General features: G+C 70.8%; 799 protein-coding genes, 3 tRNA genes, 31 pseudogenes and 2 riboswitches (2 of these 835 running past the window's edge). Of the genes and pseudogenes, 354 read left to right on the top strand and 479 right to left on the bottom strand.

The annotated features are described in order from the left end of the window. From RLT59_RS10140 to RLT59_RS10165, 6 genes are all read left to right on the top strand, one after another. Positions 1-247, top strand: partial view of a molybdopterin-dependent oxidoreductase gene (locus tag RLT59_RS10140; RefSeq protein WP_311303096.1) — the 3' portion only. 1,118 nt of this gene lie to the left of the window's left edge; the window shows 247 of its 1,365 coding nt (coding positions 1,119-1,365); its start codon lies beyond the left edge, outside the window; its stop codon occupies positions 245-247. Next, positions 244-753 (top strand): hypothetical protein, encoded by a 510-nt coding sequence (locus RLT59_RS10145; protein WP_311303097.1) that lies wholly within the window; start codon positions 244-246, stop codon positions 751-753. Before RLT59_RS10140 ends, RLT59_RS10145 begins: the two co-directional genes overlap by 4 nt. A gap of 92 nt (positions 754-845) precedes the next feature. Next, positions 846-1,223 carry an alpha/beta fold hydrolase family protein gene (locus tag RLT59_RS10150; RefSeq protein WP_311303098.1) on the top strand — a complete coding sequence of 126 codons (378 nt, stop codon included), beginning with the start codon at positions 846-848 and terminating at the stop codon, positions 1,221-1,223. A gap of 196 nt (positions 1,224-1,419) precedes the next feature. Then, positions 1,420-2,406 (top strand): alpha/beta fold hydrolase, encoded by a 987-nt coding sequence (locus tag RLT59_RS10155; RefSeq protein WP_311303099.1) that lies wholly within the window; start codon positions 1,420-1,422, stop codon positions 2,404-2,406. Between the two features lie 650 nt (positions 2,407-3,056). Next, positions 3,057-4,037 (top strand): terpene synthase family protein, encoded by a 981-nt coding sequence (locus tag RLT59_RS10160; RefSeq protein WP_311303100.1) that lies wholly within the window; start codon positions 3,057-3,059, stop codon positions 4,035-4,037. A gap of 302 nt (positions 4,038-4,339) precedes the next feature. Next, positions 4,340-5,848, top strand: a complete 1,509-nt coding sequence (locus RLT59_RS10165; RefSeq protein ID WP_311303101.1) for a carboxylesterase/lipase family protein — start codon at positions 4,340-4,342, stop codon at positions 5,846-5,848. 21 nt (positions 5,849-5,869) lie between these two features. Here the strand turns inward: RLT59_RS10165 and RLT59_RS10170 are convergent, their stop codons facing one another. Next, positions 5,870-6,835 carry a CopD family protein gene (locus RLT59_RS10170; RefSeq protein ID WP_311303102.1) on the bottom strand — a complete coding sequence of 322 codons (966 nt, stop codon included), beginning with the start codon at positions 6,833-6,835 and terminating at the stop codon, positions 5,870-5,872. Positions 6,836-7,051: 216 nt separating this feature from the next. Here RLT59_RS10170 and RLT59_RS10175 point away from each other — a divergent pair, with 216 nt between their 5' ends. Then, positions 7,052-7,483 carry an STAS domain-containing protein gene (locus RLT59_RS10175; protein ID WP_311303103.1) on the top strand — a complete coding sequence of 144 codons (432 nt, stop codon included), beginning with the start codon at positions 7,052-7,054 and terminating at the stop codon, positions 7,481-7,483. Between the two features lie 57 nt (positions 7,484-7,540). Here the strand turns inward: RLT59_RS10175 and RLT59_RS10180 are convergent, their stop codons facing one another. Next, positions 7,541-7,756, bottom strand: coding sequence for an EF-hand domain-containing protein (locus RLT59_RS10180; RefSeq protein WP_311303104.1), 216 nt, complete (start codon positions 7,754-7,756; stop codon positions 7,541-7,543). A gap of 144 nt (positions 7,757-7,900) precedes the next feature. Here RLT59_RS10180 and RLT59_RS10185 point away from each other — a divergent pair, with 144 nt between their 5' ends. Continuing rightward, positions 7,901-8,539 carry a GNAT family N-acetyltransferase gene (locus RLT59_RS10185; protein WP_311303105.1) on the top strand — a complete coding sequence of 213 codons (639 nt, stop codon included), beginning with the start codon at positions 7,901-7,903 and terminating at the stop codon, positions 8,537-8,539. Between the two features lie 82 nt (positions 8,540-8,621). Here the strand turns inward: RLT59_RS10185 and RLT59_RS10190 are convergent, their stop codons facing one another. From RLT59_RS10190 to RLT59_RS10220, 7 genes are all read right to left on the bottom strand, one after another. Beyond that, complete coding sequence (locus tag RLT59_RS10190; protein WP_311303106.1) at positions 8,622-9,812, bottom strand: YncE family protein; 1,191 nt, start codon at positions 9,810-9,812, stop codon at positions 8,622-8,624. Continuing rightward, positions 9,812-10,627 carry a polysaccharide deacetylase family protein gene (locus tag RLT59_RS10195; RefSeq protein ID WP_311303107.1) on the bottom strand — a complete coding sequence of 272 codons (816 nt, stop codon included), beginning with the start codon at positions 10,625-10,627 and terminating at the stop codon, positions 9,812-9,814. Before RLT59_RS10195 ends, RLT59_RS10190 begins: the two co-directional genes overlap by 1 nt. Positions 10,628-11,037: 410 nt before the next feature. Continuing rightward, positions 11,038-11,553 carry an ATP-binding protein gene (locus RLT59_RS10200; RefSeq protein WP_311303108.1) on the bottom strand — a complete coding sequence of 172 codons (516 nt, stop codon included), beginning with the start codon at positions 11,551-11,553 and terminating at the stop codon, positions 11,038-11,040. A 251-nt stretch (positions 11,554-11,804) separates the two neighbouring features. Next, on the bottom strand, positions 11,805-12,572 hold the full coding sequence (locus RLT59_RS10205; RefSeq protein WP_311303109.1) for an enoyl-CoA hydratase/isomerase family protein: 768 nt from the start codon (positions 12,570-12,572) through the stop codon (positions 11,805-11,807). 81 nt (positions 12,573-12,653) lie between these two features. Continuing rightward, entirely contained in the window at positions 12,654-13,088 is a 435-nt protein-coding gene (locus tag RLT59_RS10210) for a cold-shock protein (protein ID WP_311303110.1), read from the bottom strand. A gap of 196 nt (positions 13,089-13,284) precedes the next feature. Beyond that, positions 13,285-14,538: a L,D-transpeptidase gene (locus RLT59_RS10215; RefSeq protein WP_311303111.1), complete on the bottom strand. Its 1,254-nt coding sequence runs from the start codon at positions 14,536-14,538 to the stop codon at positions 13,285-13,287. A gap of 253 nt (positions 14,539-14,791) precedes the next feature. After that, positions 14,792-16,024: a L,D-transpeptidase gene (locus tag RLT59_RS10220; RefSeq protein ID WP_311303112.1), complete on the bottom strand. Its 1,233-nt coding sequence runs from the start codon at positions 16,022-16,024 to the stop codon at positions 14,792-14,794. A gap of 153 nt (positions 16,025-16,177) precedes the next feature. Between RLT59_RS10220 and glgX the strand changes: the two genes are divergently transcribed. Next, a complete protein-coding gene (glgX, locus tag RLT59_RS10225; RefSeq protein WP_311303113.1) occupies positions 16,178-18,421 on the top strand; it encodes a glycogen debranching protein GlgX in 2,244 nt (747 codons plus the stop codon). 9 nt (positions 18,422-18,430) lie between these two features. Here the strand turns inward: glgX and RLT59_RS10230 are convergent. The 5 genes and pseudogenes from RLT59_RS10230 to RLT59_RS10250 all read right to left on the bottom strand — a co-directional run bounded on the left by RLT59_RS10230 (position 18,431) and on the right by RLT59_RS10250 (position 23,128). Beyond that, positions 18,431-19,079: pseudogene (locus tag RLT59_RS10230) on the bottom strand (response regulator). A gap of 39 nt (positions 19,080-19,118) precedes the next feature. Beyond that, positions 19,119-20,393 carry a sensor histidine kinase gene (locus tag RLT59_RS10235; protein WP_311303114.1) on the bottom strand — a complete coding sequence of 425 codons (1,275 nt, stop codon included), beginning with the start codon at positions 20,391-20,393 and terminating at the stop codon, positions 19,119-19,121. A 21-nt stretch (positions 20,394-20,414) separates the two neighbouring features. Next, positions 20,415-21,203, bottom strand: coding sequence for an ABC transporter permease (locus RLT59_RS10240; protein WP_311303115.1), 789 nt, complete (start codon positions 21,201-21,203; stop codon positions 20,415-20,417). Between the two features lies 1 nt (position 21,204). Beyond that, the gene (locus RLT59_RS10245; RefSeq protein ID WP_311303116.1) at positions 21,205-22,143 is read right to left on the bottom strand and encodes an ABC transporter ATP-binding protein; all 939 of its coding nucleotides are present in this window, start codon (positions 22,141-22,143) and stop codon (positions 21,205-21,207) included. A 103-nt stretch (positions 22,144-22,246) separates the two neighbouring features. After that, positions 22,247-23,128, bottom strand: coding sequence for a tetratricopeptide repeat protein (locus tag RLT59_RS10250; RefSeq protein ID WP_311303117.1), 882 nt, complete (start codon positions 23,126-23,128; stop codon positions 22,247-22,249). A gap of 166 nt (positions 23,129-23,294) precedes the next feature. Between RLT59_RS10250 and RLT59_RS10255 the strand changes: the two genes are divergently transcribed. Then, a complete protein-coding gene (locus RLT59_RS10255) occupies positions 23,295-25,151 on the top strand; it encodes an ABC transporter ATP-binding protein (RefSeq protein ID WP_311303118.1) in 1,857 nt (618 codons plus the stop codon). Then, on the top strand, positions 25,148-27,010 hold the full coding sequence (locus RLT59_RS10260; RefSeq protein ID WP_311303119.1) for an ABC transporter ATP-binding protein: 1,863 nt from the start codon (positions 25,148-25,150) through the stop codon (positions 27,008-27,010). Before RLT59_RS10255 ends, RLT59_RS10260 begins: the two co-directional genes overlap by 4 nt. A 102-nt stretch (positions 27,011-27,112) precedes the next feature. Here the strand turns inward: RLT59_RS10260 and RLT59_RS10265 are convergent, their stop codons facing one another. Further along, positions 27,113-28,066, bottom strand: a complete 954-nt coding sequence (locus RLT59_RS10265) for an IS481 family transposase (RefSeq protein WP_311303120.1) — start codon at positions 28,064-28,066, stop codon at positions 27,113-27,115. Between the two features lie 579 nt (positions 28,067-28,645). Here RLT59_RS10265 and RLT59_RS10270 point away from each other — a divergent pair. The 4 genes from RLT59_RS10270 to RLT59_RS10285 all read left to right on the top strand — a co-directional run bounded on the left by RLT59_RS10270 (position 28,646) and on the right by RLT59_RS10285 (position 33,664). Then, positions 28,646-30,007, top strand: a complete 1,362-nt coding sequence (locus RLT59_RS10270; RefSeq protein ID WP_311307672.1) for an MFS transporter — start codon at positions 28,646-28,648, stop codon at positions 30,005-30,007. Beyond that, positions 30,004-31,227 carry an FAD-dependent monooxygenase gene (locus RLT59_RS10275; protein ID WP_311303121.1) on the top strand — a complete coding sequence of 408 codons (1,224 nt, stop codon included), beginning with the start codon at positions 30,004-30,006 and terminating at the stop codon, positions 31,225-31,227. The genes RLT59_RS10270 and RLT59_RS10275 overlap by 4 nt, the downstream gene beginning before the upstream one ends. 54 nt (positions 31,228-31,281) lie before the next feature. After that, on the top strand, positions 31,282-31,455 hold the full coding sequence (locus RLT59_RS10280) for a hypothetical protein (protein ID WP_311303122.1): 174 nt from the start codon (positions 31,282-31,284) through the stop codon (positions 31,453-31,455). Positions 31,456-31,618: 163 nt separating this feature from the next. Continuing rightward, positions 31,619-33,664, top strand: a complete 2,046-nt coding sequence (locus RLT59_RS10285) for a M4 family metallopeptidase (protein ID WP_311303123.1) — start codon at positions 31,619-31,621, stop codon at positions 33,662-33,664. An 81-nt stretch (positions 33,665-33,745) separates the two neighbouring features. On the opposite strand, the gene RLT59_RS10290 is transcribed toward RLT59_RS10285, so the two are convergent. Together RLT59_RS10290 and glgP are read right to left on the bottom strand one after the other, a co-directional pair. Continuing rightward, positions 33,746-34,963, bottom strand: a complete 1,218-nt coding sequence (locus RLT59_RS10290; protein ID WP_311303124.1) for an alginate lyase family protein — start codon at positions 34,961-34,963, stop codon at positions 33,746-33,748. 225 nt (positions 34,964-35,188) lie between these two features. Next, positions 35,189-37,792 (bottom strand): alpha-glucan family phosphorylase, encoded by a 2,604-nt coding sequence (gene glgP / locus RLT59_RS10295; RefSeq protein WP_311303125.1) that lies wholly within the window; start codon positions 37,790-37,792, stop codon positions 35,189-35,191. Between the two features lie 765 nt (positions 37,793-38,557). Between glgP and RLT59_RS10300 the strand changes: the two genes are divergently transcribed. The 4 genes from RLT59_RS10300 (at position 38,558) to glgB (ending at position 46,562) form a co-directional block, all read left to right on the top strand. After that, entirely contained in the window at positions 38,558-40,597 is a 2,040-nt protein-coding gene (locus RLT59_RS10300; protein ID WP_311303126.1) for an alpha-1,4-glucan--maltose-1-phosphate maltosyltransferase, read from the top strand. Beyond that, positions 40,594-42,300 carry a maltose alpha-D-glucosyltransferase gene (treS, locus tag RLT59_RS10305; RefSeq protein ID WP_024489388.1) on the top strand — a complete coding sequence of 569 codons (1,707 nt, stop codon included), beginning with the start codon at positions 40,594-40,596 and terminating at the stop codon, positions 42,298-42,300. Before RLT59_RS10300 ends, treS begins: the two co-directional genes overlap by 4 nt. Before the next feature lie 239 nt (positions 42,301-42,539). Further along, positions 42,540-43,940, top strand: coding sequence for a maltokinase N-terminal cap-like domain-containing protein (locus RLT59_RS10310; RefSeq protein WP_311303127.1), 1,401 nt, complete (start codon positions 42,540-42,542; stop codon positions 43,938-43,940). Between the two features lie 99 nt (positions 43,941-44,039). Continuing rightward, a complete protein-coding gene (gene glgB, locus RLT59_RS10315; protein ID WP_311303128.1) occupies positions 44,040-46,562 on the top strand; it encodes a 1,4-alpha-glucan branching enzyme in 2,523 nt (840 codons plus the stop codon). A gap of 70 nt (positions 46,563-46,632) precedes the next feature. On the opposite strand, the gene RLT59_RS10320 is transcribed toward glgB, so the two are convergent. The 5 genes from RLT59_RS10320 to RLT59_RS10340 form a co-directional block, all read right to left on the bottom strand. Then, a complete protein-coding gene (locus RLT59_RS10320) occupies positions 46,633-47,922 on the bottom strand; it encodes an HAD family hydrolase (protein WP_311303129.1) in 1,290 nt (429 codons plus the stop codon). Positions 47,923-48,021: 99 nt separating this feature from the next. Beyond that, positions 48,022-48,366 carry a thioredoxin gene (trxA, locus tag RLT59_RS10325; RefSeq protein WP_311303130.1) on the bottom strand — a complete coding sequence of 115 codons (345 nt, stop codon included), beginning with the start codon at positions 48,364-48,366 and terminating at the stop codon, positions 48,022-48,024. Beyond that, on the bottom strand, positions 48,363-48,779 hold the full coding sequence (locus RLT59_RS10330) for a MerR family transcriptional regulator (RefSeq protein ID WP_311303131.1): 417 nt from the start codon (positions 48,777-48,779) through the stop codon (positions 48,363-48,365). The genes trxA and RLT59_RS10330 overlap by 4 nt, the downstream gene beginning before the upstream one ends. Before the next feature lie 131 nt (positions 48,780-48,910). Next, positions 48,911-50,272 (bottom strand): cation:dicarboxylate symporter family transporter, encoded by a 1,362-nt coding sequence (locus RLT59_RS10335; protein WP_311303132.1) that lies wholly within the window; start codon positions 50,270-50,272, stop codon positions 48,911-48,913. Positions 50,273-50,371: 99 nt separating this feature from the next. Continuing rightward, entirely contained in the window at positions 50,372-51,508 is a 1,137-nt protein-coding gene (locus RLT59_RS10340) for a Gfo/Idh/MocA family protein (RefSeq protein WP_311303133.1), read from the bottom strand. 92 nt (positions 51,509-51,600) lie between these two features. On the opposite strand from RLT59_RS10340, the gene RLT59_RS10345 reads away from it, so the two are divergent. The 4 genes from RLT59_RS10345 (at position 51,601) to RLT59_RS10360 (ending at position 55,458) form a co-directional block, all read left to right on the top strand. Then, positions 51,601-52,251, top strand: a complete 651-nt coding sequence (locus RLT59_RS10345; RefSeq protein WP_311303134.1) for a TetR/AcrR family transcriptional regulator — start codon at positions 51,601-51,603, stop codon at positions 52,249-52,251. A 34-nt stretch (positions 52,252-52,285) separates the two neighbouring features. Further along, positions 52,286-53,980 (top strand): sensor histidine kinase, encoded by a 1,695-nt coding sequence (locus RLT59_RS10350; RefSeq protein ID WP_311303135.1) that lies wholly within the window; start codon positions 52,286-52,288, stop codon positions 53,978-53,980. Positions 53,981-53,985: 5 nt separating this feature from the next. Further along, positions 53,986-54,660, top strand: a complete 675-nt coding sequence (locus tag RLT59_RS10355) for a response regulator (RefSeq protein ID WP_311307673.1) — start codon at positions 53,986-53,988, stop codon at positions 54,658-54,660. A gap of 174 nt (positions 54,661-54,834) precedes the next feature. Continuing rightward, entirely contained in the window at positions 54,835-55,458 is a 624-nt protein-coding gene (locus RLT59_RS10360; RefSeq protein WP_311307674.1) for a helix-turn-helix domain-containing protein, read from the top strand. Between the two features lie 85 nt (positions 55,459-55,543). Here RLT59_RS10360 and RLT59_RS10365 read toward each other — a convergent pair whose 3' ends face one another. After that, positions 55,544-56,569, bottom strand: a complete 1,026-nt coding sequence (locus RLT59_RS10365) for an ATP-dependent 6-phosphofructokinase (protein WP_311303136.1) — start codon at positions 56,567-56,569, stop codon at positions 55,544-55,546. A gap of 225 nt (positions 56,570-56,794) precedes the next feature. On the opposite strand from RLT59_RS10365, the gene pta reads away from it, so the two are divergent. The 3 genes from pta to pyk all read left to right on the top strand — a co-directional run bounded on the left by pta (position 56,795) and on the right by pyk (position 61,616). Beyond that, positions 56,795-58,876: a phosphate acetyltransferase gene (gene pta / locus RLT59_RS10370; protein ID WP_311303137.1), complete on the top strand. Its 2,082-nt coding sequence runs from the start codon at positions 56,795-56,797 to the stop codon at positions 58,874-58,876. After that, positions 58,873-60,111 (top strand): acetate kinase, encoded by a 1,239-nt coding sequence (locus RLT59_RS10375; protein WP_311303138.1) that lies wholly within the window; start codon positions 58,873-58,875, stop codon positions 60,109-60,111. Before pta ends, RLT59_RS10375 begins: the two co-directional genes overlap by 4 nt. A 74-nt stretch (positions 60,112-60,185) precedes the next feature. Further along, positions 60,186-61,616, top strand: a complete 1,431-nt coding sequence (pyk, locus tag RLT59_RS10380) for a pyruvate kinase (protein ID WP_311303139.1) — start codon at positions 60,186-60,188, stop codon at positions 61,614-61,616. Between the two features lie 94 nt (positions 61,617-61,710). On the opposite strand, the gene RLT59_RS10385 is transcribed toward pyk, so the two are convergent. The 4 genes from RLT59_RS10385 to RLT59_RS10400 form a co-directional block, all read right to left on the bottom strand. Then, positions 61,711-63,033 (bottom strand): hypothetical protein, encoded by a 1,323-nt coding sequence (locus RLT59_RS10385; protein WP_311303140.1) that lies wholly within the window; start codon positions 63,031-63,033, stop codon positions 61,711-61,713. Further along, positions 63,023-63,604 (bottom strand): DUF6114 domain-containing protein, encoded by a 582-nt coding sequence (locus tag RLT59_RS10390; RefSeq protein ID WP_311303141.1) that lies wholly within the window; start codon positions 63,602-63,604, stop codon positions 63,023-63,025. The genes RLT59_RS10385 and RLT59_RS10390 overlap by 11 nt, the downstream gene beginning before the upstream one ends. 97 nt (positions 63,605-63,701) lie before the next feature. Further along, entirely contained in the window at positions 63,702-64,358 is a 657-nt protein-coding gene (locus RLT59_RS10395; RefSeq protein ID WP_311303142.1) for a DUF6230 family protein, read from the bottom strand. 598 nt (positions 64,359-64,956) lie between these two features. Further along, positions 64,957-65,934 carry a tetratricopeptide repeat protein gene (locus RLT59_RS10400; protein WP_311303143.1) on the bottom strand — a complete coding sequence of 326 codons (978 nt, stop codon included), beginning with the start codon at positions 65,932-65,934 and terminating at the stop codon, positions 64,957-64,959. 317 nt (positions 65,935-66,251) lie between these two features. Here RLT59_RS10400 and RLT59_RS10405 point away from each other — a divergent pair, with 317 nt between their 5' ends. Next, the gene (locus RLT59_RS10405) at positions 66,252-66,881 is read left to right on the top strand and encodes a TetR/AcrR family transcriptional regulator (RefSeq protein WP_311303144.1); all 630 of its coding nucleotides are present in this window, start codon (positions 66,252-66,254) and stop codon (positions 66,879-66,881) included. A gap of 11 nt (positions 66,882-66,892) precedes the next feature. Here the strand turns inward: RLT59_RS10405 and RLT59_RS10410 are convergent, their stop codons facing one another. From RLT59_RS10410 to RLT59_RS10430, 5 genes are all read right to left on the bottom strand, one after another. After that, the gene (locus RLT59_RS10410; protein ID WP_311303145.1) at positions 66,893-67,972 is read right to left on the bottom strand and encodes an alpha/beta fold hydrolase; all 1,080 of its coding nucleotides are present in this window, start codon (positions 67,970-67,972) and stop codon (positions 66,893-66,895) included. Between the two features lie 84 nt (positions 67,973-68,056). After that, a complete protein-coding gene (locus RLT59_RS10415; protein WP_311303146.1) occupies positions 68,057-69,757 on the bottom strand; it encodes a coenzyme B12-dependent isobutyryl-CoA mutase large subunit in 1,701 nt (566 codons plus the stop codon). 121 nt (positions 69,758-69,878) lie between these two features. Continuing rightward, entirely contained in the window at positions 69,879-70,211 is a 333-nt protein-coding gene (locus tag RLT59_RS10420; RefSeq protein WP_311303147.1) for a DUF3817 domain-containing protein, read from the bottom strand. A 76-nt stretch (positions 70,212-70,287) separates the two neighbouring features. Beyond that, the gene (locus RLT59_RS10425) at positions 70,288-70,797 is read right to left on the bottom strand and encodes a MarR family winged helix-turn-helix transcriptional regulator (RefSeq protein WP_311303148.1); all 510 of its coding nucleotides are present in this window, start codon (positions 70,795-70,797) and stop codon (positions 70,288-70,290) included. 10 nt (positions 70,798-70,807) lie between these two features. Further along, entirely contained in the window at positions 70,808-72,190 is a 1,383-nt protein-coding gene (locus tag RLT59_RS10430) for an MFS transporter (protein ID WP_311303149.1), read from the bottom strand. A gap of 86 nt (positions 72,191-72,276) precedes the next feature. Between RLT59_RS10430 and RLT59_RS10435 the strand changes: the two genes are divergently transcribed. Then, positions 72,277-73,266 (top strand): ArsR/SmtB family transcription factor, encoded by a 990-nt coding sequence (locus tag RLT59_RS10435; RefSeq protein WP_311303150.1) that lies wholly within the window; start codon positions 72,277-72,279, stop codon positions 73,264-73,266. 10 nt (positions 73,267-73,276) lie between these two features. Here RLT59_RS10435 and RLT59_RS10440 read toward each other — a convergent pair whose 3' ends face one another. The 10 genes from RLT59_RS10440 to RLT59_RS10485 form a co-directional block, all read right to left on the bottom strand. Beyond that, a complete protein-coding gene (locus RLT59_RS10440; protein WP_311303151.1) occupies positions 73,277-74,170 on the bottom strand; it encodes a siderophore-interacting protein in 894 nt (297 codons plus the stop codon). Between the two features lie 13 nt (positions 74,171-74,183). Continuing rightward, a complete protein-coding gene (locus RLT59_RS10445) occupies positions 74,184-75,995 on the bottom strand; it encodes an ABC transporter ATP-binding protein (RefSeq protein ID WP_311303152.1) in 1,812 nt (603 codons plus the stop codon). Continuing rightward, positions 75,992-77,686 carry an ABC transporter transmembrane domain-containing protein gene (locus RLT59_RS10450; RefSeq protein ID WP_311303153.1) on the bottom strand — a complete coding sequence of 565 codons (1,695 nt, stop codon included), beginning with the start codon at positions 77,684-77,686 and terminating at the stop codon, positions 75,992-75,994. Before RLT59_RS10450 ends, RLT59_RS10445 begins: the two co-directional genes overlap by 4 nt. Continuing rightward, entirely contained in the window at positions 77,683-78,591 is a 909-nt protein-coding gene (locus RLT59_RS10455; protein WP_399125168.1) for an ABC transporter ATP-binding protein, read from the bottom strand. Before RLT59_RS10455 ends, RLT59_RS10450 begins: the two co-directional genes overlap by 4 nt. After that, on the bottom strand, positions 78,588-79,667 hold the full coding sequence (locus tag RLT59_RS10460) for a FecCD family ABC transporter permease (protein WP_311303154.1): 1,080 nt from the start codon (positions 79,665-79,667) through the stop codon (positions 78,588-78,590). Before RLT59_RS10460 ends, RLT59_RS10455 begins: the two co-directional genes overlap by 4 nt. Continuing rightward, complete coding sequence (locus RLT59_RS10465; RefSeq protein WP_311303155.1) at positions 79,664-80,746, bottom strand: FecCD family ABC transporter permease; 1,083 nt, start codon at positions 80,744-80,746, stop codon at positions 79,664-79,666. The genes RLT59_RS10460 and RLT59_RS10465 overlap by 4 nt, the downstream gene beginning before the upstream one ends. Before the next feature lie 44 nt (positions 80,747-80,790). Beyond that, positions 80,791-81,885 (bottom strand): iron-siderophore ABC transporter substrate-binding protein, encoded by a 1,095-nt coding sequence (locus RLT59_RS10470; protein ID WP_311303156.1) that lies wholly within the window; start codon positions 81,883-81,885, stop codon positions 80,791-80,793. A gap of 229 nt (positions 81,886-82,114) precedes the next feature. Continuing rightward, positions 82,115-82,963, bottom strand: coding sequence for a helix-turn-helix domain-containing protein (locus tag RLT59_RS10475; protein WP_311303157.1), 849 nt, complete (start codon positions 82,961-82,963; stop codon positions 82,115-82,117). A 46-nt stretch (positions 82,964-83,009) separates the two neighbouring features. Continuing rightward, positions 83,010-83,303 carry an MTH1187 family thiamine-binding protein gene (locus RLT59_RS10480; protein WP_073736846.1) on the bottom strand — a complete coding sequence of 98 codons (294 nt, stop codon included), beginning with the start codon at positions 83,301-83,303 and terminating at the stop codon, positions 83,010-83,012. Beyond that, positions 83,300-83,650 carry a DUF3817 domain-containing protein gene (locus RLT59_RS10485; protein WP_024494214.1) on the bottom strand — a complete coding sequence of 117 codons (351 nt, stop codon included), beginning with the start codon at positions 83,648-83,650 and terminating at the stop codon, positions 83,300-83,302. The genes RLT59_RS10480 and RLT59_RS10485 overlap by 4 nt, the downstream gene beginning before the upstream one ends. A gap of 177 nt (positions 83,651-83,827) precedes the next feature. On the opposite strand from RLT59_RS10485, the gene RLT59_RS10490 reads away from it, so the two are divergent. The 4 genes from RLT59_RS10490 to RLT59_RS10505 all read left to right on the top strand — a co-directional run bounded on the left by RLT59_RS10490 (position 83,828) and on the right by RLT59_RS10505 (position 86,463). Next, a complete protein-coding gene (locus RLT59_RS10490; RefSeq protein ID WP_311307676.1) occupies positions 83,828-84,460 on the top strand; it encodes an AIM24 family protein in 633 nt (210 codons plus the stop codon). After that, positions 84,460-85,110: an AIM24 family protein gene (locus tag RLT59_RS10495; protein WP_311303158.1), complete on the top strand. Its 651-nt coding sequence runs from the start codon at positions 84,460-84,462 to the stop codon at positions 85,108-85,110. The genes RLT59_RS10490 and RLT59_RS10495 overlap by 1 nt, the downstream gene beginning before the upstream one ends. After that, positions 85,107-85,868 carry an AIM24 family protein gene (locus tag RLT59_RS10500; protein ID WP_311303159.1) on the top strand — a complete coding sequence of 254 codons (762 nt, stop codon included), beginning with the start codon at positions 85,107-85,109 and terminating at the stop codon, positions 85,866-85,868. Before RLT59_RS10495 ends, RLT59_RS10500 begins: the two co-directional genes overlap by 4 nt. Positions 85,869-85,992: 124 nt before the next feature. Beyond that, entirely contained in the window at positions 85,993-86,463 is a 471-nt protein-coding gene (locus RLT59_RS10505) for a MarR family winged helix-turn-helix transcriptional regulator (RefSeq protein WP_311303160.1), read from the top strand. A 28-nt stretch (positions 86,464-86,491) separates the two neighbouring features. Here RLT59_RS10505 and RLT59_RS10510 read toward each other — a convergent pair whose 3' ends face one another. Next, complete coding sequence (locus RLT59_RS10510; RefSeq protein WP_311303161.1) at positions 86,492-87,949, bottom strand: sensor histidine kinase; 1,458 nt, start codon at positions 87,947-87,949, stop codon at positions 86,492-86,494. Continuing rightward, positions 87,946-88,605, bottom strand: coding sequence for a response regulator transcription factor (locus RLT59_RS10515; protein ID WP_311303162.1), 660 nt, complete (start codon positions 88,603-88,605; stop codon positions 87,946-87,948). The genes RLT59_RS10510 and RLT59_RS10515 overlap by 4 nt, the downstream gene beginning before the upstream one ends. 123 nt (positions 88,606-88,728) lie before the next feature. On the opposite strand from RLT59_RS10515, the gene RLT59_RS10520 reads away from it, so the two are divergent. Then, positions 88,729-89,307 carry a PepSY domain-containing protein gene (locus tag RLT59_RS10520; protein ID WP_311303163.1) on the top strand — a complete coding sequence of 193 codons (579 nt, stop codon included), beginning with the start codon at positions 88,729-88,731 and terminating at the stop codon, positions 89,305-89,307. Positions 89,308-89,589: 282 nt separating this feature from the next. Here the strand turns inward: RLT59_RS10520 and RLT59_RS10525 are convergent. The 7 genes and pseudogenes from RLT59_RS10525 to RLT59_RS10555 form a co-directional block, all read right to left on the bottom strand. Then, positions 89,590-90,057, bottom strand: a pseudogene (locus RLT59_RS10525) (PQQ-binding-like beta-propeller repeat protein); the annotation flags it as partial. A 349-nt stretch (positions 90,058-90,406) separates the two neighbouring features. Then, positions 90,407-91,144: pseudogene (locus RLT59_RS10530) on the bottom strand (serine/threonine-protein kinase); the annotation flags it as partial. Next, positions 91,141-91,416: a hypothetical protein gene (locus RLT59_RS10535; RefSeq protein ID WP_311303164.1), complete on the bottom strand. Its 276-nt coding sequence runs from the start codon at positions 91,414-91,416 to the stop codon at positions 91,141-91,143. The gene RLT59_RS10535 and the pseudogene RLT59_RS10530, both read right to left, overlap by 4 nt. Next, positions 91,413-92,291 (bottom strand): BamB-related PQQ repeat family beta-propellar protein, encoded by an 879-nt coding sequence (locus tag RLT59_RS10540; RefSeq protein ID WP_311303165.1) that lies wholly within the window; start codon positions 92,289-92,291, stop codon positions 91,413-91,415. Before RLT59_RS10540 ends, RLT59_RS10535 begins: the two co-directional genes overlap by 4 nt. Beyond that, positions 92,194-93,552, bottom strand: a complete 1,359-nt coding sequence (locus tag RLT59_RS10545) for a serine/threonine-protein kinase (protein ID WP_311303166.1) — start codon at positions 93,550-93,552, stop codon at positions 92,194-92,196. The genes RLT59_RS10540 and RLT59_RS10545 overlap by 98 nt, the downstream gene beginning before the upstream one ends. Positions 93,553-93,769: 217 nt before the next feature. Next, positions 93,770-94,729 carry a methylmalonyl Co-A mutase-associated GTPase MeaB gene (meaB, locus tag RLT59_RS10550; RefSeq protein WP_311307677.1) on the bottom strand — a complete coding sequence of 320 codons (960 nt, stop codon included), beginning with the start codon at positions 94,727-94,729 and terminating at the stop codon, positions 93,770-93,772. A 31-nt stretch (positions 94,730-94,760) separates the two neighbouring features. Next, positions 94,761-95,963 (bottom strand): acetyl-CoA C-acetyltransferase, encoded by a 1,203-nt coding sequence (locus tag RLT59_RS10555; RefSeq protein WP_311303167.1) that lies wholly within the window; start codon positions 95,961-95,963, stop codon positions 94,761-94,763. A 135-nt stretch (positions 95,964-96,098) separates the two neighbouring features. On the opposite strand from RLT59_RS10555, the gene mce reads away from it, so the two are divergent. The 7 genes from mce (at position 96,099) to RLT59_RS10590 (ending at position 105,897) form a co-directional block, all read left to right on the top strand. Then, positions 96,099-96,527, top strand: coding sequence for a methylmalonyl-CoA epimerase (mce, locus tag RLT59_RS10560; protein WP_311303168.1), 429 nt, complete (start codon positions 96,099-96,101; stop codon positions 96,525-96,527). Positions 96,528-96,753: 226 nt separating this feature from the next. Next, positions 96,754-100,536: a polarized growth protein Scy gene (gene scy / locus RLT59_RS10565; protein ID WP_311303169.1), complete on the top strand. Its 3,783-nt coding sequence runs from the start codon at positions 96,754-96,756 to the stop codon at positions 100,534-100,536. Positions 100,537-100,724: 188 nt separating this feature from the next. Next, positions 100,725-101,663 (top strand): coiled-coil domain-containing protein, encoded by a 939-nt coding sequence (locus RLT59_RS10570; protein WP_073736861.1) that lies wholly within the window; start codon positions 100,725-100,727, stop codon positions 101,661-101,663. Positions 101,664-101,783: 120 nt separating this feature from the next. Further along, entirely contained in the window at positions 101,784-102,821 is a 1,038-nt protein-coding gene (locus tag RLT59_RS10575) for an ABC transporter ATP-binding protein (protein ID WP_311303170.1), read from the top strand. A 5-nt stretch (positions 102,822-102,826) separates the two neighbouring features. Further along, on the top strand, positions 102,827-103,606 hold the full coding sequence (locus RLT59_RS10580; RefSeq protein ID WP_311303171.1) for an ABC transporter permease: 780 nt from the start codon (positions 102,827-102,829) through the stop codon (positions 103,604-103,606). Between the two features lie 189 nt (positions 103,607-103,795). Beyond that, complete coding sequence (locus RLT59_RS10585) at positions 103,796-105,025, top strand: ABC transporter ATP-binding protein (protein ID WP_311303172.1); 1,230 nt, start codon at positions 103,796-103,798, stop codon at positions 105,023-105,025. Then, positions 105,022-105,897, top strand: coding sequence for an ABC transporter permease (locus RLT59_RS10590; RefSeq protein ID WP_311303173.1), 876 nt, complete (start codon positions 105,022-105,024; stop codon positions 105,895-105,897). The genes RLT59_RS10585 and RLT59_RS10590 overlap by 4 nt, the downstream gene beginning before the upstream one ends. A 38-nt stretch (positions 105,898-105,935) precedes the next feature. Here the strand turns inward: RLT59_RS10590 and RLT59_RS10595 are convergent, their stop codons facing one another. Then, positions 105,936-106,265: an Rv1322 family protein gene (locus RLT59_RS10595; protein ID WP_073736866.1), complete on the bottom strand. Its 330-nt coding sequence runs from the start codon at positions 106,263-106,265 to the stop codon at positions 105,936-105,938. A 210-nt stretch (positions 106,266-106,475) separates the two neighbouring features. Here RLT59_RS10595 and RLT59_RS10600 point away from each other — a divergent pair, with 210 nt between their 5' ends. Further along, positions 106,476-107,519, top strand: a complete 1,044-nt coding sequence (locus RLT59_RS10600) for an LLM class flavin-dependent oxidoreductase (protein ID WP_311303174.1) — start codon at positions 106,476-106,478, stop codon at positions 107,517-107,519. A gap of 90 nt (positions 107,520-107,609) precedes the next feature. Here the strand turns inward: RLT59_RS10600 and RLT59_RS10605 are convergent, their stop codons facing one another. Next, positions 107,610-108,002, bottom strand: a complete 393-nt coding sequence (locus tag RLT59_RS10605) for an SCO5389 family protein (RefSeq protein WP_024490852.1) — start codon at positions 108,000-108,002, stop codon at positions 107,610-107,612. A gap of 263 nt (positions 108,003-108,265) precedes the next feature. Between RLT59_RS10605 and nucS the strand changes: the two genes are divergently transcribed. Beyond that, on the top strand, positions 108,266-108,937 hold the full coding sequence (gene nucS / locus RLT59_RS10610) for an endonuclease NucS (RefSeq protein ID WP_024490851.1): 672 nt from the start codon (positions 108,266-108,268) through the stop codon (positions 108,935-108,937). A gap of 106 nt (positions 108,938-109,043) precedes the next feature. Here nucS and RLT59_RS10615 read toward each other — a convergent pair whose 3' ends face one another. The 4 genes from RLT59_RS10615 to RLT59_RS10630 form a co-directional block, all read right to left on the bottom strand. Then, positions 109,044-111,536: an ATP-binding protein gene (locus tag RLT59_RS10615; protein ID WP_311303175.1), complete on the bottom strand. Its 2,493-nt coding sequence runs from the start codon at positions 111,534-111,536 to the stop codon at positions 109,044-109,046. A 240-nt stretch (positions 111,537-111,776) separates the two neighbouring features. After that, positions 111,777-112,100 carry an STAS domain-containing protein gene (locus tag RLT59_RS10620; protein ID WP_311303176.1) on the bottom strand — a complete coding sequence of 108 codons (324 nt, stop codon included), beginning with the start codon at positions 112,098-112,100 and terminating at the stop codon, positions 111,777-111,779. A gap of 239 nt (positions 112,101-112,339) precedes the next feature. After that, complete coding sequence (locus RLT59_RS10625) at positions 112,340-113,188, bottom strand: 3-hydroxyacyl-CoA dehydrogenase family protein (protein ID WP_311307678.1); 849 nt, start codon at positions 113,186-113,188, stop codon at positions 112,340-112,342. Between the two features lie 130 nt (positions 113,189-113,318). Then, positions 113,319-113,960, bottom strand: coding sequence for a TetR/AcrR family transcriptional regulator (locus RLT59_RS10630; RefSeq protein WP_073736869.1), 642 nt, complete (start codon positions 113,958-113,960; stop codon positions 113,319-113,321). Between the two features lie 82 nt (positions 113,961-114,042). Between RLT59_RS10630 and RLT59_RS10635 the strand changes: the two genes are divergently transcribed. The 3 genes from RLT59_RS10635 to RLT59_RS10645 are packed head-to-tail and all read left to right on the top strand — an operon-like array spanning position 114,043 to position 116,170. Next, positions 114,043-114,822 (top strand): ABC transporter ATP-binding protein, encoded by a 780-nt coding sequence (locus RLT59_RS10635; RefSeq protein ID WP_311303177.1) that lies wholly within the window; start codon positions 114,043-114,045, stop codon positions 114,820-114,822. Between the two features lie 12 nt (positions 114,823-114,834). After that, the gene (locus tag RLT59_RS10640) at positions 114,835-115,584 is read left to right on the top strand and encodes an ABC transporter permease (RefSeq protein WP_311303178.1); all 750 of its coding nucleotides are present in this window, start codon (positions 114,835-114,837) and stop codon (positions 115,582-115,584) included. A 13-nt stretch (positions 115,585-115,597) separates the two neighbouring features. After that, positions 115,598-116,170: a cob(I)yrinic acid a,c-diamide adenosyltransferase gene (locus RLT59_RS10645; RefSeq protein ID WP_073736872.1), complete on the top strand. Its 573-nt coding sequence runs from the start codon at positions 115,598-115,600 to the stop codon at positions 116,168-116,170. Between the two features lie 68 nt (positions 116,171-116,238). Here the strand turns inward: RLT59_RS10645 and RLT59_RS10650 are convergent, their stop codons facing one another. After that, positions 116,239-116,826, bottom strand: coding sequence for a hypothetical protein (locus RLT59_RS10650; RefSeq protein WP_311303179.1), 588 nt, complete (start codon positions 116,824-116,826; stop codon positions 116,239-116,241). Between the two features lie 151 nt (positions 116,827-116,977). Between RLT59_RS10650 and RLT59_RS10655 the strand changes: the two genes are divergently transcribed. The 3 genes from RLT59_RS10655 (at position 116,978) to RLT59_RS10665 (ending at position 120,884) form a co-directional block, all read left to right on the top strand. Next, positions 116,978-118,174 carry a sensor histidine kinase gene (locus tag RLT59_RS10655; protein ID WP_311303180.1) on the top strand — a complete coding sequence of 399 codons (1,197 nt, stop codon included), beginning with the start codon at positions 116,978-116,980 and terminating at the stop codon, positions 118,172-118,174. Further along, on the top strand, positions 118,171-118,818 hold the full coding sequence (locus tag RLT59_RS10660; protein WP_311303181.1) for a response regulator: 648 nt from the start codon (positions 118,171-118,173) through the stop codon (positions 118,816-118,818). The genes RLT59_RS10655 and RLT59_RS10660 overlap by 4 nt, the downstream gene beginning before the upstream one ends. A 179-nt stretch (positions 118,819-118,997) precedes the next feature. Next, on the top strand, positions 118,998-120,884 hold the full coding sequence (locus RLT59_RS10665) for a glycosyl hydrolase family 18 protein (protein WP_311303182.1): 1,887 nt from the start codon (positions 118,998-119,000) through the stop codon (positions 120,882-120,884). Positions 120,885-121,013: 129 nt separating this feature from the next. On the opposite strand, the gene RLT59_RS10670 is transcribed toward RLT59_RS10665, so the two are convergent. The 25 genes and pseudogenes from RLT59_RS10670 to RLT59_RS10790 all read right to left on the bottom strand — a co-directional run bounded on the left by RLT59_RS10670 (position 121,014) and on the right by RLT59_RS10790 (position 146,880). After that, positions 121,014-121,460, bottom strand: a complete 447-nt coding sequence (locus RLT59_RS10670; protein WP_311307679.1) for a DUF2550 domain-containing protein — start codon at positions 121,458-121,460, stop codon at positions 121,014-121,016. Between the two features lie 140 nt (positions 121,461-121,600). Beyond that, positions 121,601-121,975, bottom strand: a complete 375-nt coding sequence (locus RLT59_RS10675) for a F0F1 ATP synthase subunit epsilon (RefSeq protein WP_311303183.1) — start codon at positions 121,973-121,975, stop codon at positions 121,601-121,603. A gap of 110 nt (positions 121,976-122,085) precedes the next feature. Beyond that, positions 122,086-123,528, bottom strand: a complete 1,443-nt coding sequence (gene atpD / locus RLT59_RS10680) for a F0F1 ATP synthase subunit beta (RefSeq protein WP_311303184.1) — start codon at positions 123,526-123,528, stop codon at positions 122,086-122,088. After that, entirely contained in the window at positions 123,528-124,445 is a 918-nt protein-coding gene (locus RLT59_RS10685; RefSeq protein WP_311303185.1) for a F0F1 ATP synthase subunit gamma, read from the bottom strand. The genes atpD and RLT59_RS10685 overlap by 1 nt, the downstream gene beginning before the upstream one ends. Positions 124,446-124,448: 3 nt before the next feature. Next, complete coding sequence (atpA, locus tag RLT59_RS10690) at positions 124,449-126,020, bottom strand: F0F1 ATP synthase subunit alpha (RefSeq protein ID WP_073736880.1); 1,572 nt, start codon at positions 126,018-126,020, stop codon at positions 124,449-124,451. Between the two features lie 140 nt (positions 126,021-126,160). Further along, positions 126,161-126,976 (bottom strand): F0F1 ATP synthase subunit delta, encoded by an 816-nt coding sequence (locus tag RLT59_RS10695; RefSeq protein ID WP_311303186.1) that lies wholly within the window; start codon positions 126,974-126,976, stop codon positions 126,161-126,163. After that, positions 126,973-127,518, bottom strand: a complete 546-nt coding sequence (locus RLT59_RS10700) for a F0F1 ATP synthase subunit B (RefSeq protein WP_311303187.1) — start codon at positions 127,516-127,518, stop codon at positions 126,973-126,975. The genes RLT59_RS10695 and RLT59_RS10700 overlap by 4 nt, the downstream gene beginning before the upstream one ends. A 41-nt stretch (positions 127,519-127,559) precedes the next feature. Further along, entirely contained in the window at positions 127,560-127,802 is a 243-nt protein-coding gene (atpE, locus tag RLT59_RS10705; protein WP_024490833.1) for an ATP synthase F0 subunit C, read from the bottom strand. A gap of 73 nt (positions 127,803-127,875) precedes the next feature. After that, complete coding sequence (gene atpB / locus RLT59_RS10710) at positions 127,876-128,691, bottom strand: F0F1 ATP synthase subunit A (RefSeq protein WP_311303188.1); 816 nt, start codon at positions 128,689-128,691, stop codon at positions 127,876-127,878. Positions 128,692-128,916: 225 nt separating this feature from the next. Next, on the bottom strand, positions 128,917-129,354 hold the full coding sequence (locus RLT59_RS10715) for a Cg1360 family ATP-synthase-associated protein (RefSeq protein ID WP_311303189.1): 438 nt from the start codon (positions 129,352-129,354) through the stop codon (positions 128,917-128,919). A 259-nt stretch (positions 129,355-129,613) separates the two neighbouring features. Further along, positions 129,614-130,999 carry an MraY family glycosyltransferase gene (locus RLT59_RS10720; RefSeq protein ID WP_311307680.1) on the bottom strand — a complete coding sequence of 462 codons (1,386 nt, stop codon included), beginning with the start codon at positions 130,997-130,999 and terminating at the stop codon, positions 129,614-129,616. A gap of 115 nt (positions 131,000-131,114) precedes the next feature. After that, positions 131,115-132,124, bottom strand: a pseudogene (gene glyA / locus RLT59_RS10725) (serine hydroxymethyltransferase). Between the two features lie 124 nt (positions 132,125-132,248). Next, positions 132,249-132,890, bottom strand: coding sequence for an arsenate reductase/protein-tyrosine-phosphatase family protein (locus RLT59_RS10730; protein WP_311303190.1), 642 nt, complete (start codon positions 132,888-132,890; stop codon positions 132,249-132,251). Further along, entirely contained in the window at positions 132,887-133,534 is a 648-nt protein-coding gene (locus tag RLT59_RS10735; protein ID WP_024490827.1) for an L-threonylcarbamoyladenylate synthase, read from the bottom strand. Before RLT59_RS10735 ends, RLT59_RS10730 begins: the two co-directional genes overlap by 4 nt. Before the next feature lie 64 nt (positions 133,535-133,598). Then, on the bottom strand, positions 133,599-134,444 hold the full coding sequence (gene prmC / locus RLT59_RS10740; protein ID WP_123461669.1) for a peptide chain release factor N(5)-glutamine methyltransferase: 846 nt from the start codon (positions 134,442-134,444) through the stop codon (positions 133,599-133,601). A gap of 45 nt (positions 134,445-134,489) precedes the next feature. Then, entirely contained in the window at positions 134,490-135,566 is a 1,077-nt protein-coding gene (gene prfA / locus RLT59_RS10745; RefSeq protein ID WP_073736888.1) for a peptide chain release factor 1, read from the bottom strand. Between the two features lie 167 nt (positions 135,567-135,733). Beyond that, the gene (rpmE, locus tag RLT59_RS10750) at positions 135,734-135,958 is read right to left on the bottom strand and encodes a 50S ribosomal protein L31 (RefSeq protein WP_024490824.1); all 225 of its coding nucleotides are present in this window, start codon (positions 135,956-135,958) and stop codon (positions 135,734-135,736) included. A gap of 142 nt (positions 135,959-136,100) precedes the next feature. After that, entirely contained in the window at positions 136,101-137,201 is a 1,101-nt protein-coding gene (locus tag RLT59_RS10755; RefSeq protein WP_311303191.1) for an LCP family protein, read from the bottom strand. Between the two features lie 352 nt (positions 137,202-137,553). Continuing rightward, positions 137,554-139,599 carry a transcription termination factor Rho gene (gene rho, locus RLT59_RS10760; RefSeq protein WP_311303192.1) on the bottom strand — a complete coding sequence of 682 codons (2,046 nt, stop codon included), beginning with the start codon at positions 139,597-139,599 and terminating at the stop codon, positions 137,554-137,556. A gap of 391 nt (positions 139,600-139,990) precedes the next feature. Continuing rightward, positions 139,991-140,908 carry a homoserine kinase gene (thrB, locus tag RLT59_RS10765; protein WP_311303193.1) on the bottom strand — a complete coding sequence of 306 codons (918 nt, stop codon included), beginning with the start codon at positions 140,906-140,908 and terminating at the stop codon, positions 139,991-139,993. A 375-nt stretch (positions 140,909-141,283) separates the two neighbouring features. Then, a complete protein-coding gene (thrC, locus tag RLT59_RS10770) occupies positions 141,284-142,354 on the bottom strand; it encodes a threonine synthase (RefSeq protein ID WP_311303194.1) in 1,071 nt (356 codons plus the stop codon). Between the two features lie 6 nt (positions 142,355-142,360). Then, positions 142,361-143,662, bottom strand: a complete 1,302-nt coding sequence (locus tag RLT59_RS10775) for a homoserine dehydrogenase (RefSeq protein ID WP_199884456.1) — start codon at positions 143,660-143,662, stop codon at positions 142,361-142,363. Between the two features lie 126 nt (positions 143,663-143,788). Then, complete coding sequence (lysA, locus tag RLT59_RS10780) at positions 143,789-145,180, bottom strand: diaminopimelate decarboxylase (protein ID WP_311303195.1); 1,392 nt, start codon at positions 145,178-145,180, stop codon at positions 143,789-143,791. Between the two features lie 26 nt (positions 145,181-145,206). Beyond that, positions 145,207-146,379: an ArgS-related anticodon-binding protein NrtL gene (gene nrtL, locus RLT59_RS10785; RefSeq protein ID WP_311303196.1), complete on the bottom strand. Its 1,173-nt coding sequence runs from the start codon at positions 146,377-146,379 to the stop codon at positions 145,207-145,209. A gap of 66 nt (positions 146,380-146,445) precedes the next feature. Then, positions 146,446-146,880 (bottom strand): response regulator, encoded by a 435-nt coding sequence (locus RLT59_RS10790; RefSeq protein ID WP_311303197.1) that lies wholly within the window; start codon positions 146,878-146,880, stop codon positions 146,446-146,448. 229 nt (positions 146,881-147,109) lie between these two features. Between RLT59_RS10790 and RLT59_RS10795 the strand changes: the two genes are divergently transcribed. After that, positions 147,110-147,181: transfer RNA gene (locus RLT59_RS10795), tRNA-Arg, on the top strand. A 187-nt stretch (positions 147,182-147,368) separates the two neighbouring features. Here the strand turns inward: RLT59_RS10795 and RLT59_RS10800 are convergent. After that, positions 147,369-150,446: an AAA domain-containing protein gene (locus RLT59_RS10800; RefSeq protein ID WP_311303198.1), complete on the bottom strand. Its 3,078-nt coding sequence runs from the start codon at positions 150,444-150,446 to the stop codon at positions 147,369-147,371. Between the two features lie 279 nt (positions 150,447-150,725). Between RLT59_RS10800 and RLT59_RS10805 the strand changes: the two genes are divergently transcribed. Continuing rightward, complete coding sequence (locus tag RLT59_RS10805) at positions 150,726-150,923, top strand: DUF7008 domain-containing protein (RefSeq protein ID WP_311303199.1); 198 nt, start codon at positions 150,726-150,728, stop codon at positions 150,921-150,923. A 32-nt stretch (positions 150,924-150,955) separates the two neighbouring features. Here the strand turns inward: RLT59_RS10805 and RLT59_RS10810 are convergent, their stop codons facing one another. Both RLT59_RS10810 and RLT59_RS10815 read right to left on the bottom strand, forming a co-directional pair. Next, a complete protein-coding gene (locus RLT59_RS10810) occupies positions 150,956-151,330 on the bottom strand; it encodes a type II toxin-antitoxin system VapC family toxin (RefSeq protein ID WP_311303200.1) in 375 nt (124 codons plus the stop codon). Positions 151,331-151,583: 253 nt separating this feature from the next. Continuing rightward, entirely contained in the window at positions 151,584-152,249 is a 666-nt protein-coding gene (locus tag RLT59_RS10815; protein WP_311303201.1) for an ATP-binding protein, read from the bottom strand. Between the two features lie 199 nt (positions 152,250-152,448). Between RLT59_RS10815 and RLT59_RS10820 the strand changes: the two genes are divergently transcribed. Both RLT59_RS10820 and RLT59_RS10825 read left to right on the top strand, forming a co-directional pair. Beyond that, positions 152,449-153,333 carry a helix-turn-helix domain-containing protein gene (locus RLT59_RS10820; RefSeq protein ID WP_311303202.1) on the top strand — a complete coding sequence of 295 codons (885 nt, stop codon included), beginning with the start codon at positions 152,449-152,451 and terminating at the stop codon, positions 153,331-153,333. After that, complete coding sequence (locus RLT59_RS10825; RefSeq protein ID WP_311303203.1) at positions 153,330-153,533, top strand: DUF397 domain-containing protein; 204 nt, start codon at positions 153,330-153,332, stop codon at positions 153,531-153,533. Before RLT59_RS10820 ends, RLT59_RS10825 begins: the two co-directional genes overlap by 4 nt. Positions 153,534-153,970: 437 nt before the next feature. Here RLT59_RS10825 and RLT59_RS10830 read toward each other — a convergent pair whose 3' ends face one another. Together RLT59_RS10830 and RLT59_RS10835 are read right to left on the bottom strand one after the other, a co-directional pair. Beyond that, entirely contained in the window at positions 153,971-154,366 is a 396-nt protein-coding gene (locus RLT59_RS10830; protein WP_311303204.1) for a VOC family protein, read from the bottom strand. A gap of 200 nt (positions 154,367-154,566) precedes the next feature. After that, a complete protein-coding gene (locus RLT59_RS10835) occupies positions 154,567-155,943 on the bottom strand; it encodes a cellulase family glycosylhydrolase (RefSeq protein WP_311303205.1) in 1,377 nt (458 codons plus the stop codon). Positions 155,944-156,463: 520 nt separating this feature from the next. Here RLT59_RS10835 and RLT59_RS10840 point away from each other — a divergent pair. The 3 genes from RLT59_RS10840 to RLT59_RS10850 all read left to right on the top strand — a co-directional run bounded on the left by RLT59_RS10840 (position 156,464) and on the right by RLT59_RS10850 (position 164,903). Beyond that, positions 156,464-163,828: a polymorphic toxin type 27 domain-containing protein gene (locus RLT59_RS10840; RefSeq protein WP_311303206.1), complete on the top strand. Its 7,365-nt coding sequence runs from the start codon at positions 156,464-156,466 to the stop codon at positions 163,826-163,828. Between the two features lie 13 nt (positions 163,829-163,841). Then, positions 163,842-164,255 carry a hypothetical protein gene (locus RLT59_RS10845; protein ID WP_311303207.1) on the top strand — a complete coding sequence of 138 codons (414 nt, stop codon included), beginning with the start codon at positions 163,842-163,844 and terminating at the stop codon, positions 164,253-164,255. Between the two features lie 258 nt (positions 164,256-164,513). Beyond that, entirely contained in the window at positions 164,514-164,903 is a 390-nt protein-coding gene (locus tag RLT59_RS10850) for a hypothetical protein (protein ID WP_311303208.1), read from the top strand. Positions 164,904-165,019: 116 nt separating this feature from the next. Here the strand turns inward: RLT59_RS10850 and RLT59_RS10855 are convergent, their stop codons facing one another. The 4 genes from RLT59_RS10855 to RLT59_RS10870 all read right to left on the bottom strand — a co-directional run bounded on the left by RLT59_RS10855 (position 165,020) and on the right by RLT59_RS10870 (position 167,891). Continuing rightward, a complete protein-coding gene (locus RLT59_RS10855; protein WP_311303209.1) occupies positions 165,020-165,754 on the bottom strand; it encodes a hypothetical protein in 735 nt (244 codons plus the stop codon). A 304-nt stretch (positions 165,755-166,058) separates the two neighbouring features. Next, on the bottom strand, positions 166,059-166,691 hold the full coding sequence (locus tag RLT59_RS10860) for a 4'-phosphopantetheinyl transferase family protein (protein ID WP_311303210.1): 633 nt from the start codon (positions 166,689-166,691) through the stop codon (positions 166,059-166,061). Positions 166,692-166,701: 10 nt separating this feature from the next. Then, complete coding sequence (locus RLT59_RS10865) at positions 166,702-166,962, bottom strand: acyl carrier protein (RefSeq protein ID WP_311303211.1); 261 nt, start codon at positions 166,960-166,962, stop codon at positions 166,702-166,704. A 71-nt stretch (positions 166,963-167,033) separates the two neighbouring features. Continuing rightward, entirely contained in the window at positions 167,034-167,891 is an 858-nt protein-coding gene (locus RLT59_RS10870) for an aminoacyl--tRNA ligase-related protein (RefSeq protein WP_311303212.1), read from the bottom strand. Positions 167,892-168,423: 532 nt separating this feature from the next. On the opposite strand from RLT59_RS10870, the gene RLT59_RS10875 reads away from it, so the two are divergent. From RLT59_RS10875 to RLT59_RS10890, 4 genes and pseudogenes are all read left to right on the top strand, one after another. Next, complete coding sequence (locus RLT59_RS10875) at positions 168,424-169,518, top strand: phytanoyl-CoA dioxygenase family protein (protein WP_311303213.1); 1,095 nt, start codon at positions 168,424-168,426, stop codon at positions 169,516-169,518. Next, a pseudogene (locus RLT59_RS10880) lies at positions 169,500-170,792 on the top strand (DUF6271 family protein); the annotation flags it as partial. The gene RLT59_RS10875 and the pseudogene RLT59_RS10880, both read left to right, overlap by 19 nt. Further along, the gene (locus tag RLT59_RS10885; protein WP_399126876.1) at positions 170,766-172,607 is read left to right on the top strand and encodes a condensation domain-containing protein; all 1,842 of its coding nucleotides are present in this window, start codon (positions 170,766-170,768) and stop codon (positions 172,605-172,607) included. The pseudogene RLT59_RS10880 and the gene RLT59_RS10885, both read left to right, overlap by 27 nt. Next, complete coding sequence (locus tag RLT59_RS10890; protein ID WP_311303214.1) at positions 172,597-173,913, top strand: MFS transporter; 1,317 nt, start codon at positions 172,597-172,599, stop codon at positions 173,911-173,913. Before RLT59_RS10885 ends, RLT59_RS10890 begins: the two co-directional genes overlap by 11 nt. A 47-nt stretch (positions 173,914-173,960) precedes the next feature. Here the strand turns inward: RLT59_RS10890 and RLT59_RS10895 are convergent, their stop codons facing one another. Next, on the bottom strand, positions 173,961-174,947 hold the full coding sequence (locus RLT59_RS10895; protein ID WP_311303215.1) for a linear amide C-N hydrolase: 987 nt from the start codon (positions 174,945-174,947) through the stop codon (positions 173,961-173,963). Between the two features lie 168 nt (positions 174,948-175,115). On the opposite strand from RLT59_RS10895, the gene RLT59_RS10900 reads away from it, so the two are divergent. After that, positions 175,116-176,111, top strand: coding sequence for a S66 peptidase family protein (locus RLT59_RS10900; protein ID WP_311303216.1), 996 nt, complete (start codon positions 175,116-175,118; stop codon positions 176,109-176,111). A gap of 117 nt (positions 176,112-176,228) precedes the next feature. On the opposite strand, the gene RLT59_RS10905 is transcribed toward RLT59_RS10900, so the two are convergent. Both RLT59_RS10905 and RLT59_RS10910 read right to left on the bottom strand, forming a co-directional pair. Beyond that, positions 176,229-177,101 (bottom strand): IS3 family transposase, encoded by an 873-nt coding sequence (locus RLT59_RS10905; RefSeq protein WP_311303217.1) that lies wholly within the window; start codon positions 177,099-177,101, stop codon positions 176,229-176,231. Beyond that, positions 177,098-177,409, bottom strand: a complete 312-nt coding sequence (locus RLT59_RS10910) for a transposase (protein WP_311303218.1) — start codon at positions 177,407-177,409, stop codon at positions 177,098-177,100. Before RLT59_RS10910 ends, RLT59_RS10905 begins: the two co-directional genes overlap by 4 nt. Before the next feature lie 209 nt (positions 177,410-177,618). Between RLT59_RS10910 and RLT59_RS10915 the strand changes: the two genes are divergently transcribed. Continuing rightward, positions 177,619-178,089, top strand: coding sequence for a MarR family winged helix-turn-helix transcriptional regulator (locus RLT59_RS10915; RefSeq protein WP_311303219.1), 471 nt, complete (start codon positions 177,619-177,621; stop codon positions 178,087-178,089). 221 nt (positions 178,090-178,310) lie between these two features. Beyond that, positions 178,311-180,899, top strand: coding sequence for an FUSC family protein (locus RLT59_RS10920; RefSeq protein ID WP_311303220.1), 2,589 nt, complete (start codon positions 178,311-178,313; stop codon positions 180,897-180,899). A gap of 64 nt (positions 180,900-180,963) precedes the next feature. Here the strand turns inward: RLT59_RS10920 and RLT59_RS10925 are convergent, their stop codons facing one another. The 4 genes from RLT59_RS10925 to RLT59_RS10940 all read right to left on the bottom strand — a co-directional run bounded on the left by RLT59_RS10925 (position 180,964) and on the right by RLT59_RS10940 (position 183,368). Then, positions 180,964-181,152 carry a hypothetical protein gene (locus tag RLT59_RS10925; RefSeq protein ID WP_311303221.1) on the bottom strand — a complete coding sequence of 63 codons (189 nt, stop codon included), beginning with the start codon at positions 181,150-181,152 and terminating at the stop codon, positions 180,964-180,966. A 352-nt stretch (positions 181,153-181,504) separates the two neighbouring features. Then, positions 181,505-181,942: a hypothetical protein gene (locus RLT59_RS10930; protein ID WP_311303222.1), complete on the bottom strand. Its 438-nt coding sequence runs from the start codon at positions 181,940-181,942 to the stop codon at positions 181,505-181,507. A gap of 135 nt (positions 181,943-182,077) precedes the next feature. Next, positions 182,078-182,452 (bottom strand): type II toxin-antitoxin system VapC family toxin, encoded by a 375-nt coding sequence (locus RLT59_RS10935; protein WP_311303223.1) that lies wholly within the window; start codon positions 182,450-182,452, stop codon positions 182,078-182,080. A gap of 268 nt (positions 182,453-182,720) precedes the next feature. After that, positions 182,721-183,368 (bottom strand): ATP-binding protein, encoded by a 648-nt coding sequence (locus tag RLT59_RS10940; protein WP_311303224.1) that lies wholly within the window; start codon positions 183,366-183,368, stop codon positions 182,721-182,723. 247 nt (positions 183,369-183,615) lie between these two features. Here RLT59_RS10940 and RLT59_RS10945 point away from each other — a divergent pair, with 247 nt between their 5' ends. The 3 genes from RLT59_RS10945 to RLT59_RS10955 are packed head-to-tail and all read left to right on the top strand — an operon-like array spanning position 183,616 to position 184,951. Beyond that, positions 183,616-184,491: a helix-turn-helix domain-containing protein gene (locus RLT59_RS10945; protein ID WP_311303225.1), complete on the top strand. Its 876-nt coding sequence runs from the start codon at positions 183,616-183,618 to the stop codon at positions 184,489-184,491. Between the two features lie 4 nt (positions 184,492-184,495). Beyond that, on the top strand, positions 184,496-184,720 hold the full coding sequence (locus RLT59_RS10950) for a DUF397 domain-containing protein (protein WP_242436762.1): 225 nt from the start codon (positions 184,496-184,498) through the stop codon (positions 184,718-184,720). Positions 184,721-184,747: 27 nt separating this feature from the next. After that, on the top strand, positions 184,748-184,951 hold the full coding sequence (locus RLT59_RS10955) for a DUF397 domain-containing protein (RefSeq protein WP_311303226.1): 204 nt from the start codon (positions 184,748-184,750) through the stop codon (positions 184,949-184,951). 42 nt (positions 184,952-184,993) lie between these two features. Here RLT59_RS10955 and glyA (RLT59_RS10960) read toward each other — a convergent pair whose 3' ends face one another. Then, positions 184,994-186,280, bottom strand: a complete 1,287-nt coding sequence (gene glyA / locus RLT59_RS10960) for a serine hydroxymethyltransferase (protein WP_311303227.1) — start codon at positions 186,278-186,280, stop codon at positions 184,994-184,996. A gap of 455 nt (positions 186,281-186,735) precedes the next feature. Between glyA (RLT59_RS10960) and RLT59_RS10965 the strand changes: the two genes are divergently transcribed. After that, positions 186,736-188,646: a S53 family peptidase gene (locus RLT59_RS10965; protein ID WP_311307681.1), complete on the top strand. Its 1,911-nt coding sequence runs from the start codon at positions 186,736-186,738 to the stop codon at positions 188,644-188,646. 96 nt (positions 188,647-188,742) lie between these two features. Here the strand turns inward: RLT59_RS10965 and RLT59_RS10970 are convergent, their stop codons facing one another. Next, a complete protein-coding gene (locus tag RLT59_RS10970) occupies positions 188,743-189,771 on the bottom strand; it encodes a non-homologous end joining protein Ku (protein WP_311303228.1) in 1,029 nt (342 codons plus the stop codon). A gap of 60 nt (positions 189,772-189,831) precedes the next feature. On the opposite strand from RLT59_RS10970, the gene ligD reads away from it, so the two are divergent. From ligD to RLT59_RS11005, 7 genes are all read left to right on the top strand, one after another. Continuing rightward, a complete protein-coding gene (ligD, locus tag RLT59_RS10975) occupies positions 189,832-190,728 on the top strand; it encodes a non-homologous end-joining DNA ligase (RefSeq protein ID WP_311303229.1) in 897 nt (298 codons plus the stop codon). Positions 190,729-190,944: 216 nt separating this feature from the next. Continuing rightward, entirely contained in the window at positions 190,945-193,083 is a 2,139-nt protein-coding gene (locus RLT59_RS10980; protein ID WP_311303230.1) for a HEAT repeat domain-containing protein, read from the top strand. Beyond that, positions 193,080-193,421, top strand: coding sequence for a zinc ribbon domain-containing protein (locus RLT59_RS10985; RefSeq protein ID WP_311303231.1), 342 nt, complete (start codon positions 193,080-193,082; stop codon positions 193,419-193,421). The genes RLT59_RS10980 and RLT59_RS10985 overlap by 4 nt, the downstream gene beginning before the upstream one ends. A gap of 146 nt (positions 193,422-193,567) precedes the next feature. Further along, positions 193,568-194,374 (top strand): hypothetical protein, encoded by an 807-nt coding sequence (locus RLT59_RS10990; protein WP_311303232.1) that lies wholly within the window; start codon positions 193,568-193,570, stop codon positions 194,372-194,374. Next, entirely contained in the window at positions 194,371-195,720 is a 1,350-nt protein-coding gene (locus RLT59_RS10995; RefSeq protein WP_399125200.1) for a histidine kinase dimerization/phospho-acceptor domain-containing protein, read from the top strand. Before RLT59_RS10990 ends, RLT59_RS10995 begins: the two co-directional genes overlap by 4 nt. Positions 195,721-195,800: 80 nt before the next feature. Then, positions 195,801-197,180 (top strand): FtsW/RodA/SpoVE family cell cycle protein, encoded by a 1,380-nt coding sequence (locus tag RLT59_RS11000; RefSeq protein WP_311303233.1) that lies wholly within the window; start codon positions 195,801-195,803, stop codon positions 197,178-197,180. A gap of 34 nt (positions 197,181-197,214) precedes the next feature. Continuing rightward, positions 197,215-198,672 (top strand): peptidoglycan D,D-transpeptidase FtsI family protein, encoded by a 1,458-nt coding sequence (locus RLT59_RS11005; protein ID WP_311303234.1) that lies wholly within the window; start codon positions 197,215-197,217, stop codon positions 198,670-198,672. A 165-nt stretch (positions 198,673-198,837) separates the two neighbouring features. Here RLT59_RS11005 and RLT59_RS11010 read toward each other — a convergent pair whose 3' ends face one another. Continuing rightward, positions 198,838-200,007, bottom strand: a complete 1,170-nt coding sequence (locus RLT59_RS11010; RefSeq protein ID WP_311303235.1) for a protein kinase family protein — start codon at positions 200,005-200,007, stop codon at positions 198,838-198,840. 40 nt (positions 200,008-200,047) lie between these two features. After that, on the bottom strand, positions 200,048-201,169 hold the full coding sequence (locus tag RLT59_RS11015) for a ferritin-like domain-containing protein (RefSeq protein ID WP_311303236.1): 1,122 nt from the start codon (positions 201,167-201,169) through the stop codon (positions 200,048-200,050). A gap of 178 nt (positions 201,170-201,347) precedes the next feature. Between RLT59_RS11015 and RLT59_RS11020 the strand changes: the two genes are divergently transcribed. From RLT59_RS11020 to RLT59_RS11040, 5 genes are all read left to right on the top strand, one after another. Continuing rightward, entirely contained in the window at positions 201,348-202,283 is a 936-nt protein-coding gene (locus RLT59_RS11020) for an AurF N-oxygenase family protein (RefSeq protein WP_311303237.1), read from the top strand. Positions 202,284-202,309: 26 nt separating this feature from the next. Beyond that, the gene (locus RLT59_RS11025; RefSeq protein ID WP_311303238.1) at positions 202,310-203,062 is read left to right on the top strand and encodes a TetR/AcrR family transcriptional regulator; all 753 of its coding nucleotides are present in this window, start codon (positions 202,310-202,312) and stop codon (positions 203,060-203,062) included. 17 nt (positions 203,063-203,079) lie between these two features. Next, complete coding sequence (locus tag RLT59_RS11030) at positions 203,080-203,346, top strand: DUF8847 domain-containing protein (RefSeq protein ID WP_073736933.1); 267 nt, start codon at positions 203,080-203,082, stop codon at positions 203,344-203,346. Positions 203,347-203,467: 121 nt separating this feature from the next. Next, positions 203,468-206,200, top strand: coding sequence for a BamB-related PQQ repeat family beta-propellar protein (locus tag RLT59_RS11035; RefSeq protein WP_311303239.1), 2,733 nt, complete (start codon positions 203,468-203,470; stop codon positions 206,198-206,200). Between the two features lie 171 nt (positions 206,201-206,371). After that, positions 206,372-207,523 carry a C40 family peptidase gene (locus RLT59_RS11040; protein ID WP_311303240.1) on the top strand — a complete coding sequence of 384 codons (1,152 nt, stop codon included), beginning with the start codon at positions 206,372-206,374 and terminating at the stop codon, positions 207,521-207,523. 66 nt (positions 207,524-207,589) lie between these two features. Here the strand turns inward: RLT59_RS11040 and RLT59_RS11045 are convergent, their stop codons facing one another. From RLT59_RS11045 to RLT59_RS11065, 5 genes are read right to left on the bottom strand one after another with little or no spacing between them, the layout of a single operon-like run. Beyond that, the gene (locus RLT59_RS11045) at positions 207,590-208,828 is read right to left on the bottom strand and encodes a styrene monooxygenase/indole monooxygenase family protein (RefSeq protein ID WP_311303241.1); all 1,239 of its coding nucleotides are present in this window, start codon (positions 208,826-208,828) and stop codon (positions 207,590-207,592) included. 30 nt (positions 208,829-208,858) lie between these two features. Then, positions 208,859-209,509 carry a GTP-binding protein gene (locus tag RLT59_RS11050; RefSeq protein WP_311303242.1) on the bottom strand — a complete coding sequence of 217 codons (651 nt, stop codon included), beginning with the start codon at positions 209,507-209,509 and terminating at the stop codon, positions 208,859-208,861. Then, positions 209,490-209,906, bottom strand: coding sequence for a DUF742 domain-containing protein (locus RLT59_RS11055; protein WP_148020703.1), 417 nt, complete (start codon positions 209,904-209,906; stop codon positions 209,490-209,492). Before RLT59_RS11055 ends, RLT59_RS11050 begins: the two co-directional genes overlap by 20 nt. Continuing rightward, positions 209,903-210,382, bottom strand: a complete 480-nt coding sequence (locus tag RLT59_RS11060) for a roadblock/LC7 domain-containing protein (protein WP_311303243.1) — start codon at positions 210,380-210,382, stop codon at positions 209,903-209,905. Before RLT59_RS11060 ends, RLT59_RS11055 begins: the two co-directional genes overlap by 4 nt. Further along, a complete protein-coding gene (locus RLT59_RS11065) occupies positions 210,379-213,372 on the bottom strand; it encodes a sensor histidine kinase (protein WP_311303244.1) in 2,994 nt (997 codons plus the stop codon). The genes RLT59_RS11060 and RLT59_RS11065 overlap by 4 nt, the downstream gene beginning before the upstream one ends. Before the next feature lie 363 nt (positions 213,373-213,735). Between RLT59_RS11065 and RLT59_RS11070 the strand changes: the two genes are divergently transcribed. Then, positions 213,736-214,521, top strand: a complete 786-nt coding sequence (locus RLT59_RS11070) for a protein phosphatase 2C domain-containing protein (RefSeq protein WP_311303245.1) — start codon at positions 213,736-213,738, stop codon at positions 214,519-214,521. Between the two features lie 37 nt (positions 214,522-214,558). On the opposite strand, the gene RLT59_RS11075 is transcribed toward RLT59_RS11070, so the two are convergent. After that, positions 214,559-215,056: a MarR family winged helix-turn-helix transcriptional regulator gene (locus RLT59_RS11075; protein WP_311303246.1), complete on the bottom strand. Its 498-nt coding sequence runs from the start codon at positions 215,054-215,056 to the stop codon at positions 214,559-214,561. 224 nt (positions 215,057-215,280) lie between these two features. Here RLT59_RS11075 and RLT59_RS11080 point away from each other — a divergent pair, with 224 nt between their 5' ends. Then, positions 215,281-216,135 carry a lysozyme gene (locus RLT59_RS11080; RefSeq protein ID WP_311303247.1) on the top strand — a complete coding sequence of 285 codons (855 nt, stop codon included), beginning with the start codon at positions 215,281-215,283 and terminating at the stop codon, positions 216,133-216,135. A gap of 310 nt (positions 216,136-216,445) precedes the next feature. After that, positions 216,446-217,126, top strand: coding sequence for a polysaccharide deacetylase family protein (locus tag RLT59_RS11085; RefSeq protein ID WP_311307683.1), 681 nt, complete (start codon positions 216,446-216,448; stop codon positions 217,124-217,126). A 97-nt stretch (positions 217,127-217,223) separates the two neighbouring features. Here the strand turns inward: RLT59_RS11085 and lon are convergent, their stop codons facing one another. Further along, entirely contained in the window at positions 217,224-219,650 is a 2,427-nt protein-coding gene (gene lon, locus RLT59_RS11090) for an endopeptidase La (protein ID WP_311303248.1), read from the bottom strand. A 209-nt stretch (positions 219,651-219,859) separates the two neighbouring features. Here lon and RLT59_RS11095 point away from each other — a divergent pair. The 6 genes and pseudogenes from RLT59_RS11095 to RLT59_RS11120 all read left to right on the top strand — a co-directional run bounded on the left by RLT59_RS11095 (position 219,860) and on the right by RLT59_RS11120 (position 228,265). Continuing rightward, positions 219,860-220,443: pseudogene (locus RLT59_RS11095) on the top strand (isochorismatase family protein). A gap of 49 nt (positions 220,444-220,492) precedes the next feature. Beyond that, on the top strand, positions 220,493-221,311 hold the full coding sequence (locus RLT59_RS11100) for a nucleotidyltransferase domain-containing protein (protein WP_311303249.1): 819 nt from the start codon (positions 220,493-220,495) through the stop codon (positions 221,309-221,311). A 115-nt stretch (positions 221,312-221,426) separates the two neighbouring features. After that, the gene (locus RLT59_RS11105; RefSeq protein WP_311303250.1) at positions 221,427-222,119 is read left to right on the top strand and encodes a spermidine synthase family protein; all 693 of its coding nucleotides are present in this window, start codon (positions 221,427-221,429) and stop codon (positions 222,117-222,119) included. Positions 222,120-222,354: 235 nt separating this feature from the next. Next, positions 222,355-223,092 (top strand): response regulator transcription factor, encoded by a 738-nt coding sequence (locus RLT59_RS11110; protein ID WP_014154105.1) that lies wholly within the window; start codon positions 222,355-222,357, stop codon positions 223,090-223,092. Further along, positions 223,089-224,165: a HAMP domain-containing sensor histidine kinase gene (locus tag RLT59_RS11115; protein ID WP_311303251.1), complete on the top strand. Its 1,077-nt coding sequence runs from the start codon at positions 223,089-223,091 to the stop codon at positions 224,163-224,165. The genes RLT59_RS11110 and RLT59_RS11115 overlap by 4 nt, the downstream gene beginning before the upstream one ends. Before the next feature lie 257 nt (positions 224,166-224,422). Further along, positions 224,423-228,265, top strand: coding sequence for a multifunctional oxoglutarate decarboxylase/oxoglutarate dehydrogenase thiamine pyrophosphate-binding subunit/dihydrolipoyllysine-residue succinyltransferase subunit (locus RLT59_RS11120; protein WP_311303252.1), 3,843 nt, complete (start codon positions 224,423-224,425; stop codon positions 228,263-228,265). An 82-nt stretch (positions 228,266-228,347) separates the two neighbouring features. On the opposite strand, the gene fxsT (RLT59_RS11125) is transcribed toward RLT59_RS11120, so the two are convergent. From fxsT (RLT59_RS11125) to RLT59_RS11185, 13 genes are all read right to left on the bottom strand, one after another. Further along, positions 228,348-231,734, bottom strand: a complete 3,387-nt coding sequence (gene fxsT, locus RLT59_RS11125; RefSeq protein WP_311303253.1) for an FxSxx-COOH system tetratricopeptide repeat protein — start codon at positions 231,732-231,734, stop codon at positions 228,348-228,350. Then, positions 231,724-233,013, bottom strand: coding sequence for a CHAT domain-containing protein (locus RLT59_RS11130; RefSeq protein ID WP_311303254.1), 1,290 nt, complete (start codon positions 233,011-233,013; stop codon positions 231,724-231,726). Before RLT59_RS11130 ends, fxsT (RLT59_RS11125) begins: the two co-directional genes overlap by 11 nt. Beyond that, complete coding sequence (locus tag RLT59_RS11135; protein ID WP_311303255.1) at positions 233,003-234,997, bottom strand: hypothetical protein; 1,995 nt, start codon at positions 234,995-234,997, stop codon at positions 233,003-233,005. The genes RLT59_RS11130 and RLT59_RS11135 overlap by 11 nt, the downstream gene beginning before the upstream one ends. 5 nt (positions 234,998-235,002) lie before the next feature. Then, positions 235,003-235,962 carry an AAA family ATPase gene (locus RLT59_RS11140; protein WP_311303256.1) on the bottom strand — a complete coding sequence of 320 codons (960 nt, stop codon included), beginning with the start codon at positions 235,960-235,962 and terminating at the stop codon, positions 235,003-235,005. Continuing rightward, positions 235,959-236,372: a CU044_2847 family protein gene (locus RLT59_RS11145; RefSeq protein ID WP_311303257.1), complete on the bottom strand. Its 414-nt coding sequence runs from the start codon at positions 236,370-236,372 to the stop codon at positions 235,959-235,961. The genes RLT59_RS11140 and RLT59_RS11145 overlap by 4 nt, the downstream gene beginning before the upstream one ends. Positions 236,373-236,455: 83 nt before the next feature. Next, positions 236,456-239,449, bottom strand: a complete 2,994-nt coding sequence (gene fxsT, locus RLT59_RS11150; RefSeq protein ID WP_311303258.1) for an FxSxx-COOH system tetratricopeptide repeat protein — start codon at positions 239,447-239,449, stop codon at positions 236,456-236,458. A gap of 80 nt (positions 239,450-239,529) precedes the next feature. Beyond that, a complete protein-coding gene (locus RLT59_RS11155) occupies positions 239,530-240,921 on the bottom strand; it encodes an aKG-HExxH-type peptide beta-hydroxylase (protein ID WP_311303259.1) in 1,392 nt (463 codons plus the stop codon). Next, the gene (locus RLT59_RS11160) at positions 240,918-242,093 is read right to left on the bottom strand and encodes an FxsB family cyclophane-forming radical SAM/SPASM peptide maturase (RefSeq protein WP_311307684.1); all 1,176 of its coding nucleotides are present in this window, start codon (positions 242,091-242,093) and stop codon (positions 240,918-240,920) included. The genes RLT59_RS11155 and RLT59_RS11160 overlap by 4 nt, the downstream gene beginning before the upstream one ends. A 301-nt stretch (positions 242,094-242,394) precedes the next feature. After that, on the bottom strand, positions 242,395-242,610 hold the full coding sequence (gene fxsA / locus RLT59_RS11165) for an FxSxx-COOH cyclophane-containing RiPP peptide (protein WP_311303260.1): 216 nt from the start codon (positions 242,608-242,610) through the stop codon (positions 242,395-242,397). A gap of 185 nt (positions 242,611-242,795) precedes the next feature. Next, positions 242,796-246,329 carry an SAV_2336 N-terminal domain-related protein gene (locus tag RLT59_RS11170; RefSeq protein WP_311303261.1) on the bottom strand — a complete coding sequence of 1,178 codons (3,534 nt, stop codon included), beginning with the start codon at positions 246,327-246,329 and terminating at the stop codon, positions 242,796-242,798. 7 nt (positions 246,330-246,336) lie between these two features. Beyond that, the gene (locus tag RLT59_RS11175; RefSeq protein ID WP_311303262.1) at positions 246,337-247,359 is read right to left on the bottom strand and encodes an AAA family ATPase; all 1,023 of its coding nucleotides are present in this window, start codon (positions 247,357-247,359) and stop codon (positions 246,337-246,339) included. A gap of 159 nt (positions 247,360-247,518) precedes the next feature. Next, positions 247,519-249,528 (bottom strand): VMAP-C domain-containing protein, encoded by a 2,010-nt coding sequence (locus RLT59_RS11180; RefSeq protein ID WP_311303263.1) that lies wholly within the window; start codon positions 249,526-249,528, stop codon positions 247,519-247,521. A 56-nt stretch (positions 249,529-249,584) separates the two neighbouring features. Beyond that, positions 249,585-250,241: a CU044_2847 family protein gene (locus tag RLT59_RS11185; RefSeq protein ID WP_311303264.1), complete on the bottom strand. Its 657-nt coding sequence runs from the start codon at positions 250,239-250,241 to the stop codon at positions 249,585-249,587. A 163-nt stretch (positions 250,242-250,404) separates the two neighbouring features. Here RLT59_RS11185 and RLT59_RS11190 point away from each other — a divergent pair, with 163 nt between their 5' ends. Continuing rightward, positions 250,405-250,587 carry a DUF6104 family protein gene (locus tag RLT59_RS11190; RefSeq protein WP_018535226.1) on the top strand — a complete coding sequence of 61 codons (183 nt, stop codon included), beginning with the start codon at positions 250,405-250,407 and terminating at the stop codon, positions 250,585-250,587. A 33-nt stretch (positions 250,588-250,620) separates the two neighbouring features. Here RLT59_RS11190 and RLT59_RS11195 read toward each other — a convergent pair whose 3' ends face one another. After that, positions 250,621-251,466 carry a hypothetical protein gene (locus tag RLT59_RS11195; protein ID WP_311303265.1) on the bottom strand — a complete coding sequence of 282 codons (846 nt, stop codon included), beginning with the start codon at positions 251,464-251,466 and terminating at the stop codon, positions 250,621-250,623. Positions 251,467-251,651: 185 nt separating this feature from the next. On the opposite strand from RLT59_RS11195, the gene RLT59_RS11200 reads away from it, so the two are divergent. Further along, positions 251,652-252,509: a DUF4097 family beta strand repeat-containing protein gene (locus RLT59_RS11200; protein WP_311303266.1), complete on the top strand. Its 858-nt coding sequence runs from the start codon at positions 251,652-251,654 to the stop codon at positions 252,507-252,509. 1 nt (position 252,510) lies between these two features. Further along, positions 252,511-253,545 carry a PadR family transcriptional regulator gene (locus RLT59_RS11205; RefSeq protein WP_311303267.1) on the top strand — a complete coding sequence of 345 codons (1,035 nt, stop codon included), beginning with the start codon at positions 252,511-252,513 and terminating at the stop codon, positions 253,543-253,545. A gap of 48 nt (positions 253,546-253,593) precedes the next feature. Here RLT59_RS11205 and RLT59_RS11210 read toward each other — a convergent pair whose 3' ends face one another. From RLT59_RS11210 to RLT59_RS11225, 4 genes are all read right to left on the bottom strand, one after another. Further along, complete coding sequence (locus RLT59_RS11210; RefSeq protein ID WP_311303268.1) at positions 253,594-254,166, bottom strand: Clp protease N-terminal domain-containing protein; 573 nt, start codon at positions 254,164-254,166, stop codon at positions 253,594-253,596. Beyond that, positions 254,166-254,375: a helix-turn-helix domain-containing protein gene (locus RLT59_RS11215; RefSeq protein WP_311303269.1), complete on the bottom strand. Its 210-nt coding sequence runs from the start codon at positions 254,373-254,375 to the stop codon at positions 254,166-254,168. The genes RLT59_RS11210 and RLT59_RS11215 overlap by 1 nt, the downstream gene beginning before the upstream one ends. 32 nt (positions 254,376-254,407) lie before the next feature. Continuing rightward, positions 254,408-255,379: a zinc-binding dehydrogenase gene (locus RLT59_RS11220; protein WP_311303270.1), complete on the bottom strand. Its 972-nt coding sequence runs from the start codon at positions 255,377-255,379 to the stop codon at positions 254,408-254,410. A gap of 136 nt (positions 255,380-255,515) precedes the next feature. After that, complete coding sequence (locus RLT59_RS11225) at positions 255,516-256,748, bottom strand: NAD(P)-dependent malic enzyme (RefSeq protein WP_311303271.1); 1,233 nt, start codon at positions 256,746-256,748, stop codon at positions 255,516-255,518. Positions 256,749-257,274: 526 nt separating this feature from the next. On the opposite strand from RLT59_RS11225, the gene RLT59_RS11230 reads away from it, so the two are divergent. Genes RLT59_RS11230 through RLT59_RS11240 form a run of 3 tightly spaced genes read left to right on the top strand, consistent with a single transcriptional unit; the run spans position 257,275 to position 259,978 of the window. After that, a complete protein-coding gene (locus RLT59_RS11230; RefSeq protein WP_311303272.1) occupies positions 257,275-258,240 on the top strand; it encodes an ABC transporter substrate-binding protein in 966 nt (321 codons plus the stop codon). Between the two features lie 29 nt (positions 258,241-258,269). Continuing rightward, complete coding sequence (locus RLT59_RS11235; protein WP_311303273.1) at positions 258,270-259,220, top strand: amino acid ABC transporter permease; 951 nt, start codon at positions 258,270-258,272, stop codon at positions 259,218-259,220. Beyond that, complete coding sequence (locus RLT59_RS11240) at positions 259,217-259,978, top strand: amino acid ABC transporter ATP-binding protein (RefSeq protein WP_311303274.1); 762 nt, start codon at positions 259,217-259,219, stop codon at positions 259,976-259,978. Before RLT59_RS11235 ends, RLT59_RS11240 begins: the two co-directional genes overlap by 4 nt. A gap of 66 nt (positions 259,979-260,044) precedes the next feature. Here RLT59_RS11240 and RLT59_RS11245 read toward each other — a convergent pair whose 3' ends face one another. The 3 genes from RLT59_RS11245 to RLT59_RS11255 all read right to left on the bottom strand — a co-directional run bounded on the left by RLT59_RS11245 (position 260,045) and on the right by RLT59_RS11255 (position 261,962). Continuing rightward, entirely contained in the window at positions 260,045-260,527 is a 483-nt protein-coding gene (locus RLT59_RS11245; protein ID WP_311303275.1) for a hypothetical protein, read from the bottom strand. Next, on the bottom strand, positions 260,524-261,012 hold the full coding sequence (locus RLT59_RS11250; RefSeq protein WP_311303276.1) for a SigE family RNA polymerase sigma factor: 489 nt from the start codon (positions 261,010-261,012) through the stop codon (positions 260,524-260,526). Before RLT59_RS11250 ends, RLT59_RS11245 begins: the two co-directional genes overlap by 4 nt. 155 nt (positions 261,013-261,167) lie before the next feature. Continuing rightward, positions 261,168-261,962 (bottom strand): class I SAM-dependent methyltransferase, encoded by a 795-nt coding sequence (locus tag RLT59_RS11255; RefSeq protein ID WP_399125217.1) that lies wholly within the window; start codon positions 261,960-261,962, stop codon positions 261,168-261,170. 58 nt (positions 261,963-262,020) lie between these two features. Here RLT59_RS11255 and RLT59_RS11260 point away from each other — a divergent pair, with 58 nt between their 5' ends. After that, positions 262,021-262,650: a CGNR zinc finger domain-containing protein gene (locus RLT59_RS11260; RefSeq protein ID WP_311303278.1), complete on the top strand. Its 630-nt coding sequence runs from the start codon at positions 262,021-262,023 to the stop codon at positions 262,648-262,650. On the opposite strand, the gene sodX is transcribed toward RLT59_RS11260, so the two are convergent. Next, positions 262,554-263,012: a nickel-type superoxide dismutase maturation protease gene (sodX, locus tag RLT59_RS11265; RefSeq protein WP_311303279.1), complete on the bottom strand. Its 459-nt coding sequence runs from the start codon at positions 263,010-263,012 to the stop codon at positions 262,554-262,556. The genes RLT59_RS11260 and sodX overlap by 97 nt on opposite strands. 179 nt (positions 263,013-263,191) lie before the next feature. Here sodX and sodN point away from each other — a divergent pair, with 179 nt between their 5' ends. Beyond that, the gene (sodN, locus tag RLT59_RS11270; protein ID WP_311303280.1) at positions 263,192-263,587 is read left to right on the top strand and encodes a superoxide dismutase, Ni; all 396 of its coding nucleotides are present in this window, start codon (positions 263,192-263,194) and stop codon (positions 263,585-263,587) included. Between the two features lie 7 nt (positions 263,588-263,594). Here sodN and RLT59_RS11275 read toward each other — a convergent pair whose 3' ends face one another. Next, the gene (locus tag RLT59_RS11275) at positions 263,595-264,749 is read right to left on the bottom strand and encodes a tyrosine-type recombinase/integrase (protein WP_311303281.1); all 1,155 of its coding nucleotides are present in this window, start codon (positions 264,747-264,749) and stop codon (positions 263,595-263,597) included. Between the two features lie 24 nt (positions 264,750-264,773). Next, positions 264,774-265,274, bottom strand: a complete 501-nt coding sequence (locus RLT59_RS11280; RefSeq protein WP_311303282.1) for a helix-turn-helix transcriptional regulator — start codon at positions 265,272-265,274, stop codon at positions 264,774-264,776. Positions 265,275-265,394: 120 nt separating this feature from the next. Between RLT59_RS11280 and RLT59_RS11285 the strand changes: the two genes are divergently transcribed. Further along, positions 265,395-265,589, top strand: a complete 195-nt coding sequence (locus RLT59_RS11285; protein WP_030628141.1) for a helix-turn-helix transcriptional regulator — start codon at positions 265,395-265,397, stop codon at positions 265,587-265,589. A 331-nt stretch (positions 265,590-265,920) separates the two neighbouring features. On the opposite strand, the gene RLT59_RS11290 is transcribed toward RLT59_RS11285, so the two are convergent. After that, positions 265,921-266,841 (bottom strand): IS3 family transposase, encoded by a 921-nt coding sequence (locus tag RLT59_RS11290; RefSeq protein WP_311301867.1) that lies wholly within the window; start codon positions 266,839-266,841, stop codon positions 265,921-265,923. Beyond that, entirely contained in the window at positions 266,838-267,200 is a 363-nt protein-coding gene (locus tag RLT59_RS11295; RefSeq protein ID WP_311301868.1) for a transposase, read from the bottom strand. The genes RLT59_RS11290 and RLT59_RS11295 overlap by 4 nt, the downstream gene beginning before the upstream one ends. A gap of 92 nt (positions 267,201-267,292) precedes the next feature. On the opposite strand from RLT59_RS11295, the gene RLT59_RS11300 reads away from it, so the two are divergent. From RLT59_RS11300 to RLT59_RS11315, 4 genes are all read left to right on the top strand, one after another. After that, complete coding sequence (locus RLT59_RS11300; RefSeq protein WP_311307685.1) at positions 267,293-268,504, top strand: DUF3631 domain-containing protein; 1,212 nt, start codon at positions 267,293-267,295, stop codon at positions 268,502-268,504. A gap of 313 nt (positions 268,505-268,817) precedes the next feature. Further along, positions 268,818-269,390 (top strand): hypothetical protein, encoded by a 573-nt coding sequence (locus tag RLT59_RS11305; RefSeq protein WP_311307686.1) that lies wholly within the window; start codon positions 268,818-268,820, stop codon positions 269,388-269,390. Continuing rightward, positions 269,380-271,059: a relaxase/mobilization nuclease domain-containing protein gene (locus RLT59_RS11310; RefSeq protein WP_311303283.1), complete on the top strand. Its 1,680-nt coding sequence runs from the start codon at positions 269,380-269,382 to the stop codon at positions 271,057-271,059. Before RLT59_RS11305 ends, RLT59_RS11310 begins: the two co-directional genes overlap by 11 nt. A 74-nt stretch (positions 271,060-271,133) precedes the next feature. Beyond that, positions 271,134-271,673, top strand: coding sequence for an NUDIX hydrolase (locus RLT59_RS11315; RefSeq protein WP_311303284.1), 540 nt, complete (start codon positions 271,134-271,136; stop codon positions 271,671-271,673). 4 nt (positions 271,674-271,677) lie between these two features. Here RLT59_RS11315 and RLT59_RS11320 read toward each other — a convergent pair whose 3' ends face one another. Continuing rightward, on the bottom strand, positions 271,678-272,988 hold the full coding sequence (locus tag RLT59_RS11320; protein WP_311303285.1) for an NsdA family TPR-like regulatory protein: 1,311 nt from the start codon (positions 272,986-272,988) through the stop codon (positions 271,678-271,680). A 159-nt stretch (positions 272,989-273,147) separates the two neighbouring features. Here RLT59_RS11320 and RLT59_RS11325 point away from each other — a divergent pair, with 159 nt between their 5' ends. The 4 genes from RLT59_RS11325 to RLT59_RS11340 all read left to right on the top strand — a co-directional run bounded on the left by RLT59_RS11325 (position 273,148) and on the right by RLT59_RS11340 (position 275,719). Then, positions 273,148-273,591: an ATP-binding protein gene (locus tag RLT59_RS11325; RefSeq protein ID WP_311303286.1), complete on the top strand. Its 444-nt coding sequence runs from the start codon at positions 273,148-273,150 to the stop codon at positions 273,589-273,591. Beyond that, positions 273,579-274,691, top strand: coding sequence for a radical SAM protein (locus RLT59_RS11330; RefSeq protein WP_311303287.1), 1,113 nt, complete (start codon positions 273,579-273,581; stop codon positions 274,689-274,691). The genes RLT59_RS11325 and RLT59_RS11330 overlap by 13 nt, the downstream gene beginning before the upstream one ends. 3 nt (positions 274,692-274,694) lie before the next feature. After that, positions 274,695-274,832: a hypothetical protein gene (locus RLT59_RS11335; RefSeq protein WP_266640844.1), complete on the top strand. Its 138-nt coding sequence runs from the start codon at positions 274,695-274,697 to the stop codon at positions 274,830-274,832. A 77-nt stretch (positions 274,833-274,909) separates the two neighbouring features. Next, positions 274,910-275,719, top strand: a complete 810-nt coding sequence (locus tag RLT59_RS11340) for an aminoglycoside phosphotransferase (protein ID WP_311303288.1) — start codon at positions 274,910-274,912, stop codon at positions 275,717-275,719. Positions 275,720-275,928: 209 nt separating this feature from the next. On the opposite strand, the gene RLT59_RS11345 is transcribed toward RLT59_RS11340, so the two are convergent. The 4 genes from RLT59_RS11345 to RLT59_RS11360 form a co-directional block, all read right to left on the bottom strand. Further along, positions 275,929-278,166, bottom strand: a complete 2,238-nt coding sequence (locus RLT59_RS11345; protein WP_311303289.1) for an AbiJ-related protein — start codon at positions 278,164-278,166, stop codon at positions 275,929-275,931. Between the two features lie 239 nt (positions 278,167-278,405). Further along, positions 278,406-278,843 carry a DUF488 domain-containing protein gene (locus RLT59_RS11350; RefSeq protein WP_311303290.1) on the bottom strand — a complete coding sequence of 146 codons (438 nt, stop codon included), beginning with the start codon at positions 278,841-278,843 and terminating at the stop codon, positions 278,406-278,408. Then, entirely contained in the window at positions 278,840-279,397 is a 558-nt protein-coding gene (locus RLT59_RS11355; protein ID WP_311303291.1) for a DUF488 domain-containing protein, read from the bottom strand. Before RLT59_RS11355 ends, RLT59_RS11350 begins: the two co-directional genes overlap by 4 nt. Before the next feature lie 53 nt (positions 279,398-279,450). Continuing rightward, positions 279,451-280,149 carry a dual OB domain-containing protein gene (locus RLT59_RS11360; protein ID WP_399125223.1) on the bottom strand — a complete coding sequence of 233 codons (699 nt, stop codon included), beginning with the start codon at positions 280,147-280,149 and terminating at the stop codon, positions 279,451-279,453. 984 nt (positions 280,150-281,133) lie between these two features. On the opposite strand from RLT59_RS11360, the pseudogene RLT59_RS39340 reads away from it, so the two are divergent. Next, positions 281,134-281,515, top strand: a pseudogene (locus RLT59_RS39340) (hypothetical protein); the annotation flags it as partial. A gap of 37 nt (positions 281,516-281,552) precedes the next feature. Further along, positions 281,553-282,050 carry an NUDIX domain-containing protein gene (locus tag RLT59_RS11370; protein WP_311303293.1) on the top strand — a complete coding sequence of 166 codons (498 nt, stop codon included), beginning with the start codon at positions 281,553-281,555 and terminating at the stop codon, positions 282,048-282,050. A gap of 105 nt (positions 282,051-282,155) precedes the next feature. Here the strand turns inward: RLT59_RS11370 and RLT59_RS11375 are convergent, their stop codons facing one another. Together RLT59_RS11375 and RLT59_RS11380 are read right to left on the bottom strand one after the other, a co-directional pair. Next, positions 282,156-282,737 (bottom strand): HD domain-containing protein, encoded by a 582-nt coding sequence (locus RLT59_RS11375; RefSeq protein WP_311303294.1) that lies wholly within the window; start codon positions 282,735-282,737, stop codon positions 282,156-282,158. A 12-nt stretch (positions 282,738-282,749) separates the two neighbouring features. Next, on the bottom strand, positions 282,750-283,868 hold the full coding sequence (locus RLT59_RS11380) for a helix-turn-helix domain-containing protein (protein ID WP_311303295.1): 1,119 nt from the start codon (positions 283,866-283,868) through the stop codon (positions 282,750-282,752). 369 nt (positions 283,869-284,237) lie between these two features. Here RLT59_RS11380 and RLT59_RS11385 point away from each other — a divergent pair, with 369 nt between their 5' ends. After that, positions 284,238-284,495 carry a DUF7848 domain-containing protein gene (locus RLT59_RS11385; RefSeq protein ID WP_311303296.1) on the top strand — a complete coding sequence of 86 codons (258 nt, stop codon included), beginning with the start codon at positions 284,238-284,240 and terminating at the stop codon, positions 284,493-284,495. 559 nt (positions 284,496-285,054) lie between these two features. Then, entirely contained in the window at positions 285,055-285,546 is a 492-nt protein-coding gene (locus tag RLT59_RS11390; RefSeq protein ID WP_311303297.1) for a GNAT family N-acetyltransferase, read from the top strand. Between the two features lie 36 nt (positions 285,547-285,582). Here RLT59_RS11390 and RLT59_RS11395 read toward each other — a convergent pair whose 3' ends face one another. After that, complete coding sequence (locus tag RLT59_RS11395; protein WP_311303298.1) at positions 285,583-286,176, bottom strand: TetR/AcrR family transcriptional regulator; 594 nt, start codon at positions 286,174-286,176, stop codon at positions 285,583-285,585. Between the two features lie 136 nt (positions 286,177-286,312). Here RLT59_RS11395 and RLT59_RS11400 point away from each other — a divergent pair, with 136 nt between their 5' ends. Beyond that, positions 286,313-287,101 (top strand): SDR family oxidoreductase, encoded by a 789-nt coding sequence (locus RLT59_RS11400; RefSeq protein ID WP_311303299.1) that lies wholly within the window; start codon positions 286,313-286,315, stop codon positions 287,099-287,101. Between the two features lie 26 nt (positions 287,102-287,127). Here the strand turns inward: RLT59_RS11400 and RLT59_RS11405 are convergent, their stop codons facing one another. Then, entirely contained in the window at positions 287,128-288,447 is a 1,320-nt protein-coding gene (locus tag RLT59_RS11405) for an MFS transporter (protein WP_311303300.1), read from the bottom strand. A gap of 101 nt (positions 288,448-288,548) precedes the next feature. On the opposite strand from RLT59_RS11405, the gene RLT59_RS11410 reads away from it, so the two are divergent. Beyond that, entirely contained in the window at positions 288,549-289,160 is a 612-nt protein-coding gene (locus tag RLT59_RS11410; protein ID WP_311303301.1) for a TetR/AcrR family transcriptional regulator, read from the top strand. On the opposite strand, the gene RLT59_RS11415 is transcribed toward RLT59_RS11410, so the two are convergent. The 6 genes and pseudogenes from RLT59_RS11415 to RLT59_RS11440 form a co-directional block, all read right to left on the bottom strand. Then, complete coding sequence (locus RLT59_RS11415) at positions 289,058-289,771, bottom strand: nucleotidyltransferase domain-containing protein (protein WP_399125228.1); 714 nt, start codon at positions 289,769-289,771, stop codon at positions 289,058-289,060. The genes RLT59_RS11410 and RLT59_RS11415 overlap by 103 nt on opposite strands. A gap of 7 nt (positions 289,772-289,778) precedes the next feature. Further along, the gene (locus RLT59_RS11420; RefSeq protein WP_311303302.1) at positions 289,779-290,717 is read right to left on the bottom strand and encodes an SDR family oxidoreductase; all 939 of its coding nucleotides are present in this window, start codon (positions 290,715-290,717) and stop codon (positions 289,779-289,781) included. Beyond that, positions 290,714-291,070 (bottom strand): DUF952 domain-containing protein, encoded by a 357-nt coding sequence (locus RLT59_RS11425; protein ID WP_311303303.1) that lies wholly within the window; start codon positions 291,068-291,070, stop codon positions 290,714-290,716. The genes RLT59_RS11420 and RLT59_RS11425 overlap by 4 nt, the downstream gene beginning before the upstream one ends. A gap of 30 nt (positions 291,071-291,100) precedes the next feature. Next, the gene (locus RLT59_RS11430) at positions 291,101-292,447 is read right to left on the bottom strand and encodes a choice-of-anchor A family protein (RefSeq protein WP_311303304.1); all 1,347 of its coding nucleotides are present in this window, start codon (positions 292,445-292,447) and stop codon (positions 291,101-291,103) included. 196 nt (positions 292,448-292,643) lie between these two features. Then, positions 292,644-293,656: pseudogene (locus RLT59_RS11435) on the bottom strand (NAD-dependent epimerase/dehydratase family protein). A gap of 118 nt (positions 293,657-293,774) precedes the next feature. Beyond that, positions 293,775-294,728 (bottom strand): LysR family transcriptional regulator, encoded by a 954-nt coding sequence (locus tag RLT59_RS11440; RefSeq protein ID WP_311303305.1) that lies wholly within the window; start codon positions 294,726-294,728, stop codon positions 293,775-293,777. 278 nt (positions 294,729-295,006) lie between these two features. On the opposite strand from RLT59_RS11440, the gene snpA reads away from it, so the two are divergent. Next, positions 295,007-295,672, top strand: a complete 666-nt coding sequence (gene snpA / locus RLT59_RS11445) for a snapalysin (protein ID WP_311303306.1) — start codon at positions 295,007-295,009, stop codon at positions 295,670-295,672. 176 nt (positions 295,673-295,848) lie between these two features. Here snpA and RLT59_RS11450 read toward each other — a convergent pair whose 3' ends face one another. The 5 genes from RLT59_RS11450 to RLT59_RS11470 all read right to left on the bottom strand — a co-directional run bounded on the left by RLT59_RS11450 (position 295,849) and on the right by RLT59_RS11470 (position 300,796). After that, positions 295,849-296,205 carry a GntR family transcriptional regulator gene (locus RLT59_RS11450; protein ID WP_311307687.1) on the bottom strand — a complete coding sequence of 119 codons (357 nt, stop codon included), beginning with the start codon at positions 296,203-296,205 and terminating at the stop codon, positions 295,849-295,851. A gap of 2 nt (positions 296,206-296,207) precedes the next feature. Further along, positions 296,208-297,191, bottom strand: coding sequence for an SdpI family protein (locus RLT59_RS11455; protein ID WP_311303307.1), 984 nt, complete (start codon positions 297,189-297,191; stop codon positions 296,208-296,210). Positions 297,192-297,351: 160 nt separating this feature from the next. Then, a complete protein-coding gene (locus RLT59_RS11460) occupies positions 297,352-298,020 on the bottom strand; it encodes a DUF6304 family protein (RefSeq protein WP_311303308.1) in 669 nt (222 codons plus the stop codon). Between the two features lie 175 nt (positions 298,021-298,195). Further along, positions 298,196-299,239: a family 2 encapsulin nanocompartment cargo protein polyprenyl transferase gene (locus RLT59_RS11465; RefSeq protein ID WP_311303309.1), complete on the bottom strand. Its 1,044-nt coding sequence runs from the start codon at positions 299,237-299,239 to the stop codon at positions 298,196-298,198. Between the two features lie 150 nt (positions 299,240-299,389). After that, entirely contained in the window at positions 299,390-300,796 is a 1,407-nt protein-coding gene (locus RLT59_RS11470; RefSeq protein WP_311303310.1) for a family 2B encapsulin nanocompartment shell protein, read from the bottom strand. Positions 300,797-300,980: 184 nt separating this feature from the next. Here RLT59_RS11470 and RLT59_RS11475 point away from each other — a divergent pair. The 3 genes and pseudogenes from RLT59_RS11475 to RLT59_RS11485 form a co-directional block, all read left to right on the top strand. Then, positions 300,981-301,085, top strand: a pseudogene (locus RLT59_RS11475) (hemin transporter); the annotation flags it as partial. A 149-nt stretch (positions 301,086-301,234) separates the two neighbouring features. Continuing rightward, positions 301,235-301,825 (top strand): N-acetylmuramoyl-L-alanine amidase, encoded by a 591-nt coding sequence (locus tag RLT59_RS11480; RefSeq protein ID WP_311303311.1) that lies wholly within the window; start codon positions 301,235-301,237, stop codon positions 301,823-301,825. A 71-nt stretch (positions 301,826-301,896) separates the two neighbouring features. Then, positions 301,897-302,862, top strand: a complete 966-nt coding sequence (locus tag RLT59_RS11485; RefSeq protein WP_311303312.1) for a 1-aminocyclopropane-1-carboxylate deaminase/D-cysteine desulfhydrase — start codon at positions 301,897-301,899, stop codon at positions 302,860-302,862. On the opposite strand, the gene RLT59_RS11490 is transcribed toward RLT59_RS11485, so the two are convergent. Further along, positions 302,841-304,439: a Na+/H+ antiporter gene (locus RLT59_RS11490; protein ID WP_311303313.1), complete on the bottom strand. Its 1,599-nt coding sequence runs from the start codon at positions 304,437-304,439 to the stop codon at positions 302,841-302,843. The genes RLT59_RS11485 and RLT59_RS11490 overlap by 22 nt on opposite strands. 35 nt (positions 304,440-304,474) lie before the next feature. Between RLT59_RS11490 and RLT59_RS11495 the strand changes: the two genes are divergently transcribed. From RLT59_RS11495 to RLT59_RS11505, 3 genes and pseudogenes are all read left to right on the top strand, one after another. Further along, positions 304,475-304,735, top strand: coding sequence for a UBP-type zinc finger domain-containing protein (locus tag RLT59_RS11495; protein WP_073737002.1), 261 nt, complete (start codon positions 304,475-304,477; stop codon positions 304,733-304,735). Between the two features lie 232 nt (positions 304,736-304,967). Beyond that, entirely contained in the window at positions 304,968-305,381 is a 414-nt protein-coding gene (locus RLT59_RS11500; protein ID WP_014048265.1) for an ATP-binding protein, read from the top strand. Continuing rightward, positions 305,342-306,358 (top strand): annotated as a pseudogene (locus tag RLT59_RS11505) (RNA polymerase sigma factor SigF); the annotation flags it as partial. The gene RLT59_RS11500 and the pseudogene RLT59_RS11505, both read left to right, overlap by 40 nt. Positions 306,359-306,415: 57 nt before the next feature. Here RLT59_RS11505 and RLT59_RS11510 read toward each other — a convergent pair. Then, a complete protein-coding gene (locus tag RLT59_RS11510) occupies positions 306,416-306,817 on the bottom strand; it encodes a hypothetical protein (RefSeq protein ID WP_311307688.1) in 402 nt (133 codons plus the stop codon). Between the two features lie 235 nt (positions 306,818-307,052). Between RLT59_RS11510 and RLT59_RS11515 the strand changes: the two genes are divergently transcribed. After that, on the top strand, positions 307,053-308,021 hold the full coding sequence (locus RLT59_RS11515; RefSeq protein WP_311303314.1) for a diacylglycerol/lipid kinase family protein: 969 nt from the start codon (positions 307,053-307,055) through the stop codon (positions 308,019-308,021). Positions 308,022-308,339: 318 nt separating this feature from the next. Next, on the top strand, positions 308,340-308,597 hold the full coding sequence (locus RLT59_RS11520) for a WhiB family transcriptional regulator (RefSeq protein WP_003953983.1): 258 nt from the start codon (positions 308,340-308,342) through the stop codon (positions 308,595-308,597). A 175-nt stretch (positions 308,598-308,772) separates the two neighbouring features. Here RLT59_RS11520 and RLT59_RS11525 read toward each other — a convergent pair whose 3' ends face one another. Further along, on the bottom strand, positions 308,773-310,239 hold the full coding sequence (locus tag RLT59_RS11525) for a sensor histidine kinase (RefSeq protein WP_311307689.1): 1,467 nt from the start codon (positions 310,237-310,239) through the stop codon (positions 308,773-308,775). Positions 310,240-310,635: 396 nt separating this feature from the next. Continuing rightward, entirely contained in the window at positions 310,636-311,706 is a 1,071-nt protein-coding gene (locus RLT59_RS11530) for an SIS domain-containing protein (RefSeq protein WP_311303316.1), read from the bottom strand. A gap of 227 nt (positions 311,707-311,933) precedes the next feature. Between RLT59_RS11530 and nagB the strand changes: the two genes are divergently transcribed. Beyond that, positions 311,934-312,719 (top strand): glucosamine-6-phosphate deaminase, encoded by a 786-nt coding sequence (gene nagB, locus RLT59_RS11535; protein WP_311303317.1) that lies wholly within the window; start codon positions 311,934-311,936, stop codon positions 312,717-312,719. Between the two features lie 90 nt (positions 312,720-312,809). Here nagB and RLT59_RS11540 read toward each other — a convergent pair whose 3' ends face one another. The 4 genes from RLT59_RS11540 to RLT59_RS11555 form a co-directional block, all read right to left on the bottom strand. Then, the gene (locus RLT59_RS11540) at positions 312,810-314,366 is read right to left on the bottom strand and encodes a glycoside hydrolase family 3 protein (protein WP_311303318.1); all 1,557 of its coding nucleotides are present in this window, start codon (positions 314,364-314,366) and stop codon (positions 312,810-312,812) included. An 8-nt stretch (positions 314,367-314,374) separates the two neighbouring features. After that, on the bottom strand, positions 314,375-315,205 hold the full coding sequence (locus RLT59_RS11545) for a carbohydrate ABC transporter permease (RefSeq protein WP_311303319.1): 831 nt from the start codon (positions 315,203-315,205) through the stop codon (positions 314,375-314,377). Then, the gene (locus RLT59_RS11550; protein ID WP_311303320.1) at positions 315,202-316,194 is read right to left on the bottom strand and encodes a carbohydrate ABC transporter permease; all 993 of its coding nucleotides are present in this window, start codon (positions 316,192-316,194) and stop codon (positions 315,202-315,204) included. Before RLT59_RS11550 ends, RLT59_RS11545 begins: the two co-directional genes overlap by 4 nt. Positions 316,195-316,292: 98 nt before the next feature. After that, positions 316,293-317,573: an extracellular solute-binding protein gene (locus tag RLT59_RS11555; protein ID WP_311303321.1), complete on the bottom strand. Its 1,281-nt coding sequence runs from the start codon at positions 317,571-317,573 to the stop codon at positions 316,293-316,295. Positions 317,574-317,854: 281 nt separating this feature from the next. Here RLT59_RS11555 and RLT59_RS11560 point away from each other — a divergent pair, with 281 nt between their 5' ends. From RLT59_RS11560 to RLT59_RS11585, 6 genes are all read left to right on the top strand, one after another. Further along, positions 317,855-318,625, top strand: coding sequence for a GntR family transcriptional regulator (locus RLT59_RS11560; protein ID WP_311307690.1), 771 nt, complete (start codon positions 317,855-317,857; stop codon positions 318,623-318,625). Between the two features lie 294 nt (positions 318,626-318,919). Beyond that, positions 318,920-319,126 (top strand): DUF3311 domain-containing protein, encoded by a 207-nt coding sequence (locus RLT59_RS11565; protein WP_311303322.1) that lies wholly within the window; start codon positions 318,920-318,922, stop codon positions 319,124-319,126. Continuing rightward, positions 319,123-320,751, top strand: a complete 1,629-nt coding sequence (gene mctP / locus RLT59_RS11570; protein WP_311303323.1) for a monocarboxylate uptake permease MctP — start codon at positions 319,123-319,125, stop codon at positions 320,749-320,751. The genes RLT59_RS11565 and mctP overlap by 4 nt, the downstream gene beginning before the upstream one ends. A gap of 112 nt (positions 320,752-320,863) precedes the next feature. Further along, positions 320,864-321,376: a GNAT family N-acetyltransferase gene (locus tag RLT59_RS11575; protein WP_311303324.1), complete on the top strand. Its 513-nt coding sequence runs from the start codon at positions 320,864-320,866 to the stop codon at positions 321,374-321,376. Positions 321,377-321,463: 87 nt separating this feature from the next. Next, positions 321,464-321,600: riboswitch (cobalamin riboswitch) on the top strand. A 141-nt stretch (positions 321,601-321,741) separates the two neighbouring features. After that, entirely contained in the window at positions 321,742-324,138 is a 2,397-nt protein-coding gene (locus RLT59_RS11580; protein ID WP_311303325.1) for a ribonucleoside-diphosphate reductase subunit alpha, read from the top strand. Further along, the gene (locus RLT59_RS11585) at positions 324,138-325,154 is read left to right on the top strand and encodes a ribonucleotide-diphosphate reductase subunit beta (RefSeq protein WP_311303326.1); all 1,017 of its coding nucleotides are present in this window, start codon (positions 324,138-324,140) and stop codon (positions 325,152-325,154) included. The genes RLT59_RS11580 and RLT59_RS11585 overlap by 1 nt, the downstream gene beginning before the upstream one ends. 5 nt (positions 325,155-325,159) lie before the next feature. On the opposite strand, the gene RLT59_RS11590 is transcribed toward RLT59_RS11585, so the two are convergent. Then, positions 325,160-325,372, bottom strand: coding sequence for a hypothetical protein (locus RLT59_RS11590; RefSeq protein ID WP_311303327.1), 213 nt, complete (start codon positions 325,370-325,372; stop codon positions 325,160-325,162). A gap of 81 nt (positions 325,373-325,453) precedes the next feature. Here RLT59_RS11590 and RLT59_RS11595 point away from each other — a divergent pair, with 81 nt between their 5' ends. Together RLT59_RS11595 and RLT59_RS11600 are read left to right on the top strand one after the other, a co-directional pair. Continuing rightward, on the top strand, positions 325,454-326,428 hold the full coding sequence (locus RLT59_RS11595; RefSeq protein WP_311303328.1) for a helix-turn-helix domain-containing protein: 975 nt from the start codon (positions 325,454-325,456) through the stop codon (positions 326,426-326,428). 90 nt (positions 326,429-326,518) lie between these two features. After that, on the top strand, positions 326,519-328,435 hold the full coding sequence (locus tag RLT59_RS11600) for a glycoside hydrolase family 20 protein (RefSeq protein ID WP_311303329.1): 1,917 nt from the start codon (positions 326,519-326,521) through the stop codon (positions 328,433-328,435). A gap of 77 nt (positions 328,436-328,512) precedes the next feature. On the opposite strand, the gene RLT59_RS11605 is transcribed toward RLT59_RS11600, so the two are convergent. The 9 genes from RLT59_RS11605 to RLT59_RS11645 all read right to left on the bottom strand — a co-directional run bounded on the left by RLT59_RS11605 (position 328,513) and on the right by RLT59_RS11645 (position 336,852). Next, positions 328,513-329,244: a D-Ala-D-Ala carboxypeptidase family metallohydrolase gene (locus tag RLT59_RS11605; RefSeq protein ID WP_311303330.1), complete on the bottom strand. Its 732-nt coding sequence runs from the start codon at positions 329,242-329,244 to the stop codon at positions 328,513-328,515. Between the two features lie 165 nt (positions 329,245-329,409). Then, positions 329,410-330,057 carry a peptide deformylase gene (gene def, locus RLT59_RS11610; RefSeq protein ID WP_311303331.1) on the bottom strand — a complete coding sequence of 216 codons (648 nt, stop codon included), beginning with the start codon at positions 330,055-330,057 and terminating at the stop codon, positions 329,410-329,412. Positions 330,058-330,163: 106 nt separating this feature from the next. Continuing rightward, positions 330,164-331,156, bottom strand: coding sequence for a tetratricopeptide repeat protein (locus tag RLT59_RS11615; protein WP_311303332.1), 993 nt, complete (start codon positions 331,154-331,156; stop codon positions 330,164-330,166). A gap of 90 nt (positions 331,157-331,246) precedes the next feature. Then, positions 331,247-332,482 carry an HD-GYP domain-containing protein gene (locus RLT59_RS11620; protein WP_399125241.1) on the bottom strand — a complete coding sequence of 412 codons (1,236 nt, stop codon included), beginning with the start codon at positions 332,480-332,482 and terminating at the stop codon, positions 331,247-331,249. Continuing rightward, positions 332,479-333,891: an HD-GYP domain-containing protein gene (locus RLT59_RS11625; RefSeq protein WP_311303333.1), complete on the bottom strand. Its 1,413-nt coding sequence runs from the start codon at positions 333,889-333,891 to the stop codon at positions 332,479-332,481. The genes RLT59_RS11620 and RLT59_RS11625 overlap by 4 nt, the downstream gene beginning before the upstream one ends. A gap of 146 nt (positions 333,892-334,037) precedes the next feature. Next, complete coding sequence (rsrA, locus tag RLT59_RS11630; protein WP_073737027.1) at positions 334,038-334,358, bottom strand: mycothiol system anti-sigma-R factor; 321 nt, start codon at positions 334,356-334,358, stop codon at positions 334,038-334,040. Then, a complete protein-coding gene (locus RLT59_RS11635) occupies positions 334,355-335,011 on the bottom strand; it encodes a sigma-70 family RNA polymerase sigma factor (RefSeq protein WP_018105559.1) in 657 nt (218 codons plus the stop codon). Before RLT59_RS11635 ends, rsrA begins: the two co-directional genes overlap by 4 nt. Before the next feature lie 273 nt (positions 335,012-335,284). Next, complete coding sequence (locus RLT59_RS11640) at positions 335,285-335,971, bottom strand: alpha/beta hydrolase family protein (RefSeq protein WP_311303334.1); 687 nt, start codon at positions 335,969-335,971, stop codon at positions 335,285-335,287. A gap of 65 nt (positions 335,972-336,036) precedes the next feature. Continuing rightward, positions 336,037-336,852, bottom strand: a complete 816-nt coding sequence (locus RLT59_RS11645) for an SOS response-associated peptidase (RefSeq protein WP_311303335.1) — start codon at positions 336,850-336,852, stop codon at positions 336,037-336,039. Between the two features lie 65 nt (positions 336,853-336,917). On the opposite strand from RLT59_RS11645, the gene RLT59_RS11650 reads away from it, so the two are divergent. The 4 genes from RLT59_RS11650 (at position 336,918) to RLT59_RS11665 (ending at position 340,530) form a co-directional block, all read left to right on the top strand. Then, positions 336,918-337,631, top strand: coding sequence for a M50 family metallopeptidase (locus RLT59_RS11650; protein ID WP_311303336.1), 714 nt, complete (start codon positions 336,918-336,920; stop codon positions 337,629-337,631). Positions 337,632-337,748: 117 nt separating this feature from the next. After that, a complete protein-coding gene (aroA, locus tag RLT59_RS11655; RefSeq protein ID WP_311303337.1) occupies positions 337,749-339,089 on the top strand; it encodes a 3-phosphoshikimate 1-carboxyvinyltransferase in 1,341 nt (446 codons plus the stop codon). Between the two features lie 3 nt (positions 339,090-339,092). Next, positions 339,093-340,109 carry a ribosome small subunit-dependent GTPase A gene (rsgA, locus tag RLT59_RS11660; protein WP_073737033.1) on the top strand — a complete coding sequence of 339 codons (1,017 nt, stop codon included), beginning with the start codon at positions 339,093-339,095 and terminating at the stop codon, positions 340,107-340,109. Between the two features lie 97 nt (positions 340,110-340,206). Then, the gene (locus RLT59_RS11665; RefSeq protein WP_311303338.1) at positions 340,207-340,530 is read left to right on the top strand and encodes a DMT family transporter; all 324 of its coding nucleotides are present in this window, start codon (positions 340,207-340,209) and stop codon (positions 340,528-340,530) included. Positions 340,531-340,549: 19 nt separating this feature from the next. On the opposite strand, the gene RLT59_RS11670 is transcribed toward RLT59_RS11665, so the two are convergent. Genes RLT59_RS11670 through RLT59_RS11680 form a run of 3 tightly spaced genes read right to left on the bottom strand, consistent with a single transcriptional unit; the run spans position 340,550 to position 344,585 of the window. Continuing rightward, positions 340,550-342,619 carry an ABC transporter ATP-binding protein gene (locus tag RLT59_RS11670; protein WP_311303339.1) on the bottom strand — a complete coding sequence of 690 codons (2,070 nt, stop codon included), beginning with the start codon at positions 342,617-342,619 and terminating at the stop codon, positions 340,550-340,552. Continuing rightward, positions 342,616-343,575 (bottom strand): ABC transporter permease, encoded by a 960-nt coding sequence (locus RLT59_RS11675; protein WP_311303340.1) that lies wholly within the window; start codon positions 343,573-343,575, stop codon positions 342,616-342,618. Before RLT59_RS11675 ends, RLT59_RS11670 begins: the two co-directional genes overlap by 4 nt. Before the next feature lie 26 nt (positions 343,576-343,601). Then, positions 343,602-344,585 (bottom strand): ABC transporter permease, encoded by a 984-nt coding sequence (locus RLT59_RS11680; RefSeq protein ID WP_311303341.1) that lies wholly within the window; start codon positions 344,583-344,585, stop codon positions 343,602-343,604. 236 nt (positions 344,586-344,821) lie between these two features. On the opposite strand from RLT59_RS11680, the gene RLT59_RS11685 reads away from it, so the two are divergent. Continuing rightward, entirely contained in the window at positions 344,822-346,510 is a 1,689-nt protein-coding gene (locus tag RLT59_RS11685; protein WP_311303342.1) for an ABC transporter family substrate-binding protein, read from the top strand. Here the strand turns inward: RLT59_RS11685 and RLT59_RS11690 are convergent. Further along, a pseudogene (locus tag RLT59_RS11690) lies at positions 346,503-347,181 on the bottom strand (TetR/AcrR family transcriptional regulator). The gene RLT59_RS11685 and the pseudogene RLT59_RS11690 overlap by 8 nt on opposite strands. Positions 347,182-347,303: 122 nt before the next feature. On the opposite strand from RLT59_RS11690, the gene hisN reads away from it, so the two are divergent. Both hisN and RLT59_RS11700 read left to right on the top strand, forming a co-directional pair. Next, positions 347,304-348,104 carry a histidinol-phosphatase gene (hisN, locus tag RLT59_RS11695; protein WP_311303343.1) on the top strand — a complete coding sequence of 267 codons (801 nt, stop codon included), beginning with the start codon at positions 347,304-347,306 and terminating at the stop codon, positions 348,102-348,104. Positions 348,105-348,300: 196 nt separating this feature from the next. Next, on the top strand, positions 348,301-348,702 hold the full coding sequence (locus RLT59_RS11700; RefSeq protein ID WP_311303344.1) for a CBS domain-containing protein: 402 nt from the start codon (positions 348,301-348,303) through the stop codon (positions 348,700-348,702). Positions 348,703-348,767: 65 nt separating this feature from the next. On the opposite strand, the gene RLT59_RS11705 is transcribed toward RLT59_RS11700, so the two are convergent. Further along, positions 348,768-350,237 carry a catalase gene (locus tag RLT59_RS11705; RefSeq protein WP_311303345.1) on the bottom strand — a complete coding sequence of 490 codons (1,470 nt, stop codon included), beginning with the start codon at positions 350,235-350,237 and terminating at the stop codon, positions 348,768-348,770. Between the two features lie 182 nt (positions 350,238-350,419). Between RLT59_RS11705 and RLT59_RS11710 the strand changes: the two genes are divergently transcribed. The 4 genes from RLT59_RS11710 (at position 350,420) to RLT59_RS11725 (ending at position 353,957) form a co-directional block, all read left to right on the top strand. Next, positions 350,420-350,839: a Fur family transcriptional regulator gene (locus RLT59_RS11710; RefSeq protein ID WP_311303346.1), complete on the top strand. Its 420-nt coding sequence runs from the start codon at positions 350,420-350,422 to the stop codon at positions 350,837-350,839. Between the two features lie 246 nt (positions 350,840-351,085). Beyond that, positions 351,086-351,910 carry an ABC transporter ATP-binding protein gene (locus RLT59_RS11715; RefSeq protein WP_311303347.1) on the top strand — a complete coding sequence of 275 codons (825 nt, stop codon included), beginning with the start codon at positions 351,086-351,088 and terminating at the stop codon, positions 351,908-351,910. Further along, on the top strand, positions 351,907-352,776 hold the full coding sequence (locus RLT59_RS11720) for an ABC transporter permease (RefSeq protein ID WP_311303348.1): 870 nt from the start codon (positions 351,907-351,909) through the stop codon (positions 352,774-352,776). The genes RLT59_RS11715 and RLT59_RS11720 overlap by 4 nt, the downstream gene beginning before the upstream one ends. A gap of 32 nt (positions 352,777-352,808) precedes the next feature. Next, positions 352,809-353,957 carry an ABC transporter substrate-binding protein gene (locus tag RLT59_RS11725; protein ID WP_311303349.1) on the top strand — a complete coding sequence of 383 codons (1,149 nt, stop codon included), beginning with the start codon at positions 352,809-352,811 and terminating at the stop codon, positions 353,955-353,957. 100 nt (positions 353,958-354,057) lie between these two features. Here the strand turns inward: RLT59_RS11725 and RLT59_RS11730 are convergent. The 4 genes from RLT59_RS11730 to RLT59_RS11745 all read right to left on the bottom strand — a co-directional run bounded on the left by RLT59_RS11730 (position 354,058) and on the right by RLT59_RS11745 (position 359,673). Beyond that, a tRNA-Met gene (locus RLT59_RS11730) sits at positions 354,058-354,131 on the bottom strand. 190 nt (positions 354,132-354,321) lie between these two features. Continuing rightward, on the bottom strand, positions 354,322-356,373 hold the full coding sequence (locus tag RLT59_RS11735; protein WP_311303350.1) for a tetratricopeptide repeat protein: 2,052 nt from the start codon (positions 356,371-356,373) through the stop codon (positions 354,322-354,324). Between the two features lie 213 nt (positions 356,374-356,586). Beyond that, a tRNA-Met gene (locus RLT59_RS11740) sits at positions 356,587-356,660 on the bottom strand. Between the two features lie 52 nt (positions 356,661-356,712). Then, positions 356,713-359,673, bottom strand: coding sequence for a UPF0182 family membrane protein (locus RLT59_RS11745; RefSeq protein WP_311307692.1), 2,961 nt, complete (start codon positions 359,671-359,673; stop codon positions 356,713-356,715). A gap of 127 nt (positions 359,674-359,800) precedes the next feature. Here RLT59_RS11745 and RLT59_RS11750 point away from each other — a divergent pair, with 127 nt between their 5' ends. Next, entirely contained in the window at positions 359,801-360,370 is a 570-nt protein-coding gene (locus RLT59_RS11750; RefSeq protein ID WP_311303351.1) for a PPA1309 family protein, read from the top strand. A 26-nt stretch (positions 360,371-360,396) separates the two neighbouring features. Here RLT59_RS11750 and RLT59_RS11755 read toward each other — a convergent pair whose 3' ends face one another. The 4 genes from RLT59_RS11755 to RLT59_RS11770 form a co-directional block, all read right to left on the bottom strand. Further along, on the bottom strand, positions 360,397-361,485 hold the full coding sequence (locus RLT59_RS11755) for a YlbL family protein (RefSeq protein ID WP_311303352.1): 1,089 nt from the start codon (positions 361,483-361,485) through the stop codon (positions 360,397-360,399). Between the two features lie 145 nt (positions 361,486-361,630). Beyond that, entirely contained in the window at positions 361,631-361,819 is a 189-nt protein-coding gene (locus tag RLT59_RS11760) for a hypothetical protein (RefSeq protein ID WP_073737049.1), read from the bottom strand. Positions 361,820-361,947: 128 nt separating this feature from the next. After that, positions 361,948-362,409: a molybdenum cofactor biosynthesis protein MoaE gene (locus RLT59_RS11765; protein WP_311303353.1), complete on the bottom strand. Its 462-nt coding sequence runs from the start codon at positions 362,407-362,409 to the stop codon at positions 361,948-361,950. Between the two features lie 111 nt (positions 362,410-362,520). After that, positions 362,521-363,777, bottom strand: coding sequence for an SDR family oxidoreductase (locus RLT59_RS11770; protein WP_399125250.1), 1,257 nt, complete (start codon positions 363,775-363,777; stop codon positions 362,521-362,523). A 190-nt stretch (positions 363,778-363,967) separates the two neighbouring features. On the opposite strand from RLT59_RS11770, the gene RLT59_RS11775 reads away from it, so the two are divergent. Together RLT59_RS11775 and RLT59_RS11780 are read left to right on the top strand one after the other, a co-directional pair. After that, complete coding sequence (locus RLT59_RS11775) at positions 363,968-365,449, top strand: zinc-dependent metalloprotease (protein ID WP_311303355.1); 1,482 nt, start codon at positions 363,968-363,970, stop codon at positions 365,447-365,449. Continuing rightward, a complete protein-coding gene (locus RLT59_RS11780; RefSeq protein ID WP_311303356.1) occupies positions 365,446-365,997 on the top strand; it encodes an NUDIX hydrolase in 552 nt (183 codons plus the stop codon). The genes RLT59_RS11775 and RLT59_RS11780 overlap by 4 nt, the downstream gene beginning before the upstream one ends. A gap of 108 nt (positions 365,998-366,105) precedes the next feature. On the opposite strand, the gene RLT59_RS11785 is transcribed toward RLT59_RS11780, so the two are convergent. The 4 genes from RLT59_RS11785 to RLT59_RS11800 form a co-directional block, all read right to left on the bottom strand. After that, positions 366,106-366,861 (bottom strand): AIM24 family protein, encoded by a 756-nt coding sequence (locus RLT59_RS11785; protein ID WP_311303357.1) that lies wholly within the window; start codon positions 366,859-366,861, stop codon positions 366,106-366,108. Between the two features lie 19 nt (positions 366,862-366,880). Further along, on the bottom strand, positions 366,881-367,561 hold the full coding sequence (locus RLT59_RS11790; protein WP_024492722.1) for an AIM24 family protein: 681 nt from the start codon (positions 367,559-367,561) through the stop codon (positions 366,881-366,883). Between the two features lie 11 nt (positions 367,562-367,572). Continuing rightward, positions 367,573-369,177, bottom strand: coding sequence for a TerD family protein (locus RLT59_RS11795; protein ID WP_311303358.1), 1,605 nt, complete (start codon positions 369,175-369,177; stop codon positions 367,573-367,575). Between the two features lie 106 nt (positions 369,178-369,283). Then, on the bottom strand, positions 369,284-369,907 hold the full coding sequence (locus tag RLT59_RS11800) for a M48 metallopeptidase family protein (protein ID WP_311303359.1): 624 nt from the start codon (positions 369,905-369,907) through the stop codon (positions 369,284-369,286). 187 nt (positions 369,908-370,094) lie between these two features. Between RLT59_RS11800 and RLT59_RS11805 the strand changes: the two genes are divergently transcribed. Together RLT59_RS11805 and RLT59_RS11810 are read left to right on the top strand one after the other, a co-directional pair. Beyond that, the gene (locus RLT59_RS11805; RefSeq protein WP_311303360.1) at positions 370,095-371,243 is read left to right on the top strand and encodes a ThiF family adenylyltransferase; all 1,149 of its coding nucleotides are present in this window, start codon (positions 370,095-370,097) and stop codon (positions 371,241-371,243) included. Between the two features lie 41 nt (positions 371,244-371,284). Next, on the top strand, positions 371,285-372,757 hold the full coding sequence (locus tag RLT59_RS11810) for an ABC1 kinase family protein (RefSeq protein ID WP_311303361.1): 1,473 nt from the start codon (positions 371,285-371,287) through the stop codon (positions 372,755-372,757). Between the two features lie 152 nt (positions 372,758-372,909). On the opposite strand, the gene RLT59_RS11815 is transcribed toward RLT59_RS11810, so the two are convergent. The 4 genes from RLT59_RS11815 to RLT59_RS11830 all read right to left on the bottom strand — a co-directional run bounded on the left by RLT59_RS11815 (position 372,910) and on the right by RLT59_RS11830 (position 376,499). After that, positions 372,910-373,233, bottom strand: a complete 324-nt coding sequence (locus tag RLT59_RS11815) for a putative WhiB-interacting protein (RefSeq protein WP_311307693.1) — start codon at positions 373,231-373,233, stop codon at positions 372,910-372,912. Positions 373,234-373,265: 32 nt separating this feature from the next. After that, positions 373,266-373,634 carry a WhiB family transcriptional regulator gene (locus RLT59_RS11820; protein WP_311303362.1) on the bottom strand — a complete coding sequence of 123 codons (369 nt, stop codon included), beginning with the start codon at positions 373,632-373,634 and terminating at the stop codon, positions 373,266-373,268. A 173-nt stretch (positions 373,635-373,807) separates the two neighbouring features. Beyond that, the gene (locus RLT59_RS11825) at positions 373,808-374,143 is read right to left on the bottom strand and encodes a hypothetical protein (protein ID WP_311303363.1); all 336 of its coding nucleotides are present in this window, start codon (positions 374,141-374,143) and stop codon (positions 373,808-373,810) included. A 166-nt stretch (positions 374,144-374,309) separates the two neighbouring features. After that, positions 374,310-376,499 (bottom strand): ATP-dependent DNA helicase UvrD2, encoded by a 2,190-nt coding sequence (locus RLT59_RS11830; RefSeq protein WP_311303364.1) that lies wholly within the window; start codon positions 376,497-376,499, stop codon positions 374,310-374,312. A gap of 219 nt (positions 376,500-376,718) precedes the next feature. On the opposite strand from RLT59_RS11830, the gene RLT59_RS11835 reads away from it, so the two are divergent. Both RLT59_RS11835 and RLT59_RS11840 read left to right on the top strand, forming a co-directional pair. Beyond that, entirely contained in the window at positions 376,719-376,961 is a 243-nt protein-coding gene (locus RLT59_RS11835; protein WP_024492713.1) for a mycoredoxin, read from the top strand. 99 nt (positions 376,962-377,060) lie between these two features. Further along, on the top strand, positions 377,061-377,882 hold the full coding sequence (locus RLT59_RS11840; protein ID WP_311303365.1) for a phosphotransferase: 822 nt from the start codon (positions 377,061-377,063) through the stop codon (positions 377,880-377,882). A 55-nt stretch (positions 377,883-377,937) separates the two neighbouring features. On the opposite strand, the gene RLT59_RS11845 is transcribed toward RLT59_RS11840, so the two are convergent. The 4 genes from RLT59_RS11845 to RLT59_RS11860 form a co-directional block, all read right to left on the bottom strand. Then, positions 377,938-378,798 (bottom strand): bifunctional 5,10-methylenetetrahydrofolate dehydrogenase/5,10-methenyltetrahydrofolate cyclohydrolase, encoded by an 861-nt coding sequence (locus RLT59_RS11845; RefSeq protein ID WP_311303366.1) that lies wholly within the window; start codon positions 378,796-378,798, stop codon positions 377,938-377,940. 257 nt (positions 378,799-379,055) lie between these two features. Next, on the bottom strand, positions 379,056-380,000 hold the full coding sequence (gene nudC, locus RLT59_RS11850; RefSeq protein ID WP_311303367.1) for an NAD(+) diphosphatase: 945 nt from the start codon (positions 379,998-380,000) through the stop codon (positions 379,056-379,058). A gap of 44 nt (positions 380,001-380,044) precedes the next feature. Next, entirely contained in the window at positions 380,045-381,439 is a 1,395-nt protein-coding gene (locus tag RLT59_RS11855) for a dipeptidase (RefSeq protein WP_311303368.1), read from the bottom strand. A 10-nt stretch (positions 381,440-381,449) separates the two neighbouring features. Further along, positions 381,450-384,896: an ATP-dependent helicase gene (locus tag RLT59_RS11860; protein WP_311303369.1), complete on the bottom strand. Its 3,447-nt coding sequence runs from the start codon at positions 384,894-384,896 to the stop codon at positions 381,450-381,452. A gap of 310 nt (positions 384,897-385,206) precedes the next feature. Between RLT59_RS11860 and RLT59_RS11865 the strand changes: the two are divergent. Continuing rightward, positions 385,207-386,124: pseudogene (locus tag RLT59_RS11865) on the top strand (SAM-dependent methyltransferase). Positions 386,125-386,160: 36 nt separating this feature from the next. On the opposite strand, the gene RLT59_RS11870 reads toward RLT59_RS11865, so the two are convergent. Both RLT59_RS11870 and RLT59_RS11875 read right to left on the bottom strand, forming a co-directional pair. After that, positions 386,161-389,532 (bottom strand): ATP-dependent helicase, encoded by a 3,372-nt coding sequence (locus RLT59_RS11870; protein WP_311303370.1) that lies wholly within the window; start codon positions 389,530-389,532, stop codon positions 386,161-386,163. Positions 389,533-389,825: 293 nt separating this feature from the next. After that, positions 389,826-390,233, bottom strand: coding sequence for an MGMT family protein (locus tag RLT59_RS11875; protein WP_311303371.1), 408 nt, complete (start codon positions 390,231-390,233; stop codon positions 389,826-389,828). 221 nt (positions 390,234-390,454) lie between these two features. Here RLT59_RS11875 and RLT59_RS11880 point away from each other — a divergent pair, with 221 nt between their 5' ends. The 3 genes from RLT59_RS11880 to RLT59_RS11890 all read left to right on the top strand — a co-directional run bounded on the left by RLT59_RS11880 (position 390,455) and on the right by RLT59_RS11890 (position 396,543). Then, positions 390,455-393,184 (top strand): lysylphosphatidylglycerol synthase transmembrane domain-containing protein, encoded by a 2,730-nt coding sequence (locus RLT59_RS11880; RefSeq protein ID WP_311303372.1) that lies wholly within the window; start codon positions 390,455-390,457, stop codon positions 393,182-393,184. 89 nt (positions 393,185-393,273) lie between these two features. Next, positions 393,274-394,878, top strand: a complete 1,605-nt coding sequence (locus RLT59_RS11885) for an alpha/beta hydrolase (RefSeq protein WP_311303373.1) — start codon at positions 393,274-393,276, stop codon at positions 394,876-394,878. A gap of 81 nt (positions 394,879-394,959) precedes the next feature. Further along, positions 394,960-396,543 (top strand): alpha/beta hydrolase, encoded by a 1,584-nt coding sequence (locus RLT59_RS11890; protein ID WP_311303374.1) that lies wholly within the window; start codon positions 394,960-394,962, stop codon positions 396,541-396,543. 70 nt (positions 396,544-396,613) lie between these two features. On the opposite strand, the gene moeZ is transcribed toward RLT59_RS11890, so the two are convergent. The 12 genes from moeZ to RLT59_RS11950 all read right to left on the bottom strand — a co-directional run bounded on the left by moeZ (position 396,614) and on the right by RLT59_RS11950 (position 411,495). Then, the gene (gene moeZ, locus RLT59_RS11895; protein ID WP_311303375.1) at positions 396,614-397,792 is read right to left on the bottom strand and encodes an adenylyltransferase/sulfurtransferase MoeZ; all 1,179 of its coding nucleotides are present in this window, start codon (positions 397,790-397,792) and stop codon (positions 396,614-396,616) included. An 85-nt stretch (positions 397,793-397,877) separates the two neighbouring features. After that, the gene (locus RLT59_RS11900) at positions 397,878-398,720 is read right to left on the bottom strand and encodes a spherulation-specific family 4 protein (RefSeq protein WP_311303376.1); all 843 of its coding nucleotides are present in this window, start codon (positions 398,718-398,720) and stop codon (positions 397,878-397,880) included. After that, entirely contained in the window at positions 398,708-399,673 is a 966-nt protein-coding gene (locus tag RLT59_RS11905) for an NAD-dependent epimerase/dehydratase family protein (RefSeq protein WP_311303377.1), read from the bottom strand. Before RLT59_RS11905 ends, RLT59_RS11900 begins: the two co-directional genes overlap by 13 nt. A gap of 148 nt (positions 399,674-399,821) precedes the next feature. Next, positions 399,822-401,252 carry a hypothetical protein gene (locus RLT59_RS11910; protein WP_311303378.1) on the bottom strand — a complete coding sequence of 477 codons (1,431 nt, stop codon included), beginning with the start codon at positions 401,250-401,252 and terminating at the stop codon, positions 399,822-399,824. An 82-nt stretch (positions 401,253-401,334) separates the two neighbouring features. Beyond that, a complete protein-coding gene (locus RLT59_RS11915; protein WP_311307694.1) occupies positions 401,335-403,206 on the bottom strand; it encodes a glycosyltransferase in 1,872 nt (623 codons plus the stop codon). 190 nt (positions 403,207-403,396) lie between these two features. Beyond that, the gene (locus RLT59_RS11920; RefSeq protein WP_311303379.1) at positions 403,397-404,998 is read right to left on the bottom strand and encodes a dipeptide ABC transporter ATP-binding protein; all 1,602 of its coding nucleotides are present in this window, start codon (positions 404,996-404,998) and stop codon (positions 403,397-403,399) included. Continuing rightward, a complete protein-coding gene (locus RLT59_RS11925) occupies positions 404,995-405,984 on the bottom strand; it encodes an ABC transporter permease (RefSeq protein ID WP_311303380.1) in 990 nt (329 codons plus the stop codon). The genes RLT59_RS11920 and RLT59_RS11925 overlap by 4 nt, the downstream gene beginning before the upstream one ends. Continuing rightward, entirely contained in the window at positions 405,981-406,964 is a 984-nt protein-coding gene (locus RLT59_RS11930) for an ABC transporter permease (RefSeq protein ID WP_311303381.1), read from the bottom strand. The genes RLT59_RS11925 and RLT59_RS11930 overlap by 4 nt, the downstream gene beginning before the upstream one ends. Positions 406,965-406,966: 2 nt before the next feature. Next, positions 406,967-408,694 (bottom strand): ABC transporter substrate-binding protein, encoded by a 1,728-nt coding sequence (locus RLT59_RS11935; protein ID WP_311303382.1) that lies wholly within the window; start codon positions 408,692-408,694, stop codon positions 406,967-406,969. Positions 408,695-408,914: 220 nt separating this feature from the next. Then, a complete protein-coding gene (locus RLT59_RS11940; protein ID WP_311303383.1) occupies positions 408,915-409,010 on the bottom strand; it encodes an Ms4533A family Cys-rich leader peptide in 96 nt (31 codons plus the stop codon). A 158-nt stretch (positions 409,011-409,168) separates the two neighbouring features. Then, a complete protein-coding gene (locus tag RLT59_RS11945; RefSeq protein WP_311303384.1) occupies positions 409,169-410,518 on the bottom strand; it encodes a DUF3152 domain-containing protein in 1,350 nt (449 codons plus the stop codon). Positions 410,519-410,526: 8 nt separating this feature from the next. Continuing rightward, the gene (locus RLT59_RS11950) at positions 410,527-411,495 is read right to left on the bottom strand and encodes an alpha/beta fold hydrolase (RefSeq protein ID WP_311303385.1); all 969 of its coding nucleotides are present in this window, start codon (positions 411,493-411,495) and stop codon (positions 410,527-410,529) included. Between the two features lie 109 nt (positions 411,496-411,604). Here RLT59_RS11950 and RLT59_RS11955 point away from each other — a divergent pair, with 109 nt between their 5' ends. The 4 genes from RLT59_RS11955 (at position 411,605) to RLT59_RS11970 (ending at position 413,549) form a co-directional block, all read left to right on the top strand. Then, the gene (locus tag RLT59_RS11955) at positions 411,605-411,829 is read left to right on the top strand and encodes an Rv3202a family protein (protein WP_311303386.1); all 225 of its coding nucleotides are present in this window, start codon (positions 411,605-411,607) and stop codon (positions 411,827-411,829) included. A gap of 190 nt (positions 411,830-412,019) precedes the next feature. Further along, positions 412,020-412,661 carry a TetR/AcrR family transcriptional regulator gene (locus tag RLT59_RS11960; protein WP_018105511.1) on the top strand — a complete coding sequence of 214 codons (642 nt, stop codon included), beginning with the start codon at positions 412,020-412,022 and terminating at the stop codon, positions 412,659-412,661. Between the two features lie 144 nt (positions 412,662-412,805). Continuing rightward, on the top strand, positions 412,806-413,033 hold the full coding sequence (locus tag RLT59_RS11965) for a DUF3107 domain-containing protein (protein WP_024490505.1): 228 nt from the start codon (positions 412,806-412,808) through the stop codon (positions 413,031-413,033). A gap of 246 nt (positions 413,034-413,279) precedes the next feature. After that, complete coding sequence (locus RLT59_RS11970) at positions 413,280-413,549, top strand: hypothetical protein (protein ID WP_311303387.1); 270 nt, start codon at positions 413,280-413,282, stop codon at positions 413,547-413,549. A gap of 40 nt (positions 413,550-413,589) precedes the next feature. Here RLT59_RS11970 and RLT59_RS11975 read toward each other — a convergent pair whose 3' ends face one another. Further along, positions 413,590-414,324, bottom strand: coding sequence for a ferritin-like fold-containing protein (locus tag RLT59_RS11975; protein WP_311303388.1), 735 nt, complete (start codon positions 414,322-414,324; stop codon positions 413,590-413,592). Positions 414,325-414,775: 451 nt separating this feature from the next. Here RLT59_RS11975 and RLT59_RS11980 point away from each other — a divergent pair, with 451 nt between their 5' ends. Both RLT59_RS11980 and RLT59_RS11985 read left to right on the top strand, forming a co-directional pair. Beyond that, positions 414,776-416,710, top strand: a complete 1,935-nt coding sequence (locus tag RLT59_RS11980; RefSeq protein ID WP_311303389.1) for a DEAD/DEAH box helicase — start codon at positions 414,776-414,778, stop codon at positions 416,708-416,710. 102 nt (positions 416,711-416,812) lie between these two features. Further along, entirely contained in the window at positions 416,813-417,655 is an 843-nt protein-coding gene (locus RLT59_RS11985; RefSeq protein WP_311303390.1) for an alpha/beta fold hydrolase, read from the top strand. Positions 417,656-417,711: 56 nt separating this feature from the next. Here RLT59_RS11985 and RLT59_RS11990 read toward each other — a convergent pair whose 3' ends face one another. Next, the gene (locus RLT59_RS11990; protein ID WP_073736584.1) at positions 417,712-418,599 is read right to left on the bottom strand and encodes an NYN domain-containing protein; all 888 of its coding nucleotides are present in this window, start codon (positions 418,597-418,599) and stop codon (positions 417,712-417,714) included. 222 nt (positions 418,600-418,821) lie between these two features. On the opposite strand from RLT59_RS11990, the gene RLT59_RS11995 reads away from it, so the two are divergent. Then, positions 418,822-418,974, top strand: coding sequence for a DUF8834 family protein (locus tag RLT59_RS11995; RefSeq protein WP_199884445.1), 153 nt, complete (start codon positions 418,822-418,824; stop codon positions 418,972-418,974). 74 nt (positions 418,975-419,048) lie between these two features. On the opposite strand, the gene RLT59_RS12000 is transcribed toward RLT59_RS11995, so the two are convergent. From RLT59_RS12000 to RLT59_RS12010, 3 genes are all read right to left on the bottom strand, one after another. Continuing rightward, positions 419,049-419,654 carry a MarC family protein gene (locus tag RLT59_RS12000; protein WP_311303391.1) on the bottom strand — a complete coding sequence of 202 codons (606 nt, stop codon included), beginning with the start codon at positions 419,652-419,654 and terminating at the stop codon, positions 419,049-419,051. Between the two features lie 176 nt (positions 419,655-419,830). Next, positions 419,831-420,700, bottom strand: a complete 870-nt coding sequence (locus RLT59_RS12005) for a PHP domain-containing protein (protein ID WP_311303392.1) — start codon at positions 420,698-420,700, stop codon at positions 419,831-419,833. 98 nt (positions 420,701-420,798) lie between these two features. Further along, positions 420,799-421,443, bottom strand: a complete 645-nt coding sequence (locus RLT59_RS12010) for a DUF6758 family protein (RefSeq protein ID WP_311303393.1) — start codon at positions 421,441-421,443, stop codon at positions 420,799-420,801. 157 nt (positions 421,444-421,600) lie between these two features. On the opposite strand from RLT59_RS12010, the gene RLT59_RS12015 reads away from it, so the two are divergent. After that, positions 421,601-422,833 (top strand): MFS transporter, encoded by a 1,233-nt coding sequence (locus RLT59_RS12015; RefSeq protein ID WP_311303394.1) that lies wholly within the window; start codon positions 421,601-421,603, stop codon positions 422,831-422,833. 88 nt (positions 422,834-422,921) lie between these two features. Here the strand turns inward: RLT59_RS12015 and RLT59_RS12020 are convergent, their stop codons facing one another. Further along, a complete protein-coding gene (locus tag RLT59_RS12020) occupies positions 422,922-423,506 on the bottom strand; it encodes a suppressor of fused domain protein (RefSeq protein ID WP_311303395.1) in 585 nt (194 codons plus the stop codon). A gap of 411 nt (positions 423,507-423,917) precedes the next feature. Here RLT59_RS12020 and RLT59_RS12025 point away from each other — a divergent pair, with 411 nt between their 5' ends. Next, positions 423,918-425,039, top strand: coding sequence for a magnesium and cobalt transport protein CorA (locus tag RLT59_RS12025; RefSeq protein ID WP_311303396.1), 1,122 nt, complete (start codon positions 423,918-423,920; stop codon positions 425,037-425,039). A gap of 47 nt (positions 425,040-425,086) precedes the next feature. Then, on the top strand, positions 425,087-425,605 hold the full coding sequence (locus tag RLT59_RS12030; protein ID WP_311303397.1) for a hypothetical protein: 519 nt from the start codon (positions 425,087-425,089) through the stop codon (positions 425,603-425,605). A 23-nt stretch (positions 425,606-425,628) separates the two neighbouring features. On the opposite strand, the gene RLT59_RS12035 is transcribed toward RLT59_RS12030, so the two are convergent. Continuing rightward, positions 425,629-426,399 carry a hypothetical protein gene (locus RLT59_RS12035; protein WP_311303398.1) on the bottom strand — a complete coding sequence of 257 codons (771 nt, stop codon included), beginning with the start codon at positions 426,397-426,399 and terminating at the stop codon, positions 425,629-425,631. A 204-nt stretch (positions 426,400-426,603) separates the two neighbouring features. Between RLT59_RS12035 and RLT59_RS12040 the strand changes: the two genes are divergently transcribed. The 3 genes from RLT59_RS12040 to RLT59_RS12050 all read left to right on the top strand — a co-directional run bounded on the left by RLT59_RS12040 (position 426,604) and on the right by RLT59_RS12050 (position 429,653). After that, positions 426,604-427,878 carry a magnesium transporter MgtE N-terminal domain-containing protein gene (locus tag RLT59_RS12040; protein WP_073736593.1) on the top strand — a complete coding sequence of 425 codons (1,275 nt, stop codon included), beginning with the start codon at positions 426,604-426,606 and terminating at the stop codon, positions 427,876-427,878. Beyond that, positions 427,868-428,422, top strand: a complete 555-nt coding sequence (locus RLT59_RS12045) for a DUF1003 domain-containing protein (RefSeq protein WP_311303399.1) — start codon at positions 427,868-427,870, stop codon at positions 428,420-428,422. Before RLT59_RS12040 ends, RLT59_RS12045 begins: the two co-directional genes overlap by 11 nt. A gap of 97 nt (positions 428,423-428,519) precedes the next feature. Then, positions 428,520-429,653: an Mrp/NBP35 family ATP-binding protein gene (locus tag RLT59_RS12050; protein ID WP_311303400.1), complete on the top strand. Its 1,134-nt coding sequence runs from the start codon at positions 428,520-428,522 to the stop codon at positions 429,651-429,653. Positions 429,654-429,717: 64 nt separating this feature from the next. Here RLT59_RS12050 and RLT59_RS12055 read toward each other — a convergent pair whose 3' ends face one another. The 5 genes from RLT59_RS12055 to sigE all read right to left on the bottom strand — a co-directional run bounded on the left by RLT59_RS12055 (position 429,718) and on the right by sigE (position 434,591). Beyond that, positions 429,718-430,377, bottom strand: a complete 660-nt coding sequence (locus tag RLT59_RS12055; RefSeq protein WP_311303401.1) for a hypothetical protein — start codon at positions 430,375-430,377, stop codon at positions 429,718-429,720. A 118-nt stretch (positions 430,378-430,495) separates the two neighbouring features. Then, complete coding sequence (locus tag RLT59_RS12060; RefSeq protein WP_311303402.1) at positions 430,496-430,972, bottom strand: sec-independent translocase; 477 nt, start codon at positions 430,970-430,972, stop codon at positions 430,496-430,498. Positions 430,973-431,071: 99 nt separating this feature from the next. After that, positions 431,072-432,739, bottom strand: coding sequence for a S1C family serine protease (locus tag RLT59_RS12065; protein WP_311303403.1), 1,668 nt, complete (start codon positions 432,737-432,739; stop codon positions 431,072-431,074). Positions 432,740-432,849: 110 nt separating this feature from the next. After that, positions 432,850-433,836, bottom strand: coding sequence for a zf-HC2 domain-containing protein (locus RLT59_RS12070; protein WP_311303404.1), 987 nt, complete (start codon positions 433,834-433,836; stop codon positions 432,850-432,852). Continuing rightward, entirely contained in the window at positions 433,833-434,591 is a 759-nt protein-coding gene (gene sigE / locus RLT59_RS12075) for an RNA polymerase sigma factor SigE (protein ID WP_311303405.1), read from the bottom strand. The genes RLT59_RS12070 and sigE overlap by 4 nt, the downstream gene beginning before the upstream one ends. 182 nt (positions 434,592-434,773) lie before the next feature. Between sigE and RLT59_RS12080 the strand changes: the two genes are divergently transcribed. Then, on the top strand, positions 434,774-435,439 hold the full coding sequence (locus RLT59_RS12080; protein WP_311303406.1) for an O-methyltransferase: 666 nt from the start codon (positions 434,774-434,776) through the stop codon (positions 435,437-435,439). Between the two features lie 142 nt (positions 435,440-435,581). On the opposite strand, the gene RLT59_RS12085 is transcribed toward RLT59_RS12080, so the two are convergent. Continuing rightward, the gene (locus tag RLT59_RS12085) at positions 435,582-435,749 is read right to left on the bottom strand and encodes a DUF3117 domain-containing protein (RefSeq protein WP_003966491.1); all 168 of its coding nucleotides are present in this window, start codon (positions 435,747-435,749) and stop codon (positions 435,582-435,584) included. A 313-nt stretch (positions 435,750-436,062) separates the two neighbouring features. Between RLT59_RS12085 and RLT59_RS12090 the strand changes: the two genes are divergently transcribed. Continuing rightward, positions 436,063-436,866 (top strand): 2-cyclohexenylcarbonyl CoA isomerase, encoded by an 804-nt coding sequence (locus RLT59_RS12090; protein ID WP_311303407.1) that lies wholly within the window; start codon positions 436,063-436,065, stop codon positions 436,864-436,866. Positions 436,867-436,889: 23 nt separating this feature from the next. Here RLT59_RS12090 and RLT59_RS12095 read toward each other — a convergent pair whose 3' ends face one another. Next, a complete protein-coding gene (locus tag RLT59_RS12095; RefSeq protein ID WP_311303408.1) occupies positions 436,890-437,477 on the bottom strand; it encodes a DNA-3-methyladenine glycosylase I in 588 nt (195 codons plus the stop codon). Continuing rightward, entirely contained in the window at positions 437,474-437,926 is a 453-nt protein-coding gene (locus RLT59_RS12100; RefSeq protein WP_311303409.1) for a DivIVA domain-containing protein, read from the bottom strand. Before RLT59_RS12100 ends, RLT59_RS12095 begins: the two co-directional genes overlap by 4 nt. Before the next feature lie 122 nt (positions 437,927-438,048). On the opposite strand from RLT59_RS12100, the gene folP reads away from it, so the two are divergent. Next, complete coding sequence (gene folP / locus RLT59_RS12105; RefSeq protein ID WP_311303410.1) at positions 438,049-438,921, top strand: dihydropteroate synthase; 873 nt, start codon at positions 438,049-438,051, stop codon at positions 438,919-438,921. Positions 438,922-438,962: 41 nt separating this feature from the next. Here folP and RLT59_RS12110 read toward each other — a convergent pair whose 3' ends face one another. Next, entirely contained in the window at positions 438,963-439,748 is a 786-nt protein-coding gene (locus RLT59_RS12110; protein WP_311303411.1) for an LOG family protein, read from the bottom strand. Positions 439,749-439,844: 96 nt separating this feature from the next. Next, complete coding sequence (gene dapE / locus RLT59_RS12115) at positions 439,845-440,924, bottom strand: succinyl-diaminopimelate desuccinylase (RefSeq protein WP_311303412.1); 1,080 nt, start codon at positions 440,922-440,924, stop codon at positions 439,845-439,847. A 35-nt stretch (positions 440,925-440,959) separates the two neighbouring features. Here dapE and RLT59_RS12120 point away from each other — a divergent pair, with 35 nt between their 5' ends. Both RLT59_RS12120 and RLT59_RS12125 read left to right on the top strand, forming a co-directional pair. After that, positions 440,960-441,910: a VldE C-terminal domain-containing protein gene (locus tag RLT59_RS12120; RefSeq protein ID WP_399125271.1), complete on the top strand. Its 951-nt coding sequence runs from the start codon at positions 440,960-440,962 to the stop codon at positions 441,908-441,910. 287 nt (positions 441,911-442,197) lie between these two features. Then, positions 442,198-442,548: an ATP-binding protein gene (locus tag RLT59_RS12125; RefSeq protein ID WP_311303413.1), complete on the top strand. Its 351-nt coding sequence runs from the start codon at positions 442,198-442,200 to the stop codon at positions 442,546-442,548. A gap of 83 nt (positions 442,549-442,631) precedes the next feature. Here the strand turns inward: RLT59_RS12125 and RLT59_RS12130 are convergent, their stop codons facing one another. Both RLT59_RS12130 and fdxA read right to left on the bottom strand, forming a co-directional pair. Next, on the bottom strand, positions 442,632-443,729 hold the full coding sequence (locus tag RLT59_RS12130; RefSeq protein ID WP_311303414.1) for a bifunctional succinyldiaminopimelate transaminase/glutamate-prephenate aminotransferase: 1,098 nt from the start codon (positions 443,727-443,729) through the stop codon (positions 442,632-442,634). A gap of 131 nt (positions 443,730-443,860) precedes the next feature. Continuing rightward, positions 443,861-444,181 carry a ferredoxin gene (fdxA, locus tag RLT59_RS12135; protein WP_065490770.1) on the bottom strand — a complete coding sequence of 107 codons (321 nt, stop codon included), beginning with the start codon at positions 444,179-444,181 and terminating at the stop codon, positions 443,861-443,863. 117 nt (positions 444,182-444,298) lie between these two features. Between fdxA and RLT59_RS12140 the strand changes: the two genes are divergently transcribed. After that, positions 444,299-445,309 (top strand): GNAT family N-acetyltransferase, encoded by a 1,011-nt coding sequence (locus RLT59_RS12140; protein WP_311303415.1) that lies wholly within the window; start codon positions 444,299-444,301, stop codon positions 445,307-445,309. A gap of 4 nt (positions 445,310-445,313) precedes the next feature. Continuing rightward, on the top strand, positions 445,314-446,153 hold the full coding sequence (locus RLT59_RS12145) for a transglutaminase family protein (protein WP_311303416.1): 840 nt from the start codon (positions 445,314-445,316) through the stop codon (positions 446,151-446,153). 36 nt (positions 446,154-446,189) lie between these two features. Here RLT59_RS12145 and RLT59_RS12150 read toward each other — a convergent pair whose 3' ends face one another. Beyond that, the gene (locus RLT59_RS12150; RefSeq protein ID WP_311303417.1) at positions 446,190-448,208 is read right to left on the bottom strand and encodes a GTP-binding protein; all 2,019 of its coding nucleotides are present in this window, start codon (positions 448,206-448,208) and stop codon (positions 446,190-446,192) included. 404 nt (positions 448,209-448,612) lie between these two features. On the opposite strand from RLT59_RS12150, the gene RLT59_RS12155 reads away from it, so the two are divergent. From RLT59_RS12155 to thrS, 3 genes and pseudogenes are all read left to right on the top strand, one after another. Then, positions 448,613-449,071, top strand: a complete 459-nt coding sequence (locus RLT59_RS12155) for a hypothetical protein (protein WP_311303418.1) — start codon at positions 448,613-448,615, stop codon at positions 449,069-449,071. A gap of 134 nt (positions 449,072-449,205) precedes the next feature. Next, positions 449,206-449,913 carry a class F sortase gene (locus RLT59_RS12160; RefSeq protein ID WP_311303419.1) on the top strand — a complete coding sequence of 236 codons (708 nt, stop codon included), beginning with the start codon at positions 449,206-449,208 and terminating at the stop codon, positions 449,911-449,913. 195 nt (positions 449,914-450,108) lie between these two features. Further along, positions 450,109-451,316, top strand: a pseudogene (thrS, locus tag RLT59_RS12165) (threonine--tRNA ligase). Positions 451,317-451,353: 37 nt separating this feature from the next. On the opposite strand, the gene RLT59_RS12170 reads toward thrS, so the two are convergent. Further along, on the bottom strand, positions 451,354-452,559 hold the full coding sequence (locus tag RLT59_RS12170; protein WP_311303420.1) for an MFS transporter: 1,206 nt from the start codon (positions 452,557-452,559) through the stop codon (positions 451,354-451,356). An 83-nt stretch (positions 452,560-452,642) separates the two neighbouring features. Here RLT59_RS12170 and RLT59_RS12175 point away from each other — a divergent pair, with 83 nt between their 5' ends. From RLT59_RS12175 to RLT59_RS12185, 3 genes are all read left to right on the top strand, one after another. Next, positions 452,643-453,221, top strand: a complete 579-nt coding sequence (locus RLT59_RS12175) for a sugar O-acetyltransferase (protein WP_311303421.1) — start codon at positions 452,643-452,645, stop codon at positions 453,219-453,221. Between the two features lie 19 nt (positions 453,222-453,240). Continuing rightward, positions 453,241-453,798, top strand: coding sequence for a TetR/AcrR family transcriptional regulator (locus RLT59_RS12180; protein WP_311303422.1), 558 nt, complete (start codon positions 453,241-453,243; stop codon positions 453,796-453,798). A gap of 336 nt (positions 453,799-454,134) precedes the next feature. Beyond that, entirely contained in the window at positions 454,135-455,934 is a 1,800-nt protein-coding gene (locus RLT59_RS12185) for a pectate lyase-like domain-containing protein (RefSeq protein ID WP_311303423.1), read from the top strand. Positions 455,935-456,055: 121 nt separating this feature from the next. On the opposite strand, the pseudogene rph reads toward RLT59_RS12185, so the two are convergent. Next, positions 456,056-458,663 (bottom strand): annotated as a pseudogene (rph, locus tag RLT59_RS12190) (rifamycin-inactivating phosphotransferase). Positions 458,664-459,048: 385 nt separating this feature from the next. Between rph and RLT59_RS12195 the strand changes: the two are divergent. Further along, the gene (locus RLT59_RS12195; RefSeq protein ID WP_311307696.1) at positions 459,049-460,047 is read left to right on the top strand and encodes a L,D-transpeptidase; all 999 of its coding nucleotides are present in this window, start codon (positions 459,049-459,051) and stop codon (positions 460,045-460,047) included. 93 nt (positions 460,048-460,140) lie between these two features. Here the strand turns inward: RLT59_RS12195 and RLT59_RS12200 are convergent, their stop codons facing one another. The 3 genes from RLT59_RS12200 to RLT59_RS12210 form a co-directional block, all read right to left on the bottom strand. Then, positions 460,141-461,517 carry an alpha-amylase gene (locus tag RLT59_RS12200; RefSeq protein ID WP_311303424.1) on the bottom strand — a complete coding sequence of 459 codons (1,377 nt, stop codon included), beginning with the start codon at positions 461,515-461,517 and terminating at the stop codon, positions 460,141-460,143. Between the two features lie 276 nt (positions 461,518-461,793). Continuing rightward, positions 461,794-462,648 carry an ABC transporter permease subunit gene (locus tag RLT59_RS12205; RefSeq protein ID WP_311303425.1) on the bottom strand — a complete coding sequence of 285 codons (855 nt, stop codon included), beginning with the start codon at positions 462,646-462,648 and terminating at the stop codon, positions 461,794-461,796. Next, complete coding sequence (locus tag RLT59_RS12210; RefSeq protein WP_311303426.1) at positions 462,645-463,553, bottom strand: ABC transporter ATP-binding protein; 909 nt, start codon at positions 463,551-463,553, stop codon at positions 462,645-462,647. The genes RLT59_RS12205 and RLT59_RS12210 overlap by 4 nt, the downstream gene beginning before the upstream one ends. A gap of 132 nt (positions 463,554-463,685) precedes the next feature. On the opposite strand from RLT59_RS12210, the gene RLT59_RS12215 reads away from it, so the two are divergent. Next, positions 463,686-464,903 (top strand): sensor histidine kinase, encoded by a 1,218-nt coding sequence (locus tag RLT59_RS12215; RefSeq protein WP_311303427.1) that lies wholly within the window; start codon positions 463,686-463,688, stop codon positions 464,901-464,903. Next, on the top strand, positions 464,900-465,583 hold the full coding sequence (locus RLT59_RS12220) for a response regulator (RefSeq protein WP_311303428.1): 684 nt from the start codon (positions 464,900-464,902) through the stop codon (positions 465,581-465,583). The genes RLT59_RS12215 and RLT59_RS12220 overlap by 4 nt, the downstream gene beginning before the upstream one ends. 77 nt (positions 465,584-465,660) lie before the next feature. Here the strand turns inward: RLT59_RS12220 and RLT59_RS12225 are convergent, their stop codons facing one another. The 8 genes from RLT59_RS12225 to RLT59_RS12260 form a co-directional block, all read right to left on the bottom strand. After that, a complete protein-coding gene (locus tag RLT59_RS12225; RefSeq protein WP_311303429.1) occupies positions 465,661-466,272 on the bottom strand; it encodes a response regulator transcription factor in 612 nt (203 codons plus the stop codon). Beyond that, positions 466,269-467,432: a sensor histidine kinase gene (locus RLT59_RS12230; RefSeq protein ID WP_311307697.1), complete on the bottom strand. Its 1,164-nt coding sequence runs from the start codon at positions 467,430-467,432 to the stop codon at positions 466,269-466,271. The genes RLT59_RS12225 and RLT59_RS12230 overlap by 4 nt, the downstream gene beginning before the upstream one ends. A gap of 14 nt (positions 467,433-467,446) precedes the next feature. Next, on the bottom strand, positions 467,447-468,184 hold the full coding sequence (locus RLT59_RS12235; RefSeq protein WP_311303430.1) for an ABC transporter permease: 738 nt from the start codon (positions 468,182-468,184) through the stop codon (positions 467,447-467,449). Further along, positions 468,181-469,116 carry an ABC transporter ATP-binding protein gene (locus RLT59_RS12240; protein WP_311303431.1) on the bottom strand — a complete coding sequence of 312 codons (936 nt, stop codon included), beginning with the start codon at positions 469,114-469,116 and terminating at the stop codon, positions 468,181-468,183. The genes RLT59_RS12235 and RLT59_RS12240 overlap by 4 nt, the downstream gene beginning before the upstream one ends. 207 nt (positions 469,117-469,323) lie before the next feature. Beyond that, positions 469,324-471,228, bottom strand: a complete 1,905-nt coding sequence (locus RLT59_RS12245; RefSeq protein WP_399125279.1) for a peptidoglycan binding domain-containing protein — start codon at positions 471,226-471,228, stop codon at positions 469,324-469,326. Between the two features lie 439 nt (positions 471,229-471,667). Next, complete coding sequence (locus RLT59_RS12250; protein WP_311303433.1) at positions 471,668-472,114, bottom strand: DUF6113 family protein; 447 nt, start codon at positions 472,112-472,114, stop codon at positions 471,668-471,670. Beyond that, entirely contained in the window at positions 472,111-473,010 is a 900-nt protein-coding gene (gene mshB, locus RLT59_RS12255) for an N-acetyl-1-D-myo-inositol-2-amino-2-deoxy-alpha-D-glucopyranoside deacetylase (protein WP_311303434.1), read from the bottom strand. The genes RLT59_RS12250 and mshB overlap by 4 nt, the downstream gene beginning before the upstream one ends. A 155-nt stretch (positions 473,011-473,165) precedes the next feature. Beyond that, a complete protein-coding gene (locus tag RLT59_RS12260; RefSeq protein WP_073736631.1) occupies positions 473,166-473,360 on the bottom strand; it encodes a hypothetical protein in 195 nt (64 codons plus the stop codon). Positions 473,361-473,524: 164 nt separating this feature from the next. Between RLT59_RS12260 and RLT59_RS12265 the strand changes: the two genes are divergently transcribed. Beyond that, the gene (locus RLT59_RS12265; RefSeq protein WP_311303435.1) at positions 473,525-475,660 is read left to right on the top strand and encodes a S9 family peptidase; all 2,136 of its coding nucleotides are present in this window, start codon (positions 473,525-473,527) and stop codon (positions 475,658-475,660) included. 29 nt (positions 475,661-475,689) lie between these two features. On the opposite strand, the gene RLT59_RS12270 is transcribed toward RLT59_RS12265, so the two are convergent. The 6 genes from RLT59_RS12270 to RLT59_RS12295 all read right to left on the bottom strand — a co-directional run bounded on the left by RLT59_RS12270 (position 475,690) and on the right by RLT59_RS12295 (position 483,156). Beyond that, on the bottom strand, positions 475,690-476,784 hold the full coding sequence (locus RLT59_RS12270; RefSeq protein WP_311307698.1) for a hypothetical protein: 1,095 nt from the start codon (positions 476,782-476,784) through the stop codon (positions 475,690-475,692). Positions 476,785-477,037: 253 nt separating this feature from the next. Further along, on the bottom strand, positions 477,038-478,366 hold the full coding sequence (locus RLT59_RS12275) for an ABC transporter ATP-binding protein (protein WP_311303436.1): 1,329 nt from the start codon (positions 478,364-478,366) through the stop codon (positions 477,038-477,040). Then, entirely contained in the window at positions 478,356-479,333 is a 978-nt protein-coding gene (locus RLT59_RS12280; RefSeq protein WP_311303437.1) for an ABC transporter ATP-binding protein, read from the bottom strand. The genes RLT59_RS12275 and RLT59_RS12280 overlap by 11 nt, the downstream gene beginning before the upstream one ends. A 13-nt stretch (positions 479,334-479,346) precedes the next feature. Continuing rightward, positions 479,347-480,327, bottom strand: coding sequence for an ABC transporter permease (locus tag RLT59_RS12285; RefSeq protein WP_311303438.1), 981 nt, complete (start codon positions 480,325-480,327; stop codon positions 479,347-479,349). Further along, complete coding sequence (locus tag RLT59_RS12290) at positions 480,320-481,243, bottom strand: ABC transporter permease (RefSeq protein WP_311303439.1); 924 nt, start codon at positions 481,241-481,243, stop codon at positions 480,320-480,322. The genes RLT59_RS12285 and RLT59_RS12290 overlap by 8 nt, the downstream gene beginning before the upstream one ends. Before the next feature lie 278 nt (positions 481,244-481,521). Next, positions 481,522-483,156 carry a peptide ABC transporter substrate-binding protein gene (locus tag RLT59_RS12295; RefSeq protein ID WP_311303440.1) on the bottom strand — a complete coding sequence of 545 codons (1,635 nt, stop codon included), beginning with the start codon at positions 483,154-483,156 and terminating at the stop codon, positions 481,522-481,524. A gap of 505 nt (positions 483,157-483,661) precedes the next feature. Here RLT59_RS12295 and RLT59_RS12300 point away from each other — a divergent pair. The 6 genes from RLT59_RS12300 (at position 483,662) to RLT59_RS12325 (ending at position 491,461) form a co-directional block, all read left to right on the top strand. Continuing rightward, on the top strand, positions 483,662-484,690 hold the full coding sequence (locus RLT59_RS12300) for an ABC transporter permease (RefSeq protein ID WP_311303441.1): 1,029 nt from the start codon (positions 483,662-483,664) through the stop codon (positions 484,688-484,690). An 81-nt stretch (positions 484,691-484,771) separates the two neighbouring features. Next, the gene (locus tag RLT59_RS12305) at positions 484,772-486,559 is read left to right on the top strand and encodes an ABC transporter substrate-binding protein (RefSeq protein WP_311303442.1); all 1,788 of its coding nucleotides are present in this window, start codon (positions 484,772-484,774) and stop codon (positions 486,557-486,559) included. A 91-nt stretch (positions 486,560-486,650) separates the two neighbouring features. After that, the gene (locus RLT59_RS12310; protein ID WP_311303443.1) at positions 486,651-487,631 is read left to right on the top strand and encodes an ABC transporter permease; all 981 of its coding nucleotides are present in this window, start codon (positions 486,651-486,653) and stop codon (positions 487,629-487,631) included. 71 nt (positions 487,632-487,702) lie between these two features. Further along, positions 487,703-488,668: an ABC transporter ATP-binding protein gene (locus RLT59_RS12315; RefSeq protein WP_311307699.1), complete on the top strand. Its 966-nt coding sequence runs from the start codon at positions 487,703-487,705 to the stop codon at positions 488,666-488,668. 26 nt (positions 488,669-488,694) lie between these two features. Further along, complete coding sequence (locus RLT59_RS12320) at positions 488,695-489,816, top strand: ABC transporter ATP-binding protein (RefSeq protein ID WP_311303444.1); 1,122 nt, start codon at positions 488,695-488,697, stop codon at positions 489,814-489,816. A 439-nt stretch (positions 489,817-490,255) separates the two neighbouring features. Beyond that, the gene (locus RLT59_RS12325; RefSeq protein WP_311307700.1) at positions 490,256-491,461 is read left to right on the top strand and encodes an IS256 family transposase; all 1,206 of its coding nucleotides are present in this window, start codon (positions 490,256-490,258) and stop codon (positions 491,459-491,461) included. A 186-nt stretch (positions 491,462-491,647) separates the two neighbouring features. Here RLT59_RS12325 and RLT59_RS12330 read toward each other — a convergent pair whose 3' ends face one another. The 11 genes from RLT59_RS12330 to RLT59_RS12380 form a co-directional block, all read right to left on the bottom strand. Continuing rightward, positions 491,648-492,790, bottom strand: coding sequence for an ABC transporter ATP-binding protein (locus RLT59_RS12330; RefSeq protein WP_311303445.1), 1,143 nt, complete (start codon positions 492,788-492,790; stop codon positions 491,648-491,650). Beyond that, a complete protein-coding gene (locus tag RLT59_RS12335; RefSeq protein ID WP_311303446.1) occupies positions 492,783-493,841 on the bottom strand; it encodes an ABC transporter ATP-binding protein in 1,059 nt (352 codons plus the stop codon). Before RLT59_RS12335 ends, RLT59_RS12330 begins: the two co-directional genes overlap by 8 nt. 11 nt (positions 493,842-493,852) lie before the next feature. Beyond that, complete coding sequence (locus RLT59_RS12340) at positions 493,853-494,803, bottom strand: ABC transporter permease (protein WP_311303447.1); 951 nt, start codon at positions 494,801-494,803, stop codon at positions 493,853-493,855. Beyond that, the gene (locus RLT59_RS12345; protein ID WP_311307701.1) at positions 494,796-495,728 is read right to left on the bottom strand and encodes an ABC transporter permease; all 933 of its coding nucleotides are present in this window, start codon (positions 495,726-495,728) and stop codon (positions 494,796-494,798) included. The genes RLT59_RS12340 and RLT59_RS12345 overlap by 8 nt, the downstream gene beginning before the upstream one ends. Positions 495,729-495,897: 169 nt before the next feature. Then, complete coding sequence (locus tag RLT59_RS12350) at positions 495,898-497,538, bottom strand: peptide ABC transporter substrate-binding protein (RefSeq protein WP_311303448.1); 1,641 nt, start codon at positions 497,536-497,538, stop codon at positions 495,898-495,900. A 681-nt stretch (positions 497,539-498,219) separates the two neighbouring features. Then, on the bottom strand, positions 498,220-500,091 hold the full coding sequence (gene typA, locus RLT59_RS12355; RefSeq protein ID WP_311303449.1) for a translational GTPase TypA: 1,872 nt from the start codon (positions 500,089-500,091) through the stop codon (positions 498,220-498,222). 136 nt (positions 500,092-500,227) lie between these two features. Beyond that, the gene (locus RLT59_RS12360) at positions 500,228-500,932 is read right to left on the bottom strand and encodes a hypothetical protein (RefSeq protein WP_311307702.1); all 705 of its coding nucleotides are present in this window, start codon (positions 500,930-500,932) and stop codon (positions 500,228-500,230) included. A gap of 300 nt (positions 500,933-501,232) precedes the next feature. After that, positions 501,233-503,629 (bottom strand): ABC transporter family substrate-binding protein, encoded by a 2,397-nt coding sequence (locus RLT59_RS12365; protein ID WP_311303450.1) that lies wholly within the window; start codon positions 503,627-503,629, stop codon positions 501,233-501,235. Positions 503,630-503,955: 326 nt separating this feature from the next. After that, positions 503,956-504,507: an isochorismatase family protein gene (locus tag RLT59_RS12370; protein WP_311303451.1), complete on the bottom strand. Its 552-nt coding sequence runs from the start codon at positions 504,505-504,507 to the stop codon at positions 503,956-503,958. A 35-nt stretch (positions 504,508-504,542) separates the two neighbouring features. After that, positions 504,543-506,054, bottom strand: a complete 1,512-nt coding sequence (locus tag RLT59_RS12375) for an MFS transporter (RefSeq protein WP_399125288.1) — start codon at positions 506,052-506,054, stop codon at positions 504,543-504,545. Continuing rightward, on the bottom strand, positions 506,051-506,506 hold the full coding sequence (locus tag RLT59_RS12380; protein ID WP_311303453.1) for a MarR family winged helix-turn-helix transcriptional regulator: 456 nt from the start codon (positions 506,504-506,506) through the stop codon (positions 506,051-506,053). Before RLT59_RS12380 ends, RLT59_RS12375 begins: the two co-directional genes overlap by 4 nt. Positions 506,507-506,663: 157 nt before the next feature. On the opposite strand from RLT59_RS12380, the gene RLT59_RS12385 reads away from it, so the two are divergent. After that, a complete protein-coding gene (locus RLT59_RS12385; RefSeq protein WP_311303454.1) occupies positions 506,664-507,719 on the top strand; it encodes a LacI family DNA-binding transcriptional regulator in 1,056 nt (351 codons plus the stop codon). 129 nt (positions 507,720-507,848) lie between these two features. On the opposite strand, the gene RLT59_RS12390 is transcribed toward RLT59_RS12385, so the two are convergent. After that, positions 507,849-508,829 carry an acetylxylan esterase gene (locus RLT59_RS12390; protein WP_311303455.1) on the bottom strand — a complete coding sequence of 327 codons (981 nt, stop codon included), beginning with the start codon at positions 508,827-508,829 and terminating at the stop codon, positions 507,849-507,851. Positions 508,830-509,086: 257 nt separating this feature from the next. Here RLT59_RS12390 and RLT59_RS12395 point away from each other — a divergent pair, with 257 nt between their 5' ends. From RLT59_RS12395 to RLT59_RS12415, 5 genes are all read left to right on the top strand, one after another. Next, positions 509,087-510,337 carry a sugar ABC transporter substrate-binding protein gene (locus tag RLT59_RS12395; protein ID WP_311303456.1) on the top strand — a complete coding sequence of 417 codons (1,251 nt, stop codon included), beginning with the start codon at positions 509,087-509,089 and terminating at the stop codon, positions 510,335-510,337. 5 nt (positions 510,338-510,342) lie between these two features. Continuing rightward, the gene (locus RLT59_RS12400; RefSeq protein WP_311303457.1) at positions 510,343-511,335 is read left to right on the top strand and encodes a carbohydrate ABC transporter permease; all 993 of its coding nucleotides are present in this window, start codon (positions 510,343-510,345) and stop codon (positions 511,333-511,335) included. Continuing rightward, entirely contained in the window at positions 511,332-512,243 is a 912-nt protein-coding gene (locus RLT59_RS12405) for a carbohydrate ABC transporter permease (RefSeq protein WP_311303458.1), read from the top strand. Before RLT59_RS12400 ends, RLT59_RS12405 begins: the two co-directional genes overlap by 4 nt. A gap of 113 nt (positions 512,244-512,356) precedes the next feature. Next, entirely contained in the window at positions 512,357-513,559 is a 1,203-nt protein-coding gene (locus RLT59_RS12410) for a glycoside hydrolase family 1 protein (protein WP_311303459.1), read from the top strand. 249 nt (positions 513,560-513,808) lie between these two features. Further along, on the top strand, positions 513,809-515,317 hold the full coding sequence (locus tag RLT59_RS12415) for a glucoamylase family protein (protein ID WP_311303460.1): 1,509 nt from the start codon (positions 513,809-513,811) through the stop codon (positions 515,315-515,317). Positions 515,318-515,346: 29 nt separating this feature from the next. Here RLT59_RS12415 and RLT59_RS12420 read toward each other — a convergent pair whose 3' ends face one another. Beyond that, positions 515,347-516,390 carry a glycoside hydrolase family 18 protein gene (locus RLT59_RS12420; RefSeq protein WP_311307703.1) on the bottom strand — a complete coding sequence of 348 codons (1,044 nt, stop codon included), beginning with the start codon at positions 516,388-516,390 and terminating at the stop codon, positions 515,347-515,349. 215 nt (positions 516,391-516,605) lie between these two features. On the opposite strand from RLT59_RS12420, the gene RLT59_RS12425 reads away from it, so the two are divergent. Together RLT59_RS12425 and RLT59_RS12430 are read left to right on the top strand one after the other, a co-directional pair. Continuing rightward, the gene (locus RLT59_RS12425; RefSeq protein WP_311307704.1) at positions 516,606-518,744 is read left to right on the top strand and encodes a TPM domain-containing protein; all 2,139 of its coding nucleotides are present in this window, start codon (positions 516,606-516,608) and stop codon (positions 518,742-518,744) included. Positions 518,745-518,863: 119 nt separating this feature from the next. Next, positions 518,864-519,577 (top strand): PspA/IM30 family protein, encoded by a 714-nt coding sequence (locus RLT59_RS12430; protein WP_311303461.1) that lies wholly within the window; start codon positions 518,864-518,866, stop codon positions 519,575-519,577. A gap of 36 nt (positions 519,578-519,613) precedes the next feature. Here RLT59_RS12430 and RLT59_RS12435 read toward each other — a convergent pair whose 3' ends face one another. The 6 genes and pseudogenes from RLT59_RS12435 to RLT59_RS12460 all read right to left on the bottom strand — a co-directional run bounded on the left by RLT59_RS12435 (position 519,614) and on the right by RLT59_RS12460 (position 527,141). Continuing rightward, complete coding sequence (locus tag RLT59_RS12435) at positions 519,614-522,397, bottom strand: SpoIIE family protein phosphatase (protein ID WP_311307705.1); 2,784 nt, start codon at positions 522,395-522,397, stop codon at positions 519,614-519,616. Between the two features lie 193 nt (positions 522,398-522,590). Further along, positions 522,591-523,019: an ATP-binding protein gene (locus RLT59_RS12440; RefSeq protein ID WP_311303462.1), complete on the bottom strand. Its 429-nt coding sequence runs from the start codon at positions 523,017-523,019 to the stop codon at positions 522,591-522,593. A 191-nt stretch (positions 523,020-523,210) separates the two neighbouring features. Continuing rightward, on the bottom strand, positions 523,211-523,615 hold the full coding sequence (locus RLT59_RS12445; protein ID WP_311303463.1) for a (deoxy)nucleoside triphosphate pyrophosphohydrolase: 405 nt from the start codon (positions 523,613-523,615) through the stop codon (positions 523,211-523,213). A gap of 204 nt (positions 523,616-523,819) precedes the next feature. Then, positions 523,820-524,020 (bottom strand): SPOR domain-containing protein, encoded by a 201-nt coding sequence (locus RLT59_RS12450; protein WP_311303464.1) that lies wholly within the window; start codon positions 524,018-524,020, stop codon positions 523,820-523,822. Between the two features lie 270 nt (positions 524,021-524,290). Beyond that, a pseudogene (locus RLT59_RS12455) lies at positions 524,291-526,026 on the bottom strand (purine-cytosine permease family protein). A 362-nt stretch (positions 526,027-526,388) separates the two neighbouring features. Then, complete coding sequence (locus RLT59_RS12460) at positions 526,389-527,141, bottom strand: GntR family transcriptional regulator (RefSeq protein WP_311303465.1); 753 nt, start codon at positions 527,139-527,141, stop codon at positions 526,389-526,391. Between the two features lie 168 nt (positions 527,142-527,309). Here RLT59_RS12460 and RLT59_RS12465 point away from each other — a divergent pair, with 168 nt between their 5' ends. Further along, positions 527,310-528,410 (top strand): threonine synthase, encoded by a 1,101-nt coding sequence (locus tag RLT59_RS12465; protein ID WP_399125295.1) that lies wholly within the window; start codon positions 527,310-527,312, stop codon positions 528,408-528,410. Positions 528,411-528,512: 102 nt separating this feature from the next. Here the strand turns inward: RLT59_RS12465 and RLT59_RS12470 are convergent, their stop codons facing one another. Next, the gene (locus RLT59_RS12470) at positions 528,513-529,157 is read right to left on the bottom strand and encodes a hypothetical protein (protein ID WP_311303467.1); all 645 of its coding nucleotides are present in this window, start codon (positions 529,155-529,157) and stop codon (positions 528,513-528,515) included. Between the two features lie 236 nt (positions 529,158-529,393). On the opposite strand from RLT59_RS12470, the gene RLT59_RS12475 reads away from it, so the two are divergent. The 6 genes from RLT59_RS12475 to RLT59_RS12500 all read left to right on the top strand — a co-directional run bounded on the left by RLT59_RS12475 (position 529,394) and on the right by RLT59_RS12500 (position 539,049). Then, entirely contained in the window at positions 529,394-532,021 is a 2,628-nt protein-coding gene (locus RLT59_RS12475; protein WP_311303468.1) for a discoidin domain-containing protein, read from the top strand. Positions 532,022-532,098: 77 nt separating this feature from the next. Next, positions 532,099-532,989 carry an LLM class F420-dependent oxidoreductase gene (locus RLT59_RS12480; protein ID WP_311303469.1) on the top strand — a complete coding sequence of 297 codons (891 nt, stop codon included), beginning with the start codon at positions 532,099-532,101 and terminating at the stop codon, positions 532,987-532,989. Between the two features lie 494 nt (positions 532,990-533,483). Then, on the top strand, positions 533,484-536,399 hold the full coding sequence (locus RLT59_RS12485; protein ID WP_311303470.1) for an RHS repeat protein: 2,916 nt from the start codon (positions 533,484-533,486) through the stop codon (positions 536,397-536,399). A gap of 260 nt (positions 536,400-536,659) precedes the next feature. After that, the gene (locus tag RLT59_RS12490) at positions 536,660-537,190 is read left to right on the top strand and encodes a hypothetical protein (RefSeq protein ID WP_311303471.1); all 531 of its coding nucleotides are present in this window, start codon (positions 536,660-536,662) and stop codon (positions 537,188-537,190) included. Between the two features lie 158 nt (positions 537,191-537,348). Next, complete coding sequence (locus tag RLT59_RS12495; RefSeq protein ID WP_311303472.1) at positions 537,349-538,290, top strand: IS630 family transposase; 942 nt, start codon at positions 537,349-537,351, stop codon at positions 538,288-538,290. Positions 538,291-538,620: 330 nt separating this feature from the next. Then, entirely contained in the window at positions 538,621-539,049 is a 429-nt protein-coding gene (locus RLT59_RS12500) for a hypothetical protein (RefSeq protein ID WP_311303473.1), read from the top strand. Positions 539,050-539,352: 303 nt separating this feature from the next. Here RLT59_RS12500 and ychF read toward each other — a convergent pair whose 3' ends face one another. Beyond that, positions 539,353-540,441, bottom strand: coding sequence for a redox-regulated ATPase YchF (ychF, locus tag RLT59_RS12505; protein WP_311303474.1), 1,089 nt, complete (start codon positions 540,439-540,441; stop codon positions 539,353-539,355). A 358-nt stretch (positions 540,442-540,799) separates the two neighbouring features. Between ychF and RLT59_RS12510 the strand changes: the two genes are divergently transcribed. Beyond that, positions 540,800-541,417, top strand: a complete 618-nt coding sequence (locus tag RLT59_RS12510) for a DUF6542 domain-containing protein (protein WP_311307706.1) — start codon at positions 540,800-540,802, stop codon at positions 541,415-541,417. A gap of 90 nt (positions 541,418-541,507) precedes the next feature. Here the strand turns inward: RLT59_RS12510 and ppgK are convergent, their stop codons facing one another. Together ppgK and RLT59_RS12520 are read right to left on the bottom strand one after the other, a co-directional pair. Beyond that, a complete protein-coding gene (ppgK, locus tag RLT59_RS12515) occupies positions 541,508-542,245 on the bottom strand; it encodes a polyphosphate--glucose phosphotransferase (protein ID WP_311303475.1) in 738 nt (245 codons plus the stop codon). Positions 542,246-542,319: 74 nt separating this feature from the next. Next, a complete protein-coding gene (locus RLT59_RS12520) occupies positions 542,320-543,309 on the bottom strand; it encodes a 4-hydroxy-3-methylbut-2-enyl diphosphate reductase (protein ID WP_311303476.1) in 990 nt (329 codons plus the stop codon). A 139-nt stretch (positions 543,310-543,448) separates the two neighbouring features. Here RLT59_RS12520 and RLT59_RS12525 point away from each other — a divergent pair, with 139 nt between their 5' ends. The 4 genes from RLT59_RS12525 (at position 543,449) to RLT59_RS12540 (ending at position 547,311) form a co-directional block, all read left to right on the top strand. Beyond that, positions 543,449-544,819 carry an APC family permease gene (locus tag RLT59_RS12525; protein ID WP_311303477.1) on the top strand — a complete coding sequence of 457 codons (1,371 nt, stop codon included), beginning with the start codon at positions 543,449-543,451 and terminating at the stop codon, positions 544,817-544,819. A gap of 60 nt (positions 544,820-544,879) precedes the next feature. Continuing rightward, positions 544,880-546,091 (top strand): exodeoxyribonuclease VII large subunit, encoded by a 1,212-nt coding sequence (xseA, locus tag RLT59_RS12530; protein ID WP_311303478.1) that lies wholly within the window; start codon positions 544,880-544,882, stop codon positions 546,089-546,091. Between the two features lie 87 nt (positions 546,092-546,178). Then, a complete protein-coding gene (locus RLT59_RS12535) occupies positions 546,179-546,454 on the top strand; it encodes an exodeoxyribonuclease VII small subunit (protein ID WP_311303479.1) in 276 nt (91 codons plus the stop codon). A 266-nt stretch (positions 546,455-546,720) separates the two neighbouring features. Then, a complete protein-coding gene (locus tag RLT59_RS12540; RefSeq protein WP_311303480.1) occupies positions 546,721-547,311 on the top strand; it encodes a malonic semialdehyde reductase in 591 nt (196 codons plus the stop codon). Between the two features lie 103 nt (positions 547,312-547,414). On the opposite strand, the gene RLT59_RS12545 is transcribed toward RLT59_RS12540, so the two are convergent. Beyond that, positions 547,415-547,933, bottom strand: coding sequence for a DUF4245 domain-containing protein (locus tag RLT59_RS12545; protein WP_311303481.1), 519 nt, complete (start codon positions 547,931-547,933; stop codon positions 547,415-547,417). A gap of 141 nt (positions 547,934-548,074) precedes the next feature. Here RLT59_RS12545 and glpX point away from each other — a divergent pair, with 141 nt between their 5' ends. After that, positions 548,075-549,106: a class II fructose-bisphosphatase gene (gene glpX / locus RLT59_RS12550; protein WP_311303482.1), complete on the top strand. Its 1,032-nt coding sequence runs from the start codon at positions 548,075-548,077 to the stop codon at positions 549,104-549,106. A 174-nt stretch (positions 549,107-549,280) separates the two neighbouring features. Here glpX and RLT59_RS12555 read toward each other — a convergent pair whose 3' ends face one another. Both RLT59_RS12555 and RLT59_RS12560 read right to left on the bottom strand, forming a co-directional pair. Continuing rightward, entirely contained in the window at positions 549,281-549,652 is a 372-nt protein-coding gene (locus RLT59_RS12555; RefSeq protein ID WP_311303483.1) for a WhiB family transcriptional regulator, read from the bottom strand. A 161-nt stretch (positions 549,653-549,813) separates the two neighbouring features. After that, positions 549,814-550,482: a DUF1707 SHOCT-like domain-containing protein gene (locus tag RLT59_RS12560; protein ID WP_311303484.1), complete on the bottom strand. Its 669-nt coding sequence runs from the start codon at positions 550,480-550,482 to the stop codon at positions 549,814-549,816. A gap of 227 nt (positions 550,483-550,709) precedes the next feature. Between RLT59_RS12560 and RLT59_RS12565 the strand changes: the two genes are divergently transcribed. Next, positions 550,710-552,377: a fumarate hydratase gene (locus RLT59_RS12565; RefSeq protein WP_311303485.1), complete on the top strand. Its 1,668-nt coding sequence runs from the start codon at positions 550,710-550,712 to the stop codon at positions 552,375-552,377. A 43-nt stretch (positions 552,378-552,420) separates the two neighbouring features. Here RLT59_RS12565 and RLT59_RS12570 read toward each other — a convergent pair whose 3' ends face one another. After that, the gene (locus tag RLT59_RS12570) at positions 552,421-553,443 is read right to left on the bottom strand and encodes a LuxR C-terminal-related transcriptional regulator (RefSeq protein ID WP_311303486.1); all 1,023 of its coding nucleotides are present in this window, start codon (positions 553,441-553,443) and stop codon (positions 552,421-552,423) included. Positions 553,444-553,600: 157 nt separating this feature from the next. Between RLT59_RS12570 and RLT59_RS12575 the strand changes: the two genes are divergently transcribed. Both RLT59_RS12575 and RLT59_RS12580 read left to right on the top strand, forming a co-directional pair. Then, positions 553,601-554,908: an MFS transporter gene (locus RLT59_RS12575; RefSeq protein ID WP_311307707.1), complete on the top strand. Its 1,308-nt coding sequence runs from the start codon at positions 553,601-553,603 to the stop codon at positions 554,906-554,908. Between the two features lie 331 nt (positions 554,909-555,239). Continuing rightward, complete coding sequence (locus RLT59_RS12580; RefSeq protein ID WP_311303487.1) at positions 555,240-556,541, top strand: M18 family aminopeptidase; 1,302 nt, start codon at positions 555,240-555,242, stop codon at positions 556,539-556,541. A 57-nt stretch (positions 556,542-556,598) separates the two neighbouring features. On the opposite strand, the gene RLT59_RS12585 is transcribed toward RLT59_RS12580, so the two are convergent. Further along, entirely contained in the window at positions 556,599-558,134 is a 1,536-nt protein-coding gene (locus RLT59_RS12585) for a ricin-type beta-trefoil lectin domain protein (protein WP_311303488.1), read from the bottom strand. 155 nt (positions 558,135-558,289) lie between these two features. Between RLT59_RS12585 and RLT59_RS12590 the strand changes: the two genes are divergently transcribed. The 3 genes from RLT59_RS12590 to RLT59_RS12600 all read left to right on the top strand — a co-directional run bounded on the left by RLT59_RS12590 (position 558,290) and on the right by RLT59_RS12600 (position 562,711). Then, entirely contained in the window at positions 558,290-559,645 is a 1,356-nt protein-coding gene (locus RLT59_RS12590; protein WP_399126885.1) for a class II fumarate hydratase, read from the top strand. Positions 559,646-559,689: 44 nt separating this feature from the next. Then, a complete protein-coding gene (locus RLT59_RS12595; RefSeq protein WP_311303490.1) occupies positions 559,690-560,409 on the top strand; it encodes a cytidylyl-2-hydroxypropylphosphonate hydrolase in 720 nt (239 codons plus the stop codon). Positions 560,410-560,794: 385 nt separating this feature from the next. Then, positions 560,795-562,711: a SpoIIE family protein phosphatase gene (locus RLT59_RS12600; protein WP_311303491.1), complete on the top strand. Its 1,917-nt coding sequence runs from the start codon at positions 560,795-560,797 to the stop codon at positions 562,709-562,711. A gap of 148 nt (positions 562,712-562,859) precedes the next feature. Here RLT59_RS12600 and RLT59_RS12605 read toward each other — a convergent pair whose 3' ends face one another. Further along, the gene (locus tag RLT59_RS12605) at positions 562,860-565,154 is read right to left on the bottom strand and encodes a transglycosylase domain-containing protein (protein ID WP_311303492.1); all 2,295 of its coding nucleotides are present in this window, start codon (positions 565,152-565,154) and stop codon (positions 562,860-562,862) included. 222 nt (positions 565,155-565,376) lie between these two features. Between RLT59_RS12605 and RLT59_RS12610 the strand changes: the two genes are divergently transcribed. The 5 genes from RLT59_RS12610 (at position 565,377) to RLT59_RS12630 (ending at position 570,275) form a co-directional block, all read left to right on the top strand. After that, entirely contained in the window at positions 565,377-566,348 is a 972-nt protein-coding gene (locus RLT59_RS12610) for an SPFH domain-containing protein (protein ID WP_311303493.1), read from the top strand. After that, positions 566,345-566,587, top strand: coding sequence for a type II toxin-antitoxin system antitoxin (locus RLT59_RS12615; RefSeq protein ID WP_311303494.1), 243 nt, complete (start codon positions 566,345-566,347; stop codon positions 566,585-566,587). Before RLT59_RS12610 ends, RLT59_RS12615 begins: the two co-directional genes overlap by 4 nt. 93 nt (positions 566,588-566,680) lie before the next feature. After that, positions 566,681-567,205: a PadR family transcriptional regulator gene (locus tag RLT59_RS12620; protein WP_311303495.1), complete on the top strand. Its 525-nt coding sequence runs from the start codon at positions 566,681-566,683 to the stop codon at positions 567,203-567,205. Then, entirely contained in the window at positions 567,202-567,888 is a 687-nt protein-coding gene (locus tag RLT59_RS12625) for an ABC transporter ATP-binding protein (protein WP_311303496.1), read from the top strand. The genes RLT59_RS12620 and RLT59_RS12625 overlap by 4 nt, the downstream gene beginning before the upstream one ends. Continuing rightward, positions 567,885-570,275: an ABC transporter permease gene (locus RLT59_RS12630; protein WP_311303497.1), complete on the top strand. Its 2,391-nt coding sequence runs from the start codon at positions 567,885-567,887 to the stop codon at positions 570,273-570,275. Before RLT59_RS12625 ends, RLT59_RS12630 begins: the two co-directional genes overlap by 4 nt. A gap of 37 nt (positions 570,276-570,312) precedes the next feature. On the opposite strand, the gene RLT59_RS12635 is transcribed toward RLT59_RS12630, so the two are convergent. Beyond that, positions 570,313-571,278, bottom strand: coding sequence for a hydrogen peroxide-inducible genes activator (locus RLT59_RS12635; RefSeq protein ID WP_399125307.1), 966 nt, complete (start codon positions 571,276-571,278; stop codon positions 570,313-570,315). A gap of 132 nt (positions 571,279-571,410) precedes the next feature. On the opposite strand from RLT59_RS12635, the gene RLT59_RS12640 reads away from it, so the two are divergent. Together RLT59_RS12640 and RLT59_RS12645 are read left to right on the top strand one after the other, a co-directional pair. Then, positions 571,411-571,965 (top strand): peroxiredoxin, encoded by a 555-nt coding sequence (locus tag RLT59_RS12640; RefSeq protein ID WP_073744729.1) that lies wholly within the window; start codon positions 571,411-571,413, stop codon positions 571,963-571,965. Between the two features lie 12 nt (positions 571,966-571,977). Then, on the top strand, positions 571,978-572,511 hold the full coding sequence (locus tag RLT59_RS12645; RefSeq protein ID WP_018550318.1) for an alkyl hydroperoxide reductase: 534 nt from the start codon (positions 571,978-571,980) through the stop codon (positions 572,509-572,511). Positions 572,512-572,601: 90 nt separating this feature from the next. Here RLT59_RS12645 and RLT59_RS12650 read toward each other — a convergent pair whose 3' ends face one another. The 4 genes from RLT59_RS12650 to RLT59_RS12665 all read right to left on the bottom strand — a co-directional run bounded on the left by RLT59_RS12650 (position 572,602) and on the right by RLT59_RS12665 (position 577,700). Then, entirely contained in the window at positions 572,602-574,017 is a 1,416-nt protein-coding gene (locus tag RLT59_RS12650; protein ID WP_311303498.1) for an AI-2E family transporter, read from the bottom strand. 152 nt (positions 574,018-574,169) lie between these two features. Continuing rightward, positions 574,170-574,880, bottom strand: coding sequence for an aggregation-promoting factor C-terminal-like domain-containing protein (locus tag RLT59_RS12655; RefSeq protein ID WP_311303499.1), 711 nt, complete (start codon positions 574,878-574,880; stop codon positions 574,170-574,172). A 390-nt stretch (positions 574,881-575,270) separates the two neighbouring features. Beyond that, on the bottom strand, positions 575,271-576,593 hold the full coding sequence (locus RLT59_RS12660) for an RNA 5'-3' helicase PhoH2 (RefSeq protein ID WP_073736709.1): 1,323 nt from the start codon (positions 576,591-576,593) through the stop codon (positions 575,271-575,273). A 345-nt stretch (positions 576,594-576,938) separates the two neighbouring features. Next, entirely contained in the window at positions 576,939-577,700 is a 762-nt protein-coding gene (locus RLT59_RS12665) for an isoprenyl transferase (protein ID WP_024492153.1), read from the bottom strand. Between the two features lie 189 nt (positions 577,701-577,889). Here RLT59_RS12665 and mgrA point away from each other — a divergent pair, with 189 nt between their 5' ends. After that, positions 577,890-578,930, top strand: coding sequence for an L-glyceraldehyde 3-phosphate reductase (gene mgrA, locus RLT59_RS12670; RefSeq protein WP_311303500.1), 1,041 nt, complete (start codon positions 577,890-577,892; stop codon positions 578,928-578,930). A gap of 309 nt (positions 578,931-579,239) precedes the next feature. Here the strand turns inward: mgrA and RLT59_RS12675 are convergent, their stop codons facing one another. From RLT59_RS12675 to RLT59_RS12685, 3 genes are all read right to left on the bottom strand, one after another. After that, on the bottom strand, positions 579,240-579,698 hold the full coding sequence (locus tag RLT59_RS12675) for a hypothetical protein (RefSeq protein ID WP_311303501.1): 459 nt from the start codon (positions 579,696-579,698) through the stop codon (positions 579,240-579,242). 61 nt (positions 579,699-579,759) lie between these two features. Continuing rightward, positions 579,760-580,590, bottom strand: coding sequence for a class I SAM-dependent methyltransferase (locus RLT59_RS12680; RefSeq protein WP_311303502.1), 831 nt, complete (start codon positions 580,588-580,590; stop codon positions 579,760-579,762). A 62-nt stretch (positions 580,591-580,652) separates the two neighbouring features. After that, positions 580,653-581,510 carry a prepilin peptidase gene (locus tag RLT59_RS12685; protein ID WP_311303503.1) on the bottom strand — a complete coding sequence of 286 codons (858 nt, stop codon included), beginning with the start codon at positions 581,508-581,510 and terminating at the stop codon, positions 580,653-580,655. Between the two features lie 64 nt (positions 581,511-581,574). Between RLT59_RS12685 and RLT59_RS12690 the strand changes: the two genes are divergently transcribed. Continuing rightward, positions 581,575-581,967 (top strand): DUF192 domain-containing protein, encoded by a 393-nt coding sequence (locus tag RLT59_RS12690; protein WP_311303504.1) that lies wholly within the window; start codon positions 581,575-581,577, stop codon positions 581,965-581,967. 13 nt (positions 581,968-581,980) lie between these two features. On the opposite strand, the gene RLT59_RS12695 is transcribed toward RLT59_RS12690, so the two are convergent. Continuing rightward, entirely contained in the window at positions 581,981-583,189 is a 1,209-nt protein-coding gene (locus tag RLT59_RS12695) for a glycosyltransferase family 39 protein (protein WP_311303505.1), read from the bottom strand. 75 nt (positions 583,190-583,264) lie between these two features. Beyond that, positions 583,265-583,858, bottom strand: coding sequence for a hypothetical protein (locus tag RLT59_RS12700; RefSeq protein WP_311303506.1), 594 nt, complete (start codon positions 583,856-583,858; stop codon positions 583,265-583,267). A gap of 280 nt (positions 583,859-584,138) precedes the next feature. Between RLT59_RS12700 and RLT59_RS12705 the strand changes: the two genes are divergently transcribed. Then, positions 584,139-584,435, top strand: coding sequence for a hypothetical protein (locus tag RLT59_RS12705; protein ID WP_399125313.1), 297 nt, complete (start codon positions 584,139-584,141; stop codon positions 584,433-584,435). A gap of 82 nt (positions 584,436-584,517) precedes the next feature. Beyond that, complete coding sequence (locus RLT59_RS12710; RefSeq protein WP_311303507.1) at positions 584,518-585,021, top strand: DinB family protein; 504 nt, start codon at positions 584,518-584,520, stop codon at positions 585,019-585,021. Here the strand turns inward: RLT59_RS12710 and RLT59_RS12715 are convergent. Together RLT59_RS12715 and RLT59_RS12720 are read right to left on the bottom strand one after the other, a co-directional pair. After that, the gene (locus RLT59_RS12715) at positions 585,018-585,977 is read right to left on the bottom strand and encodes a YihY/virulence factor BrkB family protein (RefSeq protein WP_311303508.1); all 960 of its coding nucleotides are present in this window, start codon (positions 585,975-585,977) and stop codon (positions 585,018-585,020) included. The two genes, RLT59_RS12710 and RLT59_RS12715, sit on opposite strands and share 4 nt — an antisense overlap. Positions 585,978-586,199: 222 nt before the next feature. Then, on the bottom strand, positions 586,200-587,090 hold the full coding sequence (locus RLT59_RS12720) for a nitroreductase/quinone reductase family protein (protein ID WP_311303509.1): 891 nt from the start codon (positions 587,088-587,090) through the stop codon (positions 586,200-586,202). A 319-nt stretch (positions 587,091-587,409) separates the two neighbouring features. Here RLT59_RS12720 and RLT59_RS12725 point away from each other — a divergent pair, with 319 nt between their 5' ends. Further along, entirely contained in the window at positions 587,410-587,793 is a 384-nt protein-coding gene (locus tag RLT59_RS12725) for a VOC family protein (protein ID WP_311303510.1), read from the top strand. Positions 587,794-587,802: 9 nt separating this feature from the next. On the opposite strand, the gene RLT59_RS12730 is transcribed toward RLT59_RS12725, so the two are convergent. Both RLT59_RS12730 and RLT59_RS12735 read right to left on the bottom strand, forming a co-directional pair. Next, entirely contained in the window at positions 587,803-588,186 is a 384-nt protein-coding gene (locus tag RLT59_RS12730) for a hypothetical protein (protein ID WP_311303511.1), read from the bottom strand. Between the two features lie 91 nt (positions 588,187-588,277). Next, positions 588,278-588,685 carry an ATP-binding protein gene (locus RLT59_RS12735; protein ID WP_311307709.1) on the bottom strand — a complete coding sequence of 136 codons (408 nt, stop codon included), beginning with the start codon at positions 588,683-588,685 and terminating at the stop codon, positions 588,278-588,280. A 402-nt stretch (positions 588,686-589,087) separates the two neighbouring features. On the opposite strand from RLT59_RS12735, the gene RLT59_RS12740 reads away from it, so the two are divergent. From RLT59_RS12740 to RLT59_RS12750, 3 genes are all read left to right on the top strand, one after another. Further along, on the top strand, positions 589,088-589,954 hold the full coding sequence (locus RLT59_RS12740) for a Sco1979 family transcriptional regulator (protein WP_311303512.1): 867 nt from the start codon (positions 589,088-589,090) through the stop codon (positions 589,952-589,954). A gap of 29 nt (positions 589,955-589,983) precedes the next feature. Further along, positions 589,984-590,202 carry a DUF397 domain-containing protein gene (locus tag RLT59_RS12745; protein ID WP_399126887.1) on the top strand — a complete coding sequence of 73 codons (219 nt, stop codon included), beginning with the start codon at positions 589,984-589,986 and terminating at the stop codon, positions 590,200-590,202. Positions 590,203-590,284: 82 nt separating this feature from the next. Further along, complete coding sequence (locus RLT59_RS12750; RefSeq protein ID WP_311303514.1) at positions 590,285-591,100, top strand: SAM-dependent methyltransferase; 816 nt, start codon at positions 590,285-590,287, stop codon at positions 591,098-591,100. Positions 591,101-591,379: 279 nt separating this feature from the next. On the opposite strand, the gene RLT59_RS12755 is transcribed toward RLT59_RS12750, so the two are convergent. The 14 genes from RLT59_RS12755 to RLT59_RS12820 all read right to left on the bottom strand — a co-directional run bounded on the left by RLT59_RS12755 (position 591,380) and on the right by RLT59_RS12820 (position 603,350). Then, the gene (locus RLT59_RS12755; protein WP_311303515.1) at positions 591,380-591,979 is read right to left on the bottom strand and encodes an OmpA family protein; all 600 of its coding nucleotides are present in this window, start codon (positions 591,977-591,979) and stop codon (positions 591,380-591,382) included. A gap of 56 nt (positions 591,980-592,035) precedes the next feature. After that, positions 592,036-592,650: a hypothetical protein gene (locus RLT59_RS12760; protein ID WP_311303516.1), complete on the bottom strand. Its 615-nt coding sequence runs from the start codon at positions 592,648-592,650 to the stop codon at positions 592,036-592,038. Positions 592,651-592,689: 39 nt separating this feature from the next. Beyond that, positions 592,690-593,364: a pilus assembly protein TadG-related protein gene (locus RLT59_RS12765; RefSeq protein WP_311303517.1), complete on the bottom strand. Its 675-nt coding sequence runs from the start codon at positions 593,362-593,364 to the stop codon at positions 592,690-592,692. Continuing rightward, entirely contained in the window at positions 593,364-593,594 is a 231-nt protein-coding gene (locus RLT59_RS12770) for a hypothetical protein (protein ID WP_311303518.1), read from the bottom strand. The genes RLT59_RS12765 and RLT59_RS12770 overlap by 1 nt, the downstream gene beginning before the upstream one ends. Positions 593,595-593,804: 210 nt before the next feature. After that, complete coding sequence (locus tag RLT59_RS12775) at positions 593,805-594,887, bottom strand: response regulator (protein WP_311303519.1); 1,083 nt, start codon at positions 594,885-594,887, stop codon at positions 593,805-593,807. 14 nt (positions 594,888-594,901) lie between these two features. Continuing rightward, positions 594,902-596,233, bottom strand: a complete 1,332-nt coding sequence (locus RLT59_RS12780) for a sensor histidine kinase (RefSeq protein WP_311303520.1) — start codon at positions 596,231-596,233, stop codon at positions 594,902-594,904. Positions 596,234-596,283: 50 nt separating this feature from the next. Next, the gene (locus RLT59_RS12785; protein ID WP_311303521.1) at positions 596,284-597,168 is read right to left on the bottom strand and encodes a DUF5936 domain-containing protein; all 885 of its coding nucleotides are present in this window, start codon (positions 597,166-597,168) and stop codon (positions 596,284-596,286) included. A gap of 14 nt (positions 597,169-597,182) precedes the next feature. Then, entirely contained in the window at positions 597,183-598,121 is a 939-nt protein-coding gene (locus RLT59_RS12790; protein WP_311303522.1) for a type II secretion system F family protein, read from the bottom strand. A gap of 10 nt (positions 598,122-598,131) precedes the next feature. Beyond that, on the bottom strand, positions 598,132-599,469 hold the full coding sequence (locus RLT59_RS12795; RefSeq protein ID WP_311303523.1) for a TadA family conjugal transfer-associated ATPase: 1,338 nt from the start codon (positions 599,467-599,469) through the stop codon (positions 598,132-598,134). 46 nt (positions 599,470-599,515) lie between these two features. Continuing rightward, positions 599,516-599,890 carry a TadE/TadG family type IV pilus assembly protein gene (locus tag RLT59_RS12800; RefSeq protein WP_311303524.1) on the bottom strand — a complete coding sequence of 125 codons (375 nt, stop codon included), beginning with the start codon at positions 599,888-599,890 and terminating at the stop codon, positions 599,516-599,518. Between the two features lie 3 nt (positions 599,891-599,893). Next, positions 599,894-600,340, bottom strand: a complete 447-nt coding sequence (locus RLT59_RS12805) for a TadE/TadG family type IV pilus assembly protein (RefSeq protein WP_311303525.1) — start codon at positions 600,338-600,340, stop codon at positions 599,894-599,896. Positions 600,341-600,354: 14 nt separating this feature from the next. Beyond that, positions 600,355-601,626, bottom strand: coding sequence for a CpaE/TadZ family protein (locus RLT59_RS12810; protein WP_311303526.1), 1,272 nt, complete (start codon positions 601,624-601,626; stop codon positions 600,355-600,357). 7 nt (positions 601,627-601,633) lie between these two features. Next, the gene (cpaB, locus tag RLT59_RS12815) at positions 601,634-602,341 is read right to left on the bottom strand and encodes a Flp pilus assembly protein CpaB (protein ID WP_311303527.1); all 708 of its coding nucleotides are present in this window, start codon (positions 602,339-602,341) and stop codon (positions 601,634-601,636) included. Positions 602,342-602,483: 142 nt separating this feature from the next. Next, positions 602,484-603,350 carry a hypothetical protein gene (locus tag RLT59_RS12820; RefSeq protein WP_311303528.1) on the bottom strand — a complete coding sequence of 289 codons (867 nt, stop codon included), beginning with the start codon at positions 603,348-603,350 and terminating at the stop codon, positions 602,484-602,486. 581 nt (positions 603,351-603,931) lie between these two features. Between RLT59_RS12820 and RLT59_RS12825 the strand changes: the two genes are divergently transcribed. Continuing rightward, positions 603,932-605,668 (top strand): chitinase, encoded by a 1,737-nt coding sequence (locus RLT59_RS12825; protein ID WP_311303529.1) that lies wholly within the window; start codon positions 603,932-603,934, stop codon positions 605,666-605,668. An 81-nt stretch (positions 605,669-605,749) separates the two neighbouring features. On the opposite strand, the gene RLT59_RS12830 is transcribed toward RLT59_RS12825, so the two are convergent. Then, on the bottom strand, positions 605,750-606,562 hold the full coding sequence (locus RLT59_RS12830; RefSeq protein WP_311307710.1) for an SDR family NAD(P)-dependent oxidoreductase: 813 nt from the start codon (positions 606,560-606,562) through the stop codon (positions 605,750-605,752). Between RLT59_RS12830 and RLT59_RS12835 the strand changes: the two genes are divergently transcribed. Next, positions 606,476-606,784, top strand: coding sequence for a helix-turn-helix domain-containing protein (locus RLT59_RS12835; protein ID WP_399125321.1), 309 nt, complete (start codon positions 606,476-606,478; stop codon positions 606,782-606,784). The genes RLT59_RS12830 and RLT59_RS12835 overlap by 87 nt on opposite strands. A gap of 21 nt (positions 606,785-606,805) precedes the next feature. Here RLT59_RS12835 and RLT59_RS12840 read toward each other — a convergent pair whose 3' ends face one another. The 4 genes from RLT59_RS12840 to RLT59_RS12855 form a co-directional block, all read right to left on the bottom strand. Beyond that, the gene (locus tag RLT59_RS12840) at positions 606,806-608,320 is read right to left on the bottom strand and encodes a GntP family permease (RefSeq protein ID WP_311303531.1); all 1,515 of its coding nucleotides are present in this window, start codon (positions 608,318-608,320) and stop codon (positions 606,806-606,808) included. A gap of 125 nt (positions 608,321-608,445) precedes the next feature. Next, on the bottom strand, positions 608,446-608,856 hold the full coding sequence (locus RLT59_RS12845) for a RidA family protein (protein ID WP_311303532.1): 411 nt from the start codon (positions 608,854-608,856) through the stop codon (positions 608,446-608,448). Between the two features lie 6 nt (positions 608,857-608,862). Then, positions 608,863-609,621 carry an IclR family transcriptional regulator gene (locus tag RLT59_RS12850; protein ID WP_311303533.1) on the bottom strand — a complete coding sequence of 253 codons (759 nt, stop codon included), beginning with the start codon at positions 609,619-609,621 and terminating at the stop codon, positions 608,863-608,865. Continuing rightward, positions 609,618-610,658, bottom strand: a complete 1,041-nt coding sequence (locus RLT59_RS12855; RefSeq protein ID WP_311303534.1) for a sugar kinase — start codon at positions 610,656-610,658, stop codon at positions 609,618-609,620. Before RLT59_RS12855 ends, RLT59_RS12850 begins: the two co-directional genes overlap by 4 nt. Positions 610,659-610,815: 157 nt before the next feature. Here RLT59_RS12855 and RLT59_RS12860 point away from each other — a divergent pair, with 157 nt between their 5' ends. Both RLT59_RS12860 and RLT59_RS12865 read left to right on the top strand, forming a co-directional pair. Further along, on the top strand, positions 610,816-612,132 hold the full coding sequence (locus RLT59_RS12860) for an amino acid deaminase (protein ID WP_311303535.1): 1,317 nt from the start codon (positions 610,816-610,818) through the stop codon (positions 612,130-612,132). A gap of 133 nt (positions 612,133-612,265) precedes the next feature. Beyond that, a complete protein-coding gene (locus RLT59_RS12865) occupies positions 612,266-613,885 on the top strand; it encodes an N-acyl-D-amino-acid deacylase family protein (protein WP_311303536.1) in 1,620 nt (539 codons plus the stop codon). Here RLT59_RS12865 and RLT59_RS12870 read toward each other — a convergent pair. Further along, positions 613,882-614,706, bottom strand: a complete 825-nt coding sequence (locus tag RLT59_RS12870; RefSeq protein ID WP_311303537.1) for a siderophore-interacting protein — start codon at positions 614,704-614,706, stop codon at positions 613,882-613,884. The genes RLT59_RS12865 and RLT59_RS12870 overlap by 4 nt on opposite strands. A gap of 108 nt (positions 614,707-614,814) precedes the next feature. Between RLT59_RS12870 and RLT59_RS12875 the strand changes: the two genes are divergently transcribed. After that, positions 614,815-615,639, top strand: coding sequence for a TetR/AcrR family transcriptional regulator (locus tag RLT59_RS12875; protein WP_311303538.1), 825 nt, complete (start codon positions 614,815-614,817; stop codon positions 615,637-615,639). Positions 615,640-615,649: 10 nt separating this feature from the next. Here the strand turns inward: RLT59_RS12875 and RLT59_RS12880 are convergent, their stop codons facing one another. Then, positions 615,650-615,823: a DUF5670 family protein gene (locus RLT59_RS12880; protein WP_399125326.1), complete on the bottom strand. Its 174-nt coding sequence runs from the start codon at positions 615,821-615,823 to the stop codon at positions 615,650-615,652. Positions 615,824-615,937: 114 nt separating this feature from the next. On the opposite strand from RLT59_RS12880, the pseudogene RLT59_RS12885 reads away from it, so the two are divergent. After that, positions 615,938-616,689 (top strand): annotated as a pseudogene (locus RLT59_RS12885) (DUF1206 domain-containing protein). 77 nt (positions 616,690-616,766) lie between these two features. Here the strand turns inward: RLT59_RS12885 and RLT59_RS12890 are convergent. Then, positions 616,767-617,660, bottom strand: coding sequence for a S1 family peptidase (locus RLT59_RS12890; RefSeq protein WP_311303539.1), 894 nt, complete (start codon positions 617,658-617,660; stop codon positions 616,767-616,769). A gap of 344 nt (positions 617,661-618,004) precedes the next feature. Here RLT59_RS12890 and RLT59_RS12895 point away from each other — a divergent pair, with 344 nt between their 5' ends. Together RLT59_RS12895 and RLT59_RS12900 are read left to right on the top strand one after the other, a co-directional pair. Continuing rightward, positions 618,005-619,216, top strand: coding sequence for a pyridoxal phosphate-dependent aminotransferase (locus RLT59_RS12895; protein ID WP_311303540.1), 1,212 nt, complete (start codon positions 618,005-618,007; stop codon positions 619,214-619,216). 104 nt (positions 619,217-619,320) lie between these two features. Beyond that, positions 619,321-619,713, top strand: a complete 393-nt coding sequence (locus tag RLT59_RS12900; protein WP_073736763.1) for an SCO4983 family protein — start codon at positions 619,321-619,323, stop codon at positions 619,711-619,713. Positions 619,714-619,803: 90 nt separating this feature from the next. On the opposite strand, the gene RLT59_RS12905 is transcribed toward RLT59_RS12900, so the two are convergent. Beyond that, complete coding sequence (locus RLT59_RS12905; protein ID WP_311303541.1) at positions 619,804-621,630, bottom strand: phosphoenolpyruvate carboxykinase (GTP); 1,827 nt, start codon at positions 621,628-621,630, stop codon at positions 619,804-619,806. 211 nt (positions 621,631-621,841) lie between these two features. On the opposite strand from RLT59_RS12905, the gene RLT59_RS12910 reads away from it, so the two are divergent. The 3 genes and pseudogenes from RLT59_RS12910 (at position 621,842) to RLT59_RS12920 (ending at position 624,540) form a co-directional block, all read left to right on the top strand. Then, a complete protein-coding gene (locus tag RLT59_RS12910; RefSeq protein WP_311303542.1) occupies positions 621,842-622,543 on the top strand; it encodes a PAQR family membrane homeostasis protein TrhA in 702 nt (233 codons plus the stop codon). Positions 622,544-622,678: 135 nt separating this feature from the next. Next, positions 622,679-623,886, top strand: a pseudogene (locus RLT59_RS12915) (MFS transporter); the annotation flags it as partial. Between the two features lie 24 nt (positions 623,887-623,910). Next, positions 623,911-624,540: a TetR/AcrR family transcriptional regulator gene (locus RLT59_RS12920; protein ID WP_311307712.1), complete on the top strand. Its 630-nt coding sequence runs from the start codon at positions 623,911-623,913 to the stop codon at positions 624,538-624,540. A 50-nt stretch (positions 624,541-624,590) separates the two neighbouring features. On the opposite strand, the gene RLT59_RS12925 is transcribed toward RLT59_RS12920, so the two are convergent. Beyond that, the gene (locus tag RLT59_RS12925) at positions 624,591-626,606 is read right to left on the bottom strand and encodes a thioredoxin domain-containing protein (RefSeq protein ID WP_311303543.1); all 2,016 of its coding nucleotides are present in this window, start codon (positions 626,604-626,606) and stop codon (positions 624,591-624,593) included. A 223-nt stretch (positions 626,607-626,829) separates the two neighbouring features. Between RLT59_RS12925 and RLT59_RS12930 the strand changes: the two genes are divergently transcribed. After that, positions 626,830-628,140, top strand: coding sequence for a hypothetical protein (locus tag RLT59_RS12930; RefSeq protein ID WP_311303544.1), 1,311 nt, complete (start codon positions 626,830-626,832; stop codon positions 628,138-628,140). Between the two features lie 217 nt (positions 628,141-628,357). Further along, the gene (locus RLT59_RS12935; protein WP_311303545.1) at positions 628,358-631,603 is read left to right on the top strand and encodes a tetratricopeptide repeat protein; all 3,246 of its coding nucleotides are present in this window, start codon (positions 628,358-628,360) and stop codon (positions 631,601-631,603) included. 54 nt (positions 631,604-631,657) lie between these two features. Here RLT59_RS12935 and RLT59_RS12940 read toward each other — a convergent pair whose 3' ends face one another. Then, positions 631,658-631,891, bottom strand: coding sequence for a hypothetical protein (locus RLT59_RS12940; protein ID WP_311303546.1), 234 nt, complete (start codon positions 631,889-631,891; stop codon positions 631,658-631,660). 1 nt (position 631,892) lies between these two features. Continuing rightward, a complete protein-coding gene (gene mca, locus RLT59_RS12945; protein WP_311303547.1) occupies positions 631,893-632,774 on the bottom strand; it encodes a mycothiol conjugate amidase Mca in 882 nt (293 codons plus the stop codon). A gap of 149 nt (positions 632,775-632,923) precedes the next feature. Here mca and RLT59_RS12950 point away from each other — a divergent pair, with 149 nt between their 5' ends. Both RLT59_RS12950 and greA read left to right on the top strand, forming a co-directional pair. Continuing rightward, a complete protein-coding gene (locus RLT59_RS12950; protein ID WP_311303548.1) occupies positions 632,924-633,340 on the top strand; it encodes a DUF4307 domain-containing protein in 417 nt (138 codons plus the stop codon). Positions 633,341-633,523: 183 nt separating this feature from the next. Continuing rightward, on the top strand, positions 633,524-634,021 hold the full coding sequence (greA, locus tag RLT59_RS12955) for a transcription elongation factor GreA (RefSeq protein ID WP_024488974.1): 498 nt from the start codon (positions 633,524-633,526) through the stop codon (positions 634,019-634,021). A gap of 84 nt (positions 634,022-634,105) precedes the next feature. Here the strand turns inward: greA and RLT59_RS12960 are convergent, their stop codons facing one another. The 3 genes from RLT59_RS12960 to ilvA all read right to left on the bottom strand — a co-directional run bounded on the left by RLT59_RS12960 (position 634,106) and on the right by ilvA (position 637,402). Then, a complete protein-coding gene (locus tag RLT59_RS12960; protein ID WP_311303549.1) occupies positions 634,106-634,972 on the bottom strand; it encodes an ABC transporter permease in 867 nt (288 codons plus the stop codon). Beyond that, entirely contained in the window at positions 634,969-635,976 is a 1,008-nt protein-coding gene (locus RLT59_RS12965) for an efflux ABC transporter ATPase subunit, DrrA-related (protein ID WP_311303550.1), read from the bottom strand. The genes RLT59_RS12960 and RLT59_RS12965 overlap by 4 nt, the downstream gene beginning before the upstream one ends. Positions 635,977-636,172: 196 nt before the next feature. Further along, complete coding sequence (gene ilvA / locus RLT59_RS12970; RefSeq protein ID WP_311303551.1) at positions 636,173-637,402, bottom strand: threonine ammonia-lyase; 1,230 nt, start codon at positions 637,400-637,402, stop codon at positions 636,173-636,175. Positions 637,403-637,558: 156 nt separating this feature from the next. On the opposite strand from ilvA, the gene RLT59_RS12975 reads away from it, so the two are divergent. The 3 genes from RLT59_RS12975 to RLT59_RS12985 all read left to right on the top strand — a co-directional run bounded on the left by RLT59_RS12975 (position 637,559) and on the right by RLT59_RS12985 (position 638,887). Further along, the gene (locus RLT59_RS12975; RefSeq protein ID WP_311303552.1) at positions 637,559-638,089 is read left to right on the top strand and encodes a MarR family winged helix-turn-helix transcriptional regulator; all 531 of its coding nucleotides are present in this window, start codon (positions 637,559-637,561) and stop codon (positions 638,087-638,089) included. Positions 638,090-638,162: 73 nt separating this feature from the next. Then, positions 638,163-638,639: a sigma factor-like helix-turn-helix DNA-binding protein gene (locus RLT59_RS12980; protein ID WP_311303553.1), complete on the top strand. Its 477-nt coding sequence runs from the start codon at positions 638,163-638,165 to the stop codon at positions 638,637-638,639. Then, positions 638,636-638,887, top strand: a complete 252-nt coding sequence (locus RLT59_RS12985; RefSeq protein ID WP_311303554.1) for a hypothetical protein — start codon at positions 638,636-638,638, stop codon at positions 638,885-638,887. The genes RLT59_RS12980 and RLT59_RS12985 overlap by 4 nt, the downstream gene beginning before the upstream one ends. A gap of 83 nt (positions 638,888-638,970) precedes the next feature. Here RLT59_RS12985 and RLT59_RS12990 read toward each other — a convergent pair whose 3' ends face one another. Beyond that, positions 638,971-640,116 carry a cystathionine gamma-synthase gene (locus RLT59_RS12990; protein WP_311303555.1) on the bottom strand — a complete coding sequence of 382 codons (1,146 nt, stop codon included), beginning with the start codon at positions 640,114-640,116 and terminating at the stop codon, positions 638,971-638,973. Between the two features lie 68 nt (positions 640,117-640,184). Here RLT59_RS12990 and RLT59_RS12995 point away from each other — a divergent pair, with 68 nt between their 5' ends. The 3 genes from RLT59_RS12995 to msrA all read left to right on the top strand — a co-directional run bounded on the left by RLT59_RS12995 (position 640,185) and on the right by msrA (position 642,248). Next, positions 640,185-641,288 carry a hypothetical protein gene (locus RLT59_RS12995; protein ID WP_311303556.1) on the top strand — a complete coding sequence of 368 codons (1,104 nt, stop codon included), beginning with the start codon at positions 640,185-640,187 and terminating at the stop codon, positions 641,286-641,288. 75 nt (positions 641,289-641,363) lie between these two features. After that, positions 641,364-641,486 carry a hypothetical protein gene (locus RLT59_RS13000; RefSeq protein ID WP_280118752.1) on the top strand — a complete coding sequence of 41 codons (123 nt, stop codon included), beginning with the start codon at positions 641,364-641,366 and terminating at the stop codon, positions 641,484-641,486. A 96-nt stretch (positions 641,487-641,582) separates the two neighbouring features. After that, positions 641,583-642,248 (top strand): peptide-methionine (S)-S-oxide reductase MsrA, encoded by a 666-nt coding sequence (msrA, locus tag RLT59_RS13005; RefSeq protein WP_311303557.1) that lies wholly within the window; start codon positions 641,583-641,585, stop codon positions 642,246-642,248. 130 nt (positions 642,249-642,378) lie between these two features. Here the strand turns inward: msrA and RLT59_RS13010 are convergent, their stop codons facing one another. Both RLT59_RS13010 and RLT59_RS13015 read right to left on the bottom strand, forming a co-directional pair. Further along, complete coding sequence (locus RLT59_RS13010; RefSeq protein ID WP_311303558.1) at positions 642,379-642,585, bottom strand: DUF397 domain-containing protein; 207 nt, start codon at positions 642,583-642,585, stop codon at positions 642,379-642,381. After that, positions 642,582-643,424, bottom strand: coding sequence for a helix-turn-helix domain-containing protein (locus RLT59_RS13015; RefSeq protein WP_311303559.1), 843 nt, complete (start codon positions 643,422-643,424; stop codon positions 642,582-642,584). The genes RLT59_RS13010 and RLT59_RS13015 overlap by 4 nt, the downstream gene beginning before the upstream one ends. 958 nt (positions 643,425-644,382) lie before the next feature. Between RLT59_RS13015 and RLT59_RS13020 the strand changes: the two genes are divergently transcribed. The 3 genes from RLT59_RS13020 to RLT59_RS13030 all read left to right on the top strand — a co-directional run bounded on the left by RLT59_RS13020 (position 644,383) and on the right by RLT59_RS13030 (position 646,756). Then, on the top strand, positions 644,383-644,568 hold the full coding sequence (locus tag RLT59_RS13020; RefSeq protein ID WP_143195090.1) for a hypothetical protein: 186 nt from the start codon (positions 644,383-644,385) through the stop codon (positions 644,566-644,568). 150 nt (positions 644,569-644,718) lie between these two features. After that, on the top strand, positions 644,719-645,582 hold the full coding sequence (locus RLT59_RS13025) for a radical SAM/SPASM domain-containing protein (protein WP_311303560.1): 864 nt from the start codon (positions 644,719-644,721) through the stop codon (positions 645,580-645,582). 13 nt (positions 645,583-645,595) lie between these two features. Continuing rightward, positions 645,596-646,756 carry a methyltransferase domain-containing protein gene (locus tag RLT59_RS13030; RefSeq protein WP_311303561.1) on the top strand — a complete coding sequence of 387 codons (1,161 nt, stop codon included), beginning with the start codon at positions 645,596-645,598 and terminating at the stop codon, positions 646,754-646,756. Between the two features lie 103 nt (positions 646,757-646,859). On the opposite strand, the pseudogene RLT59_RS13035 reads toward RLT59_RS13030, so the two are convergent. From RLT59_RS13035 to RLT59_RS13060, 6 genes and pseudogenes are all read right to left on the bottom strand, one after another. Next, a pseudogene (locus RLT59_RS13035) lies at positions 646,860-646,983 on the bottom strand (GNAT family N-acetyltransferase); the annotation flags it as partial. 426 nt (positions 646,984-647,409) lie between these two features. Beyond that, entirely contained in the window at positions 647,410-648,267 is an 858-nt protein-coding gene (locus RLT59_RS13040) for a helix-turn-helix domain-containing protein (RefSeq protein WP_311303562.1), read from the bottom strand. Beyond that, on the bottom strand, positions 648,251-648,787 hold the full coding sequence (locus RLT59_RS13045; protein WP_311303563.1) for a DUF6879 family protein: 537 nt from the start codon (positions 648,785-648,787) through the stop codon (positions 648,251-648,253). Before RLT59_RS13045 ends, RLT59_RS13040 begins: the two co-directional genes overlap by 17 nt. After that, positions 648,768-648,986, bottom strand: a complete 219-nt coding sequence (locus RLT59_RS13050) for a hypothetical protein (protein WP_311303564.1) — start codon at positions 648,984-648,986, stop codon at positions 648,768-648,770. The genes RLT59_RS13045 and RLT59_RS13050 overlap by 20 nt, the downstream gene beginning before the upstream one ends. A 351-nt stretch (positions 648,987-649,337) precedes the next feature. Beyond that, a pseudogene (locus RLT59_RS13055) lies at positions 649,338-649,861 on the bottom strand (DUF6879 family protein). 817 nt (positions 649,862-650,678) lie between these two features. Beyond that, positions 650,679-651,229 (bottom strand): annotated as a pseudogene (locus RLT59_RS13060) (GNAT family N-acetyltransferase); the annotation flags it as partial. Between the two features lie 96 nt (positions 651,230-651,325). Here RLT59_RS13060 and RLT59_RS13065 point away from each other — a divergent pair. Further along, positions 651,326-651,640: a YrdB family protein gene (locus RLT59_RS13065; protein ID WP_399125338.1), complete on the top strand. Its 315-nt coding sequence runs from the start codon at positions 651,326-651,328 to the stop codon at positions 651,638-651,640. A gap of 52 nt (positions 651,641-651,692) precedes the next feature. Here RLT59_RS13065 and gdhA read toward each other — a convergent pair whose 3' ends face one another. The 3 genes from gdhA to RLT59_RS13080 form a co-directional block, all read right to left on the bottom strand. After that, the gene (gene gdhA / locus RLT59_RS13070) at positions 651,693-653,069 is read right to left on the bottom strand and encodes an NADP-specific glutamate dehydrogenase (protein ID WP_311303565.1); all 1,377 of its coding nucleotides are present in this window, start codon (positions 653,067-653,069) and stop codon (positions 651,693-651,695) included. Positions 653,070-653,432: 363 nt separating this feature from the next. Further along, entirely contained in the window at positions 653,433-653,609 is a 177-nt protein-coding gene (locus RLT59_RS13075) for a hypothetical protein (RefSeq protein ID WP_311303566.1), read from the bottom strand. Between the two features lie 133 nt (positions 653,610-653,742). Beyond that, positions 653,743-654,090: a DUF1330 domain-containing protein gene (locus RLT59_RS13080; protein ID WP_311303567.1), complete on the bottom strand. Its 348-nt coding sequence runs from the start codon at positions 654,088-654,090 to the stop codon at positions 653,743-653,745. Positions 654,091-654,229: 139 nt separating this feature from the next. Between RLT59_RS13080 and RLT59_RS13085 the strand changes: the two genes are divergently transcribed. Continuing rightward, on the top strand, positions 654,230-654,817 hold the full coding sequence (locus tag RLT59_RS13085) for an RDD family protein (RefSeq protein ID WP_311303568.1): 588 nt from the start codon (positions 654,230-654,232) through the stop codon (positions 654,815-654,817). A 42-nt stretch (positions 654,818-654,859) separates the two neighbouring features. On the opposite strand, the gene RLT59_RS13090 is transcribed toward RLT59_RS13085, so the two are convergent. The 4 genes from RLT59_RS13090 to RLT59_RS13105 form a co-directional block, all read right to left on the bottom strand. Continuing rightward, positions 654,860-655,543 carry an ABC transporter ATP-binding protein gene (locus RLT59_RS13090; protein WP_073732467.1) on the bottom strand — a complete coding sequence of 228 codons (684 nt, stop codon included), beginning with the start codon at positions 655,541-655,543 and terminating at the stop codon, positions 654,860-654,862. Positions 655,544-655,576: 33 nt separating this feature from the next. After that, positions 655,577-657,043 carry an ABC transporter permease gene (locus RLT59_RS13095; protein ID WP_311303569.1) on the bottom strand — a complete coding sequence of 489 codons (1,467 nt, stop codon included), beginning with the start codon at positions 657,041-657,043 and terminating at the stop codon, positions 655,577-655,579. Positions 657,044-657,201: 158 nt separating this feature from the next. After that, a complete protein-coding gene (locus RLT59_RS13100; RefSeq protein WP_311303570.1) occupies positions 657,202-658,467 on the bottom strand; it encodes a L,D-transpeptidase in 1,266 nt (421 codons plus the stop codon). Positions 658,468-658,764: 297 nt separating this feature from the next. Then, positions 658,765-659,199 carry a hypothetical protein gene (locus RLT59_RS13105; protein WP_311303571.1) on the bottom strand — a complete coding sequence of 145 codons (435 nt, stop codon included), beginning with the start codon at positions 659,197-659,199 and terminating at the stop codon, positions 658,765-658,767. A 119-nt stretch (positions 659,200-659,318) separates the two neighbouring features. Here RLT59_RS13105 and RLT59_RS13110 point away from each other — a divergent pair, with 119 nt between their 5' ends. Then, complete coding sequence (locus RLT59_RS13110) at positions 659,319-659,618, top strand: LPXTG cell wall anchor domain-containing protein (RefSeq protein ID WP_311303572.1); 300 nt, start codon at positions 659,319-659,321, stop codon at positions 659,616-659,618. 36 nt (positions 659,619-659,654) lie between these two features. On the opposite strand, the gene hutH is transcribed toward RLT59_RS13110, so the two are convergent. The 5 genes from hutH to RLT59_RS13135 form a co-directional block, all read right to left on the bottom strand. After that, on the bottom strand, positions 659,655-661,205 hold the full coding sequence (gene hutH, locus RLT59_RS13115) for a histidine ammonia-lyase (protein ID WP_311303573.1): 1,551 nt from the start codon (positions 661,203-661,205) through the stop codon (positions 659,655-659,657). A 58-nt stretch (positions 661,206-661,263) separates the two neighbouring features. After that, positions 661,264-662,421: a GGDEF domain-containing protein gene (locus RLT59_RS13120; protein ID WP_399126890.1), complete on the bottom strand. Its 1,158-nt coding sequence runs from the start codon at positions 662,419-662,421 to the stop codon at positions 661,264-661,266. 128 nt (positions 662,422-662,549) lie between these two features. Next, positions 662,550-663,362: an enoyl-CoA hydratase/isomerase family protein gene (locus RLT59_RS13125; protein ID WP_311303575.1), complete on the bottom strand. Its 813-nt coding sequence runs from the start codon at positions 663,360-663,362 to the stop codon at positions 662,550-662,552. Positions 663,363-663,653: 291 nt separating this feature from the next. Next, positions 663,654-664,823, bottom strand: a complete 1,170-nt coding sequence (locus tag RLT59_RS13130; RefSeq protein ID WP_311303576.1) for an adenylate/guanylate cyclase domain-containing protein — start codon at positions 664,821-664,823, stop codon at positions 663,654-663,656. A 121-nt stretch (positions 664,824-664,944) separates the two neighbouring features. Next, complete coding sequence (locus tag RLT59_RS13135; RefSeq protein WP_311303577.1) at positions 664,945-665,808, bottom strand: biotin--[acetyl-CoA-carboxylase] ligase; 864 nt, start codon at positions 665,806-665,808, stop codon at positions 664,945-664,947. 133 nt (positions 665,809-665,941) lie between these two features. Between RLT59_RS13135 and RLT59_RS13140 the strand changes: the two genes are divergently transcribed. From RLT59_RS13140 to RLT59_RS13155, 4 genes are all read left to right on the top strand, one after another. Beyond that, the gene (locus RLT59_RS13140) at positions 665,942-667,525 is read left to right on the top strand and encodes an acyl-CoA carboxylase subunit beta (RefSeq protein ID WP_311303578.1); all 1,584 of its coding nucleotides are present in this window, start codon (positions 665,942-665,944) and stop codon (positions 667,523-667,525) included. A 14-nt stretch (positions 667,526-667,539) separates the two neighbouring features. Beyond that, on the top strand, positions 667,540-667,746 hold the full coding sequence (locus RLT59_RS13145; protein ID WP_311303579.1) for an acyl-CoA carboxylase epsilon subunit: 207 nt from the start codon (positions 667,540-667,542) through the stop codon (positions 667,744-667,746). Positions 667,747-667,819: 73 nt separating this feature from the next. After that, entirely contained in the window at positions 667,820-667,948 is a 129-nt protein-coding gene (gene mmpB / locus RLT59_RS13150; RefSeq protein ID WP_260255621.1) for a morphogenic membrane protein MmpB, read from the top strand. 48 nt (positions 667,949-667,996) lie between these two features. After that, positions 667,997-668,614 (top strand): Maf family protein, encoded by a 618-nt coding sequence (locus RLT59_RS13155; RefSeq protein WP_311303580.1) that lies wholly within the window; start codon positions 667,997-667,999, stop codon positions 668,612-668,614. Positions 668,615-668,660: 46 nt separating this feature from the next. Here the strand turns inward: RLT59_RS13155 and RLT59_RS13160 are convergent, their stop codons facing one another. After that, positions 668,661-669,119 (bottom strand): hypothetical protein, encoded by a 459-nt coding sequence (locus RLT59_RS13160; RefSeq protein ID WP_311303581.1) that lies wholly within the window; start codon positions 669,117-669,119, stop codon positions 668,661-668,663. A 389-nt stretch (positions 669,120-669,508) separates the two neighbouring features. On the opposite strand from RLT59_RS13160, the gene RLT59_RS13165 reads away from it, so the two are divergent. Together RLT59_RS13165 and RLT59_RS13170 are read left to right on the top strand one after the other, a co-directional pair. Then, complete coding sequence (locus RLT59_RS13165; RefSeq protein WP_311303582.1) at positions 669,509-671,263, top strand: acetyl/propionyl/methylcrotonyl-CoA carboxylase subunit alpha; 1,755 nt, start codon at positions 669,509-669,511, stop codon at positions 671,261-671,263. 157 nt (positions 671,264-671,420) lie between these two features. Next, positions 671,421-672,044: a TetR/AcrR family transcriptional regulator gene (locus RLT59_RS13170; protein WP_311303583.1), complete on the top strand. Its 624-nt coding sequence runs from the start codon at positions 671,421-671,423 to the stop codon at positions 672,042-672,044. Positions 672,045-672,076: 32 nt separating this feature from the next. Here the strand turns inward: RLT59_RS13170 and RLT59_RS13175 are convergent, their stop codons facing one another. Together RLT59_RS13175 and RLT59_RS13180 are read right to left on the bottom strand one after the other, a co-directional pair. After that, complete coding sequence (locus tag RLT59_RS13175; RefSeq protein ID WP_311303584.1) at positions 672,077-673,042, bottom strand: DeoR/GlpR family DNA-binding transcription regulator; 966 nt, start codon at positions 673,040-673,042, stop codon at positions 672,077-672,079. Between the two features lie 197 nt (positions 673,043-673,239). Further along, a complete protein-coding gene (locus RLT59_RS13180; protein ID WP_311303585.1) occupies positions 673,240-674,679 on the bottom strand; it encodes an NAD(P)H-quinone dehydrogenase in 1,440 nt (479 codons plus the stop codon). Between the two features lie 250 nt (positions 674,680-674,929). Here RLT59_RS13180 and RLT59_RS13185 point away from each other — a divergent pair, with 250 nt between their 5' ends. From RLT59_RS13185 to RLT59_RS13195, 3 genes are all read left to right on the top strand, one after another. Next, a complete protein-coding gene (locus tag RLT59_RS13185; RefSeq protein ID WP_024490113.1) occupies positions 674,930-675,367 on the top strand; it encodes a gamma-glutamylcyclotransferase family protein in 438 nt (145 codons plus the stop codon). Positions 675,368-675,480: 113 nt separating this feature from the next. Next, on the top strand, positions 675,481-676,305 hold the full coding sequence (locus tag RLT59_RS13190; RefSeq protein ID WP_073732485.1) for a purine-nucleoside phosphorylase: 825 nt from the start codon (positions 675,481-675,483) through the stop codon (positions 676,303-676,305). A 129-nt stretch (positions 676,306-676,434) separates the two neighbouring features. Continuing rightward, on the top strand, positions 676,435-678,078 hold the full coding sequence (locus RLT59_RS13195) for a phospho-sugar mutase (protein ID WP_311303586.1): 1,644 nt from the start codon (positions 676,435-676,437) through the stop codon (positions 678,076-678,078). A 55-nt stretch (positions 678,079-678,133) separates the two neighbouring features. On the opposite strand, the gene RLT59_RS13200 is transcribed toward RLT59_RS13195, so the two are convergent. Next, positions 678,134-679,546, bottom strand: a complete 1,413-nt coding sequence (locus RLT59_RS13200) for an aminopeptidase P family protein (protein ID WP_311303587.1) — start codon at positions 679,544-679,546, stop codon at positions 678,134-678,136. A gap of 191 nt (positions 679,547-679,737) precedes the next feature. On the opposite strand from RLT59_RS13200, the gene RLT59_RS13205 reads away from it, so the two are divergent. Continuing rightward, positions 679,738-680,721, top strand: a complete 984-nt coding sequence (locus RLT59_RS13205) for a LuxR family transcriptional regulator (RefSeq protein ID WP_311303588.1) — start codon at positions 679,738-679,740, stop codon at positions 680,719-680,721. 132 nt (positions 680,722-680,853) lie between these two features. Here the strand turns inward: RLT59_RS13205 and RLT59_RS13210 are convergent, their stop codons facing one another. Beyond that, on the bottom strand, positions 680,854-681,492 hold the full coding sequence (locus RLT59_RS13210) for a PH domain-containing protein (RefSeq protein WP_311303589.1): 639 nt from the start codon (positions 681,490-681,492) through the stop codon (positions 680,854-680,856). A gap of 311 nt (positions 681,493-681,803) precedes the next feature. Between RLT59_RS13210 and deoC the strand changes: the two genes are divergently transcribed. The 3 genes from deoC to RLT59_RS13225 are packed head-to-tail and all read left to right on the top strand — an operon-like array spanning position 681,804 to position 685,083. After that, positions 681,804-682,751, top strand: coding sequence for a deoxyribose-phosphate aldolase (deoC, locus tag RLT59_RS13215; protein ID WP_311307713.1), 948 nt, complete (start codon positions 681,804-681,806; stop codon positions 682,749-682,751). Between the two features lie 6 nt (positions 682,752-682,757). Beyond that, entirely contained in the window at positions 682,758-684,194 is a 1,437-nt protein-coding gene (locus RLT59_RS13220; RefSeq protein WP_311303590.1) for an aldehyde dehydrogenase family protein, read from the top strand. After that, positions 684,187-685,083: an aldehyde dehydrogenase family protein gene (locus RLT59_RS13225; RefSeq protein WP_311303591.1), complete on the top strand. Its 897-nt coding sequence runs from the start codon at positions 684,187-684,189 to the stop codon at positions 685,081-685,083. The genes RLT59_RS13220 and RLT59_RS13225 overlap by 8 nt, the downstream gene beginning before the upstream one ends. Positions 685,084-685,148: 65 nt before the next feature. Here RLT59_RS13225 and RLT59_RS13230 read toward each other — a convergent pair whose 3' ends face one another. After that, a complete protein-coding gene (locus RLT59_RS13230; RefSeq protein WP_311303592.1) occupies positions 685,149-685,574 on the bottom strand; it encodes a hypothetical protein in 426 nt (141 codons plus the stop codon). Between the two features lie 140 nt (positions 685,575-685,714). Here RLT59_RS13230 and RLT59_RS13235 point away from each other — a divergent pair, with 140 nt between their 5' ends. Continuing rightward, entirely contained in the window at positions 685,715-686,383 is a 669-nt protein-coding gene (locus RLT59_RS13235; protein WP_311303593.1) for a uridine kinase, read from the top strand. Between the two features lie 161 nt (positions 686,384-686,544). Here RLT59_RS13235 and RLT59_RS13240 read toward each other — a convergent pair whose 3' ends face one another. Continuing rightward, positions 686,545-687,306 (bottom strand): SigE family RNA polymerase sigma factor, encoded by a 762-nt coding sequence (locus RLT59_RS13240; RefSeq protein WP_311303594.1) that lies wholly within the window; start codon positions 687,304-687,306, stop codon positions 686,545-686,547. Positions 687,307-687,497: 191 nt separating this feature from the next. On the opposite strand from RLT59_RS13240, the gene afsQ1 reads away from it, so the two are divergent. The 5 genes from afsQ1 (at position 687,498) to RLT59_RS13265 (ending at position 691,342) form a co-directional block, all read left to right on the top strand. Continuing rightward, a complete protein-coding gene (gene afsQ1 / locus RLT59_RS13245; protein WP_026171255.1) occupies positions 687,498-688,175 on the top strand; it encodes a two-component system response regulator AfsQ1 in 678 nt (225 codons plus the stop codon). Next, positions 688,172-689,710 (top strand): ATP-binding protein, encoded by a 1,539-nt coding sequence (locus tag RLT59_RS13250; protein ID WP_311303595.1) that lies wholly within the window; start codon positions 688,172-688,174, stop codon positions 689,708-689,710. The genes afsQ1 and RLT59_RS13250 overlap by 4 nt, the downstream gene beginning before the upstream one ends. Then, positions 689,710-690,324, top strand: a complete 615-nt coding sequence (locus RLT59_RS13255) for a hypothetical protein (protein WP_399125351.1) — start codon at positions 689,710-689,712, stop codon at positions 690,322-690,324. Before RLT59_RS13250 ends, RLT59_RS13255 begins: the two co-directional genes overlap by 1 nt. Positions 690,325-690,464: 140 nt before the next feature. Further along, entirely contained in the window at positions 690,465-691,013 is a 549-nt protein-coding gene (locus RLT59_RS13260) for a VanZ family protein (RefSeq protein WP_311303597.1), read from the top strand. Between the two features lie 122 nt (positions 691,014-691,135). Then, positions 691,136-691,342, top strand: coding sequence for a PspC domain-containing protein (locus tag RLT59_RS13265; protein ID WP_311303598.1), 207 nt, complete (start codon positions 691,136-691,138; stop codon positions 691,340-691,342). Positions 691,343-691,410: 68 nt separating this feature from the next. Here the strand turns inward: RLT59_RS13265 and RLT59_RS13270 are convergent, their stop codons facing one another. Together RLT59_RS13270 and RLT59_RS13275 are read right to left on the bottom strand one after the other, a co-directional pair. After that, entirely contained in the window at positions 691,411-691,725 is a 315-nt protein-coding gene (locus tag RLT59_RS13270) for a hypothetical protein (protein ID WP_311303599.1), read from the bottom strand. A gap of 135 nt (positions 691,726-691,860) precedes the next feature. Then, positions 691,861-693,048: an adenosine deaminase gene (locus tag RLT59_RS13275; protein ID WP_311303600.1), complete on the bottom strand. Its 1,188-nt coding sequence runs from the start codon at positions 693,046-693,048 to the stop codon at positions 691,861-691,863. Positions 693,049-693,161: 113 nt separating this feature from the next. Between RLT59_RS13275 and RLT59_RS13280 the strand changes: the two genes are divergently transcribed. The 5 genes from RLT59_RS13280 (at position 693,162) to RLT59_RS13300 (ending at position 698,090) form a co-directional block, all read left to right on the top strand. After that, the gene (locus RLT59_RS13280) at positions 693,162-693,923 is read left to right on the top strand and encodes an alpha/beta hydrolase (RefSeq protein WP_311303601.1); all 762 of its coding nucleotides are present in this window, start codon (positions 693,162-693,164) and stop codon (positions 693,921-693,923) included. Between the two features lie 33 nt (positions 693,924-693,956). Further along, on the top strand, positions 693,957-694,424 hold the full coding sequence (locus RLT59_RS13285; RefSeq protein ID WP_311303602.1) for an NUDIX hydrolase: 468 nt from the start codon (positions 693,957-693,959) through the stop codon (positions 694,422-694,424). A 203-nt stretch (positions 694,425-694,627) separates the two neighbouring features. Then, a complete protein-coding gene (locus tag RLT59_RS13290; protein ID WP_311303603.1) occupies positions 694,628-696,250 on the top strand; it encodes a hypothetical protein in 1,623 nt (540 codons plus the stop codon). 125 nt (positions 696,251-696,375) lie between these two features. Beyond that, entirely contained in the window at positions 696,376-697,065 is a 690-nt protein-coding gene (locus RLT59_RS13295) for an RNA polymerase sigma factor (protein WP_311303604.1), read from the top strand. After that, on the top strand, positions 697,062-698,090 hold the full coding sequence (locus RLT59_RS13300; protein ID WP_311303605.1) for a CU044_5270 family protein: 1,029 nt from the start codon (positions 697,062-697,064) through the stop codon (positions 698,088-698,090). Before RLT59_RS13295 ends, RLT59_RS13300 begins: the two co-directional genes overlap by 4 nt. Positions 698,091-698,132: 42 nt before the next feature. Here the strand turns inward: RLT59_RS13300 and RLT59_RS13305 are convergent, their stop codons facing one another. Continuing rightward, positions 698,133-699,086, bottom strand: a complete 954-nt coding sequence (locus tag RLT59_RS13305; protein ID WP_311303606.1) for a LysR family transcriptional regulator — start codon at positions 699,084-699,086, stop codon at positions 698,133-698,135. Between the two features lie 63 nt (positions 699,087-699,149). Here RLT59_RS13305 and RLT59_RS13310 point away from each other — a divergent pair, with 63 nt between their 5' ends. The 3 genes from RLT59_RS13310 to RLT59_RS13320 all read left to right on the top strand — a co-directional run bounded on the left by RLT59_RS13310 (position 699,150) and on the right by RLT59_RS13320 (position 702,427). Continuing rightward, positions 699,150-700,469 (top strand): MFS transporter, encoded by a 1,320-nt coding sequence (locus tag RLT59_RS13310; RefSeq protein WP_311303607.1) that lies wholly within the window; start codon positions 699,150-699,152, stop codon positions 700,467-700,469. 148 nt (positions 700,470-700,617) lie between these two features. Next, entirely contained in the window at positions 700,618-701,334 is a 717-nt protein-coding gene (locus RLT59_RS13315; protein ID WP_311307714.1) for a L,D-transpeptidase family protein, read from the top strand. Between the two features lie 100 nt (positions 701,335-701,434). Beyond that, positions 701,435-702,427, top strand: coding sequence for a sigma-70 family RNA polymerase sigma factor (locus tag RLT59_RS13320; RefSeq protein WP_311303608.1), 993 nt, complete (start codon positions 701,435-701,437; stop codon positions 702,425-702,427). Positions 702,428-702,582: 155 nt separating this feature from the next. Here the strand turns inward: RLT59_RS13320 and RLT59_RS13325 are convergent, their stop codons facing one another. Next, on the bottom strand, positions 702,583-703,542 hold the full coding sequence (locus RLT59_RS13325; RefSeq protein WP_311303609.1) for a hypothetical protein: 960 nt from the start codon (positions 703,540-703,542) through the stop codon (positions 702,583-702,585). Positions 703,543-703,864: 322 nt separating this feature from the next. On the opposite strand from RLT59_RS13325, the gene RLT59_RS13330 reads away from it, so the two are divergent. Both RLT59_RS13330 and RLT59_RS13335 read left to right on the top strand, forming a co-directional pair. Next, positions 703,865-706,180: an LPXTG cell wall anchor domain-containing protein gene (locus RLT59_RS13330; RefSeq protein WP_311303610.1), complete on the top strand. Its 2,316-nt coding sequence runs from the start codon at positions 703,865-703,867 to the stop codon at positions 706,178-706,180. A gap of 125 nt (positions 706,181-706,305) precedes the next feature. Continuing rightward, on the top strand, positions 706,306-706,470 hold the full coding sequence (locus RLT59_RS13335) for an integrase (RefSeq protein ID WP_399125357.1): 165 nt from the start codon (positions 706,306-706,308) through the stop codon (positions 706,468-706,470). Positions 706,471-706,939: 469 nt separating this feature from the next. Here the strand turns inward: RLT59_RS13335 and RLT59_RS39345 are convergent, their stop codons facing one another. The 7 genes from RLT59_RS39345 to RLT59_RS13365 all read right to left on the bottom strand — a co-directional run bounded on the left by RLT59_RS39345 (position 706,940) and on the right by RLT59_RS13365 (position 720,464). After that, positions 706,940-707,296, bottom strand: a complete 357-nt coding sequence (locus tag RLT59_RS39345; RefSeq protein WP_399125359.1) for a DUF4265 domain-containing protein — start codon at positions 707,294-707,296, stop codon at positions 706,940-706,942. 16 nt (positions 707,297-707,312) lie between these two features. Further along, complete coding sequence (locus RLT59_RS13340; RefSeq protein ID WP_311303611.1) at positions 707,313-714,104, bottom strand: polymorphic toxin-type HINT domain-containing protein; 6,792 nt, start codon at positions 714,102-714,104, stop codon at positions 707,313-707,315. A gap of 192 nt (positions 714,105-714,296) precedes the next feature. After that, entirely contained in the window at positions 714,297-715,478 is a 1,182-nt protein-coding gene (locus RLT59_RS13345) for a laminin G domain-containing protein (protein ID WP_311303612.1), read from the bottom strand. After that, positions 715,475-717,958, bottom strand: coding sequence for a DNRLRE domain-containing protein (locus tag RLT59_RS13350; protein ID WP_311303613.1), 2,484 nt, complete (start codon positions 717,956-717,958; stop codon positions 715,475-715,477). The genes RLT59_RS13345 and RLT59_RS13350 overlap by 4 nt, the downstream gene beginning before the upstream one ends. A 38-nt stretch (positions 717,959-717,996) precedes the next feature. Beyond that, positions 717,997-718,758 carry a hypothetical protein gene (locus RLT59_RS13355; RefSeq protein ID WP_311303614.1) on the bottom strand — a complete coding sequence of 254 codons (762 nt, stop codon included), beginning with the start codon at positions 718,756-718,758 and terminating at the stop codon, positions 717,997-717,999. Continuing rightward, the gene (locus tag RLT59_RS13360) at positions 718,676-719,560 is read right to left on the bottom strand and encodes an FG-GAP repeat protein (RefSeq protein WP_311303615.1); all 885 of its coding nucleotides are present in this window, start codon (positions 719,558-719,560) and stop codon (positions 718,676-718,678) included. Before RLT59_RS13360 ends, RLT59_RS13355 begins: the two co-directional genes overlap by 83 nt. A 601-nt stretch (positions 719,561-720,161) precedes the next feature. Next, a complete protein-coding gene (locus tag RLT59_RS13365; RefSeq protein ID WP_311303616.1) occupies positions 720,162-720,464 on the bottom strand; it encodes an STAS domain-containing protein in 303 nt (100 codons plus the stop codon). A gap of 356 nt (positions 720,465-720,820) precedes the next feature. On the opposite strand from RLT59_RS13365, the pseudogene RLT59_RS13370 reads away from it, so the two are divergent. Further along, a pseudogene (locus tag RLT59_RS13370) lies at positions 720,821-724,169 on the top strand (S8 family peptidase); the annotation flags it as partial. A gap of 104 nt (positions 724,170-724,273) precedes the next feature. Here RLT59_RS13370 and RLT59_RS13375 read toward each other — a convergent pair. The 10 genes from RLT59_RS13375 to RLT59_RS13420 all read right to left on the bottom strand — a co-directional run bounded on the left by RLT59_RS13375 (position 724,274) and on the right by RLT59_RS13420 (position 735,834). Next, on the bottom strand, positions 724,274-725,551 hold the full coding sequence (locus RLT59_RS13375; RefSeq protein WP_311303617.1) for a thymidine phosphorylase: 1,278 nt from the start codon (positions 725,549-725,551) through the stop codon (positions 724,274-724,276). Positions 725,552-725,677: 126 nt separating this feature from the next. Beyond that, positions 725,678-726,100: a cytidine deaminase gene (locus RLT59_RS13380; protein ID WP_311303618.1), complete on the bottom strand. Its 423-nt coding sequence runs from the start codon at positions 726,098-726,100 to the stop codon at positions 725,678-725,680. After that, positions 726,097-727,386 (bottom strand): ABC transporter permease, encoded by a 1,290-nt coding sequence (locus RLT59_RS13385; RefSeq protein ID WP_311303619.1) that lies wholly within the window; start codon positions 727,384-727,386, stop codon positions 726,097-726,099. The genes RLT59_RS13380 and RLT59_RS13385 overlap by 4 nt, the downstream gene beginning before the upstream one ends. After that, positions 727,383-728,498 (bottom strand): ABC transporter permease, encoded by a 1,116-nt coding sequence (locus RLT59_RS13390; protein ID WP_024488543.1) that lies wholly within the window; start codon positions 728,496-728,498, stop codon positions 727,383-727,385. The genes RLT59_RS13385 and RLT59_RS13390 overlap by 4 nt, the downstream gene beginning before the upstream one ends. Further along, positions 728,495-730,111 carry an ABC transporter ATP-binding protein gene (locus RLT59_RS13395; RefSeq protein ID WP_311303620.1) on the bottom strand — a complete coding sequence of 539 codons (1,617 nt, stop codon included), beginning with the start codon at positions 730,109-730,111 and terminating at the stop codon, positions 728,495-728,497. Before RLT59_RS13395 ends, RLT59_RS13390 begins: the two co-directional genes overlap by 4 nt. A 257-nt stretch (positions 730,112-730,368) precedes the next feature. Further along, on the bottom strand, positions 730,369-731,406 hold the full coding sequence (locus tag RLT59_RS13400; protein ID WP_311303621.1) for a BMP family lipoprotein: 1,038 nt from the start codon (positions 731,404-731,406) through the stop codon (positions 730,369-730,371). A 138-nt stretch (positions 731,407-731,544) separates the two neighbouring features. Continuing rightward, entirely contained in the window at positions 731,545-732,783 is a 1,239-nt protein-coding gene (locus RLT59_RS13405; RefSeq protein WP_311303622.1) for an amidohydrolase, read from the bottom strand. A 201-nt stretch (positions 732,784-732,984) separates the two neighbouring features. Further along, complete coding sequence (locus RLT59_RS13410) at positions 732,985-733,662, bottom strand: response regulator (protein ID WP_311303623.1); 678 nt, start codon at positions 733,660-733,662, stop codon at positions 732,985-732,987. Then, positions 733,659-734,627, bottom strand: a complete 969-nt coding sequence (locus RLT59_RS13415; protein WP_311303624.1) for a sensor histidine kinase — start codon at positions 734,625-734,627, stop codon at positions 733,659-733,661. Before RLT59_RS13415 ends, RLT59_RS13410 begins: the two co-directional genes overlap by 4 nt. Before the next feature lie 556 nt (positions 734,628-735,183). Further along, positions 735,184-735,834 (bottom strand): histidine kinase, encoded by a 651-nt coding sequence (locus RLT59_RS13420; RefSeq protein ID WP_311303625.1) that lies wholly within the window; start codon positions 735,832-735,834, stop codon positions 735,184-735,186. 317 nt (positions 735,835-736,151) lie between these two features. On the opposite strand from RLT59_RS13420, the gene RLT59_RS13425 reads away from it, so the two are divergent. Beyond that, a complete protein-coding gene (locus RLT59_RS13425) occupies positions 736,152-736,526 on the top strand; it encodes a DUF5707 domain-containing protein (protein ID WP_311303626.1) in 375 nt (124 codons plus the stop codon). A gap of 62 nt (positions 736,527-736,588) precedes the next feature. On the opposite strand, the gene RLT59_RS13430 is transcribed toward RLT59_RS13425, so the two are convergent. Genes RLT59_RS13430 through RLT59_RS13445 form a run of 4 tightly spaced genes read right to left on the bottom strand, consistent with a single transcriptional unit; the run spans position 736,589 to position 741,287 of the window. After that, entirely contained in the window at positions 736,589-737,647 is a 1,059-nt protein-coding gene (locus RLT59_RS13430) for a hypothetical protein (protein WP_311303627.1), read from the bottom strand. 11 nt (positions 737,648-737,658) lie between these two features. Beyond that, on the bottom strand, positions 737,659-738,594 hold the full coding sequence (locus RLT59_RS13435; RefSeq protein ID WP_311303628.1) for an N-acetylneuraminate synthase family protein: 936 nt from the start codon (positions 738,592-738,594) through the stop codon (positions 737,659-737,661). A 15-nt stretch (positions 738,595-738,609) separates the two neighbouring features. Next, complete coding sequence (locus RLT59_RS13440; RefSeq protein WP_311303629.1) at positions 738,610-739,860, bottom strand: cytidylyltransferase domain-containing protein; 1,251 nt, start codon at positions 739,858-739,860, stop codon at positions 738,610-738,612. 35 nt (positions 739,861-739,895) lie between these two features. Continuing rightward, complete coding sequence (locus RLT59_RS13445; protein ID WP_311303630.1) at positions 739,896-741,287, bottom strand: DUF6716 putative glycosyltransferase; 1,392 nt, start codon at positions 741,285-741,287, stop codon at positions 739,896-739,898. Between the two features lie 220 nt (positions 741,288-741,507). Here RLT59_RS13445 and RLT59_RS13450 point away from each other — a divergent pair, with 220 nt between their 5' ends. Further along, a complete protein-coding gene (locus tag RLT59_RS13450) occupies positions 741,508-742,488 on the top strand; it encodes a glycosyltransferase family 2 protein (RefSeq protein ID WP_311307715.1) in 981 nt (326 codons plus the stop codon). Then, entirely contained in the window at positions 742,485-743,858 is a 1,374-nt protein-coding gene (locus tag RLT59_RS13455; RefSeq protein ID WP_399125365.1) for a polysialyltransferase family glycosyltransferase, read from the top strand. Before RLT59_RS13450 ends, RLT59_RS13455 begins: the two co-directional genes overlap by 4 nt. A 68-nt stretch (positions 743,859-743,926) precedes the next feature. Here RLT59_RS13455 and RLT59_RS13460 read toward each other — a convergent pair. Together RLT59_RS13460 and RLT59_RS13465 are read right to left on the bottom strand one after the other, a co-directional pair. Further along, a pseudogene (locus RLT59_RS13460) lies at positions 743,927-745,984 on the bottom strand (polysaccharide pyruvyl transferase family protein); the annotation flags it as partial. Then, positions 745,981-747,213 (bottom strand): hypothetical protein, encoded by a 1,233-nt coding sequence (locus RLT59_RS13465; protein WP_311303632.1) that lies wholly within the window; start codon positions 747,211-747,213, stop codon positions 745,981-745,983. The pseudogene RLT59_RS13460 and the gene RLT59_RS13465, both read right to left, overlap by 4 nt. 267 nt (positions 747,214-747,480) lie before the next feature. Between RLT59_RS13465 and RLT59_RS13470 the strand changes: the two are divergent. Next, positions 747,481-750,004: pseudogene (locus RLT59_RS13470) on the top strand (YfhO family protein). A 142-nt stretch (positions 750,005-750,146) separates the two neighbouring features. Here RLT59_RS13470 and RLT59_RS13475 read toward each other — a convergent pair. Next, a complete protein-coding gene (locus RLT59_RS13475; RefSeq protein WP_311303633.1) occupies positions 750,147-750,791 on the bottom strand; it encodes a TetR/AcrR family transcriptional regulator C-terminal domain-containing protein in 645 nt (214 codons plus the stop codon). Between the two features lie 60 nt (positions 750,792-750,851). Here RLT59_RS13475 and RLT59_RS13480 point away from each other — a divergent pair, with 60 nt between their 5' ends. Continuing rightward, positions 750,852-752,276, top strand: a complete 1,425-nt coding sequence (locus tag RLT59_RS13480; protein ID WP_311303634.1) for an FAD-dependent monooxygenase — start codon at positions 750,852-750,854, stop codon at positions 752,274-752,276. Positions 752,277-752,318: 42 nt separating this feature from the next. Then, on the top strand, positions 752,319-752,777 hold the full coding sequence (locus tag RLT59_RS13485) for a MarR family winged helix-turn-helix transcriptional regulator (protein WP_311307716.1): 459 nt from the start codon (positions 752,319-752,321) through the stop codon (positions 752,775-752,777). Between the two features lie 38 nt (positions 752,778-752,815). Here RLT59_RS13485 and leuE read toward each other — a convergent pair whose 3' ends face one another. After that, on the bottom strand, positions 752,816-753,484 hold the full coding sequence (leuE, locus tag RLT59_RS13490; RefSeq protein WP_311303635.1) for a leucine efflux protein LeuE: 669 nt from the start codon (positions 753,482-753,484) through the stop codon (positions 752,816-752,818). Positions 753,485-753,737: 253 nt separating this feature from the next. On the opposite strand from leuE, the gene RLT59_RS13495 reads away from it, so the two are divergent. After that, positions 753,738-754,679, top strand: coding sequence for a L,D-transpeptidase family protein (locus tag RLT59_RS13495; RefSeq protein WP_311303636.1), 942 nt, complete (start codon positions 753,738-753,740; stop codon positions 754,677-754,679). A gap of 184 nt (positions 754,680-754,863) precedes the next feature. On the opposite strand, the gene RLT59_RS13500 is transcribed toward RLT59_RS13495, so the two are convergent. The 5 genes from RLT59_RS13500 to RLT59_RS13520 all read right to left on the bottom strand — a co-directional run bounded on the left by RLT59_RS13500 (position 754,864) and on the right by RLT59_RS13520 (position 760,540). Beyond that, a complete protein-coding gene (locus RLT59_RS13500; RefSeq protein WP_311303637.1) occupies positions 754,864-756,099 on the bottom strand; it encodes a hypothetical protein in 1,236 nt (411 codons plus the stop codon). Continuing rightward, on the bottom strand, positions 756,099-756,899 hold the full coding sequence (locus RLT59_RS13505; RefSeq protein ID WP_311307717.1) for an RNA polymerase sigma factor: 801 nt from the start codon (positions 756,897-756,899) through the stop codon (positions 756,099-756,101). Before RLT59_RS13505 ends, RLT59_RS13500 begins: the two co-directional genes overlap by 1 nt. 275 nt (positions 756,900-757,174) lie before the next feature. Next, on the bottom strand, positions 757,175-757,756 hold the full coding sequence (locus RLT59_RS13510; protein WP_311303638.1) for a hypothetical protein: 582 nt from the start codon (positions 757,754-757,756) through the stop codon (positions 757,175-757,177). Positions 757,757-757,890: 134 nt separating this feature from the next. After that, complete coding sequence (locus RLT59_RS13515; protein ID WP_311303639.1) at positions 757,891-758,739, bottom strand: DUF4328 domain-containing protein; 849 nt, start codon at positions 758,737-758,739, stop codon at positions 757,891-757,893. 193 nt (positions 758,740-758,932) lie between these two features. Continuing rightward, the gene (locus tag RLT59_RS13520) at positions 758,933-760,540 is read right to left on the bottom strand and encodes a beta-N-acetylhexosaminidase (RefSeq protein ID WP_311303640.1); all 1,608 of its coding nucleotides are present in this window, start codon (positions 760,538-760,540) and stop codon (positions 758,933-758,935) included. Positions 760,541-760,877: 337 nt separating this feature from the next. Between RLT59_RS13520 and RLT59_RS13525 the strand changes: the two genes are divergently transcribed. From RLT59_RS13525 to RLT59_RS13545, 5 genes are all read left to right on the top strand, one after another. Beyond that, a complete protein-coding gene (locus tag RLT59_RS13525) occupies positions 760,878-761,387 on the top strand; it encodes a 2-oxo-4-hydroxy-4-carboxy-5-ureidoimidazoline decarboxylase (protein ID WP_311303641.1) in 510 nt (169 codons plus the stop codon). A 220-nt stretch (positions 761,388-761,607) separates the two neighbouring features. After that, the gene (sdhC, locus tag RLT59_RS13530; RefSeq protein ID WP_073732547.1) at positions 761,608-761,988 is read left to right on the top strand and encodes a succinate dehydrogenase, cytochrome b556 subunit; all 381 of its coding nucleotides are present in this window, start codon (positions 761,608-761,610) and stop codon (positions 761,986-761,988) included. Between the two features lie 5 nt (positions 761,989-761,993). After that, complete coding sequence (locus RLT59_RS13535) at positions 761,994-762,467, top strand: succinate dehydrogenase hydrophobic membrane anchor subunit (protein ID WP_024488891.1); 474 nt, start codon at positions 761,994-761,996, stop codon at positions 762,465-762,467. Positions 762,468-762,497: 30 nt separating this feature from the next. Beyond that, positions 762,498-764,252 carry a succinate dehydrogenase flavoprotein subunit gene (gene sdhA / locus RLT59_RS13540; protein ID WP_311303642.1) on the top strand — a complete coding sequence of 585 codons (1,755 nt, stop codon included), beginning with the start codon at positions 762,498-762,500 and terminating at the stop codon, positions 764,250-764,252. Then, positions 764,252-765,028, top strand: coding sequence for a succinate dehydrogenase iron-sulfur subunit (locus RLT59_RS13545; protein ID WP_311303643.1), 777 nt, complete (start codon positions 764,252-764,254; stop codon positions 765,026-765,028). The genes sdhA and RLT59_RS13545 overlap by 1 nt, the downstream gene beginning before the upstream one ends. A 110-nt stretch (positions 765,029-765,138) precedes the next feature. Here RLT59_RS13545 and RLT59_RS13550 read toward each other — a convergent pair whose 3' ends face one another. After that, positions 765,139-765,648 (bottom strand): MarR family winged helix-turn-helix transcriptional regulator, encoded by a 510-nt coding sequence (locus RLT59_RS13550; RefSeq protein ID WP_311303644.1) that lies wholly within the window; start codon positions 765,646-765,648, stop codon positions 765,139-765,141. Between the two features lie 88 nt (positions 765,649-765,736). On the opposite strand from RLT59_RS13550, the pseudogene RLT59_RS13555 reads away from it, so the two are divergent. The 4 genes and pseudogenes from RLT59_RS13555 (at position 765,737) to RLT59_RS13570 (ending at position 768,663) form a co-directional block, all read left to right on the top strand. Then, positions 765,737-766,964, top strand: a pseudogene (locus RLT59_RS13555) (MFS transporter). 67 nt (positions 766,965-767,031) lie between these two features. Further along, entirely contained in the window at positions 767,032-767,463 is a 432-nt protein-coding gene (locus tag RLT59_RS13560) for a hypothetical protein (protein ID WP_311303645.1), read from the top strand. Between the two features lie 10 nt (positions 767,464-767,473). Further along, a complete protein-coding gene (locus RLT59_RS13565) occupies positions 767,474-767,917 on the top strand; it encodes a thiol-disulfide oxidoreductase DCC family protein (protein ID WP_311303646.1) in 444 nt (147 codons plus the stop codon). 20 nt (positions 767,918-767,937) lie between these two features. Further along, positions 767,938-768,663, top strand: a complete 726-nt coding sequence (locus tag RLT59_RS13570; protein ID WP_311303647.1) for a TetR/AcrR family transcriptional regulator — start codon at positions 767,938-767,940, stop codon at positions 768,661-768,663. A gap of 51 nt (positions 768,664-768,714) precedes the next feature. Here the strand turns inward: RLT59_RS13570 and RLT59_RS13575 are convergent, their stop codons facing one another. From RLT59_RS13575 to RLT59_RS13585, 3 genes are all read right to left on the bottom strand, one after another. Beyond that, the gene (locus RLT59_RS13575; protein ID WP_311303648.1) at positions 768,715-770,268 is read right to left on the bottom strand and encodes an ABC transporter substrate-binding protein; all 1,554 of its coding nucleotides are present in this window, start codon (positions 770,266-770,268) and stop codon (positions 768,715-768,717) included. Positions 770,269-770,477: 209 nt separating this feature from the next. Beyond that, positions 770,478-771,773: a metallophosphoesterase gene (locus RLT59_RS13580; RefSeq protein WP_311303649.1), complete on the bottom strand. Its 1,296-nt coding sequence runs from the start codon at positions 771,771-771,773 to the stop codon at positions 770,478-770,480. Positions 771,774-771,836: 63 nt separating this feature from the next. Continuing rightward, positions 771,837-772,082 (bottom strand): SCO4848 family membrane protein, encoded by a 246-nt coding sequence (locus RLT59_RS13585; protein WP_079193131.1) that lies wholly within the window; start codon positions 772,080-772,082, stop codon positions 771,837-771,839. Here RLT59_RS13585 and RLT59_RS13590 point away from each other — a divergent pair. Continuing rightward, positions 772,021-773,466: a D-alanyl-D-alanine carboxypeptidase gene (locus tag RLT59_RS13590; protein ID WP_311303650.1), complete on the top strand. Its 1,446-nt coding sequence runs from the start codon at positions 772,021-772,023 to the stop codon at positions 773,464-773,466. The two genes, RLT59_RS13585 and RLT59_RS13590, sit on opposite strands and share 62 nt — an antisense overlap. Here the strand turns inward: RLT59_RS13590 and RLT59_RS13595 are convergent. Then, positions 773,414-774,409 (bottom strand): YihY/virulence factor BrkB family protein, encoded by a 996-nt coding sequence (locus tag RLT59_RS13595; RefSeq protein WP_311303651.1) that lies wholly within the window; start codon positions 774,407-774,409, stop codon positions 773,414-773,416. The two genes, RLT59_RS13590 and RLT59_RS13595, sit on opposite strands and share 53 nt — an antisense overlap. Before the next feature lie 140 nt (positions 774,410-774,549). Here RLT59_RS13595 and RLT59_RS13600 point away from each other — a divergent pair, with 140 nt between their 5' ends. Beyond that, positions 774,550-775,971, top strand: coding sequence for an FAD-binding protein (locus RLT59_RS13600; protein WP_311303652.1), 1,422 nt, complete (start codon positions 774,550-774,552; stop codon positions 775,969-775,971). A 69-nt stretch (positions 775,972-776,040) separates the two neighbouring features. Continuing rightward, positions 776,041-776,820: a decaprenylphospho-beta-D-erythro-pentofuranosid-2-ulose 2-reductase gene (locus RLT59_RS13605; protein ID WP_311303653.1), complete on the top strand. Its 780-nt coding sequence runs from the start codon at positions 776,041-776,043 to the stop codon at positions 776,818-776,820. Between the two features lie 47 nt (positions 776,821-776,867). Here RLT59_RS13605 and RLT59_RS13610 read toward each other — a convergent pair whose 3' ends face one another. Then, the gene (locus tag RLT59_RS13610; RefSeq protein WP_311303654.1) at positions 776,868-777,458 is read right to left on the bottom strand and encodes a 2'-5' RNA ligase family protein; all 591 of its coding nucleotides are present in this window, start codon (positions 777,456-777,458) and stop codon (positions 776,868-776,870) included. A gap of 106 nt (positions 777,459-777,564) precedes the next feature. Continuing rightward, a complete protein-coding gene (trpS, locus tag RLT59_RS13615; protein ID WP_311303655.1) occupies positions 777,565-778,578 on the bottom strand; it encodes a tryptophan--tRNA ligase in 1,014 nt (337 codons plus the stop codon). A 46-nt stretch (positions 778,579-778,624) separates the two neighbouring features. Between trpS and RLT59_RS13620 the strand changes: the two genes are divergently transcribed. The 4 genes from RLT59_RS13620 to RLT59_RS13630 all read left to right on the top strand — a co-directional run bounded on the left by RLT59_RS13620 (position 778,625) and on the right by RLT59_RS13630 (position 781,096). Beyond that, positions 778,625-779,416 carry an RNA polymerase sigma factor gene (locus RLT59_RS13620; RefSeq protein WP_399125374.1) on the top strand — a complete coding sequence of 264 codons (792 nt, stop codon included), beginning with the start codon at positions 778,625-778,627 and terminating at the stop codon, positions 779,414-779,416. Beyond that, on the top strand, positions 779,397-780,062 hold the full coding sequence (locus tag RLT59_RS13625) for a hypothetical protein (RefSeq protein ID WP_399125376.1): 666 nt from the start codon (positions 779,397-779,399) through the stop codon (positions 780,060-780,062). Before RLT59_RS13620 ends, RLT59_RS13625 begins: the two co-directional genes overlap by 20 nt. Positions 780,063-780,070: 8 nt before the next feature. Continuing rightward, complete coding sequence (locus RLT59_RS39350) at positions 780,071-780,220, top strand: hypothetical protein (protein WP_399125378.1); 150 nt, start codon at positions 780,071-780,073, stop codon at positions 780,218-780,220. A gap of 126 nt (positions 780,221-780,346) precedes the next feature. Next, a complete protein-coding gene (locus tag RLT59_RS13630; RefSeq protein WP_311303657.1) occupies positions 780,347-781,096 on the top strand; it encodes a hypothetical protein in 750 nt (249 codons plus the stop codon). 34 nt (positions 781,097-781,130) lie between these two features. Here RLT59_RS13630 and RLT59_RS13635 read toward each other — a convergent pair whose 3' ends face one another. Genes RLT59_RS13635 through RLT59_RS13645 form a run of 3 tightly spaced genes read right to left on the bottom strand, consistent with a single transcriptional unit; the run spans position 781,131 to position 783,422 of the window. Continuing rightward, entirely contained in the window at positions 781,131-781,631 is a 501-nt protein-coding gene (locus tag RLT59_RS13635; protein WP_311303658.1) for a hypothetical protein, read from the bottom strand. 4 nt (positions 781,632-781,635) lie between these two features. Then, positions 781,636-782,994 carry a hypothetical protein gene (locus RLT59_RS13640; RefSeq protein ID WP_311303659.1) on the bottom strand — a complete coding sequence of 453 codons (1,359 nt, stop codon included), beginning with the start codon at positions 782,992-782,994 and terminating at the stop codon, positions 781,636-781,638. After that, positions 782,994-783,422, bottom strand: coding sequence for a hypothetical protein (locus RLT59_RS13645; protein WP_311303660.1), 429 nt, complete (start codon positions 783,420-783,422; stop codon positions 782,994-782,996). The genes RLT59_RS13640 and RLT59_RS13645 overlap by 1 nt, the downstream gene beginning before the upstream one ends. Positions 783,423-783,661: 239 nt before the next feature. On the opposite strand from RLT59_RS13645, the gene rocD reads away from it, so the two are divergent. The 3 genes from rocD (at position 783,662) to RLT59_RS13660 (ending at position 786,515) form a co-directional block, all read left to right on the top strand. Continuing rightward, positions 783,662-784,867, top strand: a complete 1,206-nt coding sequence (gene rocD, locus RLT59_RS13650) for an ornithine--oxo-acid transaminase (RefSeq protein ID WP_311303661.1) — start codon at positions 783,662-783,664, stop codon at positions 784,865-784,867. Positions 784,868-784,924: 57 nt separating this feature from the next. Then, positions 784,925-785,788, top strand: a complete 864-nt coding sequence (locus tag RLT59_RS13655; RefSeq protein ID WP_311303662.1) for a DMT family protein — start codon at positions 784,925-784,927, stop codon at positions 785,786-785,788. Between the two features lie 175 nt (positions 785,789-785,963). Continuing rightward, complete coding sequence (locus RLT59_RS13660) at positions 785,964-786,515, top strand: EF-hand domain-containing protein (protein ID WP_311303663.1); 552 nt, start codon at positions 785,964-785,966, stop codon at positions 786,513-786,515. 73 nt (positions 786,516-786,588) lie between these two features. Here RLT59_RS13660 and RLT59_RS13665 read toward each other — a convergent pair. After that, positions 786,589-787,588: pseudogene (locus RLT59_RS13665) on the bottom strand (alpha/beta hydrolase). 166 nt (positions 787,589-787,754) lie between these two features. Next, positions 787,755-788,107 (bottom strand): annotated as a pseudogene (locus RLT59_RS13670) (PRC-barrel domain-containing protein). Between the two features lie 424 nt (positions 788,108-788,531). On the opposite strand from RLT59_RS13670, the gene RLT59_RS13675 reads away from it, so the two are divergent. Then, on the top strand, positions 788,532-788,687 hold the full coding sequence (locus tag RLT59_RS13675) for a DUF6131 family protein (RefSeq protein ID WP_311303664.1): 156 nt from the start codon (positions 788,532-788,534) through the stop codon (positions 788,685-788,687). A 139-nt stretch (positions 788,688-788,826) separates the two neighbouring features. Here RLT59_RS13675 and RLT59_RS13680 read toward each other — a convergent pair whose 3' ends face one another. The 3 genes from RLT59_RS13680 to RLT59_RS13690 are packed head-to-tail and all read right to left on the bottom strand — an operon-like array spanning position 788,827 to position 790,372. Further along, entirely contained in the window at positions 788,827-789,306 is a 480-nt protein-coding gene (locus RLT59_RS13680; protein WP_311303665.1) for a hypothetical protein, read from the bottom strand. Between the two features lie 23 nt (positions 789,307-789,329). Beyond that, positions 789,330-789,539, bottom strand: coding sequence for a DUF397 domain-containing protein (locus RLT59_RS13685; protein WP_311303666.1), 210 nt, complete (start codon positions 789,537-789,539; stop codon positions 789,330-789,332). Then, a complete protein-coding gene (locus tag RLT59_RS13690) occupies positions 789,536-790,372 on the bottom strand; it encodes a helix-turn-helix domain-containing protein (protein ID WP_311303668.1) in 837 nt (278 codons plus the stop codon). The genes RLT59_RS13685 and RLT59_RS13690 overlap by 4 nt, the downstream gene beginning before the upstream one ends. Before the next feature lie 106 nt (positions 790,373-790,478). Here RLT59_RS13690 and RLT59_RS13695 point away from each other — a divergent pair, with 106 nt between their 5' ends. Together RLT59_RS13695 and RLT59_RS13700 are read left to right on the top strand one after the other, a co-directional pair. Continuing rightward, the gene (locus RLT59_RS13695; RefSeq protein ID WP_311303669.1) at positions 790,479-790,718 is read left to right on the top strand and encodes a hypothetical protein; all 240 of its coding nucleotides are present in this window, start codon (positions 790,479-790,481) and stop codon (positions 790,716-790,718) included. Further along, positions 790,715-790,900, top strand: a complete 186-nt coding sequence (locus RLT59_RS13700; RefSeq protein ID WP_311303670.1) for a hypothetical protein — start codon at positions 790,715-790,717, stop codon at positions 790,898-790,900. Before RLT59_RS13695 ends, RLT59_RS13700 begins: the two co-directional genes overlap by 4 nt. A 421-nt stretch (positions 790,901-791,321) precedes the next feature. Here RLT59_RS13700 and RLT59_RS13705 read toward each other — a convergent pair whose 3' ends face one another. Then, a complete protein-coding gene (locus tag RLT59_RS13705) occupies positions 791,322-792,725 on the bottom strand; it encodes a MocR-like pyridoxine biosynthesis transcription factor PdxR (RefSeq protein WP_311303671.1) in 1,404 nt (467 codons plus the stop codon). Between the two features lie 47 nt (positions 792,726-792,772). Between RLT59_RS13705 and RLT59_RS13710 the strand changes: the two genes are divergently transcribed. Both RLT59_RS13710 and RLT59_RS13715 read left to right on the top strand, forming a co-directional pair. After that, on the top strand, positions 792,773-793,282 hold the full coding sequence (locus tag RLT59_RS13710; protein ID WP_311303672.1) for a carboxymuconolactone decarboxylase family protein: 510 nt from the start codon (positions 792,773-792,775) through the stop codon (positions 793,280-793,282). Positions 793,283-793,323: 41 nt separating this feature from the next. After that, positions 793,324-794,064 carry an isocitrate lyase/PEP mutase family protein gene (locus RLT59_RS13715; RefSeq protein ID WP_311303673.1) on the top strand — a complete coding sequence of 247 codons (741 nt, stop codon included), beginning with the start codon at positions 793,324-793,326 and terminating at the stop codon, positions 794,062-794,064. 82 nt (positions 794,065-794,146) lie between these two features. Here RLT59_RS13715 and RLT59_RS13720 read toward each other — a convergent pair whose 3' ends face one another. The 4 genes from RLT59_RS13720 to RLT59_RS13735 form a co-directional block, all read right to left on the bottom strand. Further along, positions 794,147-795,136, bottom strand: a complete 990-nt coding sequence (locus tag RLT59_RS13720; protein WP_024488992.1) for a malate dehydrogenase — start codon at positions 795,134-795,136, stop codon at positions 794,147-794,149. Positions 795,137-795,361: 225 nt separating this feature from the next. Further along, positions 795,362-796,513, bottom strand: a complete 1,152-nt coding sequence (locus RLT59_RS13725) for a helix-turn-helix domain-containing protein (protein WP_311303674.1) — start codon at positions 796,511-796,513, stop codon at positions 795,362-795,364. A gap of 495 nt (positions 796,514-797,008) precedes the next feature. After that, positions 797,009-797,587 (bottom strand): DUF3017 domain-containing protein, encoded by a 579-nt coding sequence (locus RLT59_RS13730; RefSeq protein WP_311303675.1) that lies wholly within the window; start codon positions 797,585-797,587, stop codon positions 797,009-797,011. Between the two features lie 20 nt (positions 797,588-797,607). Beyond that, entirely contained in the window at positions 797,608-798,474 is an 867-nt protein-coding gene (locus RLT59_RS13735) for a bifunctional methylenetetrahydrofolate dehydrogenase/methenyltetrahydrofolate cyclohydrolase (RefSeq protein WP_311303676.1), read from the bottom strand. A gap of 228 nt (positions 798,475-798,702) precedes the next feature. Between RLT59_RS13735 and RLT59_RS13740 the strand changes: the two genes are divergently transcribed. Continuing rightward, positions 798,703-799,485, top strand: a complete 783-nt coding sequence (locus RLT59_RS13740; protein ID WP_311303677.1) for an RDD family protein — start codon at positions 798,703-798,705, stop codon at positions 799,483-799,485. 111 nt (positions 799,486-799,596) lie between these two features. Here RLT59_RS13740 and purH read toward each other — a convergent pair whose 3' ends face one another. Continuing rightward, positions 799,597-801,150, bottom strand: coding sequence for a bifunctional phosphoribosylaminoimidazolecarboxamide formyltransferase/IMP cyclohydrolase (gene purH, locus RLT59_RS13745; RefSeq protein WP_311303678.1), 1,554 nt, complete (start codon positions 801,148-801,150; stop codon positions 799,597-799,599). Continuing rightward, a complete protein-coding gene (gene purN / locus RLT59_RS13750; RefSeq protein WP_311303679.1) occupies positions 801,137-801,793 on the bottom strand; it encodes a phosphoribosylglycinamide formyltransferase in 657 nt (218 codons plus the stop codon). The genes purH and purN overlap by 14 nt, the downstream gene beginning before the upstream one ends. A 341-nt stretch (positions 801,794-802,134) precedes the next feature. Between purN and RLT59_RS13755 the strand changes: the two genes are divergently transcribed. Then, complete coding sequence (locus RLT59_RS13755) at positions 802,135-803,085, top strand: hypothetical protein (protein WP_311303680.1); 951 nt, start codon at positions 802,135-802,137, stop codon at positions 803,083-803,085. Here the strand turns inward: RLT59_RS13755 and RLT59_RS13760 are convergent. Then, a complete protein-coding gene (locus RLT59_RS13760) occupies positions 803,075-804,616 on the bottom strand; it encodes a cell division protein PerM (RefSeq protein ID WP_311307718.1) in 1,542 nt (513 codons plus the stop codon). The two genes, RLT59_RS13755 and RLT59_RS13760, sit on opposite strands and share 11 nt — an antisense overlap. 125 nt (positions 804,617-804,741) lie before the next feature. Here RLT59_RS13760 and RLT59_RS13765 point away from each other — a divergent pair, with 125 nt between their 5' ends. Beyond that, a complete protein-coding gene (locus RLT59_RS13765) occupies positions 804,742-805,944 on the top strand; it encodes a helix-turn-helix domain-containing protein (protein ID WP_311303681.1) in 1,203 nt (400 codons plus the stop codon). A 130-nt stretch (positions 805,945-806,074) separates the two neighbouring features. On the opposite strand, the gene sucD is transcribed toward RLT59_RS13765, so the two are convergent. The 5 genes from sucD to RLT59_RS13790 all read right to left on the bottom strand — a co-directional run bounded on the left by sucD (position 806,075) and on the right by RLT59_RS13790 (position 813,273). Then, positions 806,075-806,959, bottom strand: a complete 885-nt coding sequence (gene sucD / locus RLT59_RS13770) for a succinate--CoA ligase subunit alpha (RefSeq protein WP_311303682.1) — start codon at positions 806,957-806,959, stop codon at positions 806,075-806,077. Positions 806,960-806,980: 21 nt separating this feature from the next. After that, entirely contained in the window at positions 806,981-808,162 is a 1,182-nt protein-coding gene (gene sucC, locus RLT59_RS13775; RefSeq protein WP_311303683.1) for an ADP-forming succinate--CoA ligase subunit beta, read from the bottom strand. Positions 808,163-808,445: 283 nt separating this feature from the next. After that, positions 808,446-809,744, bottom strand: coding sequence for a VWA domain-containing protein (locus RLT59_RS13780; RefSeq protein ID WP_399125386.1), 1,299 nt, complete (start codon positions 809,742-809,744; stop codon positions 808,446-808,448). Continuing rightward, entirely contained in the window at positions 809,741-812,164 is a 2,424-nt protein-coding gene (locus RLT59_RS13785) for a DUF5682 family protein (protein WP_311303684.1), read from the bottom strand. Before RLT59_RS13785 ends, RLT59_RS13780 begins: the two co-directional genes overlap by 4 nt. Then, complete coding sequence (locus RLT59_RS13790; RefSeq protein ID WP_311303685.1) at positions 812,161-813,273, bottom strand: ATP-binding protein; 1,113 nt, start codon at positions 813,271-813,273, stop codon at positions 812,161-812,163. The genes RLT59_RS13785 and RLT59_RS13790 overlap by 4 nt, the downstream gene beginning before the upstream one ends. A 116-nt stretch (positions 813,274-813,389) precedes the next feature. On the opposite strand from RLT59_RS13790, the gene RLT59_RS13795 reads away from it, so the two are divergent. Together RLT59_RS13795 and RLT59_RS13800 are read left to right on the top strand one after the other, a co-directional pair. Then, positions 813,390-814,814, top strand: coding sequence for an SWIM zinc finger family protein (locus RLT59_RS13795; protein ID WP_311303686.1), 1,425 nt, complete (start codon positions 813,390-813,392; stop codon positions 814,812-814,814). A gap of 63 nt (positions 814,815-814,877) precedes the next feature. Continuing rightward, positions 814,878-816,587, top strand: a complete 1,710-nt coding sequence (locus RLT59_RS13800; protein WP_311303687.1) for a DUF5691 domain-containing protein — start codon at positions 814,878-814,880, stop codon at positions 816,585-816,587. Here the strand turns inward: RLT59_RS13800 and RLT59_RS13805 are convergent. Continuing rightward, positions 816,553-816,966: a coenzyme B12-dependent isobutyryl CoA mutase small subunit gene (locus RLT59_RS13805; protein WP_311303688.1), complete on the bottom strand. Its 414-nt coding sequence runs from the start codon at positions 816,964-816,966 to the stop codon at positions 816,553-816,555. The two genes, RLT59_RS13800 and RLT59_RS13805, sit on opposite strands and share 35 nt — an antisense overlap. Positions 816,967-817,373: 407 nt before the next feature. On the opposite strand from RLT59_RS13805, the gene RLT59_RS13810 reads away from it, so the two are divergent. Continuing rightward, positions 817,374-818,279: an esterase/lipase family protein gene (locus RLT59_RS13810; protein ID WP_311303689.1), complete on the top strand. Its 906-nt coding sequence runs from the start codon at positions 817,374-817,376 to the stop codon at positions 818,277-818,279. Positions 818,280-818,446: 167 nt separating this feature from the next. Further along, the gene (locus RLT59_RS13815; protein WP_311303690.1) at positions 818,447-819,922 is read left to right on the top strand and encodes a M23 family metallopeptidase; all 1,476 of its coding nucleotides are present in this window, start codon (positions 818,447-818,449) and stop codon (positions 819,920-819,922) included. A 45-nt stretch (positions 819,923-819,967) separates the two neighbouring features. Here the strand turns inward: RLT59_RS13815 and pcrA are convergent, their stop codons facing one another. Next, positions 819,968-822,406 carry a DNA helicase PcrA gene (gene pcrA, locus RLT59_RS13820; RefSeq protein ID WP_311303691.1) on the bottom strand — a complete coding sequence of 813 codons (2,439 nt, stop codon included), beginning with the start codon at positions 822,404-822,406 and terminating at the stop codon, positions 819,968-819,970. Between the two features lie 255 nt (positions 822,407-822,661). Continuing rightward, positions 822,662-822,827, top strand: a riboswitch (cyclic di-AMP (ydaO/yuaA leader). Between pcrA and RLT59_RS13825 the strand changes: the two genes are divergently transcribed. Next, positions 822,826-824,016, top strand: coding sequence for a C40 family peptidase (locus tag RLT59_RS13825; protein ID WP_311303692.1), 1,191 nt, complete (start codon positions 822,826-822,828; stop codon positions 824,014-824,016). (Overlaps the previous riboswitch by 2 nt.) A 23-nt stretch (positions 824,017-824,039) precedes the next feature. Here RLT59_RS13825 and RLT59_RS13830 read toward each other — a convergent pair whose 3' ends face one another. After that, positions 824,040-824,393, bottom strand: a complete 354-nt coding sequence (locus RLT59_RS13830; RefSeq protein ID WP_311303693.1) for a hypothetical protein — start codon at positions 824,391-824,393, stop codon at positions 824,040-824,042. A gap of 357 nt (positions 824,394-824,750) precedes the next feature. Here RLT59_RS13830 and RLT59_RS13835 point away from each other — a divergent pair, with 357 nt between their 5' ends. Further along, positions 824,751-825,800, top strand: a complete 1,050-nt coding sequence (locus RLT59_RS13835; protein WP_311303694.1) for a C40 family peptidase — start codon at positions 824,751-824,753, stop codon at positions 825,798-825,800. A gap of 42 nt (positions 825,801-825,842) precedes the next feature. Continuing rightward, positions 825,843-826,606, top strand: a pseudogene (locus tag RLT59_RS13840) (GNAT family N-acetyltransferase). A 37-nt stretch (positions 826,607-826,643) separates the two neighbouring features. Here the strand turns inward: RLT59_RS13840 and RLT59_RS13845 are convergent. Continuing rightward, positions 826,644-827,348, bottom strand: a complete 705-nt coding sequence (locus tag RLT59_RS13845) for a LuxR C-terminal-related transcriptional regulator (protein WP_073732601.1) — start codon at positions 827,346-827,348, stop codon at positions 826,644-826,646. After that, positions 827,332-828,630, bottom strand: a complete 1,299-nt coding sequence (locus RLT59_RS13850) for a PspC domain-containing protein (RefSeq protein WP_311303695.1) — start codon at positions 828,628-828,630, stop codon at positions 827,332-827,334. Before RLT59_RS13850 ends, RLT59_RS13845 begins: the two co-directional genes overlap by 17 nt. A 198-nt stretch (positions 828,631-828,828) precedes the next feature. Between RLT59_RS13850 and RLT59_RS13855 the strand changes: the two genes are divergently transcribed. Together RLT59_RS13855 and RLT59_RS13860 are read left to right on the top strand one after the other, a co-directional pair. Next, positions 828,829-830,160 carry a PspC domain-containing protein gene (locus RLT59_RS13855; protein ID WP_311303696.1) on the top strand — a complete coding sequence of 444 codons (1,332 nt, stop codon included), beginning with the start codon at positions 828,829-828,831 and terminating at the stop codon, positions 830,158-830,160. Beyond that, positions 830,147-830,410, top strand: a complete 264-nt coding sequence (locus RLT59_RS13860; protein WP_311303697.1) for a hypothetical protein — start codon at positions 830,147-830,149, stop codon at positions 830,408-830,410. The genes RLT59_RS13855 and RLT59_RS13860 overlap by 14 nt, the downstream gene beginning before the upstream one ends. Here RLT59_RS13860 and RLT59_RS13865 read toward each other — a convergent pair. The 4 genes from RLT59_RS13865 to guaA all read right to left on the bottom strand — a co-directional run bounded on the left by RLT59_RS13865 (position 830,317) and on the right by guaA (position 834,900). Next, positions 830,317-830,823, bottom strand: a complete 507-nt coding sequence (locus RLT59_RS13865; RefSeq protein ID WP_311303698.1) for a DoxX family membrane protein — start codon at positions 830,821-830,823, stop codon at positions 830,317-830,319. The two genes, RLT59_RS13860 and RLT59_RS13865, sit on opposite strands and share 94 nt — an antisense overlap. A gap of 154 nt (positions 830,824-830,977) precedes the next feature. After that, positions 830,978-832,243 carry a hypothetical protein gene (locus RLT59_RS13870; RefSeq protein ID WP_311303699.1) on the bottom strand — a complete coding sequence of 422 codons (1,266 nt, stop codon included), beginning with the start codon at positions 832,241-832,243 and terminating at the stop codon, positions 830,978-830,980. Positions 832,244-832,368: 125 nt separating this feature from the next. Then, positions 832,369-833,139, bottom strand: coding sequence for a class II aldolase/adducin family protein (locus RLT59_RS13875; protein WP_311303700.1), 771 nt, complete (start codon positions 833,137-833,139; stop codon positions 832,369-832,371). Between the two features lie 174 nt (positions 833,140-833,313). Next, a complete protein-coding gene (gene guaA / locus RLT59_RS13880; RefSeq protein WP_311303701.1) occupies positions 833,314-834,900 on the bottom strand; it encodes a glutamine-hydrolyzing GMP synthase in 1,587 nt (528 codons plus the stop codon). Positions 834,901-835,217: 317 nt separating this feature from the next. Here guaA and RLT59_RS13885 point away from each other — a divergent pair, with 317 nt between their 5' ends. After that, a complete protein-coding gene (locus RLT59_RS13885) occupies positions 835,218-835,520 on the top strand; it encodes a chorismate mutase (RefSeq protein WP_311303702.1) in 303 nt (100 codons plus the stop codon). Between the two features lie 343 nt (positions 835,521-835,863). On the opposite strand, the gene RLT59_RS13890 is transcribed toward RLT59_RS13885, so the two are convergent. The 8 genes and pseudogenes from RLT59_RS13890 to RLT59_RS13925 form a co-directional block, all read right to left on the bottom strand. Then, the gene (locus RLT59_RS13890) at positions 835,864-837,633 is read right to left on the bottom strand and encodes a peptidase (RefSeq protein WP_311303703.1); all 1,770 of its coding nucleotides are present in this window, start codon (positions 837,631-837,633) and stop codon (positions 835,864-835,866) included. A gap of 284 nt (positions 837,634-837,917) precedes the next feature. Next, on the bottom strand, positions 837,918-839,759 hold the full coding sequence (locus RLT59_RS13895; protein WP_311303704.1) for a GMC family oxidoreductase N-terminal domain-containing protein: 1,842 nt from the start codon (positions 839,757-839,759) through the stop codon (positions 837,918-837,920). A gap of 62 nt (positions 839,760-839,821) precedes the next feature. Beyond that, positions 839,822-841,450 (bottom strand): succinic semialdehyde dehydrogenase, encoded by a 1,629-nt coding sequence (locus RLT59_RS13900; protein ID WP_311303705.1) that lies wholly within the window; start codon positions 841,448-841,450, stop codon positions 839,822-839,824. A gap of 153 nt (positions 841,451-841,603) precedes the next feature. Beyond that, positions 841,604-843,032, bottom strand: a pseudogene (locus RLT59_RS13905) (serine/threonine-protein kinase). Positions 843,033-843,345: 313 nt separating this feature from the next. Further along, positions 843,346-845,067 (bottom strand): serine/threonine-protein kinase, encoded by a 1,722-nt coding sequence (locus tag RLT59_RS13910; RefSeq protein ID WP_311303706.1) that lies wholly within the window; start codon positions 845,065-845,067, stop codon positions 843,346-843,348. Between the two features lie 130 nt (positions 845,068-845,197). Continuing rightward, a complete protein-coding gene (locus RLT59_RS13915) occupies positions 845,198-848,014 on the bottom strand; it encodes a serine/threonine kinase C-terminal domain-containing protein (protein ID WP_311303707.1) in 2,817 nt (938 codons plus the stop codon). Positions 848,015-848,194: 180 nt separating this feature from the next. Continuing rightward, entirely contained in the window at positions 848,195-850,165 is a 1,971-nt protein-coding gene (locus RLT59_RS13920; protein ID WP_311303708.1) for a serine/threonine-protein kinase, read from the bottom strand. A gap of 468 nt (positions 850,166-850,633) precedes the next feature. Beyond that, complete coding sequence (locus RLT59_RS13925) at positions 850,634-852,340, bottom strand: glycerol-3-phosphate dehydrogenase/oxidase (RefSeq protein WP_311303709.1); 1,707 nt, start codon at positions 852,338-852,340, stop codon at positions 850,634-850,636. A 248-nt stretch (positions 852,341-852,588) separates the two neighbouring features. On the opposite strand from RLT59_RS13925, the gene RLT59_RS13930 reads away from it, so the two are divergent. Beyond that, a complete protein-coding gene (locus RLT59_RS13930; protein WP_311303710.1) occupies positions 852,589-853,851 on the top strand; it encodes a nucleotide sugar dehydrogenase in 1,263 nt (420 codons plus the stop codon). 115 nt (positions 853,852-853,966) lie between these two features. After that, complete coding sequence (locus tag RLT59_RS13935; protein WP_311303711.1) at positions 853,967-854,533, top strand: hypothetical protein; 567 nt, start codon at positions 853,967-853,969, stop codon at positions 854,531-854,533. 78 nt (positions 854,534-854,611) lie between these two features. On the opposite strand, the gene RLT59_RS13940 is transcribed toward RLT59_RS13935, so the two are convergent. The 4 genes from RLT59_RS13940 to RLT59_RS13955 form a co-directional block, all read right to left on the bottom strand. Then, entirely contained in the window at positions 854,612-855,736 is a 1,125-nt protein-coding gene (locus RLT59_RS13940; RefSeq protein WP_024490221.1) for a GuaB3 family IMP dehydrogenase-related protein, read from the bottom strand. Between the two features lie 104 nt (positions 855,737-855,840). Continuing rightward, positions 855,841-857,343, bottom strand: a complete 1,503-nt coding sequence (guaB, locus tag RLT59_RS13945; RefSeq protein WP_311303712.1) for an IMP dehydrogenase — start codon at positions 857,341-857,343, stop codon at positions 855,841-855,843. A 150-nt stretch (positions 857,344-857,493) separates the two neighbouring features. Beyond that, positions 857,494-858,069, bottom strand: a complete 576-nt coding sequence (locus RLT59_RS13950) for a sigma-70 family RNA polymerase sigma factor (RefSeq protein WP_073732620.1) — start codon at positions 858,067-858,069, stop codon at positions 857,494-857,496. Between the two features lie 285 nt (positions 858,070-858,354). Next, positions 858,355-858,966 (bottom strand): response regulator transcription factor, encoded by a 612-nt coding sequence (locus RLT59_RS13955; RefSeq protein ID WP_003948568.1) that lies wholly within the window; start codon positions 858,964-858,966, stop codon positions 858,355-858,357. Between the two features lie 413 nt (positions 858,967-859,379). Here RLT59_RS13955 and RLT59_RS13960 point away from each other — a divergent pair, with 413 nt between their 5' ends. Next, positions 859,380-859,715 (top strand): WhiB family transcriptional regulator, encoded by a 336-nt coding sequence (locus RLT59_RS13960; RefSeq protein WP_311303713.1) that lies wholly within the window; start codon positions 859,380-859,382, stop codon positions 859,713-859,715. Between the two features lie 101 nt (positions 859,716-859,816). Here RLT59_RS13960 and RLT59_RS13965 read toward each other — a convergent pair whose 3' ends face one another. Then, a complete protein-coding gene (locus RLT59_RS13965) occupies positions 859,817-860,707 on the bottom strand; it encodes a LysR family transcriptional regulator (protein ID WP_311303714.1) in 891 nt (296 codons plus the stop codon). Between the two features lie 103 nt (positions 860,708-860,810). Here RLT59_RS13965 and RLT59_RS13970 point away from each other — a divergent pair, with 103 nt between their 5' ends. The 7 genes from RLT59_RS13970 (at position 860,811) to RLT59_RS14000 (ending at position 867,961) form a co-directional block, all read left to right on the top strand. Further along, positions 860,811-861,485, top strand: coding sequence for an MOSC domain-containing protein (locus RLT59_RS13970; protein ID WP_311303715.1), 675 nt, complete (start codon positions 860,811-860,813; stop codon positions 861,483-861,485). Positions 861,486-861,542: 57 nt separating this feature from the next. After that, positions 861,543-862,316 carry an SDR family NAD(P)-dependent oxidoreductase gene (locus RLT59_RS13975; RefSeq protein WP_311303716.1) on the top strand — a complete coding sequence of 258 codons (774 nt, stop codon included), beginning with the start codon at positions 861,543-861,545 and terminating at the stop codon, positions 862,314-862,316. 95 nt (positions 862,317-862,411) lie between these two features. Beyond that, on the top strand, positions 862,412-863,539 hold the full coding sequence (locus RLT59_RS13980) for a substrate-binding domain-containing protein (protein WP_311303717.1): 1,128 nt from the start codon (positions 862,412-862,414) through the stop codon (positions 863,537-863,539). A 176-nt stretch (positions 863,540-863,715) separates the two neighbouring features. After that, positions 863,716-865,047 carry an ABC transporter substrate-binding protein gene (locus RLT59_RS13985; RefSeq protein WP_311303718.1) on the top strand — a complete coding sequence of 444 codons (1,332 nt, stop codon included), beginning with the start codon at positions 863,716-863,718 and terminating at the stop codon, positions 865,045-865,047. Beyond that, entirely contained in the window at positions 865,044-865,982 is a 939-nt protein-coding gene (locus RLT59_RS13990; RefSeq protein ID WP_311303719.1) for a carbohydrate ABC transporter permease, read from the top strand. The genes RLT59_RS13985 and RLT59_RS13990 overlap by 4 nt, the downstream gene beginning before the upstream one ends. Next, positions 865,979-866,908 (top strand): carbohydrate ABC transporter permease, encoded by a 930-nt coding sequence (locus tag RLT59_RS13995; RefSeq protein ID WP_399125396.1) that lies wholly within the window; start codon positions 865,979-865,981, stop codon positions 866,906-866,908. Before RLT59_RS13990 ends, RLT59_RS13995 begins: the two co-directional genes overlap by 4 nt. A 24-nt stretch (positions 866,909-866,932) precedes the next feature. Continuing rightward, complete coding sequence (locus RLT59_RS14000; protein ID WP_311303720.1) at positions 866,933-867,961, top strand: hydroxyacid dehydrogenase; 1,029 nt, start codon at positions 866,933-866,935, stop codon at positions 867,959-867,961. Positions 867,962-868,099: 138 nt separating this feature from the next. On the opposite strand, the gene groL is transcribed toward RLT59_RS14000, so the two are convergent. The 4 genes from groL to RLT59_RS14020 all read right to left on the bottom strand — a co-directional run bounded on the left by groL (position 868,100) and on the right by RLT59_RS14020 (position 871,606). Beyond that, positions 868,100-869,722 (bottom strand): chaperonin GroEL, encoded by a 1,623-nt coding sequence (gene groL, locus RLT59_RS14005; protein ID WP_073732630.1) that lies wholly within the window; start codon positions 869,720-869,722, stop codon positions 868,100-868,102. A gap of 104 nt (positions 869,723-869,826) precedes the next feature. Continuing rightward, a complete protein-coding gene (groES, locus tag RLT59_RS14010; RefSeq protein WP_311303721.1) occupies positions 869,827-870,135 on the bottom strand; it encodes a co-chaperone GroES in 309 nt (102 codons plus the stop codon). A 152-nt stretch (positions 870,136-870,287) separates the two neighbouring features. Continuing rightward, positions 870,288-870,620, bottom strand: a complete 333-nt coding sequence (locus RLT59_RS14015) for a hypothetical protein (RefSeq protein ID WP_311303722.1) — start codon at positions 870,618-870,620, stop codon at positions 870,288-870,290. After that, positions 870,617-871,606 (bottom strand): polysaccharide deacetylase family protein, encoded by a 990-nt coding sequence (locus RLT59_RS14020; RefSeq protein WP_399125399.1) that lies wholly within the window; start codon positions 871,604-871,606, stop codon positions 870,617-870,619. The genes RLT59_RS14015 and RLT59_RS14020 overlap by 4 nt, the downstream gene beginning before the upstream one ends. Positions 871,607-871,751: 145 nt before the next feature. Here RLT59_RS14020 and RLT59_RS14025 point away from each other — a divergent pair, with 145 nt between their 5' ends. Next, on the top strand, positions 871,752-873,008 hold the full coding sequence (locus RLT59_RS14025; RefSeq protein ID WP_311303724.1) for a THUMP-like domain-containing protein: 1,257 nt from the start codon (positions 871,752-871,754) through the stop codon (positions 873,006-873,008). Between the two features lie 24 nt (positions 873,009-873,032). Here the strand turns inward: RLT59_RS14025 and RLT59_RS14030 are convergent. From RLT59_RS14030 to RLT59_RS14045, 4 genes and pseudogenes are all read right to left on the bottom strand, one after another. After that, positions 873,033-873,381 (bottom strand): annotated as a pseudogene (locus RLT59_RS14030) (hypothetical protein). Positions 873,382-873,451: 70 nt separating this feature from the next. Beyond that, entirely contained in the window at positions 873,452-874,117 is a 666-nt protein-coding gene (locus RLT59_RS14035) for a hypothetical protein (protein ID WP_311303725.1), read from the bottom strand. A gap of 52 nt (positions 874,118-874,169) precedes the next feature. After that, positions 874,170-874,640 carry a VOC family protein gene (locus RLT59_RS14040; RefSeq protein ID WP_311303726.1) on the bottom strand — a complete coding sequence of 157 codons (471 nt, stop codon included), beginning with the start codon at positions 874,638-874,640 and terminating at the stop codon, positions 874,170-874,172. A 63-nt stretch (positions 874,641-874,703) separates the two neighbouring features. Next, positions 874,704-876,206 (bottom strand): MFS transporter, encoded by a 1,503-nt coding sequence (locus RLT59_RS14045; protein ID WP_311307721.1) that lies wholly within the window; start codon positions 876,204-876,206, stop codon positions 874,704-874,706. A 134-nt stretch (positions 876,207-876,340) separates the two neighbouring features. Between RLT59_RS14045 and RLT59_RS14050 the strand changes: the two genes are divergently transcribed. Continuing rightward, positions 876,341-877,066: a TetR/AcrR family transcriptional regulator gene (locus tag RLT59_RS14050; RefSeq protein ID WP_311303727.1), complete on the top strand. Its 726-nt coding sequence runs from the start codon at positions 876,341-876,343 to the stop codon at positions 877,064-877,066. Here the strand turns inward: RLT59_RS14050 and RLT59_RS14055 are convergent. Genes RLT59_RS14055 through tsaB form a run of 4 tightly spaced genes read right to left on the bottom strand, consistent with a single transcriptional unit; the run spans position 876,993 to position 879,545 of the window. Beyond that, positions 876,993-877,289: a hypothetical protein gene (locus RLT59_RS14055; RefSeq protein ID WP_311303728.1), complete on the bottom strand. Its 297-nt coding sequence runs from the start codon at positions 877,287-877,289 to the stop codon at positions 876,993-876,995. The genes RLT59_RS14050 and RLT59_RS14055 overlap by 74 nt on opposite strands. Further along, positions 877,286-878,410, bottom strand: a complete 1,125-nt coding sequence (tsaD, locus tag RLT59_RS14060; protein ID WP_311303729.1) for a tRNA (adenosine(37)-N6)-threonylcarbamoyltransferase complex transferase subunit TsaD — start codon at positions 878,408-878,410, stop codon at positions 877,286-877,288. The genes RLT59_RS14055 and tsaD overlap by 4 nt, the downstream gene beginning before the upstream one ends. Continuing rightward, a complete protein-coding gene (gene rimI / locus RLT59_RS14065) occupies positions 878,410-878,901 on the bottom strand; it encodes a ribosomal protein S18-alanine N-acetyltransferase (protein WP_311303730.1) in 492 nt (163 codons plus the stop codon). Before rimI ends, tsaD begins: the two co-directional genes overlap by 1 nt. Beyond that, on the bottom strand, positions 878,898-879,545 hold the full coding sequence (tsaB, locus tag RLT59_RS14070) for a tRNA (adenosine(37)-N6)-threonylcarbamoyltransferase complex dimerization subunit type 1 TsaB (protein ID WP_311307722.1): 648 nt from the start codon (positions 879,543-879,545) through the stop codon (positions 878,898-878,900). Before tsaB ends, rimI begins: the two co-directional genes overlap by 4 nt. Positions 879,546-879,730: 185 nt before the next feature. On the opposite strand from tsaB, the gene RLT59_RS14075 reads away from it, so the two are divergent. Next, entirely contained in the window at positions 879,731-880,264 is a 534-nt protein-coding gene (locus tag RLT59_RS14075; RefSeq protein ID WP_311307723.1) for a hypothetical protein, read from the top strand. A gap of 6 nt (positions 880,265-880,270) precedes the next feature. Here RLT59_RS14075 and RLT59_RS14080 read toward each other — a convergent pair whose 3' ends face one another. The 8 genes from RLT59_RS14080 to glmS all read right to left on the bottom strand — a co-directional run bounded on the left by RLT59_RS14080 (position 880,271) and on the right by glmS (position 887,844). After that, complete coding sequence (locus RLT59_RS14080; protein WP_311303731.1) at positions 880,271-880,432, bottom strand: hypothetical protein; 162 nt, start codon at positions 880,430-880,432, stop codon at positions 880,271-880,273. 129 nt (positions 880,433-880,561) lie between these two features. Beyond that, positions 880,562-881,125 carry a tRNA (adenosine(37)-N6)-threonylcarbamoyltransferase complex ATPase subunit type 1 TsaE gene (gene tsaE / locus RLT59_RS14085; RefSeq protein ID WP_311303732.1) on the bottom strand — a complete coding sequence of 188 codons (564 nt, stop codon included), beginning with the start codon at positions 881,123-881,125 and terminating at the stop codon, positions 880,562-880,564. Further along, complete coding sequence (locus RLT59_RS14090; RefSeq protein WP_311303733.1) at positions 881,091-882,338, bottom strand: alpha/beta fold hydrolase; 1,248 nt, start codon at positions 882,336-882,338, stop codon at positions 881,091-881,093. The genes tsaE and RLT59_RS14090 overlap by 35 nt, the downstream gene beginning before the upstream one ends. 142 nt (positions 882,339-882,480) lie before the next feature. Then, a complete protein-coding gene (gene alr / locus RLT59_RS14095; RefSeq protein WP_311303734.1) occupies positions 882,481-883,671 on the bottom strand; it encodes an alanine racemase in 1,191 nt (396 codons plus the stop codon). Positions 883,672-883,757: 86 nt separating this feature from the next. Continuing rightward, a complete protein-coding gene (locus RLT59_RS14100; protein WP_311303735.1) occupies positions 883,758-884,018 on the bottom strand; it encodes a DUF488 family protein, N3 subclade in 261 nt (86 codons plus the stop codon). 32 nt (positions 884,019-884,050) lie between these two features. Further along, positions 884,051-885,526: an NAD(P)H-hydrate dehydratase gene (locus RLT59_RS14105; protein ID WP_311303736.1), complete on the bottom strand. Its 1,476-nt coding sequence runs from the start codon at positions 885,524-885,526 to the stop codon at positions 884,051-884,053. Between the two features lie 77 nt (positions 885,527-885,603). Then, entirely contained in the window at positions 885,604-885,972 is a 369-nt protein-coding gene (locus RLT59_RS14110; RefSeq protein WP_311303737.1) for a holo-ACP synthase, read from the bottom strand. Positions 885,973-885,996: 24 nt separating this feature from the next. After that, positions 885,997-887,844: a glutamine--fructose-6-phosphate transaminase (isomerizing) gene (gene glmS / locus RLT59_RS14115; protein WP_311303738.1), complete on the bottom strand. Its 1,848-nt coding sequence runs from the start codon at positions 887,842-887,844 to the stop codon at positions 885,997-885,999. Positions 887,845-887,955: 111 nt separating this feature from the next. Here glmS and RLT59_RS14120 point away from each other — a divergent pair. Further along, a pseudogene (locus tag RLT59_RS14120) lies at positions 887,956-888,558 on the top strand (glutamate synthase-related protein); the annotation flags it as partial. A gap of 122 nt (positions 888,559-888,680) precedes the next feature. Further along, positions 888,681-890,135, top strand: coding sequence for an ATP-binding protein (locus tag RLT59_RS14125; protein WP_311303739.1), 1,455 nt, complete (start codon positions 888,681-888,683; stop codon positions 890,133-890,135). Between the two features lie 33 nt (positions 890,136-890,168). Here RLT59_RS14125 and RLT59_RS14130 read toward each other — a convergent pair whose 3' ends face one another. Next, a complete protein-coding gene (locus tag RLT59_RS14130; RefSeq protein WP_311303740.1) occupies positions 890,169-890,900 on the bottom strand; it encodes an SDR family oxidoreductase in 732 nt (243 codons plus the stop codon). 125 nt (positions 890,901-891,025) lie between these two features. Between RLT59_RS14130 and RLT59_RS14135 the strand changes: the two genes are divergently transcribed. From RLT59_RS14135 to RLT59_RS14145, 3 genes are all read left to right on the top strand, one after another. Beyond that, positions 891,026-891,616 (top strand): TetR/AcrR family transcriptional regulator, encoded by a 591-nt coding sequence (locus RLT59_RS14135; protein WP_311303741.1) that lies wholly within the window; start codon positions 891,026-891,028, stop codon positions 891,614-891,616. Between the two features lie 59 nt (positions 891,617-891,675). Next, positions 891,676-891,948, top strand: coding sequence for a hypothetical protein (locus RLT59_RS14140; RefSeq protein WP_311303742.1), 273 nt, complete (start codon positions 891,676-891,678; stop codon positions 891,946-891,948). Between the two features lie 401 nt (positions 891,949-892,349). Then, positions 892,350-892,739 carry a hypothetical protein gene (locus RLT59_RS14145; protein ID WP_311303743.1) on the top strand — a complete coding sequence of 130 codons (390 nt, stop codon included), beginning with the start codon at positions 892,350-892,352 and terminating at the stop codon, positions 892,737-892,739. Positions 892,740-893,128: 389 nt separating this feature from the next. Here the strand turns inward: RLT59_RS14145 and RLT59_RS14150 are convergent, their stop codons facing one another. Together RLT59_RS14150 and RLT59_RS14155 are read right to left on the bottom strand one after the other, a co-directional pair. Beyond that, positions 893,129-893,335 carry a DUF397 domain-containing protein gene (locus RLT59_RS14150; RefSeq protein ID WP_311303744.1) on the bottom strand — a complete coding sequence of 69 codons (207 nt, stop codon included), beginning with the start codon at positions 893,333-893,335 and terminating at the stop codon, positions 893,129-893,131. Then, positions 893,332-894,183, bottom strand: coding sequence for a helix-turn-helix domain-containing protein (locus RLT59_RS14155; RefSeq protein WP_311303745.1), 852 nt, complete (start codon positions 894,181-894,183; stop codon positions 893,332-893,334). The genes RLT59_RS14150 and RLT59_RS14155 overlap by 4 nt, the downstream gene beginning before the upstream one ends. Positions 894,184-894,319: 136 nt before the next feature. Here RLT59_RS14155 and RLT59_RS14160 point away from each other — a divergent pair. After that, positions 894,320-894,747 (top strand): annotated as a pseudogene (locus RLT59_RS14160) (ATP-binding protein). A gap of 246 nt (positions 894,748-894,993) precedes the next feature. Beyond that, entirely contained in the window at positions 894,994-895,917 is a 924-nt protein-coding gene (locus RLT59_RS14165; protein WP_311303746.1) for a helix-turn-helix domain-containing protein, read from the top strand. Positions 895,918-895,923: 6 nt separating this feature from the next. Here the strand turns inward: RLT59_RS14165 and RLT59_RS14170 are convergent, their stop codons facing one another. From RLT59_RS14170 to RLT59_RS14180, 3 genes are read right to left on the bottom strand one after another with little or no spacing between them, the layout of a single operon-like run. Further along, complete coding sequence (locus RLT59_RS14170; protein ID WP_311303747.1) at positions 895,924-896,373, bottom strand: hypothetical protein; 450 nt, start codon at positions 896,371-896,373, stop codon at positions 895,924-895,926. Next, on the bottom strand, positions 896,370-897,500 hold the full coding sequence (locus RLT59_RS14175; RefSeq protein ID WP_311303748.1) for a hypothetical protein: 1,131 nt from the start codon (positions 897,498-897,500) through the stop codon (positions 896,370-896,372). The genes RLT59_RS14170 and RLT59_RS14175 overlap by 4 nt, the downstream gene beginning before the upstream one ends. Before the next feature lie 56 nt (positions 897,501-897,556). Next, positions 897,557-898,441, bottom strand: coding sequence for a hypothetical protein (locus RLT59_RS14180; RefSeq protein ID WP_311303749.1), 885 nt, complete (start codon positions 898,439-898,441; stop codon positions 897,557-897,559). A gap of 15 nt (positions 898,442-898,456) precedes the next feature. Here RLT59_RS14180 and RLT59_RS14185 point away from each other — a divergent pair, with 15 nt between their 5' ends. After that, positions 898,457-898,579, top strand: a complete 123-nt coding sequence (locus RLT59_RS14185; RefSeq protein WP_311303750.1) for a hypothetical protein — start codon at positions 898,457-898,459, stop codon at positions 898,577-898,579. 19 nt (positions 898,580-898,598) lie between these two features. Here RLT59_RS14185 and RLT59_RS14190 read toward each other — a convergent pair whose 3' ends face one another. The 3 genes from RLT59_RS14190 to RLT59_RS14200 are packed head-to-tail and all read right to left on the bottom strand — an operon-like array spanning position 898,599 to position 900,384. Then, a complete protein-coding gene (locus RLT59_RS14190; RefSeq protein WP_311303751.1) occupies positions 898,599-899,012 on the bottom strand; it encodes a VOC family protein in 414 nt (137 codons plus the stop codon). A 48-nt stretch (positions 899,013-899,060) separates the two neighbouring features. Further along, complete coding sequence (locus RLT59_RS14195; protein ID WP_311303752.1) at positions 899,061-899,453, bottom strand: helix-turn-helix domain-containing protein; 393 nt, start codon at positions 899,451-899,453, stop codon at positions 899,061-899,063. A gap of 7 nt (positions 899,454-899,460) precedes the next feature. Beyond that, complete coding sequence (locus tag RLT59_RS14200) at positions 899,461-900,384, bottom strand: LysR family transcriptional regulator ArgP (protein ID WP_311307724.1); 924 nt, start codon at positions 900,382-900,384, stop codon at positions 899,461-899,463. A gap of 69 nt (positions 900,385-900,453) precedes the next feature. On the opposite strand from RLT59_RS14200, the gene RLT59_RS14205 reads away from it, so the two are divergent. From RLT59_RS14205 to RLT59_RS14215, 3 genes are read left to right on the top strand one after another with little or no spacing between them, the layout of a single operon-like run. Beyond that, positions 900,454-901,080 (top strand): LysE/ArgO family amino acid transporter, encoded by a 627-nt coding sequence (locus tag RLT59_RS14205; protein ID WP_311303753.1) that lies wholly within the window; start codon positions 900,454-900,456, stop codon positions 901,078-901,080. Positions 901,081-901,136: 56 nt separating this feature from the next. Further along, positions 901,137-902,132 carry a type I pantothenate kinase gene (gene coaA / locus RLT59_RS14210; RefSeq protein ID WP_311303754.1) on the top strand — a complete coding sequence of 332 codons (996 nt, stop codon included), beginning with the start codon at positions 901,137-901,139 and terminating at the stop codon, positions 902,130-902,132. A 28-nt stretch (positions 902,133-902,160) separates the two neighbouring features. Beyond that, complete coding sequence (locus tag RLT59_RS14215) at positions 902,161-903,144, top strand: DUF389 domain-containing protein (protein WP_311303755.1); 984 nt, start codon at positions 902,161-902,163, stop codon at positions 903,142-903,144. Positions 903,145-903,194: 50 nt separating this feature from the next. Here the strand turns inward: RLT59_RS14215 and glmM are convergent, their stop codons facing one another. From glmM to RLT59_RS14235, 4 genes are all read right to left on the bottom strand, one after another. Then, on the bottom strand, positions 903,195-904,553 hold the full coding sequence (gene glmM, locus RLT59_RS14220) for a phosphoglucosamine mutase (protein ID WP_311303756.1): 1,359 nt from the start codon (positions 904,551-904,553) through the stop codon (positions 903,195-903,197). Between the two features lie 163 nt (positions 904,554-904,716). Further along, positions 904,717-905,253, bottom strand: coding sequence for a 30S ribosomal protein S9 (gene rpsI, locus RLT59_RS14225; RefSeq protein ID WP_024490228.1), 537 nt, complete (start codon positions 905,251-905,253; stop codon positions 904,717-904,719). Between the two features lie 44 nt (positions 905,254-905,297). Then, the gene (rplM, locus tag RLT59_RS14230) at positions 905,298-905,741 is read right to left on the bottom strand and encodes a 50S ribosomal protein L13 (protein ID WP_024490227.1); all 444 of its coding nucleotides are present in this window, start codon (positions 905,739-905,741) and stop codon (positions 905,298-905,300) included. 639 nt (positions 905,742-906,380) lie between these two features. Continuing rightward, positions 906,381-908,000, bottom strand: coding sequence for an ABC-F family ATP-binding cassette domain-containing protein (locus tag RLT59_RS14235; RefSeq protein ID WP_311303757.1), 1,620 nt, complete (start codon positions 907,998-908,000; stop codon positions 906,381-906,383). A gap of 67 nt (positions 908,001-908,067) precedes the next feature. Between RLT59_RS14235 and RLT59_RS14240 the strand changes: the two genes are divergently transcribed. Beyond that, positions 908,068-908,910, top strand: coding sequence for a hypothetical protein (locus tag RLT59_RS14240; protein WP_311303758.1), 843 nt, complete (start codon positions 908,068-908,070; stop codon positions 908,908-908,910). A 67-nt stretch (positions 908,911-908,977) separates the two neighbouring features. Here the strand turns inward: RLT59_RS14240 and truA are convergent, their stop codons facing one another. The 10 genes from truA to secY form a co-directional block, all read right to left on the bottom strand. Beyond that, the gene (gene truA, locus RLT59_RS14245) at positions 908,978-909,832 is read right to left on the bottom strand and encodes a tRNA pseudouridine(38-40) synthase TruA (protein ID WP_311303759.1); all 855 of its coding nucleotides are present in this window, start codon (positions 909,830-909,832) and stop codon (positions 908,978-908,980) included. Between the two features lie 90 nt (positions 909,833-909,922). Further along, positions 909,923-910,426, bottom strand: coding sequence for a 50S ribosomal protein L17 (gene rplQ / locus RLT59_RS14250; protein WP_311303760.1), 504 nt, complete (start codon positions 910,424-910,426; stop codon positions 909,923-909,925). A gap of 226 nt (positions 910,427-910,652) precedes the next feature. Continuing rightward, positions 910,653-911,675 carry a DNA-directed RNA polymerase subunit alpha gene (locus RLT59_RS14255; RefSeq protein WP_024491600.1) on the bottom strand — a complete coding sequence of 341 codons (1,023 nt, stop codon included), beginning with the start codon at positions 911,673-911,675 and terminating at the stop codon, positions 910,653-910,655. Between the two features lie 137 nt (positions 911,676-911,812). Continuing rightward, on the bottom strand, positions 911,813-912,217 hold the full coding sequence (rpsK, locus tag RLT59_RS14260) for a 30S ribosomal protein S11 (protein ID WP_003956432.1): 405 nt from the start codon (positions 912,215-912,217) through the stop codon (positions 911,813-911,815). Positions 912,218-912,322: 105 nt separating this feature from the next. Then, positions 912,323-912,703, bottom strand: a complete 381-nt coding sequence (rpsM, locus tag RLT59_RS14265; protein WP_014047799.1) for a 30S ribosomal protein S13 — start codon at positions 912,701-912,703, stop codon at positions 912,323-912,325. Between the two features lie 193 nt (positions 912,704-912,896). Then, entirely contained in the window at positions 912,897-913,010 is a 114-nt protein-coding gene (gene rpmJ / locus RLT59_RS14270; RefSeq protein WP_003956441.1) for a 50S ribosomal protein L36, read from the bottom strand. Positions 913,011-913,070: 60 nt separating this feature from the next. Beyond that, complete coding sequence (gene infA / locus RLT59_RS14275) at positions 913,071-913,292, bottom strand: translation initiation factor IF-1 (RefSeq protein WP_014047798.1); 222 nt, start codon at positions 913,290-913,292, stop codon at positions 913,071-913,073. 172 nt (positions 913,293-913,464) lie between these two features. Next, positions 913,465-914,301, bottom strand: coding sequence for a type I methionyl aminopeptidase (gene map / locus RLT59_RS14280; RefSeq protein ID WP_311303761.1), 837 nt, complete (start codon positions 914,299-914,301; stop codon positions 913,465-913,467). A 126-nt stretch (positions 914,302-914,427) separates the two neighbouring features. Further along, the gene (locus RLT59_RS14285) at positions 914,428-915,087 is read right to left on the bottom strand and encodes an adenylate kinase (protein WP_311303762.1); all 660 of its coding nucleotides are present in this window, start codon (positions 915,085-915,087) and stop codon (positions 914,428-914,430) included. Beyond that, positions 915,087-916,188, bottom strand: the 3' portion of a protein-coding gene (gene secY / locus RLT59_RS14290) for a preprotein translocase subunit SecY (protein ID WP_024491597.1). Its footprint extends 218 nt past the window's final position; only the last 1,102 of its 1,320 coding nucleotides appear in the window; its start codon lies off the right edge, out of view; it ends in the stop codon at positions 915,087-915,089. The genes RLT59_RS14285 and secY overlap by 1 nt, the downstream gene beginning before the upstream one ends.

The raw sequence follows: 916,188 nt of genomic DNA on the forward strand, positions 1-916,188 counted from the left end.
ACTCGTCGGGTTCACGGGGGCGGCGCCCGGCGTGTTCGTCCAGTCCGTTCAGCGGTCGGGGTCCTTCCGTTCCACCACGCTGCGCGACAACCAGGTCCGCGATCCGCGCTCCCTGCTGGCGCTGCGGGTCAACGGTGCCGACCTGTCCCCCGACCACGGCTACCCGGCGCGGGTCATCGTCCCGGCCAACCCGGGCGTGCACAACACCAAGTGGGTCACCCGGCTGACCTTCGGGGAGCGCGCGTGAACCGGTTCCGCGCCCTGTACGGGGCCTCGCCGCTGCACCTGCTGCTGGTCCTCTGCTCGTTCGCGCTCACCGGCTACGCCGGAGTGCGGCTGCTCGGTGGCGCCGAGCCCTGGAAGGTCGTCATCTGGTTCGTCGGGGCCGCGTTCCTGCACGACCTGGTGCTGCTGCCCCTGTACACGGTGACCGACCGCGCCGCCCAGACCGTCCTGGGCGAGCGCCGGGAGCCCGCCGCGGCCGAGGAGTCCGGCCGGCCGGGCGGGCGTTGGATCAACTACGTCCGGGTTCCGGTCTTCCTCTCCGGACTGCTGCTGCTGACGTACTTCCCGCTGATCCTGGGACGGGTGAGCGAGCGCTACACCCTGTACTCCACGCTCTCCGCCGATGTGTTCCTCGGGCGCTGGCTGATCCTCACGGCCGTCCTGTTCGCCCTCTCCGCCGTGGCCCTGCTGATCCGGATGGGCCGTTCCCGCCGTCCGGGGCCGGGCGGCACCGGGGCATCGCCGTGACCCTTCACCCGGCGGGGCCGGGAACCAGCCGTCAGGATCTACTCCACGTCCGGGGACCCACCGGGTCTTCGCCCTCGGCCTGCGCGGGTTCGGTGACTCGGGCAACGCCGACACCGAGTACGGCGAGGCGGTCGCGGCCGAGGACCTGCACCACCTCGTCGCGCACCTCGGCGCCGGCCCCCCGCCCGCATGCCTGGCGGGGCACGGAAGGGCTCTACCAGGGCGTCTTCTCCGACCGGGGCGCCACCAGGGCGCTGGCCGAGTCGCACCCGACCGCCGTGCCGGTACTCACCGTCGAGGCCGCCGGCCACGGAGGGATCGCCGAGAAGACCTTCCGCCAGGTGGCCTCCGGTGAGGTCACCGCGGTGCACCTCGAAGGGGTCGGCCACCTCATCGCGCAGGAGGCCCCCGAGGAACTCGCGGACGCGGTCCTGGAATTCACCGGACGAGTGGACGGCGGGCGGGCCTGAACCCCGGAACCCCGCGGCCGCCGCGCGCACCGGCCACGCGTTTGCCGAAGCGGCAACACGACTCGCGGCCCGCCCCACCCCCGTCGCATGATCGTGTCCGGAGCCGTCGGGCGGCCGCCGGGCGGTACGGGTCCCGGGGCGCGGCTGTGTACGGCCGGCTCCCCGGACCACGCAGAACCAGAGCCGCGGAGGATCCATGTCGCATCAGCCCACCCCGTCCCCGGAGCTCACGCACCGCACCGTCGCCTCACCGGCCGGGCGCGTCCACCTGGTCGAGCAGGGCACCGGGCCGCTGGTGCTGCTGCTGCACGGGTTCCCGGAGTCCTGGTACTCCTGGCGCCACCAGCTGCCCGCACTGGCAGCCGCCGGGTACCGGGCGGTCGCCATCGACGTCCGCGGCTACGGGCGGTCCTCCCGGCCTGCGGACGTCGCCGCGTACCGGATGGCCGCGCTCGTCGAGGACAACGCGGCCGTGGTGCACGCGCTCGGGGAGCGGAGCGCGGTGCTGGTCGGCCACGACCGGGGCGCCACGATCGCGGCGAACTCCGCGCTGATCAGGCCCGACGTCTTCCGCGCGGTGGGGCTGCTGAGCGTCCCGTACGCCCCGCGCGGCGGTCCGCGCCCCAGCGAGATCTTCGCGGGGATGGGCGGGGACCAGGAGTTCTACGTCTCCCGGTTCCAGGAGCCCGGCCGGGCGGAGGCCGAGATCGAGCCGGACGTCCGGGGCTGGCTCGCGGGCTTCTACGCGGCGTTCTCCGCCGACACCATGCCCGCGCCCGAGGCGCCGGACCCGCACTTCGCCGGACCCGGCGGAACGCTGCGCGAACGCTTCCCGGAGCGGCGGCCCGGCTGGCTCGGTGACGCGGAACTCGACTTCTACGCGGGCGAGTTCGAGCGGACCGGGATGAGCGGGGCGCTCAACCGCTACCGGAACATGGACCGGGACTGGGAGGATCTCGCGGAGTTCGACGGCGCACCCGTCACCCAGCCGTCCCTCTTCGTCGGCGGCTCCCTGGACGCCTCCACCACCTGGCTGGCCGATGCCATCGCGGCGTATCCGACGACACTGCCCGGCCTGGACTCCTCGCACCTCCTGGACGGCTGCGGCCACTGGATCCAGCAGGAGCGCCCCGAAGAGGTCAACCGGATCCTGACAGGCTGGCTCGCCTCGCTGCCCGCCTGAGAGGCTGTCGGGCGGGAGGGGCCCGGCCGGACCGGGCCCCCAACCGGCCGGACGCACGCCCGCCTGCCCGCAGCCACCCCGCCCCGCCCGGGAGTGCGCCAACTGCTCGTAACTGAGCAGTCGTTCACGACGAACACACATTTTCAGTCACAAGCGGCTTCCCTCCCCCGCATACTGGGAGTTCACTGGTCGTGACGAGTGGTGATGCGATCGCCGTGCACGTCAGGCGGTCCGCTGCCATGAACCCACAGGGCCGGGCTCCGAGGCCCATGCCCCGGCGGAGGAAAGAGGACAGCGATGACAGCCGCCCCTCCCGCGACGCACCCACGACGGGATCCGGCCGTCCGGCCCGGTCGCGCCGTTTCACGCAGTGCTTCACGGCATCCTCGCACTGACCAACCGTCCCGCCGCTGATCCGCTCCCGAGACGGTCCGGCGCAGTCGGCTCCACGGCCTCACCACCCACACCCCGGGCCGGTGCGGACGCTGTCCCCGACGGCACGGCCCCGGCGGAGCGCCGACCGGCAGGGCCGCGTCCACCGCTCGCCGATCCGGCCGCGCGTGCGCGGTTCCTTCCGCGTTTCTCCCTTCCATGTCCGTATCGTTTCGACGAGGTGCACAATGAGCAAGATCGCGCTTCCAGAATTCCACATGCCGTTCGAGAGTGCGGGATGCAATCCAGGAGCTGAGAAAACCAAGCAGGCCGCCTGGGAATGGGCCGAGTCCAGCAATCTCGTCCTGTCACCGGTGGCTCACAAGAAAATGCTCCGGACCCGCCCCGAACTCTGGATCTCCCTGATGTTCCCCCAGGCCTCACAGAAACACCTCGACCTGTTCTGCCAGTGGCTCTTCTGGGCCTTCCTCGTCGACGACGAGTTCGACGACGGTCCGGCCGGCCGTGACCCCGGGCTGTGCGAGTCGGCGATCACACATCTGGTGGACGTGCTCGACGGCGCCCGTGCACCGGTCGGCCCCATGGAGAACGCCCTCGGCGAGCTGTTAGTCCGGACCTGCACGGACCGGCCGGCGCACTGGGTACGGCAGTTCCGCAGGGACACCGCCGCGTGGCTGTGGACGTACTACGCCGAGGCGGTCGACCGGGCGGCGGGCCATGTGCCGAGCACCGCCGATTTCGTGAAGCACCGCCGCGATTCGGTGGCCATGCAGCCGTTCCTGGACCTGCACGAGATCGCTGCCGGAATCGATCTCCCGGAATCCGCCCGGAGCCTTCCCGCCTATATCGCGCTGCGCAATGCGGTGACCGATCACTCGGGTCTCTGCAATGACATCTGCTCGTTCGAGAAGGAGGCTCTTCTCGGTTATGAGCACAACACGGTGCGGCTGATTCAGCGGGACCGCGGGGGCACGCTCCAGGAAGCCGCCGACGAGGCCGGAATCCTGCTGGCCCGAATCGCGGACCGCGTGCAGCGGGCCGAGAAGGAACTGGAGGAGGAGATGGAGGCGGCCGGAATCGAGGGCCTCCCGCGAGCCGCCCTGGAACGCTGTGTCCAGGACTACCGGGGGCTCGTGCGAGGGGACTTCGACTACCACGCGCGGGCGGAACGCTACACCCGTCCCGACCTCCTGGAGATCGACGAACAGGACTCGCTGTCCCGGAACTTCGCCGCCTGACGGGGCGCCCGGCGGGGCCCGACACCCCCGCCGGGCCCTGCCCCGACGGCTCCCGGCGCCGGAATGCGGGAACACAGCAGCAATTTCCGGACATTCGTCGTCCCCATCCGTCGTCCGGCCCCGGCCGGTCCGCCCGTGACCGGAAATGCGCGCCGCTGAAGCGGCCGCTGTCCGGCGCCGCCGTCCCCCACGAATGGCCGACCGCCCCCTGCCGTGATGTGCTGGTACGTACGCCCGATGCCAGGCGGCGGTTCCGACGACCCGAACTCGTCGGCCGTACCGCAGAAGGGCTGGAGGCATCCATGACTGCCGCACCTCCTCCGATATCCGGATCCGCGTCCGCCTCCGCCGACCGCGCCGCCCCGCACGCCCAGACTGCCCGGGGCACCGTCCGGGGCAGGTACGAACAGGGTGTCGCCGTCTTCCGGGGCATCCCGTACGCGGCGGCGCCGGTCGGCACGCACCGGTTCCGGGCGCCGGCGCCGCCGGAACCCTGGGAAGGGGTACGCGAGGCGGTTGCCTTCGGTCCGACCGCGCCCAAGCGGCCGTACGCCCCGCCGCTCAACCGGCTGCTGCCGGACCCCGAGGTGGACGGCGACGGCTGCCTCAACCTCAACGTGTGGACCCCGTCGCCCGGTCGCACCGGACTGCCCGTCCTCGTCTGGATCCACGGCGGCTCGCTGCTGCACGGCTCTTCCGCCGTTCCGCTGTACGACGGGGCCGCCTTCGCCCGCGACGGCGTGGTCCTCGTGTCGCTCAACTACCGGCTCGGCATCGAGGGGTTCGGGGTGTTCCCGGACGCGCCCGCCAACCTGGGGCTGCTCGACCAGCTCGCGGCGCTCGGCTGGGTGCGGGACAACATCGCGGCGTTCGGCGGCGATCCGGACCTGGTGACGGTGTGCGGCGAGTCGGCGGGAGCCGTCAGCATCGGTGCGCTGCTCGCCGCGCCACGGTCCCGGGGGCTGTTCCGGCGTGCGGTGATGCAGAGCGGAGCCCCGTCCATGCTCCCCGTGGACAAGGCCCGCCGCACCACCGAGCTGATCGCGAAACGGCTCGGGGTGGCCGCGACGGCACGGGCCCTGTCCGCTGTCGACCCCGCCGCGCTGCTGGCGGCGCAGACGGCGGTGACGAGCGGCGGCTCCCCGCTGACCGGCGGGAACTCCTTCCAGATCGTGGTGGACGGCGAGCTGCTGCCCCGTGATCCGGCCGAGGCCCTGCGGGGCGGTGCCGCGTCCGGCGTCGATCTGCTGATGGGCTCCAACACCGAGGAGTACCGGCTCTGGTTCGTACCCAGCGGGCTCACCGAGCGCCTCTCGCGCACGAAACTCCGGCTGGCCCTGCTGAAGTTCCGGGTGCCGGGCGCCACGGCCCGTACCTACCGGGCGAACCGGCCGGAGGCCACCCCCGGCGAACTGCTCGGCGCCCTCGCCACCGATCTCCTGCTGCGCGTCCCGCTGAACCGGCTGGCCGACGCCCGCACGGGTGCCGCGGGCTCGACCCACCTCTACGAGTTCGGCTGGCCGTCCCCCGTGCAACGGCTCGGCGCCTGCCACGGGCTGGAGGTCGGGTTCGTCTTCGACAACCTGGACCGGCCGGACGCCGTGCTGCTCGCGGGCCGGGACGCGCCCCGTGAGCTGGCCGCAGCGATGCACGCGGCGTGGGTGCGGTTCGCGGTCTCCGGCGATCCGGGCTGGCCCGGCTGGGACGCCTCGCGGCCGGTGATGCTCTTCGGCCCCGGCGCCCCCGCGACGGCGCACGCCCCGCGCGACGACGAGCTGCGCGGCTGGGCACCGTACCGCGACGGGCGCTGAGCGCGACGGTCGGTGCGGCGGTCAGCGGGTGCTGAGCCAGTGCGGGTCGGGTACGACGGTCAGCACCGCCGATACGAGCACGACGGCGGCCAGCGCCACCAGTTCGCGGCGCGCCCGGCGGTGGGCGGCCGTCGGGTCAGCGTCCGACGCCAGCCTCCGGCGCGCGCCCAACGCCAGTGCGCTCACGACGGCCACCAGCACCAGTTTGGCCAGCAGGGTGCGCCCGTACGCCGAGGTGAGGACGACATCGGGCGGCAGCCGGCGCAGGGCGCTGCAGGTGCCGGTCACCGCGAGGGCCGCGTACAGCCAGCCGGCGAGCCGGGCGTAGCGGCCGAGCAGCGCGCGGGCGGCGCGGGGCCCGGTCCGCCGCCACAGCCGCATGGTGCGCAGCACATGGAGCAGCCCGCCGCACCAGAGCGAGGCGGCGGTCAGATGGACGACGGTGAGCGCCGTGCCCAGCGCCGGGCTGTACGCCTCGGGGTGGGCGCGCAACGCCTCCGCTCCGACGACGAGCGCGAGCGGGGCGGCGGCCAGGGCCGGGCGGCGGCTCACCGCGCAGCAGGCGGCGAGGGCGAAGCCGTTGGCGGTGAGCAGCAGCAGCCCGCCCTCGCGGGTGCCGTAGGTCTCGACGAGCCCGAGGTCGCTGACCCGGGCGAGCCGCACGATCTGTCCCGCGGCGGCCAGCGCCCCGGCGACCGAGGCCGCCGCCGCCCAGCCGCGCGGTGCGGATTCCGGCCGGCCGGGCAGGGTGCGGGACAGTGCGGTGGTGGCGAGGGCGCCGAGGTGGACGGCGAGCGCGGCGAAGAGGACCGTGCGCAGCAGGGTGGCCGTTCCGGCGCCGGGGATGCGCAGTTCACCGGTGCCGCGGCCGGCGGCGGTGGCGCCGAGCAGGGCGGCGGCCACGGCCACCAGGCAGGCGCCCGCCGTGCCGAGTACGGCGGGCGACGGCCTGCGGCGGGCGGGTGCGGGCACGCGGGAGGGGAGCACCGCCCACCCCCTTCCTGACCGACAACCACATAAATGGGCCCGCCGCGTCCACGACACCGTCGAACATTCACCCGGAAGGACGCATTACGGCAGGCGCGAACGTTTCTGCATCCCCGTCCGCCACGAACCCCGGGTTAGGTTCACCGACTGTCACCCCACTGACAGTCACCCAGGCCCGGGTGCCTCCGCGGATTCGGCGCTGCGAGGAGAGGCATCATGACCGAGAGGCCGTCCCCCACGGCATCCCCCGCCCTGGTCCCCCTGCCCGAGCCGTGCGGCCGCGTGTACCGCAGGAACGGCCGGACGGTGGTGGCGCTGCGCGACGAGATCGACATCGCGACCGCGACGCTCATCGCTCCGGCGCTGGACGGCGCCACCTCTGCCGGGTCACCGCATGTGGTGGTCGACCTGACCGAGGTGAGTTTCCTCGACTGCTCGGGGCTGACGCTGCTGTGCCGGGCCCGGCGGCGGGCGCTGGACCGGGACGGGCGGTTCTGGCTCGTCTGCGACTGCCCACGGATCCTGCGGCTGCTGCGGGCGGGCCGGCTGCACGACCTGTTCCGCCCGGTGGCGACGCCGGACGACGCCTTCGGCACGCGGGAGGCGCCGGGACCGCGGGACGGTGGGACCGGCGCGTCCGGGCCATGAGCGAGGCCGGTCCAGCGGCCCCCGGCCCGCCGGCCGGGGGTCCTGGGCCGGCTGCCGTCAGCCCTTGTTCTGCGCGGCCCAGAACTCGTCGAAGGTGAGCAGCCCGTCACCGTTCGCGTCGTGGGAGTTGATCACGGCCTGCGCGACCGGCTCGGTGACGTAGGGGTCCCCCAGCTGGGCCATGACGCTCTTGTACTCGGCAGCCGAGATCAGCCCGTCGCTGTTCAGGTCGTACCGCTCGAACGCCTTGCGCGCCGACTCGATGTCCGCCACTGTTCCGCCCCTTCGTAATGCCTATATGACGGAGGTCAGATTAACGGGCGGGACGGATGGCGGTCGCGGCGGCCGGTCGTCGATCATGGGTGGGACCGTCCGCCGACCGGCGGGCGGGGCCCGGGACGGGGAGGGTGCGGCGCGATGACCGAGGCACTGGCGGGGATTCTGGCAGCCGCGGCGCAGGGGCGGTTCCCGCCGCCGGACGGGTCCACGACGGTGGTGCGGCAGCCGAACGCGCGGGACGCCGGGGTGCTGGCGTTCACCGCGCACTCGGTGGTGTTCACGGACGAGGACCCTCGGTGGGTGCGGGCCGAGCTGGCCGGCACCCCCGGTGACGCGCTCGCCGCGACGATGAACCCGCGCTTCCTCGGCGCGCTGATGGCCCGGACCGGCCGGCACATGAACACGATCGACCTGCTCACGGTCGCCCCCGCGCTGCCGGGCACTCCGGAGCTGGAGCTGCGGGAGATCCGGGACCCCGGACACCCCCGGGTGGCACGGGCGATGGGCTTCCGCGACGAGGTGCGGGTCTGGCGGACGGAGGGCGGGGTGCTGATCCTCGGGCGCGGGGTCGCGGGTCGCTGGGAGGCGGCGATCGAGGTGGCGGAGGAGGCGCGCGGGCAGCGGCTCGGCGAACGGCTGGCGCGAGCGGCCCGGCAGCTGGTGCCGGGCCCGGTGGTGTGGGCGCAGCAGTCACCGGGAAACGCCCGCAGTGTGCGGACGTTCCAGGCGGCGGGCTACCGGCCGGTGGGCTCGGAGGCGCTGCTGATCAAGGGGTGAGCGATCCGGGCGGCCTGAGCGACCCGAGGGGCCCGAGGGGCCAGTGCGACCCGAGGGACTCGTGCGACCCGCGCCACCCGCCTCAGCGGAAGACGCCCGTGTGGCCGAGCGAGTAGCGGCCGGGCTGCGGGTAGACCGCGAGGCCGTGCGGTCCGCTGCCGACCGGGATCCGGGCGAGCTGCTTGCCGCTGGTGGTGTCGATCGCGTACACCTCCGAGTTGTAGCGCCCGGTCAGCCAGAGGACCTTGCCGTCGGCGGAGACGCCGCCCATGTCGGGACTGCCGCCGCCCGGCAGCTGCCACTTCTTCGCCAGCTTCCTCCGGGCGAAGTCGAAGACGGAGACGGAGCCCTCGCCCCGGTTGGAGATGTACATCTCCTTGGCGTCGCGGCTGACGTAGAGCCCGTGGCAGCCCTTGCCGGTGGGCAGCAGCTTCGGGGTGGTGAACTTCTTGCCGTCCAGCACCCACATGCCGTTCGCCATCATGTCCGCGATGTAGAACGTGCCTCCGTCGGGAGACAGCTTCACGTCCTGCGGCATCGCGCCCTTGAACGGCAGCTTCTGCTGGCCCACCACCTTCATCTTCGCCGTGTCGACCTTGAGGAGTTCGCCGGAGAACTCGCAGGAGACGATGAAGTACCGGCCGTCCGCCGAGAAGTCCGCGTGGTTCACCCCCGCGCAGCTGACCGGGACGGCCTTCGCCGTCTTCATGGTGTGCGCGTCGCGGAAGACCAGCTGACGGTCCATCGAGGCCATCACGATGGCGTACTTGCCGTTCGGCGTGAAGTAGAGGTTGTACGGGTCGGAGACGTCGACCGTCTTCCCCGCCTCGCCGGTCGCCGGGTCGATCGCGGTGAGGCTGTCGCCGACGTCGTTGTTGACCCAGAGGGTCTTCAGGTCCCAGGACGGGACGACGTGCTGCGGCTGCCGGCCGACCGGGATCGTCTTGATGACCTTGTACGTGGCGGGGTCGATCACCGTCACCGTGTTGGAGTTGGTGTTGGGGACGTACACCCGGGACGGGAAGCCCTTGACGGCCGGTGACAGCTTTCCGGCGGCGTCGGCGGCGTACACGTTCGCGGGGTCGAGCACCGGGGGCATCCCTGCCAGTCCGGGCGGCGCGGGCGGGGTGACATGCCTGGCTCTGGCGGGTGGCGCGGCGGCCTCGGTCGCGGTGTCGGACGCCGGCTTCGCGGCGGGGGTGCCGCAGCCGGTGAGCGCGGCGAGCAGGACGCCCCCGAGCAGGGCCGCGGTACGTGTGGTGGAGGGATGCATCAGGTCAACAGCTCCGTGGTCGTCACCGCGCGCAGTTGGCGGCGGTCGAGTTCGGTGAGAAGGAGGGGCAGCGCGGCGACCGTGTCCGCGTAGCCGAAGTGCATGCTCACCACCGATCCGTTGCGGATCTCGCCGGCCACCTTGCGGGTGACGGCCGCGGCGCCGGGCGAGGTGAAGTCGAGGGAGTCCACGTCGTAGGAGAGGACGTGCGGGTAGCCCGCGCGGACGGCGAGCCGCTGGACGAGCGGCGTGGCGTACTGGGTGCGCGAGGGCCGGAACCAGGTGCCGATGGAGCCGGTGAGCCGTCGCAGCCGCTGGGCGCAGCCGGTGATCTCCGCGTACGCCTGCGCCTCGTCCATCGAGGAGATGTCGATATGCCGCTGGGTGTGGTTGCCGAGGTCGTGGCCGCCGTCGAGGATCCGGCGGGCCATCTCGGGGTGTGCGTCGAGCCAGCCGCCGACCGCGAGGACGGTGACCCGCGCGCCGGCCCGCTCGGCCTCCGCCAGCACGGTCCTGGCGATGGCGGGGTCGCCCTGGCCGTGGAAGGTGAGGGCGACGCGGGCGCGGTCGCGGGGGCCGTGACCGATCTGCACCGGCTGCCCGGGGAAGCGGCGCGGGGCGGGTGCGGGGGCGTGCGCTGCGGCGGAGGCGGCCGGCCTGCTCGGTGCCTGGTGGGTGAGGGTCTCTGCCCCGGTGCCCCCGGTGCCGACTGTTTCCCGGTCCCCGCAACCGGCGGCGAGGGCTGCGGCGAGGGCGGCCCCGGCTCCTGCGCGCAGGGCGCCGCGGCGGTGCACCGGTGTGTCGGAGACGTTCATGCGCAGAACAGTAAGTGCGGACTGTCAGGAAAATAACAATTGACCCTTATCGCCGCTTTCGCCGATCACGCGGATGCACACGGTCGACACCTGCTGGGATCAATGAATCACTCACCAAGCACCAATGACGCTCATGGATTTCCAGGCAAGTGACCCAGCACACCTAAGATTCATCGCAAGAATTACCGCAACTATCCCGCTATGGGTGATTTGCAGCTTTGGCGATGTAGTCGCCCGTCTGCCATAGTCGGTGACACGACCCGCACTGACCCGGGCCGGGTCGTCATAAGCGGCCGTGAACACACCCCCCATGTCACGGCCCCCGCACAGCAGCCCCCGCAGCGCCGCACCACGGCCGAACCGGGGGCTTCTGTGCGTCCGGAGCCCGCGGGGCGCGTCACCCGGGGTCTTCAGCGGTCGGAGATCCGCATCTCGAACCAGGTGATCTTGCCGCGCGGCAGCAGATCCACACCCCACCGGTCGGAGAGCTTGTCGACGAGGAAGAGTCCCCGCCCGCTGACATCCATCGCCCGTACGGGCATGAGGCAGGGCAGTCCGCGCGAGGGGTCGCGCACCTCGATCCTGATCCAGCCCCGACGGCGCAGCATCCGCAGACCGAAGACCCTGGCGCCGGTGTGCCGCACCGCGTTGCCGACGAGTTCGGAGACGAGCAGCACGGCGTATTCGCCGGTCTGCGGGGAGAGCGCCCACTGACGCAGCACCACGCAGGAGGTGAGCCGGCGGGCGGTGGCCGCGGATTCCGGGCGGGAGGGCAGCCGGACCTCCTCCTCCGTCGGGTTACCGAACAACTCCAGCGCCTTGAACGCCTGTTCGTCCTCGACGGCCGGCATCCTCCGTGCCGCTGTCGCGCTGCTGCGCTGTCGCGGCTGCTCCACACCTTCCAGGCCCGCCATGAACACCATCATGGCCGCAAGGTGGACACTCCGGGGCCGTTCCAAGGGAATCCCCACACCGGAATCAGCCATTCCGCAGTGGCCTGCTGGCATATGCCACTGGCAGAATGCCCCCACTCACACCCCCGCCGAACTGCGCGAACGTCGCGTCGGAGCGGGTTTGCCGGGACCGGCGGAGCGCTGAGCCTTAAGGTTGCCTTAAGGCTCAGCTAATCCGCCCGCACGGATGAACGCGCCGCGATCTGTTCCCAACTGGCGTTCGGTCAGAGGAATTTGGCCTTGCCCGGTCCCTCGTCCACAAAGCTGCGCATACCGCGCTCCCGGTCCTCCGTGGCGAAGAGTCCGGCGAACCAGGTGCGTTCGATCGTGAGGCCCGTGTCGATGTCCGTCTCCAGGCCGGCGTCCACCGCCTCCTTGGCGGCGCGCAGCGCGAGGGCGGGGCCCTTCGCCAGCTTCGCGGCCCAGGCGTGCGCGTGCTCGTAGACCTCGGCGGCCGGTACGACCCGGTCCACCAGACCCATGGCGAGCGCCTCCTCGGCCTTCACATGGCGGCCGGTGAAGATCAGGTCCTTGGCCTTGGCGGGGCCCACCAGACGGGCGAGCCGCTGGGTGCCGCCGGCGCCCGGGATCAGCCCGAGCATGATCTCCGGCTGCCCGAGCTTGGCGTTGTCCCCGGCGATCCGGAAGTCGGCGCAGAGGGCCAGCTCGCAGCCACCGCCGAGCGCATAGCCGGTGACGGCCGCGACGACGGGCTTGGGGATCCTGGCCACGGCGGTGAAGGACTCCTGCAGCGCCTTGGACCGGACCACCATCGCCGGGTGGTCCATCAACTGCATCTCCTTGATGTCCGCGCCCGCCGCGAACACCTTCTCGCCGCCGTAGAGCACCACGGCGCGCACGTCGTCGCGCCCGGAGGCCTCCTCCGCCAGCTCGCGCAGCCGGTCCTGGGTGGCGATGTCCAGGGCGTTCATCGGGGGACGGTCCAGCCGGATCGTGCCGACGCCGCCGCTTACTTCGAGGGTTACGGTCATGGGAGGCAGGTTAACCGGCGCTAACCGAGGGGCGAACAGCCCGGCAGCCGGTGCCGTTCGTCACAGCCCCCCGGCCGGCTCTCAGCCCTCGACCCAGCCGTGCTGCTTGGCGAACTGCAGCAGCCCCTGGCGGGCTTGGAGGATGTGCGCGGCGGTGATGCCGGGCGCCGCCTCCAGCAGTACCTCGGTCACGTCCCGGAGGTACTCCCGCGAGTCGAGCACATCGCACAGCACGTCGTCGCCGTCCACGACCTGTCTGGCGGGGGACTCGGAGCGCCCCTGGAATCCGGAGCCGGAGGACGCGTTGCCGCTGCCGGGGGCGAGCTGCACAGCGGACGCCTTCAGCCCCCGGTCGCCCTGCTCGATCTCGAACCCGACCATCAGACCGGGCCTGAGGGAGGCCTCGGGGATGCGGAGGTCGTTCACATGCAGGAAGACGTCCTCGCCCCCGTGATCGGGAGCGATGAACCCGTAACCCTTGACGCCGTCGAACCGCACCACGCGACCGGTGACCATCAGAACCAACCTCTCAACGAAACCCCGGACCCAGGCCCGGGATACCCCTGCCGCGGCGGCCGGGCCCGGACCTCGTACACCACTGCGGACCCACCCCGCGACTGTCTGCGCACCACTGTGCCAGGAATCGAGGCCCCCGGACCACAGCGTGGTCCGGGGGCCGGTGTCATGCGGGTCCGCGGTCAGTGCCGCGGGGCTACTTGGTCCACTGCGACCAGTCCATGTTCCAGCCGTTGAGGCCGTTGTCCGGCTGGATCGTCTTGTCGTGGGAGTTCGTCACGACCACGACGTCACCGATGAGCGAGTGGTCGAAGAACCACGCCGCCGGGGTGCCCGGGTCGCCGCCGCCGCGCGCGTCCAGCATGCCGACGCAGCCGTGGCTGGTGTTGGTGTTGCCGAAGACGCCGGAACCGCCCCAGTAGTTGCCGTGGATGAAGGTGCCGGACGTGGACAGGCGCATCGCGTGCGGCACGTCCTTGATGTCGTACTCGCCGCCGAAGCCGACGGTGTCACCGTTCATCCGGGTCACCCGGAGCTTCTCGCTGATGACCATCTTGCCGTTGTACGTGGTGGTGGCCGGGGCGCCGGCGGAGATCGCGATGTCCTTGATCTGCTTGCCGTCGCGGACGACCTTCATCCGGTGGGTGTTCGCGTCCACGGTGCTGACCTGCCGGCGGCCGACGGTGAACGACACCGTCTTGGCCTGCTTGCCGTAGACCCCGGGGCGTCCCTCGACGCCGTCGAGGTTGAGCTTCACGGTCACCTTGGTGCCGGCGGCCCAGTAGTCCTGCGGCCGGAAGTCCAGGCGGTCGTTGCCGAACCAGTGGCCCGCGATCTCGACGGCCGGGTCCGCCGTCACCTTGATGGCCTTCTCTACGGCCTCCGGGTCGGTGATGCCCCGGGTGAAGTGGATCGAGACCGGCATGCCGACACCGACCGTGGAACCGTCCTCCGGGGTGTACTGCCCGATGAAGGTGTTCTTCGGGACCAGCGTGGTGAAGGCGGTGTCCTTGGCGGACTCGCGGCCCTTCTCGTCCTTCGCCACCGCGTGGACCTTGTACTTGGTCGCAGAGGCCAGGTGCTGGTCAGGCTCCCAGCTCGTGCCGTCCGCCGCGATCTTCCCCTCGACCTCGGCCCCCTTGGGGTCGGAGACCTTGACCGTGGAGAGCTTCCCCCGCTCGGCCGAGATCTTCAGCGCCCCGCTGGTGGCGACGGAGTCGGCACCGTCCTGCGGGGCGACCTTCACCACGGCCTGGGAGGCGCTGGTGTCACCGGCCTTCCCCCCGCCCTTGCCGGCGCCGCCCTTGCCCGCGTCCCCGCTGTCCTCGCCGCCGCATGCCGTCACCAGCAGCAGCGCGCCCAGCACCAGGGCCAGCAGTCCGGTGGACCCACGTCCGCGCCGCCCGCTGTCCGCCCCGACCGATGTCCCCGATATCGGCTGCCCGTTCAATGTGGTCGTCTCCCCTCGCACGGCCTGGCCCCGCCAAGGCCGGCCCTGGGAGCTCGCAAGCTCCCGCCCCCGCGCGCTGCATATGCGCGCTCAGCGAAAGATAATCACACCGACTGCGGGCAGCTCTCCCCCGGAATGTCACCGTTCCGTCCCAACTCGTAGAGGACTTCCCCTGGTCGGAGGCGCTGCCCGCGCGAGGGGCTGTACGGGGTGGCGGCCCGGCCCGGAGGGCTCCGGGACGGGCCGGCGGGGCTCAGCGCACGGCGGAACCCGCCTTCCACTGCTTCCAGTTCAGGTTCCAGCCGCTCAGCCCGTTGTCAGGGGCCACCTGCTTGTCCTTGGAGTTGACGACCTCGACGACGTCACCGATGAGGGTCCGGTCGAAGAACCAGCCGGCCGGGGTGGACCCGCTGCCGCCCTGCTCGTCACGGAGACCGATGCAGCCGTGGCTGACGTTGGTCGAACCGAAGATGTCGTCGTCGGACCAGTAGTTGCCGTGCAGGAAGGTGCCGGACTCGGTGAGCCGGATCGCGTGCGGTACGTCCTTGATGTCGTACTCACCGCCGAAGCCGACGGTCCGCCCGTCCATCCGGGTCACCTCGTGCATCTCGCTGACCACCATCTTGCCGTTGTACGTGGTCGTCGTCGGGGAGCCCGCCGTGATCGGGACCGTGGAGACGATCTGCCCGTCCCGGCGCACCTGCATGGTGTGCGCGGCCGAGTCCACCCGGGACATCTGCTCCCGGCCCACGGTGAAGCGGATGGTCTTGCGCTGGCTGCCGTACGCCTGCGGCGCCCCCTCCACATCACGCAGCCCCACCTCGACGGTGACCTCGGTGCCCGGCTCCCAGTACGCGGCCGGCCGGAAGTCGAGCCGGTCGGCGCCGAACCAGTGCCCGGCCACCTCGACCGGCGGATCACTGGTCACCCGGATGGCCCGCTGCACGGCCGCCTTGCGGGTGATCGGCCGGTTGAACTCGTAGGAGACGATCATGCCGGTGCCGACCGTGGACCGGTTCTCCGGCTTGAAGTAGCCGATGAACCGGTGCTCGGGCACCACCGTGGTGAAGGTGGTGTGACGGGCAGAGCGGTGCCCCGCGCCGTCCACGGCCACCGCGTCGACACTGTACTTGGCGGCGAGCCCGAGCCGGCCCGCCGCGCCCTGCGGCGTCCACGAGAGGCCGTCCTTCGCGATCAGGCCCCTCACCTCCTCCCGCTGCGCGTCCTCGATCCGGGTCACCTTGACGCTCTCCAGCCGCCCGTCCGGGACCCTCACCTCGACCTCGGCGTCCGCCTTCACGTCCTCTGCCCGGTCCTGCGGGGTGATCCGGATCGCCTCCTGCGGCGACCGGGGTTTCCCGCCGATGATCGAACCGGCGCCCGAACAGCCGGTCAGAACAACCAGTACGGCCAGTACGACGAGCAGTCCCGGCCGTCTCAGCACGGTGGCCTGTCTCGCGCCTGCCTTCTTCGCTACGTGGTTCACGTCCCCCCAACGACGGGGGCCGCCGGAGGGAAACGTGAGTGCGGGGCCACTCGTGGGCAGAACAGAGGGGACGACCACACTCGGGGAGCCGCGGCCGGGACGCCGCGCGCTCCTTTCGGTGCCGGTCCCCCAAGAGCCGCGGGAGGCGAGCGGGTGTCGAGCGCAGCCGAGCAGGAGACAGTGCCGAAGACGGGTGCGGGACCGGCGGACCGGGCGGTGGAGCAGCCCGAGGCCGCCCCCGGCCGGCGGGTACCCGCGGTGTGGCCCGGTACGCCGATGCCCCTCGGAGCCCGCTTCCGGGTGGGGCCCGACGGGGTCGCGGGTACCAACTTCGCACTCTGGGCGGGCGGGGCGGAGGCCGTGGAGCTGTGCCTCTTCGAGGAGGACGGCACCGAGACCCGGCTGCCGCTGACCGAGCTGACCCACGAGATCTGGCACGGCTTCGTCCCCGGTGTGCGGGCCGGTCAGCGCTACGGCTACCGGGTGCACGGCCGCTGGGACCCGTGGACGGGCGCCCGCTGGAACGCGGCGAAGCTGCTCCTCGATCCGTACGCACGGGCCGTGGACGGCGATTTCACCCTTCCGGCCGAGGTGTACGGCCATGTGAGGGACTGGCCCGAGCAGCAGGTCGCCGACACCGTCCGCGACGAACGGGACTCCGCCCCGTACGTCCCCAAGGGGGTGGTCGTCCACGATGACGACGACTGGGCCGAGGACCGGCGGCCCAAGACGCCCTGGGCCGACTCCGTCATCTACGAACTGCATGTGCGCGGCTTCACCGAGCGCCACCCCGGCATCCCCGAGGAGCTGCGCGGCACCTACGCCGGACTCGCGCACCCCGCGGCGATCGGCCATCTGAAGCACCTCGGGGTGACGGCGGTGGAGCTGCTGCCGGTGCACCAGTTCGCCCATGAGGACCATCTGCTGCGGCGCGGGCTGCACAACTACTGGGGCTACAACTCGATCGGCTACTTCGCCCCTCACGCCGGCTACTCCGCGAGCGGCACCGCGGGCCAGCAGGTCGGCGAGTTCAAGCGGATGGTCCGCGCGATGCACGACGCCGGGATCGAGGTGATCCTCGACGTGGTCTACAACCACACGGCGGAGGCGGGCGAGCTGGGCCCGATGCTGTCACTGCGCGGCATCGACAACCGCGGCTACTACCGGCTCCAGTCCGACGCCCGCAGATACGCGGACTACACGGGCTGCGGCAACACCCTGCACGTGGTGCAGCCGAACGTGCTGCGGCTGATCACCGACTCGCTGCGGTACTGGGTCACCGAGATGGGCGTGGACGGATTCCGCTTCGACCTGGCGGCGGCGCTCGCCCGCTCGATGCACGACGTCGACATGCTCTCCCCGTTCCTCGCGGTGATCGCCCAGGACCCGGTGCTGCGCCGGGTGAAACTGATCGCGGAGCCGTGGGACGTGGGCAACGGCGGATACCAGGTCGGCGCCTTCCCGCCGCTGTGGACCGAGTGGAACGACCGCTACCGCGACGCCGTGCGGGACTTCTGGCGCGGCGCGCTGCCCGACGTACGCGATCTCGGCTACCGGCTGACCGGATCGAGCGACCTGTACGCGTGGGGCGGACGCCGCCCGTACGCCTCGGTCAACTTCGTCACCGCGCACGACGGCTTCACCCTGCGCGACCTGGTGAGCTACGAGCACAAGCACAACGAGGCCAACGGCGAGGGCAACCGCGACGGCACCTCCGACAACCGGTCCTGGAACTGCGGCGCAGAGGGCGAGAGCGGCAACCCTCAGGTCAACGCGTTGCGCCTGCGCCAGCTGCGCAACCTCCTCACCACCCTGCTGCTGTCGACCGGGGTGCCGATGCTGGTCGCGGGCGACGAGATGGGCCGCACCCAGGGCGGCAACAACAACGCCTACTGCCAGGACAACGAGATCAGCTGGGTCGACTGGTCGCTGCTGGAGCAGCCGCGGTGGCGCGCGCTGACCGAGCTGACGGCCCGGGTGCTGGCGCTGCGCCACACCCATCCGGTGCTGCGCCGCCGCGCCTTCTTCTCCGGCCGGCCGCAGGCCCCGGACGGGCTGCGGGACCTGGCGTGGTTCACCCGGCAGGGGGCCGAGATGACGGAGCAGGACTGGTACGCCCCGGCCGCGACGGTCGGGCTCTACCTCTCCGGCCGCGACATCCCGGGCCGGGACGCCCGGGGCGGGCAGGTGACCGACGACAGCTTCCTCGCGGTGCTGCACGCCGGTGACCGCCCGGTGGACTTCCGGCTGCCGGGGGCGCCGTGGGCGCGGGACTACGAACTGGTCCTGGACACCGCGCGCGAGGACCAGTCCACCGCACCGGGCACGGTCCACCGGGGCGACGCGGCCCTCACGGTGCCCGCGCGATCGGTCCTGCTGCTGCGGGTACGGGAGTGAGCCCGGCGCTCAGCCCAGGATCCCCCGGTCGTACGCGACGGCGACGGCCGCGGCGCGGTCCTTGGCGCCCAGCTTGGCGAAGACATGGGTGAGATGGGTCTTCACCGTGGCCTCGCTGATGAACAGCACGGCGGCGATCTCCCGGTTCGACGTCCCCCTGGCGACGAGTTCGAGCACTTCGCGCTCCCGCGCGGAGAGCGTCTCGCCGCCGGACGCGGCGGGCGCGCACCCGTGAGATGAGCCGGGAGGCGATGGCGGGCGACAGGACGGTGCGGCCGTCGGCGGCGGCGCGCACCGCGGTGAACAGCTCCTCGCGCGGGGCGTCCTTGAGCAGGTATCCGGTCGCACCGGCCTCGATCGCGGGCAGGGTGTCGGAGTCGGTGTCGTACGTGGTGAGGACCAGGACCCTGGAGCGGGCGCCGCGCCGGGTCAGTTCCGTGATCGCCGCGACTCCGCCGCCGCCGGGCATCCGGAGGTCCGTCAGGACGACGTCGGGGTCGAGCCGGACGGCCATCTCGACGCCTTCGACGCCGTCGGCCGCCTCACCGAGCACCTCGAACTCCGGCGCGGACGCGAACATGCCGCGCAGTCCGTCCCGTACGACGGGGTGGTCGTCGACAACGATCAGCGTGATGACGCGCGCGGGTTCCTCAGCCATAGCGGCCCACCGTACTGTGCCCGCGGGCGGTGCGGTCGCTCAGTCGTCGCGGACCAGCGGGACCCGGGCGCAGACCGCGGTGCCGAGGCCGGGGCCCGTCTCCACCTCGACCGTGCCCGCGATGCGTTCGGCGCGGGCCCGCATGCCGCCGAGCCCGAACCCGCCGGCGCCCCGGTACGGCTCCAGCGCGTCCGGGTCGAAGCCCCGGCCGTCGTCCCGGACGTCGAGGGTGATCTCGTCGCCCATGTAGGACAGGGTGACGCCGGTCCGGGAGGCGGCGGCGTGGCGGCCGGCGTTGGCGAGGGCCTCCTCGGCGATCCGGAGCAGGGTGGCGCCGACCTCGTCGTGCAGCGGCTCCGCCGTACCGGTGACGGTGAACTCGGCGCGGACACCGGTCCGCTCCGACCAGGCGGTGACCGTCTTCTTCAGGGCGCCGGGCAGATCGTCGTGCTCCAGCGCGGCCGGCACCAGATTGTGCACCGAGCGGCGCGCCTCGCCCAGGCTGTGCCGGGCCAGCGCGGTGGCCCGCAGGAGGTGTTCGCCGGCCAGCTCCGGATCGGTGGCCGCCGCCGACGTCACGGCCTGGAGCTGGGCGATGATTCCGGTCAGCCCCTGGGCGATGGTGTCGTGGATCTCGGCGGCCATCCGGCCGCGCTCGTCGGCCACCCCCGCCTCACGGGCCTGGACGAGGAGCTGGGCGTGCAGTCCGGCGTTCTCCGCCATGGCCTGTTCGAGCCGGGCGTTGGCGGACTCCAGTGCGGCGATGGTCTCGTCCTGGGTACGGGACTGCTCCGCCTCCCGGCTGCCGATCTGGGCGAAGACCATGGTGAGGGTCCCGTGCAGGGCGAAGAGGATGACGAAGGCGACCCAGTTCATGAGGCTGACCGGCGGCAGGCCGCCGCCGGACTGCGAGCCCGCCATGATGGCGGCGGTAACCAGCAGCCCGGCCCGCATACCCCGTTCCGGGAGCAGCCGCGCCGCGTCGAAGTAGCCGAGCACGACGAAGATGGCGAAGAACGGGTTGCACCAGGTCAGTGCGGAGGCCAGCAGCGTGCGGACGGCGAAGTAGGACTGCGCCGCCCGCGAACCCGCCGCCGCCCGCGTCCGTCCCCACCAGAGCTGGAGGACGAGGGCCAGCGGGACGAGGGCCGAGACGGCGTACACGTCCTGCCGGGACATGATGAGGTCACTGGTGACGGCCGAGACCGCGGTGGCCAGGGCGAGCAGTCCGTACGGCCCGTACCGGAAGAACCGTTCCCACCACTGCTCGGCCGTCGGCGCCCCGGTCACCGCTTCGCTCTCACCCGCGTACATGGCTGAAGTGTCCCCGATCCGCTACTCCCACCGGAACGTGCGGATCGCGACCACCGCCACCGCCGCGGCCCACAGCACCATCACCCCGAGGCAGGCCCAGCTCGGCCAGGCTCCGGAGGCCGCCCGGTCCAGCGTCTGGGAGGCCGCGCCGAACGGGGTGACCTGGACGATGCGGCGGAGGGTGGAGGGCATGGCCTGCACCGGCACCCAGACGCCCGCGGTGAACATCATCGGGAAGAAGACGACCGAGCCGATGGCGGCGGAGATCTTGGTGGTGCGGGAGACCGCGCAGACCAGCGAGCCCAGGGCCAGCACGCAGGCGACGGCCAGCAGCAACGCCAGCAGGTAGCCGAAGGGCTGTCCGGGCAGCCGCACCCCGAACGCGATCCGTCCGACGGCCATCACCAGCACGGCGGAGACGAGCCCCGCGACACCGTGCAGGACGATCTGCGCGCCGAGCAGGGCGGCGGGCCGCACCGGGGTGGTGGACATCCGGCGCAGGATGCCGCGCTCGCGGTAGCCGGTCAGTACGGGCGGCATCGCCTGGAGCCCGGCCATGATCATGGCGAGCAGCACCGCCACGGGGACGTAGAGGTCGATCACGCGCCGGCCGCCGAGTCCGTCGTCGTGCTCCCGGAACGACGGGATCAGTCCCAGGACCGTCATCAGGACGGTCGGGAAGACCAGGATCCAGAAGAGGCTGCCGGGTTCGCGCAGGAAGAGCCGGGTCTCGGATCTGAGGACCGCGAACGAGGCGCCGGAGGCGGTGGCGCGGGGGGTGCGTAGGGGGGCGGTGTGCGAAGCAGCCATCTCAGACTCCCCGTTCCGTGAGGTCGTGGCCGTCGGCCGGGCCGGTGTGCTCGGTGAGGTCGAGGAACGCGTCGTCCAGGGTGGCTTCCGAGACGCGCAGTTGGTGCGCGGTGATCCGGAGCCGGGCCAGTAGCGAGATCACCGCGTTGACGGTCTCGTCGGTGCCGTTGATGACGATCCGGCCGCCCCGGTTCTCGTACGAGGCGGCGCCGGGCAGCCGGGCCAGTTCGTCGTCGTCGAGCGGCTGCGAGGGCGTGAAGGAGATGACCGTGGAGCTGCCGGCCTTGGCGATCAGCCCGGAGGGGGTGTCGAGGGCGGCGATCCGGCCCTTGTCGATCACCGCGATCCGGTCGCAGAGCCGCTGGGCCTCCGCCATGAAGTGGGTGACGAGCAGTACCGTGACGCCGCTGTCCCGTACCTCCTCGATCAGCTTCCAGGTGTCGCGCCGGGCGCGCGGGTCGAGGCCGGTGGTCAGCTCGTCGAGGACCACGACCCGGGGACTGCCGACGAGGGCGAGCGCGATGGACAGCCGCTGCTTCTGGCCGCCGGAGAGCCGGCCGAACCGGGTGGTGAGCTTGGTGTGCAGGCCGAGGCGTTCGGCCAGTGACCGCCAGTCGGCGGGGTCCGGGTAGAACGCGCTGTAGAGCTCAAGCGCCTCGCCCACCGTGATCTTGGGCTGGAGTTCGCTCTCCTGGAGCTGGGCGCCGAGCAGCAGCGTCACCCGGTCGTGGTCGGCGACGGGGTCGAGCCCGGCGACGCGGACCGTACCGGAGTCGGGGACCCGCAGTCCCTCGACGCATTCGACGGTGGTGGTCTTCCCGGCGCCGTTGGGGCCAAGGATCCCGAAGATCTCCCCCTCCTCGACGGTGAAACCCACCCCGTCCACCGCGGGGCGTCCGGCGTAGGCCTTGCGCACCCCGGCCACTTCGATGATTGCCATGCCACGAGCATCCCGGCCCCGGCCCGCGCGCTCCATCCGCCATCACGCTCGAACCGGCATCAGCCGATCGGCTGATGCCGCACTACGACCGTCGTACGGTCCGTCAGGCGCCGGCGTCGGCAGTGGCGGCCCCGGCGGCGGTCCCGGTCTCCTCGCTCCCCGACAGCCGTGCCTCCAGGCGTGCCACGGCCAGCCGTTCGGCCTCCCTGCGTACCGAGGTGAGCCTTGCGTCGGCCAGCAGCATCGGCACCATCCACAGCAGCCCCCAGGGACCGAACCCGTGGACCACTCCGGTGGTCCGGAGCAGCAGACTCGTCAGCGCCGAGAGCGCGAACGACACCGCCCACGCCTCCGCGCGGTGCCGGGCGGCCCAGCGCAGCGGGCCGTTCCCCGGCCCGGAGAGCGCTTCGAGTGTGTCGGCGAGAACGGCGGCCCGCCGGTCGTCGGGCCGGGCCGCGGCGGCCGCCAGTGCTTCGGCCCGCGCCTCCTCCGGTCTCCGGCCTCTGAGGGCTTCGGCGATCTCGTCGCTCTGGGTCTCAAGCGCCTGCCGCCTCACCGCGCCCTCGGCCGCCGACATCCGCAGGTCCTCCCAGTAGCCGCGGGCGGCCCAGCGGTGGGCGGCCCGCAGCTGGGCGTTCTCCGGGGAGTCGGGGGCGAGTTCTTCGAGGCGCCGGGTCAGCTCCACGGCACGGGCGGCCCGGCCCGGGTACTCGAACGAGTCGCTGCGCAGGCACAGCTCGGCGTACCCGGCCAGCAGACCGGGGTGGTCCGCGTCCAGGGCCAGGCCCTTCCTGAACGCCCGTTCGGCCTCGGTGTCGTGGTCGTCGTCGTCCTCCGAGGCGTGGGCCACGGCCAGCCAGCAGTACAGGTCGGCGTGCGGACCCGCCTCGTCGAGCCCCTGGGCGGCGGTGCGCCGCACCCCTGCGAGGCCTCCCGCCAGAAAGAGCTGCTCACAGCGTTCGCTGTAGCCGTCGGCCGTCGTCATGTGTTCTGCCCCCGATGGTCCCGGACCCGGCTGCGCGGATTCCGCGACCGGCCGCCCCTCCCCCGGGGCTGACCAAATATCGACGGCCGCGGTCACGGCGTCAAGCGGGCTCCTGACCGGAAAACCAGGTGAGCGATGTCAGTGGTGAACCGTAGGCTCGCGCCTGATGCCCGAAGAACATGTAGAGCCCAAAGACCGGTCCACCGCTCGCTCCCTGATGCGGCTGTGGCCGTACGTGAAGCCGGTGCGGGCCCGGCTCGCGTCCGCCGTCCTGATCGCCGTCGTCGCCTCGTGCCTGGGGCTGGTGATCCCGCTCGTGCTGAAGTGGATGGTCGACGGCCCGGTCGCCGGCCGGGACCCGGGCGGTGTCTGGCTCGGGGCGCTGTACCTGCTGCTGCTCGGCATCGCGGAGGCGTTCCTGTTCGGCCTCCGGCGCTGGGTGGTGGCGCGTCCGCTGGCCGGCGTCGAGGCGTCGATGCGGGCCGCCCTGTACCGGCATCTGCAGCGGCTGCCGGTGGCCTTCCACGACCGGTGGCCGTCGGGCCAGCTGCTGTCGCGCGGGACCACGGACCTGATGCTGGTGCGGATGTTCCTGGCCTTCCCGCTGACCTATCTGGTGGTCAACTCCACCACCATCGTGGTCGGGTTCGTGATTCTGCTCGGCCAGGAGTGGACGCTCGGCCTGGTGCTGCTGGCCCCCGTCGTACCGCTGATGATCGTCTGCTCGGTCTTCGAGGCGAAGTACTCGCTGGTGGCGCGCAGCGCCCAGGACCAGGTCGGGGACCTGACGACGGTGGTCGAGGAGAGCGTGCTCGGCATCCGGATCGTGAAGGGCTTCGGCCGGCACCGCAGCCAGGCGCTGGCCTTCCGCGCCCTCGCGCAGCGGCTGCGGGCCACGGAGCTGGACAAGGCGCGGCTGCTAGCGGGCATCTGGGCCCTCATCACGACGATCCCCGAACTGGCCATCGGGGCGGCGCTGGTGCTCGGCACGATCGAGGTGGCGGACGGCGGTCTGTCGGCGGGCACGCTGGTCGCCTTCCTCTCCACGGCGCTCGCGCTGCGCTGGCCGGTCGAGTCGATCGGCTTCCTGCTGGCGATGTGCCAGGAGTCGGCGTCGGCGACCGACCGGTTCTTCGAGGTGATGGACGTGGCCGAGGAGAAAAAGACCGCGACGCACCGCGCGGCGGGCCCGTCCGGTGCGGGCGGCATGGTCTTCGAGGGGGTCCGGTTCCGTTACCCGGACGCGGCGCCCGACTCCCCTCCGGTGCTGGACCGGATCGATCTGCGGATCCGGCCCGGCGAGACGATGGCCCTGGTCGGGGCCACCGGCGGCGGCAAGACCACGCTCACCGCGCTGGTGCCCCGGCTGCACGACGCCACGTCGGGGCGGATCACCCTGGACGGCGAGGACATCACCGCGATGCCGCGCGAGCGGCTGCGGGAGCTGGTGTCCGTGGCGTTCGAGGAGCCGACGCTCTTCTCCGCGAGCGTCGCGGAGAACGTCCTGATGGGCGCGGAGGGCGCCGGCGAGGACGAGCTGCGGCGGGCGCTCTCGGTCGCGCAGGCCGACTTCGTCCACGACCTTCCGCACGGGACCGGCACCCAGGTCGGTGAACAGGGGCTGAGCCTGTCCGGCGGTCAGCGCCAGCGCCTCGCGCTGGCCCGCGCCGTCGTCGGCCGGCCGCGCTTCCTGGTGCTCGACGACCCGCTCTCCGCGCTGGACGTGCACACGGAGACGCTGGTCGAGGCGGCGCTGCGCAGTGTGCTCAAGGAGACCACGGCGGTGGTGGTGGCCCACCGGCCGTCCACCGTGATGCTCGCGGACCGGGTGGCGCTCCTGTCGGAGGGCCGGATCAGCGCGGTCGGCACCCACCAGGAACTGCTGCGCGGCAACGCCGAGTACGCCTGGCTGATGTCCGGCGCGGACCTCCCGGACGGCGAGGACGCGTTCCCTCCGGCCCCCGCGCCCACCACCGACACCCTGGGCGTGTACGCCCCTGCCGAGGAGGGCAGCAGCCGATGACCAGCACCACGACGGGGCGCCCCACGGAGGACGGCGACGACGAGAGGGCCGCGCCGGCCCCGGCCCCCAGGGACTCCTTCGACCGCGACGACCTGCCCACTCCCCGGGGCGCGACGCGCGAACTGCTCCTGTCGCTGCTCCGCCCGCACCGCGCCAGGGTCGTGGTGGCCGCGCTGTTCCTGCTGGTCCAGCAGATCGCGGTGCAGGCGGGTCCGCTGCTCGTCGCGTACGCCATCGACAGCGGGGTGCCCGCGTTCCGGGACGAGGACTACGGGCCGCTGATCGCCGTGGGCCTCGGCTACGCCCTCTGCGCGGCCGGTGCGGGAGCCATGCAGTACGCGTTCATCAGGGCCTCCGCCGGGGTCAACCAGGACGCCCTGCTCGATCTGCGCGGCCGGATCTTCCGCCATGCCCAGGCGCTGAGCGTGGACTTCCACGAGCGGTACACCTCCGGCCGGCTGATCTCCCGTTCCACCACCGATGTGGAGTCGCTGCGGGAGCTGCTCAGCGAGGGACTCCAGGAGCTGATCGGGGTCGTCCTCTCGTTCGTCTCCATCTCCCTGATGCTGCTCTGGCTGGATCTCGCGACGGGCGCCGTCGCCGTGCTCTCCTTCGCCCCGCTGTACCTGCTGGTGCGGCAGTACCAGCGCCGGGCCGGAGTCATCTTCGCCGCCCGGTCGACGGCGATCGCCGCGGTCATCGTGAAGTTCGCCGAGACGATGAACGGCATCCGGCCCGTCCAGGCGTTCCGCCGGGAGCCGGTCAACGACGCGGTGTTCCAGGAGCTGAATTACGAGCACCGGCGCACCAACGCAGCCGCGATGATCGAGAACGCGCGTTATGTCGTCGGGTCCCGGCTGATCGCCAACACCGCGGTGGCCGCCATCGTGCTGTGGGGCGCCTACCGCGTCGCCTCCGGCACCCTGGCCCTCGGGGTGCTGGCCGCGGTGGTGCTGTATCTGCGGCGGCTGTACGACCCGATCGACCGGCTCAGCATGTTCCTGAACTCCTACCAGTCGGCCGCCGCCTCACTGGCGAAGATCGCGGGCCTGCTGGCCCAGACCCCGACGGTCCCGGAGGCGCTGGAACCCCGCGAGCTGCCGCCGCTCAAGGGCGAACTGCCGGGCCGCGAGGTGGTCTTCGACGCGGTGAGCTTCGCCTACCGCACGGGCGGCGAGGTGCTGCCCCGTTTCGACCTGACCGTTCCGGCCGGCCAGACGCTGGCCGTGGTCGGTTCGACGGGCGCCGGCAAGTCGACGCTCGCCAAGCTGCTGGCCCGCTTCTACGACCCGACCGGGGGCCGGGTGCTGCTGGACGGGACCGACCTGCGGGATCTCGCCGTCCCCGAGCTGCGGCGCGGGGTGGTGATGGTCACCCAGGAGGCGTTCCTGTTCTCTGGGACCGTCGCGGAGAACATCGCGATCGGCAGCCCGGACGCGACCCGCGAGGAGATCGAGCGGGCCGCGAAGGCGATCGGCGCCCACGAGTTCATCAGCGGCCTGCCCGACGGCTACGACACCGACGTACGCAAGAGGGGCGGCCGGATCTCGGCCGGCCAGCGCCAGCTGGTCGCCTTCGCCCGCGCCCTGCTGGCGAACCCGGCGGTGCTGATCCTCGACGAGGCGACCAGCTCCCTCGACATCCCGGGCGAACGCGCGGTGCAGCGGGCGATGGACACCGTGCTGCACGGCCGCACCGCGGTGGTGATCGCCCACCGGCTGTCGACCGTGGAGATCGCGGACCGGGTCCTGGTGATGGAGCACGGCCGCATCGTGGAGGACGGCGCCCCCGGCGAACTCATCGGCGGCACAGGCCGGTTCGCGGGGCTGCACCGGGTATGGCGGGAGAGCCTGGTCTGAGCAGCGCGGTGCGCGGCTGAGACCACCGGTGCCGGACGTGATCAGCACGGACCGGTCCGCGGTGGGCCGGCACCGGGCCTGTCGTCAAACTGTCGTCAGGCCCTAGGTGTACTGACCCGTGAGGTTGGGGACGCGGCTGGCGGGTGGTTTGCCTGCGAGCGCGGTGTGTCCGCGGTGGTGATTGTAGGAGTGGAGCCAGTAGGGGAAGGCGTCGCGTCGTTCCTGTTCTGATCGGTAGGGCTTTGCGTAGGCCCATTCGTCGAGCAGGGTGCGGTTGAGGCGTTCGACCTTGCCGTTGGTCTGTGGCCGGTAGGGCCGGGTTCGCTTGTGGGTGATCCCGGCCGCCGTCAGGGTCTCGCACCAGAGGTAGGACTTGCAGCAGGCGCCGTTGTCGGTCAGGACCCGTTCGACGGTGATCCCGGCGCCGGCGAAGTAGGCGTGTGCCCGTGTCCAGAAGGCGGTGGCGGTTTCCTTCTTCTCGTTGGCGTGGATCTCGCTGTAGGCGAGGCGGGAGTGGTCGTCGACGGCGGTGTGGATGTAGCTGTAGCCGGCCCCGGAGCGGGTCTTGCGGCCTGCCTGGCGGCCCAGGGCCTTGTGGCCGCCGCCGTCGGGGATGTTGCCGAGCTTCTTGATGTCCACGTGCACGAGTTCACCGGGGCGGTCGCGTTCGTAGCGGCGTATGACGCGGCCGGTGGCCCGGTCGAGATGGGTCAGGCGGGCCAGGCCGAAGCGGGTCAGGACGCGATGCACGGTCGAGGGCACCAGGCCCAGCAGATGGGCGATGCGGCCAGGGCCCCACCGGCGAAGGACACGGACCTTGATGATCCGGCGTTCGGTGCGCGTCGGGGTCCTGCGTGGGCAGTGGTCCGGACGGGAGGAGAGGTCCGCCATCCCGGCCTCGCCCAGGGCCCGGTAGCGGCCGGCCCACCGCTGAGCGGTGGTCGGGGAGACCTGGAAACGTTCCGCGGCCCGGCGAAGCGGCCAGCCGTCCTCGACCACACAGCGGGCCAGCCGCAGCCGTCCGGTCTCGGTCAGGGGTGCATTACGGTGGGGCACGAGGGCCTTTCTGGTCGGTGTAGACGTCGCAATCCACACCGAACCCGGAAGGCCCTCATTCGTTCAAGATCATGAAGCCGAGACCTGCATCACCGTCCACAACCTCCCTGGACAGAACACCTAGGGTCTGTCTTCAAACTGCCGTCGTTGCCCGAAGGGCGGCCGGGCGGCGTCAGGTGCTTCCCCAAGCTCTCGGCTTCGTTCGAGCAGGGGAGACCCCATTTCTCGGCGTGCCGGCCCCAGGCCCCTGTACTGGACGTACTGGGGCCTGGGGCCGGTGCGGCGAGAGTGCGTGCATGGCGTCGCCCGGCAGACGGCAGTTTGAAGACAGGCCCTAGGACACACGGGTCCCTGGTGCGGATGCACCAGGGCGGAACGGTGGCGCGGGACGATGCCCGGCGCGGCGGCCGGAGGGAAGTGTGGGAGGCGCGCGAATCCCGCGTACTCCCCTTGCCCAGCCGTGTCTGGAGTGATCAACACGTGACGACCATTCTTCGCCGGATCGACCGGTGGACCGTCCGGCGGCGCCCCTCGACGGACGCGCCACGCCTTTCGCCGGCAGGCGCCGGCAGAACGGCGATCGTCGCCCTCGGCATCCTGGCACTCGCCCTCGGCGCCCTGCAGTCCGTGGTGGAACCCGCACTCCCCCTGTTGCAGGGCGAGTTGGGCATCGGCCCTGGCGAAGGGGCCTTGATCGGCAACACATTACTCATCACGGGCGCGGTCATCACGCCCGTCGCAGGCAAGCTCGGTGACCGCTACGGCGGAAAGAGGGTGCTGGTCCGGCTGATGGCCGTGGTCTCGGCCGGTGGCCTGCTGGCCGCCCTGGCGCCGAACCTGCCGGTGCTGCTGCTCGGTCAGGTGCTCCAGGGCGTCATGGTGGGTGCGCTGCCCCTCTCGTTCATCCTGGTGCGCAAACATCTCCCGGCGGGAACGTCTCAGGCGGCCATCGGGCTGGTCGTCGCGCTGTTCACGGGCGGTGGCATGGTGGGGACGCTGATGGCCGGGCCCATCGCCGCAGGACTGTCCTGGCACTGGATGTTCGCGCTGCCGACGATCGTGATCATCGCGGCAACGGCGGTCGTGGCCCGGCTGCTGCCGCCTGATCCGCCGATGCCGTCGGTCGGCAGGATCGACTGGCCCGGACTGCTTCTGCTGAGCGGCACGCTGCTCGCGTTCATGCTCGGGCTGGTGAGGGTGACGAGCACCGGTCTGTCGCCCGGGGTCGGTGCCCTCGCGGTGGCCGTGGCCGCCCTCGCGAGCGGGTGGGTCGTCATCGAGCGCCGGGCGGTCGCACCGATGGTCGATCTCCGCATGCTGGCCGAGCCGGCCAAGTGGAACGCGTGCGCGCTCACCTTCGTCATCACCGTCGGTTCGGGAATGGTGATCTTTCTGCTCCCGCAGCTGTTCGCGGTACCGGGCGACGGGTACGGCTTCGGAGTCGGCACCACCGGCATCGGGCTGTTCCTGCTGCCCGGCGCCGTCGCCGGGGCGTTGAGCGACTCCGTCGGCGGAATCGCGGCGCGGCGTTTCGGTCCGCGTGCCGTGGTCGTCGTGGGCACCGTCGTCACGGCCGCCACCATGATCGCCCTGGTCCCGCTGCACACCTCGGCATGGCAGCTCGTCCTCGCGAAGGTGCTGACCGCGTTCGCCGCGGGCGTCGGTACCACGGCGTTGCTCGCCGGTACCGCCACCGCCGTCGAGACCGGGGACATCGGCATCGCCACCGGCCTGCTCGTGGTGACACGGGTGATCGGCGTCGCCCTGGGCGCCCAGATCGGCGGTGCGGTCCTCGCCTCCGGGACCGACCCGCTGACGGGGCTGCCGGCCGAATCGGCGTTCGTCACAGGTTTCGCCGTCGCCGGCCTCGTGGCCGCGTTGTCACTGCTCGTTGTCCGTATCACGAAGATCCGTATCACGAAGAGGGGAGTCCGGGCATGACACCCGACGGCCGGTCGATGGACGTACGCACCACCGCGAAGCGCAGGGTCCTGATCTCCGGGGCCAGTATCGCCGGACCGGCTCTGGCGTACTGGCTGCACCGGGCCGGATGCGCGGTCACCGTGGTGGAGAAGGCGCGCACACCGCGCGGCGGCGGATACCCGGTCGACATCCGAGGCACCGCGACAGAAGTGGTCCGGCGGATGGGGATACTGCCTCGGCTGCGGGAGGCGCACATCGACTCGCGTCGCTGTACCTTCCTCGACGCCGATGGCGGCGAGGTGGCCTCGGTCGTCCCGAGCTCCCTTGCCGGCGGGGTCGAGGGACAGGACCTGGAGGTGCGTCGTGGGGACCTGGCCGAGATCCTCCACGCGACCGTCCGCGACGACGTGGAATTCCTGTTCGACGACTCCATCGGCACCCTCGACCAGTCCGGACAGGGGGTCGACATCACCTTCCGCAGTGGGCGGCAGCGCACGTTCGATCTGGTGGTCGGCGCCGACGGAATGCACTCGCGCACCCGGGAGTCCCTGTTCGGCCCCGAACACCGGTTCTCCCGCTATCTCGGCTACTGCTTCGCCCTCTTCACCATGGCGAACACCCTCGGGCTCTCCCACGAGGTCATGATGTGGAACACCCCGGGGAAGGCCGCGGCCCTCTACGCCGTCGGGGACAGCGACGAACTGCACGCCTTCCTGACCTTCCACCGGCCGGAACCGCCGTTCGACGCGCTCCGCGACCCCGACGCCCAGCGGGAACTGGTCACCACGGTCTTCGCCGGCGCGGGGTGGGAGGTCCCCGCCATGGTCAACGCGATGCGCGACGCGGATGACCTGTTCTTCGACACCGCCGGTCAGATCCGCATGCCCCGCTGGTCCAGCGGCCGCGTCGGGCTCGTCGGCGACGCCGCGTACGCACCGTCGTTCCTCACCGGCCAAGGGTCGAGCGTCGCGCTGGCCGGTGCCTACATGCTCGCCGGCGCCCTGGCCACGCACCGGGACCACACCGCGGCCTTCGCCTCCTACGAACGCGGCCTCCGCGGGTTCGTCACCATGAACCAGGCGCTCGTCGACAACGGCGCGGCAACCCTCTTCCCCGCCACGGAGCGGGCCCTGGAGCAGCGCAACACCATGCTGCGCGGTCTCGTCACCCTGCCCGCCGCACCGGCCCGGCCGGCCCACTCGGCCCTGGTACTCCCCGCGTTCGCCCCGCCGCCGTGAGCTGCCGGGCCGGCCGCCCGCGCCTCAGGACACCGGGCTTTCGGACGGGAGTGGATGACGCGGAACGAGCCACAGTTCGAAGCCGTCTCGACAGGTGGTCACTTCCCGGTTCTTCACAGTCTTTTCGAACACGACGACTTCGAGCCGGGCCTCGGCGTCCTCTTCGAATTCGGGCTCCAGAGGACTCCGGACGGCATCGCGGTGATGGTCGGTGAAACGTCCGCTTAACGAACATGACTTTTACGGCAACGGACGAATTCCGGCCATCTTGTTGACGCGGTCCTGACAGCAACACCCTTCTGCTGACACTGTTCACCCCGTTCTGCGCACTGCCTGCTCTGCCCGGACGGCTCACTCAGCCGCCGGTACCCCCCTTGCAGAAGGAGTCCGCGTGAGATCCACGCCCAGCCGTCGTACCACCGCGACCGGCGCTCTGATAGCCGCAGCAGCTCTTCTGGCCGCCGGAGTCCAGACCGGCACGGCCACCGCGACACCGGCCGGCGACACCAGCGCCGCCGCCATCACCGCCGCGGCGTCCGCGGGCGCCGACCACGGCGCGCTGCCCAAGCAACTCTCCCCCTCCCAGCGCGCGGAGCTCATCCGCGAGGCGAACACGGGCAAGGCGGCCACCGCCAAGGATCTCGGTCTCGGCTCGCAGGAGAAGCTCGTCGTCCGGGACGTGATCCAGGACAACGACGGCACCACGCACACCCGTTACGAGCGCACCTTCGGCGGGCTCCCGGTGCTCGGCGGGGACCTGATCGTCGAGGCGTCGAAGACGGGCGCGACCCAGAGCGTCACCAAGGCGTCCAAGGCGACCACCGCCCAGCTGAAGGCCGTGGACACGACCGCGAAGGTCGCCCCTGCGGCGGCCGAGAAGCAGGCGCTCGGTGCGGCGAAGGCCGACGGCTCGGCGAAGACCGCCACCGAGAAGGCGCCCCGCAAGGTCGTCTGGATGGCGAGCGGCACCCCGCAGCTCGCCTACGAGACCGTGGTCGGCGGGCTCCAGGACGACGGCACTCCCAACGCGCTGCACGTCGTCACGGACGCGACCACCGGCGCGAAGCTCTACGAGTGGCAGGCCATCGAGAAGGGCACCGGCAACACCGAGTACAGCGGGCAGGTCACCCTCAACACCTCGGGGTCCTACAACCTGACCGACACCACCCGTGGCAACCACAAGACGTACAACCTGAACCACGGTTCGTCCGGTACGGGCACCCTCTTCTCCGGCTCGGACGACATCTGGGGTGACGGCACCCCCCAGAACGCCGAGACCGCCGCGGCCGACGCGCACTACGGTGCGGCCGAGACGTGGGACTACTACAAGAACGTCCATGGCCGGACAGGCATCCGGGGTGACGGCGTCGGTGCGTACTCCCGCGTCCACTACGGCAACAGCTACGTCAACGCCTTCTGGGACGACAGCTGCTTCTGCATGACATACGGCGACGGCAGCGGGAACGCCTCGCCGCTGACCGCGCTGGACGTGGCCGCGCACGAGATGACGCACGGCGTCACCTCGAACACCGCGGACCTGAACTACAGCGGGGAGTCCGGCGGCCTCAACGAGGCGACCAGCGACATCTTCGCCACCGCCGTCGAGTTCTACTCCAACAACGCCAGCGACAAGGGCGACTACCTCATCGGCGAGAAGATCGACATCAACGGCGACGGCACGCCGCTGCGCTACCAGGACAAGCCGAGCAGGGACGGCGCGTCCAAGGACGCCTGGTACTCGGGCATCGGCAACGTCGACGTCCACTACTCGTCGGGCCCGGCCAACCACTTCTTCTACCTGCTCTCGGAGGGCAGCGGCGCCAAGACCATCAACGGCGTCTCGTACGACTCCCCGACCTCCGACGGCCTGCCGGTGACCGGCATCGGCCGCGACAAGGCCGCGCTGATCTGGTTCAAGGCGCTCACCACCAAGTTCAGCTCCACCACGAACTACGCGGGTGCCCGTACAGGCACGCTCGCCGCGGCCGGTGAGCTGTACGGCACGACCAGCGCCGAGTACAAGGCCGTGGCCGACGCCTGGGCCGGCATCAACGTGGGCTCGCGTCCCGGCGGCGGCACCGACCCCGGCGGCACGGTCTTCGAGAACACCACCGCCACGGCCATCCCGGACCAGGGTTCGGCCGTCACCAGCTCGGTCAACGTCACCGGCCGTACCGGCAACGCCCCGAGCGCCCTCAAGGTCGGCGTGGACATCACCCACACCTACCGCGGTGACCTGGTCATCGACCTCGTCGCCCCGGACGGCACGGCCTACCGGCTGAAAAACTCCTCCTCCAGCGACTCGGCGGACAACGTCGAGACCGAGTACACGGTCGACGCCTCCTCCGAGGTGGCGAACGGTACCTGGAAGCTGAAGGTCCAGGACGTCTACTCGGGCGACACCGGGAAGATCAACAGCTTCAGGCTCACCTTCTGAAACCAGCGGCACCGCATGGGCCGTAACTGACGCGGCATCCCGCCCGGGAGGAGAACGAACTCCTTCCGGGCGGCTCCGCGCTCAGTTGGGGTTGTTCGCGTGGGTCAGCGTCTCCCAGGCGACGAACAGGTTGTCGGTCCCGGCGGGCCTGCGCTGCTCGGTGAGGGTCTGGGTGTTGGTCATCGCGATGCCCATCCGGTTGTGCAGCGCGTTGAACCCGACCTCGGTGACCGGGCCGAGGTTGTCCTTGAGCGATCCGCCGCAGAGCGAGGACGGAACGGCCTCCCCCAGCTGGTACTTGGCGTGCAGCCCCAGCGCGTGGCGCAGCCGGTCCGCGATCTCCGGGTAGAGGTCCTGTCCCTGGATCCGGCTGGTCTCCGCGATGTGCGAGATGGCGGAGAGGCCGTAGCCGGTGTGGGTGAGGTCGCGGCAGGTCTCCTGGGAGAGCCCGTCCATGAACGTGGACTGGCCCTGCCAGTAGTTGATGATCTTGTCGCGGGTGTCGAGCCCGCTGCCGGGCGCGGTCTTGGGCAGCGCCCCGTCCGAGGTCAGATAGATGTACGCGGGGACCCGGCCGCGGAACTTGCTGACCGCCTTGTCGTACGAGGTGCGGTCCTCCAGGAAGACCGAGATGCCGATCGCGGCCTCGGTCATGCTCAGTTCCCAGTTCCCGTTGCTGTTCGACCCGTTGATGACCTTGGGCAGGTAGACATCGCGCAGCATGGTGGCGAACCGGCCCGCGTTGGGCCAGCCGCTGTACGTGTACTTGATGATCTCGGCGGCCTTCGGCCAGGAGGAGCCGGCCCAGCCGGTCTGGAGCGGAGCGTTGCTGTTGGTGTGGTCCTTGATCACGGCCGACCAGGCGTCCATCAGCTCGATGGCCTTGGTGGCGTAGCGGCTGTCCTGGGTGATGTACCAGGCCAGCGAGAGCGTGTAGGCGGCTATCGCGTCCTCGCGCTCGTCGGTGCAGCCGTAGTTGGGGTTGGAGTACGAGCCGCACTCCACGACGGCCCGGGGCTTGGCGGTCCGGCTGAGCGAGGCGTACTTGCTCGCCATCATCTGGTCGTACGCGCTCTTCCAGGGCTGTGCGCCCGCCTGCACCTTGGCGCGGACGAAGTCCAGCTGGGGGCGGCTGACGAGGACGCCGGGGTGGGTGAAGGCGGCGGGGGCGGCGACCGCCGCCGGGGCCGGGTCAGGGGCGGCCCGGCCGGCCGAGGCCGGGGTCATGGAGAGGCCGGTGATCAGTGCCGCGAGGGCGGTGGCGAGGCCGAGGCCGCGTGCGATGGTTCCGGTGCGCATGTGGGGGTGCCTTCCGGTGCGGGGGAGGTCCGCAACTCGGCCCAGAACCAACGGAGTTCATACATGTGAACTCTGGGCCGAGTTGTGAACCCTGCGATGAGTGAGGAACTTAAAGGCATCACATGAGCACGTCAAGCACTTGTGTTCAGAAGACGAAGGGCCCGGCACCGGGCGGCGGCTCCCGCCGTCCGGTGCCGGGCCCTCGCGGGAGCGCGGAACGCGACGTCAGCGCATCAGCAGCCCCGCGCCCTCGCCCGTGGCCCCGGTCGGCTGCGCGACCAGGCCGAGTTCTGCCCCGCCGGCCAGCAGCCGGTGGGCGGGCAGCACCCGCACCGTGTACCCGTAGGGACCCGTGCGGTCCAGGGCGAGCGGGCCGTCGTACAGCCAGCGCCCCTCCAGGTCCTGGCCGCCGGCCGGCTTCAGCGGGAAGATCTGCGCGTCGGTGATGGCGTCGGCGGCGTCCACCCGGCCGGCCACCGCCTGCACCTCCACATCGTCCGGCTCCAGCGCCCCGAGGGTGATCCGGACCCGCAGCGCCAGCGTCGAACCCAGCTCCGCGGAGCCGCCCGCCCCGGTGGGCGTCACCGCCTCGACGTGGTCGACCGCCACCCGGGGCCAGGCCGCCCGGACCTTGGACTTCCAGTCGGCCAGCTCCCGCGCCGTGGTGGCGTCCAGCGAGCGCTGGGCGCGGGCCGCGGGGGCGTACAGCCGCTCCACGTACTCACGGACCATGCGCCCCGCGAGGACCTTGGGGCCGAGGGTGCCCAGGGTGCGGCGGACCATCTCGATCCAGCGGTCCGGGAGCCCCTCGGCCCCGTGGTCGTAGAAGCGCGGGGCGACCCGGTCCTCGATCAGCTCGTAGAGCGCGTTGGCCTCCAGATCGTCACGCCGGTCCTCGTCCATGGCGGAGCCGTCGGCAGTCGGGATCGCCCAGCCGAAGTCCGGCTCGAACCACTCGTCCCACCACCCGTCCAGGACCGAGAGGTTGAGGCAGCCGTTGAGCGCCGCCTTCATCCCGCTCGTACCGCACGCCTCCAGCGGGCGCAGCGGGTTGTTCAGCCAGACGTCGCAGCCCGGGTAGAGCTTCTGGGCCATCGCCATGCCGTAGTCGGGCAGGAAGACGATGCGGTGGCGCACCCGGGGGTCGTCCGCGAACCGGACCAGCTCCTGGACCAGCCGCTTCCCGCCGTCGTCGGCCGGATGCGCCTTGCCGGCCACGACGATCTGGATCGGCCGCTCCGGGTGCAGGAGCAGCGCCCGCAGCCGGTCGCGGTCGCGCAGCATCAGCGTCAGTCGTTTGTACGAGGGCACCCGGCGGGCGAAACCGATCGTCAGCACGCCGGGGTCGAGCACGCCGTCGATCCAGCCCAGCTCGGCCGGCTCCGCGCCCCGGGTGCGCCAGGAGGCGTGCAGCCGCTCCCGCACCTCGGTCACCAGCTGCTCGCGCAGCGTCCGCCGCACATCCCAGAGCTGCCGGTCGGGGATGCCGGCGGCGGAGTCCCACCGGCCCGGGGTGCCGCCGGACTCGGTGCGCAGCCGGTAGATCTCGGGGGCGACCCAGGTGGGTGCGTGGACCCCGTTGGTCACCGAGGTGATCGGCACCTCGGGGGCGTCGAATCCCGGCCAGAGCCCGGCGAACATCTCCCGGCTGACCGCCCCGTGCAGGGTGGAGACCCCGTTGGCCCGCTGGGCGAGCCGCAGGCCCATCACGGCCATGTTGAAGACGCCGGGGTCGCCGCCCTCGTACGTCTCCGTGCCCAGGTGCAGGACGCGGTCGGCCGGGACGCCGGGCAGCTCTCCGTCGTCACCGAAGTGACGGGCGACCAGCTCGCGGTCGAACCGGTCGATCCCGGCCGGCACCGGGGTGTGGGTGGTGAAGACGGTGCCCGCCCGTACGGACTCCACCGCGGCGGCGAAGTCCAGGCCGTCGCCGGAGAGCTCCCGAATGCGCTCCAGGCCCAGGAATCCGGCGTGGCCCTCGTTGGTGTGGAACACCTCGGGCGCGGGGTGTCCGGTGAGCCGGCAGTAGCTGCGTACGGCGCGCACGCCGCCGATGCCCAGCAGTATTTCCTGGAGCAGCCGGTGCTCGCTGCCGCCGCCGTACAGCCGGTCGGTGACCTCGCGTTCGCCGGGGGCGTTGCCCTCGACGTCGGAGTCGAGCATGAGGAGCGGCACCCGGCCGACCTGGGCCTGCCAGATGTGGGCGCGCAGCGAGCGGCCGCCGGGGAGCGCCAGGACCACCTCGCTCGGTGTCCCGTCGGCTTCGCGCAGCAGGGTGAGCGGCAGCTCGTTGGGGTCGAGGACGGGGTAGTGCTCCTGCTGCCAGCCGTCCCGGGAGAGGCTCTGGCGGAAGTAGCCGTGGCGGTAGAGCAGGCCGACGCCGACCAGGGGAACGCCCAGGTCGCTGGCGGCCTTGAGGTGGTCCCCGGCGAGGATGCCGAGACCGCCGGAGTACTGGGGCAGGGCCGCGGTGACCCCGAACTCGGGTGAGAAGTAGGCGATGGCGGCGGGCAGTCCGACGCCCTGCGCCAGCTGTTCCTGGTACCACCTGGGGCCCTGGAGGTAGTCCTGGAGACCGGCGGACACCTCGGCCAGCCGGCGCAGGAACTCCTCGTCCCCGGCCAGCTCGGCGAGTCGGCCGGCGGACACGGCGCCGAGCAGGCGCACGGGGTCGCCGTCCGCCGTCCGGCCGGCCACCGGGTCGACGGCCTGGAAGAGCTCGCGGGTCTCGGTGTGCCAGGACCAGCGCAGGTTGCGGGCGAGGTCGCTGAGCGGTTGAAGGGGGTCGGGAAGGACGGGACGCACGGTGAATCGACGAATGGCCTGCACGTGTTCCACCTTTACAGGGGACGTCCGGATCCGAGGGGACGCACCACGGTGTGCGCCGCTCCGTCACCCTCGACGTTAGCCGGGCCCGGCACTCGGCTACCACGGCGCACGGCGGTCCGGCGGCGTGCGACCCCGGGCGGGCCGACCGCCCCCTCCGCTCCACGCCCCCGCGCACCGCCAGGCACGGTACGTAGATCCAGGCACATCCGTCACAGGCGTTATGGCCGATTCCCTCCCCTCGTACGGTCTTGTGGGCCTTCGCCCCACAGGGAAGGCTTCCCAGTGGCGCCCGCCGTCCCCGCGTGCGCCGGCTTTCCGCAACCCCGCGCACGCGCGGCGGAGCCCGGCGCATTCAGACCGTCACAGATACGCCCGAGTAGTTAACAAACCACCGGATTGACCCACCAGCATCCGTGGGAAGGCTTCTCCGGTACCCGAAACGTATGCGTCAGGACGACAGCTCAAGGCGATCCGGCCCGGACCCCCAAGCCGGTTCATCCGCCGTTCGGCGGATTTCCGCCCACGGTTCGTATGCAATCGGTGCGGCCCGTTCCCATTCGAGCCACACCCGTGCACCACACCCGCGAGCCATCCATTCGAGTGCCATTCGAGTGAACGCGGACAGGAGCGGCCATGCCCACACCCCACCAGTCGTCAACGGAGCAGCTAGAAAGGACGGAACCCCACCATCGCGGCGCGCGCGTTCAGCTCTCCGCGGCCGCAACGCGCCCTGTTGAGTCCGAGCTCCAGTCCCCAGGTGATTTCATGATCGGTCGCATTCCCGTCCTCGACGTCCGCCCGCTCGTCGATTGCGGAAGAAGGCCCGCCAAGGCGGTTTCCGGTGAGACCTTCGAGGTGTCGGCGACCGTCTTCCGCGAGGGCCATGACGCGGTCTCGGCCAATGTCGTCCTGCTGGATCCGAACGGACGCCCCGGCCCCTGGACGCCGATGCGCGAACTCGCCCCGGGCACCGACCGCTGGGGCGCGGACGTGACGCCCGACGCCGAGGGCCGCTGGACGTACACGGTGGAGGCCTGGAGCGATCCGGTGGCCACCTGGCGGCACACCGCCCGGATCAAGATCCCGGCGGGGATCGACACGGCGCTCGTCCTGGCGGAGGGCGCCGAGCTGTACGAGCGGGCCGCGGAGGGCGTGCCCAAGCGGGACGGCCGCGAGGCGGTGCTGGCCGCGGTCGACGCCCTGCGCGACACGTCACGCCCGGCCGCCGCCCGGCTGGCCGCCGCGCTCACCCCGGAGGCGGCGGCCGCGCTGGACCGTCATCCGCTGCGTGAGCTGGTCACCGCCTCGCACCCGCTGCCGCTCGTCGTCGAGCGCCGACGTGCGCTGTACGGCTCCTGGTACGAGCTGTTCCCCCGGTCGGAGGGCGCCAGGACCGAGCCGGCGAAGGCGCCGCGCAGGAGCCGGGCGGCGAAGGCGACAGCGGCCCCGAAGCCTCCCCGGATCATCAGCGGCACCTTCCGGACGGCCGCCGAGCGGCTGCCGGCGGTCGCCGCGATGGGCTTCGACGTGGTCTACCTGCCACCGATCCACCCGATCGGAACCACCCACCGCAAGGGCCCGAACAACTCCCTCTCGCCCGCCCCGCACGATGTCGGGGTGCCCTGGGCGATCGGCTCGGCCGAGGGCGGCCACGACACCGTGCACCCCGATCTCGGCACGCTCGACGACTTCGACCATTTCGTGGAGACGGCCCGGAACCTGCGCATGGAGATCGCGCTGGATTTCGCTCTCCAGTGTTCCCCCGACCATCCGTGGGTCACAGAACACCCCGAGTGGTTCCAGCACCGCGCGGACGGCTCCATCGCCTACGCGGAGAATCCTCCGAAGAAATACCAGGACATCTATCCGATCGCCTTCGACAAGGATCTCCGCGGAATTGTCACGGAGACCGTGCGCATCCTCCGCTTCTGGATGGATCACGGGGTACGCATCTTCCGCGTCGACAATCCGCACACCAAGCCGGCGATCTTCTGGGAGAAGGTGATCGCCGACATCAACCGGACCGATCCCGATGTGATCTTCCTGGCCGAGGCATTCACCCGTCCCGCGATGATGCGCGCGCTCGCCACCATCGGATTCCAGCAGTCGTACACCTACTTCACCTGGCGGAACAGCCGGCAGGAAATCACCGAGTACGTGACGGAGCTCTCCGGCGAGTCGGCCTCCTGCATGAGGCCCAATTTCTTCGTGAACACCCCCGACATCCTCCCCGGCTATCTCCAGGACGGCGGCAGGCCCGCCTTCGAGGCACGGGCGGTGCTCGCGGCGACACTCTCCCCGTCCTGGGGGGTGTACGCGGGGTTCGAGCTCTGTGAGAACGCCCCGGTCCGCAGCGGCAGTGAGGAGTACCTCAACTCGGAGAAGTACGAGATCCGGCCCAGGGACTGGGAAGCCGCCGAGCGCGAGGGCCGGTCGCTGGCCCCGCTCATCACCACGCTCAACCGGATCAGGCGCCGCCACCCGGCGCTGCAGCAACTGCGTGACGTGCACTTCCACTCGTGCGACAACGACGCCCTGATCGTGTACAGCAAGCGCTCCGATTCGAACATCGTTCTGATGGTCGTCAACCTCGACCCGCACCACACCCAGGAGGCGACCGTCTCGTTGGACATGCCGCAACTCGGCCTCGACCGGCACGAGAGCGTGCCGGTGCGCGACGAGCTCACCGGCACTTCCTATCACTGGGGCAGGACCTTCTATGTGCGTCTGGAGCCGGGCGTCACGCCCGCGCACATCGCCGTCCTGCGACCGTCCCCGCCGACCGGAGGGTCACCCACACCATGATCGTCAACGAGCCCGTCCACGACACGTTCGAGGACACCCCGGCCAAGGACCGCGATCCCGACTGGTTCAAGCGCGCCGTCTTCTACGAGGTACTCGTCCGTTCCTTCCAGGACTCCAACGGCGACGGCATCGGAGATCTGAAGGGCATCACGTCCAAACTGGACTACCTCCAGTGGCTGGGCGTCGACTGCCTCTGGCTGCCGCCGTTCTTCAAGTCGCCGCTGCGCGACGGCGGTTACGACGTCTCCGACTACACCGCCGTGCTCCCGGAGTTCGGCGACCTCGCCGACTTCGTCGAGTTCGTCGACGCCGCGCACCAGCGCGGCATGCGCGTGATCATCGACTTCGTCATGAATCACACCAGCGACCAGCACGACTGGTTCCAGCAGTCCCGTACCGACCCCGACGGTCCGTACGGCGACTACTACGTCTGGGCCGACGACGACAAGCAGTTCCAGGACGCCCGGATCATCTTCGTCGACACCGAGACGTCCAACTGGACCTTCGACCCGGTGCGCAAGCAGTACTACTGGCACCGGTTCTTCTCGCACCAGCCCGACCTCAACTACGAGAACCCGGCCGTGCAGGAGGAGATCATCTCCGCCCTGCGGTTCTGGCTGGACCTCGGCATCGACGGCTTCCGGGTCGACGCCGTGCCGTACCTCTACCAGCGCGAGGGCACCAACTGCGAGAACCTCCCGGAGACCCACGGCTTCCTCAAGCGGGTCCGCAAGGAGATCGACGCCAACTACCCGGACACCGTGCTGCTCGCGGAGGCCAACCAGTGGCCGGAGGACGTCGTCGACTACTTCGGCGACTACCGGGCGGGCGGCGACGAGTGCCACATGGCGTTCCACTTCCCCGTGATGCCGCGGATCTTCATGGCCGTGCGCCGCGAGAGCCGCTACCCGGTCTCCGAAATCCTGGCCAAGACACCGGCGATCCCGTCCGGCTGCCAGTGGGGCATCTTCCTGCGCAACCACGACGAGCTGACGCTCGAAATGGTCACGGACGAAGAGCGCGACTACATGTACGCGGAGTACGCCAAGGATCCGCGGATGCGGGCCAACATCGGTATCAGGCGGCGCCTGGCACCCCTGCTGGACAACGACCGCAACCAGATCGAGCTGTTCACCGCCCTGCTGATGTCGCTGCCCGGCTCCCCGATCCTCTACTACGGGGACGAGATCGGGATGGGCGACAACATCTGGCTGGGCGACCGGGACGCCGTACGCACCCCGATGCAGTGGACGCCCGACCGGAACGCCGGCTTCTCCTCCAGCGACCCGGGCCGGCTCTTCCTGCCCACGATCATGGACCCGGTCTACGGCTACCAGGTCACCAACGTCGAGGCGGCGATGGCGTCACCGTCCTCGCTGCTGCACTGGACGCGCCGGATGATCGAGATCCGCAAGCAGAACCCGGCGTTCGGCCTCGGCTCGTACACCGAACTGCCCTCGTCCAACCCCGCGGTGCTCGCCTTCACCCGTGAGCACGGGGACGACCTCGTGCTGTGCGTGCACAACTTCTCGCGGTTCGCGCAGCCGACGGAGCTGGATCTGCGGTCCTTCAACGGGCGTCATCCGGTGGAGCTGATCGGCGGGGTGCGCTTCCCCGCCGTCGGACAGTGGCCCTACCTGCTGACTCTCGCCGGACACGGCTTCTACTGGTTCCGCCTCCGCAAGGACGCGCCGCCCAGCTGACCGCCGGGCGGCACACAGGCTCTGGTGCGGGGCGGTTTCCGCCGCTCCGCACGGGGCACTCTCCCCACAAATCGAACGCTTCGGGGTCCTTCCTGGATCCTCCTGGCGTTTCGTTCCCTCCGAGTCGAGTCCGTACGGACCATCCTGACCCGACACGTCCCGCACAGCCGGACAGCAAAAGCCGCAATCCGGGACACTCTTCGCATCCTGTGGTGTGCCCGGGGAAAGGACGCGATGCCATGTCGGAGGCTGCATCCGCTCAGGTCACCCTGGCGAACAGCACAGCCCTGCTCCCGTCTCTCGGACCGCTGCTCCACGAATGGCTGCCCCGGCAGCGCTGGTTCGCGGGCAAGGGACGGCCGATCACGGCCTTCTCGCTCGTCTCGGCCACCGAGATACTGCCGGTCGAGAAGCCCGGCGACACCGCCGCCACCGGCCCCGGACTCCTGCACCTGCTGGTCCGGGTCCATCAGCCCACCATGCCCGCCCAGCCGCCCATCGACTGCTACCAGTTGCTGCTCGGCGTGCGGCCCACCCTGCCTGCGCGGCTGGCGCCGGCCCTCATCGGCCATGTGACGGACGGTCCGCTGGCCGGGCTGACCGTCTACGACGGGCTGCACGACCCGCGCCTCGCCGCCCTGCTGCTGGAGCGGCTGCGCACCCCCGGCACGCTCGGCGCGCTCCGGTTCGGCCGGGGCACCGCCCCGGTTCCGGCCGAGCTCGCGCCCCGGGTGCTGGACACCGAGCAGTCCAACTCCTCGCTCGTCTACGGCAACGCCTACATCCTCAAGATCTTCCGCCGGGTCTTCCCGGGCACCAACCCCGACCTGGAGCTTCCCCTCGCGCTCTCCCGCGAGGGGTGCGGGCGCGTACCGGCCCCCGTCGCCTGGTTCGAGTCGGCCGTTCCCGAGCCCCTCACGCTCGGGGTGCTCCAGCCGTTCCTGAGCGGCGCGCAGGACGGCTGGCAGCTCGCCCTGCGCGCACTCGCGGCGGGCGAGGACTTCGGCCCGGAGGCCCACGCACTGGGCCGGGCCACCGCGGAGGTGCACACCGCGCTCGCCTCCGCGCTGCCCACTCCGGCGCTGCGCCGGGGCGAGAGCGAGGAGCAGGCCGCCGGTATGGTGCGGCGGCTGGAGGCGGCCGCGCACGCGGTGCCGGAGCTGGTGCCGTACGTACCGGGGCTGCGCGCCGCGTTCGACGCCGTGACGGCGCTGGGCCACCGGGGGCGGAGCTGGGCGGCCCAGCGGGTGCACGGCGACCTCCACCTGGGCCAGACCCTGCGCGGGGCCGACGGCTTCTGGTCGCTGATCGACTTCGAGGGCGAACCGGCCCGGCCGCTGACCGAGCGCCGCAGCCCGCAGCCACCGGCGCGCGACATCGCCGGGATGCTCCGCTCCTTCGACTACGCGGCCCGCTCGCACCGGCCGTGGAACGCCGACTGGGCGGCGCGCTGCCGCTCCGCGTACTGCGACGGCTACGCCGCCGCCTCCGGCGTCGATCCCCGCGCGGAACCCGAACTGCTGCGGGCCCACGAGACCGACAAGGCGGTGTACGAGGTGCTGTACGAGGCCCGGCACCGGCCCGACTGGCTGCCGGTCCCGATGGCCGCGATCCACCGCCTCGCCGCCGCCACCGGCTGAGCCCCACCGCCCCACCACCCCGCGGACCGGCCGCACCCGGTCCACCGGCCCCACCTCTCCCGCCCCCACCCCGCCCACTCCCCCGAGGAGGCTGTCCCTGTGACCGCCCGCAAGCCGTCCCGCAAAGCGCCCGCTCCCGCCCCCGCCACGAGCACCCCGGAGGCCACGCCCGGCGCGTCCGCGTCCGCCGCCGCCGAGCACGCCGACGCCGCCGCAGGCCCGGCGACCGGAACCCTCGCACCACTGGAGGCGAGCGCCCCGCCACCGGAGCCGGTCACCACACCGATGCCGACGCCGGACGCGGCCCCGGCCGTCGCGCCCACGCCATCCCCGGCCTCCGCTTCCGCCTCCGCTTCTGCCCCCGCTCCCGCCAAGCGGGCCAAGCGGGCGGCGGCCCCGCCCCGGCCACGCCGGGCCGGGGGTCAGGGGGTCCGCCCGGCCCGGCCGCTGGACGACGGGGACCGGGCCCGGCTGCTGGCGGGCGAGCACCACGCCCCGCACGATCTGCTCGGCGCGCACCAGATCCGCGGCGGGGTCACCTTCCGGGTGCTGCGGCCCTTCGCACGGACGGTCACCGTGCTGGCGAAGGGACTCAGGGCCCAGTTGCACGACGACGGCGACGGCTTCTTCTCCGGACTTCTGCCGATGCCGGCGGTCCCCGAGTACCAGCTCCTGGTCGGCTACGCGGACAACGAGATCGAGATCCACGACCCGTACCGCTTCCTGCCCGCGCTCGGCGATCTCGATCTGCATCTGATCGGCGAGGGCCGGCACGAGGAGCTGTGGACCGCGCTGGGCGCCCGGACGATGGAGCACCAGGGCGTCGCCGGTACCCGGTTCACCGTCTGGGCCCCCAACGCGCGCGGGGTCCGTGTCTCGGGTGACTTCAACTACTGGGACGGCACCGGCTTCCCGATGCGTTCGCTCGGCTCGACCGGGGTGTGGGAGCTGTTCCTGCCCGCGATCGGGGAGGGCGCGCTCTACAAGTTCGACATCTGCCGCCCGGACGGCACCCACACGCTGCGCGCCGACCCGATGGCCCGCCACGCCGAGGTCCCGCCCGCCAACGCCTCGGTCGTGACGGCCGCGCACCACGTCTGGCAGGACCAGGAGTGGATGGCCCGCCGCGGGGACGTCCCGGTGCACGAGGCGCCGCTGTCCGTCTACGAGGTGCACCTGCCGTCCTGGCGGCCCGGCCTCACCTACCGCCAGCTGGCGGAGCAGCTCCCCGCGTACGTGCGCGATCTGGGGTTCACGCATGTGGAGCTGATGCCGGTCTCCGAGCACCCCTTCGGCGGCTCCTGGGGCTATCAGGTGACCGGTTTCTACGCCCCGACCTCCCGGATGGGCTCGCCGGACGACTTCCGCTTCCTGGTCGACGCGCTGCACCGGGCCGGGATCGGCGTCATCGTCGACTGGGTGCCCGCGCACTTCCCGCGCGACGAGTGGGCGCTCGCGGAGTTCGACGGCCGGCCGCTGTACGAGCACTCGGACCCGCAGCGGGCCGCACATCCGGACTGGGGCACGCTCGAATTCGACTACGGCCGCACCGAGGTGCGCAACTTCCTGGTCTCCAACGCCACTTACTGGTGCGAGGAGTTCCACATCGACGGGCTGCGGGTGGACGCCGTCGCCTCGATGCTCTACCTCGACTACTCGCGCGAGGAGGGCCAGTGGTCCCCGAACGAGCACGGCGGCCGGGAGAACCTGGACGCCGTCGCCTTCCTCCAGGAGATGAACGCCACGGTCTACCGGCGCAGCCCCGGCGTCGTCACCATCGCCGAGGAGTCCACCGCCTGGGACGGTGTCACCCGCGCCACGCACCACGTCGGTCCGGGCGGTTTCGGCGGGCTCGGCTTCGGGCTGAAGTGGAACATGGGCTGGATGCACGACTCGCTGGAGTACGTGTCGAAGGAGCCGGTGCACCGCAAGTACCACCACAACGAGATGACCTTCTCGATGGTGTACGCGTACAGCGAGAACTACGTGCTGCCGATCTCGCACGACGAGGTCGTGCACGGCAAGCGGTCCCTGGTCAGCAAGATGCCCGGCGACTGGTGGCAGCAGCGCGCCAACCACCGTGCCTACCTCGGCTTCATGTGGGCCCACCCCGGGAAGAAGCTGCTCTTCATGGGCCAGGAGTTCGCGCAGGGGGCGGAGTGGTCGGAGGGCCACGGCCCGGACTGGTGGCTGCTCGATCCGTCGTACGCGGCGGAGAGCGACCACCGGGGCGTGCGGACCCTGGTCAGCGATCTGAACACGGTGTACGGGGCGACGCCCTCGCTCTGGCAGCGTGACACGGTCCCGGAGGGGTTCGCCTGGGTGGAGGGGCACGCGGCGGAGGACAACGTGTTCGCGTTCGTCCGGTACGACGAGGCCGGATCACCGCTGCTCGCCGTCTCCCACTTCTCCCCCGTGGTGCGGCACGACTACCGGATCGGGGTGCCGGACGGACCGGCGGCCTGGGTGGAGGTGCTGAACACGGACGCGGCACGGTACGGGGGCGGCGACGTGTGCAACGAGGAGCCGCTGAAGCCGGAGGCCGTGCCGTTCCACGGCCGGGAGGCCAGCGTGACGCTGACGCTCCCGCCGCTCGCGACGGTGTGGCTGCGGCCGGCCTGACGCGGGGCCGGCGGCGGTCCCGGGCTGATTCCCGGGGCCGCCGCCGGCGTCCTCATGTCCTGGTCCCGCGTCAGTACACCGTGTCCCGCTGGTCCGGTACGACGCTGCCGTCGCCGCGCCGTACGGGGCCGAAGCCACCGCCGGGCTCGGTGTAGGCGGCGGTCGCGCACGGGTAGGCCGTGGTCCTGCGGGGCAGCGGCTCGATGAACATGGGGTTCACGACCCAGCGGCCGTCGGCGTTGTCGTAGGCACGGCACATCACCTCGTTCTTGTTGCGGTTGAGCACGAGGTGCGCGCCGGTGGCGTCACCGACGAACGTCACGTCGGTGTCGGCGTCACCGCCGCCGATGGTGATCCGCCGGTCCGGGGCCTGCCGGTGCCAGGCGGCCCGGCCCTTCATCCCGTAGATCTCCTGGTTGATCCAGCAGCGTTTGCCGTCGATGTACGGGATGGCCTCGCCCTCGGTGACGCCGGTCCCGCCGCAGCCCTCGTTCCTGGTCGTGATGCGGCCCTTGCGGTCGAGTACGGAGCGGATGGCGACGGTGTGCGCGCGGTCGATCCCGATGCCGCGCGACCAGACCTCGGTGACCGGCTCGGAGCCCGCCGAGACGATCCAGACGTCGAACCCGGCCTTCTGGAGCGTACGGACGAGGTCGCGTTGCTGTTCGTAGTACCGGACGTAGGCCGGGAGGACGTGGGTGCCGACGGTGCGGGTCGCGCCGACGGGGGCGGCGAGGGCCTCCGTGCGGGCGGCCGCCGTGTACGCGCGCAGTTCGGGGACGGTGTGTCCGGCGAACAGCTGGGGCACCCAGGCGTACTGCGGAACGGTGCGCCGGTGGTTCCACTTCCCCGCGAAGGCGGCCTCGCCGCTCATCGTGGTGCCGTCCTCACGGATCTGGAGGATCTCGTCGGCGCAGCGGGCGTCGGTGGAGGTGGGCAGGGGCGCTCCGACCGCGACGTCCGTGCCGCAGGCTTCGGTGAGGGCCTTGTCCGCGGTGTCGGTCAGCCACTTGCTGGTGTCCTTCCAGCGGGCGGGCCGGAGGATCTTGTCGTGCCGCAGGGACCAGCTGATGGTGGCGTCGGTGACGTCGTTCTTGGTGATGGTGTTGTCCCAGTCGAACGCGGCGACCGGGCGTGCTCCGCCCCTGCCTCGGCAGCTGCCGCGCTCGTCGATCACGCGCTGCAACCGCTCGCGGTTGTCGCCGTACCAGGGGAGTCCGGCGGAGAGTTGGGGGCAGCGGGCCGTCGGCGTCACGGACGCGCGACCGGCCGGGGAGGCTGCCACGGGGCCGGCCGCGGCCGCGACCGCGAGTGCGGCGGTCACCGCCGAGGTCCACGCGAGAACAAGTCGGGTACGCATGCGAGTGGACCGTACATCAATGTTTCCGCGGTGTAGAGGGGGCGCGCTCCGCTCCGTGCGGCGGGCCGAAAGCCGCTCGCCCCCGCACCCGGCGGGTTCTCAGACCGCTGCCGGGAGCACCTCTTCGAGTTCCTGGAGCAGTCGCCGCTTCGGCCGGGCGCCGACCATCGACTTCACGGGCTCACCGGAGCGGAACACCATCAGGGTCGGCATCGAGAGCACCGCGTACCGGGAGGTGATCCCGGGGTTCCGGTCGACGTCGATCTGGACGATCCTGATGCGCTCGCTCGCCTCTGCCGCGATCGCCCCCAGCACCGGGGCGAGCTGGCGGCACGGTCCGCACCAGTCGGCGGTGAATTCGACGAGGACGGGGAGCGAGGCCCCCAGTACCTCCGCGTCGAACGTCTCGTCGGTGACCTCGGCCACGCCTTCCACCTGGATCATGTGTCGTCCTCCCAGTTCAGTTCGCATCGTGGTTCGGGGCCGCCGGGCAGTCCGGCGGACGCCTCCAGCTCGGCGCGGGCCAGCTGGGCGCCCACCTCCGCGCGGACAGACCGCAGCTGGCCGATGAGCGCGTCCAGCTCACCGAGCTTGCGCCGGTAGACGGCCCAAGACGCCGGGCAGGAGTCACCGGCCGGATGACCGGCCCGCAGGCAGTCGACGAAGGGCCGGGTCTCCTCCAGGTCGAACCCGAAGTCCTGGAGGATCCGGATCTGCTGGAGCAGCCGCAGATCGCCCTCGTCGTAGGTGCGGTACCCGTTCTCCGCCCGCCGCGTGGGCAGCAGCCCGCGCGACTCGTAGTAGCGCAGAGTCCGCGTCGTCGTTCCGGCCCGCTCGGCCAGCTCCCCGATTCGCATGTCCCGACGGTAGTCCTTGACGTCGGCGTCAAGGCAAGGGCGGCGGGGCGGGCGGCCGGCAGGCCGGTGGGCGGACGCACGCCGGGCCGGTACGGAAGCTCCGTACCGGCCCGGCGTGCATGGGGGCGTGTTCAGGCCTTGGCGAGCGAGGGCTGTTCCTCGCCGCCGTCCCTGGCCTCGGGGACGTGCGGTTCTGCGGGGCCCTCGTCCGAGAGCATCGTCTCGTCGAACGGCAGCGCCCCGGAGAGGACCTGGTCGACCTTCTCCCGGTCGATCTCCTTGGTCCAGGTGCCGACCAGGACCGTGGCGACCGCGTTGCCCGCGAAGTTTGTCAGGGCGCGGGCCTCGCTCATGAAGCGGTCGATGCCGACGATCAGGCCGACGCCGTCCACCAGTTCGGGGCGGTGCGACTGGAGGCCGCCCGCGAGGGTGGCGAGACCGGCGCCGGTGACGCCCGCGGCTCCCTTGGAGGCGATCACCATGAAGACCAGCAGCGAGATCTGCTCGCTGATGCTCAGCGGGTCGCCCGTCGCGTTGGCGATGAAGAGCGAGGACATCGTGAGGTAGATCGCGGTGCCGTCGAGGTTGAAGGAGTAGCCGGTCGGCACGGTGATGCCGACGACGGGCTTGCTCACGCCCAGGTGCTCCATCTTCGCGATCAGCCTCGGCAGGGCCGATTCGGACGAGGAGGTGGAGAGGATGAGCAGGAACTCCCGGCCCAGGTACTTCAGCAGGGAGAAGATGTTGAGCCCGGCCACCAGGCGCAGGATCGCGCCCAGGATCAGGAACACGAAGAGCCCGCAGGTGATGTAGAAGCCGATCATGATGACGGCGAGGGACTTCAGCGCGTCCACGCCGGTCTCTCCGACCACCGCGGCCATGGCGCCGAAAGCGCCGACCGGGGCGAGCCACATGATCATGGCGAGGATGCGGAAGACCAGGCGCTGGAGGTGGCCGATGCCGCGCAGCACGGGCTCGCCGGCCGACCCCAGGGCCTGCAGCGCGAAGCCCGCGAGCAGGGCGATGAGCAGGGTCTGCAGGACCTCGCCAGAGGTGAAGGACGACACCATGGTGTCGGGGATGATGCCGAGCAGGAAGTCCGCGGTGGACTCGCTGTCGCCCGCCTGCGCCTCGCCCGCGGCGCGGGTCGCCTCGGTGATGTGGAGGCTGGAGCCGGGCTCCAGGATGTTGCCGACGACCAGGCCGATGGCCAGGGCGACGGTCGACATCACCAGGAAGTAGCCGAGGGCCAGACCGCCGACGGCGCCGACCTTGGCGGCCTTGCGTACCGAGCCGACGCCCAGCACGATCGTGCAGAAGATGATCGGGGAGATCATCATCTTGATGAGATTGACGAAGCCGGTCCCGATCGGCTTGAGCTCGACGGCGGCATCAGGGGCGACAAGGCCCACCAGGATGCCGAGCCCCACCGCCACGATCACGGCGAGATACAGATACTTCGTACGGTCCCGTTTGGCGGCGGCCACTGCCACGAGGGTCTCCTCGGCTCTTCTTTGTCCCTCCCCCGTCCCTGGGGGCCCCGGCGACTATTCCTCGCCCTGTGATGCCGGTCACTGTTACGTGCATTTCGTTCATAGGTTTTCGGCCAGTGACCGGCGGGCGCCCGTGGCCGCGGAGAGCCTGATCACGTCGAGAAGCCGGTGCGCTCGCAGGCCCGCGTCGAAGTCCGGGGAGTCGCGCGAACCGGCGCGCAGGTCGAGGGCCGGCCGGGCGTACATCTGCGCCACGTTGAAGCCCTCCGCGTCCGGGCGGGTCCCGGACACCCAGCGGTACCGGCCGGGGATGGGCAGCTCCTGGAGGGTTCCGCCCGGGGCGGGGGTGCCCAGCAGGCGCAGCTCATCGATCCGGATGCCCGCCGCCCCGCCCGCCTCGGTGGAGGTGATGACGAGGTCGCCCCGGGTACCGGAGATCTCCAGCCGGGTCCGGGCGTCGGTGACCTTGGCATCGTGGATGTGCGCCGACACGACGGCGCCGCTGCCGAGGGTCGCGTTCAGCAGGAGATGGTCGGGGCCGGTCGCCTCGACCGTCTCACCGGTTTCGGCCACGGTGTAGCGCGGATGCTGGACGGACAGCGAGGCCGACAGGTCACTGAAGTCACCCAGTACGTACCGCAGCGCGTCGAGCGTGTGCCCGCCCGCGATTTCCAGGAGTCCGGCACCGCTGTCGGAGTCGAGGGTGTAGGCCGCCCAGGCGGGGATTCGTTCCCCGGCCCCCTTGCCACGGGCGGCGTACACCGTGGCCGAGGTGACCCGTCCCACGTGGCCTTCGGCGACCAGGTCATGGGCGTAGGCGATCACGGGGGCGTGGCGCGCCTGCAGCCCGATCACATGGCGGACGCCCGACTCGCGGGCCTGCTGCGCGAGTGCGGCCGCCTCCTCCGTGGTCCGGGCCAGCGGCCACTCGCAGTACACGTGCTTGCCGGCCGCCAGCGCCGCCCCCACCAGCCCGGCGTGGGCGGCGACCTTGACGGTGACCACGACCAGGTCGACCTCGGGGTGCTCTGCGAGCCGCCGGGCATCGGTGAAGGCATGCGCGGCTCCGAACCGGCGCGCCGCCTCGCGGGCACTCTCGGGGCGGCTGGTGCCGACTGCGGTGATCTCGTAGTCGGGCAGTGCCGTCAGGGCCGGAATGTGCGCCCGAGCCGCCCAGCTCCGGTCGGGGTTAGCGCCGATGACACCCACTCGGATCTTCTTCGCCGCCACGCCCATGACCCCCACCCGATTAAACGGACAGACCTTGCCCGCTTAAGCGACTCCAGCTAAGCGGACAGAAACTGTCCACATATTGCTAGAATCAGCTCATGAACCGACCGGACAGTGCCGTGGACCGCTTGCTGGCCGACGAGTCCGGACGCCGCCCGCGGGCCGATGCGCGGCGCAATGTCGAGCGACTGGTGGCCGCGGCCCGGATCGCGGTCGCCGAGGTCGGCGTCGGCGTCTCCGCGCATGAGATCGCGCGCCGGGCCGGCGTCGGCGTCGGCACCTTCTACCGACGCATCCCCTCCCTCGAAATGCTGCTGGAAACCGTGCTCGACGAGGTGCTCGACGAGATCGCGGAGCTTGCCGACCGCGCTCTGGAAGACCCCGACCCCTGGCACGGACTGTCTGCGTTCGCCACGGCCTACGTACGTCTGCGCGCCAAGAGCTGCGGCATCAGCGAAGCGCTCGGAGGTGCCTGCGGAGACGCTCTGGACCAGCGTCTGACGGGACTGCGGGAACGGATCCGGCGCCTGGTGGAGCGCGCCCAAGCGGCCGGCGTCATGCGCTCGGACGTGACCTGGCAGGACGTACCGTTCCTGCTCGCCGCCGCCGCGACTGGCGCCCGGACGCTGGGCATGCGAGCGGGCGAGCAGCAGTGGGAGCGCAATCTGCACGTCGTTCTCGATGGCCTGCGCCCCACCCGGGCGGGTTCGCTGCCGGGCACCCCGCCGGGCCGGCACCTGCCGCACTGACAACCACTCCGCACCCGGCAGGCAGACTGAAACCATGCGTATCCCCCGCCCCCGTGCCCGTCCGCGCAGCCTGGCCGGTCAGCTCTTCGCCATGCAGGTGGTGCTGGTGGCGGCCGTCGTGGCGGGGTGCGCCTTCTTCGCGTACGCCTCGGGCAGCGCGCAGGCCCGCGAGACCGCGAACCGGCAGGCACGGGCGGTGGCGCTGTCGGTGGCCGACTCACCATCCGTACGGGAGGCCATCCGCACCCCGGACCCCTCGGCCGTCCTCCAGCCGTACGCGGAAGCGACCCGCAAGCACACCGGGGTCGCCTTCGTCACCATCATGGATCCGCACCGGGTCCGCTGGACGCACCCGACCACCGGCCTGATCGGCGAGACCTTCCTCGGGCACACGGCGCGGGCGCTGCGCGGCGAGACGTTCTCCGAGACGTACACCGGCACGCTCGGCCCCTCCATCCGGGTCGTCACGCCGGTCCGGGACCGCGGCAGGATCGTCGGCCTGGTCAGCGCGGGCATCACGGTCGACCGGGTCTCCACCCAGGTGCGGGAGCAGCTGCGCGCGCTGGCGCTCGCGGCGGGTGGGGCCCTGGCGCTCGGCGGCCTCGGCACCTATGTGATCAACGCCCGGCTCCGGCGGCACACCCACGGGATGAACGCCGCCGAGCTGAGCCGGCTGCACGACTACCACGAAGCCACGCTGCACGCGGTGCGCGAGGGGCTGCTGATGCTCGACGGGCAGCGCAGGATCGCCTTGATCAACGACGCGGGCCGGGAGCTGCTGGGTCTGGCCCCGGGTACGGTCGGGCGCCGGGTCGGCGAACTCGATCTGCCGGCGCCGCTGACCGGTGCGCTGCTCGCCTCCGAGGAACGGGTCGACGAGGTCCATCTGACGGCGGACCGGGTGATCGTGGTCAACACCCGTCCGGTGGTGGGCGGGGAGCGGCGCGGCACGGTCGTGACGTTGCGCGACCATACGGAACTCCAGGCGCTCTCGGGCGAGTTGGACTCGGAGCGGGGGTTCACCCAGGCGCTGCGCTCGCAGGCCCATGAGGCGGCGAACCGGCTGCACACGGTGGTGTCGCTGATCGAGCTGGACCGGGCCCAGGAGGCGGTGGGCTTCGCCACGGCGGAGCTGGAGCTGGCGCAGGCCCTGACCGACCGCGTCGTCGGCGCGGTGGCCGAACCGGTGCTGGCGGCCCTGCTGCTGGGCAAGGCGGCGCAGGCGAACGAGCGGGGTGTGGAGCTGGTGCTGGCGGACGACAGTTTGATCTACGACGGGGCGCTGCCCGCGTCGCTGCCGCAGCGCGATCTGGTGACCGTCCTCGGCAACCTGATCGACAACGCGGTGGACGCGGCGTCGGAGGCGGTGACCGGCGCGCCGGACAGCGTCCCCGCGGACGGCGCCGTCCCCGCCCAGCGCACCTCGTCCCCGCACCGCCCGGTACGCGCCCGGGTCACCGTCACGGCACTCGCCGGGGACGGCGAACTCCTGCTGCGGGTCGCGGACAACGGGACCGGCGTCGATCCGGCCGACGCCGCGGAGGTGTTCCGGCGTGGCTGGTCGACGCACGGGGCCGGCCGGGGGATCGGCCTGGCGCTCGTACAGCAGGCCGCGCACCGCAACGGCGGCTCGGTCACACTGGAGCGGGGGCCCGACGGCGGCGCGGAGTTCACCGTACGGCTGCCGCTGCCCGACGGCAGCGGCGCGAGAAGGAGCAGGGCCACATGAACCCCGTGATCAGGGTGCTGGTCGTCGAGGACGACCCGGTCGCCGCCGACGCCCATCAGCTGTACGTGGACCGGGTGCCGGGGTTCGCGGTGGCCTCGGTCGCGCACTCCCGCGCGGAGGCGGTGCGCGCGCTGGAGCGCACGCCGGTCGATCTGCTGCTCCTGGACCTCTACCTGCCGGACGGACACGGTCTGCACCTGCTGCGTTCACTGCGGGCCGCCGGGCACACGGCCGACGTGATCGCGGTGACCTCGGCCCGCGATCTGGCCGTGGTCAGGGAGGGGGTGTCGCTCGGTGTCGTCCAGTACGTGCTGAAGCCGTTCACCTTCGCCACCCTGCGCGACCGGCTCGTCCGCTACGCGGAGTTCCGGGCGGCGGCCGGTGAGGCGAGCGGACAGGACGAGGTCGACCGCGCGCTCGCCTCGCTGCGCGCCCCGCAGCCCGCCCGGCTGCCGAAGGGGCTGAGCGGTCCGACGCTGGAGGCGGTGACCCGCGCGCTGCGCTCGGCCCCGGACGGGGTGACGGCCGCCGCCGCGGGCGTGGAGCTGGGGATCTCCCGCATCACCGCGCGCCGCTACCTGGAGCACCTGGTGACCGCGGGGCGTGCGGTGCGCAGTCCGCAGTACGGACAGATCGGGCGCCCCGAACTGCACTACCGGTGGGTGGCGGAGGCCCGCTGAACGGGCTGCGGATACGCCCCGCAGGCCCGCGCGGACGCTAGGAGATTCCTACGAGCCGTGGCCTAGGTGGAACACACCGTAGTCAGACTGCCTCCGACCTTTTACGGTAGGGCCGTGCACCCCACCCCGCCTTTCAACGCCCCCGCCGCGCGCAGACTGCGCGAGGCCCTGGGGATGGCTCCCGGTCATGTCGCCTACGGCCTCGGCGCCCAGTACGGACTCCGGATCACCGCCGAGACCGTAGCCGCCTGGGAGCGTGGACTCGCCCTGCCGAGCGAGTACGAACTCACCGCGCTCGCAGGCGTGTTGTGGTGCGCTCCCGGTGAACTCCTGACCGCCGCCCGGACCCTGCGCGAGCACCGGGTCGCCCGGCAGCTGTCGCCGGACGAGCTGGCGGGGCGGCTGGGGATGGCCACGTCCGCATATCTGCGCATGGAGGAGTCCGGGCGGTGGCGGGGCAACGAGCGCCAGTCCGCGGCGCTCACCGAGGCTCTGGGACTGACGGCGGCCGGCTTCGTGACGGCGACCGGCCGGGACGAGGAGCTGGCCGAGCTGCTGCGCAGCGCCGTGACGACGCGCTGGCAGGCGTACGTGAAACCGGTCGCGAAGGTGGTGCCGGTGGACCGGCGGCTGCTCCAGGCCGTCCTGGAACAGCTGCACTCCGAGTACCAGGCGCTGATGGTGTCCACGCTGAGCTGGAGCAGCACCGGCGGCGAACGGGAGGGCGCGACGGGTGACGCGGGCCGGGCGTTCCTGGCGCGGATCGTGCCGAGGTTCTGGCAGACGGCGGAGAAGTGACCGGAGACCGGCGGGGCCCGGTCCGCCTCACCTGATCGGCGGTGCGGACCGGGCCCCGGCCGCGTTCTTTCGGCTGCCGGGCCGGTCAGAAGACCGACTCGGCCTCGTGCATCCGCTCCAGCGGAACGTGCTTCAGCTGGGTCACCGCGTCGGCGAGCGGCACCATCTCGATGTCGTTGCCGCGCAGCGCCGTCATCCGGCCGAAGTCGCCCCGGTGCGCCGCTTCCACCGCGTGCCAGCCGAAGCGGGTGGCGAGCACCCGGTCGTACGCGGTCGGCGTGCCGCCGCGCTGCACATGGCCGAGGATGACCGGCCTGGCCTCCTTGCCGAGCCGGGTCTCCAGCTCGACGGCGAGGCGGTTGCCGATGCCCTGGAAGCGCTCGTGGCCGAACTGGTCGATCGCGCCCTTGGCGTACGGCATCGAGCCCTCGGCCGGGTGCGCGCCCTCCGCGACACAGATGACGGCGAACTTCTTGCCGCGCGCGAACCGCTCCTCGACCATCTTGACCAGGTCCTCGACCTGGAACCTCCGCTCGGGCAGGCAGATGCCGTGCGCCCCGCCGGCCATTCCGGACTCCAGCGCGATCCAGCCCGCGTGGCGGCCCATCACCTCGACGACCATGACGCGCTGGTGGGACTCCGCGGTGGTCTTCAGACGGTCTATGGCCTCGGTCGCGACGCCGACCGCGGTGTCGAAGCCGAAGGTGCGGTCGGTGGCCGAGATGTCGTTGTCGATGGTCTTCGGTACGCCGACGACGGGCATACCGGCGTCCGCGAGCATCCGGGCGGCCGTGAGGGTGCCCTCGCCGCCGATCGGGATCAGCGCGTCCATGCCGTAACGGCGGCTCAGCTCGGCGCAGTTCTCGGCCGCCTCGCGGAGCCGGTCGCGCTCCAGCCGGGCGGAGCCGAGGATGGTGCCGCCGCGGGCGAGGATGCCGCTGACCGCGTTGAGGTCGAGGGGGCGGAAGTGGCCGTCCAGGAGCCCCTTGAACCCGTCCTCGAATCCGATGACCTCGTCGCCGTGACCGACCACGGCACGGTGCACGACCGAGCGGATCACTGCGTTCAGGCCTGGGCAGTCTCCGCCTGCGGTGAGAACTCCGATGCGCATCGTGCTATATCTCCTGCTCGCTAGGGCCTGTCCGGCGGCAACTGCGGAATCCCCCGTACCGTGAGCCACGGTGATTGTCCCATGCCAGGTACGTACCCCGCGCTCCCGGCCGCTCCGGGGCCGCGGAGAGGGGCTTTCGCCCGGCGGGCGGCCCCTTGGCCCCCGCAGGTATCGTCAAACAGGCGATATCACCCATACCTGCCAGTCAAGGACGGGAGAGCACGCGTGACGCGCAGCGTGTACGTGACCGGGATCGACCGGGGAGACGGCCGCCAGGTCGTCGATCTGGGAGTCATGGAGCTCCTGACGCGCCAGGTGGACCGGGTCGGGGTGTTCCGCCCGCTGGTCCACGACGATCCCGACCGGCTGTTCGAGCTGCTGCGGGCCCGCTACCGGCTCTCCCAGGACCCGGGGACGGTCTACGGCCTCGACTACCACGAGGCGTCCGCGATCCAGGCCGAGCAGGGTACCGACGAACTCGTCTCCCGGCTCGTCGACCGCTTCCACCGGGTCGCCCAGAAGTACGAGGTGGTCCTCGTGCTCGGCACCGACTTCGCGGCCACCCAGCTCCCCGACGAGCTGGCCCTCAACGCCCGCCTCGCCAACGAGTTCGGCGCCTCGGTCATCGCGGTGGTCGGCGGCCAGGACCAGAGCGCGGAGTCCGTGCGGGCCGAGACCCGCAACGCCTACCGGGCGTACGCCGGTCTGGGCTGCGACGTGGTCGCGATGGTGGTGAACCGGGTGGCTTCGGAAGACCGGGAGGTCATCGCGGAGCGGCTCGCGGCCACGCTGCCCGTCCCCATTTCCGTACTGCCCGACGATCCGGCCCTCTCGGCGCCGACGGTCGCCCAGATCACCGCGGCGCTGGGCGGGACGGTGCTGCTGGGCGACGACGCGGGGCTGGCCAGGGACGCGCTGGGCTTCGTGTTCGGCGGCGCGATGCTGCCGAATCTGCTGAACGCGCTGACGCCGGGCTGCGTGGTGGTGACGCCCGGGGACCGGGCGGATCTGGTGGTCGGCTCGCTGGCCGCGCACAGCGCCGGCACCCCGCCCATCGCGGGCATCGTGCTGACGCTGAACGAGCGTCCCGGCGAGGAGATACTCACGCTGGCCGCACGGCTCGCACCGGGCACCCCGGTCGTCGCGGTGGCCGAAGGTTCCTTCCCCACCGCCGAGAAGCTCTTCGCCCTGGAGGGCAAGCTGAACGCGGCGACGCCGCGCAAGGCCGAGACGGCGCTGGGCCTCTTCGAGCGCCATGTCGACACCGGGACGCTCCTCGACCGGATCTCGGTCGCCCGCAGCGGCCGGGTCACGCCGATGATGTTCGAGCACGAGCTGCTGGAGCAGGCCCGCGCCGACCGGCGCCGGGTGGTCCTGCCCGAGGGCACGGAGGAACGGGTGCTGCGCGCCGCCGACGTACTGCTGCGGCGCGACGTCTGCGACCTCACCCTCCTCGGTGACCCCGGCGTCATCCGCAAGAAGGCCGCCGACCTCGGCATCGACCTGGCCGGCACCCAGCTCGTCGACCCGCAGACCTCCGAGCTGCGCCAGGGCTTCGCGGAGCGGTACGCGCAGCTGCGCGCCCACCGCGGGGTCACGGTCGAGCTCGCGTACGACGTCGTCTCGGACGTCAACTACTTCGGCACCCTGATGGTGCAGGAGGGGCTCGCGGACGGCATGGTCTCCGGAGCGGTGCACTCCACGGCGGCGACGATCCGCCCGGCCTTCGAGATCATCAAGACCAAACCGGCCGCCTCGATCGTCTCCTCGGTCTTCTTCATGTGCCTCGCGGACAAGGTCCTGGTGTACGGCGACTGCGCGGTCAACCCGGACCCGGACGCGGAGCAGCTCGCGGACATCGCCGTGCAGTCCGCGGTGACCGCGGCCCGCTTCGGCGTCGAGCCCCGGATCGCGATGCTCTCGTACTCGACGGGGACCTCGGGCACGGGCGCCGACGTCGACAAGGTCCGCGAGGCGACGGAACGGGTGCGCGCGAGCCACCCGGAGCTGATGATCGAGGGCCCGATCCAGTACGACGCGGCGGTGGAGCCGAGCGTCGCCGCGACGAAGCTGCCGGGCTCCGAGGTGGCGGGCCAGGCCTCGGTCCTGATCTTCCCGGACCTGAACACCGGCAACAACACCTACAAGGCCGTGCAGCGCTCGGCGGGAGCGGTGGCCGTCGGCCCGGTCCTCCAAGGGCTGCGCAAGCCCGTCAACGACCTGTCCCGGGGCGCGCTGGTGCAGGACATCGTCAACACCGTGGCGATCACGGCGATCCAGGCACAGGGCGAGGAGCGACCCGCATGACCACCACCGAAGGTGCCGCCGCAGTCGAGGGGGCGAGCCGGGTGCTCGTCCTCAACTCCGGTTCCTCCTCCGTGAAGTACCAGCTGCTGGACATGCGCGACCACTCCCGGCTGGCGTCCGGGCTGGTCGAGCGGATCGGCGAGGAGACGTCCCGGCTGGTGCACACCCCGCTGACCGGCGGCGGTGGCGAGAGCCGCGAGCGCCTGGGCCGGATCCCCGACCACGACGCGGCGCTCAGGGCGGCCGCGGAGGAGCTGGCCGCCGACGGGCTCGGCCTGGACTCCCCCGAACTGGCGGCGATCGGCCACCGGGTGGTGCACGGCGGGCTGCGGTTCACCGAGCCGACCGTGATCACCGACGAGGTGCTGAAGGAGATCGAGCGCCTGGTCCCGGTGGCGCCGCTGCACAACCCGGCGAACATCACCGGCATCCGCACCGCGCAGGCGCTGCGCCCCGACCTGCCGCAGGTGGCGGTCTTCGACACCGCGTTCCACACCACGATGCCGGAGTACGCGGCCCGGTACGCGATCGACGTCGAGACGGCCGACGCGCACCGGATCCGGCGCTACGGATTCCACGGCACCTCGCACGCGTACGTCTCGCGCAAGACGGCCGGGCTGCTGGGCAGGACGCCCGAGGAGGTCAACGTCATCGTGCTGCACCTGGGCAACGGGGCGTCGGCCTCGGCGGTCAAGGGCGGCCGGTGCGTGGAGACGTCGATGGGACTGACCCCCTTGGAGGGGCTGGTGATGGGTACGCGATCGGGAGACATCGATCCGGCCGTCACCTTCCACCTCAAGCGGGTGGCGGGAATGTCGGCGGACGAGATCGACGTCCTGCTCAACAAGAAGAGCGGTCTGGTCGGCCTCTGCGGCGACAACGACATGCGGGAGATCCGGCGCCGGGTCGACGAGGGCGACGAACGCGCGGCCCTCGCGTTCGACATCTACGTCCACCGGCTGAAGAAGTACATCGGCGCCTATTCGGCGGTCCTCGGCCGGGTGGACGCCGTGGTGTTCACGGCGGGGGTCGGTGAGAACTCCGCTCCCGTACGGGAGGCTGCGATCGCCGGTCTGGAGGAGCTCGGCCTGGTGGTGGACGCGGATCTCAACGCCGTACGGTCCGGCGCGCCCCGGCTGATCTCGCCGGATTACGCACGGGTCGCGGTCGCCGTGGTGCCGACGGACGAGGAGCTGGAGATCGCCGGCCAGACCTACGCACTGGTCGACAACTGAGCACCCCCGCGCCCTTTTGTATCTTCCACCAGCCGGAATATTCCGCAGCGAAACAAACCGATAGGATCCGCCTCATGCGCCGTTCCAAAATCGTCTGCACCCTCGGCCCCGCCGTCGACTCCCATGAGCAGCTCGTCGCTCTGATCGAGGCCGGCATGAGCGTGGCCCGATTCAACTTCAGTCACGGTTCCCACGCGGAGCACCAGGGTCGTTACGACCGGGTCCGCGAGGCCGCCGCCGAGACCGGCCGGGCGGTCGGCGTACTCGCCGACCTCCAGGGCCCGAAGATCCGCCTGGCGAAGTTCGCCGAGGGCCCGGTCGAACTGGTCCGCGGGGACGAGTTCGTCATCACCGCCGAGGACGTCCCCGGGGACAAGTCGATCTGCGGGACGACCTACAAGGGCCTGCCCGGAGACGTCGCCAAGGGCGACCCGATCCTGATCAACGACGGCAACGTCGAGCTGAAGGTCGTCTCCGTGGACGGCCCCCGGGTCCACACCATCGTCATCGAGGGCGGGGTGATCTCCGACCACAAGGGGATCAACCTGCCGGGTGCGGCGGTCAACGTCCCGGCCCTGTCCGAGAAGGACATCGACGACCTCCGCTTCGCCCTGAAGATGGGCTGCGACCTGGTCGCCCTCTCCTTCGTGCGCGACGCCGGTGACGTCAAGGACGTCCACAAGATCATGGACGAGGAGGGCCGCCGGGTCCCCGTCATCGCCAAGGTCGAGAAGCCGCAGGCCGTCGAGAACATGGAGGGCGTCGTCGCGGCGTTCGACGGTGTGATGGTCGCCCGCGGCGACCTCGCCGTCGAGTACCCGCTGGAGAAGGTCCCGATGGTGCAGAAGCGCCTGGTGGAGCTCTGCCGCCGGAACGCCAAGCCGGTGATCGTGGCGACCCAGATGATGGAGTCGATGATCACCAACTCCCGCCCGACCCGCGCCGAGGCGTCCGACGTCGCGAACGCGATCCTGGACGGCGCGGACGCGGTCATGCTCTCCGCGGAGTCCTCGGTCGGCGCTTACCCGATCGAGACGGTCAAGACGATGTCGAAGATCGTCGTCGCCGCCGAGGAGGAGCTGCTCTCCAAGGGCCTCCAGCCGCTGGTGCCGGGCAAGAAGCCGCGCACCCAGGGCGGTTCGGTCGCCCGTGCGGCCTGCGAGATCGCGGACTTCCTGAACGGTGAGGCGCTGGTCGCCTTCACCAAGTCCGGCGACACCGCCCGCCGCCTCTCCCGCTACCGCGCGGCCCAGCCCATCCTGGCCTTCACCACGGACGAGTCCACCCGCAACCAGCTGGCCCTCAGCTGGGGCGTCGAGGCCCACGTGGTCCCGCACGTGGACACCACGGACGCGATGGTGGACCTGGTCGACGCGGAGCTGCTGAAGCTGGACCGCTACAGCAACGGCGACACGATGGTCATCACGGCCGGCTCGCCCCCCGGCGTCCCGGGCACGACCAACATGGTGCGCGTGCACCACGTGGGCGGCCAGGTCCGCGACTGACGGCCTCCGCCGCAGACATGACTGTGGGCCGCATCCCCGAAAAGGGGGTGCGGCCCACAGCCGTTGTGCGGCTCCCGAATGGGTCGGGGGCGCGTCAGCTGCCCCGGGTGAAGTAGTTATGCAGGCCCGGCACCGTCAGCGTCCCGCCGAACTGGCCGGCCTGGGTCACCTTCACCTTGGTGAAGAAGGCGAACGGCACGTTGATCGGCGGCGGCGTCTCGGGGCTGAACGTGATCGGGATGAGGCCGAAGAGGTTGCCCTTCAGCTCCTCCGTGTACATCGTCACCTCGCCGTCGCGGATGGTGGAGGTGGAACCCTTGCGCGACGTCACATGGCCGGTGGCGCCCGACTGCGGGCCGACCGTGAGCTGGTGGAGGTCCTTGATGTCGATGGAGGAGGCGGTGAACTTCAGCACCTTCTTCGTGGAGCCGTCGCCCTTCTGCACCTCCACGATGCCCTTGTAGTCGAGTCCGCTCAGGGTGAGCAGCGAACTCTCCAGGATCCACGGGTCGTTCGGGAGGCGGGGGATGCCCTGCTCCAGATCGGCGTCGGCCAGTGCCTTCGGGTCGGCGGTCGGGCACGGGAAGGAGGGCTTGGCGCCGTCCGGGATGTCCTCGTCCTTCTTGGGGTCGAGTCCCTTGACGTCCTTCCCCAGCTCCTTGACCGGCTTGCCGGCCTTGGCCGCCGCCTCGCGGATGGCGTCGGCGGTCTTGTCGGCCGAGTCCTTCGCCGCGTCCGTGACCTTCTTGACGGGCTTGTCGGCCGGCTTGTCCGCCGTCTTGCCGGAGGCCTTGTCCGAGGACTTCTCGTCCGTGGTGCTCGTGGAAGGCTTCGGGGACGCGGTGCTGTCGCTCGGGGAGGGGTCCGGCGTCTTCTTGTCCGGTCCGTCGAAGAGGTCCTTGAGCGCGTCTCCGAGGCCCAGCGGGTCGAGCGGGTTCTTCGACTGGGTGGGCGAGGGGGTCGCGCTCGGCGTCTCGGCCGGGGTTTCGCCGGCCTTCTTCGCGGAGTCGGTCTCCGTGTCGCCCGAGGCGCTCGCGGACGGGGTGGCGGAGGGCTTCGGAGTGGCCCCGTCGCTCTTGTCCGGTGTGGCCTTGCCGCTCACCGAGGCGGACGGGGACGGCTTCTTGGTCTCCGATGCGGAGGGCGAGGGCGACTCGCTCGGCTCGTCGGAGCGGGTCACACAGGGGCCGGGCGCGTAGGGGATGTCCGCGCTGTCGTCGGCCATCGCGAGCCTGGGGGTGAGCCCCATCCCGACGAAGACAGCCGTCGGCATCGCTGCGAGCGCGAACGCCTTCTTACCGGAGGGCATGTGCAGCTTCGTCAGAAGCGACTTCCTGGGGGCGGCGTGCCGGGGCCCCCTGTGTTCCTGGAGCCCGCTCTCGTCCGAGCGGTTCATCTGCTTGTCGTCACCCCGCACGATGCCTCCCGCCCTCGGCCTCGGCCGTCGTGTCGTACGGGGCCTGCCGCTCGGGGACGCCGGCCCCGTGGAGCGCGCCCTCGGGAAGCGGCTCGCCCTTCGCGAACGAGAGGGTGTCCGGGGCCTCCTCGGCGGGAGCGGCCGCGGCCGGCGCGGGCTCTTCCGCCGCCGGCGCCTCGCCCGGGGCCCACGACACGGAGAGCGCGCCGCCGATCAGGGCGAAGATGAAGCCGATCACGAAGCCGCCGATGTTGGCGACGGGTATGGAGATGAGGGCCAGCAGAATCGCCGCGACACCGGCGAACACACGGACGACGCTGTGGAACCACATCGTCAGGCCCAGTGTGACGAGCAGGACACCGATGATCAGCGAACCGGCGCCGGCCGTGGTGGACATCGCCAGCGTCACGTTGCCGAGGTGCATGTTCGCGTACGGGAAGTACATGATGGGCACGCCGCCCAGCATGGTGAACAGTCCGGCCCAGAACGGCCGGTCACCCCGCCAGGTGCGGAAGCCTCGCCGGGCGACGGAGAGGTAGTGCTCGTTCTGCCCTTGGGATTCGGGGCTCATGGAAAACAGCTCCCTGGGAACCGGTACTGCTGTGAGAAGGAGAAGGGTGGACGGTCGGGGACCCGCTGTGCGCCCCCGACCGCCCCGGGCTAGTGCCCTAGTAGCACTCGTTGACGCCCTTGGACAACGCCAGATGCAGACCCGGCAGCTTGAACGTTCCCGCCGTAGTGGCCCACGCCTGCTGCTTCACGCCCGTCAGCTTGGCGGTCTCGGCCCGCTGCGAGAACCCGTTCGGGTTGACGTACTTCCCGGCCTTGGGCTGGACGCCCGGGTTCGCCAGATCGCCCGTGCGCACACCGATGTCGATGTTTCCGAACTCGGCGTCAGCGTTGAGATCCGAGACGTCGAGGTAAAGACCCGTGGCGTCGACCAGTTTGCCATTGGTCTTGGCCGGGTCACCGGCTGTCAGCCGCAGTGTCACGCTGCCCAGCCCGAACGGCAGGTTGGGGGTGACGACCGACTGGCACATCTTGCTGATGGTGGCGTGGCTGAACCCGGAGACGGCCACGGCGTGCGCCTTGCCCTCCTTCGTGGGGTCGGCGCCGTCCTCCGTCGCGATGGAGCCGTACTGGACGAAGTTCTCGCCATTCAGCTCGGCGGCCGAGACCTTGAACTGCTGCCCCGACACGCTGAACGACGCGGCGAGCGCACCCTGCGCCAGGCCGACACCCACCGCAGCGGTGGCTACGACACTCGGCACCATGACGACAGCGAAACGCTTCCATCTCGTGCCACCGCGAACCTGGGAACTCATACTTTTCCTCCTTCTCGGACGTACATCTCCGGCCTGGCATCCTGCCCGGCCCGGGATGGAGAAGTGCTACGTCCCCGGAAAGGAGAGCGCCCGCGAACGGAAACGTGAACCGCGCCCGAATCACCGGCGATCACCCCCGAGCGACAACCACTGGCCACGCGTTCGCGCAACCTCTTCGGACAGGCCCTGCCGTTCAGCAGGAACCCCCCTGTCCGGAGCCGGCGCCACTGCCGCCGGCCCACCCGGTGGGGACCCAACGGAGCCGCCGCACCGACTGGCAGCCGGACTGGCGTTATTGGACCGAGCGTGGCCGATCGTGGTCCATTAGCGGCCGTGACACAAGGGGGTTCGTTACTCACTGGTAACGGCGCGATAACCCGACCCCGACCGGGCGGCACCGAGCGGCCACACAGGGTTGCCCAGAACCCGCAGACGAATCACGGCATTGACGGCCGAAGCCGGACAGATCCCAGTGGGTGATTTACTCGGAGTAACAGCCGTTGCTTTTATCAAGATTTGGTAAAGCGCGGCCTTCTCTTATCGCCCCGACGCGAAAACGGCCGCGACTCCCACCGGGAGTCGCGGCCGTGTTGTCAGATCAGAACAAGACGCGCGCGAGAGCGGTGCGCGCGGCGCCGACCCGGGGGTCGTCGGGGCCGATCACCTCGAACAGCTCCAGCAGCCGCACCCGCACCCGGTCCCGGTCGTCACCGAAGGTCCGGCGGACCGTCTCGACGAGACGGCCGAACGCGTCCTCGACGTGACCGCCCACCAGATCCAGGTCGGCTGCGGCGAGCTGGGCCGGCACATCAGCCGGATTCTCGGCGGCGTCCTTGCGGACCTGCTGCGGGTCCGTCTTCTGGACCCGGGCCAGGAGTTCGGCCTGGGCGAGGCCGAGCTTGGCCTCGCTGTTGGCCGGCTCGTCGGAGAGGACGTTCTTGTACGCCTGGACGGCACCGGCGAAGTCATTGGCGTCGAGCGCCTGCGCGGCCGCCTCCAGCAGGGCGTCGTACGGTCCGGCGGGCACCGGGGCGGGCCCCCGCGCGCCTTCGGGGGCCGCCGCGTCCCGGTCGACCACGATGCCGGTGAGCCCGAAGCGCTCCTCCCCGACCTGGATCAGCTGGTCCAGGGTCTCCCTGATCTGGGCTTCGGGGGCCGCGCCCTGGAAGAGCGGCAGCGCCTGCCCGGCGACGACGGCGAAGACCGCCGGGATGCCCTGGATCCCGAACTGCTGCATCAGCATCTGGTTGGCGTCGACATCGACCTTGGCCAGCACGAAGCGGCCGTTGTACTCCTGGGCCAGCCGCTCCAGGAGCGGTCCCAGCTGCTTGCACGGCTCGCACCACTCGGCCCAGAAGTCGATGACGACGGGGACTTCGGCGGAGCGCTGCAGTACGTCGCTCTCGAAGCCCGCCTCATCGACGTCGAACACAAGAGAGGAAGCGGGTACGGCGGCGGGGCCACCCTGCCGGGCGGACTCGGCACGGGCCTGCTCCGCCTTTGCCTTGGCCTCACCGGCCGCCTTCACCGCGGCGAGGTCGACGACGCCGCTCATGGACATGTTCCTAGGCTGCATACGTACATCCTCCCCCCTTGGCCCACCGATCCGGAAAGCGATACATGAACCGCGCCCGTCCGCGACCCCCGCCGGTGTGCGAGGTGTACGGACAGACACGGTCCGAGGGCCCCTGAAAGACCCGGTTCGGCACCCGGTCCCCACCCGGCGCCTGTGGCTGTCGTTCGTCCGTCGCGCGACGACGGCACAGCCGTCGTCCTTACGCTACGACCCGTAGCGTAACTGGCCACGACCCCTGCTGAACAGGACCACCCGGTGATCTGTCTCACGGCCGACGGGCCCGGTCGAATTTAGCTACTGGCGGGTATGGTCGCGTCATGCTCAGCCGCAGCCACCCCAAACCCACGCGAACGGGACGCCCGCGCAGTGCCGCGGCCGATGAGGCGATCCTGGAGGCGACCAGAGCCTCCCTGGTCGACCTCGGCTGGTCGAAGCTGACGATGGGCGATGTGGCGACGCGGGCCGGGGTCGCCAAGACCACGCTGTACCGGCGCTGGGCGGGCAAGAACGAACTGGTCGTGGACGCGGTCGCGGTCCTCTTCGACGAACTGGAACTCCCCGATCTGGGCAGCCTGTCCGCCGATGTGCAGGCGGTGGTGCTCCAGTTCGCCGCGCTGCTGGAGCGGCCGGAGACCCAGACCGCGCTGATGGCGGTGGTCGCGGAGTCGACCCGTGACGAGGCGCTGCGGACCCGGATCCGCGACTCGATCGTGGACCGGCAGAAGCGCCTCGTCCTCCAGGGCCGCCGACGGGCCCAGGACCGGGGCGAGTTGCCGGTGGAGCGGGACGAGGCCTCGGCGGCCCTGACGGCGGATCTGATCTTCGATGTGATCGCCGGCGCGGTGGTGCACCGGGCACTGGTGAGCGCCGAGCCCGTCGATGCCGACTGGGCCCGGCGCTTCACCCTGCTGCTGCTGGCGGGGCTGGGTGCGGTCGCCGCCGGATAGGGCGCGGGAGGTTACTTCTGCCAGGCGCAGCTGCCCAGCGTGGCCCGGCCGGCGGAGACCAGGCGGTCCGCCTGCTTCGGCGCCATCAGCTTGGTGCGGTCGCTGTGGCAGACGACGGTGCGGTCTGCCTGACCGGCCAGGTCCACCAGGATCTGGTCCCAGTGGCGGTACTGGACGTCATGGCCGGAGTCGGCGTACGTGCGGACGACCGGGGTGACCGGCAGCGCCTTGCGCCAGGTGGCCAGGGCGGCGGCCGTCGGCACGGTGGTGTCCTTGTCGCCGCCGTAGAGGTAGACGGGCGCCTTCAGCTTCGACAGGTCGGGGCCCGGACGCTGGCAGTAGAGCTTCTGCTCGTGCACCTGCGGCGCCGGATCGGACTTCTGGCCGCGCTGGTTGTACGTGCGGGCGCCCTCCTCGTACGCGGTGTCGGCGAAGCCCGGGATGGACTTGACGGCACTGTCGTCGGGGAACGCCCACCAGGAGCGCGGGTCGGCTATCGAGTCCTTGACCGCGTCGGCCAGCGCGTCGTCGCTCAGACCGCAGTACGCGGCCTTCTCGCCGTACGGCGGGAGCGCGGCGGCCAGGTGGAGGGCCTTGATCCGGCCGGGGGCGCGGGCGGCGAGCTCGGCGGCGTACGGGCCGCCGCCGGAGATCGCGATCACCGAGACCTTCTTGACGCCGATCCGGTCCAGGACCTCCAGGGCGTCCTTCGCGAAGTCGGCCTTGCCGAGCGAGGGGTCGTACTCCGTGTCACCGAAGCCGTTGCGCTCCACGGAGATCAGCCGGAGGCCGAACGACTCCCGGGTGGACCGGAAGAAGTCGGTCATGTGCGCGGCGCGCGCGCTGGTTCCGGTGCCGCCGATGTAGAGGACCGGGGTGCCGCCCCTGCGCCCCTCGTCGATGTAGTGCGCGGTCCGGCCGCTGGAGAGCTTCGCGGCCTTCACATCCGGGCCGAGCGAGTCGAAGGTGTCCTGCACCCTCGGCTTCGGTGCCGGTGCGGCACTGACCGCGGTCGAACCGCTGACCAGCAGCGTTCCGAGTACGGCGAGTGCGGCGCCCGCGGCCGCTGTGATTCTCCCGGACAGTCTCACGGTGTTGCCTCCAGAGGGGTACGAGTATCGCGGCTGCGCCTACCCGGGCCTCCGGAGGTGACACCTGTAACTACCAACTGTCTGTCAGAACCCGGGCGGCTCCGTGTAGGTGCCCCACTCCTCGCGCAGCACCCCGCAGATCTCGCCGAGGGTGGCCTCCGCGCGTACGGCGTCGAGCATCGGGGCGATCATGTTGGAGCCGTCGCGGGCGGCGGCCAGCATCGCGTCCAGCGCGGCGCCCACCCGGGCGTCGTCGCGGCCGCTCTTGCGGCCGGCGAGCTCGCTGACCTGGTCGCGCTCGACCTCGTGGCTGACCCGCAGGATCTCCAGGTCGCCGGTGACCGAGCCGTGGGCGACGTTGACGCCGACGACCCGCTTGTCGCCCTTCTCCAGCGACTGCTGGTAGCGGAAGGCGGATTCGGCGATCTCGCCGGTGAACCAGCCGTCCTCGATGCCGCGCAGGATGCCGGAGGTCATCGGGCCGATCGGGTGCTGCCCGTCCGGGTGGGCCCGGGTGCCGCGCTCCCTGATCTGCTCGAAGATCTTCTCGGCCTCCGCCTCGATCCGGTCGGTGAGCTGCTCCACGTACCAGGAACCGCCCAGCGGGTCGGCCACATTGGCGACGCCGGTCTCCTCCATCAGCACCTGCTGGGTGCGCAGGGCGATCTCGGCGGCCTGCTCGGAGGGGAGCGCGAGGGTCTCGTCGAGGGCGTTGGTGTGCAGGGAGTTGGTGCCGCCCAGGACCGCGGAGAGCGCCTCCACGGCGGTGCGCACGACGTTGTTGTAGGGCTGCTGGGCGGTGAGCGAGACTCCGGCGGTCTGGGTGTGGAAGCGGAGCCACTGCGCCTTGTCGGTCTTGGCGCCGTACGTCTCCTTCATCCAGCGGGCCCAGATCCGGCGGGCCGCGCGGAACTTGGCGATCTCCTCGAAGAAGTCGAGGTGCGCGTCGAAGAAGAAGGAGAGGCCGGGGGCGAAGGTGTCGACGTCGAGCCCCCGGGAGAGGCCCAGCTCCACGTATCCGAAGCCGTCGGCCAGGGTGTACGCCAGCTCCTGCGCGGCCGTGGCTCCGGCCTCGCGGATGTGGTAGCCGGAGACGGAGAGCGGCTTGTACGCGGGGATGTCGCGGGCGCAGTGCTCCATCAGGTCACCGATGAGACGCAGGTGGGGCTCGGGCTGGAAGAGCCACTCCTTCTGCGCGATGTACTCCTTGAAGATGTCCGTCTGGAGCGTGCCGTTGAGCACGGCCGGGTCGATGCCCTGGCGCTCGGCGGCGACCAGGTACATGCAGAAGACGGGCACGGCGGGTCCGCTGATCGTCATCGACGTCGTGACGTCACCGAGCGGGATGTCCTTGAAGAGGACCTCCATGTCGGCGGCGGAGTCGATGGCCACCCCGCAGTGGCCGACCTCGCCGAGCGCGCGGGGGTCGTCCGAGTCGCGCCCCATCAGCGTGGGCATGTCGAAGGCGACGCTGAGGCCGCCGCCGCCGGCGGCCAGGATCATCTTGTAGCGCTCGTTGGTCTGCTCGGCGTTGCCGAAGCCGGCGAACTGGCGGATCGTCCAGGTGCGGCCCCGGTAGCCGGTCGGGTACAGCCCGCGGGTGAAGGGGTACTCACCGGGCCAGCCGATCCGCTCGAAGCCCTCGTACGCGTCCCCCGGCCGGGGGCCGTAGGCGGGCTCGACCGGATCCCCGGAGAGCGTGGTGAAGTCCGCGTCACGCTTGCGGGCCTTGTCGTAACGGGCCTGCCAGCGTTGGCGGCCTTCCTCGATCGCGTCAGCGTCCATGCGTACAAATTTACTAGGACGTCCTAGTAAATGTCGATGGCAAACCGCCCGGCGCTTTGCGCGGGGCGGTTGGGACCGGGCTTCGGACGCGGGCCCGGAACAGCCTTCGGACCGTCTCCGGTCAGGCCTTCGCGGGTACCGGGGCCGCGTCCGTGAGCAGCGGCTCGACCTCGCGGACGACCTTGCGCTCGACGAAGAACGCGGCCGCCGGGATCGTGCCGGCGACCAGCACCCAGAGCAGCTTGCCCATCGGCCACTTCGCCTTGGAGCCGAGGTCGAAGGCGAAGATCAGATAGATGATGTAGAGCACGCCGTGGATCTGCGAGACGACGAGCGTCAGGCCCTCGCCGGTATCGAAGCCGTACTTGAAGACCATGCAGGTGCAGAGCACGAGCAACATGACGGCGGTGACGTAGGCCATCACCCGGTACCGGGTCAGCACACTGCGTTTCATGCCATCGAGCCTAACCGGACGTCCGGGGCGATCTTGCAGCGGGCCGGGCCCGGAACCGCGCCCTCCGCGGACCCGCTCAGATCTCCTGGAAGTCCTGGGCGGCGATCCGCAGCGGCCGCAGCAGCGCAAAGATCTCGCCGCACTCCTCGGCGTCGTAGACCCCGAGTCCGAACTCCATCGCGACCAGGTCCTCGGTGGCCGCCTCGACGACCTCGCGGCCCTTGTCCGTGATCGAGGCGAGCGTGCCCCGCCCGTCGTTCGGGTTGGGGCGCTTGTCGACCAGGCCGGAGCGCACCAGCCGGTCCACGGTGTTCGTGACGGACGTGGGGTGGACCATCAGCCGCTCACCGATCTTGGACATCGGCAGCTCACCGGCCTTGGAGAAGGTGAGCAGGACCAGCGCCTCGTACCGCGCGAACGTCAGTCCGTACGGTTTGACCACCGCGTCGACCTCGGCGAGCAGGATCTGCTGCGCACGCATGATCGAGGTGATCGCACCCATGGAGGGCACCGGGCCCCAGCGCTGCTGCCACAGTTCGTCGGCGCGGGCGATGGGATCGAAGGGGAGACTGAGCGGCTTCGGCACGGCATCGACCTTACCCACTGGTCATATGCTGGTCCGCCCCGTCTCGAACTTCGGTCCGAATTCGGTGAGCGGGTGCGGTTCTGCGGGCCTCCGCCACGAGCACCAGCAGGCACAGGGTGCCCACGGCTCCCGCCCCGGCGACCACCTGGTGCACCGGGAAGAACTCGGCGGCCAGGCCCGCCAGCGCCATGCCGACGCCCTGGAGCGTCATGAGCCCGGCGGTGAGCACGGTCATGGCTCGCCCGCGCAACTCGTCCGGGACGGCCTCCACGAACCACTGGTCGAGCCCGATGACGTACGCGGAACCCGCCCCGGCCAGCACCAGCGCGACGGCCGCCAGGGCCACCGGGGGACGGAACCCGTACAGCACGAGGGGCAGCAGCCCGGCCCCGGCGAGGGGCAGCACGACGCGGGAGCGGGTACGGGGGCTCAGTGCGGCGCCCGTGTACAGCTCGGCGGCGATGGAGCCGACCGGCATCGCGCACATCAGCAGCCCGAGCGCGGCGCTGCCCACACCGATCTCGTCGGCGTAAGGGGCGGCCAGCGCCTCCGGCGCGACGACGAACATCGGGGGCAGCCAGAAGAGCAGCAGCAGTGCCCGGATCCGGCGGTGTCCCAGCACCAGCCGGGCGCCCGCGAGCGACTCCCCCAGCAGGGTGCCGCCGCCCTTGCCCGTGGTACGGGCGGGCCGGTCCCGGGTGCCGAGCCTGAGCAGCGCGGCCGAGCAGAGGAAGGTGGCGACGGTGATGGTGATCGCACCGCGCGGCGAGACCACCGTCAGCAGCAGCCCGCCCACGCCGAAGCCGGCCAGCAGCGCGCTCTGCGAGACGATCCGCAGCAGCGAGCGGCCCAGCACGAAGAGGTCGCCCTCACCCAGGATGTCGGTGAGCGCGGCCGTCCTCGTCCCGGTGAAGACCGGTGACACGGCGGCCACCAGGCAGCGCAGCAGGAGCAGTCCGGCGACGGGGGTGCCGGGGAGCACCATCACGGCGACGCAGGCCGCGCAGATCAGGTCGCAGGTGACCAGGACCCGGCGCGCGGGGTAGCGGTCCGCGATCCCCGCGAAGAGGGTGCCTCCGACGAGGTACGGCAGCATGCCGAGCGCGAAGGTGAGGGCGCTGAGCAGGGGTGAGTCGGTGAGGTCGTACACGAGGACGGTCAGCGCGAGCTCACTGACGACGACGCCGAGCAGCGAGAGCAGGTGCGCGGCGAAGACGGCGCGGAACTCGACGACGGCGAAGACGGCCCGGTAGCCGCGGGAGGGCTCCTCCGGCACGTCGACGGGGACCGCGGGGGCCCGGAGCGCGGGCGGTTCGCTCGGGTCAGGGGAACCGGCGCGCTCCGGGTCGCGGGGTGGGTGGCCGCCCGTCGGCGGATCGGTGTCTCTCGGCATGGACGCAGCCTGCGGGAGCGCTGCACACGGTCCGTAGACTTTCGGTCCCAGCCGAATCTTCCACGCAACTCTTCCCGAGGCCGCGCATGCCGTTCCATCTGCATTTCGAGGAGAGCGATCTGCTGCGCTGCCGGTTCGCGCTCTCCCCGCTCGGGGAGACCCAGGCCGCCGTGCGGGTGCTGGCCACGCCGCAGCGGCAGGGGTATCACCTGCCGTGGCTGCGCCGGATCCGGGAGGCGGCCGCCGGGCTCGATCTCGGGCCGCTGTGGCTGCTGATGAACGAGCGCGGTCACAGCCCGGACTTCTTCTGCCCGCCGCCGCTGGGGCCGCTCACCTCGTTCGAGGAGGAGATCGCGGGCGTGCGGGCGGTCGATCCGGCGCTGGCGCGGGAGGACATCGCGTGGGCGCTGTCGGAGCGGCCCGGGGCGCTGGACTCCCCCGCCGGGCGGGCGCTGCTGGCCGATCCGGCGCGGACCGTGCGGGAGCTGGCCGATCTGCTGGAGCGGGCCTGGCGGGCGCTGATCGAGCCGCACTGGCCCCGGCTGCGGGCGCTGCTGGAGGCGGATGTGGCGTATCACTCGCGGCGGCTCGCGGCAGTCGGCTTCGAGCGGCTGCTGAGCGAACTGAGCCCGCAGCTGAGCTGGGCGGATTCGACGCTCACCATCGCCCGCACGGCCGGCCGGCACTCCCGGGTGCTCGGCGGGCAGGGCCTCGTGCTGATGCCGAGTGTGTTCGCCTGGCCGAACGTGGTCGGCGGCTTCGAGGCCCCCTGGCTGCCCGCGGTCATCTATCCGGCACGCGGGATCGGCGGACTCTGGACGGAGCCGGGCGACCGCACCCCGGACGCGCTGGCCCGGCTTCTCGGCCGGGTCCGCGCCGACGTCCTGTGCGCGCTGGACGAGCCGGCCGGCACCACCGCGCTCGCCCACCGGCTCGCCCTCGCGCCGTCCTCCGTCTCCGAGCACCTGTCGGTGCTGCGGTCCTCGGGGCTGCTGACCTCGCGCAGATACGGGCACCAGGTGCTGTACGAGCGGACGCCGCTCGGGATCGCGCTGGCCGTGCCGCAGCACCCGTGACCGGCCCGGGTCACAGTCCGAGCGTGCTGAGCCGGTCCTCGTAGCGGATGGCGAGGTCCTCCGGCTCGTCGTCCTGGTCGTGCCACATGCTCTCCAGCCCGGACCGGACGGCGGCGGGCAGGGCTTCGTAGCGCCGGGTCCAGGACTCGCCGTCCGGCATCCAGTAGCCGACGACCTTGAAGCGCTCGGCGGGGAGCCGCAGTTCCTTGCGCAGGTAGCGCCGCACCGCGCGCAGGGCGTCCGTCTGCCCCGCGACCCACACGTAGCCGCCGGTCAGGTCGGTGCCGGGCGGGATCGCGGCCTCGACCAGTTCGGCCAGCCTGCTGGGGCCATGGCCGTTGCCGCCGTAGGTCCAGGTGGCCCGGACACCGGGCCGGTCCGGCAGCGGCTGGACGCAGGACGGGTCGGGGACTTCCAGGACGGCCCGGGTGATGACGTGGTCCGGGGTGTTCTCGATCAGGCGTCCGACGGCGGGCAGACCGGCCAGGTCGGAGACCAGTACCTGCCGGGCGAGGTCGGCCGGGGGGCTGTAGAGGCCGGTCGGGGAGTTGAGGCCGATGACGTCACCGGGGCGGGCGGCGGCGGCCCAGCCGGACGCCGTCCCGTGGCCGTGCAGCACGAAGTCGATGTCGATCTCGCCGGCCTCCGGACGGGCGGACCTGATCGTGTACGTGCGCACCGGGGCCTCGGGCCGCCCCTCGGGGGTCCGCCAGCCGCCGTTCTCCGTCGAGTCGGGCAGGGAGACATCGGTCCGGTCCGGGCCGTGCGGGAGGAACAGCCGGACGTACTCGTCGCCGACGCCCGTGGAGGTGAACGCGGCGAGGCCCTCGCCGTGGAAGGTGATGCGGGCCATGGTCGTGGTGAGCGGCCGGACGCGGGCCACCACGGCGCGGTGAATGGTCATGGGTGCTGCTCCTTCAGAGGTGAGGGGGTGGGGTGGATTCGGTTCGGTCGTCGGGATCGGCCGCGGTCGTCCAGGGGCGGCCGGTTCTGCCCGTGTACGCCTGCCAGAGGGCCGCGTACTCGCCCCCGGAAGCCAGCAGTTCGTCGTGCGTGCCCTGCTCGACGACCTCGCCGCGCCGCAGCGTGAGGATGCGGTCGGCGTCGCGCGCCTGCTCCAGTCGGTGCGCCACGATCACGCTGGTACGTCCGCGGGTGACGCGTCCCAGGGCCTGCTGGAGCGGGCCTCGGATCTGCTGGCCGGACTGGGCGGTGGCCTCGTCGAGGACGACGACGTCCGGGTCGGCTATCAGCGCGCGGGCCAGCGCGAGGTGCTGGACGGACCCGTCGTCGACGGGGGTGCCCCCGGCGCCGAGGACGGTATCGAGCCCCGCCTCCGTCCCCAGCGCCCAGTCGGCCCCGGCCTCGGCCAGGCCCCGGCGGAGTTCGTCGTCGGTGGCGGTGGGCCGGGCGATCCTCAGGTTGTCCGCCAGGGTGCCGCCGAACAGATGGATCTCCTGGGTGACCAGGTACCGGGACGGGACCCGCCCGGCCGCCGCCTCTCCCGCGGTGATCTCGCCCCGGTCGGGCTCGGCCAGCCCGGCGATCAGCTGGGCCAGGGTGCTCTTCCCGGAGCCGCTGGCGCCGACGAGCGCCAGGCTCGAACCCGGCGGTACGTGGAACGAGACGTCACGCACGGCGTCGCGGCCGCCGTCGTACGAGAACGAGACGCCCTTGACGTCGATCGCCGGGCGGTGGCGCGCGTCCCCCGTGCCGGGCCGCCCGTGCCCGGCACCGGACCGGCCCAGGTCGGTGACGCCGACCAGCCGCGACAGCCCGGCCGTCGCCCGCTGGATGTCGTCCAGGCTCCCCAGCAGCGCCCCGACGGGGCCGAAGAGGCGGTGGAAGTAGAGGGCCGCGGCCGTGGCGGCGCCCACCGAGACGGCGCCCGAGCCGAGCAGCGCGAAACCCGTGACGAGTACGGCCGCGAGGCCGAGGAACTCCGCCGCGTTGAGCAGGCCCGTGAACCGGTTGCGCAGCCGCACGCCGTCGCGCTGCCGTGCGATGGCCAGTTCGCTGTGTGCGGCCAGCGCGCCGAGGTGCCGGTCCTGCGAACGGTACGTACGGATCGTCTCGGCGCCGTGCACCGCCTCGATGACGGACTGGCCCCGGGTGGACTCCAGCCGGCGGATGTCCGCGTACACGACGTGCGAGCGGGCGAGGAACTGCCGGGTCGCGAGGATGTGGACGGGCAGGCAGACCAGTCCGGCCAGGGCCAGGCGGATGTCGAGGAGCGCGAGGCCCACCAGGCTCAGGCCGATCGTGAAGCTCGCGTCGGTGACATCGGGAAGCACGTCGGAGGCGGCTTCGGAGACCGCTTCCACGTCACGCGTCACCCGGGAGACGACATCGGAGCTGTCCGAGGACTCCAGCGTGCTCGCCGGAAGGTGCACCGCGGTCTCGAACACGTCCTCGCGCAGCGCGGCGAGCACCCCCTGGACGAGGACGACCAGCATCCGGCCACCGGCGTAGGCGAGTGCGGACCCGGCGACGGCGACGAGCACGAGGACCGCGCCGAGCACCGTGACGCGGCCCCGGCCCGCCCCGTCCGCGACGGCGTCCACGACGGCGCCGAGTACCGGGGGCGTCGCGAGTGTGACGGCCGTGCCGGACCCCAGCGTGAGCAGCGCGGCGGCCAGCCGGGCGCGGTGCGCGCCGAGCCGGCGGACGATCTCCTCGCGGGTGCGGCGGGGGCCGGCGATGGGCAGGGTGCCGTGTGCGGGGGTCACCTGGTCGTTCCGTTCGGTCCGGGGCGGGCGCCGCCGAGGTCGACGACCCGGTCGCAGGCGGCGAGCAGGATCGGGCTGCTGGTGATGAGGAGCGTGGTGACGGGCAGTCCCCGCAGTCCCGCGGCGATGCGCTGCTCGGTCACCGGGTCGACCGCGGTGGCGGGTTCGTCGAGGACGACGAGGTCGGCGTCGGAGTGCAGGGCACGGGCGAGCAGCAGGCGCTGCCGCTGGCCGCCGGAGAGCCTGCGGCCGTGCTCACCGACTTCGGCCTGGTCGCCGCCGACCAGTTCGAGTACGTCGTCGAGCATCGCGGCCCGCAGCACGGCCGGGTCGCCGCCACCGCCCGCGGGGGTGAGGTTGGAGCGCAGGGTGCCGGAGAACACCGCGCCGTGGTGGGGCGGGGCCGCGATCCGGGCGCGCACCGGCTCCGGTCCGAGGTCGACGGCATCGGTGCCGTCGATCAGGAGTTCGCCCCGGCGGAGCGGGACGCGGTAGCCGAGCCGGTCGCTGAGCTCGCGTGCGTGCCCGGGGTGGCGGGGGACGACGCCGAGGAGTTCGCCGGGCCGCAGGTCGAGGGGCTCGCCGTGCTCGGGCGGGTGCCACCGCAGCGCGGGGAGGGGGCCGGCGGTGAGGTGGGCGGGGCTGTCACCGGTGCCGGTGCCGGCGGGGCCGATCAGGTGCGGTTCGTCGAGCAGGCCGCCCAGCCGGCGGGCGGAGGCCCGCTTGTGGAACCAGTTGGAGGCGAACGTACCGACGTGGGTCAGCGAGCCCTGGAGGAACTGGGCGAGTCCGAGGACGGTCACGAGCTGGCCGATGGTGATGCTGCCGTCGAGTGCGAGGTATCCCGACGCCGTGGAGAGCGCGGCGAGGAGCGCTCCCGACAGCAGCCTGCTGAGGCTGCCGTACGCCAGGACCGAGCGCGAGGTGGCCACGGCCGCGCGCCTGGATTCCCCGCTCGCGGCGCGGTAGCGGCGGGCGGCCTCCGCTCGGGCGTTCATGCCGATGACCACCCGCAGTCCGGTGATCATGTCGGTGGCCACCTCGCCGGCCCTGGCCGCCGTACTCTGCTCGGCCAGTCCCCGCGCCTCCAGGGGCATCGAGACCCGGCGCATCACGACGAGCACCAGGACCGTGCCGGCGATGACGCCCAGGCCCAGGGGTACGGAGATCACCAGCAGGGCCGTCGAGGCGGTGAGGATCGCGGTGACCGTCGAGGCCTGCTGCACGACGCTCCAGGAGACCCCGGCGACGCGGTAGGTGTCGGACGAGACCAGCGAGAGCGCCTCTCCGGGGCCGGGCCCGCGGCGCAGCGAGCGCGGGTGCAGCAGCCGGGCCATCACCCGTTGCCGCAGCTCGTGTTCGCCGTGGCCGTAGACGTCCACCATGGCCGTGGACGCCCGCCGGTACGACAGGGACAGTACGACGAAGACGGCGCCGAGGACGCCGAGCCACTGAAGGAGGGCGGAGCGGTCCTGCGGGGCGAGTGCCCGGTCGATGACCACGCCGATGAGGACCGGCACCAGTGCCTCGCACAGCTGGTGGACCATGAACGCGAGGGTGGTGAGGGCGAGCAGGCGGCCCCGGCCGTCGCGCAGCAGTGCGACCCGGAACAGCGCCGCGACGGAATTGGGCCCCGGGGCACCGCTGTCCGGACCGGGTCCGCCGCCGGTGGCGGTGGTGGCCGGGTTCACCGGGCGTCCCGTCGGCGGGTCAGCGGGACGACCATGGGGGTGCCGGTGACCGGGTCGGGGACGACCTGGCAGGGCAGGTCGAACACCTCCCGCACCAGGGCGGCGGTCACGACCTCCTGCGGGGTGCCCTCGGCGACGACCCGGCCGTCGCGCATGGCGATGAGATGGCTCGCGTAGCGGGCCGCGTGGTTCAGGTCGTGGAGTACGGCGACGAGGGTGTGCCCGGCGCGGTGCAGATCGGTGAACAGCTCCAGCAGGTCGATCTGGTGGGCGATGTCGAGAAACGTGGTCGGTTCGTCCAGCAGCAGGATCGGGGTCTGCTGGGCGAGGACCATCGCCACCCAGACGCGTTGGCGCTGGCCGCCGGAGAGTTCGTCGACCGCTCGGCCGGAGAGCTCGGTGACGGAGGTGGCCGCCATGGCGTCCACGACCGCCTGTTCGTCCTGCCGGGTCCACTGGCGCATCAGCCTCTGGTGCGGGTGGCGTCCGCGGGAGATCAGGTCGGCCACGGTGATCCCGTCGGGCGCCACCGAGGACTGCGGCAGCAGCCCGAGCGTCCGGGCCACTTCCCTGGAGCCGTACTCCGCTATGGACCGGCCGTCGAGGACGACCTTGCCCGCGGTGGGCCGCAGCAGCCGGGACACGGCGCGCAGCAGGGTCGACTTTCCGCAGGCGTTGGGGCCGATGATGACGGTGAACGAACGGTCCGGGATGGCTACGTCCAGGTGCTCGGAGACCGGATGCCGGCCGTAGCCGATGGAGGCGTCGAGCACCTCAAGGCGTGCCGGAGCCGGGGTGCGGGTGCGGGTGGGCTGCGTCGTGACGGTCACGGGTACTCCTCGCGGACGGGCGGCGGGCGGGCTCGGGTGGCCGGGCGCCGGGGGCGGCGGGGCTGGTGCGCTCATCCCCGCCGCCCCGCGTACCGGCGGGCGAGCAGCCAGGCCAGATAGGCGCCTCCGACGCACACCGTGACGACGCCCACGGGCAGGTCGACGCGCTGGGCGACGAAGTCGGCGCCCGTCAGGACCGCGGCGCCGGTCAGCGCGGCGGGCCCGATCCGGACCGTGGTGGAGCCGCGCGTCAGCCGCTGGGCGATCTGCGGCGCGGCGAGCGCGATGAACGAGATCGGGCCGACGGCCGCGGTCACGAGCGCGGTGAGCGCGACCCCGGTGAGCGTGGCAGCGAGGCGTGCGCGCTGGGCGCGGACCCCGAGGGCCACGGCCGCGTCGTCGCCCAGTTCCAGATGGACCAGGGGCCGCGCCACGGCCGCGGAGCAGATCAGCAGGACGACGAACACGGCTGCGGTCGGCCGCAGTTGCTCGAAGCCGAGTCCGCTGAGGGAGCCCGCTCCCCAGGTCGCCGCCAGCATCGCCTGCTGCGGGTTGACGGAGAGCAGCAGCATCGAGGTGAGGGAGGAGAGGAAGGCGCCGACGGCGATCCCCACGATGATGAGGCGGAAGGGTGCCAGTCCCTTGCGGTAGGCCAGCAGGTACACCAGGAGCGCGGTCAGCGCCCCGCCGATCAGTGAACCAGAGGCGACCGCCAGGTAGTTGGCGGTGCCGAGCACGAGCATCACGACGCTCGCCCCCGCGTAGGAGCCGGAGGCGAAGCCGATCACGTCGGGCGAACCGAGCGGGTTCCTGGTGAGCGACTGGAACAGCGCGCCGCTGATGGCGAGCGCCGCTCCGCAGAGAATCGCGAACAGCAGGCGTGGCAGCCGCCAGGTCACGACCACCAGCCGGTCTCGGGGGTCGGCGTCCGGGTCGAACAGGGCGGACAGCACCTGGGCCGGGGTGAGCCGGATGGACCCGGTGCCGAGGGTGAGGACGCCGAGGGCGGCCACGGTGACGGCCAGGGCGACGCAGACGAGGACGGTCCGCCGCTCGACGCGCAGGGCCAGGCCGGGGCGCCGCCAGGCCCAGACGGTCCGGCCGAAGTCGGCCCGGTCCGGTGCGGGGTGTTTCGTGGGTGCGGTGGTCACAGGGTGCTCACCTTCCGGCGCCGGACGAGCGCGACGAGGACGGGTGCGCCGACGAGCGCGGTGACGAGTCCGACCCGCATCTCGCCGGAGGGCAGGACCACCCGCCCGATGATGTCGGCGGCCAGCAGGAAGGCGGGCGCGACGACGATCGTGACGGGCAGGATCCAGCGCTGGTCGGGTCCCGTGAACCAGCGGACGACGTGGGGCACCATCAGCCCGACGAACGAGATCGGGCCGGCGACGGCGACCGAGGTCCCGGCCAGCAGGGTGACGGCGAGGACCAGGACCAGCCGGGTCAGGGTGAGGCGGGTGCCCAGCGACCGGGCGAGGTCGTCGCCCAGCGCCAGGGTGTTGAGCGAGCCCGCGCTGCACAGTCCGAGGACGATCCCGGCGCCGATCAGGGGCAGGGCGACGGGGAGGATGTCGAGCGACCGGCCGCCGATGGAACCGACGCCCCAGAACCGCATGACGTCGAACGTCGTGGTGTTCTTTAGCGCCATGGCGGAGGTGAAGCCGCCGCATACGGCGGTGAACGCGACGCCCGCGAGGGTTAGTTTGACCGGGCTGCCCCGGTCCGCGCCGATCGAGCCGAGCGTGTAGACGAGCACCGTGAGCCCGAAGGCCCCCGCCAGGGCGAACCAGATGAACTGACCGGCTCCGGTGTACCCGAGCACGGCGACGGCGAAAGTCACCGCGAGGCTCGCGCCCGCGTTCACGCCGAGGATGCCGGGGTCGGCCAGCGGGTTGCGGGTGAACGCCTGGATCAGCGCGCCGCTCAGGCCGAGGGCCGCACCGACGACCAGCCCGATCACGGTGCGGGGAACCCGCAGTTCGCGCACCATCACGTGCTCGTCGGAGTCGTCGAAGTGGAACAGCGCGTCCCACACCGTGCCGGGGGCGATGGAGCGGGCGCCGACCATCACGCTGAGGACGGCGACGACGAGCAGCAGCGCGATCGCGGCCAGCAGGATCAGCGGGCGGTACCGGGTGCGCCGGGCCGGGCCCGCGGCGCCGCGCGGGTCCGGCCCGGCGCGCTCCGCGCCGGTGGTGAGGTCACCCGTGGGTGAGGCGGTCGTCATGGTTGTCCTTGGGAGAGGGCGTCACATGGGGCGGCGGACGGCGGTCAGGAGTCCGCGCCGGTGCTCCCGTTGCCCGAGACGGCGTCGGCGAGCATCGGGACGTAGCGCTTCAGCGCCCAGGGGATGGAGAGCACCGAGGGTCCGCTGGTGGCCATGCCCATCGCCGGGTCCTGCACGAAGGCGTAGTTCTTCCCGGCGATCGGCTTCCAGCGCGAGAACAGCGGGTCCTTGAGCGAGTAGGGGACATCGTCGGCGCCGTTGGCCCAGCCGACGAAGATGTCGGCGTCGATCGTGTCGAGCTTCTCCAGGCTGACCCCGCCGTACCAGTTGGTGCCCTTGGCGGTGGACGCGATCGCCTTCATCGACGGGGTGTTGCGGAAGCCCATCTCGGTCAGCAGCCGGACCCGGGCGTCGTAGTTGAGGTACAGCCCGACCTCCGTCGAGCCGGGGGTGAGTGCGACTCCGTAGGTGAACGTCTTGCCCTTGAACTCGGGGTGCTCCTCGGTGACCGCGGTCAGCCGGCCCCGGACGTCGGTGACGAGGCTCTCGGCCTTCTTCGTCTCACCCATGGCCTTGCCGATGGTGCGGGTCATCTCCTGCCAGGTCCCGCCGTCCCAGGGCTTTTTCAGGTACGGGATGGTGGGGGCGATCCCGGAGAGGCGCTTGTAGTCGACGTCCGAGATGCCGGAGTACAGGCCGACGATGAGGTCGGGCTTCAGCGAGAGGATCTGCTCGAAGTCGATCTCGCCCGCGTCACCGTAGTTCAGCGTCTCGGGCAGTGGTCCGCCGAGTTTCTCGACCGTGCTGCGGAACCACGGGGTGTAGCCCTGCTTGTCGCCGCCCCACTGCTTGTCGACGCCGACCGGGACCGTGCCCAGCGCCGCGACCACGTCCAGCGACATCCAGCTGACCGCCACGACCCGCTTCGGCTTCGCCTTGATCGTCGTGGTCCCGTGGCCGTGCTTGATGCTTACGGGGAACGCGCCCGAGGCGCTGCCCGGCTTCGCCTCCGCCTTGTCCGGCCCGGAGCCGCCGCTGCCGCTGCCGCAGCCCGCCAGCACCACGACGGCCGCGAGCATCAGCGCCATGAGGCGTGCGACGGCGCCCGTTCCGCGGCCGGCCGGGATGGATATGGACATGCTTCTCCTCGGATCTGCGCGCGTCGCGGTGGAGCGACGGCGGATGTACGGGGAGGGCGCCCGTGGCGGAACGACGCGTACGCGACCGGACCGCACTTCTACTTAGGTAACCCTCACCTAAGTGAACACTAAGGAGTAGAGGTGCCCGCAGGGGGCGCGAACCGGCCAGGGTGTGTCGTGATTCGGCCACCCGCCGAATCGGCGCACGGAGCGGTGCGCGGCGGGATCGTCAGCGGCCGGCCTGCGCCGGTACCGCCTGATCGCGCAGGTACCCGGTCGGACTGACCCCGGTCACCCGGCGGAAGGCAGCGGAGAACGCGCTCGTGGTGGAGTAGCCGCAGCGGTGCGCGACCAGACCGACCGGACGCCCCTGGGCCAGCAGCGTCGTCGCCGCGGACATCCGCACCAGCGACCGCCACCGCGCGAAGGACATGCCGACGTCGCGGCCGAAGGCACGGGTGACGGTACGCACGCTCAGCGCGTGCCGGGCCGCCCACGCCTCCAGCGAGAGTTCACTCTCGGGATCACGCATGACGTCGTCGGCGAGGGCGCGGATGCGCGCGTCCTCGGGGACGGGGACGTCGATGGCCGGATGCGGGTCGTCCTCCAACAGGTCCAGGACGACGCGCTGGGTCCGCAGCCGGAGATCGTCGGGCATCGACGTGGTGTCGAGGTGGAGCAGCATCTCCTGGAGCGCGCGCAGCACCCGCAGCGGGCGCAGGTCGGACCAGTGCGGCGGAATCGCCGCACTGGTCACGTAGGTGTAGCAGCTCACGCCGCCCGGGTCGGCCGAGGAGTCGTGCGGGGTGCCGGGCGGCAGCCAGATCCCCTGCCCCGGCACGAGCCGGCGCACGGCGTTGCGGGTGTACAGCGTCAGCGAACCGTGCCGGGGCCAGACCAGGAGTCCGTCGGAGTGCGTGTGCACACCGACGGCGACCGGGGGGCTCCCGCCGAGGACGGCGGTGGTGAGCAGATAGGGGGCGGACACCTGGGCGCCGCCCGCCGACGGCTCGGCCCATCGGAGCGCGGCCGCCGGGAGCGGCTCGCCGCGCTCACGGCCCGGGACTGTAGCCAGCATGAAGTTAGGCTACCCTAACTTGCGGCTCGGCCGGAGTGACCCGGTGTCAGTCGGCCAGGTATCGCTCGACCGTCTCGACCTTGGAGTTCAGACCGTCGGTCACGCCGGGGCGGATGTCGGCCTTCAGGACGAGGGAGACCCGTCCGGACCGCGCCTCGACGGCGGCGACGGCGCGCTTGACGACGTCCATGACCTCGTCCCACTCCCCCTCGATGGAGGTGAACATGGCGTCCGTGCGGTTGGGCAGCCCGGACTCGCGGACGACGCGGACGGCGTCGGCGACGTACTCACCGACGTCCTCACCGACGCCGAGCGGGCTGACGGAGAAGGCGACGATCATGCGCTGACCGTCCCTTCCCGGCGGGCGCGGGCGGCGATGACGCCGTCGGCCTCGTAGCGCTTCAGCACCTTGTCGCCGTACAGACCGCCGAACGGCAGCACGCAGAGCAGGAAGAAGAACGCGACGCGCTTGAGCGGCCACTTGGTCTTGTTCCAGACGTCCAGCAGCAGCACGACGTAGATCACGAAGAGCACGCCGTGCAGCATGCCGAGCGGCATCATCAGGAAGTCGATGTCGGAGATCCTGCTCAGCACCGAGCCGAAGAGGATCAGCGCGGGGAAGGACAGCGCCTCGGGAATCGAGATGAGGCGCAGCCGGTGCAGAGCGGTGGCGGTCTTGATGTCCACGGGGGCACCTTCGGTGGGAGGACGGTGACAGCTTGTGAACGCAGGCACAAGCGCGACCATTGTGGCACCGGCCGCCGTCCGCACGTGTAGCGGGGGCCGTTTCGCGCCCTTCGGGCACTCCTTGTCCTCATTCGCGGGACGGGCCTGATTTCCGGCGGCTACCGTCGCACCGTGGCAATGTTCCGACTCCAAGGCAGCAAGACGCTCGCCGTCGACCTGACCGGCGACGCCGTCAAGGCGAAGAACGGCTCGATGGTCGCGTACGACGGCCGGATGGCGTTCAAGAAGATGACCGGGGGCGGTGAGGGCCTGCGCGGCATGGTGACCCGTCGGCTGACCGGCGAGCAGATGGCCGTGATGGAGGTGAAGGGCGAGGGCACCTGCTACTTCGCGGACCGGGCGAGCGACATCAGCCTCGTCTCGCTGCGCGGCGAGAAGCTGCACGTCGAGGCGAGCAATCTGCTCTGCACCGACGCCGGACTACGGACCGGCACCACCTTCACCGGGCTGCGCGGCGGCGGGACGGGCAACGGCCTGTTCACCACCACCGTCGAGGGGACCGGCCAGGCGGCGATCATGTCGGACGGCTCCGCCGTGGCCCTGCGGGTCTCCGCCCAGTACCCGCTGTTCGTCGACCCCGGCGCCTACATCGCCCACCAGGGCAGCCTCCAGCAGCACTTCCAGTCCGGGGTGAACTTCCGGACGCTGATGGGTGAGGGGTCCGGCGAGTCCTTCCAGATCCGCTTCGAGGGCGAGGGACTCGTCTACGTCCAGCCCAGTGAGCGGAACACGATCGGGGGCGATCTCTGATGCCGTTCCGCGAGATCAACTCGAAGATGGTCGAGGCGACGGTGGTCCCCGGCCGGAAGATGTTCAGCCAGCGCGGCGCGATGCTGGCCTACCGGGGCGAGGTGTCCTTCACACCGAACATCCAGGGCGGTCAGGGCGGCGTGATGTCGATGATCGGCCGCCGGGTGGCGAACGAGGCGGCCCCGCTGATGACGGTCGAGGGAAACGGCACCGTGATGTTCGGTCACGGCGGCCACCACATCCAGGTGATCAACCTGTCCGGGGACACCCTCTACGTGGAGGCCGACCGGCTGCTCGCCTTCGACGGCGCGCTCCAGCAGGGCACGATGTTCATGGGCTCGCAGGGCGGCGTGATGGGCATGGTGCGCGGCCAGGTGAGCGGCCAGGGCCTGTTCACCACGACGCTGAAGGGGCACGGCGCGGTGGCGGTGATGGCACACGGCGGGGTGATCGAGCTGCCGATCGCCCCGGGCCGCGAGGTGCATGTGGACCCGCAGGCGTACGTCGCCCACCACGGCGATGTCCGCAACAAGCTCTCCACCGCGCTCGGCTGGCGCGAGATGGTGGGGCGCGGCTCCGGCGAGGGGTTCCAGCTGGAGCTGAGCGGCAGTGGTGCGGTGTACGTCCAGGCGTCGGAGGAGAAGCTGTGAGCACGCCCGTGGTCTTCGATCCGATGACGCTGCCGTCGGACGACAACGTCAACGCGTACACCTTCTGTGTGGAGCTCAAGGGGAGCCAGTGGTTCCTGCAGAAGGGCAAGATGATCGCCTACTACGGGCGGATCGAGTTCAACGGCATCGGGCACGGCCGCTTCGAGCGGCTGGTCCGTACGAGCTTCCACTCGCCGCTGCACGCGAGCGACTGGGTGGTGGCCGAGGGCAGCGGGAAGATGCTGCTCGCGGACCGGGCGTTCGACGTGAACGCCTACGACCTGGAGGACGGGAACCTCACGATCCGGTCCGGCAACCTGCTGGCCTACCAGCCGACGCTGGCGCTGAAGCAGTCGATCGTGCCGGGCTTCCTGACACTGATCGGCACGGGGAAGTTCGTCGCCGCGTCCAACGGTCCGGTGGTCTTCATGGAGCCGCCGCTGCGGGTCGATCCGCAGGCGCTGGTGGGCTGGGCGGACTGCCCCTCGCCCTGCCACCACTACGACCACGGCTATATGACCGGTGTGCTGGGCGGGCTCCGGGCGTTCACCGGGATCGGCGGCGCCTCCGGCGAGGAGCACCAGTTCGAGTTCGTGGGCGCGGGTACGGTGCTGCTCCAGTCCACCGAGGTGCTGATGGCCGAGCAGCCGACCGGGGCGGTGCCGCAGCAGCCGGGTGTTCCGGGCGGGGGTCAACCTGGGTCCAGTGCCCGCACCCCAGGCCAGCTGGGGGACCTCCAACGGCGCTTCGGTTTGTGAACGGTACTCTGCGCAGTGTGACGCCGAACCGTCCGCACCTCACTCGCGGGACCCGGCCGGCGCGTGCCGGGCGTCACACCGACTAACTTCGTCCGGATTTCAACTTCTTAGGTAGAATCCATATATGGAGACCGAGACGGCCACCCGCTGGCTGAGCAACGCGGAGCAGTGCGCCTGGCGCACCCACCTGGATGTCAGCAGGCTGCTGATGCACCAGCTGGAGAAGGACCTCCAGCCGTTCGGCCTGACCAACAACGACTACGAGATCCTCGTCAACCTCTCGGAGTCGGAGGACCAGCGGCTGCGGATGAGTGATCTCGCCACCGCCACTTTGCAGTCCAAGAGCAGACTCTCGCACCAGGTCACCCGCATGGAGAGCGCGGGCCTGGTCCGCCGGGAGAACTGCGAGTCCGACCGGCGCGGGCTGTACGCGGTCCTCACGGAGGCCGGCGCGGAGACGATGCGGAAGGTGGCACCGCACCACGTGGCATCGGTGCGCAAGCACTTCATGGATCTGCTGACCCCGGAGGCGCTGGAGCAGCTGCACGCGGCCCTCGCCCCGGTCGCGGACCACCTGCGCGCGCGCCGCGCCTGACCCGGCTCCACACCACCGGGGGCGGTGCTCAGCGCGAGCCCGGCAGCCACAGCTCGAACCGGGCGCCGCGCTCCCCCGCACCGGTCACGGTCAGTCGGCCCCCGTGCCGGGTGGCCACATCGCGGGCGATGGCGAGGCCCAGACCGGCCCCGCCGTCGTCGCGGGCGCGGGCGTCGTCGAGGCGCACGAAGCGCTCGAAGATCCGCGTCCGCTCCGCCTCCGGCACCCCGGCCCCGTCGTCCGTGACGGAGACGACCGCGCCACCCCCTTCCGCCCGCACCGCCACGGCCACCGAACTCACCGCGTGCCGCTGGGCGTTGTCCAGCAGATTGCCGATCACCCGGGCCAGCTGACCGCGTGAACCGGTCACTTCGGGACCGCCGGACCCCGGCACGGACACCGCCACCGCAATCCGGTCCCCGGTGCGCTGCGAGACCTCCTCGCGCACCAGCGCGCCCAGCTCCAGCCGCGCGTTCCCGGGCCGCTCCCCCGCGTCCAGCCGGGCCAGCAGCAGCAGATCGGCGGCCAGCACCTGGAGCCGTACGGTGTCGGCCACCGCGCCCTCCACATCCAGCAGCTCCGGGTGTGCGGCGCCCACCTCCAGCTGGGTGCGGAGCGAGGCGATCGGGGAGCGCAGCTCGTGCGAGGCGTCCGCGACGAACCGGCGCTGCCGGTCGACGGAGGACTCCAGCGCGGTGAGCGTCTCGTTGGTGGTACGGGCCAGCCGGGCGACCTCGTCGCGCGAGGCGGGCTCCGGCACCCGCCTGCCGAGATCCTCCGACGCGGTGATCGCCGCCATCTCGCGCCGGATGTCCTCGACCGGGCGGAGCGCCCGCCTGGTCACCAGCCAGGTCACCCCGGCGACGACGAGCAGCACGACGGGGAGCGCGGCCAGCATCGCGGCGCGGACGCTCGCGACGGCCCGCTGCTCCGCGGCGAGCGGGGCTCCGGCGTGGACGGTCAGGGTCAGCCCGGCGGAGTCCGTCGCCTCGACGGAGGCGAACCGGTAGTCGGCGCGGTCGCCGTCGACGGTGGCGGTGCCGTTGCTGAAGTCCGGCTCGTCGGTGGAGACCTCGCCCCGGCCGGGGTCCGCGCCCGCGCCGTCGTCATCGTCATCGTCATCGTCGTTATCGCGGTCGCCGCCGTCGTCACCCTTTCCCGGGGCGGCGGGCGAGGGCCGCGGGGTGACCCGGTCCGTGCCGGTGCCGGAGATCGCCTCCAGGTCCTTGGAGACGGCGACCACCCGCCCGTCCTCGTCGGTCACCTGGACCGGGTGGTCCTCCTCGTCGCCCGTCTCCAGCTGGTCGTACGGGACGTCGAGGGCCAGCTGCCCCGCGGTCTCGCGGGCCGCCACCTCGGCCTGGAGGCCCGCCTGGTCTGTGAGGTTGGCGCGCAGGACCAGCAGGGCGGCCAGCCCGGCGGCGACGAGGGCGAGGGCGACGACGACCGTGGCACCGAGCGCCGCCCTGGCCCGTACCGATCTCACAGCGCCTCCAGCCGGTATCCGGCGCCGCGCACCGTGCGGATGGCGGCCGCGCCGAGCTTGCGGCGCAGGGTGCTGACGTAAACCTCGACGATGTTCGGGTCGCCGTCGTAGGCGAAGTCCCAGACGTGCTCCAGGATCTCCGCCTTGCTCACCACCTGGCCGGCCCGCAGCGCGAGTTGTTCGAGCACGGCGAACTCCTTGGTGGTGAGCACGATCTCGTCCCCGCCGAGGTGGATCCGGCGGGCGGCGGTGTCCATCCGCAGGGCGCCGACGGTGACCACGGGCGAGGCGGAGCCGCCGCGCCGGCGCAGCAGCGCGCGGACCCGGGCGACCAGCACCACGTAGCTGAACGGCTTGGTGAGGTAGTCGTCGGCGCCGGTGTCCAGCCCCTCCGCCTCGTCGTACTCCCCGTCCTTCGCCGTGAGCATCAGGATGGGCACCTCGTGGCCGGCGGCGCGCAGGGCGGCGCAGACCCGGTAGCCGTTCATCCCCGGCAGCATGATGTCGAGGACCACCAGGTCGTACGCGCCCTCCGAGGCCCGGTGCAGCCCTTCGAGCCCGTCGTGCACGACGTCCACGGCGAATCCCTCGGCGGTGAGCCCCCGGGCCAGGGAGATCGCCAGCCGCTTCTCGTCCTCCACGATCAACAGGCGCATGCGCACAGCCTCGCAAACCGAAGCTGAAGACGGCTTCAGGTGGCTTCAGGCTGCGTTCAGCATCGCCCCGGCAGGGTGGGTCCCGTCGCAGACAACGGACCATCCGATCGGGGAGGACCCCTCATGAAGCGGAAGATCGTCATCGCCACCGTCACCGCCGCCGTACTGGTCGGCGGCGGGGCCGCCACCGCCGACGCCCTGGCGGGCAGCGGCACGACGGGCGGAACGAGCGGCACTGCGGGCCGGGAGAGCGCCCGCGTCACCGTCGGGGACGCGGCCGAGGCCGCCGTCCGGGCCGTCCCCGGCACGGTGACCGAGGCCGAACTCGACGCGGAGGACGGCCGGCTCGTCTGGGAGCTGGATGTGTACGGCTCGGACCGGGCCCGGCACGACGTGACGGTGGACCCGGGCAGCGGCAAGGTGACCGGCGAACACGTCGACATCGACGACGACGGCGACCGCCAAGCACCCCCCAGGACCGCCGTGACGCTCGACGAGGCGGTCCGGGCCGCGCTCGGCTCCGTGCCCGGCACGGTGACCTCCGTCGAACTGGAGGACCACGACGGACGCGGCGGCCGGGCGGTGCACTGGGAGGTGGACATCCGGGGCAAGGACGGCGCGAAGCACGAGCGGAACGTGGACGCGAAGACAGCCGGGGTCACGGTGGACCGGCCGGACAGCGACCACGGGGACGACGATTGAGGGCCCGCGCGCCCGGTCAGGGCACGTAACCGGAGACGACCGTCCCGTCGGGGAAGCAGAGGAACACGACGTCACCGACGGCCAGCAGCTGCGGCGGGCCCTTGGGCGGGAAGGGGACGCCGGTGTAGCTGGTGCTGTTCTCCGGCTCCCCGTCCTTCCTCCGGTACGTGCCCACCCCCGCCCCCGTGGCCGCGAGGACCAGGTCCCCCCGGTCAGCCGGCGGGCGGCCAGCCTGCCGGTGCCCGGGGAACCTCCGGCGGTGACGTAGAAGAGGGTGTCGCCGTCCTGGACGGCGGCCGAACCGGTGTGCCCGGCGGGCAGTTTCGCGCGCCACCGCTCCTCGCCGTCCGTGATCCGGTAGCCGACCAGTGCCTGGCCGACGAACGCGTACACGGTCCCCTTCGTGAAACCGGCGACGACAGCCCGGGGGGCGCCCGCCGCCTCCTTCGGGACTCGCCAGCGTTGTTCGCCGTCGGCCGCGTCGAGCGCGGTGAGCCCCTTCGTCCCGCCGCACAGCAGGGCCGACTCCGCGAAGCCGCACTCGCCCGAGCCGCCCCGGACGGTGGACTTCCACGCCTTCCAGCCGGCGGGCCGGACGGACTGGTCGGTCGCGGCCTTGCCGAAGTCGCCCGTGCGGCCGCTGTCGGCCCGGGGAACGGCGCGGACGCCGACGGTGTCCGCGGCGTGCGAGGGGCCGCCGCCCGGACCCGAGGACCGGGCACCGCTCCCCGGGCCGCCGCCCCCCGGCAGGCGGGTCCGGCCAGAGCAGGTAGCCCAGCAGCAGGCAGACCGTGACCGCCACGGCCGCCAGAACCAGCTGGGGCGCCCGGCGCGGACCGCCCGCCCCGGCCTCCTCCGGCAGGGGGAAGGCGACGGGCGGCGGGCCGGGCGGCAGCGGCGGCGGCATGAAGGGCGCGGGACCGGGCTCGGCCGGAGCCGATTCGGCGCACTCCCTGGCCGCCCGCCCGTAGTCGGCCTGCTGCTCCCGTACCCCCGGCGTCCAGGGGAACGGGACCACGGGCCCCTCCGGGAGCAGCAGCGCGGCCAGTTCCCGGGAGCCGGGGCGCCGCTCGGGCCGTGCGTCCAGGCAGCGGGAGATCACCTCGCGCAACAGCGGTGGCACGCCCGAGAGTTCGGCGTCGCCCCGGGCGATCCGGAAGATCACCGCCGCCATGTCGGAGTCATCGAACGGACCGCGTCCCGCCGCCGCGAACGCCAGCACCGCGCCCAGGCAGAACACGTCGGACGCGGGCACCAGCGCCGCCGAGCCGTTGACGTGCTCGGGCGAGATGTAGCCGGGGCTGCCGACCACGACACCGGTACGGGTCAGCTGGGTGGCGTCGAAGGCCTGGGCGATGCCGAAGTCGATCACCTTGGGCCCGTCGGGGCCCAGGAGCACGTTGCCCGGTTTCAGGTCGCGGTGCAGCACCCGTACGGCGTGCATGTCCGCGAGCGCCAGGGCCAGGCCCGCGCCCATGGCCCTGACCACCGGCTCCGGCAGCGGCCCGTCCCGGGTCACCGCCTCGGCCAGCGAGGGGCCGGGGACGTACTCGGTGGCGAGCCAGGGCGTGCGGCTGCTCACGTCGCCGCCGAGGAACGCGGCGGTGCGGGGGCTGCGCACGGCGGCCGCCGCCTGGATCTCCCGCCGGAACCGGACCCGGAACCCGTCGTCCAGGTCGAGTTCGAGCCGTACGGTCTTCAGCGCGACGAGCGCCCCGTCGGGCGCCCCGGCAGGCCGCGCCAGGTACACCTCGCCCATGCCGCCCGTGCCGAGCAGGCCGAGGACGCGGTAGGGCCCGATCCGGGTCCGGGTGCCGGGGGCCGGCCGTTCGATCATGAGGCGGACGCACCGGGCAGCGGGACGGAGAACACCTTGCCGCCGTGCTGGATGACGTAGACGGCCCCGCCGAGCGGCAGTACCTCCGGCGGCAGCACCTCTTCGGACAGGACGACGCCCCACTGGAGCGTGTCGTACTCCTTGCGCGTCTCGGGCCCAGGAGCGCCCTTGAGCGCGGTCCTGCGCGGCGGGCCGGGCTTGTCCCCCTCGTGCAGGGCGACGCTGTACAGGCTGGTGCTGTCCGCCCACACCAGGGTGTCCGCAACGATCACGGGGGCGAGGCGGCGTTGATGCGCTCGCTGAAGGACCGCCGGTCCAGCGGGTAGCGGGCGAGGATCTTGCCGTTGTCCCGGCCGGCCAGGGTGATCTCCGGGTCGATGTCGTCCTCCTCCCAGGGGAGGCCGGTGCGGACGAGGACGGCCACGTGGTCGTCGACGGCGGCGAGGGCGCCATCGGTGGTGACCGCGTCCGGCAGCGGAATCTCACCGTCGGACGCGAGCGAGGGGACGCGGAGCCGCTGGACGGCCATGTGCTGACCGTCGTCGGAGTAGGTGTACGCGCCGCAGTAGACGTGCGGGGCCCGGATCAGCGCGTCGTAGCACCGGGAGTCCTGCCCCTCCTTCCTGCGGCCGAGCTCGGCGCCGTCCTTGGTGCGCAGGGCCCGTAGTCCGTCCTGGCCGCGCAGGTAGAGCACGCCGTCCCTGGTGGTGAGCGGCCAGAAGTCGTACTCGTCGACCTTCGCGAGGTTGTCGCCCACCAGCGGTTTGCGCCACCGCTCCTTGCCGGTGGCGAGGTCGAACGCGGCGACCCGGGCGCCTTCCGGGGTGGGGCCGATGTCCGCGAAGACCAGCCCGTCGGCGACCAGCGGCGCGCTCTCGAAGCCGTGTGTCGATCCGGCGCGGGTCTCCCAACGGGGCTTGCCCGTATGGGAGTCGAGCGAGACGATCCGGTCCCCGGTGGCGAGCAGCACCTGATCGCCGTAGACGGCGGGCCGGGTCGATCCGGACGGCATGAAGACCTGCCCCGTGGGGCTGATCCGGGCGCCGGCCTCATCGGCGTCCAGCCGGGCCGAGTAGTCCCACAGCTTCTTTCCGTCGGACGGCGAGAGCGCCTCGTAGGAGCCGGCGGTGGTGCGGCAGACCAGCAAGTCCCGGCCCGCCGCGCAGCCGAACGGGACCCCGGTCACCTTGCTCTGCCAGGTGTGCCTCCCGGCCGCCCTGGGGGTCGATGCCGGCGAGCACCTCGGCCGGTCCCTTCCGGTCGCCACCGCCCTGGCCGCCCTCGCGCAGCGCCAGCAGTGCGCCGGTCGCGCCTCCGAGGAGGACGAGCGCGGCGAGGGCGGCCAGGAGGTTGCGGCGCCGCCGGGGGCGGGCAGGCGTGGCCGGCTCCGGCGCGGGCGTGGGCGTGGGTGCGGGCACCTGGGGCGGGCGCAGCACGAAGTCCGTCGCCACCGTGGGGTGGCGGGGCGCCTCCCGGCTGCCGGTGGCCGCCTCCGTGGGCGTGTATCCCGGCAGCAGCGGCCCGTCCAGCGCGCCGACCCTGGCCAGCTCCCGCCGGTACTCCGCGATCTGTCCGGTCACCGGTGCGGGCCACCCGTCGGCGGCGCCGGGGGCGAGCAGCTCCGCCAGCGCGGCGGCGGTGGGGCGGGCGGCGGGGTCCTCGGTCAGGCACTCCTCCAGGACCGCGCGCAGCCCCGCCGGGACCTCCGTCAGATCGGCCTCGACGTACTTGACCCGGTACAGGACGGCGGCGACGGGGCCGTCCCCGAACGGGTCGCGGCCGGTGGCGGCGAAGCAGAGCACGGAGGCGAGGCAGAAGATGTCGGAGGCCGGTACGACGCGTCCGCTGCCCGCCACGTGTTCCGGGGACATGAAGGCGGGGCTGCCCACCATCCGGCTGGTGGTGAGCGGGGTGCCGCCTGGGTCCCGGGCGATCCCGAAGTCGATGAGGCGCGGCCCGTCGGCGGCGAGCATCACGTTGCCGGGTTTCACATCGCGGTGGACGATGCCCGCCGCGTGGACGGCCGCCAGGGCCAGGGCCAGCCCGGCGCCCAGCATCCGGACCTCGGCCTCGCCCATCGCGCCCGCGCCCCGGACGGCGGCGGACAGGGTGGGCCCGGCGCCGTACTCGGTGGCGAGCCAGGGCACTTCGGCGTCGGCGTCCCCGTCGAGCAGCGGGGCGAGGCGGGGGCCGGTGACGGACCGGGCGACGGTGATCTCGCGGCGGAAGCGGCTGCGGAAACCGGGGTCCTGGGCCACGTCGCGGCGGACGGTCTTGACGGCGGCCGGGCCGGAGCCGTCGCCCCGGTCCCCGAGGAAGACCTCGCCCATGCCGCCCGCCCCGAGCCGGGCCCGTATCGCGTACGGGCCGATCCGTCTGGGCGAGTCCTCCCGCAGCGGACTCAGCATGTGCCACTCCCCCCTGGCGCGCATGACACGTGACCGGCGGCAATCGTGTCACGTGCGGGGCGGGTGCGGCAGGGCGGAAGGACGCGAACGGCGCACTACCGCCGCATGACTGACGCGTTATCAGCCATGCGGCGCGGAATACGCCAGGTCCGGACGCGGCCCTCCCGGGTTCCGGCGCGGCCCGCACGCCGCGCCGGAACCCGGGAGACCGGCCCTCTCAGGCCTCCCCGGTCAGTCCCGCCACCAGTTCGTCCGCCGCCGTGTACGGGTCGAGCCGGCCCGCGACGATGCGTTCCGCGAGGGCGCCGAGGCGCCGGTCGCCGTGCAGGTCCCCGATGCGTTCGCGGAGCCGGGTGACCGCGATCGTCTCGACCTCGCGGGCGGCGCGGGAGGCGCGGCGCTCCGCGAGCACCCCGTGCTCCTCCATCCACGCCCGGTGCTTCTCCAGCGCCTCGACGACCTCGTCGATGCCCTCGCCCCGGGCCGCGACCGTCTTCACGATCGGCGGCCGCCAGTCGCCGGGGCCCCGGGACTCCCCGAGGCCCAGCATGTGGTTCAGCTCGCGGGCGGTGGCGTCCGCGCCGTCCCGGTCGGCCTTGTTGACGACGTACACATCACCGATCTCCAGGATCCCGGCCTTGGCCGCCTGGATTCCGTCGCCCATGCCGGGGGCGAGCAGGACGACGGAGGTGTCGGCCTGGGAGGCGATCTCCACCTCGGACTGGCCGACGCCCACGGTCTCCACCAGGATCACGTCGCAGCCCGCCGCGTCCAGCACCCGGATCGCCTGCGGGGCCGACCAGGCGAGGCCGCCCAGATGGCCTCGGGTGGCCATGGAGCGGATGTAGACGCCCGGGTCGGAGGCGTGGTCCGACATCCGGACCCGGTCACCGAGGAGCGCGCCGCCGGAGAACGGTGACGACGGGTCGACGGCGAGCACGGCGACCCGCTTGCCCTGCCGCCGGTACGCGGAGACCAGCGCGGAGGTCGATGTCGACTTGCCGACACCGGGCGAGCCGGTCAGGCCGACGACACAGGCGTTGCCCGCCAGCGGCGCCAGGGCCGCCATCACCTCACGCAGCTGCGGCGACGCCCCCTCCACCAGGGAGATCAGCCGGGCCACGGCCCGGGGCCTGCCCTCGCGGGCCTGCTCCACCAGGGTGGGGACGTCCACCATCACGCTCGGTCTCCTCGCTCGCTCGTACCGACTACTTGCCCGGAACGCGGAGGATCAGCGCGTCGCCCTGACCGCCGCCGCCGCACAGCGCCGCCGCCCCGGTACCGCCGCCGCGCCGCTTCAGCTCCAGCGCCAGGTGCAGCACCACCCGGGCGCCGGACATCCCGATCGGATGACCGAGCGCGATGGCGCCGCCGTTGACGTTGACCTTCTCCGAGGTCACGCCGAGGTCCTTCATGGACTGGACGGCGACGGCCGCGAACGCCTCGTTGATCTCGATGAGGTCGAGGTCCTCGACGCCGATGCCCTCCTTCTTGAGGGCGTGCCGGATCGCGTTGGACGGCTGGGACTGGAGCGAGTTGTCCGGGCCCGCCACATTGCCGTGGGCGCCGATCTCCGCGATCCAGTCGAGGCCGAGCGCCTCGGCCTTGGCCTTGCTCATGACGACGACCGCGGCGGCGCCGTCGGAGATCTGCGAGGAGGTGCCGGCGGTGATCGTGCCGTCCTTGGCGAAGGCGGGGCGCAGCTTGCCGAGCGACTCGGCGGTCGTCTCGGGGCGGATGCCTTCGTCCTTGGCGAAGAGGACCGGGTCGCCCTTGCGCTGCGGGATCTCGACCGGGGTGATCTCGGCCTCGAACAGCCCGTTCTTCTGGGCGGCGGCGGCCCGCTGGTGGGACTGGGCGCCGATCTCGTCCTGGGCGGCGCGGTCCAGTCCGAGGCGGGTGTTGTGCTTCTCGGTGGACTCACCCATCGGGATGTTCTCGTAGGCGTCGGTCAGTCCGTCGTACGCCATCGAGTCGAGCATCTCGATCGCGCCGTACTTGTGGCCCTCGCGCGACTTCGGGAGCAGGTGCGGGGCGTTCGTCATGGACTCCTGGCCGCCGGCCACCACGATGTCGAACTCACCTGCGCGGATCAGCTGGTCGGCCAGCGCGATGGCGTCGAGCCCGGAGAGGCACACCTTGTTGACGGTGAGCGCCGGGACGTTCATCGGGATGCCGGCCTTGACGGCCGCCTGGCGCGCCGGGATCTGCCCTGCCCCGGCCTGGAGCACCTGGCCCATGATCACGTACTCGACCTGGTCGCCGCCGATACCGGCCCGCTCCAGCGCGGCCTTGATGGCGAAGCCGCCGAGGTCAGCCCCGGAGAAGCTCTTCAGCGAGCCGAGGAGACGGCCCATGGGCGTACGGGCGCCCGCGACGATCACAGAAGTCGTACCGGTCGTTCCTGACATGAGGCGCAGCCCCTTGGGATTAGAAGTGAACGAGGGTTTACTTGAATGTACTGAGCGGTACCCGGCCCGTCATCCGGCGGCGGGTGTGATCGCGCGCACGTTGCGTAACCACTCCCGGAGCGCTGCACTGTTCCCATGCTGACGCGAATCGACCACATCGGGATCGCCTGTTTCGACCTCGACGCCACCGTCGAGTTCTACCGCTCGACCTACGGGTTCGAGGTCTTCCACACCGAAGTCAACGAGGAGCAGGGCGTACGCGAAGCCATGCTCAAGATCAACGAGACGTCGGACGGCGGCGCCTCCTACCTCCAGCTGCTGGAACCGGTGCGCGAGGACTCCGCGGTCGGCAAATGGCTGGCCAAGAACGGCGAGGGCGTGCACCACATCGCCTTCGGTACGGCAGACGTGGACGCGGACGCCGCGGACATCCGGGATAAGGGCGTCAGGGTGCTGTACGACGAGCCCAGGACGGGTTCGATGGGGTCCCGGATCACCTTCCTGCACCCCAAGGACTGCCACGGTGTCCTCACCGAACTGGTCACGTCCAAGCCAGAGCACTGACGACAACATCTTCTCAGGGATACCCGGCCCGGTAGAGTGGGCTGTTCCGGGCCGGGGCCGGGTCGGGGCCGCGCCGCGTCCTCAGCCGTTGATCTGTCACCATTCCCCGGGGGGACCGTTCGTCGGCGGACGGTACTCGTGTGGAGTTTGCGACCAGGGTTGGGGTCTCCCCTGCTCGAACAGACTCGAACAGAGTTGAGAGCTCGGGGAAGGATGGGACCGCGCAGTGCGGGGCTACGAACGCCAGGAGAGCCACCGGGCTGAAGACGACCATCTCTCGCGGTTCGAGGCCGAGATGGACCGGCTGAAGACCGACCGGGAGAAGGCCGTCCAGCACGCCGAGGACCTCGGGTACCAGGTCGAGGTCTTGCGCGCCAAGCTGCACGAGGCCCGCCGCAGTCTGGCGACCCGTCCCGCCTACGACAGCGCGGACATCGGCTACCAGGCCGAGCAGTTGCTCCGTAACGCCCAGATCCAGGCCGAACAGCTGCGCACCGACGCGGAGCGCGAGCTGCGCGACGCCCGTGCGCAGACGCAGCGGATCCTCCAGGAGCACGCCGAGCACCAGGCGCGGCTCCAGGCCGAGCTGCACAACGAGGCCGTGCAGCGGCGCCAGCGGCTCGACCAGGAGCTGGCGGAGCGCCGCCAGACCGTCGAGTCCCATGTCAACGAGAACGTCGCGTGGGCCGAGCAGCTGCGGGCCAGGACCGAGTCCCAGGCCCGCCGGCTGCTGGAGGAGTCGCGGGCCGAGGCCGAGCAGGCGCTGGCCGCCGCCCGTGCGGAGGCCGCCCGGCTGGCGGACGAGACGCGGCAGCGGCTGGGCTCGGAGGCGGAGTCCGCCCGGTCCGAGGCCGAGTCGATCCTGCTGCGGGCCCGCAAGGACGCCGAGCGGATGCTGAACGCCGCGTCCAGCCAGGCGCAGGAGGCGACCACCCACGCCGAGCAGCTGCGTGTGTCCACGACGGCGGAGACCGAGCAGACCCGGCAGCGGACCGCCGAGCTGAACCGGACGGCCGAGCAGCGCATGCAGGAGGCCGAGACGCAGCTGCGCGAGGCCCGCGTGGAGGCGGAGAAGGTCCTCTCGGAGGCCAAGGAGGCCGCGGTCAAGCGGCTGGCCGGCGCCGAGTCGCAGAACGAGCAGCGCACCCGTACCGCCAAGTCGGAGATCGCCCGGCTGGTCGGCGAGGCCACCAAGGACGCCGAATCGCTGAAGGCGGAGGCCGAGCAGGCGCTCGCCGACGCCCGTGCGGAGGCGGACCGGCTCCGCTCCGAGGCCGCCGACGACGCCCGCACCGCCGCCGCGGAGGACGCCGCGGCCCAGCTCGCCAAGGCGGCCCGCGCCGCGGAGGAGGTACTGACCAAGGCGTCGGACGACGCGAAGTCGACCACCCGCGCGGCGAGCGAGGAGGCGGACCGGATCCGCCGCGAGGCCGAGGCCGAGGCGGACCGGCTGCGCGGTGAGGCCAGCGAGCAGGCCGACCAGCTCAAGGGCGCGGCCAAGGACGACACCAAGGAGTACCGGGCCAAGACGGTCGAGCTCCAGGAGGAGGCGCGCCGGCTGCGCGGCGAGGCCGAGCAGCTGCGCTCGGAGGCCGTCGCGGAGGGCGAGCGGATCCGCGGCGAGGCCCGCCGGGAGGCCGTCCAGCAGATCGAGGAGGGCGCGAAGACCGCGGAGGAGCTCCTCGCCAAGGCGAAGGCCGACGCGGAGGAGCTGCGCGGCGCCGCCGGCACCGAGAGCGAGCGGGTCCGCACCGAGGCCACCGAGCGGGCGGCGGCGCTGAAGAAGCAGGCGGAGGAGGCCCTGGAGCGGGCCCACGCCGAGGCGGAGACGCTGCGCGGCGAGGCCGAGGAGCTGGTGGAGGCGACGACGTCCGCCGCCGAGCAGGCCGCGACGGAGCTGCGCGAGGAGACCGAGCGCGCGGTCGCCGCACGGCAGGCGGAGGCGGCCGACGAGCTGACCCGGCTGCACACGGAGGCCGAGACCAGGGTCACCGCGGCCGAGCAGGCGCTGACCGAGGCGCGCACCGACGCGGAGCGCGTCCGGCGCGAGACGAACGAGGAGTCGGAGCGGCTGCGGTCAGAGGCCGCCGAGCGGCTGCGCACCCTCCAGGAGCAGGCGGAGGCCGAGGCCCAGCGGCTGCGCGACGAGGCCGCCGCCGATGCCTCGCAGTCCCGTGCGGAGGGCGAGTCCGTCGCCGTGCGGCTGCGGAGCGAGGCGGCGGCGGAGGCGGAGCGGCTCAAGACCGAGGCGCAGGAGAGCGCCGACCGGGTGCGCTCAGAGGCGGCGGCCGCCGCCGACCGGGTGGGCACGGAGGCCGCGGAGGCGCTGGCCGCCGCCCAGGAGGAGGCGAACCGACGCCGCCGCGAGGCTCAGGAGACGCTCGACGCTGCGCGCGGCGAGGCGGACCAGGAGCGCGAGCGGGCCCGCGAGCAGAGCGAGGAGCTCCTCGCCTCCGCCCGCAAGCGGGTCGAGGAGGCGCAGGCGGAGGCCCAGCGGCTGGTCGAGGAGGCGGACGGCCGGGCGACCGAGATGGTCTCCGCCGCAGAGCAGACCGCCCAGCAGATACGGGACGCGGTCAGCGGGCTCCAGGAGCAGGCGGAGGCGGAGATCGCCGGGCTGCGCTCCACCGCGGAGCACGTCGCGGAGCGGACGAAGTCCGAGGCGCAGGCGGAGGCGGACCGGCTCCGCGCCGACGCGCACGCCGAGCGGGAGCGGGCCGGCGAGGACGCCTCCCGGATCCGCTCGGTCGCGAACGAGGAGACCGAGGCCGCCAAGGCGATGGCCGAGCGGACGGTCTCCGACGCGATCACGGAGTCCGAGAAGCTGCGCTCCGACACCGCGGAGTACAGCCAGCGGATGCGGACCGAGGCGTCCGACGCGCTGGCATCCGCCGAGCAGGACGCGGCGCGCAGCCGGGCCGAGGCCCGCGAGGACGCCAACCGGATGCGCTCGGAGGCCGCGGTCCAGGCCGACCGGCTGATGTCGGAGGCGACCGCCGAGAGCGAGCGCGTCCGTACCGAGGCGGCGCAGCAGGCGGCCCGGATCGGCGACGAAGCGGCGGCCGAGTCGGAGCGGCTGCGGGCGGAGGCGGCGGCCACCGTCAGTTCCGCGCAGGAGCACGCGGCGCGGACCCGCGAGGAGTCGGAGCGGCTGCGGAGCGACGCGGAGGCGGCGGCCGAGCAACTGCGTGCCGAGGCCCGCCAGGAGGCGGACCGGCTGCTGGACGAGGCCCGCGAATCGGCCTCGAAGCGCCGGGCCGACGCCGCGGAACAGGCCGACCAGCTGATCAACAAGGCCCAGGAGGAGGCGCTCCGCGCCGCCACCGAGGCCGAGGAGCAGGCCGACACGATGGTCGGAGCGGCTCGGAACGAGGCGGTCCGGATCACCTCCGACGCCACCGTCGAGGGCAACTCCCTGGTGGAACGGGCCCGGACGGACGCGGACGAGCTGCTGGTCGGCGCGCGCCGGGACGCCACCGCGATCCGGGAGCGGGCAGAGGAGCTCAGGACCCGCCTGGAGGCCGAGATCGAGGAGCTGCACGACCGGGCCCGGCGGGAGACCTCCGAGCAGATGAAGACGGCCGGCGAGCGCGTCGACAACCTGATGAGGGCGGCGACCGAGCAGCGCGAGGAAGCGGCGGAGAAGGCCAAGGAGCTGCTGGCCGACGCGAATTCGGAGGCGAGCAAGGTCCGGATCGCCGCCGTGAAGCGGGCCGAGTCGCTGCTCAAGGAGGCCGAGCAGAAGAAGGCCAGCCTGGTGCGCGAGGCGGAGAAGCTGCGCTCCGACGCGGAGGCCGAGGCCAAGCGGACGGTGGAGGAGGGCCGGCGCGAACTCGACGTCCTGGTACGCCGGCGCGCGGACATCAACACGGAGATCTCCCGTGTCCAGGACGTACTGGAGGCGTTGGAGTCTTTCGAGACCCCCGCGGCGGGCGGTAAGGGCGCCGACAGCGTCAAGGCAGGCGCGACAGCGGGCACTCGTTCGAGTGGCAAGCCGTCCGATGGGTAGGACGTGTCCGGCGGGCTTCCGCGGTCCGGCAGGAACATTCAGCCCTCCGAGTGGCAAGGCTTGCGCGGGTTAGCCACTCAAAAGGGGTGTCATTCTCCAGATCAAACAGGCATCTGCTCGATGACACGCCGTCCGGGCCCCTAGGATTCCCTCTATCACCTCACCGGTCTTACTTCGACAGGAACCCCATGAGTGACCCTTCCTCCCCCTTCGGCTTCGAGCTCGTGCGGCGTGGTTACGACCGCGGTCAGGTGGATGACCGCATCACCAAGCTCGTCGCCGACCGTGATAGTGCTCTCGCCCGCATCACGTCTCTGGAAAAGCGCATCGAGGAACTGCACCTCGAAACGCAGAACGCCCAGGCCCAGGTGAACGACGCGGAGCCGTCGTACGCCGGTCTCGGAGCGCGCGTGGAGAAGATTCTGCGCCTGGCCGAGGAGGAGGCGAAGGACCTGCGCGAAGAGGCCCGTCGCGCCGCCGAGCAGCACCGCGAGCTGGCCGAGTCCGCCGCCCAGCAGGTCCGCAACGACGCCGAGACGTTCGCTTCCGAGCGCAAGGCCAAGGCCGAGGACGACGGCGTCCGCATCGTCGAGAAGGCCAAGGGCGAGGCCACCACGCTCCGCTCGGACGCCCAGAAGGACGCCGCGCAGAAGCGCGAGGAGGCCGACGCGCTCTTCGAGGAGACCCGCGCCAAGGCCGCCCAGGCCGCCGCGGACTTCGAGACCAACCTGGCCAAGCGCCGCGACCAGTCGGAGCGCGACCTCGCGTCCCGTCAGGCCAAGGCCGAGAAGCGTCTGGCCGAGATCGAGCACCGCGCCGAACAGCTCCGCCTGGAGGCCGAGAAGCTCCGCACGGACGCCGAGCGCCGGGCCCGTCAGACGGTGGAGACCGCGCAGCGCCAGTCCGAGGACATCGTGGCCGACGCGAACGCCAAGGCCGACCGGATCCGCAGCGAGTCGGAGCGCGAGCTGGCGGCGCTCACCAACCGCCGCGACTCGATCAACGCGCAGCTGACCAACGTCCGCGAGATGCTGGCGACGCTGACCGGCGCCGCGGTGGCCGCCGCCGGCACGCCCGCCGACGAGGAGCCCGCCTCGCGCGGCGTCCCGGCCCAGCAGACCCGCTGACGCCAGGGAGCAACGCGGTAACGACCGGTGGTCCCCCGACGCACCGGCCGGCAAGAGCCCGACGCGCCCGGTTCCGCCGTTCTGGTGGCGCCGGGCGCGCGGCCGTTCTAGCGTGAACGCATGATCGAGCTCGATGGCCTCACCAAGCGTTATGGCAGCAAGGTCGCCGTCGACCAGTTGTCGTGCCGGATCAGACCGGGAATGGTGACGGGTTTTCTGGGGCCCAACGGGGCGGGCAAGTCCACCACGATGCGGATGATGCTCGATCTCGACAACCCGACCAGCGGATCCGTACGCATCGACGGCAAGCACTACCGCGACCTGGAAGAACCCCTCAAGCACATCGGCGCGCTGCTCGAAGCCAAGTCGATGCACGGCGGTCGCAGCGCGTACAACAACCTGCTCTGTCTCGCGCAGAGCAACCGCATCCCGCGGAGCCGGGTGGCGGAGGTCCTGGACACGGTCGGCCTGACCGCGGTGTCCAAGAAGAAGTCCAAGGGTTTCTCCCTCGGTATGGGCCAGCGCCTCGGGATCGCCGCGGCGCTGCTCGGTGATCCCGAGATCCTGATGTTCGACGAGCCCGTCAACGGTCTGGACCCGGAGGGCATCCACTGGATCCGGAATCTGATGAAGGCGCTCGCCTCGGAAGGCCGGACGATCTTCGTCTCCTCGCACCTGATGAGCGAGATGGCGCTGACGGCGGATCACCTGATCGTGATCGGCCAGGGGAAGCTGCTGGCCGACACCTCGATGGCCGACTTCATCCACCAGAACTCCCGCAGCTACGTACGGCTGCGCTCGCCGGAGCAGGAGCGGCTGCGCGACGTCCTGCACGCGGAGGGCGTCGTCGTCATCGAGTCGGGCAACGGCACGCTGGAGGTCGACGGCGCGGCCTCGGAGGACCTGGGCGAGCTCGCCGCCCGGCACTCCATCGTGCTGCATGAGCTGAGTTCCCAGCGGGCCTCGCTGGAGGAGGCGTTCATGCAGATGACGGCAGACTCCGTGGAGTACCACGCGCACTCGGAACGAGGAGCCGCGCCGCCGCCGGTGGGACCGCACTGGGGCGACCAGTGGAATCAGCCGCCCGGCACGGCCCCCGGCCCTCCGGACAGCGCTCCCGGGGCTCCCGGCGGGTCCGGCACCGGCAAGGGGGCGTGACGACGATGGCATCGGTACCCGCGGTCCTGACCTCCGAATGGACCAAGATCCGTACGGTCTCCTCGACCACCTGGACGCTGATCTCCGCGTTCGTCGTCACCGTCGCGATGGGCGCCGCGCTCTGCGCGGTGATGAACTCCCAGTTCAACGACCTCTCCGACGCGGAACGGGCCACCTTCGACCCCACCTACATCAGCTTCTCCGGGATGACTCTCGGCCAGCTCGCGATGGTCGTCTTCGGTGTCCTGGTGGTCGGTACGGAGTACAGCTCGGGCATGATCCGCGCCTCCCTGGCGGCCGTGCCGCAGCGCGCCACGTTCCTCTTCAGCAAGATGCTGGTGGCCACGGTGCTGGCGCTGGTGGTCGGCCTGGTCACCAGTTTCGTGACGTTCTTCCTCGGCCAGGCCCTGCTGGGCGACCACGGCACGGACATCGGCGCGGACAACGTGCTGCGGGCGGTGGTCGGCGGCGGCCTCTACATGGGGCTGATCGCGCTCTTCTCCATGGCGGTGGCGACGATGCTGCGCAGCTCGATGCTGTCGCTCGGCATCCTGATGCCGTTCTTCTTCCTGGTCTCGCAGATCCTCTCGGCCGTGCCGGGCGCCAAGAGCGTCGCCCGGTACTTCCCCGACCAGGCCGGTTCCAAGATCATGCAGGTGGTGCCGGACGCGATGAACAGCGATCCGGCGCCCTACGGGCCGTGGGCCGGGCTGCTGATCATGGTGGCCTGGGTGGCGGCCGCGGTGATCGGTGCCTTCCTCGTACTCAAGAAGCGGGACGCCTGACGCCGCGAGCGTCCGGATCCTGGCACCGGCAAAGGCCGCGGACCCCGGTCCGCGGCCTTTGCCGAGGACTCGCCGCCCGCAACGGCTTGGCCGGAACCGTAAAGGCCTGGTTATCCTCCTAACTCTTACGGGGGGCGTGCGGCCGGACGGCCTGGGCCCCGACGACAGATAAGTCGATGGGGCTGGAGCATGATCGAGGCAGTCGGCCTGACCAAGCGCTATGGCGCGAAGACGGCCGTGTACAACCTTTCCTTCCAGGTGCGGCCGGGCACCGTCACCGGATTCCTCGGTCCCAACGGATCGGGCAAGTCGACGACCATGCGCATGATCCTCGGTCTGGACCGGCCGACCGCGGGCAGCGTGACGATCGGTGGCCACGCCTACCGCACCCTGCCGAACGCGCCGCGCCAGGTGGGCGCTCTGCTGGACGCCAAGGCGGTGCACGGCGGCCGCAGCGCCCGCAACCACCTGCTCTCGCTCGCCCAGCTCGCCGGTATCCCGGCCGCCCGGGTCGACGAGGTGCTCGGGGTCGTGGGCCTGCAGAACGTCGCCCGCAAGCGTTCCAAGGGCTTCTCGCTCGGTATGGGGCAGCGGCTCGGCATCGCGGCCGCGCTGCTGGGCGACCCGCAGGTGCTGCTCTTCGACGAGCCGGTCAACGGCCTCGACCCGGAGGGCATCCTCTGGGTCCGCAATCTGATGAAGATGCTGGCCTCCGAGGGCCGTACGGTCTTCGTCTCCAGCCACCTCATGAGCGAGATGGCGCTCACCGCCGACCATCTGATCGTGATCGGCCGAGGCCAGCTGATGGCCGATATGAGCATCACCGACTTCATCTCGGCCAACTCGGCCGACTTCGCCCGGGTCCGGGTCCAGGACAACGGGTCCGAGCAGCGGGAGAAGCTCACCGCCACCCTCACGGAGGCGGGCGGCCAGGTGATGCCGGAGCCGGACGGCGCCCTGCGGATCACCGGGCTCGGGCTGCCCCGGATCAGCGATCTCGCCCATGACTCCGACGTACGGCTGTGGGAGCTCTCGCCGCACCAGGCCTCGCTGGAGGAGGCGTACATGCGGATGACGCAGGGCGCCGTGGACTACCGCTCGACGGCGGACGAGAAGGCGGGGCTGCAGCCGCCCCCGCCGGGGATGGGATACGGGCAGCACCCCGGGTACGCCCCGCCGCAGCCCGTCGTCCCCGAGGTGCCGCAGCAGGGCTGGTACGCCCCGCCGCCGCCCGGAGAGAACCCGTACGCGACAGACCCCGCCCCGGTCGGCGCGGCGCCCCAGGCCCCGGCCCAGGCCCCGGTGGCGCCGTCCGCCCCCAGCCCCCCTGCCCCCGCCCCCGCCTCTCCTGCCCCGGCAGCGCCCGCCGCGGCTCCGGCAGACCTGACCGCGCGCGACACCAGCGAGGACCCCCGATGACAACGCCGTCCACGCCGCAGGCGCCGTTCCAGCAGCAGGCGTACCAGCAGCCGCCCGCACCGCCGCAGAACGCCGGGGCCGGCTTCTACACCTCCCCGATCCCGGTGCGCCGGGCCACCCTGACCGACGCGATCGCCTCGGAGTGGACCAAGATCCGTTCGGTCCGCTCGACGATGTGGACGCTCGGCGTCCAGATCGTGCTGCTGCTCGTCATCGGCCTGCTCTCCGCGATCGCGGTCGACGCCTCCGACACCGATCTGGGCTCCACCCCGGTGCTCAGCCTCGGCTTCTTCGGTGTTCTGCTCGGCTCGATCTGCGTGATCACGCTCGGCGTGATGACGATCGCCTCCGAGTACGGCACCGGGATGATCCGTACGACGATGACGGCCTGCCCGAGCCCCGGCCGGGTGCTCGGCGCGAAGGCCATCGTCTTCTTCCTGCTCACCTTCGTCCTGACGACCGTGATGACGTCGATCGTCGCGGTGCTCCAGACAGCCATCCTGGACGCCGACACCCCCAGCGGCTCCGACTGGCTGCGCAGCACGGTCGGCGTGGGCCTCTACATCGCGACGCTGGGACTGCTCTCGCTGGCGATCGGTGCGCTGATCCGGCACTCCGCCGGCGCGATCACGGTCATGATCGGTGTGGTGCTGCTCCCGCTCGTGCTGGCGATCTTCATGTTCGCCAGTTCGCTCGCGAAGCTCCAGGAGTGGCTCCTGGAGTACTCGATCCCCAACCAGCTCAGCAACTTCTACGACGCCTCGGTCACCGAATCGGGGCCGTCCGGCTGGGAACCGCTGTGGATCATTCTCGGGGTGACCGCCGTGGCCATGGGCGGCGCCTACCTCGCGATGAGCCGCCGCGACGTCTGACCGGCCGCCGCCCCGGTGCCGCGCACCGGAGGGGGCGTTCAGTACCGAGGCGCGTTCCTGGACCGCTGCACCCGGGTGGTGCGGCGGTCCTTCGCGTTCCAGCACGCCTTGTGCCAGTGCCTGCGGTCGTCGATGCCGCCGTACTGGGGCCAGGCCACCAGGTGCGGGACGCCGGACGGGATCTCCTGGTCGCAGCCGGGGCACCGGTAGCGCTTGCCCGCCGCGCTCGCGCCGCTCACCGGGCGGACCGACCAGTCCTCGCCCTGCCACTCCTCCGCGCGCCCGCCACCCCCGTACCGGTCCCCCACCGCGCCGGCGCTATCGGTGGGACTCTCGCCGCCTCGGGGGCGGTTGCGGCGCGGGGACACGTGACACCTCACGGGGCAGGCTGGGCAGTTCCCGTCCAGCGTAGGGCCATTCGGCGGGGGCACACGTACCGCACCGCGCGCGGCCGGGCCACGGACGGGGCGGGTTACCGGAAAATCGCAACAACTTCCGGCCCGACCGTGCCTTTGGCACGTGTCAGACGTTGTTGCCAGCAGGGGAGAGCCGCGTCGGCCGCAAGGAGGCAATAGGCGATGCGTGTGGGAACGTTCGTACTGGCAGCCCAGTTCCCGGGGCAGGGGCCGGGAGAGGCGCTGCATCGCGCGATCCGGTCCGCCGAGGTCGCGGAGGAGTCCGGACTCGACTCGGTCTGGCTGGCAGAACATCATTTCGTGCCGTACGGGGTCTGCCCGTCCGCGGTGACACTGGCCGCGCTGCTGCTCGGCCGCACCCGCAGAATCCGGGTGGGCACGGCGGTGAGCGTGCTTCCGACACAGCACCCCGTCGCCCTCGGAGAGCAGGCCGCGCTGCTCCACCTCACCAGCGGCGGCCGGTTCATCCTGGGCGTCGGCCGGGGCGGCCCCTGGATCGACCTGGAGGTGTTCGGCGGCGGCCTGGAGGCCTACGAGAGGGGCTTCCCGGAGTCCCTGGGGCTGTTGCTCGACTGGCTGCGCGAACCGCGCGTGGCGGGCCGCGGGGAGCGTTACGGCTTCCCCGAGGTGGCGGTGGTCCCCCGGGCCGACGAACTGTACGAGCCGGAGAGCGGCGAGAACCCCGGCGGTCCCGAGGTGGTCGTCGCGTGCACCTCGCCGAAGAGCGTGCGGCTCGCGGCCGAGAACGGCCTGCCGATGCTGCTCGGCATGCACTGCGGGGACGAGGAGAAGGCCGAGATGGTCGGCCTCTGGCGGACCGCCGCGCTGGCCGCGGGCCGCTCGCCGGAGAGCGTGCGGCAGGCCGGGCACGTGTCGGCGGGGGTGGCCCAGATCGGGGACCGCGTCGAGGACGCCACAGAGACGCTCGTGAAGGCGATGCCCGGCTGGCTGCGACAGGGCCTGGACGCCCATGTCACGGTCGACGGCCGGCACCGGGTGATGCGCGACCCGGTCGGCTATACGGAGATGCTGTGCGGCATTCACCCGGTGGGCCCGCCCCGGCTCGCGGCGGACCGGCTCACGGCCACGACGGAGCGCACGGGTATCACGCGCTTCGCGCTCCTGGTCGAGGGCTCGGGAGATCTGGTGGCCACGGAGGAGAACGTAGCGCGGCTGGGCACCGAAGTGCTGCCGCTCCTGAAATGACCGCCGGAAAGAGCACTTCCGGTGTACGAACGGGAGCTGCCGCCCCGGACCAGTCGCACCTCCCGCGGCCCGGAGCGGCAGCAACGACGTTCAGCAGTCCCGGAGTTCGGGCGACTGATTGAGCAACTGGCCCCTCACCGAGGTGAACTTGGCCAGCCGGTCGTCGACCGAGGCGTCCAGCGGGAACACCGCGACGCGGTGGCAGTTCTGGAATGCCAGACGCACTCCGAAGTGCCGCTGCAGCGCGCCGCGGATCGCGTCACTTGCGAGTGCGCGCAGCAGCTGGCCGCGTGCCTGCTCGCTGGGCGGCGGCGTCTGGTTGTCGGCGAACTCGCCGCCGTCGACCTTCAGCTGAGCCACCAGCGAGCTGATCATCTCCCACGCGAAGGGCAGGGAGGTCCGGACGCAGTCGACGAAGTCGGCTTCGTCGACCTCGCCTCGCTCGGCCTGTTCCAACAGCGCCGGTGAGACGTCGAGCGACATGGGTTCTCCTCTCGCGACCCCGGCAGAGTGCCGGAGCCTTACGGGCAGGGAAGGGGGACGACGACGCAGCGTGCACAGACGGCGACCTCCTGCATCCACGGTAAGGGCGCAGTCCGGGCCGCACCAGGAGATTGGGAACACAACCGGCCAATAACGAAGGGGTTCAAAGACGGACAAGCCAGATTCGGTCAGGTAGGGGCGGGGATGGAGTGACGGGTGGGTGAATCGCGTCGACCGCCTGTCGTCGAGTAGCGTTGCCCACCATGCGTCTCGTCATCGCCCGCTGCTCCGTGGACTACGCGGGCCGGCTCACGGCCCACCTGCCCTCCGCTCCCCGCCTGATCCTGGTGAAGGCGGACGGGAGCGTGTCGATCCACGCCGACGACAGGGCGTACAAACCGCTCAACTGGATGTCACCGCCCTGCACCCTGAAGGAGGGCGCCGGCGACACCGAGGGCGTCTGGACCGTGGTGAACAAGGCGGGCGAAAAACTGATCATCACCATGGAGGAAATCCTCCATGACTCGTCCCACGAACTGGGCGTCGATCCCGGTCTGATCAAGGACGGCGTGGAGGCCCACCTCCAGGAGCTGCTCGCTGACCGGATCGAGACCCTCGGCGAGGGTTACACGCTGATCCGCCGCGAGTACTTCACCGCCATCGGCCCGGTCGACATCCTGTGCCGCGACGCCGACGGCGGAACCGTGGCCGTCGAGCTGAAGCGGCGCGGCGACATCGACGGCGTGGAACAGCTGACCCGCTACCTGGAGCTGCTCAACCGCGATCCGCATCTCGCCCCGGTGAAGGGCATCTTCGCCGCCCAGGAGATCAAGCCCCAGGCCCGCGTACTGGCAACGGACCGGGGGATCGGCTGCGTGGTCCTCGACTACAACGCGATGCGCGGCATCGAGGACGACAAGCTCCGCCTGTTCTGACCCGGGGGCACCGCACCGGACGGGCGCTCGTTTCGAGCCCGTCCGGCGATCGACGACAGGGCGCCCGTCCCGGGCGCCCGAAACCCCGACCCCACCCCCGCTCCGCTCAGAGCACCGACGGGCTCTCCGACGGCTCCCCGGACCCCTCCGCGCTCGCGCTCATCGCCCCCGAAGGCCCACTCGCCGAGTCCGACGAATCGGGGTCACCCGGCTCTTCCGGCGTGGGGTCCGTGGGCGACGGCGGCTCACTCGTCGGCGGAACAGAAGTGCTCGGGGACTCGCTCACCGGCGGCGGATCCGACTCCGGCGGCTCGGACGACTTGGACGACGTGTCGGACGGGCTCGGCCCGTCGCTCGACGGCTTCCCCGAGGAGGACGGGGTGTCCGCGGGCGCGCTCGCCCCGGGGGACGAACTCCCGCTCCCCGTCGGCGCGGACCCGGTGCCCGTCGGCCCCGGCGCCGACGACGTGGCGCTCGTGGCCGGGGAAGACGGAACCGTGTGGTCCGTCGGCTCCTCGGCCGGGACCTCGTTCTCAGCGCCGTCGTCCTCGCTCACCGACTGCTCGGTCGAGACGGCGGGATCGTCCTGCGGGTCGCTGTTGGACGTCAGCCCGAGCGTCACCACCGTGCCGAGCACTCCGGCCAGCAGCACACCCGCACCCGCGGCGACCAGATTGCGGCGCGCCCCGCCCAGCACCGCGAGGCGGCCGCCCGGCCCGCTCCCGGCACCCTTCGGAGCGGTCTGCCGGGACAGGACGGTGGCGGAGTCATCGCCGTACAGCACCGGCACCGTGACCGGTATGACGGACGTCGTGGCACCGGACGGCGTCGCCTCGAAGCGGCTCGGCGGCACCTCCCCGTCCACCGGGAGCTGCCCGACCGCCGCGGCGCCGGAGAGGTCCTCGACCAGGGCGAGCGCCCGGCGCCCGGCCACGGCCCCCGGCTTGTCGGCGAGCGCCCCGCGCATGCTGATGGAGGTCTCCAGCTCGGCCCTGGCCCGGTCCGGATGACCGGCGCAGAGCGCGAGTACGCCCAACTCGTGGTGGAAGTAGGCCTCTTCGGCCACCTCGCCGGCGATCCGGGCCGCTTCCTGGCCGATCCGCAGGGACTTCTCCCAGGCGCTCCAGTGCAGCCCTGCCGCGAAGGCGGGCGAGGCGCTGCGGGCCAGCAGTACGGCGACGCTGGTCTGTCCGGCTCCGTCCCCCGGCACCAGCTGGGTCATCGCCGCGACGATCGTGTCGGCCTCCGCGACCGTCCGGGCGGGGGTGACCGAGGGGTGACCGGCCCACCAGGCGTAGTGCTGGGCGGCCGTACGGGCCCGGCCCGTGGCGTCGTCCCCGTAGCCGGCGGCCACCAGCTGGGCGAGCACCCCGGCGGCCAGCCGGTAGCGGGACCCGGCCGGGGAGAGCAGCCCGCAGCCGGCCAGCTCCCCGAGCGCGGCATCGGCGTGGGTGTCCCCCACCAGTGCGGGCAGATGCGCCTGGTGCGGCACCTCGCCGCCCAGCGCGACCGCGAAGCGCAGGGTGTCGCGCGCGGCGTCGCTCAGCCGGGAGGCGAGCAGCGCGGCGGGCGCGGCGCCCTCCCCGAGGCTGGGCAGCGGCAGATCGAGGGATTCGGCCTGCGGCGGCTCCGCCGCGTCCGGCCGGCTGTCGAGGTAGCCGTACTCGTCGTACGCGGTGGGGTCGGCGCGCAGCAGGGCGCGCTGGCGCAGCAGGGCGCCCGCCTGGACGAAGCGCAGCGGGAGGCCCTCGGACTCGAACCAGAGGTCGCCCGCCCAGTTGGCCTCCTCCTCGGTGAGCGGCCGCTCGACCACCCGCTCCATCAGGACGACCGAGGCATCGCGGTCGAGTCCGGTCAGGAAGACCTCTTCGAGGTGGGAGTCCGGGTCCGGTGCGGCGACGTCGGGCGTCGCGGCGAGCAGGAAGGCACATTCGGGCGTCGCGTCGAACAGTTCGTCCAGCGCGGCGCCGCCGAGCTCCAGGTCGTCCAGGACGACGACGGCGCCGGTGGTGCGCAGCTTCTCCAGCAGCAGGGCCCGGTCCGGGCGGTGCTGCGGTGCGTCATGGACGGCGTCGAAGAGCCCGTACAGCAGGTCGGTGACGGTCCGCTTGTGGCCGTTGAGCCGGACGACTCCGTCCGGTGCGAGTCGCGCGCAGTCCGCGGCGACCTCTTCGAGGAGCGCGGTTCGGCCGGATCCGGCCGGTCCGGTGAGCCGTACCGAGCGTCCGCGGGCCAGCAGGCGGACCAGCCGCTCGCGTTCGTCCGCGCGTTCCAGGAGGGGCAGCTGGAGGACGGGGGGTCCGGGCGGCACGGGCGGTGCGGCGGCGCGTTCGCGGTCCGCGCGCTCCACGGGGGTGCGGCGGACCGGCTCCGCGGGGTGCTCGCCCGGCCGGACCGGTTCGACCTCGCTGCCGTCGACCGGGTTGACCGTGAGCAGGAGGCTGCCCGATATGAGCTGGACGACGCGGGCCTGCTGCGGTGTTTGCTGACCGAAATCGGGCGTCAGCGGATCACGGGCGGGACGCCGGCGGCCGGCGTCCCGCGCGGAGCCGTCGCTGTCGTGGCCGTACTCTTCCGGCCCCCGGTGTGTCGGGTCCATCGCCAAAGCCCCCAAGACGCGTCGAGCGCGGTTGTCCCTCCCGGCCTCGCACGTCCAGCTGTTGCTTCCGGTCCGGTGTCAGCCAGGTGGGTCCGTCAATCGGCAGACGGCCGAACCCTAAACCTTCGCACAGTATCTACGAACATCCGGGGTGCGGTGCCGCCCGACAGATCACGGTCTCGTGAGGATTGTGCGGGACCGGCCGGGGGCGCGGACGGGTGTCCGCCGCCCGTCGGTACCTCAGACGCGTGGCAGGGACTCCGCCGCGAGTCCGCCCTCGATGGCCAGGATGCGGTGCAGTCTGGTGGCCACCAGGAGTCGTTGCATCTGCGGTGGCACCCCGCGGAGCACCAGCCGCCGGCCGGCCCGCCCGGCCCGTCTGTGCGCGCCCATGATGACACCGAGTCCGGTGGCATCCCATGAATCCAGCTCGGTCAGGTCCAGCACCAGATCGCCGACTCCGTCGTCGAGGGCCGAGTGCAGGACCGTACGGGCGTCCGCCGCGCTTCGGACGTCGAGGCGGCCCCCGACGACCAGCTCGGCGTGGTCGCCCCTGATGTGCATATGCGCTCCCCTGGAATGCTCCGTAGCAAGGTCCGTCTGTCTGAAACTGCCTCTGCCCCAACTGACTGCGACAGCGACAGGGAAGTTGCCGTCTGCAAGCGAACCGATACCGAATTCACTCCGTGGAGTGAACCGGGCCCGCCGTGGATCCCCCTGCGGATCCACTGATTCCGGGGGCGACCCCCGTGGCCTCCGGTGCCTGATTGACGGCAGATCAGGCACCGGAGGACCAGAAACGATCAGTAGGTGTAAAAACCCTGCCCGCTCTTGCGGCCGATGTCACCTGCATCGACCATCCGGCGCATCAGCTCCGGAGCGGCGAACTTCTCGTCCTGGGACTCGGTGTAGATGTTGCCGGTGGCGTGCAGCAGGATGTCGACGCCGGTCAGGTCCGCGGTGGCGAGCGGTCCCATGGCATGGCCGAAACCGAGCTTGCAGGCGATGTCGATGTCCTCGGCCGAGGCGACGCCCGACTCGTACAGCTTGGCGGCCTCGACGATCAGCGCCGAGATCAGCCGGGTGGTGACGAATCCGGCCACGTCACGGTTGACGACGATGCAGGTCTTGCCGACCGACTCGGCGAACTCCCGCGCGGTGGCCAGGGTTCCGTCGCTCGTCTTGTAGCCGCGTACCAGCTCGCAGAGCTGCATCATCGGGACCGGCGAGAAGAAGTGCACACCGACGACGCGCTCCGGGCGCTCGGTCACCGCAGCGATCTTGGTGATCGGGATGGCGGAGGTGTTGGAGGCGAGCACCGTGTCGTCCCGGACGATCTTGTCGAGGGCCCGGAAGATCTCGTGCTTCACCTCCAGCTTCTCGAAGACGGCCTCGACGACGACGTCCGCGTCCGCGACCGCGTCGAGATCGGTGGTCGTGGTGATGCGGGCGAGCGCGGCCTCGGCGTCGGCCGCCGCGAGCTTGCCCTTGGAGACGAACTTGTCGTAGGAAGCCTTGATGCCGTCACGGCCGCGGTCCAGGGCCGCGTCGGTGACATCCCGCAGCACGACGTCCCAGCCCGCCTGGGCGGAGACCTGCGCGATGCCGGACCCCATGAGTCCGGCTCCGATAACGGCGAGCTTCCTGGCCACGTTGACACCCCTGCTTTCCATACGGTTTCTGTTCCATGCTCTCCGGCGGAGGTTAGTCCCCGTGGGAGGCGCTGGGGCTGCGAAGAGATGCGCGTCACGTCTCAAATGACGGACATCACACCGGGATGCGTCATTCGGCGGCGCGCCGGGCGTAGTTGAGCACCTTTTCGCCCAGCAGGTCCTCGATGTCGTCGAGCAGGACCAGGGCGTCCCTGGACACTTCGGCGGCCCTGCGGCCCGCGACCATCTCGCGTCCGATGTACCCCATCAGCGTGCTGTGCACCCAGGAGAGCTGACCGGCCACCAGGACCGGGACCGGGTCCCCGGGCTCCGCGCCCGACTCCTCCAGGAGCGTCTCCTCCAGACGCAGGAGGGCCTCCTGCTGTATGTGCCAGAGGCGGGCCTTGAGGCCGTCGGCGCCCTGGATGACCCGCATGAAGCTCTCATACCCCTCCATCAGGCCGACGGCGGGCGACACGCTCTCCACCTGGATGCGCAGTTCGCGCAGGACGGCGTCGGCGGCGGACTCGCCCCTGTCCCGGCCCCGGACGTACCGCGAGAGCCGGTCGACGATTCCGCTGCTGCGGTCCAGGAAGAGGTCCTCCTTGGTCGGGAAGTAGTTGTACACCGTGTTCACCGAGACGTCGGCGGCGCGGGCGACCTCCGCGATGGTGACCGCGTCGAAGCCCCGTTCGAGGAAGAGACCGGTGGCCACGTCCGAGAGGTGCTGCCTGGTCTGGCGCTTCTTGCGCTCCCTGAGTCCCTCAGCCATGGACCCATCGTAGAGCTCGACTGGGGTGCCTGAATATTTGGTGTCATTGCAATTTTTCACTGACTCTGTTTTTGTGGTCGCTATGCCAATCATCAGCACGTCCGGGCTCGCCCGGACCTTCGACACCAAGGCCGGTCCGGTCCAGGCCGTACGCTCCGTCGATCTGACCGTCGCGGCCGGCGAGATCGTCGGACTGCTCGGCCCCAACGGAGCCGGCAAGACCACCACGCTGCGCATGCTCACCACGCTGCTCGCCCCCACCGGCGGCGCCGCCACCGTCGCCGGCCACGACCTCGTCGCGGACCCGGCCGGGGTGCGGGAGAACTGCGGGTACGTCGCCCAGTCGGGCGGGGTGGACCCACACATCACGGTGCGGGAGGAGCTGGTCACCCAGGGCCGGATGTACCGGCTCGGCAAGGCCGCGGCGGTCACCCGCGCCGGCGAGCTGGCCGGGGAGCTGGGCCTGTCGGAGCTGCTCGACCGCAGGACGGTCTCGCTCTCCGGGGGCCAGCGGCGGCGGCTCGACATCGCGATGGGGCTCACCCACCGGCCGCCGCTGCTCTTCCTCGACGAGCCGACCACCGGCCTCGACCCGGGCAGCCGCACCGATCTGTGGAACCTGGTGCGGCGGCTGCGCGACGAGTACGGCACCACCGTCGTGCTCACCACCCACTACCTCGACGAGGCGGACGCCCTCGCCGACCGGCTCGTCGTGATCGACGGCGGCGTGGTGGTCGCGCAGGGCACGCCGACCGCGCTGAAGACCCGTCACACGGGCTCCCCCGCCGCCTCGCTCCAGGAGGCCTTCCTCGCGATCACCGGCCGCGCCCCCGCCGCAGAGACCGCTCCCGTCGCCGTTTAGGAACCGAACCCGATGCTTCTCCACGACACCGCGCTGATCTTCGGGCGGTACGCCCGCCAGACCCTGCGCTCGAAGTTCCAGATCCTCTTCGGCATCCTCATGCCGCTGCTGTACCTGCTCCTCTTCGGCCCGCTGCTCACCGGCCTGCCGCTCGGCAGATCCGGTGACTCCTGGCAGATCCTGGTCCCCGGCCTGCTGCTCCAGCTCGGCCTGTTCGGCGCCTCGTTCTGCGGGTTCGCCATCATCATCGACAAATCGACCGGGGTGGTGGAGCGGATGCGGGTGACGCCGGTCAGCCGGCCGGCGCTGCTGCTGGGGCGGGTACTGCGGGACACCCTGCTGTTCCTGTTCCAGGCGGTGCTGCTGGTGCTGGCCGCCCTGGCCATGGGCCTGCGCGCACCGCTGCCCGGAGTGCTGATCGGCTTCGCGTTCACCGGTCTGCTGACGGTCTCGCTGGCCTCGCTCTCGTACGCCCTGGCCATGAAGGTGAACACACCGCAGGAGTTCGGTCCGGTGATCAACGCGCTCACCATGCCGGCCATGCTGCTCTCCGGCCTGATGCTGCCGATGACCCTGGGACCGGCGTGGCTGGACGTGCTCTCCCACTTCACGCCGTTCCGCTATCTCGTGGACGCGGTACGGGACGCGTACATCGGCTCGTACGCCACCGCCCACATGCTGTACGGGGTACTGGTCGCCCTCGGACTCACGGGACTCGCCGTGACAGTGGGCACACGCGTCTTCCGCAGGGCCGGGGCTTAACTACGCTGACCACATGGTCAATCTGACGCGCATCTACACCCGCACCGGCGACCAGGGCACCACCGCCCTCGGCGACATGAGCCGGACCGCCAAGACCGATCTGCGGATCTCCGCGTACGCCGACACCAACGAGGCCAACGCGGTCATCGGGACGGCCATCGCGCTCGGGCAGCTGACCGACGACGTCGTGAAGGTCCTCGTCCGCGTGCAGAACGACCTGTTCGACGTGGGCGCCGACCTGTCGACCCCGGTCGTCGAGGAGCCGAAGTACCCGCCGCTGCGGGTGGAGCAGTTCTACATCGACAAGCTGGAGGCGGACTGCGACCACTTCCTGGAGCAGGTCGAGAAGCTCCGCAGCTTCATCCTGCCGGGCGGCACTCCGGGCGCCGCCCTGCTGCACCAGGCGTGCACCGTGGTCCGGCGCGCCGAGCGGTCCACCTGGGCGGCGTTCGAGGTGCACGGCGAGGTGATGAACGCCCTGACGGCGACGTATCTCAACCGGCTCTCCGACCTGCTGTTCATCCTCGCCCGGGTGGCGAACAAGGAGGTCGGCGACGTGCTGTGGGTGCCGGGCGGCGAACGGTAGGGCCACAAGCCCGTCCGTCCCGCACCGTCCAGCACCATCCAGCCCGTCCGGCGATTGAGGACAAGGCCTCACCCGGGCGGGCCCGACACCCTCTTCGTGTCCTGCTCCCGATCCCGCTCCCGCCCGGGGCCCCGCTTCGGGAACACCGTGTAGCTCGCCGCGATCACCAGGTTGATCCCGATCACGAACAGCATCGTCTGCTGCCAGGACCGCAGCGACGCCACGTCCCCGTCCCCTCCCACGTACCAGACCGCCCCCTGGAGCAGCGCCAGCGCCGTCACGGCGGCCAGCGTCCACCGCCCGGCCACCCGCCACTCGTGCACCGCCCGCGCCATCCCGTACTTCGGCGGCTTCACCGGGGGCGGTCCGCCCGCGAAGCGGTGGGCGACCCGGGCGTCGACCCAGCGGATCGTGGAGTGGCCGAGGCCCACCGTGAAGCCGATGTACACGGCGGCCAGTCCGTGCTTCCAGTCCGGGGCGGCACCGTTCTTCAGGTCGACGGCCGTCACCACCAGCAGAACCACCTCCAGCAGCGGCTCGCACAACAGCACCGCACCACCGAGCCGCGGCTTCTTCGCCACGTAGCGCAACGCGAGCCCCGCGGCCAGCAGCGCCCAGAAGGCGATCTCGCAGAGAACGATCAGCGTGACGATCACGGTCCTGCTCCTTTCGCTCCCCTCCAGCGTCCCCGCCCCGGCGCGCCCGGTCGTCGCCCGGAGTGACGAACCTCCACTGCATACTTCGATGTACTCGCGGCTCACTCCCCGTACGGAGGTCCGCCGACGGCACGCCGTGTTGGATGGAAGGGTGCTCACCCATCCCCGCCCCCACCGCGACGACGTCCTCATCGCGGTCACCGGCCTGCTCGGCGGCGTGCTGCTGTGGCTGCTCGGCCTGCACACGCAGAACGGCCGGCCCCTCGACGCCCCCGGGATCGAGCTGGTCCCGCTCGCCGTGATGGCGTCGCTGGCGCTGCTGCGCCGGAGCGCGCCGCAGACCGCCCTGGTCATCGGCACCCTGGCGCTGGTCATGGACCAGTTCACGGCCGGGAACCTGGCGACCGTGCTGCTGTACACCGACGTCGTGTACGCCGCCGTGCTGTACGGCTCCCCGGCGGCCGCCCGGCGCATCCCGGTGACCACCCTCCTGATCACGGTCGCCGTCACGATCGGCTTCCTGGCCTGGTTCCGCAGTGCGGAGGCGCTGCTCATCGGCATCGTCACCGGACTGGTCTCGTTCGTGCCCGCGCTCACCGGGGTCAGTGTGCGCAACCACCGCGACGCCGCCGAGACCGAGCGGCTGCGCGCCGATCAGACGGCTCTGCTGGCCGAGATGGACCGGGCGCAGGCGGTGACCGCGGAGCGGACCCGGATGGCGCGCGAGCTGCACGACATGGTGGCCAACCACCTCTCCGCGATCGCCATCCACTCCACCGCCGCGCTCTCCCTCGACGCCCCGGAGACGTCCCGGAACGCCCTGGGCGTCATCCGGGAGAACAGCGTCGACGGTCTGGCCGAAATGCGCCGCCTGATCGGGCTGCTGCGCACCGGTGCGGCGGATCCCGGGCCCAGCGCCTCGCCCACGCTCGGCTCGCTGGACGCCCTGATCGAGCAGCACCGTACGAACGCCGTCTCCAGCGGGCTGACGTGCGTGCTGGAGGACTCCCGCACCGCAGCCGTTCCCCTGCCGGCGCCGGTCGAGCTGGCCGCGTACCGCATCGTGCAGGAGTCCCTCACGAACGCGCTCAAGCACGCCGGGCCGGGGCCGGTCACGGTCCGGCTGGGGCAGCCGGACCAGCGGCTGACGGTGGAGGTCACCAGTGTCCTCGGGAGCCGGCCCGGTCCGCGCGCGCCCGGCTCCGGGGCCGGGCTGACCGGGATGCGGGAGCGGGTGGCGCTGCTCGGCGGGGAGTTCGAGGCGGGTCCGGTGTCCACCGGGAGCGGGACGAAGATCTGGCGTGTACGGGCTGAACTGCCCGTCGGGGAAGGAAGCGTGAGGGCATGAGCATCCGGGTTCTGGTGGCCGAGGACCAGTCGGCGGTGCGTGCGGGGCTGGTGCTCATCCTGGGCAGCGCACCGGACATCGAGGTCGTCGGGGAGGCCGGCGACGGGGAGGCGGCGGTGCGGCTGGCCCGTGAGCTGCGCCCCGATCTGGTGCTGATGGACGTGTCGATGCCGAGGCTGGACGGGGTGTCCGCGACGCGCCAGGTGGTCTCGGAGGGGCTGGCGGATGTGCTGGTGCTGACGACCTTCGACCTGGACGAGTACGTCTTCGGTGCGCTGAGGGCCGGGGCGTCGGGCTTCCTGTTGAAGGACACCGAGGCGCACGGCCTGCTCGAAGCGGTACGCACGGTGGCGCGGGGCGAGGGCATGATCGCCCCGGCGGTGACGCGCCGGCTGATCGCGGAGTTCGCGGGTGCCACCGCCGCGCCGCCGGAGACCGTGGACCGGGCGGTGCTGGATGCCCTGACCCGGCGCGAGCGCGAGGTGCTGGGCTGCCTCGGTGAGGGGCTGTCGAACGCCGAGGTCGCGGTGCGGCTGTCGATGGCGGAGGCGACGGTGAAGACGCACGTCAGCAGGGTGCTGGGGAAGCTCGGGCTGCGCAGCCGGGTCCAGGCGGCGGTACTGGCACAGGAGTTGGGCATCTGAGGTTTACTCCGGCCGCACTCCGATCTTTGGTCTGGACCTCTTGACGATTGGTCCAGACCTTCCTAATCTCACCGAACACACTGCGGTGAGTACGCCATGACAAGGCGTGCTCAGGGCGGCGCAGGGTTTGCAGTCGACGGACCATCCCCGTTTGTCCGGACCTCACCCCAGGAGCACCGTTGAGCACTGAGACCCCCCGCCGGACCCGATTCAGACTCGGGGCCGGGAAAGCCACCAGATCACGAGCCGTCGCGGGCCTCACCGCACTGCTCCTCCCGCTCGCCGCGATGGTCGGCATGGCCTCCCCGGCCCAGGCAGCCACCTCGGCGACCGCCACCTATGTGAAGAAGTCCGACTGGGGCAGCGGCTTCGAGGGCCAGTGGACGGTGAAGAACACCGGCACCACCGCCCTCAGCTCCTGGTCCATCGAGTGGGACTTCCCGGCCGGCACCGGTGTCGGTTCCGCCTGGGACGCCACCGTCACCAGCTCCGGAAACCACTGGACCGCCAAGAACCTCGGCTGGAACGGCTCGGTCGCGCCGGGCGCCAGCGTCTCCTTCGGCTTCAACGGCACCGGCTCCGGTTCCGGCGCCGCCACCAACTGCAAGCTGAACGGCGCCTCCTGCGACGGCGGCAGCGTGCCCGGTGACAACGCCCCCTCCGCGCCCGGCACCCCCACCGCGAGCGGCGTCACCAACACCTCCGCGAAGCTGAGCTGGAGCGCGGCCACCGACGACCACGGCATCAAGAACTACGACGTCCTGCGGGACGGCGCGGTCGTCGCCACGGTCACCGGCACCACGTACACCAACACCGGTCTCACCGCCGGCACCGACTACTCGTACACCGTGCGGGCCCGCGACACCGCCGACCAGACCGGTCCGGCCAGCGGCGCGGTCAAGGTGCACACAACCGGGGGCGGCGGCACCGACCCCGGCGGCCCCGGCACCGGCGGCAAGGTCAACCTCGGTTACTTCACCGACTGGGGCGTCTACGGCCGGAACTACCACGTCAAGAACCTGGACACCTCCGGTTCGGCCGCGAAGATCACGCACATCAACTACGCCTTCGGCAACGTCCAGGGCGGCAAGTGCACCATCGGTGACTCCTACGCCGACTACGACATGGCCTACACCGCCGACAAGTCCGTGGACGGCGTGGCAGACACCTGGGACCAGCCGCTGCGCGGCAGCTTCAACCAGCTGCGGAAGCTCAAGGCGAAGTACCCGAACATCAAGGTGCTGTGGTCCTTCGGCGGCTGGACCTGGTCCGGCGGCTTCGGCCAGGCCGCGCAGAACCCGGCCGCCTTCGCCCAGTCCTGCTACGACCTGGTGGAGGACCCCCGCTGGGCCGATGTCTTCGACGGCATCGACATCGACTGGGAGTACCCCAACGCCTGCGGCCTGACCTGTGACACCAGCGGCCCGGCCGCACTGAAGAACATCACCTCGGCGCTGCGCACGAAGTTCGGCAGCAACAACCTGGTGACCGCCGCCATCACGGCCGACGGCTCCGAGGGCGGCAAGATCGACGTCGCCGACTACGCGGGCGCCGCACAGTCGCTGGACTGGTACAACGTGATGACGTACGACTTCTTCGGCGCCTGGGACGCGAAGGGCCCGACGGCTCCGCACTCCCCGCTCACCCCGTACACCGGCATCCCGAAGGCCGGCTTCAGCTCCTCCGAGGCCATCGCCAAGCTGAAGGCCCAGGGCGTCCCCGCCTCGAAGCTGCTGCTCGGCATCGGCTTCTACGGCCGGGGCTGGACCGGAGTCACCCAGGACGCGCCCGGCGGCACCGCCACCGGCGCCGCCCCGGGAACGTACGAGGCGGGCATCGAGGACTACAAGGTCCTCAAGAACAGCTGCCCCGCCACCGGCACCATCGCCGGTACCGCCTACGCGCACTGCGGCACCAACTGGTGGAGCTACGACACCCCTGCCACCATCTCGTCCAAGATGACCTGGGCGAAGAACCAGGGCCTGGGAGGCGCGTTCTTCTGGGAGTTCAGCGGGGACACCAGCAACGGTGAACTCGTGAGCGCGATCAACAGCGGCCTGAAGTAATCCCCACCGCACCGCACGACGCGTAACCCCCGAAAAGCACCGGGGAGACAGGTCCGCCCCCTGTCTCCCCGGTTTTCGTATGTGCGGCGCCAGGGGCACGCGAGCCCAGCCTGATTGAGGCGAGAGGCCCTAGGCCACGTTGACTCGCTGGCCGGGCGGTGCCGCCTCCAGCCAGGCGAGGAAACCGGTCAGCGCGTCCTCGCTCATCGCCAGCTCAAGGCGGGTCTCCCGGTGGAGACAGCCGAGCACGATGGCGTCGGAGAGGAGCGCGAGCTCCTCCTCGCCCTCCGGCATCCGGCGGGCGACGACCTCGATCGCGGAACGTTCCAGCACCCGGCGCGGACGCGGGGAGTAGCTGAAGACCCGGAACCAGTTCACCTTGTCGCCGCTGTAGCGGGCGACGCCGTACACCCAGCCCTTGCCCGAGAGATCGGGCTCCACGGGCGCATTCCAGCGCAGGCTGCAGTCGAAGGTCCCGCCGGAGCGCTGAATCAGCCGCCGGCGCAGACCGAAGACGAAGAGACCAACCGCGACCAGTGCGACGACCAGCCCGCCCACCCACAGCGCGAGGAACATCTCCACCGACCTCCTCGCGTCGTCGAGTAAACGGATACCGCCCGAACTTCACCTGCACCTGCATCGCCTCAGCCGCGACACGGTCTGGAGAGGTCTCCAGCTCGGGCCGCGGCTGAGGGTAAAGCCATTTCGCGGGGTGGCTAGTGCACCGCCACCGCACGCAGTCGCACATCGGCGCGACGCTCGGCGGCGCCGTCCGTGTCCGACTTCGCACGCTCCAGCGCACGCTCCGCGCGCTCGACATCGATCTCGTCCGCCAGCTCGGCGATCTCCGCCAGCAGCGAGAGCTTGTTGTCCGCGAACGAGATGAAACCGCCGTGCACCGCGGCGATGACAGTGGAGCCATCGCTCGTACGGATCGTCACCGGGCCCGATTCCAGCACACCCAGAAGCGGCTGGTGACCGGGCATGACGCCGATGTCGCCGGACGTGGTGCGCGCGACGACCAGGGTGGCCTCGCCGGACCAGACACTACGGTCCGCCGCGACCAGCTCGACGTGCAGCTCAGCAGCCAAGGGTGGCTCCTCGGGTCACCACCCGGCGGTCATGCCGGGTGTTGGGTCAATTCTACGGGGCGTGGTGAGGGGGACGGGACGCACCCCGTCCCCCTCGGTGAGCCGGAGGCTCAGGAGACGCCGAGCTCCTTGGCGTTGGCCTTGAGGTCCTCAATGCCACCGCACATGAAGAACGCCTGCTCGGGGAAGTGGTCGTACTCACCGTCGCAGATCGAGTTGAACGCGGCGATCGACTCGTCGAGCGGCACGTCCGAACCGTCCAGGCCGGTGAACTGCTTGGCGGCGTGGGTGTTCTGCGACAGGAAGCGCTCGACGCGACGGGCACGGTGGACAACGAGCTTGTCCTCCTCGCCCAGCTCGTCGATACCGAGGATCGCGATGATGTCCTGGAGGTCCTTGTACTTCTGCAGGATCCCCTTGACACGGCTGGCCGCGTCGTAGTGGTCCTGCGCGATGTAGCGCGGGTCCAGGATGCGGGACGTGGAGTCCAGCGGGTCCACGGCCGGGTAGATGCCCTTCTCGGAGATCGGACGGGAGAGAACCGTCGTCGCGTCGAGGTGGGCGAACGTGGTGGCCGGGGCCGGGTCGGTCAGGTCGTCCGCGGGGACGTAGATCGCCTGCATCGAGGTGATCGAGTGACCACGCGTCGAGGTGATGCGCTCCTGGAGCACACCCATCTCGTCGGCCAGCGTCGGCTGGTAGCCCACCGCGGACGGCATGCGGCCGAGCAGCGTGGAGACCTCGGAGCCGGCCTGCGTGAAGCGGAAGATGTTGTCGATGAAGAGCAGCACGTCCTGCTTCTGCACATCGCGGAAGTACTCCGCCATGGTCAGGGCGGACAGCGCGACCCGCAGACGGGTGCCCGGCGGCTCGTCCATCTGGCCGAAGACCAGCGCGGTCTTCTCCAGGACGCCCGACTCGGTCATCTCGTCGATGAGGTCGTTGCCCTCACGGGTGCGCTCGCCGACACCGGCGAACACCGACACACCGTCGTGCAGCTTCGCCACACGCATGATCATTTCCTGGATGAGGACCGTCTTGCCGACGCCCGCACCACCGAACAGACCGATCTTGCCGCCCTTGACGTACGGGGTCAGCAGGTCGACGACCTTCAGGCCGGTCTCGAACATCTCGGTCTTGGACTCAAGCTGGTCGAAGGCCGGGGCCTTGCGGTGGATCGGCCAGCGCTCGGTGATCTGAGCCTCGGCGTCCGGTTCGTTCAGGATCTGGCCAAGAGTGTTGAACACCTTGCCCTTGGTGATGTCACCGACCGGCACCAGGATGCCCGCGCCGGTGTCGGTCACCTGGGCCTGGCGGACCAGACCGTCGGTCGGCTGCATCGAGATCGCACGGACCACGCCGTCACCCAGGTGCTGGGCGACTTCGAGGGTCAGCGTCTTGAGGGCACCGGCCTCGGCCGGGTCCGCCACCTCTACGTGCAGGGCGTTGTAGATCTCCGGCATGGCGTCGACGGGGAACTCCACGTCGACGACCGGGCCGATGACCCGGGCGACGCGGCCCGTGGCAGCGGCCGTCTCAACTGTCGTCGTCATTACTTGTCACTCCCCGCGGACGCGTCGGACAGAGCACCTGCACCGCCGACGATCTCGCTGATTTCCTGGGTGATTTCGGCCTGGCGGGCCGCGTTGGCAAGCCGGGAGAGGCTCTTGATGAGATCCCCGGCGTTGTCGGTCGCCGACTTCATCGCGCGGCGGCGGGCAGCGTGCTCGGAAGCGGCTGCCTGCAACAGTGCGTTGTAGATACGACTCTCGACGTAGCGCGGCAGGAGGGCGTCGAGGACGTCCTCCGCCGACGGCTCGAAGTCGAACAGCGGAAGGATCTCGCCCTTTTCCGAGCTCTCCTGCGCAGCCGTGTCGAGCGAGAGCGGCAGCATCCGGTCGTCGACCGCGTTCTGCGTCATCATCGACACGAACTCCGTGAAGACGATGTGCAGCTCGTCGACGCCACCCTCGGCCGTGTCCTTCTGGATGGCCTCGATCAGCGGCGCTGCGACCCTCTTGGCGTCCGAGTACTCCGGGCTGTCGGTGAAGCCCGTCCAGGACTCCGCGACCTTGCGCTCGCGGAAGCCGTAGTAAGCGACACCCTTACGGCCGACGATGTACGCGTCGACCTCCTTGCCCTCCGCCGCGAGCCGCTCCCGGAGCCGCTCCGCCGCCTTGAGGGCGTTTGAGGAGTAGCCGCCGGCCAGACCGCGGTCGCTCGTGATGAGCAGAATCGCGGCCCTGCCCGGGGCCTCGGCCTCGGTGGTGAGCGGGTGCTTGGTGGTGGAGCCGGTCGCGACCGCGGTCACCGCACGGGTGAGCTCGGTCGCGTACGGCATCGACGCCGACACCTTGCGCTGTGCCTTGACAATGCGCGAGGCGGCGATCATCTCCATCGCCTTGGTGATCTTCTTGGTCGCGGTGACGGCTTGGATGCGGCGCTTGTAAACGCGAAGCTGAGCGCCCATCTATCAGCCCTCGCCCAGAAGCTTGCCGTCCGAGGTCTCGAACTGCTGCTTGAACGCGGCGACCGCGTCGGCGATCGACTGCAGCGTGTCGTCGGACATCTTGCCGCCCTCGACGATGCTGGTCAGGAGCTCCTTGCGCTCGCGGCGCAGGTACTCCAGCAGCTCGCTCTCGAAGCGGCGGATGTCCTCGACCGGGACGTCGTCCATCTTGCCCGTGGTGCCGGCCCAGACCGAGACGACCTGCTCCTCGACCGGGATCGGAGCGTACTGCGGCTGCTTCAGCAGCTCGACCATGCGCTTACCGCGCTCCAGCGAGGCCTTCGAGGCCGCGTCCAGGTCGGAACCGAAGGCGGCGAACGCCTCCAGCTCGCGGTACTGGGCGAGGTCCACGCGGAGCCGGCCGGAAACCTGCTTCATGGCCTTGTGCTGGGCGGAGCCACCGACACGGGAGACCGAGATACCGACGTTCAGAGCCGGACGCTGGCCGGCGTTGAACAGGTCGGACTCCAGGAAGCACTGGCCGTCGGTGATGGAGATGACGTTGGTCGGAATGAACGCCGACACGTCGTTCGCCTTGGTCTCGACGATCGGGAGACCCGTCATCGAACCGGCACCCATCTCGTCGGAGAGCTTGGCGCAGCGCTCCAGCAGACGCGAGTGGAGGTAGAAGACGTCGCCCGGGTAGGCCTCGCGGCCCGGCGGACGGCGCAGCAGAAGCGATACGGCGCGGTACGCGTCGGCCTGCTTCGAGAGGTCGTCGAAAATGATCAGGACGTGCTTGCCCTGGTACATCCAGTGCTGGCCGATGGCCGAACCGGTGTACGGCGCCAGGTACTTGAAGCCGGCCGGGTCGGACGCCGGGGCAGCGACGATGGTCGTGTACTCAAGCGCGCCGGCCTCTTCGAGGGCACCGCGCACGGAGGCGATGGTGGAGCCCTTCTGACCGATGGCGACGTAGATGCAGCGCACCTGCTTGTTCACGTCGCCCGAGCGCCAGTTGTCACGCTGGTTGATGATCGTGTCGACGGCCAGCGCGGTCTTACCCGTCTGACGGTCACCGATGATCAGCTGACGCTGACCCCGGCCGATCGGCACCATGGCGTCGACGGCCTTGTAGCCGGTCTGCATCGGCTCGTGCACCGACTTACGGACCATGACGCCAGGGGCCTGCAGCTCAAGCGCGCGTCGGCCGTCGGTCGCGATCTCGCCGAGACCGTCGATCGGAGTGCCGAGCGGGTCGACGACGCGGCCGAGGTAGCCCTCGCCGACGCCGACGGAGAGCACCTCACCGGTGCGCTGCACCGGCTGGCCCTCCTCGATTCCGCTGAACTCGCCGAGGACGATCGCACCGATCTCGCGCTCCTCGAGGTTGAGGGCGAGACCGAGGGTGCCGTCCTCGAACTTCAGCAGCTCGTTCGCCATGGCGGAGGGCAGGCCCTCCACCTTCGCGATGCCGTCGCCGGCAACGCTGACCGTACCGACCTCCTCGCGCGAGGCCGCGTCCGGCTTGTACGACTGGACAAAGTTCTCCAGCGCGTCCCGGATCTCCTCCGGCCGGATCGTGAGCTCCGCCATCTGGGTTCCCTGCTCTCCTTGTTGGGCCCGAAGTTTCTTAAGGGGGTCTGGGGGCCGACCCCCAGGAATCTTCTGCAATTTCTGCACGGCCCAACCGGGCCGCTGGTCTTGCTCTGTCTCTGTTACTGCGCCGGGCTGGGTCAGCCGGCCATCCGCCGCGTCGCCTCGTCGAGACGCTCGGCGATGGTGCCGTTGACGACCTCGTCACCGACCCGCACCGTGACTCCGCCGAGGACCTCGGGGTCCACGTCGAGGTTCAGGTGCATCGACCGGCCGTAGATCTTCGCCAGGGCGGCGCCGAGGCGCTGCTTCTGCCGATCGCTCAGCGGCACCGCCGAGGTGACGATCGCGACCATGCGGTCACGGCGCTCCGCGGCGAGCTTGGAGAGGGAGTCGAGTCCCTCTTCCAGGCTACGTCCCCGAGGCTGGGTGACAAGCCGCACGATGACGCGCTCGGTCGCGGGCCGCGCCTTTCCCCCGAGCAGGCTGCGCAGCAGCTCGCCCTTGGCGGCGGTGGTCGCGGTCCGACTGGTGAGCGCGGCGCGCAGCGCGGGGTCGGAGGCGACGATCCGGCCGAACCGGAACAGCTCGTCCTCGACGTCGTCGAGGTCTCCGTTGCGCTGGGCGGCGGTGAGGTCTGCGGTGTTCGCCAGCTCCTCGACCGCGTCGACCAGGTCGCGGGACTGCGACCAGCGCGAGCGGACCATGCCGGAGACCAGATCGACGGCTTCGCCGCCCACCTGGCCGCGCAGCAGGCGCCCGGCCAGCTCGGCCCGTGCCTCGCCGGCCTGGGCCGGGTCGGTCAGGACCCGGCGCAGCGACACCTCGCGGTGCAGCAGTGCCGTAACGCCGGCCAGGTCCTCCGCGAGCTTCGCCGCGTCGACCGACGTGCTGTCGGTCAGTGCGTCGAGGCGCTCACGCGCGGCAGCCAGTGCCTCGCGGCTCGCGCCGTTCATCGGACGGCCTCGGCCTTCGCCTCGAGCTCGTCCAGGAAACGGTCGACGGTGCCGCTCTGCCGGGCGTGGTCCTCAAGGGACTCGCCGACGAGCTTGCCGGCCAGGTCGGTGGCGAGCTTGCCCACGTCCTGACGCAGCGCGGACGCCGCCGCCTTGCGGTCGGCCTCGATCTGGGCGTGGCCCGCAGCGACGATCTCCTCGCGCTGGCGCTGGCCTTCCGCCCGCATCTCCTGCAGGATCACGGAACCCTGCTCCTGCGCCTCCTGGCGCATACGAGCGGCTTCGTGACGGGCTTCGGCGAGCTGAGCCTTGTACTGCTCAAGAACGCTCTGGGCCTCGGTCTGCGCCGCATCGGCCTTCTCGATACCGCCTTCGATGGCCTCGCGACGCTCTTCCAGAACCTTGTTGATGTTCGGGAGGAGCTTCTTGGCGAGGAAGCCGAAGACGATGACAAAGGCGATGAGGCCGATGATGATCTCAGGGATCGCCGGGAGCAGAGGGTTCTGGATCTTATCCTCGGCCGCCAGGTGTAGGGCGTTCACATCAATGCCTTTCGTCGCATCGGGCAGTCGTAAAGCCGCGACTAGAACGGGTAGACGAAGGGCATGACGAGACCGATCAGGGCGAGCGCCTCACAGAGGACGAAGCCGAGGATCTGGTTCGAACGGATCAGGCCGGCGGCCTCGGGCTGGCGGGCCAGCGCCTGGGTGCCGTTACCGAAGATGATGCCGACGCCGACGCCGGGGCCGATGGCCGCCAGGCCGTAACCGATGGAGCCGAGGTTGCCCGAGATCTTGACTTCGGCGAGGGTCTGGAGAGCGGACATGCCGTTTCTTCTTTCTCTTTCAGAACCGGTGGGGGTTGGCCACCGGACGACAATCGGGGTGGAGCTGGGCTGGTCAGTGGTGCTCGGCGAGAGCGCCCTCGATGTAGTTGCAGGCAAGGAGGACGAACACGTAGGCCTGCAGCGCCTGGATGAACAGTTCGAAGGCGGTCATCAGGATGACCATCACGAACGAGACACCGGCGTACGCGATGCCGATGCCGTTCAGCAGGTACCAGCTGGCGATGGTGAAGATCAGCAGCAGCACGTGGCCGGCGAACATGTTGGCGAAGAGTCGCACGGCGTGGGTGAACGGCCGGATCAGCAGGTTCGACATGATCTCGATGAGCATGACGAACGGGAGAGCCGGGCCGAGCGTCTTGTCGTAGCCCGAGAAGTTCTTCCAGGCGCCGACGAAACCGTGGCGCTTGAAGGTCAGGCTGACCCAGAGGACGTACACGATCGCGGCCAGCGCCACCGGGAAGCCGATGACCGAGACCACCGGGAACTGGGCGAGCGGAATGATCGCCCAGAGGTTCATGACCCAGATGAAGAAGAACAACGAGACCATGAGCGGGACGTACTTCTTGCCCTCGCGCTTGCCGAGCGTCTCGTACACCACGCCGGTACGGATGAAGTCGTAACCCATCTCCGCGACCGACTGCAGCTTTCCGGGAACCACCTTCGGCTTGTTGAAAGCCGCCCAGAAGAAGCCGACGACTACAACGGTGCTCAGGACCGCCAGCAGCATCGGCTTGTTGATCTCGACGCCTCCGACGGTGAACATCGGCTCGAAAACAAAGGAGTGCAGGCCAGGAGCCGGGAAGCCGCACCCATTGAAGATGTGGCAGTCGGTCTCGAAGGCGAGCACCTGTGTCGGGTCAGCACTCACCGCGGGCTCCTTCAGCGTGGCGCATAGGTACGGCAACCTCGTTGTGTCGGCGCGGCGCGCAGCCGCGGTTCGGCACTGGACTGGTGTTACGGATGTGTGAGCGGCAGTCAGGCATTGAGCCTCGCGATTGTGCAGGCGTCAGCTCGTATGCCCGCGCCCGCAGTGCCGCAGTTGGAACCGGACGATAGCAGGGTCCTGCACCCGCGCTTATTCCGCCCCTACCCATCACGTCGAAGAGCCCGTCTTTTCGGACTTGTCGTCCTTACTGGACTCGGGTTCGACGTAAAGGATCTTGGCCTTCATGTGCCCCCGGGCCTGGGCCGCGACCCAGACGATGGTCGCGACGACCAGCGAGATCGCGAAGGCCCTGGGGTTGAACAGCGTCGTGTTCTTGAACACGGCGAGGAAGATGAAGAGCAACAGCAGCTGTGCCGTGTACAGCATCAGCCCCATGGACTGGAACAGATGCGGGAAGGATCGCGCTGTCCGCAGCAGGACGCCGAGCCCGATCCCCATGAAGAGGATCACCAGCACCGTACCGATGACCGATCCCAGAGCCCCCTTGCCACCGGCGACGCCACCACTGATCGCGGCGGCGACAGCGCCGGCGACAGCGGTGGGTACGGCGGCTTGAAGGACGGTCCGGACATCGTTGGACGGCATGGCGGCAGCTCCGCTTGCTGGGGGTCGGCAGTGTGTCGTCATGGACGAGCGTAGGCCCGGTCCGAGTCGATGCCTCGGGGCCAAGGGACCGCGCTACTCAGGTCCTTCGGCTCTGTCACCGGGTTCGTGAACGGTATCACAAACTATTTGATGAGGTCTTTACCAAGAAAGTGTGGTTGCTGTCACACGTGAGAGTTACTTGACACGCGTGAGCGAGACAACTCGGCACCTTGCCTGGTAATGACCCACGATGACCGAATTATCGACGCGTGGAATCCGCCTTGCGCCGGTCCGCGAAGCGCGAACGGGGGCCAATCGCGGTCGCTCCGTTGACGCCCGAGACTCCTGCGGCGACCGGGGCCCGCTCGGCGGCCTCCTGTCGCTCCGGCTCCATCTCGGCATCCAGCGGCCCCTGTTGGTTCTCCGTGCCGCCCTCGGACGTTTCCGGCTCCTCGGCCGGGCGGCGCCGGCGCCGGTAGCGCGGCGGCACGATGCGCTGCGCCCACAGCGGGGCACGCGGGGTGAAGCGCGGCATCAGCAGCAGGATCAGGCCTAGCGCGCTCAGGCCCACGATCACCAGGACGATCCACATGGACGCCGAGTGCACGGAGTAGCCGACCGCGCCGAACGCGATCAGGGCCGACCAGAAGTACATGATCAGCACGGAGCGGCTGTGCGAGTGGCCGATCTCCAGCAGCCGGTGGTGCAGGTGGCCCCGGTCGGCGGCGAACGGCGACTGGCCGTTCCAGGTGCGCCGCACGATCGCCAGCACCAGGTCGGCCGCCGGGATCGCGATGATGGTGAGCGGCAGCAGCAGCGGGATGAAGACCGGCAGCATCGCGTGGGTCGCCTGCCGCTCGCTGCCCTCGAAGATCTTCATGGTGTCCGGGTCGACCTGACCGGTCACCGAGATCGCGCCGGCGGCCAGCACCAGGCCGATCAGCATCGAGCCGGAGTCGCCCATGAAGATCCGGGCCGGATGCATGTTGTGCGGCAGGAAGCCGAGGCACATGCCCATCAGGATCGCCGTGAAGAGCGTCGCCGGAGCGGCCGCCTCGATCATGTGTCCGTACCAGAGCCGGTACGTATAGAGGAAGAACGCGGCCGACGCGATGAGCACCATGCCGGCCGCGAGGCCGTCGAGCCCGTCGACGAAGTTCACCGCGTTGATCGTGATGACGACCAGCGCGACCGTGAGCAGCGTGCCCTGCCACTGGGTGAGGGCGACGGTGCCGACGCCGGGGATCGGCAGCCACAGGATCGTCAGGCCCTGGAGGACCATGACCGCGGCGGCGATCATCTGGCCGCCCAGCTTGATCAGGGCGTCGATCTCGAACTTGTCGTCCAGGACGCCGATCAGCCAGATCAGGGCCGCCCCGGAGAGCAGGGCGCGGGGTTCGCTGGAGAGATCGAAGACGCTGTCGAGGTTGGCCAGGTGATCGGCGACGATCAGCCCGGCGCACAGCCCGCCGAACATCGCGATCCCGCCGAGCCTCGGTGTCGGTTCACGGTGGACGTCGCGCGCCCGGATCGCGGGCATCGCCCCGATCGCGATGGCGAACTTACGCACCGGGCCGGTGAGCAGGTAGGTCACCGCTGCCGTGACACAGAGCGTCAGCAGGTAATCACGCACGGGCTGCCCCAGAACTATCGCCGGCCATCTCAGCCCACACCCTAACTTCGTCGGCCTCATGGTTGAGGACACGGAGCTACCCTTGATGGTTGCACGAACCACCCTCATTCAGGACATAGGAACCATGTCACACCGGGTACGGCGGGAATTTCGCCGCCAGTTCCCGGACGTCCGCCAGGACGTCGCCCTCCTCGCGTACAGCGGCGCCGAACAGCGCCGCGATCCGGGCCATGGCGGCTTCGTCCATGCCCTGGGTGGTGACGGCCGCGGTGCCGAGCCTGATACCGCGGGCGTCTCCGGACGGAAGGGCGCAGGTGTCCAGCACCGGGCCCGCGGCGGCCAGCCGGGTGCGGGCGGTGGGGCCGTCCACGCCGAGCGGGGCCGGGTCCGCGACGATCAGGTGGATGTCCGTGCCGCCGGTGGTGGCGCAGACGACGTCCGCGTACGGGACGGGACTGGGGGCCGCTCCCCCGGCGATCAGCCCCATCGGGTGCGCGGCGTCGGCGATGAGGTAGGCGCCCACCTCGTCGGCGATCTCGCGGAACCTCTGGTGGTCCGGGTGGCGGGGGTAGGAGATGGAGCCGCTGACGATGGCCTTGGGGCGGTGGGTGCGGGCCAGGGTGCGGACCTGCTCGTAGTCGATCAGGCCGCTTCCGGCGTCCACCCCGTAGCCGATGAACTCGAACCAGCGGCCGGAGAAGTTGGCCGGTGAGCCGTGGGTGAGGTGCCCGCCGTACGGGAGTCCCATCGCGAGCACCGTGTCGCCGGGCCGCAGCAGTGCCGCGTACGCGGCGAGGACGGCGGAGGAGCCGGAGTGCGGCTGGACGTTGGCGTGCTCGGCGCCGAAGAGGGAGGTGGCGCGGCGGACGGCGATGCGTCCGGCGGCGTCCGCCTGTTCGCAGCCGCCGTGGTGGCGCCTGCCGGGGTAGCCCTCCGCGTACTTGTTGACGAGCGCGAGCCCAGGGCGGCCAGCACCGCGGGCGAGGTGAAGTTCTCCGCGGCGGTCAGCTGGAGCGTGCCGGACTGCCGGCCCAGCTCCGCCAGCGGCACGTCCGCGATCTCGGGGTCCTCCCGGAGCAGGGCGCCGAAGTCCTGCGGCAGGGTGGCCGGTGGTGCGGCGGAAGCGGTGACCGGCATCGGGGGCTCCGGGCCTGGGAGGAGTGCGCTGGCGTCAGCTCCAACGCAGGCCCGGGACGGGCCCGCTGCCCGCTGTCACGCCGCTCGGTACGCCCGTCCGGAGGGCCGCCGGACCCCGCGCCGGTCAGCGCGGAGCCGATACGCCGGTCAGCGCGGTGACGACCGGCTCCAGGGCCTGGTTGATCTCGTCACCGATGGACCGGAAGAACGTGATCGGGGCGCCGTACGGGTCGTACACCTCGTCGGCCTCCGCGGTCGGGGCCAGCAGCCAGCCGCGCAGCGCGGCGGCGGCGCGGACCAGCGCGCGGGCGCGCTCGACGACGCCCTCGTCCTCGGCGTCGGGCAGCGTCGCGTGGTCTATCGCCCGGACCAGCCGGGTGAACTCCTTGAGGGTGAAGGTCCGCAGGCCGGCCGAGTGCCCCATCGAGATGACCTGGGCCCGGTGGTCGCGGGTGGCGGTGAGCACCAGGTCGGCACGGATCACGTGCTCGTCCAGCAGCTCACGGCCGACGAAGCCGGTGGCGTCGGCGCCGAAGTCCGCGAGGACCACCTCGGCATTGGCCTCCATCGGGGCACCCTCGTGCCCCCAGGTGCCGGCACTCTCCACGATCAGGCCGCCCTGGAGCGGGTCACCGAGTCGGTCCACGAGGGCATGCCGGGTCAGCCGCTCGGTGATCGGTGAGCGGCAGACGTTGCCGGTGCTGACGTGGAGGATGCGGAAAGTGTCGGTCCGGCCCGCTATGCCACGCCCCTCAGGGGCGGTCAATTGGCCACCTCAAGGTCGGGTACCACCTTGCGCAGCTCCTCCGCGGAGAGCGCGCCGGCGCGCAGCAGGACCGGCACCTTGCCGGTGACGTCGACGATCGAGGACGGGACGATGCCCGGCGTCGGACCGCCGTCGAGGTAGACGGATACGGAGTCGCCGAGCATCTCCTGGGCGGCGTCGCAGTCCTCGGGCGAGGGGTGTCCGGTGAGGTTGGCGCTGGAGACGGCCATCGGGCCCACCTCGGTGAGCAGCTCGATGGCGACCGGGTGCAGCGGCATCCGGATGGCGACGGTGCCGCGGGTGTCCCCGAGGTCCCACTGCAGGGACGGCTGGTGCTTGGCGACGAGTGTGAGGGCGCCGGGCCAGAACGCGTCGACGAGCTCCCAGGCCTGCTCGGAGAAGTCGGTGACCAGACCGTGCAGGGTGTTCGGGGAGCCGATCAGGACGGGGGTCGGCATGTTGCGGCCGCGGCCCTTGGCGTCCAGCAGATCGGCGACCGCCTCGGAACCGAACGCGTCCGCACCGATCCCGTACACCGTGTCGGTGGGCAGCACGACCAGTTCGCCGCGGCGGACGGCGGACGCGGCCTCACGCAGACCTGTCGTACGGTCGGTCGCGTCGTTGCAGTCGTATCGCCGTGCCATCAGCCGGCCTCCTCAAGCATGTACGGGTAGGGCTGGTACGGGTCGTGCGTGGGGCGTCCGCCGCTCACGGCATGGCCTTGCGGGCCGTGGCGAAACGGGGGCGGTTGTTCAGGTCGGGGTGATCGGCCGCGTCGGCCCAGCCCCGCTCCTCCGTGAAGATCCACGGCACCTGGCCGCCCTGGGTGTCGGCGTGCTCGATGACGACGAGGCCGCCGGGGCGAAGGAGCCGGTGGGCGGTGCGTTCGATGCCCCGGATGGTGTCGAGGCCGTCCTCGCCGGAGAAGAGCGCCATCTGCGGGTCGTGGTCGCGGGCCTCGGGGGCCACGTACTCCCATTCGGTGAGCGGGATGTACGGCGGGTTGGAGATGACCAGGTCGACCTGTCCGTCGAGCTCGGGAAGGGCCGTCAGAGCGTCTCCGCGGTGCACGGTGACCCTGGAGTCCTCGGCGTTCTTCCTGGTCCATTTGAGGGCGTCCTCGGACAGCTCCACGGCGTGCACGCGCGAGCGCGGCACCTCCTGGGCCATGGCGAGGGCGATGGCGCCCGATCCGGTGCACAGGTCGACGATCAGCGGCTCGACGACGTCCATCGCGCGGACGGCGTCTATCGCCCAGCCGACGACCGATTCGGTCTCGGGCCGCGGCACGAAGACGCCCGGCCCCACCTGGAGCTCCAGATAGCGGAAGAAGGCACGTCCGGTGATGTGCTGGAGCGGTTCGCGGGCCTCGCGCCGGGCGATGGTCTCCCAGTAGCGGGCGTCGAAGTCGGCGTCCGGCACGTTGTGCAGCTCGCCCCGCTTGACGCCGTGCACGAACGCGGCGAGTTCCTCCGCGTCGAATCTCGGCGAAGGCACACCGGCGTCGGCCAGCCGCTGGGTGGCCTGGGCCACCTCGGCGAGCAGCAGGTTCATCGCGGTTCTCCGTACAGGTTCACAAGCGGTGCGGGGTGGTGGAGCTTACGCGGCGGCGAGCTTCGCGGCGGAGTCGGCGTCGACGCAGGCCTGGATCACGGCGTTCAGGTCACCGTCGAGCACCTGGTCCAAGTTGTATGCCTTGAAGCCGACGCGGTGGTCCGAGATGCGGTTTTCCGGGAAGTTGTAGGTACGGATCTTCTCGGAGCGGTCGACCGTGCGCACCTGGCTGCGCCGTACGTCGGACGCTTCCTGCTCCGCGGCCTCCTGGGCGGCGGCCAGCAGCCGCGAGCGCAGGATACGCATGGCCTGCTCCTTGTTCTGGAGCTGGCTCTTCTCGTTCTGGCAGGAGGCGACGACGCCGGTGGGCAGGTGCGTGATGCGGACGGCGGAGTCCGTCGTGTTGACGGACTGACCGCCGGGGCCGGAGGAGCGGTAGACGTCGATCCGCAGGTCGTTGGCGTGGATCTCGACGTCGACCTCCTCGGCCTCCGGCGTGACCAGCACACCGGCGGCGGAGGTGTGGATGCGGCCCTGGGACTCGGTGGAGGGCACGCGCTGCACGCGGTGCACGCCGCCCTCGTACTTCATCCGGGCCCAGACGCCCTGGCCGGGCTCCGTGGCCCCGTTGCCGCCCTTGGTCTTCACGGCGACCTGGACGTCCTTGTAGCCGCCGAGCTCGGACTCGGTGGAGTCGATGATCTCGGTCTTCCAGCCGACGCGCTCGGCGTAGCGCAGGTACATGCGCAGCAGATCGCCGGCGAACAGGGCGGACTCGTCGCCGCCCGCGCCCGCCTTGATCTCCAGGAGCACGTCCTTGTCGTCGCTGGGGTCACGGGGTACGAGCAGGAGGCGGAGCTTCTCCGTGAGCTCCTCGCGCTCCTTCTCCAGGTCCTTGACCTCGGCCGCGAAGTCGGGGTCGTCGGCGGCGAACTCGCGGGCCGTCTCGATGTCCTCGCCGGTCTGCTTCCAGGAGCGGTACGTGGCGACGATCGGGGTCAGCTCGGCGTAGCGCTTGTTGAGCTTGCGCGCGTTGGCCTGGTCGGCATGGACCGCCGGGTCCGCGAGCTTCTTCTCCAGATCGGACTGTTCGCCGATCAGTTCCTCGACCGCCTCGAACATCTTCGGGCTCCTGGTTCTTCGCTGGACGTGCCTGCCGGCCGGGCGGGATGCCTGCCGGGCGGGATGCCTGCCGGGCGGGATACGGGGTTGCCGTGCCCCGGCCGGAAAAAACGCCGGTTCTCGGCGCCCCCGGGAAGAGGGCGCCGAGAACCGGCGCAGTTGGCTCGCTACTTGCTGGCGGAGCCGGCAGCCTTGCCGAAGCGGGCCTCGAAGCGGGCCACACGGCCACCTGTGTCGAGGATCTTCTGCTTGCCCGTGTAGAACGGGTGGCACTCGGAGCAGACGTCCGCACGGATGGCGCCGCTGTCCAGGGTGGACCGGGTGGTGAACGAGGCGCCACAGGTGCAGCTGACCTGGGTCTCGAAGTACTGGGGGTGGATCTCGCGCTTCAAGGGTGTCTCCTAGTTTCGGGAGGGCGCCGGGTCGTACGCGCGGATTGCGTGTCCGTGAACCGGGGCCGACGGACCAGTCTGCCAGGACCGGCCGTATCTCCCAAAACCGGGGTAGCCGCGGAACTATTCCCGGGCGCTCCGGTCATCCCACGATGTCGCCCGCGTCGCCCTTGTCGCCCGCCGACTTCGCGGTGGCGGACGCGGGGATCGGCCGGTCGTGCCGGAGCGCCGTCCACACCTGCTGTCCGGCCTTCTCCTGCGGTATGACGCGGTTCGGGTCGGCCGGGTCGTACTCGACCGGCAGGGTCACCATGTGGACGTTCTGGGCGCCGAGGCCCTTGAGCCCGTTGGCGAAGCCCGCGAGCTTCTTGACCGAGCCGAGGTCGGAGTCGGTGGTGATGGCCTTGGTCGCCGTGTCCGCGAGGCCGTACAGCTTGGTTCCGTCGAGGACGCCGACGCTCTTCGCCTGCACCATCAGCGCCTTGATGAACGCCTGCTGGAGCTGGATGCGGCCGAGGTCGCTGCCGTCGCCGACGCTGTGCCGGGTACGGACCAGGCCGAGCGACTCCTCGCCGTTGAGGGTGTGGGTGCCCGGCTGGAGGTCCAGGTGGCTCTTGGGGTCGTTGATCGCCTTCTTGGTGGTGATCTCGACCCCGCCGAGCTTGTCGATCAGCTTCTTGAAGCCGGTGAAGTCGACTTCGAGGTAGTGGTCCATCCGGATCCCGGACATCGACTCGACGGTCTTGACCGCGCAGGCCGGTCCGCCGACCTCGTACGCCGTGTTGAACATCGCGCGCTGCTCGCCCGAGACGTCCGCGCCGCTCTCGTCGCTCTTGCACTCGGGCCGGCTGACGAGGGTGTCGCGGGGGATGGAGACGACACTGGCGCTCTTGTGGCCCTTGTTGACGTGGACGACCATCGCGGTGTCGGAGCGGGCGCCGCCCTGGTCGGCGCCGTACTGCTTGTTCGCGCCTGAGCGGGAGTCGGAACCCAGGACGAGGATGTCCTCGGAGCCGTTGTCGACGTTCTGGGGGCGGTTCTTGCCGAGGGCGTTGTTGATGTCGACGGCCTTGAGGTTGCCGTCGAGCTGGAAGTAGGCGTAGCCGAGTCCGCCACCGCCCACGACGACCAGGCCGGCCAGGCTCCAGGCGGCTATGACGGTCGCCCTGCGACGGCGGGACGGCTTCCTCCGGCGTTTGCCGCTAGCCCGTATTCGGCCTGTGCTCCCGCTCTGCTCGGTCATCCGTCTCCTCGATCCCTCGGCTGCTCCCGGCTACCCCCTGCTGCGGTGTGCGGGTCCTGCGCCGCGTCGTCCCTGTTGGGTACGACGTCACGGCGACAAGAAGGGTTGCACAGCGCGCTGTGGCCGCCGGGCCTCCGGGAGGGCGCCGGGCGGAGGCCGGGGGCAGCCGGTGATCCGGCGTTCACCTGCGGTTTCTTGCCCGGTACAGGCAACGCCACACGGTGACCGGGCCCGGTCACCGTGTGGCGAAGGTCTCGGAACGGCCACGGCGGGAACCGGCCCACGGCACAGGGCCGCCCCCGGCACCGAAGTGGCGGGGGCGGCCCTGGGTACGGCCGGCGGGCGACTGCGACTAGTCGTTGTTGCCCGGGGCCGGTGTCGTCTTCTGGATCTGGAGCAGGAACTCCGCGTTGGACTGGGTCTTCTTCATCCGGTCCAGGAGGAGCTCGATCGCCTGCTGCTGGTCCAGCGCGTGGAGCACCCGGCGCAGCTTCCAGACAATCGCCAACTCGTCGCTGCCGAGCAGGATTTCTTCCTTACGGGTGCTGGACGCGTCGACGTCCACCGCGGGGAAGATGCGCTTGTCGGAGAGCTTGCGGTCGAGCTTGAGCTCCATGTTGCCGGTGCCCTTGAACTCCTCGAAGATCACCTCGTCCATGCGCGAGCCGGTCTCGACGAGCGCGGTGGCCAGGATGGTCAGCGAGCCGCCGTCCTCGATGTTGCGCGCGGCACCGAAGAAGCGCTTCGGCGGGTACAGCGCGGTCGAGTCGACACCACCGGACAGGATGCGGCCGGAGGCCGGGGCGGCGAGGTTGTAGGCGCGGCCCAGACGGGTGATCGAGTCCAGCAGGACGACCACGTCGTGACCCAGCTCGACGAGACGCTTGGCGCGCTCGATGGCCAGCTCGGCGACGGTGGTGTGGTCCTCGGCGGGACGGTCGAAGGTCGAGGAGATGACCTCGCCCTTCACCGACCGCTGCATGTCGGTGACTTCCTCCGGACGCTCGTCCACCAGGACGACCATCAGGTGGCACTCGGGGCTGTTGACCGTGATCGCGTTGGCGATCGCCTGGAGGATCATGGTCTTACCGGTCTTCGGCGGGGCCACGATCAGGCCTCGCTGGCCCTTGCCGATGGGGGCGACCAGGTCGATGATCCGCGTCGTCAGGATGTTGGAGTCGGTCTCCAGGCGGAGCCGGTCCTGCGGGTAGAGCGGCGTCAGCTTCTGGAACTCCGGGCGGCCGCGGCCGGTTTCGGGCGCCATACCGTTGACCGTGTCGAGGCGGACCAGCGCGTTGAACTTCTCGCGGCGCTCGCCGTCCTTGGGCTGGCGCACCGCACCGGTGACGTGGTCACCCTTGCGCAGGCCGTTCTTGCGGACCTGGGCGAGCGACACGTACACGTCGTTCGGGCCCGGCAGGTAGCCGGAGGTCCGGATGAACGCGTAGTTGTCGAGGATGTCCAGGATGCCCGCGACGGGGATCAGCACGTCGTCGTCGGTGACCGGCGGCGCGTCACTGGCGAAGTCGTCACGCCCGCGACGGCCGCGGCGGTCGCGGTAACGGCCGCGCCGGCCGCGCCGGCCGCCCTCGTCGTCGAAGTCGTCCTGCGGTCCGCCGCCGCCCTGCTGGCCCTGGTTCTGGCCCTGGCCCTGGTTCTGCCCCTGGCCCTGGCGCTGGCGCTGGCCGCCCTGGCCACCGCCCTGCTCGTCGCCGCCCTTGCCGCGACGGTCGCGCTGGCGCTCGCGACGGTCACCGCGGTCACCACGCTCGCCGCGCTGGCCGCGGTCCTGGCGGTCGCCCCTGCGGCCCTCCGCGTTGTCCGCGGCGGCCTCGGCCTTGGGCTCGGAGCGGTCCTCCGCGGCTGCCTCGCGCTTCGGCTCGTCCTGCGTACGGTCCTTGGCCTGCGCCTTGGTGTCCGCCTTGGTCTCCGGGCTGCCCGCCTGGGCCGTCGCACGGCGACGACGGCGCTCGCCCGCGGGCTGCTCGTCACTGGCCGGCTGACCGGGGATGTCGATCTGCTGCTGGTCCGCGGTCTTGTCGGCGGCGGGGGCCTCCTCGGCACCGGTGCGCGCCTTGGAGGTGGCCCGGCGCTTCGGCTTGGTCCCGGCCTCTTCCGCGGGGGCCGCGGCGGCGGCCTTGGCGGCCTTGGGCGCGGAGGAGCCGCCGGCCTGGGCCTCCTTGATGACCTCGATCAGCTGGCTCTTGCGCATCCGCGCGGTGCCCTTGATGCCGAGGCCGGACGCGACCTGCTGCAGCTCGGCCAGGACCATGCCGTCAAGGCCGGTGCCGGAGCGGCGGCGCCGTGCGGTGGTGCCAGTGGCAGCACCTTCGGCGGGCGCGGCGCTGTCGACGCTTCTGTCGGCAGTCACGCCCATCAGATCGGTGGTGTCGCTCACGAAGGGTCCTTCCCTGGAGCGGACGTCGGCCTTCTGGCTCGGCGACCGGTTGTGCTGTCCGACTGCGGTCTTCGGTTGTGCGGACCGTGCCGGGGCGGTGGTCCGCCGGGTAGGTGCGGCGGAGAGATGAACGTGTGCATGGGCCCGGCGCGAGCATCCCCCTGCTCGGCCCACTCCTGGGCGAGCGAGAGGGTGTCGTGCCGGTTCCGGAGCGTGCTCGAAACTGCTCAGGCAGGCTGCTCAGGCAGTTGGGGAGGCTCCCGGAAGAAATGGTGGTCCCGGAAAGGGACACGAAGCAACGCGCCACATAGACGTCGATTGCAGACTTGAGGTTAACACTACCGGCTCCAACAAACATTCCCCCTCTCACGCACCGGCAATCACTTCTCGGCTACGGGGCGAGTGGCAGCACACTCGCACCCGGGGCGTCGAGAGTCAGCCGGTTGGCCGCCCAGCCCTCGCCCGCCAGCCGTGCGACCTTGTCGGCCGCACCGTCCTCGGCCAGTGCCAGCACGGTCGGCCCGGCACCGGAGATGACCGCGGGGACGCCGTCCGCGCGCAGTCGGTTCACGAGTTCCACGCTCTGCGGCATCGCCGGGGAGCGGTAGTCCTGGTGCAGCCGGTCCTCCGTGGCGGTGAGCAGCAGCTCGGGGCGCCTGGTCAGGGCCTCGACGAGCAGTGCGGCACGGCCCGCGTTGAAGGCGGCGTCGACATGCGGGACGGTGCGCGGCAGCAGTCCGCGGGCGGTCTCCGTGAGCACCGGGTTGCCGGGGACGAAAACCACCGGAACGATGGAATCAGCAGGGTCCATCCTGATGGCGCGGGCCGATCCGCCATCCATCCACGCGAGCGTGAACCCGCCGAGGAGACAGGCCGCGACGTTGTCCGGGTGGCCCTCGATCTCGGTGGCGAGCTCCAGCAGGGCGGCGTCGTCGAGCCGGGCGTCACCGCCGGTCGTCACGGCGCGGGCGGCGACGATGCCGGCGCAGATGGCGGCGGAGGACGAGCCGAGGCCGCGGCCGTGCGGGATGCGGTTGGCGCAGACGATCTCCAGGCCGCGGGGCTGTCCGCCGAGCAGGTCGAAGGCGGTGCGCAGGGACCGTACGAGCAGGTGGTTCTCGTCGCGGGGCAGCGTGTCCGCGCCCTCGCCGGCGATGTCGATGTGCAGTCCTGCGTCGGCGACGCGGACGACGACGTCGTCGTAGAGCCCCAGCGACAGGCCGAGGGCGTCGAAGCCCGGACCCAGGTTGGCGCTGGTTGCGGGGACGCGCACCCGTACGGCGGCGGCTCGGAAGGCGGGACCGGCCATCGCTCTGACGACTCTCCTTGTGAGGCAGCGGGGAATTCCGAAGTGCTACGAGATATTCGGGTCTCTATGCGGCTCTTCGGCTACTTCTGGGGGTGGGCGATTACGGCGGCGGGTATTGCGTGAGTCCGGGATCGGACGGACAGCCGCAACGGCCCGCGCACCCCGGTCATATGCGGCGGGGTGGGTTGGGTACAGCTTATCGAAGGAAGGTTCTGTGGCGACATAGGGCGCACAGGAGGCGCACGATGCGTGTCGCCCGCCGACGGTGCGCTCTCCGCCCCGAAAGGGGCGGTTGAGCCGGCTTCCTGACGAATCCGCCGCCTCGGCGGCCGCCCGGTGCGCGGTGGGCACGGGGCGGCCGTCGTGCGGTGTGTCCTAGGCCAGGCCCAGCTTCTCGGCGGCGGCGACCGCGTCGACCGGGACGGTTACCGGCTGGGGGGCGCCGGCGACGGCCCAGTCCGGGTCCTTGAGGCCGTTGCCGGTGACCGTGCAGACGATGCGCTGGCCCCGGTCGACCTTGCCCTCTTCCGCGGCCTTGAGCAGACCGGCGACGGAGGCGGCGGAGGCGGGCTCCACGAAGACGCCCTCCTGGGAGGCCAACAGCCGGTAGGCGGACAGGATCTGCCGGTCCGTCACCTCATCGATGAAACCGCCCGACTCATCGCGCGCGTTGAGCGCGAACTGCCAGGAGGCCGGGTTGCCGATCCGGATGGCGGTGGCGATGGTCGACGGGTCCTTGACGACCTCGCCGCGCACGATGGGCGCGGAGCCGGAGGCCTGGAAGCCCCACATCCGCGGCTTGTGCGTGGACAGGCCGTCCCCGGCGTACTCGGTGTACCCCTTCCAGTACGCGGTGATGTTGCCCGCGTTGCCGACCGGCAGTACGTGGATGTCCGGGGCGTCACCGAGCGCGTCGACGATCTCGAAGGCGGCCGTCTTCTGGCCTTCGATACGGACCGGGTTGACCGAATTGACCAGCGCCACCGGGTAGTTGTCCGAGAGCGAGCGGGCCAGCATCAGGCAGTCGTCGAAGTTGCCGTCCACCTGGAGGATCTTCGCGCCGTGCACGAGCGCCTGGCCCATCTTGCCGAGCGCGATCTTGCCCTGCGGTACGAGGACGGCGCAGACCATGCCCGCACGGACCGCGTACGCGGCGGCGGAGGCGGAGGTGTTGCCGGTGGAGGCGCAGATGACGGCCTGCGCACCCTCCTCCTTGGCCCGGGTGATCGCCATGGTCATTCCGCGGTCCTTGAAGGAACCGGTGGGGTTGGCGCCCTCGACCTTGAGGTGCACCTCGCAGCCCGTGCGCTCGGAGAGGACCTGAGCGGGTACGAGCGGCGTGCCGCCCTCACGGAGCGTGACGACCGGCGTCGTGCTCGTGACCGGGAGACGGTCCCGGTACTCCTCGATGATGCCGCGCCACTGGTGGGTGCCCTTGGTGGTCATGGGTCCTTACTCCCCTTCAACACGCATGATGCTGGCGACACCGCGTACGGTGTCGAGCTTGCGCAGCGCCTCGACCGTCCCCGAGAGGGCGGCGTCGGGCGCGCGGTGGGTGACGACGACGAGCGAAGCCTCGCCGCCGCCTTCCTGACGGCCTTTCTGGCGGACCGTATCGATGGATACGCCCTGTTCGGCGAAGACCGTCGCGACCTGGGCGAGTACGCCAGGCTTGTCGGCCACGTCGAGACTGATGTGGTACCGCGTGACCACGTCGCCCATGGGGCTGACCGGCAGACGCGTGTACGCGGACTCACCGGGGCCCGGGGCCTCGTTGAGCTTGTTGCGGCAGACCGCGACGAGGTCGCCGAGGACCGCGGAGGCGGTGGGCGCGCCACCGGCGCCGGGGCCGTAGAACATCAGCTGCCCGGCGGCCTCCGCCTCGACGAACACCGCGTTGTACGCCTCGCGGACGGAGGCGAGCGGGTGGCTGAGCGGGATCATCGCGGGGTGCACGCGGGCCGTGACCGAGCGGCCGTCGGCGGCGCGCTCGCAGATCGCGAGGAGCTTGACGGTGCAGCCCATGCGGCGGGCGGAGGCGATGTCGGCGGCGGTGACCTCGGTGATGCCCTCGCGGTGCACGTCACCGATCTTCACCCGGGTGTGGAAGGCGATACCGGCGAGGATCGCGGCCTTGGCGGCGGCGTCGAAGCCCTCGACGTCGGCGGTGGGGTCGGCCTCCGCGTATCCGAGCGCGGTGGCCTCGTCGAGCGCCTCCGAGTACCCGGCGCCGCTGGTGTCCATCTTGTCGAGGATGAAGTTGGTGGTGCCGTTGACGATGCCGAGGACCCGGTTGACCTTGTCGCCGGCGAGGGACTCGCGCAGCGGCCGGACGAGCGGGATGGCGCCTGCCACGGCGGCCTCGTAGTAGAGGTCCCGGCCGTGCTTCTCGGCGTCGGCGTGCAGGGCGGCGCCGTCCTCCGCGAGGAGCGCCTTGTTGGCGGAGACGACGCTGGCGCCGTGCTCGAAGGCGGAGCGGATGAGCGTGCGGGCGGGCTCGATGCCACCGATGACCTCGATGACGACGTCGATGTCGCCCCGTTTGACCAGGGCCGTCGCGTCAGTGGTGATCAGTGCGGGGTCGATGCCCTCGCGCACCTTGGAGGGCCGGCGCACGGCGACGCCGGCGAGCTCCACCGGCGCGCCGATGCGCGCGGCGAGGTCGTCGGCGTGCGTCGTCATGATGCGCGCCACCTCTGAGCCGACCACTCCACAGCCCAGCAGCGCCACCTTCAGCGGACGCGTACGCATCATCCGACCTCGTTTCCTTTACATCTGATGTATGGACCAGTCTCACTCACCGGACGGGCGTTCCCCGCCACCCGTCCGGATCCTGAGATGTTTATCGGGGACCTGGGGTGTGCCCCGGGAAATACGGCGTCAGCCGACGTCGAGACGCAGGAGATCTTCCTCCGTCTCGCGCCGGACGATGACCCGGGCCTCGCCGTCGCGCACGGCGACGACCGGCGGGCGCCGCGCGTGGTTGTAGTTGCTCGCCATGGAACGGCAGTACGCGCCGGTGGCGGGCACCGCGATCAGGTCGCCGGGGGCCAGGTCGGACGGCAGGAAGGCGTCCTTGACCACGATGTCGCCGCTCTCGCAGTGCTTGCCGACGACCCGGACGAGCATCGGCTCCGCGTCCGAGGTCCGGGAGACGAGCGCGACGCTGTACTCGGCGTCGTACAGCGCGGTGCGGATGTTGTCCGACATGCCGCCGTCGACGCTGACGTACGTCCGCAGCCCCTCCAGGGGCTTGATCGTGCCGACCTCGTACAGCGTGAAGGCGGTCGGTCCGACGATGGCGCGGCCCGGCTCGACGGAGATCCGGGGGGTGGCGAGCCCGGCGGCCTCGCACTCCCGGGTCACGATGTCGCCGAGCGCCTTGGCGATCTCGTGCGGCTCGCGCGGGTCGTCCTCCGAGGTGTAGGCGATGCCGAGGCCGCCGCCGAGGTCGATCTCGGGCAGCTCGACGCCGTGCTCGTCGCGGACCTCGGCCAGCAGCTGCACCACGCGCCGGGCGGAGACCTCGAAGCCGGCCATGTCGAAGATCTGCGAGCCGATGTGCGAGTGGATGCCGATCAGTTCGAGCCCGTCGAGGGTGAGTGCCCGCCGGACCGCTTCCGCGGCCTGTCCCCCGGCCAGCGCGATGCCGAACTTCTGGTCCTCGTGCGCGGTGGCGATGAACTCGTGGGTGTGGGCCTCGACGCCGACGGTCACCCGGATCTGCACGGGCTGGCGGCGGCCGAGCCGCTGCGCGATGTGGGAGACCCGGACGATCTCCTGGAAGGAGTCGAGCACGATCCGCCCGACGCCCGCCGTGACGGCCCGCTCGATCTCGTCGACCGTCTTGTTGTTGCCGTGGAAGGCGATGCGCTCCGCGGGCATCCCGGCGTCCAGGGCCGTGGTCAGCTCGCCGCCGGAGCAGACGTCGAGGTTGAGGCCCTCCTCCTTCAGCCAGCGCACGACCGCGCGGGAGAGGAAGGCCTTCCCGGCGTAGAAGACGTCGGCGCCGGGGCCGAAGGCGTCGGACCAGGCGCGGCAGCGGTCCCGGAAGTCGGCCTCGTCGAGGAAGTAGGCCGGGGTGCCGAACTCCTCGGCCAGCCGGGCGACTTCGATCCCGCCGACGGTCAGGGCGCCGTGCTCGTCGCGGGCGACGGTGCGGGACCAGACCTTCTCGTCGAGGACGTTGAGGTCCTCGGCCGGGGCGGAGTAGTGGCCCTCGGTCATGACGTCGGCGTGACGGGGACCGGCGGGGTGTGCGGATCGGCTCATCGTGTTGCTCTGCTCTCTCGGGTCTCTCAGAGGTACGGGGGCGCGCTGACGCCGAGCAGGGACAGGCCGCCTGCCAGCACCGTCCCGGCGGCTTCGGCGAGGGCGAGCCGGGTGCGGTGGGCGGCCGAGGGTTTCTCGTCCCCGACGGGGAGCGGTGACGCGGCGTCGTGGAAGTCGAAGAACGCGTGCGCGACCGCTTCGAGGTGGCGGGCGAGCCGGTCGGGTGCGCGGTGACGGGCGGCGGCGGCGAGGACGGCCGGGTGGTCGGCGATGACGGCGAGGAGCGCGAGCGCCTCGGGCTCCCCGAACGCCACCTCGCCGGCATCCTGGCCGCCCCCGCCCGTGAACCCGAGCAGCTCGGCGCCGCGGCTCAGCGCACGGGCGCGGGAGTGCGCGTAGCGGACCAGGAACAGCGGATTGCCCTCGCCCTGCACGAGGAGCTCGTCCCCGAGCGGGGCACGGTCGTGCCCGGCGGGCCGGAGCAGCCCCCAGCGTGTGGCGTCGGGCCCGAGCCGCGCCAGCAGCACACCGGCGGCGGCACCGGCCGGGACGGGCCGTATCTCGGTCGGCGGCACGGGGGCGGGCTCCGCGAGCGGTGCGGGGTCGGGGACCGGGGGCTCCGCGTGGGCGAGCTCCGTCGGCGGTACGGGGGCCGGGACCGGGGGCTCCGCGTGGGTGTCGGCTGTGATGCCGAGGCGCGCCCAGTCCGGGTCGCGAGCCCCGTCGCAGCTGATGCGCACGGACGCGCCCTGCGCCCGTACGAGCCGGCGCACCACGTCGGCGGTGACCGCGGCCCGGACCTCGCGGGCGTGGCTGAATCGCAGCGGTACGCCGGCGAGCACGTCGCCGTGCCCGTACCGCGTCCCCCGCTCCAGCACCTGGCGGACGAGCGCACTGTGCGCGGCGGCGTCCGTGGCGGCGTCGAGCGTGAAGTTCAGGAAGCCGGGGCCGGTGATCTCGACCCGCCCGATCCCGGGCGCACCGGCCATCCGCGCCCGAAGGATCTCGGCCACCTCGCGTGCGGGCAGTGCGGCGGGCCCGGCCAGCTGGAGGGCGACGGCACTGGCGTAGTCGCCGCGCCCGCCCGGCCGCGTCCTCTCCACTCGCACACGCGCGGGCACGGGCGCGCGCAAGGCGTCCTCGTCGACCGCGCGGCGCACGGCGTGCAGCACGGTCGAGGAGAGATCGGCGGGGGTCACGGGACAAGCGTATGGGAGGGAGGGGGGCCTTTCGCGAACCGGTTTCGCCATCCGGTCAGCATCCGGTCAGCCGGCGGCGCTCTCCGCCCGCCCGGCACCCTGCCTGCCGTCGAGCGCGGGCGGCCTGCCGCGCTCCATCAGCTGTCGGACGACCCGCACCAGCTCGCTCGGCTCGAAGGGCTTCGCCAGGAACGCGTCCACCCCCGCCGCCACGCCGTTGTCCACCTCGTACGGCGTGCAGGCGCTGATGATCGCGACGGGCAGATGCCGGGTCCGCGGATCGGAACGGAGTCTGGTGGCCGTCTGCAGACCGTCCAGCCGGGGCATGACGACATCGAGCGTGATGACATCGGGGCTGATCCGATGCACCAGATCCAGACACTCGACACCATCGGCCGCGGTCACGACCTCGAAGCCCTCAAGCTCAAGATTGACCCTGATCAACTGCCGGATGACCTTGTTGTCGTCGACAACAAGCACGCGGCCGGACGCCACTGACACCCTTCGAGAGTAGGCGGGCCGGAGTGGCTGCGTCCGGGTTTTGCCCACTTCCGTCCCCGGACGGATGGCGGCACAGGTTGGCCGGATGTGTGTGCGACGGGCCGGGCGCGCCGTCCAGCGCCTGCGCGGCGGCTCCGCGGTACCTCTGTGGCGACTCGGAAATACCTGTTCACGGCCACCCCGTCGAAGCTGGTAGTGTTTCACCCGTCGCAGAGCAACACCGCGATACGCCCCCGTAGCTCAGGGGATAGAGCATCGGCCTCCGGAGCCGGGTGCGCAGGTTCGAATCCTGCCGGGGGCACTTCCATCGGAACAGCGTGATTGCGGCGCTGGACAGGTGAAGTGCCAAGCATGAAGGCCCGGACTCAGTCGTGCTGAGTCCGGGCCTTTGTCGTTGTCTCGTTTCCCACGTCTGAGAGCTGCCGACGAAAACTGACAACGGTACCGGTGGAGGCCTTTGCGTACCCGGCCACCATCGGCACCATCGTTCAGCCCTTGGGGCGCAGCCACCCCTGCTTACCCAGCGGGATAACCTGCGCCGCGTCCGTGTACCAGAGGATGTTGTCGCCATCGAACTGGGCGTTGACCAGGCGCTTGGCCTCTTCCTTCTCCTGGTAGGAGACGTTCAGGTAGAGCCGCCCCCAGACCGTGGCTCCCACCTCGACGCCTTCGGACGCGTCCGGGTTCTTCCTTCTCGCGGCGCCCGGTCCCTGGTCCGGGCGCGTGCCTCGTCTTCCCTGGTACGCAGACCGCTCCTTGATCGCCTGATCCATGACGTGTCGGGCCTGTGCACAGGAATCGGCGTCCTCCAACCGCATCATGAGATCGGTGGGCCCCAGGTTGCCCAGCAGGTTCAACGAGCCGTGCCACAGGACGGATTCATCCACGATGAACACCTTCTCGTGCATACGCTCGCGGAACTCAACAGTGCAGCCCGCCGACGTGAGTTGATCCACCAGTCCGCGGTGACGCTCGGCCACGGACTCCTCGCGCTGCTCCTCAGGAGACCGAGTGTGAATCGCCACCCTTACACCGGCAGCAGCCTTCTCCGCCAAGAGAGCCAGCCACCTCTGCACTCGGGGCCCCGCCAGCAGGAACGTATAGATGTCGATGCTCTTCCTGGCACGTTCGATGTCCCAGCGCACCGCGCGATCCACCTGGTCAGCAGGGAAGAACGCCGGCCGAGAGAGCTCCGTGTCCGGCAGTGCCGCCAGTTCGGCCGCACTTCTGACGGGGATGAGCTGGTCGACGGAGATGGCCTGGGCGTGCGACTCCAGGTGGTCGAGCATCGTCCGTGCTTCGCTCCGCTGCGGGAGCTTCTTGCGGAGGAACGAGACGTCCGCGATGACAACGAGATGATCCTGCGCCCGGCTCAGGGCAACGTTCAGCAGGCGGCACGTCTCGGAGTCCAGGCCGGTTCCTCGGTAGAAATGACCGGGATAGTCACCGCCTCCAGCCACGGTGTCGAGGATCACGACCGGTCGTTGACTGCCCTGGAACCGGTGCACGGATTCCACCAGGCCGTCGTAATCGGCGCCGAGTCGCTCCTTCAGGACACGCTTGAGGCCATTGACCTGATCCCGGTACGGAGCGATAACCGCCAGGCGGTCGGTCGCCCGTTCACCGGGAGAAACGTTCTCCGCCTTCCTCGGCGGCAGCACTTCGTCGTACTGAAGGCCGCGCACGAGTTCGTGCACCGCGGCCTGATGGACGGGATTCGTTCTGTGGTTGGGGCCGGGAACGCAGTGCCCCGACGTGTCGATCAGGATGACAGGGGCGTTGACGAGCGGGCTGAAGGGGATGCGGCTCTCGTTGTCCCGTCCGGTGCGCAAGGGCGCGTCCGGATAGGCCACGGCGTTGACGAGCGCGCAGATCGGCTCGCGCATGCGGTACTGGGTGCCCAGAGCAACGAGCCTCGGGTCCTGGCGCACGGTTCCGGCGGTGGTGACCAGACCTGCCGCGCGGAAGGCATCCGTAGCCGACCATCGGCGCGCGTGTGCCTTGTCCTCCTCGCTCGCGCCCCGGTCGTCGGCAGCCTTGTTCACGGCCGGCAGCTGACGGAAGTCGCCTGCCACCACAACGCGCTTCCCCGCCAGACCGGCTACGTACCAGGCCATCGGCAGGTTGATCATGCCTGCCTCGTCGATCACCACGACATCTGTTCGCTCCAGCAAGGAGCGGGACTGGGCAGCCTTCGCGACCGTGGCTCCGAGCACCCGGCAGTTCGCCCTCACAGCGTCGGAGATACGCCGCAGTTCCTTCTCCGCCGCATTGATCTGCTTCTGGAGAGCGTCGGTCTGTTCGATCAGGCTCCGCAGCGGCCCGACACCACCGAGCTTCGCGGTTTGATCGGTGATGTCTGCTCCGATGCGGGCGATGTCCCGCGCGGCTTTGTCCTGTGCCGTCTTCGCCACTTCTCTGCTCACCATGGCATCGGACGTCATCTGCCTGGCCGTCCGAAGGTGGGTGAGCGCCGCATCGAGTTTGGCCTGTTTCTGGCCCGCGAAGATGCCCGACGGCGTACCGATGCGGCGGATACGCGACTCCATCGCCTCCGCGATCTCCCGGGCATCTCTCCAGGCCTGGTCGGCCTCCTGCTGCGCAGTACCCGCGTTTCCGTACGAGGTGCGGACGGTGGCCAGGTCCTCCTTCAGGCTTCGCAGCCGCTCGTGGAGCGCGACGCCCGCGCGTACCGTCGTCAAGGTCGAAGTGAGCTGAGTGAGCCTGCTCTGCAGGTGGGCGGAGAGCCGGGCTGCCACTTGTTCGTGGTCCACGTACGGGCCGTATCGCTCCCTGAGCGACTCGACGTCGATGTCGCCCGCCCGCTGGACCAGACCGGTGTCGAAGCCCTGCTCGCCGGAGAGCAGGTCACAGATCCGTTCCAGTGCCTGGTCGACGGCGACCTTCGTCGGTGCGAGGAAGAGCACGTTGAGCCCTTGGCGGGCGCACCCCTCGACGATGTGCGCGACCACGTCCGTCTTGCCTGTTCCGGGTGGCCCCCACAAGAACGTGACCTCACTGGCGAGGGCCTGTTCCACAGCCTGACGCTGCCGTGGGTTGAGACGTAGCGAGGGCCAGTCGGCAACCCAACGCCCCGGGTCGGCCTCACGCGCCACCTTCGGACTTCCGTGGCCGGTAATCCATCCGGCGCTCTGCGGACGCACCGGGTGGTCCGCCCCGCCGACGGACGCGAGACGCTCCGCCAGCACCTTCCAGGTCTGGGCATCGTCCGCGCGCAGCTGTACCTGGCCCGGCGCATGTCCCAGGTCCGCCTCGGTGACGAAACGAACCTTGTTGTCAGGAAGGCGGGTGGTGGCCTCCACCGGCGTCCAGGCGCCCTGCGATCGGGAGCGCCGTACCAGCAGGGGCAGCCCGTTCAGAGCCTCGGGCCAGCGCTTGAAACTGAATTCGTACTCGTGTTGCGACCCGGACATGGAGAGCCTGCGCCCCGCGCTCAGGGAAGCCTTGGGCTTGTTTCCCCCGTCGCTGCGCAGTTCCGCCGCGATCTCCAGCCGGGCGGCCCTCAGAAGTTCATCGACCGGCTTCGGACGCCCGGACCCTGCCATAGCTACTCCCCCGCGCTCGCTCTGCGCCTCCATGGTCACCAAGGACCGGGCGGAGAGCATCATTGCCCGCCCCACCGGGTCCGGGTACCCCGAGACGCAGCGGACCTCTCGTCTTCACCCGCCTCGGGACTCTACGATCGCGAATTGCGGGAAGGCAATGAGTTCCCGCACGTGCTCATAGCCGTCGGCCGGGAACCGGTCGCTGGGCTGGGATCGCCGGGAGCAGGCGCAGGCGCTGACCACGTACTTCACCAACGACGACAGGCTCTCCGCGAGGAGATGGTGCCTCTCCTCGCGGGTCTCCTCGAACTTCAGCCCTGGCTCGGCCAGTGGCACAACGAGTTCGACCCGTTGTACAGCGGTACGCCCGCCGCCTTCTTCGCCGGTTACCGTTCCGCCCAGCAGGGTGAGTACGGTCTGACCGACGACGACTTGCGCGACTGGCGCCCCGGCCCGGCCCGGCGCGGTCGGAAGTAGCCGGGCAGCCGGGGAACCGCCCGACGTGCAGGTCAGACCGGCATGACCTGCACGTCGTACTGCGGAATCCAGCGGTTCCGGGTGGCCAGCACCATCCCTTCGGCCTGCGCCTGCGCGATCAGTATCCGGTCGAAGGGATCGGTGTGCACCATGGGCAGCCGCCCCGCCCGCACCCCGTGCGCACCCGTGATGGACAGGTTCCTGAACCGGAGGTCCCGCACCTGCTCGGCCAGGTCTCCGGGGCCCTCGAAGCTCCCGAGGAACTGTTTGACGGTGATCTCCCACGGGGACACCGCGCTGACGTACACGGCGGGTTCAGTGTCCAGTAGTTCCTTGAACGACGCGGACAGCTGCGGCGCGTCGGCGATCCACCACATCACGACGGACGTGTCCAGCAGGAGTCGCATCAGCGCATCCCCAGCGCGTCAGCCACGGAGGCCGGCGCATGGTCGAAGTCGACGGGGATACGGATACGGCCCCGGAGCGAGCCCCGTCCCGGCCGCCGCCACACCTGCGGCCGTGGAGCAGGCGTCCTCGCTACCGGTTGGCCCGCCTCGCTGATCACAACCGCTTGACCACCAGCTAGTTGCATCAGCGTGCCGAGGAATCGCGGCCCCGGGTGGTGCACTTGGCGTCGGAGCAGCCTCTGCCACAACGCCTTCACGTGGAGACCACCGAACCGGTCGGGGCTTGGATCCGCTGGTCTGCGGCCGATGCTGTTCGTACGGTCAGCAGCTCCGCCGCGTGCAGGCGCAGGGCCGGGCCTCCGTCGTCCAGGACGACGATGACTGCCAGCCCTCCCGATGCGTACCGCTCGCTGCGGACCGCGCGAACCGTGTGCCAGGCGCCCCACATGCGTACGCACTGACCGGCCCGGACGGATACCGCCGCGATCTGGGTCTCCGCGGGCGCGGTTTCGGCGCCGGGTGCCAGCAGCTCCGCCCAGACCGTCTTGCCGATCCCGGCCGGGCGTTCGTCCACGCCCCAACGGTGAGCCAGGGCCTCGACGAGCAGGAGCCCGCGTCCGCCCTTGTCCAGCTCGCTGGGCCGTTGCACCTCCGGACGGCCCGCCCCCGCGTCGCTCACCTCCAGGCGCAGGAGTTCGCCCCTCCCCCTGCATTGAATGCGTACGCCCACCATGCGGTCTCCGGGTGCGGGCACCCGTACGGCGTTGGTCACCAGCTCCGAAAGAATCAACTCACCTTCCAACGCAGCCGCTTGGCTAGCTCGCCACTCCCCGAGCTTGGCGCGGAGCATGGCTCTCGCCCTGGGAACGCTGCTGCGACAGCGGGTAAGCCTGAAGGTCACTTCGTTCGGTGTGGTCATGGCAGCTCCAAGAAGGTCGACATCGGCCGGAATCCTCTGGAGGGATGGGCAGCTCATCTCGCACAACGCCATCCCGGTGCCCATCAGCATGGACGAGCAGCATGCGAATCTGCAACGTTGCCGACGCGCATCATGCCGATTTTCCTTCTTTCGAGTAACCTCACCTCCTCCGAGCCGTCAGTTTGCTAAAGGTGTTCTCATGCCTGCGAAGCGCACTACCGCCACTCCGTCAACTGTCCTGGGTCGCCAACTTGGCGATGAGCTACGAAGGTTGCGGGAGACCGCAGGGTTGACCACTGCCCAGGCAGCAGAGGCGCTTGACTGCACCAAGGGCAAGATCAGCCGCATCGAGAATGGCCGCGTCGCGGTGCGACTGCCTGACCTCACAGCAATGCTGCACGCCTACGAGCTATCCGATCAGGAGATCCGCGATCGGCTGGGCGCACTGGCCCGTAAGGCCAACCGCCGGCGCCGGGAGGGCTGGTGGAACCAGTACGGGTCGGTCCTCGCCGACACCTACCGGGACTACATCGCCCTGGAAGCAATGGCGGGGTCGATCCGCACCTTCCAGGCGCAGCTCATTCCCGGACTGCTGCAGACCCCCGATTACATTCGGGCCGTGACCGTGGCCTCCCAACAGTGGGAGACAGCGGATGAAATCGACAAGTTCGTCCAAGTGCGTCTGGCCCGGCAGAAACGCCTGGCGGAAGACCAGCCATTGCGCGTGTGGGCGGTGCTTTCCGAGGCTGTCCTCCTCCAGCAGGTTGGAGGCCCAGAGGTCATGAATGCGCAGTTGGCGAGCTTGTTGGTCAGCTCCGAGAACCCCAACGTGACCGTGCAGGTGCTGCCGTTCTCCCGTGGGGCGCATGCGAGTATGTTCGGCCCGTACGTAGTGCTGGGATTTCCCGAGGAGGGGGCGCTCGACGTGGTGCTGGCTGACAACCCGTCGGGTTCCATGTGGCTGGAGCGGGAAGCTGACGTCTCCCGTTACCAGGACCTGTTCGACGCCGCGCGCACATCCGCCCTCTCCCCGACAGAGTCCCGCGCTGTCATCCACCGCCGGGCCAAGGAGCACAGACCATGAGAAGCGCACACCGCAGCACGCCGGACCTCTCGGGCGCGAGGTGGCGCACCAGCACGCACAGCGGTGGCAACAACGAGTGCCTCGAAGTCGCCGACAACGTCCCCCGCCTCGTCCCCGTCCGCGACAGCAAGCGCCCCGCCGGCCCTGTGATCGCCTTCGGCGCCGACGCCTGGCGCACGTTCATCGCAGAGCTGGACTGAGTCACCGCGCCGGCGGACCGGCGGTCCTTCACCGTGACGCGGAACGGCCACCGGATCGGTGAGCCGGTTCCGGTGAGCCGGCTCCTCCGATGCGCGTCAGTGCCCGGAAGTGGTGACGTACGATCGCGCTTTCGCTCAACAGCAGTGCGTCAGGGGTGTACTCGGGGGTGCCGAGGGGGGTCTTCTCCAAGAGCGTCAGGTAGTTCCAGCGCACAGCGGGGTGTGCGGAGTGCACGTAATGGTAGAGGTCGCCGTACGGCAGCCATGTTCCGCGCGCCAGAAGCGCCGCATCGGACCTCCGCAGCCATCAACAGCCGCCGTTGCCCTTCGTCCGGGTGCGGGAACAACACCATGAACTTCACGAGTCCTGTCAGCGATGCGCATGTCACGACAACGACAGCTGGAACGGGAACCAACTCTTCATTCCCTGCAAGCCCTTAGCTCTGCGGCGCCAGGGTGCGCAGGACGCAGAACTCGTTGCCCTCGGGGTCTGCCATGACCACCCAGTTCCGGTCCGCGCCCTGGCCCACATCCGTCCTGGTGGCGCCGAGACCGAGCAAGCGGCTCACCTCGCCCTCGGTGCTGTCGTCGATCGGGCTGACGTCGAGGTGGAGCCGGTTCTTCACGGCCTTGCCCTCGGGCACCTGAATGAACACCAGGGTGGGCGGCATCTGGCGGGCCCGGACGTCTTCGACGGTCGGCACCCAGGAGCCGATCTCGACCTTGCCCTCACTCCGGTCGATCACCTGGAAATCCAGCACCTCGCACCAGAAGGCCGCGAGCCGCTCCGGATCGTGGCAGTCGACGGACAACTCGGTGAACCTGCTTGCCATGACTCCCCCAGACCGTGTGGACGGGGGCCAGCGTACTGTCCAGGCCGCCTGCCCCCGGAGTTACTGGGCCGCCCCCTCCCTGAGCGGTCTCCCAGCGATCATTGCCGTCAGGCCCTGATATCCGTCCATGGTCAGAGCATAGGAAACGCTCCGTCGTCCGTGCGGGCGGCCCAGTTGACGCCGCCGCCCGCACGGGAGGGTCAGCCGGTGGGGAAGTGGTCCGGAGTGCTGATCCGGTCCTTGAGCAGTGCTCCGGACTCGGTCCGTACGCCGCTGGAGCTGTAGTCGGTGCCGTCGCAGGTCTCCGGCTGGAACGCGGCACTGCTCTCCGGAGCGTCGGAGTAGGTCCAGTTCGCGTAGCTGATCTTCAGCTGATCGAGGAGGTCCAGCCAGGTCGCGGTGCTCGCCCGGTCCATCGCTCCACCGCCGGTGGCGCTGACCGTGCCGAACTCGGTGACGAACAGCGGCAGTTGTGCGGCGGCCCGGCTCACCGCCGCGCGGTAGTTGTCCTTGTGGCTCGCGGCGTAGAAGTGGAACGTGTACATGATGTTGGTTGCGGCTACAGGGTTGTTGACGATCTCGCTCTCGCTGGAGCCGTCGGAGACCCCCAGCGAGGACCAGCCACGGGTGCCGACGACGATCACGGCGTCCGGGTCGGCGGCCCGGATGACGGGGATGACCTGTTCCGCGTAGCTCTTGATGGCCGACCAGCTCACGCCGTTGGGCTCGTTGGCGATCTCGTAGATCACGTTCGCCTTGTCGGCGTTGCGGGCGGCGACGGAGGCGAAGAACGTCTTGGCGCGGTCGAGGTTGTAGTTCGGGTCGCCCGGCGTCAGGGTGTGGAAGTCGATCAGGGCGTACATGCCCCGGTCCTCGGCCATGTCGACGAGGCCGTTCACGCGGGCCGTGAAGCCCGCCGGGTCGGTCTCGTAGCCGTCTTCCTGCACGTACATCGCGATGCGCAGGAGGTCCGCCTTCCAGTCATTGGCCAGCGCGTCCATCGAGGCGGCGTTGTAGCACTGGCTGAACCACTGGATGCCGTGGGTGCTCATGCCCCGCAGCTGTACGGGGCGGTCGTACTGGTTGCACAGGTTCACTCCGCAGACGTGGAGCTGTCCGTTGATCCCCACGGGGGTGCCGTCGTCCCCGACCGGCGGGGGCACGTCGGAGCCCGTACATGCGACGCCGTTGAGCGTGAACGCCGAGGGGGCCGGGTTGGCGGCCGCGAAGGAGCCCGTGAACCCCAGCTCTGCCGCGGCACCGGTGGCCAGCGCGGCGTTCCAGTCCGTGGCGGCGGTGGTGGCCATGACGGCAGAGCCGGACTGCGACCAGGTGGCGTTCCAGCCCTGCGCGAGCCGCTGCCCCGCATCCGGCATGACGAATGCGAGCTTCCAGCCGGCGACGGGGGCGCCCAGGTTGGTGATCTTCACCGCGGCCTGGAAACCGCCCTGCCAGGTGTTGGTGGCGGTGTAGTCGACCCGGCAGCCGGTGGCGGCCACCGCCGCCTGGGGAGCGACCAGTGCCGTGAGGCCCAGGACCGTCGCGCAGGTCGCCAGTAGGGCGAGAAAGCGTTTCAAGGCGTTCCTCCTCGTGCGAAGCGGACAACGACGATGGGAGCCATGGGAGTTGCGGGAGTTGCGGGAGTTGCGCCGGATATGGGAGCGCTCCCAATTCTGCGTTGGCCCGAGACCGTACACCCGTACGCCGATGGCGCGGAAGGCATCCGACCGAGGGGGATTCCGACGGCCTGGCCCGACCCGGCCCGGCCCGCGCCCGGGGTCCGGGCGCCCCGCCGGATAACAAGATGATCAATAACGGGATCACTTTGCACACTAGTGAATCCTGTGCCCGGTTAGTGAAGATCATTCAACCTTCACGTGAAGGCGTGTTCATGGCACTCTCACGGAGCAAGCGGCAGCGTCGACGTGTGGAAGAGGCGAGCACGCCGGCAGTTGTCGCGCCGTGGTGAGTCTGACCCGGACAGCGGGCCGCCTGTCATGCTCATGCAGAGGTGCTGCCGAACGGTCCAGAGATTGCAAGGCAGACATGTCAATGCTCAGAGACGTCGGCAGACGCCGGCGTCGCATACGTTCCACAGTGGCCAGAGCCACCAGTGCGACGGCGCTCGTCACCGCCGCGGCCGTACTGATGGGTGTGATCCAGGCTCCGCAGGCGCTGGCCGCCCCGGCACCCGAGGAGGACACCGGGTACACCCGCAACAGCGTCGGTGAGTCCCCCCGGCGTGACCGCTGCCTCGCGGGTGTGGCGCTGCACGTCGGCGGACCGAGGATGAAGGCCAAGGCCATCGAGGCCCTGACCGGCACCGACGCGCAGCTCCGCGAGGCCATCGGCGACATCGGCTGGATCGGCTTCGGCCCCCTGGGCACGGCCGGAACCGCCGACGAGGACGACGGCAAGGCCTACCGGGACGCCATGGACCTGCGTACCGACGAGCTCGACGAGGCCAACAAGCCCTACCGCGAGTCCGCGTGGGCCAGCGACGACATGGAGTGGCACGCGCCCGCGTTCGGCGCGGACGTGAACTACTTCACCGCGATCAACCAGGTCCAGCTCGTCTCCCCGCTCGGCTGGGACGGCCACAGCGAGGCCGGCGACGAGGCGATCGCGCGGGCGCGGGTCATCACCGAAGAGAACGACGGCAAGGACAGCTGGTCCGACGCCGCGGCGAGCGACATGCTGCGGGACGTCGGGTACAAGTACTCGGGCGGCACCACCTCCAGCGACATCGCTTCCTACCTGCGGCGTGGCGGGTACGCGACCGAGGCACCGGCCGAGGACTCGCCCGAGTACCGCGTCGAGGTCGAGGACCTCAAGCAGGCCTGGGCGGCCTGTGACTACCAGAACCCGATCGACCCGCGCCGCAATCTCAACGCCCCGCTCATGACCGCGATGGTCGAGTGGGAATCGGAGTACGCGGGGCAGGCCCCCCAGCGGGCCGCGGTCATCCAGGCGGAGGCCGACGCCGCCGCGGCGACCCAGGCCGCGACCAACGACATGGTCGAGGCCATCCGGCAGGCCTGGATCGTCGAGCAGATCCTGAGCTGGCGCAAGTACTGGCAGGACGAGCTCGCCAACGACCCGGACACGATCTTCGAGAAGCCCGACCAGGCGTTCTACGACAAGGCCACGGCCGACCTGAGCGCCGCCCGTACCAAGGTGGCCGACCTGGTCGTCTCGGCCAAGGCGCAGGCGGGCAAGGCCGCCACGGCCGCGCAGCAGGCCGCGACCGCGCAGCAGGAGGCCTGGGCCGTCGCGGACAGCGCCCATGTCCCGCGCGGCCGGGGCCTGATGTACGCCCAGCAGTCGGTCCAGGTGGCCCGCGCCTCCTCGGCCGCCGCCACGGCCGCCTCGAAGGCGACCGAGACCGCGCTCTCCGCCGCCAACGCGACGATCGCGAACGCGGACGCCCTGCTCGCCAAGGCGCAGACCGACTCGCACGCCATCAGCACCGAGTTCCGCCGCGTCGCCGCCGAGGAGGCCGCCGCCCAGGCGAAGGCCGCCGCCGACAGCGCCGAGACCAACGCCTCGGCCGCCGCCGACAGCGCGAAGACGGCGAAGGACGCCCGCACGACGGCGGAGCAGAAGCGGAACAAGGCCGAGACGGCCGCTGCCACCGCCGCTTCGGAGCGCGCCAAGGCGCAGACGGAGAAGGCCAACGCGGCCGCCTCCCGCGCGACTGCCGCCACCGAGCGGGCCAAGGCGCGGGAGGCCGAGCAGCGGGCGGCGACCCAGCAGACGACGGCCAGTAGCGCCGATACGGCTGCCGAGACCGCGACCACCGACGCGACGGCGAAGCGCAAGGTCGCCACCGAGAAGGCGAAGGCCGCGCAGACCGCGCGGGAGAAGGCCGTCGTCGCGCTCCAGGCGAAGCAGGCCGTCGCGGCCCGCGCCGCCGCGCTCGAAGCGGCGGCCACCGCCGCCGAGGGCACCGCCGCCTCCGCCGAGACCCGGGCCGCGGCCACCGCCGCCCGTACGGCCGCGACCCAGGCGGCGCAGGCCGCCACCGTCGCGCGGACCGCCGCGGACGAGGCGACCACCGCCGCCGTCGGCGCGCGGACCGCCGCGACCAAGGCGGAGGGCGCCGCCAAGCGTGCCGAGGCCGACGCGGTCAAGGCGTGGTCGGCGTACCGCACATCGCTCGACGCGTCCTCCTCCGCGTACGCCGCCGCTGCCGTGGCCCTGGACGCCTCGCAGGACGCGGCGCTCCTCGCGGACAACGCCGCCACGGCGTCGGGGAACGCCACGGAACAGGCCAAGAAGGCCGAGCAGGAGTCGGTGGCGGCCGGGGCGAGCGCGGCCTCGGCTGTGAAGACGGCCGCGACCTCGGTCGGCCGCGCCTACGCGGCCGGACAGGCGGCGCTCGCCGCGCGGGACAGCGCGAAGGAGGCGATCACCGCTTCCAACGAGGCCATCGCGGCGGGAACTCCCTACCGGGTGACGGACAGTTCGGCCGCGTTCGCCGTACTCGTCGGCCAGTCGTCGAAGACGATCGCCGAGCAGCAGGCGGCGGCTGCCGAGGCCAAGGCCACCGAGGCCGCGGCGGCGTCCGAGTCGGCGCAGCAGGCTGCCACGCAAGCAACGGGTGACGCCAAGCTCGCCGCGGAGGCCGCCGCACGTGCCGCGAGCGATTCGGTGCGTGCCGTCGAGGCCGTGACCCGCGCCCAGGCGTCCGCCACCGAGGCGTCCGCCGCCCAGAAGGGTGCCAAGAGCGCGTCCGCCGAAGCGGCCGGATTCTCCGAGCAGGCGGGGACCGACGCGGCCAGTGCCGCTCTTCTCGCGACCGACGCTCGGGACACCGCCGACGCGGCGGACCGCGAGGCGACCGACGCCGAACGGCACGTCGCGGAGGCGAACGAGAAGGCGGGCCGGGCCGGGGAAGCCGCCAAGGGCACCCAGGACAAGGCGGATCAGGCGGAGAAGGACGCCAAGGACGCCGAGGACAAGGCGTCCGACGCACAGGGCGACAGCACCGCCGCGGAGGAAGCGGCCGCGCAGGCGGAGAAGGAACAGCGCGAGAAGAACGAGGCCGCGCACAAGGACGCGCTCGCGGAGGGCGTCACGCCCATCAAGGGCGGCGCCGACAACTGGCCGGTGCTGGGCGAGCGCGAGGAGAAGATCCTCCTGGACGCGTGCGGCCAGACCTGTGTCGACGACTACCGGGACGGCCTGAAGGCCGTCTCGGTGGACCTGGTGGCGTGGGCGACGGCCAACGGCGGGCAGATCCTGTTCGACGAGCTCGACGCGGCCGATGTGAAGGAGTGCCTGGCCGGTTACGACGTCGAGGACTGCCTCTGGAATCTCGTCGACATCGCCTCGTCCGTCGCGATGGTGGGCCGGGTGCCCGCGCTCGCCCAGGCGGTGGAGAAGGTCTCCGAAGGCGTCCGGAAGATATTCGTCGACGCCGACAACGCTCTTCGCCGGCTCACCGAGCTGACCGCCGTCATCAGTGACGTCCGCTCCACCCCGCGCCTCAACCAGTGCCTCGCCGGAGTCGCCCTGCACGCGGGCGGCGCCAAGATGAAGGCCAAGGCCATCGAGGGCCTGACCGGCACGAACGAGCAGCTCGACGCCGTCATCGGTGACGTCGGCTGGATCGGGTTCATGCCCCTGGGCCAGGCCCGGGACCAGGACGAGAAGGCCGGCTACGCCTACCGGGACGCGATGGCGGCCCGCGAGGCCCTCCTGGAGGACGCCAACCGGCCGTACGCGATGAGCTCGTTCGACGACGGGATCACCCTGCACGCGCCGGAGTTCGGCGAGGACATCCTCGGGTTCACCCTGGCCTCCCAGGCCGAGATGTCCCAGCGTCTGGGCTGGGACGACCACACCAACGCGGGCGACGAGGCGGTGGCGAAGGCCCGTGAGGTCACCGAGCAGAACCGGGGCAAGGACAGCTGGCACGACTTCGAGGCCGACGTCATGCTGCGGCCTTCCAATGTGAGCAACACCCGGTACTCCGGCGGTACGACCTCGGCCGACATCGCCGGTTACCTGCGGCACGGCGGCTTCCTCGGCAAGAAGGTCGCCGAGGACTCCCCCGAGTTCCGCGTCGAGGTCGAGACCCTCAAGCAGGACTGGGCCTCGTGCAACCACCAGGACCCGGTGGACCCGCGCAACTCCCTGAGCGAGGTCGTCTCGCAGGCCTCGGCCGAGTGGGACGCGGAGTACGCCGGCCAGGCGGCCCCGCGTGCGGTCATCATGCGGGCGGAGGCGGACGCCGCCGCCGCGACCCGGTCCGCCGCGGACAACATGGTCGAGGCCATCGGCCAGGCGTGGCTCGCCGACCAGATCCTGCGCTGGCAGAAGTACTGGCACGACCAGCTGGAGAACGACCCGGACGACATCCTCAAGCCGAAGCAGGCCCTCTTCGACAAGGCGAAGACGGACCTCGCGAAGGCCCGGGGCAAGGTCCAGGCGCTCGTCACCACCTCCCAGCAGCAGGCCACCGCCGCCAAGGCCGCCGCGCAGCGCGCGGTGACCGGCCAGCAGCAGGCCTGGGCGATCGCAGACGCCGCAGAGGTACCGCGCGGGCGCGGGCTGCTCTACGCCCAGCAGTCGGTCCAGGTCGCCCGCGCCTCCGGTGCGGCCGCCACGGCCGCCGCGAAGGCGACCGAGACCGCGCTGAACGCGGCGAACGCGACCGTGTCGACGTCCGAGGCGCTGCTCGCCCTGGCGAAGACCGAGGCGCACGCGGTCAACACCGAGTTCCGCCGGATCGCCGCGCAGGAGGCCGCCTCCCAGGCGAAGGCGGCGGCGGACAGCGCCGACGCCTACGCGGCCTCGGCCGCGGCGAACGCCGCCACGGCCAAGAAGGCCAAGGAAACCGCCCTGGCGGAGGAGGAGGACGCCCGCAAGGCCGCGGCCGAGGCGCAACGGACGCGTGCTGTAGCCGAGTTGGAGCGCGCCAACGCGGCGGCCTACCGGGCCACCGCGGAGAGCGAGCGGGACAAGGCCGCCGGTCATGAGGCGGATGCGGTCGCGCAGGGCCGGATAGCCTCGGACGCGCGTGCGTCGGCGGAGGCGTCCGGAGCCACGGCGTCGTCCCGCAGGGCCGACGCAGAACAGGCGGAGCGCGACGCGGTCGCCGCCCGTGGCGACGCTCTTGAGGCCGAGCAACGGCGGGACTCGCTGAAGGCCAAGGCCGCGGCACTGGAGGCCCACGCCGCCGCTGTGGACGGTACGGACGCGGCGGAGGCGGCCCGTGCCGCGGCCACCGACGCCCGTAGCGCCGCAGACACCGCGACGACGGCGGCCACCAACGCACGCGCGTCGGCGAACGCGGCCACCACCGCCGCCACCAGCGCCCGTGAGGCCGCCACCAAGGCGCAGGGCGCGGCAGCGCGCGCCAAGGCGGCGTCCGACGCCACTTGGGCGTCCTACCTGGTGGCGGCCGGTTCCGCCGCGGCGGCGCACGCGGCGGCGGCCGAGGCCATCGACGCCTCGGAGGCGGCGGCGCTCGATGCCAAGGGCGCCAAGGAGGAGTCGGAGAAGGCTTCCACCGCGGCCAAGACAGCGAAGGAGGAGGCGGCGGCCGCTCGCAGTGAGGCGGTCCAGACAGCGTCCTGGGCGGCGACCACCGCGGGCAAGGCGCTCGCGGCGGTGCAGTCGTCACTCGCGGCGCGGGACTCCGCAGCAGCGGTGAACAAGCCGGCGAACGAGGCGATCAGCCTCGGCGGCCCGTACCAGGAGACCGACAGTTCGGCCGCGTTCGCGACGCTTCTCGGCCAGCAGTCCCTGACGGTCGCACAGCAGCAGGCGGCCGCGGCCGGCGCCACCGCCGACATGGCCGAGGGGTTCTCGGCGGAGGCGAAGGCCCTCGCCGCGAAGGCCGCGGCGGACATGAAGCTCGCGGCGCAGGCGTCCGCGGCAGCGGCGTCCGACGCGGTCCGCGCCGCCAAGGCGTACCAGCGGGCCCAGTCCTCGGCCACCCAGGCCGCGGCGGACGCGAAGCTCGCTCAGGCCTCGGCCAAGCGCGCCGACGGCTACGCGCAGTCGGCGGGCGCGGACGTGGCGAAGGCCTGGACGGCGTCGAACGACGCTCAGACGGACGCGGCCGCGGCGGACAGCGCGGCCACAGAGGCGGAGCACGACGCCGCTTCGGCCCGTGCCGTGGCCACCAAGGCCGAGGACGACGCGGCCAGTGCCCGCGAAACCGCCACCAAGGCGGAGACCGACGCGACAGCGGCGGAGAAGGCCTCCGAGGGCGCGTGGGACGCGGCGAACGAGGCTCAGGAGGCCGCGGACCGCACGGAGAAGGCCGACAACACCGAGCAGATCAACCAGGGTGCCACCACCGGGATCGGTGGGGTGTGGCAGGTCCTGGACCACATGGAGTTCATCGGCGAACCGAAGAACGTCGTCAAGGACAACTGCAACCCGATCATCCACATCGGCAACTGCACGATCACGGCCGACGTCACCTACAAGTCCCACTACGACGTGTTCATGTGTCTGGCCGAGCAGGGCACCTACTCCGGCAGCTGCCCGGATGCGGACACGATCTATCTCGGCACCGACGTCTCAAAAGCCAAAACAAAAGAGATGTCTCACACGCTGACGATGGTCGAGTTCAACTCGGGCATCGATCCGATCGACATCTTGCTCGGTGACTTCATCGGCTGCGCGAAGAAGCTCAATCCCTTCGCGCCGGGCGGCAGCTGGGGTGACTGCGCCTGGGTAGTGGGCATGTTCGTCGCCGGCGCGCTGTTCAAGGCGGCTTCGGCCGCAGCGACGGCGCTGGACGCTTCCCTCAGGACCGGCATCGCGTTCACCGACGCCTGGCGGGCGCTGCGCACCCTCGGCCTGTCGGAGAGTGCCGTCAGCGGCATCATCAGCCGTATCGTCCGGAAGCTTTCCGAAGCGTGTGCGAAGCTCGGCCCCCGGACATTCAAGGTCACGGTGTTCTCCGTCGCGGCGGCCGGCGCCGACGACGTCACCGAGTGCGCGAGGAAGTTCCTCAAGGACTTGGTGAAGGACGGGGACCACGTGGTCCTAGGCGTCAACCCCTACTCGGACGATCTGGCCAAGACCATTCCCGGCGCGCACACGTTCAACGGAGACGAGTACTCGGCCGAACTGAGCGCGGGCTTGGGAATGGGGCAGCGCGCCATCTGGACGGTGGGCGTGGAGGACGCGGTGGCCAACCCCAACGTGAAGATCTCCGTTTCCCTGGACGGTGTCCCCGGCGCCAAGAACGCCGACGAAGCACTGGCGCTGCTTCTGCAGCGAGGGGAAACGATCAAGAACAGCGACTGGGCGGTCATCCAGTCCGAAGGCTATGGAACCGCATGGGAGATGATCAAGCTCCGCTCAGCCGTCAGGCTTGAGAATCGCACATGGTCGTCCATCGAGTGGCACATGACCAACGACAAGGGCAAGGTCGTCACGGTGAAACCCGAGCGCTTCAAATACCCCAACGGAGAGCTGGTGCCCGATGAGTGAGGAGATGGCGCGCATGACAGATTTCCGCCGCGAAGGCCGGCTCTTCAGGATCAGCGGGTACAACCCCTCGCACCGGCAGCTCTTTCTCAGCAGTGAAGCCACACTGGTGGACCGGACCACGACAAGGGTCGAGGTGTACTTCGGCCATGTCACGCTGATGTTCCTCAAGCCCCTCTACCGGAACGGGCTTCACGTCCGGGCGGCGTCCGAGGCCGAGTTCGGCATGCTGAGCGAGCGGCACGGCATTCCGGAGGAGGACGCCCCCTACACATGGATGCTGGAGCGAGACGGCGACAGCTTTGTTCGCAGCGGCAAGCCGTCCTGGCGTGAGGCGGAGTACGAGCTAATGGGCGAGCGGCAGTCGTTGTACGACCCGAGTCAGCCCTGGCCGCCGGAATTCCCGGCGGAATGGGGACAGATCGGCTGACCGGCTGCCGGCCGGAGCCGCCGAGAAGTGGGGCCGGCGTTCCTCCGGCTGGAAATGATGAACGGGCAGTCTTCCCGAACCTTCGAAATCGGCAAGGCCACCGCCTACGAATTCCAGATCGAAAGCGTTCGCGTCGGAATCAGACATAACAGCCCCTGATCTCGACCGGAAAACCCCGTAGGAAGCAAATGGGGTGGGTGACCCACCGGGTCACCCACCCCATTTCCTGACCTCTTGGCGAAATGACAGCAGGTAGTGATGTTCAGAATCATAAAGGCGAGTGAGGCGGAGATCGCCGAACGGACCGATCTGGCCGGTAAGGTGACCCAAGCGCTGATAGCGACTGGATTCACTGTGCATCAGGACATGGACCAACCGGCTGTCGCGCTGGGCGCGCTGGTCGGGGTGGACCCGGCAGACGACTCCGGGGGTGGAGTCTTCGTCCAGTGGCTCATCGATCCGTCACTCAGCCGCGCTGCAGCAGAGAGTGCGCAGAAGGGGGAGATCCAGTCACAGGCATTCCGGCATTTCAGCTTCGTGACCGAGCACATGTACGCGACGTTGATCGCGATTCTCGGGTCTGCGGGCTTTCAAGCTGTTGATGCCGATGACGACGTGAGTCCCTACCTGATCCGCGTCGAGGGCTGACCTCCGAGGGAGGGGCCGGCGACCCGTCGCAGTCGCCCGGACGGGAGCAGAGCTCACGGCTCCTGACCACGGCCCGCGCGGACGGGTGGATTCCCCGTCCGTGCAGGCCGCCCGAGTCAGCCCGACTGTCCCGCGATCCGGTCGAGCTGCGCCTGGATGAAGCTCTTCGAGATCGCGGCCTTCTTCGCATCGAGCATATTCACGCCGTAGAAGACGGCGACAACGCCGTCTTCCCGCACGACCGTGTACGTCATCGGCACCTTCTGCTTGCCGATGTCACCGGTGATCCGGTAGTCGACGCTCTCGTCGCCGAACTTGGTCGCGGGGAGCTTCTCGACCTTGCCGTAGGTGAGGCCCAGTGTCTTGAATCCCTTGGGGCACGCGGTAATCGCGGCGCGGAGGTCCTTCATGACCTGGGTGGCGTTCTTCTCGGAATGCGAGGCGAGCCACATCGAGCCCACCGTCGCATTGGTTGCCTCGACGGGCTGGAGGGATCGGTGCGTCTCACCCACAGCAGGGATGTGCGTGAATCCGCCGATGAGGCTGGCGAGGGGCTGACACTCCTTCTTGTTCGCCTGCATCCCGCGTCCGGCCTCGACCTCCGCCTTGGCCACCTTCTTGGCGTTGATCCCCTTGGTCGTCCCCGTGAGAGTCACCTTTTCGAGGTGCTTGGTGTCAAGGACCCCGATCCGCTTCGCCTCTGCCGCTTCATTCTCCTCGGCACTCTGCTTGGTCTTCGCGCTGGGCGTGGCCTTCTTGGCGTCGGACCCGTCCGCACCGCCGCTGCACGCGGATATCACCAGGAGGGCCGGAAGTACGGCGACGGCCGGCAGGGTCCTTCGCAATCTCATTTTGTTCCTGACATTTTCACGGAGTAACGTATTGGAGAAACGATCTTACCGAGGGATAAGCCGAGTTCCAGTCACGTTTTGACTACGCCCCAGGTAGGTCCCCCGGGGCTTCACCCTGCTCCCGCTCAACGCCGGCCGGGTCGTGGGAAAGCGGGACGCAACCGGACGGGAACGGAACTCACCAGTCACGGAGGGAACCAATCACGACGGCGGCCCGCACAACCCCAACAGGGCTTGTGCGGGCCGCCGTAGCGCCCGCGGCCGGTCGGCCGGAGGCATCCTGCGTAGTGGGGGGCGGGCGGGCTCACCGGCAGCCGGGCACCGCAATCCCGGGCAGGACGTCGACCGGTGCTGCGCTCGCCACCGCCGCCGTGGCGCCACGGCCCGGGTCCTCCCATTCCAGCAGTGGGAGACCGGCGCCGCCCGCCTTCAGCAGGGCCTCACGGCGCACCCAGGCCCGGAGCAGTCCGGGACCGGGGTCCTGCGAGGTGGCCGCCACCGGACCGGCCTCGGGCAGCATCCGCCGCAGCACCGCCATCGGGCCGGGCCGGCGGGTGGAGGGCTCCACGTCGATGCCCACGGCGCCGGGGCCGGCCGCCGCCGCGACCAGACCGTGGGCATGGCTCATGCTGACGCCGGTGCGGGGGCTGTCCCGGAGCGAGGGGCGGCCGTGCTCGTACCGCTCGCACTCGGGGCAGAACTGGATGAGCTCGTGGGCGTCCGGGGCGCGGCCGGTGAAGCGCGATGCGCACAGGCGGAGCAGGAGCCGCGCCGCCACCACGTCGTCGCGGCGGGCCGGCACCCGTATCCGGTCCAGGCGCCGGTGCTCCCAGGGGGCGAGCATGTCCGCGTCCAGCTGCGGGTGGGCGAGGACCTCCGCCGTGGTGGCCACCGCGGCCACCACGTGGTCGTGTCGCGGCGGGAGACCGGCACTCAACGGCGGACGCTCAAGCGGACACCGCCCCGGAGGCCGCCGAGGGGACGGGCGGGGTCAGGAAGGTTCGCTGTATGCGGTCGAGGGTCCGGAAGTCGTCGATGGTGACTTCCTGGAGGTCGATGCTGTTGCCGGAGAGCTCCTCCAGCAGGTCGATGAACTCCAGGAAGTCCATGGAGTCGATGAGCCGCGCCTCGATCAGGTCCTCGTCCGGGGCGACAGTGCCGGTGAGGCCGGGGTTCTTCTCGTGGAGCCAGGCGGTGATGCTGTCCATGGTGTGGAACCGTTCCTTGTCGTACGGGTGTTGTCGGGGGCGAACCGGCCGGCCGCCGGGCCGGAAGGCGTTCAGGCGCGGGCGCGGCGGAGGCGGTCGAGGGCTCGCTCGGGGGTTCCGTGGGCGAGGACCATCGCGTGGACCCAGCGCTCGACGCCGAAGGCGACGCAGGAGCTGTACACGGGTTCCTGGGAGCCGGCGCGGATGTCCAGCCGCTCTCCGAAGAAGTTGCGGTGCCGGTTGACCGAGGCGATCGCGGTGCCGTCCGGGGCGCTGAACTCGTGCTTCACCGGGTCCAGCATCATCAGGCGGGCACGGGATCCGCCCTTGTCGTAGAACGGGTCGTCGGCCGCGGCCCGGGTCAGCTCCAGGCCGAGCAGGGCGGCGGCCTCGCGGATGAACTCCGCTCCCCGGTCCAGGTGTTCGGATGCCCCGTCCTGGGTGCCGAGGTACAGCACCTCACGCATGTGGAAGCCCCAGAGCCGCCGCAGCCCGTCGTAGTGGGTCTCGTTACGGAAGCAGCGGCCGGTCGCCGAGAGCCTCAGTCCGTCGGCGCCGATGTCCTGCCCCTCCAGTGAGAGCAGCAGTCCGTAGCAGGTGGCGGAGGGCAGGAGGTAGCCGCTCGGCTCCAGCGGCAGACCGCCCGGCTGCTGCCCGCCGGCCAGTCCGTCGAAGGCGTCCGGGGCGAAACGCCCGGCGGCGACACCGAGATGGGGGAAGTTGCGGAAGTAGTCGAGCCGGGACAGCCCCTCCGCGGAGAGCAGCGGCGGACCCACCACCTCCGGCGCCGAGAGTCTGGCCGCCAGCCCCGTCAGCAGGGAGTCGAGGCCGTGCAGCAGTGCGGTGTGGACCGGGTCCAGCGGGACCAGTCCGGGTCCCGGGCTCTTCAGGGTGATACCCGGCGGCGTCGTGGTGTCGGATGTGCTCATGCAGACCGTTCCCTCTGAGCGTGGCGAAAACCGAGGAGCTGGTCCATCGGCAGGGCGGAACGTCCCGATCCGCTGGTCAGGGCGGCGTGAAGTCCTGCGGGAAGGTGGCGGTTTCACCGGCACGCACGGAGTGCGCCGGCGGACGCCCCATCAGGGGCCGTGCCACGTAGGGACCTTAGGACGAGTCCCCATAATTTGTCTAGACCAAAGATGACGAAACCCCTCGCGACAAGGGCGCATTGCCGCCGACGGCGGAACCCGCCCGTATGCCCGTTCCGGCGCTTCGCTTGACAGAGGTAATGGTCTGGACCACTGTGCTGATCGCGGGATCTCCACCGATCCGTCGGAGTGACCGCCCCCGACCCTGCTGCCCGCACCTCCCCGCCGACTGCGGCGTGCTGCCCCGGCCGAGAAGGAGTCCGTGTCCGCCATGCCCTTCTCACGCCCCCCGCGCGCTCTTGCTCCGGCGCCTGCCAACCGGACCCCGGGCCACCGTCAGGACACCCAAGTCCCTCCTGCCCAGAAGGTCAGAGTGATACCCAACACCCCGCAAGGCCCCCGCCGCCCCCGGTTGCACCGGGCGGCGTCCGACCGCCCCTACTTCAGCGCCGACGGCGAGTCCTACCTCGCGCAGACCACCCTGCGGGAGCTGAGCAAGTCGCGGCCGCTGCGGGTGCTGTCCGAGGAGGACTTCGCCCACTGGCAGACCTATGGCTACGTCATCGTCCGTGAGGCGGTTCCCGCGCAGACGGCCCGTCAACTGCTCGACTTCACGTGGGACTTCCAAGGCCTCGACCCGGACCGGCCGGACAGCTGGTATGAGGACCGCCCGTTCCGTTCGCAACTGGACCGTCAGCTGCACGTCTACGGCTTCGTCGAGGCCTACCACCACCAGTTGCTCTGGGACAACCGCCAGGCCCAGCGGGTGTACGACGCCTTCGTCGACGTGTGGGACTGCGAGGAGCTGTGGGTCACCCTGGACCGGCTCAACCTCAACCCGCCCAACGTCGGGAACCGGGACCGCGCCCTCATCGACCCCACGGACCGCGGCTTCGACATCGAGCTGCACTGGGACATCGACACCACGCTGGGCGTCCCGCCGCAGCGGGTGCAGGGCATCATCGCGCTCAACGAGACCAGCCCGGAGACGGGCGGCTTCCAGTGCAACCCCGAACTGTTCCGGCGGTTCGAGGAGTGGAAGACCGCCGGCCCCTCGGACCGGGACCCGATCCGCCCTTCGGTGGACCGCTCCGAGTTCCCGGTCGTGCGGCCCGACCTGCACCCCGGCGATCTGCTGATCTGGAACGGCCTGCTCGCCCACGGGGTCGCGCGCAACACCTCGCGCGACGGGGTCCGGGCGGTCCAGTACCTGTCCATGATGCCCGCGCTGGAGGAGCACGAGCGGCTGCGGCACTCACGCGTCGAGTCCTGGCGGCACCTGCGCACCCCGCGCTGGAACCGCACCCTGGTCGGCGATCTCACCCGGCACGAGTCCAAGCGCTACCCCACCGCCACGCTCGACGGGCTCGGCAGCCGGCTGCTGGGCCTCACCTCGTGGAGCGACGGGAACCAGGAGCCGCCCGCCGGCGGACGGAGCGAGGAGCCGTCGTGCGCCGCGTCTGTCTGACCCTCCCGACCAACCGGCCCTGCGCCGAGACCATCGCCGCGGTCGCCACGGAGGCGGCGTACGGTGCCCGGCACTTCGGCGTCGAGGTGCACCTGCTGATCCTGGACTCGTCGGACACCCCGGCGCTCACCGGGCACCGGGCGGCCGTCTCCGGTCTGCCCCGGGAACCCGGCGTGGTCGTCCACCACCTCGACGAGGACCGGCAGCGGGCCTTCCTGCGGGAGGTCGCCACCAGATCCGGCGTCGCCGACGCGGACCGGGTGCTCGACCTGATGCTGCCCGACGGTGTGTCGTACGGGGCCTGCACCAACCGGGCCTTCCTGATCGCGGAAGCGCTCGGCTGCGAATCGGTGCACCGCCGGGACTCGGACAGCCGGTACCAGAGCCTGGACGGCGAGCCGGTCTTCCCTCTCCACCAGGAACTGACCTACCTGGGGCGGCGGGCCGCCGACGTGGCGGACCTGGTGTCGCGCGGCAGACTCGACCCCGCCTGCGCCGGGCGGCCGGTGGCCATGGTCGGAGGCTCCTTCATCGGCGAGATGTCCGTGGACGTCGAGGAGATCCGACGGCTCGACCCCGCCGTGCACCACGACCTCGTCGGGCTGTCGGTGCCCGAGGGCTATCCGGAGATCTGGCGGCGGAACCTGATCGAGGAGTCCTTCCGCGGCGCCGGAACGACCCCGTTCGCCGCCGACCTCACGACCCTCACCAGGATCGCCCCGAACCGCGTGGACATGTGCAACATCGGCTTCGACAGCCAGGTCTACGGGGCGGTTCCGCTGCCGCCCGCCACCGACACCATCGGCAGCGACTACTTCCTCATCCACCTGGTGCACGACGCCCGCCTCCCCGGCGTGCTGCACAACCGCCACATAGTCAACTACCACACCGGTGAACGCCGTACCGGTGCCGGCTTCGTCGCCTACCAGGTGCGGCTGGCGAAGTTCCTGCTGTCGATGCCGTACTTCAACGCCGTGTACGCGGCGGCGGCAGCGGCCGGCGACACCCTGCTGGACCCGGCGGGCCGGGTCCGTTCCCGCGCCGTTGCCGCACTGGTCCGGGACAGCACACAGCTCGATCCGGCGGGGAACGCAGAGCGGTTCGACGTCATCGAGCGCTCCTACCGTGCGCTCGGCGGCCGGTACACGGCGGTCGCGGAGGCCCTCGCCGAGCGCCGTGGGCGCCTCCTCGACGAGGCCAGGGCGGACATGGAGGACTTCGCGCTGCTGATCGACGCCTGGGAACCCCTGGTACGGGCCGCCGGACGCGCCGGCCTCGGCACCGGTACCGCCACGGACACCGCCGCCGCCACCGCCACCGCGAGCGGGGCGCCTCGGCCGGGGCGGGAACGTACCGTCACCGTCGCCTACGCGGGCGGCGAGGAACGCCGGGGCCCCGTCACGATGGGGCAGGCGAACATGATCCGCTGCATCCTGCGGGACGACCCCCTGCACATCAACAACCACGCCGTCTGGCCGGTGCCGGCGGGCACTGCCCCGGAGCAGGTGCTCGACGCGCTGCGCGAACTGGTCGTACGCCACGAAGCGCTGCGCACCACCTTCCCCGAGCCGCCCGCCGGTGCGTCCCGCACCCAAGTGGTCGCCGCCGAGGGCGATTTCACCGTACGCCTCCTGGACCACGAGGGGTTCGGCGCCGATCCCGCGCACTACGCGGAGACGGTGGCCCGCCAGGCCCGTGCGGGGCGGTTCCGGCTGGACCGCGAATTCCCTCTCCGCATCGCCCTGCTCAGCCTGCGCGGAGCGCCGGCCTTCGTCTCCCTGTCCTCCAGCCACGCGGTGACGGACGGCAGCGCCATCGCCGTACTGCGCGAGGAGTGGCTCGCCCTGCTGGGCGGCGCCGTGCTGCCCCCGGTGGAGGCGCTCACCCCGCTCGACCTCGCCGCCGAAGAGGCGACACCGGCAGGACTGCGCAGGTCGGAGGCGTCGCTGCGGTACTGGAAGCAGATCATCGGCACCGGTCCGCAGGAGATGTTCGCCGAACCGGCGGCCACCCGTACCGACGGGCAGCAGCCGCAGCTCACGCTGCGCTCGCTGCGGGGCGCCCGCGCACTCGCGCAGGCGGCCAAGCGCACCGGAAGCCCCTCCCCCACCGTGCTGCTGACGGCCTGGTGCACGCTCGTCGCGCACCGCGCGGGTCAGTCCACCTGCGTCGCCGCCGCACCGCTGTCCAACCGGTCCCGCCCGGGGCTCGCCCGCTCGGTGAACACCCTGTCCCAGGACGCGCTGCTCTCCCTCGACGTGCGAGGCCCGTCCTTCGACGCCGTGCTGCGCAAGGCGTGGGGGGCGGCGCTCGGCGCCTACCGCCACAGCCAGTTCGACTCGGTACGGCTGTGGGAGGCGATCGACGAAACCACCTTCGAGCGGGGCAGCCACTTCGCCCGTGACGTGGTCTTCAACGACGTGAGCGGACTCACCGACGCCCGCGAATCCGCCCCCGGCCAGCACGCGCGGGAGACCGGACAGGATGCCGAACTCGACCTCGACTGGGGTCCGGTACAGGTGCTGCCGACCCGCCTGCTGTGCTTCGCCTACCGGACGCGGCCACTGCTGCACCTCGGGATGTGGGCCGACCCAGCACTGTTCCCCCGGGAGGAGGCGGAGACCTTCCTCACCGGTCTGGTGAAGCTGCTGGAGGCGGCCGCGTACGAGGACGTACCGCTGGCCGCGCTGACGGAGGTCACCGGAATCCGGCCGGCCGAGCGCCGAGGCGACTGGCGGCAGGTGGACGGCTGCTGGGTCTCACCGGCCGCGGTGGCGGACGCCCTGAGCGGCGCCCTGAGCGGACTGCCCGTACACGTCACGACGGAGAACGGCTCCGCGCCCGCGCCGGACGGGGAGCGCATGACGGCCTTCATCGCGTCCGGCGGCGCCCCGCTCACTCCGGACGGCGCCCACACCGCGCTGATGGAGACGATCTCCGGGCCCAGCCCCTCGGGACTTCTGGCGCCCGTGCGGTACGTCATCGTTCACGATCCGCCGGCCGCTCCGGGCGACAGCTCCGGGTGGCTCCGGCAGCGGATCCTCATGGAAGGGAACGGCCGTCTCCGGCCGACGCGAGATGACCACTGACGAACTGCTGGACCGGCCGGAGTCACCGGATTCCGCCCCGCTGCCCAGCCCCTGGAAGTCGAGTACCTTCCGGCTGTTCTTCACCGCCCGCAGTGCCTCGCTGCTCGCCGACGGCATGCTGATGGTCTCGCTGACCACGGCCGTGCTGGGGGCCGGATACGGCGCGGGCGGCGTGGGATACGCGCTGGCCGCGTGGATGGCACCGATCGCCCTGCTCGTGCTGTTCGGCGGTGTACTCGCGGACCGGTTCACCCCGCAGGTGATGATGGTCGGCGCCGACATGGTGCGGATGCTGGCCATGCTCGCGCTCGCGGCGCTGCTCCTCACGACCGAGGTGCGCCTCTGGCAGATCATGGCTCTGATGGCGCTCAGCGGCGCCGCGACCGCCATGTTCCAGCCGGGTGTGGCCAGCATGGTTCCGCAGGTCGCGCCGGACATCCAGCGCGCCAACGCACTGCTGCGGATATCCGAGGCGATGAGCGCGCTGGTCGGCCCCGGCCTGGCCGGACTGCTGGTCGGCTACTGGCAGGTGGCGGGCTCCTACTTCGTGATCGCGGCGGCCTACGGGCTCAGCGCGCTGGTCCTCGTACCGCTGCGCAGGCTGAGCGTCGTCCGGGAGGAGGGCGACGACCCGGTGCTGCACCGTCTGAAGGCGGGCTGGCACGAGTTCCGTTCCCGCTCCTGGCTATGGGGCGTCATCGTCGTCTGGGCGATCTACGGCCTGTTCGTCTTCGGCCCGGCCCTGCCGCTGGGCGCCGCCCTGCTCACCGAGCAGCACGGGGCGGACGGCTACGGCTGGATCGCCTCCGCCGACGGCGCCGGAACGATCGTCGGCGGTCTGCTCGGCATGCGGGTGCGGCCCACCCGCCCGCTCGTCGCGGGCGCCTGCGCGATGTTCTGCTTCGCGCTCAACCCACTGGCCCCGGCGCTGGGCTGGTCCTTCACCGCCACCATGCTCACCGGGGTCCTGGCGGGATGCGGATTCGCCTTCTGGGGGGTGATGTGGGCGACCAGTGTGCAGTCCCACATCCCGCTCGCCGTGCTGAGCCGTGTGTACGCCTATGACGTCGCCGGGTCCATCATGGCCATCCCGCTGGGCAGGGCCCTGGCCGGCCCGGCGTCCGAGGCCTTCGGCGCGGACCGCGTCCTGCTGTTCTCCTCGGCCGTCTCCGTGGTGTGCCTCGCCGTCATGCTGAGCGTGCCCGCCATCCGGAGACTGGGCCGGGGCCCGGAGAAGGCCGACGCCCCGGAGCCACCGATCACCGCGGAGGAGGTCCCGGCGACCGGGCCGGCCGGGCCTGCCTGAGGGACCCGGGCCTGCCTGAGGGACCCGGGCCTGCCTGAGAGCCGGTCCTACCGCGCCGGCAGGAAGGACATCGGCGGTGCCTGGGTGAAGCTGCCGGTGACATCTCCGACGAGTCCGCCTTCGAGGCCGGTGTCGCCGGCCAGATCGAGCTTCAGCGCGGGCGCACCGTCCGAGAGATCGAGTCCGGACATACGGACCCAGACGATGTTGGGCCGTGACGTCGACTCGTAGACGTAGATGCCGTTGGTCAGGTCCACGAGGGTGCGCCAAATGGTCTGCGAGGCGTAGGGCTTGTCGGGGTCGGCCACGCGGAAGGGCTGAGCGGCGTTACGCATCACGCTCAGCAGTGACGCGACGGCCTCGGTGGTGCTACCGGGCTGCGGGAGCCTGGACAGGTAGTACGCCGCGCGTGCAAAGCGGTCCGAGGGGTCGGTCCCGCCCGGCAGCGGCTCAGCTCCGCCCAAGCCCTCGACTGTGCGCAGGCGAGCGAGCTGCTCCTCGAACGGAGGCGAGTTGGTGACCACCGTGTAGGCCCGGTCATGGTGCACCCGAGGCGTCCCGTCCAGGTACTCGACGACCGCCGAGTCACCCGTCCGGTCGTCCAGCGCCATGTGCAGGGTCACCGGTTTCCCGCTCGACGGGTCGGTCTGCGCGACGACTTGCAGCTGGGAGCTCTCGATCCAGGCGACCGCGTCGGCGACGGTCGCGAAGTTGTCGAGTACGTACTGCATCCAGACCGCCACACTCAACGCCGGCCGGCTCTCGTCCCGCTCGCCGTAGTCGGACTCCGGGAGGAACAGCTGATGCGCCGCGAGACCGGCTTCGTTCACCCCGTCGACGGTCATCAGGTCATGTGCGGCGGCGACCACACTGCCGTATGCGGAGGCCCAGGTCAGCGTCCCGTCGAGGCCGTCCTCACGGGCCATGCCACGTGGAAACGCCCAGAGGTTCGTCGCCATCTCCTCCATCCAGTCCATGTTGCGCCCGACAAGAACCGCCCCGGCGGCGTCGGCCCAGAGTGCTCGCGTACACATACGTTCTCGCTTTCCGCCCGTCAGAGATCCGAACTGGCCCGTAGTGGGCAGGAGCCATGATCGTCTCTCGTGCGAAGCCGGGCACGGCGACACACTCATGCAGGGCCCACCGGTCGGTTGATCGAAAATTGGGTCGCAGGGTGCCGAGGGCGTCTGGATACTGCCTCGGTGACCACTACTACGCAGTCCCAACCGCTTCGGCCTCGCGCCCTGAAGCCCGGAGACCTCGTCGTGATCGCGTCGCTCTCCGGGCCGCTGCACGCACAGTACGAACCCGACCTGGAGGAGGCCGTGGTCGTACTGGAGCGGATGAGGTTCCGGGTACGGCGGGCACCACTGCTCGAAGCGGGGCGGCGCCATTGGTGGAGTGCGGCGACACCGGCGGAGATCGTCGGGGAATTCAACGCTCTTCTGCGTGATCCCGAGGTACGCGCCATCATCGCCCATGACGGCGGCCAGACGGCTTTCGGCTACCTCGACCTGATCGATGTCGAGGCGATCAGCTCTGACCCCAAGCCGATCCTCGGCTACAGCGACATCTCGCTGCTGCATCTGGTGCTCTACGCACAGACGGGGCTGGTGGGGTTCCACGCCGACCTGGCCACACCCGGACTCGGCGGACACTGGCAGACCGCGCCCGCCGCACGCAGGGCGGAACTCGAAAAGCTCTACGCGAAGCTGCTGACCAGCACGGATCCGATCGGCCCACTGCCGCCCGGCCCGTCCTGGGAGTGCTGGAGCACCGGTCGCACCGAAGGCCGCCTTATCGGCGGGGTCCTCAACCGCATCGCACTGAACCAGGCGACGCGGTACGCGCTGCCGCTCGAACGGTTCGACGGAGCGGTGCTGTTCTGGGAGGAGTTGGGCGGCCTCGCCTCACACGTGTGGAGCTACCTCCAGGTCCTGCGGCACGCCGGCATCCTCGACCGTATCTCCGGCATGGTCGTGGGCATCCCGACCGCGATCGGGGGGCTCGACTCGCCCGACGGGTCCCCGACCCTGCAAGAGCTGGTCCTCGACGCCCTCGGCGACCGCGACATCCCGATCCTGGGCAACGTCGAGTTCGGCCACGCCGGCCCGAACCTCCCGATGCCCGTCGGCACCCGCGCCGCCCTCGACGCACGGCAGCGGACCTTGTCACTGCTCGAACCGCCGGTCCGTTGACGGGATCGCAGCGGGCAACCAGGGGCGCGGTGTATCAGGCCGCTTGTGGGCCATCGCACGAAAGATACTTTCGAGGTCTGAGCTTGTTCCGCTTTGACGGACACCATTGGTATGTGGTCAGGCTGCGAGTGCGGTCTCGTACTCGGCGGGACTGAGGTAGCCGAGGCTGCTGTGCAGTCGGTGCAAGTTGTACCAGCCCTCGATGAAATCGAAGATCGCGGTGCGGGCGGTGGCCCGGCTGGGCCAGGCGGAGGTGCCGAGCAGTTCCCGTTTGATGGTCGAGAAGAACGACTCCGCGAGCGCGTCGTCCCAGCACTGACCGGTGCGGCCGACCGACAGCCGGACCCCGAACTGGGCTGCCAGGGAGGCGAATTGCTGACTGGTGTATTGACAGCCGCGGTCCGAGTGGAAGATCACGGAACCGGTGGGGCGACGCTGCCGGCAGACGGCTGTCAGCGCCTCGGCAACAAGATCGGTTCGCAGGTGATCGGCGGTTGCCCAGCCGACCACGCGCCGGGAGGCGATGTCGATGACCGTGGCCAGATAGAGCCAGCCCTCATCGGTCGGGATGTAGGTGATGTCGCCGCACCAGCGGGTGTCGAGCCCGGTGCGGCCGGGCTGGAAGCCCCGGACGATGAGGTCGGGACGCAAGGCAGCCTTGGGATCGGGGACCGTGGTCACGTACCGTCGGCGGCGGTGCCGGCCCTGCAGCCCGGCGGACCGCATCAGTCGTGCGACACGACGACGGCCGCACCCGGCGCCCTCGCGCTTGAGCACGGCGTGCACGCGCGGGGCCCCGTAGGTTCCGCGCGATCTCGCATGGACTGCGGTGATCTGCTCGGTCAGCTCAGCATCCCGCACCGCCCGGGGGCCGGGCAGGCCGGAGCGGCGGGCACAGAAGGCGGTTCGGGAGACCTTCATCAGCTCACACGCCCGTTTGACGCTGTGACCTGCACGCTTCTCCGCCTCGATGAACGGGTGCACCGTCACCGGGTCTCCTTCGCGAAGAAAGCTGTGGCCCGCTTGAGGACGTCGACATCCTCGCGCAGCCGGCGGTTCTCCCGCCGCAACGCGGCCAGCTCCCCGCGCTCACTGCTGGTCAGCCCGTTGCGCTCGCCCCCGTCGGCCTCGGCCTGCTTCACCCAGTCCCGCACCGCGGTCTCGGTCAATTCGAAGTCCTTGGCCACTTGACCGACCGAGCGGTCACCCCGTCGGCACAGACCGACGATCTCGGCCTTGAACTCCGGCGTGAACGAACGACGAGGGCGGCGAGGCTTCTTCTTCCCCATGCTCTCCATGATGGACATCCTCCCGGGGCTGAACCCCTGATCTCGGATGTCCGTCAAAGCGGATCAAGCCCAGCATCGCCCTGCCCCTTCTGACCAGGCACTCCCCTCGGACGCGCGGGAGCGAGTAGGAGGTCCGGCACCGGGCAGGTCCGGACGAGGCCGGGCATTTTGCCCGCGCATGGTTCCGGCACGCCTCTTGACATATATATAATTGCCATATGCATCAATCGTCATCCGCCTCGGGGCTCACCGACGAGCAGCGCATCGAGAGCGCTGCCCGGGGCCTCCTCAGAGGCATCGGACGACTGGCGCAGACACTCTTCCGTACGGGCGAATTCGGGCTCACCCGCAGCCAGGCGGCCGTACTGGACGCGCTGGAGAACCGCCCCCTCCGGGTGACCGCACTCGCGGCGTACACGGGCATGGCGCAACCGCGCGTGACCGTGGTCCTGCAGAGCCTCGAAGAACGCGGCCTGGCCTCGCGCGAACGCCGCGCGAAGGACCGGCGTGTCGTCGAAGCGGCTCTGACACCGGGCGGCCGGACCCTGCTCGAAGAAGGGCGCCGACGGATGGCCGCGGCGCTCCTGAGAGGACTCGACGCCGGTGTCGAGGACTCCGAACGCGCTGTGGGCGCCGCCCGTGACGCCCTCACCACCTTGCTGAACGCGATGGAATCGGAGACCAGTTGATCAGCCCAGGCACCGCGCCGTCGGACACGGCATCGGCCCCAGCAGCGCCCGCACCACCCACCGGCACACCCACTCCCACCCCTATCTCCACCCCGGGGACGGCTGTGCCGCGCGCCGTCGCGCCGCGTCGGGTGGGCGGGCCCCGGCGGCGCTGGGACTGGGTGCTGGCGGCAGATCCCGGCCTGGGCCAACTGCAGTCGGCATGGCGCACTTTGGTCGCCATGGTGACCTCCCTCGCGGTCGGCTACGGGATGGCGAGGGCCCTCGACATCCCGGCCATGATCGGCATGATGATCGGCGGGATGATGGGCCTGATGAGCGCCTTCGCCGTGGCCGAGAACACCTGGCAGCGGCTCACCCGCGCCATCCTGTGGATGCCGTTCCCCTACGCCGCGGTCCTGTGGCTGGCCGCCGAGCTGCACGACGACCGCCGCCTGGAGATCGGGCTGATGGTCGGTGCGCTGGCACTGACGTTCTTCCTCGCCCGATTCGGTCAGCTGTACCTGCTCACGGGCATGATGCTCTTCAACGGCCTGATGGTCGGCATGGTGGCGAACATCCCCGCGGGGATGTCGGGCAAGGCGTTGCTCGTCGCCCTGGTGTCCGCCGCAGCGGTGCTCGTGACCCGGCTGCTGCTGTGCTATCCGATGCCGCGCGAGGATCTGCTGCGCACCCAGCGCGCCTTCGTCGTGGAAGCCCGCCGAGTCGCGGACGCGGCGATCGAGGCGCTGGACCCCGATGCAGACCAGGAACGTGCCGTACGCCGCATGACGCGCGCACTGCGCCGTCTCAACGTCACCACCGTCACCATCGACGGACGGCTCGCCCAGCCGGAGGTCGCGGCCGACCCCGACATGGCCGAGCTTCTCCACCGCCACCTCTTCGACGCGGAACTCGCCCTGCGGGGGATAGGCCGGGCCGTCCAGGACCTGACCGGGCTCGCGGTGCCTTCACACCTGCGCGAGGCACTGGTGGTCGGACTCGTCGTCGCGCGGGACACTCCCCTCGGCAGTGCCCAGGGGCTGCGCCCCGCGGCCGAGATCATCCGCCAGCAGGCCGATGCCGCTCTGAACGGCCCCGATGCCGGAATCCGCCGGGCGGAGGCCGTGGAACCCGCGTACCGCGTGGCCCAACTGCTGGACTCCCTGGCCGGTTCGCTCTCCCACTGGCTCGCGCTGGGCTGGAGCTCCCCGCAGTCACCGGCGAAGGTCCCCTTCCAGCCGACCGTCGCCCTGGAACGCGACCGTCCCGTCGGATCCGCCGCGGCGACGCAGCGTGTGCTCGCGGCAGGGACGGAGACGAGCTGGCGACGGGCGGTCCCCTTCGTCCGTGCACCGCTGCATGCGGGGGTCGCCGCCGCTGTCGTCTGCCCGATCACCGACGCCATAGACCCGCAGCGTTTCTACTGGGGTCTGGTCGGCGTGATGATCACCCTCTTCGGTACGAACACGACCCACGAGCGGCTGCGCAAATTCGGCCACCGCATGACGGGCACCGTGATCGGCGCGGTGATCGGTATCGCTCTTCTCCACCTGGTGGGCCACGGTCACGTCTACGTGATGCTCACGATCATCGTCGCGGGGATCACGCTCGGCGCCTGGGGAATGCAGCGTGCCTACGCGCTCTGGGTCGTGGGCCTGGTCGTCGCACTCGTGCAGCTGTACGGGCTGACGACGCCCGACGCCGGGATGGACCACCTGCTCGGCGAACGGCTGCTGGACAACGGTCTCGGCATACTGATCGCGACCCTGTGCGCGGCACTGATCTTCCCGCTGTCCGGCCGCAGGATCACACGGGAGGCGGAGCGCGGTTACGTGTCCGCCGTGGACGACCTCGTCTCGCAGCTGGCCCTGCGCTGGGAGGACCCCGAGGCCCCCGTCCGGCTGCGCGGAGCGGCCCGCGCGCTCGACTCCGCGCTGTTCCAGGTCGTGAGCCTGGTCCGGCCGCTGGTCCGGATGCCGCTCGGGGTGCGCGGGCGCGACGCGGACAATCGCACCGCCCTGCTCACCACGGCGACCGGCCACGCCCGCGCCCTCGCGTCAGCGGCCGACATCGACATCGACCTGACGCCCCGGCAGGCCGAACGGTTCACCCGCGTCATCACGGTCCTGACCGGCTCGCTGCGGGACCTGGACCACGCGCTGGCCACCGGCGAGCCCGAGGAATCCTGGCAGCGGGTCAGCCCGCTGGTAAGGGAGTTGAAGGCGGAGCTGCACACGGCACCGTCCGGCCCCCGCGCCGAGCGCGTCCAAACGGCCCTGCGGGAGCTGGCCGCGCTCGACGATTCGCTCGCCGGGTACGCGGAACGCTGCGGGCTCACCGTGCGCAGCGCTTCGCCGCAGGGCATCGTGAGTTCGCCTATGGAACGGCGCACGCAGGCACTCGTGGCGGAGTGGGGCACCCGGCGGGCGCCCAGGAACGCTGCCGCCTCCGAAGGCTCCGCCACCGTCACGGCAACCGCCGGTCCGGTGACGGGGACGGCCTCGCCGGAACGCGTCCTGCCGGTTCGTCCGGCTTCCTCGGCCACGCCTTCCGGCGGAGCCGCCGTCGCCGTCACCGTCGCCGTCGCCGGGAGCATCCGGTGCGACCGGCACCCGGCGGGCTGCACGGGATGGATCACGGTGATCAACGGGCGCGGGAAACGGGTCGCGGCGGGGTCCGTGCAGTCGGGCCGGTACCGCGTCGACGGGCTGCGGCCGGGCCCGCACACACTCATCGTGTCGGCATCCGCCCACGCCCCGCACGCGGAGCTCCTGTCCGTGCCGAGTGCGGGCGGGGCCGGCCGGATCGGCCACGACATGCGGCTCTAGTCGGGCAACGTAAGAACCGCAGGGCTCCAGACCGGCACCGTCGCTCCTCCTTCGGGAGGGTTGGTCAGTCGGCCTCCCTCAGACAGCTCAGGGCTTGACGGAAGTCATCGAGTGCGGGCCCGAACTCGTGGGTGGCGGTGTGGAAGGTCGATCGGTCGATCAGGTTCCTGGCCAATGTCCGTCTTCCCTCTGCCGGGTCGTGCCGGGCCAGTCGGCGGGCCAGGCTCACTCCGTCGTCGAACAGGGAGTGCACTTCCTTCGCGAACCGAGGAGTGCGGCTCTCCCAGTAGAACCAGGGCCTCTTGCCGCGCGATAGCCGCCTGTTCGCCCCGGCCGTAGGCGTCGAGCATCTGTGCGTACCCAATGAGCGAGTAGAGGTGGCCGGCCTTCGGCCCGCGGTCGTCCGTGGCTTCGGCCGCTTCCATGCGGACGAGTGTCTCGAATGCGGCGAGTGCCTCACGGGACCGGCCGGCGTCGTGGAGAGCAGCGATCCACTCAAGGAGGGACCAGGCGAGAGCCCCGCTACGGGGCCCGCCGGGCAGCATCGCCGCGACCAACTCGGTCATGGCGTCGGCGGCCTCGGCATACCGGCCTTCCTCGGAGAGTTAGGCAGCCCATTCACCCAGCCCTTTGACCACGGGGTCTCCGGACAGCTCGGCAGGCGCACGGCCCATGGCGAGCATCTCGGCGCGCAGGGCGAGCCCTTCGGTGTGCCGGCCCACCCTGTACAGCTCTCTCTGGAACCTATCGAGAGCCTGGTACAGAACATCCGCACGGCCGGGTTCGGCCGGATCGATGGACCGCGCCACGGCCACCGCCTCCTCGCACAGCGCCAGACAGGACGCATGCCTCTTGCCGGAGCGGCCGTCGTAGCTCAGATGTTGCAGCGCGGAGGCCAGGAGCGGTAGGTACGAGACGGGGCTGACGTGAGCGAGCACCCGGTAGGCGTCGACCTTCTCGCTCGGCGTGCGGTGCCCCGACGCGAGGAGCACATTGCGGGCTCGCACGATGTCGTCCTGATCGACTTTCCGCAGCTGATTCATGGTGGAGATTCTGGGCGACCCTGCGAGGGTCCAACAAGGCTGTTCACCTGTGCCGTTGCTCCTACGAATCTGCCCTCTGACCTGTCATGATGGGTGTGACACCACTTATGTGTGCGCCTTCGGCCCGCGCACCGGTCAGACCACCATGACCTGTACGTCGTACTGCGGAATCCACGGGCTCCGGGTGACCAGCGCCAGCCCTTCGGCCTGTGCCTGGGCGATCAGCATCCGGTCGAAGGCATCGGTGTGCACCATCGGCAGCCGGCCTGCCCGTACACCGTGCGCGGCCGTGATCGGCAGGTCCCTGAACTGGAGATCCCGCACCTGCTCTGCCAGGTCTCCGGGGCCCTCGAAGCTGCCGAGGAACTGTTTGACGGTGATCTCCCAGGCGGACACCGCGCTGACGTCCACGACGGGTTCGGTCTCCAGGAGTTCCTTGTACGACGTGGACAGCTGCGGCGCGTCGGCAATCCACCACAGGGCCACGCGCGTATCGAGAAGTAGTCGCATCAGCGCATCCCCAGGGCTTCCGTCACCGATGCACGCGCATGGTCGAAGTCCTCAGGGATGCGGAGACGACCCCGAAGCGAGCCCCGGCTGGGTCGCCGCATCTGTGGCTGTGGCTGTGGCTGTTGGGGATGCGCCCTCGCTACCGGCCGTCCCGCCCTGCTGATCACGATCACCCGGCCGTCGACCACCTGCGTCAGCGTGCCGGTGAATCGCGGTGCGCGGTCACGCACTTGGCCTCGGTCTCGGGTCCACCTCTTCCAGAGCGCCCTCACGACTGGACCACCGGGGCCGCCTCGGCTGCCGGCGTCGTTCGTACGGTCAGCGGCTCGGCGGCGGGCAGACGCAGCGCCGGGCCTCCGTCATCCAGGACGACGACGACCGCCGGCTCTCCCGAAGCGAACCACTCGCTCCGGACCGCGCGGACCGTGTGCCAGGCGCCCCACGCGCGTACGCACTGGCCGGGCCGGACGGATACCGCCGCGATCCGGGTCTCCGCTGCGGTGAAGTCGGTTGCCGGTGCCAGCAGTTCCGCCCACACCGTCTTGCCGATTCCGGGCCGTCGGTCGTCCACGCCCCATCGCTGAGCCAACGCTTCGACGAGCAGGAGCCCGCGCCCGCCCTTGTCCAGCTCGCCGGGCTGCCGCACCTCCGGCCTGCCCTCCCCCGCGTCGCTCACCTCCAGCCGCAGGAACTCGCCCCTCTCCCGGCACTCGATGCGTACGCCCACCAGGCGGTCACCGGGGGCGGGCACGCGCACCGCGTTGGTCACCAGCTCGGAGAGAACCAACTCACCGTCCTCCGCCGATGCCCGGCCCGCCCGCCACTCCCCGAGCTTGGCCCGTAGCGCCGCCCGCGCCCGGGGAACGCTGCCGTGGCAACGAGGCAGCCTGAACTTCGCTTCGTTCGGTTCGCTCATCTCCGTACCCGCCGTCCGTCACTCGTCGCGCGCATCCCGCGCAGCCCATCGAAAGTGACCACTCTCGGAATTCCCCTGAATGCGGAACGTCACGGAAGCTAAACTGGCCACTCTGCCACACATCGTCAAGTCGCCTGCCTGGCAATTGACAACGCAGATAGAAATTGATCAATCCCGCCCCGATCAAGTTCGTGTATTGCCGCCAACTGACCGGCCCTCTACGCCCTCTGAGCTTCAGGGAGAAGTCATGTCCGACAGCAGCAGCACCTTGCTCATGTCCCGAGTCACATTCGGGCGCGCCCTGCGGCGCCTCCGCAAGGAGGCCGACCAGCTGACCCTCGCGGAGGTCGCCACGGCTCTCGCCTGCGATCTCTCCTTGGTCAGCCGGATCGAGAACGGCAAGCGCGTGTGCTCCAAGGCCCACTTCGCCCAGCTCATGGACATCTACGAAGTGCCAGCCGCCCAGCGCGACGAGCTTGCCGAACTGCACGCGGCCACGCGCGAGCGGCGCCCACCGTGGTGGTCCACGTACAGCGACGTGATCAGCGCGCAGTACGAACGGTTCCTCGGATTCGAGGCGGCGGCGTCGACCGTTCATGAGTTTCAAGTCGGCATTCTGCCGGGCCTGTTGCAGACGGAGGCGTACGCGCAGGCGGTGACCGGTGTGGGGTTCACCTCGCTCGGACCGGATCAGATCGAAGCACTCGTCGAGGTACGCGGCCTGCGACAGCGGCACTGCCTGCTTGAGGCCGCCACGCCTCTGGAGTGCCGATATGTCATCACGCAGGCCGCGTTGGACTTCCAAGTGGGCGGCGAGCGCACGCACAGGGAGCAGCTGGACCACCTGCTGGAGATCTCAGCCCATGCGAGCGTGGAACTCCGCGTCGTTCCCTACGCGAAGGGCGAAGAAGCAGCTCAGATCGGCGCGTTCAGAATCCTGCAGTTCGCGGACGAGGACGTGCCCGACGTCGCCTTCGGCGAGTCGGTCGCTGGTAGTTTGACGATGGACGATCCCCGAGACCTGCGGCGCCTGCACCGCCTCTTCCGCAGTCTCACGGACGCGGCACTCTCCCCGGACGAGAGCCGCGACATCATCGCACTCACCAGACACAAGGATGACTGAACTCATGGAGAAGGCAGACCTCTACTCGATCGATGCCTCCGCGCTGTCCTGGCAGAAGAGCAGCTTCACGGCCAACAACGGCGAATGCTTCGAGCTGGCCCCCCTGCCCGGCGGTGGCGTGGCCGTCCGCGACTCGAAGAACCCGTCCGGCCCGCACCTCTGCTTCACCCCCGGCGAGTGGCGCGCCTTCAAGTCGGGCATGACAGCAGGGGACTTCGACAACCTGTAGGCGAGGAACACTCACCTGAGGGGCGATATGAGCAGCGCACACCGCAGCACGCCGGACCTCTCGGGCGCGAGGTGGCGCACCAGCACGTACAGCGGGGGCCAGGGTGAGTGCGTCGAGGTGGGACACAACGTCCCCCACCTCGTCCCCGTCCGCGCCAGCAAGCGCCCCACCGGCCCCGTGATCGCCTTCGGCGCCGATGCCTGGCACACGTTCATCGGCGTGCTGGGCTGAGCCTGCCCACACCCGGGGTACGGGCAGGCTCCCGGCGCCGACTCAGGACACCGGCAGCCCCGGTGCCGGGTAGCCGTCCATCAGCGCCTTCACCTCGGAGCGGACCTCCGACACCGTGGACTCGTCGCCCCTGCCAGCGGCCTCCACCACGCGGGTGATCCACTCCGCGACCGTGGCCATCTCCGAGGCGGGGATGCCCCGTGACGTCAGGGCCGGGGTGCCGATGCGGATGCCCGAGGGGTCGAAGGGCTTGCGGGTGTCGTAGGGGACGCTGTTGTGGTTGACGACGATGCCCGCGCGGTCCAGGGCCTTGGCCGCCACCTTGCCGGGGACGTCCTTCGCCGTGAGGTCGATCAGCAGCAGGTGGTTGTCCGTGCCGCCGGAAACGAGGTCGAAGCCTCGGGCCGCCAGTTCCTCGCCGAGGGTGCGGGCGTTGGCCACCACGTCGCGGGCGTAGCTGCGGAAGTCGGGCGTGGCGGCTTCGCGGAGGGCCACGCCGATCGCCGCTGTGGTCTGGTTGTGCGGGCCGCCCTGGAGGCCCGGGAAGACGGCGCGGTCGATGGCGCGGGCGTGTTCGGCCCGGCTCAGCAGCATGGCGCCGCGCGGGCCGCGCAGGGTCTTGTGGGTGGTGGTCGAGACGACGTCCACGTGCGGGGCGGGCGAGGGGTGGGCGCCGCCCGCGATCAGGCCCGCGATGTGGGCGATGTCCGCCACCAGGACCGCGCCCACCTCCCGGGCGATGGAGGCGAAGCCGGCGAAGTCGATCTCGCGTGGCACCGCCGTGCCGCCGCAGAAGATCAGCTTGGGGCGCTCCGCGAGGGCCAGGTCACGGACCTCGTCCAGGTCGACCCGGCCGGTGTCGCGCCGCACCCCGTACTGGACACCGTTGAACCAGGTGCCGGTGGCGGAGACGCCCCAGCCGTGGGTGAGGTGGCCGCCCATGGGGAGCGACATGCCGAGCACGGTGTCGCCGGGCTCGATGAAGGCCAGGTAGACGGCGAGGTTGGCCGGGGAGCCGGAGTAGGGCTGGACGTTGGCGTGGTCCATGCCGAAGAGCCCTTTCGCCCGTTCGGCGGTGAGCGTCTCGACCTGGTCGATGACCTGCTGGCCCTCGTAGTACCGCTTGCCGGGGTAGCCCTCCGAGTACTTGTTCTGGAGCACGGTGCCGGATGCTTCGAGGACGGCCGCTGATACGTAGTTCTCACTGGGGATCAGCCGGAGGGTGTCGGCCTGGAGCCGTTCCTCGGCGGCGACCAGCGCGGCGAGTTCCGGATCGGCTGCCGCCAGGGCGGGGTGGCGGAGGTCTGCGGGTACGGATGGTGCGGTCACGGGATCCTCCCGGGTCGGCCGCGTGCTGCGGCGTGGACCCGGATGCCCAGGCGGACGGCTCTCCGGCGATGACGCCCCGGGCGGGCCCGGGGGGTGCCGCTCCCCTGTGGTCGATTCCACTGAGCACCCCGGCAGGGGCACGCGCCAGTCGCGGCGTCTCGTACCTTACTGGGCGCCGACGCCATTCGTCCGGATCAGGCTGAGCTCACCTGCCCCGGAGGCATCCGGCGACACCGGGCGGGATCCGTGGATCTCCGACGATTCGGTGCGAACCACCCCCACCGGAAAGGCCCTTGGCTGATTCTTGGTCATTACATGCCCCGTACATGAAGCGTTCCTCGCCAGAGTGGCGCATTACATGTGCACATCATTCGGCACATGCTCCGCACGCGAGACCCACATCGCAGGGGGTTACTTTGAGAATCAGCCGCGCCGGACGACGCGCCGGGCTGAGCATGGCGGCGACACTGCCACTGCTCGCCGGTGCGCTCGCCCTCGGGATACCCAACGCAGCCGCAGACTCCGCGCCGAGCGGCCGGGATGCGCTCCAGGGCACCAAGCCGGCCTGGGCCACCGCCACGGCCGACCGGGGCGCCACGGCCGACAGCGGGAAGGTCGCCGTCCGGGTCCACCTCGCCGGGCGGGACGCGAAGGGGCTGGCCGCCTACGCGGCCGCCGTCTCCGACCCGCGGTCGCCGTCGTACGGGAAGTACCTGAGCGCCGCACAGGCGCAGGCACGGTTCGGGGCGACCCAGGGCCAGATCGACCGGGTCAGCCAGTGGCTGAAGTCGAGCGGGCTGACCGTCACCGGCGCCAACCAGCACTACGTGTCGGCAACCGGCGAAGTCGCCCGGACCGAGAGGGCGTTCAGCACCCAGCTGCGCAACTACCGCAAGGGCGCCCACACCTACCGCGCCCCGGCCTCCACCGCCTCGGTGCCGTCCGCGCTGAGCGATGACGTGCTCGCCGTATCGGGCCTGGACAACGCGCCGCGCAAGTCCAGCCACGACGAGGTGCTCCCGCCGCCGGACGCGGTGTTCCGCAACTCCGGCCCGGCGTCCTCGTACTACGGTTCCAAGACCGCCTCCAGCCTGCCGAGCGCCTACGGGTCCAAGGTGCCGTACGCGGTCAAGGGGTACACCGGCAAGCAGTTGCGCGCCGCGTACGGGGCCGGGAGCTACACCGGCAAGGGCGTGACCGTCGCCATCACCGACGCGTACGCCTCCCCCACCATCGCGAAGGACGCCGCCGAGTACGCCAAGCGCAACGGCGACGCGCGGTACAAGCACGGGCAGTTCAGCCAGGTGCTGCCGGACGACTACACGAAGACCGAGGAGTGCGGGGCCTCCGGCTGGTACGGCGAGGAGACCCTCGACGTCGAGGCCGTGCACGCCGTCGCACCCGCCGCGAACATCGTGTACGTGGGCGGGGCCTCCTGCTACGACGACGATCTGCTGGACTCGCTCACCAAGGTCGTCGACCACCGGCTCGCGGACATCGTCTCCAACTCGTGGGGCGACGTCGAGGCCAACCAGACCCCCGACCTGGCGCTCGCGTACGACCAGGTGTTCCAGATGGGCGCGATCGAGGGCATCGGCTTCTACTTCTCCTCCGGCGACAACGGCGACAACGTCGCCTCCACCGGTACGAAGCAGATCGACGTCCCCTCGAACTCCGCCTGGGTGACCTCGGTCGGCGGTACGTCGCTGGCCGTCGGCAAGCACGACACGTACAAGTGGGAGACCGGCTGGGGGACCACGAACGCTCCCCTGGCGGCCGACGGCAAGAGCTGGACCGGTTTCCCCGGCGCCTACACCTCGGGCGCGGGCGGCGGCACCAGCTCGACCGTGAAGCAGCCGTTCTACCAGCGCGGCATCGTGCCGGACTCGCTGGCGAAGGCCAACGGGAAGACCCGGATGCGCACCGCCCCGGACGTCGCGGCCGTGGCTGACCCGAACACCGGCTTCCTGGTCGGCCAGACCCAGACGATGCCTGACGGCTCGCTGGGCTACGACGAGTACCGGATCGGCGGGACGTCGCTGGCGGCGCCGGTCATCGCCGGTGTCCAGGCCCTCGCGCAGCAGGCGCAGCGCGGCCGGTCCCTCGGCTTCGCCAACCCGGCGATCTACGCCCGCTACCACTCGAAGGCGTACCACGACGTGACGGACCACCCGCTGGGCAAGGGCCACGACCTGGCCGTCGCCCGGGTGGACTTCGCCAACGGGTACGACGCGGCCGACGGCCTGCTGACCTCGGTGCGGAGCCTCGGCAAGGACGCCTCGCTGTCGGCGGTGCGCGGCTACGACGACGTGACGGGTGTCGGCACTCCGGCCCCCGGATACGTGAGCTCGTACCGCAGGTACTGAGCCCACAATCCCCTGACGCGGGACCGGACGGCCGTCCCGGGGCACCAAGCCCCGTGGCGGCCGTCCGGCCATGCCCGGGGCGGGCGAAAGCCGTGGTCAGGCCGAGGTGCGTTTGCGCGGGGTGCTCTTCGTACTGGTCCGCTTCTTCGCCGTGCTCTTCTTGGCCGCGCTATTCCTGGCCGTGGTCTTCTTGGCCGTGGACTTCTTCGCCGTGGTCCTCTTTGTTGCCGTCTTCTTCTCTGCCGGCTTACTCGCCGTCGAGGAGCCGGAACCGCCTGTCTTGCCGCCCTTCGCACCCTTGTGGTCGGCCATCGAGGTGACCTTCGCGACCGGCGCGTCCTCGCCGCCCGCGCGGGCCTCCTTCGCCGCCCGGACGCTGCTCTCCAGCGCCGCGACCAGGTCGATCACCTTGCCGCCGGTGTCCTCGGGCTCCGCCCGCCGCGGCACCTCGCCAGCCGCCTTGGCCGCGACGAGCTCCTCGACCGCCTCCCGGTAGTCGTCGTGCAGCGAGTCCATGTCGACCTCGCCCAGCGTGGCCATCAAGGCGTCGGCCAGGTCGAGTTCGGCGTCCCGCACCTTCACACCGGACTCCGGCGCGACATCCTGTGCGGTCCGGATCTCGTCCGGCCAGAGCAGGCCGTGCATCGCGATCACGTCGTCGACGACCCGCAGCATCCCGAGGCGCTCGCGGCCGCGCAGGGCGTACTTGGCGACGGCGACCTTCCGGCTCCGCTTCAGCGCCTCACGCAGCAGGGTGTACGGCTTGGCCGCCGGGACCCCGTTGGCGGAGAGGTAGTAGGCCGTGTCCATCTGGAGCGGGTCGATCGCACCGGCCGGTACGAAAGCGACGATCTCGATCGTCTTGGCCGTCGGCAGCGGCAGCGAACCGAGATCCTCGTCGGTGATCGGGATCACCGAGCCGTCGGCGTCCTCGTAGCCCTTGCCGATCTCGGCGGACGTCACCTCTTCCCCGTCCAGCTCGCACACCTTGCGGTAGCGGACCCGGCCGCCGTCGGTGACGTGGATCTGGCGGAAGGAGACCGAGTGGTTCTCGGTGGCGTTGATCAGCTTGACCGGGATGCTGACCAGCCCGAAGGAGATGGCGCCATTCCATATGGACCTCACCGGTCACCCCTTAGAACCTATATAAGCCTATTGATACGTTTTGCGTGTGATCCTTATCCTATGTCGCCTATCACCGAGGTGGAGGGGCGGCGCCTGACGCTCAGCAATCTGGACAAGGTGCTGTATCCGGCCACCGGCACCACCAAGGGCGAGGTGCTGCACTACTACGCAGCCACGGCCGCCGAGGCGCTGCTGGCGCATCTGCGGGAGCGGCCCGTGTCCTTCCTGCGCTATCCGGACGGGCCGGACGGGCAGCGGTTCTTCACCAAGAACCCGCCTCCCGGTACGCCGTCCTGGGTACGGACCGCGCCGGTGCCGCACCACGACAACGAAGGGGCCAGGCAGATCGTGGTGGCGGATCTGGCCTCGCTGATGTGGGCGGCCAATCTGGTGGTGGAGTTCCACACGCCGCAGTGGCGGGCCGGTACGCCGGGGGTGGCCGACCGGCTGGTGTTCGACCTGGATCCCGGAACGCCCGCGAGCGTCGTGGAGTGCTGCGAGGTCGCCCTCTGGCTGCGGGAGCGGCTGGCCGAGGACGGTCTTGAAGCGTACGGGAAGACCTCGGGCTCCAAGGGCCTGCACCTGCTCGTACCGCTGGAGCCCACGCCTTCGGACCAGGTGTCGGCGTACGCGAAGGGGCTGGCCGTCCGGGCGGAACTGGACCTTCCCGAGCTGGCCGTGCACCGGATGAAGCGGGCGCTGCGGCCGGGGAAGGTGTTCGTCGATTTCAGCCAGAACGCCGCGGCGAAGACGACCGCCACCCCGTACACCCTGCGCGCGCGGGCCGAGCCCACCGTCTCCGCGCCGGTCACCTGGGCGGAGATCGAGGCGTGCCGCAGCCCCGGCGAGCTGGTCTTCCTGGCCGGTGACATGGCGGAACGGCTGGCTCGGTACGGGGATCTGCTCGGTCCGCTCAACGAGCCGGGCCGGGGTCGTCCGGTCCCGGACACCGCTTAAGGGCTGTCCCGTAATCCCTGGCGGGCGCGTCCGCGGCCCCGGGCATACCGCATCGTTGCCATTGTTGTCATGTCCAAAGGTAAAAGGCCGCATGTGGCGGGTGGATTGTCCGAGCGGTGGTGCAGACTCTGCGCAGACACTGCTTCGTGGAGACGGCCTCACCCGCGACGCCGCCGGCATCGCGGGCGAGGCCGTAAGTCGTGGGGAGGCGATGACGTGTTCGCGGGGATCGACGAGGTCGACTGGGCCTCGATGGAGCATGCCTACGGGCCTGCCGATGATGTGCCCGGCCTGCTCCAGGGCCTCGCGTCCGCCGACCCGGCGGAGCGCGAGGGAGCGCTGGACGGCATGTACGGGGCCGTGCACCACCAGGGTGACGTCTACGCGTGCACCCTCGCCTGTATCCCCTTCCTCTTCGAGCTGGTCGTGGACCCGGCGGTACCGGACCGCGGCGGCATCGTCGAGCTGCTCACCAGCATCGGCGGCATCGACCTCGACGAGGACGACGAGGACGAGATCGACGAGGACGAGATCGAGGGCGCGGCGAACTACGCCATGGCGGCGGCGGCCGTCACCGCCGGGGCCGGGGTGTTCTTCGCGCTGATGGCCGACGACGACCCGGGGGTGCGGGTCTCCGCCCCGCTGGCCCTGGCCACCCTGCACGGGAACCCCGCGCTGGTCCTGCCGCTGCTGCGGGAGCGTCTCGCGGTGGAGCGGGACGAGGAGGTGCGGCTCGCGCTGGTCGAGGCGGCCGGGCGGGTCGCGCTGCGTCACCGTCCGCTGACCGACCAGATCGCGGACTGGCTGAGCCGGCTCGCCGCGGAGGCCTACCCGCCGGGGCTGCGGCTGGCGGCCCTGGCCCAGCTGGCGCGCTGCGCACCGCAGGCGCTGCCGGGCGATGTGGTGCAGGTGGTGGCGGGCCTGCTGCGGCAGCTGCGGTCCTCCTCGGCCGCCGGGGACCCGGAGCCGGGGTGCAGGCCCGCAGAGGCGCACAGCGAGCCGGAGCCGGCCGGGGCGGAAGAGCGGGCCGCTCCGGTGACGCTGGTGGGGCAGTTGCGCGCGATGCCCGCCGAGGAGGGCGCGGGGCGCACCGCGCCCTGGACGGCCGATCTGCTGCGGACCCTGCATGTCGGGCTCGACGACCGGGTCGCGGAGCGGACGGCCCTGCTGACCGATCAGCTGTGCAGCCCCGACCGCTGGCAGCGCATCGACGCGGTCCGGATGAGCAGCGGGCTGATCCGGGCCTGGCGCGGTTCCTACGCGGAGCTGGTGCGGCTGGTCGGCGAGCAGCTCGGTGCGGCCGAACCGAGGCTGGCCGAGGCCGCCTCGCACGTGCTGGAGGAGCTGTTCGGCCTGGCCGCACCGGCCGCCGACGCGCTGGCGGCCCGGGTCGCGGCGGATCCGGGCGCGTGGGTGAAGGAGTGGGCGGGCGGGCCGCCGGGGCTCGGCAGCCCGGTGAAGGCGCTGTCCCGGCTGGGCGATGCCCGTGCCGTGCCCGCGCTGGCCGCCGCCCTGGAGCGGCCGGAGGTGCCGCACGACGTGGGGTTCGCCATCGGTTATCTGGGCCCGGCGGCCCGTCCGCTGGCCGGTGCGCTGCGACGCAGGCTGGGTGAGGTGGGGCTCGACGAGGGGGCGTACGACCGGGCGAGCCCGCTGCTGGCCGGGCTGACCGCGCTGCGGGCGGGCGAGGCGGCTCCGGAGGTGCTGCGGGTGCTGCGCGGGGCGCCGGAGTACCGGGGCGAGTGGCTGCGTACGGCGGCGCTGCGGGCGCTCGGCTCGTTCGGGCCGGCGGCGTCCTGCGCGGTGCCGGAGCTGCGGGCGCTGATCCGGCGGCCCGGCACCTCGGCGGCGACGGAGGCTGCAGAGGCGCTCTGGGCGGTCGACGGGGACGCCGCTGCCGTGCTGCCCGTCCTGATCGAGGGGCTCCAGGCGGATCACGCGCACGAGCGGCGGGCGGCGGCGAGCGCGCTGGGCAGGCTCGGCCCGCTCGCGGAGGTGACGGCGCCCCGGCTGCGGGCGCTGCTCGGGCACGAGGAGCTGTGGCTGCGGGTGGACGCGGCGATCGCTCTGTGGGAGGTTTCCGGGCGGGCCCGGGAGTCCGTTCCGGTACTCCTGGCCGCCTGGGAACAGAACCGCCATGTCAGGGTTCGGGTGGCCGGATGCCTGGCGCGGATGGGGGCCGCTGATGCAGGCTCTGACGCGGCACACGTGCTGCGCGCCGAGCTCGCCTCCGTACGCCGTCACAACGCGATGGACGGCGGCTACGGCAGCCATGACACATACGAGGACGAGAAGCTGCTGGCGCTCTGCCGCCGGGCGCTCATGGGCAATACGGGGAAGGGACCCACAACATGATCATTTTCGGTACGCGAGGCTATCTCTACCAACTGGCCGTGATGACGATGGTCTGCGGCTGGTGCGGGAATCCGTCCGCGCACACCCTGCGCAAGCGGGTCACGAAGTTCACGCTGTTCTTCGTGCCGCTGTTCCCGTTCTCGACGAAGTTCGCCACGCAGTGCACGTTCTGCGGCGGTGAGCAGCGGATACCCAAGGAGCAGGCCGAGCAGCTGATGGCCCAGCACGTGGCGTCGCAGGACGGCAACCCGTTCGGGCAGGCGCAGGGGCAGGGCCAGCCGGGCTTCGCACCGGGAGCGCCGGGCCAGGGCCAGGGGCAGAACCCGTACCAGCACTGAGGTGACTGAGGTATCAGGGGCATCAGCACTGAAGTATCAGCACTAAATACGCATAAGAGACTTCCCCCCGAATAAGGTCTGTGGAGCCGGGGTCGTGCGCGAGCGCGTGCCCACCGGCTCCACAGACCTCGGGAACGGAGAAAGCCATGCGTGCGCAGCACCGGGCGGCGGCGCTGCTGGCCGGCGCCGCCCTGCTGGCCGGGTGCGGCACCGGCGGCGGGCTGAAGAGCACCGGCCCGGTTCCGGCCGCCATCGGCCCGGCCCGCCTCTGGCCGGAGCTGCCGCCCGCCTCCGCCGCTCCGTACGACTACGGCGAGGGCGAGACCGCGCACATCCCCGGCATCACCGTCCCGGGCGGCGATGTGCACCGGCTGGACCCGGTGGCGGTGGTGCAGGCGGGTCTGAAAGCGCACCCCGACCGGGCCAGCGGTACGGACGAACTCCCGGCGGCGGCGGTCCGCCGGATCAACGCCTGCCGGACCGAGCCGGACGACTGCCCGGTGCTCGCGCCGTACTACCGCGATCTGACGGGCGACGGCAGGGACGAGCTGGTCCTCGCCGTCAAGCTGGCGGACCGCCAGCTGTCCGTGCGGGTCTACATGCCGGAGCGGAGCGGGCTGACCCGGATCATGTCCACCTCGGACGCGGTGATCAGCGTGGAGCTGGCGGGCCGGGACCTGATCATGCGGGCGCCTTCGGCCATCACCGGGTACGAGTACCGCACGGCCTGGTCCTGGGACAGCAGGCAGCGCGCCATGCTGCCCACCCAGGACGGGATCCTGCGCATGACGCCGAGGCCGGAGCCCGGCCGGAGCCACCCGCGGCCCCGGCGCCCCACCGAACGGCCCGGCGAGCTGCCCTCCGCCGCGCCGACGGCGGCGCCTCCCTCCGCGCGGCGGACCGCCGTACCCAGCGCGGCGCCCTCGGCGGCCGTCTCCGCGGAGCGCCGGTGAGCCGGCGGGCCGCAGCCGGGCGGCACGGGCTGCGGATGCCCGCCTGGACCGCGACGCTGACCTGGAAGTCCGCCGTCTTCATCACCGTGATGTGCTGCGTGCTCGCGGCCCTGCTGGGAGTGCTGGTGCACACCGCGGTCACCCGCCAGACAGTGGGCCACGCCCGCGAGAAGGCGCTGGCCCGGCTGACGGACGTGACCGCCGCCTACGAGGCGGGCGAGGCGCTCCCGCCGCGTTCCGGCATCGATCCGCCGGGGCTGCCCGCGTCGCTGCACGAGCTGGCGGTGGACGGGGAGCGCGGCACCATGGTCGCGGAGCACCTCGGCCACCCGACGATGTGGGCCGCCGCCCCGGCCGACGGCCACGCGCTGGCGACCCGGATCGACTACAGCCAGAGCGCCCGCACGATCAACGGCCTGGACGGGGCGATCATCGGCTCCTCGCTGCTGGCGATCGGCGCGACGCTGCTGGCCGGCGGGTTCGCCGTCACCCGGGTGACCCGGCGGCTGCACCAGACCGCGCGGGTGGCCCGCCGGATCGGGGCCGGCGACCTCGACGCCCGCGTCAACGACCCCCGGACGGCCGACCCCTCGCGGCGCCAGGACGAGGTGGCGATCGTCGCCGGGGCGCTGGACACCATGGCCTCAGCGCTCCAGCGCAAGCTGCTGGCCGAGCAGCGCTTCACCGCCGATGTCGCGCACGAGCTGCGCACCCCGCTGACCGGCCTGTCGGCCGCCGCCGAACTGCTGCCGCCCGGCCGCCCCTCCGAGCTGGTCCAGGACCGGGTCCGGACGATGCGCGCCCTCACCGAGGACCTGCTGGAGATCTCCCGGCTCGACACCCGTACCGAGCAGGTCGACCTGGACGTGTACGAACTGGCGCCGCTCGTCGAGCGGGTGGTGTCCGCCTCCGGCACCGGTACGGAGGTCGGGGTCGTCGGGGACGGGCCGCCGGTGCGCGTCGAGACGGACCGGCGGCGGCTGGAGCGGGTGCTCGGCAATCTGATCGGCAACGCGCACCGGCACGGCCGCCCGCCGGTCGTGCTGACGGTCGACGGGCCGGTGGTGACGGTGCGCGATCACGGCGGGGGCTTCCCGGACTATCTGACGGAGGGCGGCCCGCAGCGCTTCCGTACCGAGGGCGGCAGCAAGGGGCACGGCCTCGGGCTGACCATCGCCGCCGGGCAGGCCGGGGTGATGGGCGCCCGGCTGGTCTTCGAGAACGCGGCGGACGGCGGGGCGGTCGCACGGCTGACGCTGCCGGAGTACGTACCCCGCGAGGACGAGGACGAGGACGGGAACGAGGACGGGAAGGGCGGGAAGAAGCCGCCCGGACCACGGTCCTGACGGTCCGCCACCCGGGCCCCACGAACCTCAGTACTATGACATAAGCGAAATAACCCCCGCCTCTTGCTACGTTGCGTGGCATGACCGCAACGACAGCGGACGCACCCCCGCCCGAGCTGCGCCTGCCCAAGCGGCGCGGCGTGGAACTCTCGCTCCTCGTCGGGGCCGTCCTCATCTCCGTCTACGGCTACGCCGCCGTCGGTCTGGCCAGGAACGACGCGGTCCCGCCCGATGTCGCCGGGTACGGCGGCGGCCTCGGGCTGCTCGCCCTGCTGGCCCATCTCGCCGTCCGCTTCCGCGCCCCGTACGCGGATCCGCTGCTGCTGCCCATCGCCGTCCTGCTCAACGGACTCGGGCTGGTGCTGATCTACCGGCTCGACCTGGAGACCCCGAAGGACCAGGCGGCGACCACCCAGCTGGTCTGGTCCACGCTCGGCGTCGCGTTCTTCATCGCGGTGGTGGTGTTCCTGCGCGACCACCGGGTGCTCCAGCGGTACGCGTACCTCTCGGTCGCCGCCGCGCTCGTCCTGATGATCGTGCCGATCTTCTTCCCCGCCGTGAACGGCGCCAAGATCTGGATCAGGGTCGGCGGATTCTCCTTCCAGCCGGGCGAGTTCGCCAAGATCCTGCTCGCAGTGTTCTTCGCCGCCTACCTCGCGGCGAACCGCAACGCCCTCGCGTACACCGGCCGCAGGATCTGGAAGCTGCAGCTGCCCACCGGCCGGGTGCTCGGCCCGATCGTGGCGATCTGGCTGTTCAGCGTCGGGGTGCTGGTCCTGGAGCGCGACCTGGGCACCTCGCTGCTCTTCTTCGGCCTGTTCGTGATCCTGTTGTACGTGGCGACCGGCCGGACCGGCTGGATCGCGGTCGGGCTGCTGCTCGCGGCCGTCGGCGCGTTCGTCGTCGGCTCCTTCGAACCGCATGTGCACAGCCGGGTGCAGGACTGGATCGACCCGTTCGCCTCCATCGACGCGGGCCGGGGCCCGAGCCAGCTCGCCCAGTCGCTGTTCGCCTTCGCGGCCGGCGGGATGCTCGGCACCGGGCTCGGGCTCGGGCACTCCATCCTCATCGGGTTCGCCGCCAAGTCCGACTTCATCCTGGCGACGGCGGGCGAGGAGCTGGGCCTGACCGGGCTGACCGCGATCTTCATGCTGTACGCGCTGCTGGTGGCGCGCGGCTACCGGGCCGGGCTCGCCCTGCGCGACTCGTTCGGACGGCTGCTCTCGATCGGTCTCGCCTCGATCCTGGCGCTCCAGGTGTTCGTGATCGCGGGCGGCGTGATGGGGCTGATCCCGCTGACCGGTATGGCGATGCCGTTCCTCGCCCAGGGCGGCTCGTCCGTGGTCACCAACTGGATCATCGTGGCGCTGCTGATCCGGGTCAGCGACCAGGCCCGCAGACCCCACCCGGACCAGGTGGAGACCGGAGTCATCGCACCCATCCTGGAGGACGAGCTGTGATCCCGTACGTGCCGACCGTCCGGGAGGACCGGCCGTGATCCGCTACATCCGGCGCGCCGCCGCCTTCTGCCTGCTGCTGCTCGTGGCGCTGCTGCTGAACGCCGCCCGCGTCCAGGTCTTCGAGGCCCCCTCCCTCGACGACAACGCCGCCAACCGCCGCAACACGATCGACCGTTACGACCAGCCGCGCGGCAACATCCTGGCCGACGGCAAGCCCGTCACCGGCTCGAAGGACACCGGCGAACAGCTCGCGTACGAGCGCACCTACCGCCACGGCCCGCTGTACGCCCCGGTGACCGGGTACGCCTCGCAGACGTACGGCACCACCCTGATCGAGAACGCAGAGGACGACATCCTGTCCGGCGCCGATCCGATGCTCGCCCCGCTCCCCTTCTGGAACGAGATCACCCGCAGCCGGCAGCCCGGCGGCGACGTCGCCACCACGATCAAGGACTCCATGCAGCGCGCCGCCTACGAGGGGCTCGGCGGCCGGCGCGGTGCCGTCGCGGCCGTCGAGCCGACGACCGGCAAGATCCTGGCCCTGGTCTCGACGCCCTCGTACGACCCCGGGCGGCTCTCCGGCACCGGTTCGTCCGTCACCGACGCCTGGCGGGAGCTCAACGCGGACACCGGTCAGCCGATGCTCAACCGGGCCATCCGGCAGACCTATCCGCCCGGCTCCACCTTCAAGATCGTGACGGCGGCGGCGGCGCTGGACGCCGAGGTCGTCACGGACCCGGACGCCGCCACCGACAGCCCCTCCCCCTACGTCCTGCCGGGCACCTCGACGACGCTGCCCGACGAGGCGAGCGGCTGCGAGGACGCCTCCCTGGCCGAGGCGATCCGGGTCTCCTGCAACACCGTGATGGCCCGGCTCGGGGTACGGGTCGGGCTGGACGGCATGGTGGAGGCGGCCGGGAAGTTCGGCTTCAACGACACCGGGCTGAGGATCCCGTCCGGGGTGGCGAAGAGCAACTTCGACACCGACATGAGCGACGACCAGCTGGCCCTGTCCTCGATCGGCCAGTTCGACACGACGGCGACCCCGCTCCAGATGGCGATGGTGGCCTCGGCCGTGGCCAACGGCGGCGAGCTCATGTACCCGCACCTGGTGGACCGTACGACCACGCACAGCGGCTCCACCGTCCGCACCACGGGTTCGCGCACGTACCACCGGGCGATGAATCCGCAGACGGCCTCGGAGCTGCGGCAGATGATGATCGACGTGGTGCAGGACGGCACCGGAGGCAACGCGGGCATCGACGGCGCGACGGTAGGCGGCAAGACCGGCACGGCCCAGCACGGCGTCGACAACACGGGCACCCCGTACGCCTGGTTCATCTCCTGGGCACAGGCGGAGGACTCCGCCCGGCCCGCCGTCGCGGTCGCCGTGGTCGTCGAGGACGCCGCCGCCGACCGGGCCGACATCAGCGGCGGCGGCAGCGCAGCGCCGATCGCCCGTTCCGTCATGGAGGCGGCACTGTCGGACTGAGGGGGCACGTGGACTGACGGGGCCCCGGTGCGGACCTGTTGGCGCGCCCGGAAACCCTCATGCCGGGGCGTTCTCACGTCGCCGTGGCCGCGTTCGCCGTCTTCGAGAGTCAGAAGACGGCGTCCGCGCCACGGTCGCGGCTCTGGTCCCCTTCGTACCGGTCGGCTACTCCCTCGGGCCGCTCGTATGGCCACCGCTCTTCACCGCCGCGCTCGGCCGGCTCACTCGCGTCGCCCTCGGGCGGGCGCTCGGGCGGACCGGCTCCGCCCGCTCGATCCCGGCCGCCGGGTAGGGCGTCCGCCTGCTCACCCCGAGCAGGCGGCGGTGGAAGCCGTCCAGTTCCAGGGCCGCCGCCGCGTGCCGGTCCAGGACGGCGGCGGCCCCGGCCGGTACGCCCTCGGGGCGGTCGCCCGCGAGCCAGCGACGCAGGAATCCGGCGTCGCACACCTCGTCGAACAGGTGGTGGCGGACCAGGCGCCCGGCGACGTAGTGGCGGTCGTACGCGAGGTGCCCGGCCAGGAACGCGGACTCCTCCGGGGAGAGTTCGAACCGGGTGCTGAGAGCGAGGCCGAAGTCCGCGAAGCGGATCGAACGGCCGTCGGTCAGGATGTTGCCGAAGTGGGCGTCGAAGTGGACGAACCCCTGGGAGCTCATGAAGTCCGCCCCTCGGGCCAGGGTCTCGTCCAGCCACTCGTACGGCGGGCTCTCCCCACCCTCCAGGGCCGCCGCGCGCCGCTCGCCCAGCCAGGCCGCGAGGGTCTGCGGCACATGCTCCAGGAAGAGCACCAGGCCGGCCGAGGAGCCGCCGATGGCCTCCAGCCGGTCGCGTACGGCCGAGGAGCCCTCCCAGTGGGCGACGGCCCCGTCGATGCCCCCGAACTCGTCAATGAAGTCCTGCGGGGCGGAGTCCGGCAGGACGCGCCAGTGGTACATCAGCGGAAAGTCCGGCCAGTCGCCGCCGAGGACCCAGCCGGTGGTGAGGGTGTGCGCGGCCAGCTCCCGCCAGGCGCCGAATCCGGCCGAGCCGATCCCGTACTGGTAGAACACCGGCAGCCCGAAGAGGTTGGCGGTCGACCGCACGTTCTCCGGCCGCAGTTCGAGGTCTGTCAGCGGCACCCGTTTGACGAAGACCCGCCGCCCGCACACGTCCAGCTCCGCCGACCTGCCGCCGATGCCCGCCCCGGTCGGCGCGGCCGCGCGGACCAGGTCGCGGAGCCGGTGGTCGCTCAGCAGCGACAGGTGGGTGGAGACCGACCGGTGGGCGGCGAGGCGTGCGAGATGGTCCCGGTCCGGGACGGGCCCGGCCGGACCGGCGCTGTGATCGCTCCGAGGCATACGGCCGACCTTACTCAGCGCGCCCCGCGCCGCCCCGGTTTCAGGTGGCCGAGGGCGCCGCCTCGCCCCCGTCCGCTATCGCCTCCGCGACCTCCGCGACCCGCGCGTGCTCCTCCGCCGCGAAGCGGTCCCGGTCCAGCTGTTCGGCGATCTCCTCGTCCTGCGCCATCAGCAGGTCCAGGCTGGAGTCGCCCAGTTCGAGTACGCCCATGTCGACGTAGGCCTTCTGGAGCCGCTCGCCCCACAGGCCGATGTCCTTGACGCACGGCACGATCCGGCTGAACAGCAGCTTGCGGAACAGCTGGAGGAACTCGGAGTGCTCGGAGAGCTCCTTGGCCTCCTGCTTGCCGATGCCGAAGTTCTCCAGCACCTCCACGCCGCTGAGCCGGTCGCGCATCAGGTAGCAGCCCTCGATGACGAACTCCTCGCGCTCGCGCAGTTCCGCGTCGCTCAGCTGCTTGTAGTAGTCGCGCAGCGCCATCCTGCCGAAGGCCACGTGGCGGGCCTCGTCCTGCATGACGTAGGCGAGGATCTGCTTGGGCAGCGGCTTGGTCGTGGTGTCGCGGATCATCCCGAACGCGGCCAGCGCGAGGCCCTCGATGAGGACCTGCATGCCGAGGTAGGGCATGTCCCAGCGGGAGTCGCGCAGGGTGTCCCCCAGGAGACCCTGGAGGTTGTCGTTGACCGGGTACAGCATCCCGATCTTCTCGTGCAGGAACCGGCCGTAGATCTCCGCGTGCCGGGCCTCGTCCATCGTCTGGGTCGCGGAGTAGAACTTGGCGTCCAGATCGGGGACGGACTCCACGATCCGGGCCGCGCAGACCATCGCGCCCTGCTCGCCGTGGAGGAACTGGCTGAACTGCCAGGAGGTGTAGTGCTGACGCAGCTCGCCCCGGTCCCTCTCGGTCATCTTCGCCCAGTGCGGGGTGCCGTACAGGGTGAGGGCCTCGTCAGGGGTGCCGAGCGGGTCGGTGGGATCGACCTCCAGGCTCCAGTCGATGCGCTTGTTGCCGTCCCACTGCTTGTCCTTGCCCTTCTGGTAGAGGGCGAGAAGACGTTCGCGGCCGTCGTCGTAGTCCCAGCTGAAGCGGGCGGCTCCGGAGGCGGGCACGGTCCACAGCGGCTGGTCGGGGGCGGTGGTGTAGAGGTCGTGGGTCGACATGGACGGCTCCTTCGCCTCGCATGCTTCGGCAATTCACGCGCCGGCTGGCTCAGTTGGCAGGTTCACACGTTGGTAGACGCCGGGTCAACAAGTCGTGCGCAAGGGATTGACGAGCTTGCTGACGGACGGTCTCATAAGAGGTGACCGCCGGTAATCCAGGTGTGAGGTGGATCCAGCCATGACGACAGTGACCGAACACGACGTGCGGCTGCTCCGTGACGCACTCGGCCCCCTCCGGGACCGCGAGCAGATCGCGGAACGGCTGCTGGAGGCCTCGGCCAAGCACTCCTTCGACCCCGACAAGGAGCTCGACTGGGACTCGGCGGCCGAGGACGGCAAGTGGTTCTGGCCGCCCGAGCTGGTCTCGCTCTACGACACCCCGCTGTGGCGGAAGATGTCGCTGGAGCAGCGGCAGGAGCTGGCCCGGCACGAGTCGGCCTCGCTGGCCTCGCTCGGCATCTGGTTCGAGATCATCCTGATGCAGCTGCTGGTCCGGCACATCTACGACAAGCCGGTGGTCAGCAACCACGTCCGGTACGCCCTCACGGAGATAGCCGACGAGTGCCGGCACTCGATGATGTTCGGCCGGATGATCACCTGGGGCGGTGCGCCCTGCTACCCGGTCCCCCGCCGCTACCACAACCTCGCGCGGGTGCTGAAGACCATCTCCACCACGCCCGGTTCGTTCGCGGCCACCCTGCTCGGCGAGGAGATCCTCGACTGGATGCAGCGGCTGACCTTCCCCGACGAGCGCGTCCAGAGCCTGGTGCGCGGTGTGACCCGCATCCATGTGATCGAGGAGGCCCGGCACGTCCGGTACGCCCGCGAGGAGCTGCGCCGCCAGATGGTGACCGCGCCGCGCTGGGAGCGCGAGCTGACCCGGGTCAGCTGCGGCGAGGCGGCCCGCGTCTTCTCCGTCTGCTTCGTCAACCCGCAGGTGTACGAGAACGTGGGCCTGGACCGCCAGGAGGCCGTCGCCCAGGTACGGGAGAGCGGACACCGGGCGGAGGTCATGCAGTCGGGCGCCAAGCGGCTCACCGACTTCTTCGACGACATCGGGGTCCTCAACGGGGTGGGCCGCAGGCTGTGGAAGAACTCGGGCCTGCTCGCCTGAGGGTGGAAGCCCTTAGGCTTGCGGGTATGACCCCTGCCGCAGCCGCGCCCCCGCAGCGCGCGTACCGAAGGCTCAGCGTCGAGGAGCGGCGCACCCAGCTCCTCGGTGCGGCACTCACCCTCTTCGCGCACCGAGCCCCCGACGAGGTCTCGCTCGACGAGGTCGCCACGGTGGCCGGCGTCTCCCGGCCGCTGGTCTACCGCTACTTCCCCGGCGGGCGCCAGCAGTTGTACGAGGCCGCCCTCAGGTCCGCCGCGGAGGAACTGATCCTGTGCTTCGCGGAACCGGCCGTGGGCCCGCCCACGGAGCGGGTGAGGCGGGTGCTGGACCGCTATCTCGCCTTCGTCGACCAGCACGACGCCGGTTTCAGCGCGCTGCTGCGCGGCGGCAGTGTCGCGGAGACGTCGCGTACGAGCACGATCGTCGACGAGGTGCGACGGGCGGCGGCCGACCAGATCCTGCTGCACCTGGGCCGGGGCGCGGGCAGCGACCCCGGGGCCCGGCTGCGGATGATGGTGCGCACCTGGATCGCGGCCGTCGAGGCGGCCTCGCTGATCTGGCTGGACGAGGGGAAGCAGCCGGCCGCGTCCGAGCTGCGCGACTGGCTCGTCGACCAGTTCATCGGCCTCCTCGCGGTCACCGCGGCCACGGACCCGGCCACCGCCACCGCCGTGGCCGAACTGCTGCCCCTGGAGACGGCGGCGGGCCCGGCCGGCCGGCTGGCGGAGCGGCTGATCCCGGTGGTCGGTGCGGCGGCGCATCTGCTGCCCCCCGGCTGATCGGTCAGACTGGGCGGGTGAGAAGCGAGAACGTCCCCTTCACCGGCGGCCCGCTGGACGGGCGGGCCCTGCCCGTACTCCTCGGCGCGACCGGCCACCCGCCCAAGTGGTACGAGGTCCCGGTCCCGGACGCCGACGGCGGGCCCGCCACCGTGCACGCGTACCGGCGGGTCCCGGCCGGGTACTCCAAGCGGCTGGGCATCCAGCGCGGCTGGGTGTACGAGTACGCCCCGGGCGGCCGCGAGCGCCACAGCCCCAAGTGGCCCTGGTCGAAGCCGGGATGACGTTGACGGGGCGGCGCGGGCCGGAGCCGGACCGGCCGCCCCTGTGCCGGTCGGGCTGAGAAGTGCCGGTCGGTCTAAGATCGACGGTCAGGTCCGAGGACGGTCATATAGGGGGTGCGCCATGGAGGCGCTGCGTCAGGACGATCCACGCCGCTTCGGCCCGTACACGGCGCTGGTGCGGCTGCGTGAGACGGCCGCGGCGGTGCAGTACCTCGCGCGCGGCGCGACCCCGCAGGACCTTGCCGTGATCACGGCGGCGCGGCCCGAGCTGGCCGCGCTGCCCGGCTTCCGGCGGCACTTCGAGGCGGAGGCCAGGACCGCGGACCGGCTGGCCGGTGGCTGGGTGGCGGCGCAGCTCGGCACCGGTACGGACGGGGCGGAGGAGGACGAGCCGCTGTGGGCGGCCGCGGAGTACGTACCGGCGCTGACTCTCGCCGAGGCGATCGAGACCGCCGGGCCGCTCCCCGAGCGGGCCGTGCGGATACTGGGCGCGGGCATCGCGGAGACCCTCTCCCGGGTGCACGCCACCGGAGCCGTCCTGCAGGGGCTCGCCCCCAGGACGGTGCTGCTGGCCGGGGACGGGCCCCGGCTCACCGCCTTCGGCCCGCTGGGTGCGGCAGCCGACGCGGAGGCGCGGCCGGGCGGGCAGCTCTCCGTCCGGCTCGGCTATCTGACCCCGGAGCAGATCGAGGGTGAGGAGGCCGGTCCGGCCTCCGACCTCTTCGTGCTGGGCCTGCTGCTCGCGTACGCGGCGACCGGCAGCACCCCGCTGGCGGACGGTCCCGCCACGGAGGCCGCGGAGCGGATCGCCCACACCGACCCGGAACTGGCTTCCGTGCCGGACGCGTTGCGCGATCTGATCGGCCGCTGCCTGGCGAAGGACCCGGCCGACCGGCCGACGGCCGGTGCGGTGGCCGCGGAACTGGCCCTGGAGGGCGCGGCCGGGCTCGCGAAGGGCGGCGACTGGCTGCCGGCTCCGCTGGCGGCGGCGGTGGCGGAACAGGGCATGCGCGCCCAGGCACTGGAGACCGCGCCGCCCGTCATCGAGGACGCCGTACCCGTCACGGATACGGCAGAGACGGCCGACGCGACGGGCGCGACGGGCGCGGTAGGTGCGACGGGCGCTCCGGAGGGCCCGGACGTGCCGGGTGCGACGGGCGCTCCGGACGCGGACGCCCCCGAAGTCCCCGACGTTCAGGACGCCGTGCCCCTGGCGCTCCCCGCCGGCGACGGGTCCGGGGAGCCCGCGGCCGGCCGGGACACCCGTACCGCCCAGTTCGGGATCATCGACCCCCGTGCACCCCGGTCCGATCTGGCGACGACCCAACTCGTGCTCAACCCTGAGGTGACCGGCCCCGCCGGACCACCGGCCGGTCAGGCGCCTCAGTCCCCCCAGGCGCCTCAGCCGCTGCCCTACACCGCCCCCGCGGCGCCCTTCCTCCACACGGGACACCCGGTGCCCCACCCGGCTGCCCAGGGCCCTGCTCCGCTTCCCGCCCCCTTCCCTCTCGCGGCCGCTCCCGAGCGCCCCTCCGCCGGACGCCGGAGCCTGCTGATCGGAGCCGCGGCCGGGGTCGCCGGGCTGCTCGTCGGCGGTGGCGCGGTGTTCGCGCTCGATTCCGGCGACGATGACGAGCCCACGGACGACGCCAAGCCCGCCCCGAGCACCAGCCGGGCCGCCGTCGCCGGACTGCCTCCGCAGCCGCGCTGGATCCACACGCACCCGGAGTCCGAACCGGCCCCGCGCACCGCCGCGCTCTGGAACGACCGGCTGCTGGTGCTCACCGACGCGGACCATGCCACCGCCATCGACCTGCGCACCGGCGACCGGGTCTGGCAGAACGCGGACGCCGCCAAGGGACAGGCGGCCCTGCCCGCGGGCAAGGAGCTGTGCTTCGTCGCCGCTCCGGACGAGTTCCTGTGGCTGTCGGCGAAGGACGGAAAGGTCGCCCACCGGCTGGCGTACGCCGACGGATTCGACGGCGCCCCGCACCTGGTGGTGCCCGATCTCGTCGGCGCGTCCGGTTCGACCGTCTGGTTCACCGGTTCCACCAAGTCCACCGTGAAGGCCCCCAAGCCGAAGAAGGGCAAGAAGCGCGGCAAGGACAAGGTGGTCGTCAAGTCGTATCTGTTCGGGTACGACATCGAGCAGCGCAAGGAGCTGTGGCGGACGCCCGTACCCACCGGCCGGGGCCCGGAGGCGCCGGAGTACCGGCTGATCGCGGTGCGGCCGGACGACATCGTCGTACGGCAGAGCCAGCAGTCGCTCACCGCGGCGGACGTGAAGGCGGCGAAGGGCAAGGGGAAGTTCCGCAGCTTCGACCGGAAGACCGGGAAGGCGAAGTGGACCGAGGCGTTCGGCACCGTCACGCCCGGCGGCGCGGCCGTGGGCGATGCGGACGGCCTGCTGTACGCGGCCGTCGGTGACGACCTCCGGGCCTTCGGGACGCCCGACGGAAAGCCGAGGTGGACGCTCAACGGCACCCGCGGCTCCCACTTCGGGAACTCGGTCGAGGCCGGCGAACTGCTGCACACCACCAACAGCAACCAGGAGGTGGGGGCGGTCGACCGGGCGACCGGGCGGCCGCGCTGGCAGCGCTCGACGGAGGGGCCGCGCACCGACGTGACGCCCGTGATCAGCGTCAGCAGCACCGGCGGGACCCTGCTCGCGGCGAGCTCCGGCCAGGTCACCGCGTTCGCGGCGGCGGACGGGCGGCGGCTGTGGAAGTTCCAGGACATCGGGGAACAGGACCCGAAGGGCGCCACGGTCACCAGCACGTACCAGGTACTGCCCTTCGGGAAGAGCGCGCTCGTCCGGCGCGGCCGGATGGTCTACGCGTTCCCGGTCGACTGACCGGTCAGCCGACCGGCCCGGAGGGCGGCGCGGAACCGCCGCCTTCCGGGGGACCGGGCCGCCGCCACGCACCTCGGTTCTTGAATCACCTGACGGCAGGTGAGCGTATAGAGGCATTGCGCTCACTTATGGGGTAGTCCGACGATTCACCCCGCTATCGGAGGAGATGTCATGCCGGGCAGTGTCCTGCGCTCCGTCTGCACCGCGGCGCTCGCAGCCGTCGTCGTGACCTCACCCGCCGCCGCCGTGGCCGCACCCTCCCCCTCCGCCTCGGCCTCGCCGGTGGGCGAGACCGGCGCCGCCGCGCTGCTGGTGGAGCTGCAGAGGCTGTACCAGCAGGCGGAGGAGGCCACCGAGACCTACAACGGGACGGCGGCCGAGCTGAAGAAGCGGACCGCGGAGGCGAAGAAGCTGGACTCCGCCCTCGTCACCGCACGGCTCTCGCTTTCCCGCAGCCGCGACGCCGCCGGACGGCTGGCCCGCCAGCAGTACCAGGGCCGTTCCGACTTCTCCTCGTATCTGCGACTGCTGCTGTCCCGCGACCCCGCCCAGGCCCTGGACCAGGGGCAGGTCATCCAGCGGCTGGCGGCGGGGCGGGTGGCGACCGTGCGGCGGCTGACCGGCGCCGAGAAGCGCGCCGACGAGCTCGCGAAGAAGTCCCGCCAGGTGCTGGACAAGCAGCAGGTGCTGGCCGCGCGGCAGAAGAAGGACCGCGACGCCGTGCGGAAGCGCCTGAAGGAGGTCGAGGCGAAGCTCGCCACGCTCTCCGCGGACCAGCTGGCCGAGGTGTCCGGCCTCGAACAGAAGGGCACGGCCGAGGCCCAGGACGCGCTGGTCACCTCGGGCGCCCTGTCCTCGACCCGGCCGCCGTCGGAGGAGGGCGGCGAGGCGGTCCGGTACGCGGTCCGGCAGATCGGCAAGCCGTACGTGTGGGGTGCGGAGGGCCCCTCCTCGTTCGACTGCTCCGGGCTCACCTCGCAGGCCTGGGCGAACGCCGGACGCACCATTCCGCGTACGTCGCAGGAGCAGTGGCGGCAGCTCCGGAAGGTGCCGGTGAGCGCGCTGCACCCCGGTGACCTGGTGGTCTACTTCCCGAAGGCCACGCATGTGGCGCTGTACATCGGCAACGGGCTGGTGGTGCAGGCACCTCGCCCCGGCTCCCTGGTGAAGGTCTCGCCACTGGCGTCGAATCCGCTGCTGGGCGCGGTCAGGCCGGATCCGGACAGCGCCCCGCTGAGTACGTACAAGGCGCCGGAGCTCCCCCAGGGGGCGTCCGGGGGCTCCGACGAGGGGTACAGCGTCTCCACCGCGCCCACCGGCTGACAGCGCACCCGCTGGACGGACCGGGCCGGGCAGGGTCCGTCCAGCGGGTGGAGAACACTCGGGCCCCTACTGGCCGGCAGTGAGCGAGGCCAGGTAGGCGTTCGTCTTCTCCGGCTCGAAGAAGAAGTTCTCGAAGTCCGCCGGGTCGTTGAACCCATTGGCGAAGCGGTCCGCGACGGGCTGGAGCCGGCCGCCGGCGCCGATCAGGTTCAGCACGTGCTCCGGCGGGACGCCGAGCATCGCGTTCGTCCACTTCACGACGTGCTGGGCCGTGTCCCAGTAGCGGTCGAAGGTGGACTGCATCCACGCCGCGTCGAACTCGCCGTCGCCGTGCTCGATGATCGAGTCCAGGTAGGCGTTGGCGCACTTGGACGCCGAGTTGGAGCCCTGGCCGGTGATCGGGTCGTTGGCGACGACCACGTCCGCGACGCCGAGCACCAGGCCGCCGCCGGGCAGCCGGCCGATCGGCTTGCGGACGGTGGGAGCGTAACGGCCGGCGAGGGTGCCGTTGGCGTCGGTCAGTTCGACCTTCGTGGCGCGTGCGTACTCCCACGGGGTGAACCGCTCCATCAGCTCCAGCGTCTTGGCCAGGTGCTCGGAGGGGTCCTTGATGCCCTGGAAGACGTCGAGCGGTCCGCCCGGCACGCCCTCCCAGAACAGGATGTCGGCGCGGCCGGACGTGGTGAGGGTCGGCATCACGAACAGTTCGCCCACGCCCGGGACCAGGTTGCAGCGCACCGCGTCGAAGTCGGGGTGCTCGGGGCGCGGGCCCATGCCGTGGACGTACGCGACGGCCAGCGCGCGCTGCGGGGCGTCGAACGGGGAACGGGACGCGTCCCGGCCGAACATGGAGACCAGCTCGCCCTTGCCCGCGGAGACCATCACCAGGTCATAGGTGCGGGAGAAGTAGTCCAGGTCGGAGACGGCCGCGCCGTGGATGACGAGCTGTCCGCCGCGCTGGGCGAAGGTGTCCATCCAGCCGGCCATCTTCAGGCGCTGGTCCACGGACTGCGCGAAGCCGTCCAGCTTGCCGACCCAGTCGACGGCGCGCGAGGAGTCGGGTGCGGCCACCGAGACGCCGAGGCCCTCGATGCGCGGGGCCTGGGACTCCCAGAAGTTGAGCTGGTAGTCCCGCTCGTGCTGGAGCGCGGTGTGGAACATGCACTGCGTCGACATGACCCGCCCCGAACGGATCTCGTCGGCGGTGCGGTTGGACATGAGGGTGACTTCGTACCCTCTGGACTGCAGTCCCAGGGCGAGCTGGAGCCCGGACTGACCGGCTCCGACTATGAGTATCTTCCGCATCGCGGTTCTCCGTTGTGTGTGACGTGCGAGCTATTCGGGGGAGGTCTCAAGGGCGTGGCCCACCAGGGCCAACAGGGCCTCGACGACGTTGATCCTGTTACGCGCGTCCATGATCACAACAGGTACGTGCGGGGGGACGGTCAGGGCCTCCCTGACGTCCTCGGACTCGAACCCGGGCGTGCCCTCGAAGTGGTTGACGGCCACGATGTACGGCAGTCCGCAGCTCTCGAAGTAGTCGAGGGCCGGGAAGCAGTCGGCCAGCCTGCGGGTGTCGGCCATCACGATCGCGCCGATCGCGCCGCGCACCAGGTCGTCCCACATGAACCAGAAGCGCTGCTGGCCCGGGGTGCCGAAGACGTACAGCACGAGGTCGTCGTCGAGCGTGAGGCGGCCGAAGTCCATGGCGACGGTCGTGGTGACCTTGTCGGGCGTGGCGCTGAGGTCGTCGGTCTCCTCACTGGCCCGGGTCATCATCGCTTCGGTCTTCAGCGGGGTGATCTCGGAGACCGAGCCCACGAAGGTGGTCTTGCCGACGCCGAAGCCGCCCGCGACCACTATCTTCGTGGCGACCGGCGCCCTGGTGTGGTCCAACTGCCAGTCCCGCAGGCCCTCTTCTGCCTGGTCCACGGGCCCCGGCTGACGCGGGGCGAACAGCGGCGACTCAGAGACGACGGAGTCCATTGAGCACCCTTTCGAGCAGTGCGCGGTCGGGCTGGCCGGTGCCGTGCCCGGTCCCGTACACGCGGATCTTTCCCTGGTCGGCCAAGTCACTGAGCAGGACCCTGACCACGCCGAGCGGCATCTTCAGCAGTGCGGAGATCTCCGCGACGGTACGCATCCGGCGGCAGATCTCGACGATGGCCTGGAGCTCCGGCATGACGCGCGAAGCCAGGTTGCCATTGGTCAGTTCGCGCCGCTCGTCCGGGGCTTCGAGCGCGGCCACGAACGTCTCGACGAGCAGGACGTGGCCGAACCGGGTGCGGCCACCGGTGAGCGAGTACGGGCGCACCCGCGCGGGCCGTTTGTCGGCCCCGCGCACGGGGAGCCTGCGGGCGGGTTCAGCGGCAGCGTGGGTCACTGGGCGCTCTCCATCGATTTGCGCAGTTCACTGCGGAGTTCGGGGGTGAGTACGTGGCCGGCCCGGCCGACGAAGAGCGCCATGTGGTAGGCGATGACGCTCATGTCGCAGTCGGGGGTGGCGTGCACGCCGAGCAGCGACCCGTCGCTGATCGACATGACGAAGACGCTGCCCTCCTCCATGGCGACCATGGTCTGCTTGACGCCGCCGCCCTCCATCAGCTCCGCGGCACCGATGGTCAGGCTGCCGATTCCGGAGACGATGGTCGCCAGGTCGGCGCTGGAGCCGCGGGGGCCGTCCTGCTTGCCGGCCGACTGGGCGGCCTGGTGGCCGGGGTCGGAGGAGAGCAGCATCAGTCCGTCCGACGAGACGACGGTGACCGAGTGGACCCCTGGCACCTCCTCCACCAGATTGCTCAGCAACCACTGAAGGTTCCGGGCCTCGGTACTCAGCCCGAATGTGCTGGGCGCAGTCAACTGCGTGCCTCCTCGACTGTGTCCCCCGTCTCGTCGGCTCGACCGTCGGTACGGTCGGCCGCCTCAGTGTGGCCTGTACGTGCGGTGCGGGCGGCCGGAACGGCCGTCCCCGGCGTGGCGGATCCGGCGATCTCCGCCTCGACGTCCCTGCGGCCGTCCTTCGCGCCCTGGTGGAAGCCGCCCAGCCGGCGGCGCAGGGCGTCCTTGTCCACGCTGCCGGTGCGGTCCGCGGCGGGGGCGGAGGCCGGCGCGACGACCTTGGGGGTGCGCTTGGGCAGCCCCTTGTCCGTGACCCGGCCGGGCTCCGGGTGGCGCGGGCCGGGCACGGTGTCGGCCACCGGAGCGGCGACGGGTGCGGGGGCGGGCGTCGGGGCCGTGACGGGTGCGGGGGCCGGGGCCGGGGCATCCACCGGGGTGTCCGCCGGCTGCGGGCCCTCGTCGGCGGCGCGCTCGTGGCTGTCGGGGCCGGTGGCGTAGGGGCCGGACGCGAGCGGGGCCTCCGGTCCTTCACCGAAGGCGGGCGCGTGGGTGAACTCGGGTGCGTCGTCGAACTCGGGCACCCGGGGAAGCCGGACCTGCATCGTGGTCTCGGAGTCGCTCTCCGGACGCGGCGAGGACGACTCGGGCGCGGGTGCGGGTTCCGGTGCGGCCTGCGGCGCCTGTGCGGGCTCGGGCCGGGGTGCGGCCTCGGGCTGCGGCGGGGTCGCGGCCTCGGCCTCGGACTGCGCCTCGGACCGGGCGATCGTCTCTTCGGCCGCCGCGATCAGCGGGTCGACGGAGGGCGCCGGTGCGCGGCTCGGCAGCGCGTTGGAGTTGGCCTCCGCCACCGAGCCCGGCAGGTTCAGTGTGGGCGCGTCGCCGGGCGCGGTGACCGGCGGCGGGGTCGCGGCCGGCGGCGCCTTCGGCAGCAGGGCGGCGGGCAGGACGACGACCGCCGTCACGCCGTTGCCCTTCTGCTCGCGCAGCTGGACCCGCACGGCGTGCCGGGCGGCCAGCAGCGACGTCACCTGGAGACCGAGACCGGCGCCGTCCGCGTTCTGCTCGCCCGTCTCGAAGAGCGACGGGTCGGCCAGCCGGGTGTTGAGCTCGCCCATCCGTACGGACGACATGCCGATGCCCTCGTCCTGCACGGAGAGCATGACCTCGCCGGTCTCCAGCAGCCAGCCGGAGAGCTGGACCTTGGAGTCGGGCGGCGAGAAGGAGGTGGCGTTCTCCAGGAGTTCCGCGACCAGGTGGCTGAGGTCGTCGGCGGCGAACCCGGCGACCTGGGCGTGCGGCGGCAGGGACTGGATGGTGACCCGCTCGTACCGCTCGATCTCGCTGACCGCCGCGCGCAACACGTCGACCAGTGGAATCGGGCCCGGGTGGGAGTGTCCGTGCTCGGCGCCCGCGAGGACCAGCATGTTCTCGCTGTGGCGGCGCATGACCGTGGCCATGTGGTCGAGCTTGAAGAGGGTGGCGAGCCGCTCCGGGTCCTGCTCGCGCTCCTCCAGCGACTCGACGACCCCGAGCTGGCGCTCGACGAGGCCGAGGTTGCGCAGCGAGAGGTTGACGAAGGTGTGGTGGACGGTGTTCCTCAGCTTCTCCAGCTGGGCGGTGAGGTCGGCCGTGTGGACCTGGAGTTCGGCGCGCTGGATGGTGAGCGCCTCGCGGCCCGCGATCAGCTCGGCCCGCTCGCTCTCCAGCTTCCCGAACCGCCCGTTGAAGTCGTGGAGCAGTCCGTGCAGCCTGCCGTGCAGGGTGTTGATGGACCGGACGACCTGGGCGAACTCGTCGTTGCGGCCGGTGTAGCGGACCGGCTCCGCGGTGTCGGGTTCCGCCGCGAGGCGGGCGGCGCCGATCCGCAGTACGGCGAGCGGCTGGGTGAGGGTGCGGGCCACGGCGGTGGAGACGCCGACGGCGATCAGGAAGCAGCCGCCGAGCAGCGCGATCCGCAGTTCGAGCGCGGTGACGTCGTCGTCGCGCAGCTGCTTCAGCCGCTGCACCTGGGCGGTGCCGAGCGCGGACTCGACGCTGCGCATCCGGTCGATCCGGGCGGAGAGCGCCGCTCCGGTCTTCTTGCCGCTGACCTTCTGGTCGGCGTCGGAGAGCTCGGGGCGGTCGGTGAGCTCCGCGAGGTACTTCTCCGCGTTGTTGACCTCGGGACCGGTGACGGTGGACGCGAGCTTGTCGCGGGCGGTGGCGCCGGCCGCCTGGTCGAAGTCGGCCAGCGAGGAGAGCTCGCCGACCCTGGCCTGCTGGGCGGCGGCGCTCAGCTCGTCACGGGTGCGGTCGTCCTTGGTGGCGCCCTCGTCCTGGGTCTGGACGGGCAGCCCGGTGAAGGGGTCGGTCTGTGTCACCGGCTCCTTGCGGGGGACGGCGAGCGCGGCGAGCAGCAGCCCGCGGGTGGCGGAGGCGTGCTCGGTGGCCTGGCCGAGGGCGAGCGGGGCGCGGCCCGCTCCGGCGGCGCGCGGCGGGGTCTTCTCCGCGAGTTCGTCCGCGAGGCCGTGGAGCTTGGCGATGACCTCGGAGTACGACTGGTGGGCCTCCAGCGCGGAGCCCTTGCCGCTGACGGCGTCGCGGCGCAGCGAGGGGATGGTGGAGAGGTCGCGGCGCAGGACTTCGGGGGCCGCGTCGCGGATCTCGTCGACCTGCTGGTCGACGCGGGCGCTCCGGCTCCCGGTGGCGCCGCCCTGGCCGGGCTTTCCCTCCCGGCCGGCGGCGATGTACGCGGTGACCTCGTCGCGCTCGTCCGCGAGGGAGTGCGCCAGCGCGATGGCCTGCTGGTTCAGCTCCGCGAGGGTGACCAGCCGCTGCGAGTCGTTCAGCTCGGACGAGGCGCTGAGGGCGGCCGGAGCCCCCGCGGCTATGACGGTGATCCCGACGACCGCGACTCCCGCGACCAGCCGACTGCGTACGCGCACGGTGCGCCCGCCTTCGGCCGACGCCGAAGGCGCCACCTCGGAACCGCTGTTCTTGCCGCCCTTGCTCCGAGGCCGCTTCTTCTGCACCGGTGCTCGCAATCTTGACTCGTCCGCCCTTGAAGCAGAGGTGACGCACGGCCACTTGAACGAGCGCCCCGCCCCCTGGTACGGCTTCTGACCATTCCAGTGCTTTTGAGAGGGGGGCGCGCATCAACCGCTCCACCACTCGAACGAGTGAACAACACTCAAGAGTTGACGAACAACTCTCCCCAGGAGGCCCTGTCGGCACACCTGGACGTCCGGCTGGAACTTCCGGGCGGGCTTTGGCAGGATGCCCGCCCGCACACGTGGCGGAGTGATTACCTCCGCTCCGACCGCCCGTCTGACCTGCTGGTACGGGCCGGCCCGGCTCCGTGCACGCCTCGTGAAGGCGTCGTGCAGACTGACGGTATGCGTATGGAGCTCGCCACCGCCGCCGGCATTCCCGGCCGCCCGAACGAGGACTGGGCCGCCACCGCCCTCCCCGCCTCCGGCCAGGGCGGGGGGCTGGTGCTGCTCGACGGGGTCACCCCGCCGCGGGGGGACGACGGTTGTGTGCACTCGGTCCCGTGGTTCACCGCACGGCTGGGCGGCGCCCTGGTCGAACTGTCGGGTTCGCGGCGGGATCTGACCCTCCGGGAGGTCCTGGCCGAGTCCATCCGGCGCACCGCGGACGCACACCGCCCCCTGTGTGACCTTTCTCACGTACGCACGCCACAGGCAACCGTCGTCATGGTGCGTTGGGACGAGGCCGCCATCGAACACCTGGTCCTGTCCGATTCCGTACTGCTCCTCGAATCGCCCGACGGGGCCGTGCGCGCCCTGCTGGACGACCGGCTCGACCGGCTGCCGGCCGGATCGCTCACCTCTGAGGCGATCGCGGACGCGCGGGTCCGGAACAAGGAGGGCGGCTTCTTCACCGCCGCCGCCGATCCGGCCGTGGCACAGCGCGCGGTGACGGGGCGTACGCCCCGCGCCGAGGTGCGGGCGGTGGCCGCGATGACGGACGGCGCGAGCCGCTGGACGGAGATGTTCGGCGAGGGCGACTGGACGGACTGCCTCGGGGTGCTGCGCAAGGAGGGGCCCCAGGGGCTGATCGACCGGGTCCGGGCCCTGGAGGACGCGGACACGGGCCGTACGCGGCTGCGGCGCGCCAAGACCCACGACGACGCGACGGCGGTCTACGCGGAGCTGTGAGCGGGTGCGCGGGGCCCCGCCTCGTCGGCCCTCCGCCTCAGTCCTCCGCGCGGGCGTTCAAGTGGTGCAGCAGCCGGGCCAGTTCCGCGACCTCGGCCCGGTCCCAGTCCGCGAGCTTGCGCACGTAGCGGTCCCGGCGGGCGTCACGGACATGCCGGAATCGTTCGAGGCCCTCGTCGGTGAGGCGGACGAGGAAGGCCCGCCCGTCGGCCGGGTCGGGCTCGCGCGCCACCAGTCCGAGACCTTCCAGGGCGCGCAGTTGACGGCTCATGGTGGCCTTGCCGACCCCGAAGTACGAGGCGAGGTCCGTCGCCCGCTGCCGGCCCGCCGACTCCAGGCGCACGAAGAGCCCATAGGCGGCGGCCTCCAGCTCCGGGTGCACCTCGCGCGCCATCTCGCCGGAATTCGCCCGTGCGCGGCGCAGGAACACCGCCAATTCCAGCTCCAGGGCGAGGAATTCGTGGTCCACACCACTCGCCCCGGCTGCGCCGGGTTCACTCCCTCTTTCGCTCCCGTGCACGTCAACACCCCTCATGAGCTTTCCTGCCGCTGAAAGTTTCTTTCACCGCTGGTCATCGCCGCAGCTCCGCCAGTATTTCGCAGGAGTAGACCAACGGCACCGCCCTGGCCCTCTTCCGCAGCACGGTTCCACGTGCGTAGCGTCATGCATGGCATGTTCACACCATGACGTGCCATCAGGGGTGCGCGCACCGGTCCCTGAGTCAGCAGATCCCCCCGCCGAGGCCTGGGAGGCACGCGATGCCCGTGCACAGATCCGGCTCGGAGACCGCCCGCCGCTCACGCATCGCGGCCGCGGGAACTCTGCTCGCAGCACTCTCCCTCGTCATCACCCTGCCCGGCGCCGCTGGCGCCGCGGGCAACCCGGCCACCGGGGACCCCACGAAGCCCGCCAGGGGCTCGGCCACCATGGGCATGGGCGTCGTCGCCCACGACGGCCGGGGCGGGCTGCCGGCCGACACCCGTGCCGTGCAGACGGAGGGCGTGGACGTCAGCGGCCACCAGAACGCCGTGAACTGGGCCGCCCTCTGGAGCAGCGGCGTCAAGTGGGCGTACGTCAAGGCGTCCGAGGGCACGTACTACACGAACGAGGACTTCACCCAGCAGTACAACGGTTCGTACAACGTGGGGATGATCCGCGGCTCGTACCACTTCGCCACTCCGGACACCACGAGCGGCGCCGTCCAGGCCAACTACTTCGTCGACCACGGCGGCGGCTGGTCCAAGGACGGCAAGACGCTGCCGGGCGCACTCGACATCGAGTGGAATCCGTACGGCGACCAGTGCTACGGCAAGACCCCGGCCGCGATGGTCTCCTGGATCCGCGACTTCGTGAACACCTACAAGGCGCGCACCGGACGCGACGCGGTCATCTACACCGCGACGAGCTGGTGGCAGACCTGCACGGGCAACAACGCGGGCTTCGGCACCACCAACCCGCTCTGGGTGGCCCGCTACAACACGACGGTCGGCGCGCTCCCGGCCGGCTGGGGCTTCTACACGATGTGGCAGTACACCTCGACCGGCCCCACCGTGGGCGATCACAGCCACTTCAACGGCGCCCTCGACCGCGTACAGGCGCTGGCCAACAGCTGAGCCGTCCCGCCGGGCGGCCGCCCGGCGCACCCTCCCCGCAGAAGAGCCCGGTGACGTACCCCGTCACCGGGCTCTTCCCGTTCCGCGCCCCTGACCAGGCATGAAGCCACAATCCGCCTCAGGGGAAGGCAGGCACCCCCGCTATACACGCCATGTATACGCGGTGTGTATAGTCCCTCCGGGCGCACGCCGAGTGCGCCAATCAGTCAAGAAGGAGTGACTCGCCTTGCCCAGTAGGACGAAGTCGATCGGTACGGGGTTGGCCGTCACCCTTGTGACGGCCCTCACCCTCACGCTCAGCGGCTGCTCGATGGAGACCACCGCCCCCGGTTCCGCCCGCGCCGACGCCGCCTCCGACTCCAAGGGGTCTTTCGGCCCGGTGGACTGCCGCAAGGCCAAGTGCATAGCCCTGACGTTCGACGCGGGCCCGGCCGAGGACACCCCCCACCTGCTGGACATCCTCAAGAAGGAGAAGATCCACGCGACCTTCTTCCTGCTGGGCAAGAACCATGTGAAGAAGCACCCGGACACGGTCCGCCGGATCGAGGCCGAGGGTCATGAGGTGGCCAACCACACGTGGTCGCACGAGATCCTGACGGACAAGAGGCCCGCCCAGATACGCGCCGAGCTGGAGAAGACGCAGGACGCGATAGCGGCGATCACCGGCAAGAAGCCGAGGCTGATGCGGCCGCCGCAGGGCCGCACCGACGACACCGTCTCCAACATCAGCAAGGACCTGGGGCTCTCCCAGATCCTGTGGAGCGCCACCGCCAAGGACTACTCGACGACCGACTCCGCGCTGATCAAGAAGCGGATACTCGACCAGGCGAGCAAGGACGGCATCATCCTGCTGCACGACATCTACAAGGGCTCGGTGCCCGCGGTGCCGGGCATCATCGACGCGCTGAAGAAGCAGGGCTACATCTTCGTGACGGTCCCCCAGCTGATGGCGCCCGCCGAGCCGGTCCCGGGCACGATCTACCGCCCGTAGAACCTCCCGTACGCGAAACGGCCCGCCTCCCCGGAAGGGGAGACAGGCCGTCCGTACCGGCCGTGTACGTGGTGCCGCGTCCGTCACGCCGTGGCACTCACGCCGCGGCCGGGATCCTCCGCTCCGCCAGGGCCGAGGCCGGGGCGAGGGCGATCTCCAACACCTGGCGGACGTCGGTGACCGGGTGGACCTCCAGGGTCTCCAGCACCTCGGCGGGGACGTCGTCCAGATCCGCCTCGTTGCGCTGCGGGATCACCACGGTGGTGATGCCCGCGCGGTGGGCGGCGAGCAGCTTCTGCTTCAGACCGCCGATCGGCAGTACCCGTCCGGTCAGCGACACCTCACCGGTCATCGCCACATCCGTGCGGACCAGCCGTCCGGAGAGCAGCGAGGCCAGCGCGGTCGTCAGGGTGATGCCGGCGCTCGGGCCGTCCTTGGGGACCGCGCCCGCCGGGAAGTGGATGTGCACGCCCCGGTCCTTGAGGTCCGCGACCGGCAGCTCCAGCTCCGCGCCGTGCGAGCGCAGGAAGCTCAGCGCGATCTGCGCGGACTCCTTCATGACGTCACCGAGCTGGCCGGTGAGGGTCAGTCCGGAAGCGCCGGTCTCCGGGTCGGCGAGCGAGGCCTCGACGAAGAGGACGTCACCCCCGGCACCGGTCACCGCGAGCCCGGTGGCCACGCCCGGCACCGCGGTGCGGCGCTCGGCCGGGTCCTGGGCGGACTCGGGGACGTGGTGCGGCCGCCCGATCAGACCGCGCAGGTCCTCGTCGGTCACCGTGAACGGGAGTTCCCGGTCGCCCAGCTCGTGCTGGGCCGCGACCTTGCGCAGCAGCCGGGCTACGGAACGCTCCAGGTTCCGCACGCCGGCCTCGCGGGTGTACTCGCCGGCCAGCTTGCGCAGGGCGGACTCGTCGAGGGTGACCTCGTCCTGCTCCAGGCCGGCCCGCTCCAGCTGGCGCGGGAGCAGGTGGTCGCGGGCGATGACGACCTTCTCGTCCTCGGTGTAGCCGTCGAGCCTGACCAGTTCCATCCGGTCGAGCAGGGCTTCCGGGATCGCTTCCAGGACGTTGGCGGTGGCCAGGAAGACGACGTCGCTGAGGTCGAGTTCGACCTCCAGGTAGTGGTCGCGGAAGGTGTGGTTCTGGGCCGGGTCGAGCACTTCGAGGAGGGCCGCGGCCGGGTCGCCCCGGTAGTCGGAGCCGACCTTGTCGATCTCGTCGAGCAGGACGACCGGGTTCATCGAACCGGCCTCCTTGATGGCGCGGACGATGCGTCCGGGCAGCGCGCCGACGTAGGTGCGCCGGTGGCCGCGGATCTCCGCCTCGTCCCGGACGCCGCCGAGCGCGACGCGGACGAACTCGCGGCCCATGGCGTGCGCGACGGATTCACCGAGCGAGGTCTTGCCCACGCCGGGCGGACCGACCAGGGCCAGCACCGCACCCCCGCGCCGCCCGCCGACCACGCCGAGACCGCGGTCCGCGCGCCGCTTGCGCACCGCGAGGTACTCGGTGATGCGCTCCTTCACGTCCTGGAGGCCCGCGTGTTCTGCGTCCAGGATCTCCTGGGCGCCCTTGATGTCGTAGGCGTCCTCGGTCCGCACGGTCCACGGCAGTTCGAGGACAGTGTCGAGCCAGGTCCTGATCCAGGAGCCCTCGGGGCTCTGGTCGGAGGAGCGCTCCAGCTTGTCGACCTCCTTCAGCGCGGCCTCGCGGACGTGCTCGGGAAGGTCGGCGGCCTCGACGCGGGCCCGGTAGTCGTCGGACTCGTCGCCGGAGCCGGAGTCGCCGTTGAGTTCGGAGAGCTCCTTGCGGACGGCGTCGAGCTGGCGCCGCAGCAGGAACTCGCGCTGCTGCTTGTCGACGCCCTCCTGGACGTCCTTGGCGATGGACTCCGCGACGTCCTGCTCCGCGAGGTGTTCACCGAGCCACTGGATGGCGAGCTTCAGCCTGGCGACCGGATCCGCGGTCTCCAGCAGCCGCACCTTCTGGGCGGTGGTCAGGAAGGGGGAGTATCCGGAGTTGTCGGCGAGCGCGGAGATGTCCTCGATCTGCTGGACCCGGTCCACGACCTGCCAGGCGCCGCGCTGCTTCAGCCAGCTGGTGGCGAGCGCCTTGTACTCCTTGGCCAGCTCGGCGACGGATCCCGGAAGGGGGTCGGGGGCCGACCCGTCGACCCGGGTGCCCTCCACCCAGAGCGCGGAGCCCGGTCCGTTGGTGCCGGCGCCGATCCGTACCCGGTCGCGGCCCCGGATGAGCGCGCCGAGGTCTCCGTCGGAGAGCCGTCCCACCTGTTCCACGGTGCCGATGACACCGATGCCGGTGTAGGTGCCGTCGATGCGCGGGACGAGCAGCACCTCCGGCTTGCCGCCGCCCTCGCGGGCGACGGCCTGTGCGGACTCCACAGCGGCGCGTACGTCGGTGTCGGACAGGTCCAGAGGCACCACCATCCCGGGCAGCACGACCTCGTCGTCGAGCGGCAGCACAGGCAGGGTGAGCGGTGTGACCGCGTCGGACTCAGTAGCCATGATCTCCCCTTCGGCAGTCAAGTTGAGCTATGCAGACTCAATGCTCATGAGCTGCCCGATGTTCCCCAAGCCGTGTTCGCTGTGAGCGATCAGGAACGCGGCCAGGAGCGCGATCGGGAACGACTGCCTCCGCATGCCCTTCGTGCAACACGGGAGAGCGCCCGTGAAATCCCCTGGAAGGCGGCGGCCGTGCCGGACAGGATGACGCCATGAACGATTCCGCTTCCCCCGCGCAGGCCCTGCTGGTCGTCGACGTCCAGAAGGCGGGGGTGACGGGTGACCGGGCGGTGCCCGGCGCGGCCGGACTCCTGGAGCGGGTGGCGGAGCTGATCGCACGGGCCCGGAGCGGCGGCGCGCTGGTCGTGCACCTCCAGAACGACGGCGCGCCCGGCTCGGGCGACGAGCCGCACACCCCGGGCTGGGCGCTGCACCTGCCCGTCGAGGCCGGCCCCGGGGAGGTGGTGATCCGCAAGACCAGGGACGACGGCTTCGCGGGCACCCCGCTGGGAGAGCTGCTGAGCGGTGCCGGGGCCCGGTCGCTCGCGGTGTGCGGGGTGATGTCGGAGATGTGCGTCCAGGCCACCGCCCGTACCGCCCTGGCCCTGGGCCACCGGGTCGTGCTGCCGTACGACGCCCACGCGACGCAGGACATCCCGGCCGCCCCGGCATCAGCGCCGCCGTCCCGGCCGCCGTGGTGTCCCGGGTCGCGGCGTCGCCGATCAGCGGCGATGCCGAGGTCACCGTGGCGGCCGCGGACGTGACGTTCGCCGCCCCGCCGTCACCTCCGCGCTGAGCCCGGAAAAGCGTTCGGCGCGGCCCCGGCGACAGGGCAGAGTGCCCGTATGAACGAAGACAGAGGGCTGGAACCGGACGGCACGATCGCCCGCGAGGGCTCGCTGAGCCGGGTACCCGAGCGGTTCGCGCCGGTCGTGGCGGCCGCCCGGTCCCGTATCTCCGAGGTCTTCGGCCCCGACCGGCTGGACAGCGCCTACATCTACGGCAGCATTCCGCGCGGCACGGCCGTTCCCGGCGTCTCCGACCTGGATCTGCAACTGGTCCTGCACGCCGGACCCGCCGGGGCGGACCGGGAGGATGCCGACGCCGTCGAGGCCGGACTCGACGCCTCGTTCGAGGAGATCGACGGCGTCGGCATCCTGCTGTCCGGCAGGGACACCGTGCTCAGCGACCTCGAACGCCACGACCTGGGCTTCTTCATCGCCTGCCTGTGCACCCCGCTGCTCGGCGACGACCTCGCCGGGCGGCCGCCGCGCTACCGGCCGAGCTCGCTGCTCGCCCGGGAGACCAACGGCGACCTGTGCCTGCTGCTGCCCGGCTGGCACGAGCGGGCGGCCGGGGCCACGACGGACTCCGAACGCCGCGCCATGAGCCGCCGCGTCGCCCGCCGGATCGTACGGACGGGCTTCACGCTGGTGATGCCCAGGTGGGGCGGCTGGACCAGCGAATTGGCCGAGTGCGCCGAACTCTTCGCCCGTTACTACCCGCAGTTGCCCGAGCGGGCCGAGCAGATGCGGCTCGCCGCCCGTACGGGCCGCACCCCGACCGCCGACCCGGCCGTCCTGTCGGTCCTCGTCGACGACCTCGCCCCGTGGCTGGCGGCCGAGCACATCGCGGTGCACGGCGAGAAGGCCCCGCGCCCCTGACCGCGCCGCGAGCCGGGCACCCCGCTGGCCCCGGCACCGCCGCTCGGGCCAGGATGGGCCCGACACCGACCGGCGGTGACCGCACCCGCCGACCAACCCACCGGAGACCCGCGCCATGCACCCCACCTACGGCCCCGACGCCCTCGCCCCCGTCACCCTCGACCGCCGCGAGGGACCGTACGGGGAGGTCGTCCTGCGCAGGCGGGGCGACGACTTCGAGATCATCGCCAACGGGTGCTTCCTGATGGACACCTCGGACGGGCGCTCGGAGCGGCTGCTGATCGACGCCGCCCTCGCCGCGCTGCCCGCGGACCGGCCGGCCCCGGCGGTGCTCATCGGCGGCCTCGGGGTCGGGTTCTCGCTCGCGCGGGCCGCCGCAGAACCGCGCTGGGGCCGGATCGCGGTGGTGGAGCGGGAACAGGCCATCGTGGACTGGCACCTGGGCGGGCCGCTGGCCGGGATCTCGGGAGAGGCGCTGGCCGATCCCCGGGCCGGGATCCTGACGGCGGATCTCGTCGCCCATCTCCGTACCACTACGGAACGTTACGACGCACTGTGTCTGGACATCGACAACGGGCCGGACTGGACGGTGACGGAGGACAACGGAAACCTCTACTCCCCCGCCGGTCTGGCCGACTGCCTCCGGTGCCTCACGCCCGGCGGAGTGCTCGCGGTGTGGTCCGCGCAACCGTCCGCCGAATTCGAGGAAGCCCTGCGCGATGCCGGATTCCATGGGGTTCGGACCGAAGAGGTAGGCGTTGCCCGAGGTGTGCCGGACGTGGTCCATCTCGCAATTCGCACCGACTGAGATTCCCCCGCCTGGTATCCGGGCCCCCGGGACGCCCGGGGGCCAAGCCCCACAAGAGCGACACTCCACCTCCTTCGCGCGGTCCGCGCACCCCCACGCCCTTGCACCCTGCGTAGCCGGGAACGGCCCGCTGCCTTTACGCTGCTGACCGATAACGGGATCTCCCGCGAAATTCACAAGCGATAACCGTGCGTCCGGGGGAATGGCCCCCGCGAGAACGGGCAGGGGCGGGGCGATGGAACAGACACACACCACCCACAACGGTGTCGCGGCCACCCCTGGCGCGCAGCGCCGGGTGCTGGTGGTCGAGGACGACGCGACGATCGTCGATGCCATTTCCGCCCGGCTGCGGGCGGAGGGCTTCCTGGTACAGACCGCGCTCGACGGCCCCGCGGCCGTGGACGCGGCCGAGGCCTGGCAGCCGGATCTGATGGTGCTCGACATCATGCTCCCCGGTTTCGACGGGCTGGAGGTCTGCCGCCGGGTGCAGGCACAGCGCCCGGTGCCGGTCCTGATGCTGACCGCCAGGGACGACGAGACCGACATGCTCGTCGGGCTCGGGGTCGGCGCCGACGACTACATGACCAAGCCGTTCTCCATGCGCGAGCTGGCGGCCCGGGTGCACGTCCTGCTGCGCCGCGTCGAGCGGGCCGCGCTGGCCGCCGTGACGCCGCGCAGCGGAATACTGCGCCTCGGCGAGCTGGAGATCGACCACGCGCAGCGCCGGGTGCGGGTGCGGGCGGACGACGTCCACCTGACGCCGACCGAGTTCGACCTGCTGGTCTGCCTGGCCAACACGCCGCGCGCGGTGCTGTCCCGCGAGCAGCTGCTGGCCGAGGTCTGGGACTGGGCGGACGCCTCGGGCACCCGTACCGTCGACAGCCACATCAAGGCGCTGCGCCGGAAGATCGGCGCGGAGCGCATCCGTACCGTGCACGGTGTCGGCTACGCCCTGGAGACCCCAGCGCCATGACCGCGCCCGGACCGGGGCTGCGGCCGTTCTCGATCAAGGCCAAGCTGGGCACCCTCGTCGTGGTCTCGGTCTTCATCACGACCGGGCTGCTGATGGTGGCCCTGCGCACCCGTACCGAGCTGCGGTTCATCACGGTGTTCTCGGTCATCGCGACCCTGCTGATCACCCAGTTCGTGGCGCACGGGCTGACCGCGCCGCTGGACGAGATGCGGGCCGTGGCCCGGTCGATCTCGCACGGCGACTACACCAGACGGGTGAGCGGCGCCGACCGGCGTGACGAGCTGGGAGACCTGGCCCAGACGATCAACCTGATGGCGGACGATCTGGCGGCCGTGGACCGGCACCGCAAGGAGCTGGTGGCGAATGTCTCACACGAGCTGCGCACCCCCATCGCGGCGCTGAGAGCGGTGCTGGAGAACGTCGTGGACGGGGTGTCCTCGCCCGATCCGGAGACCATGCGCACCGCCCTCAAGCAGACCGAGCGGCTCGGCAGGCTGGTGGAGACGCTGCTGGACCTGTCCCGGCTGGACAACGGCGTCGTCACGCTGAAGGCCCGCCGTTTCGAGGTGTGGCCGTATCTGTCGGGGGTGCTGAAGGAGGCGAACCTCGCCACCGGCCACCGCCGGCTGTCCTCCGGCTCCGGGAACTCCACCCGTAAGGACGTCCATCTCCACCTGGACGTGTCGCCGCCCGAGCTGACCGCGCACGCGGACGCGGAGCGGCTGCACCAGGTGGTGGCGAACCTGATCGACAACGCGGTGAAGCACAGCCCGCCGCACGGCCGGGTGACGGTGCGCGCCCGGCGCGGCAGTCAGCCCGAGTCGCTGCATCTGGAGGTCCTGGACGAGGGCCCCGGCATTCCGGAGTCCGAGCGGCACCGGGTCTTCGAGCGTTTCAACCGGGGCGACGTGACGTCCCCGCACGGTCCGGGCAGCGATGGCGGTACCGGGCTCGGCCTGGCGATCGCCCGCTGGGCGGTGGATCTGCACGGCGGACGGATCGGTGTGGCCGAATCAGCTCGCGGATGCCGCATCCGCGTCACTCTTCCGGGGATCCATCAACCGCGAGGTTGACATAGGGTTCGAACCGGAAGGGCACGTTCTGCGTGTTCCGTTCAAGGGGTACGGTCCAAGGGGCCGTAACTGCGGTCTCGCGTACCCGGAGCAATGCGGAACCAAGCTTGTTTCCCGCCATTTCCTGCGCCGAAACCCGACTTTCGATGTGACTTGCACGACGAAGACCGGCCCGGTCCGCATGGAACGGTCCGGGAGGCGTAGCCTTGATTTCCGCTGTCCACCACCTTGTGAAGCGGAAGAGGGCGGTTGCCGCCGTGTCGTCTCAGTCCCCCAGTAACTCAAGCATCTCGACCGACCAAGCCAGCCCGGGTTCGAACCCGGCTGCTGCTTTCGGCCCCAATGAGTGGCTTGTCGACGAGATCTACCAGCAGTACCTCCAGGATCCCAATTCGGTCGATCGCGCCTGGTGGGACTTCTTCGCCGACTACAAGCCGGGTACGTCCGGCACGGCGGACAAGCCCGTTCCCGGCGCCGCAGCCGCGGGGGCTGCGGCGCCCACGGCTCCGCCCGTGACCGCGCCGACCGCCAACAACCACACCGCCCCTGCCGCGCCCGCGCAGCCCGCGGCCCAGGCTCCGGCCCCGGCCGCACCTGCTGCCCCGGCGCCCACACCCGCCCCTGTCGCCCCAGCGGCTCCGGCCGCTCCGGCGAAGGCGGCACCGGCTCCCGCGAAGGCCGCCCCGGCTCCGGCCGCCAAGGCCGCCGCCGAACCGGCCGCGGAGGCCCCTGCCGGGCCCGAGTACGTGACGCTGCGCGGCCCGTCCGCCGCGGTCGCGAAGAACATGAACGCCTCGCTGGAGCTGCCGACGGCCACGTCCGTCCGCGCCGTCCCGGTGAAGCTGCTCTTCGACAACCGCATCGTCATCAACAACCACCTCAAGCGCGCCCGGGGCGGGAAGATCTCCTTCACGCACCTCATCGGGTACGCGATGGTGCAGGCCCTCAAGGCCATGCCGGCGATGAACCACTCCTTCGCGGTGAAGGACGGCAAGCCGACCCTGGTCAAGCCGGAGCACGTCAACCTCGGCCTGGCCATCGACCTGGTGAAGCCGAACGGCGACCGCCAGCTGGTCGTCGCGGCCATCAAGAAGGCCGAGACGCTCAACTTCTTCGAGTTCTGGCAGGCCTACGAGGACATCGTCCGCCGGGCCCGCAACGGCAAGCTCGGCATGGACGACTTCACCGGCGTCACCGCCTCGCTGACCAACCCCGGCGGCATCGGCACCGTTCACTCGGTGCCCCGCCTGATGCCCGGACAGGGCCTCATCATGGGTGTCGGCGCGATGGACTACCCGGCGGAGTTCCAGGGCACCTCGCAGGACACCCTGAACAAGCTGGGCATCTCGAAGGTCATGACCCTGACCTCGACGTACGACCACCGGGTCATCCAGGGCGCCGCCTCCGGCGAGTTCCTCCGGATCCTCTCCCAGCTGCTGCTCGGCGAGAACGACTTCTACGACGAGATCTTCAAGGCGCTCCGCATCCCCTACGAGCCGGTCCGCTGGCTCAAGGACATCGACGCCTCGCACGACGACGACGTCACCAAGGCCGCACGGGTCTTCGAGCTGATCCACTCCTACCGGGTCCGCGGCCACGTCATGGCCGACACCGACCCGCTGGAGTACCGCCAGCGCAAGCACCCCGACCTGGACATCACCGAGCACGGCCTCACCCTGTGGGACCTGGAGCGGGACTTCGCCGTCGGCGGCTTCGCCGGGCAGACCCTGATGAAGCTCCGCGACATCCTCGGTGTGCTGCGTGAGTCGTACTGCCGCACCACCGGCATCGAGTTCATGCACATCCAGGACCCGAAGGAGCGCAAGTGGCTCCAGGACCGGGTGGAGCGTCCGCGCCCCGCTCCGGAGCGCGAGGAGCAGCTGCGGATCCTGCGCCGCCTCAACGCCGCGGAGGCGTTCGAGACGTTCCTGCAGACCAAGTACGTCGGCCAGAAGCGGTTCTCGCTGGAGGGCGGCGAGTCCGTCATCCCGCTGCTCGACGCGGTCATCGACTCCGCCGCCGAGGCGCGCCTCGACGAGGTCGTCATCGGCATGGCCCACCGCGGCCGGCTGAACGTCCTGGCGAACATCGTCGGCAAGTCGTACGCGCAGATCTTCCGTGAGTTCGAGGGCAACCTCGACCCCCGGTCGATGCACGGCTCCGGCGACGTCAAGTACCACCTGGGCGCCGAGGGCACCTTCACCGGTCTGGACGGCGAGCAGATCAAGGTCTCGCTGGCCGCCAACCCCTCGCACCTGGAGGCGGTCGACCCGGTCCTGGAAGGCATCGCCCGCGCCAAGCAGGACATCATCAACAAGGGCGGCACGGACTTCACGGTCCTGCCCGTCGCGCTCCACGGCGACGCGGCCTTCGCGGGCCAGGGCGTCGTCGCCGAGACGCTGAACATGTCGCAGCTGCGCGGCTACCGCACCGGCGGCACCGTGCACGTGGTGATCAACAACCAGGTCGGCTTCACCGCCGCCCCGGAGTCCTCGCGCTCCTCGATGTACGCGACGGACGTCGCGCGCATGATCGAGGCGCCGATCATCCACGTCAACGGCGACGACCCGGAGGCCGTGGTCCGCGTCGCGCGGCTCGCCTTCGAGTACCGGCAGACGTTCAACAAGGACGTCGTCATCGACCTCATCTGCTACCGCCGCCGCGGTCACAACGAGGGCGACAACCCGGAGTTCACCAACCCGCAGATGTACACCCTGATCGACAAGAAGCGCTCGGTGCGCAAGCTCTACACCGAGTCCCTCATCGGTCGCGGCGACATCACGCTGGAGGAGGCCGAGCAGGCGCTCCAGGACTTCCAGGGCCAGCTGGAGAAGGTCTTCGCGGAGGTCCGCGAGGCCACCTCCGCGCCGTCCCAGCCGCACGTCCCGGACGTCCAGGCCGAGTTCCCGGTGGCCGTGACCACCGCGGTGTCCTCCGAGGTCGTGAAGCTGATCGCGGAGTCGCAGGTCAACATCCCCGACTCGATCACCGTCCACCCGCGCCTGATGCCGCAGATGCAGCGCCGTGCCGCCTCCGTGGACAACGGCACCATCGACTGGGGCATGGGCGAGACGCTCGCCATCGGCTCGCTGCTGATGGAGGGCACCCCGGTCCGGCTCGCCGGCCAGGACACCCGCCGCGGCACCTTCGGCCAGCGGCACGCGGTGCTCGTCGACCAGAAGACCGGCGAGGACTACACCCCGCTGCTCTACCTCTCCGAGGACCAGGCCCGTTACAACGTCTACGACTCGCTGCTCAGCGAGTACGCGGCGATGGGCTTCGAGTACGGCTACTCGCTGGCCCGCCCGGAGTCGCTGGTCATCTGGGAGGCCCAGTTCGGTGACTTCGTCAACGGCGCGCAGACCGTCGTCGACGAGTTCATCTCCTCGGCCGAGCAGAAGTGGGGCCAGACCTCAGGCGTCACGCTGCTGCTGCCGCACGGCTACGAGGGCCAGGGCCCGGACCACTCGTCCGCCCGCCCGGAGCGCTTCCTCCAGATGTGCGCGCAGGACAACATGACGGTCGCCATGCCGACGCTGCCGTCGAACTACTTCCACCTCCTGCGGTGGCAGGTGCACAACCCGCACCACAAGCCGCTGATCGTCTTCACCCCGAAGTCGATGCTCCGGCTGAAGGCGGCCGCGTCGAAGGCGGAGGAGTTCACCACCGGCGGCTTCCGTCCGGTGATCGGTGACGACTCGGTCGACCCGAACGCGGTCCGCAAGGTCGTCTTCTGCGCCGGCAAGGTCTACTACGACCTTGAGGCCGAGCGCGAGAAGCGCGGCGTGACGGACACCGCGATCATCCGCCTTGAGCGCCTGTACCCGCTGCCGGGTGCCGAGCTCCAGGCCGAGATCGCCAAGTACCCGAATGCCGAGAAGTACCTGTGGACGCAGGAGGAGCCGGCCAACCAGGGTGCGTGGCCGTTCATCGCCCTGAACCTCATCGACCACCTGGACCTGGCCGTCGGCGCCGACGTCCCGCACGGTGAGCGCCTGCGCCGCATCTCGCGGCCGCGCGGCTCCTCGCCCGCGGTCGGCTCGGCCAAGCGTCACCAGGCCGAGCAGACCCAGCTGCTCGACGAGGTCTTCGAGGCCTGACCGGCACATCACGAACCGGGGGCCCGGCTCCGCGCACATCGCGCGGGGCCGGGCCCCCGGCCGTTGCCGCCTGCCGCCGGGTTCAGACGATGAGCGGCTCGAACGGCCAGAAGTCAGGTTCGCCGTCCGTCGGTTCGGTGGCGATCGCGGCGTAACAGCCCACGGACAGCGGGTGCCGACTGCCCAGTTCGGCGTTGGCGCGCTCACAGTTGGCCCGCCCCAGCTCGACGGCGGCCCCGGGCCGCCCCGTCCGGGCCCGCATGAGCACCGTGTTCAGCGCGCAGCCGATCGTCCACGGGTGGTTCTCCCCGACCGCCCAGGACATCCGGGTGCCGGCCCGTTCGATCTCGTCGTACCCCTGCTCCCGGTCTCCCATGGCCCAGTGCATCAGCCCGAGGTTGCCCTCGGCCCCGACGGTGTACGGGTGCCGGTCGCCCAGCATCCGCCGGTAGCCGTCCACCACCTGTTCGTGCAGCCGCAGCGCCCGGCCGGGGTCGCCCGCCTCCCGTTCCGCGCCGGCCGCCGCCGTGCTGATCAGCAGCGTGAGCGGGTCGTGCTCGCCCAGCAGGCGCAGCGAGCTGTCCCTCGTCGCGGCGAGCGCCGGAAGGGCTGAGGCGGCGCCCTCCAGGGCGTACTGACAGAGCGCCAGGTGGTACTGGGCGCGCAGCGTCTGTGGGTTGTTGCCGCCCATCCAGCGCAGATGGCGTCCGGCCGTCCGCCGCAGGGCGGTCTCCGCCTCCCGGTGCCGGCCGAGCAGCCGCAGGTCCGTGGCGAGGTTGATCTCCGAGTACAGGGTGGCGGGTGCCCGCTCCGGCAGTACGGCGCGCCGCCGCTCCAGGGTGAACTCGTCCGCCTCCAGGGCCTGTCGGTAGCGGCCGAGCAGCCGCAGCGACACAGCGACGTTGTTCTCGGCGTTGAGGGTCCGGGGGTCGTCGTGGCCCAGCAGCCGCCGGTAGCGGTCCCGGATCGAGACGGACAGGTAAAGCGCCTCCCGGTAGCGGCCCAGGCCCCGCAGATCCGCGGCGAGCCCGCCGGCGGCGCGCAGGTGGTCCGGGTCCAGTTCACCGCGCTCGGCCGCCAGGAACTCCGCGGTGGTGCGCTCCACCGCCTCGCTGCGGGTGTAGTCGCCCAGGGCGCGCAGCAGGTTGGCGTAGTGGTGGCGCAGGTCCCGGATCCGGGGATGGGCCGGGCCGAGCAGTGCCTGCCAGGATTCCATCGCGGGGGCGGCGAACCGGACGCCGCTGCCGTATTCGCCGGAAAGGTACATGTAGCGGAGGCAGTTGAGCACCAGCCGCTGTACCGGTGGCTCCTCGCTCTCCAGGACCTCGGCCCATTTGAGGTGGGGGGTGAGCGCGGCGTAGGCCGGCCAGTGGCGGATGTCGGCGGGATCGCCGGGGTCGGCCGCTGCGAGGGCCCGCCGGGCCGCTTCCCGGTAGACCGGGCGGTCGCTCCCGGCGATGCCGCCCCGGACGAACTGGTGGACCATGCGGTGGATCTGGAGCGCCTCGCCGTCCGCGGCGGCCAGCGGGTCCGGGTCGGCCTCCAGTCGTACGGCGGAGCGGTCCACCAGATGGCGCACCGCCCGCGCGCGCCGGGCGTCGTCCGTCAGCGGGCCCGGCAGGGCGGCGCCGTCCAGCAGCCGTACGGGGATGGAGCCGGGCGCGAAGAAGGCGCAGAGCCGCAGCAGTTCGTAGGACTCCGGGGCGCTCTCACCGAGCTCCGTCAGCTGGACCGACCAGCCGGTGTGGAAGGCGAGCGGGTAGTCGGCAGAGACCTTGACGACGTCATGCTGCCGGGGGTGCTCCAGGAGTCCGAGGTACTCCTCGACCGGAAGCCCCGAGTCGGTGAGCCAGCCGGCGGTCTGGTCGAGCAGCAGCGGCAGGTCCTCCAGTGCCTCGGCCAGCCGGTCCGCCTCGGCGTGGTTCAGCCGGGGGGCGCGGAGCCGGATGAAGGCGACCGACTCCTCGCGCCGGTAGGCGGGCACCTCGACCGGCGCGTCCCGCCCCTCCTGCCCGGCGTTGCGGGAGGTGATGAGTACGTGTCCGGTGCCGGCCGGTACCAGGTCCCGGATCTGGTCCGGTTCGTCGGCGCCGTCCAGCACGACCAGCCACCGCGCGTACGGTTCGCCGCGCCGGAGCGACTCGTGCACGGCGCGCAGCCGCTCCCCGTACTCCGGGCCGGTGGACAGGCCGAGTCCGGGGGCGAGTTCGGCGAGCTTCTGGCGGGTCGGGGCGCGCCGGTCGGCGGGCACCCACCACACCACGTCGTACTCGAAGCCGAACCGGTGGACGTACTCGGCGGCCAACTGCGTCTTGCCCACCCCCGGCATCCCGGACAGGGTGACGGCGGCCCCGGCGGGCGCTCCCGTGTGGAAGGCCTCTCCGATCCCGGCGAGCAGCTCCTCGCGGCCGGTGAAGCGGGTGTTGCGGCGCGGCACCCCGCCCCACACCTCGGGCGTGTGGGCCGGGTGGTGGGGGGCGGACCTGGCGGCGACGTCCTCGGGCAGCGGGCCGGTGGGGAGCCCGAGGCGGACGAGCAGCCGGCGCTCGGCGTCGTCCGCGCCGACGCCGTACAGCTCCAGCGGGTCCAGCAGGGAGACCGCGCCGCGCAGCGGGGCGGTGTGGGTGAACCAGATCGCCGCGAACCGCTCCCGTTCCGGGCCGACGACCTCGCGCAGGGCCCGGTCCCACTCCTCGCGGCCGTGGTCTGCGAGCCGGACGTACCGGGGGCTGAGGAGGAGCAGGATCCGGCCGCCGGTGCGGGCCAGCGCCCGCAGCGTGTCCGCCGGGGAATCGCCCGCCCGGGGATCGGGGCGGTGCCGGTGGACCGTCACCCCGCGCCGCTCCAGCCGGTCGGCGGTCCATGCCGCCCAGGCCCGGTCCGAGTCGGCGTAGCTGAGGGTGATGGCGCCGGCGGCTCCGGAGGGGGCGGGGTGCGACGGAGCGGGCGGGGCGGCCGTGCCGGGTCGCGAGGCGGTCGGCGTGGGGCGTGGCCCGGCGGCGGGTGCGGCCTGCCCGGACCCTGCTGGGCCCGCGGACCCCGGCAGCCAGTGGCCGGCCGGGCGGCTCAGGTCCTCGTCCGGTTCCGCCGGCTCCCGGATGAGGCAGGGCAGTTCGGCCCTGCGGACCGGGGCGCCCCACTGGTTGGAGATGGTCAGCCGCAGTACGCCGGGGCCGGTCGCGGTGCCCGCGGTGACGAGGAATCGGGCCGGGCCGTACGTACCGCCGAAGCGGTGCAGTACGAGTCCCGGGTCGTCGAGCACCTCGCAGACGAAGTGCGGGGCGCCGTCCAGGGAGACGCTGAAGGCCAGCTCCTCCTCCTCGTACGGCCACGCCTCGCCGTCCTCCTCGTTGCGGGCGTTCAGCGGGCCGCGCAGGTCGACGCCGACGCACTGGACCACACCGGGTCCGACCTCGCTCAGCCAGCCCACGACGGGCTCGATCAGCAGCGGCCGCTCGTCACCGTTCAACCGGGACCCCTCCCGTGCGCGGGGACCGGCCGGTGAGGTGCAGGGTGCTGAGCGGGTGCCCGTAGTACTGGAACATCAGGCTGTAGAGCAGCCGCAGGGCGTTGCGCTGTCCCCGCTCGTCGAACGTGCCGTCGTCCCTGACCATCAGCGGCACCCCGCCCTCCGCGAGAAACCTCTCGTGCGCCCCGGCCCGGAAGGCCCGCAGCGCCCGTGCCACCGGCCGGTCCGGGTCCGCGGTCACCGTCTCGACGAGCCTTCGGATCAGCTCGCGGGCCTCCGCGTCACCGACCTTGCCCGCGGTGACGATGCAGCCGCCCGCCCCGTTGCCGAGGAAGACCTCCGTGAAGCCCCGCAGGTACTGCCTGCCGTCCCCGTCGTGGTCCAGGAAGCGGCCGGAGTGGCAGGCGTTGAGGCAGACCAGCGAACCGTCCCGGCCGAGCAGGCGCATGCCGTGGTCGTGGTACTCCGCCCAGGTCACATCGGCCAGGGTGAGTTTGCTGAGCTCCTGGTCGAAGGTTCCGTGGCAGCCCATGTAGACCAGGCCGGTGGGGTCCGCGGTGTGTTCGTCCAGGCTCCGCAGGAAGGACACGATGCCGGAGTGCGGCCGGTGCTCGTAGCCGTGGAAGACCTCCCGGTCGGAGCGCATGTCCGGATGGAAGTAGCCGAGCACCGCGCCGGCCGGGGCCGCGGCACCGGTCGGGAAGTCGTCGCCGCCGCGGACCGCGTCGAACCAGCGCGCCAGGTCGACGAGCGTCCCGAGCATTCCGCCGGGCAGCCCCGCCTCCGGCGCCGGGGGCAGGGTGAGCGCCTCCCAGGGCAGGTCGAAGCCGGTCTGGTCGAGTATCACGAGCTGCAGGCTGTCGCCGTGCACCTGTCGGCACCGGTTGATCCAGGCGGTCAGCGGGCCCTGGTTCTGCGACCAGCGGCGGATGGAGCGGAGCAGTTCGGACGGCGGCTCGCCGCCGGGCCGTGCGTTGCCGAGACTGATCGCGGCCGGGCGCCGCTGGCCGTCGCCCGAGGTGTACGGGAGCGGCGGAACGCCGTGGCACCAGGCCTCGAAGCCGTACGCCTCCGGCAGCCCCGGCGCGGAGTGCTGGCGCCGCACCCGGATCCGGGCGTATCCCGTGCCGGGTGCCTGTCCGGCGTCGACGGCCACCGCGCCGAGCCCCTGCGGTGTGCCGGTCCGCGCCCCGGCCGGCACGGCGGTACGCGGGACGGGCAGCGCCTGTCCGGCCAGCCGGCCGAGCCGCCGGATCACGTTGCGGAGGTCATCGCGCACGGCCGGCCCCCTCCTCCTCGGCCCGCGCGGCGATCACGTGGGCGCCGAGTGCGTCGGCGAGTTCGGCGGGCAGTGCGGTGTACGGCCGCCGTCCCGGGTCGATCACCACGCTGTGCAGCCGCCCGCGGCCCAGGGCGCCGATCCGCTCGGCGGCCAGTACCGCGTCCGTGGTTCCGGTGCGCCCGGCCGGTCCGCTCCCCCGGCGTCCGGTACGGCTCGCGGCCAGCGGCACATTGCCCCGGCCGTCGGTCACGACCAGGAGCATGGCCTCGACGAGTCCGGCGCGATGGTGCCGGAAGGCCCGGAGCAGGGCGCTGCCGGCCTGGTCGAGGCCGTGGGCGAGCGGGGTGGCGCGGCCGGCCGGCCGTGCGAGTGCGGCGGCGATCCTCGGGTCCCTGGTGGACCGGGCGGAGAAGGAACCGGCCCGCAGCTCGTTCGCCGCCCCCCGGGCGCCGACCTCCACGACGTGCACGGCGGCCCGGGTGACGTAGGCCCACTGGAGGAACGGTTCGAGCGCCGGGTGCCAGTCCCAGTCCCCCCGGCAGGTGTGATCGAGTACGAGGGTGAGCAGCCGGACGGGCTCCGGCGCCCGGACATAGCCGCGCAGATCCTGCGGGACGATCACGAGCGGGCCCCGGCCGCCGCGTATCGCCCGGTACTTGGCGGCCTCCATCGCGGTGCGGACCGGGGCGAGGTCCCACAGGTCACGGGCGCGCCGCACCCCGACGACGGCACCGCGCGAGGCGCGGCCGCCCGCTGTCCGGCGGGCCGGAATCCGCAGCGTCGCCCCGTCGGGACCCGGCCCCGCACCGTCCTCCGGGTACGGGGAGAAGTCGCCGGGCACTTCGCCCCCGGCGGGCGCCGGGCCGAGCGGGACGGCGGTCTCCGGCTCCCGGACGAACGGACCGGACTCGGGGGCCGGTTCGGGTCCGGGGCGGTGGTCCGGAGCCGGCCGGTACGGGCCGGGCCCGGGAGTGGGCGGCGGCTCCTCCGCGGGGGCGGACTCGGGCGGTGGGGCCGGCGGTCGGTGGGCCGTCCGCAGCCGGATCATCCGGGCGGCCCGGCCGACGTGGGCGGGGGTGACGTGGATTGGGGCGTCGGGGGCGGGGGCGTCGGGGACGGGGCCGAGGGCCGGGGCGGGGGTACCGGGAGCCGGGGCGAGGGCGTCGGACGCCGGGGCGTCGTCTGCGGAGGTCTCTGGCCGGTCCCGTTCCTCTGCGTCGTCCAGCCGGGCCAGGGCGCGGGCGATGCGGCCCAGGGCGAGCCCTCTGCGGTGGCCGAGGCCCTCCCGGTCGTCCAGGTGCTCCAGCACGGACGCGGCGAACCCCTCGCTGAGCGTCGTGGGGCGGCGCGGGGTGCGCGGGCTCAGCGCGGCGGCCCAGGCGGCGGGGAGCGGGCCGAGCGGCTCGTGGCCCGGAAGGGGATCCAGGCCGGGGACGCCGAGCCGGACGGGGAAGCGGTCCAGGAGGTGCGGCGAGATGTGCGCGGCGTCCTCGGCCCGGCAGAACGCCAGCCACCGCGCGCGGGGCGTCCACCGGTGCCGGATGCCGGAGTGTTCGAGAGTCGCGGTGTCCGCTCCGAGGAGCTGGACAGCGGCCCGCATCCCCGGGACGCTCAGCCGGGCCAGGTCGGGCACGAGGACGAGCGGTGGGCTGTCCGCCGTCTCGGCCAGCGGTCCGGGCCCGAGGGTGAAGCTGATGCCGTCCGCGCCCCGTCGCACCAGGGGCCGCAGCCACAGGTCCTCGTCCGCGGTCGCCGCGTCGAGCGTCGTACGGGGCACGGTCCCCGCCGGACGGCCGGCGGCCGCGCCGAGCACCTCGGCGAACACCCCGGCCACGGCGGGGACATGCACGGGCGGCAGGTCGAAGAGCAGCACGCCGGTCAGGGCCGGCTCCAGCGCGGAACAGACGAGCGCGGTCAGCAGCCGGTGGGCGGCGTCGTCCCGCTCCCGCGGTTCCTGGGCATTCGGCGGCCTGGCGGACACGCGGCTCAGCCGAACAGGCCGTCGAGGGCGGCGTACTCGTCCGGCCCCCAGGCGAACTCCGCGCCATGGGCGGATTCGGGCCTGCGGTGGCGCAGCGCGAGCGGCAGCACCCGCCGCACATGCCGGGGCTCCACCCTCGGCGCGTCCTCCCTGGCCGCCAGCGCGCGGGCCGCCTTGGCCACCAGGAGGTCACCGCGTTGCCCGACGGCACCGGACCGGGCGGCCGCCTCCGCGCAGAGCCGGCTGATGTCCTCCTCCAGCCGGACGCCGGTGAGCCGGTCGCGGGCGGCCAGCAGCCGTTCGCGCAGTTGCCCGTTCTCCGCGTGCGCGGCCCGCAGCCAGGCCGAGCCGTCGACTGCGAGCTCCTCCTCGAAGGTGAGCACGGTGGTGATCATCCGGTGCCGCTGCTCGATGTCGAGCTCGGCGGCGGTGACCATCAGCCCGAAGCGGTCCAGCAGTTGGGCGCGCAGGCTGCCCTCCTCCGGATTCATCGTGCCGACGAGCCCGAACGAGATATGCGTCTCGGTGTCGATGCCCTCGCGCTGGACGGACAGCACGCCCGTGGAGACCACGTCCAGGATGATGTTGACGATGTGGTCGTCCAGGAGGTTGACCTCGTCGACGTACAACAGCCCTTTGACATGGGCCTCTTCGAGCAGCCCGGCCTGTCTTCTCGCCACGCCGCGCATCAGCGCGTCCAGCTCCCAGCCGCCGAGCACCCGGTCGTCGGTCGCGTTGATCGGCAGGGTGACGGGCAGCCGGCCGCCGGTCATCAGCGCGAAGGCACGCACGACGGTCGACTTGGCCGTGCCGCGCTGTCCCGCGATCAGGACGCCGCCGATGCCCGGGGCGATGAAGTTCAGCTCCAGCGCGAGCTTCAGTTCGTCCTGCCCGACGACGCGGCTGTACGGGAGGATCGAGGCCGCGCGGTCCGGCTCGCTCATGAAGCGGTCCGGCTCGCTCATGAAGGCGTCACCGTCGCCGTCGCCCGGTCCTCGCGCCCCGGCTGCCAGCGGAAGGTGAGCTGGATCTGCGCCTGCCCACCGGCCTTCACCACGGCGGCCATCCCGGCCTCGAAGGTGATGCCGACCTGGAGTTCGATCTCGTCGGGCCGCAGCCCCTGCCCCAGGTCGCCGAGTCTGCGCATGGCCTGGGAGGCGCACCGGCGGGCGAGGTCCAGTCCGTCCCCGTACAGATCGCCTGCCGCCCCCAGGGCGCGCCGGGCCGCGTCGGCTGCGGCCCGGGTCTCCTCGCTGTCGTACAGAAAGTCCACGTCGGTGGCGGGCGCCCCGGTCGAGACGTACGCCTCGGCGTCCACCACGACCGGTATCGGACCGTCCTCCCCCGGTGCCACAGAACCCACAACGACAGCCATACGCGCCCCCTGGATCACCAACCAACCTGTTTGACAAGGTTACTGACGCTCCCTCACCCACGGCCCGGAATCCGGACAGCCGGTCAGATGATCTGGGGCTCGAAGTCCCAGAACGGCCGGTTGCGGGAGCGTGCCGAGACGGTGTGGACGTGCTGCGCCCCCAGGGTGGCCGCCAGATCGCCGAGCGCTTCCGTCTCGACCTTCTCCGCCCGCTGCCGCTCGCGCAGTGCCCGCAGATCGGCGGCGTGCGCGATGCGGGCGGTGAGGGTCAGCGGGTGGGTCCGGCCGAGGACCTCGGTGGCCCGGGTGATGACCGAGTCCGTCAGCGCGGCGGCGGACTCGGGGTCGCCCACGAGATTGCGCAGCGCCGCGGCGTTGACCGCGCAGCCCAGCGTCCAGGGGTGGTCCTCGCCCACCGCCCGGCTCATGTCCGCGAGCGCCTCCTCCAGGAGGTGGTAGGCGTGGTCCCGCTCCCCGACGTTGCGCAGGATCAGGGCGTGGTTGGCGCGGCTGCCCGCCGCATAGGGGTGCTGGTCGCCCAGCATGTCCGCGTACCCCTCCATGACCTTCTCGCTTATGGCGCGGGCCTGGTCGATGTCGGCGTGCTCCCGGGCGAAGAAGCTCTGGCTGGCCGCGAACATCATGGTGAGCGGGTCGTCCTCACCCAGCACCCGCTCGCCCCGCTCCAGGACCCGGGCGAAGAGCGCGGCGGCCTTGGCGCGCTCGCCCGAGCGGTACTGGCAGAGCGCGAGGTTGTGCTCGGCGCTCAGGGTCTGCGGGTTGTCCTGGCCCATCACGATCCGGTGCACCCGGACGCTCTGGGCCTGGAGCGATTCCGCCTCCGTGTACCGCCCGAGCAGGCGCAGGTCGGTGGCGTAGTGGATCTCGGAGTAGAGGGTCCAGCTGTGGCGCGGGCGCAGCAGCTGGCGACGCGCTTCCAGAGTCCGTTGGTTGAGTTCCAGCGCCTCCTCGTACCGCCCGAGCAGCCGCAGGGACGTACCCAGGTTGTTCTGCGCGCTCAGCGTGCGTGAGTCCTGGTCGCCCAGCAGTTCGCGGTACGAGGCCAGGATCCAGCCGGACATTTCGTGCGCCTCTTCGTACCGCCCGAGGCCGCGCAGGTCGGCCGCGAGGCCGCCGGCCGCGCGCAGGTGCTCCAGGTCCTGGGCGCCCCGCTCGGCGCGCAGGTGGTCGACGGCGGCCCGCTCGATCGCCTCGGTCCCGGCGTAGTCGCCGACCGCACGCAGCAGGTTGGCGTAGTTGTAGCTGAGGTCCCAGACCCTGGGGTGGTCCTCGCCCAGCAGCTCGGTCCAGGCCCGCATGGCGCGGGAGCCCAGCTTGATGCCGGCCCGGTACTCCCCGGAGAGGTACATGTAGCGCAGGCAGTTGAGCACCAGGGAGTGCACGGCGGGGTCGGTGCTGCGCAGCACGTCGGCCCACTTGAGGTGCGGGGTGATCTCGGCGTATCCGGGCCACAGCCGGGTGTCGGTGGGGCGGCCCGGGTCGGCGGAGGCGAGGGCGCGGCGGACCACGTCGATGAATTCCGCGCGGTCGCGCTCCGGCATGTCCTTGCGGACGATCTGGTGGACCATGCGGTGCAGATAGATGGACTCGCCGGAGGACGAGTCGTCGATGACGGACTCGTGGGACTCCAGGCGGACCACGGAGTACTGGCGCAGCTGACTGATCGCCTTGTTCCACAGCAGCGGGTCGTTCATCAGACCGGAGAGCTGCTCGGGCAGTTCACCCGGCGGCATTTCCTTCAGCAGCCGTACCGGAATGGAGCCGGGCGCGAAGAAGCTGCACAGGCGCAGCAGGTCGACGGACTCGGGGACGGTGTCCCGGAGCTTGTTCAGCAGTATCGACCAGGCGGTCTGGAAGGCCAGCGGGAAGTCGGCGGAGACCTTGACGACATCCTGGTCGATGCCGCCGCCGAGGAGCTCGATGTACTCCTCGACCGACATGTCGGAGTCGTTCAGCCAGCCGGCGGTCTGGTCGAGCAGCAGCGGGAGGTCCTCCAGCGCCTCGGCCAGCTGGTCGGCCTCTGTGCGGGTGAGACGCGGGGCCCGGCGGAGGATGAAGGCCACCGACTCGTCGCGGTCGTAGACCGGCACCTCGACCAGGTTGCTGTTGTGCTCGCCCCACTCCGGGTTGCGGGAGGTGATCAGGACATGGCCGGGGCCGGTCGGCACCAGGTCCCAGATCTGTTCCGGCTCGTCCGCGCCGTCCAGCACCAGCAGCCAGTGGGAGTGCGGGTCGCCGCGGCGCAGCGAGTCGCGTACCGCGCGCAGCCGCTCCCCGTACTCGGCGCCGGTGGTCAGGCCCAGTTCCGGGGCGAGTTCGGCGAGCTTCTGGCGGTAGAGGGCGCGCCGGTCGGCGGGCACCCACCACACGACGTCGTACTCGGAGCCGAACCGGTAGACGTACTCGGCGGCCAGCTGGGTCTTGCCCACGCCCGACATGCCGTGCAGGGTGACGACGCCCGCTCCGGCGCCGGCGTCCTGGAGTGCGGTGTAGGCCTTGCTGAGCAGTTCCTCGCGGCCGGTGAAGCGCGTGTTGCGGCGCGGTACCCCGCCCCACACCTCGGGGGTGTCGGCCGGGTAGCGCGGGCCCGGCCGCGCCTCCGCGGACTCCGGCAGCGGGTCCGTGGGCAGTCCCAGCCGTACGAGCAGCCGGCGCTCGGCCTCGCCCGCGCCGACGTTCGTCAGGTCCGCGGCGCCGAAGACGGAGGTGGCGCCGGGCAGCGCCGAGGTGGTGACGGACGCGGCGGCGAAGCGGTCCGGGTCGGGGGCGACGACCTCGCGCAGGGCCCGGTTCCACTCCTCGTGGCCGCGGGGCCCGACCTGGAAGTACCAGTCGCTGAGCAGGACCAGGATCCGGCCGCGGGAGAGCATCAGGTCCCGCAGGGCGTCCTCCAGCAGCACCTCGACCGGCGGGTCCCAGCGCTGCTGGACGACCGTCACCCCGCGCCGCTCCAGCCGGTCCGCGATCCACGCCGCCCAGGCCCGGTTGAATCCGGCGAAACTGAGGGTGACGGTCTGCGCCCCGGTTGCTCCAACTTGCTTACGCGTTCCGGGCATTCGACCGTCTCCCTGACCTCGTTGCGAGCTCTGTCAACATACACCGGAGCCCTTCGCTCCGGCCGGAATCACCTGGCCGCTCAGCTCCCGGGTGATCCGTTCCTCTGCTGCCATATCACCTTGGCGGTGCTGACATAGGCCTCCGCGCGTGCCAGGTGACCCGTGGGGGGCGGCGAATCCTCCAGACGGTGGTAGACCGTGATCATCTCGTTGACGAGCACCCGGCCCTCCCCGGTGAGCGCGCCCGAGCCGGCCAGCACCGGCAGTACGGCGCCGACCTGTTGGCGGCAGCGCGCGTGTTCCGCCCAGGCCAGATCGCGGTGGGTGACGCGCCGCGCGCCGAGCGCGAACCGCTGCCAGTAGTCGGCCAGCGCCAGATGCGAGTAGGCGCCCTGGAGCAGCCCGTCGAAGGGCCTGGGGTCGGAGCGCCACGGGGCGAAGTGGCGTGGGGTGGCGTCCTCGTGGTGCAGCCGGACGAGTGTGCCGAGCGCGGCGAGCTTGGTGTGCTGGAGTTCGTGCACGAGGGTCGAGGCGAAGTAGGCGGGGGTCGCCGGCTTGCTGCTGAGGACCGCGCCGAACGCCTCGCGCCGGGTGCCGCTGCAGTGGGCCGCGCCCCGGCCGTCCGGCCCGGAGCCGGGCGGCGGTCCGAGCGGGACGAGGCAGCGCAGCAGTGCGGCCGCTTCGGTGAGCCGGTGTTCGCCGCCCACCCGCAGCAGCGGTTCGACCCCGGACCAGGATTCGGTCCAGGCCTTGCGTTCGTGGTCGTCGATGTGGGTGGCGGCGCTGAGTCCGTGCCGTTCGAGCCCGGTGCCCCGGGTGCGGTACGGATCGAGGTCGTCCAGGGGTACGGGGCCGGCGCCCGGCAGTACGGACGGGAGGGTGAGCACCGGCAGCCAGCGGGGGTCGGCCGAGCTCATGGTGCCGTCCGGCAGGGTCCGTACCGAGAGGGGCGGGGCATCGGCCGGGCGGACCGTCATTTCGCCGTCTGCGTAGGTGAGTTCGACCGGACCATCGGCCGCCCGGACCGCGCCCAGGGTGGGCAGCGAGAGCAGCCCTTCGCGGGCGGTGAGCCGGGTGGTGCAGGGCAGGGCGGCCCGGATCGCGGCCGCCGCGGCGAGGGCGCCGAGGTGGGCCAGGTCGGTGTGGAGTTCCGGACCCGCCGCGATGGTGCCGGTGAGGCCGCCGAGGAGCCGTTGCGCCCAGGGGCCGGTCATGGGGTGGAACAGCACGGTGCGCGCGGCGGCCCGGTCGGCGCGTTCGGCGGCTTCGAGCAGCGCCCAGTCCTCGCGCAGCCGGTCGAGCAGAGGGGGCGGGCACACGGTCGCGGGGGCGGCGGCCGCCGCGTCCAGCAGGGCCCGCAGGAGGACGAGGCGGCGGGTGTCCTGGTCGCGGACGAGCAGGCCGAGGGAGTCGGAGTCGCCCTCGGTGCGGCCGAGTTCGCGCAGTACGCGCTCGGGGATGGCGGGGCTCATGGGGGGTCTCCTGCGGTTGCGTCGGCGAGCTGGTCCGCCACATGGCGGACCAGCCGTTCGAGGTCGGCGCAGTAGACGGACGGGTTGATGAAGCCGTTCTCTGCGCGGTAGCGGTGTGCGTAGTGGCCGCCGCCGCAGACGGTCAGCAGCGGGCAGGCCCGGCAGGCGGCGGCGAGCGCGCCCACTCCGGCCTGGCGGGCGGCGACGCCGGGGTGGCGCAGGGCGTCGTCGAAGGTGTGCCGGAAGACGTCGAGTCCGGTGGCGGCGGCCGTGTCGTAGGCGGACTTGAGGGAGTCGACCTGTTCGATCGAACCGTCGGTCTCGACGACGACCGCGTTGATGGGGTCCAGGCCCAGCGACTCGGTGGTGGCGGGCAGGCCGAGGAGCAGGGCGACGCACTCCTCGAAGAGCCGGATCCGGGTCTCCCGCCGGGCGGCGGGCCACCAGCGGTCGAAGACGGCGCACAGCCAGTCGCCGTACGGCGTGACGCGCCCGGAACCCGGGCCCATGGGGATGCCCGCCGGGTCCGGCAGTCCGGGCGGCGGGCTGGTCCAGTTGCCGTGCGGCAGGAGCAGGTCCAGGGCCGGCGGGCGCAGGGCGAGCAGTGACTCGTACATCTCGGCGGGGTCCGTGCGCGGGTCCACGACGGTGAGGATGCCCGCGTACGCGCCGGGGTGGCGGTCCGCGAGGAGCCGGGCGCCGCGTGCGGCGGCGGGCCAGGAGGGGCGGCCCGCGTGGTCGGTGCGCTGGGTGTTGTGGGCGGCCAGTCCGCCGTCCAGGCTGATGCCGATGCTGATGCCGTGCCGGGCGAGCACGGTGACGCCCGCGTCGGTGAGCAGGGTGGCGTTGGTCTGCACGGTCGCGTGGACGGTGCAGCCGGCGGGCACCCGCTCCCGCACTCGGTCCGCCAGTGCGGCCAGCCGGTCCGGGCCCGCGAGCAGGGGTTCGCCGCCGTGCAGCACCAGGGCGACGTGGCGCAGCCGGTGAGCGGCGGCGTGCTCCGCGATCCGGTCCGCGGTGCGCTCCAGGACGGCGGGCGCGGCGGCGGCGGGCCGGTCCCGCCAGGTGCGGTCGGGGCCCTCGTACAGGTAGCAGTACCGGCAGGCGAGGTTGCAGCGGCCGTGCACCTTCACGATGAACTGCCCGAACGGTACGGGTCCGGGCGGATCCACGCCGGGCGGGGTCGCGCCGGCCGGTTCCGGACGCGGTCCGGGCCCGGCCGGGCGCGCGGCACCCGGGAACGGCTCACCGCTCCCGTCCGCGTACCGCTGCTCCCCCTGCGGCGTCGCCCGTCGGACCACTCCGGCACCCCCGTGCTGTACGTCTGCCGGGACTGTTACCGGTACCGGCGCGGGGTGAGTATCCCCGTCGCCCGGCGCGGGCAGACACGTTCCGGACGATGATGTCCTGATCGGCCGCGCCCCGGGCCGAAACCGTGCGGGTCCGGGCCGGGGCGCTGCGGGGCCGCCGCGCTCAGAAGGCGTTGTTGAATCCCCAGAGCATTTCCCGGGGCTGTTCGGCCCGGGAGCGCAGATCCGCGACCACCTCGGCCAGCACCGGGTGGTGCAGGGTCCGCAGGGTCTCCAGATCGAGGCCCAGCAGATCCGGCAGCGCGCCCTCGGCTCCGGGCGTACCGCCGCCCGTGCCGGCGGCCACTGCCGCCCCGTCGCTACGTGTCGACTCGTTCATCACGCCTCCCCGTACTCAGCACCGGGCCGCCGTGCCGCGCTCGCCATTGAGCGCGCACCGCCTGTCCCGCGTCCCTGACCCGCTTCGTCCCGCTGCCCGTGCCGTCGGCCGGCTCCGGTCGCGCGCCGGTCGTACTCCTGGCCGGTCCGGGCGCACGGCCGTGCCGGGTGCTCGCCCTTGAGCACTCAGCGCTCCAGCTCCGCCAGCCGCTGCGCGGTCCGGTCGCCCGCCGCTCCGCCGCCGTCCGGCAGCTTCCGCCACTCCAGGCGGGCCGCCCGGTAGGCCTCTCGCGCGGCCCGGGGGCGCCCCGCTCTCTCATAGGTCATACCCCGCCAGTGGTTGGCTGTAGCACCCAACTCGACCGCTTCCCGTAGCTGTTGCGGACTCTCCAGCTCCGTTTCCGCCGTCGTGGCGGCTGCGGCGGCCGAGCGGAATGCCTCCGCCGCCTCGTCGCGCCGGGTCGGCCGGGCCAGCGCGTCGGCGGCCTCCAGGAGCGCCCGGCCCAGCTCCAGCCAGCAGCGCGCGGCGGTCAGCGGGTCCGCGGCCTCCTGCGCCGCCAGCCCGAAGAGGTACTCGGCCTCCCGCAGGTCGACCCGGTCCGCCGTCGCCCGGTGCCGCAGCATCAGGGCCCGGCCGAGCATCAGCAGCCGCTCCGACTGGTGCGGGCCGCCGGCCGGCGTCTCGGTCCGGCAGTCGCGCAGCACGCGCACCGCGGCCCCGATGTGCGCCGCCCCATTCGGGAGTCCGGCGCGGCGCAGCAGTGTGCCGCCCCATTCGGCGAGCAGGTCGGTGTGGGCGCGGGAGTCCCGGGGGATGCCCCGGGCCGCCCGTGCGAACCAGTCGGCGGCCGCTACCAGCTCGTCCGGGTCGCCGGTGTGCTCGTACCGGGCGACCCGGACCCGTCCGGCCCTGGTCTGCAGCTGGGCGCGCTGACGCTGTTCCCGTACGGTCTCCAGCGCCTGGCCGGTCAGGGTCGCCGCCTCTTCCGGTTCCTCGCCGGAGGCCAGCAGGGCGTCCACCAGGTCCAGCACGATGCGGACCTCGGTGCCCATGGTGTGCCGGCCGCCCTGGGCGAAGGCCGTGCGCAGCGAACGGGCGGCCTGCCGGGCGAACTCCCTGGACTGTTCGGTGTCCTCGGTGGCGCCGGCCAGCTTCAGCAGCGTCCGGCCGTGCTGGAGCGGGAGGGCGGCCGGCCGGTTCTCCTGGTCGGGCCAGGCGTCCGCGAAGGCCTCCAGCATCCCGCAGGCGCTCTGCAGCAGGGCGCTGTCCCCGTCGAGCCGCCACTGCGCCTCCAGGGCCCGCACCCGCTCCAGGGTGAGCCGCAGCGCCTCTGCCGGTGCGAGGCCGGGGGCGGCGCAGGCGGCGGTGTACTCGCGGTCGGCGCGCCGCAGCAGCTCCAGGGCGCCGCGCCGGTCGCCGTGGCGCCGCCGGTCGTCGGCCGCCGCGTGCAGCACCTTGGCCAGCACCGCCCGTTCGCGTACCGCACCGGGAACGGCGGCGGCCCGCTCCGCGGCGCGCTCGGCCTCGCGGAGCAGTTCGCCGCCGCCCTGCACCTCCCAGAGCCGCAGGACGCAACGCGCGTACTCCGCCCAGAGTCCGGGGTCGACGGACTGGCGCGGGCCGTTCTCGGTGGCGCCGCGCAGAAGTTGGACCGCGTCGATCAGGCGCTGCACCATCTTGTCGGCGTCGAACTGCCGCACCAGCTCGCCGGCCCGCTCCACGACAGAGGTGGTGCCGGGGGGCGGTGGTCCGGGGACGGCGGGCTTCGGCGGGATCACGAATCTGGGGGGCACAGGCATGAATCGCTCCAGTACGCGGGCTGCGACCTCGGCAAAGGCGTGGGGTACGCGGGGCCCGCCGCGCCTCCCGGCCGCCCCGTCCGCCTCGTTCTCCTCGCTGTCGTCGCTCTCTTCCTTCTCCTCGCCCTCGTCACCCTCCGCACCGTCATCGGGCTCCCGGTATCCGGTGCCCGTGCCGGCGTGCCCGGTGGCGTACGGGGAGTCGTCCGCCCCCGCGTCACCGAGCTGGGCGAAGGCCAGCGCAGGGAAGTTGGGCCCGCCCTTGCCGAACCGCGTCTCGATGTACTGCGAACAGTGCTTGAGGACGAGCAGTGCCTCGTCCCGGCCCAGCGGACCGAGCAGCGCCTCCTGGACGCCGGGCTCGAACGCGTACCACTGGCCGCGGCCGCCGCCCGCGCCGTCGGCGCGCGAGAGCAGTCCGCTCAGCAGCACCTCGGCCAGTTCGGAGGGGCCCGACTGGGGCAGCATGGTGCGCTGCACGAGCTGCATCACCGGCAGGTAGGGGGGCGCCGCCGCGAGGTAGACGGCGAGCTGTCCGGCGGCCGGTGAGGCCGTCGACCGGAAGCGGCTGACCAGCTGGAGCGAGGACAGGGTGGCGCCGGAGCGCTGGGCGGCCGCCGGGGGCTGGTCCGCCCGCACCCAGCCGACCGCTCCCGAGATCCGTGCCGCACCGGTGCCGGAGAGCAGCCTGGCCCAGGCCGCCAGCGCGTCCGGCGCCGGCGGGAGGACCGGGACGGCGAGGGCGCCGGGGTGCACGGCGGGGCCCGTTCCGGCGTCCTCCGTGACCTTCAGCAGGGTGGCTCCGGCGAGGCCGTCACCCCGGGACAGCGAACCGAAGGTGACCGGCAGCCGGGTGCGGCTCCACATGCGCTGCGGCAGCGGCTGGAGCACGGCGACCGGGGCCTGCCGGGCGAGCTGGTGCAGCAGCCGGTGGGCGCGTCCGCTGTGCCAGAGCGGCCCGGCGCAGTCGCTGATCATCACGGTGACCCGGCGGCCGGTCGGATCGCTGAGCCGGTCGGCGGAGTGCAGCGGGGCCGCGGCGGGGTCGGAGCTCCGGCTGACCGTGCAGCCGCCGTCCGGGCCCTGGTGCAGATAGCGCACCTGCACATCCCGGAAGGCGCCCAACTGACCGAAAATCTGCAGAAGTTCACCGAACATCCGGTCCCACACCAGCATGGACGACGAGGCGTCCATGACGCACTGGAGGATCGCGTCGCCCCGGCCGACGCCACGGAACACCGGCATGACCATACCGCCCGCGCGGGCGCTGAGATCGGCGGTGGCCGTCTCGTCCAGGGTGCGGCGCAGCGGGGCGGCGACCGGGCGGTAGCGCTGCAACGGGCGCAGCGCGCGGGTGAGTTCCAGGGGTGCGGGCAGGACCGGGGCGGCCGGTACGCCGAGCGCGAGTTCGGTACCCCGGGGACCGGCCGGGGTCCTGCGGCGGTCCCGCGCGCCGTGCCTGTCCAGGCCGCCGCCGTCCCTGTCCGCTCCGTCCCAGCCGTCTCCGTCCCAGCCGTCTCCGTCCCGGCCGTCTCCGGAGCGCGAGGTGCCGGGGTCGGGGTACAGGGCGATGCGTCCGTCCACGGCCGTCCCGTCTCCCGGCTCACGGTTCTCGCCGGGTCGGCCGGTGTCGGCGAGGCGGCGGCCGTCCGCGCCCGGCCGCTCCCGTCCCCCCGGACCGGCCCGCTCCCCGGTGGCCGGGCCGTCCGGGGGCGTCGCCCCGGCCCCGTCCCCCTCCTCCTCGCCGCCGGGCGCACCGGTCAGGCGCGCCAGCCAGAGGGCGTCGCAGAGCTGCTCGACATCGGGGTCGAGCCCGGCCCCGCGCAGCCGGGCCACCAGCGCCTGCAGGAGCTCTCCGTCGTACGGCTCCGAGGCGCCGGCCGCACCGGGCAGCGCGACGGCGTCGTCCGCCCCGGGCATCAGTGCCTCACCTCGGCCGGTCGAGCCGCTGGATGAGCAGTTCCGCCAGCCGGTCGCGGCCGGCCGGCGCAGCGGCGTGGGTGAGGTAGATGGCGTTCAACAGCTGGTCCGTGGCGAGGAGTTCGCTGCGTGATCGCTCCAGGAAGCGGGTGATGAGGTCCTCGCTGGAGCGGGCCGCCTCCTCGCCCAGGTGGGCCTTGACGTAGGAGGCCAGCCGCTTGTGGTCGGGGCGGTCGAGCTCCAGATGGATACAGCGGCGCATCAGGGGGGCCGGGAAGTCCCGCTCGCCGTTGCTGGTGAGGACGACGAACGGGAACGCCCGGCACTGCACCCGGCCGCCCTTGATCCGCACCTTGTTGCCGTCGTGGTCCAGCACGTCCGCCTCGCCGTCGGGCAGCCGGTCCACGATCCGCTCCAGCTCGGGAATGGCGAACTCGCCCTCCTCCAGCACGTTGAGCAGGTCGTTCGGCAGGTCGATATCGCTCTTGTCGAGCTCGTCGATGAGCAGCACCCGGGGCCGGTCCGAGGGCAGCAGGGCGGTGCCGAGCGGGCCGAGCCGGATGTAACTGCCCACGTTCTGGGCCGAGTCGGCGCCGGAGCCGTCGTTCGCGGCGGTGTGCGAGGCGATCTGCACGTCCTGCAGCCGGGCGATCGCGTCGTAGTGGTAGAGGCCGTCCAGCAGCGTGGAGCGGCTGACGATGGGCCAGCGCAGCACCTTGCCGAGTTCGAGCTCACGGGCGACCGAGTGGGCCAGCGTGCTCTTGCCGGCCCCCGGGTCTCCGGTGACGAGCAGCGGCCGCCGCAGATACAGCGCGGCGTTGATCATTTCGAGCTCCTCGGCGCCCGGCCGGTGCTCCTCCGCGATGCGCCCGGGGATGCCGAGCCGGCGGTCCGCGGAGTCGCCCCCGTCGGCCGGGGCACCGCGGCCGCCCGAGAAGTCACGCCAGGGCGGCGGGGGCGGCAACTGGGGTAAACCGTCGTGCGGTTCGCCGATCCCTCGGTAGATGAGCCACTCAGTGGGTTCACTCATAGCGTGGTCCTTGTGTCACTCGTCCGCCGGGTACGACAGCTGGCCCGCCGGAGACGGCAGCCGTCGAACGTGATTTACCGTAGCGATCGGGCGCACCCCTCGTAAGAGGACCGGCACGGTCCTCAGGGGTCCTTTCCCTATGATGACCGGCGCGTCTGATCACGGCGCCTCCAGGAACTCGTCGGAACCGGGCAGCGGATGGTGCGGATCGTCATAGAACAGGGCGATTCCATCGGACCAGTACGTCTCGGGGCGTTCCGCGCTCACTCCCTTTCTCAGCTCCAGCATCTTCAGCGGCAGCACGTCACGGGACCGGGCGTCGGAGACGGCCTCGGTCACGCGTCGGTGGAATTCCCGGCAGACCGTGTCGGTCTCCGTCGGCCGCCGGTGCAGCAGGGCCACGCCGAAGCCGGTCTCCAGCACCCGCACCACCCCGGCCGTGATCCCGGGGTCCGGCCGGCTGCCGTAACGGCAGAGCACCGGCACGCTTTCCTGGGCCAGGGTGCCCAGCCGCTCGACCTCCGGTACTCGTACCCGAATTTCGTTCTCGCAGTCGACGACTTCGGCGCGGGTCCCCCTGTCCTGGGTGAGCTTCCAGCGCGCCAGGCGCTCTTCGGCGGGCCCGTGGACGGTGCTGCGCAGCACCACCGGGCGTACGACGCCGAGCGGCAGCCCGTCCGAGGGGAGCGTCCAGCGGTCGACCTCAAGGCCGAACAGTGCGGGTGCGAGGGCGACCTGGAGGAGGGCGGGGCTGCCGGGCTCGTCGCACTGCCGGAAGGCCTCGGTCAGCGCGGCCGCGAGCCGGTCCGGCAGCGGGTCGAGCGCGGCGCCCTGGCTGTCCTCGTCGACGGGCAGCATCTCCCCGGTGTGGCGGGCGACCCCGATCCGCCAGTCGTAGCGGTCCCGGGCCCAGCCCTGGGGTTCCAGCGCCAGCAGCACACAAGGGCGTTCGCCGTGGCGGCCGGCCCCGCCCGTCCGGGTGACGACCCGGCGGCGGTCCTCCTCCAGGCGCAGCCGGACGCCCGCCCACTCCATGGCGAGCTGCCGGCGGAAGTCCCGGGACAGCTCCTCCTCCGCGATCCGTTTCACCCACTCCCACAGCGACTTGGCGGCGGTCCTGGTGGAGGGCACGTCGAAGGGGCGCTCCGCGGCGAGGACGCCCATGCAGTAGCGCAGGACCAGTTCGAGCGGGGCGTCCCGGTCGCGGGCGCGGGTGTCGTACAGCGCCCCCAGGCCGTCCCGCCAGCCGCGCGGGGCCGGGCGGTGGTCACGGGAGTGGACGCCGGGCAGGCCGTCCAGCAGGACGAGCAGGGCGCGGGTGCTGACCGGGGGCGGGAACTCGGCGAGCCGCCCCAGCAGGTCCGCCCGCCGCTTGGGGCCGAGGACGCCGCCGGGCGGGTAGGCCAGCTCGCTCTGCACGTCGGCCCAGGTCCGCTCGGTGCTGGCCGGGCTGTTGTGCCGGTCCGCGTGGTAGCGGTCGTGGGCGTGGAACACGGACTGGTAGGTGTCGTCGGCCTCGGTCTCGACGGGCGCGGACGGCACCTTCAGGGTGCGCAGCCGCTCGATCCCCACGGCCGTTCCGCCCTGGTGGTTGTCGAGCCGCGACTTGATCACGCCGACCACCTCCCCCCGGGCGAGATCGACCACGGGTCCGCCGGACATGCCGGGCTCCAGCCAGTCCCCGTCGAGCCGGACGACCTGCTCGGCGTCGTCCGACGCGCCGTAGGCCCCCTTCACCACGCAGACGCCGCTGCGCTTCAGCAGCCCGCCGCCCTGCGAGGGCGCCCAGCCCACGCAGTGGATCTCCCGGCTGCGGAGCATGGCCTCCGAGCGCTCCGTGACGTACACGCAGGTGTGCTCGACGGGCCGCTGGAGCTTGATGAGCGCGAGGTCGGGGGCCGGCCAGCCGGGGGCTCCCTGCGGACGGGCGCCGGGCATCGCGACGACGACCTTGCCCGGCACCTCGCTCAGTTCGGTGCTGTAGCGGTCCTCCTTGAACCACACGTCCACCACGCCCCCCTCCCCCCGCATCGCCACGTGCGCACACGTGAGGATCCAGCTCGGGGCGATGAAGAAGCCGCTCCCCAGGAACTCCCCGCCGGGTCCGTCCTGGGCATACCCGGCCCCGGGGCGATGGATGCGCACGGTGGCGTCGTGCACGAGGCCCATGAGCGCAGTCTCCGGCTGCCCCGGACCCCCGTCCGCGCCCCCGTCGCCCTCCGGACTCATGTCCCGCCGCCGTCCGTGTCGCCCGCGCCGTCCGGATGCGCCGGGGCGCCGGGAGACGCCCCGGCGGGCGGGCCGGGGGGCGCGGGAGCCGGAGCGGCGGGGGGCGCGAACGGGACCGGCGGCGGAGGCGTGGGGGCCTGCGCGGGTACGGGCGTGGGGGCCTGCGCGGGTACGGGCGTGGGGGCCTGCGCGGGTACGGGCGTGGGGGCCTGCGCGGGTACGGGCGTGGGTACGGGTACGGGTACGGGGACGGGCATGGGTACGGGGGCAGGCGGGGGCGGGTCCACGGGGGGTCCGCCGCCGTTCCAGGTGAGCGTGACCTTGATGGCGCCCTTGGCCTCGCCGTCCGCGAGGAGCCCGACGATCCGGCCCGACTTGGCGGTGAGTTCGATCCCGAACTCGACGCTGACCTCGTCCGGCCGCACGGCGCGCAGCGGCACGGCGAGCGAGCGCGCGACGCTGGTCACCACGGAGTGGAGGCTCTCGACGCGGGCCTGCACCTGGTCGGCGATGTCACCGAACCCGGTGTCCGTGTAGGTGGGACCGGAACCGGGCGCCGGACCGTCCAGTTCCTCGGCTCCCGAGATCCGGGCCCAGACCGGCGTGCCGTCCGGCATCTCGATGCGCGTAATACGGGCCACGCTGTCACCCATGACACCCCCCGTTCCCCAACTACCCGCAGGTTAACGGGCGTAGACGTCCGATACGAGGTACATGAACGAGGACGCGGGGGTGCGGTGGACCGGTTCACGGGCCGCCCGCACGGCCGGTTCCGGCCGCCGATGCGGGCTCTCACCAGGCATTAAACTGGCCGTCATGTACTTCACCGACCGCGGTATCGAGGAGCTGGAGAAGCGGCGAGGCGAGGAAGAGGTCACTTTCGAGTGGCTCGCCGAGCAGCTGCGCACCTTCGTCGATCTGAATCCCGACTTCGAGGTGCCGGTCGAGCGCCTCGCCACCTGGCTGGCCCGGCTGGACGACGAGGACGACGAGGACTGATCACCGGATACGAGGACTACCGACGAGGGGCGCTCAGCGGCCGTCCGGCCCGTCGGCCCTGATCCGGTCGTACGCGAGCCCGAGCGCGCCGTGCACCATCAGCAGGGCCCCGGCAAAGACCCAGCCGCCACTGCGCCGGCCGGCTCCCCAGAGGGCCAGCGGGAGCCCCGCCGCCAGCTGGGCGCCCGCCAGGGCGCGGGCCCTGGGGCCGCGCATCCACGGCCCGACGCGACTGTTCTCGACCGCGTCCAGCTCGACCATGACCGCGTCGCGCCAGCCGGTCCAGGCGATCCGCTCGACCGCGGGCCAACCGCCGGCTCCGGCGGTCAGCGCGGCAGCGGACTCCCCGGGGTCGAGCCCGGCCGGAAGCGTCAGGCCGGTACGGGTGAGGACGGCGAGCAGCCCGCGCAGCCGGGTGCGGGCGTCCGCCTCCGGATCGGGGCGGGTGAGACCTTCGAGCACCTGGACGTCCAGTACGGGATCGAGGCCGAGCCGCTCGGCGAACGTACGCATCGCCTCGTCCTCCCCCACCGGCGTGCCGTCCGCGAGCCAGACGTAGCCGACCGGGCGGCGGAAGCCCGCAGCCAGGGTGTATCCGGCCCGGTCGGAGTCCCACCAGAGCGCGAGGACCGGCCAGGTGGAGCCGACCGCGAGTGCGGTGGCCCAGCCGCCCAGCACCCGGTCGACGGGCTCGGCCGCCTCCCCCGCGCCCCGCTCGCGCCGGTCCTGCCAGGGCGTTCCTCCGGGGACGAGGACGCTCCATCCGTCTCCGGCGGGCGCGAGCAGCATCGGTTCGCGCAGCAGGTGGGCGACGGGACGTACGGCCTCGGATCCGGCCCGGCACAGCAGCAGTGCGCCCACGGGTGATGTCGCGTCCATGCCCTCACCGTAAGACAGGTCATCCCGATTCCTCACTTTTTGATGCGATTTGACCCCCCAACCTCACCCGGACCACCCTCCCGGTCACCCCGCGACCTGTCTTGACTTCCCCGATCCGCGATATATCGTATTCTGCAAGAGACGCGATATGTTGCGTCATCCGCGCTCCCCGGGAGGTCAGATCCATGCCTGTGTCGACGTGGGCCATCGCAGAGCCTCAGAAGCTCACCTTCGACGAACCCGTGACGGCGCTCAGCGTGCGCATCGTCGACGGCACGGTCAATGTCGTCGGCACCGATGAACCGACCGCGAGGCTGGAGGTCACCGGCATCGAGGGACCGCCGCTGATCGTGACCCAGAAGGACGGCGTCCTCACCGTCACCTACGAGGACCTGGCCTGGCAGGGCCTCCTGAAGTGGTTCGACCGCAAGGGCTGGCACCGCCACGCGGCCGTCTCCCTCGCGGTCCCGGCCGGATCGGCCGTGGAGGTCGGCGTGGTCGGCGCCGGGGCCTTCGTCTCCGGGATCCGCGGCCGTACGGACGTGCGCGGCGTCACCGGCGACACCACCCTCGTCGGGCTCTCGGGCCCGGTCGGCGCGGAGACCGTGTCCGGCAACGTAGAAGCCCAGGCCGTCACCGGCGACCTGCGCTTCCACTCGGTCTCGGGTGATCTGACGGTCGTCGAGGGCGCCGGGGCTTCCGTACGGGCCGAATCGGTCAGCGGCGACATGGTGCTCGACCTGGACCCGAACGGGAAGCCCACCGACATCCGGCTCACCACCGTCTCCGGGGAGGTAGCCATCCGGCTGCCGCACCCGGCGGACGCGAAGGTGGAGGCGAACACCGCGAGCGGCTCCGTCTCCAACGGCTTCGAGGACCTGCGGGTCAACGGCCAGTGGGGGTCGAAGCGGATCACCGGAACACTCGGCTCCGGAACGGGGACACTGAAGGCGACCACGGTCTCGGGTTCGATCGCCCTGCTCCGCCGCCCACCGGTGGAGGGAGACGCGCACGACGCCGAGCCGACCGGAAAGGTGCTCTGACATGCCCCCCGTATTCGCCCACGGCCGCCTGCGCCTCTACCTGCTGAAGCTGCTCGACGAGGCGCCCCGCCACGGCTACGAGGTGATCCGGCTGCTGGAGAAGCGCTTCCAGGGGCTGTACGCGCCCTCGGCCGGCACGGTCTATCCGAGGCTGGCCAAGCTGGAGGCCGAGGGCCTGGTCACCCACGCCACCGAGGGCGGCCGCAAGGTCTACTCGATCACCGACGCCGGCCGCGCCGAACTCGCGGGCCGCACCGGCGAGCTGGCCGATCTGGAGCTGGAGATCCGGGAGTCGGTCTCCGAACTGGCCGCCGAGATCCGCGACGACGTGCGCGGAGCGGCCGGCAAGCTGCGCAGCGACATGCGCGCCGCCGCCGACGAGTCCCGGCACACCACCGGCCCCACCGGCTCCACCGGCCCCCGTCCGGGCAAGAAGGCCGGCAAGGAGTCCCCCTTCGGCGGGTTCGGGGACTTCGGCGGCCTCGGCGATCTGTCAGACCTCAGCGACAGGGAGGCGTGGCGGACCGCGAAGGAGGAGCTGCGCAAGGCCAAGCAGGAGTGGAAGGAGCAGGCCCGCCGGGCGAAGGACGAGTCCCGGCGCGCCCGCGAGGACGCCCAGCAGGCCCGCCGCCAGGCCAAGGAGGCACAGGACCGGGCGCGCGAGCAGATGCAGAACGCCGCCCGCCAGGTCCAGGAGCACTTCTCCCGGGGCGACTGGCCGGCCGGTGTACGGGAAGGGCTGGCGGAGATCACCGGCCAGCTGGGCGGCATCGCCCGCACCGGCGGCTGGCCCCCCTGCATCAAGCCGGAACCGGCGAACGCCGACCCCGACTGGGGCAAGGACTCGGGCGGTACGGGTGACCCGGCGCGCGATCTGGACCGGCTGCTCGACCGCTTCCGCGACGACATCCGGGACGCGGCCAGGGACCGGGGGGTGACGGAGGAGCAGCTCACGGAGGCCCGCCGCCACCTGTCGACGGCGGCGGCCCACATCGGGACGCTGCTGCGGAAGGACCCCGACGGCGGTACGGAGTAGGGGCCGGGGGACGACGGGCGGCCCGGGGAAACCCGGGCCGCCCGTCGCTCATCCCGCCCGGCGGTCCTGCTGCGCGCCGCCGTCCCCGTAGAGCGCGCGCTCGATCGCCGCGTGACTCGCACCGTGCTCCGCGAGCACATCGGCGACGACACCGGGGGACGCGGCGAGGGCGAGCAGGACGTGCTCCTCGCCGATGAACCTGTCCCCTCGGCCGAGCGCGATGCGCAGCGACTTCTCCAGGATCCCCTTGGCCCCGCGGCTGAACCGGCCCCCGATCCGTTTACGGCGGTCCGCCCGCTCGCCCCGCAGGGCCCCCTCGCCGTGCGCCTCCTCGATCCGGGACACGATCGCGGTGAGGTCGATACCGATACCCGCGAGGGCGTCGGCGTCGGCCTTCGTCATGCCGCCGCGCCTGCGCGCGTCGCCCAGCGCGGCTTCCACCGACGCCCCGCGGTCCGTGAGGCCCAGCGAGGCGGCGGCGAAGGAGGCCCGGCTCCCCTTCTGGTCCAGCAGGGCGAGCAGCAGATGCTCCTCGGTGACCGGGCCACTGCCGGCCCGGTCCGCATAGGTGACGGCGCCGGTCACGGTGGCGCGGGCACCCTTGGTGAATCGCTCGAACATCAATGCCTCCCGTACTTCTTGTGCACGGCCTGGCGGCTGACGCCCAGTTCGGCCGCGATCTCCTGCCACGACCAGCCCTTGGCGCGGGCGCTTCTGACTTGTACGGCTTCGAGCTGCTCCAGCAGCCGTCGCAGCGCGGCGACCGACCGCAGCCCCACCCGGGGGTCGTGGTCGCCGGCGCGTGCGGCGAGTTCCGTCGCTTCGGTCATGGTGTCAACTTACATTGACATGACCTCGCGTGTCAATCCTGGTTGACAGTCAGCACGATCTTGCCGAACTGGTCGCCGGAAGCGAGGCGTTCGAAGCCCTCCCGCGCCCGGTCCAGCGGCAGCACCTCGTCGATGACGGGGCGCACCCCGGTGGCCGCGCAGAACGCCAGCAGGTCCTCCAGCTCGTCCTTGGAACCCATGGTCGAGCCGACGACCTTCAGCTCCAGGAAGAAGATCCGGGTCAGCTCGGCGTGCGGGGGCCGGTCGCCGCTGGTGGCGCCCGAGATGACCAGCGTGCCGCCGGGACGCAGGGACTTGACGGAGTGGGACCAGGTCGCGGCGCCGACCGTCTCGATGACGGCGTCGACCCGGTGGGGCAGCCGCGCGCCGGGCTCGTACGCCTCGACGGCACCGAGTTCGACGGCTCGCTTCCGCCTGGCCTCGTCGCGGCTGGTGGCGTAGATCCGCAGTCCGGCGGCCCGGCCGAGCACGATCGCGGCGGTCGCGACCCCGCCGCCGGCGCCCTGGACGAGCACGGAGTCACCGGGCCGCACCCCGGCGTTGGTGAAGAGCATCCGGTACGCGGTCAGCCAGGCGGTGGGCAGGCAGGCGGCCTGCTCGAAGGTGAGCTCCTTCGGCTTGGGCAGCACGTTCCAGGTGGGGACGGTGACCTGCTCGGCGAAGGTGCCCTGATGGCGTTCGGTGAGGATGGAGCGGGGCTCGTCCGGGCCGACCCCGTGCCCGGTCTGGCCGATGACGGAGTGCAGGACGACCTCGTTGCCGTCCTGGTCGGTCCCGGCGGCGTCGCAGCCGAGGATCATCGGCAGCTTGTCCTCGGCGAGGCCGACGCCGCGCAGGGACCAGAGGTCGTGGTGGTTGAGGGAGGCGGCCCGGACGTTGACGGTGGCCCACCCGGGACGCGCACCGGGAGCCGGGCGTTCGCCCAGCTCAAGGCCGGTGAGGGGGTGGTCGCGGTCGATGCGGGATGCGTAGGCGGCGAACATGGGGCCGACGATAGGCCGGGCGGCGGCCCGGCGTAACCGGCCACGGGTGTGACACGGGGCTCAGGCGGTTGAGGAGCGGGGGTCCGGGGGCAGCGCCCCCGAAAAGGCGCCGGCCCCGGACCCCCGCGTCACAACCTCAGCGCCGGGCCACGCCCTCCGCCCGCGCCGCCGCGGCGACGGCCGCCGTGACCGCCGGGGCCACCCGCTCGTCGAACGGCGACGGGATCACGTAGTCCGCGGCCAGCTCATCGCCCACCACGTCCGCCAGCGCGGTCGCCGCGGCGATCTTCATGCCCTCGGTGATCCGGGACGCCCGCACCTGGAGCGCGCCCGCGAAGATGCCGGGGAACGCCAGCACGTTGTTGATCTGGTTCGGGTAGTCGGAGCGCCCGGTCGCCACGACGGCCGCGTACTTGTGCGCGATGTCGGGGTGCACCTCGGGGTTCGGGTTCGCCATGGCGAAGACGAACGCACCGGGCGCCATCGAGGCGACGGCCGGCTCCGGGACCGTACCGCCGGAGACGCCGATGAACACGTCCGCACCGGCCAGCGCGGTGTCCAGCGGCCCGGAGATGCCGGCCTTGTTCGTCAGCTCGGCCAGCTCCCGCTTGACCTCCGTCAGGTCCTCCCGGTCCCGGCTGACGATGCCCTTGCGGTCGGCGACCGCGACATCCCCGAGCCCCGCCTCCAGCAGGAACTTGGCGATGGCCACCCCGGCCGCACCCGCGCCCGAGATGACGGCGCGCAGATCACCGAGGCTGCGCCCGGACAGCTTCGCGGCGTTGCGCAGCGCGGCGAGCGTGACCACGGCGGTGCCGTGCTGGTCGTCGTGGAAGACCGGGATGTCGAGCCGCTCCTGGAGCCTGCGCTCGATCTCGAAGCAGCGCGGGGCCGAGATGTCCTCCAGGTTCACGCCGCCGAAGGACGGGGCGAGCCTGACGACGGTCTCGACGATCTCGTCCGCGTCGGTGGTCGCGAGCGCGATCGGCACCGCGTCGACCCCGCCGAACTGCTTGAACAGGATCGCCTTGCCCTCCATCACCGGGAGGGAGGCCTCGGGGCCGATGTCCCCGAGCCCCAGCACCGCGGTGCCGTCCGTCACGACGGCGACGACCTGCGACTTCCAGGTGTAGTCGTGGACGAGTTCGGGATTCTCCGCGATCGCGCTGCACACCTTCGCCACACCGGGCGTGTACGCGAGGGAGAGGTCGTCCTTGTCCCGGATCGGGACGGTGGCCTGCACGGCCATCTTCCCGCCCCGGTGGAGGGCGAAGGCCGGATCGAACGGCTCGTCGGTCGCACTGCCGGTGCTGCCCGTACTGCTGTCTGTACTGCGATCGCTGCGAGGATTGACGATCTCCGCTGCCATGGTGTTGACCCCTTAAGTCTTCATCGTTTGAGGGTGGCCACTCCTGGTTGAGGAGGGGTGGGCGGGCACCGCGTACGTGCCCTGCGCCGGGGGGTTGGGCCGCCCCGGCGCAGGGAGAGGTACGTACGCGCGGGCGCGCCGCACACGCGCCCTGAGCCCCGGATGAGGGGTGTAAACGTCTTTCATACCGGACGGACCGGGTCATGGACGAGTCCATACCCCGTCGGTGACCTGACTCATAGCCCTATATCTGGACAATGCCCGCCACGCGAAGAATGAGTGTCCGCCGTCCGAGACGCGCCGCAGATTCTGCGGTCGCGGGAAAGAAACCCCATAGAAGGTCCGGCCCTGGTGTACCGGCCTCGTGAGCATCGGGGATCGCCCGTTACCCGATTTTGACATGACCGGCCCCCTGAATGCGCTGGTCCGAATGGCAAGATGCCGTAATCGCGCACGGCGGCGACACCCGACGACGTGTGCCACACCGCCTGGCAACACCACCCTCATCTGCCGGAGGAACCCGATCATGACCGCACGCAAGACTCGTCGCACGACCGCGAAGTCCCGGATCGCGGCGGTCGGCGCCATCGCGGTCGCCGGCACCATGCTGCTGACCGCCTGTGGCGACCAGACGAAGAACAACTCCAGCGACTCCGCCTCGACGAAGGCGAGCGACGGCGCCGCCGCCTCCCCCGCCGACCTCCTCCCCCCTGAGATCAAGTCCAAGGGCGTCATCAAGGTCGGCTCGGACATCGCTTACCCGCCGGTCGAGTTCAAGGACAAGTCGGGAAAGACGGTCGGCATCGACCCGGACCTCGCCGCGGCCCTGGGCAAGCAGCTGGGCGTGGAGTTCCAGTTCGAGAACGGCACGTTCGACACGCTGGTCACGGGACTGCGCTCCAAGCGCTACGACCTGGCCATGTCGGCGATGACCGACACCAAGGAGCGCCAGGAGGGCATCGACCCCGAGACGAAGAAGAAGGTCGGTGAGGGGGTCGACTTCATCGACTACTTCACCGCCGGCGTCTCGATCTACACCAAGAAGGGTGACGACCAGGGCATCAAGACCTGGTCCGACCTGTGCGGCAAGAAGATCGCCGTCCAGCGAAACACCGTCTCGCACGACCTGGCCAAGTCCGAGTCGAAGAAGTGCACCGGTGGCAAGAAGATCGCCATCGAGCCGTACGACAACGACCTGGAGGCCCAGACCCGGCTGCGCTCCGGCGGCGCCGACGCCGGCTCCTCCGACTTCCCGGTCGCCGCGTACGCGGTGAAGACCTCGGGCGGCGGCAAGGACTTCCAGATCGTCGGTGACCAGGTCGAGGCGGCCCCGTACGGCATCGCCATCGCCAAGGGCAACGACCAGCTCACCAAGGCCGTCAAGGCGGCCTTGGACGCGATCATCAAGAGCGGCGAGTACGAGAAGATCATCGCCAAGTGGGGCGTCGAGGCCGGTGCGGTCACCGAGGCCAAGCTGAACGGCGGATCGTGACCGGGCTCCGGCGCTGAAAGGCATCAGCCGTGATTGACATCGAGAAGTCGGGCCCGGCCGACCAGCCGCCCACACCGTCCACCCCGGCGGCCGGACCGGAGGCGATCAAGGCCATCCCGGTCCGGCACTACGGCCGGTACGTCTCCGCGGTCATCGCCATCGCCGCGCTGGTCGCGATCATCTACGCGTTCAGCCAGGGCAAGATCAACTGGGGTGCGGTCCCGGACTACTTCTTCGACGACCGCATCGTCAAGGGGGTCGGCCAGACGCTGCTGCTGACCGCCCTCTCCATGGTGATCGGCGTGGTCGGCGGCATCCTGCTGGCCGTCATGCGCCTGTCGAAGAACCCGGTGACCTCGTCGATCGCCTGGTCCTACATCTGGTTCTTCCGCGGAACACCGGTCCTGGTCCAGCTGTTCGTCTGGTTCAACCTGGGGCTGGTCTTCCAGTACATCAACCTCGGGCCGATCTACAAGGACTACTGGTCGAGCTTCATGACGCCGCTGCTGACGGCGCTGCTCGGCCTCGGCCTCAACGAGGCCGCGTACATGGCAGAGATCTGCCGGGCCGGTCTGCTCTCGGTCGACGAGGGCCAGACGGAGGCGTCCCACGCGCTGGGCATGAGCCACGGCAAGACCCTGCGACGCGTCGTGATCCCGCAGGCCATGCGGGTGATCGTGCCGCCGACGGGCAACGAGGTCATCAACATGCTCAAGACCACCTCGCTGGTGGCCGCCGTGCAGTTCTACGAACTCTTCAAGTACGCGCAGGACATCGGGCAGGCGTCCGGGGCGCCGGTGGAGATGTACTTCCTCGCCGCGGCCTGGTACCTGATCATGACCTCGGTGCTGAGCATCGGTCAGTACTACCTGGAGCGGTACTACGCGCGCGGCTCCAGCCGCAGTCTGCCGCCCACCCCGATGCAGAAGATCAAGGCCAACATGCTGTCACTGGGCCGCCCGAAGGGAGGCATGGCATGACCGCCATGGTGAAGGCCGAGGGCGTCCACAAGTCCTTCGGCGCCGCACACATCCTCAAGGGCATCGACCTGGAGGTCGCCCCGCGCGAGGTCTTCTGTCTGATCGGCCCGTCCGGTTCCGGCAAGTCGACGTTCCTGCGGTGCATCAACCACCTGGAGCAGATCAGCGCCGGCCGGCTCTCCGTCGACGGCGAGCTGGTGGGGTACCGCCAGAAGGGCGACAAGCTCTACGAGCTCAAGGACAGCGAAGTCGCCCTGAAGCGCCGGGACATCGGCATGGTCTTCCAGCGCTTCAACCTGTTCCCGCACATGACGGCGATCGAGAACGTCATGGAGGCTCCGGTCCAGGTCAAGCGCGAGTCCAAGGCGGTCGCCCGGACCCGGGCCGAACGGCTCCTGGACCGGGTCGGCCTGTCCGACAAGGCGAACAACTACCCCTCGCAGCTCTCCGGCGGCCAGCAGCAGCGGGTGGCCATCGCCCGCGCGCTGGCGATGGAGCCGAAGCTGATGCTCTTCGACGAGCCCACCTCCGCGCTCGACCCGGAGCTGGTGGGCGATGTACTGGACGTCATGCGCGGCCTCGCGGAGGACGGCATGACGATGATCGTGGTGACCCACGAGATGGGCTTCGCCCGCGAGGTGGGAGACGCGCTGGTCTTCATGGACGACGGTGTGGTGGTCGAATCGGGCCACCCGCGCGACGTACTGACCAACCCGCAGCACGACCGGACGAAGTCGTTCCTGTCCAAGGTGCTGTAGCCGGTTCGGAACGGCGGAGGGCGGTACGGACCTACGGGGTCCGTACCGCCCTCGCGCGTGCGAGCACTACTTCTTCGGCAGCAGCTCCGGGCTGAGGATCAGCGTCCGCAGCTGCGCCCGCGTGAGCGGCGGCGTCTTGAGCAGCGGTCCCTGGGCGGTGTCGGCCTCGAAGCCGGTGCTGTCCCGGATGCCCAGCATCGAGCCGTCCTCAAGCATGAGCCGGCCCACGAGTTCCGGGCCCCATTCGGGCGTGACACCGCCGTAGTTCATCGCATCGCTCCAGATGGTCAGCACGCGTCCGCCCGGGAGCTCCTCCCGGACGCAGTCCGCGGGGGCGGGCTCCCCCGACGAGTCCTGCGTGGCCGGCCCCGAGGAGAGCCCCGGCACCACGAACGCCCCGGCGGCGACCGCGCAGACCGCCGCCGCCGAGATCCCGGCCCGGCGGCGCCACCGCACCCGGGCCGCCTTCGCGTAGACCGCTTCCGTGCTGATGACCGGCCGCCCCGCGTCCTCCGCGGCCCGCCCCAGCAGCTCACGCACGTCGCTCATACCTTTTCCTCCGCCATCTCGGCGCGCAGCGCCGCCAACCCCCGAGCCGCGTGGCTCTTGACCGTGTTCTCCCGCATCCCGAGCAGCGCGGCCGTGGCCTCGACGCTCAGGTCCTCCCAGTAGCGCAGCACCAGTACGGCCCGCTGCCTGGCGGTGAGCCGGGCGGGTGCCGCCCGGACCGCGAGGCCGGTGTCCGTGTCGGGCGCGTGGTCCGCCCGCTCGGGCAGTTCGCCGTACGACTGCTCCCGCCGCCAGAACCGGCGGCGGGAGGCGATGAAGGTGTTGACCAGGGTCTTGCGCGCGTACGCCTCGATGTTGTCGAGCCGCCCGTGCCGCCGCCCGCCGAGCACCACCTTGACCAAAGCCGTCTGGACCAGGTCCTCGGCCTCGTACCGGTCGCCGCAGAGCAGGTACGCGCTGCGGAACAGCGCGGTGCGTCTGCTCTCGACGAAGGCGTGCAGCGCGGCATCGTCATCGATCCGCATCGTCACCGCCCCTCTCAGGGCCCGCTGGTGCGGACCGTCTCACCCTTCCAGTGCGCTGGGGTGCCGGGCGGGTTGCGGCGCCGGCCGAAAAACACGGAGGGGCGGCCCGGACCGTAGTCCGCACCGCCCGCACCGCCCCTCCGTCGAGGGTGCCGCTACTTCACCGCGAGCACCAGACTGTCCGAGGGCGAGGACCAGACGGCCCGCGCCTCACCGAAGCCAGCCGCGCGCAGGGTCTCCGCGTGCCAGCGCGCGGAGGGCGTGTCGCCGTCGGCGTGCTCGCCGTAGATCCTGAACCGCTCGGCGGTCGGCGCGGCGAGCACCGGGTCCTTCGCGGCCAGTGCCCACCAGTCCGCCCAGTCGAGGACGCCGTCGGCCTTGGCCCGGTCCATGACGGCGTGCCGCTGGGCGCGTTCGGCGGCGTTGATCCGGGGGGTGTCCGGATCGGTCATGTGGTCGGCGTTCATGAACACCCCGCCGTCCCGGACGAGGCCGCCGAGCTGCCCGTAGAGAACGGCGAGCGGCTCGCTGTGCAGCCAGTGCAGGGCCGTGGCGGTGAGGACCGCGTCGTACGAGCCGTGCGGCAGCGCGTCCGGCCACCGCGGGTCCTTGAGGTCCGCGGTGACGAAGGTGACGCGTTCGTCCCCGTCGAAGGTGCCGCGGGCGATGGCCAGCAGTGCGGGATCGAGGTCGACCCCGGTGCTGGTGGCCTTGGGGAACCGCCGGAGCAGCCGGTCCGTAATACTTCCCGTACCGCACGCGAGGTCGAGCACCCGGGGTTCGGGACCCACCAGGGCCTCGACCATGTCGAGCATCACGCGGAAGCGTTCCTCGCGGTCGGGCATGTACCACTCCTGCTGCCGGTCCCAGCTCTCCTGCCAGGACCTCCAGTCGGCACCCTGCGCTGACTCCGTCACCCGAACCCCTCCTATGTAATACCCTGGGCCCATAGCAGCCCATTACATCATCGTCCGAACCGACCTTAGACCGACGCCGTAAGGACTACAAGTGGAACTGGCCTATTACTCGGACTACGCCGTGCGCCTGGTCAACACCGAGGAGCCGGCCCGCAACAAGGACACCCTCACCACGGTCGACGCGGTGCGCGAGCTCTTCGGTATCAACGGACAGGCGGCCCGCCGGGCGACCGACGCGGACGTGACCCGCTTCCGGTCCGTCCGGGCCCGGCTCCGCTCGGTCTTCGAGGCGGCCGACGGCGGCGACGAGACGCTGGCCGTGGACCTGCTCAACTCACTGCTGCTGGAGTTCCCGGTCAGCCCGCAGATCTCCGGCCACGACTTCCGGGACGCGGACGGAAAGCCGGACTGGCACATGCACCTGGCCGACCACCCGTCCAACGCCACGGCGGGCTACGCCGCCACGGCGGCGATGGGCCTCGCCTTCCACCTCACCTCGTACGGCGTGGACCGGCTCGGCCTGTGCGAGGCGGCGCCGTGCCGCAACGCCTACCTCGACACCTCGACCAACCGCTCCCGCCGCTACTGCTCCGACCGCTGCGCGACCCGCGCCAACGTCGCCGCCTACCGGGCCCGCAAGCGCCTGGAGACGGAGCGCGCCGCCGAGACGGGCCGCAGCGCGGAGACCGCCCAGCCCACCATCCCGCGCAACGAACGCTGATCCTTCGTCAGCGGCCGGTAGCGCGCCCGCACCCGGGCCAGCACCAGATCCTCGGGCACGGTCCCGTAATCCGTACTGTCGCCACCCGCGAACCGGTTGTCACCGCGCACCCACCAGCCCCCGGTCCGCCGCTCCACGGCGCGTTTGACCACCAGCAGGTCCTGCTGGAACGGGTGTCTCAAAATCACCACATCCCCGGGACGCACCGGCGCCCCGTACTGCACGAGCAGCCAGTCCCCGTGGTGGAGCGTGGGCACCATCGAGGGCCCCGTCACCTCCACCACCTGGAACGGCACCCGCGCCGCCAGCCCGCGTCCGGGCTGTTCATCGGTCAGCTCCGGCAACTCCGGCACCTCCCGCATCTCTCCGGCACCTCCCCGTCCGTCCAGTACACCGTCCACCACAGCGTTCCGTACATTCGGCCACTGGCCCCATCCTCACCCTGGACTTTTGACCTAAGCCCATGGGGGCACCCACTATTTCGCGGCTCTCACGGAGTAATGTCCCACCTGAGAAGACGATCACGAGGAAGGACAGCCCCATGCTTTCCCGCCTGTTTGCCCCCAAGGTGAAGGTCAGCGCCCACTGCGACCTCCCCTGCGGCGTGTACGACCCGGCCCAGGCCCGCATCGAGGCGGAGTCGGTCAAGGCCGTCCAGGAGAAGTACCAGGCCAACGAGGACGCGGACTTCCGCACTCGCGCGATCCTGATCAAGGAACAGCGCGCCGAGCTCGCGAAGCACCACGTCTCGGTGCTCTGGAGCGACTACTTCAAGCCGCCGCACTTCGAGAAGTACCCGGAGCTGCACCAGCTGGTCAACGACACCCTGAAGGCGCTCTCCGCGGCCAAGGGCTCGAACGACCCGGCCACCGGCCAGAAGGCCCTGGACCTGATCGCCCAGATCGACACGATCTTCTGGGAGACCAAGAAGGCTTGATCTCAGCCTAGGCGTTCTGACCTGCCGTTTCGCGGGTCATGCCGCCTACCTGTCCGCACCCGGTCCGCAGGCCGCCGAGCACGGCGTCCATGACGGCCCGGGTGCGGTCTTCTTCCCCCGGCCACAGATGCGCGTAGATCCGCAGCGTGATGACGGCGGACGCGTGACCGAGGACCAACTGCACCTGCTTGACGCTCGCGCCACCGGCGATGAGCGCGGAGGCGTAGAAGTGCCGCAGGTCGTGGGTGACCATGTGCGGCAGCTCGACAGCCTTACGGCCCTCGCGCTCGGCGGCTCCGTTCTCAGCCGCCTGAAGCGCCTTGCGGGCCCCGTTCCACTCGGTCTTCCACCGCCGGTAGTTGAGTGGCTCGCCCTCCTCCATGGTGAACAGCCACTCCCTGGACGGACGTGCGGCGAGATGCGCGAGGAGCGCGTCGGTGACGACCTCGCCGACCGGAACCGTACGCCGGGACTTCGCGGTCTTCGGCGGGCCGATCTTCCCCGACTGGAGCCGCTGCCGCTCGACGCGGATGGCGCCGGCCTTGAAGTCGACGTCCGACACCTTCAGGCCGAGCAGCTCGCCTATGCGAAGCCCTGACCCAGCAAGGGTGACGACGGCCGCGCGGATGTACGGCGGCATCACCCGCGCCATCGACTCGACCTGCTCGACCGTGGGCGGGGTGACCTCCTCGTCCGGCATGGCGGGAAGGGTGATCCGGCGGCACGGGCTGGAGGCAATGACCTTGTCGTCCACGGCCGCCGTCATGAGGCGTACGAGGACGTCGTAGACGTTCCGCACGCTGCCGGGGCCGAGCTGGTCGGACAGGTGCTTGAAGAGCACCTGGATGTCGTTGCGGCGTATCGCCGCCATGGAGCGGGCTCCGAGCGCCGGTACGAGGTGGAGCCGCAGCGCGTTGTCGGTGATGCGCTCGCCCGCCTCACTGGCGATGAGCGAGCCCTCCCACCTCTCGGCGTACTTCTCGAAGGTGACGCGGCCTGCGCGCGGGTCGACGTACTGCCCAGTGACCAGGCTGGCTGTGACCTCGTCGATCCATCGCTGGGCGTCGACCTTGCGCTCGAAGTGGCGGGCGTGCTCCTTGCCGTCGAGGTCGCGGTAGCGGGCACGCCATTTACCGTTGGGCCGCTTCTGGACGTTCGCCAAGTGACTCCTCCTTCGTGCTGGTTGTCAGTAGTGACCCCCGTCCTCGATGTCGCCGCTGAGGACGCGGGCGTCTCGCTCGTCTCCCATGAGGCGGAGGCATTGCTCGTGGATCGCCCGCGAGCTGTCTGGATGGGCCTTGATGTGGTCGGCGACGGCGACCACGGCACGGTGCAGGCGGTCGCGGGCGTCACGGGTTTCGTAGAACGCTTCGACGGCTTCCTGGACGAGCCGTCGGCTGTCGACGTCGAGCCCTTCGAGGGGCGGGGACATCAGCTCTTCGAGGGGGAGCTCGAAGACGCGGGAGAAGGCGAGCGCCTCATCGAGGTTGATGCGCCGCCGAGGCGTGCCGTTCTCGATGCGCCAGACCGCCGTCTGGTTCATCTTGACGCCGGCTCTGGTCACCCGCTCGGCCAGCTCGGTCGTGCTCCACCCTCTGACCTCGCGCTCCAGGGCCACGCGGCCCGCCACGTTGCCTTCGCTGTAGAGCAGCGGCACCTCGCCGCCCTCGGCCTTCTCGCCTGCCATCGAACCTCCATCGCGACCATCGCTATCCAGATTGAAACATGAGCTTCCCGATTTGGCTAACCGCCGATCATGAGGTACTGATTATGCAGATCGAATCAACACCTAGCCGAATGGGAACGCATGCGATACCTGACCACCGCCGAGGTAGCCGAGCGCTACCGCACCGCCGAGAGCACCGTCCGCTACTGGCGCCAGCTCAAGAAGGGGCCGCGCGGCATCAAGGTCGGCAAGCGGGTGCTCTACCCCGAGGCCGAACTGCTGCGCTACGAGCGCGCGCTGATCGACGGCGGAGACGAGTGGGGCCTGGCCTCATGAGCCGCTGCCATGCCCGGACGCAGGAACGGCCCCCGGCGCGTCAACGCCGAGGGCCGGGAATTCCCCTGCACGTCGCCCATCCCTGAACGATCGAACCGGTGGGGGCGAGACCTTGCCCGTCTCGCCCTCACCCGAGAGGAACAGCTATGGGAGACCCTACGTCCCCCGCCACCGCGAACACATCCGGTGTTGTCTGGCCACCCATCGCAGTCCCGGGCCAGGGCCTGCCTCGTGACCGGGAAGCACGCCCCGCCGTCGGAGGCCCGGCCACCGATGCTCCGCACCGGAGCACGCGCGATTTGAGGTTCCCCCGCTGCGCGGGAGTGGCTGACTAGCTGGTCAGGGCGGGTTGACGTGGTTTCAGGTTCACTGGCTCGGTTGCTGCCTGGTTGGCGTAGTGCTTCTCTTCGAACTCGATGGGGCTGAGGTATCCGAGTCGTTTCTGGATGCGGCGGGGGTTGTAGAAGCCGTCGATGTATTCGAAGAGTGCGAGGTTGGCCTCGGCTCTGGTGTTGAAGGTCCCGCCGCGGATGCACTCGGTCTTGATCAGCATCCAAAGGTTCTCCGCGAGGGCGTTGTCGTAGGAGTCGCCGACCGAGCCCATGGACGCCTGGATTCCCGCTCTGACCAGGCGTGTTGTGAGCTTGATGGAGGTATATTGCGTGCCGTGGTCGGCGTGGTGGACGAGTTCGCCGGGAGCGACTTCGCGGCTGGCCAGCGCGTACTCCAGCGAGGTGAGGACCAGGTCGGCGTCCGCGCGGGCGGAGGTCTCCCAGGCGACGATTCTGCGGGAGAAGGCATCTCGGATCGCCGACAGCCAGAGTGGTCCCTCCAGGGTGGAGATCATGGTCAGGTCGGTGACCCACAATCGGTTCGGTGCGGACGCCGTGAAGTCGCGTTGTACCAGGTCAGGAGCAAGGTCTGCGTCCGGGTCCCGGCGAGTGAAGCCCTTGTTCCTGCGGGGGCTGATCCCGGCCAGGCCTGCCTGACGCATGAGCCGTTCGACCCGTTTGCGGCCGACGTGGACGCCCTCTCGTTTGAGGGCGGCGTGGATCCTGGGCGATCCGTAGATGCCGCCCGAGTCCTGGTGGATCTGCCGGATCTGGCCGGTCAGCTCGGTGTCCTGGCGGCTCCGTTCGCAGGGCTCCTTTTCGGCCTGGCGCCAGCGGTAGTAGGTGGAGGAGGGGATGTGCAGTTCCCGGAGCACGGGCTCGACCCCCAGGTGCGGGTGCTCGTCGAGGAGCGCGGTCACCTGGGCCGGGTCGGGTCGAGCTGTGCGGCGAAAAAAGCCGAGGCCGTCCGCAGGACCTCGTTCGCCCGGCGTAGTTCCCGCACCTCGCGCCGCAGCTGGGCGAGCTCTTCCCTCTCCTCGGTGGTGGGCAGATCATCGCGCTCGCCGGTGTCGGCCTCGGCCTGCCGGATCCAGTTACGCAGGGCCTCGTGATGGACCCCGAGATCCTCGGCCATACGACGGATCACAGGCTTCGGCTCTGCAGTCCGGTACATCCGTACCGCACGCTCTCGCAACTCCAGCGGGTACTTCCTCGGCGCAGGCATCGTCTGGGCTCCTCTCATGAGACCCATCTGACCTGCTGTCACCATTCCCCGCATCTCGGGGGAACCTCAATTCGCGACCTGCCAAGGTCAGTGCCCCGACGACCACGCCGGGCAGCGCAGGCGATCCTGCTCCAGACGGACCAGAAATCCAAGACGGTGGCGGGGCGGCAGGCGAAGGCAGCGCGCTGCTGGACGACCTCCGTACAGCGATCGGGCGGTACGTCGTTCTGCCAAGCGACGAGGCCCTGGCCGCCGTCACGCTCTGGGTCGCGGCCTCCCATATCCAGCCCGGCCTCCAGCACGCGCCACGACTGGCGGTGGTCGGGCCGACCAAGGGGTGCGGCAAGTCCCGCCTCCTGGACGTTCTCTACGAGACCGTCCATCAGCCGATGATGACGGTGAACACCTCTCCGGCGGTTGTCTTCCGTGTCATCGGCAAGAACCCGCCGACGCTGCTGGTAGACGAGGCCGACACCATCTTCGGCCCCAAGGCAGGCGACAAGGAGGACCTGCGCGGCCTGCTGAACGCCGGGCACCAGCGCAACCGACCCGCCTGGCGGATCTCCGGGCCGGAGCACAAGCCGACCGCGTTCCCCACCTTCGCCATGGCGGCGCTGGCCGGCATCGGAGACCTGCCGGACACGATCATGGACCGGGCGATCGTCATCCGCATGCAGAAGCGCAAGCCGGGCGAGCGGATCACCCCGTTCCGCTCACGGTACTCCGTGCCGGAACTGCACGCGCTTCGCGACCGGCTGGCCAACTGGCTGGTCCCGCAACGCGGCAGCGTCGCGGGCGCGGTGCCGAAGATGCCCGTCGAGGACCGCGCCGCCGACACATGGGAGCCGCTCGTCATCGTCGCCGACCTCGCCGGCGGGCACTGGCCCGCGCGAGCACGTGCCGCCTGTCTGGCAATGACGCGCAGCGAGGTGGTCCAGGACGAGCAGACGACACTGAAGACGCGACTGCTGCGCGATATCCGCCGGGTCTTCGAGCAGGAGGGCGGCCGGGAGGCTCTGCGCAGCCAGGACCTGCTCGCCGTCCTCATCCAGGGCGCCGAGGCTCCGTGGGCGGAGTACGGCACCAAGGGCCTGAACGCCTACCACCTGGCGAATCTGCTGCGCGACTTCGGTATCAGCCCGGCCAACTACCGTTTCGAGAACGGCAGGCAGGCCAAGGCGTACGCCCGTAACCACTTCGTGGATGCCTGGGCCCGCTACTGCCCCGACCCCGCCCCGTCGGTACCCACCACCGAGGTCCCGGCACGTCCGATCCAGGGCAGGCCACCCGCCCCTCCGTCCGGGACGCTACCCACCGGCCCGCCGGGAGGGCCCGCAGGCCCCAGGCCCACTCGCTGACTCCAGGTCCGTATCAATCCGTCGCATCCGTCCCCGCGCAGGTCAGCGCGGGGACGGATCTCCTCGGCGTTACGGATCACTCCGTACCTGCGGCCATCTCCGTACCTGTGCTGACCAGCCACGCGACGGATGCGACGGATGCAACGAAACCCCATCCCACGACTGACGGAGCACCACGATGCCCGAATCAAACGCCGACGACACCGCATCCCGCCGCCGCAGGAAGCTGTTCAGGCTCACCCGACGACCAGCAGCAAGCTGGAGCGAACGAGCCTCTAAAGAGGCTTCGTCCGCGCTTGCCCCCGCCCCAGGGGTGGCGGAGGACAAGGCCGAGCGCCAAGGGGCGCCCGAGCTGGAGGAAGGGGTGGCAGGGGGCTCTTGCCAGCCCTCAGCCGACCCCCTAGGACCCCGCAATCCCCCTGCCGATATCCCACCGCTCGTCGAGCAGCCCTCCTGGCGGGACCTTGACGCGCCCGTCCTGCCCGCACAGATGAACCGCAAGCGCACCGTTGAGAAACGCGACCAAGAGAAGACCATCCGCTTCACGCGCACTGCGGTCCAGGTCATTAGCGCCGCCGCTCAGCAGCGCGGTCAGAGGTTCGCCGGGTTCGTAGGGGACGCGGCCCTGGCTGTTGCGCAGGGCAAGGTGGGGCTGGTCGGCAGTCCGGAGGACGACCCTCTCCGCCCGCTGATCGAGGCGGTCGAGGCGCACACGGTCGCGCTGAACCGCATCGGCGGCAACCTCAACCAGATCACCGCAGCCATCAACCGAGGAAGCGTGCCCGAGCGCACCGAGACGGTTCTCGACCGCGTCGAGCAAGCAGCACAGAACAGCTTCCACCTCATCGACCAGCTCCTGACGGACGGCACAACTCATGGTTCCTGACGTCTCAACCGGCTTCGACAGCCGCGGACTGATCGCCTACCTCTTCGGCCCCGGCCGCCGCGACGAGCACACCAACCCCCACATCGTCGCCGCCTGGGACATGGCCGGCGCTCCCGACCCAGGCTGCGACCCGGCAGTCACCTACTCCCAGCTCGCCAGGCGACTCGACCACCACGTTGACCTCCGCACCCGTGAGCTGGGCGGCAAGAAACCGCCGCAGCACGTGTGGCACTGCCCGGTCCGCACCGCGCCCGGCGACCGCTACCTCACCGACACCGAGTGGGCCGAGGTCGCCCGCCGCGTCGTGCACGCCACGGGAATCGCCCCCGAAGGCGATGAGAAGGCATGCCGATGGATCGCGGTACGCCACGCTGACGACCACATCCACATCATGGCCACCACCGTCCGCGCCGACGGCCGCATACCTCGAACCCACCGGGGCGGGCAGAGGGCACAAGCCGAATGCCGAAAGATCGAGAAGGAATTGGGGCTCCGGCAACTCAAGAAAGGAGATGCCACCGGGCCCAAGACTCCGACTGGTGCGGAGCGCGCCAAGGCGGAGCGCCAGGGCCGTGCTGTGACCACTCGCGCCTGGCTGCGCGAACAAGCCCACACCGCCGCTGCGGCGTCACGCAACGAGGAGGACTACTTCTCGATTTTGACCGATCTGGGTATCACGGTCCACACCCGCATCGGTCCCGAAACCGGTGACGTCATTGGGTACAGCCTTTCAACCTCCGGTGACACTGCTGCCGGCGAGCCGGTTAAATTCGGCGGCTCCAAACTCTCACCCGACCTGTCGATCCACCGCTTGCGTGAACGCTTCACCCTGCAGCCAGAGGCCCCGTTGACCGCGCCACCGGCCCATCCGTGGCGCCAGGCCGAACGCTCTCTGCGCACTGCACACGATGCCCTCACGGACCCGAACGGTGACGTGCACCGGGCTCAGGGCGAAATTGCGGCATTCGGCGACTTCCTCCACACAGCAGCCCTGCACGTACCTCATCCTCTGCGCGCTGAGATACAGGCCGCGGCCAGCGCATTCAATCGCGCCAACCGGTCCATGATCCGCGCCGACCACCGGGCGGGGTACGCCCTGCGCAAGGCGGGACAGGAACTTCTCTATAGCACCAACAGCGCGGGCGACTTCGTCATCGCCGTACTCGCCGCCACCGTCCACTTGGCCCTCGCAGCCTCCCACTGGCACGAGCAGCGCGAGCACCACCAGCAGGCAGCCGCCGCCCAGCAGGCCCACGCCCGCCTCCGCAGCACCTACGAGGCACAGGCTGCACCCATCCTGTCCGAACTGATCCGTCGTACCCCGCCCACCGAAACCGTCGCGCGCTACGAGGGCGTCCTGCGGGCGACTCTCCCCGCCCAAGCCGACCGAATCCTGGCCGACCCCGCGTGGCCTGCTCTGACCACTGCCCTGCGCCGTGCAGAGGCTGGCAGCTACTCGTCGGCCTCTGTTCTCACCGCAGCCGCTGAAGGACGTGAACTCGACACCGCCGACCACCCTGCTCAGGTGCTGATCTGGCGGCTCGACAACGCGTCAAGCCGACGACTCGCAGCCGCGAAGGCAAGCAGCACAATGGCTATAGAGCCGAGCACGCTGGCGGTCGTGCCTGCCGACACCAAAGTTCCTCCCTCTCGTCGGCGTGGGCGATGATGCCCCAACCTGGCGGTCGGATTCTCGTCAAAGTGACATGCTGGATACTTCACTGAAACAAGGGAGTTGGGCTCATGCAGTGGACCGTCCATGGCGAGCGGCAGATCTACAACAACCCATGGGTGAATCTCTGGCTCGTCGACGTTCAGCAGCCTGACGGTCGGCGGTGGGAACACCATGTGGTTCGGATGCGGCACCTGGCCGTAGCCGCCGTGGTCGACGACCAGAAGCGGGTGCTGATGATGTGGCGGCACCGGTTCATCACCGACACCTGGGGCTGGGAGCTTCCGATGGGCCTCATCGAGGCCGACGAAACTCCTGAGCAGGCAGCTGCCCGCGAGGTCGAGGAGGAGACCGGCTGGCGTGTGAAGGGCGTCAAGCCGCTCGTGTACGCGCAACCAGCGAACGGCATCACGGATTCCGAGCACTTCGTCTTTCGTGCCGAGCCCGCCTCGTATGCGGGCCCGCCGACCGAATTGAACGAGTCAGACCGAATCGAGTGGATTCCGATCTCGGAGATCAGGGGCATGATCGACCGTCGCGAGATCGTCAGCAGTGGCAGCCTGGTCGGTCTGCTGTACCTGCTGCTGGACGAGGCAACCGGCGCCTCGTAAGGGGTCAGCCGAGGGCCTCGCGCATGCGTTGCTCGAAGGCGAGGACGGGGGCTTCGCGTGCGTAGGGCAGCATTCGGCGGTGAAGCTCTTGGACGTGGCCGCTCACTCGTGGCGAGTCAATGGCTGCGGCGAGGTCGAGGGCGAGGCCGGCGCTGGTGCATGCCTCGTCGAGTTTGCCCAGCTGGAGCTGGGCGCTGGCCAGCCAGTAGGCGTGGAAGGCCCGGCCTCGCTGCTGGTCGGTATTTTCTCGACGCAAGCCCTCGGCGATGAGGGGTTCGGCGCGGGCTGGTTCGCCGAGGCGCGCGTAGGCGATGCCTGTGTCCACGAGGAGTTTCGTCTCGTCGAAGTACTGGACCCAGTCAGGCGCCTCGGCCTCATGTCCCCGTGAGCGTTCGTACTGCACACGGGAGCGATCAACGGCCTGGTGGCAAGCCTGAGCATCTCGAAGGGCAGCGTGGGCGAACGCTTCACGCAAGTGCAGCATCGACATGACGAGCGGCTGTTCCCCGGCGGCGCGGGCGGCGTCCTGGGCACGGCATGCAAGGGCCACGGCATCGCTCGGGTTGCCGTCGTAGGTGGCCAGAAGGCTCATGCAGGACAGCACATTGGCCATGAAGAGGCTGTTGCCTTGCGTGTGGGAAAGCTTGAGCGCTTGGGTGAAGTAAGTGCGGGCGGTGCTGTACTGACGGGCGTCGAAGTAGGCCCAGCCGGAAAGCCGTGCCAGCTCCGCCGCGACTCCTTGGAGGTCGTGCCGTAAGCCAGCCTCGGCGGTATCGAGTAGCCGGCCGACATATCGCAGATGCCCCACGACGGCAGGCCGCAGGGTCGCGCCGCCGTGTGCGTTGTCGCGCCGCCAGTAGTCCTGGACCGAGGAGCGCAGGGCCGTGAGGATGGAGCGGGTTGCACGGCCGTCGACCAAGGCGAGAAGATCATCTAATTCCTCTGCCGCTTCGGTGCGCTGAGGCTCGCGCGGCGCGGCAGGAAGTAGCTCGGGCGGTCTCTCCTCGGTGGTGGAGGAAGCAGGGATCTCCCAAGGGCGGTGGGCCAGGCCGAGCATCGCACCGGGGATGCGAAGGCCGTCGGCGACGCGTTCGATCACGTCGATGTGTGCCAATCCGCGTCGCCCCGCCATGATCTCGCCGACTCTGCTCGGCGTCATGTCGCACAGTGCGGCGACCCGCGACGGGTAGATCCCGGCCTTGACCTTGACCAGCCGGAAGATGCGGGCGAAGTCCCTGCCGCGACAGGCTTCCTGCCATTCCGCACTGGCCAGCAGTTCGGCCGGCAGAGCCCGGTGATCCTGCGAGCGTGCCACTCGTCCCCCTCACTCGCCCGTCCGGACGGGCTGCCCGTAGGACCGACTGCCAAAGAGATTACCCACGTTGGGTAACCACGGTGACCTGACTCTGTGATCGTCGCGGCAGTGAACTTGTGTCCCACAACCCGCCCGCGACGAGGGGACGCGATGCACGCGATGACGACGTACGACCGACAGACCACCCCGCTGCGGTGGCAGATGCAGTTCAGTCCGGTACGCAAGTGCGTGCCTCTGGCCCGCGCCCTCGTTTCCAAGACGCTCGCCAGCTGGGGATACGGCCAGGAGTGCATTGACCGCGTGGTCCTCGTCTGCGGAGAGCTCGCAGCCAATGCCGTCGAACACGGCGGCAGACGAGGACACCTCTTCGAAGTTCGACTGACGGTTGACGGCCCACACTGCCTGGTCGAAGTCTCCGATGCTGGCCGCACCCCTCCCCGCCCCATCCAGGCCGGGGAGGACGACGAAGGCGGCCGGGGCCTGCTTCTCGTCGCAGCGCTCTCTGAAGAAACCGGCCACCACGACCGCCACCCGATCGGCAAGACCGTCTGGGCCCGCCTGGTCCTCAGCAGCCCGAGCGAGGAGTCCGTATGCACGAGCTGATCGCTGCCCCGTACCTCGACCACCACCTCCTCGTACGGCCGGGCAACCCGAAGGCAGCACGCCTTCCCGCCTGCAGGTACGACGAACTGCACTCCGCATCGGGTACCTCAGCAGTGCCCGCGTGGCTGGTCGACGTGGCCTGTCAGGCTTGGAAGATCGATCTCAGCGACCGACGCCTCGATGAAACTGTGCTGGTTCGATCCCGCTCTCCGTATGCATACGGGCGCGCCTCGTACGAGCTGAACCTCGGCTGCAACTACGACTGCGAACACTGCTACCTCGGCCTGAAGCAATTCGCCGGCCTGGAGTGGCCTGAGCGTGAGCGCCTCCTGTACGCCATCAGGGACTCGGGGGTGCTTTGGCTCCAGCTCACAGGCGGTGAGCCGATGATCGACAAGCTGTTCCCCGAGACGTACCGGCTGGCGTACGAGCTGGGCATGATGGTCGAGATCCTCACCAATGGCTCGCGTCTCGCCGCACCGAAGAACCTCGCCCTGCTGACTCGCTTGAGGCCGAACCGGATCACACTCAGCCTGTACGGGGCCACCGCAGAGTCCTACGACGGGCTGACCCGGCGCCGGGGCGCGTACCGCATGTTCGTCAAAGGACTGGATGCAGCCCACGAAGCTGGGCTACCCCTCGATCTCGCCTTGATCATCACGCGGCACAACGCCCACGAGGCCGACCAGATGCGCGCCTTCGCCGGCCGCTACGACCTGCCGTACCGCGAGTACACCCACATGTCGCCGACCATCTACGGTGGCGCGGAAACCCTCGCCACCCAGGCCCCGGACCACCTCGCAGATCGCGAACCCTTCAACGGCTGCAACGCCGGCCACACCTTCTTCCACGTCGACCCGCACGGCATGGCGACCATCTGCAAGGTCGGCCGTGACGAGGCGATCCCCCTCATGACCACGGGAGTCGAGGGCCTGAGCCGCCTCGGCGGCATCGCCGACTCCCTGATGCTTCGCACCGGTGGCTGCACCGGCTGCCAGCTCTCCGGCACCTGCCGGGTCTGCCGGCCGCTGGCCAAGGTCTACCAGGAGGCGAAGGCACCACTGGACAGGTACTGCCAACACGCGACTACAAGGAGCTGAACCATGACCGCCGTAGCAGTCGAGATCGCCCCCATCCGCCCGCCGTCCGAGCCTGATGCGGAGATCATCCTCATCGACGACGTGGACGCCTTCGCTGCGGCCACCACGCCCGGCTGCGGGGACGACAACCCGTACAACTGACCATCCCTTCGGGGGCTTTCGGCGGCACCTCGCGCCGGAGGCCCCTGTTGGCGCGTAGATCTGGAAACCTGACGGCCATGCCCGCACCCTCCATCACCTTCGCCGGTCTCCCCTCCGGCGCTCGTACCGCCATCGAAGCCGAGATCGGCTCGATTCTCAGGGTCGAAGACGTCAGCACCGGTCTCAACAGCTCCCTCTCCGCGCTTGCACACACCGCAGGCGGAGTCGTCTTCCTCAAGGGCCTGCGCTCCGACCACCGATGGGTCTGGACGCAGCAACGCGAGGCAGACATCAACCCGTACGCGACCCCGCTCGCCCCGCGCCTGCTCTTCCACGTCATCGCCGGCGGCTGGGATCTTCTCGGCTTTGAGGCCATCCACGGCCACCATGCCGACTACTCCCCAGGCTCCCCCGACTTGCCCAAAGTCACCGGGGCCCTCAGAGAGCTCGCCGCTCTTCCTTGCCCTGACATCGAACTCCGGCTCGCCGAACAACGCCTGGCTGGTTACGTGGCCGACCCCGCCGATGCGGAAGCTTTCGCAGGAAACGCGCTGCTCCACACCGACTGGAACAACCACAACGTTCTCATCACCCACGACCGCGCTCACCTCGTCGACTGGGGCTGGGCCACCCGCGGAGCCGCCTGGTTGGATCCCGCCCACTGGGTCGTCTGGCTCATCGCGGCTGGCCACACGCCGTCAGCCGCAGAGGAATCGGTCGCGCTTCTTCCTGCCTGGGCATTGGCACGACCCCGAGCGGTGGACGCCTTCGCCCATGCGAGCGCGAACCTCTGGAAAGAAATCGCGGGCCCCGCTCCAGACGCCTGGGCAATGAACTTGCGCAACGCCGCATGGCTCTGGCATCAGCACCGAAAAGTTCGCTCCTGACCAGACCACGGACCGTCCCCACGTGGCTTGCGGGGATAGGCACGCCGTGGCACCACTCCCTCATATTGATCTCGTGCTCCCGATCACACAGGATCGGCGAACCCATCCGAACTGCTGTGTTCCGCGAAACTGTGACCGTACAGTGCCCCACAATCCCCGGAAAGCAGTGGACTGTCAGCTTCTCCCCTTACCCCTTCCATCTATGGGGGCTATGACGTCACCGCAGCCGCCTGGATGGCAGCGCGGATTCGAAGGTCCACGGTTCCGTCCTGCGCCAAGCCTGAAAAGTGCCGTGCAGAGTGCGGGTGATCTCGCAAAACCGCCGCCATAAGCTGCGCGGCCTGGCCAGAAAGTGAGCGCATCCAGGGCGCGATTCGGTCTTGAGCACTCCACTGATCCCATGCGGCATCCCAGGTGCACATGGTGCGGGCCGCTTCCTCAAGGAGATCCCAGTCGTCTTTGGCTGCGGCAAAATTCGCAATTGATTGAAGCCATTCAGCGACTCGACCCGCTTCAGCGAACTGGACCCGTCGCGTTCCTCGGCCATCAGCATGGTCGGCCATAGCCTTGAAGAGGCGTCCGCTGGCTCCTGGGTCGCGAGACAGCCAAGGGCCTGCCTGTTCGGCGGAGAGAGATACGAGCTCGCGGGCATAGAGTTCATAGTCTTCGGGGTGGTCTGCGATCAGTTCGAGCAGGGACCCGACGGCCGCTGGATCGCCGGCGCGCGTCCGTTCCAACAGGCGCTTTGCTTGGTCAGTCGGAGGCTCCGCTGGCTCAGTAAGCTCACGGTTGATCAGGTCTCGGAGGCTTGCGATGGTCTGCACCCTTTGCCGAGGATCTGCGTGTGTAGTAATTCGAGTGATGTTCCTCCACGGGCCTGGAGGAGGGGAAAGCGGCATGTTCATCTGCGGATACTGGCCAGTGAGCGCCCAGGCAATGACCCGCCCGATGCCATAGATGTCAGCTGCTGCCGTGGCCTCGTGTGCAGCAACGAAAAGTTCAGGCGCTGCGAAGCCCTCCGTTCCGAGCTCGAAGCGGGTACGCCCTTCCTGTGTGGTCTGCCCTCGCGGCCGCCGGACGATTCCCCAGTCCGCAAGAGTCCATTGGTTATCCAGCAGCAGGATGTTGGAGGGTTTCACGTCACGGTGCAGCCAGTCGTGGGCATGAGCAAGCTCCAGTACATCCATCAGCGCCTCGATCAGAGTTCGCAGCTGCATAGGGTCGCTCAAGATGTCGCGCTGTTGCTCTGCGGTAGCCTGCGCCATCGGCATGACGAGCCACCCATCTACCGGGTTGGAGTCGAGGATGGGCATGTAGTGCGCGTGCTGGCCAAGCAGCTGAGAAATTTCAATCTCTCGCCTCATCCGAGCGGCGGGGGTATCTCGTTGCGATGTTCTGCGCTTGAAGGCGACTTCGACGTCGGTTGGCTTGTGAACGGCACGGAAAATCTGCGCTTGTCCGCCCTCCTCCTTGGGAAGGCGATCGAGACGATAGTCCCTCCGCTCTCCGCGGGCCTGAGAACGGACCAGATCATATGGGTTTGGGGTAGCGCCTTTAGATGCAGAGAAACGGATGCGTGCCGTCTGAGCCGGGGCCACCGGTCGGACCTGCACTGGAATGCGTTGCCCGCCATAAATCGTGTAACCGCTGATCGAGTCAACAGGCGTGAGGGCATAGCCATCGCGGGCCAACAGGGAATTAAAGAATTCTAGCAGCTTCTGCAATTCTTCTTCGTCAGTCCGCACCACAGGGTGGAGCATTTCGGAAAGGAAGCGCAGGAGAACCGGGTCCGGGCCACCTCTCAATCCAAATCGTTCGTCAGTGAATACCCAGTCAAGCTCCCAGTCGTCGTTGTTAACGCGATGCTGATAAATGTCACCTTCGGCCGTTTCAAAACGCGAGTCGTAGCTTTCGAAAGCGTTCAGATTGAAAATGCGCTTAAGGAACTCTGCCTCCTCTAGTCTGCCAGCCCAGTTGGTATTCTGAAGTCGCAGGGTGTCGAAGAGCCGCATGCGAGTGACTTCGGTGATGCGGGCCGGCTTGCCGCTGTCTATGCGTGTGTCTTGCGGCTGAAAGAGCGTTGACCCCTGACCTCCCTCCAACGCCTGCCGCCAGTTCGCATCCGGGGCACGGAGGGCTGGCCTGACCAAGATCTGGTTGACGGCAGACCGGTGATTTTGGGCGGCCACCTCGGCGATCGTGGGCAGCAAGTGCTCCAAGATCTCGTCGTCAAAGCTGGGAGTGTCGACTGCGTCGATGTAGAAGACGGCGGCCCAGTAGTAGTCGTTCCAGTTAGTAACAGTCGTGTAGCCGTCCTCTGTCTGCTCGAATTCGAGCCTTTCGACTGCGCGGAGCAGTTCCGTCGAGCCGATATCTGAGCGAGCAGCGAAAATCGCGGCAGCCTGTGCCAATACACGCTCTCCGAGTTGTTCCTGCTCGCTGCTCAATACCTGATTCTCCCTCGAATGCGTAGCCGAACGCCGACCACGCATTAGTCAGTATTTACTATTCGATCGGGCGTGGCCGACCTGTACCCCAAGATCACGTCCCCCATTACAAGGTTAGGACGGTTAACGCGGAACCGACGAGATCAGCGGAATAGGGCTGGTCTTTGCGCGAGCGAGCGGGCTGAGGATAAAGTCCATCTTCGAGCTGACGGCCTGTCTCTTTACCGCAGCGCTGTCGCTCATGCCAAGTGCTGGATCGTGACGCCATTCCACTGCTGCGCGAGATGTTCTGCGACCAGTCGGCGGTGGCAATGCTGCGCATTGTCCTCACTACATAGCAGGACTGCCTTGTCGAGCGCTTCCCGACGGATCGAGTTCTCGACCTGACGAGTCTTCATCAATTCGAGGAACCTTTCCTCGTAGGTTGCCCAGCCGATATCCCGCTTCTTGTATGCGTCGAGCATATCCTTGGTCGGGGCTAGCTCGATGCGATGGGTGTATTGCACACTACAGATCTCAGACAGGAAGTATCTGAGGTCATCACGCTTGGCGAATCCAGACAGTTGTGAGACGTTGTTGAGTCGAACATCAACCAGCGCTGTCACTCCGGCTTCGCGCAGTAGACCGAAGAACTTTTCGGCGCTCTTCTTCGTGAACCCAATAGTGTAAAGTTTCACCTTCCTGGCGTCCCGCCAATGCGAAGATCCTCATTTACGTACGCGATCCGTTGTTCCTGACGGTCGAGCGCCTCCTGGAGGCGCTCGACCGGGGTCCGAAATAGATCTTCCTGATCCAGACCGAAATTAGTCATCAAGCGTCGCATTGCCGATTCGTGATCCTCCACGTGTCCATCACCATGGATATGCTCGACACGGATTTCGTCCCGTTCAAGGACCCGCGCAATGAGCACGCAACGATGGCAATCGAGTGGTTCCTGTTCGGTACACATGACAGCGATTCTCTCGCTCTGCGAACCGCGCCGCAGGCGCTTGATGCCGCTATCGAAGTCCGAGGTGCGGGCAAGACGGTCATACCGAACCCGTCCGTCGACATAGCACGTGAGGTCCTCAGTGCGCGCGCCCAATTCCTTCCCTAGGAATACATACTTAATATCGACCTCCTGCAGGGCGCGCTCCACGGCGTGTCGGTTGAACTGGGGCGTAAATCGACTCGCGGGCAACGACCGCACATCGGCGATCGCCGTGATTCCATGCTTCTGTAGCAGGCTCAAGAATCCTGAACTGCTGTGCGTGGAGTGGCCGACAGTGAATACTGTACGAAGTGTCATCGCCTGCTGCCTGTTTCAATCTTCGCTCGTTCAATAATTGCTGCAACTAACTTGTACACATGACCTTGGAAAGGTTCGCCGAGACTCACCGTAAGGAAGGATTCCCCCAGTTTGTAGAATCCTTCCCGTTTCGACAGGTACTCCAGCTCATATTCGGGATCGGTCACCCGCAGTATATGATCATGTTCTGCATAAGAGAAGCGTGCGCTCAAGGCCCGATCCGTATCTCCGAAAATCGCCCCAGGGGTATGTACCTGTAATGTCAAGTCGGTGACGTGTATCAGATTGAGTGAGTCTGACAGAGCATTTGCTTCTTCGGTTGGGATGCGGTCATTATTTCCGAGGTAGGTGCTGAACCCATTGACCCATAGTGTACTGGGGCACTGTTCCAGGCTCATTAGTCCGCGCCAGCCGACCCTGCCAGTCTTCATCCAGTAGAAGTCGGGGTCAAGGAGCCAATTCTCACTCTGAAAGCTGTTTGGCTTGTGCCGAAGAAGTGGCACCGAGACGACATCGAGGACTTTCGGGTCCGTTCCATCTTTGTACATTCTTTCCGAATCAGAGACTTCGCGGTGCAGTCGCGAACTGACCGGGCGTATCCACTCTCCTGAGCCGTCGTCAACTATGCCTGCCACGCACCGACCCGAAAGTTTCCGGGAATTCGCCAGACACACGAGCGTCTTCACCAGTGTCATATGTACCCCCAAGTCGGATGCCTCGACTTCCCACGGGACGAAAGCTCGGCGCACCTACACAAAGTGACGGTGAGTACAATGGGCTGCCGGTTCCGCAGGTCATCCCAGAGTTTACGACGGGGGTACGACACCCGTCCGGCGTTCAGGCAAGCGCGATGCCGGCCAACTGACTGGCGTGCCACGAGAGGCGGTCGGCCGACTAGGGCGTTGGCCGGTGCTTCCGCGTAGTCGCGCACGCTCGGCTTCTGGTGGTCCGCCAGGTCAGGCGCGAGGCTCGGAACATGACAAGCCTTGCTTCCAAGATCATGGACTTCTTGACGCCCGGTCATCCGAGTAGAAGGCCACACCTGCCGACGCATCATCGCCGGTTAGCTTTCGGCCCTCGTTCCGATCCGCGCCCAGGCCAGCCCTGCCAGACGAGACAACGGCCTCTCGGCTACCAGCGCGCCTAGACGGCGACCGCTGGACCATGCGGTCGGGTGCTGGCATGTGTGGTGGCGAGGAGCTTCCTAAGAAGGCCCACTCCATCAGGACCACACCCCACTCCGGGAGGTAGGCCACTGCTGCCCCGACGGCAGAGAGCCACCGCAGTAGTCCGCACATAGTCCGCAAGACACTCGATCAAGACCGTTACACCCCATCGCTAGCCATCAGTAAAAGGCCAGGTCAGCGGCCCAGAGGAAACATCTCTGCAGGTCACTGACCCGGCCCATTACTAGGAGACCAAGAAGGCCTGATTTACGGTTAGACCGCCTGACCTGCGATTGCGCCGGTCACGTCGGCTACCCGACCGCACCCGGCCCGCCGGGCGCCCGCAACGGCGTCCGTCACGGGCCGGGTGCGGTCTTCTTCGTTTGGGCGTGGGTGCGGGTGGATCCGCAGCGTGATGACGGCAGCCGCGTAGCCGTGGACCATCTGGACGTGCTGACGCTCGCCCCGCCTGCGATGAGCGCGGAGGCGTAGAAGTGCCGCAGGTCGTGGGTCATCACGCATGCCCGCGCTACGCAGCGGTCGGCTGGAACCAGTTGGTCGCCCGCGCTCTCCTCGCCGCCGCCGACGCCCTCCTGCGCGAAAACGGTCCCCAGTCCAGTTCCTCCCGCGTGAGCGGTACCGCCGCCGGAACCATGGCCAGTCACACCCCACGCACGCCGACCGACCTCGCCGACCTCGACGGCAGCCTCGCCGCCCAAGCCCGAGCGGACGAAGCCGTCGTGGCCTGGGCCCAGGCCCTGGTCTTCATGGAGGCGTGGCCTCAGACCGCTCCGCGAGGTGATCTCGATCCACTCGACGCTCGCGATCTACCGGCGCCGCCGCGGTCCCCCGGGCCCCCGATCTGGCCCGCCGCGCCCGCGAAGCCCTCGCCTGACATGCCCAACAACAAACTGCCCTAAGAAGGGGAACCCGTGGCTCAGCAGACCAACAACCGCCTCCCAGCCCTCACACCGGCACTCGACTCGATGACGCTGCTGGTCGCGGCCGTCATCGTCCACGACAAGGTCACCAACCGCGTCGTACTCCTCCAGCGCAGCGAGAACGCCAAATTCGCCCAGGGGCTGTGGGACCTCCCCGTCGGCAAGAGCGAGCCGGGCGAGCCGATCACTGAGACGGCAGTCCGCGAGCTCTACGAGGAGACCGGCCTCACGGTGAAGCCCGAGTCCCTCAAGGTCGCGCACATCATTCATGGAGCCTGGGGCGTTGAGTCCCCCAATGGCTTCCTCACGGTTGTCTTCGCCGCACACGAATGGACCGGCGAACCCGAGAACCGCGAACCCCGCAAGCACTCCCACGTCCGCTGGGTCGATATCGACGCCACCCCCGAGAACTTCGTGAACACCACGTCAAGCGCCCTCCACCGGTACCTCGCGGGCGGCCCGGAAGTCTCCCTCGACGGCTGGCAATAGAGGTGCTCCGCTACTCATCCTCGGCCAGCGAGGATCGCCCCCTGATGACCGCACTGCCTCCCGATGCCCCGGCTGCGGCGGAGGGGCGCTTCTTCGCGTTCTGGGTCAGTGTTCCGTTTCGCCGAGGGCCTCGCGGAGCCAGTCCAGCGAGCCCTGCCCGAGGAGCTCGTCCGCAAGGCGCTGCCCCGTCTCAGTGACCAGACGGCCACGGCTGTTGTCGATCCAGCGTTGCGCGTTCTCGTAGCCCTGGGCTTTGTACTCGATGCCCTGGAGCAGGCATTCCAGCTTGTCCGCGTCCCGGGCGCAGATGGCCTCGGGAGACTCCTTGGCCTCGTACTCGGCGACGACAAGGCGGACAGCGGACGCGAGGGCTTCGGGCATGCCGGCCGTCTGCTCGGCGGTCACGGCCTGTGGGTCACCGGCGGGGGCGTACTTCTTCCCGACATGGTTCACGTCCCCGGTGCGGGTTTCCTGCGTGTCATGCCATACGGCGAGATAGGCGGCTTGCGCCGGGTCGGCTCCCTCCAGCTTCGCGATCAGGGAGGCGATCAGCGAGGTGCGCCATGAGTGTTCGGCGACGCTCTCCGGATCCTTGACGCCTGCCATCCACCAGCCGCTTCGACGCGTGTGCTTGAGCGTGCCCGCTTCGTACAGGAAGCGCGCCACTGCGGACAGGTCGTCAGCCACGCCCGTCTCCTCTCACGCCTCGGCGAGGCGGATCGCGTACCGGATGCCTTCGAGTTCCCGGCGCGTGCGCGCCGACAGCTCCCGGCTATCCAACATCACGGGGAGGGCAGCGCGCAGGTCCAGTCCGGCATGAGTTCCGGGACGCAACAGGTTCGGGCGGGCCGCAAGCAGAGTCCACAGAGTGTGGACGTTGAGGTCGAAGAACCCATGATGTGGAGTGAGGCCACGGACGAGGTGGCACATCAGCTTGTCCCCTGGCCAGGGGCCTGGGTTCGGGGTAGCGATGAAGTCGTCGGACAGCTGGAGACCGCCGGCCTCGCCGGTCCAGTAGGCCCAGTAGTTCAGGTTGGCCGCCTCGCCCGCGTCGTTGTCCGCGAGGGTTGCCGTGATGAAGTGGCCCATCCGTTCCTGGTCGCCTTGCCTGGCCGACACAGCGGCGACCGAACGGGAGTTGAGCCACCCCGTCAGCCAGTCGCCAGGGCGCTCGGTGCGTTGTTGCAGTGCCAGCCATTCGGAGGTATCCGCGGCGTCGTCGTAACCGGCGAGGTAGAGGGCCTGGCGGCGGAGGAGGAAGCACTCTGCGCCGCGCGCTTGCTCGGCGGTGCGGCGCATGCGGGAAAAGAACCTCTTCCGGTCGTCGGTCGACAGCTCCGGCCCCGTCGGTACGGGGCCGCGTCGAGGGCGGGGCGGGTCAGGAAGGGACCGGAGCGGTGCGGGCGCGACGCCGTTGAGCGGCCAGGAGAGAACCTCGATGAGGTCGCGCCGCAGGACCCACGCACCGATCTGGCTGTCGAGTGTCTCTGCGTCCTCGTCGAGCGCGCCGGACAGCAGGACGTCCGCCTCCGTGGCTCGTTCCAGCACCGCGAGAAGAGAGGGCGCGCTGCCCAGCTGCAGGAGTTGATGACGGTGCATGAGCATCTGCCCGACGGGCACCGCGGTCAGTGGCCGGCGACCCGACTCCCATCCGGCGATGGTGTCGGATGAGACGTGCAACTTCTCCGCGAGAGTGTCCTGGGTATGTCCGAGCTGCTCGCGGATCACGCGGAAAACGTACCCGGAGATGATGCCGCTGCGGCTGCGGGCGGCTGTTCCCTGACCGCCGGTCAGGGTGGCCGCCGGGTTGATGTCCATGGCTTCCCCCTCGCCCGGCAGCCCCGGCCGGGCACCCGTACCTGTGGTCAGTTCAAGCAGCGTCCGCTGCTCCCTACTGTCGAAGTCACAGCCCTGACCGGGCAATTCAGCGTAGTGGAAGGGAAGTCATCGTGGACCACATTCCTCACCAACAGCGACGGGGCGGTCACCCGTGATGACGATCAAGGTATACGAGGTTGACCGTCACGGCTTTACCCACGTCCTGCGACCTGAGGCGCCCGTCATCCCTGTTGCGACGGTAGATCGCACGGCGGCCTTCCCCGACTGCGAATGCCCCCGCCACCGTCCGGCGGACACGGAGGCCGCGTACCGGGAGTTCCTCGGCCGCGCCTGGCGGGAGACCCGCCGATGAGCCCCCGTTCGGTCATGCGGTTCGTGGAGTGGACGATCGGCGCTCTTCGCGGCGAGTTGCCGCAGACCGTCATCGTGATCCGCTGCCTCGAACCCGGCTGCACCGAGACGTCCGATCCGAGCCCCTCCCACATCGACCCGGATCACTGGGCGCTGAAGCACGCCGGACGGATGGGGCATACCGATTACGAAGAGGTCGCACGCAGCCGTCTCGTCGCCACTCCGAAGAGCCCGCAGCAAGGGGTAGCTGCGTGACCCCAGCCTGCATCACTTGCGGCACCACGGACCTCGTCAAGCCCGTTGGGCGCACCGACGGCCCGGATACACATGGCTGCCCTGCGCACATCCAGGGGCTGCGCGGCCAGATCGGAGACGTACTCGCGAATCTGGTCTGGTTGCAGGAATCCCGCACGCAACGGATGCGTGATCGGCAGATCTGATCCCCCTCCTGCGGTTCGCAGCTCGCACAGCCGTACTCGGTGGGCACCTGCCTTGTATCCCGGCCGCCACCGGCCGGGGTACGGACGGGCTTAGCCCCTGACGAGGACTGGAACGTGCGGCCGCGCCGGGAAGCCACCGGCCCGTTCGGTCGCGCCATCACACCCGTCTCCGGCGCGAACCGAAAGGGCACCCCGCTGGAAGAGTTGAACAGCATCGTCAGGCTCCTGCCGCACTGCCTGGAACCGCTGGCAGGTTGAAGCAAGCCCGCCCGCGACAGGGCAGCCGTTCGCCGGGAAGTATCCGCTCGGTGTCGGACCCGTTTGGCATCATGCCTGCCTTGCGTGCCCTTCCAAGCCGGACTGGAGAGTGGCTGATGGCCGATCGAGTAGTTCTCGACGGGGTGCTGGCCCGGCTTGTCCCGACGACCGAGGGTGATCTGGACCTGCTGGCCCGGTGGTTCGCTTCGCCGGACTTCGTCGAGCACTGGGGCGGCGTACCGATTACGCGGGCCGAGGTGGCTGAGAAGTACGTGGGGAGGCGGCGGCCGCGGGTGGAGTCGTTCCTTGTGCCGGCCGAGAGCGCGCCGGTGGGCTACGCGCAGTACTGGCGGGCCGGAGTGGCTGAGGGCGGCATCGACATGGTGTTGGGGCCGGAGGCGAGAGGGAGGGGGCTGGGGCCGGATGCGGCTCGGGTGCTCCTTGCGCACCTGGGCGGGGATCTTGGGTGGCGGCGCGTGACCGTCGATCCCGCGAGAGGGAATCTGCGGGCGGTGCGTGCCTGGGAGAAGGCCGGGTTCCGGCAGGTGCCGAGCGCGGGCGAGAACCTCCTCATGAAGTACAGGTTTCCCGAGGGGCGCCTGGGCTGACCCCTTCGGTCGATGAGCGGCGCCGCCACGCCCCCCTCAGGAGCTGAGCAGCCCGCCCTGGCCCACGCCGTGCAGCAAGGTGTCGACCACGAGCGCGGCCAGTTCGTCCACGTTCCTGGTTTCCGTGGCGCGGGTCTGGGCGGCCTCGTGGATCAGGGCGTAGTAGACGCGGCGTGCCCAGGCCAGGTCCGTGCCGGGGCGCAGGACGCCGGCTTCCAGGGCGCGGCGGAACAACCGCTCGCACTGGTCGAGCACTTCGGCGTGTACGCGGGCCACCTCGGGGTCCTCCGGGGTGGTGGCGCCCATCGCGAAGCCCCAGCCGGTCTTGACGCGCAGGACGTTGGCGGTCACCTGGTAGAGGGCGACCAGGGGCGGGGCGCTGTCGGCGTGGGCGCTCGTCACGGCATCGTGGAATTGACGGGCGGCCCACTCCCGCAGGGCGGCCACCAGGGCCTCGCGGCTGCTGAAGCGGCGGTGCACGGTGGTGCGGGCGACGCCCGCCGCCTCGGCGATCTGCTCCATCGTGGCGGCCGGGTTCGCGCCGAGGACCCGCTCTGCGGCTTCCAGGATCGCCCTGACCGTCCGCTCCGTATCCGCGCGCAGCGGTCGCTGCTGACTCTTCCGGTCCACGAAGGCTCCTCACATCCCAGTGTGTGTTCGAACAGGCTACGGGACAGTCGCCGGTCGTTCTTAAGTTGCGACATTCATGTTGCAGGTTCTAGGGTTGTTGCATCACTCGCGACCCATCTAGGCAGAGGGGTGCCTCATGGACCTGCAACTGACCGACAAGACCGCCGTCGTGACCGGCGCAAGCCGGGGAATCGGCCTGGCCACCGTCTCCGCGCTGGTGGGCGAGGGCATGCGGGTGGTCGGCGCGGCGCGGACCATCACACCGGAGCTCAAGGAGACCGGTGCGATCTGCGTCGCCATGGATCTCGCCGCATCCGACGCCCCCGACCGGCTCATCGCCCTGGCCGCGGCCGAGCTCGGCGGGCTCGATCTCCTGGTGAACAACGTCGGCGGCGGCGACTCGGGCACGGATGCGACGGGCGGGTTCCTCGGCTTCACGGACCAGCAGTGGCTCGACACGTTCAACCTGAACTTCATGACCGCCGTCCGCACCACACGGGCGGCCCTGCCCCACCTGACGGAGAGTCGCGGTTCCGTCGTCAACATCTCCTCGAACGGGGCCAGGACCCCGCACGCCGGCCCCGTCCCGTACACCACCGCGAAGGCGGCGCTGACCGCGCTGGGCAAGGCGCTGGCCGAGGAGTTCGGCCCCTTGGGGGTGCGCGTCAACACCGTTTCGCCCGGCCCCGTCCGCACCGCCATGTGGGAGAGTCCCGACGGGTACGGGGCCGAGCTGTCCAGGTCCATGGGCGTGGAGCACGAGCAGCTCCTGGCCGGTCTGCCGGCTGCCTTGGGCATGGTCACCGGCAGGCTCGTGGACCCGGACGAGGTCGCCGCACTCGTCGCCTGCCTCGCCTCCCCCCGCGCCGGCAGCACCACCGGCGCGGACCACATCATCGACGGAGGCTCGATCAAGACAGTGTGACCGTGAGGGTGTGGGGAGCGGCGTGATCAGGACGGTGTGACCGCCACCCACTCCGCTCGTCGGCCGCCGAGGAAGGCGCCGGCGAGCAGGGCCCCGGCCGGCACCAGCGCGGAGTTGACGAGGATCGCGACCGCGACGCCGGAGAGCACCCCGTCGGGGCACGTGTCCCCCAGGGCGGCCATCCGGGCGGTGGCGACGGCGCTCATGACCGGGATGCCCAGAGTGATGCCGACCTGCTGGGTCATCGTGGCGAGGCCGGTGGCCAGGCCCTGTTCCTCGTCCGGGAGTCCGGAGGTGGCGGTGACCATGAAGCCGACGATCATCAGCCTGTTGCCGACGCCTCCGATGAACGTGGCCGCCGGGAGCAGCCAGATCCACGTCCCTGAGGTGCCGAGCGCGACCAGGGAGAGGGTGGCCGCCGCCTGGACGACGCCACCGGTGACGATGGTGGTGCGGTTGCCGAACCGGCCGACGGCCCGGCCGCCCAGGGTGCCGCCGATGACGGTGCCGATGCCGAGGACACCGAAGGCGAGCCCCGTCGCGAGGAGTGAATAGCCGAGGACCTCCTGGAGGTAGAGCGTCAGCAGGAAGACCAGCGACGTCTCGGTGACGAAGGCGATCAGGCCGGTGGCGTTGCCCCGGATGACGCTGCGGCGCTTGAGGATGCGGACAGGGCCGAGCGGGGCTGCGGCCCGCTTCTCGACGAACCAGAAGCCGATGAGCAGCGCGATGCCTGCGAGGAGCGCGGCCAGGGTGGTGGGCGTGGTCCAGCCGGTCGCGCCCGCCTGGGTGAGTCCGTAGACCAGGAGCAGCAGGCCGCCGGTGACGGTCGCGGCTCCGGGCACGTCGAGGCGGGGCCGTTCGGCCGGGCGTGAGTCGGTGATGACGAACGGGGCCAGGGCGACGACGAGCGCGGCGACGGGCACGTTGACGAAGAACGCCCAGCGCCAGGAGAGCAGATCGGTGAGCAGCACCTCCGGGGAGGTCGCCGGCCCGCCCAGCGCGGAGGAGAGGCCGAGGACGATCATGCCGCCGACGAACAGGCGCTTACGGCCGACGAGATCGGCCACCCGGCCGAACAGGCGCGTGAACCCGGCGGCCGCCAGGGCGAACGCGGTGGCGATCCGCTGGAGGCCCGCGAGGGCGAAGCCGAGGCCCTCGCCGACGACGGGCAGTGCGACGTTCAGGATCGAGAAGTCCACCGCGATCATGAACTGGGCGCCGAGGAGGAGAGCGAGTACGAGCTTCCGTCGGCCGGTCATCCAGGGCGGCGACAGCGGAGCGGCGTCCATCTTCGGCGTAGCGCCAAGGGGTGCGCGGGATGGGGTCTGGCTGGGTGCGGACATGGTCGGCCTTCCTCGGATGGAAGTGTTAACGGTTCCGCGGTTCCGTTAAGTTGAGGCGACCATAACTGAGGAGAGGGCATTAATGGAACTGGAGGCCTGTTATGACGTCTGAGGGTGTGGAACCCGGTACGGTCCGGCCCGGCGGGCGCACCGCCCGGGTCCGGGAGGCCGTCCTGCGCGCGGCGGGTGACGCGCTGGCGGAGCACGGCTTCGACCGCCTCGATCTCGCCGAGGTCGCGCGCCGCGCGGAGGTCGGCAAGACGACCGTCTACCGCCGCTGGTCGAGCCCCACCGGGCTGATCGCGGACCTGCTCGACGACATGGCCGAGCAGTCCTCCCCGCGCACGGCGACCGGCTCACTGGACGAGGACCTCAGGGCCAACGCCCGGCTCGTGCTCAGGACTCTCACCGACGCCCGCCAGGGCGCCCTGTTCCGCTCCGTGATCGCGGCGGCGACCTGCGACGAGCGCACGGCGGCGGCGCTGCACCGCTTCTACGCCGTCCGCATCAAGGAGTGGTCCGGCTGCGTCACCGAGGCCGTCGAGCGCGGGGAGCTTCCCGCGGGCACCGATCCGGACGAGGTGATCCGTGCCGTCTCCGCGCCGCTCTACTACCGACTGCTGGCCAGCGGCGACCCGCTCGACGCGGCGGCCGCCGACCGGGCCGCCGACGCCGCCGCGGCGGCCGCGAGGGCAGGTGCGTACGTGAGCTGAGCCGGCCTCAGCCGGGCCGCCCAGGGATGGTCCGCGCCTTCGGCCAGGGTGATCGTCTCGGTCAGCCAGGCGCGTCGGCCGTCGCTGAGAACGGGCAGCGCGGCCGCGAAGTCCTGCTCGTCCTTGGGTCGCCGGGACCGGGACTTGTACAGCAGCTGGACCTCCGGCACGACGTACGGGACGCCGTCCCCGGAGACCGCGCCCAGCCGGTCCAGCGGCAGCCTGATCCTGGGGTCGCGCCGGAAGACCCAGTCGTCGCCCGCCACGTCGTCGAGCATGAACTGGACGCGCCACGGCTCGTCCGGCCCCGGCCGGCACCAGATGTCGTGGACGTCCGCCGGCAGGATCTCGCCGGGGTTCCAGGGCCGCAGCGTGCCGGGCGGATCGGCGGCCCACCACTCCCAGCCCGGCAGTGCCCGCTGGATGGCGAGCTGGTTCCCGCGCAGCAGGAGCACGTCGATGTCACCGTGCTCGCGGTAGGCGCGGCCGACGGCCAGCTCGACCGCGTACCCGCCCGCGATCCACCACGGGCCGCGCAGCGGGGCGAGCAGGCCGACGGTTCCGGAGAGGGACAGTGGGTCCCAGGGGCCCCACGGGGATCCCGTGCGCACGACGCCCTCAGCCCGGAAGCAGGAGGTGCTGGTAGCTGTCCGGGTGCTCCCTGAGGTAGGTGGCCAGGTCCTTGGCGGGGCGGCCGGTGAGCCGCTGCACGGCGTCCGAGACCGAGGCCATCTCGCCGGCCGCGATGGCCTCGTACGACGTCACCCAGCCCGCCACCTCCCAGTCCGGCGCGCCGTACCCGGAGCGTGAGGCGTAGGCCTCCTCCCGCGTCTCCGGCACATAGGTGATGGTCCGTCCGGCGGCCCGGCTCAGCTCCTCGGCCGCTTCCGCGAGGGTGAACGCCCGGGGGCCGGTCAGCTCGTACGTCGCCCCGTCGTGCGCGGTGTCCCCGGTGGGGCCGCCACCGGGCAGCAGTACCGCGGTCGCGGCGTCGGCGATGTCCTCGTGGGCCACCGCGGCCACCCGGCCGTCACCGGCCGGACCGCGCAGCACTCCGTCGGCACCGGTCATCGCCGGGAGGCCCGCGAGGTACCAGCTGTCGCGCAGGAAGGTGTGGCGGACGCCGGAGACCCGGATGTGCGCCTCGGTCTCCCAGTGGTCCCGGGCGAAGGTGAACGTCGCGTCGGACGCCGCGCCGAGGAACGACACGTACACGATCCGTTCGACGCCTGCGGCCGTCGCCGCGTCCACGGCGCTGATGTGTTCGCGCACCCGGTCCGGGCTCTCGTGCGCCGATACGAGGAACAGGGTATGCGCCCCTGCCAGTGCGCGGCGCATCGCCTCCCCGTCGCCGTAGGGTGCGGCCGGCGCGGTGTCGGCGCCGGGCAGTTCGGGCAGCCGGGACGGGTCGCGGCCCAGCAGCCGGACGGGGACACCCGCCCGGACCAGCCGCTTCGCGACCCGGCCGCCAAGCGCACCGCTCGCGCCGGTGACCGCGGTGAGGGGGCCGCTCGTGAGGTCGTCGGGGCCGTTCCTGTCGTCGTCCGATGGGGTCATGCCGGATCGCCTTTCTTGAGCTGCCAGGGACGCACCTCCACGACCGCGTCGACCGGAACCGGTCCGTAGATGTGCGGGAATTCCTCGCCGCCGGGTGTGACCGACTCGTACCGCACGGGCGCGGGGAGCCGCTCGGTGTCGATGACCAGGACCACCAGGTCCTGGTCAACGGCTCCGGCGCGGCTCCCGGCGCCGTACAGCGTCTCGGCCACAGCGGGGAGCTGATGGCGGAGCGAGCAGTGGATGAAGCCCTCTTCGTGCAGGGTGCGGCCGCGGGTGGACATCTCGTACGTCCCGATCCCGCGGGCCGCCTCCCACAGCGGGCCTTCGGTGAGGTGCAGAAGTTCGGCCATGGACCAAAACTAGGCCAGACCAGTGGGGTCTCAGCCGCGTCGGCGCGTCCTGCGGGCCATCAGCGTGGCCGCCGATCCCGCGACCAGCAGTGCGGCCGCGATGCCACCGATCACCCATTCACCGCCGCGCGAACCCGTGTGCGGGAGTTCCCCTCCCGGGTGGGGCCGGTGCGGCCAGGAGTGGGTGGGGGTGGGCCTGGGGCCGGGGGTCGACTCCGACGGCGACGGCCCCGGCGTGTCCGTCGGGGTGGGGCCGGGGGTGTCCGTGGGGGTGGGGGTGGGAGAGTCCGTGGGGGTCGGGGTCGGGGTGGGAGAGTCCGTGGGGGTCGGCGTGGGCGACGGCTCCGCGTCGCAGTCCGGCAGATCACCGTCGAACGGATAGGCGTGCAGCTCCTGGCCGCCCGACTCGCCCGCCGAGGTGTGCGTGAGCGAACCCGCGCTGTAGAAACGGCCGTTGGTGCCGCTGACGCTCAACTCCGTCTGGCTCGACTGCTGGCCGATCAGCACGCTGCCCTGGAACTGGCCGCTTCCCCCCAGCCCGATCTCCGTGGCGTCGGCAAAGTTCCACAGCAGGTTCTCGCGGAGGCCGGACTGCGGCAGCGACCCCATGTACGTACTGATGTCGCGGGTGGTTCCGTACACGTTGACCAGCACGGTGGCGCCGTCCGGGACACCGCTGAAGACGATGCCCTGGTCGCCTCCCGTGCCGGAGGCGATATCGGCGTCCAGCGCGAAGACCTGGAGCGGCGAGGTGCCGTCGCCCGTGAACACGGTCTCGGAACCGTTGTTCACGGTGGTTCCGGTCACCGGGCGGCGGTGGTCGGCGTTGTCGTCGTACGCGTAGCAGTGGCTGGCCTCGGTGAGCTGCCCACGCAGGTCCGCGTAGGGGACGATCGCGTCCGGGTCGCTGATCGGCGCCGTGTTCGGTTCGACGGTGCCGCTCAGCGTCTGGGCGTACCGGACGCGTCCGGTGTTCGCCATCTCCTCCGCGAGCAGCCGCTGACCGCTCGCGATCGTGAGGTCGCCGCCGACCGTCAGGTAGTCGCTGCCGTTGGGCGGCGGCACCCGTGAGCCGACGCCCGCGACGCCGACGTTGTAGATCTGCGAGACGCCCGCCCGCTTGCTCATGTCGAACCGGCCGAGGGTGACGATCTTCCCCTCGGCTTCGGCCGCCGCCTCCCTGACCAGGTAGTCGCCGCCCACGTAGATGTTGATGTTGCTGTCGTGGTTGACCACGGGCCCGTTGTTCGGGTCGTTCCAGTCGGTGGGGCAGTCTTCCCCCAGACACGGTCCGAGTCCGCCGGGCAGCGGGTCAGCGGCGGCGGTGGGCGCGATGGCCCCCACCATGGCCGCCGCTGCCGCCACCGTCACCGCCACGCGGTGAGTTTTACCGCTTCTGTGATCTTTTGTTCCCATACAGCGCAATATGCAGCTTTATTGAGTGCTTATCAGCTGTGCCACGCCGGTCGGGCACCCGCTTCCGCCGACCGCTCGGCCCGGTCCGCCCCGGACGGCGGCGCGGGGCGGCCCGGCGGGTGCCCGGACGGCGGGGTGCCCGGACCATGGCGTCCCGTCAGTCCGTCAGCAGCTTCGCCTCTGTCTGCGGATCGAGCCCGACCGAGGGCCGGTCGGGGCGCTGTGGCGCGCTGCCGCCCAGTTCACACAGCCACCTCCAGGTGTCCTCGACCGTCTCCCCGACCGGCCGGCAACGCAGCCCGGTGGCGTACGCCCGGCTGACATCGCCCTGGTGCAGGCTGTCGTACAGCTCCCCCGGCGGCAGCCAGACCGGCAGGCCCGACCAGGGCTCGACGCCCGCCGCGAGGATCGTCTCCGTGTCGGTCCAGCGCAGCTCCGCATCGGAACCGGTGACCCGCACACAGGCGTCGAGCAGCTCCCCCATCGTGGTGTGCACCGGGCGGCTGACCAGGTTGTACGGTCCGTGCGGTCCGTTCCCGGCGGCGTCCAGCAGCCACCCGGCGAGGTCGCGGGCGTCGATGCACTGGAGGGGCAGACCGGGTGTCCCCGGGGCCAGTACGGGCCCTCCCCTGGCGATCCGCGTGAGCCACCGCGGCAGCCTGCCGATGTTCTCCCAGGGTCCGATGATCAGCCCCGCGCGGACGAGCGGCGCCCGGTCACCGAAGGCGTCCAGCGCGGCAAGTTCGCCACCGCGTTTGGCCAGGGCGTACGAGACGTCGCCATCGGCGTCCGGTGAGGCACCGTCCACCACCGGAACGTCCTCCGGCAGACCCGCCGGGGCCGGGTAGGCGCAGACGGACCGGCTGGAGACGTACGCGTACCGCCGGGCCCGGTCCGCGAGCAGCCGGGCCGCGTACCGTACGGCCGAGGGGGCACCGCTCCAGGTGTCGACGACCAGGTCCCAGGTGTACGAGCCGTCCGCCGGCCCGGCGACGGGTTCAAGGGCCGCCAGGCCGTCCGCCGCGGTGCGGTCACCGAGCAGTTCGGCCGTGCCGGCGGCGGCTCGTGGTGGCCCCGGCGGAAGACGGTGACCTCCCAGCCGCGTGCGAGCGCGTCCTCGGTGACCGCCCGGCCGACGAATTCGGTACCACCCAGCATCAGAAGCCTCATGCCCCGGCTCCACATCCCCGCGCCCCGGACCGGCCTCGCTCTGGGCTGAATCGGACACGTTCCGGTCCACGCCCGGCCCGGCCCGTTCCGTGCACGCCCGGCCCGTTCCGGTACGCGCTCAGGAGGAGTGGGCGAGCGGGCTCCGGTTGCGCAGGAGCCACTGGTGGTAGCCGTCGACCTGCCGGGCCGCCTCCCGGTAGGCGGCCTCCAGCTCCGCGTACACCGCCGCCGTGTCGGCGCCCGGCCGGGAGACCAGCAGCAGCCGGACCGCGAGCGGATCGTCGCGCAGCGGGCGGATGGCCATGTCGTCGCGCGGGCCGGAGGTCGGCTGGCAGGGCGCGACCGCCTCGCCGAGGACGACGAGGGAGGCGGCGGTGAGGTAGTCGCCGTGCAGCACGGTCGGCGCGACACCGGCCGCGCCGAACACCCGGCGCAGGCCGTCCCATTCGCCGTCCACCGTGGGGTCGACCATCCACCGGTCGGCCGCCAGATCGGTCAGGTCGACGACGGGCAGGGCGGCGGCCGGGTGGTCGCGGGCCATCGAGATGAACTGCGGTTCGCGGTCCAGGAGCACCCGCTGCACCAGGCCGTCCGGCACGTACAGCGGGCACCCCTCCACCTCGTGCACGAAGGCGACGTCGAGCCGGCTCGCCTCGACCGCGCGCAGCAGCGCGTGGGCGGACACGTCGACCCGCAGCGTGATGTCCGTGCCCGGCAGCCGGATGCGCAGCCTGCGCAGCCAGCCGCCGATGACCCGGCTGGCGGTGCAGCCGATCCGCAGCCGGGGGCCGCCGGACCGGGCCGCGTCCGCCTCCGCCTTGGCGTCGGTGACCAGCGCCCGCATGCCGTCCACGAGCGGACGGGCCCGGCTCAGGACGGCATGGCCGAGCAAGGTCGGCCGGCAGCCGGTGCGTTCGCGGCTGAACAGTTCGGCGCCGAGGGAGTTCTCGATCCGGCGCAGCTGGGTGGTGAGCGAGGGCTGGCTCACGCCCAGCCTGCGGGCCGCCCGGTGCAGGCTGCCGGTGTCGGCGATGGCGCACAGCGCCCTGAGGTGCCTCACCTCAAGCTCCATAACGCCGAGAGTAGGGCGGCGGCGCCATGCCGCACCAGACGTCCCAATCCCATCAAACTCCTGTAATTCAGCGGTAGGTGGAACGCCGGACACCGTTTGTGCCCGCTCGATTCATCGCGTCCTCGCCCTGGGGCCACGGCCGGGTGATAGGGCGGCGCTATCGCCGGTTGGCATCATCCGCCGGGGCTCGGATTCGCCCACACTCTCTCCGTACCGCCCCCGTCCGAGTCCGATCATCGGACGGGTTCCTCGGACAGGTAACTGGTAGGAGACCCCCCATGAGACACCCCAGGACCGTCATGTCGGCCGTGGTCGGCTTCGGCCTCGCCGCCGCGCTGGGAACCGCACCCGCGCTCGCCTCTGCCGCTCCCGTACCTGCCTCTTCCGCGACGGCCCCCCACGTCGCGTACACCTCCCACTCCGGATCGCACGAGAGCGCCGCCGCCAACAAGGCGTTCTTCGAGGCGGTCGCGAAGTCGGTGGCCGAGAAGCGGGCCGCCCACCCGGGCGTCCAGTCGGTCACCATCGTCTACAGCACCGCCAACGCCCCGAGCTTCCGCACCCAGATAGCCAACAGCGCGCAGATCTGGAACAGCTCGGTCTCCAACGTCCAGCTGCAGGAGGGGTCCAACGCCGACTTCACCTACTACGAGGGCGACGACCCGGCCGGCTCGTACGCCAGCACCGACGGACACGGCAACGGCTACATCTTCCTCGACTACGCGCAGAACCAGCAGTACGACTCGACCCGCGTCACGACCCACGAGACCGGGCACGTGCTCGGCCTGCCGGACGACTACTCGGGTCCGTGCAGCGAGCTGATGTCGGGCGGCGGCCCCGGCCCGTCCTGCACCAACCCGTATCCGGACGCCAATGAGCGCAACCAGGTGAACTACCTCTGGCAGAACGGCTTCGCGGCCGCGCTCTCCCGCAGCGGTTCCTGACCACAGCACGCGGACAGGGGCCACCCCGTTCTGCGCTCTGCGGGGTGGCCCCCTCGCGCGTACGCAGAGGCCGGAGCCGTCAGCCCTCCGCGGGTACGCGACGGCTTGCGCCGTCAGCCCTCCGCGGGTACGCGATGGCCTGCGCCGTCAGCCCTTCGTGCGTTCGGTCGGTGCTGTCACCGGTTCAGTTCGGCACGGACGAGGGCCAGTAGTTCGTCCTCCGTCATCCCGAGCTCACGTGCGCCACCGACCATCTCGCGTACCCGGTCCAGCAGCATGGCCCGGTGCGGCGAGACGCCCGCCGCGATCATCGCGCCGCGGCCCCGGCGCAGTTCGATCAGCCCTTCCTCACGCAGCCGCTGGTAGCCGCGCAGCACCGTGTGCACGTTGACGCCCAGCGATTCGGCGAGGACCCGGGCGGCGGGCAGCCTCTCTCCCGGGCCGACCGTCCCGTCGGCGACGGCCCGGCGCACACAGGCAGCGATCTGGTCGCCGAGCGGCACGGTGGAGGTGGGATCGACCCGGAAAAGCATGGTCATTTTTCCGTTCGACGCTGATCGACCAGGGTGTTGAGCAGGGCCGCGGCGGTCGCCGAGTCCTCGACGGTCACCGCGAACTGCCGGCCACCGGCCAGGTCCGCCACGATTCCCTCACCGGACCGGATCATGACTCCGGTCCGGCCTGGCTGGATCCGGTAGCCCCAGCCGCCGTATTCGGCCAGAGGATTGATCTTACGGCTGTCCGCCGCCTCGATCCGTTCGAGCGGGATTCTTATCCGCGGCCACGACAGCACCCCGGAGACGGTGAGGCCGCGCCGGTCCACCGTGACGTACGGGCGGGCGAAGACCGCGAGGAGCACGCCGACGACGAAGGCCGGAATCGCCGCGATCCAGTCAGCGGCGAACAGCAGGACGAACCCGCCTCCGAGCACGACGAGCGGGACCAGCGGCAGCCACCAGGCCCCGGCATTGCGCGCCCACCCCGCGATCTCCCCGTCGGCCAGATCGATCCGGTCGCGGCCGGCGACCGGACGGCGGCCGGCCGGGGTGTCTTCCCGGGGAAGGAGCGCGGCAAGCAGCAGCCCGAGCCCGAAGGCGAGCGCGGCGACTCCCACGCCCACGGCCATGTGCCACATCGGGAACGAGACATCCTGCGCCCGGCCCTGCGCGTCCTGGTCGGCATCCACGTTGACGGACAGGGCAGCCGCCATCAGGTAGCCGAGGCCTCCGGCGACGGCATAGCCACTCGCGACGACCCTCCCGTACGAGCGGCCGGTGAACTTCCCCGCGACCGCCATCAGGACCCACAGGGCGCCGATCCCGGCGAACAGCACGATGACGATCGCGATGTACGAACCCCGGCTCGCATGGTCGTCCACTCGGCCGTTGCCCACGAAGTGGCTGGCTATGTGGGCGGGGAGCCGGTCACGCCAGGTCGCGAACAGGATGAGGTCGGCAGCGAGGGCGAGTACGAACGGCAGCGCGGCAAGGACCACACGGCCGACATTTCTACGGTTCATAGAAACCTCCATTGTTTGCATGCTAGTAGAACAATGGAGGTACGACAATGACGCGGGCAACGAGACAGCGGGCAGGGGGAAACGCGGAGCCCGCCTGACGGTGACACACTGTCAGGCGGGCTCGGTGATGATCCGGTACGGGTGGTGCCGAGGCGGCCGGTCAGGCCAGTTCGAGGGGGAACGCTCCGCGGTGTCCGGTACCCGCACCGGCCGTCGGCCGGGGCTCGAACTCCGGGCAGCTGTAGGTCTCCTGGACGAATCCGCTGCGCCGGTCCCACAGATCGAGGACATCGCTCTCCCCGTCCGCCCCCCGGTAGGCCTCCTTGGCACCCCGGAAGCAGGCGAGGCCGCCGGAGAGGCCTCGGCCGGGCGCCGGGAAGTAGTCCGAGAAGGCGCATGCGATACAGGTCTGGAGCCGGACCCCGGGCGGAAGAACCCGCTGGATGGTGGCGAGCGCGGAGCCGAAGTCGCTCTCGGCCCGGTGGGACCGGAATCCCGCCCCGCCGAACTGCAGCTCCAGGTAGAGGTACGGATCCGGCCGGCGCAGCGACAGCAGGCAGCTGAGCCGCGCCTGTTCGGGCACCCCGTCCGCGACGACCGGGAACGGCAGGTCCCATTCCAGGACGCAGTCGTTGAGCACCCCGTCCGCCAGGGTGAACATCTCTCCCTGGTCCGGCGTGCCCGCCGCGGGGCGGAGCCCGTCGAAGCTCTCGCCCTCGAAGTCGACTCCCCGGATACGGAGGCGGAGTTGCTGTCCGTCGGTGGTGAGGATGACGGCATCGGATCCCTGCCGGTCCCGGTACCACCCTGCCCACGACTCATCTGTCATGGGCACGGACTGTAGCCCGTGCCTCGGACACTCCCCCTGCCGCCCTCCACTTGCCCGCGCGAGGCCCGCGCCCTCGGCCGATCATCGCCCTATCGCGTCACGCTCCTTCGCTCCTTCCTTTCCCCACTCCTTCCCTGCTCCGCCCCTCCCTCGCTCGGCCCCTTCGCTCCTTCGCTCAGTGGGTGCGGCGGGTGACGAACTCCGCCAGGGCCAGGAGGTCGCCCGCCGCGGACAGGTCGGGCACCGCGCGGGACAGGTGGTGCACGGCCCGTGCCATGCGGTCCGCGGCGCAGATCTGCGCCCAGTCGCGCCCGCCCGCCCGGTCGACGGCGTCGGACGCACGGCTCACCTCGCCGACCGTGTTCATCGGACCCCGGTAGAGCGCGGCCAGTTCCGCGGCCGCCGGGGTGCCGGCGGTGAGCGCGGCGACCACGGGCAGCGACTTCTTGTGGGCGGTGAGATCGGCCCCGACCGGCTTCCCCGTCTGGGCCGGGTCGCCCCAGATACCGATGAGGTCGTCGATGAGCTGGAAGGCCAGCCCGGCCTCACGGCCGAAACCGTCCATGGCGCCTACGGCGCGCTCGTCGGCGCCCGCGTAGAGCGCGCCCAGCGCGCAGGCGCAGCCGAGCAGGGCACCCGTCTTGGCCGTGGCCATGGTGAGGCACTCGTCGAGCGTGACCTCCTCCGGGCCCCGTTCCTCGAAGGCGCAGTCGGCCTGCTGGCCGGCGCACAGTTCGATGACGCAGGTCGAGAGCCGCGCCGAGGCACGCGGCGACACCGATCGGGCGTCCTCGGCCAGCAGTCGCTGGGCGAGGGCCAGCATGGCGTCGCCCGCGATGACGGCGTCCGGGATGCCGAACACCGTCCAGGCGGTGGCGCGGTGACGGCGGGTCCGGTCCTCGTCGATGACGTCGTCGTGCAGCAGGGTGAAGTTGTGCGCCAGCTCCACGGCGACGGCCGCCCGCACGGCGTCCCTGGGGTCGCCTCCGAGCGCCCGGGTGGCGGCCAGCACGAGCGCCGGCCTGATCGCCTTGCCCGCACCGCCGTCGGCCGGGCTTCCGTCGACGTGCTGCCAGCCGAAGTGGTACATGGCGACGCGCCGGATGGATCCGGGCAGCGAGGCGACCGCCGCCCGCAGGTGGGGGTCGACGAGGGATCGGGTGTACTCCAGAAGAGCCGCGGCCTCGTTGCCCTCGGTCGCGGCGTCGGTACGGGTCATGGTCAATCGGTCACCCCGGTCGTTGCCGTCCCGGCCCGGACGCTGTCGCTCCGGGCCGGACGTGGGTGGTTGCTGTTGGCTACTGCGGACAGCGGCGCGTGTCAGGAGCGGGTCCCGCCCATGGCGGCCGGGACCCGCTCCTGACACGGCTCAACGCCAGCGGCTTACCTCGACGTTCTCCAGGACACCGAGGGCGTCCGGCACCAGTACGGCCGCCGAGTAGTAGGCCGTCACGAGGTAGGAGATGATCGCCTGCTCGTCGATCCCCATGAAGCGGACCGACAGGCTGGGCTCGATCTCGTCGGGGATGCCCGTCTGCTGGAGTCCGACAACGCCCTGCTCGGCCTCACCGGTCCTCATGCAGATGATCGAGGTGGTGCGGGCGTCGCTGACCGGGATCTTGTTGGACGGGAAGATCGGAACCCCGCGCCAGGTCGCGATGCGGTGACCGCCGATGTCGATGCTCTCCGGGACCAGGCCGCGCTTGTTGCACTCCCGGCCGAAGGCGGCGATGGCCCGGGGATGGGCCAGGAAAAGCTTCGATCCGCGGCGGCGCGAGAGCAGTTCGTCCATGTCGTCCGGACCGGGCACGCCGTCGTGGGGTTGCAGCCGCTGGCCGTAGTCGCAGTTGTTGAGCAGGCCGAACTCGCGGTTGTTGATCAGCTCGTGCTCCTGGCGCTCGCGCAGCGCCTCGACCGTGAGCCGCAACTGCTGCTCCGTCTGGTCCATCGGCTGGTTGTACAGGTCGGCGACCCGGCTGTGGACCTTCAGCACGGTCTGCGCGACGCTCAGTTCGTACTCGCGGGGCGCGGCGTCGTAGTCGACGTACGTGTGCGGGACGACTGCCTCCCCCACATGTCCCGCGGACAGGTCGATCGCCGCCTCGCCGTAGTTGTTGGTGCGCTGCTGCGGGATGGCCAGCAGTCCGGCGAGGTGCTCGCGCAGTGGTTCGGACCGCTCCGCGAGGTTGAGCACATCGGCGCGCTGCAGCGTCAGCACGGTGCAGTTCGTGACGGCGCGGGCCGTGTACTCCCAGAGGGCGTCGCCCTCGATGAGGGAGTGGTCACCGAAGTACGCCCCGTCGGCATGCACCCCGAGCACCGTCTCGTCCCCGTAGGGGCCGGTGCCGATCTTCTCGACCTTGCCGTGCGCCAGCAGGAAGACCCGGTCCGCCGCGTCACCGGCCGCGGCCAGGAGCTGTCCGGCGGGAACATCACGCTGCTCGCACCTGCGGGCCAGCTCCGCCAGCGCCTCCTCGTCCCCGAAGTCGCGCAGGGCCGGGAGTTCACCGAGCTCGGCGGGGATGACCGCCACCCGGTCACCGGTCTGCACGAAGGTCACCCGGCCGTCGCCGACCGAGTAGCTCAGCCTGCGGTTCACCCGGTATGTGCCGCCCTGCACCTGGACCCACGGAAGCATCTTCAGCAGCCACCGCGAGGTGATCTCCTGCATCTGCGGGGCGGACTTGGTGGTCGTCGCGAGGTTCCGCGCGGCTGCCGTGCCAAGACTCTGCTGCGGCGGCACCTGCGCGTTCTGAACCTCTTCACCAACGGACATCTGACGCCCTCTCCATCATCGGCTGACCTACTGAAGAAGCCTTTCAGCACGTGACTCGGCGCGCCATTACACAAAAGAGTGTGACTAATCGGGCTTTGGGCTGGGCACAACGCTGCGCGATGCCCGCGGAGCGGTTGACTTGGCATCGGCCGCACCCCGACGCTCTCGATGCTGGAGCACCTGGCCCTTCATGCGGTCCTTGCGCACCCAACTGCTCGCCAAGGGCGTCCCCGCCGCCGACATCCACTACGAGGTGTTCGGTCCCGACCTGTGGCTCGCCAGGGACTGAACCCGTTCCGGTGCTCGCGGAATTGACCGGATCGGCTCGCACACCGCCCGAACAGAGCCTCTTCAAAAGCCCATGACCGGCTCGGGGCCCCGATTGCCGGGTACAAGCGCTCTACGGGCATATCTCCCCCACGCGCAAAGGAGTCGGCCATGTCCTCACCCATGTCCGCGAGCACCTTCCTCGCCGCCCTGAAGGACGAGGGGCTCACCGTCGTGCAGGTAGGCGACTGGCGAACCCACAACCGCAACCAGCAGGGCGACTGGGGCCCGGTCAACGGCGTGATGATCCACCACACCGTCACCAAGGGCACCGACGCCACCGTCCAGCTCTGCCGCGACGGCCACAGCGACCTGCCGGGGCCGCTGTGCCACGGAGTCATCGCCAAGGACGGCCGCGTCCACCTGGTCGGCTACGGCAGGGCCAATCACGCCGGCCTAGGTGACGACGACGTACTGCGCGCCGTCATCGCGGAGAAGAGCCTGCCGCCGGACAACGAGGCCAACACCGACGGGAACCGGCACTTCTACGGCTTCGAGTGCGAGAACCTCGGCGACGGGAAGGACCCCTGGCCCGACGTCCAGCTCGAAGCCATCGAGAAGGTCGCGGCCGCGATCTGCCGCCATCACGGCTGGACGTCCAAGTCCGTCATCGGGCACCTGGAGTGGCAGCCGGGCAAGGTCGACCCGCGCGGCTTCACGATGGCCGATATGCGGGCCCGGATCCATGACCGCATGAAGTAGCCGCCCACGGCCGACCCGGGGCACGTCCACAAGCGGGCACGTCCCTCAGCCGGCACGTCCACAATGGGGACATGCCCGCCACACCGCCCGGCCCGCCCGGACCATCCGGCCCGCCCGGCCTCTCCCAGCTGCGGCCGGCGCTTCCGTCACCCCTGCGGCCGGCCGGGGACGACCGCTTCGGCCGGTACGGCGTACGACTGCTGCTCAAGCGCGACGACCTGATCCACCCGGACCTGCCGGGCAACAAGTGGCGCAAGCTCGCCCCCAACCTGCTCGCCGCCACCGGACGTCCCGTGCTGACGTTCGGCGGGGCGTACTCCAACCACCTGCGGGCCACGGCCGCCGCGGGACGGCTGCTCGGTTTCCGCACCATCGGTGTCGTGCGCGGGGACGAGCTGGCCCACCGGCCGCTCAACCCCTCGCTGGCGCAGTGCGCCGCCGATGGCATGCTGCTGCACTTCGTGGACCGTGCGACCTACCGTGCCAAGGACGATCCAGAGGTCCTGGCCGGGCTGCTGAGCGCCCACGGCGCGTGCGAGGTCATCCCGGAGGGCGGCAGCAACGCCCTGGCCGCACAGGGCTGCACAGAGCTCGGGCGCGAGCTGCGCGGACTGGCCGACGTGGCGGCGGTGGCCTGCGGCACCGGCGGCACCCTGGCCGGACTCGCCGCCGGACTCGCGCCGGGGCAGCGCGCGCTCGGCGTCCCCGTCCTGCGCGGCGGCTTCCTGGGCGACGCGGTACGCGACCTCCAGCGGAAGGCGTTCGGCGGACCGGCCGGCGACTGGTCCCTGGACGAGCGGTTCCACTTCGGCGGCTACGCCCGTACCACTGACGCGCTGCACGCCTTCGCGGACGACTTCGAGGACAGGCACGGGCTGCCGGTCGAGCGACTCTATGTGGCCAAACTCCTCTACGCGCTCACGACTCTGGCGGGAGAGGGCGCGTTCCCCGCCGGAAGCTCGGTCGCCGCCGTGATCACCGGACGCCCGGACCCGGCACAGCCGCCCGGCGGCCCTCAGTCCGACTCCTCCCGGTAGGCCGCCGCCTCCTCCAGGTCGAGGCGCCTGAGCAGGGTCCGCATCATCTCGTCGTCGATTCCGCGCTCGTCCCGCAGCCGCACGAAGACCTCGCGTTCGGCCTCGATCATCTCGCCGGCGAGGCGCCGGTAGGTGTCGTCCGCCGACTCCCCCGTCACCGGGTTCGGCGCGCCCAGCCGCTCCCACACGGCGTTGCGGCGCCGCTCCAGGACGGTGCGCAGCCGGTCGGTCAGCGGTTGCGGCAGCCGGTTGCGCTCGTCGGCGAGCAGCTCCTCCAGCCGCGCCTCCGCCGCCGTGGACGCCTCGCTCTGCGCCTGCGCCTCCGCGAGGGTCTCGGCCTGCCGGTCGCGCCCCGGGAGCTTCAGGACGCGCACCAGGAGCGGCAGGGTGAGCCCCTGGATGACCAGGGTGCCGATGACCGTGGTGAACGTCAGGAAGAGCACCAGGTTGCGGGCCGGGAAGTCCGCGCCGTCGGCCGTGACCATCGGGATGGAGAACGCGATGGCCAGCGAGACGACGCCGCGCATCCCGGCCCATCCGACGATGAGCGGCGCGGTCCAGTCGGTCCCGGGCTCCCGCTCCCTGATCCGTTTCGACAGCCATCGGGGCAGATAGGTCGACGGATAGACCCAGATGAACCGGACCACGACGACCGCCAGGAACACCGCCACGGCGTACCAGAGGGCGTCCGCGACGGCGTACGTACCGAGCCCCTTCAGTACGAAGGGCAGCTGGAGGCCGATCAGGGCGAAGACGGCGGACTCCAGGATGAAGGCGACCATCTTCCAGACCGCGGCCTCCTGGAGCCTGGTCGCGAAGTCGACCTGCCAGGACCGGTGGCCCAGGTAGAGCGCGACGACGACCACCGCGAGCACTCCGGAGGCGTGCACGCGCTCGGCCGCCGCGTACGCCACGAAGGGGATCAGGAGCGACAGGGTGTTCTGGAGCAGGGGCTCCTTGAGGTGGGTACGGAGCCAGTGCAGCGGCACCATGAGCACCAGGCCGATCGCGACGCCGCCGACCGACGCGAGGAAGAACTCCCCGATCCCGGCGCCCCAGCTCATCCCCTCGCCCACGGCCGCCGCGAGGGCCACCTTGTACGCGGTGATCGCGGTGGCGTCGTTCACCAGGGACTCGCCCTGGAGGATCGTCGTGACCCGGGCGGGCAGGCCGACCCGGCGGGCGATGGCCGCGGCCGTCACCGCGTCCGGCGGGGCGATCACGGCTCCCAGCACCAGCGCGGCGGTGAGCGGCAGATCGGGCACCAGCCGGTAGGCCAGCCAGCCGACCGCGACGGTCGCGAACAGCACGTAGCCGACGGAGAGCAGCGCGACGGGGCGGAGGTTGGCCCGCAGGTCGAGGTAGGAGCTGTCGACGGCGGCGGTGTAGAGCAGCGGTGGCAGCAGGAGCGGCAGCACGATGTGCGCGTTCAGGGTGTACGTCGGCACCCCGGGCACGTAGCTCCCGATCAGTCCCATGGCCACCAGCAGCAGCGGAGCCGGCACCGGGGTACGGCGGGCCAGGCCCGCCACCGCCGCGCTCGCCGCGACCAGTGCCACCAGTGGCAACGCGTCCATCTCACGGTCCTCGCATCCGTCGTAACCTGGCAATCATGAGTGAGTGCCCGCACGTATCAGATCTGCCGCGCCCCGAGCCCGCACCCCTCAGTGACGCCTGTCTCGAATGCCGGGCAGCCGGCACCCACCCCGTGCAGCTGCGGCTCTGCCTGGTCTGCGGCCATGTCGGCTGCTGTGATTCGTCACCGATGCAGCACGCCACGACGCACTTCAAGGAGACCGGTCATCCGGTGATGCGGAGCTTCGAACCCGGCGAAAGCTGGCGTTGGTGCTTCGAGCACGGTTCGATCGTCTGACGTCTGGGTACGTCAAACCGGCGCCTGTTGTTCGTGATTGACCGCCGCAGACCTCTAGCCACTGTGTGTACTCATGGGCTTACCATGAGTGACAGTCATGGGACGGGGTCTTGGCGACACGGCATCATGGATCGCGATAGCGTCGCCGGACCAAGAACCGAAGACGTACCGCATGGCTCCGGGGCACCCTTCCCGGATCCTCGAATGAGTTTGTGCCACCTTGGAGGTGAGGGTGTCCCAGATCGCAGGCGAGCCCGGGAATCAGGACTTCGTAGAGGTCCGGCTGCCCGCTGCGGGTGCCTACCTGTCGGTGCTGCGTACGGCCACGGCCGGCCTCGCAGCGCGCTTGGACTTCACTCTCGACGAGATCGAGGATCTTCGCATCGCGGTCGACGAGGCCTGCGCGATCCTGCTTCAGCAGGCCGTGCCCGGCTCCGTCCTCAGCTGCGTCTTCCGTCTCATCGACGACTCACTTGAGGTGACGGTTTCGGCCCCCACGACGGACGGGCGGGCCCCGGAGCGTGACACCTTCGCCTGGACGGTGCTCTCGGCACTGGCGGGGAAGGTCGACTCCACGGTCGCCGATGACCGGACGGTCAGCATCAGCCTGTACAAACAGCGCGGCGCGGGACCCGGGCCGGCGTGAGCAACGGGAACGGGGACGGTCCGGTGCGGGACGAGACGATCCGACCAGGGGTGGTGCACGCGGCAGGCATCCCGGACCAGCAGGCCCTGACTCATCCGGTGGATGAGGCGGACCTGCCCCGTGCGGTGGACGGGGCGGACGGGCCCGCCGGCCGTACGGTCGCGGTGGAGCAGTCGCAGGCGGAGCGGGCAGGCCAGATGAGCGAGCACAGGCACCACGATCCACACGACCGCAGCGGGGCGCGGGCGTTGTTCATCGAGCTGGGCAAGCTCCCCGAGGGCTCGCCCGAGAAGGCCGAACTGCGCAATCGGCTGGTCCGGATGCATCTGCCGCTCGTCGAGCACCTGGCCCGGCGGTTCCGCAACCGGGGCGAGCCGCTGGACGATCTGACCCAGGTCGCCACGATCGGCCTGATCAAGTCGGTGGACCGGTTCGATCCGGAGCGGGGCGTCGAGTTCTCGACGTACGCCACGCCCACGGTCGTCGGTGAGATCAAGCGCCACTTCCGTGACAAGGGCTGGGCGGTGCGGGTGCCGCGCCGCCTCCAGGAGCTGCGGCTGTCGCTGACCACGGCGACCGCGGAGCTGTCCCAGCAGCACGGCCGTTCGCCCACGGTGCACGAGCTGGCGGAGCGGCTCGGCATCTCCGAGGAAGAGGTGCTGGAGGGGCTGGAATCGGCCAATGCCTACAGCACGCTCTCCCTGGATGTGCCGGACACGGACGACGAGTCCCCCGCGGTCGCGGACACGCTCGGCTCCGAGGACGAGGCGCTGGAGGGCGTCGAGTACCGGGAGTCGCTCAAGCCGCTGCTGGAGGACCTGCCGCCACGAGAGAAGCGGATTCTGCTGCTCCGGTTCTTCGGCAACATGACCCAGTCACAGATCGCGCAGGAGGTCGGCATCTCACAGATGCACGTCTCGCGGCTGCTGGCCCGCACGCTGGCACAGCTGCGCGAGCGGCTGCTCGTCGAGGAGTAGCCGTACGGTGCGCGGCCCCGGGAGACGGCCGACCGCGCCCCGGTTCACGCGTACACGTCAGGCGGCGGTGTCCGTGTCGGGCTCCGGCTCGGGCTCCGCGCCCGGCCGGCGGATCCCCAGGGCGCCGATCGTCGTCGGCCTGGCCAGCTGGTACAGCGCCGTCAGCGACACCGCCGCCAGGACGATCCCGGCCGGGATCAGCGCACCCTGGGAGCGCAGCAGCGTCCACGCCACCGGCAGCGCGATGATCTGGGTGATGAGGGCGGGGCCCCGGCTCCAGCTGCGCCGCAGCAGCAGTCCACGCGCGGCGAACAGCGGGATCAGCCCGAGCGCGATCAGCGTCAGACCGCCCATTTCGGCCTGCTGCGGGCTCTCGGGGCGGCCGAGCAGCCCCATGACCAGCATGTAGATTCCGCCGATGACGAGGGCCGCGCCCTCCAGGGCGTTGAGTCCGGCCACGAGCGTGATCCTGGCCGGCTTCGGCGGTTCGGCCAGAGGCATCGGCGAGGGCGCGTTCTCCTGAGTACTCACCCATGCAGGTTGGCACTCCGGAGCCGCGAATGCGAAGCCGGGGTCGTGAATCCACCGGAACGCGGCAGCCGCGATCGGCCCAACGCGCCCGGACCGTCACCCTGCGTGAAGGTCATCGGGCAGGACTTCAGGCCGATACCCCGCGGTAGGTACTCTGGCGGACATGCGCGCACTTCTTGTGGTCAATCCAGCTGCTACCACCACCAGTGCCCGCACCCGTGATGTGCTCATCCACGCGCTGGCCAGCGAGATGAAGCTGGAGGCCGTGACCACCGAGTACCGCGGGCACGCCCGCGACCTGGGACGCCGCGCCGCCGACAGCGACGACATCGATCTCGTGGTGGCGCTCGGCGGTGACGGCACGGTGAACGAGGTCGTGAACGGCCTGCTGCACAACGGCCCCGACATCGACAACCTGCCGAAACTCGCCGTCGTGCCCGGCGGCTCCACCAATGTGTTCGCGCGCGCCCTCGGGCTGCCCAACGACGCGGTGGAGGCGACCGGCGCCATCCTGGACGCGCTGGCCAACCGCACGGAACGGACGGTCGGACTCGGCCTGGCGGCCGGCACCCCGGGCACGGAGGACGAATCCGTGCCGGAACGCTGGTTCACCTTCTGCGCCGGCCTCGGATTCGACGCGGGCGTCATCGGCCGGGTCGAACAGCGACGGGAACAGGGAAGGCGTTCGACCCATGCCCTGTACGTCCGGCAGGTACTGCGCCAATTCCTTGAGGAACCCCACCGGCGGCAGGGAATGATCACGCTCGAAGTGCCCGGACAGGAACCGGTCACCGATCTCGCGCTCTCCATAATCTGCAATACGGCACCCTGGACCTACCTGGGGAATCGCCCGATGTACGCCTCTCCGAAGGCCTCGTTCGACACCGCTCTGGACGTCCTCGGCCTGCAACGGCTGTCGACGGCGGCGGTCACCCGCTACGCGACCCAGCTGCTCACTTCGAGCCCCGAGAAGGGGCCGCGCGGTAAGCACGCGGTTTCACTTCATGACCTCACAGACTTCACCTTGCATTCAAAGGCTCCGCTGCCCTTCCAGATCGACGGTGACCACCTGGGGGTGCGCACAAGTGTGACGTTCACAGGCGTACGCCGTGCACTGCGTGTGATTGTGTGAGTGGAAGGGACCAAAGTCCTTTAACTCGAACGTTTGGACTGGCTTCCACCCTCTAGAAGTACGGCTGTGACCTAGCCGACACCGAGGAATCAAAAAAAACTTTCCTGTAGGGGTTGTATCCGCCGCCGAGGTTTGCGAATCTCTACATGGCGATCGGGACGGCCCGCAACAACGGCCTCCACTGAGAGCCAGAACCCCTCCTCACTTCACAGGACCACAACCAGTTCATCTGGGCGTCGGCCCTACACCTGCGGGGGGATTCGTGAAAGCGTTCACATTCACAAGCCACAGTACGTATACCAAGGAGAGGTAGCAGCCATGGACTGGCGTCACAACGCCGTTTGTCGTGAGGAAGACCCGGAGCTGTTCTTCCCCATCGGCAACACCGGTCCTGCGCTGCTGCAGATCGAGGAAGCCAAGGCCGTCTGCCGTCGCTGCCCCGTCATGGAGCAGTGCCTGCAGTGGGCGCTTGAGTCCGGCCAGGACTCGGGCGTCTGGGGTGGCCTCAGCGAGGACGAGCGCCGCGCAATGAAGCGCCGCGCCGCTCGCAACCGGGCGCGCAACGCCAGCGCCTGACGACGCCACCGCTACGAACCTGAGCCAGGCGGCGCGTACAGAGCGTACGCATCACCCCGCCCTCCCCCGAGTCGCAGCGCGCAGTACCCCCGAATCGCATGCTTGACCAGAGAGCCCGGACCGTTTACCAACGGTCCGGGCTCTCTGCTGTGCCGTGCGTTCTGAGCGGCGGCCGCTACTTGTCGGCGCGGACCGGGATGTCGAGGATGACCTGGGTGCCGCGTTCCGGCGCCGGCACCATGCCGAACGTCCCGCTCAACTCGCCCTCCACCAGCGTCCGCACGATCTGGAGCCCCAGATTGCCGGTGCGCTGCGGGTCGAACCCCTCGGGCAGTCCGCAGCCGTCGTCCTGGACGGTGATCAGCAGCCGCGCCTCCGTGGGCGAACCGCCCCGGACCGCGGAGACCTCGACCGTGCCCGACTCGGCGACGCCGAAGGCGTGCTCCAGGGCGTTCTGCAGCACTTCGGTGAGGACCATCGCCAGCGGAGTGGCCACTTCCGCGTCCAGGATGCCGAAGCGTCCCGTCCGACGGCAGGTCACCTTGCCCGGCGAGATCTCCGCGACCATGGCGATGACCCGGTCCGCGATCTCGTCGAACTCCACCCGCTCGTCCAGATTCTGGGACAGCGTCTCATGCACGATGGCGATCGAACCGACGCGCCGTACAGCCTCGTTGAGCGCCTCGCGGCCCTGCTCCGAGTCCATCCGGCGGGCCTGCAGCCGCAACAGGGCCGCCACCGTCTGGAGGTTGTTCTTCACCCGGTGGTGGATCTCCCGGATGGTGGCGTCCTTGGTGATCAACTCGCGCTCGCGGCGGCGCAGTTCCGTGACGTCGCGGAGCAGGACCAGGGAGCCGATCCGGACCCCCTTGGGCTTGAGCGGGATCGCCCGGAGCTGGATCACCCCGCCCGTGCACTCGACCTCGAATTCACGGGGCGCGTAACCGCTGGCCAGTTTGACCACCGCCTCGTCCACCGGGCCCCGGGAGGGCGCGAGTTCGGCGGTGATCCCGCCGAGGTGCTGTCCGACCAGGTCGGAGGCGAGGCCGAGGCGATGGTAGGCGGAGAGACCGTTGGGGCTGGCGTACTGGACGACGCCGTCGGCGTCGAGCCGGACCAGCCCGTCACCGACCCGCGGCGAGGCGTCCATGTCGACCTGCTGGCCGGGGAACGGGAAGGACCCGGCGGCGATCATCTGGGCCAGGTCGGAGGCGGACTGGAGATAGGTGAGCTCCAGCCGGGACGGGGTGCGGACGGTGAGGAGGTTGGTGTTGCGGGCGATCACCCCGAGGACGCGGCCCTCCCGGCGTACGGGGATCGACTCGACCCGTACCGGAACCTCCTCACGCCACTCCGGGTCGCCCTCGCGCACGATCCGGCCCTCGTCCAGCGCCGCGTCCAGCAGCGGGCGGCGGCCGCGCGGCACCAGGTGGCCGACCATGTCGTCCTGGTAGGAGGTGGGGCCGGTGTTGGGCCGCATCTGGGCGACGGACACGTAGCGGGTGCCGTCGCGGGTGGGGACCCAGAGCACCAGGTCGGCGAAGGAGAGGTCGGAGAGCAGCTGCCACTCCGAGACCAGCAGATGGAGCCACTCAAGGTCGGTGTCACTCAGGGCGGTGTGCTGGCGGACGAGGTCGTTCATGGAGGGCACGCGTGCGAGCGTACCTGTGGATGCGGACAGGTACCGAACCGGACGGCCCGGCCCCGCGTGCAGGGAGAAGGGCCGGAAATTACCGTCTCCGATGGATGGACAGGCAGGAATGGTCTAGTCCACAATGCAGAAGACAGAACCTCCGCTCTCCCCGCACAGGAGAGCGGAACGAGGTACCCGCGCTCTCTGCCCTGACTGCGCCGGTACCTCCCCCCGGGCCGGGGGCACCGCACACCGTCGGCCCGACTGACCGCCTCCGGGCGGTCTTACTCCGGGCTGCGGTGCTGGTCGGGCTGAGGGTCCCGGCCCGGCGCCGTGGCCCGCGGGTGTTTCCGGGGGCGGCTTCCCCAGAAGCGCGTCTCCGCCGGGTGTTTCCCGGGACGGCTCTCAGCGCGTCTCCGTGACCTTCGCCAGTGCGCGCGGAGCGTCAGGATCCTGGCCCCGGGCAATCGTCACCTCGTACGCCAGCATCTGGAGCGGCAGGATCTCCAGGATCGGCTGGACCTCCTCCGCGACCCCGGCGGTCGGCAGCACGAAGCCCGCGGACGCCGCCGCGACCTGAGCCTTGGGGCCGACCACGAAGAGGTCGGCGCCCCGCCCGCGCAGCCGGTCGAGCACCGGCTGGAGGGCCTCGCCGCCCCGGCCGTCGGTGACCACGGCGATCACCGGGGAGATGTTGTCGACCATGGCGAGCGGTCCGTGCAGCAGATCGGCGCCGGAGTAGGAGAGAGCGGGGATGTAGCTCGTCTCCATCAGCTTCAGGGCGGCTTCCTTGGCCGTGGGATAGCCGTAGCCGCGCGAGGTGATGACCATGCGCTCGGCGAAGCGGTAGCGCGACGCCAGGGCCTTGACCTCGTCCTTGCGGGCCAGGACCGCCTCGGCCAGCTCCGGCAGGATCGCGGCCGCCTTCCCGTCGCCGCCGCGCAGCCCCTCCACGAACAGGTACAGCGACAGCAGCGAGGCGGTGTACGTCTTGGTGGCCGGCAGCGCCTTCTCCGGGCCCGCCAGGATGTCGATGTGGTATTCGGAGACCGCGGCGAGCGGCGAGTCCGGGTTGTTGGTCACCGCCAGCGTCACCGCACCGGCCTCCCGCGCGGCCCTGGTGGACGCGACCAGGTCGGGCGAGCCGCCGGACTGGCTGACGGTGATGACCAGGACGTCCTTGAGATCCGGCTTCGCGCCGTACGCGGTGGTGGTGGACATCGAGGCCAGACCGCAGGGCAGTCCGAGCGTGATCTCGATCAGGTACTTCGCGTAGAGCGCCGCGTTGTCCGACGTGCCTCGGGCGGTGAGCAGCACGAAGCGCGGTTTGCGCGCGGCGATCTCGGCCGCCACCGCGCGGATGGCGGGAGCTCCGTCGTCGAGGATGCGGCGGAGCATCGCGGGCTGCTCGGCCATCTCGCCGGACATGATCCGGCCGGGCATCTCACCCTCGCCTGCCGGGTACGTGGCGGACATGTCTGGTGCCTCCCGGTGATGTGCCGATGCGTCGGCTGGGACGTACCCAAGTCGAACACGGGGCACCGAGGGGCCGCCAGCGGACGGCACCCGGCGGGATTGCGGACGCGCCGGCCGCGGTTCGCCCGGCGGGTGCCCGGGGGCTTCGTCCGGGTGGGCGAGGTCTGCTAGATTAGGACTTCGATTGGTCTATACCACATGATTCACTCCAGATCGGCAGGCCCCGCGTGGAAGTTGTCATCGTCCCGGACGCCAAGGCAGGCGGCGAACTGATCGCGGGGGCCATCGGCACCCTGCTGAGCCGTAAGCCCGACGCCCTTCTCGGCGTTGCCACCGGCTCGACCCCGCTGCCCATCTACCAGGCACTGGCGGACAAGGTCCGCTCGGGTGCCGTGGACGCCTCGCGCGCCCGCATCTGCCAGCTCGACGAGTACGTCGGGCTGCCGGCGGGCCACCCGGAGTCGTACCGCTCCGTCGTCCTGCGCGAGGTCGTCGAGCCGCTCGGTCTCTCCGAGTCCTCGTTCATGGGCCCCGACGGCTCCGCGGAGGACGTCCAGGCCGCCTGCGAGGCGTACGACAAGGCGCTCACGGAGGCCGGCGGGGTGGACCTCCAGCTGCTGGGCATCGGCACCGACGGGCACATCGGCTTCAACGAGCCGTGCTCCTCGCTCGCCTCCCGTACCCGGATCAAGACGCTGACCGAGCAGACCCGGGTCGACAACGCGCGCTTCTTCGACAACGACATCACGCAGGTGCCGCACCACGTGATCACCCAGGGCATCGGCACGATCCTGGAGTCCCGCCACCCGATCCTGCTCGCGACGGGCGAGGGCAAGGCCGACGCCGTGGCGGCGACGGTCGAGGGGCCGGTGGCCTCCGTGGTGCCCGCCTCGGCGCTCCAGCTGCACCCGCACGCGACGATAGTGGTCGACGAGGCGGCGGCGTCGAAGCTGAAGCTGGCGGACTACTTCCGCGCCACGTATGCGGCGAAGCCGCTGTGGCAGGGTATTTAGTCTTCTGCGGTGCGCGGGAGGGGCCGGGCACCTGGTGGTGTCCAGCCCCTCTCGTGTTTGTGCGGGTGCGTCGTGGTGGACGCCTTGTCCTCAATCGCCGGACGGGCTTGATTTGGCCGATGCGATCGTTTCTGCCGCTGCCCGGCCGCAGACCCTGGCGGCTCCGTGGGTGGCGATGTGGAAGGCCCCCCGGGGTTCGGCCTGGGGGACGCCCATCTCGACCACGATCGTGTCCGCACGCGCCGCCAGCAGCGCGTCCAGGGCCTCCGTCATCCACGGGTGACGGTGCGCGTCGCGGACGACCGCGACGACGCGCCGGTCCCCCGCGGCCCGCAGCACATCGGCGGCGAGGTTCTCGTGCTCGCTACCGTACGTGTCCGTACCGGTGCCCGGCACCAGCCGGGCCAGTTCGGCGGCGACGCCCCAGGGGGTCTCGTCCCCCACCGCGATGTTCGCGACCGGGGTGAGCGCGGCGACGTACGCCGGGCCGGTGAGCGGCTCGGCCGGGCCGCTCACCACGAGCGCGCGGCGGGCCGCGACCAGGCCGATGTCGGAGCTGATGCCCGTGCTGTCCCCGGTGCCGGGCGCGGTCCCCTCCTGCACTGCCGCGCCCGGCTCCGGGACAGCCCCCCCGGCCCGTCGCGTCCAGGACGCGAGGGCCCGTACCCGGGCGGCGGCGTCGGCCAGCCGCTCCTCGGGCAGTTCACCGGCACGGACCGCCGCGACCAGCGCGTCGCGCAGCCGGAGCACCGTGCTGTCGTCGTCGAGGCCGCCGCCGACACAGAGCGCGTCGGCGCCCGCCGCGATCGCGAGGACCGAGCCGCGCTCGATCCCGTACGTCGAGGCGATGGCCTGCATCTCCACGGCGTCGGTGACGATCAGGCCGTCGTAACCCAGCTCCTCGCGCAGCAGACCGGTGAGGATCTGCGGGCTCAGCGTCGCCGGGCGGTGCGGGTCGAGCGCGGGAAGCAGGATATGCGCGCTCATCACCGATTTGGAACCCGCCGCGATCGCCGCCCGGAAGGGCACCAGTTCACGGGCGTGCAGGGTCTCCAGGTCCACGTCGATGCGCGGCAGCGCGTGGTGCGAGTCGACCGCGGTGTCGCCGTGCCCCGGGAAGTGCTTGGTGCAGGCGGCGACTCCGGCGGCCTGGAGGCCCTCGATGTACGCGGCGGTGTGCCGGGCGACCAGCTGCGGGTCCGCGCCGAAGGACCGTACGCCGATGACCGGGTTGCCGGGGTTGGAGTTGACGTCCGCGGACGGCGCCCAGTTGAGGTTGACGCCGCAGTCCGCGAGCCGGCGGCCCAGCTCCTGGGCGACGGCGCGGGTCAGCGCGGTGTCGTCGACGGAGCCGAGCGCCAGGTTGCCGGGGAAGGAGGAGCCGTGCCGCACCTCCAGCCTGGTGACGTCGCCGCCCTCCTCGTCGATCGCGACGAGCACGTCGTCGCGTTCGGCGCGGAGCTGGGCGGTGAGCGCGGTGAGCTGACCGGGCGTCTCGATGTTGCGGCCGAACAGCCCGACGGAGGAGAGGCCTTCACCGATCCGGCGCAGCAGCCAGTCCGGTGCAGTGGTGCCGGTGAAGCCCGGCTGCAGGACGGCGAGCGCGTCGCGGGTGACGGTGTCCGTGGTGGATACGAGGGTGGTCATGGTGTGCGTTATCCCTTCACGGCGCCGTCGGTGAGACCGCTGACGGCCTTGCGTTGCAGGAAGACGAAGAGGATCAGGATCGGGACCGCGAAGATCGAGGCCGCCGCCATGGTGGCGCCCCAGTCGTCGCCGAACTGGCTCTGGAACTGGGAGAGCCACAGCGGCAGCGTCTTGGACTCGGGCTCCTTGTTGAGGATGAGGACGAGCGGGAATTCGTTCCACGCCGTGATGAAGCCGAAGAGCGAGGTCGCCATGAGACCGGGGGCGAGCAGCGGCAGGATCACCTTGACGAACGCCTGCGGGCGGCTGCACCCGTCGACCATGGCGGACTCCTCCAGCTCCTTGGGCACGGCGGCGACGTAGCCGCGCAGCGTCAGGATGGTGAAGGGCAGCACCATGACCATGTAGAAGAGGGTCAGCGGGACCAGGCTGTTGAGCATGTCCGCGTCGCGGACCAGCATGTAGATCGCGATGACCATGACTTCCCACGGGGCCATCTGCGCGATCATGAAGACCAGGATCATGCTCTTGCGGCCCTTGAACCGCATCCGCGCCAGGGCGAAGGACGCGAAGAGCGCGATGATCAGCGAGAACACGACCGCGAGCAGCGTGACGGTCAGCGAGTTCCTGACCAGCGTGAGGAAGTCGGGCGCGTTGTACGCCGTCTTGAAGTGGTCGAACGTGACGTCGGTCGGGAACCAGACCGGCTTCTCGGTGATGATGTCACCGGTCGGCTTGAACGCCGTGCTGAACATCCAGTAGACGGGGAAGACGAAAGCGGCGAAGAGGACGATCGCCGTTGCGTTGGGCCAGATGCGGCCGAGCAGTGAGCGCTTCACAGCTCGTCCTCCTCTTGCTTGAGAACGATGCGGAGGTAGTAGGAGGTCAGCCCCAGCATGATCAGGATGGTGAGCAGCGAGATCGCGGCGCCCATGCCGTAGTGCTGGTTTCCGACCCCTTCGACGAAGGCGTAGATCGGCAACGTCTCGGTGAGGCGGTTGGGGCCGCCCTCGTTGATGGTGAAGAGCTGCGGGAACGCCTTGAACACCCAGATGACCTCAAGGAAGGTCGTGGCGTAGAGGAAGGGCCGCATGAACGGGAAGGTCACCTGGGTGAAGCTCTTCCAGTTGCCGGCCCCGTCGAGCGAGGCGGCTTCGTACAGTTCCTTGGGGATCGTCGTGGTGGCGGCGTAGAGGTTGATCGCCACAAAGGGGATCGACTGCCAGACGATCAGGAGCCCGACCACGAAGAAGGTGGAGAACTGCGAGCCGGTCCAGTTGTAGTCGGCCATGGAGTGGAAGCCGATTTTGTCGAGCACGTAGTTCACTACGCCGAACCGCGAGGCGAAGAGCCACTGGTAGACGGTGGACGCCGCGACCACGGGCATGGCCCAGGCGAGCACGAGGCCCAGCATCAGAGTGAGCCGCATCTTCTTGCCGAGGCGGGCGAGCAGCAGTCCGATCAGCGTGCCGAACAGCATGATCAGCGCGACGTTGACGCCGGTGAAGACGACGGTGCGGACGGTGACGCGCCAGAAGTCCTCACCGCCGAGGATCTCCTTGTAGTTCTTGAACCCGTTCCATTCGGTGGCGTGCCGGATCAGCTGCCCCATATTGAGGTTCTGGAACGACAGCATGCCGTTCTTCACCAGGGGATAGCCGAGGAGGAGCGCCGTCACGGCGAGCGCGGGTACGAGCAGCAGATAGGCCGCGGCCCCCGCGCCCAGCTTCCGCCTGCGTCTCCCACCCGGTGCGGCGGGTGGCTGCCCGCCCTGCCCCCGGCCTGCGGCTGTCTTAGCCACGTCCGACGGATTGGTCTCTACTGCCATGCTCGTCATCACTTCCAACAGAGCCCTACAGGAACGGTGCGTACAGCCGGGGCGGCGGGTGGATGCCCGCCGCCCCGGAGTGTGTCGCGCTGCTGCTACTACTGCTGCTGGCTCAGGCGCTTGTTGAGCTCGCCCTCGACCTTCTTGGCGGCATCGGCGGACGACTTACCCTGCAGGACCAGTGTCATGTAGCTCTTGATCGGGTTCGGCGGGTTCTCGACCGGGGCCCACTCGGGGATCAGCGGCGTCGTGCCACCGGCCTTGGCGGCGGGACCGGCGGCCTCGGCGGCGGGCTGACCCACGGCGTACTTCTGTCCGGCCTCGGACTTCGGGGTCCAGCCGGCCTCCTTGACGAGAGCGCCGTCGTTCTTCTCGCTCAGGGCGATCCGCAGGAACTCCTTGGCGAGGTCCTGCTTCTTGCTGCCCGCGGCGACGGCGAAGTTGGAGCCACCGAGGAAGACACCCTCGGGCTTCTCGGCGGTCTCACCGGGGATGGTGAAGAAGCCGATGTCCTTCTCCAGCTTCGGGTTGGCCTTGATGGCCGTGCCGGCCTCGTAGCCCATCGCGATGATGGCGCCGGTCTTGCCCTTGGCGAAGACCTCGGCCTGCTGCGGGGTGGCCTCGTCCTTGTCCTTGGGGGCCTTGGAGTAGGACTGGTACTGCTTGTACACGTCCATGGCCGCGGCGACCTTCGGGTCGCTCAGGTTGGAGACGTACTTGTCGCCTTCCTTCTTGACCGGCTCGACGCCCTGGCCGACGAGCAGACCGTCGAAGAAGTACCAGTTCTGGCCGGGCAGGTAGATCGGCTCGGCGTCGCCCTTCTTCTTGATGGCGTCGAAGGCCTTGAAGAGGTCCGCGCGGGTCTTCGGAGTCTCGGTGATACCGGCGTCCTTGAAGACCTTCTTGTTGTACATGACGACGCGGTTGCCGAAGTACCACGGCAGGGCGTACTGCTTGCCGTCGAAGACGGAGGGGGCGTTGACCGCGTCGGCCCAGTCGCCGCCGATCTCCTTCTTCACGTCACCGAGCTCGGCGAGACCGCCGGTCTTGGCGTACGCGGGGGTCTGGGTGTTGCCGATCTCCAGCACGTCGGGCGGGTTGGACTCGGAGAGGGCCGTGGTGACCTTCTGCTGAATACCGTTCCATTCCTGGACTTCGATCTTCAGCTTGGCCTTGGTCTTCTTCTCGAACTCGTCGGTGACCGTCTTGGTCCAACCGGGCGGGTTCGAGCCGGACATCGTCCAGACCGTCAGGGTCTCGCCCGCGTATCCTTCGGCACCGGCCTTCTTGCCGTCGCCGCTGTCGTCGTCAGAACCACAGGCCGCCATGCCGAACACCATGCCCGCGACGCCGATCGCCGCGATGAGCTTGCGCTTCACGCCACCCTCCTCAGGGATGCTGCAACCCCTGCCCACCGCGCAAAACACGTCGACGAGTACTACTGGGGCTGGAACCTGGTCTCTAATGGTTTAGACCAGTACCGGGAGCTTGGCCTAGACCTTTAGGGGTGTCAAGGGTGTATAAGAAGTGCACTCGCGTCCGTTATAGGACCGACATCTGAGGGAGGGCGACGAGCCGTGACCGGACCGTGCCACCATGTGAGCCGCGACAGACGGAGGAGCCGGTGACGGCAGCAGCGCAGCAGTCGGGAAGGCGGACCATGGGCGTCGACGGGGGCAGTTCGGAGAACGAGACGGGCGGGGGCGCCGGGACGCGTACCGCGCGCGTTCCGAAGTACTACCGACTGAAGCGACATCTCCTCGACATGACGGACACGATGCCGCCCGGCACCCCGGTGCCGCCGGAACGGACCCTGGCCGCCGAGTTCGACACCTCGCGCACCACCGTGCGCCAGGCGCTCCAGGAGCTGGTCGTCGAGGGCCGGCTGGAGCGCATCCAGGGCAAGGGCACCTTCGTGGCCAAGCCCAAGGTCTCGCAGGCCCTGCAACTCACCTCGTACACCGAGGACATGCGCGCCCAGGGACTGGAACCGACGTCCCAGCTGCTGGACATCGGCTACGTCACGGCCGACGACACACTCGCCGGGCTCCTCGACATCACCGCCGGCGGCCGCGTGCTGCGGATCGAGCGGCTGCGGCTGGCGAGCGGTGAGCCGATGGCGATCGAGACCACCCACCTCTCGGCCAAACGCTTCCCGGCGCTGCGGCGTTCGCTGGTGAAGTACGCCTCGCTCTACACGGCTCTGTCCGAGGTGTACGACGTCCGGCTGGCCGAGGCGGAGGAGACCATCGAGACCTCGCTCGCCACCCCGAGCGAGGCCGGACTGCTCGGCACGGACGTGGGCCTGCCGATGCTGATGCTGTCCCGGCACTCGCTGGACGAGCAGGGCGAGCCGGTCGAGTGGGTCCGTTCGGTCTACCGGGGCGACCGCTACAAGTTCGTGGCCCGCCTGAAGCGCCCGCTGGACTGACCGCGTCGTCCGTTGGACTGACCGCGACGCACCCCGGCAGCCCCCGTGGAACCGCTTCCACGGGGGCTGTCCCGTGCCCGGAGCAGCGGCTTCGTACCACCATTGGTCTGCACCACTTCACCGTTGCCGGACCGCAATGCGGACAGGGGGTGACGCTGGCCGGATTCCTCGCCTAGATTTCCTGCGCATTACATCGGTGATCAGCGAGGGGACGGAGTCGCCGCCATGCCGGAGGAACCAGAAGGAAAGCCAGCGGACCCAGGAGCAAAGCCACCCACGGTCACACCCGTACGGGTGGTCATCGCCCTCTGCCTCATCGCGCCGTTCGTGGCGATGCTCTGGGTGAGTTCGTACGCCAAGGTCGACCCGACCTTCATCGGCATCCCGTTCTTCTACTGGTACCAGATGCTCTGGGTGCTCATCTCGACCGCACTCACGATGATCGCGTACAAGCTGTGGCAGCGTGACCAGCGCGCCCGCAAGGGGGGTGCGTCCGCATGAAGGACGGCGTGAACGGCATCGCGCTCGGCGTCTTCATCTTCTTCTTCCTGGCCGTCACGGTCGTCGGCTTCATGGCCGCCCGCTGGCGCAAGGCGGAGAACGAGGCCAGCCTCGACGAATGGGGCCTGGGAGGACGGTCCTTCGGCACCTGGGTCACCTGGTTCCTGCTCGGCGGCGACCTCTACACCGCGTACACCTTCGTCGCCGTGCCCGCGGCGATCTACGCGGCCGGCGCGGCCGGCTTCTTCGCGGTGCCCTACACCGTCCTGGTGTACCCGATGATCTTCACCTTCCTGCCGCGCCTGTGGTCGGTCTCGCACAAGCACGGCTACGTCACCACCTCGGACTTCGTCCGCGGCCGGTTCGGCTCCAAGGGGCTCTCGCTGGCCGTCGCGGTCACCGGGATCCTCGCCACCATGCCGTACATCGCGCTCCAGCTCGTCGGCATCCAGGCGGTGCTGGACGTGATGGGCGTCGGCGGCGGCGAGAACACCCACTGGTTCGTCAAGGACCTGCCGCTGCTGATCGCGTTCGCGGTGCTCGCCGCGTACACGTACTCCTCGGGGCTGCGCGCGCCCGCGCTGATCGCGTTCGTCAAGGACGGGCTGATCTACCTGGTCATCGCCGTGGCGATCATCTACATCCCGATCAAGCTCGGCGGATTCCACGACATCTTCGCCGCCGCGCAGGAGAAGTTCAACGGGCCGCCGGGCTCCAAGCCGACCGGTGCGCTCGCGCCCGGCGTGGACGGCCAGTGGGGTTACGCCACACTGGCGTTGGGCTCGGCGCTGGCGCTCTTCATGTACCCGCACTCGATCACGGCGACGCTCTCCAGCCGCAGCCGCAACGTGATCCGCCGCAACACCACGATCCTGCCGCTGTACTCGCTGATGCTGGGCCTGCTCGCGCTGCTCGGCTTCATGGCGATCGCCGCCGGGGTCAAGGTGGACAACGGCCAGCTGGCGATCCCGCAGCTGTTCGAGGACATGTTCCCGGACTGGTTCGCGGGCGTGGCGTTCGCCGCCATCGGCATCGGCGCCCTGGTCCCCGCGGCGATCATGTCGATCGCGGCGGCAAACCTGTTCACCCGGAACATCTACAAGGACTTCCTGAAGCCCGACGCGACCCCCGCCCAGGAGACCAGGGTCTCCAAGCTGGTATCGCTGCTGGTGAAGGTCGGCGCGCTCGCCTTCGTCCTCACCATGGACAAGACGGTCGCGATCAACTTCCAGCTGCTCGGCGGGATCTGGATCCTCCAGACGATGCCGGCCCTGGTCGGCGGCCTGTTCACCCGGTGGTTCCACCGCTGGGCGCTGCTCGCGGGCTGGGCCGTCGGCATGGTCTACGGGACGGCCGCCGCCTACGGGGTCGCCAGCCCCACCCAGGCGCACTTCGGCGGGTCCTCCAAGGAGATCCCGGGCATCGGCGAGATCGGCTACATCGGCCTGACGGCGTTCGTGCTGAACATCGTGGTGACCGTCGTCCTCACCTTCGTCCTGAACGCCGTGAAGGCGCCTGCCGGGCTCGACGAGACCTCTCCCGCCGACTACACCGCGGACGCGGGCGACCCGGGTGTGAAGACGGAGCTCCCGCCGGCCACCGCCGGGGCCCCGGGCGGTCACTGACCGAGGTGTACGGGCCGCCGCACCCCGCCTGTGAGGGGGCGCGGCGGCCCGTTCGCGCGTCCGGGGGAAAACCCGTGCCGTCGCCGCCCAGGGGTGCGGCAGACTTCCCCGCATGGACATAATCATCAGGCCGGTCGAGGCCGCCGAGTACGCCGCCCTCGGCGACATCACCGCCGAGGCCTATCTCGGGGACGGGCTGCTGGACTACGGCGCCGACGATCCGTACCTGGTACAGCTGCGCGACGTCCCCCGGCGGGCCGAGGAGGCCGAGGTGCTCGTCGCGGCGGACGCGCGGGGCCGCGTCCTCGGCGGGGTCACCTACGCGCCGCCGGGCAACCGCTGGGCCGATATCGCGGCGCCGGACGAGGCCGAGTTCCGGATGCTCGCGGTCTCCCGCGAGGCGCGCGGGGCCGGGGCGGGCGAGGCGCTCGTCCGGGCCTGTATCGACCGCGCACGGGCCACCGCGGGGGTCACCGGAATCGTGCTCTCGACGCAGCCGGCCATGCGCGGGGCCCATAGGATCTACGGGCGCCTCGGCTTCGTCCGGACCCCGGAAAGGGACTGGTATCCGATCGAGGGGCTCTCGCTGCTGACGTACCGACTGGAGTTCCCGGCGGTCTCCTGACCGGCCCCTCCTGACGGCCGGGCGACACGGCACGGGCGGTCTCCTGACGGCCACGCGACACAACATGTGGGGGCTGCCTCATCCGGCGGCCCCCACATGTATGCTCGTGCTCGCTGTCGCCGCAGGGAAATCCGGTGCGAATCCGGAACTGTCCCGCAACGGTGTGATCGGTGTGCTTCTGCGCATCCCGAGTCCGAGGACCTGCCGACAGCGCGTCCGGCTCGACCGAACCGGACGCCCAGACGTCCGGGCCTCGTGGATGGGCCGGTGGACGCCGCACGGAGTGCTGCCCGAACGGGGCCCCGCTCCGCCCGGCTGCCCCCGCTCCCCCCGTCGGCCCAGAGCCGAGCGAGGGAGAGCACCACGTGACCATCGCGCCAGCCGATCCGGTTTCAGCGGCCGAATCAACGGGAACCACGAGCGACGGACCGGGCACCGCACTGCTGCGGACCCTCACCGAGCTCACCGCGGATCTGCCCGACACCGACCCCGGACGCGTCGCCGCCGCCGCGCTGCGCGGCCGCAACGCCCGGTCGGACGAGGCCGAGCTGCGCTCGCTGGCCACCGAGGCGGCCGCGGGCCTGATCTCCGAGGACCCCGCCTACTCCCGGCTCGCCGCCCGTCTCCTCACCCGCTCCATCGCGGACGAGGCGGCCGGGCAGGGCTCGACGTCCTTCTCCGCCTCGGTCGCCGTCGGACACCGCGAGGGCCTGATCGCGGACCGCACCGCCGAGTTCGTGACGCTGCACGCGGCCGCCCTGGACGCCCTGGTGGGACAGGCGCTCACCGACGGCGCCGACGACCGCTTCGGCTACTTCGGACTGCGCACCCTGCACAGCCGCTACCTGCTGCGCCACCCGATCACCCGCCAGGTCGTCGAGACCCCGCAGCACTTCATGCTGCGGGTGGCCGCCGGGCTCGCGGAGGACAACTCCGAGCGGGCGCTGGACGAGGTCGCGGCCCTGTACCGGCTGATGAGCAGGCTGGACTACCTGCCCTCCTCCCCGACGCTCTTCAACTCCGGTACCCGGCACCCGCAGATGTCCTCCTGCTACCTGCTGGACTCGCCGCTGGACGAGCTGGACTCGATCTACGACCGCTACCACCAGGTGGCGCGCCTCTCCAAGCACGCGGGCGGCATCGGCCTCTCGTACTCCCGCATCCGCGCCCGCGGTTCGCTGATCCGGGGCACCAACGGGCACTCCAACGGCATCGTGCCGTTCCTGAAGACGCTCGACGCCTCCGTCGCGGCGGTCAACCAGGGCGGCCGGCGCAAGGGCGCCGCCGCCGTCTACCTGGAGACCTGGCACGCGGACATCGAGGAGTTCCTGGAGCTGCGCGACAACACCGGTGAGGACCAGCGCCGCACCCACAACCTGAACCTGGCGCACTGGATCCCGGACGAATTCATGCGCCGGGTCGACGCGGACGGGACCTGGTCGCTGTTCTCCCCCGCCGACGTGCCCGAGCTGGTCGACCTCTGGGGCGACGACTTCGACGCCGCGTACCGGGCGGCCGAGGCCAAGGGCCTGGCCCGCAAGACGATGCCGGCCCGTGAGCTGTACGGCCGGATGATGCGGACCCTCGCGCAGACCGGCCAGGGCTGGATGACGTTCAAGGACGCCTCCAACCGGACCGCGAACCAGACCGCCGAGCCGGGCCGCGTGGTGCACTCCTCGAACCTGTGCACGGAGATCCTTGAGGTCACCGACGACGGCGAGACGGCCGTCTGCAACCTCGGCTCCGTCAACCTCGGTGCGTTCGTCGAGGGCGGCACGATCGACTGGGAGCGGCTGGACGCCACCGTGCGCACCGCCGTGACCTTCCTGGACCGGGTCGTGGACATCAACTTCTACCCGACCGAGCAGGCCGGGCGCTCCAACGCCCGCTGGCGGCCGGTGGGCCTGGGCGCGATGGGCCTCCAGGACGTCTTCTTCCAGCTGCGGCTGCCCTTCGACTCCCCCGAGGCCCGCGCGCTCTCCACGAAGATCTCCGAGCGCATCATGCTCGCCGCCTACGAGGCGTCCTGCGATCTCGCCGAGCGGTCGGGTCCCCTCCCCGCCTGGTCCGAGACGCGTGCCGCACGCGGTGTGCTGCACCCCGACCACTACGACACCGAGCTGAACTGGCCGGAGCGCTGGGACGCGCTGCGCGCCCGGGTCGCGAAGACCGGCATGCGCAACTCGCTGCTCCTGGCCATCGCGCCGACCGCGACGATCGCCTCGATCGCGGGCGTGTACGAGTGCATCGAGCCGCAGGTCTCCAACCTCTTCAAGCGCGAGACGCTCAGCGGTGAGTTCCTCCAGGTCAACGCCTACCTGGTCGACGAGCTGAAGCGGCTCGGCGTGTGGGACGCGCGGACCCGCGAGGCGCTGCGCGAGGCCAGCGGCTCCGTGCAGGGCTTCGCCTGGATCCCGGAGGACGTGCGGGCGCTGTACCGCACGGCGTGGGAGATCCCGCAGCGCGGACTGATCGACATGGCGGCGGCCCGTACGCCGTTCCTGGACCAGAGCCAGTCGCTGAACCTGTTCCTGGAGACGCCGACGATCGGCAAGCTCTCCTCGATGTACGCGTACGCCTGGAAGCAGGGGCTGAAGACCACGTACTACCTGCGCTCGCGCCCGGCGACCCGGATCGCGCGTGCCGCGTCCGGCCAGGCAGCGGCCGCCGCCCCCATTCCCGTACAGCAGGCGGCCGCTCCCGACGCGGACGCGATCGCCTGCTCCCTCGAAAACCCCGAGTCCTGCGAGGCCTGCCAGTAATGAGCACCAACGAGAACAAGAACCTGCTCGACCCGGGCTTCGAGCTGACCCTGCGGCCCATGCGCTACCCCGACTTCTACGAGCGCTACCGGGACGCGATCAAGAACACCTGGACGGTGGAGGAGGTCGACCTCCACTCCGACGTCTCCGACCTCGCCAAGCTGTCGCCGGGCGAGCAGCACATGATCGGGCGGCTCGTCGCGTTCTTCGCGACCGGTGACTCGATCGTCTCCAACAACCTCGTGCTGACGCTGTACAAGCACATCAACTCCCCCGAGGCGCGGCTGTACCTGTCGCGGCAGCTCTTCGAGGAGGCCGTGCACGTCCAGTTCTATCTGACGCTGCTGGACACCTACCTGCCTGATCCGGACGACCGGGCGGCCGCGTTCGACGCGGTCGAGGAGATTCCCTCGATCCGTGAGAAGGCGCAGTTCTGCTTCAAGTGGATGGACTCGGTCGAGACGATCGACCGGCTGGAGACGAAGGCCGACCGCCGCCGCTTCCTGCTGAACCTGATCTGCTTCGCGGCGTGCATCGAGGGGCTGTTCTTCTACGGCGCGTTCGCCTACGTGTACTGGTTCCGTTCGCGCGGACTGCTGCACGGTCTCGCCACCGGAACCAACTGGGTCTTCCGTGACGAGACCATGCACATGAGCTTCGCGTTCGAGGTGGTGGACACCGTCCGCAAGGAGGAGCCCGAGCTCTTCGACGACGCCCTCCAGCAGCAGGTCACCGACATGCTGAAGGAGGCCGTCGAGGCGGAGCTGCAGTTCGGCCGCGACCTGTGCGGCGAGGGGCTGCCGGGCATGAACACCGAGTCCATGCGCGAGTACCTGGAGTGCGTCGCCGACCAGCGGCTGGCCCGGCTGGGCTTCCCCGCGGTGTACGGATCGCAGAATCCGTTCTCGTTCATGGAGCTCCAGGGCGTCCAGGAGCTCACGAACTTCTTCGAGCGCCGCCCGTCGGCGTACCAGGTGGCGGTCGAGGGCACGGTCGGTTTCGACGACGAGTTCTGAGCCCTTCAGATCCTCGCCCAGCTCCTGACGTACGGACGCCGTGCGGCCTTCACCGGCTGCGCGGCGTCCGCCGTTTCCGGTGGTGCGGTTCTCCGGTCCCGTTCCGCGTCCCGGAGCTCGCGGTCGATGCGGAGTTCGCGGGCGATCCCGATCAGAGCCGGGAGCAGGACGAGGGCGATAACAGCTGATACGCCCAGGACGTTCTGGAATGTGTTCATGGCTCTACTCTCGTCCGTGCCGACGGAATCCGGCAGTGGCAGGAATGTCATAGAGCATCGAATTACTGCCACACTGGGGTCATGCTGAAAAATGTCGCGGTCCTGCTGCTCGGTGAGGTCCACCCCTTCGAACTCGGTGTGCTCTGCGAGGTGTTCGGCCTCGACCGCAGCGACGAGGGTCTTCCGGTGCAGGATTTCGCCGTGGTCTCCGCCGAGGGCCCGGTGCTCCCTACCCACGCGGGGTTCAGCATCAGCACCCCGTACGGCCTCGACCGCCTGGAGGAGGCCGACCTCATCGCCGTGCCGGCCAGCGGCCAGGCCGCGGACCGGGAGTACCCGCAGGAGGCCCTGGACGCGCTGCGCCGGGCCGTGGACCGCGGTGCCCGGGTGCTGAGCGTCTGCTCGGGGGCGTTCGTACTGGGGGCGGCCGGGCTGCTGGACGGCCGCCGCTGCACCACGCACTGGCGCCACTCCGACGCGCTGGCCCGCCGCTTCCCGCGGGCCGTCGTCGAACCCGATGTGCTGTACGTGGACGAGGGCTCCGTGATCACCTCCGCGGGCACGGCCGCGGGCATCGACGCCTGTCTGCACCTGGTCCGCCAGGCGTACGGGCCCGCCGCCGCCAACACCATCGCCCGCCGCATGGTGGTGCCGCCGCACCGCGACGGCGGGCAGGCGCAGTACATCCAGCGGCCGCTGCCCCGGGGCCGCTGCGACACGGTCGGTGACACCCTCGTGTGGATGGAGCGGCATCTGAACGAGGAGATGACCATCGAACAGCTCGCCGCCCAGGCGCACATGTCGCCGCGCACCTTCGCCCGGCGCTTCCAGCAGGAGACAGGCACCACCCCGTACCGCTGGCTGCTGCGTCAGCGGGTGCTGCTGGCACAACACCTCCTGGAGACATCGGACGAAACGATGGACACGATCGCGGGACTGGCGGGCTTCGGCAACGCCGCGGCCCTGCGCCACCAGTTCGTACGCTCCTTGGGCACCACGCCGAACGCGTACCGCAGGACCTTCCGAGGGCCTTCGGAGCTGACCGAAGTCGCCTGATACCGGCCGCGTCGACATCCGATCATTCGTCCAACCCTTTGCCGCACCTGTCCATGGACCGCCCCCCGGCGGGCGGGCCAGGCTCTGACGATGGACATCCGGACGGCAAGACGAAGGACCATCGGGGCCGTGGTGGCCGCGCTCGCCGCCACACTCCTGCCCTGGCAGAGCGCCGCCGCCGTGGACGGACCCGCCGCTGCTCCGCCACCGGAAGTGCTGCCCTCGCTGCGGCAGTGGCAGCCCGGCGAGGGGGAGTTCACCCTCACGGACCGGGCCAGGATCGTGCTGGACGGGGTACGGGAGCAGCGCACCGCCGACGACGCGAAGAGGTTCGCGGGCGAGCTGAAGGGCAGCGCTCCGGTCTCCCGGGGCAGGGCCAGGTCCGGCGACGTGGTGCTGCGCCAGGACGCGTCCCTGAAGGGGGCGCTGGGCGCGGAGGGCTACCGGCTCGATGTCGGGGACCGGGTCACCGTCACCGCGGCGACCTCCACGGGGGTGTTCTACGGTTCGCGCACCGTGCTCCAGCTGCTGAACGGCGACGGCCGAGCGGCCCGGGGCTCGGCGACCGATGTGCCCGCGTACCGGGAGCGCGGGGTCGGGGTCTGCGCCTGCTACATCAACGTGTCCCTGCCGTGGTTCGAGCGGCTGATGAAGGACATGGCCTCGCAGAAGCTCAACCAGCTCTGGATCGAGGCGAAGGTCAGGAGCGACACCGCCCCGGAGTCCGCGTTCTGGGGGTACTACACCAAGCCGCAGATCCGGTCCCTGGCCGCGATGGCGAAGAAGTACCACATCGAGCTGGTGCCGGAGATCAACTCCCCCGGCCACATGGACACCTACCTGGAGAACCACCCCGAGCTCCAGCTCAAGGACAAGGACGGTGTCGCCTCGCCGCCCCGGCTGGACATCTCGCGGCCCGAGGCGCTGACGTACTACACCTCCCTGGTCGACGAGGCCCTGGAGGTGTGGGACACCCGCACCTGGCACATGGGCGGCGACGAGTACATGATCGGGTCCTCGTACCCGGACTATCCGCAGCTCCAGACGGCCGCGACCGCGAGGTTCGGCGCCTCGGCCACCCCCGACGACCTCTTCGTCGACTTCATCAACCAGGTCAACGCGCATGTGAAGGCCGGCGGCCGGTCGCTGCGGATCTGGAACGACGGGCTGCTCGGCCACAACGGCGCCGTGCCGCTGGACCGCGACATCGCCGTCGAGCACTGGCTCGGCGGCGGCGCCATCCAGCAGCCGTCGGAGCTGCTGGCCGAGGGCCGTCCGGTGATGAACTCCGCCTACTCCCTCTACCTGGTGCGCGGCGGCTTCACGATGGACACGCGCAAGCTGTACGAGAGCGACTGGACGCCACTGAGCTTCGAGGGCGAGACGCGGCCCGCCACGGCGGCGAACCTGACCGGCGCGAAGATCAGCCTCTGGCCGGACAGCGCGGCCGCCGAGACCGAGAACGAGGTGGAGGCGAAGGTCTTCATGCCGCTGCGCTTCATCGCCCAGGCCACCTGGGGCGGCCCGAAGCCGAGTGACACGTACGCCGGATTCGAGGCGCTGGCCCGGCGGATCGGTCACGCTCCCGGCTGGGCGAACACCGACCGCACCCCGCTGGCCGACGGCACCTACCGGCTGACAGCGGGCGCGAAGGCGCTCGCGCCCGGCGCGGACTCCGGGGTGTCCCTGGCCAGGGGCGCGACGGACGGCTGGACGCTGACCGCGACCGCCGACGGGTACTACACGGTCCGCTCGGAGCGGACCGGCAGGTGTCTGGACGCGGTACGCGGGAAGAAGTACCTGGGTGCGCCGCTGGAGGTGGGTGCCGAGCTGTCGCTCGGGACCTGCTCCGCGGCCGCGCGCACCCAGCGCTGGCAGCCGGACGCCGGGGCGGGTGCGCTGGTTCTGCGCAACGCCGTCTCGCAGCTCCGGCTGACGGAGCGGGCCGGGGACGGCGCCGCGGTACAGACGACGGGCGGGACGCGCCTGACAGCGAAATCCGCCTGACGCGCGACTGTGGGGCCCGCCGTCACGGCGGGCCCCACACGTGCGCCCGAGGGCTTGTTCTCCGGACCGGTCCGGAGTCAGATACCGCAGTTCGGCGCCGACCAGAAGTGGCTCGGGCCCTGGTTCACGTGGACGTGGTCGTTGTGGTCCGGGTACCCCGGGCCGAGGATGCCGTTGAACCCGTGGTTGCGGGCCTCCTTGGCCAGGGTGCAGAAGGCGATGCCGCCGAGGTCGGCCGCGTCGCCGTACAGGTGCCGGCTGTTCGAGGCACCACCGACCGAACTGTTGCAGGACGTGGAGCGGAAACCGCTGTTGATGGTGATGGGGTGGTCGCCGAGCGCGTGGCGCAGCGCCTCCAGTTTCCACATGGTGCTGAGCGCGTTGGCTTTCGCCGTTCCCGCCGCGACCGCGCCACCGGCCCAGGTGCTGTTGCACTTGTTGAGTTCGGCGTACGTGAAGTGGACGGGCGTGCAGTCGTTGTCCTGGAGGGCGTAGAGCTTGGCCTGGGTGGCGGGGCCCGCGACGCCGTCGGCGGCCAGCCCGTAGGCGGCCTGGAAGCGCTTGACGGCGGCTGTGGTGGCGGGCCCGTAGGAGCCGTCCACGGCGAGTACGGAGTTGTACCCGGGGTATCCGGCCACCCGGATCTGGAGCTGGACGACATCGTTGCCGGTGGCGCCCGGGGAGAGCGTACGGGTCCAGGTGTAGCAGCCGTCGGCCTGGGCCGTGCCGGCCGTGGCCACGGCCCCGCCCAGCGCGAAAGCCATGGTCATGACAAGGCCGAGCAGGAGTCTCGCGGAACGTCTGAGCATGGGGGGCTCCCTATCACGACGAAGGTGTGGACAGAGAGACTGTCGGACGAGTCGACGCGCGTCAACTACGCCCGGGGGGAAGGCAGGTTGACGGGAGAGAGAAGCAGCGGGGCGCTGCCCCGGCGAACCGGGACAGGGCCCCGCACAGCTGTGCGCTCAGCCGGTTCAGCTGTTCGGCACGGTCTCGTAGCGCGGGGTGTTCTCCTCCATCTGCCGGAGCGCGTCCTTGCGGTCGCGCTTGGAGAGCCGGTCGATGTACAGGTACCCGTACAGGTGGTCCGTCTCGTGCTGGAGGCAGCGGGCGAAGTAGCCGTTGCCCCGCACCTTGACCGGGTTGCCCTTCGCGTCCTGTCCTCGCACCACCGCGTAGTCCGGGCGGGCCAGCGAGGCGTACGCCGTCGGGACCGAGAGGCAGCCCTCGTTGGAGTCGTCCAGGACGCGCTCTTCCGGCGCCAGCTCCTCCAGCACCGGGTTGCAGATGACGCCGGTGTGCCGCACCCCGTCGTCGTCCGGGCAGTCGTAGACGAAGACCTTGAGGTCGACGCCGATCTGGTTGGCGGCCAGGCCCACGCCCTCCGCCGTCCGCTGGCTGGCGAACATGTCGTCGATCAGCGCGGCCAGCTTGTCGTCGAACTCCGTGACGGCCTTGCACTCCTTGTGCAGGACCGGATTGCCCACCACCGTGATCGGGCGCGAGGTGCCGCGCTCGCGATAGGCCGCCTCACGCGCCTCGCAGTCCTCGGTGTCTACGAGAAACCCCTCGTCATCGACGCCGTCGACGCTGATCTGCTCGTCCGTCTGCTCCTGCGCCATGTCCGCCGTACGCCTTCCTCACAACCTGGGACCCGGGATCCGCGGCTCGCGAGGACCCGGGCACCCGAACACCGGAATCGGTGCGCGTACAGCCTACGGGTACGGGTCAGCAGACCTCTTCCAGATCCCGCCACTCCCGGCTGTCCGGGCTGTCCGCCACCCAGCCGTCCAGCAGCCCGCGCACCAGCCCGGCGGGCGCGGCCAGCCCGCACTCACGCTCCGGTACCCACAGCTCACCGGCGGTGCGGTGGCCCAGCGGTCCGGGGTGGCCCGGCTCGCTGTGGTCGTGCGGGTCGAGGTGCTCGCCGTCGCCCTCGTCGCTCTCCATCCGGCTCTCCGAGCAGGCCCGGCAGAGCAGCCGGACGGACGAGGACCAGTCCTCCGCCGCGAAACCGGCGTCGGAGGCCAGCTGCTCCAGGGCGTCCCGGTCCGCCTCCGTGGCGGCTTCGAGGAGCACCACCCAGGTCGGCACGGGGGACGGCGCCCACAGCTCTATCTCGTCGAACACGGGGTACGAGGGCCCGGCCGCGGTGATCCGCTCGCCGTTCGGCACCCCGTCGTGCAGCACGACCTCGCCCCAGCGCCGCCCGGAGGACGGCAGCGGGATCGACAGCACTTCCATCCGCGCCGGATCCAGCCTGCGGCCCCACACGACCTCGGCCTCGCCCTCCGGCGACAGCCGTACGGCCGCACTGCCCAGGTCCATGCCGACCGGCTCGCTGTTGGAGGCGGGGGTCTGCTGCCCGCCTCCGGGCACCCTCAGCCCGTACGCCTGCCAGGCCCGGCGCGCCAGCGGCCAGTCCTGCAGCGCGGTGGCGGCGATCCCGACGTTCCACCAGTCGGGAGCGCCGGACTCCTTGTCGAGCAGCGCGACGGCCCGCAGCCCGGCGGCCCGCGCCTGCTCCCAGTCATGCCGGAGCTTGTGCAGCAGCGCCAGGTTGAACCATGACTCGGAGAGCCAGGGCTCCAGGTCCGCCGCACGCGTCAGCAGTGCGCCCGCGTCCTCGTACCGGCCGTCGCCGATCAGCGTGAACGCGCGGTCCGTGGCCTGCCGCCAAGAGGCGGAGGGCCGATGCCGTACCTTCCCGAAGATCCTCACGATTCCCGCCTGTCCCGACTGGACACCCTCGTTTTCCGCTCTCTTCGCATCCAACCATGCCCGACCGGACGCCCGCTCATTACCCATGGGTTACCCAGGCGGGACGGGGGTCAGACCGCCCCTGGCCAGAACCCGGGCGAGCGATTCCACGACCTGGGGCTGATAGTCGTGAGCGGTCCCGAGCCTGAGCCGTTCCAGCGCGCCGAGCGGCCCGCCCGCGCTCTCCCCGCACAGGTCGTCGTACGCGTTGACCGCTCTGACGATCCTGGCGGACAGCGGCTGCTCGCGGAAGGGGTCGGCCTGCCGCTCGACCACGACGGCCACCTTCGCGTCGACCCCGGTCTGGCGGACCACGGCCCCGCCGAGCAGTGCGATCCGGCGCTGCTCGGCGGCGGGCAGCGTGGCGGTGGCGCCCTCCGGGACCGGGTCCACGAGCGAGAGCTGCCCGATGTCGTGCATCAGGGCCGCGTACTCCAGGACCGTGAGCTCCGGCCCGGAGAGCCCCAGCTCACGGCCGACCGCCGTGCAGAGCGCCGCCACCCTGCGGGCATGGCCGTGCGGGGTGTATCCGGCGATCTCGGTGGAGCGGGCGAGCGAGGCGATGGTCTGCCGGTAGGTGGTGCGCACGGCGACGAAGCGGCGGAAGGACAGCTGGGTGAGCAGCAGCGGTACGCACAGGACGGGCAGCGCCCACAGTCCGGCCGCCGCGACCCCGAGCGCCATGACCGCCCCGGTCGCGCAGACCGCGGAGCCGATGCCCAGCAGGGCCCGCAGCTCGTCGCGGAGCAGCGGGCCGTACGGGACGGGGGTGCCGGCCCGCAGCAGCAGGGCGCCGAGGACGGCGTCGCACAGCGCGGTGAGGCCGAGCAGCACGAGCAGGAAGGCCGCGTAGTACGGCCCGTCGCCGAACCAGTTCTCGGACCGGCCGGAGTTGTAGAGCGGCTGGAAGCACACGGCAGCGAAGGCCACGGTCAGGACGCGTCGGGCCAGCTGGTCGGGGCCGGGCCCCCGGCCGCGTGCGACATGGGGCACGGAGGCAGCCAGCTGGGCCGCGACGAGCACGGCGACCACCTGGAGGGCGCCCTGCCCGGTGGGCTCCCCGCCGCTGCGCCCGAGCAGGGCGTACGCGAGAGCTCCGGCGGCGCCGAGGGGCGCGGGCTCCCGTTCCCCGGGGAGCGCGCCCCAGCGGGCCAGCTCACCGATGGCGATGAGCACGCCGAAGGCGAGGGCGTGGCCGGGGTCGTGGACCCCGTGCCAGAGGGTGTGGGCGAGTGCGACGGCGGTGAGCGCGAGGGCGGCGGCGCGCACGGCCGGGGTGGCGTTCACCGCTCGGACGCGCCGATGTCGAGCCCGTCCGGCGAGGGCGGACGAACCGGCCCCGGGACGGCCCCGGAGCCCATGTCCCGGCCCTCGCCGCGCGCCCCCGGTACCTCGGCCCCCGTCACCGTCACGGGGGCCGACACCCATCCGTGCCGTTCCAGGCCGCGGGCCAGCGCCCGCACCATCTGCGGGTCGAACTGGGTGCCGGCGCACCGCTTGAGCTCCTCCACGGCGGCCGGCACCGGGCGCCCCGGCCGGTAGGACCGGGTCGAGGTCATCGCGTCGAAGGCGTCGGCCACCGCGACCACGCGGGCGAACTCGGGGATCTCGCGGCCGGTGAGCCCGTACGGGTATCCGCTGCCGTCGAGCCGCTCGTGGTGGTGCAGGATCGCGGCCCGCGCCTCACCGAGGAAGCCGATGCCGCGCACGATCTCGTGCCCGTACTCCGGGTGCAGCTCGATCACCCGGCGCTCCTCCGGTGTCAGCGGACCGTCCTTGCGCAGTACCCGGGTCGGCACGCCGAGCTTGCCGACGTCGTGCAGGATGCCGGCGAACCGGAGCACTTCGACGCGGTCCCTGGCCATGCCCAGCTCATCGGCGATCAGCACGGAGGCGCGCCCCACGCGCTCGCTGTGGCCCCGGGTGTAGGTGTCCTTGATGTCGACGGCCTGTACCAGGGCCCTGATCGTGGCGCGGTGCGCGGCGTGCTCGCGGTGGTACTGGGCGAACACCCAGCAGGAGATGTACATCGGCAGCAGGACGAAGAGCGCGGCCAGCGGCCCGTACGAGCTGTTCCACAGGACTGCCATCATCAGTCCGGCGAGGCCGTGCACGAGGTGCGGGCCGAGCGCGCGGGGCAGCAGCCCGCTCCAGGCGCGGCGGACGGGCAGTTGTTCGGCGGCGGCCAGGATCGAGCCGTCCAGCGCGCTCAGCACCAGGCTGAAGGCGAGGGCGGCGGCGCAGGCGGGCAGCAGCGCGTACGGGAGCTCCGGCAGCCGCCCGGCTCCGGAGCCGCCGAGCGCGGCGGGCCCGCCGAGCAGGGCGTGTACCTGGGAGGCCGCCCAGACGGTGACGGCGAGCTGGGCCGCCCGCCAGACGCGGCGGGCGGCGGCCGGGGGGTGCTCCACCCGGCCGGCGAACGAGCCGGGTATCGCGACCAGCGCCGCGGCTCCCGGCGGCAGCAGGAAGGCGGCCGCGAGGAGCAGCGGGAAGAACGATCCGGCACTGATCGGTACGGAGCCGCCGAAGAAGGGGCGGCGCCCGGGGAGCTCGCACAGCAGGTAGAGCCCGGTGAGCAGGGCGAGGGTGGTCCATGGGGTGTCCGCGTCGGGACGCAGGGCGGGCAGCACGCAGAGTGCGGCGCAGAGCGCGACCGCCAGGATGTACGCCCGCGCCACGCCGCGTGTGGCTCTCACCCGATCCGCCCGCCCCCAGGTCGCGTCCGCGAAGGTCTCGCCGGTTCGCGAACGCGTCCCGGCATCGCCAATGGAGGCGCCAGGCTAACGATTTGGGGGCGGCGACTCAGGGGGGACGGCCGCGATTAGCACGTTCGGGTGATGCGTCAGTCCTTGGCAGCGGCCGGCAGCTCGCTGTCGGAGACCGTCACGTCCTGTTCGGGCACCGCCTGGCCGGAGCGGATCAGGTCGATCCGCCCCATCACCTTGGAGCGCAGGTCGGTCGGTACGTCGTCCTGACCGCAGCAGCGCTTCACCAGCTTCTTCACGGCCTGTTCGAGCCCGTACTTCTCCAGGCAGGGAGAGCACTCACCGAAGTGCGTCTCGAACTTGGTGCAGTCGCTGTCCGGCATCTCCCGGTCGAGGAACTCGTAGAGGTGGTCAAGGACCTCTGAGCAATCCGTCTCGTGCGGCTCTCCGCAGCTCATGAGCCCGAGCCTTTCCGATCGTCCGACTCACCGGCGCCCGCCGGCACGAGCCCGCGGTCACGGGCGTAGTCCTCCAGCATGCCGCGCAGTTGACGGCGGCCCCGGTGCAGTCGGGACATCACCGTACCGATGGGTGTCCCCATGATGTCCGCGATCTCCTTGTAGGCAAAGCCCTCGACATCGGCGAGATAGACGGCGATGCGGAACTCTTCGGGGATCGCCTGCAGCGCGGACTTCACATCGGAGTCGGGCAGGTGGTCGAGGGCCTGGGACTCGGCGGAGCGCAGACCGGTCGACATGTGCGACTCGGCGCGGGCCAGCTGCCAGTCCTCGATCTCCTCGGCCGCACTGCGCTGGGGTTCGCGCTGCTTCTTGCGGTACGAGTTGATGAACGTGTTGGTGAGGATGCGGTACATCCACGCCTTGAGGTTGGTCCCCTCACGGAACTGGTGGAACGAGCCGTACGCCTTGGCGTACGTCTCCTGGACCAGGTCCTCGGCGTCCGCGGGGTTGCGCGTCATGCGCAGCGCGGCCGAGTACATCTGGTCGAGGAAACCGAGGGCATCGCGCTCGAAGCGCGCGTTGCGCTCGGCGGTCGTCTCCTGCGGGCGGCCGTCGTCGGTCCCTGTGTCGGTCCCAGTGACCGGACCCACCTCCTCCAACGCTGTGGCGGAGCCGAAACCGGACCCGCTCGAATCGGAGAATAGTCGACCTTGGTCCGGCGCGGGCTGTCGATCCGATCCGCTCAGTGCCCGCTCGGGAGTGGTCTTGGCCGCGTGCAGCACCGTCCACTCCAGGTCAGCGGCGTTCGAGCGACGCGGGCAGATGGTCGAACCCATGCGACGGACTCCCTCTCCACATACGACGTTGGTGTACCGACATCCCGCACAACAGCGGCCCCTCGCCCAACATTCCCGGGTGTCGCGTCACACGATTCCGGCCAGCCACCCGGTCACCGCGGAGGTGAGGATCTCCATCGCCTGATCCTCGGTCACCCCGGAGCGCTTCGGTACGGCGAAGCCGTGGTCCCCGTGCGGCACCTCGGTGATCCGGTACTCCCCCGGCGGGAATTCGGCGGGTCCGCCGAACGGGTCGTTGCCGCCCTGGACGACGAGCGTGGGCACGCCGGAGGCCAGCAACTCGTTTGCGCGGGACTTCTCCGGGCGGCCCGGGGGGTGCAGCGGGAAGCTGAGCGCGAGGACCGCGCGGGCGCCGAGGCCGGACGCGGTGCGGCAGGCCACCCTGGCCCCTGCGCTGCGCCCGCCGGCGACGACCGGGAGCCCGGCGGCGGCCAGGACCGGCCACAGGTCGCGCCAGCCGGTGTCCAGGGTCTTCGGGGCGGGCGCGAGCTTCTTCCCGGCCACCCGCCAGGGCTGCTCCACCAGAGCGACGCTCACTCCGTGGGCGGGCAGTACGGCGGCCAGCGCCCGCAGGTCCCGGGCCTCGATGCCGCCGCCCGCCCCGTGGCCGAGGGCGAGCAGGAGACGGGGCTCACTCGCGGGCAGCCAGCTGATCCGGGCGGTCCCGGCCCCGGTCTCGACCGTCTCGGTTCGGGGGTGCTTCTCGGTGCGCGTGTCCTTCTTGGTGCGCGGTTCCTTCTCGGTGGCGTTCACGCCTCCATCCAACCAACCCGTGGCGGGCGGACGGGGGTCCGGCGCGTGGCTCGGAACAGCGTGCCTCAGAACAGCGTGCCGACCTCGGGCGCGGCCAGCTCGTCCATCAGCTCGGGGCCGTTGTTGCGGACGTTGCTGACGGCAGTGGCCACCGGGTAGGCCCGCATCAGCCCGCCGGGCGGGGGCGCGAGCAGGCCCCGCAGCTCCTCCACGTCGGTGCGGGAGGGGTCCAGCCAGTCGTCCCAGCGGTCCGGGGTGAGCATCAGCGGCATCCGGGGGTGGATGTCGGCGAGCGCGGCGGGGCCCTCGGCCGGGGCGACGGCGAGCGGGCTCGTCTCCGCCTCCGTGGTGATCACCGAACAGGTCACCCACCAGGCCTGCGGATGGTCGTCCGGCAGGGTGCGGTCGCGCCAGAACTCGTAGAGCCCGGCCATCGCGAAGACAGAGCCGTCGGCGGGGGTCACGAAGTACGGCTGCTTGCGCGGCCGCTTCTTGCGGCCCTTCTCCTCAAGCTGCCGCTCCTCGCTGCCGGTCAGCCACTCGTAATAGCCGTCGGCCGGCAGGATGCAGCGGCGCGAGACGAAGGGGCGGCGGAAGGACGGCTTCTCGTGCACGGTTTCGGCGCGGGCGTTGATCATCCGGGCGCCGCCCTCCGGCGATTTGGCCCAGGAGGGGACGAGCCCCCATTTCAGTGCGCGCAGCTGGCGAACCGGACGCTGGTCATCCGCGTCTTTCACCGGACGCTCCAGTACGGCGTAGACCTCCTTGGTCGGCGCCACGTTGTAGTCGGGCTCCAGAGTCTCGGCCGGTTCCCACTTCTCCACATGGAAAAGTCCGGTCAGATCCTCGGGCCGCCGACTCGCTGCATACCGTCCGCACATAAGTGCCAGACTGCCACGACCGTCATCCCGACCGGACGTCAATACCGCAAGGAGCCGCCCGCGCCATGGACAGCACCGATCTCGGCAATCTCTGGGACCGCGTCTTCGGCACCCAGCCGGCCCCCGAGCAGTGGCTGGTCGTGGTGACCGCCACCGCCGCGCTCATCGCTGTCGTGCCGAACGTCATATGGCGGCTGACCCGCAACGCGATCACCATCGCCCACGAAGGCGGTCACGGGCTGATCGCGCTGCTCAGCGGGCGTCAGCTGTCGGGCATCCGGCTGCACTCGGACACCAGCGGGCTGACGGTGAGCCGGGGCAAGCCGACCGGCATCGGCATGGTCCTCACCGCGGCGGCGGGCTACACCGCGCCGCCGCTGCTCGGGCTCGGGGGCGCCTGGCTGCTGGCCGACGGCCGGATCACGCTGCTGCTCTGGCTGGCCACGGCGCTGCTCGCGGTGATGCTGGTGATGATCCGCAATGTGTACGGGGCCCTGACGGTGATCTTCACCGGTTCGCTCTTCCTGCTGATGTCGTGGCTGGCCTCACCCGACTGGCAGTCGCTGTTCGCGTACAGCGCGGTCTGGTTCCTGCTGCTGGGCGGGGTGCGTCCGGCGTTCGAGCTCCAGTCGAAGCGGCGGCACGGCGGCGCGCCGGACTCGGACGCGGACCAGCTGTCCCGGCTGACGGACGTACCGGCCGCGCTGTGGCTGTTCCTGTTCCACGCCGTGTCGCTCTGCTCGCTGATCGGCGGCGGCCGCTGGCTGCTGGGCCTGTGACCCGGGGGCCGGTCGCGGGACCTGTGGCCCGGCTCCCTTTACCACTCTTTCGTTACGTCCCGGTTTCCGCCTATTTGATCAAGATCCGGGTTTGCGGGGAGCCATTAAAGTGAGCCCATGACCGAAAGTTCCGTGCACCCCGCCCTCTGGCCCGCCCCTCACGCGAGCGGAGCCGTCGACGCGACCGTCACCGTGCCCGGATCGAAGTCGGTCACCAATCGCGCCCTGGTGCTGGCCGCGCTCTCCTCCGAGCCCGGCTGGCTGCGCCGGCCGCTGCGCTCCCGCGACACCCTGCTGATGGCGGACGCGCTGCGCGCGATGGGCGTCGGCATCGAGGAGACGGTGTCCTCCAGCTCCTCGGTCGCGGGCGGCCCGGACGGCTCCGGCGAGGCCTGGCGGGTCATCCCGGCGGGACTGCACGGCCCGGTCACCGTCGACGTCGGCAACGCGGGCACGGTCATGCGCTTCCTGCCCCCGGTGGCGGCCCTCGCGGACGGCCAGGTCCGCTTCGACGGCGACCCGCGCTCCTACGAGCGTCCGCTGACCGGGGTGATCGACGCCCTGCGGGTGCTGGGCGCCCGGATCGACGACGACGGCCGCGGTTCGCTGCCGATGACGGTGCACGGTGGCGGCGCGCTGGACGGCGGGCCCGTCGCGATCGACGCGTCCTCGTCCTCCCAGTTCGTCTCGGCGCTGCTGCTGTCGGCGCCGCGCTTCAACCAGGGCGTGGAGGTGCGCCACACCGGCGCCCGGCTCCCGTCCATGCCGCACATCCGGATGACCGTCGACATGCTGCGGGCCGTCGGCGCCCAGGTCGACGAGCCTGAGACGGGCGGCGAACCGAACGTCTGGCGGGTCTCCCCCTCCGCCCTGCTCGGCCGCGACCTGACCATCGAGCCGGACCTCTCCAACGCCCAGCCGTTCCTGGCCGCCGCGCTGGTCACCGGCGGCCGGGTCACCGTGCCGGACTGGCCGCAGCGCACCACGCAGCCGGGTGACGCGCTGCGCGAGATCTTCACCGCGATGGGCGGCAACTGCGAGCTGGCCGAGCAGGGGCTCACCTTCACCGGCTCCGGCCGGATCCACGGCATCGACGTCGACCTCGGCGAGGTCGGCGAGCTGACCCCGGGCATCGCGGCGGTCGCGGCCCTGGCCGACTCCCCCTCCACCCTGAGCGGCGTGGCCCATCTGCGGCTGCACGAGACGGACCGGCTGGCCGCGCTCACCAAGGAGATCAACGAGCTGGGCGGCGAGGTCACCGAGACCGCCGACGGCCTCCACATCCGGCCGAGGCCGCTGCACGGCGGTACCTTCCATACGTACGACGACCACCGGATGGCCACCGCCGGGGCCGTCATCGGCCTGGCCGTCCCCGGAGTGGAGATCGAGAACGTGGCGACAACCGCCAAGACCCTGCCCGACTTCCCGCAGATGTGGACCGGAATGCTCGGGGCCTGAGACATGCGCCGCTACGGCAAGAACCCCGACGAGGACGACATCCGGGTCCGCCCCAACCGCAAGGGCAACCGGCCCCGTACGCATACCCGCCCCAAGCACGAGGACGCCGAGGACGGCATGGTCCTCACCGTCGACCGGGGCCGCCTCACCTGTCTCGTCGAGGGCCGCACGGTCATCGCGATGAAGGCCCGTGAGCTGGGCCGCAAGGCCGCCGTGGTGGGCGACACCGTCTCCATCGTCGGTGACCTGTCCGGTGACAAGGACACCCTCGCCCGGATCGTCCGGATCGGTGAACGCCGCTCGGTACTGCGCCGGACGGCTGACGACGACGATCCGTTCGAACGGGTGGTGGTCGCCAACGCCGACCAGCTCGCGATCGTCACCGCGCTGGCCGATCCGGAACCCCGCCCGCGCATGATCGACCGCTGTCTGGTCGCCGCGTACGACGGCGGGCTCTCGCCCCTCCTGGTGCTGACCAAGTCCGATCTGGCCTCCCCGGACAAGCTGCTGGAGGCGTACACGCCGCTGGGCGTGCCGTTCATCGTCACCAACCGCGAGGAGCTGGAGAACGGCGACGCGGCGGAGCGGGTCCGGGAGCAGCTGAACGACCGGGTGACGGCCTTCGTCGGGCACTCCGGTGTCGGAAAGACGACGCTGGTCAACGCCCTGGTGCCGAAGGACAGACGGCGTACCACCGGGGTCGTCAACGCGGTCACCGGGCGCGGCCGCCACACCACCACCTCCGCGCTGGCGCTCCCGCTGCCGGACTACCGGGGCTGGGTGATCGACACCCCCGGCGTCCGCTCCTTCGGACTGCACCACATCGACCCGTCCCGGGTCATCAACGCCTTCCCCGACCTCCAGCCCGGCACCGAGGAGTGCCCGCGCGGCTGCACCCACGACAGCCAGCAACCGGAATGCGCGCTGGACGCCTGGGTGGCGGCGGGGCACGCCGATCCGGCCCGGCTGGACTCGCTACGCCGGCTGCTCTCCACCCGGGAGCGACGCGAAGGCGACTGATCCGGGCACGTTTGCGATCACTCGCCACCGGTAAGTGCATAATCACGAATCACGCCCGGCGTAAGAGGCGGTCACCGATGCGGGAGGGGCACTGACGATGGCGTGGCTGCTGGTCGTGGTCGCGGGACTTCTGGAGACGGGCTTCGCCGTCTGTCTGAAGCTCTCGCACGGCTTCACCCGGCTCTGGCCGACCATCGCGTTCTGCATCTTCGCGCTCGGCAGCTTCGGTCTGCTGACCATGTCGCTGAAGAAGCTCGACGTGGGGCCCGCCTACGCGGTGTGGACCGGCATCGGCGCGGCGGGCACCACCATCTACGGCATGATCTTCCTCGACGACGTGGTCTCCACGCTCAAGCTGATCTCGATCTCGCTGGTGATCCTCGGCGTGATCGGTCTCCAGCTCTCGGGGTCCTCGCACTGACCGCACTGACCCCGGTGGCTCAGGCCGGCACGGCCTTCCGGGGGAAGTGGCAGGCGGCCGTGTGGCCCGTCCGGTCCATGACCGGCACCTCGCTCTCGCAGCGCCCGCGCTCCTGCCCGTCCAGCTCGGCGTAGACCGGACAGCGCGAGCGGAACCGGCAGCCCGCGTGGAGCTGGGTCGGACTCGGCGGGTCGCCCGGCAGCAGGATCCTGGCCCGTCGGCGCTCCCGCTCCGGGTCGGGCAGCGGCACGGCCGACAGCAGGGCCCGGGTGTACGGGTGTGCCGGCTGCTCGAAGACCTCCTGCGCGGTGCCCGACTCGACCGTACGGCCGAGGTAGACCACGCTCACCCGGTCCGCGATGTGCCGCACCACGGACAGATCGTGCGAGACGAAGAGATAGGCGAGCCCCAGCTCGGCCTTGAGCCGCTGGAGCAGGTTGATCACCCCGGCCTGCACGGACACGTCGAGCGCCGACACCGGCTCGTCCAGCACCAGGAGTTCGGGTTCGACGGAGAGCGCGCGGGCGATCCCGACCCGCTGGCGCTGTCCGCCCGAGAACTCGTGCGGGAACCGCCCCGCGTGCTCCGGTTCGAGGCCGACCTGCCTGAGCAGTCCGGGGATCCGCCGTGCCACGGTGGCCCGGTCGGCGCGCTGGGCGCGCAGGGGTTCGGCGACGATGTCCCCGACCGTCATCCGGGGGTCGAGGCTGGCCATGGGGTCCTGGAAGACGATCTGGACCCGGCTGCGCAGTGCTCTGCGCTCGCGCTTGGAGAGTCCGTCGAGCGAGCGTCCGAACAGCTCGATCTCGCCTCCCTCCGGGCGGACGAGGTTCAGCAGTTCGAACAGGGTGGTGGATTTCCCCGAACCGGACTCACCGACCAGGGCGAGCGTCTCACCGGCCCGGATGTCGAGGTCGACGCCGTCCACGGCGTGGATGCTGCCGACGCGCCGCTTGAACGCGGTGCCCTTGAGGACGGGGAAGGTCTTGGTGAGCCCGGTGACGCGCAGCACCGGGTCGCCGGGCGGCCGGGAGCGGGCCGGGATCGCCGGCACGGGGAAGACCTCGGCCGGGGAGAGCTCGCGTCCGGCGATCTCGTCGGCGCGCACGCAGGCGGCGAGGTGCGCGTCTCCCTCGCCCCCTGCCAGTGGCGGTTCCGCGACCGTGCAGCGGTCCTCGGCCAGCGGGCAGCGCGGCGCGAAGGCGCAGCCCCTCGGCAGCCGGCCTGCCGCGGGCGGGGAGCCGGGGATGGGGACCAGCACGTCGGACGGGCCGTCGATCCGAGGCACCGCGCCGATCAGTCCGAGGGTGTACGGCATCCGGGGGCGCCGGAAGAGCTCCGCCGCCGGTGCGGTCTCCACGATGCGGCCGGCGTACATCACCGCGACCCGGTCGGCCACCCCGGCGATCACCCCGAGGTCGTGGCTGACCAGCAGCAGCGCGGCGCCGGTCTCGTGCTGGGCGGTGCGCAGGACGTCCAGGACCTGGGCCTGGACGGTGACGTCGAGGGCCGTGGTCGGCTCGTCGGCGACGATGACGTCCGGGTCGTTGGCGATGGCCATCGCGATCATGGCCCGCTGCCGCATGCCGCCGGAGAACTCGTGGGGGAAGGCCTGCGCCCGGGTCCGGGGTTCGGGTATGCCGACGAGGTCCAGCAGGTCCACGGCTTCGGCGCGGGCGCGTTCGCGGGAGACGGTGCGGTGCGCGCGGATGGCCTCGGCGATCTGGTCACCGATCCGGTACACGGGGGTGAAGGCGGAGAGCGGGTCCTGGAAGACCATGCCGATGCGGTTGCCGCGTACCGACGACAGCACGCGGTCATCGGCTCCGACGAGCTCGGTCGTCCCGCTCCCGTCGCCGCCGGCCGAGAGCCGGACGGATCCCCTTACGCCCGCGCCGGACGGCAGCAGCCCCATCACGGCGAGGGCGGTGGCCGACTTCCCCGACCCCGACTCCCCCACCAGGCCCAGCACTTCGCCCCGGCGCAGGGTGAAGCCGACACCGCGCACGGCCGCCACCCCGCCGAAGTCGACGGCGAGGTCCGTCACTTCAAGTACGCCGGTCGTGTCCAGTACGTCGGTCGTGCTCATCGGCCCTTCTCCTCTTTGCTCTTCTTCTTCGCGGTGCGGGCGGCGCCGCGGCCGTGTCCGCCGGTCGGGTCGAGCGCGTCGCGCAGCCCGTCGCCGGCCAGATTCACGGCGAGCACGAAGACGATGAGCAGCCCGGCGGGGAAGAAGAACATCCACGGGTACGTCACCGCGCCGCCGGTCGTGGAGGCGATCAGGGTGCCGAGCGACACATCGGGCGACTGCACCCCGAAGCCGAAGTAGGAGAGCGCCGTCTCACTCATCACGGCTCCGCCCACCGCGATGGTCGCGTCGATGATGAGGAAGGAGGCGACGTTCGGCAGGATGTGCCGCCAGATGACGCGGAAGGGGCCGACGCCCATGTACCGGGCCGCCTGGACGAATTCGCGTTCCTTGAGGGAGAGCGTCATCGAGCGCACCACCCGTGCGGTGATCATCCAGCCGAAGACCGCGAGCAGCCCGACGAAGGCGATCCAGCCGCCGCCTCGCAGCCTGGGCGAGATGATCGCGATGATCAGGAAGGCCGGGAAGACCAGGAGCAGGTCGATGCCGAACATCAGCAGCCGGTCCGTCCAGCCGCCGAAGTAACCCGCGCAGGCACCGGCCAGGGAGGCGAGCACGGTCGAGAACAACGCCACCATCAGGCCGATCAGCAGGGATTTCTGGAGGCCGCGGACCGTCTGGGCGAAGACGTCCTGGCCGATCCGGTTGGTCCCCCACCAGTGCCGGCTGTCCGGTGCCTCGCGCAGCGCGGTGTAGTCGATGTGGCTGTAGTCCCAGTGGCTGATCAGCGGTCCGGCGAAGGCGAGCACGAAGAGCAGCAGCAGGACGGCCCCTCCGGCGAGCGCCCCGCTGTTGTGTACGAAACGGCGCAGCACCACGCTCGCCCGTCCGGCCGGGTGCGGCGGCTCCGCTCCCCCGGCGGCGGCGTCCGCAACGGTCTCTATGACAGCGGTCATGACAGTCGTACTCCTCGGGAGGGTGTTCAGGCGTTCCGGATGCGCGGGTCGAGGGCGGCATGCAGAACATCCGCGAGGAAGCCGGACAGCAGGACCATCACGGCGGCGAACACATTGACGGCGACGACGGAGTTGACGTCGTTCTTGCCGACGGACGAGACGAACCATTCGCCCATCCCGTGCCAGCCGAAGATCGTCTCGGTGAAGGTGGCGCCGGTGAACAGGGCCAGGAATCCGTAGCTGAAGTACGTGGACATGGGGATGAGGGCGGTGCGCAGGCCGTGCTTGAACAGGGCGGCGTTGCGGGTGAGTCCCTTGGCCTGGGCGGTGCGCAGATAGTCGGAGCCGAGGACGTCGAGCATGGTGGAGCGCTGGTAGCGGCTGTAGCTCGCGATGGTGCCGAGTGCGATGGAGACAGTCGGCAGCAGCAGGTGCACCGACCGGTCCTTGAGCACGGTCCAGAATCCGGAGTCCACTCCGGGGCTCTTCTCTCCGGTGAACTTGATGACGTCGGTGCCGGTGCGCTGGTTGAACCAGATGGCCCCGATCTTCAGCAGGACGGCCAGCAGGAACACGGGCGTCGACAGGAGGACGAACGAGACGACGGTGGTCAGCCGGTCGGAGAACCGGTACTGACGGATGGCCGTCCAGGCGCCCGCGAGCACACCGATCACGGTCCCGAGCACGGTGCCGAGCAGCAGCAGCCGCAGGCTGACCCCGATCCGGCGCCCGAACTCCTCCCCCACGGAGGTGCCGTCGATGGTCTGCCCGAGGTCCCCGTGCGCCACCTGCCCGGCCCAGGTGGTGAAGCGGGAGAGCAGCGGCTGGTGGTCGTTGACGCCGAGCGCGGTGAGGTGGTGGTCGACGGAGACCGGCGACAGGGGCGGTTGCCGCCCCTCGTAGTACGCGCGCGGATCGAGCGCCAGTGAGGCCAGCAGATACGAGAGACAGACGGCGGCCAGCAACAGGACCACGTAGTAGGCGAGTCGCTTGGCCAGGAACGCGGCCACTGGTGTTGGTCCTTTGCTGGGGCGTTCAGGAGTCGGACGGGGGGATCGCCACCGCGGCAGGCTCCATCGGTGCAGGTGGTCGGGGTGCGGGACCAGCTTGCCGGTTGATTGTTGCGGCCATGCAAAGAAAATATGAAAGCACTCCGGCTGCCCTCCCGCCGGGCCCGTGGAGGGATCTACGGTCTGCGGAGCTGTGGCCCCGATCGGGCCGCACCGAACCGGAGGAATGAAGCCCGATGCGCAGAACCACCCTGATCGCCATCGCCGCAGCCGTGTCGGCCACCCTGGCGGTGAGTGGCTGCGATTCCTCCGACGGGGACGGAAAGGCGCCCAAGAAGCAGGCGGCGCCCAAGGCCGACGGGCAGAGCATCAACGCCCACCCGGTGAGCGACCTCAAGCAGGGCGGGTCACTGCGGTTCGGCATCGATCAGTGGATCACGCAGTACAACATCAACCAGGTCGACGGCCAGCAGGGCGACGCCCAGGACATCATCAGGGCCGTGCTCCCCGATCTGTTCGACTCCGACGCCAAGGGCGCGATCCACGCCAACCCGAACTTCCTCGTCTCGGCGAAGGTCACCTCGACCAGCCCCCAAGTGGTGGAGTACCAGCTCAACCCGGAGGCCAAGTGGTCCGACGGCAAGCCGCTGGGCTGGAAGGACTTCCGGGCCCAGTGGAAGGCGCTGAACGGCTCCGACGAAGCCTTCGAAGCCGTCGACACCTCGGGCTACGAGCAGATCTCCAAGGTCGAGCAGGGCTCCGGCGCACATGGCGTGAAGATCACGTTCTCCTCGCCGTACGCCGACTGGCAGCGCCTCTTCGACCCGCTGTACCCGGCGTCGTACATCGACACCCCGGAGAAGTTCAACAAGGGCTGGTCGCAGAAGGCCCTGGTGACCGCCAGCTCCTTCAAGGTCGGCAGGTACGACAAGACCGCGCAGACCATCACCCTCGTCCCGGACCCCAAGTGGTGGGGGGACAAGCCGAAGCTGGATTCGGTCGTCTACCGCGTCATCGACTCCGCGGCGGAGACCGAGGCGTATCTCAACAAGGAGATCGACGAGGCGCCCGCGCTGCTTCCCGAGGACTACAAGCGCCTGGTCAAGGCCCCGGACACCGACATCAGGCGAGGAGCGCGCTGGGACGAGGTGCACATCACCCTCAACGGCGGCCGCGGTCCGCTGAAGGACGTGGCGGTGCGCCACGCCGTCTCTGCGGCGATCAACCGCGACGGCGTCAACGAGAGCTTCAGCAAGGACCTCTCCTTCGAACTGAAGCCGCTGAACAACCACTTCTTCATGCCGAACCAGGAGGGGTACCAGGACAACTCCAGCGAGTTCGACAAGTACGACCCAGAGAAGGCGAAGAAGCTGCTGGACGCGGCGGGCTGGAAGGACCAGGGAGAGGGCAAGCCGCGTACCAAGGGCGGCAAGCAGCTCACGGTCGACTACACCCTGAGCGCGGGGTCCACGTCGTCCGCGACGGACCAGGCCGAGCTGGTGCAGCAGATGCTCGGCGCGGTCGGGATCAAGGTGAACATCAAGCAGGTCCCGGCGAACGACTACTTCAACAAGTTCGTCAACACCGGCAACTTCGACATCGTCAGCTTCCGTAACGTCGATGCCGTCTACCAGACGATGCTGACCCCCGTCTTCATCAGCCCCAAGGGGAAGAACCTCTTCCAGAACTTCGGTTCGGTCGGCTCCCCGAAGATCGACGCGCTGCTGAAGAAGGCCGCCGGAACCACCGATCACGCCGAGGCGGTCAAGCTGTACAACGAGGCCGACGTCGAGATCTGGAAGCTCGGCCACTCCATCGAGCTCTACCAGCGCCCGCAGATCGACGCGGTCCGCAAGGGCCTGGCCAACTTCGGCGCGTCCGGACTGGGCGACACGGACTACGCGAAGGTCGGCTGGCTCAAGTAGCCTCCGCTCCCGTCGCACCCCGATCGGTTGCGGCAACGGCACCCGCGGCCCGCTCCACCACGTCCCGCACCAGCGGCACCCCGTCCCCCGGCGTTCCGGGGGACGGGGGCACCAGGGCGTACGACAGGGCGAGCCGCAGGACGAGTTCGCAGGTCGCCACCAGCGCCGCGGGGTCACGCGGCGGGCGCCCTCCGTCATCCAGCGCGGCCACCACTCGGTCCCTGATCCGGTCGAGCAGTTCGGCGGGTGTCGGCGGTCCGGCATCGGCCCGGCGCCGCGCGGGCACGAGTCTCCGGGGCGGGTGGGGCGGGTGGGGCGGGTGGGGCGGGTGGGCCGGGCCCGGTAATCGGTCCCCCCAGCAGCCGGTGAGCAGCCCCCTGACCAGGTCGTCCTTCCGGGTGGCCCGGACCGTCCAGGCGGCGGTGGCGGCCAGCTTGTCGCCGGTACCGCCCGCTGTCCGCAGCGCCCGTTCGACACCGGCCAGGTTGGGTGTCGGCGGCCCGGCTGACCAGGGCGCGGGCCAGCCCGTCCTTGCCGCCGAACTCGTTGTGGAGGGTCTGCCGGGAGACCCCGGCGGCGGCTGCCACATCGACCATCCGCACGGCCCGCCAGGGCCGGGTGGCCAGGGCCGCGCGGGCGGCGTCCAGCAGTGCTTCTCGCGCTGTCGGCATCGTTGCCTCCCACGCAGGGGCCTGCGATTCAGAGTTGACGCGCTCCCCCGGGCTGTCAAGAGTTCAAGCGGCGTCCCGGGGCCCTTTGGCTCTGCTCACCCGCGGTCGATACTGTGACGGTCATGCCCGACTACCACGATGATCTGCGCCTCGCCCACGTGCTGGCCGACGCCGCCGACGCGACGACCATGGACCGGTTCAAGGCCCTGGACCTCAAGGTCGAGACGAAGCCGGACATGACGCCGGTGACCGAGGCCGACAAGTCCACGGAGGAGCTGATCCGCGGCCACCTCCATCGGGCCCGCCCGCGCGACGCGATCCTGGGCGAGGAGTTCGGGGTCGAGGGGACCGGCCCCCGGCGCTGGGTGATCGACCCGATCGACGGCACCAAGAACTACGTACGCGGCGTGCCGGTCTGGGCGACGCTGATCTCGCTGATGGAGGCGGGCGAGGACGGCTTCCAGCCGGTCGTCGGTCTGGTGTCCGCGCCGGCGCTGAACCGGCGCTGGTGGGCGGCGAAGGGCGCGGGCGCGTTCACCGGCCGCAGCCTGACCTCGGCGTCCCGGCTGCGGGTGTCGAAGGTCGAGCGGATCGCGGACTCCTCGTTCGCGTACTCCTCGCTGACCGGCTGGGAGGAGCAGGGCAGGCTCGACGGCTTCATGGATCTGACCCGGGCCTGCTGGCGTACTCGTGGGTACGGGGACTTCTGGCCGTACATGATGGTCGCCGAGGGATCGGTCGACATCTGCGCCGAGCCGGAGCTCTCGCTCTGGGACATGGCGGCGAACGCGATCATCGTGGAGGAGGCGGGCGGCCGTTTCACCAGCCTGGACGGGGCCCCCGGACCGGGCGGTGGCAACGCGGCGGCCTCGAACGGAACGCTCCACCACGAACTGCTGGGCTATCTGAACCAGCGCTACTGACCGTTCCGGACCCGGCGGTACGGCGCTGAGCAGGCGCACCGGCCATCGGAGGGGCGTGCCGCACCACCGCACGCCCCTCCGATGATCTTCACCACCCCTTGTTGCCACCTCTGATCAGTGCGACTCTGAGAGTCCCCCCGCTTGTGAACTTGTGAACCGACTCACAGAGTCGCTCACGAAGGAGGTGGCTCCCTTCATGCTCGTACGTGACGCCATGAGCACGGTGGTCCTCACCATCGGCCCCACCCACACCCTCCGCCAGGCAGCCCGGCTGATGTCGGCGCGCCGGATCGGAGCAGCGGTCGTCCATGACCCGGACACCTGCGGCCTCGGCATCATCACCGAACGCGACATCCTCAACGCGATCGGCGCCGGCCAGAACCCCGACATCGAGACCGCCGCCACCCACACCACCACCGATGTGGTCTTCGCCGCGCCGGCCCGGACCCTGGAGGAGGCGGCCGAGGCCATGACGCACGGCGGCTTCCGGCATCTGATCGTGCTGGACGACAACGGCCCGGTCGGCGTCGTCTCTGTGCGCGACATCATCCGCTGCTGGGCGCCGGCCGGCCGTCACCCTGCGGCGCTGGTCGGCTGAGGCGGGCATACGGACCGGCCGGCCGGCCCCCACGTGGAGGACCGGCCGGCCGGGGCAGGCGGCTGTCAGCCGCGGAGGGCCTGGACCGCCGCTTCCAGCCGCTTGCCGAAGTCACCGTCGGCCTGACGGAAGTTGTTGATCGCGCGCTCGGCTATGTCGTCGCGCGAGACCTTCGAGATGAACCCGGCGAGGTTGTCGATCAGCCGGGCCTTCTCGTCCTCGGAGTAGAGCCGGTAGAGGTTGCCCGCCTGGATGAAGTCGTCGTCCTCCGCGTGCACGGCGGCCTCGTGGGTGCCTGTGGCGCCGGTGACCTGGGTCGGCTCCCACAGCGGGCGGCCGGTCTCGACCGGACCGCCGAAGCTGTTCGGCTCGTAGTTCTTGGCGCCCTTGTGGCGGCCGTCGTACAGGTAGCCGTCACGGCCGTGCGTCCGCGCCTCGGCGGCGTGCGGGCGGTTCACCGGCAGGTGGTCGGCGTTGATGCCGACCCGGTAGCGGTGCGCGTCGCCGTACGCGAAGAGGCGGCCCTGGAGCATCTTGTCCGGGGACGGGCCGATGCCGGGAACGAAGTGCGCGGGGCTGAAGATCGACTGCTCGGTCTCCGCGAAGACGTTGTCCGGGTTCCGGTTCAGCTCCAGCTTGCCGATCTCGAACGGCGGGTAGTCCTCGTGCGGCCACACCTTGGTGAGGTCGAACGGGTTGAAGCGGTAGGTGGTCGCCTCTGCCGCCGGCATGATCTGCACCTGCACCGTCCAGGACGGGAACTCGCCGCGCTCGATGGACTCACGCAGATCGCGCTGGTGGCTGTCCGGGTCCTCACCGGCCAGCTTGTTGGCCTCGTCCTGGGTCAGGTTCCTGATGCCCTGGTCGGTCTTGAAGTGGTACTTGACCCAGAAGACCTCGCCGGCCTCGTTGTTCCACTGGTAGGTGTGCGAGCCGTACCCGTTCATGTGGCGCAGCGTGGCCGGGATGCCCCGGTCACCGAAGAGCCAGGTCACCTGGTGGGTGGACTCGGGTGACAGACCCCAGAAGTCCCAGACGTTGTCCGGCTCCTGCGAGCCGGTGTACGGGTCACGCTTCTGGGTGTGGATGAAGTCGGGGAACTTGATGGCGTCCTTGATGAAGAACACCGGGGTGTTGTTGCCGACGAGGTCGTAGTTGCCGTCCTCGGTGTAGAACTTCAGCGCGAAGCCGCGGGGGTCACGCACCGCGTCGGCGGAGCCGAGGTTGCCGGCGACGGTGGAGAAGCGCAGGAAGGTCTCGGTCCGCTTGCCGACCTCGGAGAGGAACTTCGCCCGCGTCCACCGCGAGACGTCACGGGTCAGCGTGAACGTGCCGTACGCACCGGCGCCCCGGGCGTGCACGATGCGCTCCGGGATGCGCTCGCGGTTGAAGCGGGCGAGCTTCTCCATCAGCGACTGGTCCTGCACCAGCACGGGACCGCCGATGCCGGCGGTCTGGCTGTTCTGGTTGTCGGCGACCGGTGCTCCGGTCTCTGTGGTGAGCGGTCCCTGCGTCACGTGCGCCTCCTGCATCATTCCTACACATTCGTCATGTCGTCATGTCGTCATGTCGTCATGCCGTCATGCCGTCATGCCGTGCACAGCCTGTCCCTGGCCTGCTTCAAACGCGATCCTACATAGGACTTAATCCAAGTCAAGCAGGCATCCAGAGTCACACCAGTTCGGAACAGGACTCCTCCACTGCTAGGCTTGGCCGCATGAGTGACCTGCTGGAACGACTTCGTGGACGCGGCTGGCGCATGACCGCACAGCGGCGCGTCGTGGCCGAGGTGCTCGACGGGGAGCATGTGCACCTGACGGCCGACGAGGTGCACGCCCGCGCCGTCGCGAAGCTGCCCGAGATCTCCAGGGCCACCGTCTACAACACGCTGGGCGAGATGGTGACGCTCGGTGAGGTCATCGAGGTCTCCACCGACCGCCGGGCCAAGCGGTACGACCCCAACGCGCACCGCCCCCACCACCACCTGGTCTGCGCCACCTGCGGCGCCATCCGCGACGTGCACCCGGCGGGCGACCCGCTGGCGGACCTGCCGGCCGGCGAGCGCTTCGGCTTCACGATCTCCGGCGTCGAGATGACGTACCGGGGCATCTGCCCGAACTGCGCCGCGGCCGCCTGACGCCACCCGCCCGCACCCCGGACCGGGCGCGCACACCCAAAACCGGGGGCCTCGGACCCCACCCCCGCAGCGCCCCGCACCCCCTGGCCCCGCACTGGAGACCCCGGCGCGGGGCTTCTTCCGTCTGCCCGCGGTACCGACCCCCGCGCACCCCCTTCCCGAATCTGACGGGTCGTCATATCGTCATCGACGATCACCGCCGCCCCGCGGCGGCTCCGCACCTCGAACACGTACGAGGAGAGACCCGTGGGAGACCCGCACCCGAACCCACCCCCCGCGCCACCGCCACCGCCGTCCACCGACGCCCCCAAACTCCGCGCCCGCTCCCTGGCCCGCTCCTTCGGACGGGGGTCCAAGGCCCTGGCCGCCCTCGGGCCGGTCGATCTCGACATCCTGCCGGGCGAGTTCGCCTGCATCGTCGGCCCGTCCGGCTGCGGCAAGTCCACCCTGCTCAGGATCGCGGCCGGACTGCTGCGCCCCAGCGCCGGCGAACTGTCCATCCGCACGGCAGCGGCCCGGCCCGCCGCGATGATCTTCCAGGACTACGGGATCTACGACTGGAAGACCGTCCTGGCCAACGTGCGCTTCGGCCTCGACATCCAGCGCGTCCCCCGCAAGGAGGCCGACGCCAGGGCGCGCGACTGGCTGTCTCGGATCGGGCTCGCCGAATTCGCCGGCGCCTACCCGGCCGCGCTCTCCGGCGGGATGCGCCAGCGGGTGGCGATCGCCCGCGCACTCGCCGTCGAGCCCGAGATCCTGCTGATGGACGAGCCCTTCGCGGCGCTCGACGCCCAGCTGCGCACGATCCTCCAGGACGAACTGCTGGATCTCACCCAGACCACCCGCACCACCACCCTCTTCATCACGCACAGCCTGGAGGAGGCGATCGTGCTCGGGGACCGGGTGCTCGTGATGTCCGCCCGCCCCGGCCGGATCATCGCGGAGCACCGCCCGCCGTTCGAGCGGCCGCGCACCGGCGACATCCGCTCGACGCCGGAGTTCACCGCGCTGAAGAGCGAGTTGTGGGACCTGCTGCGCGGCGAGGTCCGCGGAGAGGCGGCCCTGGCATGAGCACCGCCGTGAAGTCCGCGCCCGAGGAGGAGCAGGTGCTGGTCCGCAGGCCGGGCCCGCAGGAACTGCACCCCGTACGCACCCACCGCAGGCGCCGCACCCTGGAAATCGCGCTCGCCGTCGCCGTACCGCTGCTCCTGGTGCTGCTCTGGCAGCTGGCCGCCGCCCAGTCCTGGATCGACGACCGGGTCTATCCCGCACCCTCCACGATCTTCGCGGACGGCTGGGACCGGGCCGCCGACGGCGAACTGTGGCCGGATGTGTGGGCCACGCTCAAACGAGTTCTCGGCGGCTATGTGATCGGCACGGTCGCGGGCTACGCACTCGGCCTGCTGATGGGTTCGCTCGCCCTGGTGCGGGCGGCACTGGAGCCGTTGCTCGACGCCCTGTACGTCGTACCCAAACTGGCCCTGCTGCCGGTCTTCCTCAACATGTTCGGCCTCGGCGAAGGGCCGCAGATCGCCCTGGTCGCCGCCACCGTCTTCTTCTTCGTCTGGATCTCGACCATGGCCGCCGTGCTCGCCGTCCCGGACGGCCACCGGGACGCGGGTCAGGTGTTCGGCGCCTCGCCCTGGCAGATGTTCCGGCACGTGCTCCTGCCCGCGTCGCTGCCCGCGGTGCTGGTCGGCGCGCGGATCGCGGCCGGGGTGGCGGTGCTGGTCATCGTCGCGTCCGAGCAGATCGCGGCGGCCGACGGGCTGGGCCACCTGATCTTCGACTCCCGGGCGCTGTTCCAGAACGACGTGATGTTCGTCGGGATCGTCTGTGTGGCGGTGCTCGGCGTCGTCTTCTCCGAAGTGGTCCGGATCGCCGGCCGGCTGCTCACTCCCTGGGCCCCGCGCGACCGGGGCCGCAGCCAGTCGTGAACCGCAAACCTCGTTCCCCGTACGGAGGCACTGTGCGCACACGTACCCCCTTCACCCGCACCGTCGTGCTCGTGGCGGCATCCCTGCTCGGCGCGGCGGGCTGCGCCGGGAACGACTCATCGGGCGACGACTCCGCCGGTTCCGCAGCGCCCCGCACCGTCGAGCCCGTCGCGGGCTGCGGTGCCGGGAGCTGGACCGACCCCTCCGACCTGGCGCCAGGACGCAAGCCCGCCCGCTGCGAGAAGGGGGCACCCGCTCCCCGGCCGCTGGCGAAGAAGCGGAAGATCGTGCTGGCCACCGGCACCCTGAGCGCGGAGTACGTCGCTCCGCTCCAGGTCGCGGTGGCCAAGGGCGAGTTCGCGAAGGAGGGCCTGGACGTCCAGCTGAAGGTGCTCCCCACCCCGGACGTGCTGCCCCTGCTCGCCAAGGGCGACGTCGACGCCCAGTGGGCGGCCCCGGAGGTCGCGGTGATGAACGGCATCAACGGCGGCTTCGACATCAAGTGGGTCGCGGGCAACTTCTCCCCCGACCCGACATCGAAGAGCGGACTGTGGGTGCGCCTCAAGGACGGCGAGAGCGCCGAACACGTCGACATGGCGGGCCGGAAACTCGGCACGATGATCGGCAAGGGCTCGGTGATCGCCTACCCGATGGACACCTCGCTGAAGAAGCACGGCGGCGGGCTCGACAAGATCAGCTTCCAGCAGCTCGGCTCCGCGGACGTACTGACCGCCCTGCAGAACGGGGGCGTGGACTCCGCCTGGCTGCTCGACCCGATCTGGCGCAAGGTCGACGGCGACAAGAAGTTCGCCTTCCTCGGCGGCCAGCCGGTCGGTGAGCCGCTCGGCGGTCTCCTGTTCGGCCCGACGCTGCTGAACAAGGACCCGGACGCGGGCGTCGCCTTCCTCCGCGCCTACATCCGTACGGTGAACACCTACTTCGCCGGCGACTACAAGTCCGACCCCGCCTTCGTCAGCGAGCTGGCCGAGCTGATGAAGACCGACGAGGCCACCCTGCGCTCGACACCCTCGCTGCGGATGGACTGGGAGATCCGCAAGGGCACCACGGACCGGGTGCAGAAGGCGTACGCCGACTCCGGCGTCGAGACGGGCACACCGGTACCGGAGGAGAAGGCCGTGGACCGTGCGATGTACAGCGAGGCCGTGGGCCACAAGCCCTGAGCCGGGCCGCCTCGTGAGGCATGCGCAGAGGGGAACATGCACAGAGGGGAACATGCACAGAGGGCCGGATCCTCGAAAGGATCCGGCCCTCTGTCTTTAGTAGCGGGGACAGGATTTGAACCTGCGACCTCTGGGTTATGAGCCCAGCGAGCTACCGAGCTGCTCCACCCCGCGCCGTTGTGATCCCCACATTACGTCACCCCTCCGGACCAGCGCAAATCCCTTCCCGGGCCCCTGCCCCGACCCCCATCAAGCCCAGCCACATCAAGCCCCTCCGGCGATTGAGGACAAAAGGCGGGGCCGAAGGCGCCGCGCCCCCGAACACCCGCCCCGGCCCCAACCCGCGCCCGCACCCCGACCCCGCCTACGCGGTCAGCTCCTGATGCAGCGCCTCGCGCAACCGCGCCGCCCGCTCCGAGACCTCCGCCGGCCCCAGCTCGACCGCCCGCGCACACCACCGCTGCCCCTCCGTGAGCTCACCGCGGCGCGCGGCCAGCAGGGCCAGGCGCAAGGCGGCCCGCCCGTGCCCGTCATTCGCGGCGCGGCTCCACCACAGCGCCGCCTCGCGCTCACTGCCCTCGCGGGCGAGCAGCAGACCGAGGTTGAAGGCCCCGTTGCGGCTGCCCGACTCCGCCGCCTCCCGGTACCACCGGCTCGCGCTCTCCACATCGCCCCGGGACGCTGCGAGCATCCCGACGCGCACCTGGGCCCGGCGGTGGCCCTGCTCGGCGGCGCGCTCGTACCACTCCTCGCACTCGGACTTCTCGGGCATCGGCTCCCCCAGGGCGGGCGGCCCCGGCGGCGGCAGCCGCGAATCCAGCACCCCGGCCAGCCGGAAGGCCGCCTCCGCGCTGCCGCCACCCGCGGCGCAGCGCAGGTGGCGCTCCGCCTCCCGCTCCTCGCCGTGGTGCAGCAGCGCCATGCCGACCTGGAGCGCCGCCTCGGTGTGGCCGGCCGCCGCTGCGCGCTCGTACCAGAGCAGCGCGGCCCGGTCCTCGTCGCGCCCGGCGTGCAGGATGCCCAGGTTGAACGCGGCGTCGACGCTGCCCGCCTCGGCCGCCTTGGAGAACCACGGCTCCGCGCCGGTCGCGTCGCCCGCCTGGAGCAGGAGCACGGCCAGCGCGTTGGCGGCCTCGCGGTGACCGGCGTACGCGGCGCGCCGGTACCACTGCTCGGCCTGCGCCGTACGGTCCTGGGCAGCGCAGAGCAGCCCCAGGTTGTACGCGCCGTTGACGTCACCGGCGTCCATGGCCGCGCGGTACCAGCGCTCGGCGGTCTGCTGCTCGCCGCGGGCCGCGTGCAGCGCGCCGAGCGCGTTGGCGGCGTTGCCGTCGCCCTCCTGCGCGGCACGCAGCCACCACACGGCCGCGCTCTCCCGGTCTCCGGCGTCACGGAGCAGGAAGCCGAGCGCGCACGCGGCACGCGCCTCGCCCGCCTTGGCCGCGATGAGGTACCAGCGGCCGGCCTCCTTCAGCTCGCCGCGCTGCTCCAGGATGGCGCCGAGGTGCAGGGCGGCACGGCGGTGCCCGCGCGCGGCGGCCTGCCGGTACCACTGCTCGGCCTCACCGACCCGGCCCGCTTCGGGCCCGGCGACCGGGCTGTCATCCTTGCGCACGGCCGCCCGGCCTGCGGCGGTGTCCGTTCCGGTGCGGGGACGGAGACCGCCGGGGGCCGGGCGGCCGAACGCGTCGTGCGCGTCGTCCGCCGCGTGGCGCTCCACCATCCGTGCCAGCCGGTACGCGGCTTCGCGGTGCCCCTGCTCGGCGGCGGCGCGCAGCCAGCGCTCGGCGCCGACGTCGCTGCGGTGCTCCAGCAGATCCGCGAGGGCGTACGCCCCCAGCGCGTGCCCCTGCTCGGCGGACTGGCGGAGCCAGTACTCGGCGCCGGGCTCGTCGCCGCGCTCGCGGTAGTGGCGCCCGAGGGCGTGCGCGGCCGCGGCGGAGCCGGCGACGGCGGCGATCCGCCACCAGTCGGCAGCCTCGTCCGGGTAGCCGCGCTGGTGCAGCAGAACTCCCAGGTTGTTGGCCGCCGCACGGTCACCGTCGGCGGTGGCCGCACGCAGGTAGGTCTCGGCACCGGCCAGATCGCCCCGGCGCAGCAGCAACGCGCCGAGGACGCTCATCGACGCGGTGTCTCCGGCGTCGGCGGCGCGACGGTGGCGCGCCTCACTCTCGGCGTTGTCCGCACTCTCTGCGGTCTCCGCGCCCTCGGCGTTCTCCACGCCGCCCGCGGACTCTGCGGTCTCTGCACTTTCGACGGTCGCGGCACACTCCGCAGTCTCGGCGGTCTCGATGTAGTCGTTGTACCGTGCGGCGGCGGCAAATGCCACATCCAGCACGTTTTCCGCCGGATGGGCGTGACGCTGACCAAACCGCCCTGTCTCCAACAGAGTTGCCCTGTCCCCCATAAATACCATCGTCGCACCACCTGTAACCCGCGCACACCTGGTATATCGCGGCCAGAGAGGTCAATTCAGCGTTTTGTCGACTTGCCCACAGAGAGACAAGTCAAACACGCCCCTGCCCAACTGGTGCCCCATGAACCGCACTTCACGCAGACTGCACGGAAAAGCCATGATGACACGGCGAAGGCCCGGATCCTCGAGAGGATCCGGGCCTTCGTCTTTCAGTAGCGGGGACAGGATTTGAACCTGCGACCTCTGGGTTATGAGCCCAGCGAGCTACCGAGCTGCTCCACCCCGCGCCGTTGTGTTCAAACCGTACCACGGCGCGAAGGTGAAGCTTTACCGAGTCACTCAGCCACCACTATCAGCCTTGTCGCTCTTATCTTCCGTGTCCGGCTTGCTGGCGTTATCGGCCTTATCGGACTTGTCCGTGTCGCTGGGACTGCCGGACTTGGGCTGCGCGGCCGCTGCCCGCTGCAGGGCGTCCTGCAGATCCGTCTGGGCCTTGCCGTAGGCGGTCCAGTCCTGCTCCTTGAGGGCCGCCTCGCCTTCCGTATAGGCCTTCTGGGCGTCCGCGATCGCCTTCTTCAGCGCCGCGTCGCCGGTGGCCGGCGGCTGCGTGGTGTCACCCGGTGGTCGCGTGTTCTCCGCCGGTGGCTGGCTCGTATCGGAGTCGTCCACCCCGAAGACCGCGTTGAGCGCCTCCCCGAGACTGTTCTCGAAGACAATCTTCGACCCGTAGGAGGCGGCGACCTTGCGCAGCAGCGGATAGTTCTGCGTGCCACCGCGCGTGTACACCGGCTCGATGTACAGGAAGCCCCCTTCGAGCGGCACCGTCAGCAGGTTGCCGTACTCGATGTCGGAGTCGGTGCCCTTGAGGTTTCTCACGAACTCGGCGACGTCGTCGTTGCCGTTGAGCTCACTCTGTACCTGGCCGGGCCCCTTCACCGTGGTGGTGACTCTGAGCAGTCTTATCGTGCCGTAGTCCTTGCTGGACGCATCGGCGTCCACCGCCATGAACGCCCCCAGGTCGGGCCGCCCCTTGGGAGTGAACGTCGTCGTCAGCGAGAACTTCTGAGCCTTCTGGTCCGGCATCTTTATGCTCAGGTAGTACGGCGGAACGGCACCGGACTCCTTGTTGGTCGGGTCGTCCGGGACCTGCCACGCGTCACTGCCGCTGTAGAACTGGGCGGGGTTCTCCACGTGGTAGCGGGTCAGCAGCTCGCGCTGCACCTTGAACAGGTCCTGCGGATAGCGCAGGTGGTCCATCAGGTCCTGCGGGATGTCCGCCCGGGGCTTCACGGTCCCCGGGAACGCCTTGCGCCAGGTCTTGAGGATCGGGTCCTCGGTGTCCCACTCGTAGAGCTTGACCGTGCCGTCGTACGCGTCGACGGTGGCCTTGACCGAGTTGCGGATGTAGTTGACCTGGTTCTGCTGGGCGACGACGGCACGCTGGTTGGTGGTCAGCGAGTCGGCTGTGGTGTCACCCAGCGTCGTACGCGAGGCGTACGGGTAGCCGTTGGTCGTGGTGTACGCGTCGACGACCCACTGGATGCGGCCCTTGACCACGGCCGGGTAGGCGTCGCCGTCGATGGTCAGCCAGGGAGCGACCGCCTCGACCCGCTCCTTGGGGGTGCGGTTGTACAGGATCCGCGAGCCGTCACCGATGGCTCCCGAGTACAGGATCTGCGGTTCGCTGAACGCCACCGCGTAGGCGGCGCGGTTGAACGCGTTGGAGAGACTGACCCCGCTCTTGCCCTTGTAGCTGGTGGTCTTCTCGCCGTCCTCCTCGTAGTCGAGCTCCTTCTGGGGCCCGCCGACGATGGAGTACTGCTCGGTCTTCTCGCCGTAGTAGATCTCCTGCTGGTACGAGCCCAGCTCACCGGTGGTCGGCAGGCCGGACTCGGTGAAGTCGGGAGATCCCTTCGGGTTCTTGCCGGTCGTGGTGCCCCGGGCGGCGATCGCACCGTAGCCGTGGGTGTAGGTGAAGTGGTCGTTGATCCAGTTGCGCTTGGGGATGCCCTGGAGGTTGAGCTCGCGCAGACCGATGACCGTGTCCTGCTCCTTGCCGGCCTTGTCCTTGTAGCGGTCGACGTCCAGCGTCTTGGGGAACTGGTAGTAGTTCCTCTTCTGCTGGAGCTGCTGGAAGGCCGGGGAGACGACGTTGGGGTCCATCACCCGGTAGCTGGCCGCGGCGTCCGCGCTGGCGCGGAGCTTCGTCTCGTCCTCCGTGGTGCTCTTGCCCGCGTAGTCGTCGACCTGTGCGTTGTCGATGTCGTACGCGTCACGCGTGGCATCGATGTTCTTCCGGATGAACGGGGCTTCCTTGGCCTGCTCGTTCGGCTGGACCTGGAACTTCTGCACGATCGCCGGGTAGAGCCCGCCGATCAGGATCGCGGAGAGGACCATCAGCCCGAAACCGATCACCGGCAGCTGCCAGGTGCGGCGCCAGAGCGTCGCGAAGAACAGCACGGCACAGATCGCGGCGATGCAGAACAGGATCGTCTTCGCCGGGAGATAGGCGTTGGCGTCGACGTACCGCAGGCCCGTCCAGTTGTCCGTGGCCTTGAAGTCGCTGGACTTCACGGCCAGGCCGTAGCGGTCGAGCCAGTACGCCACGGCCTTCAGCGCGACGAAGATGCCGAGCAGCACCGAGAGATGGCCGGTGGCCGCCCCCGTCGCCCGCGCGCCGGGGCTGGTGATGCGCAGCCCGCCGTACAGGTAGTGCGTCAGCGCGGCGGCGACCAGTGAGAGCACCGTGGCCGCGAAGCCGAAGCCCAGCAGGAAGCGGTACCAGGGCAGGTCGAAGGCGAAGAAGGACACGTCCAGATGGAACTGGGGGTCCTTCTGCCCGAACGACACGCCGTTCACGTACATCAGCCAGGTACGCCACTGACCGGAGGAGGACGCTCCGGCGATCAGACCGACGAGCGCGGTGATCGCGAGCAGCACCCACTTCTTGTACGGGGCGAGGCTCATCCGGTAGCGGTCCAGGCTCTGCTGTTCCAGCGACATCGCGCTCAGCGGCGGCCGGAGCCGGTGCGCGAGCCAGATGTTCACACCGACGGCCACGGCCATCAGCAGTCCGAAGACGAGGAACAGTCCGATCTTGGTCCACAGGGTGGTGGTGAAGACGGATGAATACGCGACCGACCTGTACCAGAGCCAGTCCGTCCAGAACCCCGCAAACATGACGAACGCCATGGCGAGAATCGCCAGGACGCCCAGTGTCATGAGCAGGGTTCGGGCGCGCCGGGACGGGCGGCCGACTCTGATCCGTGGCCCTGTCGGGCCTCCGCCGCGGTCCGGCATCTGGAAAGCCAACGTGCGCACCTCAAAGTTCGCGGTCGTGTTGAAGGGGCCCCGCGATCGTAGAGCCCACCTATGCAACTTGCTGAGGCTTTACCTAGTTCCCGTTCCCGGGGCGGAAGGAGGCAGGATGTTGTCCATGTCCAACGTTTCCCCCTCAGGCCCTCCGATGGCCGCGAGCCCGCTCACCGTGGCGGTGCTCGAAATCGACGAATACATCTCCGGTCTCGGCTGGGATCAGCCCGCCCGGCTCTTCGCCCTCGTCGACACCGCCAGGCTGCGGGTCCAGGAGCCGGGCCTCGCCGCCCAGCTGGGCCTCGACGACGACGGCTCGAAGGCCGCCGCACTCACCCCTATTGAGCAGGAGGAGCTTCCCGCAGGTACCGCACTGGACGAGTTCCTCGCCACGATCGCCTGGCCGGACGCGGTGGTCGGGTGCGCGATGACGGTGGAGCGGCTGATGCTGCCGCCGTCCGCGGAGGCCTCCGTCCCCGAAGGCCTCGACGACGCCCAGCTGACCGCGTGGGTCGCCGAGCACCCCGACCGCCAGGAGGTGCGGATGACCGTGGCCGTCCTGCGGGACGGGGCCCGGGAGTCGGCCGTGCGGCTGCGGGAGAAGGACTCCCCGAACGACGTGCTGACCGGAGCCGGTCTGGTGCCGGGGCTGGCCGAGGCACTGGCCGCGACCTTCGAGTCCTGACCCACCCGGCCGGTGCGGGAGCCCGGTCAGCCTGTCGAGCAGCTCGGCAGGCCGGCCGTGTCCCCCGAACGGATCCTGTCCAGCGACTTCTTGGCGTCGTCGATCCTCTTCACCCGCACCAGGGTGAGTCCGTCGGGGGTGTCGGAGGCGGCCGACTTGCAGTTGTCGTCCGGGGTCAGGAAGTAGCGCGCGCCGGCGTTGCGCGCGCCGACCAGCTTCATGTTGATGCCGCCGATGGGGCCGACCTCGCCCTTGTCGTCGATGGTCCCGGTGCCCGCGACGAACTTGCCACCCGTCAGCTGTCCGGGCGTGAGCTTGTCGATGATGCCGAGGGAGAACATCAGACCGGCGCTGGGACCGCCCACGTCGGCGAGCTTGATGTCGATGTCGAACGGGAAGGTGTGGTCCGTCCCCGCCTGGATGCCGACGATCGCGCGGTTCTCCTTGGGGGCCTTCGCTGTGGTGAGCGTGATCTTCTCGGTGCCCTCGGGCTCCTTGCCGGACTTCTCGGCCGCCGCCGCGGTCTTGGCCGGGACGACCGTGAAGGTGACGTCCTGGCCGGGCTTGTGCCGGGTGACGAGCTTCGCGACGTCCTCCGGCTGCTTGACCGCCGTGCCGTCGACGGCCTTGATCACGTCGCCGGCGTGCAGCTTGCCCTGTGCGGGGCTGTCCTTGACGACCGTGGAGACCACGACCCGTGACGACACCGGGATGCCCAGTTCGGTGAGGGCCGCGACCTTGGCGCTCTCCTGGGACTGGCTGAACTCCTCGGCGTTCTCCTGCGTCGACTGCTGCTCGGTCTTGCCGTCCGGGTAGAGCGTGTCGTGCGGTACGACCAGGCTGTCGTGGCCCAGCCATCCGTAGACGGCCTCGACGAGGTTCATGTTGTAGTCGGCGCCGGTCACCCTGACCGTCGTCATGTTGAGGTGCCCGGACGTCTTGTACGTCTTGTGCCCGGTGATCTGCAGAACCGGATCGCCGTCGACCTCACCGAGCGTGTTCACTGTCGGCCCGGGAGACATCTCCGAGTACGGCACTTTGATCAGCACACCCGCGCAGAGCAGCGCGATCAGAACCAGGGTGGAGGCGAGCATCGTCGCGGTTCGGCGTGGCATGGAACGACAGTACGGGAAGGGTCCGTATGTCCACCGCCGGGGCCGGTCCGTACGAGGTCCGGAACGGGGCCACGGAGATGCGCCGGCGGGTCTCGGCGGACGGCGCGGTGGCACGGATTGGCGACCGCGTACGTTCGGCGTGGCGTCAGACGTTCGATATCTGCTCGACCGGTTCCGAACCGGAGTCCGACTTCTCCATCGCCTCGCGGAACCTGGCGTAGCCGGCAAGCTCGGTTACATCGCCGGTCGTGCGATTACGGGCGGCCCAGCTTCCCCATATCGCCGCGCCGAACGCAGCGAAAAGCGGAATCAACAACCAGGCGAGTGCTGCCATGACGACCTCCCTGCCTCATGAGCAACCGCAACTGACCGATCAGCAGATTAACCATCTGCAGAGCCAACGCTCACGGCAGGGGTGCGGTTACGCAAATCGAGGGGAAGCCCACCCGGCGGGGTTTGCGCTCAGCAGGCGCCGACCCACTCCTCCGTACCGTCCGAAAAGCGCTGGTGCTTCCAGATCGGAACCTCGTGCTTGAGGTCGTCGATGAGCCTGCGGCAGGCCTCGAAGGCCTCCGCGCGGTGCGGGCAGGAGACCGCCACGACGACGGCGAGATCGCCCACCTCCAGTTCACCCACTCGGTGGACGGCGGCGAGCGCACGGACCGGGAAGTCACCGGCCACCTTCTCCGCCACCCGGCGCATCTCGTCCTGCGCCGAGGGATGGCACGAGTAGCCGAGGGCCCCCACGTCCTGGCCACCGTCGTGGTTGCGCACGGTGCCGACGAAGAGCGCGGTGCCGCCGGCGGCGTCGTCGCCGACGGCACGGAAAACCTCGTCCAGCGACAGCGGCGTGTCGCGGATCTCCAGCAGCCGGATGGGGTCCTGTGCCGCCTGCTCGCCGGGGTGGTCATACGTAGGTGCCATACGGGCCATCGTGCCGTACCGCTCCGGCGTCACGTAATAGCGCGATCCGCTGGTGGGCCGCCGTTGCCCTTGGAGCCTCCTACAGACGCGGTGGCGGGCCGGGGAGCCGCGCTAGATACGGCGGCGCGCCTTGCGGGCGCGTCGCACCAGAGCGGCGGTACCGAGCAGCGCCACGGTCGCCCCGGCGGCACCGGCCGCGGTGGCGTCCTTGCGGCCGAGCCGGCGCCCGGCCAGGGTGTGCCGTCCCTCCACCTCTTCGAGGAGCGCGGCGAGCACCTCCTCGTTGGTCCAGCTCGGGCGCCAGCCCGCGTCGTGCAGCCGGCTCACGCTCACCACCCAGGGGTGCATCGTGTACGCCAGATCGCCCGCTGGGGACGGGGTGAGGCCGATCCGGTGCAGCCTGGCGGCGGCGCCGAGCGCGACGGCGGAGGGCAGCTCCATCCGGCGGACGCCGCTGATCTCCTCGACCTCCTCCTGTTCGAGCCAGCCGTCGCAGCCGACCGCGAACTCCCCGTCGATCTTCTCCAGTGCGGCGTACTCCAACGCCGTGACCAGGTCGTCCACGTGGCAGAACTGCCAGGTGGGATGCGATCCGGCGACGACCAGGAGGCGGGGTGACTCAAAGTAACGGGTCAGCGCCGTATCGGTGCCGCCGACGAGCACCGTGGGGCGGACCACCGTGACGTGGAGCCCGGGGTGGGCGCGGGGCGCGCGGCGGCCGAGCCGTTCGATCTCCAGCAGGTCCCCGACGCCGGTCGCCTCCGCGGTGGCCCGCAGCTCGGCGTCCTCCGCCAGCGGGATGTCGTTGTCGGGCAGCGCGCCGTAGACCATCGCGGAGGTGCACAGCACGACCCGGTGGACGCCGACGGCCGCGGCGGCGGTCAGCACGGTCTGGGTGCCGCGCACGTTGTAGGCGGTGCGGGCGGCGGGGTCGGTCTCCAGGTCGAGATCGAGCGCCAGGTGCACCACGACGTCGGCGCCCCGGAGCTTCTCCGCGATGGCCGGGTCGCGGACGTCGAGGATGTGCCAGGTCGCCTCCGAGACCTCCCCGCGGCGCTCGTCGATCGCGACGACCTGCTTGATCTCCTCCGAGGCCGCGAGCCGGGCCGCGAGCAGCTCGCCGACACCCGTGGCGGCTCCGGTGATGGCCACGACGGGCCCTCGGCTCCTGGAGTGGCTCCGGACGGCCTTGTCCTCGGCCTTGATCCCGGCCGTGGTGCCGGTGGCCGGGTTCTCGGCGGTCTTGCTCTCTGTCGTGCTGTCGGCCGTGCCCTGCGGCTGGTCCTGCGGCTCGTTCTGCGACTTGTTCTCGGGCGGCGGGTCGGCCAGGTTTCGCGCTGCGCGAACCTGCGGATCTGGGGAACTCACCGGGCGTCTCCAGCGGTTGTCTTCAGTACGTACCCGAATGACGCGTACGTACCAGGTGGCGTCCATCCTGCCGCAGGCCGGGAGCAGGCGGAGCACTGAGGCCCCGAGCGGACTTGGTGTCTACGCTGGATGGTGATGTCGGGCAGTCGCCGTCGGTTCCCTCCGGCGGCCCTACGAGCCGAGGAAACCCGTGAGTGACACCCCATTCGGATTCGGCCTTCCGCCGGAGGAGCCGGACGACGGCGACCAGGGCAAGAAGAAGGACCCCACCGGAGGTGGGCAGGGTTCGGGCGGTCCGGCGAACCCGCTCGGCTTCGGCCCCGGCGCGGGCGGTGACAACCCCTTCGCCGCGATGTTCGGTTCGATGAACCCGAACGACCTGGGCGCCGCCTTCCAGCAGCTCGGCCAGATGCTGAGCTACGAGGGCGGTCCCGTGAACTGGGACATGGCCAAGCAGATCGCCCGCCAGACCGTCTCGCAGGGCAACGCGGACGGCACGAAGGACGCGAGCGTCGGCCCGTCCGAGCGTGCCTCGGTCGATGAAGCGCTGCGACTGGCGGACCTCTGGCTGGACGGCGTGACGTCGCTGCCCTCCGGCTCCGTCTCCACCGTGGCGTGGAGCCGTGCGGAGTGGGTCGAGGCGTCCCTCCCCGCCTGGCAGAAGCTCGTCGACCCGGTGGCCGAGCGTGTCGGCCTCGCCATGGGCGATGTGCTGCCCGAGGAGATGCAGGCGATGGCGGGCCCGCTGATCGGCATGATGCGGTCGATGGGCGGCGCGATGTTCGGCCAGCAGATCGGACAGGCTGTCGGGGTGCTCGCCGGCGAGGTGGTCGGCTCGACCGACATCGGTCTGCCGCTGGGCCCGGCCGGCAAGGCCGCCCTGCTGCCGCTGAACGTCGAGCGGTTCGGCAAGGACCTGAGCGTGCCGCAGGACGAGGTGCGGCTGTACCTCGCGCTGCGCGAAGCCGCTCACCAGCGGCTCTTCGCCCACGTGCCGTGGCTGCGCTCGCATCTGTTCGGTGCCGTGGAAGGGTATGCGCGCGGCATCAAGGTCGACACCAGCAAGCTGGAGGACGTGGTCGGCCAGTTCGACCCGTCGCAGCCCGAGCAGCTGCAGGAAGCCCTTCAGCAGGGCATGTTCCAGCCGGAGGACACCCCGGAGCAGAAGGCCGCCCTGGCCCGGCTGGAGACGGCCCTCGCGCTGGTCGAGGGCTGGGTGGACGCGGTGGTGCACGAGGCCGCGAAGTCCCGGCTGACCTCGGCCGACGCCCTCCGCGAGACGATGCGCAGGCGGCGCGCCTCCGGCGGTCCCGCCGAGCAGACCTTCGCCACGCTGATCGGCCTCCAGCTGCGTCCGAGGCGGCTGCGTGACGCCTCGCGGCTGTGGGCCTCGCTCACGGACGCACGGGGCCTCGACGGACGCGACGCGCTGTGGGAGCACCCCGACATGCTGCCGACCGCCCAGGACCTGGACGACCCGGACGGCTTCGTGCACCACGAGCAGCTGGACTTCTCCGAGCTGGACAAGATGCTCGGTGAGGCCGCGAACGGGCCGCGGAAGTCCACCACCGGTACCGATGGCAAGGACGCCAGCGCCGCGGACGGCACGGACGACAGCGCCTCGGACGGCGACGACACCCCCGGCGACGGCAAGGACGACACCGAAAAGTGAGCTTGCACGACGACGCCGTTCTCGTACTGAAGAACTACGGGGCCGGTGCGGACGCCGTCCAGCAGGAGCTGCGCCTGGCCTACCTGGACCATCTGGCGCTCCATCCCGACGGCATGTGGAAAGCCTGCGGAGCCGGACACCTGACGGCAAGCGCGCTGGTCGTGGACCCGGAGCGCGGCAAGGTGCTGCTCACCCTGCACCGGAAGCTGCGGATGTGGCTGCAGATGGGCGGTCACTGCGAGCCCGGGGACACCTCGCTGGCCGGGGCGGCGCTGCGAGAGGCCGCGGAGGAGTCCGGCATCGCCGGCCTGACGCTGCTGGCGGGCGGTCCGGTCACCCTGGACCGGCACCCGATCCCGGCGCCCTGCAACTGGCACCTCGATGTCCAGTACGCGGCACTGGCCCCCTCGGGTGCCACGGAGCGGATCAGTGACGAATCGCTGGACCTGCGCTGGTTCACCTACGACGAGGTCTCCGAGGTCGCCGACTCCTCGGTGGTGCGTCTGGTGGAACGTACGCGGGCAGCGCTGGGCGGCGTCGTCCGGTAGCGGAGCCACGACAGCACGGGGAACACGACACAGCACGGGGAACACGACAGCACGGGTAAGGGGCGGCCTCCAGGGAGGCCGCCCCTTACCCGTGCTGATCGGCTGCTGTCAGTTCCAGGCGTTGTTCTGGTTCTGGGCGTGGACGCCCTGCCGGCCCATGCCGTACTGGGCAGCCAGCCCCTGGCCGATCTGGGCGCTCTGCGGCGGCAGCACCTCGCTCGGCTGGACCAGCGCGAAGCCCTGTCCGAGGAAGCTGAGCTCCCAGCCCTCTCCGGTGTTGCCGCGTCGGCGCATGACGCCGGAGGAGTGCGTCTGGGCCTGCATCTGCACGCGCAGCGAGCTGGACCAGGCGACGACCGCGTCCGCGTCCGCGTTGACGTACTTGTCCGGCGTGACCTGCATCATCAGGGGCTGGCCGGAGGTCATGAGGGCGACCTTGCCGCTGCCCGAGATGTTGAGCTGGTACTTGCCGGTGCCCGAGATGCCGTACTGGCTGTCCACCGCGATGACCTCGGTGTGGAGTGACGAGTCGAGCGCCAGGACGTAGGCGCTGTCCACCGTCATACCGTCGCGGTCGACATCCACAACGTGGACGTACTGCGCCAGGTTGGCGAGGTAGACGGTGCCCTGACCCGAGCACCGCATCAGGTCGAGGCCCTCACCGGTGCTCGCGCGGGCCCGGCGCTGTCCGTGCGACTGGTACTCGCCGTCGAACTCCATCAGTCCCTGGTAGGCGACCATGGCGCCCTTGCGGGCGAGGACGTCGTCGTGGCCGGTCAGCGAGACCCGCAGGAGCTGCGGGTTCTGCACCGCGTACCGGTCCTGGGACTGCTGTTCCGTGTAGCTGAAGAGCGGACTCTGCATGGTGTGTTCTCCCTCCCCGTCAGTTCCGGACCCGCAGGCGGTCGGTACTGTCCTCGCTCGGCTGGACGACGACGATCCCCTCACCGGAGAAGGCCATCTGGAACGCCTCTCCGCTGCCCCGCCCGATGAGCGAGGAGGCCTTGAAGCTGCGCTTTCCCTTCACCTTGAGGTTCGGGGACCACGCCACCAGCGCGTCCGGGTCGACGTACGTCTCGTCCTCGCCGCGACCGCAGTCGACGACGATCGGCGTACCGCGGGAAGTGATGGCGACCCATCCGGTGCCGGAGACGCAGACGTTCCACAGGCCCTGCCCCGCGAACTTGGCAAGGCCCTTGACACGTTCGACACCCCAGGTGAGATGGGCGTCGAAGGCGAGGAGGTTGGTGCCGTTGACCGAGAGGGAGTCGTTGTTCAGATTGATGACGACCACGTCCGCGCCGTAGTCCGCGAGGTAGAGCAGCCCGTCACCGGAGCACTTCATCACGGGCGTGCCCTCGCCGGTGATCCACTGCGAGGCCATCTGGCGGACGGCGGGCGGGTTGGGCTCGTACTGGATGAAGCCCTCGTACGCCACCATCGAGCCGGTGCGCGCGTACAGGTCCTGGCCGGTGGCCATGGCCACCTTCAGCATCGAATGGCCGTGGTTCTCCATCCGGGCCGTGACGGGGGTCGGGGCGTAGCCCGCGAGTTGCTGATTCATGACGGGCTCCCTCAGACCTCGTAGGGCTGGACGACGATGAAGTTGCCGGGAGCACCCCGGAACTGGAGGTTCACGGTCTCTCCGCTGTGTCCGGGGTAGGCGTTGCGGCGCAGCCGGACCTGGCTGGAGACGATCACCTGGGACGCCGACGACCACGCCACGACGGCGTTGCAGTCGGCGAACGTGGTCGGAGTGACCGGCAGGACGACCGGCACACCGTGGGTCTTGACGACGACGGTGCCGGTGCCCTGGAACTGCATGGTGAACAGGGCGCCGCCGGGAATGCCGTGGCCCTCGATCCTGCGGACCTCGTACTGGAGCGACTCGTCGAAGGCGAGCACGTTCTCCGAGGAGACGCAGATGCCGTCGCCCTGGAGTTCGACGGCGTGCAGATGGGCGCCCTCCTCGGCGAGGAAGACCTGTCCCCGGCCGGTACAGCGCATCAGCTGCATTTCCTGGCCGGTGGCGTTGCCGACGATCCGGCCGGCGAAACCGGCGCCCTTGTAGCCGAAGTCGACCTTGCCCTGGTACATCACCATGCTGCCCTGCCTGGCCAGCACTCCCCCGCCACCGTTGGTGAGGTCGACCCGCATGAGCTGCTGGTTCTGCGAGGTCCAGCGCTGGCCGGTGGCCGTCTCCTTGTACGGCTGGAGCGCGGCCAGGAGCCCTGCCCCGGTCTGCGGCACCCCTTGCGGCACGCCCGGCGGCATGCCGCCCTGCATGCCGGGCGGCTGCTGCCCGTACGGGGCCGGAGGCTGCTGGCCGTACGGGGCGGGAGCCTGTCCCGGTACCTGTCCGAACTGCGGTTGCTGGGGCGGCTGCCCCGGCTGCCCGTACGGAGCGGGTGGAGGCGGGGGCGGCGGAGGCACACTGCCGCCCTGCGGGGCCAGCGGCGCCACGATGGTCGGCGCGGCGTGCATCTGCTGCTGTGGAGTGGGCGCGGGCGCGGCCGGTGCGCCGAAGGACGGTGCGGGCTGCGGTGCCTGCGGTGCGGCCGGGGCACCGAACGCCGGAGGGGGCGCCGAGGCCTGGGCGGGCGGGGCGAACGACGGGGCGGCGGACTGCGGCTGCGGAGCCGCGGGCTCCTCCTCCGCGACCTCGCCCCCGAAGTTCTTCAGCAGCGCCTCAAGGCCGCCGTCGAAGCCCTGGCCGACGGCGGCGAACCGCCAGACGTCCTTCAGGTAGAAGTCACCCAGCATCACGGCACGCTCAGTGGTGAACTCGGAGCCGGTGAAGGCGTACCTGACGACTTCCTCGCCACCCGCGACGATCCGGATGTAACCGGGACCGACCTGCGCCATCTGTCCGGCGCCGTCCAGCGTCGCGGTGAACGACAGTTTATGGATGCTCGCCGGAATGCGGTCCAGAGTCACGCGGAACGACTCGGTGTCACCGGCCTGGGCGCCCAGGAGCTGAATCGACTCCTCGGGCGATTTCGGCTGATTGAAGAAGATGAAATACCGGTCGTCGGAGAGCTGCTCATTGGCATCGAGGCCGAAGCAGCTGATGTCAAAGGTCAGTCCCGGGCCGGCGATCTGCACACCTACGTACAGGTCCGTCCCCGGTGTGAGATCGCTGATCTTGGCCTTGTGGCCGCGTTGGAATTCCCTGGCCATGCGTAACGACCGTCCCCCATCCGGATCTGAATGCGTCGCGTCAGGCTAACCGCAAAGTCCCGCCCCGGGCCAAGCCGGTACAGACCCGGTACAGAATCACCGAACGTCACTCGTCCCGTGCGGCGGGCAGATGCGGCAGCCGGTCGGCCGCCACCACCCCTTCGAGATAGCCGCGCGCCCGCTCGGTACGGGGGTAGGCGTCCAGGAGCCGCCAGAACCGCGGACCGTGTCCTGGCACCAGGAGATGGGCCAGTTCGTGGACGAGCACATAGTCGACGACGTACTCCGGCATGCCCTGCAGCCGGTGCGACAGGCGGATGCTGCCCTCGGCCGGGGTGCAGGACCCCCACCGGGTGTTCTGGTTGGTCACCCACCGGACCGAGACGGGTCTGGCCCGGCCGTCGAAATACTGCGCGGACAGCCGCTCCGCCCGCTCGGCGAGCTCGCTGTCACCGGGAACGCGCCTGCTCTCCTGGGCGGCCAGCTTGTCGAGCATGACGCTCACCCAGCGCTGCTCCTCGGCCTCGGACATCCGGGCGGGGATCAGCACGATCGTGCGGTCGCCCTCCCGGTACGCGGAGACCGTTCTGCTGCGGCGGGAGCTCCGGCGGACCTCGACCGCGCTCGTCGTCGAGCCGCGGGGCGGGGGGTCTGCCGCGCTGCGCTGCTGGATTCCGGCGCTGCGCGCGGGGGTCTCCCCGGCGAGGCCGGGTGACGGGTCGGCGGGCACGGCACGACGTTACCCGTTGCCGGTGGGGGAAGTCCCGTCTCCTGAACGGTTCACACATGATCCGCCACACGGCGTGCACCATTTGAACGACTAATACCCCCCGCCTGTGGATAACTTTTCACCCGCTCCGGCGGTGCGCTGCATCATGGCAATGGATCTCACGCAGACGCACAGACCGGGGGTAGCCGTGCATCCGATGTTGAAACCCGCACTGCGCCGCGCATGGCGCGGCAGCGGCACCGTCCAATTCGGTGTGACGCCCGCACATGCGGTGAAGGTCGGCCCGATGGACATCGCGACGGGCTGTTTCCTGGAACTCCTCGACGGAACACGCGGGATGCCGCTGTTGCGCGAAGAGGCCAGGTCGCTGGAGCTCACCGAACGCCAAGTGGACACGCTCGTGGTCCGGTTGCTGGACGCGGGGCTCATCGACGACGTACGGGCCGGCGGGCCGGAGACCGATGCGTTACGGAAACGGGCGGATGCCATGGAGCGTCACCGGCCCGACCTGGCATCCCTCTCCGTCGTGCATCCCGAGCCCGGCGGCGGGACGCGCCGGCTGGCCGCCCGCCGCTCCATGCGCGTCCAGGTACGAGGAGCGGGCCGGGTCGGTGCGGCCCTCGCCGCGGTGCTCTCCGGATCCGGGGTGGGCCACGTCGAGGTCCTGGACGGCGGAAGCGTCGAGCCCGGCGACATCTCGCCGGCAGGCCTGCCGCCCTCGGCGGCCGGAGAGCGCCGGGACACCTCGGCCAGGCAGCTGGTCCGGCGCTCGGCTCCGTCTCCGGCGCCGCGGGCGGCCCAGTCGTCGGGCGGCCCGGCCGCGAGCGGCGAGCCGGGCCTGTCCCTGATCGTGGTGGCCCCTCGCGAGAGCCTCTCCGCCTATGTCCCCGATCCGCGCACAGCCGAGCCGTGGGTCGCCTCCGGCACACCGCATCTCTACGCCGGGGTGATCGAGGCCACCGGATTCGTCGGCCCCCTGGTGCTGCCGGGCGGCACGGCGTGCGCGGGATGCCTCGATCTGCACCGGCGCGACCGGGACCCGCAGTGGCCGCGGATGCTGGCTCAGTGGCAGTCCGGCCGGCGCACCGCCGTGCAGGCCTGCGATCTGGGCCTGGCGACCGCGGTGGCGGGTCTGGCCGCCGCCCACGCCCTGGCCTTCCTCGACGGGGAACTGCCCGCCTGCACCGGGGCCCGGTGGGAAGCCGCACTGCCGCTGTTGGACTGGCGGTCCGAGCGGATCCGGGCACACCTCGACTGTTCCTGTGGAGCGGGTGGGCACACTGAGGGGGTGCGCACCTCCGGAGCCGGCACGGCGCACGACACAATGGCCGGGTAGCCGCCGCACGCAGCGCGGCAGTCTGGGATTTGGAGGAGCATATGTCTGATCTTCCCCGGAAGGCGGTCACCCGAACCGCCAAGCTGGCCGCGCTGCCTTTGGGGTTCGCGGGCCGCGCCACCTGGGGGCTGGGCAAGCGCATCGGCGGGAAGTCCGCGGAGCTTGTCGCCCGCGAGGTTCAACAGCGGACCGCCGACCAGCTCTTCAAGGTCCTGGGTGAGCTGAAGGGCGGGGCGATGAAGCTCGGGCAGGCTCTGTCCGTCTTCGAGTCCGCTCTGCCGGAGGAGGTCGCCGGCCCCTACCGCGCGGCCCTCACCAAACTCCAGGAGGCCGCACCTCCGATGCCGAACAGCACGGTCCACGCGGTGCTGGCCGAGCGGCTCGGTGAGGACTGGCGGGAGCTGTTCCTGAGCTTCGAGGACAAGCCGTCGGCCGCCGCCTCGATCGGGCAGGTGCACCGGGCGGTGTGGCACGACGGGCGCGACGTCGCGGTGAAAGTGCAGTACCCGGGCGCCGGGGAGGCGCTGCTCTCGGACCTGACCCAGCTCAGCCGGTTCGCCCGGCTGCTCGGTCCGCTGGTTCCGGGCATGGACATCAAGCCGTTGATCACGGAGCTGCGTGACCGGGTGTCGGAGGAGCTGGACTACGAGCAGGAGGCGCGGTCGCAGCGGGAGCACGCGGAAAAGTTCGCCGACGATCCCGATGTCGTGGTCCCGGGCGTGGTGCACCAGTCCGATCAGGTGCTGGTCACGGAGTGGATCGACGGTGTGCCGCTGGCCGATGTGATCGCCGACGGAACCGCGGAGCAGCGGGACCGGGCCGGTCAGCTGCTGGCCCGGTTCCTCTTCTCCGGCCCCGCGCGCACCGGGCTGCTGCACGCCGACCCGCACCCGGGCAACTTCCGGCTGCTGCCCCCGGACCCGGCCGAGCTGACCGACCCGGCGGACGCGGAGGACCCGGCGGACCCGGCGGACGCGGAGGACATCGACGGCGCGGCGGGGGCCGGGGCCGATCGGTGGCGGCTCGGCGTCCTCGACTTCGGGACGGTGGACCGGCTGCCGGGCGGACTGCCGCAGACCATCGGGAACTCGTTGCGGCTGACGCTCCAGGGCGACGCGGACGCGGTGTACGGGCTGCTGCGCGAGGAGGGGTTCGTCAAGGATTCGGTCGACCTGGCCCCCGACGCGGTGCTCGACTACCTCCAGCCGATCATCGAACCCGCTCTGGTGGAGGAGTTCGCCTTCAGCCGGGGCTGGATGCGCAATCAGGCCGCCCGGATAGCTGATCCGCGTTCTCCCGCCCACCAGTTGGGCAAGCAGCTGAATCTGCCGCCCGCCTATCTGCTCATACACCGCGTAACGTTGAGCACGATAGGGGTGCTGTGCCAGCTCGGCGCGACGGTCCGGCTGCGCGAGGAGCTCGAATCCTGGCTGCCTGGGTTCCTGCCGCAGGAAGAGGAGGAGTGGGCCGAGGAGGAGTGTCCCGGGGAAGCTCCTTCGGAGCTCGCCACCTAGGACGTGCGCCCACCGGTCGGAGTCGACGCGGCACCACGCGGAACGGCCTCGGGGCCGGTCCGCGTGGACCGGCCCCGAGGCAGGGGTGGTGCTGTCGGTACTGGGTACCGTTCGCCGCGGGCCAGAGAGCGGCCGACCCGTAGCGGGTCGGATCAGTGCATGACCGCCATGGCGAGCGCACGCCGGGCACGCATCGAGGCGCGCTCGGCCCGGCGCTGCATCCGCCGCGCGGTGACCAGGCGTACGGCCTCGCGTTCCGCGTCGGCTTCCCGCAGGCGGTCGTGCATATGAGCACGAGCCAGGGCTTCTGGGATGAGTTGCATCTCACGGGTCCTGTTCTGACGCGAGTCGTTCGCGCCGATGATGGTGACGTCCGGTGTCGCGGAGCCGACGGGCTCCCTCGTGGGGATGGTCATTGGTTCCTGGTTTCGGGGATCGTGGGTGTGGGGACGGTCGATGGTTCCGATGCGCTTCATGGGTTTGGGGGCCGTGACCCCCAGGCCGGCGATCACGCCGCGACCGGGTTCTTGCGCGGACGGCCACGCGGCCGCTTGCGAGCAACGACGACGCCCTGGATGAAGAGCTCGCCACCCCAGACACCCCACGGCTCGCGACGCTCCTTGGCGCCGGCGAGACAGGCCTCGACTAGCGGGCAGGTGCCGCAGAGGGACTTGGCGTACTCGACGTCCGCCGGGGACTCGGCGAAGAAGACCTCGGGGTCGTAGGAACGGCACGGGACGGGCACGCCGAGGTTCTCGATGGCGTCGTCGAGCGCGGTGAGCGCAGTGAGCGGGGTCAAGGTGGAGTCCTCCGTGAGGCCGGGCGGGGGGATCGTTTCGGAAGGCGGTACGGACGGGGCGTGCGCTTCGAGTTGCACGGTGGTGGTGTCCTCGTCTGGTGGTTTCCGGCCTGTTGGCCGGGGGGCGGCTGGTACCAGGTGTTACTTGTCCTGAGGCTCCTTCGTGCTGTCTCGTCCGTTTGGACAAAACAAAAGGGCCGCGGATCCCGAGTGGGGTTCCGCGGCCCTGAAGGCGCCGGCCTGATCGTCGATCAGGCTGGATCTCTCCAGGGTTCAGGCCCACGGAAGGCCCACATCGAGTGGTGGTGCGTCGTCTGCTTCGTGACTCCGGCTTCCGCTCCCGCACCGACGGCCGCAAAGGCATAGGCCTGGGCCTGTCCCTTCGCTACTGCTGCTGCCGGTGCCTGGGTCGGTCGCTCATTACGCTCCCGCTCGGGAAGGCTCACCAGGGACAGCGGGCTGACGGCGGAAATGCCGGACATACCGGTGCCACGCAGGGAAGACGTCGAAGAGCAGGCGAGGCCGAGCGAGCAGGCGGAGACGACCGAGAGATCGGTCATTTTCTTGGTCTCAATGGTGCTGATCACTTCAATCGCCTCCTCTCGGCGTCTAGGGCGGACCGACCGAGCCGGTCCTACGTATTCGGATAAGTACAGCACAGGATCAGGGCTTCAGAGAAGTCGCTGTTCCCGTGGTTAAGAACCTATGGTGACTACTGGGGCGGGCGCAAACTATTTTTTCGACGAGTTTTTCTCACACCTCCTCGTCGCCCTCCGCAGGCTCCTCCACCCCGTCCCCACCTGCGCAGATGTCCAGCACCGCGCCACCGAACCGGCCCAGCTTCCGCGCGCCGACCCCAGGGATCCCGGCCAACTCGCTTTCGCTGCCCGGCACTGCCTCCGCGATCGCCATCAGCGTCTTGTCGGTGAACACGCAGTAGGCGGGCTGGCTGATCTCCTGGGCCCGGACCGCGCGCCAGTCGCGGAGCCGCTCGTACAGCGCCTCGTCCATGTCCGACGGGCAGTCGTCACAGCGCATCAGCTTCATCTCACCGGCATCGGTGAGGGTCCTGCCGCACACCCTGCACAGCGCGGGCCCGCGCCGCTTGCGCCGGGCCGCCACCGGCCGCTCGATACCGCCGCTGCCACCCGCCGCGCTCCTGGAGCCCAGCGCCGCGGAGCCGGGGCGCAGCCCGTTCAGGAAGCGGCTCGGGCGGCGGCCGGACCGGCCGCCGGGCGAGCGGGCCAGCGACCACGACAGCGAGAGGTGGAAGCGGGCCCGGGTGACGCCGACGTACAGCAGCCGGCGCTCCTCCTCGATCTGCTCGTCCGTCTTCGCGTAGGTGATCGGCATCATGCCCTCGGTCAGTCCGACCAGGAACACGGCGTCCCACTCCAGGCCCTTCGCCGAGTGCAGCGAGGCCAGGGTGACTCCCTGGACCGTGGGGGCGTGCTGGGCCGCGGCCCTCTCGTCGAGCTCGGCGACCAGATCGGAGAGGGTCGCGCCGGGCCTGGCCCGTTCGAAGTCCTCCGCGAGCCTGACCAGGGCGGCCAGGGACTCCCAGCGGTCGCGCACCGCGCCGGAGCCGGCGGGCGGCTCGCTCCGCCAGCCCTTGGTGGACAGCACCGCGCGGACCTCCGCGGGCAGCCCCTGCGCATCGTCCAGCAGGGAGTCGTTGCCCCCGGCGCGGGCCGCGCCGCGCAGGGCGACGCCCGCTTCCCGTACCTCCGCGCGCTCGAAGAACCGCTCCGCGCCCCGCAGCTGGTACGGCACCCCCGCGTCGGCCAGGGCCTGTTCGTAGACCTCGGACTGGGAGTTGACCCGGTAGAGCACGGCGATCTCGCCCGCCGGGACTCCGGCCGCGATCAGGTCGCGGATGCGGCGGGCGGTGCCTTCGGCCTCCGCCGGCTCGTCCGCGTACTCCGTATAGGCGGGCTCCGGGCCGCGCTCGCGCTGCGAGACCAGTTCGAGCCGGTGCTCGGCGGCCCTGCCCCTGGCCTGGCCGAGCAGCCCGTTGGCCAGGTGGACCACCTGCGGCGTGGAGCGGTAGTCCCGGACGAGCTTGACGACGGTGGCCCGGGGGTGACGGGTGCGGAAGTTCAGCAAGTGGTCGGGGGTGGCCCCGGTGAAGGAGTAGATCGTCTGGCTGGCGTCGCCCACGACGCAGAGGTTGTCCCGGTCGCCCAGCCAGAGGTCCAGCAGCCGCTGCTGGAGCGGGCTGACGTCCTGGTACTCGTCGACGACGAAGTGCTGGTACTGCCGGCGCACGTGGTCGGCGATGTCGTGCCGGTCCTGGAGGATGCCGACGGTCAGGAGCAGCACATCCTCGAAGTCGATGACCGTGCGGTCCCGCTTCAGCTGCTCGTACATCGCGTAGACCTGCGAGATCTCGGCGGGATCGCGCGGGGCGTCGCGCTGGGACTTGGCGACCACGGCCGGATAGTCGGCGGGCACGGTCTGGGTGACCTTGGCCCATTCGATCTCGCTCGTGACATCGCGCAGCTCGTTGCGGTCGAGCCGGATGTTGCAGCGGGCGGCCGCCTCTGCCACCAGCTGGACCTTGCGCTCCAACAGCCGGGGCAGATCGCCACCGACAGCTTTCGGCCAGAAGTACTGGAGCTGGCGCAGGGCCGCGGAGTGGAACGTCCGCGCCTGCACGCCGCCCGCCCCGAGCTGGCGCAGCCGTCCCCGCATCTCGCCGGCGGCCCGGTTGGTGAACGTGACGGCGAGCACACTCGTCGGCTGGACCATCCCGGCGCGCACCCCGTAGGCGATGCGGTGCGTGATGGCCCGCGTCTTGCCCGTACCGGCTCCGGCCAGCACGCACACCGGGCCCTGCAGGGCCGTGGCGACTTCGCGCTGTTCGGGGTCGAGCCCGTCCAGGATGGCGTCGGCGGAGTCGGGGACCTGAGGGAAGAGGGTGGAATGCGTTGCTGATGTCACCCCGCCATGCTGCCAGGTCGGGAGGGGCCGGTGCTGAGGTTGTCCACAGGGGTGCCGTATCCGTCGTACTGATGCGGGGCGGTCCGGGAATGGCGGCCGGGTTGCGTACGTTCTCCTTTCGTGCGGTAACGCACGTCCCGGCTCGTGGGTATGACGGACGAGACCGTGACGGGATGTGACGGGATTTCCGTGATCGAAGAGACAGAGGAGCGCCAAGACATGCCGGGCACTGTGACGATGTACAGCACCACGTGGTGCGGATACTGCCGTCGGCTCAAGGGCCAGATGGACCGCGAGGGCATCGCGTACACCGAGATCAACATCGAGCACGACCCGGAGTCGGCGGCCTTCGTCGAGAAGGCGAATGGCGGCAACCAGACGGTTCCGACCGTTCTCTTCCCGGACGGTTCGACGCTGACGAACCCTTCGCTGGCCCAGGTGAAGCAGGCGCTCGGCGCCTGACCGGCCTTGACGCACCCGACCCCCGACCGGCCCGCCGCCGGATCGGGGGTCTTCGCGTATCCGCCCGCACGGGGCCGGCTCGTGGGTAGCGTGACCGGCATGACGAGCGGGGGCGGGGCAGACGGCGAGGCGTTGTACGGAGGCATGGCGGACGCGGGCGCCGTCTTCCGCCGGGGTGAGCTGGTGGACCGGCCCGCACCGCCCAACGCCCCCGCCCTCCACGCCCACCTCCGGGCGCTGAGGGCCCACGGCTTCGACGCGGCTCCTGCTCCCGTCGGCCTCACCGCCGACGGGAGCAGGAGCCGCGGGCAGCTGACCTTCATCCGTGGCGAGGTGGCTCTGCCACCGTTCCCGGACTGGGTGCTGACGACAACCGCCCTCGCATCGGTGGGGAGACTGCTGCGCCGCCTGCATACGGCGAGCGAGGCCGTCGGGACCGTCGCGGACGTCGACTGGCCGCAGGATCTCGCCGACCCGGCGGGAGGAACGATGGTGTGCCACAACGACGTCTGCCCGGACAACGTGGTCTTCCGCGACGGCCGGGCCGCCGCCCTGATCGATTTCGACCTGGCCGCTCCGGGCCGCCCTCTCCGGGACCTCGCCATGGCTGCCCGCTACTGGGTGCCCATGCTCGATCCGGTGTCCGCGGCCGCCCTGTATCCCGGCGGGCCGGATGTGTGCGCCCGGCTGCGGATCCTCGCCGACAGCTACGGCCTCCCGGCGGCGGAGCGCGCCGCGTTGCCGGGGGTGATCGAACAGGCCACGGAGATCTGCCGAGGCTTCGTCGCCCGCCGCGTGGCCGACGGCGATCCCGTCTACCTCCAGGCGTTGGCCGACCGCGGCGGATGGGAGCGCTGGGACCGCATGCGGGCCTGGCTGGCCTCCCACCGCGAGACGTTCACGGCCGCTCTGACCGACTGACCTGTCCTGACCTCTGCCGCCCCGTGTCGCCCTCCTCGCGGCGGTGCGCCCGGGGTCAGCCCAGGCCGAGCTGGCGGGACGCCGCCGCCACCGTCTGTTCGAGGAGGACGGCGATGGTCATCGGGCCGACTCCGCCGGGGACGGGGGTGATCAGGCTCGCGTGCTCGGCCGCTGTCTCGAAATCGACGTCACCGACGTTGCCCGCGTTGTAGCCCGCGTCGATCACCACCGCGCCAGGCCTGATGTCGGCGCCGGTGATGAAGCGCGGCCTGCCGACCGCGACCACCAGGACGTCCGCCTGCCGGACGATCGAGGAGAGGTCCGCGGTGTGCGAGTGGCAGTACGTCACCGTGGCGTTGCGGCCGAGGAGGAGCATTCCGGCGGGCTTGCCGAGGATGGCGCTGCGTCCCACGACCACCGCGTGCTTGCCCGCGAGGCCGACCTCGTACGCGTCGAGGAGCCGCATGATGCCGCCGGGGGTGCAGGAGACGAATCCGGGGAGGCCGAAACCCATCGCCGCGAAGGAGTGCATGGTGACCCCGTCGACGTCCTTCTCGGGGGCGATCGCCTCGAAGGCTGCCCGTTCGTCGATGTGCGGGCCCATCGGGTGCTGCAGCAGGATGCCGTGGACTCCCGGGTCGTTCGACAGCGCTGTCACCGCGGCGACCACATCGGCCGTGGTGGCGTCGGCGGGGAGCGCCACGTGCCGGGACTCGATGCCCGCACGCGCGCACCGGTTGCGCTTCATCTTGACGTACGTCACGGAGGACGGGTCGTCACCGACGAGGACTGTGGCCAGGCAGGGCGGCGTTCCGGTGCGCAGCCGGATCTCCGCGGCCGCGGCGCTGGTCTCCTCGACACTCCGGCGGGCGAGGCCGGTGCCGTCCATCAGCTGAGCCGTGCGGGTCGGGTTCATGTGGTTCTCCTGGGCGCTGGGGCGATCGCGTCGGCCGACGGGCCGCGGGGATCGCGGGATCGTGGTCGGTCGCCCAGGCGCACGGCTCCGGCAGTCCCATGGACTGCCCGTGTTCTCTGCGGCCGCTCCCCGGTGGTGCTCCACCTCAGCGCCAGTCACGGCCCGCACCCACTGTAGAGGCGCGCGGGTGAACTCGGGGAGTGCGGGCGCACTCCCCGCTCGCGTCCTGGCTCCGGTGGGAGCCGGCGCTGCGCGGGTCAGCCGGCGCTGCGCGGCCTCGGGAGGGGCTTCCCGTACCAGATCTCGATCAGCCGGGCCGCGATCGAGATGCCGAACGGGGGCAGGATCTCGCCCGACTCGAAGGCGGCCGTCAGATCCTCGCGGGAGAACCAGCGCGCCTCCTCGATCTCCTCGCCGTCGACGTTGATCTCGTACGTCGTGGCCCGTGCCATGAAGCCGAGCATCAGGCTGGACGGGAAGGGCCAGGGCTGGCTGGCGACGTACTCCACCTCGCCCACCGTGATGCCCGCCTCCTCGAAGACCTCGCGCGCTACGGACTGCTCGATCGATTCGCCCGGCTCGACGAAACCGGCCAGGGTGGAGAAGCGGCCCTCCGGCCAGTGGACCTGGCGGCCCAGCAGGGCACGGTCCTGGTCGTCGGTGACGAGCATGATCACGGCCGGGTCGGTGCGCGGGTAGTGCTCCGCGCCGCAGGCCTGGCAGCGGCGGATGTGTCCGGACGCCGCGATGACCGTGCGTTCGCCGCAGCGCGAGCAGAAGCGGTGCAGCCGCTGCCAGTTCTCCAGGGCCACCGCGTGCACCATCAGTCCGGCGTCGCGGGCGCCGAGGAGCAGTCCGGCCTCGCGCAGCCCGGCGGGGCGCGCCGACTGGTCCATGCGGCCCGGCAGGGAGTCCTTCTGCAGGGCGAAGTAGCTGACGCCGTCCTCGTCGGTGCCGAGGAAGTAGCGGTGGGTCTCGGTGACGGGCGCCTCGAAAGCGGGGGTCATCACGATCTCGGTGCCGTCGTCGGTGTCGTCGATCAGCACCTGCCCGCCGGAGACCACGAAGACCCGGGTCGTCGGGTGGCTCCACGCCGCGGCCAGCCAGGCCTCGTCGAGGCGGTGGTGCGCGGCGCGGTCGATGCCGCTGGGCGCGGTCAGACCGATGGGCCGGTCGGTGGTGGCGTTGTCGAAGGTGCTCACAGGTGCTTCCTACTCCCCCGGGATGGATCGGGTGTTCAGAGGATTCAGCGGAGTGCGGCCGCCAGTTCGCTCCAGAGGTGGGCGGTGGTCTCCACGCCCTTGAGCAGCAGGTCGAGTTCGACCTTCTCGTTGGGGGCGTGCCAGCCGTCGGACGGTACGGAGATGCCGAGGAAGAGGACGGGGGCGCCGAGCACGTCCTGCAGGTCCGCGGCGGGCCCCGAGCCTCCTTCGCGGGTGAAGAGGATCTTCTTGCCGAAGGCCCGTCCCATGGCGCGGGCGACGGCCTGCAGGGCGGGGTGGTCGAGCGGGGTGAGGCAGGGGCGGGTGGCGGGGAGGAAGGTGATCCGGTGGCCGATTCCGGCCGGGACGCGGGCCTCTGCCCAGGCCCGTACGGCCTCCTGGATCCGGTCCGGCTCCTGGCCCGCGACCAGCCGGAAGCTGATCTTGACCCGGGCGGACGACGGGATGATCGTCTTGCTTCCGGCGCCCTGGTAGCCGCCGCCGATGCCGTTGACCTCGGCGGTGGGGCGGGCCCAGACGCGCTCCAGGGTGGAGTAGCCCGCCTCGCCGGACGCGGCCTGCGACCTGGCGGTGCGCAGCCAGGTGGCCTCGTCGAAGGGGAGCGCGGCGAAAAGCTCGCGTTCGGTGCTGGTCAGTTCGGTCACTCCGTCGTAGAAGCCGGGGACCGCGACCCGTCCGTCCGCGTCGTGGAGCGCCGCGACGAGCCGGGCGATCTCGGTCCCCGGGTTGGGGACCGCGCCGCCGAACGAACCGGAGTGGATGTCCTGGCCGGGGCCGCGCAGCTCGATCTCGCACTCGGCCAGGCCGCGCATGCCGGTGCAGACGGTCGGGGTGGCCTCGTCCCACATGCCGGTGTCGGAGACGATCACGGCGTCCGCGGCGAGCCGCTCTGCCCGCTGCTCGACCAGGGCGCGGAAGTGCGCGGAGCCCGATTCCTCCTCGCCCTCGACGAGCAGCTTGAGGTGCACGGCGGGGCTGGTGCGCCCGGTGGTGGCGAGGTGGGCCCGGACGCCGAGGGTGTGGAAGAACACCTGGCCTTTGTCGTCCGCCGCGCCGCGCCCGTACATCCTGCCGTCCCGGATCACCGGCTCGAACGGCTCGGTGTGCCAGCCGTCCTCGCGGGCGGCGGGCTGCACGTCGTGATGTCCGTACACCAGGACCGTGGGGGCGTCCGGATCGTCGGACGGCCACTCGGCGTAGACGGCGGGCGCACCGTCCGTCTCCCAGACCTCGGTGACCGGGAAGCCGGTCTCCTTGAGCTTGGCGGACAGCCACTCGGCGCTGCGCCGTACGTCCCCGTCGTGCTCCGGCTGCGCGGATACGGAGGGAATGCGCAGCCACTCCGCGAGGTCGTCGAGGAAGGCCGCGCGGTGCTGCTCGATGTACGTACGGACGGCGCTGTCCGGGGTGTCGCTCATGACCTTCAGCTTATCCGTCCGCGGGAGGTGGCTCGTCCAGGAGGATGCGCTCCAGTTCCCGGCGGCCCGGGAGGCGGCCTGGGCGGACGCTCTCACCGGTGCGGACGAAGAGGAACGTGGCCGAGACGTCGGTGAGCGGCAGTCCGTGCAGTTCGGCCCAGGCGAGGCGGTAGACGGCGAGCTGGAGGGGGTCGGCGGTGTTGGTGCGGCTGGTCTTCCAGTCGACGATCTCGTACGTGTCCCCGGTGCGGTACACCGCGTCGATACGGCCCCGGACGATCCGGCCGGCCAACGTGATCTGGAACGGCGTCTCGACGCGGTACGGGGTCCGGCGGGCGTACGGGGTGCGCTCGAAGGCCTCCTTGAGCAGCGCGAGATCGGCCTCGTCGGCGATCTCGGCGTCGCTGTCCTCGCCGCCGGGCAGCTCGTCGGGGCCGAGCATGGGCAGCGGCAGCTCCTCGAAGCGGGACTCGACCCAGGCGTGGAAGCGGGTGCCCCGGCGGGCGGCGGGCTGCGGGGGGCGGGGCATGGGCCGGGCCAGCTCCTGGGCGAAGCCGTCCGGGTCGTCGGCCAGGCGCATCAGCTGGGTGGCGGAGAGCGAGGCGGGGACGAGGACGTCGCGCACGGTGGCGCGGGCCCGGCGCAGCTCCCCGGCGAGGGCGTCGAGGTCGCGGTCCCAGGAGGCGAGGGTGCGGGACTCCTCGGAGGTGAGGCGCGAGGGGGCCCGCTCGGGCAGCCGGGCCGCGGGGATGTGGGGGGCGAGTGGGGCTCGGAGGATGTCGTCGGGGGCCGGGGCCTCGTCCGGGTCGTCGGGGAAGGGCGCTTCGTCTTCGTCCAGGAAGGGGTCGTCCTCGGGGAACAGCTCGTCCTCGACGGGCGGCTCGTCCGGCGTACCCGGCTGCTCCGCCGTCCCGTCCGCGTCATCCACCGGCCCCGCCCCGGCCAGGGCCTTCAGGTGCGCCATCACCGTCTCCGCGGCGGCCCTGCGGCGGGCCAGCGCGGTGTCGTCCAGCGGCAGCGGCCAGGCGTGGTCGGCCGCCGACTCGGCCAGGGCCGGGTTCTCCTCGTCCTCGGCAGGCTCGTCCGCCCAGACCTCGATCTCGCCGTGGCCGGCCACGCAGTGCTCGTACAGCGCGTGCAGGAAGCCGGAGGGGCCGCGCGTCTTCTTCTGGCTCGGGCCCCACCAGTGGCCGGAGCCGAGCAGCAGGGTGCGGGGGCGGGTGAAGGTGACGTATCCGAGGCGCAGCTCCTCGGTGTGCTGGTGCTCCTTCATCTCCTCCTTGAAGCCCTTGAGGCCCTTGGCGTCGAAGGAGTGGATGACGGGCAGGGTGGCGGTGTCGCCGCGCAGGGCGTGCGGGAGGACCTTGGACTGGGAGGTCCAGGCGTCCCTGGACCGGCCGCTCGGGAACTGGCCGCTGACCAGGCCGGGCACGGCGACGACGTCCCATTCGAGGCCCTTGGACTTGTGGGCGGTGAGGACCTTGACGGTGTTCTCGCCGCCGGGCAGCGCGTTGTCCAGGCCCTTCTCGTACTGCGCGGCGGTGCGCAGGAAGCCGAGGAAGGCGAGGAGCGTGGCCTCACCGTCGACGGCGGCGAAGCGGGCCGCGACGTCGAGGAAGTTGGCGAGGGTCTCGCGGCGGCGGGCGGCCAGGGCCTGCGGGGAGGCGGAGAGCTCGACTTCGAGTCCGGTGGCGCTCAGGACCCGGTGCAGTACGTCCATCAGGGGGGCGGAGAGCGAGCGGCGCAGTTCGCGCAGTTCGGTGGCGAGGCGGGCGAAGCGGATGCGGGCCCCGGTGGAGAACGGCAGCCGGTCGTCCTCCTCGCCCCCGGAGTCGAGGAAGGTGTCCAGGGCATCGGCCAGCGAGATCACCTCGGCCGGGTCGACGCCCTCGACCGCTTCGGCGAGGCGGCGGTCGGGGTCGAAGTCCTCGTCGTCGCCGTGGGAGGCGCGGTGCACGAGGAGGCGGGCCCGGCGGCCGAGCAGCGCCAGGTCACGGGGGCCGATCCGCCAGCGGGGGCCGGTGAGCAGCCGGACCAGGGAGGCGTTGGCCCCCGGATCCTGGAGGACCTCGCAGACCGCGACGAGGTCCGCGACCTCGGGGAGGTGCAGCAGCCCGGACAGGCCGACGACCTCGACCGGGATGTCCCGGGCCACCAGCGCGGCCTGGATCTGCGGGAAGTCGCCGGCGGTGCGGCACAGGACGGCGATCTCGCCGGGCGCCTTGCCGGTCCGCACCAGGTGGGCGATCGAGTCCGCGAGCCAGCCGACCTCCTCGGTGTGGGTGCGCAGCAGGGCGCAGCGGACGAGCCCGTCGCGCTCGGCGCCCGGCGCGGGGCGCAGCGCCTCGACGCCCTCGTGCATGGCGCGCAGCGGTTCGGCCAGGCCGTTGGCGAGGTGGAGGAGGCGGCCGCCGCTGCGGCGGTTCTCGCTGAGGGAGTAGCGGGTCGCGGGGGCGCCGTCGGCCTGGGGGAAGTGGCTCGGGAAGTCGTCGAGGTTGGCCACGGAGGCGCCGCGCCAGCCGTAGATGGCCTGGCAGGGGTCGCCCACGGCGGTGACCGCGTGCCCGGTCGACGTGCCGTCGGGGCCGCTGCCGAAGAGGGCGGAGAGCAGGAGGCGCTGGGCCACGGAGGTGTCCTGGTACTCGTCGAGCAGGACGACCCGGTACTCCTCGCGCAGGATCGCGCCGACCTCGGGGCGGGTGAGGGCGAGCTGCGCGGAGAGCGCGATCTGGTCACCGAAGTCGAGGAGGTCGCGGCTCCGCTTCGCCTCCCGGTAGCGCCGGGTCAGCGAGAGCAGCTCGCGGCGGGCCTCCGCGGTCTCGGGGATCCTGCGCAGTTCGGCGTTGCTGAGCTTGGCGCTCTCCAGCTCGCGGAGCAGCTCTGTGTCGTACTCCGCGAGCTGTTCGGGGCGTACGAGATGCTCGGCCAGCTCGGCGTCCAGCGCCAGCAGATCGCTGACCAGCGTGGGAAACGACCTGGTCAGAGCCGGGTAGGGGCCGGGTGCCTCGCGCAGTACGCGGGCGGCGAGCTGAAAGCGGGTGGCGTCGGCGAGGAGGCGGGTGGTGGGTTCGAGCCCGATCCGCAGCCCGTGCTCGGTGAGGAGCCGCCCTGCGAAGGCGTGGTACGTGGAGATGCTGGGCTCACCCGGCGGGTCGTCCGGGTCGATGACCTCCGGATCGGTGACGCCGGCCGCGACCAGGGCCTTGCGGACGCGCCCCGCCAGCTCGCCGGCCGCCTTGTTGGTGAAGGTGAGCCCGAGGACCTGTTCGGGGGCGACCTGTCCGGTCCCGACGAGCCACACCACACGGGCCGCCATCACCGTGGTCTTCCCCGACCCGGCTCCGGCGACGATCACCTGTGGGGCGGGCGGCGCGGTGATGCACGCCGTCTGCTCCGGGGTGAAGGGGATCCCGAGGAGCTCCTTGAGCTGCTCGGGATCGGTGAGGTGTGAGGACACTCCACAGAGGCTAACCGGACGCACCGACAACCCACGAAGCCGTGAGGGAGCATACCCGGACGCCCGTGAGCGGGCGCACACTGACGACGTGAGCAGGCGCACACCGACAGCCGTGAGCGGGGCGCACGCGGAGACCTGCCCTGTGAGCGGGCGCAGAGGGAACAGCCGCCCGCCGCGCTGACGTGTCCGACGGAGCGCCCGTTCCGGCCGGTACCGGGGTGCACGCCAGAACAGACCGTCTAGATTGGCGCGAGTCGCATCAGTGCATCAGTCGTATCAGTCGCATCAACAGCCATACGAGGAAGGCCAGATGAGCTCCGACACCCCCGCAGCCACCTCCGACACCACCGGCCTCAGGCAGCGCATCGACACCACGAAGGCGCATCCGGCCCGGGTCTACGACGTCTTCCTCGGCGGCAAGGACAACTACCCCGCCGACCGCGAGGCAGCGGCCATGGCGCTGAAGGCCAATCCGCGCGGGCATCTCGACGTACGGCACGACCGGGACTTCGTCCGGCGGGCCGTGACCGCGCTGGCCGGCGAGGGGGGGGCATCCGGCAGTTCCTCGACATCGGGACCGGGCTGCCGACGCAGCAGAACGTCCACCAGATCGCCCAGGCCATCGCGCCGGACTCGCGGATCGTCTACGTGGACAACGATCCGATCGTGCTGGTCCACGCGCAGGCCCTGCTCACCAGCGGGCCCCAGGGCAGCACCGACTACATCGAGGCGGATCTGCGCGACCCCGCCAAGATCCTCGAAGCCGCCCGCCGCACCCTCGACTTCGACCGGCCCGTCACCCTGGTGCTGGCGGCCGTCCTCCACTTCATCGAGGACGAGGAGGCCTACCCCATCGTCAGGCAGCTCGTCGATGCCATCCCGTCGGGCAGCCATCTCGTGCTGAGCAACGTCAGCTCGGATCTCAACCCCGAGCAGGTCGGCCAGGTGACGAAGGCCTTCAAGGAACGCGGCTTCGCCATGGTCCGCCGCTTCGCACGCCCAGGTGGAGCGCTTCGTGACCGACAACGGTCTGGAGATGCTGGACCCCGGGGTCGTCCCGGTGCACCGCTGGCGTCCCGAGCAGGTCACCGATCTGCCGGAGGCCGCCGATCCCGACCAGGAGTTCGTGGCGAGCCTGGACGTCCTGGACCGGACGCGCTACCAGGACATCAACGACGCCACCGACGCGGACGTCAGTGTGTACGGGGTGATGGCCCGCAAACCGTGACGGTCCGGGGTCGGGCGCGCCCGCTCGCACGCCCGCTCACTCCAGGACCTGCCGCCCTTCCGGCTGGGCACTGCACGAGGCCCTGAACGCGCAGTGGGTGCAGTGCTGGCCGGTCGTCGGGGTGAACCGTTCGTCCAGGACCCGGCCCGCGGCGGTCGCCAGCAGGTCCGAGACCCATTCGGTGTCCGGCGGCTGCTGGGCCTGCACCTTGGGAACGGCGTCACCGCCCTCCTTCTTGGGCGCGGGCTGGCGCAGCTGTACGAGTTCGGCGCCGCCGGACTCCGGGCGCCGGCCGTCGAAGACGTCGTCGACCGCGCCTTCCCGGACGGCCAGCTGGTACACGGCGAGCTGGGGGTGGCGGGCGACCTCGTCCTTCGTCGGGGACTGTTTGCCGGTCTTGAAGTCGACGACGTAGGCGCGGCCGTCGGCGTCCCGTTCCACCCGGTCCATGGAACCTCGGATGCGTACCTCGTACTCGCCCGCCTCCAGCGTCACGTCGAAGTCGTGTTCGCTGGCGGCCGGGGTCCGGCCGGTGCGGTCCATGACGTGCCAGCGCAGGAAGCGCTCCAGGGCGACGCGCGCCTGTTCCTTCTCCTGCTGCGACTTCCAGGGGGCGTCGAAGACCAGCCCGTCCCAGACCGAGTCGAGCCGCTCCATGAGGACGGCCAGATCGGCGGGCGTACGGCCGGAGGCCACCTCGTCGGCGAGTACGTGGACGACGTTGCCGAAGCCCTGGGCGGCGGTCGCCGGGGCGTCGGCCTTCACCTCGCGACCCAGGAACCACTGGAGCGCGCAGGTGTTGGCGAGCTGGTCGAGCGCGCTGCCGGAGAGGGCGACGGGCTGGTCCCGATCGCGCAGCGGGACGGCCGAGCGGGTCGGCTCGTACAGGCCCCACCAGCGGTAGGGGTGGGCCGACGGCACGAGCGGCTGCCCCTCGTCGTCGGTGAGCGCCGCGAGCCGGGCGAGGCGGTGGGCGGCCTCCTCGCGCAGGGCGTCGGACGCGCCGGGGTCGACGGTGGTGGCGCGCAGTTCGGCCACCAGGGCGGCCACGGCGAGGGGGCGGCGCGGGCGGCCGGTGACATCGCGGGGCTCGACGCCGAGTTCGGTCAGGAAGCGGGACGGCTGGTCGCCGTCGTCGGCGGGCGCCTTGACCGCGGTGACGACGAGCCGTTCGCGGGCGCGGGTGGCGGCGACGTAGAACAGCCGGCGCTCCTCGGAGAGGAGGGCGCCGGGGGTGAGGGGTTCGGCGAGACCGTCGCGGCCGATCCGGTCCGCTTCGAGCAGCGAGCCCCGGCGGCGCAGGTCGGGCCAGAGGCCCTCCTGCACCCCGGCGACGACGACCATGCGCCACTCCAGGCCCTTGGACCGGTGCGCGGTCATCAGCCGTACGGCATCGGGCCGGGCGGAGCGCCTGGAGAGGGTGTTGGCGGCGATGTCCTGGGCGTCGACCTCCTCCAGGAAGTTGAGCGCGCCGCGCCCGCCGGTGCGCTCCTCCGCGCGGGCCGCCGTGTCGAACAGGGCGCAGACCGCGTCGAGATCGCGGTCGGCGTTGCGGCCGCCCGCGCCGCCCCGCAGCGCGGCCCGCTCCAGCCGGCCCGGCCAGGGGGTGCCGGACCACAGCTCCCACAGGGCCTCCTCCGCGGTGCCGCCGCCCTCCAGGAGTTCGCGCGCCTTGCGCAGCAGGGCGCCGAGACGCTGGGCGCCACGGGCGTACGCCGGATCGTGCGCGACGAGCCGCTCCGGCTCTGCCAGGGCACGGGCCAGCAGATCGCCGGAGGGCGCGGGCACCCGGTTCCCGGCGGCACGCTCCTCGTCGCGCAGGGCCCGGCCGAGCCGGCGCAGATCGGCGGCGTCCATGGAGCCGAGGGGGGAGGCGAGGAGGGTCAGCGCGGTCTCGGTGTCGAGCCAGGCCACCGGGGCGGGGGGTACGGATTCCGCCCCGACCTCTGCCTCTGCCGCTGCCTCCGCCTCGTCCGCGTGCCGGTGGAGCGCCGCCGTCGCCACCGTGCGCAGGGCGGTCAGGAGCGGGGCCACCGCGGGTTCGTGGCGCAGGGGCAGGTCGTCGCCGTCGACCTCCAGCGGAACGCCCGCCGAGGTCAGGGCCCGGCGCATCGCGGGGATCGTGCGGCCGCCGGCCCGGACCAGCACCGCCATCTCGTGCCACGGCACCCCGTCCTCCAGATGCGCCCGGCGCAGCAGGTCCGCGATGTTGTCGAGCTCGGTGGAGGCGGTCGGGTAGGTGTACGTCTCGACGGTGCCGCCCTCGCGGACCGCGCCGAGTTCCCGGTGGGCGCGGACCTTCGCGGAGGGCAGCCGGGTCAGCGGCATCCGGCGGGTGAGCAGCCGGGTGGCCGCCAGCAGCCGGTCCCCTGAGCGGCGCGAGGTGCTGAGGACGCCGACCGGGGCCGGAGCACCGTCCGCCCGCCGGAAGACCTCGGGGAAGTCGAGGATGCCGTTCACGTCGGCGCCCCGGAAGGCGTAGATCGACTGGTCCGGGTCACCGAACGCGATCAGGTCCCGGCCACCGCCGCCGCCCGGGGTGCTCCCCCGGTTTCCGGCCAGCGCGTGCAGCAGCCGCACCTGCGCCGGGTCGGTGTCCTGGTACTCGTCGACGAACACCAGGTCGTACTGGCCGGCCAGCAGCGCGGACACCTCGGGGCGCTCCGCGAGCAGCACCGCCCGGTGGACCAGTTCCGCGTAGTCCAGCACCCCCTGGGCGTCCAGCACGTCGAGGTACTCCGCGAGGAACTCGGCGGCGGCGCCCCAGTCGGGGCGGCCGGTGCGCCGGGCGAAGTCCGCGAGGGCGTCCGGGCCGAGGCCCAGCTCGCGGCTGCGGGCGAGCACCGCGCGTACCTCGTCCGCGAAGCCCCGGGTGGTCAGGCAGGCCCGCAGCTCGTCGGGCCAGCGGATGTGTGCGTGCCCCCGCTTCTCCAGGTCGAGCTGGCCGGCCAGCAGATCGCGGACCGTGACGTCCTGCTCCGGACCGGAGAGCAGCCGCAGCGGGTCAGCGAAGAGATCGGCGTCCTGATGGGCTCGGACCAGGGCGTAACAGAAGGAGTGGAACGTGGTGGCCTGCGGGCTGCGGACGGCGCCGAGCCGGGCGGCCATCCGGTCGCGGAGCTCGACGGCGGCCTTGCGGCTGAAGGTGAGGATCAGGATGCGGGCCGGGTCCGCGCCTCGCGCGACGCGCGCCGCGACGGTCTCCACGAGCGTGGTGGTCTTGCCCGTGCCCGGTCCGGCGAGCACCAGCAGCGGCCCGCCCGGGTGGTCAACCACCGCACGCTGCGCCGCGTCCAGGAGAGGGGGGTCCACGGAGCCCGGCGGGGTACGCACCAGCCGGTACGCGCCCGTGGTCCCACGCCGTGCCTGCCGGTGCGGACTGTGCCGGGTGGTGGAGGAGGAGCTCACGTGGGTCGCCGGTCCTGGTGGGTGTGCTGATGTCGGTGGCGCGGCAGCTGCCGCGAACTGACGACGCTACTCCGGCCACGGGCCCGATCGTGGCGGTACGGATGCGGGGATCGTCACGTTCGGACCGGACGGCGAACACGGCCGAGGCGGCCCGGACGACAGCGGACGTGACGGGGGCGGCGGAATCCGTGCGTACGGCGCGGGCGCCGAGGCCGGCGCGCTGCGCGCGTCACGCTTCCCGTACGCCGTACGGGCCCGGCTCCGCACGATGGGCCGCCGGATGGCCGAAGCTGTCAGGTGTGAGCACCCCCGCCGCCGTCCGCCCCCGGACCGCCCTCCCCGCCGTCCGCCACCGCGTCCGGCACTCCGTCCCACCGCGCCCGTCTCATGTCCAGGCGCGGGATGTGACCGTCCGCACTGGCCGGGGCCTCGCGCAGCGGGGTGTTCTCCGCGCGGTAGTGGTGCAGCGCGCGCAGCTCGTGGCCGGGCAGCAGCGTCCCGTCGGAGCGCACGACGCGCCACCACGGCACCGCCGACCCGTACAGTGCCATGGCCCGGCCGACCTGACGCGGGCCGCCGTCCCCCAGCCACTCCGCGACGTCGCCGTACGTCATGACGCGGCCGGGCGGGATCAGCTCGGCGACGTCGAGCACGCGCTCCGCGTACTCCGGCAGCGCGTCACTCGTCGGATTCTCGCTCATCCGGCCCATCCTGCCGTACGCCACCGACAGCGCGGCCGATTCCGTGTCCGGCCGCACACACAGCGTGCGGAGGCCGGGAAAGGGGCTTATCTTGCGCTTCGCGCGCCCCTGCATCGCACCCTGATGCCCTCCTCCGTCCACAGGCCGTGCCACCATCGTCCGGGCGGTGACCGGTGATACGAGAACACGAAGACCAATCAGAGGCGACGAAGGAGCAGGGCGTGCAGCCACCGAAGGCGGCGGACGCCTCTGATGCCGAGCCGCACCCGGAAGAGGGCCGGCCGGATTCCGGCACCGGTCCGGAGAGTCCCTCCGGGAGGCTGGCCGGCTCGACGCTGTCGACCTCGGAAGAGGAGCTGTCCGAACGCGTCTCGGGGGACGAACCCCTGCTCCCCGCCCGGGTGCACCGTCCCTCCGATCTGCTGCGGCTCCTCATCGGCGTCCTGGCGATCGTCGTGCTGTTCTCCGTCGCCGCGTTCGCCCACGGCACGACCACCGGTCTTGAGGAGGACATCAACAAGGGCACCGGCCAGGCGCCCGACGTGCTCATCAAGATCGCCGGCCTGGTCTCCAGCATCGCCGTCCTGCTCGTGCCGGTCGCCTTCGCGATCGAGCGGCTGATCAAACGCGACGGGCTGCGGATCGCGGACGGTGTGCTGGCCGCCGTGCTGGCCCACGGAGTGACGCTCGCGGCGGATCTGTGGGTCGCCAAGACCGCCTCCGGAACGATCCAGGACGCCCTGACCCAGCCGGCGCCCGGTGACGCGCTCACCGATCCCGTGCACGGCTATCTCGCCCCCGTGATCGCCTATATGACGGCCGTCGGGATGGCGAGACGGCCGCGCTGGCGGGTCGTGCTGTGGGTGGTGCTGCTGCTCGACGCCTTCGCGATGCTGGTCGGCGGCTACACGACACCGCTCTCGATCATCCTCACGGTGCTGATCGGCTGGACGGTGGCGTACGGCACGCTGTACGCGGTCGGCTCGCCGAACGTCCGGCCGACCGGCCAGCACCTGATGGCGGGTCTGCGCCATGTCGGCTTCCGCCCCGTCACCGCGATGCGGGCCGACGACGCCCCCGACTCCGGCGACCAGAACGACCGGGGCCGCCGCTACCTGGTCTCCCTGGAGGACGGCCCGCCGCTCGACGTGACGGTCGTCGACCGGGAACAGCAGGCCCAGGGCTTCTTCTACCGGGTGTGGCGCAGGCTCACCCTGCGCGGGATCACCCAGCGGCGCTCCATCCAGTCGCTGCGCCAGGCGCTGGAGCAGGAAGCGCTGCTCGCGTACGCGGCGATCGCCGCCGGGGCCAACGCGCCCAAGCTGATCGCCACCTCCGAGCTGGGCCCGGACGCCGTGATGCTGGTGTACGAGCACATCGGCGGGCGCTCGCTGGACGCGCTGGAGGACGCCGACATCACCGACGACCTGGTGCGCGACGCCTGGCGCCAGGTGCAGGCGCTCCAGTCCCGGCGGATCGCGCACCGCAGGCTCACCGGCGACGCCCTGCTGGTGGACCGTTCCGGCAAGGTGTTCGTCACGGATCTGCGGGGCGGCGAGATCGCGGCCGGCGATCTGGTGCTGCGGATGGACATCGCCCAGCTGCTCACCACGACCGGTCTGCGGGTGGGCGCGGAGCGGGCGGTGGCCGCCGCGCTCGCGGTCGTCGGCCCGGACACCGTCGCGGACTGCCTGCCGCTGCTCCAGCCGATCGCGCTCAGCCGCTCCACCCGGGCACATCTGCGCAGGCTCGCCCGGGAGCGGTCGCAGCGGGAGCGCGAGGCGGTGCTCGACGCGTCGGACGCGGCGAAGCTGGCCCGCACCCAGGGCGCGGAGCCCGCCGGGGACGCCGGCCGCAAGACCGCCCGCAAGTCGCTGCGGACCGAGAAGCAGGCCGAGAAGCGGGCCATGGACGACGCGCTGGACGAGGCGCGCGAGGACGATCTGCTCACCCTGATCCGCCGGGAGGTGCTGCTGATCCGGCCGCAGGCCCCGGTCGAGCCGGTCCGGCTGGAGCGCATCAAACCGCGCACCCTGCTCAGCTTCATCGCGGGCGCCATCGCCGCGTACTTCCTGATCTCCCAGGTCACGGAGGCCGACTTCGGTGCGGTGGTCGAGCAGGCGGAGTGGGGCTGGGTGGCGGCCGCGCTCGGCTTCTCCGCGCTCAGCTACGTCGCGGCGGCGATGAGCCTGCTGGGCTTCGTGCCGGAGCGGGTGCCGTTCGGCAAGACGGTACTGGCGCAGATCGCCGGGTCGTTCGTGAAGATCGTGGCGCCCGCCGCGGTGGGCGGTGTCGCGCTGAACACCCGGTTCCTGCAACGCTCCGGCGTACGCCCGGGGCTGGCGGTCGCGAGTGTCGGTGCCTCACAGCTGTTCGGCCTCGGCTGTCACATCCTGCTGCTCGGCGCCTTCGGCTATCTGACCGGCACCGAGAAGACCCCGTCCTCGCTCACCCCGTCCAGGACCGTGATCGCGGGGCTGCTGACGGTCGCGGTGCTGGTGCTGGTCGTGACCGCGATCCCGTTCCTGCGGAAGTTCGTGGTGACCCGGGTGAGGTCGCTGTTCGCCGGGGTCGTGCCGCGCATGCTCGACGTCGTACAGCGGCCGCAGAAGCTGCTCACCGGCATCGGCGGGATGCTGCTGCTCACCGGCCTGTTCGTGATGTGCCTGGACGCGTCGGTCCGGGCGTTCAGCGGCCCGGACACCCCCCACCTCAGCTACGCGAGCATCGCGGTGGTCTTCCTCGCCGGTAACGCGCTGGGTTCCGCGGCGCCGACCCCGGGCGGTATGGGCGCGGTCGAGGGCGCGCTGACGCTGGGTCTGATCGCGGTCGGCCTGCCGAAGGAGGTCGCGGCCCCGGCGGTGCTGCTGTTCCGGCTGATGACCCTGTGGCTGCCGGTGCTCCCCGGCTGGATCTGCTTCAACCACCTCACCCGCAAGGGCGAGCTCTAGAAACCCCCGGGGCGCCGGTCCGGGCAGCGGGCCACCCGCTTGGACCGGCGCCCCGTGCACCCTTCCCGCCCCCGCCGCACGATGGAGCGATGAGGACCTCCCCTGCCCTGCGCGCCGCGGCCCTCGCCGCCACCGTGACCGTGCTGCTCCCGCTCACCGGCTGCTCGGACGGCGGTGACAACGACGCGCCGGACCGCTCGCCGGGTTCGCCGCACCCGGCGAACGCCGCCGCGAGCCCCGGCCCGTCCGCCCTCGCCACCCAGCGGCTGACGTGGAAGCGCTGTCCCGCCCCTTCCCAGGCGGAGGGCGGCGGCGCCGCACCCTCGCCGCTGCCCGGCGGGGCGGTCTGGGAGTGCTCCGTCATGAAGGTCCCGCTCGACCACGCCAAACCCTCGGGCGCCACCATCGGCCTGGCGCTCATCCGCGCCAAGGCCATGGACGAGAAGAAGCGGATCGGCTCCCTCATCTTCAACTTCGGCGGCCCCGGCGCCTCCGGCGTCGCCACCCTGCCCGCCTTCGGCACCGACTACGACAAGCTGCGCACCCGCTACGACCTGGTGAGCTTCGACCCGCGCGGGGTCGGCCGCAGCGACGGCGTGCGCTGCGAGACCGACAAGCAGCTGGACGCCCGCTACCAGGCCGACGGAACGCCGGACGACGCCGCGGAGGAGAAGGCGTTCACCGACGACACCAAGGCGTACGCGGCCGCCTGCGAGAAGAACTCGGGCCGGGAGCTCCCCTTCGTAGGGACGACGAACGCCGCCCGCGACATGGACCTGATGCGCCAGGTGCTGGGCGACCACCAGCTGCACTACTTCGGCATCTCGTACGGCACCGAACTGGGCGGCGTCTACGCGCACCTGTTCCCCAAGAACGTGGGCAGGTCGGTACTGGACGCGGTGGTTGACCCGACAGAGGACGCCGAGCAGTCCTCGCTCGGCCAGGCCAAGGGGTTCCAGCTCGCGCTGGACAACTTCGCCGAGGACTGCGCGAAGCGGGGCGACGCCTGCAAGCTGCCGGGTTCCGACGCCGACGGGGTCGAACAGGGGATCTCCGACCTCCTGGACCGGCTGGAGAAGCGGCCCGTGGCCGGACTCGGCGCACGCAAGCTGACCGAGACCCAGGCCACCACCGGCATCGCGGCGGCCCTGTACTCCAAGGAGACCTGGCCGCTGCTGGAGCAGGGCATCGACGAGGCCGACGGCGGCAGCGGCGGGCTGCTGCTGGCGCTGGCCGACTCCCTCAACGGCCGCTCCGACAACGGCCACTACGACAACTCCGCCGCGGCCAACACCGCCATCAGCTGCGCCGACTCCAAGGAGCGGTTCACGCTGGAGGAGACCAAAGCGAAGCTCCCCCGGTTCCGGGAGGCCTCACCGGTCTTCGGTGACTACCTGGGCTGGGGCCTGATGGCGTGCACCGAATGGCCGGTGGCCGGTGTCTGGGCGCACCCCGATGTCAGCGCCCCCGGCTCGGCCCCCCAGCTGGTCATCGGCAACACCGGCGACCCGGCGACCCCCTACAAGGGCGCGAAGGCGATGGCCGAGGAGCTCGGCAAGGGCGTCGGCGTGGAGATGACGTACAAGGGCGAGGGGCGCGGCGCGTACAACAGCGGCAACGCCTGCGTACAGAAGGCGGTGGGCGGCTATCTGCTGGACGGCAAGGTGCCGGCGGCCGGAACGGTCTGCGGCTGAGATCGTCCCCCGCACCGTCCTACGATGGGCCAACTGCCGACCGGGCAGGGCGAACACGGGGGACACAGGGGAGGGACGCACGTGGTCTCATACGCACGGGCCGGGGCGCTGGCCGCCGCCGCGCTGCTGCTGACGGGGGTACTCGCGGGCTGCGACGACGGTACGGACGACAAGCCCGGCAAGGCGGCGGACGGCGGTACGGCCGGCTCGCCGTCCGCCGCGGCCCCGTCCGGCGCGGACGGGAAGCCCGCGCGGCTCCCGGCACTCCCCGGCTCGCTCACCTCGCAGCACCCGGACTGGAAGCGCTGCGAGGCCCCCGAGGGCGGGACCGCTCCCGGTTCGGACTGGCGCTGCGCGACGGTCCGGGTCCCGCTGGACTACGCGAAGCCGGCGGGCGACACGATCGGGATCGCGCTGATCCGCAAGGAGGCCCGCGACAAGGGCCGGCGCCTCGGCTCGATGCTGTTCAACTTCGGCGGACCCGGCGGTTCCGGCGTCTCCATCCTGCCGCGCGCCGCCAGCTCGTACGAGAAGCTCAACACCCGGTACGACCTGGTGGGCTTCGATCCGCGCGGGGTGGCCGGGAGCGCCGGGGTGCGGTGCCGCTCAGACCAGGAGCAGGAGGACGCCGCCCGGAAGGTGGACATGACTCCGGACACGGCGGCGGAGGAGGCGGCGTTCATGAAGGACGGCGCGGACTTCGGCGCCGGCTGCGAGCGCCGCTCCGGCAAGGTCCTGCCGTTCGTCGGCACGACCAACGCCGCCCGCGACATGGACCTGATCCGCGAGGTGCTCGGTGACCGGAGGCTGAGCTACTTCGGCATGTCGTACGGGACCGAGCTGGGCGGCACATACGCGCACCTCTTCCCCAAGAACGTGGGGCGCGCGGTCCTGGACGCCGTCGTCGACCCCACGGCGGACGCCGTCGGGCACGCCCGCAACCAGACGACCGGCTTCCAGCGGGCACTGGAGAACTACCTCAAGGACCGGGGCCAGGACCCGAAGACGGGCACCCGGCGCATCGCCCGACTGCTGGCGGAGATCGACAAGAAGCCGCTGCCGACCGGCACGTCCCGCCGGCTCAACGAGTCGCTGGCGATCACCGGCATCGTGATGCCGCTCTACTCCAAGGACAGCTGGCCGGTGCTGACCCAGGCGCTGGACGAGGCGGAGGGCGGCCGGGGCAGCATGCTGCTCCAGCTGGCCGACTCGTACAACAGCCGGGACGAGAAGGGCCATTACGGCACCGAGAGCCACTCGCAGCGGGCCATCTCCTGCGCGGACAGCGACGCCCGGCCGACGGCGGCCGACGCGAAGGCGCTGCTGCCCGAGTTCGAGAAGCTGTCGCCGGTCTTCGGCGCCTTCCTGGCCTGGGACACGGCGGGCTGGTGCGCGGACTGGCCGGTGAAGGGTGAGCGCGCCAACCCGGAGGCGAGCGCTCCGGGCGCCGCTCCGCTCCTGGTCGTGGGGACGACCGGCGACCCGGCGACCCCGTACGAGGGGGCCCGGAAGATGGCGGACGAGCTGGGCAAGGACGTCGGCGTGCTGCTCACCAACAAGGGCGAGGGGCACGGCGCCTACGGCCGGAACACCTGCGTGACGTCCACGGTGGACACGTACTTCCTGGACGGGAAGGTCCCGGCGGACGGCAGGACCTGCTCGTAGCAACGGATGGTGGACACGCCGAAGGGGCCGGCCCGCACGATGCGATGCGGACCGGCCCCTTCGCAGCGTTCTAGTACACCGGCTTCTCGGGCTCGATCTGGTTGACCCAGCCGATCACGCCGCCGCCGACGTGCACCGCGTCGGCGAAGCCCGCCGACTTGAGGACCGCGAGGACCTCGGCGCTGCGGACACCGGTCTTGCAGTGCAGCACGATGCGCTTGTCCTGCGGGAGGTCCTGGAGGGCGTTGCCCATCAGGAACTCGTTCTTCGGGATCAGCTTCGCGCCGGGGATCGAGACGATCTCGTACTCGTTCGGCTCGCGGACGTCGATGATCTCGATCTTCTCGTCGCCGTCGATCCACTCCTTGAGCTGCTTGGGAGTGATCGTGGAGCCGAGCGCCGCCTCCTGGGCCTCCTCGGACACGACGCCGCAGAAGGCCTCGTAGTCGATGAGTTCGGTGACGGTCGGGTTCTCGCCGCAGACCGCGCAGTCGGGGTCCTTGCGGACCTTGACCTGGCGGTACTGCATCTCCAGCGCGTCGTAGATCATCAGCCGGCCGACGAGCGGGTCACCGATTCCGGCGAGCAGCTTGATGGCCTCGTTGACCTGGATGGAGCCGATGGACGCGCAGAGCACGCCCAGCACTCCGCCCTCGGCGCAGGAGGGAACCATGCCGGGGGGCGGCGGCTCCGGGTAGAGGCAGCGGTAGCAGGGGCCGTGCTCCGACCAGAAGACGGACGCCTGGCCGTCGAACCGGTAGATGGAACCCCAGACGTACGGCTTGTTCAGCAGCACGGCCGCGTCGTTGACGAGATAGCGGGTGGCGAAGTTGTCCGTGCCGTCCACGATCAGGTCGTACTGGGCGAAGATGTCCATCACGTTCTCGGCTTCGAGCCGTTCCTCGTGAAGGATCACGTTCACCAGGGGGTTGATCCCCTGCACGGTCTCCTTGGCCGACAAGGCCTTGGACTTGCCGATGTCGGCCTGGCTGTGGATGATCTGGCGCTGCAGGTTCGACTCGTCGACCTCGTCGAACTCCACGATGCCGAGCGTTCCGACACCGGCGGCGGCCAGGTACATCAGGGCCGGCGAGCCGAGACCGCCGGCGCCCACACAGAGCACCTTCGCGTTCTTCAGCCGCTTCTGCCCGTCCATCCCTACATCGGGGATGATCAGGTGGCGGGAGTACCTGCGGACCTCGTCGACGGTGAGCTCAGCAGCTGGCTCGACCAGGGGTGGCAGCGACACAGGAACCTCAACAATGCAGGTGGTCGGTTTCTACGTACTTCGACTACGTACGGTTGTTCTTGCCGTAACACTGCCACGCCCCCTCTCATTCCGAGATACCAGGTCCGATCCGCGAGACGATTTCGTCCCAGTAGCTGGGCAGCGTCGCGAATGGATCGGTTTGTCCACGCCCGTGCGCCGGATCCGCCGTCCCGGTGCGGTCGGTGAAGAAGATCGTCCCGGCGCCCTGCCAGCGCGCGATCCGCATCGCCTCCTCCAGGTGGCTGCGCGGGACGCCGTGGACGAAGTGCGCGAACCGGCCGGGCGGGTAGGCGGCGGTCCACTCCGCCACCTGCGACCAGCGGTAGTCGGTCCACGGGCCGCGGAAGGTGACGAGCTGGTCGGCGGCCTCCGCGTAGCCGGGGTACGGGTGGGTGTCGTGCCCGAGCACCAGGTGCCCGCCGTCCCGCGCGCTGTCGCTGTCCGCCAGGAGCGCGGCGAGCGTGCTGGTGAGCCGGCGCACCGCCGGGAGGCCGGGGCGGTCGGCCGGGCAGCGGTCGAGGTAGAAGCCGTCGACGCGGTACCAGTCCAGGAAGGACCGGGCGTCGGTGAGCAGCTCGTCGAACGGCCGGTTGCCGAAGGCCAGATCGAGCCGCCCGAGCAGCCGCCCGGCCGAGGCCCGTACGGTGTCCAGCGCCTCGTCGCCGTGCACGGCCCGTTCGCGGGCGTTACGGAGCCGGCCGGCGGCCTCCAGACAGTGCGGGTCGGGACGGCTGCCGGGGCCGTTGTCGATGTCGAGGACGGCCCAGTGCAGCGGGGTGCCGGGGCGGACCAGCTCGGCCCATTCGACGGGTGCGAGCAGCGGGTGCGCGTAGCCGGGGACGCCGAAGCCGAGCCGCTCCGCGCCACTGGTGCGGCGGGCCGTTCCGCTGCTGGTCAGATACGGCACGCCGCCTCCATCCAGATGTCCGCGAGGGACTCCTCCAGATTGATCCGGGGGCGCCAGCCGAGCCGGTCCCTCGCCGTGCGGACGTCGGCCTGCTGCCAGGCGCCGCAGCCGTCCGGGTAGGGCGAGGGGGTGGCCGAGAGGTGCTCCATGACCGATTCGGCGGAGGTGCGGGGGGCGCCGATGGGCAGCCGGGCGGGGGGCGTGTCCAGCTCGTGGAGCGCGCCGGCGTATCCGGCGACCTTGGCCAGTACGGCGGCGGCGTCGCGCAGGCGCACGGCCCGGCCGGTGCCGATGTTGACGACGCCCTGGGCGGCGGAGAGCGAGGCGGCGTGCACGGCGCGCGCGACGTCGCGCACATCGACGAAGTCGCGCTGCACGCCGAGGCCGCTGAGCTTCAGGTCGCTGTCACCGGACTGCATGGCGCGGCGCATCGCCTCGGCGAGCCGGCCGAGCGGTGAACCGGCCGGAGTGCCGGGGCCGACCGGCGAGAAGACCCGCAGCACGACCGCGTCGAGGCCGGAGCCGAGGACGAGTTCGGTGGCGGCGAGCTTGCTGACGCCGTACGGGCCGCCGGGGCGCGGGATGGCGTCCTCCGCGGTGGACGAGCCGGGCTGCGAGGGCCCGTACTCGGAGGAGCAGCCGACCTGGACCATCCGGGCGGTGCAGCCGCTGCGCCGCATCGCCTCGCAGACGGTGGCGACGGCGACGGTGTTGTGGCGGGTCAGGTCGCGCGCCCCGCCCCGGGTGGCGCCCGCGCAGTTGACGACGACTCCGGGGTGGACGGCGTCCAGGAAGCGGGTGAGGGCTCCCGGGCTGCCGCTGGCGAGGTCGAACCGTACGTCGGCGTCGTCACCTCGGCCGAGCGCCGTGAGGTGTACGGCCGGGTCGGCGAGCAGCCGGTCGGCGACGAACCGGCCGAGGAATCCGTTGGCTCCGAGCAGCAGCACCCTCATCGTGCGCCCCCTGGGTGCCGACGGCGGGCTGCCGGTGCGAGGTATTGGGGGGTCATGTCCGGTGTCTCCTTGAGGCAGTTGCGTGCGGTGCGGGAAGGGACCCGCGGCGTCGGCTCCGCGGGGTGTCGGTGGTGCGTCGTGGTGTGCGTCAGGCGGCGGTGTGGGCGGAGGCTCGGGAGAGCGCGACGGTGGCGGTGGTCAGCAGGCCGAGCGCGGCCGCGCCGCAGGCCACGGCGGGTACGGCTCCGGCGCCCGCCGCCGCCACGAGGGCGTCGACGGGCCGGGCGAGGGGGTGGAGGCCGGGCAGCCGGCCGCCCAGGACCAGGGCGGGGGCGGCGGCCTCGACGGCGCAGGCGGCGGCGAGTCCGGTGGTGGCCGGTCCGGGGAAGCCGTGGACGGTGAGGAGCCTGGCCAGCAGGAGCAGTACCCCGAGTCCGGCGGCCCCGACGGGGGCGCCGCCCCCGGTCCCGAGTCCGGCCAGGTACAGCAGCGCGGTGACGGCGCAGAGGAAGCCCGCGACGGCGCCGAACAGCAGGGGGCGCACTCCTGCCGCGAACTCCTCCAGTGCGCGGCTGCCGTGCAGTTTGCGGTGCGCGTGCATGGAGAAGAGGTGCGCGCACCAGGCCGCAGGGGCGACCGCGACGGCGAGCCCGAGCACCGGCGCCGGGGTGAGGTCCCAGGGGCCTTCCGGTCCGCCGCTGAGCACCTGGCGGAGCAGGGCCTCGCCGTACAGGGCGTAGCCGAGCAGCCAGCAGCCGCACAGGTTGGCGGCTCCCGTGGCGCGGCCGCCGGCGGAGAGCGGCCCCGTGCGCAGGGCGACGGCGAGCCCGACGAACGCGAGGAGGGCGCCGCCACTGCCGAGGGCGAGCCGCGCCCCGCCGCCGAGCGTCCCGTCGGTGAGCCGCAGCGTGAGCAGGGTCGCCAGGCAGGCGGCGCCCGGCAGCAGCGCCCGGAGCGACCACGCGGCGCGCGTCCGGATGTCGCGCGCCGGAGCGGAGAGCACGGCGACGGGCTCCCGCGCGATCCCCGGTACCCGGGCGAACAGTTCCTCCGCCAGCGAGAAGACGTCGCGGTGCCGGTAGCGGGCGGCGGTGCGGTCGGTGACGCCGCAGGCTTCGAGCCCGGCGGCGATCTCCAGCGGGTCGACGGCACGCTCGCAGAGTTCGCGGTGCCGGTGCATGAGCGACTTCACCGGATCGGCGGGCCCGCGCCGCCCGGTGCTGAGCTTGCGCACCGGAGCGGCGTGCGCGACCTCGGGGGCGCGGGTGGGGGGCGCGGAGGAGGTGGGGTGCTCTGCGCATTCGGAGGGTTCGGCGGGTTCGGAATGCGCGGCAGGCTTGGCGGGCGCACTGGTCTCGGCCTTCGCAGCCCCACTGATCTCGGTGGCCCCACTGGTCCTGGTGGCCTCACCAGTCGCAGCTACCCCACTAGTCCCGGCGGCCCCACTGGTCCCGGCCACCTCACCGGTCCCGGCCGCCTCGCCCGTCCCACCCGGTGAACCGGGGACGAGCGCCCGCGAGCGGGGGTCCCAGCCGCTTCCGGTCGCCGGTGCGCCGGGTGCCTCGGTCGGGTGGCCCATCGTCGTTCCTCCGTGCTGCTCACCGGGGGCGCCGGGCGGCCCGGTCCGCTCTGTACGGCGGCCCGGTCCGGCCGCTCTCCGGTCACGCATCGCCGTCCCCCGCTCCGCGCGCCCCCGCGCAGACTCCGCTCCCGGCCCAGCTGGGTGTGCGCTCGGCCGGTCCCGGAGCGGGGTCTTCGTCCAGCTCCGGCCACAGGCCGAGGACATGGGCCTCCGGCGGGGTGGCGAAGGGGCGCGGCCCGCCGTCCTCGTTCGCCGTCGCCGCGTCCCTGCGCACCGGCGCCCGAGCGATCAGCTCCAGGTAAATGCCGCGAAATGCCGCGAGGTTCTGTTCGACCGTGAAGAGTTCGAGCGCGCGGGCGCGGGCGGCCGCGCCGAGGCGCGCACGGCGCTCGGGGTCGCGCAGGAGTGCCAGACAGGCGTCCGCGAGCGCCCGGGGATTGCGCGGCGGCACCACGAGCCCCGTCCCTCCGATGACCTCGACGACCGCGCCGACGTCCGTGGAGACCGTGGCCCGGCCGCAGAACATCGCCTCGACCAGGCTGATCGGGAAGCCCTCGACCACGCTGGAGAGGACCACGATCCCGCCGGCCGCGTACGCCTGGGCGAGGTCGGGGACCTCGGCCCCGCCGATCTCCTCGAAGGAGACCGGGTTGTCGCCCACGGCGTGCGCGTCGGCGGCCTCGTCCGGGAAGAGCTGGGCGGCGAGCGCCCGGCACTGCGCGAGGTAGCCGGCGCCCTCCGGCCCCTGAGCCGCCGCGCCGATGACACGCAGCCGGGCATCGGGCTCGGCCCTGCGCACCTCCGCGAAGGCGTGCAGCAGGGCGACCAGGTCCTTGGCGGGCTCGATCCGGCCGACCCACACCAGGGTGTCCGGGCCGCCGTCGCCCTCGGTCTCGCCCAGCGCCGCGAACCGGCCGGACTCCATGCCGGGGTAGACCGTGCGCACCTTGGCGGGGTCCGCGCCGCAGCGCTCCTGCCAGCGGCGGGCGTGGGTGTTGCCCGGGGTGATCAGCGCGGCCTGGCGGTACACCTCGGCGGCGAGCCGGCCGTGGAGGTTCGCGAGGAGGGCGCGCACCGGCGCACTGAGCGGGGTGCCCGTCGCCGCGAGGTAGTGCGACCGCAGGCGCACGGAGTGCTCCGTGACCAGCAGCGGCACGCCGAAGAAGCGTTTGGCCAGCAGGCCCGGCAGGGCGGCGGCGCCTCCGGAGGTGGCGTGGCAGAGGTCCACGGCACCGAGGCCCTCCTCGTCGTACCAGTCGAGGGAGAGCGGGCGGAGCACCCGGTCGAGTTCCGCGGCGAAGGCGAGGAGGTCGGGGACGGTAGCGGCCTGGACGGTGCGGCCGGTGCCGGGCGCGCGGCAGGCCGTCTCCAGGATCCGCACCGCGGTCTCGGAGCGGAGCGCCACGGGAAGTCCGCCGTGTTCGCAGGCGAGTTCGGCCAGACCGTAGAGGCCGTCCGTGAACCGCGCGTCATCGGTGAGACGCACGTCGTCGGCGGACCGCGCGCCCCCGCCGGTCAGCAGCCGCGCGTCCTCGGCGGACCGGGCGTCCTCGGCGGGCAGCCCGTCCTCGGGGCCGTCGCCCCGCTCGGTCAGGGACGCGCCCGCGGCGCAGACCGCGGTCGCGAGCGCCGTGAAGTGGGTGGTGAAGCGGCGTCGTTCACGCCGTCCGTAGGAGTGCGCGCCCCCGCCGGTCAGCAGTCGGGCGAGCAGCCCCCTGGGGGCGTGCAGGCCCAGGGCGTCCTCGTCGGCGGTCCACAGCGGCGCCGTCCGCACCCGGCTCACCTGGAGGGGGAGCTGGACCCAGCCGCGCGCCTCCTGTTCGGCGTCGCGGCTCAGCGCGAAGAGATCGAACTCGTGTTGCGAGAGTCCCCGCACCAGACGGTCGCACCAGAGTCTGGACTCACCGGTCGCATACGGATAACCACCGTCGGTGAGGAATCCGATCCGCACGAGCACACCCCCGATCTCCCTTGTGGGCGGCCACCGTTGGATCGGCGACTCGCAGCGGGACGACCGTAAGCGGATACGCCGGTGGTGCGACGGACGGTTGTCCGTCGCACCACCGAAAGGGGTGAACCGGCGTAACTTTCCCACCCCTGTAGCGTTCCGTCGCGCTATAGAGGCGGTCGACTACGTACGGTCAGGCGGCGAGGGCCTCCGCCCGCGCCGCGCGGCGGACCGCCGCGAGGGCCGGATCGAGCGCCGGAACGGCCGCCAGGAGCTGTCTGGTGTACGGGTCACGGGGCGTTCCGTAGACCTGTTCCACCGGGCCCTCCTCGACGATCCGGCCGTGGCGCATGACGGCCACCCGGTCGCTGACCTGCCGGACGACCGCGAGATCGTGCGCGATGAAGACCAGCGCGAGCCCCAGTTCCCGCTGGAGCTCGGCCAGCAGCGCGGTCACCTGGGCCTGGGTTGTCACGTCGAGGGCGGAGACCGCCTCGTCGCAGACGATCAGCCTCGGTTCCGCGGCCAGCGCCCGCGCGATGCCGACGCGTTGGCGCTGCCCGCCGCTGAACTCGTGCGGATAGCGGTCGTACTGCTCCGGATCGAGTCCGACGCGCTCCAGCAGGTCCCTTACGCGCGCCCTGATCGCGCTCTCGTCGCGCTGCCCGCGCGCCCGCAGCGGGTCCGCGACGGACTCGCCCACGGAGCGGCGCGGGTTGAGCGAGGAGACCGGGTCCTGGAAGACCATCTGCACCCGGTCCACCCGGTCGAGCCGTCCGGAGGTGGGCTCCAGGAGGCCGACGAGCATCCGCCCGAGGGTGGTCTTGCCGCTGCCGCTCTCCCCGACGATGCCGAGCGTCTCGCCGTGGCGGACGGTGAGGGAGACCCCGTCGACGGCGGCCAGGGCGGACTTCCCCCGCCCGAACACCTGCCGCAGGCCGTCGGCCTCGACGAGCACCTCGGCCGTGTCCGGGACAGAACGCCCGACCACACCACCCGCACCACCCGCATCCCCCGGCTCCGGGGCGATGCGCGGAACCGCGGAGAGCAGCGCCTTGGTGTAGGGCTCGCGCGGCGCGCGCAGGACCTCGGCCACCGGCCCCCGTTCCACCGCGAGGCCGGACCGCATGACCAGCACCTCGTCCACCGACTCCGCCGCCACGCCCACGTCATGGGTGACCAGCAGCAGCCCCATGCCCGTCTCGCGGCGCAGGCCGTGCAGCAGGTCGAGGATCTGGGCCTGGACGGTGACGTCGAGCGCGGTCGTCGGCTCGTCCGCGATCAGCAGCTCCGGCTCGCAGGCCAGCGCCATCGCGATGAGCGCGCGCTGCCGCATCCCGCCGGAGAACTCGTGCGGCCGGGAGCGGGAGCGGCGTACCGCGTCGGGAATGCCGACCCGGTCCAGCACCTCGACGGCCCTGGTCCGGGCCGCCCGCCGGGAGACCCGGTTGTGGACCCGGTACACCTGGGCGATCTGGTCGCCCACCGCGTAGTACGGGTCCAGCGAGGAGAGCGGATCCTGGAAGACCATCGCGGCCTTCGCCCCGCGCAGTCCGCGCAGTTCCGCGTCCCCGGCGGTCCGGACATCCACGCCCGCGACCCGGACCGAGCCGCCGACCTTCGCGCCGGTCCCCCGGTGCAGCCCGAGCAGGGCGTACGCGGAGGCGCTCTTGCCGGAGCCGGACTCACCGACGACGCCGAGCGCGCCACCGGCCTCCAGCGAGAACGACAGTCCGCGCACCGCGTGCACGTCTCCGAAGGAGATCGAGAGATCGGTGACCTCGACGAGACTCATGACAGCACCACCCGTCGGTCGGCCATCGCCTGGAGGATGTCCGCGACGGCATTGGCAAGGACGACGAAGAAGCCGGTGACGAGCACCAGACCGACGACGACCGGGAGGTCCACCTGCTTGACGGCCTCGACGAGTTCGCGGCCGACGCCGGGGATCCCGAAGAGGGACTCGGTGAGCACGGCGCCGCCGAACATCGAGCCGATGTCGAGTGCGCCGAGCGCGATCACCGGCGCGAGCGCCCCGCGCAGGGCGTGCCGTCCGACGATCGCCCGCTCGCTGACCCCGTACGCCCTGAAGGTGCGCACATGGTCCTCGGCCAGCGTCTCGAGCATGGAGGCGCGGGTCATGCGGGCGTACGGGGCGGCGGAGACGAGCGCCAGCGAGATCCAGGGCAGCACCAGGTTCCAGGCCCACTGCTCCGGGTTCTCGGTGAGCGGGACGTAGTCCGGGAACGGCAGGATCTGGAGCGCCGTGACGCAGATGATGATGAGCAGCAGGCCGATCACGAAGACGGGCGTGGCCATGCCGGCGAGGGTGATGCCGGTGAGGATGCGCTCGGTGGCCCGGCCGCGCCGCCACACCGAGAGCAGTCCGGTGCCGACGCCGAGCAGCATCCACAGCACGAAGGCGCCGACGGCGAGCGAGGCGGTGGCGGGCAGCTTGGCGATGATCAGCTGGGTGACCTGCTGGCCGCTCTGGTAGGAGAGCCCGAGGCAGGGGGCGTCGCAGTGCACCACACCGGTGCCGGTGGAGTAGTCGCGCCCGGCGACCAGGCTCTGCAGGAAGTGCGCGTACTGCACGTACACCGGGTCGCCGAGGTGCAGTTGCTCGCTGACCTGGGTGACCTGGGCGGGCGAGCAGCGCGGGCCGCAGGCGATCTGGGCGACGTTGCCGGGGGCGACGTAGAAGGCGGCGTAGACGACGACGCTCAGGGCGAGCAGGACGAAGAGGGCCCCGCCGATGCGGCGCAGCAGGAACAGGCTCATGCTCCGGCCTCCTTCTTGGCGCCGGTGCCGATCCGCAGCCGGGAGGCGGCGCGCGGGTCGAGCGCGGTGCGCACGCCCTCGCCGAGGACGGTGAGCGCGAGCACGGTGACGAAGAGCAGCAGGGCCGGGATCAGCAGATAGGTGGGCGCGGCCTGGTACCAGGTGTCGGCGTCGCTGAGCATCTGTCCCCAGGACGGGGTGGGCGGCTTGATGCCGACCCCGAGGAAGGACAGGGCCGCCTCGACGACGATGTTGGACGGGAAGAGCAGCACGGCGTACGTGATGACGGGCGCCGCCAGCGAGGGCAGCAGTTCGCGCCGGGCGATCTGCCAGGAGCCCCAGCCGCTGAGCCGGGCGGCGGCGACATGGTCGCGGGACTTCAGGGAGAGCGTCTGGGCGCGCACGATCTTGGAGATGCCGGACCAGCCGATCAGGCCGACGACGACGGCGATCAGGACGGGGCGGGGGAAGCCGGGCGGGACGACGGCGAGCGCGCCGAGCGCGATCACCATGACCGGCAGGGCGACGACGACGTCGGTGATCCGGCTGAGCGCCTGGTCGACGAAGCGGTTGCCGAGTCCGGCGGCCAGCCCGACGAGGACTCCGGCGATCACCTGGAGCAGGGTGGCGCCGAGCGCGACGCCGAGGGAGACCCGGGCGCCGTGGACGACGCGGGCGAACAGGTCGCGGCCGGTGAGCGGTTCGACGCCCAGCCAGTGGTCGGCGCTGATCCCGCCGAAGGAGCCGAGCGGGACCCCGCCGGTCGCGGAGTCGACGAGGTCCGGGTGGTACGTGGTGGGGTTCTGGCCCTCGATGCCCGCGAGCAGCGGTGCGGCGAGCGCGGTGAGGACCAGCAGGGCGACGACGGCGGCCGCCACGAGGGCGGCACGCCGGGCGCGCAGCCGGCGCCAGAACGGATGGGCCCCGGAGGCGGGGGCCTCGACGGCCCCCGCCTCCTTGACCAGCAGTGCTTCGGCCATGGTTACTTGACCGCGACCTGCGAGATGTCGAGCACGCCGGTCCAGTCGCTGATCACGACGTTCTTGACGGACTTGCCGTACAGGCGCTTGTAGACCGGGTGGAACAGCGGCACGGTCAGCGCCTGCTCACCGACCTTCTTGTCGAGGGCGCCCCAGCGCTTGGCGGCGGCGCCCAGGTCGGTCAGCTTGTTGATCTCGTCGATCTCCTTGTTGACCGAGGCGTCGTCGAACTGGGCGGAGTTGAAGTTGTACCCGGCCTTGACGATCTGGCGTCCGTCGAAGATCGGCGCGAAGAACGGGCCGCCGGACGGCCAGTCGGCACCCCAGCCGCCGAGGAAGAAGCCGGGCTCCGTCTTCACGTTGTAGACGGTGTCCGAGTAGGCGTTGGACTCCAGGCCGCGGAGCTTGACGGTGATGCCGGCCTTCTTCAGCGCCTCCTGGAGCGCGGTGGCGATCTCCGGGCTGGTGGCGAAGTTCTTCTCGTTGTTGTGCGTGAGGGTGACGGTCAGCCCCTTGGGGTAGCCGGCCTCCTTCAGCAGCTCCCTGGCCTTGGCCGCGTTGCCGTTCTTCCCGGCCGGGAAGGCGTCGTACGGCGTGTAGCCGAAGGACTTCTGGTCGGGCAGGAAGGTGGTGGCGGGCTCGGCGAGCGAGGAGCCGCCGGCGGCGTTGACCACGGAGGAGCGGTCGACGGCGTAGGAGATGGCCTGGCGCACCTTCGGGTTGTCGAACGGCTTCACCTTCGGGTTGAAGGCGATGTAGTTCGTGTAGCCGAAGTGGCCGGTGCCGACACGGGCGGCGAGCTTCTTGTCGCCGGAGACCTTGGCGAGTTCGGCCGGGCCGAGGTTGGTGTCGGTGGTGACGGCGGCGGAGTCGGCGCCCTGGGAGGCGGACAGCCGCTGGTTGATGACGGCGGAGTCGAGGCCGGAGCGGACGTCGATCCGGTCCGGGTAGGCCTTGCGCTCCTCGTCGGTGGCGGCCGACCAGTGGGTGTTGCGCTCCAGGACGAGGCGCTCGCCGTCGCCCTCGTTCCTGACGACCTTGTACGGGCCGGAGGAGAGCGGGTGCTCCTCGTACTTGGTGCCGGTGTCCTTGGCCTTCGGTACGGGGGTGGTCTGCGTCTGGGTGGCGAGGTAGGGGAACTCGCCCTCGGGCTTGTTGAGGTGGAAGACGATCGTCTTCGCGTCGGGCGTCTCGATCGAGTCGAGGCCCTTCTTGTCCTTGTACGGGCCCTGGTAGTCGGCCCCGCCGATCAGCCAGTCGCGCAGATAGGGCGCGCCGCCGGAGAGTTCGGCGGCGAAGGAGCGCTCGATGCCGTACTTGATGTCGGCGCTGGTGATCGCCGTGCCGTCCTCGTACTTCAGGCCGTCCTTGAGGGTGTACGTCCACACCTTGGCGTTCTTGCTGGGCTTGCCCAGGTCGGTCGCCAGGTCGGGGACGACCTTGGCGCCCTCCGCGCCGTCCTCCCGGTTGCGGGTGGTGAGGGTGCGGAAGACGAGGGAGGGGACGTTGCCTCCGCCGGAGGTGTAGAGGCGGGCGGGGTCGAAGTCCTCCTGCGGGGCGCTGTTGAGGACGGTCAGCGTGCCGCCCTTTCTGGGCGCGCCCGCCGCACCGGAGCTGTCGTCGCTCCCCTTGCCGCTGTCCTCTGGCCCGCAGGCCGCGGCGGTTGCTGCCACGACGACGACTGCGGCGGCCGCTGCTGCGCGGCGCGATATGACGGACGGTTGACGCATCGGAAGATGACCTCTCGGAGAACTGCCTGGTGAGGGATACGGGAGCGGATCCGTGCAGGCGGCGAGAGGGACATGTGCGTACGACCGGTCGGTACCCGGGACCGGAACACTGGTAACTGCCGCGCCTGCGGACGGAGTACGCCCGGTGCGGCAGTCGTGAAGGGGCCGGCCGGCCCGTCAGGGCTCGGACGGCGGGGGCCGACGCGCACTCGGGCAGGCGTCAGCAACAGTCGACGTCGGCGACACTGTGCCCGGTCACACCGATGAGCGCCAGCTCGATGGCTGCGCGTCCGGAGGTGCGGGGGCTGTGTGACATGCCGAGAAATATGGGCGACGGCCCACACGATGTCAACGCGACACGAGACGGTCGTCTCACTACTCGGACGGACGTCGCCGGGAGACCACCCCCGGTGGTCCGGCGGCCGGCCTCTCCGGCCCCGGCTCCGCGCCCCCTCACGCGGCCGCGGGCCGGGCTCAACCCTTCGGATGCACCCAGGCGTTGGGCCGGCACTTGATGTTGTCGATATCGAGTGATTTGGTCTGCTGCTGCATCACCGGAGCGGGGGTGCCCGGCGTGCGGCAGCTCACATGGTTGTGACCCAGCCGGTGGCCGACCTCGTGGTTGATCAGCATCTGGCGGTAGGGGTAGAGCTTGTCCGGGCCGAAGGTGGACGAGCCCTGGGCCCAGCGATAGGCGTTGATCATCACGCGCTCGGTTGCGGCGGAGTCGCAGGAGACGTTGTCCACGGTCGTGTCCAGACCCGACTTCTCGCACCAGACGCCAGTGGTCCCCGGACTGGCCAGTGTGATCACGAAATCCGGATCGCCGGTGGAAATCCGTTCGAAGGTCATCGCGCCGTCGTGCGCCCAACTGCGTTCATCATTAAGGGCTTTCTGGACCGCTTCGGCAAAGAGCGCGGAATCGAGCCCGAGCCCCTTCTCGACATCGATCCGGTAGACGTACCGGTGTCCCTTGCCCGGAGCCTTCGCCGCTCCCGGCACCGCTTCGAATTTCCCGGAACCCTTGAGCTTCGGCGCCAGCGGATAGGGCTTGGCCATCTTCTGCTCGTACGTCAGCGGCTTGACCGCCACCTTGGGCGCGGGGGTCTTCCTGCCGTCCGAACGGGAGGCGCTGTCCGCGCCGTCCCGGTCGACGCCCGCGGCCTGCGCGGCACCCGAGCGGCCGCCGCCGTCATGGGCGACCTGGCCCGCCACGACCACCGCGAGCACCGTGGTCACCGCGGCGGCCGCGATACCGGTGAAGGTGCGGCCCCTGCCGCCCCTGGACTCCTGGGGCGTACCGCCCTCGCCGCCGGGCGGCTGCCCGTCCCGGTCACCGGCGGGGGCGTACGGGCCGGCGGGGGCGTCCTGCTCCGGCACCGGGCGGCGAGACGGCCGGGCGGACGGGGCGGACTCTGCCGACTGAGCGGACCGGGCCGGCTGGGCGTCGAACGCCTCGACGAACTCCTTGCGCGGTCCCGGTATCAGCGGCTTGGTGCCGGTCTCCTGAGCCTGCGGACGCGGGGGCGCCGAGGCCTGGACACCGATGCGGCCGGGTCCGCCGCGCGGCGGGCCCGGCCGTTCGACGGGTCCGGTGCCCCAGCCGCCACCGGGTTCACGCTGTTCGGGGTGGCCGCCGCGCACCTGGGGTGCGCCTTGGAACGGGGCGGGGCCGCCGGTGGCCGGTGGCGCCTCGCCCGGCCGCCTGCGCCGGCCGTTGCCGGGTGCCGGCCTGGTGTCCTCGCGCCCGGCACCCGGTTCCGCCGGGGCGGACCCGGCCTCCGGGGCCTTGGGCCCAGGGCCCTTTCGACTGTGTCGTCCCACGCCCCGGATCAGCTCCCGCCGTCTTCGTCGAGCAGTTCCCGGAACGCCTGGGCGACCGCCTCCGGGTACTCCATCATCGCCACGTGCCCCGCGTCGGGCAGTGTCAGCAGCCGCGAATCGCGGAAGGCCGCGGACGCTCTGCGTGCCATCCGGTACGAGACGAGCCGGTCCCGTCCGCCGTACACGAGCTGGGTCGGTGCGAGCACCCGCTCGGCCTGACGCCACAGCCCGTGCTGACCGCCCAGCGTGTACGCGTCGACGATGCCACGTGCCGAGCGCGCCATGGCGTCCCAGAAGTACGGCAGTTCCAGCCGTCGCTCCATTTCGGCCACCGCCGCACGGAAGCCCTCCTCCGAGACCCGTGCCGGATCGCCGTAACAGAGTGCCATGACTCCGCGGGTGCGTTCTTCCGCGGTCCAGTCCCGGGTCATCCGGGTGAACAGGGATACGAGTCCCGGAACCGCGAGCAGTGCGGTCGGCGCGGCCGACAGCTGCACCCGGATCTCGGGGAGCGCGGGCGAGATCAGGGTCAGCGTGCGCACCAGGTCGGGGCGGACCGCGGCGACCCTGGTGGTCACAGAGCCGCCGAGGGAGTTGCCGAACAGATGGACGGGTCCGCGCTCCTCCGCGTCCAGGAAGCGGATCACCGCGCGGGCGTGACCGGTGACCGAGTAGTTGCCGTCGTCCGGGGGCGGGGAGTCCCCGAAACCCGGCAGGTCGAGCGCCTCACCGTCCACCACGTCCTGGAGCAGCGGCATCAGCGCCGACCAGTTCTGAGAAGAGCCGCCGAGGCCGTGCACGTAGAGGGCGGGCGCGAGGCCCGTACGCTCCGGCGGCCGCGATCGGACGTTCAGGGTGAGCCCGGCCAGCGTGACGGAGCGGAGTCTCTCGCCCTCCGCGACCCGGACGGTGCTCACCGTGGGGGCCGCCGCCGCTGCGGCGGCGGCACGGACTCCCGGCAGCTCGGTCGAAGACATGCGGCAATGTTACGAGACGATCACACCGCGATTCGTGTGTTCGCCGTCACACACCGCATAGCGGCATCGGGTCCCTGCTCCTAGGCTCGGAGCAAGGAAGGGAGCCACCATGACGGTCGACCCCAGTGATCCGGAGTCCTTCGAGGACGTCCGACCCGACGGACCCGGCCAGGAGACACCCGAGGCGGACGCCGCCGAGCAGCAGGCGGAGCTGCGGCCCGAGAGCGACGAACCGCTGACGGAAGTCGACCGGAACCGTGCGAACGAGGCGGACGCGGCGGAACAGGCCCGCGCCGTCTCGCACGACGAGCACGACGAGGACGACTACCGCTGAGGCGAGGACGATTACCGCTGATACGTCCCGCTATACGGCAGAGGTCACCAGGAAATGCGGCTACCGCGGGCGTCCGGTCCGTGAAATTCTGCGTCCGCGCCGCGCATACCCCGGTTACCCGAAAGTACGATGGCGGTATGGCGCAGCGAGTACGGAACGGCTGTGTCGGAACACAAATTTGGGAGGCGGCGTGACAGCCATCGAGCAGACCGAGGCGGCGCGTCCGCGGGGCACTCGCCTGCCGCGTCGCGCCCGACGCAATCAGCTCCTGGGCGCCGCCCAGGAGGTCTTCGTCGCGCAGGGCTACCACTCCGCCGCGATGGACGACATCGCGGAGCGGGCCGGGGTCAGCAAGCCGGTGCTCTACCAGCACTTCCCGGGCAAGCTGGAGCTCTACCTGGCCCTGCTCGACCAGCACTGCGAGTCGCTGCTCCAGGCGGTCCGCACGGCGCTCGCGTCGACGACCGACAACAAGCTGCGCGTAGCCGCGACGATGGACGCCTACTTCGCGTACGTCGAGGACGAGGGCGGCGCCTTCCGGCTGGTCTTCGAGTCCGACCTGACCAACGAGCCCGCCGTGCGCGAGCGGGTGGACCGGGTCTCGCTGCAGTGCGCCGAGGCGATCTCCGACGTGATCGCCGGTGACACGGGCCTGTCCAAGGACGAGTCCATGCTGCTCGCGGTCGGCCTGGGCGGGGTGTCCCAGGTGGTCGCCCGCTACTGGCTCTCCAGCCGGTCCGCCATCCCGCGCGACACGGCGGTACAGCTCCTCACCTCGCTGGCCTGGCGGGGCATCGCGGGCTTCCCGCTGCACGGCATCGATCAGCACTGAGATCAGCACCGGGCGGGACGGCCGGCGCCCGTGTTCGCTGCGGGCGTTGCCCGCGGACCCCTGGTCACCGTCGGCAGCGGGCTAATGTGTGCTGCGTACGGCGCGGTTCACCGCGCAGGGACTGACCGTCGGAGGGACATAGCCGTGGAGGTCAAGATCGGGGTGCAGCACACGCCCCGGGAGATCGTTCTGGAGAGCGGGCTTTCCGCCGAAGAGGTCGAGAGCGCGGTTTCCGAGGCTCTCGCCGGCAAGGCGCAGCTGCTCAGCCTCACGGACGAGAAGGGCCGCAAGGTCCTGGTGCCGGCCGACCGGATCGCCTACGTGGAGATCGGCGAGCCCAGCACGCGACGGGTGGGGTTCGGCGCGCTCTAGCGGCGCGCACGGACACAGTGACCGTGGAAGCGGCCCGGCGGGGGATTCCCCGCCGGGCCGCTTTCCGTCGTGCGCCCGGCGAACGGCCCCGCGCGGCGCGGCCGCTTCGTGTACGACAGTCGAATTCCTGTGCTTCCCTGTGCGACAGCTGGGCGAAGCCTGTCCGCACGATGATTGTGTTCCGCGGCCCGGGGGTAGTACCGCGTAGACCGAATTGCCCGCCCCGTACCTGCGAGGTGATCGTCTGTGATCTTGGAAACTCTGGGCTCCGTCGTGCTCGGACTGGCCCTCTCCTGGGCGGCACTGCGCTCCCTGTCGCCCCGCCTCCCGTCCCGCCGGACCGTCTTCGGTACCGGAGCGCTGGGAGCCCTGTTCGGCCTGTATCTGATGCACTCGGTACTGGGCCCCGGCCACGCGGCGGCGACGATGATCGGCGCGGCGCTCATCTCCGCGGTGACGGTCTCCCTGCTGATCCGCCCGAGCAGCCGCCGGATCAACAGGTCGGCGGCCGCCTGACGCGGGGGCGGCGCTGCCGCTTTCGAGCCGGACGAGGGCCCTAGGCCGCGAGCCCCAGGGTGGCCATCCGCTTGGTGTGCGCCTCGGTGATCCGCGAGAACATCCGGCCGACCTCGGCCAGATCGAATCCGTCGGCCACCCCGCCCACCAGCATGGTGGACAGCGCGTCGCGGTCGGCCACCACGCGCTGGGCCTGCGAGAGCGCCTCGCCCATCAGCCGGCGGGCCCACAGCGCGAGCCGGCCGCCGAGCCTCGGGTCCGCCTCGATCGCGGCGCGTACCTTCTCGACGGCGAAGTTGCCGTGGCCCGTGTCGTCGAGCACGGCGAGCACGAGGGAGCGGGTGTCGGAGTCGAGCCTGGCCGCGACCTCACGGTAGAAGTCACTGGCGATCGAGTCACCGACATAGGCCTTGACCAGGCCTTCCAGCCAGTCCGACGGGGCGGTCTGGCGGTGGAAGTCGTCCAGTGCCTTCGCGAACGGCTCCATCGCGCCGGTCGGCCCCACCTCGATCGCCGTCAGCCGGTCGGTCAGCCGCTCGAAGTGGTGGAACTCCGCGGACGCCATCCTCGCCAGCGCCGCCTTGTCACCCAGCGTCGGCGCGAGTTTCGCGTCCTCGGCGAGCCGCTCGAAGGCCGCCAGCTCCCCGTAGGCGAGTGCTCCGAGCAGGTCCACGACGGCGGCCCGGTACTGCGGCTCGGCGGACGCGGTGGCCCAGTCCTGGTCGGCGATTCGGGTGGATGCGGGCGTTTCGGTAGCGTTGTCAGGCGTCTCCATGGACCGCAGAATAGCCCGCCCGCCGAGACGCGGAACGGTCCGGCCGCAGACCGACGTCACACCGTTCCGATGAATTCGCCCAACACAGATGCGCGAATCCGGGGTACAGTGGTATTGCGCTTACTGAGCATTTTGCAACTGCTCGTGGCGCGAAATTGAATGAGGATGCCCGGTCGGTGGCCCGATCGGCTCCGACCCGACAGCCCTCCACGCGAGGCGTACGCAACGTACGATCGCAGATGAGGGGCCCCCTCAGCGGCACGAGCGCTCGAGCGACGGCAGTGGTCCCGCGCCACCCGGCCCATCCACGGCCGGATGACCAACCCCGGCACGGTACGACCCCCTTCGTTCGCCTCGGACCGCGTTTCACAGAAGAGGCAATACCCTGACTACGTTCCGAGACCTCGGGATTCTTCCCGAGACGGCCGAGGCACTTGAGTCCGTCGGCATCATGTCCCCCTTCCCCATCCAGGAGATGACGCTCCCCGTAGCGCTCTCCGGCTCCGATGTCATCGGGCAGGCCAAGACCGGCACCGGCAAGACGCTCGGTTTCGGGCTGCCGCTGCTGGAGCGCGTCACCGTCCTCGCGGACGTCGAGGCAGGCCGGGCCGCGCCCGAGAAGCTGACCGACGCCCCGCAGGCGCTGATCGTCGTCCCCACCCGCGAGCTGTGCCAGCAGGTCACCAACGACCTCCTGACCGCCGGCAAGGTCCGTAACGTCCGCGTTCTCGCGATCTACGGCGGCCGGGCGTACGAGCCCCAGGTGGAGGCCCTCAAGAAGGGCGTCGACGTCGTCGTCGGCACCCCGGGCCGGCTGCTCGACCTCGCGGGCCAGCGCAAGCTCGACCTCTCGCACATCCGCGTCCTCGTCCTCGACGAGGCCGACGAGATGCTGGACCTGGGCTTCCTGCCCGACGTCGAGCGCATCATCACGATGCTGCCGGCCAAGCGGCAGACCATGCTGTTCTCCGCGACCATGCCGGGCGCGGTCATCAGCCTCGCGCGCCGCTACATGTCGCAGCCGACGCACATCAACGCCACCTCGCCCGACGACGAGGGCACGACGGTCAAGAACACCGCGCAGTACGTCTACCGCGCGCACAACATGGACAAGCCCGAGATGGTCTCGCGCATCCTCCAGGCCAACGGCCGCGGACTCGCGATGATCTTCTGCCGCACCAAGCGCACCGCCGCCGATATCGCGGAGCAGCTGGAGAAGCGCGGTTTCGCCTCCGGCGCCGTCCACGGCGACCTCGGCCAGGGCGCCCGCGAGCAGGCGCTGCGCGCCTTCCGCAACGGCAAGGTCGACGTGCTCGTCTGCACCGACGTCGCGGCGCGCGGTATCGATGTCGAGGGTGTCACCCACGTCATCAACTACCAGTCGCCCGAGGACGAGAAGACGTACCTGCACCGGATCGGCCGGACCGGCCGCGCGGGCGCAAAGGGCATCGCGATCACGCTGGTCGACTGGGACGACATCCCGCGCTGGCAGCTGATCAACAAGGCCCTGGACCTGAAGTTCCCGGACCCGCCGGAGACGTACTCCACCTCTCCGCACCTGTACGAGGAGCTGAACATCCCGGCCGGCACCAAGGGTGTCCTGCCGCGTACCGAGCGCACCCGCGCCGGTCTGCGGGCCGAGGAGATCGAGGACCTCGGCGAGACGGGCGGCCGCGGCCGCAAGTCCGCCGCCCCGGCCCCCGCCGTGCGCGAGGAGCGCCCCCCGCGCACGCCGCGTCAGCGCCGTCGCACCCGGGGCGGTTCCGCCGCGGAGGAGAACGCCGCCACGGTGCCCGCACCGGCCGTCGAGGCCGCTGTCGACGCCCCCGCCGTCGAGACGCCCGCCGAAGGCGCCGCGGAGCCGCGTACGCCGCGTCGGCGTCGGCGCGGTCGCGTCGGTGTCCCGGAGGTCGTGGCCGAGGCCGCGACGGAGGCGGCGCAGGCCGCCCCGGTCGTCGTCATCGACCCCGAGCCCGCGGTGAAGACCAGGACCAGGTCGCCCAAGGCCAAGGCCGAGGTCACGGTGGAGGTGCCGGCCGAGGCCGTGACCGCCACGAAGCCGCGTCGCAGCCGCGCCCGGGTCGTGAAGCCGGTGACGGAGGAGGTCGACTTCCAGACCGCCCCCGTGGCCGAGCCCGTCGCGGAGGCGAAGACGGTGACCAAGCCGCGCCGCCGCGCCCGGGTGATCAAGCCGGCCGAGGACGAGGTCGACTTCCAGATCGCGCCCATCGCCGAGCCCGAGAACGACAGCAGGCCGCGTCGTCGCACCCGTGCGGCCGCGAAGCCGAAGACGGCGGCCGTGGCGGACGCCCCGGCCGCCGAGGGCGAGGCCAAGCCGCGCAGGCGCCGGGCACCGCGAGCGGCCGCCGCGAAGACCGACAGCTGAGACCGACAGCTGAGACCGGCGCCCGAGGGCGCCGGGGTGCCCGAGGGGCCCGGGGGGATCCCCCCCCGGGCCCCTCGGGCGTTCACGGCTTAACCTCGTCCCATGAGCCGGCCACCCACCTTCGTCCCGCCTCCCCGCACCCGGGCCAGCGCGCTGCACACCGAGCGCGGTGACTTCGCCGTCCTGGACGCGTCCCCCCGTACCGCACCACGCGGCACCGCGCTCCTGCTGCCCGGCTTCGGCGGCAGCAAGGAGGACTTCATCGCGCTGCTGGAACCACTCGCGGAAGCCGGCTACCGCGTGGTCGCCGTCGACGGGCGCGGGCAGTACGAGAGCGACGGGACGGACAGCCAGGAGTCCTACGCACAGGACGAGTTGGCACGTGACGCACTCGCGCAGACGGCCGCGCTCGGCCTCGGCGGCGGCGCGGTCCACCTGCTCGGGCACTCGCTCGGCGGGCTGGTCGCACGCGCCGCGGCCATCCTGGATCCGGCGCCGTTCCGGTCGCTGACCCTGATGTCCTCCGGGCCCGGCGTGGTCTCCGAGCCCCAGCGGGTCAAGCTGAAGATCCTGGGCGACGCGCTGGCGACCATGAGCATGGACCAGGTCTGGGACGCCATGCGCGCCTTCGACCCGCCCGCGGAGGCCGACGGCGGCGGGGACCTGCGGCGGCGCTGGATGCGTCACCGGCCCGCCCAGCTGATCGCCACCGGCCGCCAGCTGGCCACCGAGCCCGACCGGGTGGCCGAGGTCGCCGCCACCGGGCTGCCGGTCCACGTGGTCTCCGGCGAGCGCGACGACGTCTGGCCGGTGCCCCGGCTCGACGCGATGGCCGAGCGGCTGGGCGCCCGGCGGACCCGGATCGAGGGCGCGGAGCACTCCCCCAACACGGACCGGCCGGGGCCGACGGCCGCCGCGCTGGCCTCCTTCTGGGACAGCCTGTAGGCAGCGCGGGGCTCGGCGACGGCGACGGCCGCCCAGGCGGCGGTTCGGTACCGCGTTCAGTACTGCGACTGGAGGTGCTGCCAGAAGCCGTCACGCAGCGCCCGTCGCAGATGGGCGTGGCCGCGCAGCGAGTGCTGGAGCAGGCGTTCGGCCTCGACCAGCAGGTCCTGGTCGACGGAGCCCGGCAGATACGGGTGTCCGGGGAGCAGGTCGGCCAGGGAGTCGCGGCCGCGGGCGGAGAGCCAGGTCGCGGCGATCTGGGTGCCGACGAAGCGGACGTCGTCGCGCGAGGGTGCCGGGGAGTCGTCCTCGTAGGTGGTGACGGGCCGTCTGGTCACATAGGGGCGGCAGAAGTCGAGGTCGAAGGTGCGCTGGCTGTCGACCTCCCAGAGCAGCGGCTCGGCCTGGTTGCGGCCTTCGCCGGCCTCGATGCCCCACAGGTGGACGCGGGCCCCGTACCCCTGTGCGGCCTCGACGGCGGAGACCAGGTCCTCGTCGCCGCCGACGAGTGCGGCGTCGCTGATGGCGCGGTGGCGGGCGAGGGATTCGAGGTCGGTGCGGATGAGTGAGTCGACGCCCTTCTGCTGGTTGTTGGCGTTGAGGTTGCCGAGTCTGACCTTGACGTCGGGGAGTTCCGCGATGGACTGCTGTTCGACGGTGTGGATCCGGCGCCTGGCCCCGTCGTACCAGTAGACGCGCAGCAGGCGGCTGTCCGCGAAGATCGTGCGGGCCTTGTCGATGAAGGCCTCGATCAGCCCCTCCGAGTCGAGGTCGAAGGAGCGCCGGTCCTCCGTACCGGTGACGAGCAGCCCGGCCGCGGCGTACACATAGCCCGCGTCGACGAAGATCGCGTGGGTCGAGGGGGTCTTCGACACCTCGGCGAGCACGCGCTGGAGCAGCTCGTTGGTGCGGTCCAGGCGCTCGCCGATCTCTGCCTCGTTCATACGGGCCTCGTCGCGGATGCCGTCGTCCGCGCATGCTCGGTTACCTGCTGGTACTTAGACATCCAAAAACTTTCCTTAGCGTAGGGAATGATTGCAGGGAGCAAGCCGTTGTACACCTCGTGGGGCGCGAGACGTGCCAGCCTGGCGCTCCTCATCCTTGCGGACGGGTCACCCGTCCTCCCAGTAGTTCTCCAGCAGGAGGATCAGACGAAGGGAAGCCGTATGCGCTTCGAGATCATGCGACTCGACGATGTCGACGGTACCGCCGTGGACAGCACCGTCGTGGACGCCGCCTCCGTCAACCGGATCGTGCAGCAGGCCGCGGCATTGGGCCAGCGCATCTATATCCGCCCGGCCGACACCTCGGCTTCGTAACACCTTGCCGATATAAAGACGAGCGCCCCCGCACGGATCGATCGTGTGGGGGCGCTGTGCCGCGCGGGGCCGGGTCAGGCGTTCTGGATGACCTGGGTGACGCCGTTGATGATCTGCTGCACGGCGATGGCGGAGAGCATCATCCCGGCGAGCCTGGTGACCAGCACGACGCCGCCGTCCTTGATGACCCGGATGATCAGCAGCGAGTAGCGCATGGTCAGCCAGAGCACGACGTGCATGGCGACGATCGCCGTCCAGACCGAGAGCTGGCTCGCGACGCTGTCGGCGTGCTGCACGGCGAGGATCACCGAGACGATCGCGCCGGGGCCGGCGAGCAGCGGCATGCCCAGGGGGACCAGCGCCACGTTGACGTCCTTCGTCTGCGTCGGCTCGTCGGTCTTGCCGGTCAGCAGGTCCAGCGCGATCAGCAGCAGGAGCAGTCCGCCCGCGATCATCAGCGCGGGTACGGAGACGTGCAGGTAGTCCAGGATCTGCTGGCCGAGCACGCCGAAGACGGCGATCACGCCGAAGGCGACGGAGACCGCCTGGAGCGCCATCTTGCGCTGCGTCTTGGCGGGGCGGCCGGCGGTGAGGGCCAGGAAGATCGGGGTGATTCCGGGCGGATCCATAATCACAAAAAGCGTGAGAAAAAGGGATCCGAAGACAGCGACGTCGAACACAGTGAGCCTTGCGGGGAGAGAGCGGGAATGCGGCGGGGGCGGTGCACCGGACAAGGTGCCGGACCGGCATCCGGCGGAGGTTTCCGGCGGACACCGCGGCAGGCCGGTGCGCGCGGGTGGGACGGGCGGCGTCGCGATGCGGGCGCCGCCGGGGTGCGGGAGTCGCGCGTGGGCCGTTACGGGACGAGCGGTCCGCCGGCTCCCGGCACCGGGAAGGCCCCGGTGGCGCGCCGGGTGATCTCGCCGTAGATCTCGGGGTCGGTGACGTTCTCCCCGAGCCGTACGGTCTTGCGGCTGCCGTGGTAGTCGCTCGATCCGGTGACCAGCAGCCCCAGCTCGCGGGCGAGCCCGCGCAGCCTGGCCCTGGTCGCCTCGTCGTGGTCCATGTGGTCGGCCTCGACACCGCCGAGCCCGGCCGCGGCCAGCTCCGCGATGCCGGATTCGGGGACCACGTGGCCGCGTTTGACGGCGCCCGGGTGAGCGAGGACGGTGACGCCGCCGGCGGCCTTGACCAGCCGGACCGCGTCGAAGGGGTCGAGCTCGTGTTTCTCGGCGTGCGCGCGCCCGCCGTCGGCCAGCCACTGCGGGGTGAAGGCGTCGGAGACGCTCGGTACGACGCCGAGCTCGACCATCGCGGTGGCGATGTGCGGCCGCCCGACCGATCCGTCACCGGCGATTCGCGCGACCCGCTCCCACTCGACCGGCACGCCCAGCTCTTGGAGCTTGCGCACCATGGTCCTGGCGCGCGGCACCCGGTCGTCGCGCACCAGCTCACGCTCGCGCGCCAGCTCGGGCTCGTCGGGGTCGAAGAGGTACGCCAGCATGTGCAGCCCGCCCACGCCGTCGAGCCGGCAGGACAGCTCGGCGCCGGTGACCAGGGTGAGCCCCTCGGGCAGCGCCGCTATCGCCTCCGCGTGCCCGCGGACCGTGTCGTGGTCGGTGAGCGCGACGACGTCCAGACCTGCGGCAGCGGCGTTCCGCACCAGTTCGGCGGGGGTGTCGGTACCGTCCGACGCGGTGGAGTGGGTGTGCAGGTCAATACGCACGACGCGGACTCCAGTGCTCGCGGCCGGATGGGGGACGCCCAAGGATAACCGGCCGAGGCGTGGATTCCGGACCCGGCCGGGAGGCGCCCGGCGACCGCTCAGGGCCCGCCGAGCAGCCGGGGGGTGAGCGCGCCGCAGGGCACCAGGTCGACCTCTCCCCCGGCGTCACGCAGATCGGTGAGCACCAGTTCGTCGTACATCAGGAGTCCGGACTGCTCGGGCCAGACGATCGCCCAGAGCCACAGGCCGCGCGCCTCACCGGCGAAGACGGCCCGGTCGTCGGGGGCGTCCTTCACGTGCCAGAGCGGGGTCGGGCGTCCGGCGGCGAGCACCTTGACGTCGGGCGGGCCGTCCACCCGCAGATACGGGCCGGGGTCGGGGCCGTCGATCCCGGCGTACCGCGCACCGAGTCCGACGCCGAGCTCCTCCGCGACGAGCAGCAGCTCGCCGATGCCGCCGAGCGGCCCCGGTCCGGAGCAGGCGACGGCGGTGGCCCGGCCGCCTCCCCGGTCGTCGCCCGCGCACGCCACCCCGGTGAAGAGCCAGCCCACCGGCAGCGGCCAGGGCATCCACACCGGCACCCGGGCGCGGTGCACCACCACTCCGAGCGCCTCGACGCTGGGCGGGATGACCGGCTGCATCGGCTGCACGCCGCCGTGCACGTCGCACTGCCAGGTGTCGTCGAAGAAACCGGGCGCCTTGACCCGGCCTCCGCACTTCGGGCAACTGGGTTCGCCCCTCATAACAACCAACCGTCCTCCCCGGCCGTCGCCGCGTCAAGGACGATCACCCTTCCGCAGCGCGGCTCTCATCAGGGGATTTAGATGTATCTTGCATTTATTAGCCCCTCTAACTTATTCTGTGCATAACGCATCGATCTAGTGGAGAGCGAGTAGTCCCATGCAGGGAGAGGATCCGTTCGACCAAGGAACGGTCAGCATCCTGCGCCAGCCGAAGGCCGTATGGGCCACAGCGGGCGCTTCTGTTGTCGCGTTCATGGGAATCGGCCTGGTGGACCCGATTCTGCCGTCCATCGCCAAGGGCCTTGAGGCAACGCCGAGCCAGGTGTCGCTGCTCTTCACCTCCTACTTCCTGATCACCGCCGTCGCGATGCTGGTGACCGGCTTCGTCTCCAGCCGCATCGGCGGACGCAAGACGCTGCTGGCCGGACTGGCGCTCGTCGTGGTCTTCGCCGCGCTGTCGGGCACCTCGTCCTCCGTCGCGGAACTCGTCGGCTTCCGGGCCGGCTGGGGCCTGGGCAACGCCCTCTTCGTGTCGACCGCGCTCGCCGTGATCGTCGGCGCGGCGGCGGGCGGCAGCTCGGCGGCGATCCTGCTGTACGAGTCGGCGCTCGGCCTCGGCATGGCCTGCGGGCCGCTGCTCGGCGCGCTGCTCGGTGACGCCAGCTGGCGCTACCCGTTCTTCGGCACGGCCGCGCTGATGGCGATCGGCTTCGTCTGCATCACCGCGTTCCTCAAGGAACAGCCCAAGCCCGCCCGCAAGACCTCACTGCTGGACCCGATCAAGGCGCTCGGCCACGGCGGGCTCGCCTCCGTCGCCACCTCGGCGTTCTTCTACAACTACGCGTTCTTCACGATCCTGGCGTTCACGCCGTTCGTACTGAACATGTCGCCGTACAAGTCCGGCGCCGTCTTTTTCGCCTGGGGCCTGCTGCTGGCGGTCTTCTCGGTACTCGTCGCACCGAGGCTGCAGAAGCGCTTCGGCTCGCTCAAGGTGGTCGGCGCCTCACTGGTGCTGCTCGCCGCCGACCTGGTGATCCTCGGCTACGGAAACCACACCGCGGCCATCGTCTGCACGATCGTCTCCGGCGCCTTCATCGGTATGAACAACACCGTCTACACGGAACTGGCACTCGGGGTGTCCGACGCGCCGCGCCCGGTGGCCAGCGCCGGTTACAACTTCGTCCGCTGGTTCGCCGCGGCCGCCGCGCCCTTCCTGGCCCCGAAGATCGAGGAGTGGAGCAACATCCACATCCCGTTCGTGATCGCCGCCGTCGCCGCCGTCATCGGCGCGACCGTCATCTGGGTGCGTCGCTCGGCCCTGAGCCACGAGGCGGAGGAGCTGGAACCGAAGCACGCCACCGAGGACGGCGTCACGGTCTTCGCCAACTGAACGGCCCCCGTCTCCGTACGAAGCCCCGCCGCACGGCTCCTGGCCGTGCGGCGGGGCTTCCGTACGGATGCAGGGGCTTGCGCCCCGGTCAGTCCAGGGCCACCGAACCACGCAGCGGATCGCGCAGGTCCGTCCCCCGGGACAGCCACCGCTCCTGGAGCTCCTGCGCGCCCCTGACCCGCTTCCAGGCCGCCTCGTTGGGCGTCATCGGCAGCAGCGGCAGGAACCGCACCGCCTCCATCGGGTCCGCCAGCTCCAGATCCTCCACCAGCCCACCGGGCTCAGCCACGAGCACCGAGCTGAAGGGCGCTCCGGGCCACAGCGGTTCACCGACGTCCAGCGAGGCCCCCGGCGCCACGATCACCCCCTCCACCTGCGGCGAGGCCGCCAGCACCGCGAGCCTGCGCAGCACCTGGTCGGTGTCCGCGAGCCCGGCCCGCACCGAGAGGACCAGCTCGGCCCGCGGCCCCTTCACCGGGTCGGCATACGGGTCGGAGGGGTCGGCCATCGGCTGCGCGGACATGCCGAGCGTGGCGTACCTCACCACGTCGCCGTCGATGAAACGGAGCACCTCGATCCGGTCGGTGCCGAGGAACGTCACTGCCGCGCGTGCGTCCGGTTCGCCCAGGGCCGCGCGCAGACGGGCCTCGACCGGAGCAAGAATTTCTGCCATGTGGCGAGCATAGGACGCGTACGGAACGGGCAAAGTAAGAGATTGGCCCTGTGCCTGCTGATAGCCTGGGCGCGCCGGTCGGGACAGCACGCAGAAGCGTCGCTCTCAAGTCCCGACGCAACGTCGTCCCTCACGGGGGACCGACCGGAGGAGGTGGGGCTGCGGTGGATCCAAGTCGACCGTGCAGTACCAACCGCTCTTCCGCCCGACACCTTTCTTCTGTGAACTGACGCCTGCCCGGCCACGGCCCATGGCGTTTCGCACGACGGAAGAGCACCCCCTTTTTGCCTGTCTGTAGCGAACGCCGTCATCGCGCCGCCGCGGTGCCGCCCGCTTTGCGGACGTGAGCCCACGTCCCCATTCCGGGCTGTTCCACGCCCCCGCCGACGGCCCTCCGTGAAGGAGCCAGCCATGTCGATGATCCGTGACCTGCGCGCTGTGGTGCGCCCGTCCCTGCGCAAGACCAACACCCTGCACAGCAGTTACGACGCCACCCGGGACCCGTCCGCCTCCAGCGCGGTCGTCGACTGCGCGGTCTACCGCGACGGACGCCGCGTCGCGGAGGAGGACGGCACCTGCCGTACGCCGCACGAGGCGATGCTCCGGGTGCGGGAAAAGGGCGGCTTCGCCTGGATCGGCCTCCACGAGCCGACCGAGGAGGAGTTCGCCGGCATCGCCCGGGAGTTCGGGCTGCACCCGCTGGCCGTGGAGGACGCCGTCCACGCCCACCAGCGGCCGAAGCTGGAGCGGTACGACGACACCCTGTTCACCGTCTTCAAGACCATCCACTACGTCGAGCACGCCGAACTGACCGCGACCAGCGAGGTCGTGGAGACCGGCGAGGTGATGTGCTTCACCGGCCGGGACTTCGTCATCACCGTGCGGCACGGCGGCCACGGCTCGCTGCGCGCACTGCGCCACCGCCTCCAGGACGACCCCGAGCTGCTCGCCAAGGGCCCCTCGGCAGTGCTGCACTCCATCGCGGACCATGTGGTCGACGGCTACATCGCGGTGGCCGGCGCGGTGCAGGAGGACATCGACGAGGTGGAGATCGAGGTCTTCTCCACCCCCGACAAGGGCGGCCCGCGCGGTTCGGACGCCGGCCGGATCTACCAGCTGAAGCGCGAGGTGCTGGAGTTCAAGCGGGCCGTATCGCCGCTGCTGCGCCCGATGCAGCTGCTCAGCGAGCGGCCGATGCGGCTGATCGACCCGGACATCCAGAAGTACTTCCGGGACGTCGCGGACCACCTCGTGCGCGTGCAGGAAGAGGTCATCGGCTTCGACGAGCTGCTGAACTCCATCCTCCAGGCCAACCTGGCGCAGGCGACCGTCGCGCAGAACGAGGACATGCGCAAGATCACCTCCTGGGCGGCCATCATCGCCGTACCCACGATGATCTGCGGGGTCTACGGCATGAACTTCGACCACATGCCGGAGCTGGCCTGGACGTACGGCTATCCGATGGTGCTGGGGTTCATCGGAGTGGTCTGCTTCTCCATCCACCGCATGCTCAAGCGCAACGGCTGGCTCTGACCTGCTCCTGCCCGTCTCGCCAGGGGCGCCCGTCTAAGCTCTGCTGCATGACTGCTGCTGACACGCTGCTCGGACCGGCCCTCGTCGAGGAGGCCACCAAGAAGTCGGGGCTGGTCTGGGTGCGCGGCACCGGGCCCGCGAGGGCGCTGTGGCACGTGTGGCACGAGGGCGCGGCGCTCCTCGTCGGGGACGGCCCCGGCGAGCAGCCGCTCCCGGCCGGCCTCACGGACGGCGGCAACGCGGAGGTGACCGTCCGCAGCAAGGACAAGGGCGGCCGGCTCGTCGCCTGGACCGCCTCCGTGGCCCAGCTCGCCCCGCACTCAGAGGAGTGGGAGGCGGCGGTGGCCGAGCTGAAGGGCAAGCGGCTGAACGCACCGGACGCGGAGCAGCTGACCGAGCGCTGGGCCCGCGAGTGCCGGATCCTGCGGCTGACGCCGCTCGATTCCCGTACGGACCTGCCGACGGGCTCGGGGGCGGCGGCGCCGCTGCCCACCACCGCCACCACCCGGCTGCCGGTACCGGCCGGGCTGCCGCGCCTGCTGAAGCGCTCGCTCAGGAAGCCGTAGCCGGCCCTCGCCCGGCGGCGGGTCTATGACGTCGACTTGGGCAGCTGCTGCCCGTAGTCGACCGTGTCGTCCTCGGCCGGAGCCTTCAGCGCGAAGTCCTTGCCCCAGTCCGCGAGCGTGATGACGCCCCCGCCGCCGCCGCGTGCGAAGCGCAGCGGGTACGGCTTGCCCTCCAGGGACACGTCGAGCGCGCCGCCCTCGCCCTTGCCGCCGGTGATCCGGATGGTGCGCTCCCCGCCGACCTTGTCCCGGTCCCCCTTGCCGACCTCGCCGTGCAGCGTGAGCAGACCGTCGAGCAGCACCTTCTTGTCGGTGAACCCGCGCAGCTGCTTGTACGTGGGATCGTCCTCGGGGACCTTCACGTACTTGTCGTCGAGCTTGTCCGCCGCGGCGCCGTCGGCCTCGCTCGTCTTTCCGGCGTCGGCCGTGCCGTGGTTCCAGAAGCCGGCGTCCGCCTTGAGGTAGAGCACGTCGCCGATCCGGAGCAGCTCGAAGGTGCTGTTCTTCGACGTGACGGAGCCCGCCCCGCCCTTGTCCTTGAGCCTCATGTTGAGCTTGTAGGTGCCCCCCTTGCTGACCAGCGTGCCGGCCAGCCGGACCATGTCGGAGGAGTCCGCCGCGGCCCGCGCCTTCTTCTCGATCTCCGGAGCTTCCAGTCTGCCGACGCCGTTGGTCCCCTTGTCCGGATCCTCGTCCGCGCACGCGGTCAGCGCCGCGGTCAGCCCGGCGCAGAGCACGACGGCGAGGGTGGCGGTCCGGCGGCGGGCCCGGACGGTCGGGACGAAAGAGGTCACAGGCGCACTGCCTCTCAGCTGCGTGGCGGTGGGTGGCAGACGGCAGCGTACCTGTGCGGCCTACACCTCCCGGCAGAGAGTCGCGACGACCGCTCTCCAGGGCGACCTGCGAGAGTACGGGCTAGCCTGATCCCGTCATAACGGTGCAATAAACGTCACAACAGACCGGATGCGTAAGCCGGCGACGAAGGAGGAGGCGCAGGCATGGCAGCAGGAACGCCCCGGGTCTTCGTCTCGCACCTCTCCGGTGTGCCGGTCTTCGACCCGAACGGGGACCAGGTGGGGCGCGTCCGCGACCTGGTCGCGATGCTCCGGGTCGGCGGCCGGCCGCCCCGGCTGCTCGGCATCGTCGTCGAGGTGGTGAGCCGGCGCCGGATCTTCCTCCCGATGACCCGGGTGACGGGCATCGAGTCGGGGCAGGTCATCACCACGGGCGTGGTCAATATGCGGCGCTTCGAACAGCGGCCCACCGAACGTCTGGTGCTGGGCGAGTTCCTCGACCGGCGGGTCAGCCTGGTGGAGACCGGCGAGGAGGTCACCATCCTGGACGTCGCGATCCAGCAGCTGCCGGCCCGCCGCGACTGGGAGATCGACAAGTACTTCGTGCGCAAGGGCAGGGGCGGCGCGCTGCGCCGCAAGGGCGAGACCCTGACGGTCGAGTGGTCGGCCGTCAGCGGCTTCTCGCTGGAGGAGCACGGGCAGGGCGCGGAGTCGCTGGTCGCCACGTTCGAGAAGCTGCGCCCGACCGACGTGGCCAACGCGCTGCACCACCTCACCCCGAAGCGGCGTGCGGAGGTCGCCGCCGCGCTCGACGACGACCGGCTGGCCGACGTCCTGGAGGAGCTCCCTGAGGACGACCAGGTGGAGATCATCGGCAAGCTCCAGGAGGAGCGTGCGGCGGACGTCCTGGAGGCGATGGACCCCGACGACGCGGCCGACCTGCTCTCCGAGCTGCCGGAGGAGGACAAGGAGCGGCTGCTGACGCTGATGCGTCCGGACGACGCGGCGGACGTCCGGCGCCTCATGTCGTACGAGGAGCGGACGGCGGGCGGCCTGATGACCACGGAGCCGATCATCCTGCGCCCGGACGCGACGGTGGCCGACGCGCTCGCCAGGGTCCGTCAGCAGGACCTCTCCCCCGCGCTCGCCGCCCAGGTGTACGTGTGCCGGTCGCCCGACGAGACACCGACGGGCAAGTACCTGGGCACGGTGCACTTCCAGCGGCTGCTGCGGGATCCGCCGTTCACCCTGGTCAGCTCGATCGTCGACAGCGATCTGGTGGCGCTGACGCCGGACACCCCGCTGTCGGTGGTGACCAGCTATCTGGCGGCGTACAACCTGGTCTCGGTGCCTGTGGTGGACGAGAGCGGCTCGCTGCTGGGTGCGGTGACCGTCGACGACGTGCTCGACCACCTGCTGCCCGACGACTGGCGGGAGACCGACTTCCACGGGCGCGAGGGGGTGCTCCGTGGCCGGTGAGGAGCGCTCCAGGGCGTCGAACGGCTCGACGGCCCTGACCCGTACCCCCAGGACCCGGCTCGACCAGCCGAAGGACCCGCGGCGGCGGCTGCTGCCGGAGTACGACCCGGAGGCGTTCGGCCGGTTCTCGGAGCGGATCGCGCGGTTCCTGGGGACCGGGCGCTTCATCGTCTGGATGACGCTGATCATCATCGTCTGGGTGGTGTGGAACATCTTCGCGCCGGAAAAGCTGCGGTTCGACGAGTACCCGTTCATCTTCCTGACCCTGATGCTCTCCCTCCAGGCCTCCTACGCGGCGCCGCTGATCCTGCTCGCGCAGAACAGGCAGGACGACCGCGACCGGGTCACCCACGAGCAGGACCGGGCCCAGAACGAGCGCTCCATCGCCGACACGGAGTACCTGACCAGGGAGATCGCGGCACTGCGGATGGGCCTCGGGGAGGTCGCCACCCGGGACTGGATCCGCTCCGAGCTGGAGGACCTGGTGAGGGATCTGGACGACCGCAGGACACCGGCCGGGGCCGAGAGTGACGAAGACCGCTGACGGGGCCACCCGCGCGTAGGTGAAGGCGCCCTAACTCCCACCCGTCGCCCACCACCACCCTTTCAAAGAGCGCTTCGCGCACCCGTACTATCGAGGTATGGCTACGGAAGACGCGGTGCTTGAGGCACTGGCGACAGTGAACGACCCGGAGATCCACCGCCCGATCACCGAGCTGGGCATGGTGAAATCGGTCGAGATCGATCCTGACGGTGTAGTCGCTGTCACGGTGTATCTCACCGTCTCCGGCTGTCCGATGCGCGAGACGATCACCAATAACGTGACCGACGCGGTGGCCCGCGTCGAGGGAGTGTCCCGGGTCGAGGTCACCCTCGATGTGATGAGCGACGAGCAGCGCAAGGACCTGGCGTCCTCGCTGCGCGGCGGCACGGCCGAGCGCGAGGTGCCGTTCGCCCAGCCCGGCTCGCTGACCCGGGTGTACGCGGTGGCCTCCGGCAAGGGCGGCGTCGGCAAGTCCTCCGTGACCGTGAACCTCGCGGCCGCGATGGCCGCCGACGGCCTCAAGGTCGGCGTCGTGGACGCGGACATCTACGGGCACAGCGTGCCCCGGATGCTCGGCGCGGACGGCAAGCCGACCCAGGTAGAGAACATGATCATGCCGCCGTCCGCGCACGGCGTGAAGGTCATCTCCATCGGCATGTTCACCCCGGGCAACGCCCCGGTGGTGTGGCGCGGCCCGATGCTGCACCGCGCGCTCCAGCAGTTCCTCGCCGATGTGTACTGGGGCGATCTGGACGTCCTGCTGCTCGACCTGCCGCCGGGCACCGGTGACATCGCGATCTCCGTGGCCCAGCTGGTGCCGAACGCGGAGATCCTGGTCGTCACGACCCCGCAGCAGGCCGCGGCCGAGGTGGCGGAGCGGGCCGGCTCGATCGCCGTGCAGACCCACCAGAAGATCGTCGGCGTCGTCGAGAACATGTCGGGCATGCCCTGCCCGCACTGCGACGAGATGGTCGACGTGTTCGGCTCCGGCGGCGGCGCCCGGGTCGCGGAGGGACTGACCAGGACAATCGGCGCCGAGGTGCCGGTGCTCGGCTCCATCCCGATCGACGTACGGCTGCGCGAGGGCGGCGACGAGGGCAAGCCCGTCGTCCTGTCCGACCCCGACTCCCCGGCGGGCAAGGCCCTGCGCTCCATCGCGGACAAGCTGAGCGGCCGTCAGCGCGGTCTGTCGGGCATGTCCCTGGGAATCACCCCGCGCAACAAGTTCTGACCCGGACGGAGCCCGTGGCGGGCCGGGAGCATCAGCCCCGGCCCGCCACGGGCCCCGTCGCCGGCTACGCGTACGACGTGATGTCACCGACGACGGAGAAGCCCAGCCCGTACGCGCTCATCCCGCGCCCGTACGCCCCGATGTGCACTCCACCGTGGGCGGAGCCGGCCAGCACCCAGCCGAACTCGGACTCGCGGTAGTGGAACGCCACCGGCACACCGTCGACCGGCAGCGAGAGCGCCGACCACGCGGGGCCATCCAGATCGTCGGCCAGCTCGAAGGCCGTCTCCGTCTGCTGGTCCAGCCAGTCGTCCCGCAGGGTGTGGTCCATCTGCGCGGGCCAGGTGTAGGCCAGCAGGCCGGAGCCGGCCAGCCAGGCCGCTGAGGAGACCGTCGTCGCGTCCAGGACGCCCGTGCCGTCTCCGCTGCGCCGCACCGGGCTGCTGGCCACGGTCACGACGACCGCGAACCGCTGTCTGTCCTCACCCGCGTCGCTCCGTACCGAGGGCTCGTCGCCGTGGCCGGTGGAGCCGTGCTGCACCGTGCCGTCCGCGGCGGTGCCCACCTGCATCAGCCAGCGCGGCCCGGTGAACGCCTCGTCAAGTCCGTACCAGGGGAACGATGCCTGCAGATAGCCGTCGACCGTGAGCCGGGCCGCAGGCACCCCCTCTGCCGTGCCTGTTTCCGGCGCACCATCCGCGCCCACCCGACTCGTTGTCTCCATCTGTCCGGCCGCCTCCTCGATCCGTAGGGTCCGGAGCGGCCCGCCCCCCTCGGGCGTCCTCACAACCGGACAGATGGAGAATAGCCATACCGTCCGGACGAGTCGGGATTGACGGGGGTCAGGTGGCGTCTGCGTCGAACGGCGGGTGATCGTTCTTCTTCGGCTGCTCACGCTTCTTGAGCAGGTCAGGGCCGCCCGCCGAGCCGTTGGCCGCGGTGACCGCGGAACCGCCCGACACGCCGCTCTTCGCCTCCACGGACGAGGTCGCGCGGCCGTTGACCGCGTCGGTGACCTCGGAGACCTCCTTGCGCAGGTCGAAGCTCTCGCGGATCTCCTTCAGCCCCAGGTCGTCGTTGCCGTCCATGAGCTGCTTGCGGACGAACGTCTTGGGGTTGAGGTCCTCGAACTCGAAGTCCTTGAACTCCGGGCCGAGCTCCGTACGGATGTCCTCCTTGGCGCTCTCCGAGAACTCACGGATCTTGCGGATGAAGCGCGAGACGTCCTGGATGACCTTGGGCAGCTTCTCCGGACCGAAGATGAGCACGCCGATGATCGCGAGCGCCACCAGCTCCAGCGGGCCTATGTCATTGAACACCTTGCGGCTCCTCGTGTTCTCCGCGACCAGGTCGGATGAGGTCCGGACCCGGACCACGGTACCCGCCGAAGCCATCCGTGCGGTAGCTTCCCGTGGCCGTCACGTGCCTGTTGCCGAGCCGAGCGTCAAACTCATGGTCAGGTCTTTACCAGCGCGGGTCAGCTTGAGGTCCAGCCGGTCACCCGGCCGGTGCGAGCGGATCTTCACGATCAGCTCCTCGCCGCTGTGCACCCGCCCGCCGTTCACCTCGGTGATGACGTCACCCGGCCGGATCCCGGCCTTGGCGCCCGGACCGCCCTCCGTGACGGAGGACTTGCCGTCCGCGCCCCGCTGCCCGACCTTGGCGCCGTCCCCGGTGTACTTCATGTCGAGCGTGACGCCGATCACCGGGTGGGTGGCCTGCCCGGTGTTGATCAGCTCCTCGGCGACGCGCTTGCCCTGGTTGATCGGGATGGCGAAGCCGAGGCCTATGGAACCGGCCTGGCCGCCCTCGGTGGTCGAGCCGCTGTCCGCGGCACGGATGGCGCTGTTGATCCCGATGACGTGCGCGTCGGTGTCGACCAGCGGTCCGCCGGAGTTGCCCGGGTTGATCGGGGCGTCGGTCTGCAGCGCGTCGACGTAGCTGATGTCGCTGCCGTCGCCCTTCTCGCCGCCTGCCGTGATCGGCCGGTCCTTGGCGCTGATGATGCCGGAGGTGACCGTGTTGGACAGGTCGAACGGTGCCCCGATGGCCACCACCGGATCGCCCACCCGCACGTTGTCGGAGTTGCCGAGCGGCAGCGGCTTGAGCCCCGAGACGCCGCTGACCTTGACCACGGCCAGGTCGTAGCCGCTGTCCTTGCCGACCACCTCGGCATTGGCCGTCTCGCCGCCGCTGAACGTCACGGTGATCTCGCCGGACGAACCGGCCGGTGCGACGACATGGTTGTTGGTGAGGATGTGGCCCTTGTTGTCGAGGACGAAGCCGGTGCCGGTGCCGGATTCGGTGCTGCCGCTGACGTGCAGGGTGACCACGCTGGGCAGCGCGCTGGCCGCGATACCGGCGACGCTGTCGGGGGCGCGGCCGCCGCCGTTGCGTTCGTCCTGGGACAGTTCGATCTGGGTGAGGCCGCCGTTGCGCTCTATGTACGCGCCGATCCCGCCACCGATGCCGCCCGCCACCAGGGCCAGCAGCAGCGCGCCGACGAGGACGGAGCCGCGCCGGTTCTTCCGCTTGCCGCCGTCGGAGGCGAGCGGGGGGCCGGGGCTGGTGATCAAGGGCTGCCGGGGCGCGCCCCAGGGGTCGTACTGGAGCCATTGCGGCGACGGGGGGTGGTGGGGCTGGCCCTGGGGTTGTTGGTGGGGCTGCGGGGGCGGGAAGGCGGCCGGGGGCGCCGGGGCCGGGGCCGGTGCCATCGCGATGCCCGCGCCGTTCGTCCCCGAGTAGGGCGGCGGTACGGGGGTGCCGTGCGCCGGCGTCTGGACCGGGTGCTGCACGGGGGGCGCGGGCGCCCAGGGGCCGGGGCCGCCGTAGGGCGGGGTGCTGTACTGGTCGGGCTCGTGGAGCGGCTTCGCCGCCTGCGGCGCGGGCTCCGCGGTCACGGGCTCCGCAGCCACGGGGTCCGCCGTCACGGGCTCCGCCTGCACGGACGCTGTCGGCTCCGCGTCCGACGGGGGTACCGCGTCCTCAACGGGCGACGGCTCCTGAGGCGCTGCGCTCGTACCGCGCCCCGGCGCGGGCCGGCTCCACCACTTCGCCTTCGGCTCGGTGGGCTTCCCGTCGTCCATGCTCTCCCCGCAACTGCCTCAACTGGCCTCTGCACGCCCCGCAGGGGGCGTCCCTCCCGGAAATCCTGCCGGAATTCAACCAGGTTTGTGCAGGCCCTGCGCCGGCTGGGTCACCGACGGGGAAGGAGCGGCAGTCCGTGGTTGGCGGGAACCGGCAGTCCGGCGGCCGAGGTGGGCGTCCGGGACGGCTCGGGGGAGGCCGTGGAAAGCCCGCTGCCGAGTGCCTGCGCGAACAGCGGACTGATGCCGTTGGGACGTATCAGCGAAGGCGCGGACACATCGGTCCGGACGGGAAGCGCGTACCGGCTTCCGGTGAGACTGCCGGTGCCGAGCAGAGAGGGGGCGGAGGAGAACGCCAGCGGCGCGGCGTTCATGGCGAGGGACACCGGGCGGTTACCGGTACCGGCCGCCGCGAGCGTGCCGTGGCCGCCGCCGCGGCGGCTGACGGTGCTGCCGCGCTCGGCGCGCGCGTCGGCGTCCAGCGGTGCGACGCTGCTTCCCGGGCCCTCGGCCCGGGTCGGGGAATCGGGCCCCGCGTCCGTCGGGAGAGCGCCGCCCAGGGCGATGGCGGCCAGCGAGACGGCGCTGGCGGCGGCGAACGCGAACCTGCGGCCCCGCCACGGCGAGCGGTCCGCCTCGCGGCTGACCTCGTGAATACGGAACGTGGGCCGGTCAGCTCCGGCCGGAAGGACGGCGGCGGAACCGTGCGCGGTCGGGAGGTAGCCGAAGCCGTCCAGCGGGGAGCCGCCGGAGGACGAATCCGCCCGGCCGCCGGAAGGACGCGTCACGGGGAAGACTCCGTCACCGAAACGGCCCGAGCCGCCCATTGGTCTTCCCCGACCTTCGCCATCACCCCCCGGACCACCGGGAAGGCCCTGCAACCGGGCAAGGAAGCCCTCGGAGGGACAGGGCGGGGCCGACTCGGCGAAGACACTCTTCAGGCGCCGCTGGGCGGCAGCCTCGGCCTTGCACTTGGCGCAGGTCGCGAGGTGGGCGAGCACCCGGTCACGGGCATCGTGCTTGAGCTCGCCGTCGACAAGCGCGGCGAGCCTGTCCCCCAGGTGTTGTTCCGCTGAGGTCGGACCTGTGCCACTCACGCCGCTCCGCCCTCCCCTGCCACGAGGACCCCGGTCAGCGAGCGCTGCTCCGCGCGGGCCTCCGGCGAACGGTGCTTCAGCGCCTTGCGCAGGTGGGAGCGCCCGCGGTGGATGCGGCTGCGCACCGTGCCGAGCTTCACGCCGAGCGTCGCGGCGATCTCCTCGTAGGAGAGTCCCTCGATGTCACAGAGCACGACCGCGGCCCGGAACTCCGGCGCGAGGGTGTCAAGCGCCTGCTGGACGTCGGCGTCGAAGTGGGTGTCGTTGAAGACCTGCTGCGGCGACGGCTCGCGGCTCGGCAGCCGCTCGGCGGCGTCGTCACCGAGGGAGTCGAAGCGGATCCGCTGCTTACGGCGCACCATGTCCAGGAACAGGTTGGTCGTGATGCGGTGCAGCCAGCCCTCGAAGGTGCCGGGCGTATAGGTCGACAGCGAACGGAACACCCGGACGAAGACCTCCTGAGTGAGGTCCTCGGCGTCGTGCTGGTTTCCCGTCAGTCGATAGGCAAGGCGGTAGACACGACCGCTGTGCGTGCTGACGATCTCTTCCCATGAGGGCGGCGTCCACGCCTGGGAGGCATCCGAGGCGAAGGTCGCGGTCGTTGCGGAGTCGTTGGAAGAACGGTCAGCAGTGTTGGTCACGGATTTCGGCTCACCCGCCGACCTGAGGAAGCGCCACAGCACTCCTCCCCGATCCACAGGCGCAGCCGCACCTCCCCTGTCGGCTCTGGTGGTGTCCAGTGGAGCCCCTACCATAGCCACCTCGCCCGTTAGCTCCGGATAAGTCTTTTTTCCTGCTGGGGCCGGGGACGACCCCGGGAACCGCCTGCCCGTGATCCCGGACCCGATCCGCGGGACCGATCCACGGGCTTTCCCCTGTCCCTTCATAACGCCCGGTCCCATCTGCGGGTTCCCGGGTGCAGCGGATACAGTCACCGTTGCGTCAACTACGGGGACAGGAGAGGGCCATCACAGCCAACCGGCAGACGAGCTGGGCGTTCGCCGACGCCTTTGTCGCCGAGGACGAAGCACTGCGCTGGGCCCGGGACCGGGCCCGGGACGCGGGGCTCCGCTCGGTGTCACCGGGCACCGGCGCCGCGCTGCGCCTGCTCGCTGCCACGACGGACGCCAAGGCGGTCGCCGAAATCGGCACCGGCACGGGCGTGTCCGGCATCTATCTGCTGCACGGCATGCGGCCGGACGGGGTGCTGACCACGGTCGACCCGGAACCCGAGCGCCAGCAGTTCGCCCGTGAGGCCTTCCGGGCGGCGGGCTTCGCCGCCAACCGGGCCCGCTTCATCCCCGGGCGCGCCCTGGACGTACTCCCCCGGCTGGCGGACGGCGGATACGACCTCGTCTTCTGCGACGGCGACCGGATGGAGAGCCTCGACTGCCTCGCTGAATCGTTGCGCCTGCTGCGACCTGGCGGCCTGGTGTGCTTCGAGGGCGTCTTCGCTGACGGCCGTACGGTCGACTCGGCACACCAGCCCCCTGAGGTGCTGCGTCTGCGCGAACTGCTGCGTGCGGTCCGCGAGAGCCAGGAGCTGATGGCGACGCTGCTGCCGGTGGGCGACGGTCTGCTCTGCGCGGTACGACGCGGCTGAGGGCTGTCCCGTAATTTCGGTCACCCGATGGCGCTCCATCACATGTCACCTGGATCACACCCGGATCACCCGGCACCGAACGCACTACTGCCCCGGCACGGAATCCGTGCCGGGGCAGTAGTGAAGTGTGGACTCCTCTGCGTCAGCCGACGACCTTCTTGAGGGCATCGCCCAGCGCATCGGCCTCGTCCGGAGTCAGCTCCACGACAAGCCGACCGCCGCCTTCGAGCGGAACGCGCATGACGATGCCCCGCCCCTCCTTTGTCACCTCGAGCGGGCCGTCGCCCGTCCGCGGCTTCATGGCCGCCATGCTCGTTCCCCTTCCTGAAACCAGCTCATCGCAACCGGCGGCCCCATGACAGGCGCTGCCTCACCGGCATCGAACACATTGCTTCCAGGCCATTATCCCGCATCACAGACCCCGATGACCAACATCGCTCTGCATCGCTTGCGCAACGCGCTCGCTCAAAACCACCCAATTCGGCGAAGGGACTGCGATACTCCGTCCCCCTCAGCCCTCCATCGGGGCGGAATTGTTAGACGCAGGTCACATGTCCGCCTCCGCCGAAGTCGGCCATGCTTGCCTCGACAGACTTTGGACGAGGCGCAAAAGGGGACCCCACATGGCCGACGCCGTGCTCTGCGACGTGAGCGACGGGCTCGCGACGATCACGATCAACCGTCCCGACGCGATGAACGCGATGAACACCGCGACCAAGGTGGCGCTGCGTGACGCGCTGACGTCCGTCGCCGCCGATCCCGCTGTGCGGGCGGTACTGCTCACCGCGGCGGGCGAGCGCGCCTTCTGCGTCGGCCAGGATCTCAAGGAGCACGTCGCCAAGCTGGCGGAGGCCCGTGAGTCGGCCGGCGGCAACGCCCTCAGCACCGTGCGGGAGCACTACAACCCCATCGTGCGGGCCATCACCGAGATGCCGAAGCCCGTCGTCGCCGGGGTCAACGGGGTGGCGGCCGGTGCCGGTTTCGGTTTCGCGCTCGCCTGCGACTACCGGGTGGTCGCGGACACCGCGTCGTTCAACACCTCGTTCGCCGGTGTCGCGCTCACCGCGGACTCGGGCGTCTCCTGGACGCTGCCCCGGCTGATCGGCCAGAGCCGCGCGGCCGACCTGCTGCTCTTCCCGCGCTCGATCTCCGCGAAGGACGCCCATGACCTGGGCATCGTGAACAAGCTCGTACCCGGCGCCGAGCTCGCCGCCGAGGCCGCCGCGGTCGCCCGCGCGCTGGCGGACGGGCCGACCGTGGCCTACGCGGCGCTCAAGGAGTCCCTCGCGTACGGAGCGGGGCACACCCTGGGCGAGGCGCTGGAGAAGGAGGACGAACTCCAGACGCGGGCGGGCGCGTCGCAAGACCACGCGATCGCGGTGCAGGCCTTCCTCAACAAGGAGCGGCCCAAGTACCTGGGGCAGTAGTCACCCCGGAACCGGGCCCGCCCCTACGCCTCGGTGCCGCGTGCCACGCAGCCGGCGAGATGGTCGTCGACCAGCCCGCACGCCTGCATCAGGGCGTAGGCGGTGGTGGGGCCGATGAAGCGGAGCCCACGCTTCTTGAGGTCCTTGGACAGCGCCGTGGACTCCGCCGTGACCGCCGGGACGTCCCCGAGCGTGCGCGGGGCGGGCCGGGTGGCGGCGTCCGGGGCGTACGACCAGATCAGCTCGTCCAGCTCACCGCCCTGCCAGTCGGCCAGCACCTTGGCGTTGGCCATGGTGGCGTCGATCTTCGCGCGGTTGCGGATGATTCCCGCGTCGGCCAGCAGCCGTTCCCGGTCGGCGTCGGTGAACCGCGCCACGGCGGGGATGCTGAACCCGGCGAACGCGGTACGGAAGCCTTCCCTACGGCGCAGGATCGTCAGCCAGGACAGCCCGGACTGGAACGCCTCCAGGCACAGCCGCTCGAAGAGCGCGTCGTCGCCGTGGACCGGGCGGCCCCATTCCGTGTCGTGATAGGTGAGGTAGTCCTCGGTGGACAGGCCCCACGGGCAGCGCAGCCGGCCGTCCGCCGCGGCTTCGGCTCCGCCGCTCATCGCCCGCCCTCCTCGTCCGGCCGCGGCGCGGCGCCGCCGGTCCGCGGGCTCCCCGGCGGCTGCTCATGCTGCGGCGACTGCCAAGGTGTCTGCCAGGGCGGCTGGGGCAGCTCCTGGGGCTCCTTGAGGAGATCCGGGCCGCCCGCCCTGGTGGCCTGCGCACCGGCGAGCGTCGACTCCAGCTCCGCGATCCGCGCGTCCCGCTCAGCGAGCTCGGCGCCGAGCCGGCCCAGCGCCTCGTCGACATCCGTCATCCGGTAGCCGCGGACGGCGACCGGCAGTCTGAGCGCCTCGACATCCGCGCGGCCGACCGGGCGCGCCGCGGGCAGCGGATCCGTCAGCTGCTCGGGCGCCACGTCCTGAAGGATGGCGCTCCTCCCTCCGCCGATCACCGCGAGGGTGACCGCGGCGACCACAACCACCATCGCGAGCAGCAAGAACCAGAACACGCGCATCTCCCCGGGAGCGGAATTTCGTCCGGGTCCGATCGTGCCATGCGGCACTGACAGTTAGGGTCGCAGTCAGTCCCGGCGGGCGTACTGCCGGGGGATTCACAGGGAGAAGACACGGGATGCGAAGCGGTGCGCTCAGGCTGGGGCGGCGCGAGTTCGGGGCGCACGAGCCGGTGATCATGGCGATCGTGAACCGCACCCCTGACTCCTTCTACGACCAGGGCGCGACGTTCCAGGACGAGCCGGCGCTCTCCCGTGTCGAGCAGGCCGTGGCGGACGGTGCCGCGATCATCGACATCGGCGGGGTGAAGGCGGGGCCCGGCGAGGAGGTGACCGCCCAGGAGGAGGCCCGCCGGACCGTCGGATTCGTCGCCGAGGTGCGCCGGCGTCACCCGGACGTGGTGATCAGTGTCGACACCTGGCGCCACGATGTCGGTGCGGCGGTCTGCGAGGCCGGCGCCGATCTGCTGAACGACGCGTGGGGCGGAGTGGATCCGAAGCTCGCGGAGGTCGCCGCGCGGTACGGGGCGGGGCTGGTGTGCACGCACGCGGGCGGCGCGGAGCCGCGGACCCGGCCGCACCGGATCGGGTACGAGGACGTGATGGCCGACATCCTCCGGGTGACCGTGGGGCTGGCCGAGCGGGCCGTCGGGCTCGGGGTCCGGCCGGACGGCATCATGATCGACCCCGGTCACGACTTCGGGAAGAACACCCGCCACTCCCTGGAGGCGACACGCCGTCTCGGTGAGATGACGGAGACGGGCTGGCCGGTGCTGGTCTCGCTGTCCAACAAGGACTTCGTGGGCGAGACGCTCGACCGCCCGGTGAAGGAGCGCCTGACCGGCACGCTGGCGACGACCGCGGTGTCCGCGTGGCTGGGGGCGCGGGTGTACCGGGTGCACGAGGTGGCGGAGACCCGGGACGTCCTGGACATGGTGGCGACCATCGCCGGGCACCGGGCACCGGCCGTGGCGCGGCGCGGGCTGGCGTAGCCGGGCCGGCGGGCCGGTGCGGACGGGTGCGGACTGCGGCGTTACCGGCCGACCTCCTTCGTCACCAGGTTCACCGCCTCGTCCACGTCGTCCGTGACGTGGAACAGCAGCAGGTCCTTCGCGGACGCCTTGCCCTGGGCGATCACCGTGTCCCGCAGCCAGTCGACCAGGCCGCCCCAGTACGCCGTGCCGAACAGCACGATCGGGAAGCGGGTGACCTTGCCCGTCTGGACCAGCGTCAGCGCCTCGAAGAGCTCGTCCAGGGTGCCGAGTCCGCCGGGCAGGACGACGAAGCCCTGGGCGTACTTCACGAACATCGTCTTGCGGACGAAGAAATAGCGGAAGTTGACGCCGATGTCGACGTGCGGGTTGAGGCCGGACTCGAAGGGCAGCTCGATGCCCAGGCCGACCGAGACCCCCTTCGCCTCCCGCGCTCCCTTGTTCGCCGCCTCCATCGCGCCGGGTCCGCCCCCGGTGATCACCGCGAAGCCCGCTTCGACCAGCGCCCTGCCGATCCGTACGCCCGCCTCGTACTCCGGCGAGTCGGCCGGGGTCCGGGCCGAGCCGAAGACGCTGATGGCGCTCGGCAGTTCGGCCAGCGCGCCGAACCCCTCGACGAACTCCGACTGGATGCGCATGACCCGCCAGGGGTCGGTGTGCACCCACTCGGAGTCACCCTCGGAGTCCAGCAGCCGCTGGTCGGTGGTGCCAGGCTGTACCTGGTCCCTGCGGCGCAGCACCGGGCCGAGTCGCTGTTCCTCCGGCCTGACCGCGCCCTCGGGGATCTCCGCACCTTCGGGGATCCGCGCATCCTCGGGGTTGCCCATGACCTGCTCCCTCCGCCGACATCGGAGGCGTCCTGCGACGCCCCGTCTCCCGCCAGCGTAGATCGCCGGAGGTTACGGACAGGGGAATGCCGGGGGTCAGATCGTGAGCCAGGAGCGGAGCCGCTCCTCGCAGTGGGTGATCCGCTCGACCGCGACGTGCTCATCGCGCTTGTGGGCGAGGATCGGATCGCCGGGGCCGTAGTTGACGGCGGGGACGCCGAGCGAGCCGAAGCGCGATACGTCCGTCCAGCCGAACTTGGGCCGGGCGGTGCCGCCGACCGCGTCCATGAACGCCTTGGCCGCGGGGTGCGAGAGGCCGGGCATCGCCGCGCCCGAGTGGTCGTCGACGACGAACTCCGCGACGCCGCAGCCGGCGAAGACCTCGTGGACGTGGGCCAGTGCCTCCTCCTCGGTGAGGTCGGGGGCGTAGCGGTAGTTGACGACGACGGTGCAGGCGTCGGGGATGACGTTGTTGGCGACGCCGCCCTCGATGCGTACGGCGTTGAGCCCCTCGTGGAACTCCAGCCCGTCGATCACCGGCTTGCGCGGCTCGTACGCGGCGAGCCTGGCCAGGATCGGGGCGGCGCCGTGGATGGCGTTGGACCCCATCCAGCTGCGCGCGGAGTGCGCCCGCTCCCCCTCCGTACGGAGGAGGACGCGCAGCGTGCCCTGGCAGCCGCCCTCGACCTCGCCGTTGGAGCCCTCCAGGAGGACGGCGAAGTCGGCCGCCAGCCAGTCGGGGTGGGCGTCCGCGAGGTGTCCGAGGCCGTTGAGGTGTGCGGCGACCTCTTCGTTGTCGTAGAAGACGAACGTGAGGTCGCGGTTGGGCTCCGGCACCGTCGCTGCGATCCGCAGCTGGACGGCGACGCCGGACTTCATGTCGGAGGTCCCGCAGCCCCACAGGAGCCCGTCGGCGTCGAGCCGGGAGGGCACGTTGTCCGCGATCGGCACGGTGTCGATGTGCCCGGCGAGCAGGACGCGCTCGGCGCGGCCGAGGTCCGTCCTGGCGACGACATTGTTGCCGTACCGCTCCACGGTGAGGTGCGGGAGGGTCCGCAGCGCCGTCTCGATGGCGTCCGCGAGGTCCTTCTCCTCCCCGCTGACCGAGGGGAAGTCGACGAGCCGGGCGGTGAGCGCGGGTCCGTCCAGAGTGAGGTCAAGGGTGGTTTCGGCCATGGCTACGACCCTAGTGCCTCGCGTACGGTGGCCCCGTGCCCCGGACCGATTCCTCTGCCCGCCGACACACCGGCCGCCGCCGCAGCCGCCGACTGCGCGTCGCGGCCGCCTTCGCCGTGCTCGTGGCCGTGGGCGGCTATCTGACCGTCTCGTACCTGTCGGGCGGCAAGAGCTCCGACCAGTGCACCGTGCACTCCGCGGACGGTTCGTCCGGCGAGGGGCGTACGTACCGGCTGAGTCCGGAACAGGCCGCGAACGCCGCGACGATCTCGGCTGTCGGCACCACGCGCGGGATGCCGGAGCGGGCGGTGACGATCGCGCTGGCGACGGCTCTCCAGGAGTCCGGGCTGCGCAATATCGACCATGGCGACCGGGACTCCCTCGGGCTATTCCAGCAGCGTCCCTCACAGGGCTGGGGCACCGGGCAGCAGATCCTTGACCCGGTCTACTCGGCCAGGAAGTTCTACGAGCACCTGGCCGAGGTGCCGGGCTACTCGCGGCTGCCGCTGACGGTGGCCGCGCAGCGCGTGCAGCGCAGCGGTTTCCCGCAGGCGTACGCGAAGCACGAGCCGGACGCCGCGCTGCTGGCGGCCGTGCTGACCGGCCGGACGCCGGCCGCGCTGACCTGTGCGCCGCCGCGTGCCACCGCCGGGACGGGCGACGTCACGAAGGTCAGGGCGGCGCTCACCCGTGCTTTCGGCAAGGGCGTGCTGCCGGCCGTGGACGCGGCGGACAGCCGGACCCCGACGGCGGGTGCGACGGCTCAGGGGTCGCTCTCGGTGCCGGTGCGGTCGGGCGGCGCGGCCGCGGAGGGTGGCGTTCCGCAGCACGGCTGGGAGCTCGCGCACTGGGCGGTGGCGCAGTCCGAGGCGCTGGGCATCGACGAGGTCGGGTACGCGGGCCAGGTCTGGAAGGCCGGATCGGGCTGGCGGACGGAAAGCGGGAAAACGGGCACCACGGAGGTCCGTATGCGCTTCGTGCATTAGTGCGGCGGGTCCCTCTTACAGGGGGTCCGGGCATTCTCGTAACAGCCTCCGCACACGGGTTCGCGTTCACCCTTCCGGATGGCCCGATTTCCTTGTGGCCAAAGGGCAGTGACGGTTCATCACGCGGTCGGGGAATGCATTGTTTGCCCGGGTTCCTCCGTTGCGGATTATCTGACGCATTGCCGACTCTTTACGTCGGTTCACCGCAACCTCCCCCGCCCCCACGACTGTTGTCATGGCGTCCGGTCCACGGACAGACAGATTCCACATCCCGTCGAAGGAGCATCATGTCCCTCCCCCTGACCCGTCGGATCGCCCGTACCGCGCTGCTGATCGCGGCGGGTGCGGCCCCCGTGGTCGGTGCGGCCGGCGCCGCCGGTGCCGCTGAGCTCCCGCAGGTCCCGGATCTCGGCGGTCTCACCAGCGTCGACAGCGACGGTCTCGGCAAGACGGTCGACGGCGTGTCCAAGCAGGGCGCCGAGACCGGTGGCAAGGTCGTCGGGACCACGCTTCCGGTGGCGAGCAAGACCCTCGGCGAGACGGCCGGCAAGGCCGCCCCCGCCGTCGGCAAGGCGGCGACCGGCGGTGCGACCGGCAGCCTCGGCGGCCTCCCCACGCAGGGCCTGCCGATCGGCTGATCCACACCGACCGGTGCGGTCACGCGCGAGGGCCTGAGGGGTGCGCACCCCTCAGGCCCTCGCGCGTGTCAGCCGGCAGGCGCTCAGCCCAGCCGCTTCACCGCCGCCGCCACCCGCTCGTCCGTGGCGGTGAGCGCCACGCGTACGAAACGGTCGCCGGCCGGCCCGTAGAAGTCCCCGGGCGCCACCAGGATGCCCAGCTCCGCCAGGTGGGCCACGGTGTCCCAGCACGGCTCGTCGCGGGTCGCCCAGAGGTAGAGGCTCGCCTCGCTGTGCTCGATGCGGAAGCCGTGGGCCTCCAGGGCGGTGCGCAGGGCGGCGCGGCGGGCGGCGTACCGGGCGCGCTGCTCGGCCACGTGCGCGTCGTCACCTAGTGCCGCGACGGTGGCGGCCTGGACCGGTGCGGACGTCATCATCCCGCCGTGCTTGCGGATCTGCAGCAGCTCGCCCAGGACGGCCGCGTCGCCCGCGATGAAGGCGGCCCGGTACCCGGCGAGGTTGGAGCGCTTGGAGAGCGAGTGGACGGCGACGACACCCTCGTACGTACCGCCACAGACGTCCGGGTGGAGCACCGAGACCGGTTCGGCCTCCCAGCCCAGCTCCAGGTAGCACTCGTCGCTGAAGACCAGCACGCCGTGCTCGCGCGCCCAGGCGACGATCCGGGTCAGCCCGTCCTTGTCCAGTACCTCTCCGGTGGGATTGGACGGGGAGTTGAGCCAGAGCAGCTTGAGCCCGGCCGGGTCCAGCTCGGTCGGGTCGTCGTACGCGACCGGCTCGGCGCCGCAGAGCCGGGCGCCGACCTCGTAGGTCGGGTACGCGAGCCGAGGGTAGGCGACCTTGTCACCGGCGCCGAGCCCGAGCTGGGTCGGCAGCCAGGCCACCAGCTCCTTGGAGCCGACGACGGGCAGCACGTTCTCGTGGGCCACGGAGACCGCGCCGAGCCGCCGCTCCACCCAGCCGGTGAGCGCATCGCGCAGCGCGGGGGTGCCCCACACCGTCGGATAGCCGGGGCTGTCTGCCGCGGCGACGAGCGCCCGCTGGATCAGCTCGGGCACCGGGTCGACGGGGGTGCCGACGGACAGGTCCACGATGCCGTCCGGGTGGTCCGCGGCCGTCGACTTGTAGGGCGCGAGCCTGTCCCAGGGAAAGGCGGGGAGGCGGGAGGAGACTGCTGCGGACACGGATCTCTGCTTTCTCGTACGGGAGTTCGGGCGGCACGGGAAACGCCTCGGTCCCGCACGGTGACGAGCCGTACGGGACCGGGGTGACGCACCTAGGGCCTGTCCGGCAGATCAGAGCCTGCCGGACGCTGTTACTGGTTCTGCGGCGGCAGTGCCGCGACGAACGCGTGGTCGCGCTCGATCAGACCCAGCTTGGAAGCCCCACCCGGCGACCCGAGGTCGTCGAAGAACTCGACGTTCGCCTTGTAGTAATCCTTCCACTCCTCCGGGGTGTCGTCCTCGTAGAAGATCGCCTCGACCGGGCAGACCGGCTCACAGGCTCCACAGTCGACGCACTCGTCCGGATGGATGTACAAGGACCGCTGGCCCTCATAGATACAGTCGACGGGGCACTCTTCGATGCAGGCCTTGTCCTTTACGTCGACACAAGGCTGCGCGATGACGTAGGTCACGCTGTCGTTCCTCCTCGGTAGGGCGTTGGCTCTCGCGCGGGAGCGCGGCGTCGTCGATGCCCGCACCTAGTATCTCCGTTCCCGGGCACGATCCGAACAGGAGGGGCAAACAGAGCTGTGGAATTCACCATCGGCGGACGGCTGGAGATCCGGATCACACCGGCTGACGTGGGCAAACGGGTATCAGTCCGGCGCCTGCTGGAAGACGGTCCGAACGGCCCGAAATTCACCGACACGGTTGGTGTTCTCACATCGTGGAACGATGGCGTGCTGTCCGTCACATCCAAGAGCGGTGAATCCGTCCGCATCGCGGAGTCGGCCCTGGTGGCGGGCAAGACCATAGCTGCCGCGCCGCCCCGGCGCCGCGGCCCCGCGGCCTCCTTCGGTGAACTGGCCCGGGTCTGCGCCCGCGCCTGGCAGCCGGTGGAGAGCGAGCCGCTCGGTGACTGGCTGCTGCGCGCCTCCGCGGGGTTCACCCGGCGCGCCAACTCCGTGCTGCCGCTCGGAGATCCGGGCGTTCCGCTGGACACCGCGCTCGCGCGGGTCCGGCAGTGGTACGCGGACCGGGGACTGCCGCCGTACATCCAGACGGCGACCGGCGCGGAGGGCACCCAGGAGGAGCTGTGCGCGGCGCTGGAGAGCGCCGGGTGGCGGCGCGAGGTGACGGCGGAGGTACGGATCGCGTCGCTGGCCCCGATCGGTGATCTGGCGGCCGAGGTGTCGCGGGTGCGGCTGGGCCGTGCGGTGGACGCGGCGTGGCTCTCCCGCTACCAGCGCTTCGAGTTCCCCGGCCCGGAGGTGCAGGCGGTGCTGGGCGGCGGCCCCTCCGTGTGGTTCGCGACCGTGCCGGGCGACGACGGTGACGCCGCGCCCGCCGCGATCGGCCGCTGTGTGGTGGACGGGCGGTGGGCCGGGTTCATGGCCGTCGAGGTGGCTCCAGAGCACCGGCGCAGGGGGCTCGCCACGGCGGTGATGACCGCGCTGGCCCGGCAGGCGATGGACGAGGGCGCCTCGGCCGGATGGCTCCAGGTGGAGACGGAGAACGAGGGCGCCCGCGCGCTGTACGACGGGATGGGGTTCGCCTCCCATCACCGTTACCACCACTTCCGGCCCTCCGGCCCGGCGTAGCGCGATGGCTTCCGGGAGGCACGACAGGCAAGAGATCCGCCGCCGGTTCGCGGCCGAGGCGCGGTCCGAGCGGCCGGATCTGGCGCTGCTCTGCCTGCTGCTAGCGGCAGAGGCGGATCCCGCGCTGGACGCGAACGGCATCGACGCGGCGCAGATCGAGCTGGACCGGCTCGCGGGCCTGCTGCCGTACGGGCTGCGCGGCGGCCGGGCCTGGGCCTCCGCACTCTCCGAACTGCTCGGTGAGCGGTACGGGTTCGAGGGTTCGTCGGCGGAGTACCAGCGCCTTGAGTCGTCGCTGCTGCACGAGGTGCTGCGGCGCCGGCGCGGCTTGCCGATCCTGCTGTCCGTGGTGTGGATCGAGGTGGCCAGGCGGGCGGGCGCCCCGGTCTACGGACTGGCGCTGCCGGGCCATTTCGTGGTCGGTTTCGGTGATCCGGAGGAGCGGGTGCTGGCCGATCCGTTCGCCGGCGGCCGTCCGCTCTCGGGCCAGGACGCGGAGCTGCTGGTGACGAGCACCACCGGGGAGCCGCTGGAGCCGTCGATGCTGGTGCCCGCGCGGCCGCTGGAGACGGTGCTGCGGATCCTGAACAACATCCGGGCCTGGGCGGCGGCCCGCCCGGAGCGCTCCGACGTGGCGCTGTGGGCGGTGGAGCTGTCCCTCCTGCTGCCGTCGCACCCGGCCAGGCTGCGCTACGAACGGGCCCAGCTGCTGGTCCGCAGCGGGGAGTTCCTGCGCGGGGCGGCGGAGCTGGAGGAGTACGCGGACGTGGTCGCGGACGTCGAGCCGGAGGCCGCGGAGGCGGTCCGGCGCGCCGCGCGGGCGGCCCGTGCCCGGCTGAACTGACCCGGGCACGGGCCGCCCGCGCGGCGCCCCGCATACTCAGCCGCCGGACGGGCCCGGTCCCCGCAGCCCCGCGTGCAGCAGGTACTCCTTCCGGTCGAGCGGGTTGTGGTCGGTGCGGGAGCGGCTCGGGGCGGAGCCGACGACCGCACGGTGCGAGGCGAACGCGGATTCGAGCACCCCTTCGCCCCGGGTCAGCGACGGGAGCCGCTGCTGCAGTTCATGCACCCTGGCCGCCGGGATCTCGCCCTCCAGCACGCAGTTCGCGCCGTCCAGGGACGGCGGGCCCGGTACGGCCGTCAGGTGGGCGAGGACGGGCAGGAGCGGGCCGAGCGCGTCCGCGGGCAGTTCCAGCCTGAACCGGTGCATCGGCTCGTACACCGTGGTGCCCGCCCGCCGGAGCGCGGTCATCAGGACCAGCGGGGTCAGGCTGCGGAAGTCCCCGGCGGTGCTCGACATGGACTTGTCGAACGTGCCGTGCGCGTGGCTCTGGCGGGGCCAGTAGCCGGAGTGCGTCATGGTGACCGTGCAGTCGGTCACCTGCCATCCGTTCAGGCCCTGGCCGAGCGTCTCGAACACGGTCTCCTCCACCGCCCGCATCAGGGAGTACGGCATGGAGCCGAGCTCCACCTCCAGCCGGTAGTCCACCCCGCTGCCGGCCGGGGCGGGATCGACGCGCAGGCCGACCGTCGCGAGAAAGGGATTGTCGTCCTTGTCGATGATCTCGAATGCGGCACCGGTGCCGGAAGGCCGTTCCAGACAGATGGTCGTGGTTTCGCGGAAGGTGACGTCGATACCGAATTCCTCCGCGAGCGTCGCCTCGATGACTTCCTTCTGCACTTCACCGTAGAGCGATACGGAGACCTCCTTACGGATGTCGTCCTGCCGCAGATCGATCAGCGGATCCTGTTCGGCTAGCTGTGCGAGGGCGAAATGCAGTTCGCCCCTCGACGCGGGCGCTTCCGGTACGACGACGGATTCCAGGGTGGGCGGGGCGAAATGGTGTTCCCGGGCCCCTTCCGGCGCGACACCGACCGCGTCCCCGATCCGGATGTCACCCAGTCCGCGGAGCTTCGCGATGCGTCCCGGTCCGACCGATGGACGGGGCGCGTCCGAGCCGTCCTCGAAGACGTTGATCCCGGTCACCCTGGCCTCACGGGCAGCGTCCGGTCCGCGCCCGAACGGCAGCCGGTCGCGGGTGCGTACGGTGCCGGAGAACATCCGGACGTACGCGAGCTTCTCGCCCGCCGGGCCGCGTTCGACCTTGAAGACGGTGCCGGAGACCGGCCCGTCGACGTCGTCGCGCGCGCCGGGCAGCAGTTCCTTGATCCCGCTGGTCAGCGCGGCGATTCCGGCCCCCGTCACGGCCGAGCCGAAGTACACGGGGTGGACGAGCGCCCGCCCGGTCTGGGCTGCCAGCTCCTCGTGGAGCCGGCCGGACGCCAGCCTGTCGCCGCCCTCTACGTACGCGGTCAGCAGGGCGTCGTCGTGCTCGGTGAGCAGGTCCGTCAGCCGGCCGGTGAGCCGGGGGTCGTCGGACGCGTAGGACGGGCAGTGCGCGTCGCGGGTGCCGAGACCGGTGACGGCCGGGCCCATCGCGACGGCGTTCGGCGTGAGCTTCTCCGTGATGCCGCGCAGCACCCGCTCGTACCGGGCTCCGGCGCGGTCGGTCTTGTTCACGAAAACGAGTGTCGGGATGCGCAGCCGCTGGAGCGTCCTCATCAGTACGCGGGTCTGCGCCTGGACGCCCTCCACGGCGGAGATGACCAGCACCGCGCCGTCGAGCACGCTCAGCACCCGTTCCACCTCGGCGATGAAGTCCGGGTGACCGGGGGTGTCGATCAGGTTGACGGTGACGTCGTCGATATCGAACGAGACGACCGCGGACTTGATCGTGATGCCGCGTCGCCGTTCGAGCGCGAGGGAATCGGTCCGGGTGTTCCCGTCGTCGACGCGGCCCAGCTCGTCGATGATTCCGGCGGTGTGGAGCAGCCGCTCCGTCAGGCTTGTCTTACCGGCGTCGACATGCGCCAGAATGCCAAGATTCAGCGTGTGCACAGAACTCCATGTTCTCAGTTTCGGTGTGAATTCCCGTCTGAACGAACATGTGAGATCGGCGCATGGAAGTCTCCTGGCTCTGTCGGCTTGTGCGGTGAGTACAGCAGCCGGGCCGATGACGGTGCAACCGAATTACCGGGCCGCGGACCGGCCTCCGGCGCGGTGAGGAACTGTCAGCGGACGACCGGTCCGGAAAAGTCCAAACCTCACCCCGGCGCGGCGTGCCGTCCAACGGGTGATTATCCGTGCTCCGCCACTCGATGAGCCCATGGCGTAGCTCCAATGCGGCGCTCTCCGATGGCGCGCTCCCGCGTTCCGGCTGACGGTGGATCACGAGCCACTGCGCCACTACGAGTCGGCATTCCGCCACTCCTCGCAGTCGCGACGAAAGGAAATGTGTTCAGATGCGCTCTGCCCGCACACTGTTCGCTACGGCCGCCGTCACGGCGGTCCTCACGGTCACCGCTCCCTCCGCCTACGCCATCGCCGTCTCCAACGACGGGGGTCACGACAGCGGCTCCTCCTCCCGGAGCGAGGAGCACGGCAAGTCCGACGAGGGCGGCAAGTACAAGGACGAGGACAACGAGAAGCCCCGCGGCGGCGTGCACACCGGCGGCGGCGCCCTGGCGTCGACGGTCGCCAAGGAATGGCAGCCGGACAGCGACGAGGGCGGCAAGTCGGCGAAGTCGGACGACGAGGGCTGGAAGAAGGACAAGCCCAGCGGCGGCATGCACACCGGTGGTGGCGCGATGGCGATGACCGGCAGTGGTCTCGCGGCCGGTTCGCTGCTGCTGCTCGGTGGCGTCGGCGTCGGCGCCTACAAGCTGCGTCGCCGCCAGGCGACGGGCGGCGCGATGGCCTGACCCGACCGCTCTGCCGGCCGGTAGCTCCACTGTCGCGGCCGTCGTCCCTCCGGGCGGCGGCCGCGGCGCCTTCGTTTCCCCGCACCCTCGCGCCCTCGCCACCGCTGTCCCGCGCAGACGAAAGGCTCGTTCCCATGGCCGCCCCGCAGTCGCCCGGTTCACCCTCCTCCCGGACTGCCTCCGACACCGTCACCCTCGGCCGCGCCCTGCTCTGGCCCGCCGCGGCGGCCGGTCTCGGCATGCTGCTCATCTACAACTCGGTCGGCTCCGCGGCCGACGACAAACCGCCCGCCCCGCCCGCGGCCGCCGCATCCGCCGCCCCCGCGCCCGCGTCGGCCTCCGCCGCCCCGAAGACGGCCGCCCCGGGCCCGTCCCTGCCCCGCTCCGAGCCGAAGCGGCTGCGGATCCCGGCCATCGCGGTGGACGCGCCGTTCACCCCCCTGTCGATCGGCTCCTCCGGCCGGCTCGACGCGCCTCCCCCGAACGACAAGAACCTGGCCGGCTGGTTCAAGGACGGCGTGACGCCGGGCGAGCGCGGGGCCGCGATCGTGGCGGGTCACGTGGACACGACCACCGGGCCCGCGGTCTTCCTGCAGCTGCGGTTCCTGCAGCCCGGCTCCACGGTCGACATCACGCGCACGGACGGCACGGTGGCCACGTTCAAGGTCGACACCGTCGAGACGTTCAGCAAGGCGAAGTTCCCCGACAAGCGGGTGTACGCCGACACCCCGGACGCCCAGCTGCGCCTGATCACCTGCGGCGGCAACTACAACAGGACCGTCAAGGACTACGAGGACAACGTGGTCGTGTTCGCCCACCTCGACTCGTCCAGGAAGGGCTGAGGGCCGAGCACCGCGAAAATCCGCGCGTGGGGTGGGGGGTCCCTGCTAGCGTCCCCCGCATGAAGCGTGCCGCTGTGACGACGACGCCGGAGAGTGTCCCGGCGCGCTGACTGTTGACCAGTCCGAAGCCCCGGGGCGAGTGCCCCGGGGCTTCTGCTTGCGGTGACTCGCCCCTCCGTACGCGAGGAGACCGCCATGCACGACCACCGCAAGCTCGGCCGCGTGCTGGAGCTGTTCGACACCGACCCGCTGATCGGCGCGGGACTTCCCTACTGGCTGCCCGACGGCGCGGCGCTGCGGCACACCCTGGAGGAGTACATCCGCACCGAGGAGCGGCTGGCGGGCTACCGGCACGTGTACTCGCCGGTGCTCGGCAAGCGGGAGCTGTACGAGATCTCGGGGCACTGGTCGCACTACAGCGAAGACATGTTCCCGCCGATGGACCTGGGCGGCGAGCAGGTGGTGCTGCGGCCGAGCCTGTGCCCGCACCACGCGGTGGTCTACCGCTCCCGCTCGCACAGCTACCGCGAACTTCCGCTGCGGATGGCCGAGCTGGGCGGCATGTACCGCTCCGAGCTCTCCGAGTGCTGGGCGGGCTGACCCGGGTGCGGTCCATCCAGCTGAACGACGCGCACATCTTCTGCACCCTGGACCAGGTCGCGGACGAGGCGCGGTCCGCGCTCGGCATGATCCGCCGGGCGTACGAGGCACTCGGTATCCGGCCGGTCCGCTTCCGGCTCTCGCTGCCGGGACCCGGCGGGAAGTACGTCGCCGCGCCGGAGATGTGGCGGCGCTCCACCGCCCTGCTGACCGAGGTCCTCGACTCGTCCGGACTGCCCTACGAGCCGGCCGAGGGCGAGGCCGCTTTCTACGGGCCCAAGATCGACGTCCAGGTCGCGGATCCGGCGGGCCGCGAGTCGACCCTGTCCACCGTCCAGATCGACTTCCACCAGCCGGAACGGTTCGATCTGCACTACATCGGGGCCGACGGGGCGAAACACCGGCCGGTCATGGTGCACCGCAGCATCATCGGCAGTGTCGAGCGGGCCGTCGCCCACCTCATCGAGCAGCACGGCGGCGCGTTCCCCTGCTGGCTCTCCCCCACCCAGATCGTGATCCTGCCGGTCTCGGACGCCGAACTCCCGAACGCCGAGGCGCTCGCCGCCCGTTGCACCGCGCTCGGGCTGCGCGCCGAGGTCAGCGGCCGGGAACGCGGCAGCCTGGGCGCCCGGATCCGGGAGGCCCGGCTCGTCCCGTACCAGGCGGTCATCGGCGCGGCGGAGGCCGCGGACGACCGCGTCGCGCTGCGCCTGCGCGACGGGCGCCGGCTCGACCCGCGGCCTGCCGGGGAGGCCCTCGCCCGGATCGGCGCACTGGTCGTGGCGCACAGCACCGCCCTGTGAGACTAGGTCCTGCCGTTTGTGGGACCAGGGCCTGTCGCTATGGGGTGACCGGGGCCGGTTCCGCTGCGGCGTTCCGGCCGGGCCCGAGCGCCCCGGCCAGCGTGGCGGCGACGATCAGGAAGGCGAGGACGACGGTCATGGCGAGCCGGAGTCCGATGTGGTCGGCGAGGAAGCCGAGTCCGGGCGGGCCCACGAGGAAGGCGAGATAGCCCGCGGTGGAGACGGCACCGACCCGTGCCGCCGCGTCGTGCGGGTGGTCGCCGGCCACGGAGACGGTGACCGGAAAACCGAGCGAGGCGCCCAGTCCCCACAGCACCGTGGCGGCGCCCGCCATCGCCGGGCTCGGCGCGACGATCACCACCGCCAGGCCCAGCGCGGCGACGACCGCGCTGATCCGGACGGTCCGGGCCCGGCCGAAGCGCTCCAGGAGGGGGCCGCCCGCGAAGCGGCCGAGGGTCATCGAGGAGGCGAACACCAGGAAGGTCAGGGACCCGGCGGTGGCGCTCACCTCGTAGCCGTCCACCATCAGCAGCGGCAGCCAGTCGTTCGCGGCGCCCTCAGCAAAGGCCATGGCCAGCACGATCACCCCGATCACGACGAGGCGGCGGTCCCGCCACACCGCCAGTTGGCCGCGCAGTCCGCCCGGTCCCGCGGCCCCGGCCGCCTCCTCCTTTCCCGTGCCGCGCGGGATCGCGAGGACGGCCCGGACCGCGGCGGCCGCTATGAGCACCGCGACGACGGTGAGGTGCCATCCGACGGGGAACGCGGCCGCGGTCAGCCCCATGCCGAGCAGCGCCCCGACCACGGTGCCGAGGCTGAAGCAGCCGTGCAGCACCGGCAGTACGGGCCGGCCGATGACGCCCTCGACGGCCGCGCCCTCGATGTTGAACGCGACCTCGGCCAGCCCCATCCCGCCGCCGAACAGGGCGAGCCCGCCGAAGACCCCGGCCGCCAGGGACAGGCCCGTGCCCGCGGCGACGACCAGGAGCCCGGCGACGATCAGCGACGCGCCCACACCGATCGCCGTCCGGCCGCCGTAACGGCGTACGAGCGGGCCGGAGGACGTGACACCGGCCATCGAGCCGACGGACAGCCCGAACAGCACCAGGCCCATCGAGCCGGTCGAGACGTCGAGCCCGTCCCGGACGGCCGGGGTGCGGGCCACCCAGGACGCCATTCCGACACCTGCGGCGAGCATGAAGAGAAACAGGGCGGTACGCCAGCGGCGCGTAGCGGCATCCATGGCAGCGGGGCCTCAGCAGACGGATCGAGGAAGGACGACAACAGGAGCGTACGATCGTACGCCTTGAGTGTACGATCGTACGCATGAAGGATCACTTCGCGGGAGACCCCCGTACCAACCATGAGCGGATGCTGGCCGGAGACCTCTACATCTCCGATGATCCGGACATCGCGAAGGCCCAGCAGCGAGCCGTGCGCCTCGCCGCCCGGTACCTCGCGGCGTACACGGAGGACGCCGACGGCGCGCAGCCCCTGGTCGCCGAACTCCTCGGTGCCGTCGGCGCGGGCGCGCACATCCGGCCGCCGCTGTACGTCGACTACGGCACGTACATCACGGTCGGCGAGGACACGTTCATCAACTACAACCTCACCGCCCTGGACGTGGCCCCGATCACCATCGGCCGCGACTGCCAGATCGGGCCGAACGTACAGTTGCTCACCCCGACCCACCCGGTGGAGCCCGAGCCGCGCCGCGACAAGCTGGAGGCGGCCAAGCCGATCACGATCGGGGACAATGTCTGGCTCGGCGGCGGAGCGATCGTGCTCGCCGGGGTGACCATCGGGGACAACAGCGTCATCGGCGCCGGAGCCGTGGTGACGAAGGACGTCCCCGCCAACGTGGTCGCCGTGGGCAACCCGGCCCGGGTGATCCGTTCGATCTAGATCCAGCAGAGGAAGCACCGTGGCGACCGGCAGGAACGACCCCGAGCGGCGGGAGCGCATCATCACCGCCGCGCTCGACCTGATCGCGGAAGAGGGGGTCGCCGGGACGTCGCACCGCAAGGTCGCCGCCCGCGCCGGGGTGCCGCTCGGGTCGATGACATACCACTTCGGCGGCATGGACGAGCTGCTGCGGGAGGCGTTCATCCGCTTCTCCAGCAGCATCGTCGCCGTGTTCGAGGAGCGGCTCGGTGCCGCGGAAACGCCCGACGAGGCCCGCGAGGCGGTGGCCGGTCTCGTTCACCACTTGTCGAGCGGGAATCAGCGCGAACTGGTCCTCACCCACGAGCTCTACACACTCGCGGCCCGGAAACCCGCCTACCGCGAGCTGACCCGGGAGTGGATGCGCAGGAGCCGGCGCGCGCTGGAGTGGCACTTCGACCCGGCGACGGCCCGGCAACTCGACGCGCTGATCGAGGGCCTGTCCATCCACCGCGCCCTGGAGACCGAACCGCACGACCGCGCCCTGACCGTCGAGGCCATCGCCCGCATCACGCGGGGCACGGGCGGGAGTTCCTGACCCCGCACCCCCCATATCCCCTGGCCGGCACCCCACCTGACCAAGGTGCCGGCCAGGTCCGCCTCCGGAACCCGGATCACGGCCGCCCATGAGGCGTGGAGACGAACATCAAATCCTAAAGTCAACGGCACCCGGAACTGATCCCAGAACGGGTCAATTGCCTTTCTGCCGCCGTTGATTGTTGCGCACAGGCGGTTCGACTGAGGCTCTTGATGCACACCTCTTGACGTTTCCCGGGTGACGGCGGAAGCATCAACTCCCGCCGGAGAGCGCTCTCACGGGCTCTCCGGGAAGCACGTCGTGTCACCCGTACCACGACTCAGGAGACGTACGTCTATGCATGCTCCCCCCACGGAGACGCCCATGGCGCCCCCCACCGCACCCCGCCGCAGGCGACGTACCCGCACGTTCGGGCTCGCCGCATTCGCCATCTCGCTCCTCATGGCCGTCCCCACCGCGCACAACGCCTTCGGGGCGGACGCGAAGGCCATCGAGGGCGGCGGCGACCTCGGCCCCAACGTGATGGTGTTCGACCCGTCGATGCCCGACATCCAGGCCAAGGTCGACGAGGTGTTCAAGAAGCAGGAGTCGGCGCAGTTCGGTGACGGCCGCTACGCGCTGATGTTCAAGCCGGGCACGTACGACAACCTCAACGCGCAGATCGGGTTCTACACCTCGATCGCCGGTCTCGGGCTGAACCCCGACGACACCACGTTCAACGGTGATGTGACCGTGGACGCGGGCTGGTTCGACGGCAACGCCACCCAGAACTTCTGGCGTTCGGCGGAGAACCTGGCGCTCAACCCGGTCAGCGGCACCGACCGCTGGGCCGTCTCGCAGGCCGCCCCGTTCCGCCGGATGCACGTCAAGGGCGGGCTCAACCTGGCCCCCGACGGCTACGGCTGGGCGAGCGGCGGGTACATCGCCGACAGCAAGATCGACGGCCAGGTCGGCCCGTACTCGCAGCAGCAGTGGTACACCCGCGACAGCTCGATCGGCAGCTGGGGCAACGGCGTCTGGAACATGACGTTCTCCGGCGTCGAGGGCGCCCCCGCGCAGAGCTTCCCGGAGCCGCCGTACACCACGCTGGAGAACACCCCGGTCTCCCGCGAGAAGCCGTTCCTGTACCTGGACGGCGACGACTACAAGGTGTTCGTCCCCGAGAAGCGCACCAACGCGCGCGGCGTCTCGTGGGCCAACGGCGCGCCCAAGGGCGAGTCGATACCGCTGGACCAGTTCTACGTGGTGAAGCCCGGCGCGACCGCCGAGACGATCAACGCGGCCGTCGAGCAGGGCCTGCACCTGCTGTTCACGCCCGGTGTCTACCACGTCGACCAGACCATCAACATCGACCGTGCCAACACCGTGGCGCTCGGTCTGGGTATGGCCACGATCGTCCCGGACAACGGGGTCACCGCCATCAAGGTCGGTGACGTGGACGGCGTGAAGCTCGCCGGTCTGCTCATCGACGCCGGTACCACCAACTCGAAGTCGCTGATCGAGGTCGGCACCGAGGGTTCGACCACGAGCCACGCGGACAACCCGACGTCCCTCCAGGACGTGTTCGCCCGGGTCGGCGGCGCGGGGGCAGGCAAGGCCACCACCGCCATGGTGATCAACAGCAACGACACGATCATCGACCACACCTGGCTGTGGCGCGCCGACCACGGCGAGGGCGTCGGCTGGGAGACCAACCGGTCCGACTACGGCCTCCAGGTCAACGGTGACAACGTCCTGGCGACCGGGCTGTTCGTCGAGCACTTCAACAAGTACGACGTGCGCTGGTCCGGCGAGAACGGCAAGACGATCTTCTTCCAGAACGAGAAGTCGTACGACGCCCCCAACCAGGCGGCCATCCAGAACGGTGACACCAAGGGGTTCGCGGCCTACAAGGTCGACGACTCCGTCACCACTCACGAGGGCTGGGGTCTGGGCAGCTACTGCTACTACAACGTGGACCCGACGATCGTCCAGGGCCACGGCTTCGAGGCCCCGGTGAAGCCCGGAGTCAAGTTCCACGACCTGCTCGTCGTCTCGCTCGGCGGCCAGGGCCAATACGACCACGTCATCAACGACACGGGTTCGCCCACGTCGGGCACGGACACCGTCCCGTCGCAGGTGGTGTCCTTTCCGTAGGGAGACACCCGACGCGGACCGGGTCACGGCCCTTCGGTGGTCCCGGTCCCCGCCCGGACAGCGCGGTGTGCCCCGTCGGTACCTACGGCGGGGCACACTGCTGTCCGGGGCCATCGGGCGGTCAGGGCAGGAGTTCGACGTACCCGTCGGTTCCGTGCACGCGGATCCGCTGACCGTCCCTGATCAGCCCGGTGGCCCCCGCCACGCCCACGACGGCCGGCAGTCCGTACTCCCGGGCGATCACCGCGCCGTGCGTCATCAGTCCGCCGACCTCCGTCACCAGGCCCGCGATGCCGACGAACAGCGTCGACCAGCTGGGGTCCGTGAAGGCCGTGACCAGGATGTCGCCCGCTTCGAGATCGGCCTGCGCCATGTCGAGGACGACGCGGGCCCGGCCCTCGACGGTCCCGGCGGACACCGGCAGACCCGCCAGGGCGCCGTCCGGCACGTCGTCGCGGCGGTACGCCCCGCTGACCGCCTCACCATCCGATGTGAGCACCCGGGGCGGGGTGAGCGCCAGGTACGAGCGGTACGCGCCCTTGCGCTCACCGATGAGCCGGTGAGCGGCCACCTCCGAGCGCACGACGTCGCGGAGTTCCTGGAACGTCAGGTAGAAGGCGTCCTCCTTCTCGGGGAGCACCCCGGCCCGCACGAGGCGCTCGGCCTCCGCCATCAGGGCCTGCTTGTAGACGAAGTAGCGGCTGACGATGCCGTACTTCGGGTACTCCCGGTACCCGATGAAGGCCCTGACCCGGTCGATCATCCGCTTCGTCGCGTCGGCCTTCCGGTCCCCGTCGGGCAGGGCCCGCAGCCGGGTCAGCACGTCCCGCTCCTTGTGCAGCGCCTTCTGCCGCCCCTGCTCGAAGCGCTGTTCGGCGGCGCCCGGCGCGAAGTTCCGGACGTTGTCGAGGATCGCGGGGGCGAGGGTGGTGGGGCACTCGCTCCACCTCGGCCGCGTGATGTCGATCTCGCCGGCGCAGCACATCCCGTACCGGCCGAGGTAGTCCTCGATGGCCTCGCGCGCTTCGGGACCGCCCGGGACCTTCGCCAGCTCGCCCAGGAAGGCCGCGTCGTCGACGGACTCCGCGTCCCGCAGGAACGCCACGACCTCCGGCCGGGGGCGGACGACGTCCGCGACGTCGAGCAGCGCCAGTCCCATCTCCGAGGTGATGTTGCCGGGAGCGGACAGGGTCAGGGTGTCCGCCGCGTTCTTCTCGCCCAGCCAAGCCAGCAGCTGGTCGTTGAGCCACCAGGTGGCCTCCATCCCCGCCATGATCGCCCGGAAGTTCAGCGGGTCCCCGAGGACCCGCTTGTGCTCCTCGAAGGCCTCCAGCAGGAAGTCGAACAGCTCGGGTCCGCTCTTCGTCCGGATGTCGCGCTCCAGGGCGGCGACGGATTCCCGGCTGCGCTCGATCAGCTCGGGGACGATGTCCGGCTCCGGCCCGTCCGGGACGGCGTCCCCGTGCGCCGACGGGCCGGCGGGGGCCGCGTCCGGGGTCGGCGGCAGCAGGCCGTCTCGGTCGAGGACGGTCTCCAGGGCGTCCCGGACCAGCGGATCGCCCTTCCCCATGACGTCCAGGAGGGCGGCGCGGCTCTCGGGTGAGGCGAGGCGCTGGGTGACGTCGACGAACAGCCTCCCGCCCGCCTCTGGCATCGGCACCATGGCGGTCAGCTGCCACATGGAGTACCCGAGGGGCTTCATGGGGTCGGTCATCATCTGCTGATGGCCGACGGAGACGTAGACGTGATGCTCCTGGTCGCCGGCCTCGGGGATGGGGAACAGCGTCGTGATCGGCCGGCTCTGGACGATCTGGAAGTCGTCGTCGGCCAGGCACCATTCGATGTCCTGCGGGCGGCCGAAGTGCGCTTCGATCCGTCGCCCGAGGCCGACGAGCCGCACGGCCTGCTCGTCCGTCAGCGCGGGCCGCTCCTGCTGCCGGGGGGCGATCTCCACTTCCCGTGTGCCGCCGCCGGGCTGGGCGTGGACGGCGCGTTGTTTGGCGGCGATCGTCCTGGCGACGACCTCGCCGTGCCGCACCGTGAAGACGTCCGGGTTCACCAGGCCGGAGACCAGAGCCTCACCGAGGCCGAGGCCGGCGTCCACGGTGGCCGTCTTCCGGTTGCCGGTGACGGGGTCGGCCGTGAAGAGGATGCCGGACGCCTCCGGGAGGGCCATCCGCTGCACGACCACGGCCATCTGGACCGTGCGGTGGTCGATGCCGTTGCGCCGGCGGTAGATGACCGGCCCGCTCGGTGAACAGCGAGGCCCAGCACCGGCTGACGTGCCGGAGCACCTCCGCCGCGCCCACGACGTTCAGATACGTGTCCTGCTGGCCGGCGAACGAGGCCGTCGGCAGGTCCTCCGCCGTGGCGCTGGACCGGACGGCGCAGGCGGCTCCCGCACCGAGCCGGCCGAGCGCGCGGGTGATCCCCGTCGCGAGGGCGTCCGGGACGGGGGTCTCCTCGATGGTGCGGCGGATCTCCGCGCTGAGTGTGCGGACCGCCTCCCGGTCGTCCGGGTCCAGCCGCGACAGCTGTTCGAGCCGGGCGTCGAGCGACGGTGCCCGCGCGATGATCCGCCCGAAGGCGTCCGTCGTCACGCAGAAACCGTCCGGCACCCGGATGCCCTCGATCCGCGACAGCGCGCCCAGATGGGCGCCCTTGCCGCCGACGGCCTCGGTCCGCGTCTCATCGACGTCTTGAAGATCCAGCACACAACTATCGGTCATCGCCACCATTCCTGCCTGTTCTTCCCTCCGACGAGCCGGGCGCCGCGCACTCCCGCCACCACGCTGCCGGTCCCACCCATGATTCGACGTCACCGTGTCCCGCCCGCGTCGGCAGCAACACACGCGCGCCCGCCGATTTCCGCAGGTCGCGGCAACGAGCGACGATTCTGCGACCTGTACCGGGCCTTGCCGCAAGCCCCCCCCTGTGCGCTATAAGTTGAGAGTGGCAAGGAGACTCTCTTCTCCTTGCCTTTCTCATTTCGCGCCGCCGCCGCCCGGTGGCGGACTTGGTACGCGCTTTACACACCACCCGCAACCGCGCCGGGCTGCTCCATGTCTCTATAAATGTTGAATCCTTGAAGTAGTGACGCGAGCGGAGCAGGACATGCGGCGGGGCAAGGGCGTTATAGGGGTCGCGTTGCTGGTGAGCGCGGTACTCGCGGGGACGAGCGCTTGCGGTGGCAAGGGATCGGCCTCGGCCGACTCCGAAAACGGGAAGGGCGGCTCCTCCGGCGGGGCGTCCGCGAGCGCGCACCCGTCCCCGACGCACACGCATCCCACGGGTCCGCCGATGCTGCTGGAGACGATCGCGCCGCTGGACAAGGCGACGGTCGGCGTCGCCATGCCGGTCTCCGTGGTCTTCACCAACCCGGTGGCGACCTCGGCCCGTTCGAACATCGAGAAGCACCTCAAGATCTCCGCATCCGTCCCCACGACCGGTGCCTGGCACTGGATGGGCGACAAGCGGGTCGACTGGCGCCCGAAGGACTACTGGAAGTCCGGCACCAAGGTGCGCATCGACGCCGATCTGAAGGACGTCTCCAACGGCAGCGGCCGCTACGGCACGCACGGCTACACCCACTCCTTCACCATCGGCGACGACGTCCGGGCCGACGCCTCTGTCACCGGTCACACCATGAAGGTCACCCGTAACGGCGCCACGGTGCGCACGCTCTCCATCAACGCGGGCAGCGCCCAGTACCCGACCTGGAACGGCACTATGGCGGTGATCGACAAGCAGGAGAAGGTCCACATGACGTCCTGCAGTGTCGGCATCAGCTGCAACAAGGGCGATGCGAACTACTACGACCTGACCCTCCCCTGGGACATCCACCTCACCCAGTCGGGCACCTACGTCCACTTCTCCACCGGTGACACCAACCCGGGCAGCGGCAGCGCCCTCGGCTCGCACGGCTGCGTGCACCTCTCGCTGGCCGACGCGAAGTGGTTCTACGGCCAGGTGAAGCAGGGCGACCCCGTCACGGTCACCGGCTCCCCGCGCGCCAAGGCGTCGGCCGACAACGGCTACGCGTCCTTCAACCTCTCGTGGCCCCAGTGGCTGGACGGAAGCGCGAGCGGCGCGAAGACGACGGCCTCGCTGTAGCGGGACACGGCCTGTCCGGCTGAGCGTTCCGCCCGGCGGCCGGGGTCCTGGACCCCAGCCGCCGGGCGGCCGCATGTGGGCCGCGGGAGCGTCTCAGGCGTGCAGGGCCAGCGCGCCCTTCGCCGGGACGGACGCGGTCACTGTGCCGTCGTCCCCGACCTCCACTGTGTTGCCGTCGCAGGCGTCCGGGGAGGCCTGGGCCACGTTGCAGTAGGTGCCGGCCGGGAGCGACGTGGTGAACGACTGCTCAAGGGCGTCGTCGCCGTTGTTGATGGCCACGAAGCCCTTGTCGCCGCGGCCGAAGGCGATGGCCGACGATCCGTTGTCCCACCAGTCGGTCAGCTGGGCGCCCTCGGTGGCGTTGTGGAAGCCGACCATTCCGGTGATGGCGGTCTGTGCGTGCGTGCAGGTCCAGCCGTCGCTGCCGCAGGCCGCCGCGCCGCCGTCGGGCGGGCCGGCGTCCTTGTCCGACCACTCGTAGCCGGAGAAGACGTTCGGGGAGCCGTAGGGCGAGGCCAGCATGAAGACGTTGGCCAGGGTGTAGGCCGCGCCGTCCTTGTACGTCAGCGTGGAGCCGTTGCGCTCGGTGTCCCAGTTGTCGACGAACGTACGGGCGTTCGCGCTCGGCAGCTTGCCGTCGGCGATGTCCTTCAGGCCGGTGACACCGCCGCCCTGGAAGGCGCTCTTGAGGTGGCCGCCGTAGCGGAACTCGTCGACGTCGCCCACGCCCGTGTACTCGTCGGGCTGCACGGCCTCGCCGCCGCCGTAGATGACCTCGGTGACCCAGAAGCCGGGGTCGGCCATCTTGCCCTTGATGGCGGCGATGTCATCGGCCGCCATGTGCTTGGCGGCGTCGACGCGGAATCCGTCGACGCCCAGGCCGCGCAGATCGGAGAGGTAGCCGGCGATCGTCGTGCGGACGGCGTCGCTGCCGGTGTCGAGGTCGGCAAGCCCGACCAGTTCGCAGTTCTGGACGTCGTCGCGGTCGCCGTAGTCGCTGATGTCCTTGCGGCAGGCGTGGAAGTCCTGGTCCTGGAAGTACCCGGGGTAGTCGTACTTCGTGTACGCCGTGCCGCCGGTCCCGGTGCCGGAGCCGGACGACATGTGGTTGATGACGGCGTCCGCGACGACCTTCACCCCGGCCGAGTGGCAGCTCTCCACCATCGAGGCGAAGGCGTCGCGGTCACCGAGGCGACCGGCGATCCGGTAACTGACCGGCTGGTACGAGGTCCACCACTGGTCGCCCTGGATGTGCTCCGAGGCGGGCGAGACCTCGACGTAGCCGTAGCCGGCCGGACCGAGCGAATCGGTACAGGCGTGGGCCACCGCGTCGTACTTCCACTCGAACAGGGTGGCGGTGACGGTCTTCTCGCCCGGTGGGGCCGCCTGGGAGGTCCAGGGGGCGAGGACGGTGATACCGGCGGCTGCGAGCAGTCCGGCCAGTGTCGCGCGAGCGGCGCGGGAACTCATCTGCGGCTCCTTCGGTCGCGGGTACGGGCGGAGCCCGTACCCGGCGTGGGCAGCCACGCGCCTGGCCACCGTGGGGGGAGTTCGGAGCCTGCCGTTCCAGCTATGAACACGTCAAGAGGTGACGCAAGGATTTCCAGCATGTTTCTGAAATAACTTGCAGGGACAGCGAGTTGGGTAGCCGGGTGGGGTGGGATGCCGCGCGGCCGACGACCTGCCCTCCGCCACCACCGGCCCGGCCGGTCCGCCGCCGTCGCGGGGCCCGACGGGTCCCCGTCGTCACTGGTCCCGGCGGTGCACCGCAAACACCGCCAGCACGCCCGCCGCCAGTGCCCAGAGAGCGTAGACCGTCCACGCTCCCCCGGTCCCCCACGGGAAGAGGTCGTTGGAGCGCTGCATCCGCGTGCTCGTGAGGCGCTCCCACGCACTGAAGGGCAGGGTGTGCTGGAGCACCGCCGCCAGGTGGCGGCGGGAGCTCAGGACTATCGGCAGCAGGAGCAGCACCACTACACAGTTGACGACGGCGCCCCCGGTGTGCCGGATCACCGAGCCGATCGCCAGTCCGGCGAGCGCGGCCACCGGCGCGAGCAGCGCGGAGGCCACGACAACGCGCAGCGCGTCCGGATGACCGAGGGACACCGAGGCGTCGCGGCCGGAGAGTATCGCCTGGGCCGAGGCGAAGGAGGCGGCGGAGCCGAGCGCGCCGAAGACCGTGGTGACCGTCGCGAGGACGAGCACCTTGGCGGCCATCACCGAACGCCGGGCGGGGACGGCGGTGAACGTGGTGCGGATCAGTCCGGTGCCGTACTCGCCGGTGACCGACAGCGCGCCGATCGTGGCCAGAGCCAGGACCAGGACCATGGCGGAGTTCGCGGTGAAGGCGTCGACGAGCGGTATGCCGTTGGCGACGAACGACGTACGGCTCTGCCCGTCGTGCTGGTACCAGTACTTGTAATGGTCGTACGCCGTACCGGCGTTGAACGCGATGACGGCCGGGGCGGTGATCACGTACAGCCAGGGGGTCGAGCGCAGCGACCACATCTTGAGCCACTCGGCGGCCAGCAGATCAGCGAAGCTGGCGCGGGGCTCGTCCTGTGTCAGGTGGCCCGCGGGTGCGGTCCTCACCGTGGTCATCGGGGGTCTCCTGCGAGGTAGTCGGCACTGTCGGCGGTGAGCTCCATGAACGCCTCCTCCAACGACGCTCCGGATGGGGTGAGTTCGTTCAGCATCACGTGGTGCCGGAAGGCCAGTTCACCGATCCTGGTGGCGGTCGGACCGGTCACCGTGAGCCGGTCGCCGTCCTGTTCCACCGAGGCGCCCTCCGCGGTGAGCAGCGGGGCGAGGGCGGCGGTATCGGGGGTGCCCACGGTCACGCTCATCCGGGTGCCCCGGGCGGCGAAGGCGGAGAGGCTCTCGGCGGCGATGAGTTCGCCGCGTCCGATGACGACGAGACGGTCGGCGGTGTGCTCCATCTCTGTCATCAGGTGGCTAAAGACGAACACCGTACGGCCCTCGGCCGCCAGCCGTCGGAAGAGCCCGCGCACCCAGAGAACACCTTCCGGGTCGAGGCCGTTGAGCGGTTCGTCGAAGAGCAGCACCGGCGGGTCGCCGAGCAGCGCGGTGGCGATGCCGAGCCGCTGGCGCATCCCGAGCGAGAAGCCGCCTATGCGTCGGCGGGCGACCCCGGCGAGGCCCACTTCCCGCAGTAGTCCGTCCACCCGGGCACGCGGGATGCCATTGCTCCGGGCCAGCACGGCGAGGTAGGCGTGGGCGGTACGGCCGCCGTGGACGTCACCCGCGTCGAGCAGGGCGCCGACGTGGCGCAGCCCGCGCGGGCGGTCGCGGAACGGCCGTCCCCGCAGGGTGGCCGTTCCGACGGTGGGTTCGACGAGGCCCAGGAGCATGCGCAGGGTGGTGGTCTTGCCGGCCCCGTTCGGTCCGAGGAAGCCGGTGACCTCACCCGGCCGCACGGTGAAGGTGAGGTTCTTGACGGCGGTTGCCGCGCCGTACCGTTTGGTCAGTGCGTTGACTTCGATCACGGTCCCAACGGTGCCGTCCGCCAACCGCGTTCGTCATCGGACCGTCGGTGACACCCGCCGGGCGGGGTGTCAGCCAGGGGTGTACAACCGTGGTCCGATGCCGGCCGGGAGAGCGGTGGTTACGATCGGCGCATGTCCCCCTCACTCTCCGTTCCCCTGCTCAAGCGCGTACCGCCGGGTTGGTGGGTGGGCATGGCCTGGTACGCGGGCGTGCTGCTCACCTTCCTCGTGCGGGTGCAGCTGCCAGGGGAGTTCGAACCTTCGGTCCGGCCCGGACTGCTGCTGTACCGGTGGGACGGTCTGCTGACCCAGTTGCTCGCCACGGCCCTGGCCGCGGGCGGCTGCCTGGTGATGGAGCGGCGTCCGCTGACCGGCCTGGCGCTCCTGCTGGGTGCCGCCACGACCGCCACGTTCTCGCTGGGTGTGGGGGAGATACCGCTCGCGCAGTTCCTGGCCGCCGATGCAGCGCTGTACTTCATCACCGCCTCCCGGTCCCGCCGGACCGGTCTCGCCGCCCTTCTGATGTCGCTCGGCGTCCTCGCAGGATTCCTGGCCGTCCGGCTGCTGGCCGGGTGGCGCATCGGTACGTCGGCGGAGCTGGTCGTCGCTCTGACCGCGGTCGTCGCCTGGCTGGTGGGCGGCTCGGCGTACGAGACCCGCCGGCACGGCGAGAGGCTGGCCGCGCGGGCCGCCGATCAGGCGGTCATAACGGAACGGCTGCGCATCGCCCGGGAGATGCATGACATGGTCGCGCACAGCGTCGGCATCATCGCCCTCCAGGCGGGAGCGGCGGCCCGGGTCGTGCACACCCAGCCGGACGCCGCCCGCGAGGCGATGCACGCCGTGGAGACGGCGGGCCGGGAGACGCTCTCGGGGCTGCGCCGGATGCTCGGTGCGCTGCGGCAGGACGTGTCGGCGCCCGAGGAGCCGGAGCGGAAGGCGGCGCCGCTGCACCCCACGGAGGGCCTCGCGGACATCGAGCGGCTGGCGAGGGCCACCACCGCGGCCGGGGTCCGGGTGGATGTCCGATGGCAGGGCGCGCGGCGGCCGTTGCCCCCGGACATCGATCTGTCGGCGTTCCGCATCATCCAGGAGTCGGTGACCAACGTCGTGCGGCACGCGGCCACCGGTTCCTGCCGGGTGTCCGTCGAGTACGGCAGCGAGGAACTCGCCATCGAGGTCGCGGACGGCGGCCGGGGCCCCGGCAAGGTGACGGACGGCGGGTTCGGGCTGATCGGAATGCGGGAGCGGGTCGCTCTGCTGCACGGCGAGTTCACCGCCGCCCCGCGCCCGGAGGGCGGTTTCCGGGTGACGGCCCGGCTGCCGGTGCCCGAGGAGTACGCGGCGTGAGCGACCAGGACGCGACGGACCCGGTTTCGATCCGGGTGCTGCTCGCCGACGACCAGCCACTGATCCGGGCCGCCCTGCGCATGGTGATCGCCGACCTCCCGGACATCGAGATGGTGGGCGAGGCGGGCACCGGTGACGAGGCGGTACTGCTGACCGAACAGCTGGCCCCGGACGTCGTCTTGATGGACATCCGGATGCCAGGGCTCAACGGCATCGAGGCCACCGAGCGGATCACGGCGGGGGGCGGCAGCACGCATGTGCTGGTCCTGACGACGTTCGACGACGACGACTACATCTACGGGGCGTTGCGTGCCGGGGCGGCGGGGTTCCTGGTCAAGGACATGGCGCTGGACGACATCCTGGCGGCGGTCCGGGTGGTGGCGGCCGGCGACGCCCTGATCGCGCCGAGCGTGACGCGGCGGCTGATCAAGGAATTCGCGGGCCGTCCCGCCTCCGCGTCGCCGTCGCGGCCGCTCACCGCGATCACCGACCGGGAGCGCGAGGTGCTGGTGCTGGTCGGCAGCGGGCTGTCCAACGCCGAGATCGCGGAGCGGCTGTTCATCAGTGTCGCCACCGCAAAGACCTATCTGACCCGGCTGCTCGCCAAGCTCGACGCGCGGGACCGGGTGCAGTTGGTCATCATCGCGTACGAGGCCGGGCTCGTGTCACCGGGCCGGTGACGTCCCCGGCTCCGCCCGCGGCCGCGCCCGTGTCCGCGACTCGGCTTGAGGACAGCTCCGGGCCGCCGGGCTCCCGCTCAGAGCCAGCCCTTCTCCCGTGCCATCCGGACCGCCTCCGCACGGTTGCGCGCCGCCAGCTTCTGGATCGCCGTCGAGAGGTAGTTGCGGACCGTGCCCTGGGAGAGGTGCAGCACCGCGGCGATCTCCGCGTTGGTGGAACCGTCCGCCGCCGTGCGCAGTACCTCGCGCTCCCGGTCGGTCAGCGGGCTGGCCCCGTCCGCGAGGGCGGCGGCCGCAAGGGTCGGGTCGATGACGCGTTCACCGGCGAGCACCTTGCGTACCGCTGCCGCGAGCTGGGACGCCGGGGCGTCCTTCACCAGGAACGCGTCGGCGCCCGACTCCATCGCGCGGCGGAGGTAGCCGGGGCGGCCGAAGGTGGTGACGACGACGACCTTCACGCCGGGGAGTTCGCGGTGCAGCTCCGCCGCCGCCTCGATGCCCGTCATGCCGGGCATCTCGATGTCCAGGAGGGCCACGTCGATCCGGTGTTCCCGGGCCGCGGCCAGTACCTCGTCACCGCGAGCGACCTGCGCGACGACCTCGATGTCGGGTTCCAGGCCGAGGAGCGCCGCCAGGGCCTCGCGCACCATTGACTGGTCCTCGGCGAGGAGGAGTCTGATCATGCTCATTCCGGGAATCCTAGGTCGGATCCGACCGGCACGCTGAGGGTGATGGTGAAGCCCTTCCCGGAACGGGTGTCGGTGGCCCGGGTGGCCAGCGTCCCGCCGACGGTGGCGAGGCGCTCCGCGATGCCGGTGAGGCCGTTGCCGGGTGCCGTACCGGAGGCGCCGCGGCCGTCGTCGGAGACGGTGAGTTCGAGGACCCGCCCGTCCAGGGTCTGGCGCGGAGCGAGGGTCACCTCGCAGCTGCGGGCACCGCTGTGGCGTACGACATTGGTGACGGCTTCCCGCAGGGCCCAGGCGAGGACCTCCTCCGATTTCTCGGGGAGGTCCCCGGGCGGCTCGGCCGGAATGGCGGCGGCGATCCCGGCGGCGGCCAGCGCGGTCCGGGAACCGGCCAGTTCACCGGGGAGGGTCGGGCGGCGGTAGCCGGTGACCGCGCTGCGCACGTCCACCAGGGCCTGCCTGCTGACCTGTTCGATGTCCGCGACCTGAGCGGCCGCCTGTTCCGGGTGGCCGGGGAGCATCCGCCCGGCCAGTTCGCTCTTGAGGGTGATCAGCGAGAGGGAGTGGCCGAGCAGGTCGTGCAGATCCCTGGCGAGCCGCAGCCGTTCCTCGTTCGCGGCGAGCTGGGCGACGGTGGCGCGGGCCTCGCGCAGCTGGATCGTGGTGCGGATCATCTGCCGGATGCCCGACATCGCGAAGCCGCCGAGCAGGGCGGGGAAGGCCAGGGCCGTGATGATCTCGCGGGAGCGTTCCTGGGTCGTGCCGATGGCCACCAGCACGGCGGCGACGGCAGGGATCAGCCAACGCGCGGCCCGCAGCGGCAGGGTGGCGCCGACGGAGACCGACACGTACACGAACAGGACCAGCCATGGCGCACCGAGCGTCAGGGACAGCAGGACCGCGAGGGCCCCGAGGAAGGCGAGAGCGGCGCGGACCCGGAACGGGTCGAGCGCCTTCGAGGTGTGGCGGAAGACCAGGACCAGATAGACGCCGACGAAGACCACCAGTCCGAGGGCGCCGAGTCCGGTCGCCCACGAGGTGTGCTCGCCGTCCACCAGGTCCTTGACCGGCGCGCTCATGAACGCGAGCCAGATACCGATCCACAGGAACTTCGTCCCCGCCTGTCTCGCGTTCGTGGGCGGGCGCCCCATGCCCACGGACATCTCGTCGTCCTCGTTCACGCGTTCAAGGTGTCCTTCCGGTAGAGCCAGGCCGCTCCGCCCGCGAAGAGCAGGAAGTAGACGCAGAGGATGACGATGTCCTTGGCATGCGGCGCGCCGCCCATCTCGACGGACTGGCCGAGTGCAGCGTACGCGTGCGTGGGCAGCCACTCGGAGATGTTCTGGATCCACTGCGGGAAGGTGGAGGACGGCATCCACAGGCCGCCGAGGATCGACAGCACAAAGTAGATGATCATGGTGATCGGGCGGACCGCGTCACCGCTGGCGAGGTAGCCGATGGCCACCCCGAGAGCGGCGAAGACGAGCGAACCCGCCCAGATGAGGCCGGTCAGGGCCAGCCACTGCCAGAGGTCGAACCGTACGTGCTTGGCGGAGGCGGCGACCAGGAAGACGACCACGATGCAGGGCAGGGTGACCATCGCGGCGCTGGCGATCTTGGCCAGGACGTAGCCGCGGCTGGGCAGCGCGGTCAGCCGGAGCTGGCGGACCCAGCCCTTCTCGCGCTCCTTGGCGATGCGCTCGCTGTTGCCCATCAGCACGGCGGTCAGCGCGCCGAAGGAGGCCATCGAGACCATGAAGAAGGACTGCAGGGTCAGATCGGTGGGCACCTTGTCGGTGGTGTTCTGGGTGCTGGAGATCAGCACGTAGAGCACCGACGGGTAGATGATCGAGAAGAACATGAACTTCTTGTTCCGCAGGGTGCGGGTCACTTCGAGCCTGATCAGCGTGTTCATCGGGTCCTGGCCTCCTCGGCCTCAGTGATGGCGACGAAGGCCTGCTCCAGTCCGAGACCCGCGACTTCGAGCTCACGCGGGTAGAGGCCGAGGCCGTAGACGGCGTGCACGGTCGCGTCGGCGTTGTGCGACTGGATACGGACCCGGCGACCGGTGACGTCGAGTGCGGAGAGGAACGGCAGGGCGCGCAGGGCCTCTTCGTCGACCGGTCCCTCCAGCTCGAAGGAGATCCGGCGGGCGCCGGCCATGGCCTTGATCTCGGCCGCGGTGCCGTCGGCGAGGATCCGCCCCTTGTGGAGGACCAGTACGCGGTCCGCGATGGCGTCGGCCTCTTCGAGGTAGTGGGTGGCGAACAGGACGGTCCGGCCCTGTTCTGCCTGCTCGCGCATGGTGGCCCAGAAGGCGCTCCGGGAGGTGACGTCCATCCCGGTGGTCGGCTCGTCGAGCACGATCAGGTCGTTGGCCCCGGCGGTGGCGAGCGCGAACCGTACGCGCTGCTCCTGACCGCCGGAGAGCTTGTTGACCATGCGGCCGGCGATCGAGGCGATACCGGCCCGCGCCAGCACGTCTTCCACCGGGTAGGGCTTGGGGTGCAGATCGCAGACGAGTCCGACCAGTTCCCCGACGGTGACCTCCTCCATCAGTCCGCCGGTCTGGAGCATCGCGCCGACCCGGCCTGCCGCGATGGCCGCCTGCGGGGTCGTGCCGAAGAGCCGGACCGTACCGGAGTCGGCGGTGCGCAGGCCGAGGAGGAGGTCGAGCGCGGAGGACTTGCCCGCGCCGTTCGGTCCGAGGAGCGCCACCGTCTCGCCCGGGTGCAGGTCGAGCGTGAGCCCGTCCACGGCACGTACGTCGCCGTACGCCTTGCTGACCTGGTCGAAGCTGACCACGGCGGTCTTCGCCCCGGTGGCTTCTGGAGCTTTCGTTGTCATGGGTCCAGCCTGGCCGAACGGGGTACGCGCGCGGCAGGGTCACGGGTCGTGAATCCGGGATGACAGATGTCATGCCGTACGGCTGACGGGTCGCGCGGGCCGTATACCCGACGCCGGGGCCGTACGGGCGCACGACGCCGCCCCCGGCCGGGGTCGGTCGGGGGCGGTGTCTGTGGCGCGGTGCCTGTGATGCGGTGCGGGCCGGTGTCAGCCGTTGCCGTTCAGGTCGATCGTGACGGTGCGCTCGACGGGGGTCTTGCCCAGCAGCGCGCCCTTCATGGCGGAGGCCACGTCGTCCGCGCTGAGCTGGTGCTTCGAACCGTCAGCCTTGGTGATCATGATGCCGTCGAAGACGCCTTCGCAGAGGGTGTCGATGGCCTTCTTGTCGTAGTGCTCGACGAGCTTGCCGTCGACCGCCACCATCGAGAGGATCTTCGGCAGCGACCTGTCCGGGCCGAACTGGATCACCTTGGGGCCGGCCTTGATGGTGATCAGGCCGGACATCGCGGGCTCCGCGAACTCCTTCATCGCCCGGTCCAGCTCGGCCTGGCTGATGGTGGGCCGGCGGGTGGTGACGGGCAACTCGACGGTGGCGGAGCGGCCCGTCTCGACCTGGGCGCGGTAGGCGTCGCGGACCGAGCCCATCGACTGGTTGGCGTCGAGCGCCTTGCCCGCCTTGCCGGGTACGGCGACGGCCTTGCCCGGGACGAACTTGATCGTGCCGTTGCTGGCCGAGCCGGAGGCACCGGCCAAGTCGGTCAGCGCGACGCCCAGCTTCTCCTGGTCGACCGGGATCACCGGGTCGATGTCACGCTTGCCGCCGAAGAGCGAGCCGATGACCGAGACCGGGTTGTAGTCGCTGCCCGCCGCGGCGCGCACGGTCGCCTGGCTGTCCAGGGAGAGCCCGGCCTTGTCCGGTGCGAGCTGCGTCTTCTTGCCGTCCACGCTCAGCTGGAGCGGGGCCTTGGCCCGTTCGCCGAGGGCGGCGTCCAGCTTCTCGACACCGTCCTCCTTGGTGCCGCCGCCGATGTCGACGCCGAGGACGGTGGTGCCCTTGGGGACGTCGGAGTGGTTCATCAGCAGCCCGGCGCCGTACGCGACTCCGAGCAGGCAGACGGCGGCCACGCAGAGCAGGACCAGCTTCGAACGGCCCTTCTTCGCCGGGGCCCTCGCCGCGGCGGGCTCCGGAGCGGTACGGGCGGCGGGCTCGGGCGCCTGCGCGAACCCGCCCGGCCCGGCCGGTCCGGTGCCCATCGGGTTATCCGGGATCCGCGGGGTGAGATCGGGGCCCTGGAACGGCGACTGGGGCCCCGCCGTGCGGCGCTCCGCCGGGACGACGGGGATGCCGCTGGTCAGCGTGTCACCCGAGACGTTGTCGCCCGAGCCGGAGCCGGGACCGGCCGGGAACTGCGGGGTGAGCACCGCGGTGTCGTCGGACATCCGCGGCGGAACGCCACCGGCACCCCCGGGGCCACCGGGTGTCTGCGGTCCGGCCGGTCCGGCCGGTCCGGCCGGTCCGGAGTCCGGCGGCGCGAAGGCCCCGGCGAAGGGGCCCGGTCCGTCGAGGTTCGGGGTGAGCGGGGAGGTGCCGCCGGCCGGTCCCGTGGTGGGCCCGGACGGGCCCGGCGTACGGATGCCGAGGTTCGGCGTGGAGCGTGGGCCGCCGGGGCCGTCCGCTCCGAACTCGCCGGAGCCGGGTGCGCCCGGCTCGCCGCCGCGCTGCGGGCCGTCCGAGAAGTACGGCAGATCGGCGCGCGGGGTACCGGCGGGCGGGGTGCCCCGGTCACCACCCGGACCGTCCGCCCGGTCCCCGGAACCGTTCGCGGCAAAGCCCGCACCGTTCGTACCGCTTCCGGGCGACGGCTTGCCCGGCGCGCCGTTCGCGGACGGGTCCGCCGGGGCGGCAGTCGGGGGCTTGCGGGGTGCGAACCAGTCGCTGCCGCTCTTCTCCCGGGCCGGCTTCTCCGCGGCGGGTTCCGCCGCCGGGGCGGAGCCGTCGGGCTCGGACCCGGGTGCCGCGGGGGTGCCCTGTGCGCCGTTGGACGCGGCCTGACCCGGGCGCGGGAAGTTGCCGGTGCGCTCGTTGCCGGGGCCGCCGTCCGCGTCGCTCATGGGCGTACGCATGACAACCGGCGGGATCGGACGCGAGCCGGGGATGTTGATCCGGATACGCGTCGTCAGCGTCGTCTCCGTCCTCGGCTCTTCCGGCTGGGACGGGTCCGCAGGCTCCGGGGTCTCCTCCGGGGCATCCTGAGAAGGGTGCAGCGACGGATACTGGCGGGATCCGTACGGCGGCGTACCCGAGGGGTACGCGGCTCCCCCGCGGCCCTGGGGCCCGGAGGACGAACTGTCAGTTTCACGACTCAAAGCAGGTTCTCCCGATTGGCTCCGTCGCCCTACTTCCCCGTGCCGCAGGCCAGGGGACGGCTAGGAGGGTGCTGGGCGCGCGAACCACCTTACTGGCCACGGCCGACAGACACCCCGCCACCGGGGGAAACGACTGCGCACCCCCCGGACGGACAGGGGGCATTACGGGATCGGACGTGGCACATTACTTGCCAGGTCGGCCGCTGTCGGCACCCGGTTGGGGTGACCGCGACATGGTGGCACAGATCACAGCGGCGGCCATCCCGCCCAGCATGAAGAGGGCGAGGCCCAGTTCGTCACCGAATACGTAGTCCCCTTCGGGGCGGCCACCCAGCAGAACTACAACAGAAATCAGCCACCCCGCGGCGGGCGCCAGGGCACCCGGCTGCGTGCCCATGAGACACCGGCCGCCGTAGAAGAGTCCGCCGGTCGCCAGCAGTGCCAGCAGCAATCCGCCCGGGAACCAGGCGGGTTGGACCAGAGCTCCGGCGATACCGACGATCGCGCCGAGCACCGCGAGGCCCAGCAGGGCGGCGATCCGGCGCGGGTTGGGCGGAGCGGCCAGGCCGGTGGCCTGAATGTCCCTCGGGGGCGCGTTGGTCCGCGCGGCCCGCGACCTGCTGCCGCTCACTGGTCCGCTCCCGTCACACCGGCGAAGAGATCGTGTTCCCGCGTCCCGGGAGCCGCGCCCGAAGTGCCGCTCACCAACTCGTAGTACTCGGTGGTGAGAACAGGCTGGCCAAGATCGTTCGAAAGAGCGAAGAAGGATCCGCTCAGCGCGATCTGGGTGGCGTGCGCCCGCATCGCTGCGGCCTTGGCCGCCGCGTGGGCGGTGCCGTCGATCTCGGTGGTGATCAGGGTGTCGTTCACCACACCCGGCACGTCGTCGAGCGCGGCGATGCCGGAGAAGGTGTCGGGGGCGGTGGCCCGCAGGTTCGCGAAGGCGTCCTCCGCGATGGTGCGCGGAACCCGGTTCCAGTAGATCTTGGCGATGGTGTGCGGGGCGCCGGAGTCCGCTCGGTACCCGGGGTCCGCGGCCAGTTCGGCGGCGCACGTCGCGACCCGGTGCGCCTGGATGTGGTCGGGGTGTCCGTAGCCCCCGTCGGGGTCGTAGGTGACCAGGACCTGGGGGCGGACCGAGCGGATCACCTCCACGAGGTACCCGGCGGCCTCGTCCACGTCGGCGGACCAGAAGGCGCCCGGACGGTCGTTCTGCTCCGCGCCCATCATCCCGGAGTCGCGGAACCGGCCGGGGCCGCCGAGGAAGCGGTGGTCGGCGACCCCCAGCTCCTTCATCGCCGCCGCGAGTTCGCGCTGTCGCCAGGGGCCCAGGGCGTCGTCCCGGTCGGCCGCCAGGTGCGCGAGCGCGGGCGGGATGACCTCGCCCTCCTCACCGAGCGTGCAGGTCACCAGCGTGACCAGGGCGCCGTCGGCGGCATACCTGGCCATGGTGGCGCCGTTGTTGATCGACTCGTCGTCGGGGTGCGCGTGCACCAGGAGCAGACGCCGGGCGGGAAGGTCCGTCATGGGGACCACCCTACGAGCCGACGGCCCCGATGACCGACGGCGCCCACGCTCCGGGCGCCGACGAACCGCGGACGCCCTCCGACGTCACAGCTCGGCACCGTCGCGGCTCGCAGCCGTCACAGCTCGGCACCTTCGCAGGCGGTCGCCTGCCGCCGTCAGAACTTCAGCCCTCCGATCATGCCCGCCACGTTCGTCGTCACCTCGGAGATCGTGGGCGCGATGGACGAGCTGGCGAGATAGAAACCGAGCAGCATGCAGACCACCGCATGTCCGCCCTTCAGTCCGGATTTCCGGACCAGCAGGAAGACGACGATCGCCAGCAGCACCACCGCCGAAATCGAGAGTGCCACGGCGGTTCACCTCCATCAGTACGGTCGGGACGGGCAGCACGCATGGAGCCAGCAGGTTCATACCCACCGAGCGCTATGGATCATAACTATCCGTGGCAAGGCATTGGTCGGGGCACAGCAGCACGAGGGGCGCACGGCCCGGGGCCGGCCGATAGGTTCGGGTCATGACTTCGTCAGAGATCACCTTTCCGCTCCAGCAGGCCCGGACGATGCGATTCACCCTCGGCGCACCCCGCGCGTTCACGGTGTCACCCGATGGTGAGCGGGTGGTCTTCCTGCGCTCGGGCTCCGGCACCGACAGCGCGAGCCAGCTCTGGACCCTGGACCTGACCGGCGACGACGCACCGAGAGAGCGCGTGGTGGCCGATCCCGCGGTGCTGCTGGGCGGTTCGGCGGAGCGGCTCTCGGCGCAGGAGCGGGCCCGGCGCGAGCGGAGCCGCGAGGGGTCGTCGGGGATCGTGGGCTACGCGCTGGACGGGGCCGCCGAGTTGGCCGCGTTCGCGCTCTCCGGGAAGGTGTACATCGCCCGGCTGCGGGCGGGCACGGCGCGTGCGCTGCCCGTGCCCGGTCCGGTGACCGACCCCCGCCCCTCCCCGGACGGACGACACATCGCATACGTGTCCAAGGGGGCCCTGCGCGTCGTGGGGTCCGGCGGCGAGGAGGACAGGGCGCTCGCGGAGCCGGAGGACGCGGAGGTCTCCTACGGCCTCGCGGAGTTCATCGCGGCCGAGGAGATGCAGCGCTCACGGGGCTTCTGGTGGTCGCCCGAGTCGGACCGGCTGCTGGTCGCCCGGGTCGACGACAGCCCGGTGCGGCGGTGGTGGATCTCCGACCCGGCAGAGCCGGAGCGCAAGCCCGCCGAGATCGCTTACCCGGCGGCCGGTACGCCCAACGCGGACGTGCGGCTCTTCGTCGTGGACCTGACGGGCGAGCGCACCGAGGTCGTCTGGGACCGGGCGCGGTTCCCCTATCTGGCCCGGGTGCACTGGTCGTCCGCAGGAGCGCCGCTGCTGCTGGTGCAGGCCCGTGACCAGCAGAGCCAGCTGCATCTCGCGGTGGACCCGGAGACCGGCACGACCCGCACCGTGCACGTCGACGAGGACCCGGTCTGGCTGGACCTGTTCCCGGGGGTGCCCGCGTGGGCGCCGGACGGACGGCTGGTCCGGATCGCGGACGAGGGCGGGGCGCGGGTCCTCGCGGTCGGTGACCGGCTGCTGACCGGGGCGCAGTTGCAGATCCAGTCGGTGCTGGACATCGGCGGCTCGGACATCCTGGTGGCGGCCTCCGCAGGGGAAACGGCGGCCGCGCCGGAGATCGGCGAGACCCATGTCTACCGGGTCAACGAGCTGGGCGTGGAGCGGGTCTCGAAGGGCGTGGGCGTGCATACCGCGGTCCGGGCCGGCGGGGTGACGGTGCTGGTGTCCACCTCCCCGGACCGGCCGGGAACGACCGCCCAGGTGCTCCGGAACGGCAAGCGGATCACCACCGTGGCGAACCACGCGGAGCAGCCGGTGCTCTCCGTCCGGGCGCGGTTCACCGAAGGGGGCGCACGGCGGATTCCGTGCGCCGTGCTACTCCCCACCGGGTACAAGGAATCGGATGGTCCGCTTCCGGTTCTGATGGATCCGTACGGCGGGCCGCACGGCCGCCGGGTGGTCGCCGCCCACAACACGCATCTCACCTCGCAGTGGTTCGCGGACCAGGGTTTCGCCGTGGTCGTCGCGGACGGCCGCGGCACCCCGGGCCGCTCCCCCGGCTGGGAGAAGGCGGTCAAGAACAACATCGCCCTCACCGTCGACGACCAGGTGGAAGCGCTGCACGCGCTCGCGGAGCGGTTCCCGCTGGATCTGGACCGGGTGGCCATCCGGGGCTGGTCGTTCGGCGGATTCCTGGCCGGCATGGCGGCGCTGCGACGGCCGGACGTCTTCCACGCGGCGATCGTCGGCGCCCCGGTGACCGACCAGCGGCTCTACGACACCCACTACACCGAGCGCTACCTCGGGGACCCGGCGAAGCAGCCGCAGGTGTACGCGGACAACTCGCTGGTCACCGACGAGGGGCTGTCGCACGCCGCCGAGCAGGCACGGCCGATGATGATCATCCACGGGCTGGTGGACGACAACGTGGTGGTCGCGCACACGCTGCGGCTGTCCTCCGCGCTGCTGGCCGCAGGGCGGCCGCACGAGGTGCTGCCGCTGAGCGGGGTGACGCATCTGCCCCGGCAGGAGAAGGTGGCCGAGAACCTGCTGCTGCTCCAGGTGGACTTCCTGAAGCGGTCCTTGGCGGGCCCGGCCGCGTAGGACCTCCGTCCGGGCGGGAGACCTCCCCGCTACCAGCCCGGCGGCGGCTGGGAGGGCGGTGGGGGCGGTCCGAAGCCGCCGCCACCGCCACCGCCCTGCGGGTATCCGTAACCCGGTCCCGGGGCAGGCGGCCGCTGCCCCGGGTTCTGGCCGGCGTCTTCCGGTCCGGGGTGCGCCTCGGAGCCGTACCCAGGTGTTCCGTATCCCGGGGTGCCGTACCCCTGCTGCCCGTACCCCGGCTGCCCGTACCCGGAGCCGTACCCCGGTGCCGGTGAGCCGGGGAGGTCCGCGAAGCCCCTGGGTGCCAGCGCGATGAGCACCAGGACGGCGACGAACGTCTCGAAGAACCAGCTGGCCAGCGTGAGCTGGGTCTCGGTCGACAGCGAACCGAAGTGGTCGAACAGTTCGTAGTGCACGGTCAGGGCCACGCCCGACACCCCGCCGGGCAGCAGGAGCGCGGCCGCCACCAGGCCGAACGGCCTTGAGTGCACGGCGTGGGAGAGCGCGCTCACCCCCGCGAACAGGCAGAGCAGGACCGTCAGCGCGCTCGCCCAGCCCACGGGCGGATCGGCCAGCCCGTGCGCGAGCCGGTCGCCGCCCAGGTACCAGTCGGGGAAGAGCTCCGGGTACTTCACGGCCTGGCGGATCTCCCAGGCTGCCAGCACCGCGCCGGCCGCGCACAGCAGCAGGAACGCCGTGACCGAGGCGCCCGGCCCCGGCCGGGTGGGCAGTTGCTCGTGGGAGCCGTCCGGCGGACGCCGCCCGGCCCCGGCGGTGATGAGGAGCGCGATGCCCGCCGCGAGGGCGGCGAAGGCACTGATCAGCGCCCGGGTGCGCAGGTCGTCCGAGTACGACGACTCCATCGCCCGGCTGCCGATGTTCCAGAGTCCGGGCAGCCGTACGGCGACCGTGACCACTCCGATGGCGACGAGCACCGTGGCGGCGACGGCGGAGCGGAGCGCGGCGACGGCGGCGACCGCATAGAGCACGAGCAGCACGGCGTCCGTGGCCGTGGTCGCGGCCAGCGCGCGGGGGTGGGCATCGGGGAAACCGGCCCAGTAACGCAGCAGCCCGTCGAACTCCACTGCCCTGATGTCCCGTACGAGCCAGCTCGCGACGATCATCGCCAGCACGCCACAGAGGACGGAACCCGTGACTCTTGCTCCCCGCGTGAGTATCACACCGGCGATACTCCACCGAGCCCGGTCTCCCGACAAGAGGGCCATGACGGCGCGGTCCTGTCGGGCGGCCGGCCGGGGGACTTGACGCCCCCCGGCCGGCCCACGGCACCCGCACGGCCGTACGTCGTCCATGGTGACGGGTCCGTATATCGGACGTGCGACGCGCGAGTTGCCCGTGCGTTAACGCGTGCGCGGGTCAGCCGGCCCGGCTGCTGCCGGACGGCGGCGGCGCCTCACCGGTCTCCGGGGGCCCGCCGGTTCCGGCGTCCCCGGCGTCCGCACCGTCCCCGCCGGGCGGGACCGGCGGTTGCGGGGACGAGGCCGGCGGCCTGCGGGCTTCCTTGTCCACCTGTTCCACGTCCGGACCGGGACCGCCCTCCCCCGGTGCCGCCTCCAGCGTGCCCTCCGGCGGCACCACGCGCTTCTCCTCCGCGAAGTGACAGGCCGAATCGTGCCGGGCCGGGGTGTCCGTCAGCCGGAAGACCGCAGGGACGGCCAGCAGCGGCACCTCCAGCTCGCACCGCTCCTGCGCCTTCCAGCAACGGGTGCGGAAGCGACAGCCGGAGGGCGGGTTGGCGGGCGAGGGCACGTCGCCGTGCAGGATGATCCGCTCGCGGTACTCGCGCGCCATCGGGTCCGGCACCGGCACGGCGGAGAGCAGCGCCTGGGTGTACGGGTGCGTGGGGTGCTCGTAGATCTCCTCGTCGGTGCCGATCTCCGCGAACCGGCCCAGGTACATCACCCCGACCCGGTCGGAGATGTGCCGCACGATCGACAGGTCGTGCGCGATGAACACGTAGCTCAGGTCGAACTCCGACTGGAGCCGGTCCAGCAGGTTGACGACCTGCGCCTGGACGGAGACGTCGAGGGCCGAGACCGGTTCGTCCGCAACGATGATCTCGGGGTTGAGCGCGAGGCCGCGGGCGATGCCGATGCGCTGGCGCTGGCCGCCGGAGAACTGGTGCGGATAGCGGTTGATGTACTCCGGGTTGAGACCGACGACGTCGAGCAGGTCCTGGACCTTGCGCCGGCGGTCGCCCTTGGGAGCCACCTCGGGGTGGATCTCGTACGGCTCCCCGATGATGTCGCCCACCGTCATCCGCGGGTTGAGCGAGGTGTACGGGTCCTGGAACACCATCTGGATGTTGCGGCGCACCGCCTTCAGGGCGCGGCCGGACAGCTTGGTGATGTCCTCGCCCTTGTACCGGATCATTCCGGCCGTCGGGTCCTCCAGGTGCACGAGCAGCCGGGCGACGGTCGACTTCCCGCAGCCTGACTCGCCCACGATGCCGAGCGTCTCGCCGGCCGCCAGGTCGAAGGAGACCCCGTCGACCGCCTTGACCGCCCCGATCTGCTTCTTGATCACGATGCCCCGGGTGAGCGGGTAGTGCTTGACGAGGTCGCGCACCTCCAGGATCGGTTCCTTGCCCGCCTGGGCGCTCGTCTCGCGTGACTTGGCCAGCAGGGCGCGTGCCACCTCGCCCTCCTGGCGCGCTTCCCTGCGCCCCGAGTGATCAGCGTGCATCGAGCGTCTCCTTCCAGAAGTAGCAGGCGCTCTGACGGTTCTCGGCCACGTCGAACAGCGGCGGTACGTCGGTGCGGCAGACGTCCTGGGCCAGCGGGCAGCGCGGGTTGAAGGCGCAGCCGGGCGGGATGTGCAGCAGGTTGGGCGGCAGCCCCTTGATCGCGTAGAGCTCCCGGCCCTTCTGGTCCAGGCGCGGGATCGAGCGGAGCAGGCCCTGGGTGTAGGGGTGCGCGGGTGCCCGGTAGATGTCGTGGACGGGTGAGGTCTCGACGATCCGGCCCGCGTACATCACGGCGATCTTGTCCGCGACGTCCGCGACGACGCCCAGGTCGTGGGTGATCAGGATCAGGCCCATGTTCAGTTCGCGCTGGAGCTCCGCGAGCAGGTCCATCACCTGGGCCTGGACGGTGACGTCGAGCGCGGTGGTCGGCTCGTCCGCAATGATCAGCGAGGGCTCCAGGGCCAGCGCCATCGCGATCATGATGCGCTGGCGCATGCCGCCGGAGAACTGGTGCGGGTAGTTGCCGACGCGTTCCTTGGCGGCCGGGATGCGCACCCGGTCCATCAGTTCGACGGCCTTGGCCTTCGCCTCCTTGCGGGACGCCCCCCGGTGCACCACGAACATCTCTCCGAGCTGCTCCCCCACCGTCAGCACGGGGTTGAGGGAGGAGAGCGCGTCCTGGAAGATCATCGCCATCTCCTGGCCGCGGATCTTCCGGCGCTCCTCCTTCTTCAGCTTGAGCAGGTCGCGGTCCTTGAAGAGGATCTCGCCGCCGCTGATCTTTCCCGGCGGCATGTCGAGGATGCCCATGATCGCCTGTGCGGTGACCGACTTGCCGGAGCCGGACTCCCCGAGCACGGCGAGCGTCTCACCCTCGGAAACCGAGTAGTTGACCCCGTTGACGGCCTTGGCGACCCCGTCCCGGGTGTGGAACTCCACGTGCAGATCGCGCACTTCGAGCAACATGGCAGCGGACTCCTCAGCGCAGCTTGGGATCGAGGGCGTCGCGCACCGCGTCGCCGAGCATGATGAACGCGAGCACGGTGATCGCCAGCGCGCCGGCCGGCCAGAGGAGCATGTGCGGGGCGTTGCGGATGTTCTGCGAGGCGGACGAGATGTCGATGCCCCAGCTGACCGTGGGGGGCTTCAGTCCGACGCCGAGGTAGGAGAGCGTCGCCTCCAGCGCGATGTACGTGCCCAGCGCGATGGTGGCGACGACGATGACGGGCGCGACCGCGTTGGGGGCGACGTGCCGCAGCATCATGCGGGAGTTGGACGCTCCGAGGGCGCGCGCCGCCTGCACGTAGTCGTGCTGTTTCGCGGTGATGACCGCGCCTCGGGCGATCCTGGAGATCTGCGGCCAGCCGAGCAGGACCATGAAGCCGATGACCGGCCAGACGGTGTTGCTGGTGACCACGGAGAGCAGGACCAGACCGCCGAGCACCACGGGGATGGCGAAGAAGATGTCCGTGACGCGGGAGAGGATGGCGTCCCAGGCCCCGCCGAAGAAGCCCGCGAGTCCGCCGAGCAGCCCGCCGAGCAGCGCCACGCCGAGGGTGGCGCAGACGCCGACGGTGACGGAGGCCCGCGCCCCGTAGACGACCCGGGTGTAGACGTCGCAGCCCTGCGCGTTGAACCCCATGGGGTGGCCGGGCTGGGAGCCCTGCTGGGCCTTGGCGAGGTCGCATTTGAGGGGGTTGCCGGACGCGATCAGCGAGGGCCAGATCGAGATGATGACCAGGAAGACGATGATCAGGGCCGAGGCGATGAAGACGGGGTTGCGGCGCAGGTCGCGCCAGGCGTCGGCCCACAGGCTCCCGGCCCGTTCCCTGGGCGCGCCGCCCTCCGGGTTTTCCGGTGTGCCCTCCAGCGTGGTGCCCTCGCTCATGCCCAGGTCCGCCGCTCCGCCGGCACCGGTCCCGGCAATCGCGTTCTGGGGCTCGGGCTGAGGTTCAGGCATAACGGATCCTCGGGTCGAGTACGGAGTACAGGAGGTCGACAACCAGATTCGCGATGAGGAAGACCAGCACCAGGATGGTCGCGAAGCCGACCACGGTCTGGGTGTTCTGCCGCAGGATGCCCTGGTAGATCTGGTATCCGACGCCATGGATGTTGAAGATGCGCTCGGTGACGATCGCGCCGCCCATCAGCGCGCCGATGTCCGTACCGATGAAGGTGACGACCGGGATCAGCGAGTTGCGCAGCAGGTGTCGCACGACGACGCGGCGCCTGGGCAGTCCTTTCGCCACGGCCGTGCGGACGTAGTCGGCGCGGGAGTTCTCCGCGATCGATGTCCGGGTGAGGCGGGTGACGTAGGCGAGGGAGACCGAGGCGAGCACCAGGCCGGGCAGGATGAGCTCGTCGAACGGCGCTTCCGAGGAGACCGTCGGGGAGATGGCGGACCATTTCACCCCGAGCAGGTACTGGAGTACGTAGCCGGTGACGAAGGTGGGGATCGCGATCACGACGAGCGTCGCGACCAGGACCGAGTTGTCGACGACGCGGCCCCGCCTCAGTCCGCTGATGACGCCGAGCGTGACGCCCACAATGATCTCGAACAGGATCGCGACGATGGTCAGCCGCAGGGTGACCGGATAGGCGGACGCCATCAGCTCGGTGACCTTCTGCCCGTTGAAGGCGGTACCGAAGTCGCCGGTGAACACGTTGCCCATGTAGGTCAGGTATTGCTGCCAGACGGGCTTGTCCAGCCCGAATTCCTTCTGCAGCTGGGCGGCCGTCGTCGGGTCGCACTGCCGGTCGCCGCAGAGGCCCGCGATCGGGTCGCCCATCACGTTGACCATCAGGAACAGCAGCAGCGTTGCTCCGATGAAGACCGGAATCATCTGGAGCAGACGACGGATCACATAACGCCCCATGTCGCCCTCCGCGCATCGATCGGGCACTGGACTCCGGCCGGCGCTCGCTCCGCGGTGGATCGGGACCTGATGAACGGTCGCATCGCGCGGTCACCTCCCTGTTGCCGTGAACCAAATAACATCCCATTTCACACGAAATAGCACCTTCTGTGCACCCTCACGGGAACACGCACGCGCCGGAAGGGGCCAACCGTGTGACGGGCACCGGGACCCGGCAGAACGCACGGCGGCCCGGCACACCCTCAGGGAGTGCCGGGCCGGGGGCGGCCGCTACCGGGTCACTTGACCTTGATCTCGCTGTAGACCGGAACGCTGAACGGGTTCAGCGCGACGTTCGAGACGTTCGTGGAGTAGCCGGCGCTGCCGTTCTGGTACCAGAGCGGAATGGCCGCCATGTTGTCCCGGACCACCGCTTCGGCGTCCTTGAAGGTCTTGACCGCCTTGGCCTTGTCGGACTCGGCGTTGGCCTTGTTGACCAGGTCGTCGAACTTCTTGTCCGTCCACTTCCCGTCGTTGGACGAGGCGTTGGTGTAGTAGAGCGGCTGCAGGAAGTTCTGCACGAGCGGGTAGTCCATCTGCCAGCCCGCACGGAAGGGACCGGTCATCTTCTTCTGGGTGATCTTGTTGCGGAAGTCCGCGAAGGTGCCCGTCGGGCTGCCCACGCAGGCCTTGTCGTTGCCGAGCGCGTTGTTGATGCTGTTGCAGACCGCGTCCACCCAGTCCTTGTGGCTGCCCGTGTCGGCGTTGTAGCCGATCTTGACCTGACCGCCGGGGATGCCGCCGCCCTGGGAGATCAGCTTCTTGGCCTCCGCGGGGTTGTAGTCGCACAGGCTGCCGCAGAAGCCGGACTGGTATCCGCCCGCGTCACCCAGCACCGGCGAGGTCCAGTCGGTCGCGGGCGTCCGGGTGTTGTTGAAGATCGTCTCGGTGATCTGCTTGCGGTTGATGGCCATGGAGAGGCCCTTGCGGACCTTGTCGCTGTCCGCCTTGTCCCACGCCTTGTCGTAGAACGGGAAGGCCAGGGTCTGGATGATGCCCGCCGGGGTGTTGATGTAGCGGTCACCGAGGTCCGCCTTGACGTTCTTGAGCTGCGCGGCGGGGACGTCGTCCACCAGGTCGAGGTTGCCGGCCACCAGATCGGTGTAGGCGGTGTTGTTGTCGGTGTAGACCTTGAGGTCGATGCCACCGTTCTGCGCCTTGTCGGACCCGGGGTACTTGTCCCACTTGCGCAGGGACATCTGCGAGCCCTTGGTGTACGACTTGATGGTGTAGGGCCCGTTGCCGACCGGCTTCTTCAGGTAGGCGGCATGGTCGTCGAAGAAGATCCTGGGCAGCGGGGCGAACGCCGCGTAGCCCAGCGTCTCGGGCCACAGCGAGAACTTCTGGTTGAGCTTGACGGTGAACGTCCTGGCGCCGGTGACCTTCAGCCCGGACATCGCCCCGGCGGCCTGGGCGCCGGAGTCCGGGTGCACCTTGTCATAGCCCTCGATCTGGCCGAAGAAGTAGGCGTTCTTCTGGTTGTTCTTGAGGCTCGCGCCGTAGTTCCACGCGTCCACGAAGGACTTGGCGGTGACCTTCTCGCCGTTGGAGAACGTCCAGCCGTCCTTGACGGTGATGTCGAAGGTCTTCGAGTCGGACGTGGCGATCTTCTCCGCCAGCATGTCCTCGGCGGCGCCGGTCTTGGGGTTGTACCGCTTGAGACCCCGGAAGACCATGTCGAGGACCTTGCCGCCCTGCACCTCGTTGGTGTTGGCCGGCTCCAGCGGGTTCTGCGGGTCACCCCACGAGGAACTCACCACCCCATTGGCACCACCACCGCCGCCACCGCTGTCGCCCCCGCCGCCGCAGGCGGTCGCCGCCAGGGCGACGGCGACCGCGCATGCTGCCCACTTCGCCTGTGTGGCTCCGCGCATGGAGTGCCTCCTCGTAGTGCTCGTCTTACGTCAGGTCAAATATCACCGCATACCTTCCCTTACGCATATTTACCCCCGCCATCCGGGCACTCCCGAAGTCACCCGGACGGCGGGAGCGAGCACCGGGCGGACCCTTTTGGCGCGCGCATGCCATGCGCGGCGAGAGCCGCGACCCGGCCTGACGAGCGGCGAAGCGGTAACGGCAACACAACGAACGCGCATCGGCCTGGGACCGGCGGGACCGGATGCACACATTCCGAGACATCACCGCCCGCATATCGGACTCATTGACGGATTTTCGATGTTTCATCCAGGAATTACCCCAGGTAAAGGCAAAGGAAAAGTAATGACATACCCTATGGCTGGTCATGTATAAGTCAAGCCTCCAAAGAGCAGCTCAAGGCGGCCCGACATTCATTGACCCTGCATGAATTGCGTTGAAAAAGTCCGGGTAGCCCGTAGGTGTGCCCTGCGGAGTCCTTCGACCCTCCGGGCCAGGAGCACCATGACGATTCCCACCTCGAACGCCGCAGCCCCTCTTGAGCTGGCCAACGCGGACCCGCAGAAAACGCCGGAACCCCCGGCACTGAAGGGCGGTGACGGGCGCTCTCCGGGCAAGTTGGCCTGGCGGCGCTTCAAACGCGACCGATCCGGGGTCATTTCGGCCTATGTGGTCATCTTCTTCTTCCTGCTGGCCATCTGCGCGCCACTGATCTCCAAGGTCTACGGCAAGGACCCGTACACGACCTACGGGCAGAACCAGGACGGCCTGCTCAACGACTTCGGCTTTCCCATCAAGCCCAACGGCGGTATCAGCGGCGACTTCTGGTTCGGCATCGAGCCGCAGCTGGGCCGCGACCTCTTCACCTTCCTCATCTACGGCATCCGCAACTCGCTGTTCATCGCGGGCGTGACGACGCTCCTGGTGACCGTCCTCGGCATCGTGATCGGCGTGACCGCCGGCTATCTGGGCGGGAAGACCGACTACTTCATCGGCCGGGTCATCGACATCCTGCTGGCCTTCCCCTCGACGCTGTTCTTCATCGCTTTCTGGCCGGTACTCATCTCGGTCCTGGTCTCCCCCGAGGACGCCACCCCGGTCTGGCTGACCGTCACGAGCCTCATCCTGGTCATGACGGCCTTCGGCTGGGCGTCCATCGCCCGGCTCCTGCGCGGCGAGGTACTCGCCCTGCGCGAACGGGAGTTCGTCGAGGCCGCCAAGGTGACCGGAGCCTCACCCGCCCGGATCATCTTCAAGGAACTGCTGCCCAACCTGTGGACGCCGATCCTGATCCAGGCGACCCTCGCTCTCCCCATGTTCGTGAGCGCCGAGGCCGGACTCGCGTTCCTCGGGGTTGGACTGACGGCGAAGACACCCGACTGGGGCGTCATGCTCCAGCGCGGCGCCGACGTCTACCAGGACGACATCACCTTCATGCTCTTCCCCGGAATCTCGATGGTGGTCTTCGTCCTCGCGTTCAACCTCCTCGGCGACTCGGTCCGGGACGCTCTCGACCCGAAGACCAAGCGCTGAAGTTCCGCCCCCGGACCGGAGCGACGGGGCTCCGCCGGATCATTCGACCCTCTTCCTCTTCACCGACCAGGGCAGGTTGCCATGTCTCTCTCCCGCAGAAACTTCGTCATCGCCACATCCGTCGCGGCGGGCGGCTCGCTCGTCCTCTCCGCGTGCAGCAGTGGCGACTCGGGCGGTGGCGGTGGCAAGGGCTCGCCGGACGCCGGCGCGACCGAGTACACCGGCGCGACCGTCAAGATCGGTACCGCGGAGGACTCGAAGGGTCCCGCCGCCGAGATCGCCGGCGCCAAGAAGGGCGGGACGATCTACGGCATCTCCGAGGACGACTTCTCCCACCTCGACCCGCAGCGCATCTACTTCACGTTCAACTCCAGCGGCGCCGCGATGTTCGCCCGTGCCCTCACCGGCTACAAGGTCGACGACAAGGGCGGGATGACCCTCGTCGGTGACCTGGCCACCGACGTCGGCACGGCGTCCGCCGACAACAAGACCTGGACCTTCACCCTGAAGGACGGGCTCAAGTGGCAGGACGGCAGCGAGCTGACCGTCGAGGACGTCCGCCACGGCATCGAGCGCGCCTGGGCGCCGTTCATCACCGAGGGCGCCGCCTACGTGCAGCAGGCGCTCACCGGCAAGGGTGACTGGCGCAAGGGCTACGAGGGTCCGTACAAGGGCAAGCACCTGGACTCGCTCGTCCTCGACAAGGCCAAGAAGACGATCACCTTCAAGCTGGCCGAGCCGCGTCCGGACTTCAACTTCACCCTGGCCATGAGCTGCTACTCGGCAACGCCGGTGAAGCTGGACACCAAGGAGAAGTACGACAAGCAGCCCGTTTCCTGCGGTCCGTACATCGTCAAGCACCGCACCATCGACAAGTCGATGACGCTGACGCGCAACAAGCACTGGGACCCGGCGACGGACCCGATCCGCAACGCCTACCCGGACACCTTCGAGTTCGAGTTCGGCCCCACCTCGCTGGAGTCCGCGGACCGCTTCATCGCGGACCAGGGCAAGGACCAGCAGATGATCTCCATCTACAAGTCCGTGCCGGCCGAGCGCATGCAGAAGGTGCTCTCCGACCCCGAGCTGAAGAAGCGGACCTTCAACGGCCTGCTCACCGGCACGTACTACTACGCGATCAACTGCAAGCGCATCACCGACGTCGAGGTGCGCAAGGCGCTCAACACCGCCTGGCCGCTGGAGCAGATCCGCAAGATCTACGGCGGACCGTCCGCGGGCGACTACGCGACCACGATCCTCAGCCCCGACATCCTCGGCCGCAAGGAGTTCGACTTCTACGGCAAGCTGAAGACGCCCAAGGGTGACGCCGCGGCGGCCAAGGAGATCCTCAAGAAGGCCGGCAAGCTCGGCCAGAAGATCGTCTACACCTACCCGCAGAGCCCCACCTACGACAAGACGGCCGTCGTCGTCGAGAACGCGCTCAAGGCCGCGGGCTTCAAGCCGGTCATCAAGCCCGTCGACTCGACCTCGTACTACGACCAGATCCAGCAGGTCGACAACAGCTTCGACGTCATGTGGTTCGGCTGGTCCCCGGACTGGCCGACCGCCTACACGATGATCCAGCCGCTGTTCGACAGCGCCAACATCGGCAACGGCCAGAACAACGTCTCCCAGGTCAAGGTCGACTGGATCGACGCGGCCATCAAGAAGAACGTCGTCATCGCCGACCAGAAGGCGGCCGGTGCCGCCTGGACGGCGCTGGACAAGCGGATCATGGACGAGGTCGTCCCGGTCATCCCGGAGACCTTCCAGCGCCGGTTCTACCTGTACGGCTCCAAGGTCGGCGGCGCCATGATGGACCCGCAGTTCTCCGCGACGATCATCTACAAGACGTACGTCAAGGCCTGACGAACGGCCCCCGGGGGGCGGGCGGCTCCCGTTCCGGGAGCCGCCCGCCTCCCCTCCTCCCCCTCGGCATCCGTCAGGAAAACCCACTGCCATGCTGCGCTTTCTTCTCCGCCGTGTCGTCGGCGCCGCGGTCATTCTGCTGATCATCAGCGCCCTAGTCTTCGTCCTCTTCTACGCCGCCCCCCGTGACCCCGCCCGGGTCGCCTGCGGCAAGGTCTGCACGCCAGAGACCCTCGCGCTGGTGCGGCACAACCTGGGGATCGCCGATTCGATACCGGTGCAGTACTGGCACTGGCTGCAAGGGATCTTCGTAGGACGCGAGTACACGTCGTACGGGAACTGTCCCGCGCCCTGCCTGGGGTACTCCTTCATCAACCGCGAGCCCGTCTTCGGCACCATCGTGGACCGCTTCCCGACCACGCTCTCGCTCTCCGTCGGCAGCGCCTTCGTGTTCGTCATCTTCGGTGTCGGCGCCGGCATGCTCGCGGCCGTCAAGCAGGGCAAGCCGCTCGACAAGGTCGCGTCCTCCGCCTCGCTGATCGCCTCCTCGATGCAGATCTACATCGTCGGTGTGCTCGCCATGTACTTCCTCACCGACCAGTGGCACCTGCTGGACCGCCCCAGCTACACGCCGTTGACCGACAACCCGGGCGCGTGGTTCTCGGGGCTGCTGCTGCCCTGGCTGGTGCTCTCCGTCATCTTCACGGCCAACTACACCCGTATGGCCCGCTCCCAGCTGGTGGAGTCGATGAGCGAGGACTACGTCCGGACGGCTCGCGCCAAGGGACTCTCGCGGCGGACGGTGTTCTTCAGATTCGCCTGGCGCGGGGCCATGGGGCCCATCGTCACCATCTTCGGTCTCGACCTCGGCGTGCTCCTCGGCGGCGCGATCATCACCGAGAAGACCTTCAGCCTCCAGGGCATCGGGGCGCTCTCGGTCAAGGCGGTGTCCACCAACGACCTGCCGACGCTCCTCGGCGTGATGATGGTGGCCGCGGTCGCGATCGTGCTCCTCAACATCGTCGTGGACGCCGTCTACGCCCTCATCGACCCACGCGTCCGCCTCGCCTAGGGAGAGATCCAGTGAGCACCCCCTTCCTCTCCGTACGCGATCTGCGCGTGCACTTCTCCACCGAAGACGGCATGGTCAAGGCCGTCGACGGGCTGTCCTTCGACGTCGAGCACGGCAAGACCCTCGGCATCGTCGGTGAGTCCGGTTCCGGCAAGTCCGTCACCAACCTCTCGATCCTCGGTCTGCACCACCCCGAGCACACCGAGATCGAGGGCGAGATCCTGCTCGACGGGCAGGACCTGCTGGCCGCCTCCGAGCGGGAGCTGGAGCGCCTGCGCGGCAACAAGATGGCCATGATCTTCCAGGACGCGCTGGCCTCGCTCTCGCCGTACCACACCATCGGCAAGCAGATCGGTGAGACGTACCGCAAGCACACCGGGGCGTCCAAGCGCGAGGCGCGGGCGCGGGCCGTGGAGATGCTGACCAAGGTCGGCATCCCGCAGCCGAACCTGCGCGTCGACGACTACCCGCACCAGTTCTCCGGCGGTATGCGCCAGCGCGCGATGATCGCCATGGCGCTGGTCTGCGACCCCGCGCTGCTGGTGGCGGACGAGCCGACGACGGCCCTCGACGTGACCGTGCAGGCCCAGATCATGGACCTGCTCAAGGACCTCCAGCAGGAGACCGGCACCTCGATCATCTTCATCACCCACGACCTCGGCGTCATCGCCGACATCGCGGACGACGTGCTGGTGATGTACGGCGGCCGGTGCGTGGAGCGCGGTACGAAGAAGGAGGTGCTGCGGGCGCCCCAGCACCCGTACACCTGGGGCCTGCTGGGCTCCATGCCGAGCCTGGAGGGGCCGGTCGACGTACCGCTGTCACCGATCCCCGGTTCACCGCCCAGCCTCCTCAACCCGCCGACCGGCTGCCGCTTCCACCCCCGGTGCGCGTTCACCGAGCGGGTCGGCGGCAACCGCTGCTCGACCGAACAGCCTCCGCTGGAGCTGACCGCCGGTCGCGGGGCCGCCTGCCACCTGACGCCCGAACAGCGCGTGGAGTTCTTCGCGGACTTCGCCGGCGCGCGGACCCACTGACGTACAAGAGACGGGACTTCCCTCCTATGAGCAGCACCGATCCCCTCCTTGACGTCTCCGGACTCACCAAGTACTTCCCGATCAAGGGCGGCTTTCCGATCCGGCGGACGGTCGGCGCGGTCCAGGCCGTGGACGGACTGGACTTCTCGGTGGCCCCGGGCGAGAGCCTGGGCCTGGTCGGTGAGTCCGGCTGCGGCAAGTCGACGACGGGCCGGCTGATCACCCGGCTGCTGGAGCCGACCGGCGGCCGGATCACCTACCGCGGGCAGGACATCAGCCACGCCTCGCGCAAGCAGCTGGCCCCGATCCGGTCCGAGATCCAGATGATCTTCCAGGACCCCTACGCCTCGCTGAACCCGCGCCAGACGGTCGGCAAGATCATCACGGCGCCGATGGAGATCAACGACGTCAACCCGGCCGGCGGCCGGGAGGCCCGGGTCCGGGAGCTCCTGGAGATCGTCGGGCTCAACCCGGAGCACTACAACCGCTTCCCGCACGAGTTCTCCGGCGGCCAGCGTCAGCGCATCGGGGTGGCCCGCGCACTGGCCCTGGAGCCGAAGCTGATCGTGGCCGACGAGCCGGTCTCGGCGCTGGACGTGTCGATCCAGGCCCAGGTGGTGAACCTGCTGCAGAAGCTGCAGAAGGAACTGGGCATCGCGTTCCTCTTCATCGCCCACGACCTGGCGATCGTGCGCCACTTCTCACAGCGCGTCGCCGTCATGTACCTGGGCCGGATCGTGGAGATCGCGGACCGCGACGACCTGTACGGCAACCCCCGGCACCCGTACACCAGGGCGCTGCTCTCCGCCGTCCCCGAGGCCACCGCGGACGACGTGCCGCCCCGCGACCGCATCCGGCTGACCGGCGACGTGCCGTCCCCGGTCAACCCGCCGTCGGGCTGCCGCTTCCGCACCCGCTGCTGGAAGGCGACGGACAAGTGCGCGAGCGAGACGCCGCCGCTGGTCCGGGTCGAGGGCAGCCGGGAGGGCCACCTGACGGCCTGCCACTACCCCGAGGAGCCGGGTACGGTCCCGGCCGTCCCGAAGTCGCGTACGGAGTCCGGGGCACCGAGCGCCGGCAGGAAGAGCCCCGACCCGAAGCCGAGCCTCGGCAAGAAGACCGGCGAAGACCCCAAGGCCCGCGGCTGACACCCCTCACCGCGGCCCCGGGGAAGCCCCGTCGACGACGTGCCTGACCGGTCCGTCCGTCCGCGGGGCTTTCCCGGCCCAGGGAACCGAGCACGTCGGCCCATTGACCCGAGCCACCTGCGCGCCCGGTTTCCGGGAATACGGGAAAGGCGCCCGGAACCGATCGGTTCCGGGCGCCTTCTGCTGCCCTGGGGTCGCGAACGTGGACAGTGGGCCCTATCCATCTTGATCAGATGGCGCGTTCGAGGGCGATGACGGCACGGGCGACGGCCGCGATCCGGATGGTGCTGCAGCGGAGCCTTCACAGGGAGCGTTCAATGAACGGCGGATCCGATGATCAAGGAGACGCCAGATGAGTGACACCACCATCGAGCAGAGAGCGGGCGGCGAGCCGGGGGTTGCGGAGGCCGCGTCGGCGAGCGATGAGCAGTTGGTCGCGATGCTCGTGAGCCGGGCCCGTTCGGAAGGGCTGCAGCTGACTGGGGAGGGCGGGCTGCTTCAGCAGCTGACCAAGCGGGTCCTGGAGTCCGCGCTGGAGGGCGAGATCACCGATCACCTCGGTTACGAGAAGCACGATGCCGAAGGCCGGGGCAGTGGTAACAGCAGGAACGGGAGCCGGGCGAAGACGGTGCTGACCGACGTCGGTCCGGTCGAGGTGAAGGTCCCCCGGGACGTGACCGGCACGTTCGAGCCAGCCATTGTCAAGAAGCGGCAGCGGCGCCTGACCGGGGTGGACGAGATGGTGCTGTCGCTGTCGGCGAAGGGGCTCACGCACGGTGAGATCTCCGCGCACCTGGCCGAGGTCTATGGCGCGAGCGTGTCCAAGGCGACCATCTCTACCATCACCGACAGCGTGATGGACGGGATGGCGGAATGGGCCAGCCGCCCGCTGGACCGCGTCTATCCGGTCCTGTTCGTGGACGCCATCAACGTCAAGATCAGGGACGGGCACGTCGCCAATCGCCCGGTCTACGTCGTCATGGCCGTGACCGCCGAGGGCCACCGCGACATCTTGGGGATCTGGGCCGGTGACGGCGGCGAGGGCGCGAAGTACTGGCTGAGCGTGTTCACGGACCTGAAGAACCGGGGCCTGGAAGACGTCCTGATGCTGGTCTGCGACGGGTTGAAGGGCCTGCCCGAAGCGGTGGAAGCCGTCTGGCCCCGGACAATTGTCCAGACTTGCGTAGTTCATCTCCTGAGGAACAGCTTCCGCCACGCGGCCCGCCAGGACTGGGACAAGATCGCCAAGGCGCTCCGGCCCGTCCACACGGCCCCGAACGAAGCGGCGGCCACCGAGCGGTTCAGCGAGTTCCAGGAAACCTGGGGCAAGAAGTACCCGGCGGTCATCCGGCTCCGGGAGAACGCCTGGGCCGAGTTCGTCCCCTTCCTCTCCTTCGACGTCGAGATCCGCAAGGTCATCTGCTCGACCAACGCGATCGAGAGCGTGAACGCGCGGACCCGCAAGGCCGTTCGGGCCCGCGGGCACCTCCCCAACGAGGCCGCGGCTATGAAGTGCGTCTACATGGCGCTCATGTCCCTGGACCCGACCGGCAAGGGCCGCAAGCGCTGGACCATGCGCTGGAAGGCGCCCCTGAACGCCTTCCAGATCGCCTTCGAAGGCCGGCTCACCCCGGCTGCCTACTGACCCCAACAACACTGGATCAGCCGTTTACTGGACACTCCCTACCGGCGAGGTTAAGGGCTAGCCGACGGACCACCCCACCTGAACGTATTTGACGCTGAATTACGCTCGCTGCGCCGTCGCACACCACGGACCCCCCAGGCTCCCAAAAGGGCTCCCGAGGGGTCCGAAAGAAACGTTAAGCTCGCGTCAGGCCGCGCCGACCACGTCCTTCTCCTCCGCGAAGTGGCAGGCCGACTCGTGCGCGGCCGGTGTCGTGGAGGTCTTGAAGCGCTCGGGGATGGCCAGCAGCGGCATCTCCTCGGCGCACTTGGCCTCGGCCTTCCAGCACCGGGTGCGGAAGCGGCAGCCGGAGGGCGGGTTGGCCGGCGAGGGGACGTCCCCGGAGAGGATGATCCGCTCGCGGCCCTCGCGGGCCTCCGGGTCCGGGACCGGGACCGCCGACAGCAGCGCCTGGGTGTAAGGGTGCGTCGGGTGGTCGTAGATCTGCGTGTCCGTACCGATCTCGGCCATCTTGCCGAGGTACATGACGCCGACCCGGTCCGAGATGTGCCGGACGATCGACAGGTCGTGCGCGATGAAGAGGTAGGAGAGGTTGAACTCGTCCTGGAGCTTCTCCATCAGGTTGATGACCTGAGCCTGCACCGACACGTCGAGCGCGGAGACCGGCTCGTCGCAGATGATGATCTCGGGGTTGAGCGCGAGGCCGCGGGCGATGCCGATGCGCTGGCGCTGGCCGCCGGAGAACTGGTGCGGATAGCGGTTGATGTACTCCGGGTTGAGACCGACGACCTCCAGGAGCTCCTGGACCTTGCGCCGGCGGTCGCCCTTGGGAGCCACCTCGGGGTGGATCTCGTACGGCTCCCCGATGATGTCGCCCACCGTCATCCGCGGGTTCAGCGAGGTGTACGGGTCCTGGAACACCATCTGGATGTTGCGGCGCACCGCCTTCAGGGCACGGCCGGACAGCTTGGTGATGTCCTGGCCCTTGAAGAACACCTCGCCGGCCGTGGCCTGCTCCAGCGTCATCAGGAGCTTGGCGACGGTGGACTTGCCACAGCCGGACTCGCCCACGATGCCGAGCGTCTCGCCCGCGTAGAGGTCGAACGAGATCCCGTCCACGGCCTTTACGGCCCCGACCTGCTTCTTGAACAGGATGCCCTGGGTCAGCGGGAAGTGCTTGACCAGGTTGCGGACCTGGAGGATCGGCTCGCCCTGCGACACGGGGGCGTCGATGGCGGCTACGGCCTCCGCCTCGGTGCCCGCGTCGACCGTCTCCACTTCGGTGACGTTCGGGGTGGCGTCCACGGGCTCCTTCTTCATGTCAGCCATGGATCGTCTCCTTCCAGAAGTGGCAGGCGCTGCCGCGTCCGACCAGCTCGGCGCCGTCCTGCTCGGTCACCGGGGCCAGGGCCGGGATGTCCGTACGGCAGATGTCCTGCGCCATGGTGCAGCGCGGGTTGAAGGCACAGCCCGACGGCACGTGGAGCAGGTTGGGCGGCAGGCCCTTGATCGCGAAGAGCTCCTGGCCCTTCTGGTCAAGGCGCGGGATCGATTCCAGCAGCCCCTTGGTGTAGGGGTGCGCCGGCCGCTTGTAGATCTCGTGGACCGGGGCGGTCTCGACGATCCGGCCCGCGTACATCACGGCGATCTTGTCCGCGACGTCCGCGACGACACCCAGGTCGTGGGTGATCAGGATCAGGCCCATGTTGTACTCGCGCTGGAGCTCCGCGAGCAGGTCCATCACCTGGGCCTGCACCGTCACGTCGAGCGCGGTGGTCGGCTCGTCCGCGATGATCAGGTCCGGTTCCAGGGCCAGCGCCATGGCGATCATGATGCGCTGGCGCATACCGCCGGAGAACTGGTGCGGGTAGTCCGAGATCCGGGCCGCCGCGGCGGGGATCTTGACCTGGTCCATCAGCTCGATGGCCTTGGCCTTGGCTTCCTTCTTGGACAGGCCCTGGTGGACCCGGAACATCTCGCCCAGCTGGTAGCCGACGCTGAGGACCGGGTTCAGCGAGGAGAGCGCGTCCTGGAAGATCATCGCGATCTTCTGGCCGCGGATCTTCCGGCGCTCCTCGTAGGACATCTTGAGCATGTCCTGGCCGCGGAAGAGGATCTCGCCCTGCGGGATCCTGCCCGGCGGCATGTCGAGGATGCCCATGATGGCCTGGGCCGTCACGGACTTGCCGGAACCGGACTCACCGAGGACGGCGAGGGTCTCGCCGGCGTTCACGGTGTAGTTGACTCCGTTGACCGCCTTGGCCACACCGTCACGGGTGTGGAACTCCACGTGCAGATCACGGACGTCGAGCAGCGGGCCGACGTGGCCGTCACCCGAGCGCGGGGACGGGACTTCGGCGGTCTTGTCGATGGTGGTCACGTGCACCCTCCTTATCGCGACTTGGGATCGAGGGCGTTACGGACGGCTTCGCCGAGCATGATGAACGCCAGAACGGTGATGCTGAGCATGATCGACGGGTACAGCAGGATGTGCTGCGCGACGCGGATCTGGTTGGCGCCACCGGAGATGTCCATACCCCAGGAGATGGTCGGGTCGGCAAGGCCGAGACCCAGGTAGGACAGCGTCGCCTCGGCCGAGATGTAGACGCCGAGCGAGATCGTCGCGACCACGATCACCGGGGCCATGGCGTTGGGCAGGATGTGCCGGAAGAGAATCCGATTGGTTCCCGCGCCGAGCGCCCTGGCTGCCTGCACGTAGTCCGACTGCTTGATGACGATCACCGCGCCACGCATGACACGCGCGATCTGGGTCCAGCCGAGGAACGCCAGGGCGAAGATCACGACCAAGACGCTTCGGTCGGAGAACGCCTGGAGCACCACCATGGCGCCGAGCAGGAACGGGATCCCGAGGAAGACGTTGGTGAAGAAGCCGGAGAGCAGCGCGTCCACCCAACCACCGAAGTAGCCGGCGAGCATGCCGACCAGTCCGCCGAACAGCGTCACCAGAACCGTGACACAGACGCCGACAGTGATCGAGGCACGGGTGCCGTAGATGAGGCGCGCGTAGACGCTGTGGCCCTGGACGTCGTAGCCGAGCCAGCCCTCGGAGCCGATCTTGCTCAGCTCGGGCTTGCCCAGGTAGTGGTTCACCAGGTCAGTGCTCGTGGGCGAAGCGCTGGTGAACAGGCCGGGGAAGAAGACCATCACGAGCAGGATGAAGATCAGCACCGATGAGATGATGAAGTACCAGTTGGAACGCAGGTCCCGCCAGGCGTCGCCCCACAGGCTGCGGGCCTTCTCGGCCTTGACTACCGCCGAGGGGTCCGCGAGGGGCGCCTTGGCGTCCTCGGGCGCGGGAGCGGTCTTGGTCACGTCAGGCATAACGGATCCTCGGGTCCAGGACCGCGTACAGCAGGTCGACGATGAGGCTCATGAGGAGGTAGACGAGCACCAGGATGGTGACGAGGCCGACGAGCGTCGTGCCCTCGCGCTTCTGGATCGACTCGTAGATCGTGCCGCCGACGCCCTTCACGTTGAACAGGCCCTCGGTGACGACCGCGCCGCCCATCAGGGCACCGAGGTCGGTGCCGAGGAAGGTGATCACGGGGATCAGCGAGTTGCGCATCAGGTGCACACCGACGATGCGCCGCTTGGGAAGACCCTTGGCGATGGCGGTGCGCATGTAGTCCGAGCGCAGGTTCTCGGCCATCGTCGTACGCGTGAGCCGCGCGACATAGGCGAGCGAGAGTGATCCCAGCACGATGGCTGGTGCCAGCAGTTCGCTCCATTTCGCCTCACCGGACACGTTCGGATCTATCCAGCCGAGCTGGAAGGCGAACACCGCCTTGATGATGAAGCCGAGCACGAACACCGGGATCGAGATGATCAGCAGGGTGAAGACCAGGACCACGTTGTCGGTGAGCCGGCCGGCCCGCAGACCGGCGATCGTCCCGAGGCCGATGCCCACGACGATCTCAAGGACGAACGCCATGCCGGCCAGCCGGAGGGTGACGGGGAACGCGTCGCCGAGGACGTCCGTGACGGGACGTCCGCTGGCTATCTGATCGCCGAAATCGAAATGCAGGACGATGCCTGTCATGTAATTCCAGTACTGCTGCAGGATCGGCAGATCAAGGCCCTTTTCATGGCGAAGTCTCGCCAGTGTGGCCGGATCGACACCCTTGTCCCCGAAGAGCCCGCGCACGGGGTCGCCGGGCAGCGTGTAGACCATCAGGAAGATCAGCAGCGTTGTCCCGAGGAAGACCGGGATCATCTGGAGCAGTCGTCGTGCGACATAGCGCCCCATCATGCCTCCATGTAATAGGCAAGCAGCAGCCAACGGGCCCTCCCCCGCACCCGATTCCCCCCCTGAGGGTTCGTCGGATGCGTGGAAGGGCCCCCCGGCCACGGCGTGCGGACAGGCGCGGACCGTCTTTCAGCAGTCCCGCGCCCGCGCGCGGACTACGTCGGTGTGGTTACTTCTTGACTTCGATCTTGGTCAGGATCGGGTCGCCGTCCTGCGCGTAATCGACGTTCTGGACCTTCTCGGAGTAACCGGCGTTGACCTTGTAGTACCAGAGCGGGATGGAGGGCATGTAGTTCACCAGCTCCTTCTCGATCTTCTGGTAGGCCGCGACGGAGTCGTCGAGGGAAGCCGCGGAGTCAGCCTTCTTGATCTCCGCGTCAAGGCCCTTGTTGGAGAAGTCACCCTGGTTACCGGCCGCGCCTGTACGGAACAGGTCCGAGATGAAGTTCGCGTTCACCGGGTAGTCGAGCACCCAGCCGGAGCGGTACAGGGACTTGACCTCCTTGGCGTCACGCGCGTTCGTGTCGGCCTGGAAGTCGGCCTTCGAGTCAGTGGTGCACGCGACTCCGGTGGACTGCTTGATGCTGTTGCAGACCGCCTCGACCCATTCCTTGTGGCCGCCGTCGGCGTTGAACTGGATCGAGATCTTGTTACCAGGAACGCCGCCGCCTTCCTTGATGAGCTTCTTGGCCTTCGCGGGGTCGTACTTGGTGACGTCGCCCGCGGCGTCCTTCTGGTAACCGAGAACACCCTGTGCGACCCAGCCGGTGGCCGGCTCGCGCGTGCCCTGGAGCACGGTCTTGGTGATCGTGTCGCGGTCGATGCCCATCGACAGGCCCTGGAGGACCTTCGGGTCGATGTTCTTGAACTGCTTGGTGTAGAAGGCGACAGCGATCGTCTGGATCGACGAGTACGGCTTGTCCACCGCGCGGTCACCGAGGTCGGAACGGTAGACCGGGAGGTCCTTCGGGCCGATCTGACGCAGGACGTCGACGTTGCCCGACTTCAGGTCCTCGTAGGCGGTTTCGAGGGTGGTGTAGTTCTTGAAGATCACACCACCGTTCTTCGCCTTGTCGGCACCCTTGTAGTCGTCGTTGCGGACGACCTTGATCTGCTTCTTGTGGTCCCAGCTGACGAACTTGTACGCGCCGTTGCCGACCGGCTTCTCGCCGGCGGCCTTCGGGTCCGCGTAGAAGGACTCGGGCAGCGGGGAGAAGACCGTGTAGCCGAGCTTGTAAGAGAAGTACGGCAGCGGCGAGTTCAGCTCGATGGTGAACGTGTAGTCGTCCACCTTCTTCAGACCGGACATGGCGTCCGACTTCGGCTTGGCCTTGGCGTCATCGGGGTGGACGTCGGAGAAGCCCTTGATGTCACCGAACCAGGACGCGTTGGTCTGGTTGCTCTTGATGTTCGCGGCCCAGTTCCAGGCCTTGATGTACGACTCGGCCGTGACCGGGGTCCCGTCGTGGAACTTCCAGTCCTTCTTGAGCTTGACCGTCCAGAGCTTGCTGTCCTTGGTGTCGACAGACTCGGCGTTGATCATCTCAAGCTTGCCGGACGGGTCGTAGTCGACCAGCTGCGAGAAGATCGAGTCGGTGACGATGCTGCCGTTCGACTCCATCGTGTTGGCCGGCTGCAGCGGGTTCTGCGGCTCACCGACCTCGACGGAGAAGATGCCGTCAGCGTTGACAGCTCCCTTGGAGCCGCCCTTGCCCTTGTCGGCGTCGTCGTCCCCGCCGCCGCAAGCGGTCGCAGCCAGGGCGATGATGGCCGCTCCCGCGACCCACTTGGCGCTCTTGGCACCACGCATGGGTTCCTCCTCATGAGTCCACTTTTGACTACAAGAAGGGCACTGGATTGATACACCGACACCCCTGACGGTGATCGTTTCAGTGCCCTGAGTGTGCTCGTGAGTCGGCACTCCCCACAGTGCGTGACCCATTGACCCGAGCTCAATGGAGCCAACTATTAAGTACGACTGGGCTGTAAACCACACTTAAAGGGTCTCGTTTTGACAACATCCCCGGGCCACGTGGATCAAAATACGGACAAAATGACCCCAGACAGACACACCCGAAACGGACTGTTAACGCATGTTCCGGAGAGCGACGCCCGATATCCGGACGGATGGTCCACAAAATCGGGTTGACCTCGCGGCCTCGTAAGCCCGTCCCGCACCCGGCGAATCACGGAGTGGCGGCGCGGCCGGCCGGCAGCCTGAAGCGGACTCCGGCCCGCCGGTTACAGACGGTTCCAGCGTAAGCCAATAGGCGGGCGCGCATGGCTTGTTCACGTCCGTCACGGGCCGTACGGCGGTCGTGCGCACGACGGCCACCGGGGCCGCCACGCGACCGGCCACGGCAAAGGGGCCCGGCACCGCGTGGTGAGCGGTGCCGGGCCCCTTCTGGCGTGCCGTGAGGGCCGTGCGCCTGAGCCGCGCCTGTGCCCCTGTGCCGTCCCGGCGGGCCTCCGGGCGGGCGGCGGGGTCAGGTCAGCGCTTGGCGCGCGACGCGGAGCGGCCGCGCTCCTTCTGGTCCAGGACGACCTTGCGGATACGCACGGTCTCCGGGGTCACCTCGATGCACTCGTCGTCGCGGCAGAACTCCAGGGACTGCTCCAGCGACAGCTTGCGCGCGGGCACCACGTTCTCCGTGGTGTCCGCGGAAGCCGCACGCATGTTGGTGAGCTTCTTCTCCTTGGTGATGTTCACGTCCATGTCGTCGGAGCGCGAGTTCTCACCGATGATCATGCCCTCGTAGACCTCCGTGGTGGCCTCGGTGAAGATGACACCGCGCTCCTGGAGGTTGACCATCGCGAACGGCGTCACGACGCCCGCGCGGTCCGCGACCAGCGAGCCGTTGTGACGGGTACGCAGGTCACCGAACCACGGCTCGTGGCCCTCGAAGAGGGAGTGCGCGATGCCGGTGCCGCGGGTCTGGGTCAGGAACTCCGTACGGAAGCCGATGAGGCCGCGGGACGGGACGATCCACTCCATGCGGACCCAGCCAGAACCGTGGTTCGTCATCGTCTCCATGCGGCCCTTGCGGGTCGCCATGAGCTGCGTGATCGCGCCGAGGTGCTCCTCGGGCGAGTCGATGGTCATGCGCTCGATGGGCTCGTACGTCTTGCCCTCGACCTGCTTGGTGACGACCTGCGGCTTGCCGACCGTCAGCTCGAAGCCCTCACGGCGCATGGTCTCGATGAGGATCGCCAGCGCGAGCTCACCACGGCCCTGGACCTCCCAGGCGTCGGGGCGCTCGGTGTCCAGGACGCGCAGCGAGACGTTACCGACCAGCTCGCGGTCCAGACGGTCCTTGATCTGACGGGCGGTGACCTTGTGGCCCTTGCCGCCCTTGCCGACCAGCGGCGAGGTGTTCGCACCGATGGTCATCGAGATGGCGGGCTCGTCGACCGTGATCAGCGGCAGCGCGACCGGGTTCTCGGGGTCGGCCAGGGTCTCGCCGATCATGATGTCCGGGATACCGGCGATCGCGCAGATGTCGCCGGGGCCGGCCTTCTCCGCGGGCTTGCGGGTGAGCGCCTCGGTCATCAGCAGCTCGGTGATGCGCACATTGGAGATCGTGCCGTCGCGCTTGATCCACGCGACGGTCTGGCCCTTGCGCAGCTCGCCCTGCTCGACACGGCAGAGCGCGATACGGCCGAGGAAGTTGTCGGCGTCCAGGTTGGTGACGTGGGCCTGGAGGGGGGCGTCCTCGTCGTACTCCGGGGCCGGGACCGCCGAGAGGATGGTGCTGAAGAACGGCTCCAGGCTGTCGCTGTCCGGCGGGACGGAACCGTCCTCCGGCTTGGTCAGCGACGCGACGCCGTCACGGGCGCAGGCGTAGACGATCGGGAACTCGATCTGGTCCTCGTCGGCGTCCAGGTCCAGGAAGAGGTCGTACGTCTCGTCGATGACCTCGGCGATCCGGGAGTCCGGGCGGTCCGTCTTGTTGATGCAGAGGATGACCGGCAGCTTGGCGGTCAGGGCCTTGCGGAGTACGAAGCGGGTCTGCGGGAGCGGACCCTCGGACGCGTCGACCAGCAGGACGACCGCGTCCACCATCGACAGGCCGCGCTCGACCTCGCCACCGAAGTCGGCGTGGCCGGGGGTGTCGATGATGTTGATGGTGATGACGTCGCCGCCATCCTTGGGGTGGTACTTGACGGCCGTGTTCTTGGCCAGGATCGTGATGCCCTTCTCACGCTCCAGGTCGTTCGAGTCCATCATGCGTTCGTCGAGGTTCTCGGCGGCGTGCGCGGCGAAGGCGCCGGCCTGCCTGAGCATGGCGTCGACCAGCGTGGTCTTGCCGTGGTCGACGTGGGCGACGATGGCTACGTTACGGATGTCGTGGCGCGTGGGCATGGGTGGCTTGCGCTTCTCTCGGATCGGGGATTCAGGCGTCTTAGTCGGTCTTGAGTCCTCGTACGCCCGCCGGGCGGACGCGCCACGGCTAGTCCCATGGTACGGGCCGGGCGCGCCTCCGGCTCCCCGGGCAGTCCTAGCCGTGACAGGACAGGCGCTCGGCCTCGTGTGCGGGGGCCGAGGTCCCCTTGGTCAGGGGCTCATCGCAGTTGAGCGTCCCCTCGCCGTCCACGATCCATGTCAACACGTGCCCGGTGGTCGGTTCCCGGCCCTCGCCGCTTCCGCAGGCGTACCGGAAATCTGCTTCGACCAGCTTGACGAAGCTGTAGCTCACCAGGCGGGCGGCCAGTCCGCTGAACTCTCCGCCCCCCTCGGCAAGGGGCGCGTACGCCCCCGGCTCGCCCAGTCCCGACCAGCCCGACGTGTCATCCAGTTCCTCCCCCTTCTCCGTGAGGCCGAGGCGCGTGTCAAGGGCGAAGAAGACGGCGTGCGGGTCCAGCGCTGGACCGTCGGACTCCAGGGACGCCCGGTCCGTGCGCAGCCGCCGCATCGGCGCGGTCAGCTTGGTGGGCTCGGCGGTGACGCGCTGCACCTCAGTGACTCCGTTGAGTACGTCGTGCTTCTGCAGGTTGAACCACGTGTACGTGCCGCCCTCGCAGGCCCGCTGCTGGGAGGCGGCGACCTGTTCCGCGCCGGCCTGCCCGGCCGTCGGCGCACCGGCCTGCTCCGGTTTCCGGCTCGTGTTCCGGTCGTCCGGCGTCGAGCCGCAGCCGCTCGTGCCCGCGAGGATTCCCGCGACGAGCACTGCCGTCGCGTAGCCAAGAGCCCGCGTCCGCTTCATGTTCACGCCCCCATGATCATCTCTTCCGGCGGAGTTCACCGCCGGTTATGACCACGATCCCCGGGGCGGACTGCGCGGACGCGGGACTTGAGCAACTTCAGAGGTGGGGCTCCGAAGCCGCGGCCCCGAGGCGGGGCTCGGAGCGGGACTCCGCGGCAGGATCTACGGGGTTGGGGCCCCGGAACCCGCCGGGCGGAGCGGCTGCCCGGGTCAGCGGGTGCACACAGCCTTGCCCGCCGGCAGGCCGGCGGGCAAGGGAATTGAGCCAGTTCTGAGCTTTCGGAACTCTGCGCTGACCTGCTATTTCCTGGGTGCGGCGGGGGCGCCGGCCGCCTGCGGCTTCTTGAAGCCGATGTCCTGGTAGTGGGGCACTCCGAAGCCGAAGGCGCCGACGTTGACCAGCTTCTTGTCGGTCGCGACGAGCTGCGGACGCTGGTAGAGCGGAATCGATCCCGCCGCGGCCCAGATCCGGGCGTCGGCCTGCTTCATCAGCTTCGTGGCCGCGCTCTCGTCGAGTTCCCCGGCCGCCTGGTCGAAGAGCTGGTCGATGTGGTCGGAGCCGACGCGGCTGTAGTTCTGCTCGACGAGCAGCGAGCCGTCGGTGGCCGGTACCGGCTTGGCGAAGATCGGGCGGTCGTCGGTGGCCGGATAGGCGGTCGCGGGCCAGGAGTAGAGCGCCAGGTCGTAGTCACCGGAGGCGACGTGGTCCCGGAAGTAGCTCTCGTCGGAGACCTTGGTGATCTCGGTACGGATGCCGATCGTGTCGAGCATCGCCGCGATCTTGTCCCCGACGGTGCGCAGCGACTCGGAGTCGGGCCCCGAGGGCAGGACGAACCTCAGGGACAGCGGCTTGCCGTTCTTCCCGAGCGGGCCGCGGGCCGCGTCGGGCGCCTGGGCGGGCGCCGCGGTGCCGACCGGTGCGTAGGCTCCGGCGGCGCCACCGGGCTGCCGGTCCTGGGCGGTGATCCTGGCCGGGGCGTCCTCAGAGGTGCCCGTCTCGCCCAGGCGTCCGGCCTGGCGCAGCAGCGCGGCGCTCTGCACGGCGGCGGCGGGGGCCGGGGCGATGACGCGGGTGACGGCGCCCTCGGCCTCACCGGGCTTGCTGTCGTCGCCGACGATGTACAGGCCGTCATCCTTGGCGGGCTCGCGACCGGCGGCGTCGTCCTTCTTGCCGTCGTCCTTCTTTCCCTCTGCCTTTTCCTTTTCCTGTTCCTTGGCAGCCTTCTCGTCCGCAGCCTTCTTGTCCTCGGCCGCCTTCTTGTCGGCCTCTGCCTTCTTGTCCGTCTGCTTCTCGCCCTGGCTGCCCGCCTTGGTGCCATCCGTCTTCTTGAGGGCGCCCTCCTGCGTCCAGCCCGCGTCGGCCAGCAGCGCCTGGGCCTCCTTGGTGTCCTGACCGCCGAGTGCGCCGCTGCTGTCCTTGTAACCGGGCTGTCCGGCGAGAGCCAGGTGGCTGCCGAGCGGGGCCGCGGGCAGGCCGAGGGGCTTGAGTACGGTGTCGACGAGCTGCTGGCGGTCCAGGGCGCGGGCCACGGCCCGGCGTACCCGGTCGTCCGCGAGCGGCCCGGTCTCGCCGTTCAGGGCCAGCTGGGTGTAGGCGGGTTCCAGGGACTTGCGGACCACGTAGCCGCGCAGATCGTTCTGCTCGGTGGCGTACGCCTCGGCCGCCCGCGCCTGCTCGTCCCTGGCCGCCTGTGCCTCCGCGGCCGCGTCCTCGTCGGAGCCGTGCGCCAGTGCCCAGGACCGCAGGGCGGCGGCCGGGGTGGTCCCGGAGCCGGGGCCGTGGCCGGCCGGCCCGCTGTTGCCGGCGTCGCGGGCGGCCTGGGCGATGCGGTGGGCCGCCGCCGGGTCGATGTCCGCGACGTCGATCTTTCCCTCGGTGAGCGCCTCTGTACGGTCCTGCGGCTTGACCGCCTTGAAGACCAGCGAGTCGAGCTTGGCGGGACTGCCCCACCAGCGCGGGTCGCGGGTCAGCGTGACGGAGCCCGTCTCCTTGTCCACGTCGCGCAGCCGGAAGGGTCCCGCGGTCGCCTTGATCGTGGACCGCGCCCCGTCGTTGAAGGCGTCCGGGGAGCCCGTCACCTGCTTCGGGTACAGCGGCGAGAAGAGGGAACGCCAGTCCGCGTACGGCTTGGCGAAGGTGACCTTGACCTCCAGGTCGTCGGCGCCGCGCTCGATCTTCTCGATGCGCTCGTAGCCGGCGTTGCGGGCCGTCCAGAACGCGGAGTCCTTGCCGCTCAGCGCCCGCCACTGCGCGACGAAGTCCGGTGCCCCGATCTCCCGGCCGTCGCTCCAGACCGCTTGCTGGTTGAGCCGGTAGAGCACCACCTGCCGGGGCTCGTTCTCGACGACCTTCGCGGATTCCAGGTAGTCCGGGTTCAGCTGCGGACGGCCCTTGGCGTCCAGCGGGAAGAGCGTCGGCAGGAGGGCGCCGGTGATCCGGCCGGTGGCGCTGTCGGCATCCGCCTGGAAGGCGTTGAGGGTGGCGGGCATCGCGTCGATCGCCCAGTTGACCGTGCCGCCGTCCGCGACCTGGGTGCGGGCCGCGGGCGCGACGTCCTGCGGGACGACGGGGGTGGGCGCCTCCTCCTTGCCGGAGCTGCAGCCGGCCAGCACGGGGATCGTGAGCACTCCCGTGGTCAGGAGCGCGAGCGAGCGGCGCTTTCGGGCTGCCCCGCGCGGGACGCCGACGTGGGACATGGCTGATACCTCCGGAGACGGCCCGGACCACCCGTAACCGAATGGACCGGATTATGCGTGTTTGGTGGCATTTGCAGTTGATCACACTGGTTCCGTTCATCCACTGAAAGCGCTCACGCGCGAGGGGCGCCGCAGACACGGCGCAGCCGGGCCGAAGCTCACCCGTGCGGCGGAACCGGACACTGGCCTGAATCCGCCGGTCCAGGGATCGGGACAGATTTGATTAGCATGCTCATGTCAATTTCTGACTGCGGAAGTGCGACCGAGGCCCCGCCGGGATCCGGCGGCGGGACCCGTCGTCCTGAGGGGTCCCGCCGCGCGGGCGGTCAGCCCAGGAGCTTGATGATGGCGTCGGTGGTGCCGGTCTCACCGAGGCGCGGGAAGATCCGCTCGATGCTGTTGTCGTGGACCTCGGCACTCATGTCGGTCACCGCGTCCGTGGCGACGGTGACGTTATAGCCGTGCTCGTACGCGGAGCGGGCGGTGGACTCGACGCCGATGCTCGTCGCGATCCCGGCCACCACGACCTGGGTCACGCCGCGCCGGCGCAGCTGAAGGTCGAGGTCGGTGCCGTAGAAGGCGCCCCAGGTCAGCTTGGTGACGACGATGTCGCCCTCCTGCGGGCCGAGCTCGGGGACGATGTCGGCCCAGTCGGCGGCGGGCTGACCGGAGCGGGCGGGGCCCTCGGTGCGGCCGGGGGCGCCGCCGGTGACGCGGACCAGGACGACCGCGAGGCCCTTGGCCCGGAACGCGTCGGCGAGGGTCGCGGCGTGTGCGACGACATCGGCGCTGGGGTGGGCGGTGGGCAGACCGGTGATGCCCTTCTGGAGGTCGACGACGACCAGCGCGGTCTTCGGGTCGAGAGTGGTGGCGCTCATGGTGGTGCTCCTTGCTGAGTGGTGCGGAACGGTTGTCAGGTACGGCCGCGCAGGGCGCGGTCGGTGACGGTCAGAACGATGAGGAGGACCCCCAGTACGGCGGCGACGCCGGCCATCAGGTGCAGGCCCCGGTCGCCGGCGGACTGGCCGTACGCGAGGGCGATCAGGCTGGACGCGGTGATGGCCCCGATGTACTGGGCGGTGCGCTGGAGGCCTGCGGCGGAACCGATCGACTCGGCGGGGGCGTAGGCCTGGACGGCGGCCTGGTTGCTCGTACCGATCAGCCCCTGCGGGATGCCGAAGCAGGCCCCGGCGAGCAGCAGAACGGCGAGCGGGGTGTCCCCGGACAGGAACATCAGCAGGCCCGCCCCGGCGGTGAGCAGTACGCAGGCCAGAGTGAGCGGGCCACGGATGCCCTTCGTGCGGGCGCCGAGCAGGGAGCAGACGAGCGCGGCGACGGACATCGGCAGCATCAGCAGACCGGTGTGCCCGGACGAATAGCCACGGGCTTCCTCCAGCCACTGGGTGTATCCGTACATCACGCAGTAGATCAGCAGATAGCTGACTCCGTGCCGCAGGTACGTCCGCGAGAGGGCGGCGTTTCCCGCCAGCATCCGGAGGTCGATGAAGGGGTTCGGGCGTCGCAGCTGCCACCGCACCAGCGCCGCGCCGAGCACCGCGAAGGGCGCGAGGAGCCACCACATCGGGTGGGCGAGGTCGAGCAGGAAGAAGACGAGCACGGTCAGGGCGGCAGTGAAGAGCGCGATGCCGAGCGGGTCCAGGTCGAGCCGTGGCGTACTGCCGTCGGCGGCCCGTCGGCGCGGCGGGTCCGCCGGGATCCAGAGCAGGGCGGCGCCGAAGGCGATGAGCGCGACGGGCACGTTGACGGCGAAGATGCCGCGCCAGCCGACGACCATGACGAGCAGCCCGCCGAGCGTGGGGCCGACGGCCGCGCTGCCGAGCGCCGCGAAGGAGAGCCGGGCCAGGACGGAACGCGGGGTGGCCCGGCCGATCCGGGCGGACTCGTCGCGCAGCACCGCCATGGCGGCCGGATAGGCGGCCGACGTACCGATACCGAGCAGCAGCCGGGACACGATCAGCCAGCCGAAGCTCGGCGCCACCGTCCCGACCAGGCCGGACGCGATGACGACGAGCAGTCCGACGAGGAAGACGCGGCGGGGGCCGAGCACGTCGGCGAGTTTGCCCAGTACGGGCTGGGCCACCGCGCTCGCGAGGTACAGGACGGAGATCAGCCATGCGGTGTCGGCCGCGCCGATGTCGAAGTGGTGCCCGATCGCCACCAGGGCCGTGGAGATCATGGTGGTGTTGAGCGGGTTGAGCAGCGAGCCGATCAGCAGCGGGGCGGTGAGCCGGCCACTGAACCCGGGCACGTCGTCCCGCGCCTCCTGTCCGGGTCCGGGCGCCGGTGCGGGGGCGGACGCGGGTACATGTGGCGACGCGGGGGCAGGTGCCGGTGCGGGGGCGTGTGGCGGCTGGGGTATCGCTGATGCCGGGGGTATCGCGGGGACGGGGTCGCGGCCGGTCATGAACCGACCAGGCGGTCGAGGAGGGCCGTCGCCTCGGCCACGGTGCGGCGCTCGGCCCCGTCGAGTTCGGCGGCGATGGCCTCGGCGAGCCAGTTGCGCTTCGCGACCCGGACCTGGGCGAGCGTCGTGCGTCCGTCGCCGGTGATCGACATGACCGACTTGCGCCCGTCGTCCGGATCGGGCGCCCGCTCGACGAGCCCCTGCTCCTCCAGCGCGCCCAGGGTGAGCCGCATGGACTGCGGGCGTACGAACTCGGCGCGGGCCAGTGCCGCCGTGGTGGCCGGGCCCCCGTCCTCCAGCCGGGCCAGCACCGATCGCTGGGTCGGCGTGAGCAGGCTCTCCGAGGACGACGAACGCAGTCGCCGCAGCAGTCTGCCGACAACGCCGGCGAGGTCGTTCGCGACCTGCTCGGCCGTGGGATCGACGGGGGTGGCGGCGGGCGGTTGCGTCATGTGCCCACCGTAAAGATGTACAGGCCATCTTGCAAGGTTGCCTGTCGATTGTGGGATGGCCTTGCTCCCGTCCGGCCCGCGATCTAGGGTGAATGCGCTTTCAAAAGGCGTATGCCGATATGTGTCGGCACGGAAGAAGAAGCGGACGGACAGTCGAGTGAGCGCCCCAACGGTGTACGACGTCGCCGAGCGGTCGGGCGTCTCCATTGCCACGGTTTCACGGGTCTACCGCACCCCCGATTCGGTGCGCGCCCAGACCCGTGAGCGGGTCCTGGAGGCGGCACGCGAGCTCGGCTACGTACCGAGCGGGAACGCCCGGGGCCTGGCCAGCCGCACCACCGGTGTGCTCGGGCTCTGCTTTCCCGACTACGCCGACCCGGATGCAGAAGCCGACGCCGAGGCGGACAGCGACGCCGACGACGCGGTGATGCTCTACTCCGACCAGATCATCCGCGGCATGGAGCGGGCCGCGCGGCGGCACGGGTACGCCCTGCTCATCGCGGCATCGCTGGAGGGCGGGCCGGAGAGCCTGGTCGCGAAGGTCGCGGGACGGGTCGACGGCTTCGCCGTCCTGGCGCAGACCGTGCCGACCGAGGACCTTGAGGTGATATCGCGCCGGCTGCCGGTCGTGATGCTCGCCGGCCCCCGCGAGATCGACCACCTCGACCACATCGTCGTCGCCAACGCCGACGGCGAACGCGAGCTGACGCGCCACCTGATCGAGGACCACGGACTGCGCCGGCTCGCCTTCATCGCCGGCGACACCGACTCCCCGGACGCCGAGGCGCGCTTCCGCGGCTTCCAGGAGGCGTGCCGGGACGCCGGGATCTTGGTGCAGGACGCGCCGAGCGTGCGGACGGCGATGATGACGCAGGCCGAGGGCGCGGGCGCCGCGGAACAGCTGCTGGACGCGGGCGGGCAGCGGCCGGAGGCGATGCTCTTCGCCAACGACCAGATGGCGGTGGGCGCCCTGCGCGCACTGGCCAGGCGCGGTGTGCGAGTGCCCGAGGACATGGCGGTGACCGGCTTCGACGGCATCCCGCTCAGCCGGATCGTCCAGCCGCCGCTGACGACGGTGCGCCAGCCGATCCGGCAACTCGGCGAGCAGGCGGTCGAGCTGCTGGTGCAACGGCTGAACAACGCGGGCCGCGAACCGGTCTCGCTCACCCTCCCGGTCTCCCCGATCCGCCGCAGGAGCTGCGGCTGCGGCTGACCGGCCCGGGTCGCGTGACACCCCGCCGGGCAGCACGCGCGGCCCCCGCGTCCTACGCGCACGCCCCCTCTCCCCACATCTCACCCCACGCGCAGAGCCCTCCCCCTCTCACGCTCACCCGCACGCCCGTCACCGCTCCAGCCGCTCCCCGAAGAACCGTGTCCGGCCAGCACTGAGCGCCGCCGCCTCGTCGACCAGCCCCGGATGCTCGAAGTGCCCCGCGCTCAGCACCAGCAACTCCCGCTCCCCCGCCAGCGCGTTGTACACCGCGAACTGCCCCGGCGGCGGCACGGACGGGTCGAACAGAGCCGCGGCCACCAGCGTCGGCTGCTCCAGGAACCCGGCGGCCGTCGCGGCGTCGAAGTAGCTCAGCACCTCGGTGACCTCGGGATGCTCCCGGTGATACCCCCGGACCGACTCCCCGCTCCCCGCGCACGGCAGCGTGAGGCGCAGCGGGTGGTTCCCGAACGTGGGGACCGTCAGCTGCGCGGCCCCGAAGCGGTCGTCCCACGGCAGGGCCAGCGCGCCGAGACCCCCGCCGAAGCTCTCCCCGCGGTAGCCGAGCCGGCCCGCCCCCGCGAGCTCGGGGACCAGCTCCCGCAGCGCGGAGGCCGCACACCACAGGTCCGCCACGCAGTCACCGATCACATACGTCTCGCGTGACTCGATGCCGTGCAGCACATGGGCACCGGAGACGTCCGGGATGCCCGGTACGAGACCGCGCGCTCCCATGCCCCGCACGCAGGGCAGGATCGCGGCCGACCCGGGCAGGGGCAGCGGCACATCGGGCCCCGGCTCCTGCCGGCCGCCGTATCCGTGACCGATGACGAACCCATGGCGCACCGGCCCGTCCGCGGGCAGTACGAGCCAGCCCCCCAGACGCACCCCGCCGACCGAGGTGAACGTCACTCCGTGGATCCGGACACCATCGCGTTCGCTCTCCAGCGACCCGATCTCCGGCGCCGTGGCGACCTTGCGAGCCGCCTCGTGCCGGGATCGCCAGAAATCTGCGAAGTCGTCCGGCGCGGAGGGCACCGGGATCGCCAGCAGTTCGTCGAGCGTGCGCCCGTACGAGGGGTCAAAAGGGAATTCATGGACGAATGAAGACATGGTCACGACAATAACGCCTCCCTCTCGACGCGATCCGGGCCGCCGGTCATCACGCTTCGCAAGCGTGCGAAATCGGTCACATCGCTCCCTTTTTCACAAACAGCACACTTACCGTTCCAAGTTGAACATTCAGATGTCCAATACGTTGCACGAGTGTGACCTAGCACCCTCTTGCGGATTCCCGAATCCCTGCCGCAGAGTGATGTATGCGCTTACAGGCAGCGCATACATTCGGATTGCTCAAGGAGGAGCCCTCCATGCCCCGCATCGCCAGAACCGCCTCCACCGGTATCGGTATCGCCATCGTGCTCGCTCTCGGTCTGACCGCGTGCGGCAGCTCCGGTGGCGACGATGTCGCCGCGGACAAGAAGCAGACGCTCACTGTCTGGGCCATGGGGGCCGAGGGCGAGAAGCTCGCGGATGTGGCCAAGGTCTACGAGAAGGCCAACCCGAACATCACCGTGAAGGTGACCCCGGTCGGCTGGGACGTCGCCCATCAGAAGCTGGTCTCCGCGGCCGCCGCCGGCAGCATGCCGGACGTGGCGCAGATGGGCGGCAGCTACATGGGCGAGTTCTCCGAGCTCGGTGTCCTGGAGCCGGTCGACACCAAGACCTTCCAAGAGAAGGACTTCTTCCCGGCCGGCTGGAAGCAGGGCGAGGTGGACGGCCAGGCGTACGGCGTGCCGTGGTATGTCGACACCCGCGTCCTCTATTACCGCACCGACCTGGCCAAGAAGGCCGGCATCACCAAGGCTCCGACCAACTGGAAGGAGCTGCAGGACCTCGCCACCGCCTACCAGAAGAAGGCGGGCACCAAGTGGGGCCTGTCCATCCAGCCCAGCGGCCTGGACACGGTGCAGAACTTCTACTCCTTCCTGTACTCGGCCGGCGGCGAGATAGTCAACGACAAGGGCGATGTCGTCATCGACAGCCCCGCGGCCGTCAAGGCGCTCAAGGAGTACGGCTCGTACTTCTCCAAGGGGCTCTCCAACAAGTCCGTGCAGCCCGGCTACGACGTGGTCAAGGACTTCGGCAACGGCCGTGTCCCGATGTTCTTCGGCGGCCCCTGGCACGTCACCCTGCTGAACGAGGGCCAGCCGCAGCTCAAGGGCAAGTGGGCGGTGGCCAACGTCCCCACCGACAAGTCCTCCGTCTCGATGGCCGGTGGATCCTCCCTGGTGATCTCCAAGGACAGCGAGCACAAGGCCGCCGCCACCCAGTTCATCAAGTACCTGACGGACACCAAGGGCCAGGCCGACTGGTACAAGCGCACCAAGGACCTCCCGGCCAACACCGCCGCCTGGACCTCCGGTGACCTCGCCAACGACACCGATCTGCAGATCTTCAAGAAGCAGATGGACACCGCCAAGTCCTCCCCGTCGCTCTCCAACTGGACCGAGGTCACCGACAAGGTCGACCAGGCCATCGCGAAGGTGACCCAGGGCAAGGCGTCCGCCGAGGACGCGCTGAAGACGGCGCAGTCCCAGATCGAAGGCCTCGTGAAGTAGGAGCCATGAGCACCACGACCGGAAAGGCCGCAGAGTCGGCCAAGGTGCAGGCCGGACCGGGGACCGCGAAGTCCCCGGCCGCCGGGCCCAAGGGTTCGCGAAGCCGCAGGAAGCCCTCGCTGGGTATGCAGAACGTGGCCGGCTGGCTGTTCTCCACTCCCTTCCTCGTTCTCTTCCTCGTCTTCATGGCCGTCCCGATCATCGCCACCCTGGTGATGAGCTTCACGGACTTCGGGCTGCGCAACGTGACGCACCCGCTGGACGCGAACTTCATCGGATTCGAGAACTACACCAAGCTGTTCAGCGACGAGAAGTTCCTCAAGTCATTGTTCAACACGGCGTACTTCGTGGTCATCGGCGTGCCGCTGACGATCTTCCTCGGACTGATCGTCGCCGTACTGCTGAACAACGGCATCGACCGGGCCCGGACCTTCTTCCGCGTCGGCTTCTACGCCCCGGTCGTCACCACCATCGTCGCCGTCGCCGTCGTCTGGCGCTTCGTGCTCGATCCGAGCGACGGTCTCGTCGCGGGCCTCTTCTCCGAAGTGGGCCTCACCGCTCCGGACTTCCTGGGCTCCGAGACGCTCGCCATGCCGTCGATGATCGCGATGGCGGTCTGGCGCAACGTCGGCACGGTCATGGTGCTCTTCATCGCAGGTCTGCAGGCCATTCCCACCGAGGTACGGGAAGCCGCGCGACTGGACGGTGCCGGCATCTGGCAGGAGTTCAGGGGCATCACCATCCCGCTCCTGCGGCCCACGATGCTCTACGCCACCGTGATCACCACGATCGGCTACCTCAATGTCTTCGAGGAGCCCTTCGTGATGACGCAGGGCGGGCCGTCGGACTCGACGCTCACCGTCTCGCTGAACATGTACCGCGAGGGCTTCAACTTCTTCCACATGGGCTATGCGAGCGCCATGGCGTATGTCCTCTTCGTAGTGATCATGGGCATCACGGTGCTGCAGCTCCGACTGCTGAAGGACAACACGAAATGAGCGCCACCAATGCACCGGGCGCCGTCTCGACGGCGCCGTCGAAGAAGCCCGGGAAGGCCGAGCGGAAGGCAAGCGGCAGGGAGCCGAGGTCCCTGCAGCGGATCTTCGTCTACGTCCTGCTGTCGCTCGGTCTGCTGATCATGTCGGCGCCGTTCCTGTGGATGGCTCTGTCCTCCTTCAAGACGACCAGCGAACTGACCGCGAGCCCGCCCGTCTGGATCCCGACCGAGTGGACCCTGGACAACTTCCGGGACCTGCTCGACAAGCTCGATCTGCCGCTGTACTTCATGAACTCGGTGATCGTGGCGGTGCTGGTCACCGTCTCGAACCTGGTCTTCTGCTCGATGCTCGGGTACGCCCTAGCCAAGCTGAAGTTCGCGGGCCGCAACAAGATCTTCGGTCTGGTTCTCGGTGCCCTCATGGTGCCCGGCAACCTCATGCTCCTGCCGCTCTTCGTCCTGATGAGCAAGCTGCAGCTGATCGACTCGTACGCCGGGCTGGTCCTGCCGTTCGCAGCCGGGGCCTTCGGCGTCTTCCTGATGCGGCAGTTCATGCAGTCGATCCCGGACGAACTGCTGGAAGCGGCCCGGATGGACGGCGCCGGCGAGTGGTACATCTTCTGGCGCATCGTGATGCCGCTGGTGAAGCCCGCTCTGGCGACGCTGTCGATCTTCACGTTCCTCGGTTCCTGGAACAACTTCGTCTGGCCGCTCATCGCGACGAACGATCCCGATAAATACACCCTTCCGGTCGCCCTGGCCACCTTCGCCACCGACCCGAACAAGGCGGGTGGCTCCAACGGCATGCTGATGGCCGGCTCCTTCCTGATCGTGCTGCCGGTCCTGGTCGTGTTCATCGCGCTCCAGCGGCACTTCACGCAGGGCATCGCCACCGCGGGCATGAAGTAGTCCGCTCCCGGGGACGGCCCCGACCCGTCCCCGGCCGCCCCTCCCATACGTAAGTGGCCCGCACCCGTGCACCCGCCGGCCGCTCCCCCACCGCACCAGAAAGACAGTTTGCGATGACTCACACCCAGGTCCCGTTCCCCGAAGGCTTCCTGTGGGGCGCCTCCACGGCCGCCCACCAGATCGAGGGCAACAACACCAACAGCGACTGGTGGGTCAAGGAGCACACCGAGGGCACCCACATCCAGGAGCCCAGCCTGGACGCCTGCGACAGCTACCACCGCTGGCACGAGGACATGGACGTCCTGGCCGGACTGGGCTTCACCGACTACCGGTTCTCCATCGAGTGGGCCCGTATCGAGCCCGCCGAGGGACAGTTCTCCCGGGCCGAGATCGCCCACTACCGCCGTATGGTCGAGGGCGCCATCGAGCGCGGACTGCGCCCCATGATCACCCTGCACCACTTCACCGTGCCGCAGTGGTTCGAGGCACGCGGCGGCTTCACCGCCGCGGGCGCGACGGAGCTGTTCGCCCGCTACGTCGCCACCTGCGCACCCGTGATCAGCGAGGGTGTCAGCCACGTCTGCACCATCAACGAGCCGAACATGATCGCCGTGATGGCGGGCCAGGCCAAGCGCGGCGACATCGGCTTCCCGCCCGCCGGTCTGCCGACCCCCGACGACGAGACCACCCAGGCCGTCATCGCCGCCCACCACGCGGCCGTCAAGGAGGTCAAGGCGATCAACGCCGACATCCAGGTCGGCTGGACCATCGCCAACCAGGTCTACCAGGCCCTTCCCGGCGCCGAAGAGATCACCGCGGCCTACCGCCACCCCCGCGAGGACATCTTCATCGAGGCCGCCCGCGGCGACGACTGGATCGGGGTGCAGTCCTACACCCGGACCAAGATCGGCACGGACGGGCCGATCCCCACCGCCGACGATGTGGAGCGCACTCTCACGCAGTGGGAGTACTACCCCTCCGCCGTGGGCCACGCGCTGCGCCACACCGCCGAGGTCGTCGGCCGCGACATGCCTCTGATCGTGACCGAGAACGGCATCGCGACCGACAAGGACAGCCGCCGGATCGACTACTACACCGGCGCCCTGAACGAGGTCGCGTCCGCCATCCAGGACGGACTGCGCGTCGAGGGCTACCTCGCGTGGAGCGCCCTGGACAACTACGAGTGGGGCTCCTACGCGCCGACCTTCGGCCTCATCGGCTGGAACACGGAGACCTTCGAGCGGCTGCCGAAGCCGTCCGCCACCTGGCTGGGCGAGATGGGCCGCACCCGCACGCTGCCGCGCATCTCCGGCTGACGTCGGTCCTCTGACCGGGAGCCCCCTGACGGCTCCCCACCGTGCGGGGTCCGGCGTCACCTGACAGCCGCCGGGCCCCGCACCGGTACTCCCGGCGTGACCCCTGCCCCACAGCACGGGACACGCCGAATGCGACACCCGTAAACGGCGCCACAGGCGCAGCACCACCCCCGCGCGGCGCTTCACCGCCGCATCGAGCACGCCACGAGAATCCCCCATCCCCCTTCTGCCAACGGGAGCTGGACATTCATGGACCGTCGCACGTTTCTCACCGCCACCGGGACCGGGGCTGCCGCTCTGTCCCTCGGGGCCGCGTCCGTATCCCCGGCGCATGCCGTTCCCACCGCTCGGTCCGCGCCTTCGGCGGACGCCGCTCATCTTGTTCATGCCTTTGATACACCGCTGCTGCTGCGCTGGTTCCGCGATACGTATCACTCGATCGAGGCAATGACGACCGATCTGGGGCTCGCCGTCGACAAGATCGACGTGAGCGGTCCGGGAGGTCCCGTTCAGTCGCGCCAGACCTCGCCCACCAATATCGGCTGCGGCCTGTGGTCGACCGTCGCCGCCGGCGGGCTCGGGGTGATCAGCGACGCCGCGATGCGGCGCAGGCTGGAGCGCACGGTCCGGTCCGTGGAGAAGCTGGAGCGTCATCATGGCTTCTGGCTCAACTGGTACGACGCACACGACGGTTCGGTGCTGACCGAGTGGCCCGGTACCGGCGACCCCGTCCGCCCGTTCCTCTCCTCCGTCGACAACGCCTGGCTGATCACCGGTCTGCGCATCGCCGCGGATGCCGCTCCCGCGCTGCGGCCCCGGATCGGCCGCATCCTGGCGGACGCCGACTGGTCCTACTACTACACACCCTTCGACCCGGCCGACCCGGTCGCCGGACCCGGCCAGCTGCGCGGCGGCTTCTGGACCGACACCGGGGAACCCACGGACCACCACTACGGCGCGCTCAACACCGAGCCCCGGATGGCCAGCTACCTGGGCATCGCGGACGGAACTCTGCCTGCCGACCACTACTGGCACCTGCTGCGCACCATGCTTCCCGGAAATGAGCAGGAGCAACAGCCGCGGGGCAGCTACGTGGCGATGGACGGTATCCGTGTCTGGCAGGGCCATTACACGCACGGCGGCCGCAAGCTCGTCCCGACCTGGGGCGGGTCGATGTTCGAGGCGCTGATGGTTCCGCTGTTCGTGCCGGAACCGGAATGGTCACCGAAGTCGTGGGGCCGCACCCATCAGCGGTATGTGCGGAGCCAGATCGAGCACGGCAGGTCAGAGGCGGAGTACGGGTACTGGGGCTTCTCCCCCGCCAACGTTCCCGAGGGCGGGTACCAGGAGTACGGGGTCGACGCGCTCGGCATGCAGCTCGACGGCTACGCCTCCAACACGGACCGCACCTACACGACGGACGGTGCCCCGCTGCCGCCCCCGTCGGCATTCACCAACGGTGTCGTCACCCCGCACGCCTCGTTTCTCGCCCTGCCCTACGCACCGGCGGAGGCGGTGGCGAATCTTCGGGCCCTGGACCGCGATTTCGGTGCCTACCACGACGGCTACGGATTCCGGGACTCCGTCAACGTCTCCACCGGACGGGTCAGCGACTACCAGCTCGCCCTCGACCAGGGCATGATCGCCGCGGCGCTGGCCCAGGCGATCCGCCCGGGACTACTGCAGCAGCCGTTCCGGACCGGAGGGTTCCGTTCCCGGGTACGGCCGCTGCTCGCCAAGGAGCGCTTCAGCATCTGAGCCCGGCGGCCGCCGACCGGCGGGGCAGGTCAGTGCCAGCCCTCCCGATAGGCCGCCCAGTCACCGTCCTCGGCGGCGAAATCGACGTAGAGCGCGACCCCGAACCGTTCCCGGCCGCGGTCCGTGCGCCCCAGTCCCAGTCTGGTGCCGCGGACCGCGGCCGCGACCGTCTCCGCCGACGCGTGGTGCCCCAGGTCGTTCTCGTGGAAGAACGGCAGCCCCATCAGCAGGTCGGTATCGCGCGGCGTCACTTCGAGGGCCAGCGAGGTCTGTTCGGCGACGTACCCGCCGAACAGGCCCTCCAGCGGCATCCAGGTGTCGTACGACATGACGGCGATCTGGTCGACCCTGCGGGCCACCTGGCCGAAGTACTTCTGCGACCACCACTTCCCCCGGCCGGAGAGCGCACCGAGGACGGTCTGCGCGGCGGGCAGCGGGTCGATCTGGTGGGCGGCCACGGACAGCGGCACCGCGCGCGCCCGGGTGAGAGCGTGCAGGTCGTCCAGGAGCGAGAGGTAGTGGGCGTCGCCGGAGTGCAGCGGTTCCAGGTCGAAGTGCACACCGTCGAAACCTGCGTCCAGGATCTGCCGTGCCGACCCGACGACCGCGTCGCGCGATGCCGCGCGCTCCAGGTGCAGCCCCTCGTCGCCCTCGGACGCGAGCCTGTCGCCGAGCCAGGCCTGGACCCGGATGCCGGGCATGGTGCGGTGCACGGCCTCGATCAGCCAGTGAGCCCCGGGGTAGCGGGCGGCGGGCAGCGTGCCGTCGTGTTCCAGGGGCCCGGCGTGGACGTACAGGTCCTTGATGCCCGTCCCCTTGATCCGGGCGGCGAACGCGGCGAGGTCGGCGTCCTTCTTCCGGCCGTCGACCCAGGCGTGCCCGAGCCAGATGGCATCGCGGCCCCGGGTCCGGGTGCCGTCCCCGGGGTCGCCGGTGAAGTTGAGCCGCAGGGCGACGCCCGCGGTGAGCACCGGAACCACGAGCACCAGGACCAGCCCCAGCGCGATCCGCCTCGGCCAGGTCCCGACTAGCCAGGCCGTTCCCCTACGTACCGCCGCTGCCGCCCGCCTCATCCGTCCACGCACGTGCGCGCCCCCTTGTGTCCCGGTGGTTGTCTCGTCGGTGTACTCCGGCTGCACGAACACCGGGGCGTGCCCCTCTGCGGGCACTCCCGTACGAGAAGCAGGACGCACCAGATCCCGGGGCCGTTCCCGGTCCGCCGGGCAGGCCATGGGCCGGGTCGCGGGCCACCGGAGGTGGACATAGCCTCACAAACGTGACGCCGCCCTTGAGTCGAACCCGGACCCTCTTACCGGGCCGGGCCCTGCTCGCCGTCCTGATGACCGTGTGCTGGCTGGCCCTTCCCGCCGCACCGGCCGCGCGCGCCGACGATCCCGTCACACTGTCCCGGGACGGGCAGATCACCGACAGAGTGGGCGCGCTGGGGAACCGGAAGGACCAGGCGGTCTCGGCACTCGACCAGCTGTACGAGAAACGCCGCGTCCAGCTCTTCGTGGTGTACGTCCGTGACTTCTCCGGACGGTCCCCGCAGAGCTGGGCCGACGAGACGGCCGACCGCAACGGCCTCGGCCGCGATGACGTCCTGCTCGCCGTCGCCACCCATGACCGGCAGTACGCGTACTCGGTCGACCAGGACTCCCGGCTCACCGACGCCCAGCTCCAGGATGTGGCGTCGACCGCCATCGAGCCGGCCCTCAGGGAGAACGACTGGGCGGGCGCCGCGATCGGTGCTGCCAACGGGTACTCCGCCGTACTGGCCGGCGGGGCCGTACCCACGCCGACGATCACTCCGGGTGCCGACGACCCGGGTGCGGGGGAGTCCCGCGGGACGAACGCCGGGGACCTGGTCCTTCCGGTCGTCGTCGTGGTCGCAGCCCTGGCGGCCGCCGCCTATGCGTACACCCGCCGGAAGCGGCGCACGGCCACTCGCACGACGCCCGGCGCGACCGGCTGGGGAACGGGAGGCGCCGGCCGGGGCGCACCAGCGGAACCACCCGCTCCGCTGCCGGAGCTCGATGCCCGAGCCAAGGAGACGCTGGTCGCCACGGACGACGCGGTCCGCACCAGCGACGAAGAGCTCGGGTTCGCCACGGCCCAGTTCGGAGAGGAGGCCGCAGCGCCGTTCACCGAGGCCGTCACCTACGCCAGGGGTGAACTCACGGCCGCGTTCCGCTTGCGCCAGCAGCTCGACGACGCCATTCCCGAGGACGACGCCACCCGACGGCGGATGCTGGACGAGATCCTCAGCCGCTGCGCGGACGCCAACACCCGCCTGGACGCGGTCTCCGAGGACTTCGACCGGCTCCGTGCGCTCGAACGCAACGCCCCGCAGGCCCTCGCCGCGGCCGAGACGGCGTTCCGTTCGCTCGCGGGCCGGGTCTCCGCGGCCGAGGAGACCCTCGCCTCCATGCGCAGTCGATACGCGGAGTCGGCCTCCGCCCCCGTCGCGGGCGCTGTCGAACAGGCCAAGGACCGGCTCGTCTTCACCACGTCTTCGCTCAACCAGGCCCGGCAGGCGGTGGACGGCGGCGACAACGCGGCCGCAGCCGTATATGTACGGGCCGCCGAGGGCGCGGTCGGCCAGGCCACCACTCTCGTCGACGCCGTCGACCGGCGCGCAGGGGAGATCGAGGAGGCGGCGGGGAAGCTGCCGGCCGCGCTCACCGAGACGGAGACGGACCTGGCCGACGCGGGCGGGCTGCTGGAAGGAACCGTCGAGGGGGTTTCCACGGCGGACCTCCGGGGCCGGATCGCCCGCGCGACAGCCGTGATCCGCGACGTGCGGGAAGAGCTGGGGGCCGGTCCGTACGACCCGATCGAGGCGCTGCGCCGGGTTGAGGAGGCGGACGCCGCGCTGGACGAGGCGCTGGCCGGCGCCCGCGAGCGGGAGCAGGGCAACCTGCGGGCGCGCTCACTCCTCGACCAGACGATGCTCACCGCCCGCTCGGCGATCGGCGCCGCCGCCGACTACATCAGCACCCATCGGGGCGCGGTCGGCAGCCAGGCGAGGACCCGCCTGGCGGAGGCGCAGCGGAGGCTGGAGCGGGCCGGTGAACTGTCCGGGGCGGACGACGCACAGGGTGCGCTGGCCGAGGCGCATCAGGCGGACTCGCTGGCCGGGCAGGCACAGAGCATGGCGGAACAGGACGTACGGGCATACGGGAACCGAAATGGACCGGGCGGTGTACAAGGAGTGGGCAGTGGGGGCGGGGGCATGGGCGGTGCGGTCCTCGGCGGGATCATCCTCGGCGGACTGCTGGGTGGCGACGGGCGGGGAGGCGGATTCGGGGGCGGTGGATTCGGAGGAGGGGGGATGGGCGGAGGGGGGTTCGGCGGGGGCGGTGGGCCCGGCAGTTTCGGCGGCGGGGGCACCCGCGGGCGGCGTGGCGGGGGCGGCCGGTTCTGACCGCACCGCTTGTAAGCAGCACTGAAGACAGCAACCCAGGAACACAACACCGCTAGTGACAGCAGCACTAGTCGCAGCACCACTGGGCGAAGCAGCACTGGACACACAGGAGAGGTGCCATGAGCAAGCAGACCATTCTCGGACGCGTCACGCAGCTGGCGAAGGCCAACATCAACGCGCTCCTCGACCAGGCCGAGGATCCGCAGAAGATGCTGGATCAGCTGATCCGCGACTACACGTCCAATATCTCGGAGGCCGAACAGGCCGTGGCAGCCACGATCGGCAACCTGCGGCTGATGGAGCAGGACCACCGGGAGGATGTCGAGGCCGCCAAGGAGTGGGGCGAGAAGGCGCTCGCCGCCAGCCGCAAGGCGGATGAGCTGCGTGGGGGCGGATCGGCGGCCGATGCCGACAAGTTCGACAACCTGGCCAAGGTCGCGCTCGGCCGGCAGCTCCAGTCGGAGAAGGAGGCGAAGACGGCGGAGCCCACCATCGCCTCGCAGACGGAGGTGGTGGACAAGCTCAAGTCCGGCCTGGATCAGATGAAGGCCAAGCTGGCAGAGCTCAAGGCCAAGCGGGACGAGCTGGTCGCGCGAGCCAAGTCCGCACAGGCGCAGAACCAGATGATGGACTCCGTCAAGAACATCAATGTCCTCGACCCGACCAGTGAGATCAGCCGGTTCGAGGACAAGGTGCGGCGCGAGGAGGCGAAGGCGGTGGGCAAGCAGGAGCTTGCCGCGTCGTCGTTGGACGCCCAGTTCGAGCAGTTGGACACGCTGGGGGCCAGCGCAGAGGTCGAGGCACGTCTCGCCGCCCTGAAGACGTCCTCATGAGTCCGGTCCGGGCCGTGATCAGCACGATGAGAACGATCAGAACATGCTCAGAAGCTCCTCGACCGTGCGCTCGGCGGCGGGCCGGCCATCGGGCAGCGGCAGTTCGAACCAGACCGTCTTGCCCCGCGGGGTACGGCGCGCCCCCCAGGCCGCGCTCAGCAGACCGACCAGTTGCAGACCGCGGCCGCCCTCATCCGTGTCGTGTGCCCGGCGTCGCCGCGGCTGGACGAGACCCGCGTCCCATACCTCGCACACAAGGGTACGGTCGCGTAGCAGTCGGAGCCTGATCTCGCCCTCGCCGTACCGCAGGGCGTTGGTGACGAGTTCGCTGACGAGCAGTTCGGTGGTGTCCACCAGGTCGTCGAGGTCCCAGGCGAGCAGCTGGCCGCGGGCGAGCTCGCGGGCACGGCCGACCGAGCGGGGTTCGCGGGGCAGCCGCCAGTCCCCGACGGCTCCGGTCGGCAGCCCCTGGATGCGGGCCATCAGCAGGGCGATGTCGTCCTCGCCGTGGCGGGTGTCGAGGGTGCTGAGTACGCGGTCGCAGACGTCTTCGAGAAGCGGCGCGGGTTCGACGAGGGCGCCGCGCAGCGCTTCCAGTCCTTCGTCCAGCGGATGGTCGCGGGACTCGACGAGACCATCCGTGTAGAGGGTGAGCAGGGCACCCTCCTTGAGTTCGACCTCGACTTCCTCGAAGGGCTCGCCGCCGACACCGAGCGGCATGCCGGGCGGGACGTCGAGCAGGAGCGCCGGTTCACCCGGCTCGACCACGACAGGGGGAAGATGTCCGGCATTGGCGAAGGTGCACCGTCGGGTGACCGGGTCGTAGACGGCGTAGATACAGGTGGCCAGATAGACCTCGGAGAGGTCCGCCTCTCGGGACTTGTGCGCGGCCCGCGAGGGCCACTGGGCGCCGCCGGTCCCGTCGGAGGAGGTACTGCCACCAGGGGTACCGAGGCCTCGGGCGACTTCATCGAGCGCGGAGAGCACCTCAGCAGGTTCCAGGTCGAGGAGGGCCAGGGTCCTTACGGCGGTGCGCAGTTCCCCCATGGCCACCGCGGCGCGCAGTCCGCGGCCCATCACATCACCGACGACCAGGGCGGTGCGGTGCCCGGGAAGTTCGATCACGTCGAACCAGTCGCCGCCCACCTCGGTCGCCGTGTTGCCGGGCAGATAGCGGCAGGCGATGTCGAGGCCGGCTGCTTCGGGGTCGCCGGGGGGCAGCAGGCTGCGCTGAAGTATCAGGGCGCGCTCGTGCTCGCGCCGGTAGAGGCGGGCGTTGTCTATGCAGACGGCGGCGCGGGCGGCGAGTTCGGTGGCCAGTGCCCGGTCCCGTTCCCCGAAGGGCTCACTGCCCTTCGTGCGGGAGAACTGCACGAGGCCGACCACGGTGTCGTGGGCGACCATCGGCACCGCGAAGGTGGACTGGACGAATCCGCGGTCGTCGCCGGGCACGTCCTCGATGTGGCCGGTGCGCAGGGCTATGGCGCACGGCGAGTTGAACGGGTAGCGGTGCACCGCTCCGAGCGAGGGCGGTCCGGCGGCCGGTTGGCCCAGCGAGGCGTCATCACCACCGTGACCGGCGCCCCGACCGTGACCGGCGCCAGGGCCGGGCCCGTAGCCGGCGGCCGCGCCAGGACCGGGACCACGACCGGGACCACGACCGGGATCATGGCCGGGGCCGATGGCCGTGCCCGGGCCGATGGCCGTGCCGGGGCCGATGGCCGTGCCGGACCCGCTGCCGGGCATCGCATCGGGCATCACGTCCGACATGGCGTCAGGCATCACGTCGGACATGGCGTCGGGCATCGCATCCGAAACGGCGCTGGCGAAGGCGACGCGGCGCAGTTCGGCGGAGCCGCCGACCGATTCCTGACGCAGAGAGCTCCAGCTGCCGGGCGGCGCCTCCTCACCGGTGAGGAGCGATTGGTAGAGGTCGACAGATGCCAGGTCGCAGAAGCCCGGTACGGCGACGTCGAGGAGTTCGCGGGCGGTGGTCTCCAGGTCGAGGGAGTTGCCGATGCGGGCGCTGGCCTCGTTGAGCAGTGCGAGGTTGCGCCTGGCGCTGGCGGCCTCACGGGCGGCGATATGGCGTCGGGTGACGTCGGTGGCGATTCCGGCGATGCCGATGGGGCGACCCGATCCGCTGTGCACCCGGTAGAGGTTCATCGACCAGTGCCGACGCTCCGGTTCACCCGGGGCGGTGCCGACGAGTTGGAGGTCGGTGACGGCCTCACCGGTCGTCAGCACGCGGCTGAGGGTGGCGGCCAGCCGGTCGGCCTCCGTGCCGGCGAGATAGTCGTGGACGGTGCGGCCGCGGTGGTCGTCGGCCCGGCCGCCGAAGACGGTGGCGAAGCGCTGGTTGGCCCGCAGCACCGTGAAGTCGGTACCGAACAGTACGAAGCCGAAAGGAGATTGGCCGAAAATCGCCTGCGAGGCCGCGAGGTCGGTCTCGATGCCGCGGAGCGCGCGGACGTCCACGACGATGCAGACCGCGGCCCGTTCACCCGTCGCCGTCTCACTCGGCATCACATAGATCTCGGCGAGACCGTGGAGTGCGCCCTCGCCGGGCATGCGGAAGGGGACGAGTCCCGTCCACTCCTTGCCGTCGAGCACTTCGCCGATCCGGCGATGGCCATCACGGCGCAGCTCACCGGGCATGAAGGCCTCGACCGGGTCCTTGCCCAGCGCCTCGTGCGCGGGAACGCCGAAGAGACCGGCGGCCCGGCGGCTCCACTGCTCGATCAGGCCGTCGGGGCCGATCGAGAAGGAGGCGACCCTGATGTAGTCGTAGATCGAGCCAGGCGGACTGCTCTGCCACACGACGTCGCCCGCTGTCCCAGGTATTTCGCTCACGCGACCGTCCCCTCCAGCTCACACACCGGACCGGTCCTGCCCGCAGTATTCAGCACTACGGCCCTCACCGACACGGCGTTCACGATCACAGCACGGTCTCAGTCCCTTTCAGCCAGGTTCTGTACAACCTCTGGTGATCGCCGTTCGTCCCACCCCACTCCTAACCAGGCAGGGCCAGCTCGAACCACACCGTCTTGCCACTCTTTCCGCACCTGATCCCCCATCGCCTGGCGGAACAGGCCACGAGCTGCAGTCCTCTGCCACCCTCGTCGTCCGGTCCCGCCGTACGTTCGGTGGGCGGATCCGGAAGCGGATCGGAGACTTCCACCAACAGACCGGCATGCGCGGCGGGGCCGTCACCATGGGAATGAGGCCGCACCACTCGCACAACGATGGGCCCCGACGCATAGCGCATGGAGTTGGTCACCAGCTCGCTGACCAGGAGGACAGCAACATCCCCGACCGCTATGTCCAGCCCCCAGCCGCGCAGCGCCTCGTGAACGGCGTGCCGTGCCGTGCGCACGGCGCCGGGAACAGCCGGAAAGCTCCACTCGGCGCAGTCGCCTTTGGTATCGATCACGCCGATCACTTCCCAAGACCAGCAACGGAGAACGCCCTACTTGCGGGGGTTAAAAAGGACATACCCGATATTCGACACGGAATACCGGTCGGCGACGGCACATGGGGCGTACGGGTGTAAGGCCATGCGCACGAACGGGTGTACGCGGAAAGAAAGGGCGCACGGTCCCCGCGGTGCGCGCCGCAGGGCCCGCGTTCCGCTCAGTGGTGTGCGCCGTCGGCCAGTCGCCGTAGCGCTTCGGCCACCGCGGGCCGGTCCTGCTCCAGCCAGTCGACCGAGTCGCCCTCACCGGGGCCGAGCCAGCGCAGCTCGTCGTGATCCTGCAGAGGCTCGGGCACGCCGGACACCAGCCGGGCGGTCCACACCCGGAGCACGTAGCCGGGCTTGAGCGGCCACTGGCCGGGGACGCGCTCCAGCGGTTCCGTCTCGATGCCGAGCTCCTCGCGGAGTTCGCGCACGAGTGCCTGCTCACCGCTCTCACCCGGCTCCACCTTGCCGCCGGGCAGTTCCCATCGGCCGGCCAGCTCGGGCGGGGCACTGCGCCGCGCCGCGAGCAGCCGCCCCCGGTCGAACACGGCTCCGGCCACCACCACGCGATCACTCATGTCCCGGAGCGTAATACCGGGCCGGCCGGCCTCGCAGGGCGCGGCACGCGTGCAGGATGCGGCACTCATGCGGGATGCGGCGCGCGTGCAGGGCGCGGCGCGCGTACCAGGATCCGGGCACGCGTACCGGCGTCCAGCACCTCAGGTGCTCGCATCCAGCCCGCCACCGCTGAGGGTTCCGCCGGACGACCGGAACGGCGCGCGTTACGGCCGTGCGGCCTGCCCGGCACGCTCCACCCAGTAGAGCTGCTTGTGGCCGCAGACATCGAGCTTGTCGGCGGTCCGCTGGGCTTCGTCCTGCGTGGCGTACCTGCCCACGCGGTAGCGGTTGCCGTTGTCGTCCTGCCGTATCACCAGCCAAGGGAGCACGGCACCGCTGTCGCTCATCGTGTCCCTCCCGAGCATTGCGCCCCTCCCCTGAACGGCGTGCATGTTTCTAAGGATCCCCAGGAAACCGCAGTACGCATATGCCCGAGCGTACGCCCGACCTTCACACAACGAATACGGAATTGCACAAAGAGATACCGATCCGGCCAGGTGTGGACCAAGCACCAGGGGGCGCAGCCAACTGACTGCGCCCCCTGGCCGGTTCTGACCGGCCCGCTCCAACCCGCTCCGACCCGCCCCCAGCTGCCCGGAGCCGGTCGGACGGGCCCGGAGGGCGGCCGGGGCGGCCTACACCCGGCTCGCGTTCGCCGCCGCGCTCTCCCCCGCGCCGTCGCGCAGTACGGGCATCGGCATGAGGACCGGGCCGTTGGCCGGTTCCTTGCGGCAGACATCCCCGCATTCCGCGTCCAACTAGCAGCACAGCGAGCAGATCGGGCCGGACTGCACGGGACAGTCCGCGATGTCCGGGAGCTCGTAGGCCGTTTCGCAGACCGAGCAGGTGTGGGTTGCGGTGATGTCCGCGACCTCGACTCCCGGACCGTTCACCGGATTGGGCCGGGCCAGGTAGTACTTGCCTCCGGTCGCCCAGGCGATCAGCGGACAGAGGGTCAGCGAGAGGCCGGCCGCGATGAAGGTGGAGAAGGCCTCCGCGTACGTGCCGAACAGCCCGAAGAAGGCGAGGATCGAGACGGTCGAGGCGATCAGCATCGCGCCGAACCCCGCCGGGTTCACCGCGTACAGGTAGGCCCGTTTGAACTCGATGTACGGAGGGCTCAGGCCGATCCGCTTGTTGATGACCAGGTCGGCGGCGACGGCCGCGATCCATGCGATGCCGACGTTAGAGTAGAAGCCCAGCAGTTTGTTGAGGGCGGCGAACATGTTCATCTCCATCAGCGTCAGCGCGATGACGAGATTGAGGAAGATGTACCAGACCCTGCCGGGGTGACGGTGGGTGATCCGGGAGAAGAAGTTCGACCAGGACAGCGAGCCGCTGTAGGCGTTGGTCACGTTGATCTTGATCTGCGACACGATCACGAAGAGCGCGGCGGCCGGCAGGGCGAACGAGCCGAGCCAGGGCTTCAGCGCCTCGATCTGCGGTGCGATCGGCTCCAGCGCGTGCGTCTTGCCGACCGCTTCGAGTGCGACGAAGGCGAGCAGCGCACCGCCGAGCTGCTTGGCCGCGCCGATGATCACCCAGCCGGGACCGGCGGCGAGGACCGCGATGTTCCAGCGGTGCTTGTTGGCCTCCGTCTTGGCAGGCATGAAGCGCAGGTAGTCGGCCTGCTCACCGATCTGGGCGATGAGCGAGAGCGCGACGCCCGTGCCGAGGCCGAACCCGACCCAGGAGAATCCCGAACCCGCGCCTTCCGTACCGGCGAAGGAGCCGAACGCGCCCCAGGCGTCCGGCGCCTCGAAGGCGAGGACGACGAACGGCAGCACCATGCCGATGATCCAGATCGGCTGGGTCCAGGCCTGGACCTTGGCGAGGGCTCCCATCCCCCGGAAGACGATCGGGATGACGATCAGGGTGGTGATCAGGAGCCCGCCTGGACCGGCAGGCCGATGGCCTGATGCATGGCCTGCGCCATGATCGAGCCTTCGAGGGCGAAGAAGATGAAGGTGAAGGACGCGTAGATCAACGAGGTCAGCGTCGAACCGAAGTAGCCGAATCCGGCGCCCCGGGTGACCAGGTCCATGTCCAGGCCGTATTTCGCGCAGGCTCGTGCGATGGGGATGCCGGTGAGGAATATGATCGTCGCCGCCGCCATGATCGAGGCGAACCCACTGGTGAAGCCGTAGGTGAAGACGATCGAGGCACCGATGGCGAAGTCGGCCAGATAGGCGATGCCGCCGAGCGCGGTGCCCGCGACCACGCCGGGCGACCAGCGCCGGAACGAGTGCGGTGCGTAGCGGAGGGAGTAGTCCTCACGGCTCTCGTCGGCGGCGAGCTTGGCGTAACTGCGCCTGGGCGGCGGGGATCCGGCTCCGTCTCCCGGGGCACCCGGCGCGACGTCCGGGCCCACCGGGGCGCCATCCTGAGCTCCCGCCGCGCCATCCGGGGCTCCTGGGGCTCCCGGCGCGCCATCCGGGGCTGCTGCGACTCCTGGGGTTCCCGGCGCGGCAGCCGGGGCTACTGGGGCGGCAGCCGCCTCAAGAGCCCCGGCCGTCTGGGGTATGGCTGTGTCCGTCATCGGTGACTTCCCGTTCGTCAGTCCGGTGTGCGGGTTCGAACGGGAAAGTTAGGAGCAGGACATGACAAGCCATCACGGGAGACGATGGCCCGGCTGTTACGGGACCTGCGCGGACGTTAATTCGTCGTCACGGGCGCCGGACGGGTTCCACCGGCTATCGGTCAGCCAGCAGCAACGGCCCTTCCGGTGGCCGGTCACCGGACAGGCAGGTGGTAGGCGATCCGATAACGATCGGCCGGAACCACCACGTCGGCGGTCTCGACCGGCCGCCCCGACGCGTAGTACGTGCGCTCGATCACCATCACGACATGCCCCGGCACGCCGCCGAGCGCCAGGAGCTCCTCCGCCAGCCCCGGGCGCGCGCCGACCTGCTCGGCCACGTTGTCCACGACGACATCGATGGCGGCCATCCGCTCGACCACCCCGCAGCCGCCCAGCGGGCCCTCTTCCGGCAGCATCACCGGCGTGCGCCCCGTGACCGCGAGGGTCTCCCAGGAGGTCGAGAGCATCATCGGCTCACCCGACTCCCGGAAGACGTAGCGCGTACGCATCACCCGGTCGCCGGGCTCGATCCCGAGCCGTTCGGCGATCTCCGGACTCGCCCCCTCCTGTTCGCTCCGTGACTCCCAGGTCCCCCGCGCCCCCTCGGCCGTCTGCTCCTGCCGGAACGGGCTGGCTCCGGTCTCGGACCGGAAGCCGGAACGGGCGATCCGTCGCGGGACCGGGCGCTCGCGCACATACGTACCGGAGCCGGACCGGCCCTCGACCAGCCCCTCGGCCATCAGCACCTTGCGCGCCTCCAGCGCGACGGTGTCCGAGACCCCGTACTCCTCGCGGATACGCGCCTGGGACGGCAGGCGCGTATGCGGCGGCAGCGAACCGTTGACGATCTTCTCTCTCAGATCGCTCGCAACGCGCAGATAGGCGGGCTGCTCACCGAAAGTCACAGGCCACTCCCCAAGAGGTTGACAGACTGCAACAGCGTCGCAACCGCCGGTTCAGCACCGCAAGCGCAGGCCAGAGATTCACTCGAAGTGATGATTCATGATCGCTGTGCGCATACCCGGCAGCCGCCCGGCGACGCAACGAACAAGGCCCCTGAGATGCTGACTGCCATGGCCACCTCTTACCTCTGCCCGCAGGACGGAACCCGTGCCGACGTCTCCTCGCTGACTTGGTGCTGCCCTGTCTGCCGCGGCCCCTGGGACCTCGACTTCGAGATCGCGGGCCCCGTCCGTGCCGGTGCGCTGCCCGGACGGGTCAACTCCCTCTGGCGCTACGAGGAGGTGCTGCCGCTCGCCGCGCCCACCACCAGTCTCGGTGAGGGCCGCACCCCGCTCGTGCCCCTCACGGGTACGGTCTCGGCCAAACTCGACTTCCTCATGCCGACGATCTCCTTCAAGGACCGCGGCGCGGTGATGCTCTCCGAACTGGCCCGGAGCCTCTCTCCCGCGCGCGTCGTGGCGGACAGCAGCGGCAACGCGGGCACCGCCGTCGCGGCCTACTGCGCCCGCGCCGGGCTGCCGTGCACGGTGTACGTCCCCGAGGGCACGTCCCCGAAGAAGACCGAGCAGATCCGGGCCCATGGGGCCCGGCTGGAAATCGTCCCCGGGGACCGTGAGGCCACCGCCCTGGCCGCGCGAGCCGCCGCCGACGCACCCAACACCTTCTACGCCTCGCACGTGTTCAACCCGTACTTCCTGCATGGCACGAAGACCTACGTCTACGAACTGTGGGAGGACCTCGGCGGCAGGCTCCCCGACGCGATCGCCGTACCGGTCGGCAACGGCACCCTGCTCCTCGGCGCGGCCCTGGCCATCACGGAGCTCCTCGACCAGGGCCTGATCGACACCCGCCCGGCCCTGATCGCCGTACAGGCCGAGGCCGTCTCCCCACTGGCCGAGGCCTTCCGGGCCGGGGCGGACGAACTCCTCGACAGTCCGGCCGGGGCCCTCTCCCCCACCCTCGCCGAAGGCATCGCCATCCCGCGTCCGCCGCGCGCCCGCGCGATCCTGGCTGCGGTGCGCGAGTCCGGCGGCACCTTCCTGACCGTGACCGAGGACCAGATCCGCGACGCCCAGCTGGATCTGGCCGCCCGTGGCTTCTACGTGGAGACGACGGGCGTCGCGTGCTGGGCCGCGGTCGGAGGCTGGAAGAACCGCAGCGTCGTCGTACCGCTGTGCGGCGCGGGTCTCAAGACGGGCCTCGCGGCCTGATCCAGACCTGAATTCAACCGAGAGGGGTGAACCAGCGGTCCGCGCCCGACAGACCGAGGGACCGAGTGACCGGGATACCGACAAGCGGCAGGCCGACAAACCCTAGCCGTGCAGCCAGATCCGCAGCGGGCCGATCGGCTCGAAGCCGTGCCGGAGGGCGGCCTCCAGGTCGTCGCCGTGTTCGTAGCCGACCACAGGTGCTGCCGGAAACAGCGAGCGCACCGCGTCCAGAACCCCCGGCCAGGCCGCGTCGGGTCCGCCGTGCAGCGCGAAGACGTCTGAGACGCCGATGACCTGGTCGCTCCGGCTCGCCACCGCTCCGGCGACCACTTCGCCGTCGGGGGACCTTCCGGCGAGCACGAACGTGGCCGGGTCGTCGAGCAGTTCGGGCCGGAAGAGATCCGCGTTGCCGTCCCCGTCGTCCCAAGCGTGCGCCCAGGCAAGCAGCTTGTCCCGGGTTCCGGCCACCTCCCAGTCGAGGTCCGGCGCGGTGGCGGGAGCACTTGCCGGCCGGTGGATCCACCGGCCCTCGAACAGCACCTGGAATCCCGCCTCCACCAGGTCCAGGTCGGCGAAGCTGTCCTTGACCGAGGCCCCGGGCGTCGTGGTGTCGATGCCGGTCGCCACCGCTGACGACTCGGTGCCCGGCACCAGCGTGACCGCGTCGGGGTAGTAGAGCGGCGTACGAGCCGGGGCGGTCCAGGCCTGCGTCCCGAACGTGCTCGCCAAACCGTGTGACCGGCTCATCGCGGCACACCATTCAGCGTTGTTGCGGGCAGCGGCGCGGGCCAGAAGCTGTTTCGTCGTCACAGGTGCGGATCGTGGAACACCGGGAGCCGGGTGTCCAACGGTATTCCGCTGCCTACAGGGCAGGAAGGGGCTCGGCAGCGGGCGCCGACGCCCATTGCCGTATCGCCCCGTATCAGCCGTTCACCCGCGCGCCGTGCGTCGATGTGCGGTGCCCGTTTCCCTACGTTCGTACCGTGAGCCCCTCGCGAATCTCCCTCCTCACGTCACTGGTCGCCTGCGCCCTGATCGCGCCCCTGCCGCCCGTCGCCTACGCCTCGCACCAGACCGCGCGCCCCCAAGCCGTCGGCCCCGCTGCCGGTCCCCGTTCGGGTGCGCATCCCGGCTGCGGCCGCGACACCGACCCCGCCTGGGCGCCGACGTCCACCACGTTCGGCGAGGCCAAGGGCTACGACCCCTATGTGGGCAACGGATACCTGGGCCACCGGGTGCCCGCCGCGGGCGCCGGATACGCGGAGCCGGGCGAGAAGACCGGCTGGCCGCTGTACACCCCGCGCTACGACGGGGCCTTCGTCGCCGGGCTCTTCGGCCGGGACGAGGACCTGGCCGCCGGACGCGAAGTGGCCGCCGCGCTGCCGAGCTGGACCGGCCTCGACGTGCGCGTGGGCGACGAGACGTACGGCTCCGCGACTCCGGCGGGCCGGGTCTCCCGGTACCGCCAGACGTTGTTCCTGCGCTGCGGTCTGGTGCGTACGTCGCTGCGCTGGACGACCTCCGACGGCCGCGCGACCGACCTGACGTACGAGGTGCTGGCCGACCGCGCCTCCGTGCACACCGGTGCCGTCCGACTGCGCATGACCCCGCACTGGAGCGGCACGGCGACGGTCACCGGCCGGCTCGACCCGCGGGGCGCACGCCGGATCGCGCTCGACGACGACGAAACGTTCCGCACCCGGGGCACCGGAACGGCGGGCGCGATCGTGCAGACGATGCGCCGGGGCGACCCGGACGCGGCTCCGTCCCGGGTGAGCGCCGGGCGCACATACACCTTCGAGAAGTACGTCGGGATCGACACCGCGCTCACCTCGCGCGCCCCGCGCACCACCGCCCGTGAGGCCTCCCGGCGCGGGGCGCGGCTCGGCTGGTCCGCGGTCCTCGCGGAGAGCGCCGCCGTCTGGCGCCGGGACTGGTCCGCGGACGTGTCCGTGCCGGGCAGCCCCGACCTCCAGAAGTGGCTCCGCTCCGCGCAGTACGGGCTCCTCGCCGCCACCCGCGCCGGTTCCCGCGACAGCATCGCCCCGGCCGGGCTGACCAGCGACAACTACGCGGGCATGGTGTTCTGGGACGCCGAGACGTGGATGTACCCCGGGCTGCTCGCCACGCGTCCCGAGCTGGCCCGTTCGGTGGTCGAGTACCGCTACCGCACCCGCGGCCAGGCCCGTACCAACGCCGAGAAGCTGGGGTTCAAGGGGCTGTTCTACCCGTGGACGAGCGCGAGCAAGGGCAACCTCTGGTCCGAGTGCCAGAGCTGGAACCCGCCGCACTGCGTCACGCAGAACCACCTCCAGGGCGATGTCTCCCTGGCCGTCCGGCAGTACTACCTGGCCACCGGCGACCGCGACTGGCTGGCCGGCCACGGCTGGCAACTGCTGCGGGGCATCGCGGACTTCTGGGCCTCGCGCGCCACCGCGAACGACGACGGCAGTTACTCCGTGAAGGAGGTGGCGGGCCCGGACGAGTACAGCAACGGCGTCACGGACGGGGTGTTCACCAACGCCGTCGCCGCCACCGCCCTGCGCAACGCCACCCGCGCGGCCGGGCTCCTCGGCCACCCCGCTCCGGCCGAGTGGAACAAGGTCGCGGACGGTCTGCGCATTCCGTACGACCCGGAGCGCAAGCTCTTCCTCCAGTACGCGGGCTACGACGGCTCGACGATCAAACAGGCCGACACCGTGCTGCTCGTCTACCCGCTGGAGTGGCCGATGGAGCCGGGTGCGGCGGCCGCCACGCTCGACTACTACGCGGCCCGCACCGATCCGGACGGCCCGGCGATGACGGATTCGGTCCATGCGATCGACGCGGCCGCGACCGGGGAGCCGGGCTGTGCGACGTACACCTATCTCCAGCGCGCTGTGCGCCCCTTCATGCGCGGCCCGTACGCCCTCTTCAGTGAGGCGCGGGGCGCGAAAGCGGGCGCGCAGGACACCCTGTCGGGGTTTCCGGCCGAGGACTTCCTCACCGGCAAGGGCGGCTTCCTCCAGGTGTTCACGCACGGGCTGACCGGGCTGCGGCTGCGCGAGGACGGGGTCCGGCTGGACCCGATGCTGCCGCCGCAACTCCACGAGGGCGTCACGCTGACGGGGCTGCGCTACCAGGGGCGCACGTACGACATCGCGATCGGCCCCAAAACGACGGAGGTCCGGCTGACCTCGGGCGCCCCGTTCACCCTCCACACGCCCGCCGGAGCGCGCCTCCTGTCCACTGCGCTCACCCTGCCGACCCGCCGCCCCGACCTCACCCCGACCAGCGACGCGTCCCGCTGCCGCCCGGCGACGGCCACCTCCGAGTCCCCCGGCCTGTACGCGGCGGCGGCGGTGGACGGCAGCACGGCCACGGCCTGGTCCCCGGACGGAGCGACGGGCACGCTGACCGTGGATCTGGGGAGGACCGGCGCGGTGGCGGCGTTCGCACCGGAGTGGACGGACGTGCGCCCCGCCTCGTACCGGCTGGAGACCTCGGCGGACGGGCGCCACTGGGAGCCGTACCGGTCGGGGGCCGTCGCCCGCGAGGTGCGGGTGACGGTCCGCTCCGCGGAGGCGGACCAGCCCACCGGCGTACGGGAGCTGAGGGTCACCCAGCCGTAGCGGGGCGGTATCGCGTGCACATGGGTGAATCCCGGCCCGGCCGGGAATAGCGGGCGCCGGGGCCTGTTGGCCACAGCATGACTTCTGAGACACGTGAGGCATTCGGACGGATCGGCATCTGGAGCGGCGCCCTGCACGGGTCGCGGGTGGACGACGCGGGAAGGCGAGCGATCGCGGAGGCCGTCGCGGAGCTTGAGGAGCTGGGGTACGGGACGCTCTGGATCGGCGGCAGCCCGTCACCGGAGGACGCGGCCTGGGTCGTCGACGCCACCAGCAAGGCCACCGTCGCCACCGGCATCCTGAGCATCTGGGACCACACGGCGCAGGACGTGGCGGCCCGGATCGCAGCGATCGAGGAGAAGGCGCGCGGGCGGTTCGTCCTCGGTCTGGGCGTCAGCCACGGCCCGATGGTGCCGCAGTACGCGAAGCCGTACAGCGCGATGGTCGCCTACCTCGACGCGCTGGACACCGCCGCCCCGCCCGTGGACTCCGGACACCGGGTCCTGGCGGCGCTCGGCCCGAAGATGCTGAAGCTCGCGGCCGACAGGGCGCTGGGCGCGCACCCCTACCTCGTCACCGCCGAGCACACCGCGGAAGCGCGCGAGGCGCTCGGCCCGGACGCGTTGCTCGCCCCGGAACTCTCCGTCGTGCTCGACACCGACGCCGACCGGGCCCGCACCACCGCCCGGAACATGCTCGGGATGTACCTCCAGCTGCCCAACTACACCGAGAACCTGCTGCGCCTGGGGTTCGCGGAGAGCGACTTCGCGGACGGCGGCAGCGCCCGCCTGCTGGGCGCCCTCTTCGCTCTGGGGGACGCCGAGCAGGTGAAGGCGCGGGCGCAGCAGTACCTCGACGCCGGCGCCGACCACGTCGCCCTCCAGGTGCTCACCGCCGACGAGGGCGGCGCGGGGCTGCCGAGGGCCCAGTGGCGTGAGCTGGCCGAGGCCTTCGGCGAGGAGCTGTAGCCGGGTCACGGGGAGGCTGTCCGGTCGTCGGGGTCCGGACGCGTCGGACGCGTCGGCCCAGACGGTCAGGCGGCTTGCCGTACCGCCCCCGCCGCGTACCGCCGTGCTCTCAGCTCCCGACCGGAAGGCCCTGCTGGGAGCCGAGGGCCGGTTCGAACGCGGCGGTGTAGCGGTCGAAGTGGCCCTTCCAGAGTCACCACCGTCTCCGAGACCGTGACCGCCGGCGGCAAGACCCTCGCCCGTCCCCGGTACGTGATCTCCCCAACCGGTGCGGTCAAGGCGTCCACCTGCCAAGCGGATCCCGCTACCAAGGGTTGCCGGATCCTGGAGTACGTCTACGCTTCCACAACCACCGCCACCGGCTCGACACTCGGTGACTACACGGGCCAGGTCAAGGCGATCAAGCTGTGGGCCACCACTCCCGGCGCCGCTACCTCCACTGCTGAGACCGTCGCCTCCTACGCGTATGCGTCGTCCGGCATTCTCCGCCAGGTATGGGACCCCCGCACCAGCCCTGCGCTGAAACGGACTACGGCTACGACGCCGACGGCAGGGTCATCGCTCTCACCAGCCCCGGTGAGCTGCCCTGGACCTTCACCTACGGCAAGGCGGGATCCGCGCTGACCGCCGGCGCGGGCATGCTCATGTCGGTCTCCCGCCCGCCTTTGGCCAAGGGCGCGAAGTCCACCGTATCCGGCAAAGCGACCACCACCGTGGTGTACGACGTGCCACTTTCCGGTGCTTCGGCTCCGTATCCGATGGACGCGGACACCGTCGCGACGTGGGCCCAGGACGAGGCTCCGACCGATGCCACCGCAATCTTCCCCGCCACCAGTGTTCCGGCCTCCAACACAGGAAGCGCCCTGAAGGCCGGGGACTACGGCCGGGCCACGATCAGCTACCTCGACGCGAACGTAGCGGAGAGCAATAGCGTGAGTCCTGGTGGTGCGATCACCACCAGCGAGTACGACCTGCTCGGCAATGAGGTTGCCAGCTTGACCGCCGCCAACCGGGCGCTCGCCCTGGGCACCTCCCCCGACGCGGAGGCAGAACTGGCTGCCCTCGGCCTGACCGATCTGTCCACCGCTGAACGAGCACAGCAGCTGGGAACCGTGGTGGAGTACTCCGCCGACGGCACCCGCCTGACGGACGAGTACGGTCCACTGAACCAGATCACCTTGGCCGAAAAGCTTACCGGCTCCACCAGTGAGTCCACCTTGGCCGCCGGCACGGTCGTCCAGGCGCGGGCTCACACCTCCTACACCTACGATCAGGGTGCCCCCGCCGACGCGGCGGTCTCCAACCATGTCACCTCCTCCACCACGGGTGCGGTCATCGCCGGCTACGCCACCGATGCCGATGCCGAGACCACGACCACGACCTACGACTGGTCCACGGGCGCGGTGTTGGCCACCACCGGCGGCGGTGAGTCCTCCACCATGGTCACCGTCTACGACGACGCGGGCCGGGTGGCGACCACCCGCACTCCCGGATCGACCAGCTCGGATGCGGGCACGCTGAAGTACACCTACTACGACGCGGACACCACAGGAACCTGCGCCTCGGTCGAGTGGGACGGCCTGCTCTGCAAGACGACTCCGGCCGCCACCATCACCGGCGGGGGGGGGACCAGCCCGGATCAGGCCATCACCACCGTCTACACCTACGGTCGGTGGGGCCAGATCGTCACCGAGGCCGAGACCGCCAACGGGGTGACCCGCACCACCACCACCACCACGGCCGACCCGACAGGGCGTCCGCTCAAGACGACCGTCATCGGCGGTGCTGGAACAAGTACCCCGGCCACCGCGATCACTTACGACGAGTCCACCGGACAAGTCGCCGGCACCACCGCCAATGGGCAGACCTCCACCACGGAGTACGACGCCTTGGGCCGGACGGTCTCCTACAGCGACGGAGTGGGTAACACCACCTCCTACGCCTATGACATTCTCGACCGCCCGGTGACGGCATCCGACTCGGTGCCCTCCACCACGTCCTACACCTACGACGACACGACCGGCCAGGCGCTGTCCGTCACCGACTCGGTCGCGGGGACGTCCAAGGCCGTCTCCTACGATGCCGACGGCGCACTCACGGGTGAGTCCCTTCCCGGTGGTTACAACCTGGCCAGGACGTTCGACACAGCCGGCAGCCAGACTTCTGTGACCTACACGGACTCCGAAGGCACCACCGTGCTCTCCGACTCCGCGACGTACACCATCCACGGCAAGCAGGCCGGCCACACCCAGACCGATGGCGGGACCCTGTCCATCGCCTACGAGTACGACGCCCCCGGGCGTCTGGCCCTGGCCAACGACGACGACGGCACCACGACAACCTCGCGCGCCTACGCCTTCGACGCCGATGACAACCGCACCTCGCTGACCACCACCCTTGCCAGGGCGGACGGTACCGCCACCACCTCTACCAAGGCGTACCAGTACGACACAGCGAACCGCCTCACCGCTGAGGGCCACACGTACGACGCCTTCGGTCGCACCACCAAACCGAATGGCAACACCCTGGCCTACTACGCCGATGACCTGGTCGCCAGCGAGACCGCGGGAGACACCCGCACCACCTGGGGGCTGGACGCCGCCGGTCGCCTAGCCTCGTCGACCGCCGCGACTACTAGCGACAGCGGCACGACGTGGTCAACCACTAGCACCACGGTGAACCACTACAGCTGTGGCTGCGACACTCCCTCCTGGACGGTCACGACCGCCGGCTCGACTTCCGCGGTCAGCCGCCACGTCTCGGATCTCACCGGCGGCCTCGCCGTCACCACCAGTGCCACCGGCGATGTGGTCCTCCAACTGGCCAACCTGCACGGCGACATCTCCGTCCAGATGGACTTGGACACCGCCACCGCCACCGCCACCGTCCAGCGCTATGACGAGTACGGCAATCCGCTCGATCCCACCGCTGCCGCAGCGAAGTACGGATCGCTGGGCGCCTACCAGCGCGCCACGGACGGCCTCGCCGGTTACACCCTCATGGGTGTCCGAATGTACGATCCCGCCACCGGCCGCTCTCTCCAGACCGATCCGGTGTACGGGGGCAACACCAGCACCTACGTCTACCCCGTCGACCCGATCGGTCAGTCGGACACCAGTGGCGAGCTGAAATACCGCAACCAGACGAAGTCGACAAAGAATTACACCATCGGAATCAGTCGGAACTGCAACTCATCGAAGTCGAAGTGCAGTCTGACGTGGTACGTGAAACTGAAGGCGATCTGGAAGAAGCACGGATCGCTGAAGTTCGTGTACAGCATCGTCCTTCCGCTGTACAACGCCGCAAAAAATCAGAGCTACGGCCACCTGGAGTCGGGCACATACATCTTCCATGGCTCCTGGGGCGTCCCAAACGGGAGAGGCAGACCGGAGTCGCATCGCGGGAAGTAAAGGGCCATGGGGATGACCTTCTGGTTCGACTGGACGGACAACGTCGAATTCAGCGGAAAATTCACCGTGCAGAGAGTATGTGTGAAGAACCCGACGCTGAACGTGTACGGTCTCTTTACCTGAGACTTCGCGGAGTGATCCGAGAAGTCTCGTGAGTACGCCGCTGGGGGAAGGTTGCGAAAATCGCTTCTTCGCCCAGCGGCGCAGTGTTTTCTAAGACTCGATGCGATCGGGTCGCTCCCTTCGAAAGGTGGCGGGGTATGGCAAATTTTGCAGACTGGCGAGACAGGATGCTCCAAGCAGCATGGCAACAGGGAGACGATTTTCCGGAAGGAGTTCTGGAATGGATGTCCGAGCTGTACGGAGAAGTCGGCGAGATCTCGGGGGAGGTTTTTTGTGAACTTTGGACCTCGCGAACCTTCTCGATGGCCAGGGCGGCTTTCCAGGTCATCGAAAAATCAGTAGAAGAGGAGACCGGGAAGCAGGCAACTGGGGAGGACTACTGCTACATCGACTATGTGCGCGACCCGGACATCGGGCCGGTCGGCGTCGTGAGGATCAAATCCGTAGAAGTCTCGACGCCAGATTGGGAAGAAATCTTGGGCACTATGGCAGAAGGGGTTCAGGAATTTGTTATGAGTCATTACAGAATCGTCTGGCCTGTGTGCGAGAATCACCGAACAGGTTTGCATGTGGGCTATTTCCGTGGCATTTCTGTCTGGAACTGTAGAGAAGGGCATTCGGGCGGTCACGTGGTGAGAGCGATCGATCCTGCCACCCGCCTCTATTGATCCGAAACGCTTTGGGTTCAGGCTCGTTGATGGCGTGTGAGTGATCTGGTGGGGGACGCGCGGACTTGGTCGCCGGACGCGCAGGAGGCTGTGCGGTTGCTGGCGGTGTCGGCGCTCGTGGAGGGTCGGGACCGGGTGGGGTTGCCGCTCTGTTCAGGGTGTCGGTCAGGGCCGTGGACAACTGGTGGGCGAGGTGGCAGGCCGGCGGGCGGGACGCGTTGTTGTCCCGCCCGCGGGGCCGGCGCGCGGGGGAGCATCAGGTTCTGTCCGAGGCCGAGCAGGCCGCCGTGCGGCAGGCTGTCCTCGATCACACCCCGTCCGGCCTGGGGCTTTCGGGCCAGCTGTGGACGCGGGCGCAGATAGGCCGGCTGATCTTCAAGCTGTACGGAGTCCGCTCCACGGAGCCCGGAGTCGGCAAGTACCTCAAGCGCTGGGGACTGACCTTCCAGCGGCCGGACAAGCGGGCTGTCGAGCAGGATCCGGAAGCGGTCCGGACGTGGCACGAGGAGACCTGGCCGGCGATCCGGGCCCGGGCGAAGGCTGATGACGGCGAGATCCTGTTCGCCGACCAGGTCGGGATCCGCTCGGACCAGGTCACCGGCCGCACCTGGGGCGTCAAGGGGAAGACTCCGGTGGTCCGCCGCTCCGGGAACCGGTTCTCCGTGAACGCGATGTCCGCGATCAGCACCAAGGGCCGCATGCACTTCATGGTCTTCACCGAGTCGTTCGACGCGACGGTCATGTGCCGCTTCCTCACCCGCCTCGTCGGGCACTTCGACCGGAAGGTCCACCTGATCGTCGACCGGCACTCGGCCCACCGCTCAAAGACCGTCCGGGCCTGGCTCGCCCACCACGAGGACCAGATCGAGCTGCACTTCCTGCCCTCGTACTCACCCGAGCTGAACCCGGACGAGCTCGTCAATGCAGACCTCAAACGCAGTCTGCCCCACACCCACCGGGCAAGGGAACCAGACCGAACTCGCCGCCGAGACCCGCAGGTTCTTCCACCGCCGACAACGTCAACCCCACGTCATCACCGGCTACTTCAAAGCGCCACACGTCCGCTACACCGTCGACGAGTGAACCCGATGAGTTTCTGATCAATAAGACCTTGTCCTACACGGCGAGTTGGTCATTGTGCTGGGTATGGGGAGTGGGCGGTGGGGAAGGATCGTTCCGGACGGCCTCTGGGCGCCCGCGAAGACTGCCGCGTCATCGATGTTCGCGACCCCGCCGTCCTGCGGACGAACTCGGGCCGGCAGCAGCGGCCTCGCGATCACGCCCGCGCCAAAAAGGAGCGAACTTGCAGGTCCGAGCGCCGGGGACCGGGGCAAGCCAGGTTCCACAATGTGCCCCGCGCGCGGCGACGAAGCAGGATGCCAGCACCAGGGCGGTCAGCTCGGGGATCAGAGCGCTGCTGCGGGTGTGAGGTGTCGGGGAGGGCCAGTAGCAGTGCGCAGAAGGGGCAGGCACCACCACTCCTCGCCGCCGCCGAACTCGCAGCGCACTGCCATCCCGGCCTGCGCCCTCTGCGGAGCGCCATCCAGCTGCCCGCCGAACGGGCAGCCGATAAGACCGGGCGCCGGCGCCTCACCGCCCAGACCATCGGCCACGCGGCACTGGCCACCCGCGCCTTCCTCACGAACCGGCCCACCGTGACACCTGCCGCAGCCTCCGGCCCCGTTCCGCAACGCGTGGCGGCGCTCCTCAGCGCACCGGTAAGGCGTCGACACTCCGTCGCCCTCGCGAGCGCGGCGCTATTCCTGACCGCCTGCGGATCCCAGCTGTGCGCAGGAGCCGGAGCCATCGGCCTCACCCACAGCGTCGAGATCGCCCAGGGCGAAGCCTCCGGACCTTGAGCCCGCACCTGCAGCTGTGTGAGGCGCTCTTCGGGCGGACGTAGGTGTGAGCTGTCAGCGACGAGCCGCCAACGCACGGTCCATCGCCGAGCCCGCAAAGATTCCCGAAAGCAGCACCGCAGCCCCCGACGGCAGACAGCGCCGCCCAGTGACGTTTCGCGACCAGACCTTTTCGTACGCGGGCTCATCAGTCATGCAGCACAATCCAGGCTCACGGCGGAGCCGGCCCCACGCCGAGCGCGGAACCGGCCTCGACCTACCAACTGACTCTCTACTCAAGCCAGTTCACCGACGTCGTGGAATTCATAGACTGAAGCGGAACTCCACCACGTCCCCGTCCTGCATGACGTAGTCCTTGCCCTCCATGCGGGCCTTGCCCTTGGCGCGGGCCTCGGCTACCGAGCCGGTTTCGACCAGGTCGTCGAAGGAGATGATCTCCGCCTTGATGAAGCCCTTCTGGAAGTCGGTGTGGATCACACCGGCCGCCTCGGGGGCCGTGGCGCCCTTCTTGATCGTCCAGGCGCGGGCTTCCTTCGGGCCTGCCGTGAGGTAGGTCTGCAGGCCCAGGGTGTCGAAACCGACGCGGCCGAGGGTGGCGAGGCCGGGCTCTTCCTGGCCCATGGACTGGAGCAGCTCCAGGGCTTCGTCGTCGTCGAGCTCGATCAGCTCGGACTCGATCTTGGCGTTGAGGAAGATCGCCTCGGCGGGGGCGACCAGGGCTCGCTGCTCGTTCTTGAAGTCCTCGTCGACCAGCTCGTCCTCGTCGACGTTGAAGACGTAGAGGAAGGGCTTGGTGGTGAGCAGGTGGAGCTCGTGGAGGAGGCGGCCCTTCTCGGTGGAGGCCGTGATGCCCGCGTGGAAGAGGGTGTCGCCCGCTTCGAGGATCTTCTGGGCCTCCTCTACGGCGGCCAGGACGGCGACCTTCTCCTTCTGGAGGCGGGCCTCCTTCGTGAGGCGCGGGACGGCCTTCTCGACGGACTGGAGGTCGGCGAGGATCAGCTCGGTGTTGATCGTCTCGATGTCGTCCTTGGGCGAGACCTTGCCGTCGACGTGGACGACGTTCTCGTCCTTGAAGGCGCGGATGACCTGGCAGATCGCGTCCGACTCGCGGATGTTCGCGAGGAACTTGTTGCCCAGGCCCTCCCCCTCGCTCGCGCCGCGCACAATGCCCGCGATGTCGACGAAGTCGACCGTCGCCGGGAGCAGCTTCTGGGAGCTGAAGATCTCCGCGAGCTTGTTCAGGCGGGGGTCGGGCACGCCGACGACGCCGACGTTCGGCTCGATCGTGGCGAACGGGTAGTTGGCCGCCAGCACGTCGTTCTTGGTCAGGGCGTTGAACAGGGTCGACTTGCCGACATTCGGCAGGCCGACGATTCCGATCGTGAGCGACACGGTGGCGACTTCCCTAGGGGGTGGGCGGGCTGGGCAGTGAGGTCCGGCCCCGGTGGGCCGATTCTCCAGTTTACGGGCGGGGGCGAGCGCGTAACCACGGGTCCCGCCGGGCGCCGATCCGGTTCCCATTGGGCCGTGTGGCATCGAACTCATCGCCAAGGTCACCCAAAGCGCGTGTCCCGCACGTGATTACTGCCGCCCGGCGACCTACGTTGTCCCGGTGGAGCAGCACAGGACACGTCCCCCGCAGCGCAGCCAGACTCAGCAGGCCCCGCTGTCCCCGCTCGGGACCAAGGGAGCCAACGTAGGCAACGGAGCGAAGGGAGCGGTCGGCGAGAGCGCCGCCGTCTATCGGGTGATGAGCACACCCGCGGGCCGGGCGCGCCCCGTGCCGCCCGCCGTGCTCGCCCTGCGGCGGCTGCCGAATCCCCGGCTGACGGGCATCGGCGCCGGGCTCTTCGCGGCCGCCACCATGTTCGTGCTGGCCTGTGCGGACTGGCTGCTGTTCGACGGTTCAGCCGTCGTGTTCGGTGTGCTGTTCCTGCCGGTCAGCGCGCTGACCGCGTTCTGGGTGCGCCCCGCGGACCTGGTGACCGCGCCGATCAGCGTGCCGATCGCGTTCGCCGTCGGGATCATCCCGATCTCGGGCGGCAGCGGCGGCTTCGGCGGGCAGATGATGGCCGTCGTCACCGCGCTCGCCGTCCACGCCGGCTGGCTGTACGGCGGCACGCTCGTCGCCGGGCTCATCGCGACCGTGCGCAAGGTCCGGCTGATGCGGGCCCGGCAGCGGCGGATGCTGCTGGCCGCACAGACAGCGCGGGCGGGCGGCCAGCAGCAGCCGCAGTCCCCCAGGGCTGCGGGGCAGACGCCCCGGGCCGCCGCTGGGCAGGCGCCACGAGCCGCCGCGCAGTCTCCCCGGGCCGCCGCGCAGTCTCCCCGGGCCGCCGGGCAGGCCCCCCGCCGCCGGCAGCGCTGAATCGGACGGACGCGGGCGGGCAGACAGACAGACAGGCAGATACGGGTAAGGGTGACCGGGGCCGGGCGGAAATGCCTCGGGAACGGTCTCTCAGCTTCCTGCCGCCGCCATGGCCGCGCCCACGATGCCGGCGTTGTTCTGGAGCTCCGCCGGCACCATCTCGGCCCGTACGTGCTCGATCAGCGGCAGGAACTTGTCGGCCTTGCGGCTGACACCGCCGCCGATGATGAACAGTTCGGGCGAGAACAGCATCTCCACGTGGACCAGGTACTTCTGCACCCGGTGCGCCCAGTGGTGCCAGCTCAGGTCCTCGTCCTCCTTGGCCTTCGTCGAGGCGTGCTTCTCGGCGTCGTGGCCGTTCAGCTCCAGATGACCGAGCTCGGTGTTGGGCACGAGCCTGCCGTCGATGAAGAGGGCGCTGCCGATGCCCGTACCGAGCGTGAGCACGATGACCGTGCCCTTGCGGCCGCGTCCGGCGCCGAAGGTCATCTCCGCGATGCCGGCCGCGTCCGCGTCGTTCAGTACGGTGACCGGGAGGCCCAGCTTGTCGCTGAGCAGCGTGCGGGCGTCCAGGTCGATCCAGCCCTTGTCGACATTGGCCGCGGAGCGGGTGACGCCGCTTGTGACCACGCCCGGGAACGTGATGCCGACCGGTCCCGACCAGTCGAAGTGCCCGACCACCTCGGCCACGCACCCGGCCACGTCATCAGGTGTGGCCGGGTGCGGTGTGAGTACTTTGTGGCGGTCGCGCGCCAGGTCTCCGCGCTCAAGGTCCACGGGAGCACCCTTGATCCCGGATCCGCCGATGTCCACGCCGAAGATCTCCATGTGATCCACGGTACGGGCACCGGGCCCCGCTCACTTCCCGGAGCGAAAACCCGGTGCGGAAACCTCGCGTCGGCTCACTCCGCCGACAGGGCCGCCGCCTCCGCGCGCAGGTCCCGGCGGAGCTCCTTGGGCAGCGAGAAGATGATCGACTCCTCGGCCGCCTTCACGATCTCCACGTCCTCGAAGCCCCGCTCGGACAGCCAGGCCAGCACACCGTCGACCAGAACCTCCGGGACGGACGCACCCGAGGTGACGCCGACCGTGGAGACACCGTCCAGCCAGGCCTCGTCGATCTCGTCGGCGGAATCGACCAGGTGCGAGTCGCCCGCGCCCGCGCCGAGGGCGACCTCGACCAGCCGGACCGAGTTGGAGGAGTTCTTGGAGCCGACGACGATCACCAGGTCGGCGTCCGCGCCCATCTGCTTCACCGCGATCTGGCGGTTCTGCGTGGCGTAGCAGATGTCGTCGCTCGGCGGCGAGATCAGGAGCGGGAACTTCTCCTTGAGCGCGCCGACGGTCTCCATCGTCTCGTCGACCGAGAGCGTGGTCTGGGAGAGCCAGACGACCCGGGACGGGTCGCGCACCTCGACGTTGGCGACGTCCTCGGGGCCGTCGACCAGCGTGATGTGCTCCGGGGCCTCGCCGGAGGTGCCGATGACCTCCTCGTGGCCCTCGTGGCCGATGAGGAGGATGTCGAAGTCGTCCTGCGCGAAGCGGACGGCTTCCTTGTGGACCTTGGTGACCAGCGGGCAGGTCGCGTCGATCGTTGCGAGCTTCCGTTCGGCGGCCTCTTCGTGCACGGTCGGTGCGACGCCGTGTGCGGAGAACATCACGATCGAGCCCTCGGGGACCTCCGCGGTCTCCTCGACGAAGATCGCGCCCTTCTTCTCCAGGGTCTGCACGACGTATTTGTTGTGGACGATCTCGTGGCGCACGTAGACCGGTGAGCCGTACTGCTCCAGAGCCTTCTCCACGGCGATCACGGCACGGTCCACGCCCGCGCAGTAGCCACGGGGAGCGGCGAGCAGGACGCGTCGGGGTGTCGTAGCAGTCATGCGTCCCATCGTAACGGCCTCCCCCGCGGCGGGGAGCGGACCGCCGGGAGCCCGCTCCCCGCCGCGGGGGAGGCCGTTAGGCCGTACCGAACAGGCGCGGGGCCGACGGGGTCGGGAGACTGATCATCACGCGAACAACGGAGGACTCATGACCGGCAGTGGTACGGATTCCACTAGCGGCAGCACCGCCGAGCGGGCGGGGCTGCGGCGGACGCTGGGGTTCCGGGATCTGGTGGTCTACGGGCTGCTGTTCATCGCCCCGATGGCCCCGGTCGGCGTCTTCGGCACGCTCGACGCGAAATCGCACGGCGCGGTGGGCCTGGTCTACATCGCGGCGACCGTGGTGATGGCGTTCACCGCCTTCAGCTACGCCCAGATGGTGCGGGTCGCTCCCCTGGCGGGTTCGGTGTTCGCGTACGCGCGCAAGGGGCTCGGGGAAGGGCCGGGGTTCATCGCGGGGTGGATGGCGATGCTCGACTACCTGCTCATCCCCGCCGTCGCCTATCTCTTCTCCGGGATCGCGATGAACTCGCTGGTGCCGGAGGTGTCGCGGTGGGTGTGGACCGCGCTGGCGGTGGTCCTCACGACGCTGCTGAACCTCTGGGGCGTACGGGCGGCGGCCCGGGTCGGCTTCGCGGTGCTCGCCGTGGAGATCGTGGTGCTGCTGGTGTTCCTGGTGTCCGCCGTGGTGGTGCTCGTGCAGGACGGGGCGCACCGCGGCTGGCTGACGCCGCTCAACGGCGATGCGGGGTTCTCCGCGTCTGCGGTGCTGGGCGCGGTCTCCGTGGCCGTGCTGTCGTACCTCGGCTTCGACGCCATCGCCACGTTCGCGGAGGAGGTGACGGGCGGCTCGGCGAAGGTGGCGCGGGCGCTGCTGTTCTGTCTGGTGCTGGCGGGGTTCCTGTTCGTGGCGCAGGCCTATCTGGCGGCGTTGCTGGAGCCGATGTCGTCGGCGGAGCTGGCCGCCGATCCGGTCGCCCAGGGTTCGGCCTTCTACGACACGGTGGACTCCGCGGTCGGGTCCTGGCTGCACGATCTGGTGGCGGTCAGCAAGGCGATCGGGGCGGCGTTCGCGGCGCTGGCCGGGCAGGCGGCCGCGGGCCGGCTGCTGTTCGCGATGGCCCGGGAGCGCCGGCTGCCCGCGCTGCTGTCCAAGGTCGATCCGCGCTCCGGGGTGCCCCGGATCGCGATCCTGATCGCGGCGGTCGTGACGCTGGTGGCGGCGGTCTGGGCGGCCCGGCGCGACGACGGCCTCGACCATCTGGTGTCGGTCGTGGACGTGGGCGCGCTGACCGCGTTCGTGCTGCTGCACGCCTCGGTGGTCGGCTGGTTCGTGGTGCGCCGGATGGAGGGTGCGCCGAGCTGGTGGCGGCACGTCCTGATCCCGGTGGTGGGCGCGGGCGTGCTGATCGCGGTGATCGTGGAGGCGACGTCGAGCGCGCAGGTGGTGGGGGCGTGCTGGTTCGTGGTGGGGCTGGCGGTGCTCCTGGTGCAGCGCGGGCGCCGGGCGGCGGGATGAGAGCGGGGCTGCCGCCGCTGGACCGGCCGGCTGTCGGTGGCGCCGGATACGCTCGCTCGCATGGCTCTCCAAACATCACCGGAAGCTCCGCTGCCCGTCGGTGACGTGTCACGGCTCATCGGCGGCTGGATCGACCGGCTCGGTGCCGTCTGGGTCGAGGGGCAGATCACCCAGCTGTCGCGGCGCCCGGGTGCCGGAGTGGTGTTCCTGACGCTGCGCGACCCCTCGCACGACATCTCGGTGAGCGTGACGTGCTTCCGGCAGGTCTTCGACCGGATCGCGGACGTGGTCACCGAGGGGGCGCGGGTCGTCGTCCTCGCGAAGCCCGAGTGGTACGCGCCCCGCGGTCAGCTCTCGCTGCGCGCCACGGAGATAAGGCCGGTCGGGATCGGCGAGCTGCTGGTCCGGCTGGAGCAGCTGAAGAAGTCACTGGCCGGGGAGGGCCTCTTCGCCCTGGACCGCAAGAAGCCGCTGCCCTTCCTGCCGCAGCTGATCGGGCTCGTCTGCGGCCGGGCCTCCGCGGCGGAGCGCGATGTCCTGGAGAACACCCGGCGCCGCTGGCCCGCGGTCCGCTTCGAGGTCCGCAACACCGCCGTGCAGGGGGTGCACGCGGTGAATCAGGTGGTCCAGGCGGTGCGGGAGCTGGACGCGCTACCGGACGTCGACGTGATCGTCGTGGCGCGCGGCGGGGGCAGCGTGGAGGACCTGCTGCCGTTCTCGGACGAGCAGCTGATCCGTACGGTCGCGGAGTGCCGCACCCCGGTGGTCTCGGCCATCGGGCACGAGCCGGACTCCCCCCTCCTCGACCTGGTCGCGGATGTAAGGGCCTCCACCCCGACGGACGCGGCGAAGCGGATCGTGCCCGACGTGAGCGAGGAGCTGGACCGGGTCCAGCAGCTGCGGGACCGGGCGCTGCGGTCGCTACGGGGGCTGCTCGACCGGGAGGAGCGGGGTCTGGCGCACGCGCTGGGGCGGCCCTCGATGGAGCGTCCGCAGCGGATGGTGGACGAGCGCGCGGCGGAGATCGACGCGCTGATCGGGCGCGGCCGGCGGGTGCTGGGGCATCTGCTGGACCGCGCGGACTCGGAGCTCGCCCACACCAGGGCCCGGGTGGTCGCGCTGTCGCCCGCGGCGACCCTGGAGCGCGGCTACGCGGTGCTCCAGCGGGCGGACGGGCACGTGGTGCGCGATCCCGCCGACGCCGGGGCGGCGGGGGACGCGCTGCGGGCCCGGGTGTCCGGGGGCGAGTTCGTGGTGCGGGTCGACGGGTGAGCGACACCCTCCGGGGCCGGCGGACAGCGCCCCGGAGGCCGGCCGGGGCCGGGATGGACGGACATGCCGACGCATAGGGTGGATCACATGACGGACGACGGGACGACGACGGCTGCGGCCACGGGCACGCTCGGGTACGAGCAGGCGCGCGACGAGCTGATCGAGGTGGTGCGCCGGCTGGAGGCCGGCGGGACGAGCCTGGAGGAGTCCCTGGCCCTGTGGGAGCGGGGCGAGGCGCTGGCGAAGGTGTGCCGGCACTGGCTGGAGGGCGCGCGCGCCCGGCTGGACGCGGCGCTGGCAGGGCCCGCCGGTCCCGGTGACGGCACCGGCACCGAGGGCGGCACGGCGGCCGAAGCGGGCTGAGCCGGCCCTGCGGGGGCGGGGGCTGAGCACGGCGCATGGGGCGCGGGCCTGAGCAGGGGGCACGGGGCCTGAGCCCGGAGCGCGAGACGCGGGGCCTGAGCAGGGGGCGCCGGGCCTGAGCACGGGGATGTCGGGACGCCGGGAAGTCGGCACTTGTTGTGGAGTGAATCACTCAGCTCCCGTTTTAGTTGAAAGTTAACCTACCTCTCCCGTACGGTGATCGGTGTCGTTCGACCCCCGTGTACGTCCGGAAGGTAATACGCAAGATGTCACTCGTTCTTGACCCCGCCGCCCAGGACCTCCTCTTCCGTGAGGCCCGCACCGCCAACACCTTCACCGACGAGCCGGTGACCGAGGAGCAGGTCCAGGCGATCTACGACCTGGTCAAGTACGGCCCGACCGCGTTCAACCAGTCGCCGCTGCGCGTCGTCCTGGTCCGTTCGGACGACGCCCGCGCGCGCCTCGTCCAGCACATGGCCGAGGGCAACCAGCCCAAGACCTCGACCGCCCCGCTGGTCGCGATCCTGGCCACCGACAACGAGTTCCACGAGGAGCTCCCGGCGCTGCTGCCGCACTTCCCGCAGGCCAAGGACGCGTTCTTCTCCGAGCGCCCGGTCCGCGAGTCCGCCGCCGCGCTGAACGGCGCGCTGCAGGCCGCCTACTTCATCATCGGCGTCCGCGCCGCCGGCCTGGCCGCCGGCCCGATGACCGGCTACGACGCCGCGGGCATCGAGAAGGAGTTCCTGGACGACGACCACAACGTGCTGATGGTCGTCAACATCGGCAAGCCGGGCGAGGACGCCTGGTTCCCGCGTCTGCCGCGCCTGGCCTACGACGAGGTCATCAAGACCGTCTGAGCACGCACCGGCCGGACATCTCCGGCCGGGACACACGGGAAAGTCCCTGGAGCACCCGCTCCAGGGACTTTCCCGTTTCCGCGTGACCCCGCCCCGAAGGGCGTCAGGAGGTCTTGAGCGCCGCCGCCATCTCCGCCAGCCGCTCGGGCGACGCGGAGCCGGTGACGACCGTGGTCGCCCCCTTGCTCTCGCGCACGAGGGCGTCGTACTTAGGGCCCTCCCAGTGCTGCCAGGTCTCACCGGCGACCCGCTGGGTGCGGCCGGTGTTCTTCGCGTCCTGGCTGACGTCGGTGATGTACTTTCTCGCCGGGGACGTGGACTGCTCCACCGCGACGTATCCGCCGTCCGGGTCGAGGAAGCCCAGGTGCCAGCTGTTGCCGGCCTCGCGCTCGTACCTGACGGAGGTCGGCTTCCACTTCCGTGCCAGACCGCTGGGGGCCGCCACCGGGTAGGGAGCCGCGCGCCGCGCGGTCAGGAGTTCGACCCGGTAGTCGACCGCCTTGACCGGATCGGCCTTCTCGTTGTGCGGGACGAAGATGTAGACGACCCCCGCCACGGCGGCGATCACCGCCAACGACAGGAACATGTCCCGCACTGTCTGCTTGCCTCGCTTGCTTGCCACGGGTCCATCGTCGCATCAGCCCCCGCTCGGCCGAACCGGGGGCGCCCGCTCATAAGTGACCCGGTCTGCTCATTTTATCGACCTGACGATAGAGTCACATCACCCTCATCCGGTCGTCGTCGTACAGAAAGGTGCGCTCCGATGTCCGAGCATCATCTGCCGTCCCAGCTGGAGGTCTCGCCGGAGGCCCCCGACCGCAACCTCGCCCTGGAGCTCGTCCGGGTCACCGAGGCGGCCGCCATGGCCGCCGGGCGCTGGGTCGGCCGCGGGGACAAGATCGGCGCCGACGGCGCCGCCGTGAAGGCCATGCGGACCCTCGTCTCCACCGTGTCGATGAACGGCATCGTCGTCATCGGTGAGGGCGAGAAGGACGAAGCCCCCATGCTGTTCAACGGTGAACGGGTCGGTGACGGCACCGGCGCCGAGGTCGACATCGCCGTCGACCCGATCGACGGCACGACCCTGAACGCCAAGGGCATGCCGAACGCGATCGCCGTACTCGCCGCCGCCGACCGGGGCGCGATGTTCGACCCGTCCGCGGTCTTCTACATGGACAAGCTGGTCACCGGGCCGGAGGCGGCCGACTTCGTCGACATCAACGCCCCCGTCTCGGTGAACATCCGCCGGGTCGCGAAGGCGAAGAACTCCACCCCGGAGGACGTCACCGTCGTCATCCTGGACCGCCCGCGCCACGATGGCATCGTCAAGGAGATCCGGGAGACCGGCGCACGGATCAAGTTCATCTCCGACGGGGATGTCGCGGGCTCCATCATGGCCGCCCGCGACGACACCGGCGTCGACCTGCTGATGGGGATCGGCGGCACGCCCGAGGGCATCATCTCGGCCTGCGCCATAAAGTGCCTCGGCGGTGTCATCCAGGGCAAGCTCTGGCCGAAGGACGCGGCCGAGCGCCAGCGCGCGCTGGACGCCGGGCACGACCTGGACCGGGTGCTGTCCACGGACGACCTGGTCAGCGGCGACAACGTGTTCTTCGTGGCGACCGGCATCACGGACGGCGAACTGATGCGCGGTGTGCGCTACCGCGCGGAGACGGCGACCACCGAGTCGATCGTGATGCGGTCCAAGTCGGGCACCATCCGGAAGATCGACTCGACCCACCGGCTGTCCAAGCTGCGGGCCTACAGCGCGATCGACTTCGACCGCGCGAAGTGACGTAGGCACGTTCGGCACGTTCACGTGAAGGGGCGCCCCCCATGTGCGGTGGGGGCGCCCCTTCACGTGCGAACGGATGCGGTCACGTGCGAACGGATGCGGTGGGCCCGCACGCGGACGGTCGTGGCGGACACGGGGTGCCCGCACGGCGTTCGTACGGATGCGGTGGGCCCGTCAGCCCGCCGCGGCGATGTGGCCGGCCGCGCCGGACGTCTTGAGCTCGGCCTCGCGCCGCCGGCGGCGGGCGAGGGCCACGCGGCGCTCGGCAGCCGTGAGGCCGCCCCACACCCCGTACGGCTCGGGCTGCACCAGAGCGTGTTCCCGGCACTCGACCATCACCGGACAGCGCGCGCAGACCCGCTTCGCGGACTCCTCGCGCGAGAGCCGGGCAGCGGTCGGCTCCTTCGACGGGGCGAAGAACAGCCCGGCTTCGTCCCGGCGGCACACCGCCTCCGAATGCCAGGGGCCTGCCTGGTCCTCCCGAGCGGGATTCCGCTGGGAAGGCACGGCGGCGACCTGCAGGGGCTGATGCGGCAGTTGCAGCACGGTCCACTCCTGACGACGGCTTCGCGGGCGAGAAGACGATGCAGCTCTCCCTACCCGCTGTGCGCGCGCCTATGCACTGAGTGGCACTCAGGTCCGGTCCACGCAATTGCGGTCGATCGCGATTTCGGCTGAAATCCGTTCCTCGCGCGCCCGCCTCTCCGTCAGTGACCGAGGTGTTTGCGCAGCCGGTCCTGGAGATCCGTAATGAACTTGCCGCGCTTGGGCTTTGCCTCGACGCTGCCGAACACCGAATAACCGTTGACCACCACCACGGGCGCCTCCGGATCGCCGGATTCCAGAGTCACGACTTCGAAATTCCCGAAGATTCCCGTTCCGCTGCCGCGCAGCGAGATGTTCTCGGGGACCCGGATCTCGACACTTCCGAAGATGGAGGTCGCGTTGATCACGGTCAGACGCTGTCCGAAAAGCGCCTCGGTCAGATCGATCTCCACACTGCCGAACAACGCGAACGCGTTCGTCCGGCCGCCGACCCGCCAGCGCCCCCTGCGGGTGGAGCTGCTGAAGACCGCGACCAGGTTCTCGGCCGGACCCGCCGTCCCCTCGGGGCCGTGGTCGTACGGCGCGGCGGCGGGCCTGGCGGCCGCGCCGCCCGGCGCGGGCAGGTCCCGTACCAGCGGCTCCAGTTCACCGACGGTCTTGGCGCGGTAGACCGCGTCGACCCGCTCGCCGTGCTCGTCCGCGGTGAGCCGGCCCTCGGCCACGGCTTCCCGCAGGATGTCCGCGATCCGGTCGCGGTCGGCGTCCGAGGCGCGGATGACGTCGGGTTCCGCCGGTGCGGTGGGCTGCTGGGGGTGCTTTTCGAGGTCCACCGGCCCAGCGTACCCAAACGCGATAGATCGCGACTAGGGCCTGTCTTCGAACTGCCGTCTGCCGCGCGACGGCAATTCGAAGACAGGCCCTAGGCCTTGGGCGCCGGCGGCGAGGCGCCGCCGGGTGAGCCTTACCTCACAGGCTCACCGCTTCCGCTGGGTCCTACCCTGGTGGGTGCGTTGCCCAAGGGAGGGCAGCCTCTGTCACCGAGTGAGGAATGGCCGTAATGCCAGAGTTTGCGTACTCCGATCTGCTCCCCCTGGGAGAGGACACCACGCCGTATCGTCTGGTCACCTCCGAGGGTGTCTCCACCTTCGAGGCCGACGGCCGTACGTTCCTCAAGGTCGACCCGGCGGCGCTGCGCACCCTGGCCGCGGAGGCCATGCACGACATCTCGCACTACCTGCGGCCCGCGCACCTGGCGCAGCTGCGGCGGATCGTGGACGACCCCGAGGCCTCGTCCAACGACAAGTTCGTCGCGCTCGACCTGCTGAAGAACGCGAACATCGCCGCCGCGGGCGTGCTGCCGATGTGCCAGGACACCGGCACCGCGATCGTCATGGGCAAGCGCGGGCAGAACGTGCTCACCGAGGGCGGTGACGAGGAGGCGCTGTCGCACGGCATCTTCGACGCGTACACCAAGCTCAACCTGCGCTACTCGCAGATGGCCCCGCTGAACATGTGGGACGAGAAGAACACCGGCTCCAACCTCCCGGCCCAGATCGAGCTGTACGCGACCGACGGCGGCGCGTACAAGTTCCTCTTCATGGCGAAGGGCGGCGGCTCGGCCAACAAGTCGTTCCTCTTCCAGGAGACCAAGGCGGTCCTCAACGAGGCCTCCATGATGAAGTTCCTGGAGGAGAAGATCCGCTCCCTGGGTACGGCCGCCTGCCCGCCGTACCACCTGGCGATCGTGGTCGGCGGTACGTCGGCCGAGTTCGCGATGAAGACCGCGAAGTACGCCTCCGCGCACTACCTGGACGAGCTGCCCGCCGAGGGCTCCCCCACCGGTCACGGCTTCCGGGACAAGGAGCTGGAGGAGAAGGTCTTCGAGCTGACGCAGAAGATCGGCATCGGGGCACAGTTCGGCGGCAAGTACTTCTGCCACGACGTGCGCGTGGTGCGCCTCCCCCGGCACGGCGCCTCGCTGCCCGTCGCCATCGCCGTGTCCTGCTCGGCCGACCGCCAGGCCACCGCGAAGATCACCGCGGAGGGCGTCTTCCTGGAGCAGCTGGAGAAGGACCCGGCGCGCTTCCTCCCCGACACCACCGACGAGCACCTGGACGAGGCGGGTGACGTCGTACGCATCGACCTCAACCGCCCGATGGACGAGATCCTCGCCGAGCTGACCAAGTACCCCGTCAAGACCCGGCTCTCGCTGACCGGCCCGCTGGTCGTGGCGCGCGACATCGCGCACGCCAAGATCAAGGAGCGGCTGGACGCGGGCGAGGAGATGCCGCAGTACCTGAAGGACCACCCGGTCTACTACGCGGGCCCGGCGAAGACGCCCGAGGGGTACGCCTCCGGCTCCTTCGGTCCGACGACCGCCGGCCGGATGGACAGCTACGTCGCGCAGTTCCAGGCGGCGGGCGGCTCCAAGGTGATGCTGGCGAAGGGCAACAGGTCCAAGCAGGTCACCGACGCGTGCGACGCGCACGGCGGCTTCTACCTCGGCTCCATCGGCGGCCCCGCGGCGCGCCTCGCCCAGGACTGCATCAAGAAGGTCGAGGTCGTCGAGTACGAGGAACTCGGCATGGAGGCGGTCTGGAAGATCGAGGTCGAGGACTTCCCGGCGTTCGTCGTCGTGGACGACAAGGGCAACGACTTCTTCACCGAGCCCGCCCCGGCCCCGACGTTCACCAGCATCCCGGTGCGCGGCCCCGGCCTCGGCTGACGTGCGGGCGTAAGGCTGAGGGGCGTCGCGGCCGCGACGCCCCTCAGCCGTCGAGCAGCCCCGATGTCGCGACCAGGTAGCCGAGTTGGGCCCGGCTGGTGCTGCCGAGCTGCTCGGAGACCTTCCGCATGTGCTCGGCCACGCTGCGGCGGCTCATCCCGATCCGGCGGGCTATCGAGGCGTCCGTCTCGCCGTTGACCACCGCCCGCAGGATGGCGCGTTGCAGGTCGGACGTGACGACGGGGGTGCGCAGCGGTGCCCGCTCCGGGCGGACCGGCACCGCGCGGGCCCAGGCCTCGTCGAAGGCGCGGGCCAGGAACCGCACCAGTGACGGGTGCTGGACGCGCAGGGCGTGGTGCGGTTCGTCGGAGAACGGGACGAACGCCAGGTCCCGGTCGAACACGATCACCCGGTCGGCCACCTCCGCGAGTGTCCTGACCTCCGCTCCCGCAGCGGTCACCTGCTCGATGTACGCGAGGGTCGTACGGTCCGAGCGGACGGTGTGCTGGTAGATCGTCCGCTGCCGGATGCCCCGACTCAGATTGCCCAGGTCCCTGGTCAGCGCCTCCTGGAGCACGCGTGCCGGGCGGCTGCCGCCGGGTTGTGCGGTGCGGACCTGTTCCCGGCAGCCGCCCACCCCCGCCTCCAGCGCCCTGCTGATGACGGCCTCCCCGGACAGCCGGGTGAACGCGGGCTGTTCGCTGCGGTGCACATCCGCGTACAGGGTCTCGAAGACGGAGAGCGCGGCGCGGGTCGTGCGCAGCGCGCGGCGCCGGTCCAGGAGGGCTTCCTGGAGCGGGGCGAGCGCGGTGTAGGACGCGGTCTCCGGCGGTACGGGGATCATGAATCCCGGTGAGCCCCGGTCGGCCACCATCAGATGAAGGTTCCGCAGGCAGCCGGTCACCTCGTCCTGCGGAAGAGATCCGGCCACCAGTGCGCGCCGGTACGTCGCGAGCGCGCTCTCGCAGGGGTTTTCCGGACCGGTCACGGGCCCGCCCGGTGCGGAGCTGTCCGCCGACGATTCGCGGCAATCGCATGCCGGTGGGCTGGAATGATCGTCCTTCACAAGTATGCAGATTACCTTTGTGCACAAGGGATGACGGCGGGGAGTTCGGCGGTTCGGCGACTATGAACGGGTGACGCCCGGCCCCGACAACACCCTCAGCCGGCCGAGCGCCGAATCGGCCGACTCGCGGTACGGAGTCCGGCGTTATCGATTCCTGGTGGCCGGCTACGCCATCTCCTCGTACGGCACCTTCCTGAATATGGTGGCGCTCAATCTGTTCGTCTATGAGACGACCGGACGGGCTCTCGCCATGGGGCTGTTCATGGCCGTGCGACTGGCGTCCGGATTCGCCGCCGGGCTGACGGCGGGCGGTCTGCTCGCCCGATTCACCGCGAAGAGCGTGATGCTCTGGACGAATATCGCGCAGGCGTCGGTGATGCTGCTGCTGGTGCTCGCGCCGAACGGGCTGCGGACGGCCGCGCTGATCGCGGTATCCGTGGTGGTCGGCTCCTGCGGGACGCTGTTCATGGTGTCCCTGCGCAGCTCCATTCCGGAGATGGTCGGCGAGGACCGCCGCTCGTGGGCCAACTCCCTTTCGATCACCGGCCGCTCGCTGGCCATGGTGGCGGGGTTCGCGTCTGCGGGCGTCGTCGTCTCGCTCGTCGGGTACACCGCCGCCTTCGTCGTGGACACGGCCACCTTCGCGGTCTGCGCGGTGACGGTGGCCCTGCTCCCCATCCCGGGCGGCGGCAAGCGGCGCGACGGGGGCGGGAGCCGGGGCCGGCCGGAGCCGGACGAGGCGTCCGCCGCCGGACCGGGGGCGGAAGGTACCGGACCAGGGGCGGACGGTGCAGAAGCAGGGGCGGACGGTGCCGAGGCGGGGGCGGCCGGTGCGCCCGCCCGTCGGCGCGGGCCCGCCGCGCTCGCCGCCCTGGCCGCCGCGCCCGGTCTGGCGCTGATGGTGGTGCTGCGGGGTGTGGACGCGCTGGGCTCGTCCTCGCACAACGCCGCGCTCCCGGTCTACTCCAGCGAGCTCGACGACGCGCGCCCCGCCGTGTTCGTCAGCGCCTTCTGGTGCCTGTGGGCGCTCGGCAACATCGTGGTGCAGCAGCTGATCCAGCGGTACGCGCGCCGCACCGGCCGGTCCGTGGGGGCGCTGGGCTTCGGCTGGGGCACCTGCCTCATGTCGGCGGCGTTCATCCTGGCCTTCGCGGGGTTCCCGATGGTGGCCACGGCCGTGATCGCGCTGGTCGCGGGGGCCGCCGACGGGCTCACGGAGGTCTCGTACACCTCGCATCTGCAGACCCTGCCGGCCGGGCTGCGCGCACATGCCTTCGGGCTCTCCGCCACGGTGGAGAACCTCGGGTTCGGCGCCGGAATGATCCTGGTCGCGGCCGCGCTCGACCACTACACCCCGCTGACGGTCGTCGGCTGGTCCCACGGCGCCGCGATCGTGTTCGCCGCGGTGTTCCTGATCCGGGTGGCGGGCCCGCGCACCTCTTCGCCCGGCCCGACGCACCGGTGACGGGGCCGGGGCCGGAGACGCGGGCAGGACAGGTATCCGTACGGCTGAATTCAGCCAAATCCGCGACGGGCCGTACAGAGCCGCCGTCCGGACCACCGGCTGCGGACACCCGCGCCGCACCGCCGCATTCGCGCAGTGGGCCGCCGGCCGGGCTTGCGGGGTGCGCGGCCGATGCGGTGAGTTGTCCGCGTCGCGGGAGCACCCGCACCGCCCGACCGCCCCGCCCGGCCGCCCGCCGCGGACACCGCCCCGCGACCCGGCAGAACGCCCTCACGTCCAGCCCGCACGTCCGAACACCCTCTCGGTCCCACACCGGAAAGGCGGAGACCGCATGACGCCGGTCCAGCACCGCAGCCACGTCGACGATCTGCTCTCCTTCATCAGGGCGAGCCCCTCCCCGTACCACGCCGTGGCGAGCGCCGCCCAGCGGCTGGAGAAGGCCGGCTTCCGTGAACTGCGCGACACGGACGACTGGACGGGCACCGCGGGCGGCAGCTTCGTCCTGCGGGGCGGCGCGCTGATCGCCTGGTACGCGCCCGAGGGCACCCCCGCCCACACCCCCTTCCGGATCATCGGCACCCACACCGACTCGCCGAACCTGCGGATCAAGCCCACCCCCGACACCGGCTCCGCGGGCTGGCGGCAGATCGCGGTGGAGATCTACGGCGGAGTCCCGCTCAACACCTGGCTCGACCGGGACCTGGGCATCTCCGGCCGGCTCGCCCTGCGCGGCCCCGGCGGCACGACCGACTCCCGGCTCGTCCAGATCGACGAACCGCTCCTGCGGGTGCCCCAGCTGGCCATCCACCTGGACCGGTCCGTCAATGACGGCCTGGCCCTGGACCCGCAGCGCCATGTCGCCCCGATCTGGTCGCTCGGCGCCGCGCAGGAGGGTGCGCTGCTGCGCCGGGTGGCGGCGGCGGCCGAGGCGGAGCCGGACGAGGTGCTGGGCTGGGACCTGATGCTCCACGACATCCAGCCGCCCGGATACCTGGGCGCGGAGCAGGAGTTCGTGGTCTCCTCCCGGCTGGACAACCTGGTCTCCGTGCATGCGGGTGTCACGGCCCTGGCCGGTGCGCCGACGGCGGCCGGGGAGCCCGCGTACATCCCGGTCCTGGCGGCCTTCGACCACGAGGAGGTCGGCAGCGGCTCCGACACGGGTGCGCAGAGCCCGCTGCTGGAGCGCGTCCTGAGCCGTTCGGTCACCGCGCGCGGCGGCAGCGCGGAGGACTGGTCGCGGGCTCTGGCCGGTGCCTTCTGCCTCTCGGCGGACATGGCGCACGCCGTGCACCCCAACTACGCGGAGCGGCACGACCCGGACCACCACCCGCTGCCCAACAGCGGCCCCACGGTCAAGGTCAACGTCAATCAGCGCTACGCCACCGACTCGACCGGCATCGCGGTGTTCGCGGCGGCCTGCGAGCGGGTGGGCGCCCCGTGGCAGCCGTTCGTCTCCAACAACGCGATGCCGTGCGGTACGTCGATCGGCCCGCTCACCGCGGCCCGGCTGGGTGTCCCGACCGTGGACGTGGGGGTACCCGGGCTGTCGATGCACTCGGCGCGCGAGCTGTGCGGGGCACAGGACCCGGGCCACCTGGCGGCGATCCTGGGCGCGTTCGTGACGTCCGGCTGACCCGGAGCGCGGGGAGGAGCCGCGTACCGGCCCTCCCCGCGCCCCCCGGACCCCGGTCTAGGCGAAGCGCTGGCTCGCGCTCCCGTCGCAGGGCTGGAGCCTCAGCGGCTCGTGGGCGCCCGCCAGGGTCGCGCACAGCCCCGTGGCGGCGGCCGGGCTCAGGGTGCCCGACTGCCGGACGAACCGCTGGTTGGCGGCGCCGGAGCAGTTGTAGAGGACGAGGGCGGCGCCCGCCGTGTACTTCGCGCCCGGTACGTCCAGGCAGCGGTCGTGGCTCAGCGCCGTACGGACGGTCTTCGTGCCCGAGTCGCCCGCGTCGTACCACCAGTTCTGGTTGCGGCCGCCGTGGCAGTCCCAGCCGGTCACTCCGGTGTCGTTCCGGGTGACGGAGGCGGGGACGTCCAGACAGGCGCCGGTGGACTCGTTGGTCAGCGGCTTGAAGACGTCGTCCCAGGCCGCGGGCTGCAGCACGGGGGTGCCGGTGCTCGCCGGATCTGCGCAGCTCGCCTCGCGCAGGCCCGAGTTGTAGATCTGGGTCAGGCAGGAGGCGAAGGCGCCGTGGCCCGCGGCGTTCGGGTGGAAGGACTGCCGGAGGGAGTTGGAGTCCGGCGGGAAGTGCGACAGGTCGATGAAGAGGCCGCGGGCCCAGGTCGACTCGCTGCACACCTCGTGGCCGTGGAAGAGCCGGGAGTTGTCCAGGTAGACGGCTCCGGTGTCGGCGGCCGCCTTGCGCATGCCGCGCTCGAAGGCGGGAACGGCGGTGTTACGGCCCCAGGCGGCGTCGGAGTCGTATCCGGCGCAGCCGCCGGGAAGCTTGCCGGGGAATTTGGGGTTGTCGTAGAAGTCGGGTCCGATCGGGCTGGGGTAGCCCATGACGACGAGCTTGTAGTCGCTGTCGGCGTATCCCGCGTCCGACATGACGGTGCGCAGGTCGCCCACGGTCTTCTCGACCTTGGGGACGAGTCCGTCGACGCGGGCCTGCCAGCCGCCGGCGTACTTGGGCTCGCAGGTGCCCTGGATGAGGACCCAGCGCTCGACGCAGTCCGTTATCACCGGACCGAACTGGAGGTCGTCATTGGCACCGGCCACCAGCACGACCATCTTGATGCGGGTGTTGCGCGCCTTGATGGCGAGGTTGTCGCTCTGCACCAGCTCGTCGGCGTACTGCTTCGAACCGCCGATGACGATGTTGCCGGTGTACGCGCCGGAGCAGGAGACGTTGTACGTGACGTCGGCGGGGATGCCGGTGCGGTGGATGGCGGAGTCGGGCGAGCGGTGGCACCAGTTGTCGGGTCCGTTGGTGCCCGCCTCGTACGTGCCGACGCCCTCGCCCGAGATCTCGCTGTCGCCGAGCGAGATCAGCCCGGTCTTGCGCTGTGCGAGAGGGCGCTCGGCCGGGTCGCCGTACAGCCGGGTGGCTTCCGCGGCGCGGATGGCCTCCAGTTCGGGCGACAGCGCGGTGGATGCGGTAGTGGTGGTGGCGGACTGCGCCGCGGCCGCCGGGCCGGCGGCCGCGGTCATCCCGCCCAGTGCCGCCGCCGTGGCGGCGACGGCCGCGACGGTACAGCGGAGTCTGAACCTTGTGCGCCTCATTGCGCCTCCCGAGATTGTTGTTACCCACGGTATTTACTGGTCGGTAGGCGACTTGGGAATACATAGAACAAGACAAGTGCTCATCTTTTTCAGGAGGTTGAACCGGAGTGGACGACATCACTACAGGTGGAAAGCACCGCATCGAGCACGATTCGATGGGCGAGGTGAAGGTGCCCGCGGACGCCAAGTGGCGGGCCCAGACGCAGCGGGCCGTGGAGAACTTCCCGATCTCCGGGCAGCGCCTGGAGCGGGCCCACATCGAGGCGCTCGCCCGCATCAAGGGCGCAGCCGCCAAGGTGAACGCCGAGCTGCAGGTGGTCGACCCGGAGATCGCGCGGGCCATCCAGGACGCGGCGGCCGAGGTCGCGGAGGGGCGCTGGGACGCGCACTTCCCGATCGACGTCTTCCAGACCGGCTCCGGCACCTCGTCGAACATGAACACCAACGAGGTGCTGGCCACCCTCGCCACCGAGCGCCTGGGCCGCGACGTCCACCCCAACGACCACGTCAACGCCTCGCAGTCCTCCAACGACGTCTTCCCGTCCTCCATCCACATCGCCGCGACGGGCGCGGTGACCGGCGAGCTGATCCCCGCCCTGGACCACCTCGCGGCCGCCCTTGAGCGCAAGTCCGCCGAGTTCGCGACGGTCGTGAAGTCGGGCCGCACGCACCTGATGGACGCGACGCCGGTGACCCTGGGCCAGGAGTTCGGCGGGTACGCCGCGCAGATCCGCTACGGCATCGAGCGGCTGTACGCCTCGCTCCCCCGCCTCGCGGAACTGCCGCTGGGCGGCACGGCGGTCGGCACCGGCATCAACACCCCGCCCGGCTTCTCGGCCGCGGTGATCGCGGAGGTCGCCCGCGTCACCGGGCTGCCGCTCACCGAGGCCCGCGACCACTTCGAGGCGCAGGGCGCGCGGGACGGTCTGGTGGAGACGTCCGGCCAGCTCCGTACGATCGGGGTCTCGCTCACCAAGATCTCCAACGACCTGCGCTGGATGGCCTCCGGACCGCGCACCGGACTGGCCGAGATCAGCCTGCCCGACCTCCAGCCCGGCTCGTCGATCATGCCGGGGAAAGTCAATCCGGTCATTCCCGAGGCGGTGCTGATGGTCGCCGCCCAGGTGACGGGGAACGACGCGACGGTCGCCGCCGCGGGGGCCGCGGGCAACTTCGAGCTGAACGTGATGCTCCCGGTCATCGCGAAGAACCTGCTGGAGTCCGTCCGGCTGCTCGCGAACGTCTCCCGGCTGCTCGCGGACCGCACGGTCGACGGCATCACCGCGAACGTGGAGCGGGCCAGGGAGTACGCGGAGTCCTCGCCGTCCGTCGTCACCCCGCTGAACAAGTACATCGGGTACGAGGAGGCGGCCAAGGTCGCCAAGAGGTCCCTGGCCGAGCGGAAGACGATCCGCGAAGTGGTGCTGGCCTCGGGTTACGTCGAGCGCGGCGACCTCACGGTGGAGCAGCTGGACGAGGCGCTGGACGTACTGCGGATGACCCGCCCGTGACGCGCGTCGCTGCGGCGGGGGCGCCCGCTCACTAAGATCCCTCCATGACAGGTACCGGAGGGACCGAGCGCTGGGCGCCGGGTGATCAGATCCTGTGGCGCTACCGCGGCAACGGACCGCAGCGCCACGGTCCCGCGCCCGGCGGGGCACGGAACCCGGTCCACATCTGCCGGCCCGTCACCGTGGCCCAGGACACCGAGGACCTGCTCGCCGTCTGGGTGGCGCCCGGCACCGAGTGCGTGAAGCCGATGCTGGCGGACGGCACCGACGTGCACGCGGAGCCGCTCGCCACCCGGTACACCTCGCCGCGCACCACCGCCCGCACGCCCTGGCTGGGCAACGGGGTGCTGAAGCTGGCCAGGCCGGGCGAGCCGTGGTCGGTCTGGCTGTTCTGGGAGCCCGGCTGGGTGTTCCGCAGCTGGTACGTGAACCTGGAGGAGCCGCGGACCCGCTGGGCCGGCGGCATCGACTCGGAGGACCACTTCCTCGACATCTCGGTCTTCCCCGACCGCAGCTGGCTCTGGCGCGACGAGGACGAGTTCGCGCAGGCCCAGCGGGTCGGCCTGATGACCCCCGCGACCGCCCGGCGGGTGCGGGAGGCGGGGCGCGCGGCGGTCGGCGTGATCCGCGACTGGGGGGCGCCGTTCCGGGACGGCTGGGAGGACTGGCGGCCCGATCCGCGCTGGCGGGTACCCGCGCTTCCGGACGACTGGGACCGGCTTCCGGATGACTGGGACCGTACCCCCTCCGCCGTGCCGTCGTGAGACCCTTGATGCACCCCAGGGGGGCAAACGTAGGATCGTCCCGAAGACGGACGGCCCACCCCACCCCCCGGGCGCCACAGACGAGCTGACCGTAAATCATCGAGTCATCGCACTGGTTGCACGTTTCATGACCGCATCAGTCGTATGAGTCGCACGAGTTGCCCGCATCGCATGAGCCACTACGAGGGGGTGGAGACGTGCACACTGTCCGCCGCTCCACCGCCGAAGACGTTGCCACCGCCGCCGTTCGCGGACGTCCGGTTTCGGCCCGGCGTTCCGGGGCATGCGGTGTCAGCCGTTGTGATTGCCGCTCATGCCGGGGCACAGTAGCGCCCCACAAGGTGATTGCCTCATACAACCGGCCCGGACGGACGGAACCCCAAGCGTGACGGAGCACCCCACCTCCCACGAAGGCCGGCAGCCTCTCGCCGCCCGGCCGCAGGAACGCGCCCGGCCCCGGCAGCGGGATGCCGCCGCCGCGGCCGCCGCGGCCGCCTCCGCGATCCCCGGCCCCGCCAAGGGCCCCGGTCCAGCCGCCGCCGGATCAGGCCCGGCGGCCGGCCCGGACCCGCAGGCGGCGGCCCGCCGCGAGGGCGACCGGCTGCGCTTCGTGGGTGCCGCGACCCGCCGGATCGCCCGCGGGATAGATCTGGACGAGATCGTGCTGGGCCTGTGCCGGGCCAGCGTGCCGACGTTCTCCGACGCCATACTCGTCTACCTCCGCGACCCGCTGCCGGTCGGCGACGAGCGCCCCGTCCACCCGTTCGTGCTGCGGCTGCGCCGCTCCGACCGACTGCGGCTGAGCGACGAACTCCCCGACGGGCTGCCGGAGAGCGAGCGGCTCCGGCCGGCCGTCATCGATCCGCAGACCGATCTGACGCCCGCCGCCGAACTGTGCGAGGTCCGGCCCGGCGGTGCGCTGGCCGAGGTGCTGCGCGGGGTGCGGCCGGTCTTCGGTGACTCCGCCGCGGCCCGCGCCGCCCTGCCCGAGCTGCTCGGCGCCGGACGCACCGTGCCGTCCGGGCACCGGGCGATCCTGGCCCCGCTGCGCGGCCGGCGCCGGGTGATCGGCGCGGCGGTCTTCCTGCGCGGCACCGAGCGCCCGCCGTTCGAGGCCAACGACCTGCTGGTCGCGGCCCAGCTGGCGACGCACACCGCGCTCGGCATCGACAAGGCCGTGCTGTACGGGCGCGAGGCCTACATCGCGGACGAGCTCCAGCGCACCATGCTGCCCGACTCGCTGCCGCAGCCCACCGGGGTCCGGCTCGCCTCCCGCTATCTGCCGGCCGCGGAGACGGCCCGGGTCGGCGGCGACTGGTACGACGCGATCCCGCTGCCCGGCAGCCGGGTCGCCCTGGTCGTGGGCGACGTCATGGGCCACTCCATGACCTCCGCCGCGATCATGGGCCAGCTCCGCACCACCGCGCAGACCCTGGCCGGGCTCGACCTGCCGCCGCAGGAGGTGCTGCACCACCTCGACGAGCAGGCCCAGCGGCTCGGCAGCGACCGCATGGCGACCTGCCTGTACGCGGTGTACGACCCCGTCGCGCACCGCATCACCATCGCCAACGCCGGCCACCCGCCGCCCGTGCTGCTCCACCTCGGCGGCCGCGCCGAGGTGCTGCGGGTACCGCCGGGGGCCCCGATCGGCGTCGGCGGGGTGGACTTCGAGGCCGTCGAGCTGGACGCGCCCGCGGGCGCCACGCTGCTCCTCTACACCGACGGACTGGTCGAGTCGCGGCTCCGGGACGTGTGGACGGGCATCGAGCAGCTCCGCGAGCGGCTCGCCACCACCGCCCGGCTGACCGGTCCCGACCACTCGCCGCCGCTGGAGGCCCTCTGCGACGACGTGCTGGACATGCTCGGCCCCGGCGACCGGGACGACGACATCGCGCTGCTCGCCGCCCGTTTCGACGGGATCGCGCCGAGCGACGTCGCGTACTGGTTCCTGGAGCCGGAGGACTCGGCCCCGGGCCGGGCCCGCAGGCTGGCCCGCCGCGCGCTCAGCCGCTGGGGCATGGAGGATCTCTCCGACTCGGTGGAGCTGCTGGTCAGCGAGGTGGTGACCAACGCCGTGCGGTACGCGGAGCGGCCGGTGACGCTGCGGCTGCTGCGGACCGACATCCTGCGCTGCGAGGTCGGGGACGACTCCCCGCAACTGCCCCGCCAGCGCCGCGCCCGCGACATGGACGAGGGCGGCCGTGGTCTGTTCCTGGTGAACCGACTGGCCCGGCGGTGGGGTGCGACGCGCCTGTCGACGGGCAAGGTCGTCTGGTTCGAGATGCCGACCCGGGGACAGTAGAAGCGGCGGCCGGTCCGAACATTTCCGGCCATCTCCTGGACGGTGTGAGCGGTCCGGTCCTGAACGCCGGAACGGGCGGTGTACGAGGAAGGCTCCTCGTACACCGCCCGTTCCGGCGTTCCGACGTTCCGGCGACCGGATCAGCGTGTCACTGCGTCAGGCTGTTGTCGCCGTTCGGCTGGTCGCCCCCGGGGTCCACCGGCACCTCCGCCGAGTCGCTGGGGTCCGGATCGGTCGACGGGTCAGGGGGCGGCGGGTCGCTCGTCGGGTCGTCCGACGGGGAGGCCGGCGGCGACGAGGACGTGCTCTCCTTCGGCGGATGGGACGACGCGGGCGGGCTGGACGGCGTGTGCGAGGGCGTGACCTCGTCCGAGGGCGAGGTGGTCGGGCTCGGGGTGGTGGACGGGCTCGGCGGGGTGACCGCGGCACCCATGTCGGTGTCGAGGTCGAACTCGCCCGGGTCGCCCATCGCCTGGGCGGTGAAGCTCGCCCAGATGTCGGCGGGGAAGCCGCCACCGTTGACCCGGCCGCCGCCGCCGGCGCCCTTCAGGGGCACCTGGGCGCCCTTGCCGACCTTCTTGCCGTCGTCACTCGTGCGGGGGTAGGCGGCCTCACCGAAGAGGCCCACCGAGGTGACCAGCCGGGGAGTGTAGCCGGTGAACCAGGCCGACTTGTTGTCGTCCGAGGTGCCGGTCTTGCCCGCGATCTGCTGGTCGGACAGTCCCTCCGCGTTGCGCACCGCCTCGTGGGCCGTACCGTCGTCGACCACACCGGTCAGCACGGAGGTCACGGAGTCCGCGGCCTGGCGCTTGATGACCTGGTCACCGATCGCGTCGGGCAGCTCGATCGGTGACTCGCCCTGCTTCTGGGCCGACTTCACGATCTGCGGCGTGACCTTCTTGCCGTGGTTGTCGAGGGTGGCGTAGACCCCGGCCATCTCCATCGGGCTCGCGCCCATGGAGCCGAGGGTCTGGGCCGGCACCGCGTCGAGCTTCTCCACATCCATGCCGAGCTTGCCCGCGGTCTGCATCACGCGGTCCATCCCGACGTCCACGCCCATCTGCGCGAAGACGGAGTTGATGGACTTGTTCATCGCGGTCTGGACGGTGACCTGGCCGTAGTTCTGGTCGTCCTCGTTCTCCGGCGCGAACGCGGTCTCGCTGCCCTGGACCGGGCGCTTGCTGGTGCCGTCGTAGCGGGTGTCGGCGGTGATCGGCTGGTCGTCCTGGGTCTGCGACTCCTGGTCGAGCGCCGCCGCGAGGATGACCGGCTTGAACGTGGAGGCGGGCTGGTAGTCGCGCCGGGTGGCGTTGGAGATGTAGTGCTCGGTCAGCCCGCGTCCGCCGTACATGGCGAGCACCCCGCCGGTCTTCGGGTCGACCGAGACCACGCCGGCCTGGACGTCCTGGTCGAGCTTGCGCCCCTTGGTGTCCAGCTTGTCGGTCAGCTTGGCCTTGACCGACTTCTCCAGCTCCCGCTGCTTCTTCTTGTCGATGTTGACGGTGATCGTCCAGCCGCCGGCGTCGAACTGCGCGTCGGTGATGTTCTCCTGCTTCTGCACCGCCGCGCGCGCCGCGGCGACGATGTAGCCCTTCTGGCCGGAGAGCCCCTCCGCCGGCTTCGGGGTCTGCGGGACCTTGAACTTCATCCCCTGGCGCTTGCCGGCGTCCAGCCAGTGCTGGTCGACCATGTTGTCCAGGACGTAGTTCCAGCGCTCCTTGACGAGCGCCTTCCCGTTGTCGCTGGCGACGGCCCAGTCGTACTGGCTCGGCGCCTGGAGCAGCGCCGCGAGGTAGGCACCCTCCGGGACGTCCAGGTCCTTGGCGTCCTTGTTGTAGTACGCCTGTGCCGCGGCCTGGATGCCGTAGGCGCCGCGGCCGTAGTAACTGGTGTTGATGTACCCGGCGAGGATCTCGCTCTTGCTTCGCTTCTGATCGACCTTCAGCGAGATGACCAGCTCTTTGAGCTTCCGGGTGACCGTCTGGTCGGCGTCGAGGTAGTAGTTCTTGACGTACTGCTGGGTGATGGTCGAGCCACCCTGCTTGCCCTTGCCGGACACGGTGTTGATCAGTCCGCGGGCGGTGCCCTTGAAGTCGACGCCGTGATCGTCGTAGAAGGACTTGTTCTCCGCGGCCACGAAGGTCCGCTGGACGTCCTTGGGGACCTCTGCGAGGCTGACGATCTCCCGGTTGACCTGTCCCGTGCGGGCCAGCAGTGTGCCGTCGGAGTACTTGTAGACGTTGGACTGGAGCTTGGCCTGTGCGTTGCCTTCCGGCACCTGCACGACCATGTAGAGCACGGCGAACGCGCCCATGCCCAGCAGGCAGACGCCCAGAGCGGCGCCCAGTAGTTTTCGCCAGGTGAAGAGTCTGCGTATGCCGCCGCTCTTCACGGCCCGCCGCGACCCGCGCCGCTGGGCTCGTCGCGCATCCGCTCGACCCATTGCTGTGTTGCTCCCGTTTCTCTGCTCGACCGGATCAGCCCGGACCAGCCAGCTAACACCGTTGGCAAGGACAGAAAGCCAACGATCCAGCCTTTTCCGGACGTGACAATCAGCACCCGCTTTCAAGGGAACCGACTCATGAGAGGTGCGCAGGGTTGCCACGTGGGTTAATGTGTAATCACATTGCTAGCGATGAGCTAGCCCACGCAAACGGGGGATTTCATGACTGATCCACACGTCCCGGCCACGCCCGCCACGCCGTCGGCCGACCTCACACCGGACGCGCCGCAGATGCCGGAACCGCAGGTCCGGGAGACGACGGCGCACAGCATCCCGGGCGGCATCGGCCTGCTGCTGACGGTGATCGGAGTGATCGTCGGCGTCGGTCTCGCCATCGTCGGCGGCATCGTCGGGTCGAACGGGAACAACGGCGTCGGCATCCCGGTCTGCATCCTCGGGGTGCTGCTCGCGATCGTCTCGTTCTTCTGCATGGGCGGTGTGAAGATGGTCGCACCGGGCGAGGCACGGGTCATCCAGCTCTTCGGCCGGCACGTGGGCACGATCCGCGCCGACGGTCTGCGCTGGATCAACCCGCTGACCTCCAGCCGCAAGATCTCCACCCGGGTCCGCAACCACGAGACCGCGGTCCTCAAGGTCAACGACGCCTACGGCAACCCGATCGAGCTTGCCGCGATCGTCGTCTGGAAGGTCGAGGACACCGCACAGGCGCTCTTCGAGGTCGACGACTTCCTGGAGTTCGTCGCCACCCAGACCGAGTCGGCCGTCCGGCACATCGCGATCGAGTACCCGTACGACGCCCATGACGAGGGCGGCCTCTCACTGCGGGGCAACGCGGAGGAGATCACCGAGAAGCTGGCCGTGGAGCTGACCGCACGGGTGCAGGCGGCGGGCGTCCGGATCATCGAGTCCCGCTTCAGCCACCTCGCGTACGCCCCCGAGATCGCCTCCGCGATGCTCCAGCGCCAGCAGGCCGGCGCGGTCGTCGCGGCCCGGCAGCAGATCGTGGAGGGCGCCGTGGGCATGGTCGAGATGGCGCTCACCCGGATCGCGGAGCAGGACATCGTCGAGCTCGACCCGGAACGGAAGGCGGCCATGGTGAGCAACCTGATGGTGGTGCTGTGCGGTGACCGGGCGGTGCAGCCGGTCCTCAATACGGGCACGCTCTACCAGTGACCGATCAATCGCCGCGGCGCAGGCCGCAACAGCCGCAGCAGCGCAAGCAGATGCTGCTGCGGCTGGACCCAGCGGTACACGACGCGCTGGCGCGCTGGGCGTCGGACGAACTGCGCAGCGCGAACGCGCAGATCGAGTTCCTGCTGCGGCGGGCCCTCGCGGAGGCGGGGCGGCTGCCGGGCGGGGCGGCGCCGATCCCGCGCCGGGGGCGGCCACCGAAGGCCCCCGGCCCGCAGTGACCCCCCGGGGACCCGGACGTCCGGGCCCCCGGCTCCGCGTCGCGGCAAGGGTGGTATACACAGCAGGTATACACACCGTGTACAGTGCTCCGCATGTCTATCGGCCACACCCTGCTCGGGCTCCTTGAGTCCGGCCCCCGCCACGGTTACGACCTCAAGCGGACGTTCGACGAGAAGTTCGGTCACGACCGCCCGCTGCACTACGGACAGGTCTACTCGACCATGTCCCGGCTCCTCAAGAACGGCCTCGTGGAGGTCGACGGCGTGGAGGCCGGCGGCGGCCCCGAGCGCAAGCGCTACGCCATCACCGACGCCGGCATCACCGATGTCGCCGCCTGGCTGGCGCAGCCGGAGAAGCCGGAGCCGTACCTCCAGTCGACCCTGTACACCAAGGTCGTGCTGGCCATGCTCACCGGCCGCAGCGCCGCCGACGTGCTGGACGCCCAGCGCTCCGAGCACCTGCGCCTGATGCGCATCCTCACCGACCGCAAGCGCCGGGGCGACCTCGCCGACCAGCTGATCTGCGACCACGCCCTGCTCCACCTCGAAGCGGATCTGCGCTGGCTGGAACTGACCGCCGCACGGCTCGACAAGCTCGCGGAGGTGGTGGCCCCGTGACCCCCGCCGGCTCCCTGCTCACCGCGCACGACCTGCACAAGACCTACGGCTCGACCCCGGCGCTCGACGGCGCCTCCTTCTCCGTCCACCCCGGCGAGGTCGTCGCCGTGATGGGCCCCTCCGGCTCCGGCAAGTCCACCCTGCTGCACTGCCTCGCCGGAATCATCACCCCCGACTCCGGGACCATCACCTACGCCGGCCGCGAGCTGTCCGCGATGTCCGACGCCGAGCGCAGCGCCCTGCGCCGCAGCGAGTTCGGCTTCGTGTTCCAGTTCGGCCAGCTCGTCCCCGAGCTGACCTGTGTGGAGAACGTGGCCCTGCCGCTCCGGCTGAACGGCACCCGGCGCAAAGCCGCGGAGCGCACCGCCCTGGAGTGGATGGAGCGCCTGGAGGTCGACGACCTCGGCGCCAAGCGCCCCGGCGAGGTCTCCGGCGGCCAGGGCCAGCGCGTCGCCGTGGCCCGTGCGCTCGCCGCCTCCCCGAAGGTGATCTTCGCGGACGAGCCGACCGGCGCCCTGGACTCCCTCAACGGTGAGCGCGTCATGCAGCTGCTCACCGAGGCGGCCAGGTCCGCCGGTGTCGCCGTGGTCCTGGTGACCCACGAGGCCCGCGTCGCCGCCTACTCCGACCGCGATGTCACCGTGCGCGACGGCCGGGCCCGCGACATGGAGCACGCCGTATGACGCTGCTCGACGAGAAGAGGACGGCCGGCCCGGTGCCCCCTCCGGAGGCCCCCTCCCGTACCGCTCCCTGGCTGCGCGACCTCGCGCTCGGCATCAGGTTCGCCGCCGCCGGCGGCCGTGAGGGCTGGGTCCGCACCCTGCTCACCGCCGTCGGCGTGGGGATCGGCGTGGCCCTCCTGCTCACCGCGGCCTCCGTGCCGCACATGCTCGACGAACGGTCCGCCCGGGACCAGGCCCGCTCCGAGACCAGGATCTCCGAGTCCCCCGACGCCTCCGCGAAGAAGTCGGACGACTCGGTCCTGCGGATCGAGGCGAGCACCGAGTTCCGCGACCGCTCCATCACGGGCTTCCTCATGCGCGCCGACGGCGCCCACCCGGTCGTCCCGCCGGGCATCACCGCCCTGCCCGCCCCCGGCGAGATGGTGGTCTCCCCCGCGCTCGGAGAACTCCTCGACTCCCCGCACAGCGCACTGCTCAGGGAGCGGCTGCCGTACAAGGTGACCGGCACGATCGCGGACGCGGGGCTGCGCTCACCGGGCGAGCTGTGGTTCTACGCCGGCAGCTCCACCCTGACCAGTGCCTCCGGCGGCCACCGGATCGCCGGGTACGGCAACCCGGGGCCGTCCGATCCGCTGCCCCCGATACTCATCGTGCTGGTCATCATGATCTGCGTGGTGCTGCTGGCTCCGGTGGCCATCTTCATCGCCACCGCCGTGCGCTTCGGCGGCGACCGCCGCGACCGCCGGCTGGCCGCCCTGCGGCTGGTCGGTACGGACATCCGGATGACCCGCCGGATCGCGGCCGGTGAGGCGTTGTTCGGCTCGGTGCTCGGCCTTCTCATCGGGCTGGCCGTGTTCCTGGTGGGGCGCCAGTTCGTCGGCCACGTCGAGGTCTGGGACGCCAGCGCCTTCCCCTCCGACCTGGCCCCCGACGCCCGGCTGTGTGTGGTGATCGCCCTCGCGGTGCCGCTCACCGCGGTGCTCGTCACCCTGGGAGCCATGCGCTCCGTGGTCATCGAGCCGCTCGGCGTCGTACGCAACAGCCGAGGCCGCAAGCGCCGCCTCTGGTGGCGGCTGCTGCTGCCGGTCGCCGGACTCGCGGTCTTCGCGTTCTCCGGCAAGATCGATGAGTACGGCCCCGTCAACCCGTATCCGGTCGCCGGAGGCGCGGTGCTGGTGCTGGTCGGTCTGGCCCTGCTCCTGCCCTGGCTGGTCGAGGCCTGCGTCAAGCGGCTGCGCGGCGGACCGATTCCCTGGCAGCTGGCCACCCGGCGGCTCCAGCTGAGCAGCGGGGCGGCCTCCCGCGCGGTCAGCGGCGTCACCGTCGCCGTGGCCGGTGCGGTGGCCCTGCAGATGCTGTTCGCCGCGATGAACGACGACTTCAACAGGATCACCGGCCAGGACCCGTCCCGCGCCCAGTTCTACAGCCGGTCCGAGATCGTCAGGGGCGACGCCGCCCTGCACAGCATCAAGGAGTTCCGCGCCACCAAGGGCGTCGTCCAGGTCATCGGCACGGTCGAGGCGTACGCGACCAAGCCGGGGAAGTACAAGGACGACGACATCCAGCCCACCACCTCGTTCACCGTCGGGGACTGCGCGACCCTGCGCGAGCTGGCCCGGATCACGTCCTGCCGGGACGGCGACACCTTCGTCGCCCACCCCGAGGACAAGGGGCAGGCGGACTGGGTCGACCAGACCGCCCGCAAGGGCAAGGTGGTCGAGTTCGACTCCTACAGCAGCAAGACGCTGCGCTGGACCCTGCCGGCCGACTCCCCGACCGTCGCGGCCCGGACCGACCCGATGGGCGAGGAACACTCGGGCATCCTGGTCACTCCGGGAGCCGTCGACGCACGGACCCTGCCGGGAGCCTCGACCGTCTCGCAGATCCGCATCGACGAAGACGTCCCGGACGCCGCCGAGTACGTACGCAACACAGCGGCGCGGCTCGACCCCGGGATGCGTCTGGCCACCCTGAACTCGGTCGAGCGCGACCGGCAGTACGCGAGCATCCAGACCGGTCTCCAGCTCGGCGCGACCGCCACGCTGCTGCTGATCGCCGCGTCCATGCTGGTCTCCCAGCTGGAACAGCTGCGTGAGCGCAAGCGGCTGCTGTCGGTCCTGGTCGCCTTCGGCACCCGGCGGACCACGCTGGGCTGGTCGGTGCTGTGGCAGACCGCGGTCCCGGTGGTGATCGGGCTCGCGGTGGCGGTGGCGGGCGGAGTCGCCCTCGGCGCCACCCTGTGCTGGATGGTCGGCAAGGAGGTGACCGGCTGGTGGCTGTTCCTGCCGCTGGCGGGCGCGGGCGCGGCCCTCATCCTCCTGGTCACCCTGCTCTCCCTGCCGGCGCTGTGGCGCATGATGCGCCCCAGCGGACTGCGCAGCGAGTAGCGGCCCGGCCCGACGGCCGGCCGGCCGGACCCCTGACTCAGGTCCGGCCGGCCGTCGCCACGCGTACCGGCAGTGCCGCCATCGCCCCGCGCAGGGCCGCCGCGAACTCCTCGAACTCCTCGTGCCGGGCCGCCCCCGTCCGCATGCCCAGCGCGACCCGCCGGGCGGGCGCCGGCTCCGCGAAGTACCCGGTGGTGAGCGCCTCGTTGCGGGCGGTCTCGACCGTCACCGCGGTGCGCGGCAGTAGCGTCACCCCGAGCCCGCCGGCCACGAGCTGCACCAGGGTGGAGAGCCCGGCGGCGGTCGTGGTGACCGGCGCGCCCTCGGTACGGCCCGCCTCCCGGCAGATGTCGAGCGCCTGGTCGCGCAGGCAGTGCCCCTCGTCGAGCAGCAGCAGCGGCAGCTCCCTGAGCGCCTCGCGCGGGATGTCGGCCCGCCCGCCGAGCCAGTGGCTGCGCTCCATGACCAGGACGAAGTCCTCCTCGAAGAGCGGGATTTCGCTCACCCCGGGCACCCCGAGAGGCACCGCGAGCAGCAGCAGGTCGAGCCGCCCGGCCGCGAGCCCCTCCAGCAGCGAGGAGGTCTGCTCCTCGTGCACCTGGAGGTCGAGCTCCGGGTAGCGGTCGTGGACCAGCCGCAGCACGGTCGGCAGCAGGTAGGGGGCGACGGTCGGGATCACGCCGAGCCTGAGCACCCCGGTGAACGGCGCCCGTACCGCCTCTGCCTCCTCCATCAGCTCACCGACGGCCTCCAGCACGGCGCGGGCCCGTACCGCGAGCCGCTCCCCGGCGGGCGAGAGCAGTACCTTGCGCGTCGTACGCTCGATGAGCTGGACACCCAGTGCCTCCTCCAGCGCGGAGACGGCCCCGGAGAGCGCGGGCTGACTCATCCCGATTGCTGCCGCCGCGTCCCGGAAGTGCAGATGCTCCGCCACGGCGATGAAGGCGCGCAGCTGCGAGAGGCTGGGCTGTTTGGGCTGGTTGCCCTGGTTCATCTGCGCCACTGATAGGCACCTCCGATCATCCCGACCGAGTGTAGCTATTTCCGTGATCAATGCACTCTGTGCCAAGGTGGGCATCGTCCAACCCTCAGGAACACCCCCAAAAAGGGTCTTCCTACGCTGCAAGGAGAGCGCGTGCTCACTGTCGGTGACAAGTTCCCCGAGTTCGACCTGACCGCTTGTGTTTCGCTGGAGAGCGGCAAGGAGTTCGAGCAGATCAACCACAAGACCTACGAGGGTCAGTGGAAGATCGTCTTCGCGTGGCCGAAGGACTTCACGTTCGTCTGCCCCACGGAGATCGCCGCGTTCGGCAAGCTGAACGAGGAGTTCGCCGACCGTGACGCCCAGATCCTCGGCTTCTCCGGTGACTCCGAGTTCGTGCACCACGCCTGGCGCAAGGACCACCCGGACCTGACCGACCTGCCCTTCCCGATGCTGGCCGACTCCAAGCACGAGCTCATGCGTGACCTCGGCATCGAGGGCGAGGACGGCTTCGCGCAGCGCGCCGTCTTCATCGTCGACCAGAACAACGAGATCCAGTTCACGATGGTGACCGCCGGTTCCGTGGGCCGTAACCCCAAGGAGGTCCTGCGGGTCCTCGACGCCCTGCAGACCGACGAGCTGTGCCCCTGCAACTGGACCAAGGGCGAGAACACCCTGGACCCGGTCGCGCTCCTCTCGGGCGAGTGAGCTGACACCGATATGGCACTCGACGAACTGAAGGCCGCCGTTCCGGACTTCGCCAAGGACCTGAAGCTGAACCTCGGTTCGGTCATCGGGAACAGCGAACTGCCGCAGCAGCAGCTCTGGGGCACCGTCCTCGCCTGCGCGATCGCCTCGCGCTCGCCGAAGGTGCTGCGCGAGCTGGAGCCGGAGGCGAAGGCCAACCTCTCCGCGGAGGCGTACACCGCCGCGAAGTCGGCCGCCGCCATCATGGCGATGAACAACGTCTTCTACCGGACCCGGCACCTGCTGTCGGACCCCGAGTACGGGAACCTCCGCGCGGGCCTGCGGATGAACGTGATCGGCAAGCCGGGCGTGGAGAAGGTCGACTTCGAGCTGTGGTCGCTCGCCGTCTCCGCGATCAACGGCTGCGGCCAGTGCCTGGACTCCCACGAGCAGGTGCTGCGCAAGGCCGGCGTGGACCGTGAGACCATTCAGGAAGCCGTCAAGATCGCCTCGGTGATCCAGGCGGTCGGCGTGACCCTCGAAGCCGAGGCCGTCCTCGCCGAGTAACACCCGCGGTACCCATGAACGAGAAGGGCCCCGAGGACGACCGACCGTCCCCGGGGCCCTTCTTATGCGCCGGCTCACTCAGGTGCCGGCTCAGACATCCTTCCGCGCCTCCGCCACCGGCTCCTCCTCGCCGCCGTCGTCGGTCTCCTCCGGCGGCGATCCGGGGGCCGGGGTCGGCGCGGTGTCCAGGGCGGTCGCGCCGTGCGGCGGCGGCGAGTGGCGCCGGGCCTCCTCCTGCCCGTACGCGCGCAGATAGCCGACCACCGTATTGGTCACCGCGACCAGCGGCACCGCGACGACGGCGCCCCCGATGCCCGCGATCATGCCGCCGGCGGCGACCGAGAGCACCACCGCCAGCGGGTGCACGCGCACCGCGCGGCCCAGGATGAACGGCTGCAGGATGTGGCCCTCGATCTGCTGGACCGCGAGGACCACGGCCAGCACCAGCAGTGCCGTGAACACACCCTGGGTGACGAGGGCGACGACCACCGCCAGCGCCCCGGAGACCACCGCCCCGACGAGCGGGATGAAGGCGAACAGGAAGATGAAGACGGCCAGCGGCACGGCCAGCGGCACGTTGAGGAAGTAGATCCCGAGGCCGATGAAGATCGCGTCGATCAGCGCGACGATGACCGTGCCCCGCACATAGGCGGTCAGCGTGCGCCAGGCGCGCGGACCCGCTCCGGCGACACCCGGCCGCGCCTGCGCGGGCACGAGCTTCAGCACCCAGAGCCAGATGCGCTTGCCGTCGTACAGCAGGAAGAGCGTGGAGAACATCGCCAGCAGCATCCCGGTGAGGAACTCCACCATCACGGTGACGCCCTGGAGTCCGGCCGAGGTGATCGCCTCTGTGTTGGTGCCGACGGTGTCGCTCAGGTTCTTCGCGACATCGTTGATCTGCTTGTCGGTGACGTGGAACGGGCTGTCCAGCAGCCAGTTCTTCAGGTCCGCGATACCGGCCTGGACCTGGTCGGACAGCGAGTCCAGGTTGTCCATGACCTGCCACACCACGAACCAGCCGACCAGGCCCATGATCACGAAGCCCAGGACCGCGGTGCCCGCCGTGGCCAGCCCGCGCGGCAGCCCGGCCCGCCTCAGCCGCTCGACCGTCGGCTGGAGCATCGCGGTGACGAGCAGCGCGGCGGCGAACGCCAGCACCACCAGCTGCACCGCGCTGATGACCCGCATGAGCACCCACAGGGTGCCCGCGAGGACGAGCAGCCGCCAGCCCGCCTCCGCGGCGACCCGCATCCCCCAGGGGATCGCCGCGACCGGATCGGGGCGCGCGGCGACGTCGGGGGCGTACGCGGGCGGCGGCGGCACATGGTCCGCGGCGCCCGCCTCGGCCCCGCGCCCCGGCTCCGCGCCGGTCGTCACCGACGAGGCGTGCCCGGCCCTGTCGTGCTCGTCGTCGGCCTCGGCCTCGGCGCGACGTTCCTCCAGGCGCTCACCGATTTTGGTGAGTTCAGCCCCCAGCTGTCCGAGCCATCCCGGCAGTTTTGACATAACGGTTCCTCTACCCCCGTCCGCTCTCCCCACCGCTCCCTCCGGGAACGGTCCCGCATGACCGTACATGCGCGAAGCCCCCCACCGTAGGACGGCGAGGGGCTTCGAGGGGTTGAGAAAGAACCGGCGAGGGCTCCGGGCCGGACAGCTCCCTAGTACGACTGGTGCTGCAGCCAGAAGGACCAGGCGCCGCACGGGCTGCCGTAGCGGCCGTTCATGTAGCTGAGGCCCCACTTGATCTGGGTGGCCGGGTTGGTCTGCCAGTCGGCACCGGCGGACGCCATCTTCGAACCCGGGTACGCCTGGACGAGGCCGTAGGCGCCGGAGGACGGGTTGGTCGCCCGGTAGTTCCACGTCGACTCGTGGTTCACGATGTTGCTGAAGCACTGGAACTGGTCGGCGGGCACGATCTGCCGCGCCATGGCCTGGATCTCGGCCACGCTGTAAGAGCCCTGGACGGCGAACGAGCTGGCGCTGCGGACCTCGGACCGGCTGGCGCGGTCCGCCTTCTCCTGGCGCTCCTTCTCCTGGCGCTCCTTCTCCAGCTTGTCCTCGGCCGCCTGCTTCTTGGTCTTGGCGTCCTTGGCGGCCTGGATGCGGGCTGATTCCTCCGCGGACTTCTTCGCCGTCGCGTCGGCTGCGGACGCCTGGGCGTCGGCCTGCTGCGTCAGGGAAGCGGTCTGCACCTGGGCCTGCTGGCCCGCGGGGATGTCGGCGAGCAGCGTGGTGTCGGCTGCGGTGGCCTCGAAGTTGTTGTCGTCGACAGCAGGGGTACTGCCCGCTGCAACTCCCACGACGGCGCCTACGGTGGTTACCGCTGTGGCAGATGCCACAGCGAACCCCCGGACCGAGATCCGGCTCACACGGTGTCCTTCCAGCATCGCCCGCTTAGGTGACCTCGCGGGCGCAATCGTGCCCCTGACACTGGCCTCCCTACTGCTTGGGTCACGGGAGGCACGGGCCCGGTGGGCGGCTCCCCGGAGGGAGCGCCGCGTGGTACTCGCGGGCGGCATACGGACGGCGGTTGTTGAGTTGTGTGGTGCGTTGCACCTCTGGTGGTGCGGGTGTGCCGTATGCGGGGCCTGACGGAAGCAAGACTCTGCCGGAACGGGACGCCGCGAAGCAATTCTCTGTTGCGTGTGAAAGCTCACACCCCGTTTGGAGCAAGTGAATTACGGAATTGGCACCGGAACACAGTGCCGCCCGGCTAAGCTCCTTCGCTCGCCGGGCGGCACCAACTGTCGTATCCCGTGTCAGATCTGACCTTCCTCCAGCATTTCGGTCACCAGCGCGGCGATCGGCGAGCGCTCGGACCGGGTGAGCGTGGTGTGGGCGAAGAGCGGATGGCCCTTGAGCTTCTCGACCACGGCGACCACTCCGTCGTACCGGCCGACCCGGAGGTTGTCCCGCTGGGCCACGTCATGCGTGAGCACCACCCGCGAATTCGCCCCGATCCGGGACAACACGGTCAGCAGGACGTTCCGTTCGAGCGACTGGGCCTCGTCGACGATCACGAAGGCGTCGTGGAGGGACCGGCCGCGGATGTGGGTGAGCGGCAGCACCTCCAGCATCCCGCGCCCCAGGACCTCCTCGATGACCTCGCGCCCCGCGACCGCCGAGAGCGTGTCGAAGACGGCCTGTGCCCAGGGACCCATCTTCTCGGCCTCGGACCCGGGCAGATAGCCGAGGTCCTGCCCGCCGACCGCGTACAGCGGGCGGAAGACCATCACCTTCTTGTGCTGCCCCCGCTCCAGCACGGCCTCCAGACCTGCGCAGAGCGCCAGTGCGGACTTGCCGGTGCCGGCCCGGCCGCCGAGCGAGACGATGCCGACGTCCTGGTCCAGCAGCAGATCCAGCGCGATGCGCTGTTCGGCGCTGCGGCCGTGGATGCCGAAGGCCTCCCGGTCGCCCCGGACGAGCCGGACGTTGCCCTCCGGCGTCACCCGGCCGAGCGCCTTGCCGCGTTCGGACTGGAGCACCAGTCCGGTGTGCACCGGCAGATCGGCGGCCTCGGGGACGTACAGCGTCTCCTCGGAGAAGAGGAGGTCCACCTGCTCCGCGGAGAGGGACAGCTCGCCCATCCCCGTCCAGCCCGCGTCGGTGATGGCGAGTTCGGCGCGGTACTCCTCGGCGAGGAGGCCGACCGAAGAGGCCTTGATCCGGAGCGGCAGATCCTTGGAGACGACCGTGACGTCGTACCCCTCGGCCTGCAGATTGCGCGCTACCGCGAGAATCCGTGAGTCGTTGTCCCCCAACCGGTAGCCGGCGGGCAGTACGCCGGGATCGGAATGGTTGAGTTCGACGCGCAGCGTCCCGCCCAGATCCCCGAGGGGGATCGGGGCATCGAGCCGGCCGTACCGGACCCGGAAGTCGTCCAGCAGGCGCAGGGCCTGCCGGGCGAAATACCCCAGCTCCGGATGGTGCCGTTTGGCCTCCAGTTCCGTGACCACGACGACCGGGAGCACGACCTCGTGCTCGTCGAAGCGGGACATGGCGTTCGGATCGGCCAGCAGGACGCTGGTGTCGAGAACATAGGTGCGCCTGTCGGGCATGCGGCGCTTTGTGCTGGTCACCACGGAAGGACGTACCCCCTCGGACGAGGTTGGGGTGCGACGGCGTCGCGGAGCATCCCAAAGGGAGAGGACGGACCGGGCTTCGGCCACCTTGCGCGGGCCGAGCGCCGGCCCTCGACGTCAGCCGCACTGTATGTACGGTCCTTCGTGTGCAAAGGGCCTCCCGGGCGAGCGGACTCCATGCCGCTCACTTGGTGACGACATCCGCCTGGTTCCTGACCGGACGTCGACCTGTCAGGGGTATGCCCTCGAACACGCGAAGCCATGCCGACCGAACCGCTCAAGCCCGCCCTTGCTCCCCGGCATCACCTGTACGACGGTGGAGGCCGGCCGGGCGGAAACGCGGCGTCAGCCGCCGTAGCGGCGGTGCCGGGCCGCGTAGTCACGCAGGGCGCGCAGGAAGTCGACCCGGCGGAAGGCCGGCCAGAAGACCTCACAGAAGTAGTACTCCGAATGGGCGCTCTGCCAGAGCATGAAGCCCGACAGGCGCTGTTCCCCGCTGGTCCGGATCACCAGGTCCGGGTCGGGTTGGCCCCGGGTGTAGAGGTGCTCGGAGATCAGGTCGGTGGAGACGATCTCCGCCAGGTCCTCGAAGGAGGTGCCCTTGGCGGAGTGGTCGAGGAGCAGCGAGCGCACCGCGTCCGCGATCTCCTGACGGCCCCCGTAGCCGACGGCGACGTTGACCAGTATTCCGTCGACCCCGATCGTGGCCTGTTCGGCCTCCTTGAGGACCGTCTGGGTGTGTGCGGGCAGCAGGTCGAGCGTGCCGACGTGGTGGACCCGCCAGCGGCCGTCCGCGACGAGGTCGCGCACGGTGTTCTCGATGATGCCGAGGAGCGGGATGAGCTCGGACTCGGGCCGGTCGAAGTTGTCCGTGGAGAGCATCCAGAGCGTGACGACCTCGACGTCCGTCTCGCTGCACCAGCCGAGGAGCTCCTTGATCTTGTCCGCGCCCGCCTGGTGGCCCTCGGCGGCCGTGCCGCCGGAGGCCTTCGCCCAGCGCCGGTTCCCGTCGAGGATGACCCCGATGTGCTTGGGCACCTGGGCGTGATCGAGGCGGGCCTCCACCCGGCGGGCGTAGAGCCCGTACACCAGGTCGCGCAAGTTCACTGAGTCCACCTCTCGGTTCCGTGCGGGCCCGCCCGCCGCCTCGCCCGGGGCTGTCCCCTGGGGATCGTCGCACCGGTAGGGGGCCGATCGCCCCGCCGTGCCGTGGCAGTCCCGAAGCCGCCACATTACTGCGCAGGCGCCGCACCGGCCCAACCCGGCCTGTCACAAGTCCGTGATAAAGAGGGAAACGTGACTGAATCCTCTTCCTATTACCGGGCCGTCGGCACGCGCTACGACTCCATGGAGTACCGGCGCACCGGCCGCAGCGGCCTCAAGCTCCCCGCCGTCTCGCTCGGCCTCTGGCACAACTTCGGCGACGACCGCGCGCTCGACTCGCAGCGGGCCATCCTGCGCCGCGCGTTCGACCTCGGGGTGACCCACTTCGACCTGGCCAACAACTACGGCCCGCCGCCCGGCTCCGCCGAGCTGAACTTCGGGAAGCTCTTCCGGCAGGACTTCGCCCCGTACCGCGACGAGCTGGTGATCTCCACCAAGGCCGGGTACGACATGCACCCCGGCCCCTACGGCGAGTGGGGCTCGCGCAAGTACCTGCTGTCCTCGCTCGACGCCTCGCTGAAGCGGATGGGCCTCGACTACGTCGACATCTTCTACTCGCACCGCTTCGACCCGGACACCCCGTTGGAGGAGACGATGGGGGCCCTGGCCTCCGCCGTGCGGCAGGGCAAGGCGCTGTACGTGGGGGTGTCCTCGTACAACTCCGAGCAGACCGCGGAGGCGGCCCGGCTGCTCAGGGAGATGGGCGTCCCGGCCCTGATCCACCAGCCGTCCTACTCGATGATCAACCGCTGGACGGAGGAGGACGGGCTGCTGGACACGCTGGAGGCGGCCGGTATGGGCTGCATCTCCTTCGTGCCGCTCGCCCAGGGGCTGCTGACCAACAAGTACCTGAAGGGCATCCCGGAGGGTTCGCGCGCCACCCAGGGCAAGTCCCTCAACCCGGACCTGCTCTCCGACGAGGTGGTGCGCCGGCTCAACGGGCTGAACGACATCGCGCGGGGCCGCGGCCAGTCGCTGGCCCAGCTCGCGCTCAACTGGGTGCTGCGGGACAGCCGTATGACGTCGGCTCTGATCGGCGCGTCGAGTGTGCGGCAGCTGGAGGAGAACGTCGCGGCGCTGGCCGGTCCGGCTCTGACCGCGGCGGAGCTGAAGGAGATCGACACCTTCGCCGTGGACACCGCCGGCACGAACATCTGGGCCGGACGGGCCTGACGGCCGGGCCCCGAGTGCGCCGGGGCACAGAACCGGAGCGCAAACCCGGGGCACAAAAAAACGGGCCGGTCCGTGGGGGGGGGTTACGGACCGGCCCGAGGGGGGGTTTCCACCATAACCCTTCGTAAGTGCTGCTGCGTGCATCGCCGCCAAATAATTACTCTCCGGATGTGCGGGGCTCCGTTGTGAGCACGGAATACGGGCCTCCGGCCCCCCTGGACCTGCGCGGACGCCCGGCGGCGTCGCCTTGACGCCCGAGGCGCCCACGAGACGTACACAGGACGTGCACATTCCGGCCGCCGGTCGCCGTCAGGTGGTGGACGCCGCGCCCCGGTGGCCCCGGGTGAACCTGATGCCCACGGTGTCCCCGCCGATGACCACGAAGCGGCCGCCCTCGCAGCGGATGACGGCCTCGTGGACCTCGCCCCGGTCGTCCCGGCGCTCCTCGGTACTCAGCACCGTCCAGCCGCCGTCGGGCGGCTGCGGCAGGTTCGCCATCGTGGCGAACTCCCACTGGGCGGCCGGTACGCACCAGTCGGGAAGGTCCGGCCAGGTGCCGGAACCGACGTGCAGGGTGCCGTCCGAGGCGCAGGTCAGCAGCACCGACTGGCTGTCGGACAGCAGGAATTCGACGGCCTCCGGCTCCCCCATCCGCCCCTCCGGGCGGTAGAACACACCGAGGACGCCGACGATCCGGGCGCCTCTGAGCCACTCGGCGTTCCGCTGCCGCGGGCCGCTCGTGGCTTCCTCGTCGCTGCCGACCCTCATGGTCTGGCTCCTTCCCCCTGCGCTCAGCGACCAGAGTGCCATCCCCGGGCGCGGGAAGGGGCTACGCGGGTGAGACCGGCCGCCCGGGTTTGCGGGCCTCGATCAGAAAGCGGGTCGGGTGGGCGACGAACGGCCCCTCTTCCTCGATCAGCCGGTGCAGCGCGGCGAGTTGCGGCCGGTACCGCTCGACGGTGAAGCCCGGCACCATCCAGATCACCTTGCGCAGGAAGTAGACGACCGCGCCGATGTCGAGGAACTCGGTGCGCAGCCGCTCGAACCGCAGGTCGACGACTTCGAGACCGGCCGCCTCCGCGGCGGCGCGCGCCTGTTCCGGGTCGCGGCTGCCCCGCACCTCCGGCGGCTGCGGGCCGAGGAAATACTCCACGAGCTCGATGACGCTGGCGGGGCCCACCTGTTGGGAGAAGTACGTGCCGCCGGGCGCCAGGACCCGGGCGATCTCGTCCCACCAGGTGGTCACCGGATGCCGGCTGACGACCAGGTCGAACGCCGCGTCGCCGAACGGCAGCGGGGGCTCGTCCGCGTCCGCCACCACGGCCGCGCCGAGCGGGTGCAGCAGGGCGGTGGCGCGGGCGATGTTCGGCGGCCAGGACTCGGTGGCGACGGCCAGCGGCGGCAGCTTCGGCGCGGCGGCGAGGACCTCACCGCCGCCGGTCTGGATGTCGAGCGCGGCGCTCGCCCGGCCCAGCCGCTCCCCCATGGCGCGGGCGTAGCCCCAGGAGGGCCGCTGCTCGGTGGCCCGGCCGTCGAGCCAGGAGAAGTCCCAGCCGGCGACGGAGACGGTGTCCGCCTCGGTGACGAGAGCGTCGAACCGGGCGCGCCCGGCCGCCTCCGCCGTTTCCGCCGTCTGCTTGTCTTCGGGTGTTCCGTGCATGCGGAAAGGATCCCAGCCGGACCCCGCCGCGCGCGACCGGATATCGGCCGCCCGGCAGCCGCTCAGGCGGCCAGTCCGCCGAGGAGGACGCCCAGCAGCGCCCCGGCGATCATGAACGGGCCGAACGGGATGCCCGTCCTGCGCCCGGCGCGCCGCATGATCATCAGCGCCAGGCCGTACACCGCGCCGAACAGGAACCCGGCGAAGCCCCCGGCGAACACGACGGCCCAGCCGTACCAGCCGAGCACCACGCCCAGCGAGAGCGCGAGCTTCACGTCGCCGAAGCCCATTCCGTTCGGGTTGACGAGGAAGAGCAGGAGGTAGAAGGCGCCGAGGCCGACGCCGCCGAGCAGCGCGGACAGCCAGGAGCCGCCGTGCTCCGGCAGCAGCGCGGCGACGCCCAGAAGCGCGGCGGCCGCCCCGGCGGCAGGCAGCGTCAGCTCGTCCGGCAGCCGGTGGACGCGGCGGTCGATGGCCGCGAGGAGTACGGCGACGGGGACGAGCAGCAGCCACACGGCGAGCTCGGGACGGGCCCCGGTGGTCGCGGCGACGGCGGCGCAGCCGAGGGCGGAGACGGGGGGTGCGAGGAGGGCGGGCGCGTAGCGCGGCCCGCCGCGGTGCCGGGGCGTGGCGGGCGGGGCGTCCGGGGCTTTGCCGGTGTCCGGGGCGTCCGGGGCTTTGCCGGTGTCCGGGGCGCCGGTTTCCGTATGTACGGCGGCCGTTGCCCCCGCCGCCGCGCAGGCGGTGCAGCGCGCGGAGCCGAGCCAGCCCCGGCCCGGCCCGGTGAGGGCGTGGCCGGCCGGGCAGGCGTCCCGCCACGCGTCCTCGGGTTCGACGGAGAACCGGTAGGCGGCGCGCGGGACCAGCAGTCCGGTCGCGGCACCCCAGAGGGCTGCGACCACTATCAGCGTGGCGTACACCTCACCGACCCTAGGCCACTCTGTTACCGCCCGGGGGACAGCAGTTGGCGCTACCGTCATGGACATGGCCCGATGGCGCAATGGCACTGGAACGCTGACGTTCGCGGACCCGGAGGGGGAACGGGAGACGGAGATACCGCTACGGATCGCGGCCTCTTACCGGCACCGGAGCCGTGGGCTGCTCGGGCAGGACGGCATCGAGGGCGCGCTGCTGATCACCCCGTGCGGGAGTGTGCACTCCTTCCGCATGCGGTTCACGATCGATGTGGCCTATCTGGACCGGAAGTTGAACGTGGTGGCGGTCCACACCATGAAGCCCGGACGGCTGGGCCTCCCCCGGCTCCGCGCCCGGCACGTGATCGAGGCCGAGGCCGGCGCGATGGCGAGGTGGGGACTGCGGCCGGGCGTGCGGGTGGGGATCGCGCAGGGCGACGGCCCCTCGGCGACGCGGCCGTGAGCACGGGCCCGGCTCAGGGCGGGCCGGAGCCCAACAGCGTCCAGGCCCCGTATGCGGCGGAGGCGGCGGCGAGCACCGCGAGGACCGTCGCCGTGCGGGCCGTGGAGCGCAGCCTCAGCAGGGCGACGGCGGGCGGCAGGAGAAGCGGGAACGCCGGCATCATCAGCCGGGGCCGGGAGCCGAAGTAGCCGGAGCCGATCAGCGAGATGACGACGACGGCGATCCCGTAGACGAGTACGGGGAGCGGCTGGCGCTGCCGCACGCACAGGTACACCAGCCATCCGAGCCCGGCCAGCGCCGCGCACAGCCCGAGCGCCCCCGGCAGCGGAAGGCCGAGGACGAACGTGGCGAGGGCGGCGCCGCCGTCGATGCTGTTGCCCCACTGGGCCTGGACGTCGAAGTAGGCGAACGGGCTGCCCTCGCGCACCGCGGCGAACACCACGTACGCGAGCCAGCCCAGCGGCGCGACGAGCACTCCGGCCAGCATCCGGCCGTTGCGGCGGACGATGCCGTCGCTGTCGCCTGCCCGGTACTCGCGTACGAGCGTCACGGCGGCGGTGATCGCGAGGGCGGCGATGAGCGCGGCGGCGGACGGGCGGGTCAGCCCGGCCAGTACGCACAGCGCGCCGGCCACGATCCACCGCCGGGTCAGCACGGCGTACAGCGACCAGGCGGCAAGCGCGGTGAACAGGGTCTCGGTGTACGCCATCGACTGGACGAACGCCGTCGGGTACACCCCCCACAGCGCGGCCAGCGCCACCCCGGCCCGGCGCCCGTACAGCCGCGCTCCGACGGCGAAGATCCCCCAGGCCGCGAGGAGACCGGCCAGCCACGCCACCAGCAGTCCGGCGCCCGCGAGACCGAGCGGCGTCACCTCCGCGATGCCGCGCTCCAGTGCGGGCAGCAGCGGAAAGAAGGCCAGGTCGGAGTGGATGGAGCCGTCGGGGAGCGTGACGGTGTAGCTGTAGCCGTGCTCGGCGACCCGCTGGTACCAGATCGAGTCCCAGCGCTCGGCGAGCAGGTGGAAGGCGTCCTTCCCCGCTGCGGACGCGGCCGCCCAGAAGACGACGAGCCCGATGATCCGCACGGCCGCGTAGGAGCCGAGCGCCGGCGCCGCGGAGGCGAGTGCGGCGGCGGCCCGCGCACGGAGCGGCCGGTGCTCCCGCGGAGGCTGCGGGCGCGGCCGGGGGTGGGTGGCCTGCGGGGAGGGTTCTGCGGACATACGGCCGATTATCGCCGTTGCGGGGTGACCGCTCCCAGCGTGCCCGGGGCTGCCGGGAAAGGGCAGGGCCGACGTTCACCGGCTGGGGACCTCGCTGCCGTAGACGACCCAGGGCGATTGCTCGAAGGAGCCCACCCCGAAGAGCTGCGGCTGTCTGGAGGCGACCTCGGACCGCACGGCCAGGGTGTCCGGCCAGCAGTCGAAGTACACCGAGCCCTTCACGATGAACCCCCTCCAGTCCGTCGCCGCCGACGCGCCCTCGCGGTCGACCACGAAGCCGACGCACAGGACGGAGGCCCTGCCTATCGCCTCCCGTATCGCGCGGACGACCGCTTCCCGCTCGTCGCTGGTCAGCGCGCCGAGGGCGAACTGCAGCGCGACCGTCCCGTCGTCCGTCCGCCGGACCCGGGCCGGGATCTCCGCTCCGCTGCTCACCCAGAGCAGGAAGTCGACCTGGTCCAGCCGTTGCAGGCCGGCCAGGAGCACCAGCTGGTCCCTGGTCACCCATGACTGGGTGCCCGGCGGTGCGGCCCCCGGGCTGATGAGCGTGATGCGCCGCGTGGCCGGGTGCGCGGGACATACGCCGGCCGCCTCCAGATCCGCGAGCAGCGATTCCGCATCGGGGCGGCTCCAGCCCACGTGATACGAGTAGAAGAATCCGTCACTCATGACAGCGCACCCCATTTAAAGTGTGGCCACCCGCCCATCCGGACAAGCCGGTTGAGGGGCGACCGCCCTACAGGTCAGGTAGAGCGTGAAGATCCCTGCGCACCGGAGCGCGCCCGGCCGGCCGCCTTGCCGCGGCGGCGGTTCGGACGGCTCGCGGTTGGTCGGTCATGAGCCTAGTCAGCCCCGCTGCCGGGTGCGTGGGCCCTGGGGCCCATGCGTGGACCCCAAGAAAGGAACAGGGATCGCGGAGATGCGGCGATACGGAGAACGGAGCCGTCTCGTGACCACGTGGGTCCGGCCGGCCGGCGGGGACGAGGTGGCGGCGTACGCGGACGGGATCCGGCGGGTGTACGCGGAGGCCTTCGCCGGGCCCCCGTGGCACGAGGACCCGGCCATGGCCGACGGCTATGTGGAGCGGCTGGCCGGGGATGCCCGGCGTCCCGGATTCGTGGCCGCGCTCGCCCTGAGCCGCGATGAGCGCGCGAGGGGCGACGCCGAGACGTACGGCGAGGCCGAAGGCGGCACGGTGGTGGGGTTCGCAACGGCCTGGACCACGCCCGGCCCGGCCGGTACGTGAGAACAGCGGCCGGTTCATGACGAACACCGGCGGGGTCTTAAGCGGTGGACAGGCCGCCGGTGAACCGTCAGGGTGTACCGCGATGACACGCACTGATGCACCTTCCGCCTGGGACGAGCGCACCCAGCTGACCACCTTCCTCGACTACGCACGAGCGAGCGCACTGGCCAAGTGCGAGGGCCTCACGCAGGAGGACGCGTGCAAGGCGCTGCTGCCGGGTTCGCCGCTGATGACCATCGCGGGTGTGGTCAACCACCTCCGCTGGGTCGAGTACGCCTGGTTCGAGATCGACTTCCTCGGCGGCAAGGACGAGGGCCCGTGGACCGACGAGGACCCCGACCGCGAGATGCGCATCGCCCTGGACATGCCGCTCGCCGTCGTACTGGCGGAGTACGAGGAGCAGTCCGCCCGCTACCGCGAGCTCGTCGCCGCCCATGACCTGGACACCCGGGCCGAGCGTCCGCGATCCGACGGCGACCGCCCCGATCTGCGCTGGATCCTGCTGCACCTCATCGAGGAGACCGCCCGGCACAACGGCCACCTCGACATCATCCGGGAGATCATCGACGGCACCACGGGGTCCTAGGACGTGGGTTCGCCCCCGGCGCCGTCCTCGGTCCCGTCGTGGCCGTCGGTCCGGGGGCGGGCGCCCGCGCGCCCCACCCGGTTCAGCTCCACGTTGAACTGGGCGCCCGTCAGCAGCGCCAGGTTGGTGAACCACACCCAGATCAGGAACACCACCAGCCCGGCCAGTGACCCGTACAGCCTGCTGTAGGAACCGATGTACGTCGCGTACAGCGCGAATCCCGCCGAGGCGACCAGCCACAGGAGCGCGGCGAGCACTCCTCCCGGCAGGGCCCGGCGCGATCCGCGCGCCGACGCCGGACCGGTCCGGAAGAGGACCGTGATCAGGCAGGCGGCCAGACAGAGCAGCACGGGCCACTTCAGTACCGCCCACACCGCGTCCCCCAGGTGCGCCAGGCCGATCCGGTGCCCGAGCCAGCGGGCCAGCGGTCCGGAGAGCACGAGGGCGAACGCGCTGGTCATCAGGAGCAGCAGCAGGCCGATCGCCGTCGCCACGATGATGTGTGCCTTGCGCAGGGCGGGCCGGGTGTCCGGTACCCCGTGCATCGCGTGCAGCGCCCGCCGGAACACGGCCAGGTAGCTGGACGCGGACCAGACCGCGCTGAGGGTCCCGGTCGCGACCAGCAGCCACACCGCCGTCCGCTGCTGCGTGGCCGCCACGAGCGGCTCGCGCAGCGCGGCGCCGGACTCCGCGGGGGCGAAGGCGGTGATGTCCGCGATCAGCGCGTCGGTGGCCCGGGGGTTGGCCAGCCCGATGACGGAGACCGTCACCAGAAGCGCCGGGAGCAGCGCGAGTATGGCGTAGTACGTCAGGGCCGCCGCCCAGTCCGAGAGGTCGTCGTTCCACAGGGAGACGGGCGTCCGCCGCAACGCGACGGACCAGCGCCGCGCGGGCCCGGGATGCCCGGTGGCCCGGGGCGGCGCCCCGGTGGCGGTGTCGCTTGTCTTGCTGAACACGGATGGGTCTCCGGGGGACGTAGGAGGGCGGGCGGCACAGCCGGGGCGCCTCCCGCCGCCGCGCAGGCGGGGGGACGCGGGAGACGCCCTGTGCTGCCTATCTTCTTCTGCTCCGGTTTGCCGCTGTTACTCCGGACGCCGGTGAGGTCTGCGGTGCCCGCGGCGTAGGTGACCCCAGCCGCGGGCCCTGCCGCACCGGACGACGCCGGGGACCGGCTCACATCAGCTCGGACCGGTGGCCGCCTCCGCGGGAGGGGCGGGCGGCCAGGGCACGTCGGCCAGGAGGGGGACGATCGTTTCCTCCTCGTAGTCGAGGTGCGCGTTCAGCTCTGCCGACATCCGCGCCAACTCGGCCCGGAAACGGTCCGGTTCCGCGATCGCGATACCGGCGAGCAGCTCCGCGAGCGCCGTCTGGATCCGTGCGACGGCGCGGTGTTCCTCGTCGAGCCGGGCGAAGGTGTCGCCCACATCGGGGTGGTACCGCGCGATGCCGGGGAACAGGTGCCCGTCCTCGCTGGTGTGGTGGAACTCAAGGGCCTGGCAGAACGCCAGGCAGCGCTGCCTGATCTGCAGCCCGAGGCCCGGCACCGGCGGCTCGTCCGGTCCGCGACGGTCCGCGCGCCCGGCGAAGTGGGCGTCCGCCTCCGCCGCCACCTGCCGCAGCTGGCCGCGCAGCCACGTGTGGACCTCCATGACCTTGTCGGCCAGGGTGCGGACCTCACCGGGCCGCCACCCCTCGGGATCGGCGCGCTCCAGTACGACGACGGGCAGCACCCGCTCCGTCCGGGCCTGGTAGTCGGCGTACCCGGGGACGCGCTTCACCGCGTGCGCGAACAGTTCGTCGCGCCGGTCCCCCTCTGCGGGGACCGCGAGGACCTGGAAGGTGCTGGTCCCGATCTCCACCCGGACCACCGGGTGGGCGAGGAGGTCGTGGTACCAGCCGGGGTGACCCGGCGCGCCGGAGCCGGAGCCGATGAGCAGGATCAGCTCGCCGTGCCGGACGTAGCCGAGCGGAGTGGTGCGCTCGGTTCCCGATCTGGCGCCGGTGGTCGTCAGGAGCAGGAGGTCGGCACCTTCGGACTCGATGGTCGTTTCATCGAAAGACGTGGGCATACGGATGTGTGTCTCCGGAGCTTCGGTGATTCCGCAGTGGCTGCGGTCATGGCGTGTGGTGTGGTGACGTGCCCAGGACGGAGCGACCGCACAGCCTCTGCTGCTGGAGAGGGTGCGGTGGCGTTCGGTCAGGCGCGGGGAGCGGAGTATGAACTCATGACGGACCCCTGAGTGAAGGGTGCTCGCCCGATCACCGGCCGGCCCACTGCTCTTTGGCCAGCGTCACGCGACACCGCGTCCATTACACGTATCCGCGGGGCACCTGTCAACGCGCCCGCCGCCGCTGGCGGACCGGGCCGCGCTCGGGCAGGCTGAGGGGATGGTCTCGGTAGTACAGAACGTCGCGATCGACTGCTCGGACGCCTATGAACTGGCTTGTTTCTGGAGTGAGGTGACCGGCTGCCCGCTGCACCCGCAGGACGGGCCGGGCGACCGGGAGATCCAGGTGATGCTCCCGGAGGGCCCGCTGCTGTACTTCAACCAGGTGCCGGAGCCGAAGACGGTCAAGAACCGGATCCACCTGTGCCTGCGCCCGACGACGTCGCGCGAGGAGGAGACCGAGCGGCTGCTGGCGCTGGGAGCCACTCTGGTCACCGACCGCAGGGAGCCCGGCGGTGCGGGCTGGGCCGTCCTCGCCGATCCTGAGGGCAATGAGTTCTGCGTCCTGCGCAGCGACTCCGACCGTGCCGCGACGGCCTCCTGAGCCCTCGCGTCAGCTGGCCTCTTCGCTCTTCGACGACGACAGGGGCGCCCAGGTGTAGCGGACGCGCACGCCCTGGTCCTTGAGCCAGGCGGTCTCGCGGCGGCGCAGTTCGGTCGCGGACTCCGGGGCGATGGCGCTGGGCCAGCGGACGAGCACCTCGGTAACATGGCCGGTTCTCACCAGTTGTCTCACCCGCCGCCACCCTCTGCGCTGCGCCGGGTCGGGCTCGCCGTAGGTGTCGGTGACGACCTCGGAGATCGTCAGCCCGCGCTCCTGGGCGAACGCGTGGCCCTCTGTCCGGGCTCGCTGCGTGGCCGCACCGGGGGCGCGGGGGGCCCGGTCGGCGCACACGTACAGCACTACCGGGGTCGCGGTCTCACCGTGGGGGGTCATGGCTGCCTTCTGTCATTGCATCGAGGAACGGGGATTCCTCGCCGCGCACAGGGGGGCGTAGCGGGGCCGTGCTGCGTCGACACCCCTGGCGTCAGGGGTTGGCCGCCAACTCCGCCCAGACGACCTTGCCTTCGGCACGGGCCGAGCGTGCGGAGCCCCAGCGGTCCGCGAGTTGACGCACCAGGAGCAGGCCTCGCCCGCTCTCCTCGTCCGGCCCGGCGAGGTGACCGGTCGGGCGGACCGGGGTGCGGCCCTCGTCGTGGAGCTCGATACGCAGCCGCCGCTCGTCGCCGGTCAGCGTGAGGCCGCACAGGACACGGCCGCTGTCGGTGTGCAGCACGGCGTTCGTGGTCAGCTCGGAGACCAGCAGCACCGCGTCGCAGCACGTGTCGCCCGGCACCTTCCAGGCGCGGAGCCGGTCCCGCACGGTGTCGCGGGCGGATCTCGCGCTGGTGCGCAGGGCGGGCAGGCCGAACCAGAACTCCCGACAGGGCCCCATCAAGGCTAAGGCGGAGGTCGAGGGCGGGGCGGGGGCAGAGGACGTGGGCAGAGTCACGGATGTCGCCTTCCAGTGTCTTCCGGGGGGCAGGCGCGGTATGGGGGTGCGGGCCGCGGCCCGAGGAGTGAGAGGCGGGTACGGCGGCAGGGCCCCCGCGGTAGCGGGCCGAGGCAGGCGCCCAGCGGTGCGGCGCCGACGACGACGGCATCGGCATCACGCGTCCCGTCCGGACCGGATGCTGCGCCAGAGCTGCGACTTGACCACTCACATGTCAACTATCGCGTGATAGCACTCGCGCTGCAACCGACTCCCTGATAATTTCAGCAGCGCGGGTATCACTCTGGCGTCGTCATCAAGCCACTGCAACAATGGTGTTGTTGATGAAGCCTCAGGAGGTTGGGCGTGAGCGAAAGCCGTTCCGGCACCAGCGCGCCGACAGTCCTGCGCATGATCCTCGGACGCCGGCTGCAGGACATCCGTCTCGCGGCCGGTGCCTCGCTGGAGGACGCGGCGAAGGCGCTGCGCGTGACACCCCTGACGATCCGCCGGCTGGAGAAGGCCGAGGTCGCGCTGAAGCCTCTCTACGTGGAGAAGCTTCTGGAGACCTTCGGCGCGGACCGCCAGGAGATAGACGAGTTCGTCGATCTGGCCGAGCAGGCCAACGAGCCCGGCTGGTGGCACTCCTACCGCGACGCCGTGCCCAGCTGGTTCACCGCCTACGTCAGCCTGGAGACGGGCGCCCAGACCCTGCGCACGTATGAGCCCCAGTACGTGACCGGTCTTCTGCAGACCCACGACTACGCCCGTGCGGTGCTGCGCGGCGGGCTGCCGAACGGCAGCGACGAGGAGCTGACCCGCCGGGTGGAGCTGCGGCTGCGCCGCCAGAGCCTGCTTGAGCGGGAGGACGCTCCCACGCTGTGGGTGGTCATGGAGGAGGCCGTCCTGCACCGGACGGTGGGCGGCGCCGACGTGATGCGGGAGCAGATCGAACGGCTCCTGGATGTGTCCGAGCTGCCCCATGTCAGCCTCGACGTCGTGTCGTTCGAGGCGGGCGCACACGTCGGGGCCTGCGCCCCGTTCACATACTTCCGGTTCGCGGAACCCGAGCTGCCGGACATCGTCTACAGCGAAATCCTGTCCGCCTCCGTCTACCTGGACCAACGAGCGGACGTCGTCTCCCACCTTGAGGCACATTCCCGTATGGCGCTGCTGACGTCGTCCGAGGACAGCAGAGCGCTCTTGAACCGCATGCGCAAGGAGTACTCGTGACGATCACCGACAAATACGTCTACAACGGAATGTCGGCCCGCGACCTCGGGGAACAGGGCTGGGAGCGGCCCTGGAGCGGGCCGAACGGCGGTCAGTGTGTCGAGACGAAGAAGCTCGACGACGGCCGGGTCGCCGTACGGCAGTCGACCGACCCGGCCGGACCGGCGCTGATCTACGCGCCCGAGGAGATCGCCGCGTTTCTCCGCGGGGTCAAAGAGGGCCTTGCCGATCACTTGGCCGCCGGGTGAACCGGTGGCGGACGGAAGGGACGGCGACACCGATCCCGTCCCCGGCCTGCGGGCTGACAGACACACACACGAAGGGGAGCACATGACCACCAGGCAGGCCGGCCGGGATCTCGACACGAGCAGGGCGCACTCGGCCCGGATGTACGACTACTACCTCGGCGGCAAGGACCACTTCGAGGTCGACAAGGTGGCCGCCTTGCTCGCCGTCGAGGCCAACCCCAGTCTCCCCGTGGTGGCCCGCGAGAACCGGGCGTTCATGCACCGGGCCGCGCGGGTTCTGGCGCAGGAACACGGCATCCGCCAGTGGCTGGACATCGGCACGGGCATCCCGACCGAGCCCAATCTGCATCAAATCGCCCAGTCTCTGGCACCCGAGGCCCGTGTGGTGTACGCGGACAACGACCCTCTCGTCCTGAAGTACGCCGAACGCCTCATGCGCAGTACAACGCAGGGACGCACGGCCTATGTCGAGGGCGACATCACCGATCCCGACACACTGATGAGCGCGGTCCGGGACACGGGGGTACTGGACTTCACCCAGCCGGTCGCTCTCAGCCTCAACGCGATCCTGCACTTCGTCATAGACGCGCAGGAGCCGTACGCCATCGTCCGCCGACTGCTGGACTCCCTCCCGGTCGGCAGCGCCCTCGCCATAAACCACTGCACGCCCGACTACGACCCCGAGACCTGGAACAAGGTCGTGGAGGTCTACAACAGTGCCGGCACTCCGGCGCAGGTCCGCTCACACAGCGAGGTCAGCCGCTTCTTCGACGGCCTCGACCTGCTCGCCCCCGGCGTCAGCGTCTGCCACCGCTGGCGTCCCGCTGGACCCACCGACGGGACGGAGCCCAAGGATGCCGAGATCAGCCTGCTCGCGGGCGTGGGCATAAAGCGCTGACCGGCACTGCCGATCACCGGTCCGCCCTGGGGCACGGGGGTGTCCAGGACGGACCGGGTGGCCGGAGCATTCACTTCAGGCTGATGGCGGCCGGGGGCGTGCTGGGCCGGCGGGCATCGGCGTCCCCGTCGTGAGAGCCAGCGGCGTCCGGCGCAGCCGTTGCAAACCGCCTGAACCGACTGTCCCGGAACTACGGCGGATCTGCCGCCGCTCGGCCGTTCCCCCGAGACTCTGCCGGGACACATGGGAGTCTGCAAGTCGTCCGGCCCGGAAGTCGGGTCAGGAGGAGCCTCCGCGCGGGAAGGAGACCTCGACGCGGCGGTTCTTCTTCCGGCCCTCTTCCGTGCTGTTGTCGGCGATCGGGTACTGCTCGCCGTAGCCGCGGATCTCGAAGGTGACGGTCGCGTCGAGCTCGCTGGACAGCACCTTGTTCACCGCCTCGGCGCGCTGCTTCGACAGCACGTCTCCGTGGGCGGAGGAGCCGAGGTTGTCCGTGAAGCCGAATACCCGCACCTTGGTGGCGTTCTGCTTCTTGGCCTCAGCGGCGATGCCGGCGATACGCGAGTTGGCCTCGGCGCTCAGCTTCGCGCTGTCCTTGCCGAAGAGGACCTCGGCCTGGAGGGCGAACTTGATGTCCGCGTTCGTGTCCTCGCGGCGCTCCTCCCCGCCTTGGTCCTCGACCACCTGGATGATGTCGAGCACTCTGGCTGGAGCAAGCTTGCTGCCCTCCGGCATCTTGAGGTCGGGATCGCCCCCGTCCACCTCGACCGGTGGCGTTTCCGAGGCTTCCGTCCCCGGAGGCACGCTCGGACCGTCATCCGCCTGTGCCGCCGAGGCGCCGAAGACCGACACACAAGACAGCAGGAAGGCAGTGACCATGATTGTTCCCGCAATCTGCCTCGGCTGACGCGATGATGTGTAGGTCATGTCAGACATCACCCAGAGATCTTCAGCGAAGTGGTCGCAAACGTCGGCAGCGTGAAGTCAACCTCGGTCGTTGTGCTCGGCGGCGCCGGGAACTGCATGAATACCGGGGTGGACTTGCCCGGCTGGACCGCCGACATGTCCGATGTGCAGAGGCACCGGCCGTCCGTGTCACGGAGGATGTAGTAGCGCTTCTTGCCCGTCTTGTCCACCAACGTCGCGCCGGCGACGGAATTGAGGTTCCTGTTCACGATGTTGATCTCGGTGCCGACCCATGCGGAAGGGTTCACGGGTGTGTCGCCCTTGTTGGTCAGCTCGCCCTGCACCGTTACGAACCCACCCGAGTCGCGCTTCACCTGATTGATCACCAGCAGCATGCCCTTGTCGCCCCTGACCTGAGCCAGATTCGCATTCGGGTCCACCGGGTCCCCGGCGGCGGTGTCCTGGGCCGTCTCCTTGTCGTCGTCGGTTGCCTTTCCGGAAGGCTTCGCGGACGACGGCGTTCCAGGGTCCTTCGCGCCCCCGCCGTCGTCACCACCGCAACCAGTGACGACGAGGGCCAGGGCAGCCGCCAGCGAGGCGGCTGTCACCGCCCTTCTGGACTTCGTGGTGCGCCGAATGCTCATGGACTCAGAATCCTTTACTCGTCTGTTCATGGTTCGCCGTCAGGAGTCGATCAGGTGCACGGAAAAGATCAACTTGCCGAGTTCAGGAAGAGGGTTCTTGTCGGTCAGGTCGATCGTGACGTCCTGGCCTCCGTCACAACGGAACTCAAACAGACCTGGGGTGTCCTTCGACTCGTCCTCGCCCTTGTCGTGGTCCCTTTCCCCATCCTCACCCTGCCCCGGGTTATCGGGCAGCTGGGGAGCGGACTTTAAGGTGCAGCGGAATTCGATCACCGCTGTGGCCGACGCCGTGGCATGGTCGTTCTTGGTCGAGGGGATCACTGAAGGACCCACTGTGTAGCGAGTCCTCACCTTGGCAGTAACTCTGTCCTGCCAGTATCCCGGCTTCCAGTGGAAGTCGGTCAAATCCGAACGATTCCTGGATGCGAGCCGAACGGCTTCCGACTCCCCTGCTCGGAAGTACTGATATCCGCTCAAGAAATCGTCTAGGCCGTCGGGGTCCCGAAGCGCCTGGAGGAACGGCAATTCCAGGTCGTCGCGGGCCTGCTGAGCCGCGGCGAGTGCGGCGGCATCGGCAGCGCCCTGGGCTCCGTTGCGCGTGGCCGACGCCTGACCGACTGCAAAGAAGGCGAACGCGAGAAAGAGCAGACCTGCCACCATCACGATGTAGATGGGGAAGGCCTGCCCTGCCTCGCTGCGGTCCTTCGCAGCCACTAGCCCGCCTTGACCTGTGCCACCAGCCCGGTGATGCGAGTCGTGATCGCGCTGCCGATCCCCGAAGCCACCATCCCCCCGATGATCGCGACGACCACCAGAATGATGCCGAGGTACTCGAACGCCGTCTGCCCCCGGTCCGCCGTCTCGTAGCGCTTCTGGATCCTCGATACCGCGGTGTTGGCCCAGCCGTTGATGCGGACGGCGGTCTTCAGGGTGATGTTCGACATAGTGGTCCCCTCCGGATTCGGCCGACCGGTTGCCGGCGGGCTCGTGCGTTTCTTCGCTGTCGCTCCCGGTACCGGCTTCCTCCCGGCCGGTACCGTGAGTGACGGGAGAAACATATGGCGGAACACCCTGTCCGCCAGAGGGTCCCAGGGCCCATTCCCGGGCCCAATCACCCACCTGGGTCCTGCGCTTCCCGTTTCGGTCCGGCACGGCTACCTGCCCCCTTGTGTGCCGGGGCCCGGGGTGGGGGCCGTGCCCAGCCAGCGGGCTATCGCCTCGCTCCGGCTGGCGCTGTGCAGTTTGGTGAAGATCCGGTTGATGTGGTTCTTCACGGTCTTCTCGCTGATGAAGCAGGTGGCGGCGATTTGCTGGTTGCTCATTCCCGAAGCGATCAGCTCCATGACCTCCACCTCCCTCGAACTCAGCCCGTGTTGGGGCCTGTTAGGGGACGAGCCCAGCCCCCCGGTCACTGAAGACTGTCCCATACCTGATTGCACATGCGAAAGACCCTGTGGTTGCTGTACGGGGCGAATCGCAGGTGGCGGCATCGGCGCGGGTGTTCCGGGTGGGGGGACGTGTGCATACGCACCAGGGCCGGGGGCGCGGGTCTCGTAGCCGGGTACCTGGTAGGGAACGCCCGTGGTCAGGGCGGATCCGAGGCCCTCCGGGAGGGGGGCGGCCTGTGGTCCGGGGTCCTGGCGCATGTGGGCGAGCAGGGCGTCCGCCGCCGTGGCGGTGAAGTGCGCGCGGCCGCTCCTCGTGTCGCGTACCGCCTGTACGAGCTGGTCCGCCGTGAACTCGCCGTGGACCAGATAGCCGCTCGCACCCAGGCGCAGCGCCTCATGGACGATCGCGCTCTCGCGGCTGTAGGTCAGCATCATCACGGGGGCGACCCGCACCAGGTGCGGCAGGGCGGATATGCCGTCCACGCCGGGCATCCGGACATCGAGCAGGACGACATCGGGGCGGTGGCGCAACGCCATCTCGTAGGCCTGGCGGCCGTCCGCCGCCTCCGCGGCGACCTCTATGTCCTCGCGTCCGGAGAGCAGGGCGCCGAGGCCGGCCCTGACCACCGGGTTGTCGTCGGCCACGACGACCCGCAGCAGGCCGGTCGCGGGCGGGAAGGCGGGAGGGAAAGCGGGCAGGGGGACGGGTGGCGCCGCATGTTGCGGGGCGGGGAAGCCCGGGGAGCCGGCTTCCGAATTGATGGGCGTGGCATGCGAGGACGTGTGCTGGGAGGCGTGGTGCCGCGCTTCCCGGTTCCGGCCGGCCGCGTGCGAGATCTCATCCGGCATGGTGCGACCTCCTCTCAGAGAGCGGTACTTCGGGTGGGGTGGGGTGTGGGCGGTGTCGGGGACAACGTCGTCAGGGGCAGCTCCAGGCGGACTTCCGTGCCGGTGGCCGCCTCGCCCCTGCCGATGCGGATGCGGGCGCCGATGGACGCGGCGCGTTCGACCATGCCGACGAGACCGAAGTGGCCGGCCCGTTGGAGGTCGTCGAGCGTGGTGCCGACGGGAAGGCCCTGCCCGTCGTCGTACACGCTGACGCGCAGGATGCCGCCCTGCACGCCGGCCAGCACGATCACGTAGGAGGGGTGGGCGTGGCGCTGTGCGTTCTCCATCGCCTCGGAGGCGATGGTGAGGAGCTGACGGCCGACCGCCTGGGGCACCGGGGGGACCGGCGTCTCCTGGAGGGGCCTGAAGGTGGCGGCGAGGTGGTGGCGGCGGGTGAAGTCGGTTGTGCGGGAGCGGAGTTCGGTCATGATGTCCACGCCGCCGTCCAGTCCGTGGTCCCGGCGCAGGTCGGACAGGAGCTCCCGTGACTCGGCGGCGGCGCGACGGGCGGAGCGGGCGACCAGTTCCGCCTGGTGCTTGACCGTGAGGGGATCCATCCGGTCCGCGGAGTGGGCCAGGCCGTCGGCGGCGAGGGCCAGTCCGTGCAGGGTCTTGGCGACCGAGTCGTGCATCTCGCGGGCCAGCCGGGTGCGTTCGGTCACGACGGCCTCGCTGACCGCGAGCCGGGCCCTGGTCTCCGTGAGGGCCTGGCTCGCGGTGCCGAAACGGAGCAGCAGATTGCGCAGGGTGACGCCGACGGCCCCGGCGATCACGCAGAATCCGGGGAGGAGGAGTGCGGTCGCCTCGCTCCCGTCCAACTTCGGGTCGGCTCCGTAGACGACGAAGATGATCACCGTCTGGAGGGCGGTGAACACCGCGGAGCCCCGCCATCCGTAGACGAGCCCGGCCAGCAGCGGCGTGCAGACCGTGACGTACGCCAGGGTGGACTCCGGTGTGGCGGTGACCAGCAGCAGTGCGCCGAAGCAGGAGTCGACGCCGATCAGCCAGCGGTGGCGCAGGAAGACCGGGCCGAAGCGCTCCCAGTCCCGGAAGAGGACGTAGGAGCCCATGAAGGTGACGACGATGGCCGCGCCGATGAGCCAGGTCGCCGGGCCCCGTGCCGTGCGGTCGATGGCGAACGGTGTCGCCATGGCGATCATCGCGAGCCGGAAGCCGAAGACCTGGCGGCACATGGCCTGGAGAGCGTTGAGCTGGATCGCGAAGGCCGGGCGGTCGGTCGGGTTGGCGAGCGCGTGGCGCACGTCGTCCGTCGGTTGTGCCCGCTGGTCGCCGAGTGGGAATGCCATGGCCTGTCACCTCCGCCTGCGCGTGCTGCTCATCATCCTCGTCATGCGGGTCATCCGCCGAGGAACGAGAAGTCGACGTCGGCGCCGTACACGAATCCGACCGTCAGGAGCAGCAGGGTGCCGGGGAGCAGGAAGGTGGTGACGGCGAAGGTCGCCTTCGGGACGGCCTTGGCCGCCTTGCGGCGGGCGTTCTGGGCATCGGTGCGGCGCATGTCGTTGGCGATCTGGATCAGCGTCTCGACGATCGGCGCACCGAGTTCCTCGCCCTGCTGGAGTGTCGTCACGAACATCGCCACCTGCTCGGAGTCGTTGCGCCTGCGGAGCTCCTCGAAGGCCTGGCGGCGGCTGACGCCCATGTCCATCTGGCGCAGGGTGATGCGGAGTTCGTCGGCCCAGGGGCCCTCGTACTTCTCCGCGACGCGTTCCAGCGCCTGCCGGAAGCCGAGTCCCGCCGAGACGACGACGGCGAGGACGTCCAGGAAGTCGGGGAGCGTGCGCTCGATGTGGTCCCTGCGGACCCGGACGGCCGACCAGATGCCGACCTCGACCCAGAAGGCGCCGAACGCGACGAGCAGGACGGCGAGGAAGAGCTGCCCGCGCATCAGCATCGTCAGGGCGCCGAACGCGCCGAGCACCCCGTAGACGGCGCGGCGGGCGGCGTACCGGTCGATGGTGAGCCCGCCGGGGTTGCCGGCCATGTCGATCTGGCGGCGCTTCTTGCCGACCGCCTTGGCGCCCATCATCCTGAGCACCGCGGGGGCCCACCGCATGCCCATCCGGTCGATGACGGAGCCGACCGCGCCGGTACGGGTGGAGCCGACCTCCAGGGCGATGGCGAGGTCGCCGGGGAGCTTGGCGTCGGCCCGGTACATCCGGATGCCGGCGATCGCGCCGTACACGGCGAGACCCACGACGAGTGCGAGCAACAGGTCCATGTCCGCTCCTCCCCTCAGACGTCGATACGGGACAGGCGGCGGATCACGACGAATCCGATCGCGTACAGGATGAGCGCGACGACCACCGCGACCTGGCCGATCAGCGCGCCGGTCATCCGGTCCAGGGCGCCCGGCATCACGGCGTTCATCAGGAGCATGGCGGCGAAGCCGAAGCCCGGGACGGCGTACGCCGTGACGGTCACCTGGGAGAGCTGGGTCTTGACCTCGCGCCGGGTCTCCTTGCGCTCCTCCAGTGTCTGGGTGAGGTTGCGCAGCGAGCTGACGACCATGCCGCCGGCCCGGTTGGACAGGACGAGGGTGGTGACCAGGACGACGAGTTCGCGGGACGGCAGCCGGTCGGTCAGCTCGCTGAGGGCGTCGTCCAGTGATTCGCCGACGTCGAGCCGGCGTACGACCCGGGCCAGTTCCTCGCCCGCGGGGTCCTCCAGTTCCTCCGCCGCCATGGCGAGCGCGGTGCGCAGGGCGAGTCCGGCCCGGGTGGCGTTGGCGAGGATGCGGGAGAGTTCGGGGAGCTGGTTGATGAAGCGGTCGGTGCGCTTGGTGCGCTGCCAGTTCAGGAAGGCGTTGGTGCCCCAGAGGCCGATCAGGGCGGCCACCGGGCCGAAGAAGGAGGCCAGGACGGAGGAGGCGGCCAGCCAGAGCCCGACCATGGCGACCAGCGCGTAGACGAAGAACTCGCCCGGCGTGATGTCCAGGCCGGTGGCCGCCAGCTTCAGCTCGATCCTGCGGCCGAGACCCGTCCTGCGCAGTCGGCGGTCGACGCCCTGGAAGCGGCGGTGGCGTCCGGCGGAGGGCAGCTGACCAGGGTGCGAGAGGCGGTCGAGGAGGGCGTCGCGGTCGGCCTTCCCGCCGGCGTACGCGTGCAGACCCACGACGCCGAGTACGCCGCAGACGAGGGTGACGCCAATCGTGAGGAGGGCGAGATTGGTCATGGCGCGGTACCTACTTGGCCTCTCGGGTGGCGAGCTGTTCTTCGGACGTGGCGACCCCGAAGGCCTGCGGGATGGGCTGGCCGGCCATGTAGAGGCGTTCGGCGGCCTTCCGGGGCAGCGGGAGGTACTGGAAGTGGCCGTGGACCCTGCCGTCGGCGCCCATGGGCCGGGCGTTGAAGCGGGCCACGCTGACGATCCGGTAGTGGTCCCGGCCGTGCGAGTCGAGCACGGCGATCTCGGTGACCTTGCGGGTGCCGTCGGCGTGCCGGGTGAGCTGGACGATCACGTCCACGGCGCTGTTGATCTGGTCGTGCAGCGCCTCGAAGGGGATCTTGATCTCCGACATCGAGGCCAGTGTCTGGAGGCGCATCAGCGCGTCCTCCGCGCTGTTGGCGTGCACGGTGGCGAGGGAGCCGTCGTGGCCGGTGGACATCGCCTGGAGCATGTCGAGCGACTCGCCGCCGCGGACCTCACCGACGATGATGCGGTCGGGGCGCATGCGCAGGGAGTTGCGGACCAGGTCGCGGATGGTGACCTGGCCCTTGCCCTCGACATTCGCGGGCCGGGACTCCAGCCGGATGACGTGGTTCTGCTGGAGTTGGAGTTCGGCGGAGTCCTCGATGGTGACGATGCGCTCGTTGTTCGGGATGAGTCCGGAGAGCGCGTTGAGGAGGGTGGTCTTTCCGGTGCCGGTGGCGCCGGAGACGATGATGTTCAGCTTGGCCTGGACGAGCCCGGAGAGCAGCAGCAGCATCTGCTCGTCGAGCGAGCCGAAGCTGATCATCTCCGGGAGGGTGAAGGAACGGGGGAACCGCCGGATGGTGAGCGTCGCGCCGGTCAGGGAGAGCGGCGGGATGATCACGTTGACGCGCTCCCCGCTGGGGAGGCGGGCGTCGACCATCGGATTCGACTCGTCCACCCGGCGGTTGACCGTGGAGACGATCCGTTCGATGGTCTGCATCAGCTGTTCGTGCGAGCCGAAGCGCATCGGGAGCTGTTCGACCTTGCCGCTGCGCTCCACGAAGATCTGGTCGGGCCCGTTGACCATGATCTCGGTGATGGACGCGTCCTCCAGGAGCGGTTCGAGGATGCCGAGACCGAGGGCCTCGTCGACGACGCGGCGGATCAGCTGCGAGCGCTCCACGGTCGACAGGACCGGTCCCTCGCGGCTGATGATGTGGCCGAGTACGCGCTCCAGGCGGGCCCGCCGGTCGGCGGCGGCCAGCGAGGACATCTCCGCGAGGTCGATCTCCTCAAGCAGCTTGGCTCGGTAGGAGGCGACCATGTGGCCGTCCTCGCGGCCCCCACCGCGTTCCTCGGGGGCGGTGATGCGTGCCCGCAGACTCATGGTGCCAACTCCTCGGTCCGGCTTGCTGGTGGTGCGGTGCGGGGGCTCAGTCGCGCGGCATGGTGGAGCTGCGGGTGGCCTTGCCCAGGAGGTCGAGGCCGGGGATGACGCCGGGGATCTCGACGTGGGCGGTGTACGTGACGTCGTCGGTTCCGCCCGATGTCTCCCAGCTCAGTCCGTCCGCGAGCCAGCCGCTGATCGCGCTCGCGCCCGCCTGTTCGGGCGATCCGGCCGTCGGGTCGTCCTGACCGGCCGTGCGGGCGGCGACGCGCGCGGCGGTGCCCGCCTGGTTCACGGTGTACGCGGCGATGCCGAGCTGGATGGCGCAGAGGCCGACCAGCAGCAGCAGCGGGATGAACCCCAGGTACTCGATGGCGACCTGTCCGCGCTCACGACGGGACCCGCGCCTGTTTCCGCTCATCGTTCAGCCCTCCTTCACCGAAGCCGCTTCGCCGGTGACCGTCGGCCCCCAGTCGAGTACGCCCGGCACCAGGACGGGCACGTCCAGGTGGACCCTGGCCCGGTACAGGCCGGAGCCGCTCACTCCGCACTCGATGGAGCCGCCCCGCCAGGCGTCGGGCAGGTCCTCGTTGGCCGCCTGCTCGCAGGCGGCGCCGCGGTTCCCCTGTGCCCCGCCCCCGGCCCGCGCTCCCATATCCGCCGCGTTGCTGGCCAGGGTGAACGTGTAGCCGAACAGGGCGCACTGCCAGAGCACCACGAGCAGCAGAATGATCAGAGGCGTCACCCCGACGAACTCGATCGCGGTCTGCCCTCGGTCGCGGTCCCGGCTCCCACCGGGATCACGCCTCCCGCCTATGACCCCGTCCCCGCCCGTACCGCTGCCCGCTGTCGCCGTCCGCGTCGTCGCCATGGATGCGCCCCCTCTCAGTCGGTTCTGCCACGGCCGGCGATCTCGCCACGCCTGCGCTGACGGCCGATCGAGCCGCGGTCGCCCCGGTACTTCTCCCGGCCCGCCCGGGCGGCGGGGAGCTTCACCAGGCCCAGCTCCCCCGCCAGCGCCCAGAGCGCCTGTTTCACCACGCTCTTCTGGTCGAGTTCATGCATCCGTCCGGCATCGACGGCGCTCTGGAGTTCCTTGAAGTTCGCGGGAATCGACGTTCCGGCGAGCCGGGTCCCGGTGATCTTCTGGATCAGCGCCGGCTGGATCTCGGTGTTCCGGTTGAAGCGGTTGACGACCGTCGTCGTCTCCTCCGCCTTGCGGATCTGGAGCCGGTCCCACATCCGTACGATGCGCTTCGCGCCGCGTACCGCGACCACGTCCGGGGTGGTGACCAGCAGCGCGGTGTCGGCCATCTCGATCGCCGCGGCGTTGGCACCGCTCATCTGGGCGCCGCAGTCGATGATCAGGATCTCGTAGCGTGAGCGCAGCGCGCTGACGATCTGCCGGGCCGCGCGGTCGCTGACCTCCTCGCCGCGCTCCCCCTCACCGGGGGCGAGGAGCAGCGCGATCCCGGTGCTGTGGCTGAACACCGCGTCGGACAGGACGCGCGGGGAGATGTCGCTGATCGCGGCCAGGTCGACGATGGAGCGGCGGAACTGGACGTCCAGGTACGAGGCGATGTCCCCGGACTGGAGGTCCATGTCGACCAGCGCGACGGTCCGTCCGGAGGCCTGGGCGGCGAGGGCGAGCTGTACCGCGGCGACGGTGGTCCCCACGCCGCCCTTGGCGCCGCTGACCGTGACGACGGTGCCGCCCGGCCCGGTGAAGACGTCGCCGCCGGCGCCGAGGTGGCGGCGTACGCCGACGGACCACTGGGCGGCGGACTGGACCCGGTTGACCAGTTCCTCGTAGCCCAGCGGCAGGGTGACCAGTCCGCGCGCCCCGGAGTCCATCGCCGCGGAGAACAGGCTGGGGCTCGCGTCGGCGGTGATGAGCACCACCCCGACGGCGGGGAAGCGCAGGGACACCTCCCGGATCAGCTCCAGGGCCGGCACCGGCCCGATCCGCTCGTGGACCAGCACCACCTCGGGCAGTTCGTCGAGCGATTCCCCGGCGAGGCGGGCGAGGGTGTCGATGAGCTGGGTCGAGTCACCGACCGGGGCGGCCGGTTCCGCGTCGGGGAGCTGGCTGAGCAGGGTGGTGACGGATCTGGCCGCGTCGGCTTCACCGACGGCCGGGAGGATCCTCGTGGTCATCCGATCCTCACTTGTCCTTGTCGAGCGTGTACGTGCGGTCGCCCGGACGGATGTCGCTGTCGCTGCCGGGCGCGATGAGCGCGAGGCGTACGTGCTGCGCGAACGATTCCGCGTACGCGATGCGCTGGGTGTCGAGGGTGTTCAGCGCGAAGGTGATCGGCACGGCTTCGGTGGCCTGGCTGCCCTTGCCGTCGCGGCTCGGGTCCAGCGGGGTCAGCTTGCCCACGTCCAGGACCTTGGCGTTGGAGACGATGACCTTGGACTGGGCCGGTTCGCCCTCGCGCTCGCCGGCGAAGGTGGCGTAGACGTTGACCGTGGCGCCGGAGGTGATCTTCCCGGCCACGCCGGTGGCCGCGTCGATCATGATCGCGATCTCCTGCTCACCGGGTTTCAGGGCGGGCCGTGCCTCCATCATGTCGGACTGGAGCAGCGAGCCCTTCTTGAGCGTGGTGAGGGCGATCTTGCCGTTGACGTCCGAGAGGTCGGTGACCGCGTTGGCCGAGAGCCACCGCTTCGGCATCGACACCTTCTCGAACCTGTCCGGAGTCAGGCCGGTGAAGGGAGGGATGTCGCTCTTCAGCCGGTAGGCCGAGACCTCGGGGCCGACCTTCGAGTTCGCGTCACTGATCACCGAGAGCACGCCGGCGAAGGCGCCGAAGGCGCACAGGACCGAGAGCAGCAGGAGTATCACGCCACGGCGCTGTCGGGAGTTCATGGGCCGGACAACCTCGTTCGGGTCGGATGTGTGGGGGGGCGGACGGGGGAAGGGCGCGGGGGCCGGGCGGGCTGATCCGGGTGTGCGGCTCGGGTGCGTCCGGGCCGCGAGGGGAGCCGCGGAGGAGGAATCCGCGGGGTTGCTACGGCCGCGGCGGTGCGGGCGCCCCTTGGTTCATGACACCGGACGACAGCATTCGCGCCTCGGTGGCGGGAAGGGGTGAGGAACAGAAACCGCAACGATCACCGATCAGCTCCATTCCGCACCAGTGACACGTCACGCGCCGTACCGAGGACACGAGTTGATACAGGACGGAGATATCAGGAAGGTAGGCGGCAAATTCGATCAGCTTGCCGGTTCCCCACCACCGGGGGGATTCAGCGGGAAGCTTTGCGTCCTGAATCGCCTGCACCTTCCAGGCGGGCGCCAGGGTCTGCCGCACCCAATCGGACTGCAACTGCCCCTGGGCCACCTGCAGATGGGTGCCGAACTGTGGTCCTGCCAGCGGCTCCGCCGCCGGACCGACCTTGATGAGCTGCGGATTCGGTCCGGCGAGTACGGCGAACTGGGAGCCGGGCAACCAGGAATGGGCGTGGGTCTTCAGGCTGACGGGGACGCGGTCGAACCTGGTCACCGAATTCAGCAGGGCGCCCGCGTGGATGTAGTGGGACAGAAGCCGCACGGAGGAGGCGATCACTCCGGGGCTGAAGTCACAGACGGACAGCTGCCGTAGCTGTCTGACCAGCACGGCCACACCCAGCGGCGGCAGATCCACCTTGAGCAGCGCGATGCGGTCGCTCTCCAGCACCGAGCGGACGGCGTGCAGCCGCCGTTCGTGCGCGAGCGCGATTCCTGTCGGGTACACAGCGATTACGTACCCGTGCCGCTCCAGCATCATGTGCATGTCGCCGATTGCCAGATCCAACGCCTGGTCATCGGGCGACTGGAGCAGGGCCGCCGTCGGCGTCTGCTGGTCTGTCGGCGGCAGGACCAGATCGGTGCTGGTCACTGCTATTGCGGTCGGCACGCTGTTCCCCGTTCGGCTCCGGTCGGCGTCGCCTTGACGTCGGCCGCAATCGCTACTGCTCCGCGCTTCCGCCTCAGCCCCTCCTTCAGCACTTTAACCGTGTCCTACACGGCAGAGAACACCCAAAGGAACGCGGCAACAGCACCACTGTTCCATCGCCGGCACAACACTCCCGTACGAAATCGGACAAAACCGAAGGTTGTTAACTCCCGTACCACTACGGAGGGTTACTGTCAGCCATTCCCATTTCCGTACCGCTGGAATTCATTTGCGCACGTCACCATGGATCTTGACATGCGCTTGCCACGCGACAGGTCGACGGAATCCGTCACTGTCCGACCCGGTCGTCCACGTCACCCGCGAGAGGGACGCGCACCGGGCGGCCGGCTGCCGTCCGCGGGCCGACGGCGTACGCGGACAGCTGTCGCTGCCAGAGGTCTTGACAACTTGATTGGTCTGGACCAGTTTATCGGCCAGCGGTGGCCACCGTTCCTCGATTCCACACCCCCCGACATCCCCGTGTCGCTCCCCCGCCATCCCCAACTCCCCCACGGAGGCAGCAAGTGGAACGTTCCCCCGTAACCAACCGAAGAGGGCGTCGCACCCGTCAGGCGCTGGGCGCCGCCGTGGCCGTCGTCGCCGCAGGCGCCCTGACCGTCACCGGTCTCGTCAGCACCGCGCAGGCCGCCGACGTCAACGTGGCCAAGAACGCGGGCTTCGAGTCGGGCCTCGCCAACTGGACCTGTTCCGGCGGCTCGGGCGCCACCGTCTCGTCCCCCGTGCACGGCGGCACCTCCGCCCTCAAGGCCACCCCGGCCGGCCAGGACAACGCCCAGTGCACCCAGACCGTCGCGGTGAAGCCCAACTCGACCTACGCGCTCAGCTCCTGGGTCCAGGGCGGCTACGCCTACCTGGGCGTCAGCGGCACCGGCACCACCGACGTGTCCACCTGGACGCCCGGCTCCAGCAGCTGGTCCCAGCTCTCGACCAGCTTCAGGACCGGGGCGAACACCACCTCGGTCACCGTGTACACGCACGGCTGGTACGGCCAGTCCGCCTACTTCGTCGACGACCTCTCGGTGAGCGGCCCCGACGGCGGCGGCGGGACCGACCCCGGCCCGACGATCCCCGCCGCCCCGGCCGGTCTCGCGGTCGGCACGACCACGGCCTCCTCCGTCTCCCTCTCCTGGAACGCGGTGTCCGGCGCGACCGGTTACACCGTCTACAAGGACGGCGCGAAGGTCACCACCACCACCGGCAACTCGGCCACCGTCACCGGGCTCACGGCCAACACCGCGTACCAGTTCACGGTGACCGCCACCAACGCGGCCGGTGAGTCCGTCAAGTCCGCCTCGGTCAGCGGCCGTACGGCCGTCGGGGGCGGCGGAACCGACCCGGGTGTCCCGTCCACCTCCGTGCCCAAGCACGCCGTCACCGGCTACTGGCAGAACTTCGACAACGGCGCGACCGTGCAGAAGCTCAGCGACGTTCCGGCGAACTACGACATCATCGCGGTCTCCTTCGCCGACGCCACGACCACACCCGGCGCCGTCACCTTCAACCTGGACACGGCGGGCCTGAACGGCTACACCGTCGACCAGTTCAAGGCCGACATCAAGGCGAAGCAGGCGGCCGGGAAGAACGTCATCATCTCGGTCGGCGGCGAGAAGGGCTCGGTCTCGGTCAACAGCGACGCGTCCGCGACCAACTTCGCCAACTCCGTCTACTCGCTCATCCAGGAGTACGGCTTCAACGGTGTCGACATCGACCTGGAGAACGGCGTCAACTCCACGTACATGACGAAGGCACTGCGCTCACTGTCGCAGAAGGCGGGCTCCGGCCTCGTCATCACGATGGCGCCGCAGACCATCGACATGCAGTCCACCGCCGGTGAGTACTTCAAGACGGCACTCGGCATCAAGGACATCCTGACCGTCGTCAACATGCAGTACTACAACAGCGGTTCGATGCTCGGCTGCGACGGCAAGGTCTACTCGCAGGGTTCGGTGGACTTCCTCACCGCGCTCGCCTGCATCCAGCTGGAGGGCGGCCTCGACCCCTCGCAGGTCGGCCTCGGTGTCCCCGCCTCCACCAGTGGCGCGGGCAGCGGCTACGTGGCCCCCTCGGTCGTGAACGCCGCGCTGGACTGCCTGGCCAAGGGCACCGGCTGCGGCAGCTTCAAGCCGTCGAAGACCTACCCCGGTGTGCGCGGCGCGATGACCTGGTCGACCAACTGGGACGCCAAGTCGGGCAACGCCTGGTCCAACGCGGTCGGACCGCACGTGCACGGCCTGCCGTAACGTTCCGCGGTCCCGCACCACGGGGCCCGCATCCATGACCAGCAGCGCCGCCGCTCCCCCGGCGGCGCTGCTGCATGCCGGTCAGCGCAGGCGGGTGGCCGCGATACCGCCGTCGACGTCGAGGGTCGCGCCGTGGACGAACGCCGCCTGGTCGGAGGCGAGGAAGCGGACCGCGTAGGCGATGTCGGCGGGGCGTACCGGGGAACCGGCGGGGGTGCCCTTCGTCAGCGCGGCCAGCTGGTCCGCGCTGGCCGAGGTGCCGCGAGTGGCCGTGGCTCCCGGCGCGACGGTGTTCACGCGGACGCCACGAGGGCCGTACTCGGCCGCCCACGCCCGGGTCAGCTGCTCCACCGCCGCCTTGGTCGCCGGATACAGCGCCTTGCAGGGGACGCCCACCCGGGCCATCCAGGAACCGATGTTCACGATGACGCCGGACCCGCGCTCGGCCGTACGCGGGGCCAGCTCGGCGACCAGGACGTGCGGGGCCCGGATATCGGTCGCCCACAGCGCCTGCATCTCCTCGTCGGAGACCGTCTCGGTGAGCCCGCCCGGGTACACGCCCGCGTTGTTGACGAGGATGTCGACGGTTCCGCCGAGGGCATCCCGCGCACGCTCGGCGAAGGCCCGGATGTCGGCCGGCTCGCCGCCGAGGTCCGCGGTGAGCACGTGGGCCCGCCCGCCGGCCGCGACGATCGTGTCCGCGACGCGCCGCGCTCGCCCCGCGTCCTGGCCGCACTCGACGACGGTGACCCCATCGTGCCCCGTGTCGTGAGCGTGCTGACCGGCCGCATGGCCGAGCCGTGGTCGATGCGGGTGCTCGCCGCCGAGGTCCGCACCAGCCAGCCGACCCTGTACCGGCGCTTCAAGGAAGCGACCTCCATGACGCCCCTGCAGTACCTCAAGCGGCTCCGCCTCGGCGAGGCCCGCCACCGCATGGTCGTCCTCGGAGAATCCGCAGCACAGGCGGCCCTCGCCGTCGGCTACCGAAGCGTCCCCCACTTCACCCGCGATTACCGCCACCTCTACGGAGCATCGCCGGCGGCCGACGGCACCCAGCTGCGAGAACAGCTGCGTCAAGGAGGGTTCGAGGGCCTGCCCACTCGCACCGATGCCTGACCGCAAGGCCCTGGAACAGGCCTAGATCACCAGGCTCAGCAGCGCCGCGACCACGAAGCCGGTGACGGACAGGACCGTCTCCAGCACCGTCCAGGACTTCAGGGTGTCGCGCTCCGAGATGCCGAAGTACTTCGACACCATCCAGAAGCCGCCGTCGTTGACGTGCGAGGCGATGATCGAACCGGCCGAGATCGCCATGATGATCAGCGCCAGATGCGGCTGGGACATGCCCTGGCCCTCGACCAGCGGGACGACGATGCCCGCCGTGGTGACGATGGCGACGGTCGCGGAACCCTGCGCGATGCGCAGTACCGCGGAGATCAGCCAGGCCAGCAGGATGACCGGCAGGCCGACGTCGTTGAAGGTGTCCGCGAGCGCGTCCGCGATGCCGCTGTTCTTGAGCACGGCGCCGAAGATCCCGCCCGCGCCGACCACCAGCAGGATGTTGCCGACCGGCTTGAGGGAGGAGGTCGACACCGATTCCAGGGACTTTCGGGACCAGCCGCGCCGGATGCCGAGCAGGTAGTACGCGAGCAGCAGTGCGATGGTCAGGGCGACGAACGGGTGGCCGAAGAACTCGATGACCGAGCGGAGCGTCGAGGGGTCCAGCGCGATGGAGGAGAACGTCGCGGCGAGGATCAGCAGCAGTGGGGTGCCGATGATCCCGAGTACGGTGCCGAGCGCGACCGGGGCCTCCTGCGGGGTGACCCCGGCGGCGCGCTGTTCGGTGACGACGGCGGCCTTGGCCTCCTCGGCCGCCTCGACCATGTCCTGCGGGACGTCGACGAAGATCCGCTTCCCGATCCAGGCGGCGTAGCCCCAGGCGGCCAGTACGGACGGGATGCCGACGAGGGCGCCCATCAGGATGACCCAGCCGAGGGAGACGTGGAAGAGGCCCGCCGCGGCGACCGGTCCGGGGTGCGGCGGCAGGAAGGCGTGGGTCATGGACAGGCCCGCGAGCAGCGGCATCGAGTACAGCAGGATCGACTTGCCGCGGGGGGTCCCCCCTGGTCGAGCGGAGTCGAGACCTAGGGGGCGCTTGGCGGCGGCGTACACGATCGGTGCGAGGACGAAGATGCCGACGTCGAAGAAGACCGGGATACCGAAGATCAGACCGGTCAGGCCCATGGCGAGCGGGGCGCGCTTCTCTCCGAAGAGGTTCAGCAGACGGGCGCTCAGCACCTCGGCTCCGCCGGAGACTTCGAGGATCGCGCCGAGCATCGTGCCGAGGCCGATGATGATCGCGACATGGCCGAGGATGCCGCCCATGCCGGATTCGATGATGGAGACGGCGGCGGAGCTCTGCACCGTACCGAAGAGCTCGGTGACGGAGAGTCCGGCGCCCAGGCCGACGGCTATGGAGACGGCGAGGAGTGCGACGAACGGCTGGAGCCTGACCTTGATGATCAGGAGGAGGAGGAGCGCGATACCGAGGACGGCGACGGTCAGGAGACCGGCCGTCCCGTCTATGAGGAGGAGGAGTCCACCGGTGTGGGGTGGCGTCTCGACCGGTGGGGGGCTGGCGGCGAGCTGCATGGGTAACTCCGTTGTCATCCATGGGGCTTCGGGTAGGGAGGAGCGCGGCAGGGCGCCCCGGTGGGGCGGGGCGCCGTGCCGTGCGGTGGTGCGGTGGTGCGGGTGCGGCAAGGTGTTGATCAGGCTCAGCCGAGCACCGCGAGGGCGTCGATCTCGATGAGCAGGCCCTTGGGCAGACCGACGTAGACCGTCGTCCGGGCGGCGGGGGCGGCCTTGAGGTCCTGCTCGCCGAAGTAGGTGTTGTAGATCTCGTTCATCTCGGCGAAGTGGTCGACGTCCGTGAGGTAGACGCGCATCATCATCACGTCGTCCCAGCTCGCGCCGCCCTCCTCCAGGATCGCCTTGACGTTGGCGAAGGTCTGGAGGGTCTGCTCGCGCAGGGTGGGCCCGGCCGGGGTCGGGGCCTGGCCCTCCACAGCGGGCAGGAAGCCGACCTGGCCGGCGACCTGGAGGATGTTCCCCTTGCGTACCCCGTGCGAGAACTTCGCGGGCGGGGCGGTGTGGGTGCTCGGGGTGAGTGCGGTCTTGTCGGTCATCGCTGATCAGGCTTTCTTGGGTCGGGTGGTGCCGGAGTACTCCCGGCTGATGGTGTCGGCGGTGCGCCGGACCAGCGGGAGCAGGGTGAGGAGTTCCTCTGCCGTGACGACCACGTTCGGTGCGGAGACCGACATGGCGGCGACGACGCGCCCGTCGGCGCCGCGAATGGGGGCGCCGACGCAGTTGATGGACTCCTCGTGGCCACCGAGGTCGGTGGCCCAGCCCTGTTCGCGTACGGCGGCGAGCTCCTTGAGGAACGCGCCGGCGCCGGGGGTCGAACGGGACGTGTACATGGGGTAGTCGAGCTTCTCCGCGACGGCGCGCCGTTCCGGCTCAGTCAGGTCCGCGAGCAGGAGTTTGGCCACGGCGGCGACGGTGATCGCGACGGGTTTGCCGATCCGGGAGTACATCCGGACCGGGTAGCGGCTCTCGACCTTGTCGATGTAGAGGACCTCGTGCTCCTCGTACACCGCGAGGTGGACGGTGTGTCCGCAGCTCTCGTTGAGTTCGGCGAGGTGCGGGTGGGCGATCTCCCGGACGTCGAGGTTCTCGACGGCCTCCTGGGCGAGCGCGAAGAGCCGTGCGCCGAGCCGGTAGCGCTGGTCCTGCTGGCGGTAGACGAGTCCGTGCTCGTGGAGTGTGCGCAGCAGCCGCAGCGCGGTGGACTTGTGGACGTCGAGCCGCTCGGCCACCTGCCCGAGGTCGGCGGGTCCCTGCGCGAGCAGCGGCAGGATGCTCAGCGCCCGGTCGACGGTCTGGCTCATGTCGTACGTACCTCCTGGTCGTCCCCCGTCCACCCGGGGCCGAGACGCAGTCTCCCCCAGGCGGTGTCGTCGAGGGCCACCAGGCGGTCGGCCCGGTCGCGGGCGGGCGGGTCGGTGAGGTCGCCGGGGACGGTGAGGGCGGCGGCGGCCATCAGGTGGCCGTGCCGGGCCCGGTCCTGGACGGGCAGTCCGCGCAGGGTGGCGGAGAGGAATCCGGCCGCGAAGGCGTCACCGGCTCCGACGGGCGCGACGACGTCGACGCGGAGCGCGGGCACCTCTGTGACGGTGTCACCGGCGATGACCGTCGCGCCGTCCGCGCCCCGCTTCACGACCAGGACCGCCGGTTCCGGGAGCGCCGCGCGGATCGCCTCCGCGCCCACGATCCCCCAGGCCTCCTCCGCCTCGTCCTCCCCGACGAAGACCAGGTCCGCGCCGCGGGCCAGCTCCAGCAGGACGCGGGGGGAGGCGTCGCCGCCCCGCCACAGTCCGGGCCGGTGGTTGACGTCGAAGGAGACGAGCGGGCGGCCGGGGCGCGGGGCGGTCAGCTCACGCAGCAGCGCCAGGCAGTCGGCGGACAGCGCGGCGGTGATGCCGGACAGGTGCAGGACCCGGCCGGCGAGCAGCGCCTCGTACGGGACGTCGGCGGGAGACATCGCGGAGGCGGCGGAGCCGGCCCGGTAGTACGCCACCTCGTGGACGTCGGCCGCGCGGTCCGTCGCCGTGCGGAAGTAGATGCCCGTCGGCCGGTCGGGGTCGCGCCGGACGGCGGAGGTGTCGACGCCGTAGCCGGCGATCGTGTCGACGAGGTGGTCACCGAAGCCGTCCGCGCCGACCCGGCTCACCCAGGCCGCCCGGTGTCCGGCCCTGGCGAGCGCGCAGGCGACGTTGGACTCGGCGCCGCCGATGCCCCGGCCGAAGGACGGCACGTCGGCGAGGCGCCCCGGCTGCGAGGGCAGGAACGTCACCATGGACTCACCGAGGCAGACGACATCCGTGGTCGCCGCGTCGGCGGCGGTCCTGGCCGGGGTTCCGGACACTCGGGGCTCCTCTTGGTCTGCGGGCGGCACCGGTTCTCACCATTGACCGGGCGTCGGCTCGGATGTTAGACAGCGCTGAGCGATATGCGCAATGGGTGTTGCATATGCTGCAACGCAACAGTGCGACGACGACCTACTTCGATCGAGGAGGCACCCCATGGCTGCCGAGGCTGCCGACCGTCCCGTGGCCGGGCTGACCGGTCTGGCCGGACTCGCCGACGAGCGGGTCGACCACCGGTTCAAGGCGCTCCCGCCCGACGCGCGGGGGCTGACCGTGGCGGCGCTGGCCGCCGAGCGGCGCTCCCTCTTCACCGGCGGGTTCACCACTCCGGTGCTCGCCCTGTCGGCCGAGTCCGTCGAGCACAACCTCGCCCTGCTGGAGACGTACGCAGAGCGGCACGGCCTCGCCTTCGCCCCGCACGGCAAGACGTCGATGTCCCCGCAGCTGTTCGCCCGTCAGCTGGAGCACGGCGCGTGGGGCATCACCGCGGCGGTGCCGCACCAGGCGCGGGTCTACCGGGCCTACGGGATCCAGCGGATCTTCCTCGCCAACGAGCTCGTGGACGCCGCCGCGCTGCGGTGGCTCGCGGGCGAGCTGGACGCCGACCCCGGCTTCCGGTTCGTCTGCTACGTCGACTCGGTGCGCGGCGTCGAGCTGATGGACGAGGCCCTGCGCGCGGCCGGTGCCTCCCGCCCGGTCGACGTCGTCGTGGAGCTCGGCGCCGGCGAGGGCGCCCGCACGGGTGCCCGTACCGAGGCCGACTGCGCCGAGGTCGCGGACGCGGTGGCCGGGGCCGGGAGCCTGCGCCTGGTGGGCGTGGCCGGTTACGAGGGCGAGGTGCCGCAGGCCTCCGGTGAGCGGGTACGGGACTGGCTGCGCCGGCTCGTCGCGCTGGCCGCGGACTTCGACGCGCGGGGGCGGTTCGCCGCGCTGGAGGACGGTGAGCCGATCGTGATCAGCGCGGGCGGCAGCGCCTGGTTCGACGCGGTGGCGGACGTGTTCGCGGAGATCCCGGAACTGTCCTCCCCCGTACTCAAGTTGCTCCGCTCGGGGGCGTACGTCTCGCACGACGACGGCCACTACCGCCATCTGACCCCCTTCAACCGGGTCCCGGAGGAGGGCGCCCTGGAGCCCGCCTTCCGGCTCTGGGCGCAGGTCGTCTCACGCCCCGCTCCCGGGCAGGCGTTCCTCAACGCGGGCAAGCGGGACGCGGCCTACGACCTGGACCTGCCCGTGGCGCAGGTCGTGCGGTCGGGGCGGGACGGATCGGTCCGCGAGGCGTCGGGGATCGAGATCACCGGACTGTCCGACCAGCACGCGTGGGTACGGACGGCGGACGGGGCCGAGCTGGAGGTCGGGGACTGGGTGGGGATGGGGCTCTCGCACCCCTGCACGAGCTTCGACAAGTGGCAGCTGATTCCGCTGGTCGCGGCGGACGGCACGGTCACGGACTACATCCGCACGTTCTTCTGATCCCCTGCGGGGTGCCCCACCCCACCCCGCCCCTTCCCGTAACCGGGGCTCCGCCCCGGGCCCCGCGCCTCAAACGCCGGCGAGGCTGAACACGCAGCCCCACCGGCTCGGCCGGGTATCGAAAGGCACCCCCATGGACCTGGTCATCCGCGACGCGCGCGTCATCGACGGCACCTCCGCCCCCTCCTACCGCGCCGATGTCGCCGTCCGCGACGGCCGGATCTCGGAGATCCACGCGGAGCGCGCCCCCGGCCCCCGCCCGTCCGCCGCCCGCACCCTGGACGCCGACGGTCTCGCCCTCTCCCCCGGCTTCATCGACATGCACGCCCACAGCGACCTCGCGCTGCTCCGCGACCCCGACCACAGCGCGAAGGCCGCACAGGGCGTCACCCTCGAAGTCCTCGGCCAGGACGGGCTGTCGTACGCCCCGGTCGACGACCGCACCCTCGCGGAGGTCCGCCGCTCCATCACCGGCTGGAACGGCGACGGGAGCGACATCGACTTCGACTGGCGCACGGTCGGCGAGTACCTGGACCGGCTCGACCGCAACTTCGGCGGTCAGGGCATCGCCGTCAACGCCGCCTACCTGATCCCGCAGGGCACCGTCCGGATGTACGCGGCCGGCTGGGACGACCGGCCCGCCACAGAGGCCGAGCTGACCCGGATGAGGGAACTCGTCGCCCAGGGCATGCGCGAGGGCGCCGTCGGCATGTCCTCCGGGCTCACCTACACCCCGGGCATGTACGCGGACGACGCCGAACTCACCGAGCTGTGCCGGGTGGTGGCCGAGCACGGCGGCTACTACTGCCCGCACCACCGCTCCTACGGCGCGGGCGCGCTTGAGGCGTACGAGGAGATGGTGCGGCTCACCCGTACCGCGGACTGCGCCCTGCACCTCGCGCACGCCACCATGAACTTCGGCGTGAACGAGGGGAAGGCGCCGGAGCTGCTCGCCCTCCTCGACCGGGCCCTGGAGGCGGGCGCCGACATCTCCCTCGACACCTACCCGTACACCCCGGGCTGCACGACCCTGGTCGCCATGCTGCCGAGCTGGGCGAGCGAGGGCGGCCCCGAATCGATCCTCGCCCGGCTGGCCGACGACGCGACGGCGGCGCGGATCCGCCACGACATGGAGGTCGTCGGGGCGGACGGCTGCCACGGTGTGCCGATCGAGTGGGACCGCATCGAGATCTCCGGCGTCAGCGTGCCCGGCCTCGGCTCCTACGTCGGCCGTACGGTCGCCGAGTCCGCACGGCTGCGCGGCGAGGAGCCCTGGGTGACCGCGCGGCGGGTGCTCCAGGAGGACCGGCTCGGCACGACGATCCTCCAGCACGTGGGCCACGAGGAGAACGTCCGGCAGATCATGCGCCACCGGGTCCATACCGGAGGCAGCGACGGCATCCTCCAGGGCGACAAGCCGCACCCGCGCGCCTACGGCACCTTCCCGCAGTACCTCGGCCGGTACACCCGGGAGCTGGGCGTCCTCGGCCTGGAGGAGTGTGTCGCCCACCTCACCTCCCGTCCGGCGGCCCGGCTGCGGCTGGCCGACCGCGGGCTCGTGCGCGAGGGGTACCGGGCGGACCTGGTCCTCTTCGACCCGTCGACGGTGGCGGCGGGCTCCACGTTCGAGGAGCCGCGCACCCTGCCGATCGGCATCCCGCACGTACTGATCGACGGCCGCTTCGTCATCGAGGACGGGAAGCGGACCCAGACCCTGGCCGGCCGCTCCGTGCGCTCCGGGCGCCCCGCCTAGGGAGTCTCCGCCGCCCGTTCCGCCGCCCACGCGAGGTCCTCCTCCGTGGGCGCGTCGTCCTGGGTGAGCGCCCGCCGCCAGTAACCGCTGAACTCCACGGCGGACCTGGGCAGTCCGCGCTCCTCCACCAGATGGCGGCGCAGCGCCCGTACCGTACCGGCCTCGCCCGCGAGCCAGCCGGCCGTATCGCCCCGCGGCAGTTCGGCGGAACGGACCGCGTCCAGCAGCGACGCGCCCCGGTCCCGGTGCACCCAGCACACCGTCACCTCGGCCGCGCTGTCGAACCGCTGCTCCTCCGCGGCGTCGGCCACCTCGGCGCAGACCGTCGCCCGCGCCCCGGCCGGCAGGGCTTCGAGGATCGTCCCGATCGCCGGGAGCGCCGACTCGTCACCGGCCAGCAGCAGGTGCCCGGCCTCGGGCAGCGGCCTGGCGTACGCGGAGGACGGGCCGACCATGCCCGCCACGTCCCCCGGCCCGGCGGTACGGGCCCAGCGGGTGGCGGGCCCCTCGTCGCCGTGGAGCACGAAGTCGACGGCCATCAGGCCGGAACCCGGGTGGTACGAGCGGACGGTGAAGCTCCGCATGAGCGGCCGCTCCGGTTCGGGGATCGCGAGGCAGGCCTCGTACCAGCGCATGCCGTAGGTGTCCTGCGCGTCCGGCTCCGGCAGCCGGGGCACGCGCTGCCCCGGCCTCGGGAAGCAGAGCTTCATCTGCTGATCGGGCCGGTCCTCCATGAGCGACGCCGGCGCGTCCCCGGAGAAGCTGATCCGCAGCATCCGCGGGCTGATCCGCTCGACGCCCTCGACCCGCACATACGACACAGGCAACCCCTGCACCGCCACGCGAAACCAGCCCCTCACCGGACTTTGATACTTTACGCCCTAAGTAATTATCGAATCGAAGTTACTTTACGACGTAAGGAGTCGCAAGTGGTGGTCTATGCCGGGCAGGGCGATGCCCGTCGGTCGATGTCGCTGCTGTGGCGTTCGGCCGCACCGCGCGAGGGAGGTGCGGCAGCCGGTCCGGGTCCCAGGCCGGGGCTGACGGTCGACGCGATCGTGACCGCCGCGATCGCCGTGGCCGACGAGGACGGCATGGCCGCGCTGTCGATGCGGGCGGTGGGCGAGCGGCTGGGGCGCACGGCGATGGCGCTCTACACCTACGTTCCCGGCAAGAGCGAGCTGCTGGACCTGATGTACGACGCGGCACACGCGGAACTCCCCGCGGGCCGTGCCGGATCGGGCGACTGGCGTAAGGATCTGACGGACTGGGCGCGCGACACCCTCGCGTTCTACCTGCGCCACCCGTGGGTGCTCCAGGTCTCCCAGGCCCGTCCGGTGCTCGGCCCGCACGAGTACGCCGGACTGGACGCTCTTGTGCGTCTCCTCTACGGCACGGGGCTCGACGCCGGGGTGCTGCGGCGCCTGGTCGGGACGCTGTTCCACTTCGTGCGGGGCGCCGCGCGGGCCGTCGCCGACGCGCGCGAGGCGGCGACGGGGCGGGCGGACGAGGAGTGGTGGTACGCCCGCTCGGCGGCGCTCATGGAACTGGTCCCGGACTTCGCGGACCGCTATCCGGAACTGAGCCGGATGGAGCGGGAATCGGCGCGGCCGGAACCGGCCGGGGACGACGCGGTGCCGTATCCGGAGCGAGAGGCACGGGAGACGTTCACCGCGGGACTGGACGTCCTGCTGGACGGCATCGAGACCGCCGTCCGGCGGGGACCGGGGGCAGGGCGCACGGACACGCCCTGAAGCCCGCGACTCACCATCGGTACCAACGGCCGTGAGCGGTGCCGGAACCCGACCGCAGCAGAAATCCCAGCAGCCACAGCACCAGCAGGATGCCTGCGATCCACCAGAGCAGGTTGAGCGCGAACCCGGCACCGAGCAGCAGCAGCACGACCAGAAGAACGACAAGCAGGGGAACCATATTCATCAACCTCCGCGAATTCGAGTGTCCCGGTCCTCCCGGTCCACACCTCCGCCCGCGCATTCCTCCCGGACCGGAGCGCAACCGTTTCCGCCACGTCTTCCCGGGCATCCGGGGCACATGAATATCTCTGCGACAGCCAGAAAAGGGCACGGGAAGGCAAGACGCGCGGGAGACGGTTCGGCCGTCGAGGCGGGCGGCCGTGCCGGATTCGTGGCCCGCGGGGTCATCTACATCCTGGTCGGCGTGCTCGCCCTGCGTATCGCGTTCTCGGACGGAGGCGGGAAGAAGCAGGCGGACCGGGGCGGGGCGCTGAGCGAGATAGCCCAGAAGCCCTTCGGTTCCGTCCTGCTGTGGCTCTCCTGGGCATCGCGCTCGTCGGCATGGCCCTGTGGCGGCTCTCCGAGGCCGCGTTCGGGACCGCGGGCGACAAGGGAAGCGGCAGCGGTTCGAGCGACTCGAAGTCGCAGGACGTCACGGCGAAGGTGCTCGACCTGCCGGGTGGCCGCCGGCTGGTCGGTATCGCGGGCGTGGTCGTCGCCGGGATCGGCCTGTACATAGCCGGCCGGGCCGCACTCCGTAAGTTCCACAAGCACCTGCGGATGGGCGAGATGTCACCCGTCCAGCGCCGCGGTGTGGACATCACGGGCGTCTTCGGCGGAATGTCCCGCGGCATCGTCTTCGCGGTCGCCGGCGGATTCGCCTTGGCCGCCGCGGTGAAGGCGCGGTCCGGCGAGGCGAAGGGCATGGACGACACCCTGCGCTCGTTCAGCTCGACCCCGGCCGGCCCCTGGCTGCTGGCACTCATCGCGGTGGGCCTGGCCGCCTTCGGCCTCTTCTCCTGGGCGAACGCCCGGTGGCGCAAGATCTGACTGACCGGACGCGTGCGGGGGCGGGGGCGGGGGCGGGAATACCGCTCCCCCGCCCCCGCCCGACCGCGCTCCGCCGGTTACGGCTTGGGCAGCTCGCAACCCGCCGCGTCCAGGTCGAACTTGTTGCCCGCGCCGATGCACGGCACGATGCCGTACGTCTCCTGGGCGTAGTTGATGCCCTCGCGGACCGTCACCTGGCCGTTCTCGTCGACCTCGCACGGATTGTTGTCCGTGCACTCCTGCCCGTCCTCGTTACCGGTGTTGTTGACGGCGACGACCTTGCCGGTCGCGTCGTCGATCACCGGGGAGCCGGACGTGCCGCCGATGGTCTGGCAGGCGGAGGTGTAGCGGACCGAGTCCTTCCAGGTCCACTCGCCCTCCTTGAGGCGGTAGACGAACCCGTCGACGTTGCAGCTGTACGTGCGCTTCCAGTACCCGGACGCCACGGTGATCGCCGCGCCCTGCACCGGGTGCGCGGTGTTGAGCTCCAGCGCCTCGATCCCGTAGTCGCTCTCGATATCGGCGTACGTGGAGGTGAGTTGGTACACCGATATGTCGGTGTCCGTCATGGTCCCGTACGCGATCTTGCTCGCCCGCACCGTGCCGAGGTCGCCGCCCGAGGCGTCCAGCAGGGTGAAGCTGCGGGTGGACGGCTGGTCGATCACGACCTCACCGGGCCCGGGGAAACCGGACTCCATGCAGTGCCCGTTGGAGAGCACGAGCGCGGGATCGTCCGGCTGGGAGTCGGGCGTACGGACGACCGATCCCGAACAGTTGCTGAGCGCCACGGTTCCGGCGAAGCCGACCGCCTTGGTCCTGGCCTTCGCCCGGACCGCCGTGTGACTCGATGACGCCGCCGCCTTGACCGTGCTGGGCGCTGTCGCGTCGTGGCTTGTGGCCGCGGTCGCGGGCGCCGTGCCGGCTCCGAGGAGCAGCACGGCGAAGAGCGCACCGACGAGAGGCTTTTTCATGTGGGGGTCCCCTCAAATGACCTGCGCAGAGCGTGTGGGGCCTCTGCGACCGAAGTTCTTCCGGTTTTGACATGCGCATGTTTGCGTATCGAGAGGGGTCGCACAAGGGGGCGCCCCGCCAGTGCGGGGTGCACCTCCGTGGCGCATCTCACCCGGCCTGCTCCGTCACGCCCCGGCCGCACCCCTTTCCAAGCCCGGCCCCCGTCCGCGCCCCGCGTTCCCACGGTTCGCGGGCGGTCGGCGCATGGGATGGAAGCCGGACCGGGCGGACCGGGCGACCCGGCTGGGTCAACCTGCGGGGAAAGGCCGGGCACCCCGCGAAACACAGTCGTAAGCTCGCAGACATGCAGGTCATCCAGTCCACGAAGCTCGCCAACGTCTGTTACGAAATCCGGGGCCCCGTGCTGGAGGAGGCGATGCGGCTGGAAGCGGCCGGCCATCGCATCCTCAAGCTGAACACCGGCAACCCCGCCGCGTTCGGCTTCGAGTGCCCGCCGGAAATCCTTGAGGACATCCTGCGCAACCTCTCCGGGGCGCACGGCTACGGCGACGCGAAGGGGCTGCTGTCCGCGCGGCGGGCCGTGATGCAGCACTACCAGACCAAGGGGATCGACCTCGACATCGAGGACGTCTACCTGGGCAACGGCGTCTCCGAGCTGATCCAGATGTCGATGCAGGCGCTGCTCGACGACGGCGACGAGGTGCTGGTCCCGGCCCCGGACTACCCGCTGTGGACGGCTTCGGTCTCGCTGGCCGGCGGCACGGCCGTGCACTACCGGTGCGACGAGCAGTCCGACTGGATGCCGGACCTCGCGGACATCGAGCGGAAGATCACCGACCGCACCAAGGCCATGGTGATCATCAACCCGAACAATCCGACGGGCGCGGTGTACGACGACGAGATGCTGCGAGGGCTGACGGAGATCGCCCGCCGCCACAACCTGGTCGTCTGCTCCGACGAGATCTACGACCGGATCCTGTACGACGGAGCGACCCACACCCCGACCGCGACCATCGCGCCCGACCTGATGGTCCTCACCTTCAACGGGCTGTCGAAGAACTACCGGGTGGCCGGCTACCGCTCCGGCTGGATGGCGGTCTGCGGCCCGAAGGCGCACGCCTCCTCGTACATCGAGGGGCTGACGATCCTGGCCAACATGCGGCTCTGCGCCAACATGCCCTCGCAGCACGCGGTGGCCACCGCGCTCGGCGGGCGGCAGTCGATCAACGACCTGGTACTGCCGGGCGGCCGCATCCTGGAGCAGCGGGACGTGGCGTACGACCTGCTGACACAGATCCCGGGCGTGACGTGCGTGAAGCCGAAGGGTGCGCTGTACCTCTTCCCGAGGCTCGACCCCAAGGTCTACAAGATCAAGGACGACCGGCAGATGGTCCTCGACCTGCTGCGGGCCGAGAAGATCATGGTGGTGCAGGGGACGGGGTTCAACTGGCCGGAGACCGATCACTTCCGGGTCGTGACCCTGCCCTCCACCGAGGACCTGACGGACGCGATCGGCCGGATCGCCCGCTTCCTGGACGGGTACAGCCAGGTGTAGGCGACGGGTGCGGGCGAGGGTGCGCACCACCCGATCGTGAATCTGGACAACTTTAGACTGAATCCAAGCTAGGATGGATCCACAGCAACACCAGGAGGCCATCCATGTACGAACCGATCCGCACCAAATCGGTCCACACACCGGCCGACCACGCCGACTTCCCGCACCGCACCCGCGAGGAAGAGCTGGACATCCAGCTCGCCGGGCATCTGGCCGCACTCCTCGCGGTCACCGACGAGCTGGGGCTCGGCGAGGCGGGCGACCGCATCGCCGAACAGGTCGCCCGGTTGCGCGGCACACCCCCCGCCCGGCACGCCGGCCTGAGCGAGGCCCCCGCCCCGGCCCTGCACCGCCGCGCCCACGCCCTCGCGGGCCGCACCCTGGTGGTGGCGGCGTCCCGCGCCGACACGGCCGTCGCGATCCTCTCGGCCGAGCGGATGGACGCCCACACCGCGGCGCTCTCCGCCGACCCGTCGCACCTGGTCGGCGCCCTCTGACGGCCCCGGTCCACGTGCCGTAGAGGCGCGTGGACCGGGTGCCACCCATCCGCGGCGCTCCGGTCGTGGGTCTCCCCTCGGGGCAGGCGCTCAGCCCAGCCGCTGGACCAGGGCCCGGTACTCGTCCCACAGCTCCTTCGGCGCGTGGTCCCCGAAGGTGTTGAGGTGCTCTGGGATCAGCGCCGCCTCCTCGCGCCAGATCTCCTTGTCGACCTTGAGCAGGAAGTCGAGATCGGACTCGGAGAGGTCCAGGCCCGCGGTGTCGATCGAGCCCTTGGCCGGCAGGATGCCGATCGGGGTCTCGACGCCCTCGGCCTTGCCCTCCAGGCGCTCGACGATCCACTTCAGGACGCGGCTGTTCTCGCCGAAGCCGGGCCAGACGAACTTGCCGGCCTCGTTCTTGCGGAACCAGTTCACGTAGTAGATCTTCGGGAGCTTCGACTGGTCCGGCTTGTCCGCGCCGACCTTGAGCCAGTGGTTCATGTAGTCGCCCATGTTGTAGCCGCAGAACGGCAGCATGGCGAACGGGTCGCGGCGCAGCTCACCGACCTTGCCCTCGGCGGCGGCGGTCTTCTCGGAGGCGACGTTGGCACCGAGGAAGACCCCGTGCTGCCAGTTGAAGGACTCGGTGACCAGCGGTACGGCCGAGGCGCGGCGGCCGCCGAAGAGGATGGCCGAGACCGGCACGCCCTTGGGGTCCTCCCACTCGGGCGCGATGATCGGGCACTGACCGGCCGGGACGGTGAAGCGGGCGTTGGGGTGGGCGGCGGGCGTACCGGACTCGGGGGTCCAGTCGTTGCCCTTCCAGTCCGTGAGGTGCGCGGGCGGCTCCTCCGTCATGCCCTCCCACCAGACGTCGCCGTCGTCGGTGAGCGCGACGTTGGTGAAGACGGAGTTGCCCCACATGGTCTTCATGGCGTTGGCGTTGGTGTGCTCGCCGGTGCCGGGCGCGACGCCGAAGAAGCCGGCCTCGGGGTTGATCGCGTAGAGCCGGCCGTCCTCGCCGAACCGCATCCAGGCGATGTCGTCACCGATGGTCTCGACGGTCCAGCCGGAGATCGTGGGCTCCAGCATGGCGAGGTTCGTCTTGCCGCAGGCGCTCGGGAAGGCCGCCGCAACGTACTTCGACTCCCCGCGCGGCGGTGTGAGCTTGAGGATCAGCATGTGCTCCGCGAGCCAGCCCTCGTCGCGCGCCATGACGGAGGCGATGCGCAGCGCGTAGCACTTCTTGCCGAGCAGGGCGTTGCCGCCGTAGCCGGAGCCGTAGGACCAGATCTCGCGGTCCTCGGGGAAGTGCGAGATGTACTTGGTGGAGTTGCACGGCCACGGGACGTCCTCCTGGCCCTCGGCCAGGGGGGCGCCGAGGGTGTGGACGGCCTTCACGAAGAAGCCGTCGGTGCCGAGCTCGTCGAGGACCGGCTGTCCCATGCGGGTCATGGTGCGCATGGAGACGGCGACATAGGCGGAGTCGGTGATCTCGACACCGATCGCGGAGAGCGGCGAGCCGACGGGGCCCATGCAGAAGGGCACGACGTACATGGTGCGGCCGCGCATCGAGCCGCGGAAGACACCCTCGTCACCCACGAAGATCTCCCGCATCTCGGCGGGGTCCTTCCAGTGGTTCGTCGGGCCGGCGTCCTCCTCCTTCTCGGAGCAGATGAACGTACGGGTCTCGACCCGTGCGACGTCGCTCGGGTCGGAGGCGGCGTAGTAGGAGTTCGGGCGCTTGACCGGGTCGAGTTCGGTGAACGTGCCCTTGGCCACGAGCTCCCCGCACAGGCGCTCGTACTCGGCCTCGGAGCCGTCGCACCAGACCACTCGGTCCGGCTCGGTGAGGGCTGCGATCTCGTCGACCCAGGAGACGAGCTCCTGGTGGTTGGTGGGAACAGTGAGGGGAGCCGCGATGTCGCGCGCCACGATCGCTCCTTGATGAGGGTGTCTGCCTGGTAGGCCCCGTGGGGGCTGCGACCCGGATGCTTCTACCCCTTCGAATTACCCCTGGCGCTCATCCGGTGCCGACCGCACTCATTTGATCATCCGACCGTTCCGCCCATATGTCCAGGGGGCCGCCCACGTGAGCATCACCACTCATATCCGCAACCTACGGTGGCGTAGGTACGATGCAGGGATGACTGCTGCCACTGCCGCCGCACCGGAGCCCACCGGGCTGGAACCAGCCGGAACCGACGATGTCGAGCTGAAGCCACGGATGCGCGGCTGGCTGCACGCCGGCATGTTCCCCGCGGTCCTGATCGCGGGCATCGCGCTCATCGCGCTCACGGACACCACCCGCGGCCGGATCGCCTGCGGGGTCTACATCCTGACCGCGTGCCTGCTGTTCGGCGTGAGCGCCGTCTACCACCGCGGCACCTGGGGGCCGCGCGGCGAGGCGGTGCTGCGCAGGCTGGACCACGCGAACATCTTCCTGATCATCGCGGGCACCTACACCCCGCTCGCCCTGCTCCTGCTGCCCGAGTCCACCGGGACCCCGCTGCTGTGGGCGGTCTGGGGCGCGGCGGTCGCGGGCATCGCCTTCCGGGTGTTCTGGGTCGGCGCCCCGCGCTGGCTCTACACGCCGTGCTACATCGCGATGGGCTGGGCCGCGGTCTTCTTCCTGCCGGACTTCATGCGGACCGGCGGGATCGCGGTGCTGGTGCTGGTGGTCGTCGGCGGAGTGCTGTACAGCGCCGGCGGCGTCATCTACGGCATCAAACGGCCGAATCCGTCACCGCGCTGGTTCGGCTTCCACGAGGTCTTCCACTCGCTGACCCTGGCGGCGTTCGTCGCGCACTACGTCGGCATCTCCCTGGTGGCGTACAGCCAGAGCTGAACCCCGGTAAGGGCCGCGGCGTTCGAGCCGCGGCCCTTTCGCATACCCGGACGCAGGAGCACGGGATCCATGTTGAAACTCACCACCTTTTGAGAGTTACTGTCACTTGACTGCAACTCTCAAAAGGGGTACGCCATGAACCGACGCTGGTGGGCCCTGGGCGCGCTGGTGGCGAGCACGCTCGTCCTGGGCTTCGACATGACCATCCTCAATGTGGCGCTGCCGACGATGGCCGGTGATCTCGGCGCCACCACCGGCCAGCAGCAGTGGATGGCCGACGCGTACGTCGTGGTGTTCGCCGCGCTGATGCTTCCGGCGGGCCTGCTCGGGGACCTTCCCCGAGCTCTCAACTCCGTTCGAGCAGGGGAGACCCCACCGGCCGACGCCGGATGCTCATCACCGGCCTCGGCGTATTCTTCGCCGGCTCGGTCATCGGCACGCTCGCCACCGACGTGCCCACCGTGATCGCGGCCCGCTGCGTGATGGGCGTCGGAGGTGCTCTCGTGATGCCGCTGGCCATGGCCGTACTGCCCTCGCTGTTCGGGGAGCCGAAGGACCGGATGAAGGCCATCGGTATCGTCTCGGCCGCCTCCGCGCTCGGCATGGCCTTGCTGCGGCAGCGGACGTTCCTGCTCAGCACGCTCGCCGCGACACTCGTCATGTTCGTCCTGGCCGGGCTGATGTTCATCCTGCCCGGCTACCTCCAGGCCTTTCTGGGCAACGACGCCTTCGGCACGGGCGTACGGATGCTGCCGATGATGGGCGGGCTGATCGTCGCGACGCGGGCGGGCGGCCCGCTCAACGCACGCTTCGGAGCCCGCGCCACGATGTCGGCCGGGCTCGTCGTGCTCGCCTTCGCCGCGTTCCTCGGCAGCCGTACGACGGTGGACAGCGGCTACGGCTTCACCGCGCTCTGGCTCTCCGTCGCGGGCGTCGGCTTCGGCTTCGCCGTCGTGCCCGCCATGGACGCCGCACTGGCCGCCCTGCCCCCGGACCGGGCGGGCAGCGGCTCCGGACTGCTGATGACCGTGCGCCAGACGGGCAGCGCGCTCGGGATCGCCCTGCTGGGCAGCCTGCTCGCCGGCGCCTACAGCGGCCGGCTCGACACCGCGGGGCTGCCGGCCGCCGCGGCGGACACGGCCGGGGACTCGGTCGTCGCCGCCCACGCCGTCGCGGCGAAGCTCGGGGTACAGCGGCTCGCGGACTCCGCCTATCTGCACGGCATGAGCCTGGTCATGCTCGTCATCGGCGCCACCGCACTGGTCAGCGCCCTGCTGGTCGCAGCCTTCCTCACCGGCCCGAAGCCGAAGCGCGAGGAGCCGGCCGACGTGGCCGTCACCCCCCGTCGATGCCTGACAATGGCGACCATGGCCGCCACCTCTCGCACCCCTCACGCCGCACCCGGCGCGCAGCCCCCGCTGGGACTGCGCGAGCGCAAGAAGCTCAGGACCCGGGTCGCCATCCGGAAGGCGACCTACCGGCTGATCGCCGAGCAGGGGTACGACGCGACGACCATCGAGCAGATCGCGGAGGCGGCGGAGGTGTCGCCGAGCACGGTCTTCCGGTACTTCGCGACCAAGGAGGACATCGTCCTCACCGACGAGTACGACCCGATCATGGAAGCGACGCTGCGGAACCGGCCGGCCGATGAACCGCCGCTGGCCTCCGTGCGGTTGATGATGGTCGAGACGCTGACGTCGTTCATCGCCACGGAGAACGAGGAACTGCACCAGCGCACCCGGCTGATGGTGGAGGTCCCCGCCATCCGGGCGCGGATGACGGAGACCATGTCGGACACCGCGAAGGTCCTGGCCCAGGCGCTCGCCGACCGCACCGGCCGGAGCGCGGACGACCTGAAGATCCGGATCTTCGTCGCGGCGGTGCTGGGAGCACTGCGCGAGGTGACGCTGTACTGGGGCGAACACGGACAGCAGGGCGACCTGATCGCCCTGATCAACGAGGCGCTGGACACCCTGGAGGGCGGCCTGCTGCTGTGACCGCCGGCCAGGACGCGGCACCGCGGCTGTCGCCGCGCGCCCGCCGGAGGTTACGGGGCAGCGTTCAGCGCGCGGGCCAGCGCCTCCGGGTCCGTGGCCGGCGCCTCGCACACGAAGTGCCTGCACACATACGCGGTCGGCGCCCCGTCCACCATCGGCCGGTCCGCCAGCAGCGGGAACTCTGAGCCGGACGTCTCCCCCGCCGCGACCACCGCGCCGGGCGCCCGTCCCAGCAGCGCCGTACGGTGCAGCTCACCGCCGACCGGCCCGGCGACGGCCACCTCACGCGGGCCGTCGAGCAGCGCCTCCGCCACCGCGAGCCCCCAGCCGATGAACCTCGGCGCCTTCGGCCCCAGCGCCTTCACCACGCCCAACGCCTCCTCCGCGGCGGTGCGGTGGGGTTCGGAGCCGGTGAACGCGGCGTACGAGAGCAGCGCGCCGGCCGCCGCCGTCCAGCCGGCCGGGGTGGCGCTGTCGGTGGGGTCCTGCGGTCGGCGGATCAGCCGCTCGGCGTCGTCCGCGGTGTCGTACAACTGACCGCCCTCGCCGGCGAAGTGCTCCAGCACGATGTCCAGCAGGAAGCCCGCGAACTCCAGCCAGACGCCCTCACCGGTGACGGCCGCCAGCGCGAGGAAGCCCTCCGCGACATCGCCGTAGTCCTCCAGCACGCCCGCGTGCTCCCCGGCGCGCCCGTCCTTGGACGTCCGGACCAGCCGGGCGACCGGCCCCATGTGCAGCCGCACCAGCAGGTCCGCCGCCTCGGTGGCGCGCTCGACGAGATCGGGGCGGTCGAAGTACGCGCCCGCCTCCGCGAGCGCCGCGACGGCCAGCCCGTTCCACGCGGCGACCACCTTGTCGTCCCGCCCCGGCCGAGCGCGCAGCTCACGTGCGGCGAGGAGCCTGGCCCGTACGCCGGCGGCCCGCGCCTCGTCGGCCGGGCCGGTGAGCGGCAGCTGGAGCACGGAGGCCCCCTCCTCGAAGGTGCCTTCCTCCGTCACCCCGAAGTACTCCGCGGCGAAGGCGGCATCGTCCTCCCCGAGCACCTCCCGCAACTGCTCCGGCGTCCAGACGTAGTACGCGCCCTCGACGTGCTTCCCGTCCGCGTCCTCACTGTCGGCGTCGAGCGCCGAGGCGAAGCCCCCCTCGGCGGTACGCAGCTCGCGCACCATGAAGTCCGCGGTCTCCAGCGCCACCCGGCGGGCCGACTCGGAGCCGGTCGAGCGCCACAGATGGGCGTACACCCGGCAGAGCAGCGCGTTGTCGTAGAGCATCTTCTCGAAGTGCGGGACGACCCACTCCCGGTCCACCGAGTACCGGGCGAAGCCGCCGCCGAGCTGGTCGTACATCCCGCCCCTGGCCATCGCCTCACAGGTGTCGGCCGCCATCTGGAGCGCACCGTCCGCACCGGTACGGGCATGGTGGCGCAGCAGGAACTCGATCACCATCGACGGCGGGAACTTGGGCGCTCCGCCGAAGCCGCGGTTCTTCTCGTCGTACTCCCGGGTCAGCCCGAGCAGCGCCTGCGCCAGCTCCGCCTCGGCCGGAAGGCCCTCCCCGCCGTGGGCGAGTGTGCGCTGCGACAGCTCACGGACGATGCGCCCGGCCACCTCACCGACCTCGTCACGCCGGTCCGTCCAGGCCGCGACGACACCTTCGAGCACCTGCCGGAAGGAGGGCAGTCCGTGCCGGGACTCGGGCGGGAAGTACGTCCCGAAGTAGAAGGGTTCCGCCTCGGCCGTGAGGAACACGGTCATCGGCCAGCCGCCCTGCCCGGTCGCCGCCTGCACGGCCTCCATATAGACGGCGTCCACATCCGGACGCTCCTCACGGTCGACCTTGACCGGCACGAAGTGCCCGTTCAGGTACGCCGCGACCACTTCGTCCTCGAACGACTCGTGAGCCATCACATGGCACCAGTGGCACGCCGAGTACCCGACCGACAGCAGGACGGGCACATCGCGCCGCCGGGCCTCCTCGAAAGCCTCCGGCCCCCAGGGCCACCAGTCGACCGGGTTGTCAGCGTGCTGCAGCAGATAAGGCGAGGTCACACCAGCCAGCCGGTTCATGCGATTCAGCCTCTCACAATGCCCAACCCCATTGGCGAGGCCCGCCGCCCTCATCCGAATCGGGCACCCCGTCGTCACATCACGCGACCGTTGGCTGAGCCCCACGGTGCCGGGACTCATGCGGCGGCGTACAACCCCCCGGCCACTCCGAAGGCCTCCTGAGCGAACAAGCGTTCCCGCGTTGGTGCGGTTTCCGCGTCTGTCACTTCACTCAGAGGTTTCCATGGCCCATGCTTCTCCCCGTTGTCGCGCCCTTTTCCAGACCGCCGGTGCTGTCGGCGCCGTCGCCCTGCCGGCGCTGGGTGCCGCGCCCGCAGGTGCCGCGGACTCGGACGCCCCCAATCTCGCGCTGGGCGGGATCGGCCCGATCGACGGGGTGGAGCCGGGCAGCGAGCGCAGCCTGCCGGGTTCCTTCACCAACACGGGCACCGCGGCGCTCGACAAGGTCTGGATGGCCTGGTCCGTGACCCTTGGCCTCGGCTTTTCCCCGACGCCCTCCAACTGCTCGACCCAGAACCTCGGTGGCGCCGACGAAATGCCTAAGTCCTCCGTCATGGTCTGCGAGTTCGACGGGCCGGTGGACCCCGGTGTCGTCTACGCGCCCGAGGGGCTGAAGCTGAGGGTGCGGGACAGCGCCCTGAACGACGAGCTGGCCGTGAGAGTCAGCGACAGCCGCATCGAGACCGGTACGGGTGAGGAGGGCCCGCCGGATCAGGGCACCGGGCCCGCGGTGAAGCTGGTGAAACGCCCCGACGAGACCCCGGCCGCCCCGGGCTCCACCGGGCCCGCCTGGAGCAAGACGGACGTGACCGCCAAGAGCACGGCCGACTTCCAGGTGACGGGGGCCCGGCTGAAGGGCAAGGTCGGCGACACGGTCCCCTTGACCGTGAAGTTCACCAATGCCGGGCCCGGCTGGGTAGCAGGGGAGCCCTACGCCTCCGTGACCCACGTCCTCGTCAAGATGCCCGCCGGCACGACGGTCACCCAGACCTCCTGCAAGAGCCAGGGGCAGGGGACGTACGACTGCGGCACCTATAACTCGTGGGTCTACGCGGACAGCGAGACCACCTACACATTCAAGCTGAAGATCGACAAGGCGGTGGCCGGGGCCAAGGGCTCGGTGGCGCTGGAAGAGAAGTCCCGGCCCTTCGACCCGGTGAAGTCGAATGACAGGGCGGACATCCTGCTCGACATCGACGGCGACGGTACCGACGCGACGGGCGGCGGCAGCTCGGCGTCCGGCGGCAGCTCGACGGGCGGCTCCGGCGGTTCGGGGACGGACGCGTCCGGCGGTTCCGGTTCGGCTTCCGGAACCGGTTCTACGTCCGGGTCCGGTTCGGCGTCCGGATCCGGGACCTCCGCCACGGGCGGCGACTCCGCCTCCGGCTCCTCCGGCTCCTCCTCCACGGGTGGTGGCCTCGCGGCGACCGGCTCCGGTTCCGCCCTGCCCCTCGCGGCCGCGGCCGCCGGTGCCGTGGTCCTCGGGGCGGGCGGAGTGCTGGCGGCACGCCGTCGCGCCGCCCGGCAGCGGTAACGACGTCCTGTCCGGCGGGGCGGGCGCGGGCCCGTCCCGCCGCACACCGCGCGGTCACCGGCGGACCTCGTCCGGGCCGTGAGGCCCGCCGGCCGACAGGGCAGAAACAGCACCGCAGTCTCGCGGACGCCCTGTCGCGCACCGGCCCCAGGCAGGAGACTGGTCCTCCACCCGGCCGGATTCGGGGCCGGCCGAGGGCAGGAACCGAGGGGGACATATGCGGATGCGGGACAGCCACCGGGCGGACGCCGAACGGCTGTTGGTACGGGCCGTGGAGGAGGAGGTACGGCGCACCGGCGGACGGGCGGATTCCGGCGTACTGATGACGCGGGCGCGGGGCGCCCTGGACTCCATGGCATCGGGCGCGGCGGAGGAGTACGCCTCGTACGTCCAGGCCCTCGACGCCGCGGCGGCCGGAAAGCAGAAGTTCGACAAGGCCTCGCTCGGAACACCGTTGCTGGTCACGGGAGTTGCCGCGACAGCCGCCTTCGGGGCGGATCTGGTGCTCGGTACGGCGTCGGGGCTGGCGCTCGGCGCGGGGGCCGTCGTCGCGGTCGCGGGCGCCACCGCGACCGTCGCCAAGGTCACCGCCTCGCACTGGCCGGCCGCCTCCCGCCGGGCCGGGGCCCTCGGACAGCCGGGCGGCACCCAGCAGTTGAGGTTGCAGTGGCTGACGGCGCTGGAGGTACGCGGCATCCGGCCGTTCCTCGACCAGCAGCGGATGCTGACCGCCTCGTCCCGCACCCCGGCGAAGAAGGCCGCCACCGCGCAGGCCCGCACCGCACCGACCCTGCGCGGCGGGGACCGCAGCGCGGCGGCACGCATGCGCGCGATCCTCGACCAGTCGTTCAGTCATCTCCCGTCCACAGACAGCCAGTTCGCCGGGCGGCGGGGCGAACTGGCCCGGATCGGGCAGTGGGTGCACGCGGCCCGTGCGTCCACCGAGACGAAGCCCACCGTGGTCGTCCTGCACGGCCCGCCGGGCGCCGGGCGCACCACGCTCGCCATACGGGCGGCCCACGATCTGAAGGACCAGTTCCGGGGCGCGTGCGTGGTGGACCTGCGCGGCGGCGCGGACGGCGAACCGCCGCTGCCGACCCGGGACGCCCTGCTCCACCTGCTGAACCGGCTGGGCGCGCCGCGCGAGCAGCTGCTGTTCCGGGACGGGGGCTCGGCCGGCCGCTCCGCGGGGTCCTCCGCGGAGCAGCAGGTGCGCCGGCTCAGCGAGTTGTACCACCAGCATCTGACCGGGACGCCGGTGACGATCGTCCTCGACGACGCCAGTGACGTGGAGCAGGTCCGCACGCTGATCCCGGAGCGTTCCGACAGCCTGGTCCTGGTCACCGCCCGCGAGCCGCTCGAACTGCCCGGTTCCCTCCAGGCGTGGGTGCACCAGCTGGAGGTCGGGGCGCTGGATCCGGCGGGGGCGGAGGAGCTGCTGCGCGAGGCGTCCCAGGAGGAGGACCTGGGGCCGTACGACTACCCGGCCGGCGAGGCGATCACCGAACTGTGCGGCGGGCTGCCGCTGGCGCTGCGGATCGCGGGCTCCTCGCTCGGGGAGCGCACCCCGAGCGCCCTGGCCGCGGATCTCGGCGCGTACGGCCCGGTGACCCCGGTCGAGCGGGCGCTGTGGCTGCGGTACACCGACCAGCCGGAGCAGGCGCGGCGGCTGCTGCGGCGGCTCGCGCTGGCCGGTCGTGCCAGTCTGGGCGCGGCGGCGGCCGCCGCGCTGCTGTCGGCCGAGGAGCAGGAGGCCGAGCGGCTGCTGGCCGCCCTGTCCCGGGCCGGGCTGCTGGACCACGTACGCGGTTCGCGCTACCGGCTGCACGACCTCGTACGGGGCTTCGCGCTGGCCCGGCTGCTCGACGAGGAGGAGCCGGCCGAGCGCACGGCCGCGCAGGAGCGGCTGATCGTGAACTACGCGGAGCTGGCCGGTGCGGTGATCCGGATGGTGGACGGCAAGATGTCCACCAGGGCCGGGCAGTTCGGCTCGCACGGCTTCACCTCGCTGGACGCGGCGCTGCGCTGGCTGGACGAGGAGTCGAGCTTCATCACCTCCGCGCTGCGGCACGCGGAGGGCGTCGACCAGGCGGCGGTGCTCGACCTGCTGGGCGCGCTGTGCGACTACTGCCTGCTGCGCGGCGACCTCTACCGCCTCGGTGAGATCAGCGAGTTGACGCAGGCGGTCGACCAGGGGCTGCTGGAGCGCTCGGTGCAGTGGCGGACCGGGATCGCGGCCCGTCAGCTGGGCGAGCTGGACAAGGCGCGCACCACGCTGTCCTCCGTCGTCGGCCTGTACCGCGAGGCGCAGAACGACTCGGGTACGGCGCTGGCGCTCTGTTCGCTCGGCATCACCCTGCACCACCAGGGCAATCTGACCGAGGCGGCGGCCCGGCTGCGGGAGGCGCTGGAGCTGCAGACCTCCGAGGACCAGGCCGCCGACCGGGCCTGGTCGATGCACGCGCTGGCCGCGGTGGAGCGGGACCGGGCGCACCCGGCCGAGGCGCTGGCGCTCCTGGACACGGCGCTGGCCCTGCACCGCGAGGGCGAGTCGCTGCACGGGGAGGCGTGGACGCAGTTCCAGCTGGGTCAGGTGCGGCTGCGGATGGGCGATGTGGAGCGGGCCGAGCTCGCGCTGCGTACGGCCCTCGATCTGTACGGGCGCACCCGGGACGAGCGCGGCGAGGCGTGGGCGCTGACCCAGCTGGCCCGCGCCCGGCTGCTGGACGGCGATCCGGCCCCCGCGGTGGAGCAGCTGAACGCCGCGCTGTCCCGGCACCGCGACAACGAGGACGCCCGGGGCGAGGCGTGGACGCTCTACTACCTGGGCCAGGCCCTGGAGGAGACCGGCGAGACCGATCAGGCGGTACGGCAGCTGGAGCGGTCGCGCACGATGTTCTCCCGGATGCGGGACGTGTACGGGCTGGCGTGCGCCCGGCACCACTCGGGCCGGGTCACCCGCGACCAGCGGGCCGCGCAGACGGGCAACCTGCGCAACTCCGGGTTCGCCCGGCAGCTCCTGGTGGACGCGCGGGCCGACTTCCGGCGGATCGGGGTCGCCCACGGGGAGGCGTGGACGTGTCTGGAGCTGGCCCTGATCGACGCGGGCAACCAGCGCGCGCCGCAGGCGCTGGACCTGTGCGGCGAGGCGGCCGCGCTGTTCGACTCGTACGGCGACGCACGCGGCGCCGACTGGGCGCGCTTCCTGCACTGCACGCTGCTGCCGTACGCCTCGCCGGGCGGCATCGAGGTGGGCACGGTGGTGGCCCAGCAGGAGCTGGCAGACCTGATCGCGGCCGGCCACCAGACCAGGGACGGCAAGCTGGAGGACTGCGCGGAGGCGTTCCGGGTGGTCCTGAACCGCGGGGTGGACCTGGAGGACGGCTGGCAGGCCTGGCGCCTGGGCCTGACCCCGACCCGGCACGCCCGAGAGATCATGGGCGTGCCGGCCCCGACGCTCTGAGTTCTGCGGGGCGGAGCGGTCACCGGCCTCCGGTACCGCTCCGCCCCCGCCCCACTACTTCCGCTTCGCGGAACCGGCCGCAGCGGACGCCTTCGGCGTCGCCGGCACCTCCGGAGCCTCCTCGAAGTCGACCTTCCCCATGTGCCGGTTCATGGACTTCATCAACGCCCACACGCCCACCGCGAGCGCGGCGAAGACGATGAAGCCGAGGACCCCGGGGGTCACCTTGTTCTTGTCCAGTTCCTCGGCGAGCGGGACGAGGTGCGGCAGTGCCTGAGTCGCGTACATATCAGGCATTGTCGCGGATGCCCGCGAAGAGGTCGCTCTCGGGGAGGGAGGTATCGACGAGAGACTTCGCCAGCTCGTACTCCTCGGTCGGCCAGACCTCCTGCTGGATGTCCATCGGAACCCGGAACCAGCCGCCGTCCGGATCGATCTGCGTCGCGTGCGCGATCAGCGCCTTGTCCCGGATCTCGAAGAAGTCCGCGCACGGAACATGCGTGGTCAGCGTGCGTTCGGCGCGCTCGAACTCCTTCCAGCGCTTCAGCCAGTCCGCGTACGGGGACTCCAGTCCGCGGGCGAGCAGCGCCTCGTGCAGGGCCACCGTGCGCGGCTTGTTGAAGCCCTGGTTGTAGTAGAGCTTCTGCGGCGCCCAGACCGGTCCGAACTCCGCCTCGGGGAACTTCTCGGCGTCCGCCGCGCCCTCGAAGGCGATCATCGAGACCGTGTGGGTCATGATGTGGTCGGGGTGCGGGTAGCCCCCGTTCTCGTCGTACGTGGTGATGACCTGCGGCCGGAACGCGCGGATCTTGGCGACGAGGCGTCCGGCGGCGACGGTCTCGTCCTCCAGCGCGAAGCAGCCCTCGGGCAGCGGCGGCAGCGGGTCGCCCTCGGGCAGCCCGGAGTCGACGAAGCCGAGCCACTCCTGCTTGACGCCCAGGATCTCGCGGGCCTCGTCCATCTCCTTCCTGCGCACCTCGTGGATGTTCTCCTCGATGTACGCGTCGCCCTGGAGTTTCGGGTTGAGGATGGAGCCGCGCTCACCGCCCGTGCAGGTCACTACCAGCACGTCCACCCCCTCGGACACGTACTTGGCCATGGTGGCCGCGCCCTTGCTCGACTCGTCGTCGGGGTGGGCGTGCACGGCCATCAGTCGAAGCTGCTCAGTCAAGACTCGTTCCTCAGTGATCGGTCGCCATCAGGTGCCGTCCCGCAGGGACGTCGGTGTGGGGTGGCGGTCGGGTGGCGAGTGGAGGCTTCTATAGTGACCGAACCGGGGGGCGGAAAATTCCTTCGATCCCCGGCACGGGAGGAACGATCATGACCGCGGTGCGCGAGGCGCCCCCCGAGAACCGCTACGGCCGCTCCGCGGACCAGCGCGCGGACCGCAAACTCAAGATCATCGGCTCGGTGCTGGGCGTCGCCCTGCTCGGCGTGGTCGGCTGGATCGGCTACGACTACGTCTCGGGCCAGGGGATCAGCGCCGAGGTGATCAAGTTCAAGGTCGTCTCGGACGACCGGGTCGAGGTGCATCTGGAGGTCCGCAAGGACCGGGATGCCAAGGGCTACTGCACGATCCGCTCACAGCGCGAGGACGGCACCGACGTGGCCCGCAAGGACTTTCGTTTCGACGAGGACACCGACCGGATCGACCGCGTTCTCTCGCTGCGTACGACGTCCAGGGCGACCAGCGCCGAACTGCTGGGCTGCACGGATGACAACGGGGCGTCGCGTTGACCGCCGCACGCACGTCCTGACCCGCTCTTAGCTCCGCTGACCTGCGGTTCGGCAGGATCGGTCGGTAACCTTCTCCCCCTTTTCCCGGTGAATTGTTAGGCTCGTGGTTTCGCCCACCCGTGGAAGCGCATGCTTCGGGGTAGGGCGATGCTTTGTATTCCCAGTACCGACGAGGAGCACCCTGTGACCCAGACCAGCGAAAACGTCACCTGGCTCACGCAGGAGGCGTACAACCAGCTCAAGGCCGAGCTGGAGTACCTGTCTGGTCCCGCGCGCACGGAGATCGCCGTAAAGATCGCGGCGGCCCGTGAGGAGGGGGACCTGCGTGAGAACGGCGGGTACCACGCGGCCAAGGAGGAGCAGGGCAAGATGGAGCTCCGGGTGCGCCAGCTGACCCAGCTCCTGGAACACGCGAAGGTCGGCGAGGCGCCGGCCGACGACGGTGTGGTCGAGCCCGGCATGGTCGTGACCATCGCCTTCGACGGCGATGACGACGACACGACGACCTTCCTCCTGGCCTCCCGTGAGTACGCGAGCGCGGACATCGAGACGTACTCCCCGCAGTCCCCGCTCGGGGTGGGCGTGAACGGCAAGAAGATGGGCGAGACCGCGGACTACGAGCTGCCGAACGGCAAGACCGCGACGGTGAAGATCCTTTCGGCGAAGCCGTACTCCGGCTGATCCGCACAGCTCGGCACCGTACGTACACAGCGCGCGGAGAGCCCCGGCCGCTCGCGGCCGGGGCTCTCCGCGCGTCCTGGGCGGTCAGACGGCGACCGAGCGATACTTGCGCACGGCCAGGGTCCGGAAGACCAGGACGATCAGCACGGACCAGAGGAGCGATGCCCAGACGGGGTGTTCCATCGGCCAGGCGCCCGTCACGGACTTCGGCACGCCCTCGATCGTGTTGCCGAACAGCTCGCGGGCCGCAGCCACCGTGGCACTGAACGGGTTCCACTCCGCGACGTACTGCAGGAACCTCGGCATGCCGTTGACCGGCACGAACGCGTTCGAGATGAAGGTCAGCGGGAACAGCCAGATCAGCCCTCCGGAGGTGGCCGCCTCCGGGGTGCGGACGGAGAGGCCGATGAGCGCGCCGATCCAGGTGAACGCGTAGCCGAGCAGCAGGAGCAGGCCGAAGCCCGCGAGCACCTTGCCGATGTTCTCGTGGGTGTGCCAGCCGACCAGCAGGGCGACGCCCGCGAGTACCGCGAGCGTGATGGCCGTCTGCACCAGATCGGCCAGTGTGCGCCCGGTCAGCACCGCGCCCCGTGCCATGGGCAGCGACCTGAACCGGTCGATGAGCCCCTTGTGCATGTCGTCCGCGATGCCCGCGCCGGCGCCCGCGGTAGCGAAGGTGACGGTCTGCGCGAAGATGCCGGCCATCAGGAATTCCTTGTAGGCGCCGGCGCTGACGCCGGCGCCCGGAATGGCGATGGAGCCACCGAAGACGTACGTGAACAGCACCACGAACATGACCGGCTGGATGATCCCGAAGAGGATCATTTCCGGGATCCGGGTCATCCGGATCAGGTTCCGCCGGGCGATGACCAGCGAGTCCCGGACGGACTGGCCGATGCCGCCGCTCGACCGGGGCGCGCGGGTGGGGGCCGTACCGCTGAGGGCGCTCACTTCTCTGCCTCCGATCCGGCGGCGGCGGGCTGTCCGTCCGCCCCGTCGCCCTCGTTCTTCTGCTGTTCGGCCGCGTGGCCGGTGAGGGAGATGAACACGTCGTCGAGGGTGGGGCGGCGCAGACCGATGTCGTCGATCTCCACGCCCCGGCTGTCGAGGTCGCGGATGATCTCGGCGAGGAGCTTGGCCCCGCCGTCGACCGGGACGGTCAGTTTGCGCATGTGCGGGACGACGGCGACCTCGCCCTTGCCCAGGGTGCGCAGGACGGAGCGGGCCGGATCGATCTGGTCCGGCTGGTGCACGACGACCTCGACGCGCTCGCCGCCGGTGCGGGCCTTGAGCTGGTCGGAGGTGCCGCGGGCGATGACGAGGCCGTGGTCGATCACGCAGATGTCGTGGGCGAGGCGGTCGGCCTCCTCCAGGTACTGGGTGGTCAGCAGCAGCGTCGTACCACCCGCCACCAGCTCCTCGATGACCTCCCAGAGCTGCTGCCGGTTGCGCGGGTCGAGGCCGGTGGTCGGCTCGTCCATGAACATGACCGGCGGGGAGACGACGAGCGCCGCCGCCAGGTCGAGCCGGCGGCGCATACCGCCGGAGTACGTCTTGGCCGGCCGGTCCGCCGCGTCGGCCAGGTGGAAGCGGTCCAGCAGCTCCCCCGCCCGGACCTTCGCGTCGCGCCGGCTCATCTGGTAGAGCTGGCCGACCATCTGGAGGTTCTCGCGGCCGGTCAGGTATTCGTCGACGGCGGCGAACTGGCCGGAGAGCCCGATCGAGCGCCGTACTTCGTTGGGCCGCTTCAGGACGTCGATGCCCGCGACGAAGGCGCTGCCGCTGTCGGGCCTGAGCAGCGTCGTCAGGACGCGCACGGCGGTCGTCTTACCGGCGCCGTTGGGGCCGAGAAGCCCGAGGACGGTGCCTTCCGGCACGTCGAGATCGACACCGCCGAGTGCGGTGACGTCACCGAAGGTCTTGACCAGACCTTCGGCGTATATCGCGCCTGGCATATGGAGTTCCCCCAGTGGGTTTGGGTGGCTTCCTCACAGATCCTAGATTTGCCCGTCTCCCCCCGCCCGGCGAACAGCGAAGACGAACGCATGTGCGCCAAAGTGCGTACGCCGACGGAGTGGGCGATGGCACAGTAACGCGATACATCGCGACACACAAGATTGCGTTCACGGAGCAACGGAGTACCGGAGCGGCTCAGTTCAGGACCAGGTACCCCGCCTCGCGCAGCGCCGCCGCGACCTCCACGCAGTGCTCCGGGCCCTTCGTCTCCAGGTGGAGTTCCACCTCGGCCTCGGTGAGGCCGAGCCGGGGGTCGGTGCGTACGTGGCTCACGTCCAGCACGTTGGCATCGGCCACCGAGAGCACGGCGAGCATCGTCGCCAGCGCGCCGGGCCGGTCCGTCAGCCGCAGCCGCAGGCTCAGATAGCGGCCGGCCGCCGACATGCCGTGGGTCAGGATGCGCTGCATCAGCAGCGGGTCCACGTTGCCGCCGGAGAGCAGCGCCACCACCGGACCCCGGAACGACTTCGGGTCGCTCAGCAGGGCGGCCACCGGGCTCGCCCCGGCCGGCTCCACGACCATCTTGGCCCGCTCAAGGCAGAGCAACAGCGCACTGGACAGCTCGTCCTCGGAGACCGTACGGATCTCGTCGACCAGGTCCCTGATCAGCGGGAAGGGGACATCGCCCGGCCGGCCCACCTTCATGCCGTCCGCCATCGTCTGGAGCGAGCCGATCGACACCGGGTGACCGGCGGCCAGCGAGGGCGGGTAGGCGGCGGCGCCCGCCGCCTGCACCCCGACGATCCGTACGTCGGGCCGGACCGCCTTCACCGCCACCGCGATCCCGGCCGCGAGCCCGCCGCCGCCGATGCCGACGACGATGGTGCGCACCTCGGGGCACTGCTCCAGGATCTCCAGACCGACCGTGCCCTGACCGGCGATGATGTCGGGGTGGTCGAAGGGGTGGATGAAGACCGCCCCGGTCTCCTGCGCGTACTCCTGCGCCGCGGCCAGCGTCTCGTCGACGACGTGGCCGTGCAGCCGCACCCGGGCCCCGTACTCGCGCGTCGCGGCGACCTTCGGCAGGGGCGCCCCGACCGGCATGAAGACCGTGGACCGTACGCCGAGGAGCGCGGACGCGAGCGCGACACCCTGCGCGTGGTTCCCGGCGCTCGCGGCCACCACCCCCGCCGCCCGTTCCACCGGGGAGAGTCCGGCGATCCGTACGTACGCGCCCCGCAGTTTGAACGAGCCGGTCCGCTGGAGGTTCTCGCACTTGAACCGGACGGGAGCGCCCACCAGCTCGGTCAGATGGCGGCTGCCCTCCATGGCGGTGACCCTGGACACACCGGAGAGCATCTTCTGCGCCCCCTTGACGTCATCGAGGATCAGCGGGGGAAACCGGTTGGGCGGCGGGAAGTTCATACCGCAAGTCTTGCAGCTGAAAGGGGTTGCGGCCGCCGCGGGGGAGGCCGTCCCGCGCCGATGTCCGCAGGTTTGTGCAGCGCTGGTACGCGTTGCCCCGGGGCCGCGTACTCTGTCCCCCACCCATCCGACACCGCACGAAGAGAGCCCCCGGCCATGCCCCCTCAGGACATGACGACTGCCGCGTCTCCTTCCGGGGGCGCAGCCCCGGAGAACCCGGGTCCCGACCACCTCCTCGACGCCCTCCAGCACCAGGTGGCGGTCTTCGCCCGCCGTGCCGAACAGACCCGCCTCGGCGGTGTCGGCCAGGTGCGCAATTCCATGGACCGGGCCGCGTATCTGCTGCTCAACCGGCTGGACCGGGAAGGCCCGATGGGCGTCAAGGCGCTGGCCGCGGGGATGGGGATCGACTCCTCGACCGTGACCCGGCAGGTCGCACCGCTCGTGGACACCGGCCTGGTCAAGCGGACCTCGCACCCGGAGGACGGCCGGGCCGTCGTGCTCCAGCTCTCCCCGCGCGGCCGGGCCCGCCTGGACGAGGTCCGGACCTCGCGGCGCGAGCTGATGTCCCAGGTGACCGGCGACTGGGACGCGGAGGAGCGGGACACGTTCTGCGCGCTGCTCACCCGGTTCAACGCGGCGCTGGCCGCCCGGCAGAGCGCACACCCGCCGCCCGCCGCGGACTGAGGACCGTACTCCGGCCCCCGGACGCACGCCCTCAGGCCTTGACCGGGGGCCCGCGGCGCGCTCGGATGACAGGGTGCGAGAGCGCCAGGCGGGCCGACAGCGGCGCCGCGCCCAGGAGTTCGAGGCCTTCGTGGCGGGCGCGGCCGGCCGGCTGCTGCACGCCGCCACCCTGCTCACCGCGGAACCCGCCCGGCCGCCGGGTGCCAACGAGCGCGCGCAGCGGCTGCTGACGGCCGCGCTGGCCCGTACGTACGCGGACTGGGACCGGCTGCACGGCGAGGACCCGTACAACCGCACCCGGCAGGATCTGGCCGCCCGGTTCGCGCGGGAGGCCTGGCGCCATCACCATCCGCGCGGCGGGCTGTTGGCGGGGCTGACCCCGCAGGAACGGCTCGTGCTGGTGCTGCGGCTGCACGAGGGCGTCCCGGAGGAACAGACCGCGGCGCTGCTCGGGCTGCCGGTGGACCGGATCCGCGCGATCTGCAACCGCTCGGTGGCCACGATGCGCGGCACCCGCGGCCCCTCCGTCCGGCGGGAGGCCGCGCCATGAGCGGTACCGGCCGCAAGGAGGACGAGGTCCGGCGGATGCTGGAGGGGCCGCATCCGCCGGTCCCCGCCGATCTCGCGGAACGGGCGGTGGAGCTCGGCGGCCGGGTGCTGCGCCGGCGGCGGGCCCTGCGCCTGCTGGGGCTGCTGGCGCTGATCGCCGCGGTGGCGGTGTTCACGGTGTGGGCGGTGACGGTCCAGCCCTGGCAGCCGCCGCCAACCGAGACGACGCCGCCGCTGGGCGACCGGTAGCGGCGGTACGCCGTAGGGGCGGTGCATGGAACCCACGCACCGCCCGGGGGGGCGTACCGCCGGCTACCGGCCGGGAGCCGGACTCAGCCGAGCGCCTGCGTCAGGTCGGCCAGCAGGTCGTCGCCGTTCTCGATGCCGACGGAGAGCCTGACCAGGTCGGCGGGGACCTCCAGCGGCGATCCGGCCGCCGAGGCGTGCGTCATCCGGCCCGGGTGCTCAAGGAGCGACTCGACGCCACCGAGGGACTCACCGAGCGTGAACAGCTTCGCCCGGTTGCAGACCTCGACCGCCGCCTGCTCGCCGCCCGCGACGCGGAAGGACACCATGCCGCCGAACGCCTTCATCTGCTTGGCGGCGATCTCGTGCCCCTGGTGCTCGGGCAGTCCCGGGTACAGGACGTGGCTGACCTTGGGGTGCCGGGTCAGCAGGTCCGCGACCTTGGTGGCGTTCTCGGTGTGCCGGTCCATCCGGACGGCGAGGGTCTTGATGCCGCGCAGCACCAGCCAGGCGTCGAACGGCCCGGCCACCGCGCCCATCGCGTTCTGGTGGTACGCCAACTCCTCCGACAGCTCGGAGTCGTTGACGATCAGCGCGCCGCCGACGACGTCCGAGTGGCCGCCCATGTACTTGGTGGTGGAGTGCACCACCACGTCGGCGCCCAGGGCGAGCGGCTGCTGGAGGTAGGGGCTGGCGAAGGTGTTGTCGACGACCAGCCGCGCACCCGCGGAGCGGGCGACACCGGCGATGGCCGCGATATCGGTGATACCGAGCAGCGGGTTGGAGGGCGTCTCCACCCAGATCGCCTTGGTGCGCGGCTGGATCGCGGCCCGTACCGCCGCCACGTCCGAGGTGTCCGCGACCGAGAACTCCACGCCCCAGCGCGAGGCGACCTTCGCGAACAGCCGGAACGTGCCGCCGTAGGCGTCGTTCGGGATGACCACGTGGTCGCCGGGCGTCAGCAGCGTACGGAGCAGGCAGTCCTCCGCGGCCAGACCGGACGCGAAGGCGAGCCCGCGGCGGCCGCCCTCAAGGGCCGCGAGGTTCTCCTCCAGTGCGGTGCGCGTCGGGTTGGCGCTGCGGCTGTACTCGTAGCCGCCGCGCAGCCCGCCCACGCCGTCCTGCTTGTACGTGGAGACCTGGTAAATGGGCGGAACAACAGCGCCGGTGAGGGGATCGGCGGTGTTTCCCGCGTGGATCGCGAGAGTTTCGAAGCTGTGCTGGTCGCTCATGGGGCCCGAGCGTAGTTCGTCACGAGGGCCCTCATGGAGCACCTGGGCCGTCCGGGGACAATGGGTGTATGGAGATTCTCTGGTTCCTGCTCGCGCTGTGCCTGCTCGCCGCCGTCGCCGGCCCGTACGTGCTGCGGCGCCGCGGCGGTATCCGGCAGGTGGCGCCGGATTCCCCGGACGCCGCCGACCCGGACACCTACGGCTTCGCGCGCCAGGAGGAGCTGGACATCCGGATGCCGGGACCCGACCAGGACCTCCTGGACGTCCTCGATGTCGTCCAGGGCACCCAGGAGTGGCGGGCCGCGTCGCAGCTGCTGTCCGGGACGCCGAAGGAGGGCGAGGTGCGGTGGCAGCGGGTGCAGGCGTTCGCCGGCGCCGCATCGCTGGAGCTGGCGCAGCGGCCGGGCGTCGGCGGGGCGTGGCTGCGCAAGTGGCGGGCCGAGTCCCCGAAGGACGCGGGCGGCGCGGCGGTACACGCGGAGTTCCTGGTCCAGCAGGCCTGGCGTTCGTCCACCGTGGGTACGGACGACTTCCGGATCATCCTGGAGGAGGCCCGTACGGTCGTCGGCGAGGCGGCCCTGCTGGCTCCGGGCGACCCGGTGCCGTACCTGGTGGAGCTGGCGGCGGCGCGGGGGCTCGGCTACTCCCACGAGGAGTTCGACCAGCTCTGGGCGAAGATCATCGACCGGGCGCCCGCGCACATGGGCGCGCACATCGCGGCGCTGCACTTCTGGTGCGAGAAGTGGCACGGCTCCCGCGAGGAGGCCGACCGCTTCGCCACCGCGGCGGCCGCCCGCGCCCCGCAGGGTTCGCTGCTGGCCGCGCTGCCGCTCTTCGCACTGTACGAGCACCTGCCCGAGGTCAACATGGTGCGGAGCTTCTATCAGAGCCAGTCGGTGACCAAGGCGGTCGAGGGCGCCCTGTTCGCGGTGCACGCGGCCCGCGCGGACGACCCGATGCTCGCCCACGTCCGCCACCTCCTGGTGCTGTTCCTGGTCCGGATGGAGCGCTGGTCGGAGGCGATGGACCAGTTCGTCCACATCGACGGGCACGTGGGCGCGCTGCCGTGGTCGGAGAGCTCGGACCCGGCCGCCGAGTACACCGTGTACCGCGCGCTGGCGGTGGCCGGCTACGAGGCGAACGGCGGCAGCCCTGCGACGCTGCCGAGGTAGAGCGCCCGGCGCCGGGGGTGTGCGACGGTAGGCACCGACACGGCGACCGACTGACTGATGGGACCGGTACACCTCATGGCCCGACTGATACCCCTGATCCTGATCGGCCTCGGCCTCTACTTCTGGTTCAAGGCCCGCAAGCGGACCGCCGCCTACGTCGAGGACGCCGAGTCGGACAACGGCACGCCCCGCCGCTGACCGGGCGGCGGAACCTTCCTCGGAACCGGCGGCGGAATCCACGGCGGTCCCGGTGCGTTGTACGGACAGCACGCCGACCCACGAGGAGCCCCCCGCATGTTCCTGCACCGCCGTACCCCGCAGCTCCCCACTCCGCAGGAGGCACTGCGCGGCCGCCCCACCCCCGAATTCACCGTCCCGTCCCGCCACACGGTCCTGGGCAACGCCCTGCTGGGCCCGTACCCGGACGGACTGGAGGTCGCGGACTTCGCGATGGGCTGCTTCTGGGGCGCCGAGCGCAAGTTCTGGCAGACGGACGGCGTCTGGACGACGCTCGTCGGCTACCAGGGCGGCTACACGGAGAACCCCGCGTACGAGGAGGTCTGCTCCGGCCTGACCGGCCACACGGAGGCCGTCCGCGTCGTGTACGACCCGCGCGTCGTCACGTACGAGCAGCTCCTGAAGGTCTTCTGGGAGTCCCACGACCCCACCCAGGGCTTCCGCCAGGGCAACGACGTGGGCACCCAGTACCGCTCCGCCGTCTACACCCACTCCCCCGCCCAGGCAGCGGCCGTGGCGGCGTCCCGCGAGGCCTACCAGAAGGTCCTCACGGGCTCCGGCCACGGCGAGATCACCACGGAGATCCTGCCCTCGGAGGGCCGCCCCTTCTGGCCGGCGGAGGCCGCGCACCAGCAGTACCTGGACAAGAACCCGGCGGGCTACTGCGGAATCGGCGGGACGGGCGTCTCGTGCCCGATCGGAGTGGCACCGGCCGGAGAGTGACGAGCCTTGCCCTTGCGCGAGGCGATATGGCCTCGCACAACCAAGCCCCGGCGGAGATCAGCCGGGGCTTGTCGCTCGTCTGGTGGCTCACAGGTTCCAGCACCGATGGCTGGGGTACCTCTCGCACAGTTCAGATAGACGCCTTCGCGCCGCCGATGAAGTCGTCCCAAGCACGAGTACCGAAGCTGAGGACCGGACCAGCCGCGTCCTTGCTGTCTCGGACGCCGATCCCGTCATCGAAGCGGGCGGTCTCTACGCAGTTGCTGTTGGCTCCGCTGTAACTCGACTTCCACCAGTCGGCGGTCACAACCTGGAGGCCAGGGGGCAAAGTGTTCACTGATGCTCTTTCTTCTTGCTGGCGATGAGGGACATCGACTTGTTGAACGGCAGCGCGGCTGCGGTCAACCGTTCGTACGCTTCGGAGTACCGAGCAACGTCCGCCTCCTCCTCGATATAGAGGCTGCTATCGAGGTGTTCGAGCAAGGTGACGTCCAGCGCCCGTTGGCCGAAGCCCAGGATGGTGAAGCCTCCCGTTGTCCCAGGATGCAACTCAGCTTCCATTGGCAGCACCTGAATTCTGACGTGCGGATACTCGGCTACGTCCAGGAGACGTTGCAGTTGATCGCGCATGACCCCAGCGCCCGGGACCCGCGCGGTGAGGGCCGCCTCATGAATGATGGCTCGAAACGTCAAGGGCCTGGGTCGGCTGAGTACTGCCTGCCGCGCGATCCGTACCTCAACAAGTGGGTGGATCTCGTCTGGCGTCGCGGACATGCTGATGGCAGTGATCGCCGCGCGGGCGTACGCGGCGGTTTGTAGCAAGCCAGGAATGAGCAACGGTTCGTACGCGTTCATGGACGCCGCGTCGGACTCCAGGCTGATGAGGTCTGCGTATACCGGGGCGAGATCGTACGTCTGCCACCAACCACGCTTGCCACCATCGCGCGCCAGGGTGAGAAGGAAAGACTTGACGTCTTCGTCCTCGACCCCGTAAACGCTCATGAGCAGTTCAACGTCCGTTGGACGTGCACCTCTCGTGGCGCTTTCCAAGCGCGAAATCTTGGACGCACTGAGCCCGGACCTGGTCTCGGCTTCATCCAGCGTGAGCGCAGCTTGTTCGCGCAATCGGCGTAGACCTGATCCAAGTCGACGACGTCGCACGGTGGGCGCGGTCATGCCGTACCACCCCTCTGATCCTTCTCCGGCAGTGCTACATGCTCGCACACGGGGCCGATCCCCCCACTCCCTCCAAGTGTCAATATTGCCAACATGAATGAGGGTCTTGCCGATGCATCGGACTATGGTCACACTGAGTGTGGCAATCATCACCCGATGCCTGGCGTGAGCGACATGCCTGTGTCCGGTACGCCCGGACGCAACACAAAGCCCCGGCGACGGTGGTAGCCGTCCCGGGGCGTGGCCAACGCTTCGAAGGAGCGTCCGCATGCATAACCATATTGCCCGGTTACTCAAACCGGTGTGCCTACTTCTCGGCTTACGTCGCCGGGAGTTGCCGGCCGAGCTGTTGACCCCTCGGGCGAACTGCCTGCCCGCGAGAATCGGCCCCCGCCGCCTCCTGGTGTGCCGCTCCGCGATGCCGAAGGGCATGGCCCCACGTCCGCCCAACGGCCCGTACTCACAGGCCGCGTACGACCGTTGGGAACGCGCGGAGATCCGAATGCGCCGCGAGGAAGCCGCGCGCTGGCTGGTGCTCCACGGGGGCGATCCCGGCCCCGCGCCATTCACGGGGCGGTGATGCGGTGATGGACTCCGCACTGTTCCACGGGGCGGACTACCCGTTGGGGAGGTCGCCTCTCCACTTCCCTCCCTGTGAATGCGGCGCACCGATCTGCCCGGATCGCCGCACTCCGCCCGACATCGACGAAGCGCGTCCCGCCCGTCCTTCTCTCGGGCCTGACAGCCCCCTCCTGGCGGATCTCCGCTCACAAATCCGAGAATCGAACCAACTCCGCTCCTCGTTCCGGGGGTTGCGATGAACACCCCAACGCCAAGAGTTCGGCTCGTGGCATCCGGCCAGCGCAACTCACGGCCGCTCCCCCCTCCGTCCGCCTCTACTGAGGCTCCCCGCCGGATGCCGTCCTTCGGACCGCTTGGCCTGAGGCCAGGGCAGGTCGTGTACGAGCGGGCGAAGGGCATGCCCTGCATGGTGATCAGCGCGACAGGCACCCGCGTGCGCGTCGTACGGCCCGGAGGTCGGCCCTGGGAGACGGAGCTGAGGTTCCTCCTGCCGGGCACCGCCTACCACTGCCGACAGCTCGACGCATTGGCCCGGCACGTCGCCTACCAGCGGCGCGGCTAGCAAATCTGCTTGCTGGCGCAAGAGTTCAGTCCGTGGCCCCTCCCGTCGTGCCGTGCGACACGGCGGGCGGGGCCACCCCTCAAGCTCCCGTTCGGTTTCGCCTGACGGGTCAGTGAATGCGGTGCACCACTCCACAGAGAGGAACGCAGCATGACCACGTTCATCGAACGACCTACCCAACCGATTGGCAGCATCCAGTCCCTTGAACTGGAGATCACCGGGACGTGCCAACTGTCCTGCACGCACTGCCTGTCCGAGTCGAGTCCGCAGGCAACGCACGGCGTCATGACCCTCGACGACTGGCGGACGGTCATCTCCGACGCTGCCACCCTGGGCATCCGTACGATTCAGATCATCGGCGGTGAGCCGACCGTCCACCCGCGCTGGCGGGCTCTCACGGAGTACGCGCTTTCGCTCGGACGGCACGTGGAGGTGTACAGCAACCTGTACACGGTCCACGACCAGTGGTGGGAGCTGTTCACGCATCCGGCGGTCACGCTCGGGACCAGCTACTACAGCGACGTTCCCGCCGAGCACGACAAGATCACCGGCCGGAACGGAAGCTACGACCGGACCCGGCACAACATCCTGGAGGCCCTGAAGAGGGGCGTACCGATCCGGGCCGGAATCGTGGAGACCCTGCCGGGACAACGTGTCGCTGAGGCTCGCGCCGAACTGCAATCCATGGGCGTGACCCGGATCACCATGGACAGAGCGCGGGCGGTCGGACGGGCGCTGCTGCCGGGGCAGTCACCGACGCTGGACGAGATGTGTGGAAGGTGCACGCGCGGGCGCGCTGCCGTCCTTCCCAACGGTGATCTCGCGGGGTGTGTGCTCGCGCGGGACTTCCCCGTGGGAAACGTACGCGAGACCCGGTTGGGCGAACTGCTCGGCGGAGAGGCTTGGGCGGACCTCGCTGCGCGGATTCCGCTGCCTGCCCGGAATGCCTGCCCGCCGGATGACAGCGGCGATTGCAGCCCGGCGACCACAACCGCATGCGGACCCAAGTACTGAGAGGCTGGCCGGCATGGATTGGCACGGACCTGCGGGGCGGCTCGCGGACAAGGTGGCGGACCCCGATTCGCGGTGGCTGGCGATGGTGGCGAGCGTGCCTCGTCATCAACTGGTCCCTCGATGGTGGGAGAGGGACGGGGAGGGGGACGGCTCGAACTGGGTGCTGCGCGAAGGTTCCAGTGATCCTGAGGGGTGGATGCGGGCGGCCTACTCGGACCGGTCGTTGGTCACCAAGGTGGGCGCCCTGCACGCCGACCACGCTCAGATCGGGGATCGGGCGCACGGCCGCCCCACATCGTCGGCCACGATGCCGAGTCTCGTGGTGCGCATGCTCCGCCATGGGCGGTTGGGGGACGGGCTGTCCGTCCTGGACCTGGGCACCGGAAGTGGCGGGCTCACCGCCTACGCGGCCCGGCGCATCGGGGACCAGCACGTGACCAGCCTGGACGTGGATTCCCACCTGACCGGTGCAGCCCGTGAACGGCTGGCCGGGCTCGGTATTCACCCCCACTTCGTCACTGCCGACGCAACGGATCACGTGCCTGGTTCGTACGACCGCATCGTGTCCACGGTCGGCCTGCCCGCCGGTACGGGTCTACGGCCGGTACTGGCCGCGCTGGCACCTGGTGGACGCATCGCCACGACACTCAGGCGAACATGCCTGATCGTCACCGGGTGGAAGCACGCCAACGGTGAGGTGGTGGGGCGAGTGGAAGGTGACATGGCGGGGTTCATGGTCACCCGCTCCGGGGACGATTACCCACCGGAGCACGTCGAACTCTTCGCGGACGCGTGGAGCACGGAGGGGGAACAGGTCAGTACGGGCCGCTACCCGGTAGTGGACGTGGCGAACGCCTGGGAGCTGCGATCCATGCTGGAGCTCACCGTTCCCGGTGTGGAAGTCGTCTACGAAGAGCTCGACGACCAGACCCGGGTTGCCTGCCTCGTCCATCCTGACGGATCGTGGGCACGAGCATCCGCCGAGTGGACCGATCCGCCAGAGGTGCACCAGAGCGGGCCGCAGAAGCTGTGGACCGCCTTGGAACGTATCCGCAACCGCCTCAACGTCGAAGGCTCATTGCCTCTCCTCGGCGCGCAAGTCCGCGTCTCGAAGGACGGGGTGTGCCACTTCTCGCGTGGGGGATGGAGCGCATCTCTTGGGAGTGCTGGATAGCTCCTGGCTCCTCGTTCGGAGCTGATCAGCCACCGGGTGCCCGCCTGCCTGCTTTGGCCGGCGGGCACCTTCCTGCTGATCGGGGACTTCGCCGGGGTGCGAGCAGATCGGCGTGCGGCCGATGGGTCGGTCGGACGTAGCGGAGCCAGTACCTCAACCCGACAAGCCGACGGCCGAGGTAGGCGACACGCCAGGGCCGCGTCTCCGGCCTGCACCGCAGAGACGACGTGGTCCGCACCAAGGTCACTCGCGGCGCCGGCAGCCCGGCCGCAGCCCTCACGATGGTGTCCAAGCTCGTCGAATCCGCCCAGGCACGTTGGGCGCGCGATCACCGGAGCCCACCTGGTGCCCCCGGTCCGTGCGAGCGCCGTGTTCGGGAACGGCGTCCTGGTCGGGCGTTCTGAGAGGATCACAGCATGACCGGTAGACGCCACGCCGCCACCGAATCCCACCGGCCCTGTAATCACGCGCGGAACGAGCTTCCTTCCTGGCGACTGAATGGGAAAGGCAAGTCGGACAGCCGGGAATGGCTGAAGGTTCCCACGACAACTCCGCCAGGCATGTCCCTTCAGCGGGAGTACCTACAGGACCCGAATTTTTTTGTTCACTCTCCATGGGTCCACTATGGCTTCTCAAAGAGCCCTTGTGGGGCGCTAGTTACATTGATGCATAAAACAGTCGGCTGCCTGTTTCAGGAAGGCGGACGCATCGTCGCCAGTCAGCGCGTGTGACCAGAACAGTTCGAACAAACCAAGGTGCTGGGTTATGTCCCGAGGATCACGCAATGCAACTTCACCGGAGAACAGTTCGACGGTTACCAAGCGGTCGTCGTAGACCACGAAGATGTTCATGGGGGTGCCGGGAACATGCAGCCCCTGCGAAACTATCCCAATTTCAACGTTGGGTTTCTTATTGATCTCGGCCATGTGTGAGCACTGGGCCGCCATGGCTTCGACACTCGCCCGTTGCCACTTGACGGCTTGCTCGGTCATCAAGAACCAGAACGAGCGCGACGGGTCGTTCAGGATGGCCTGGCGGTCCATGCGGGCCTGCACGGCGCGCGCAACGTCCCTGGTCGGGTCGCTGGCCACCGTGGGCGAAAGGGTCTCGGTGGCGTACTCGCGCACGTGCAGCAGGCCGGTGGGGATGGCGGGGAGGAAATGCCGCATGACCCGCGAAGAAGACTCACGGGCTCTCAGCTCGGCTTGCTTGTGATACAGGCCGACGCGAGCGTAGGTGCGCCAGGATGCGTAGTCCACGTTGGCTCGGCGCGCCAGTCGAAGGAGTTCGCCGGTCACCTCGTCAGGCACGGCGAGGGCTTTAAGGATGCGCTCGACCTCAAGGACCGTTGGCAATGCGCGACCGGTCTCGATTCGACTGATCTTTGTTTGGCTCATGTTGCAGCGCAGCGCCAGACGTTCGCCGCTGAGACCGGAAGCGCGGCGGAGACCCCGAAGAGCCTCCGCCAAATCCTTCCGTTCCCGCGCTTGTTCTTCAGGTTCGATAGGCACTGAACGGTGTGGCACCTTCTAGCGCGAGATCCCGCCACGCGAGATACTTGTCGATGTCAGGGTCTTGGATCAGTTCCCGATTGATCTGCGTTCCGTTTGGGCGGTAGTTGAGGTGCACCACGGTTGATTCGTCGAACAGCCAGAAATCCTGCTCCGGCAGCCCTGGATTCGGTCGGTCCGTCAAATCAACTATTTGGTAGTTCTCCCCAGCTGCGACGTTTCCGGGAACGCACCACTCGAACAGGTACCGGCTGTACGGCGTGAGCGGGCGGCGCACGATCTTGGCTCGGGTCATCGTCCGCCCGGCCGCCGTGTGGTTCCGGATCATCTGATGCCAAGGCGCGTTGAAACCCTCAGGCATCGACCCACCGGCGAGGAAGCTACGGACCGTCTCGGCCTCGGCAGGCATGGTGTAGGTCTGGTGGACCTCCAGCCGGAACGCGGAGCGCTCGAAGTCGCGGAAGTAGGCCTGCCACTCGTCCCCGTCCAGCAGTACGGGGCTAGAGCCATCCACGGACACGTGCGGCCTCCTTGAGGATGTCTTCCGGGATCAGTACGACCGACTCGCCATCCCGCGTCGGGTGGACCACGTCGTAGCCCTGGATGGCCAACATGCCCGGCTCCGGAGTGACGTACACGGTCGGGCAGTCGCCGTTCCCGCATTTGTCGTCGTCGCCGCTCCTGCACGGCCCGCCGGCAATCATCCGCAGTTCGTCCACTGAGACCCCCTCTGGTCTGTGTGGTCAGCAAACTACGGACCGTCATGCCCGAGGGACGAGCGCGGCCGTCGTTCAGTCACGAAGTCGCATAGACCCGTGGGTGTGAGTCACCGGCCCGGACTGCCCGAGCGGCTAAGACGGTGGCGGGCCACGTGCGCTGTGCCTGACCTGCCCCAGCCCCCAGGCCCGTGACTCCGTGGCCGATCATGAACGTCTCCGGTGGGCCGTGCCCCCATTCCTGGGTGCGGTCCCAGCGTTCCCAGCCTCCGCGCTCGGGAGGCGCTGCCAGGGCAACGTGTCGTTGAGGCTGTGGAGCGCGGGGAGGAAGGCATGAGCTGATCGGCTGGTGATTCAGGCGGTGTACTTCTCGTGCGGGACACCACGTTCCCACACTGCTTCGAAGGCCGCCCCGCAGTGGGCGGCTACGGCGGGGTCGCCGGTCTGATCGGTGTGGACCCACCGGCCGACCCCATCGAAGATGTTGAACTGGACCAGCTTCCCGTCGAACAGCCAGAAGTCATTCCCTGGGGGGCAAGGTCAGATGCTTGCCTGCGGGGGAGCCAGCGGACTTGTTCACCTGCCGCCGCGTTGGTGAAGGTGAAGGAGTGCTCAAACGCGATGTAGTCGCTTACGGGCTCCGAGACCACCCGGGCCCTGCGGATCAGCACACCCTTGGCGGTGACCTCCTGTACGAGGTCGAGCCAGGGCCGCCACCAAGACGCCCGATCGTCCGGGTTCAGTCGGTGCCCCTGCTTCCACTCAGCGAAGCCCTTGACCTCGTTGTCGATGCCGTACCCGTCTCGCATCTCCAAATGTACGGCCGCCTCCTGGACCGACCTGATGAGCTCGGAGAAGTCAGTCAGACTCTGCGACACGAATGGCCTCCTTGAGGAGCGGAATCATGCTGGACTCGATGGTGATCAGAGTTTCGTCTTCGGATCGCTGTGAGTCGGACGAGGCTTGGCTGAGCGTCTCGGCGTCTACCGGCGCGGGCTTCCTCGTCTGGACCCGATACTGACGAAAGAGACAGAACCTAGCCCCATGGCCCTCATCCGGAACCTCACCCATCTCTCCCCGCCGCCCTCCACCACACCGCCCCCCAGCAACTGACCGGAAGTGGAGGGCATTCTCGGAGTAGGCCTGCCCGCCGACTACAAAGAGATCGCCGACAGCTACGGGCCAGGAACCTTCTGCGGCTACCTCCACCTCTACCACCCCGCCGGGGCAACAGAATGGGTCAGCCTCACCGGTCCGATGCCCGCCACCATCCGTACCCAGCTCGAACAGACACGATCCCAGGGCGACCCATCCGTGCCCTGTGACCCGCAGGACCTGTTCGCCATCGGAGTCACCGACAATGGCGAATACCTCTTCTGGATCACCGACCCCACCGACGCTCCGGACACCTGGCACGTGGCCGTCAGCGAAGCCCGCGACACGCGGTGGTACATCCACGACGGCAACCTCACCGACTTCCTCACCACCGTGCTCAGCGGCCGAGCCGCCAACCCCAAGTTCCCCGAAGACCTCCTCGACCACGGCCCCGTCTTCACACCGACCACGCCCGCCACCCACCAACCGGCGGCCGCGCAGCCGCAACACCCCGCCACCGAGCCGAATCCCGCTCCCCAGACCCAGGACGTCCGCACCTGGGCCCGCGCTCACGGCTACGACCTTCCGGAGCGCGGGCGGCGGCTGCCAGTCGCGTCTGATCAGCCCGTAGACCCACGAGTCGGAGACCTCGCCGTTGACGACGCAGTCCTCCCGCAACGTCCCTTCCCGTACGAAGCCGAGCTTCTCCAGCACGCGGGCGGAAGCCGTGTTGCGCGTATCGGCCTCGGCTTGGACGCGGTTGAGGTCCAGGGTGTCGAATGCCCACCTCACCACGGCGTGGGCGGCCTCGGCGCGTAGCCATGGCCCCACGCCGCGTCGTCGAAGCAGTAGCCGAGCGACGCGCTGCGGTACTCCGGATTCCAGCTGCTCAGGCTGCACCAGCCGACGAACGCCCTGTCGGAGACACGATCTACCGCCAGCCGCGCTCCGGTGCCTTCCTGTGCCATCTGCCGGCAAGCCGTGCTGAACTTCTCGGCTCGCGCGCGTTCGATCCATGGCGGCGCGTCCCAGTAGCGCAGCACGTGGGCGTTGCTCTGGAGCGCGAAGAGGCCGGGCGCGTCCGCGTCCTCGAAGGGACGCAGCCGAAGGCGAACGGTGTGCAACGAGGGAGTGGACAGCGGCGGGCTCATGGTTCCTTTCCCCTGATCGGTGGCCGGTCCATCAGACTTCCGACGCGGATCGCCCGCAACGGAGTTTCCCTGCGGGCCACTTGCACCACCAGCGGGGTGGCTCCGGCCGGTATCGCCCTGTGGGGCGCGTTCGCCGCCCCTCGCGCCCGGATCCGGCTGCCGCTGACGGGTGTGCTCGTGGTGAAGGCCGTGGTGCTCGGGGGCGGCGCCTCAGGGCTGTACCGGGTGGGGCACCCGGGCGCCGCGGTGTCCGGCGGTGTGCTGGCCTTCAAGACCCTGGTGCTCGGCGGCGGCGCTGTCGCCCTGTGCTCGATGGGGCACACCGTGGCCGGCATAGTCCTGGGTCCCGAGATGGTGGTGAACACCCGCCTGGCGGAGACCTTTCGCAGGAGGCCACCCGCCACGGGCTGATACGTGATGAGGGGCCCGTCCCGGCCGGGACGGGCCCCTCATCACGTTCGGATCAGATCAGGCCCTGCGCCAGCATCGCGTCCGCGACCAGTTCGAAGCCGGCGATGTTGGCGCCCACGACGTAGTTGCCGGGGCGGCCGTAGCGCTCCGCCGTGGTGTAGCAGGAGTCGTGGATGTGACGCATGATCTCCGCGAGGCGCTCCTCCGTGTGGGAGAAGGTCCAGGAGTCGCGTGAGGCGTTCTGCTGCATCTCCAGGGCGCTGGTGGCGACGCCGCCCGCGTTGGCCGCCTTGCCGGGGGCGAAGGCCACGCCCGCCTCCTGGAGGACGCGGACAGCCTCGGGGGTGGTGGGCATGTTGGCGCCCTCCGCGACGGCCTTCACGCCGTTGCGTACGAGGGTCAGCGCGTCGGCCTCGTGGAGTTCGTTCTGCGTGGCGCAGGGCAGCGCCACATCGCAGGGGACGTTCCAGACGCCGGTGCCGGGGACGAACACGGCCTCGGCGCGGCGTTCCGCGTACTCGGCGACGCGGCCTCGGCCGGCCTCCTTGATCTCCTTGAGGAGGGCGAGGTCGATGCCCTTCTCGTCCACGACGTAGCCGTCGGAGTCGGAGCAGGTGATTACGGTGGCGCCGAGCTGCTGGGCCTTCTCGATCGCGTAGATCGCGACGTTGCCCGAGCCGGAGACGGCGATGCGCTGGCCGTCGAGGGACTCGCCCCGGCTGCGGAGCATCTCGGCGGTGAACAGGACGCAGCCGTAGCCGGTCGCCTCCGTACGCACCAGGGCGCCGCCCCAGCCGAGGCCCTTTCCGGTGAGGACACCGGACTCGAAGCGGTTGGTGATCCGCTTGTACTGGCCGAAGAGGAAGCCGATCTCGCGGCCGCCCACCCCGATGTCCCCGGCCGGGACGTCGGTGTACTCGCCCAGGTGGCGGTGGAGTTCGGTCATGAACGACTGGCAGAACCGCATGATCTCGGCGTCCGAGCGGCCCTTCGGGTCGAAGTCGGAACCGCCCTTGCCGCCGCCGATGGGCATGCCGGTGAGGGCGTTCTTGAAGATCTGCTCGAAGCCGAGGAACTTCACGATGCCGAGGTTGACCGAGGGGTGGAAGCGCAGTCCGCCCTTGTACGGACCGAGCGAGCTGGAGAACTCGACCCGGAAGCCCCGGTTGACGTGGATGTCGCCCGAGTCGTCCGACCACGGCACCCGGAAGATGAGCTGGCGCTCCGGCTCCGTTATGCGCTCGATGATCCGGGCGTCCACGAACTCCGGCCGCTGGGCCAGCACCGGACCGAGCGTTTCGAGCACCTCCCGTACCGCCTGGTGGAACTCCTTCTCGCCCTGGTTGCGGCGGAGGATCTCCGCGTACAGCGGCTCGATGACGCGGTTCTCGGCGGCGTGCGGGATTGCGGAGTCAGGGGTGGCCGTCATCTGATCAAGACCTTCCATGGGTCGGCTCATCGCGAAGGCGCCCCCGTCCCGGAGGGCGCCCGGCCCCCCTCCCCATTGAGGGCGTCGCCCGGATAGCGCGCGTACCACGCGCTCACGACTGCGACGTACGGGACCGTTGTGGCCCACCGAGTCTCCCAGTGGGACCGCCGAATCCTCCATGCCATCCACATGGTGAATCCCGCCCGGCCCGGTACGGGGCGGGCGCGGAAACCTTGCCCCGGACCGGTTCCGGGCGGAACGGCCGGGTTGGGGGTATGCCCGGACACCCCCCGAAGTGGTGAACCTCACAGTGCGCCGACTGCCGCTGTGAGGTCCGGACGGGCGGCTCCCAGGGCTCGTATCTCAGTTCTCGTACTCGCGCCGGGTGCGCAGCATCCACAGGCCCACGCCCGACGCCAGGACGACCACGCCCGAGACGACGCTCAGGGCGATGTGCAGGCCTTCCCGCCCGTCCATGAAGTTGAGGGAGACGTTCGCGACGATCGCGACGAGGAGCACGGTCCAGAGCAACGGCTTCACGGGGTTCCTCCGGAGGGTCGGGAGCGAGTGGAGCGGGAACGCGGCCTCGCCGGTGTCCGGCCGCGTCGTCCATGCTTCCGTCCGGCGGGCCCCGGCACGAGGGTGCCGGCCCCCGGACCGGTGGTGCAGCCTGCTACACCACGGACCGGGCGCGCAGGGCGGCGGCGGTCGCCCTGGGGTCGTAGTCCGGTGCGACGCCGTCCACGAGCACCAGGTCGCCGGGGATGTTCCTGGTCCGCAGCGGGGCCAGCTCCTGATAGGCGGGTGAGGCGTACCAGGTGCGGGCGGCCTCGATCGTAGGGAACTCCAGGACCACGACGGCGCCCGGCCAGTCGCCCTCCATGACCTCGACCGGCGTGACGTGCACCAGGAATCGGCCCCCGTGCGGATCCATCGTGGACTGGATTCCGTCGATGTAGTCGATCACCTCCGCGTTGGGGAGGCCCTCGGGCTGCAGGTGAGCGATCGCGTACGCGGTCATGGTCTCGTCCTCCGGTCTTCGTCCGCTGGTGCACACCATGCTGCCGGGGGCGGCGGCAAGGGTCGATTACCCCCGGGGTAAGGGGAGCGCACTGCGCGGACCCGACCCACGGTGACGGAGGATCAGACATGATTCCGTCATGAAGACATCACGGGGGAACCACCGGGCGCGGGCTCCCCACCAGCCTTACCCGTCACGGCCGTTGGCCGGACAGACGCTGTCCGGGTACCGCACACCGCCCCGGGCCGGGGAGACGCGCCGCTATCTCGCGGTGGGCCTCGACTGCTATCTCTGCCTGGTCACCGCCGGGTTACTGGCCCAGCCGCACGTGGACACCGCGCCCCTGACCGGGGACGTCGCCCTGCTGCTCGGGCCGGTGCTCGCCCTCTCCTTCCTCAACCAGGTCGTGCTCACCGCGCTGGTCGGAGGCGGGGCCGGGAAACTGATCATGGGCATCCGGGTCGTGAGCCTTCCGGACGGCGGCCGCCCGGGGCCGGGGCAGCTCGTGCGGCGCTGGCTGCACGGCCTGTGCTGGCTGCCGCTCCAGCCCTGGTACGGGCTCCGCGCCCGTCTCGCCCGTACCGATGACGGCCACGGGCCCGCCCCGCGCGGCTGTGAGGCGGGCGATCCGTACGCGGAGCCGTACGCGGACCCGGCCGGCGTGCGCCAGGTCCGCCGCAGCGATCTGGCCGCACACCGCCGGGCCGCCGCCGGGCGGGCTGCCTGAGCCCGCACCGCCTGCCGCGACAGCCTTACGTATGCGGGACGTTCACGCCGCCGCGTTCTCCGTGATGGTGACCTTGCCCTTGCGGATCGTCGCGAGCCGAGGGGCCCGGCGGGCGATCGCGCTGTCGTGGGTGACCATGATGAAGGTGAGTCCGTGCTCCTTCCACATGGTCTCCAGCACCTCCATGATCTCGTCGCGCATGGACTCGTCGAGGTTGCCGGTGGGCTCGTCCGCGAGCAGCACCTTCGGCTGCTTGACCAGGGCCCTGGCTATCGCGACACGCTGCTGCTGGCCGCCGGACATCTCGCCGGGGAGGTGGCCGAGGCGCTCGCCCAGGCCGACCGAGTCGAGCGCCTCCGCGGCTCTTCTGCGCCGCTCGGACGCCTTGCCGCCCAGCGGTACGAGGGCGGTCTCGACGTTCTCCTGGGCGGTGAGCGTCGGGATGAGGTTGAAGCTCTGGAAGACGAAGCCGATGTTCTGCGCGCGCACCTTGGTGAGTCTGGCCTCGCTGAGCTTCGCGAGGTCGACCCCGTCGAGTTCGACGCTGCCGGCCGTGGGGCGGTCCAGGCCGCCGAGCATCTGGAGCAGCGTGGACTTGCCGCCGCCGGTGGGGCCCTGGATGACCAGGCGGCCGCCGTCCTCGATGGTCAGGTCGACGCCGGCGAGCGCGTGGACGGTGGACTTGCCGCGCGTGTAGCGCTTGGTGACGCCTTGGAGGGTGTACATGGGTCAACTCCTGCTGGACGGTGGGCGGGCGGACTATTCGACGCGACGCAGGGCGTCGGCGGGGCGCAGCCTGGAGGCGCGCCAGCCGCCGAAGGCGCCCGCGATCAGCCCGCCCGCCACGGCCAGGGCGACGGCGATCAGGATGATGGAGAGGGAGACGGGCGCGGTCAGCGCGATGTCGAGGGACTTGGCGGCGCTCTGCCGGCCGGGTCCGCCGCCGCCCATCATTCCGCCGCGGAAGCCGCCGCCCCCGGAGCCGCCCGAGGCGCCGAGCTGGGCGGTGAGGGTGGGGCTGACGGCGGTGACGGCGTACGCGCCGGCCAGGCCGGCCGCGATGCCGAGGACGCCGCCCATCAGGCCGTTGACGAGGGCCTCGCCGACCACCTGGCGGGTGACCCGGCCGCTCTTCCAGCCGAGGGCCTTGAGTGTGCCGAACTCCCGTACCCGGCGGCTGACCGCGGAGGAGGTGAGCAGTCCGGCCACCAGGAACGCCGCGATCAGCACGGCGATGGAGAGCCACTTGCCGACGCTGGAGGCCAGGTCGGAGGCGGTGGACAGGGAGCCGGAGACGGTGTCCGCGAGATCGGCGGAGGTGGTGACGGTGGTGCCCGTGATGTTCTTCTGGATGGCGGTCTTGACGCCGTCGATCCGCTGCGAGTCCGCGGCCTTCACGTAGACCGTGGTGACCTTGTCCTTGGCGTCGGCCAGGGTCTGGGCCTGTTGGAGCGGGATGTAGAGGTTGGCGGCGGCGTCGCCGCTGTCGGCCGCCGAGACTCCGACGATCGTGAACTTCGTGCCGTGGACGGTCACCGTCCTGCCGACGGCGAGCTTCTTCTCCTTGGCGTACGCGGCGTCGACGACGGCCACCTTGCCGTTGGTCTCGGTGGACTTGAACGTACGTCCCGCGGTGATCTTCGACGAGGTGAGCGGGCCCAGGTCCTGCTTGGTGACGTCGGTGCCGTAGACCGTGTAGGAGTTGACGTCGAACGAGGCGCCGCCGCCCTTGACCTCGCCCTGCGGCTGGCCGCCGCCCCCGAAGCCGCCCCGGCCGCCGCCCTGGGACGTGCCGCCGTCCTGCTTGAACTCACCGCGCTTGAACTGCCCGTCCACCTTCATGACGGTCATGCTCAGTCCGCCGACGGCGTCGGCGACGCCGTCCTGCTTGCCCACCTTGTCCACCGTGGTGGCGGCCAGCGTCTGGAAGCCCTGGACCATGACCCGGTCCGTGCTCTGCGTCGAGTCGTCGCCGCTCTCCTTGGCGTCGAACTCGAACCTGGGCCGCTCCGTGCCCGAACCGGGCGCCGCGGCCGCCTTGGTGACGGTCATGTCGGTGCCGAGGCCGTACAGCGATTCCAGGACCTTGTCCTGGGCCTTGCTCATGCCGGAGGAGACCGAGCTGACGATGATGACCAGCGCAATGCCGAGGCCGAGCCCCGAGGCGACGACGAGCGCCGCCTTTCTGCGGCGGCGCAGCTCGCGCCGGAGGTAGGTGAAGAACATGGCGCGAGGTTATGGAGCGGTTGTGATGGTGGGTTAAGGCCACGATGAGAGACGGATGAGAACTCTCCGGATACGCCACAGGCGGCGGCACCCGTGATCCGTGGGGATCGGGGTGCCGCCGCCTGCGGTCGAGGGGATGGGGCGGGCCGGGCGTCCGGTCAGGCGGTGGAGCCCGCCGTCCACTGGGCCCAGCTCATGTTCCAGCCGTTGAGGCCGTTGTCGGGCTGGATGGTCTTGTCCGGGGAGTTCTTGATGACGACCACGTCACCGATCATGGAGTTGTTGTAGAACCAGGCGGCGGGCTGGCCGGCGTCGCCCGCGCCCTTGACGTCGGCGAGCCCGACGCAGCCGTGGCTGGTGTTGGCGGTGCCGAAGATGCCCTTGCCCCAGTAGTTGCCGTGGATGAAGGTGCCGGACGTGGACAGCCGCATGGCGTGCGGCACGTCCTTGATGTCGTACTCACCCTTGCCGTCGTCGTCCGTGAAGCCGACCGTGGAGCCGTCCATCCGGGTCTCCTTGTACTTCTCGGAGATCACCATCTGTCCGTTGTACGTGGGGTTCTCGGGCGATCCGGCGGAGATCGGGATGGTCTTGACCGTCTTCCCGTTCTGGGCGACGGTCATCGTGTGCGTCTTGGCGTCCACGGTCGAGACCTGGTTGCGGCCGATCTTGAAGGTGACCGTCTTCTGCTGCACGCCGTAGACGCCGTCCGCGCCCTCGACGCCGTCCAGCGCCAGCTTCAGGGTGACGGTGGAGCCGCCCTGCCAGTAGTCCTCGGGGCGCAGGTCCAGCCGCTGGGAGTTGAACCAGTGGCCGACGACCTGCTGTCCGCTGCTGGACGTCACGGTGATGCCGTCCAGGACGGCCTTCTTGTCCGTGATCGCCTTGTTGAAGTTGATCGAGACGGGCATGCCGACGCCGACGGTCGAGCCGTCCTCCGGGGTGAAGTTCCCGATGAAGCTGTTGGCGGGCGACACGGTGGTGAAGGAGGAGTTCTCGTGCGCCTCGCGGCCCTTCGAGTCCTTCGCCGTGGCGTTGATCTTGTACGTGGTCGAGCGCTCCAGCTGGGCGTCCGGCTTCCAGGTGGTGCCGTCGGCGGAGAGGGTGCCCTTGACGCTCGCACCGGCTGCCGTGGTCATCGTGACGACCGTCAGCTTGCCCTTGGCGACGGTGACCTTCGCGTCGTTGTTGATGCTCGCGTTGGTCGCACCGTTCTTCGGAGAGATCGCTATCTGCGCCTCCGAGGTCTCCTCGGCCGCCGCCTTGTCGACCTCGGCCGCCTGTGACTTCTTCGAGCCGTCGGGGCTTGCGCCCTTGTCGCCGTCGTCGCTGCAGGCCGTGAGCACCAGCACGCCGCCGAGCAGTGCGGACGCGGCCATGAGGCCCCTGCGCCGCTTGCTGTCCGTCATCACACGCTTCTCCATCGTTGCCGAAATCCCCAAAAACCCCGAGCCAGGCCGTTGACCGGCGATACCCGTCGATGTTCCAAGAACCCCCTGAAAGGGTTACCCGTTCCACATCCGCGGGGGATGTGGGGAACACCACTCGTCGGCGTATCGGTATCCGCAGTGGTTCCCGTGCGGTGGTTCTGTGCTCCACCACGTAGGTGCCGCCGGGGTCCGGCCCTGTTGTGCGGCAGCTTCGCGGTCCGGTGGGCCGACTGTCACGCGCACCGGCCCCGGGCCGCCGGAGACGGGCCGGGGCCGGTGGTTCTCCACCTCTTACGCCCGCCGCTCCGCACTGCCGTCGTCGTCGTTCTCCTCCCTATTGTGCGGGACGCGGGAGGCGTCTTCGCCGTCCTCGTCCCCGTACTCCTCGTCACCGTCCTCGTCATCGTCTTCGTCGAGGTCCCATCCCTCCGGGTCCTGCGGGTCGTAGGCGATGCTCTCGCTGCTCCAGGAGGCTTGGGTCAGCTCGACCCCGGGCACCTCGCTGACCAGGTCGAACGGATCGATCAGAGAGGCGAGGGCCTCCGCACCGTCTTCCCGTACCGCCGTCTCGGCATGCGTGCGTTCCTCGGCGGAATCGCCGCCGAGCTCGCCGTACTCGGCCGCGAGGCTCTCCAGAGCGGTTCCGCTCAGGGCGTCGGCGTTCGTGATCTCCAACACCATTTCGACCCGAAGGCGAACATAACGTGACGTCTCAGATGTGCTCATACGCCGGAGCGTAAGCTCCCGGCCGCCCCGGCTTTCCCACCACCCGCTGCTTTCACTAGCATCGCCCGCAGCACCGGCCGCAGGCCTAACTCGCGGCTGTCACAAGGGGGATCGATTCCGTGGCCAGCACCCGCCGCCCGCTCCTGACCGCCACTGCCGCGGGAACGCTGCTGTGCGCCCTCTGGTTCGTTCCGACGGCCACCGCGACGGACGAGACCACCGGCGCCCAGGACGCGCCGGGCCGGACGGCCGCCATCGAGGCGATGGGCGCCACCGACGCGGAGGGCGCGAGGCTCGCGGACACCGGTACGGGGACCGACACGACCCCGTATCTGATCGGGGGCATGGCGTTCCTGGGCATCGGCGCGGGCTTCGTCACCTACTCCGCCCGCCGCACGGGCCCGCTGCCGGCGCACTGACGGTCACGCGGCAGCGGGCGTTCCGGCCGGCAGGCCTCAGGCGAGCTTCCCCGTCACCGGCTCCACCGCCGCGACGAGCCCGCCCGCGCGCACGAAGGCGTCCGCGGCGGCCAGGTCCGGCGACAGGAAGCGGTCGGGACCCGGGCCCTCGGCACCGGCCGCGCGGAGCGCCTCGACGGCCGCCAGCGAGGCGGGCGCCGGGGTCAGCCCCTGCGCGGCCCGCAGCTCGACCGCGCGGGTGGCCGCGTACAGCTCGACGGCGACGATCCGGGCGAGGTTGTCCACGGCGGTACGGAGCTTGCGCGCCGCCGACCAGCCCATCGAGACGTGGTCCTCCTGCATGGCGGAGGACGGGATCGAGTCGGCGGAGGCCGGTACGGCGAGCCGCTTCATCTCGCTGACCAGGGCCGCCTGGGTGTACTGGGCGATCATCAGGCCGGAGTCGACGCCCGCGTCGTCCGCGAGGAACGGCGGCAGCCCGTGCGAGCGGTTCTTGTCCAGCAGCCGGTCGGTGCGGCGCTCGGTGATCGAGCCGAGGTCGGCGGCGACGATCGCCAGGAAGTCCAGGACGTACGCGACCGGCGCGCCGTGGAAGTTGCCGTTGGACTCGACCCGGCCGTCGGAGAGGACCACCGGGTTGTCCACGGCGGCGGCCAGCTCGCGGTCCGCGACGAGGACGGCGTGGGCGAGGGTGTCCCGTCCGGCGCCGTTGACCTGCGGGGCGCAGCGCACCGAGTAGGCGTCCTGGACACGCGGCGCGTCGTCCTGGTGGTGACCGGTGAGGCCCGAACCGGCGAGCACCCGGAGCATGTTGTCGGCGCTGGCGCCCTGGCCGGGGTGCGGGCGGATGGCGTGCAGCTCAGGGGCGAGGACCTTGTCCGTGCCGAGCAGGGCCTCCAGAGAGAGGGCCGCGGTGATGTCGGCCGAGGTGTAGAGGTTCTGGAGGTCGGCGATGGCCATGACGAGCATGCCGAGCATCCCGTCGGTGCCGTTGAGGAGGGCGAGGCCCTCCTTCTCGCGCAGCTCGACCGGGGTGATGCCGTGGGCCGCGAGGAGCTCGCCCGCGGGGCGCACGGTGCCGTCGGGGCCCTCCGCCTCGCCCTCGCCCATCAGGGTCAGCGCGCAGTGCGAGAGCGGTGCCAGATCGCCGGAACAGCCGAGCGAACCGTACTCGTGAACGACGGGTGTGATCCCGGCGTTCAGGACGTCGGCCATGGTCTGCGCGATCTCGGGCCGTACGCCCGTGTGGCCCGAGGCGACCGTCTTCAGCCGGAGGAACATCAGCGCCCTGACGACCTCGCGCTCGACCCGGGGGCCCATGCCGGCGGCGTGCGAGCGGACGATGTTGCGCTGGAGCTGGGCGCGGAGCTCCGGGCTGATGTGGCGGCCGGCCAGCGCCCCGAATCCGGTGGAGACGCCGTAGACCGGCTCGGGCTTCGCGGCGAGCGCGTCGATGACCTCGCGGGCGGCGGCGAGTGCGGCCACCGCGGCGGCGGAGAGCTCGACGCGGGCGTTGCCGCGGGCCACGGCGATGACGTCCTGGGCGGTGGTACCGGACGTCCCCACCACGACTGTATGCATATCCATATTCAGAAGCGTACGGATTGAATCTCTTCATGTCACTAGCGGTCGCCGGGTTGACCCCTTACCGATCGGGCGGCTCGGCCGAGGGGCGGTTGCCGCGCAACCTTCGGCGGTCATGGGCGGCCTTGGGCGGGGAGTCGGCCAGCCGGATCACCTCACCGTCGCGCCCCGCCACCACGGGCCGCAGCGAGCGGGCCGCCTTCGCCCGGTACTGGGCCGCGTCCGCGAGCCGGAACAGCCGCCGCGCCGAGACCACCGGGCCGATCGGGTCGCCGGTGGAGGCGATCCCGCAGGCGACCCCGTTGCCGAACTCCAGCTCGGCCGCCCGCTCGCACAGCTCGGTGGCCACCGCGACCACCTCGTCCGCGCCCGGCCCCACCGCCAGCAGACAGAACTCGTCCCCGCCGAGCCGGGCGGACAGCGCCCCCGGCAGCATCGCGCCGCACCGGGACAGCACCGAGCCGAAACGTTCCAGCAGACGGTCTCCGACCGCGTGGCCATGGGTGTCGTTGACCGTCTTCAGCCCGTTGAGATCGCAGACGGCCAGGCTGACCACCGCCCCGTCCGCCCGGTGCCGCTCCACCGCCTCGTCGAGGCGCATGTCGACGGCCCGCCGGTTGGCGAGGCCGGTCAGCGGGTCGGTGAAGGCCAGCTTGCGGACCTCCTCCAGGCGCTCCGTCTGGGAGATCCCGGCGGCCACGACGGCAGCCAGCACGGTGGCGAAGTCCGCGTCCGCCCGCCCGAACACCGGCTCCCCCACCGGCCGCGCCACATACAGCTCGCCCCAGGCCCGGCCGTGCAGCACGATCGGCGCCACCACACAGCAGCCCCGCCCGCGCCGGCGCAGGGCCGCCACCCGCTGATGGCAGTAGCCCTGCCGGTAACCGTGCGCACCCGCCGCCCCGGCCTCCCGGCCACCGTCCGCGGGCCCCGGCTCCACCGGCCCCTCGGCCGTCTCCACCCAGGCGTCCGGCTCGCCGCCCCCGGCCCACCGCTCGTGGAGGAACTCGGTGATCTCCGGGAACTGGTGCACCGGGTACGTCTCCTCGTCGGGGAACTCCTCCTCCCCCTCGGCCCGGTCGCCCGCGTTCACCAGGACCCGCAGCCGCCCGCGTCCTCGCTCCCAGACCGACAGCGCGGCGAAGCTGCCGCCCAGCGCCTCGCACGCCCCCAGCGCGGCCGCCCGCCAGCACCCCCGCGGGGTGTGTGCCGCCGCCATCGCCTGTGCAAGCGAAACCACGGCCCGTAGCCGCGCATCATCACCCATTGCCCCAGTTTAAGTTGATACGCGGTATATGCGTCATGTGGAAACTCCGGAGAGTCACCAATCGCGCCCGTAGTGCGCGGTCACTCCCCGGGCCAGTTCGGCTTCCGCTTCTCGTTGAACGCGGCGACCCCCTCCGCACGGTCGCCGGAGAAGGCCACGGAGCGCCACGCGGAGTCCTCCACCTCCAGCCCGGCCCGCAGGTCGAGCCCGTGCCCGAGCCGCAGCGCCCGCTTGGCCGCCCGCAGGCCCACCGGGGAGTTCCCCGCGATCCGCCCGGCCAGCGCCAGCGCCTCGGACCGGTCCTCGCCCGCCGCCACCAGCTCGTCGACCAGCCCCAGCTCCCGGGCCTCCGCCGCCGCCACCCGGCGGGCGGTGAAGATCAGCTCGGCCGCCCGCGCCGCCCCGATCCGGCGCGGCAGCAGCTGGGTGCCGCCGCCGCCCGGGATGACCCCGACGGAGACCTCGGGCAGGCCCACCAGCGCGGTGGCGTCGGCCACGATCAGATCGCAGGACAGCGCCAGCTCGAAGCCGCCGCCGAGCGCGAATCCGTGCACCGCGGCGATCGTCGGCATCGGCAGTTCGAGTACGCCGGTGTAGGCGGCGCGGGCGGTGGGCCGCTGCCGCACCAGGTCCGCGTCGGTGAAGGAGTTCCGCTCCTTCAGGTCCGCCCCCACACAGAACGCCCGCTCATGGCTGGAGGTGAGGACGGTGACCCGTACGTCCGGGTCCGCGGCGAGCGCGGCGCAGGCGGCGGCGATCGAGCGCGCCATGTCCGTGGACACCGCGTTCATGGCCCTGGGCCGGTCGAGGACCAGCTCGGCGACGTGTTCCAGACCCTCGTGACCCCGTACGACGACGAACTCCCCGAACCGCTGCTCGGACGTGACGGTCATGGCTGCACCCCTGTTCGGTTAACGAGCGTTACCGGAGGGATCCTAGGGCCTGTCTTCAAACTGCCGTCGTTGCCCGAAGGGCGGCCGGGCGGCGTCAGGCGCTTCCCCAAGCTCTCGGCTTCGTTCGAGCAGGGGAGACCCCATTTCTCGGCGTGCCGACCCCAGGCCCCTGTACTGGACGTACCGGGGTCTGGGGCCGGTGCGGCGAGAGTGCGTGCATGGCGTCGCGCGGCAGACGGCAGTCTGACGACAGGCCCTGGAGCTCTGCCGCGAAAGGGGGTCCGGAACGGGTCAGGAGCCGCCGCGACGGGCCAGCAGCCACGGTTCGACGACGCCGAGGCCGCGCACCGGGCGCTGCCACATCGGCTGGAGCCCGTAGCGGTACTTGGGCACCGGCCTCGGCTCCTCGCCGTCCGCGCGCTCGGCGGCGGCAGAGGCCTCCTCCGCGGCCCGCGCCTCTGAGGCGGGGGCGTCGCCGGTACGGGTCAGCTCCTCCGCGAACGCCCCGTCCACCAGGACGGCGTCCTTCGGCGCTATCGAGGTGAGCCGGCTGGCGAGGTTCACGGTGGTGCCGAACACATCGCCCATCCGGGTGGTGACCGTGCCGAACGCGATACCGACGCGCAGCGCGGGCATCTGCTCGTCCAGCGTCATCGCCTCGATCAGGCGCAGCGCGATCTCGGCCGCGGTGCCCGCGTCGTCGGCGGCGAAGAGGACCTCGTCGCCGAGGGTCTTGATGAGCCGGCCGCCGTGGGCGGCGACCAGGTCGGCGCAGGTGGTCTCGAAGGCCTCGACGAGTTCGCCGAGCTCCTCCTCCTCCAGGCGGCGGGTGAGCCGGGTGAAGCCGACCAGGTCCGCGAAGCCGACGGCCAGCCGGCGGTCGACCATCTCGTCGTCGTCCGCCGCCTGCACGACCCGGCCGGTGGCGGCGGCGAGCTGGCGCCGCCACACGTAGACGAGGAACTCCTCCAGCTCCGGCAGGAGCAGCTCGACCAGCGGGTAGGTGACCTCGGTACGGGTCATGCCGGGTTCCGGCGGCTCGGTCAGGCCCTCCAGGAAGGAGTCGATCTGCCACTCCGCCAGCCGGGCGGTGGTCTGCCCGGTGGACCGGGCCACCTGGATCGCCATCGGCTCGCTCAGCAGCCCGGCCTCGACCAGACCGGAGAGCCGCCGCAGCGCCAGCACGTCCGCCTCGGTCAGCGCCTTGGCCTGGCCGATGTCCGCGAAGCCCATGGCCCGCCAGAACCGTGACGCCAGGTCCATCGAGACGCCCGCGGTCCGGGCGGCCTGGAACGGGGTGTAGCGCCGGTCGGCGCCCAGGATCAGCGCTTCCAGCCTGATCGCGAGGGGATCGTCGGTCGGCTCTGCCGTGTGGTCGACTTCGTGATGGGGTGTCGCGTGGACCGATTGGTCCGACGAGGGCTCCGAGCCATCGCCGGACGTCGTGTCGTCGACGGTCACCAGCCGCCTCCTGCCCGTTCCCTGCGCACTGCCCTGCCGATCTGTCGGTGGATCGCCTCAACGATACGGCAGGTGTGCCCTACCTCACGTCCTCAGTCCGCCCCGACCTGGGACGCGCCGCTCAGGTCAGACCGCCCGCGGCGCCCCTCAGGTGCACGATGTCGCCCGCCGAGACCGGCTCCTGGAGGCCGTCGCCGGCCGACAGGACGAGGCGCCCGTCCCCGTCGATCGCCACCGCCTCCCCGGTGAGCGTGCGGTCGCCCGGCAGCTGGGCGCGCACCGTGCGCCCGAGCGTCGCGCAGCCGGCCGCGTACGCCTCCTGGAGGCCGCTCGCGGCCGCGTCCCCGTCCGCCGCGCGCCACTTCCCGTACCACTGCTCCAGCGACCGCAGCACGCCCCTGAGCAGCGTCTCGCGGTCGGTGGAGACCGCTCCGGCCAGGGCGAGCGAGGCGGCGGTGGGGGCGGGGAGCTCGTCCTCGCGCAGGGAGACGTTGAGGCCGATGCCGATGACGACGCCGTCCCCGGCGCGCTCGGCCAGGATGCCGCCGGCCTTGCGCTCCTGGGTACCGACGGTGACCAGCAGGTCGTTGGGCCACTTCAGCGCGGTGTCGACGCCCGCGGACCTCGCCAGGCCCGTCGCCACCGCGACCCCGGTGAGCAGCGGCAGCCAGCCCCAGCGCTGGACGGGCACCGCACCGGGCGTCAGGTAGACGGAGAAGAAGAGGCCGGAGCGGGCCGGTGCGGTCCAGGTCCGGTCGAGGCGTCCGCGCCCGGCGGTCTGCTCCTCGGCGACCAGCACGGTGCCCTCGGTGAGTCCGGTGGCGCGCGCCGCGAGGTCGGAGTTGGTGGAGCCGGTGGCGTCCACGACGTCGAGGGCGCTCCACAGGCCGTCCGGCCGGAGCAGACCGCGCCGCAGCGCGGGAACGTTCAGGGGCGGCCGGTCCAGGTCCGACCAACGGCTGTGAGACGCATCCGAGGGTGTCATGCAAGCCACCCTAGGTGTGTCAAACGACGCACTGCCGAACCGTATCCGCGCCGATACGCTACGGGGCAGTAGCTGTTCATCCACTGATCAGCAGCACAGTCGTCCCCGTGACCAGGCAGGGAGCCGCAACCCGATGTCCGAGCCGGAAGAGACCGACATCCACACCACCGCGGGCAAGCTCGCGGACCTGCAGCGCCGTATCGAGGAGGCGACCCACGCGGGGTCCGCCCGCGCGGTGGAGAAGCAGCACGCGAAGGGCAAGTTGACGGCGCGCGAGCGCGTGGACCTGCTGCTGGACGAGGGCTCCTTCGTCGAGCTCGACGAGTTCGCCCGGCACCGCTCGACGAACTTCGGGATCGAGAAGAACCGGCCGTACGGGGACGGTGTCGTCACCGGCTACGGCACGGTCGACGGCCGCCCCGTCTGCGTGTATTCGCAGGACTTCACCATCTTCGGCGGCTCGCTCGGTGAGGTCTACGGTGAGAAGATCGTCAAGGTGATGGACTTCGCGCTGAAGACCGGCTGTCCGGTCATCGGCATCAACGACGGCGGCGGCGCCCGTATCCAGGAAGGCGTGGCGGCGCTGGGGCTCTTCGCGGAGATCTTCCGGCGCAATGTGCACGCCTCGGGTGTCGTCCCGCAGATCTCGCTGATCGTAGGACCGTGCGCGGGCGGCGCGGTCTACTCCCCCGCGATCACCGACTTCACGGTCATGGTCGACCAGACCTCGCACATGTTCATCACCGGGCCCGACGTCATCAAGACGGTCACCGGCGAGGACGTCGGCTTCGAGGACCTGGGCGGCGCCCGTACCCACAACACCACCTCCGGGGTAGCGCACCACATGGCGGGCGACGAGAAGGACGCCATCGAGTACGTCAAGTCGCTGCTCTCCTACCTCCCGTCGAACAACCTCTCGGAGGCCCCGTCCTTCCCGGAGGAGGCGGACCTCGCGGTCACGGACGAGGACCGCGAGCTGGACACGCTGGTCCCGGACTCCGCGAACCAGCCGTACGACATGCACACCGCGATCGAGCACGTGCTGGACGACGGTGAATTCCTGGAGACCCAGGCGCTGTTCGCGCCGAACATCCTCACCGGCTTCGGCCGGGTCGAGGGCTATCCGGTCGGCATCGTCGCCAACCAGCCGATGCAGTTCGCCGGCTGCCTGGACATCAACGCGAGCGAGAAGGCCGCCCGCTTCGTCCGCACCTGCGACGCGTTCAACGTGCCGGTGCTGACCTTCGTGGACGTGCCCGGCTTCCTGCCCGGCGTCGACCAGGAGTACGGCGGCATCATCCGGCGCGGCGCCAAGCTGATCTACGCGTACGCGGAGGCGACCGTCCCGCTGATCACGGTGATCACCCGCAAGGCGTTCGGCGGCGCGTACGACGTCATGGGCTCCAAGCACCTGGGCGCCGACATCAACGTCGCCTGGCCGACCGCCCAGATCGCCGTCATGGGCGCCCAGGGCGCCGTCAACATCCTGCACCGCCGCACGATCGCCGCCGCGGAGGATCAGGACGCCACCCGGGCCGAGCTGATGGCGGCCTACGAGGACGCGCTGCTCAACCCGTACGTCGCGGCCGAACGCGGCTACGTGGACGCGGTGATCATGCCCTCGGACACCCGGGCCCACGTGGTCAAGGGACTGCGGCAGCTGCGCACCAAGCGGGAGTCGCTGCCCCCGAAGAAGCACGGCAACATCCCTCTCTAGAAAGGGCTCTGGCCATGATCAAGGTCGTACGGGGCAATCCCACCCCGGAAGAACTGGCAGCCGCGCTCGCGGTCGTCCAGGCACGCGCCGCCGCGGTGGCCGCCGTCTTGTCCGGAGCGCCGGAGCTGCCCGGACAGTGGTCCGACCCCGGCCGGGTCGCCCGGCGCGGCCGCCATCTGCCGGGGCCGCGAGCCTGGGCCCGTACGTACTGGCCCGGTTAGCGGGTACGGGCCGGGCGGTTGCTGAGTACGCGTACTCAGGCGCGGGCTCGGCCCCCGCAGCAGGATCGGAGGCATGCTGTGGTCCGATCCCGAGAACAAGCCGCCGAAGGAACTGCGCGACGCCCAGGACATGATGCGGCGCGTGGGTCTGGTGCTCGCGCTGGCCATGGTGGTCGCGATGTTCGTGAGCGGCACCCGGTGACGGTGCGGGCCCCGGCTGCGGGGCCGCCCGCACCGGCTGATTTGTACGATGGCGCGCATGACTGATCCCGCGCCCCGCCGCCTCGTGCTCGCCTCCGCCTCCCCCGCCCGCCTCGGTCTGCTCCGGCAGGCGGGCTTCGCGCCCGAGGTGATCGTCAGCGGGGTGGACGAGGACGCGCTGAGCGCCCCCACCCCCGCCGAGCTGGCGCTGGTGCTCGCCGAGGCCAAGGCCGACGCCGTGGCCGCGCTGCCGGAGGTCGCGGGGGCCCTGGTCATCGGCTGCGACTCGGTGCTCGAACTGGACGGCGAGGCGCTCGGCAAGCCGGCCGACGCCGAGGAGGCCACGGCCCGCTGGAAGTCGATGCGGGGCCGGTCCGGGGTGCTGCGGACCGGTCACAGCCTGACCGACACCGCGAGTGGCCGGACGGTTTCGGAGACCGCGTCCACGACGGTCCGCTTCGGTGAGCCGACGGACGCCGAGATCGCCGCCTACGTGGCCTCCGGGGAGCCGCTGCACGTGGCGGGCGCCTTCACCCTGGACGGGCGCTCCGCGCCGTTCGTGGACTCCATCGACGGCGACCCGGGCAACGTCATCGGGCTCTCGCTGCCCCTGCTGCGGCGGCTCCTGGGCGAGCTGGGGATCACCGTCACCGAGCTGTGGGCCTGAGCGGAGACGGCCGTCCGGCCCGAGCGGAGGCGGCCCGTCCGTCCGGTCAGGCGGTGGCCGGGGTCACCGGCTTCTCGGCGTCCGTCCCGGTGGCCGGTTCCTCGCGACCGTCCCCGTACGCCACCAGCGTCAGCACGATCAGGCCGAGCACCACCATCATGGACACGAACGCGGTCCAGCCGATCAGCCCCACCGCGAGCGCGCCCAGCACCCCGTGGACGACGGCGCAGCCGATGAGGACGACCCTGGCGATCCGGCCGGGGGCCCGGTCGCGGATGCCGGTGAGCAGGAGCAGCACACCGCAGAGCAGCAGGAACAGTCCGGAGATCCCGCCCAGCACCCAGGCGCCGTTGGCCATGACGTCGGGATCCGTCCCCGCCAGGGACATGTCCTGGTTCTTCACGAACGTCGCCAGGACACCGTTGACGATCACGACGCCCACGGCTTCCGCGACCAGCACGATCGCGGATATGAATGCCACCGGCCTGCGCACCACGGCGCTCACCCCCTGTTACCTGCAGTACGTGCGATAGCGCGGACCCTACTAACGGGTAATGCCCGGGACAAGGGTTTCGACCGCTTCGGGGCCCCGCGGGCGGCAATGCGGGCACCCGGAGTGCCGGTGGCCGGGCGCCAGGCAAAGAAATGCGCGGCCGTTAGTAGGAATCAGACAAATAAACACGGGGCGTCGCTGCCCGTACCGACAGAGACCTGGACCACACCTCGTGGCTACTGTGCGGTTATGGTTCCCGGCGTACCGTGGTTCCACAAGGGATTTCGCGACTTGAGCAAGCCTCGAATCACACTCCGTGTGGGCAAGCTCACCATTGGGGACGGGTCGTAGGGCCGTGTCGGTAGTCCCTAAACTCAGCTTGTTTCAAGGAGGGAGCCATCGTGCGCAAGGTGCTCATCGCCAACCGTGGCGAAATTGCTGTCCGTGTTGCCCGTGCTTGCCGGGACGCGGGGATCGGGAGCGTGGCCGTCTACGCCGACCCGGACCGCGACGCGTTGCATGTGCGTGCGGCCGATGAGGCATTCGCGCTGGGCGGTGACACTCCGGCCGCCAGTTATCTGGACATGGCCAAGGTCCTCCAGGCCGCGAAGGACTCCGGGGCGGACGCGATCCACCCGGGCTACGGGTTCCTCTCGGAGAACGCCGAGTTCGCGCAGGCCGTGCTGGATGCCGGGCTGACGTGGATCGGTCCGCCGCCGCAGGCGATCCGGGACCTCGGTGACAAGGTCGCCGCCCGCCACATCGCGCAGCGTGCCGGTGCCCCGCTCGTCGCGGGCACCCCCGACCCGGTCTCCGGCTCCGCCGAGGTCGTCGCGTTCGCCGAGCAGAACGGGCTGCCGATCGCGATCAAGGCGGCGTTCGGCGGTGGCGGGCGCGGGCTGAAGGTCGCCCGCACGCTGGAGGAGATCCCGGAGCTGTACGACTCCGCGGTCCGTGAGGCGGTCGCCGCGTTCGGGCGCGGGGAGTGCTTCGTCGAGCGCTACCTCGACAAGCCCCGGCACGTGGAGACCCAGTGCCTGGCCGACACCCACGGCAACGTCGTGGTCGTGTCCACCCGTGACTGCTCGCTCCAGCGCCGCCACCAGAAGCTCGTGGAGGAGGCCCCGGCCCCCTTCCTGTCCGAGGCGCAGAACGCGGAGCTGTACGCGGCGTCCAAGGCGATCCTCAAAGAGGCCGGCTACGTCGGCGCCGGCACGGTCGAGTTCCTGGTCGGCGCGGACGGCACGATCTCCTTCCTGGAGGTCAACACCCGCCTCCAGGTCGAGCACCCGGTCACCGAGGAGGTCACCGGCCTCGACCTCGTACGCGAGATGTTCCGCATCGCGGACGGCGAGGAGCTCGGCTACGGCGACCCCGAGATGCGCGGTCACTCCTTCGAGTTCCGGATCAACGGCGAGGACCCGGGCCGCGGCTTCCTGCCGGCCCCCGGCACCGTCACCCTGTTCGCCCCGCCGTCCGGTCCCGGTGTCCGGCTCGACGCGGGCGTCGAGTCCGGCAGCGTGATCGGCCCCGCCTGGGACTCGCTCCTCGCCAAGCTGATCGTGACGGGCGCCACCCGTGAGCAGGCGCTCCAGCGGGCCGCCCGCGCGCTGGGCGAGTTCACCGTGGAGGGCATGGCCACCGCCATCCCCTTCCACCGTGCCGTCGTCACGGACCCCGCGTTCACCGCCGACCCGTTCACCATCCACACCCGCTGGATCGAGACGGAGTTCGTCAACGAGATCCCGGCCTTCGCCGCCCCCGCCGACGCGGACACCGACGAGGAGTCCGGCCGCGAGACGATCGTCGTCGAGGTCGGCGGCAAGCGCCTGGAGGTCTCGCTGCCCTCCTCGCTCGGCATGAGCCTGGCCCGCACCGGGCTCGCGGCCGGCGCCAAGCCCAAGCGCCGCGCGGCCAAGAAGTCCGGCTCCGCGGCCTCCGGCGACACCCTCGCCTCCCCGATGCAGGGCACGATCGTGAAGATCGCCGTGGAGGAGGGCCAGGAGGTCAAGGAGGGCGACCTGATCGTCGTCCTGGAGGCCATGAAGATGGAGCAGCCGCTCAACGCGCACCGCTCCGGCACGGTCAAGGGCCTGACCGCCGAGGTCGGCACCTCCCTCTCGTCCGGCGCCATGATCTGCGAGATCAAGGACTGATCCCCGCTCCTCGCGTTCCGCCGGCGCCCCCGTCATGTCGTACGACGTGACGGGGGCGCCGCCCGTTGGCGACCGGAGCCGCCGGGCTCCCGGGCCACTGGGCCGTACGGGCGATGGCATCCTGGACCCCCGCGGCGGAATCAGGGAGGACTGCGCGATGGCGACGAGCACAGCAGGGACACCGGCCCGGCCCATGCGCGCCGACGCGCGCCGTAATTACGACCGGCTGCTGGCCGAGGCCCGTACCGCCTTCGCGGAGCACGGCACCACGGCGTCCCTGGAGGATGTCGCACGGTCCGCGGGGCTGGGGATCGGCACGCTGTACCGGCACTTCCCGACCAGGCACGCGCTGATGAGCGCGGTCTTCCAGGAGGCGGTGGCCGACCTGATCGTCCGCTCCCGCGAGCTGGCCGGGGCGGAGCGGCCGTGCGAGGCGCTGGTGGAGTGGCTGGGCACGATCATCACTCATGCGGGTGAGTATCGCGGGCTGGCCCAGGCCCTCATGTCGACGTGCCGGGACGAGACCTCGGCGCTGTCCCGCTGCAATGTGCCGATGCGCGAGGCGGGTTCGGTACTGCTGGCCCGCGCGCAGGCGGGCGGGGCGGTGCGCGCGGAGGTGTCCATCGACGACCTGATGCAGCTCACCAACGCGATCGCGCTGGCCGCCGAGCAGTCACCGGACGATCCGGAACTGGCGGACCGGCTGCTGACGCTGACGGTGCGGGGGCTGAGTTCTTCGGGGCTGAGTTCTTCGGGCGAATCCAGCCCCTCCGGCGATTGAGGAGCGGGGGTCCGGGGGCAGCGCCCCCGGGGTCAGCGACGCCGCAGGTCCGCCACTCTCGCCCGCTCCCCCTGCGCCTGCTCGGCCAGCACTGCGGACCCCCGCAAGGGCTGCGGCCCGCTCCCGTGCGTGCGCCGCTGTCCCGGGAGCGGCATGTCCCGGCGGTTGCCCCGCCCGGACGACCCCGGTTCGGAGGACGCCGGGGCCGGAGCACCCCCAGGACCCGCCACCGCGATCTGCACCCCCTGGTCGGCCAGGGCCTGCAGCTCCGCCGCGGCGCGGTCGTCGTGCGCGGCCGGTTCGTCCGTCACGAGCCGGGTGATGAGGTCGGTCGGCACCGTCTGGAACATGGTGTCGGCGCCGAGCTTGGTGTGGTCGGCCAGGACCACCACCTCCCCGGCCGCCTGCACCAGCGCCCGGTCCACGCTCGCGGAGAGCATGTTGGACGTGGAGAGCCCGCGCTCGGCGGTGAGGCCGCTCCCGGAGAGGAACGCCCGGGAGACCCGCAGCCCCTGGAGCGACTGCTCGGCCCCGCTGCCCACCAGGGCGTAGTTGGAACCGCGCAGGGTGCCGCCGGTCATCACCACCTCCACCCGGTTGGCATGGGCGAGCGCCTGGGCGACCAGCAGCGAGTTGGTGACCACGGTCAGGCCGGGGACCCGCGCGAGCCGGCGGGCCAGCTCCTGCGTGGTCGTACCGGCGCCGACCACGATGGCCTCGCCCTCTTCGACGAGACCGGCGGCCAGGTCGGCGATGGCGGTCTTCTCCGCGGTGGCGAGATGGGATTTCTGTGGAAACCCGGACTCCCGCGTGAAACCGCCCGGCAAGACCGCACCGCCGTGCCGACGGTCGAGGAGTCCTTCTGCCTCCAGTGCCCGCACGTCCCGCCGTACGGTCACTTCGGAGGTCTGGACGACGCGGGCGAGCTCACGGAGCGATACCGCCCCGTTGGCACGCACCATTTCGAGGATCAATTGACGACGTTCTGCAGCGAACACGAAACTGAGAGTAACGCGATCACCGGAGAGTTCTCAGCAGTTTGCGCTGAATCGCAGAAGTTGTACATACAAAGGGCCGCCAAGTGGTATAGGCAGCCCTGTTGTTGTTCCCTACTGATCGCGGGTGGTCACGGGACTGCCCGAGTTGACGGTAGTTGCCGGGGAATGCCGGGCCCGCGGAGGGTTCCGCGAGCGCCCTATCCTTCGCCCGCCTGCTTACGGGTGTGCAACTGGCGGGCCACTTCAGCGATCGAACCCGACAGGGACGGGTACACAGTGAAGGCGTTTGCGATCTGTTCCACCGTCAGATTGTTGTCGACGGCGATCGAGATGGGGTGGATCAGTTCGCTCGCCCGAGGTGCGACGACACAGCCGCCGACCACGATGCCGGTGCCGGGGCGGCAGAATATTTTGACGAAGCCGTCCCGGATGCCCTGCATCTTGGCGCGCGGATTGCGCAGCAGCGGCAGCTTGACGACCCGGGCGTCGATCTTGCCCGAGTCGACGTCGGACTGGCTGTAGCCGACCGTGGCGATCTCCGGGTCGGTGAAGACGTTCGAGGAGACCGTCTTCAAGTTCAGCGGCGTGACCGCGTCCCCGAGGAAGTGGTACATCGCGATCCGGCCCTGCATCGCGGCGACCGAGGCGAGCGCGAAGATCCCGGTGACGTCACCGGCCGCGTAGACACCCGGCGCGCTGGTGCGGGAGACCTTGTCGGTCCAGATGTGGCCCGAGTCCTTGAGCCGGACCCCGGCCTCCTCCAGGCCCATGCCCGCGCTGTTCGGGATCGCGCCGACCGCCATCAGGCAGTGCGAGCCGGAGATGACCCGGCCGTCGGCCAGGGTGACCTCGACCCGGTCGCCGACGCGCTTGGCGGACTGCGCGCGGGAGCGGGCCATCACGTTCATGCCCCGGCGCCGGAACACGTCCTCCAGGACGGCGGCCGCGTCCGGGTCCTCGCCCGGCAGCACCCGGTCCCGGGACGAGACGAGCGTGACGCGGGAGCCGAGGGCCTGGTAGGCACCGGCGAACTCCGCGCCCGTGACACCGGAGCCGACGACGATGAGTTCCTCGGGGAGCTCGTCGAGGTCGTAGACCTGGGTCCAGTTCAGGATCCGCTCGCCGTCGGGAAGCGCGTCCGGGATCTCCCGGGGGTGGCCGCCGGTCGCGATCAGCACGGCGTCGGCGGTGAGCGTCTCCTCGGTGCCGTCGGCCGCGGTCACGACGACGCTGCGGGAGCCGTCGGCGGCCTGGAGGCCCTCCAGCCGGCCGCGTCCGCGCATCACCCGGGCCCCCGCACGGGTGACGGAGGCGGTGATGTCGTGGGACTGGGCGAGCGCGAGGCGCTTCACCCGTCGGTTGACCTTGCCGAGGTCGACGCCGACCACGCGCGCGGCCTGTTCCAGGTGCGGCGTGTCGTCCGCGACGATGATGCCGAGCTCCTCGTACGAGGAGTCGAAGGTGGTCATCACCTCTGCCGTCGCGATCAGGGTCTTCGAGGGCACGCAGTCGGTGAGCACGGACGCGCCGCCGAGGCCGTCGCAGTCGACAACGGTCACCTCCGCGCCGAGCTGGGCGCCCACCAATGCCGCCTCGTACCCGCCGGGTCCGCCGCCGATGATCACGATCCGGGTCACGAAAAGTCCGCCTCGCGTTTCTCGTCCCTCGGCCGTCTGCTGTCCCGGCCGGGGTCCGGGGGGTCGCCCCGGGGGAATGCAGTACGTACTTCATTGTCCCGCACGCGCCAAGCTGCTTCGCCCCGGGGCCCTCCATACGTGCACCGGGCCCCTGGAGCCAGGGCGCGTCCACGGGCGGCGGACCCCCCGAGCGGGCGTCTTCCTCACCGGAATCGACCTCACCGGGGCCACCTCCCGTACCCTCGACCCCATGTCGCTCTACGCCGCATACGCCGGCAACCTCGACGCGCGGCTGATGACGCGCCGCGCACCGCACTCGCCGCTGCGCGGAACCGGCTGGCTGAACGGCTGGCGGCTGACGTTCGGCGGGGAGCAGATGGGCTGGGAGGGCGCGCTGGCCACGGTGGTCGAGGCGCCGCGCTCGCAGGTCTTCGTCGCCCTGTACGACCTGGCTCCGATGGACGAGGACTCCATGGACCGCTGGGAAGGCGTCGGCCTCGACATCTACCGGCGGATGCGGGTCCGGGTGCACACCCTGGACGGCGAGGAGCCGGCTTGGATGTACGTGCTGAACGGCTACGAGGGCGGGCTGCCCTCCGCCCGCTACCTCGGCGAGATCGCGGACGCCGCCGACTCGGCGGGCGCCCCGCACGACTATGTGATGGAACTCCGCAAGCGCCCCTGCTGAGTGTCGCGGACCTCTGCGGACCGGCCCTTCTGTGCGAAAGCACGAACGGATGCCGCGAGTCTCTGTACGGGAACATCTACGCGCGTAGGGAATCAGCGGTTACGCTCATCCGCGTGAACGCATCAGTTATTCCGGACCACATCCAGGGCGACCCGCGCGCCGCCGCCGACGACGCCGCCGCCCGCCTGCGCGAGCTGACCGGTGCCGAGACCCACGACGTCGCACTCGTGATGGGCTCCGGCTGGGCACCCGCGGGCGATGCGCTCGGCACCCCGGAGGCCGAGTTCCCGGTGACCGCCCTGCCGGGATTCCCGGCCCCGGCCGTCGAGGGCCACGGCGGCACGATCCGCTCGTACCTGATCGGTGAGAAGCGCGCCCTGGTCTTCCTGGGCCGCACGCACTTCTACGAGGGCCGAGGCGTCGCCGCCGTGGCGCACGGGGTGCGTACCGCGGTCGCGGCGGGCTGCAAGACCGTCGTGCTGACGAACGGCTGCGGCGGGCTGCGCGAGGGCATGCGCCCCGGGCAGCCGGTCCTGATCAGCGACCACATCAACCTCACGGCGGCGTCGCCGATCATCGGCGCCAACTTCGTCGACCTGACCGACCTGTACTCGCCCCGGCTGCGGGCGCTGTGCAAGGAGGTCGACGAGACCCTCGAAGAGGGCGTGTACGTGCAGTTCCCCGGCCCGCACTACGAGACGCCCGCCGAGATCAACATGGTCCGTGTGATGGGCGGCGACCTGGTCGGCATGTCCACCGTGCTGGAGGCGATCGCGGCCCGGGAGGCCGGGGCGGAGGTCCTGGGCATCTCGCTGGTGACGAACCTGGCCGCCGGGCTGAGCGGGGAGCCGCTGAACCACGAAGAGGTGCTCCAGGCGGGCCGTGACTCCGCGACCCGGATGGGCTCGCTGCTGGCGCGCCTGCTGGACCGCATCTGACGGGTCCGTTCCCGGGGGCGCCGTCCCCGGGCCCCGTTCCCCAACCGCCGGAGAGGCCCGGTCCGCCCGCCGCGGGCGCCCCCCTCCCCCGGCGACCTCCACCAAGACCACCAAGGAAGGCGGACGACCGTGACGACTCAGGACCTCGTCGCGCGCGCCAGGACCTGGCTCGCCGAGGACCCCGACCCCGACACCCGCGAGGAGCTGGCCAAGCTCATCGAGGCGGAGGACCTGGCCGAGCTCGGCGCACGGTTCGCCGGCACCCTCCAGTTCGGCACCGCGGGCCTGCGGGGTGAACTGGGGGCCGGTCCGATGCGGATGAACCGCGCCGTCGTCATCCGCGCCGCCGCCGGGCTGGCCGCGTACCTGAAGGCCCAGGGGCAGGCGGGCGGCCTGGTCGTCATCGGGTACGACGCCCGCTACAAGTCCACCGACTTCGCGCGCGACACCGCCGCCGTGATGACCGGCGCCGGGCTGCGGGCGGCGGTGCTCCCCCGCCCGCTCCCCACCCCCGTACTCGCCTACGCCATAAGGCATCTGGGCGCCGTCGCGGGCGTCGAGGTGACCGCGAGCCACAATCCGCCGCGCGACAACGGCTACAAGGTCTACCTGGGCGACGGCTCGCAGATCGTCCCCCCGGCGGACGGCGAGATCGCCGCCGCGATCGCCTCGGTCGGCCCGCTGGACACCGTGCCGCGCCCCGACGACGGCTGGCAGACCCTCGGTGACGAGGTGCTGGACGCCTACCTGGCCCGCACGGACGCCGTACTGGCCGACGGTTCGCCGCGCACGGCCCGCGTCGTCTACACGGCGATGCACGGCGTCGGCACCTCGGTCCTCACCGCGGCCTTCGACCGGGCGGGCTTCCCCGCCCCGGTCCTCGTCCCCGAACAGTCCGAGCCGGACCCCGCGTTCCCCACCGTCGCCTTCCCCAACCCGGAAGAGCCCGGCGCGATGGACCTCGCCTTCGCCACCGCACGCCGCTCGGACCCCGACCTCGTCATCGCCAACGACCCGGACGCCGACCGCTGCGCCGTCGCCGTCCCGGACCCGGCGGCCGACGGCGGCTGGCGGATGCTGCGCGGCGACGAGGTCGGCGCGCTGCTCGCCGCCCATCTCGTCCGCCGGGGGGTCACCGGCGTCCTCGCGGAGTCGATCGTGTCGTCGTCCCTCCTCGGCCGGATCGCGGAGAAGGCGGGCCTCGGCTACGAGGAGACCCTCACCGGCTTCAAGTGGATCGCCCGGGTGGACGGTCTGCGCTACGGCTACGAGGAGGCGCTCGGCTACTGCGTCGACCCGGACGGTGTCCGCGACAAGGACGGCATCACCGCCGCGCTGCTCGTCGCGGAACTCGCCTCCGTACTCAAGGAACAGGGCCGCACCCTGTCCGACCTGCTGGACGACCTCGCGGTCGAGCACGGCCTGCACGCCACGGACCAGCTGTCGGTCCGGGTAGGGGACCTCTCCCTCATCGCGGACGCCATGCGCCGCCTGCGCGAGCAGCCCCCGGCCGCCCTCGCCGGACTCACCGTCACCTCGGCCGAGGACCTCTCCCACGGCACCGACCTGCTGCCGCCCACCGACGGACTCCGCTACCAGCTGGAGGGCGCCCGGGTCATCGTCCGCCCGAGCGGCACCGAGCCCAAGCTCAAGTGCTACCTGGAGGTCGTGGTCCCGGTCGCCTCGGCCGCCGGACTCCCCGCGGCCCGCGCACGCGGCACGGAACTGCTCGCCGGCATCAAGCGGGACCTGGCGGCCGCGGCGGGGATCTGAGAGGGGGCGGGAAGCCGCACGCTTCCCGCCCCTCCCCGTCCCGCCCCTCGCGCGCTCAGCCCGCGAACCGCGCCATCCACGCCTCGACCTCGTCGGCCGAGCGGGGCAGGCCCGCCGAGAGGTTCTCGTGGCCGTCCTCCGTGACGACCAGGTCGTCCTCGATCCGGACGCCGATGCCGCGCCACTCCTCGGGCACGGTGAGGTCGTCCGGCTGGAAGTACAGGCCGGGCTCGACGGTGAGCACCATGCCGGGTTCCAGGGCGGCGTCCACGTAGGCCTCGTTGCGGGCGTGGGCGCAGTCGTGGACGTCCAGGCCGAGCATGTGGCCGGTGCCCGCCATGGTGAAGCGGCGCTGGAGGCCGAGTTCGTACGCGCGCTCGGCGGGGCCCTCGATGAAGCCCCACTCGACCAGGCGTTCCGCGAGGTGGCGCTGGGACGCCTCGTGGAAGTCGCGGTAGGCGGCGCCCGGCTTCACGGCGGCCATGCCCGCCTCCTGGGCCTCGTACACCGCGTCGTAGACCTTGCGCTGGAGCGGGGTGAAGGTGCCGTTGATCGGGAGGGTGCGGGTGACGTCGGCGGTGTAGAGGGTGTGGGTCTCCACGCCGGCGTCGAGCAGGAGGAGGTCGCCGGGGCGTACCGGGCCGTCGTTGTCCGTCCAGTGCATGATCGTGGCGTGCTCGCCCGCCGCGCAGATCGAGCCGTAGCCGACGGCGTTGCCCTCCAGGCGGGCGCGGCGGAAGAAGGTGCCCTCGATCCAGCGCTCGGAAGTGGCGACCGCGCGGGAGAGTTCACCGATCACGTCGGAGAATCCGCGCACGGTGGAGTCGACGGCCTTGCGGAGCTCGGTGATCTCCCAGGCGTCCTTGACGAGGCGGAGGTCGCTGAGGGCCTCCTCCAGTTCGTCGTCGCGCTCCTCGTCGGTGGTGACGGCGTCCTCCAGGGACGGGTCGACACCGCGGACGATCCGGGTCGGCGCGCCGGAGCCGGCGGCCAGGGTGCCGGCCGCGGTGCGGACGTCGCGGCAGGGCAGGCCGAGTACCCGCTCCGACTCCGCGAGCGAGCGGCGCCGGCCCATCCACAGCTCCGCCGTGGGGCCGGTCCAGAACTCGTCGTTGTCCCGGCTGTCGCGGGGCAGCTGGAAGCAGTAGGCGTCGTGGCCGCCGTCCGCGCGGGGTTCGAGGACCAGGGCGCCGTCCCTGGCCCGGTCGCCGGTCATGTGCACGTAGCCGGTGCAGGGGCGGAACGCGTAGCCGTCGTCGTTCGACCGGACCTTGAGGTTGCCCGACGGGATCACCAGGCGCTCGCCCGGGAAGCGCGCGGAGAGCGCGGCGCGGCGGCCGGCCGCGTACGGGGCCTGCTCGTCGGGCTGGAGGTCGTGCCGCTCGGTGTCGGCCCAGCCGGTCCGCATCAGGGCGGAGAGTTCCTCGGAGATGCCTGCGTAGAGACGGTTCTTCCGGCCTTGCGCCACGTCGTACACCTTCTTCTGGTGGGTTCCTCGGCGGCGAGGTACGCGTGCCCCGCCGGGTGCGGTCCGGGGTGCCCTCACGGCCGCCGGTCGGCGGCACCCGGACGGTACCCCGCACGGTGTGCGCGCGGGGCGAAGGAGTGCCAGTGGCACAGATCGGCCATATCCGGGCGCGGCCGTTGGACAATGAGGGCATGACGAACGAGAGACTCCGTGCGGCCCTGCGGCTTCTGGGGCTCGGTCATCCGGCGGCCGACGTCTATCTGGCGCTGCTCGATCTGGCCCCCGCGCCGCTGCCCGCCGTCGGCGCGGCGGCCGGACTGGCGGGGCCGGAGCTCGACGCGGCGTACGGCACGCTGGTCGACGCCGGTCTGGCCAGCGCCGCCGGGGACGGCGGGGACGTGGTGGCCCCGGTGCCGCCGGCCGCGGGCCTGGAGATCCTGGCCCGGCACCGGGCGAGCGAGGTCGAGGCGTCGCGGATCGCGGTCGGGGGCGCGTTCGACTCGTTCCGGCGGCAGCGGCTGGCGGCGTACAACGACCATCTCGTCGAGGTCGTCACCGGCGACGCCGTCGGCCCCAGGATCCGCCGGGCCTGGGCGAGCGCCCGCGACCAGATCCGGCAGTTCGAGTCACCGCCGTACTTCCCGCTGCCGGGCGCCACGGACGACGCGCTGGCCACCCTGGCGCGCGGGGTGACGCAGCGCGTCGTGTACTCGCGGGAGTCGCTGGAGCACCCGGGCCATCTGAAGGACGTCGTCGAACCGTGCGTCAACGCCGGTGAGCAGGCCCGGGTGCTGCCGTCCGTGCCGGTCAAGCTGGTGATCATCGACGACGCGTACGCGCTGGTGTCGCTGTCGATCAAGGAGGCCGACGTGCACAACACCATGCTGGTGGTGCAGCCGTGCGGACTGCTGTCGGCTCTCATCGCGCTGTTCGAGCAGTCCTGGCAGAACGCCCTGCCCTTCCACGGCAGCACCACCCGGCCCGGCGGCCTGCCGCCCGCCGACCGCCGTCTGCTGTGGCTCCTGGCGGGCGGCGCGAGCGACGAGACCATCACCCGGGAACTGGGCATCAGCCGCCGCACCCTGTTCCGCCGCCTCCAGGTCCTGATGGCCCGGCTGGGCGCCGCGAACCGCTTCCAACTGGGCCTGCAGGCGCAGCGCAGCGGCTGGCTGTGAGCGGCGGCCGTGGTACGCGTGGTTCACCCCTGGTACGGGGCGAAGCCGGCCCGGTGGCGGCAGGCGTGACCCGAGCCGACCGTGCCCGACCGGCCGACGCCCTGACCCGTGCCCGACCGGCCGCGAGGAGCCTCAGCCCGTCGCGCCCAGGATCACCAGCAGGATCGCGCCCACGGCGGCCGGGGCGATCACCTCGTACGCCCAGCGCACCGATGCGGTGACGTCGCCCGCGACGGGCTTGTCGCCCGCCCGCTCGGCCAGCTCCCGCAGGTCCACCACGGTCTGGTCGGCGCCCGCGGTCAGCGCCCTGGTGGCCTGGACGTCGGCGGTCACCGAGGTCCGGCCGTACGGGTCGTCCGTCGCCTGGCGGGTCTGGCGGCGGGCGGCCTTCTTGCGCTGCCGCAGCGAGACCGGGACGGCCCAGAGCTGGTACTTGGTGCCCTCCCGCGTGAACAGTTCGCTGGAGTAGCCCGCCCGTACGTTCGCGACGTCGGTCCACGGCAGCGTGATCGTGCGGAACGGGTTGCGGATCCGGATGCGCCGGTCGTTGGCGAAGACCACGGGGCGCAGGGTGAAGGCGATCACCAGGGGGACCACGGTGAGCAGCCCGGCCAGCGCCAGCCACGGCACCCGGCCCTCGCCCCGGACCGCGGCGTCCACGCCGATCCAGAGGATGAGCAGGAGCAGCAGGGCGCCCCCGACCAGCCCGGCGGGCGACCGGAAGGTCCGGTCGGCGTAGGTGGGCTCTGCGGGTGGCGTGGGGCTCGTCATGAGCCCGATTCTGCCTCAGAAGCTGTGGTCCAACCCCCGCTGGGCTCGGAACGCCCGGCACGGCCGCTCGCGGCGTTACCGAAACGCCCTGATAGCTCCGCTATGAGGACACTCCGGCGCCTTGCGATCGACCGCACCGGACGTTCCGAGCTGATCCAGCGGGGGTTGGACCACAGCTTCTGACGGGCGCAAGCGATGCGGGGGCGGCTTCCCGACCGCCGGGTGCCCCGGGCCGCGGGGCCGGGCGATACGCGAATGGCTTGGGCCCCTGTACAGGCCGCTACGCGCGTAGATATGCTCATCTGGTGACCATGCCCACCACTGCTCCAGCATTCGCCGACACGACGGCGTCCGACAGTGCGCTGCGCCGCTTCCTGCACGGGCTGCCCGGCGTCGACGCCGTCGGCCTCGAAGCGCGCGCCGCCTCACTGGGAACCCGTTCGATCAAGACGACGGCCAAGGCGTACGCCATCGACCTCGCCATTTCGATGATCGACCTGACGACGCTGGAAGGCGCGGACACCCCGGGCAAGGTCCGGGCGCTCGCCGCCAAGGCCGTCCATCCCGATCCCACCGACCGCACCTCGCCGCGCACCGCCGCCGTCTGCGTCTATCCGGACATGGCCGCGACCGCCGCCGCCACCCTGGCCGGTTCCGGCGTGAAGGTGGCGTCCGTCGCGACGGCCTTCCCGGCCGGCCGGTCCGCGCTCGACGTGAAGCTCGCGGACGTCCGTGACGCCGTGGCCGCCGGAGCCGACGAGATCGACATGGTGATCGACCGGGGCGCCTTCCTCTCCGGCCGGTACCTGAAGGTGTACGAGGAGATCCTCGCCGTGAAGGCGGAGTGCGGGACCGCCCGCCTCAAGGTCATCTTCGAGACCGGCGAGCTGTCCACGTACGACAACATCCGGCGGGCCTCCTGGCTCGGGATGCTGGCCGGCGCGGACTTCATCAAGACGTCGACCGGCAAGGTCGGGGTCAACGCCACCCCCGCGAACACCCTGCTGATGCTGGAAGCGGTGCGCGACTTCCGGGCGCAGACCGGCGTCCAGATCGGCGTGAAGCCGGCCGGCGGCATCCGCACCTCGAAGGACGCGGTCAAGTTCCTGGTCCTGGTGAACGAGACGGCGGGCGAGGACTGGCTGGACAACCACTGGTTCCGCTTCGGCGCCTCCAGCCTGCTGAACGACCTGCTGATGCAGCGCCAGAAGCTCAGCACCGGCCGTTACTCCGGCCCCGATTACGTGACGGTGGACTGATACCCCATGGCATCCGCATTCGAGTACGCACCCGCCCCCGAGTCGCGCTCCGTCGTCGACATCGCACCCTCGTACGGGCTGTTCATCAACGGTGAGTTCACCGACGCCGCCGACGGCCAGGTCTTCAAGACGGTCAGCCCGTCGTCCGAGGAGGTCCTCTCCGAGGTCGCCCGCGCCGGCACGGAGGACGTGGACCGGGCCGTGAAGGCGGCCCGCCGGGCGTTCGAGAAGTGGTCGGCGCTGCCCGGCTCCGAGCGCGCCAAGTACCTGTTCCGGATCGCCCGGATCATCCAGGAGCGCAGCCGTGAGCTGGCCGTCCTGGAGACCCTGGACAACGGCAAGCCGATCAAGGAGACCCGCGACGCGGACCTCCCGCTGGTCGCCGCGCACTTCTTCTACTACGCGGGCTGGGCCGACAAGCTGGACCACGCAGGGTTCGGCGCCAACCCGCGCCCGCTCGGGGTCGCCGGGCAGATCATCCCGTGGAACTTCCCGCTCCTGATGCTCGCGTGGAAGATCGCCCCGGCGCTCGCCACCGGCAACACGGTGGTGCTGAAGCCCGCCGAGACGACCCCGCTCTCCGCGCTGTTCTTCGCGGACATCTGCCGCCAGGCGGGCCTGCCCAAGGGCGTCGTCAACATCCTCACGGGGTACGGGGACGCGGGCCAGGCGCTCGTCGAGCACCCCGACGTCAACAAGGTCGCCTTCACCGGCTCGACCGCCGTCGGCAAGGCGATCGCCCGCAGCCTCGCCGGTACGGACAAGAGGGCCACCCTGGAGCTGGGCGGCAAGGGCGCCAACATCGTCTTCGACGACGCGCCGATCGACCAGGCCGTCGAGGGCATCGTCACCGGCATCTTCTTCAACCAGGGCCAGGTCTGCTGCGCGGGCTCGCGGCTCCTCGTCCAGGAGTCGGTCCAGGACGAGGTGCTGGACGCCCTCAAGCGCCGGCTGACCACGCTGCGCCTGGGCGACCCGCTGGACAAGAACACCGACATCGGCGCGATCAACTCCGCGGAGCAGCTCGCCCGGATCACCGCGCTCGTCGAGACCGGCGAGGCCGAGGGCGCGGAGCGCTGGTCCGCGCCCTGTGAACTCCCCTCCTCCGGCTACTGGTTCGCGCCGACGCTGTTCACCGGCGTCACCCAGGCGCACACCGTGGCACGGGACGAGATCTTCGGCCCGGTGCTGTCCGTGCTGTCGTTCCGTACGCCGGACGAGGCGGTCGCCAAGGCCAACAACAGCCAGTACGGCCTCTCGGCCGGCATCTGGACGGAGAAGGGCTCCCGCATCCTCGCGGTGGCGAACAAGCTCCGGGCGGGCGTCGTCTGGGCCAACACGTTCAACAAGTTCGACCCGACCTCGCCGTTCGGCGGCTACAAGGAGTCGGGCTTCGGCCGCGAGGGCGGCCGTCATGGTCTGGAGGCCTACCTCGATGTCTGACGGGCGACTGAGCGTCTTCAAGACCTACAAGCTGTACGTCGGGGGCAAGTTCCCCCGCTCCGAGAGCGGCCGGGTGTACGAGGTGACGGACTCCAAGGGCAGGTGGCTGGCCAACGCGCCCCAGTCGTCCCGTAAGGACGCCCGCGACGCGGTCGTCGCAGCGCGTAAGGCGTTCGGCGGCTGGTCGGGCGCGACCGCGTACAACCGCGGCCAGGTCCTCTACCGAGTCGCGGAGATGCTGGAGGGCCGCCGGGAGCAGTTCGTCCGGGAGGTCGCGGAGGCCGATGGGCTGTCGAAGTCGAAGGCGGCCGCCGTCGTGGACGCGGCGGTGGACCGCTGGGTCTGGTACGCGGGCTGGACGGACAAGATCGCCCAGGTCGCGGGCGGCGCGAACCCGGTCGCGGGGCCGTTCTTCAACCTCTCCACGCCGGAACCGACCGGTGTGGTCGCGGTCCTGGCCCCGCAGGAGTCGTCGTTCCTGGGCCTCGTCTCCGTGGTGGCCCCGGTGATCGCGTCCGGCAACACCGCGGTCGTCATCGCCTCCGCGGCGGCGCCACTGCCCGCCCTGTCGCTGGGCGAGGTGCTGGCCACCTCCGACCTGCCGGGCGGAGTCGTCAACATCCTGTCCGGGAAGACGGCGGAGATCGCCGCGCCGCTCGCCTCCCACCAGGACGTGAACGGCATCGACCTCACGGGCGCCGACGCGGAGCTGGCCAAGGAGCTGGAGATCGCGTCGGCGGACAACCTGAAGCGCGTCTCGCGCCCACAGGCTGTGGACGGCGCCGACTGGTCGGCCGACCCCGGTACGCGCCGGCTCACCGCGTTCCTGGAGATCAAGACGGTCTGGCACCCGACGGGCGCGCTGGGCGTGTCGGGCTCCTCGTACTGACGCGCTGACGGACACACGGGTGTGGCCCGTGCCCCGGACTCCCCGGGGCACGGGCCACCTCCGAGTCAGCTGTGCAGCAGCCCCGTGACCTGTCCCACCACGGGCAGGTCCTTCAGCGCGCCGCCGCTGGTCAGCGGGTCTGTGACCAGGGCCGTGGAGACCGGCTTGAAGTCGGCGATCTGCGTCCCCACCGCGTTGTCCAGCGGGTCCGTGCCGGTGCCGGCCAGCGGGTCGAGCCGCAGATGCGTGACGGGCGCGATGCTGTTGTCGAGCGCGGGGCCGAGCGCCCCGGTCAGCGCCCCGCCGGCGGCGTCCGTCGCCGCACCCAGGCCGCTGCTGCCGCTGTCGCTGCCGGTCACCGGTGCGGCGGGCAGCGGCGCCGCCTGGGCCGCCGCACCCCCCGCGCCGAGCGCCGCTCCCACCGCGGTGACGGTCAGCCCCGCCCGCAGCAGAGCGCGGCGCGGGGATTTGGAAAGTGCGTGACGAGCCATGGATTTCCCACCTGATCGGGCCGATCGAACCATCGATCGAGTAATCGTCTGGGCGCACAGCGTAGTTGAGGTGTGATGCTCGATACCAACAGGACCTCCGGGGGTCCCCTGTGCGGGTCAATGCCTCACACTCATGTCCTGTGAGTTCCCATGCGCATTCGACCCGCGTCGTCCTCCTTGCGGGCCCCTCCGGCTCCGGCAAGTCCTCCCTCGCCGCCCTCACCGGTCTTCCGGTGCTGCGGCTGGACGACTTCTACAAGGAGGCCGGCGACCCCACCCTGCCGCTCGTCCCCGGCAGTACGGACATCGACTGGGACTCCGCGCAGTCCTGGGACGCCGACGCGGCGGTCGCCGCGGTCGCCGCGCTGTGCCGCACCGGCCGCACCGATGTGCCGCTGTACGACATCGCCACCAGCTCACGGACCGGGCACGAAGTGCTCCACATCGAGCGCACCCCGCTCTTCGTGGCCGAGGGAATCTTCGCCGCCGACATCGTGGAGCGGTGCCGGTCGCTCGGGGTGCTCGCGGACGCCCTGTGCCTGCGCGGCCGTCCGTCGACGACGTTCCGCCGGCGGCTGCTGCGGGATCTACGCGAGGGCCGCAAGTCCGTGCCGTTCCTGCTGCGGCGGGGCTGGCGGCTGATGCGCTCCGAGCGGCGCATCGTGGCCCGCCAGGCCGAACTGGGCGCGCACCCCTGCAACAAGCCCGAAGCCCTGGGCCGCCTGGCCGCGGCGGCGGCGGGCCGCTGCCGCACGCCGGCGACGGCGAAATCAAGCCCCTCCGCCGTTTCGAGCCCCTCCGTCGATTGAGGGACGGGGTCCGGGGGCGGCGCCCCCGGAACGCGCCGTGGGGCCGGACAGGACCCCCCGGCCCGTCCGACCCCACGACTTCCCCCGTACGCCGCCGCCTCCCCCGAAGCGGCGACCCCGTTTCCCCCGTTACCCCGTTTCCCCCGTTTCCCCCCGTCGCCTCAGGCCACCAGCTCGCCGAAGGACTCCTCCTCGTCACGGCCGAAGCTGAGGACCTCGTCCTCACGCAGCCGGCGGAGCGACCGCCAGATGCTGGACTTCACCGTGCCGACACTGATGTCGAGGATGGACGCGATCTCCGGGTCCGTACGGCCCTCGTAGTAACGCAGGACCAGCATCGTGCGCTGGAGCTCCGGCAGCCGCGCCAGCGCCTGCCAGAGCACGGCACGCAGCTCCGTACCACGCATCGCGTCCGTGTCGCCCGCCGTCTCCGGCAGCTCCTCGGTCGGGTATTCGTTCAGCTTGCGCCTGCGCCAGGCGCTGATGTGCAGATTGGTCATGGTGCGGCGCAGATAACCGCCGACCGCCGCCTTGTCACTGATCCGGTCCCACGCCCGGTACGTGGAGAAGAGGGCGCTCTGCAGCAGATCCTCCGCCTCGAACCGGTCGCCGGTCAGGTGATAGGCGGTGGCGTACAGGGAGGTGCGGCGTTCCCTGACGTAGGCCGTGAACACCGCTTCGGCGTCCTCGTCCCGCGCCGAGGCCTGCCGCTCCCCCGTGGCCTCCCCGTACGTGCTTCCCCCGTTGCTCCCGCCCGTTGAGGCGGGTGCGTCCACAACCGTCATGTACGACGGGCGCTGACGCCCAGCGCCGCGAACGCACCCCCGCCCGTTCAATGCGGCGCCGGACTTCTCCGCGGTCCGCCCGACGTCGTGGAGACGCGTGACAACCGCGCTTGCGGTGATGCTGTGAGTTGCGTCCATCTCGCGCCCCCCGTCGGTGGAGTCCGTCCGTTCCTTGTGACAACGAGCTTGCCGGGGCAGTTTCATGGCGCTGTCCCCCGACTGTCACAGGCCTGTCACAGGGCCCTGTGAGGACGCGATCAAGAGGTGCCCGACGCGTAAGAGGGGACCAACTGTCGAACTAGGGCTCCCCATGGGTCAGAATGACCAGCGTGCCTTTCCTGTTGCTGATCGAGGACGACGACGCCATCCGCACGGCCCTCGAACTCTCGCTGTCACGCCAGGGCCACCGTGTGGCCACCGCGGCGACGGGAGAGGACGGCCTCAACCTGCTGCGAGAACAGCGGCCCGACCTGGTCGTGCTGGATGTGATGCTGCCCGGAATCGATGGATTCGAGGTGTGCCGGCGCATCCGGCGCACCGACCAGCTGCCGATCATCCTGCTGACCGCGCGCAGCGACGACATCGACGTCGTGGTCGGCCTGGAGTCCGGTGCCGACGACTATGTGGTGAAACCCGTGCAGGGCCGGGTGCTCGACGCCCGGATCCGCGCCGTGCTGCGCCGGGGCGAGCGCGAGTCCACCGACTCCGCGACGTTCGGGAACGTGGTGATCGACCGGTCCGCGATGACCGTCACCAAGAACGGGGAGGATCTTCAGCTCACGCCGACCGAGCTGCGTCTCCTGCTCGAACTGAGCCGCCGCCCCGGCCAGGCCCTGTCCCGGCAGCAGCTGCTGCGACTGGTCTGGGAGCACGACTACCTCGGTGACTCCCGGCTGGTGGACGCGTGCGTGCAGCGGCTGCGCGCGAAGGTGGAGGACGTGCCGTCCTCACCGACCCTGATCCGTACCGTGCGGGGCGTGGGATACCGGCTGGACTCGCCGCAGTGAGCAAGGCTGTGCGGCGGGGCCTGCTCGCCGGGCTCCGCTGGACCAGCCTGCGGCTGCGGCTCGTCGTCGTGTTCGCGCTGGTGGCGCTGACCGCCGCGGTCTCCGCGTCCGGGATCGCGTACTGGCTGAACCGCGAGGCGGTGCTGACCCGTACCCAGGACTCGGCGCTCGGGGACTTCCGCCAGGAGATGCAGAACCGGGCGGCCTCGCTGCCGCCCCGTCCCGCCAAGGACGATCTGGAGCACGCCGCCGCGGAGATGGCGAGCAGCAGCCCCGGTTACAGCGTGCTGCTGATCGACGAGCGCGATCCGGGCAAGCCGATCGTCGGCACCTCCGACGTGGACACCTTCACCCGGGACAACGTGCCGGAGTCGCTACAGAAGCAGGTCGCCAAGAAGCAGCCGGTCAAGGCGGGCAACAAGTACCAGTACCACCTGTTCTGGCAGCGGACCTCGATCCACGGCACCCCGTACCTGGTCGGCGGTACGAAGATCATCGGCGGTGGCCCGACCGGGTACATGCTCAAGTCGCTCGACCAGGAGCGGCAGGATCTGAACTCCCTTGCCTGGTCGTTGGGGATCGCCACCGCGCTCGCTCTGGTCGGCTCCGCGCTGCTCGCGCAGGCCGCCGCGACGACCGTGCTGCGTCCGGTACAGCGGCTCGGTGACGCCGCCCGCAAGCTGGGCGAGGGCAAGCTCGACACCCGGCTCACCGTGTCCGGCACCGATGAACTGGCGGATCTCTCGCGGACGTTCAACAGAACGGCGAGTTCGCTGGAGAAGAAGGTCGCGGACATGACCGCGCGGGAGGAGTCCAGCCGCCGGTTCGTCGCCGACATGTCGCACGAGCTGCGCACCCCGCTCACCGCGATCACCGCGGTGGCCGAGGTGCTGGAGGACGAGGCCGACAGCCTCGACCCGATGATCGCGCCGGCCGTGCATCTGGTGGTCAGCGAGACCCGGCGGCTCAACGACCTGGTGGAGAACCTGATGGAGGTCACCCGCTTCGACGCGGGCACGGCCCGGCTGGTCCTGGACACCGTGGACGTGGCCGACCAGGTGACGGCCTGCATAGACGTGCGGGCCTGGCTGGACGCGGTGGACCTGGACGCCGAGCGCGGCATGATGGTCCGCCTCGACCCGCGCCGGCTCGACGTCATCCTGGCGAACCTGATCGGCAACGCGCTGAAGCACGGCGGTTCGCCGGTCCGGGTCACGGTACGGACGGAGGGCGACGAGCTGGTCATCGAGGTCCGCGACCACGGCCCCGGCATCCCCGAGGACGTACTGCCCCACGTCTTCGACCGCTTCTACAAGGCCAGCGCCTCCCGGCCGCGTTCCGAGGGCAGCGGTCTCGGCCTGTCGATCGCCTTGGAGAACGCGCACATCCATGGCGGTGACATCACCGCCGCGAACTCGCCGGACGGCGACGGCGCCGTGTTCGTACTGCGCCTGCCGCGCGACGCGGAGGCGCTGAACCGCGCCGCAGCGGACCGCGACGCGGAGGACCCGGACCAGGAGGACGACGCGACGTGATGTCCAGCGAACGACGGGGCCGGCGCCCCGTCGCGGCGGCGGCCGGGGCCGTGCTCTGCGCGGTACTGGCCGCGGGCTGCGGGATCAGGACGACCTCGGTGCCGGTGGACGCGGGGCCCGCGCCGTCCCGGGTGCCGTGCGACATGCCCGCGCAGGACGGCAGCGCCCGGCCGGGCCGGAGCGTCGGCGCGGAGATCTACCTGGTCTGCAACTCGCAGCTGGTCGCGGTCGCCCGCACGGTCCCGGTCCAAGAGGCGAAGGCCGGCCGGCTCACGCTCGCCGGGGCCCTCCTGAACGAGCTGCGCGAGGAGCCCCCGGCCCCCGAACGGCAGGCGGGCTTCGCCACGGACGTCCCGTCCACGCTGCGGGTCGGCGGCCCCCGTGCGGGCGACCCGAAGGGCGCGCTGCGGCTCAGCCAGCAGCCGGAGGACCTGACGGCCGAGGCACTGGCCCAGATCGTCTGTACGTACACGGAGAGCGAAGCGCTCGTCCAGGGCGGCACGGTGCTGCTCGGCGGCCCGGGGGCGTACGCGCCGCGCGGCTATCTGTGCACCGCGGAGACGAAGGCGAGGCCCAAGGCCGTACCGACGCTGGGCGCGGTCCGGCTGTCCTGAACGGTCCGGGTCTCCTGGGCGCGCCGGCCGCCCGAGCGGTCCGGCTGTCCTGAGCGCGCCGCCTTGACCTGCCGCACGGTGAGCCATGTCTCCCCGGGGGGAGCGGAACCGATCCTGGCGCTGCCCGCGTCTTGGGGAACGTGCGTCAAGGTTCGGGCGGCCAAGCCGTCATCCGCTTCCGCGCGGCCGGAGTATCACTCCTCCTCGCGCATCTGCTGCTCGTCGGGTGGCTGACTCTCCGCCCGCTGGACGTGCCGTGGATGACCGCCGCCAACCTCCAGCCGTTCGCGGGTATCAAGGCGGACCTGACTCTGGGCCCGGTGGCCGCCACCCGTCGGATCGGCGGGGGCCTGCTGCTGCTGGCGCCGCTGGGCGTGCTGCTCCCGATGGCCGGCGGCCGGCTGTCCGTCTCGCCGTTGGCCTCGCTCGCCCGTACCGTCGCGGCCGGGGCACTGATCTCGCTGGCCATCGAGCTGGGCCAGACCGGGGTGCCCGGCCAGGTCGTCGATGTCGACTCGCTGCTCCTCAACACCGTCGGCGTGGCACTCGCCCACGCGCTGTTCGTCCCCGCCTGCCGGGCCCGGCTGCGCCGCCGCGAGCAGCGCCGGATCCGGGTCCCGGCACTGGTCGGCCGCGAGGTCCCTCAGGGGTCGACCCCGACGATTTCCGGGGTCGGCATCGCCCCGTAGAGCGATGCCCCGCCCCGTCGTACGAGCCACCCTGGATACACCGGGAGCGCGACAGGCCGCTCCCCCACCACGGGAGCGCGACAGGCCGCTCCCGCCGGCAACGGTTCGCGAAGGAGCCCACCATGGCCGCACTTGCCCGCCCCCGTGACGGACGCATGATCGGTGGAGTGTGCGCGGCGCTGGCCCGGCGCTTCGACACCTCCGCGGGGACCATGCGCGTCATCTTCCTCGTCTCGTGCCTGCTGCCGGGCCCGCAGTTCCTGCTCTACCTGGCGCTGTGGGTGCTGCTCCCCCAGGAGCGCTCGTCGTCGTCCACCGCGGCCTGGTAGCCCCCGTACGCATGCCTGTGGGCGGGTACCCCGGTCGGGGGCCCGCCCACAGGCGTGTGCGGTACGGGTCAGCGGCCGAGCGGCAGGCCGTTGACGTTCAGGCCGCCGGTCTTCATGCCACCGGTGGGGAGACCGCCGAGGAGGCCCTCGGCGGGAGCGGTGACGTCCTTGACGGTCTTGGCCTGGCTGGTGCCGAGGAGGTTCGTGGCGGCGTCCTTGACCGGCAGCGTCGAGGTGGCGTTGGCCAGAGAGCCGACGACGGGCAGGGCGCCGGTCGCGGTGTCGAGCGGCAGCGCGGTGGCCGACGCGGTACCGGCGGCGGCAGCGGCGAACGCGGCACCGAGCGCGGCGACGCCGAGAGTCCTGGCAGCAGACTTCTTCATGTGAATTTCATCCTTGGGGAAGGGGATGTGAGCGGCTCCGCAACTTAGCCAGCTCCGGGCCTTTCCCGCAAACATCGAAAACACGCGAAAACGGCCGGGACATGCCGTCCCAGCCGTATGTCGCGGAGTGTCCGTTCAGCCCGCCACGGAGGTGGATACGCTGGTCGCAGCGGTCTGCTCGAAGAGCCATTCGGACTTCAGCTCGGCATATCCGGGCTTGATGACGTCATTGATCATCGCCAGACGTTCATCGAAAGGAATGAATGCTGATTTCATCGCATTGACTGTGAACCACTGCATGTCGTCGAGCGTGTATCCGAAAGTCTCGATCAGCTTCTCGAATTCCTGGCTCATACTGGTGCCACTCATGAGCCTGTTGTCCGTATTGACCGTGGCCCGGAAGTGCAGCTTGCGCAGCAGCCCGATGGGGTGCTCCGCGTACGACGCGGCGGCGCCGGTCTGGAGGTTCGAGGTCGGGCACAGCTCCAGCGGGATGCGCTTGTCCCGTACGTAGGAGGCGAGGCGCCCCAGCTTCACGCCGCCGTCCTCCGCGACCTCGATGTCGTCGATGATGCGGACGCCGTGGCCGAGCCGGTCGGCGCCGCACCACTGGATGGCCTGCCAGATCGACGGCAGCCCGAAGGCCTCGCCCGCGTGGATGGTGAAGTGGTTGTTCTCGCGCTTGAGGAACTCGAAGGCGTCGAGGTGCCGGGTGGGTGGGAAGCCCGCCTCCGCGCCCGCGATGTCGAAGCCGGCGACGCCCTGTTCCCGGTAGCGGTTGGCGAGTTCGGCGATCTCCAGCGAGCGGGCCGCGTGCCGCATCGCGGTGAGCAGGGCGCCGACCCGGATCCGGTTGCCGTCCCGGCGGGCCCGCGCCTCGCCCTCCCGGAAGCCCTCGTTGACCGCCTCGACGACCTCTTCGAGGCTCAGCCCGGCTTCGAGGTGCTGCTCGGGGGCGTAGCGGATCTCGGCGTACACGACCCCGTCGGCGGCCAGGTCCTCCGCGCACTCGGCGGCGACCCTGACGAGCGCGTCACGGGTCTGCATGACGGCGCAGGTGTGGGCGAACGTCTCCAGGTACCGCTCCAGCGAACCGGAGTCGGCGGCTTCCCGGAACCAGTTGCCGAGCTTGTCCGGCTCGGTCTCCGGGAGTCCTTCGAGGGGGGCACCTCCCATGCCCTTAAGGCTATGGGGGCCCGTCGCCGCGGCGAGGTCGAGGATCGTCCCGGGGCGCAGGCCGCCGTCGAGGTGGTCGTGGAGAAGGACCTTGGGCGCACGCCGGATCTGATCCTGGCCGGGCACATTGAGGGTCGGGCTCATCATTCACGCACTCTAGCGCCTACGCGCGTAGAGCGCCGCTGGGTGCCGCTTGCCGATACGTAACGGTGACCGCGAATACGGGTGGCGTACACCCTTCCTTCTGAGACTGTTACGTCATGGCACAGCGCGCACTACCCCTGCCTGCTGCGAGGCTGGGACGGGCCGTCAGAACGGCCGGAGCACCTACCGAGGTCAGCGGCGTGGTCGTGCTGCTCCCGGACGGCGAGCCCCATTCGTACCGCCGCCCCTCCGCCGTCTCGTACGTCCGCCAGCTCCCGCTGGCCCGCGCCCTGACCCGGGCGGCCCGGGACGACGGCCTCACCGCGCACGTCGTCCACTACCGCTGCCGCGGCTGGAACACGACGGAGGCGCGGCTCGCGGCGGACGCCGAATGGGCGGTGGAGGAGGTGGTACGCCGCTACGGCGACGTCTCCGTCTGCCTGGCCGGCCACGGCATGGGCGGCCGCGCGGCCCTGCGCGCGGGCGGCCACCCGGCGGTCGGCGCGGTCCTCGCGCTGGCCCCCTGGCTGCCCGCGGAGCCGGACGCGGAGCCGGAGCCGGTGAAGCACCTGCTCGGGCGTCAGGTCCTGCTGGTGCACGGCACCACCGACGCCGGCGCCGACCCCGAACTCTCCTTCCGCCTCGCGGAACGCGCCAAGAAGTCCAACCGCGACACCTGCCGCTTCGAGGTCCACTCCGACGGCCACGGCCTGCGCCAGCACCACAGCGAAGTGGCCGCACTCGCGGCGGACTTCGTCCGGGGCGCGCTCTTCGGCCACGCCTACGCCCGCCCGGTGGCCGACGCACTGGCGGCACCGCCGCCGCTGGGGCTGCGGATGCCGCTGGCGGCGGGGTTCGGGAAGTCGCTGGGACACTGAGGAACCGAGCGGTTCGAGAGGGGTGGGGGCGGGATGAGTTTCCGGCTGGCGGCGTATGCCGTGTGTGTCGAGGACGGGCGGGTACTGATCGCCCGTCATGTGTCCGCGGACGGGGAGAGCAACTGGACCCTGCCGGGCGGCGGGGTCGAGCACGGGGAGGATCCGTTCGACGCGGTGATCCGGGAGGTCGCGGAGGAGACCGGCTGCACGGCGGTGGTCGAGAGCCTGCTGGGGGTGGACTCACGGGTGATCTCGGCGGCCGAGGCACGGCACGGGATCAAGCACCAGAACGTCGGCGTCTTCTACCGGGTCCGCATCACCGGCGGCCGGCTACGGCCCGAGCCGAACGGCGAGATCGTCGAGTCCGTCTGGGCGCCGGTCCCCGATGTCGCCGCCCTGCGCCGGTCCTCGCTCGTCGACATCGGCCTCGCCCTCGCGCGCACCGCCCCCGCGACCGGCCATGTGGGTACCGTCCCGGTCGGCGGCCTGGTCCAGCACTGAGCCACCCGCGGGCCCTGTCCCGCGCTATGGGCCCTGGGATGTGGGCCCCCGCGTTTTGGGCCCGGGGATGGGCCTTCGGGCACTGTCCGTGGGCCCCCGTACCGTCGTTACCGTTCGGGTCCCGGCGGGTGTCCCGCCCCCGGTGACCCGGGCGAGGCACGACGAGGTGACGCGTGGAACGCAGTGATCGGATACGCCGAGGCGTGCGCACGAGCACGGGGCAGAGCGCGATCGAGTACCTGGCCGTGCTGGGCATCGTCGTCGCGGTGGTCGGCTCGATGGTGGCCGTCAGCATCGGCGGCGACGTCACCGGCTCCGCGCACGAGCAGATCTGCCGCATCGCGGCGACCACGGGCGGCGGCGGCGAGTGCGGCGATGACAACGCTGTCAGCGACAGCGGGACCGACTCCGGCGGCGCCGACCCCTCCGATTCCCCCGATCCGGCCGGTGCCGCGGATTCCTCCGGCGACACCGACGGCGCCACGGACGGCGGTTCCGACGGCGAACCCGGCGACAAGCCCTCCGACAAGCCCTCCGAGAAGCCCGACGAGAACAAGGGGAACGCGCTCCCCAGCCTGTGCTTCGAGCCGAGGGAGCGCTCCTCGAACTCCAAGGTCTCCGTTCCCGGCAGCGGCCCCGTCGGCACGGCCGCCGCCTGGGGGTACTCGTACCTCGTCAACTTCATCATCGACAAGATCAACAACGAGAAGAACAAGGAGAAGCGGGTCAAGCAGGCGCTCGACGACCTCTCCTACTGCCTCCCCGACTACAACATCGTCATCGCGCAGCCGCACGAGGGAAACCTGCAGCAGATGGACGGCGCGGCGATGATCCAGACCGTCGAGATCAGCGGCACGACGTACCGCGTGTACGCCTTCAAGACCGGCACGTTCACCTGGGCGGACGACGCCGACCTCGGCTGGAAGAACCGGGCGTTCAAGGGCGTGTTCGACGTCAGCGAGGACAAGCGCACGGTCACGTTCAGTGAACCGCCCCGCCCCAAGCGGAAGAAGGACTGGAAGCCCGGTGACGAGGGCTGCCAGATCGAGGGCCAGGAGCCGCCCGACCGGAGCCGCTACTACGACACGTACTCCCCGCTGGACAACGAGGGTTCGGCCCAGGCGGTCCGGATGCTCGTGAACGACATGCGCCGCTGCTATCCGGACTACAACGTGGTCGCCATGCACTCGGAGCAGTCGTCGCACTGGGTCGACAAGCCGGACTCGTTCATCAACGAGAGCAGGTACCGGCTGAACTCCAACGAGTACTACGACGAGGAGACCGGCGACGACATCGCCTCGGGCCGTGCGGTGTTCGACGTCTATGTCTTCGACAAGGGCACGTTCAGCAACGACGGCGACGGCGGGTACACCAACTGGGCGTACTACGGCGACTTCACCCGCGACGGCTCGGAGGCCACCTTCGAGAAGCCCGAACCCGCCGACCTGGACGCCGACTCGATCACCACCGGATCGGAGTCGGTCGACTTCGACGACGGCGCCCCGAAGTACACCGACGGGACGTACCCCGGCACCGACTACGACGGAAAGGCTCCGGGCGACGACGCCGAGCTGAACCAGTCACTGATCGACGAGTACAGCCGCGCCTTCCCCGACACGAACATCATCGCGGTGAAGAACTTCAACGACCTCTCCTTCTCCGGGGTGTCCGGCCTCGAACACCTCGCGGTGGTGGACGGCGTCGACATCTTCTCGATCAAGAACGGCACGATCATCAACAACGGCGACGGCGGCTGGAAGAACTGGGGCTTCGCGGGCACGTACGACCGCGACGAGGACTCGAAGGAGGTGACGTTCAAGCGGTAGGGCGGGCGGCGGGGCAGACGTGACGGCACGGGATGGAACTCGAATCCGGCTTCCGGCGAAGTACAGGTGTAAGAACCGATCAAGCCCGAGCCTTCGAGGTATTCAGACCGATGAATGGAGCCCCGATGACCGTCGAACCCCCGGGCGTCCGCACCCGCGACGCGGATCGCGAGGAGACCGACGCCCAGGTGATCGAGCGGTCCCGGGATGAGCCCGAGCTGTTCGCCGCGCTCTTCGACCGGTACGCCGACGCCGTGCACCGTTACGCGGCGCGGCGGCTCGGACCGGAGGCGGCGGAGGATCTGATGGCGGAGACGTTCACCACCGCCTTCCAGCGACGCCATGCGTACGACCTCTCGCGCGCCGATGCCCGGCCGTGGCTGTTCGGCATCACCACGAACCTCGTGAGCCGGCACCGCAGGTCGGAGGCGCGCCGCTTCAAGGCGCTCGCCAGGGTGCCGGAGCCGGTGGAGCACGAGGAGCCGGTCGCGGATCTCGCGGCCGCCAGAGCCGGCGCTACAGGGGTGCGCCGGGAACTGGCGGCCGCGTTGTCCGGGCTTTCGGCCCGGCACCGCGACGTCGTACTGCTGGTGGCCTGGGCCGACCTCGACTACGAGGAGGCGGCCCAGGCCCTGGGGGTGCCGGTCGGCACCGTCAGATCACGGCTGCACCGGGCTCGCGGCAGGCTGCGCGAAGCGCTGGGTGGATGCGATCCGACAGGTCCGGCAGATCCGGGCCGTCCGGCAGATCCGGCACCCGCCCGATCAGGCCGGTCACGCCGATCCGACAGCTTCCGAGAGGCAGACACCCCATGAGTGACCGTGGCATCGATGAACTGCGCGCGTTGAGGGAGTACGACGCGGAGGCCCCTCCCCTCGACAACGCCACCCGCAACCGCGCGAGGGCCCGGCTGTTCGCCGCGATGAGTACGACATCCGCGACGGACCGGTCCGCCGCGCGCACCGGCCGCCGGCCCGTGCTGCGCATCGCCCTGACCGGCGGCGTCGCGGCGGCCGTCGCCGCCGGCGTACTGATCGCCATGCCCGACCACGACAAGGGCGACGGGGCGCGGGCGGCCAGGCCCGGCACCAGCTCTCCCGTCATGCGCAACGTGAGCGCCCGGACCGTGCTCAACGACGCGGCGGCGTACGAGCGGAAGCACGAGAAGGCGGTCAGCCCGCGCGACGACCAGTTCGTCTACACCAAGGAGATCATCCAGGAGACGAACCAGGAGACCGGAGCGGAGAAGAGCTACGTCGACGAGGACTGGCGGTCCGTGGACGGCTCGCAGCGCTCCTGGGTCATGGAGATCGGCCACGGCTGGTGGGCACCGCCGCTCCAGAAGGACGAGACCATGTGGCCGCCGCAGGACTGGGGCACGCTGCGGAAGCTGCCCACCGACCCCGAGAAGCTGATCCTCTCGCTCCTGCAGAAGACCGGGCCCGACGACAGGAACGACTCGCTCGACGACATCACAGAGGAGGAGTGGTCGGACATCCACTTCTCACTCGCCGGGCTGCTCAAGCTGGTCCCGGTGATGCCCGAGGGGCTGCGCCCGGCGGCGTACGAGGCACTGGGCATGGTGCCCGGCGTGCGGGCTGTGCCGAACCAGAAGGACGCCAAGGGCCGTACGGGGGTGGCCATCACCTACGACGACCCGATGATCCCCTCGGGGAAGGGCGGATACGGCGGATTCTTCATCTTCGAGCCACGGACGCACCGGTTCCTGGGCTTCCGTGACGAGCGCACCTCGGGCGACGGCGCGAACCTGAAGCGGTACGTCCAGCTCTCGTACCTCGACGGCTGGGCCGTCGTCGACAAGGTCAAGCAGCGGCCGTAGCCGCGAGCGGAATACGGGGGCACCCGCGGCCGGGAGAGTTCGTCACTCCGGCAGCAGGTGCCCCCTTCGTGACAGCAGGAACTTCTTGAACGCCGCGACCGGCGGGGTGTCCGGGTGGCCGTCCAGCCAGGCCACGCCGATCTCCCGGGCGGCCCGCGGTGCCGTCACCGTCAGCTCCACGACCCCCGGGCGGGCCACCGCCGGAGGGGGCAGGAGAGCCACGCCCAGGCCGGCCGCGACCAGCCCGCGCAGGGTCTCCGCCTCCTCGCCCTCGAAGGCGACGCGGGGGACGAAGCCCGCCTCCGCGCAGAGGTCGTCCGTGATGCGGCGCAGGCCGTAGCCGGGTTCCAGGGTGACGAACGTTTCGTCGGCGGCCTCCGCCAGGCGGATCCGGCGGCGGGTGGCGAGGCGGTGGTCGTCGGGGACGACCAGGCGCAGTCGCTGTTCGTCCAGGCGCCGGGCCACCAGATCGGGGGCGTCCGGGACGGGTGAGGTGAGGCAGAGGTCGAGGCCGCCCGCGCGGAGACGTTCGATCATGGCCTCGCCGTAGTTCTGGACGAGCTGGAAGCGCACGCGGGGGTGGTCGGCGCGGAAGGCGCGGATCAGGGCGGGGACGGTTTCCGAGCCCATCGTGTGCAGGAAGCCGAAGGCGACCTTGCCCGCGGTGGGATCGGCGTCCGCCCGTACCGAGTCGGCGGCCTTCTCCACCTCCGCGAGGGCCCGTTCTGCAGAGCCGAGGAAGGTGCGGCCGGCCGGGGTGAGGGAGACGGTGCGGCCCTTGCGGGCGAACAGCGAGACCCCCAGGTCCTGTTCCAGGCGGACCATGGCCCGGGAGAGCGTGGACTGCGGGACGCCCAGCTCCTGTGCGGCCCGCGTCACATGCTCGTGGCGGGCGACCGCCTCGAAGTAGGCGAGGCGAGGCGCGAGGACCGCGCGGATGTCTTCTTCGTAACTGCTTGGTGACAGCCGCGGCTGTGAGCTGTGCTGATGCGCCATGGGATTGATTATCTGCTGTTTGTGCATTGGACGCATGAACGGGGGCGGGCCTACGTTCACTGCATGCCTCCCGCCAGTACCGGGGCGTCCACCATCGTCGTGGCCGCCTCGACCCAGTCGCCCCCCGTAAGCCCCGTGACCGCAGCCGGGACCGCCACCGCGGACCGGCTCGAACCCGGTGGGCCCGGCTACCGCCGGATGAGCTTCGCGCTCTTCGCCGCCGGGGTCGCGACCTTCGCGCTCCTCTACTCCACCCAGGCGCTGCTGCCCGCCGTCTCCGCGTCCTTCGGCGCCACGGCCGGGCAGGCGAGCTGGACGGTCTCGGCGGCAACGGGTGCGCTGGCGCTCTGTGTGCTGCCACTCAGCGCGCTGTCCGAGCGGTTCGGGCGGCGGCAGATGATGACCGCCTCACTGACGGTCGCGGTCGTGGTCGGGCTGTTCGTACCGTTCGCGCCGTCGCTCGGCTGGCTGATCGCGCTGCGGGCCGTGCAGGGCGCCGCGCTGGCCGGACTGCCCGCGTCCGCGATGGCGTACCTGGCGGAGGAGGTCCGGCCCAAGGCGCTGGTCGCGGCGATCGGACTGTTCGTGGCCGGCAACAGCATCGGCGGGATGAGCGGCCGTATCCTCACCGGCTGGGTCGCCCAGCTGTGGGGCTGGCGGGCCGCGCTCGGCTCCGTCGGCCTGCTGGCCGTCGCCTGCGCCGTCGTCTTCCACTTCATGATCCCCAGGGCCCGGCACTTCACCCCCGGTTCGCTGAACCCGAAGGTCCTCGCCAAGACCGTCGGCGGACACCTCGCCGATCCGCTGCTGCGCCGGCTGTACGCGATCGGCGCGCTGTTCATGACGGTGTTCGGCGCGGTCTACACGGTGATCGGCTACCGGCTGGTGGAGGCGCCGTTCAACCTTCCGCAGGGGGTCGTCGGCTCGATCTTCCTCGTCTATCTGGTCGGTACGGTCTCCTCCGCGGCGGCGGGGAAGCTCGTGGCACGGATGGGGCGCCGGGGCGCGCTGTACCTCGCCGTCTCCACCACCGCCGCCGGTCTGCTGCTCTCGCTGGCCGACCAACTGGCGTCAGTGCTCGGCGGGCTGGTCCTGATCACGGCCGGCTTCTTCGCCGGGCACGCGGTCGCCTCCTCCTCCGTCAGCCGTACGGCGACCAGGGGCCGAGCCCAGGCGTCGGCGCTCTACCAGTCGGCGTACTACCTCGGCTCCAGCGCGGGCGGGACGCTCGGCGCGGTCGCCTTCCACGCCGGCGGCTGGGCGGGCACGGTCACGCTGGGACTGCTCGCGGTGCTCGGTGTCGTCTCGATCACGCTGTACGGGACGCGGGCGGCGCGCGTCGAGGAGCGCCGGTCCGCAGCGGTTCTGTCCGTCCAGAACTGAGACGTCCAGAGCCGAGACCTCCGGAACTGAGACGTACAGAACTGAGACATACGACGCACAACCAACCACTCCCCTCCGCACGTCTAGCAGGCGGAACCACCGCACTGCACGCGAAGGGGAGTTGGGGCACATGAGAGCCAAAGGGAACATGAAGAACATCCAGGGCATATCGGGCAGGCGGTCGCGGCGTGTGCTCGCACTGTCCGTAGCGGGCCTGACCGCGATACCGGCGATCGTCCTCGGCACCGGCACATCCGCGCAGGCGGCGTCCTGCACGGCGTCCAAGGGCCCGTACCAGAAGCAGGTCGAGAAGTATCTGCACCGGACCGTGGACGGCAAGCAGTCCGCGGCCGACTGCAAGGCGATCCGGTCGTTCCAGGCCACCTACGGGGTCACGCCCACCATCGGGTACGCCGGGCCGGTCACCTGGCGCACCATGCAGACGCTCACCGCCCAGAAGGCGGCCGGGAAGAACCCGAACAAGGCGAAGAAGTGCCCCACCGACAAGGGCCGCATCGCCTGCGTGGACCTGACCCGGCAGATCAGCTGGATCCAGGACGGGAGCAAGCTGAAGTTCGGCCCCGTGCCGGTGCGGACCGGGCGGGACGGCTACGAGACCCGTACCGGCGCGAAGAAGATCTACTGGCGCCACATCAACCACGTGTCGTCGATCTACCACTCCGCGATGCCGTACTCGCAGTTCTTCGACGGCGGGGAGGCGTTCCACGCGGTGGGCGTGAAGATGTGGAACCCGCCGGGGTCGCACGGCTGCGTCAACATGCGCACCGCCGACGCGAAGTCGTACTGGAAACTGCTCAAGAACGGCGACGACGTCTTCGTGTACGGGCGCAAGCCCGGTACGTGACCGCTTTCCGCTCTTCCCGCCCCCGCTGTCAGTGCCCTGGGGTAGCTTCCGAAGTGCTGGAGTGATCGGTGTCACGGCGCAACAGGGGTGGAGCGACGCAATGGGTGATCTGACGGCGACGGCGGGCGATGTCGACAGCCGCCTCGAAGGACACCGGACCGAGCTGACCGGGTACTGCTACCGGATGCTCGGTTCGGCCTTCGAGGCGGAGGACGCGGTCCAGGACACGCTGGTGCGCGCCTGGCGCAACTTCGACAAGTTCGAGGGGCGCTCCTCGCTGCGGTCCTGGCTGTACCGGATCGCGACGAACGTCTGTCTCGACATGCTGAACGCGGGCAACAAGCGGGCCAGGCCCGTGGATCTCTCCGGCCCCACGCCGCTCGCGCAGGCCGCGCTCAATCCGCTGCCGGAGAACACCTGGCTGGAGCCGATGCCGGACGGGCGGATCCTGCCGTCCGTCGCGGACCCGGCGGAGGCGGCGGTGGCGCGCGAGTCCGTGCGGCTCGCGTTCGTCGCGGCGCTGCAGCATCTGCCGCCCAAGCAGCGGGCCGTCCTCATCCTGCGCGAGGTGCTCGCGTGGAAGGCGAGCGAGGTCGCCGAGCTGCTCGACACCTCGGTCGCCTCGGTCAACAGCGCCCTCCAGCGGGCGCGGGCGACGCTCAGCGAGCACCAGGGCACCGCGGCCGACGCCGCCGATCCGCTGGACGAGGAGCAGAGCAAGCTCCTGGAGCGGTACGTGGCGGCGTTCGAGGGCTACGACATGAAGGCGCTGACGGCGCTCCTCCATGAGGACGCGATCATGACGATGCCGCCGTTCGACCTCTGGCTCCAGGGGCACGACGACATCACCGGCTTCATGACCTCGATCGGCGCGGCCTGCGCGGGCTCCCGCCTGGTGGCCACCTCCGCGAACGGCACCCCCGCCTTCGCGCACTACAAGCCGAATCCGGACGGGCCGGGGTTCGTGCCATGGGCGGTGCAGGTCATCGACATCTCGGACGGTGCGATCACCGGGATGCACTGCTTCCTGGACACCCCGCGCTGGTTCCCGCTGTTCGGGCTGCCCGATCACCTCGATGCCGATGCGGCTTGACCGACGGCTCCGCCGGGGCCGGTTCGTCCGCGCCGCCCTCCCCGTCGCCGTTTCCGAGCACCCCCTCGACGGCTGGCGCGAGGCGGACGAGTAGCGAGGAGTAGCCGGGCGCGGGGCGGCGGTGGCGGTGGTGGTGGTGGTGGTGGTGACGGCCGTCAGATGTCCGCGATCACGCGGTCCAGGTGGTAGTCCGCGCCGTACCGGATCAGGCCGCGCAGCAGTTCGCGCGGGTCGCAGGGGCGGGCCCGGCGCTTGTGGGGCTGGTGGGTGAAGGGGATGCCCGACCAGGGGTTGTCCGGGTGGTGGTGGCTGCCGCGCGGAGCGTCCGGCTCCATCGCCCAGTGCACCCAGGTGCTGTCGTGGTGCCGACGGATGACCTCTCCCAGGTACCAGACGGCGCCGGGAAGGAACGGCCCATCGGCCTCGGAACCGGCGTCGAGTTCGGCCGGCGTGCGGTACCGGGCGCGTACCTGCCGTTCCAGGGCGTCCAGGCCGGCCTGGCTGAAGTCCCACTCGGCGGCCGCCGCCTCGGCCGCGGCGGGCGAGGCGGCCTCGGAGAGCCGCCGTACCCAGGCCGGGTGGTCATCCCGCCGGGCGGTGAGCCAGTGCAGCAGCCACGCGTCCACCGGCTGCGGGCCGATCGGGTCCAGCGGCGAGCGTTCCTTCTCCGGCCTCCGGCCCGGCGCGGTCAGCCGCCACGCGGAGACGGCCTCCGCCAGCTCCTCGTACTCCCGGGTGAGCGCCTCGCCCGACTCCTCTGCCAGCGCGAGGTCGATGAGCGTGCCGATGAACAGCGGCTCCAGGCCCAGCGCGGGGTCGGGCCGGACGAAGGGTTCGCCGTCCTCGCCGCCCGCCTCCGGGTCGACGTCCCACCGGCCGCCGCAGACGTCCATGAGGATCTCCCCGAGGTAGGGGATCGCGGCCCGGCGGAAGTCGGCGTCGGGCCCCTCCGCCAGCAGCGCCTCTTCCAGCGGGGCCAGTGAGGCGGGCGAGTAGTCGAACGGGAAGCCGTCGGCAAGGTGTACCTGCTCCAGCCGTCCGGCCAGCACCTGCATGTCATCCAGCCACCGTTCGAGGAGGTGCTCGCGGGCCTGGCGGTGCGGGTTGGTGGTCATGACCGGAAAGGGTAGGCCGATGCCCCGCTCCGGCGCCAAGTCGCCTTGAAGAAGCTGTGGTTGTTGTGCGCCACGCCTGTGTAATCCCTGTGGGCCGCCAGGCCCCGGCGTCTATGGTGCCGGGTATCGGCCTCTTCCGCGTCCATCGCGCCGGGGCCGTAAGAGGCGGCGCCAGCAACGGGGGCCATGCACCGCCGCTTTCCCTTTCGCGACCCTGTCCACGAGGGCCCGCGCCCTGGGGACAGGGACTGACCGCTGCCCCCATGAGGGACAAGAAATCATGCGTTTTGCGATGCGTGCACGCGGCTGGTTAAGGCTTCGCGTGGCGGCCGTTGCGTTCGGTGCGACCGTGCTGGTCGCCGCCCCGCTGCCGGGCCTCCACGACGGTGCGGAGGCCGCGCCGCCCAAGCCCATGCTGGGCCGTTGCATGGACAAGTACGGCACGAGCCCGACGCCGCCGCCGGCGTACAAGCTGCCCGGCTCCAAGCCCGCCGGTCCCAACCAGTGGCAGACCCCGGACGCCGAGGACCGCTTCTACAGCTACGACCACCTGGCCAAGGGCTTCGAGGCACTGACCGACCCCGGACTGATCGCACTGCCCGACGGGGACAACCCGAAGAAGTACGCCTTCGGGACACCGGAGCACGCGGTCACCACCTGGAAGCAGAACCAGGCCGGGGCCAAGCCCTACGCGGGTTCGTTCAACGAGTGGCTGAACAGCATCTACTCCCGCAACGAGGGCAACAACAAGCGGGGCAACGGCTTCGAGTCGGAGGTCGTGAAGTACTTCGACCTCGGCGGGGTCGACTGGATCTGCCAGAAGAACGTCCGCGACCTGGACCCCAAGCTGTACAAGGAGCTTGAGCGGACCCTCGGCAAGGACGTGATGAAGGACGGCCGGGTCTTCGACGCGGTCAACCAGCGCACCCGGACCGTCTACGAGGTCAAGTCCGGGGTCGGCTACGACGCCCGGCAGCTCAAGATCGACGCCGAGCTCGTCCGGCGGGGCTGGAAGGTCGTCTACGTCAACGGCCAGGAGCCCGACGCCAAGACGATCACCAAGTACAAGGAAGCCGGGGTGAAGTACTACCGGCACGCGGCCACTCCGAATCCGCGCTACACCGTCGGCAAGTACACCCCGAGCACCAACAAGCTGATGACGCCGGACCCGAACCGGCCCTCGTTCGGGTCCGGTTACGACATGGCCCGCAGGTCGGCGCCGACTCCCGAGGACGCCCGGCGCCAGATGGAGCGGGCCCGCGGCCTGATCCAGCAGCCGGGCAACGGCCTCCGCAGGCCCGGCGGTGTCGACTTCTCCACCCTCGACATCTCCTACATCGGGCAGACGAAGACCGGGAACCTCTCGTACGCCTTCAGCGCGAAGAACACCGACGAGGAGACGGCGCCCGGTTACGGCGGGCAGGAGAAGGCCCAGCTGACCTCCGACGCATTCTTCACCTGGCTCGCGCTCACGCCCGACCACTTCTGGGTCAACCTCAATCCGGACGACTCCGACACGATCATGAAGGCGCCGTTCGACAAGACCGACGCCGGGCGCGTCCTGCTTGAGGCCGACATGGAGATGAAGCACGACTTCGGCCGCGCGGAGGACCCCAAGACCGAGGCGGGCAAGCGGTTCTGGAACGAGATCACCAAGATCGACGGTGCGCCCTGCATGGGCTCGACCCGTAACTGGATCGTCCCGAAGAAGGCCCGCGTCCGGATCGAGAAGGACGGCGCGTACATCCTCAGCGCCCCGCTCGACGTCAAGACCGTCGCTCAGGACTACAGCACCCCCGGACCCGGCGGCGGCATGCCCTGCACCCTGACCAAGGAGCAGACCGCGCACAACATGGACGTCTACCGCGAGACGATCCTGCCGGTGGTCCAGAAGCAGATCAACGAGGACGCCAAGTACGCCGATCTGCGCCGCGTCTACAAGGCCCGTATCGCGGCCGAGTACGTCCGCCAGACCGTCGCAGAGGACCCGAAGGCCTTCGGCGGCTCCTTCAGCAGGATCATCGACAGCGACCAGGTGAAGCGCTGGCCGCTGCGCGGCAAGAACGCCGACTGGGACAAGCTGACCGTCTGGAAGGAGATGAAGCGCTCCTACACCGAGGGCGACTTCAAGTACGAGATCCCCGTCGGCGGCGAGGTCTGGGTCTACACCGTCGGCGGCGTCGACCTGACCAAGCAGCCGCAGCAGAAGGTCAGCCGAACGGTGTTCCGGACCGAGAAGCCCAACCTGCCCTCCGTCACCAAGGGTTCGCGCAACGAGGCCCTCGACTACCAGGCGACCGGCACCACGGTGATGGGCGGCGACGACAGCGGCAACGCGGGAGGCGGCGGCCCGAGCCCCTCCCCCACCCCGACCGGCAAGCCCACCGGCAAACCGACCGCCACCCCGTCCCCCACCCCGTCCCCCACCCACACCACCACCCCGCAGCCCACCCCGTCCGCCACCACACCCCACCCCACCCCGTCCACCGGCGGAAGCGGGGGCGGGGGCGGGGGCGGCGGCAGCATGGCCGACACCGGCACCCAGGTACTGACGATCGCCGGCATCGCCGCGGCCCTGCTCGCGGCCGGCGGAGCACTCGTCCGGTTCCGGCGCAGGCGCGGCCTGAACAGCCAGTAGCACTGAGGCATCCGCGGTGACCGGCCCCCGTACCCCCTCCCGGGTGCGGGGGCCGGAAGCTACCCCGCGCCGGGCTCCCGGAGCCCCGCCTTCCACGCCCCCGGCACTCGACCGCCACCCTGTTCTTGGAGGGAACGATCGCCCTCGTCGTCACCGAGGAACTCCTCGGCCACGCCCACATCGGCGTCACTGCCGGTGTACACCTCCGCCTCCAACGCCAGGCCAACGACGCCCTCGGCAGCATCCGCGAAATGGCCGACCAACCGCCCACCGTAGCCGTCCTCCGCTGAGGTCGCCGTCAGCGTTCCCGAGTGAAGTTGGCAGCCATGGGTGGCATTATGAAGAACTCTATGCCGTCATTTTTCGCATAGACCCTTCGCCCCGTTTTCATCATTTCCGACCCTCCGCCGCTGCAGCAGTGAAGAATCAGTGGCTAATCGTGCCACAATCGAGGCACGATTACCCTCACTCGCCGCTCGCGCCGCGCACCCACCAGGGTCATTATCTGAGCGCCGCCGTAGTTCGAACGACAAGCCACCACATCACGTAGCCGGAATCTGGCCGCACAGGATGCCGACCAGTAGCGCTGCACTCGTCCAGAACGGTCGACGGCCCCACGAGAAGACGCGCGAGGCCGTCGACATCAACCGCCTACTTTAACCAATTCAGTGGCGTTACACCATCCGATTCGTACACATTCCCATAGAACCATTCAGCCCCCGGCGTCTCCCCCGTCACAGAATTCAGTATCTTCTCCACCTAAATAAACCCGCATGTCGCCGGAAGGGAGAAGATAGTGAGCTTCGAGACTCTACCGTCACTCCATCCACCGAGAGACTCGATAGCCGGAGCTACCGAATCACCTACAGAGGGTGGACCGTACAACTGAATACAGATGTTTCCTCCACGAGTGAGAACGTCAAATCCTCCCGACGCGGAGTCCACCCTGAGAATATCCTCAGTCGCCACACCAAGGACAAGCCCTGGCGATGCCAACAGTCGACACTCGCCAGGAGCAGTCAATTCTTTAACGAGAACCTCTTCAAATACGGGTTCACCTGAAGTCTTCCCGCCGGCCAACAATCGGACAGTTCGTTGCATTGCCGATGATTCCATTTGGCGTACCACTCCCCTAGTCTTTTCTTCTATACGGCGCCCCGCAACTACCTCGCTCCGCACACGATCTACCCAGGCCCGGTCCACCCCGGTTATTGGCGCTGAGGTTACAAGCAGCACCCTCTAGGCAAACATTGTCAGGCGCAAGATTCCCACCTCTTGACGACGGAACATTCTTGTGGTCTAGATGCATGTTGGAGGGATTCCTTGTTTCCATGCCACATCTCCAGCACTGGAAATCTCCATCAGTGGCATCGAGGAGATCTTGGCGGACACCAGCCTGACCAACCCTGGTTCCGCCACCGGGGGTACTGTTGGCTATCTGCTTGGCCGACGATGTCTCCCCGTCCCGAAGAACAAAGAGTGGCAGCTGACAGGACCCGTCCGGCCCGGGGCTGGCGTTGTGGACCAGCACCGGCGTGGCCCCGGCGAGCACATAGTACGTGTGGACATCGGCAACAGTGAGGTTGCGGACCGTCGCCGCAGCTTCCGTCCAGCGCTTGACCCCGTCGATCTTCACCAGAGCGCCGGCACTCGTGCGGAGCCGCTCCCCCACCTTCAGGTCGGTTGCACCCACCCAGGCGTTCAGCTCAGGCACCCAGAAGGGGTGTCCATCCGTTGCGGTGACGGAAGCGGTCAGGTTGCCCTTGTCACCGTCGGTGTCGATGGTGACCTTGACGAGGTGCTTGAGGCCTCGGCCCTTGATTTCGGCCGTGACTTCTCGGGTTTTGGTTATTCCTGTTTCAGGGTCTGTCGCTAGGACCTCGTCACCAATCTTTACCTTTTCGATCGGTTTTGAGGTTCCGTCGGCCATCAGCACTCTGGTGCCCGGAGTGAAGCTGTTGCAACTTCCCAGCGATTTTGCCTGTTTTGAATTCTTGAACCACGACTTGGCTTCGCGGAACAGCTTGCTGCCGAGATTACCGATGCGCTTAATGAGCGCGGCACCCTTTTTCCACTTCCAGAACGGGGCGTATTTCTTGACCAGCTTGCCGAGGATGCCGCCGACCGCACTGGAGATGATGTTGACGGCGGTCGCGCCGCAGGCACCCAGCGCGCCCGTGGTGAAACAGTCCAGGGCGTCGGTGATGCCGAGTTCGTCGGCCGCGATCTGGGCCAGTTCCTTGGCCGCAGAAATTGTGCGCTGTTTGGCGACATCAGCGGATGTCTGGGCCTTGCGGGCCTTGTACCGCGCCGGCGTCTCCTTCGGAGCGTGAACGCCGTAGAAGGTGTAGTACTGCTGAGTGGGCTTGACGTTCCAGCCCGTTTTGGTCAGGTTGCAGGTGACCCCGGTCATGATGCAGTCGTCCGGTTTCATGCCACCGGGGTCGGAGAACGTGACCGGGTTGTTGAGGCTGTAGGCGTAGCCGTTGATCTGCTGCGGGTCGGTGTAGTCAATGATCGGGTCGGCCGAGATGAACCGGCCCGTCGAGCTGTCGTACTCACGTGCCCCGAGTGTCGTGAGGCCCGTCAGTTGTTGGACCGTGCCGCCTACGAAGCCCTTGTCGTCGACCCAGTCCGTCGAGGACCGTTCACGTTCCGTGCCGAAGGCGTCCATGCGGCGGCGCTGGGTGACACCGGTGGCCGCGTTCACGGCGAGTTGGGCAGTGCCGTGGTGATCGGAGGCCAGGAAGGTGACGCCCCCGTTGTCCCGGACCGCGACTGTCTCGCCACCCAGGCTGTAGTAGCGGGACCCGGTCACCGCACCGGTGGACTTCTTAAGGTGCAGTTCCATACCGGGCAGGTAGAACGTCGTCTCGTCCGCGGTCTTGCTCAGCAGTCGGCTGCCGGCTGCGTCATAGACGTAGTCGGTGGTGGCGCCGCCGGCGCTGGTGACCTTGGTCAGCTCACCCTGCTTGTCCCAGTTCAGCTTCTGGGTGTCGCCGTTGAGTACTCGCTGCTCGGTGTTGCCGGTGCTGTCGTAGGAGTAGGTATTGGACAGCTTGACCGCGGGCGTGGTCGAAGTCGCCGTGCTGTCCACCACCTCGGTGGTCAGCTGGTGCGGGCCCTCACCGTTCTCCCCGTAGACGTACGACTTCGTCGAGGTCGCCGAGCCGTTCACCCCGTAGTCGGTCTGCGACGTCCGGTTGCCCAGCGTGTCGAATCCGTACGTGGACCTGTACGGAGCGGGTCCGCCCACATTCGCCGTCGACGGCGCGGAGGCGCAGGCGGCCTCACTCGAACCGGTACCCACCGCATTGTTCGGAGTGACGTTCGACGTCCAGGCATCCGTCATCTGCCGCAGGCCGTCGTACCGGAAGCACTGCACATCCCGGGTGCCGCCGTCCGGAACGTCCGCGACGGACCGGACGTTGCCGCCGGCGTCGTAGGTGTAGCGGGCGTCGTACGCCACCGCTGTGGCGCCTTCCACATCGACACGGGCGTTGATGAGGCGTGAGGTGCCCTGTTCGTAGGCATAGGACAGCCACGTCTTCTTGGCGCCCGGCTCACCCGTGGTCAGTTCCAGTTGCTCGACCTGGTTGGTCGGCGAGTACCCCACGTTGGAGACGTAGCTCAAGCCACCGAGCGAGGTGTTCAGCGCGACCGGGCGCTGAAGGCCGTCGTACTGGTAGGACAGGGCCTCCGCCGGAAGGCCACCCCCGGCCGGGGTGTTCTCTCCGGCGACCGTGCCGTCCCTGTTGTACTGCGTAGTGAACTCGTAGGTACCGCCCAGCTCGGGCTCGGCCGCCTTCGACAGGTAGTACTTGGTGGACGTCGGTTCGAGGTCGTCGTCCAGTGCCGGATACGTCACCGACGAGAGGACGGCACCGTCCTTGTACGTGTAGGTGCCGTACAGCTCTCCCTTGGCCACCGCGTCGTACTTGGAGACGGACAGCTTGGTACCGGTGCCTGCCGCGCCCTGCCACGTCTCTGTGACCCGGCCGATCTTGTCGTAGACCGTCGTCGTGGTGTTGGAGCGGGCATCCGTGGTCGAGGTCAACCGGTCCAGGTCGTCGTACTCATAGGTCGAGGAACCGGTGTCGGGGTCCGTCGACGTGTGTTTGCGACCACGCTGGTCATACGTGTACGACCAGATGTTGCCCTTGTTGTCGGTGACCTTGGACAGCTGTCCGGCCGGGGCGTAGGCGTACTTGGTGGCGACGTAGTCGTTCGCGGTACCGGGCAGGAGCGGTTTGTCACCCTTGTACTGACGCAGCTCGACCGTGCGGTCCTGGGCGTCGGTGATGGTCGTCGTGGGCGTCTGGCCGTTCGGGGGGTCAATGTGGACCCGGTCGCCGCCGTAGGTATAGGTCGTACGGTTCTTCTCGATGCCCGCGACATTCAGAACCGAGGCCTCGGTGCGGCCGGCTCCGTCGAACACGGTCACGGTCTGCGCGTCGATGTCATCGTTGCGGGGGACGAACAACGCGGACGCCGGCGGGCCGGAGGCGTAATAGGTGTCGTTGGTCTTCACCACGCGGCCGGAACCGTCGTAATAGGTGTCGGCAACCAGACGGCCGCCGCCTTGGCCCTCGGTCTGAACCTGGCGGGGCCTGAGCAAGCCGTCGTACAGCGTGTACTCGTGGCCGTAGGACGCGCCGTCCTTCTCGATTCTCTGGGTGTGAACGTAGTTCGGTCCGGTCGTCCGGATGCCGTAGGCGTACTTGATGGTGGGGCTGAAGTCCGCCTTGGACCGGTCGGGCATCCAGACCGAGACGACACGTCCGAGACCGTCGTATGCCAGGTCGGTACGCTTGCCGTTCATGTCGATCTGCGCCGAGAGCGTGCCCCACTCGGGCGCGTACTCCGTGACCGTGGACCAACCGAGTGGGTTCGTCTCGGTCTTGGACACCGCGAGGCCGTACGCGTTCTCCGTGTAGGACGTTGTCGTGGACGTCTTCGCAGCGTCCGCGACCACCAGCGGACGGCCGTAGGCGTCGAAGGTGGCAGTGGACACGTCCTGGTACGTGCCGGTGGTTCCGTTGTGCGAGGCCAGACGCTTCACCAGCGTCGGCTCACCCTTGGTCGGCGCCGCTCCGCGTGTCGTTGAGCCGTCGTAGAAGGTCAGTTCGTCGGACGTGACGACCTTGGACCGGTCGGGGTCTGTCGTGCCACAGTCGACAGACAAGGTCTCCACCCGCGAGACATAGCTGTAGAGGTGCTTGGCCGCGTTGTCGGCGTACTCGGTACGGGTGCACTGGTTGTCGGCGACATCCACCTCACCGTAGTCCGCGACCTGAACCGCCCGGCCCTTGCCGTCGTACGACGTGGTGGAGGCGGTCTGCCGCCAGGCCCCGCCGTCCAACGCCTCATACGTGTCGGAACGGCCCTCCCTCACGAATCGGGCGTATGAGGTACCCCAGTCCTTGGCACGGGTCGCTGTGACCTTCGTCCAGGGTGTATTGATCGATTTGGAGACCACCTTGTCCCCGTTGTAGGTCGTCGTCTCCAGTTCCGTGCCGGACTTCCAGTCGGAGTCCTCGTACGAGGTCCCGTTGGTCGCGGTCAGGCTGACCGAACGGGTACCGCCGTCGGGGTCGGCGTCACCGTGCAAGCCCCGGAAGAAGACATGCTCCGTCTTCGTGTTCGAGGTCTTGAGGCTGCCGTCCGAGGTCTCGACCCGGACCTTTCCGTACCCGCGCCAGTCGCTCCACGTCAGGTTGTCGGTCTTGGTCAGGCCGTCGGGCTTGGCCTTTCGCCAGCCCGCGTCACCGATGTACATGTATGTGGTGATCTGATCCGGGCTCTCGGCCACCCGGTCCTCTTCGATCACCGACGTGACGACGTACTTGTTGAACCAGTCCGTGATGGGGTCCGTGACGCCCGGCGGATCCCACTTCACCGGATAGCAACGCGTCGTTGATTTGCCCGGTTTGGGCAGTGTGGCCGATGTGCACTGCGATGGCGCGTAGTTGGCTGTCAGCACACTGCCGGACTCGCTCTCCACCCCGGTCAGGCGGAAGCGATTAAAGGCCTGGATGTTGTCATTGGGGACATCGACGCGGTTGGCGAGCTGGATACCGCCCAGCCGGACCGACGGAACCGATTTGTCGGTCCCTACGAGGCCACTGTGGTCGATGGTCTTGAGCCAGAGAGACTTGGATCCGTCGCCGTTGTCCACGTAGGAGTGGTCGAGCTTCCACCTGTCGACATCTTCGTACGTGCTCTCACCGTCGCGGATCTGGGTGGTGACTTGAGTGAGCTGCTTACGGGTCCAGAACGTAGGAGAGTTCTGACCGGGGCACTTCGTGCCGGCCGCGCAGTTGCGGTCCCACGGCACATCGGGCCAGTCCCCGGCCGTGGCGTCCTTCAGCGCTTCAGGCGCACAGTCGGTGAGGTCCCCGACACAGCGTTCGGCGGTGGTGAACACCACCCGTCCGGCGGCCTTGGTCGAGTAGGTCTTTCCCTCGCGCTGCCCGTAGTCGATGCGCTTGAGGTAGCCACCACGGATGTAGGGCTTACCGTTCTCCGTGGTTTTCAGACCTTGCGTGTAGTAGTTCGTCTCCGTGCCGTAGAAGTACGACATGGTGTTCCCATGCGGATCCACGACGTAGTCGAGGTTCCAGCGCCAAGCCTGGTTGCAGTAGGCGTCAGCGAAAGTCGCCTTGTAACAGGGCTCGCCGACGTCATCGCCGTAGACCGGCACGGTCCAGGCGGAATTGGTTGTCTCCTTGCCGGATGTGAATCCGGGGAGCTGATTGCGGCCGAAGAAGTACTGGGCACCGTCTGCGGAGGTGACCTTCCAGTACTCTCCGTCGTTGTCGCCGTTCGTGGTACCGGTGACCTTCTCGACCTTGGAGAAGTCGTCGGAACCCACATGCCATTCGCCTGTGGTGTCGTCCTTGATCAACTCACCCGAGGTGCCTCCGGCCAGGGAGATCGTGGCGTTGTCGAAGCCCCAGCACTGGTCGCCGTTGGCGTCGTCATGCCCGTCGTCGGCACACGGCTTGTAGCGGCGTTCGATGAACCCGGGTTCGTAGCTGAAACCCTCACCGATCCACGAACCCTGGTTGTTCGTGGCGGCGGTCTGCCCGTCCACGGACTGCGAGCTGTACGAAAGGGAGACTTCCGGAGCCAGGCCGCCCGGCACCGGAGGTGCACTCATCGGGTAGGACCAGTTGAAGGCACCGGAGGAGTTGGAAACAGTCCACTGGGAGGACGCCTGGAGCGAGGTGGCACCGAAGTCACCCTGGTCACCCGCGGCCTGGGCCGTTGCGGCCAGCACTGTCCCCGGTGCGGCGGCCGGAGGGGCCGCCGGCGTCCCAGCCGCTGTCGAAGCCGGTGGAGATGCCGGAGCGGCAGAGACCTTCGCGCGCAACGTTGTGCTGTCCGTGTCGTTGGTGGTGGCCAGTGGTGTCGCCGTAAGGCACTCCGGCCGGTCGGGCGTGGTGAGCACGCACTCCGGATAGGTCACCAGGCGGAGCCGGGAGCCGTAGCTTCCTCCGTACGCCTCGGCGAAATCGCCGTAATCGACGGAAATCTCGACCGGTCCGCTCTTCGCGGTGCCATCGGTTCGCGCGACCGTCATGAGCGGCCCGTCGACGCCGGCCGCCGCCGCCTTGCTACGGTCCAGGACCGAGAGCCGTACGGAGCGGGGGCTCGTGGCTCCGGTCGCCGCGGCCTTCAGAGGAAGGCCGTCGGTCTGGGCACCCTTGGACCCCTTGGCGCCCACGACCACTTCGTCGGTCGTCGCCTTGGGCCAGCGCGTCACCGCAGCATTGGTGACCTTGGCCTCAGCGGCCTCGTCGACCATTTTCTGCTTTCGGACGATGCCGTTTCGGCCGCTGACCGGGTCGTCCAGATTCGTCTGAATACCGGGCCGCGTCAGACCGTCCTGCGCGGTCGCCTGTGGTGCGTACTGGGGCAACAGGCCAAGAGAGAGCCCAATTGTCGCCGCAAGTATCGTTATGCGCACCGAGCGTGACGACACTCGGAAACGTGGTCTTCGGAAGGGGGATGCTCGCATGAGAACTCCGTCAGGAGATGGGGTCGGTGCTCTGAGAACGGGAGACGGTCGGGACCGGACGCCTGTGTTCCGGTCCCGACCGCGGCAGTCGGATCAGGACAGAGTCGCCTCGACGCTCGTGTCATCGGCGAGGACCATGACGGTCGCGACGAGGCTGGCATCGAGCGCGCCCTGGAACAGGCGCACCTCGTCGACGGCTCCGGACAGGAAGGAGCCTGACGTGGCACCGGTGAGCTTGCGCCCCACCTGCATCGAGGTGGTCGTGAAGTCCCAGGTGTTGTCCCAGGGCGCTCGTGCGCTCTCGACCCCGTTGACGTACAGCACCACGTCACCGAAGACCGCTGAGTAGACGAGAGCGAGGTGGTCGCCCTTGGCCCCGGTGCTGGGGAGGAAGCCCGTCGCTTTCACGGTCGTGGTGACGGGCGCGGCCGAGTCGGCATCCGTGATGGTGAGAACCCAGCGGCTGTCGGCAGCGGAATAGCCCACCGTGACCGCGCTGCCCCGGACTCCGGAGAGGGCCAGGACCGTCTGGTCCTTCGTGGGTGACACGGAGGAGAGCCGGGCGCGAGCGGTGAGTGCGAAACTGTCCTGCTTGGAAAGCAGCCCAGCCGCCCGGGTCGCGTATGCGTCCGTGCCGTTCAGCAGCAGATGGCCGTCGCCCCACATGGGCTCCTCGGGAGCGGACTCCACGCATTCGGGGTCCGCCTCCGGGTCACAGCCCGGTGCCGGAGCGTAGATGGACGCGCCTCCGCCAAGCGTGAGGCCCGTTCCGCCGTACGCCTCAGGGGCGATGCCCGACGGTGCGGTGTCGACGTCCCAGTAGCCGAGCTGCTGGGCGACGATGCCACCCAGCTCCGCGCTCTCGGGGCCGGTCACCACCCTGTCGTAGACCTGGACATCGGCAATTCCGCCCTTGAGGTGGGCGGTGTATCCGTCCAGAGCCAGCCGGCGTCCGATCTGGAGGGCACCCGCCGCGTTCCACGGAGTCGTCCGCTTCACAGTCGTGGAGATCGCCGTGCCGTCCACGTAGAGCCGCATCACACGCGTGACACAGTCATAGGATCCGACAAGGTGAGTCCAGGCGCCCGGCACCACTTTGCCCCCGGTGACCTGCCAATTTCCCATGGACTCCGTGTCGTTGAACGGTGTGCGGAAGACCCAGCTGCGGGTGTCGCCGTCGTAGCCCAGGTCAAAGCCCGGCAGACCTGTGCCGTCCTGGCTGATCACGGTCTCGTCGCGGTTCGGCACCTCGGGCAGATTGACCCATGCACTCACGGAGAACCCGGCATTGGTATTGACAATGTGCCGGCCGGCATCCAGGTAGGCGCCCTCTGTGCCGTCCAGTGCCGCGTAGGTATCGGACGCTCCGAGCGGGCCGGGCGCGGCTCCGAAGCTGGCACCCGGGCCAGGGGTGGCATTGGGCGAGGGGTGGCATTGGGCGAGGTACCCGTGCCGGACGCCGATGTCGATCCTTTGACGTCACCGAGGGACCAGCCACCGACTGGAGGTCGCCCGTCCGAAACTAGAAACGTGTACCCCATGGAGGTCTTCTGCGCGTTGCCTGCGGCGTCGACCGCCTTGGCCTCCAGGTTCCAGGGCTGCTTCGACGTTGGCATGAACTTCACGGTCATGGGCCCGCCGGGTGTGGACGTCGCCACCGTGACCCAGTCACCGCCCTTGAACCGGTACTTGTACTGCGCCACGTCGACGGAAGGGGAGTCCAGGGTGAAACTTCCGTAATCGCCGACGCCCGCGTGCCAGGCGCCATCGTCCGGGTACTGCACGGAGGTGATCACGGGTGCGCTGGGCGCGGAGGCGTCATAGATGAACTCGCACCGGGTGGCGGCTCCGGTCGAACTCCATGGGCCCCAGGCCGTGCCGTCGGACCCCTGCACATCCCAGCCGATCGTCACGTTGGAGGGGAGGCTGAACCCGGCGTCCGAATCGGTACTGAGGTCGGAGCCAACCGTGTATTTGAACGAAGCCGATCCCGTCTGCCCGGTTCCGGTAGTCGTGTGGGAGGCGGTGGTTGCGTAGTGGTCGACCTGCTTCGTACCGTTCATCCAGAAGACGTGGAACCTGACCTTGAGGCTCTCGTACTTCCCCGCGATGTCGTTGTGGTCGTAGTCCTTGATCGTGGCATTGAGCACGGGGGCCGAGGACGCATAGTGACCATCGGCGTCTCCGTACTCGCACTTGCCGCCGGGCGACATGGTGAGGTCGCTCATGGACGGCGCCAAAGGTGGCCGGTTGCAGGTGACTTCGAGCTGGGCGTTGCCACAAAACCTCTTCCAGTTCGAGTATGCGCCCTCGTCTCCGGCACGCATCCGGAAGGTCGTGGTGTCCCAACCCTTGTCGGCCGCCTGCTGGACGGTGGATTTGACGTCGAAGCGCACGTTCTGATTGTTCGACGTACACGAACCAGCCGGATTTGTCGGAGACTTACTACCGAGGTCCGCCTTCAACGAAGGCTGGTTACCCCAGTTGGTGCCCGAATTGATCCCGCTCGCACCGGTGGAATTGACCCGTCCGAGCTGCACGCTCTTGGCGGAGGTGCTGTAGGTGTGGACCATCGTCACCGCGAACTCGGCCTTGGTGATGTCCTTGCCCTCGAAGGCAGCGGTCGGGACAGCGAAGAACTGTCGCTTGACGTCGTTGGAACTTGCACACCGGGCCGACACGTCGGCGGGGCACCGACCCACGCCCTCGTCACCGCCGAACTTCCAGAACTCCGCCGACGAGTAGTAGGACGACACCATGGTCCAGCCACTCCTGCTGGCAGTCTTCACCACCGGGTCGATGTAGACCGGGTAGACCGTGTCATCCCCCGTCAGCAACGAGTTGTCGGGGGTCAGGGTCAATGTGTCATCGCTGACCTGCACGTCCACATCGGCGACCCGAGCACCGTCGGGTGGGGTCACGGAAGTGCCGTCGTCAGCGGGTCCTTCGGCAGTCGGCGAAGGGGTTCCGGGCTCGTCTCCCTCGCCCTGCCGGCTGTCCCACATCAACGGCGCCGGCGCTTCGAATACGGTCCCGCCGGCCGTATCCGTCGCGGTCAGACCGCCGTCCTCGGACTCCTGAACGTCGACAGAGGTCGCGCTGACGGGCAATTCCAGCTGCGAGAGGTCGGGATCGTCGGCAGCCTCTGCGTCCTTGACGACGATCAGGTGCGAGAAGCCTTCGGCGCTTGCGGTCACTTGCAGGTCGACGCCCGGCATCACGTCCGCGTAGGTGGCAGTCGATCCCTCTACACGGGGCTCCGGGAGCTTGTCGGGCCAGTCCAGCGACAGCGCACGGCCGTCCTTCTGAATAGTGCCGAACGTCGTGATCCCGCCTCCGGAGAAGGACATGGCCGTCACTGCCGCCTTCGGCATGTACGACCCGTCCTTCTGGCGGACGAGGGTTGTGTCGATATCCGTCCACTCCCCGTTCTTGAGGGCCCGTACTGGCTGCACGGACGCTGTGGTGGTGAACGTGCCGTCCGGATTGGCCACCGTCGAGTCGCGTTCGTCGCGCAGGCTCAATACCTCAACGGGAGTGCCGGTCTCCGCGGCAGCTTCCTGAGCCGCTTCCGTCCCGGCAGCGGCGCTGGCCTGGACGGGGGCTGCGGCAGCCGTCGTGAGCCCGCCCGGCAGGGACGGAATGCCGAGCCCCACGGCCAGGAGGGCCGTGAGCGTCACGGCAACGAGGGGCCCACGGCCTTGCCGGCGCACGTCGATCGCATGTCTCTTCACGTTGGCCGTCTGCTCTCTCATGTTCACGTGGCTCTGCTCTCGTTGACGTTCCACGCCGGTCACCCGACGGTCGCGAAGGCAGTGCCGATGTCCGAGAGACCTCCGACGCCGGGCTGGAAGGTCTTGGTCCCCACGCTCGTCGTTCCGTCGATGTCGGTCCACGGCATCGTGTACAGAACACCCTTGGAGGTCGCTGGGTCCTTGCTGTACGGGACACCGACGTAGAGAAGGTTGGTGCCGGAGCGCAGCGCGATGCCGGTGAAGTCACGTGCGTTCGGTGTGCCGGGCAGTACCCCCGAGCCACGCTTGATGATCTTGTCCGAGCTCCCGGCATCGCTGTCGAGCGGCTGGAAGATGTGGACGACACCGGCATCCGCGACTCCGTCGACGTCCCGGCCGGGAATGCCTACGGCCAGGCGCGTGGTGGACGTCGTGGTGACCACTTCTGTGTTGGTGTTGGTGATGGCCACCCGCTGCCCGAAGGCATCGCCCGCCTCCGGGTCGCCCTCAACGTTCGCGACTGCGGGGTCCAACGCCTTTACCTGGGTGAACTTGCCCGACGGTTCGATGCGCACCACCACGGCACAACCCGCGGCCTGAACAGACCCGATCGCTTCCCCCGGTGCACCGATGGCGAGCAGGGAATCAGAGTTGTAGGTTTCGCCGGAGGGACGGTAATTGGTCATCGACAGCGCGGTGCCGAACCGGTCTCCGGCTTCGGCGACACCGGCCAGCCCTTCACCCTCGCCCGCCTGATCGAGTCCGACCAGGGGGGGTCGGCAGTCCGTCGGCCAGTGTGTGGTTGAAGACGGCCACGCCACCGGCGGCCACCGCATCGTCCTCTGTGGTCTCGCCCGGCTCACCGACGGCAAAGTACCGGTTGGTGGCTGCCAGGGCGGCGCCGAACTGGTCGTCGGCTTCGGCTATACCAGGCACCCCCGGGCTGTCCTGCGTGATCAAACTCCTGGTGTCACCCTGCATATAGCTGACGGCACCGGCATTGGCCTTGTCGACGCCATCCACCAGGACGCCCTCGCCGGGGGCCCCGACCATGAGGAACGGCTTCCCCGAGGCAGCGGTGCCGGCCTGCAGGACATAGCCGAACAGGTCCCCTGCCTCGTTGGTCCCGGACCCGAAGGACGCCTGACCGTAGAGAAGGGTGGCCGGGCCGGCGCCGGGGCCCGAAGGCGAACCATAGATGATGTGAAGAATGCCCGCGTCCTTGATGGCGGTGCCATCGGTCCACGTGTCTTCGTTCGGCGTGCCGACCGCGAGGTCAGTGCAACCATCGCCGTTGAAGCCGGCCCAGGCGATGGCGGATCCGAACCGGTCACCGCGCTCGAGAATCACCGCCCCCATCCCGGGCGTCGCTTGCGAGATCTCAGCAACGCCCGCGTTACCCGCGTAGATCACCCGGACCAGGCCGGCTTCCTGGACTCCGTTCACAGTCGCCTGAGGGTCTGTGACGACGTTGTCGACCAGCCCGTCGCCGTTGTAGTCCGAGCCGACGCCGGCACAGGTCGCAGCGGCGGCAGGCGCAGCACCAGCAACCGGTACGCCGGCCGCCACCACCAGCAATCCAGCCATAGCGGCGATTCCGGACATGCCAAATTTCAGTCTCACGACCCCACCCCTTGAGAGAACCCTGCGCGCCCGCACCCCCCGATGCCTGTTCGTTCGACAGCGCACAGCAGATCGAATGCAATAACGCACTTCCCTCACTTGTCAATGACATGCCCGATAGGTTCATCAAAGGGCCAGTTGACAGTAAGTCTGCTGTGAAAAGTGACATCGCATCTCTCAGCATGGAAAGTCAGACAATGGGCGGTCAGCCCCTTTGGTAACCCATCCTTGGTTACACATTGTTGACTCATCTTGTCTGCGCCGGCGACTCCCGGAGGTCTGGAATTCGCCAGAGAAAACATGGGAGTGGGGCTCAATGGCCGACCCTCGCTGTTGCCCGGCTATTCGCTCGGAACTAGCTTCATGCTGAGCGAAGTTGAAAGAAAAGTTCCCTGAGCGGGACGCACTTCGTGCCACTGCGGCCGCTTCGGGACTGAGCCCCCTCCGTCGTATTTCCGCCGCCCGGGCGACGGTTTCGGGTCCAGCGGCCTCGCTCTGGCGAGATACAGGTTCGACACGCTGAGTGACTCAAGGTCGATGCACAGGGCACGTGTCTGGCGACGACGGAGCGATGCGTGCCTGACGACTGCCTGGCCTGGGCTCACGACGACGTACCGGCGAGACCCACCGCATCGCTCAACCCCATCAGCTCGATCAGTAGCCGCAGTTCGGGCGACGTCCCGCGCAGCCGCAGCCGTCTGCCGCCCGATCTGCGGGCGACCAGCGACAGCCGGGCAATCGCCTCCACGGCGGCGAGGTCCGGTCGGACGACGGCGGCCACGTCGCAGTACACCGAGGTCACTTCCCTGTCGGCCGTGGCCAACAGCGCCTCCAGCTCCGCGCAGAGCCCGGGGACGGCGGACCGGGTGACGCGTCCGGAGACGGTGAGAACGATCGGGGTCATGGCATCCACATCCGGAAGACCGGTCCGGCGGCCGAAACTCATCGGCCCGCCGCTCACCGCCTGTCGCCGGACCGCCGCACTCCCACGACCGGCCGCTCGGGGGACCCAGGTGCCCCCAGCAGCTCGTACGCCTCTCCGGCCACCTCTGCGACGGCTGCTCCACCGCATCACGGGGGTGGTTGAGAGCCGATCGACAGACGACGAAGAGACGCCAACTTCGAACACCTTTGTGCCTGCTGTGAACCACTCCGATCAGACCACCCCCCTCTACGGGTGAAACTGCCGGCGCCGATGCACGCATCGGCGCCGGCTGCTCAGTGGCCCCTTCGGGGTCACCTGATTCTCCAGGGGGAGAGTTGCGCAGACACGTCAGAAGAGCGTGTGTCTCGACCGTCGCCACGGCGGCCGCCGTGGCCCTCGCGGCCGGGTTGACGACCCCGGCCATGGCACGCGACAGCAGCCCGTCCCAGTCGGCGGACAGCCCGCCCGCCGCCCGGCACCAGTTGACTCTCATCACCGGCGACCGCGTCTCGGTGGACGCCAAGGGCCGGATCGTGAGCTTCCGCCCGGCGGCGGGACGCGAGCACATACCCGTGCAGCGTCAGATAGTCGACGGGCACACCCTGCTCGTCCCCGTCGACGCACACCGTCTGATCGCTTCCGGAAAGCTGGACCGCCGGCTGTTCGACGTCACGGAGCTGAACCGGGCGGAGAACCGCAGGGCGCAGAAGTCGGGTCTGAAGCTGATCGTCGCCTACCGGGGGCACCGGGGCCACGGCCGCGAAGGCCGGAATCCGGGACGCGGGCGCGACCCGGGTCGGGCCCGTGCTGAAATCGCTGAACGCCCAGTCCGTAGCCACCCCGCGGGAGGACGCGGCGGCCGTCTGGCGGGCGCTCACCGCCAGGCCCTCGAACAGCGCCCAGCGTACGACGGCCGCCGGAATCGACCGGGTGTGGCTGGACGGCGTGCGCCGGGCGAGCCTCGACAAGAGCGTCCCGCAGATCGGCGCCCCGACCGCCTGGAAGGCGGGCTACACGGGGAAGGGTGTCAAGATCGCCGTCCTGGACACCGGAGCGGACGCCACCCACCCGGACCTCAAGGGCCAGATCCTCACGTCCAAGAACTTCTCCGGGACGCCCGACACCCTGGACCACTTCGGCCACGGCACCCACGTCTCGTCGATCGCGGCCGGTACGGGCGCGAAGTCGGGCGGGAAGTTCAAGGGGGTGGCCCTCGACGCCAAGCTCCTTGAGGCCAAGGTGCTCGACGACGACGGCTTCGGTGACGACTCCGGCATCCTGGCCGGTATGGACTGGGCGGTCGCGCAGGGCGCCGACATCGTCAACCTGAGCCTGGGAGGCACCGACACCCCGGGCATCGACCCGCTGGAGGCGGCGGTCAACAAGCTCTCCGCCTCCAGCGGTGTGCTCTTCGCCATCGCGGCGGGCAACGAGGGCGACCAGGCGGGCACGGTCGGCTCCCCCGGCAGCGCGGACGCCGCGCTGACCGTGGGCGCGGTGGACGACCACGACCTGCTGGCGGATTTCTCCAGCCGCGGGCCCCGGGTCGGCGACAGCGCGATCAAGCCCGATGTCACCGCACCCGGCGTGGACATCACGGCGGCGGCCTCACCGGGCTCCGTGATCGACAAGGAGGCCGGCCAGAACCCGCCCGGGTATCTGACGATCTCCGGTACGTCGATGGCGACCCCGCACGTGGCGGGCGCCGCGGCGCTTCTCAAGCAACAGCACCCCGCGTGGAAGAACACCGAGCTCAAGGGCGCGCTCACCGCGTCCACGAAGCCGGGGAAGTACACCCCCTTCGAGCAGGGCTCGGGCCGGATCGCGGTCGACCGGGCGATCACGCAGTCCGTCGTCGCCGACCCGGTCTCGGTGAGCTTCGGCCTCCAGCAGTGGCCGCACACCGATGACGCGCCGGTCACCAAGCGGGTGTCGTACCGCAACCTCGGTACGACCGATGTGACGCTCGCGCTCACCGTCCAGGGCACCGGCCCGACGGGCAAGCCGGCCCCGGCCGGCTTCTTCACCCTCGGCGCCACCGACGTGACCGTCCCGGCGGGCGGCACCGCCCGGGTGCCGCTGACCGTGAACACCAAGCTCGGCGGCACGGCCGTCGGCTCCTACTCCGCGTCCCTCGTCGCGACCGGCGGCGGGCAGACCGTCCGCACCAGCGCGGCCGTGGAGCGCGAGCGTGAGTCGTACGACCTCACGCTCAAGACCATCGGGCGCGACGGCAAGCCGGCCGCCTTCACCACGGGCGACGTCTACGGCACCGGCGGCGCCTCGTCCGGCCTGTGGGAGTCGCCCGAGTCGGTCGACGGCACGGCGAAGCTCCGTGTCCCCAAGGGCGGGTACGTGCTGAACTCGGCCGTGTTCGTCGACCCGGAGGACTACGACAAGGGCGTCGACTGGCTCACCCGGCCGTACCTGAAGGTCACCAAGAACACCAAGGTGACCTTCGACGCGCGACTGACCAAGCCGGTCGACATCACCGTTCCGGCCGCCGGTGCGAAGCCCCTGCTCGCCACGCCCGACCTACAGTTCGAGACCAAGGACGAAGCGTACGGCTACGGCTGGCTGCTCGACTCGTACAAGCAGCTGCGCACCGCACACATCGGTCCCGAGGTGACCGCCATCCAGCTCTCGCAGCACTGGAGTGGCAGTTGGGCCAAGGGTGGCGCGACACGGTACGACATCTCGGTCGGCGGCCCGGTGCGCCGGGCGGCGACCGGCTACCACCGCGCGTTCAGCAGCGGTCAGCTGGCCAGGTTCACGATCCGCGCCGGTTCCTCCGTCAAGGGCAAGACCGGCGACATCTCCGCGTCGGGCACTGTGCCCGGCCAGTTCGGCGGCTGGGCGGCCATCACCACTCAGAAGCTCCCGTCCACCACCACCGCCTATGTGTCCACCGCCGACAAGGTGAACTGGAGCTTCGACTTCGAGCAGAGCGGCGCCCCCGACGAGGACGGCTTCCCGCGGTCCGACGCCTGGTTCTCGCTCGGTGCCCCGCAGACCGTCAAGGCGGGCAGGACGTACGCGAGGACCGTGAACACCGCGGTGTTCGGCCCGTACGTCAACGCCGACTTCGGGATCTTCCGTGAGCGCGACGGCCTGGTGGCGTCGTTGCCGCTGACCGCCGACGGGCACCGGAACGTCGGCGGCTCCGCCTACCGCTCGGTGAAGACCGCGCTGTACCGCAACGGCAAGGTGCTCGTCAGGAACGACGACCCGCTGACCGGCGAGAACACCATCACCGTGCCGGCCGCGGCGGCCGACTACCGGCTGACCACGTCGGTCCGGCGCGGCACCGACGTCGCTTCCGTCTCCACCCGGATCGACGCGAGCTGGACCTTCCGGTCCGGCCGGACACAGGATTTCGTCGCACTGCCGGTGTCCATGGTCCGCTTCACGCCCGAGGTGGCAATCGACAGCACGGCCAAGGCCGGGAAGTCCGTCTCCGTGCCGGTGACGGTGCAGGGCGCGGCCGCCGGGAAGAACCTCAAGTCGCTCGCGGTGTACGTCAGTTACGACGCCGGGAAGACCTGGAAGAAGACGGCGGTCCAGAAGGGCAAGATCTCCGTGAAGAACCCGGCCAAGAAGAAGTCCCTCTCCTTCAAGGCCAATGTGACGGACAAGAAAGGCAACAAGTCGTCCGTGGCGATCTATGACGCCTACTTCGGCAAGTATGCCGGTGACCGGCTCGAAGCAGTCGGCGCCGACCGCGTGACAGCGGCCCGCCGGGACGGTGAGACACCGTCCCGGCGGGCCGTTCGTGTGAGCGGGCGCGGTTACGCGATGCGCTCCCGGACCACCGGGGTGGCGGTGAACGGGGTGCCGGAGGGGGCGATGTCGTACGCCTCCGGGAGTGCCTTCAGCGCGTAGTCGAACTTCTCCGGGGTGTCCGTGTGCAGCGTCAGCAGCGGCTGGCCGGCCGTCACGGTGTCGCCGGGCTTGGCGTGGAGCTCGACGCCCGCGCCCGCCTGGACCGGGTCCTCCTTGCGGGCGCGGCCCGCGCCGAGGCGCCAGGCGGCGACGCCGATGTCGTAGGCGTCGAGGCGGGTGAGGACGCCGGAGGCGGGGGCCGTGACGATGTGCTGTTCGCGGGCGACCGGGAGGGTGGCGTCGGGGTCGCCGCCCTGGGCGGAGATCATCCGGCGCCAGACGTCCATCGCGGAGCCGTTCGCGAGGGCCTTCTCCGGGTCGGCGTCCTTGAGCCCGGCCGCGTCCAGCATCTCGCGGGCGAGGGCCAGGGTGAGGTCGACGACGTCCCTGGGGCCGCCGCCGGCCAGCACCTCGACCGACTCGCGGACCTCCAGGGCGTTGCCCGCGGTCACGCCGAGCGGGGTGGCCATGTCGGTGAGGAGGGCGACCGTGCGCACACCGCTGTCGGTACCCAGGGCGACCATGGTCGAGGCGAGTTCGCGGGCGTCCTCGATGGTCTTCATGAAGGCGCCGGAGCCGACCTTGACGTCCAGGACGAGTGCGCCGGTGCCCTCCGCGATCTTCTTCGACATGATCGAGCTGGCGATGAGCGGGATCGCCTCGACGGTGCCGGTGACGTCGCGGAGCGCGTACAGCTTCTTGTCGGCGGGGGCGAGACCGTCGCCCGCCGCGCAGATGACGGCGCCGGTGGTGTCGAGGACGTCCAGCATCTCGGCGTTGGTGAGGTGGGCGCGCCAGCCGGGGATGGACTCCAGCTTGTCGAGGGTGCCGCCGGTGTGGCCGAGGCCCCGGCCGCTGAGTTGCGGCACGGCGGCGCCGCAGGCGGCGACCAGCGGGGCGAGCGGCAGGGTGATCTTGTCACCGACGCCGCCGGTGGAGTGCTTGTCGGTGGTGGGGCGGGAGAGCGCGGAGAAGTCCATCCGCTCGCCGGAGGCGATCATCGCGGCGGTCCAGCGGGCGATCTCCGTACGGTTCATGCCGTTCAGCAGGATCGCCATGGCCAGCGCGGACATCTGCTCGTCGGCGACCTCGCCGCGGGTGTACGCGTCGATGACCCAGTCGATCTGCTCGGGGGTCAGCTCGCCTCGGTCCCGCTTGGTGCGGATGACGGAGATGGCGTCCATGGTCTGGAGTCCTTCCGGCCGGTACGTACGTGCGCGATGGGTACGCATGAGTCCCGTTGACTCTACGCGCATAGAGGGAAGAAGAGCCGCCGGGTGGGCCCGTGTGCGGGCCCACCCGGCGGGGTGCTACCCGAGGTGCGAGGGTCCGAACGCCTGCGGGAGCATCTCGTCGAGGGTGCGGAATCCGTCCGGGGTCTCCAGGACGAGTTCCGGTCCGCCGAACTCGTGCAGCAGCTGCCTGCACCGGCCGCACGGGACCAGGATCTCGCCCGACCCGTCCACGCAGGTGAAGTGGGTCAGCCGGCCGCCACCGGTGGCGTGCAGCTGGGAGACCAGTCCGCATTCGGCGCAGAGGCTGATGCCGTACGAGGCGTTCTCGACGTTGCAGCCGACGATCACGCGGCCGTCGTCCACCCGGGCGGCGACGCCGACCGGGTAGCCCGAGTAGGGCGCGTACGCCCGGGACATGGCCTTCCGGGCGGCACTCCGCAGGGCGTCCCAGTCGGCCTCTGCCACGGCGGTGGCGCCCGCTCCGGCGGTGGGCGTCACTTGCCCTGGCCCTTGCGGTAGCGCATACCGTCCGCCTTCGGCATCCGCAGCCGCTGCGCGGAGAGCGAGAGGACGAGCAGCGTGACGACGTACGGGGTCGCGCTCACGAACTCGGTGGGCACGGTGTCCGTGGCGAGGTACCAGACCAGGATGGCGGCGGCGACGACCGCGCTGACGGCACCCTGTACGAAGCTCTTGCGGTAGAGCTTCCAGGCCGCGATACCGGCCAGCGCGACCACGAGCAGCAGGAGCAGCGCGTGGACGGACTCGCCGCCGTTGCGCAGCTGGAGCGCGTCGGCGAAGCCGAACAGGCCCGCACCCATGGCGAGTCCGCCGGGCCGCCAGTTGCCGAAGATCATCGCGGCGAGACCGATGTAGCCCCGGCCGCCGGTCTGTCCCTCGTTGTAGATGTGCGAGGTGACCAGGGAGAGGAAGGCGCCGCCCAGTCCGGCCATGCCGCCGGAGACGATCACCGCGATGTACTTGTACGTGTACACGTTGACGCCGAGCGACTCGGCGGCCACCGGGTTCTCGCCGCAGGAGCGCAGCCGCAGGCCGAAGGCGGTCTTCCACAGAACGAAGAACGTCACGGCGAAGAGGACCACGGCGACGATCGTCAGCAGCGACACGTTGGTGACGATTCCGCCGAGGACTCCGGCCAGGTCGGAGACGAAGAACCAGTGGTGCTTCTCGACGCTGTGCAGCCAGTCGGAGAGGCCCGGGACCGTCACCGAGGTGATGTCGTCGGCCGGTGGGGACTGCTTGGGCGAGCCGCCCTTGGCCGCCGCCTCGCCCGAGTTGAACCAGAGCTTGGCGAAGTAGGTGGTGAAGCCGAGGGCCAGGATGTTGATCGCGATGCCGGAGATGATGTGGTCGACGCCGAAGGTGACGGTCGCCACCGCGTGCAGCAGGCCGCCGAGCATTCCGCCGACGACACCGGCGAGCACGCCGAGCCAGGGGTTGGTCTGCCAGCCTGCCCAGGCACCGAAGAAGGTGCCCAGGATCATCATGCCTTCGAGGCCGATGTTGACCACGCCGGCCCGCTCGGACCAGAGGCCGCCGAGACCGGCGAGGCCGATCGGCACGGCCATCGCGAGGGCCGCGCTGATCTGCCCGGCCGAGGTGACGTCCTGCGCGCCGGTGATGGCGCGCACGGCCGACAGCGCGAGCAGCACGCCCGCGATGATCAGGAGGACGACGGGGAAGGAGAGGCGGGTGCGGCCGCCCTTGCCGCCGGAGACCTTGCGGGCCGCGGGGGGCGGGGTGGAAGTCGCCGTGACGGTCACGCCGACACCTCCTGCTGGTCGGAGTTACGGGCGGCCTGTGCGGCGAGTTCCGCGCCGACCTTGCTCTGCTGTCGCTTGAGTCCGTAGCGGCGGACGACTTCGTAGGCGATGACGACGCACAGGACGATGACGCCCTGGATCACGCCGACGATCTCCTTGTCGTACCCCTCGAACTCCAGCTTTCCGGTGCCGCGTTCCAGGAAGCCCCAGAGCAGCGCGCCGAGCGCGATGCCGACGGGGTGGTTGCGGCCGAGGAGGGCGATGGCGATACCGGTGAAGCCGATGCCGACGGGGAAGTCGCCGCTGAACTCGTGGCTGTCGTTGAGCAGTGTCGGCATGCCGATCAGACCGGCGACGGCGCCCGAGATGAGCATCGAGGTGACGACCATCTTCTTGACGTTCACACCGCTGGCCTCGGCGGCGGAGCCGGACTGGCCCACCGTGCGCAGGTCGAAGCCGAACCGGGTGCGCGAGAGCGTGAACCAGTAGGCGACGCCCGCGACGACCGCGACCACGATGAAGCCCCAGACGGGCGTCGGGGTGGTCGGGAACTCGAAGAAGTACGAGGACTCCGGGAGCGGCTTGGTGGAGATCTTGGTGCCGGCCTCGTCGAGGTGTCCGAGGCGGTTCTGCTGGAGCAGGTAGCCGATGACGGCGGTCGCGATGGAGTTCAGCATGATCGTCGAGACGACCTCGCTTACGCCCCGGGTGACCTTCAGGAGGCCCGCGATACCGGCCCACATCGCGCCGACGATCATCGCGGTGAGGATGATCAGCGGGATCTGGAGGGCGCCCGGCAGGGTCAGCGCGCCGCCGACCGCCGCTGCGAAGAAGGCGGCCAGGCGGTACTGGCCGTCGACGCCGATGTTGAAGAGGTTCATCCGGAAGCCGACGGCGACCGCGAGACCGGCGAGGTAGTAGGTCGTCGCCTTGTTCAGGATGTAGACCTGGCTGTCCGACTTCAGCCCGTAGTCGAACATGATGCCGAAGGCGCTGAACGGCTCCTTGCCGGTGGCGGCGAGCACGAGTGCCGTCACCAGGAAGGCGACCACGATCGCGAGTACGGGGGCCGCGATCCCCAGGAGCAGCCGCTCCTTGTCGATCTTCTTCATCGGTCCTCTCCCCCGTCCCGGGGGTCGGTGTCGTCCGTGCCGGGGGCGGCGGACGCGCCGTCGCTCCTGGGCTCGGCTTCGGCGGGCTCGGCTTCGGCGGGCGTTTCGAGGTGGCCGGCGGCCGCGCCCGTCATCGCGGAGCCGAGCTCCTCCGGGGTGACGGTCGCCGGGTCCGCGTCCGCGACGAGGGCGCCGCGGTACATGACGCGCAGGGTGTCGGAGAGCCCGATCAGCTCGTCCAGATCGGCGGAGATCAGCAGCACCGCGAGCCCCTCGCGGCGCGCCTCCCGGATCTGGTCCCAGATCTGGGCCTGGGCGCCGACGTCCACGCCCCGGGTGGGGTGCGCGGCGATCAGGAGCTTGGGCGCGTGGCTCATCTCGCGGCCGACGATCAGCTTCTGCTGGTTGCCGCCGGAGAGCGAGGCCGCGGTGACCTCGATGCCGGGGGTGCGCACGTCGTACTCGCGCACGATCCGCTCGGTGTCGGCGCGGGCTGCCTTGAGGTCGAGGAAGGCGCCCTTGCTGTTGGGGCGTTCGGTGACGTGGCCGAGGATGCGGTTCTCCCAGAGGGGGGCCTCCAGCAGCAGTCCGTGCCGGTGGCGGTCCTCGGGGATGACGGCCATCCCGTCCTCGCGGCGCTTGCGCGTCGGCGTACGGGAGATGTCCGCGCCGTCCAGCGAGAGGGAGCCCGCGTCGAGGGTGCGCATGCCCATGATGGCGTCGACCAGTTCGGACTGGCCGTTGCCCTCCACACCGGCGATGCCGAGCACCTCGCCCTTGTGGATGGTGAAGGTGATGCCGTCGAGCACGGCACGCACCACCCCGTCCGGGTCGGTGGCGGTCAGCCGCAGCCCGTCGACGTCCAGCATCGGCGTCTCGGTGACGGTCGACTCGCGGGTCTCCGGCGACGGCAGCTCGCTGCCGACCATCAGCTCGGCCAGCTGCTTGGTCGTGGTGTGCTCCGGGTCGGCGGTGCCCACGGTCGTCCCGCGCCGGATGACGGTGATCTCGTCGGCCACCGACAGCACCTCGCCCAGCTTGTGCGAGATGAAGATGACGGTGAGGCCCTCCGCCTTGAGCTCGCGCAGGTTGTCGAAGAGCGCCTCGACCTCCTGCGGTACGAGGACGGCGGTGGGCTCGTCGAGGATCAGGGTGCGGGCGCCCCGGTAGAGGACCTTGAGGATCTCCACGCGCTGACGGTCGGCGACCCCGAGGTCCTCGACCATGGCGTCGGGCCGGATGCCGAGACCGTACGAGTCGGAGATCTGCTTGATCTTGGCGCGGGCCCGGTCCCCGATGCCGTACAGCTTCTCGGAGCCGAGTACGACGTTCTCCAGGACGGTGAGGTAGTCGGCCAGCATGAAGTGCTGGTGCACCATGCCGATGCCCCGGTCGATGGCGTCGCCCGGATTGGAGAACGTGGCCTGTTCGCCGTCCACCGCGATGGTGCCCTCGTCCGGCTTCTGCATGCCGTAGAGGATCTTCATGAGCGTGGACTTGCCGGCGCCGTTCTCACCGACGAGGGCGTGGACGGTGCCGCGGCGCACGGTGATGTCGATGTCGTGGTTGGCCACGACCCCGGGGAACCGCTTGGTGATGCCGCGGAGCTCCACGGCATGAGGACTGCTGGACGCGTTGATGGCGCACTCTCCTTGACAGGAGCGGAGGGCGGAGGCGGTGGGTGCCGATTGCGGGGGCGGAAAAAGGTACCGCGCCCGAGCGGGCGCTACGCGCGTAGCGCTTCCGAATCGTTGGCCACCTGTTCACAGGTGGCGTACCGGGGCCGGTGACCCCCGTCGCGGGGGTACGTGAATCGGGGCCCGGGTGAGCGGTGGAAGCCGCTCCCCCGGGCCCCGATCGACGGGCTGGATCAGGTCGTGGACTTGACCTTGATGGTGCCGTCGACGATCTTCTTCTTCGCGGCGTCCAGCTGGGTCTGGATGTCCTTGAGGTGGTCACCCGTGGGGGTCAGGCTGACGCCGCCCTTGGCCAGGGAGTACGTCGTCGTGCCGGTCACCGGCTTGCCGTCCTTGACGGACTTGACCAGGTCGAAGACACCGGCGTCGACGTTCTTGACGACCGAGGTCAGGATCGTGTCCTTGTACTTCGCCAGCGCCGGGTCCTTGGCCTGGTCGGAGTCGACACCGATGGACCAGGCGCCCTTCTTGCCCGCGACGGCCTCGATCGAACCGGCACCCGAGCCGCCCGCGGCGGCGAAGATGACGTCGATGCCCTTGTCGAGCATGCCCTTGGCGGCTTCCTTGCCCTTGTCGGGGCTGCCGAAGCCGGACAGGTCGGAACCGGTGGACAGGTACTGGATCTGCACCGTGGCCTTGGGCTTGGTGTCCGTGACGCCCTGCCGGAAGCCGGCGGCGAACTTCTTGATCAGCGGGAGGTCCACACCGCCGATGAAGCCGACCTTGCCGTCCTTGGACTTCAGCGCGGCCGCGACTCCGGCGAGGTAGGAGCCCTGCTCCTCGGTGAAGACGATCGAGTTGACGTTCTTCACGTCGGACACCGAGTCGACCAGGCCGAAGTTGACCTTCGGGTACTTGGGGGCGATCTTGTCGACCGCTTCCTTGTACGCGAAGCCGATCGCGATGACCGGGTTGTAGCCGCCCTCGGCGAGCGACTGGAGACGCTGGTCGCGGTCGGCCGAGCTCTCGCCGGTCTTGGCGGTGAGCTCCTTGGTCTCGGCGCCGAACTCGGCCTTGGCCTTGTCCAGTCCGCGGGCCGCGGAGTCGTTGAACGAGTTGTCACCCCGGCCGCCCACGTCGTAGGCCATGCCGATCTTCATCTTGCCGTCGGAGCTGCTGGACTCGTCGGACGAGCTGCCGCACGCGGTGGCAGTGAGGGCGAGCGCCGCGGCAATGGCACACGCGGCGGTGATCTTGGATACCGGGCGCAAGGGAAGGCTCCTTCAAACCTGACCGAAGCGCCTCTTCCGGCGCTGGTTTCGCGGTGATCGTAACGCGCGTAGATGTCAGATAAAGCCCTGTACGGAAGCCGTTATCGGATCGTCGCGAACCGGGGGTGACCTGTCCGGTTACAGATGATTGCCATCGAGCAACGCAGCGGCGGTGAAGAGCTCCACACCCACGGTGATCGCCTCCTCGTCCGCGTCGAAATTACCCCGGTGCAGGTCCAGACCGCGGGGGTCGCCGGGCGTACGTACGCCGAGCCGTGCCATCGCGCCCGGCACGTGCTCCAGGTACCAGGAGAAATCCTCCCCGCCCAGGCTCTGTTCGGTGTCCTCGATCGCATACGATCCGCGGCGGGCGGTCATGGCGCCGGTGAGCAGATCGATCGCGTCGGCGTCGTTCACCACGGGCGGCACCCCCCTGATGTAGTTGATCACCGTCTTGGCCCGGTGCATTCCGGCCACCTCGTCGATGGCCGCGTGCACCAGGTCGGGGGCGTCCCGCCAGGCCGCCAGATCGAGGCAGCGAACCGTGCCGGAGAGCTCGGCGTGTTGCGGGATCACATTGCAGGCGTGCCCGGTCTCCAGCCGCCCCCAGGTCAGCGCGAGCCCGGCCCGCGCGTCGACCCGGCGGGCCAGCAGCGCGGGGACGTCCGTGGCCACCCTGGCCGCGGCGGTGACCAGGTCGGTGGTCAGGTGCGGGCGGGCGGTGTGGCCGCCGGGCCCGTCCAGGGACAGCTCCAGCCGGTCGCAGGCGGAGGTGATCGCCCCGACCCGCAGCCCGATCCGCCCCACGTCGACCTTCGGGTCGCAGTGCACCCCGACGATCCGGCCGACGCCCTCCAGCACCCCGGAGTCGATCGCGTCGGGCGCCCCGCCGGGCAGCACCTCCTCGGCCGGCTGGAAGATCAGCCGCACCGGGTTGGGCAGCAGCCCCTGCCGGTCGAGCCCGGCGAGCACGAGGCCGGCGCCGAGCACGGTGGTGGTGTGGATGTCGTGCCCGCAGGCGTGCGCCCGGTCGGGCACGGTGGAGCGGTACGGGACGCCCGTCTTGGTGTCCGGGATCGGCAGCGCGTCGATATCGGCCCGCAGCGCCAGCATCGGCCGGGTGTCCCCGCTCCTGGTCCCCACGTCGCACATGAGCCCGGTCCCCGAGGCGAGCACCCGCGGCTTGAGGCCGGCCAGCTCCAGCCGGGCCTTGATGGCCGCGGTGGTACGGAACTCCTGGTTGCCGAGCTCGGGGTGCATGTGCAGGTCACGCCGGAAGGCGATCAGTTCGGCGCGCAGCGCTTCGGGCAACGCGCCGGGCAGGTCCTCTCCTGCGGGCGGCCGGACTTCACAGAGGCGGGACGTCGAGTGGCTCACTGGTGAAGGGTAAGGCCCTTCCCCTGCCAACTGACCATGAAACAAGAAAACTTCAGCCACATAGACGAATAAATGACTGGAGCACGGCGTGTGAGCCGATGCCGGGATGGGTACACTCGCGCGCTTCGCCTCACTTCATGCGACCGCCGCGCCGCAGTGCGCGGGTGCACCAGCCGATGATCGCCGCGTTGACCCCCGCCCCTAGAGCGATGGCGGCGATGAACATGACGGTGCCGTCCGGCAACACGAGGAACACGAGGCCGCGGGGGCGGTGGCAAGGACCGGGATGACGCCGGCCATGGACTCGCCCGAGCTGTCGACGGCGGTCACCACCAGCGCCCACACGAGCAGGACGGCACAGGCACCGAGGTAGACGAGGCCGACGTGGGACGGATCGGCCGGGACCGGGATCGGGGCCGGGACCGGGGCCGGTACGGGGCATGGGGATGGACTCCTTCGTTGCGCCTCGGTGGTCAGAGGTGGGTACCGGGCGGACGGGGCGAGTACGCTCTCGCCTGCCGCCACCTCCCGGATGCCCTGCAGCAGCCGGGCGGGGAGTACGTCCTTGAGCAGGAAGCCAGAGGCGCCGGCGCGCAGCGCGTCGAAGACGTACGCGTCGAGGTCGAAGGTGGTCAGGACGAGGACACGGGGTGCGTTCTCCCGTCCGGTGATGATGCGGGTGGCGGCGATGCCGTCCAGTTCGGGCATGCGTACGTCCATGACGACCACGTCGGGCGCCAGCTCTTCGGCCAGCCGCACCGCGGCGGCGCCGTCGGCGGCCTCGCCGACGACCGTCATGTCCTCCTCGGCGTCGATCACGGCGGCGAACCCCGCCCGTACGATGCCCTGGTCGTCGACGACCAGCACGTTGAGGCTCATCGATGTCTCTCCTCGTCGTCCGGCGTGACAGTGAGTGGCAGCCGGAGGCGGACCGTCCCCCGCGGGCCGGTGGTCAGGGTGCCGCCGACCGCCGCGACCCGCGTGGTCAGCCGTTCCCGTACGTCGGGCTCTGCGGCGCGGGGCACCCCCGTGGCCGTGAGCGTCAGCGTCTCGTTCTCCACGTCGAGTGCGAGCATCGTAGGCTGCTCGCCGCCGGCCGCGAGCACCGTCTCGGCGGCGCGGTAGGCGGCCAGGTCGACGGCGGTGGGCAGTCGTTCCGGTACCCGGTCGGTCAGCCGTATCTCGATGTCGCGGCCGGTGGCACGGAGTTGGTGGGCGAGCAGGTCGAGCGCCTGGAGGGTGGGCTGCGGCCGCAGTCCGGGCCCCGTCTCGCCGTCCCGGACGGTGTCGAGCAGGGCACGCATCGCGGCCAGGGCCTCGCGGGCGCGGGTCGCCGTCGCGTCGAGCCGGCCCGCCTCCGCCTCTGTGACCATGTCGGCGGTGCGGGCCAATACCGTGGTTTCGAGACCGGCGGCGATGCGGCGGCGCTCGGTCCACGCGTCGCGGACGGCCTCCTCGGTCCAGCCGGCGAGGCGTTCGTCGTGGGCGCGGCGATCGGCCTGCCGGCGCCGGGTGCGGTGGCGTCCGGTCAGGTGAGCCGCGGTGCCTGTGAGGGCCGCGCCGACCGCGGTTCCCGCGATGACCGTCCAGGTGGGAGCGGCCGTACCCCGGTCAAGAACCGCGGTGGTGGCGGCACCGGCGTGCGCGAGCACCGCGAGGAGAATGGCCGTGACGTGGCCGTGGGCGGCTCCGCGCCCCTTCCGGGGCGTCGCGGTGCGGGCCGGTTCCATCGCGAGGGCCGCGCACGTGGCCGGCAGGCTCAGCGCGGGCGGGAGGAGGACCGGGCCGCTGTAGTTCCCCAGCTCCATCGCCACCGGCCACAACAGCGCCAGCCCCAGCAGCATCCCGTACGCCGTACGCGGAACCCGCCGCCACCACCTGCGCCACTCGGTAGGTCCTGGGCGCCGACGGCTCCACCGTCGTGGCCGTCCGGCCCGGCAGTGCCGCCCGTACCTCCCAGCCGCCGGCCGCCGTCGGACCGCTGTGCACCGTGCCGCCCGCCTCCCGGGCCCGGGAGCTCAGGAAGCCCTGCCCGCGGCCGCCGCCGAGCCCGGCACCGTACGCCACCGCACCGGCCGGCGGGGGCGTGCTCGTGACGACGACGTCGGTGCGGGTGTCGCCGTACCGGCACAGCACCCACGTATGCGCGCCGGGGGCATACCGTGCCACGTTGGTCAGCGCCTCGCGCACGATGCCGTACGCCGCGTCCGCGACGGCGCCGTCCGGCAGGGGGTCGATCTCGCAGTCCACCCGCTGGTCCAGGCGCCGGAACCCCGCGACCAGGTCCAGCAGCCGTTCCCGTGGCGACGGCACGCTCCCCCGGGAGGGCGCCGGTGCTCGTACCGCGCCGAGCGCGCGGGTGACCTCGTGGCCGGTCCCGACCGCGAACTCCAGCGCCTTCTACGCCAGTTCGGGGCGGCGGTCGCGCAGGCCGAGGGCGGCCCCCGCCGTGCCCACCACGGCCGTCAGATGGTGGGCGCTGACGTCGTGCAACTCGCGTTCCATGCGCCGTCGTTCGACTGCCGGAAGCCGGTGGCGCTCGGACTCGGCCCGCATCAGGAGTTGTTCGGCCGCTCGCCGTGCGCGACGGGTTCGCCGTACGAGCAGTCCGGCGCCGCACACGGCGGCGTACAGCAGAGCGGTCAGGACGAGGTCGAGCCCGTCGCGGTCGCTGAGCCCGTGCAGGCTGATGCCCTGGAGGAGCTGCCAGGCGGCAAGCGCCACCACGCACAGCACGGCGGTGAAGGCGTCGTCTTCGGTCGCCACGGTGAAGAGAGCCAGCGCGACACCCGCGGTGCCGAGCACCGCCATCGCCCCGGCGGGCAGCGGCCCGGCCCCCAGCGCGCAGGCGGCGGCGACCACGACCAGGGTGGCCACCGGGCGGGTACGGCGCAGAGCGAGCGCGGCCGTCACCACTCCGGCGACCAGGGCCGCCGCGAGCAGGCCGGACGCGGGCGGGACGGCTCCGCGCACCAGCGGCACCCCGGGCCACACCAGGGCCTGGGCGCAGGTCAGCAGGACCGGGAACAGCCGGTCGTCGGTTCGGTTCATGTCGGATCAAGGCTATGGCCGCAGGTGAGGGGCCCGACTCCGGCTGGAGGGGGATTCCGGCCTCTTACCTGGGTTGCAGAGTCTCTATCCGTGGTTCGACGCGCCAATCGTCCCTCAGCGCGAGGACGGCGCCGGGCCCCCGGCCCTGGGCTCGATCACATCGAGAACGCGGTCGGCCACCGCTTCCGCGACCGGTTCCGAGTCCGGTTGCGAAGTCCGGTTCCGAAGTCCGGTTCCGAAGTCCGGTTCCACCAGCGGTTCTTCCACGCTCTTGTGCGTATCCAACCCAACTCTCCAACACATCAAGGGGATCTCCCATGTCCAAGCGCGTTCTCTTCTCGTCGCTCATCGGTGCCGTCGCCATCGGCGCGGTGGCAGCCGGCGGCAGCGCGGGCTCGTTCAGCTACACCGTGGACGTGAGCGACGACTCGGGCGTCCGAGGCCTCAAGGTCTTGGTCCGGACCGCGAGTTCGAAGCTCGATCCGATCGAGGCGGAGCTTCGCTCGGTGGAGAGCGCCACGTGCCGGAGCACCTCGGACGAGACCGCTCGCTGCGCCTACACGGTGAAGGTCACGAAGCGCGAGGCGGCCGGCCTGGCCAAGGGCACCTGGTACGTCTCGGCACTGGCGACGGCCGAGGACGGGGACACGACATTCGTGCCCCACGCCGCTACGTTCGCCGTCACACGCTGACATACCGGTCGAACCGCCGTTCGGTGAGACGCCGTGAGGCCAAGACCCGTGCGGACTCCGCCTCACGCCTCCCTGACCACCGCCGTAGCCCGCCAGGGCGCCAGTCGCTGGACGTCGCGGGCCGTCTCCGTGACGCCCGTGAGGAAGCCCTGGGCCCGCGGTGACGCCGTATCGCGCAGCCACTCCGGGGCGATGTCGCAGACCGCGACCTTCACGTCGGTGCCGACCAGGGCCAGCGGGAGGGTGTGGACCACCGTGGAGGGGAAGCTCAGGACCGTGCGGCCGATCGGGCCGCGGCGGGCGATGAGTTCCAGCGGGAGATCGGGGCGGACGATCTCCAGGCCGGTGGCGGCCTCCAGGGCGTGCAGCTTCTCGGTGGACTCGCGGCGGTGCGCGAAGTAGCGGGTGGCACCGTGGGTGCGGGCCAGCTCCGCGACCGCTTCCAGGTACTGGGCGCGGTCGACGACACCGGTCTCCACCAGGGAGGTGCCGACCAGGTCCGCGCCCTTGGTGAGCAGCGGCGGGCCGAAGCGGGAGCGGGTCCAGGAGAAGGTGTTCGGGATGAGGGTGATGCCGGGCGGCGGGATCACCGGCATGGCGGTGAAGAGCTCGACCTCGCGGGCCGCCGACGGGGTGAAGCGGCGGCGCGCGGTGGCGGTGACCGGGGCCAGCGCCAGATCGCGGGGGCTGGATCCGCCGCGCCGGTGCCAGCGGGTGAGGCGTTCGCCGCGGGTGAGCTGGGCGACGAACTCCATGGTGGCGGTGCCGTCGTCGACCACGGTGAGGCGGCGGGGCCGGACCAGGGTGAGCAGCAGCTGTACGTAGCGGGAGAACGGGTCCCCGATGACGATGTGGTCGGCGTTGCGGACGAGCCTGGTCAGGGCGCGCAGCGACTTCAGGGGGGTGCCCGAGTCGCCGCGCGCCTCCTGCCAGCGCACGGTGACGCCCTCGTCGCGGGCCAGCTCCGCCATCCGGCGCAGCTGACCGCGCGACATCGGGTCGACCGGAGGGAGGACGACGACGGTGACGTCCGCGAGGACGCGGCCGCCGCCTCCCTCTGTGTAGGCCCACTCCAGGACGTTCAGGAGCTGGACCGGGCTCTCGACGAAGGCGAGGTTCACCGGTCGGCCCGTCAGACCGTGAGCGGCTCGGCGGCCTGGGCCGTCTCACCGCTCTCCGCGACGACACCCGGGACCCGGCGGAGCTTCTTCATCGGGCCGAGCTCCGACTCGTACACCTTCTTGACGCCGTCGCCGAGGGAGGCCTCGATGGTGCGGATGTCGCGGACCAGGCGGGACAGGCCCTGCGGCTCTACGGAGGCGGCCTGGTCGGAGCCCCACATGGCGCGGTCGAGGGTGATGTGGCGCTCGACGAACGCGGCGCCGAGCGCGACGGCGGCCAGCGTGGTCTGGAGGCCCGTCTCGTGGCCGCTGTAGCCGATCGGGACGTTGGGGTACTCCTGCTGGAGGGTGTTGATGACCCGCAGGTTGAGCTCCTCCGCCTTCGCCGGGTACGTCGAAGTGGCGTGGCAGAGCAGGATGTTGCCGGAGCCGAGCACCTCGACCGCGTGGCGGATCTGGCGCGGGGTCGACATGCCGGTGGAGAGGATCACCGTGCGGCCCGTGGCGCGCAGCGAGCGCAGCAGCTCGTCGTCGGTGAGGGAGGCGGAGGCCACCTTGTGGGCGGGGACGTCGAACTTCTCCAGGAACGCGACGGCCTCGGTGTCCCACGGGGAGGCGAACCAGTCGATGCCGCGCTCGGCGCAGTGCTCGGAGATGGCGCGGTACTCGGTCTCGCCGAACTCGACGCGGTGGCGGTAGTCGATGTACGTCATCCGGCCCCAGGGGGTGTCGCGCTCGATGTCCCACTGGTCGCGCGGGGTGCAGATCTCCGGGGTGCGCTTCTGGAACTTGACGGCGTCGCAGCCGGCTTCCGCGGCCACGTCGATCAGCGCGAGGGCGTTGTCGAGGTCGCCGTTGTGGTTGATGCCGATCTCACCCGTGACGTAGACGGGGTTGCCGGGGCCCGCGGTGCGGGTGCCGAGGGTGCGCAGTCGGGAGGTGCTCATGAGGGTGTTCCTTACTTACTTGGTGGGGGTGGAGGTGGTGGGGGTGGAAGTGGTGAGGGTGGGGCCCAGCAGCCAGGCCGCGATCTCGCGGATGGCGCCGGAGCCGCCGGGGGCGGTCGTCACGGCGCGCGCCGCGGCGCGTACCGAGTCGTGGGCGCTCGCGACGGCGACGGGCCAGCCGGCGAGGGCGAAGCAGGGGAGGTCGTTGACGTCGTTGCCGACGTACAGGACGCGTTCGGGGGCGATGGACCGCTCGTCGCACCACTGCTTGAGCGCGAGGTCCTTGCGGTCGATGCCGTGCAGGACGGGGACGCGGAGCTTGTGGGCGCGGGCGGCGACGACCGGGTTCTGTTCCGTGGAGAGGATCAGCAGCGGCAGGCCCGCCTTGCGCAGGGCCGCGATGCCGAGTCCGTCGCCCCGGTGGACGGCGACCGTTTCGCGGCCGTCGGCGTCGATGAGGACCCGGTCGTCGGTCTGGGTGCCGTCGAAGTCGAGGACGACCGCGTCGATGTCCTCGCGGGTGGGCAGCGGCGCCGGGTCCAGCAGCGGGGCGAGCGCGCGGGCGCGGGCCAGGTCGTGCGGGTCGTCGATCTCCAGTACGCGGGCCGGGTCGGTGCGCACCAGTGCGGTGTGGCCGAAGAAGCGGTGCCGGTGGGTGCGGAAGCCGGTCGCGTCCATCGCGTAGGCGGCGCCGGTTTCGAGGAGGTCCTCGGGGCGGTCCTGGCGGCGCGGGCGGACCGACTTGTCGTGGTTGACGCCGTAGTTGTGGTCCTCGACCGCGCTGCCGTCGCGCCACAGGAAGCCGTGGAACGGGGCGACGGTGACGGCCGAGTCGGCGCCTTCGCGGGCGACGGAGGCGGCGACGCCGTCGATGTCCTCGCGGGTGACGAAGGGGCTGGTGCACTGGACGAGGAGGACGACGTCCACGCTGCGGTCGTACGTGGTCTCGTAGCTGTCCATCGCGTGCAGCACGGCGGCCTCGCTGGTCGCGGTGTCCCCGGCGATGGCCTCGGGGCGCTGGACGCAGTGCAGGCGGGCGGTCTCGCCGAGCGCTTCGGCTGCGGCGCGGGCGGCCTCTGCGACGGCGGGGGCGTCGGTCGTCACGACGACGTCCGTCACCTCGGCCGAGGCCAGGCAGGCGCGGACCGCGCGGACGACCAGCGGTACGCCGCCGACCTGGGCGAGGTTCTTGGCCGGTACGCCCTTGGATCCGCCGCGGGCGGGGATCACCGCGAGCACGGTGGGCCGTGCGGTGGGCTGCGTCATCGCTGCTCCAGTGGGTGTCGTGGTGGTGGTGGTGTTCACAGCTCGCCCATCCGCCGGATGACCGGGGCGACCCGCTGGACGCCGTGCCGGTAGGCGCCCCGGGCGGCGTCCCGTACCGCCTCGCGGACCGCTCCCCTGACCCGGCCGCCCTCCCCGGTCGCGGTGGCGCCCGGCAGCGGGTGGCCGTCGGGGGCCAGGTGGTGGCGGGCGAGGATGCCGGGGAGGTATCCGGGTGCGGTGGCGGGCGTGTAGTAGGGCGTGAGGGCGGGCAGCCGGTCCCGCTTCGCGAGCAGGGCGGTGACCCGGGCCCGTGCGGTGTCGTAAACGTTCCCGTAGCCGCCGTCGGCCGCGACGCCCTGGCCGGACAGCCAGCCGGCGTCGGGTTCCGGGTGGGCGCCGCCGTCCAGGTGGTCCCAGGAGGTGAGCAGCCCGGAGCCGATGAAGTGGTGGTTGCCGAGCATCTCGCGCACCCCGAGGTCGGTGAGGACGGCGGTGGGGATGCGCCGGTGCAGGGATTCCAGGGCGGCGGTCGAGGAGACGGTGACCAGCAGGTCGGTGCGGTCCAGCACCTCGCCCATGTGCCCGTACACCAGGCGGAAGTTGGGCGGGAGTCCGCCGGGCAGCCGCTCGGCGAGCCGCTGGTACGGGAGTTCCTCGATGTGCGTGGTGTGCTCGCCGGGCTTGGAGCGCAGCTTGAGGAGCACCTCGCGCTTCGGGTGCAGCCTGGCGTGCTCGACGAGCCTGCGCAGCAGGTACGTACGGTCGGCGCGGGAGGCCGGTACGGAGGGCTGGGCGGCGAACACGACGGTGTCGCGGCCCGGTTCCGGGCGGTGCGGCTCGCCGCCGAGGAAGGGCAGGGCGGCCTCCGTGACGGCGGAGGCGTCGGCGCCCACTCCCTCGTACACCGCGCGGAAACGCTCCGCGTCGTGGCGGGAGTTGGCGAGGACGATGTCGGCGCCGTGCCGCAGCAGCAGTCCGTCCGCGAGCTTCTCGTAGACGACGCCGACATAGCCGGTGACGACGACGGGCCTGGCGGGCAGTCGCAGTGCGGCGAGGCCGTGCAGCATCGCCTGGACGGCGCCGCCGACCAGCGCGAGGACCACCAGGTCGTAGCCCTCGTCCCGCACGGTCCGCAGGAACTCGGCGGCCGTCACCTCGCGGACCCGGCCGGGGTCGATGCCGACGTCCCCGACCTCGGCCAGCTGGCGCGGCGTCGGGGTGGCCCGGCCGCGCAGCAGCAGTCCGCTGATCTCCGCCCGGGGCGCGTCCGCGCGGCCGTCGCCCGAGGTCAGCCGGCGCGCGGTGAGCGCACCCCACTTCCATCGGGTGTCGGAGTCCGCGAGCACGGCGACCCGGAGCGCCGGGGGCGGGGCGCCTGCGGATTCCGGTTCTGCCGGCGAAGCCGAATTGCTTTTACTGGGGGGCACGTCCTAGAAGGTAGGAAGGTCCGGGGGTGCGCAGCCCAACGTGACAGCAACAAAGGGTTAACAGCCCGCCGACGATTACCCAACCCGCCGCCCGGCTGCTTGAACGGGCCGGAAACGCACCCCTGGATGCTTACCGGTTCATCATTTCGACGGGCGCCGTTCACCTCGCGTCCGTACGACCGCAAGGGCGAATGCCCGGCCCGGAACTAGCGTGACGCGGGTGGTTAAGCTCTCGGTCATCGTGCCGTTCTACAACGTGCAGACATACGCCCCCGACACCCTGAGAAGCCTGCGGGCGAACGCCCGCGAGGACTTCGAGTTCATTCTCGTCGACGACTGTTCGACCGACGGGACCGCGGACATGCTGCGCCGCGCCCAGGAGGAGATCCCGGGGGTGGTCGTCCGCAGTCACCAGCAGAACGGCGGACTGGCCACCGCCCGGAACACCGGTCTGGACGCGGCCCGCGGCGAGTACCTCGCCTTCCTGGACGGCGACGACTGGCTGGCCCCCGGTCACTACGCCGAGCTGCTGGCCAGGACCGAGGCGCTGGGCTGCGATTTCGTCCGCACCGACCATGTCCAGGCCGATGGCAGGGCCCGTACCGTGCAGCGCGTCCCGCACGGTCCCAGGAACGTGGTGTCGGCGCCCAGGGACGCGATCCTGCCCGCCGGGCGCTCCACCTCGGTCGACTACGCGTACGCCTGGGCGGGCCTCTACCACCGCAGGCTGCTGGACCGGGGGCTGCTGCACTTCACGGACGGGCTGCGCACGGCGGAGGACCGGCCGTGGATCTGGCGGCTGCACCGGGAAGCGGATTCCTTCGCGGTGCTCGGGCTTCTCGGAATCTTCTACCGCCGCGGCATCGCCTCGTCGCTCACCCAGATCGGTGACATGCGCCAGCTCGATTTCATTCGCTCGTTCGACCAGGTCATAAGGGAAACCGCGGCGGACCGTGACGCGGCGGAACTCCTGCCGAAAGCGGTCCGCAACTATTGCGCGATCATTTCCCATCACATGGGTTCGATCGAAAGGTTCGAGCCGGCCGTGGCGCGCGCCCTGAAAACGATGAGCGCCGGCGCACTGGGGCGAATGCCGCAGGATGTGCTGGACGCGGCGATCGATTCGATGGACGTCAAACGGGCGACCCTGCTGCGCCGGCTGCGGCGGCGGTCCGCCGCGAAGGAGGTGGCGGCCGCGTGAGCAGCAGCCGGGAACGTACGACGCAGATCTTCTTCGCCTCCACCCTCTACGGCACGGCCACGCTCGCCGCCGCCCTGGACGCGGGGCTCTTCGAGGACGCCGGGCGCCGCGTCCTGCTCGTCTCGAACAACGCGGCGATCCCGGAGACGGCGACCGCCCTCGACGCGATGCCCGGGTTCGACGTGCTGCGCGGCCGGTTCGACGACGTCGTGTCGTGGAACGCGACGATCGCCCCGCACCACCCGGGCGCCTGGTCGCCGCGCCCGGACGACGTACCGCTGTGGGAACGGCATCTGCGGCTCGCCTGGGGGCTGGGCGACGACGCCGTCGAGCTCGCCGTGGAGTCGGTCCAGGTCGACCCGGCGATGGCGGTGGCCCAGATCTTCACCGGCGTACCGGTCGATGTGTACGCGGACGGGCTGATGAGCTACGGGCCGACCCGGAACAAGATCGACCCGCTGGTCGGCACCCGGGTGCGGCGGCTGCTCCATCTCGACCTGGTGCCGGGGCTGCGGCCGCTGCTGCTCACGGAGTTCGGCGTGGAGCCGGGGATCGTGCCGACCGACGCATTCCTCAAGGTGCTCGGCGAGCTGGGCGACGCGCCGGACGTGGCGGCGGGTGTGCCGTCCGTCGAGGCGCCCGCGCTGCTGCTCGGCCAGTACCTCTCCGCGCTCGGCCTGATCAGTGCGGCCGAGGAGGAGGAGCTGCATCTGCGGATGATGCGCGGCGCGGTCCGGCTCGGTCACTCCCGGCTGGTGTTCAAACCGCATCCGACGGCCCCGGCGCAGTGGTCGCGCGGGATGGCGGCGGAGGCGGCGAGACTCGGCGCCGAGCTGACCGTGCTGGACGCGGGGGTGCTGACCGCGCCGGTCCTGGCCGAGGTGCTGTACCGGCGGATGCGGCCCGCGCTGGTCGTCGGCTGCTTCTCGACGGCGCTGCTCACGGCGTCCGCGTTCTACGGGCTGCCGGTGGCCCGGGTCGGTACGGAGACCCTGCTGGAGCGGCTGACGCCGTTCGAGAACAGCAACCGGATCCCGGTCACGCTGGTGGACGCGCTGGTGCCGGACCTGGAGGCCCCCGCCCCGGTCCCGGCCGGTCCCGCGGTGGCGCCGGACGGGCTGAACGACCTGGTGCGGGCGGTCGGCTTCGCCATGCAGCCGAAGATCTATCCGGGGCTCCGGCCGGTCGCGGAGCGGTATCTCGCCGCCCGTCCGGCGGCCGCGACCCGGCGCTACTTCAAGCGCAGGCGGCTGACCGCGCTCGCGCTGCCGGGCGGGGTGCCGCAGCAGCTCGGGTTCCTGCCGCGCAGTGCGGCGGTGCGCCGGGTGGCGCGGCGCGCCAAGGCGCTGCGGCCGGGTGCCCGGCGGTAGGAGCGACGTGAGGGGCGGGGCGCCCGGCGCCCCGCCCCTCGCCCGTCCTGGCGTCGGACGCGTACGCCCGCCTGGATCAGCTGGAGGTCTGCGGCGTTCGCCTCCGTGACCTTCCACAGTTCCTGCTGGCGCCCGTGCACATCAGCCACCGCCGCCACGTGGTCGTCCAGCAGCCCGGCCGCCCGCTCCACCAGCCGCGCCCCGAGGTGCCGGTCGTGGACGGAGATGCCCCACTCGGGCCGCTCGATGTCGGCCAGGAAGTACGCCATCTTCGGGTGCGAGATCAGGCTGATGACCGGGGTGCCGCAGCCGAACGGGATCATGCCCGCGTGCCCGCGCATCCCGATGACCAGCTTGGTGCGTGCGTAGGTGTCCCGGATCGCGTCGTTGCCGAAGTCGTACATCGGGATCACCGGCAGCGAGATGCCGTGCTCGCGCCGCAGGTCGAACGCGATGCGCTCGTCGTCCAGCGAGTGGGCGACGCACTTGACCTCGGCGTAGCTGCCGAGCCCCTTCACGGCGGTGGCCATCTCGGCGAGGAAGTGCCCGTAGTCGTGGCCGAAGCGGAGCCCGGCGCGGTCGTACGCGGCGTTGATGAGCACGGTGTTCCCGCGCTCTGCGGGATCGGTCCAGCCGTCGACCAGCTGTCGGGTGACGGTGGTCGGGCAGGGCTGGAAGCGGACCTTGTCGTGCAGCGAGGCGGGCAGCAGCTCGCGCACCTTCGCGATCGAGCCGTGGTTGCGGAGCCCGAAGAACGCGGAGTGCTCCACCAGCTTGCGCAGTGACGAGAGGAACCGCTCCCGGCCGTGCCCGTAGGCCTGGCCGTCGAAGGCGTTGAAGCCGACCGCGTACACCATGACGGGGACGTCGATCCGCTCCAGCAGCGCGTCGGGGACGTTCCACTGCCAGCCGCTGTTGCCGTTCGGCGCGGTGTCCGGGATGAACAGGCCGCCGCCGCCGATGACCAGTCCCCGCCGGGCGTTGACCCGTTCCAGCGAGGCTTCGTCGAAAAGCCGGTGGGCGTGGACGGAGTGCCAGCGGGCCGGTCCGGTGTCGCGGCCGAAGGCGAGGCGGACGCTCTCCGGGAGGAGCTTGTCCCCGGCGTTTCCCTGCCGGTCCATGTAGAAGGCGACGTGCGCCAGTTGGTCGTCGGGCGCGCCTTCTGCGGGGGCCTCGGCGTCCCGGGTGCGCTTGTACATCAGCCGGTTCGCCCGGTGGGTGGGGTCGACGCCGAGACCGTCGAGGGCGTACCGCGCCGCGCTGGTGTCGTCGCCGTGGATCCAGGCGATCTGGGCGAGCCGTGCGAAGGCGGTCGCGGCCCGGTTGGGGGCGGCGGCGGCCAGCAGGAGCTGGGCGCGGGCCTCCTCGTAGCGGGAGACGCTCATCAGCGCGTGGCCGAGCACCTCGTGCGGCCAGGCCTCGTCCACCGGGATGCGGACCGAACCGAGGAGTTCGGCCGCCTCCTGGTACTCACCGGCGACGATGTGCGCGGTCGCGACCCGGCGGGCGCTGTCGGGGTCTGCGGTGCGGCGGACGTGCGGGGTGCCGTAGTGCACCAGCAGGTCGTGGTGCTTGGCGCCGGGCCGGGCCAGGTAGGCGGCGTGGAACTCGGCGTCCGACAGCTCGAACTCGCGCTGGATGACCAGCAGCCCGCTGTTGAGCTTGTGCTGCCCGTAGAAGAACTGCGGGACGGCGGCGAGTCCCTCGCGCAGCCGCAGCAGTTCGTCCAGCGCGCCGAGGACCACCATGTCGGTGTCCAGCGTGATCACGGTGTCGTAGTCGCGCACCCGGAACACGTCCAGGATGAAGTAGGCCTTGCGCACCAGGTAGTTGTCCTGGTCGCCCTTGGCGTACGAGTCGTAGTGCGCGGCGTCGACCCGGCGGAAGTCGACGCGCGGGTGCAGCTCCCGGATCCGGGCGACGGAGGCGGGGCGCAGCCCGTCGTGCAGGACGATGAAGTCCTCGCAGACGCCCGGGTCGGACAGGGCGAGGCTGCGCAGCAGGGTGAGGAAGCCGGGCAGGTAGTTCTCGTCCACGAAGCTCGCGAAGGCGACCCGGCGCTTGCCGGTGAGCGCGTTGGCGGGCGCGGGCTCTACGGGGGCTCCGGCAGGGGGCGTTGTCGTCATCGCAGTAAGATCCTCGTATCGGTGACGCTCTGGGCGCGTTCCATGACCCACGCCTTTTCGCTGGTGTACTCGTGCACGGAGGTGGTGGGCATCTTCATCGCGGCGGGCAGCCGGTAGGCGCCGCTCTCGTAGAAGTCGAAGCCGATCAGGTCCAGTCGCGGGCTGACGTCCAGGTGGTCGAGCAGCCAGAGCATGTTGAAGCCGCTGGTGGGGATGGACGGCCAGACGTCCGTGGTGACCTTGCCGATGTCGCGCAGCGGCCAGCGCAGCGACTCGTCGCCCAGGTACCGCTGGGCGCCCGGCACCAGCCGAGCGCGCAGGGAGTGCTTCCAGTCGCCCGCGAGCCCGCCGAAGACCAGCCGGGTGTGGACCCGCTGGTCCCAGTTGAAGCCGTGTTTGTGGATGCTGGCGTGGATGTCGGTGCGGCTGCCGGTGGCGGCCGGGTCCATCCGGTACGAGTTGAAGCGGACGACCAGGTCGTACGCGTCGATCTCCCCGCCCAGCGAACCGGTGCCGACCCGCTGGGAGTTGGCGATCAGACAGATCGACTTCCCCGCGATCTGGTTGCGGAACTCACCGAGCGTGATCCACTCGACCCCGCCGAAGGTGGGGTCCGCCACCGGTCCGCGCATCCGGCTCCGGCGCTGTCCGGCGTAGAGCGCGATCAGCTCGGTGAGGTGGGCGGGGTCGCCGTTGCAGATTCCGTTGCCGTTGCCGTTGCCGATTCCGTTTCCCTTGCGCGGCGTGGCGCCGCTGCCCGGTGCGCCGTCGGCCTCCAGGGCGAGGCCCAGGTAGTGGGCCAGGGCCTCCTGGATCTCCGGTACGGGTGCGCCGGACCGGTCCTGGGCCAGCAGGGCGCCGATCAGCCGGGACCGCGCCCGGTTCCAGTCGCCGCGCGCGTGCAGGGCGAGGCCCTCGGCCCAGGTGTCGGTGGCCGGTCCCCCGGCGAAGCCCGTCGCCTCCGGGCAGTCCCGTTCCAGCATCCGCAGCAGCTCGCCCTGGCTCTCCATGGCGGCGTGGGTGGCCAGCAGGTTGCGCAGGGCCTCCGCGAGCGCCGTGCGCCGCCGGTCGAGACCGGCGACCAGCTTCCCGCTGTGGGCGGCGCAGGCGCGCAGGCAGGTCTCCAGCTCCGTCGGACGGACGGCGGCGAGGGAGGACGCGGGGCCCTCCGACGGGAGCGGGGCCTCCGCGTCGCGCTGCCGTGGCCAACGGGTGCGGGCTTTCGTCATGGCGTTCCAAAGCGTCTGATGCCCGTGGGGGGAAGGGGCGTGGGGCGGGGAGACGGATGTTCGTCAACCGTTCGGGGTTCCGTGGCACGGTAGGAAACCTGGGCGGCCGCCGGGTGAACTCACCCTGTCGGCGCGGAGAACGGCTGCCCCTGCCGTCCGGCCCCGGTGACCCGGCGGGGACCGGTGCGTGAAGGGCGGCGGACCATCAGGTGAACCGCCTTTTCCCGCACGGGATTTCACGATGTTCGATGACATATTCGAGCCACCATGAGGACTCCGCCGATTCTCCGATCGCCGCGCGCCACGGCCGTCGCCCTGGCCGCCGTACTCACCGTCGTCACCGTCTGCGTGGGCGACGCGGTGGCCCGCAGCTACCCGTTCGGCCCGCGCACGCGCAGCGTGAACGACCTGGGCAACCAGTTCGTACCGTTCCACGCCCACCTCTGGGACCTGCTGCACGGCAAGGGGGACGGCGGGCTGCTGCTGAACTGGCAGTCCGGCTTCGGCACCAGCTTCCTGCCCGATCTCGTTACGTATCTGAGCAGCCCGTTCGCCCTGCTCGTCGGGGTGTTCCCGAGGGACCGCATCGACCTGGCCGTCTACGTGGTCACCCTGGTGAAGACGGGCGTCGCGGCGGCGGCGATGACGTGGCTGCTCACCGCGTTGCGCCGGGGGGCGCGGCCGGGAGTGGGCGGCGGCCGTGCTCGGCGCCTCGTACGCGCTGTGCGGCTGGTCGGTCGCGGAGGCGGCGTACAACCCGATGTGGCTGGACGGGCTGATCGCCTTCCCGCTGCTGTGCCTGGCCGGTGAGTGGGCGCGGACCGCGCGGCGGCCGGTGCTGGGGACGCTCCTGGTGACGCTCGCCTGGGTGTCCAACTTCTACACCGCGTACATGGCCACGCTCGGCGCCGCGCTGGTGCTGGTGGTGCGGCTGCTGCTGGAGGACAGGGAGTCGCGGGAGGGGAAGCGGGAGCGGGTGCGGGGGCTGGTGCGCGCGGTACGGACGGTGCTGATCGGCATCGGCCTGGCCGCGCCGGTCCTGCTGCCGGTCTTCCTCGGCACCAAGCACGCCTACCTGGGCTGGACGCGGGAGTTCGCCCCGGCCGCCTGGCCCGATGCGGCGGCCGGGCTGCTGCCGGCCACGTACGGATTCTTCAGCCCGGCGGTCTTCCTGGGCACGGGCGCCCTGCTGCTCGCCTGCGTGCTCGCGTTCCACCGGGGCGTGCCGCGCGCCGAGCGGTGGGTGTGGCCGGGGCTGGTGGCGGCGGTCGCGCTGTCCATGCAGTGGGGGCCGACCCATCTGCTCTGGCACGCCTTCGCGACGCCGAACGGCAGCCCGTTCCGGCAGACGTTCGTGTTCTCCGGCATCGTGGTGATCGCCGCCTGGACGTCGGTCGCCCGGGGCTGGCCGGACCGGCGGGCGCTGCTGGCCGGTGGCGGGGTGCTGGTGCTGATCGCGGCGGCGGCCGCGCCCAGCGCGCTGGTCACCCGGTGGACGTATCCGCTGTTCGCCGCGGGCCTGGTGGCGGCGCTCTGTGCCCTCGCGCTGGTGCGCGGCGGCAGGTTCCTCGCGCTGGCGGCGCTGCTGCTGGTGGGGGCGCAGGCCGGGCAGGCCGCCGCCACCACGGCGTACGCCGACCGGCAGCGGCTGAAGCAGCTCGACGACTACGCGCCCTGGGGCGAGCGCCAGCGCCTCCAGGCCGATGCGGTGGCGGGCGCCGACGGCTGGCCGCGCTACCGCACGGATCCGGGTCTGGAACAGAGCACCGCCAACGACCCGCTGACGGTCGGCGGCCAGGGCGGGGCGTACTACAGCAGCCATACGCCGGACGTGACGACCCGCACCTTCCTCTCGCTCGGCGGCGGCTTCACCTCGCGCGGCCGGGCCCTTCAGAGCCTGGACAACCCGGTGACCGACGCGGTGTTCTCGGTCGGCGCCCGGGTCCATGTGCCGCGCGATCCGCACCAGGTCTGGAACCGCCCGGACGACCGGCCGACGACGGTGACCCGGCGCGACGTCCCGCCGCTGGTGACGGTACGGCCGTCCGCCGGGCCCGCCGTGCCCTTCGGGCGTTCGCCGTTCCGGAACCAGGAGGAGCTGCTCGGCGCCCCGGTGTACACGCTGCCGCGGACCGTGCTGCGCGCCGCGGACGGGGTGGCGGCCACGGACCGGAACGCGTACGCGTACGCGTACGAGGTGCGGTCCGGCACGTACACCCTGAGTGCGAGCTGCCCGGCCGGCAGCGAGGTGTTCCTGTGGGCGCCCGATCTGTTCGGCACCGCGCGGCTGGGCGGTGGAGGTGAACCGGCCGATCTGCGGGGCGACCTGCCCGCCCGCCGGGCCGGGATGCTGCCGCTGGGGCCCGGTGCGGGCCGGATCGCCGTGACGTTGCGGGCGGAGCGGGACGGGACCGTTCCGCACGAGGCCGTCGGCTGCCTGGATCCGGGGCGCCTCGCCGCCGCGGTGGCGGGGCTGAGGCGCACGGGGGCGACGCGGGTCACGGTCTCCGGCAGCGGTGTGCACGCCGAACTCCCGCCGGGCACCGAGGGGGTGGCCGTGCTGGCCGCGCCCAGGATCGCGGGCTGGAGCTGCGACGGGCGCCCGGCCGGCTCGTACCTCGGGCTCGTCGCGGCGCCGGTGGGCGGCGGCCGGACGGCGGTGGACTGCTCGTTCCGGCCGCCGGGGCTGCGCGCCGGGACGCTCACCGGGGCCGCCGCACTGGTGGCGCTGCTGGTGACGGCGTTCGGCCCGGCGGCGCTGACCCGGATACGCCGGCGCAGGCGCGGCTGAGGGCTGTGCCATGGACGCGGCTGAGGCTGTCCCGCAGGCGCGGCCCTGGCTGTCCCGCAGGCGCGGCCCTGGCTGTCCCGCTGGCGCGGCCCTGGCTGCCCCGTAGCCACGGCCAGGGCTGTCGGGCTGGTGGCCGGGGCCCTCAGCCTCCCCCGTACCGCGCCTCGATGCCCGCGATGATCAGCCGCAGGCCGTCCTCGAAGCGTTCGTCGTAGTTGGCGAAGATCTCGGAGCCGGCCGCCGCGGCGAGCGGGTAGCGGGCCAGCCGTTCGGCGCGTTCGGCGACGTCGAAGCCCTCCCGCCGCTGGTCCGGCATCGGGCGCACGCCCTGCTCCTCGCTGACGAAGCCCATCGTGTAGGAGTACGCGGTGGTGCCCGCCCGGACCGCCTGCCACAGCTCGAAGCCCGCGTCGACCATGGTGCGCAGATGCCCTTCGAGCCCGTCTGCGTGGTCGGTGCCGGTGAACTGCGCGCCCCCGTAGACCTTCGCCCCGTCGCGGTAGCGCAGCAGGCCGCGGCGGAGCCCGCTGTTGTACGCGACGAGCTGGTCCTGCCAGCCCTGCGGCGCCGGACCCGGCAGGTCCTCTTCCAGCATCCGGCGGTACATCACGGTCGCCATCTCGTCGAGCAGCGCCTGCTTGTCCTTGAAGTGCCAGTACAGCGCGGGCGCCTTGACGTCCAGCTCCCGGGCGATGGCACGCAGGGTGAGCCCGTCCAGGCCCACCTCGTTCAGCAGCCGCAGCGCCGTGTCGGCCACCCGGGACCGGTCGATCTTCGTCGTACCCACCCGGTCAAGTTAACAGCCCCCGCCTTGACAACTTAACAACGTTAAGCGCAGACTCCCGGCATGGAACTTAACAGCGTTAAGGAAACTGAGGTGCTGATCGTCGGCGCCGGTCCGTGCGGTCTCGCCCTCGCCTGCGACCTGGCCCGCCGGGGCGTGCCCGCCCTCCTCGTGGAGCAGGCGCCCGCGCTCTTCCCCGGCTCGCGCGGCAAGGGCATCCAGCCCCGCACCCGGGAGGTCCTGGACGACCTCGGGGTGGGCGACGCGGTCCGCGAGCACGGCGGTCCGGCGCCGGTCGGGATGGCCTGGCAGAACGGTGAGCGGATGGGCGAGCACCGGATGTTCCGGGTGGCGGCGCCGACGGACGCCGAGCCGTACGGGGAGCCGTGGCTGATGCCGCAGTGGCGGACCCAGGAGATCCTGCTGGCCCGGCTGCGGGAGCTGGGTGGGGACGTGGTGTTCGACACCGCGCTGACCGGCCTCGGCCAGGACCCGGACGGGGTCACCGCCCAGTTGTCCACCGGCCCGGTCCGCGCCTCCTACCTGGTCGCGGCGGACGGCGGGCGCTCCACGGTGCGGCGGACGCTGGGCATCGCGATGACCGGCGAGACGGTGGACCCGGCACCGATGCTGGTGGCCGACGTACGGGTCGCCGGGGACGCGCTGGACCGGCTCAACTGGCACTCGATGAACACCGACGCCGGGTTCATCACGCTGTGCCCGCTGCCCGGCACCGAGGACTTCCAGCTGGCCGCCCAGTTCAAGGAGGGCGAGCCCGACACCTCTGCGGAGGGGGTGCGCGCGCTGGTCGCCGCACGCACGCACCTGGCGGCGGCGGACGTCACCGAGGTGCGCTGGTCCTCCGACTTCCGGCCGCGCGCCGCCCTGGCCGACCGCTTCCGCGAGGGCCGGGTCTTCCTGGCCGGGGACGCGGCCCACGTCCACTCCCCGGCGGGCGGACAGGGGCTGAACACCAGCGTCCAGGACGCGTACAACCTCGGCTGGAAGCTCGGCCAGGTGCTCAACCACGGTGCGCCCCCGGCCCTGCTGGACACGTACGAGCAGGAGCGCCGCCCGGTCGCCGCCGAGGTGCTCGGCCTGTCCACCCGGATCCACCGGGGCGAGCAGGAGCGCGGCGCGGCCGCCCAGCAGCTGGGCGTCGGCTACCGGGGCGGCCCGCTCTCCTCGGGCCGCGCGGGCGTTCTGGAGGCCGGTGACCGCGCCCCCGACGGGCCCTCCGGCGACCGGCGACTGTTCGACGTCTACCGGGGCCCGCACTTCACGCTGCTGGCGGTCGGCACCGACGCGGAGCTTCCGGAGCCCGCCGCTCCGGAAGGCCTCCGGGTGCACCGCGTCGACGCGTACGAGGCGTACGGCGAGGGGCTGTTCCTGGTCCGGCCGGACGGCTACATCGGCTGGGCGGGCGAGGACGCCGACGGCCTCGCCGGGTACCTGGCACCGCTGGGCCTTGACCTCAAGCGCGCTTGAGTTCCTACCGTCGCCGTCATGGACTCCTCATCGGACAACTCAATGGACTACTCACATGACGACGAAGGGCTCGCCGGGCAGCCGATCGGCTACTGGAGCTGGGCCGCACACGTCGCGACCGTGGGCCACATCCGGGCCGCCCTCGCCGAACACGGTCTGACGCAGCCCCGCTGGTGGGTGCTGAACCAACTGGCCGACGCGGACGAATCGGGCCGCCCCCGGGCGGAGGTGGTCGCCATGCTCCGCGGCTACCTCGACGTCGGGGACGGCATGGAACCCGAGGTCGACGCCCTGGTCGACCAGGCCCTGATCACCCAGGACGCCGGCACCCGGCTGCGGCTGACCCCCGAGGGCGCCGAGCTGCGCACCCGGGCCCACGCACGCGTCTCGCGGGCGAGCGCGGAGATCCACGACGGCATCCCGCCCGAGGAGTTCGTCCGCACCATGAAGGTGCTCCAGCGCATGATCCACAACGTCGGCGGCAAGGCCTGGCACCACTGACGGGGCGGGCGGGGCGGGCCCGCCCCGTCGAAGCCTGGTCAGACGCTGCTCAGCGACAGCTTCGCCGCGAAGCCGAGGAACAGCACGCCCGCCGCCGAAGTGGCCCCGGCCGAGAGCCGCTTGCGGCGGCGGAACGCGGCCGACAGCCGGGTACCGCCGAAGATCAGCGCGGAGAGGTACAGGAAGCTGGCGGCCTGGAGCAGCGTGCCCAGCAGCAGGAAGGAGAGCGCCGGATAGGCGTATCCCGGATCGACGAACTGCACGAAGAACGAGATCAGGAACAGGATCGCCTTCGGGTTGAACAGGCTGACCACCAGCGCCCGCCGGTACGGCCGCTCCATGGTGCCGATCGACTCGGCCCCGTCCGCGGACTCGCCCGTCAGCTCGGCCACCCGCCGGTGCCGCTCGCGCCACATGGACACCGCGGCCCGCAGCATCCCGAAGGCCAGCCAGGTCAGATAGCCCGCCCCGGCGAACTTCACCACGGCGAACAGCACGGGCGTCGTCTGGAGCAGGGACGACGCTCCCAGCGCGGACAGGGTCATCAGCACGGTGTCCCCGGTCCACACCCCGGCCGCGGCCACATAGCCGGTCCGCACCCCGCGCCGGGCGGCGACGGACAGCACGTACAGCGAGTTCGGGCCCGGCAGCAGAACGATCAGCACCAGGCCGGCGAGATAGGTCGGAAGGTCAATGACACCCAGCATGAAACGGAGTGTCGCACGCGGGTACGACACTCCGGGCGCCGGGTTCAGGTCAAACGACGTTTCTCCAGGGCCACGGACAAACGGCGAGAGATCACCCTCGCGAGTGCCTCCGCGGCAGCCCGCCGTCTCCCGCTCCGGCCGCTGATCGGTAACCGGTGAATCTCGATAACGCTTTCGCCGTCATGTCCGGGATTCGGCAACCGGGCAGGGCGGGAATCCGTCTCATGAGATACCGGAGACCCAGGGGGCCGAGATGATACGCACCAGAAGGACCGGGCGCGGCCGCGCGCACCGGGGCAGCCGTGCGGTGGCGACGGCCGGCGCCGCCGTCGCCGTCCTCGCGCTGACCGCCGTGACCGCGGGGTGCGAACCGCAGGCCGCGGGCAGCACCCCGGCGGCCCCGTCGCCCGCGCCGACGAGCGGCAGCCCCACCGACGACGCCAAGCCCGACGACACCAAGCCCGGCGCGGACGAGCCGGGGACGCCGACGCCGTCCGCGAGCACACCGCCGAAGCCCACGCCCACACCCACGGCGACGGCCCCGGCCGCACCCGACCCGCAGGGCAAGGTGCTGATGGCGAACGGCGCGCAGGGCAAGCAGGTGCGCGAGCTCCAGGCCCGGCTGCGCCAGATAGGCCACTTCAACCGCACCCCCACCGGCTACTACGGCACCGTCACGGTCACCGCGGTGCAGTCGTTCCAGGGCAAGCGCGGACTGCCCCGTACCGGGAAGGCGGACACGCTCACCTGGCAGAAGCTGCTCGGCATGACGCACGAGCCGACGGCGGCGGAGCTGAACCCGCCGACCACCCGGCCGGTCGCGAAGCCGGACAAGCGGTGTATGACGGGCCGGGTGATCTGCATCAGCAAGAACAGCAGGTCGCTGTCCTGGATGATCGACGGCAAGGTCCTCTCGTCGATGGACGTGCGGTTCGGCTCGCAGTACACACCGACCCGTGAGGGCACCTTCTCCGTCTACTGGAAGTCCCGGCACCATGTGTCGACGCTCTACGACTCCCCGATGCCGTACGCGATGTTCTTCAGCGGCGGGCAGGCGGTGCACTACTCCTCGGACTTCGCGGCCCGCGGCTACAACGGCGCCTCGCACGGCTGCGTCAACGTCCGGGACGAGGGGAAGATCGCCTCGCTGTACGCCCAGGTCCGCAACGGCGACAAGGTCGTCGTCTACAACTGAACGGCCTGAACGGCCTGTACGGGTGAGGGGCGCGGGCGGGACCGGGGGAACGTGTCCCGCCCGCGCCGTTGCGCCGAGCCGAAGGTACGGGGGAACCCCGGCTCAGGACGCTGCCGATGACCAGTCGGCTCACTCTGTACTGCGTCCGCGTGCCGAAAAACGTCACACCCGGTGGCGGACGGGGTCAGCGGGCCTCGGCGGGCACCACCGGCGGCGAGGCACCGGCGTCCGTTCCGGGGTCCGTCGCGGGTTCTGTTCCCGCTTCCGTTCCGGGTTCTGCTCCGGCGAAGGCCGCCGACGGCTGCGGTGACGCGGGGGAGAAACCGATCGACGGGAGGGAGCCGAAGCCGCCGGACGGTGAGTGGCCACCGCCGTCCGAACCACCGCCGTCCGAACCACCGCCGCTGCCGCCGTCGTCGCCGTCCTGACCGCTGCCACCGCTGCTGCCACTGCCGCTGTTGCCGCCGTCGCCACCCTTGCCGTCGGCCGCGTCGAGCATCCGCTCGCAGAACCGGTCCAGGTTGCGGGCGCCCTTGGCCAGCGCTTCGAGGCGGCTCCGGCGGTCGTCGTCGAGCTTGCCGTCGCGGTAGTCGCGGCAGGCCTTGAGCGTCCTGGCGTACCAGGCGCCCGAGGTGTCGGGCGGCGGGGTACCGGGCTGCCCGGAGCCGTCACGGTCACCGCCCGTCCCCTCGGTACTGTCCGGGACGCCGCCGGCCGGGTCCTCGTGTTTTCCGGCGCCGGTCCCGCCGTCGGTGGCGGGTCCGGTGGGGCCGGGGCCCTCGGTGTCCTTGCCGCCGGGGCGGGCGGAGTCCGGGGCCTCGGGGGGCGAACTCTTCGGGCTCGGCGTGCCGGACGGCGGCTCCGGCGTCCCGTCGGCCGTGAGGCCGGAGCCGAGCTCCTCGGGCGAGGCGGCGGCCGACACCGACGTCGCCGGCGCGGGGGCGTGCCGGCCGAAGGGTCCGGGCAGCACCCCGGTCCCGGCGGCCACCGCCACCCCGCCGATCGCGCAGCACGCGAGGGAGGCGACCAGACCGAAGCGGACGGGCCGGCTCCAGCTCGGCGGCCGGGTGCCGGTTCCGGCACCCGGCCCGTTGCCGGAACCGGCCCTGCCTATGTGCACGGGTGCCAGCATGCCGCCACCGCCCCCGTCCGGCCCGGCGGCGGATCCGCGGCCGGCCCGCGCGGACGCGGAGCGGGTACGGGCCGCGGAGCGCGGGGCGGCGCGGAAGGCGGCCAGGGCGGCGGCCTCGCCGGGGAGTTCACCGGCGGCCGGGCGGGCGGACCGGGCGGCGGCGTCCAAGGCGGCCGCGAGCCTGTCGGCATCCTGTCCCTGCTGGCCGTCGACGGGATCGACCGGTTCACGGCGGAGAAGTCTCTCCGCCGTTTCCTTGTCAAGCCATTCGTACTGCTCGTCGGCCATCACATGTCCTTCTGCGTCCACAGACGCGAATGCGTCACACCGGCGGGCGCCACCAGGCCGGTGCGAGAGGGGCGCTGCGCGGGTACGGCGCCCAGTTCCGCCGTCCGTCCGGCCGCAGTCCCGTGCGGTGCCTGTACGGGGCCCGGCCCGTCGGCCTGCCTGGAGGCGCCGCCGTCCGTCCGGCCCTCCTCCGCGTGGCCCGGACCGCTCCCGCCCTCCGGACGCGCGGTGCCGTCCGGCGCGTCCGCGCTGTCCGCCCGCAGCAGTTCGGCGAGCCGCTTCAGCCCGCGATGCGCGGCGGTCCGTACCGCACCCGGCCGCTTGCCCAGCGTCTGCGCCGCGCTCTTCGCGTCCAGCCCGACCACCACACGCAACACGACGGCCTCTGCCTGGTCCTGCGGCAGCTGGGCGATGAGCGACATGGTGCGCCCGGTGGCCAGGGCCTCGATCGCCTCGGCCGCGGTATCGGACTCGGCGGGCTTCTCGGACAGTTCGGCCTCGTCACCGCCGGCCGAGGGGCGCCTGCCGCGCATCCGCAGATGGTCCAGGGCACGGTTACGCGCTATGCGCGCCGCCCATCCCCGGAACCGGTCCGCGTCCCCGCTGAACCGGTCGAGGTCGCGCGCTATCTGGAGCCAGGACTCGGACGCCACGTCCTCGGCGTCCGGCTCCCCCACCAGCGTCCTTATGTAGCCCAGCAACCGCGGCTGCACAGCGCGGTACACAGTCCGGAAGGCGTCCTCGTCCCCGTCCTGCGCCGCGAGCACCGCGGCGGTGAGCCCCGCGTCGTCCCCCAGCACTCCCTCAACCTGCCCTGCTGTCCTGAATCGCAGCTGGTCACCACTGCCGCGCCACCCTGCGCGAATCAGCACGCTACGTCCTTCGCGGGCATCACGTCCATGACTTGTACAACCCGCAACATTGTGCGGACGCGAAGCGGTGTGACAGAAATCGCGGTCCCGACGCTGAGATGAGTACGGGGTCGTTCCGCGGCCCCGCGGAAGACGACCGGGGCCTCTCCTGTGGGGGGTGGCGGCCCCGGTCGTCCTCTTTTCTGCTGACTCCTGACCTGCCGTTATGCGATGCGCAGGTCACTCGCGCGGGCGCGCCGCGAGGCCGCCGCGCGCAGCACGCGCTGCCCCTCGGCCGACACGTCAAGGACCTGACGGAGCCCGGCGCCCGCCGGGGCCGTGTCGGCGATCTCGGCCAGCATCTCCAGGATCCGGGCCTGGCGCGCGGTCTCCCCGGCCAGCAGCGGTCCCGCCCCTCGCGGGTCGCCCGCACGGCAGCGCGCCACCAGCTCCGCGGGGCCGGTGCGTTCGGCGTCGTGGCCGAGGTGGATCTCCAGGGCCAGCACCGAGCAGTCGTCGGCCCAGTCGCGCAGCCCGGCGCCCGCCCGGACCGCGGGGGCCTGGCCGAGCAGTTCGCGGATTCGCTGGACGGTCGCGTCCCCGCCCGGCAGGGCGTCCAGCGCCGCGCGCGCCTCGGTCAGCCGGTCCGGCCAGGCCGCCCCGTCCGCGCAGCCGGCCCAGAGCGGGCGCAGCGGATCGGGGTCCGCGCCGTCGGCGGGCTGCGGCAGGCAGCGGTCGAGGCAGGCGGCCCCGCTCGCGGTCAGGCCCCGCTCGTCGGCGGCGGCGATCAGTTCCAGCAGGCTCATCGGCAGTCTCCCGTCGGCCCTCCCCACGCCGGGACGCATGGGGACGCAGTGCTTCCTGTTACCGCGTTCAGCGCCGAATGGCCGAAAATCGTCACTGCGGGCGGCCGAAACCGCTTGCTGTCCGTGGGGCGTCGCTACAGCCGGGCGTTGAGCGGGAACAGGCCGATGGCGGCCCGCTCCCCCTGCATCCTGGTCAGCTCGCGCACGAACAGGATCGCGAAGACCGCGGCCGCGACGCCGAGCAGATCGGACACCACCACCATCGAGGCGGCGTCCATGATCTGCTGCGGCAGCTCCGCCCGGTCGTACCGGGCGGTGGCGAACCGGCCGAACACCATCGAGGCCACCCAGGTGCCCCACCACAGGTTCATCGGGGTACGGGAGACCTCGCGCCAGGTGCCGTCGGTGTTGGTCTGCGCGCTCGCGCGCCAGATGCCGCCGGCGATCCGGCGCGGCAGCCACAGCCCGGCGACCGGAACGAACCAGCCACCGATGGCCCAGCCGGGCCGCATCGGCTGAGCGCTCGCGTCGAAGATCTCGGCGTTCGCCCGGACCCGCCAGAACCACATGAGGAAGCCGATGGCGGCGGCGAGGGTGGTGAGGATCTGCAGGACGCCGGCCGCCGCGTAGAGCGTGTCGGCCCGGTCGGCGTCCGCCGCGTCGATCCCCACGAAACTCCCGTCTTCTACGGCGTCGAGACCATCGCCGATCAGCGTGCGGACGTTGAGGTCCGCGGCCACCGCCAGCAGGTCCGCCACGGCGGCCACCGCCAGCAGGACGACGACGGCCTTCGCGAGCCCCTCGGGCGAACGCAGCCACTGCTGCGGAGCGGTGAAGGCCGGGGCGGACGAGGCCTGAGCCCTGGCCCGTCCGGCGGCCTGCGCGACGACGGGTGCGGCGGCCCTTCCGGCGGTCGGCGCGCAGAGCGCGCAGCGTCCGCCGGAGCCGGCCGACGGTCTGGTGCCGCAGGTGGAACAGAGCATGGAGCAACCCCCCAGGGTTATGGACGCACGGAGATTCCGGGCGCGGAAAAGAGCGGAAAAGAGCGGATGACAGAAGTCGCGCGCTCCTCCCCAAGTGCGCGCGGCCTCCGGAACCTAGCTCCCGGCCACTCCCCTGTCCACAGGGAATCCACAGGTGCTCCACCACTCCGGCACTTCTGCCCCGGTGCGGCGCTCAGCCCTTGTCGATCTCCCCGGCCAGCTTCCGGAACCCGTCCCAGCTCAGCTTCGGCTTCCCCGGGTCCCACAGCTTCTGGGACGTCGCCCGCAAGGGCATCCGGATGCCCTGCGCGACCTGCGCCGCGGTCTGGGCCTTCGGCAGATCGCCCCAGACGGCGAACCGGCCGCCGAGGATCTGGTGGGAGTAGCGCGCCGGGACCGGGGTGGTGCCGCGCATGACGAGGGGGGTCCACTGCTCGTAGATCCGCTTGCCGGTGGGGTAGACGAAGTCGTTGGGCTGGCCGAGCACGTAATAGAGGAACTCGTCGTTGAGGTTCAGCACCTTGCGGCCCTCGCGCAGGTACTCGTCCGGCTGCCGGGCCCCGTACTCCTTGCCCGTCCAGTACTCGATCTCGATGTCCTTCTCCGCCTTGACGGCGCTGTCGCGGAAGAGGCCGTCGTTCCATGCCTTGGGCTGCTTGCCGTGCGGGCGGACCACCGCAGCGCGGTCGTTGAGCCAGCCGGTGGCGAGGTCCGAGATCCCGGCCTTCGTCCCGTATTTCTTGACGGCTGCCGCCTGGAGTTGCGGGTAGGAGGCGGCCGGGTCCCGCGCCATCAGCGCGAGGTACTCGTCGGCGCCCAGGTGCCAGTACGTGCCGGGGAAGAGCTCCGTGTACTCACCGAGCAGTTCGTCGACGAGTTTCGCCGCGCCCGGCTTGGAGATGTCGAGCGACCCCTGCGAGGCCACGCCCGACACATTGCGCAGCTGGAGGTCGGGGTGGGCGCGCAGGACCGCGCCGAGGTGGCCCGGGGAGTCGATCTCCGGCACCACCTGGATGTGCAGCCGGCCGGCCAGGGCGACGATCTGCCGCACCTGCGCCTTGGTCAGGTGCTCGGGCGACACGATCTCGGGGTGGGTGTCGGACTCGACGCGGAAGGCCTGGTCGTCGGAGAAGTGCAGGCCGAGCTGGTTGAGCTTGAGGTCGGCCATCTCGCGCAGCCGGTCCTCGATCCAGCCGACGCTGTAGAACTTGCGTGCGATGTCGAGGTTGAGCCCGCGCTGCGGGCGGTCGGGGCGGTCGCGCACCTCGCCCTCCGGCATGAGGCCGTCGGCCCGCACCGACTGCTTGAGGGTGCGGGTCCCGTAGAAGACGCCCGCCTGGCCGGGTCCGCTGATCGTGACGCGGCCGTCGTGGGTCTTCAGGGTGTACGACTCGGGCCCGCCCTCGACCTTCGGGGTGAGGGCCAGTTCCACATCGCCGGCCCGCGCCGCCGCCTCGCCCCGGTAGCCGATCTTGAGCTCGCCCGCGAGCAGCCGCCCCTCGTCGGCGAGCCCCTTGCTGCCGTCCGCGATCACCACCGTGCTGCCCTTGCCCGGCCGCCAGCCGGGACCGTGGGCGGCGGTGTGCTCGCGTACCGCGGGGATGGTGCGGGGCGTCTTCGACAGCGGGTAGCTGCGGGCCAGGGAGGGGGTGGGGGCGGCGGACGAGGCCGAGGCCGAGGACGCGGCCCCGGACCTGCGGGCGTTGTCGGAGCCGTCGGGCCACAGGACGACGGTGAGCGTCGCCGCGGCGGCCGCGGTGATGGCCGCTCCGGCCGCGAGGGCGCCGCGTGAGAGCGACATCGGTCAGAAACCTCCGGTTTTAGCGGGAAAGAGGGCAGAAGTGAGGAGATAGCCGGCCATTCTCCTCACTATTTCGTCCAGCAGTCACTCCGAAACTCTCCGGCCCGCTCTCCCGTCCGGGTGAAATTCGCACATCCGCCGGACGGCTGTTGCCCGGCCTCGATACCTTTGAGACACATTCGTCTCTCCCTTCACCCTGCATCCACCTGGTCACTCCGCTTCCACTCCACTCCAGGTTCACAGATGCCGCTGATTCGAGGAGCCCACGCTGTCCAGGTCCAGCGAGTCCCACGCCGGCCTGCCGGAGCAACCGCACCGGCCCGTCCGGCGGACCGCCGTGCCCGTACAGAGCTGCGGTCCCGCCCCCGGCCTGCCCGACCCGTACGCCTTCGGCCTGCGGCGTTTCAACACCGCGCCCGCCGCCGACGTCGAGTCCGCCCTGCTGGACTGCTTCGGCAGCCACCGCTGGGCGCAGCGGCTGGCCGCCCACCGCCCCTACCCGGACCTGGACGCCCTGCTCGCCGCCGCCGACGAGGCGGGCTACGACCTCTCCCTCACCGAACGCGCCGAGGCTCTCGCCGCCGAGGTCTCCCCGGCGCTGGCACCCGACGCGGCACCCTCCGCGCACCTCGCGCTGGGCGCCGCGCACGCCGCGTACGAGTCGAAGTTCGGGCATGTCTTCGTCATCTGCCTCGACGGGGTCCGCCCGGCCGAGCACCCCGACCAGGTGCTGGCGGGCATCCGGGCCAGGCTGGGCCACGATCCGGAGCAGGAGCGGGTGGTGACAGCGGACGAGATGCGGCGACTCGCCCGGGGACGCATCATCGGTCTGGTATCGAGTCAGTAACGGGTTACGGGCGGCTCCGGATGGCCCCTGCCCTGCGGACAGGCCTGTGCCTAGCCCGTCCGTGCCTGATCGGTTGCCACTTTGATCACACCAGAGGCCCCGCCGCGAACGAACCGACAAACCGTCGCTACGATGGCCGGGGCCGGTGGACCGTACCCGGCCGGGTCAGACCGACAGTCAAGCCGGCCGACCCCAATCCCCGCTCCCGGAGGGTTCTTCCGTGCCGGCTGGAACGCTGTACCGCGGCCGGGAAGGCATGTGGTCCTGGGTGGCTCATCGAGTCACCGGTGTCCTCATTTTCTTCTTCCTGTTCGTACACGTCCTGGACACCGCTCTCGTCCGTGTCTCCCCCGAGGCCTACGACGAGGTCGTGGCCACGTACAAGACATGGCCCGTCGCGCTCCTCGAATACGGCCTCGTGGCCGCGATTCTCTTCCACGCTCTGAACGGTCTCCGCATCATCGCTGTGGACTTCTGGGCCAAGGGCCCGCGACTCCAGAAGCAGATGCTCTGGACCGTGCTGGGCATCTGGATCGTGCTCATGGTCGGGGCCCTGTACCCCGTCCTCGGCCACGCCGTCCGTTCCATCTTCGGGAGCTGAGGCCCATGTCCACCGAGACTTCCGCGATCGGCGCAGTCGAAGGCGTCAGCCTCTACGATGTCGACAATCCGGCCCCCGTGATCGAGCCCCCGCGTACGCGGACCGGCAAGACGCCCAAGGGGTCGCGCACCAATTTCGAGATGTACGCCTGGCTCTTCATGCGCCTGTCGGGCATCGTCCTGGTCGTCCTGGTCATCGGCCACCTGCTGATCCAGCTGGTGCTGGACGGCGGTGTGTCCAAGGTCGGCTTCGCCTTCGTGGCCGGCCGCTGGGCCTCGCCGTTCTGGCAGATGTGGGACCTGGCGATGCTGTGGCTCGCCATGCTGCACGGCGCCAACGGTCTCCGTACGGTCATCAACGACTACGCCGAACGGGACAACACCCGCTTCTGGCTGAAGATGCTGCTGTACACCGCCACGGTGTTCACCGTCCTGCTGGGCACGCTGGTGATCTTCACCTTCGACCCGAACATCCGCTAGGCGCCGGGCCCGAAGGACCAGAGGTAAACCATGCAGATCCACACGTACGACACCGTCATCGTCGGCGCCGGCGGCGCCGGTATGCGCGCGGCCATCGAGTCGACCAAGCGCAGCCGCACCGCCGTGCTGACCAAGCTCTACCCCACCCGCTCCCACACGGGCGCCGCGCAGGGCGGCATGGCCGCCGCGCTCGCCAACGTGGAGGAGGACAACTGGGAGTGGCACACCTTCGACACGATCAAGGGCGGCGACTACCTGGTCGACCAGGACGCCGCCGAGATCCTGGCGAAGGAGGCCATCGACGCCGTTCTCGACCTGGAGAAGATGGGCCTGCCGTTCGGCCGCACGCCCGAGGGCAAGATCGACCAGCGCCGCTTCGGCGGTCACACCCGCAGCCACGGCGAGGCCCCGGTCCGTCGTGCCTGCTACTCGGGCGACCGCACCGGCCACATGATCCTCCAGACGCTGTACCAGAACTGCGTCAAGGAGGGCGTGGAGTTCTTCAACGAGTTCTACGTCCTGGACCAGCTGGTCGTCGAGGAGGACGGCGTCAAGAAGTCCGCCGGCGTCGTCGCCTACGAGCTGGCCACCGGCGAGATCCACGTCTTCCGGGCGAAGTCGGTCATCTACGCCTCTGGCGGCACCGGCAAGTTCTTCAAGGTGACGTCGAACGCGCACACCCTGACCGGTGACGGCCAGGCCGCCTGCTACCGCCGGGGTCTGCCGCTGGAGGACATGGAGTTCTTCCAGTTCCACCCGACGGGCATCTGGCGCATGGGCATCCTGCTGACGGAGGGCGCCCGCGGTGAGGGCGGCATCCTCCGCAACAAGGACGGCGAGCGCTTCATGGAGAAGTACGCCCCCGTCATGAAGGACCTGGCCTCGCGTGACGTCGTCTCGCGCTCCATCTACACGGAGATCCGCGAGGGCCGCGGCTGCGGTCCCGAGGGCGACCACGTCTACCTCGACCTGACGCACCTGCCGCCGGAGCAGCTGGACGCCAAGCTCCCGGACATCACCGAGTTCGCGCGTACGTACCTCGGCATCGAGCCCTACACGGACCCGATCCCGATCCAGCCGACCGCGCACTACGCCATGGGCGGCATCCCGACCAACGTCCAGGGCGAGGTGCTGGCCGACAACACCACCGTCGTCCCGGGCCTGTACGCCGCCGGCGAGGTCGCCTGTGTCTCCGTGCACGGCGCCAACCGCCTCGGCACCAACTCGCTGCTCGACATCAACGTCTTCGGCCGCCGCTCCGGCATCGCCGCCGCCGACTACGCCTCGAAGAACGACCACCTCGAACTTCCCGAGAACCCGGCGCAGATGGTCATCGACCAGGTCGAGCGGCTGCGCAACTCCACCGGCACCGAGCGGGTCTCCACGATCCGCCTGGAGCTGCAGGAGTGCATGGACGCCAACGTGATGGTCTTCCGCACCGAGCAGACCATCAAGACGGCGGTCGACAAGATCGCGGAGCTGCGCAGGCGCTACCTTCACGTGTCCATCCAGGACAAGGGCAAGCGGTTCAACACTGACCTGCTGGAGGCCGTCGAGCTGGGCAACCTGCTCGACCTCGCCCAGGTCATGGCCACCTCCGCGCTGGCGCGCAAGGAGTCCCGCGGCGGTCACTACCGCGAGGACTTCCCGACCCGCGACGACGTCAACTTCATGCGCCACACCATGGCGTACCGCGAGGTCGCCGACGACGGCACCGAGTCGATCCGGCTGGACTACAAGCCGGTCGTCCAGACCCGCTACCAGCCGATGGAGCGTAAGTACTGATGGCTACCCCCACGATGGAAAAGGCCGACAAGGTCCCCGAGCCCGAGGCCGGCTTCGCCGATTCCCCGTACATCACCGCCACCTTCCGGATCCGCCGGTTCAACCCGGAGGTCTCCGAGGAGTCCGAGTGGCAGGACTTCCAGATCGAGATCGACCCGAAGGAGCGTGTTCTCGACGCCCTTCACAAGATCAAGTGGGAGACCGACGGAACGCTGACCTTCCGCCGCTCCTGCGCGCACGGCATCTGCGGCTCGGACGCGATGCGGATCAACGGCAAGAACAGGCTCGCCTGCAAGACGCTGATCAAGGACCTGAGCCCGGAGAAGCCGATCACGGTCGAGGCCATCAAGGGCCTCACGGTCCTCAAGGACCTCGTGGTCGACATGGACCCGTTCTTCCAGGCCTACCGCGACGTCATGCCCTTCCTCATCACCAAGGGGAACGAGCCGACCCGCGAGCGTCTGCAGTCCCCCGAGGACCGCGAGCGCTTCGACGACACCACCAAGTGCATCCTGTGCGCCGCGTGCACGTCCTCGTGCCCGGTGTTCTGGAACGACGGGCAGTACTTCGGCCCGGCGGCGATCGTCAACGCGCACCGCTTCATCTTCGACTCGCGCGACGAGGGCGGCGAGCAGCGCCTGGAGATCCTCAACGACCGTGACGGGGTGTGGCGCTGCCGCACCACCTTCAACTGCACGGACGCCTGCCCGCGTGGCATCGAGGTCACCAAGGCGATCCAGGAGGTCAAGCGCGCGCTGATCACGCGTCGCTTCTGACTCCATAGGACGCAGGCGACGAAGGGGCCCCGGCCCGCGCGGACACCGCGCGGACCGGGGCCCCTTCGTCATGCGCGCGGACCGGGCTCCCCGCCATGCGCGCGGGCCCGTCAGTCCCAGGCGGCGCCGCCCCGGTCCTCCGCGACCACCATGATGCGCCGCAGCATGGCGTTGAGCAGCCGGCGTTCGTCCTTGCCGAGGACGTCGAGCAGCCGCCCCTCCTCGTTGCCGAGGACGTCCATCGCGCCGAGCCATGTCGAACGTCCCCGGTCCGTCAGCTCCACGTCCACGCGCCGCCGGTCGGTGGTGGAGGGCGTACGGCGGACGAATCCGCGACGCTCCAGCGCGTCCAGCCGGCCGGTGACGGAGGCGGGCGCGAGGTCGAGGTCGGCGGTGAGATCGGACGGGGCGGCCGTGCCGCCGCGCCCGGCGAGCTTGTGCAGGGTGTCGAACTCCTGGCGGTCCAGGTCGAAGTCGATGAGGGACTGTTCGCGCACCCGGCGCAGATGGACGGAGAGCTTCTTCATCCTGGTCACCGCGCCCTCGACGTCCGGGTCGAGTTCCGGGAGAACCGGCTTCCACCGCTCCACGTGTCCGTCGGTCCAGTCGCGTCGCTCCATGGTCCACAGCCTACGCCGAACCCCAACTGCCGTTCGCTGCTTCATATTTCGTTGACTAATACTTCGGAAACGAAATAGATTCCGCGCCATGCCTCATCCTCTGCGCACCCGCTCCTTCCGCCTGCTCCTCATCGGGCGCAGCCTCTCGATGCTCGGTGACGCGGCGATCCCCGCGGCCCTCACCCTCGCCGTCCACCCGGCCACCGGCTCGACCGGCGCACTCGCCCTGGTGCTCGGCTGCGCGATGGTGCCCAAGCTGCTCCTGCTGCCGCTCGGTGGCGTCGTGGGCGACCGCTTCAACGCCCGTACGGTCGCGCTCACCACCGATCTCGTACGGTGCGCCAGCCAGCTCTTCGTCGGCGCCGAGCTCCTCTCCGGCGCACCGGCGCTGTGGCAGATCGCGGTGGCGGAGGCGATCGGCGGCGCCGCCGGGGCGTTCGCGACGCCGACCGTCTCGCCGCTGATCCGGGGCACCGTGGCGGAGTCCGGGCTGCTGCGCGCCAACTCCCTGATGGCGGTGGTCAGCAGCGCCACCCGGATCGGCGGCCCCGCCGTCGCTGGAGCACTGGTCCTCACCGCGGGACCCGGCTGGGCGTTCGTGCTGGACGGCGCCAGCTTCGCGGTCAGCGCGGCCCTGCTCTCCGCGATCGACGTCCGGCACGTCCCCGTCGCCCGCAGCTCCGTGCTCAGCGACCTCAAGGAGGGCTGGGGCGAGGTCCGCGGCCGCGACTGGTACTGGACGGAGCCTGATCGCGCACTCCGTCTGGAACGGCGCGGCGGCCGTCCTGATGACGCTCGGCCCGGCGCTCTTCCTCCACCACCTGGGCGGCAGGGGCATGTGGCTCGCCTTCCTCCAGACCGGCGCCGTCGGACTGCTGCTCGGCTCGCTGCTGGCCGGCCGGGCCCGCCCCCGCCGCCCGGTCCTGATCGCCAACCTGGGCCTCGCCCTCTACGCGCCGCCGCTCTGCCTGCCGGCCGCCCACGCCCCGGCGCTCGTCACCATCGCCGCGTGCGGGGTCTCCCAGGCCGGGCTGGGCTACCTCAACCCGGTCCGGGAGACCGCCGTCCAGTCCGCCGTGCCCGCGCACGCGCTGGCCCGGGTGACCTCGTACGACTGGCTGCTCTCGCTCGGGGCGATGCCGCTGGGGTACGCCCTCGCCCCACTGGCGGCCTCGGCCTGGGGCGCCGAACTCCCGCTGGCCGCAGCCGGGACGGCGGTCGGGGCCACCTGTCCGGCCACCGCCGCGGTACCGGACGTACGACGCTTAACGGCGCCCGACGGGAAGGTGACGCGCACCACCGGAGCACCGGCTTGAACATGTTCAAAACCAGGTCTACAGTCCATGACAACAGCAATTGAACGCGTTCAAGGGAGGGTGGGGCATGGACCTCACTGTTGTCGCGTACGTCATCTACCTGCTCATCAGCGTGGCGCTCACCATCTGGGTGGCCCGCACGCTCAGCCGCAACGGCAAGGTGTTCCTCGCCGATGTGCTGCACGGGAACGAGAAACTCGCGGATGCCGTCAACCACCTGCTGGTGGTCGGCTTCTACCTGGTCAACCTGGGGTTCGTGACGCTCTACCTGAAGAACTCCGAATCGGTCACCGACGCCCGCGGCCTCTTCGACGCGCTCTCGGTGAAGGTCGGCGTCGTCCTGCTCGTCCTCGGGGTCATGCATCTCTGCAACGTCTACGTGCTGAACAGGATCCGCCGCCGGGGAATGATGGAACGCGAGCACACCCCGCCCGTGGCGCCGCAGGGGTGGACACCTCCGGGCCCCGGCCCGTGGACCGCTCCCGCCGGCAAGGCGTGAGGGCGAGGCCATGACAGCCCGGACAGCCGGGCGGCGGCAGTCCGTCACCCGGCTCACCGTCCTCTACGACGCGCAGTGCTCGCTCTGCGTCCATCTGCGGCAGTGGCTGATGAGGCAGCGCCAGCTGGTCCCGCTGGATCTGGTCCCGGCCGGCTCCGCCGAGGCACACCGCCGCTTCCCCGGTCTCGACCACTCCGGAACGCTGGAGGAGATCACGGTGATCGGTGACGGGGGCCAGGTCTACCGGTCCACGTCCGCGTGGATCGTCTGCCTCTGGGCGCTGGCCGAGCACCGGCCGAAGGCCCACTGGCTGACCACCCCGGCCGGCCGCCCCTTCGCCAGGGCGACCGTCCTCGCCGCCGCGAAGTACCGCTCGCTGACGGCGGCGCCCTGCGGGGCGGACGGGGGCGGCGGGGAGTGCGCGGTGCGGGGGCCGGAGCCCGGCACACGGTGATCCCGGATACCCTCGGGACCGTGGTGAAGGAAGAGAAGGACGTGAAGGAAGTCAAGGCTCCCAAGAGCGAGCAGACCCGCACACTCATCCTCGAAACCGCGCTCCGGCTCTTCCAGGAACGCGGTTACGACAAGACGACGATGCGGGCCATCGCCCAGGAGGCCGGTGTCTCCGTAGGGAACGCGTACTACTACTTCTCGTCCAAGGAACACCTCGTCCAGGGCTTCTACGACCGGATCGCCGCCGAGCACGAGGCGGCGGTCCAGCCGGTCCTGGCCGGCGACCAGGACCTCGCGGTACGCATCCGCGGGGTCCTCCTCTGCTGGCTGGACGTGGCGGAGCCGTACCACCGCTTCGCCGCCCAGTTCTTCAAGAACGCCGCCGATCCGGAGAGCCCGCTCAGCCCCTTCTCCAACGACTCCGTCGCGGCGCGGGACGCGGCGATCTCCATCCACCAGCGCTGCCTGGCGGGCGCGGACACCAAGGTCGATCCCGAACTGGCGGAGCTGCTGCCGCAGCTGATGTGGCTGAACCAGATGGGCCTGGTGCTGTACTGGGTCTACGACCGCACGGACAACGCGGACCGCAGCCGCCGCCTCGTGGAGCGCACCGCCCCGATCATCGCGCGGGCCATCGCGCTGTCCCGGTTCCGGGTGCTGCGGCCGCTCGTGCGCCAGGTCCACGCGGTGCTGGAGGAGTTCCTGCCGGGTGCGACGGGGCACACGCCGGAGCGGCCGCCCCGTTGACGCCGGAGCGGCCGCTCCTGTTCGTTCCGTTCACCGGTCCGTGACGGACCGTCAGATCCAGCCGAGTTCCCACAGCCGCCAGATGCCGGTGCCGTCCGAGAGGTACTGCGAACCGGCCACGTCGGGCTTGGCGAGGACGTAGTCCTTCTTCTGCCACAGCGGGACGAGCGGCACGTCCTCGCCGACCAGCTTCTGGAGGTCCTTGAAGTCGGCGGAGGTGCGGCTGCGGTCGCTGAACTGCAGCGTGTCGCTGATCAGCTGGTCCATCTTCTTGCTGGTGTAGCCGTTGTGGAGGCTGGTGTCGCGGCCCACGAGCGGCTGGCTGAAGGTGTCGGGGTCCGGGTAGTCGGGGAGCCAGCCGACGGTGTACATGTCGTACTTGCCGGCCGCGTAGCCCTTCTGGAACGCCGTCCACTCCACGGACTTGATCGTCACCTTGAACAGCCCGTCCGCGTTCAGCTGACGCTGGATCTCCTTGCTCTCCGGCGTGTACGAGTCGCCGGTACGGTAGGCGAAGGTGATCGGGAGCGGCAGCTGGACGCCCGCTTCCTGGAGCAGCTTCTTGGCGCGCTCGGGGTCGGGCGACGGGTACTCGTCGAAGAACGGGGTGCTGTGCCCGATGTAGCCCTGCGGGATCAGCGAGTAGAGCGGCTCGACGGTGCCCTGGTAGACCTTGGTCACCAGCGGCGCGCGGTCGATGATCGACGCGATGGCCTGCCTGACCCGCTTGTCGGCAAGCGGCGAACCGGCGCGGACGTTGAAGACGAGGTTGCGGATCTCGGCGCTGTCCGCCTCCGTGACGCGCTGATCGGCGTCACCGGGGTTCAGCTCCGCGAGCGCGGACGGCGGGAGCTGACGGTGCGTGACATCGACCTGCCCCGACTTCCAGGCCGCCAGCAGGTCGTCCGACTGCTGGTAGTAGCGCACGGTGACCGGTCCACCGGTCTTCTTGAGCGCGCCCTTGTACTTGCTGTTCGGCACCAGTTCGGCCTTGGAGCCCGGCTCGTACGACTTGAGCACGTACGGCCCCGAGCCGCTGACCTTGTTGTCGGACCGCAGCTTGCTCTCCGAGTAGGCCTCCCGGTCGACGATCGAACCGGCCCCGGTGGCGAGCTTCTGCGGGAAGGTCGCGTCGCGCGCGGAGAGGTTGAACGTGATCATCCGGCCCTCGGTCACCACGTTCTTGAGGGTCGGGAACAGCACCGAGGGACCGACGTCCGTCTTGATCCTGAGCATCCGCTCGAAGGAGTACTTGACGTCCTCCGCGGTGATCTTCCGGCCGTTGGAGAACGACAGGTCGTCACGGAGCTTGCACTGGTACGTCTGGAGCTTCCCGCCGAGGAAGCCGCAGCTCTCGGCCGCGTCCGGCTCGGGGACGATCGCCCCGGACTTGAACGTCATGAGGGACTGGTAGATGTTGCTGTACATCGCCCACGAGCCGGCGTCGTACGCTCCCGCCGGGTCGAGCGAGGTCACTATGTCGGTCGTGCCGACGGAGACCGGATCCTCCTTCGCTCCGTCCGAGGGAAGCAACTGCCAGGCGCCGACGCCTGCGATGACCAAAACCGCGAGAATCGCGAGAATCCGTATTCGGATCGACCGCATTGCCGTGCTCTCCCTTAACAGCCCCACCTCGGTGTCGCGCTCAGATACGCAGATCACCGCACGTTCGCGCTCAGCCAATCACACGATTTTCACATCTGGAAGAGGAAATCAGGGATACATAGCCTTTTGTTCGTTACTTGAAACCTTCGACGATAGGCCGAATACAGAGGGTTGGTGGCCGGTCACCGAATTCATCCCGGGGAGGCGGACTAGGCACGCTTGGAAGCGAGTTCGACGACGGTGATGTCCGAGGGGGCGCCGACCCGTACCGGCGGACCCCAGGCACCCGCGCCGCGCGTGACGTACAGCTGGGTGTCGCCGTAGCGTTCGAGACCGGCGACCGTGGGGTTGGACAGTTCCGCGATGTAGTTGCCCGGCCAGAGCTGGCCGCCGTGGGTGTGCCCGGAGAGCTGCAGGTCCACGCCGTGCGCGACGGCCTCGTCGATGAGGACGGGCTGATGGGCCATGAGGACGGCGGCCCGTGAGCGGTCCCGGTCGCCCAGGGCGCGGCCGAAGTCCGGCCCCTGTCCCTCGCTCTCGCCCCCGATGTCATTGACCCCGGCCAGATCGAAGCCGTCGATCTCCACCCGGGCATTCTCCAGCGGGTGCATCCCCAATTCCCTTACGTGGTCCACCCATTGGGCCGCACCGGAGTAGTACTCGTGGTTGCCGGTGACAAAGAACGCGCCGTGCCGGGAGCGGAGGCGCGCGAGCGGCTCCGCGGCCGGACCGAGATCCGCGACCGATCCGTCGACCAGGTCCCCGACGACCGCGATCAGATCGGGCTGGGTCCGGTTGACCGTGTCGACGATCCGCTGGGTGTGCGCCCGGCCCAGGATCGGGCCGAGGTGGATGTCGCTGACCACGGCGATCCGGAAACCGTGCGCGGAGCGGGGCAGCCGGGCCAGCGGGATGGTGACGCGCTTGACCCTCGGACCGCGCAGCACCCCGTACGTGCCGTACCCGACCGTACCCAGCCCGGCGACGGCCGCGGCGCCCCCGACGGCCCGCGCGACGAAGAGCCGTCGCGAGGCAGTGGCGGCGGAGTCGGCGGAGGTGGCAGCGGACTGCGGGGAGGGCGGTGCGGGCGGCGCGGGACGTAAGGGCGGTGCGGCTGTCCTGGTGCCGGCGGCGGCTCCGGCGCGCTCGGCCTCCGGCGTGCGCGCCGGCTCGGCCCCGGGCGCGGTCGCGCGGCGCGCGAGCAGCCGGCGCAGCAGCGGCCGTACCGCCTCGCCGACCAGCAGGGCCAGGGTCAGGTAGAGCAGCGCGGCCAGCCACAGGTAGCCCGGCCAGGCCAGCACCTGCTGGAGCCGGAACGGCACCCCAGAACGGCCGGAGACCAGGGCACCGACGCTCAGCAGCGGGAGCACGTACGCCGCCACCGTGCCCGCCCGGCGCAGCCGGCTGCCCGCGGCGGTCGTGTCACCGACGAAGCGGCGCCACACATAGCGGTGCACGGCGACGAGCAGCGCGAGGGCCACGATCGCCAGCAGAGCGAATCCCATGACTGCCACGTGCGCTGCGCCGCCCTTTTTGTCCTTATTCGGTCCGTGCGAGGTGCCGGGCTGCTATGCGGACCGGTCGCGCAACGCCCTGACGCCACGGAACCCGATCACGCCAACCGCCGTCCCCAGGAGAAAGGACGTGATGGCGAGCAGCAGATGCACCCAGAAGTACGCAGTAGGGTCACCCGCGTCGTCGAAGGCGAGACCGCTGCCGTCCTTCCACAGGTTCTTGACGAAAGTGATCCAGATGAACCAGCTCCACACCCCGAAAGCGAGCAGGAACCAGGAGACGGGGCGGCTGAGCTTCATGGACTCAGTATCTCCGGCTCGTCAGGGCCGGCTCGCCCGGGGTGGGCTGTCCTGGCGGTACGCACGGCGGGTCATACCGTCGGTGCCTATTTTCACATCAACTGCATGTACGTTTTCGACCGTGTCAGCTCTCAAAAAGACCGCACTGGCGGTCACCTCTGCCGCTCTGCTGTCCACTTTCGCCGTCGTCAGCCCTGCCTCGGCGGCCGCCAAGGACACCACCGACGACGCGCCGAAGCCGCCTGCGGGCATGTCGCGGGTCGGTGGCGAACAGCTGGGCCTGTCCGGCACCCAGGTGAATCTCGGACCCGGGGCGCCGGTCCTGCCCAAGGACCTGACCGGCAGATCGTGGATGGTCTCGGACGCCGAGAGCGGTGAGGTGCTGGCCTCGCACAATCCGCACTGGCGGCTGCCTCCGGCCTCCACCCTGAAGATGCTGTTCGCGGACACCGTGATGCCGGCGCCGGCCCTGCAGCCGAAGACCCGGAAGTACACGGTGAAGGACGACGACCTCGCGGACATGGGCGAGGGCAGCAGCCTGGTGGGGGTGAAGGAGGACCTCAGCTACACGGTGCACGACCTGTGGCTCGGCGTCTTCCTGCGTTCGGGCAACGACGCGGTGCACGTGCTGTCCGCGATGTACGGCGGCATTCCGAAGACCGTCCACGACATGAACAGCCACGCCGAGGAGCTCCAGGCCCTGGACACCAACGTCGTGTCGCCCGACGGCTACGACTCTCCCAAACAGGTGTCCAGTGCGTACGACCTGACCCTGTTCGCCCGCAGCGGGCTGCAGAACGCGGACTTCCGGGAGTACTGCTCGACCGGCACGGCGGAGTTCCCCGGCAAGAAGGAGAAGGGCGAGAAGCGGGAGGAGTTCGGCATCCAGAACACCAACCGACTGCTCACCGGCGCCGACGGCGTCACCCCGTACAAGGGCATCGCGGGCGTCAAGAACGGCTACACCTCGCACGCGGGCAACACCTTCACGGGTGTCGCGGAGCGCAACGGCAAGGTGCTGCTCGTCACCGTGATGCACCCGTCGTCCGAGGAGACGCACTCCGTCTACAAGGAGGCGGCGAGTCTGCTCGACTGGGGCTTCAGCGCGAGCGGCAAGGTCACACCGGTCGGCGAGCTGGTCCCCCCGAAGTCCGAGATGCCCGACAGCGGCGCGGGCAAGGGCGCGGAGGCCGACGGCCCCACCGCCAAGGCCCAGCACGGCGCGGCGAAGACCACGAAGGCCGCCGCCACGAGCGGTTCCGGCGGGGTCGGGATCGCGCTGGGCATCGTCGGCGGGGCGCTGGTACTCGTCGCCGGGGCCGTATACCTGGTCAACCGGCGCTGGCCGCTGCCGGACCTGGTGCGCCGCCGCCCCCGCCCCTGACCCGGCCGGCCCTGACCCGGCCGCCCGGGGCGTCCGAGGTGCCCGAGGTGTCCGGGCCCGCGTCGCCCTTCACGGGCTGCGGCTTCTCGGCGTCCTTGCTCGGCGTCGCCGTCCAGGCGGCGCAGAACAGCAGCAGCTTCGCGGTGAAGTTGATCCACAGCAGCAGGGCGATCGGCACGCCGAACGCGCCGTACATGCTCTTCGACGCGACGCCCTTCATATAGCTGCCGAGCAGCAGCTTCAGCAGCTCGAAGCCGACCGCGCCGATCAGCGAGGCGACCACCAGACGGCGCCGCGGCGGCTCGACGCCGGGCAGCAGCGTCAGCAGGTAGAGCAGCAGCAGGAAATCGGCGCACACCGCCACCGCCAGGGCCGCGATCCGCAGCAGCACACCGCCCGCGCCGTCTTCCGGGATGTTGAGCAGATCAGCGACCCAGCCGACCGCGACGGAGCCGACCGAGGAGATCGCCAGGGTCACCAGGGCCGCCCCGCCCAGGCCGAACAGCACCCCGGCGTCCTTGAGCTTGCGGATGACCGGATTGCCCTCGTCCAGATCGTCCATGTCCCACACCGCGCGCAGGCAGTCCCGCATCGAGCCGATCCAGCCGATGCCGGTGAAGAGCAGCAGCGCACCGGCCACAAGGCCGACCGTGCCCGCGTGCGCCACCAGATCGTCGATGCCGAGCTGGTCGGAGATGCCAGGGACCTGCTCGGCGACCTTGTCCTCGATCTTGTCGAGCTGACGGTCGGAGAGCAGCGCGGCGCCGATCGCCGCGGCGACCGCGATCAGCGGGAAGAGCGCCAGGAAGCTGATGAACGTGATCGCAGCGGCGAGCCGCGCCCAGTGGACCCGTACCAGCGTTTCGTAACTGCGCCAGACGTGCGTCTCCATCAGCCGGGAGACGAGCGGCCCGATGACGGGGAGTTTTTTGAGCCAGTCCATGAAGTACGACTACCCTCCCCGCCACCGAAAACCGGCGTCCGGTCGGCCGCGTAGGAGATGACACCCTTTCAATCACCCATTTCGGTGAGTGTTGTAACAAATCCCTCAAAGGTGTTTTCTCGGGCGATACGGTCACCCTCATGTCTGTCGACACCGTGTCCCTGACCGGCTGGGGCCGCACCGCCCCGACGACCGCGCTGCGCTTCCGCCCCGGTAGTCACGAGGAAGCGGCGGCGACGGTACGCGGCTGCGGGCCCCGTGGCTCGATCGCCAGAGGGCTGGGCCGGGCGCACGGCGATTCGGCGCAGAACGCGGGGGGCTCCGTCCTCGACATGACGGCGCTGGACCGCGTCCTCGCCTTCGACGCCGGGACGGGTGAGGTGGTGTGCGAGGCGGGCGTGAGCCTGGACCGGCTGCTGGAGGTGTTCCTCCCGCTCGGCTGGTTCCTGCCGGTGACGCCCGGCAGCCGGTACATCACGGTGGGCGGCGCGATCGGCTCCGACGTCCACGGCGACAACCACCGCTTCGCGGGCTCCTTCTCGCGCCACGTCGTACGGTTCGAACTGCTCACCGCCGACGGCGGAATCCGTACGGTCCGGCCCGGCACCCCGCTCTTCGACGCGACCACCGGCGGCATGGGCCTGACCGGGGTGATCCTCTCGGCCACGCTCCGGTTCCACCCCGTCGCGACGTCCCTGATGTCGGTCGACACCGAACGGGCCGCCGATCTGGACGACCTGATGACCCGCCTCGCCACGGCCGGCGAGCACCAGGGCTACGTGTCCGCCCGGGTCGACCTGACCTCGCGCGGCCGGGCGACGGGCCGGGGCGTACTGACCCGTGGGGAGCACGCCCCCTTGGACGCACTCCCAGCGCACGCCCGACGCACACCGCTCGCCTTCCACACCGCCCACCGACCCGCCCCACCCTCGCTCGTACCGGATCGCGTCTCAGATCTCGTCTCGGGTCTCGGCTCGGATCTCATCTCAGATCTTGTCTCGGGCCTCGGCTCGGGAGGGCTGGTCGGCCGCGCTTCGGTGGCCGCCCTGGCCGAACTCCGCCACCGCCGGGCGCCCCGGTCCCGCAGCGGTGAGCTGCGGCGGATCTCCGCCTTCTTCCATCCGCTGGACGCCGTTCCGCACTGGAGCCCGGTCCTGGGGCGCGGCGGCCTCGTGCACTACGAGTTCGCCGTCGGCCACGGACAGGAGGAGACGCTGCACCGGATCGTCCGGCAGCTCTCGCAGCGGCGGCGCGCACCGTTCCCCGCCGTACTCCGGCGGTTCGGTGCGGGCGATCCCGGCTGGCTGTCGTTTCCGCTGCCCGGCTGGGCGCTCTCCCTCGACCTGCCGGCCGCCCTGCCGGGGCTGGCCCGCTTCCTCGACGGCCTGGACGAGGAGGTGGCTGCCGCGGGCGGCCGGGTCTGCCTGACGAACGACTCCCGGATCCGCCCGGACGTGCTGGCCGCGATGTACCCGCGACTGGGCGATTTCCGTTCACTGCGTGCCGAGTTGGATCCGGACGGCGCGTTCAGATCGGACCTCTCGCGCCGGCTCTCGCTCTGACCGACGCGCCGCCCGCACCTCTCCGCTTCCCCCGCCTTCTTTCCCTCCCCCTCCCCAAGGAGCGTTTCCGTGAAGGATGCATTCGGTGCCCCGCAGTCCTTGCTCGTCCTAGGCGGCACATCGGAGATCGGACTCGCCACCGCACGCCGCCTGATCGCCTGCCGCACCCGCACGGTCTGGCTCGCCGGGCGCCCCTCCCCCGCCCTGGAGGCGGCGGCGACCGAGCTGCGCGGGCGCGGCGCGTATGTCCGTACCGTCGACTTCGACGCGCTGGACACCGAGTCGCACGAGACCACCCTCGGCAAGATCTTCACCGAGGGCGACATCGACATGGTGCTCCTGGCCTTCGGTATCCCCGGCGACCAGGAACGTGACGAGGAGGAGCCGCTCTCGGCGGTCCGGGTCGCCCAGACGAACTACACGGGAGCCGTCTCCGCCGGGCTGGTGTGCGCGGGCGCACTCCAGGCGCAGGGGCACGGCTCGCTGGTGGTGCTGTCGTCGGTGGCCGGGGAGCGCGCCCGGCGCGCGGACTTCATCTACGGGTCGAGCAAGGCGGGCCTGGACGCGTTCGCCCAGGGGCTCGGGGACGCGCTGCACGGCACGGGCGTGCACGTGATGGTCGTACGCCCCGGTCCCGTGCAGTCGGCCGGTACGGCGGCCGAGGTGCCGCTCGCGACGATCCCGTTCACCCGGACGCCCCTGGTGACCACGCCCGACGCGGTCGCGGCCGCGATCGTGACGGGTCTGCGCCGCCGCTCGGAGACGGTGTGGGTGCCGGGGGCACTGCGGGCGGTGATGTCGGCGCTGCGGCATGTGCCGCGCCCGCTGTTCCGGCGGCTGCCGGTCTGATCCGGCCAGCCCCGGGCTACTGGCTGGACCGGCCCAGGGCTACCGGCTCAGGGGTGGAGCGAGGGCGCGTCCACGGAGCTGCCGCTCTGCGTGGGGAGGGCGGGCGCGCCGCCGCCATCAGTGAACGGGAACTCGTTGATCTTGCGCCAGACGCTGTCCGGGCCCTGCTCGTACAGCGCGAAGGAACCGCAGGTCCAGACGGCCTCGTAGTCGCTCAGCTCCGCGTACGCCCGGTCCATCGCCTCTTCGGAGATGTCGTGCGCCACGGTCACGTGCGGGTGGTACGGGAACTGGAGCTCGCGCACCAGCGGCCCCGACGCGTCCCGGACCCGCTTCTGCAGCCAGGAGCAGGCCGAGGCGCCCTCGACGACCTGGACGAAGACGACCGGCGAGAGCGGGCGGAAGGTGCCCGTGCCGGACAGCCGCATCGGGAAGGGGCGGCCACCGGACGCGATCCCGGCGAGGTGCGCCTCGATCGCGGGCAGGTGGGCCGCCTCCGCCTCGGTCGGCGGAAGGAGGGTGACGTGGGTGGGAATGCCATGTGCGGCAGGGTCCCCGAAGCTCGCGCGCCGCTGCTGGAGCAGGCTGCCGTAGGGCTCCGGGACCGCGATCGAAACGCCGAGCGTTACGGTCCCCACGTCGTTCTCCTCAATCCTTGATGGTCTGTTTTCAGCCACTGACGGCCGCAAGCTTTACGCCGCCAGTGTGCCGCCTGTGGAGGTGGTACCGCCAGGGTCCTTGGACTCAGTGCTTCGCGGGCAGAAGACCCATGCGGTCATAGGTCCGCGCCAGGGTCTCGGCGGCGACGGCCCTGGCCTTCTCCGCTCCCTTGGCCAGGATGGAGTCCAGCGTCTCGGTGTCGTCGAGATATTCCTGGGTGCGGGTGCGGAACGGTGTGACGAAATCGACCATGACCTCCGCGAGGTCGGTCTTCAGCGCACCGTAGCCCTTGCCCTCGTACTTCTGCTCCAGGTCGGCTACGGACGTGTCGGTGAGCGTCGAGTAGATGGACAGCAGATTGCTCACGCCGGGCTTCTCCGCCGGGTCGAATCGGATCACCGTGTCGGTGTCGGTGATCGCGCTCTTCACCTTCTTGGCGGTGACCTTCGGCTCGTCGAGGAGGTTGATCAGGCCCTTGGGGTTCGCCGTCGACTTGCTCATCTTGGCGGACGGGTCCTGGAGGTCGTAGATCTTCCCCGTCTCCTTGAGGATGTACGGGTCCGGCACGGTGAACGTGTCGCCGTAGCTGCCGTTGAACCGCTCCGCGAGGTTGCGGGTCAGCTCCAGGTGCTGGCGCTGGTCCTCGCCCACCGGGACCTGGTCGGCCTGGTAGAGCAGGATGTCCGCGACCATCAGCATCGGATAGGTGAAGAGCCCGACCGTGGTGCGGTCGGTGCCCTGCTTGCCGGACTTGTCCTTGAACTGAGTCATCCGGGCCGCCTCACCGAAGCCGGCCAGACAGTTCATGACCCAGCCGAGCTGGGCGTGCTCGGGGACATGGCTCTGGACGAAGAGCGTGCAGCGGTCCGGGTCGACCCCGGCGGCGAGCAGCTGGGCGACGGCGAGCCGGGTGTTGGCGCGCAGTGCCGCGGGTTCCTGCGGGACGGTGATCGCGTGCAGGTCGACGACCATGTAAAAGGCGTCGTGGGACTCCTGCAGGGCCACCCACTGGCGGACCGCGCCGAGGTAGTTGCCGAGGTGGAACGAGCCTGCGGTGGGCTGGATTCCGGAGAGCACACGGGGACGTTCAGAGGCCATAGGAATCATTGTCTCAGGTACGGAACCGATCTCGGGCAGCCGGTGTATGAAAGGTGTGAGGACGCAGGAGGGGGCCCTGCAGCCGGGCCGGAAGGGGGGCCGCGCCATCGATGACGAGGGTGCGGGCCGCGCTTTCGCGCCCGCCGGAGGGCGGAAGAACCGGGCGCCGGACGGTCCGGTCTCCGAGGCGGCGGTGATCGCGCGGGTGCGCTCGGGCGAGGCCGAGGCGTACGCGGAGCTGGTGCGCGCGCATACGGGCGCGGCGCTGCGTGCCGCGGTCGCCTTCGGCGCGGGGGCGGAGGCGGAGGATGTGGTGCAGTCCGCGTTCTTCAAGGCCTACCGCTCGCTGGGGAGCTTCCGCGAGGACGCGGCGTTCCGGCCGTGGCTGTTGCGGATCGTCGTGAATGAGACCAGGAACACAGTCCGCTCGGCCGGCCGGCTGCGCGCGGTGGCCGGGCGCGAGGCGGGGCTGCGGGAGGCCGATCCGCTGATACCGGACGCGACGGATCCGGCGGCGGCCGCACTGGCGGAGGAGCGGCGGACGCTGCTGATAGCGGCGCTGGACGGGCTGGGCGAGAAGCAGCGCCAGGTCGTCACCTGCCGCTATCTGCTGGAGATGGACGAGGCGGAGACGGCCCGGACGCTGGACTGGCCGCGCGGCACGGTGAAGTCCCGGCTGAACCGCGCGCTCAAGAAGCTGGAGAAGACCCTCGGGGCGCTGGGCCCCACCGGACCCTTCGCTCCGCTGGGCGCGGTCGATACGCACGAGGTGGGCCCGGCTGTGCCGGCACAGCCGACGGAAGGGGGTGACGGGAAGCGTGAAGGACGCCGGGGATGAGAGTGAGCCGGAGCGGCAGGACGGCCGGGCACGGCTGCGGGCCGAACTTCTGGCGCTGGGGCGCGGTCTGGAGGTTCCGGAGAGCGACGGGCTGACGATGGCGGAGCGGGTGCTGGCGCGGATCGTCGCCGAAGGGGTGCCCGCTCCCGCCACCCCGGCCCTGCGGGAGCGGGCCAGGGTGTGGGTCCGCCGCCGCGCCCGGCTGCTGGCGGCCGCGCTGTCGGGCCTCTTGGTCGTGCTGGTGCTGACGCCCCCGGTGCGGGCGGCGGTCATGGACTGGTTCGACTTCGGCGGGGTCGAGGTGCGGTACGACCCGTCGGGGCCTGCCGCCGGACGGGCGGGGGGACCGGTACCGGGGTGCGCCGCCGAGCCGGTGGCACCGGCACGGGCGGGCGGGCTGGCCGGTTTCCGCCCGCTGGTGCCGGAGGAGCTGGGCGCGCCGGACGCGGTATCGCTGACCCGGCTGCCGGAGGGCCGCTCCATGATCACGCTGTGCTGGCGGGAGGACGGCCGGACGGTCCGGCTGGACGAGTTCGCGTCGGCCCTCGATCCGTACTTCACCAAGCAGGTGCGCGAGCAGCCGGAGTGGCCGACGGTCGGGGCGGCGAGGTGGACGGCCTCTGGTTCGCGCGTCCGCATCTGCTGAGCTTCGGCATGATCACCGCGGACGGCACGCGGTGGAAGCGGTCGCAGGGGACGGCCGGGCCGACGCTGCTGTGGATCGGGGACGGGCGGGTGACGCTCCGGCTGGAGGGCGTGTCGTCGCCGGACCGCGCACGGGAGATCGCCGGCTCCACGGACTGATTTCCGGGGGCCCGATTCGGGGGCGCGAAAGGGGAACCCGCAGGCGCCGAGCGGTGTATCAGAGGTGACGCGGTGCGGACGAGCCGCACCGGCAGGAATGAATAAAGAAGATGACTGGGGGAAATCATGCGGCAGCTGATGGGCCGGATCTCACGAGGGGCGACCGCGCTGACGGCCATGCTGGCAGCCGTGCTCGGGCTCGGCCTGGTCCTGGCGCCGAGCGCGTCGGCGGGCGGTCCGACGAGCATGCTGGTCACCTCACCCGACACCGGCCGCACGACCGCACTGCCCGTCACCGACAAGCGCTTCGACGAGCTGGGCCGACTGCTCGGTCCATCCGGCCGGGGAGACACGGAGCGCCCACCGAGCCTGGACGAGGCGGTGGGCACGAGGCAGATCAACATCACCTGGATGACCCTCGACATCACCCCGGCCAGGATCGACCGCGTCTTCCCCGGCGACGACCCGGACACCGTATGGATACACACGGCCACGGAGATGCCCACGACCTACCGCGGGTACTGGCACCGGGCGGCGAAGCCCAAGGAACTGCTCGCGCTCTTCACCGATCTCGAACTGCTGGGAGAGCGGAGCAACAAGTCGGGATACACGGCGCTGTTCCCCCGGGATTGGGAGGACACCGCCGCCTACCCGGCCCAGGACGCCGGAGCCACGGCGGCAGCCCCTTCGCCCGCCTCGTCCTCTGCGCCCTCCACCGACGGCTGGTGGTGGGCGATCCCCGGGCTGGCGGCGGGCGTGGCACTCGTGCTGGGCGGCCAGTGGTGGACGCGGCCGCGGGAGGGCGGGCCAGGAGCGAGCGGCCGGGGCGGAGAGGTCACCGGGACCGGGCCGCGTCAGCAGCTGCTCGATCTCTGAGAGGACGGTTCGCGGCTCGTCAAGAGCTCCGTAGTCACCCGACGGTGTGAGCCAGGGCAGGATCCGCTGAACTGCTGTCCGTGATCCGTGGGAGCAGGACGACGCCTTTGAGCGCTTTGGCGACCTGTGGGGCAAATTCAGGGTATCGGACCCAGATGTACCAGTTGCCCGCCGCTACGATGGTGTGGTTGTACGGGGCCTCGCGCCTGCTGGCGATGGCGCTGCCAATGTCGTTACGGCTGAATTTGGCGGGGTCGAGTACATGGATCTCGTTCTCCACCTTCACTCCTTTGACTTCGGCCAGGCAGTCGAGTCCCGAGCCGAAGTTGGCCCGCGCGCGGCGGAGGAGTCCGCACTCAAGGCCCCCGTCACCCATGGCCTTCACCACATCGTCCGCGGTGGCATACACAGGCTTGGTGGGAACGTTGCTGGGCATGGGAGTGCGCGGACGGGAGCTGTCACTCTGCGTCGGGTCGCAGCCGGTGAGAGTGGCAGCGAGAGCCATAGCCGTGACGATGAGACTGATCTTCCTCATGTACTCAATTGTTCCCAGGGGGTGTTGGCGCTGGTCCGGGGCTGGGTGACGGCGTGCCCGGTTCGGGGTCACCGCTGCCGGTCCCTGTCGTGGGACCGCCCGCCGCGTAGATCGGCTCGATGGAAACATGGTGTCCGGCGGGTGTATCCGACTCCAATTGCCGGATCGCCTTGGCACGCTCTTCGTCGCTCAGCGCGTCCCAGGCCATCGCGTCATCGAGATGAGGTTGGAGCTTGTCCCAGTTCTCGCCGCGGACCTTGATGTCGGCGCCTCGGGCTCCGGACTCGTCACCGTTCTGTTCGTTCTTCTCCCGGACATCCGGAGTGTCCGCGGCATAGAGCGTGAACAACTGCTTGTCGGTATCAGCGCCATAGGGCTGCTCCTGCAACTCCTTGAGGTAGAAGGCGCTCAACCGGATGTCCTGATCGGGATTCTCCTCGATGTACTTGGTGAGCTGAGAGTCGTTGAGATCTCCGAGATAGGTGCCGTCCGAAGAGGTGAAGCGTTCCTGGTTATGGCCGATGATCGTCCTGGCGGTCTCCAGCTTCATATGCGTGATACCAAGCGACTTGTCCGGCTTGATCGTCTGCTGAAGAGTCCAGTCGAAGATCCGGCCGAACGAACTCAGTGGCCCTCGCAGGCTGGGGTTGTGGTTCTGGTACCACTGCTGCTCCTGCCAGACGATGGCGAGCAGCAGTTTTCTGCTCATCCCCGTCTCGCGGGCAGCGCTGTCCACCGCGGCCAGCTGGGCGGGCGACACGTTGATGGGATGCAGCCCGTCAGTTCCACCGGCCAGACGCAGCGCGATGCTTAAGGGGCTGCCTGCGTCGAGCGCCTCTTTGACGAGCTTGGGGTCGGTGATGTCCGTGAGACCTTCGACGGTCCGCAGGGCGCGTGCCGCATCGGTATCGGCACGGCTTGCCTTCGACAGAGCATCGTCGATGATGCCCTGAGCATGCATCAACGGTTCCAGGTGTTCAGTGCTTCCTGTCGGTACGGCCACGGTCTTGGCCAGCTGCACCCGCCCGCTGTCGTCGACTTTCAGTTCGTGGGTGCTGGCGTAGTCGAGTGCGCCGGTCAGGTCCCGCTGTGCGTCGGTGATGTCGTCGGCCAGGCCGTCGTAGGCCTTTGCCATGGCGCGTAGGGCCATGGCTGCCGCGTCGTAGTCGTCGGCGTGCTTGACGAAGCGGCCGCGTGCCGCGCTTCCGGTGTCGCCCACCCAGCACCGCCGGAGCGTGGCGGCGACATCATCCCGGGCGTACGAGCCGATTCCTTCGCACTGCTTCGCTGCTGCGATGGCGTCGTCGGCGGCATCCCGCCACTTTCCGGGCTGGGCGCTGCTCAGTTCGCTGACGGAGACCATCAGGCATCCTCCAGCCAGTCGGCCTGGGCCCTGAGCCGCTGGGCAAGGGATACATCGTCGGTGATCTGGCTGTCCATCGCCTTGGTCAAGGCGGCGGCAGCGTCCTCGACAAGATCGCTGAGTTCGTGCAACCGCCTCTGCCAGGCGGCCACGCAGTCGTTGCTCACAGGGCCGGCAAGCCAGCCGGGGTGCAGCTTCCCCACGGCTTCAGCGTCGTCGAGCTTCGACTTCTCCTTGGCTTCGGAGTTCGCCGTGCGAATTCCGGATGCCTTGGTCCGTATCGGCCCGTCCGCCAGCCCCAGGTCGGCACCCGTAACGTTCAAAGCCGATACGGGCCCCGGCTCGGCAGAGGCAAGCCGCATCGGCACTGCCTGCTCGCGGGGCCTCGCGTCCGCCTTGAGCCGTGACTCTTTCTCTCCTAATGACATGCGTCCCCCTTTGCACATGCACCACAAACTGCAGAGTGATGTAACGCTACCCGTGTGGTCTGCCGGCGCAAGAAACCTTTCGGCCTCACGGCTGCGGGGAGGGGCGGGACTCCTCTAACGCACTGCCCCCTGGAAGGGAATCGCGGGCGCGCCGTGAAGTGAAGGTTTCCTCGTGGGCGATCCGAGCGACGATACAAAGTGGGCACACCAACCCAATCCGCACGACGAACGGAGATCCCGTGTCGACCACGGAAAACGCCATCGCCTCCGCCGATGCGCACAGCGCGCACAACTACCATCCGCTGCCCGTCGTCGTCGCGACGGCGGAGGGTGCCTGGATGACCGATGTCGAGGGGCGGCGCTATCTCGACATGCTCGCCGGCTACTCCGCGCTCAACTTCGGCCACGGCAACCGCCGTCTGATCGACGCGGCCAAGGCTCAGCTGGAGCGGGTGACGCTGACCTCGCGGGCCTTTCACCACGACCGCTTCGCCGACTTCTGTACGCAGTTGGCCGAGTTGTGCGGCATGGAGATGGTGCTGCCGATGAACACCGGGGCGGAGGCCGTGGAGACGGCGGTGAAGACCGCCCGCAAGTGGGGCTACCGGGTCAAGGGCGTCCCGGACGGCATGGCCAAGATCATCGTCGCCTCGGACAACTTTCACGGCCGGACGACGACGATCATCAGCTTCTCCACGGACCACGAGGCCCGCGCGGACTTCGGGCCGTACACGCCGGGGTTCGAGATCGTGCCGTACGGGGATCTGGCCGCGCTGCGGGCCGCGATGACGGAGAACACCGTGGCGGTGCTGCTGGAGCCGATCCAGGGCGAGGCGGGGGTGCTGGTGCCGCCGCCCGGCTACCTCCCCGGGGTGCGGGAGCTGACCCGGGAGCGGAATGTGCTGTTCATCGCGGACGAGATCCAGTCGGGTCTGGGCCGGACCGGGAAGACGTTCGCGTGCGAGCACGAGGGCGTCGTGCCGGACATGTACGTGCTCGGCAAGGCGCTCGGCGGCGGCGTCGTGCCGGTGTCGGCCGTGGTGTCATCGGCCGCTGTGCTCGGGGTGTACCGGCCCGGGGAGCACGGTTCGACGTTCGGCGGCAATCCGCTGGCGTGCGCGGTGGCGCTGGAGGTCATCGCGATGCTGCGGACCGGTGAGTTCCAGCAGCGGGCAACGGAGTTGGGCGACCACCTCCATCAGGAGCTGGGGCTGCTGGTGGGCGGGGGCGCGGTGGAGACGGTGCGGGGGCGCGGGCTCTGGGCGGGAGTCGACATCGCCCCCGGCCACGGCACGGGCCGGGAGATCTCCGAGAAGCTGATGGACCGCCGGGTGCTGGTGAAGGACACCCATGGTTCGACGATCCGGATCGCCCCACCGCTGGTGATCACCAAGGAGGACCTGGACTGGGGGCTGGAGCAGCTCCGCGAAGTCCTGCGCGGCTGACCACCGGGACCCCTCCGGCGCTCGGGACCCCAGTAGAGTCCCCGTGTGCTCCTGGGGATGATTTGCGCGCTCGGTTCAGCGGTCTGCTTCGGCACGGCCTCCGTCCTTCAGGCCGTCGCCGCGCGGGCCGCAGCCGAGCCCGGGGCCGGGGCGGGGGTCGATCCGGCGCTGCTGCTGCGGGCGGTACGGCAGTGGCGTTACGTCGCCGGGCTCGCTCTCGACGGCCTCGGCTTCGTGCTCCAGATCATCGCCCTGCGCTCGCTGCCCATCTACGCGGTCGGCGCGGCGCTGGCCGCGAGTCTCGCCGTCACCGCCGTCGTCGCCGCCCGCCTGCTCCAGGTGCGGCTGAGCTCGACCGAGTGGACGGCCGTCGCCGTGGTCTGCGCGGGCCTGGGCATGCTGGGGCTCGCCTCCGGCGGCGAGGGCCATCTGTCGGGCTCGGACGCGCTGCGCTGGTCGATGCTCGGCATCGCGGTCGCCGTCCTGCTGATCGGTACGGCGGCGGGCCGGCTGCCCGAGCGGGCCCGCGCGCTGGTGCTGGGGCTCGGCGCGGGCTGCGGGTTCGGCGTGGTGGAGGTCGCCGTCCGGCTCATCGACGACGTGTCACCGGCCGCGCTGCTGACCAACCCCGCCACGTACGCGCTGCTGGTGGGGGGCGGTTCGGCGTTCCTGCTGCTCACCTCGGCGCTGCAACGCGGCTCGGTGACGACGGCGACCGCCGGAATGGTCCTGGGCGAGACGATCGGGCCCGCGCTGGTCGGCGTCATCTGGCTCGGGGACCGTACCCGCGAGGGTCTCGGCTGGCTGGCGATCACCGGTTTCGCGGTGGCCGTCGCGGGCGCCCTGGCCCTGGCCCGCTTCGGCGAGGCCCCGGCACAGGACGACGCGACGGGCGACGCGCCTGCGGTGAGCCCGAGGTAGGGAGCCAGCGGGGCCGGGGCCGCCCCGTCAGTCAGGCTCGGACTCTCGCGGCTGATACGAGCCATGACGCAAAGACGATCATTAGATCGTGTGCGGTAGAGGGCATTCGCGGTTCCCGCCGGCCGGTGTTCCCCATGCTGAGGAGCCCGAGACAAGATCACGGAAGGACTCGGCCATGACCGCTGCGGCACAGGACACCGTCACCGCCAAGCTTGATCGCACCTTCGACAGCATGGACGCCAACCACGACGGCCACGTGGACTGGACGGACTACCAGAAGCTCGCCGACCGCTACATCCAGGCCTACCAGCTCGACAGGGACGACCGCCGGGCCAGGGCTCTCCAGACCTTCTGCCAGATCTTCTGGCTGGAGTTGCTGCGCCACTCGGGCGTGGACGCTGACCGGCTGACGAAGGACCAGTTCATCACCGCCAACCGGCTCGCGGTCGTCGACACCAGCCGGCTCAACGTCACCGAGGGGGGCGCCCACGCGATCTTCGACGTCATCGATGTCGACGGCGACAACGAGATCAGCAAGGACGAGTTCGCCCGTTTCCTGAGGGACGTGTGGAAGACCGACGCCTCCGGTGCGATGGACCTGCACTCCAGGCTGGACACCGACGGCGACGGGGCGATCTCGCGTCAGGAGTTCATCCGCGCGGTGCGCGAGCACTTCCTCTCCAACGACCCCGACGCGCCGGGCGGGCTCTTCTTCGGACACGTCTGACCTGCCCGCTTCGGCGAGGCCCCGGCGGTCGCACTCGTCCTGCGGCTCCGGGCGCCCCGTCCCCTCCCTTTCCCTACCGCGCGAGCGTGTCCAGGGCTTCCGCGACCGGGAGTGGATCCAGGGGGGGGCCGACGTGTGACGCTCCGGGAAAATCGTGCACGCGGAAGCGGTTTCCGGGGGTGAACGCGTCGGCTTCCGCGATCATCCGGTCCTGGAGCGCGGTGGCGATCGTCCGGTCCCGGCCGAAACGCAGGTAGCTGCGGGGAACGCGTCCCCAGCTACCGGCCCGGCCGACCGCGCGGCCCGCGTACGCGGCGACGGGCTCGTCGGTCTGCATGCCGGCCAGGATCCGGCGGAAGTCGGCGTCGGGGTAGTCCGCGCAGATCATCTCCTTCAGGAGGGCCAGCGCATGGCTGTCACCTGTCCGGAAGTTCAGGCGCAGGACACCGAGCCGGTCGGGGTCGCCCACCGTCAGCTCGACCGGGCTGACGGCGTCCGCGTTCTAGGGCGCCGCCGTGCAGGCGTCCGCGGAGGGCATGGCACGGCTGGGGCAGAAGGCCGCCATGTAGCAGATGTGGTGGAGTAGATGCGGGACGGCATCAGCGACACGGCTGACAGAGACGCCGCCCAGGCTGTGCCCGACCAGTACCACCGGGCCGTTCCGTGCCGCCCGCCGGACGATGCCCGTGACGCGCGCCTCGTAGTCGTCCAGCCCGAGCCCCTTCAGCGGGGAAGGCTCGGCCGCCATCGCTTCGAGGTCCTGCCGCTGGTACGCCTCCGGCACGAAAGCCTCCGCGCCGTGCTGAGGCTCGTCCACCATGGCGACGCGGTGCCCGCGCAGCGCCAGCTCACGCGCGATGGGGGTCCAGAACGCACCGGCGCTGTGGGTGCCGTGCACCAGCACGTACGTGGTGGGCCCGCGACGCGGGCCCGCTGCGGCCGGCGAGGTCCCCAGCCCGGTGGCCAGTGCCGCGCCCCCGACCGCGAGCCCCAGCCCCGACCCCAGCCCCCCGCAGTGCCGTCCGACGGGTGGTACCTGTTCGCTCTTCGTTCGTCGTCTTCGTCATGAGCAAGACGCTATGAAAGGGCCGTTCGGCCCACCAGCGGCCCAGCACCACCACAGAGGTGGTGCCCAACACCCCCTACCCGAGTACCGGTTCCGCCCGGTTCGTGTTCTCAACGCATGAGTGGGCTCCCCGGACAACTCCGGGGGCCCACTCATGCGTTGAGATCGGTATGTCAGTGGCTGCAGTGGCTCTGGTAGTAGCCGCCGAGCTGCTCGTGGTAACCGGCATCCCCCACGGGCTTGTCCTTGTCGAACTCGGGGGAACCCTTGATCTGGTCCTTGGTGAGATCGACATAGATCTTTCGCTCCGCCTGATCGATCGTCTTCACGGTGCCGGCCGGCAGCAGCACATGCTTGCCGAAGATCCAGACACCGGTGTCGACCACGAGATAAGCGGAGTTGACGTCGCCCGAATGCTTGTCGACCTTTCCGATGCTTCCGTCGGTTGCCTCTACCTTGTACCCGATCAAATCGGTCCCGCAGCGTGACCGGAAGTCTACGTACAGCCCCAGATATTCTCACTCATATGCGTCTCCTCATCAGTAATGCTTCGCGGTCCGCGATCGAAAAGCATCGCAATCCGCAATGGCCTCACGCATATTTGGTGACGCGCTCTCAGAAAGGCGCCTGCCCCTCAGTTCGGATTCCAATCATGTCCGGCTGACCGGCACCCGCCGAGGGGGCGGGAGCGACCGGGAAGCCGCGTTGCAGTTGGAGATGAGCGAGGTCCAGCCCAGTCAGGCCTGAGCAGAGAGGGCGCTCGAACCTGGGCAGGGAAGGGGGCTGCCGGGGAGACCGGCTCACCGGCAGCCCCCTTCCCTGCCCTGAATTTATTTCAGGAGAGTCGTGTGTGAAGTCGAACCCGAGGGGCAGACGGTCGGAAGAACAGCCTCCTGGCAGCCGCACAGGGGACTTCATACATGCCAATACATTCAACGATGGGAAATGACATGATTCTCCTGGGGCTTATTCTGCTTATTGTCGGCCTGCTCACCAGCCTGGGACTGCTGACGACCATCGGCGGCATCCTCATCGTGGTCGGCGCCATCCTGTGGATCCTCGGCTCGACCGGCCGCGCGGTCGGAGGACGGAAGCACTACTTCTAGGTCGGGCCCTTGAGTGTCCAGCTGGACACGGCCCGCTTCAGGAAGCGGGGCGCCCGGACCCCCTCCGTGCGAGGCGCCTGAACGAGCGTTGGGGCACGGGGCCACCAGGTCAACCCTGGTGGCCCCGTGCCCCAACGCTTTACCCGCGCCGGAAGGGCCCTGGCGGGGTGGCCGGATCCTCGGGCCACGCGTGCACCGCCTCCACGACGAGTGGGCGTGATGGCGTGCCCGCCGACCCCATCGGGGTGCGCCGCCCGTCCCGTTCGAGCGCTTCCGCAGCACTGAGGGCTGCGTCGATACCGTCCTCGTAAGCGACGATGTGCGACCACTCCCCGTCCGCGTCGATCGTGGGGCAGCTCCCGATCTCCTCACGTCTCGACCACGTGAGATGGATGATCGAGTAGCGAGCGGGTGTATCGAGGTGGCGGCAGAGCACGTCGTCGTTCGACCACCGATGCGCGATCACCTCCAGCGCTGCACCGAAGAACGGATGCGCGGGGTGCACCTCGGTCCTGAGCTCGTGCGACAGCGCCGTGTGGTCGAGGTCGCAGCCCTCGCTCAAGTCGCACCAGTCGTCCCCGAGGCCTGCGACCCTGTCCGTGTCCTTCATCTCCCTCATCGGCCGGCCCCCGCCTCCGCAGGTCAGACGCTGCCGAACTCTCCGGCCTTCACGCCCGCCACGAAGGCGACGAATGAGCCGGTGGCCACGTGCAGAGCAGGGCCGCTCACGTTCTTCGAGTCACGGACCGGGACGACGCCACGTGCGGCGACGAGGTCCATGGCGGCCTCAACGCAGTCGCCGCCGTTGTCACTGTACGAGGACTTGAACCAACGGGGGGATTCGGTCGTCACGTGATGCCCTTTCGCAACTCACTGATCATGGACATGGACGCCGCTGGTGACAGCGATTCGCCCTGTAGTTGATGGTAGGCCGTCAACATGGGCATCACAGAGGTAGGTTCCCGGTCCAGGTGTCCCTGGGCCTGAGACTCCGCGTAACAGAGCACGGACCGATCCGACAACGTCAGAAGGTTGATGGGCAGGTTGAGGGTGCGGCGCTCGCCAATCTCGTACGGCGCTACCTGGAGCAGAGTGTTCGGCTGTGCGGCGAACTCGATGAGGTGCGCCAACTGGGCGTCCATCACGGCGGCCCCGCCGACGGGTCGACGGATGCAGCTTTCGTCCAGGATGACGAACACCATGGGTGGCCGTGGCCGCACGAGCGCCGCCTGTCGCTCCGCCAGGAACGAGACGCGCTCCTCGGCCTGTTCGGGCGTGATGGCGCCTCGCCGCACGGCACTGTCCGCCAGCACCCGCGCGTACTCGGGCGTCTGCAACAACCCTGGGATGATGCCGATGTTGTAAAGCCGGATCTCCACAGCCCGGCCCTCGTGCCCCACGTACTGCGGGAAGCCCTCCAGCATCGACCCGAGTCGCATCTCGCGCCACTGACTTTCGAACGTGTCAGCGGTTTCCGCGGTGCCGAACACGAGGTCCGCACTGCGCGAAAAGCGGAGAGTCGGCATCTTGCGACCAACTTCCACGGCCGAGATGTGCGTAGCGGAGTACCCCATCCGTTCGCCCAGCTCTTCCTGCTTCCATCCGCGCGCCTCGCGTAGGCGGCGGATACGTGCCCCGAATGCAGCTTGCGGACTGCTTTCCGGGTTCAATTCCTTGCCATTCAAGGGGAGATCACCAGTCTTCCGTTCATGACTGACAGGTTGAACAGCTCCTGACTCTAGGTCACGCTGAACGCCCTTGGTAGTGGAATGACTACAGAGAGGTGCGGCGATGCCTGAGCAGAAGCGCGTCCAACCCCCGCCCGCCGGGGCACTCCTGGTGGACCGGGGCCGTAACGACCGGGGCGGGGAGTTCCGGGGCGTCTCCGGCCCCTACTGGTCGCTGCGACCGGTCGGCGGGGGTCCCGAGTGGGAAGCCCTCCCCGAGTACGTACGGCCCGCCACCCGCGACGAGCGCCTCCGCGCCCGTACCGCGTACGAGAACGCCAGGAGCCGGGGGGACGTGGCATGACCGCCCGCGACAACAGCGCCGCCGAGCCCACCGAGCCCGCCGCGTGCCAGGTCTGCCAGGAGTTCGAGCTGGCCGAAGCCGTGGCCCGGAGTCAGCGGGACGAGAGCCGGGCGACCGACTGCCGGGTGCTGCGCAGGCGGCACCGGGACGCCGAGCACGCAGCGCCCGGGGAGCCGTCGTGAAGCGCGGCTCCGAGCAACGGGAGCGCGTCGCATTACCGTTACGGGCTACGGGGCGGAGATCACCGTGACCGACGGGCAGCGCGCGGTTTCGCTGGGCGAGGTCGTGGTGCGCAATCGGCGGCTCGCCCTTCGGTGGCTGCGGCGGCAGGCGCTCCGGCTCGCGGAGGGGCCCGGTGCTCGGTGCGGCTCGGGGCGTTCCGGAGGGGCGGGCGTACGGGCGGCCGTCCTCCGGAGCCGTACCGTGCTGGACGGGCTCCGGGGCTGGGCCGGGGACCACGCGCGGCAGGACGAGGCGATGGCACGGCTGGAATCCGGGTGCCCCGACGCGTTCACCCTGGTCGACCCCACCGCCGGGCTGCTGGTGACTCTCGCCGTACGGCGCGTCCGGTCGGGCCGGGTTATGGGCGTCGAAGGCGTCGGCTCACGGCAGCACCCGTACGAGCGCGTCCAGCGTGCCCGCCCAGGCGCCGCCGGTCGGGGTTCCGTAGCCGATGACCAGCGCCTCGCGGCTCACCTGGGCGTCCGGGTGCCGATAGCGGGACAGTCCCTCCACCGCCAGCCCCTGCCAGGCCGCAGAGCGGACGACGTCCGTCTCACTGCCCTCCGGGAGTTCGAGTACGGCGTGCAGACCGGCGGCGATCCCGCTGATCCGGATGGCCGGGGCCCGTTCCGCCAGGGCGGCGACGAGCTGGTCGCGGCGTCGGCGGTAGCGCAGCCGCATGGAACGCACATGCCGGTCGTACGCGCCCGAGGCGATGAACTCCGCGAGCGTCAGCTGGTCCAGCGCGCTGGACGACCAGTCGCTCAGCCCCTTGGCCTCGGCCACCTCGCCCACCAGTGCCTGCGGGACCACCATCCAGCCCAGCCGCAGCCCCGGCGCCATGGACTTGCTGGCCGTGCCGAAGTACACGACGTGTTCCGGGTCCAGTCCCTGGAGGGCGCCGACCGGCTGGCGGTCGTAGCGGAACTCTCCGTCGTAGTCGTCCTCCAGGATCAGGCCGCCCGTGCTCCGGGCCCAGTCGACGGCGGCGGCCCGCCGGTCGGGGTGGAGCGGTACCCCGGTCGGGAACTGGTGCGCGGGTGTCAGCAGCACCGCGCCCGCGCCCCGCACAGCGGGTAGTTCGCCGGTCCTGGAGCCGAGTTCGTCGAGCGGCAGGCAGGGGAGGCGCAGCCCGGCCTCGGTGAGCAGTCGGGTGTGCACGTCGAGTCCGTACGATTCGACGGCCACCTCCCGGACGCGGCGCTCCCGCAGCACCTTGCCCATCATCGTCAGTCCGTGGACGAAGCCGGAGCAGATGACGATGCGTTCGGGGTTCGCGTACACGCCCCGGGCCCGTGACAGGTAGTCGGCCAGCACGGTGCGCAGTTCGACGCGGCCGCGTGGATCGCCGTAGCCGAGGGCGTCGTTGGGGGCCGAGGTGATGGCGCGGCGGGCGGCCTTGAGCCATTCGGCGCGCGGGAACGTCGAGAGGTCGGGCGAGCCGGGCATGAGGCTGTAGGCGGGGCTGGTGCGGGGCGGCCGGGAACGCGGCGCCCTGGCCGCCGCGCGGCGCGGCTCCGCGCGGCGGGCGACCCGGGTGCCGGAGCCCTGGCGGGCGGTGAGCCAGCCCTCCGCGACGAGTTCCGCGTAGGCGTCCGCGACGGTGTTGCGGGCGATCCCGAGGTCGGCCGCGAGGGTGCGGGAGGACGGCAGCCGGGTGCCCGGTGCCAGCCGTCCGGTCCGGGCCGCCTCGCGCAGGGCGTCCATGAGCCCGGCCCGCAGTCCGGTTGCGCCGGTCGGGTCAATGTGCAGGTCGGCGCCGAAAGTGGCCCAGGGATCCGTCATGAAAATGGACCATACCGCTGCGCCACCCCGCGCGTAACGTCGTATCCATGACCACGAACGAGCACCACCACGCGACGTCCGAGTACACCGCAGAGCACACGCCCCGCATGCAGTGGGCCGAGCACGCCCCCGACGTCTACAAGGCGATGGCCCGGCTGGAGGCGGCGTCCCGCAAGGGGCTCGACCCGGTCGTGGCCGAGCTGGTGAAGATCCGGGCCTCACAGATCAACCACTGCGCTTTCTGCCTCGACATGCACACCAAGGACGCCCTGGCGGCGGGTGAGTCCGTGGAGCGGATCGTGCAGCTCAGCGCCTGGGAGGAGTCGCAGCACTTCTTCACGCCGAGGGAGATCGCGGCGATCGAGCTGACCGAGGCGGTGACCGTCCTGACCGACGGTTTCGTTCCGGACGAGGCGTACGAGAAGGCCGCGAAGCACTTCGACGAGGCGGAGCTCGCCCACCTGATCGCCGCGATCATCACGATCAACTCCTGGAACCGGTTCGCCGTGTCCACCCGGATGGTGCCGGGCCACTACACGCCGGGCGACCACCGCTGACCGTCCCGCTCCCCGCCCCTCCCCCGTCTGGAGCCCCCTCGATGACCGCGTCCGAACTGCTCGCCCTGCACCGCGGCCGCACCCCCGGCGATCCCCTGGTCCTGCCCGGCCCGTGGGACGCCGCGAGCGCCCGGGTCTTCGCGGACGCCGGGTTCCCGGCCCTGGCCACACCGAGTGCGGGCGTCGCTGCGTCGCTCGGGTACGAGGACGGGGAGACGCCCGCAGAGGAGATGTTCGCTGCGGTGGCGCGGATCGCCCGCTCCGTCGCCGTCCCCGTCTCCGCGGACATCGAGGCGGGGTACGGGCTCACGCCGAAGGAACTGGTGGAACGGCTGCTGGCCACCGGGGCGGTCGGCTGCAACCTGGAGGACTCGGTGGACGGTGTCCTGATGGAACCGGACCGGCAGGCGGACCGGCTGGCGGAGGTGCGGGCGGTCGCCGGGGACGCGCTCTTCGTCAACGCGCGGGTCGACACGTATGTGCGCGGCGTCCCGGCCGGTACGGACCAGGAGGCGGAGACCGTGCGCCGCGCGCTGCTGTACGTGGCGGCGGGCGCGGACTGTGTCTACCCGATCGGCGCCCCGGCCGAGTCGCTCCCCCGGCTGGCCGCCGCCGTGACCGCACCGCTCAACGCGCTCGCCCGGCCGGACGGTCCGGGCCCGCGTGGGCTCGGGGAGCTGGGCGCCGCCCGGATCACCTTCGGCCCGGGACTCCAGCGCAGGGCCATGACCGCCGTGCGCGGCATCGCGGACGAGCTGCGCGACGAGCTGCGCAGGCCCTGAGCCCCCTGGCGTACGGAAACACCGCGCCCCCGGCAGCGAGCGGCTGCCGGGGGCGTCTGCGTACCCGCGAACGGGCGGTGGATCAGATGAGGCCGAGCTCGCGGACCGCGTCGCGCTCCTCGGTGAGCTCCTTCACCGACGCGTCGATGCGCGCACGGGAGAACTCGTTGATGTCCAGGCCCTGGACGATCTTGTACGTGCCGTTCTCGGTGGTGACCGGGAAGGACGAGATGATGCCCTCGGGGACGCCGTAGGAGCCGTCCGACGGGATGCCCATCGAGGTCCAGTCGCCTGCGGCGGTGCCGTTGACCCAGGTGTGCACGTGGTCGATGGCGGCGTTCGCGGCGGAGGCGGCGGAGGACGCGCCACGGGCCTCGATGATCGCGGCGCCGCGCTTGGCGACGGTCGGGATGAAGGTGTCGCCCAGCCAGGCCTCGTCGTTGACGAGCTCGGCGGCGTTCTTGCCCGCGATCTCCGCGTGGAAGATGTCCGGGTACTGGGTGGCCGAGTGGTTGCCCCAGATCGTCAGCTTCTTGATGTCGGAGACGGCGGCACCGGTCTTGGCGGCCAGCTGCGAGATCGCGCGGTTGTGGTCGAGGCGGGTCATCGCGGTGAAGCGCTCGGCCGGTACGTCCGGGGCGGCGGCCTGCGCGATGAGCGCGTTGGTGTTGGCCGGGTTGCCGACGACGAGGACCTTGATGTCGTCCGCGGCGTTGTCGTTGATCGCCTTGCCCTGCGGCTTGAAGATGCCGCCGTTGGCGGAGAGCAGGTCGCCGCGCTCCATGCCCTTGGTGCGCGGGCGGGCGCCGACGAGCAGGGCGACGTTGGCGCCGGCGAAGCCGACGTTGGCGTCGTCGGTGATCTCGATGTTGCGCAGCAGCGGGAAGGCGCAGTCGTCGAGCTCCATCGCGGTGCCCTCGGCCGCCTTCAGCCCCTGCGGGATCTCCAGGAGACGCAGGTTGACCGGCACGTCCGGGCCGAGCAGGTGGCCGGAGGCGATGCGGAAGAGCAGCGCGTAGCCGATCTGGCCGGCTGCGCCGGTCACGGTGACATTCACGGGAGTGCGGGTCATGGCGATCTCCGTTAGACAGCTGGCGGTGGGGGCTCCTGGCCCCTGGTGCTGGACATCCCTGAATCTTGATGTGAAGAGATATCCAGCGATCAGGCTATCCGACCCGGAACCCCATGGCCGCCCGGCCCCCTGTGGCACCGCCCACAACCGGTCACTCCGCGCTCACGGCGGCTTCCCGCGAGGCCCCGCGAGGCCCCCGGTTCGCCGGTCACCCGGTCGACCGGTTCACCCGGTCGCTTCGGCCGTGCATCCCTCCGTGCCGGTGGCGAGGGTGGCGCACGCCTTGACGTCCGCGACCCGCTTCACGGCGACCATCGGGGTGTACGTCTCCAGCGCGGTGGACACCTTGCCGTCCTGGCCCGCGCCGCCCGCGCTGATCCGCACGATGTCGCCGGCCGCCGCCTTGGTGATCCGGGCCCACGCCGCCCCGCAGGGCTCGCTGTAGCGCACCTCGACGACGCTCGCGCCGACGGTGGCGCTGGCGACCGTACGGACGTGCTTGCCGCCGCACCCCATGTCCTCGGGGTCCTGCCCGGCGCATGCGGAGCCGTTGCACCCGACGCCGGCCGGCAGTTTCGGGGCGCTGGTCGTCGGTGTCGGGGAGGGGGCGGCGGCCCGGTCGGCGTCGGAGTCGCCACCGGGGCCGGTCAGCAGCACGGCAGCGGTCACCGCGGCCAGCACGCCCAGCGCGGCCACGGCGATCACCAGCTGTTTGCGGCGGCTGCCGTCGTGGCCCCCGCCACTGCCACGACCCCCGCGGCGGCTTCCGGGCTCGGGGTGCGCGGACGGCGGCTGACCGGGCCCCGCGCCAGCACCCACGCCCGTGCCCATGCCCGTTCCCGTGCCCACGGCCTGAACCGGCCAGGCCAGCGGCTTTGACTGCGGCTGCGGCTGTGACTGCTGGGGGATGTGCGGAACGGTCCCGCGCTGGACGGGTACGGACGGCGAGCGGTGCCCGCCGCTCGCACCGGCAGCGCCCTCGGCCGTGCCGACGGCACCTGAGGGGCGGCTCCTGCCATGGCCGCGCGACGGCTGCCCGGTCTCACCGAGCGCCGCACGCGCCTGGATGATCCGCATGCCCTCCATCGTCATGTCGTGACGCATCTCGGCCCGGCTCCAGGCCCGTTCCGTCAGCTCCCACATGGTGTTCAGATGGACGTGGTTGGTGCCCGTCACCTCGGCCAGCGCGACGATCGCACCCCTGGGGGCGAGGAGCCGCCCGTTCAGGTACCGCTCCCACGACGTCTTGCTGTACCCCGTGCGGTCGGCCACCGCGGCGATGCTCAGGCCGCTGCGGTCGACGAGTCTGCGCAGCTGGCCCGCGAACTCCCGTACCTGTGGGTCGAGATCCTCCGGCAGCGCCTTCCAACGAGGCATTACTTCCCCCTGCTTCCCAGTTCCCGCTTCACGTCGTTTCGGCTTCCGCTTTCCCGTTTCCGGATGCGTCCCGCGCACCGCCCGTCCCCCTGCCCGGAACCAGTGGTCTTCGGCTCCGGGCTACCCAGGGAGATGCGCGAACGCGGACCGCCAGTTCCTCGCGAGGCAGCGCACGGTTGCACTCGTGCGTCCGGCACACACCCTCGCGCGGCCCTGCCTCACCGGACCGCGGCCATCCGCCGACTGTCGTACACCGGCTGTCCGCCGGGCCAGTCTGCCACCGTTGCCTGACGATCACACCGTGGCGGAATGGTCACTTCCGTGCCACAGGCCACAGACATCCCTTGAACAGACCTCCCCCAACCACAAGGCTGGAACCAGGACGGGGCGAGGCCGCTCAACTCGCCGCGCGGAGCTTTTCGCTCCGTGCGCGCCCCGCCCCCCGGCGTCCGTCCCTTCTCGGGGGAGGGGACGGGCGCCGGTGAGCGGCACGGTTCAGCGGATCGTGAAGTGGACCGCGTTCTCCAGGAACGGGATGTCCAGCCACGGCCTGGGCTGGGCCATCAGCGAGAGCATCACGATGAGGACGCCGAGCAGTCCGTACGTCACCAGGTCCGTGAAGCGGGAACGCACCGCGAGCATGCCCACCGAGGGGATCACGAGCCGGAGCACCGCGCCCCCGATGAGGGCCACGCCGATCAGTATCGTGCCGATCCGGAACGCCTCCGCGAAGGGGTCGGTGGCCACGACCAGCAGCCCGATCGCGGCCGTGCAGAGCACCGCGAGCAACGGCCACTGCCGGGCGGGGGCCGGGGCGTCCCCGCCCGCCGCCCGGCCGCCGCCCTCGGGGCGCGCGGTGTCCGTGGTGAGCGACGCCGCCTCGCGCGAGCGGCCCGTCGCGGACCCCTCGGCGGGAGGGGGTGCCAGGTGGCTGCCGGTGCGGCCGTCCGCGGCGGTGTCGTCCGCCGCGCCACCCGGCGCTTCTACGGCTTCCGCTTCCGCTTCCGCGTCGTCGCTCTCGGCGGCCGGCCCGTCCGCAGCGGCGCGGTCGGCCGGACTCGTACCAGCACCCATGGGGTTCCTTCCGGTTCGGATCAGCCCGCGGCCGGGGCGGAGTCGCGCTCGGCCGCCTCGACCACGTTGACGAGCAGCTGGGCGCGGGTCATCGGGCCGACGCCGCCCGGGTTGGGCGAGATCCACGCGGCGACCTCGGCCACGCCCGGGTGGACGTCACCGACGATCTTGCCGTTCTCGTCCCGGCTGACGCCGACGTCGAGCACGGCCGCGCCCGGCTTCACGTCCTCGGGCTTGATGATGTGGGGCACCCCGGCGGCCGCGACGATGATGTCGGCCTGCCGCAGCTGGGCGGACAGGTCACGCGTACCGGTGTGGCACTGGGTCACCGTGGCGTTCTCCGACTTACGGGTCAGCAGCAGCGGGATCGACCGGCCGATGGTGACACCGCGTCCGACGACCACGACGTGCGCCCCGTTGATCTCCACACCGTGGTGGCGGAGCAGCTGCACGACACCCTGCGGGGTGCAGGGCAGCGGGCCCTTCTCGTTGAGCACGAGGCGGCCGAGGTTCATCGGGTGCAGACCGTCGGCGTCCTTGGCCGGATCCATCAGTTCCAGGACGCGGTTGGTGTCGATCCCCTTGGGGAGCGGCAGCTGCACGATATAACCCGTGCACTCGGGATCGGCGTTCAGTTCGCGTACGACGTCCTCGATCTCCTCCTGGGTGGCGGTGTCGGGGAGTTCGCGCTGGATGGAGCCGATGCCGACCTGCGCGCAGTCGCGGTGCTTGCCTGCCACGTACCACTTGCTGCCCGGGTCGTCCCCCACCAGGAGGGTTCCCAGGCCGGGGGTGATGCCCCGCGCCTTGAGGGCCGCCACGCGGACGGTGAGATCGGACTTGATCGCGGCTGCGGTGGCTTTGCCATCGAGAATCTGGGCAGTCATGGGGGCATTCTCGCGGATGACCCCACCCGGGACCAATTGCAGGTGCCGGCCGTGGACACAAGGTTGCGCTTGGACAACTTCTCGCACAGCGGCTGGACAAACTTACGTCCCGCTTATAACGATGAAGGCCGCAGTGCCGCAGAAGTACCCGGGGGGCGGACCGCTGATGTTTTCTTCCTCCATGCGGCCGCAATTCGTCCCCGTATGTCCGTTGGAGGAAACGCCCACATGAGCTTCGGCGACCCGAACCCGAACAACCCCTACGGGCAGCAGCCCGGTCAGCCGCCGCAGGGCCCGCCGCCCGGACAGCCGGGCTACGGCTACCCCCAGCAGGCTCCCCAGGGCATTCCGCCGCAGGGCCAGCCCGGCTACGGCTACCCCCAGGCGCCCGGCATCCCGCCGCAGGGCCAGCCCGGGTACGGCTACCCGCCCCAGCAGCCGGGCGGCACACTCCAGGCCAACAACGGCTACATCAACGTCCCGGGCCTCGGCACCGTCGAAGTCGCCACGATGGGGCGCCGCCTGGGCGCGCGCGCGCTGGACGGCGTCGCGTACGGCATCCTCTACGTGATCTTCTCGGTCATCGGCATCGCGAGCCTGGTGGGCGCCTCGAAGACCGTCGACGACTGCAGCGACACCGCGTACGGCACCGCCGCCCACACCCAGTGCGTCAACGACGCGGCCTCCGCCAGCGTCGGCGTCGTCGCGGGCTTTTTCGGCTTCATCGCCGTGTTCGCGCTGATCGCGCTGCTCTACGAATGGCTGATGGTCTCCATCTGGGGCGCCACCCTCGGCAAGATGGTCCTCAACGTCAAGGTCGTCAAGGAGAGCACCGGCCAGGCCCCCGGCCTGGGTGCGGGCTTCATCCGCTGGATCCTCCCGATGGTCGGCTCGCTCTTCTGCGGCCTCGGCACGCTGCTGGTCTACCTCTCCCCCTTCTTCGACAACTCGGGCAAGCTCCAGGGCTGGCACGACCGTGCCGGCTCCACGATCGTCGTCAAGACGAAGTGAGCACGCTGAAGGTGTAGCCACCCGCACCACGGCGAAGGCCGCCGACTCCCCTTGCGTTCCGGGGCGTCGGCGGCCTTCGGTCGTACTCGGGCCACCCGGGTGCGATGCGGCTCAGTGGAAGAAGTGCCGGGTGCCCGTGAAGTACATCGTCACGCCCGCCTTCTTCGCGGCCTCGACCGCCAGCTCGTCGCGGACCGAACCGCCGGGCTGGGCCACGGCCTTGACGCCGGCCCCGGTCAGGATCTCCAGCCCGTCGGGGAAGGGGAAGAAGGCGTCGGAGGCGGCGTACGAGCCCCGGGCCCGCTCCTCGCCCGCGCGCTCGACGGCGAGCTTCGCGGAGTCGACGCGGTTGACCTGGCCCATGCCGACGCCGACCGAGGCGCCGTCCTTGGCGAGCAGGATCGCGTTCGACTTGACCGCGCGGCACGCCTTCCAGGCGAAGGCCAGCTCCCGCAGCTCGTCGGCGGAGAGCGCCGCGCCCGCGGCGAGCGTCCAGTTGGCCGGGTCGTCGCCCTCGGCCTGGAGCCGGTCGGTGACCTGGAGCAGCGCACCGCCGTCGATCGGCTTGACCTCGACCTCTGCGGACGGGGCCTCGGGACAGCGCAGCACCCGGATGTTCTTCTTGCGGGAGAGCACCTCGACGGCGGCGTCCTCGTACGCCGGGGCGACGATGACCTCGGTGAAGATCTCCGCGACCTGCTCGGCCATGGCGACGGTCACCGGACGGTTGACGGCGATGACACCGCCGTACGCGGAAAGCGGGTCGCAGGCGTGCGCGTTGCGGTGCGCCTCCGCCACGTCGGCGGCGATGGCGATGCCGCACGGGTTGGCGTGCTTGATGATCGCGACGCACGGCTCGGTGTGGTCGTACGCGGCCCGGCGCGCGGCGTCGGTGTCCGTGTAGTTGTTGTACGACATCGCCTTGCCGTGCAGCTGCTCGGCACCGGCCAGGCCGCCGGTACCGGAGGTGTAGAGCGCGGCGGGCTGGTGCGGGTTCTCGCCGTAGCGCAGCACGTCCTGGCGCTCGTACGTCGTACCGAAGAAGTCGGGGAAGCCCGAGTCGTCGGCGGCGGCGTAGCCGTCCGCGAACCAGGAGGCGACCGCGACGTCGTACGCGGCGGTGTGCTGGAAGGCCTCGGCGGCGAGCCGCTTGCGGGCGGTCAGGTCGAAGCCGCCGGCCTCGACCGCGGCCAGCACGTCGGCGTAGCGCTCGGGGCTGGTGACGACGGCCACCGACGGGTGGTTCTTCGCGGCGGCACGGACCATCGACGGGCCGCCGATGTCGATCTGCTCCACGCACTCGTCGGCCGAGGCGCCGGAGGCGACGGTCGCCTTGAACGGGTAGAGGTTGACGACCACCAGGTCGAACGGCTCCACGCCCAGCTCCGCGAGCTGCTCACGGTGGGCGTCCAGCCGGAGGTCGGCCAGGATTCCGGCGTGGACGCGGGGGTGCAGCGTCTTGACGCGGCCGTCGAGGCACTCGGGGAAGCCGGTGAGCTCCTCGACCTTGGTGACCGGCACTCCGGCGGCCGCGATCTTCCCGGCGGTGGAGCCGGTGGAGACCAGCTCGACACCGGCCTGGTGCAGGCCGCGGGCGAGGTCTTCGAGCCCGGTCTTGTCGTAGACGCTGACCAGGGCGCGGCGGATGGGCTTATTCACCGACATGATTGAGATGAACCTTTCGTCCCTCAATGCGATAGCCGTCACGGGCGAGCCGCCCCACGGCCTCGACGAGCAGCTTGCGCTCGACTTCCTTGATGCGTTCATGGAGGGCCGCTTCGCCCTCCGGGGTGTCCTCTTCGGTCACCTCGACCACGCCCTGCGCGATGATCGGACCGGTGTCGACGCCGTCGTCGACGAAGTGGACGGTGCACCCGGTGACCTTCACGCCGTACGCGAGCGCGTCACGTACCCCGTGGGCACCGGGAAAGCTGGGGAGCAAGGCGGGGTGGGTGTTGATGATCCGGCCGCCGAACCCGGCGAGGAACTCCTTGCCGACGATCTTCATGAACCCCGCGGACACGACGAGGTCCGGGCGGTGCGCGGCGGTGGCGGAGGCGAGCGCGGCGTCCCACTCCGCACGCGTCGCGTGGTCCTTGACCCGGCACACGAACGTGGGGATTCCGGCCCGTTCGGCCCGCTCCAGACCGGCGATTCCGTCGCGGTCCGCACCGACCGCCACGACCTGCGCGCCGTACCCCTCGGGGTCGTCACCGATCGCGTCGAGCAGGGCTTGGAGGTTCGTACCCGATCCGGAGACCAGGACGACCAGTCGGGCCGGGGCGGCGGAGGAGAGCGGGGAGGCCACGGCTGGGCCCTTTCTCGCGTATGGAGCAGTTCGAAGCGGCCGCGCCACGGCGGCCATGCTGTTTGTACGGTCGTACGAAAGAACCACGCTCCCCGATACGGGGAACTCTACGAACGAGCCGACCGTCAGCAACGATACCGGCACCTTGCGAGGCCCTTGCGTGACGGGGGTGAGGGACCGGTGGCGCTCCGGTCGGCACCGGGAGCGGGTGCCGCGGACGGCAGCTGTCGGCCACCGCGTGTGCACGCCCAGCTTTCGGCCCCTCCTCGCCGGGAGGTAGCGTCAGGGACAGCGAACCGTCCGCAGGGCGGCAATGACGAGATGGGGAAGACGTTCACCATATGCCGGACCGACGCCGCCGCACCGCCTTCCGCCACCCGCTGACCGAGCCCAGCTCACTGCTGATGCGGGAGCGCCAGTCCCCCACGCCGGGCTCCTCCTCTTCTTCCTCGTCCTCTTCGCCGTCGGGGTCCTCCGGGTCCGGCCCGCAGGACGACAACCCCTTCGCGCCGCCGCCGGAGGACCGCCCGGACCAGCCGTGGCAGCCGCGCCACCCCGCCAACGGCGGGAACAACGGAAACGGGAACGGGGACGGCGGGGACGCGCCGGAGGACGGCTCCACGGACAACCGGCCCGTCTGGGGCAGCCAGTGGAGCAGCCACCAGCCCGGACACCAGAGCGGCGGCTTCGGCGGGCAGCCCGCCGGACCCACCGGACCGAACGGACCGGGTGGCGGCAAGGGCGGCCCCGAGGGCAAGCCCGGCGGCTTGCGCTGGGACCCGACCGACCCGGTCCAGCGCCGGGCGCGCTACTCCCTGCTCGCCGGTATGTGGGCCTTCTTCTTCGCGATCTTCGATCTGCCGGAGATCGCCCTGCTCCTGGGGGCGCTCGCGACCTACTGGTCGATCAGCGCGCTCCGGGCCAAGCCGAAGGACCCGTCAGCGGCCGGTGACAAGGCCGCCGCGCAGCCCGCGGCCCCGGGCGCGGACGCCGCTCTCCAGGGGCCCGGTGCCGCTGCGGGCCCGGCCCCCGCGCCGGGTTCGGCAGCAGTGCCGGGCGCGCCGGGCTCCAATGTCCTGCAGCGCGGCAGCAGGCAGCTGACGACGGCCGCCGTCAGCGGCCTGGTGACGGCACTGATCGCTCTGGCGATCGTCGTGACGTCGTTCACGGTGCAGCTGGTCTACCGCGACTACTACACCTGCGTGAACGACGCCCTCACCAAGTCGGGCCAGGTGGCCTGCAACGACCTGCTGCCGAAGCCGCTGGAGCCCCTCTTCGGCGTCAAGAAGTAGCGTCCGGCGGGCGGACCGGTCCGGCCTCGGCCGACTGGTCCGCCCTCTCGTTGTCCGCCCTCGCGTGCCAGGGATCGGTGGGCAGGAAGTCGTACAGCTCGTCTTCCCCGTCATCCCTGCCGTCCTCACCGTCCTTGGCGTCCTTGGCGTCCGTGTCCCGCCCGGCGGTGCCTTCCGATACGGGAGCGGGGGCGGGCGCGGGGGTCGGTTTCGGGGGCGGTGCCTGTGCCGGTGCGGGCACGGTGCTCTTCGCCGGCTGCTCGGGGGCGGTACGTCCACGCAGCCGCCAGGCCCTCAGCAGCAGCGCCAGCGGAACGCCGAGCACCGCCGTCCACACCAGGGCCGCCGCCCCGGTGCGCCACCACACCGGGCCGAACTCCGCCAGTGCCCGGGTCCCGAGCGGTCCGCCGGCCGCCGCCGCGAGGAGCGCCGCACCGGCCCCGCACCCCAGCGCCCCCAGCGCGGCGGCAAACGCGGTCTCCCGCAGGCTCCACGCCTCCTCGCGCTCACCGTGCGCGGGCGCCGCCCGTCGCACGGTGAACCAGGCCACCGCCAGCGCCGCCGCGACCGGGACCGCGGCCGTCGCCCAGTTCGGCGGCGTCCCCGCGCCCTCGGCCGGCATCGCGGCCAGCAGCGGGAAGTCCGGCACCGCTGGGCGTCCGGTGAACGCCATCGGGCCGACCGTGGACGCCGTACCGAGCGCGAACCCCGGCCCGAGCCCGTAGGCCGCACCCCAGACCGCGGCGTTCGGCACCAGCAGCAGTGCCAGGAACAGCACCGCGAACCGGCCGGTCCAGTCGCCGGAGAGCCGCAGGAACGAGTCCTGGACCGGGTCCGCGTGCCACACCAGCGCCACCGCGACCACCAGCGCGCCGCCGCCCAGCAGAACCATCACCCCGGCCGCCGCAGAGCGGCCCGCCGCCTCCGCCCTCCGGACGAACCGGGAGCGCGCCATCGCCTCGTGCAGCCGCACCGGCGCCCATGACGGCGGCGGCCCGACCGGGCGCCCGGCCGCCGTCCACACCCCGGCCGCCGCCGCGCCCGCCACCACGAGGAGCGACGGGAACAGCAGGGACAGCGGCTCCGCGGACAGCGAGGCCCCGCGTGCGTAGAGCGCGACCGGCGCCCCGACCAGCAGGTATCCGCCCGTCACCAGGGCGAACGCGGCCCCGGGCGAGGGGGCTCCGCGCCCTTCGTCGGGCTCCAGCGCGTCCCTGACCGCGCGGTGCACCAGCCAGACCGGCACGGCGGCGAGCAGCAGCGGCACGACGCCGACGGGGGCCGGGGTCCCGGTCAGGGTGTCGGTTCTGATCAGTTCGGCGCCATGGGCGAGCAGCCAGAGCCCGGCGGCCGTGTGGACGGCCTCGCCGGGACCGCCGGCGGAGGCCGGGGAACTGATCCACAGCACCATGACGAGCACCGCGATGGAGCCCAGCCCGAGCCCCGCCGCGAGCACCCCGCGCAGCAGCGCCGAGGCCAGTACGGCGGGCCGTCCCTGCTCTGCCGACAACGAGGGGCTGCGTTCGGTCACTTGGGTCACGCCGCAATGCTCCCAACGACACGCGCTTAATCCATGTAACAGGCGAATGACCGCTGTGTCGCTCAATATATGTTTATGTACTTTTTGACCCAGTGCAGACCGGGCGGGGAAGCCTCATGACACAGAGCACGACCGGCACGGCCGCCGCCCAGCCGCTCCCCTCGCCCAAGGAGCGCCGCAGGCTGCGCGAGGCGAAGTCGCTGACCGAGGAGCAGGTCGCGGCGGCCGTGGGGGTCACCAGGGCCACGGTCCGGTCCTGGGAGACGGGCCGCACCAGTCCACGCGGGCGCAAGCGCGAGGCGTACACCCGGCTCATCGGAACGGCGGACGCGACGTCCGCGTCCACGTCCACGTCCACGTCCACACCCCCGGCGCCCCCTCCGCTCCCCGTCGAACCCCCCGTCGAGATGTCCGTCGAGCCATCCGTCGAGCAGCCAGCCGAATCCCTTGAGAAGGCGCCCGCCGAATCCCCCGCCGAGGCGCCCACGTCGCCCCACACCGCCTCCCCCGCCGAGGCGTTCGACGCGCTGTACCGGCACACGGCCGCCGCGCTGTTCCGCCAGACCTATCTGCTGACCGGTCGCCGCAACCTGTCCCGCGAGGCCGTCGGCAAGGCCTTCGACCTCGCCTGGCAGCGCTGGCCGGAGGTCGCCGTGGACCGCGACCCGGTGGGCTGGGTACGGGCGGCCGCCTACGAGCACGCGATGTCGCCGTGGCGCCGGGCGCGTCCAGAACACCGCCGCGCCGATCCGCCGCCCGAGGCGCCCGGCCCCCGCGCACTGCTCGACGCGCTGCTGTCCCTGCCGCCCGCGTACCGCCGCACGCTGCTGCTGCACGACGGTGTCGGGCTCGGGCTGCCCGAGACGGCGGCGGAGACGGAGGCGAGCACTCCGGCGGCGGCGGGGCGGCTGATGACCGCGCGGGCGGCCGTCGCGGAGAAGCTGCCCGAGCTCGCGACGGCGACGGCACCGGCCGAGCAGGCGGCGCTGCTGCACGAACACCTGGGCGCGCTCGCCCGCGCCCAGCCCGCGACCTCGCTGCCGGTCCCTGAGCTGATCCGGACGGGCAGCGAGCGCAAGGCGCAGCTCTGGACGCGGGCGGCCATCGCGTTCACCGTGCTGCTGATCGGCCTGACCCTGATCACCCTGGCCACCGCCCCGAGGAAGTACGAAACGCCCCAGTCGCCCGCGCAGAAGGTCGGCGGGGTGCCGGCGCTGGGCGGACCGCAGAAGCTCACGCCGCAGGACAAGAAGCTCCAGAAGAAGCTCGGCGGCGAGCTGGTGCACGGCCCGGCCCGGCTGGTCCCCCGGGTGGGCTGAGCCCTGGGCCGTACGCGAGGGACGCGGCCGTACACGAAAGACGCGGGCCCGTACCCCGGCCGGGGGTACGGGCCCGCGTCTGTGCGTTCGGTGACGCGATCCTGCGGTGCTGCTCCGACGCGGTGAGGCGTCAGGCGCCGAGGATCTCGCGCGCCAGCTTGGCGGTCTCGGTCGGCGTCTTGCCGACCTTGACGCCGGCGGCCTCAAGGGCCTCCTTCTTCGCCTGCGCGGTGCCGGAGGAGCCGGAGACGATGGCGCCGGCGTGGCCCATGGTCTTGCCCTCAGGGGCGGTGAAGCCCGCGACGTAACCGACGACCGGCTTGGTGACGCTCGAAGCGATGAAGTCCGCCGCACGCTCCTCGGCGTCGCCGCCGATCTCGCCGATCATGACGATCAGGTCGGTCTCGGGGTCGGCCTCGAACGCCGCGAGGGCGTCGATGTGCGTCGTACCGATGACCGGGTCGCCACCGATGCCGACGGCGGACGAGAAGCCGATGTCACGGAGCTCGTACATCATCTGGTAGGTCAGCGTGCCCGACTTCGACACGAGACCGATGCGGCCGGGCTTGGTGATGTCGCCCGGGATGATGCCGGCGTTGGACTGGCCGGGGGTGATGAGACCCGGGCAGTTCGGACCGATGATCCGGGTCTTGTTGCCCTTGGCGTTGGCGTACGCCCAGAAGGCGGCCGAGTCGTGCACGGCGATGCCCTCGGTGATCACGACGGCGAGGGGGATCTCGGCGTCGATCGCCTCGACGACGGCGGCCTTCGAGAAGGCCGGCGGCACGAAGAGGACGGACACGTTCGCGCCGGTCTTCTCCATCGCTTCCTTGACGGAACCGAAGACGGGGACCTCGTTGCCGTCGAAGTCGACGGAGGTGCCGGCCTTGCGCGGGTTCACGCCGCCGACGATGTTGGTGCCGTCGGCGAGCATGAGCTTGGTGTGCTTCATGCCCGTCGCGCCGGTCATCCCCTGGACGATGACCTTGCTGTCCTTGGTGAGGAAGATAGCCATGGTGGTCTGAGTCCCTCTTCCTTACTTCGCAGCCGCGGCGAGCTCGGCGGCCTTGTCGGCCGCGCCGTCCATGGTGTCCACGCGCTGGACCAGCGGGTGGTTGGCGTCGGAGAGGATCTTGCGACCCAGCTCCGCGTTGTTGCCGTCGAGGCGCACGACGAGCGGCTTGGTGACCGCTTCGCCCTTCGTCTTGAGCAGTTCGAGCGCCTGGACGATGCCGTTGGCGACCTCGTCACAGGCGGTGATGCCACCGAAGACGTTGACGAACACGGACTTGACGTCCGGGTCGCCGAGGATGATCTCCAGGCCGTTCGCCATGACCTCTGCGGAGGCGCCGCCACCGATGTCGAGGAAGTTGGCGGGCTTCACGTTGCCGTGGTTCTCACCGGCGTACGCGACGACGTCCAGGGTCGACATGACCAGACCGGCACCGTTACCGATGATGCCGACCTCGCCGTCGAGCTTGACGTAGTTGAGGTTCTTGGCCTTGGCCGCAGCTTCGAGCGGGTTGGCTGCGGCCTTGTCCTCAAGCGCCTCGTGCTCCGGCTGGCGGAAGTCGGCGTTCTCGTCGAGCGAGACCTTTCCGTCCAGGGCCAGGATCCGGCCGTCCTTGGTCTTCACCAGCGGGTTGACCTCGACGAGGAGGGCGTCCTCCGCGACGAAGGTGTCCCACAGGGTCACCATGGCCTCGGCGACGCCCTCGGCCACCTCGGCCGGGAACTTCGCCTGGGCCACGATCTCGCGGGCCTTGACGATGTCGACACCGTCAACGGCGTTCACCGGGACCTTCGCAAGGGCCTCGGGGGTCTTCTCCGCGACCTCCTCGATGTCCATGCCGCCCTGCACGGAGGCCATGGCCAGGAAGGTGCGGTTGGTGCGGTCCAGGAGGTACGAGACGTAGTACTCCGCCTCGATCTCCGGGGACAGCTCGGCGATCATCACCTTGTGGACCGTGTGGCCCTTGATGTCCATGCCGAGGATGTCGGTCGCACGGGCGACCGCCTCGTCGGGGTCGGCTGCCAGCTTGACGCCACCGGCCTTGCCTCGGCCACCGACCTTCACCTGCGCCTTGACGACGGACTTGCCGCCCAGCCGCTCGGTCGCCTCGCGGGCTGCCTCAGGCGTGTCGATGACTTCACCGGCCAGCACCGGTACACCGTGCTTGGCGAAGAGGTCCCTCGCCTGGTACTCGAACAGGTCCACGCGCGTCCGTCCCTTATCAAATGGTCTCGCGGTTGGTTTTCTGCGTGGGCGTGCCGCGAGGGGCAACGTGACTGCTCTGTCACTAGGAAGGCGCACACGGTGACCGAATACGCGGCATGTCCATCTCGCAGGTTATCCCCGCGCCCCGCAGGACCCTAAATCGCAGATCCCCCCTGGGCGGTGATTACGGTCACAGACCGCCCTGGTGGCCGGGTCGCAGTGGACAAATCGGCCCGGGTACGGGGGTCGGGGGACGGCCCGCGCCGGTCCGGGGGCACCACCGTCACGCAGGGGCCTCCCCGTCCGGCACGGGCAGCGGCCGCTTCTCGATCGCGGCCGCCATCACCTCCGGGAAGAGGTCCGGCGTGCAGGCGAAGGCCGGAGCACCCAGCGCGGCGAGCGCCGTCGCGTGGTCACGGTCGTAGGCGGGCGCGCCCTCGTCGGAGAGGGCGAGCAGGGTGACGAACTGGACCCCGGACGCCTTCATCGCGGCGACCCGCTTCAGCATCTCGTCACGGATGCCGCCCTCGTACAGATCGCTGATGAGCACGACGACGGTGTCCGCCGGGCGGGTGATCCTGGACTGGCAGTAGGCGAGCGCCCGGTTGATGTCGGTGCCGCCGCCGAGCTGGGTGCCGAAGAGCACGTCCACCGGGTCGTCGAGCTGGTCGGTGAGATCGACGACGGCCGTGTCGAAGACGACGAGTCGGGTCCGCAGGGCGCGCATGGAGGCGAGCACGGCGCCGAACACCGAGGCGTACACGACGGAGGCCGCCATCGAACCGGACTGGTCTATGCAGAGGATGACGTCCTTGCGTACGGACCGCGCCGCGCGCCCGTAGCCGATGAGCCGCTCAGGCACGACCGTGCCCCTCCCGACCGCCCCCTCTTCTCCCTCCTCTCCGTCTTCTCCGGTCTCGCCGGGGAGGGTCAGATAGTTCTTGAGGTTGGCCCGGATGGTCCGGTTCCAGTCGATGTCGTGGTGGCGCGGCCGGCTGACCTTCGCCGAGCGGTCCAGCGCACCCGTGAGCGCGGTCCTGGTGCGGGTGGTGAGGCGGCTCTCCAGCTTCTCGACGACCTTGCGCACGACGGCTCGCGCGGTCTCCTTCGTCGTCTCCGGCATGACCTTGTTCAGCGAGAGCAGGGTGCCGACGAGATGGACGTCCGCCTCGACGGCCTCCAGCATCTCCGGTTCGAGCAGGAGCGCGGAGAGGCCCAGCCGGTCGATGGCGTCGCGCTGCATGACCTGGACGACGGAACTGGGGAAGTACGTACGGATGTCCCCGAGCCAGCGGGCCACGGAGGGCGCGGAGGCGCCGAGCCCGGCCGAGCGGCCGCTGCCGCCCCGGCCGCCGGGCTGTCTGCCGCCGCTCTCGTACAGCGCGGTCAGCGCGCCGTCCATCGCGGCGTCGCGTGCGGTCAGGGTGCGGCCGATGGTCTCCGCGCTGTCCGCGCCCAGCACCATGCGCCAGCGCCGCAGCCGTTCGGCGTCCGCCGCCTCGGTGTGCGTGTGCGGGTCCTTGGCCGTATGCGGGTCCTTGGCCGTATGCGGGTTCCTCTGCGTGTGCGTGTTTCTGGTCATCCCGTTGCCCCCAGCGGTTGTCCGTCGTTCTCGGTCGTCGCCGCTTCCCCGTCCAGGCCCAGCAGGAGGCGGAGCACCGGCAGCACCGCGTCCGCGCGTGGACCGTCCAGGACGGGGCCGAATCCGGGGGCCGTCGTCCCGTCAGGGGCCGCGCCCGCGACGGGCCCTCCCCCGGCGGCCGGGCCGCGCCGGACGAGCTCGCCCAGCGTGCGCCGGACGCCTGATTCGTACGCCGAGAACGTGCGGCGCAGCAGCGGCAGCACGTCGGTGAAGGTGTCCGGGGCGACTCCGGACAGCCAGGTGTCGACCAGGGCGAGCAGCCTCTCGTCGTGGACCAGGAGCATGCCGCCGCCGGCCGCCCCGCCGACGAAGCCCTCGATCCACGCGGCGGCCTCTGCGGGCGGCGTGCCGGTCGAGAGGGCCAGGCCCATCAGCCGGGCCGCGTCGTCCTGTTCGAGGTGTCCGTCGTCGAGCAGCAGGCGGGCGGCCCGGCCCCGGATCACGCCCGCGACCGTGTCCCGGGCGGCGAGCTTGTGCAGGACCGCTCTCCAGCGCTCGCGCAGCCCGTCGGCGTTCGCCGGTACGGCGCCGGCGAGCAGGCCGACCGCCGTGTGGACGCCGTCCACCTGGCGGCGCAGCGCGGCGGCCCCCTCGTCGTCGAGTCCGGTGCAGGCGGGGGGCAGCCCGACGCAGATCCGCTCCGCGAGCCCCGCCGCGACCTCCCCGAGCGCGGCGGTGTCCGTGGACCTGACGTCTCCGTAGCGCAGCGCTCGGGCCAGGGACGGCAGGGCGTCCGCGAGGTGGCCGACGTCCGTGTCGAGCGCGGCGCGGTCCGCGAGCATCCGCATGACGACGGGCAGCGCGTCGGGCAGTCCGGCCAGCAGGCACCGCTCCGCGAGCGCGGTGACATCGGCCAGGGCGGTGGCCGACAGGGCGGCCGACTCGGCGCGGGCGGTCGCGGCGGAGAGCACGGTGGTGCCCCAGATGCCCGCCTCCGCGACGCGTACGTACAGCTCCGGCTCCCAGCGCAGCCGCCAGCTCTCCCGGAAGGTGCCGGTGCTCCCCCGGCCCTCGGTGGGCTCGCCCCAGCCGACGCCGAGGATCCGCAGCCGGTGCAGCAGCCGGCTGCGCGCCGCGTCGGTGTCCTTGCGGAGGTCGAGCTCGATGTCCCGTTCGGACGCCTCCGGTTTGAGCCGCAGGGTGCGCTGCCTGCGGGTGAGGTCGCGCTGGAGCGGCACGGCGGGGGCGGTGTCCGGTACCTCTCCGAGGGTGGAGCCGACGACCAGCCGGTCCCGGACGAGGGCGAGCGGCATGTCGGAGCCCTCGCACATCACGGCCCGCACGGCGTCGGTCGCCTCGCTCAGTCCGGCGAGCGGGCGGCCGCGCATGGCGGCGAGGGTCCCGGCGAGCCGGACGGCCTCGATGACGTGGGCGGACGACACGAACCGGTCCTCGTCGCGCAGGAGTCCGGCGACTCTGGTCATCCACCGTTCGACCGGGCGGTCCGGGGACGCGAAGAGGTGGGCGTACCAGCCCGGTGAGTCGATCCCGGCCCCGTATCCGCTGTGCCGGGCGAGCCGCTGGTGGGTCCAGGGCACCCAGGTCAGCTCGGCCTTGACCTTGGGCAGCCCCTTGAGGAGGGCCCGGTCTGCCGCGAGCGTCGTCCTCGCTTCGAGCGCGGGTACGTGCCAGGCACCGCAGACCACGGCGACGTCGTCGTCGAACTCCTTGCGGGCCGTGCGCAGCTGGATCCGCATGTACGCCTCGCGGACCGCGTCCCTCGGGTGGCCGCCGTCCCCGTACACCTCGCGCAGGGCGGTCATCGCCTCGCCCAGCGCGGCGAAGGCCGCCAACGGGTCGCCGGGGCCGCCGTCGTGGGCGCGGTGTTCGACGACGTCCTCCCACCAGCGCTCGGGGTCGTCGTAGCCAGCGGTCCCGGCCAGCACCCCGATGGGGTCGACCGGGACGGGCGCGGGGACCGCCTCCCCCGCCCGGTCCGCCGGCCCCCGGCGCGCCTCCTCCTTCTCCCGCTCCTCCTCCTTCTCCGCCATGGCCAGCGAGTGCGCGGCCGGGAGGTCGATGAAGCGGACCGGGACGTCGTGCGCGAGGGCCCAGCGGATCGCGACCCATTCGGGCGAGAACCCGGCGAGCGGCCAGAAGGCGGCCCGGCCGGGATCGTCCACCGCGTGGGCGAGCAGCGCGACGGGCGGCCGCATCTGCTCGTCGATGGCGAGCGGCAGCAGCGCGTCACCCTCGGGCGGCCCCTCGATGAGCACCGCGCCGGGCCGGGCGGCCTCCAGCGCGGCGCCGACGGCGCGGGCCGAGCCGGGACCGTGGTGACGCACCCCCAGCAGCAGCGGCCCGCCGGGGCGGCGCGGGGTGCCTGGGCGCGGAGCGGCTGGGCGCGGGGTGCCGGTCACGCGGAGGCCTCACGGCAGGCGCGGTAGAAGTCCTTCCAGCCGTCCCGCTCACGCACCACCGTCTCCAGGTACTCCTGCCAGACCACCCGGTCGGCGGCCGGGTCCCGCACGACCGCGCCGAGGAGACCGGCCGCCACGTCACCCGCGCGCAGCACCCCGTCACCGAAGTGGGCGGCGAGCGCGAGACCGTTGGTGACTACGGAGATGGCCTCGGCCGTGGACAGCGTCCCCGAGGGCGACTTGATCCTGGTGCGGCCGTCGGTGGTGATCCCGTCGCGCAGCTCGCGGAAGACGGTGACCACGCGGCGGATCTCCGCGAGGCCGTCGGGGGCGGGCGGCAGGTCGAGCGCGCGGCCGACCTGCTCGACGCGCCGGGAGACGATCTCGACCTCCGCCTCCGGGGTGGCGGGCAGCGGCAGGACCACCGTGTTGAACCGGCGGCGCAGCGCGCTGGACAGCTCGTTGACCCCCCGGTCGCGGTCGTTGGCGGTGGCGATGACGTTGAACCCGCGGACCGCCTGGACCTCCTGGCCCAGCTCGGGCAGCGGCAGGGTCTTCTCGGACAGGATGGTGATCAGTGAGTCCTGGACATCGGCGGGCATCCGGGTGAGCTCCTCGATCCGCGCGGTCATGCCCTCGGACATGGCGCGCATCAGCGGGCTCGGCACCAGCGCGTCGCGGCTGGGGCCGTGGGCGAGGAGCTGTGCGTAGTTCCACCCGTAGCGGACGGCTTCCTCCGGGGTGCCCGCCGTGCCCTGGACCAGGAGGGTCGAGTCTCCGCTGACGGCGGCCGCGAGGTGCTCGGACACCCAGGTCTTGGCGGTGCCGGGCACCCCGAGCAGGAGCAGCGCCCGGTCCGTGGCGAGGGTGCTGACGGCGACCTCGACGAGACGGCGCGGACCCACGTACTTGGGTGTGATCACCGTGCCGTCGGGCAGCGCGCCGCCCAGCAGGTACGTGGCGACGGCCCAGGGCGACAGCCGCCAACGGGCGGGACGCGGGCGGTCGTCGGCTGCGGCGAGCGCCTTCAGCTCCTCGGCGAAGGCGTCCTCCGCGTGCGGGCGCAGCGCCTCCGCGCCCACGGCTGCGGTGGTTTCTGACACGGTCATGGATCCCCCTCCAGATCGGTCGTCCCGATGTGCTTCCCACCGTGCACCATGGCACTGACAATCAACGTTCCCGCAGGTCACAGCAGTTGTCAGTGGTGCGGCCTACCGTCTTATCCATGCTGCTGACTGACGGGGGAGAACCCTTGGGCACCGCTGCTCCGGCGGTGCGCTGGACGGTGGAGCAGGTCCTGGCCCTGGCTCCTGACGACGCTTCACGCAAGGCGGGGAACAAGCTCGGTGCGGCCGGTCCGTGGTCGGAGACCGGCCGGGAGGAGCAGGGGGCGGTGTGGGGGCTGTGCAGAGGGAGCGGGAGCACGCCGTACCGGACGGTGGTCGACACCACAGGGCCCGCGTACAAGTGCAGTTGCCCCAGCCGGAAGTGCCCGTGCAAGCACGCGCTGGGCCTGTTGCTGCTCCGGGCGTCCGACGAGGCGGCCCTGCCCTCGGCCGTTCCGCCGGACTGGGCCGGTGAGTGGCTGGCGGGACGGCGCCGCAGAGCGGAGGCCTCGGCGGTGCGGGAGGAGCCGGACGGCGGTGCGGGCGCTGTCGCCGGGCCCGCCGATCCGGCCGCCGCCCGGCGCCGGGCCGAGCGCAGGGCCGAGCGGATCGGCGGCGGCGTCCAGGAGCTGGAACGGCGCCTGACCGACCTGGTGCGCGGCGGCCTTGCGGCGGCCGAGCAGTCCGGGTACGGGCTGTGGGAGGAGACGGCGGCCCGCATGGTCGACGCCCAGGCGCCCGGTCTCGCCGGCCGGGTGAGGGAGTTGGGGGCGATACCGGCGTCCGGGCCGGGCTGGCCGGTGCGGCTGCTGGAGGAGTGCGCGCTGCTTCATCTGCTGGACACGGGCTGGCAGGGCATCGAGCGGCTGCCGCCGCCATTGGCTGCCACGGTCCGTACCCGGGTCGGGCTGCCGGCCGCCGCCGGGGATGCGCCGGTCCGTGACCACTGGCTGGTGCTCGCCCAGTACGACACCCCGGAGGGCAAGATCGTCGCCCGTCGCATCTGGCTGTACGGGCGGGAGTCGGGCCGTACCGCGCTGCTGCTGTCCTTCGGGGCTCCCGGCCGTTCTCCCGGCCAGGCCCTGCCGGTGGGTGTCACGCTGGACGCGGAGCTGACCCCGCATCGGGGCGCGGGACAGCTACGGGCCGAGCTGGGGCCGCAGTTCGGCTCTACGGTGCCGGCCGCCGCCCCGCCGCCGGGTGTCACGGTCACCGGGGCGATCGCCGCGTACGGGCGGGCCCTGGGCGACGATCCCTGGCTGGACTCCTGGCCGGTGACCCTGCGCGACGTCATACCCGTGCCGTCCCGGGACGGCTGGCAACTGGCGGACGCGGAAGGGGATTCGGCCCTGCCCGTCGCCCCGGCCGCGCTGTCCCGGCCGGCGCTGTGGAAGCTCGTCGCGCTGTCCGGCGGCGGACCGCTCACCGTCTTCGGGGAGTGCGGCCACCGCGGCTTCAACCCGCTCGCGGCCTGGGCGCCCATGGACGCGCAGTCGGCCACGGACGCGCAGTCGGCCGACGCCGGGACGGTTCCGCTCATCTGACTCCGGCGGACCCCGGCGAACTCCGTTGATTCTTGCGACTATGCGACTACTGGTGGAGGAACGATGACCCGTACCAGCCCACCCAGCCCACCCAGCCCACCCAGCACGCCCACCACACTCACCGCACCCACCACACCCGCCGCCGCCCCGTGGGACGAGCTGGCCACCTCGGCGCTGCTCGGCACGGACCGCCGCCGGCCACCGGGGGTGCCGGGCGGCGCCGGTCCGGACGGCGCGGCGGTCGCGCTGCTGGACGCGGCCGCCCTGCACACCGTGCGGCGCCGGGCCGGACTGCTGCCCGCACCTGCCGCGCCCCGGCCCGGTCCGGCGCCCGCCGACCCCCGCCCTGCCCTGCCGGGGCCCGCCCGGAGCCGGCTGGAACGGCTGCTCGCGGACCGGGCGGCCCCGAGCGGCTCCGCCGGCCGACGCGGCACCGCTCCCGATCTGACGGAGCTGATCCCGCAGTGGCTGGCCACCGCCAATCTGCACGGATACCGGGCACCGGACGCGACGCTGCCCGCCCTGCTGGACGCGGCCCGCGCGCGGACCGACCTGCGGCCGCAGGCCCTGGCGTTCGCCGGACCGCGCGGGCTCTGGCTGGCCGGGCTGAACCCCGAGTGGAAGTTCGCGCTGCGCGGTGCGTCCGGCACCGCGCTGCTGCCGGACGTGACCGACCGGGAGGCGGTCCACCGGCTGTGGGAGGAGGGCCTGTTCGCGGAACGGGTCGCGCTGCTCTCCGCGGTACGGGCGCATCAGGCGGACGCCGCTCTCGCCCTGCTCGCCACCACGTGGGCCACCGAGCGGGCCGAGGACCGGCTGATGTTCGTCGACTCGCTGCGCACCGGGCTCTCCGGCGCCGACGAGCCCTTCCTGGAGCAGGCCCTGACCGACCGCAGCCGCAATGTGCGGGCGACGGCCGCCGAGTTGCTCTCCGCGCTGCCCGGCTCCGCGCTCGCCCGCCGGATGGCGGACCGCGCCCTGTCCTGCGTGAGCCCCGGCATCACCGGTACCGGCCCTTCCGTCGCCGTGGAGGCCCCGCACGAGTGCGACGCGGCGATGCAGCGCGACGGCATGGTGGCGCTCCCGCCGTCGGGGCGGGGCGAACGGTCGTGGTGGCTCGGCCAGTTGGTGGAGTCGTCGCCGCTCTCGATCTGGCCGACCCGGTTCGGCGGCCGCGAGGCGCGGGAGATCGTCGCGCTGCCCGTGGCCGACGGCTGGAGCGAGGAGCTGCACGCGGCCTGGTGCCGGGCCGCCGTCCGGCAGCGGGACCCGGAGTGGGCGCGGGCACTGCTCGGCGCCCCCTCGACACCTCCGTCGAACGGTCCGGGCACGGCCTCGCTCGCCGAGCGGTCGAAGCTCCTGATCGTGCTGCCCGCCGCCGAACGGGCCGCCTGGGTCGCTGAGTTCATCGCCGCGCACGGACTGTCGGAGGCGTTCCAGCTGCTGGGGGTCTGCCCGACCCCCTGGGCGGAGCCGCTCGGCCGCTCCGTCGTCGACGCCCTCGACATCGCCCGGGACGCCGGCAGCTACCCGTGGAGCTTCAGCGGAGTGATGGGGCTCGCGGAGCGCTGCCTGAATCCGGCGGAGGCCGACCGCCTGGAGGTCCTCACCACGACCCCGGACGAAGCGGCGGACGCCTCCCCCGGCGCGAACGGCTACTGGTCGGAGGCGTTCCAGCGGCTGGTCTCCACCCTGCGGCTCCGCGCGGCGATGGACGCGGAGCTGACACCGGGCGGGATCAGGCCTCCGCCGGCTGACGGACGTTCGCGTTGACCCAGGAGACGATCTCGACCGTCGTCGCACCCGGGGTGAAGATCTCCGCGACCCCCTGCTCCTTGAGCGGTGCGATGTCCGCCTCCGGGATGATGCCGCCGCCGAAGACCTTGATGTCCTCGGCCTCGCGCTCCTTGAGCAGCGCGATGACCTTCGCGAAGAGCGTGTTGTGCGCTCCGGAGAGGATCGAGAGCCCGATCGCGTCGGCGTCCTCCTGGATCGCGGTGTCGACGATCTGCTCGGGAGTCTGGTGGAGCCCCGTGTAGATGACCTCCATACCGGCGTCGCGCAGTGCCCGCGCGATCACCTTGGCCCCTCGGTCATGGCCGTCGAGGCCCGGTTTGGCCACCACCACTCGGATCGGACCGGTCACACCCATCACTGCCTCCACACGCGTCTCCCGCCCCCGAAAGGCCGGGGATGTGAACGAACGTTATCCACAGCATCCCGCAAGCCGCTGTTTCGCGGTGGGCGGGGAGGGGGAAATCACACGTGGGACATGTTCACCGGGCGCCGTTTCCCGCAGCACGCGGCACACCTGCCGTGCGGGACCGGCCGTCGGGGGAGCCGCACGAGGTCGTCGTACCACCGTGCCGTCAGCCGCACGGCACGGTGGTACGGCTCACCGACCGCCCACCGGCCGGTCACCGAAGGTGATCCGGAAGGCACGGCGGGCGGCGGGTCCCGGACGGTGAACCGCCGTCCGGACGTCCGACACGGCGCCCCACGAGGGCATACGGGGCGGGAGCCGCCGCGCCCCGGGTGCCGGAAGCAGGAGGTCGGTCAATGAAGACCCCGCCTTTTCTTCCCCTACTGCCGCGCCGGACGGGCCCGCGCAACGCCTGGCTGTCGTCCGCGCTGCTGAGAGCGACCGCGCTGGAACTCCTGGTGCTCGCCGGACACGCGCTGATCTACCCCACCGGCATCACCGGCGAGCGGCGCAGCCCGCCACGCCCGGCCGCCGAACCGGTCCCCGCGTCTCCCGGGACCACGACCCTGCCCGGTACGCACGCCGGGAGCAGCGGGAGCACCCGGCACATCGGGCACCCAGACCGGCCGCCCGTCGTGCTCCTGCACGGTTTCATCGACAACCGCTCCGTCTTCGTGCTGCTGCGCCGCTCGCTGGCCCGGCACGGCTGGCGCCATCTGGAGTCGCTCAACTACTCCCCGCTGACCTGCGACATCCGCACCGCCGCCGAGCTCCTCGGCCGCCACGTCGAGGAGATCTGCGCCCGCACCGGACACCGCGAGATCGACATCGTCGGGCACAGCCTGGGCGGACTGATAGCGCGCTACTACGTACAGCGACTCGGCGGTGACCAGCGGGTCCGCACCCTGGTCACGCTCGGCACGCCGCACGCCGGCACCGCTGTCGCTCCGCTGGCCAGCGCCCTGCCGATCGTGCGCCAGATGCGCGGCGGATCGGCGCCGATCGAGGAGCTCCGGCTTCCGGCGCCCGGGTGCCGCACCCGGTTCATCAGCTTCTGGAGCGAGCTGGACCAGGTCATCGTCCCTGCCGAGGCGGCCTGTATCGACCATCCCGACCTCGACGCGACCAACGTCCGCGTCAGCGGGATCGGCCATCTCGCGCTGCCCGTGCACCCGGCCGTGGCCGCCGGGGTCCGCCAGGCACTCGACGCACAGGAGCCCGGAAATAGAACGGGTGTCGAACATAGAGCCAAGGCTGTGTGAGCGGTCCGTCGAAAGACAGCCGATTGCCCGATTCCTGATCGCCCGCGAGCCGTGGAAGATTGTCGGCGTCGCGTACCGCCGGGTACAGTCGCGGCCACTGGTTTCCCCCGAGGTCCCCCACGGGCCCCGGGACCCAAGGTCCTGCTGCCGAGGCGAGAGAGAAGTTGGTGAACGACCAGCACCCCCACGCCGGGTATGTCGGATACGACAGCCACTCCACGAGCGGTTTCGACGACGACCCGCTCTTCGGCTCCCTCCCCAGCGGTTACGACGGCCCGTACGACACCACAGCCGGTTACGCCGTCCCGTACGACACCGGCCAGGCCGGTCACAGCGGCCAGTACGACACCACCCAGTGGGACACCGGCGCACACCGCACCGCCGCGTACGACCACGCCGCCGACTACGCGGCCTACACCCCCCACTTCCAGCAGCACCTCCAGTACGAAGCGGCCCCGCAGTACGACGCGGCCCCGCAGCAGTACGGCACCACCGGCACCTGGGCAACGGCAGAGGCCCACGCGAACATCCCGGCACAGGGCGGCGCCCCCGACTCCTCGGGCCAGCGGGACACCTCCGGCTGGTACGCGAACGGCCAGTGGTCAACCACCGACACGGCGGGATACGACTCCGGCGCGTACGACGCCACCGCCTGGAACACCGGCGCCACGCCCGAGCACGCACAGCAGCCTCCGCAGAATCTGACGGCATCGCACGAGCCCGAACAGACACGGCAGCATCCGTACGAGACGCACGAACCGTACGAGACGCCGGAACCGTACGAGACGTACGAGCCCGTGCCGGCAACTGCCGAGACCTCCGGGTTCAGCCTCCCCGAGGCGGACCCGGAGCCGGAGGCCCACCACCCCGTAGGCCGTCAGGTCTCCCGCGGCGGCAGCCGCAGCCGCAGGCGTTCGCCCGCCAAGCGCTCCGCCCTCCTCACCATCGCCGTCCCCTCCGCCTGCGTGATGAGCGTGGCCGGTATCGCCGCCGCTTCCGTGGGCGGCATGGGTGGCGGCGAGGAGAAGAAGGACGACACCACGACGATGGCGGCCGCGGACCCCGGCACGGTCAAGCCGGTAGCCGCGAACAACAAGCTGGACACCCAGCTCGCCAACCTCAGCGCCGACGCGGAGAACTTCGCCGGTCGCGCCAGCCGCACCCAGGAGCGCATCGACCTCAAGGAGCGGCAGGCCGCCGAGAAGAAGAAGCGCGAGGAGGAGGCCGCCCGCAAGGAGGCCCTGCGCCCCAAGTACGTCATGCCGGTCAAGGAGCACGGGCTCAGCGCGTACTTCGGCCAGGCGGGCGTCAACTGGATGTCCGTGCACACGGGCATCGACTTCCCCGTCCAGTACGGGACCCCGGTGATGGCGGCGACCGACGGCACCGTCCGTACGCAGTACAACACCGCCTACGGGAACATGGCCATCGTGACCATGGCCGACGGCACCGAGACCTGGTACTGCCACCTCAGCAGCACCCGGATCCGCTCCGGTCCGGTCAAGGCCGGTGACGTCATCGCGTACTCCGGCAACTCCGGGAACTCGACGGGCCCGCACATGCACTTCGAGGTGCGGCCCGGCGGCGGCGCGGCCGTCGACCCGCTGCCCTGGCTCCGCAGCCACAACATCGACCCGACCTGATCCGGCCTTCCTCCCGAGGGAACCGAGCCGGGCCGGTACGCCCCGCTACAGCTTCTGGACCGGGGCGTACCGCAGCAGCAGCTTCTTCGGCCGCTCGTCCCCGAAGTCGACCGTGGCCTTCGCCTGGTCACCGACGCCGTCGACCGCCGTCACCGTGCCCAGACCGAACTGGTCGTGCGTGACCCGGTCACCGACCGCCAGTGTGATCGTCGGCTTGTCCGACGTGCGCCGGGTCGCGAAGCCCGAGGGACCGGAGCGCGAACGGGACGCGGACAGCGATGAGGTGATGCCCGACGTCGGTCCCGCCGGAGCCGCCATCGGGCCCTTGCGCTTCCACTCCAGGTGCTGCTCCGGGATCTCCTCCAGGAACCGCGACGGCGGGTTGTACGAGGGCTGGCCCCATGCGCTGCGCATCGACGCCCGGGTCAGATAGAGCCGCTCGCGGGCGCGGGTGATGCCGACATAGGCGAGCCGGCGCTCCTCCTCCAGCTCCTTGACCTGGCCCAGCGCGCGCATGTGCGGGAAGACACCGTCCTCCATGCCGGTCAGGAAGACCACCGGGAATTCGAGGCCCTTCGCCGTGTGCAGGGTCATCAGCGTGACGACTCCGGAGCCGTCGGTGTCCTCGTCGGGGATCTGGTCGGAGTCCGCGACGAGCGCGACCCGCTCCAGGAACTCGGCGAGCGTTCCCGCACCCTCCTCCTCGCCCCGGTCCTGCTCGAATTCGAGCGCCACGGAGGCGAGCTCCTGGAGGTTCTCGATCCGGGTCTCGTCCTGCGGGTCGGTGGAGGCCTGGAGCTCGGCCAGGTAGCCGGTCCGCTCCATGACGGCCTCCAGCACCACGGCCGGGCCCGCGCCCGACTCGACGATCGTGCGCAGCTCCTCCATCAGCGTGTTGAACCGCTTGACGGCGTTGGCGGAACGGGCGGCCATGCCGTACGCCTCGTCGACGCGGCGCAGCGCCTGCGGGAAGGTGATCTTCTCCCGCATCGAGAGGGCGTCGATCATCGCCTCCGCCCGGTCCCCGATGCCGCGCTTGGGCACGTTCAGGATGCGGCGCAGCGGGACGGTGTCCTCCGGGTTGGACAGCACCCGGAGGTAGGCCAGGACGTCCCTGACCTCCTTGCGCTCGTAGAAGCGCACTCCGCCGACGACCTTGTAGGGCAGGCCGACCCGGATGAAGATCTCCTCGAAGACACGGGACTGCGCGTTCGTCCGGTAGAAGATCGCGACGTCGCCCGCCTTGGCGTCGCCCGCATCGGTCAGCCGGTCGATCTCGTCCGCGACGAACTGCGCCTCGTCGTGCTCGGTGTCCGCGACGTAGCCGGTGATCCGGGTGCCGGAGCCGGCGTTGGTCCAGAGGTTCTTCGGGCGGCGGCTCTCGTTGCGCTCGATGACGGCGTTGGCGGCGGACAGGATCGTCTGGGTGGAGCGGTAGTTCTGCTCCAGGAGGATCGTGGTCGCGTCCGGGTAGTCCTCCTCGAACTGGAGGATGTTGCGGATCGTGGCGCCCCGGAAGGCGTAGATCGACTGGTCGGCGTCACCGACGACGCACAGTTCGCCGGGGGCGTCGGCCGCGCCGGCCGGGCCGACCAGCTCCCGTACGAGCGTGTACTGGGCGTGGTTGGTGTCCTGGTACTCGTCGACCAGGACGTGCCGGAAGCGGCGGCGGTAGTGCTCCGCGACGTCGGGGAAGGCCTGGAGCAGGTGCACCGTCGTCATGATGATGTCGTCGAAGTCCAGCGCGTTGGCCTCGCGCAGCCGGGACTGGTACATCGCGTAGGCCTGGGCGAGGGTCTTCTCGAAGCCGTCCGTGGCCTGTCCGGCGAAGGTCTCCTCGTCGATCAGCTCGTTCTTCAGGTTCGACACCTTGGCCGTGAACGACTTCGGCGGGAAGCGCTTCGGGTCGAGGTCGAGATCGCGGCAGACCAGGGCCATCAGCCGCTTGGAGTCCGCCGCGTCGTAGATCGAGAACGAGGAGGTGAAGCCGAGCTTCTTCGACTCGCGGCGCAGGATCCGGACGCAGGCGCTGTGGAAGGTCATGACCCACATGGCGTTGGCGCGGGGGCCGACGAGCTGCTCGACGCGCTCCTTCATCTCGCCGGCGGCCTTGTTGGTGAAGGTGATCGCCAGGATCTGGCCGGGGTGCACCCCGCGCTCGGCCAGCAGGTGGGCGATGCGGTGCGTCAGCACCCGGGTCTTGCCCGAACCGGCCCCGGCGACGATGAGCAGCGGGGAGCCCGCGTACACGACGGCGGCACGCTGCTCGGTGTTCAGCCCGTCGAGCAGCGCGGCGGCGTCGATGACCGGGCGGTGGGCCCCGTCGCGGTAGTACGCGTCGCGGGGCGGCGGGGGCCCGTCGAACACGCCTCCGAAGAGGTCCTCCGGCACCGCTTCGGGTGCGGAGTCCTCGGGGGGCGGCGGGGGCCCGTCCTCCGCGTGCTGGAGGCCGGCCAGGAAACTGTCGTCAAAGAGGCTGCTCATCGCTGTCCGAGTCTAGGCGGCCCTACTGACACCCCGGGCCCGCATGGCAGAACCCGTACCTCCGGAGCCACACACGGCGATGTCCGGAGCACCCTGCGTAGGGAAAGGGCGGGCCGCGCCCGGCCGTGCGGCGCGGGTTCCGCAAGGTCACGAAAATGTATCGGGCATATCGAACATCAACCTTCACAGCGACACCATGAGTTGGCTAGCGTGCTCGTTCGGACGGCCGTACCCCCAGAGGCGAACCACGCCGAGCGGGCGTCCACGCCGAATCCGGGCCGCCCGTACGGGGTCCGGAACCGGGGACCCACACGCAGCACCGGGGTGAATCGGTCCGCAACCCCCCACCAGGACCGTAGGGCAGCCTTCCGTTCCGCCCGAACCCGACAGCTAACCCGGTAGGCGGTCCACGGAAGGAAATGCCGGTCTTGGCATCGCATCGGAAACCGCGCCTCCGGGTGCGCAGCACCACCCCCGCCATCGGGTTCACGACGGCGGCTCTGGCCTCCGTGACCCTGCTGTCCACGCAGAGCGCGCTGGCGGCCCCGGCCCCGAAGCCCAGCATCGAGGACGTCCAGAAGAAGGTCGACGACCTCTACCGGCAGGCGGGCACCGCGACCCAGCACTACGACGAGGCGAAAGAGGCGTCCGCCGCGCAGCGCGCCAAGGTGGACGGGCTGCTGGACGACATCGCCAAGCGCGCCGACAAGCTGAACGACGCCCGCCGCACGCTCGGGAACTACGCGGCCGCCCAGTACCGCGACGGCGCGCTCGCGCCGACCGCCACCTTCTTCCTGGCCAACGACCCGCAGTCGTTCTTCGACCAGACCCACCTGATGAACCGGATGGCCGCCAACCAGCAGCAGGCCGTCACGGACTTCCGTACGAAGCAGGCGGAGGCGTCGAAGAAGCGGGCGGAGGCGGTGACGAGCCTGGAGACGCTCACCGCGTCGCAGACCAAGCTGCGCACCAGCAAGCAGAACGTGCAGAACAAGCTGACCGAGGCGCGCACGCTGCTGTCGAAGCTGACCGCGCAGGAGAAGGCGCGGCTGGCCGAGCTGGAGGAGAAGAAGAAGGCCGAGGCCGCGCGCAAGGCCAAGGAGCTGGCGAAGAAGCAGGCGGCCGCCAAGGCGGAGGCCGACCGCAAGGCCAAGGAGGCCGGCGGCAGCGGCACGGGCTCCGGTACGGGCACGGGTTCGGACACCGGTTCCGGCACCGGTTCCGGCACGGGCACCGGTTCCGGTTCGGACAGCAGCGCGACGACGAAGGCCGAGAAGGTCCTCGCGTTCGCCAGGGCCCAGATCGGCAAGCCGTACGTCTGGGGGGCGACCGGCCCGTCCTCGTACGACTGCTCGGGGCTGACCCAGGCGGCCTGGAAGGCCGCGGGCGTCACCATTCCCCGGACCACCTGGGACCAGGTGAACGTCGGCACCCGGATCGCCACGGAGGACCTTCAGCCCGGGGACCTGGTCTTCTTCTACAACGACATCAGCCACGTCGGGATCTACAAGGGCGACGGCATGATGATCCACGCGCCGAAGCCGGGGGCCAATGTGCGCGAGGAGTCGATCTACTACATGCCGATCTACGGGAGCGTGCGCCCCGGTTAGACCGTCGTCGCCGCGGCGGGCGCTCAGGTCCAGAGCGTGGCGATGAAGATGTTGACCACCGTCAGTCCGCCCACCGCCGCGAAGAGGCCCTTCTCGACCTTCTCCTCGTCCCGCTTGACGTAGACCAGCCCGAGGATGACGACGAGGATCAGCAGCTTGATGCCGATCTTGACGTTGTTCACGGGGTGGTCGTCGGCCTGGTCGAGCCCGACCAGGGCGATTCCGGTGACCAGCATGGTCAGCGCGCCGTGCAGCATCCCCGGTACGAACCGGGCCGTCCCCGCGCTCATCGCCTTCATCTGCGTGAGGAAACCTCCCAGCAGGGCGGCGATTCCGATGATGTGAAGAGCGACGAAGACATCGATGAGTACACGCATGGTTCCGCACCCTAGCCCTGCCCTTAGCAGGCCTCCGCAGTGAGGTGCTACTTACTGGCCGCTTGAATGATGAATGCACCAATTGCCTGGCTCTGGTGCAATTTTTCCTGTCATTCAGAAACAACGCACCGCCAAATTCGGGCAATAAGCGTCATTACGACTCTTCCCCGTGCCCCGGGTTTAGCGTCCCTACCAGGTGACCGGATCACCGCCGCTCCGCACCCGGACGGCGCCGCCCGGTCGCCCCGCCGAGAGATCCGGCGGCGGGCCGCTCCCCCTGTTGGTGACCCGCCGCCGGACCGGGCGGGTCCGCCGGTAGGCCCCGGCGGGCAGTCGACAGGAAGGACCACCGCCCTCGTGGCCGCGCACCGGAAACCAAAGCAGCGCCCGTACACCGGCTCTGCTGCCCGCACCGCAGCGACCCTCGCCCTCGCCGGGGCCGCGACCGCTGCCGCACTGCCGGGATCCGCGCACGCAGAGCCGACGCCCACCGCCGCCCAGGTCAAGGCCGAGGTGGACAGGCTGTACCGGGAGGCGGAGGTCGCCACCGAGCAGTACAACGGCGCGAAGGTGAAGGCGGCCGCCACCGCCAAGTCGATCGACGCGCTGCGCGACGAGGCCGCCCGCAGGACCGAGCGGCTCAACACCTCGCGCGAGGCGCTGGGCTCGTACGCCGCCGCGCAGTACCGCGCGGGCGGCCTCGATCCGTCCCTCCAGCTGGCCCTCTCCTCCGACCCCGACCAGTACCTCCAGCGCGCCTCCTACGTGGAGCGGGCCGCGTCCGGCCGGGCCGACGAGCTCCGCGCCGTGCGGCGCCAGGTGGCGGACGTGGCGCAGCTGCGCTCCGAGGCGGCGGGGCAGCTGGCCGAGCTCACCGCCCGCCAGGCCGACCTCCAGAAGCACAGGGCGACGGTCCGGGCCAAGCTGTCGGAGGCCCGCACACTGCTGGCCCGCCTCTCCCCCGCCCAGCGCGCCGCCTACGACGCCTCCGACGGCGGCGGCCGAGGCGCGGGCCACGCCGACCGCAGCGCCCCGCGCGGCTCGGCGCAGGCTCCGAACGCCCGCGCGGCGGCCGCCGTCGCCTTCGCGTACGGGGCCCTCGGCAAGCCGTACGTCTGGGGCGCCACCGGCCCCTCCTCGTTCGACTGCTCCGGCCTCACCCAGGCCGCCTGGCGCTCCGCAGGAGTCTCGCTGCCCCGGACCACGTACACCCAGATCAACGCCGGTCAGCGGGTCGGGAGGTCCGAACTCGCTCCGGGGGACCTGGTGTTCTTCTACTCGGGCGTCAGCCATGTCGGCCTCTACATCGGCAACGGCCGGATGATCCACGCCCCGCGCCCCGGAGCCCCGGTCCGCATCGCGCCGGTCGACGAAATGCCCTTCGCGGGAGCGACCCGGGTGGCATAGGCTCCCGTCCTTCCGACCCACCGGACAGAAGGACACCCGCACATGCCCGTGGACTTCGACGTCCAGACCCACGCCCGTACGCTCGCCCTCCGCTCCCCGGACCACTACCGGGTGGGCCCGTTCACGGTGCGCCACAATGTGAACTGGTCTCTGAAGTACGCCAACTACGCGATCCCGGACCAGGGAGCGGAACCGACACCCGGCGAACTAGACGCCCTGATAGCGGCGTTCCGGGAGCGGGACCGGATGCCGCGCCTGGAGTACCTGCCCGGCTGGGCGCCCTCGGTCGAACCCGCGCTGCTCGCCGCCGGGTTCACCGTCGAGAACCGGGCCCCGATCCTGGCCTGCGCCCCCGAGGGCCTGCTGCCGCCGAAGCCGGTGGACGGTCTGGTGACGGCAGAACCGGTCACGGCGGCGGAGTTCGACGCGGCCGCGCTCGTCCAGCACCTGGGGTACGGCGGGACCGGCGAGCCCGAGGGCGGCGAGGCGGAGTGGCTGCGCAACGCGGCGGCGTCGCCGCGCTCGCCACCCTCGACGGCATCCCGGCGGGCGCGGGCGGCTGCTCGGTGCCGGTCGACGGGCTCAGCGAGCTCGTCGGGCTCGCGGTATCGGCGGAGTCCCGCCGCCGGGGCATCGGCGCCGATCTCTCCGCCCGTCTCACGGCGACCGCGTTCGAGCGGGGCTGCCGGGTGGTGTGGCTGGAGCCGGGCGACGCCGATGTGGAACGGATCTACGCGTCCATCGGCTACCGCAGGGTCGGCGAGAAGCTGAACATCTCGCTCGATCCGGAACGGGAAGTCGCCTGAGCCGGACGGCAGGTCCGGCTCGGACCTGCCGTCCGGCTCAGACCAGCCGTCGGGCCGTCGCCCAGCGGGTCAGTTCGTGCCGGTTGGACAGCTGGAGCTTCCTGAGCACCGCCGAGACGTGCGACTCGACCGTCTTCACCGAGATGAACAGCTGCTTGGCGATCTCCTTGTACGCGTAGCCCCGGGCGATCAGCCGCAGCACCTCGCGCTCCCGCTGGGTCAGCCGGTCGAGGTCCTCGTCGACCGGCGGCGCGTCCGTCGAGGCGAAGGCGTCGAGCACGAAACCGGCCAGCCGGGGCGAGAACACCGCGTCGCCGTCCTGGACCCGGAAGACCGAGTCGACCAGGTCGGCGCCGGTGATGGTCTTGGTGACGTAGCCGCGGGCGCCGCCCCGGATGACCCCGATGACGTCCTCCGCGGCGTCCGAGACGGACAGCGCGAGGAAGCGCACCGGGTTCTCCACCGCGCCCATGAACGGGGCGCAGCGGCGCAGCACCTCGACGCCGCCGCCGCCCGGCAGGTGCACGTCCAGGAGGACGACCTCGGGGCGGGTCGCCGTGATGACGGTGACCGCCTGGTCGACGTCGGCGGCCTCGCCGACGACCTCGACGCCGGTCTCCTCGGTGCGGCCGATCTCGGCCTGTACGCCGGTGCGGAACATCCGGTGGTCGTCGACGAGCACGACTCGTACCCGGCGCTCCGGGTCCGCGTGGCCCCCGGTCGCCTCAGTGGTCCCGTTCATCGCTCGTCCTCTCCATCTCCAACTCGACTTCCGTGCCCCCGCCGGGCACCGAACGCAGCCGGGCGGTACCGCCGTTGCGCTGCATCCGGCCGATGATTGACTCCCGTACGCCCATTCTGTCCCCCGGTACGGAGTCCAGGTCGAATCCCGGTCCCCGGTCGCGTACCGAGACGAAGACCGTGCGGCCCTCGACCTCGGCGTAGACCTGTACGGCGCCGCCCTCGCCACCGTACTTGGCGGCGTTGACCATCGCCTCGCGCGCGGCCTGCATCTGTGCGGTCAGCTTCTCGTCGAGCGGGCAGTCGCCCACGACGACGACCTCCAGCGGGACGCCGTGCTTGTCCTCGACCTCCGCGGCGGCGCGTTTGACGGCCTCGGCCAGCGTCTCGGGTTCCTCGTCCTCGTCCTTGCCGGTGCCCTCGGGGTTGTACAGCCAGTTGCGCAGCTCGCGTTCCTGGGCGCGGGCCAGTCTGCGCACCTCGCCCGCGTCCTCCGCGTTGCGCTGGATCAGGGTGAGGGTGTGCAGGACGGAGTCGTGGACGTGGGCGGCCACCTCGGCGCGCTCCTGGGCCCTGATGCGCATCAGGCGTTCCTCCGAGAGGTCCTGGGTCATCCGGACGAGGTAGGGGCCGGCCAGCAGGGCGATGCCGGTGAGCACGGCGATGGCCGCGGTGAGGACGTTGCCGAGCTGGGCGGCGGAGCCGCGTACCACCATGAAGCCGGCGAGGCCGAGGCCGACCAGGGCGACTCCGGCGAGCCCGCGGGCCAGGTTCAGGACCCGGCGGCGGCTGCCGACCTCCATCCAGCGGGCCCTGCGGGCGTTGTCGGCCTGCCGCCAGACCAGGACGGAACCGGCGCCGATCAGCAGGGTGGGCCAGATGTAGCGGTCGGCCTTGCTGCCCATGTCGACGTTGCCGACGAAGATCACGGCGCCGATGAGGAGCGCGACCAGGGCGAATACCTGGCCCCGGTCGGGTTTGCGGAGCCGGCGTCTGCCGTCGGGGGCGGTCTCGAAGACGGACCGGGGGCTGTCCACGCCGCCGACGCCGAGCGGGACGACGATCCAGAACACGGCGTACAGGAGCGCGCCGAGGCCGTCCGCGAAGAACAGTCCGAGGAAGACGAACCGCACCCAGGCGACCGGCAGCCCGAGGTGTCCGGCGAGACCGCGTGCGACGCCGCCGAGCAGCCGTCCGTCGGCGCTGCGGTACAGCTTGCGCAGCGGTGGCTCCTCCGGGTCCGGATTGAGGGAGCTGGCGGCTCGGGTGGTGGCGGCTGGCATGACCCGATCGTCACACGTGTGTGCGGTCGATGGCATCAGGGTCGGCCCCCAATTCGACCCTGAGAGCCGGGGCGGGAAGGGGGCGGTGCGGGCGCGGGGGCCGGAACGGTCCCTTCAGGGTCGGGCGGGGACGATCTCAGGGTTCGTCCAGGGTCGCGGCGGGTGCCGGACGTGCCCGGCGCCCGTCACCATGGAGCCATGACCGTTCCCCAGGATGCGCCGCCCGGCGCCGTACCGTCCGCCGGGCCCGGCGGGCAGCTGCGGCGCAGCTCGCGGCAGAAAGTGGTGGCCGGGGTCTGCGGTGGCCTCGGCCGGTACTGCGACGTCGATCCGGTGATCTTCCGGATCGTGCTCGGGGTGCTCTCCGTGACCGGCGGTCTCGGGCTGATCTTCTACGGCTTCGCCTGGCTGCTGGTCCCGCTGGACGGCGAGGAGGAGAACGAGGCGCGCCGGCTGCTGTCGGGCCGGGTCGAGGGGGCGTCGCTGATCGCGGTGCTGTTCGCGCTGGTCGGCTGCGGGCTGTTCCTGTCGATGCTGGGCAACGGCGGCACGCTGGCGTTCTCCGCGATGCTGTCGCTCGCGGTGATCGGCTTCTCCGTGTGGACGCAGCACCGCAGGACGGGCGATCCGCAGGGCCCGCTGCACCCCGCGGCCGCGCAGGCGGTCTCGGACGCGCCGCCGGAGGTGAAGGCGCCGCCGCGCCCCGGCAGCCCGTCCTGGTGGCGGGATCCGATCATCAAGGACGGCACCACGGGCCCGGTGGGTCCCGGCTATCTGTGGGGGCCTGCGGACACCACGCTGGACGGCCGGGCGGCCGGGCCGCGCGGGGCGACGGCCAACGACCCGTTCCGGACGCCCAGGAAGTCGCGGCAGAACCCGGAGGCGACCTCGATCGCCGGGGCCGTCCTCCTGCTGGCGGTGCTGGCGGGAGTGGTGGGCGCGCGGGCGAACTGGGACTCCCAGCCGCTGGGGCTGAGCCTGCAGATCGGGCTGACCGCCGCGCTCGCGGTGTTCGGGGCCGGGATGCTGGTGAGCGCCTTCGTCGGGCGGACCGGCTTCGGCACGGTGCTGCTCTCGATGATCACCGCAGGGCTGCTGGCGGGGGCGTCCGCGCTCCCCGCCAACATCACCGCGCACTGGGTGCGCGAGGAGTGGCGCCCGGCCTCGGTCGCGGCGGTGCAGCCGCGCTACGAGGTGGGCTCCGGGGTGGCGGACCTGGATCTCACCCGGGTCTCCGTGCCGAAGGGCGACACGCTCAGGACCCGGGTGGAGGTCGGTGCGGGCCGGGTCGTCGTGCGCGTGCCGAAGGCGGTCACCGTGCGGCTGGACGCGCGGGCCGGTCTGGGTGACGTCACGCTGCCGGGCGAGCCGCGCGACGGCGGAGCACGGCAGGGCGACGTGGACATCAGGGTCTCGGAGAACGAGCACCGGACGCTGTTCCCCGAGCCGGGCGGCCCGCCCGCCGGCACCGTGGAACTCGATCTGGAAGTCGCCATCGGACAGGTGGAGGTCACCCGTGCTTCGTCATGAGATCCGGCCGGGACGGGCGGTGGCGGGCCTGGTGATGATGGGCCTGGCGGCCGGTTACGGGGCGGACGCCGCCGGTCTCTGGCACGTTCCGTGGGTGTTCTTCGTCGCGCTGTTCGCCGGCGGCCTCTGGATCGCCGTGCTGACCACCTGGGTCGCCTACCGGATCCGGCGCCGCCGCGGCGGCAGGATGCCGTCCACCGAGAACGACGTGGCCCCGCCGAGCAGCAGCGGCAGCCAGGCCATGAGATAGATCAGGTCGTTGCCGAGGTAGTACGGCTCGGTCTGCCAGCTGACGGTCAGCCACAGGCTCAGCGAGATCAGCGCACCGCCGAGCGCGGCGACCCTGGTCCACAGGCCGAGGAGGGTGCCGAGCCCGACGAGGAGTTCACCGATCGCGATGGCGTAGCCGAAGCCGGACGGGCTCTTCAGCGCGAGGTCGACGAGGGCCGGGATCGCGGCGGAGTCCCGTACCGCGTTCATCGTCTCGCCGATGGAGCCGGTGCCGGTGGTGTGGAAGAAGGCGCTGTCGGTCAGCTTGTCGAGCCCGGCGTAGACGAAGGTGGCCCCGAGGAAGATCCGCAGCGGCAGCAGGGCGTGCTCCCGTGCCAGCTCCCGCAGGCTCTTCGGCTCGCCCAGCCCGCGCCCGTTCATGCCGTAGTGCATTGGTGCCCCGCCTTCCGCGGCCCTGCGGCGGACCGCCCGGTCCCGCCCACAGGGCCATTCGACCCTCGCCGGACCGTTCGACCCGTCACCAGACCCTACGACCTTCCGGGTGGCCGGCTCCCCGGACCCCGAGGGCTCCGGAGGCTGCCGGGGCTCAGTCCGTCACGTCGATCTCGACCCGGTTCGACTCGGTGCCGGACGCCGTGACCACCTGCACCTCGACCACCCCCGGCTCCACCTCCACCGGCACCGGCACGGTCAGCACGGTGTCGGTCGGGTTGGCGAAGCCGCCCGGGACCGGGACCAGCGGTACGTGCACGTGGACCGGGCCGATCCGCACGACCATCCGGGCCAGCCGGTCCGGGCCCCCGGCGCCGGGCGGCACGAATCCCGCGCCGCGGATCTCGATGTCGTCACCGGTACGGATCGGCGCGTCCAGATCGCCCGCCTCCCGGGCCCTGACGACCGAAAGCACCACGGGCCGGCCGGACTCCGTGTACTTGCCCGCGAAGTACGCCGCCGCCGAGACGGCCACCAGCAGGGCCAGGCCCCAGGGCAGATCGGGCAGCTGCTCGGGCCGCCGGGCGAGGCGGACCCCGGCGAAGAGCACGGCGACGGTGGACACCAGCACGTACTGCACATCGGTGAAGCCGCCGCGGCCCGCGTCGTCGGTGAGCAGGTCGGCGGCGCGCGGCCGGTCGGCCCGCAGCTTCTGGAGCCGTCCGGACAGCACCCGTACGCCCACCACCCGCCGGACCACCACGGCGATGGCGCACACCAGCGCCAGCACGGTCACCACCCCGGCGCCGCGCGCCAGGTCCAGGCCCTCGATCAGCGCGTCGCGCTGCGCGTGGCGGGAGGCGACCGCAAGCTGGAGCGCCAGGACGAGCACGGAGAAGACCGCGAGCAGCACCCAGGACGCGGCGACCGCCCGGGAGGTGGAGAGCCGGTTGTCCTCACCGATCAGCGGGGCGAGGAGTCCGCCGCGCCCCCGGTGGACGTGGGCGGCCCCGGTCAGCAGCCCGGCTGTGACGAGTCCGGCGACCAGGCCCGCGGTACGGGCATGGCTCCAGCCCGCACCGATCGCGGTGGCGGCCTCCGCGAGGGCCAGTACGGCGACGGCGCCCCACACGATGAGCAGGGTGCGCTGCCACACCCGGTACAGCCAGGCGTCGCCCGCCTCCCGGCCCCGGTCCGCGACGGCGCGCGCGGACTGCGTCAGCTCGTCGGAGACCCACTGCCGGGTCGCGGAGGGCGACTGGGCGACGGCGGCGGGCAGCCCCTGACCTGCGGCGAGCCCGTCCCGCTTGGCCAGGAAGGCGGCCACCGCGCGCCGGTGTCCCTCGCGCGCTCCGTGCGGGCAGTCGCCGCACGTACAGCCTCCGCCGTGTGCGCTTTGTCGTGCCTCGTCCAACGCCACGGAGAACGCCGCCCTTTCCCGCCCCGGTACAGCCGCGGTCAATCCAACTCGGCTGTGATTGCTGCGAATTGTGCCGTACCGGACGGGGTACTCCCGCATCGGGGCGCATCGGGCGGGTGGCTTCGTCAGAACGTTCGAGCGATGCGCTGCCACTGCGGCTGGTAGTTGATCCAGGCGACCAGGTCGCTGCCGAGCTGCTCCCGGGTGGTGAGCGCGTCCCGGTGCTCGATCAGCACCGGCTTCCCGGCCGCCCGCGCGGCCAGCTGCACCTGGCAGGACCGCTCCAGCGTGAGGAACCACCAGGCCGCCGCGTCCACCGAGTCGCCCACGGTCAGCAGCCCGTGGTTGCGCAGGATGACCGCCTTGCGGCCGCCGAGCGCGGCGGCGATCCGGCGCCCCTCGTCCTCGTCCACGACGACCCCCGTGTACGCGTCGTAGAGGGCGTGGTCCTCGTAGAAGGCGCAGGACTCCTGGGTGATCGGCTCGATGAGCTCCCCCAGTGCGGCCAGCGCGCGCCCGTGCACGGAGTGGGTGTGCGCGACGGCGACGACGTCCGGGCGGGCCCGGTGCACCTGGGCGTGGACGGCGAACGCGGCCTGGTTGACGTGGTGGCGGCCCTCGACGACCTGCCCCTCCCCGTTGACCAGGATCAGCTCCTCGGGGCGCAGCCCCTCGAAGGGGGCGCCGAAGGGGTTGACCCAGAAGCAGTCGGGGAACTCCGGGTCGCGTGCCGTGATGTGCCCGGAGACGCCGTCCTCGTACCCGTACTCACCGAACAGGCGCAGCGCCCCGGCCAGGCGTTCCTTGCGGTGCGCGCGTTCCTCTCCGAGGGAGGTGTGCACGGGCGGCATCGCGAAGTGGAGCTGGTCCACCGGTATGGGTGTGGGCTCTGGCATGACGGCTCCTCCGGGGCTCCCTGGCGCGAGGGATCGGACCTACGGGCTCTGGCGTACAGGATCAGACGTACGGGATCCGGAAGTTACCGCCGGTCGCCGCAGGTGGCCAGAGGTACGACGATGCCGCCGCCCGGAGGACCGGACGGCGGCATCGTCATGGGCGGGCGGGTGGGACTACTCCCACTCGATGGTGCCCGGGGGCTTGCTGGTCACGTCGAGGACGACGCGGTTGACGTCGGCCACCTCGTTGGTGATGCGGGTGGAGATCTTGGCGAGGGTCTCGTACGGCAGTCGCGACCAGTCCGCCGTCATGGCGTCCTCGGAGGAGACCGGTCGCAGCACGATCGGGTGGCCGTAGGTGCGGCCGTCGCCCTGGACGCCGACGCTGCGGACGTCCGCGAGCAGGACCACCGGGCACTGCCAGATGTCGCGGTCCAGGCCGGCCGAGGTCAGCTCCTCGCGGGCGATGGCGTCGGCCTCGCGGAGCAGGTCGAGCCGCTCCTTGGTGACGTCGCCGACGATCCGGATGCCGAGGCCGGGGCCCGGGAAGGGCTGGCGCTGGACGATCTCCTCGGGCAGGCCGAGCTCCCGGCCGACCATCCGGACCTCGTCCTTGAACAGCTGGCGCAGCGGCTCGACGAGCTGGAACTCGATGTCGTCGGGGAGGCCGCCCACGTTGTGGTGGGACTTGATGTTGGCGGTACCGGTGCCGCCGCCGGACTCGACGACGTCCGGGTAGAGGGTGCCCTGCACGAGGAAGGCGACCTCGGGGCCGTCCTCCTGGAGGATCTCCAGCTGGGCCTGCTCGAAGACGCGGATGAACTCGCGGCCGATGATCTTCCGCTTCTGCTCCGGGTCGGAGACACCGGCCAGGGCGTCCAGGAAGCGCTTCTCCGCGTCGACGACCTTCAGCTTCGCGCCGGTCGCGGCCACGAAGTCCTTCTCGACCTGCTCCGTCTCGCCCTTGCGCATCAGCCCGTGGTCGACGTACACGCAGGTCAGCTGGGAGCCGATGGCCTTCTGCACGAGCGCCGCGGCCACCGCGGAGTCCACCCCGCCGGAGAGGCCGCAGATGGCGCGCTTGTCGCCGACCTGGGCGCGGATCGCGGCGATCTGCTCCTCGACGACGTTGGTCGTCGTCCAGTTCGGCTCGATGCCCGCGCCCCGGTACAGGAAGTGCTCCAGCACCTGCTGGCCGTGGGTGGAGTGCAGGACCTCCGGGTGGTACTGGACGCCGTAGAGCCTCTTCTCGTCGTTCTCGAAGGCTGCGACCGGCACGACGTCGGTGGACGCGGTGACGGTGAAGCCCTCCGGGGCGGCGGAGCAGGCGTCGCCGTGCGACATCCACACCGACTGCTGGTCCGGGGTGCCCTCGAAGAGCGTCGAGCCGCTCTTGGAGACGGCGAGCGCGGTACGGCCGTACTCGCGGGCGCCGTTGTCGTCGACGGTGCCGCCGAGCGTGGTGGCCATCAGCTGGAAGCCGTAGCACATGCCGAAGACGGGGACCCCGGCCTCGAACAGCGCGCGGTCGAGCGAGGGCGCGCCCTCCGCGTACACGGAGGAGGGTCCGCCGGACAGGATGATCGCGCGGGGGTTCTTGGCCAGCATCTCGGCCACCGGCATCGTGGACGGCACGATCTCGCTGTAGACCCGGGCCTCACGGACGCGGCGGGCGATGAGCTGGGCGTACTGGGCGCCGAAGTCGACAACGAGGACCACGTCGGTGGTGGTGTCGGGGGCGGCGGGGGGTGCTGCTGGCACGGGGCGGCCTTCCGGCGGTGGAGAGGGGGTCGGTTCTTCCGATTCTACCGGCCGTGGACCATCGCCCCGCCGGACTCCCGTCTCACCATCCGGGCCCGGTGCGAACCCCGGCCGGGAGTGGGTCCATACTGTCTGCCATGCGTCAGCACACGACCTTCGTCTTTACCTATGGCACCCGGCCCGCCGGCTGCCATGGTCGTGCTGCTTGAGCAACTGACAAGCAACGTTCCAGGCGCCCCGGGCCGACAGGCCCGGGGCGTTCTGGCGTTCCGGGCCCGGTCGGTCCGGGGGAGCCGCAGCTACCCGGGAGACCCACCATGAGCAGCACCGCAGCCACCCGCGCCACCGCGGAGACGACCGGCGCGCACACCGAGGAGGCCGCGTCCCTGATCGGCGACGCCCGCGCGCGCATCGACGCCCTGGACGACCGGATCATCGGTCTCGTCCAGGAACGGATGGCCGTCTCCTCGGTCATCCAGGAGGCCCGGATCACCTCCGGGGGCCGCCGGGTGAACCTCTCCCGGGAGATGGAGATCCTCGGCCAGTACCGGGACGCGCTCGGCAAGCCCGGCACCTCCCTCGCGATGACGCTGCTGGAGCTGTGCCGCGGCCGCGTGTGACCCGCCGCGGGGCTGTAGTGGCGTATCCCAGTTCGGGCGGAGTCTCACCCGTACGGCGCGTGACCGGGCCCGCGGCGGCTTCGTTGGTCCCGGTGTCCGTGCCAGCCAGGCACGGCGGTGGAAGGAAACCACGCGTGGCTCCGCCGGGGCGTGTGGCGTGCCGCAGGTACGCCGTGGGACCGCGCACCGGCGTGTGTGACCGGTCGGCAGGGGACAGCAGCCCGGTCCGCAGGGTCCGCCCCCAGGGGCCGGATCCTCGTAAGAACGGCCGGCTCCGGGGACGCCCGGGGCCGGCCGTTCTTACGCGTCCGTTCTTACGCGTCTTACGTGTCCGCTCTTCTGCCTACGCTGCCGCGCGGCGGCGGGAGACCGTGTAGAGGACCCCGCCCGCGACCAGGGCGGCCGCAGCCGCGGCGCCGGTCATCAGGGCGACGGAACCGGTCGCGGCGAGACCGCCGCCACTGGAGTCACCGCCGGTGCTGCCGGAGGAGGACGAGCCGGCCGAGCCGGTGGTGGCTCCGGAATCGGCCGAGCCCCCGGTGGAACCCGTGGAAGCGGTGGAAGCGGTGGAACCACCGGAGCCCGTTGTGGTGCCCGTCGAGGAGGTGCCGCCCGAGTCCGTGCCGCCGTCGCCGTCGCCGGTGGTGGCTCCGGAATCGCCCGTACCGGAGTCCTTGGCGTTCAGGACCAGCGAGGCGGTGTTGTTGGCGGGCTCGGGGTCGAACTGCAGCTTCGGGTCCTGGAGGAAGGGGTTGCGGACGACGACCTTGCCGGACGCCCCCTCGACCACCTTGGTGATCTTCAGCTCGAAGGGCAGCGCGAAGTCGGCGTCCTCGCGTACGGACATCGGGGTGGAGCAGAAGTAGCGCGGGGCCGCGGGCTGGTTCTCGCGGTACTCCCCGGCGGCCGTCACACCCCGGCAGGACTCGGGCTTGGCGACGACCGAGGCGCCCTCGGGGACGGTGACGTCGACCGTGGCGACGTCCTCTCCGGAGCGGATGTAGCCGATCCACGCCGGGCCCCGGTTACGGAATCCGACCTTCACCTCGACCGAGTCGCCCGCCGCGCCCTTCCCGCGGTCACCGTACGCCGCGAAGTCGGCGGTGTTGGAGGTCCGGAAGTCGACGTCCTGCTGGTTGTCGCTCGGGTCCAGGTCGGCGGCCAGGGCCGCCGGGGCCTTGCGCAGGGCCAGCGTGGCGCCCTGTCCGGGGCTGTACTTCGCACCGGCGCGCTGCGCGGCGCGGGCGGCGGAGCCGTCCTCCTCGATGCGGTAGAGGAAGGAGTCGTAGAAGGCGCGCTTCGTGGCCCTGATGGCGGGCGGCTCGGCCAGCGTGTAGGCGACGCCGGGCTCGTAGCTGCCGTCGAAGGAGCACAGGGCGGTGGTCCAGGCGCCGGGGCTGCCCATGCCCTCGTCGGACTCGCTGTACTCGCAGTTCTGATACCGCTCGGTGAACTCCATGCCGCGCGTGTACCGCAGGGTGAGCAGCACGCCGTCGGCCGCGCGGGTGCCGTTGTTCGTGAAGGTGACGGGCACCGGCTGGGTGTCGCCGGTCTTCAGCTCCGTCCTGAACGGCAGCCGCTCCATCGACAGGTCGGGGCCGCCGATGCCGATCCGGGCGGTGAACGAGGTGAACGTGGCCCCGTCCGCCTCCGCGGTGACCTCGATGGCGCCCGTGTCGCCGTTCCGGCTGCCCTTGGCCGCGGTGACGTCGAGCTCCGCGAGGGTCCTCTGGCCGGGGAGGATGCCCCAGTCGTGGCAGACCGCGCTCGCCCCGGTCACGGTGCAGTCGGCGCCGCCCTCCTTGCCGAAGGCCACGTCCGCGACGCCCTTGATCCCGCTGAGGTCGAAGCGGACGGTGTACTCGCCCTGGAAGGCGCCGTTCTCCTCGTCCTCCGAGGGGTTGTTGACCGTGAAGTCGAGTGAGGCCTTCTGCGGCTTGCCCGTCGCCGGGTACGGGTGCAGCGCGGTCTCCGCCGGGCCGCCGAGCGTGAACTCGGGGGCGGCGGCCTGCGCCGGAGCGGTCAGGGTGAGGGCTCCGGCGGCCAGCAGACCGGCGGCGGCGAATCCTCCCGCGGCCCTGCGCAGAGCGGCTCTCGGGGTCGTGCTTCTCATATCGCGGGCTCTCCGGGTCGTGAGGAGCTGAGTGATCGCCTTTGCGGCGACGTGGGTACGACCCCGGGCCCGGGTGAATAGTTGCGCGGCTCCAGATCACGGATCGAGCACATCGCGAGGGGTGACCGACGTCACATAAGGATTTCGTGAACTTCGGGACAACCATCGGGATGCCTTGCAGGTCATGCATGCGGAACCACCGGTCACTTCCGTAACTCGGCTTCACCGGTAGAGCATGAGGGGCTGCACTCGGAGGGGGGTGCAGCCCCTTCTGCTGTCCCGGGTCAGGACTTCCCGGCCTTCCCGGTCTTCTTCGACGGCATCGCGGGCATCCCCAGGAACGGCAGCCTGAGCGCGCCGAAGGCCTCCGCCGGGACGGCCGGCGCCTGCGGTTCGACCGCCGCCAGCCGCTCGTACGGCTCTCCCGCAGCCGGGCGGGGATCCCGCTCCCCCTTGTTCGGCCAGAACGACATGGCCCGCTCCGCCTGCGCGGTGATCGTGAGCGACGGGTTGACCCCGAGGTTGGCGGAGACCGCGGAACCGTCGACCACCGAGATGCCCGGGTGCCCGTACAGCCGGTGGTAGGCGTCGATCACCCCGTCCTCCGCACTCGCGCCGATCGGGCAGCCGCCGAGGAAGTGCGCGGTGAGCGGGGTGCCCATCAGCTCACCGATGTTGGAGCCCGCGAAGCCGTTGATCTCCTCCGCGAGCAGCGTCGCGCCGCGGGTGGCCTCCGCGATCTGGGTCGGGTTGGGCGCGCCGTGCCCCTGCCGAGCGGTGAGCAGGCCCTTTCCTATGCCGCCCGGCTTGCGGTAGGCGGTCAGGGAGTTGTCCAGCGACTGCATGACGAGCCCTATGATCGTCCGCTCCGACCAGCGCCGGTTGGAGAGCGAGCGCATGGCGAGCGCCGGGTGCCTGGCCATGCTGCCGAGCCAGCCGAGCACCCGGTGGGTGCTGTAGGGGACCTGGAGGATGGTCAGCCCGCCCATCGCGTTGGATCCCTTGCCGTAGCGGACCGGTTCGATGTGGGTGTTCTCGTCGGGGTGGATCGAGGAGGTGATGGCGACGCCCCTGGTGAAGTCGGCCTTGGTACCGTGCTTCTTCCGGTAGCGCCGGTCGGAGGCCTGCGCCCCCACGAGCCCCTCGGAGTTGGTCCGGGTCAGCTCACCGAGTCGGGACGAGATGCGGGGCAGCAGTCCCCGGTCCTTCATCGTGTGCAGCAGGGTCTGGGTGCCGTACGTGCCCGCCGCCACGACCACCTGGCGGGCGCGCAGCCGGGTGGGCTTCGCCTTCCGGCGGCGGTCCGTGGGCACGGTGGTGACGCGGTAGCCGCCCTCCGGGTGGTCGGTGACCGCGACGACGGAGGTCATCGGGTGGATGACCGCTCCGGCCTTCTCCGCGAGGTGGAGGTAGTTCTCGTTGAGGGTGTTCTTCGCGCCGTGCCGGCAGCCCGTCATGCACTCGCCGCACTCGGTGCAGGCCTTGCGGGCCGGTCCCGCGCCGCCGAAGTACGGGTCCGCGACCGTGCCGCCGGGCTTGGCCCGCGCCGCACCGTCGGCGTCCTTGCCGTCACCGAAGAAGACGCCGACCGGGGCGAGATGGAAGGTGTCCCCGACGCCCATCGCCTCCGCGGCCGCCTTGAGGTGGACGTCGGAGGGGGTCGTCGTCGGGTTGAGCCGGACCCCGAGCATCCGGGTGGCCTGGTCGTAGTACGGCTTCAGCTCGTCCTGCCAGTCGGTGATACCCGCCCACTGGCGGTCCTCGAAGAACGGCGCCGGGGGCACGTACAGCGTGTTGGCGTAGTTCAGCGAACCGCCGCCGACCCCCGCGCCGGCCAGCACCATCGCCTTGCCGAGCAGATGCACCCGCTGGATACCGAAGAGCCCGAGGGCGGGGGCCCAGAGGTAGTTCTTCAGGTCCCAGGAGTTCTTGGGCAGGGTGGCGGGGGTGAACCGGCGACCGGCCTCCAGGACGCCGACCCGGTAGCCCTTCTCGCTCAGCCGCAGGGCCGACACCGCGCCGCCGAAGCCAGAACCGACGACCAGTACGTCGTAGTCGTACGCGGCGTCGTCCTCCGCCGCACCGCCGGGTCCGGCCTGATTCCGGGCAGGGCTGTCCTGGGACATGGCACTCCTCCGTACGAAAAGGACAGAAACGCTGAGGTGGTGCGGGGGGGCGGGCGGCCGGGTCAGCGCAGGCGGAAGGCCTTCATCGCCTTCAGGCTGCGGCTCATGAACGCCGCGTACTTCTCGTCGTCCATCCCGAAGGACGGGGCGAGCGGGATCAGCCGCTGCTGGGCGACCGTCTGGGCCTCGGTGTACTTGAGGATGCCCTCGGAGCCGTGCCGGCGGCCGAGACCGGATTCCTTCATGCCGCCCATCGGGGACTGCACGCTGCCGTACGCGGGGGCGTAGCCCTCGTTGATGTTGACCGTGCCGGTCCGCAGCCGGGCGGCGACGGCGTGGCCGCGCCTGCCGTCCTTGGTCCAGACACTGGAGTTGAGGCCGTACGGGGTGGCGTTGGCGAGACCGATGACCTCGTCCTCGTCGCTGAAGCGGTAGATGGAGACGACCGGTCCGAAGGTCTCCTCCGTGCAGACGGCCATCGGCGCCTCGACGCCGTCCAGGATGGTCGGTTCGTAGAACAGCGGGCCGATGTCGGGGCGGGCGACGCCGCCGGCCACCAGCTCGGCACCCTTCTCGACGGCCTCCGCGACATGCCGGCTGACGGTCTCCAGCTGGCGTTCACCGACCAGCGAGCCCATGTCGGCCCCGTAGGCGAGGGAGTTGCCGAGCCGCATCGCCTTCGTGCGGGCGGCGAACCGCTCCACGAAGTCGTCGGCGACCGACTCGTGCACGTACAGCCGCTCGATGGAGATGCAGAGCTGGCCGGCGGAGGAGAAGCAGGCCCGGACGGCGCCCGCGGCGGCCTTCTCGACGTCGGCGTCCTTCAGGACCAGCATGGCGTTCTTGCCGCCGAGCTCCAGCGACACCCCGACGAGCCGGGCGGCGGCGCCCTGGGCGACCTCGCGGCCGGTGCGGGTGGAGCCGGTGAACGAGACGTAGTCGGCGTGCTTGACGACCTCGGGGCCGACCACCGGTCCGTCACCCAGCACGACCTGGAACACCTCCGCGGGCAGCCCGGCCTCGATCAGCAGGTCACGGGCCCACAGCGCGGTCAGCGCGGTCTCCGTGTCGGGCTTCATCACGACGGCGTTGCCGGAGACGAACGCGGGCAGCGCGTCACCGACGGACAGCTCGAAGGGGTAGTTCCACGGCGCGATCTGGCCGACGACACCGCGCGGCTGACGCAGCTCGGTGACCTTGGTGAGGGTCGGTACGACCCCGGTGTGCCGCTTCGGCTTCAGATACGAGCCGGCCTTGCGGCCGTAGTGCCGGGCGGCGACGGCGACGGCCTGCACCTCCTCGTGGGCGTGCAGGCGGGCCTTGCCGGTCTCCAGCTGGATGAGGTCGAGGACCTCGGACTGGCGGCCGAGCACCAGGTCGTGGAAGCGCAGCAGCACGGCGGCCCTGGCCCGGACGGGCGTCGCCGCCCAGGCGGGCTGGGCGGCGCGGGCCCGCTCGAAGGCGGCGGCCACATCCTCGGGGGTGGACTCCGGCAGGTCGGCCAGCTTCTCCCCGGTGAACGGGGTGTGGTTGGCCGTACGGCCGGAGCCGGCGACGCCACGGGTCAGCTGGGCGATCACCTCGGGGGTCACGACGTCGGCGGCCGTGCGCACGCCCGCGGGCGCCGCGGCCACCGGGTTGGTGCCGACAGCGGCGGCGGAGGTGGGCGTGGAGGCCTGCGAGTCCGTCATGAGGGCGAGAGTACGTCCAGCCGGATGCTTTGGGTACCCGTGGGTAACGGCTTTTCACAGTCCCCACAAGAGCCCTCCGCGAGGACCCGCCGATCGAGCCAGTGTCCACTGGCTACGTAACCGCTGATCAGGGGCTATCTCCTGGGCCGCTGGTCAGGAGGAGCGGATCTCCAGCCCCTTAGCCACCTGTTCGAAAATCTTCTCGCCGTCCTTGGCCGCCTGGCCCGCGCCGGGCATCTCGACCCGGATCTGCCAGTACGCCGACTTCTTCGTCGGGCCGGGAATCCACAGCTCGTGGTAGCGACGGCGCAGCGGGTCCTCCTCGTCGGCGGCGGAGGAGGGCACGTAGTCGACGGTGCTGTCGAAGCCCGCACGGCCCTGGTGGGTGATCCTCTTGTACGTGACGGACACGTCCGTCATCTCGTCGCCGTCGCTGCCGCCGCCCTCGTAGAACTTCTTGAGCGCGGTGGCGTCCGCCGGCCGGTCGTTCGCGTCGCTGGGATCGTGCGCCCGGTGCCAGAAGTCGATGTCGAAGACGCCGCCTGGGTCCCTGAACCAGACCAGCCCGGAGTCGCTCTGCTCGTTGCGCTGGTACTCCCCCGGGACCGTCACATCCGCCTTGAGCACCTCGTTCTCCGGCCTGACCTGCCAGCCGTCCGGCAGCCCGCCGCCCGTGAACGGGTTGACCAGGATCAGCACCAGTGCGAGGACGAGGACGAGCAGACCGCCGCCGAAGCCGTACAGGGCCCGCCGGTTGCCGTGCAGCACCGGAGGCAGCCAGCCGTTCCAGGTCCCGCTGCGGGCACCGCCCACGAGCCGGGTGCCGGCCGGAGCGGAGGCGAGGGACTCCAGGGTCTGACGGGCCTCGGCAGCCGAGGGCCGCGCCGAGGGGTTCTTGCGCAGCAGCTGCATCACCAGCGTGCCGAAGGCGCCCGTGCCCCGGGCCGGCATCTGCGGCTCGGCGGACAGGACGGCCTGGAGCGTGGCCGGGGTGTGCGAGCGGCGGTACGGGGAGACACCCTCCACCGAGGCGTACAGCACCACCCCCCAGCGACCAGAGGTCGGACTCGGGCCCCGGACGCTGCCCCAGTGCCCGTTCCGGGGCGATGTACTCCGGCGAGCCGACGAACGCGCCGGTCCCGGTCAGCGTCTCCTCGCCCTCCACCTGCGCGATGCCGAAGTCGGTGAGGACGACCCGATCCCCGCGTCCCAGCAGCACGTTGGCCGGTTTGACGTCGCGGTGCAGCACGCCCGCGCCGTGGGCGGCGATCAGCGCGCCCAGCACGGCGAGGCCGATCCTCGACGCCTCGCGCGGGTCGAGGGTGCCGTCCTGGAGCAGGTCGGCCAGCGACTGGCCGCGCACCAGCTCCATCACGATCCACGGCTTGGCGTCCTCGATGACCACGTCGTGGACGGTGACGACCGAGGGGTGGTCGATCCGGGCGGCCGCCCGCGCCTCGCGCTGCATCCGCAGGGGCGCCACCTCGCGCTCGCGCGCGCCCAGGTGGTCCGGGAGCCGGGGCTCCTTGACCGCGACATCCCGTTCGACGACCTCGTCGTGGGCGCGCCAGACGGTGCCCATCCCGCCGTCACCGAGCCGGCCGACGAGCCGGTAGCGGCCGTCGAGGAGACGGCCCGCGCCCTGGTCCGGGACCCGTGCCGGCGGGACCCGCTCGGTAGGCGGCCCGGAGGAGGGCGGCGGCGCGTGCGGCGGCCTGAGCGCGTAGCTGGTGGGCTCTTCCCGCTGTCCCCCGTCATACGTACATCCTCCCGGAGGACAAGTCAGGTCACCACGGTGACGGTTGAGCGATGACAGACCCGTGACAGTCCGGTCGCGGACGGCTCCGGCCCCGGCCCCGGCCCCGACCCCGATCAGGCGTGGCCGGTCCCGGTCGTCAGCCGGTGTCCCCCGGCGCGCGCCAGCCGCGCAGCATGGTGTCGAACTGCTTCCGGGTGGTGTCCCAGTCCGCCGCCGGACCCGTCATGTACAGCGCGTACTCCGGCCCGCCGTCGTCCGCGTAGTACATCTGGTCGATGGCGTGCCGCTGCTCGCCGCTGTTCTCGGTCCAGGTGAACTCCCAGAGCGATCCGGGGTGGTCACGGTAGAAGTTGGCGCGCAGGGCCAGGCCCCGGTACTGCGGCAGCCGCTTCCGCAGGCCCGGCTCCATGTTCTGCATGTGCAGGTACGAGCTCTCGAAGTCGGGGTTCTGGTCGATGCTGATCCGGAGGTAGCGCTTCCCGCCGTCCGGGGTGTAGTCGATGTTCGCGCCGTTCTTCCGGCGCTCCCAGCCGTCCGGTACGAGGAGCTTGAACCCCTCCGGGTCCTGGACCCGGTGCCAGCCGGCCGGTACGTCCTTCAGCGTGGGGTCCGGCTTCGGGCCCGGCTTCTCGGAGGGGCCCGGCGAGGACTTGTCGGGAGCCGGGTCCTGGGAACCGGTGCCCGGGTCGGCGGCGCCGCCGCTCGCGGTGCCGGTGTCCGGGCGGTCGCGGTACTTCATCGCGGCGATCCCCCCGCCGACGCCGAGCAGCGCCGCCAGGGCGAGCACCAGCAGGGCCGTACGCCACCGGGCCCGGCCGCGCCGGGTCGCCGGGGCGGGCCCGGCGGGCGGTACGGCGCCGGGGTGGTGCGGCCGGCCCGCGCCGCCCGGGTGCGGCAGCTGCCCCGTGGCGCCGGGGTGCGGGAGCTGGGCCGTGGAGCCGGTCGCGCCGCCGGGGCCCATCGCGCGCAGGGCCTCCTCCGGCACGTGCTGCGTCGGGACGAACTCCTGGGCCGCCCGGGGCTGGCGCCCCTCCATGGCCTCCAGCAGCATCCGCTCGGCCTCAGCGGCCGACGGCCGGTCGTCCGGCTCCTTGCGGAGCAGCGCCGTGATGACGGGGCCCAGCGCCCCGGCCCTGACGGGCACCGGGGGTTCCTCCGCGACGACGGCCTGCATGGTGGATATCGGGGAGGTGCGCCGGAACGGCGAGCTGCCCTCGACCGCGGTGAACAGCGTGGCGCCCAGCGACCACAGGTCGGACGCGGGACCGGGATCGCCGCCGCGGACCCGCTCGGGCGCCAGGTAGTCGATGGACCCGACCAGCTCACCGGTCCTGGTGATGGTCGAGTCGCCCTCTATCGCCGCTATCCCGAAGTCGGTGAGCAGCACCCGGCCGTCCCGGGCGAGCAGCACGTTGCCCGGCTTCACATCGCGGTGCAGCACCCCGGCGCTGTGGGCGGCGCGCAGCGCGCCCAGCACGTGGAGGCCGATCCTGGCGGCCTCGCGCGGCACCAGCGGGCCGGATTCCTCGGCGGCGTCGGCGAGTGACGGGCCGTCGACGTACTGCATGACGATCCACGGCCGGTTGTCGTACTCGATGACGTCATGGACGGTGACCACGCCCGGGTGCGTGATGCGGGCGGCGGCGCGGGCCTCCTTCTGCGTACGGGCGTGCAGCACCACCCGGTCCGCCTCCGCGACGTACAGCCCGGCGGTCAGCTCCTTGACGGCGACGGTGCGGTGCAGCACCTCGTCGTGGGCTCTCCAGACCTTGCCCATGCCGCCGCGCCCGAGGACTTCACCGAGCCGGTATCGCCCGGCCAGCAACAGTCCCGCATCCGTGCCCTGTGATCGATCCACGTATCCCTGCCCCGTTCCTTCGGATGACAGGTTACGGAGGGGAGGTGCGGCCACGGAACCTCGCACCGCTCACGAGATCGCACTGTGATGCTTGTCGCGTCATCCGGTCGCTCTGGGGTCCCGTCAGGTATCAGGGCGTCACGCGGTAGGAAGCGATGGCTTGTTGGTAGATGTCCGAAACCTTGTCGCGCTGGCTCTCCGGGCCGATGACCTGGAGGATGTGGTAACGGCCCTTGACGATCATCGCGAGGTTGCGTACGTACACCTCCCGGCCGGAGCTGTCCTGCCAGGTGAACTGACCCTCCGCCATGGCCTGTCGGCCGACGTCTATTCGGCGCAGCCCGCTCGCGGACGACCAGCTGGAGTCCCGGAAGGGCTTCAACTCGGGTTCCTTGTCGCGCTGGTAACCGAGCGGGTCGGCGCCGTTCGCCTTGACGGTGTCGCGGCCGGGGACGATCAGCAGGGTGAAGCCGTCGCTGCCGTAGTGGACCTGGCGCTCCGTGTTGGCGGGGCTGCGCTGCCACCCCTTGGGCACCCCGACCTCGAAGCCCTCGCCGTCCTTGCGCAGCACATAGCCGGACGGCAGCGCGACGGCGGACCGGCTGGTCTGCGGCTTCTGCTTCCCGGCCGACTCGGCCGGGGGCGGCGCGGACCCGGCCGGTTCACCGGAACCGCTCGGGCGGGCGGAGCCCGGCTCCGGCGATCCGGTCGCCGTACGGGACGGACTGGCGCCCGCGCCGGACTGCGAATCCGACTTGGGCATGAACTTCACGGCGTACACGATCGCCGCGACCAGCGCCAGCAGGATCAGTACGAGCAGCAGCCGGCCGAGCCGTCGCGGCGCGGGCCGCCCGTCCTGCTGCGGGCGCGGCGGGGTGCGCAGCGCCTTGGGGCCCTTGGGCTCGCGCGGCGGCCTGACGGCCCGGGGTTCGCGCGGCTCCGCGTGGACCGGCTCCGCCTCCGTCCGCCCCCTGGACTGGCGGTGGCGGCCGTGCGCGGCGCCGCCCCGGCGGCCTCTGCGCTTGCGGACGAGCTCGCCCCGGCGGCGTACGACGGGCAGCTTGGCCTCGTCCACGGACGGCAGCGGCACCACGTCGAGACCGGCCTCGGGCTCGGGCGCGGAGCGCACGAGGGAGCGCAGCCAGCCGCGCAGCTCCTCGAAGTCCGGCCGCTCGGTCGGGTCCTGCCGCAGCAGCGATTCGACGACGGGCCGCAGCGCGCCGCACTCCTCCGCGAAGGCGGGCGGCTCACCGCAGACCATCTGGACGAGCTCGGCGGCGTTCTCCTCCGGGTACGGGGCGTGGCCCTGGACGGCGCGGTAGAGCAGCGCGCCCAGTGCCCAGAGGTCGGTGGAGGGGCCGATGGGCGGTGCGAGCTGCCAGTTCTCGTGGACCGGTCCGGCCTGCTCGGGCGCCCAGCGCTCGGTGACCGCGCCGACGACGGCGATCCGGGCCTGCCGTGCCCGCTCGGCGGCGAGGGTGGTGGCGGGGCCCCGGTAGGCGGAGGTGTCGCGGTTCCCGGCGACGATCTCGTCCCAGCCGCCCGGAGCGGCCGCCCCGGACTCCCCGGCCCTGGCGGCGGGCTGCGTGGGGCGGACGACGGCCGGGCTGGTGCCCTGGCGGCGGGAGTCGGCCCGCAGGGCGTCCTCGCTGGAGCCGCCGGCCGGGACCGGGCGTCCGGCGCCGGGGCCGTCGTCCCAGGAGCCGGTCAGATGCAGCCGCCGGGGCGGCGCCTGACCGCCGTCGCCGCCGTCACCGTCCTCGCCGTACGGGGCGTCCTGGTCGTCGTACTCGTCGTCGTACGGGACGGCGTTGTTGCCGTAGTCGTACGCGTAGTCGTCGGCCAGCGGGTCGGGCAGCCGCGGACCGGCCGGGCCGGCGCCTTCACGCTGGACCGGCAGCACGCCGGTGTCCCGCGCCTCTTCGTTACCGGCACGGCGTTCCTCCTCGCTGACGCGTGCGGCGGCGGCGCGGGCCCCCGCGCGGTACGCGGCGATGGCGCCCGCACGCGCGGCCCGCGCCTGGGCGGCGCTGCCGGGCTGGGGAGCGGGGAGGGGCTGCGGCGGCGGGCGGCGTACGGACTCCAGCTCTGCGGCGCCGTACGGATACCCGGAACCGCCCGTGTGCGGACCGGACTCGATGGCCGCGGGGCCGCGCGAACCGGGCACCTCGGGCGGACCGTCGGGGCCGGACGGGGTCGCGTAACCGTCCTCGTGATCGTTCTCGTAGTCGTTCTCGTAGTCGTTCTCGTACCCGGTCTCCGGCGCCTGTTCGGCCGTCGGCGGGACGTACGGGCCGGTGGGCCCCGACTCCACGGCGGGGCCGCCGTACTCCCCGTCCTCCTCCGCGTCGTCCTGGCACGGCACCGGTACGTAGCCGCAGAGGGCCTCCTCCGCCGCCCCGGCCGCCAGACCGGTCAGCACGACGCGTCCGTCGTCGCAGACGAGCACGGTGCGCACGGTGATGTTGCGGTGGGTCCAGCCGTGGGCGTGCAGCACGCGCAGCGCCGTCAGGACGTCGGAGCCGATCTCCGCCGCCCGGTACGGATTGAGCGGGCGCTCCGCGAGCAGCGCCGCCAGCGGCCGGGCCGCGACCAGTTCACTCACTATCCAGAGCGATCCCGCCTCGGCGAACACGTCGAAGACCTGGTCGAGCCGGGGGTGGTCGGGCACCTGGGCCGCCGCCTGGGCGGCCTCGATCGCGCGCCGGACCGCCGGATCGGTGGACCGCCGCACCGTGCGCCCGCCGGTCAGCCGGGCCGGTGCGGGCAGGCCGTCGGCGTCGAGCACCTCCGCGTCCACGACTTCTGGTAACGGCACCTGCCGGACCAGGACTTCCTGCCCGCTATAGGTGTCGAACGCCCGGGTTTCCACCAGTTCGTACGCGTCGGACGGGGGCAGCGGAAGGCGGTAGCGGTCGGCAAGCACCCGACCCGCGTAGTCGTCCACGACGCCTCCCCAGAGCGCGCTGTCCCCCGGTCACACAGACCACACCGAACCAACCAATTGTGGTCACTTACCGTGCAATTGACACACGGTTTCGGCTGCGTACGGTCTTCGGGCTCTCACAATACGTGGCAACGGGCGGCCGCGCGGCAGGGTCTGCGCAACCCGGCCCGGCAGCCGTCCTCAGTCGAGCGGCTTGAACGTGTCGAACGCGGTCTCCCGCAGCGTCTTGCATGCCTTGCCGTCCCACTCGTCGACCTTGCAGCTGATCATGATCGAGTAGCCGCGCCTCGCGTCGACCTTGAAGCCCCGGTTCAGTATCCGGCTGCGCTGCCCGTTCTCGTTGCGCTCGAACTGCCAGTCCGCGACGGTCGGGTACCCGTTGTACTCGACCTTCTTGATACCCAGGTGCTGGTACCCGCTGCTGCTCCCGGCAACCGCGCCCTTCAACCCGTTCCAGGCGGCGGCCGCGTCGGCGCCCGGCGAGTTGTTGTAGTCGATCTGGACGCGCGGGAAGCCCTTGTCGATGTTGTAGATGCCGCCGGAATTGCTGCCCGCGATGGAGTTGCGCTCGAATCCCTCGGGCATCGCCATGGTGAAGTGGAACCGCTTGTCGGTGACCCACTTGTACCCGGCGGGCAGCGCGCCCTTGCCGTCCGCGCCGCCTTCGGAGTCGTCCGAGCCCTTGCCGGAGTCGTCCTTTCCGGAGTCGTCCTTGCCCTTGCCCTGACCGTCGTTCCCGTCCTGGCCCTTGTCCTGGTCCTTGCCGCTGCCGCCGCCCTGTTCCGTGCCGCCGGTTCCGGCGGAGGAGCCCGCTGTCGAGGCGCCGGCCGAGGCCGAGGTGCCGTCCTTGCCCTTGCCCGCGTTGTCCTTGCCGGTATCGTCGCCGCCCAGCGAGAGCGCGAGGATCGTGCCGAGCACCGCGAGCACGATGACGGCCGCGATGATCGCCAGGGTGCGGCGCGGCACCACGTCCGTGAGCGACGCCCGGGGCGGGGCGGGCGGGGCGGTGGTGGCCGGACGCGGCGGCGGTACGGCCCCGGAGGCGGACGCCGTGGCCGTGGCGGGTGCCGTGGCGGGTGCCGTGGCGGGCCGGGCCGGTGCGGCGGCCGGGGCCGCGGGGGTCGCGGCGACGGGCGCGGCCTTCGCGTTCCGGGCGGAGCGCAGCGCGCCCCGCAGCCGGTCGCGGGTGCCCTCGCCCGGTTCGCCGCTCTTCGAGGCGGGCTTCGCGGGGGCGGGCACCTTGGGCAGCGCCATCACCTGGGTGGCGTCGGCCGGCGGCACCGGGGCGTCCGACTGCTCGGGGGCGTTGATCACGTCGTTGAGCAGGGCGCGCGCACCGGCGTCGTCGAGCCGCTGCTCGGGGTCCCGGGCGAGCAGACCGTAGATGACCTCTTCCAGCGGACCCGCGTTCTTCGGCGGGTCGAGCGGCTCGGTCATCACCGCGGTCAGGGTCGCGATCGCGGAGCCCTTGTCGTAGGGCGGGCAGCCCTCGACGCTCGCGTAGAGCAGTCCGCCGAGCGACCACAGGTCGGCCGGCGGGCCCGGCTTGTGCCCGCGGGCCCGCTCCGGCGAGATGTACGAGGGTGCGCCGACGAGCATGCCCGTGGAGGTGACGGAGGGGTCGCCCTCCACCTGGGCGATCCCGAAGTCGGTCAGGACGACCCGGCCGTCCTCCGCGATCAGCACGTTGGACGGCTTCACGTCACGGTGCAGGATGCCCTCGCGGTGTGCGGAGCGCAGCACGTCGAGTATGGCCAGGCCCACCTCGGCGGCCCGTCTCGGCGTCAGGACACCGTCCTCGCGCACCGCCTCAGCCAGCGACTTGCCCTCGATGAGTTCCATGACGATCCACGGCCGGTCGTCCTCGTCGACCACGTCGTAGACCGTGACCGCGCCGTTGTTGCGAATCCGGGCGATCGCCTTCGCCTCGCGCAGCGTACGCGTGATGAGACGGCGCTTCTCGTCGTCGTCGATGGCTGTCGGGAACCGCAGTTCCTTGACCGCGACCGTGCGGCCCAACGTCTCGTCGACGGCGCGGTGGACCGTGCCCATACCGCCCCGGCCGAGCACCTCCCCGAGCCGGTAGCGCCCCGCAAGGAGACGCCCGTCCTTGTCCCGTTGGGGCTCCCGTGCCTGCTCCGCCTCCGACATGCGTCCCCTCTGCGATCAACCCGCCCTGGCAGAGCATTCATTGTCCCCTACCCCGGGACCGGTCCTGGTGCCGGGGCCCGGCTCCGCCCCGATGTGACCGGCGGAGGGGAGTTGCTGACAGGCCGACTCCCGGGGCGCCGTTCGCCACCCTGCCGGTGACGGGCGCCGCTAGGGCCTGTCTTCAAACTGCCGTCTGCCGTGCGACGGCAGTTCGAAGACAGACCCTAGGGCCTTCCCTGGGTCCCGGAACAGCGAGCCTGCCCAGCGAACCACACCTCACGCCCGCAGCCTGCTACCTGCCACGGCTCGCCGTCCAGCCCGAAGCCCCCACCGCAGCAGTCCTGATACACACGTGCCCGGCGGCCGGCGGCCGGGTGCCCCTCGAACCGGCGCTCCTGGAAGCGGAGTTCCGTCCGGCCCGAGGGCACCAGCGGCAACACGGTTACCACGGCAGTGTGACGACAGGGCCTAGATCGGCTGAATGTCCGGCGCTCCGAGCCGTGCCGCGTCCGCCGTCAGGTCGTCGGGCTGGCGCTGCGACTCCCGTTCCGCCTCCACCCGCTTCTCGTAGTGCGTGACCTCCCGGTCGATCTGGCTCTTGTCCCAGCCGAGCACCGGGGCCATCAGCTCCGCGCAGAGCCGGGCGGATCGCGTGCCCCGGTCGAAGGTCTCGATGGAGATCCGGGTCCGCCGGGTCAGCACGTCGTCGAGGTGGCGGGCGCCCTCGTGCGAGGCCGCGTAGACGATCTCGGCCTTGAGGTAGTCGTCGGCGGACGGCAGCGGCTCGCCCAGCACCGGATCCGCGGCGATCAGCTCCAGGATCTCCTCGGTCATCGCGCCGTACCTGTTCAGCAGATGCTCCACCCGGGCGACGTGCAGCCCGGTGCGGGCGGCGATCCTGGCCCGCGCGTTCCACAGGGCGTGGTAGCCCTCCGCACCCAGCAGCGGGGTGTCCTCGGTGACGCAGTCGGCCACCCGCTGGTCGAGGCCGTGCACCGCCTCGTCGACGGCGTCCTTGGCCATCACCCGGTACGTCGTGTACTTGCCGCCCGCGACGACGACGAGGCCCGGGGCCGGATGCGCCACCGTGTGCTCGCGGGACAGCTTGCTGGTCGCGTCCGACTCACCGGCCAGCAGGGGACGCAGTCCGGCGTAGACGCCCTCGACGTCGTCCCTGGTCAGCGGGGTGGACAGGACCGAGTTGACGTGTTCCAGCAGATAGTCGATGTCGGCGCTGGACGCCGCCGGGTGGGCCTTGTCCAGGTCCCAGTCGGTGTCCGTCGTGCCGATGATCCAGTGGCGGCCCCACGGGATGACGAAGAGCACGGACTTCTCGGTGCGCAGGATCAGGCCGGTGGAGGAGTGGATGCGGTCCTTCGGGACGACGAGGTGGATGCCCTTGGAGGCGCGGACGTGGAACTGGCCGCGCTCGCCGATCAGCGCCTGGGTGTCGTCCGTCCAGACGCCGGTGGCGTTGACCACCTGTTTGGCCCTGATCTCGTACTCACCGCCCGCCTCGACGTCCTCCACCCGGGCGCCGACGACCCGCTCGCCCTCCCGGAGGAAGCCGGTCACCCGGGCCCCGTTCGCCACCTGGGCGCCGTACCCGGCGGCGGTCCGCACCAGCGTCGCCACATAGCGGGCGTCGTCCATCTGGGCGTCGTAGTACTGCAGGGCCCCCACCAGCGCGTCCTTCTTCAGCGCGGGGGCGACCCGCAGGGCGTGGCGGCGGGAGAGATGCCGGTGCACGGGCAGCCCGCGGCCGTGCCCGGAGGACACCGACATCGCGTCGTACAGCGCGACGCCGGAGCCCGCGTACAGCCGCTCCCAGCCCTTGTGCTGCAACGGATAGAGGAACGGCACCGGCTTCACCAGGTGCGGCGCGAGGCGCCCCAGCAGCAGCCCGCGCTCCTTCAGCGCCTCCCTGACGAGCGCGAAGTCGAGCATCTCCAGATAGCGCAGCCCGCCGTGGATCAGCTTGCTCGACCGGCTCGACGTGCCGGACGCCCAGTCGCGCGCCTCGACCAGGCCGGTCGAGAGCCCTCTCGTGGCCGCGTCGAGTGCCGTCCCGGCGCCGACCACGCCCGCCCCCACGACCAGCACGTCCAGTTCGCGCTCGGCCATCGCTTCGAGCGCCTCGACGCGCTCCGCGGGTCCCAGTGTCGCTGTCCTCACTGCTGCCTCCCGGTAGATCGGGGTGGTCCGGGCACGGGGTGCGGTCCGACCCGGGGGTCGGACACCCGTGCCCACCCCTCGATTCTGTCCGCGCTTCGCGACTTCAGCCACCGCCTGTGGACAACACCCGGACAACCACGGCCACACAATGCGACATATAGGTCATATTTACGCCTAGTCTGACATTGCGCTGTCCCCAGGGGTTGCGCTTTCTGTCCTCATGGTCTTAGGGAAGGACGGCCACCCACGTGCCTGCAGACCTCGCCGTCATCGGACTCGGTCACCTCGGCCTGCCCCTCGCCCAAGCCGCCGTCGCAGCCGGCATCCAGACCGTCGGCTACGACACCGACCCCCGGGCCTTCGCGGAGCTCTCCGCGGGCCGCACCCCCGTCGAGGGATCACTCCCCGCGTCCGACATCCGGCGCATGCTCTCCGGGGGATTCCGCCCCACCACCAACGAGGCCGAGCTCGGCCGGGTCCGCACCGCCGTGATCTGCGCGCCCACCCCGCTCGGCCCCGACCGCACCCTGGACCTGAGCGCCGTCGGTGAGGCGGCCCGCGCCCTCGCCGCCCGGCTGCGCCCGCACACCACGGTGCTGCTGGAATCCTCGGTGCCGCCCGGCACCACGGAGAACTTCCTGCTCCCCCTCCTGGAGAAGGGCTCCGGGCTGCGCGGCGGCCGCGACTTCCACCTCGCGTACTCCCCGACCCGGCTCGACCCCGGCAACCGCACCCACGTCTACGCCAACACCCCCAAGGTCATCGGCGGCCTCACCCCCGCCTGCACCGAGTCGGCCGCGGCCTTCTACAGCCGGCTCACCGACAAGGTCGTCCGCGCCAGAGGCCCGCGCGAGGCCGAGATGACGAAGGTCCTGGAGACCAACTTCCGGCACGTCAACATCGCCCTGGTCAACGAGATGGCCGTGCTCTGCCACGACCTCGGTGTCGACCTCTGGGACGTCATCCGGTGCGCGGAGACCAAGCCCTTCGGCTTCCAGCCCTTCCGTCCGGGCCCCGGCGTCGGCGGCCACGGAGCCCCGGTCGACCCGGGCTTCCTCCCGTACAGCAGCCGCACCCCGGGCCACCCGCTGCGGATGGTCTCGCTCGCCCAGGAGATCAACGACCGGATGCCGCAGTACGTGATCCAGCGCTGCGCCACCCTCCTCAACGAGCACGGCAAGTCCGTGCGCGGCGCCCGGGTGCTGCTGCTCGGCGTCACGTACAAGCCGGACCTCGCCGACCAGGAGGCCTCCCCCGCCCGCGAGATCGCCGCCCGGCTGATGGACATGGGCGCCCAGATCGGCTACCACGACCCCCACGTGCTGGACTGGCGGGTACGCGAACTCCCGGTCCCCCGCGCCGATTCGCTGTACGAGGCGGCCTCCAGCGCCGACCTCACGGTGCTGCTCCAGCACCACCGCACCTACGACCTCCAGGGGCTCGCCGTGAAGGCTCAACTGCTCCTGGACACCCGGGGCGCGACCCCCGCCGGGGCCGCGCACCGGCTCTAGACAGGCTTAGGGCGCAATCCAGCCATGGAATCTTCTGGGCCGATGTCCGACGCGGCTGCTAGCCTGCGGCGTCACTTATCGCACAGCCGTGCGCATCGCCCAGGGGGGAACCCAAATGAGCCAGCCCGTACCACCGCCGAACCAGCCTTACGACGGCCAGCCGCAGGCCCCGAAGCCGGCGGACGGCAACCCGTACGCCGGGCAGCAGCCGGGCCGGCCCCAGCCGGGCGCCCAGTTCGGCGGCGGCGCACCGTTCGCGCCCGTAGCTCCGGCGCGGGACAACCTCGCCCTCGGGCTGGTCGTCGCGTTCGTGGCGGCCCTGGTCGCCGCGGGGATCTACGGCGCGATCATCGGTGCCACCAAGCACGAGATCGGCTACGCGGCCGTGGGTGTGGGCGCCATAGTCGGCTTCGCCGCGGGCAAGGTCGGCGGCCGCAACCCCGCCCTGCCGGTGCTCGGCGGTCTGTTCGCCCTGATAGGCGTCTACGCCGGGCAGCTGCTCGGTGAGGCCATCATCATCAGCAAGCTGCCCGGGTCCCCGTACTCCGTTACGGAGATCTTCACGGAGCACTTCAGCGACCTGAACACGGTCTGGAAAGAGGACTCCGACTTCATCAGCATCCTCTTCTTCGTGGTCGCCGCCGTGGTGGCGTTCTCCACGGCCAAGAAGACGGCCGATTAGTCGCGGACCGCACACCGCACACACGGGAGGGCCCGGACCGCACAAGCGGTCCGGGCCCTCCCGTCATGCAGGAGACACTCAGCGGCGGTGCTGCGAGTCGGCCACCGTGACCTCGACGCGCTGGAACTCCTTGAGGTCGCTGTAGCCCGTGGTCGCCATCGCCCGGCGCAGTGCGCCGAAGATGTTCATCGAGCCGTCGGGGGTGTGCGAGGGGCCGGTGAGGACCTCCTCCGTCGTCCCGACCGAGCCGAGGTCGACCAGCTTGCCGCGCGGCACGTCCTCGTGGACGGCCTCCATGCCCCAGTGGCGGCCCCGGCCCGGCGCGTCCGTCGCGCGGGCGAGCGGGGAGCCCATCATCACGGCGTCCGCACCGCAGGCGATGGCCTTCGGCAGGTCGCCGGACCAGCCGACGCCGCCGTCCGCGATCACGTGCACGTACCGGCCGCCGGACTCGTCCATGTAGTCGCGGCGGGCACCGGCCACGTCCGCGACGGCGGTCGCCATCGGGACCTGGATGCCGAAGACGTTGCGCGTGGTGTGCGCTGCGCCGCCGCCGAAGCCGACCAGGACACCGGCCGCGCCGGTGCGCATCAGGTGCAGGGCGGCGGTATACGTGGCGCAGCCGCCGACGATCACCGGGACGTCCAGCTCGTAGATGAACTGCTTCAGGTTGAGCGGCTCGGCCGCGCCCGAGACGTGCTCGGCGGAGACCGTGGTCCCCCGGATGACGAAGATGTCCACACCCGCGTCGACGACGGCCTTGGAGAACTGGGCGGTGCGCTGCGGGGAGAGCGCGGCGGCGGTGACGACACCGGAGTCGCGCACCTCCTTGATGCGCTGCCCGATCAGCTCCTCCTGGATGGGGGCGGAGTAGATCTCCTGGAGCCGGCGGGTGGCCGACTCGACGGGCATCTGGGCGATCTCGTCGAGCAGCGGCTGCGGGTCGGCGTGCCGGGTCCACAGGCCTTCCAGGTTCAGCACGCCCAGCCCGCCGAGCTCACCGATGCGGATGGCGTGCTGCGGGGAAACCACGGAGTCCATGGGAGCGGCCAGGAACGGCAGCTCGAAGCGGTAGGCGTCGATCTGCCAGGCGATCGAGACCTCCTTCGGGTCGCGGGTCCGGCGGCTCGGGACGACGGCGATGTCGTCGAATGCGTAAGCCCGGCGGCCGCGCTTGCCGCGCCCGATCTCGATCTCAGTCACGATGTGTGGCCTTTCCCTCTACGTCTGCGCTGTCCAGTATCCCCGACACATGAGGGAGGGGCGGTCCCGGGAACCCCGGACCGCCCCTCACCTGCGCTGTCGCGTTACTTCCTGCTGTAGTTCGGTGCTTCGACCGTCATCTGGATGTCGTGCGGGTGGCTCTCCTTGAGACCCGCCGAGGTGATCCGCACGAAGCGGCCCTTGCTCTCCATCTCGTCGACGGAGGCGGCGCCCACGTAGCCCATCGTCTGGCGGAGACCGCCGACGAGTTGGTGCAGGACGTTGGCCAGCGGGCCCCGGTAGGGCACCTGGCCCTCGATGCCTTCGGGGACGAGCTTGTCGTCGGAGGACACCTCGGCCTGGAAGTACCGGTCCTTCGAGTACGAGCGGCCCTGGCCGCGGGACTGCATCGCGCCGAGCGAACCCATGCCCCGGTACGACTTGAACTGCTTGCCGTTGATGAACTGCAGCTCGCCCGGGGACTCCTCGCAGCCCGCGAGCAGCGAGCCGAGCATGACCGCGTCGGCGCCGGCCACCAGGGCCTTGCCGATGTCGCCGGAGTACTGGAGGCCGCCGTCGCCGATGACCGGGACGCCCGCCGCACGGGCCGCGAGCGCGGCCTCGTAGATCGCGGTGACCTGCGGGACGCCGATGCCGGCGACCACGCGGGTGGTGCAGATCGAACCGGGTCCGACGCCCACCTTGACGCCGTCCACCCCGGCGTCGACCAGGGCCTGGGCGCCGTCGCGGGTCGCGACGTTGCCGCCGATGACGTCCACGCCGACGGACGACTTGATCTTCGCCATCCAGTTGAGGGCGTTGCTGTTGTGGCCGTGCGAGGTGTCGACGATCAGGAAGTCCACCCCCGCACCGGCCAGCGCCTGGGCGCGGTCCAGCGCCTCCGGGCTGGCGCCGACGGCCGCGCCGACGAGCAGCCGGCCCTCGGCGTCCTTGGCCGCGTTCGGGTACTGCTCGGCCTTCTTGAAGTCCTTGACCGTGATGAGGCCCTTGAGGATGCCCGCCTCGTCGACCAGCGGAAGCTTCTCGATCTTGTGGCGGCGCAGCAGCTCCATGGCGTCCACGCCGGAGATGCCGACCCGGCCGGTGACCAGCGGCATCGGCGTCATGACCTCGCGCACCTGGCGCGCGCGGTCCGACTCGAAGGCCATGTCGCGGTTGGTGACGATGCCGAGCAGCTTGCCCACCGGGTCGGTGACCGGGACGCCGCTGATGCGGAACTTGGCGCACAGCGCGTCGGCCTCGCCGAGCGTGGCGTCCGGGCTGACCGTGATCGGGTCGGTGACCATGCCGGACTCGGACCGCTTCACCAGGTCCACCTGGTTGACCTGGTCCTCGACCGAGAGGTTGCGGTGCAGTACGCCGACGCCGCCCTGACGGGCCATGGCGATCGCCATGCGGGCCTCGGTCACCTTGTCCATCGCGGCGGAGAGCAGCGGGATGTTCACGCGTACGTTCCGCGAGATGAGCGACGAGGTGTCGACCGCGTTGGGCAGCACGTCAGATGCGCCCGGCAGCAGCAGCACGTCGTCGTATGTCAGCCCGAGCGTCGCGAATTTCTCGGGCACTCCGTCGACGTTTGCAGTCATGACACCTTCCCCAAATGGCCTTGATCGGTGCGGATGTCCATGCTAACGGCCTCCGTGCGTGTCTCATTCCACGAGCAAGATCACCCAGAGGTTCTGTACCTTCCTACGGGAGCGCGGAGGCCCGGCCCACGGGATGGCGAAGCCCCCGGCTCACTGCTCCGCGAGGGCCCGCAGCCGGCTCAGCGCACGGTGCTGGGCGACCCGGACCGCGCCCGGCGACATACCCAGCAACTGTCCGGTCTCCTCCGCGGTCAGCCCGACCGCGACGCGCAGGACCAGCAGCTCGCGCTGGTTCTCCGGGAGGTTGGCGAGGAGCCGCTTGGCCCAGGCTGCATCGCTGCTGAGCAGCGCACGCTCCTCGGGCCCGAGTGAATCGTCCGGCCGCTCCGGCATCTCGTCGGAGGGCACCGCGGTCGATCCCGGGTGCCGCATCGCGGCCCGCTGGAGATCGGCCACCTTGTGGCCGGCGATGGCGAAGACGAAGGCTTCGAAGGGTCTGCCGGTGTCCTTGTACCGGGGCAGCGCCATCAGTACCGCGACGCAGACCTCCTGCGCCAGGTCCTCCACGAAGTGGCGGGCATCACCGGGCAGCCGGTTCAGCCGGGACCTGCAGTAGCGCAGCGCGAGGGGGTGGACATGGGCCAGCAGATCATGGGTGGCCTGCGCGTCGCCCTCGACGGCGCGGTGCACCAGGGCACCGATCACCGTCGTTCCGTCGTCGCGCATCGGACCATGGTGCATCGGTGCCGCGTCATCCGCGGCACCGCGTCCGTAGTTGTGCACCGAAGCGTTATGAGCGGGTGCGCCGGAAGTCATGTCCTGCGCCCTCCCCTTCCGCTCGACCGAATCGTTCCCGAGGAACTCCACATCTCAAGGATGCGGCATCGGCCGGGAAGCGTCACATACCGCGGGGGCGGCGGACTCCTCGGGCGGGAAACCGCCGGGCCCCGGGTCGCCCCGTCCGCCGGTGTGCGGACGGGGGGTGAATCGACTGCCGGCCGTGCCCGGCCCTCAGCGGACCAGGCCCCAGCGGAAGCCGAGCGCGACGGCGTGCGCCCGGTCCGAGGCTCCGAGCTTCTTGAAAAGACGCCTGGCGTGTGTCTTCACCGTGTCCTCCGAGAGGAACAGCTCCCGGCCGATCTCCGCGTTGGAGCGGCCGTGGCTCATCCCTTCGAGCACCTGGATCTCACGCGCCGTGAGCGTGGGGGCCGCACCCATCTCCGCGGACCGCAGCCGGCGCGGGGCCAGCCGCCACGTCGGGTCGGCCAGCGCCTGCGTGACGGTCGCCCGGAGCTCCGCCCGGGAGGCGTCCTTGTGCAGATACCCGCGGGCCCCGGCGGCGACCGCGAGCGCGACACCGTCCAGGTCCTCGGCGACGGTCAGCATGATGATCCTCGCTCCGGGGTCGGCGGAGAGCAGCCGCCGGACCGTCTCCACACCTCCCAGACCGGGCATGCGTACGTCCATCAGAATCAGATCCGAACGGTCGGCACCCCAGCGGCGGAGGACTTCCTCGCCGTTGGCCGCCGTCGTCACACGCTCGACGCCGGGCACGGTCGCGACCGCGCGACGGAGCGCCTCTCGGGCAAGCGGGGAGTCGTCGCAGACGAGGACGGATGTCATGACCGCCCTCCGAAGCTGATGCGCGTCACCTTGAGCCTCCAGGCTGTTACAAGTCGTCACCTGTGCGGTTGACGCTCTCGGACACCTGCCCGATCGCTTCCTCTGCCAACCGCCTCCACACTCTCAACGATGGTCACTCGAAAGAGTTACGGGTCGGACGACAGGGTTCGGCACTCTACGTGAGGGAGCGGATACGGAGGAGAGCGCCACGGGTTCGTCCAGCCGTCAACTGAACCTTCACAGGAAGGTATGCCCCATTTAGCGAGTTTTCTTCCCTTTTGCTGGTGTCTGTGACTAGATTCGCAATCAGTCATATTTACATCTACTAACACCGTAGATGTACGGTCATGAACACGGCCGACGACGGACGACAACGACGTTTCCGACTCAGCACGGTTTCGAGGGGACAAGCAATGGCAGATTTCTCCCGCCTTCCCGGACCCAACGCCGATCTGTGGGACTGGCAGCTGCTGGCGGCCTGCCGCGGGGTCGACAGCTCGCTGTTCTTCCACCCCGAGGGCGAACGGGGCGCCGCCCGGAGCGCCCGCGAGAACTCCGCGAAAGAGGTCTGCATGCGGTGCCCGGTGCGCGCCGAGTGCGCGGCCCACGCCCTGGCGGTGCGAGAGCCCTACGGGGTCTGGGGCGGACTGACCGAGGACGAGCGCGAGGAGCTCATGGGGCGGGCCCGCAACCGGCCGATCTCCGCGACGGCGCCCGCAGGCCCGGCGTCACCCCCCGGACACGACTGACCCCCACCGGCGTCCCAGTACGGCAGAAACGTTTCTTCATGCGCGTGGCGTGACGTACTCGCCGCGCCCCCGCCCCGCAGGCGCCGCGCCCCGCGGGCCCCTCAGCGGGCGGCCGCCGGCGACAGCTGGTCCAGCGTGGCCGCCACCGCCGGGACCTGCGCCAGGTCGGGCAGGGTCAGCGCGACGATCTCGCGCTCGATGGCCGGTTCCACGGTGACCGTCACGGCGCCCCGGGGGCGTACCGACTCGATCGCCAGCGCGGGCAGCACGGCCACCCCGAGACCGGCGCCGACCAGGCCGATCACCGCGGGGTAGTCATCGGTGGCGAAGTCGATCCGGGGGGTGAAGCCGGACTTCTCGCAGACCTCGACCAGCTGCCGGCGGCAGCGCGGGCAGCCGGCGATCCACGGTTCCGCGGCGAGTTCCCCGATGCCCACCGCCGCCCGGCCCGCCAGTTGGTGTCCCTCGGGCAGCAGGCCGATGAGCCGGTCGGTGAGCAGCGGGCGGACCACCAGGTCGTCCCACTCGGCGCCCTGCGTGCCGTAGCGGAAGGCCAGGGCGATGTCGCAGTCGCCGTCGCGCAGCATCTCCACCGAGCGGGGCGGTTCGGCCTCGACCAGGGAGACCCGGGTGCCGGGGTGTTCTGCCCGCAGCGCCGCGAGGGCGCCCGGGACCAGGCTGGAACTGCCGCTCGGGAAGGACACCAGCCGGACCCGGCCGGCCCGCAGGCCCGCGATCGCGGCGACCTCCTCCTCCGCGGCGGTGAGCCCGGCGAGGATCCCGGAGGCGTGCCGCACGAGCGCCTGGCCGGCCTGCGTCAGCCGCATCTCGCGCCCGGTCCGGATGAGCAGCGTGGTGCCGGCGGAGGATTCCAGGGCCTTCATCTGCTGGCTGACCGCGGGCTGTGTGCAGCCCAGCTCGCGGGCGGCGGCGGAGAAGGAGCCGGTGGCGGAGACGGCTCGCAGGACACGGAGATGACGGGCTTCGATCACCCTTCGAATATAAGCCCCTCTTGGGAAAGGGGCGAATTCTTCGCCTGTGACTTTGGGCCACAGCGGTTTCCCCGGGTCGTCAGGGAGCCGCTAGCGTGCGGAGATGAGTGCGTCGAGAGTGCTGACCGTGAACACCGGCCGGCCCGTGGCGGTGCCGTACACCGACTCCCCGGGCGGGGTGACCGGGATCGACAAGCACCCGGTCGACGGTCCCGTACAAGTCGCGGAGCCCGGCCCCGAGGGCACGGGCGGCAGCGGACTCGCCGGGGACGCGGTCTGCGATCTGCGGTTCCACGGCGGCTCGAACCAGGCCGTGTACGCGTACGCCCGCGAGGAACTGGACCGCTGGGAGCAGGCGCTCGGGCGCCCGCTGCCCAACGGGGCCTTCGGCGAGAACCTGACCACGAGCGGGGTGGACGTCAGGGGCGCGCTGATCGGAGAGCGCTGGCGAATCGGTGCCGAGCTGGTCCTGGAGATCACCTCGGGCCGCGTCCCGTGCCGTACGTTCGCGGGCCATCTCGACGAACGGCAGTGGGTCAGGCGGTACACCCGGGCAGCCACCCCCGGTGCGTATCTGCGGGTGATCACGCCAGGCACGATCCGGGCGGGCGACCCGGTGGAGATCACGCACCGGCCGGACCACGAGGTCACGGTGGAGCTCCAGTTCCGGGCCGTGACGACCCGCCGGGAGCTGCTGCCGCTGCTGCTCCCGGCCGGGGAGGCGCTGCACCCGGAGCCGCTGCGGCAGGCGCGGGAGTACGTGGCGCGGCAGCGGTGAGCGGGGAGCGCCGGGCGGCGCGGCAGGGGGTTCGCGCGGGGCACTAACGTGCCGCGTATGACGACTGCACTGATCACGGGCGCGACCTCGGGCATCGGGGCCGCGTTCGCGCGGCGGCTCGCGGCCGAGGGCCACAACCTGGTCCTGGTGGCCCGCGACACCGAGCGGCTGCGCGAGCAGGCCACCGAGCTGCACGACCGGCACGGCATCGAGGCAGAGGTGCTGCCCGCGGACCTGTCCCGGGACGACGGGATCGCGGCGGTGGAGGCTCGGCTGAGCGACCGCCTGCAGTCGGTCGATCTGCTGGTCAACAACGCCGGGTTCGGCAACAAGGGCAGCTATCTGGACGTCCCCATGGCCGATGAGCTGGCGATGCTGAAGGTGCACTGCGAGGCGGTGCTGCGGCTGACCTCCGCGGCGGCGGCCGGGATGAAGGAGCGCGGCCGGGGCGGCGTGGTGAACGTGGCCTCGGTCGCGGCGTTCGTGCCGCGCGGTACGTACGGGGCGTCCAAGGCGTGGGTCGTGCAGTTCACCCAGGGCGCGGCCAAGGACATGGCGGGCTCGGGGGTGCGGCTGATGGCGCTCTGCCCCGGCTTCGTACGGACGGAGTTCCACCAGCGGGCCGGCATGGGCACGGGCAACATCCCCGGCTGGATGTGGCTGGACGCCGACAAGCTGGTGACCGCGGCCCTGGCGGACCTGGCGCGGGGCAAGCCGGTCTCGGTCCCGGATCCCCGCTACAAGGCGCTCATGGGGCTGGTCAAGGTGACGCCGCGCGGACTGCTCGGGAGCGTCACCTCCAGGACGGGCCGCAAGTACGGACCCCAGTGACGATCGGCGCACTGTGCCGCCCCGCCTCATTGTGATCGAATGATCAGAACAGCACTACGTTCGATCATTCACTAACCGCCTGAGGGGCTGCCACCGTGCGCGAAGGTGCCGCTGAACGTCATGACCGACTGCTGAAACTGGTGCGCGAACAGGGCACCGCACGGGTCTCGGACCTCGCGGACCGGCTCGGCGTCTCCCCGGTGACAGCACGCCGCGACGCCGAGGCGCTGGCGGCGCGCGGGCTGCTCGACCGGGTGCACGGTTCGGTCTCCTGGCCCGCCGAACGCGGACCGGCCGGCACCCCGGCGGGCGGCGGCCCGGTCATCGGGATGCTGGCCCCGGCCGCCGTCTACTACTTCGCGGAGGTGATCCGCGGCGCCCACGAGGCCGCGGCCCGGCTCGGCGCCCGGCTGATCCTGCGGGTCACCGACTACCGCCCGGAGGACGACGCGGCCCACGCCGCCGGACTGCTGGCGGCCGGGGCGCAGGGGCTGCTGCTCGCCCCGAGCTGGACGGAGCCGGGGCATCCGGCCGCCTACAGCGACTGGCTCGCCCAGCTGCCCGTGGAGAAGGTCCTGGTGGAGCGGACCGGGGTGCCGGGCGGGCCGCTGGACGGTTTCGACCGGGTCTGCTCGGACCACGCGCACGGGGTGCTGCTCGCCATCCGGTACCTGCTGGAGCTGGGCCACGGGGCGCCGCTGCTGGTCGCTCGGGCGGACAGCCCGACGGCGCAGGCGGTCCGGGCCGGGTACGCGCGGGGGCTTGCGGTGCTGGGGTTGCGCGCCCCGGGCCCGGTGATCGAATCGTCCTCCGACGAGCGCGATCCGGTGCTGTTCGAGCAGGCGGCGCTCGGGCTGCGGGACGCGGTGCGGCGGGGGCGGGCGACCGCGGCCCTGATGCACAACGACGAGGACGCCATCCGGATGATGCGGCGGCTGGCCGAGCTCGGCGTCCGGGTGCCCGACGATCTGTCCCTGGTCACGTACGACGACGAGGTGGCGGCGCTCGCGGACACCCCGCTCACCGCGGTGGCGCCGCCCAAGCGTGAGGTCGGGCGCAGCGCGGCGGAGCTGCTGGTCGAGCGGTTGTCGGGGGAGCGCTACGGGGTGCCCGCCGACCTGGCGCCGAGGCGTCATGTCGCCCTGCTGCCGACGCTGCGGGTACGGGACTCCTGCGGGCGGCCGTCGAACCGGACGGCGGACCCGGAGCCGTCCGGCGGCTGAGGCAGGCGCACCGGTCACCAGGCACCACGCCTGCCCCATAAATAACAGTTGCCCCCATTCACCACTCTCCCGTTCGATCAAATTTCGATCATTCAATCTTTCGCTCTTGACTTCGATCACCAGGAATCGAAACATCACGGCCAATGCCTGTTCCCGCACGTACAGGAGCTGTCCCCGTGAGCCGCAGTTGGTCCCGTCCCATCCATGCACTGGTCGGCGCTGCCACCGCCCTCGCCGTCCTGACGGCGTGCGGCGGCAGCGCCGACGACTCCCCCGCCCATGGCACCGCAGAACACCCCGTGACCGTCTCCTTCTGGGCATGGACCAAGGGGTCGCAGGAGGTCGTTGACGCGTTCAACGCGACCCACGACACGATCAAGGTCAAGTTCGAGGAGATACCGTCCGGCGGTCTCGGCGGCTATCCGAAGATCGCCAACGCGGTGAAGGCGGGCATCGCCCCCGACCTGCTCTCCATCGAGTACCCGCAGCTCTCTGCCTTCGTCAGCCAGGGCTCGCTCCAGGACATCAGCGGTTACCTCACCGACGACATCAAGAAGAAGTTCCTGCCGCAGACCATCGAGATGACGACGCTCGGCGGCAAGAACTGGGCGGTGCCGTTCGACGCGGCGCCGCAGGTCTTCTACTACCGCAAGGACTTCTTCACCGAGCACCACATCGCACTGCCGAAGACCTGGGACGACTTCCGGACCGCCGCCGCCGACGTCAAGAAGGCGGCGCCGAAGACCAGGATCGCCACGTTCTTCCCGGACGACCCGACGTTCTTCCAGGCGCTGGCCTGGCAGGCCGGCGCCCAGTGGTTCAGCGCCGGCAAGGACGCCTGGAAGGTCGACACCACCGGCCCCGCCTCGAAGCGGACCGCGGAGTACTGGCAGGGGCTGATCGACGACAAACTGGTGAGCACCGCCTCCTCGTTCAGCCCGGAGTGGACCAGCTCCCTGAAGCAGGGCACCACGGTCGGCTACCTCGGCGCCTCCTGGAGTGCCGGGGTGCTCGCGGGCATCGTCCCCGAGGAGAAGGGCAAGTGGGCGGCCGTGCCGCTGCCCAGCTGGGAGGCGGACAAGCCCGCCAGCGGGATGGTCGGCGGCTCCACCTTCGCCGTGAGCAAGAACAGCAAGAAGGCCGCGGCCGCCGTCGAGTTCGCGCTGTGGATGTCCACCCACAAGGACGCCATCAACGCCCGGATCGGGGCGAGCACGTCGAGCGCGCTGCCCGCCTCCCCCGCGATGGTGCCGATCGCCCGCAAGGCCTTCGACACCAGCTTCTACGGCGGCCAGGACCTGTACGGCCTGTTCACAGAGGCGGGCGCCTCGATCGGGCCCGACTGGGTGTGGGGTCCGAGCCCCGGCGCCACCAACTCCGCACTCGGCGACGAACTCGGTGAGGTCGTCGGCGGCGGCTCCACCCTGCCGCATGCGATCAAGACCGCCCATGACGCCACTGTCGCCGATCTCAAGAAGCGCGGCCTGAAGGTCGAGGAGCCCTCATGAGCACGCCTCCCACGTCCGGTACCCGCCCCGGCGGGCTGAGCGCGAAGGCCCGCACCCGGATCGCGGCCGGTACCTTCCTCACGCCGTTCTTCGTCCTGTTCACCGTCGCGATGATCATCCCGGTCTGCTACGCGCTCTGGCTGAGCCTGTTCACCGAGAAGCAGTCCGGGCTCGGCTTCGACGGTCCCCGTACGGTCTTCGACGGGCTCGGGAACTACGCCTCCGCCCTCGGGGACCAGGCGTTCCGCGACGGCTTCTGGGTGCTCCTGGGCTACTGCGCCTTCTACATCCCGCTGATGGCCGGCGGTGCGATCGTGCTGGCGCTGCTGCTGGACACCGCACTGGCCCGCGCCCGGCGCTTCTTCCAGCTGGCGCTCTTCCTGCCGCACGCCATCCCCGGGCTGATCGCCGCGCTGATCTGGATCTACCTGTACACACCGCAGCTCAGCCCGGTCGTCAAGGCGATGGAGTCCGGCGGCATCGGCTTCGACTTCTTCTCGTCCCAGGGCACTCTGCCCTCCATCGTCAACATCGCCCTGTGGGAGTGGCTCGGCTACAACGTGGTGATCTTCTACGCCGCGCTGCAGGCCGTCGACCGCTCGCTGCTGGAGGCCGCGACCGTGGACGGCGCGGGGAACTGGCGGATCGCCTTCTCCATCAAACTCCCGCTGATCCGCTCCTCACTGGTGATGGTGCTCCTCTTCACCATCATCGGCTCGCTCCAGCTGTTCACCGAGCCGCTGATCCTGAACCGGGGCTCGGGCTCGGCCGTGACCAGCACCTGGACCCCGAACATGTACGCCTACAGCGCCGCCTTCGAGCGCAACGACTACGGCCTCGCCGCGGCCGCCTCCGTGCTCATCGCCCTCGTCGCCGCCGCGCTCTCCTTCGTCGTCACGCGCTTCACCAACAACCGCAAGGAGGCACGGGCATGACCTCCCCCGTCATGATCGATCCGGCCGCGCCGGCCCGCACCCCCGCCCGCTCCGAGGGCCGCGCGCCCGTCGGCTCGGGAGGCGCCCGGTCCAGCCGCTGGCTGTCGAAGACCGCGGTCAACGGCGTGCTGGTCATCGCCGCCGTCTACACGCTGTTCCCGCTGATCTGGCTGGTCACCGCGGCCACCAAGGACGCCGGGAACCTGCTGGGCGGTGACGTCTTCTCCTTCGAGGGCTTCAACCTCGGCGGCAACCTCTCCGCCCTGTCCACGTACCAGGACGGCGTCTACTTCCGCTGGTACGGCAACTCCCTGCTGTACGCGGGCATCGGGGCGCTCGGCTGCTCGCTGGTCAGCGTCGCCGCGGGGTACGCCTTCGACAAGTACCGCTTCCGGGGGAAGGAGAAGCTGTTCGCGCTCGTCCTGCTCGGTGTGCTGCTGCCCTCCACCGCGCTGTCCCTGCCGCTCTACCTGCTGGCGGTGAAGACCGGAACCGTCAACACCTACTGGGCGGTCCTGATCCCGTCCCTGGTGAACCCGTTCGGCGTGTACCTCTCCCGGATCTTCAGCGCCGGCTACATACCGGACGAGGTCCTGGAAGCGGCCCGGATCGACGGGGCGGGCGAGATGCGCACGTTCTGGTCGGTGGGTCTGCGCATGGTCATGCCGGGGTTCGTGACCGTCTTCCTCTTCCAGTTCACCGCGATCTGGAACAACTTCTTCCTCCCCCTGGTCATGCTCTCGGACAAGAAGCTCTACCCGCTGAGCCTCGGCCTCTACAACTGGCACAGCACCGCCAACGCCGACCCCAGCTTCTATCCGATGGTCGTCACCGGATCCCTCCTCGCCGTCGCTCCGCTGATCATCGCCTTCATCACCCTGCAACGTCACTGGAAGGCCGGTCTCACCGCCGGCAGCGTCAAGTGACATCCGAGGAGCCCGAGTTCCACCATGCACCACACCACTGACACCCGGCCCGCCGCGCTCCTGGCGATGGGACCGGGGATCGCAGAACGGCTGCTGACGCCCGCTCACCGGGACCGGCTGACCGGCCTCGTCCGCACCGATCCGGATCTGGTCGCCCACCAGTTGGCCGACCCGTCCCCGCAGGTCGCCGCCGCGCTGGCCGAGGCCGAGGTCCTGCTGACCTGCTGGGGCGCGCCCGTGCTCACCGAGGCCGTCCTCGCGGCCGCGCCCCGGCTGCGGGCGGTCGTCCACGCCGCGGGCAGCGTCAAGCACCACATCACGGACGCGTGCTGGGAGCGGGGCATCCAGGTCACCTCCGTGGCCGGCGCGAACGCCCGGCCGGTGGCCGAGTACACGCTGGCCGCGATCCTCTTCGCGGGCAAGAACGTGCTGGGCAGCGCCCGCCGCTACCGGGAGCTGCGCGCCGCGCACGACTGGCGCGAGGAGCTCGACGGCTGGGGCAACCACGGCCGCACGGTGGGCATCGTCGGCGCGTCCCGGACCGGCCGCCGGGTCATCGAGCTGCTGCGGCCGTTCGACTTCGAGGTCCTGCTGTACGACCCGTACCTGGAACCGGCCGCCGCCACCCGGCTCGGTGCGGAGCCGGTCCCCCTCGACGAGCTCTGTGCCCGCAGCGGGATCGTCTCCGTCCACGCGCCGGAGCTGCCGGCCACCCGCCGGCTGATCGGCGCCGCGCAACTGGCGGCCATGGCGGACGGCTCCACCCTCATCAACACCGCACGCGGTTCGCTGATCGACGAGCCGGCCCTGGTCACGGAGCTGGTACGGGGACGGCTGCACGCCGTCCTGGACGTGACGGATCCCGACCTGCCGCCCGAGTCCTCACCGCTCTTCGACCTGCCGAACGTGCTGCTGACCCCGCACATCGCGGGCTCGCTCGGCAACGAGCTGCACCGGATGGCGGACCAGGCGCTGGACGAGCTGCAACACTTCGCGAACGGCCGCCCCTTCGCGGACCCGGTCCACGGAGACGCGCTCCCGCGCTCGGCGTGACCTCAAGCTCCTCCGGCGCATCCGGGATCACCGGGCAAAATCAAGCCCCTCCGGCGATTGCCGAATTTGCCCCGGCACGCGAAAGGCCCGGCCCCCTCGCGGGGGCCGGGCCATACCGCTTGCGCGGAGAGCTACGCGTTAGTGGGAGTGACCGTGGCCGTGACCGGCCTCGGCCTCTTCCTCGGCCGGCTTCTCGACGACCAGGGTCTCGGTCGTGAGCAGCAGCGACGCGATGGACGCGGCGTTCTCCAGGGCGGAGCGGGTGACCTTGACCGGGTCGATGACGCCGGCCTTGACCAGGTCGCCGTACTCGCCGGTCGCGGCGTTGAAGCCCTGGCCCTTGTCGAGCTCGGAGACCTTCGAGGTGATGACGTAGCCCTCAAGGCCCGCGTTCTCCGCGATCCAGCGGAGCGGCTCGACGGCGGCGCGGCGCACGACCGCGACACCGGTGGCCTCGTCGCCGGTCTTGCCGAGGTTGCCCTCAAGGACCTTGACGGCGTGGACCAGAGCGGAGCCACCACCGGAGACGATGCCCTCCTCGACCGCGGCGCGGGTCGCGGAGATGGCGTCCTCCAGACGGTGCTTCTTCTCCTTGAGCTCCACCTCGGTGGCCGCACCGACGCGGATCACGCAGACCCCGCCGGCCAGCTTCGCCAGGCGCTCCTGGAGCTTCTCGCGGTCCCAGTCCGAGTCCGTGGACTCGATCTCGGCCTTGATCTGATTGACGCGGCCGGTGACCTCGTCGGACTTGCCGCCACCGTCGACGATGGTGGTGTCGTCCTTGGAGACGGTCACGCGGCGGGCGGTGCCCAGCACGTCCAGACCGGCCTGGTCGAGCTTGAGGCCGACCTCCTCGGCGATGACGGTCGCACCGGTGAGGGTGGCGATGTCACCGAGCATGGCCTTGCGGCGGTCACCGAAGCCGGGGGCCTTCACCGCGACGGCGTTGAAGGTGCCACGGATCTTGTTGACGACCAGGGTCGACAGGGCCTCGCCCTCGACGTCCTCGGCGATGATCAGCAGCGGCTTCGAGGCACCGGCCTGGATGACCTTCTCCAGAAGCGGCAGCAGCTCCTGGATCGAGCCGATCTTGCCCTGGTGGATCAGGATGTACGGGTCGTCGAGGACGGCCTCCATACGCTCCTGGTCGGTCACCATGTACGGGGACAGGTAGCCCTTGTCGAAGGCCATGCCCTCGGTGAACTCAAGGTCCAGGCCGAAGGTGTTGGACTCCTCGACGGTGATGACACCGTCCTTGCCGACCTTGTCCATCGCGTCCGCGATGAGGTCGCCGACCTGGCTGTCCTGCGCGGAGAGCGCGGCCACGGCGGCGATGTCGGACTTGTCGTCGATCGGGCGGGCCGTCGCGAGGAGCTCCTCGGACACGGCCTTGACCGCGGCGTCGATGCCCTTCTTCAGGGCGGCCGGGGACGCACCCGCGGCCACGTTGCGCAGGCCTTCGCGGACGAGCGCCTGGGCGAGCACGGTGGCGGTGGTCGTACCGTCACCCGCTACGTCGTTGGTCTTGGTCGCCACCTCCTTCACCAGCTGGGCACCGAGGTTCTCGTACGGGTCGTCGAGCTCGACCTCGCGCGCGATGGTGACACCGTCGTTGGTGATGGTGGGCGCACCGAACTTCTTGTCGATGACGACGTTGCGGCCCTTGGGGCCGATCGTCACCTTCACCGTGTCGGCAAGCTTGTTGACGCCGCGCTCAAGGGCGCGACGGGCGTCCTCGTCGAACTTCAGGATCTTCGCCATGGAGCTGAACTGTCCTCTCAAAAACAAGAACTGCGCCCCTCGCCGCCCGGCTAGTTATGTCGCAGGGGGCCAGGGGCGCAGAACAGAAGCAAACGTTGGGTGAATTACTTCTCGATGATCGCGAGCACGTCGCGGGCCGAGAGGACGAGGTACTCCTCGCCGTTGTACTTCACCTCGGTGCCGCCGTACTTGCTGTACAGCACGATGTCACCGGTCTTGACGTCGAGCGGAAGGCGCTCGCCGTTCTCGAAGCGGCCCGGGCCCACGGCCAGGACGACGCCCTCCTGGGGCTTCTCCTTGGCGGTGTCGGGAATGACCAGGCCGGAGGCCGTGGTCTGCTCGGCGTCGAGCGGCTGGACCACAATGCGGTCCTCAAGCGGCTTGATCGCAACCTTGGTGCTGGCGGTCGACACGATCCGGTCTCCCCCTTCGGAGATCTCACGGGGTTAACAGTCTTTGGGTGGCGACCAGGTGGGCCCGTCGTCGCGGGTGCCGGACCTGCCGGTCGCACAGTACTGCTGGCACTCTCCAGTGGGGAGTGCCAGCACTGAGACTATGACCGCGATTAGCACTCGGTCAAGCGGAGTGCCAATTCACGCCCCTCGTGGCGTCCGTGCCGGATCCCGCCGGCGGACGACACGGTGTGCCCCGGCCGGGGCGGACGTCCGCAGGAGACGACGACCAGCGCCCCCGGCGCCCTGCGGTCACCCCGCGCCAGCTCCGTGGCGCGCGCGCCCGCCGGCCGCGCCGCCGCCCGGCTCGGTGGCGGGTTCACCCGCTGCGCGGCCTTGCGGCCGAGCCGTTCGATCGGGTCCACCGACTGCGCACAGCCGGTGGTGGCGGTCAGGAGCGCACCGGCGGCCAGCAGTCCGGCCAGCAGCCGGTGCGCGCTTCTCATACGTAGTCCTCCAGCCGGGCCACGGCGTATCCCTTGTCCGTGATGACCTTCATAACGGCCCGGACCATGTCGGGCATGGAGCCCTTCCAGTCCTTCTTGCCGCGGAAGTGGGTGAGGATGATGTCCCCGGGGTGCAGGTCCTGGTCCTCCTCCCGCCACTCCATGCGGTCGGGGAACACCTCCTCCGACCACAGGGGCACGGCGGTGATGCCGCAGGACTTGGCGATCCGCAGGGTGTCGCCGTTGTAGTTGCCGTACGGCGGCCGGAACAGCCGGGGGCGCTCGCCGTACTGCTTCTGGAGGATGTCCTGCTGGTCGCAGATCTCCTGCTTCTGCACGTCGTAGGAGAGACCGGGCAGGTAGCGGTGGTTGAGCGTGTGGTTGTTGATGGCGACGCCCCGGGCCTGCGCGTCCTTGAAGTACCCGTAGTCGTCGCGCACCAGGTAGTCGCTGAGGAAGGCGCTGTACGGGATGTTCAGGTCCGACATCATCCGCAGCAGCTCGGGGTCCTTGTCGTCCCCGTCGTCCATCGTCAGGAAGACGATCTTCTTGTCGGTCGGGACCGTGGTGAAGACCGGCGGCAGCGAGTCGTCGCCGCCCTCGACCTCGAAGCCCTTGCGAGTGGTGATGTGCGGCTTCACGGCGGGCGGGACGGGCGCGGCCAGCGGAGTGCTCGCCAGCCCCCACTTCTTGGCGGCGACCGCGCGGGCGGCCTGGGCGAGGCGCGCCTTCTCGGCCTGCGCGGCGCGGGTGCCCGCCGCCCCCGCGTTCCCGGCCTGACTGCCCGGCCGCCCGGCGAGGGCCTTGGCCCCCTGTCCGGCTCCTACGTCGGTACGGCTGTCGGTCCCGGCCGCGCAGCCGGAGCCGACCGCGGCGACCAGGAGCGCGGCCAGGACCGCGTAACCGGGCCGACGCCGCAGGTATCCCCGGGCGCGTCCGGTTCCGCCCTGCCCCTGTTCCACCTGTCCGGTTCTGCGCCTCTTCATGATGAATTCTTCTTTTTGTCGTACAAGCTGCATGGCGCCGCATACTGCCAGTACGTCATCGGGCTCCCGGGCCGACACCGCCGCCGGACCCGCACGGTCCCCCGGCTGGCTCACAACCGGCTGGCTCACAACCGGTTGGCTCACAATGGGGCAGGTGAACGCTCTCGCCCCGACCGACGGCCCCGATCCGTCCGTCGCCCCCGACCCCCTCGCCGGCTTCCTGGCCCTGCGCACCCCGGAGGGTGCCGAGCTACTGGCCGGGCTGCGCTCGTACGACCCGGCCACCGAACTCGCCACCGCCACCCGGCTGCGCCGCACCCACCCGGCCGGCCTGGTCTCCGCGGCGCTCGGGCAGGCACGGCTGCGGCAGCGGGCGGTCGCGAAGTTCGTCGCCGAGGACGCGCACCGGATGTTCTTCACGCCGAACGGGGTGGAGCAGGCCACCCGTACCTCGGTGGCGGCCCACCGCGCCGGACGCTTCGCGGGCGCCGGGGTCCGCAGCGTCGCAGACCTCTGCTGCGGGATCGGCGGCGACGCCGTCGCGCTGGCCCGCGCCGGGATCTCCGTCCTCGCCGTGGACCGCGACCCGCTGACCGCGGAGGTGGCCAGGGCCAACGCCGCCGCGCTCGGCCTGGACGCGCTGATCGAGGTGCGGTGCGCCGATGTCACGGAGATCGACACCTCGCCCTACGACGCGGTGTTCGTCGACCCGGCCCGCCGGGGCGGCCGGGGCCGGATCTTCGACCCGGAGGCCTACTCCCCGCCGCTGTCCTGGGCGACCGCCGCCGCGCTGAAGGCCCCGAGGGCGGCGCTGAAGATCGCCCCCGGCGTCCCGCACGAGGCGATCGGCCCGCAGGCGGAGGCCGAGTGGATCTCGGACGGCGGTGACGTGAAGGAGGCGGTGCTCTGGTTCGGGGAGGGCTTCGAGGCGGGCGCCTACCGCGCCACCCTGCTCCCCTCGGGGGCCACCCTGGCGGCCCCGGCCGCGCTGCCCGCCCCGCCGGTCGGGCCGGTCGGCCGGTATCTGTACGAGCCGGACGGCGCGGTGATCCGGGCCCACCTGGTCGCGGACATCGTGGACCGGTGCGGCGGCCGGCTGATCGACGAGATGATCGCGTACGTCACGAGCGACGAGCTGTACGACTCCCCGTACGCCGCCGGGTACGAGATCACCGATCAGCTGCCGTTCAACATGAAGCGGCTGAAGGCGCTGCTGCGGGAGCGGAAGGTCGGCGTCCTGACGGTCAAGAAGCGCGGCTCGCCGGTCGAACCGGAGGAGCTGCGCCGGAAGATGAAGCTCCAGGGCCCCAACCGGGCCACCGTCTTCCTGACCCGGGTCGCGGACGCGCCGACGATGCTGATCGGCCACCCGGTGACCGGCCCGGAGGCCGGCCACCGGTAGCGACGGCGGCGCTTGGGGGAAGCTCTACCCGAGGTCGGTCAGCTCGTCCGCGTACACCTGCGAGAGGCGGCTGCGGGCCCACGTACTGCTGGCAGTTGCACCCGCCCGACTCGAAGCGGACCGGCTTCTTCTGCTCGTCCCAGGCGGTCGGCACCTCGACCAGCTCATGGCACTTGCCCTGCTTGTCGTGCTTGGCGAGGTGGTGCGTGCAGCCGCAGACCGGCTCCGGTGGCTTGTTCGCCGCCTCGACGGCCAGCCGTTCCCGCTTGCCGGCCTCCAGCAGTTCCAGCCTGCGTTCATGCCGGTTGCGCAGCGCCGTACGGGCGTTGTCGACCAGCCAGCCGAATCCGCCCGTCCAGAAGATGATCAGCAATCACCAGTACCACTCCATGACACGCCCTCCCCCAGAGTCCTTCGCGTACGCGCCAAGGATAGGACCGGAGTCAGCGGTGCGCGCCGCCCCCGGAGGAGATCAGCGCGCCGGGTGTGGGCGCGCCGATCAGCACCCGGACGACCCAACGCCGGTGCAGGAGCGCCTTGGTGACGCCGATCAGCCCGACGAGCCAGCCGATCAGGCCGAGCCCCATGCCGAGGGCGACCAGTCCGTACGTGTCGTCCCCGCGGGTCGCACCGGCCGGAACGGCGACGCAGGTGAACAGCCCGCCCGCGCACAGCACGAAGGAGAGCAGCAGCCAGACCAGGCTCGTCCCCGGCATCCGGAGCGCGCGGTCACCCCCCGGATCGCGGTCCAACTCGCCCCACTCCACGAGCAGTCGGCGGAGCCGGATGTCCCGGCGCAGCCCGACGAGGACCAGGATGACGGCCGGCACCAGGGCGCCCGTGCCCAGGGCGAGGAGGACCACGTCGGAGAGGGCGCTGAAGACGTCGTAGGACTCCTCGAAGGAGATGAACGCCGTGCCGATCAGCGACCAGCCGAGCTCGCCGAGCGCACCCCAGAGCCACAGCAGCCCGAGCCGCCCAGGACCCAGGTGCATCTTCACCAACTCGCGCAGAACGAGGGCCCGGTCGGTGAGCAGCGCACCCCGGTCGGGCCAGGTGCGTATCTCCACGGGCGGCGGGGGCGGGGGCAGCGCTGAACGGCGGGACATGGCCGAGACCCTACCGAGTGCGCGCTGCCCGGACAGCCCTCGGGACCGGGGTTCAGGCGTTGCGCAGGGCCTCGATGTCGAGCCGCTTCATGCCGAGCATCGTTTTCATGGCGCGGGCCGCCTTCTCCGGGTCCGGGTCGGTCAGGGCGTCACCGAGGCCGGGCGGGACGATCTGCCAGGAGACGCCGAATTTGTCCTTGAGCCAGCCGCACTGGCTCTCCTGTCCGCCGTCCGCCGTGAGCGCGTCCCACAGCCGGTCCGCCTCCTCCTGGGAGGAGCATTCGACGGAGAGGGACACGGCCTCGGTGAAGGGGAACTCGGGGCCGCCGTTGAACGCGATGTACTCCGTGCCCTCCAGCTGGAAACGCACGGTCATCACGGCGCCCGCCTCGCCGGGTGGCGCCGGGGTCCAGCGGGTCACGTCCAGGACGCGGGAGTCACCGCCGACGACCGAGATGTAGTGGTCCGCGGCCTCCTCTGCCTGGTTGTGGTCGAACCAGAGGAACGTGGTGACCTTCTGCATGGCGTTCTCCTCGCACGGTGGTGCGGACGGTCGTGCAGGGTAGACCGGTCCCGGGCCCGGAACTCATCGGCCGGGCACGGCCGGATCGACGTCTCCGGTGGAATGCTTCCGGAGGTCTTCCGGACCTGCCACCGGTACGCCCGCCGGGCCGGTTACGGGGGCGGTCGCCGCCCCGGTTCCGGCCGTGGCCGCCGCCCCGGCCCCCCGGTCGCGCGGGAGCAGGAGCAGCGCCGCCAGCGTGCCCGCCGCGAGCAGCCCGGCGGCGGCCCAGAAGGCCGTCGCGTATCCGGAGACCAGGTCGGCCCGCCGGCTGGAGTCCCCGCTGACCTGCGCGGCGACCGTCACCAGGACCGCGAGCCCCAGCGAGCCGCCCACCTGCCGGGCGCTGTTCAGCAGCCCGGAGGCCATTCCGGTCTCCCCGGCCGCGACATCGGTCGTGGCGGCGGTGCCGAGCGGCACGAAGCACATGCCGATGCCGACGGCGGAGACCACGGACGGGCCGAGGACGAAGGTGAGGAAGGTGCCGTCCGTCCGGGCGGTGACCGCGAACCCGGCGATGCCGAGAGCGGCCAGCGAGCCGCCCAGGGCCAGCAGCCGCCGGGTGCCGAGCGCAGCGACGGTACGGGTGGCGATGACCGAGCCCGCGACGACGCCCGCGCTGAACGGCAGGAAGGCGATTCCGGCCGCGGTCGGCCCGTAGCCGAGCACCTGCTGGAGGCAGAGCGAGACGAAGTAGAACGCGGCGAACTGACCGGAGCTGAGCAACAGGCAGAACAGGTTCGCCGTCAGGACCGGCCGCCCCTTCAGCAGGCCGGGCCGGAGCAGCGGATGCGCGGTGCGCTGTTCGACGACGACGAAGGCGACGAGCAGCAGGGCCGCGCCGCCGAGCGTGCAGAGGGTCCTGGCGGAGCCCCACGGGTGGGTCGAGGTCCCCACGAGCCCGAGGACGAGCAGGGTCGTACCGCAGGTGGCGAGCAGCGCACCGGCCACGTCGAGCCGCGCACCGGGCCCCGCAGGTCCCGCGGCCGGTCCGATGCGCAGGGAGGCGAACAGGGCGAAGGCCACGATGGGCACGTTGACGAGCATCACCGCACGCCAGCCCGCCGCGTCCGTGAGCACCCCGCCGGCCAGCACCCCGACCGCGCCGCCCGCCGCCCCCGCCATCCCCCAGAGCCCGAGGGCGCGGGAGCGCGCCGGTCCGGCCGGGAAGGCGATGGCGATCAGCGCGAAGGCCACCGGGGCGAGCGCGGCGGCGCCGACGCCCTGTACCGCCCGCGCGGCCAGCAGCAGTCCCGGCGACCCGGCGAGCCCGCCGGCCAGGCTCGCCGCCCCGAAGAGCACCAGGCCGCCGATCAGCACGGGGCGGCTGCCGAGCAGGTCGGCGAGCCGCCCGCCGAGCATCAGCAGCCCGCCGAAGGCGAGCGCGTACGCGTTCACGACCCACAGGAGCCCCTGCGGTGTGAAGCCGAGATCGGCGCGCATGTCCGGCAGCGCGACGTTCACCACCGACATGTCCAGCGCCACCATGAACTGCACGGTGAGAGCTACCAGCAGGAGCCAACGCATCTGCCGTGACGGGTCGTTCACGGTCTTCCCCTTCCCTCGCGGTCACTCGGTCGAGACATTACTATACGCGTATAGAAATTAAGCGCGGAGGGCTTGGGACGGAGAGGGACGGAGAGAGGGGAGACAATGATCGGGTGTCAGGGACAGAGAAGAAACCGCCGGGGTCCAAGCGGTCCGTAGGGCGTCCGCGCAGGCTCGATCCGGACGCCATGGTCGCCACGGCGCGCCGCATCATCGAGGAAGAGGGCCTGGACGCCCTGAGCATGCGGCGGGTGGCGAAGGAGCTCGGCTCCACCCCGATGGCGCTCTACCACTACGTCCAGGACAAGGACGAGCTGCTGATGCTCACCCTGTCCGGGACTGCGGCCGCCTTCCCGCGTCCGGAGCTGCCCGCGGACCCGCGCGAGCGGCTGACCGCCGTCGCCGCGCACATGCACGGAATCCTGGAACAGATCCCCTGGGTGCTCGACATCCTGGCGCTGGGCGAGCTGACCGACCGCGACGCGCTCTGGATGGTCGAGGAGATCATCGACTGCGCGCTCGACTGCGGCCTCTCCCCCGGCCAGGCGGTACGCGCCTACCGGACGATCTGGAGCTACGTCTACGGCGACCTGGTCTTCCGCCGGGCCGCCGCCAGACGGGCCGAACACCCGCCGTCCAAGCGGTACTTCCCCGACATGGTCACCGAGGCGGACACGGCGGAGCTGCCCCGGCTCACCGCGATCAAGGACGACTGGCGGGGGTACGCCGCCGACTACGACGTGGTGGACGAACTCGACGCGATCATCACCGGTCTGCTGGCCCGAGGGGCTCCAGGGGCCCCAGGGACTCGAAGCGCCAGCGGTGCACCGGCCGGGTGATGGCCGCCGCGTCCGGCTCGGGCAGCTCCGGCAGCTCGTCGCCGTACGCGCCCTCCCACCAGGTGATGACCAGCACCCGGTCCTGCGGGGCGCGCAGCAGCTCGCTGCGCAGCGGCGGCCGCGCCAGCTCGCCCGCGCGGGCGCGCGCCCACTCCAGCAGCTCCGCGCCCCGGCCCTCGGTGGCGCGGGCCTCCCACATCAGGGCGACCGTCGTACCGCTCATGAGTAGAGGTTGTCCTTGCTGATCTCGTGCACGTGATCATGATCATGCGAGTGCGAGTGGGCGTGACCGTGGCCGTCGGCGCCGGGTACGTGGGGCTCGGTCACCGGCAGCGAGGAGTCGGCCGACAGCTCCAGGTCGGATGGGGCCCGGTTGCGGACCACCATCTCCGCGCCCAGGGCGGCGACCATCGCGCCGTTGTCGGTGCACAGACCGGGCCTCGGCACCCGCAGCCGGATGCCGGCGCGCTCGCAGCGTTCCTCCGCGAGTGCCCGCAGCCGCGAGTTGGCCGCGACCCCGCCGCCGATCATCAGGTGGTCGACGCCCTCGTCCTTGCAGGCGCGGACGGCCTTCCGGGTGAGCACGTCCACCACGGCCTCCTGGAAGGACGCCGCCACATCCCGTACCGGCACCTCCTCGCCCGCCGCGCGCTTCGCCTCGATCCAGCGGGCGACGGAGGTCTTCAGGCCGGAGAAGGAGAAGTCGTAGGCGGGGTCGCGCGAGCCGGTCAGGCCGCGCGGGAACGCGATGGCCTCCGGGTCGCCCTCCCTCGCGAGCCGGTCGATGACCGGGCCGCCGGGGAAGCCGAGGTGCAGCACCCGGGCGATCTTGTCGAAGGCCTCGCCCGCCGCGTCGTCGATGGTCGCGCCGAGCGGCCGGACGTCGTTGGTGATGTCGGGCGCCAGCAGCAGCGAGGAGTGCCCGCCGCTGACCAGCAGCGCCATCGTCGGCTCGGGCAGCGGGCCGTGTTCCAGCTGGTCGACGCAGATGTGCGAGGCCAGGTGGTTCACCCCGTACAGCGGCTTGTTCAGCGCGTACGCGTACGCCTTCGCCGCCGAGACGCCGACGAGCAGCGCGCCGGCCAGCCCCGGACCGGCGGTGACGGAGATGCCGTCGAGGTCCCGGCCGCTGACCCCGGCCTCCTTCAGCGCGCGCTCGATGGTCGGGACCATCGCCTCCAGGTGGGCGCGGGAGGCGATCTCCGGGACGACGCCGCCGAAGCGGGCGTGCGTGTCGACACTGGAGGCGACGGCGTCGGCGAGCAGCGTCGTCCCCCGGACGATGCCGACGCCGGTTTCGTCGCAGGAGGTCTCGATACCGAGTACGAGCGGTTCGTCAGCCATCAGTCAGTCTCTGTTTCTTGTACGTGGAGGCGCATGACGAGCGCGTCGATGTTGCCGGGCTGGTAGTAACCGCGCCGGAAGCCGATCGGTTCGAAGCCGAAGCGTTCGTACAGCTTCTGCGCCCGGGTGTTGTCGACCCGGACTTCGAGGAGCACCTCGGCGCACTCGAAGGCCGTGGCGTGCTTCAGCAGGTCGGTCAGCAGCTCGGAGCCGAGGCCGCCGCCCCAGTGGTCGCGGGAGACGGCGATCGTCTGTACGTCGGCGAGGTCGCCGGCCGCCGCCAGCCCCGCGTAGCCGACGATCCGGCCGGTGGCCGGGTCCTCCGCGACCACGTAGCGGCGGGTCGCCCGCGGGCCCCGGGCGTGGGCCAGCTCGGACCAGAACATGCCGGGTGACCAGGCGTCTTCCGGGAACAGCTCGTGCTCCAGGTCGAGCACGGGCTCGATGTCCCACCAGCGCATCTCGCGCAGGGCGGCGGTCGCGGTGCTCACTTCGGCGTGACCACCTTGTAGTTCTTCGGGACCTGCGCGTCGGGCCTGCGGAGGTAGAGCGGCGTCGGCGGCAGCATCCCGGCGCCCGAGGCGAGGCGCTCGGCGGCGAGGGCGGCCAGCGCACCGGCCGCGACGTGCTCGGGACCGCGCGCGTCCGGGAACGCCTCGGGGTAGAGCACCGCGCCCGCCCCGACGACGGGGAGCCCGGCGAGCCGCTCCGCGATCTCCGCGGGCCGGTCGACGGCGGGTTCGCCGGTCCGGGTACGGGGGTCCTCGTACCGGGCCCAGTAGACCTCCTTGCGGCGGGCGTCCGTCGCGACGGCGAACGGTCCCTCGACGCCGTCCTGCCCGGCGGCGTAGGCGAGGCCGTCCAGGGTGCACAGCCCGTGCACGGGCACGGACAGCACGGACCCGAACGTCGCGGCCGTCACGAGGCCGACCCGCAGTCCGGTGTACGGGCCTGGGCCGACGCCCACGACCACGTCCGTCACGGCGTCGAGTTTCACCCCGGCGGCGGCGAGGACCCGGTCGACGGCGGGCAGCAGCAGCTCCCCGTGCCGCCGGGCGTCGACCTGACCGGACTCGGCGACGACACGGGTCCCGTCGTACAGGGCGACGGTGACGGCAGGGGTGGCGGTATCCATAGCGAGCAAGAGCACGCAAACAGCCTACGGCTCCCGCGCGGGGGCGGCCGCGCCCCGTACGGCGTCCCGGCACCCGGGGTCACGGCTGCTACCGTCACCGGGTGTACGCGGAGTACGTGTAAACGCTTGTACGACAACCAACGGTGAAAGAGGCGCGCACGGTGTCTAGGGGCAGCTCGGGAATCGTGGTCGCGCTCACCGCTGCGGCCGTGGCCGCAGTGAGCTTCCTGGCCTACCAGGCGTCGGCGAACGCCCCCGCCAGCGTCGCCCCGAAGCCGAAAACGTCCAGCAGCTCGCCGGCCACCGGGCACGCGAAGCCGAAGCCCACGAAGGACCCGCTCGCCGTCCCGGGCTCCTCCGGCACGGGGAGGCGGGTCGTGTACGCGCTGGGTGACCGGCGGGTGTGGCTGGTGGACGCGAAGGGCAAGGCGACCCGGACCTTCAAGGTCATGCCGAGCGCGGTCAGCGCGCTTCCGGGGACGTACCAGGTCACCTCGCGCTCCGGCAGCGTCACCGGCTCCGACGGGGTGCCGATCGAACACGTGGTGCGGTTCGCGACGACCAACGACGTGGCCATCGGCTTCAGCGCCGCGCAGGACGGCTCGATGGAGAGCCCGGACCCGACGCTGAAGGCGGGCGGCGTACGGATGTCCCGTGCGGACGGCAACGCGGTGTGGACGTTCGCCACGGTCGGCGCGAAGGTCGTCGTGGTCCCGTAGCCCGGATCAGCGGGCGGACGGTCCCGGAACGCCCTCGTCCTCGCCCTCACGCGGCGCGGGCGCCTCGTCCGGCGGCGTCGACACGGCGCTCGCCGCCGCACCCGCCGCCAGCAGCTCGGTCATCGTTACCGCGCGCGGCGGCCTCAGGTCACTCTCGGATGTCGGCATGGACGCCTCCTGGGGCTCCGGTGGAAGGCACGGTTAGGCAGACCTAACCTGCTCTCGCCCTCCATGTCACCACGCCCGCCCCGCCCCGCGCAACAATTTGCCGACACCGCGTCGGAAACCGGGCGCCGCTCAGGCGGCCCCGTCCGCCAACCACGGCTGCCAGGACTCATGGGCCAGTCCGGCCCAGCGCGCACCCACGCCCACCAGCGTCACCACGCGCCGCTCGTCGTCCGTGTCACCGACCGCCCGGTCGATCAGCACCTGGAGCCGGTCGTCCGCCAGCTCCTCGACCTTGCCGTCGCCCCACTCGACGACCACCACCGATTCCGGCAGCGACACATCGAGGTCCAGGTCCTCCATCTCGTCGAGCCCGCCGCCCAGCCGGTAGGCGTCGACGTGGACCAGCGCCGGGCCGTCCCCGAGCGGCGGGTGGACGCGGGCGATCACGAACGTGGGGGACGTGACGGCGCCGCGCACCCCCAGCCCCTCACCGAGGCCGCGGGTCAGGGTGGTCTTCCCGGCCCCCAGCTCTCCGGTGAGCATCACGAGGTCGCCGGGGCGCAGCACACCGGAGATCCGGCGGCCGAGGGCCTGCATCTGTTCGGGGGACTCGACGGTCAGCCTGACGCTGACGGCGGTGGGCGCGTTCGCGGCGGTCTCAGCGGCCGCCGGGCTGTTGTGCGGTGCTTCCATGCCCGCCAACGTTAGAGGATTCCGGTACGGCTCCCGCGCGCACCAGCAGGTCCGCGAGCCGGTCGGTCACCGTCTCCGGGTGCTCCAGCATCACCAGGTGCCCGGCGTCCGGGACGATGACGAGTTCGGCGTCGGGCAGCCGGTCCGCGATCGCCTCGCTGTGCGAGCTGGGCGTCACCAGGTCCTTGTCCCCCGCCAGGATCAGCACCGGGACGTCGAGGAAGAGGGGCAGCGCGGCGCTCTTGTCGTGCTCGGTGAAGGCCGGGTAGAACTCCGCGACCACATCGATCGGTGTGGACTCGATGAGGCGTTCCGCGAACCGTTCGACCGCCGGGTCCACGTCCCGCGAACCGAACGCGTACCGCTTGATGAGCCCCGCGAACAGGTCGGCGGTCGCCCGCCTGCCTCGCTCCACCAGCTCCGCCTGCGAGCCGAGCGCCCTCAGCACCCCGGGCAGCACCCGGCGTACCGCGTTCACGCCCGCCACCGGCAGCCCGAAGTTGACCTCACCGAGCTTCCCGCTCGACGTACCGACGAAGGCGACGGCGGCGACCCGGTCGCGCATCAGGGCCGGGTACTGGTCGGCGAGCGCCATCATCGTCATGCCGCCCATGGAGTGCCCGACCAGCACCAACGGTCCTTCGGGGGCGGCCGCGTCGATCACGGCCTTGAGATCGCGGCCGAGCTGGTCGATGCCGACGTGGACACCCTGCGCCTGCGCCCGGCCGCGCTCCGAGCGGCCGTGGCTGCGCTGGTCCCAGTGGACGGTGCGCACCAGTCCGCGCAGGGCCGCGCGCTGGAAGTGCCAGGAGTCCTGGCTGAGGCAGTAGCCGTGGCTGAAGACGACCGTGACGGGGGCGGGGGCCTTGCGTCCGAAGAGCCGGCGCCTGCGCGGACCGGCGGCGTTGCCGGGGGGCGTACCGCCGGTGCCGGTGCCGGGGTCGACCTCGTCGATCTCGTAGTACAGCTCGGTGCCGTCGTCGGCGGTGGCCCGGCCCGGCATCCCGCGCAGCGAGCCGTACGGGCCGGTGGCGTCCAGCGCCAGCCTGGCCCGCTTCCGCATCCCCCGGCCGACCGTCAGCCGCTCGACCGCGACACCGGCCGCCGCGCCCGCCGCGATCACGCCTATGGCGGCCCCGGCGACCCCCGCCCGGCGCCAGCCGACCGTCGAGGCGGCCGTCGCCATCGCGTCCCCCGCGCTGATCTCGCTCACCGTGCCGCGCTCCTCGTGGGTCGTGTCCGTCGGGCCAGGGCCGATCCGATCACATCAGCTCCGACCGGATCGGTCCCGGTCCAATCTGCTCCGATCTGATCAGACCGAAACCGATCGTGCCTGGTCAGGAACGCTTCCTCGGTCAGGACCCGGCCGACTTTCTGTCCGAGGTGCCGTTCCCCGTCCCGTCCGCCGTCCCGTCCCGGTAGACGCGTGGCACCCGGCCGCCGATCCGGGTGACGATCTCGTACGCGATCGTGTCCGCCGCCCGCGCCCAGTCCTCCGCGCTCGGCTCGCCCCGGTCTCCGGGGCCGAACAGCACCGCGTCGCTGCCCTCCGGGACCACGTCGCCGTCCAGGTCGACGACGAACTGGTCCATCGCCACCCGGCCCGCGACCGTCCGCCGGACCCCGCCGACCAGGACCGGGCCCCGGCCTGAGGCGTGGCGCGGGATGCCGTCCGCGTACCCCACCGGGACCAGGCCGAGCGTGGTCTCGCCGCTCGTCGTGTAGTGGTGCCCGTAGCTGATGCCGTGCCCGGCGGGCACCTGCTTGACCAGGGCGACGGAGGCGGCGAGCGTCATCACCGGACGCAGTCCGAAATCGGCCGGGGTGCCCAGCTCCGGGCTGGGCGAGATGCCGTACATCGCGATGCCCGTCCGCACCAGGTCGAAGTGCGACTCGGGGACGGTCAGCGTCGCCGGGGAATTGGCGATGTGCCGGACCTCGGGCTCGGCACCGGCCTTCTCCGCGTACGCCACCATGTCGCGGAACACGGTCAGCTGGGCGGCGATGGAGGGGTGTCCGGGCTCGTCCGCGCAGGCGAAGTGGGACCAGAGGCCGGTGATCCGGACGGTCCCGGCCTGCTCCGCGGCGCGGGCGGCGGCGACCAGCTCGGGCCAGTCGGCGGGCTGGCAGCCGTTGCGGCCGAGGCCGGTGTCGGCCTTGAGCTGGATACGGGCGGGGCGGCCGGCCTCCGTCGCCGCCGCGGTGACCTCGCGCAGCGCCCACATGCCGCTGACCGAGACATCGACATCGGCCTCGATCGCCTCGCGCCAGGGCCCGCCCGGCGTCCACAGCCAGCACATCACCCGGCCGCCCAGCCCGGCCGCGCGCAGCGCCAGTGCCTCCTGCGGGGTGGCGGTGCCCAGCCAGGCCGCACCGGCTTCGAGCGCGGCACGGGCGCAGGGCACCGCGCCGTGTCCGTACGCGTCGGATTTGACGACGGCCATGAGCTGCGCGCCGGACGCCCGTGCGCGCAGAACGCGCACGTTGGCGCGGAGTGCGTCGAGGTCGATCTCGGCACGGGCTCTCAGGGACGCTGTCTCGTTCATCGCGCCCAGTGTCTCAGAGCCGTGTCCCGGAGCCGTACGGTGCGGCCTTCGGGCGCCGCTCGCGGCAGGGCGCGCCGGGGTCCGGTTCAGCGGTGGCGCAGCTCGTGTTCCAGGTGGTCGACGAGGACCGGTACGTGGCTGTGCGGGACGTCCTTGACCGCTGTCACCAGCGTCACCGGGCCGCCGTCGCGGACCAGCGCGACGAGTTCACCGACGGCGGCCGTGTGCACGGGATCGGCCAGTTCGGCGCGGTAGCGGTCGACGAAGTCGTCGTAGCGGGTGCCGTCGCCGTCCTCCCGCAGGTCGTACACCCGGCGTACGCGCACGTCACCGCTGCTGTCGCTCACGACCGAGCCCCTCTCGCCGCTTCCAGGATCGCTCAGGCCCGTACGTCCCGCCAGGCCGACCGGATCGCCTCCGCGACGTCCTGGGCGGCGACCGGGGAGCCGTCGGAGGCGTGCCGGGCCGCGAGGCCGTGGAGGTGGGCGCCGACGGACGCGGCGTCGCGGGGGGCGAGACCGGCGGCGAGCAGCGAGCCGGTCAGCCCGGAGAGCACGTCGCCGCTGCCCGCCGTGGCGAGCCAGGAGGTGCCGGTCGGGTTGACCCGCACGGGTGCGCCCGGCTCGTCGGCGGCGATCAGCGTCGTCGAGCCCTTGAGCAGGACCGTGGCGCGGAACCGGGAGGCGAGTTCGCGTACGGCGTCGAGCCGCCCCGCCTCGACCTCCTCGCGCGGAACGCCGAGCAGGGCCGCGGCCTCCCCGGCGTGCGGGGTGAGGACGGTCGGCGCGGTGCGCGCCCGGACCACGTCGGCGTCCAGCAGCCGCAGCCCGTCAGCGTCGACCAGCACCGGCACGTCTGCGGCCAGCACGTCGGAGACGGCCTCCTCCGCGTCCGTCCCGTCGCCGAGCCCGGGACCGACGACCCAGGCCTGCACCCGCCCCGCCTTGGACGGCGGGCCCGCGTGCACCAGGGTCTCGGGATGCCGGGCGATGACGGCGTCCGCGCCGGGGCCGACGTAGCGCACCGCCCCGGCGCCGCCGCGCAGCGCCCCGGAGACGGCCAGCACCGCCGCGCCGGGGTAGCGCGCGGAGCCGGCGGCGATGCCGACGACACCGCGCCGGTACTTGTCGCTCTCGGCGCCCGGTACGGGCAGCAGCGCCGCCACGTCCGCGTACTGGAGCGCCTCCAGCTCCGGTACGGCGGGCAGTTCGGCGCCGAGCCCGATGTCGACGAGGTGCAGCGCCCCGGCCCGTTCCGCGGCCGGGTCGATGAGGAGCCCCGGCTTGTACGCCCCGAAGGTGACGGTCACATCGGCGCGGACCGCGTCCCCGAGCACCTCACCGGTGTCCGCCTCGACGCCGCTGGGCAGGTCGACGGCGACGACGGGCGCGTCGTGCGCCGTGTACCGGGCCACGAGCGCGGCGGCGCCGGGCCGCAGTCCGCCGCGCCCGCCGATGCCGGTGACGGCGTCGACGACGAGGTCGACGCGGCCCGCCCAGTCCCGGTGCCTGCTCATCGCGGGGACGTCGAGCCCGTCCACCACCCGGCCGCCCGCCGCGCGCAGCGCCTCGCTCCCGCCCTCGTGGGCCCGGCCCGGCGAGACCCGCACGGCGAGCACACCTGCCCCGCGCCGGGCGAGCCGGGCGCCCGCGTACAGCGCGTCGCCGCCGTTGTCGCCGCTGCCGACCAGGAGGACGACGCGGGACCCGTACACCCGGCCGCCGCGCCGCAGCAGGTCGGTGCAGACGGCGGCGAGCCCCGCGGCGGCGCGCCGCATCAGCGTGCCCTCCGGGAGCCGTGCCATGAGGGACTGTTCGGCGGCCCGTACGGTCGAGACGCTGTACGCAGTACGCATGGCTCCAACGTACGCAGAAAACGCCCGCCACGCCCCGGCCAGGTCACGCCCCTGCCCCACGCCGTCACGCGCCCGGCTCACCCCTCCGCGATCACCACGGCGGACGCCACCCCCGCGTCATGGCTGAGCGACACGTGCCACTGCCGTACGCCCAGTTCGGCGGCGCGGGCGGCGACCGTGCCGCTCACCCGCAGCCGGGGCTGCCCGCTCTCCTCGACGTACACCTCTGCGTCCGTCCAGAGCAGCCCGGCGGGGGCGCCGAGCGCCTTGGCGAGCGCCTCCTTGGCGGCGAACCGGGCGGCCAGCGAGGCGATCCCGCGCCGCTCACCGTCCGGCAGCAGCAACTCACTGTCCAGGAAGAGGCGCTGAGCCAACTTCGGGGTGCGCTCCAGTGCCTCGTCGAACCGCTCGATCTCCGCCACGTCGATACCGACCCCGATGATCACGTGCGCACCCTCATGTCACTCCACTCACTCCACGGTGACGGACTTTGCCAGATTGCGCGGCTGGTCCACTTCGTTGCCCCGGGCCGTCGCCAGCTCGCAGGCGAAGACCTGGAGCGGAACGGTGGCGACCAGCGGCTGAAGCAGCGTAGGCGTTGCGGGAATCCGGATGAGGTGGTCGGCGTACGGGACGACCGCCTCGTCGCCCTCCTCCGCGATGACGACGGTGAGCGCGCCCCGGGCCCGGATCTCCTGGATGTTCGACACGATCTTGCCGTGCAGCACCGAGCGCCCGCGCGGTGACGGCACCACCACGACGACCGGGACGCCGTCCTCGATCAGCGCGATCGGCCCGTGCTTCAGCTCCCCGGCTGCGAACCCCTCCGCGTGCATGTACGCCAGTTCCTTGAGCTTCAGCGCGCCTTCCAGGGCGACCGGGTAGCCGACATGACGGCCGAGGAAGAGCACCGTGTCGTGGCCCGCCAGCGAACGCGCCAGCGCGCGCACCGGCTCCATGGTCCCCAGGACCCGCCGCACCTCGCCGGAGATCTCGGAGAGCTGACGGATGACGGTGCGGATCTCGTCGCCCCACTTGGTCCCCCGGACCTGGCCGAGGTACAGCGCGACGAGGTAGCAGGCGACGAGTTGGGTGAGGAACGCCTTGGTCGAGGCGACGGCGACCTCCGGTCCGGCGTGCGTGTACAGGACGGCGTCGGACTCGCGCGGGATGGTGGACCCGTTGGTGTTGCAGATGGCGAGGACCTTCGCGCCCTGCTCACGGGCGTGCCGCAGCGCCATCAGGGTGTCCATCGTCTCGCCGGACTGCGAGATCGCGATGACGAGCGTGCGCTGGTCCAGGATCGGGTCCCGGTAGCGGAACTCGCTGGCCAGCTCGGTCTCGCAGGGGATCCGGGTCCAGTGCTCGATGGCGTACTTGGCGATCATTCCGGCGTGGAACGCGGTCCCGCAGGCGATGATCACCACCTTGTCGACCTCGCGCAGCTCCGCCCGGGTGATCCGCACCTCGTCGAGGTGCAGGGTGCCCTCCGGGTCGATCCGGCCGAGGAGGGTGTCGGTGACGGCCTTCGGCTGCTCGGCGATCTCCTTGAGCATGAAGGAGGGGTAGCCGCCCTTCTCGGCGGCGGACGCGTCCCAGTCCACGTGGTACGGCAGCACCTCGGCGGGCCGCCCGTCGAACCCGGTGACGACGACGCCCTCCCGGCTCAGCTCCACCACCTGGTCCTGGCCCAGCTCGATCGCGGACCGGGTGTGCGCGATGAACGCGGCGACGTCGGAGGCCAGGAACGCCTCGCCCTCCCCCACCCCCACCACGAGCGGAGAGTTGCGCCGGGCCCCGACCACCACGTCGGGCGCGTCCGCGAACACGGCGACGAGCGTGAACGCCCCTTCGAGCCTCCGGCAGACCTGCCGCATCGCCTCGGCCGGGTCCTCGCTGCCCGCGAACTCCTCCGCGAGGAGGTGGGCGACGACCTCGGTGTCGGTCTCGGATGCCAGCTCGTGGCCGCGCCCGGTCAGTTCGGACCGCAGGGCGGCGAAGTTCTCGATGATCCCGTTGTGCACGACGGCGACGCGTCCGGCGTTGTCCAGGTGCGGGTGGGCGTTGACGTCGGTGGGACCGCCGTGCGTGGCCCACCGGGTGTGGCCGATCCCCGCGCTCCCGGCCGGCAGCGGCCGCTCGACCAGCAGCTTCTCCAGATTGACCAGCTTCCCGGCCCGCTTCGCGGCGGCCAGCCCGCCATCAGCGAGGACGGCGATCCCGGCGGAGTCGTACCCCCGGTACTCCAGTCGCTTGAGGCCCGCGACGACGACGTCCTGCGCCGGCTGCCCACCGACGTATCCGATGATTCCGCACATATCAGCCCTTTCCTGGCCACCTGCCCATGTTCTTCGCATAGTCGCAGAAGGTGCGGGGGGTAGCAGGGAGGACGGCGTCGGCCAGGGGGATGCGGCGCCACGGCTCGGCACTTCGTGACCGTCGACGGTGGCGAGGGCGGCACCGGGGCCGCACCGTTGATCTTCGCCGACTCGGTGTCGCTGCCGTTCCGGATGGGCTTCTCCCGGGCCTACGGCACCTTCGCCGAGCTGGGGCTGACCGACGAGCTCACGTTCATCGCCTCCGGCAAGTTCGGCCTGCCCGAGAACGCCGTGGCCGCCTTCGCCCTGGGCGCCGACATGATCAACGTGGCGCGTGAGGCGATGCTGTCGATCGGCTGCGTCCAGTCTCAGAAGTGCCACACCGACAAGTGCCCGACCGGCGTCGCCACCCAGAACCCACGGCTGGCCCGCGGCCTCGGCCCGACCTCGAAGGCCGCCCGGGTCGCCGCCTACCTGCGCACCCTGCGGACAGAGCTCATGAAGGTCTCGGCGGCCGTCGGTGTCGCCCACCCGGGCTTCATCACGGCCAACGACATCGAGATCCTGAACGGCGACTACGACGGCCTCACCCTGTCCGGTGTCTACGGCTACAAGGACGGCTGGGGCGAGCTTGGCCCGCACGTGGCCGATGAGATCACCGAGCTGCTCGCCACCCGATCGAAGCCGGCCTTCGAGCAGGGACCGGCCGCCTGAGACACCGGCAGTGGGCCTGAACGGCTCCTGAAGGTCGATGCCGTCCCTGCGGCCGAGCGGTAAAGTAGGAACCGCTCATACTTTGAGTGGTTCCTACTTTACCGCCTGCCTCAGGAGAGCCCGTGGCCTTCACCGGACGCAGCCGTGAGCTGCGCATTCTCGGATCGTGGCTGGAGCGCGTCACTTCGGGGGCAGGCGGCAGCACGGGACAGGCACTGGCGATCAAGGGTCGGCGCCGAATCGGCAAGACACGACTGGTGCAGGAGTTCTGTGCCCGGTCCGGGCGGCCTTACGTCTTCTTTCAGGCGACCCGCAGCCAACCCGCACCGATGGCCCGGCGGGCCCTGTTCGACGCGGTCGCGGGCGGCCACGGCATGCGGCACCACGGCTCGGCGCTGGAGCATGCCGCCGCCCCGGAGGACTGGGTCCGGACACTGGCCGCGGTCGCGGCCGCCCTCCCCTCGGACGAACCGGTGATCCTCGTACTGGACGAGGTCCCCTGGCTGTCAGAGGCGGATCCGGGATTCGACGCAGCGCTCAAGACGGCCTGGGACATGCATCTCTCCGCGAAGCCGGTGCATCTGCTGCTGCTCGGCTCCGACCTCGCGATGATGGACCGGCTGACGTCGTACGACCATCCGTTCTACGGCCGGGCGGGGCAGTACACCGTGGGTCCGCTCAGCCCGGCGGACGTGCAGGATTCCACCGGCCTGGACGCGGCAGCCGCGCTCGACGCCTATCTCGTCACCGGAGGCTTCCCCGAGGTGGTCACCGGCTGGCGGGCCGGGGAACCCGTCGCCTCCTACCTGAACCGCCAGGTGGAGGACCCGTCGTCGGTACTGCTCACGACGGGTGAGCGCTCCCTCGCGGCGGAGTTCCCCGCCCGGCTCCAGGCAGGCAGGGTGCTCCGGGCGATCGGCTCCGGCGAACGCACCTTCTCCGGCATCGCCGCGAGCACCGGCGGCGCCGACGGACGCGCTCTGGCACACGGTACGCTCGCCCCGATACTGACCGAACTCACCGAGGCGAAGCGGATCGTCGCCGCAGACCTTCCGCTGTCCACCCAGGCGGCCCCCAAGCTCAAGCGCTACCGCATCGCGGACACGTATCTGCGCTTCTGGCTGGCCCACTTGGAGGACGCCGTGGCCCAGGCGGAAAGGGGCAGGGGCGACGTCTCGGCGGCACGCATCCAGCGGTCCTGGCCGTCCTGGCGGGGACGCGCGGTGGAACCGGTGATCAGGGAATCGCTCGCCCGCCGGGTGCCGGACGGCCTCTTCCCCGAGGCGACGGAGGTCGGCGGCTGGTGGAACCGTCAGAACAACCCGGAGGTCGACCTCGTCGGCGCCGACGCACAGCCGGTGGCCCGCCGCGTCGCCTTCGTGGGCTCGGTGAAGTGGCGCGACGAGACCCCGTTCGGGGCCCGGGACCTGGCCGAACTCGCCGCATCCGCGCAGCAGATCCCGGGCGCGCAGGACGCGGCCCTGGTCGCGGTAAGCCGCCGGCCCCCGACGCGAGCGGCGGCCGAGGGGCTCGCCGCGCACTGGGGGCCGGAGGCCTTGATCGCCGCCTGGCGGTGACGCCGGGCGTTGCTCCCGTGTGGCCGCGCCGCCCTACCCCTGGGCCGTGGGGCGGACGACGATGTCGCCCACATCGACACCGTCCGGCTGTTCGATCGCGAAGGCGATGGCGCGGGCCACCGCGTCCGGCGAGAGGGCCACCTCCATCATCTTGTCGATCTGGTCCTTCACCGCCGGATCCATGCGCTCCGCGAAGTCCGTACGGACGGCGCCGGGCGAGACGACGGTCACGCGCAGGCTGTCGCCGGCCTCCTGGCGCAGGCCCTCGGAGATGGTGCGCACGGCGTTCTTCGTGCCGGCGTACACCGATTGGAGCGGCACGATGCGCAGTCCGGCGGTGGACACGGTGTTGACGAAGTGGCCGAAGCCCTGCTCCCGGAAGACGGGGAGGGCTGCGGCGATCCCGTACAGGACCCCTTTGAGGTTGACGTCGATCATCTCCTCCCAGTCCTCGACGCGCACGTCGTCCAGACGGGAGATCAGACCGACCCCGGCATTGCTGACGAGGACGTCGAGCTTGCCGTACCGATCGCGTGCCAGGTCGACCAGGCCGGAAAGGTCCTCACGGCGCGTCACGTCCGTGCGGGCCCAGGCGGCTTCACCGCCGGCCTTTTCGATGCGGGCGGCCAGGGCCTCAAGACGCTCCGGACGGCGTGCCCCGAGGACGATCTTCGCGCCGCGCTCGGCGAGCAGGAGGGCGGTCGCCTCACCGATGCCGCTGCTGGCACCCGTGATCGCCACGACTTTTCCTTCGATTCCCGACATGGTGGGCAGACCTTTCGGTGGAGGGGGGCGGCCATGCCCTAAAGTGAAAGTGGAGGAGCCGCCACTTCGTCCACACTAAGTGGCGGCTCCTCCACTTAGCAAATGGAGACAAGGGAGAGCCACTGATGACCCGGGATGCAGGACGCCCGCTGCGCGCCGACGCCCAGCGGAACCGGGACAAGATCCTGGCCGCCGCGGTGCGCGTGTTCACCGAGGAGGGACTGGATGCGCACTTCGAGCGCATCGCCAGAGAAGCGGGCGTGGGAACCGGCACCCTCTACCGCAACTTCCCGACCAGGGAAGCCCTGATCGAGGCGGCGTACCGCAACGAGGTGGCCCGGCTGTGCGACGCCGTCCCCGGCCTCCTTGCGGAGATGCCGCCGCCCGAGGCCCTGCGAGCCTGGACCCGCCGCTTCATCGACTACGCCACCGCCAAACTCGGCATGGCGGACGCGCTGCGAGCCGTCGTCAGCGCCGGAACGAATCCCTACGCCGACAGTCACAAGATGATTCAGGCCGCCCTCTCCGCCCTCATGCACGCCAATGCCGCCGCCGGAACGATCCGGTCCGACATCAGCCCGACCGACTTGTTCGCCGCCCTCGCCGGTATCGCCCTCACCTCGGCCAAGCCCGAGCAGCGAGAGCAGGCCGAACGGCTCCTCGATCTCACCCTGGACGGGCTGAAGGCCGCGCCGTCGCGACTCCCAGGAAACTGACGGCAGAGGCCCGGACACGGAACTACCGGATCCAGGCAGCGTTGGGAGGATTGCCGTCAATGCGCGGTGTGGCGCGTGCGCGCAGGGGAACGGCTCCGGCGAGCACACCGAAATGGGATTCCGCAGTGAAAAACTTCGATCTGGAAGATCTGGAGACGCTGTTCATCTTCACTCCTTCACCAGGCAAAACATGGGGATTGACATTCACCCACCTCAAGCAGCGCCTACTTGAGACCGATCCCGAAGTATTCATGCGCGTAGAAGATCCCCGAGACGGGAACTCGCCCGGCGAATCTTTCATGTTCTTCGAATTCACTCTTGAGGGAAAATAACTCGAAGGCATGGCCAAGATTTCCCCGGAGGGCGTTGCGGCCCAAAACTGCACGGCACAACAGGCGGCAGACTTCGTGAAATGGCTGAGCACCAGCGTCATCCCGCCTGGGCGCACCATCACGTTTCAATACCGAGTGGGGGGTGGAGAGTGAAATTCCGGACGCCGGCGTACCCATTACTGAGAAGAGCCAACTGATCGAGCTTTTCCTGGCCCACATCGCAGCCATCTTCCTGTGGGCAGCCCGATGATCCAAACGAAACGGCATAGCCCCACCGCCCTGTGTGCCGGCGCCTCCACCTGGACAGTGGTCATAGCCGACCCGGCTCCCGCCTCGGATACCGTGATCCTCTACGGGGTGCCATAACGGATGTCACGCCCCCTACCGGAGGTAGTCAGCGTATGAGTTCAAAGCGCAGCAAGAATCCAGCCCTGCCCGTACTTGACGACGCATTCCGACTCGCGTCGGTCAAGGACGCCGAAGAGTCCACCCATGACTTGGCCGCGCGGCTGGCCACCGCCGAGCTGCGCCGCGTTTCCCACCCGGGCCGGGTCACCTGGGAGCCCACCGATCAGGCCGAGCCCGTACCGGTCCCGCCGACCGTGGTCGACGGTGACGGGGACCTGTGGCTGCGGGACCGGGACACCGGCACCTGGACCATGCCCGAGTTCGACCCGAAGGATTTCCCGGCCCGCTGTGGCGAGGTTCTGACGTGGAACCAGCTTGCCTGCGAGTTCGGCCCGCTGACCGGACTGGCCGACGACCGCCGCATCGGCGGCGGTCGTCGCTGACCGCGCAGCCTTCTGGGATGACCGCGCCCCTGAAGCGCCCGCTACGGGTAACTCCCACCTCGCCGCAGAGCTCGACGATGGCGACGAGCAGGTGAGCGTGGTCGTCGGTCACGATTTCTCCATGTTGCAGCCGGATACGTCGTCGCTGTCCGGGCACGGGCCCGCTTCGGCAATCAGGCAATCCGTCTCGCCAACTACACCGACCGGACTCGAAGCCGCCCTCGATCGAGCCAGGGCCGCTACGGACCTGACATCGCTCGTTTGACAGACCCCTCGGCCGGTTCTGACCGGAGGCACGGTCCCACCCCCCCCTCACGCCCCGAGGGCCTGCCACACACGCGTATGCGCGGGCAGGCCCTCGGGGGACGGCGGTGGCGGTGTGCCGACGCTCAGTCGATCGACGCGTACGAGACGAACTCGGCCCAGGCGTCCGGGGCGAAGCCGAGTTCGGGGCCGGGGATGTTCTTCGAGTCGCGGACGTGGACGGTGGTGGAGGCGGCGGCGACCTCGACGCACTGCGGGCCATCATTCGTGCTGTAGCTGCTCTTGAACCAGGTCAGGTCGGAAGGGCTTCCGGCCGAGGGCTTCGCACTCATGTCGCTCCCAGCAGTTTTTCGATGAACGTTCGCGAGAGCCGAGGCGTGAGCGCCTGGGCCCGGGTCAGGCCGTACCACATCTCAAGGATCTGGACTTTCTTGGGATCGCTGATGAGCCGACTGGTGAGCTGGACTTCGTTGTGCCCCACAGCCGTGCCGTCACTCAACTCAACCACTTCGTGTGAACCGCCCAAGCCCGCGTGTTCCTCGGTCTCGGTCGGCATCACCTGGATCTCAACGTGCCTCAACAGGCTAAGTTCTAGCAGGTGTTCGAGCTGCTGACGCAACACCATTCTGCCGCCCGTGGGGCGCCTGAGCGTGGCTTCTTCCTGTACGAAAGTCAGCAGCGGGGCGGGCCGACGCTCGAAGATCGCCTGCCGGGCCATCCGCGCGGCCACCAGACCGTCGACCTGTTCCTCGGTGAACGCCGGTCGCCGCTCCCTGTACAGGGCGCGGGCATACGCCTCCGTCTGAAGCAGCCCGTCGATCACATCGGCCGCATACGAGCCCAACTCGACCGCATCGGCCTCCAACTTGGCGAGATCGCGAACCTTCTTCGGATACCGCGCCTCCGCGACATCCTTCTTCATCGCGGCGATCTTGCCCTTCGCACCCAGGCCGTCGTCCGTCCGGTCCAGGAACTCCGGTTTGGCGATCCGGGTACCGGCCTCCACCTTGTAGACCAGGTTCTCGCCGTACCCGATCGCCTCGCCCAGTTCCGCCGCGCGTAAGCCCGCCGCCTCACGCCAGAGCCGGATCTGCCTGCCGACCATGGCCATCACGGCACTCGACTCGTCCTCGGGATCGACCACCCAATCCGGCCCGTCCACCATGTCGTTGCCAGTCATGCACCATCCGCCTCCACCCGTTCGCGGCGCTCCGGCGCTGTACGGCATGGACAGGCCCGTACGACCGCTGGACAGTCACCGTCCGTATACGCGTCACTGCTTTTCAGAGTAGTCACGGGCGGCCACGCTGAGTGACGTGAACCGAGAAATCACCCAACCGCGTGCAGACAGAGGACAGTTCGCCGTGCAGCTCTCCGCGACCCGTCGAGGCGCCCGGCTCGCCCGGCTGCTGGCGACCGAACAGCTCCGCTCCTGGGGGCTGCCGCTGGACGACGCCAGACAGGTCATCGCTGAGCTGGCGTCGAACGCGGTGATGCACGGTTACGTACCGGGGCGCGACTTCCGCATCCTGCTGGCGGTCACCGGGGACACGCTGCGCATCGAGGTGTCGGACGCACGCGGGGAGCGGCTGCCCCGGGTGCTGGATCACTCTGAGGTGTACGCGGCGTACGAGTCCGGGCGGGGGCTCCTTCTCGTCGAGGCACTGCCACGCGCTGGGGCGTCCGGCACGGCCCGTTCCCGCGCAAGACGGTCTGGGCGGAGCTCTCCCTCACCGGATCGTGACCACCGCGTCGCGGTCGGCCGCGACGCGGTGGACCCCGCCCAACCCATCCCGGTGGACCTCAGCGGGCCCCCGCGCACCCGCGTGGGCGCCCGTCACTCACACGGGTGAGGTTGGCCAACTGAGCTGGATTTCGCCCAGGTTGCCTGGCATATGCTCACGAAACCAACTCCAGACAAGAGACGGCCCCCGCCGGGACAGCAATCCCGAGCGAGGGCCTGACCAAGAGGAAGCAGCAGATCTTCCCGATGGATAACCAGCAGAATATCGCGCCTTCGCGCGCCTCTTCAGGCACCTCGTCAGGCGCCCGGTCCGGCGGTGTCGTCCACGTCAACGTGCGCCACACCAGTCACTTCACGGTCGTGGGCAACCATCTCGCCCAGCACCAGGAACTTTCACTGGTCGCGATCGGGCTCGCCGTACACATCCAGTCACTGCCGGACGGGGCCAAGATCGGCATCAAGTTCCTGGTCGAGCGCTTCCCGGAGAGCGAGTACCGCATCGCTGAGGCCTTGCGCGAACTCGAAACCAAGGGCTATCTGAAGCGCACCCGCGAGCGCCTGGCCAGTGGCCGCGTGATCACGCGCTCGACGTCGTACAACAAGCCGTGCGACGTGGCGGCGGCCCCGCCGCCCGCTCCCGTTCCTGTTCCTGCTCCCGTTCCTGTTCCTGCCCCCGTTCCTGTTCCTGCCCCGGCAGCGGCCCCGGTTGAGGTTCCGGCTCCGGTCCTGGTTGCCGCACCGGCCCCCGCGCTCACTCCCGTACCGGTCCCCATCTCCGTCCCCGCCCCCCGGCGGCAGGAACCCACCCCGGACCTGCGCCGACGCGCGTCGGCCATCCTGCTCGGACTGCGGCGCGAGGCGCCCGTACTCGTCCTCTCCGAGAACGACATCCGCAGCCTCGCGCCCGCCGTAGCGGCCTGGCTGGAACGCGACGCCGCCCCCGCCTCGATCACCCTGGCCCTGACGACGGACCTGCCCGTACCCCTGAAGTACCCGGCCAAGCTGCTGGCGCACCGGCTGAGCACACTGCTCCCGGCCGCCGTCCCGCCCGCACCGTTCACCCCGCCTCCGGTGCCGCTCCAGAACTGCGACGACTGCGACCGCGCGTTCAGAGCCCCCGAGCCCGGCAGATGCGGCGATTGCCTCGCGGAGCCGTCCCTCACCGCGTAGCAACCTTCAGCTGCTCTCGTCGGGATACAGGAGGGCAATCAACTGACCTATGTTCGCGGCCACTTGTACCCACACCGTGTCGTTCATGTACAGCACACGCGGAGCGGTGAGCGACTCGCGGTAGTCGAGCATGACCGGCATGTCCGGACCGAGGTCCGCGATCGAGAGCGACCGTTCCGGGACGATCCCCTCGTTCCTCTCGTCGGCCGGATCCCCCAGCCAGACGGGGTCCGTCTCGGTGTGCCAGTCGTTGTTCTCCCGTACGAGGACGCTCTCGCTGTAGAAGCACGGCTGCACGGGCTCGTCGTCGAAGATCCGGCGCAGGATCTCCACAGCGGGTGGCACCCACTTCCCCGTCCTGATGAGTCCGGCCAGCTCGGGCGGGACGGGGAGGCCGCCGACGACGAACGCCTCCCCGTGGGCCCGCACACCGTCGCCACTGCCGTTCGCACTCACTTCTTCTCTTCCACCTTCAGTCCGGTGATGTCCGCCAGCTCCTCGATGATCTCCTTCTTGTACTTCTCCGGCACAGTGGTGCGGCCCCCGAAGTGGGCCAGGTTGAGGCCGGAGATGAAGGTCACCTCCAGGTTGCCGTCCGGCTTCTTGATGGCCGCGAAGCCCACGGTGTCGTCGGCGTTGCCGAAGTCCTCCCGGTTGATCTTGGCGTGTCCGCCGCGACGGTTGACCAAGGCCCCCTCGGCGTCACCGCTCAGCCTTCCTCTCATCTTGCCGCCCGGCTGCCAGACGCCGGTGAACCCTTCGCCCGGATTCAGATCGTCGATCGAGGCGCGGTTCTGCTCCTTGCTCCGGTCGTCGCCGAACTTCTTGTCGGGCGGAGGGGTGTCGTCGTCGCAGTCGTCGGCCGCGTTCCGGATACCACCATTGGCCACGGCGGACACACGCAGGACGCCACCCCGCTCGGCCTCGCGGCCGGGGGCCGCGACCACCGGGCACTTGTCGTCATCCGGGTCGTCGGAGTCGTCGGAGTCGTCGGAGTCGTCGGAGTCGTCAGAGGAGCAGTCGTCAGAGGGCTCGGGGTCCGGCTCGGGGTCGTCCTTGATCGGCGGGGGCGGCGGGTCCGTGAGCCCGATCGCGTTGGAGAGCCGGTCCTCCACGTCCTGGTACCTGTCGATACCGGGGAGGGCGAACCCGGACACCTTCTCCATCACTTCCATCGGAGAAGGGCTCCTCTGCCCGGCTGCGAGCCTGCCGCTGATGAGGACCCGGTGCGGAGCAGCGGCCGGGGCGAGCGTGTAGCGCCCGTTGCCGGGGGCGACGGTGGTCAGGCCGCTGCGGTAGGCGGCGTTGTCGTCCCGGCAGTCGTCCTTGTCGTCGTCGTCATCGTCGTCGCCGTCGTCGTCGCAGAGCGAGATGAGGCGGGGCCCTGCCCCACCGATGCTCCTTCCCCCACCGATGCTCGCTGCGCCACCGGAAGCCGCCGAACCACCGGACGACGATCCGCTGTCGTCGCAGTCGTCTTCATCACCACCGGAGTCCCCGCCGGTGGAGTCCCCGCCGGTGGAGTTGGTCCCGCCGGACTTCCCGCCGCTGTCACTGCTGCTGGACGAGCCGCCGCTGGCCATTCCGCCACTGATCGGACCGCCAGTGATGAGCCCACCGCTGAGCAGGCCGCCACTGATCAGACCGCCGCTGGAGTTCCCTCCGGAGTCGCCTCCACCGGAGTCACCACCGCTGGAGTCACCACCGCCGTCGCTTCCTCCGCCGCTGCTGGAATCATCGCCACCGGAGTCGCTACCGCCGCTGTCTCCTCCCCCGGAGTCGCTTCCACCGCTGCTGGAGTCGTCACCACCGGAGTCGCTCCCCTCAGAGTTGTTGCCCCCGGACTTCCCACCACTGCTACCGCCTGCGGCAGCACCGCCGCTGTCGCCACCGGAGGGATCACCGCCCTGCCCGCCGTCATCCCCTGCGACCGTGTCGCCCGAGCAGTCGTCCTCCCCGACGAGGCTGCACACCGCCTCCTGGATGCGGCCCGTGATCTGGGCCCCGTGCCGCTGAGCAGGAGTACGCCGATGATGACGGCGACCAGGGTGATCAGGCCGAGGTACTCGACCGACGTCTGGCCACGGTTCCGGCGCCAGGTGATCAGGTGCGGGAGCGACGGGAACGCCTCCCGGCGGAACCGTTCCCGCGTCCAACGCGGTCTCACCGCACGCTGCTGCGGCGGCAGTTCGAACCAGGACCGACTGGCGCCCACACCGGCCAGGGCCAGCAGCACGCCCGGCAGCAGCAGCTGGCTGAGCCCGCGCGTCGAGCCCTCGTACAGGTTGACGATGCCGCCGGCCAGCAGCCAGACCTGGAGCACGATCAGCCCGATCCAGACCGCTTTCCCACCGGTCCACACGAGCCTCGCCAGAATCAAGGCGGCGATCCCCGGCACGACCGCGTACAGCGCCATCAGAGAGAGCATCGGCGTGATGCGACTGCCCAGCCCCAGAAGCGAGTTCAGCACGTCGACGCCGCCCAGCAGCGTGAGGCCGAACATCAGGTACAGGAGCACCCGCATCACGCCGAGCGACCCATGGCCGCGATCGTCTACCTGCTGCTGACGATGCGCGCCCACCGGCTCACCCCCGGGCGGCCGGCCGTGGCGGCGCTGTTCTACGCCGTCTTCGGGCTGGGGCTCATCCCGATCCTGGCCTGACGCGCCCGTGGGGCCGCCCTCAGGCGGTCTTGAGCTGGGTGAAGCGGAGGCGGTTGCCGAACGGGTCGCGCAGGCCGCAGTCGATTCCGTAGTCGCGCTCTGTGGGCTCTTCGGTGAACTCGACGCCCTTGGCGAGCAGCGTCTCGTACGTCTTGCGGCAGTCGTCCGTGGTGAGGATGAGCCAGCCGCCCATGGCGCCCTTGGTCACCAGCTCGCGTACCTGCTCCGCGGTCTCCTCGGACATCGCGGGGGCGCCCGGCCGCTCCAGCAGGATCTGGCGCTCGGGGTGGCCGGGGACGCTGACGGCGAGCCAGCGCATGAAGCCCATGTCGACATCGGCGGCGACCTCCAGGCCGAGCTTGCCGACGTAGAAGTCGAGGGCCTGGTCCTGGTCGAGGACGTAGATCTGTGAGTGTGTGATCGCGTTGAACATGTGCTCAACGCTACGGGCGCCGGGGCCGGAAAACTTATCCGGAACTGCTCAGTCGCTGGGCCTCGTCCAGGCCATCGTGAAGCACGTGGGTACGCCCGTCGGGACGGATTCCTTGCGGTACGCCCTCGGTGAGCGGCCGACGATCGCGCCGAACGTACGGCTGAACGTGCCGGTGCTGCCGAAGCCGACCTCGAAGCAGATGTCCGTCACGCTGCGGCCGGTCTCCCGCAGCAGGAACATCGCGCGCTCCACCCGGCGGCGCTGCAGGTAGCGGTGCGGCGTCTCGCCGAACGTGGCCCGGAAGGTGCGCGAGAAGTGCGCCGGAGAGACGTGCGCGATGCGGGCCAGGGCGGGCACGTCCAGCGGCTGCGCGTAGGACCGGTCCATCGTGTCCCGGGCCCGGAGCATCCGGCGGTTCGACTCTTCTGCGGCGCGGCTCACCCCGCCATCACACCACGGGGGCGGGGGACGGATCCCCGTACAGGAACTCGGCCGCGGTGGCGGCGATGACTCCGGTCACGACGGCCAGCGCGGGCACGTCCAGCTTCCAGTGCTGCCAGTACAGCGGCACGTCCAGCCGCCGCCCCGGCGCCAGCTCCACCAGGGCGCCCGACCGCAGCAGCGGGTCCGCCTGCGTCTCCGGGACCAGGCCCCAGCCGAGACCGGCGGCCACCGCCTCGCAGAACCCCTCCGACGTGGGCACGTGGTGACGCATCCGGCCCGCGCCAGGGGCGCTGGGCGAGAGGGACCGGACGAAGCGGTCCTGGAGTTCGTCCCGGCGGTCGAAGACGATCACCGGCGCCTCGGACAGCGAGCGCTCAAGGGGCGCCGTTCCCAGGTGGCGTTCCGCGAACCGGGGGCTCGCCACCGGCAGGTAGCGGGCCAGTCCGAGCGGCCGCACGACGCAGCCCGCGACCGGCTCCGCGGAGGACGTCACCGCCGCCATGACCTGCCCCTCGCGCAACAGCGTCGCGGTGTGCGTCTCGTCCTCGCGATGCAGCTCGAAGCAGACCGGCACCTCCTGCGGCACCCGGGTCAGTGCGGTGAGGAACCAGGTGGCCAGCGAGTCCGCGTTCACCGCCATGGGCAGCCGCGCCGGGCCCGAAACGTCCGCGATGCCCAGCTCCAGGTGCGCTTCCCGCTCCAGCGCGGCCAGTTGGCGCGCGTACCGCACCACCACCCGGCCGGACTCCGTCAGCCTGACCGGCTTCGTGCGCATCAGCAGCACGCGGCCGGTGCGCTGCTCCAGGGCCTTGATCCGCTGGCTGACCGCGGACGGCGTCACATGCAGAACCGCGGCGGCGGCGTCGAAGGTGCCCTCGGCCACGACGGCGAGCAGCGTGCGCATGTGGTCGGACGGGAGCTCGATCATCACAATTGCTAATCTTACCTAAGAAAGTTTAGCTGTACTGATGACCCCGCGCTCCCTAGCGTCGACGGCGTGAACAGCGACATCCTCCCGGTGGCCATCGCCGGATTCAGTACGGGCCTCTCCCTCATCGTCGCCATCGGCGCGCAGAACGCCTTCGTCCTGCGCCAGGGCGTGCGCAGGCAGGCCGTGCTCGCGGTGGTGGGCATCTGCGCCGCGTCCGATGCCGCCCTCATCGCCCTGGGCGTGGCCGGGCTGGGAACGGTGGTGGCCGCCTGGCCCACCGCGCTGACCGCGGTCGGCCTGGCCGGCGGCGGCTACCTGCTCTGTTACGGCGCCCTGGCCGCCCGCCGCGCCCTGCGACCAGCCTCCGGACAGGCGCTGACGACGGAGGGCGCCTCGACGGGCTCCATCCGTACAGCGGTGCTCACCTGCCTGGCCCTGACCTGGCTCAACCCGCACGTGTACCTGGACACCGTGCTGCTGCTCGGCTCGGTCGCCGCCGAACGCGGCCCGCTGCGCTGGGCCTTCGGCCTCGGAGCGATCCTGGCCAGCCTGGTCTGGTTCGCCGGCCTCGCCTACGGCGCCCGGCTGCTCAGCGGAATCCTCGACCGCCCCACCGCCTGGCGGATCCTGGACGCACTCGTCGCGGCCACGATGCTCACGATGGGCACCATGCTGCTGGCCCGTTCCGTCTGACCCCCACGTGACCGACCCCACCCCCGCTCCGTTCGGATTCCCGGGACAATGAACTTGTGATCACTTCGCCGACACGGAGCACGAACCGACGCGCCGAGCACGCCGCGACGCCGTACGTCGACCTCTCCCGAGCGGAGTGGAGCGCGCTGCGCGACAAGACGCCGCTGCCGCTGACCGCCGAGGAGGTGGAGCGGCTGCGCGGGCTCGGGGACGTCATCGACCTCGACGAGGTGCGGGACGTCTACCTGCCGCTCTCCCGGCTCCTCAACCTGTACGTGCAGGCCACGTCCGGGCTGCGTGGCGCGCTGAACACCTTTCTCGGGGACGCGGGCAACGGGCAGGGGGCGCAGCGCGGCACCCCGTTCGTCATAGGGGTCGCGGGCAGCGTCGCCGTCGGGAAGTCGACCAGTGCCCGGCTCCTCCAGGCGCTGCTGGCCCGCTGGCCGGAGCACCCCCGGGTGGAGCGGGTGACCACCGACGGGTTCCTGCTGCCGATGAAGGAGCTCCACGCGCGCGGGCTGATGTCGCGCAAGGGGTTCCCGGAGTCCTACGACCGGCGCGCCCTGACCCGCTTCGTGGCGGACATCAAGGCGGGCAAGGACGAGGTGACCGCCCCCGTCTACTCGCACCTGATCTACGACATCGTGCCCGGTGAGCGGCTCACCGTCCGGCGCCCCGACATCCTCATCGTCGAGGGGCTGAACGTGCTCCAGCCCGCGCTCCCCGGCAAGGACGGCCGCACCAGGGTCGGGCTGGCGGACTACTTCGACTTCAGCGTGTACGTGGACGCCCGGCCCGAGGACATCGGGACCTGGTACCTCAACCGCTTCCGCAAGCTGCGCGAGACGGCGTTCCAGGACCCGTCCTCGTACTTCCGCAAGTACACGCAGGTCTCCGAGGAGGAGGCGCTGGAGTACGCGGCGACGATGTGGCGGACCATCAACAAGCCGAATCTGGTGGAGAACGTCGCGCCGACCCGGGGCCGTGCCACCCTGGTGCTCCGCAAGGGCCCCGACCACAAGGTCCAGCGGCTGTCCCTGCGCAAGCTCTGAGCCGCAGGACCCACCCGAGGAGCGCGTTGTGCTGCATCTGCGTCTGATCGTGCGCACCGGCCGTACGGACGAGGTGACGGAGCTGCTGGAGCGGACCGTCGGCACCGCCCATCTCGTGGTGCTGCCGGGCGTGGCCCGCGACCCGGTGGGCGACATGGTGCTGTGCGACGTGGCGCGGGAGGCGGGCGACGAGCTGATCGGGGCGCTGCGGGCGCTCGGCGTGGACGAGTACGGCTCGATCACCGTCGAGAACATGGACCTGACGCTCTCCGCCCGCGCCGACCGGGCCGAGGCGGACGCACCGGGCGAGGGCGCGGACGCGGTGCTGTGGGAGGAGCTGACGGAGGCGACCCACGAGGAGTCGACGTTCAGCGTCACCTACGTGGCGTTCCTCGCGGTCGCGACGATGCTCGCGGCCTGCGGTGTCATGCTCGACAACGCGATCCTGATCGTGGGCGCGATGGCGGTGGGCCCGGAGTTCGGTCCGCTGGCCGGGATCTCCACGGCCCTGGTGCAGCGGGCTCCTCGACTGGTCTGGCGCTCGCTGCTGGCACTGATCGGCGGCTTCGCCGCCGCGATGGTGCTGACGGCCGGTTTCGCCTGGCTGATGGACGTCCTCGGGCTGTTCGACAGGGGGATGATCGAGGCGGACCGGCCCAACACGGCCTTCGTCTGGCAGCCCGACTGGATGTCGCTCGTGGTCGCGTTCCTCGCGGGCATCGCCGGGACGCTCTCCCTCACCTCGGCCAAGTCCGGCGCGCTGATCGGGGTCGCGATCTCGGTGACGACCGTGCCGGCCGCGGCCAACGCGGCGGTGGCGTTCAGCTACAGCGACTACGGCCAGATGAGCGGCTCCGTGCAGCAGCTGCTGGCGAACCTCGGCGGGATCGTGCTGGCGGGAACGCTGACCCTGCTGGCGCAGAAGGCCCTGTGGCGGGCGGCCCGCAACCGGGGTGCGAACGTCCGGCCCCCGGCGCGGACGGCCGCGGGCCGGCGCGGAGCCGGGGGCTGAGGACGCCCCCAGCACCCGGCACCCGCCCCCGGCCCCGACTCCGGCCCCCGCTATCCCAGCGCGGACTTCACCACGTCGGCCAGCCGGCCGGCCACCGCGCGCGCCTGCTCGATGTCGGCGGCCTCGACCATGACCCGTACCAGCGGCTCCGTGCCCGACTTGCGCAGCAGCACGCGTCCGGTGGCGCCCAGCTCGCGTTCGGCCTCGGCCACGGCCACGGCCAGCTCCGGGGAGGTGGACACCCGGGACTTGTCGACGTCCGGCACGTTGATGAGGACCTGCGGCAGGCGCTCCATCACACCCGCCAGCTCGGCGAGCGTACGGCCGGTGGCGGCGACCCTGGCCGCCAGCATCAGGCCGGTCAGCGTGCCGTCGCCGGTCGTGGCGTGGTCCAGGACGATGACGTGGCCGGACTGCTCGCCGCCCAGCGCGTAGCCCTGCTCCTTCATCGACTCCAGCACATAGCGGTCGCCCACCGCGGTCTGGACGAGCTCGATGCCCTCCCGCTCCATGGCGATCTTGAAGCCGAGGTTCGACATCACGGTGCCGACCACGGTGCCCTTGCGGAGCTGCCCCGCGTCGCGCATGGCGAGGGCGAGGACGGCCAGGATCTGGTCGCCGTCGATCTCCTCGCCCGCCGCGTCCACGGCCAGGCAGCGGTCGGCGTCGCCGTCGTGCGCGATGCCGAGGTCGGCGCCGTGCTCGACGACGGCGGCGCGCAGCAGCTCCAGGTGCGTGGAACCGCAGCCGTCGTTGATGTTCAGCCCGTCCGGCTCCGCGCCGATCGTGACGATCTCGGCCCCGGCGCGGGCGAACGCCTCCGGCGAGACACGGGCCGCGGCACCGTGCGCCTCGTCGAGTACGACCTTCAGTCCGTCGAGCCGGTTGGGCAGTACGCCGATCAGGTGAGCGACGTAGCGGTCGAAGCCCTCCGCGTAGTCGCTGATGCGGCCCACTCCGGCGCCGGTGGGACGGGCCCACGGCTCGCCCGTGCGGTGCTGCTCGTAGACCGTCTCGATGCGGTCCTCCAGCTCGTCCGCGAGCTTGTGGCCGCCTCGGGCGAAGAACTTGATGCCGTTGTCCGGCATGGCGTTGTGGCTGGCGGAGAGCATCACGCCGATGTCGGCGCCCAGTGCACCGGTGAGGTACGCCACGGCGGGGGTCGGCAGCACACCGACACGCAGGACGTCGACGCCCGCGCTGGCGAGGCCCGCCACCACGGCGGCCTCCAGGAACTCTCCGGAGGCACGGGGATCTCTGCCGACCACGGCCGTCGGCCGGTGGCCCTCGAAGGTGCCCACCTCGCCCAGTACGTGCGCCGCAGCGACCGAGAGACCGAGCGCGAGCTCAGCCGTCAGGTCCGCATTGGCGACACCGCGCACGCCGTCCGTGCCGAAGAGTCGTCCCACTGGTGTCCTCCGAAGGTGCTCCGAAACGCAAAAACAGACCAGGCAGTCCACGGGCGTATGAACGTCTTATGCCGTTATATGCCCGAGGCTGTCAATAAACGAACGCCCCGGCAGCACGAGGTGTGCCGCCGGGGCGAACGTGTAACGCGGATGAGCAGGCGGTTTAGCGCTTGCTGTACTGCGGGGCCTTACGGGCCTTCTTGAGACCGGCCTTCTTGCGCTCGACCGCACGGTCGTCGCGGGAGAGGAAGCCGGCCTTCTTCAGCGTGGCGCGGTTGTTGTCCTCGTCCGCCTCGTTCAGCGAACGGGCGACACCGAGGCGCAGGGCACCGGCCTGGCCGGAGACGCCGCCACCCGAGATGCGGGCGATGACGTCGTAGCGGCCGTCGAGCTCAAGCACCTTGAAGGGCTCGTTGACTTCCTGCTGGTGCACCTTGTTGGGGAAGTAGTCCTCAAGGGTGCGACCGTTGATCTTCCACTTGCCGGTGCCCGGGATGATCCGGACGCGGGCGATGGCGTTCTTGCGACGGCCGAGGCCGGCCGCCGGCTGCGGGTCGCCGAAGCGGCCCACGAGCGACTCCGAGGTGTACTCGCCCTCGACGGGCACCTCGGACTCGAAGGTGGTCACCTCGGCGAAGGTCTCTTCGCCCTCGGTGACCTCGGTGCCCTCGACGGGCGTCTCTGCAGTGGTCTCGGCCACGATTCTCCTCAGATCTTTCTGTACGTCTTAGGGGGAGGCCGGAACTACTGCGCGACCTGGGTGATCTCGAACGGGACCGGCTGCTGGGCAGCGTGCGGGTGCTGGTCACCCGCGTAGACCTTGAGCTTCGAGATCATCTGGCGACCCAGAGTGTTCTTGGGGATCATGCCCTTGATGGCCTTCTCGACAGCCTTCTCGGGGTTCTTCGCGAGAAGCTCGTCGTAGCGCACGGAGCGCAGACCGCCCGGGAACCCGGAGTGGCGGTACGCCATCTTCTGGGTCTTCTTGTTGCCGGAGAGGTGAACCTTCTCGGCGTTGATGATGATGACGAAGTCGCCCATGTCCATGTGGGGGGCGTAGATCGCCTTGTGCTTGCCTCGGAGGAGGTTCGCAGCCGTGGTGGCCAGACGGCCCAGGACGATGTCCTCGGCGTCGATGATGTGCCACTGGCGAGTGACATCGCCGGGCTTGGGGCTGTACGTACGCACTTCGTAGCCTTCGCTTCTTCAGTGGATGGGGTCCAGACACATGGCACCTCTGAAGCGATCATGCAGCTGGGGCTGACAATGCCGGGGACGCTGCCCGTATGCGAGCCACTGGTAACTGCTCCAGAGAACCTACGTAAGGGCCCTTCGCGTGAGAACGACGAAGCCAATACGTATAACAACGCCCGAGAGTACCCGCCACGCCCCGGACGGGTCAAAACGGTGCCCTTGGGCGGGGGGGCGCGCGGGTTTGAGGCGCGGGCTTCCTTAGTGCGGGGTTCCGTCCTCAATCGCCGGACGGGCTTGGTTGTGCGGGTCCCCCGCTGGGCGCCCCCGAACCCGGCCGCCTCGCGTCTGCGACAGCGGTCTGGCCGGTGTGCAGACGCGAGTGATGCAGGGGTGGGGACGTGCAGGGGAGTCCCCGCAGGGAATGGCGTACGACCCGGGTCCCTGGCGTACCCGGGTGAACACGCCATTTCCGAGGAGTCTCCCCGGAGGGGCCCCCACCCACCGGGGGCAGGCGCACCCCAAGAACAAAACCGCACCCGCACACCAAGCCCGTCCGGCGCTTGAGGACGGAACCCCGCGCCCAGGAGACCGGCGCACAAATCCCGCGCGCCCGCCCGGCCGGCCGAGGGCACGTCACCGAGTCCGCGACACCCGGCGTTCGTCCCAGACCGGCTCCGCCGTCTCCCGGACGATCCCGTCGGAGCCGAAGACCAGGTACCGGTCGAAGGACTTCGCGAACCAGCGGTCGTGCGTGACGGCCATCACCGTGCCGTCGTACACCTCAAGGCCGTCCTGGAGCGCCTCGGCCGACTCCAGGTCCAGGTTGTCCGTCGGCTCGTCCAGCAGCAGCGCCGTCGTGCCGGCCAGCTCAAGGAGCAGGATCTGGAAGCGCGCCTGCTGCCCGCCGGACAGCTTCTCGAAGGGCTGGTCGCCCTGCCGCTCCAGCTCGTACCGCCGCAGCACCGACATCGCGCCGCCCCGGTCCTTCGCCTGCTCCGTCCACAGGATCTCGACGAGCGTCTTGCCGAGCAGCTCAGGGTGGGCGTGGGTCTGCGCGAAGTGCCCGGCCACCACCCTCGCCCCGAGCTTCCACTCCCCCGTGTGCGCCACCGGCTCACCGGCCAGGAGCCGCAGGAAGTGCGACTTGCCCGACCCGTTGGAGCCGAGGACGGCGACCCGCTCCCCGTAGAAGATCTCCAGGTCGAACGGCTTCATCAGGCCGGTCAGCTCCAGGTTCTTGCAGGTCACCGCCCGCATCCCGGTCCGGCCGCCGCGCAGCCGCATCCGGATGTCCTGCTCGCGGGGCGGCTCCGGCGGCGGGCCCGCGTCCTCGAACTTCTTGAACCGGGTCTGCATCGCGTGGTAGCGGTTCGCCATGTCGGGGCTGTTCGCCGCCTGCTGCCGCATCCGCAGGACGAGCGCCTTCAGCCGGGCGTGCTCCTCCTCCCAGCGCCGCAGCAGCTCCTCGAAGCGCGCGAACCGCTCCTTGCGGGCCTGGTGGTACGTGGCGAAGCCGCCGCCGTGCACCCATACGTCGCTGCCGGCCGCACTGGGCTCCACGCTGACGATCTTCTCGGCGGCCCGGGACAGCAGCTCCCGGTCGTGGGAGACGAAGAGGACCGTCTTACGCGTCTCCTTCAGCTTCTCCTCCAGCCAGCGCTTTCCGGGGACGTCGAGATAGTTGTCCGGCTCGTCGAGGAGCAGCACCTCGTCGGGCCCGCGCAGCAGCGCCTCCAGGACCAGCCGCTTCTGCTCACCGCCGGAGAGCGTGCGCACCTCGCGCCACTGCGCCTTCTCGTACGGGACGCCGAGCGCCGCCGTGGTGCACATGTCCCAGACGGTCTCGGCCTCGTACCCGCGCGCCTCCGCCCAGTCGCTGAGCGCCTGCGCGTACGCCATCTGCGCGGCCTCGTCGTCCACGGTGAGGATCTTCTCCTCGGCCCGGTCGACGGCGCGCGCGGCCTCGCGGATACGGGGCTGGGCGACGGAGACCAGCAGGTCGCGCACGGTGCGCTCGTCGCGTACCGAGCCGACGAACTGCTGCATCACGCCGAGCCCGCCGCTCACCGAGACCGAGCCGCCGTGCGGCTGGAGCTCACCGGCGAGCAGCCGCAGCAGCGTGGTCTTCCCGGCCCCGTTCGCCCCGACGAGGGCGACCACCGCGCCGTCCGCCACACGGAACGAAGCATCGCCGAGCAGCACCCGCCCGTCCGGTAGGTAGTACTCCAGATGGCCTGCTTCAAGATGTCCCATACACAGCATTGTCACGGCCCGCGAAGCTCTGGCCCAACCGGTTTGTGTTCCGTCTAGGATTCGCGGCATGAGCTTTGGGCAAGGGGGGCCCTCCTGGGGGCCAGGGGAGAGTGGTACTCCGGACTGGTCGGCTCTGGCCGACCGGTCCGCGGCGCGGACCAGGCGCAAGAGGTGGCTGATGATCGGCGGGGGCGCGCTGGCCACCGCCGCCGTCGCGGCGATCGTGGCGACGGCGGTCATCAAGACCGACAAGGACGACACGGGCGCTTCCGGGGGGAAGAACGCGAGTCAGCTGCCGTCGGCGACGGACCTGCCGAGCCGGACGGCCGAGCCGGAGCCGTCCTTCTCCGCGGTGCAGCCGCCGCCACCGCCGGACCCGAAGGACTACATATCCGACGTGAAGAAGGACCGGGCGCCCGTCAGCGCCGACGCCTTCTTCCCCGGCAAGCAGCTCAGGATGGGCGACCGCGTCTACGCCAAGGGCGCCACGAACCGGACGACGAAGTGCGCCGCCACCACCCAGGGCGCACTCGGCTCGATCCTCGTGAACAACGGCTGTGACCAGGTCATCCGGGCCACCTACAGCCGCAGCGGTGTGGCGGTGACGATCGGGCTGGCGGTCTTCGAGACCGAGGCCCAGGCCAAGAAGACCGCCCAGCAGGCCTCCGGCAGCATCGCGTCACTGAGCGGCGCGGGCGTGCCGACCTTCTGCCGGGGCGGCGCCGTCTGCCGCCGTACGACCAACTACTACGGCCGGTACGCCTACTTCGCGATCAGTGGCTTCACCAACGGCAGGAGCGTCACCAAGGCCGACAAGAACGTCTTCACCGTGGGGAACGACCTGACGGACTTCACGTTCCGCCAGATCCGCCACCGCGGCGAGGTCCAGGCCTCGGCGGCGGCCGGGTGATCTCGGACCGGGCGGCCGCGGCCACCGCCGCCACCACCTGACACCCCGCCGCCCGGGGGCCGGCCGCTCAGCAGCAGCCGGCCCCCGGCAGGGTCCGCACGTTACGGGCCTCCACCGCTCGCGCGGCCAGCAACTCGTCCGCCGGGTACGCCACTTCCTCCAGCGTCAGCCCGTGCGGCCGCACCACGTGCACCCCGGGGTCGCGCACGCGGGCAGCGAGCACCTCGGCCGGCCAGGCGGCCGGGCGCCGCCCGTCCCCGACGAACAGGGCCGCCCCGATCAGCGCCCGCACCATGTTGTGGCAGAACGCGTCGGCCTGCACGGTCGCCGTCATCACGCCCGACGCCTCGTCCCGCACCCAACTCAGCTTCTGGAGGGTGCGGATGGTCGTCGCGCCCTCGCGCTTCTTGCAGTAAGCGGCGAAGTCGTGCTCGCCGGTCATCAGCGCCGCCGCCTCGTTCATCGCGTCGATGTCCAACGGCCGGTCGTGCCAGAGGACATGACCCCGGATCAGCGGGTCGACGCCGCCGGGCCGGTCCGCGACCCGGTACGCGTACCTGCGCCACAGCGCCGAGAAGCGCGCGTTGAACCCCGCCGGGGCCTCCGCGATCCGCATGATCCGCACATCGGGCGCCATCCGCCCGGCCATCCGCCGCAGCAGCTTGTCCGCGTGCTCGGCCCACACCCCGGCCGGCAGGTCCACGTGCGCGACCTGGCCGCGCGCGTGCACCCCGGCATCGGTGCGCCCGGCCACGGTCAGGTCGTACGTCCGCGAGGAGCGGGTCACGGTGCGCAGGGCGTCCTCGATCTCCCCCTGGACCGTGCGCCGGCTCGTCTGCTTCGCCCAGCCGGAGAAGTCCTTGCCGTCGTAGGCCAGGTCCAGCCGCACCCGTACGAAACCGGGCTCCACCACGTCACTCACACCAGCGGTCCTTTCAAGATCCGTACACAGCGGAACGGGCCCGCACCGCCCCGAAGGGTGATGCGGGCCCGTCCAGAGGTCTCAGAACGCTCAGGCGTCCTTGGACTCCTCGTCGGCGGCGGCCGGCTTGGCGTCCTCGACGGACTCGACCGGGGTCTCGTCCTTCTTGGCCGCGTCTTCCTTGACCGCACGCTTCGTGGCGGCCTCGGCCTCACCGGTGGCAGCCTGCGCCACGGTCAGGGCCTCGACCAGCTCGATGACGGCCATCGGGGCGTTGTCGCCACGACGGTTGCCGATCTTGGTGATACGGGTGTAACCACCGGGGCGGTTCTCGTACCGCGGGGCGATCTCGGTGAAGAGCGTGTGGACGACGCCCTTGTCCGTGATCGACTGCAGCACCAGGCGACGGTTGTGGATGTCGCCCTTCTTCGCCTTGGTGATGAAACGCTCGGCGACCGGACGCAGGCGGCGGGCCTTGGCCTCGGTCGTGGTGATGCGGCCGTGCTCGAACAGCGACTTCGCGAGGTTGTTGAGAAGAAGCTTCTCGTGCGCAGCGCTGCCGCCCAGACGGGCGCCCTTGGCGGGCTGAGGCATGGTATTTCTCCTTGTGTGCTGCACCGGCCGTATCAGGTACCGGTGTCAGTTCCCGCGCGGCGGTCGCCACACGGAAGTCTTACGAGCCGAACATTCAAGCCTGTCCGGCGCTTGAGGACAGAGCCCTCGCGTACGAGCCAGTATCAAGCCCGTCCGGCAATTGAGGACCAAGCCCTCGCCCGGCCCGGGGCACCCAGCAGAACCGGGCACCCCAGCCGGAGGCGACTCAGTACTGCTCGGTCTCCACGAAACCGGCATCCGCGTCGTCGTCCGCGCCGAACGCGTCCGCCGCGGCGGTCGGGTCGAAGCCGGGAGGCGAGTCCTTCAGCGCCAGGCCCATACCGGCCAGCTTCGCCTTGACCTCGTCGATCGACTTCGCACCGAAGTTGCGGATGTCGAGCAGGTCCGCCTCGGAGCGGGCCACGAGCTCGCCCACCGAGTGGATGCCCTCGCGCTTGAGGCAGTTGTACGAGCGGACCGTGAGCTCCAGCTCCTCGATCGGCAGCGCCAGATCGGCGGCGAGCGCGGCGTCCGTCGGGGACGGGCCCATGTCGATGCCCTCGGCGTCGATGTTGAGCTCGCGCGCCAGACCGAACAGCTCGACCAGGGTCTTACCGGCCGACGCCATGGCGTCACGGGGACGCATGGCCTGCTTGGTCTCGACGTCGACGATCAGCTTGTCGAAGTCGGTGCGCTGCTCGACACGGGTCGCCTCGACCTTGTACGTGACCTTGAGCACCGGGGAGTAGATGGAGTCGACCGGGATCCGGCCGATCTCCTGGCCCACCTGCTTGTTCTGGACGGCGGAGACGTAGCCGCGACCGCGCTCGACGGTCAGCTCCATCTCCAGCTTGCCCTTGCCGTTCAGGGTGGCCATGACGAGGTCCGGGTTGTGGACCTCGACACCGGCCGGCGGGGCGATGTCGGCAGCGGTGACCAGGCCGGGGCCCTGCTTGCGCAGGTACATCACGACCGGCTCGTCGTGCTCCGAGGAGACGACCAGCTGCTTGATGTTGAGGATGAGGTCGGTGACGTCCTCCTTGACACCCGGCACGGTGGTGAACTCGTGCAGAACGCCGTCGATCCGGATGCTGGTGACAGCGGCGCCCGGGATCGAGGAGAGGAGCGTACGGCGAAGAGAGTTACCGAGCGTGTAGCCGAAACCCGGCTCCAGCGGCTCGATGACGAACCGCGAACGGAACTCGTCAACGACCTCTTCGGTCAGCGACGGACGCTGAGCGATAAGCATGTGTGAATCCTTCAGTCGTGGGCGACCACTATTTGACGCCCGACAGATGAAACAAGGATACGGGCGGCACACCCCCGTAGGGGGCATACCGCCCTTACCCACGCTACTGACGCACGGCCGTCACCGGCCGTGGCGGATCAGACGCGGCGACGCTTCGGCGGACGGCAGCCGTTGTGCGGCGTCGGGGTGACGTCCTGGATCGAACCGACCTCAAGGCCCGTGGCCTGGAGGGAGCGGATCGCGGTCTCGCGGCCGGAGCCCGGACCCTTCACGAAGACGTCGACCTTGCGCATGCCGTGCTCCTGCGCGCGGCGGGCGGCCGACTCGGCGGCCATCTGCGCGGCGAAGGGGGTGGACTTGCGCGAGCCCTTGAAGCCGACGTGGCCGGCGGAGGCCCAGGAGATCACGTTGCCCGAGGGGTCCGTGATCGAGACGATGGTGTTGTTGAACGTGCTCTTGATGTGCGCGTGGCCGTGAGCGACGTTCTTCTTTTCCTTGCGACGCACCTTCTTGGCTGCGCCCTGACGACCCTTGGGGGGCATGTCTTTACTCCAGATGGAGAGGGGAGGTGATCGGTCCTACAGCGAAGACCGCTGGATGCTGCGGATGCCCGGGGACCCGGACGTTCGCAGTGCGTCCGCTGAGGACTACTTCTTGCCCGGCTTCTTCTTACCGGCGATCGCGCGACGCGGGCCCTTGCGGGTACGCGCGTTCGTGCTGGTGCGCTGACCGTGCACCGGCAGACCACGGCGGTGACGAATGCCCTGGTAGCAGCCGATCTCGATCTTGCGGCGGATGTCGCCCTGGATCTCGCGGCGGAGGTCACCCTCGGTGCGGAGGTTGGCGTCCACGTACTCGCGGATCTTGACCAGGTCTTCCTCGGCCAGGTCACGAACGCGGGTGTTCGGGTTCACGCCGGTGGTGGCGAGGATCTCCTTGGACCGGGTGCGCCCGATACCGAAGACGTAGGTGAGGGCAACCTCCACGCGCTTTTCGCGCGGGATGTCAACACCTGAAACGCGTGCCATTCAATGGCTCCAGTTGTTATTTCGGGGGTCTTCCGCAGTGCCGCTCCCGACCGCCGACCGCTCACTCGGAGCAGGTGGTACGCCCGGGTCTCCGGCCCCCGCCGGAGGTGTCGTCAGCCGTGGCTTGGACGGGCACTGCGTATGTACGTTTACGTGCGTCGCGCGAAGTCTGCGAGATGCAGGGGGTCGTGCGTCAGCCCTGGCGCTGCTTGTGGCGCAGGTTGTCGCAGATGACCATGACCCGACCGTGACGGCGGATCACCTTGCACTTGTCGCAGATCTTCTTGACGCTCGGCTTGACCTTCATGGGATGTCAGGTTCTCCGGGTCAGTGCCAGCACCCCGCCGAAGCGAAATGTGGGCAAGATCTACTTGTAGCGGTAGACGATCCGGCCACGCGTCAGGTCGTACGGGGAGAGCTCCACGACGACCCGGTCATCGGGAAGGATTCGGATGTAGTGCATCCGCATCTTCCCGCTGATGTGCGCGAGGACCTTGTGACCGTTCTGGAGCTCCACCCTGAACATGGCGTTCGGGAGAGACTCGATCACGGTGCCCTCAATTTCGATGGCACCTTGCTTCTTGGCCACGCTTCGCCTTTCGAATCGGCTACCTTGATCGGCTCCGTACCTTCGTGTGCATACATACGGGCACACTGATGCACGAGAGCCGACGAGTCAGTCTACGTCAGCGGACTCCAAAAGACGAATCCGTCAAGTTTGCCCAGCGCAGGAGATCCTTAGACCTCCTGACGGGCCTCAATCACCCCAGTGGGTCGGGCGCCGCCTCAATGCCGTACTGCGCGAGCTTCTCGCGGCCGCAGTCCGGTGCGGTGAGCACCAGCGGGCCCTGCTCCGTGAGGGCGATGGAGTGCTCCCAGTGGGAGGACCAGCTGCCGTCGGGGGTGATGACCGTCCACTCGTCCTCCAGCACCTCGGTGCGGGCAGTGCCGAGGGAGACCATGGGCTCGATCGCCAGGCAGACACCGGGGACCAGCTTGATGCCCTTGCCGCGCTTGCGGGAGACGTAGTTCAGCAGGTGCGGGTCCATGTGCATCTCGGTGCCGATGCCGTGGCCGCCGTAGTCCTCGACGATCCCGTACTTGCCGGTCGACGGGCGGGGCTGGCGGCGGATGTAGGACTCGATCGCCTTCGAGATGTCGACCAGCCGGTTGTTCACCTTCATCGCGGCGATGCCGGCCCACATCGACTCCTCGGTCACCCGGGACAGCTCGATGAGCTCCGGGGCGTGACCGGTGCCGACGAAGGCCGTGTACGCGGCGTCGCCGTGCCAGCCGTCGATGATCGCGCCGGCGTCGATGGAGATGATGTCGCCGTCCTTGAGGACGGTCTTCTCGTCCGGGATGCCGTGGACGACGACCTCGTTGACGGAGGTGCAGATCGTCGCGGGGAATCCGCCGTAACCGAGGAAGTTCGACTTCGCACCGTGCTCGTCGATCACCTTGCGGGCGACCTGGTCCAGGTCCAGCGTGGTGGCGCCGGGAACGGCGGCCTCTCGGGTGGCCGCGTGAATGGCAGCGACCACCAGCCCCGCCTCACGCATCTTCGCGATCTGCTCGGGGGTCTTGATCTGCACCATTGCGCGGCGCCTTTCTGGATACGGGACGGGGCGGCGTATCAACGATACGACCACACACAGTCGGCCGCGGCGCCCATGGGCGTCGCGGCCGACTGCACGAGTACTACGGTTCTACGAGCTTCGCTGTCAGCCCTCGTCGGACTTCTTCAGCGCCTCCATGGCCCGGTCGGTCACATCGGTGACCTTGCCGAGGGCGGAGATGGTGACCACCAGGTCCTGAGCCCTGTAGTAGTCGATGATCGGCTCGGTCTGCGTGTGGTAGACCTCCAGCCGGGTGCGGACCGTCTCTTCGCTGTCGTCGTCGCGCTGGTACAGCTCGCCTCCGCAGGTGTCGCAGACACCCTCGGACTTCGGCGGGTTGTACGTCACGTGGAACACGTGCGCGCTCTCGTTGCGGCAGATGCGACGGCCCGCGATCCGCTTCACGACCTCGTCCTCGGGGACTTCGAGATCGAGAACCGCGTCCAGCTTTACGCCCTCGTCCTTGAGCATCACATCCAGGGCCTCGGCCTGGCCCACGTTGCGCGGGAAGCCGTCGAGCAGGAAGCCGTTGACCGCGTCCGACTGGGACATCCGGTCCTTGGCCATCCCGATCGTGACCTCGTCCGGCACCAGCTGTCCCGCGTCCATGTAGGCGCGGGCCTGCTTGCCAAGGTCAGTGCCCTGGCTGATGTTGGCGCGGAAGAGGTCGCCCGTGGAGATGTGCGGAATCGACAGGTTCTTGGCAAGGTACGCAGCCTGCGTTCCCTTGCCGGCACCCGGCGGGCCGACGAGGACGATTCGCATCAGCGGAGGAACCCTTCGTAATTGCGCTGCTGGAGCTGACTCTCAATCTGCTTCACGGTTTCCAGACCCACACCCACGATGATGAGGATGCTCGTCCCGCCGAACGGGAAGTTCTGGTTAGCGCCACCGAAGCCTGCCAACGCCATCGTTGGCACCAGAGCGATCAGACCCAGGTACAGCGAGCCCGGCCAAGTGATCCTGTTGAGCACGTAGCTCAGGTACTCGGCAGTAGGTCGACCAGCCCGGATACCCGGGATGAAGCCACCATACTTCTTCATGTTGTCCGCGACTTCCTCGGGGTTGAACGAAATCGCCACATAGAAGAAGGCGAAGAAGACGATCAACAGGAAGTACGCGGTGATGTAGTACGGGTGGTCGCCCTTGACGAAGTGGTCCTTGATCCAGGTCGCCCAAGCCGCTTGGGAGTTGGAGAACTGGACGATCAGGGCCGGGATGTAGAGCAGCGAAGAAGCGAAGATGACGGGAATCACACCCGCCTGGTTCACCTTCAGCGGGATGTAGGTGGACGTACCACCGTAGGACCTGCGGCCGATCATGCGCTTCGCGTACTGAACCGGAATGCGGCGCTGGGCCTGCTCGACGAAGACCACGAGGGCCACCATCACGAAGCCGATCAGGATGACGGTGCCGAACTCGATCCAGCCGTCCGCGAGCTTGCCGCTCGTCTTGATGGCCCACAGGGCGCCGGGGAAGCTGGCGGCGATCGAGATGAACATCAGGATCGACATGCCGTTGCCGATGCCGCGGTCGGTGATCAGCTCACCGAGCCACATGACGGCAGCCGTGCCGGCGGTCATCGTGATGACCATCGTGATGGTCGTGAACAGCGACTGGTTCGGGACGATCTGGTCGGCGACCGGGCAGCCGCTGAAAAGCGCTCCGCTGCGTGCGGTGGCCACCAGGCCGGTGCCCTGGAGGATGGCGAGCGCGACCGTCAGATAACGCGTGTACTGCGTGATCTTGGCCTGGCCGGACTGCCCCTCCTTCTTGAGCGCCTCCAGTCGGGGAATCACCACGGTCAGCAGCTGAAGGATGATGCTGGCCGTGATGTACGGCATGATGCCGAGCGCGAAGATCGTG

Origin of the sequence: Streptomyces sp. ITFR-6, from assembly GCF_031844725.1 — a bacterium.
GTDB lineage: Bacteria > Actinomycetota > Actinomycetes > Streptomycetales > Streptomycetaceae > Streptomyces.

Bases quoted from the DNA above. Each gene is read 5' to 3' on its own strand.
- RLT59_RS14025 (WP_311303724.1), top strand. From the start codon at position 871,752: ATGGGGCAGGTGAACGCTCTCGCCCCGACCGACGGCCCCGATCCGTCC.
- RLT59_RS13485 (WP_311307716.1), top strand. From the start codon at position 752,319: ATGGACTACTCACATGACGACGAAGGGCTCGCCGGGCAGCCGATCGGC.
- RLT59_RS13975 (WP_311303716.1), top strand. From the start codon at position 861,543: ATGACGACTGCACTGATCACGGGCGCGACCTCGGGCATCGGGGCCGCG.
- RLT59_RS13640 (WP_311303659.1), bottom strand. From the start codon at position 782,994: ATGGTCTCCGTCAGCGAACTGAGCAGCGCCCAGCCCGGAAAGTGGCGG.
- RLT59_RS13265 (WP_311303598.1), top strand. From the start codon at position 691,136: ATGGCCGCACTTGCCCGCCCCCGTGACGGACGCATGATCGGTGGAGTG.
- RLT59_RS39350 (WP_399125378.1), top strand. From the start codon at position 780,071: ATGATCACCGCGGACGGCACGCGGTGGAAGCGGTCGCAGGGGACGGCC.
- RLT59_RS11190 (WP_018535226.1), top strand. From the start codon at position 250,405: ATGTACTTCACCGACCGCGGTATCGAGGAGCTGGAGAAGCGGCGAGGC.
- atpD (WP_311303184.1), bottom strand. From the start codon at position 123,528: ATGACGACGACAGTTGAGACGGCCGCTGCCACGGGCCGCGTCGCCCGG.
- RLT59_RS10495 (WP_311303158.1), top strand. From the start codon at position 84,460: ATGCCGTTCCGCGAGATCAACTCGAAGATGGTCGAGGCGACGGTGGTC.
- RLT59_RS11700 (WP_311303344.1), top strand. From the start codon at position 348,301: ATGCTCGTACGTGACGCCATGAGCACGGTGGTCCTCACCATCGGCCCC.
- RLT59_RS11815 (WP_311307693.1), bottom strand. From the start codon at position 373,233: ATGAAGCGCATCGGAACCATCGACCGTCCCCACACCCACGATCCCCGA.
- RLT59_RS13375 (WP_311303617.1), bottom strand. From the start codon at position 725,551: ATGGACGCCATCTCCGTCATCCGCACCAAGCGGGACCGAGGCGAGCTG.
- RLT59_RS12645 (WP_018550318.1), top strand. From the start codon at position 571,978: ATGGCACTCGACGAACTGAAGGCCGCCGTTCCGGACTTCGCCAAGGAC.
- RLT59_RS10935 (WP_311303223.1), bottom strand. From the start codon at position 182,452: ATGCGACTACTTCTCGATACGCGCGTGGCCCTGTGGTGGATTGCCGAC.
- RLT59_RS14150 (WP_311303744.1), bottom strand. From the start codon at position 893,335: ATGAGTGCGAAGCCCTCGGCCGGAAGCCCTTCCGACCTGACCTGGTTC.
- RLT59_RS12610 (WP_311303493.1), top strand. From the start codon at position 565,377: ATGACTGATCCACACGTCCCGGCCACGCCCGCCACGCCGTCGGCCGAC.
- RLT59_RS12650 (WP_311303498.1), bottom strand. From the start codon at position 574,017: ATGTCAAAACTGCCGGGATGGCTCGGACAGCTGGGGGCTGAACTCACC.
- RLT59_RS12710 (WP_311303507.1), top strand. From the start codon at position 584,518: ATGACACGCACTGATGCACCTTCCGCCTGGGACGAGCGCACCCAGCTG.
- RLT59_RS11410 (WP_311303301.1), top strand. From the start codon at position 288,549: ATGACGTCTGAGGGTGTGGAACCCGGTACGGTCCGGCCCGGCGGGCGC.
- RLT59_RS11760 (WP_073737049.1), bottom strand. From the start codon at position 361,819: ATGGCAGCACTCGCCTGGTTGTTGATTCCGCTTTTCGCTGCGTTCGGC.
- ppgK (WP_311303475.1), bottom strand. From the start codon at position 542,245: ATGGAGATCTTCGGCGTGGACATCGGCGGATCCGGGATCAAGGGTGCT.
- RLT59_RS10670 (WP_311307679.1), bottom strand. From the start codon at position 121,460: ATGTTCCTCGCGCTGTGGGTGGGCGGGCTGGTCGTCGCACTGGTCGCG.
- RLT59_RS11875 (WP_311303371.1), bottom strand. From the start codon at position 390,233: ATGAGCGAGAATCCGACGAGTGACGCGCTGCCGGAGTACGCGGAGCGC.
- RLT59_RS10245 (WP_311303116.1), bottom strand. From the start codon at position 22,143: ATGGCAATCATCGAAGTGGCCGGGGTGCGCAAGGCCTACGCCGGACGC.
- thrC (WP_311303194.1), bottom strand. From the start codon at position 142,354: ATGACCACCAAGGGCACCCACCAGTGGCGCGGCATCATCGAGGAGTAC.
- RLT59_RS12125 (WP_311303413.1), top strand. From the start codon at position 442,198: ATGTCCCTCCCCCTGACCCGTCGGATCGCCCGTACCGCGCTGCTGATC.
- RLT59_RS10605 (WP_024490852.1), bottom strand. From the start codon at position 108,002: ATGTCGCTCGACGTCTCACCGGCGCTGTTGGAACAGGCCGAGCGAGGC.
- RLT59_RS12890 (WP_311303539.1), bottom strand. From the start codon at position 617,660: ATGAAAAAGCCTCTCGTCGGTGCGCTCTTCGCCGTGCTGCTCCTCGGA.
- typA (WP_311303449.1), bottom strand. From the start codon at position 500,091: ATGCCCACGCGCCACGACATCCGTAACGTAGCCATCGTCGCCCACGTC.
- RLT59_RS10340 (WP_311303133.1), bottom strand. From the start codon at position 51,508: ATGGGCGTGGCGGCGAAGAAGATCCGAGTGGGTGTCATCGGCGCTAAC.
- RLT59_RS11465 (WP_311303309.1), bottom strand. From the start codon at position 299,239: ATGACCCGTACCGACGCCGCGACCGAGGGCAACGAGGCCGCGGCTCTT.
- RLT59_RS11180 (WP_311303263.1), bottom strand. From the start codon at position 249,528: ATGGGCCTCGTGCACGACGCCACCGTGCGCATCCATCGCCCCGGGGCC.
- RLT59_RS12315 (WP_311307699.1), top strand. From the start codon at position 487,703: ATGGTCAAGGCCGTCGACGGGCTGTCCTTCGACGTCGAGCACGGCAAG.
- RLT59_RS12310 (WP_311303443.1), top strand. From the start codon at position 486,651: ATGCTGCGCTTTCTTCTCCGCCGTGTCGTCGGCGCCGCGGTCATTCTG.
- RLT59_RS13845 (WP_073732601.1), bottom strand. From the start codon at position 827,348: ATGAACGGGACCACTGAGGCGACCGGGGGCCACGCGGACCCGGAGCGC.
- RLT59_RS13715 (WP_311303673.1), top strand. From the start codon at position 793,324: ATGACCGCGTCCGAACTGCTCGCCCTGCACCGCGGCCGCACCCCCGGC.
- treS (WP_024489388.1), top strand. From the start codon at position 40,594: ATGATCGTCAACGAGCCCGTCCACGACACGTTCGAGGACACCCCGGCC.
- groL (WP_073732630.1), bottom strand. From the start codon at position 869,722: ATGGCGAAGATCCTGAAGTTCGACGAGGACGCCCGTCGCGCCCTTGAG.
- RLT59_RS12760 (WP_311303516.1), bottom strand. From the start codon at position 592,650: ATGAGCATTCGGCGCACCACGAAGTCCAGAAGGGCGGTGACAGCCGCC.
- RLT59_RS10735 (WP_024490827.1), bottom strand. From the start codon at position 133,534: ATGGCACGGCGATACGACTGCAACGACGCGACCGACCGTACGACAGGT.
- RLT59_RS11560 (WP_311307690.1), top strand. From the start codon at position 317,855: ATGGGCGTCGACGGGGGCAGTTCGGAGAACGAGACGGGCGGGGGCGCC.
- RLT59_RS11080 (WP_311303247.1), top strand. From the start codon at position 215,281: ATGCCCGTGCACAGATCCGGCTCGGAGACCGCCCGCCGCTCACGCATC.
- RLT59_RS11480 (WP_311303311.1), top strand. From the start codon at position 301,235: ATGTCCTCACCCATGTCCGCGAGCACCTTCCTCGCCGCCCTGAAGGAC.
- guaB (WP_311303712.1), bottom strand. From the start codon at position 857,343: ATGACTGCAAACGTCGACGGAGTGCCCGAGAAATTCGCGACGCTCGGG.
- thrB (WP_311303193.1), bottom strand. From the start codon at position 140,908: ATGGCCGGTCCCGCCTTCCGAGCCGCCGCCGTACGGGTGCGCGTCCCC.
- atpA (WP_073736880.1), bottom strand. From the start codon at position 126,020: ATGGCGGAGCTCACGATCCGGCCGGAGGAGATCCGGGACGCGCTGGAG.
- RLT59_RS11100 (WP_311303249.1), top strand. From the start codon at position 220,493: ATGAACGAAGACAGAGGGCTGGAACCGGACGGCACGATCGCCCGCGAG.
- RLT59_RS12185 (WP_311303423.1), top strand. From the start codon at position 454,135: ATGCATGCTCCCCCCACGGAGACGCCCATGGCGCCCCCCACCGCACCC.
- RLT59_RS11245 (WP_311303275.1), bottom strand. From the start codon at position 260,527: ATGAGCGACGTGCGTGAGCTGCTGGGGCGGGCCGCGGAGGACGCGGGG.
- RLT59_RS12925 (WP_311303543.1), bottom strand. From the start codon at position 626,606: ATGAACCGGCTGGCTGGTGTGACCTCGCCTTATCTGCTGCAGCACGCT.
- RLT59_RS11650 (WP_311303336.1), top strand. From the start codon at position 336,918: ATGGACAGCACCGATCTCGGCAATCTCTGGGACCGCGTCTTCGGCACC.
- RLT59_RS10190 (WP_311303106.1), bottom strand. From the start codon at position 9,812: ATGCATCCCTCCACCACACGTACCGCGGCCCTGCTCGGGGGCGTCCTG.
- RLT59_RS12405 (WP_311303458.1), top strand. From the start codon at position 511,332: ATGAGCGCCACCAATGCACCGGGCGCCGTCTCGACGGCGCCGTCGAAG.
- RLT59_RS13155 (WP_311303580.1), top strand. From the start codon at position 667,997: ATGGCGCGCATGACTGATCCCGCGCCCCGCCGCCTCGTGCTCGCCTCC.
- RLT59_RS11925 (WP_311303380.1), bottom strand. From the start codon at position 405,984: ATGAGCCTGTTCCTGCTGCGCCGCATCGGCGGGGCCCTCTTCGTCCTG.
- RLT59_RS13140 (WP_311303578.1), top strand. From the start codon at position 665,942: ATGTCCGAGCCGGAAGAGACCGACATCCACACCACCGCGGGCAAGCTC.
- RLT59_RS10865 (WP_311303211.1), bottom strand. From the start codon at position 166,962: ATGGACAGCATCACCGCCTGGCTCCACGAGAAGAACCCCGGCCTCACC.
- RLT59_RS12730 (WP_311303511.1), bottom strand. From the start codon at position 588,186: ATGACCCCCCACGGTGAGACCGCGACCCCGGTAGTGCTGTACGTGTGC.
- RLT59_RS12235 (WP_311303430.1), bottom strand. From the start codon at position 468,184: ATGAACACGCTGATCAGGCTCGAAGTGACCCGCACCCTGCGGAACAAG.
- RLT59_RS12215 (WP_311303427.1), top strand. From the start codon at position 463,686: ATGTCCCCCTCACTCTCCGTTCCCCTGCTCAAGCGCGTACCGCCGGGT.
- RLT59_RS13465 (WP_311303632.1), bottom strand. From the start codon at position 747,213: ATGACGAAAGCCCGCACCCGTTGGCCACGGCAGCGCGACGCGGAGGCC.
- RLT59_RS10195 (WP_311303107.1), bottom strand. From the start codon at position 10,627: ATGAACGTCTCCGACACACCGGTGCACCGCCGCGGCGCCCTGCGCGCA.
- RLT59_RS10870 (WP_311303212.1), bottom strand. From the start codon at position 167,891: ATGAGCACATCCGACACCACGACGCCGCCGGGTATCACCCTGAAGAGC.
- RLT59_RS13740 (WP_311303677.1), top strand. From the start codon at position 798,703: ATGAGCTTCGGCGACCCGAACCCGAACAACCCCTACGGGCAGCAGCCC.
- RLT59_RS11645 (WP_311303335.1), bottom strand. From the start codon at position 336,852: ATGTGCGGACGGTATGCAGCGAGTCGGCGGCCCGAGGATCTGACCGGA.
- RLT59_RS12700 (WP_311303506.1), bottom strand. From the start codon at position 583,858: ATGAGTGACGGATTCTTCTACTCGTATCACGTGGGCTGGAGCCGCCCC.
- RLT59_RS11310 (WP_311303283.1), top strand. From the start codon at position 269,380: ATGGTTCCTGACGTCTCAACCGGCTTCGACAGCCGCGGACTGATCGCC.
- RLT59_RS12865 (WP_311303536.1), top strand. From the start codon at position 612,266: ATGGACCTGGTCATCCGCGACGCGCGCGTCATCGACGGCACCTCCGCC.
- RLT59_RS12050 (WP_311303400.1), top strand. From the start codon at position 428,520: ATGGCTACGGAAGACGCGGTGCTTGAGGCACTGGCGACAGTGAACGAC.
- RLT59_RS10590 (WP_311303173.1), top strand. From the start codon at position 105,022: ATGACAACGCCGTCCACGCCGCAGGCGCCGTTCCAGCAGCAGGCGTAC.
- RLT59_RS11530 (WP_311303316.1), bottom strand. From the start codon at position 311,706: ATGTCCGCCACGTACCCGGCAGGCGAGGGTGAGATGCCCGGCCGGATC.
- RLT59_RS11335 (WP_266640844.1), top strand. From the start codon at position 274,695: ATGACCGCCGTAGCAGTCGAGATCGCCCCCATCCGCCCGCCGTCCGAG.
- RLT59_RS12380 (WP_311303453.1), bottom strand. From the start codon at position 506,506: ATGACGCAACCGCCCGCCGCCACCCCCGTCGATCCCACGGCCGAGCAG.
- ligD (WP_311303229.1), top strand. From the start codon at position 189,832: ATGTCGCCTATCACCGAGGTGGAGGGGCGGCGCCTGACGCTCAGCAAT.
- RLT59_RS14015 (WP_311303722.1), bottom strand. From the start codon at position 870,620: ATGAGAAGCGCGCACCGGCTGCTGGCCGGACTGCTGGCCGCCGGTGCG.
- RLT59_RS10280 (WP_311303122.1), top strand. From the start codon at position 31,282: ATGACGCGGAACGAGCCACAGTTCGAAGCCGTCTCGACAGGTGGTCAC.
- rpsM (WP_014047799.1), bottom strand. From the start codon at position 912,703: ATGGCACGCGTTTCAGGTGTTGACATCCCGCGCGAAAAGCGCGTGGAG.
- RLT59_RS10810 (WP_311303200.1), bottom strand. From the start codon at position 151,330: ATGCGACTCCTGCTGGACACGTCCGTCGTGATGTGGTGGATCGCCGAC.
- RLT59_RS10350 (WP_311303135.1), top strand. From the start codon at position 52,286: ATGCGTATCCCCCGCCCCCGTGCCCGTCCGCGCAGCCTGGCCGGTCAG.
- RLT59_RS11000 (WP_311303233.1), top strand. From the start codon at position 195,801: ATGACCGCAACGACAGCGGACGCACCCCCGCCCGAGCTGCGCCTGCCC.
- RLT59_RS10575 (WP_311303170.1), top strand. From the start codon at position 101,784: ATGATCGAGCTCGATGGCCTCACCAAGCGTTATGGCAGCAAGGTCGCC.
- RLT59_RS12540 (WP_311303480.1), top strand. From the start codon at position 546,721: ATGTCACTCGTTCTTGACCCCGCCGCCCAGGACCTCCTCTTCCGTGAG.
- RLT59_RS11980 (WP_311303389.1), top strand. From the start codon at position 414,776: ATGTCCCCCTTCCCCATCCAGGAGATGACGCTCCCCGTAGCGCTCTCC.
- RLT59_RS12340 (WP_311303447.1), bottom strand. From the start codon at position 494,803: ATGCCTGACGTGACCAAGACCGCTCCCGCGCCCGAGGACGCCAAGGCG.
- hutH (WP_311303573.1), bottom strand. From the start codon at position 661,205: ATGGATATGCATACAGTCGTGGTGGGGACGTCCGGTACCACCGCCCAG.
- RLT59_RS10515 (WP_311303162.1), bottom strand. From the start codon at position 88,605: ATGCGCCTGTTGATCGTGGAGGACGAGAAGCGGCTGGCGATCTCCCTG.
- RLT59_RS14255 (WP_024491600.1), bottom strand. From the start codon at position 911,675: ATGCTTATCGCTCAGCGTCCGTCGCTGACCGAAGAGGTCGTTGACGAG.
- RLT59_RS13590 (WP_311303650.1), top strand. From the start codon at position 772,021: ATGAACCAGCTCCACACCCCGAAAGCGAGCAGGAACCAGGAGACGGGG.
- RLT59_RS12085 (WP_003966491.1), bottom strand. From the start codon at position 435,749: ATGGCGGCCATGAAGCCGCGGACGGGCGACGGCCCGCTCGAGGTGACA.
- RLT59_RS12065 (WP_311303403.1), bottom strand. From the start codon at position 432,739: ATGGACGACGGGAAGCCCACCGAGCCGAAGGCGAAGTGGTGGAGCCGG.
- RLT59_RS12720 (WP_311303509.1), bottom strand. From the start codon at position 587,090: ATGCCCACGTCTTTCGATGAAACGACCATCGAGTCCGAAGGTGCCGAC.
- ilvA (WP_311303551.1), bottom strand. From the start codon at position 637,402: ATGAACTTCCCGCCGCCCAACCGGTTTCCCCCGCTGATCCTCGATGAC.
- RLT59_RS13800 (WP_311303687.1), top strand. From the start codon at position 814,878: ATGACCCGTACCAGCCCACCCAGCCCACCCAGCCCACCCAGCACGCCC.
- RLT59_RS10695 (WP_311303186.1), bottom strand. From the start codon at position 126,976: ATGAACGGCGCGAGCCGCGAGGCACTGGCTGCCGCGCGTGAGCGCCTC.
- RLT59_RS12285 (WP_311303438.1), bottom strand. From the start codon at position 480,327: ATGCCTGAACCTCAGCCCGAGCCCCAGAACGCGATTGCCGGGACCGGT.
- sdhA (WP_311303642.1), top strand. From the start codon at position 762,498: ATGCAGATCCACACGTACGACACCGTCATCGTCGGCGCCGGCGGCGCC.
- RLT59_RS10630 (WP_073736869.1), bottom strand. From the start codon at position 113,960: ATGGCTGAGGGACTCAGGGAGCGCAAGAAGCGCCAGACCAGGCAGCAC.
- RLT59_RS13515 (WP_311303639.1), bottom strand. From the start codon at position 758,739: ATGCTCTGTTCCACCTGCGGCACCAGACCGTCGGCCGGCTCCGGCGGA.
- RLT59_RS12695 (WP_311303505.1), bottom strand. From the start codon at position 583,189: ATGTCCGCAGAACCCTCCCCGCAGGCCACCCACCCCCGGCCGCGCCCG.
- RLT59_RS14240 (WP_311303758.1), top strand. From the start codon at position 908,068: ATGAGCTTTGGGCAAGGGGGGCCCTCCTGGGGGCCAGGGGAGAGTGGT.
- RLT59_RS11330 (WP_311303287.1), top strand. From the start codon at position 273,579: ATGCACGAGCTGATCGCTGCCCCGTACCTCGACCACCACCTCCTCGTA.
- RLT59_RS11015 (WP_311303236.1), bottom strand. From the start codon at position 201,169: ATGTCGACCCACGACCTCTACACCACCGCCCCCGACCAGCCGCTGTGG.
- RLT59_RS10640 (WP_311303178.1), top strand. From the start codon at position 114,835: ATGCTTCTCCACGACACCGCGCTGATCTTCGGGCGGTACGCCCGCCAG.
- RLT59_RS10920 (WP_311303220.1), top strand. From the start codon at position 178,311: ATGGTGACCTCCCTCGCGGTCGGCTACGGGATGGCGAGGGCCCTCGAC.
- RLT59_RS12040 (WP_073736593.1), top strand. From the start codon at position 426,604: ATGGCAGCAGGAACGCCCCGGGTCTTCGTCTCGCACCTCTCCGGTGTG.
- RLT59_RS13085 (WP_311303568.1), top strand. From the start codon at position 654,230: ATGAAGACATCACGGGGGAACCACCGGGCGCGGGCTCCCCACCAGCCT.
- snpA (WP_311303306.1), top strand. From the start codon at position 295,007: ATGAGACACCCCAGGACCGTCATGTCGGCCGTGGTCGGCTTCGGCCTC.
- RLT59_RS11210 (WP_311303268.1), bottom strand. From the start codon at position 254,166: ATGTTCGAGCGATTCACCAAGGGTGCCCGCGCCACCGTGACCGGCGCC.
- RLT59_RS13025 (WP_311303560.1), top strand. From the start codon at position 644,719: ATGACCACGTTCATCGAACGACCTACCCAACCGATTGGCAGCATCCAG.
- RLT59_RS11205 (WP_311303267.1), top strand. From the start codon at position 252,511: ATGCCCCCCGTATTCGCCCACGGCCGCCTGCGCCTCTACCTGCTGAAG.
- RLT59_RS11155 (WP_311303259.1), bottom strand. From the start codon at position 240,921: ATGAGCCCCGCCATCCCCGAGCGCGTACTGCGCGAACTCGGCCGCACC.
- RLT59_RS11515 (WP_311303314.1), top strand. From the start codon at position 307,053: ATGCGCGCACTTCTTGTGGTCAATCCAGCTGCTACCACCACCAGTGCC.
- RLT59_RS13795 (WP_311303686.1), top strand. From the start codon at position 813,390: ATGCTGCTGACTGACGGGGGAGAACCCTTGGGCACCGCTGCTCCGGCG.
- RLT59_RS10800 (WP_311303198.1), bottom strand. From the start codon at position 150,446: ATGGCAGGGTCCGGGCGTCCGAAGCCGGTCGATGAACTTCTGAGGGCC.
- RLT59_RS11070 (WP_311303245.1), top strand. From the start codon at position 213,736: ATGCGTATGGAGCTCGCCACCGCCGCCGGCATTCCCGGCCGCCCGAAC.
- RLT59_RS11170 (WP_311303261.1), bottom strand. From the start codon at position 246,329: ATGCCCGGGGCGGACGACGCCGTCGCGCTGCCCGGTGCGGCCGGCGCC.
- RLT59_RS10395 (WP_311303142.1), bottom strand. From the start codon at position 64,358: ATGAGTTCCCAGGTTCGCGGTGGCACGAGATGGAAGCGTTTCGCTGTC.
- RLT59_RS13895 (WP_311303704.1), bottom strand. From the start codon at position 839,759: ATGTCCCAGGACAGCCCTGCCCGGAATCAGGCCGGACCCGGCGGTGCG.
- RLT59_RS11280 (WP_311303282.1), bottom strand. From the start codon at position 265,274: ATGGCAGGCGAGAAGGCCGAGGGCGGCGAGGTGCCGCTGCTCTACAGC.
- RLT59_RS11755 (WP_311303352.1), bottom strand. From the start codon at position 361,485: ATGCCACGCCGAACCGCGACGATGCTCGCCTCCACCCTGGTTCTGATC.
- RLT59_RS12935 (WP_311303545.1), top strand. From the start codon at position 628,358: ATGCGGATGCGGGACAGCCACCGGGCGGACGCCGAACGGCTGTTGGTA.
- RLT59_RS13120 (WP_399126890.1), bottom strand. From the start codon at position 662,421: ATGGCGGCGGCACACACCCCGCGGGGGTGCTGGCGGGCGGCCGCGCTG.
- RLT59_RS14130 (WP_311303740.1), bottom strand. From the start codon at position 890,900: ATGTCGGGAATCGAAGGAAAAGTCGTGGCGATCACGGGTGCCAGCAGC.
- RLT59_RS13000 (WP_280118752.1), top strand. From the start codon at position 641,364: ATGGCCCGACTGATACCCCTGATCCTGATCGGCCTCGGCCTCTACTTC.
- RLT59_RS11835 (WP_024492713.1), top strand. From the start codon at position 376,719: ATGCCGGGCACTGTGACGATGTACAGCACCACGTGGTGCGGATACTGC.
- RLT59_RS13350 (WP_311303613.1), bottom strand. From the start codon at position 717,958: ATGAGAGAGCAGACGGCCAACGTGAAGAGACATGCGATCGACGTGCGC.
- RLT59_RS11720 (WP_311303348.1), top strand. From the start codon at position 351,907: ATGAGCACCGCCGTGAAGTCCGCGCCCGAGGAGGAGCAGGTGCTGGTC.
- RLT59_RS11605 (WP_311303330.1), bottom strand. From the start codon at position 329,244: ATGCTCAGACGTTCCGCGAGACTCCTGCTCGGCCTTGTCATGACCATG.
- RLT59_RS10160 (WP_311303100.1), top strand. From the start codon at position 3,057: ATGCCGTTCGAGAGTGCGGGATGCAATCCAGGAGCTGAGAAAACCAAG.
- RLT59_RS11195 (WP_311303265.1), bottom strand. From the start codon at position 251,466: ATGGACGCGACATCACCCGTGGGCGCACTGCTGCTGTGCCGGGCCGGA.
- RLT59_RS14035 (WP_311303725.1), bottom strand. From the start codon at position 874,117: ATGTCCCGCCGTTCAGCGCTGCCCCCGCCCCCGCCGCCCGTGGAGATA.
- RLT59_RS12795 (WP_311303523.1), bottom strand. From the start codon at position 599,469: ATGAGTCTGCGGGCACGCATCACCGCCCCCGAGGAACGCGGTGGGGGC.
- RLT59_RS13575 (WP_311303648.1), bottom strand. From the start codon at position 770,268: ATGCGGTCGATCCGAATACGGATTCTCGCGATTCTCGCGGTTTTGGTC.
- RLT59_RS12525 (WP_311303477.1), top strand. From the start codon at position 543,449: ATGACCGGCAGTGGTACGGATTCCACTAGCGGCAGCACCGCCGAGCGG.
- RLT59_RS12145 (WP_311303416.1), top strand. From the start codon at position 445,314: ATGGCTTCCGGGAGGCACGACAGGCAAGAGATCCGCCGCCGGTTCGCG.
- RLT59_RS10855 (WP_311303209.1), bottom strand. From the start codon at position 165,754: ATGAGATTGCGAAGGACCCTGCCGGCCGTCGCCGTACTTCCGGCCCTC.
- leuE (WP_311303635.1), bottom strand. From the start codon at position 753,484: ATGCTGGGTGTCATTGACCTTCCGACCTATCTCGCCGGCCTGGTGCTG.
- RLT59_RS12990 (WP_311303555.1), bottom strand. From the start codon at position 640,116: ATGAGCGACCAGCACAGCTTCGAAACTCTCGCGATCCACGCGGGAAAC.
- RLT59_RS11140 (WP_311303256.1), bottom strand. From the start codon at position 235,962: ATGAGCGAGCCGGACCGCTTCATGAGCGAGCCGGACCGCGCGGCCTCG.
- RLT59_RS14185 (WP_311303750.1), top strand. From the start codon at position 898,457: ATGGCCGCGATCGTCTACCTGCTGCTGACGATGCGCGCCCACCGGCTC.
- RLT59_RS10470 (WP_311303156.1), bottom strand. From the start codon at position 81,885: ATGTCCATATCCATCCCGGCCGGCCGCGGAACGGGCGCCGTCGCACGC.
- mshB (WP_311303434.1), bottom strand. From the start codon at position 473,010: ATGACGGACCTTCCCGCCCGGCGTCTGCTCCTGGTGCACGCGCACCCC.
- RLT59_RS11255 (WP_399125217.1), bottom strand. From the start codon at position 261,962: ATGGGCCCAGGGTATTACATAGGAGGGGTTCGGGTGACGGAGTCAGCG.
- RLT59_RS13955 (WP_003948568.1), bottom strand. From the start codon at position 858,966: ATGACATCCGTCCTCGTCTGCGACGACTCCCCGCTTGCCCGAGAGGCG.
- RLT59_RS12320 (WP_311303444.1), top strand. From the start codon at position 488,695: ATGAGCAGCACCGATCCCCTCCTTGACGTCTCCGGACTCACCAAGTAC.
- RLT59_RS12510 (WP_311307706.1), top strand. From the start codon at position 540,800: ATGAGCACACCCGCGGGCCGGGCGCGCCCCGTGCCGCCCGCCGTGCTC.
- RLT59_RS13285 (WP_311303602.1), top strand. From the start codon at position 693,957: ATGAGTTTCCGGCTGGCGGCGTATGCCGTGTGTGTCGAGGACGGGCGG.
- RLT59_RS13950 (WP_073732620.1), bottom strand. From the start codon at position 858,069: ATGCGCGACGACGGAACGACGGTGATCGGTGCCCTGGTGCACCGCGCC.
- RLT59_RS14045 (WP_311307721.1), bottom strand. From the start codon at position 876,206: ATGCGTTGGCTCCTGCTGGTAGCTCTCACCGTGCAGTTCATGGTGGCG.
- RLT59_RS12300 (WP_311303441.1), top strand. From the start codon at position 483,662: ATGACGATTCCCACCTCGAACGCCGCAGCCCCTCTTGAGCTGGCCAAC.
- RLT59_RS10910 (WP_311303218.1), bottom strand. From the start codon at position 177,409: ATGGAGAGCATGGGGAAGAAGAAGCCTCGCCGCCCTCGTCGTTCGTTC.
- RLT59_RS10290 (WP_311303124.1), bottom strand. From the start codon at position 34,963: ATGCGCACCGGAACCATCGCACGCGGCCTCGGCCTCGCCACCGCCCTC.
- RLT59_RS10755 (WP_311303191.1), bottom strand. From the start codon at position 137,201: ATGACCGAGCAGAGCGGGAGCACAGGCCGAATACGGGCTAGCGGCAAA.
- RLT59_RS12265 (WP_311303435.1), top strand. From the start codon at position 473,525: ATGACTTCGTCAGAGATCACCTTTCCGCTCCAGCAGGCCCGGACGATG.
- RLT59_RS11025 (WP_311303238.1), top strand. From the start codon at position 202,310: ATGACCCCTGCCGCAGCCGCGCCCCCGCAGCGCGCGTACCGAAGGCTC.
- RLT59_RS14180 (WP_311303749.1), bottom strand. From the start codon at position 898,441: ATGCGGGTGCTCCTGTACCTGATGTTCGGCCTCACGCTGCTGGGCGGC.
- RLT59_RS10620 (WP_311303176.1), bottom strand. From the start codon at position 112,100: ATGCACATCAGGGGCGACCACGCCGAGCTGGTCGTCGGGGGCCGCCTC.
- RLT59_RS10645 (WP_073736872.1), top strand. From the start codon at position 115,598: ATGGTCAATCTGACGCGCATCTACACCCGCACCGGCGACCAGGGCACC.
- RLT59_RS11085 (WP_311307683.1), top strand. From the start codon at position 216,446: ATGGAGACCACCGCCCCCGGTTCCGCCCGCGCCGACGCCGCCTCCGAC.
- RLT59_RS12895 (WP_311303540.1), top strand. From the start codon at position 618,005: ATGCAGGTCATCCAGTCCACGAAGCTCGCCAACGTCTGTTACGAAATC.
- RLT59_RS12725 (WP_311303510.1), top strand. From the start codon at position 587,410: ATGGTCTCGGTAGTACAGAACGTCGCGATCGACTGCTCGGACGCCTAT.
- RLT59_RS12965 (WP_311303550.1), bottom strand. From the start codon at position 635,976: ATGCCAGGCGCGATATACGCCGAAGGTCTGGTCAAGACCTTCGGTGAC.
- RLT59_RS12485 (WP_311303470.1), top strand. From the start codon at position 533,484: ATGGGACCCCCGCACCAGCCCTGCGCTGAAACGGACTACGGCTACGAC.
- RLT59_RS13520 (WP_311303640.1), bottom strand. From the start codon at position 760,540: ATGTCGCTCTCACGCGGCGCCCTCGCGGCCGGAGCGGCCATCACCGCG.
- RLT59_RS14200 (WP_311307724.1), bottom strand. From the start codon at position 900,384: ATGATCGAGCTCCCGTCCGACCACATGCGCACGCTGCTCGCCGTCGTG.
- RLT59_RS13875 (WP_311303700.1), bottom strand. From the start codon at position 833,139: ATGCCAGAGCCCACACCCATACCGGTGGACCAGCTCCACTTCGCGATG.
- RLT59_RS12160 (WP_311303419.1), top strand. From the start codon at position 449,206: ATGGCCGCCCCGCAGTCGCCCGGTTCACCCTCCTCCCGGACTGCCTCC.
- RLT59_RS11360 (WP_399125223.1), bottom strand. From the start codon at position 280,149: ATGACACTGGTGAAGACGCTCGTGTGTCTGGCGAATTCCCGGAAACTT.
- RLT59_RS13325 (WP_311303609.1), bottom strand. From the start codon at position 703,542: ATGACCACCAACCCGCACCGCCAGGCCCGCGAGCACCTCCTCGAACGG.
- RLT59_RS12920 (WP_311307712.1), top strand. From the start codon at position 623,911: ATGGCCGCCACCTCTCGCACCCCTCACGCCGCACCCGGCGCGCAGCCC.
- lysA (WP_311303195.1), bottom strand. From the start codon at position 145,180: ATGAGCCGATCCGCACACCCCGCCGGTCCCCGTCACGCCGACGTCATG.
- RLT59_RS13170 (WP_311303583.1), top strand. From the start codon at position 671,421: ATGGCGACGAGCACAGCAGGGACACCGGCCCGGCCCATGCGCGCCGAC.
- RLT59_RS12245 (WP_399125279.1), bottom strand. From the start codon at position 471,228: ATGAGCGACGCGGACGGCGGCCCCGGCAACGAGCGCACCGGCAACTTC.
- RLT59_RS12305 (WP_311303442.1), top strand. From the start codon at position 484,772: ATGTCTCTCTCCCGCAGAAACTTCGTCATCGCCACATCCGTCGCGGCG.
- mmpB (WP_260255621.1), top strand. From the start codon at position 667,820: ATGCTGTGGTCCGATCCCGAGAACAAGCCGCCGAAGGAACTGCGCGAC.
- RLT59_RS12630 (WP_311303497.1), top strand. From the start codon at position 567,885: ATGACGCTGCTCGACGAGAAGAGGACGGCCGGCCCGGTGCCCCCTCCG.
- msrA (WP_311303557.1), top strand. From the start codon at position 641,583: ATGTTCCTGCACCGCCGTACCCCGCAGCTCCCCACTCCGCAGGAGGCA.
- RLT59_RS11380 (WP_311303295.1), bottom strand. From the start codon at position 283,868: ATGGACATCAACCCGGCGGCCACCCTGACCGGCGGTCAGGGAACAGCC.
- tsaB (WP_311307722.1), bottom strand. From the start codon at position 879,545: ATGGATACCGCCACCCCTGCCGTCACCGTCGCCCTGTACGACGGGACC.
- RLT59_RS11035 (WP_311303239.1), top strand. From the start codon at position 203,468: ATGGAGGCGCTGCGTCAGGACGATCCACGCCGCTTCGGCCCGTACACG.
- hisN (WP_311303343.1), top strand. From the start codon at position 347,304: ATGCCCGACTACCACGATGATCTGCGCCTCGCCCACGTGCTGGCCGAC.
- RLT59_RS13410 (WP_311303623.1), bottom strand. From the start codon at position 733,662: ATGAGCCTCAACGTGCTGGTCGTCGACGACCAGGGCATCGTACGGGCG.
- RLT59_RS12480 (WP_311303469.1), top strand. From the start codon at position 532,099: ATGACTTCTGAGACACGTGAGGCATTCGGACGGATCGGCATCTGGAGC.
- RLT59_RS12450 (WP_311303464.1), bottom strand. From the start codon at position 524,020: ATGCTCGGGAGGGACACGATGAGCGACAGCGGTGCCGTGCTCCCTTGG.
- RLT59_RS13935 (WP_311303711.1), top strand. From the start codon at position 853,967: ATGAGCCAGCCCGTACCACCGCCGAACCAGCCTTACGACGGCCAGCCG.
- RLT59_RS13780 (WP_399125386.1), bottom strand. From the start codon at position 809,744: ATGACCAGAAACACGCACACGCAGAGGAACCCGCATACGGCCAAGGAC.
- RLT59_RS13850 (WP_311303695.1), bottom strand. From the start codon at position 828,630: ATGCCAGCCGCCACCACCCGAGCCGCCAGCTCCCTCAATCCGGACCCG.
- RLT59_RS13655 (WP_311303662.1), top strand. From the start codon at position 784,925: ATGATTTGCGCGCTCGGTTCAGCGGTCTGCTTCGGCACGGCCTCCGTC.
- RLT59_RS13080 (WP_311303567.1), bottom strand. From the start codon at position 654,090: ATGACCGCGTACGCGATCGCTCACCTGCAGCCCGAGGGCCTCCCCAAC.
- rsgA (WP_073737033.1), top strand. From the start codon at position 339,093: ATGCGCCGCTACGGCAAGAACCCCGACGAGGACGACATCCGGGTCCGC.
- RLT59_RS11390 (WP_311303297.1), top strand. From the start codon at position 285,055: ATGGCCGATCGAGTAGTTCTCGACGGGGTGCTGGCCCGGCTTGTCCCG.
- RLT59_RS10205 (WP_311303109.1), bottom strand. From the start codon at position 12,572: ATGACCGTAACCCTCGAAGTAAGCGGCGGCGTCGGCACGATCCGGCTG.
- RLT59_RS10990 (WP_311303232.1), top strand. From the start codon at position 193,568: ATGCGTGCGCAGCACCGGGCGGCGGCGCTGCTGGCCGGCGCCGCCCTG.
- RLT59_RS13600 (WP_311303652.1), top strand. From the start codon at position 774,550: ATGTCTGTCGACACCGTGTCCCTGACCGGCTGGGGCCGCACCGCCCCG.
- RLT59_RS11075 (WP_311303246.1), bottom strand. From the start codon at position 215,056: ATGAGGGGTGTTGACGTGCACGGGAGCGAAAGAGGGAGTGAACCCGGC.
- RLT59_RS13500 (WP_311303637.1), bottom strand. From the start codon at position 756,099: ATGGCCGACGAGCAGTACGAATGGCTTGACAAGGAAACGGCGGAGAGA.
- RLT59_RS10830 (WP_311303204.1), bottom strand. From the start codon at position 154,366: ATGGCAAGCAGGTTCACCGAGTTGTCCGTCGACTGCCACGATCCGGAG.
- RLT59_RS11420 (WP_311303302.1), bottom strand. From the start codon at position 290,717: ATGACCCCATCGGACGACGACAGGAACGGCCCCGACGACCTCACGAGC.
- RLT59_RS11455 (WP_311303307.1), bottom strand. From the start codon at position 297,191: ATGAACCGTAGAAATGTCGGCCGTGTGGTCCTTGCCGCGCTGCCGTTC.
- RLT59_RS13480 (WP_311303634.1), top strand. From the start codon at position 750,852: ATGGAACTTAACAGCGTTAAGGAAACTGAGGTGCTGATCGTCGGCGCC.
- RLT59_RS11790 (WP_024492722.1), bottom strand. From the start codon at position 367,561: ATGAATCAGCAACTCGCGGGCTACGCCCCGACCCCCGTCACGGCCCGG.
- RLT59_RS11810 (WP_311303361.1), top strand. From the start codon at position 371,285: ATGTCTGATCTTCCCCGGAAGGCGGTCACCCGAACCGCCAAGCTGGCC.
- RLT59_RS11010 (WP_311303235.1), bottom strand. From the start codon at position 200,007: ATGCCTCGGAGCGATCACAGCGCCGGTCCGGCCGGGCCCGTCCCGGAC.
- RLT59_RS13280 (WP_311303601.1), top strand. From the start codon at position 693,162: ATGGCACAGCGCGCACTACCCCTGCCTGCTGCGAGGCTGGGACGGGCC.
- tsaD (WP_311303729.1), bottom strand. From the start codon at position 878,410: ATGGCTGACGAACCGCTCGTACTCGGTATCGAGACCTCCTGCGACGAA.
- RLT59_RS12880 (WP_399125326.1), bottom strand. From the start codon at position 615,823: ATGAATATGGTTCCCCTGCTTGTCGTTCTTCTGGTCGTGCTGCTGCTG.
- RLT59_RS13535 (WP_024488891.1), top strand. From the start codon at position 761,994: ATGTCCACCGAGACTTCCGCGATCGGCGCAGTCGAAGGCGTCAGCCTC.
- nucS (WP_024490851.1), top strand. From the start codon at position 108,266: ATGCGTCTCGTCATCGCCCGCTGCTCCGTGGACTACGCGGGCCGGCTC.
- RLT59_RS10435 (WP_311303150.1), top strand. From the start codon at position 72,277: ATGCCGTTCCATCTGCATTTCGAGGAGAGCGATCTGCTGCGCTGCCGG.
- RLT59_RS11040 (WP_311303240.1), top strand. From the start codon at position 206,372: ATGCCGGGCAGTGTCCTGCGCTCCGTCTGCACCGCGGCGCTCGCAGCC.
- RLT59_RS12755 (WP_311303515.1), bottom strand. From the start codon at position 591,979: ATGGTCACTGCCTTCCTGCTGTCTTGTGTGTCGGTCTTCGGCGCCTCG.
- RLT59_RS14105 (WP_311303736.1), bottom strand. From the start codon at position 885,526: ATGCGTACTGCGTACAGCGTCTCGACCGTACGGGCCGCCGAACAGTCC.
- glpX (WP_311303482.1), top strand. From the start codon at position 548,075: ATGTCCGAGCATCATCTGCCGTCCCAGCTGGAGGTCTCGCCGGAGGCC.
- RLT59_RS13755 (WP_311303680.1), top strand. From the start codon at position 802,135: ATGCCGGACCGACGCCGCCGCACCGCCTTCCGCCACCCGCTGACCGAG.
- RLT59_RS12370 (WP_311303451.1), bottom strand. From the start codon at position 504,507: ATGAGCGCCACCACTCTCGACCCGAAGACCGCGCTGGTCGTCGTCGAC.
- RLT59_RS11520 (WP_003953983.1), top strand. From the start codon at position 308,340: ATGGACTGGCGTCACAACGCCGTTTGTCGTGAGGAAGACCCGGAGCTG.
- RLT59_RS10415 (WP_311303146.1), bottom strand. From the start codon at position 69,757: ATGGACGCTGACGCGATCGAGGAAGGCCGCCAACGCTGGCAGGCCCGT.
- RLT59_RS13205 (WP_311303588.1), top strand. From the start codon at position 679,738: ATGACGAACGAGAGACTCCGTGCGGCCCTGCGGCTTCTGGGGCTCGGT.
- RLT59_RS13090 (WP_073732467.1), bottom strand. From the start codon at position 655,543: ATGTACACCCTCCAAGGCGTCACCAAGCGCTACACGCGCGGCAAGTCC.
- RLT59_RS10965 (WP_311307681.1), top strand. From the start codon at position 186,736: ATGGCGGCGACACTGCCACTGCTCGCCGGTGCGCTCGCCCTCGGGATA.
- RLT59_RS13435 (WP_311303628.1), bottom strand. From the start codon at position 738,594: ATGAGCACCTCCCGACTGCGCACCCTCGGCACCCGCACCGCGGGCCCC.
- RLT59_RS12195 (WP_311307696.1), top strand. From the start codon at position 459,049: ATGCGGCGGGGCAAGGGCGTTATAGGGGTCGCGTTGCTGGTGAGCGCG.
- RLT59_RS13725 (WP_311303674.1), bottom strand. From the start codon at position 796,513: ATGCCTCGTTGGAAGGCGCTGCCGGAGGATCTCGACCCACAGGTACGG.
- RLT59_RS13830 (WP_311303693.1), bottom strand. From the start codon at position 824,393: ATGCGTGTACTCATCGATGTCTTCGTCGCTCTTCACATCATCGGAATC.
- rplQ (WP_311303760.1), bottom strand. From the start codon at position 910,426: ATGCCTCAGCCCGCCAAGGGCGCCCGTCTGGGCGGCAGCGCTGCGCAC.
- atpE (WP_024490833.1), bottom strand. From the start codon at position 127,802: ATGTCCGCTCTCCAGACCCTCGCCGAAGTCAAGATCTCGGGCAACCTC.
- RLT59_RS12240 (WP_311303431.1), bottom strand. From the start codon at position 469,116: ATGACAACGAAAGCTCCAGAAGCCACCGGGGCGAAGACCGCCGTGGTC.
- RLT59_RS11315 (WP_311303284.1), top strand. From the start codon at position 271,134: ATGCAGTGGACCGTCCATGGCGAGCGGCAGATCTACAACAACCCATGG.
- RLT59_RS11230 (WP_311303272.1), top strand. From the start codon at position 257,275: ATGACCGCACGCAAGACTCGTCGCACGACCGCGAAGTCCCGGATCGCG.
- RLT59_RS10600 (WP_311303174.1), top strand. From the start codon at position 106,476: ATGCGTGTGGGAACGTTCGTACTGGCAGCCCAGTTCCCGGGGCAGGGG.
- RLT59_RS13495 (WP_311303636.1), top strand. From the start codon at position 753,738: ATGATACGCACCAGAAGGACCGGGCGCGGCCGCGCGCACCGGGGCAGC.
- RLT59_RS10555 (WP_311303167.1), bottom strand. From the start codon at position 95,963: ATGTCAGGAACGACCGGTACGACTTCTGTGATCGTCGCGGGCGCCCGT.
- RLT59_RS13105 (WP_311303571.1), bottom strand. From the start codon at position 659,199: ATGAGCACATCTGAGACGTCACGTTATGTTCGCCTTCGGGTCGAAATG.
- RLT59_RS10255 (WP_311303118.1), top strand. From the start codon at position 23,295: ATGCCCGAAGAACATGTAGAGCCCAAAGACCGGTCCACCGCTCGCTCC.
- RLT59_RS12985 (WP_311303554.1), top strand. From the start codon at position 638,636: ATGAGCGGTACCGGCCGCAAGGAGGACGAGGTCCGGCGGATGCTGGAG.
- RLT59_RS14000 (WP_311303720.1), top strand. From the start codon at position 866,933: ATGCACCACACCACTGACACCCGGCCCGCCGCGCTCCTGGCGATGGGA.
- RLT59_RS13305 (WP_311303606.1), bottom strand. From the start codon at position 699,086: ATGGCGCATCAGCACAGCTCACAGCCGCGGCTGTCACCAAGCAGTTAC.
- RLT59_RS13580 (WP_311303649.1), bottom strand. From the start codon at position 771,773: ATGGGATTCGCTCTGCTGGCGATCGTGGCCCTCGCGCTGCTCGTCGCC.
- RLT59_RS11240 (WP_311303274.1), top strand. From the start codon at position 259,217: ATGACCGCCATGGTGAAGGCCGAGGGCGTCCACAAGTCCTTCGGCGCC.
- RLT59_RS10615 (WP_311303175.1), bottom strand. From the start codon at position 111,536: ATGGACCCGACACACCGGGGGCCGGAAGAGTACGGCCACGACAGCGAC.
- trxA (WP_311303130.1), bottom strand. From the start codon at position 48,366: ATGATCCAGGTGGAAGGCGTGGCCGAGGTCACCGACGAGACGTTCGAC.
- RLT59_RS11885 (WP_311303373.1), top strand. From the start codon at position 393,274: ATGAGGACCTCCCCTGCCCTGCGCGCCGCGGCCCTCGCCGCCACCGTG.
- RLT59_RS12490 (WP_311303471.1), top strand. From the start codon at position 536,660: ATGGCAAATTTTGCAGACTGGCGAGACAGGATGCTCCAAGCAGCATGG.
- alr (WP_311303734.1), bottom strand. From the start codon at position 883,671: ATGAACGAGACAGCGTCCCTGAGAGCCCGTGCCGAGATCGACCTCGAC.
- RLT59_RS13015 (WP_311303559.1), bottom strand. From the start codon at position 643,424: ATGACCGCGCCCACCGTGCGACGTCGTCGACTTGGATCAGGTCTACGC.
- RLT59_RS14145 (WP_311303743.1), top strand. From the start codon at position 892,350: ATGAGTTCAAAGCGCAGCAAGAATCCAGCCCTGCCCGTACTTGACGAC.
- RLT59_RS11930 (WP_311303381.1), bottom strand. From the start codon at position 406,964: ATGGCCGAAGCACTGCTGGTCAAGGAGGCGGGGGCCGTCGAGGCCCCC.
- RLT59_RS13710 (WP_311303672.1), top strand. From the start codon at position 792,773: ATGACCACGAACGAGCACCACCACGCGACGTCCGAGTACACCGCAGAG.
- cpaB (WP_311303527.1), bottom strand. From the start codon at position 602,341: ATGAACTCCCGACAGCGCCGTGGCGTGATACTCCTGCTGCTCTCGGTC.
- RLT59_RS12230 (WP_311307697.1), bottom strand. From the start codon at position 467,432: ATGTCCGTGGGCATGGGGCGCCCGCCCACGAACGCGAGACAGGCGGGG.
- RLT59_RS12020 (WP_311303395.1), bottom strand. From the start codon at position 423,506: ATGGCAGAAATTCTTGCTCCGGTCGAGGCCCGTCTGCGCGCGGCCCTG.
- RLT59_RS10400 (WP_311303143.1), bottom strand. From the start codon at position 65,934: ATGCAGCCTAGGAACATGTCCATGAGCGGCGTCGTCGACCTCGCCGCG.
- RLT59_RS12010 (WP_311303393.1), bottom strand. From the start codon at position 421,443: ATGAGGGGCGAACCCAGTTGCCCGAAGTGCGGAGGCCGGGTCAAGGCG.
- pcrA (WP_311303691.1), bottom strand. From the start codon at position 822,406: ATGAGCAGCCTCTTTGACGACAGTTTCCTGGCCGGCCTCCAGCACGCG.
- RLT59_RS10820 (WP_311303202.1), top strand. From the start codon at position 152,449: ATGCCTGCGAAGCGCACTACCGCCACTCCGTCAACTGTCCTGGGTCGC.
- RLT59_RS12170 (WP_311303420.1), bottom strand. From the start codon at position 452,559: ATGGATGCCGCTACGCGCCGCTGGCGTACCGCCCTGTTTCTCTTCATG.
- RLT59_RS12565 (WP_311303485.1), top strand. From the start codon at position 550,710: ATGCCAGAGTTTGCGTACTCCGATCTGCTCCCCCTGGGAGAGGACACC.
- RLT59_RS11665 (WP_311303338.1), top strand. From the start codon at position 340,207: ATGGCGTGGCTGCTGGTCGTGGTCGCGGGACTTCTGGAGACGGGCTTC.
- RLT59_RS14155 (WP_311303745.1), bottom strand. From the start codon at position 894,183: ATGACTGGCAACGACATGGTGGACGGGCCGGATTGGGTGGTCGATCCC.
- aroA (WP_311303337.1), top strand. From the start codon at position 337,749: ATGACCGAAAGTTCCGTGCACCCCGCCCTCTGGCCCGCCCCTCACGCG.
- RLT59_RS12095 (WP_311303408.1), bottom strand. From the start codon at position 437,477: ATGAGCGGCGGAGCCGAAGCCGCGGCGGACGGCCGGCTGCGCTGCCCG.
- RLT59_RS12410 (WP_311303459.1), top strand. From the start codon at position 512,357: ATGACTCACACCCAGGTCCCGTTCCCCGAAGGCTTCCTGTGGGGCGCC.
- RLT59_RS10375 (WP_311303138.1), top strand. From the start codon at position 58,873: ATGACCACCACCGAAGGTGCCGCCGCAGTCGAGGGGGCGAGCCGGGTG.
- xseA (WP_311303478.1), top strand. From the start codon at position 544,880: ATGGCTCTCCAAACATCACCGGAAGCTCCGCTGCCCGTCGGTGACGTG.
- deoC (WP_311307713.1), top strand. From the start codon at position 681,804: ATGCCCACCACTGCTCCAGCATTCGCCGACACGACGGCGTCCGACAGT.
- RLT59_RS13885 (WP_311303702.1), top strand. From the start codon at position 835,218: ATGAGCAGCACCGCAGCCACCCGCGCCACCGCGGAGACGACCGGCGCG.
- RLT59_RS10715 (WP_311303189.1), bottom strand. From the start codon at position 129,354: ATGCCGTCCAACGATGTCCGGACCGTCCTTCAAGCCGCCGTACCCACC.
- RLT59_RS13295 (WP_311303604.1), top strand. From the start codon at position 696,376: ATGACCGTCGAACCCCCGGGCGTCCGCACCCGCGACGCGGATCGCGAG.
- RLT59_RS13100 (WP_311303570.1), bottom strand. From the start codon at position 658,467: ATGGAGAAGCGTGTGATGACGGACAGCAAGCGGCGCAGGGGCCTCATG.
- RLT59_RS13630 (WP_311303657.1), top strand. From the start codon at position 780,347: ATGCGGCAGCTGATGGGCCGGATCTCACGAGGGGCGACCGCGCTGACG.
- fxsT (WP_311303258.1), bottom strand. From the start codon at position 239,449: ATGCCCGGAACGCGTAAGCAAGTTGGAGCAACCGGGGCGCAGACCGTC.
- RLT59_RS10815 (WP_311303201.1), bottom strand. From the start codon at position 152,249: ATGACCACACCGAACGAAGTGACCTTCAGGCTTACCCGCTGTCGCAGC.
- RLT59_RS12155 (WP_311303418.1), top strand. From the start codon at position 448,613: ATGCGCTCTGCCCGCACACTGTTCGCTACGGCCGCCGTCACGGCGGTC.
- RLT59_RS12785 (WP_311303521.1), bottom strand. From the start codon at position 597,168: ATGGACCTGTTGCTCGCACTCGTCGTGGGTCTCGCCGTGTACGGCGCG.
- RLT59_RS10585 (WP_311303172.1), top strand. From the start codon at position 103,796: ATGATCGAGGCAGTCGGCCTGACCAAGCGCTATGGCGCGAAGACGGCC.
- RLT59_RS10185 (WP_311303105.1), top strand. From the start codon at position 7,901: ATGACCGAGGCACTGGCGGGGATTCTGGCAGCCGCGGCGCAGGGGCGG.
- RLT59_RS39345 (WP_399125359.1), bottom strand. From the start codon at position 707,296: ATGGAATCATCGGCAATGCAACGAACTGTCCGATTGTTGGCCGGCGGG.
- RLT59_RS14175 (WP_311303748.1), bottom strand. From the start codon at position 897,500: ATGGCCAGCGGCGGCTCGTCCAGCAGCAGTGACAGCGGCGGGAAGTCC.
- RLT59_RS12375 (WP_399125288.1), bottom strand. From the start codon at position 506,054: ATGACCGGCCGCGACCCCGTCCCCGCGATACCCCCGGCATCAGCGATA.
- RLT59_RS13565 (WP_311303646.1), top strand. From the start codon at position 767,474: ATGACAGCCCGGACAGCCGGGCGGCGGCAGTCCGTCACCCGGCTCACC.
- RLT59_RS11020 (WP_311303237.1), top strand. From the start codon at position 201,348: ATGACGACAGTGACCGAACACGACGTGCGGCTGCTCCGTGACGCACTC.
- RLT59_RS10545 (WP_311303166.1), bottom strand. From the start codon at position 93,552: ATGCTGAGTCCGCTGCGGGAGGACTCGCCCAGACGGATCGGCCCGTAC.
- RLT59_RS13275 (WP_311303600.1), bottom strand. From the start codon at position 693,048: ATGATGAGCCCGACCCTCAATGTGCCCGGCCAGGATCAGATCCGGCGT.
- RLT59_RS12015 (WP_311303394.1), top strand. From the start codon at position 421,601: ATGCAGGGAGAGGATCCGTTCGACCAAGGAACGGTCAGCATCCTGCGC.
- RLT59_RS11595 (WP_311303328.1), top strand. From the start codon at position 325,454: ATGCTGAAAAATGTCGCGGTCCTGCTGCTCGGTGAGGTCCACCCCTTC.
- RLT59_RS13095 (WP_311303569.1), bottom strand. From the start codon at position 657,043: ATGTTCTTCACCTACCTCCGGCGCGAGCTGCGCCGCCGCAGAAAGGCG.
- RLT59_RS12535 (WP_311303479.1), top strand. From the start codon at position 546,179: ATGACGGACGACGGGACGACGACGGCTGCGGCCACGGGCACGCTCGGG.
- RLT59_RS13270 (WP_311303599.1), bottom strand. From the start codon at position 691,725: ATGAAGAAGTCTGCTGCCAGGACTCTCGGCGTCGCCGCGCTCGGTGCC.
- RLT59_RS10175 (WP_311303103.1), top strand. From the start codon at position 7,052: ATGACCGAGAGGCCGTCCCCCACGGCATCCCCCGCCCTGGTCCCCCTG.
- RLT59_RS12390 (WP_311303455.1), bottom strand. From the start codon at position 508,829: ATGTCTTCATTCGTCCATGAATTCCCTTTTGACCCCTCGTACGGGCGC.
- RLT59_RS12055 (WP_311303401.1), bottom strand. From the start codon at position 430,377: ATGGAGACAACGAGTCGGGTGGGCGCGGATGGTGCGCCGGAAACAGGC.
- RLT59_RS10660 (WP_311303181.1), top strand. From the start codon at position 118,171: ATGAGCATCCGGGTTCTGGTGGCCGAGGACCAGTCGGCGGTGCGTGCG.
- RLT59_RS11765 (WP_311303353.1), bottom strand. From the start codon at position 362,409: ATGGCACCTACGTATGACCACCCCGGCGAGCAGGCGGCACAGGACCCC.
- RLT59_RS10520 (WP_311303163.1), top strand. From the start codon at position 88,729: ATGAAGCGGAAGATCGTCATCGCCACCGTCACCGCCGCCGTACTGGTC.
- RLT59_RS10165 (WP_311303101.1), top strand. From the start codon at position 4,340: ATGACTGCCGCACCTCCTCCGATATCCGGATCCGCGTCCGCCTCCGCC.
- RLT59_RS10945 (WP_311303225.1), top strand. From the start codon at position 183,616: ATGTCCGACAGCAGCAGCACCTTGCTCATGTCCCGAGTCACATTCGGG.
- RLT59_RS13220 (WP_311303590.1), top strand. From the start codon at position 682,758: ATGGCATCCGCATTCGAGTACGCACCCGCCCCCGAGTCGCGCTCCGTC.
- RLT59_RS13825 (WP_311303692.1), top strand. From the start codon at position 822,826: ATGCCGGTCTTGGCATCGCATCGGAAACCGCGCCTCCGGGTGCGCAGC.
- RLT59_RS10420 (WP_311303147.1), bottom strand. From the start codon at position 70,211: ATGAAACGCAGTGTGCTGACCCGGTACCGGGTGATGGCCTACGTCACC.
- RLT59_RS11950 (WP_311303385.1), bottom strand. From the start codon at position 411,495: ATGTCTTCGACCGAGCTGCCGGGAGTCCGTGCCGCCGCCGCAGCGGCG.
- RLT59_RS11845 (WP_311303366.1), bottom strand. From the start codon at position 378,798: ATGAACCCGACCCGCACGGCTCAGCTGATGGACGGCACCGGCCTCGCC.
- RLT59_RS12175 (WP_311303421.1), top strand. From the start codon at position 452,643: ATGAAGGATCACTTCGCGGGAGACCCCCGTACCAACCATGAGCGGATG.
- RLT59_RS10365 (WP_311303136.1), bottom strand. From the start codon at position 56,569: ATGCGCATCGGAGTTCTCACCGCAGGCGGAGACTGCCCAGGCCTGAAC.
- RLT59_RS13145 (WP_311303579.1), top strand. From the start codon at position 667,540: ATGATCAAGGTCGTACGGGGCAATCCCACCCCGGAAGAACTGGCAGCC.
- RLT59_RS12365 (WP_311303450.1), bottom strand. From the start codon at position 503,629: ATGTCCCACGTCGGCGTCCCGCGCGGGGCAGCCCGAAAGCGCCGCTCG.
- RLT59_RS10300 (WP_311303126.1), top strand. From the start codon at position 38,558: ATGATCGGTCGCATTCCCGTCCTCGACGTCCGCCCGCTCGTCGATTGC.
- lon (WP_311303248.1), bottom strand. From the start codon at position 219,650: ATGGCTACTGAGTCCGACGCGGTCACACCGCTCACCCTGCCTGTGCTG.
- prfA (WP_073736888.1), bottom strand. From the start codon at position 135,566: ATGTTCGAGGCGGTCGAGGAACTGATCGGCGAACAGTCCGATCTGGAG.
- RLT59_RS10235 (WP_311303114.1), bottom strand. From the start codon at position 20,393: ATGTACGCGGGTGAGAGCGAAGCGGTGACCGGGGCGCCGACGGCCGAG.
- RLT59_RS10480 (WP_073736846.1), bottom strand. From the start codon at position 83,303: ATGATCGTCGCCTTCTCCGTCAGCCCGCTCGGCGTCGGTGAGGACGTC.
- RLT59_RS11405 (WP_311303300.1), bottom strand. From the start codon at position 288,447: ATGTCCGCACCCAGCCAGACCCCATCCCGCGCACCCCTTGGCGCTACG.
- RLT59_RS12430 (WP_311303461.1), top strand. From the start codon at position 518,864: ATGAGCAAGCAGACCATTCTCGGACGCGTCACGCAGCTGGCGAAGGCC.
- purH (WP_311303678.1), bottom strand. From the start codon at position 801,150: ATGTCGGTGAATAAGCCCATCCGCCGCGCCCTGGTCAGCGTCTACGAC.
- RLT59_RS13030 (WP_311303561.1), top strand. From the start codon at position 645,596: ATGGATTGGCACGGACCTGCGGGGCGGCTCGCGGACAAGGTGGCGGAC.
- RLT59_RS13790 (WP_311303685.1), bottom strand. From the start codon at position 813,273: ATGACCGTGTCAGAAACCACCGCAGCCGTGGGCGCGGAGGCGCTGCGC.
- RLT59_RS13125 (WP_311303575.1), bottom strand. From the start codon at position 663,362: ATGACCGTCACGTCCGAGCAGCGGTTCGGGGAGTTCGTCGTCGTACGG.
- RLT59_RS13920 (WP_311303708.1), bottom strand. From the start codon at position 850,165: ATGTCGGAGGCGGAGCAGGCACGGGAGCCCCAACGGGACAAGGACGGG.
- RLT59_RS12995 (WP_311303556.1), top strand. From the start codon at position 640,185: ATGGAGATTCTCTGGTTCCTGCTCGCGCTGTGCCTGCTCGCCGCCGTC.
- RLT59_RS11045 (WP_311303241.1), bottom strand. From the start codon at position 208,828: ATGCGGAAGATACTCATAGTCGGAGCCGGTCAGTCCGGGCTCCAGCTC.
- RLT59_RS13315 (WP_311307714.1), top strand. From the start codon at position 700,618: ATGAAGAACATCCAGGGCATATCGGGCAGGCGGTCGCGGCGTGTGCTC.
- RLT59_RS10940 (WP_311303224.1), bottom strand. From the start codon at position 183,368: ATGAGCGAACCGAACGAAGCGAAGTTCAGGCTGCCTCGTTGCCACGGC.
- RLT59_RS10475 (WP_311303157.1), bottom strand. From the start codon at position 82,963: ATGCTGGCTACAGTCCCGGGCCGTGAGCGCGGCGAGCCGCTCCCGGCG.
- RLT59_RS14135 (WP_311303741.1), top strand. From the start codon at position 891,026: ATGACCCGGGATGCAGGACGCCCGCTGCGCGCCGACGCCCAGCGGAAC.
- RLT59_RS13560 (WP_311303645.1), top strand. From the start codon at position 767,032: ATGGACCTCACTGTTGTCGCGTACGTCATCTACCTGCTCATCAGCGTG.
- map (WP_311303761.1), bottom strand. From the start codon at position 914,301: ATGGTGCAGATCAAGACCCCCGAGCAGATCGCGAAGATGCGTGAGGCG.
- tsaE (WP_311303732.1), bottom strand. From the start codon at position 881,125: ATGGAAGCACCGCACAACAGCCCGGCGGCCGCTGAGACCGCCGCGAAC.
- RLT59_RS11340 (WP_311303288.1), top strand. From the start codon at position 274,910: ATGCCCGCACCCTCCATCACCTTCGCCGGTCTCCCCTCCGGCGCTCGT.
- RLT59_RS11175 (WP_311303262.1), bottom strand. From the start codon at position 247,359: ATGAGTGAACCCACTGAGTGGCTCATCTACCGAGGGATCGGCGAACCG.
- RLT59_RS13675 (WP_311303664.1), top strand. From the start codon at position 788,532: ATGATTCTCCTGGGGCTTATTCTGCTTATTGTCGGCCTGCTCACCAGC.
- RLT59_RS12470 (WP_311303467.1), bottom strand. From the start codon at position 529,157: ATGAGCCGGTCACACGGTTTGGCGAGCACGTTCGGGACGCAGGCCTGG.
- RLT59_RS11585 (WP_311303326.1), top strand. From the start codon at position 324,138: ATGAGCACCAACGAGAACAAGAACCTGCTCGACCCGGGCTTCGAGCTG.
- RLT59_RS10200 (WP_311303108.1), bottom strand. From the start codon at position 11,553: ATGATGGTGTTCATGGCGGGCCTGGAAGGTGTGGAGCAGCCGCGACAG.
- RLT59_RS11470 (WP_311303310.1), bottom strand. From the start codon at position 300,796: ATGTCCGTTGGTGAAGAGGTTCAGAACGCGCAGGTGCCGCCGCAGCAG.
- RLT59_RS11685 (WP_311303342.1), top strand. From the start codon at position 344,822: ATGCGCAGAACCACCCTGATCGCCATCGCCGCAGCCGTGTCGGCCACC.
- RLT59_RS11450 (WP_311307687.1), bottom strand. From the start codon at position 296,205: ATGCTTTTCCGGGTCGATCCCACCTCCACCGTGCCGCTCGGCGACCAG.
- RLT59_RS13225 (WP_311303591.1), top strand. From the start codon at position 684,187: ATGTCTGACGGGCGACTGAGCGTCTTCAAGACCTACAAGCTGTACGTC.
- RLT59_RS13440 (WP_311303629.1), bottom strand. From the start codon at position 739,860: ATGACGCAGCCCACCGCACGGCCCACCGTGCTCGCGGTGATCCCCGCC.
- dapE (WP_311303412.1), bottom strand. From the start codon at position 440,924: ATGGCCGAAACCACCCTTGACCTCACTCTGGACGGACCCGCGCTCACC.
- RLT59_RS12025 (WP_311303396.1), top strand. From the start codon at position 423,918: ATGTCGATGATCCGTGACCTGCGCGCTGTGGTGCGCCCGTCCCTGCGC.
- RLT59_RS14080 (WP_311303731.1), bottom strand. From the start codon at position 880,432: ATGCCGACATCCGAGAGTGACCTGAGGCCGCCGCGCGCGGTAACGATG.
- RLT59_RS12910 (WP_311303542.1), top strand. From the start codon at position 621,842: ATGACTGCTGCCACTGCCGCCGCACCGGAGCCCACCGGGCTGGAACCA.
- RLT59_RS11215 (WP_311303269.1), bottom strand. From the start codon at position 254,375: ATGACCGAAGCGACGGAACTCGCCGCACGCGCCGGCGACCACGACCCC.
- RLT59_RS12835 (WP_399125321.1), top strand. From the start codon at position 606,476: ATGCGGGTGCTCGCCGCCGAGGTCCGCACCAGCCAGCCGACCCTGTAC.
- RLT59_RS11115 (WP_311303251.1), top strand. From the start codon at position 223,089: ATGACCGCGCCCGGACCGGGGCTGCGGCCGTTCTCGATCAAGGCCAAG.
- RLT59_RS11550 (WP_311303320.1), bottom strand. From the start codon at position 316,194: ATGGCAGTAGAGACCAATCCGTCGGACGTGGCTAAGACAGCCGCAGGC.
- RLT59_RS13310 (WP_311303607.1), top strand. From the start codon at position 699,150: ATGCCTCCCGCCAGTACCGGGGCGTCCACCATCGTCGTGGCCGCCTCG.
- RLT59_RS13705 (WP_311303671.1), bottom strand. From the start codon at position 792,725: ATGACGGATCCCTGGGCCACTTTCGGCGCCGACCTGCACATTGACCCG.
- RLT59_RS12580 (WP_311303487.1), top strand. From the start codon at position 555,240: ATGACGCCGGTCCAGCACCGCAGCCACGTCGACGATCTGCTCTCCTTC.
- RLT59_RS12800 (WP_311303524.1), bottom strand. From the start codon at position 599,890: ATGAGCGGAAACAGGCGCGGGTCCCGTCGTGAGCGCGGACAGGTCGCC.
- RLT59_RS13185 (WP_024490113.1), top strand. From the start codon at position 674,930: ATGTCGCTCTACGCCGCATACGCCGGCAACCTCGACGCGCGGCTGATG.
- RLT59_RS12345 (WP_311307701.1), bottom strand. From the start codon at position 495,728: ATGGGGCGCTATGTCGCACGACGACTGCTCCAGATGATCCCGGTCTTC.
- RLT59_RS12395 (WP_311303456.1), top strand. From the start codon at position 509,087: ATGCCCCGCATCGCCAGAACCGCCTCCACCGGTATCGGTATCGCCATC.
- RLT59_RS10455 (WP_399125168.1), bottom strand. From the start codon at position 78,591: ATGAGCGCACCAGCCCCGCCGCCCCCGGCGCCCGGCCACCCGAGCCCG.
- RLT59_RS13645 (WP_311303660.1), bottom strand. From the start codon at position 783,422: ATGTCATTAGGAGAGAAAGAGTCACGGCTCAAGGCGGACGCGAGGCCC.
- RLT59_RS10210 (WP_311303110.1), bottom strand. From the start codon at position 13,088: ATGGTCACCGGTCGCGTGGTGCGGTTCGACGGCGTCAAGGGTTACGGG.
- RLT59_RS14235 (WP_311303757.1), bottom strand. From the start codon at position 908,000: ATGGGACATCTTGAAGCAGGCCATCTGGAGTACTACCTACCGGACGGG.
- RLT59_RS12350 (WP_311303448.1), bottom strand. From the start codon at position 497,538: ATGCGTGGTGCCAAGAGCGCCAAGTGGGTCGCGGGAGCGGCCATCATC.
- RLT59_RS14140 (WP_311303742.1), top strand. From the start codon at position 891,676: ATGCGCGGTGTGGCGCGTGCGCGCAGGGGAACGGCTCCGGCGAGCACA.
- RLT59_RS13970 (WP_311303715.1), top strand. From the start codon at position 860,811: ATGAGTGCGTCGAGAGTGCTGACCGTGAACACCGGCCGGCCCGTGGCG.
- RLT59_RS12930 (WP_311303544.1), top strand. From the start codon at position 626,830: ATGGCCCATGCTTCTCCCCGTTGTCGCGCCCTTTTCCAGACCGCCGGT.
- RLT59_RS13595 (WP_311303651.1), bottom strand. From the start codon at position 774,409: ATGGACTGGCTCAAAAAACTCCCCGTCATCGGGCCGCTCGTCTCCCGG.
- RLT59_RS11955 (WP_311303386.1), top strand. From the start codon at position 411,605: ATGACGGTCGACCCCAGTGATCCGGAGTCCTTCGAGGACGTCCGACCC.
- RLT59_RS12775 (WP_311303519.1), bottom strand. From the start codon at position 594,887: ATGCCGGATGAGATCTCGCACGCGGCCGGCCGGAACCGGGAAGCGCGG.
- RLT59_RS12415 (WP_311303460.1), top strand. From the start codon at position 513,809: ATGGACCGTCGCACGTTTCTCACCGCCACCGGGACCGGGGCTGCCGCT.
- RLT59_RS10505 (WP_311303160.1), top strand. From the start codon at position 85,993: ATGGAGACCGAGACGGCCACCCGCTGGCTGAGCAACGCGGAGCAGTGC.
- RLT59_RS11540 (WP_311303318.1), bottom strand. From the start codon at position 314,366: ATGACCACCCTCGTATCCACCACGGACACCGTCACCCGCGACGCGCTC.
- RLT59_RS13545 (WP_311303643.1), top strand. From the start codon at position 764,252: ATGGCTACCCCCACGATGGAAAAGGCCGACAAGGTCCCCGAGCCCGAG.
- RLT59_RS13425 (WP_311303626.1), top strand. From the start codon at position 736,152: ATGTCCAAGCGCGTTCTCTTCTCGTCGCTCATCGGTGCCGTCGCCATC.
- pyk (WP_311303139.1), top strand. From the start codon at position 60,186: ATGCGCCGTTCCAAAATCGTCTGCACCCTCGGCCCCGCCGTCGACTCC.
- RLT59_RS12675 (WP_311303501.1), bottom strand. From the start codon at position 579,698: ATGAGGGTCGGCAGCGACGAGGAAGCCACGAGCGGCCCGCGGCAGCGG.
- RLT59_RS14020 (WP_399125399.1), bottom strand. From the start codon at position 871,606: ATGAAGAGGCGCAGAACCGGACAGGTGGAACAGGGGCAGGGCGGAACC.
- RLT59_RS11400 (WP_311303299.1), top strand. From the start codon at position 286,313: ATGGACCTGCAACTGACCGACAAGACCGCCGTCGTGACCGGCGCAAGC.
- RLT59_RS13365 (WP_311303616.1), bottom strand. From the start codon at position 720,464: ATGACCCCGATCGTTCTCACCGTCTCCGGACGCGTCACCCGGTCCGCC.
- RLT59_RS10845 (WP_311303207.1), top strand. From the start codon at position 163,842: ATGACAGATTTCCGCCGCGAAGGCCGGCTCTTCAGGATCAGCGGGTAC.
- RLT59_RS13765 (WP_311303681.1), top strand. From the start codon at position 804,742: ATGACACAGAGCACGACCGGCACGGCCGCCGCCCAGCCGCTCCCCTCG.
- RLT59_RS12330 (WP_311303445.1), bottom strand. From the start codon at position 492,790: ATGGCTGACATGAAGAAGGAGCCCGTGGACGCCACCCCGAACGTCACC.
- RLT59_RS13390 (WP_024488543.1), bottom strand. From the start codon at position 728,498: ATGAAGAAGATCGACAAGGAGCGGCTGCTCCTGGGGATCGCGGCCCCC.
- RLT59_RS10250 (WP_311303117.1), bottom strand. From the start codon at position 23,128: ATGACGACGGCCGACGGCTACAGCGAACGCTGTGAGCAGCTCTTTCTG.
- RLT59_RS11675 (WP_311303340.1), bottom strand. From the start codon at position 343,575: ATGACCGCTGTCATAGAGACCGTTGCGGACGCCGCCGCCGGGGGAGCG.
- RLT59_RS14190 (WP_311303751.1), bottom strand. From the start codon at position 899,012: ATGTTCAACGCGATCACACACTCACAGATCTACGTCCTCGACCAGGAC.
- RLT59_RS13680 (WP_311303665.1), bottom strand. From the start codon at position 789,306: ATGAGGGAGATGAAGGACACGGACAGGGTCGCAGGCCTCGGGGACGAC.
- RLT59_RS11995 (WP_199884445.1), top strand. From the start codon at position 418,822: ATGCGCTTCGAGATCATGCGACTCGACGATGTCGACGGTACCGCCGTG.
- RLT59_RS11785 (WP_311303357.1), bottom strand. From the start codon at position 366,861: ATGCAGAGTCCGCTCTTCAGCTACACGGAACAGCAGTCCCAGGACCGG.
- RLT59_RS10570 (WP_073736861.1), top strand. From the start codon at position 100,725: ATGAGTGACCCTTCCTCCCCCTTCGGCTTCGAGCTCGTGCGGCGTGGT.
- RLT59_RS13320 (WP_311303608.1), top strand. From the start codon at position 701,435: ATGGGTGATCTGACGGCGACGGCGGGCGATGTCGACAGCCGCCTCGAA.
- RLT59_RS11050 (WP_311303242.1), bottom strand. From the start codon at position 209,509: ATGGACTCCGTCGTCTCTGAGTCGCCGCTGTTCGCCCCGCGTCAGCCG.
- RLT59_RS11200 (WP_311303266.1), top strand. From the start codon at position 251,652: ATGCCTGTGTCGACGTGGGCCATCGCAGAGCCTCAGAAGCTCACCTTC.
- RLT59_RS12750 (WP_311303514.1), top strand. From the start codon at position 590,285: ATGACCACCAGGCAGGCCGGCCGGGATCTCGACACGAGCAGGGCGCAC.
- RLT59_RS12290 (WP_311303439.1), bottom strand. From the start codon at position 481,243: ATGGGGCGTTATGTGATCCGTCGTCTGCTCCAGATGATTCCGGTCTTC.
- RLT59_RS11840 (WP_311303365.1), top strand. From the start codon at position 377,061: ATGACGAGCGGGGGCGGGGCAGACGGCGAGGCGTTGTACGGAGGCATG.
- RLT59_RS13635 (WP_311303658.1), bottom strand. From the start codon at position 781,631: ATGAGGAAGATCAGTCTCATCGTCACGGCTATGGCTCTCGCTGCCACT.
- RLT59_RS11670 (WP_311303339.1), bottom strand. From the start codon at position 342,619: ATGAGCACGACCGACGTACTGGACACGACCGGCGTACTTGAAGTGACG.
- RLT59_RS12940 (WP_311303546.1), bottom strand. From the start codon at position 631,891: ATGTACGCGACTCAGGCACTGCCGCACCTCGTCCCGCTCGCCGAGGAA.
- RLT59_RS13730 (WP_311303675.1), bottom strand. From the start codon at position 797,587: ATGGGTGCTGGTACGAGTCCGGCCGACCGCGCCGCTGCGGACGGGCCG.
- folP (WP_311303410.1), top strand. From the start codon at position 438,049: ATGCGAAGCGGTGCGCTCAGGCTGGGGCGGCGCGAGTTCGGGGCGCAC.
- RLT59_RS10950 (WP_242436762.1), top strand. From the start codon at position 184,496: ATGGAGAAGGCAGACCTCTACTCGATCGATGCCTCCGCGCTGTCCTGG.
- RLT59_RS12585 (WP_311303488.1), bottom strand. From the start codon at position 558,134: ATGAGGCGCACAAGGTTCAGACTCCGCTGTACCGTCGCGGCCGTCGCC.
- RLT59_RS11105 (WP_311303250.1), top strand. From the start codon at position 221,427: ATGCACCCCACCTACGGCCCCGACGCCCTCGCCCCCGTCACCCTCGAC.
- RLT59_RS14055 (WP_311303728.1), bottom strand. From the start codon at position 877,289: ATGAGCGGTACGACGGTCGCCCTGATGTGGGAGGCCCGCGCCACCGAG.
- RLT59_RS10685 (WP_311303185.1), bottom strand. From the start codon at position 124,445: ATGGGCGCTCAGCTTCGCGTTTACAAGCGCCGCATCCAAGCCGTCACC.
- RLT59_RS12360 (WP_311307702.1), bottom strand. From the start codon at position 500,932: ATGAAGCGGACGCGGGCTCTTGGCTACGCGACGGCAGTGCTCGTCGCG.
- RLT59_RS13960 (WP_311303713.1), top strand. From the start codon at position 859,380: ATGGCAGATTTCTCCCGCCTTCCCGGACCCAACGCCGATCTGTGGGAC.
- RLT59_RS12780 (WP_311303520.1), bottom strand. From the start codon at position 596,233: ATGGCATTCCCACTCGGCGACCAGCGGGCACAACCGACGGACGACGTG.
- RLT59_RS13855 (WP_311303696.1), top strand. From the start codon at position 828,829: ATGACCGTTCCCCAGGATGCGCCGCCCGGCGCCGTACCGTCCGCCGGG.
- gdhA (WP_311303565.1), bottom strand. From the start codon at position 653,069: ATGACGGCCACCCCTGACTCCGCAATCCCGCACGCCGCCGAGAACCGC.
- RLT59_RS14165 (WP_311303746.1), top strand. From the start codon at position 894,994: ATGGATAACCAGCAGAATATCGCGCCTTCGCGCGCCTCTTCAGGCACC.
- RLT59_RS13890 (WP_311303703.1), bottom strand. From the start codon at position 837,633: ATGAGAAGCACGACCCCGAGAGCCGCTCTGCGCAGGGCCGCGGGAGGA.
- RLT59_RS12445 (WP_311303463.1), bottom strand. From the start codon at position 523,615: ATGAGTGATCGCGTGGTGGTGGCCGGAGCCGTGTTCGACCGGGGGCGG.
- RLT59_RS12950 (WP_311303548.1), top strand. From the start codon at position 632,924: ATGACCGCGGTGCGCGAGGCGCCCCCCGAGAACCGCTACGGCCGCTCC.
- RLT59_RS13210 (WP_311303589.1), bottom strand. From the start codon at position 681,492: ATGACGAGCCCCACGCCACCCGCAGAGCCCACCTACGCCGACCGGACC.
- RLT59_RS10890 (WP_311303214.1), top strand. From the start codon at position 172,597: ATGACCACTGACGAACTGCTGGACCGGCCGGAGTCACCGGATTCCGCC.
- RLT59_RS10635 (WP_311303177.1), top strand. From the start codon at position 114,043: ATGCCAATCATCAGCACGTCCGGGCTCGCCCGGACCTTCGACACCAAG.
- RLT59_RS12900 (WP_073736763.1), top strand. From the start codon at position 619,321: ATGTACGAACCGATCCGCACCAAATCGGTCCACACACCGGCCGACCAC.
- RLT59_RS11325 (WP_311303286.1), top strand. From the start codon at position 273,148: ATGACGACGTACGACCGACAGACCACCCCGCTGCGGTGGCAGATGCAG.
- RLT59_RS12325 (WP_311307700.1), top strand. From the start codon at position 490,256: ATGCTCGTGAGCCGGGCCCGTTCGGAAGGGCTGCAGCTGACTGGGGAG.
- RLT59_RS11485 (WP_311303312.1), top strand. From the start codon at position 301,897: ATGCCCGCCACACCGCCCGGCCCGCCCGGACCATCCGGCCCGCCCGGC.
- RLT59_RS11525 (WP_311307689.1), bottom strand. From the start codon at position 310,239: ATGAACGACCTCGTCCGCCAGCACACCGCCCTGAGTGACACCGACCTT.
- RLT59_RS12110 (WP_311303411.1), bottom strand. From the start codon at position 439,748: ATGGGCAACCCCGAGGATGCGCGGATCCCCGAAGGTGCGGAGATCCCC.
- RLT59_RS11575 (WP_311303324.1), top strand. From the start codon at position 320,864: ATGGACATAATCATCAGGCCGGTCGAGGCCGCCGAGTACGCCGCCCTC.
- RLT59_RS10955 (WP_311303226.1), top strand. From the start codon at position 184,748: ATGAGCAGCGCACACCGCAGCACGCCGGACCTCTCGGGCGCGAGGTGG.
- sigE (WP_311303405.1), bottom strand. From the start codon at position 434,591: ATGGTAGGGGCTCCACTGGACACCACCAGAGCCGACAGGGGAGGTGCG.
- mce (WP_311303168.1), top strand. From the start codon at position 96,099: ATGCTGACGCGAATCGACCACATCGGGATCGCCTGTTTCGACCTCGAC.
- RLT59_RS12850 (WP_311303533.1), bottom strand. From the start codon at position 609,621: ATGAGCCAGACCGTCGACCGGGCGCTGAGCATCCTGCCGCTGCTCGCG.
- RLT59_RS13735 (WP_311303676.1), bottom strand. From the start codon at position 798,474: ATGACTGCCCAGATTCTCGATGGCAAAGCCACCGCAGCCGCGATCAAG.
- RLT59_RS13230 (WP_311303592.1), bottom strand. From the start codon at position 685,574: ATGGCTCGTCACGCACTTTCCAAATCCCCGCGCCGCGCTCTGCTGCGG.
- RLT59_RS11490 (WP_311303313.1), bottom strand. From the start codon at position 304,439: ATGGACGCGTTGCCACTGGTGGCACTGGTCGCGGCGAGCGCGGCGGTG.
- RLT59_RS12745 (WP_399126887.1), top strand. From the start codon at position 589,984: ATGTCGGCCCGCGACCTCGGGGAACAGGGCTGGGAGCGGCCCTGGAGC.
- RLT59_RS11795 (WP_311303358.1), bottom strand. From the start codon at position 369,177: ATGGCCAGGGAATTCCAACGCGGCCACAAGGCCAAGATCAGCGATCTC.
- sucD (WP_311303682.1), bottom strand. From the start codon at position 806,959: ATGGCTATCTTCCTCACCAAGGACAGCAAGGTCATCGTCCAGGGGATG.
- RLT59_RS13900 (WP_311303705.1), bottom strand. From the start codon at position 841,450: ATGACGGACTCGCAGGCCTCCACGCCCACCTCCGCCGCCGCTGTCGGC.
- RLT59_RS13510 (WP_311303638.1), bottom strand. From the start codon at position 757,756: ATGAGCCTGCTGGAACTGATCGCCGCCGCCGACGAGCGGGGCCTGACC.
- RLT59_RS12595 (WP_311303490.1), top strand. From the start codon at position 559,690: ATGACAGGTACCGGAGGGACCGAGCGCTGGGCGCCGGGTGATCAGATC.
- RLT59_RS12620 (WP_311303495.1), top strand. From the start codon at position 566,681: ATGTCTATCGGCCACACCCTGCTCGGGCTCCTTGAGTCCGGCCCCCGC.
- RLT59_RS12275 (WP_311303436.1), bottom strand. From the start codon at position 478,366: ATGCACGCTGATCACTCGGGGCGCAGGGAAGCGCGCCAGGAGGGCGAG.
- RLT59_RS12860 (WP_311303535.1), top strand. From the start codon at position 610,816: ATGGCTGCCGAGGCTGCCGACCGTCCCGTGGCCGGGCTGACCGGTCTG.
- RLT59_RS11920 (WP_311303379.1), bottom strand. From the start codon at position 404,998: ATGAGTCTCGTCGAGGTCACCGATCTCTCGATCTCCTTCGGAGACGTG.
- RLT59_RS13660 (WP_311303663.1), top strand. From the start codon at position 785,964: ATGACCGCTGCGGCACAGGACACCGTCACCGCCAAGCTTGATCGCACC.
- RLT59_RS11295 (WP_311301868.1), bottom strand. From the start codon at position 267,200: ATGCGGGGAATGGTGACAGCAGGTCAGATGGGTCTCATGAGAGGAGCC.
- mctP (WP_311303323.1), top strand. From the start codon at position 319,123: ATGAAGGACGGCGTGAACGGCATCGCGCTCGGCGTCTTCATCTTCTTC.
- RLT59_RS12845 (WP_311303532.1), bottom strand. From the start codon at position 608,856: ATGACCGACAAGACCGCACTCACCCCGAGCACCCACACCGCCCCGCCC.
- RLT59_RS12735 (WP_311307709.1), bottom strand. From the start codon at position 588,685: ATGGGGCCCTGTCGGGAGTTCTGGTTCGGCCTGCCCGCCCTGCGCACC.
- meaB (WP_311307677.1), bottom strand. From the start codon at position 94,729: ATGGTGGACGTCCCCACCCTGGTGGAGCAGGCCCGCGAGGGCAGGCCC.
- RLT59_RS13865 (WP_311303698.1), bottom strand. From the start codon at position 830,823: ATGCACTACGGCATGAACGGGCGCGGGCTGGGCGAGCCGAAGAGCCTG.
- RLT59_RS13420 (WP_311303625.1), bottom strand. From the start codon at position 735,834: ATGAACCGAACCGACGACCGGCTGTTCCCGGTCCTGCTGACCTGCGCC.
- RLT59_RS13805 (WP_311303688.1), bottom strand. From the start codon at position 816,966: ATGGGTGTGACCGGTCCGATCCGAGTGGTGGTGGCCAAACCGGGCCTC.
- RLT59_RS13810 (WP_311303689.1), top strand. From the start codon at position 817,374: ATGAAGACCCCGCCTTTTCTTCCCCTACTGCCGCGCCGGACGGGCCCG.
- RLT59_RS11975 (WP_311303388.1), bottom strand. From the start codon at position 414,324: ATGGAGACGCCTGACAACGCTACCGAAACGCCCGCATCCACCCGAATC.
- RLT59_RS12420 (WP_311307703.1), bottom strand. From the start codon at position 516,390: ATGAGGCGGGCGGCAGCGGCGGTACGTAGGGGAACGGCCTGGCTAGTC.
- RLT59_RS11285 (WP_030628141.1), top strand. From the start codon at position 265,395: ATGCGATACCTGACCACCGCCGAGGTAGCCGAGCGCTACCGCACCGCC.
- RLT59_RS10825 (WP_311303203.1), top strand. From the start codon at position 153,330: ATGAGAAGCGCACACCGCAGCACGCCGGACCTCTCGGGCGCGAGGTGG.
- sodN (WP_311303280.1), top strand. From the start codon at position 263,192: ATGCTTTCCCGCCTGTTTGCCCCCAAGGTGAAGGTCAGCGCCCACTGC.
- RLT59_RS12770 (WP_311303518.1), bottom strand. From the start codon at position 593,594: ATGTCGAACATCACCCTGAAGACCGCCGTCCGCATCAACGGCTGGGCC.
- RLT59_RS11225 (WP_311303271.1), bottom strand. From the start codon at position 256,748: ATGGCAGCGGAGATCGTCAATCCTCGCAGCGATCGCAGTACAGACAGC.
- RLT59_RS11990 (WP_073736584.1), bottom strand. From the start codon at position 418,599: ATGAACGAGGCAGAGATCGGCGAGCGCCTGGACCGCACCAACGAGCTG.
- RLT59_RS10345 (WP_311303134.1), top strand. From the start codon at position 51,601: ATGAACCGACCGGACAGTGCCGTGGACCGCTTGCTGGCCGACGAGTCC.
- RLT59_RS11250 (WP_311303276.1), bottom strand. From the start codon at position 261,012: ATGCGGATCGATGACGATGCCGCGCTGCACGCCTTCGTCGAGAGCAGA.
- RLT59_RS13135 (WP_311303577.1), bottom strand. From the start codon at position 665,808: ATGACACCCTCGGATGCGTCTCACAGCCGTTGGTCGGACCTGGACCGG.
- RLT59_RS11750 (WP_311303351.1), top strand. From the start codon at position 359,801: ATGTTGTCCATGTCCAACGTTTCCCCCTCAGGCCCTCCGATGGCCGCG.
- RLT59_RS14040 (WP_311303726.1), bottom strand. From the start codon at position 874,640: ATGCAGAAGGTCACCACGTTCCTCTGGTTCGACCACAACCAGGCAGAG.
- RLT59_RS12090 (WP_311303407.1), top strand. From the start codon at position 436,063: ATGGCCGACGCCGTGCTCTGCGACGTGAGCGACGGGCTCGCGACGATC.
- RLT59_RS10330 (WP_311303131.1), bottom strand. From the start codon at position 48,779: ATGCGAATCGGGGAGCTGGCCGAGCGGGCCGGAACGACGACGCGGACT.
- RLT59_RS10465 (WP_311303155.1), bottom strand. From the start codon at position 80,746: ATGACGACCGCCTCACCCACGGGTGACCTCACCACCGGCGCGGAGCGC.
- RLT59_RS10775 (WP_199884456.1), bottom strand. From the start codon at position 143,662: ATGATGCGTACGCGTCCGCTGAAGGTGGCGCTGCTGGGCTGTGGAGTG.
- RLT59_RS10430 (WP_311303149.1), bottom strand. From the start codon at position 72,190: ATGCCGAGAGACACCGATCCGCCGACGGGCGGCCACCCACCCCGCGAC.
- RLT59_RS13995 (WP_399125396.1), top strand. From the start codon at position 865,979: ATGACCTCCCCCGTCATGATCGATCCGGCCGCGCCGGCCCGCACCCCC.
- RLT59_RS10895 (WP_311303215.1), bottom strand. From the start codon at position 174,947: ATGTGTACGCGAGCACTCTGGGCCGACGCCGCCGGGGCGGTTCTTGTC.
- RLT59_RS12690 (WP_311303504.1), top strand. From the start codon at position 581,575: ATGGCCCGATGGCGCAATGGCACTGGAACGCTGACGTTCGCGGACCCG.
- RLT59_RS11705 (WP_311303345.1), bottom strand. From the start codon at position 350,237: ATGATGCAGGAGGCGCACGTGACGCAGGGACCGCTCACCACAGAGACC.
- sodX (WP_311303279.1), bottom strand. From the start codon at position 263,012: ATGCGGGAGGTGCCGGAGTTGCCGGAGCTGACCGATGAACAGCCCGGA.
- RLT59_RS10985 (WP_311303231.1), top strand. From the start codon at position 193,080: ATGATCATTTTCGGTACGCGAGGCTATCTCTACCAACTGGCCGTGATG.
- RLT59_RS11710 (WP_311303346.1), top strand. From the start codon at position 350,420: ATGAGTGACCTGCTGGAACGACTTCGTGGACGCGGCTGGCGCATGACC.
- RLT59_RS12790 (WP_311303522.1), bottom strand. From the start codon at position 598,121: ATGACCAATCTCGCCCTCCTCACGATTGGCGTCACCCTCGTCTGCGGC.
- rpsK (WP_003956432.1), bottom strand. From the start codon at position 912,217: ATGCCCCCCAAGGGTCGTCAGGGCGCAGCCAAGAAGGTGCGTCGCAAG.
- RLT59_RS12975 (WP_311303552.1), top strand. From the start codon at position 637,559: ATGCCCCCTCAGGACATGACGACTGCCGCGTCTCCTTCCGGGGGCGCA.
- RLT59_RS12030 (WP_311303397.1), top strand. From the start codon at position 425,087: ATGACTGCTGCTGACACGCTGCTCGGACCGGCCCTCGTCGAGGAGGCC.
- RLT59_RS11745 (WP_311307692.1), bottom strand. From the start codon at position 359,673: ATGCCGGACCGCGGCGGAGGCCCGACAGGGCCACGGATCAGAGTCGGC.
- RLT59_RS10915 (WP_311303219.1), top strand. From the start codon at position 177,619: ATGCATCAATCGTCATCCGCCTCGGGGCTCACCGACGAGCAGCGCATC.
- RLT59_RS13700 (WP_311303670.1), top strand. From the start codon at position 790,715: ATGACCGCCCGCGACAACAGCGCCGCCGAGCCCACCGAGCCCGCCGCG.
- RLT59_RS13585 (WP_079193131.1), bottom strand. From the start codon at position 772,082: ATGAAGCTCAGCCGCCCCGTCTCCTGGTTCCTGCTCGCTTTCGGGGTG.
- RLT59_RS10155 (WP_311303099.1), top strand. From the start codon at position 1,420: ATGTCGCATCAGCCCACCCCGTCCCCGGAGCTCACGCACCGCACCGTC.
- RLT59_RS10310 (WP_311303127.1), top strand. From the start codon at position 42,540: ATGTCGGAGGCTGCATCCGCTCAGGTCACCCTGGCGAACAGCACAGCC.
- RLT59_RS12680 (WP_311303502.1), bottom strand. From the start codon at position 580,590: ATGCACGGAACACCCGAAGACAAGCAGACGGCGGAAACGGCGGAGGCG.
- RLT59_RS12590 (WP_399126885.1), top strand. From the start codon at position 558,290: ATGGGCGAGGTGAAGGTGCCCGCGGACGCCAAGTGGCGGGCCCAGACG.
- RLT59_RS13415 (WP_311303624.1), bottom strand. From the start codon at position 734,627: ATGCTGCTGGGGCTGGCGCTGTTGTGGCCGGTGGCGATGGAGCTGGGG.
- RLT59_RS10490 (WP_311307676.1), top strand. From the start codon at position 83,828: ATGTTCCGACTCCAAGGCAGCAAGACGCTCGCCGTCGACCTGACCGGC.
- RLT59_RS11985 (WP_311303390.1), top strand. From the start codon at position 416,813: ATGAGCCGGCCACCCACCTTCGTCCCGCCTCCCCGCACCCGGGCCAGC.
- RLT59_RS11940 (WP_311303383.1), bottom strand. From the start codon at position 409,010: ATGTCACACAGCCCCCGCACCTCCGGACGCGCAGCCATCGAGCTGGCG.
- RLT59_RS12810 (WP_311303526.1), bottom strand. From the start codon at position 601,626: ATGACCACGAGGATCCTCCCGGCCGTCGGTGAAGCCGACGCGGCCAGA.
- RLT59_RS11440 (WP_311303305.1), bottom strand. From the start codon at position 294,728: ATGGAGCTTGAGGTGAGGCACCTCAGGGCGCTGTGCGCCATCGCCGAC.
- RLT59_RS13695 (WP_311303669.1), top strand. From the start codon at position 790,479: ATGCCTGAGCAGAAGCGCGTCCAACCCCCGCCCGCCGGGGCACTCCTG.
- RLT59_RS11460 (WP_311303308.1), bottom strand. From the start codon at position 298,020: ATGACAGATGAGTCGTGGGCAGGGTGGTACCGGGACCGGCAGGGATCC.
- RLT59_RS12605 (WP_311303492.1), bottom strand. From the start codon at position 565,154: ATGGGTCGAGCGGATGCGCGACGAGCCCAGCGGCGCGGGTCGCGGCGG.
- def (WP_311303331.1), bottom strand. From the start codon at position 330,057: ATGGCGCAGGAGCAGACGGACGAGCAGATCAGCGTCGACGGCGTCGAT.
- RLT59_RS11425 (WP_311303303.1), bottom strand. From the start codon at position 291,070: ATGGCCGAACTTCTGCACCTCACCGAAGGCCCGCTGTGGGAGGCGGCC.
- RLT59_RS11910 (WP_311303378.1), bottom strand. From the start codon at position 401,252: ATGGGCCACCCGACCGAGGCACCCGGCGCACCGGCGACCGGAAGCGGC.
- RLT59_RS11145 (WP_311303257.1), bottom strand. From the start codon at position 236,372: ATGGCTGTCGTTGTGGGTTCTGTGGCACCGGGGGAGGACGGTCCGATA.
- RLT59_RS13240 (WP_311303594.1), bottom strand. From the start codon at position 687,306: ATGGACGCAACTCACAGCATCACCGCAAGCGCGGTTGTCACGCGTCTC.
- RLT59_RS13255 (WP_399125351.1), top strand. From the start codon at position 689,710: ATGTCCAGCGAACGACGGGGCCGGCGCCCCGTCGCGGCGGCGGCCGGG.
- RLT59_RS11590 (WP_311303327.1), bottom strand. From the start codon at position 325,372: ATGAACACATTCCAGAACGTCCTGGGCGTATCAGCTGTTATCGCCCTC.
- RLT59_RS13300 (WP_311303605.1), top strand. From the start codon at position 697,062: ATGAGTGACCGTGGCATCGATGAACTGCGCGCGTTGAGGGAGTACGAC.
- RLT59_RS12840 (WP_311303531.1), bottom strand. From the start codon at position 608,320: ATGCAGCTCGCCGCCAGCCCCCCACCGGTCGAGACGCCACCCCACACC.
- RLT59_RS11600 (WP_311303329.1), top strand. From the start codon at position 326,519: ATGGACATCCGGACGGCAAGACGAAGGACCATCGGGGCCGTGGTGGCC.
- RLT59_RS12205 (WP_311303425.1), bottom strand. From the start codon at position 462,648: ATGACCACGGTGAGGACCGCACCCGCGGGCCACCTGACACAGGACGAG.
- RLT59_RS13720 (WP_024488992.1), bottom strand. From the start codon at position 795,136: ATGACCCGCACTCCCGTGAATGTCACCGTGACCGGCGCAGCCGGCCAG.
- RLT59_RS11385 (WP_311303296.1), top strand. From the start codon at position 284,238: ATGAGCCCCCGTTCGGTCATGCGGTTCGTGGAGTGGACGATCGGCGCT.
- RLT59_RS12280 (WP_311303437.1), bottom strand. From the start codon at position 479,333: ATGTTGCTCGAAGTGCGCGATCTGCACGTGGAGTTCCACACCCGGGAC.
- RLT59_RS13550 (WP_311303644.1), bottom strand. From the start codon at position 765,648: ATGGAGCGACGCGACTGGACCGACGGACACGTGGAGCGGTGGAAGCCG.
- RLT59_RS10320 (WP_311303129.1), bottom strand. From the start codon at position 47,922: ATGCGTACCCGACTTGTTCTCGCGTGGACCTCGGCGGTGACCGCCGCA.
- RLT59_RS14285 (WP_311303762.1), bottom strand. From the start codon at position 915,087: ATGCGAATCGTCCTCGTCGGCCCGCCGGGTGCCGGCAAGGGAACGCAG.
- RLT59_RS10805 (WP_311303199.1), top strand. From the start codon at position 150,726: ATGGTGCCTCTCCTCGCGGGTCTCCTCGAACTTCAGCCCTGGCTCGGC.
- RLT59_RS10390 (WP_311303141.1), bottom strand. From the start codon at position 63,604: ATGAGCCCCGAATCCCAAGGGCAGAACGAGCACTACCTCTCCGTCGCC.
- RLT59_RS12295 (WP_311303440.1), bottom strand. From the start codon at position 483,156: ATGCGCGGAGCCACACAGGCGAAGTGGGCAGCATGCGCGGTCGCCGTC.
- RLT59_RS11110 (WP_014154105.1), top strand. From the start codon at position 222,355: ATGGAACAGACACACACCACCCACAACGGTGTCGCGGCCACCCCTGGC.
- RLT59_RS13620 (WP_399125374.1), top strand. From the start codon at position 778,625: ATGAAAGGTGTGAGGACGCAGGAGGGGGCCCTGCAGCCGGGCCGGAAG.
- RLT59_RS10240 (WP_311303115.1), bottom strand. From the start codon at position 21,203: ATGGCTGCTTCGCACACCGCCCCCCTACGCACCCCCCGCGCCACCGCC.
- RLT59_RS11905 (WP_311303377.1), bottom strand. From the start codon at position 399,673: ATGAGGGTGCTGCTGCTCGGAGCCAACGGATTCCTCGGCCGGTTCGTC.
- RLT59_RS10930 (WP_311303222.1), bottom strand. From the start codon at position 181,942: ATGAATCAGCTGCGGAAAGTCGATCAGGACGACATCGTGCGAGCCCGC.
- RLT59_RS11220 (WP_311303270.1), bottom strand. From the start codon at position 255,379: ATGTTCGCCGCCTACGCATCCCGCATCGACCGCGACCACCCCCTCACC.
- RLT59_RS10260 (WP_311303119.1), top strand. From the start codon at position 25,148: ATGACCAGCACCACGACGGGGCGCCCCACGGAGGACGGCGACGACGAG.
- RLT59_RS12270 (WP_311307698.1), bottom strand. From the start codon at position 476,784: ATGATCGTCGCGAGCTGGCTCGTACGGGACATCAGGGCAGTGGAGTTC.
- RLT59_RS12225 (WP_311303429.1), bottom strand. From the start codon at position 466,272: ATGAGCATGATCAGACTCCTCCTCGCCGAGGACCAGTCAATGGTGCGC.
- RLT59_RS13990 (WP_311303719.1), top strand. From the start codon at position 865,044: ATGAGCACGCCTCCCACGTCCGGTACCCGCCCCGGCGGGCTGAGCGCG.
- RLT59_RS11855 (WP_311303368.1), bottom strand. From the start codon at position 381,439: ATGAGCGACACCCCGGACAGCGCCGTCCGTACGTACATCGAGCAGCAC.
- prmC (WP_123461669.1), bottom strand. From the start codon at position 134,444: ATGAACCTGCTGCTCGCCGAGGTGGCCCAGGCCACCCAGCGGCTGGCC.
- RLT59_RS12805 (WP_311303525.1), bottom strand. From the start codon at position 600,340: ATGGCGACGACGCGGACGGCGACAGCGGGCAGCGGTACGGGCGGGGAC.
- RLT59_RS11495 (WP_073737002.1), top strand. From the start codon at position 304,475: ATGAGTGAGTGCCCGCACGTATCAGATCTGCCGCGCCCCGAGCCCGCA.
- RLT59_RS11935 (WP_311303382.1), bottom strand. From the start codon at position 408,694: ATGCGTCAACCGTCCGTCATATCGCGCCGCGCAGCAGCGGCCGCCGCA.
- RLT59_RS10580 (WP_311303171.1), top strand. From the start codon at position 102,827: ATGGCATCGGTACCCGCGGTCCTGACCTCCGAATGGACCAAGATCCGT.
- RLT59_RS12520 (WP_311303476.1), bottom strand. From the start codon at position 543,309: ATGGGACGCATGACTGCTACGACACCCCGACGCGTCCTGCTCGCCGCT.
- fxsA (WP_311303260.1), bottom strand. From the start codon at position 242,610: ATGAACGAGTCGACACGTAGCGACGGGGCGGCAGTGGCCGCCGGCACG.
- rpmJ (WP_003956441.1), bottom strand. From the start codon at position 913,010: ATGAAGGTCAAGCCGAGCGTCAAGAAGATCTGCGACAAGTGCAAGGTG.
- RLT59_RS11185 (WP_311303264.1), bottom strand. From the start codon at position 250,241: ATGGGTGACAGCGTGGCCCGTATTACGCGCATCGAGATGCCGGACGGC.
- RLT59_RS10275 (WP_311303121.1), top strand. From the start codon at position 30,004: ATGACACCCGACGGCCGGTCGATGGACGTACGCACCACCGCGAAGCGC.
- RLT59_RS10440 (WP_311303151.1), bottom strand. From the start codon at position 74,170: ATGACCATTCACCGCGCCGTGGTGGCCCGCGTCCGGCCGCTCACCACG.
- RLT59_RS10405 (WP_311303144.1), top strand. From the start codon at position 66,252: ATGCTCAGCCGCAGCCACCCCAAACCCACGCGAACGGGACGCCCGCGC.
- RLT59_RS12400 (WP_311303457.1), top strand. From the start codon at position 510,343: ATGAGCACCACGACCGGAAAGGCCGCAGAGTCGGCCAAGGTGCAGGCC.
- RLT59_RS12465 (WP_399125295.1), top strand. From the start codon at position 527,310: ATGGCCACCTCTTACCTCTGCCCGCAGGACGGAACCCGTGCCGACGTC.
- rsrA (WP_073737027.1), bottom strand. From the start codon at position 334,358: ATGAGCTGCGGAGAGCCGCACGAGACGGATTGCTCAGAGGTCCTTGAC.
- RLT59_RS10360 (WP_311307674.1), top strand. From the start codon at position 54,835: ATGGCTCCCGGTCATGTCGCCTACGGCCTCGGCGCCCAGTACGGACTC.
- RLT59_RS11735 (WP_311303350.1), bottom strand. From the start codon at position 356,373: ATGGTATTTATGGGGGACAGGGCAACTCTGTTGGAGACAGGGCGGTTT.
- trpS (WP_311303655.1), bottom strand. From the start codon at position 778,578: ATGGCCTCTGAACGTCCCCGTGTGCTCTCCGGAATCCAGCCCACCGCA.
- glmS (WP_311303738.1), bottom strand. From the start codon at position 887,844: ATGTGCGGAATCATCGGATACGTCGGTGGGCAGCCGGCGCAGGACGTC.
- RLT59_RS10850 (WP_311303208.1), top strand. From the start codon at position 164,514: ATGTTCAGAATCATAAAGGCGAGTGAGGCGGAGATCGCCGAACGGACC.
- RLT59_RS12200 (WP_311303424.1), bottom strand. From the start codon at position 461,517: ATGAGTTCCCGCGCCGCTCGCGCGACACTGGCCGGACTGCTCGCAGCC.